At 36.3% G+C, this 701,311-nt stretch carries 511 protein-coding genes, 1 tRNA gene, 1 other RNA gene, 4 pseudogenes and 2 riboswitches (1 of these 519 only partly in view); of the genes and pseudogenes, 301 read left to right on the forward strand and 216 right to left on the reverse strand.

Annotation, left to right across the window (positions count from 1 at the left end):
* From OZP11_RS22300 to OZP11_RS22325, 6 genes are all read left to right on the forward strand, one after another.
* On the forward strand, positions 1–1,554 hold the 3' portion of the coding sequence (locus OZP11_RS22300) for a GH92 family glycosyl hydrolase (protein WP_281232688.1). Its footprint begins 723 nt before the window's first position; only the last 1,554 of its 2,277 coding nucleotides appear in the window; its start codon lies beyond the left edge, outside the window; the stop codon is at positions 1,552–1,554.
* A gap of 13 nt (positions 1,555–1,567) precedes the next feature.
* Positions 1,568–2,134: a type 2 periplasmic-binding domain-containing protein gene (locus tag OZP11_RS22305; RefSeq protein ID WP_281232689.1), complete on the forward strand. Its 567-nt coding sequence runs from the start codon at positions 1,568–1,570 to the stop codon at positions 2,132–2,134.
* A gap of 339 nt (positions 2,135–2,473) precedes the next feature.
* Entirely contained in the window at positions 2,474–5,296 is a 2,823-nt protein-coding gene (locus OZP11_RS22310; protein ID WP_281232690.1) for a TonB-dependent receptor, read from the forward strand.
* Between the two features lie 27 nt (positions 5,297–5,323).
* Entirely contained in the window at positions 5,324–6,538 is a 1,215-nt protein-coding gene (locus OZP11_RS22315) for a DUF4876 domain-containing protein (protein WP_281232691.1), read from the forward strand.
* A gap of 10 nt (positions 6,539–6,548) precedes the next feature.
* Positions 6,549–8,057 (forward strand): DUF6850 family outer membrane beta-barrel protein, encoded by a 1,509-nt coding sequence (locus OZP11_RS22320; protein WP_281232692.1) that lies wholly within the window; start codon positions 6,549–6,551, stop codon positions 8,055–8,057.
* 30 nt (positions 8,058–8,087) lie between these two features.
* The gene (locus tag OZP11_RS22325; protein WP_281232693.1) at positions 8,088–9,230 is read left to right on the forward strand and encodes a cytochrome-c peroxidase; all 1,143 of its coding nucleotides are present in this window, start codon (positions 8,088–8,090) and stop codon (positions 9,228–9,230) included.
* A gap of 19 nt (positions 9,231–9,249) precedes the next feature.
* On the opposite strand, the gene OZP11_RS22330 is transcribed toward OZP11_RS22325, so the two are convergent.
* Complete coding sequence (locus OZP11_RS22330; RefSeq protein ID WP_281232694.1) at positions 9,250–9,699, reverse strand: GNAT family N-acetyltransferase; 450 nt, start codon at positions 9,697–9,699, stop codon at positions 9,250–9,252.
* Positions 9,700–9,829: 130 nt separating this feature from the next.
* Here OZP11_RS22330 and OZP11_RS22335 point away from each other — a divergent pair, with 130 nt between their 5' ends.
* Positions 9,830–10,651, forward strand: a complete 822-nt coding sequence (locus tag OZP11_RS22335) for a phospholipase A (protein ID WP_281232695.1) — start codon at positions 9,830–9,832, stop codon at positions 10,649–10,651.
* Between the two features lie 102 nt (positions 10,652–10,753).
* A complete protein-coding gene (locus tag OZP11_RS22340) occupies positions 10,754–11,857 on the forward strand; it encodes a fatty acid desaturase family protein (protein ID WP_281232696.1) in 1,104 nt (367 codons plus the stop codon).
* Positions 11,858–12,034: 177 nt separating this feature from the next.
* Here OZP11_RS22340 and OZP11_RS22345 read toward each other — a convergent pair whose 3' ends face one another.
* Positions 12,035–13,783, reverse strand: coding sequence for a CocE/NonD family hydrolase (locus OZP11_RS22345; RefSeq protein ID WP_281232697.1), 1,749 nt, complete (start codon positions 13,781–13,783; stop codon positions 12,035–12,037).
* A gap of 79 nt (positions 13,784–13,862) precedes the next feature.
* Between OZP11_RS22345 and OZP11_RS22350 the strand changes: the two genes are divergently transcribed.
* Entirely contained in the window at positions 13,863–14,516 is a 654-nt protein-coding gene (locus OZP11_RS22350) for a M15 family metallopeptidase (protein WP_281232698.1), read from the forward strand.
* Here OZP11_RS22350 and OZP11_RS22355 read toward each other — a convergent pair whose 3' ends face one another.
* From OZP11_RS22355 to tsaD, 8 genes are all read right to left on the reverse strand, one after another.
* On the reverse strand, positions 14,517–15,083 hold the full coding sequence (locus OZP11_RS22355; RefSeq protein WP_281232699.1) for a hypothetical protein: 567 nt from the start codon (positions 15,081–15,083) through the stop codon (positions 14,517–14,519).
* Between the two features lie 2 nt (positions 15,084–15,085).
* Entirely contained in the window at positions 15,086–16,267 is a 1,182-nt protein-coding gene (locus OZP11_RS22360; RefSeq protein WP_281232700.1) for a THUMP-like domain-containing protein, read from the reverse strand.
* Between the two features lie 3 nt (positions 16,268–16,270).
* Positions 16,271–17,362: an AI-2E family transporter gene (locus OZP11_RS22365; RefSeq protein ID WP_281232701.1), complete on the reverse strand. Its 1,092-nt coding sequence runs from the start codon at positions 17,360–17,362 to the stop codon at positions 16,271–16,273.
* Positions 17,363–17,472: 110 nt separating this feature from the next.
* Complete coding sequence (locus OZP11_RS22370) at positions 17,473–18,435, reverse strand: zinc metalloprotease (protein WP_281232702.1); 963 nt, start codon at positions 18,433–18,435, stop codon at positions 17,473–17,475.
* Positions 18,436–18,849: 414 nt separating this feature from the next.
* Complete coding sequence (locus tag OZP11_RS22375; RefSeq protein ID WP_281232703.1) at positions 18,850–19,347, reverse strand: TrmH family RNA methyltransferase; 498 nt, start codon at positions 19,345–19,347, stop codon at positions 18,850–18,852.
* Between the two features lie 11 nt (positions 19,348–19,358).
* Positions 19,359–19,997 carry a DUF4159 domain-containing protein gene (locus OZP11_RS22380; RefSeq protein ID WP_281232704.1) on the reverse strand — a complete coding sequence of 213 codons (639 nt, stop codon included), beginning with the start codon at positions 19,995–19,997 and terminating at the stop codon, positions 19,359–19,361.
* A 78-nt stretch (positions 19,998–20,075) separates the two neighbouring features.
* Positions 20,076–20,780, reverse strand: coding sequence for a 16S rRNA (uracil(1498)-N(3))-methyltransferase (locus OZP11_RS22385; RefSeq protein ID WP_281232705.1), 705 nt, complete (start codon positions 20,778–20,780; stop codon positions 20,076–20,078).
* 2 nt (positions 20,781–20,782) lie between these two features.
* A complete protein-coding gene (gene tsaD / locus OZP11_RS22390) occupies positions 20,783–21,805 on the reverse strand; it encodes a tRNA (adenosine(37)-N6)-threonylcarbamoyltransferase complex transferase subunit TsaD (protein ID WP_281232706.1) in 1,023 nt (340 codons plus the stop codon).
* Between the two features lie 170 nt (positions 21,806–21,975).
* Between tsaD and OZP11_RS22395 the strand changes: the two genes are divergently transcribed.
* The 5 genes from OZP11_RS22395 to OZP11_RS22415 all read left to right on the forward strand — a co-directional run bounded on the left by OZP11_RS22395 (position 21,976) and on the right by OZP11_RS22415 (position 30,274).
* Positions 21,976–26,514 (forward strand): translocation/assembly module TamB domain-containing protein, encoded by a 4,539-nt coding sequence (locus tag OZP11_RS22395; RefSeq protein WP_281232707.1) that lies wholly within the window; start codon positions 21,976–21,978, stop codon positions 26,512–26,514.
* Positions 26,515–26,825: 311 nt separating this feature from the next.
* A complete protein-coding gene (gene pfkA, locus OZP11_RS22400) occupies positions 26,826–27,812 on the forward strand; it encodes a 6-phosphofructokinase (protein ID WP_281232708.1) in 987 nt (328 codons plus the stop codon).
* Between the two features lie 95 nt (positions 27,813–27,907).
* Entirely contained in the window at positions 27,908–28,912 is a 1,005-nt protein-coding gene (gene gap / locus OZP11_RS22405) for a type I glyceraldehyde-3-phosphate dehydrogenase (RefSeq protein WP_281232709.1), read from the forward strand.
* Positions 28,913–29,037: 125 nt separating this feature from the next.
* Positions 29,038–29,889 carry an N-acetylglucosamine kinase gene (locus OZP11_RS22410; RefSeq protein ID WP_281232710.1) on the forward strand — a complete coding sequence of 284 codons (852 nt, stop codon included), beginning with the start codon at positions 29,038–29,040 and terminating at the stop codon, positions 29,887–29,889.
* 10 nt (positions 29,890–29,899) lie between these two features.
* Complete coding sequence (locus tag OZP11_RS22415; RefSeq protein WP_281235557.1) at positions 29,900–30,274, forward strand: methylglyoxal synthase; 375 nt, start codon at positions 29,900–29,902, stop codon at positions 30,272–30,274.
* Here the strand turns inward: OZP11_RS22415 and OZP11_RS22420 are convergent.
* Positions 30,255–30,635 carry a Rid family detoxifying hydrolase gene (locus OZP11_RS22420; protein WP_281232711.1) on the reverse strand — a complete coding sequence of 127 codons (381 nt, stop codon included), beginning with the start codon at positions 30,633–30,635 and terminating at the stop codon, positions 30,255–30,257. The genes OZP11_RS22415 and OZP11_RS22420 overlap by 20 nt on opposite strands.
* A gap of 25 nt (positions 30,636–30,660) precedes the next feature.
* Positions 30,661–33,363, reverse strand: a complete 2,703-nt coding sequence (locus OZP11_RS22425; RefSeq protein WP_432419647.1) for a putative LPS assembly protein LptD — start codon at positions 33,361–33,363, stop codon at positions 30,661–30,663.
* An 82-nt stretch (positions 33,364–33,445) separates the two neighbouring features.
* Between OZP11_RS22425 and OZP11_RS22430 the strand changes: the two genes are divergently transcribed.
* From OZP11_RS22430 to OZP11_RS22465, 8 genes are all read left to right on the forward strand, one after another.
* Complete coding sequence (locus OZP11_RS22430; protein ID WP_281232713.1) at positions 33,446–34,561, forward strand: N-acetylmuramoyl-L-alanine amidase family protein; 1,116 nt, start codon at positions 33,446–33,448, stop codon at positions 34,559–34,561.
* 51 nt (positions 34,562–34,612) lie between these two features.
* Complete coding sequence (locus OZP11_RS22435; protein ID WP_281232714.1) at positions 34,613–35,578, forward strand: MlaD family protein; 966 nt, start codon at positions 34,613–34,615, stop codon at positions 35,576–35,578.
* A gap of 6 nt (positions 35,579–35,584) precedes the next feature.
* Positions 35,585–36,916 (forward strand): 4Fe-4S dicluster domain-containing protein, encoded by a 1,332-nt coding sequence (locus OZP11_RS22440; RefSeq protein ID WP_281232715.1) that lies wholly within the window; start codon positions 35,585–35,587, stop codon positions 36,914–36,916.
* Positions 36,917–37,046: 130 nt separating this feature from the next.
* Complete coding sequence (locus OZP11_RS22445) at positions 37,047–37,838, forward strand: (Fe-S)-binding protein (RefSeq protein ID WP_281232716.1); 792 nt, start codon at positions 37,047–37,049, stop codon at positions 37,836–37,838.
* A 104-nt stretch (positions 37,839–37,942) separates the two neighbouring features.
* The gene (locus OZP11_RS22450; protein WP_281232717.1) at positions 37,943–38,425 is read left to right on the forward strand and encodes an ABC transporter ATPase; all 483 of its coding nucleotides are present in this window, start codon (positions 37,943–37,945) and stop codon (positions 38,423–38,425) included.
* Positions 38,426–38,566: 141 nt separating this feature from the next.
* On the forward strand, positions 38,567–39,220 hold the full coding sequence (locus OZP11_RS22455) for a hypothetical protein (RefSeq protein WP_281232718.1): 654 nt from the start codon (positions 38,567–38,569) through the stop codon (positions 39,218–39,220).
* Positions 39,221–39,500: 280 nt separating this feature from the next.
* Positions 39,501–40,637: an N-acetyl-alpha-D-glucosaminyl L-malate synthase BshA gene (gene bshA / locus OZP11_RS22460; RefSeq protein WP_281232719.1), complete on the forward strand. Its 1,137-nt coding sequence runs from the start codon at positions 39,501–39,503 to the stop codon at positions 40,635–40,637.
* Positions 40,638–40,661: 24 nt separating this feature from the next.
* Entirely contained in the window at positions 40,662–41,084 is a 423-nt protein-coding gene (locus OZP11_RS22465; RefSeq protein WP_281232720.1) for a protease complex subunit PrcB family protein, read from the forward strand.
* Positions 41,085–41,155: 71 nt separating this feature from the next.
* Here the strand turns inward: OZP11_RS22465 and OZP11_RS22470 are convergent, their stop codons facing one another.
* On the reverse strand, positions 41,156–41,653 hold the full coding sequence (locus tag OZP11_RS22470; RefSeq protein WP_281232721.1) for a hypothetical protein: 498 nt from the start codon (positions 41,651–41,653) through the stop codon (positions 41,156–41,158).
* 159 nt (positions 41,654–41,812) lie between these two features.
* Entirely contained in the window at positions 41,813–42,637 is an 825-nt protein-coding gene (locus OZP11_RS22475) for a UDP-2,3-diacylglucosamine diphosphatase (protein ID WP_281232722.1), read from the reverse strand.
* Between the two features lie 189 nt (positions 42,638–42,826).
* Here OZP11_RS22475 and aroC point away from each other — a divergent pair, with 189 nt between their 5' ends.
* Together aroC and OZP11_RS22485 are read left to right on the forward strand one after the other, a co-directional pair.
* The gene (gene aroC, locus OZP11_RS22480) at positions 42,827–43,885 is read left to right on the forward strand and encodes a chorismate synthase (RefSeq protein ID WP_281232723.1); all 1,059 of its coding nucleotides are present in this window, start codon (positions 42,827–42,829) and stop codon (positions 43,883–43,885) included.
* Positions 43,886–43,936: 51 nt separating this feature from the next.
* Positions 43,937–45,223, forward strand: coding sequence for a dicarboxylate/amino acid:cation symporter (locus tag OZP11_RS22485; protein WP_281232724.1), 1,287 nt, complete (start codon positions 43,937–43,939; stop codon positions 45,221–45,223).
* 78 nt (positions 45,224–45,301) lie between these two features.
* On the opposite strand, the gene OZP11_RS22490 is transcribed toward OZP11_RS22485, so the two are convergent.
* Complete coding sequence (locus OZP11_RS22490; RefSeq protein WP_281232725.1) at positions 45,302–45,433, reverse strand: hypothetical protein; 132 nt, start codon at positions 45,431–45,433, stop codon at positions 45,302–45,304.
* Between the two features lie 294 nt (positions 45,434–45,727).
* Between OZP11_RS22490 and OZP11_RS22495 the strand changes: the two genes are divergently transcribed.
* Positions 45,728–47,923: a response regulator gene (locus tag OZP11_RS22495; protein ID WP_281232726.1), complete on the forward strand. Its 2,196-nt coding sequence runs from the start codon at positions 45,728–45,730 to the stop codon at positions 47,921–47,923.
* Here the strand turns inward: OZP11_RS22495 and OZP11_RS22500 are convergent.
* Positions 47,920–49,167, reverse strand: a complete 1,248-nt coding sequence (locus OZP11_RS22500) for a DEAD/DEAH box helicase (protein WP_281232727.1) — start codon at positions 49,165–49,167, stop codon at positions 47,920–47,922. The two genes, OZP11_RS22495 and OZP11_RS22500, sit on opposite strands and share 4 nt — an antisense overlap.
* Positions 49,168–49,291: 124 nt before the next feature.
* Positions 49,292–50,338: a formimidoylglutamase gene (locus tag OZP11_RS22505; protein ID WP_281232728.1), complete on the reverse strand. Its 1,047-nt coding sequence runs from the start codon at positions 50,336–50,338 to the stop codon at positions 49,292–49,294.
* Between the two features lie 97 nt (positions 50,339–50,435).
* Here OZP11_RS22505 and OZP11_RS22510 point away from each other — a divergent pair, with 97 nt between their 5' ends.
* Complete coding sequence (locus OZP11_RS22510; protein ID WP_281232729.1) at positions 50,436–51,317, forward strand: DUF8428 domain-containing protein; 882 nt, start codon at positions 50,436–50,438, stop codon at positions 51,315–51,317.
* A gap of 90 nt (positions 51,318–51,407) precedes the next feature.
* Here OZP11_RS22510 and hutI read toward each other — a convergent pair whose 3' ends face one another.
* Together hutI and OZP11_RS22520 are read right to left on the reverse strand one after the other, a co-directional pair.
* Positions 51,408–52,643, reverse strand: a complete 1,236-nt coding sequence (gene hutI, locus OZP11_RS22515) for an imidazolonepropionase (protein ID WP_281232730.1) — start codon at positions 52,641–52,643, stop codon at positions 51,408–51,410.
* Between the two features lie 94 nt (positions 52,644–52,737).
* On the reverse strand, positions 52,738–53,787 hold the full coding sequence (locus OZP11_RS22520; protein WP_281232731.1) for a glutaminyl-peptide cyclotransferase: 1,050 nt from the start codon (positions 53,785–53,787) through the stop codon (positions 52,738–52,740).
* A gap of 88 nt (positions 53,788–53,875) precedes the next feature.
* On the opposite strand from OZP11_RS22520, the gene ffs reads away from it, so the two are divergent.
* From ffs to OZP11_RS22540, 4 genes are all read left to right on the forward strand, one after another.
* Positions 53,876–53,973: signal recognition particle sRNA small type (ffs, locus tag OZP11_RS22525), an RNA gene on the forward strand.
* A 196-nt stretch (positions 53,974–54,169) separates the two neighbouring features.
* Complete coding sequence (locus OZP11_RS22530; RefSeq protein ID WP_281232732.1) at positions 54,170–54,973, forward strand: SDR family oxidoreductase; 804 nt, start codon at positions 54,170–54,172, stop codon at positions 54,971–54,973.
* A 169-nt stretch (positions 54,974–55,142) separates the two neighbouring features.
* Positions 55,143–55,799, forward strand: coding sequence for a fructose-6-phosphate aldolase (fsa, locus tag OZP11_RS22535; protein WP_281232733.1), 657 nt, complete (start codon positions 55,143–55,145; stop codon positions 55,797–55,799).
* Between the two features lie 89 nt (positions 55,800–55,888).
* A complete protein-coding gene (locus OZP11_RS22540; RefSeq protein ID WP_281232734.1) occupies positions 55,889–56,386 on the forward strand; it encodes a hypothetical protein in 498 nt (165 codons plus the stop codon).
* Positions 56,387–56,504: 118 nt separating this feature from the next.
* Here the strand turns inward: OZP11_RS22540 and OZP11_RS22545 are convergent, their stop codons facing one another.
* From OZP11_RS22545 to OZP11_RS22555, 3 genes are all read right to left on the reverse strand, one after another.
* Entirely contained in the window at positions 56,505–57,974 is a 1,470-nt protein-coding gene (locus OZP11_RS22545; protein WP_281232735.1) for an MFS transporter, read from the reverse strand.
* A 169-nt stretch (positions 57,975–58,143) separates the two neighbouring features.
* Positions 58,144–58,845 carry a LytR/AlgR family response regulator transcription factor gene (locus OZP11_RS22550; protein WP_281232736.1) on the reverse strand — a complete coding sequence of 234 codons (702 nt, stop codon included), beginning with the start codon at positions 58,843–58,845 and terminating at the stop codon, positions 58,144–58,146.
* Complete coding sequence (locus tag OZP11_RS22555; RefSeq protein ID WP_281232737.1) at positions 58,835–59,887, reverse strand: sensor histidine kinase; 1,053 nt, start codon at positions 59,885–59,887, stop codon at positions 58,835–58,837. The genes OZP11_RS22550 and OZP11_RS22555 overlap by 11 nt, the downstream gene beginning before the upstream one ends.
* Positions 59,888–60,159: 272 nt before the next feature.
* Here OZP11_RS22555 and OZP11_RS22560 point away from each other — a divergent pair, with 272 nt between their 5' ends.
* The 8 genes from OZP11_RS22560 to chiA all read left to right on the forward strand — a co-directional run bounded on the left by OZP11_RS22560 (position 60,160) and on the right by chiA (position 80,443).
* Positions 60,160–63,348 (forward strand): SusC/RagA family TonB-linked outer membrane protein, encoded by a 3,189-nt coding sequence (locus tag OZP11_RS22560; RefSeq protein WP_281232738.1) that lies wholly within the window; start codon positions 60,160–60,162, stop codon positions 63,346–63,348.
* 11 nt (positions 63,349–63,359) lie between these two features.
* Positions 63,360–64,883, forward strand: a complete 1,524-nt coding sequence (locus OZP11_RS22565) for a SusD/RagB family nutrient-binding outer membrane lipoprotein (protein ID WP_281232739.1) — start codon at positions 63,360–63,362, stop codon at positions 64,881–64,883.
* Positions 64,884–64,947: 64 nt separating this feature from the next.
* Positions 64,948–65,970, forward strand: coding sequence for a glycosyl hydrolase family 18 protein (locus OZP11_RS22570; RefSeq protein WP_281232740.1), 1,023 nt, complete (start codon positions 64,948–64,950; stop codon positions 65,968–65,970).
* Between the two features lie 330 nt (positions 65,971–66,300).
* The gene (locus OZP11_RS22575; RefSeq protein WP_281232741.1) at positions 66,301–69,366 is read left to right on the forward strand and encodes a SusC/RagA family TonB-linked outer membrane protein; all 3,066 of its coding nucleotides are present in this window, start codon (positions 66,301–66,303) and stop codon (positions 69,364–69,366) included.
* A 55-nt stretch (positions 69,367–69,421) separates the two neighbouring features.
* Positions 69,422–70,954, forward strand: a complete 1,533-nt coding sequence (locus tag OZP11_RS22580) for a RagB/SusD family nutrient uptake outer membrane protein (protein ID WP_281232742.1) — start codon at positions 69,422–69,424, stop codon at positions 70,952–70,954.
* Positions 70,955–71,072: 118 nt separating this feature from the next.
* Entirely contained in the window at positions 71,073–73,013 is a 1,941-nt protein-coding gene (nagB, locus tag OZP11_RS22585) for a glucosamine-6-phosphate deaminase (RefSeq protein ID WP_281232743.1), read from the forward strand.
* Between the two features lie 159 nt (positions 73,014–73,172).
* Positions 73,173–75,239 (forward strand): beta-N-acetylhexosaminidase, encoded by a 2,067-nt coding sequence (locus tag OZP11_RS22590; protein ID WP_281232744.1) that lies wholly within the window; start codon positions 73,173–73,175, stop codon positions 75,237–75,239.
* A gap of 467 nt (positions 75,240–75,706) precedes the next feature.
* Entirely contained in the window at positions 75,707–80,443 is a 4,737-nt protein-coding gene (gene chiA, locus OZP11_RS22595) for a T9SS-translocated chitinase ChiA (RefSeq protein WP_281232745.1), read from the forward strand.
* Between the two features lie 698 nt (positions 80,444–81,141).
* Here chiA and OZP11_RS22600 read toward each other — a convergent pair.
* A complete protein-coding gene (locus OZP11_RS22600) occupies positions 81,142–81,351 on the reverse strand; it encodes a hypothetical protein (RefSeq protein WP_281232746.1) in 210 nt (69 codons plus the stop codon).
* Between the two features lie 233 nt (positions 81,352–81,584).
* On the opposite strand from OZP11_RS22600, the gene OZP11_RS22605 reads away from it, so the two are divergent.
* Positions 81,585–82,283, forward strand: coding sequence for a DUF3592 domain-containing protein (locus tag OZP11_RS22605; protein WP_281232747.1), 699 nt, complete (start codon positions 81,585–81,587; stop codon positions 82,281–82,283).
* A 116-nt stretch (positions 82,284–82,399) separates the two neighbouring features.
* Here the strand turns inward: OZP11_RS22605 and OZP11_RS22610 are convergent, their stop codons facing one another.
* The 8 genes from OZP11_RS22610 to OZP11_RS22645 all read right to left on the reverse strand — a co-directional run bounded on the left by OZP11_RS22610 (position 82,400) and on the right by OZP11_RS22645 (position 97,536).
* Positions 82,400–84,811, reverse strand: coding sequence for an alpha-ketoacid dehydrogenase subunit alpha/beta (locus tag OZP11_RS22610; protein WP_281235558.1), 2,412 nt, complete (start codon positions 84,809–84,811; stop codon positions 82,400–82,402).
* 187 nt (positions 84,812–84,998) lie between these two features.
* Positions 84,999–87,749: a gluzincin family metallopeptidase gene (locus OZP11_RS22615; protein WP_281235559.1), complete on the reverse strand. Its 2,751-nt coding sequence runs from the start codon at positions 87,747–87,749 to the stop codon at positions 84,999–85,001.
* 300 nt (positions 87,750–88,049) lie between these two features.
* Positions 88,050–88,778 carry an LOG family protein gene (locus tag OZP11_RS22620; RefSeq protein ID WP_253792500.1) on the reverse strand — a complete coding sequence of 243 codons (729 nt, stop codon included), beginning with the start codon at positions 88,776–88,778 and terminating at the stop codon, positions 88,050–88,052.
* Positions 88,779–89,431: 653 nt separating this feature from the next.
* The gene (gene uvrA, locus OZP11_RS22625; RefSeq protein ID WP_281232748.1) at positions 89,432–92,263 is read right to left on the reverse strand and encodes an excinuclease ABC subunit UvrA; all 2,832 of its coding nucleotides are present in this window, start codon (positions 92,261–92,263) and stop codon (positions 89,432–89,434) included.
* Between the two features lie 101 nt (positions 92,264–92,364).
* Entirely contained in the window at positions 92,365–93,318 is a 954-nt protein-coding gene (locus OZP11_RS22630) for a Fic family protein (RefSeq protein WP_281232749.1), read from the reverse strand.
* A gap of 58 nt (positions 93,319–93,376) precedes the next feature.
* Positions 93,377–95,161 (reverse strand): chloride channel protein, encoded by a 1,785-nt coding sequence (locus tag OZP11_RS22635; protein WP_281232750.1) that lies wholly within the window; start codon positions 95,159–95,161, stop codon positions 93,377–93,379.
* 85 nt (positions 95,162–95,246) lie between these two features.
* Positions 95,247–96,929: a gamma-glutamyltransferase gene (gene ggt / locus OZP11_RS22640; protein ID WP_281232751.1), complete on the reverse strand. Its 1,683-nt coding sequence runs from the start codon at positions 96,927–96,929 to the stop codon at positions 95,247–95,249.
* Between the two features lie 22 nt (positions 96,930–96,951).
* A complete protein-coding gene (locus OZP11_RS22645; RefSeq protein ID WP_281232752.1) occupies positions 96,952–97,536 on the reverse strand; it encodes an acyl carrier protein phosphodiesterase in 585 nt (194 codons plus the stop codon).
* A 314-nt stretch (positions 97,537–97,850) separates the two neighbouring features.
* On the opposite strand from OZP11_RS22645, the gene glmM reads away from it, so the two are divergent.
* Positions 97,851–99,239: a phosphoglucosamine mutase gene (gene glmM, locus OZP11_RS22650; RefSeq protein WP_281232753.1), complete on the forward strand. Its 1,389-nt coding sequence runs from the start codon at positions 97,851–97,853 to the stop codon at positions 99,237–99,239.
* Between the two features lie 110 nt (positions 99,240–99,349).
* On the opposite strand, the gene OZP11_RS22655 is transcribed toward glmM, so the two are convergent.
* Positions 99,350–100,834: a glycosyl hydrolase gene (locus OZP11_RS22655; protein ID WP_281232754.1), complete on the reverse strand. Its 1,485-nt coding sequence runs from the start codon at positions 100,832–100,834 to the stop codon at positions 99,350–99,352.
* 209 nt (positions 100,835–101,043) lie between these two features.
* On the reverse strand, positions 101,044–101,916 hold the full coding sequence (locus OZP11_RS22660) for a lysophospholipid acyltransferase family protein (RefSeq protein WP_281232755.1): 873 nt from the start codon (positions 101,914–101,916) through the stop codon (positions 101,044–101,046).
* Positions 101,917–102,029: 113 nt separating this feature from the next.
* Between OZP11_RS22660 and OZP11_RS22665 the strand changes: the two genes are divergently transcribed.
* The 5 genes from OZP11_RS22665 (at position 102,030) to OZP11_RS22685 (ending at position 109,637) form a co-directional block, all read left to right on the forward strand.
* Positions 102,030–102,668 carry a rhomboid family intramembrane serine protease gene (locus OZP11_RS22665; RefSeq protein WP_281232756.1) on the forward strand — a complete coding sequence of 213 codons (639 nt, stop codon included), beginning with the start codon at positions 102,030–102,032 and terminating at the stop codon, positions 102,666–102,668.
* A 52-nt stretch (positions 102,669–102,720) separates the two neighbouring features.
* On the forward strand, positions 102,721–103,410 hold the full coding sequence (locus OZP11_RS22670) for an SIMPL domain-containing protein (protein ID WP_281232757.1): 690 nt from the start codon (positions 102,721–102,723) through the stop codon (positions 103,408–103,410).
* A 339-nt stretch (positions 103,411–103,749) separates the two neighbouring features.
* Positions 103,750–104,034, forward strand: coding sequence for a hypothetical protein (locus OZP11_RS22675; RefSeq protein ID WP_281232758.1), 285 nt, complete (start codon positions 103,750–103,752; stop codon positions 104,032–104,034).
* A gap of 82 nt (positions 104,035–104,116) precedes the next feature.
* Positions 104,117–108,496 (forward strand): CusA/CzcA family heavy metal efflux RND transporter, encoded by a 4,380-nt coding sequence (locus OZP11_RS22680; RefSeq protein WP_281232759.1) that lies wholly within the window; start codon positions 104,117–104,119, stop codon positions 108,494–108,496.
* 4 nt (positions 108,497–108,500) lie between these two features.
* The gene (locus OZP11_RS22685) at positions 108,501–109,637 is read left to right on the forward strand and encodes an efflux RND transporter periplasmic adaptor subunit (RefSeq protein ID WP_281232760.1); all 1,137 of its coding nucleotides are present in this window, start codon (positions 108,501–108,503) and stop codon (positions 109,635–109,637) included.
* A gap of 57 nt (positions 109,638–109,694) precedes the next feature.
* On the opposite strand, the gene OZP11_RS22690 is transcribed toward OZP11_RS22685, so the two are convergent.
* Complete coding sequence (locus tag OZP11_RS22690; protein ID WP_281232761.1) at positions 109,695–109,910, reverse strand: hypothetical protein; 216 nt, start codon at positions 109,908–109,910, stop codon at positions 109,695–109,697.
* Positions 109,911–110,106: 196 nt separating this feature from the next.
* Here OZP11_RS22690 and OZP11_RS22695 point away from each other — a divergent pair, with 196 nt between their 5' ends.
* Together OZP11_RS22695 and OZP11_RS22700 are read left to right on the forward strand one after the other, a co-directional pair.
* Positions 110,107–110,679: a Crp/Fnr family transcriptional regulator gene (locus tag OZP11_RS22695; protein ID WP_281232762.1), complete on the forward strand. Its 573-nt coding sequence runs from the start codon at positions 110,107–110,109 to the stop codon at positions 110,677–110,679.
* An 84-nt stretch (positions 110,680–110,763) separates the two neighbouring features.
* Positions 110,764–111,156: a RidA family protein gene (locus OZP11_RS22700; RefSeq protein ID WP_281232763.1), complete on the forward strand. Its 393-nt coding sequence runs from the start codon at positions 110,764–110,766 to the stop codon at positions 111,154–111,156.
* 69 nt (positions 111,157–111,225) lie between these two features.
* On the opposite strand, the gene OZP11_RS22705 is transcribed toward OZP11_RS22700, so the two are convergent.
* The 3 genes from OZP11_RS22705 to OZP11_RS22715 all read right to left on the reverse strand — a co-directional run bounded on the left by OZP11_RS22705 (position 111,226) and on the right by OZP11_RS22715 (position 115,434).
* Positions 111,226–113,550: a DUF2264 domain-containing protein gene (locus OZP11_RS22705; RefSeq protein WP_281232764.1), complete on the reverse strand. Its 2,325-nt coding sequence runs from the start codon at positions 113,548–113,550 to the stop codon at positions 111,226–111,228.
* Positions 113,551–113,703: 153 nt separating this feature from the next.
* On the reverse strand, positions 113,704–115,026 hold the full coding sequence (locus OZP11_RS22710) for a cbb3-type cytochrome c oxidase subunit I (protein ID WP_281232765.1): 1,323 nt from the start codon (positions 115,024–115,026) through the stop codon (positions 113,704–113,706).
* Between the two features lie 3 nt (positions 115,027–115,029).
* The gene (locus tag OZP11_RS22715; protein WP_281232766.1) at positions 115,030–115,434 is read right to left on the reverse strand and encodes a c-type cytochrome; all 405 of its coding nucleotides are present in this window, start codon (positions 115,432–115,434) and stop codon (positions 115,030–115,032) included.
* A gap of 312 nt (positions 115,435–115,746) precedes the next feature.
* Here OZP11_RS22715 and OZP11_RS22720 point away from each other — a divergent pair, with 312 nt between their 5' ends.
* Positions 115,747–117,519, forward strand: a complete 1,773-nt coding sequence (locus tag OZP11_RS22720) for a mechanosensitive ion channel family protein (RefSeq protein ID WP_281232767.1) — start codon at positions 115,747–115,749, stop codon at positions 117,517–117,519.
* Positions 117,520–117,591: 72 nt separating this feature from the next.
* On the opposite strand, the gene OZP11_RS22725 is transcribed toward OZP11_RS22720, so the two are convergent.
* Genes OZP11_RS22725 through OZP11_RS22735 form a run of 3 tightly spaced genes read right to left on the reverse strand, consistent with a single transcriptional unit; the run spans position 117,592 to position 118,957 of the window.
* The gene (locus tag OZP11_RS22725) at positions 117,592–118,146 is read right to left on the reverse strand and encodes a carboxymuconolactone decarboxylase family protein (RefSeq protein ID WP_281232768.1); all 555 of its coding nucleotides are present in this window, start codon (positions 118,144–118,146) and stop codon (positions 117,592–117,594) included.
* Positions 118,147–118,162: 16 nt separating this feature from the next.
* Positions 118,163–118,723 (reverse strand): cupin domain-containing protein, encoded by a 561-nt coding sequence (locus tag OZP11_RS22730; RefSeq protein ID WP_281232769.1) that lies wholly within the window; start codon positions 118,721–118,723, stop codon positions 118,163–118,165.
* Positions 118,724–118,735: 12 nt separating this feature from the next.
* Positions 118,736–118,957 (reverse strand): 2TM domain-containing protein, encoded by a 222-nt coding sequence (locus OZP11_RS22735; RefSeq protein ID WP_281232770.1) that lies wholly within the window; start codon positions 118,955–118,957, stop codon positions 118,736–118,738.
* 214 nt (positions 118,958–119,171) lie between these two features.
* Between OZP11_RS22735 and OZP11_RS22740 the strand changes: the two genes are divergently transcribed.
* Positions 119,172–119,747, forward strand: a complete 576-nt coding sequence (locus tag OZP11_RS22740) for a Crp/Fnr family transcriptional regulator (protein WP_281232771.1) — start codon at positions 119,172–119,174, stop codon at positions 119,745–119,747.
* Positions 119,748–119,824: 77 nt separating this feature from the next.
* Here OZP11_RS22740 and OZP11_RS22745 read toward each other — a convergent pair whose 3' ends face one another.
* The 3 genes from OZP11_RS22745 to OZP11_RS22755 all read right to left on the reverse strand — a co-directional run bounded on the left by OZP11_RS22745 (position 119,825) and on the right by OZP11_RS22755 (position 122,349).
* Positions 119,825–120,616, reverse strand: coding sequence for a type 1 glutamine amidotransferase domain-containing protein (locus OZP11_RS22745; protein ID WP_281232772.1), 792 nt, complete (start codon positions 120,614–120,616; stop codon positions 119,825–119,827).
* 53 nt (positions 120,617–120,669) lie between these two features.
* Positions 120,670–121,443 (reverse strand): putative quinol monooxygenase, encoded by a 774-nt coding sequence (locus OZP11_RS22750; protein WP_281232773.1) that lies wholly within the window; start codon positions 121,441–121,443, stop codon positions 120,670–120,672.
* Between the two features lie 333 nt (positions 121,444–121,776).
* Entirely contained in the window at positions 121,777–122,349 is a 573-nt protein-coding gene (locus OZP11_RS22755; RefSeq protein ID WP_281232774.1) for a Crp/Fnr family transcriptional regulator, read from the reverse strand.
* Positions 122,350–122,423: 74 nt separating this feature from the next.
* Between OZP11_RS22755 and OZP11_RS22760 the strand changes: the two genes are divergently transcribed.
* Positions 122,424–123,491, forward strand: coding sequence for an adenylate/guanylate cyclase domain-containing protein (locus OZP11_RS22760; protein ID WP_281232775.1), 1,068 nt, complete (start codon positions 122,424–122,426; stop codon positions 123,489–123,491).
* A 25-nt stretch (positions 123,492–123,516) separates the two neighbouring features.
* Here the strand turns inward: OZP11_RS22760 and OZP11_RS22765 are convergent, their stop codons facing one another.
* Positions 123,517–125,898, reverse strand: coding sequence for a TonB-dependent receptor (locus OZP11_RS22765; RefSeq protein ID WP_281232776.1), 2,382 nt, complete (start codon positions 125,896–125,898; stop codon positions 123,517–123,519).
* 59 nt (positions 125,899–125,957) lie between these two features.
* Between OZP11_RS22765 and OZP11_RS22770 the strand changes: the two genes are divergently transcribed.
* The 4 genes from OZP11_RS22770 to OZP11_RS22785 all read left to right on the forward strand — a co-directional run bounded on the left by OZP11_RS22770 (position 125,958) and on the right by OZP11_RS22785 (position 131,214).
* A complete protein-coding gene (locus OZP11_RS22770; RefSeq protein WP_281232777.1) occupies positions 125,958–127,670 on the forward strand; it encodes a histidine kinase in 1,713 nt (570 codons plus the stop codon).
* Positions 127,667–128,362: a LytR/AlgR family response regulator transcription factor gene (locus OZP11_RS22775; protein ID WP_281232778.1), complete on the forward strand. Its 696-nt coding sequence runs from the start codon at positions 127,667–127,669 to the stop codon at positions 128,360–128,362. Before OZP11_RS22770 ends, OZP11_RS22775 begins: the two co-directional genes overlap by 4 nt.
* A 189-nt stretch (positions 128,363–128,551) precedes the next feature.
* On the forward strand, positions 128,552–129,991 hold the full coding sequence (locus OZP11_RS22780) for a serine hydrolase (RefSeq protein ID WP_281232779.1): 1,440 nt from the start codon (positions 128,552–128,554) through the stop codon (positions 129,989–129,991).
* Positions 129,992–130,101: 110 nt separating this feature from the next.
* Positions 130,102–131,214, forward strand: a complete 1,113-nt coding sequence (locus OZP11_RS22785; RefSeq protein ID WP_281232780.1) for a S41 family peptidase — start codon at positions 130,102–130,104, stop codon at positions 131,212–131,214.
* 37 nt (positions 131,215–131,251) lie between these two features.
* On the opposite strand, the gene OZP11_RS22790 is transcribed toward OZP11_RS22785, so the two are convergent.
* Positions 131,252–132,076, reverse strand: a complete 825-nt coding sequence (locus tag OZP11_RS22790; protein ID WP_281232781.1) for a carcinine hydrolase/isopenicillin-N N-acyltransferase family protein — start codon at positions 132,074–132,076, stop codon at positions 131,252–131,254.
* 218 nt (positions 132,077–132,294) lie between these two features.
* On the opposite strand from OZP11_RS22790, the gene OZP11_RS22795 reads away from it, so the two are divergent.
* Positions 132,295–133,278 (forward strand): YheT family hydrolase, encoded by a 984-nt coding sequence (locus OZP11_RS22795; protein ID WP_281232782.1) that lies wholly within the window; start codon positions 132,295–132,297, stop codon positions 133,276–133,278.
* A 91-nt stretch (positions 133,279–133,369) separates the two neighbouring features.
* Here the strand turns inward: OZP11_RS22795 and OZP11_RS22800 are convergent, their stop codons facing one another.
* The 3 genes from OZP11_RS22800 to OZP11_RS22810 form a co-directional block, all read right to left on the reverse strand.
* A complete protein-coding gene (locus OZP11_RS22800) occupies positions 133,370–133,600 on the reverse strand; it encodes a hypothetical protein (RefSeq protein WP_281232783.1) in 231 nt (76 codons plus the stop codon).
* A gap of 180 nt (positions 133,601–133,780) precedes the next feature.
* Complete coding sequence (locus OZP11_RS22805; RefSeq protein ID WP_281232784.1) at positions 133,781–134,503, reverse strand: LytR/AlgR family response regulator transcription factor; 723 nt, start codon at positions 134,501–134,503, stop codon at positions 133,781–133,783.
* Between the two features lie 2 nt (positions 134,504–134,505).
* A complete protein-coding gene (locus OZP11_RS22810; protein WP_281232785.1) occupies positions 134,506–135,552 on the reverse strand; it encodes a sensor histidine kinase in 1,047 nt (348 codons plus the stop codon).
* Positions 135,553–135,899: 347 nt separating this feature from the next.
* Here OZP11_RS22810 and OZP11_RS22815 point away from each other — a divergent pair, with 347 nt between their 5' ends.
* From OZP11_RS22815 to OZP11_RS22825, 3 genes are read left to right on the forward strand one after another with little or no spacing between them, the layout of a single operon-like run.
* Positions 135,900–138,275: a TonB-dependent receptor gene (locus OZP11_RS22815; RefSeq protein ID WP_281232786.1), complete on the forward strand. Its 2,376-nt coding sequence runs from the start codon at positions 135,900–135,902 to the stop codon at positions 138,273–138,275.
* A gap of 34 nt (positions 138,276–138,309) precedes the next feature.
* Positions 138,310–139,131 carry a DUF4249 domain-containing protein gene (locus OZP11_RS22820; protein WP_281232787.1) on the forward strand — a complete coding sequence of 274 codons (822 nt, stop codon included), beginning with the start codon at positions 138,310–138,312 and terminating at the stop codon, positions 139,129–139,131.
* An 11-nt stretch (positions 139,132–139,142) separates the two neighbouring features.
* Entirely contained in the window at positions 139,143–140,012 is an 870-nt protein-coding gene (locus OZP11_RS22825) for an SDR family oxidoreductase (protein ID WP_281232788.1), read from the forward strand.
* 321 nt (positions 140,013–140,333) lie between these two features.
* Here OZP11_RS22825 and OZP11_RS22830 read toward each other — a convergent pair whose 3' ends face one another.
* Positions 140,334–141,089, reverse strand: coding sequence for an SDR family NAD(P)-dependent oxidoreductase (locus tag OZP11_RS22830; protein WP_281232789.1), 756 nt, complete (start codon positions 141,087–141,089; stop codon positions 140,334–140,336).
* A gap of 119 nt (positions 141,090–141,208) precedes the next feature.
* Here OZP11_RS22830 and OZP11_RS22835 point away from each other — a divergent pair, with 119 nt between their 5' ends.
* Positions 141,209–141,562 (forward strand): winged helix-turn-helix transcriptional regulator, encoded by a 354-nt coding sequence (locus OZP11_RS22835; RefSeq protein ID WP_281232790.1) that lies wholly within the window; start codon positions 141,209–141,211, stop codon positions 141,560–141,562.
* A 108-nt stretch (positions 141,563–141,670) separates the two neighbouring features.
* Here the strand turns inward: OZP11_RS22835 and OZP11_RS22840 are convergent, their stop codons facing one another.
* The 5 genes from OZP11_RS22840 to OZP11_RS22860 form a co-directional block, all read right to left on the reverse strand.
* Positions 141,671–142,441, reverse strand: a complete 771-nt coding sequence (locus tag OZP11_RS22840) for an alpha/beta hydrolase (RefSeq protein ID WP_281232791.1) — start codon at positions 142,439–142,441, stop codon at positions 141,671–141,673.
* 7 nt (positions 142,442–142,448) lie between these two features.
* On the reverse strand, positions 142,449–142,988 hold the full coding sequence (locus OZP11_RS22845; protein ID WP_281232792.1) for a hydrolase: 540 nt from the start codon (positions 142,986–142,988) through the stop codon (positions 142,449–142,451).
* 77 nt (positions 142,989–143,065) lie between these two features.
* Positions 143,066–144,103: an alpha/beta hydrolase gene (locus OZP11_RS22850; protein WP_281232793.1), complete on the reverse strand. Its 1,038-nt coding sequence runs from the start codon at positions 144,101–144,103 to the stop codon at positions 143,066–143,068.
* An 18-nt stretch (positions 144,104–144,121) separates the two neighbouring features.
* The gene (locus OZP11_RS22855; RefSeq protein WP_281232794.1) at positions 144,122–144,871 is read right to left on the reverse strand and encodes a hypothetical protein; all 750 of its coding nucleotides are present in this window, start codon (positions 144,869–144,871) and stop codon (positions 144,122–144,124) included.
* Between the two features lie 178 nt (positions 144,872–145,049).
* Entirely contained in the window at positions 145,050–147,485 is a 2,436-nt protein-coding gene (locus OZP11_RS22860) for a histidine kinase dimerization/phosphoacceptor domain -containing protein (protein WP_281232795.1), read from the reverse strand.
* Between the two features lie 206 nt (positions 147,486–147,691).
* On the opposite strand from OZP11_RS22860, the gene OZP11_RS22865 reads away from it, so the two are divergent.
* Positions 147,692–149,665 (forward strand): sigma 54-interacting response regulator, encoded by a 1,974-nt coding sequence (locus OZP11_RS22865; RefSeq protein ID WP_281232796.1) that lies wholly within the window; start codon positions 147,692–147,694, stop codon positions 149,663–149,665.
* Here the strand turns inward: OZP11_RS22865 and OZP11_RS22870 are convergent.
* The gene (locus OZP11_RS22870) at positions 149,662–150,444 is read right to left on the reverse strand and encodes an alpha/beta fold hydrolase (protein ID WP_281232797.1); all 783 of its coding nucleotides are present in this window, start codon (positions 150,442–150,444) and stop codon (positions 149,662–149,664) included. The two genes, OZP11_RS22865 and OZP11_RS22870, sit on opposite strands and share 4 nt — an antisense overlap.
* Before the next feature lie 289 nt (positions 150,445–150,733).
* On the opposite strand from OZP11_RS22870, the gene OZP11_RS22875 reads away from it, so the two are divergent.
* Positions 150,734–151,573: an alpha/beta fold hydrolase gene (locus tag OZP11_RS22875; protein WP_281232798.1), complete on the forward strand. Its 840-nt coding sequence runs from the start codon at positions 150,734–150,736 to the stop codon at positions 151,571–151,573.
* A gap of 96 nt (positions 151,574–151,669) precedes the next feature.
* Here the strand turns inward: OZP11_RS22875 and OZP11_RS22880 are convergent, their stop codons facing one another.
* Together OZP11_RS22880 and OZP11_RS22885 are read right to left on the reverse strand one after the other, a co-directional pair.
* Positions 151,670–152,656, reverse strand: coding sequence for an SDR family NAD(P)-dependent oxidoreductase (locus tag OZP11_RS22880; protein WP_281232799.1), 987 nt, complete (start codon positions 152,654–152,656; stop codon positions 151,670–151,672).
* A gap of 13 nt (positions 152,657–152,669) precedes the next feature.
* Positions 152,670–154,670 carry a GAF domain-containing hybrid sensor histidine kinase/response regulator gene (locus OZP11_RS22885; RefSeq protein WP_281232800.1) on the reverse strand — a complete coding sequence of 667 codons (2,001 nt, stop codon included), beginning with the start codon at positions 154,668–154,670 and terminating at the stop codon, positions 152,670–152,672.
* Positions 154,671–154,890: 220 nt separating this feature from the next.
* Between OZP11_RS22885 and OZP11_RS22890 the strand changes: the two genes are divergently transcribed.
* Together OZP11_RS22890 and OZP11_RS22895 are read left to right on the forward strand one after the other, a co-directional pair.
* Positions 154,891–155,055, forward strand: a complete 165-nt coding sequence (locus tag OZP11_RS22890; RefSeq protein ID WP_281232801.1) for a hypothetical protein — start codon at positions 154,891–154,893, stop codon at positions 155,053–155,055.
* A gap of 63 nt (positions 155,056–155,118) precedes the next feature.
* Positions 155,119–155,631 carry a PRC-barrel domain-containing protein gene (locus OZP11_RS22895; RefSeq protein WP_281232802.1) on the forward strand — a complete coding sequence of 171 codons (513 nt, stop codon included), beginning with the start codon at positions 155,119–155,121 and terminating at the stop codon, positions 155,629–155,631.
* Between the two features lie 125 nt (positions 155,632–155,756).
* Here OZP11_RS22895 and OZP11_RS22900 read toward each other — a convergent pair whose 3' ends face one another.
* From OZP11_RS22900 to OZP11_RS22930, 7 genes are all read right to left on the reverse strand, one after another.
* Positions 155,757–156,731, reverse strand: a complete 975-nt coding sequence (locus tag OZP11_RS22900; RefSeq protein ID WP_281232803.1) for a leucine-rich repeat domain-containing protein — start codon at positions 156,729–156,731, stop codon at positions 155,757–155,759.
* A gap of 492 nt (positions 156,732–157,223) precedes the next feature.
* Positions 157,224–158,216 carry an endo alpha-1,4 polygalactosaminidase gene (locus tag OZP11_RS22905; RefSeq protein ID WP_281232804.1) on the reverse strand — a complete coding sequence of 331 codons (993 nt, stop codon included), beginning with the start codon at positions 158,214–158,216 and terminating at the stop codon, positions 157,224–157,226.
* Between the two features lie 109 nt (positions 158,217–158,325).
* The gene (locus tag OZP11_RS22910) at positions 158,326–158,976 is read right to left on the reverse strand and encodes a nitroreductase family protein (protein WP_281232805.1); all 651 of its coding nucleotides are present in this window, start codon (positions 158,974–158,976) and stop codon (positions 158,326–158,328) included.
* 10 nt (positions 158,977–158,986) lie between these two features.
* Positions 158,987–160,072, reverse strand: coding sequence for an RnfABCDGE type electron transport complex subunit D (locus OZP11_RS22915; RefSeq protein WP_281232806.1), 1,086 nt, complete (start codon positions 160,070–160,072; stop codon positions 158,987–158,989).
* Entirely contained in the window at positions 160,069–161,343 is a 1,275-nt protein-coding gene (locus tag OZP11_RS22920) for an RnfC family protein (RefSeq protein ID WP_281232807.1), read from the reverse strand. Before OZP11_RS22920 ends, OZP11_RS22915 begins: the two co-directional genes overlap by 4 nt.
* On the reverse strand, positions 161,322–162,251 hold the full coding sequence (locus tag OZP11_RS22925) for an FAD:protein FMN transferase (protein WP_281232808.1): 930 nt from the start codon (positions 162,249–162,251) through the stop codon (positions 161,322–161,324). The genes OZP11_RS22920 and OZP11_RS22925 overlap by 22 nt, the downstream gene beginning before the upstream one ends.
* The gene (locus tag OZP11_RS22930) at positions 162,232–162,561 is read right to left on the reverse strand and encodes a hypothetical protein (RefSeq protein ID WP_281232809.1); all 330 of its coding nucleotides are present in this window, start codon (positions 162,559–162,561) and stop codon (positions 162,232–162,234) included. Before OZP11_RS22930 ends, OZP11_RS22925 begins: the two co-directional genes overlap by 20 nt.
* Before the next feature lie 301 nt (positions 162,562–162,862).
* Between OZP11_RS22930 and OZP11_RS22935 the strand changes: the two genes are divergently transcribed.
* The 6 genes from OZP11_RS22935 (at position 162,863) to OZP11_RS22960 (ending at position 171,939) form a co-directional block, all read left to right on the forward strand.
* A complete protein-coding gene (locus tag OZP11_RS22935; RefSeq protein WP_281232810.1) occupies positions 162,863–163,450 on the forward strand; it encodes an RNA polymerase sigma-70 factor in 588 nt (195 codons plus the stop codon).
* Positions 163,451–163,539: 89 nt separating this feature from the next.
* Positions 163,540–164,469 carry a FecR family protein gene (locus tag OZP11_RS22940; RefSeq protein WP_281232811.1) on the forward strand — a complete coding sequence of 310 codons (930 nt, stop codon included), beginning with the start codon at positions 163,540–163,542 and terminating at the stop codon, positions 164,467–164,469.
* A gap of 150 nt (positions 164,470–164,619) precedes the next feature.
* Complete coding sequence (locus OZP11_RS22945; RefSeq protein WP_281232812.1) at positions 164,620–167,997, forward strand: SusC/RagA family TonB-linked outer membrane protein; 3,378 nt, start codon at positions 164,620–164,622, stop codon at positions 167,995–167,997.
* 7 nt (positions 167,998–168,004) lie between these two features.
* A complete protein-coding gene (locus OZP11_RS22950) occupies positions 168,005–169,438 on the forward strand; it encodes a SusD/RagB family nutrient-binding outer membrane lipoprotein (protein ID WP_281232813.1) in 1,434 nt (477 codons plus the stop codon).
* Positions 169,439–169,447: 9 nt separating this feature from the next.
* Entirely contained in the window at positions 169,448–171,022 is a 1,575-nt protein-coding gene (locus tag OZP11_RS22955; protein ID WP_281232814.1) for a calcineurin-like phosphoesterase C-terminal domain-containing protein, read from the forward strand.
* A gap of 14 nt (positions 171,023–171,036) precedes the next feature.
* On the forward strand, positions 171,037–171,939 hold the full coding sequence (locus OZP11_RS22960; protein WP_281232815.1) for a glycerophosphodiester phosphodiesterase family protein: 903 nt from the start codon (positions 171,037–171,039) through the stop codon (positions 171,937–171,939).
* 157 nt (positions 171,940–172,096) lie between these two features.
* Here the strand turns inward: OZP11_RS22960 and OZP11_RS22965 are convergent, their stop codons facing one another.
* Both OZP11_RS22965 and OZP11_RS22970 read right to left on the reverse strand, forming a co-directional pair.
* Positions 172,097–173,857 carry an alpha-keto acid decarboxylase family protein gene (locus tag OZP11_RS22965; RefSeq protein WP_281232816.1) on the reverse strand — a complete coding sequence of 587 codons (1,761 nt, stop codon included), beginning with the start codon at positions 173,855–173,857 and terminating at the stop codon, positions 172,097–172,099.
* A 1-nt stretch (position 173,858) separates the two neighbouring features.
* Entirely contained in the window at positions 173,859–175,580 is a 1,722-nt protein-coding gene (locus tag OZP11_RS22970) for a flavin monoamine oxidase family protein (RefSeq protein ID WP_281232817.1), read from the reverse strand.
* A gap of 530 nt (positions 175,581–176,110) precedes the next feature.
* Here OZP11_RS22970 and OZP11_RS22975 point away from each other — a divergent pair.
* Positions 176,111–176,191, forward strand: a tRNA-Tyr gene (locus OZP11_RS22975).
* 403 nt (positions 176,192–176,594) lie between these two features.
* Here OZP11_RS22975 and OZP11_RS22980 read toward each other — a convergent pair.
* The 4 genes and pseudogenes from OZP11_RS22980 to OZP11_RS22995 all read right to left on the reverse strand — a co-directional run.
* Positions 176,595–176,981, reverse strand: a pseudogene (locus tag OZP11_RS22980) (TlpA family protein disulfide reductase); the annotation flags it as partial.
* Positions 176,982–176,999: 18 nt separating this feature from the next.
* Positions 177,000–177,761 carry a DUF4369 domain-containing protein gene (locus OZP11_RS22985; protein ID WP_281232818.1) on the reverse strand — a complete coding sequence of 254 codons (762 nt, stop codon included), beginning with the start codon at positions 177,759–177,761 and terminating at the stop codon, positions 177,000–177,002.
* A 257-nt stretch (positions 177,762–178,018) separates the two neighbouring features.
* Positions 178,019–178,459 (reverse strand): KTSC domain-containing protein, encoded by a 441-nt coding sequence (locus OZP11_RS22990; RefSeq protein WP_144219357.1) that lies wholly within the window; start codon positions 178,457–178,459, stop codon positions 178,019–178,021.
* A 385-nt stretch (positions 178,460–178,844) separates the two neighbouring features.
* A complete protein-coding gene (locus OZP11_RS22995; protein WP_281232819.1) occupies positions 178,845–179,090 on the reverse strand; it encodes a hypothetical protein in 246 nt (81 codons plus the stop codon).
* Positions 179,091–179,174: 84 nt separating this feature from the next.
* Between OZP11_RS22995 and OZP11_RS23000 the strand changes: the two genes are divergently transcribed.
* From OZP11_RS23000 to OZP11_RS23040, 9 genes are all read left to right on the forward strand, one after another.
* Positions 179,175–179,729 (forward strand): hypothetical protein, encoded by a 555-nt coding sequence (locus tag OZP11_RS23000; protein ID WP_281232820.1) that lies wholly within the window; start codon positions 179,175–179,177, stop codon positions 179,727–179,729.
* Complete coding sequence (locus OZP11_RS23005; protein ID WP_281232821.1) at positions 179,716–179,865, forward strand: hypothetical protein; 150 nt, start codon at positions 179,716–179,718, stop codon at positions 179,863–179,865. The genes OZP11_RS23000 and OZP11_RS23005 overlap by 14 nt, the downstream gene beginning before the upstream one ends.
* A 98-nt stretch (positions 179,866–179,963) precedes the next feature.
* Positions 179,964–180,197, forward strand: a complete 234-nt coding sequence (locus tag OZP11_RS23010; protein WP_207295704.1) for a hypothetical protein — start codon at positions 179,964–179,966, stop codon at positions 180,195–180,197.
* Positions 180,187–180,567, forward strand: a complete 381-nt coding sequence (locus tag OZP11_RS23015) for a YchJ family protein (protein WP_281232822.1) — start codon at positions 180,187–180,189, stop codon at positions 180,565–180,567. Before OZP11_RS23010 ends, OZP11_RS23015 begins: the two co-directional genes overlap by 11 nt.
* A gap of 106 nt (positions 180,568–180,673) precedes the next feature.
* Positions 180,674–181,792 (forward strand): vWA domain-containing protein, encoded by a 1,119-nt coding sequence (locus tag OZP11_RS23020; protein WP_281232823.1) that lies wholly within the window; start codon positions 180,674–180,676, stop codon positions 181,790–181,792.
* A gap of 162 nt (positions 181,793–181,954) precedes the next feature.
* Positions 181,955–183,418 (forward strand): AAA family ATPase, encoded by a 1,464-nt coding sequence (locus OZP11_RS23025; RefSeq protein WP_281232824.1) that lies wholly within the window; start codon positions 181,955–181,957, stop codon positions 183,416–183,418.
* A 106-nt stretch (positions 183,419–183,524) separates the two neighbouring features.
* The gene (locus OZP11_RS23030) at positions 183,525–184,376 is read left to right on the forward strand and encodes a DMT family transporter (protein WP_281232825.1); all 852 of its coding nucleotides are present in this window, start codon (positions 183,525–183,527) and stop codon (positions 184,374–184,376) included.
* Between the two features lie 433 nt (positions 184,377–184,809).
* Positions 184,810–186,096: a Glu/Leu/Phe/Val family dehydrogenase gene (locus tag OZP11_RS23035; RefSeq protein WP_281232826.1), complete on the forward strand. Its 1,287-nt coding sequence runs from the start codon at positions 184,810–184,812 to the stop codon at positions 186,094–186,096.
* Positions 186,097–186,214: 118 nt separating this feature from the next.
* Positions 186,215–187,438 (forward strand): sterol desaturase family protein, encoded by a 1,224-nt coding sequence (locus OZP11_RS23040; protein ID WP_281232827.1) that lies wholly within the window; start codon positions 186,215–186,217, stop codon positions 187,436–187,438.
* Between the two features lie 141 nt (positions 187,439–187,579).
* Here the strand turns inward: OZP11_RS23040 and susR are convergent, their stop codons facing one another.
* Entirely contained in the window at positions 187,580–189,178 is a 1,599-nt protein-coding gene (susR, locus tag OZP11_RS23045) for a SusR family glycan utilization regulator (RefSeq protein WP_281232828.1), read from the reverse strand.
* Between the two features lie 469 nt (positions 189,179–189,647).
* On the opposite strand from susR, the gene OZP11_RS23050 reads away from it, so the two are divergent.
* The 6 genes from OZP11_RS23050 to OZP11_RS23075 all read left to right on the forward strand — a co-directional run bounded on the left by OZP11_RS23050 (position 189,648) and on the right by OZP11_RS23075 (position 199,298).
* Positions 189,648–190,169, forward strand: coding sequence for a DUF5004 domain-containing protein (locus OZP11_RS23050; RefSeq protein ID WP_281232829.1), 522 nt, complete (start codon positions 189,648–189,650; stop codon positions 190,167–190,169).
* A gap of 9 nt (positions 190,170–190,178) precedes the next feature.
* Positions 190,179–191,261: a hypothetical protein gene (locus tag OZP11_RS23055; RefSeq protein WP_281232830.1), complete on the forward strand. Its 1,083-nt coding sequence runs from the start codon at positions 190,179–190,181 to the stop codon at positions 191,259–191,261.
* A gap of 28 nt (positions 191,262–191,289) precedes the next feature.
* On the forward strand, positions 191,290–194,289 hold the full coding sequence (locus OZP11_RS23060; protein WP_281232831.1) for a SusC/RagA family TonB-linked outer membrane protein: 3,000 nt from the start codon (positions 191,290–191,292) through the stop codon (positions 194,287–194,289).
* A 24-nt stretch (positions 194,290–194,313) separates the two neighbouring features.
* Entirely contained in the window at positions 194,314–195,828 is a 1,515-nt protein-coding gene (locus OZP11_RS23065) for a RagB/SusD family nutrient uptake outer membrane protein (RefSeq protein ID WP_281232832.1), read from the forward strand.
* 177 nt (positions 195,829–196,005) lie between these two features.
* Positions 196,006–197,250 (forward strand): glycoside hydrolase family 99 protein, encoded by a 1,245-nt coding sequence (locus OZP11_RS23070; protein ID WP_281232833.1) that lies wholly within the window; start codon positions 196,006–196,008, stop codon positions 197,248–197,250.
* Between the two features lie 26 nt (positions 197,251–197,276).
* Complete coding sequence (locus OZP11_RS23075) at positions 197,277–199,298, forward strand: glycoside hydrolase family 97 protein (RefSeq protein WP_281232834.1); 2,022 nt, start codon at positions 197,277–197,279, stop codon at positions 199,296–199,298.
* A 288-nt stretch (positions 199,299–199,586) separates the two neighbouring features.
* Here OZP11_RS23075 and OZP11_RS23080 read toward each other — a convergent pair whose 3' ends face one another.
* On the reverse strand, positions 199,587–200,501 hold the full coding sequence (locus tag OZP11_RS23080) for a hypothetical protein (RefSeq protein ID WP_281232835.1): 915 nt from the start codon (positions 200,499–200,501) through the stop codon (positions 199,587–199,589).
* Between the two features lie 349 nt (positions 200,502–200,850).
* Between OZP11_RS23080 and OZP11_RS23085 the strand changes: the two genes are divergently transcribed.
* The gene (locus tag OZP11_RS23085; RefSeq protein ID WP_281232836.1) at positions 200,851–202,008 is read left to right on the forward strand and encodes a hypothetical protein; all 1,158 of its coding nucleotides are present in this window, start codon (positions 200,851–200,853) and stop codon (positions 202,006–202,008) included.
* A 100-nt stretch (positions 202,009–202,108) separates the two neighbouring features.
* Here the strand turns inward: OZP11_RS23085 and OZP11_RS23090 are convergent, their stop codons facing one another.
* Together OZP11_RS23090 and OZP11_RS23095 are read right to left on the reverse strand one after the other, a co-directional pair.
* Positions 202,109–202,543, reverse strand: coding sequence for a DUF6526 family protein (locus OZP11_RS23090; protein ID WP_281232837.1), 435 nt, complete (start codon positions 202,541–202,543; stop codon positions 202,109–202,111).
* A 302-nt stretch (positions 202,544–202,845) separates the two neighbouring features.
* Positions 202,846–203,328 carry a DNA-deoxyinosine glycosylase gene (locus OZP11_RS23095; protein ID WP_281232838.1) on the reverse strand — a complete coding sequence of 161 codons (483 nt, stop codon included), beginning with the start codon at positions 203,326–203,328 and terminating at the stop codon, positions 202,846–202,848.
* 173 nt (positions 203,329–203,501) lie between these two features.
* Here OZP11_RS23095 and OZP11_RS23100 point away from each other — a divergent pair, with 173 nt between their 5' ends.
* The 3 genes from OZP11_RS23100 (at position 203,502) to OZP11_RS23110 (ending at position 210,194) form a co-directional block, all read left to right on the forward strand.
* Positions 203,502–204,530, forward strand: coding sequence for a helix-turn-helix domain-containing protein (locus OZP11_RS23100; RefSeq protein WP_281232839.1), 1,029 nt, complete (start codon positions 203,502–203,504; stop codon positions 204,528–204,530).
* Between the two features lie 1,038 nt (positions 204,531–205,568).
* On the forward strand, positions 205,569–208,757 hold the full coding sequence (locus OZP11_RS23105) for a SusC/RagA family TonB-linked outer membrane protein (protein WP_281232840.1): 3,189 nt from the start codon (positions 205,569–205,571) through the stop codon (positions 208,755–208,757).
* 12 nt (positions 208,758–208,769) lie between these two features.
* On the forward strand, positions 208,770–210,194 hold the full coding sequence (locus OZP11_RS23110; protein WP_281232841.1) for a SusD/RagB family nutrient-binding outer membrane lipoprotein: 1,425 nt from the start codon (positions 208,770–208,772) through the stop codon (positions 210,192–210,194).
* A gap of 177 nt (positions 210,195–210,371) precedes the next feature.
* Here OZP11_RS23110 and OZP11_RS23115 read toward each other — a convergent pair whose 3' ends face one another.
* The 7 genes from OZP11_RS23115 to OZP11_RS23145 form a co-directional block, all read right to left on the reverse strand.
* A complete protein-coding gene (locus OZP11_RS23115; RefSeq protein WP_281232842.1) occupies positions 210,372–211,571 on the reverse strand; it encodes an NAD(P)/FAD-dependent oxidoreductase in 1,200 nt (399 codons plus the stop codon).
* Positions 211,572–211,650: 79 nt separating this feature from the next.
* The gene (locus tag OZP11_RS23120; protein WP_281232843.1) at positions 211,651–214,473 is read right to left on the reverse strand and encodes an AsmA family protein; all 2,823 of its coding nucleotides are present in this window, start codon (positions 214,471–214,473) and stop codon (positions 211,651–211,653) included.
* Between the two features lie 15 nt (positions 214,474–214,488).
* A complete protein-coding gene (locus OZP11_RS23125; protein WP_281232844.1) occupies positions 214,489–215,373 on the reverse strand; it encodes an MlaD family protein in 885 nt (294 codons plus the stop codon).
* Positions 215,374–215,396: 23 nt separating this feature from the next.
* A complete protein-coding gene (locus OZP11_RS23130; RefSeq protein ID WP_281232845.1) occupies positions 215,397–216,176 on the reverse strand; it encodes an ABC transporter ATP-binding protein in 780 nt (259 codons plus the stop codon).
* 2 nt (positions 216,177–216,178) lie between these two features.
* A complete protein-coding gene (locus OZP11_RS23135; RefSeq protein ID WP_281232846.1) occupies positions 216,179–216,937 on the reverse strand; it encodes an MlaE family ABC transporter permease in 759 nt (252 codons plus the stop codon).
* Between the two features lie 254 nt (positions 216,938–217,191).
* Positions 217,192–219,462, reverse strand: a complete 2,271-nt coding sequence (locus tag OZP11_RS23140) for a glycosyltransferase (RefSeq protein WP_281232847.1) — start codon at positions 219,460–219,462, stop codon at positions 217,192–217,194.
* On the reverse strand, positions 219,443–220,522 hold the full coding sequence (locus OZP11_RS23145; protein WP_281232848.1) for a glycoside hydrolase family 130 protein: 1,080 nt from the start codon (positions 220,520–220,522) through the stop codon (positions 219,443–219,445). The genes OZP11_RS23140 and OZP11_RS23145 overlap by 20 nt, the downstream gene beginning before the upstream one ends.
* Positions 220,523–220,797: 275 nt before the next feature.
* On the opposite strand from OZP11_RS23145, the gene OZP11_RS23150 reads away from it, so the two are divergent.
* Entirely contained in the window at positions 220,798–220,959 is a 162-nt protein-coding gene (locus OZP11_RS23150; protein ID WP_012026284.1) for a DUF1328 domain-containing protein, read from the forward strand.
* 84 nt (positions 220,960–221,043) lie between these two features.
* Here OZP11_RS23150 and OZP11_RS23155 read toward each other — a convergent pair whose 3' ends face one another.
* The 12 genes from OZP11_RS23155 to OZP11_RS23210 form a co-directional block, all read right to left on the reverse strand.
* Complete coding sequence (locus tag OZP11_RS23155) at positions 221,044–221,520, reverse strand: DUF1440 domain-containing protein (protein WP_281232849.1); 477 nt, start codon at positions 221,518–221,520, stop codon at positions 221,044–221,046.
* Between the two features lie 9 nt (positions 221,521–221,529).
* Complete coding sequence (locus OZP11_RS23160) at positions 221,530–222,039, reverse strand: DinB family protein (protein ID WP_281232850.1); 510 nt, start codon at positions 222,037–222,039, stop codon at positions 221,530–221,532.
* 22 nt (positions 222,040–222,061) lie between these two features.
* On the reverse strand, positions 222,062–222,436 hold the full coding sequence (locus OZP11_RS23165) for a VOC family protein (protein ID WP_281232851.1): 375 nt from the start codon (positions 222,434–222,436) through the stop codon (positions 222,062–222,064).
* 79 nt (positions 222,437–222,515) lie between these two features.
* Positions 222,516–222,725 carry a hypothetical protein gene (locus OZP11_RS23170; RefSeq protein ID WP_281232852.1) on the reverse strand — a complete coding sequence of 70 codons (210 nt, stop codon included), beginning with the start codon at positions 222,723–222,725 and terminating at the stop codon, positions 222,516–222,518.
* Positions 222,726–222,735: 10 nt separating this feature from the next.
* On the reverse strand, positions 222,736–223,116 hold the full coding sequence (locus OZP11_RS23175) for a DoxX family protein (RefSeq protein WP_281232853.1): 381 nt from the start codon (positions 223,114–223,116) through the stop codon (positions 222,736–222,738).
* A 303-nt stretch (positions 223,117–223,419) separates the two neighbouring features.
* Complete coding sequence (locus OZP11_RS23180; protein WP_281232854.1) at positions 223,420–224,148, reverse strand: GNAT family N-acetyltransferase; 729 nt, start codon at positions 224,146–224,148, stop codon at positions 223,420–223,422.
* A 70-nt stretch (positions 224,149–224,218) separates the two neighbouring features.
* Complete coding sequence (locus tag OZP11_RS23185) at positions 224,219–224,824, reverse strand: Crp/Fnr family transcriptional regulator (RefSeq protein ID WP_281232855.1); 606 nt, start codon at positions 224,822–224,824, stop codon at positions 224,219–224,221.
* An 8-nt stretch (positions 224,825–224,832) separates the two neighbouring features.
* Complete coding sequence (locus OZP11_RS23190) at positions 224,833–225,660, reverse strand: hypothetical protein (protein WP_281232856.1); 828 nt, start codon at positions 225,658–225,660, stop codon at positions 224,833–224,835.
* A gap of 275 nt (positions 225,661–225,935) precedes the next feature.
* The gene (locus OZP11_RS23195; RefSeq protein ID WP_281232857.1) at positions 225,936–227,354 is read right to left on the reverse strand and encodes a TolC family protein; all 1,419 of its coding nucleotides are present in this window, start codon (positions 227,352–227,354) and stop codon (positions 225,936–225,938) included.
* A gap of 320 nt (positions 227,355–227,674) precedes the next feature.
* Positions 227,675–230,839: an efflux RND transporter permease subunit gene (locus tag OZP11_RS23200; RefSeq protein WP_281232858.1), complete on the reverse strand. Its 3,165-nt coding sequence runs from the start codon at positions 230,837–230,839 to the stop codon at positions 227,675–227,677.
* A 12-nt stretch (positions 230,840–230,851) separates the two neighbouring features.
* Positions 230,852–232,069: an efflux RND transporter periplasmic adaptor subunit gene (locus OZP11_RS23205; protein ID WP_281232859.1), complete on the reverse strand. Its 1,218-nt coding sequence runs from the start codon at positions 232,067–232,069 to the stop codon at positions 230,852–230,854.
* 247 nt (positions 232,070–232,316) lie between these two features.
* The gene (locus OZP11_RS23210) at positions 232,317–232,910 is read right to left on the reverse strand and encodes a TetR/AcrR family transcriptional regulator (RefSeq protein WP_281232860.1); all 594 of its coding nucleotides are present in this window, start codon (positions 232,908–232,910) and stop codon (positions 232,317–232,319) included.
* Between the two features lie 521 nt (positions 232,911–233,431).
* Here OZP11_RS23210 and OZP11_RS23215 point away from each other — a divergent pair.
* Positions 233,432–233,866, forward strand: coding sequence for a cupin domain-containing protein (locus tag OZP11_RS23215; RefSeq protein ID WP_281232861.1), 435 nt, complete (start codon positions 233,432–233,434; stop codon positions 233,864–233,866).
* 1 nt (position 233,867) lies between these two features.
* Here the strand turns inward: OZP11_RS23215 and OZP11_RS23220 are convergent, their stop codons facing one another.
* The 7 genes from OZP11_RS23220 to OZP11_RS23250 form a co-directional block, all read right to left on the reverse strand.
* Complete coding sequence (locus OZP11_RS23220) at positions 233,868–234,662, reverse strand: hypothetical protein (RefSeq protein WP_281232862.1); 795 nt, start codon at positions 234,660–234,662, stop codon at positions 233,868–233,870.
* A gap of 69 nt (positions 234,663–234,731) precedes the next feature.
* Positions 234,732–235,277: a hypothetical protein gene (locus tag OZP11_RS23225; RefSeq protein ID WP_281232863.1), complete on the reverse strand. Its 546-nt coding sequence runs from the start codon at positions 235,275–235,277 to the stop codon at positions 234,732–234,734.
* 183 nt (positions 235,278–235,460) lie between these two features.
* Positions 235,461–238,562, reverse strand: coding sequence for an efflux RND transporter permease subunit (locus OZP11_RS23230; protein ID WP_281232864.1), 3,102 nt, complete (start codon positions 238,560–238,562; stop codon positions 235,461–235,463).
* Positions 238,563–238,593: 31 nt separating this feature from the next.
* Positions 238,594–239,682, reverse strand: coding sequence for an efflux RND transporter periplasmic adaptor subunit (locus OZP11_RS23235; RefSeq protein WP_281232865.1), 1,089 nt, complete (start codon positions 239,680–239,682; stop codon positions 238,594–238,596).
* 30 nt (positions 239,683–239,712) lie between these two features.
* Entirely contained in the window at positions 239,713–240,951 is a 1,239-nt protein-coding gene (locus tag OZP11_RS23240) for a TolC family protein (RefSeq protein ID WP_281232866.1), read from the reverse strand.
* Between the two features lie 144 nt (positions 240,952–241,095).
* Positions 241,096–242,451 carry a sensor histidine kinase gene (locus tag OZP11_RS23245; RefSeq protein WP_281232867.1) on the reverse strand — a complete coding sequence of 452 codons (1,356 nt, stop codon included), beginning with the start codon at positions 242,449–242,451 and terminating at the stop codon, positions 241,096–241,098.
* Complete coding sequence (locus OZP11_RS23250) at positions 242,448–243,125, reverse strand: response regulator transcription factor (RefSeq protein ID WP_281232868.1); 678 nt, start codon at positions 243,123–243,125, stop codon at positions 242,448–242,450. Before OZP11_RS23250 ends, OZP11_RS23245 begins: the two co-directional genes overlap by 4 nt.
* Positions 243,126–243,843: 718 nt before the next feature.
* On the opposite strand from OZP11_RS23250, the gene OZP11_RS23255 reads away from it, so the two are divergent.
* Positions 243,844–244,392 (forward strand): type 1 glutamine amidotransferase domain-containing protein, encoded by a 549-nt coding sequence (locus OZP11_RS23255; RefSeq protein ID WP_281232869.1) that lies wholly within the window; start codon positions 243,844–243,846, stop codon positions 244,390–244,392.
* Between the two features lie 469 nt (positions 244,393–244,861).
* Positions 244,862–245,095 carry a hypothetical protein gene (locus OZP11_RS23260; protein ID WP_281232870.1) on the forward strand — a complete coding sequence of 78 codons (234 nt, stop codon included), beginning with the start codon at positions 244,862–244,864 and terminating at the stop codon, positions 245,093–245,095.
* A gap of 66 nt (positions 245,096–245,161) precedes the next feature.
* Here the strand turns inward: OZP11_RS23260 and OZP11_RS23265 are convergent, their stop codons facing one another.
* From OZP11_RS23265 to OZP11_RS23290, 6 genes are all read right to left on the reverse strand, one after another.
* Entirely contained in the window at positions 245,162–245,704 is a 543-nt protein-coding gene (locus OZP11_RS23265; protein WP_281232871.1) for a hypothetical protein, read from the reverse strand.
* A 419-nt stretch (positions 245,705–246,123) separates the two neighbouring features.
* A complete protein-coding gene (locus tag OZP11_RS23270) occupies positions 246,124–246,516 on the reverse strand; it encodes a hypothetical protein (RefSeq protein WP_281232872.1) in 393 nt (130 codons plus the stop codon).
* A 6-nt stretch (positions 246,517–246,522) separates the two neighbouring features.
* Positions 246,523–247,344, reverse strand: a complete 822-nt coding sequence (locus tag OZP11_RS23275) for a hypothetical protein (protein ID WP_281232873.1) — start codon at positions 247,342–247,344, stop codon at positions 246,523–246,525.
* A gap of 291 nt (positions 247,345–247,635) precedes the next feature.
* The gene (locus tag OZP11_RS23280; protein ID WP_281232874.1) at positions 247,636–248,721 is read right to left on the reverse strand and encodes an efflux RND transporter periplasmic adaptor subunit; all 1,086 of its coding nucleotides are present in this window, start codon (positions 248,719–248,721) and stop codon (positions 247,636–247,638) included.
* A 124-nt stretch (positions 248,722–248,845) separates the two neighbouring features.
* Complete coding sequence (locus OZP11_RS23285; RefSeq protein WP_281232875.1) at positions 248,846–252,136, reverse strand: efflux RND transporter permease subunit; 3,291 nt, start codon at positions 252,134–252,136, stop codon at positions 248,846–248,848.
* A 12-nt stretch (positions 252,137–252,148) separates the two neighbouring features.
* Positions 252,149–253,531 (reverse strand): TolC family protein, encoded by a 1,383-nt coding sequence (locus OZP11_RS23290; RefSeq protein ID WP_281232876.1) that lies wholly within the window; start codon positions 253,529–253,531, stop codon positions 252,149–252,151.
* 173 nt (positions 253,532–253,704) lie between these two features.
* Between OZP11_RS23290 and OZP11_RS23295 the strand changes: the two genes are divergently transcribed.
* From OZP11_RS23295 to OZP11_RS23310, 4 genes are all read left to right on the forward strand, one after another.
* On the forward strand, positions 253,705–254,742 hold the full coding sequence (locus OZP11_RS23295; protein WP_281232877.1) for a sensor histidine kinase: 1,038 nt from the start codon (positions 253,705–253,707) through the stop codon (positions 254,740–254,742).
* A complete protein-coding gene (locus tag OZP11_RS23300; protein ID WP_281232878.1) occupies positions 254,739–255,437 on the forward strand; it encodes a LytR/AlgR family response regulator transcription factor in 699 nt (232 codons plus the stop codon). The genes OZP11_RS23295 and OZP11_RS23300 overlap by 4 nt, the downstream gene beginning before the upstream one ends.
* A gap of 92 nt (positions 255,438–255,529) precedes the next feature.
* On the forward strand, positions 255,530–255,988 hold the full coding sequence (locus OZP11_RS23305; RefSeq protein WP_281232879.1) for a hypothetical protein: 459 nt from the start codon (positions 255,530–255,532) through the stop codon (positions 255,986–255,988).
* 125 nt (positions 255,989–256,113) lie between these two features.
* Positions 256,114–256,629, forward strand: coding sequence for a hypothetical protein (locus tag OZP11_RS23310; protein ID WP_281232880.1), 516 nt, complete (start codon positions 256,114–256,116; stop codon positions 256,627–256,629).
* Positions 256,630–256,718: 89 nt separating this feature from the next.
* Here OZP11_RS23310 and OZP11_RS23315 read toward each other — a convergent pair whose 3' ends face one another.
* The 9 genes from OZP11_RS23315 to OZP11_RS23355 all read right to left on the reverse strand — a co-directional run bounded on the left by OZP11_RS23315 (position 256,719) and on the right by OZP11_RS23355 (position 266,392).
* Positions 256,719–257,483 carry an SDR family oxidoreductase gene (locus OZP11_RS23315; protein ID WP_281232881.1) on the reverse strand — a complete coding sequence of 255 codons (765 nt, stop codon included), beginning with the start codon at positions 257,481–257,483 and terminating at the stop codon, positions 256,719–256,721.
* A gap of 139 nt (positions 257,484–257,622) precedes the next feature.
* The gene (locus OZP11_RS23320; protein WP_281232882.1) at positions 257,623–258,345 is read right to left on the reverse strand and encodes an SDR family oxidoreductase; all 723 of its coding nucleotides are present in this window, start codon (positions 258,343–258,345) and stop codon (positions 257,623–257,625) included.
* A gap of 179 nt (positions 258,346–258,524) precedes the next feature.
* The gene (locus OZP11_RS23325; RefSeq protein ID WP_281232883.1) at positions 258,525–259,448 is read right to left on the reverse strand and encodes a helix-turn-helix domain-containing protein; all 924 of its coding nucleotides are present in this window, start codon (positions 259,446–259,448) and stop codon (positions 258,525–258,527) included.
* A gap of 260 nt (positions 259,449–259,708) precedes the next feature.
* On the reverse strand, positions 259,709–260,272 hold the full coding sequence (locus tag OZP11_RS23330; protein ID WP_281232884.1) for a 2'-5' RNA ligase family protein: 564 nt from the start codon (positions 260,270–260,272) through the stop codon (positions 259,709–259,711).
* A 25-nt stretch (positions 260,273–260,297) separates the two neighbouring features.
* On the reverse strand, positions 260,298–261,668 hold the full coding sequence (locus OZP11_RS23335; protein ID WP_281232885.1) for an alginate export family protein: 1,371 nt from the start codon (positions 261,666–261,668) through the stop codon (positions 260,298–260,300).
* A gap of 5 nt (positions 261,669–261,673) precedes the next feature.
* The gene (locus OZP11_RS23340) at positions 261,674–263,461 is read right to left on the reverse strand and encodes an amidohydrolase (RefSeq protein ID WP_281232886.1); all 1,788 of its coding nucleotides are present in this window, start codon (positions 263,459–263,461) and stop codon (positions 261,674–261,676) included.
* 151 nt (positions 263,462–263,612) lie between these two features.
* Positions 263,613–264,302, reverse strand: a complete 690-nt coding sequence (locus OZP11_RS23345) for a hydrolase (RefSeq protein WP_281232887.1) — start codon at positions 264,300–264,302, stop codon at positions 263,613–263,615.
* A 231-nt stretch (positions 264,303–264,533) separates the two neighbouring features.
* Complete coding sequence (locus OZP11_RS23350) at positions 264,534–264,848, reverse strand: response regulator (RefSeq protein ID WP_281232888.1); 315 nt, start codon at positions 264,846–264,848, stop codon at positions 264,534–264,536.
* Positions 264,849–265,387: 539 nt separating this feature from the next.
* On the reverse strand, positions 265,388–266,392 hold the full coding sequence (locus tag OZP11_RS23355; protein WP_281232889.1) for a helix-turn-helix domain-containing protein: 1,005 nt from the start codon (positions 266,390–266,392) through the stop codon (positions 265,388–265,390).
* 107 nt (positions 266,393–266,499) lie between these two features.
* On the opposite strand from OZP11_RS23355, the gene OZP11_RS23360 reads away from it, so the two are divergent.
* The 3 genes from OZP11_RS23360 (at position 266,500) to OZP11_RS23370 (ending at position 271,656) form a co-directional block, all read left to right on the forward strand.
* Positions 266,500–268,899: a TonB-dependent receptor gene (locus OZP11_RS23360; RefSeq protein WP_281232890.1), complete on the forward strand. Its 2,400-nt coding sequence runs from the start codon at positions 266,500–266,502 to the stop codon at positions 268,897–268,899.
* A 23-nt stretch (positions 268,900–268,922) separates the two neighbouring features.
* Complete coding sequence (locus OZP11_RS23365) at positions 268,923–270,161, forward strand: DUF4374 domain-containing protein (protein WP_281232891.1); 1,239 nt, start codon at positions 268,923–268,925, stop codon at positions 270,159–270,161.
* A gap of 73 nt (positions 270,162–270,234) precedes the next feature.
* Positions 270,235–271,656 carry a PepSY-associated TM helix domain-containing protein gene (locus tag OZP11_RS23370; protein ID WP_281232892.1) on the forward strand — a complete coding sequence of 474 codons (1,422 nt, stop codon included), beginning with the start codon at positions 270,235–270,237 and terminating at the stop codon, positions 271,654–271,656.
* A gap of 86 nt (positions 271,657–271,742) precedes the next feature.
* Here OZP11_RS23370 and OZP11_RS23375 read toward each other — a convergent pair whose 3' ends face one another.
* The gene (locus tag OZP11_RS23375; RefSeq protein WP_281232893.1) at positions 271,743–272,642 is read right to left on the reverse strand and encodes an alpha/beta hydrolase; all 900 of its coding nucleotides are present in this window, start codon (positions 272,640–272,642) and stop codon (positions 271,743–271,745) included.
* Positions 272,643–273,077: 435 nt separating this feature from the next.
* Here OZP11_RS23375 and OZP11_RS23380 point away from each other — a divergent pair, with 435 nt between their 5' ends.
* The 8 genes from OZP11_RS23380 to OZP11_RS23415 all read left to right on the forward strand — a co-directional run bounded on the left by OZP11_RS23380 (position 273,078) and on the right by OZP11_RS23415 (position 282,946).
* Complete coding sequence (locus tag OZP11_RS23380; protein WP_281232894.1) at positions 273,078–274,547, forward strand: MFS transporter; 1,470 nt, start codon at positions 273,078–273,080, stop codon at positions 274,545–274,547.
* A 95-nt stretch (positions 274,548–274,642) separates the two neighbouring features.
* Positions 274,643–275,482 (forward strand): 5-dehydro-4-deoxy-D-glucuronate isomerase, encoded by an 840-nt coding sequence (gene kduI / locus OZP11_RS23385; RefSeq protein ID WP_281232895.1) that lies wholly within the window; start codon positions 274,643–274,645, stop codon positions 275,480–275,482.
* 25 nt (positions 275,483–275,507) lie between these two features.
* Positions 275,508–276,302 carry a gluconate 5-dehydrogenase gene (locus tag OZP11_RS23390; protein WP_281232896.1) on the forward strand — a complete coding sequence of 265 codons (795 nt, stop codon included), beginning with the start codon at positions 275,508–275,510 and terminating at the stop codon, positions 276,300–276,302.
* Between the two features lie 18 nt (positions 276,303–276,320).
* Positions 276,321–277,721 (forward strand): glucuronate isomerase, encoded by a 1,401-nt coding sequence (gene uxaC, locus OZP11_RS23395; protein ID WP_281232897.1) that lies wholly within the window; start codon positions 276,321–276,323, stop codon positions 277,719–277,721.
* 199 nt (positions 277,722–277,920) lie between these two features.
* Positions 277,921–278,943, forward strand: a complete 1,023-nt coding sequence (locus OZP11_RS23400) for a sugar kinase (RefSeq protein WP_281232898.1) — start codon at positions 277,921–277,923, stop codon at positions 278,941–278,943.
* Between the two features lie 12 nt (positions 278,944–278,955).
* Positions 278,956–279,624: a bifunctional 4-hydroxy-2-oxoglutarate aldolase/2-dehydro-3-deoxy-phosphogluconate aldolase gene (locus OZP11_RS23405; RefSeq protein ID WP_281232899.1), complete on the forward strand. Its 669-nt coding sequence runs from the start codon at positions 278,956–278,958 to the stop codon at positions 279,622–279,624.
* Positions 279,625–279,837: 213 nt separating this feature from the next.
* Positions 279,838–281,286 (forward strand): tagaturonate reductase, encoded by a 1,449-nt coding sequence (locus tag OZP11_RS23410; protein ID WP_281232900.1) that lies wholly within the window; start codon positions 279,838–279,840, stop codon positions 281,284–281,286.
* 37 nt (positions 281,287–281,323) lie between these two features.
* A complete protein-coding gene (locus OZP11_RS23415; protein WP_281232901.1) occupies positions 281,324–282,946 on the forward strand; it encodes a UxaA family hydrolase in 1,623 nt (540 codons plus the stop codon).
* 626 nt (positions 282,947–283,572) lie between these two features.
* Here OZP11_RS23415 and OZP11_RS23420 read toward each other — a convergent pair.
* On the reverse strand, positions 283,573–284,601 hold the full coding sequence (locus tag OZP11_RS23420) for a LacI family DNA-binding transcriptional regulator (RefSeq protein ID WP_281232902.1): 1,029 nt from the start codon (positions 284,599–284,601) through the stop codon (positions 283,573–283,575).
* Positions 284,602–284,890: 289 nt separating this feature from the next.
* Here OZP11_RS23420 and OZP11_RS23425 point away from each other — a divergent pair, with 289 nt between their 5' ends.
* From OZP11_RS23425 to OZP11_RS23480, 12 genes are all read left to right on the forward strand, one after another.
* The gene (locus tag OZP11_RS23425; protein ID WP_281232903.1) at positions 284,891–286,318 is read left to right on the forward strand and encodes a glycoside hydrolase family 28 protein; all 1,428 of its coding nucleotides are present in this window, start codon (positions 284,891–284,893) and stop codon (positions 286,316–286,318) included.
* Between the two features lie 43 nt (positions 286,319–286,361).
* The gene (locus OZP11_RS23430; RefSeq protein ID WP_281232904.1) at positions 286,362–289,493 is read left to right on the forward strand and encodes a SusC/RagA family TonB-linked outer membrane protein; all 3,132 of its coding nucleotides are present in this window, start codon (positions 286,362–286,364) and stop codon (positions 289,491–289,493) included.
* 12 nt (positions 289,494–289,505) lie between these two features.
* On the forward strand, positions 289,506–291,179 hold the full coding sequence (locus tag OZP11_RS23435; protein ID WP_281232905.1) for a RagB/SusD family nutrient uptake outer membrane protein: 1,674 nt from the start codon (positions 289,506–289,508) through the stop codon (positions 291,177–291,179).
* 102 nt (positions 291,180–291,281) lie between these two features.
* Positions 291,282–292,214, forward strand: a complete 933-nt coding sequence (locus tag OZP11_RS23440; protein ID WP_281232906.1) for an alpha/beta hydrolase — start codon at positions 291,282–291,284, stop codon at positions 292,212–292,214.
* A gap of 9 nt (positions 292,215–292,223) precedes the next feature.
* The gene (locus OZP11_RS23445) at positions 292,224–293,189 is read left to right on the forward strand and encodes a DUF4861 family protein (protein WP_281232907.1); all 966 of its coding nucleotides are present in this window, start codon (positions 292,224–292,226) and stop codon (positions 293,187–293,189) included.
* Positions 293,190–293,363: 174 nt separating this feature from the next.
* Positions 293,364–294,596 carry a glycoside hydrolase family 88/105 protein gene (locus OZP11_RS23450; protein WP_281232908.1) on the forward strand — a complete coding sequence of 411 codons (1,233 nt, stop codon included), beginning with the start codon at positions 293,364–293,366 and terminating at the stop codon, positions 294,594–294,596.
* Between the two features lie 13 nt (positions 294,597–294,609).
* Positions 294,610–295,821 carry a glycoside hydrolase family 88/105 protein gene (locus OZP11_RS23455; RefSeq protein WP_281232909.1) on the forward strand — a complete coding sequence of 404 codons (1,212 nt, stop codon included), beginning with the start codon at positions 294,610–294,612 and terminating at the stop codon, positions 295,819–295,821.
* A 22-nt stretch (positions 295,822–295,843) separates the two neighbouring features.
* Complete coding sequence (locus OZP11_RS23460) at positions 295,844–297,064, forward strand: glycoside hydrolase family 88/105 protein (protein WP_281232910.1); 1,221 nt, start codon at positions 295,844–295,846, stop codon at positions 297,062–297,064.
* 63 nt (positions 297,065–297,127) lie between these two features.
* Positions 297,128–298,726 carry a glycoside hydrolase family 43 protein gene (locus tag OZP11_RS23465; RefSeq protein WP_281232911.1) on the forward strand — a complete coding sequence of 533 codons (1,599 nt, stop codon included), beginning with the start codon at positions 297,128–297,130 and terminating at the stop codon, positions 298,724–298,726.
* Between the two features lie 96 nt (positions 298,727–298,822).
* A complete protein-coding gene (gene pelA, locus OZP11_RS23470; protein WP_281232912.1) occupies positions 298,823–300,823 on the forward strand; it encodes a pectate lyase in 2,001 nt (666 codons plus the stop codon).
* 25 nt (positions 300,824–300,848) lie between these two features.
* Positions 300,849–302,195: a glycoside hydrolase family 28 protein gene (locus OZP11_RS23475; RefSeq protein ID WP_281232913.1), complete on the forward strand. Its 1,347-nt coding sequence runs from the start codon at positions 300,849–300,851 to the stop codon at positions 302,193–302,195.
* Between the two features lie 184 nt (positions 302,196–302,379).
* A complete protein-coding gene (locus tag OZP11_RS23480) occupies positions 302,380–303,123 on the forward strand; it encodes a rhamnogalacturonan acetylesterase (protein WP_281232914.1) in 744 nt (247 codons plus the stop codon).
* Positions 303,124–303,202: 79 nt separating this feature from the next.
* On the opposite strand, the gene OZP11_RS23485 is transcribed toward OZP11_RS23480, so the two are convergent.
* Together OZP11_RS23485 and OZP11_RS23490 are read right to left on the reverse strand one after the other, a co-directional pair.
* Entirely contained in the window at positions 303,203–304,543 is a 1,341-nt protein-coding gene (locus OZP11_RS23485) for a sigma-54-dependent transcriptional regulator (protein ID WP_281232915.1), read from the reverse strand.
* Between the two features lie 6 nt (positions 304,544–304,549).
* Positions 304,550–305,641 carry a sensor histidine kinase gene (locus tag OZP11_RS23490; RefSeq protein ID WP_281232916.1) on the reverse strand — a complete coding sequence of 364 codons (1,092 nt, stop codon included), beginning with the start codon at positions 305,639–305,641 and terminating at the stop codon, positions 304,550–304,552.
* 879 nt (positions 305,642–306,520) lie between these two features.
* Between OZP11_RS23490 and OZP11_RS23495 the strand changes: the two genes are divergently transcribed.
* From OZP11_RS23495 to OZP11_RS23510, 4 genes are all read left to right on the forward strand, one after another.
* Positions 306,521–306,970 (forward strand): hypothetical protein, encoded by a 450-nt coding sequence (locus OZP11_RS23495; protein WP_281232917.1) that lies wholly within the window; start codon positions 306,521–306,523, stop codon positions 306,968–306,970.
* A gap of 461 nt (positions 306,971–307,431) precedes the next feature.
* On the forward strand, positions 307,432–307,608 hold the full coding sequence (locus OZP11_RS23500) for a histone H1 (RefSeq protein WP_012026201.1): 177 nt from the start codon (positions 307,432–307,434) through the stop codon (positions 307,606–307,608).
* Between the two features lie 376 nt (positions 307,609–307,984).
* The gene (locus OZP11_RS23505) at positions 307,985–309,808 is read left to right on the forward strand and encodes a patatin-like phospholipase family protein (RefSeq protein ID WP_281232918.1); all 1,824 of its coding nucleotides are present in this window, start codon (positions 307,985–307,987) and stop codon (positions 309,806–309,808) included.
* Between the two features lie 37 nt (positions 309,809–309,845).
* Positions 309,846–310,289, forward strand: a complete 444-nt coding sequence (locus OZP11_RS23510) for a hypothetical protein (protein ID WP_281232919.1) — start codon at positions 309,846–309,848, stop codon at positions 310,287–310,289.
* Between the two features lie 151 nt (positions 310,290–310,440).
* On the opposite strand, the gene OZP11_RS23515 is transcribed toward OZP11_RS23510, so the two are convergent.
* Together OZP11_RS23515 and OZP11_RS23520 are read right to left on the reverse strand one after the other, a co-directional pair.
* Positions 310,441–310,908 carry a VOC family protein gene (locus tag OZP11_RS23515; protein ID WP_281232920.1) on the reverse strand — a complete coding sequence of 156 codons (468 nt, stop codon included), beginning with the start codon at positions 310,906–310,908 and terminating at the stop codon, positions 310,441–310,443.
* A gap of 31 nt (positions 310,909–310,939) precedes the next feature.
* A complete protein-coding gene (locus OZP11_RS23520; protein ID WP_281232921.1) occupies positions 310,940–311,980 on the reverse strand; it encodes a GntR family transcriptional regulator in 1,041 nt (346 codons plus the stop codon).
* 401 nt (positions 311,981–312,381) lie between these two features.
* On the opposite strand from OZP11_RS23520, the gene rhaT reads away from it, so the two are divergent.
* The 21 genes from rhaT to OZP11_RS23625 all read left to right on the forward strand — a co-directional run bounded on the left by rhaT (position 312,382) and on the right by OZP11_RS23625 (position 345,507).
* Positions 312,382–313,431: an L-rhamnose/proton symporter RhaT gene (gene rhaT / locus OZP11_RS23525; protein ID WP_281232922.1), complete on the forward strand. Its 1,050-nt coding sequence runs from the start codon at positions 312,382–312,384 to the stop codon at positions 313,429–313,431.
* Positions 313,432–313,479: 48 nt separating this feature from the next.
* Complete coding sequence (locus tag OZP11_RS23530; RefSeq protein ID WP_281232923.1) at positions 313,480–315,597, forward strand: bifunctional aldolase/short-chain dehydrogenase; 2,118 nt, start codon at positions 313,480–313,482, stop codon at positions 315,595–315,597.
* Between the two features lie 413 nt (positions 315,598–316,010).
* Positions 316,011–317,285: a sugar isomerase gene (locus tag OZP11_RS23535; RefSeq protein ID WP_281232924.1), complete on the forward strand. Its 1,275-nt coding sequence runs from the start codon at positions 316,011–316,013 to the stop codon at positions 317,283–317,285.
* 135 nt (positions 317,286–317,420) lie between these two features.
* Positions 317,421–318,782: an FGGY-family carbohydrate kinase gene (locus OZP11_RS23540; RefSeq protein WP_281232925.1), complete on the forward strand. Its 1,362-nt coding sequence runs from the start codon at positions 317,421–317,423 to the stop codon at positions 318,780–318,782.
* A 163-nt stretch (positions 318,783–318,945) separates the two neighbouring features.
* Positions 318,946–319,686 (forward strand): (Fe-S)-binding protein, encoded by a 741-nt coding sequence (locus OZP11_RS23545; RefSeq protein WP_281232926.1) that lies wholly within the window; start codon positions 318,946–318,948, stop codon positions 319,684–319,686.
* 165 nt (positions 319,687–319,851) lie between these two features.
* Positions 319,852–321,255 carry a lactate utilization protein B gene (locus OZP11_RS23550; protein ID WP_281232927.1) on the forward strand — a complete coding sequence of 468 codons (1,404 nt, stop codon included), beginning with the start codon at positions 319,852–319,854 and terminating at the stop codon, positions 321,253–321,255.
* Entirely contained in the window at positions 321,245–321,832 is a 588-nt protein-coding gene (locus OZP11_RS23555; protein WP_281232928.1) for a LutC/YkgG family protein, read from the forward strand. Before OZP11_RS23550 ends, OZP11_RS23555 begins: the two co-directional genes overlap by 11 nt.
* A 347-nt stretch (positions 321,833–322,179) precedes the next feature.
* The gene (locus tag OZP11_RS23560; RefSeq protein WP_281232929.1) at positions 322,180–326,208 is read left to right on the forward strand and encodes a hybrid sensor histidine kinase/response regulator transcription factor; all 4,029 of its coding nucleotides are present in this window, start codon (positions 322,180–322,182) and stop codon (positions 326,206–326,208) included.
* A gap of 632 nt (positions 326,209–326,840) precedes the next feature.
* Positions 326,841–328,238: a hypothetical protein gene (locus tag OZP11_RS23565; protein ID WP_281232930.1), complete on the forward strand. Its 1,398-nt coding sequence runs from the start codon at positions 326,841–326,843 to the stop codon at positions 328,236–328,238.
* Positions 328,239–328,285: 47 nt separating this feature from the next.
* Positions 328,286–331,318, forward strand: coding sequence for a SusC/RagA family TonB-linked outer membrane protein (locus OZP11_RS23570; protein ID WP_281232931.1), 3,033 nt, complete (start codon positions 328,286–328,288; stop codon positions 331,316–331,318).
* A gap of 11 nt (positions 331,319–331,329) precedes the next feature.
* Complete coding sequence (locus tag OZP11_RS23575; RefSeq protein WP_281232932.1) at positions 331,330–332,931, forward strand: RagB/SusD family nutrient uptake outer membrane protein; 1,602 nt, start codon at positions 331,330–331,332, stop codon at positions 332,929–332,931.
* Position 332,932: 1 nt separating this feature from the next.
* The gene (locus OZP11_RS23580) at positions 332,933–334,570 is read left to right on the forward strand and encodes a glycoside hydrolase (protein ID WP_281232933.1); all 1,638 of its coding nucleotides are present in this window, start codon (positions 332,933–332,935) and stop codon (positions 334,568–334,570) included.
* 172 nt (positions 334,571–334,742) lie between these two features.
* Positions 334,743–336,326 (forward strand): glycoside hydrolase, encoded by a 1,584-nt coding sequence (locus OZP11_RS23585; RefSeq protein WP_281232934.1) that lies wholly within the window; start codon positions 334,743–334,745, stop codon positions 336,324–336,326.
* Between the two features lie 74 nt (positions 336,327–336,400).
* Entirely contained in the window at positions 336,401–338,824 is a 2,424-nt protein-coding gene (locus OZP11_RS23590; RefSeq protein WP_281232935.1) for a glycoside hydrolase family 2 TIM barrel-domain containing protein, read from the forward strand.
* Between the two features lie 346 nt (positions 338,825–339,170).
* Positions 339,171–340,541: a glycoside hydrolase family 27 protein gene (locus OZP11_RS23595; protein WP_281232936.1), complete on the forward strand. Its 1,371-nt coding sequence runs from the start codon at positions 339,171–339,173 to the stop codon at positions 340,539–340,541.
* The gene (locus OZP11_RS23600; RefSeq protein WP_281232937.1) at positions 340,541–342,472 is read left to right on the forward strand and encodes a glycoside hydrolase family 43 protein; all 1,932 of its coding nucleotides are present in this window, start codon (positions 340,541–340,543) and stop codon (positions 342,470–342,472) included. The genes OZP11_RS23595 and OZP11_RS23600 overlap by 1 nt, the downstream gene beginning before the upstream one ends.
* 169 nt (positions 342,473–342,641) lie before the next feature.
* A complete protein-coding gene (locus tag OZP11_RS23605; protein WP_281232938.1) occupies positions 342,642–343,142 on the forward strand; it encodes a PH domain-containing protein in 501 nt (166 codons plus the stop codon).
* Positions 343,132–343,695, forward strand: coding sequence for a hypothetical protein (locus OZP11_RS23610; protein WP_281232939.1), 564 nt, complete (start codon positions 343,132–343,134; stop codon positions 343,693–343,695). Before OZP11_RS23605 ends, OZP11_RS23610 begins: the two co-directional genes overlap by 11 nt.
* A 73-nt stretch (positions 343,696–343,768) precedes the next feature.
* A complete protein-coding gene (locus OZP11_RS23615) occupies positions 343,769–344,101 on the forward strand; it encodes a hypothetical protein (protein WP_281232940.1) in 333 nt (110 codons plus the stop codon).
* Positions 344,102–344,484: 383 nt separating this feature from the next.
* Positions 344,485–344,898: a hypothetical protein gene (locus OZP11_RS23620; RefSeq protein WP_281232941.1), complete on the forward strand. Its 414-nt coding sequence runs from the start codon at positions 344,485–344,487 to the stop codon at positions 344,896–344,898.
* Positions 344,899–345,117: 219 nt separating this feature from the next.
* Positions 345,118–345,507, forward strand: coding sequence for a helix-turn-helix transcriptional regulator (locus tag OZP11_RS23625; protein WP_281232942.1), 390 nt, complete (start codon positions 345,118–345,120; stop codon positions 345,505–345,507).
* A gap of 50 nt (positions 345,508–345,557) precedes the next feature.
* Here the strand turns inward: OZP11_RS23625 and OZP11_RS23630 are convergent, their stop codons facing one another.
* Together OZP11_RS23630 and OZP11_RS23635 are read right to left on the reverse strand one after the other, a co-directional pair.
* Positions 345,558–345,890 carry a YegP family protein gene (locus OZP11_RS23630; RefSeq protein WP_281232943.1) on the reverse strand — a complete coding sequence of 111 codons (333 nt, stop codon included), beginning with the start codon at positions 345,888–345,890 and terminating at the stop codon, positions 345,558–345,560.
* Between the two features lie 167 nt (positions 345,891–346,057).
* Positions 346,058–346,804 carry a DUF1349 domain-containing protein gene (locus OZP11_RS23635; RefSeq protein ID WP_281232944.1) on the reverse strand — a complete coding sequence of 249 codons (747 nt, stop codon included), beginning with the start codon at positions 346,802–346,804 and terminating at the stop codon, positions 346,058–346,060.
* Between the two features lie 102 nt (positions 346,805–346,906).
* Here OZP11_RS23635 and OZP11_RS23640 point away from each other — a divergent pair, with 102 nt between their 5' ends.
* Positions 346,907–347,683, forward strand: coding sequence for a response regulator transcription factor (locus tag OZP11_RS23640; RefSeq protein ID WP_281232945.1), 777 nt, complete (start codon positions 346,907–346,909; stop codon positions 347,681–347,683).
* A 61-nt stretch (positions 347,684–347,744) separates the two neighbouring features.
* Positions 347,745–348,215 (forward strand): copper resistance protein NlpE, encoded by a 471-nt coding sequence (locus OZP11_RS23645; RefSeq protein ID WP_281232946.1) that lies wholly within the window; start codon positions 347,745–347,747, stop codon positions 348,213–348,215.
* Positions 348,216–348,359: 144 nt separating this feature from the next.
* Here the strand turns inward: OZP11_RS23645 and OZP11_RS23650 are convergent, their stop codons facing one another.
* Together OZP11_RS23650 and OZP11_RS23655 are read right to left on the reverse strand one after the other, a co-directional pair.
* Positions 348,360–348,923, reverse strand: coding sequence for a DUF2911 domain-containing protein (locus OZP11_RS23650; protein ID WP_281232947.1), 564 nt, complete (start codon positions 348,921–348,923; stop codon positions 348,360–348,362).
* Positions 348,924–349,074: 151 nt separating this feature from the next.
* A complete protein-coding gene (locus OZP11_RS23655) occupies positions 349,075–350,148 on the reverse strand; it encodes a substrate-binding domain-containing protein (RefSeq protein ID WP_349293783.1) in 1,074 nt (357 codons plus the stop codon).
* Between the two features lie 149 nt (positions 350,149–350,297).
* On the opposite strand from OZP11_RS23655, the gene OZP11_RS23660 reads away from it, so the two are divergent.
* The 3 genes from OZP11_RS23660 (at position 350,298) to uxuA (ending at position 352,972) form a co-directional block, all read left to right on the forward strand.
* Entirely contained in the window at positions 350,298–350,747 is a 450-nt protein-coding gene (locus OZP11_RS23660) for a NanQ anomerase/TabA/YiaL family protein (protein ID WP_281232948.1), read from the forward strand.
* Between the two features lie 117 nt (positions 350,748–350,864).
* A complete protein-coding gene (locus tag OZP11_RS23665; RefSeq protein ID WP_281232949.1) occupies positions 350,865–351,677 on the forward strand; it encodes an SDR family oxidoreductase in 813 nt (270 codons plus the stop codon).
* A 110-nt stretch (positions 351,678–351,787) separates the two neighbouring features.
* The gene (gene uxuA, locus OZP11_RS23670) at positions 351,788–352,972 is read left to right on the forward strand and encodes a mannonate dehydratase (RefSeq protein WP_281232950.1); all 1,185 of its coding nucleotides are present in this window, start codon (positions 351,788–351,790) and stop codon (positions 352,970–352,972) included.
* Positions 352,973–353,036: 64 nt separating this feature from the next.
* Here uxuA and OZP11_RS23675 read toward each other — a convergent pair whose 3' ends face one another.
* Positions 353,037–354,206 carry a BT3233 family polysaccharide utilization protein gene (locus tag OZP11_RS23675; RefSeq protein WP_281232951.1) on the reverse strand — a complete coding sequence of 390 codons (1,170 nt, stop codon included), beginning with the start codon at positions 354,204–354,206 and terminating at the stop codon, positions 353,037–353,039.
* Positions 354,207–354,419: 213 nt separating this feature from the next.
* On the opposite strand from OZP11_RS23675, the gene OZP11_RS23680 reads away from it, so the two are divergent.
* The 8 genes from OZP11_RS23680 (at position 354,420) to OZP11_RS23715 (ending at position 373,185) form a co-directional block, all read left to right on the forward strand.
* Positions 354,420–355,055 carry an HAD family hydrolase gene (locus OZP11_RS23680; RefSeq protein WP_281232952.1) on the forward strand — a complete coding sequence of 212 codons (636 nt, stop codon included), beginning with the start codon at positions 354,420–354,422 and terminating at the stop codon, positions 355,053–355,055.
* Between the two features lie 222 nt (positions 355,056–355,277).
* Positions 355,278–358,208, forward strand: coding sequence for a triple tyrosine motif-containing protein (locus OZP11_RS23685; RefSeq protein WP_281232953.1), 2,931 nt, complete (start codon positions 355,278–355,280; stop codon positions 358,206–358,208).
* Between the two features lie 219 nt (positions 358,209–358,427).
* Positions 358,428–362,381, forward strand: a complete 3,954-nt coding sequence (locus OZP11_RS23690; protein WP_281232954.1) for a family 16 glycosylhydrolase — start codon at positions 358,428–358,430, stop codon at positions 362,379–362,381.
* Between the two features lie 172 nt (positions 362,382–362,553).
* A complete protein-coding gene (locus OZP11_RS23695) occupies positions 362,554–365,208 on the forward strand; it encodes a beta-1,3-glucanase family protein (protein ID WP_281232955.1) in 2,655 nt (884 codons plus the stop codon).
* Between the two features lie 485 nt (positions 365,209–365,693).
* Positions 365,694–367,319: a glycosyl hydrolase family 18 protein gene (locus tag OZP11_RS23700; RefSeq protein ID WP_281232956.1), complete on the forward strand. Its 1,626-nt coding sequence runs from the start codon at positions 365,694–365,696 to the stop codon at positions 367,317–367,319.
* A gap of 134 nt (positions 367,320–367,453) precedes the next feature.
* Positions 367,454–370,312, forward strand: coding sequence for an RICIN domain-containing protein (locus tag OZP11_RS23705; protein WP_281232957.1), 2,859 nt, complete (start codon positions 367,454–367,456; stop codon positions 370,310–370,312).
* A gap of 329 nt (positions 370,313–370,641) precedes the next feature.
* Positions 370,642–372,573, forward strand: a complete 1,932-nt coding sequence (locus tag OZP11_RS23710; RefSeq protein WP_281232958.1) for a metallophosphoesterase family protein — start codon at positions 370,642–370,644, stop codon at positions 372,571–372,573.
* A gap of 237 nt (positions 372,574–372,810) precedes the next feature.
* Entirely contained in the window at positions 372,811–373,185 is a 375-nt protein-coding gene (locus tag OZP11_RS23715; protein ID WP_281232959.1) for a SpoIIAA family protein, read from the forward strand.
* Between the two features lie 199 nt (positions 373,186–373,384).
* Here the strand turns inward: OZP11_RS23715 and OZP11_RS23720 are convergent, their stop codons facing one another.
* Genes OZP11_RS23720 through OZP11_RS23730 form a run of 3 tightly spaced genes read right to left on the reverse strand, consistent with a single transcriptional unit; the run spans position 373,385 to position 374,551 of the window.
* On the reverse strand, positions 373,385–373,606 hold the full coding sequence (locus OZP11_RS23720) for a PrgI family protein (RefSeq protein WP_281232960.1): 222 nt from the start codon (positions 373,604–373,606) through the stop codon (positions 373,385–373,387).
* 29 nt (positions 373,607–373,635) lie between these two features.
* Positions 373,636–374,043 (reverse strand): hypothetical protein, encoded by a 408-nt coding sequence (locus OZP11_RS23725; RefSeq protein WP_281232961.1) that lies wholly within the window; start codon positions 374,041–374,043, stop codon positions 373,636–373,638.
* Positions 374,044–374,062: 19 nt separating this feature from the next.
* Positions 374,063–374,551, reverse strand: coding sequence for a hypothetical protein (locus tag OZP11_RS23730; protein ID WP_281232962.1), 489 nt, complete (start codon positions 374,549–374,551; stop codon positions 374,063–374,065).
* A gap of 263 nt (positions 374,552–374,814) precedes the next feature.
* Between OZP11_RS23730 and OZP11_RS23735 the strand changes: the two genes are divergently transcribed.
* From OZP11_RS23735 to OZP11_RS23745, 3 genes are all read left to right on the forward strand, one after another.
* On the forward strand, positions 374,815–375,294 hold the full coding sequence (locus OZP11_RS23735; RefSeq protein ID WP_281232963.1) for a CinA family protein: 480 nt from the start codon (positions 374,815–374,817) through the stop codon (positions 375,292–375,294).
* A 101-nt stretch (positions 375,295–375,395) separates the two neighbouring features.
* Positions 375,396–375,905, forward strand: a complete 510-nt coding sequence (locus tag OZP11_RS23740; RefSeq protein WP_281232964.1) for a YfbM family protein — start codon at positions 375,396–375,398, stop codon at positions 375,903–375,905.
* Positions 375,906–376,017: 112 nt separating this feature from the next.
* Positions 376,018–376,446, forward strand: a complete 429-nt coding sequence (locus OZP11_RS23745) for an NUDIX domain-containing protein (protein ID WP_281232965.1) — start codon at positions 376,018–376,020, stop codon at positions 376,444–376,446.
* 2 nt (positions 376,447–376,448) lie between these two features.
* Here OZP11_RS23745 and OZP11_RS23750 read toward each other — a convergent pair whose 3' ends face one another.
* A complete protein-coding gene (locus OZP11_RS23750) occupies positions 376,449–377,366 on the reverse strand; it encodes a DsbA family protein (RefSeq protein ID WP_281232966.1) in 918 nt (305 codons plus the stop codon).
* Between the two features lie 165 nt (positions 377,367–377,531).
* Between OZP11_RS23750 and OZP11_RS23755 the strand changes: the two genes are divergently transcribed.
* The 13 genes from OZP11_RS23755 (at position 377,532) to OZP11_RS23815 (ending at position 388,674) form a co-directional block, all read left to right on the forward strand.
* Positions 377,532–377,849, forward strand: coding sequence for a winged helix-turn-helix transcriptional regulator (locus tag OZP11_RS23755; protein WP_281232967.1), 318 nt, complete (start codon positions 377,532–377,534; stop codon positions 377,847–377,849).
* Positions 377,850–377,937: 88 nt separating this feature from the next.
* Positions 377,938–378,534: an SMI1/KNR4 family protein gene (locus OZP11_RS23760; protein ID WP_281232968.1), complete on the forward strand. Its 597-nt coding sequence runs from the start codon at positions 377,938–377,940 to the stop codon at positions 378,532–378,534.
* Between the two features lie 29 nt (positions 378,535–378,563).
* Positions 378,564–379,247: an SMI1/KNR4 family protein gene (locus OZP11_RS23765; RefSeq protein ID WP_281232969.1), complete on the forward strand. Its 684-nt coding sequence runs from the start codon at positions 378,564–378,566 to the stop codon at positions 379,245–379,247.
* 27 nt (positions 379,248–379,274) lie between these two features.
* On the forward strand, positions 379,275–379,781 hold the full coding sequence (locus OZP11_RS23770) for an SMI1/KNR4 family protein (protein WP_281232970.1): 507 nt from the start codon (positions 379,275–379,277) through the stop codon (positions 379,779–379,781).
* A gap of 27 nt (positions 379,782–379,808) precedes the next feature.
* Positions 379,809–381,161 (forward strand): DUF6138 family protein, encoded by a 1,353-nt coding sequence (locus tag OZP11_RS23775; protein WP_281232971.1) that lies wholly within the window; start codon positions 379,809–379,811, stop codon positions 381,159–381,161.
* A 181-nt stretch (positions 381,162–381,342) separates the two neighbouring features.
* Positions 381,343–381,804, forward strand: a complete 462-nt coding sequence (gene tnpA, locus OZP11_RS23780) for an IS200/IS605 family transposase (protein WP_281232972.1) — start codon at positions 381,343–381,345, stop codon at positions 381,802–381,804.
* Positions 381,805–382,173: 369 nt separating this feature from the next.
* A complete protein-coding gene (locus tag OZP11_RS23785) occupies positions 382,174–382,896 on the forward strand; it encodes a DUF1963 domain-containing protein (RefSeq protein ID WP_281232973.1) in 723 nt (240 codons plus the stop codon).
* 9 nt (positions 382,897–382,905) lie between these two features.
* Entirely contained in the window at positions 382,906–383,655 is a 750-nt protein-coding gene (locus tag OZP11_RS23790; protein WP_281232974.1) for a DKNYY domain-containing protein, read from the forward strand.
* Between the two features lie 9 nt (positions 383,656–383,664).
* Positions 383,665–384,252 carry a hypothetical protein gene (locus tag OZP11_RS23795; RefSeq protein ID WP_281232975.1) on the forward strand — a complete coding sequence of 196 codons (588 nt, stop codon included), beginning with the start codon at positions 383,665–383,667 and terminating at the stop codon, positions 384,250–384,252.
* A 27-nt stretch (positions 384,253–384,279) separates the two neighbouring features.
* Entirely contained in the window at positions 384,280–384,930 is a 651-nt protein-coding gene (locus OZP11_RS23800) for an Imm19 family immunity protein (protein WP_281232976.1), read from the forward strand.
* Between the two features lie 39 nt (positions 384,931–384,969).
* Complete coding sequence (locus tag OZP11_RS23805) at positions 384,970–387,450, forward strand: DUF1963 domain-containing protein (protein WP_281232977.1); 2,481 nt, start codon at positions 384,970–384,972, stop codon at positions 387,448–387,450.
* A gap of 126 nt (positions 387,451–387,576) precedes the next feature.
* The gene (locus OZP11_RS23810) at positions 387,577–388,056 is read left to right on the forward strand and encodes a TlpA family protein disulfide reductase (protein ID WP_281232978.1); all 480 of its coding nucleotides are present in this window, start codon (positions 387,577–387,579) and stop codon (positions 388,054–388,056) included.
* A 3-nt stretch (positions 388,057–388,059) separates the two neighbouring features.
* The gene (locus OZP11_RS23815) at positions 388,060–388,674 is read left to right on the forward strand and encodes a thioredoxin family protein (RefSeq protein WP_281232979.1); all 615 of its coding nucleotides are present in this window, start codon (positions 388,060–388,062) and stop codon (positions 388,672–388,674) included.
* A gap of 51 nt (positions 388,675–388,725) precedes the next feature.
* On the opposite strand, the gene OZP11_RS23820 is transcribed toward OZP11_RS23815, so the two are convergent.
* Together OZP11_RS23820 and OZP11_RS23825 are read right to left on the reverse strand one after the other, a co-directional pair.
* On the reverse strand, positions 388,726–389,460 hold the full coding sequence (locus OZP11_RS23820) for an AAA family ATPase (RefSeq protein ID WP_281232980.1): 735 nt from the start codon (positions 389,458–389,460) through the stop codon (positions 388,726–388,728).
* 30 nt (positions 389,461–389,490) lie between these two features.
* Positions 389,491–390,222, reverse strand: coding sequence for a YggS family pyridoxal phosphate-dependent enzyme (locus OZP11_RS23825; RefSeq protein ID WP_281232981.1), 732 nt, complete (start codon positions 390,220–390,222; stop codon positions 389,491–389,493).
* Positions 390,223–390,396: 174 nt separating this feature from the next.
* Between OZP11_RS23825 and OZP11_RS23830 the strand changes: the two genes are divergently transcribed.
* The 3 genes from OZP11_RS23830 (at position 390,397) to OZP11_RS23840 (ending at position 391,992) form a co-directional block, all read left to right on the forward strand.
* Complete coding sequence (locus OZP11_RS23830; RefSeq protein ID WP_281232982.1) at positions 390,397–390,624, forward strand: thioredoxin domain-containing protein; 228 nt, start codon at positions 390,397–390,399, stop codon at positions 390,622–390,624.
* A gap of 240 nt (positions 390,625–390,864) precedes the next feature.
* Entirely contained in the window at positions 390,865–391,128 is a 264-nt protein-coding gene (locus OZP11_RS23835; protein WP_281232983.1) for a DUF2024 family protein, read from the forward strand.
* A gap of 258 nt (positions 391,129–391,386) precedes the next feature.
* Complete coding sequence (locus OZP11_RS23840) at positions 391,387–391,992, forward strand: MarR family winged helix-turn-helix transcriptional regulator (RefSeq protein WP_281232984.1); 606 nt, start codon at positions 391,387–391,389, stop codon at positions 391,990–391,992.
* Here the strand turns inward: OZP11_RS23840 and pdxR are convergent.
* From pdxR to OZP11_RS23860, 4 genes are all read right to left on the reverse strand, one after another.
* Positions 391,987–393,399 carry a MocR-like pyridoxine biosynthesis transcription factor PdxR gene (gene pdxR / locus OZP11_RS23845; RefSeq protein ID WP_281232985.1) on the reverse strand — a complete coding sequence of 471 codons (1,413 nt, stop codon included), beginning with the start codon at positions 393,397–393,399 and terminating at the stop codon, positions 391,987–391,989. The genes OZP11_RS23840 and pdxR overlap by 6 nt on opposite strands.
* A 176-nt stretch (positions 393,400–393,575) precedes the next feature.
* Positions 393,576–393,869 (reverse strand): DUF3861 domain-containing protein, encoded by a 294-nt coding sequence (locus OZP11_RS23850; RefSeq protein ID WP_281232986.1) that lies wholly within the window; start codon positions 393,867–393,869, stop codon positions 393,576–393,578.
* Positions 393,870–393,884: 15 nt separating this feature from the next.
* Positions 393,885–394,616 carry a LytR/AlgR family response regulator transcription factor gene (locus OZP11_RS23855; protein WP_281232987.1) on the reverse strand — a complete coding sequence of 244 codons (732 nt, stop codon included), beginning with the start codon at positions 394,614–394,616 and terminating at the stop codon, positions 393,885–393,887.
* Positions 394,616–395,659, reverse strand: a complete 1,044-nt coding sequence (locus OZP11_RS23860; protein ID WP_281232988.1) for a sensor histidine kinase — start codon at positions 395,657–395,659, stop codon at positions 394,616–394,618. The genes OZP11_RS23855 and OZP11_RS23860 overlap by 1 nt, the downstream gene beginning before the upstream one ends.
* A 265-nt stretch (positions 395,660–395,924) precedes the next feature.
* Here OZP11_RS23860 and OZP11_RS23865 point away from each other — a divergent pair, with 265 nt between their 5' ends.
* The 4 genes from OZP11_RS23865 (at position 395,925) to OZP11_RS23880 (ending at position 402,767) form a co-directional block, all read left to right on the forward strand.
* On the forward strand, positions 395,925–397,085 hold the full coding sequence (locus OZP11_RS23865) for an efflux RND transporter periplasmic adaptor subunit (protein ID WP_281232989.1): 1,161 nt from the start codon (positions 395,925–395,927) through the stop codon (positions 397,083–397,085).
* Positions 397,086–397,090: 5 nt separating this feature from the next.
* Positions 397,091–400,258, forward strand: a complete 3,168-nt coding sequence (locus OZP11_RS23870) for an efflux RND transporter permease subunit (protein WP_281232990.1) — start codon at positions 397,091–397,093, stop codon at positions 400,256–400,258.
* An 18-nt stretch (positions 400,259–400,276) separates the two neighbouring features.
* Positions 400,277–401,683: an efflux transporter outer membrane subunit gene (locus tag OZP11_RS23875; RefSeq protein ID WP_281232991.1), complete on the forward strand. Its 1,407-nt coding sequence runs from the start codon at positions 400,277–400,279 to the stop codon at positions 401,681–401,683.
* 568 nt (positions 401,684–402,251) lie between these two features.
* Positions 402,252–402,767 (forward strand): hypothetical protein, encoded by a 516-nt coding sequence (locus OZP11_RS23880; protein ID WP_281232992.1) that lies wholly within the window; start codon positions 402,252–402,254, stop codon positions 402,765–402,767.
* A 126-nt stretch (positions 402,768–402,893) separates the two neighbouring features.
* Here the strand turns inward: OZP11_RS23880 and fucP are convergent, their stop codons facing one another.
* The 7 genes from fucP to OZP11_RS23915 form a co-directional block, all read right to left on the reverse strand.
* Entirely contained in the window at positions 402,894–404,192 is a 1,299-nt protein-coding gene (gene fucP, locus OZP11_RS23885; RefSeq protein ID WP_281232993.1) for an L-fucose:H+ symporter permease, read from the reverse strand.
* Positions 404,193–404,342: 150 nt separating this feature from the next.
* Positions 404,343–404,783: a MaoC/PaaZ C-terminal domain-containing protein gene (locus tag OZP11_RS23890; protein WP_256635200.1), complete on the reverse strand. Its 441-nt coding sequence runs from the start codon at positions 404,781–404,783 to the stop codon at positions 404,343–404,345.
* A gap of 117 nt (positions 404,784–404,900) precedes the next feature.
* The gene (locus OZP11_RS23895; protein WP_281232994.1) at positions 404,901–405,968 is read right to left on the reverse strand and encodes a Gfo/Idh/MocA family protein; all 1,068 of its coding nucleotides are present in this window, start codon (positions 405,966–405,968) and stop codon (positions 404,901–404,903) included.
* 2 nt (positions 405,969–405,970) lie between these two features.
* On the reverse strand, positions 405,971–407,194 hold the full coding sequence (locus OZP11_RS23900) for an extracellular solute-binding protein (protein ID WP_281232995.1): 1,224 nt from the start codon (positions 407,192–407,194) through the stop codon (positions 405,971–405,973).
* 3 nt (positions 407,195–407,197) lie between these two features.
* Positions 407,198–408,334 carry a CaiB/BaiF CoA transferase family protein gene (locus OZP11_RS23905; protein WP_281232996.1) on the reverse strand — a complete coding sequence of 379 codons (1,137 nt, stop codon included), beginning with the start codon at positions 408,332–408,334 and terminating at the stop codon, positions 407,198–407,200.
* Positions 408,335–408,353: 19 nt separating this feature from the next.
* Positions 408,354–409,496 carry a CaiB/BaiF CoA transferase family protein gene (locus OZP11_RS23910; protein ID WP_281232997.1) on the reverse strand — a complete coding sequence of 381 codons (1,143 nt, stop codon included), beginning with the start codon at positions 409,494–409,496 and terminating at the stop codon, positions 408,354–408,356.
* A complete protein-coding gene (locus tag OZP11_RS23915) occupies positions 409,493–410,641 on the reverse strand; it encodes an ABC transporter substrate-binding protein (protein ID WP_281232998.1) in 1,149 nt (382 codons plus the stop codon). Before OZP11_RS23915 ends, OZP11_RS23910 begins: the two co-directional genes overlap by 4 nt.
* A gap of 337 nt (positions 410,642–410,978) precedes the next feature.
* Here OZP11_RS23915 and OZP11_RS23920 point away from each other — a divergent pair, with 337 nt between their 5' ends.
* From OZP11_RS23920 to OZP11_RS23940, 5 genes are all read left to right on the forward strand, one after another.
* The gene (locus tag OZP11_RS23920; protein WP_281232999.1) at positions 410,979–411,743 is read left to right on the forward strand and encodes an SDR family NAD(P)-dependent oxidoreductase; all 765 of its coding nucleotides are present in this window, start codon (positions 410,979–410,981) and stop codon (positions 411,741–411,743) included.
* Between the two features lie 185 nt (positions 411,744–411,928).
* Entirely contained in the window at positions 411,929–412,783 is an 855-nt protein-coding gene (locus tag OZP11_RS23925) for a fumarylacetoacetate hydrolase family protein (RefSeq protein WP_281233000.1), read from the forward strand.
* 17 nt (positions 412,784–412,800) lie between these two features.
* Entirely contained in the window at positions 412,801–413,814 is a 1,014-nt protein-coding gene (locus OZP11_RS23930) for a zinc-binding alcohol dehydrogenase family protein (RefSeq protein WP_281233001.1), read from the forward strand.
* A gap of 216 nt (positions 413,815–414,030) precedes the next feature.
* Positions 414,031–414,828: an SDR family oxidoreductase gene (locus tag OZP11_RS23935; protein WP_281233002.1), complete on the forward strand. Its 798-nt coding sequence runs from the start codon at positions 414,031–414,033 to the stop codon at positions 414,826–414,828.
* Positions 414,829–414,833: 5 nt separating this feature from the next.
* Complete coding sequence (locus tag OZP11_RS23940; RefSeq protein WP_281233003.1) at positions 414,834–415,664, forward strand: amidohydrolase family protein; 831 nt, start codon at positions 414,834–414,836, stop codon at positions 415,662–415,664.
* A 223-nt stretch (positions 415,665–415,887) separates the two neighbouring features.
* Here OZP11_RS23940 and pelA (OZP11_RS23945) read toward each other — a convergent pair whose 3' ends face one another.
* Together pelA (OZP11_RS23945) and OZP11_RS23950 are read right to left on the reverse strand one after the other, a co-directional pair.
* Positions 415,888–417,081 (reverse strand): pectate lyase, encoded by a 1,194-nt coding sequence (gene pelA / locus OZP11_RS23945; protein ID WP_281233004.1) that lies wholly within the window; start codon positions 417,079–417,081, stop codon positions 415,888–415,890.
* 15 nt (positions 417,082–417,096) lie between these two features.
* Positions 417,097–418,782: a glycoside hydrolase family 28 protein gene (locus tag OZP11_RS23950; RefSeq protein ID WP_281233005.1), complete on the reverse strand. Its 1,686-nt coding sequence runs from the start codon at positions 418,780–418,782 to the stop codon at positions 417,097–417,099.
* Positions 418,783–419,224: 442 nt separating this feature from the next.
* Here OZP11_RS23950 and OZP11_RS23955 point away from each other — a divergent pair, with 442 nt between their 5' ends.
* From OZP11_RS23955 to OZP11_RS23970, 4 genes are all read left to right on the forward strand, one after another.
* Positions 419,225–421,741 carry an L-rhamnose mutarotase gene (locus OZP11_RS23955; protein ID WP_281233006.1) on the forward strand — a complete coding sequence of 839 codons (2,517 nt, stop codon included), beginning with the start codon at positions 419,225–419,227 and terminating at the stop codon, positions 421,739–421,741.
* A gap of 156 nt (positions 421,742–421,897) precedes the next feature.
* Positions 421,898–422,962 (forward strand): Gfo/Idh/MocA family protein, encoded by a 1,065-nt coding sequence (locus tag OZP11_RS23960; RefSeq protein ID WP_281233007.1) that lies wholly within the window; start codon positions 421,898–421,900, stop codon positions 422,960–422,962.
* Positions 422,959–424,539, forward strand: a complete 1,581-nt coding sequence (locus OZP11_RS23965) for a sodium:solute symporter (RefSeq protein ID WP_281233008.1) — start codon at positions 422,959–422,961, stop codon at positions 424,537–424,539. The genes OZP11_RS23960 and OZP11_RS23965 overlap by 4 nt, the downstream gene beginning before the upstream one ends.
* A 59-nt stretch (positions 424,540–424,598) precedes the next feature.
* Positions 424,599–424,928: a hypothetical protein gene (locus tag OZP11_RS23970; RefSeq protein WP_281233009.1), complete on the forward strand. Its 330-nt coding sequence runs from the start codon at positions 424,599–424,601 to the stop codon at positions 424,926–424,928.
* Between the two features lie 124 nt (positions 424,929–425,052).
* On the opposite strand, the gene OZP11_RS23975 is transcribed toward OZP11_RS23970, so the two are convergent.
* Positions 425,053–426,003 (reverse strand): hypothetical protein, encoded by a 951-nt coding sequence (locus OZP11_RS23975; protein ID WP_281233010.1) that lies wholly within the window; start codon positions 426,001–426,003, stop codon positions 425,053–425,055.
* Positions 426,004–426,128: 125 nt separating this feature from the next.
* On the reverse strand, positions 426,129–426,341 hold the full coding sequence (locus tag OZP11_RS23980; protein WP_281233011.1) for a helix-turn-helix transcriptional regulator: 213 nt from the start codon (positions 426,339–426,341) through the stop codon (positions 426,129–426,131).
* 164 nt (positions 426,342–426,505) lie between these two features.
* Between OZP11_RS23980 and OZP11_RS23985 the strand changes: the two genes are divergently transcribed.
* Entirely contained in the window at positions 426,506–426,709 is a 204-nt protein-coding gene (locus OZP11_RS23985; protein ID WP_281233012.1) for a SymE family type I addiction module toxin, read from the forward strand.
* 235 nt (positions 426,710–426,944) lie between these two features.
* On the opposite strand, the gene OZP11_RS23990 is transcribed toward OZP11_RS23985, so the two are convergent.
* A complete protein-coding gene (locus OZP11_RS23990; protein ID WP_281233013.1) occupies positions 426,945–428,315 on the reverse strand; it encodes a phosphatidylserine decarboxylase family protein in 1,371 nt (456 codons plus the stop codon).
* A 418-nt stretch (positions 428,316–428,733) separates the two neighbouring features.
* Positions 428,734–429,942: an MFS transporter gene (locus tag OZP11_RS23995; RefSeq protein ID WP_281233014.1), complete on the reverse strand. Its 1,209-nt coding sequence runs from the start codon at positions 429,940–429,942 to the stop codon at positions 428,734–428,736.
* A 127-nt stretch (positions 429,943–430,069) separates the two neighbouring features.
* Here OZP11_RS23995 and OZP11_RS24000 point away from each other — a divergent pair, with 127 nt between their 5' ends.
* The 34 genes from OZP11_RS24000 to OZP11_RS24165 all read left to right on the forward strand — a co-directional run bounded on the left by OZP11_RS24000 (position 430,070) and on the right by OZP11_RS24165 (position 501,418).
* Positions 430,070–430,861, forward strand: a complete 792-nt coding sequence (locus OZP11_RS24000; protein WP_281233015.1) for an AraC family transcriptional regulator — start codon at positions 430,070–430,072, stop codon at positions 430,859–430,861.
* Between the two features lie 457 nt (positions 430,862–431,318).
* Positions 431,319–433,505, forward strand: coding sequence for an alpha-L-rhamnosidase-related protein (locus tag OZP11_RS24005; RefSeq protein ID WP_281233016.1), 2,187 nt, complete (start codon positions 431,319–431,321; stop codon positions 433,503–433,505).
* Positions 433,506–433,686: 181 nt separating this feature from the next.
* Positions 433,687–435,354, forward strand: coding sequence for a glycoside hydrolase family protein (locus tag OZP11_RS24010; protein WP_281233017.1), 1,668 nt, complete (start codon positions 433,687–433,689; stop codon positions 435,352–435,354).
* 169 nt (positions 435,355–435,523) lie between these two features.
* Positions 435,524–436,648 (forward strand): glycoside hydrolase family protein, encoded by a 1,125-nt coding sequence (locus OZP11_RS24015; RefSeq protein WP_281233018.1) that lies wholly within the window; start codon positions 435,524–435,526, stop codon positions 436,646–436,648.
* A 230-nt stretch (positions 436,649–436,878) separates the two neighbouring features.
* A complete protein-coding gene (locus OZP11_RS24020; RefSeq protein WP_281233019.1) occupies positions 436,879–440,208 on the forward strand; it encodes a glycoside hydrolase family 2 TIM barrel-domain containing protein in 3,330 nt (1,109 codons plus the stop codon).
* Positions 440,209–440,532: 324 nt separating this feature from the next.
* Positions 440,533–443,895 carry a glycosyl hydrolase gene (locus OZP11_RS24025; protein WP_281233020.1) on the forward strand — a complete coding sequence of 1,121 codons (3,363 nt, stop codon included), beginning with the start codon at positions 440,533–440,535 and terminating at the stop codon, positions 443,893–443,895.
* Between the two features lie 236 nt (positions 443,896–444,131).
* Positions 444,132–445,565, forward strand: coding sequence for a sialate O-acetylesterase (locus OZP11_RS24030; RefSeq protein ID WP_281233021.1), 1,434 nt, complete (start codon positions 444,132–444,134; stop codon positions 445,563–445,565).
* Between the two features lie 109 nt (positions 445,566–445,674).
* Positions 445,675–448,002 (forward strand): DUF5703 domain-containing protein, encoded by a 2,328-nt coding sequence (locus OZP11_RS24035; RefSeq protein ID WP_281233022.1) that lies wholly within the window; start codon positions 445,675–445,677, stop codon positions 448,000–448,002.
* Positions 447,999–450,449, forward strand: coding sequence for a pectate lyase family protein (locus OZP11_RS24040; protein WP_281233023.1), 2,451 nt, complete (start codon positions 447,999–448,001; stop codon positions 450,447–450,449). The genes OZP11_RS24035 and OZP11_RS24040 overlap by 4 nt, the downstream gene beginning before the upstream one ends.
* A gap of 115 nt (positions 450,450–450,564) precedes the next feature.
* Complete coding sequence (locus OZP11_RS24045) at positions 450,565–452,586, forward strand: aceric acid hydrolase (protein ID WP_281233024.1); 2,022 nt, start codon at positions 450,565–450,567, stop codon at positions 452,584–452,586.
* Between the two features lie 234 nt (positions 452,587–452,820).
* Positions 452,821–453,804, forward strand: a complete 984-nt coding sequence (locus OZP11_RS24050; protein WP_281233025.1) for a pectinesterase family protein — start codon at positions 452,821–452,823, stop codon at positions 453,802–453,804.
* Positions 453,805–453,808: 4 nt separating this feature from the next.
* On the forward strand, positions 453,809–454,591 hold the full coding sequence (locus OZP11_RS24055; RefSeq protein ID WP_281233026.1) for a rhamnogalacturonan acetylesterase: 783 nt from the start codon (positions 453,809–453,811) through the stop codon (positions 454,589–454,591).
* A gap of 629 nt (positions 454,592–455,220) precedes the next feature.
* Positions 455,221–458,574: a SusC/RagA family TonB-linked outer membrane protein gene (locus OZP11_RS24060; RefSeq protein WP_281233027.1), complete on the forward strand. Its 3,354-nt coding sequence runs from the start codon at positions 455,221–455,223 to the stop codon at positions 458,572–458,574.
* Between the two features lie 18 nt (positions 458,575–458,592).
* On the forward strand, positions 458,593–460,590 hold the full coding sequence (locus tag OZP11_RS24065) for a RagB/SusD family nutrient uptake outer membrane protein (protein WP_281233028.1): 1,998 nt from the start codon (positions 458,593–458,595) through the stop codon (positions 460,588–460,590).
* A gap of 118 nt (positions 460,591–460,708) precedes the next feature.
* Positions 460,709–462,418, forward strand: coding sequence for a polysaccharide lyase (locus tag OZP11_RS24070; RefSeq protein ID WP_281233029.1), 1,710 nt, complete (start codon positions 460,709–460,711; stop codon positions 462,416–462,418).
* A 181-nt stretch (positions 462,419–462,599) separates the two neighbouring features.
* Positions 462,600–463,274: a DUF3826 domain-containing protein gene (locus tag OZP11_RS24075; RefSeq protein ID WP_281233030.1), complete on the forward strand. Its 675-nt coding sequence runs from the start codon at positions 462,600–462,602 to the stop codon at positions 463,272–463,274.
* A gap of 91 nt (positions 463,275–463,365) precedes the next feature.
* Positions 463,366–465,072, forward strand: a complete 1,707-nt coding sequence (locus tag OZP11_RS24080; protein ID WP_281233031.1) for a polysaccharide lyase — start codon at positions 463,366–463,368, stop codon at positions 465,070–465,072.
* Positions 465,073–465,220: 148 nt separating this feature from the next.
* On the forward strand, positions 465,221–468,370 hold the full coding sequence (locus OZP11_RS24085; protein ID WP_281233032.1) for a DUF6298 domain-containing protein: 3,150 nt from the start codon (positions 465,221–465,223) through the stop codon (positions 468,368–468,370).
* Between the two features lie 270 nt (positions 468,371–468,640).
* Positions 468,641–470,044 (forward strand): glycoside hydrolase family 140 protein, encoded by a 1,404-nt coding sequence (locus tag OZP11_RS24090; RefSeq protein WP_281233033.1) that lies wholly within the window; start codon positions 468,641–468,643, stop codon positions 470,042–470,044.
* 299 nt (positions 470,045–470,343) lie between these two features.
* Entirely contained in the window at positions 470,344–471,915 is a 1,572-nt protein-coding gene (locus OZP11_RS24095) for a glycoside hydrolase family 28 protein (protein WP_281233034.1), read from the forward strand.
* 307 nt (positions 471,916–472,222) lie between these two features.
* Positions 472,223–473,140, forward strand: coding sequence for a glycoside hydrolase family 43 protein (locus tag OZP11_RS24100; protein ID WP_281233035.1), 918 nt, complete (start codon positions 472,223–472,225; stop codon positions 473,138–473,140).
* 73 nt (positions 473,141–473,213) lie between these two features.
* Positions 473,214–475,079: a sialidase/neuraminidase family protein gene (locus OZP11_RS24105; protein ID WP_281233036.1), complete on the forward strand. Its 1,866-nt coding sequence runs from the start codon at positions 473,214–473,216 to the stop codon at positions 475,077–475,079.
* A gap of 148 nt (positions 475,080–475,227) precedes the next feature.
* Entirely contained in the window at positions 475,228–478,008 is a 2,781-nt protein-coding gene (locus tag OZP11_RS24110) for a glycoside hydrolase family 78 protein (protein ID WP_281233037.1), read from the forward strand.
* 208 nt (positions 478,009–478,216) lie between these two features.
* The gene (locus OZP11_RS24115) at positions 478,217–479,635 is read left to right on the forward strand and encodes an acetylxylan esterase (RefSeq protein ID WP_281233038.1); all 1,419 of its coding nucleotides are present in this window, start codon (positions 478,217–478,219) and stop codon (positions 479,633–479,635) included.
* Between the two features lie 67 nt (positions 479,636–479,702).
* A complete protein-coding gene (locus OZP11_RS24120) occupies positions 479,703–482,153 on the forward strand; it encodes a glycoside hydrolase family 95 protein (RefSeq protein ID WP_281233039.1) in 2,451 nt (816 codons plus the stop codon).
* A gap of 410 nt (positions 482,154–482,563) precedes the next feature.
* Complete coding sequence (locus tag OZP11_RS24125) at positions 482,564–484,132, forward strand: MGH1-like glycoside hydrolase domain-containing protein (RefSeq protein ID WP_281233040.1); 1,569 nt, start codon at positions 482,564–482,566, stop codon at positions 484,130–484,132.
* A gap of 39 nt (positions 484,133–484,171) precedes the next feature.
* Positions 484,172–485,041, forward strand: coding sequence for a hypothetical protein (locus tag OZP11_RS24130; protein ID WP_281233041.1), 870 nt, complete (start codon positions 484,172–484,174; stop codon positions 485,039–485,041).
* Between the two features lie 408 nt (positions 485,042–485,449).
* Positions 485,450–488,200 carry a glycoside hydrolase family 78 protein gene (locus OZP11_RS24135; RefSeq protein WP_281233042.1) on the forward strand — a complete coding sequence of 917 codons (2,751 nt, stop codon included), beginning with the start codon at positions 485,450–485,452 and terminating at the stop codon, positions 488,198–488,200.
* A gap of 143 nt (positions 488,201–488,343) precedes the next feature.
* Positions 488,344–489,489 (forward strand): sialidase family protein, encoded by a 1,146-nt coding sequence (locus OZP11_RS24140; RefSeq protein WP_281233043.1) that lies wholly within the window; start codon positions 488,344–488,346, stop codon positions 489,487–489,489.
* A 211-nt stretch (positions 489,490–489,700) separates the two neighbouring features.
* On the forward strand, positions 489,701–490,585 hold the full coding sequence (locus OZP11_RS24145; protein ID WP_281233044.1) for a sugar phosphate isomerase/epimerase family protein: 885 nt from the start codon (positions 489,701–489,703) through the stop codon (positions 490,583–490,585).
* A 188-nt stretch (positions 490,586–490,773) separates the two neighbouring features.
* A complete protein-coding gene (locus tag OZP11_RS24150; protein WP_281233045.1) occupies positions 490,774–493,503 on the forward strand; it encodes an alpha-d-galacturonidase in 2,730 nt (909 codons plus the stop codon).
* A 434-nt stretch (positions 493,504–493,937) separates the two neighbouring features.
* On the forward strand, positions 493,938–497,381 hold the full coding sequence (locus tag OZP11_RS24155; protein ID WP_281233046.1) for a malectin domain-containing carbohydrate-binding protein: 3,444 nt from the start codon (positions 493,938–493,940) through the stop codon (positions 497,379–497,381).
* A 243-nt stretch (positions 497,382–497,624) separates the two neighbouring features.
* On the forward strand, positions 497,625–500,024 hold the full coding sequence (locus OZP11_RS24160) for a glycoside hydrolase family 2 TIM barrel-domain containing protein (protein WP_281233047.1): 2,400 nt from the start codon (positions 497,625–497,627) through the stop codon (positions 500,022–500,024).
* 182 nt (positions 500,025–500,206) lie between these two features.
* Positions 500,207–501,418 carry a DUF4272 domain-containing protein gene (locus OZP11_RS24165; protein WP_281233048.1) on the forward strand — a complete coding sequence of 404 codons (1,212 nt, stop codon included), beginning with the start codon at positions 500,207–500,209 and terminating at the stop codon, positions 501,416–501,418.
* Between the two features lie 196 nt (positions 501,419–501,614).
* Here OZP11_RS24165 and OZP11_RS24170 read toward each other — a convergent pair whose 3' ends face one another.
* The 6 genes from OZP11_RS24170 to OZP11_RS24195 all read right to left on the reverse strand — a co-directional run bounded on the left by OZP11_RS24170 (position 501,615) and on the right by OZP11_RS24195 (position 511,282).
* Positions 501,615–502,952 carry a DUF4374 domain-containing protein gene (locus tag OZP11_RS24170; RefSeq protein ID WP_281233049.1) on the reverse strand — a complete coding sequence of 446 codons (1,338 nt, stop codon included), beginning with the start codon at positions 502,950–502,952 and terminating at the stop codon, positions 501,615–501,617.
* Positions 502,953–502,982: 30 nt separating this feature from the next.
* On the reverse strand, positions 502,983–505,388 hold the full coding sequence (locus tag OZP11_RS24175) for a TonB-dependent receptor (RefSeq protein ID WP_281233050.1): 2,406 nt from the start codon (positions 505,386–505,388) through the stop codon (positions 502,983–502,985).
* A 386-nt stretch (positions 505,389–505,774) separates the two neighbouring features.
* Positions 505,775–506,767: an FAD:protein FMN transferase gene (locus OZP11_RS24180; protein ID WP_281233051.1), complete on the reverse strand. Its 993-nt coding sequence runs from the start codon at positions 506,765–506,767 to the stop codon at positions 505,775–505,777.
* Positions 506,768–506,936: 169 nt separating this feature from the next.
* Positions 506,937–509,120 carry a PepSY domain-containing protein gene (locus OZP11_RS24185; RefSeq protein WP_281233052.1) on the reverse strand — a complete coding sequence of 728 codons (2,184 nt, stop codon included), beginning with the start codon at positions 509,118–509,120 and terminating at the stop codon, positions 506,937–506,939.
* Positions 509,121–509,147: 27 nt separating this feature from the next.
* On the reverse strand, positions 509,148–509,630 hold the full coding sequence (locus tag OZP11_RS24190; protein WP_281233053.1) for a DUF2271 domain-containing protein: 483 nt from the start codon (positions 509,628–509,630) through the stop codon (positions 509,148–509,150).
* Between the two features lie 161 nt (positions 509,631–509,791).
* Entirely contained in the window at positions 509,792–511,282 is a 1,491-nt protein-coding gene (locus OZP11_RS24195) for an ankyrin repeat domain-containing protein (RefSeq protein ID WP_281233054.1), read from the reverse strand.
* 758 nt (positions 511,283–512,040) lie between these two features.
* Between OZP11_RS24195 and OZP11_RS24200 the strand changes: the two genes are divergently transcribed.
* Both OZP11_RS24200 and OZP11_RS24205 read left to right on the forward strand, forming a co-directional pair.
* Entirely contained in the window at positions 512,041–513,015 is a 975-nt protein-coding gene (locus tag OZP11_RS24200) for a ribonucleotide-diphosphate reductase subunit beta (RefSeq protein WP_281233055.1), read from the forward strand.
* A 16-nt stretch (positions 513,016–513,031) separates the two neighbouring features.
* Positions 513,032–514,729: a ribonucleoside-diphosphate reductase subunit alpha gene (locus OZP11_RS24205; RefSeq protein WP_281233056.1), complete on the forward strand. Its 1,698-nt coding sequence runs from the start codon at positions 513,032–513,034 to the stop codon at positions 514,727–514,729.
* A gap of 164 nt (positions 514,730–514,893) precedes the next feature.
* Here the strand turns inward: OZP11_RS24205 and OZP11_RS24210 are convergent, their stop codons facing one another.
* The 3 genes from OZP11_RS24210 to OZP11_RS24220 all read right to left on the reverse strand — a co-directional run bounded on the left by OZP11_RS24210 (position 514,894) and on the right by OZP11_RS24220 (position 518,639).
* On the reverse strand, positions 514,894–515,466 hold the full coding sequence (locus OZP11_RS24210; protein ID WP_281233057.1) for a Crp/Fnr family transcriptional regulator: 573 nt from the start codon (positions 515,464–515,466) through the stop codon (positions 514,894–514,896).
* Complete coding sequence (ribB, locus tag OZP11_RS24215; protein ID WP_281233058.1) at positions 515,467–516,129, reverse strand: 3,4-dihydroxy-2-butanone-4-phosphate synthase; 663 nt, start codon at positions 516,127–516,129, stop codon at positions 515,467–515,469.
* A gap of 158 nt (positions 516,130–516,287) precedes the next feature.
* Complete coding sequence (locus OZP11_RS24220) at positions 516,288–518,639, reverse strand: TonB-dependent receptor (protein WP_281233059.1); 2,352 nt, start codon at positions 518,637–518,639, stop codon at positions 516,288–516,290.
* A gap of 305 nt (positions 518,640–518,944) precedes the next feature.
* On the opposite strand from OZP11_RS24220, the gene OZP11_RS24225 reads away from it, so the two are divergent.
* Positions 518,945–520,546, forward strand: coding sequence for a Na+/H+ antiporter (locus tag OZP11_RS24225; RefSeq protein ID WP_281233060.1), 1,602 nt, complete (start codon positions 518,945–518,947; stop codon positions 520,544–520,546).
* A 3-nt stretch (positions 520,547–520,549) separates the two neighbouring features.
* On the opposite strand, the gene OZP11_RS24230 is transcribed toward OZP11_RS24225, so the two are convergent.
* Positions 520,550–521,308, reverse strand: coding sequence for an SDR family oxidoreductase (locus OZP11_RS24230; RefSeq protein WP_281233061.1), 759 nt, complete (start codon positions 521,306–521,308; stop codon positions 520,550–520,552).
* Positions 521,309–521,455: 147 nt separating this feature from the next.
* Positions 521,456–523,036 (reverse strand): FAD-dependent oxidoreductase, encoded by a 1,581-nt coding sequence (locus OZP11_RS24235; protein WP_281233062.1) that lies wholly within the window; start codon positions 523,034–523,036, stop codon positions 521,456–521,458.
* Between the two features lie 189 nt (positions 523,037–523,225).
* On the opposite strand from OZP11_RS24235, the gene OZP11_RS24240 reads away from it, so the two are divergent.
* The gene (locus OZP11_RS24240; RefSeq protein ID WP_281233063.1) at positions 523,226–523,585 is read left to right on the forward strand and encodes a hypothetical protein; all 360 of its coding nucleotides are present in this window, start codon (positions 523,226–523,228) and stop codon (positions 523,583–523,585) included.
* 81 nt (positions 523,586–523,666) lie between these two features.
* On the opposite strand, the gene OZP11_RS24245 is transcribed toward OZP11_RS24240, so the two are convergent.
* Positions 523,667–525,850, reverse strand: coding sequence for a hypothetical protein (locus tag OZP11_RS24245; protein ID WP_281233064.1), 2,184 nt, complete (start codon positions 525,848–525,850; stop codon positions 523,667–523,669).
* A gap of 333 nt (positions 525,851–526,183) precedes the next feature.
* On the opposite strand from OZP11_RS24245, the gene OZP11_RS24250 reads away from it, so the two are divergent.
* From OZP11_RS24250 to OZP11_RS24290, 9 genes are all read left to right on the forward strand, one after another.
* Positions 526,184–526,393: a hypothetical protein gene (locus OZP11_RS24250; protein WP_281233065.1), complete on the forward strand. Its 210-nt coding sequence runs from the start codon at positions 526,184–526,186 to the stop codon at positions 526,391–526,393.
* A gap of 439 nt (positions 526,394–526,832) precedes the next feature.
* Positions 526,833–527,396 carry an RNA polymerase sigma-70 factor gene (locus OZP11_RS24255; RefSeq protein ID WP_281233066.1) on the forward strand — a complete coding sequence of 188 codons (564 nt, stop codon included), beginning with the start codon at positions 526,833–526,835 and terminating at the stop codon, positions 527,394–527,396.
* Positions 527,397–527,531: 135 nt separating this feature from the next.
* Positions 527,532–528,686, forward strand: a complete 1,155-nt coding sequence (locus tag OZP11_RS24260) for a FecR family protein (RefSeq protein WP_281233067.1) — start codon at positions 527,532–527,534, stop codon at positions 528,684–528,686.
* Between the two features lie 119 nt (positions 528,687–528,805).
* Positions 528,806–532,396: a SusC/RagA family TonB-linked outer membrane protein gene (locus tag OZP11_RS24265; RefSeq protein ID WP_281233068.1), complete on the forward strand. Its 3,591-nt coding sequence runs from the start codon at positions 528,806–528,808 to the stop codon at positions 532,394–532,396.
* Between the two features lie 11 nt (positions 532,397–532,407).
* Positions 532,408–533,814 (forward strand): RagB/SusD family nutrient uptake outer membrane protein, encoded by a 1,407-nt coding sequence (locus OZP11_RS24270; RefSeq protein ID WP_281233069.1) that lies wholly within the window; start codon positions 532,408–532,410, stop codon positions 533,812–533,814.
* 61 nt (positions 533,815–533,875) lie between these two features.
* Entirely contained in the window at positions 533,876–535,873 is a 1,998-nt protein-coding gene (locus OZP11_RS24275; protein WP_281233070.1) for a TlpA family protein disulfide reductase, read from the forward strand.
* Positions 535,874–535,899: 26 nt separating this feature from the next.
* Positions 535,900–537,291: an alpha/beta hydrolase family protein gene (locus OZP11_RS24280; protein ID WP_281233071.1), complete on the forward strand. Its 1,392-nt coding sequence runs from the start codon at positions 535,900–535,902 to the stop codon at positions 537,289–537,291.
* A 92-nt stretch (positions 537,292–537,383) separates the two neighbouring features.
* Complete coding sequence (locus OZP11_RS24285; protein WP_281233072.1) at positions 537,384–539,444, forward strand: protein-disulfide reductase DsbD family protein; 2,061 nt, start codon at positions 537,384–537,386, stop codon at positions 539,442–539,444.
* 323 nt (positions 539,445–539,767) lie between these two features.
* Positions 539,768–542,590, forward strand: coding sequence for a M16 family metallopeptidase (locus tag OZP11_RS24290; protein ID WP_281233073.1), 2,823 nt, complete (start codon positions 539,768–539,770; stop codon positions 542,588–542,590).
* Positions 542,591–542,790: 200 nt separating this feature from the next.
* Here the strand turns inward: OZP11_RS24290 and OZP11_RS24295 are convergent, their stop codons facing one another.
* The 10 genes from OZP11_RS24295 to OZP11_RS24340 all read right to left on the reverse strand — a co-directional run bounded on the left by OZP11_RS24295 (position 542,791) and on the right by OZP11_RS24340 (position 560,352).
* The gene (locus tag OZP11_RS24295) at positions 542,791–544,737 is read right to left on the reverse strand and encodes a glycoside hydrolase family 97 protein (RefSeq protein ID WP_281233074.1); all 1,947 of its coding nucleotides are present in this window, start codon (positions 544,735–544,737) and stop codon (positions 542,791–542,793) included.
* Between the two features lie 333 nt (positions 544,738–545,070).
* Positions 545,071–545,919 (reverse strand): porin family protein, encoded by an 849-nt coding sequence (locus OZP11_RS24300; protein ID WP_281233075.1) that lies wholly within the window; start codon positions 545,917–545,919, stop codon positions 545,071–545,073.
* A gap of 48 nt (positions 545,920–545,967) precedes the next feature.
* A complete protein-coding gene (locus tag OZP11_RS24305; RefSeq protein ID WP_281233076.1) occupies positions 545,968–554,475 on the reverse strand; it encodes a T9SS type A sorting domain-containing protein in 8,508 nt (2,835 codons plus the stop codon).
* Between the two features lie 17 nt (positions 554,476–554,492).
* Positions 554,493–555,431, reverse strand: coding sequence for a formyltransferase family protein (locus tag OZP11_RS24310; RefSeq protein WP_281233077.1), 939 nt, complete (start codon positions 555,429–555,431; stop codon positions 554,493–554,495).
* Positions 555,428–556,558 carry an ABC transporter substrate-binding protein gene (locus OZP11_RS24315; RefSeq protein ID WP_281233078.1) on the reverse strand — a complete coding sequence of 377 codons (1,131 nt, stop codon included), beginning with the start codon at positions 556,556–556,558 and terminating at the stop codon, positions 555,428–555,430. Before OZP11_RS24315 ends, OZP11_RS24310 begins: the two co-directional genes overlap by 4 nt.
* A 61-nt stretch (positions 556,559–556,619) precedes the next feature.
* Positions 556,620–557,159: a phage tail protein gene (locus tag OZP11_RS24320; protein ID WP_281233079.1), complete on the reverse strand. Its 540-nt coding sequence runs from the start codon at positions 557,157–557,159 to the stop codon at positions 556,620–556,622.
* A gap of 14 nt (positions 557,160–557,173) precedes the next feature.
* Entirely contained in the window at positions 557,174–557,716 is a 543-nt protein-coding gene (locus OZP11_RS24325; RefSeq protein ID WP_281233080.1) for a phage tail protein, read from the reverse strand.
* Positions 557,717–557,771: 55 nt separating this feature from the next.
* Positions 557,772–558,314: a phage tail protein gene (locus tag OZP11_RS24330; protein WP_281233081.1), complete on the reverse strand. Its 543-nt coding sequence runs from the start codon at positions 558,312–558,314 to the stop codon at positions 557,772–557,774.
* 545 nt (positions 558,315–558,859) lie between these two features.
* Positions 558,860–559,765 (reverse strand): carbohydrate kinase family protein, encoded by a 906-nt coding sequence (locus OZP11_RS24335; protein WP_281233082.1) that lies wholly within the window; start codon positions 559,763–559,765, stop codon positions 558,860–558,862.
* A gap of 203 nt (positions 559,766–559,968) precedes the next feature.
* A complete protein-coding gene (locus OZP11_RS24340) occupies positions 559,969–560,352 on the reverse strand; it encodes a winged helix-turn-helix transcriptional regulator (RefSeq protein ID WP_281233083.1) in 384 nt (127 codons plus the stop codon).
* Positions 560,353–560,623: 271 nt separating this feature from the next.
* Here OZP11_RS24340 and OZP11_RS24345 point away from each other — a divergent pair, with 271 nt between their 5' ends.
* The 4 genes from OZP11_RS24345 to OZP11_RS24360 all read left to right on the forward strand — a co-directional run bounded on the left by OZP11_RS24345 (position 560,624) and on the right by OZP11_RS24360 (position 562,904).
* Positions 560,624–561,025: an OB-fold protein gene (locus OZP11_RS24345; protein WP_281233084.1), complete on the forward strand. Its 402-nt coding sequence runs from the start codon at positions 560,624–560,626 to the stop codon at positions 561,023–561,025.
* A gap of 4 nt (positions 561,026–561,029) precedes the next feature.
* On the forward strand, positions 561,030–561,872 hold the full coding sequence (locus tag OZP11_RS24350) for a DUF5777 family beta-barrel protein (protein WP_281233085.1): 843 nt from the start codon (positions 561,030–561,032) through the stop codon (positions 561,870–561,872).
* Between the two features lie 109 nt (positions 561,873–561,981).
* Complete coding sequence (locus OZP11_RS24355) at positions 561,982–562,350, forward strand: cytochrome c (RefSeq protein WP_281233086.1); 369 nt, start codon at positions 561,982–561,984, stop codon at positions 562,348–562,350.
* Positions 562,351–562,352: 2 nt separating this feature from the next.
* Positions 562,353–562,904, forward strand: a complete 552-nt coding sequence (locus OZP11_RS24360; RefSeq protein ID WP_281233087.1) for a YceI family protein — start codon at positions 562,353–562,355, stop codon at positions 562,902–562,904.
* Positions 562,905–563,033: 129 nt separating this feature from the next.
* Here OZP11_RS24360 and OZP11_RS24365 read toward each other — a convergent pair whose 3' ends face one another.
* From OZP11_RS24365 to OZP11_RS24380, 4 genes are all read right to left on the reverse strand, one after another.
* Positions 563,034–563,285, reverse strand: a complete 252-nt coding sequence (locus OZP11_RS24365) for a hypothetical protein (RefSeq protein WP_281233088.1) — start codon at positions 563,283–563,285, stop codon at positions 563,034–563,036.
* A 201-nt stretch (positions 563,286–563,486) separates the two neighbouring features.
* Positions 563,487–564,599 (reverse strand): PepSY-associated TM helix domain-containing protein, encoded by a 1,113-nt coding sequence (locus OZP11_RS24370; RefSeq protein ID WP_281233089.1) that lies wholly within the window; start codon positions 564,597–564,599, stop codon positions 563,487–563,489.
* A gap of 46 nt (positions 564,600–564,645) precedes the next feature.
* Positions 564,646–567,090, reverse strand: a complete 2,445-nt coding sequence (locus OZP11_RS24375) for a TonB-dependent receptor (RefSeq protein WP_281233090.1) — start codon at positions 567,088–567,090, stop codon at positions 564,646–564,648.
* 420 nt (positions 567,091–567,510) lie between these two features.
* Positions 567,511–568,374: a DMT family transporter gene (locus tag OZP11_RS24380; protein ID WP_281233091.1), complete on the reverse strand. Its 864-nt coding sequence runs from the start codon at positions 568,372–568,374 to the stop codon at positions 567,511–567,513.
* Between the two features lie 693 nt (positions 568,375–569,067).
* Here OZP11_RS24380 and OZP11_RS24385 point away from each other — a divergent pair.
* From OZP11_RS24385 to OZP11_RS24400, 4 genes are all read left to right on the forward strand, one after another.
* Positions 569,068–571,302 (forward strand): DUF6055 domain-containing protein, encoded by a 2,235-nt coding sequence (locus OZP11_RS24385; RefSeq protein ID WP_281233092.1) that lies wholly within the window; start codon positions 569,068–569,070, stop codon positions 571,300–571,302.
* 446 nt (positions 571,303–571,748) lie between these two features.
* Positions 571,749–572,240 carry a GNAT family N-acetyltransferase gene (locus OZP11_RS24390; protein WP_281233093.1) on the forward strand — a complete coding sequence of 164 codons (492 nt, stop codon included), beginning with the start codon at positions 571,749–571,751 and terminating at the stop codon, positions 572,238–572,240.
* Between the two features lie 2 nt (positions 572,241–572,242).
* Positions 572,243–572,728: a MarR family winged helix-turn-helix transcriptional regulator gene (locus OZP11_RS24395; protein WP_281233094.1), complete on the forward strand. Its 486-nt coding sequence runs from the start codon at positions 572,243–572,245 to the stop codon at positions 572,726–572,728.
* Between the two features lie 453 nt (positions 572,729–573,181).
* Entirely contained in the window at positions 573,182–574,153 is a 972-nt protein-coding gene (locus OZP11_RS24400; protein ID WP_281233095.1) for a hydrogen peroxide-inducible genes activator, read from the forward strand.
* A gap of 41 nt (positions 574,154–574,194) precedes the next feature.
* Here OZP11_RS24400 and OZP11_RS24405 read toward each other — a convergent pair whose 3' ends face one another.
* Positions 574,195–574,611, reverse strand: coding sequence for an OsmC family protein (locus tag OZP11_RS24405; RefSeq protein ID WP_281233096.1), 417 nt, complete (start codon positions 574,609–574,611; stop codon positions 574,195–574,197).
* Between the two features lie 370 nt (positions 574,612–574,981).
* Between OZP11_RS24405 and OZP11_RS24410 the strand changes: the two genes are divergently transcribed.
* Together OZP11_RS24410 and OZP11_RS24415 are read left to right on the forward strand one after the other, a co-directional pair.
* Complete coding sequence (locus tag OZP11_RS24410; RefSeq protein WP_281233097.1) at positions 574,982–577,444, forward strand: LGFP repeat-containing protein; 2,463 nt, start codon at positions 574,982–574,984, stop codon at positions 577,442–577,444.
* 167 nt (positions 577,445–577,611) lie between these two features.
* Entirely contained in the window at positions 577,612–578,070 is a 459-nt protein-coding gene (locus OZP11_RS24415) for an RNA methyltransferase (protein WP_281233098.1), read from the forward strand.
* Between the two features lie 231 nt (positions 578,071–578,301).
* Here the strand turns inward: OZP11_RS24415 and OZP11_RS24420 are convergent, their stop codons facing one another.
* From OZP11_RS24420 to OZP11_RS24435, 4 genes are all read right to left on the reverse strand, one after another.
* A complete protein-coding gene (locus OZP11_RS24420) occupies positions 578,302–578,928 on the reverse strand; it encodes a hypothetical protein (protein WP_281233099.1) in 627 nt (208 codons plus the stop codon).
* 160 nt (positions 578,929–579,088) lie between these two features.
* Positions 579,089–579,694 (reverse strand): dual OB domain-containing protein, encoded by a 606-nt coding sequence (locus OZP11_RS24425; protein WP_281233100.1) that lies wholly within the window; start codon positions 579,692–579,694, stop codon positions 579,089–579,091.
* 3 nt (positions 579,695–579,697) lie between these two features.
* A complete protein-coding gene (locus OZP11_RS24430) occupies positions 579,698–580,177 on the reverse strand; it encodes a DUF488 domain-containing protein (RefSeq protein ID WP_281233101.1) in 480 nt (159 codons plus the stop codon).
* A 5-nt stretch (positions 580,178–580,182) separates the two neighbouring features.
* Entirely contained in the window at positions 580,183–580,728 is a 546-nt protein-coding gene (locus OZP11_RS24435) for a DUF488 domain-containing protein (RefSeq protein ID WP_281233102.1), read from the reverse strand.
* A gap of 489 nt (positions 580,729–581,217) precedes the next feature.
* Here OZP11_RS24435 and OZP11_RS24440 point away from each other — a divergent pair, with 489 nt between their 5' ends.
* The 9 genes from OZP11_RS24440 to OZP11_RS24480 all read left to right on the forward strand — a co-directional run bounded on the left by OZP11_RS24440 (position 581,218) and on the right by OZP11_RS24480 (position 590,529).
* Positions 581,218–582,300 carry an NAD(P)H-dependent flavin oxidoreductase gene (locus tag OZP11_RS24440; protein WP_281233103.1) on the forward strand — a complete coding sequence of 361 codons (1,083 nt, stop codon included), beginning with the start codon at positions 581,218–581,220 and terminating at the stop codon, positions 582,298–582,300.
* A 5-nt stretch (positions 582,301–582,305) separates the two neighbouring features.
* Positions 582,306–582,824, forward strand: a complete 519-nt coding sequence (locus OZP11_RS24445; protein WP_281233104.1) for a hypothetical protein — start codon at positions 582,306–582,308, stop codon at positions 582,822–582,824.
* Between the two features lie 227 nt (positions 582,825–583,051).
* Positions 583,052–583,152, forward strand: a riboswitch (SAM riboswitch).
* A gap of 241 nt (positions 583,153–583,393) precedes the next feature.
* On the forward strand, positions 583,394–584,383 hold the full coding sequence (locus OZP11_RS24450) for a TlpA disulfide reductase family protein (protein WP_281233105.1): 990 nt from the start codon (positions 583,394–583,396) through the stop codon (positions 584,381–584,383).
* A 41-nt stretch (positions 584,384–584,424) separates the two neighbouring features.
* A complete protein-coding gene (locus tag OZP11_RS24455) occupies positions 584,425–585,903 on the forward strand; it encodes an aminotransferase class V-fold PLP-dependent enzyme (RefSeq protein WP_281233106.1) in 1,479 nt (492 codons plus the stop codon).
* Positions 585,904–586,438: 535 nt separating this feature from the next.
* Positions 586,439–586,909: a cupin domain-containing protein gene (locus tag OZP11_RS24460; RefSeq protein WP_281233107.1), complete on the forward strand. Its 471-nt coding sequence runs from the start codon at positions 586,439–586,441 to the stop codon at positions 586,907–586,909.
* Between the two features lie 294 nt (positions 586,910–587,203).
* On the forward strand, positions 587,204–588,235 hold the full coding sequence (gene metN, locus OZP11_RS24465) for a methionine ABC transporter ATP-binding protein MetN (protein ID WP_281233108.1): 1,032 nt from the start codon (positions 587,204–587,206) through the stop codon (positions 588,233–588,235).
* Positions 588,228–588,881 (forward strand): methionine ABC transporter permease MetI, encoded by a 654-nt coding sequence (gene metI / locus OZP11_RS24470; protein ID WP_281233109.1) that lies wholly within the window; start codon positions 588,228–588,230, stop codon positions 588,879–588,881. Before metN ends, metI begins: the two co-directional genes overlap by 8 nt.
* Positions 588,882–588,916: 35 nt before the next feature.
* Positions 588,917–589,735, forward strand: a complete 819-nt coding sequence (gene metQ, locus OZP11_RS24475; RefSeq protein ID WP_281233110.1) for a methionine ABC transporter substrate-binding lipoprotein MetQ — start codon at positions 588,917–588,919, stop codon at positions 589,733–589,735.
* Positions 589,736–589,929: 194 nt separating this feature from the next.
* On the forward strand, positions 589,930–590,529 hold the full coding sequence (locus OZP11_RS24480) for a murein L,D-transpeptidase catalytic domain-containing protein (RefSeq protein ID WP_281233111.1): 600 nt from the start codon (positions 589,930–589,932) through the stop codon (positions 590,527–590,529).
* A gap of 221 nt (positions 590,530–590,750) precedes the next feature.
* Here the strand turns inward: OZP11_RS24480 and OZP11_RS24485 are convergent, their stop codons facing one another.
* From OZP11_RS24485 to OZP11_RS24500, 4 genes are read right to left on the reverse strand one after another with little or no spacing between them, the layout of a single operon-like run.
* Positions 590,751–591,299 (reverse strand): hypothetical protein, encoded by a 549-nt coding sequence (locus OZP11_RS24485; RefSeq protein ID WP_281233112.1) that lies wholly within the window; start codon positions 591,297–591,299, stop codon positions 590,751–590,753.
* A gap of 17 nt (positions 591,300–591,316) precedes the next feature.
* Positions 591,317–591,847, reverse strand: coding sequence for a hypothetical protein (locus tag OZP11_RS24490; RefSeq protein WP_281233113.1), 531 nt, complete (start codon positions 591,845–591,847; stop codon positions 591,317–591,319).
* Positions 591,789–592,277, reverse strand: a complete 489-nt coding sequence (locus tag OZP11_RS24495) for a hypothetical protein (RefSeq protein ID WP_281233114.1) — start codon at positions 592,275–592,277, stop codon at positions 591,789–591,791. Before OZP11_RS24495 ends, OZP11_RS24490 begins: the two co-directional genes overlap by 59 nt.
* Positions 592,277–592,732: a hypothetical protein gene (locus OZP11_RS24500; RefSeq protein WP_281233115.1), complete on the reverse strand. Its 456-nt coding sequence runs from the start codon at positions 592,730–592,732 to the stop codon at positions 592,277–592,279. The genes OZP11_RS24495 and OZP11_RS24500 overlap by 1 nt, the downstream gene beginning before the upstream one ends.
* A gap of 247 nt (positions 592,733–592,979) precedes the next feature.
* On the opposite strand from OZP11_RS24500, the gene OZP11_RS24505 reads away from it, so the two are divergent.
* The 15 genes and pseudogenes from OZP11_RS24505 (at position 592,980) to OZP11_RS24575 (ending at position 611,314) form a co-directional block, all read left to right on the forward strand.
* Entirely contained in the window at positions 592,980–594,992 is a 2,013-nt protein-coding gene (locus OZP11_RS24505) for a sensor histidine kinase (RefSeq protein ID WP_281233116.1), read from the forward strand.
* The gene (locus OZP11_RS24510; protein WP_281233117.1) at positions 594,989–595,732 is read left to right on the forward strand and encodes a LytR/AlgR family response regulator transcription factor; all 744 of its coding nucleotides are present in this window, start codon (positions 594,989–594,991) and stop codon (positions 595,730–595,732) included. Before OZP11_RS24505 ends, OZP11_RS24510 begins: the two co-directional genes overlap by 4 nt.
* A 130-nt stretch (positions 595,733–595,862) precedes the next feature.
* Positions 595,863–596,192: a DUF4870 domain-containing protein gene (locus OZP11_RS24515; RefSeq protein WP_281233118.1), complete on the forward strand. Its 330-nt coding sequence runs from the start codon at positions 595,863–595,865 to the stop codon at positions 596,190–596,192.
* Positions 596,193–596,618: 426 nt separating this feature from the next.
* Positions 596,619–597,461 (forward strand): STAS domain-containing protein, encoded by an 843-nt coding sequence (locus OZP11_RS24520; RefSeq protein ID WP_281233119.1) that lies wholly within the window; start codon positions 596,619–596,621, stop codon positions 597,459–597,461.
* A 16-nt stretch (positions 597,462–597,477) separates the two neighbouring features.
* On the forward strand, positions 597,478–597,876 hold the full coding sequence (locus OZP11_RS24525; RefSeq protein WP_281233120.1) for an STAS domain-containing protein: 399 nt from the start codon (positions 597,478–597,480) through the stop codon (positions 597,874–597,876).
* Positions 597,857–598,273: an anti-sigma regulatory factor gene (locus OZP11_RS24530; RefSeq protein ID WP_281233121.1), complete on the forward strand. Its 417-nt coding sequence runs from the start codon at positions 597,857–597,859 to the stop codon at positions 598,271–598,273. The genes OZP11_RS24525 and OZP11_RS24530 overlap by 20 nt, the downstream gene beginning before the upstream one ends.
* Entirely contained in the window at positions 598,266–599,279 is a 1,014-nt protein-coding gene (locus OZP11_RS24535; protein ID WP_281233122.1) for an ATP-binding protein, read from the forward strand. The genes OZP11_RS24530 and OZP11_RS24535 overlap by 8 nt, the downstream gene beginning before the upstream one ends.
* 4 nt (positions 599,280–599,283) lie before the next feature.
* Entirely contained in the window at positions 599,284–600,903 is a 1,620-nt protein-coding gene (locus OZP11_RS24540; RefSeq protein WP_281233123.1) for a sensor histidine kinase, read from the forward strand.
* Positions 600,904–601,433: 530 nt separating this feature from the next.
* Positions 601,434–604,706 (forward strand): RHS repeat domain-containing protein, encoded by a 3,273-nt coding sequence (locus OZP11_RS24545; RefSeq protein ID WP_281233124.1) that lies wholly within the window; start codon positions 601,434–601,436, stop codon positions 604,704–604,706.
* Positions 604,707–604,723: 17 nt separating this feature from the next.
* Positions 604,724–608,200, forward strand: coding sequence for a DUF6443 domain-containing protein (locus tag OZP11_RS24550; protein ID WP_281233125.1), 3,477 nt, complete (start codon positions 604,724–604,726; stop codon positions 608,198–608,200).
* Positions 608,201–608,207: 7 nt separating this feature from the next.
* Positions 608,208–608,513 (forward strand): YbbC/YhhH family protein, encoded by a 306-nt coding sequence (locus tag OZP11_RS24555; protein WP_281233126.1) that lies wholly within the window; start codon positions 608,208–608,210, stop codon positions 608,511–608,513.
* Between the two features lie 354 nt (positions 608,514–608,867).
* A pseudogene (locus tag OZP11_RS24950) lies at positions 608,868–608,933 on the forward strand (IS1/IS1595 family N-terminal zinc-binding domain-containing protein); the annotation flags it as partial.
* A 207-nt stretch (positions 608,934–609,140) separates the two neighbouring features.
* Positions 609,141–609,854, forward strand: a complete 714-nt coding sequence (locus OZP11_RS24565) for a hypothetical protein (RefSeq protein WP_281233128.1) — start codon at positions 609,141–609,143, stop codon at positions 609,852–609,854.
* 547 nt (positions 609,855–610,401) lie between these two features.
* Entirely contained in the window at positions 610,402–610,680 is a 279-nt protein-coding gene (locus OZP11_RS24570; RefSeq protein WP_281235561.1) for a sensor histidine kinase, read from the forward strand.
* A 199-nt stretch (positions 610,681–610,879) separates the two neighbouring features.
* Positions 610,880–611,314, forward strand: a complete 435-nt coding sequence (locus OZP11_RS24575) for a hypothetical protein (protein WP_281233129.1) — start codon at positions 610,880–610,882, stop codon at positions 611,312–611,314.
* Between the two features lie 12 nt (positions 611,315–611,326).
* Here the strand turns inward: OZP11_RS24575 and OZP11_RS24580 are convergent, their stop codons facing one another.
* From OZP11_RS24580 to OZP11_RS24625, 10 genes are all read right to left on the reverse strand, one after another.
* Complete coding sequence (locus OZP11_RS24580) at positions 611,327–611,773, reverse strand: copper resistance protein CopD (protein ID WP_281233130.1); 447 nt, start codon at positions 611,771–611,773, stop codon at positions 611,327–611,329.
* 52 nt (positions 611,774–611,825) lie between these two features.
* Positions 611,826–612,542, reverse strand: a complete 717-nt coding sequence (locus OZP11_RS24585; protein ID WP_281233131.1) for an anaerobic ribonucleoside-triphosphate reductase activating protein — start codon at positions 612,540–612,542, stop codon at positions 611,826–611,828.
* Positions 612,496–612,663, reverse strand: coding sequence for an anaerobic ribonucleoside-triphosphate reductase (gene nrdD, locus OZP11_RS24590; protein ID WP_281233132.1), 168 nt, complete (start codon positions 612,661–612,663; stop codon positions 612,496–612,498). Before nrdD ends, OZP11_RS24585 begins: the two co-directional genes overlap by 47 nt.
* On the reverse strand, positions 612,644–614,767 hold the full coding sequence (locus tag OZP11_RS24595) for a ribonucleoside triphosphate reductase (protein WP_281233133.1): 2,124 nt from the start codon (positions 614,765–614,767) through the stop codon (positions 612,644–612,646). Before OZP11_RS24595 ends, nrdD begins: the two co-directional genes overlap by 20 nt.
* A 9-nt stretch (positions 614,768–614,776) precedes the next feature.
* Entirely contained in the window at positions 614,777–615,514 is a 738-nt protein-coding gene (ric, locus tag OZP11_RS24600; protein WP_281233134.1) for an iron-sulfur cluster repair di-iron protein, read from the reverse strand.
* A gap of 37 nt (positions 615,515–615,551) precedes the next feature.
* On the reverse strand, positions 615,552–617,063 hold the full coding sequence (gene nadB, locus OZP11_RS24605) for an L-aspartate oxidase (protein ID WP_281233135.1): 1,512 nt from the start codon (positions 617,061–617,063) through the stop codon (positions 615,552–615,554).
* A 33-nt stretch (positions 617,064–617,096) separates the two neighbouring features.
* Complete coding sequence (gene nadA / locus OZP11_RS24610; protein WP_281233136.1) at positions 617,097–618,029, reverse strand: quinolinate synthase NadA; 933 nt, start codon at positions 618,027–618,029, stop codon at positions 617,097–617,099.
* 193 nt (positions 618,030–618,222) lie between these two features.
* Positions 618,223–620,217: a TonB-copper family protein gene (locus tag OZP11_RS24615; protein ID WP_281233137.1), complete on the reverse strand. Its 1,995-nt coding sequence runs from the start codon at positions 620,215–620,217 to the stop codon at positions 618,223–618,225.
* Between the two features lie 56 nt (positions 620,218–620,273).
* Positions 620,274–620,840 (reverse strand): hypothetical protein, encoded by a 567-nt coding sequence (locus OZP11_RS24620; protein WP_281233138.1) that lies wholly within the window; start codon positions 620,838–620,840, stop codon positions 620,274–620,276.
* Between the two features lie 68 nt (positions 620,841–620,908).
* The gene (locus tag OZP11_RS24625; RefSeq protein ID WP_281233139.1) at positions 620,909–621,295 is read right to left on the reverse strand and encodes a hypothetical protein; all 387 of its coding nucleotides are present in this window, start codon (positions 621,293–621,295) and stop codon (positions 620,909–620,911) included.
* A gap of 126 nt (positions 621,296–621,421) precedes the next feature.
* Here OZP11_RS24625 and OZP11_RS24630 point away from each other — a divergent pair, with 126 nt between their 5' ends.
* From OZP11_RS24630 to OZP11_RS24660, 7 genes are read left to right on the forward strand one after another with little or no spacing between them, the layout of a single operon-like run.
* Positions 621,422–621,898, forward strand: a complete 477-nt coding sequence (locus OZP11_RS24630) for a c-type cytochrome (protein ID WP_281233140.1) — start codon at positions 621,422–621,424, stop codon at positions 621,896–621,898.
* A 33-nt stretch (positions 621,899–621,931) separates the two neighbouring features.
* Positions 621,932–623,905 (forward strand): Sec-dependent nitrous-oxide reductase, encoded by a 1,974-nt coding sequence (nosZ, locus tag OZP11_RS24635; RefSeq protein ID WP_281233141.1) that lies wholly within the window; start codon positions 621,932–621,934, stop codon positions 623,903–623,905.
* A 55-nt stretch (positions 623,906–623,960) separates the two neighbouring features.
* A complete protein-coding gene (locus tag OZP11_RS24640) occupies positions 623,961–624,965 on the forward strand; it encodes a nitrous oxide reductase accessory protein NosL (RefSeq protein WP_281233142.1) in 1,005 nt (334 codons plus the stop codon).
* A gap of 34 nt (positions 624,966–624,999) precedes the next feature.
* A complete protein-coding gene (locus tag OZP11_RS24645) occupies positions 625,000–626,232 on the forward strand; it encodes a nitrous oxide reductase family maturation protein NosD (RefSeq protein ID WP_281233143.1) in 1,233 nt (410 codons plus the stop codon).
* The gene (locus OZP11_RS24650; protein WP_281233144.1) at positions 626,229–626,951 is read left to right on the forward strand and encodes an ABC transporter ATP-binding protein; all 723 of its coding nucleotides are present in this window, start codon (positions 626,229–626,231) and stop codon (positions 626,949–626,951) included. The genes OZP11_RS24645 and OZP11_RS24650 overlap by 4 nt, the downstream gene beginning before the upstream one ends.
* Positions 626,935–627,702 carry an ABC transporter permease subunit gene (locus OZP11_RS24655; RefSeq protein WP_281233145.1) on the forward strand — a complete coding sequence of 256 codons (768 nt, stop codon included), beginning with the start codon at positions 626,935–626,937 and terminating at the stop codon, positions 627,700–627,702. Before OZP11_RS24650 ends, OZP11_RS24655 begins: the two co-directional genes overlap by 17 nt.
* A gap of 33 nt (positions 627,703–627,735) precedes the next feature.
* The gene (locus tag OZP11_RS24660) at positions 627,736–628,107 is read left to right on the forward strand and encodes a group III truncated hemoglobin (RefSeq protein WP_281233146.1); all 372 of its coding nucleotides are present in this window, start codon (positions 627,736–627,738) and stop codon (positions 628,105–628,107) included.
* A gap of 162 nt (positions 628,108–628,269) precedes the next feature.
* Here the strand turns inward: OZP11_RS24660 and OZP11_RS24665 are convergent, their stop codons facing one another.
* The 6 genes from OZP11_RS24665 to OZP11_RS24690 form a co-directional block, all read right to left on the reverse strand.
* Entirely contained in the window at positions 628,270–629,493 is a 1,224-nt protein-coding gene (locus OZP11_RS24665; RefSeq protein WP_281233147.1) for a sensor histidine kinase, read from the reverse strand.
* A 20-nt stretch (positions 629,494–629,513) separates the two neighbouring features.
* A complete protein-coding gene (locus OZP11_RS24670) occupies positions 629,514–635,888 on the reverse strand; it encodes a HAMP domain-containing protein (RefSeq protein WP_281233148.1) in 6,375 nt (2,124 codons plus the stop codon).
* Between the two features lie 182 nt (positions 635,889–636,070).
* The gene (locus tag OZP11_RS24675) at positions 636,071–636,502 is read right to left on the reverse strand and encodes a response regulator (protein ID WP_281233149.1); all 432 of its coding nucleotides are present in this window, start codon (positions 636,500–636,502) and stop codon (positions 636,071–636,073) included.
* The gene (locus OZP11_RS24680) at positions 636,499–637,950 is read right to left on the reverse strand and encodes a sensor histidine kinase (RefSeq protein WP_281233150.1); all 1,452 of its coding nucleotides are present in this window, start codon (positions 637,948–637,950) and stop codon (positions 636,499–636,501) included. The genes OZP11_RS24675 and OZP11_RS24680 overlap by 4 nt, the downstream gene beginning before the upstream one ends.
* Before the next feature lie 117 nt (positions 637,951–638,067).
* Positions 638,068–638,445 (reverse strand): response regulator, encoded by a 378-nt coding sequence (locus tag OZP11_RS24685; RefSeq protein WP_281233151.1) that lies wholly within the window; start codon positions 638,443–638,445, stop codon positions 638,068–638,070.
* Between the two features lie 122 nt (positions 638,446–638,567).
* Positions 638,568–638,717: a hypothetical protein gene (locus OZP11_RS24690; RefSeq protein ID WP_281233152.1), complete on the reverse strand. Its 150-nt coding sequence runs from the start codon at positions 638,715–638,717 to the stop codon at positions 638,568–638,570.
* 425 nt (positions 638,718–639,142) lie between these two features.
* Between OZP11_RS24690 and OZP11_RS24695 the strand changes: the two are divergent.
* The 3 genes and pseudogenes from OZP11_RS24695 to OZP11_RS24700 form a co-directional block, all read left to right on the forward strand.
* Positions 639,143–644,128 (forward strand): annotated as a pseudogene (locus OZP11_RS24695) (leucine-rich repeat domain-containing protein); the annotation flags it as partial.
* A gap of 1,749 nt (positions 644,129–645,877) precedes the next feature.
* Positions 645,878–646,117, forward strand: a pseudogene (locus OZP11_RS24955) (T9SS type A sorting domain-containing protein); the annotation flags it as partial.
* 9 nt (positions 646,118–646,126) lie between these two features.
* Positions 646,127–654,415, forward strand: a complete 8,289-nt coding sequence (locus tag OZP11_RS24700) for a T9SS type A sorting domain-containing protein (RefSeq protein ID WP_281233154.1) — start codon at positions 646,127–646,129, stop codon at positions 654,413–654,415.
* A 92-nt stretch (positions 654,416–654,507) separates the two neighbouring features.
* Here OZP11_RS24700 and OZP11_RS24705 read toward each other — a convergent pair whose 3' ends face one another.
* From OZP11_RS24705 to OZP11_RS24720, 4 genes are all read right to left on the reverse strand, one after another.
* Positions 654,508–655,104, reverse strand: a complete 597-nt coding sequence (locus OZP11_RS24705; protein ID WP_281233155.1) for a Crp/Fnr family transcriptional regulator — start codon at positions 655,102–655,104, stop codon at positions 654,508–654,510.
* A gap of 255 nt (positions 655,105–655,359) precedes the next feature.
* Positions 655,360–656,601 carry an MFS transporter gene (locus OZP11_RS24710; RefSeq protein ID WP_281233156.1) on the reverse strand — a complete coding sequence of 414 codons (1,242 nt, stop codon included), beginning with the start codon at positions 656,599–656,601 and terminating at the stop codon, positions 655,360–655,362.
* A gap of 6 nt (positions 656,602–656,607) precedes the next feature.
* The gene (locus tag OZP11_RS24715; RefSeq protein WP_281233157.1) at positions 656,608–656,817 is read right to left on the reverse strand and encodes a hypothetical protein; all 210 of its coding nucleotides are present in this window, start codon (positions 656,815–656,817) and stop codon (positions 656,608–656,610) included.
* 11 nt (positions 656,818–656,828) lie between these two features.
* Complete coding sequence (locus tag OZP11_RS24720; protein WP_281233158.1) at positions 656,829–657,422, reverse strand: TetR/AcrR family transcriptional regulator; 594 nt, start codon at positions 657,420–657,422, stop codon at positions 656,829–656,831.
* Positions 657,423–657,723: 301 nt separating this feature from the next.
* On the opposite strand from OZP11_RS24720, the gene OZP11_RS24725 reads away from it, so the two are divergent.
* The 9 genes from OZP11_RS24725 to OZP11_RS24765 all read left to right on the forward strand — a co-directional run bounded on the left by OZP11_RS24725 (position 657,724) and on the right by OZP11_RS24765 (position 672,295).
* Positions 657,724–658,125 carry a DoxX family protein gene (locus tag OZP11_RS24725; RefSeq protein WP_281233159.1) on the forward strand — a complete coding sequence of 134 codons (402 nt, stop codon included), beginning with the start codon at positions 657,724–657,726 and terminating at the stop codon, positions 658,123–658,125.
* A gap of 286 nt (positions 658,126–658,411) precedes the next feature.
* Positions 658,412–658,747, forward strand: a complete 336-nt coding sequence (locus OZP11_RS24730; protein ID WP_281233160.1) for a hypothetical protein — start codon at positions 658,412–658,414, stop codon at positions 658,745–658,747.
* Positions 658,748–658,849: 102 nt separating this feature from the next.
* Positions 658,850–660,505: a peptidase domain-containing ABC transporter gene (locus OZP11_RS24735; RefSeq protein ID WP_281233161.1), complete on the forward strand. Its 1,656-nt coding sequence runs from the start codon at positions 658,850–658,852 to the stop codon at positions 660,503–660,505.
* A 5-nt stretch (positions 660,506–660,510) separates the two neighbouring features.
* Entirely contained in the window at positions 660,511–661,866 is a 1,356-nt protein-coding gene (locus OZP11_RS24740; protein ID WP_281233162.1) for an HlyD family secretion protein, read from the forward strand.
* Positions 661,847–663,265: a TolC family protein gene (locus OZP11_RS24745; protein ID WP_281233163.1), complete on the forward strand. Its 1,419-nt coding sequence runs from the start codon at positions 661,847–661,849 to the stop codon at positions 663,263–663,265. The genes OZP11_RS24740 and OZP11_RS24745 overlap by 20 nt, the downstream gene beginning before the upstream one ends.
* Positions 663,266–663,533: 268 nt before the next feature.
* Positions 663,534–665,069, forward strand: a complete 1,536-nt coding sequence (locus OZP11_RS24750; RefSeq protein WP_281233164.1) for a tetratricopeptide repeat protein — start codon at positions 663,534–663,536, stop codon at positions 665,067–665,069.
* Between the two features lie 168 nt (positions 665,070–665,237).
* The gene (locus OZP11_RS24755; RefSeq protein ID WP_281233165.1) at positions 665,238–665,375 is read left to right on the forward strand and encodes a hypothetical protein; all 138 of its coding nucleotides are present in this window, start codon (positions 665,238–665,240) and stop codon (positions 665,373–665,375) included.
* 83 nt (positions 665,376–665,458) lie between these two features.
* Positions 665,459–671,593 (forward strand): M4 family metallopeptidase, encoded by a 6,135-nt coding sequence (locus OZP11_RS24760; RefSeq protein ID WP_281233166.1) that lies wholly within the window; start codon positions 665,459–665,461, stop codon positions 671,591–671,593.
* 63 nt (positions 671,594–671,656) lie between these two features.
* Positions 671,657–672,295, forward strand: coding sequence for a porin family protein (locus OZP11_RS24765; RefSeq protein WP_281233167.1), 639 nt, complete (start codon positions 671,657–671,659; stop codon positions 672,293–672,295).
* A gap of 77 nt (positions 672,296–672,372) precedes the next feature.
* Here OZP11_RS24765 and OZP11_RS24770 read toward each other — a convergent pair whose 3' ends face one another.
* A complete protein-coding gene (locus tag OZP11_RS24770; protein WP_281233168.1) occupies positions 672,373–673,248 on the reverse strand; it encodes an NmrA family NAD(P)-binding protein in 876 nt (291 codons plus the stop codon).
* 78 nt (positions 673,249–673,326) lie between these two features.
* Here OZP11_RS24770 and OZP11_RS24775 point away from each other — a divergent pair, with 78 nt between their 5' ends.
* Positions 673,327–673,689 (forward strand): winged helix-turn-helix transcriptional regulator, encoded by a 363-nt coding sequence (locus OZP11_RS24775; protein WP_281233169.1) that lies wholly within the window; start codon positions 673,327–673,329, stop codon positions 673,687–673,689.
* Between the two features lie 229 nt (positions 673,690–673,918).
* Here OZP11_RS24775 and OZP11_RS24780 read toward each other — a convergent pair whose 3' ends face one another.
* The 3 genes from OZP11_RS24780 to OZP11_RS24790 are packed head-to-tail and all read right to left on the reverse strand — an operon-like array spanning position 673,919 to position 679,476.
* Complete coding sequence (locus OZP11_RS24780; protein ID WP_281233170.1) at positions 673,919–676,336, reverse strand: ABC transporter permease; 2,418 nt, start codon at positions 676,334–676,336, stop codon at positions 673,919–673,921.
* 1 nt (position 676,337) lies between these two features.
* Entirely contained in the window at positions 676,338–678,761 is a 2,424-nt protein-coding gene (locus tag OZP11_RS24785; protein ID WP_281233171.1) for an ABC transporter permease, read from the reverse strand.
* Positions 678,762–678,765: 4 nt separating this feature from the next.
* Positions 678,766–679,476 carry an ABC transporter ATP-binding protein gene (locus OZP11_RS24790; protein WP_281233172.1) on the reverse strand — a complete coding sequence of 237 codons (711 nt, stop codon included), beginning with the start codon at positions 679,474–679,476 and terminating at the stop codon, positions 678,766–678,768.
* Positions 679,477–679,750: 274 nt separating this feature from the next.
* Between OZP11_RS24790 and OZP11_RS24795 the strand changes: the two genes are divergently transcribed.
* From OZP11_RS24795 to OZP11_RS24830, 8 genes are all read left to right on the forward strand, one after another.
* A complete protein-coding gene (locus tag OZP11_RS24795; RefSeq protein ID WP_281233173.1) occupies positions 679,751–681,100 on the forward strand; it encodes a sigma-54-dependent transcriptional regulator in 1,350 nt (449 codons plus the stop codon).
* Between the two features lies 1 nt (position 681,101).
* Positions 681,102–682,436 carry a sensor histidine kinase gene (locus OZP11_RS24800; protein WP_281233174.1) on the forward strand — a complete coding sequence of 445 codons (1,335 nt, stop codon included), beginning with the start codon at positions 681,102–681,104 and terminating at the stop codon, positions 682,434–682,436.
* A gap of 113 nt (positions 682,437–682,549) precedes the next feature.
* A riboswitch (cobalamin riboswitch) is annotated at positions 682,550–682,751 on the forward strand.
* Between the two features lie 122 nt (positions 682,752–682,873).
* Entirely contained in the window at positions 682,874–684,913 is a 2,040-nt protein-coding gene (locus OZP11_RS24805) for a TonB-dependent receptor (protein WP_281233175.1), read from the forward strand.
* Positions 684,910–686,055, forward strand: a complete 1,146-nt coding sequence (locus tag OZP11_RS24810) for a YncE family protein (RefSeq protein ID WP_281233176.1) — start codon at positions 684,910–684,912, stop codon at positions 686,053–686,055. The genes OZP11_RS24805 and OZP11_RS24810 overlap by 4 nt, the downstream gene beginning before the upstream one ends.
* Positions 686,056–686,059: 4 nt before the next feature.
* Positions 686,060–687,343 (forward strand): cell surface protein, encoded by a 1,284-nt coding sequence (locus OZP11_RS24815; protein WP_281233177.1) that lies wholly within the window; start codon positions 686,060–686,062, stop codon positions 687,341–687,343.
* Between the two features lie 217 nt (positions 687,344–687,560).
* Positions 687,561–688,802: a hypothetical protein gene (locus OZP11_RS24820; protein ID WP_281233178.1), complete on the forward strand. Its 1,242-nt coding sequence runs from the start codon at positions 687,561–687,563 to the stop codon at positions 688,800–688,802.
* Positions 688,803–688,808: 6 nt separating this feature from the next.
* Positions 688,809–690,020 carry a hypothetical protein gene (locus tag OZP11_RS24825; RefSeq protein ID WP_281233179.1) on the forward strand — a complete coding sequence of 404 codons (1,212 nt, stop codon included), beginning with the start codon at positions 688,809–688,811 and terminating at the stop codon, positions 690,018–690,020.
* 273 nt (positions 690,021–690,293) lie between these two features.
* Positions 690,294–691,238: a DUF4465 domain-containing protein gene (locus tag OZP11_RS24830; RefSeq protein WP_281233180.1), complete on the forward strand. Its 945-nt coding sequence runs from the start codon at positions 690,294–690,296 to the stop codon at positions 691,236–691,238.
* A 179-nt stretch (positions 691,239–691,417) separates the two neighbouring features.
* Here the strand turns inward: OZP11_RS24830 and OZP11_RS24835 are convergent, their stop codons facing one another.
* From OZP11_RS24835 to OZP11_RS24845, 3 genes are all read right to left on the reverse strand, one after another.
* Complete coding sequence (locus OZP11_RS24835; RefSeq protein ID WP_281233181.1) at positions 691,418–692,428, reverse strand: hypothetical protein; 1,011 nt, start codon at positions 692,426–692,428, stop codon at positions 691,418–691,420.
* 239 nt (positions 692,429–692,667) lie between these two features.
* Positions 692,668–693,342 (reverse strand): hypothetical protein, encoded by a 675-nt coding sequence (locus OZP11_RS24840; RefSeq protein WP_281233182.1) that lies wholly within the window; start codon positions 693,340–693,342, stop codon positions 692,668–692,670.
* Positions 693,343–693,419: 77 nt separating this feature from the next.
* A complete protein-coding gene (locus OZP11_RS24845) occupies positions 693,420–694,166 on the reverse strand; it encodes an SGBP N-terminal domain-containing protein (protein WP_281233183.1) in 747 nt (248 codons plus the stop codon).
* Between OZP11_RS24845 and OZP11_RS24965 the strand changes: the two genes are divergently transcribed.
* The gene (locus OZP11_RS24965) at positions 694,114–694,227 is read left to right on the forward strand and encodes a DUF1146 family protein (protein ID WP_488919216.1); all 114 of its coding nucleotides are present in this window, start codon (positions 694,114–694,116) and stop codon (positions 694,225–694,227) included. The two genes, OZP11_RS24845 and OZP11_RS24965, sit on opposite strands and share 53 nt — an antisense overlap.
* Here the strand turns inward: OZP11_RS24965 and OZP11_RS24850 are convergent.
* The 5 genes from OZP11_RS24850 to OZP11_RS24870 form a co-directional block, all read right to left on the reverse strand.
* Positions 694,182–694,982 carry an HmuY family protein gene (locus OZP11_RS24850; protein ID WP_281233184.1) on the reverse strand — a complete coding sequence of 267 codons (801 nt, stop codon included), beginning with the start codon at positions 694,980–694,982 and terminating at the stop codon, positions 694,182–694,184. The genes OZP11_RS24965 and OZP11_RS24850 overlap by 46 nt on opposite strands.
* 11 nt (positions 694,983–694,993) lie before the next feature.
* The gene (locus OZP11_RS24855) at positions 694,994–695,707 is read right to left on the reverse strand and encodes an HmuY family protein (protein WP_281233185.1); all 714 of its coding nucleotides are present in this window, start codon (positions 695,705–695,707) and stop codon (positions 694,994–694,996) included.
* A gap of 29 nt (positions 695,708–695,736) precedes the next feature.
* Positions 695,737–698,121, reverse strand: coding sequence for a TonB-dependent receptor (locus OZP11_RS24860; RefSeq protein ID WP_281233186.1), 2,385 nt, complete (start codon positions 698,119–698,121; stop codon positions 695,737–695,739).
* Between the two features lie 401 nt (positions 698,122–698,522).
* On the reverse strand, positions 698,523–700,799 hold the full coding sequence (locus tag OZP11_RS24865) for a cation:proton antiporter domain-containing protein (RefSeq protein ID WP_281233187.1): 2,277 nt from the start codon (positions 700,797–700,799) through the stop codon (positions 698,523–698,525).
* Positions 700,800–701,097: 298 nt separating this feature from the next.
* Positions 701,098–701,259 carry a hypothetical protein gene (locus OZP11_RS24870; RefSeq protein WP_281233188.1) on the reverse strand — a complete coding sequence of 54 codons (162 nt, stop codon included), beginning with the start codon at positions 701,257–701,259 and terminating at the stop codon, positions 701,098–701,100.
* Between the last annotated feature and the right edge of the window lie 52 nt (positions 701,260–701,311).

Raw genomic sequence — 701,311 nt, forward strand, 5'->3', positions numbered from 1 at the left:
GGGAAAAAAACCGCGGCGCTTCTTTCCTTTGGAAACACTGGAAAAGAAGAACTGAACGTTAAAATCGGAATCTCGTTTTTAAGCGAACTTAAAGCCAAAAATAATATTCAGGTTGAAATCCCGCATTGGGATTTTAATGCCGTTTTAGCGTCATTAGAAAATAAATGGGAAAACCTGTTAAGCCGGATCCAGCTTTCAAAAGATACCTCCGACGAATATAAAAAAATGTTCTACACCGGTTTGTACCACACTATGATTATGCCCGTTGACCGGACAGGAGAAAACCCGTTATGGACAGACAACGAACCCTATTACGATGACTTTTATGCCATTTGGGACACATTCAGAACCTCAAGCCCTTTAATCACACTTATCGATTCCAAACGCCAGGTAGAAATTGTAAACGCCATGATTAACATCTACAAACGCGAAGGCTACCTACCCGAAGGCAGAAGCGGCAACGACAACGGAAGAACCCAGGGAGGTTCAAACGCTGAGGTTGTTCTGGCCGATGCTTTTGTGAAAAACCTAAAAGGCGTCGATTACGAACTGGCACTTCAGGCCATGCTGAAAGACGCCACAGTCCCTCCCGGCGGAAACGAAGAAAAAGAAGGACGAGGCGGACTCATTGATTACCTCAGATTAGGTTATGTTCCTTACGGCACAGACCGCGCAGGAAACAGAACCATCGATTATTCATACAACGATTACAACATCGCCACAGTAGCCAAAGGACTGGGCAGAACAGACCTGTACAGCCAGTACATGAAACAAGCCGACAGCTGGCAGAATTTATGGCGTGATGATTATGAAAACCAGGGCTCAAAAGGATTCATTATGCCCAAAGACAAAGACGGAAACTGGCTTGATGATATTGTTTTCGGCGAATCAAAAATCCAGAAACCCACTTTTAAATATACACCCGTTATTATCGAATCGCCCTGGTACGTCTGCCACTGGTGCGTGTTTTTCTATGAAGGCAATTCATGGGAATATTCACTGAGCATTCCGCATGATGTGCCGGAACTGATAAAAAAATCAGGAGGCGAAAAAGCCTTTGAAAACCGACTGAATACCTTTTTTAATTCAGATTTGTATAATGTGGCCAATGAACCCTCTTTCCTGACACCTTGTTTGTACCACTGGATCGGGAAACCGTATTTGAGCAGTGACAGGATCAGAACCATCATAAAAAACAGTTTTAACAGCTCATCAGAAGGACTTCCCGGCAATGACGATTCCGGAGCGATGTCTTCATGGCTGGCTTTCCACATGATGGGACTGTACCCAAATGCCGGACAGCCGTATTACCTGATCAATACCCCGCTGATAAAAGAAACGGCAATACAATTAGAAAACGGCAAAAGTTTTAAAATCACCACAAAGAAAATGAGTGATAAAAACAAATACATCAAAACAGCCCTTTTAAACGGAAAACCGTACGACAAAGCCTGGATTTCGCATGAAGATCTTAGCAACGGAGGAGAACTGATATTAGAAATGGATTCAAAACCATCTAAATGGGGAACAGCACTGCTTCCTCCATTGAAATAAAAACAGCATCAAGATGAAAAATACAATTTTAGCCATTCTTTTATGTGTGATATTCCAAAATGCAAGATCACAAAGTTTTATCCCGGAAATTAAAAACGATACAGAATTTCATTATGTATGCAGGCTTCATGGACAGACCAGAACGCTGACCCTGACAGCCAAACCCGAAAACGAAGGACTCACTTTTAAACTCGAAACACGAGGAGTAAAAAGCAGTATTGTAATGCTTCCCGAGGCGGTTAAAAACGGAAATTCCTTAAGTTTTAATCAGGGCGAATATGAACCGGTTCTAAACCTGAAACCCAATGAAACTTTCTTTATGATTTCAAGGTCGGCATATCAGGAATTGATAAAAAACAATTCGTTCGTTTATAATAATACAACCTATGTTTTAGCTGCAAATGATTCAGAAAAAGAATATCAAATTCAGGGAAAAACTGTTGAAACGATACAGGTAAAAGCACAAATTGATCAAACTGAAATGTGGATTGTAAAAAATCCAGAATTTCCATTAATCTGCAAAATGAATAGAAATCCGTTGGGAATAAATTTTACAATGGTAAAAGTTGTAGATAAATAATGTAAAAATTTGAAATCTAATAGAATTTTCGTCTCATGCATAATCTCTTACGGGATATTTGCATGGGACGTTTTTTTTCTGCCGTTGTTTAAAATATCCCGTGTGGTATTTTTAAATCTCAAAACCACTCCATATAGCGGTTCTTGTTTTTACGTATTTTCTCAAAATGCATGTTGAAAAATCAATAAAATATTACAAATCCAGTAATATCAAGGCTTCCCGTTAAATTTATTGAGATATTTTATTGATTATTATTTTTAACTGGTCTAAATTAAGTTATATTTGCAACGATTAACTGCCTTTCTGTTATAAATAGAATACTGCTCCAAATTCGTTACAATGACTTTTCAGAATAGTCTCAAAATACAATTTAGAAAAAATAACAATCCTATATTTTTATTAGTATTCCTCTTTTTTATTCAAATTGTTTTTTCACAAAATACAAGCAAACCTGTTCAGATTACCATTAAAGATGCTGAGACTAAACTTCCCATCAAAGAAGCACAATTTACTGCCGATGGCATTTTTCAGAAATACGAAGTACAGTCGGACGATTTAGGTAACCTGATTTTAAATACGGTTTCAAATGGCAGATACAAAATAAAATTATCGCATAAAGGCTACGAAACAATTGAAAAAACAATTGAACTGATTCCCGGACAGCATCTTTTTTTTGAATTAATCCCGAAGAGTATCGAACTGAACGAGGTCGTAATTACCGCAACAGAATCACGCGGTATGACCAGTACTTCGATTATCGACAAAAAAGCAATGCAGCATTTACAGCCTTCGAGCTTTACAGATTTATTGGAATTACTGCCCGGCGGACGTTCAAAAGATCCGGTTTTTAATGCTTCTAATTTCATTAAATTAAGAGAAGTCGGTACATCAGATTCTAATTATGATATTTCATCACTTGGAACTGCTTTTGTAATCGACGGAATTCCAATTAATACCGATGCTAATCTGCAATACACAACCGGTCCGAGAATGAGTGTTACGCCCGGTTCCGGTTATGCCGACACACGAAGAAATACGACTTCAAGAGGAGTCGATATGCGCTCTATTTCTACAGACCAGATCGAAAGGGTAGAAATTGTTCGAGGAATTCCTTCTGTCGAATACGGCGATTTAACCAGCGGATTGATAAAAATAAAACGAAAAAGAGGCCGCACAAACTGGGAATCACGTTTTAAAGCCGATGAATTCAGCAAATTATATTATGTTGGAAAAGGATTTGAATCGGAAGCAAAACGTTTTGTGTTGAATGTTGGACTGGATTATCTGGATGCTAAACCGGATCCGCGAAATAGTTTTGAAAACTATAAAAGAATTACCGCATCGATCCGTACACAGAAAACATGGGAAAACAATTCGCATTCGCTGCAATGGGATTCGAGCTTAGATTACAGTGGTTCAATCGACAACGAAAGGGCAGATCCGGATGTGGGTTATGCTAAAATTGACCGTTTCAGCTCTGATTATAACCGATTTTCGGCTGTAAATTCTTTCGATTTAAACTTCAAAACATCACCTTTTTTAAAGTCAGTACAGCTTTCAACATCAGTAAGCCAACAATTGGATAAAATTGAACAGACCAAATGGGTTCAGGTTTCCAGTGCTACGGCAATTCCCAATAATACAGAGCAGGGAGAATCAGATGGGATTTTTTTAACGCCGCAGTATATTTCGAATCTTACGGTCGACGGAAAACCTTTTGATGCATTTTTAAAAGCAATGGCGAATTTCGAACTTCAGTTATTTGGAGTAAAACATGCCCTGAAAGCAGGTTCTGAGTGGACGTATTCTAAAAACAACGGAAAAGGTCAGGTTTACGATACCACACATCCGCCATCTCCCGAAATGTCTACACGACCAAGATCGTACAAAGACATTCCGGCCAGTACAGATATTTCTTTTTTTGCCGAGGATGCCGTTACATTTCCGTTAGGAAAACACCAGTTGAATCTTGCAGGAGGAATCAGAGCAATGTCGCTCCTAAATGTTCCGTCAGCTTATGCAGTTTCCGGCAAATATTATTTTGATCCCAGAGTGAATGCACAATGGGCGCTTCCGTCTTTTCGAATAGGCAGTCATGCCTTAAAAGCTGAGCTTACGGCAGGAGTAGGGCAGTACACCAAATTCCCTACGCTGGCACAGTTATATCCTGATTTTATATACAATGATTTGGTACAGCTTAATTATTATCATGATAATCCGGCATACCGGAGAATCAATTTAATGACCTATAAAACACTGCCAGTAAATTATAATCTGGCTCCGGCGATTAATAAAAAGTGGGAAGTCCGAGCTGATTTTTCGTATGATAACAATCGTTTTTCGGTAACCTATTTTAACGAACGTATGCATTCGGGTTTTAGAAACGGTTCAAGGTATCAGGCACTTTCTTATAAAAAATACGATAACAATTCTATTGATCCTTCAACTTTAACCTCACAGCCTGATCTTGCCGATATGACTTATGTTATGGAAACTTTATTAACATCCTACAGCATTACCAATAATGGAAGTTCCCTGCTGAAAGACGGGATAGAATTTCAGTTTTCATCCAAACGTTTTTCTCAAATCAATACAAGGTTTACTTTAAACGGTGCCTGGTTTAAAACGACTTATACCAATAGCAGTCCGGTTTATAAAAGCGGACAAAAAGATATTATTATCGACGGAAAAAGAATGCCTTATATAGGTCTTTATCAACGGGATGAAGGTTCTGAAAGACAGCAGTTCAATACCAATGTAATTGCCGATACTTATATTCCGTCATTGGGAATGGAATTTTCAGGTTCGTTTCAGTTTTTGTGGTTCAGCAGCAGTCAGTCAACGCCAATGAACGGAACGCCTGTTTCCTATATAAACCCTTCCGGAGAAGAACATCCGTACCTCGAAATAGATAAATCAGATCCTATCCTGCAATGGCTGGACATAAAGTACAATGACGCTTTATTTCAAAAAAGAACCATTCCGATGTCGATGAATATGAACCTGAAAGTTTCTAAAGATTTCTATAAGAAATTCCGAATCTCCATGTTCGTTAACCGACTTTTCAGTTACTATCAAAACTACGAAATAAACGGTCAGAAAATAGAGCGGAGAGGACTTAATTCACCTTATTTCGGTATGGAACTCAACCTGAATTTTTAACTTTTAATATTAATAAATATCCAAATTATGAAAATTAAATTACTTCCCATTTTTTTTACGATAGCCGTGATGGCGATATTACAATCCTGTTCAAAAGACGATGATAATGAAGGAAACAGACAAAGCGCTGTAACCTTAACTGTTGTAAATCCGGATGATTTGAGCAGTGTTTCGTATTCCGGTCTTTCGGTTTCTTTTAAAGAATTAAATACCGGTAAAGTAACTCAGAGCACTTCTTTTACAGGAAATAATCTTTCGATTTCACTGGCTGAAGGTTCTTATGAAATTTCAATTGACGGAAAAATTAAATATGAAGCAGACGGAACTTCGGCAGAAGCTTCTGTAAGCGGTTACAAAGAATCAGTTGTTATTACAGGTTCTGCAGCATCGGTTTCTTTAAATCTTTTTCTAAAAACAACACAATCTGATTTTTTAATTGAAGAAGTATTCTTTACCGGAACCAGAACGGCCGAAGGAAAACAATATTTGGGCGATAAATATTTCAGAATTTACAACAACACAGACAAAACATTGTACGCTGACGGATTAATGATCGCACAGTCTGAATTTATGACAACCGATAAACAGGAATATACGCCAAATATTATGGCACAGTCATTTGCTGCAAATGCTATTGCTGTTGTTCCGGGTAATGGTACAACGTATCCAATTGCTCCGGGCGAATATTTTATTATTGCCGAAGATGCCATCAATCATAAAGAATACAACCCAAATTCAATGGATATGAGACCTGCAGCTTTTGAATTTTATACCGAAGATGCAGACGATGTTGACAATCCTGCTGTTCCAAACATGGAAAATTTATTTTCATCTATGGTAATCCATAACAGAGGTTTCAGAAGTTTTGTAATCGCCCGTATGCCGGCAGCAGTAAGCAAAACAGCTTATTTAACGGATTATACGTATGATTATGAATATAATCTGGTATTTGGAGGCGAAACGTACCCAATGGGCGAAAGTGTATATTCTATTCCGAATGCATGGATTATCGACGCGGTAAATTTAAGTGTTGAATCAGAATTTCAGTGGATTGTTACAGCTCCGTCATTAGATATGGGATGGACCTACTGCGGAAAAGTAGATTCTGATGCCACCCGTTACGGAAAAAGTGTACGTCGTAAAACGCTTTCAACAGCTTCAAACGGTAAAAAAATCTTAAAAGACACCAATAATTCAACAGTAGATTTCAGCCCTGAGGCTAAACCATCTTTAATGAATTAATACTCTAATCATGAGCTTTCGTTCCCTATTTCTGTTTTTTGTTTTCAGTTCTGGTATTTTGCATGCACAGGACAGTACTTCGGTATTGGTTCGTATTCATGAAAATATTTCTCCTGCGAGTAATTTTTCAAATACATTGTTTGTAAATCCTGCCAATCTTCCTTTTGCACGTACCTATTCTTTGTCTGAATTAAGTGCCGGATATACAACGAAGTCAGAACAGACTAATTTACAGCAGTTAGGAAACGGCATCAATCAGTTTCTTATTAATGCACAATCGTATTACAAGATCGATTCCGGAAATACGGTTTTTGGAAATGCATATTACAAGAACGGAAAACGAAAAAATGTGCATTGGAACGAAAGCTCAGATTATAATGTAATTTATCCCTACGTAACGGCTGATTCTATAGGCGGTGATATTTCATTTGAAGAATACGCTTTTAAAGGCGGTTATTCAAAATCATTCTCTAAAACTAGAATCGGAATCGCTGCGGCGTACAGGGCTTTACTGGAATACCGCGATATTGATCCAAGGCCTAAAAATACGGTTTCAGACCTTAATGTTCAGGCTGGGATTTCTCAAAATATTGGAAATCATTATGCTGTTGGAACTTCTGTTAACCTTCAGAAATATACACAATCTAACGCACTGAAATTCTTTAGCGAATTGGGAGCGCCTGCCGTTTATCACATGACGGGGCTTGGTGTTTATAATAATCTGCTGACGGGGAATAAGTTGAGTTCTTTTTATGACGGAAGAGGCTATGGGGCAAATTTGCAGTTGTTTCCAAAGGATCAAAATGGTTTTGTTTTATCAGTAGGATATAACCATTTTGATTATGAAAAAATAATGACCGAATTTCAGAACCTTGTAGCATCGACTATTTCAGAAAAGCGGTTTGAAGGAGAAGTTTCGTATCTTAAGAAATCAGAAACCCAGGTCTATGGTGCAAAAATCCAAGGATATTATACAGACAGAACAGGAACCGAGAATATATTTGATAATAAATCGACGACTTCATACATCAAAATTTCTGAAGCCGATCGATATACTAACCAGATCGCATTTGTTGGAATTTCAGGATTGTACTATATTCCCAATCCCGAATTTTCATGGTCGGTTTCGCCTGGTTTTAATTTGAAAAACAGAGTCGAAAAATATATTGATCCGCTTAGGAAAATGGATATTACACAGGCAATTGGGCGGCTGGATCTTTCAGCATCAAAACTTCTGTCAAAATCGCTTATCAGCTTATTCGCAGGATTTGAGTACAGTGTAGCTTTAGATTCAGAAATGAAGTTAAGCGAACGAAAGGACAATTCCATTTTTGATATGCTCGATTATAATTATTCGTACCTATCTTCTGATTATGCCAAAGCAAGTCTTGCAGCGCGATGGGATTATAAATACGATACAGATCTTAATTTTTTTATTAAATCAGATCTCGATTATTACCAATATTCTAATACTAAAAACAATACCTGTTTCCAGATGTCTGTGGGTTTGACATTTTAACAGGACTATCAAATCTTTATTTGCTATCTAATGAAACCTTTATTATTAAAAACTCTTTTTTTTACACTTTTTATCGGGTTTATCTATTCACTTTTGAGTTTTAGTGCCGCATTTTGCGAGAAGATAACCCATTCTGACTTACGCGAATTATACAGTAAACCGGTCAAAGAATGGCCAAAACCAACGATTGATAAAGGTGTAACCTGGCAGGAATTTGAATCTTTAACTATCGATACCAGTTATTACGATACCATGAGTGAGCCGAAAGTTATTTTAGGTCAGATGCTTTTCTTTGATCCTAAACTTTCAGGTTCCAATCAGATTTCCTGCAGCAGCTGCCACGATCCGGAACTGGCCTGGGGCGATGGGAGAGAAAAATCTCTTGGGAATGATCATTTGCAGGGACAGAGAAATACGCCGTCATTATACAATATTGCAGCCAGAAAAACTTTCTTTTGGGATGGCCGTGCCCTGACTCTTGAAGAACAGGCACAAGGACCAATTACGGCACATCATGAAATGAATATGGAGTCGAAAACGCTGGCTAAAAAACTAAAAAAAGTCAAGGGCTATGCGGTTTTGTTTCAGAACGCCTATGGAACTCCTGAGATTACCTATGAAAAAATCCTGCATTCGCTGGCCGATTTCCAAAAAACAATCCGCAGTAAAAGAAGTCGTTTTGATGCTTTTATTGATGGCGATTACACTCAGTTAACCGATCAGGAAATTCAGGGAATGCATCTTTTCCGTACCAAAGCACGCTGTATGAACTGTCACTCCGGAAAATACCTTACAGATGAATCATTTCATAATATCGGACTTACCTATTACAAACGGGAATATGAAGACCTGGGACTTTACAACATTACCAAAAAAGCCGAAGATGCAGGCCGATTCAGAACCCCATCGCTCAGAGATGTAATGCACACAGGCCCGTGGATGCACAACGGTTTGTTCGACAATATGACCGGAATTATCAATATGTACAACAGCGGTATGCACATGATCGATCCCGATGAAAATGAAAAGGCTGCCGATCCTTTATTTCCGCAGACCGATGTTTTAATGCAGCGCTTAAATCTCAATGATCAAGAAATCGAGGCATTGGTCTCTTTTATAAAAACTTTATCAGGAAGACAATATAAAATGGAGCGTCCGCAGATTTTGAGGTAATTTTGTGTTTTTATTTAGGTTATTTTTTAATTTCCAAATGTAAAATAGGATAGGGTTTCCCGAATCCGTCTAAATCGGAAACGGATTTGATCTCGAAACCAAAATGTTTATAAAAGGCAGCAGCTTTTAGGTTGTCTTTATTTACATCAACTTTGGTAATGTTGAGGTTTTCTAAGGCATAAAGTAAGAGTTTTTTCCCAATGCCTTTTCCAATTTCATCTGCAGTCACAAATAACATTTCCAGATTTTCTTCGTGCGTTCCTATAAATCCTGTTATCTGAAGGTTTTCATTTTTTATGCAATGCAAAGTTACCTGCTCAAAAAAGTTAGGAATAAGTTCTTTGTAAAAAATGAAATCTTCAGGTTTTAAAAAATCGTGTGTTGCCTTTACAGCAGATTCCCAAACTAAAAGCAAGTCTTTGTATTCATTTGTATGAACTTTATGAATAGTGTTTAAAAATGCATCCATTTTTTTTTATTTATAAAAAGCGAAAGTAATAATTACGGCAATAAAACTGCATTTTTAACTTTTAATCATTGACAAAATAGTGTAACTTAGAGTAAAAGGCTTTAAAAATAACCTAAAAATTACGCTAAGAATGCACTCAAAATACCTGTTTATATTTCTCATTTTGTTTTCAATACAATCAAAATCGCAGATTGTAGAAGAGAAAAAAAATTTCCGCGCCGCCGATTCATTACTTAAAGAATCCAGTTTTTCTGTCCACCGCGACAATTACTTTTTAACCGGTGTACCTCTTAATACCGATATCACCAGAAACACCGCCGATGTAAAATATCAGGTAAGTTTCAAACTTCGATTAAATTCAAAACCATTATGGGGCGGTTTTTTCCCCTACTTAATGTACACCCAGAAAGCATTCTGGGATATTTATGCCAGTTCAAAACCCTTTTCAGAAATCAATTTTAATCCCGGTGTGGCGATTGTGCGTCCGTTTTATTTAAAAGGAGACCGATTAACCTACGGAACCATTTCTCTGGAGCACGAATCAAACGGAAGGGATTCTATCTATTCAAGAACCTGGAATATGCTTGCGTTTTCCTTAAAATCGCAGGTTTCGCCGAGATGGATTGTTGGGCTTCGCGGATGGATTCCGCTTGTTGATAAAGAAGACAATCCGGGATTAACACAATATGTGGGTTATGGGGAAGCCAGCGCAACGTATCAGATACAACCCGGACGATGGAGCGCCGATGTGCTTTTTAGAAAAGGAAGCGGTGTTATGAAATACGGTTCACTGCAGACACAGCTGAACTGGAGACCTTACAAAGACGAAAATTATTATCTCACCCTGCAATGGTTTGTGGGATATACCGAGAGTTTAATCGATTATCAGGAACACAGAAGTATGCTGCGAATAGGTTTTACCATTAAACCCGAAAACATGGGGATTTTTTAGATTTTTTCCGGTTGAAAGAACTGAATGATTTGTAAATGATTGTTTTAGTGATTTTTAACTTTTTTTCTTACATTTGATAGAACAATTCTAGCCAACACGATTATGGAAAAATTAAAACGCCCGGTTTATCTGAAAGCCGGTACTGATGATTTTTTTAAGAAGATGCGCACAGAAGTAAACGAAACTGTTTTGCAGGACGCATCATTGTACCGTTTAAATGTCATAAAATCTTTAGGTCTTCTTGTTGTGTTTTTTGTGTTCTACAGCGGGATTTTATTTTTTGGGAACAATACGTCCTTACTCTATCTTTTTTACATTTTGTGCGGTTTTACCATGATTGTACTTTTTATAAATGCTTTTCATGATGCCGCACACGGCGCTTTGTTTAAAAAAGGAAAACACAACGAATGGTTCTTGTACGTTTTAGAACTTTTTGGAAGCAATCACTGGCTCTGGATGCGCCGTCATATAAATCTGCACCATGCCTATCCCAACGTTCCTGATTGGGATATCGATATAAAACAAAGCGATATTATCCGTATTTTTCCTAATAGTCCGCTTTTTGGGTATCATAAATTCCAGCACATTTATATGTGGTTTATTTATCCGCTGTATAGTCTGAACTGGATTTACATCCGCGACTTTAAGGATTTCTTCGGAACAAAAAATAATTACGTCAAGAAAGTAGTAGATACAATTCCAGCAAAGCAGATTTTTATTTTATTTGCTGCCAAAATCATTAATCTTTTCTACATTCTTTTTCTACCCATGATTGTCCTTAATCAGCCGTGGTATGTGGTTTTAGGCGGATGGTTTGCGATGCATTTATCAGGCAGCGTACTTGGAGTAGTAGCTTTGGTTTCGACACATGTTGATGAAGATGCTCATTTTCCCGGAACCGATGAAGACGGAAATCTTTCGGCTACCTGGGCAGTGCACCAGATGATTGTAACCAAAGATTTCAGCACCAACAGCAAACTGGCAAATTTCTTATACGGAGGTTTTACGCATCACGTAGCACATCATCTTTTTCCAGGAGTGGGACATACCTATTATCCGTATATTACACCCATAATTATGCGTTATGCCGAAGAATATGATCTTCCGTATACTTCTTATCCGTTTTATCATGCCGTGCGGTCTCATTTCAGAATGCTGAAGAATAAAGGTGTGAAAGAAAATATTTTAATGACGGGGGAGATTTAGGATTTTGTTTTCCGGAGTTTTAAAAAGAAAAAGAATGTTTGGAAGTAAAAATGAAATGTATATCGCATTATTTTCTACCAATATTTTATTCCTTACAAAATATCTCGTAGGCATTATATAAAAAAGATTGTATGATTCTTGCTAAAATATAATTCCCGATCGTATTTCGAATCTCTTTTACCTCAAAACCGGAATCTTTACAAAACTATCCGTGTACCATTTAATTCTAAGAGGTTCTTTAGCATCGCGTATTGTTTCCTCGCTTACCTCTTTTCCGGTTCCGTAATTTAATTGCGAAAAGGCATTTTTATTTACTGTGAGAGCAATCAATAAACGGCTTCCTTTTTTTAACTTTCTGCTTACCAAATGTGTGTTTGAGAATGGAATCGTTTCGATTGTATCCGGTTTAAGAAGCTGTCTTTTTTCAATATCTTTTGCATAACTCGCCCGGCCAATATAATAAGAGAGATGAAAATAATCTCCTTCGGGAGTTACTTCATAAAGTGTTACACCCAGATCCAGATCTTTTTTGTTGATGCCGGCTTTAATTTCGCCTAAAAAAGAACCATTTACAAGAAGCGGTTCGGTTAAAGGTTCACTTATAAAGAAATAGCCATCATTTAAATTCACTTCTTTTTTGATGATTGGGTCCGGATAATAATCGTTATTGCTGATTTCACGGTTGGCAAAATCAACTTCCTGAGTTAGGTATTCTTGTTTTTTGGGTTTTGCAGAAAGGGCTTTGTAAAAACCTTTCTCCTTGCTGTTTGAGAGATAAAAAGTCAGGAAACCATTTTGCATTTTTTCAAATGAAGAAGCGCTTTTCCACTCATTTGCCCCCATAACTTCATAATTGATTTTATCCTTTAAAATTTCAGGTTTTGGTCCTTTCTTCAAAATATAATCAAACCATTGATACGTGATTTTTTTAATATCAATCAAAGAAACGGGATCAACTTTATAATCATAAAGAACCGCTTCGCCGCCAATTTGTGTTCCAAAATGTCCGTAAGGTCCAATAACAAGATAAAAAGGCGTTTTGGGGCTGTATTTTTCAAGTTCCCTTAGGTAATACAAACTCGAGTTTTGAGAATCATTATAATAACCGTCAAAAGCCAGAACAGGAATATTAATTTGGGAAAATTCGGTTTTATAAGGTGCCATTTTCTGCCAATACACGTCAAATGAAGGATGACTGATCCATTTTTGAAACCATCTGTTTGGAACTCCGTCTATGCTGTCCAGTTTTTTATAAGCCGTTCCGGATTCCCACCACTTAAACTGCATAGTTCTAAAACGCTTTCTGTCATTTCCTGCAACGGTATCAGGATATTTACTGTTACCAACGTAAAAGGCCCATTCGTAATTGGGATTTATAAAAACATTATTTTCCATTGGATGCCCCATTCCAGGCCGGTTAGCGACATACGGAACGATGGTTTTAAGCGCCGGATGCATTTTTTTGCAGGCAGCCCATTGTGTAAAGCCGTTATAACTGCCTCCAAACATTGCCACACTTCCGGTACACCATTTTTGTTTACTAATCCAGTCGATTGCATCATAAACATCGGTGCTTTCATCTTCATATGGGTTAATTTCATTGGGGCTGAAACGCTTTCCTCTTGCATATACAATCATGCCGATATAGCCTTTATCAACAGATTCTTTTATCGATTTCAGGTCCCTGCCTTTATCACGTACATAAATGGTATATTGTAGAATAACAGGTTTTGGTTCAGTATCATTTTTTTTACGGGCAATCATGGCCGATAAAAAAGCGCCGTCCCGGGTGCGGATTGAAACACTGTCCTGAATATCATAATTATTCTCTTTATCTGCTGTCTGTGCTTTTTTAGTCTGTTGTGCTGAAACAGAATTTATAACCAAAAATAAACTCAAAATTAAAAATGATACCCTTCTGTGCATAATAGTAAGTTTTCTAATTGAACGAATTTAATTATAATTTATATATTTACTTTTTAAGATAGACTCAAATTATAACTTTATGTTACATTTTATAAAAACCTTTTTTGTTTTAGTGTTTTCATTTTCAATGCTTACCGTAAATGCGCAGCACGAAGCCTACGAGGTTCCGGCACATGAGCAGATTCCTGATACAACTTTTGTAAACCTAAAAAACTACAGTAAAGATTTTGTCTACGATATGAAGTATGCCACAGAAGATAATTTTCTGAAAGCCAAAGTATACGATTGTGCCGAATGTTTACTGCGCTTAAAAACCGTTAAAGCATTGGTTGCAGCCAATAAAGATTTTATTAAAAAAGGATATAAAATAAAGCTGTACGATTGTTACCGTCCTTTATCGATCCAGAAGAAGATGTGGGAAATTGTATCGAACCCAAAATATGTGGCTGATCCAAAAAAAGGCTCCATCCATAATAGAGGAGGAGCCGTTGATATTTCGTTAGTTGACCTGAACGGTAAAGAACTGGATATGGGAACCACTTTTGATTTTTTTGGTCCCGAAGCAGGTCACAACTATATTAAATTTTCTAAACAAGTACTTGCAAACCGTAAATTCCTGAAAAAAGTAATGATCCAGAACGGATTCAATTCATTCGATTCAGAATGGTGGCATTACAACTTAAAAGCCGGTTTAAAAGAAGGACTTTCAAACCAAAAATGGAATTGCGAATAATTATTCAACACACCTGATATTTTCTATAAAATACGTGTTAGGTTTGGTAACCTTGCCTGTAAGTTCAGAAGTAAGTTCGCTTTTTACGATATAATCTTCGGTATTAGTCAGGTATTTAATTCGCATAATCGAAATTGGCGATTTTTTAAGCTCTTCGTAATTATCTTTCATAAACATAAAAATCCCGGTCGTAATACGATTGTCAAACCCTTTGTCATCACGAATTAAAGTACCGCAGTTTTCCTGATTGATGTGCATCAGGGTTACGATTTTTCCGTTTTCCAACTGTAAAAACACCTTCGAATTTTTATCAAAACAATTCGCCTTTATAAAATCGTTACTCTTTTGAATAAGCTGTAAATTTAAAGTAGGCAGACCATCCGTTTGAGCCAGTGCGAAAAAAACATAATTAAAGTTTCCTCCAAAATACTTTTCGCTCATCAGGTATTCATTTGTTATTTTGTAAGTACCAATAGAATCCGTTACGTTTGCACTGTATTCACATGGCTTTTGGGCAAATGCGGTAATCGTTAATAAAAAAAGAGTTAGTGTAATTAGTTGTTTCATTTTTAAGTAATTTTTCTGCAAATTAAAACTATTTTGTTATCATTTTTATCAGTTGTAAAAAAACAATACATATTTCCTCCATTTTTTATTTTCCACTTTTTTCGAATATTTTCTACTGTCTCAGGAAAATTGCGGGTCGTAACATTCGCCTGCTGATTCTGCAGTTCGTTTTTCATTTCATTCTTGTTGTACGAAATTACTTTTTCGACCTCAAAGCTCCTTCCCGGAAAATCAATCAGAGTTTCAGATGTATATAAATGAGAATGTTTGTGCAGTTTGTGTATTTTGAAGGCAGTACTCACTTCGTCAAACCCTCCCGATTTCATAATTGCCGAATTGGGTTCGTACAAATATTTTTGAGGCAGATTGTAAGACGGAAATTCAGTCTCGGAACCTAAAACAAATTCAAAAGTTTCAGTTTTCTCTTTTAAAATATTAGCGGTTTTGATGGTGATTTCGCCCGAATAATTTTTATGAATTTCGAAAAGAAGTTCTTTGACCTCATTTTCTAAAGCGATAATATGAATGTTTTTTACAAAATTGAGTTCAGATAAGCCTGCTGTAATATCGAGCAAAGGTGCGGTTTTAATTAAAACAGAATCGGCTTTTTCTAAATAAAAATCCAGTAATTCCGGCACATTAGGCAGACAGTCTTTCAGCATAAAAACTTTGCCTTTTGCATCGTTTCTTCGGGATGGATCAATGTAAATCCAATCCCATTTTGATTTGGATTCTTTCAGGATATTTAAAGAGTCTCCCGCATAGCAAAAGCAGTTTTTTACGCCTAATTGTTCAAAATTATGTTTTACAATGGCAGACAAATCTTCATTTATTTCGCAGTGAGACACCGTTTCGAATTTCTTCGAAAAATAATAATCATCAACACCAAAACCTCCCGTAAGGTCAATCAGCGATTTTCCTTCGATTAAAGAAGCTTTATATGCCGCCGTTTTTTCTGATGAGGTCTGCTCAACCGAAACTTTAGAAGGATAGATTATATTCTCTGCAGCAAACCAGGCCGGCAGTTTGTCTTTTGCTTTTCCTTTGGCTTCAATCTGGTTTAAAATTAAAATCCATTCCACCTCCGGGAACGGATTTTTTTGAAGCGCTAATTTTGTTATTGATTCACTGCTATTCAGCGTTATAAAATCCTGAATGCTTTTGCTTAAAATAGAAGTGTTCAAAGTTTAAATTCTTTCGGTTAAAATAGATATGACTTTATTATCCGGGAAAAATTCTTTTAAAATCACTTTAATCATCGTAAAAAGAGGAATTGCGATAATCATTCCGACAATTCCAAAAGTAATACCGCTGATTAAAGTAATAAGGAATATTTCCAGCGGATGCGAATTTACGCTTTTTGAAGAAATTATTGGCTGGCTGATATTATTATCGATAACCTGTACCAATAAAAAGCCGATAACGACATAAATAGTCGTTGGTAAAATTTCTGACTGGAAATCCTGTCCAATTAAACTAATCATAGTTAAAAGTGCCGCCAGAACAGTCCCAATAATAGGTCCTAAATACGGAATGATATTTAAAATAGCACACAGGAAGGCAATTACAAATGCATTTTTGTTTCCAAATATTAGCAGAACAATTAAATATAAGATAAAAACAACGGTTAACTGCAGTAAAAGCCCAATAAAATAGCGTGTCAGGAAATGATTTATTTTGGTAATTGAATTAAGGATTTTGTCTTCGTTTGAGTCCGGAAGAATTTTTCGGGCTGTGTTTTTAAAATCATCCTGATCTTTAATAAAGAAAAAAGTAATAAAGAAAACCGAAACCAGTCCCATTCCCATATCGGCTAAAAAGTTTAGGATCGAATTTATAAAACCCGTAAAATAAGTAAAATCCAGCATAGAGGTTATTTTGGAATCTCTTAAAACTTTATTCAGATCTACATGCTGAATATTAAAGTAAGCCTCGATGCTCTGCTCTGTTTCCATAAACTGAGTCTGCAGCTGGTTAGTGTCTAAAAGTGCCAGATTATTGGCCTGCGAAATAATAAGCGGCACAAATAAAAAGATAAAACCGGTAAGCAGTAAAACAAAAAGAATAATCGTCATTGTGGCGGCAAGAGAATTACCAAATTTTAGTTTCTGTCTTAAAAACTGCACAAGCGGGTTGGCAATAAGACATAATAGAAGAGAAACACACAAATAAACAATTACAGTTTGTATTTCATATAAAAAGTATAAAACGATACCAATTATTAAGATCGTTGCTAAAGCTCTTAAAATTCCGTTCGAAATAGTTTTTGATGTTATCATGTTTAAATTTAAAATTTAGATGATAAATATAGGAAAAAGCATTTTAAAATAGGTGCTCAAACAAAAAAAGCGGGATGATTCATCCCGCTTTTGTGTTCGTTTTTTATCAACTATTGTGCAAAAGAAGCTCTTGCTCCTCCAGTTGTAAATATAGCTGCAATTCTGTTTTTCTGGCCAGTTGAGAACATGTACATAGCTGCGTCGTCAACATAATCCATGTAGTTCATGGTCATTTCTACCGGAGTACCAGAGCAGGTGCTGTAGTGCGGATAAGCAGGAACACCATAATTTTCTTCGTTATGAGTAGGTGTGTCAGCAACTAAATCGCTTCCGCAGGTTGCATCTCCCCAAATGTGGCGTAAGTTCATCCAGTGTCCTACTTCGTGAGTTGCTGTTCTTCCTAAGTTGAAAGGAGCATTTGCAGCACCTGATAATCCAAAATAACGAGGATCAATTACAACACCATCTGTAGCAGACGATCCGCCTGGAAATTGTGCGTAACCCAAAATACCGCCTCCAATTGTGCAGGACCACATATTAAGTTTAGTTGTTGGTGAAGTAGGAGCAATACCGCCCTGAGCTGTTTTTTTCATTGCATCGTTAGTTCCCCATGAAGTTTTTGTAGTCGATTTTCTAATTACCTGATCCAGTACAAACGTAATACCAATATTGGCTTTTACACCTGCAAAAAGAGCCGGTACGTTGTTGTAATCAGAATTTAGCGCATTAAAATCTTTGTTTAAAACATCAATCTGAGACTGAATCTGGGCATCAGAAATGTTTTGTGCAGCTGTTCTGTACAAAACGTTTACCACAACGGGAATTTCGATTTTGCCGTTTACTAAACGGCCTGTGAATTTTCCATCAGAATGTGCAGCAGTAAATGCCTCAATTTGATTCATTTTGATTGCAAGAGCAGGATTTGCTTTTAATTGTGCATCAAGAACATCCTGAGTTGCGCAGGCACGACGGCTGGCTAGTGCAGATGCGTCTGTGCTGGCAGCTTCGGTTTGGTCACTTTGACAAGAAAACAGCACTAATGCTGTAATTGCAGTAATGATAACTTTTTTCATAATAATCGGGGTTTTTTGTTATAAAATATTAGTTTTGGTTAACCAGATCGCAATTTTATAACAAAATAATTTTGTAGCCAAATATTTATAATGAATTATTTGTGGGAATTTTTACGACCCCTTATAAAGTAAGGTTCTTAGAAAAATGTTAAAATTATTTTTGTGATTCTTTTTCTTACTTATTACTTTTTTATATGCAGTTTAACGTTATTATTTGCCGTTAATCGTGTTTTTGAATTACAATTTTTGGTTTTACTGCCTATGAGATGCAAAAAATCTAGTATTCAATAGCCTATTGAAGCCTATTTTCTTGCAGATTGGATTTATTTACAGCCGAATTCTTCAGATCTAAAGTAACCATGAAATTCACGTTTCTTAAATATTTACATTTAAAAAAAAATAAAGTCAAAAAGTTTACAAAGAAGTGATTTCATACAAGGCAATACTGGCCGCCTGTACTACATTCATACTGCTGTTGTTACCAAACATATTGATGTGGACAATTTGATGGGAAATTTTTAGAAGATCTTCGGAGATACCGCTGATTTCGCTGCCAATTAGAAGTGCAATTTTTTTGTCTTTAGGAAGTACAACTTCTTTCAGAGGTTTGCTGTTACTCGTGATTTCTAAAGCAATAATTTCGAAATCATTATTTTGCAGATATTCGATTAAAGCTTCGTTTTCTTCTATAACCTGATGCGGGACATGAAGATGCGTGCTTCTTGAAGTCTTATTGATTTTTCTGGGCGTAAGCGGAATATCTTTTCCTAAAAAGATAATATTTTCGACCCCGAAAGCCTCAGAAATTCGGAATAGTGAGCCAATATTCTGCTGAAAATAAATATGATCGCAAACCAGCGTTATCGGGAAAGTTTTTCGTTCAAACTGATTTTCTTCGTGAGTAAGCTGCACTGTTTTTTAGATTAATTGGTAAAGATATAATTGATGATATTGGCGCCCATTTTTAACGCTTTATCACGCGCACCTGCCGGATCGTTGTGTACTTCGGCATCTTCCCAGCCGTCACCAAGGTCGCATTCATAAGTGTACAACAAAACCAGCTTGTTTTCTACAAAAATACCAAATGCCTGCGGACGTGTTCCGTCATGTTCGTGAATTTTAGGAAGTCCGTTTGGAAAAGGAAACGGTTTTTGAAAAATAGCATGATTCGCCGGAATCTCCATTAAATTATTATTTGGAAATATCTTCTTAATTTCTTTTCGAATGTACTGATCCATTCCGTAGTTATCATCAATATGAAGAAAACCGCCTCCGTTTAGATAATTTCTTAAATTAGTTACATCAGAATCGCTGAATACTACATTCCCGTGTCCCGTCATGTGCACAAACGGGTACGAAAGCAAATCCGGATTACTCGGTTCTACAGTCGATGGTTTTGCTTTTATGCGCGTATTGATATTCGAATTGCAAAAACGAATTAAATTAGGCAGAGAAGTAGGGTTGGCATACCAGTCGCCCCCGCCGCTGTATTTTAATAAAGCAATTTCCTGAGAGAAGGAAGAAACGGAAACCAGTACTAATAAGTAAAATAATTTTTTCATAATAATTTAAATGATCCTGCGTGTTTAAACGCATTTTTTGTCGTTCCGGGGAATAACAAACTTACCCTTTTAATTTGTTTATTCATTAAAAAATACAACGCTGTGACACGCCACTACAGCAGCGGTTTCGGTGCGTAAACGTGTATTTCCTAACGTTACGGGCTGATAATTATTTTCGACTGCCAATTTTATTTCCTTGTCCGAAAAATCTCCTTCAGGACCAATTAATAAGGTTACATCCTCATTGGGTTTCAAAGCTTCTTTCAGCGATTTTTTATCGGTTTCTTCGCAGTGCGCGATAAACTGCTGTCCCTGATTTTTTTGTTTTATGAATTCTTTAAACGAAATCGCATCATTTAATTTAGGCAGATACATTTCGTTAGACTGTTTCATGGCAGACAAAATGATTTTTTCAAAACGTTCTAAATTAATCACTTTTCGTTCAGAACGATCGCAGATAATGGGTGTAATTTCCTGAATACCAATTTCGGTTGCTTTTTCCAGAAACCATTCAAAACGGTCGTTCATTTTGGTCGGCGCAACGGCCAAATGCAGTCTGAATTTTGGTTCAGGCGATTTTGTAACAGAGCGTACATCAACGATACATTTAGTATCAGAAGCCAGGGTAATTTCGGTTTCAAACAAAAAGCCGGCACCGTTTGTAACGTAAAGTATATCAGAATCTTTTTTTCGTAAAACCTTAATTATATGACGGCTTTCTTCTTTATCAAAAGAAAAACTTTCGGTTGTTTCGTCTATATCAGGATTATAAAATAACTGCATAATTAAAATTGAATTCTGGCTTTTGAAACTACTGCCGAAGTTTCAAAACGTTTAGATAAGTATTTTTGATACCCTACGATTCCAATCATGGCAGCATTATCGGTAGTATATTCAAATTTAGGAATAAAAGTTTTCCAGCCGTATTTGCCTTCGCTTTCTTTTAATGTATTTCTAATGCCGGAATTGGCCGAAACACCACCGCCAATTGCGATTTGTGTAATTCCGGTTTCCTTAACGGCAAGTTTTAGTTTGTCCATTAAAATTTCGATAATCGTATGCTGAATCGAAGCACAGATATCATTCAGGTTTTCCTCGATAAAATTTGGATTTTCCTGTTTGTTTTTCTGAATGAAATATAAAATAGCTGTTTTTAGTCCGGAGAAACTAAAATCCAGTCCCGGAACTTTAGGTTTCGTAAAGGTAAAAGCTTTCGGATTTCCTTCTTTTGCATATTTATCAATCAAAGGGCCGCCCGGATAAGGCAGTCCAAGGATTTTGGCGCTTTTGTCAAAAGCTTCTCCAACCGCGTCATCAGTGGTTTCGCCAATGATTTCCATGTCAAAAAAACCGTTCACTTTTACGATCTGGGTGTGCCCGCCGCTAATGGTTAAAGCCAAAAAAGGAAACTCAGGTTTGTCATAACCTTCTTCATCAATAAAATGTGCCAGAATATGAGCATGCATGTGATTTACAGCAATTAACGGAATTCCTAGCGCCAGCGATAACGATTTACTAAAAGATGTTCCTACCAAAAGCGAACCCATTAAGCCCGGACCTTGTGTAAAAGCAATAGCTTTTAGCTGTTCTTTTTGTACATTTGCTTTGCGAAGTGCGGCATCAATAACTGGAACAATATTCTGCTGGTGTGCTCTCGAAGCCAATTCGGGAACAACACCGCCATATTGATTGTGAATTAGCTGATTGGCCACAACATTTGAGAGAACTTTATCGTTATGTAAAACTGCGGCAGCAGTATCATCGCATGAACTTTCGATGGCAAGAATAAAAACCTCTGAATTTTGCATATAAAGGCACGATTTTGGATTATATTTGACAAATAAATTTCTTAATTTTATTTGTGTAAAGCAGATGCCAAAATTAAAGAATTTTTATTAAAACAGCTGCTCTTTGCCTGTTCAAATTAAATTAACTCAAAACAACAACAATACAAGTTATCAAAAAAGTAAAAAAAATAGTGTCCAGATTCCTGATTGGCTTAATTTTACTTTTGCTGGTTCTTGCTATAACGTTGTCGCTTCCGGTTGTACAAACCAAAATAGCCAATTATATTACCACGACGCTTAATACCGATTTTAAAACGGATATTACTATAGAACGAACAGCGATCAATATTTTTGGCGGTGTAAAACTCAAAAAAGTCCTTATCCGCGATCATCATAAAAAGACTTTAATTTATTCTGAAATTATCAATACAGATATTTTAAGTATAAAAAGACTGCTCGACGGCGATTTGATTTTTGGAGATATTCGTCTGACGGGTTTAATTTTTAACCTGAAAACCTATAAAAACGAAGACGAAAACAATATCAATAAGTTTATTGCTTTGTTTGAAACAGATAAAAATGCACCAAAATCCAAACGAAAGTTTCTTCTAACAGCGAAAAACGCTTATATATCAAACGGGAATTTTTCTGTTGTAGATGAAAACAAAAGAACCCCGCAGTTTTTAGATTTTAAAAAACTGAATGCTTACATCAGTGATTTTAAAATTTACGGTCCGGATGTAAATACCATGATCCACAGGTTTTCATTTCTGGATCACAGAGGTTTGTATGTTTCTAACTTTGCCGGAAAATTTAGTTATACCAAAAAACAGATCAAAGTTGAAAATCTGGCGATCAAAACCAAAAGATCCTGGATTTACGGAAAAGCTATTTTAAATTATAAAGTAGAAGATTTTCTGGATTTTACAGACAAAGTACAGTTTGACGTAGCTTTGGACTCTTCGTCTATTGCGTCAAATGACATTCGTTATTTTTATGACGGACTGGGTAAAAACCAGCATTTTAAGGTAAAAACCAAGTTAAAAGGGCCTTTAAATAATCTGAACTTAAATCATTTAAGACTTACAGATACCAACGGATCGAAAATATTTGGAACAATTAATTTCAGAAACCTTTTAGGAACCAAAGAGCAAAAGTTCTCAATGGACGGAAAGTTCGATAAACTGATTTCGAGCTACGATAATCTGGTAGTTTTACTTCCGGGAATATTGGGTAAATCACTGCCAAAAGAACTTAAAAAAGTAGGTAAGTTTAATATCATCGGAAAAGCGAAAGTATCGACTACAGATCTCGAAACCAATTTTAAGATGGCGACAGATCTGGGGAACGGTAAAGTCGAACTTCATATGAATAATATGGATTTTATCGATAAAGCTTCGTATTCCGGGAATATTGTGCTCGAAAATTTCAATATTGGTGCTGTGCTTGACCGAAAAGATGTTGGCAAAACCACATTGAATATAGATGTTGACGGAGTCGGCTTTACCAAAAAATATCTGAATACTATTGTAAAAGGAGATATCAGTAAATTAGATTACAATAAATACACCTATAGTAATATTGTAGTCAACGGTAATTTTAAACTGCCTTATTATAAAGGTAAACTTTCTGTAAACGATCCAAATTTAAATTTGAATTTTGACGGTCTGGTAGATTTAAGCAGAAGGGAAAATCAATATGATTTTCATATCAACGTAGAGAATTCAGATTTAAGAAAACTGAAATTTATAAGCGATTCGATTTCACATTTCAAAGGTGACATTGTAGTTCAGGTTACCGGAAATTCAATTGAAAATCTTCAGGGAAATATTTATTTAAACGATGTCGAATATCAGAACCCAAAAGAAACTTATATTTTTGATTCGGTTACAGTAAGTTCTAATTTCGACGAAGATAAACTGAGAACCATAACCGTAAATTCCTCAGATATTGTTGAGGGAAAAATTGTGGGGAAATTCCAGTTTGCCCAATTAGATAAACTGGTTATGAATTCCGTTGGAAGTTTGTATACCAATTACAAACCCTACAAAGTTAAAAAAGGACAATTCCTGCGTTTTAATTTTCATGTATATAATAAGGTAGTAGAAATGCTGTATCCTGAAATGAAAATTGATTCCAGCACTGTGGTTCGTGGTAAGATAGATTCAGATTTACAGGAGTTTAAATTCGGATTTCGATCAAAACAGATTACGGCCGATAAAAATATCTTTGATAATATCCGAATCAGCATTGATAATAAAAACCCGCTTTATAATGCGTTTATAGAACTGGATAGTATAAAAACACCGTATTATAAAATCCGTGATTTCAATTTAATCAATGTAACTTCAAAAGATACACTTTTTGTTCGTTCAGAATTTAAAGGAGGCGACAAAGGTCAGGATTATTTCAATCTGGATTTGTTTCATACCATCGATAAAAACAAAAACAATATCGTAGGGATTAAGAAGTCTGAAATGAAATTTAAGGACTACTTATGGTATTTAAACGAAAATTCTGAAAAAGACAATCAGATTATTATTGATCAGTATTTTAAAAACTTTAATATTGATAATATCGTCCTGTCTCATGAAAATCAGAAGATCGATTTAAACGGTACTATTAAAGGAAAGGATTATAAAGATATTGTTTTGAACTTTGAAGATGTAGATATTAATAAAATCACACCTTTTAATTCCAAGTTTGTCTTTAATGGTAATCTGAACGGGAACGTTAATTTTAAACAAAATAAAAATGTTTATCAGCCCACGGCCACCATTAAGATTGATCATCTCAATCTGAATAAAGTTGAACTGGGAACTCTGAATTTTGATATTTCGGGAGATGAAACCTTCAAGAAGTTTACGGTAAACTCTTCTATAGTAAATGGTTTTGCAGAATCGTTCCGGGCAAACGGTACTTTTGCTGTCGAGAATAAAGAAACGTTTTTAGATGTCAATTTAAAACTCGAAGGCTTTAATCTGGCGACTTTTGGAACTATTGGTGGTGATGTATTGTCGAACATACGAGGATCTGTTTCCGGAAATGCTGCTGTAGTAGGAAATTTAAACAAACCGGAAATTAATGGCCGATTGTATGTTGAAAAAGCCGGAATGACCATTCCGTACCTAAATACAGATTACGAACTAAGCAACAGAACAGTAATCGACTTGACCGATGAAAAGTTTCTGTTTAGAAATAATCAGCTTACAGATACAAAATACGGTACGAAAGGACTGCTGAACGGAACTATTGAGCATCATAATTTTGGCGATTGGAAATTGGATTTAAATATTACTTCTAAACGACTCGTGGCGCTTGATACAAAAGACAGCGAAGATGCGGCTTATTTTGGTACGGCATTTATAAACGGATCGGCAAGTATCAAAGGGCCGACAGAAAGTTTATTTATTAAGGTAGACGCAAAATCTGAAAAAGGAACCGAGGTTAAGATACCTATTAATAATGTACAGAGTGTTGGAGAAAGCAGCTGGATTCATTTTGTAACACCAAAAGAAAAATACAACCTTGCAAATGGTATTGTAGAAAGAAACAGAAACTATAACGGACTGGAGCTGGAATTTGATTTTGATATTACACCAGATGCCGAAGTAGAAGTAATTCTGGACCGAAATTCCGGTCACGGTATGAAAGGAAGAGGATACGGATCGTTATTGTTTAAAATTAATACATTGGGTAAATTTAATATGTGGGGAGATTTCCAGGCATACGAAGGAACTTATAATTTTAAATATGGCGGTTTAATCGATAAAAAGTTTGCCGTTAGAAAAGGAGGATCTATTATCTGGGAAGGAAACCCGATGCGTGCCCAGCTGAACCTGGAAGCCGTATACAAAACAACTGCAAACCCGGCTGTATTATTGGATAATACGTCTTCGTTTAATAAAAAAGTACCGGTAGAGGTGGTAATTGGATTAAGAGGAGATTTGGCAAGTCCGGAACCTAATTTTGATATTCAGTTTCCATCTGTAAGTAATGTTTTAAAATCTGAGATTCAGTACAAACTCGATGATAAAGATATTCGTCAGACTCAGGCCCTGTATTTATTGTCTACGGGATCGTTTATGAGTACCGACGGATTTAGTCAGGGTGATTTTTCAGGAACACTTTCTGAAACCGCATCGAGTTTATTGGGTGGTATTATAAAATCTGACAGTGATAAAGTAAATATTGACTTAAATTATATTGCTGCCGACAGGAGAATGGGGCAGGAAGTAGACGGTCAGTTTGTGGCTAATATTTCTTCGCAGGTTAATGAACGAATTACGATTAACGGAAAACTGGGGGTTCCGGTAGGAGGTGTTAACGAATCGGCAATTGTGGGCGATATCGAAATCATGTACCGTGTAAACGAAGACGGCTCAATGAATCTTCGCTTGTTTAATAAAGAAAATGATATTAATTACGTAGGTCAGGGAATTGGGTATACGCAGGGAGTCGGTATTTCATACGAAGTCGATTTTGATACCTTCAGCGAACTGGTAAATAAATTATTTAAAAACCATAAACTCGAAAGAGCGATAAAAAACTCAGACGATTTTCAGGATTCTAATTTAAATCCGGATTACATCAATTTCAATAGAAGAAAAGAAGATCAAAAGGATAAAGACAAAGAAAAGGATAAAAAGAAGTCTGATAAAAAAGAAGAAGAAAAGAAACCCCGGCCGGAAAATAATAACGAAGGGGTAATTCCGGACAACGATTTTTAGCCGACTGTTAAAACAAACTTATATCTAACCCCATTATTTTTATAATGGGGTTTTTTGTATTACTTTTAGAGATTAGGTAAGTTTTTGGTTCACAGAATCATAATTACTAATTTTGTAACACTTCATCAGGGTATTGTTAATTTTAAACATTTAATCAAAAAAAGAGGCTTTTATTATTTTAAATGAAATTTTTGCTACTAAAAAAACTTATTAACGAAAACGTTTGAATTTAACATTTTTTATTAATTTATGATAATTGCAACCTGAAAAGTGACGGATGTTTGCTAAATTTACACTTTAATACTTAAATAATGTCAAAAACAATAAAAAAAGTAGGTGTTCTAACCTCAGGAGGAGACTCACCTGGAATGAATGCAGCAATACGATCAGTTGTTCGAACATGTGCTTATCATAATATAGAATGCATAGGGATTTATAGAGGGTATCAGGGAATGATCGAAGGAGACTTTAAAGAAATGGGACCTCGTAGTGTTAACAACATTGTAAACAAAGGAGGAACGATCTTAAAATCGGCTCGATCTGTTGATTTTAGAACTCCGGAAGGAAGAAAAAAAGCACACGAGAATCTTTTGAAAGCAGGAGTAGATGCTCTTGTTGTAATTGGAGGTGACGGAAGTTTTACCGGAGGTCTGGTTTTTAACTCTGAATATGGTTTTCCTGTAATGGGAATCCCGGGAACAATTGATAACGATATTTACGGTACAAGTTTCACGTTAGGTTACGACACTGCTTTGAATACTGTTGTTGATTGTATTGACAAAATCAGAGATACGGCAAGTTCACATAACCGTTTGTTCTTTGTAGAGGTTATGGGTAGAGATGCTGGACATATCGCGCTTAATGCCGGTATTGGAGCAGGAGCCGAAGAAATCCTTATTCCTGAAGAAGATTTAGGATTAGACAGATTATTGGATTCTCTTCAAAAAAGTAAAGCTTCTGGTAAATCATCAAGTATAGTGGTAATTGCCGAAGGAGATAAAATTGGTAAAAACGTATTTGAATTAAAAGATTACGTTGAAGCTAATTTGCCTGAGTACGATGTAAGAGTTTCTGTTTTAGGGCACATGCAGCGAGGTGGTTCTCCATCATGTTTTGACCGCGTTTTAGCGAGCCGTCTGGGTGTTAAGGCTGTTGAGTCTTTACTGGAAGGAAAATCAAACTATATGGTAGGTGTTAAAGAAGATAAAGTAATCTTAACTCCATTAGAGCAGGCTATTAAAGGTAAATCTGAAATCGACAGAGAATTATTGAGAGTGTCAGACATTATGTCTACATAATATTAATATAAAAGTTTAAAAAGAGAAGAAGTTTATTGTGAGGAAATTAGACTTTGAATTAGTGTAATAAAAACAAAAGCAAAAAATTTAGTAAAATGTCAAAAGTAAAATTAGGAATAAACGGATTTGGCCGTATCGGAAGAATCGTTTTCAGAGAGTCATTCAACAGAGATAATGTAGAAGTTGTAGCAATCAACGACTTACTAGATGTAGATCACTTAGCTTATTTATTAAAATATGATTCAGTTCACGGTCGTTTTGACGGAACTGTAGAAGTAAAAGAAGGTAAACTTTACGTAAACGGAAGAAACATCCGTATTACTGCAGAAAGAAACCCTGCTGACTTAAAATGGAACGAAGTTGATGTTGATGTAGTAGCAGAATGTACTGGTATCTTCACAACTATCGAAACTGCAAGTGAGCACTTAAAAGGTGGTGCTAAAAAAGTAATCATCTCAGCTCCGTCTGCAGATGCTCCAATGTTTGTAATGGGAGTGAACCACGAAACTGCAAAAGCTTCTGATTTAGTAGTTTCTAATGCTTCTTGTACTACAAACTGTTTAGCTCCTTTAGCTAAAGTTATCCACGATAATTTCGAAATCGTTGAAGGTTTAATGACTACAGTTCACGCAACTACTTCAACTCAAATGACAGCTGACGGACCTTCTAGAAAAGACTGGAGAGGTGGACGTGCTGCTGCAATCAATATCATTCCTTCTTCAACAGGAGCTGCTAAAGCGGTTGGAAAAGTAATCCCTTCTTTGAACGGAAAATTAACTGGAATGTCTTTCCGTGTACCTACTGCTGACGTTTCTGTAGTAGATTTAACTGTAAAAGTTGCTAAAGAAACTACTTACGAAGAAATCTTAGCTGTATTGAAAAAAGCTTCTGAGAACGAAATGAAAGGTATCTTAGGATATACTGAAGATGCAGTAGTTTCTCAGGATTTCATCTCAGATAAAAGAACTTCTATCATCGATGCTGGTGCAGGAATTGGATTAAATTCAACTTTCTTCAAATTAGTATCTTGGTACGATAATGAGTACGGATACTCAAGCAAATTGATCGATTTATCTGTGCATATCGCAGGTTTGAAATAATATTATATAATTTTGCAAAATCCCGTTCGACGCGTCGAACGGGATTTTCTTATTTTGTTACGTCTTTAATTAATGTAAAAAATACACTTATTGAGGAAAAACTAAACCACAAAACAAAAAATAAAATGAAATTAATAGTTGACAGTGGATCTACCAAAGCCGATTGGATTGCAATTGATGATAATGGGAAGGTATTGTTCACAACACAAACACTGGGATTAAATCCTGAAATTCTTGACGGACCTGAAATTATAGATAGATTAAACGATCGTTTTGATATTTTACAAAATAAAAAAAATGCCACTCACTTATTCTTCTACGGCGCAGGATGCGGTACAGACAGAATGAAAAAATGGTTAAAACAGATCTTTCAGGAGTATTTTACTAACGCTATTGTAGACGTTCAGGAAGATACTTATGCAGCTGTTTATGCTACTACTCCAAAAGGAGAAGAGGCAATTGTATCGATCTTGGGAACAGGTTCTAACTGTAGTTATTTTGATGGAAAAGTACTTCATCAAAAAGTTCAGTCATTAGGATATATCGTAATGGATGACTGCAGCGGAAATGTTTTCGGAAAAGAATTAATCAGAAAATATTATTTTAATAAAATGCCTAAAGAATTGGCTTCTGAACTTGAAAAAGAGTATGATGTTGATCCTGATTTTATTAAAAACAAATTATACAAAGAGCCAAACCCTAATGCTTATTTAGCTACTTTCGCTAAGTTTTTGATCAAGCATAAAGACACGGATTTCTGCAGAAAAATCATTTTTAAAGGAATGAAATCTTTCGTTAAAAATTATATCAAACAATTTGATAACTGTAAAGAAGTTCCTGTGCATTTTGTTGGTTCTATTGCTTTTTACTTAAAAGACGAATTACAGGAAACTTTTGATAAATACGAATTGAAACTTGGAAATGTTTTAAGAAGACCTATCGATGGTTTAATTGCATACCATGTTGCTAATCAATAGTTCTGGATTTATGGAAATTGCGATCATTGCACACGACGGTAAAAAAGCAGATTTAATCGAGTTTTTGATTAAAAACGCTGCTGTACTGCATAATGAAAAAATCAGGCTTATCGGTACCGGAACAACCGGAGGTAAAGCAGAAGCTGCAGGATTTAAAACACAGCGAATGCTTTCAGGACCACTGGGTGGTGATGCTCAGATCGCGGGAAGAGTTGCTGAGGGAATAACGAATATGGTTTTCTTTTTTAAAGATCCCTTATCAAGTCATCCGCATGAAGCAGATATTAATATGTTAATTCGTGTATGCGATGTGCATAATGTGCCGCTGGCAACAAATGAAGCAACGGCACAATTATTATTAGATGCTATTGCACAGCAATTATAGAAATCTCAACATTAACATTTTTAGGCAGACATGCCACCTGAACCGTTTCACGTGCTGGAGCGGTTTTTTCGTTAAAATACGAACCGTAAACCGTGTTAATAGCGCCAAAATTATTCATGTCCATAATAAAGATAGTAGCTTTTACCACATTTTCAAAAGTCATATTGGCAGCTTCCAGAATTGCAGCAATGTTTTCCATTACCTGTGTAGTTTCATTATTGATCGTGTCTGTAACAAGTTCTCCGGAAACCGGATTAATGGCAATTTGCCCTGAAGCATAAAGTGTATTTCCTGATAAAACAGCCTGATTGTACGGCCCGATTGGAGCCGGAGCTTTTTCTGTAAAGATTATTTTTTTCATACTATTAAGGTTTTAAGTCGATAAATTATCGATTTGAAGTGCTTCGTTTGTTCCATTTGATGTCACTCAGCATTCCGGATTTAATTCCAATGAAAAAGTTCCAGTTAGAGTTTGTTCCAAGCGGTGTCCAGTTAAATGCCATTCGCCAGCTTAATAAATCTCTTTCAAAACGGAATTGTGTAAAAGTAACCCCTTTTTGAACAAAATCATATCCTGTAGAAACCCCGCCTTTCCATTTTGGCGTAATGTCCATATTGGCAGAAATCATGATAGAGTTTCCTGATATTTTATTTTCTCTTGCCGCGTTTGAATAGGTTAGAGAGTAGGCCATAGTCATATCCCACGGTAATTTTGAACTGAAGAATTCAGTAATGACATCCTTTTCGTCGTCTCTGTCATTGGCAAACTGACTGTTACGGCTGTCATTCAAATCTGTATTTGTACCAAACAAATCATCGTTTCGACCACCATTCCGCTGACTCTGTGTGTTTTTTTCCTTTCCGGACCCTTTATTGGTAAAGGAATAATTCATTGTAATATTCGCACTCGTCATTCTGAATAAACTTCCTCCGTTTTCAATGTTATACATATTCATAACATTTCCGGCATTATCAATCGCATAAGGGTTTAAAACAGCCCCGAAATTGACATTCATTTTGTTCTCAAAAAGCTGTGTTCCACCACTCACCACGATAGGCTGGAAAGCTAAAGTTTCTTTTCCGTTAGCATTAAAATTATAACTCGTGCTGAAATTTAAGTTGTTTAACAGCATGATCTTTTTAGGTTCTGTTTTTGTGCTGTCTCTGTCTCTTACTTTGGCTTCAAATGTGTTGCTTAATGAGAAACCAACAATATTTGAATTGTCTTTACCAGGCGCGCCGTATATACCATTTGCGAATCGGGAATACTGATCTGTAGAGATTCTTCCTGCAGCATCTACAGTATAATAATCGTAATATCTTTCGAAACTTGGTGTGTATGAATATGTAATACTTGGTCTCATGACGTGACGGATAGACTGGATTTTTTTGTCATCGCCAAAATTAAAAGTACCATAAATTGTAGTTCCTAAGTTGGTGCTGAAATTGTACGTTCTAAATGCGTCAAAACCATTTACTGTTTTATCGGCTACCTTGCCCTGTGCAGGATCATAATCACGGTCAATTGTCTTGGTAACCCAGGTTTCCTGGTAGTTGGTAGAGGCACCGGCACTAAAGTATTTAAAAATTTTAAAATTGGTGCTTATAGGAATAGAGTGCTGCATTCCTATCTGGGCATCTCTAAACATCTGCGGTTTAAAGAACAGTGAATCAGTAGTTTTGAAGCTGTTCTTACCTGTTACGTTGTATTGTAAGTTGATGTTTTTAATAAACCCTTTTTTGACACCGCTTTTGCCCACAAAAGGATAAATACGGTCAATACTACCCTGAAAGTTCGGTAAGGTCATGTTGATTTCTTCTGTCTGCGTATTTTGCTGATGCGTGGCAGATAGCGAAATACGTGATCCCGGAATAGTGTTAAAGGTTCTGTTATAAGAAATCGAAGAACTTAAAGTATTGTTCAGGTTCGAACCAATATTGGCCTGGTTAATCGAACGCTTAAAATACTTACTGGAACCCATGTTTACAGAAGCACTAAAAGTAGAATTTGGGTTTGATTTGGTGTCTTTTGAGTGCGACCACTGAATGTTATAAATATTTTGTTTCGAATAATCCGGATAACCTCTTTCACTGCTTATAAGGTTTTCAAAACGAATGTTCACGTTACCTCTGTATTTATACCGCTGTGCATACGAAGATTCAAAACGCATCGCGTAACTTCCGTTTGTATAATAATCTCCTAAAACCGTTAAATCATAATTATCAGCGAGTGCAAAATAATACCCTCCATTCTGTAAAGAGAAACCTCTTGTGTTAGAGTCATTGTAACTTGGTATAATAATACCGGATACACTTTTTTCCTGACTCATTGGAAAATAGGCAAAAGGCAGTGCTAATGGTGTTGGCACATCGGCAATTACCATATTGGTTAAACCTGTAATTACTTTTTTACCGGGTATAAATTTTACTTTATTAGTCTGAAAATAGTATTCGGGATTGTCGATATCCTGAGCAGTGGTAAAACGGGCACCTTTTAAGAAATAAACCGAGTCATTCTCTTTTTTGGTAACAGCTGCTTTAATTTTAAACTCACCTTGTTCTGTTCTCGAATTGAAAATTAAGGCTTTTTTAGTTTTGAAGTTAAAACGAATCGAATCCGGCTGCACCTCGCTCGCGCCTTGTTTAAAGTTTGGATATTGTGTGAGCACTCCCGAAGAATCTTTTATCCTTCCGGCATAGACTTCATCATTTTGGTAATCCAAAACAATGATACCGGATTTCAGCTCAACATCTTTATAATATAATTCACCTTCATTATATAAGGTAATTAGTTTTTTCTTCTGATCGATTTTTGCATAATCTTTGGCTTTATACTTTACCTTTCCGTCCAAAAAAGTCTTGGTTGGTCTTACTGTATCAAGCTTGATAGTGTCGTTTGGAATTATCTCAGGTTTATCTGTTTGTTTTCCAGCAGGTAAAGGTTTTTTTGTAGATTTTATCTCTTGCGAATATAAATTACCACATCCTATTGTTAGGAAAAATGATATTAAAACGATATTAAATAAGTTTGTATGCAAAGGTTTAAATACTATTTTTGTAAAATTATGGCTTGTTTTTTGACATGTCAAACTTACATATAATTTTTTGGCAAAAATAATCAATTGTAAAAATTATAACAGCTGCGTTTTATTAAAATTAACTTTTACATTTATGAATAAATTAAACAAAATTAAGGTAATCTTTACTTTTTTTCTAACTATATCCTCTCTTTTTGCTTACAGTCAGTCAAATGTTTTTAAAGTGACACTTGATGCCGGACACGGAGATCATGACTTTGGAGCAGTTTACAGCGGACGGATTGAAAAAAATATTGCTTTAGCTATTGTTTTAAAAGTTGGGAAAATTTTAGAGCTTAATCCTAATGTTAATGTAATATATACCCGAAAAACGGATGTTTTTATTGATTTGGTCGAAAGAGCGAATATTGCGAACAGAGCCAATTCAAATATTTTTGTTTCTATACACTGTAATGCCAATAAAAATACGGCTGCAGATGGAACCGAAACATACGTAATGGGTTTGAGTAAAGTGGCATCAAATCTTGAAGCGGCGAAAAAAGAGAACTCGGTAATTACATTAGAAAAGGATTATAAACGTAAATACGAAGGTTTTGATCCAAACTCACCAGAATCTATGATTGGTATGACCCTGATGCAGGAAGAATATCTGGATAATAGTATTTCACTGGCAAGTAAAATCGAAGATAATTTTGAAAGACTTGGAAAAAAACTAAGACAAGGCGGTGTAAAACAGGCACCTTTTATGGTTTTGCATAAAGCCTATATGCCTAGGGTTTTAGTAGAAACCGGTTTTATCTCGAACCCGACAGAAGGAAATATTCTTAATTCTGAAGAGGGGCAGGACGATATTGCAAAAGCCATTGCAGAAGCAATCTTAAGCTACAAAAGAGAGTATTTTGGTTCAGGAATTCCGGAAGTAATGGAAGCCAAACCGGTAAAAGATACATCGACACCAAAAAAAGTTACACCAGCTCCGGCAAAAAATACTCCAAAAGGAACCTTCTTTAAAGTACAGCTTATTGCCAGTATAAAAAATACACCATTAGAACCTAAAAACTTTAAAGGACTGAAAAATGTAACAATGGTTTTTGAAAACAATATGTATAAATATTTCTATCAGGAAACTCCGAATTACGAAACTGCTAAAAAGTATTTGGAAGAAGCTAAGGATAAGGGATATGGTGCTGCTTTTTTGGTAGCAACCAAAGATGGAGAAAAAATTAGTATTCAGGACGCGATTAAATAATTAAGCACAAGTTCGAATATTTATATTAATTTTGTACAAACACTTAGAATTTTGAAACTAACAAGAGAAATTAAAACGGCTGTATTAGTCATTGCATCGATTTTATTATTTATTTGGGGATACAGCTTTTTAAAAGGCAGAGATCTTTTTACAAATTATAAAACTTTATTGGTTGAATATGACAACGTTGAAGAACTTTCAGCATCAGCACCGGTAACTATAAATGGACTAGCGATTGGAAAAGTAAGTAAAATTTCAATCAACGAAAACACAGGAAAATTATTAGTAGAACTTCAGTTAAAAACGGATTTTCCAATATCTAAAACAAGTAAAGCAGCTTTGTATTCTCCAAGTCTAATTGGTGGAAAACAAATCAAAATTATTCCTAACCTTGAAGATAAAGATCCTGCAGAGGACGGCCAGATGCTTACTCCTGTTGTAGAATTAGGTCTTACAGAATCATTGGGAGGAAAGATTGAGCCAATTCAGCAAAAGCTTGACAAAATGCTTTTAAATATTGATGTTCTGGTTACAGGATTAAACAATACACTGGATAAAACAACTCAGGAAAACCTAAAGAAAACAATTGCTGAGCTAAGCCAGACTATGGCACAGTTTCATAGAGCTTCAGGAAGTTTAAACAATATCTTAGATACTAATAAAGGTCAGATTAATGGTGTTGTGACAAACCTAAACAAAATGTCAGGCAACTTTAACAGGATCTCGGATTCGCTTAACAAAGCAGATTTAGGAAAAACAGTTCGTAACCTGAACCAGGCTTTGGCAAAAGTAGATGGCCTGATGAACAACTTAAACTCAGGTAAAGGAACGGCAGGTAAATTATTAAATGATGATGCCTTGTATAATAATCTGGCGAAAACCTCAAAAGAACTGGAATTGTTGTTACAGGACGTGCGTCTGTATCCAACACGTTACGTAAACGTTTCTCTTTTTGGAAAGAAAAACAAACCTTATGTAGCACCAGCAGAAGACAAAAATTCAACTGATAAAAAATAATAATAAATGGGCTATTTAGATAATATTTTATTCGCCATACTTCTTATAGTGGGTTTCGGTTTTTTTGCGGCAAGCGTAAAAAAAATCATGCGAAACATAAACTTAGGGGTTGATATTGACCGAAAAGATAATCCTAAAGCTCGTTGGAAAAACATGGCGATGATTGCTCTTGGGCAGTCGAAGATGGTTAAACGTCCGGTATCCGGGATTCTGCATATTTTTGTATATGTAGGCTTTATAATTATTAATATCGAATTACTCGAAATTATTATTGACGGGTTGTTTGGAACACACAGGGTATTTGCACCGTATTTAGGTGTGGTTTACGATATTCTGATTGCATCATTTGAGATACTGGCAATTTTGGTTATCGTATCGGTTGCTATTTTCTGGATCAGAAGAAACATAATTCGGTTAAAACGTTTTATAAATTCAGATTTGAACGGATTTCCTAAAAGCGATGCCAATTACATTTTGTATTTCGAAACTGTTTTAATGATTTTGTTCTTGCTGATGAACGCAGCGGATCTTCATTTACAGAATGTTCCTGGAGGCGTTTTTCATAAAGCAGGAAGTTTTCCGGTAAGTCAGTTTATAGCACCAATCTTTAACGGAATGTCAAACGAATTGGTTGTAATTTTGTTTGAAGCATTTTGGTGGCTGCATATTGTTGGGATTCTGGTTTTTATGAACTATTTGTACTTCTCAAAACATTTGCATATTCTTTTAGCTTTCCCAAACACTTATTTTGCAAACCTGAAACCTCAGGGCGAATTTGATAATCTGGAGTCGGTTACAAAAGAAGTAAAGTTAATGATGGACCCAAATGCGGATCCTTTTGCTGCAGCTCCTGCTGATGAAAATGCACATCCGGCTAAATTTGGAGCAAGTGATGTTCAGGATTTAAACTGGGTACAGCTGTTAAATGCATATACTTGTACGGAATGTGGTCGTTGTACATCTGCATGTCCGGCAAATCAGACCGGAAAAAAATTGTCTCCTCGTAAAATTATGATGGACACAAGAGACCGTTTGACAGAAGTAGGAAAAAACATTGATGCCAATAAAGGAACTTTTGTTCCGGATAATAAAACATTACTCAATGATTATATCACGCCTGAGGAATTATGGGCTTGTACATCATGTAATGCCTGTGTAGAAGAATGTCCGGTAAATATTAGTCCGCTTTCTATTATCATGGATATGCGTCGCTTTTTGGTTATGGAGCAGAGCGCTGCACCAATGTCACTAAATGCCATGATGACCAATATAGAAAATAACGGAGCGCCATGGCAGTACAGCCAGCAGGACCGTTTAAACTGGAAAAACGAGAATTAAAAAGTTATTGTTTAATCGGTTAGCTGTTTAACCGTTTAATCGATTTTATAATTTCGGTTTTTATAGATTGCTTCAGATTCGTTTTAACGATAAAACAATCCATAGATAACCGATTTAACAAAATAAGAAGATGTCAGAAAGTTTAGTAGTGCCGACAATGGCAGAAATGCTGGCCGAAGGCAAACAACCAGAAGTTTTATTTTGGGTAGGTTGCGCAGGAAGTTTTGATGATAGAGCAAAGAAAATTACAAAGGCATTTGTGCGTATTTTAAATCGTACCAATGTTTCTTTTGCGGTATTAGGTACAGAAGAAAGCTGTACAGGTGATCCTGCAAAAAGAGCCGGAAACGAATTTTTGTTTCAAATGCAGGCCATGATGAACATAGAAGTTCTAAATGCCTATGAAGCTAAAAAAATCGTAACTGCTTGTCCGCATTGTTTTAATACTTTAAAAAATGAATACCCTCAGCTTGGAGGTGTTTATGAAGTGTACCACCATACCGAATTTTTAAAATCATTAATTGATGACGGAAGATTAATGGTAGAAGGCGGGCAGTTTAAAGGTAAAAAAATCACTTTTCATGATCCTTGTTACTTAGGAAGAGCCAACAAAGTATACGAAGCACCAAGAGATTTAATCGAAAAATTAGACGTTGAACTAGTAGAAATGAAACGTTCTAAAGCAAACGGTTTGTGCTGTGGAGCCGGAGGAGCGCAGATGTTTAAAGATGCAGAACCGGGTAACAAAGAAGTAAACGTACTGCGTACAGAAGATGCTTTGGAAGTACAGCCGGATATCATTGCAGCAGGCTGTCCGTTTTGCAACACCATGTTAACTGACGGAATTAAAAATAAAGAAAAAGAAGGTCAGGTTAAAGTGCTTGATATCGCAGAGTTAATCGCGAATGCACAGGATCTTTAAAGAAAGTTTCTGAGTTTATCTTAATTGCTTAGATACTAAGTTTTAACCTGAAACTTAGAACCTGAAACTTTTTCCATATAAATAATCTAAAATCTAAACTAAAAATGTATATACCTTTTGAAAATTTGCCTGGTGAATCCAGAGTCTGGATTTACCAATCGAACAGAAAATTTTCTGAGGAAGAGTTTTCTGAAATTGAAACCGATTTAAAAGCGTTTGTTGAAGAATGGGCAGCACACGGAACAAGTCTTGAAGCCTCTTTTTTACTAAAATACAATCGTTTTATAATCTTAGCGGTAAATCAGGAAGTGCAGGCAGCGACAGGCTGTTCGATCGATAGTTCTGTAGAATTTATTCAGGGACTGGAGAAAAAGTACAACGTTGATTTGCTTGATAAAATGAATGTTACCTTTAAACTGGGAGAACATATCGCCCATAAACCATTAATTGATTTCAAGAAAATGGTAAAAGACAAAGCTGTAACAGGAAATACAATTGTATTTAATAATCTGGTTACAAATATTGAAGAATTCAACGACGCTTGGGAAGTTCCTGCCGCAGACAGCTGGCACAGCAGATTTTTCTAAGAGTTTTTAAATACAAATTAAAAGGCGTGAAGTTTTATATTTCATGCCTTTTTTTGTTTTTATTAGGTTTTTAAATGTTAAATCAGTAGTATTGTTTTTCAAATTATAAACCATAATCGTGATCTAAAAGCACTGTATTTTATGAAAGAAGAAATCAAAATAATTGCCGGTATTTCGGCAAAATCATCTTTAAAATGGTTAAGCGTTATGCTGACCGGAAATTTGTTTACACTAATTTGTTTTTTTGTTATTCTTTTTCAGAATGTGCATTTTGCAGGCGGCGGACACGGAAATCTGTATGCTTTTATTACGGGCTTGTTTTTTAGTAATATCTGCGGCTTTATTTTATTTGCCGGAGCTCCTGTTTTTGGGGCTTTATATTTTGTACTGGCGAATAAAACTGCGGCTCAGTATATGCTGCATTTAACATGGAAAAACAAAGTGTTTTCAAGTTATATCGATTCTAAGGTGGTGTTTTTAGTTGATAAATTAACAAGCTCTAATAATTGGGCAGGTAAAGCATCTAATGCTGCGATGTTTAGACTGCAGCTTTTGGAAGCCAACAGAAATGATAAAGAAAATTCAAAAATTAAAAAGAGAATTATTGGATATGTCTTTAAAAAGATTAATCTGGATGATATTGATTTTAGTAACCCAGATTTAAAATTGTCTGAAATTGTTTCTATAAAACTGAATAATTTTATTTCTGATGCAGTGAAACCTTCTTCTTTGTTTTTTTGGCTGTTGTTTCTTCTTCAGTTAGGTTTGCTTATTGCTTCTCAGTTTTTAAATTAAGGTTTTTGTAAAAGAAAAAGATCTCATCTTAGCCCCGATAGAAGCGGCATCCTTTTATGATCCCGGCAGCTGTCGGGATCATAAAAGATACAGCGGATAGCGGGACGAGAGGTTATTTTGAAAACAAAAAGCCTGCTTCTTATTAAAATAAAACAATTATTTGATGAGAAAATCTAACTGCTTAATAATCATGATGAAGCTAAGATTTACAAAAATCTAACAATTCAAACCGTTGATTCAACGCTATTTTTGAGTATTTTCGTAGAATTAAATTTAATACATGAAAATAGCAATTGTTTGTTATCCTACTTTTGGAGGAAGCGGCGTTGTAGCCACTGAGTTAGGTCTCGAATTAGCCAGAAGAGGACACGAAATACACTTTATAACTTACAGTCAGCCTGTCAGACTGGCGCTTTTAAATCCTAATGTTCATTATCACGAAGTAAACGTCCCTGAATATCCTTTGTTTCATTATCAGCCTTACGAACTGGCTTTGTCAAGCAAACTGGTCGATATGGTGAAATTGTACAAAATCGAATTACTGCATGTGCATTATGCTATCCCTCACGCATACGCGGGGTATATGGCTAAGCAGATGCTGAAAAATGAAGGGATTAATCTGCCGATGATTACGACGCTTCACGGTACAGATATTACGCTTGTTGGAAATCATCCGTTTTATAAACCGGCGGTAACTTTTAGTATTAATAAATCTGATTATGTGACATCGGTGTCGCAGAGTTTGAAAGAGGATACTTTGAAGTTGTTCAAAATCAAAAATAAAATCAAGGTGATTCCAAATTTTATTGAACTGGACAGAGTTAAAAAAGATCCTGCAGCGCCTTGTCATCGATATGTAATGGCTAATGAAAATGAAAGGATCATAACACATATCAGTAATTTTAGAAAAGTAAAACGCATACCGGATATTATTAAGATTTTTTATAACATCCAGAAAGAAATGCCGGCTAAACTGATGATGGTAGGTGACGGACCTGAAAAAGAAAAAGCCGAAATTTTATGTCAGGAACTGGGTATTTTGGAGAAAGTAATTTTCTTTGGAAACAGTAATGAGATTGATAAGATCTTATGTATGACAGATTTATTCCTGCTTCCTTCTGAAACAGAAAGTTTTGGTCTGGCAGCTTTAGAAGCTATGGCTTGCGGCGTTCCGGTAATTTCAAGTAATTCCGGCGGTCTTCCTGAGGTTAATTTTGACGGTGTTTCTGGTTATTTAAGTAATGTTGGAAACGTCGAAGAAATGGCGAAGAATGCTGTTAAAATCCTGAAAGACGATAAAACGCTTAACGAGTTTAAGGCAAATGCCCTGGAAGTAGCGAAAAAATTTGATATTAAAAACATACTTCCTAAGTATGAAGCTTTGTATCAAAAAGCAATTGACGATTATAAAGATTAAAACAATAATTTAAAATTTAAACGTATGAAAAAGATAGTTTCAGCTTTAGTGGTTTTTGTTTTGATTTCCTGCGGTGCAAAGAAAACAGCAGGTTCTGCCGCATTATATGAGGTTTTAACAGAACAGTCAAGCGGCGGTGGTAATATTAAGTTTTTTGAGATACTGACCGAGCCAAATGAAATAAAAATGCTTCAGAATGATCCGCTTTTGGCCGATAAAATGAAAGACGCTGATATAAACAATTACAACTACGTAATATTGAATATGGGTGAGAAAAATACCAGCGGCTATTCTATAGGAGTTGAAAAAGTAGAGGAAACGGATAAAAATATTATTATCACAGTAAAAGAAAACAGCCCGTCTCCGGATACAATGGTAATGCAGATGATTTCGTATCCTTATACGGTTGTCAAAGTACATTCTAAGAAAGAAATTATCATTAAATAAGTTTTTAGATAAAAAAAACCTGTCGGTTTTAAACGACAGGTTTCTTCTTACAATTATTTTTTATCTTTATTTTAGAATCTGAACTTAACGCCTAAACCAACGTCAAATCCAAAGTTGTCATCATCATAATAACCTGAACCAATTTCCGGTCTGGCGTCTAATGATAATGTAATTGGCACCTCACTAAATCTGTATTCGATACCAACATCACCGGCAGCAAATACATAAGTTCCGCTGTCGCTGTATCTTAAGTTATTATAACGGTAATCGTAGTCCCAGGCAGCAACCCCTCCACCGACACCGGCGTACCAGTTAAAACCTCCGTCAATGTTCCAGACCCATTGGTAAAGAGCCACACCTTTTACGGCGTCAACATCACGGCTGTTTCTCCATCCTAAATCAAATTCTAGTCGGTTTTTTTGGTTTAATCCTAATTGGTAGGATACTTCACCTCCAAATCCGTTATTGTCTCCTAAACGTAATCCTAACGCGTGTTTTGAAATTTCTTGTGATTGAGCCGTAAATGCTAATCCTAAGAGCATAAGGGCAGATAATATTATCTTTTTCATAAAAATGGTTAATTAATTTTTTTCAAATGTATAATCGTTCTCGATCTAAGAACGTATAACATTTTTAGAAATTGTTATATAATTCACATTTTTATGAATTTCCGGGAATAAAGTGTTAAAAAAAGAACTTTGCAGAGGTCTCTAATTATGAGGTATTTGTTATTTTTTGAGTACAATATTAGTCAGTAACTGAGAGGTAAGAATATCTTCCATTTCAAAAAGATTTTCTTCTTCTGTAAAGTTGGTATGTTTGTAAGAGTATAATTTCCAGCGTTTTTTGTGATATTCCAGTGCTGTCAGGTTTTCTATCCAGTCACCTGAATTTAAATACAAAGTCGATCCGTGTTTGTTTTCCATAGTCACGATTTTTGGTTCGTGAATATGACCGCAGATAACATAATCGTAGTTTTTTTCGATAGCTAAATCGGTTGCAGTAGTTTCGAAGTCAGAGATGAATTTTACAGCCTTTTTAACGCTGGCTTTTATTTTTTTAGAAAACGAATAAGGTTCGCGTCCCAATTTGGCTAGACACCAGTTGGCAAAACGATTCATCAGGATAAGATAATCGTAACCTAAACCGCCCAGTTTGGCAATCCATTTTGAATGCTGTACTGATGCATCAAAAACATCTCCGTGAAAAATCCAGGCTTTTTTATCGTCTAAATCTAAAACTAATTTATCGACCAAAGAAAAATTTCCCATGCTCATGTCGCTGAATTTTCGAAGTATCTCATCATGATTTCCAGTAATATAGTACACTTTTGTACCCTTGGAAGCCATGCCGATTATACGCTGAATAACTCGTAAATGCGATTTCGGAAAATACGATTTTCTAAACTGCCACGCATCAATAATATCACCATTTAAGATTAAAGTTTTTGGCTTAATGCTTGAAAGATAGTTGTTTAGTTCTTTTGCGTGACTTCCGTAGGTTCCCAAATGGACATCTGAAATAATGACCATTTCGACATTTCTTTTTTTCAATTTTTCTTGTTTTGAAGTTTAGCAAATGAATGAAATCCTTGAAGAATTTATTTTATCAAAAGGTTATTAAAAACAGTTTAATTTTACCAAATTGTGATTTTTAATCTGTTTAATGTTTCGTTAATAATACCAATTTTAAATTTTTTAATTTAATTCATAAAACTTACATTTGCTCAAAACAAAAATACAATGGCAGGAAACAGCTACGGCACCCTATATAAAGTAACAACATTTGGAGAATCCCATGGTGAAGCTTTAGGCGGCATTATTGATGGATGCCCTCCAGGAATACAACTTGATTTTGAAGCAATTGAAGTAGATATGGCTAGAAGAAAGCCAGGCCAGTCAGCAATTGTTACCCAAAGAAAAGAACCGGACAGTGTTCAGTTTTTATCCGGAATATTTGAAGGAAAGACCACAGGAACCCCAATTGGTTTTATTATTCCGAATACCAATCAAAAATCAGATGATTACTCTCATATAAAAGATAATTACAGACCAAGCCATGCTGATTATGTATACGATCAGAAATATGGTTTTCGTGATTACCGCGGCGGCGGAAGAAGTTCTGCCCGTGAAACGGCAAGCAGGGTAGTAGCAGGTGCAATTGCAAAACAGATGCTTCCTGAAATTAAAATTAATGCTTACGTTTCTTCTGTTGGTCCTATTCATTTAGATACACCGTATCAGGAATTGGATTTTTCAAAAATTGAAAGCAATCCGGTTCGCTGTCCAGATGAAAAATCGGCAGCGATTATGGAAGAATACATCCGTGATATTCGCAAACAGGGTGATACCGTGGGTGGTGTAGTTACCTGTGTTATTCAGAATGTACCTGTTGGTTTAGGAGAACCTGTATTTGATAAACTTCACGCTGAATTAGGAAAAGCAATGCTGTCAATTAATGCGGTAAAAGGTTTTGAATACGGAAGCGGTTTCTCTGGTTCTGAAATGAAAGGAAGCGAACACAACGATTTATATAATCCTGACGGAACTACCAAGACAAATCTTTCGGGTGGTATTCAGGGCGGTATCAGCAACGGAATGGATATTTATTTTCGCGTAGCTTTTAAACCTGTGGCAACCATTATGCAGACTCAGGATTCTTTAGATAATCAGGGTAACATTACACCTATGACCGGAAAAGGGCGTCATGATCCGTGTGTAGTGCCTCGTGCTGTGCCTATTGTAGAAGCAATGGCAGCAATTGTTTTGGCCGATTTTTATCTGATCAACAAAACATATTAATAAAGTTAAGACAGTGAGGGTCTTAAGTTTTAATAATTAAAAAATAAATTAATGCAAGTTACAGAAACTAAAAAAAAATCATTTCTTACGGGATTAACAGGGCAGATTATTATTGCAATGGTTCTTGGAGCCATTTTGGGAATCATTCTGCATAATTCAATTTCTCCGGAAGCAGCGCAGTCATTTAGTACCAAAATAAAAATGCTGGCTACTGTTTTTATCCGTTTGGTGCAGATGATTATTTCTCCTTTAGTTTTCACAACGCTGGTAGTTGGGATTGCCAAATTGGGAGACATAAAAACGGTTGGAAGAATTGGAGGGAAAGCACTGGGATGGTTTTTTACAGCTTCTTTTATATCCTTATTAATTGGGTTGTTTTATGTAAACATTTTAGAACCTGGAGTAGGTTTGAAATTAAATCACGTTGATATGGGTGCTGCTACAGAAGTAACAGCAAAAACTCAGAATTTATCATTTGAGAATTTCGTAGAACATATTGTGCCAAAAAGTATTGTAGAGGCAATGGCGACAAACGAAATTTTACAGATTGTAATTTTTTCCATCTTTTTCGGATTGGCGGCCGCATCTTTAGGATCAACTGTAAAGCCGGTTATCGGAGCTTTGGATAAAATGTCGCATATCGTTTTAAAAATGGTAAACTATGTAATGAACTTTGCTCCAATTGGGGTTTTTGGTGCTATAGCAGCGGTATTTGCCGTTCGTGATGCCGAAGATCTGATTATTACCTACTTTAAATTTTTTGGTTCGTTTTTATTAGGAATCGGAACTTTATGGGTGGTTTTGATTGCAGTTGGTTTTATTTTCCTGAAAGGAAGAATGACTGATTTATTAAAACGAATTATTGGTCCTCTGGCTATTGCTTTTGGAACAACGAGCAGTGAAGCTGTATTTCCTAAACTAACAGAAGAATTAGAGAAATTTGGTGTAAGAGACAGAATCGTTTCTTTTATGCTTCCTCTTGGTTATTCATTCAATTTGGACGGAAGTATGATGTACATGACTTTTGCCAGTATTTTTATTGCACAATTTTACAATGTTCATTTGGATTTAGGGACGCAAATGGCGATGCTTTTGGTTTTAATGTTAACTAGTAAAGGTATTGCAGGTGTACCGAGAGCAAGTTTAGTTGTCGTGGCAGCCACTTGCGGTATGTTTGATATTCCGGTAGAAGGTATTGCATTAATTCTGCCAATTGATCATTTCTGCGATATGTTTAGAAGTGCTACAAACGTTTTAGGAAATGCTCTGGCAACTTCGGTTGTAGGACAGTGGGAGAATAATACAGAAGATACTTTGGATGTAAAGAGTGTGGATTAAATTTAATCGCTCTCTATGAGATAAAGAAAAACCGTAACAGATTATATTTGTTACGGTTTTTTATTTTTTAGCGACTGATTATTTAGCTGCTACTTTTCCTTTTCTTGAATCGTCATCATCCGGAGCTGGTGCATCACCGCCAGTGATTGCTTTTTGTTGTGTTTTGGTCAATTTTTCTGTTTCTGCAAATTTTGAAAAGTTTTCTAACATAGTTTTGGTTTTTTGGCTGCTCCAATCTCTCAAACACTTGAAGCTTGTGTTTTTAATAATGTTAAAAATAGTAATATTTTTTAATTATTATCATAAAATTTTAAATATTTAATATGTATTGCTTCTTGCTGGCTCATTGTGTTTGTGATGTTTTGGCTGGCTGGCTATTCGGGTTTAAGACTTTAGGATAAAAATCAAATTAAAACGAACTGTAGAATCTTCATCTTATTAGGGAAAATACTGTTATTTTGTATTGATATAAATAAGTATATTTGAAAAAGATATACCCAAATTATGCTTCAGTATAAATTTTGTTTTTTAGTTTTTGTTTGTCTTCATCTATTTTGTCCTGATTTATCGGCTCAAAACTCCGCAGTAACTATTGAAACAGTAAAAAACTTAACGCAGCAGTCATGTGATTATTTAGACGAAACTAATTACGAGAAATCATTAAAGAAATCCGGACTTGCGCTTAAATATGCATTTGATCTAAAAAACGACACTTTAATTGCCAGAAACTACAATATAATCGGGATCAACTTTCATGATCTTGGCGAACTCGATAAGGCGGTTTTCTTTTATAAAAAAGCATTGTTCTATGCTGAAAAATCTAATATTGTAAGCCTGAAAACAATGATTACCAGTAACCTGGGGAATTTGTATTTCTTTGAAAAAAAGATGTACAGCGAAGGAATTACCTATTACAAACAATCATTAAAATTTGGGCAGCAGCAGAAATATCAAAAAGAAATAGCAATAACAAATCTTAATCTAGTCTGGTCATACTTTAAGATTGGGAATTTTAAAGAAGGGCTTCCTTATTTGCAGTACATCAATGAGCATCAAAACGATTTAAAGGGAAAGTCAGACGATATTGCCCTGAATTTTTTAAACGGAATGTACTGGTCGCACCAAAATGAGAATAGAAAAGCAGATCAGTATTTTTTAAAAGCGCTTTCGCAAAATAAATCTGTAGATGACAAACAGGATTTGTCGTATGCCTATTTAGAATATTCAAAGTTTTTAGACAAAATAGGAAAGCATGAGCAGGCTTATGATAATCTGGTTTTGTATAACAAAATTACGGATGAACTTTTTAACAAAAGTAAGCTAAAAAAAGCATCTAAAGCCGGTATAAGCTTAGAACTGGCTGAATACAAAAGGCATATTGAGAAAATTGAAAACGAAAAAACGTCGCAGACCCAAAGCCTTAAAAAATCACGAATCATTGTAATCTTGTTTATTTTGATTTCGTTTATACTGCTTTTCCTTATCGTTACGTTAATAAAGAATATCGGACTTAAAAAGAAACATAATTTAGAACTTCTCGAAGCAAAAGAAATAGCGGAGGAAGCTTCTACGTTAAAAACACAGTTTATTTCGACTATAAGTCATGAATTACGCACGCCTTTGTATGGTGTTGTGGGGATAACCAATATGCTTTTGGAAGAACATAAAGAGCTTTCGCAGAGTCAGCATCTGAGTGCTTTAAAGTTCTCTGCCAGATATTTGTTATCGCTGGTAAATGATATTTTACAAATTAATAAAATTGAAGAAAATAAAGTTGTGCTCGAAAGTCTTACATTCAACATTTCGGATGAGATTACGGTGATACGAAATTCACTTTCGTTTCTGGCGCAAAAAAATAATAATAAAATCAATGTAGATATCGATGAGGCTATTCCCGAATATCTTATTGGTGATAAATTACGTCTGGGGCAGATTTTAATGAATTTGGTAAGCAATGCATTAAAGTTTACAAAAGACGGTGAAGTAGAAATAATTGTTAAATTAAATAAAATAGAAGGGAGTTTTCATTATCTCGATTTTTTAATAAAAGACAACGGTGTTGGAATTGCAGCTGTTGATCAAAATAAGATTTTCGAAAAATTTGTTCAGGTTGGACGAAAAGATGAAGACTATCAGGGAACCGGATTAGGATTAAGTATTGTAAAACGTTTATTAGGGCTTTTTGGCAGCTCTATTACTTTAGAAAGTGATTTGGGAGCCGGAACGTCTTTTTCGTTTGTTATTCCTTTTGAGCACGATCCTCTTAAAACTAGAAAAATTATTGAAAATATTGAAGTGGATTTGACCTCAAATGACATATATAAAATTTTGATTGTAGAAGATAATCTGATCAATCAGCTGGTTACAAAAAAGATCATCGAAAAAAACAATTTTATATGTAAAGTGGTTGATGATGGTTTTGCAGCGCTTAAAATATTAGAAAAAGAAGAATTTGACCTTATTCTAATGGATATCAACATGCCTTTAATGAACGGTTTTGAAACCACAAAAAGAATTAGGCTTCTTGAAATTAAAACACCGGTTGTGGCTCTCACTGCTTTTGATAAGGATGAAATAACACATGAAGCAGTTTCTGCCGGAATGAACGATATTATCGTAAAGCCTTTTGAGCCGGTAAAACTCTTTAAAATACTGAATTATTTAATTACAGAATCAAAAAGTGCAAAAAACGCCGGTTAATACCAGCGTTTTTTATTTTTCTTAGAAGTGCTTGATTTTCGTGATTTGTGAGCACCGCCGCTTCTGTTTGAATTTTTTGGTTTTTCGCCCGGTTCAGGACTTCCTGCATGCCATTGATATGGATGATCTGTGATGGTTTTTACATCTACTTTAATCAGTTTCTGAATATCTTTCCAGTAAGGATGTTCGTCTTTTCCGCAGAAAGAAATAGCAATACCGCCGTTTCCTGCACGCCCTGTACGGCCAATTCGGTGAACATAGGTTTCCGGAATGTTAGGCAGATCAAAATTGATTACATACGGCAGCTGTTCAATATCAATTCCTCTTGCCGCAATATCTGTTGCCACCAAAACACCAACTTCTTTATTTTTGAATGCATCCAGAACACGTTGTCTTGCATTTTGAGACTTATCGCCATGAATAGCTTCTGCAGGAATGTCTTTTTTACGAAGCGCCTTTACCACATTATCTGCACCGTGTTTGGTTCTGGAGAAAACCAAAACGTTTGATAAATTTTCTTCTTTTATTAAATGATAAAGCAGGTTTCTTTTTTCGGTTTTATCTACAAAATAAATGCGCTGTTCTACATTTTCAGCAGTTGATGAAACAGGAGAAACTTCGACTTTTTCAGGATCCTGTAAAAACATTTCGGCCAGTTCGCGGATAGCAAGAGGCATTGTGGCAGAGAATAATAAAGTCTGTCTGTTTTTTGGTGTAAGCTTTACGATCTTTTTTACATCGTTAATAAAACCCATGTCGAGCATTTGATCGGCTTCGTCCAAAACCAAAGTATGCAGATGATTTAAATCAAGGAAACCTTGTTTGTGTAAATCTAATAACCTGCCCGGAGTGGCAACCAAAATATCAACACCATTTTTTAGCGACTCAACCTGAGGGTTTTGTGAAACACCTCCAAAAATGGTCAATTGAGTTAAATTGGTATATTTAGAATACGTGTCAAAACTTTGTCCAATCTGAACAGCTAACTCACGCGTAGGCGTAACTATAAGAGCGCGAATTTGTTTGGCCTTTTTTGAAGAACCTACAATGCGGTGCAGCTGATGTATGATTGGAATAGCAAACGCAGCAGTTTTTCCTGTCCCTGTCTGCGCACAGCCAACTAAATCCCTTCCGGCCAAAACAATCGGAATAGATTTTTCCTGTATTGGAGTAGGGTTTGTGTAACCCTCCTCAAATACAGCTTTTTGTATACTTTTTGAAAGTGATAAATCTTCGAATAACATATCTTACGAATTAAGATTTTTAGTTTTAAGTACTAAAATCTGTGCAAAGATAGGCTTATTCGGTCAATGGTTTATTTGAATCTTGTATTATTTGGGAAATATGAGGTTTTAAGCCAATTGATCTTCAGTGTAATTTTTCCTTTTCGTTATTCGCTTTTATAAAATCAGTAATCAGATATCCGATTAATTTTCCAATCAGATTGTTATTTGGTGAATCGGCTAAATCAGGCGCGCCTTCACAGATATGAAGATAAGCCGCGTTTCTGTGCTGTCCGAAAAACGATATAAACTGCCTTAATTCTTCTACCGAAAACCCGCTGATGGTCATTGCACTGCTGGCAATGTTTGGAATAGCATCCAGATCGATTTCAATTCCAAAAGGATCTGTTTTTATAAATTCGAGAGCAAGAGCCATTTCTCTGCCAAACTCTTTTTCTTTGCGGATATTTACACTGTCATAGGTATTGTAACGAACACGATCTTCGAGTTTTTTTATAATATCCAGAACACTTTTTGAAGTGTAGTTTTCATGAAGTCCGAAAATAAAGTATTTTTTTAGAAATCCTTCTTCATATGCGTACGAAAAACCATTACCGCTGTGGCGTCCTTCCAGAATTCTGAAATCAGAATGGGCATCAAAGTTGACGGCATTAATAGGTTTTCCTTTGGCTAAAGCCGAACCTTTGATGTTTCCGTAAGCATTGTTATGGCCGCCTCCAATGATAATTGGTGTTTTTCCGGCTTTAATAACGTTAAATATGATATGTGAAACTTCCTTGTCGATTTTTTCGACCAGCTGGCTTAGTTTTGAACGGTCATCAATGTCATTGAAATCTAAGTTTTCGACATCGCGCATTTCCTGAGCAACATTTAACTGCCCAAGTATAATTATCTGGCTGCCTTTGGCGAAGCGGTTGTGCTGAATGTTGGCAATACTCTTAATAGCATTTTCCCAGGCCGAAGCTGTTCCCGGTCTTCCGTAATTGGCTCTCACTCCAATATCTTCCGGAATTCCTAAAAGTACATACTTAGCCTCCGATTCTTGTAAAAATTTGATTTTATCAACCCCGTTAGGTATGATGATCATTTTTTCTCCGAATTTTATTTCACCGCTACGATGATTTGTGACTTTTGCCAAATCATTGACAGTAAAAGGGATCAATTTCTCCATGAAAAAAATTTATTTTCCAAAAATAATATAATTGTTACAACTTACGTTATTAACATATATTAATTCTTAAATTTGTTTTAAAGAAAATTATTTAAATATGGAAAACCCAAAGAACAACAACAATTCTAGTCTAAAAGCGGTAATCGCAGTTTTAGCAGTCCTACTGATTGGTAGCTTAGTGTATATTTTTAAACTTTCTTCTGATAGTGACGTAGTTCAGACAGAACTTACCACTACAATGACAGAAAAAGAGTCTGTTATGAAAGATTTACAGGAATTAAAAGCTACTTATGATGCAGCAATTGCTGAAAACACTTCAATGTCTGATGAATTAATCCAGGAGAGAGATAAAGTAGTCGCTTTAATGGAGGATTTAAATAAATCAAAAGGAGACGTTTCTAAATACAAAGCTCAGGTTCAGGCAATGCAGGGCAAAATGAAAACTTTAGTTGCTGAAAATGACGAATTGAAAAAACAAAACGGAGTTTTAACTACACAAAGAGACAGTACTATTGTAGTATTAGGAGAATCTAAAAAATACAATGAAGTACTTGTAGGTCAAAACGAAGAGCTTGCAAAAACAGTTGAAAGAGGTTCTAAATTATCAATTTTGAACACTAAAACTTCTGCTTATAAATTAAAAAGCTCTGGAAAACAAATCGAAACAGATAAAGCAAGCCGTGCTGATATCTTAAAAGTAAGTTTTACTATTGCTGAAAATCAAATCGCAAAATCTGGCGATAAAACGTATTATGTTCAGGTTATCGATGCTAAAAACAATGTTTTAGGAGAGAAAAAAACAGAGAACTTCGGTGAAAACTCTTTAACATACAGTTTTAAAACTACTGTAAAATACGAAAACAAAACAGTACAGGTTAGTGAAGATTTACCTGGAAAAGATTTCGCTAAAGGAACTTATTTTATCAATGTTTTTGATAATGATGAATTAGTTTCTAAAACAAGCTTCAGCTTGAGATAATAACAGAATCTCGCAAAATAAATACCACATAAAAAAGGTCTGTGAAAGAAATTCACAGACCTTTTTTCTTTTAACTTACGTTTATAAAATTTATATCGTTTTGCCTTCAATAAAAACCTTTTCGATTAAATTACTGCCAAAAGCATATGGGATTTGATAATAAGAAGAAATAGGTTTAGTAAGGATTAAATTCGCTTTTTTGCCTTTTGTAATACTGCCATGCGTTTCTGAAAGCCCCATCGCGTAAGCGCCATTTATTGTTGCGGCGTTTATGGCTTCTTCGGGAGTCATTTTCATTTTGATACAGGCTGTGGCTACAACAAAATTCATATTTCCGGATGGTGTAGAACCGGGGTTAAAATCAGTAGCCAATGCTAATGGTAATCCTGCTTGTATCATATCGCGTGCCGGTGTATAAGGAATACTTAGGAAATAGGAGCATGAAGGGAGGGCAACCGGCATTGTTTCGGTTCCTTTTAAATCTTCAATATCCTCTGGATTCATTACTTCGAGATGGTCTACAGAAAGTGCGTTGTATTTAACTCCTGCCTGAATACCTCCAATAGAATTAAACTGATTGACGTGGATTTTTGGTTTTAAACCAAATTCAATTCCTGTCTGCATAATTTTCTCGGTTTCTTCAACAGAAAAATAACCGCTTTCGCAGAAGACATCTATATAATCTGCAAGTTTGTTCTTGGCAATTTCTGGAATCATTTTGCTGATGATTTCATCGATATAAGCCGGTTTGTTTTCTTTATAATGTGCAGGGAAAGCATGTGCACCCAAAAAAGTAGCTTTAATGGAAACCGGATAATTTTCGGCCAGTTTTTTAATTACACGAAGCATTTTTAATTCGCCTTCAATAGTGAGTCCATAACCCGATTTTATTTCGACAGCTCCCGTTCCTAAATGCATCACTTCTTCCAGACGAAGCCGGGACTGTTCGTAAATCTCCTCTTCTGATGTTTCGTTCAGTTTTTTAGCCGAATTTAAAATCCCGCCGCCGCGATTGGCAATTTCTTCGTATGTAAAACCGTTTATTCTGTCAACAAATTCCTGTTCGCGGTTTCCTGCATATACGATGTGCGTATGACTATCGCACCAGGCCGGTAAAACAACACGTCCTGAAGCATCAATAATAGTATCAGCTTTGATTTCAGGAAGATTTTCCATAGAACCAAAATCTTCAATTAAATTGTCTTTTATAACTAAAAAAGCATTTTTAATTGTGGGAAGTTCAGCCATTTCAGAACCCGAAACTTTAGCAATAGAAGTTTCCCGAACCTGTAATAACTCTTGTATGTTTGTAATTAAAGTGATCATTAGTGCGTATTGTTATAAAACACAAATTTCACAAATTATCACTAAATAAGTAGTGTAATCTGTGAAATTTGTGTTTTGAATTTTTATCTATGAATTATTCTGAAACTGTTATTTCAAACATTTTGTCCCAATATTTACCTGTTACAAAAATAGTTTTAGTAGCAGGATTGTAAGCTATACCATTTAAAACTTCAGCATTTTTAGCTTTAAGCGTTTTACGTAAATCCGAAAGATTCAGTATTTTCTCAACAGCTCCTGATTTTGGATCTACTACAGCAATTGCATCTTTCTGCCAGACATTTGCATAGAATTTTCCGTCGATTAACTCTAATTCATTAATGGCCTTAATTTTTGAAGTTCCGGAATATACGTTAATATAGTCAATTAATTTTTGCGTTGCCGGGTCCATTTTCCAGATTTTCTCTGTTCCGTCAGAATGGTAGATATATTTATCATCATGTGTCATTCCCCATCCTTCAATATCTTTATCGTATTTAAATGTTTTTTCCAGCTTAAAGGTATTAGCATCATAGATAAATCCTGTTTTTTCCTGCCATGACAATTGGTATATTTTACCGCCGAAAAAAGTAATTCCTTCTCCAAAGTATTCTTTAGGAAGATCCACTTGTTTAATAACTTTTCCGGTTTTATAATCCACTTCTCTAAAATAAGAGTCTTCTTTTTGTCCGGTGCTTTCAAAAAGTCTTCCGTCATGAAATTCTAAACCTTCGGTAAAAGCTGTAGTGTCATGAACAAAAGTATTTACAATTTTATATTTTAAAAGTTTAGGTTCTATATTCGAAACCACTTCGATTCTTTTTGTTGCATCAGATGAATTACTGCCAAAATAAGCCGTCGCTTTTAGGTACTGATATCCTAATTTTTGATCTTTTAATTCAAACTTAAATTTTTCAGATCCTTTCGTGCTTCCCACTTTTTTGTCGTTAACAAAGTAGGCAATGCTGTCGATTTCTTTCGAATTTGGATTCAAAATTCCGATTGAAACTGCTTCTTGTGTAAGAAAATGTGCCGGAAAAGCTGAATCGTCAATGGTAAATAAAGAATTTTCACCTTTATTTTTTTCTCCACATCCAATTAATGTGGTTCCTAATAAAATGACAGCTAGGAAGTTATATTTTTTCATAGTTTAAAATTTGAATAAGCCAATATACGATGTTATTTTTATAGCAGCAAAGGTCTTGCAAAAATATAAAAAGGTTGTATATTTGCACCGGCAAGTCCTACACGACCAGCTCCTGCAGACTCCCCCAGGATGGGAACATAGCAAGGGTACGTGGTTGAGCGGTGCGATGTAGGTCGCTTGCCATTTTTTTTATTTTATCCTGAATTTTCAGGATTTTTTTTAAGAATCAATTTAAAAGTAGTCTTCCTTCGGGAGGATTTTTTTATTTTTGACCTTTTCTGAATTAAATGTTATGGGTTAGAAGTTAAAAACTGAGTTTGTCTCAATTTAAAACCAGCCTAAACGCATAACGTATAACCCAAATAATTTATAACTATACAAAATGAGTAAAGTCGTTTTAATTACCGGAGGATCCTCGGGCATTGGAAAATCTATTGGTGAATTTTTGCATAAAAAAGGCTTCGTTGTATACGGAACCAGCCGAAATCCTGAAAAAGTACTTAATTCTGTTTTTCCTCTGGTTGCTTTAGATGTTCGAAATTCGCAATCTATTCATAGTGCTGTTTTTAAAATTATCGAAACTTCAGGGCGATTAGACATTGTTATTAATAATGCCGGAGTTGGAATCACAGGACCGTTGGAAGAAATTCCTATGGAAGAGATTAAAAACAACTTTGAAACGAACTTTTTTGGTCCAATTGAAGTAATGAAATCGGTTTTACCGCAAATGCGCAGTCAAAAATCAGGTTTGATTATCAATATCACGTCAATTGCGGCTTATATGGGACTTCCGTACAGAAGTGTATATTCGGCTTCAAAAGGTGCTTTGGAATTAATTACCGAAGCGTTGAGAATGGAAGTAAAGCAGTTTGGAATTGAAATTACCAATGTGGCGCCGGGCGATTTTGCTACCAATATTGCTTCCGGACGTTATCATGCTCCGGTTGTAAAAGGTTCGGCCTATGAAAAAGTTTACGAAGATACGCTTGCTGCAATGAACGAACATGTAGATGCAGGAAGTAACCCAAATGAAATGGCAGAAGCGATTTATAAAATTATGCAAAAGGAAAAACCAAAGGTTCATTACAAAGTTGGTGTATTTATGCAGAAGTTTTCGATCGTTTTAAAACGTGCACTTCCGGATAAAGTGTATGAGAAAATACTGATGAATCATTACAAGTTATAGAAAAATGTAAAAAATACACTTATTTATAACATATAAATTCAAAATGGTTTCTATTTTGAAAACGTTATTGATATTGATTTTGTAATTTTGTACCAGATTTTCCAGAAATGCTATTTCAGAAAAATTAAACAAATAAATACGAAACAAACCATTTTTAATTAAACAAATTATGAAATTTTTTATAGACACAGCTAATTTAGCTCAAATTAAAGAAGCACAGGCTTTAGGTGTTTTGGATGGTGTAACAACTAATCCGTCATTGATGGCAAAAGAAGGAATTACCGGAAAAAACAACATTTTAAAGCATTACGTAGATATCTGCAACCTTGTTGAAGGTGACGTAAGTGCCGAAGTAAATGCTCTTGACTACGAAGGCATGGTTAAAGAAGGCGAGGAGCTGGCTGAATTACATGAACAAATCGTTGTAAAACTTCCTATGACTAAGGAAGGTGTTATGGCAGCAAAATATTTTTCAGATAAAGGAATCAAAACAAACGTAACACTTGTGTTCTCTGTTGGACAGGCTATTTTAGCGGCAAAAGCAGGTGCTACTTATGTTTCTCCGTTCGTAGGGCGTTTAGATGATATTTCTACAGACGGATTAAACTTAATTCAGGAAATTAGAGAAGTTTACGATAACTACGGTTACGAAACTCAAATTTTAGCAGCTTCTGTACGTCACACTATGCACATTGTAAACTGTGCTAAAATTGGTGCTGATGTTATGACAGGACCTCTTTCTGCAATTTACGGATTGTTGAAACACCCTTTAACAGATATTGGTTTAGCTCAGTTTGTTGCTGACTTCGAAAAAGGAAACAAGTAATCCTTAAATAGTTATAAAATTTAAATCGTCTTTTTCTATTAGAAAAAGACGATTTTTTTTACTTTTATATTAATCTTAAAACATTGATTATGAAAGTAGTAGTATTGTTTGTTTTTTGTTTTGTAATGTACTTGCCAATACAGGCGCAAACAGCTGAAGTTTTGACTAGTATAAATGATGCGGGTGATGTTGCAACGTATGAATTGGATTGTTCGGTAAAATTCCAAACTCTGGCAAAAGGTCTTCGGTACAATATTACCCGACACGAATTTAAAGGCCCTGAAATGAAAAACAGCTACAGACTGCTTTTGGTTATGGACGGCTTTTACTCGAAAACGCTCAATAAGGAGATGACGATCTCGGCAGTTTTAACTGACGGCACCGTTTTACAGGCAAAAAAGATCATCGAAGATGACGGTTTTTTTGATGGAGCCTGCACTTTGAAAATTAAAGACCCGCAAGCGCTTTTAAATGCTCACATCGAAAAAGTTATTGTGCATGCTGATAAAGATGTAGTTTATACAATATCGGCGAAGAATCAGGCTGTTTTTAAAAAGAATCTGAGTAATATTATCAATGCGAAGTAGGTGCTAAGGTTTTGAGTTACTAAAGCAGCTAATGTCTTTACTTTTGGATAAAAAAAATCCAAATCACAATTGGTAAAATTGTAATTTGGATTTTTTATATTGTTTTTTTATAACTTTTTTAGTGTCCTCCGCCTTCGCTTTCAACATGGCTGATACCTTGTTTTTTCAGGATTTTTGGGCAATAGAAACCGTAGAATCCTAAATAAGCAAAACCAAGAAGCGGTACTATATAAGAGAAATGTGTCCATGTAATTCCAAAGATTCCTCCAGGATGTGAAATGTCAAAATCACAAATACTTCCCTGAACTAATGGAACAACACCACCCCCTAAAATCATCATGATTAAGAAAGAAGATGCTTTTCCTGTGTTTTTTCCTAAACCTGCAATTGCTAAATCGAAGATTGAAGGCCACATAATAGATAAGAATAAACCTCCGGAGATGAAGAAGAATTTAGCGATTTCCGGATTTGGCCATACAAGGCCTAATACCATCATTAATAATCCTGAGATTCCAAAAAGCATTAAAGTTTTTCCGGCATTTTTACCTCCTACAAAACTTACCGCAATGAATAATAAAATCCAGATTGGGTAAATAAAGAATGAAGAAACATCGTGAGCAGCAAAAACGTTAGCTCCAATGATTACTCCAAAAGCAATAGCAGGAACAATGAATTTTAAAGCTGTATTTACCAGTTTAGAAGTATCAAATACGTTTACACCACCATTCCAGCGTCCGATCATTAAACTTCCCCAATATAAGGCGATAAACGGCGCAATGGCATCTTCTAAAACATTACCAAACTCGTTTGTATGTAATAAAGCAGGTAAATTACTGATGATCGTTACTTCTGTTCCTACGTAAATGAAAATTCCAAGCATTCCAAGATATAGTTGTGGATAATCCAGGATGTTGAATTTACTGTGTTTGTCTTTTATGACAGCCTCTTCTTGTTTTTCAGGATCTTCGATTTTAGAAAAATTCATGAAAACCGCTACTGCAATAAATGCAAGACCAAGAATGATAAAAGGTAATTTAATATCTTCTAGAGAAAGAGCTGTTTTTTTATTATCTCCCATTCCGAATAAAGCGATCCCTAATAAAATAGCTCCAATTGTGGTTCCGAATGAGTTGATACCTCCGGCTAGTGTTAAGCGGTGTGCCCCTGTGTTTGGACTTCCCATTTTAATGGCCAAAGGATTTGCTACAATCTGTTGAATTGAGAAACCTAAACCTACGGTAAACAAAGCAGTCAGGAAGAATGGAAAGCTCTCCATTGTAGCAGCAGGAATAAATAAAAAGGATCCAACTGCCGAAAGAACTAAACCAGCTGAAAGTGTTTTTTTGTATCCAAATTTTTGAAGTACATCTAATTTTAAAGAAACTAAAAAGAAGATAATAGATCCCACGAAATACGCAGCATAAAATGCCCACGCAACTAACTGCGACTGTACCTGCGACAGGGTAAAAACTTTTTTGAATACCGGTATCAGGATATCATTGGCAGACCCAACAAACCCCCAAAAGAAGAAGACGATTATCAATGAGATAAACTGCCCCCATTTGGTTTGCACATTTTCTGAACTCATAATTGTAATAAGGTTAATTTTTAATAAAAATTGTTTTTTGAAGACCGTAAATATATTTGTTACAGAAGTCAAAAAAAAATTATTGATTGAAAATAATGTTAAATTTAAACCAACAACATCATTTAATCAACAATGTGTTAATTTATACAGAGTTAGAAAAGTAAAAAGTTTATTCGAGAATCCTGTTTTTTACGTCTTTACTGTAATTTCGGCCTATCGGAATGGTGTAAGACTGGATTTGAATGCGGTTTCCTTCGATAGATTTGACTTTATTAAGCGCGATTACATATGATTTATGAATGCGGAGAAAGCGGTCAGCCGGCAATTCTTCAGATAATGAGGTTAAAGATTTGTGCGTAATGTAGGTTTTGTCAGCTGTTACGACTTTTATATATTCTTTCATTCCTTCAACAAAAAGAATTTCCTCAATATTAATTTTCATCATCTTTTTATCTACTTTAATAAAAATATGTGAATCACCTTTTGAGGTATCAATTTTAATGTTGTTTTTTAAATTATATTCGGTTGTAATCTTATTGATGCACTTAATAAATCGCGGAAGCGGAATGGGTTTTACTAAATAATCCAGAACATCAAGATCGTAACTTTCTGCAGCAAATTCCCTAAAAGCGGTTGTAATAATTACTTTAGTTTTATTTTCGATTAAACTGATCAGCTCAAAACCAGTCATCATAGGCATATTAATATCCAGAAAAACGGCATCAACAGGAGTGCTGTTTATAAAATCAAGCGCTTCCAGAGAATTATTGAATGTGCCTGTAACCTCAAAATCTGTAAAATTGGTAAAATAATTCTGCAGGACTTTAATCGCTAAAGGTTCATCATCAATCAATACACATTTAATTTTCATTATGAATTGGTATTTGCAAACGGATTATGTAGTAATTTAATTTTGTTGTGTCTGTTAAACTGAAATGATTTTTGTAAATTAATTTTAGTCGCTTCTTTGTATTAACTAAACCAATGCCGCCTTTTGATTTACGATTTTGTGAAATTACAAAATTATTTAGGATTTCAAAGTATAACATTTTGTTGTCGATAACTTTACAGTTTATCTTAATTTTAAAATTATTGTTGTTGACACCGCCGTGTTTAAAGGCATTTTCGACGAGAGAAATAAAAATAAGAGGCGGTACAACGACATCTTCAATATTTGATTCCAGATTAATGGTTACTTCTACATTCTCAAAACGAAGTTTTTCTATCTCGATATAATTCTGAATATAATCAATTTCTTTAATCAGCGGGACAAATTTGGTTCCTTTCACATCATAAAGAACATATTCCATTAAATTTGAAAGTTTGATTATTACATCCGGAACTTTATCAGAGGATTCAAGAGATAATGCATATAAATTGTTTAAAGTATTAAAGAAAAAATGCGGCTGAATCTGGTTTTCCAGATATTTCAGTTTGATTTTAAACTGATTTTCTCTCAGCGAACGGTTTCTTTCTCTTTCCCGAAGCCAGGTCAAAGTGAGGTAAACAGAAGATGCCATTGCCAGGACATACAATTCACCAATACAAACTGCTACAATATGATTTATTTCAAACGGATGATATTCGCGGTTTGCTTCAGGCCATATATTTTCGGATACAATGTAATAGGTTAGGGCAGTTTTTAGTAAATAAATTCCAAACAGACTTACAATTAATGACAGTGTGTAGGTGATATATTTTTGTTTAAGAACATATTTTGGAACCAGGACAAAAAGGTTAAAATATACTAACGGAATATGCAGTGAAAACTCAATTAAATTCGATTTGAATGAATACGGATAGTCATTAAAATACGCCCCCCAGCGTAAAAAATTGAGAGTGAAATATGCACCCCAAAACCAAATATGGTTCTGAAGTTTTATATTAAATTTTAATTTTTGAATTTCTTTCAATTTTTATTTTAACGTTTTATTATTACTAAAAATCGCGATTGTAATTATTGTGCAACTTTACATAATTAGTTGCTAAAACACAATTCTTTTGAATAAATTTTTATGTTTAAAGCTTATTAATATTTTATTTAAATAGTATATCGTTTTCGTACAGCGTATTATTGAATGATTTATGTCGTTCGTTTAAGCTTTAGAGTTGTTTGTATAAATTATTTTTTTTAACAATACCTTAACGATAAATTTACCCGTAACTAATCAAAACCATGATAAAAATGAAACAAAGTATGTTAATCCTTATGATTGCTTTTATTTCGCAGGTTTCGCTTGCACAGGTAAAAACAATCAAAGGTTTGGTAAGTGATCAAAACGGATTGCCTCTGCCGGGAGTAAGTATTATTATCCAGGGTACTAAAACGGCAAGTCAGACCGATTTTGATGGTAAGTATGCGATTCAGGCATCTGCAGGAGATGTTTTGATTTTTTCGTATATTGGAATTAAGACTAAATCAGTAACAGTTGGCTCTTCACCTGTTTTAGATGTTGTGTTAAGTCAGGATACACAAAATTTAAATGAAGTAGTAGTTACTGCGTTAGGGATTAAGAGACAAAAGAAAGAACTGGGTTATGCTGTTCAGGATGTCAAAGGAGACCAGCTGAACAAAGTTATTACAACAAATGTAACGACAGCTCTTTCTGGTAAAGTTGCTGGTGTCGATGTTTCGATTCCGGCTACAGGAGTTGCAGGCTCCACACGTGTTATTATTAGAGGTATTTCGAGTATTGGCGAAAGTAATCAGCCTCTTTATATAGTAGACGGTGTTCCTATTGATAACTCAGGTTTGTCAAATGATGCGGCGGCAACCAGCAAATGGTTTGACGGAAGAGATAATGGTGATGGTATTTCGAGTATTAACCCCAATAACATCGAAAGTTTATCGGTTCTAAAAGGAGCAGCCGCAGCCGCTTTGTACGGATCACGAGCTTTGAACGGTGTAATTTTGATTACAACCAAAAAAGGAAGTAAAGGAAAACTAAAAGTAGAGCTTACAAGCGGTGTTAGTTTTGACCGCGTAAATGCGAAATACAGCGATTTTCAAACTGAATACGGAACGGGATCAAACGGTATTCTGCCGGATCCCACAAGAGCTCCTACTGAAATTTATACGAGTACAACAAATGCCTGGGGGCCTAAGTTTTCTGAAACTCCGGGACAGCAGGTTAAAATTTTCGATGGTTCTATGAGGCCTTACGAAAGAGTAGAGAATAATATTCAGGATTTTTTCAGAACAGGATTTACTACCACAAACGGGATTTCATTATCTGCCGGAAGTGACAATGCTTTCATCCGCTTTGGATATAATAACCTGAATAACGATGATGTTATACCGGGTTCCGGCTTAGAGCGAAATGATGCCAGTTTGAACGGTACTATTAAATCAGATAAATTTACTTTGGATGCGAATGTGAATTATGTGATTGAAAATACAGAAAACAGACCTGGTTTAGGAGATTCTCCAAACAACGTTGGGTATTCATTAAGCGGTCTGGCGCCTAATATCGATCAGGCATGGCTGAAGAATTATAAAAATCAGGAAACAGGACAGATTTATCCGTGGAATAATAATGTCTACTTGCTGAATCCTTATTTTACAACACAGGAAAATCATAACTCTTCTAAGAAAAATCGTTTCATGGGGAATGTTACCGGTACCTATCAGTTTAAAAAATGGGCTGCTTTAACCTTTAGAACAGGTCTCGATACTTATACTTTTAATGCTAAAGATTTCATGGCAGCAGGAAGTACATGGCCGGGAAGAGATGAAGGATATTTAGGTCTGGACAACATCAATGTATCTGAAATGAATACTGATATCATTGCGACTTTCAGCGAAATAAAACTGGCACAAGACTTAACTTTTTCAGGAATTTTAGGTGCTGGACGCAGAGATTTCAGAAGAGATCAGAACTCAAGATTTGGAACTAAGTTAATCGAACCAGGAACAGAATACATCAGTAATTTTGTTAATATAACTGAAAATGCTCCTGTAGTAACCAAAACCAGAACAAATTCAGTGTATGGTTCTGCAAAGTTTGATTACAAAGGATATTTATATGCTGAATTTACAGGAAGAAATGACTGGTTCAGTGTAATTAATAAAGACGCGTTTTATCCGGCAGCTTCATTAGGATTTGTATTTTCAGATGCTTTTAATTTACAAGGAGATACGTTTAATTACGGAAAATTCAGAGCTTCATGGGCAGAAGTTTCAAATGCGCCGGGAGCTTATAAAAATGCTTTAAATTATACCACTTTCTCATCTTACGACGGACAAAGTGTGGTGAATATCAAAAATACATCGGCACCAAATCCAAACCTTACGTACCAGTCAAAAAGAGGAATCGAATTTGGTTTTGAAACCGGATTTTTCAAAAACAGGTTAAGAGCTGATATTACAGTTTATCGTGAAGATACTTCAGATCAAACCCTTGATTTGGCCTCTTCTGCAACATCAGGATATGAGTTTATTTCGGTTAATGCCGGAAAATTACGAAATGAAGGTATTGAGATTTTCTTATCCGGTACGCCAATTAAAACCAACAATTTTGAATGGGGAATAGATTTAAACTTCTCAAAAAACAAAAACTCTATTATTGCACTTCATCCTAATATTAACAGTTATGCGATTTCTGAAGCACGCTGGGCAGGGGCTGCAATTGTAGCTCAGGTTGGAGGTCAGTACGGAACGATCATAGGGCGTGATTTCTTACGAAATGAAGCAGGAGAAAAAATTGTTGCCTCAAACGGACTTCCGCTTTTTACAGATGAAAAAGTAGTATTAGGGAAAGGACTTCCGGACTGGTCAGCCGGTCTAACCAACAGATTTACATACAAAGGAGTTACACTTCAGTTTTTGATTGATATGAAGTTTGGTATGGATGTTTACTCAATGACAAATTCACTTGCTGCACAAAAAGGTCTTTTAGACATTACCACAGAAGGTCGTGACGCCTATAATCACGCAAGAGCCGAAGCCGCTGCAAATGATCCTGCTTTCGATCCTTCAACATGGGTTCCTACAGCAGGTTATGTAGCCGAAGGTGTTGTAAATACAGGAACGGCGGCTAATCCTGTTTATGTTAAAAATACCACTCCGGTTAACCCTCAAAATTATTGGAATACAGTTTTTAGCAATACACCGGCACCATTTATTTATGATGCATCTTATGTGAAATTAAGAGAGGTAAGTTTAGGATATAACATTCCGTCCAGCGTTTTCAGCGGTGCAAAAATCAGTTCTATTTATGTTTCGGCATTCGCCAGAAACTTACTGACTTTCAATAAAGATCTTCCAAATGTTGACCCGGAATCTATGTATACTTCTGGTAACGGACAAGGATTTGAATATGGTTCACTTCCATTTAGACAATCGTATGGATTTAATATTAAAGTTGCATTCTAAAAAAAGAAATTATGAAATTTAAAGAAATAGTAATAATCATCGCGGTTCTGTTTACCATTGCAGGCTGTACAGAAGATTTTGATGAACTGGGCAAAGATCCTGTAGCGTTGTCTGCAAATCCGGCAGGACAGCTTACTTTTACCCAATTGTGTATGTCAGGTGACGGTTTTTACCAATGGAGAGCAAATTTAATTTATTCCGGAGGTTTTGTGCAGCATTATGCAGGAGCCTGGAATGTAACCGAATTTGGAAGTAAGTTTAAAAAAGATGACGGTTACGCAACTGCGCTTTGGCGTAATGGTTATTCAAATGAGTTAAAAAATGTAGTAGACATTCTGGAGAAAACAAGCGGTGATCCAGCAGCATCTAATATGAATGCAGTCGCCAAAATTATGAAAGTAATGGTAGCTCAGCGCATAACGGATCTTTATGGTGATATTCCGTATTCTGAAGCCGGATTAGGATTCTCAAAAGGAATCGTAACGCCTAAGTATGACAAACAGGAAGATATTTACAATGCTTTCTTTGCTGAATTAGATGAAGCTTACAAACAGTTAAATTCGAATGGCGGTACTGTAAAAGGAGATCTTTTTTATAAAGGTGATATCACAAAATGGAAAAAACTGGCTAATACACTACGACTTCGTCTTGGTATGAGAATTTCTGAAGTAAAACCTGCAGAAGCAGAAAAACAGGTAAAAGCAGCGCTTCAGAACGGTGTTTTCGAAAGCAATGCCGACAACTGTATTATGCGTCATCTGGATGCGACATTTAACGATAATCCAGCTTCAATTGATTTTAGAGGAAACGGATTGGCTTATGCTCTTGTTGGTAATGAACACGGAGATCACTTTAGTACACTCGTAATAGATTTTCTGAAAAATAACAACGATCCAAGATTGACTATGTACGCTACACCAAAAACTACCAGTGGTCTTGCATATGGAGGCCCAATACAGCCGGGAGAATCATTGTATGAAGGCGTTAAACCAGGACTTTTTCAATGGGAAGTTCCAATGGGAGCGAGCTCAACTTCTGGAATTCAGGGGTATTTTAAACAGAAAACAACACCGTTTCTTCACGTAAGTTATTCAGAAACACAATTATTGCTTGCAGAAGCCGCTTACAGAGGATGGATTTCCGGTTCGGCTGCAGATTATTATAGAAAAGGAGTTGAGGCAGGAATTAAACAACTGGAAATTTATGGTGCCGCACCAGCCAGTCAGGCTAGTATAGATGCCTATTTAAATGCCAAGCCGTTAACAGCGGGACAGGAGAAAGTGCAGATTGCCACACAGCTTTGGATCACTTATATCTTTAATAGTATAGAAGCGTATTCAAACTGGAGAAGAACAGGATTACCGCAGTTAGTTCCTATTACCAATCCTGATTCTGAAACAGGAGGTATAACGCCAACCCGTTTGTACTATCCTAACGATGAAATGCAGAAGAATGAAGCCAATTACATGGAAGCTTTATCGCGAATGGGCGGAAAGAATGACTGGCTGAATAAAGTCTGGTGGGATGTAAACTAAAAAATCCTAAAATATATAGTTATGCCTGATGAGGTGTTTTTGAATCTAATTAAATTTAAAAATTATGATAAAAAATAAAGCCTTATTAGGCATACTTTTTTTTCTAAGTTCTCTGTTTACAGCCTATGGCTCTCAGGGAGAAAATAAAACAGCCCCGGAAATCCGAAAAACAAAAACAGCACGAGTGGTAGGCTATTTGTCTTCGGACAGTTTTAGCAGAATCACTTTTATTGAATTTTGCAGGCTGACTCATCTTAATATTGCATTTGCCAATCCGGATAAACAAGGAAATCTAATTTTTAATGGAGATATTGATGCTGTGGTTACATACGCAAAATCGGTTAATCCAAATATTAAAATAAGCATTTCACTTGCGGGAGGTGTAATTTCGTCAGAACAGGCATTCAATTGGGCATGGTGTATTGATAAACCGGAAAATCGTTCTGTGTTAATTCAGAATATTAAAAAATTTGTTGAAACTCATAATTTAGACGGAGTAGATGTAGATTTAGAGTGGGGTGCCGTAACTTCTGGATACAGCGATTTTGTGATTGATTTAAGAAAGTCTCTGCCTGTTGGTAAATTAATAACAGCGGCATTACCCAATACTACCCGATTCGAGGCTGTAAACAATACAGCTTTGAACACCTTTGACTTTATCAATATCATGGCCTATGACAGCACAGGTCCCTGGAGTCCAAATAAAAAAGAGCAGCACAGTTCCTTGGAATTTGCAAAAGAAGGCGTAGAATTTTGGCACAAACTTCAAAATGTGCCCAGTGATAAACTGACATTAGGAGTACCTTTTTATGGTTATGATTTTACATCAGAAACGGTTACAAGTGCTGCATACAGTGAAATTGTCGCAGCAGGATCGCAATTTGCAGATCAGGACGAAGCAGGCATGATGTATTATAATGGAAGGTCCACAATTGAGCGAAAAGTTGAATTTGCATCACAAAATGCAGGAGGTATAATGATTTGGGAACTCGCTCAGGATTCGTTTGATAAATATTCCTTACTGAATGTTATTCATAAAAAATATACTTCACTAAAAACGAAAACATCCGGTTTATGTGGTAATTAAAAAATCTTTAGATTTTAAATTTAGAAAGCATTTTATTTCTTACAATTTTAACGTGTTAAAAAGAAGTAAAATGCTTTTATGTTATTAAATAGCAGAGTAATAGATTGTTGTGTGTTTTTTAAAAATTATCATAAAAAACGCGTAAAGCTTGAATAAACTTGTTGTAAATGGGATATATTGTGCTTTTAATAGAAATGAAAACGTTTTCGTGAAGCGGATTATTGAACGATTTATGTCGTTGGTTTAAAAAAAAAGGCTGTTTGTATAATATATTTTTTTTAACAATACCTTAAGAATAATTTTACGACATAACTAACAAAATAATTAAACATGAAAAAATTTTTCTTAATCTTTATGATTGCTTTTACGGCGCAGGTAACGCTTGCACAGGTAAAAAGTGTCAAAGGTGTGATTACAGATGCTGATGGGATGCCGCTTCCTGGTGCATCTGTTGCTGTACAAGGAGGTCAAAAAGGTGCTACAACCGATTTTGACGGATTGTATTCAATAGAAGTACAAAAAGGGCAAACATTAGTATTTAGTTATGTAGGCCTTGAAACACAGTCAATTGTTGTAGGAGATGCTGCTACAATTAATGTGAAAATGCAGGTAGCAGCTTCAAATGCTCTGAGCGAAGTTGTTGTAACTTCTCTTGGTATCAAGAAAACAAGAAAGTCTTTGACTTACGCTGCTCAGGAACTTAAAGGTGAGGAATTAACTCGTGTAAAAGATGCCAACGTTATCAATACAATTGCAGGTAAAATTGCCGGTGTTGCCGTAACAAAAAGTTCAGGAGGTACAGGAGGTTCTACAAAAGTAGTAATTCGTGGTAACTCTTCGATCATGAACAGCCAGCCACTTTACGTTATTGATGGTATTCCTATGTATAATGGTACTTCAAATCAACAAGGTAATACAAATGCATCAAATGATTCATTTGGTAGTACTGCTGGAGGTAACCGTGACGGAGGAGATGTTATTTCTTTGATTAATCCAGACGACTACGAAGGAATGACTGTACTTAAAGGTGCGGCAGCTTCTGTATTATACGGGTCACAAGGAGCAAATGGGGTTATTTTATTGTCTTCTAAAAAAGTTAAAGAAAACACAGGAAATTTAGCTGTTTCTTCTGTTACTACTTTTGAATCTGTTCATTCATTACCAAAATTACAGTATGAATATGGAACGGCAAATGCACAAAAATCTTGGGGAGGAAAAGTACAATCAAATGATTTTGTAAAAGATTTTTTTAATACAGGTGTAACACAAATTACTTCTGCTGCTTTTACAACTGGATCTGATGTTTCTTCAACAAGTATATCTTACTCTAATACTACAGCTTCAGGAGTTATTGAAGGTAATGGGTTAAAGAAAAACAACTTTGGAATTCGCCAGACAGGTAAGTTTTTCAATAATAAATTAACTGTTTCTGCTGATGCAAAATATACATCGCAAACAATTAACAACAGACCTGTAAACGGACTTTACTCAAACCCATTAACGGGAGTTTATTTGTTCCAAAGAGGAAATGACTTTAATTATTATAAAGATAATTTCGAAACATTTATTCCTTCTAGAAACCTATATGGTCAAAACTTTTACAGCGCGCCAAATGCTGATATTTATGTTCAGAATCCTTATTGGTTAATCAACAGAAATAAATCTATTGACAAAGACAATTTCTTCAACGGAAATTTAGCTGTAGAATACAAAGCAAACAATTGGTTAAGTATTGCTGCAAGATATAGCTACAATAGAGTTGAAAATGAGTATGATAAAAAGATTTATGCTACAACCAATACTTCTTTATCTAATATAAACGGTAGATATATAAACGTTGCTAATTTAAGCACACAGCGTTACGGAGATTTGATTGCTAAAATTAATACTAATTTCAACGAAGATTTTAGCTTTAATGCTATTGTAGGAGCAAGTATCAATAACACATTAGCAAATCAATCGACTACTTTAGATTCTGGTATTGTTGGAGGACTTGTAAATGCTAACTTGTTTACTTTAGGGAATTTTGCCAGCGCAAGTGGTTTAGATAACTTAAGCCTTCAGGCTACAGGCTCATCAAGAGAGGTTCAATCAATTTTTGCTTCTGCAACTTTTGGTTATAAAAACATGTTATATTTAGATGTTACAGGACGTAATGATTGGTCTTCTACTTTAGTAAATACTAATACTCAATCTTATTTTTATCCATCTGTAGGGGTTACTGCTCTTATTAGTGAAATGGCAACAATGCCAGAATGGATTAACTTTGGAAAAGTGAGAGGAACTTATGCCCAAGTGGGTAATGACGTTTCTGCTTTTGTAACTTCTCCAAAATCGACTATTCAAGGTGGTAATATTATCCCTCCTGTAGTAGGACCAAGAGCAGGTGAAGGATTAAAACCTGAATTGAAATCTGAATTTGAATTTGGTACCGAATGGAGAATGTTTAACAATAGATTAGGTTTCGAAATTTCGTACTACAACTCAGAAACTAAAAATCAATATATTCAAGTTCCTGCTCCGGCAACAAATCCTTACGGTTATACTTTCTACGGAATAAATGCAGGTAGTATTGCAAACCAAGGTATAGAGCTTGTTGTTAGTGGAAAAATTATTGAGGGACAAAAATTCTCATGGGAAACTATGGTAAATTATTCTCACAATAAAAATAAAGTAAAAGAAATTCCAGAAGAATTAGGAGGGCAAATTCCATTAACTCCTGTAAATAATATTAATTACAGATACTCTTTAACTGAAGGAAGACCATTTGGTGTTATTGAAGGAAAAGGTATCGTGAGAAATGATAAAGGGGAAATTGTTTTAGATGATAAAGGAAACTTAGCAGTTGAAGCTGATTTCCATGAAGTAGGTAATGCAAACCCTGATTTTATGTTAGGATGGTCAAACACATTCAAATTTGGTTCTTTTACAGCTAACATCTTAATCGATGGTCGTTTTGGAGGAGATGTAATGAGTATTACTGAAGGTATGAATGATTTTTATGGGGTATCAAAAAGATCTGCAGATGCTAGAAATGCTGGCGGTGTTGCTGTAAATGCAGTTATGCCTGATGGTACAAAAGTGAATAGAATAGATGCTCAAAAATACTATGAAGCTGTAGGTGGTCTTAACGGTGCTACTGCTGAGTATGTATATGATGCAACAAACGTAAGTTTAAGAGAGGTTTCGCTTGGATATACTTTTAATAAAAAAACATTACCATTTGTTAATACAGCAACTTTATCATTAATCGCAAGAAACTTATTCTTCTTTTATAAAGATGCACCATTCGATCCAAACATTGCTTTAAGTACAGGTCAGGGCTTACAAGGAGTTGATATTTATGGTTTACCATCAACAAGAAGTATTGGTCTTAATTTAAATGTAACTTTCTAATTAAAACATCATGAAAACAAATAATATAAAAAAATCACTAATTTGTCTTGGTCTTTTGACCTTAGTTGGTTGTACAGATAATTTTGACGAGATTAATAGTAATCCTGATGGTTTTACGCAAGAGGAACTAACACAAGATTTTAACCATATTAAAGGACCTTTTACTACGATGTTTGATAACGTTATGGTAAATGTGCCAGGGTGGAAATATCAGGTGGCTATTGATTTATCTGGTAATACTTGGGGTGGATATACTACAGCACCAGGTTTTGACGGTAATAATAACCTTTCTTATGCGCTTTCTGATAACTGGAACCTTTGGGGCTGGGAAGCTATTTACACTCAAGTAATGGCAAATTACTTAAAAGTTGAAGCTGCATCTAAAGGAAAATATGATGAGTTTTATGCTTTGGCAACAATAGTAAAAGTACAGACTTTGCATAAGGCAGCAGATTCATGGGGACCAATAGTTTATTCTAAATTAGGTACTACAGATGCAGCAATTGGTTATGATTCTCAAGAAGAAGCTTATGGCTTGATGTTTAAAGATTTAGATTTTGCTGTTGCGGAATTAACAAAAAGAATTGATGCAGGAGAAGCAAGTTCTTTTACCAAAATTGACCGTTCGACTTACAAAGGAGACTATACAAAATGGGTTAGATATGCAAACTCTTTACGTTTAAGATTAGCAATGCGTATTGTAAAAGCAAATCCAACATTAGCTAAAGCAGAGGCTGAAAAAGCAATTAGCCAAAAATTTGGTGTAATGACAGTAAATGCAGACAGCTTTATTGTGAATAAAGATGTTTCACAACACCCACTTAGAGTTGCTGCTTACGAATATAATGACAGCCGTATGTCTGCAGATATGGAGTCTATCATGGGAGGTTACAATGATCCTAGAATAAGTGTTTATTTTAAAACATCAGAAGAATTTCCTGGAGAATATAAAGGAATCCGTACAGGTGGTAATCTTGGTGATAAGTCAAAACACATTAAGTTTTCAAACTTTGGTAAGATAATAGATGAAGATAAACAAGTTGTTTGGTTAAATGCAGCTGAGATTTACTTCTTAAGAGCAGAAGGAGCTTTAAGAGGCTGGAACATGGGCGGTGATGCTGCAACATTCTACAAAGCAGGTATTACGGCTTCTTTTGAACAGCTTTCTGTAGGTGGTGCTGCTGACTATATTGTAAATAATGTAAAAACAGCTAAGGATTATGTAGATCCAGTTGCTCCGTTCAATAGCGGTTTAGCTGTGAATAAAGTAACTGTTGCTTGGGATGAAGCTGCAAGTAACGAAGTGAAATTGCAAAAAATTATTACTCAAAAATGGATTGCAAACTTCCCTGACGGCATGGAAGCTTGGGCTGAGCACCGTAGAACAGGTTATCCTAAATTATTACCAATTCTTAACAACCAAAGTGCTGGTGCGATTACTACTGAATTTGGTGTAAGAAGAATCAACTTTGTTTCTACTGAAAAAGATGGTAACCCTGAAGGTGTTAAAACAGGTATTGCAAAACTTGGAGGTCCTGATAACGGAGGAACCAGAACATGGTGGGACGTAAACGCTCCTAACTTCTAAAAAAAAACAAAAATAAATAGATTACAGATTTTAAGTTTGGTTAGCAAATGGTGTAAGCAATGCGAATTGCTTACGCCATTTCAAAAACCAAAATTGTATATACCAAAAACCAAAAAAAATGAAAAGTGCCTTAGAAATAAAACCTGATATCAGCTATAAGAGCGCCGGTAAATTTGAAGAAACAAGATTTGAGAAAATTCACAACGAAATCTTCAAAAGTTCTGCTGAAGCTTCGGTGATTGTAGCGCAGGAAATCGCTCAGTTAATTAGATCTAAGCAGGAAAAAAACAAATCTTGTGTGCTCGGTTTGGCAACAGGATCTTCTCCTATCAAAGTATATGAGGAGTTAGTTAGAATGCACAGAGAAGAAGGACTGAGTTTTAGCAATGTTATCACTTTTAATCTGGATGAATATTATCCAATGAATAGAGAGAACAATCAGAGCTATCATTATTTCATGCATCAGCATCTTTTTAATCATATCGATATTAAATCTGAAAATGTTAATATTCCTGATGGTACAGTTTCAATTGAAGAATTGAATCAGTACTGCATCGACTATGAAATGAATATTAAACAAGCGGGAGGGCTTGATTTCCAGCTGTTGGGAATTGGGCGTACAGGTCACGTAGGTTTCAACGAACCGGGATCACACATCAACTCGGGCACGCGAATTATTACTCTGGATCATATTACAAGAGTAGATGCTTCGTCAGATTTTAACGGGATAGATAATGTGCCAAAAAGAGCTATTACAATGGGGGTTTCTACGATCATGAGATCAAAGAGGATTGTATTAATGGCATGGGGACAAAACAAAGCAGATATCATCAAGAGAACTATTCAGGGTGATATCAGTTCTGAAGTTCCGGCAACCTTTTTACAAAACCATCCCAATGCGACTTTCGTTTTGGACCAGTCTGCCGCATCAGAATTAACCCGTTTTAAAACACCCTGGCTTGTTGGAGAATGCATCTGGACGCAAGAACTAAAAAGTAAAGCAATTGTGTGGCTTTGCCAGAAAACAAAACAATCTATTTTAAAGCTGACAGACCGTGATTACAACAACAACGGAATGTCTGATTTACTGGCACAGGAAGGTTCTGCTTACGATATGAATATCAATATGTTTAATATCTTACAGCACACTATTACAGGATGGCCGGGCGGAAAACCAAATACTGATGATTCGCATCGTCCTGAAAGAGCCAATCCCGCCAAAAAACGTGTGATTCTGTTTAGTCCGCATCCGGATGATGACGTGATTTCGATGGGGGGAACTTTTTCGAAACTGATAAAACAAGGTCATGATGTACATGTTGTATATCAAACCTCCGGAAATATAGCCGTTACAGACGATGAGGCGTTGAAGTTTGCCGAAGTATGTAATGATTTTGCAGGCGCTGATCTTCCTAAAGACATCAATTTCAAATCGGTAATTGAGTTTTTGAATAATAAATCAGAAAATCAGATTGATTCACTTGAAGTTCGAAAACTAAAAGGATTAATCAGAAGAAGAGAATCATACGCGGCAACAAGATACATCGGTTTAAAAGATGAAAACACACACTTTTTGGACCTTCCGTTTTATGAAACCGGACAGGTAAAAAAGAATCCGCTTGGACCTGAAGATATTGCAATTGTAAAAGATATTATTGCCAAAATAAAGCCACATCAGGTATTTGCCGCCGGAGATTTAGCAGATCCTCATGGAACGCACGAAGTCTGCTTAAACGCTATTTTTGCCGCCATGAAAGAATTAAAACCTGAAAAATACATGGACGACTGCTGGCTGTGGCTGTACAGAGGTGCGTGGCACGAGTGGGATATTCATGAAATCGATATGGCAGTACCGCTTTCTCCATCAGAAGTATTGCTGAAACGCCATGCGATTTTATACCATCAGTCTCAAAAAGACAGAGTTATGTTTCAGGGTAATGATTCCCGTGAATTCTGGGTTAGGGCAGAAGACCGAAATAAAAATACAGCAGTTCTATACGATGAATTAGGACTGGCAGAATACGAAGCTATTGAAGCTTTTAAACGTTTTGATTATTAAAGTTGTTTTAAAACCGATTCGGGTGAGAGCGAATCAAATTTTTCAAAATTCAGATTGGCCTCAGAACAAGTAGTGAGGTAAAACTGAGGTCTTTCTGAATATTGTTTTTATCTAATTTACAGGATGCTTTTTGAAGTTTCCTAACCAAAAAAAAAGAAAATGAAATATTTATTTGTACTACTATTAGCAGGTGTAACAGCCAGTGCTCAGATTAAAAAAGAGCAGCTAAATTTAATGCCATGGCCTCAAAGCGTTGTTGTTAACGAAGGTAATTTTACTTTGACTAAAAACTTCAAAGTAAATATCTCAGGAAATCCAAATACAAGGATTTTTGGAGGAGTAACCCGCTTTCTGCGCCGGTTAGATGGTAGAACAGGTATATTTTTCGAACAAGGATTTATTACAAAACTAAACGAATTTCCAAATGCCGAACTGCAGATAAATTGTACCAAAAGCGGTAAAATTGGTTTGTATGAAGACGAAAGTTACCATTTAGATATTCAAAAAAATAAAATTACAATCAATGCCACGAGCGATTTAGGAGCTCTGCACGGATTGGAGACTTTATTGCAGTTAATGCAAAACGACAGTAAATCATTTTACTTTCCGATTTCAAAAATTTCCGATTTCCCAAGATTTACATGGAGAGGTTTAATGATCGATGCATCAAGACATTTTCAGCCTGTTGATGTTATCAAAAGAAATCTTGACGGACTGGCTGCTATGAAAATGAATGTTTTTCACTGGCATTTAGTTGACGATCAGGGATGGAGGATAGAAACCAAAAAACACCCAAAGTTAATTGAACTGGCTTCGGATGGATTGTATTACACACAAGAGGAAATTAGAAATATCGTAAAGTACGCCGATGAGCGTGGTATTTTAATAGTTCCCGAAATAGATGTTCCGGGTCATGGATCAGCCATACTTACTGCTTACCCCGAAATAGGAAGCAAAGTGATTACACTGACCGGAGGAACAGCCGAAAAAAATATTGAAGGTACCGCAATTGCGACCTATGGAATTGAAAGAAATGCCGGGATTTTTTCTCCTACATTAGATCCTTCAAATCCTAAAACCTATAAAATTTTAAGTGAATTATTTGATGAGGTATGCCCATTATTTCCCGGATCTTATTTTCATATCGGGGGAGATGAAAATGAAGGGAAAGACTGGGATGCCAATCCAAAAATTCAGGAATTTAAAAAGAAACACAATTTAAAAACCAATCACGAACTACAGACTTATTTTACGATGCAATTGGCTCCAATGCTTAAAAAACACGGAAAACAATTGATGGGATGGGAGGAAATTATGACTAAAGATCTTTCAAAAGATGCCATCGTGCATTCGTGGAGAGGTCCAAATGAAGGAATGCCGGCAGGACAATCATTGGTTGAAGCTGTAAAAAAAGGATACAAAACCGTACTATCAAATGGTTATTATATCGATTTGATGTATCCGGTGGCCAGTCATTATTTAAATGATCCAATGCCCAAAGGAGCCAATTTAACTGCAGAAGAAAAAGCAAGGATATTAGGAGGTGAAGCCACAATGTGGACAGAACTTGCTTCGCCGGCAACCATAGATTCAAGAATTTGGCCAAGAACAGCAGCGATTGCAGAAAGACTTTGGTCTGCAGAAGATGTTACAGATGTTGCCAATATGCGCAAACGTCTTGAAAGTGTTTCTTTCAGATTAGAAGAACTGGGTTTAACACATATTAGAAACAAAGCAGCTATTCTTAGAAACATAGCCAACAATCAGAATATAAAATCGCTGAATGAGTTTTCGAATGTATGTGAACCACTAAAAGGATATACAAGAAATATTGGCGGTACAGAATATCAAATGTATTCTCCGTTAACACTTTTTGCTGACGCCTGCACGCCAGATGCAAAGGATTCACTGGCTTTTGATGAAGCAGTGTCTCAATACCTGGCTAATAAATCAGCAGATAATAAAGCAAAAGTGGCAGCCTTTTTTAATAAATGGATTGCGGTAAATAAAGGGTTGACAGAATTAAGCACAAATGCACCTTTGGTACAGTCAATTCTTCCATTATCAAAAAAATTAAGCGATGTATCTCAGGAATTGTTACTGGTTCTGGATAATAAGCCAACATTAAAAGCAGCCGATTTAAAAAATCTTATAGAACAATGTAATACAAAAGATCACGCTGACGTAGAGTTGTCAGTTTATGAAAGTTTAAAAAAGCTAATTTAAAAATTTGGTTGAGTTAGTTGTTTAGTAGTTACCCATTGATTATTTAGTAATTAATTATCTCTGCCAGATTTTCTGGTAGAGATAATTATAGTCAAAATTCAAGAAAAAATACTAAGTCCTGATAAAATCCAAATGTAAAAAATGAGTACGAGATGAATTATTAACCTTAAAAACCAAATAAGAGAATACAATAAAACATGACAAAACGAGAGTATAGATCGATGATTAGTCCCAAATCTATCATTTGTATTTACGATTAATTTTTAAAATTATAAATAAATATCAATCACTGCTATTTACTAATGATTATGTATGAATCAGAAATAGTAATATTTATCTATAGAATGTAATTTGAGTTTATTTCCAATCGTCAGCAGCCTTCCAACCTGTAGACGAGTGAAACCTGACTGTTGAATAAACAGTTAAGGCCCAATTATTTATTTTCTATTAACCAATATTTATTAACTATGAAACATTATTACAGATTACTCTTTTTGTTGTTATTGTTTCCTTTATTCGCGTCAGCCCAGCCGGCTCACGGAAAAAAGGTAGTAGGGTATTATGCGCAATGGTCTATCTATGCCAGGGATTTTAATGTCCCGAAGATTGACGGAAGTAAATTGACGCATTTAAATTATTCTTTTTACGGGACTACTTATGATCCCGCTCATCCCGAGAATACAAAGTTAAAATGCCTTGACACTTATGCCGATTTTGAGCATATGGAAGGCGGGATTCCCTGGGATGCTCCGGTTAAAGGAAATTTTTATGATTTAATGAAACTGAAAGAAAAGTATCCTCATTTAAAAATTTTAATCTCTGTTGGAGGCTGGACAAAAGGCCAGGATCTTTCTCCAATTGCTGCCAGTCCGGTTGCAAGAGCTGCTCTGGCTGCAGATATGGTAAACTTCATTACGACTTATCCGTTTATTGATGGTTTCGATATCGATTGGGAATATCCTCTTTCGGGCGGAACTGACGGTACAGAAATCGTAAATGGAATGCCGGTTCCTCCGCAAAAATACAGTCCTGACGATAATAAGAATTTAGTACTTTTATTGAAAGCCATGCGTCAGGCAATGCCAAACAAACTAGTTACTATTGCTGCAGGAAACAATGTTAGAAATGTCTCTAAACAGTATTTAGGACCAAACAACAGAGCGCAGTACGGCATGACAGAAGATATTTCGACGTATTGCGATTATATTACCTATTTTGGATATGATTTTGGAGGAAACTGGTATGATAAAACCTGTTACAATGCTCCTTTATATGCAAGCGGTAATACAAACGATCCGCTTTATGGGGCAGCACAATCAGAATCATTAGACGAATTAACAAATCAATATTTAAACGTTATTGGTTTTCCTGCCAATAAGTTAATCATGGGATTGCCTTTCTACGGAAAAAAATTCGATAACGTTGCTGCAAATTCAACAAACGGATTATTTGTTTCGGCACCAAGATATATAGTTCCGGGATGTACAAATCCACAAAACCCAACAGGAACTTGGGATGGTTCCGGAGCTTGCGAAAAATCAGGAAGTATCGAAATCTGCGATTTAGTCGGAAATCCGGTAACTAATTCACATGCTTATCTTGATCCAAATACTATGATGGTAACGCCGTCTGCAGCTTCTGCAGGATGGGTTCGTTATTTTGATAATACCACTAAAGTCCCATATTTGTACAATTCGACTTTAAAACAGTTTATTTCTTATGAAGATAAACAGTCAATGGATTTAAAAGTACAATACATTAAATCAAGAAACCTTGCAGGAGGTATGATCTGGGAATTATCTCAGGATACCAGAGGCTCAATTCCTAATTCATTATTAAATCAGGTTGATACTTCTTTTGGAGGAGTAGTTCCGGGAACAGTAAGTATTGCAGGTTCTGTTAAAAACGGATCGGCTTTAGTGACAGATGTTACGGTTGAATTGCGTAATGCATCCAATGCGGTTCTTCAAACAGTAGTTTCTGCAACAGGAAACTTTACATTCAATAATTTAACTTCGGGACAAAACTATACACTTACTGCTTTAAAAGCTACTTATACGTTTACTCCAGTAAGTTTAAGCAATGTTACGACAAACCAAACAGCAGTTGTAATTAACGGAACGCAGCCAACTTACACGGTAAGCGGTACGGTTCTTAACGGATCAACACCAGTTTCCGGCGTGACCGTGTCGGCAGTTTCCGGCAGTACAACTTTAACAGCAGTTTCAAATGCGAGCGGTGTTTACAGTATTACAGGTTTAACAGCCGGACTTAACTTTACGGTTACAGCTGCAAAAACAGGATTCTCATATACTCCGGCTTCAACAGTTTACAATGCAATCGATGCAAACAAAACGTTGAACTTTACTCAGGGAACTGCCGTGGTTAATTACACAGTAAGCGGTACGGTTTTAAATAATTCAACTCCGATTTCGGGTGTAACAGTTACGGCATCTTCAACAGGAGGAAATTTTACAGCCGTTACGAGTACAGCAGGAACGTATTCGCTTAACCTGCCTTCAGGAGGAAATTATACAGTAACTGCTGCTTTAACAGGGCAGACTTTTACTCCGGCTTCTACAGTATATTCTAATTTGAATGCCAATAAAACGTTGAATTTTACTCAGAACGTTGTAGTAAGTTCAGCTAAAATAAGCGGAACAGTTAAAAACGGAACTAATCCGGTTGCGGGTGCTAAAGTAGAACTAGTTTTACCTTGGACAGACAATACACATAACTGGAAAAGTGTTTTAGCAACTACAGATGCGCAAGGGAAATATAGTTTCGATAATTCGGTTACAGACGGTTATACGCATGTTTTAAGCCTTAAATTAAATTCATGGGAAAATGGAGAAACAGCCTATTACCCAAATAATCTGGCAAACTTTGCTATTCCTGCAAACCCAACGGTTTACAACTTTAATACAAGTTCAACAGCAAAATCTGCAAAGGTTTTAGCAAACTTAATCAGCGGAACAGTTAAAAATGGTACAGTACCGGTTGCAGGTGCCAAAGTTGAAATCGTTTTACCTTGGACAGATAATACGCACAACTGGAAAAGTGTTTTGGCAACAACAGATGCATCAGGAAATTATACTTTTGACAATTCAGTTGTAGCGGGTTATACGCAAATTTTAAGTTTGAAATTAAATTCATGGGAAAATGGCGAAGTGACTTATTACCCAAATAACTTAACCAATTTTGCAGTTCCAACAACACCAACGGTTTATAATTTTAACAGAGAAGCGACGATTACAACTAAGCCGGTGGTTGCTATTACAGCACCAACAGCTTCGACGGTTGCCATAAATTTAGGATCAGCAGTTAATTTTGTTGCAAGTGTTGGATTAAGTGCTGCTGATGCCACTACAATCTCATCTGTTGTATTTAGTTTAGACGGGCAAAATCTTAGCGCAGCAAATTCTTCAGGAACTTATACAGCGAGTTGGACACCAGCAGCCAATCAGTTTTCGCTTAGTCATACATTAACCGTTACGGCAACTGCTTCAAACGGAACAACAGATTCAAAAACATATAGTTTTGTATTAAATTGTTCAGGTGCAAACTGTCCAAATACATTACCTGTAATTACTTGGAATTCACCATCAAATACTACTGTAACACAAAGTTCTTTTCAGGTTGTGCCAATTTTGGTTACAGCTGTTGATAGTGACGGATCAGTTTCTGGGGTTACAATTACAATAAATGGCGGTACATTTAATATGGCAGCAGGTGCAAATAATACCTACACATATAATTTTACACCAACGGCTTATCAGGATTATCCGGTTGTGATTAAAGCAACTGATAATAAATCGGCTGTAACTACATTAAACAATACCATTAAAATTGCTCCGGTAAGCACGAATAGATTTATTCCGCTTCCATCTAAAGTAATTTTGGGATATGCACATTCATGGGAAAACGCTTCGGCTCCATTTTTATATTTTTCTCAAATGGTAGGAAGCAAATTTAACGTAGTTGATTATTCTTTCGTAGAAACAGTTAATCGTGATGGTTACACACCAATATTAACTACAAATGACACCAGATATTTGACCAATGGTGTTTTCAATAAACAATTGTTGAAAAATGATATAAAAGCATTAAGAGACAGCGGTGTTCCTGTTATTGTTTCTATTGGAGGTCAAAATGGTCATGTTGCTTTAGACAATGTAACTCAAAAAAATATTTTTGTTAACGGCCTGAAAGCAATTATTGATGAGTATCAATTTGATGGAGTTGATATTGATTTTGAAGGCGGATCGATGAATTTTAGTGCAGGAGGCTTAAGAGATATTTCGTATGCGGGTATTTCTGCTTATCCAAGATTAAAAAACGTAGTAGATGCTTTCAAAGAATTAAAAGCGTATTATGGCCCAGGATTCTTATTAACTGCAGCTCCGGAAACACAATACGTACAAGGAGGTTATACCACCTATACGGATACTTTTGGTTCCTTCCTTCCAATTATTCAAAACTTGCGTAACGAATTAGACTTATTAGCAGTACAATTGTATAATACAGGAGGAGAAAATGGATTAGACGGTCAATACTACGGAACAGCCAAAAGAGCAAACATGGTAACAGCTCTTACCGATATGGTGATAAAGGGGTACAACATTGCTTCAACAGGAATGCGTTTTGACGGGCTGCCGGCCTCAAAAGTTCTTATCGCATTGCCAGCTTGTCCAAGTGCGGCAGGAAGCGGTTATATAACTCCGGCAGAGGGAATTAACGCTATGCATTATTTAAGAACCGGAACTACTTTTTCAGGAAGAACATACACTATGCAGCCAGGCGGTCCATATCCTTCTTTAAGAGGTTTAATGACCTGGTCTGTAAACTGGGATGCCTCTTCTTGTGGTAATTCATCTGAGTTATCCAAAGCCTATGCAGCATATTTCGCATCACAATCGGCAGCAAAAAAACTGGCTTTGGATGATATTTCTGCAACGAATAATACAACGTTAGCATATTTTAAAGGCAATGCATTATCGGTTACAAACGAAAACGAAGAGATCGCTCAGGTTGATGTTTTCAACGTTGTGGGACAGATTTTGATGAGCCAGAGAAATGTTCAGAACAATAAAGAAGTACTGCTTCAGAATCATAATTTCTCAACTAAGCAATTATTCTTAGTTGTAGTAACAGATAAAGCAGGAAACAAAAAATCATTCAAAGTAATGAACTTTTTAAACTAAAAGAATGATTAAAAATCTAGAAATAAAAAGACGGGACGGTTAAAATTGAGTTTGGTTATTTATTTTTTAACTAATTTTTATTTCTTACAAATGCGGCTTTAGGTAATTTGTTATTTGGTTTTTACCTAAAGAAGCGCATTATGAACCTGGTAGTTTTTACTGCCAGGTTTTTTTATGTTTAAAGAATTTCATTAACCCGCAGAGTGAGATTATTTTCAACACATAGAAACCTAGTTTGCGCAGTCGTCAAAAAGGCGTTTTAGTAATTTAAATACACAATAGATTAAAAAGAAATCAATTGCCTCCGGCTTTAGCCGGAGGTTATAAATTGTATTCTAAAAATGCTTTAGCCTAATTATCGCTTTTGGCTAAAGCCTTGCAAATTTGAAATCATTAACCTCCAGCTAAAGCTGGAGGCAATTGAAAAGAATTTATATTTCTATTTGTTAAAGTAACCCATTGGATGCAATTGTATTTTCTATGTAAGATTTAAAAATTATAACACGGATAAAACAGATTTGCTTCGCAAAAACGCGGATATAACTGATTTATATATTAAATTAAAATAATCCGTCAAAATCCGTGTCTTCGTGATAACGAATCCGTCTAATCCGCGTCAAAATATATAATTTTTGAATTACACCCAACGGGTTAAAGTATTTTTTAATTTTCAATCAATTAAGCATCCAGATAAGGATCTAAACTTCTGCAAGTTTATTAAGCCAGTAAAAATTATCATCAATATTCTTTATTTCAGATTCGATGGTTTCGCATCTTCTCATGGCGCCTAATGAAAGTGCATTATTTACTTCGCGTATCATTTTTGCCATTTCTTTACGCTCGATACTATTCGAAAAAAAATCATTTAATCTGGTTTCTACTTTAGTTGAAAGGTTTTCTGTAATCATAATCTCATTTTTTTGTAAATCTAAAGAATAATTATTTTTAATAGGACACAAATTTGTGTCAAAATATTGAAAATTAAAATGTTGGTTGTTTTTTACCTCAATTCTTTACTGTGCAATATTCCATTCAGGGTTGAATTAAAAAATGACTTTTTCTAATAGAAAAAGAATCTTTTAGGGATTGATTGTAATATGTAGTGGGGTATTTTAGCGTAAATTTTAAAAATGTATAAGAAATGAAAGTTGTATCAATTATTAAATATGTGTTTACTGCTATCGGTTTGGCTTTATTAGCCGGTGCTCTTTATCTTTATCTGGATAAAAAGGATTTTTTGAAAAATGCAGAAACTGTACAGGGAACTGTTGTTGAATTAATAAGCAAAAGATCCGATAATTCAATAACCTATGCACCTGTTATTTCTTTTACTACTAAAGAGGGAAATAAAATTGAATTTACTTCATCTGTGAGCAGTAATCCGTCAAGTTACAATGTAGGAGAATCTGTTGAGGTTTTATATGATCCTAAAGCCCCAAATAAAGCAAATATTAATGGATTTAGTTCTTTATGGATTGGTCCGTTAATTTTGGGTATTTTAGGTGTGATATTCTTTCTGATTGGTTTTATTATTATTTTGTATGGAATTACTAAACAAAAGAAAAAACGATATCTTCTTGACAATGGAAAACGTATTTCAACAACATTTAATGAAGTACGGTTAAATTACAGCTTAGTAGTAAATGGAAGACATCCTTATCAGATAGTGAGTCAATGGCTCGATACACAAACAAATAAATTATATGTTTTTGAAAGCGAAAATATTTGGTTTGATCCAACTGAGTTTGTAAAAACAGATGAAATTAAGGTCGTGATTGATCCAAAAAATCCAAAGAAATATTATATGGATATTTCGTTTTTACCAGTTTTAAAAAATTAGAAAGATTGATAATTTCTATGAGTAATTCCGGGGTATAAATTCTATTTACATCAGAAATAAAATAACTAAAAAACGCTCCAAATGGAGCGTTTTTAATATCTGAAATTTTCTAATTTCTAGTACAAAGCCGGAAATTTAGAAGGATTAGTTTCGTGCATCATGCTGTAAACTTTCTCAAAAATATCTTCGGCAGAAGGTTTAGAGAAATAATCGCCGTCAGTACCATAAGCAGGTCTGTGTGCTTTTGCAGCAAGAGTCTGCGGTTTGCTGTCAAGATATTTATAAGCATCCTGCTCTTCAAGAATCTGTTGTAAAATGTATGCCGAAGCGCCGCCCGGAACATCCTCGTCGATTACTAAAAGACGATTTGTTTTGGCTATACTTTTTACAATATCTTTATTAATATCAAACGGAAGAAGCGACTGAATATCGATAACTTCGCAGTCAATTCCTAAATCCAAAAGCTCGTTTGCAGCCTGCTGCACCAGTCTTAAAGTAGATCCGTAAGAAACCAAAGTAATATCTGCACCTTCTTTTAAAGTTTCAACAACCCCAATTGGTGTTTTAAATTCACCAAAATTCAAAGGTGTTTTTTCTTTTAAACGGTAACCATTTAAACATTCGATTACTAAAGCCGGTTCATCGCATTCTAAAAGCGTGTTGTAGAATCCTGCAGCCTGAGTCATATCTCTTGGAACCAAAACATGAATACCGCGAATGGCATTGATAATCATTCCCATTGGAGAACCGGAATGCCAGATACCTTCTAAACGGTGTCCGCGTGTTCTGATGATCAATGGGGCTTTTTGTTTTCCAACTGTTCTGTATTGCAATGTAGCCAAATCATCACTCATGATCTGGATAGCATACAGTAAATAATCTAAATATTGAATTTCGGCAATAGGGCGTAAACCTCTTAAAGCCATCCCAATTCCCTGGCCAATAATAGTCGCTTCACGAATTCCAACATCGGCAACACGAAGTTCTCCGTATTTTTCCTGCATGCCTTCCAAACCTTGGTTAACGTCGCCAATGTTTCCAACATCTTCTCCAAAAATCAATAATTCAGGATATTTGCTGAATAAAGCATCAAAATTATCGCGGATAACCATACGTCCGTCTAAATCCGGTTTGGCATTTTCTGCATATTCAGGAAGCACTTTTTGTACAGAGAATACATTTTGCGCTGAATCAGAATGCAGGTTGCTGCTGAATTTTTCCTGAGTTTCAGATAAGAAATTAGTAATCCAGTTTGATAAAAGAACTTTACTGTTTGGAACTTCAATAAAACGAAGAATCTTTCTGGCAAAAACCAGTAATTCTTTCTTTAAAGGTGCTTTAATCGCACTTAATTCTGTAATATATTTTCTGATTCTTTCTTTATGGTTAATACTCGCTTCTGCGATTTGCTCCAGTAAAGCCAGAAGATTTTGTTGTTCTTCGATTATTGGATTGATAAAATCATTCCAGGCCTCTTTTTTAGCTTCGAGAACTTCTTTTTTAAGTTCAAGATCTAATTCTGCCAATTCTTCAGGAGAAGCGATATTGATAGCGATCATCCATAAACGCATCTGGCGTATACAGTCGTAATCTCTTTCCCATGCCAGTCTTTCGGCACTTTTGTATCGTTCGTGAGAACCAGAAGTAGAGTGTCCCTGAGGCTGTGTTAATTCGTTTACGTGAATTAAAACCGGAACATGCTCTTCGCGGGCAATTGCACCGGCTCTTTCGTATGTAGAAACGAGTTCTGCATAATCCCAGCCTTTTACCCTGAAAATATCATATCCTTTAGAATCTTCATCACGCTGATATCCTTTTAAGATTTCAGAGATGTTTTCTTTTGTAGTCTGATGTTTGGCGTGAACCGAAATTCCGTATTCATCATCCCACACGCTCATTACCATCGGAACCTGTAAAACTCCTGCGGCATTTATGGTTTCAAAAAATAAACCTTCAGAAGTACTGGCGTTCCCGATAGTTCCCCATGCTACTTCATTTCCTTTTACCGAAAACTTGTCTTTGATGGTAATTCCGTCAACGTTTCTGTAAATTTTAGAAGCCTGGGCTAATCCTAATAATCGGGGCATTTGCCCGGCAGTAGGAGATATATCTGAACTTGAATTTTTTTGTTTGGTAAGATCTTTCCATGATCCATCTTCGTTTAAACTGTGCGTTACAAAGTGTCCGCCCATTTGTCTTCCGGCAGACATTGGATCAAAATCTAAATCTGTATGACCGTACAGACCTGCAAAGAATTGTTTAGCATTTAATTCGCCGATAGCCATCATGAAAGTCTGATCGCGATAGTAACCGGAACGGAAATCACCATCTTTAAAGGCTTTTGCCATGGCAAGCTGCGGTACCTCTTTTCCGTCGCCAAATATTCCGAATTTTGCTTTTCCTGTTAATACTTCTTTGCGGCCTAATAAACTACATTCACGGCTGATAACTGCAATTCTGTAGTCGGTTAATACTTCAGTTTTGAAATCTTCAAAAGTTAGTGTAGAGTTGCTTTTTTCTATAATCATAATCTTGAGGGTCATGTTTAGACCGCAAAATTACTTAAAAACAATCAATAATCATAATTCTTTAAAGTAAATATAATTTAATTATTTGTATTTAAAATGAAAAAAACTACGTATTTATTTGTGTTATTTTTATGTTTTTTCTTTTTTTAATGAAAATATTTCAAGTTTTTCTTTAAAATTTCTTCAATTAAAACCATTTTCGGGTAAAAAGGTTAAGTAATGTTTTTGGAGAGAAAGTAACAACAAAACGAATTTTTTCGCTGTATTTGTTCTGTGAAATCTCCCAGCCGTTATTTGAGTATACCGGAAGATACAGTTCGAAGTAGTCCGGAACCAGGTTTAAGCGTATACCGCTGTCGTATGCAAAGTACTCATTTTGATGCTTATTACGCAAAAAACCAAGATCTCCATAGACTTCAATCCAGTTCCATACGGCATAACTGGCGTTTAAAGTTGTCATCCACTGATTGGCGTAAGCTGGTTCAAGCTGCGATTTAAAACCTCCTTCGGCAATTACATACTGCTGGCTGAAAATACCGCTGCTTTCAGATCTTCCTAACAAATTATAATCAAATAAATAATCAGTTGGGCGGTCTAAACCAAAACTAAAATAATCTGAATTAGTTCTGTTGTAAATAAAACTTCCGACAAACAGTCTTAAGTTTAATTTTCGGTTGTTTTCAAACAATCTTCTGTATTCAATTTCTGCCGAAACTTTTCCAAATCTGCCGGCAAACTGCAGATCAGTCATAAAATTAAAATGATCTACCAATTCTGTTTTGGTATTCGAGTACCGAGCATTAAAAATAGAATAATTTGGACTTGAATTATCCGTGATATATTTACTTTCCTCCCTGTTTACAATAACCTGTCGAAGCAGGATAAGCTGTTTGCGGTTGTCCCTGAAATTTTCTTCACGAATGCGAAACTGTATCATTGGGTTCAGACGCAGATAAGTCGCGTCCGGTGCATAATGATAATAATTCTGGCTAAGTGAATAACGAACATTGTACAACGTACTGTTTCGGTAATACTGACTCCATGAAAATGCCGAAGATCCTGATAATGTTCCGGCTTTGAGAGAATAAGCAGGATTTACATCAAAATTAAACGGTTTATCGAGTATCGTTTTATTATGAAAACGAATTCCCGGTGTAAATCCGTCATAATAATTATAAGTTAAAGTCGGGATATACAATATCTGATTGTAATATGGATCTTCGAGATCTTTTGCAAAATTAAATTTAATAGGGCGGTTGGTAATCACCAGATTTTTTAGTGATTTCCAGTTGTTTCTCTGATTAAATTCCGGAACTTCATTATCATAATTGATAACCAGTTTATCAGCATTTTTACGTGCAAAATGATAAACGGAATCCGTTTTTAAAGGCTCGATCCATTCTTTAAAAACTACTTCATTTTTTTTAACGCCATAAATAGGAATAGGGGCATAAATACCCGTTCTGTTTTTTACCTGAACCTGTACACTGTCTGCCGTTTTGGTAACATGGCCAAATCGGTAATCAATAATATCCCTGGAATCGATAATGGTTTTAAAAAACCAGTCGATATTTTTAGGACTTTTTCTAATCAGTATTTCTTCAAAATCATAGCGATTTGTCTGCTGCGTCTGATTCAAAGCGTAAAATTCCTGAACACTTTCCGGTACAATATCATGGTTTAAATAATCATCTAAATAACTGAAACTTAAACCTGCACGATACTTACTTGCAATTTGTTCATTGAACTTTATTAAAGTGTTTTTAGGATCTCCCAATGGCTGATCCAGATTTTTTCTTGCCATCAGCATATAATAATAGCTGTACTGCTCGTTAAAAGTCAGATTCGTAATATTGTAACTCTTAAAAAGTTTCATTTTCGAAAGTCTTCCCAGCATTTTTTGGTCCAGATGATTTTCTTCCATGTACTTCATCATGGCATAAATCTGAATTCCGTCATACACCCAATTGTCTTTTCGCGGATCCAGGCGGAGACTGTTCTTAAGATAATTGTTCAGATAGGTTTTGAAAAATGTAATTTCAAACATAAAATCATCCGTAAACGGACTAATAAACGACGGCAGCTGATTTAGTCCATAAAACGGATTACGCTCATAATCCTCCTGCGATACTGTTATTTTTTCGTACGGATATTTCCCTATAAAACGGTTAGTAAACGAAGCAACTCTGTTAATGATAATTGCTTTTTCTACCTCGCTGATTTTTTTGTTTTTCAAATCAGATAAAACCTCAATGGTTCCATTGTCAAAACTCCTGTAAGTGTTTTCTTTTTGGATAATTAAACTAAAATCATTCCTGTTTTTTCCGAAGAATTTGTGAGTACTAAAAGCAGGATTCGAGATATCTTTTGAAACAGAGTTTAAATCAGTTGTAATAGAGTAGTTGTTAGGGACTTTTATTTCCAGCTCATAATCTGCTGCATCATTTGCAATATCATCCAGATTATAATTACTGTTTTTAATAAAACGATGATTTTCGAAACGGGCAGGGCTTAAAAACCAGTTTTTCAAATTCATGCCTCCGTTTTGGTCAAAACCGTAACGGGTAAATTTATCGCTTGGAATTTTAGAAATATAAGTTATGTGAAGATTAATCTGTTCGCCCGGATATAATTTCTGGTTTAATTTGATAACAATTATATCCGGATTTTTATCACCTCTTTCCCATTCAAGGGCTGTAAAATCAGAGTCTGTCAGATTAAGAATGGTTGTATTTCCTCTTTCTGCCGCTTTTGCCAAATGAAAACCTCGATAAAATTCATCCGAAAAACGTCTTGCCAGCGGTGTATTTTTATCAGCAAACGCACTATTCCAGTCATTTAATACAATCGATACCAAAGTATCATTTGATGTGTTCAAATACGTAAGGTCCTGTTTTACATTCAATGTTTTTAATTCAAGATTTACCGCCACTTCCATCTTAGATTGATGTTGTGCGTACTGTTTTATTGAGCTGAATAAAACCAGAATGAGGATTGTAATTTTATAAAATGATTTCAAGTATTGGCGTAAAAATTATGAATATCTATCTTTCTTTTAGTTACGTGCGTATGATGTTTTTGGTTTTATGTAAAAATAGCATAAAAAAAAAAGCTGTTTTATAAAACAGCTTAATTTTTTTACAATAAAGTGTAAGATTTAACCATAAAAATATTATAACTTCATGTAAATATGCTTTATACTGAAGGAATAAAGTGATTTAAATGGTTGAATAAAATATTAAAAGTTTGGACTTAAGTCGTATTTCTTGTAGAATTTATCTAAAACATCAACTACTTCATCCTCAGTGTCAACGATTTTAAACAGGTTTAAATCTTCCGGGCTTACTGTATGCATTTTTTCAACCAAAACGGTTTTTACCCATTCGATCAAACCGGACCAGAATTCTACTCCAACTAAAATAATCGGGAATTTTCCAATTTTTTTGGTCTGAATTAAAGTAATCGCTTCAAACATTTCGTCCAGAGTTCCAAAACCACCCGGCATAACCACAAATCCCTGAGAATATTTTACAAACATTACTTTTCTAACAAAAAAGTAATCAAAATTCAGGTTTTTATCGTGATCGATATACGGATTAAAGTGCTGTTCAAAAGGCAGTTCGATATTCAAACCAACCGAAGTTCCGCCTCCTAAATGCGCGCCTTTATTTCCTGCTTCCATAATTCCGGGACCACCGCCTGTAATAACACCGTAACCGGCTTTACTGATTTTAAAAGCAATTTTTTCGGCCAGTAAATAGTATTTATCGTCCGGTTTTGTTCTAGCCGATCCAAATATAGAAACACAAGGACCAATACGTCCCATGCTTTCATAACCATTTACAAACTCAGACATAATTTTAAAAATCGCCCAGCTGTCATTGGTTCTTATTTCGTTCCAGGTTTTTTGTTTTAAGCTGTCCTGGATTACTTTATCTTCGTCATTATCAAAATCTTCTAATCTCATTTTTGGTATTTTATAAATTTATATTTTTATTTTAAGTATAATTTTTTCAGGAGCTGATCCTGCTGTCCGCTGTATCTTTTGTGTCTCGTTTCAAAACGAGACACAAAAGGATGTCGCTCCCATCAGGGCTGGGACATTCGGTTTCAATTGAACACTTGAATCAACCGAAACGACCTTCTCGAAAATTAAAATTTTGACAAAAAAGGGACACTAAATTAACGCTTTTTTCGACAATTGTTACAGTAATAAAGTTATTAAAATCTAAAAGTAATATTCTTTTTTAGGTTTTTAATTCAGAATCAATTGTTTAAGATGTATAATTTGTCTGAAAAAAAACACAAAAAAAGTTTGATTTATATTGCAGCGGAGAATTTAATTCGTTGGAAGCTGTAGCCTCGTAAAAGAGATCCGTAGTATCAGTCTCATTTAATGCGCTGGGTTTGGTAAAATAATATGGGATGGATTTTAATCCATCCCATATTATTAAATTTTAGAGGTCTCAAATTCGGGTTTAAAACCCTGTAATTTATTGCAGTACTTTCAGTAATGCGAAAAATAGAATCTGACTTTTTAATATTGATAAAAAGTTTTTAAAATTGAGGACCTTTCAGTCTCTCGTCAAACAAACTTCTGCACTTTAAGTGCAGAGTGGTTTATTCCAGCTCTTTTTTCAAAAACTTAGCCGTATAACTTTTTTTGTTTTTTGCTACTTCTTCTGGTGTTCCTTTGGCAACTAACTGACCGCCGCCTTTTCCGCCTTCCGGGCCAATATCGATAATATAATCGGCTAGTTTGATAACGTCCATATTGTGCTCAATAACCAAAATGGTGTTTCCTTTATCGACCAGTTTATTAATAACATCCATTAAAACTCGGATATCTTCAAAATGAAGCCCCGTTGTAGGTTCGTCCAGAATATAGAAAGTATTTCCTGTATCTTTTTTCGATAATTCACCAGCTAATTTAATACGTTGTGCCTCACCTCCGGAAAGAGTAGTACTTTGCTGTCCAAGAGTGATATAACCCAGACCAACATCCTGAATTGTTTTTACTTTTCTGTAAATCTTCGGTATATTTTCAAAAAACGGAACCGCTTCATCAACTGTCATATCCAAAACATCTGAAATTGATTTTCCTTTGTATCTGATTTCTAATGTTTCTCTATTGAAACGTTTTCCCTGGCATGTTTCGCATTCAACGTATACATCCGGCAAAAAGTTCATTTCGATAGTTCTTACACCTGAACCTTCGCAGGTTTCGCAACGTCCGCCTTTTACGTTAAAACTAAAACGTCCGGCTTTATATCCGCGAATCATACTTTCAGAAGTCATAGTAAAGAGGTTTCTGATTTCAGTAAAAACTTCTGTATATGTAGCCGGATTAGAACGCGGTGTTCTTCCAATCGGACTTTGATCGATATCAATAACTTTGTCAATATGTTCTAAACCTTCAATCTTTTTATAAGGCTGTGGTTTTTTTACGCCATTAAAATAATAGGCGTTCAGAATAGGATATAGCGTTTCGTTAATCAAAGTTGATTTCCCGCTTCCCGAAACTCCCGTTACGCAGATTAATTGTCCCAAAGGGATTTCTATTGAAACGTTTTTCAGGTTATTTCCTGTTGCTCCGGTTAGTTTAAGGAACTTTCCGTTTCCTTTACGGCGTTCTTTCGGAATCTCCAGTTTCATTTTTCCATTCAAATATTGAGCGGTAATAGTGTCTGAGGCTAATGTTTCTTTTGGAGTCCCTGTACTGATAATCTGCCCGCCGTATTTTCCGGCTTTCGGACCAATATCTATTACATAATCGGCTGTTTCGATCATGTCTTTGTCATGTTCTACAACAATAACCGAGTTTCCAATATCGCGCAATTGTTCTAGCGATTGAATTAGCTTTTCATTGTCTCTTTGATGTAAACCAATACTTGGTTCATCCAGAATATATAAAACACCAACCAATTGCGAACCAATTTGTGTTGCCAGTCGGATACGCTGTGCTTCGCCTCCTGAAAGTGATTTTGAACTTCGGCTTAAAGCCAGATAATTTAAACCAACATTCATAAGGAAATTCAAACGGTCTTTAATTTCTTTAACCACTTCAGAAGCAATTAAAAGCTGTTTATCTGTTAAATGGTTTTCCAGATCCAGAAACCAGGCTGTTAAATCTGAAATATCCATATCACACAGTTCGGTGATATTTTTTTCATTTACCCTAAAAAACAAAGCTTCTTTTTTTAGGCGCGAACCTTCGCAGACCGGACAGTCGATTTCGTCCATGAAATCTTTTGCCCAGCGTTTAATACTGGTTGTGGCGCTTTCATCATATTGATTTTTGATGAAATTGGAAATTCCTTCAAAATCAATTTTATATTCTCTTGTTACACCAAGATCTTTAGAGTTGATACTGAATTTGTCTTTTCCTCCATAAAGAATCATCTGCATGGCTTCATTCGGAATCTTTTCAATCGAATCAGTAAGTTTAAAACCAAATTTTTCTCCAATTGTTTCCAGCTGTTTGAAAATCCAAGAAGATTTATATTCTCCCAGTGGTGCAAAACCTCCTGCTTTTATGGATAATTTTGGATTCGGAATGATCTTTTTTACATTAATCTCGTGTACAGTTCCAAGTCCGTTGCAATGCGGACAAGCTCCTTTTGGAGAGTTAAATGAAAACAAATTCGGTTCCGGATTTTGATAGGAAATTCCAGTTGTAGGACACATTAAATTTCGGCTGAAATAACGTACTTCATTAGAATCCTGATCCAGAATCATTAAAACATCTTCACCATGATGCATCGCTGTATTGATGCTCTCAGCCAGTCTTTTCTGGTTGTCAGGTGTATCTTCGATCTGCATTCTGTCTACCACAATTTCGATATCGTGTGTTTTATAACGATCCAGTTTCATTCCGGCAGTTAAATCCTGAATCTCTCCGTTTACGCGGACTTTCAGGAAACCTTGCTTGGTAATCTGCTGGAACAATTCGGCATAATGTCCTTTTCTGGCTTTAATAACAGGAGCCAGGATATTAATGCGTTTTCCTTTGTAATCTTCTATAATCAGGTTTTTAATCTGCTCGTCAGAATACGAAACCATTTTTTCCCCTGTATTATAACTGTAGGCATCAGCACCACGAGCGTATAAAAGTCTCAGGAAGTCATATATTTCAGTAATAGTCCCAACGGTCGAACGCGGGCTTTTACTGGTTGTTTTTTGTTCAATTGCGATTACCGGCGAGAGTCCGTCAATTTTATCAACGTCCGGACGTTCTAAACCTCCAAGAAATTGTCTGGCATAGGCCGAAAAAGTTTCAACATAACGGCGTTGCCCCTCGGCATAAATCGTATCAAATGCCAAAGATGATTTTCCTGAGCCTGATAATCCGGTAATTACAACCAGTTTTTCACGCGGAATTGAAATATCAATATTTTTTAGATTATGAACTCTTGCGCCAAGAACTTCAATAGTGTTGTCTTTATCTAGCATAAATTTCAGCAAAAATGCAAAGTTACCACTTTGATTTGTTCTTTTAGTGCTCGATTGCAAAAGTTTATGTTACAAATAGTAACAAAAACGCTGATGTAAAATCAGCGTTTTCTTTTTCGGGTTGCGATATATTCCTCAATGGCTTCTTTGGTTGTAAACCAGTTACGGCCTTCTTTATAAGCATCGATTTTGCCTGTTCTGGCCAGCAGGCTCACATATTCCTGACCATAAGGCGTGTCAGGCTCGCTTACAATATCTGATATTTTTTGATATTCATAATCGCTTCCGGGCATTGCACCCAAATAAATATTAAGCGTTCGTTCTAAGGCCTGGCACATCAGTAACGTGAGTTTTTGATAATTGCCATTATTGGCCTGATTGAGGGCTTCGTAATATTTTTTTCTGTCATTTTTAAGAATGATTGCTGGTGGAAACCCGCATCTCATTAATAATAAATTCATGCTTAACCGAACTGTGCGCCCGTTTCCGTCAAAAAATGGATGAATCCAGACTAGTTTATGGTGATAAATTGTGGCTAATTCTATATCATTTAAATCTAACGGATTTGTATTTATAAAATCAATCAGTTCATCAAGGAAGTCTGAAACTTTATTGGCATTTGGCGGCATAAAATTAGCCCCCGAAATTCGAACTCCTCCATTTCGTATTCTTCCTGCAAAATCTTCTTCTATAGAACGCATCACTAAACCATGAATAGAAAGTATATCGATACTTCGCAGTTTGTAATTGTCGTCTACGATCGAATATAAATAATCGATGGCTTTATCATGATTATGTGTTTCAAAATGTTCACGAAGTGATTTGCCTTTTATGGTAATACCTTCCTGAATAACCATTTGTGTCTCTCTAAGACTTAGTGTATTTCCTTCAATACTGTTAGAATTATAGGTCCATTCGAGAGAAAGGCTTTCTCGTATTTTATTCAATGCGATATTGGGCAGAGGTCTGCTGTTTTGCAGTTCCTGTCTTTTTTGGTACAATCGTTCAAAGGTTGATTGAAATTCTGTTCTGTATGTCAGGTCTATATTCCACATCCAGCAAAGGTATTTCTTAATATCGGATAAATAAAATTTTTAACACATCCGATATTAATTACTCAATTGTCATGGATCGCAGTTTCATTCGATAAGCTTCGAGTGCAATTGATTTTGAAATAAAGCCAAAGTATTTTTCATTACGCAGTACAGGGAGAAAGGCCGATTTTGATTTTTCGAATTTGCTCATTACGATTTCCATGCTGTCAAAAGATGAAATTGTAGCAGCAGGAGTTTTCATGACATCTTTTATCAGTGTATATTTTACGCGGTAGGCATTGAAAATAATTTCGCGAATATCATTAAAATGAACTACACCCAGTAACTCTTTTTCTTCATTTACAACCGCAAATACCACCTGATTAGAATGTGAGATAAGATCTACGAGTTTGCTTAAATTTTCTTCGGGATTTACTGTTAGATAATCACACTGAATAATTGTGTCAATGTCTAAAGTTGATAAAATATTTGAATCTTTATTGCTGGTAAAAGCATGACCTTTTTTGGCCAGATTTTTTACATCAAGCGAATATTTTTCATATCGTTTTGAAATCGCAAAGCTGATAGAAGAAACAATCATAAGCGGAATCATCAAACCATACCCTCCGGTAATTTCTGCAATAAGGAATATCGCGGTGAGCGGTGCATGAAATAAACCGCTTAGAATTCCTGCCATTCCTACCATCGTAAAGTTCGTTATAGGAAGATGGGATAAACCCGTTAAGCTGATTAATTTTGAGAAAAAATAACCTAAATACGAGCCTAAAAACAGAGAAGGGGCGAAGTTTCCTCCGTTTCCGCCGCTTCCAAGTGTAAGTCCCGAAGCAAATACTTTTACCATCATCGTAGCGCCAACAAATAAAAGAAGCACCCATTGACTGTTTCTAAAATCGGCAAATAAAGTATTATCTAATAACTGTCCCGGATCATTTTCAGATAAGGTTTTAATACTTTCGTATCCCTCACCAAATAAAGTTGGGAATACAAAAATCAGTAAAGCCAGAAGGGAAGAACCTATTAAAGCTTTTTTATACGGACCAATCTGCTGTTTAGCGAAATAATGCTCTACTTTTTGGAAATTACGAGAATAATATATAGCTGTAAGGCCTGTTAATACTCCTAAAATTACATAAAACGGAATGTTATGATAATCAAAAGCTTCCATTTTTTTAAAGGATAAAAGTATCGTTTCATCCAGAAGAATTGCCGAAACCAAAGCGCCTGTGGCGGCCGAAATCATTATAGGGGTAAAGGCAGAAATGCTCACATCTACCAATAAAACTTCGATAGCAAAAAGAACACCGGCAATAGGAGCGTTAAAAGCAGCGGCAATTCCGGCAGCAACCCCGCATCCAATAAGTAAAGTACGGTCTTTATAGGCTAATTTATAATTTTGGGCATAATTAGAACCAAATGCAGCTCCGGTAATTACAATAGGACTTTCTAGTCCGGCAGAACCTCCCAAACCAACCGTAAGGGAACTTGTTACAATCTGGGCATACATTTGTTTTTTCGGGATGATGCTGGCTTTTTTGGCAACCGCATACAAAATCTGCGAAGTTCCTTTTTCAATGCTTCCGTTTAAAACCCTTTTAACCACAAAAACAGTCAGTACAATTCCTATAATAGGAAGGATACTGTTAATGAAACTCAGTTTTAAAATTCCGTTGATGTATGTAGCAAAAGAAAAAACACTATGGGCAAAAGTTTTTAAGACAATTACTGCAATCGCACACGAAATTCCCACCAGCACACTTGATAAAAATATAAACTGCTTAGGAGTTAGTATAGATTGCGAAAAAGCAATAATACTTTCCAATTTTCGAAAAAGCTTTTTTATCATAATTTTTTCACAAAGTTAGCTGAAACGCAAATTTAGTTGTAAACATTTAAATTCACGTACTTTTTCTGCTAAAAATCTGCTTTCTTTAAAAACCTGCTGCTTTATCATCACCTCTAAAATCGGCACCTCCTTCGAGAGTATTATCAGGAAGGACCAAAATAGCATCTACTTTTCCAATTACCGGAGTTGTTTTTTCGTTAATGATATAACCTTTGGATTTTAGGCCTTCGAGTGTTCTGTTACTAAACGTACTCGGTTCAAAAGTAATAAGATCCGGAAGCCACTGATGATGAAAACGAGGTGCGTTTACAGCATCCTGCATACTTAAATTGTATTCATAAACGTTTAAAATCGTCTGAAGAACAGAGGTAATAATGGTTGATCCTCCCGGAGAACCCACTACCATAAACAATTTTCCGTTTTTCTCTACAATTGTAGGAGTCATTGAACTCAGCATTCTTTTTTGTGGTGCAATGCTGTTGGCTTCGTTTCCAACTAAACCAAACATATTAGGAGAACCCGGTTTGGCACTGAAATCGTCCATTTCATTATTTAAGAAAAAGCCCAGTTCATCAACATAATATTTAGACCCAAAACCATCATTTAAGGTTGTAGTTGCTGCAACAGCGTTTCCAAACGGGTCTACAATAGAATAATGAGTGGTTTCGGTACTTTCGTTATAAGTAATTTTGCCTTCTTTTATTTCGGATGATAAAGAGGCTTTTTCAGGATCGAAGGATGACATTCTTTCTTTTAAATACGAATCAGATAAAAGTCCGTTAATCGGGATTTTCACAAAATCAGGATCACCCAGAAACTGGCTTCTGTCTGCATAAGCTCTTCTTTCAGCTTCAACAATAACCTGAATGGACTGCTCTGAATTGTGCCCCATTTTTGAAAGATAAAAAGGATCGATCATTTTCATGATCTGGGCTAAACAAATTCCTCCGCTGCTTGGTGGCGGCATTGAGGTAATTTTTAATTCCTTATAAGTAAACTGCAATGGCGTTCTCCATTTTGCTTCATAAGCGGCTAAATCTTTCAACGTAATAATAGCGCCTTTTTTCTTTAAATATTCAACCAGAACCTGTGCTGTTTTGCCTTTATAGAATTCATCTTTTCCATTCTTTAAAATTCGTTTTAAAGTATTGGCAAGGGCTGGATATTTAATAGTGTCATTCTCTTTAAATTTCTTCGAAATAAACGCATTGGGACCATTTGCTTTTATAATTGCTTCCGAATAATTTTCGAATTGTTTCTGCTGTTTCTGGGTTACAACAACACCTTTTTCTGCAAGGGCAATTACAGGTTTTAAAATTTCCGACATTGGAAGGGAGCCGAATTTTTTATGAGCAGCAAAAACGCCGGCTATAGTTCCCGGAACTCCAATTGCCAGAGGGCTGTCGGTGCTTTTTCCTTTAATCACATTTCCATCTTTGTCCAGAAACATATTTTTTGTAGCTGCCATTGGTGCTTTTTCACGATAATCTAAACTTCCAACTTCGCCATTGGCTTTTCGGTAGACCATAAAACCGCCTCCGCCCAGATTTCCTGCATACGGATACGCAACTGCGAGTGCCAGCTCTGTTGCCGCCATGGCGTCGAAAGCATTACCGCCCTTTTTCATTATTTCGACACCAATTTTAGATGCTTCTTCACGGGCAGAAACCACCATTGCTTTAGAAGCTGTTAAACCGGTTGGCTGTGCATTCTGCTGTCCAAAACCGTAGATAGATACAAAATAAAATAAGAGGGTAATTTTTTTCATAACAGGATAGTATTGGTTCGATTTATAATGAGAGTAATTTTTGTCTGGATTGCTGCTGTAAATCTTCAAAAAAAATAGTGAATTCATCTTCAAATTCGGTGTAGAATTCTTTGAGTTCTTCACTGGCAAACTGCATTTTCGAAATATTTCTTGATCTTCTGTCCATCTGCGTCAGGATCTGATGGATTCCTTCGACGGTCTGATAACTTAACAGCCAGTTTCTTTCGATCATATACGGCATTAAACCTTGCGTTTTTTCGGTTAAAATAGCATAATTTTCATGCAGCGAATTATAAAAACGGCTGATAAAATTTTCCAGTTTTTCATCTGAATATTTTGTCCAGTTCTTAGCCAGAAAATGATCGTAAACAATATCTACAATAACCCCGGAATAATGATGGTATTTTTCATGAAGACGTTTTGTGCTCTGCCTGAAAATATCATGAGAATCTGTGTAAGTGTCTATAAAACGATGTAACAGAATTCCCTTCTGAACATCTTCAGGAAAATGTTCAAACTGTTTTCCGCGAATGCCATCGGCCATAAAATTGCCAATTTTGATTAAATCATTATCGCCTGAAAGATAGATGTGTGCAAGGAAATTCATTTTTTAAGATGCTGAGATTCTAGGGTTTTGAGTGACTAAGTTTTACGTTATTTTAGTAAAAGTATGAAAACTTTTTTACATCGTTTTGTTATACCAAACAGCTTTTAATTTTAATAGTAACGATTATTTTACAATCTTAGTGTTTAAGCATGCTGGCAGTTTTTTTAAACAAAATAAAAAAAGAGCAGGAACTCAAGAACCTTAGCTTCTTAAGATGCGCTAAATAGAATATTTTAAAAAAACTTAGTACCAGAGAAACTTGGAAGCTTAGGAACTTTTCTATATTTGTAATAAAATAACCATAACTCACGAAGATGACTTTAATAAAATCTATCTCAGGTATTCGAGGAACAATAGGCGGTAAAGTAGGAGATAACCTGACTCCGGTTGATGCGGTAAAATTTGCATCGGCGTATGGAACCTTCCTGAAAAATAATACTTCAAAAGAAAAATTAACCGTTGTAATTGGCCGTGATGCGAGAATTTCGGGACCAATGATTCACAATCTGGTTGTAAATACTTTAATTGGTTTAGGAATTAATGTAATTGATCTTGGGCTTTCGACTACTCCAACAGTAGAAGTTGCTGTTCCGCTTGAAAAAGCTGACGGGGGAATTATCCTTACGGCATCTCACAATCCAAAACAATGGAATGCTTTAAAATTATTAAATGAAAAAGGCGAATTTTTAAGCGGTGCAGATGGAGCTAAGATTCTTGAAATTGCCGAGGCAGAAGCTTTTGATTTTTCTGATGTTGACAATTTAGGAGAAATCACGCTTAATGATGCTTACATGGATATTCATATTGATGAAGTTCTAAATCTTCCATTAGTAGATGTTCAGGCTGTAAAAGACGCTAAGTTAAAAGTAGTAGTAGATGGAGTAAACTCTTCGGGAGGAATTATTATTCCTAAATTATTAAAACAAATGGGCGTAGAAGTGGTTGAATTGTACTGTGAACCAAACGGACATTTCCCTCATAATCCGGAACCTTTAAAAGAGCATTTAACTGATATTTCTGAACTAGTAGTAAAAGAAAAAGCACATTTAGGAATCGTGGTAGATCCTGATGTTGATCGTTTGGCTTTTATCAGCGATGATGGTGAAATGTTTGGTGAAGAATATACTTTGGTTGCCTGTGCCGATTATGTTTTAAGTAAAACTCCGGGGAACACCGTTTCAAATATGTCATCATCCCGCGCTCTTCGCGACGTAACAGTCGGACACAACGGAAATTACGAAGCCAGTGCAGTAGGAGAAGTGAATGTAGTAGAATTAATGAAAAAAAATAATGCTGTTATTGGTGGAGAAGGTAACGGTGGAATTATTTATCCTGAACTGCATTACGGAAGAGACAGTTTGGTAGGAGTGGCTTTGTTTTTAACGCATTTGGCAAACAAAAAAATGTCAGTTTCTGCTTTAAGAGCTTCTTATCCTGAATATTATATGAGCAAAAATAAAATTGAATTGACGCCGCAGATTGATGTTGATGCAATTTTAACTGCCATGACAGATAAATACAAAAACGAAGATATTTCGACAATTGATGGTGTAAAAATTGATTTTGCTTCAGAATGGGTTCATTTAAGAAAATCGAATACAGAACCAATTATCAGAATTTATACTGAAGCACCTTCTCAGGAAGCGGCAGATAAATTGGCACTTCGAATTATTGATGAAATAAAAGTAATTGCCGGAATTTAATTTTCTGAAATATAAAGTAAAAGCCTCTTTTGAAATTTTCAAAAGAGGCTTTTTGTTTGAAGTTAATTTGTAAAAATTGTTTTTAGCACCTGGTGCTATGCACATTAAAACTAGTTCTTAATTATTTTGACTGATTTTTTTATGTTTCCGTAAACGGCATTTACAATATAAACACCTGAAGCCAGTTTGTCTCCAATTTTGATATCTTCATTTGTAAAATAACGATTGGAAGAAAAACATACTTTTCCGTTCATATCTACTATTTTTAAATTGAGCGGTTCTGTAATGGACGATTTTATGTGAAGAGTTGATTGCGCCTGAACCGGATTAGGATAAATCGTAAAAGAATCATCTTCAGTTTCTGGATCATTAATACCTAAGTTAGATGCAGAAATGTCAATATAATTGAAATTCATATTGCTGGTTTTAAACCTGATTTTCAAATACACTTCGCCTTTTGGCATTGAAATTCCGGATACGATTTTATTTGTAAACGACTGAAGACCTCCCGTTGCAGGAAAGCTTTCATCTGTTTTTACAACAGTGTTATTAATCATAATATCAAATTTTCCTTCTGTGTTCAAAGAAGAAATTCTAAAGGTTAAATTATAAGTTCCTTCATTTTCTACATTCAGAATAAATTCGTTCCAGTCGCCTGCATCAATAAGTGAAACATTCTGACCAGTTCCGGAATCTGTAGTATTTTGAAGTCCGGTTCCTTTTCGGCGGTAATGTTTGTTTGCAAGAACCCGGCCCGGAACATTCATTTTTTTTGCGGTGTAACTTTCGTTTATGTATGCTGTTCCTATTGGTTTTAAAACACCTCTTGCAGGACTTAATAACTGACCTTCGAGCATATCCGTCCAGTTAGCAGGAACACGACCAGTAAACCACGAATAGCGGTAAATATCAGGATCGTTCTCAAAACTTTGAAGAATAGCCTGCATAAATGCGATTTTATCTGCTTCACTCTGGATTACCCTGTTAGCAAATTCAGTAACCCATACCGGACGATTGAATTGTTTCAGTAGTCCTGTAACACCTATTACCGAAGGTGCATTACTGTCGTAAGTGTGAAATGCAATATAATCGACTTTGCAGTTAGGACAGAGCTGAAAAAACTGCTTATGCCATAAAACAGGATCGCTGAAACCACCGTAATTATCAGGCCCGTTATAAGCCGGAGAGGCGCTCACTATCTCTAAATTTTTGGCAGCGGCAATCTTTTCAATATTGCCCCAGGCGTTTACCGCTTCCTGTGGGGTTAAGCGTGCGCCATCGTTAAAATTAGGTTCGTTAAAAGCGAGCAGATATTTTGCTCCCGGTTTTATTTTGTCTATAAATGCCTGTACTGCATTATCGTTTACCCTGCCCCAGGCCATAGGGACAAATTCAACACCAAGTGACTGGTAATTGGCATCGGTATCATTTTCCGGTAATGATGCCCAGTTGTACCACCATGAAATTCCGGGTTTTAAGGCCAGTAAATCTGCGGTTGTGTTTTCGCCATAAGCAATTCCTCTTTTTAGACTTTGGGCATTTGTGATCAGCGATAAGAAAACGGCTGATACTGTAAAAAACAGTTTTTTTGTCATAGATAATGTTTTTGTAGGTTTGGGGTAATTTGGTACTCCAAATGTATAGTGTTTCTTTGTTTATTCGCATAAAAAAATCATTACAAAAACACATCAGGAAAGTTAGCTGCGTTTTGATAAAGCAATTTCCTTATTTTTAGGGTTTGGATAAAAAAGAAAAGTCTGAAAAACATTTTGCTTTTCAGACTTTTTTAATTTAGTAGTATGTATTACTCCACCTTATGTTTCCATCGTTTGTGTGTCCATAAATAAAATTCAGGAGCTTCATGAATTTGTTTTTCAACTTCCTTTAAATACTTCTCGGTAATATCAAAGTTTGGAAATTCTTTTGGATCATCTGCAATTGATAAAAACGTAGCTTCGTAATAACCTCTGGCTGTTTTTTTTACTTTTACCATAATAACACTCAAATCGTATTTTTTGGCCAGCATTTCGGCACCTGTATGTACAGGAACTTCGATCCCCATAAATTTCATCGAATGAAAAATTCTGTCCAGTTTTGGAGACTGATCACTTGCTAAACCATACAAGCTTAGTTTTCCATCTCTTTGGTTTTGTGCCATTGTTGGAATTGCTTTTCTGGTTTCGACCATTTCAGTATTATACTTTGAACGTATTTTTCTAATTAGTTTATCAAAATAACGATTGGCTAATCTTTTATAAACAGCAACTCCCTGAAATCCTAATTTTGGATTTATAGTTAAAAGCCACTCATAACTGGCATAATGCGATGCTACCAGAATTACGCTTTTTCCTTTTTTTGCATAATCCTGAACTAATTCAATATTCGTTACATGGAATCTTTTTTCCATTTCTTTCGGAGAAATACTCATTGTTTTAATCATCTCCAAAAACATATCGCACATGTGGTGATAGAATTTTTTTTCGATGACTTTCCTTTCAGCATCACTTAAATGAGGTAAGGTTAGAGCCAGATTTTCACGCACTACTTTTTTGCGATATCCAATAACTCGATATACCAATATATAAACAAAGTCAGAGAATAAATAAAATAAGCGGAATGGAAGTATAGAGATCAGCCATAATAAAGGATAGGCCAGTATATAAACAAGAAACTGCATGAATGTTTTTTTTGCAAATATACGGCAAAAATGACAAATGATCGATATTCTCAATTCTGGCACCGCTTCTATTTTAGAATGATTATATTTACATTTCAAATTAAACTTATTTTATGAACACCATTTTAATTGGGATTATAGTTGCTAATGTTCTTTTTAGTTACAAAGGCTTTAATGATTACGCTTTTTTTAGAAAATATGAGTTTCATGTAGGCAGTATTCGTGCAGGGGAACAAATCAGAATGCTGTCATCAGGCTTTCTTCATGCCGATATTATGCATTTGGCATTTAACATGCTTACACTTTTCTTTTTTGCTCCCACAGTTATAGCTTACCTTGGAGGGCTTTCATTTTTACTGGTTTATATTGGGAGCTTGATTTTTGGAAGTCTTTTAACCATGTTGTTTCATAAAAACGATTACAGTTATCGTGCTGTTGGTGCTTCAGGTGCTGTTACAGGAGTTTTGTATTCTGCAATTTTACTTGAGCCCAATTCAACCATAGGTTTATACTTTGTTATCGATATACCGGCATATCTTTTTGGAATTTTATATTTATTGTATTCAATTTACGGAATGAAAGCCAAAAATGATAACATTGGGCACACGGCGCACTTTGGAGGTGCTGTAGGCGGGTATGTGATTACTTTAATAAAAGATCCGTCATTAATGGTTGACCACAGTTTGATGACGATTCTATTGGCAATCCCGATTTTGATACTTTTTGGGATGGCAAAAGCAGGAAAATTATAATGCTGGCATAACTTTTGAAATGCTCTTTTTAACAATTTAAAATCTAACAAAAATGAAAAAACTAGTATTATTTTTAACAATCATGTTTATGACTATGTCTTACGGCCAGGAAATCAAACAAATACCTCTTATCAATGTTAACGGGGAAGGAAAAGTAAAAGTAGCACCTGATCAGGTTTGTATTTCAGCTACGGTTGAAACAAAAGGGAATAATGCTAAAGACGTCAAAAAACAAAATGACGAAAAAATGGACGCTGTTTTAAAATTCATCAAAAAAATGAATGTACCAACAGCTGATTTTAAAACAAAACAAGTAGCTCTTAATCCGCAGTACGATTATGAGAAAAAGAAAACAAGCTACAATGCCACGCAGACTGTTGAAATCGTATTAAGAGATTTAAACAAGTACGATGAACTGATGGAAGGTTTGGTACAGCAGGGAATCAACCGTATTGATAACGTTTCTTTTGAATCTTCTAAATTAGCACAGCACCAGTCTGAAGCGAGAAAATTAGCTATGAAAGATGCTAAAACAAAAGCAGAAGAATATGTATCTGTTTTAGGACAAAAAGTAGGTAAAGCGTTTACAATCTCTGATAACTCTCAGGTTTACAACCCTAGACCAATGTATGCAGCTATGAAAACAGAAATGATGGACGCATCCGGAGCTTCAAACCAGACACTTGCTATTGGAGAAATTGAAATCACATCAAACGTAAGTGTAAGTTTCGTTTTAGACTAAACGGTTTAGAAATTACAATATTTACAAATCCAAATTCCAATTCAATTGGGATTTGGATTTTTTTTTGGTGTTTTTTACCGCAAATAAGTGCAAAAGGTTTTCTGTTACTTCGTTGAGATGATACCATTGCGGATAAACTTTGTGTCTTATAATTACTTTCGGGGAAAACCCAGAAAACGCTTTACAGACATTTAACACATAACACTTGCTGTAACAGTATAAACTTAATATTTTTGTGCTGTGCGAAAAATTTCCCTGTATATACTAATCCTTTTGATCAACTTTAATAATTGCTTTTTTGGGCAGTTATCAAAAATTCCGGTGCTTGTACAGCATTTTATGGAACACCAGGAGCGATCAAATGCACAAGGACTTGCTTTTACTGATTTTATCGCCATGCATTATTTAGGACAGGATATCGACGACAACGACGATGACCGTGATATGCAGCTTCCATTCAAAAAAGTAGACCCGCATTCGCAGCACCTTGTTTTTATTCCGGGCCGCATTTATACTTCAACATTATCTTTCATTCCGTTAGACTCTGAGTTTGTAAATAATTACAAACACGATTTTCATAACAACCCTTATATAGGAACTCTGTTCAGACCGCCTATTGCCTAATTCTTTTTTACAGGAAATTAACAATGCCATGCTGTTTTAAACGGTGTGAGTATTGCATTTTAGTATTCCCAAAAAAGAAAATATGCTTAATAAAATCATTCAGTTTTCAGTTAAAAATAAACTGGCAATTGGGATTTTCACGCTGCTGTGGATTATCTACGGTGTGTTTGAAGTTACCCGTCTGCCAATTGATGCCGTACCGGACATCACCAATAATCAGGTACAAATTATAACCACCGCTCCATCATTGGGAGCAGAAGACGTCGAACGTCTGATTACTTTCCCGATTGAGCAGGCAGTAAGTAATATCCCGCAGTTAAAAGAAAGCCGCAGTATTTCAAGATTCGGATTATCAGTCGTTTCGATTGTTTTTGATGACGATACCGATGTGTACTGGGCCCGCCAGCAGGTAACCGAACGCCTGCAAAAAGTCGAAATAGACGAGAATGCCAACATGCCGGAAATGGCTCCCGTAACCACAGGACTGGGCGAAATCTACCAATATGTTTTAAAACCGCAGCCCGGTTATGAAAGCAAATACTCACTATCTGATTTAAGAACCATTCAGGACTGGACAGTAAGAAGACAATTGTTAGGAACGCAGGGAATTGCCGATGTCTCGACCTTTGGCGGAAAACTTAAACAATACGAAGTTGCCGTAAATCCAGCGAGATTAAAAGCACAGAATTTAACGATCAGTGATGTGTTTACTGCGCTTAGTCGAAGTAATCAGAATACAGGAGGAGCTTATATCGAAAAGGGGCCTACAGTGTCGTATATCCGAAGTGTGGGACTGGCCAAAAAAATCGAAGACATTGAAAAAATCGTGATTAAAACCACTCAGGCCGGAACACCTGTTTTGGTAAAAAACGTGGCAGAAGTAAAATTATCTTCGGCCATACGCTACGGTGCTTTAACTACAGACGATATAGGCGAATCAGTAGGGGGAATTGTAATGATGCTAAAAGGCGAAAACGCCAGCAACGTGATCGAAAATGTCAAAACAAAAGTTGCTGAAATCGAAAAAATCCTTCCCGAAGGACTTAAAATAGAACCTTTTCTGGATCGTACCAAAATGGTAGACAATGCCATTGGTACTGTTGAACATAACCTCATGGAAGGGGCACTGATCGTTGTTTTGGTTCTGGTTTTATTTTTGGGGAATTTACGCGCCGGGCTTATTGTGGCTTCGGTAATTCCGTTAGCAATGCTTTTTGCTATTATTATGATGAATACTTTTGGCGTAAGCGGTAACCTGATGAGTTTAGGAGCACTTGATTTCGGGCTTATTGTCGATGGTGCCGTGATTATTGTCGAGGCAATCCTGCATCATATTCATTCATCCAAAAAATACAAAACAGCAAACAATATTTCTCAGGAAGAAATGGACAAAGAGGTATCTGGTTCTGCTTCGCGAATGATGAACGCAGCTGTTTTTGGCCAGATTATCATTCTGATTGTCTATCTGCCTATTTTATCGCTTCAGGGAATCGAAGGAAAAATGTTTAAGCCAATGGCTCAGACGGTTGCCTTTGCTATTTTAGGAGCTTTTATTTTATCACTGACCTATGTGCCAATGGTAAGTTCGCTTTTCATCAGCAAAAAAATAAGCCATAAACTTACTATTTCAGACCGCGTAATGCTGAAACTGGAAAACTGGTATGAGAAAGCTCTTAAGCGAGCTTTGGCTCTTAAAAAGAGTATTGTGACAGCAGCCGTTGTACTTTTTGGCTTTGCTGTATTTTTATTTGGATTGATGGGAGGAGAATTTATTCCGCAGTTAGAAGAAGGTGATTTTGCTGTCGAAACCCGTCTGCTTTTAGGAACCAACCTTTCAACTACAACCGAGACGATTGTTAAAATTTCGGCTGCATTAAAAAAACAATATCCGGAGGTTAAAAAAGTAGTCTCCCGAATAGGAAGTGCTGAAATTCCGACCGATCCAATGCCTATTGAAGGCGGGGATATGATTATTGTTCTAAAAGATAAATCAGAATGGACAAGTGCTTCTTCTTTCTCGGAGCTGGCCGAAAAAATGGCAAAAACGGTTCAGGAAACCGCGCCGGGTGTCACAACCGGATTTCAGTTTCCGGTTCAGATGCGTTTCAACGAATTAATGACGGGTGCCAAACAAGACGTCGTTTGTAAAATTTTTGGGGAAGATCTGGACAAACTAGATGAATACTCGGAAAAACTGGGAGCCATAAGTAAAACCGTAAAGGGTACAGCCGATTTATATGTTGAAAAAGTGACCGGAATGCCTCAAATCGTAATTGATTATAATTGGGCCGAAATGGCAAAATACGGTTTGTATGTTCAGGATATTAACCGAACTGTAAATGCCGCTTTTGCCGGGGCCGCCGCCGGAAATATATACGAAGGTGAAAAACGTTTTGATCTGGTTGTTCGCGTTGAAAACAGCGGCCGGCAGGGAATCGAAAATGTTAGAAACCTTTTGGTGGCCACACCATCGGGAGCGCAGATTCCGCTATATCAGGTGGCTTCGGTTCAGGAAATTGAAGGACCAAACCAGATTCAGCGTGAAGATGCCAAACGAAGAATCATCGTTGGGTTTAATGTCCGCGGACGCGACGTACAAAGCATTGTAAACGAATTACAGCAAAAAGTAACTGCCCAGATAAAAATGGATCCGGGTTATTATATTACCTACGGAGGTTCTTTTGAAAACCTGCAGCAGGCAAAAAGCCGGCTTGGAGTTGCGGTTCCTGCCGCACTTTTAATGATTTTCGGTCTTTTATATTTTGCTTTTAGATCGTTTAAAGAAGGGATTATCATTTTTACAGCCATTCCGTTATCAGCTATAGGTGGTGTTTTTGCCCTATGGGCTCGTAATATGCCGTTTAGTATTTCAGCAGGAGTTGGTTTTATTGCTCTTTTTGGAGTTGCGGTATTAAATGGAATTGTATTAATATCTGAGTTTAACCGAATCCAGAAACATGGTGAGATTACAGACCCTTTCGATATTATTATTACAGGAACCAAAAATCGACTTCGTCCGGTATTAATGACCGCAGCAGTTGCTTCTTTAGGATTTTTACCAATGGCTCTCAGCAATGGTGCAGGTGCAGAAGTACAGCGTCCGTTAGCGACTGTAGTAATTGGCGGACTCGTTACGGCAACCCTTCTGACTCTTTTTGTACTTCCTGCCATTTACCTGATGACATATAGTATTAAACCTTTTAGAAAGAAAAAGAAAATGAAAAACATCACTGTAATTATCGCTGCTTTATTTCTGTTAAACGGTTTTAATGGAATATATGCGCAACAGGCTGAAAAGATTTCGTTGCAGCAGTCTATTGAAATTGCGCTTAAAAATAACAGCAGAATTAAAGCTGCTAAGTTCAACGAAGAATCGAAAACGTTTTTGAATAAATCTGCGTATGATCTTCCTAAAACACAAATCGATGCGGATTACGGACAATTCAATAGCCGACTGAATGATACGCGTTTTGGAATCAGTCAAACGATTAATTTCCCAACGGTATATGCACGTCAGAAAAAAGCGTTTACGGCAGGAGCCGAAGCCGCAAAAGCACAAAACCAGCTTACACAGCAGGAAGTAAAATCATCAGTCCGAAAATTGTATTATGAATTGGTATGGCTGAACACCAAACGCGATCTTTTGCATTATGCCGACAGTATTTATCGTTTAATGGAAGAGAAATCGCATTTGCGATTTAAAGCCGGGGAAACGAATGTTTTAGAAAAAAGTGCATCGCAGTCAGCAAGACAATTCTATACCAATCAGCTGAATATGATCGAACTCGATGTAGATATTGCGCTTCGTTCGTTTAACGCTTTATTGCAGGATGATAAAATCTATGCGCCGCAAAAAACAAACATCAAAATGGATTTTGAACCCCTTTCGGAAGTTAAAAATACAGACGAACTGCCTATGACAAAAGTCTGGAAACAGGAAACCGAAGCTGCGAAATGGCGATGGAAAACCGAAAGAGCCCGTTTGATGCCGGATTTAAATCTGGGATATAATAATTTGAGCATTACCGGTTTTCAGACCAATGCTGCGGGACAGGAAATCTATTATGATTCCGGAAACCGATTCAGTTATATTACAGCCGGAATAAGCGTGCCGTTATTCTTTGGAAGCCAGTCGGCAAAAAGTAAAGCGGCAAAAGCGGAATACCAAAATTTAGAGGCACAATCTGAAGCCGTAAAAATTGAAGTTTCGACACAGGTTAAAAATGCTTACAAAGAAGTTCAGAAATTCAGGCAGAGTCTTCAGTATTATGAAAGTGAAGGACTGGCCAATGCACAAACAATTATTGAAGCAGCCAATAGCCAGCTGCGAAACGGAGATATTGATTACCTGCAATGGGTTTTGGTCGTGAATCAGGCGATTACGATTAAAAATGAATATTTGGACACGGTAAATAATTACAACAAGGCTTTGATAACCTTGCAAACGATAACAAACTTATAATGCAATGAAAAAGAAAATCATTTTTGCATTTACCACTGCCGTACTGATGCTGGCATCCTGCGGTAAAAAAGAAGAAACAAAACAAACAGAAGCCAACGGAAGTAAAGATTCTAATATTATAACTTTATCGCCGGAACAGGCAAAGAATGCCGGAATTGTAACCGGAAATGCCGAAGAAAAAGAACTCAGCGCCATTGTACAGCTGCAGGGAGAAGTTACAGTACCGCCAAACAGTCTGGTAAATGTAACGTTTCCGCTTGGTGGTTATATTAAAAAGACGAATATTGTAACAGGAATGAACGTTAGAAAAGGGCAGGTTCTGGCTGTAATCGAAGATATGCAGTACATACAATTGCAGCAGGATTACCTCACGGCGAAGGAGCAGTTTAAAGCAGCGAATTTAGAGTTCAGCCGACAGAAAGAACTGAATGCAAAAAAGGCAAGCAGCGATAAGGTTTTTGAGCAGGTTACTGCCGAACGTGAAACACAGCGGATTGCCATGGCATCGCTGGCGCAGAAACTGGAATTGTTAGGGCTTAATGTAAATAATCTTACGGCTTCGAATATTACAAAATCGATAAGCGTAGTTTCGCCTGTAAATGGTCTGGTTTCGAAAGTAAACATCAACAACGGAAAATATGTGGCTCCTACCGAAATGCTTTTTGAATTAACGAATATTCAGGATGTCATGCTGACTTTTAATGTTTTTGAGAAAGATGTTCAGTCGCTTAAAGAAGGTCAGAAACTTGAAGTGTACAGTAATTCTAATCCTGAAAAGAAATACGACGCGAGAATTCAGTTTATCAACCACAGCTTAAATCAGGATCGTGCAGCAGCTGTTATCGCGCGTTTAGACCGTTATGATCCTTTATTCTTACCGGGACTTTTCGTAAATGCCGCTATTCATGTAACCAGCAAAAGTCAATTAACACTTCCCGAAAACGCCATTGTAGACTGGAAAGGCAAGAGTTATGTTTTTGAAGATAACGGAAACAACAGCTATAAAATAGTAGAGGTAAAAGCCGGAATTGCTCAAAATGGTTTTAAGCAGTTTTCTTCAGAAGCAGTTACTTCTTCATCGAAACTGGTAATTAAAAATGCATATACCCTTTTGATGAAAACTATGAATGAGAGTGAGTAATTTAAATTCTAATATTTATTAGGAGTTAAATACAATTTGATTAAAGATAAAGGCAGTCTATATTTTTGTAGTACTGCCTTTTTTAATTTTATTATGTAGAATTTTACCAATAATCCCATACCCAATAAGTACTGAAGGAAGAATAAGCTGTTTATAACGGAATTTTAAAGGTTTAATAGTATCTTTCTTAATACTATCGTTTTGAATGTTTTCTTGTGCTGATATGTTAAAACCAAGAATTAAGCATGATAATAAAACAATGCTTTTGTTCATTTTGAGGAATTTTTAGAGTAAGCGTAGTTTTATGCAATACCATTTTGCGTTAAATAACGCAACGAAATTTTAATACAATTTTGAATGAATTTTGAATTTTTAAATAACGTGATCATGAATTTATATTTTGTTCTGCAATAAATGATTTAGCTTCAGTTTTTATTAGTTTAACTTTGTCTGTGAAAAATCTCCCTGCATGAATAATTTTGAAAAAGCATTACGAAATCATATCGAACAAATTGTCCCTCTAAATGACGAAGAGTTCCGTTTTATACTTTCTCATTTTAAACTGGAAAAGTATAATAAAAATGAAGTAATGATTGAGGAGGGAAGTTTTGTCGATAATGTATATTTTGTTTTATCCGGACTCGTAAAATTGATTTATACCGATGGAAATGCTAAACAAAATACCGTTTCGTTTGCCATGGAAGATTGGTGGGAAACAGATTTTGAAGCCTATTACACAAAGAGTAAATCTACTTTGTCATTAGAATGTATAGAAGATACTCTAGTGTATAGTTTGTCTCTTGAAAATTTTGAGAAATTGTGTTCTGGCTTGCAAAAAATGGAACGTTTTTTTCTCCGAAAATCGATTGCAGGACACATTGGTTCGCAACGCCGAATTTTGTCATTTATAACCTCCAGCGCCCGCGAAAGATATGAGCAGTTATTAGGCCGAAATCCATCTTTATTGCAACGGGTTCCAAAATCTGTTTTAGCATCTTATTTGGGAGTTTCGAGAGAAACACTAAGTCGTCTTTTTTCGTAAGAAATAAAAGTTGTGATATTTGTCACGCAATAAAAATTACAGCCACTCCGATTTTTGCATCTATTAATTTTTATAAAATAAAAGATGGAAAAGAAAATAATCAATCCGTGGAAATGGCAGGATGCCAGAAATTATGTTCAGGCTGTAGAAGTTTCCAATGTTCAGGGCACACTATATGTTTCAGGACAAACTGCTATAGATGAGAATGGCATATCGAGTGATGCTGATATGAGAAGCCAGTTGCAACAAACGATCGAAAATCTGGAAAAAGTAATTCTTACGGCTAATTATGAATTAAAAAATATCGTTAGACTTAATATCTACACTACCGATTCAGAGACATTATTTCAAAATTTTGATCTTCTGCAAAATTGGATTCAAAAAAATGAAATCAAACAATCAAGCACAGTTCTGGAAGTAAAAAGCCTTTTTGAAACTTTAAAAGTTGAACTAGAAGCTACTGTCGTTAGATTTTAAATGCTAAAAAAAAATCCAAATTCCAATTTATCGTTGGAATTTGGAATTTAAATATTTGGAATTTATTCTTTAATATTTGTCTTTTGTCTGTATCTCATCCTTCCAGTGGTGATCTTTTGGAAAAGGCTGACCGCTCCATGCTTTTTTACTTGTCCAGGCCATACCTGCATCTGTCCAGAAAGGATGTGAAGCAGGAAGCCCCAAAGGCATAAAAGAAAGCGAAGTCATGTATAAACTTCCGTTATTGGTATACCAATCGGCAATATTAGGCTGACTTCCTGCGAAACCAATAGTCAGGTATCCTTTGGCATTAAAATTATTGGCACCGTCAAACATACGCTTCATTACGGCAGTTAATGCAGTACGTACCTGACCGTTAGATACACCTTCAGGAAGTGTGTTGTATTGCGCCATTAAAGCAAGAGGTTGCATAGCAGCCATACGGTACGGAATTGATCTGCCGAAAACCGGAAAAGTGCCTTCGGGAGAAATAAAACGTTCCAGAACAAGTGCATATTTTTGAGCACGTTTTAATTCACGGTCATAATATTTTTCATAATCAATACGTGTACCCGCTCCTGCATCTTTCATGGCCTGGCAGGTTTCAAGATACATGGGATGAAAAACATAACTGCTGTAGTAATCAAAAGAAAATGAAGGGCCGTCAGCATACCATCCGTCGCCTGCGTACCATTCTTCCACTTTGCGAATAGCCGAATTAATACGATATTGATCATAATCAGAACCGGTTTTAGCTAGAAAAGCTTCTATTGTAGAAGAAAAAAGAACCCAGTTGGTATATGGAGGATCAATGCGTCTTAACTGCTGAAATTCGGTAATATAGCGTTTTTTGGTTTCGTCACTCAGCGGTACCCAGAGTGTTTCATACGCGCGGAGAAAACTCTCGGCAATATAAGTGGCATCAACAAGCGCCTGTCCGTGGCCTCGCCATAAAAGATAATCCTTGTTTTCTGGATTTACGGCATTTGCATAACTTTTTAATGCCCAATCGCGTAGTTGTTTACGTTTTGCCCCCTCTTTAGTAGCATCGTCCGGAAGTGTAAGCCAGGGTGAAATTCCGGCCATTAATCTTCCAAAAGTTTCCATGTAAACGACACTGTTGTCTCTGCCGTCATACGAAGTGCTGACCTCAACCAGCATATTATCGCGTAGTTTCCCTTCGGCCATATTGCTCAAAACCGGAGCAGCAATTTTATAAGCCAATTCTGTCCAGTAAGCGCGGTCTTTATTTGTTTCCTGATTTGCTTCTAAATAGCGTACATATTCGCAGGAAGCCAAAAGAAAAGCACCTACACCAAAATTTGAAGTTGAATTTGCGTCTACTATCTGTCCGGGAATTGCTTTTTCGCCAATTGGCTGAACATATCCAATTTTTCCATCCTTTTGTAAAGCAGTGTTTTTAAGATAATTCCATGATTTATTAATTACAGGAACAAATTCTGTTCTGTTCAGGTAATTATTATTGATTCCCCAAAGAATCGCATACGTAAAAAAAGCAGTTCCGCTGGTTTCTGGCCCTGGAGCATGTTCTGGATCCATCATACTTCTGGTCCAATATCCTTCAGGTTGTTGTATTTTGGCTAGAGCAGAAGCCATTTTTTTAAACTTCTGAACAAAAAAATCGCGGTGTTTATAATCAGCAGGAAGATCTTTTAGTACTTTGGCAAGTCCTGCAAGAACCCAGCCGTCGCCTCGTGCCCAGAAATCTTTTTTGTTATTTAAACTCTTATGCTTTGGAAAAACATATTTTGCATCTCGATAATATAAATTTTCCTCGGCATCAAACATGATACTGTCAGAATACAAAAGATACTCATACAATTTATCAAGATACTGCCTGTTGTTGGTTATTTTGTACATTTTGGTCATAACAGGCATCACCATATAAAGTCCGTCGCTCCACCACCAGTAATCGTTTTTGGCAGTAGACATTTCATATTCCATTACCTCTTTTGCTCTTGCAATTTTATGAGGTTCCGGCAGCAGATTGTATAAATCGGCATAGACCTGAAAGCAAATCTGATAATCCCCAAAAAGAACAAATTCATCAGTTTCGCCATACGAATATTTCCATTGGTTTTTATCTTTACTTTTAGCTCCCATCCATTGGTTATGAGCAGCCCAGGTTTCGGAATAGGTGCGGTACTTTTCGTTTCCGGTAAGCATATAAGCTTCTATATTTCCGGTATGATATGCAGCGTTATCCCAGAAAGAACTGGTTTGTGCCGGATTTTTAGACTGCCAGAAGGTATTTACTTTATCAATTATTTTACGAACCTGTTCCGGTTTATCAGTTTGTGCCGATATAGTACTGCATAGTAAAAGAAAAAAGGTTTGTAAAAAGATTTTTTTTAAGAGATGGTTTGGATGCATGCTTTTGGTTTTAATGGTATTAGTATAGAAAAGTCTTCATAAACGTACAAAACGGACGTAATATAAGAATTTTTCAGACAACATATAGTCAAAAAGACATTAAGTTATTCTGCAGCAGTCCAACGGCATCAATCTGTTTAAAAAATCACGATATTAAGCTTCATTATGAATCCATTTACTGCGATTCGTTACATATAAATGCCTGAATAATATATAAAACCCTATCGCCAGTGTGAAGCCGCTTACGCTGAAAGAAATAAAGAAAGGCGTAAGCGAACTCATCATCTGGCTGAAGGCATTTTGTTTTTCGTTCATCTGCCATGCTGCTCTTAAAATACCGGCCGTCATCAGCGACAGCCAGAATACCAGTAAAGAAGCATTAATAAGAAAATAACCTTTTTTGAAAAGTTTTGGTTTTATAAACTGTTGTTTTGTATTTCCAAAAATATCATAAACAAAAGCCATTAACAGCATGCTGTTTATACCAATTGTGGTTCCCATGGAATGCGCTACCGTAACATGCGTACCGTGTGTATAAAGGTTAAAAGCGGGAATAGACATAACAATGGCCTGGCCCAGCATAATAAAAACCCAGATATCAGCAGCGAGCAGAAATTTATACGGGACTTCATGACGGTATTTTTTCGCCGCAGAAAGCGAAGATTTCCATTGATAGATTATTTTTCCAAAAAGAAGCAGTTCCGTCATACTTACCGCGTAACTTACATAACGAATATATGGAGCTGTTGGAAGCGAATAAATATGATGTCCCCAATTGAACAGAAGATTAAATAATCCTAAAGAATAAATAAGGAAAGCCGTAACAGAAGAACTGCTTTTGTTGTCTTCGCTTATTTTATCCATTAGATAAATTCCGGATCCGTAAATAAGCATGTTCCAGGATCCAACCATCGAACCGTACGATTTCCACTGCACGGTCATATCACCTATAATATTTTGTCTGAAATAAGGAATAAGCCATAAATACGACTCTAAAAAAGTAATAAGAAAAAAAACAATTCCTGTAAGCCACATCCAGACATAAACAGGCTGTTTGGTAAGCTGTCGTACCGAAGTGAAAAAATGAATCAGGAATGCAATCCATCCAATTACAATAGGCAGTGCCAATACAGGAGGGAATTCCCAATATTCACGTCCGCCAAAAACTCCCATAAGATACGAAACCATAATAATCGGGATGGCACTCAGAAACATCCAGAATTGTATTTTTACTAAAACTGGATATTTGGCATTATTTTTAAAATGCTCGTTTAGATAATGCTGTACAACACCCACAGCCGCAAGAATAATCCAGAATACAACAGATGATACATGCAGTGGGCGGGTTTTTTCGAAAGAAACAGCAGCTTTAAGAAATCCGGGAAAAACATATTGAAGTGTTCCCAATATTCCAAATAATAAACCCAATCCAAGCACGGTAAGTGCCAGTAGTATAAATTTTTTGCTTGTTTCCATAAATTATTTTTGGTGTGTAGTACCGTCGTTTAAAATTGTAAAAGTTCTGGGATCAGCAGAGCCGCTTTTGTCTATCTCTTTTAGATAGGCGGTAAGTGCGTCCATTTCGTATTGTGATAAATGAAAATCAGGCATGACCTGCGTACCGCTTTTAAGAAATGCTTTTATATATTCGGGACCTTTTAAAGAATACGTATTGGTAAGGTCCGGACCAAGATAACCGCCCAGCTGATAAATTTGGTGGCAGGCAATGCAGTTGTTTTCCTGCCATATTTTTTTTCCCTGATCGGCAAGATTATTATTTATTCCTGCCGTATGAGGCATATCTCTGTAAATACATCCGGAATAGACAAAATAAGAAATGCACAGGGCAGAAAAAAGTAAAACTTTATAAGTATAGGACCGCATAGGTTTTTAGGATATTTTAAAAGATTATTGCATACAGGAATGTGGCGTTCATGGTCTGTATTGAAGCAATATTACTGAGATGTTTTTTTACGGCTTATGATTTTTATCATATTTGACCTAAAAGCAAAACAGACACGGATCAACAGGCATGTGTGTACTTTTTTTTTAAGTCTTTTTCAAAAGATTTAAAAATTGCAGCATTCTTCCTGACGAAGAAAAACTAAGAGCATTCTGATTTTTTCTTATTTTAAAGGTTTTATTTCTCTGCTATATTTCTTATTTTTAGGATAGTAATTGCAAAAAATAAGAAATATGATTTCAGGTGTCAAACGTTTACTGTTTTATATGCTGTTCCTGACGGCATTAGTAATGAAACCGGATACAGCAGCAGCCCAATTACTGGGGCCGGCAAAAACCACAGCGGAAGAAGTTGAAAAAACTCCCGAAGATTCATTGGGAAGAAGAACGCCTCAGGGAACCGTAAACGGATTTATCAAAGCTATAGGCGATCAGAATTATATTCGTGCCAGCCAGTATTTTGTTTTAAGTAAACGCTCGTACCGCAAAGCATCTGAAAGAATCCGAATAGCCAAAACGTTTCAGCAGCTGCTGGATCAGGGCGGTAATTTGTCTCCGTCTACCATTATAAGCAACAAAGAACTCGGACGTCTGGATGATGATCTTGCAACGGGGGTTGATCTTGTTGGAAATATATCAAATAATAAAACAACAATACAGCTTTATGTTGAAAACCAGTCCGATGACAGCCAGCCTCCTTTATGGCTTTTTTCTGCGGAGACCATAGAATCAATTATGTCTGCAGATATTAAAGAGGAGAAAACGTTTCTCGACCGCTTGCTGCCTCCTGTTTTAATCGAAAAAAAATTAGGAAATGTTCCTATCGGACACTGGGCAGTAGTTGTGGTCATGACAATTGTGTCGTATTTATTGTCCAGAATGCTGATTTTTGGGATTGTTTTTCTTCTGCAGAAAATATGGAGAAAAGCAGCCAGTGAAAAAGGCACCGCAATTATAGAAGCTTTTACCTTACCGGTGCAAATGTATCTTACGGTGCTTTTATTTGTGGCATCTACCCAGCGAATGGGAATTTCTATTGTAGTCCGCCAGCGTTTCAGCATCATTATCATTACCATAAGTATTCTGGCTTTTCTGATTTTGTTATGGAGAATGACCGATTTTGTGAGTATGTTTACGCGAAGCAGAATGAACAGGCGCGGGCGTATTTCGGCTGTTTCGGCTATATTATTTTTAAGCCGTACCACTAAAGTTGCTATTGTTTTTATTGGGATAATTGCCATACTGGGAATTATTGGCGTCGATGTTACTGCCGGACTTGCCGCTTTGGGTATTGGAGGTATCGCACTGGCATTGGGAGCACAAAAAACAATCGAAAATTTTGTGGGAAGCGTGAGCCTTATTGCCGATCAGCCCCTGCGTGTAGGCGATTACTGCCGGGTTGATGATATAAAAGGAACGGTAGAATCTATAGGAATGCGCTCTACGATGCTTCGAACCGCCGGACGTACAATTGTAACGATTCCTAACGGACAATTATCTGCCAGTAAAATAGAAAATTTTGCACATCGTGACCGTTTTCTTTTTAATCCGGTTTTAAATTTCAGGATGGAAACCACTCCGGATCAAATGCGTTATCTGCTGGTCGAATTACGAACTTTATTGTTTTCTCATCCCGGAATAATCAATTCACCGCCTATAGTTCGTTTTACAGGCATTACCGCAGATGCATTTAAAATTGAAATTACATCGTATATTGGAGCAATCAATTTTGATACTTCGCAGGAAATACAAGAAGATCTGTTATTACGGATGATGGATATTATCGAAAAAAGCGGCACCTCGCTGGCATATCCGTCTCAAACACTGTACATGACACGTGATACTCCTCCGTCAGCCGAAAAATCAGCTGAGGTATCTGAAACGGTTAAAAAATGGAAAGAAAATAACGAATTGCAGATTCCTAAATTTGACCCGAAACGAATCGAAGAACTAAAAGACAGTATCAAATATCCGGATGACGGCAGTTTTAAATTAAAAGAAGATTAAATCAAATAAAAAAGTCCTGAAAGTTTCAAATTTTCGGGACTTTTAAATTTTTAATAAAAGTAATTTCGGAAATTAAGATACAACATCAAAACCATTTAAAACCATTGCCAAAAGGCTGTATGCTTCAATTAAAAAGATAAGTTCGGCAGTACCTTCTTTTCCTAATAATTCAGATGCAAGCTGATAAGAAGAATTAGGGACAATCCGTCCTTTTGCCAATACAGATGCGATTTCATACGCTATGGCTTCTTGCGGATTTAATTCGACAGGACGAAAACCAGATGCCAGCGATGCCACAGCTTCGGGTGAAAATCCCAGATGTTTTGCCATGATTTCGTGGGCATACAATTCAAAACGGGCTCCAAATGCTGCACCAATAGTCAATATGGCTGTTTCTCTGACTTTTTTAGGAAGCGCAGCATGATTATCCAGTGAACGTACAAAGCTTAAAGCAGGAATTCCGAATTGCGGAAAATTGAGCATAGGAGGAAAAGGACCCGTTAAAGCGCCTTCGCTATTCAGCATAGTAACAGGACCCTGACTGTGAGTGATGAGTTTCACCACTTCGTCGTGTACATAACGAACCTCCGGGTTCATTGTTTCGGGATTTACAGGATTTACTCGCATATTCTTTTTTGTTAAATTACTTAAGACTTTCTTCAAATTGTCCGTCGATCAGGATAAAAACAACCCGACAGGTTTTGCCGGATCTATTACTCCAGGCATGATTGGTTCCCCGCTGTACGATAATGTCACCTGCTTTTGCAGTCGTTTCGTCTTCGTCCAGAATTAACGTTAGTTCGCCTTCCAGAACAATTCCGTAATCAATGGTTTCTGTTTTGTGCATTAACGGATGAGGTGCATTTCCTCCGGCTTTAGAGGCCTGTTCACCGCTCATGGTTTTAAAATGTTCCAGAGCTTGTTCCTGAGTCAGATTTCGTATTTCATCACCTTCTGGAGGAAAATCAATAACCCGGATTCTTGTTCCCTGCTTGGGAGGTCCTAAAACAAGTGTGTTTTCTTCAGGTTCCTGAGACAGAGCATCCAGCAAAGCCGGAGTTTGTTTGGTGTTCCATATTTCATGAAATTTTGCTCCGTTTGGTCCGCCCACCATATAGGTTCTTGCCGGAACTTCATCTGACACAATTATGGCTTTACCTTCTGAATTATGTCCCGTTACAATACGTCTGAATGTTGTTTCCATGATTTCTAGTATTTAGATTCTGTTTTTTTTGAATACATAAACTCCTAAGTAGTGAAAAAGTACTCCTGTCGCCCAGGCTGGAGTAGACCAAAGCGGCCACGGATAAGTAGTATCAGTTAAATACCAGATAATAAAAATTAAGGGTGCTGTTAATACAAAAACAAGAAAGTGAATTCTGAATCCCAGTTTTGGATTTTTGTTTGTTTTTGCCTCGAAGTTAAATTGTGTTTTCATGATTTCGTTGTTTTATTGTTATTAGGTTTTTTAAATAGAAATGAATTAATAGTTTGATTTTCAATTTGTTTACATGACAAAGGTAGAACGGATATTCTGGCAGCGCCATTGACTTTGGTTAAGAACGACTGCTTGATTTTTTAAAACAAAGAATTTTGTACTTAGCAGAATAAAATCTAATTTTAAATGTTATTATTTCTCTTAACTTGTTGTTATGGATGCAATTAAAACCGTTATAACCTCGATTGTACCTATGTCGGATGACGAGTACAGTCTGATGCTTCCTGTCATCAACAGAATGAATGTAAAGAAGGATTCAGATCTTTTGCAGCAAGGCGATATATGCCGCCACATTTACTTTATAGAAAGCGGTTTTTTCAGGATGTTTTATGTCGATTATAAGGGTAACGAGATTAACTGCAGGTTTGCAAAACCCAATGATTTTCTGGTAGATTTCGCCAGTTTTATTACCCAGAAAACAGCGCACTACCATTGTCGGGCTATGGAAGATTCAAAAGTTATTGCGTTAGAATACAGTAAAGTCGAGAATTTATATCACAGTTCTCCCAACTGGTCAAAATTTGGAAGATTAATAGCAGAGTCTGCTTATCTGACCATCATCGAAAGAGAAGAAATGCTCCATTTTCAAACTCCCGAAGAACGATACAAAACCATCTTAAAAAAAGAGCCGTATCTTTTTCAACTCGTGTCTCAGAATCAGCTTTCATCTTACATTGGCATTAAACCCGAATCTTTAAGCAGACTTAGAAAAAGAATGACAGGCAGATAATTAAAGATTCAGTTTGTAATCTTAATTAAAATAACGGAAGACGATAAAATCTCCCGTTATTCCAATAGTCTGATGCATTATTTTTTAGCCAGCCAGCTTGCTGTAGCTTTAGAAAAATCGGCTACATCAATAGGGTGTCGGCTGGTAATAATATTGGCATCTACTACAACAGGTTCATCGGTTACGGTGCCGCCTGCGTTTTTAAGATCGACCTGAATATTCCAGTATCCGGTAAGTTTTCTTCCTTTCAAAATATCGGCAGATGCTAATACTACAGGCGCATGACAGATAGCTGCGATCAGTTTGCCTGATTTATTAAAATCCTGAATAAATTTAATAACATCTTTGTCATAACGAAGGTTATCCGGATTCCATGCACCGCCCGGAATAAACACGGCATCATAATCACTTACTTTGATCTGGTCTGCAGTTCGGTCAAACTTAATCCAGCCTGTAGGCTGTAAATACTGAATCGCCATAATATGGGTTTTTGCCATTTCAGGACTGCTTAATCCGTATCTGGCGGGAGCAGGATTGTATTTTGGGGCAACAATATCAACCTGAGCGCCAAGTTCTCTAAAATACCATACCGGTCCGGTTAATTCGATTTCTTCAAAACCATCAGCGGCAAGAACCGCAATTTTTTTGCCTTTTAATACCGTCTTGTCTTTTACAGGAGTAAAAAAGAAGTCTCGTAAAGCTTCGTTTCCGGGTGCATTTAATAGCTGTGAAACCGGCATAACCGATACATGGGATGGAGTCGATAATTGATTCATTACATCCAGCTGATGGTCTTTGCCCTGAGCTTGTGCATTAAGAAATGAAGTTCCAAGTACTCCTGCAGCGATAATTTGTTTTAAATTTTTCATGATTTTTAATTTTAATAGTGTTTATAATTGTTTTTAATAATTTTATTCTTTGATTATTCTCTTGTTAATGGAGCAAATTCGATCAGATTATGAAGTCCGTTCTGAAAAGGCGGATTTTTAATGCTGGTTTCCAAAAATTCGATAACCGGTTTAATAGGAGGGAAGCTGAGGTGATATTGAAAAGCATCCTGGCTTCTGAATTTTTCGTAGGTCACAAATTGTGTATCATCTCCTTCAATTTCTGATAACTGATAGGTTACAACTCCCGGTTCACTTCGAAATTGAGGCATTGCCGTATGATACGTGTCTTTAAAATTTTGCTGCGTTCCATTTTTGGCATCAACAAAAAGCATAATAACCAGCTGTTTGTCTTCTTTTTTTGCTGTTGTGCGCCATTGCTCTTTTGTAAGTGGTTCAAGATCTTTTAAATAATACGTTTTGGGTACATTTTTAAGCAATTTTTCATTTAAAGACTGTAACGATTCTGCCTGTTTTCCTTTGCTGAAATTTTTCAGCTGATTCTTATCGTTCCATCTTTCAATCAGCCATAAAACATTGGATTGGTTCTGATCATAAAAAGCTTCGGCCATAATGTTACTTTTAGAAGCAAGGGCAGAAGAAACATAACCTGAAAGTGTTTTTTTAAATTCAGACAGTTGCTCTTCTTTTACCTCAAAACGCGTCATTTTTGAAACCGTTTCGGTTAAAACTCTTGTTTTTATTTTATAAGAGTTTTGGGCGTCTGCACTGCCTGTTATAAGTGTAAACACAAACGCGGCGAGGCTCATGGCATTTTTAGAAATTGATTTGTAAGCTGTTGTTTTCATAATTTTCATTCTTTAATTGTTGAATTTGTTAAACAAAATTTTGTAATCAATAATTAGCTTTGCATCTAAGACAAATTTCCGTCAAGTCAAAAATCTGGAGGTTGAGCAGGCTCACTTTAAAAGTGTGATGCGGATCACACTTTTTGTTTTCGTTTTAAGATTTTGGAATCGTTTGTTATGTCTAATGGATTGAATTACATTGTATTACGAAGCAAAAGTAAGCCTGTAATTCTTTGTAAATCATTGACTTTGGTTAAGAATGAATTTTTTTAGTGATCCAGACAGGCACAAAAAAAAGCGTGATCAGAATCACGCTTTTAAATTTTTTACAATTTATCGCTGAGCAGCCGAATACAATCTGCTGAGGGTTTCCCGGCTTACGCCAAGGTATTCGGCAATGTATTTTTTTGGAATTTTCTGCATAATTTCCGGATAAAGGTTTGCAAATTCTTCATATCGTTTTTTAGGATTGTTTGAAAGGAGTGAAATAATCCTGCGCTGTTGTGCCGAATATCCTTTGGTGAGTTTCATTCTGAAAAAATGCTCCATTTTGTGCATTTCGGATGCCAGCTGTTCCCGTGCCGAAAGTGTGAGGCATAAAACCAATGCATCTTCCATACAGACAATATTGATTCCGGATTCTTTCTGATTGAAAAAAGCATTGTAATCAGACAGCCACCAGTTTTCGAGTGCAAACTGCACAATATGTTCTTTTCCTTCTTTATCAATATAAAAAGCCCTGAAAATACCTTTAATTATCCAGTATTCAGAGGTAACTTTATCTCCGTCCTGAAGTAAATACTGGTGTTTCTTTACTTTTTTTTCTGTAAAAAAGGTTTTGATATAATCAAATTCTTCAGTCGTTACGGGCGTAATTTCTTCAATATGTTTTCGCAGTTCGTCCATAATAAAATTACCGTTGTTCTTTGGGGTTTTGATTTGTTTTATTCAATAAATTTATAAAAAAGTAATTGATAAACATGGCTTTACCCAAAATCCCATTTTTCAGAAAGTACAGCATATTTTTTAAAGCCGTAATTGTTGGCGGTATTTTAGGATTGCTCTACGGAATTGTAACAGATACGAGTTCGATTTACGACCATTTGGGTTTTCTGCCTGCCATTGTAATTGGTATTGCGATTGGTTTTATTGTGATTGTTTTTGAAAATGGTATCAAATTAAACCAGTATCCGTTTTTATTGGTTATGCTGCTAAAAGCAGTTGTGTACGGGATTAGTATATTTATCCTGCTGATTCTTTTTATGACAGGTTTTACAGAATTATCCGGAAAGCATATCTACAAGGAAGGGCTTATTATGTATGCGCACAACCGGCTTGCGGGCGATTTCTTTTTCTCACTCGGCGCCTCTGTATTTTTGATTCTGTTTTTGGAAGTCAGCAGTTTATTAAGTTCGCGTTTTTTTTATAATTATTTTACCGGACGCTACCACAGACCTGTGCAGGAAGAGCGGATTTTTATGTTTGTTGATGTAAAGTCTTCGACCACAATAGCAGAAGAATTAGGCGATATACAATACAGCCAATTACTGCAGGATCTTTTTAATGATTTTACAGATGGAATCCTTGCTTCTCACGCCGAAATTTATCAGTACGCCGGAGACGAAATCATCCTGACCTGGAAAACTGCTCAGGGACTTAAAGCACGGCGCTGTTTGTATTGTTTTTATCTGTTGAAGGAAATCATCCACGCTAAAAAAGAGTATTACCTGCAAACCTATAATTTAGTTCCAAAATTCAAAGCCGGAATGCACATGGGAACTGCTGTAACAGCCTGGGTTGGAAAAATAAAAAAAGAAATTGTGTATCACGGCGATCTTCTTAATACCACAGCCAGGATTCAGAGTACATGCAACGAACTGGAACATGATTTCGTTATTTCCGAAGCCATAAAACAAAATCTGCATGATGATCCCGATATTACTTATAATCTGAAAGGCGAAATACTTTTAAGAGGAAAAGCACAGCCGTTGAAACTATTTACAGTCGATTTTAATTTGGAAGAAAGTAAAAATGCAGCTGAAAATTAAAATTCCAGCTGATTTTTATTCAATATTAATTTCGATTGGCACTGTTTGCCTGTCTGATTGCTTTAGGATCCGTTAGATTAAAACGGTACACAAAACTAAGCCGGTATCTTGCCGCGTTTGGAATACTATTTTCTTTAATAACATAATTGGTTCCGGTTGTAATGCTTTTATTCTGGCGCAGGTTAAAAGCATTTGTTACATCAAAAACGATAGTTGCTTTGTCTTTCAGAAGAATTTTACTCAGTCCAAAATCAACAGATTGCAGGGCTTCGTTTTTGGTTTGTGCATTTTGAATGGCACCGCGAAAATTATAGCGTTCCTGAAAACTAAATTTAGCCGGAAGTTTAATCTGTGTGCTTAAACGTGCCGTGAAATTTTGTCCGCTGTAATCCAGATTCTCTTCATTGTAATTTCCTTTTTGTTTAAAATGAAAAAAGTTTGTTTCTGCATTGATCTGAAGCCATTTCGACGGATTATATAATGCGGATATTTCAATCCCGCTGCGTATCTGATAATCAATATTAACAGGCATCGTATAGAAAATATCATTTTTCCGATAGGTAAAATCCTGTATATATCCTTTCTCATTCTGGTAATAAAGCGAAGGGTTTAAAGTGAATGTTTTCCAGGTTTTCAGAAACGCCATTTCAAATACATTCGTATAAGACGGATTCAGATCCGTATTTCCTATATACTGAGCATTCAGGTCTGTAACTTCATTAAAAGGATATAGAGCATATAATGACGGGCGTCTGATTCTTTTGCTGTAATTGAGCTGCAAAGTCGAACTGCTGAACTTATAACTCAAATTGACGGAAGGAAAAAGTTTGTTGTACTTTTTTTCGTCATTGTAAGTGTTTTTCATATCGGTAATCGATACATCGGTAAACTCGGTGCGGAGTCCGAATATATAACTAAAACTTTTCATTTTATCACTAAACTGGGCATAAGCACCTGTTATAGTTTCGCTGTAATTCAGATCATTATCAATATTCTGATAAATCGTCCAGTCGTTACCCTGCTGTTCCTCGGCTAAATAATCACTGGAGACTTTTCTAATTTCGGTTTTAACTCCAAATTCCAGTACCGAAACACTGTCAAGAGGCTGAATAAAATCGGTCTTGGCAAGGAAATCTTTACTGTTTCCGGTTGATCTGGTTCGGATTCCGGGATAAACCAATGCATCCGGAAATAAACGCTGTGTTGAAAGATTCCAGTTTTTATCGCTGTTCCACCAATCGTACTGAACGTCAATAGTCCATTTTTTTGCCGGGTTTTTAAAGGTTCGGGTATAGTTAAATTCTAATTGGCTGTAATCGCGCTTTTCGAGTGATTTTCCATTTCTCGTTAAAAGACTATCCAGCGAATTGCTGTTCGAATTGCTTTTGTAATCGTAATGCAAATCCGTTTTATCGTTATCGTGCGTGGCATTTTTTAAAAACGCCGCCGTTATGGTTTGATGTTCATTAATAAAGTAATCGGCACCCAAATACAGCAGTTTACCATCGTCATGACGGTCTTCGTTCTGAACACGATTCATAAATGAAGGAGTATCATTTGTACCTGTTGACTGATTTGTGGTATACAACCCCGCATAATCTGAAGACCGGATGCTGAAATTAGAAAAAATATTGATTTTATCCGATTTGTAGTTCAGACTAGGATTGAGACGGCTGTCATTAGGAGAACCGGCAACCAGCCGAACCTGACCGCTGAAACCGCTTTTTTTATTTTTTTTGAGAATAATGTTAATGATACCTGCAGAACCCGCAGCATCATATCTCGACGACGGATTGGTAATGACTTCTATACGATCGATCTGGTCGGCTGCAATTTGATCGAGGGCATTGTTCTGCGTAAGTCCCGATTGTCTTCCGTTAATCAAAACCAAGACACTGTTGTTGCCCCTCAGGCTTACAGCTCCGGCAGGACTGACAGCAACAGAAGGTACGCCGTTTAAAACATCATGAGCCGAACCGTTTTGCGATAAGACATCTTTACCGACTTCAAATATCTTTTTGTCCAGTTTTAAGCTTACATTCGATTTTTGTCCGTTAACTTCTACTGTGTTTAATTGTACGGCATCTGTAATTAAATGAATAGTCCCTAATTCTATTTTGGGTTTTCGGGCTGTGATTTCCAATATCTGAGTGTATTTCTGATATCCCACATAACTGAAAGAAAGCGTCATTTTACCCATAAAATCACCTTCAAGAGTAAATGCACCATGATTATCCGTTACTCCCGCTGTGATCATTTTTGAAGTATTATCCAGTACTGATACGGTTACATAAGGCAGTGCTTCTTTGGTTACATTATCCTGAACTTTCCCCGAAATCACGGTTTGCTGTGCAGTTGCAAAAAAAGAAATAAAGAAAAATAAAGTGTTGATTATTAGGTTTTTCATCTTGATTGGTTTTTACACTGCAAGATTAGTCCATAAAATAAAGGACTGTTTTTAAAAACATGCAAACGGCTCTATGGACTTTTAAAATGCATTTCGCTATTCGATATTTGTTTTATCTTTATCCTATGCACCGATTTACCTTTTTCACAGTTTTAGTATTGCTAATGTTTACCTCGTGTAAGCATTACGAAGAGTATGTTACAACTGATGTGACTTATACTGCGGCTGGTGACGATCCGTATGATTATTTAAACACCGGCACCGAATCTGTTTTTAAAGTTGAAAGAGAAATAGAAATCCAAAAACGTAAAAACAAATGGGAACCGCTGGGATTACAGATTAATGCCTTTGGTGCTTTTGATGTCTATTGGGATGGTATTTTGGTGGGAAGAAACGGGAGAATGGCAAAACCCGGACATCCCGAAATTCCTGGAACAGAAATGAGTTATTATCAAATTCCGGAAAAATTATCTCATTTAGGAAAACATGTTGTTACCATAACAGGCACGCAGACTCAACTGAGAGATGCCAAACGTGAAATTCATGTAAAACTAAAAAGCTATTTGCTGCTTCAGCGTTCGCCTCTTGTTGTAATATCGTTTATGAATATCATGGCAGGCGCTTTTCTAATTGCGGCGATCTACTATTTTTTTGTGTATATAAACAGTAAACGAAAAGAATCAACCGTTTTGATTTTTGGAATAATCTGTCTGCTATTCTTCTTTTTACTGATTTTAGAATATGTAAAATATTATATCACCATTCCGTATACCCATTTTTATACCCGTCTGCAAATTATCGGCTGGCTGACCTTTGCCATTTCGATGCTGATTCCGTGGTATTTTATGCTGCAATTTGAGTTTAAAAGAAAAAACATCCTTTTGCTTCTTTTGCTATGCATTCTCATTGCGATCTATATAGTGTATTACGGTCATTATGATACTTCAGCAGCCTATTTTAGTTACGCAACGCGTCTGGTTTCTATTTTTATAGCGGCCCATGCAGCATTCAGAAAAATTAAAGGCGGATTAATTGTAGCTGCAGCTCTGCTTGCCGGAGTGGTCGTGAATTACCTTATGTTTTATGATTTCGGGTTGTTTATTTCTTTTACGATTTTGGTGCTTTGTATGCTTTATCTGCATACCATTCGGGCAAAAGCCATAGAAGAAGCTCACGAAGCCTCATTGCTGCTTTCTTCAAGACTGCAATTGCAATTGGTTAAGAAAAATATTCAGCCGCATTTTCTTCGAAATACGCTGACTTCATTAATTGACTGGATTGAAGAATCGCCAAAAGAAGGCGTTGTATTTATTAGGGCGCTGGCAGAAGAATTTGATATAATGAACGATATTGCCGAAGATACACTTATCCCGATCCGGCAGGAAATTGCATTGTGCAAAAGGCATTTAGAAGTAATGTCTTTTCGGAAAGAAATTGGTTATGAATGGCAGGAAGAAGGAATTGATGAAAATGAAACCATTCCGCCCGCTGTTTTTCATACTATTATAGAAAACGGAATTACACATAGTCTGCCTCCAAAACAAGGCAGTATTATTTTCTTTCTAAACTTTAAGAAAAACGACGAATTTAAGCAGTATACACTCCGGACTCTGGCCCAAAACCGACAGTTTAAAAAAGACAAACGAACCGGAACAGGTTTTAAATATATCAAAGCAAGGTTGACCGAAAGTTACGGCACAAACTGGTCTTTTGATTCGTATGCTGTCGAAAATGGCTGGGAAACCACGATTAAAATTTTTGGTAAAAGATGAAGATTCTGATTATTGAAGACGAAGCCCGCATTGCCAGGCGAATCGAAAGAATGACCCGCGATTTCTTTAATAAGGAAATCCAGATTCTCCTTTCGGATTCGCTTGACAACGGACTGCTGCTAATTGAACAGCACTCAATTGATTTGCTGCTGCTGGACCTGAATCTGAATGGAGAAGACGGCTTTGAAATACTGCAGACTTTTGCTGCAGGATCATTTCAGACGATTATTATTTCGGCCTATACAGATAAAGCCATTACGGCATTTAATTACGGAGTCCTCGATTTTGTGCCCAAACCTTTCGACCAAAGCCGGCTGGCACAGGCTTTTATGCGTTACACCACACCCGGAAAACAGTCAGGAACCGGAACGCGTTTTTTGGCCGTAAAAAAAGCAAAAACAATCAGCCTGATTCCAGTTCATGAAATTCTGTATATCAAAGGTGCCGGAATTTACACAGAACTTCATCTGGAAAACAACCGGATGGAACTTCATGATAAATCACTGGAATCATTAGAAAAACTGCTTCCGGAAACTTTTGAAAGAATCCATAAATCGTTTATTCTCTGCTGGGATCAGGCCGATAAATTTGTTGTGGAAACAGGAGGGAAGTACAGTATTCTTTTAAAAAACGGAGAATTGCTTCCGGTAGGACGTTCAAGATACAAGGAAATCAAACATAAACTAATCTGAGAATTCAGAATAAGAACATTGAAGATTTAATCATAAGATTTTTTTTATTTTTAATTAAACCTTCAGTTATTTTTAAATTCTAATAATAGTTAATCGGCTTAAATTCATTGAATTATAAAGATTGAAGATTTGGATTTTTTACTGAATAACAGACTTAAACCTATGTAACTAACTTAAACCACTTGCGAAATGAAAAATACATTACTTATCATTCTTTCTTTGTTTTCTTTATTAGTTTTTGCCCAGGATCAGGAAATCGATGCCATTATAAAAAGAGAAATGAAGGAACGTAAGATTCCCGGATTAGGGATTTCGGTTGTCAGGAATGGTAAAATGGTTTTAAGTAAAAGTTATGGTACTGCCAATATTCAGGATAGTATTCCTGTAACAGCACATTCTGTTTTTGCCATTAACTCGATAACAAAAGTTTTTACCGCCACAGGAATTATGAAACTGGCAGAAGAAGGAAAACTGATTCTCTCAGATCCGGTTTCAAAATATTTAGATTTTTTTCCTTCAAACTGGGATTCTTCCGTTACTATAAATCATTTATTAACTCATACGTCCGGCCTTCCGGATATGCTAAAACTTCTGGACCAGAATACAGGAAGCGTAGGCAGTTTAAAAAATGAAGAAGGAATCTGGCAGAAACTTATAAGTCAGCCTATGGATTTTAAACCCGGAGATGCATTTAGTTATAATCAGACCAATGCTTATTTGCTGGGAAAACTGATTGATAAATTTTCAGGTAAACCTTTTGCAGTATATTTTGAAGAACATCAGTTTAAACCCGCAGGAATGCGTAATACAGTTTTTGGAGATTCCCGCGATGTGATTCAGAACTTTGCCCCAACTTATTTTTGGAGAAAAAATATAGATGGAAGAATGCTTGAAAATCCCGTTTTAATTCACAATTACTATGAATTTCCTTATTTCAGAAGAACTGCCGCAGGCTTAAACAGTACTGCAGAAGATATGGCAGGATGGATAATAGCATTGCAGAATGAAAAACTGCTTACCAGATCGTCACTTGAAAAAATGTGGTCGCCATTTGTATTTAATAACGGAAAAAAAACACCCTGGAGCCTTGGCTGGGGAATGAATAAATTTAGAAAAGAACACCGTGCAGTGGGAATGTCAGGCGGCGGAAGGTCTGCTTTTCTATTATATCCTGATGATAATCTTGCGGTTATCGTTTTAACCAATTTAGGCGGAAGTTACCCCGAAGATTTTTTGGAAGAACTGGCAGGAATATACAATCCGGATATTGTAAAAGCAGACCCGGTTACTAACTTACGAATTTCACTTAGAAAAACAGGTTTTGAAAATGCCATTCCTTTTTCAAAAAAAGAAATGAAGAGAAATCCTCTTTTTGTTCCTAATGAATTTGAACTTAATGAATGGGCTTACAGAATGATGGCAAAAGGACAGAATAAGGAGGCTCTGGAAATTTTTAAACTCAATGTGTATTTGTTTCCCGAAAGCTGGAATGTGTATGATTCTTACGGCGAAATTTTGGCTAAAACAGGAGATACTAAACAGGCAGTATTGATGTACCAAAAATCAGTTACACTCAATCCTGATAATGAAAACGCAAAAAAGGTACTCGAAAAACTGCTGCATAATTAACATGAAATCTTCATATCAGCCGTTTTTTCTGTTTTTTTAAGATTTCGTTTTTTTACAATTTTTGAGTGGGTTTTATGAATAATTTTAGTGTCATTAAAAAACTGTAAAGAATGAATAAAAAAGCGGCTCTCTGTTTGTTTCTGTTTTGTTTTTATGCTTTTTCTCAGAATCCTGCTTCTGAAATAAAAGACAATTCGCTGTCTATGCCGGAAAAAACATTCGAAGTATTCTGGAAGACATTTGATGATAATTACGCATTTTTTGATTTAAAAAAAATAGACTGGAAAGCAGTATACAAAAAGTATCGTCCCAAGGTTAATTCAGAAACGTTAAATGACAGTCTTTTTTCTGTTTTGTCGCAAATGACAGCGCCTTTATATGATGATCATGTAAATATTATTATTCCCAATATACGGCAGTTTACAGCAGAAAAACCTTCTCCGTTTTTAAAAGAATTTCCAACTAAAGCTTCAAGGGATTCTTTGTGGACAGCGGTAAATGAGACACTTTATAAAAACGGATTTGCAGAATTGAAATGTGCCGGACCTGAGTATAAAGGCAAAAAGCTATTTTCGTACGCCTGTTCAGATACTTGTGGATATATTCGTATCGAAAGGTGTTTTGCTTCTTCAGAAACAGAAGATGAGCCTGAAAAAGATGCTGTTCTTGCGGGCATAGTACTTGATTCTGTATTACAGCAAATGAGCAAAACCAAAGCTTTAGTATTAGATCTTCGTTCGAATATTGGCGGCAATGATGAATTTGCCTACGCTGTTGCAGGACGCTTTGCAGCAAGTAAAATAGTAGGGCATTACAAACAAACAAGAATTACAGGCACCAGAAAATTTACGCCGTTAGAAAAGTGGTATATAACTCCGTTGTCTCAGACACCTTACACGAAACCTCTTGTAATCTTAACAAACGACCAGACAGCAAGTGCCGGAGATGTTCTGGCCATGATTATGACAGTTCTGCCTAATACAGTTCTTGCGGGCGAAAATACATTAGGTATTTATTCGGATATGTATGGTTTTGAACTTCCAAATAAATGGCTGGTATCTTTGTCCAATCAAAAATATTTTTCTTCTAAAATGGTTTGTTATGAAGGAGAAGGAACTCCCGTAAACATTACGGTCAGAAATACCAGACAGGATATTAAAACAATGGAAGATCCTGTCGTTTTAACAGCATTGAAGCACCTTAATAAAAACAAAAAGTTTTAGAAAAAGAATCAGAAATTAGAACAGATTCGTAATCCTGCTATTCCAGTTTTATTTTTCGGCTTTTACCGGATTGTAATTCGGTTAGTATATCAAATTTCTGAATTTTCGAATTGTCAAGTTTGTAAACTAAGACGAATTTCATATCAGTTAAATCAATAAAAGTCGAATAGAGCGTGCCGCCCACTTTTCCTGAAGCATCTTTTTGTGGCAGCTGAACGGCTTTTCCAATTACATTGCCTACATCTTTAAGTTCAATCGTATCTTTTGCATCGCGGGCATCCAGTTCGTCCAGACCTTTCTGAATCAGCGAGTATCTCCAGCAGGTCGCTTCGGTCTCATTCGTATCTGAAACATTAAAATTAGTTGCCGTAAGACGATTGTTTTGCATCGGTACAATTTGTTTCACTCCATTTACCCATTCAATAAGCACTGCCTTTCCGTTTTTGTCACCCAATAAAATATGCGCATTTTTTAGTGCAATCTTTTTGTCTTCCAGATACTGAACGGCTTCATCTACCGTATGGCATTTTGCGAGTATGTCATCTGTAACATTCCCTTTCATAGAGGAATAGCCCGCAGGAATTTTTTGTTCCGGGGTTACAGCTCCGTCTATAACCAGCCCTTTTTCATTAACACCGCCCTGCCCAAAATTTTCCCATCCGTACCAGATTCTGCCAAGTTCGCCTTTTGAACCTGGTGTAATTTGTATATAAGGTTTTACATCATACCAGTAATCTTCATTGTTTACAAAGTATATTTTGCCCGTTTTGCTGTCTATGTAATACACAATAGAACAGGCTGAGGCTTTTGCCGAAAATAACATAACAGATACCAGCAGTATCAGGTTTTTAAACTTTTTCATTTCTTGTTTTTTGGTTATAAAATGAGCTTAGTTTGTATAAAACAGTAAGTAAAGATAAATACTTATTTTTGAATATTATGAAGTTTTTTAAGGCAAGTCTTACGGTTTTGCTGCAGAAAATCTTCTTAAGCTGTAATTTTAACAGTGAAAATAAAGACAGTATTTAGTTACATATTAATTGATTTCTTAGCTTTGTAGAGCACCATAAAAACTTTATTATGCCCATAATTGAACAATCAGAGTACGATTTTCCTTCTATTATTCATCGCAACAGGCACGTTTCTACTATTTATGCTGCTTTGATTAAACGGTTTGAAGTTCCGGAATATACAAGGGAAAAACTTGAATTAAACGACGGAGATTTTATCAATGTCGATTATGTTATAAATGATACTAAAAAGGCTGTTATTTTATGTCATGGTCTCGAAGGAGATTCACGCAGAACGTACAATAACAGCTGTGCGGCTTATTTTCAGCAGAAAGATTTCTCGGTTTTTGCATGGAATAACAGAACCTGCGGCGGCGAAATGAACCGTCTGCCAAGGCTGTACCATCACGGAGCTGTTGACGATCTTGACGAGGTAGTGCGTTTTGTGCTGCAAAAAGGATTTGAAGAGGTGTATATGATCGGGTATTCAATGGGAGGTGTGCAGCTCCTGAATTATTTGGGCTGGACAAAAATTGATGACCGAATAAAAGCAGGAGTTTCGATTTCGGTTCCCACACATATTGCCACAAGTGCAGAAGTGCTCAAGCAAGGGTTTAACCGGGTGTATCTGAAGAATTTTACAATAGATATAAAAAGAAAGTTAAAATACAAAGCAGCACAATTTCCTGATTTTATAAACCGAGATCAAATTGATAAAATTACGTCTTTTGATGAGGTCGATCAGTATTTTACTGCCCCGTTGCATGGTTTTGCAAGCCGTGATGATTATTATGAGCGCGTTTCTCCCGAATTTTCGCTGCAAAATATTACTACTCCGGTTTTAATAATTAATTCGCTGGATGATCCTTTTTTAGGCGAAAGATGTTACCCAAGAGCGATTGCCAAAGACAGCGCTTATGTATATCTGGAAATGCCAAAATATGGCGGACACTGCGCTTTTCCGCTGCGTAATTCAACATATTCATATGCTGAGAAAAGAGCGTATTCATTTTTTGAATCCTTTAAATCTGAAACAATAAGTAACAGATGTTAGTTAAGTTTATGATTTATAAGAGTAAGATTAAATCTTACTCTTATAAATTTTATCGGGATCAAATTTTAAATCCGGTATTTAAAAATGAGTATTAGTCTTCTTCTTCCCAGTCATTTTCGTCATATTCGGCATCAAAATCATCTTCCAGATATTCATCACTAAGATCATACTGATCATCAAGATAATCACTGTAGTTCAATAAAAGCTGTTCTTCAAAAGAAGTGATATCGCCTCCGGTTTCTTCATACTGATCTGTATAACTTTGAATATTCAGAGATTCGTTTCTATTATAATAATGGTTGGTGTAATTTTCGCTTCTCATATATTTTTTTGATTTAAATAACTGTTTTACAAATTACTCTCATATATATTCTAAGAGTTTTATAAGACTAAATTTAAATTTTTGAATACGAGATTATCTTACATAATTTCAGTCAATCCTTGCTGAATTTACATCTAATAATAAATGGATTGTTTTGAAATAAACCAATTTATATTGTGATTACTTATTTAGGAGTTTTTTGGTTACAAATTCATTAAAGAAGAAATCCCTGTATACATTTCCAATTGGAATTTCGTTTTTCCCAATATATACAGTGTTATTATCTACAGAATCAATCCTGCCAACGTTAATAATATAGGATTTGCTGACTCTGACAAAACTACTTTTTGGAAGTAAATCATGGATCGTTTTTATATTCATTAAGGTAATTACCTTTTGATTTTCTACATACATTACCACGTAGTCTTTTAAACCTTCAATATAAAGAATATCATTAAAGTATACTTTAAACATTCTGCGGTCGGCACGGACAAAAATGTAATCATCCTGAATATTTTCAATGCTGGTGCCGGCGTGTTCCGTTTTAAGCAATCGGCAGTAAGTAGAGGCTTTTTCAACAGCTTTTTTAAAGCGCTCTTCTTTTACAGGTTTAATAAGGTAATCAATAGCATCAACCTCATAACTGTCAGCAGCAAATTCATGAAAAGCAGTAGTAAAAATCACTAAAGTTTCTTTCGGAATCGTTCTGGCAAATTCCAGTCCGTTTACACCGGGCATCTGTATATCAAGAAATATTACATCTACTGTATTCTCTGCCAGAAATAAAGCTGTAGATTCTGCTCCGTTAAACGAGCCTATCGATTCTAAATTCTCAGTCTGATCAACCAGTTTTTGAATTGCTTTTCTTGCCAGTGGTTCATCATCTACTATAATGCAGTTCACTTTTAAAATTTTAAGGTTAAGGTAACAGAGTATGTTTCCAGATTATCGTCTATTTTTAAAACATGTGAAGAAGGAAACAAAAGTTCCAGTCTTCTTTTAATATTGGCCAAACCTAACCCTCCGGATCTGCTGACCGCCTTTGCAACAGGTTTTGAATTGATGCATTTAAAGAAAAGTTCATCATGCCTCACATCAAAAAACAAATTTACATAGGATGATTTTGCCGAATCGTTATTGTGTTTTACAGCATTTTCTACAAATGAGATAAACAATAAAGGAGGCACCTGCACACCGCTTAATTCGCCTTCTTTCGAAATCAGAACATTAAAATTATCCCGTCTTACTTTTTCCAAATTTAAAAAATCTTCTAAAAAATGAATTTCAGAAGTTAATAAAACTTTGTCTCTTGAGCTGTCATAAAGCTGATAACGAAGCAGATCACTGAGTTTCATTAAAACCTGTGAGGCTTTTTTAGGATCATCTTCGATAAGAACATTGGCATTATTGAGCATATTAAACAAAAAATGCGGATTGATTTGATTCTTTAACTGCTCCAGTTCGGCATTGGTTTTTGCCAGTTCCAGATCATAAATTAACTGTGCATCATATATCCAGCGCTGAAATAATTTAACTGCGGCAGATGCGATGATCAGCACCATGATCATAAACGAAAAGGTAAAAAAGTTTATGCTGTCATCTTCATGCGGCAGTAAATTAGGTCTAAAATAATGACAGGCCGTCTCATGAATGAAAAACGAAATAATCATGCCTGTCAGTACAAACAAGCCATAACTCAGATATTTTTTTCGGAACAAAAACATCGGAACAAAAAAATACATGTTGCTGTAAGCCAGTAAAAGTATCTGAAAAAAAGTAACCATCCGGCTGTAGCTTTCATAAGGTTCTGTATACTCCGGCGGGCTGTAATACAAAACAATTATGCTGAATACAATTAATATCAAATGCCGGCACAACCGGTATTTTTTTGAAATAATGAGCTGCAGCATCCAGTTGGCATCCATAATTTCTCTGTGTAAAGTTTTACTCATAAGCCTGTTTTTAGATTCAAAACAAATGTAGTAATACGTACAAAATATAGATTTTATACTATACAAAACCACATGAATTATATACCAAAATAGAGTTTAAAGATAGTAAACCTTTTTGGGATGACTCTGACTGAAACCGACCGTGAGGTAAATTACAATTTTAGGGCTGTTTTTTTTGATGGGAAAAAGAAGGTTATGCACTAAAACTGAGATCTGCAATTTATTTTTCTAGATGTAAAAGTTGTTTTACTATATAAAGTAAGACGTTTGGTATATATAAAAAATGGGCGTTCTGCAAAGAGATACTTTAGCCGAAAATTGTAACATTTAATCAAATCTTTTACTAAATGAAAAGCAGAATCCAATCTTTCTTATTATTCTTTTTCGCGTTTGTCTTTCACTCACATTCGCAGGAAAAAGTTACCCTGAACGGTACGATTTCCAATAAGTCAAATACCGAAACTCTAATTGGTGTAAACATTTATATTCCCGAAGCTAAAGTAGGGATTACCACCAATTCATACGGATTTTATACCACAACACTGCCAAAGGGAAATTACACCATTATTATAAGCTATATGGGTTTTGATACGATTGAAGAAACGATCTCGTTAACTCAAAACACAAAAAAGAATTTTGGGATGACAGAAAACAGCAATGCTCTGGATGAAGTAGTAATTAAAAGTAATACAACAAAGGCAAACATTCGTAAACCGGAAATGAGCACCAACAAACTGTCTATTTCGACCATAAAAAAAATGCCGGCCGTTATGGGTGAAGTTGATGTTCTGAAATCAATTTTGCAGCTTCCCGGCGTTACAAATGCTCAGGAGGGTGCATCAGGTTTTAATGTTAGAGGAGGCTCAGTCGACGGGAATCTGGTACTGCTTGATGAAGCAATTGTTTACAATACATCACATCTGTTCGGATTCTTCTCTGTTTTTAATTCTGATGTAATTAAAGATTTGAAATTATACAAAGGCGGAATTCCTTCTAATTTTGGAGGACGTATATCGTCTGTTCTTGATATTTATCAAAAAGAAGGAAACAACAAAGAATACCATGTAAATGGCGGTATCGGTTTAGTATCAAGCCGTCTGCTTATTGAAGGTCCTATTGTAAAAGAAAAAAGTTCTTTTGTCGTGGCAGGAAGAGGATCTTATGCGCATCTTTTTCTAAAGCTGGCAGACGAACCCAATTCAGCCTATTTCTACGATTTGAATGCCAAGTTTAATTACAAATTTAATGATAAAAACAATGTTTTTGTTTCGGGATATTTTGGTAATGACAACATGGATTTTAACAACAGTTTTATCAATATATATGGTAATACACTTTTTAATGTAAGATGGAATCATATATTTTCGGATAAGATATTTTCTAATGCATCTGCCATTTACAGCGACTATGATTATCAAATTAAGATAAAAACGGTAGGTATTAACTGGAAAGCTGAGGTTAAAAATTATAATTTGAAATATGATTTTAAACATTATTTGTCGAATAACCTCACATTAAATTACGGCTTAAATTCAATTTACTACAGTTTTAATCCCGGTACAATCAGACCGTTTGGAGAAAAATCAAGTATAAATCCGGATCAGCTCGCGAGAAAATATGCTTTTGAAAATGCCCTGTATATTAGTGCAGAACAAAACCTGTCTGAAAAATTATCGGTTACATACGGACTTCGTTACAGTAATTTTCAGCGATTGGGCCAGCAGGAAGTCTATACGTATGCCAATAATCAGCCGGTCGTTTTTAATAAAGAATTTCAGATTTACGAAGAAGCTGATCCAACAGGGACAATAAACTATAAGAAAAATGAAAAAATAGCCGGTTTCGATAATCTTGAGCCAAGACTTGCGGTTGCTTACGCACTCAACAAAGACCAGTCAATCAAGGCCAGTTATAACAGAATGAGTCAGTACATTCATTTAATTTCCAATACAGCTTCTGCAACGCCCCTAGATATCTGGGCACCTACAGACCAATATCTTAAACCCGAAATTTTAGATCAGGCTGCCTTGGGGTATTTTCACAATTTTAAAGATGACAAATACACACTTGAAGCCGAAACGTTCTATAAAAAGATAAAAAACAAAGCAGATTATATTGACGGTGCGGACTTAATTGGTATTGATGCCGTAGAAAGAGTGCTTTTAAACGGAGAAGGACGTGCCTATGGATTAGAATTGATGCTTAAAAAAAATACCGGAAAGCTCACCGGATGGGTTTCGTACACCATTTCTAAGGCGGAACAAAAAACACCTGGCAGAAATGCAGATGAACCCGGAATAAACAATGGAGAATGGTATAGGGCAAATTATGACAAACTTCATAATTTATCCGTTACAGGCTCGTATGCTTTCAGTCCAAAATGGTCATTTGGCAGTATTTTTACTTTTCAAAGCGGTAAAGCAGCTACATTTCCTAATGGTAAATACCAATATCAGGGCATTACTGTTGCCAGTTACGGCGCAAGAAACGAAGACTCCTTATCACCATATCATCATTTGGATATATCAGCAACTTACACTCCTAAACCGGACAAGAAAAAAGGATGGCAGAGCGAATGGAATTTTAGTATTTACAATGTCTACAGCAGAAGTAATGCAGCATCATACAATTTTGGTCAGAATACAGATACCGGAGCAAGCGAAACCAGAAGGATATCCATTTTTGGTATTGTTCCAAGTGTAAGCTACAACTTCAAATTTTAAAAAATAAACAGCAACACCTATAAAAAGATATAAAATGAAACTATTACAAAAAACACTTATACTGTTTCTTTTAATGCTCTTAACGGCATGTGAAGATGTTATTACCGTAGATCTTGATACTGCACCGCCTCGATTGGTTATAGATGCCTCTATAGACTGGGTAAAAAACACAACAGGCAATGAACAGAAAATTGTATTATCGACAACAACAGGGTATTACGATGCTGCATTTCCAACCGTTTCAGGGGCTGTAATAACGATAACAAACACATCAAATACAGTTTTTGAATTTGTAGAAACACCGGGAACAGGAGAATATATCTGTACCAATTTTGCTCCGGTTATTGGTGAGACTTACAACCTGAAAATTGTTTTAAACGGAGAAACTTACACCGCATCTGAAACCTTAACTGCTGTTCCAAAAATTGAAGATAATATTGAACAGAATAACGAAGGAGGCATGACAGGTGACGAAATAGAAATAACGTATTATTATCAGGATAACGGGAGTGAGGTAAATTATTATCTAAACAGGATTACGCAGCCCCATACGGCATTTCCTGAACTTGAAGTTGAAGACGATGAACACAGTCAGGGCAATTTGATGCAGGAATCCTATTCGCATGAAGATTTTAAACAAGGAGATGCCGTAGAAATTAAACTGTACGGAATTTCAAAAAGCTATTATAATTATATGTACAAATTAATATTGGCATCGGGTAACGGGGGCAATCCTTTCCCTACAACACCCAGCGCTGTACGCGGTAATATTGTGAACCAGACTGACAGTAAAAATTTTGCTTTTGGATATTTCAGACTGGCAGAACTGGATGTTAAGAACTATACAATTAAGTAACTGTTTTTTTAATGGATAAAATACTAGTAACAGGAGCAACCGGACATTATGGAAGAGCGGTTCTCAAAGGCTTATTGAATAGCAAAATAGATAAAAAAACTATTTATGCAATGGTAAGAGATGAGACTAAGGCGGGAGAATTAGAATCCTTAGGGGTAAATATTGTTTTTGGCGATTATGGCGATTATGAATCTTTGATAAAAGCATTTTCCGGTGCCGACAAATTACTTTTTGTTTCGGGAAATGAAGTAAAGAACCGTATTACGCAGCATAAACAAGTGGTTAAAGCCGCTAAAAATGCCGGAGTAAGACATATTCTTTATACCAGCCAGCAGCATAAAAGTGACGACAGAGATTCTCCTATTTATTTTATTATAAAATCACATCTGGCTACAGAAACGGCTATTATGAACAGCGGTATGCAGTATACCATTTTAAGAAATGCGTTGTATATGGATATGCTTCCGGAGTTTTTAGGAAAAAAAGTACTGGAAGAAGGTATCTTTCTGCCGGCAGGACAGGGAAAGATTGCTTTTACCCTCCGAAGTGAAATGGCAGAAACGGCTGCGATTATTTTAACCTCACAAGGACATAAAAACAAAATTTACGAAATATCCGGCAGCAGTATTTCGTTTACAGAAATTGCAGAAAAAATCAGTGATATAAAAGGGAAAAATATTACCTATCTGAGTCCGGATTCAAAAGTATTTATAAATGCAGCCATAAGAAAAGGCATGCCAAAAATGGTAATAAAAATGCTGGCTGGTTTTGCACAGGCAGCTCAAAAAGGAGAACTGGACAGCCGAAGTTCGCAGATGGAAAAACTTCTGGGAAGAAAGCCGGCTCAGGTTAACGATTTTTTAAAACAGATTTACAGCTGATAAGATACTATCTTAATCCGTTGGATGCAATTGTATTTTCTATGTAACATTTAAAAATTATAACACGGATAAAACAGATTTGTTTCGCAAAAACGCAGATATAACTGATTATATAGTACATTAAAAAAATCCGTGAAAATCCGCGTCAAAATATATAATTTTTGAATTACACCCAACGGGTTATCTTAATTAAACAGAAACAATGCTAAACGAATTTGTTTAGCATTGTTTTGTTGGTAAAATGCAAATTTACACAGAATAAGAAATGTTTTATTTCATCAACCTGATTTAGGCATCTTTGATTTTAAAATGTCGTAAAAATCATAAACCGTAAATTCCTCCCGAAACCGAAATTTTCTCGCCGTTAATCCAGGCACCATCTTCAGATGCCAGAAAAACAGCTGTTTTTGCTATATCTTCAGGTTGTCCTGTGCGTCCAAGCGGTGTATTGGCAACTAATTTTGTTTCGGCATCGCTGCCTATAAAACCGGCACTGCGTGAACCTTCTGTTTCAACCACTCCCGGTAAAATAGAATTAATGCGAATATTTCTGCCGCTGAATTCTTTTGATAAAGAAATAGTTATGGCATCCAATGCCGCTTTGGTAGCCGAATAAACAGATCCTGCAGGAAGCGGTGTTTTTGATACTTCAGAACTTATGTTTATGATAGTACCGCTTTTGTTTCCAAATAATTTTAAAGCTGCCTGAATAGTAAGCAGAGAGCCCAGTACATTAATATTAAACTGTTGATGAAAGGATTCTTCTGATAACTCTTCGATTGGGGCATATTGATAGATGCCGGCATTGTTTACTAAAATGTCCAAAGTGCCAAAAGCATTTTTTGTTTCTTCAAATAATCGATTCACATCTGATGCTTTTGATACATCTGCCTGCACCAAGACAGCCGTTCCGCCATTATTTGTTATAGCGGTAACAATTCTTTCTGCACCGGTTTTATCTGATGCATAATTCACAACAACTTTGGCGCCTTCTGCTGCAAAATATTGTGCAATAGAAGCACCAATTCCTTTAGAAGCTCCTGTAATTACTGCCACTTTGTTTTTCAATTTATCCATGATTTTATTTATAATGTTAATCCGGCAAATGTATATCAGATTGATTAATTTAAGTAACTTTGTAACTAAAAGTAACTGTATCTTTGAATTAACAAAGTAACCTTTAAGTAACTAAGTTTATGGAATGTAATATGCTTGAAAGAGAACAGCACAAGAAAGAAATGATGGCTGTTCAGGATTCTATGGATGTATTAAACGGAAAATGGAAAATTGCCGTGATATCGTCAATCTGTTTTTATAATAAAAGAAGGTTTTCAGATATTTTAAATGATGTAGCCGGAATTTCCAATAAAATGCTGAGTAAGGAGCTGAAAGAGCTTGAGGTAAATAAACTGGTTAAAAGAACTGTACTCGATACACATCCTGTTACCATTCAGTATGAACTTACAGCACACGGAAAAACGCTTCAGACGATAATTCAAAATCTGACGGAGTGGGGCATTGAACACCGAAAGAAAATTATAGAGGATTAGAAGATATTTATAATCTTGAGAAGAAAAACAAAGGAGTTTCTCGCAGAAAAACTCCTTTGTTTTGAAACAGTACTCGATACGGTTTTAGTATTTTTTGCATCATTAAATCTATAGTTTTTCGTACCAATCCAGAATATAATCGGCAATAGTTTCCCAGCCGGGTTCTCCGCAGATAAAATGGCTTTTACCGGGGAATATTTTAAGATCTGTACGCCCGGCAGTATCGCGGTACTTTCGGGCTATTGTTTCGGTAAGAGAAGGAGGAAATATATGATCACTGCCGCCGCCAATAAACAAAATAGGTTCATGGGGTTTTTTAAAATTGATATTCGAGAACGAGTTTAAAACCAATTCCCGGCTGACTTTGTAACTTTCAGGCACTGCAAATTTTTCAAAAGCGTTCTTTTTTTCCGGTTCTGTTATGGTATTAAAAAAGGCATAATCGTACCATTTGCGGTCTCCCATAAAATATTTTTTGGAAGAAAAAAAGCCAAAAGCCGGCAATGCTGTTTTTAAGGTCTGAAACGGCGGAAACACATTTTTAGGCGGTGCTCCGTCTATACTTACACCAGCGGCAACTTTTCCCAGTTCCATTAACTTCAAAACAGCCATACCTGCCATAGAATGTCCTATTATCAAAGGTTTTTCGGGTAAGGAATCTATTAGTCTGCTGATGTTGTTTACAATATCGATAAATCCGGTTTTAGTCAGGTCAGGATGAACTTTTGCTCTCAACTCGGCGGGATCTCCTTCGTGTCCCGGATTTGCCGGAGTTAAAACCGTATATCCTTTTTCTTCATAGTACTTTTTCCATTCAGTCCAGCTTTTGTTGTTTACAAAATTCCCGTGTATAAGTACAATTGTTTTAGATTTTGACATGATTCTTTTATTTGATTAATGTTAGAATTTCTTTGAAGATTTCTCTTCTGGAGTCTTTAACAAGCTCATAAAGACACATTTCAATAGTGGTTAATGATGCCCCTTTGTTCTGCAGTTTTTGCAAAGCGGTATCCATATTTTCTTTTGATCGGGAAGAAACACAATCCGTTACAATTTCTACCTCGAAATTATTCGATAATAATCCCATTGCAGTTTGATACACGCAGATATGAGCTTCTATACCACAGATAAGCCATTGTTTTCTGCCCGAATCTATAACAGCTTGTTTAAAAATTTCATCATCAAAAGCATTGAAAGAATATTTTTCAACGGGCTGCTGCTCCCGCAGTAACTTTTCTATTTGAGGTATTGTACCGCCAAGCCCTTTTGGGTTTTGCTCTGCCCAAATTATCGGAATTGAAAGTATCTGACACCCCATAATCAGTTTTTCCAGATTAACAGCCAGCTTTTCGCTGTTGTGTACAATTTGGGCGAGCTTTCCCTGAACATCAATTACCAGCAGTCCTGTATTTTCCTGTATAAGCATAACTCTTTGATTATTTAGGAGTTAAATTTACAAAATTCATGTGTATAAGACGCTGAGGTTCTGTAGAGTTACGTTTTTTACTTCAAATATTTTTTAAGTTCTGCAGCAGCCTGAAGAAACAATGCCTTGGTCTGCGGAATTTCGGCCAGACCGTTTAATAAACCAAAATCATGAATAACATCATTGTAACGAACCGTTGTAACCACAACTCCTGCATCACTTAATTTACGTCCGTAAGCTTCTCCTTCATCTCGTAAAATATCATTTTCAGCCACTTGAATTAAAGTCGGAGGGAGACCTTTCAGCTGGTCTAAATCTGCCTGCAACGGCGAAGCATAAATTTCCTTTCTTTTAGAAATATCAACATACTGATCCCACATCCATTGCATTAAAGTATCTGTTAGAAAACGTTGCTTACCGTATTTCTTATAAGACTCTGTTTCAAAATTGGCATCGGTTACCGGCCAGAACAAAATTTGCACTTTATACAAAGACGTTCCTTTTTCTTTTGCCATCAATGCGCTGGCAGTCGCCAAGTTACCGCCTGCACTGTTTCCTACTATTCCCAGTTTGGTCCCGTCAACATTAATTTCATTTCCGTGAGCGGCAATCCATTTAGCGGCAGCATACACTTCGTTAACCGGCTGTGGATATTTATGTTCAGGAGAAAGGGAGTAATTGACAAAAATACCTGCATACCCCGTTAGGACTGTGAGGTCACGAACCATTCTTTTATGAGTGGGATAATCACCTAAGACCCATCCGCCGCCGTGAATAAACATAAACACAGGCAGTTTTCCTTTTGCACCTGCCGGACGAACAATATTCAGTTTGATTTTGTAACCGTCTGCCGTGATTTCTTTTTCAGATTCTTCAATTCCAGACAAATCAACCTTGAAGGCATTTTGCGCACTAACGAGTACATTTCTGGCATCTCCGGCAGGAAGCGATTCTAATGGCGCTCCGCCGGAATTTAAGGGTTTTAAAAAGACTTTAACTGCCGGAGTTAAATGAGGATCTGAGGCGTAATCTGTCTGGGCATAGCTTCTGGTTGTCATATTGGATAGAATTATATACGGAATTAATATCATTTTTAAGAGGTTTGCTTTTTTCATACTATTGAAAACTTAAGGTTAATTTGATTTAACAGAATATGGTAAAGACAGGTTCCCGCTTGCAACGGTATACACTTTATAAACCCCAAGCATTGGTTTAGAACCTTCGGAGTCATGAGAACCTCCGGCACCTGTACTGACTTCCATATAACAGCTTACGGCATCAAACTTGAAATTGGTTTTGTTGTTGATTCTAAAATCAGGTACGATGACTTTTATAGAGTTTCCTTTTGTCACGATATTAAAACCCGGGCTGTCCATATACATTGCCATTCCGGGATTAGTTGGCGGGAGCACAACTTTAGGATCTCCTTTTGTAAATTCTTTAACCGAAAGTCCGCCTCCAACACGTTTGTCTTCTACGAGTAAAACCCAGTGAGCATGCCAGATTAAGCCGTCATTCAGATAATTCCCGTCAAGATTTTCATCCCAAAGCGGTGTGTCTTCAAAATCAGGATGAGAGGTCAGGGCAAGTGCCACAATGCCTTCGGCCTGACCGAAACCAATATCAGCAGATTTTAAAGTGGTAGGAAAAACATAAGCCAATACCGGAGCACCATTTAATTGTCCGACCGGTTTAGGCATTGTTTTTCCTGCTGTTCCTTCGACTTTAATATCCCAGACGGTAAGACCTAAATCAGCTTTATGAGTTATCGTCGCCGATTTTATTTTAAAATCGCTGTTGTTGTAAGTACCACATTTGTCACAGGCTTTTGCAGCGTTGTAGTTCAGAAACAGAATGATTGCCAGTAATATTGATTTTTTCATAATAAATGGTTTTTATGGGTTAACTCTCCCGGAAAAACCAATTTATATGCCATGTCAATAAAATGCCTGCATACTGGGATTTAGCGCTTTTATGTCGAATTAAAAGCACTATATTTCGCTAAACAATTTTAGATTAGTGAGATTTCGCTATAAAAGAAATCAGAGTCTGTTTTTCAGTTTACCTTCTTTTTTCATTTATGGGAAACTCTTTTAAAAATTCAATTTTAAGAATAGTTCCGTCTTTATTTTCCATAGAAAAAGAAGCTTCCAAATCATCGCTTAAACCTTTTATGAGACTTAAACCAAACGAATTGATTTTCTTATCGCTGATAGTGGTATCAAAACCAATTCCGTTATCGGCAATGGTCAGCAGATATTTGTTTTCAGAAGTAGATTCGAGAGTAACATAAATCATTCCTGTCCTGTCTTCCGGAAAGGCATACTTGATGGAGTTTGTAATAGATTCGTTTAAAATAAGTCCCAACGGCACAGCTTGAGCAACATCCAGTTCCAGCGGATCAATTTTTAGTTCAAAGCGAATGCGCTGTCCAAGCGAAAAAGATTCTCTTAAATATTCGACAAGTTCTTTAATGTAATTGGGCATATTAATTGTCGAAATATTCTCTGAATTGTACAATTTCTGATGAATTAAAGACATAGAATGTATCCGGTGCTGACTGTTTTTAATGGCAGATAACGCCATATCATTTTCCAGATAAGCAGATTGTGAGTTGAGCAGACTTATTACGGTTTGAAGGTTGTTTTTTACACGATGATGAATTTCTTTTAAAAGCCATTCCTTTTCATCGAGTAAATGTCTGAGATTAATATTTTTTTGATTGATTTCTTTTTCTTTCAGTTCTAATTCGGCATTGTTTTTTTGTTTCAGTCGGTATCGGTTATACAATAATCCTATGATAAGAACCAATAAAACAACACTCCAGACAGAAAGTGTATTTAATAATTTTGATTTTTTTAAAGCGGTTTCCTTTAAATCAGATTCCTGACTTAAAAGCTTGATTTTTTGCTCTTTATTAACCGTTTCATATTGAATTTTAAGCTCTTCTATTTGTTTGTTTTTAGCATAATCCATAAGAGAATCATTCAGTTTCTTATACAATTTATGATGCGCCAGAGCCGATTTAAAATCACCTTTTAGAGAATCCATTTTATATAACGATACCTGAAGCGCTTCTGAGTTGTATGTTTTATTGTATTTTTTAGAAAGCGCCTCAATTTTATCTACATACAGTTTTGTTTTTTGAAGATTTTTTCGATTGCCATAAAATAATGCAATAGAGGAGTAGGTATTGCAAACGTCTCGATAGGTTTGGGGCGAGTCTACAGCATCTGCTGCAATACCTGCTTTTACAAAATACTTTTCGGCGGTTCCGTAATTTTTTAATCTCCAGTAACAATTTGCGTAGGCAAAATTAACCAGCATGGCATCAAATTGATTTGAAGGAGCATATTTACCCGTAACCGTATTCATATAGGCTATGGCTTCTTTATTTTTTCCTTTCATGGATAATGCCGCCGCGGCAGTTATAAAACTTTTGTACCAGTTTCCGCTGTTGTAAATATTCTGCCCGTGTTTAATACTTTTTTCGGCCATTTTTGTGGCTTCGTCATAATGTCCCATTTGTAAATACACTAATCCCAGCCTCATATAAAAAATATCAGCAAAGGTGTAGTCTTTTGTATTCTCCATGGTTTCGACACTTTTTAAAGCATAATAAAATGCACTTTTCATATTGAACTGAACACCTTCTACATATGAAATAGTGGTTTCTCCAAATTGCTGCTGTCTAAAACCAATTTTTCGCATGGCAGCAATATTCTGATACAGTATTTTCTTGGCGTCATTAATTTTTCCATGCCAGAAATAAATCGTACCTATTTTCATTTTTGTTTCGATCCTTTTTTCCTCCATACCCAGAGCGGCATACAGAGATTCTGCTTCTTTGAGGATTTTCTCTTTTTCAGGATCTAAATCATATTGATAGCTGGCCTGATTCAGTAAAGCATAGGCAAGTGTTGCTTTGTCTCCCTGTTTTCTGCATTCTTCAACTACCTGCGAAAAGCATTTTTTACTTTCAGGATATTTGTTAATCTGGAAGTAAAATTTACCTAAAAGCATTTCACTTTCCTGCTGCCACTTTTTAATTTTGAGCTGATTACTAATTGCCGCTGCTTCTGTGATATACAGGCTCGCATTTTTTAAATCATCAGGTTTGGCAAAAGATTTAAATAAGTAAAAGTTTCCTAACTGAAGAGCCAGTTTTAATTTGTTCAGATCTTTTGATTTGGCAAAAAGTTTTTTCGCAGCATCAATGTTTCCTTTGTTTATTAAGTCGCTTCCAATTAAATATGAACCGTCATTATAACCTTCATCATAAGCTAAGGAGACAGGAAGTTTATAGGCTCTGCACGTTAATACCACAGAACTGTCGGCATCAATTTGTCCCTGATTCGAATTATACAAATACGTCGAACAGGTTTGTATCAATAAGCGTTTCTTTTTTAAGTCGTAACCTGCTGATGCTGGATGATTTTGTGCCTTGGAATTAATTATAATAAAAAATAAAAGACCAAAGGAGTATAGTAGTTTCATACTTTATTAGAATTAAATTTTAGTAAGTTTTTGATTAACAAATATAAACGAAAACAATTCTGTGTAGCTGCTAAATTAATATGAAATTTAATATTAAATGTGATTTTTATTTGCCTATTTTTGAAAATGGTTAATTTTAAACATGATAATTAACTATTTTTGTATCAATAAATTAAGTGTACAATTAGACGAAAATTACTTCACTTATGAAAAAGCCTGCCGATAACGGATATGAAGCTGTACCGACGCTTTCTAAAAAACGAATTTTAATTGTAGAAGATCAGTTTATCGAAGCTCACGATTTGCAGTTAATTCTCGAAAAAGCAAATTACGAAGTAACAGGAATTGCACGTTCTGTAGAACAGGCTTTAGAACAAATAGAACTTGAGAAACCGGATCTGGTTTTTCTGGATATTATGCTGAAAGGAAACCGAAACGGAATCGAACTGGCACATTGTCTTAAAGAAAACTTTATCGGGTTTATATTTATTTCGGCCAATTCCAGTAAGAGTATTTTAGATCAGGCAAAAACCACGCAGCCGTATGGATTTATTGTAAAACCATTTCGGGATCAGGATGTTTTAACGACACTTGAAATCGCATTTTATAGACAGCAGTACAGCCTCGAATCGCAGTTAATACAGCAATTTCAACTCCAGAAAGAGATTAAAGAAATTATAGATTCAAATCTTAAAAGAGAAGATGCGCTGCTGGCTTTTGGTAAAATAATCCAGACTTATATTCCTTTTGATTATTTGGAAACAGGTTTTGTTACAACAACACATTACGACAATCTGGGAATTATACGTAAAAACATCGACCTTTATCAAATCATAGATTCTAAAAAGCTTTCTCAAATAGCGGTTCTGTCTGAAAAAGAAATAAATGAAACATATAAAAAGTCTAAAATCGATAAAGAACCTGTTATTTACAGCGAAGAATCTTTAATTAATAATTTTCAGGAAGCACCTATAAAAGCTTTGATTGCCCATAATTTCGGGATAAAATCGTACTTGGTTTTTCCCGTTTCGATAGCATCGATCCAGAGCTATCACTTTACTTTTTACAGTCGGAATCTGAATATTTATTTGCCGGAAAATTTAAAGCTTCTTAATTCGCTGGAACTTACTTTTTCTCAGTTTATCAATAAAATTTATTCGAAACAGGATTTCAGTATGCCGGTTCCAATAGAAGAAATTAAAAAGCCAAAACCTGCTGGTACAGTCGAAGGTTTTGAAGGAATTATAGGCAATAGCTCGCAGATGATTTCTGTTTTTAATTATATACGAAAAGTGGCGCCTTCAGATACTTCGGTTCTGGTTTTAGGCGAAAGCGGTACCGGAAAGGAGAAAATTGCACAAAGTATTCATGCTTTGTCTCCAAGAAAAGATAAACCTTTGATTATAATTAATTGCGGCGCCATTCCGGAAAATCTAGCCGAATCGCTGCTTTTTGGTCACGAAAAAGGTGCTTTTACAGGTGCAATGGACAGGAGAATCGGCAAATTTGAACTGGCAGACGGAGGTACTGTTTTTCTGGATGAAATAGGAGAGATGTCGCTCGAGCTTCAGGTAAAATTACTTCGCGTTTTACAGGAAAGAGAAATTGAACGTGTTGGCGGGATGACTTCTTTAAAAATTGATGTGAGGATTATAGCGGCCACCAACAAAAATCTCGAAGAAGAAGTAGCTGCAGGACGTTTTAGGATGGATTTGTATTATCGTCTGCATGTTTTCCCTATTATAGTGCCGTCATTAAAAAAACGAAAAGAAGATATACCGGATCTGGCAAATCATTTTATACAAACTTATTCTGAAAAAATGGGACGTAAAATACCTGTTCTTTCTGATTTTGCTTTGCAGCAGATCATGAATTACAATTGGCCCGGAAACATCAGGGAACTGGAACATGTAATGCAGCGTGCGATTTTGCTGACTGATGGAAATACGATTAAAGAAATTGAACTTTCGATGTCTTCAAAACTGCATCCGGAGCAGACTGCTGAATCATTTTCGATAAAAACGATTTTAGAAAACGAAAGAGATTATATTTTATATATTCTGAAAAAATGCAACGGAAAAATATCCGGAGCAGGCGGTGCGGCCGAGATTTTAGATATTCATCCGTCGACTTTAAATTCTAAAATAAAGAAACTGGAAATCAAAAAAGAAATAGGTTAACCTATTTTTTCCAGACAGTCTGTGATAAATGCCGCGATGTATTCCCAATTTTGCTGTTTTAAAACCAAATGGTTACTATTTTGAAATTCCTTGTAACAAGTAATAGAATGAATATTTTTATATTTTTTGAAATTGGAATATTGAATTGATGCCGGAATAAAAAAATCTTCTGAACCTGAAACAAACAATAACGGTGCGTGTTTTTTCTTAAAATCGACTTTGGCGGTTTTAGAAAAAATATCCCGAAAGAGTATTTGCGATTCCGGAATTAGTAACTGCTCATAGGTTTCTTTTTGTTCTACAAAAGACATTTGGCCGGTAAAATACTGCTGCCATTTTTTAAAAGGCATCAAATAACTTTTTCTTCCAAAACAAGAGAAATTAAGAATACTCCCGATTTTTTTATAAAAGCCCATATTAAAATAAATCAAATTACCCGGAGGTATAGAATGTATGCAGATTCCGGCGTAACCCAGCTCTTTTTGAATCAGTAACTGCGTTAAAAGACCTCCATAAGAATGCCCGATTAAAATAGGTTTCGCGGGAAGTTTTGCGATAATTTCAGTGTAATATTCCAGCAAAACGGCTAGCCGGATAGCGGCAATTTTAGGATGTGGCTGCTGCCGTAAAGTCTGCGATGTTTCGTTTTTGTAAGGCCAGGGCGGGGCAACGGTTTTGTATCCTTTACTTTCAAAAAAAGCACTCCATTCTTCCCAGCAGGAATGGTTTATAAAAGCTCCTGTAATAAACATAATCGTTTTTCTATTAGCTGCATACATACTATTACATCATTAAGATTCTTTTTCAGAAAAGCGGAAGTGGTTTGACTGGTGAAAACAAAAGGAATGCCTTTTTTGTAAAGTGTTGATTATAAAAGCATTTATAGAAATGATGATTTTGTAATTATTAAATATCGTTAAAAAGAAGTTTTGATTATTGAAATATCATAACTGCAAAGGAACTTATATTTAATAAAGGTCCTGTTTTTCAGTGTTTTGTGTTTTGGTTTAATCTTTGACTGCCTCAAACCGAATGAGTTATTATACTACCAATCTTTAAATTATAATTATGAAAAAAATTTATGATGCAGAGACACGTTTTGCCGATGCCGGCGATCGTAAAATTGCTTATCGTTCGTACGGGAAAGGAAAAGCAGTATTTTTTGTGAACCGTTTTAGAGGAACTATCGATACCTGGGATCCGTTATTTGTTGCATTGATGGCTAAAAAGTTCAATGTTATCGTATTTGATTATTCGGGAATTGGTTCTTCTACAGGGAGTTTAGCGCCTGATATTACAATTGTAGCAAAGGACATTAAAGACCTTGCCGATATTCTAAAAATAGATTCGATTGTGGTTTTAGGATGGTCTTACGGCGGATTAGTAGCGCAGGCTGCAACATTGTTGTATCCTAACCTTGTAACGCATGCGGTTTTGATTGGAACAAATCCGCCCGGTAAAAATGAAATTCCAATTGAACAGGCTTTTATTGATGCAGCGCTAAAACCCTTATATGATTTTGATGACGAAATTGTATTGTTTTTCGAACCAAAATCAGAATCGAGCAGATTGACGGCAAAAGCGTCTCATGACCGGATTTATAAAAAAATTGAGATAGAAAAAATCCCTTCAACAATGGATGTTTTTCAGCTGTATTTTGGCGGAGGAGATGGTTTTAGAGAAGATGTTTTGAATTTTAGGGAGCAGATAAAAAAAACAAAAATACCTATTTTAATCATTTCAGGAGATCATGATATTAGTTTTGCTGTCGAAAACTGGTATTCATTTTTTAATCAGATGACAAATGCCCAAATGGTGGTTTATGCAGGAACGGGCCACGCACCACAGCATCAATATCCGGAACTGACTTCAAAACACATTATCAATTTTGTAAAATATGCAGAATAGAGGTTCAGTCTCACTGATTTAGATTTTCATCTTAAAATCTGGAATGAAAAAGCCGGAAAAATTTAATGTTCCGGCTTTTTGATTTTTTATAAGTTCCTATTTTTTATTAAGCAGAAACAAAGCCGCACTTATACCAAGTCCAAGTCCGGCAAATAAAGCCAGATTATAACTGCCTGCCGATTTTGAAGGCACCTTTCCGTAAACACGCAAAGGTTCTTTAGAATTTGTCAGAACATTTCCGGAATCGCCGCTTTTATCTTTATTGAATTTCATTTTTGTCCGAAGTGCGGCAGATGCCGTATTGATTACCATTTTTGGAAATAATTTATAAGTTCTTGTTATAGCGGCAGCCCTTAAATCAGGAAATGAATCTTTTTTAGGATGTTTTGCCAGCTCAACCATTTCTGCTGCAGTATCACGAGGATCAGATGCTATAAAGGGAATCGTCATATCGAAACCGGAATATTTAGCCGAATGAAGATTTCCGGTAGAATTTTGCAGCTGCGGATATATGTTGCAGATATGAATATGTTTTCGGTTGGATATTTCGCCTTGAAGACATTCCATCATACCCCTTATTCCGTATTTGGTAGCTGAGTACACGGCACTGTACGGAGCAGGCATAAAACCTCCAATAGATACATTATTGATTAGAATACCCTCATTTTGTTCTTTAAAAACTTTAATGGCGTTGTAAGCACCGTGCATGTAGCCAAATAAATTGGTTTTAATGACTTGATGATGAACTTCTAACGGAATTTCTTCAAATTTTCCGCTTGCCATAACACCGGCATTATTGACCCAGATGTCAATTTTGCCTCCTATAGCCATGGCAGCAGCTGTTATTTTCTCGACATCTTCAGGCACCGACATGTCTGCGGAAATTCCAACAGCCAGAACATTTAAACCGCGGCAGTATTGTACGGTTTCATTAACGCCTTTTCGCCCTCTTGCCGCAATAACTAAATTGCATCCTTCACGTGCAAAAGCTTCCGCCGCAGCACGTCCCACACCGCTACTTGCTCCTGTAATGACGACTATTTTTCCTTTAAGGCTGTTTTTATTTGATTTTATATCTTCCATAATGTATTTATTTTTAGTTTTTATCTTCTTGTTTCTGAAGATCTTTTAATACTTCCTGAATACTGCAGTATAGTATTTCCATACTGTCTGCAGCTTCGGCTGTGAATTTTTTCTTGTGAGCTTCGTGCTCTATATTCGATAAATGTTTACTGAGACTTTCAAGAACAAAAAGATGAAGCCAGATTTGAAGCTGTTCTGCGGTATGAAGCACAGTTTGAAAATCCGACTTTTTTAAAGCATTTTCCAGTTCTTTAAGTTCCAAAGGTGCTTTTTCTATAAACTGCGAGGTAACTTCTTTTTTCCAGCCCGGTTTTTTTCGGTCAGTTTCTTCAATACGTGATAAATCAGCTTTAAGGCGTTTGTTTGTTCTTGGTTCTTTTTTTAAAGCCGTTTTAATAGCTTCCAGAAGTTCGTATTGCTTAAAGGGTTTTGGAACATAACCATCCATTCCCGCATCATAACAGCGGTCCTGTTCTCCGGCAAGAGAATGTGCGGTCATGGCTATTATCGGAATGGCACTTTTTAATTCACCACGAATATAATTGGTAGTCTGATAGCCGTCACGTACTGGCATTTGCAAATCCATCAAAACCAGATCGTATTGATTTTTAGATAATAATTCGATGCCCTGATCGCCATTTTCGGCAGTATCAATTTCAAAACCAAAACCTTCGATTACGTTTTGCGCCAGTTTCTGATTTAAACGGTTGTCTTCGCAAAGAAGAATTTTAAGCCGCCCTAAATCGTTAACCGGAAGCGCTTCAGGCTTATTTGTTTCTTCGAATGTTTTCTTATAAGCTATGGTGAAGAAAAATTCGGAACCCATACCTTCACGGCTTTTAACCTCTATAGTTGAACCGTGGAGTTCGACAAGCTGTTTTACAATGCTGAGCCCGAGTCCTGTACCGCCAAATTTTCGGGTTGTGCTTTCTTCGGCCTGAGTAAAACGTTCGAAAACAATATTGAGATGCTCCTGAGGAATACCTATTCCGGTGTCTTTTACAGAGAATCGAATAAGGTAATCCTCATCTGTTTCTCCCGTTTTTTTTACAGATATCGTTACTTCGCCTTCATTCGTAAATTTAAGAGCATTTCCGGCCAGATTCATTACGATCTGATTAAGCCTTACCTGATCGCCGGATATCATTTCCGGAAGTTCAGCATCTAGATACAGATTGAATTCTACACCTTCGGCAACTTTTACTTTAAGAAGATCATAAACATGTCTGAGTGCTTTTTTTAAATGAAAAGGTTTCAGTTCTAGCGAAAGACCGCCGGATTCAATTTTAGAGAGATCCAGTATATCATTTACAATCAACAGCAGATTATCTCCGGCTGTTTGAATATCTTTTACAAAACCACGCTGCTGTGCATCTAATTTAGTATCTGCCAGCAGTTCTGTAAAACCTATCACGGCATTAAGAGGTGTTCTTATTTCGTGGCTCATATTGGCCAGAAAACTGTCTTTGGCCGCCACGGCGCGTTCTGCTATTTTTTTCTGGCGGGCAAGTTCGTTGTTTTTAGTTCCTAGTTCTAAGGTATTGATAACATGCCGGGCGACGATCAAAAGTGCCGTACGCTGGCTGTCGTTAAGTGTTCTTGGTACATGATCTGCGGCACACAAAACCCCTATATGGTGTCCGTCTGGAGTGGTAAGAGGCACACCGGCGTAAAATCTAATTTTAAAACCTCCTGTTACATTGGCATCGTCTTTAAACCGTTCGCTGAGCAGTGTATCTGGAATTTCTACCAGTTTAGAATCCATGATCGTGTAACGGCAGAAGGTGATTTCACGAGGCACTTCTGAAACGCCCAAACCAATTTCTGACTTAAACCACTGCCTGCTTTCATCGATAAACGAAATATAGGCGATAGGAACACCGCAGATATACGATACAAGCGCTGTAGCATCATCAAAAGCGTTATCAGGAAGTGTATCCAATATATTATAACGTCTTAAAGCTTCAAGACGTCCGGATTCATTTTGAGGAAGAGGTATATCAACAGATTCCATAACCAAAAATTTATTATGAAGTTACAAAAATCTGTTTTACAGTTGTTTATATTTTAAGTGATAACTGATTATATAATTATCAGACGATTATTGCTGAAGATTCGACTGGCATTTTAACCGACTGGGAATTGTATAACTTCTGCCTGAAATTAAATACTTCCCCAAGCCATCTTCATTTGTACTTTTAATATGAAGTTAAAATATTTAAAAATAAATAGTTATGGCAGAAATAAAAATTGAAAAAAAGAAGCCGATATGGCCATGGATTGTAGCAGTACTTTTAATAGGAGCACTTGTTTATTATGTTTTTTTGAAAGATGATGAAGTGCAGCCTGATAACGGAGTACAAATCGAAAACGCGACAAGTACCGATACGATAAACTAAAAAGGAAACTATTGCAGTTTCCCGTAAATAGGATTTGGAAAAAAAATAATAAAAAAAGAACGTATGGAAAAGAAAGATAGAAACTTATACAGACTGGACGAACTTTCTGATTATAAAATTGCCTCAGATTATTCTGATGTAAGAGGATGGAAAATAGTAGATGCCGATAACCGAACGATAGGTAAAATCGACAATCTCTGGGTTAACAAAGATATGCAGCGTGTTGTGTATTTGGATGTAAGTGTAGATAAATCACTAATAGAAGACAGCCGTAAGGAACTTCATGATGTTATAGCAAATGACAACGGAAGAGAATTTATCTATAAAGAGGGAGAGAGCCATATTATTGTGCCAATTGGTTCTGTGAGCATTAATAAAGACACAAAAATTGTCATGGCTCACAATATAGGGTATAATACCTTTAGAAACACGAGCAGATATGACCAGCTGCATAATTTTGACAGAAATTATGAAAGACGAGTACTAAAATCGTATTATCCTGCAGATGAATATGACGCGGGGTTTAACAGTGACGATGACACTTTTTACAACCGAAGAGAATTTGATAACCGCTAATGTTCTTGTCTAATCGTGAAGGAATATTTAAAAATAGACTTAGCTTTTCGTCGTAAAAGATATAAGAGGCAATAAAAAAGTCTCCAGGATTAACTGGAGACTTTCTAACTATTTATAAAATTAAATTACAGTGCATATGTAGACGTACCGTGGTTTTTCCAATACTCTCTTGCAATTTCAAAGAAATCAGTATCAACGTGAATTATTGTTCCGAACTTATTATTATAGAAACTTTGATTTGTTATCTTTCTATTATTTTGGTTTCTAAGGTCAATATCTATTAATTTAGAGCAGCTTTCGATATATAGCATTCTTAAATTTTTATTTTGTGTAAAATTTAAAGTTTCCCATTGATTAGATGACAAGTTTGTTTGTTGTAAAGCAGTAAATGGAACAAAATTTAAACTTGTCAAGTCATTTGTCTGGATAAAAAGTTCACTTAAAGTAATATTACCATTTAAATTTAATGTTTGAAGTTTGTTGCTATATGCCCATAATCCAAATAGTTTACCATTTGAAGCAGGCAATGATAAGGTCTCTATTCTATTAGTATGACACCAAACCTGCTCTAAATTTATGTTAGTGCTTAAATTTAAATTAGTCAGCTGATTTCTGTGACATTCAATCCATCTAAGATTTACCATACCAGAAACATCTATTGATGCTAATTTATTATCTGAGCAAAGTAATTGTACTAAATTAGTAAAAGCTTTGATTCCGGTAAGATCCGAAATGTCTTTTCCAGCAATCTGTAAACCGCCACGTGACTGATCTATTAAAATGTAGTTGTCTCCTGATACCGCATCTTCTTCTGCCGCGCCATTATCCATTAAAGCCGCGCGAAATTTAGAATCAGGGACATACGTTCTTACCCATACGGCAGCAGTTTTTTTAGTTAAATCTTTTTCCAGTATAGACTTTTCAATTTCAAGAAATTTTTCATGCTTTGCTGCACGATAATCCTCAGGATTTGGATTAGGGTTAAATGTACTTTCCTGCACATCTACAACTGAGGCTGAAGGATTAATGTTTTCATTGCTGTCATTAGAACATGCAGCAAGATTTAGCGCTAAAGCGCCAATGAAAAGTAATTTTTTCATAAAATGAAATTTAAAGATTAGTAAATATTTATATGTAAACGTAGGTAAAAAACTTACACTTTGTAAGAAATATAAACTATGGTTATATATTATTACATTTTATACTATTATGCATTTTAGAAACAATATTGAAGGGGCAAGAGTAATTTTGAGAGTAATAAAAGGATTTAGAAAGATCAAACATTTTTAGAATGTTTGATCTTTTTTTAGTATCAAGATTGATTTAAAACAGAAACCCTGTAAGTCTAACAACTTGCAGGGTTTCTGTTTCTTATCTTATTTTAGTCCTCTTTTTTAAGTGAAAATCTTTATTAAGTTTTCCATTTTGTATGCGATACAGTTTTTTGTCTTTTATTTTGTACACATAGTGTCTTTAGGAAACGTGTTCTGAGACGAATCTAAGCAGCAAATAAATATTCACGCGAGAATTTCCGCAGCAGTCAATATGCCTCTCAATTCAATAACATGGTTGCTTCACTGATGAGTAATATATCACTCATAAAACTCAAAAGCATCAATAATATCAAGATAAACACCGTCAAAACCGGCATTAATAACTTTTTGTGTATACGAACCACTGTTACCAAAAATAATATTCTGCCAGTCTTTGTTCCAGTATTTTACTTTGTAATTTCCTTTCCATGCTGGGTTTTCTGCGTCAAGCCATGCCGGTTTGTTTGAAGCCCAGCCGGTCTGCCAGTAATAACGATAATCCTCAGCTTCACCAATCGACATATACGAAATAACTAATCTTTTTCCGCCATTGACCTTATTTCTAAGCTGGTTTATTTCATCTGCTGTAAAGCTGCTTCCATCGGAAAAATACAAATCCATGATTATAAGATCGTAGTTAGTTGCCGTAACCGCATTAATAAAGGCAGTTTTAGTACTAAAACCCGATGGATTAATAAGATAAAGGAAATTCTTTATCTCCGACAGCTTTTTGACAACGGTTGCATTTTCATCAGGAATAGTAGAGGGAAAACCCGGAATCGAAGTTAAATCTCTTTTATCTGCTGCAAAAGAAATGTATCCTGCATTTTTATTTTGAGTATAAGATGAAGTTACTTTTGAAGGCGTTGAGCAATAATCAGTAACGAGAATTGTTTTTCCTGTATTTTTTGATTTATCAAGAAGTTCTCTCAGATATTGATTATCGGCTGCAGGGGTGGCCTGATCATCGTCGTTGTAACCAAAGAATAAATCTTCCTGACCATTCCCATCAATGGCATTTAGGTAAGCACTGTGATTTTCTCCTGATGCATCGCCATTCGCAGAAACAATCTCGATACCATTTTGAGGAATAACAATAAACTGAGCATTTTGAGATTTTGCAAACTTACTTATTCCAATAACAAATTCCCGCATTCTCTCTTTGTATTCTGTTTCATTATCCTGATCCTGATTTGAATTTTGATCATCGTTATCTTTTGAGCAGGATAATGTTAACATCGATACTAATAATAGAAATAGTCTAATTTTCATGGCTGAGATTGATTTATTGAACAAACGCAATGCGATTAAAAATAGTATTTAACATAAAGTAAATCCTTAGACTTTATCTGAATTATTCTATTATGTACGAAAAATGGATCTACTTTATAATTTTTACCTTATCACTGTATCGAATTGGCGCTTCAGGATTTTCAGCCGGATGACCAAGGGCTACATTGATAGTAACTTCATATCCTTCGGGAATGTTTAATAGTTTAAGAATATCTTCATTTTCAGGAAGATTCAGTACAGGCACAAGAGAACCAATAGGACAGGTGCCCAGATCAAGAGCATTGGCACTGAGTAGTATATTCTGCAGTGCAAGACCTGCGTCAAGTTTGGTGTAGTTGCTTCCTTTTTCCCCGGCCATTACAATTAAGGTTGGGGCATGATGGAAAATACTGAAACCTTCTTCTCTGTAACGGGATGCACTTCCCTGAAGTTCTTTACCCTGAGCAAAGGCCAGAAACCTTTTGTTCATTTCTTCAAGGATTTTTTGATTCTGAACCACACGAATCTCCCATGTCTGTTTATTAAGAGCGCTCGGTGCGTAGATTGCACATTTCATTATTGTATCAAGCTGCTGCTGTGTAACCTGCTGGTCTGTGTATTTTCGAATAGATCTTCGTTTTAATATATTGCTGATAATGGCTTCTCTGGAACTGCCTTCAAAAACAGTACGTTCGATCTTAGGTTCGCTGCATCCGTAAAGCAGAATAGCCGCCACTGCGGACACAAATAAATTTTTCATGTTTTTACTCTTAAATTGCATTGTTAATTTTTTTTGAAAAGGAAAAGTTGAATTTAGTGATGAGGTATAATATGTATAGGAAAACAACATACTGAATAAGTCCATAATAATAGAGGCTCAGAACCGCAAAGGCGGCACCTAAAATTTTGATGGTGAGATTAAAAACCGGTTCGATTTTTTGTTTCCAGTCGGTTGGATCTCCCCATGCGACAGGACGGAACAGTATACTGATTTGATGTGAGAAAGCATTAAGCAGCAGGATAGAATAAGACATGTATTCAAACTGCACACCGCCTTTGATCAATATAAAAATAACCAGACCTGTCATCATACCATAATACAATTTTCCGTTTGGAGTTGCAGGGCTCGAAGGCATATCGGTTGCCATAAACAGAGTACCAAGCAGAATACCTGCGGCAGAATAGCGCAGTTGTGCTCCTCCCGGTAACCAAAGCAGAAGTGTAAAAACGCCCAGCAGTGCCAATGGAATATGCCAGCTGATTCTATTTCGCATTAACAGATAAAATCCGCCCAGAACTATGAAGAGAATGGAATATTCGCCTACAGCACCAGAAGTTTTGTATACTATTGCACTAAGATATTCGCTCAGAACCGAATGATCTGCAGCCGGAAAAAACTGATCAGGTGCTATTTTTACAAACCCTTTGGTTTTCCATATATCAGAAGATGTCATAACTGAAGAAAAAAAGACACTCATAAATTCTCTTCCGGCCAATGCGGGATTGAAGGTGTTTTTGCCTAAACCTCCCCACAATATTTTTCCAAACAAAATAGCAGCAGCAGCACCGAAAGCGACTATGTAAAGCGGAACCAAAGGAGAAAGCGTGAGAACCAGCAGTAATGCCGTTACCAAAGCTGAACCATCGAATATGGTATTGTATTTTTTTAGGAGAAAAGCAGAAAACAGAAACTCTGCAATAAACGCTGCTGTTATGGCAGTGATGAACTGCATCATGACCAGACTGCCGTATGCAAGACAGGCAATAATAACCAGTGGCAGTAATGCCAATACAACGTCAAGCATTACCATTTGGGTACTATTGAATTTAGGTTTTATAAAAGGGGCTGTTTTCATTGTAGTATTTTTTCTGCTGATGCTGATAATTTGATTTTGCCTTCAAAAATATTCTCCATAAGGGCCACATTGCTCGGACAGATGTAGGCACAGGCACCACATTCAATACAGTCCTGAAGGTTAAAAGTGCGGAGAGCTTCAAGATCGTTGTCAATATTATGTCGTACAAATTCCAGAGGCATCAGTTTCTGCGGACAAACATCAATACAGAATCCGCATTTAATGCAATTATTTTCGGTTGATTTTAGTTTTTTCAGAACCAGCAGACCACCGGAACCTTTTTCGATCGGCTGCAAAGGCGAATCGACGCTTTTTCCCATCATAGCGCCTCCCATAACAACGGTCTGTTTTTCGGGATTCCAGTGGTTATCCGTCAGATTTAAAATATGACCAATTGGGGTGCCTATTTTTACCCTGAAAATTCCACTTTGAGAGGTATTATTTCCGGAAACGGTAACGATACGGTCTATCATAGGACGCGATTTAAAAACGGCATTGTAAACCGCTCGAAGCGTCCCGATATTATTAACCAAAATTCCATGCTGCGAAGGAATAGTGCCTTTCCTGAGTTCCAGTTTTGTGACAGATTTGATAAGCTGTAATTCGCCTCCCTGCGGATAAGTATCAGGAAGAATCTTAACTTTTACGGCTAACTGTATTTTTTTGGCATTTTCTAAAAGATGTGCCTTAAGGGATTTATTGTGTTTTTCGATACCAAAAACTATTTCAGGTGCACCCAGGACTTTCTGCAAAACTTTAGCTGCCTGCAAAAGCTCGTAGATTTCATATTTCATCAGCGCGGTATCGCTGATTAAATAAGGCTCACATTCGGCACCATTAAAAATCAGGGTGTTAATTTTTTCTTTTGTTACATTGTATTTTAAATGCGTAGGAAATTGCGATCCTCCGGCTCCCTTAACACCGCAGTTAAGCAGTATTTCCTGCAATACTTCAAGATTTATTTCTGAAGGATCAAAATAAGGAGCAGGCGATTTCGTTTCTTTAAAATCATTTATTAAATGTATGACTGCTTTATTTCCGATGGTAGTAAAAGCATTAATGATTCCTGAAGCCGGGGCGTGTATTTTTTCGGCAGCAATATCAGATCCTGCTGCAATTATTTGATACTTCTTTACAGTTTCTCCAATTTTTACAACGGGTTCCATCAAGTTTCTGTAACCGGACAGGGGGATATAAAAATCGACCGGATCTGTTACAGATGCGATTTGTTTCTTCTTAGTTTCTTTCTTTAACGAAGGTATTGAAAGCATTCTGCAAGTATTTTTTTATTATCGTTGTCTATTATAAAATAATCAAAATCGAAATGTTTTTTCAATTCGGCTGTCACTTCATTACGCATTACAGCCGGAACCGTAAAAAGCGCAGTAGAAAGCACATCGCCCAAAAAAGCACTTTTTGTCAGAACCCCAGTCTGTAAAGTTTCAGCAGGATATCCGGTTATACAATTCAGGATATGACCATATTTTTTCCCGTCAATTACCAAATGATTATCCACACTGCCCGAAAGGCTGAAAGTTTGTGAACTGATTTCTAAGCCGGTTTTAAAAGCCTCTTTATTAAATGGGTCCGGAATATTGATTTTCCAGGCCGGATGAGAAGCATCGTTTAATGATGAAATGGTACTGCCTCCCGCATTTATCACAGCATCTGTAACGCCTTGGCTTTTAAGAAACGCAATAGTTTTATCAACTGCAAAAGCCTTTATAAATGAACCGGTAATGATTTCCTGTTCAGTATTTATTTTAATGTTCAGGCCGTCTGTAAGGATCGATCTAAAATTAACTTTTTCAAGTGCATAGGCTAATTCATCACTTTTTGGCAGTTTATGATTATCTTCTTTGTAAAATCCCCAGAGTCGCAGCAGCGGCATACAGGTAATATCATAATGGCCTTTGGTAATAACCGAAACCTTTTGAATTGTGTTGATCATCTCAATACAATCTTTGTCTACAGTAACCCAGCTTCCTCTCATCTCATTAATGCGGTTGAAAAAGGAACCGGATACATATGAGTTATACTTTCTGTCTATTTCTTCGAGCACTTCAAAGGATTTCTCCAAAAGCTGTTCGCCAAATTCAATTGGAATCTTGATTTTGCAATTGCAGTGAAAAATTCTTCGGGTCTGGGCCAGATACTGTTTAGGAACTTTCTGAAGCATTTTCGTCATCGTTTGTTTCCACCACTGTTTTGGTTTTATTTTTCAGGGCTTTAAAATTGATACTTCCCGTATGGATGGTCTGAAAATAAAGCGTATTGTTTTTCCATTTGCTTTTAACAGAATCATATTCCAGTTTCTGAACCTCGAATTTCTTTGATGAAGCATCCTCTGCTTCTTTTCGTAGTTTCAAAGCTTCTTTTTTGTCTTCTGCTTCCTTAAGCAGGCTTTCCCAAAAACTGCGCTGCCCGAAAATCAGCAGCAAAATTCCCAGCACATAAAGAGCAATATATTTCGTTTTTATTTTAATCATTTTTGAAGAAAAGTTATGATAATAGGGGCTTGGCCAAAAATAAAGCACCTTGGCTGAAAAGAAGTAATTTCAATGTTTCATTGAATTCGTCAGTGACGAATTGAATTGGTCATCGCTTTATTTCTGCAGTCTTTACGTTTTATTATGAAATTGTAAAACCAGATCTTGTTTTAAAAAGTATAATGCGTCCAACAGATAAGTACCGGGAAGAGTTAGAAGTACTTTAATTATTTAACATAAAGATAAATTAAGTTTTTAGGTATTTTTTGCCGGTTGTTTTTCATTTGCTTTTTTAATCTCCATGGAAAGAAATCTTTTGAAAATGACAGATGATGAACTTCAAAAATTAATTTTTGAGGGAAACGATGCTGCGTTCTCAATTGTTTTTAACCGCTACTGGAAAAAACTTTACACCTACGCTTTCAAAATTTATAAAGATGAAGCCGTCTGTGAGGACATGGTTCAGGAAATCTTTATAAGTCTTTGGAAAAACGCGTCAAATACAGTAATCCTCAACCTTGAAGCGTATCTTTTTAGAGCTGTAAAATATAAAATTGCCAATCAGCTTAGAAACCTCAAATTTGACCAGCAGCATATCGAAGTACTGGATACTATTCCGGATCCGGGTTTTACTGTAAATGATCTCGAATATGTTGATTTTGAAAAAAACATCAACGATCAGATCAATAAATTAACCCCGAAATGCCGTGAGGTCTTTTTATTAAGCCGGATTGAACATTTTACAAATGCTGAAATTGCAGCAAAATTAAATCTGTCTGTTCATACTGTAGAAAAACACATCAGCAATGCGCTAAAGCAGCTTCGTTTAAATTCGGCATCGTATAATTATCTTCTTTTTTACTGGGCGGCGTTTCTTTATGTTAACTAAAAAGCACCCGTTTTAAGAAAACGTTAAGCCTGTATTTTTGACTACTTGTTCGATTCAAAAAATGTGACTTGTCTATAAAAGCACATATTTTGAAAAAAGAAAACTTTTTGCTTCTGGCAAAAAAATACGAAGAAGGGAACTGCACACCCGAAGAAAAAATGACTGTTGAAGCGTTTTTTGATAAAATGCAGGAACAGCCATCAGATATAGAAAATGAAATATCAGATGAAAAAGGAGCAGCCATTCTAAATAAGATTCTTTTAGAATTGCAGGTTAAACCAAAAAAATACTCAATTAGAAAAGCGCTTAAAATCGCCGCGGTTTTGGTTATCGGACTTACGATTGCATTCTCGGCAGCGCAATTTGTTTTCAAACCTGCAGCAATTACACAGGTTACTGCAAAAGGCGAAAAGAAAGAAATTTTTCTTGAAGACGGCAGTGTCATTGTTCTAAACTCCAACAGCAGTGTTACGTATCCTGAAGAATTTGAATCTACTAGAAATATTCAGCTTACGGGACAGGCGTATTTTAAAGTTTTCAGAGACGTTAAAAGACCTTTTATTGTACAAACCCACGATGTAAAAGTAAGGGTTTTGGGAACTTCATTCGACATCAATTCTTATAATCATCATGATACCAAAGTGAGTGTTATTACCGGAAAGGTCGAAGTAACATCGCCAACCGGAAAAAAAGTTCAGATTACTAAAAACCAGCAGGCCGATTTGTTAAAGAATTCTGATTTACAGATTTCTACAGAAAACAGCGATGATAAAATCGCGTGGATAAGCAACACCATTATCCTTAAAAATACCAAACTTTCTGAAACCGTAAAAATCATCGAAAACTGGTATAATGTCGACATTACGATTGAAGATCAGGAACTTAATGATCTTACTATTTCAGGAAAATTTAAAGATGAAAAACTGGAGAATGTACTGGAAAGTATTGCCTATCTGAAAGAACTAAAAATAAACTATAAAACTAAAAACCAAATCATTATAAGAAAACAGACAAAATAAAAAAACAGAAAAAAACAAAACCCGCTTCCGGTGCAACGGAAACGGGCATTAAAAAAGACTAAAAATAAAATTTATAGCCTAATAGTAATAATGGACACGAAACTACAATTTTTTTTCAATAAGTATATAAAGATGAAAAATCTTTACTTAATGATTTTATTAATTTTTTCCTTTAGCGGATTTGCCTTGGGACAATCTGGTAAAGACGTACAAATAAGCCTGAATTTAAAAGACGCAACAATTACAGAGTTTTTTAGAGCAGTAGAACAGAGAACAACTTTTACTTTTGTTTTTGATGAAAAAATATCAGGAACTTCACAACGCATTTCAATCTACGCAGAAAAGGAAAGCCTTGACGGAGTGCTGACAAAGATCGCGGCAAAAACAGGATTGTCCTTTAGAAAACTCAATAACACCATTACCGTTACAAACAATCTTCGTGCACAGTTAAATGTCCGCGGAAAAGTGCTTGACGAAACCGGAATGCCGATACCCGGAGTTACGATTCTTGAAAAAGGAACAAAAACTTCTACCATGACCGACATGGAAGGGAATTTCAGTTTTGCCGTAAACTCTTCGGCTGTATTGGTTATTTCGTATATGGGATATGTTTCTCAGGAAGTTTCGGCCAGTACAAGCCCGCTTACGATAACAATGAAACCCAGTACCAGTGAACTAAATGAAGTTGTAGTTACGGCATTAGGAATTAAAAGAGAAGAAAAAAAATTAGGATTCTCGCAGCAAACCATCAAATCTGAAAACTTATCGCAGGGAAGACCAAACAACTGGTCATCAGGACTGAAAGGGAAAGTAGCAGGATTAAGTATAACTTCTACAGGTTCAGGACCTTTAAATTCACAACAAATTACCCTTAGAGGAAACAGATCCTTAAGCCCAAAAGGCAATTACGCACTAATTGTAGTAGACGGAGTTCCGGTAAATGCCGAAATGACAACATCAGGTTCAACAAGTGCGTATATGGGAGAAGATTCTCCAATTGATTACGGAAACGGGATTTCTGATCTTAACCTGGATGATATTGATGCCGTAACGGTTCTTAAAGGAGCAGGTGCAACTGCGCTTTACGGAAGCCGTGCTGCAAACGGAGCGTTGATTATTACCACAAAATCAGGAAAGAAAAATAAAGGTTTAGGAATTTCATTCAACACAGGAGCTACATTTGATGTAATCCAGAGATGGCCGGATTATCAATACACGTACGGTCAGGGAACAGGAAATTCACCGGATGCTTTCGGGAACCAGTATTATTCGTATGGAAATTCTGCCGACGGAACTTCAACAAGCGGAACCAGCAGTGCCTGGGGACCCGCTTTTACAGGACAAAACTTTTACCAATATGATCCTGCTGTACAAGGACAATCGGCAGAAAGACTTCCGTGGCAGTCGTATAGAGACAATCGTAAAGATTTCTGGAGAACAGGTGTTACTTTAAATAATAACGTTTCCATTCAGGGTGGTGACAGTAAAGGTTCAATGAGACTTTCGTTAGGAAATCAAAAGAACGAATGGATTATGCCTAATACCGGATTTGACAGAGTTACGGCGGCAGTTAATGCAAATTATCAGGTTTCGGATAAAATTAAACTGGGAACAACAGTAAATTACAATACCAGAAACAGCGAAAATCTCCCTTCTACAGGATACAACAACGGTTCGATTGCTTATTTCATGATTTTTCAGCAGCCTAATATCGATTTGAACTGGTACCGCCCAATTTGGGAGAAAGGAAAAGAACAGATTCAGCAGTTACATCCTTTCAGCTCTTTCATCGACAATCCGTATTTAATTGCTTATGAAGCCACAAATACATTAGACAGTGATCAGATTGTTGGGAATATTTTTGCCAATATTAATTTGGGTTCAAACCTGGATTTGATGCTGCGTTCTTCTATGAATACCTACAACCAAACAAGAGAACAAAAAAGACCGTACAGCATCAACAGATATGCAAAAGGGTTTTATGAAAGACAGGATGTTTTTAAACAGGAAATCAATTCAGACTTTTTACTTTCTTATAAAAAAGACTTTGGCGGTAAGTTCTCTCTTGCGGCATCTGCCGGAGGAAATGCAATGAGCTATAAATACAGAAGAACAGAAGCCGAAGTAACCGGTTTGGTTGTTCCGGGAGTTTACAAACTGTCAAACGGTTCAAGCGCACCAATTTTAACTTTGGGTGATGCTTACAAAAAAATGAACAGTTTGTATGGTTTAGTATCGATGTCGTATAAGGATATGCTTTTTGTTGATGTTACAGGAAGAAATGACTGGACCAGTACACTTCCGGTAGAAAACAATTCATTCTTTTATCCGTCAATTAATACAAGTGCTGTAGTTTCAGAAATGTTTACACTGCCGCAATCAATAGATTTCTTAAAATACAGACTTTCTTTTGCTCAGGTTGGAAATGACACAGAACCGTATAAAACACAGAAATATTACGGACAAAGTGCTTTTCCAAGTTCTGCCCAGACTTTAACGGTTTTATATAACAACCATTTTAAACCTGAAATTACAACCAGTTTTGAAACAGGTTTTGAAATCAGAATGCTTAAAAACCGACTTACAGCGGATGCAACAGTTTACGAAAGTGTGACCAAAAACCAGATTATCGATATTCCGATGGATTTCTCAACAGGTTACAGTGGTGCCGTTTTAAACGGAGGGAAAGTTAGAAACCGCGGTATAGAGCTTACTCTTGGCGGAAAAATTATAGATGGTCAAAATTTCAAATGGAATTCAACTATAAACTGGTCACGAAACTGGAACCGGGTAATGGAATTACCGGAAGGAATCGACGGACAGCAGATAATTGGAACCGGAGGAACGGCTTCGATTATTGCAAAAGTAGGCGGTACTACAAGCGCCATTTATGGTTTTGGATTTGTGAGGTCTCCGGATGGACAGATTGTGTATGATAATGCAGGGCTTCCGGCTTATCCTGACGAAATACAGCATATTGGCGATGCAAGCCCGGATTGGAAAGCAGGTTTAACGAATAGTTTTTCTATTGGAAATTTCACTATGAATGTAACTATCGACGGTCAGTACGGCGGGATTATTTATTCGCAGACACACCATAAACTTTCTGAACAGGGTAAATTAAATTCAAATAATAAGGGAAGGACAGACGGCTTCATCATTGGTGAGGGTGTAGTTCAAAATGCTGACGGATCGTATTCTCCAAATACCAAACAAGTGAAAACTGCAGATTGGTACGGACGTTATTACCGAAGAGCAAACATAGAGTCAAACTCTTTTGATGCTTCTTATGCAAAACTTCGCGAAATAAGCCTTCAGTACAATATGCCAAAAAAATGGCTTAAAAATACCGGATTACAGTCCCTTCAAATATCCGTATTCGGAAGAGACTTAGCAACCGTATCTGATTTTCCAATTTATGATCCTGAAACGGCGGCATTAAACGGAGATACCATTTTACCGGGTATCGAAATGGGGCAGATGCCATCGCCGGCAACCTATGGTTTCAATTTAAGTTTGACTTTATAATAAGACAATGAAAAAGATAAAAATTACAGCAATAATCCTTTTACTTTCAGGAATCAGCGTTTCCTGTTCAGGAGGTTTTGAAGAACTAAATGAGAACCCTAATCTTATAACCGAAATAAGTCCGGGAACATTACTAAACCCGATTATTTACGGAATTGCTTCGCAGAATGCCTCACAAAGCGTAGATGTTACCTTCAACTTAATGCAGGTTTCACTTCCTTTCCCGAGTATCACCGGTGGACTGCATCGCTATGATGTAAGCAATAATATTGGAAACTCGGCCTGGAATAATTATTACAAATGGCTTTCGAACATTAGAGAAATGCGTATGGCATCTGTAAAAGCCGGAGACGGAAATTACGAAGCAGTTGCTTTAACTCTTAACGCTTTGGTTTACGCCAACTTAACGGATCTTTTTGGTCCAATCCCCATGACAGAAGCGGTACGCGGCGAAGATGGTATTTTATACCCGAAATACGACAAACAAGAGTTTATTTATGAAACACTTCTGGCGGATCTGGAAAGAGCCAATACGCTTTATGATACAAGCAGGGCAATGATTTATACCGAAGATATTCTGTTTCAGAACAATGTTATGAAATGGAAGAAATTTACCAATTCATTAAAAATGAGATTGCTCCTAAGAGTTTCAAACAGAACAGAAACCGGAGCATTTCAAAAACTCGCTTATATGGCAGAACATCCGGAAATTTATCCGGTTTTTACCAATACTGCCGAAGGCGCTATTCTAAAAGTTACAGGTGTTGCCCCAAATGTTTCGCCGTGGGGAAGACCTCAGGATTTTAACCTGAATATAAAAATGGCTTCGTTTTTTATTGATAATTTAAATACGCTTGAAGATCCAAGAAGAACCATAATTGCAACTGGAGCAACAGCTTTGGTAACCAATGCGCCAATTGGTTTTAAAGGAATTGACAGTGGTTACGCAGGTTCAGATTCCCAGTTTAAATACAATGCCTCAACGCTTTTAAATGTACAGGCGCAAAACCCAATGCAGATCTATATTATGACCTATGCTGAGGTTGAATTTATCAAGGCAGAATTAGCGCAGAGAGGTCTTATTGCAGATGCCGCAGGACATTACGAAAAAGGAGTGCGATCTGCGATAGAACATGTAAAAGCCGTATTTCCTGCTAATTATTTTGATAAAGCAGAAGCGCAGTACAACGGAACATTAGAAAGAATCATGCTGCAAAAATACTACGCTTTGTATTTTACAGATTACCAGCAGTGGTTTGAATACCGCAGAACAGGATTTCCGGTACTGCCAAAAACAACCGCAATGTTAAACGACGGAATTATGCCGTCAAGATTCACTTATCCGGATAATCAGCAGATTAAAAATAACGAAAACTATCTGGAAGCCGTTGAAATGGTTGGCGGTGATAATATCAATACTAAAGTTTGGTGGGATAAATAAAATTTGAAAATGAAAGCAACATTTATATTTAGTGCAGTGCTGTTTTGCAGTGTTTTAACAGCTCAGACAACCGTAAAAGGAGTCGTTTTTGAAGATGCAAACCAAAACGGTAAAAGAGAAAAAAAAGAAAAAGGAATAGCCAATGCCGCAGTCACAAATGGTCGTGAAGTAGTTTTAACCGATAAAAAAGGAAACTACGAACTTCCTTTAAAAGACGACGCTATTATTGCGGTAATCAAGCCTTCTGGTTATAAAATTCAGGTGAATAAGGACAATCTGCCTCAGTTTTTCTATAATCATAAACCGGCGGGTTCTCCAAATGGTAAATTTGAAGGCGTTGCCCCAACAGGAAAACTTCCGGAATCAGTAGATTTTGGATTAATCCCTCAAAAAGAAACAGGCGATTTTACAGCCCTTGTTTTTGGAGACCCGCAGCCGTATACACTTGAAGAAGTTGATTTTTTCGCAAGAGGAATTGTTTCCGAAGTCGAAGGAATCAAAAATATTCCGTTTGGATTAAGCATGGGCGATTTGGTTGGAAATGACTTGAGTTTATTCAATCCGTACATTCAGGCAGTTAAAAAAATCGGAATTCCGTGGTACAACCTTCTCGGAAATCACGATCTTAATTTTGATGCCAAAGAAGATCATTTAGCCGATGAAACTTATGAAGCCCATTTTGGTCCAGCCAATTACGCTTTTAATTACGGAAAAGTACATTTTATTGTTCTCGATGATGTTTTATATCCGGATCCAAGAGATCATGAAGGCTATTGGGGAGGTTTTACCGAGGAACAAATGCAGTTTATAGAAAATGACCTGAAAACAGTTCCAAAAGATAACTTAATTGTAATGGCTTTTCATATTCCGATAAGTGAACCGGACAGCAAAGATGATTCCTTTAGGGATGCAGACCGCCAGAAATTATTTGAATTGTTGAAAGATTTCCCAAATACACTTTCGCTTTCGGCACATACACATTTGCAGCGACAGGATTTTTTCGAAAAGAAAGACGGATGGTTACAGGAAACGCCGCATCATCATTATAACATCGGGACAACATCCGGAGACTGGTATTCAGGAAAGTTAGATGAAAAAGGAATCCCGATTTCGGTTATGAGAGACGGAACACCAAAAGGATATGCTTTTATTCATTTTAACGGAAATAAATATACTATAGACTATAAAGCAGCCGGAAAACCGGAGAATTACCAAATGAAGGTTTTTGCCCCAAAAGTAGTAGCAAAAGGAAAACGTACGAAGTCGGGCGTATTTACCAATTTCTTTATGGGAAGCAAAAAAGACAAAGTTTTATATCGTGTAGATCAGGGAGACTGGAAAGAAATGGAATATGTAGAAATTCAGGACCCGTCTTATGTAGAATTGGTTTACGAGTGGGAATTGTCAGAAGTGCTTATGCCGGGCAAACGTTCATCAGATCCTGAAAAAAGCACGCATGTGTGGAGAGGAAATATTCCATCGGATCTGGCCATTGGCGAACATGCCATAGAGATCAAAGCAACCGATATGTTTGGTAAAACGCATACGGCTGCTGCCAGTTACAGAATCGACAAAGTAAAATAACGGATTAAGAAAAGATGTTAAAAATCAAAAAGATAATCTTCGTTTTTATAACGGTTGCAGCAATACATTCCTGCGGAAGTCAAAAATCGGCCTTTTCAAAAAATGTGATTGAAGTGCAAGGACATCGAGGCGATCGAGGCAATTTTCCGGAGAATTCGATTCCTGCATTTTTAAGCGCTGTAAAAAAAGGCGTTGATGTTTTAGAACTCGACGTTGTGATTTCTAAAGACCGGAAAGTAGTAGTTTCTCATGAACCATTTATGTCTTCGAACTATATGAGGGATAGTGAAGGAAAAGCCATTTCAAAAGATAAAGAGAAAAGCTTTAACCTCTATGAAATGACGTACGACAGTATCAGAAAATTTGACGGCGGTTCGGGAGGAAATTCTAATTTTCCAATGCAGCAAAAACAAAAAACATGCAAACCGCTGTTGTCTGAGGTTTTTGATAGTATTGAGAAATATATTGCAAAAAACAATCTGAAACCAGTTCGATACAATATCGAAATCAAATCAGAAAAATCAGATTACGGCAAAAGACAGCCGGAGCCGGAAGTTTTTGTTCAAATGGTGATGAAAATCATTCAGGAAAAAAAAGTTGAAAAAAAAATAAACATTCAGTCTTTTGATCCTGCAGTATTAAATGTAATGCATAAAAAATATCCCCAAATAAAATTAGCCTATCTGGTTGGAGAAGGTGCATTATCTAAAAATCTCTCAAAACTTGATTTTAAGCCTGAAATTTATAGTCCGCATTATAAATTGCTAAATAAAGAAGCAGTTGATTCTTTACGACTTTTAAAAATGAAAATTATACCCTGGACTGTTAATGACGATACAGCGATCGACAATATGATACAGCTTCAGGTAGACGGAATTATTACTGATTACCCGGAAAGAGTTCTGGGTAAGAGATAAAAATGTGTTTAATTGTTTTTTTCGAATAGGCCTTCAATTTAATTGAGGGCTTATTTGGTTTTGAGCATTATGGTTTCTTTTCAAATTCTAATGGAAAAGATGTTCTAAATAACAAAAGTCCTAATCTTGATTAGGACTTTTGTTTATGATTTTAAACCTAACATAAACTCCATTTGTCATTCAAAAATTCATCCTCTCCAGCTTCCTCGGTTTTATAAGCAATGGCTTCCGGAATCGATGTTTTAGGCAGGTTTACATGTATAATAGTATTTTCTGTAATGCCGTCAAGCTGTTTCAGAACCTCTTCGAGTTCGTCGAGAGTACTGACTTCAAAACCTTTTCCTCCAAATACATCAACAAGTTTTGCATATTTCCAACGATGCATCTCGTTATAATTATAAACGCTGTTTAAATCGGGAACTTTGTATTCAACTTTGTCTGAACCACGAAACGGATTTGGATTTACAAGCATTTGTTCAATGCCGTAAATTCCATTATCTAAAACAAAAATAATGGTGTCATGTTTCAGTTTATTCTGTGTAGAAATAGCCTGGCAGGTTTCCTGAAAAGCACCGTCACCAACAAATACCACAGGTCTTTTGTCAGGTCTGGCACATTTTATTCCGGTTGCCGCAGGAACAGAATAACCTATCGAAAGCCATGATGCCTGCGCTATGAATCCGTCAGGTTCTGCAATGCGTATACCCTGAGCACCTAATAAAGGAAAACCCGCGTCAGCAACTACGATATGTCTTTCATCTATAAAAGTATTGATACGTTTAAAGAATGTATCATAAGTAAGTGCCGGTCTGCCTTTTTTAGTTAAGCTGTTATCTGCTAAAAAAAAGGATTCAGGAAGCATCTCTGCACCATACATTTCGTAAGCTCTAAATTTAACTTTGATAAGTTCTTCTTTCAAAAACACAATAAAATCTCTCAGTGATACATTGGCGATATACGAAGCACCAATCCTTACACCACTGTGATTGGCCAATACAGTATTTTCTGTCCAGACATCAAAACCACCAAGGTTTTTGCCTGTAGTCCATACGCCGAGACCAATTTTCAGTCCGGCTTTTTCAAATTGCTCCTTAACATCTTTTGGGGATGCATTACCGTTGAAAACTCCTTTAAACTTAGGATGATTTTCGGATACGATCGATTTTCCCAGTATTGAGGTCACAAATTCTGTATCGGTAGTTTCAATCAGATCCAGAAATTCCTTTTGAATACCGTAGCGCTGGATTTCGATGCCGCCCCAGAAAATAATTTCTTTTTTGTCTGCCATTTCAGCTACTTTTTTAGCGGCCTTACGTGCACTGTTTTGACATTTAGATACCTCTCTTTCTGCCAATGGTGCGTCCGGCGGATTGCATTCCATTCGCCAGGCATCTTCAAAAACCTCAAGATAAACCGGTCTGCCGTACAAAATACAGGCATTCAATACTGCATCAATTTTATAAGGAGCATCAGATGAGCCTGTGATTTGTTCTGCCGCAACAGTAACATTTCGGAACACATTGATGTTACTATACATATCGCCTGTCATATGAGAGGCCAGCATACCCTGAACGAGGCTTCGCTGCTGGTCTTTGTTGGTTGGAGCGCCATTAATGACCAGTACAGGACAATGTTCTACATAAGAACCTGCAACCGAATTGAGCAGCGTAAATGCTCCCACTCCATACGTTACCGCTACTGCAGCAAAACCGTTTTGACGTGCGTAGGCATCAGTGCAGTGTCCGGCATTTATTTCATTCGTGTCGTTTATGATTTTAATTTTTGAATTTTTGTCTTCGTGAATCGTATTTAAAAACGGCGCGGTATAATTGCCTGCAATTCCAAATAAATGCGTGAGTCCTAATTGTTCCAGACGTATCTGAAGGTATTTTGCTACGGAGATTTTTTTCTGTGACATTTTAAATAGGATTGTTAAGGTTACCGGTAGTTTCGTTTACTTCGAGTGCAGTACGGATTCCGGACTCGATGGCGCCTTCAATCCAGGCATGTTTTAAAGAAGTATGCTCTCCTGCAAAATGGGCTTTTCCATTCCATTCGGTTGAGATAATATGACGCTGCAGTAAGTGTAACTGTCCAGGATTAAATATAGCAGCTTCACCATATGCATAAGGGTCGCGCATCCAGCTTTGTGTTGCCCCGCCAATTAATTTTCCGGCTTTGCCTTTACGATCCTTGATACTCGAACTGATCACGGCAAGGTCAATAATACGCTGCTGTTCTTTCTCGTCATCAGAGTGCATAATAGCGAGGTTTTTAAGTGCATAAAAATACCTGTCGTCGTCGTCCATAGAATCCCAGCGGCTTGCTTCATCAGACCAGCAGTATGAGGCCAGTACAACACCATGTCCTTTACTTCCTAAATCATTGCTTGGGTAATAGGTAAAACGGTTCGAAAAATCAGTAATCGTACCGCCGCCAACAATATTATAAGGTGCTTCCTGCCACCATTTCTCACGAAATTCCAGCAATATTTTAGTAGCAGAGTCATAGTGCAGTTCACGGATTGCTTTTCGTTTAAGCTGTTTGAATTGGGGTGTAACATACACATGTCGTAATGCCGAAAAGGGTATAGTGACAATAATTTCATCAAATTCCAATTCATTCACCGGCGTTTTTAATGCTTTAAATCCCGCATCTTCATAAAACTGAAAGTCGCGTTCTACCTCAATATCTACTTCTATTTTTACCTTGTCGTCAACAAGCATCATTTTAGTCATCCTGCAGTCAAAATAGGTGTTTTCTTCGAGCTTATAAGCTTTAAAGAATGCATTTGGCAGTAAGTCGCTGCCTCCCACGATTTCCAAAAAATCAGTAGAATCCTTAATGATATTCTGCTCAATAAAACTCTGAATAAAATCATAGGCCATTCTGGACTCCAGATTTTGCATAACGCCAATCATTTCAATAGCATTTTCTGAATACATCGAATTTTCCTTTAAAAAACGACGCATTGAATATTCTCCGTAACGTTCGATCAGTAAAGGCCAGTTTTTCTTAGGATCTTCTGCAATAAAAGCCTTAAGCGGATTAATAAGATTCGCCATTAACTGGTCGGCACGCATATTTTCGCTGCTGCCCAGATGAAAGTCCAGTAATTCGTTTACATCAACAGCTGTATTTTTATCTTTTGGAATATATTTATTCTGGACAACACGTTTGCGGTTTACGTATATAAGGGAATTTCTGGTAAACTCCGGTTTCGGTTTACTCGGATCTGACTGATATGCGATTGCTTGTTCCTTATCGACAGACACATAATAAAAAGGTTCGGTTTTGAGTCCGAGTTTATCAATGTATTTACGAACCATCAGGTGTATGGTCGGGATACGCATTGCACCGGCTTCACCGTAAACGCTGTCATCTTCAAAATGTTTTTTGTCTTTAGAGTTTCTGAAAGTCTTGATCCTGCCGCCAACACGGGTGTTTGATTCGACTATTGTAACCTTATGTCCAGCCTCTTTTAACAGAGCGGCGGCAACCATTCCGGCCATTCCGGCACCAATGATTAATACATTTTTTGGTTTCTCAGTACGAGGGATTCCCTCATCAATGTATTTTAGATATTGTTGAATAATAGCATCATTATCTTCGTCTAGTAAGCCGTGTAAGTAGTTTTCCATAATCAGGCAGGTTTAGTTATTCGTTTACTTTTTTTGGATGAAATTCACTAAAACAAATAAAGTAAGTAAAATCCGAATTTTTAAGCGTAATTCTACCTGTTTTTTAATTTTAGACTATTAGATTTGCAATTCGCCGGATCAAAAGCACGGTTTTTTTATATGACAGTATCTTTAATTTTCTTGTTTTACCCAATTTTAATTTTGATCCAGGGGCTGGGAGCAGCTTTTTAGTAAAATAGAAGATATGCTTGGGAATATTTTGTTTAAAATACATTGATAAAAGCAATAATATATGGAAGAAAGCTAAACTGAAAAGTAAAAAGCAATAGATTTAATATGAAAATAATCTTACTTTTTGAAATAAGTTTAAAAAAAATAGATTTTAGTGTGTTTTTATTTTATTCAATTCCAGTCAATTAAAAAATAACTTTAAAATAACTTAAAATTAAGTGCTTTTTTTGTTTGTAAATCTAGAAAACGTTGCTATCTTTGCCACCGCTTAGAACAACAAGCAACAACGCTAGAGAGTCGGGGAGATACTCAAGCGGCCAACGAGGGCAGACTGTAAATCTGCTGTGAAAACTTCGCAGGTTCGAATCCTGCTCTCCCCACAAGGTAAAACCTGCAAGTCAATAGATTTGCAGGTTTTTTTATTTGCACCATTTTTAACTTTGTAAAACTGTCTGCATTGGTTAATATTAGGTTTTTTAAAAGTTAGTATATCTTATGTGTGTTCAAATTTTATAATTGCATTTTTTAGATGGTTTTCCCTCGTTTCCTATAACGATAAATCTTTAGAGAAGTATTGTTGTTTAAACAAACCGGGAAGCCTGATTAAGCTTTTTTAGAAACAAATTGATTACTGTTTTACAATTGAGTTATGTAAAGGCAAGACATCAGGAATATCTAAGTCATTATGATAATGCTATTTTTAGGTTAGGTTTTTATTTCTGAAACCGCAAAAAAAAAATCTCCCATTGGGAGATTTTTTTTGACTTATTTTTAGAAGAAGAATTACTTAGCCAGTAATTCAACGATTTTTGCTTTCAATTCTGCGCCTCTTAAATCCTGTGCCACTACTTTTCCTGATGCATCAAGAATAAAAGTTGCCGGAATAGATTCAACATTATATTGTTTAGCGATAGGCTCGTCCCAGAATTTTAAATTAGAAACGTGCGTCCATGTTAAACCGTCTTTTGCAATTGCTTCTTTCCATTTTGCAGCATCTTTATCTAAAGATACCCCAATAATGTTTAATCCTTTTGAATGAAGTTCTTTGTAAATAGCTACAACATTTGGATTTTCCTGTCTGCATGGTCCGCACCATGAAGCCCAGAAATCTACGATAGTAACTTTACCTAAACTTTCTTTAAGCGAAACTACTTTTCCTTCCGGATTAGGAGCCGAAAAATCTGCTCTTCATTTTGCGTCACCAACAGGAGGAGCTGTTGCACCAACTGCAGGCATTTTCGCTTGGCCTAATCTTGTTTTGATTTCTTTACCAGGAGTAGTGTTTTTTACAGACTCATCCAATGCATTGTATAAAGCCTCTGTTTTTTTAATATCAGCACTTGGATCTCCCATCATACTTTGGATAATTAATACAGAGATATATGATTTTGGATGTCCTTCAACATAAGTTAAATATTTCTTTTTGCTGTTAGCTTGTACTTCTGTCTGGATTTCCATGTATTGTTTCATCAAGCCGTTGATAGTTGCTGTATCCTGAGCTTTTTGAGCTTCCTGCATTTTATTAGTATTCTTTTTCTGGAAATCAACTAAACTTTTTTGAGTTTTTGTCATATCCTCGTTAAATTTTACATACTCGTCATTGTTGTAAGTACCTGCAATTTTAGATTTGTGAATACTATCTTTGTCAATATCGATTTTAATTTCTCCTGTTTCTAAGATAAAAGGGATTGGTGCGTTTGCATCCTGAAGAATTAAAGTGTGGAAAGCCGGTTCAGTAACTTTTCCTGTTATTTCAAATTTTCCATTTTCAACTTTTACTGTATCTAGAGCAAGCGGCATTCTTGTAGCAGGATCTAATCCCTGAAGAATGATAGTTTTTCCGTTCGCAATTCCTGTTGCAGTACCTGTAATAAGATATTCTCCGTCTTTAACTTTACTGCATGAAATGATAGCCGCAGAAGCTGTAAGTAAAAAAAGTATTTTTTTCATTATAAAAAATTAATTAGTTAATTGATTTGTGCAACAAAAGTATCTAAAATAATAAAACATAAACAATTTTGTAACCTAAAATTTTGTTATAGTTTTTTTGAGGTTAAACCTCCTAAAATCAATGGGTTTGATGTTTTTATTTGATCAAAAACTCTTATTTCTATTTTGTTCATAACACTAATATAAGGTTTTTCTAATAATAGGCTATAAAAAAAGCACCCTGTAAGAAGGGTGCTTTTAAAATATTCTGTACTAAATTATTCCTGATTTGTTTTCTTTCTCCAGGTGAAAGAATTTAAAATATGTCTTTTTGCAAATCTTCCAGGAGAATCAGCATTTACCATTTTTACGTAAGTTGCTTTAGGAACACTGATGTATTCGTAAACACTTCCGTTAGAAAAATCAATAATCAAACGACCTTCTACAAATTTGTAATCTGTAATAGTACAAGTTGTGATTGTTTCAGTATATTCAGGTAAATTAAGTTTAATTGTATCAGGGTGAATGCTTACTAAAAAGTGGTAAGCTTCAATGATGGTTTTACTTTTTTCTTCTGCAGCTTTTAATCCGGCGTCATCTCCCACAAATTTATCAGGATGAGATTCTTTCATCGCATTACGATAAATTGTTTTTAAATCTTTAAGCTCAGCAGTTTTCTCTACGTTTAGTAACTTGCGGTATTCAACTATTTTTTTCATAAATAAAAGGTAACTACTTGTCTATTAGTTTGAAATTGATAATTAATTAGTTCAAATCGACAAATTTTTTGCAAAGGTACACTTTTTTTTAACTTTTCACTTTTGATAGAAAAAATATTCAGGAAAGTTGTTTTGTTAAAACGTTAAGTATAATTTTTAACTGCAATCCCGATAGCTATCGGGAGCAGGGGGTTACGCAAAGAGCGCTAAGATTCTTTTATTTGAAAATTACTAAAATGAAAAGTTCGCAAAGCTTTATCAACACAAAGCTTTGCGAACTTAATATTTAGATTGCGTTTAGACTCCTAATTAAAAAATCTCAGCACTCTTTGCGTTAAAAAAAACAAATTTCAACCTGAAACCTGAAACCCTGAAACAAAAAAACTTATTCAGGTTTATGATTTGCCTTATCGAAATTTCTTGATTTTTTTGGATATTGTTTGTAGCTGATATCGCTTGGGTTTTCGATAACGGATTTAATGGTAACCCAGTCTCCGACTTTAAAATTAGTCTGAACCATTTTATAATCTAAAAGATATTCCCCGCAGAAATAATTATTGTTTTCATCTTTTTCGATAATGCCGGTGTAAACTCCCTTTTGCGGCATTTTTTCTTGTGTATCTTTAGGCATCTTTTTTTTGTTTTAAATTAAAAGGCAAAGTTAATCAATTTCGGATTGATTAGCGTGTTCCCGTCAATCTGAGTATATTTGCACATGCAGAAAAATTTTAAACCGCACCCCAATTCTTTTAAAAATACATTTTGTGCTTTTCGTGAAGTGCTTCCGGATAAGATAGAAGGTTTAAAAAAGCAATTCGAAAGTAAAGCAGGAAGCGCCTATTATTATACAGAAGAAGGAATGTACCGCGTTTCAAACCATTGGGGCAGACTGGCAAACAGCAAATGGAGATTGATTGCCCGTGAACCGGAAACTGAATCGAAAACAAAGATTGGTTTTGCTAAATGGGAAGAGTTTTACCCCGATAATGCCGAGGAGAAACTCTATTACATTGAAGCCGATTTTGGAAAAAACCTTGCCAATTATCAGCATAAAAAAAATCCCTATTATGATGGAAAAGCAATTTTAAGAACCAGTTTTGAAACGACAAAAAGATTAAAACAAGTCCGGAACCTCCAGCAATTAACATCCTGGGCAAAACATTTCGATTACGACGATATTGATGATTTAAGAAAACAGATTATCAACGAACTCATTTTTACAGATAAAAGTTTAGAAGAAATTAAAAGAGAAATTTATGGGACGCAATAACGAACGAAACATCAAAATTCATAATGATAAATTGCACAAAGCCCAGGCGAAGAAAAAACAGGCAGAAGCTTCACGCAAAGAAAAACTGAAAGAAATCGTAAAAAAGTTTAATGAAGGTAAAAACGAAGAGGAATAATTAAAGTTTCAGGTTTCAAGTTTCAAGTTTCAGGTTAACGCAAGCGAACGTGAAACCTGAAACCTGAAACAAAAAAACAAGCAAAAAAATAAAAACAAATGAATAGTAAATTCGAAGAATTAAAACCAAGAGTACAGGAAATCATTGATTTGATTGCTGCAAAAAACGATAGAGAAGCAAATAATAAACTGCTTGAAGTAAGCGAAACATTAGACGAAATGATTGATTTTGCCGAGGAAGATGAAGAAGTGAGAGAAATCAGCCGTTATCAGGTTTTGTTAAACCAGCTTCATGTTAAAATTAACGGAGAAGAACCGGTCGATGGAGAGTAAAAAATGTTTCTGTGATACAGGACTGTTTTTTGATGATTGCTGCGGATTGTATCTTCAAAAAAATCAAAAAGCCCCCACGGCTCTTGCTCTGATGCGCTCTAGATATTCGGCCTATGCAGCTCATAATGCAGAGTATCTTTTGGAAACAACACATATTTCTGAAAGAAAATATTATTCAAAAGCTGAAATTTTAAAATGGGCTACGGCCAACAAATGGCAGAAACTCGAAATTTTAAGTTTTACAGAAAACACGGTAGAATTCAAAGCTTATTTTTTAGATTCTGCTCAAAAACCACAAGTACATTACGAATTCTCGACTTTTAAATTCGAAAATAATGCCTGGTACTATGTTGACGGAAAATTTGAATAATTAGTAGACCTAACACTGTTAGTTCTTAATTTTGGTTAGATATTTTAACTAAAAATTAATAAACGATTCGTTTTTCATAATTCTAAAAAAATGTAATTTTAAAATTATGAAAAACGAATTTAAAAAAGGGTTTTATTTTAAGTCGTACGAAGCCCCGTTTCAGTCTCCTTTTGAAAAACTATTTGGTATTTTCAAAGAGCTTATCACCCATACTTCGGGAGATTTTGATGAAGCAATCAGCTGGCTTCGTGAGTTAGATATAGAATATAAACTAACTGACGAGAACTACACAATCGATGATTTTATCGAAGATTTAAAAAAGAAAGGTTATATAAAAGACGAAGTTAAACCAGATGGATCAAATGGTTTAGGAATCACAGCAAAAACAGAACGAGCGATTCGCCAGCAGGCTTTAGATCAGATTTTCGGGAACTTAAAACGTTCCGGAAACGGAAATCACAAAACAAAACATGCCGGAAACGGAGATGAACATACGGGAGAATTCCGCGAATTTAATTTTGGTGATGGTTTAGAACGAATTTCGTTGACAGAAAGCCTTCGAAATGCCCAAATTAATAATGGTGTTGAAAGTTTCATGCTGACCGAAAATGATCTGGTTGTCGAGGAAACGCAGCATAAAGCCCAAATGAGTACAGTTTTGATGATCGACATCAGCCACAGTATGATTTTATACGGCGAAGACCGAATTACCCCAGCCAAAAAAGTAGCAATGGCTCTGGCAGAACTTATCACAACTCGCTATCCAAAAGATACACTGGATATTTTGGTTTTTGGAAACGACGCCTGGACAATACCTATCAAAGAGCTGCCTTATCTGCAAGTTGGTCCGTATCATACCAATACAGTTGCCGGATTACAGCTTGCAATGGATATTTTACGAAGAAAACGAAATACCAACAAACAAATTTTCATGATTACAGATGGTAAACCCAGCTGTGTGCGTGAGCGCGACGGTTCGTACTACATGAACAGTAACGGACTCGACGAATATATTGTTGACAAATGTTATACACAAGCACAACAGGCAAGAAAACTCCATATCCCGATTACCACCTTTATGATTGCCAGGGATCCTTATTTACAGCGATTTGTAAATCATTTTACAGAAGCCAATCAGGGAAAAGCTTTTTACACCGGATTAAAAGGTCTTGGTGAAATGATTTTTGAAGATTACGAGACGAACAGGAAGAAGAGGGTTAGGTAAGGTTCTGAGGTTCTGAGAGGCAAAGGTTCAAAGCTGTCTTTTTGAAAAAATATACATACAAAGCATATCGTAGAGACGTACTGAAGTGCGTCTAACACAAGTAATAAAGGAATGTTCTGTCGTTAAAAAATAAACAATAACAAAATCGATATTTCAATAAAAATGGAAATAAACAATATAAAAACATTAGGACAGTTAAAAGCTGCAGGATATAAAAGCACTAGTATTAAGGATGAATTACGAAATAACCTTCGTGAAAAAATTAAAACTGGAAAACCGGTTTTTGAAGGCGTTCACGGATTTGAAAACACTGTAATTCCCGAACTGGAACGTGCCATTCTTTCCCGTCACAACATTAATTTACTGGGACTTCGCGGACAGGCAAAAACACGTCTTGCCCGCAAAATGGTAGAATTATTAGATGAATATATTCCGTTTGTGGCAGGTTCAGAAATTAATGATGATCCGCTGCATCCAATTTCGCGTTTTGCTAAAGATTTAATAGAAGAAAAAGGCGATGAAACACCAATTTCATGGTTGCACAGAAGCGAACGTTTCTTCGAAAAACTGGCAACTCCAGACGTTACAGTTGCGGATTTAATAGGTGATGTTGACCCTATAAAAGCAGCAAATTTAAAATTATCGTATGCAGATGACCGTGTAATTCACTTTGGAATGATTCCAAGAGCCAACCGCTGTATTTTTGTAATCAATGAATTACCGGATTTACAGGCCAGAATTCAGGTAGCATTATTTAATATTTTACAGGAGGGCGATATTCAGATTCGTGGTTTCAAATTGAGGATGCCGCTTGATATGCAGTTTATTTTTACGGCAAATCCGGAAGATTATACAAACAGAGGAAGCATCGTAACACCTTTAAAGGACAGAATTGGTTCTCAAATCCTGACCCATTATCCTGAAACCGTACAAATTGCCAGAACAATTACAGAACAGGAAGCAAAACTGGATCAAAATCAAAGTGATATTGTGTACGTTCCAACTTTGGCGAGAGATATTTTAGAACAAATTAGTTTTGAAGCGCGTGACAGCGAATACATAGATAACAAAAGCGGTGTAAGTGCCAGAATGAGCATTACAGCTTTTGAAAACCTGATCAGCACCGCAGAACGTCGTGCCTTAAAATCGGGGGCGGAAAAGACTAATCTTCGTTTGTCTGATTTTATGGGAATAATTCCGGCCATTACAGGAAAAGTAGAATTGGTTTACGAAGGAGAGCAGGAGGGAGCAGCTGTCGTGGCGCAGCATTTAATAGGTTCTGCAATCAGGACTTTATTCCCGGCATTTTTCCCGAAAATTGAAAAATTAGAAAAACCGGGAGAAAAAACACCTTATTCGGATTTGGTTGAATGGTTCTTTGCCGAAAGCGGTTTTGAATTATTAGACGATGCATCTGATGCAGAATATCAAAAGATTTTAGATGAAGTAACACCTTTGGATCTTCTGATTAAAAAATACCAGCCGGAATTAGATAAAAGAGACCAATACTTTGTAAAAGAATTCATTTTATGGGCTTTGGTCGAATATAAGAAATTAAGCAAAGACCGATTTGCTGCCGGACATCAGTTTAAAGATATGTACGGAAGTTATATCAGTAAACTTTAAAGGTCTTTCTTTTTAGGATTTTTAATCTGGTCTAGCCGGTTTTTTAAAACCGGCTGGGCCTTTTCAGTTTAGAATAGTTTACTTTTACATTTCAAAATTTAATTCTATGTTGTTTCTTATTTTAAGCGTATTGTGCAGTGTAACTGTTGGTGTAATTTTTAAGATAACCCGTAAGTACAATTCCAATCCTATTCAGATTATTGCTTTTAATTATATTGCTGCAATACTGCTTTGTTACTTTACGTTCAGTCCGGATTTAAATGAAATTCATGCCGATGCACCTTGGAATATTTATGCTGCAATTGGGGTTTTGCTTCCTGTTTTATTTTTAATATTAGCTGCTTCTATCAAACACATGGGAATAGTTAAAACCGATGCAGCACAGCGATTATCGTTATTTATTCCGATATTGGCTGCCTGGCTGGTTTTTAAAGAAGAATTCAATACCTATAAAGTAATTGGATTAATTATTGGGTTTACGGCACTTTTGTTCATTTTAAGAAAACAAACCGGCAATGAAGAAAACAAATGGATTTATCCTGCAGCAGTTTTGTTCGGTTTCGGAATCATTGATATTCTTTTTAAACAGATAGCACTTTATACCTCTTTACCTTATACAACCTCTCTGTTTGTAGTTTTTGATATTGCACTGGCCGTTTCTCTTTTTATTGTCGTTTATGATGTTGCTGTAAAAAAGGTGAGATTGAATTATCAAAACATTCTGTTCGGAAGTCTGGTTGGGATTTTTAACTTCGGAAACATTCTATTTTATCTAAAGGCGCATAAAGCATTTTCTGAAAACCCATCAACGGTTTTTGCCGGAATGAACATGGGGGTTATCATTTTAGGAAGCCTTGTTGGTCTTCTTTTTTTCAAAGAAAAACTGTCCAGGTACAATTTTATTGGACTTGTTTTGGCCTTAATTTCCATCATTTTTATCGTTAGATCGCAATTTTAATGTTTTTTGCTTATTTATAAAGCGTTTATTTACAGTGGTTTTGTAAATAATTTCAATCTTTTTAGAATAAACTCGACTAATTCTATAGAATTTATAAATTTATTTTTATAGATTTGCAATAACAATGAAAAACTATAGTCTAAATATCATCCCGTTTATGTACAGCTTGACGATGTGCTGTATGTCAAACCATGCGATGAAATGGCGTTAATAGAGAAAGTATTTGTTAGTTATTTTTTTTTAGCCTTTCATGCACCAATGAAAGGCTTTTTTTTAGAACCAATTAAAAACAGATATAAAAATGAGATCAAATAGAAATTTAAACAGCAAGATGCAGTGTTGTCCCACGAAAATTCCGTGTTGTATGTGCAGTTATTGCCGATTTTATTTTGATAAACATTTTTAGAACCCAAATTTTAAAGAATAAAAAACTATGAGTACAGAAATTATAAAACAGAACCCGTTTCAATCTATGATTGATCGTTTTAATATAGCAGCCGATATCTTGAATCTTGATAATTCAATCAGACAAAAGCTGCAAAGACCTGAAAAGCAGATTGTCGTTAATTTTTCTATCACCTTAGACAACGGAACTGAACAAAATTTTGAAGGTTATCGCGTTATTCACAACACAGCTTTAGGACCGTCAAAAGGAGGCATTCGTTACGATACTTCTGTAAATCTGGATGAAGTAAAAGCCCTGGCAGCCTGGATGACCTGGAAATCTGCCGTAACCGGAATTCCGTTTGGAGGAGCAAAAGGCGGTATAATCTGCGACCCGAGAACGCTTTCTAAAACCGAACTGGAAAGAATTACAAGAGCCTACACAAAAGCTTTAGCTGATATTTTTGGTCCCGAAAAAGACGTTCCTGCTCCGGATATGGGGACAGGCCCTGATGAAATGGGCTGGCTGATGGATGAATTTTCATTGGTTCACGGAAAAACCATCCACGCCGTTGTTACCGGAAAACACCTGCATTCAGGAGGTTCTTTAGGAAGAGTAGAAGCAACCGGAAGGGGCGTAAGCATTATTAGTTTACTGGCTCTTGAAAAACTAAGAATCAGACCGGCACGAGCTACTGCTGCAATTCAGGGATTTGGGAATGTGGGACTGCACTCGGCTTTGTTTTTATACGAAAAAGGGGTGAAGATTGTGGCGGTGAGTGATGTTTCTGAAGCTTTCTATAACCCTGAAGGGATTAACATACCTGAATTGATTTTGTATTACAATCTGAATAACAAAACCATTAAGGGATATCCAAATTCGGTTGCGATTAAACATGAAGATTTGCTTCTTTTAGAAGTAGATGTTTTGATTCCGGCTGCAAAAGAAGATGTCATTACTCAGAAAAATGCCAAAGATATTCAGGCCCGAATTATCATCGAAGCGGCAAACGGACCGGTTTCTTCTGACGCCGATAAAATCCTTCATGAAAAGAATATTCTGGTGGTTCCGGATATTCTGGCCAATGCCGGCGGTGTAACGGTTTCGTATTTCGAATGGCTTCAGAATTCGTTATTGGAATCCTGGCGAATACATCAGATAAACAAACGTTTAGAAGACATTTTGGAAAAAGGTTTTCAAACGGTTTTCAGAATAGCTGCTAAACACGATGTAACGCCAAGAATTGCCGCTTACATTATTGCTTTGAAGAAAGTAGCCGAAACACAATCTGTAAAAGAAGTCGCTCTGGAAGCCGAAAAATTTAAACAGAATTAATAATTATAAATCCCAACTAAGATTATTTTCATCAATCATAAAAGATGTGCGCGCATTTTTGATGGTTGATGAAAATGTCTTTTTTAGTTCATACTTATCAATATAAAGTAATTTAAAAATGAAAAATATTAATTTTCTGGCATTTGCAATGCCCGCTTTTTTTCTATTCTTATTTCTGGAATACAAGCTGGCACAACGAAAAAAAAGACCTGAAATTTTTAATTATGAAAGTTCTGTTTCTAATATCAGTATTGGAATTGCAGAGCGATTGATCAATTTGTTTATTGCTGCAAGTTTTTATCAGTTGTATTATTTGATTTATGACGATTATCGGATTTTCGATATTCCGAGTGGTGTTCTGGTGTGGATTGCCCTGATTCTCGCCACAGATTTTGTCTGGTATTGGTATCACCGGCTCGGACACGAGGTCAATTTTTTCTGGGCAGCGCATATTGTACATCATCACAGTGAAGAGTTTAATTTTACGGCAGCAGCCAGAATTACGACTTTTCAGGCCATCATCCGAACGGGATTTTGGTGTATTCTTCCTCTCATCGGGTTCCATCCTTCGATGGTTATAACCATGCTGATTGTTCACGGTGCGTATTCGTTTTTTACACATACGCAGGTTATCGGCAGAATCAAATGGCTGGAATATGTTTTTGTAACGCCTTCGGTTCATGGGGTTCATCATGCTTCTGACGAAAAATACCTTGACAAAAACTACGGGGATATGTTCACTTTTTGGGATCGCCTCTTTAGGACTTTCCAGGAAGAGGAAGAAAAACCAAAGTACGGATTAACACATCCGTTAAAAAGTTATAGTTTCCTTTGGCAGCATTTTCATTATTACTTCGAAATTTACGAATTATGGAGGCGTTCCAAAGGTTTTAAAGCGAGATGGAAAGCCGTTTTTGGAAGCCCCGCGCACATGGATCAGGACATTCGCCCAATTCTGGAAAAGCGTTTCCTGCAGGATAAAAGCAATCCGCATCAAAGGCTTCGTTTTCGAAATTACCTTTATATTCAATTAGGAATCTGTACGTTGCTGCTTACTGCTTTTACGTATTATTTTGATTTATTAAATGCGTTTGATAAAGTTGTTGTTTTGTCTCTTGTTATTATAACACTGATTAACTGCGGTGCTATTTTAGAACAGCGAAAATGGATTTATTACCTGGAATATGCCCGTTTGTATATGATTGCGGTTTATTTTTTATACGAAGAAAACCTGATTATGTTTTTCTTTATTCCGCTGGCTGTCATGATTTTTGCCGAACAGTTATTCTCGCTTAGCAAATATTATCAAAATATGATTCTGCAATTGGAAACTGCGGAATAAATAAAAAGAATAACCACCACGAATTCATGAATTATTTAAATACAAATTCGTGAATTCGTGGCGGTTTTTATTTAAAATTAAGTATAGTTTTTCATTTCTCCTTCGTCGAAATGAAAAGATTGTGAATAAAAACTCAGCAGCTTAAATAGTCTTAATCGCCATAATCTTCTCTTCAAAAGTATCTTTGTAATCTGATTTGCTTTTGATTCTGGTTTTGTATGTGTAAATGGTAGCTACAGAAAGTTCGAGGAATTCAGCCATTTGACTGCTGTCCTGAATCCCTAACCTGTAGAGGGCAAAAATGCGGAGTTCAGTGTTTAAAAGCTCTCCTTTTTTGACAACACATTTATGGTCATTCGGGAATAAATTATTGAAATCTGTTACAAAAGTTGGGAATAATTTCAGGAAGATTTCATCAAACTGATGGAACAGGTTTTCCCTTTCTTCCTTTACATTATAACGCTTTAAACTCGCAATCACTTCATCTGTTTTCTTGGTTATGATTTTGTGAAGCGTACTTTTCTGAATATGATCTATCTTATTGATAAACGCCGATGTTGCTTTAATAAAATACGTAATATATTCTTCTTTAATTGCATTGGCTTCGCTAAGACTCACATTCATTTCCTGCAATTGCGCATACGACGAAGCCATGATTTTTCTGGCTTTGTTTTTCTCTTTTAACTGCTTGAAAATAATAACCGAGAACAAAATGATAATCAGGGTAAGGATCGTTAATAAAACAATGATCTTCTCCAGTTTATCATTTTTATCTTTTACATTATTTAACTGTGCTTTTTCGATAATGGGCAGTATCGACGAAATTTCGATTTTACGGTGTCGGGCGTTGTAAAATGTGGCATCGTCCATTGCGATATTGATATACTCATTGGCTTTGTCCAGATACCCCATTTTAAAGAGTTCATTGGCGAGATTTCTTAGCGCTACGGTTTCTTTTGTGGCATTTTTAACATCGGCAATTGCGGCTAATGCCAGATATTCGATTGCTTTTTTTGTGTAACCTCTTTCAGAATAAATATAACCCAGACTAGAAGTTGCGATTCCGTAATATTCAGAAGGAAGGTTATAGTTGTTAATCCAGTAACTGAAGGCAAATTCGGCACCGCGCCAATCCTGCTGTTTCAGGCGTTTCAAACTTTCGGCAGCCCAGTACTCATTAGTATTAGTTCCAATTAGTTCCAGGGCTTTTTTAAGGAAATGATTTCCCTGCTGTACATAATGGATATTAAACCGCTGATCACGGTTATAATCGGCAAGGTCATAATATGCCCGGGCTTTTATATTATAAAATTCGAACTTATTCTTCTGATCCAGTTTTTTATCATCGATAACATTCAGCGTATCAATGGCTTCTTTAAAAAGACCGGATGAAAGCAGTACAAAACCTTCCTTAATTCGGCTTTTAGCCAGATATTTTGGGTCTTTCAGAATTTTAGCCTTAATTTTTGACTGTTCTAAATAATAGTAAGCCGAGTCGTATTTAAATGATTTGTATTCATCAAACAAAGACATATAAGTGTCATACAATTTTTCATTGTTCTGACTTACGGTAAATTTTGAAACATTTTTCTTTAAAGCTTCAATTTTGCGATATTTCTGTTTTAAGTAAACTTCTTTTTTCAGCAGTACATTATCTAATTCTTCAAGGATCGGATTGGTCTCTTTCGCAGCTAGAGAAAAACCCGCAATGAAAAAATACAGAATAAATATTTTTTGCATGTTGATTTGGTTTTTAAGGTAAGATAGTTATGGTTTTGGGTTAATTCGTCTGGATTAAAAATTAATAAAAAACTATTGGTCAGTAGTTTTTGGATCAGGAATATTTCCTTTCGGATTTTCCGATAGAGACGCTTTTTTGGCTTCAAAAGCTCTGTAAATGTTAAAAGCGGTTAAATATCTTGCAATTATACAATAAAAAGTAATTATAAATATGTATAGTGAAAAAATATTAGTCTAAAACTACCATATTGTCATATTTACCATTATTTATTTACGCATTTTTATCTAAACAGGACCTTGATTTTTTGAAATATAAAAATATTGTAAAATATTGATAATTAGGTATTTGTTGTTAAAAAGGTTTTAATTATATCTTGATTTTTTACAGACATTTTTTTTAAGATTTATTTAAGATCTAGTTTCGTAGTGTCCTTTTTAAGGATTGAAAAACTAACAAAACCAAAAATTTATGAGAAGTAAAAGTTATTACTGGTTAGCTCTTTTAATGTGTTTTTTCGTGATAAGCTGCGATAATACAGAAGACGGAAGCTACGTTGATCCTATTACAATTTATGAGAAAGTAAATGGTAACTGGGGACTGACAAATTTGAAAATGGTAGATGAGTTTGCAAAGGCAAATAAGATCGAACCAAACGAAGAAAACCTGAGTACTTTTTTTAACTACGAAGATTTTAAAATTAAATTTAATGTAGACGAAAAGAACCAGCCTGCAAGTTATGAAGTGACTGGAAATGTACCGCCCTTATTTGCTCCAAAAGGTTACTGGGAATTAAGCTCAGATTTTCAGCAGACGAACGCCAATCCTGTAAAAATCTACTTGTACAGCGATGCACAAAAAACTCAAAAAACAGACGAACTTAAATTGACTTCGGTTCCGGGGAAAAATGGCGAAATGGAATTTCAGCTGGCTCACGCTTCGGGAGGAGTTACGTTTGTGACGTATGTGTTCAAATTAAATGCTATTAATTAAGAAAGTAACATGAAAAAATTTCTATATACAATTTTATTTGCTCTTTTGATGGTTCCGGCTTTTACTAAGGCACAGGAAAATGCAGGAGCTGTAGGACCAATGTCTTCATTTCCGGTTGTTTACAATTATGATGAAAAAGTGACGTGGTATTTTGATCTTTCGGGAACTACCTTTTTAGAAAATGAAGATCTGTACATCTGGATCTGGTCGCCGTCTGAACCGGATGCGGGAAACTGGGAGAACTCTTCTGATTTTGCCAAATTAAGTTATGTGGGTAACAAAGTGTGGAGTTTTACGCTTACTCCAACGCAGTATTTTTCTAAAACTCCGGCCGAAATTGCAGCAAGTGCAGGATTTTGGTTTCGTTTAAAAAACAAAAACGGATCAAAACAAAGTGATGTAGCCAATATGCCGTACACTGATTTTTCGACTTTTTATACTGCAAATGAATTAATCAGAGCATATCCAACAAAACCAACATTAGACAAAGGAGTAAGCATTTTGTTTAATGCCAACTTGGCTCCGGGATTTGCGGGTGCGGCAAGCGTTCATATGCACAGCGGATTAAACGACTGGGATGTCAAACAAGAATATCAATCGTGGTTACCGGAAATCGCAGCCAAAACAAAATTGAAAGATTTAGGAAATGGCTTTTATAAAATGGACTTAGTTCCAAAAGACTACTATAATGCTCCGGACGGTTATGTAATGGAAAATCTGGTTTTCCTTTTTGTAAAAGACGACTGGGCAGGAACTACTCCGGATCAGGTTTTATATGCAGGTGCTTACGAACCGCCTCCGGCACCAATTTTCGGGTTTTTTCCACTGCAGATCAGTCAGAAAGATTTTCTTGGAATGTACAGAAAAAACAACGAACCGGGTGTAAACAAATTAATCTATACGATTACAGCAGGTTCAAAAACAATTTCAGGTGAGTTTACCGGAGGAACTGCAGAGATAAAAGGATTTGTCAATTTAGTTTCGGAACTGAAAGATTCTCCGGCTTTAAGCGAAATTCATGTTTTGGTGAAAGACAATAAAGACAAAACGATTTCAGAAACTACAATTCCGCTTAAAACTTTAGACAAATAATTCACTATCAAATTTAAACATCATTCTAATGAATAGTAAAAATAAAAGAACAGCCCTGCATCAAATGTGGGCTGCTAAATCGCTCGTATTCATGATTTTCATGCTTTTTATTTCGGCAGGAATGTTTGCACAGGGAAAAAAGCTTGTTACGGGAACTGTTTACGACAATACAGGAACTGTTTTGCCGGGAGCATCGGTACTTGAAACCGGAACCCGAAACGCAACTACAACTGATTTTGACGGGAAATTTACTCTGGAGGTAACAATAGGAGGAACAATAGAAGTTTCTTTCATTGGATCATCTACTCAAAAAGTACAAATTACAGCTTCGACTTCAAAAATTGATGTCAGCCTCAAAAATGACGGGTATCAATTAGCCGAAGTTCAGGTCGTTTCTGTTGGATACGGAACACAGAAAAAATCAGATTTAACAGGTTCGATTTCAACCGTTACAGCAGATAATTTAGTAAAAGGAACGATTTCGTCTACAGAACAGGTTTTGCAGGGAAAAGTAGCCGGATTAAATATCATTCGCCCTTCTGGAGATCCTGCTGCAGGTGCTACGATTCGTCTGCGCGGGGGAACTTCATTAACAGCAAGCAACAGTCCGCTTATTGTAGTTGACGGAATTGCCGGTGTTGATATCAATGTGGTACAGCCTTCGGATATTAAATCGGTTGACGTTCTTAAAGATGCTTCGGCAACGGCTATTTACGGTTCAAGAGGAGCAAACGGGGTAATTATCATTACGACAAAATCAGGAACAAAAGGCGTTTCTGTAGTATACAACGGTCAGTCAAGTGTAGGATATGTTGCTGATAATCTGGATTTATTATCGGCAAACCAATGGAGAGGTTATGTTCGTCAGACCGGAAATATGGATGCTATTGATTTTGGAGGAAATACAAACTGGCAGAAAGCTATTGAACAAACAGCCATTTCGCAGTCGCATACTTTAAGTATTAATTCCGGAAAAGCCGACAGCGGTTTCAGAACTTCTATTTCATACCTGAACAACGAAGGTGTTATTAAAAAATCAGGTTTAGAAAGAGTGAGCGGAAATATCAATGCCTATCAGTTCCTTGGTGATAACAAAGCTGTAAAATTTGATATGGGATTATTTGCCAACATAGACAAATGGAACCCGATTGATTACAGAATTTTTGAACGTGCTTACAACTTAAACCCAACAATTCCGGTTTATGATGCCAACGGAAATTTCACTAATGTAAACTTTACGCTTTACGAAAATCCGGTTGAAATTTTAACCAACAGAACCGTTGATAATGAAAGACACAGACTTTTGGGTTATTTTAAAACTGAGGTTAAATTCTTAAACGATTTTCAGGCAGTTGCCAATATTTCCTTAGAACATAATGCGGTAAAAGGCGGTACGTACAAACCGACTTATGCCATTATGGAAGGTCGTTCTGAGTCCGGGTATGCACAAAGAACATACGCAGAATATACAAATGCGCAGGGCGAACTTTATGTAAATTATAACAAAGTAATCGACAGACACAACATCAGCGCTCTTGCGGGGTATTCTTACCTTGAAAATATTTATGAAGGTTTTGGCGCACAGCGTTCAGGTTTTGTAACAGATGCTTTTGGGTACAACAATTTAGGGGCAGGTTATAACTATCGTTTGGGCGATGTGTATTCATATAAAGGAAAATCAAATCTGGTTTCTTTTTATGCTCGTGCCAATTACAATTACGACGGAAAATATCTGCTGACTGCAACGGTTAGACGAGACGGTTCAAGCCGTTTTGGAGAAAATAATAAATGGGGAACTTTCCCTTCGGCTTCTGTGGCGTGGAGAATTTCTAACGAAGAGTTTATGAGTTCTACAAAAAACTGGCTGGGATCTTTAAAATTAAGAGCAGGTTACGGAGTTACAGGTAATCAGGATGGAATTGGCGAATACAAATCACTTTCGATTTTAGGAGTTGGAAACGACAGTTACTACGATCCGGTTACCGGAACATGGAGTTTGGCCTATTCACCTAAACAAAACCCAAATCCTGATTTAAAATGGGAATCAACCAGACAATTAAACATTGGGGTAGATTTTACTTTATTCGACAGAATCAACGGTTCGTTCGAATGGTATCAAAAAAACACCCACGATTTATTGTACACTTACGAAGTGCCTCAGCCTCCGTATTTAGTAGGAACTATGCTGGCTAACGTGGGTGAAATGTCAAACAAAGGAGTTGAACTTACTTTGAATGCCGATATTGTAAGAGGAGATAAATTTACATGGAATGCTAACTTAACGCTTGGTCATAACGTTCAGAAAATCGAAAAACTCTCAAATCCAACGTATAAAACAGATGTAATTTACAGCGGTTCATTGCACGGATTATCGGGTATGTCAGGGCAATATTCTCAAATTATTGCCGAAGGATATCCGGTTGGAACTTTCTGGGGATTCAGAAATGCCGGACTTGATGAAAACGGCAAAATACAATATTACAATGCTGCCGGAGAAATTGTGGGTGAAAGTGCTTTGGTTGACGGCGATAAAACCGATTTAGGAAATATTCAGCCGGATCTGACTCTGGGTATCGGAATGAACTTTACATATAAAAACTTTGATCTTGGAATTTCAGGTTACGGAATGTTTGGTCAAAAAGCCTTAAATGCTACAAACATGATGCTGAACGATCCAAACCGTTTACCAACGTATAATGTTCCGGATGATTTCCTGAACAGCGGGATTACATCAGCACCAAAATATTCAGATTACTGGATCGAAGATGCGTCTTTCTTTAGATTACAAACGGTTTCTATAGGATACACATTACCGCTGAACTTCAAAAAATCAAAACTGCGAATGTACATCATGGGAGAAAATCTGGCAGTATTTACAAAGTACAAAGGAGTAGATCCGGAGATTGGTTTAAATGCTCAGGATGGTGCTGACCAGACAGGATTAGCAGCGCCTGGTATCGATAAGTACAACAATTATCCAAGACCAACTACGATTTCTGTTGGATTAAATTTCACTTTGAACAACTAAGCGATTAACTCAAAAATATAAAAAATGAAAATCAAAATAATAGGAGCATTAGTAGTAAGTATGCTTTTTACGATATCATGTACTGATTTAAGTGAAGACTTATATGATAGAGTAGAAGACGGAAATTTTGGAAATACTCCAAAAGAAGTTGATGCATTAGTGGGAGGCGCATATTCATCTTTAAGAGGATTCGCTGACGGAATTTCCAATAATTATCCAACCTGTGAGTTTGTGTTCTTTTTGAACGAAACAGTTTCAGATGAAGCTACGATTCCAACAAGAGGAACCAACTGGTACGATGGCGGACAATATCAGGATGCACAAAAACATACCTGGAAAGCAGACAACCGTTTGATTCTTTCGGTTTGGCGTTACAACTACACCGGAATTGCAAAAATCAACTCTATCATTTATCAAATCGATAAATCGTCGTTGACAGATGCTGCAAAAGCACCAATTTATGCCGAATTAAAAGCGTTAAGGGCTTATTACTATTACAATCTTCTGGATGCTTTTGGGAACGTGCCTATTGTGGTAAACTTTGAAGATACTTCGTTACCGTCAAATTCTACCAGAAAACAAGTGTATGATTTTGTCGAAAAAGAATTACAGGATGCTATTCCGTATTTAACCTCAAATGTGGTGTATTCTAAAATGACAAAAAATGTGGCCTACTCGCTTTTGGCAAGATTGTATCTTAACTCACAAGCTTTTATTGGAACACCGCGCTGGCAGGATTGTATCGATATGTGCCAGAAAATTTCAGGATATACTTTAACGCCTGATTTCTTTACAAATTTCTCAACAGAAAACGAGAAATCTCCTGAGATTATTTTCGCGATTCCTTACGATTCAAAAGCAGGAACAGTGGGTAACTACATGAGTTCAATGTCTTGTCATTACCTGCACCGTTTAACTATGTCGGTTTCAGGAAACGATTATCCGTGGAGCGCAAACGGAATGTGCGCGCAGCCGGGCGTATATTCTGCTTTTGCTGATACAGATAAAAGAAAAAAATGTATGGTAGCCGGAGATCAGATCAACATGGCAACAGGAAACGTAATCATGATGGATAACGGAGAACCGCTTACCTATACAGAAGAAGTAACAAGTGTTGCCAATGCCAAAGACAACCAAGGTGTTCGTTTAGGAAAATACGAAATGAAAGCCGGAGAAACCTGGGAGCGCGACCACGATTTAGTAGTAATTCGTTATGCCGAAATTTTAATGATGCAGGCCGAATGTTACGTTCGTTTAGGAGCACCGGATTTAGCAAAACCTTTTGTACAGCAGGTAACAGCACGTGCAGGAGCAGAAATGCCGGCAGTAATCGATCTTCATTTTATCGATCAGGAACTGCTTCGGGAATTTACTTTTGAAGGAAGAAGAAGAACAGACAACATCCGTTTTGGAACCTTCTTCGACCCTTGGTGGGAAAAAGGAGAAACAGAAGCCTACAGAGCGATTTTCCCTATTCCGAGTACCGTTCTTACAACAAATAAAAACTTAAAACAGAATCCTGGTTATCCTGTAAACTAGGTTATTAAAATGCCGGTCTTCCATGTTGGTTAGTCGTGGAAGGCTGGCATCTTTTTACGAATCTACATTCTGTAAAAATATTTTTGCCGCAGATTAAAAGATTTTCACAGATTACAAATTAGTTTTTAATAATCCTTTTAATCAGTGGCAAAAAAATAAAACATAAAGTACATCAATATGAAAAGATACATCACATTATTGTTTTTTGGGATACTGAACATTTTAGCCGTTACCGGATGCAGCAGTGACGACAAAGGTTCTGACGAGCCTGTAAAACCCGAAGCGGTGCAGCCTGCCGCGGTTGAAAAAACAAACAGCACCAAAATTTACGTTCATTATATGCCATGGTTTGAAACCAATGAAAGTTCGGCCGATAAAAAATGGGGATACCACTGGACAATGGCAAACAAAAATCCAAATACTATAGGCGCAAATAACCGAAGAGAAATTGCGGCCTATTACTATCCGCTCATCGGACCGTATCATTCAGGAGATAAAAATGTGATTGAAAATCATTTATTATTGATGAAATATTCCGGAATCGACGGTGTGTTAATAGACTGGTACGGAACCTACGATGTCAACGATTACCGAATGGTAAAAGAAAATACAGAACAGCTTATTGCTATGCTCGACAAAGTGGGCTTAGAATATGCGATTGTGTACGAAGACCGCGTAACGACCAATGTGGTAAATGCCGGAAAAGCAATTTCTGTAACCAGCGCCGCCAAAACAGATTTAGCTTATTTAGAGAAAAATTGTTTCGGCGATGCCAATTACATTAAAATAAACGGAAAACCACTATTGCTGAATTTTGGACCAATTGTATTGCAGACACCTGCCGAATGGACAAATGTTTTTAATACCCTGACTGCTAAACCTGCTTTCCTGACACTTTGGGATCAGTCTATAGAAGCCGGTGCCAATGCATCCGGAGAATATGCGTGGGTGTATAAAGACAATAGTTTCCTGACTAATTTTTATACCAATACAAAACCAAAACTTTCTGTTGCCATGGGAAGTGCCTATCCGGGGTTTAAAGATTTTTATGCCGAAGGCGGAGGCGGTGCGGCAATAGGATGGACAATTGACCATAACAACGGCGCAACGCTCGATGAAACCCTTTTGATGGCTAAAAATGCCAATGTTGATTATCTGCAGTTAATTACCTGGAATGACTTTGGAGAAGGAACTATGATTGAACCAACGGTAGAATTTGGCTACTCGTTCATCGAAAAAATAAAAACATTTGCAGGAGTAAAAAATACCGAAACTGTTTTTCCTGAAATCAGTAAAATGTACAATCTGCGTGTCGAAAAAAGAGGAAATAACGATATTCAGAGAAAACTGGATCAGGCCTTTAATTATTTTGTTTCAATGCAGCCCGCAAAAGCAAAACAGTTAATAAACGAAATTAAATAAGAGCTGTAATTAATACAATTTAAATAATGAGAAACATAGGATATAGATACTGTTTACTGGCTTTGGCTTCGATCCTGCTTTTTGCCTGCGGTACTAAAAAAACATACAAGATCAGTTCGCCTGGAAAAGTAACCGAATTAATTTTTGAATTAACGCCCTCAGGCCAGCCTCAGTACAGCTTTTTTACAAACGGAAAATCGGTTATAGAACCTTCTTTAATGGGATTTGAGTTTCAGGAAATTCAAAAAATGACTGAAGGTTTTGAAGTGGTTTCTACCCAAGAAAAAGAAGCCGATGAAACCTGGGAACAGCCTTGGGGAGAATTTAAAAAAGTTCGTGATCATCACAACGAATTGATTGTTCATTTAAAAGAATCAAAAGGACAAGAGCGTCTGGTAGATATTATTTTCAGGGTTTTTGACGATGGAGTAGGATTTCGATATGAATTTCCAAAACAGCCTAATTTAGGCAAAGTAAAAATTTCGAATGAAATTACACAATTTACTTTCAAATCAAATAATGATGTATGGTGGATTCCAGTGCACCGTGAAAATAGTTATTACGAAAGTGAATACCGTAAAACGCCAATCAGTAAAACAGATACAATTAATACACCGGCAACTTTTGAAACAAAAGAAAAATTATTTGTTGCCATTCACGAAGCCAATTTAACCGATTTTGCTTCGATGACACTTTTAAAAACAAGCAGTAAACAATACAAAAGCGATCTGGTACCTTGGGCCGATGGTGTAAAAGTATATGCAGAAACGCCGTTTAAAACGCCATGGAGAACGGTTGTAGTAGGTAAGAATCCGGGAGAGGTTGCCACTTCCACGATCATGCTCAATTTAAACGAACCTTCAAAAATTGAAGATCTTTCCTGGATTACACCTTCAAAATACATTGGAATCTGGTGGGGAATGCATTTGGATAAATTCACATGGGGGCAAGGACCAAAACACGGCGCAACAACCAAAAACACAAAAGAATACATTGATTTTGCTGCAAAAAACAATTTCGACGGCGTTCTGGTGGAAGGCTGGAACGAAGGCTGGGACGGCGACTGGACAGCCGATGGTTCTTCATTCAGCTTCGTAAAAGCGTATCCTGATTTTAATTTAGAAGAAATCACCAAATATGCCGCGATGAAAAATGTCCGCCTAATTGGACATCATGAAACCGCGGGAGCTTCAAAACATTATGAAAGCCAGTTAGAAGAGGCTTTCAAACTGTACCAGAAGATGGGCGTTAATTCGGTTAAAACAGGCTATGTAAACAAATATCTGGATAAAAAAGAATGGCACGATAGCCAGTACGGAGCACGTCATTACCGAAAAGTAATCGAAACTGCAGCTAAATACCATATTATGATTGACAACCATGAGCCAATGAAAGGAACGGGTTTACAGCGCACCTATCCGAACCTGATGACGCAGGAAGGCGGACGCGGACAGGAATACAACGCATGGTCTGCAGACGGAGGAAACACACCGCAGCATTTAACTACTTTACCGTTTACCAGAATGCTTTCGGGACCTTTTGACTACACACCAGGGAATTTCAATTTTGATTACAAAACAATATCAGGAGCAAGAGTACAAACTACACTTGCGAATCAATTAGCATTATACGTAATTATTTTCAGTCCGCTGCAAATGGCTTCAGATTTGCCTGAGAATTATGTTGGTAAACCAGAGTTTCAGTTCATAAAAGATGTGCCTTGCACTTGGTCAGATACAAAAGTTTTAGATTCTAAAATTGGAGAATACACCACAATTGTCCGTAAAGACTGGGATGAGAAAAACTGGTATCTGGGTTCTATTACCAACAAGGATGCAAGAGATTTAAAAGTAGAATTGTCATTCTTAGATAAAAACAAAGAATATGAAGCCGAAATTTACGCAGATGGAACAGGGGCGAATTACAAAACAAACCCATATCCGGTTACGATTTCAAAACAAAAAGTAAACAACAAAACAGTATTAAATATCAAATTAGCAGCCGGAGGAGGAACGGCTATAAAATTCACCCCAATAGAAAATAAGTAGTTGAGTTGAGTTAAGTGCAGAAACCCGACAGGTATTTAAAATCTGTCGGGTTTTACGTTATACAAATTTTGAGATTTATTTTATTTCGCTCCGCTGGAGCTTATTTTTTTTCGGGGCATTGTTTCTGTAAATATCTCGCCCTTTCCGGGCTTGGTTTTACGAAACATTACAATATGTTGTGCGTAATATCTATAGAAAAAATACCTGATGCAAAGCTTCGTAGGAACGGCAAATATATTCAACGCTCATTTTGGAATTCGGAATTTGAAAAATTGGGATTTCAAAAAACTAATGTCTATACAACTTTACATGATTCCCAAACGTATACGACGCACTAATTGTTGGGCCATTATATCCCCATTTCAGATATCCGTTTAAGCGGTCTTCAATTGCATCTACTTTAAAGTTTAAACCGGTATAACCTGCAGTTAAACTGAAATTTTTATGAACGTTGTATAAAAGCGATAAATTATAGCTTACAATTCGGCCGTCGATATTGTCTATTTGAAGCGCCAGATAGTTGGCATTTACGTAAAGCCCGAATCGTTTGCCCAAAACAAATTCGCCCCAAATACCAATATCCGGTAAAGGAGCGGTGAAAGCAAAATTCTCATTTCTTTCAACTTGTGCGGTATTAAACTGCGCGCGCAGTCCTAAATCAGCAAATAATACATGGGCTCCGACTAGCAATCCTGCTTCATATTTTGGTTTTGATAAAATGGCATATCCATAGGCGACTCTGGCAATCTGCACATCAAAAAAAGCAGAAATGCGTGTGTTTACTTCATAAGTTTCGTCTCCAAAATCTATTTCACGTTCCAGGGTTTTAGAAGAAGTTCGGTTGAGACTAAAGTATTCGACACCCAATCTGGATCTTCTGGAAATGCGCCAGTCGAAAGCGGCTAAAAAAGAAGCGCTTGATTTTGAGAAACCTAAATCATCTTCAAGGTCAATTTTTGTTCCGTTCTGTCCGTTGTTTCTTCCAACCTGAATCTGGGTATTGTTTACCGGAAAAAAGGCTCCTGCTGTTACTTTAAAGCGTCTGGCGTGCCATGGAAGATCATCGGAGCTGTTATCCTGAATTTTTCGATCATCATTTTGTATTGAGGTCAGGGAAGTTTCAGGTGTTATTTCGGCTGTTGTTTGCGCTTTAACCGAAACGAAAAAGTGAAGAACTATCAAATAAAAAACTAATTTTTTCATGAGATTGAGTTTTAGGTTATGTTAAATAGGCATATAAAGTTAACAAAAAAAATCATTCAAATTTGTTTTTGTAAGTTTTATTGATTTGATTTTAGTAGTATATGAATTATTTCTTGTGAAACCTGACTGCGTGAGGGATAGGCGCTGACTGCCGAAGCAGTGCAGATAGCCCGACAGCATCACGATAAGAGGGCGTATACGCGCAAAGTACGTTTGCCCTCTTATTGCGATGGTGGCACGCCCTGATTAGAAGTACAATATGTCATTTACTTCTTTAATTGTAATTGACTTTTGTCATAGCCGTTGTTTTTTTGAAATTGATTATATTTGAAAATAAACACTGAAAAATATGACTAAAACTTTAAAACAATACTTCGTTAAATCTTTTATCGTTCTTGCACTTATACATTTGGCTTATTTTTTATACGGCTATTTTACTTTTGAAGGAATCGGAAAAATAGACATTTACTCAGAGTTTTACAGGTTCAAGTTTTATGATGATGTGTCGATTTCGCACTTTTTTGTAAGCGGTTTGTTTTTACTTTTCTTTTTACTTTTTCTGCTGAAGAACCATTCGAAGCAGCAATATTCATTTGGAAAAATTGTTCAGGCTGGCGGTTTACTTCTTTTGGTTTCTTTTTTCACGTTTACGTTTTTCATCAGTTTCAGTTTTGGACAGAATGCAAAGCTGAAAAGTGAATTACCGGAGAAAAAATACAATGCAGATAAAGAACTGCTGAATGTTTTAAATCCGTTTTTATATACTTCTTATAGCTCTGAAAAGCTTTTTAATTACGAGAATATATTATATCCAAAACCTTATCCGGTAATTAAGGAGGAAATACAGGTGCAGCTTTATCATGATCAGTTTAATACCGAGACGGTTTATTTTAGTATTGATACTTTAAAGATTTTGACAGAAACGTACAATAAGGTTTCCGGAAAAACAGATTCAATTCTTGATATTGCGGGACTTGACGAGAATATTCTGAAAGACCGAATCATCAAAAAAACAGTTATTAAAGACAGTACGCAGATTATTTTTAAAGGTGCTGAGATAAATCCTGAATACGATGATGATATTTGTATTTTTTTAATGAATAAATCGTTGTATAAGCCAGTTCACGGTGATTCGGTTAAAACACAGCAATACAATGCGGCGGTAAAACGCTATAAACTGCTTTATAAGTACAAAAAAGATTCGCTTGAATATCAGTTTAAAAAGCTGGATACTTTATTTAAAAAGTACCATATTGAAACCCAGATTGTGCCTAAACAATTAACCGCATCGGCTTTTTATTTTAAGGAACACCGAAACGAATATTTAAATTCAATCCCCAATAGTTTTGACAGAAAGGCGCTGAATGAAAAATTCCAGACTCTGGAACGTTATTTCTATGAACCCAATTATCTGCATCCGTCGATTATGCCGATATTTTTTGCAGTTGTTTTTTCAGTTTGGCTGATTTTGTTTTTACTATATTTTCTATTCAATAACAGAAAGTAAAAATCAAAAAAATAAATTCCAAATTTCAATGTGAACATATCGCATTGGAATTTGGAATTTTTGTATTGAGATCTTTAAGTTGAAATTTGAATATTTAAAACTAAACCCTATTATAGTCTGCTCTCCAGTGTACGATTGCTTTTTTGATGGCATCGCCGGTTAAATTGTTTTTTAAAGCATCGTCCAGAAGAGGGAGTAATTCGTCGTCCGGTGCAAAACGCAGTGCAAAAATCTGATCATCTGTAAGTTTGTATTCAAATTCTTCGAGTCTTTTTCCTGTCAGGGTAAAATAACGGTAACGGAGTTCCAGTCGTACAATGCGGTTTTGCAGTATTAAAGCGTAGTGCTGCCGGAGCATATAAGCCAGAAAAAGTATAAGAAAGAATGCCCCGCTTATAAAAGACCAGATAAGAGGCTCGTTTGTTTTACAGCTAAAATAAAGAGAAGCTCCTAAAAAAAGTACTGCGATGGGATAAAACACAAAGTGATGTGCGGTATAAAACCTGATATGATTGTAGTAGGTTTGAATTTTCATGATTACAATTTAATAAGGGTAAAAAAAGAAAGCTACCCTAAAAATTTAGAATAGCTTTTTTCTCAAAAATAAACTAACATAACCAATGTTCTCTTTATAATCTAAACCTTGCGGTTTGTCTTAGTAATATCAATAATTTAAAAAAAGCCTCACCAGCATCATCAAAACATGGCTTTGATTTCTTGATTGTAAAATTATTGCAGTCTGAGAAATTTCGTGTTATATTTTAATCGTGATTTGTTATATTATTTCAATGTTTGTTATTTTTTTATCAATAACGCTAAAATATTTTTACTTATATATTATAAGGAATTAATGATTTTCCACTCGTCTAATTTAGACTGATACGTTTTAGAAGCATTCGCCGGACTGGTAGACGGCAGGGTTATTAAGGTATAGGATTTTTGAAGATGCACATACTTTTTGAAGAAAGCTGCTGCTTTTTGTCCGTTAAACAATATGGTCTTTATATTTGGATGGTTTTTAAGAAAGGTTTCAAAATCATTTGCCATTTCATTTTTTATATTACTGTCCAGACTTCCTACCCGGTCACAGTATTGCAGAACATCCCACAAAGAGATATTGTTTTTTAGCAGAAGATTTTTTCTCGTTTCATAATCAGCAGAGAAATCTTCGTTGAAGATATGAAACATAAATTTCCAGAAGTTGTTCTGACTGTGTCCGTAATACTGATTTAATTCTAAAGATTTAGTTCCGGGCATTGTACCTAAAATCAACAACTTGGAGTCGTTTGAACTGATAGGAGGAAAGGAGAAGCTTTTCATTTAATTGAATTAAGAAATAATTTGTTTGAGTTAAATTAATTATTAATTAGTAATTATAAAACAATTGACGAAAATTATATAACATTTTTGGCGGGTCTTTGAGCGAACTTTGATTTTGCTATTAAACCACATTTAAAGGCTATTTAGAATTACCAATTTAAATGACGACGAAAATGAAAATACTTACTATACATACAGAGAAAATTCAAAATCTATTTAACGAATTAAACAGCAATTTTGGAGGAAATGTAACCTGCGATACAGACGAATATACACTTGAAGTAAATAATAATTTTGCAAAAGGTTCTATCATTGGATCTTCTTTTAGCGATGATATTTCGTATGTACAATTTGATATGACATTTTCGGCAGATGTAAGACTGGATGTTATAAACGGAAAATCATCTTCATCTCCAATTTATTTTGCTTATTGTTCAAAAGGAAATTTATCGCATAGTTTTGGTTCTGATGGAGAAGCCAGAAAGCTTAAAACATTTCAGACCGCGATTTTAACTTCAAAAGCAAATGAGAATAATGTTTTGTTTTTTGAAAAAGATAAAAAAACAAGATTTACTTTAATTATAGTTGGCAATCAGATTACTCAGGGACAAACCAATTCTTTAAGCCAGATGGTTCGTGAAACCTTTTTACAGGAAAATATTGAAGAAGAATTCTTTTACGCCGGTTCATACAATTTAAAAATTGGTGAAAAAATTGAACAGCTGAATGCTGTTACGCAAAGCGGAATTGTTAGAAATCTTTTAAAAGAAGGAATTTTGAGAATAATCCTGGCAATGGAAATCCAGCAGCATTCTGATGATCTGAAAACATTCTCAAAAGAAACAAACTGCCTGACTTTAAAAGAAATGGAAGAAATAAAAGAACTTTCAGAATCTATTAAAGCAAATCCTGAAGAGCCTTTTACTATTAAATCTCTAAGTAAAAAATCAGGTCTGTCTCCAAACAAACTTCAGGAAGGTTTTAAAATGATTCACGACAGAACGGTAAATGATTATATTACACACATGCGTGTTCTTAAAGCCGAAATCCTGATTAGAACTTCAGACTTGAATATTTCCGAAATTGTTTACTGCATTGGTTTTACAAGCAGAAGTTATTTTTCTAAAATCTTTAAGCAAAAATTCAACTGCAGCCCAAAGGAATATAAATTCAACCTGAATCCGATGGCAATTACGGCCTGATCGACGTTCTGAGTTTTGATTTTAGTTTTAAAATTAAATGCTGTAAAAAAGAAAGACGTTAGCTGTTAAGCACCTTATATAAAAGAGACAAAGATTCAAAGAAGCAAAGTGATGAAGTTTTTTACTTGAAAGAAAGAGACTTTGCTTCTTTGATATCTTTTCACAAAAAAAAGAAAGACGTTAGCTGTTAAGCACCTTATATAAAGAGACAAAGATTCAAAGATGCAAAGTGATAAAGTTTTTTATTTGAAAGAAAGAAACTTTGCCTCTTTGATACTTTTGTCACTAAACAAAGAAAAACGTTAGCTTGTAAGCACCAACATATAAAAGAAGACAAAAAGGTCAAAAGAGGGAAAGATTTTAAAACCTATTTTACTTGGAATTTTTGTCATTTTGCAACTTAAAAAAAAGTACCATTTTTATCCGAAATGGTACTTTTTTTTATGCCTTATTTTTTCAGTTTGTTTCTTTAAAAGGGATTCAAATTCAAATTTTTTATAGTCGGCTTAAAAAAAATCTTACACCTCGCTAAAAAATATAAAAACAGTTAATCGTCTTGTTTATAGTGATTTAATTGTTTAGTAAAATAATAGTTAACATTTTTTTTGCAAAAAATGCTCTTAAAATTTTGGGAACAATATTTTTAAACTACTTTTGTTCTACCGAATTAGTAGAATTTAAAAATACAACGAATAATGACTTCTATAAATATTTCATTTTTAAGCAAAGAGAAACCAGCTGTAATTCGGGTCATGCGCTGGTGCTGTTAATTCTTCCATCTCAAATCCATACCATTTTTAGTAATAAGATAAGACGGATCCTTAATATAAGGCTGAAACTTATAATGACCAGTTAAAAAAGTAGTAATCCAAAATAATAGATAATGAAAAAACGAATGTGCCGCAGATAAAAAAAACACCATTTCTGTTGCAGCAGAAATGGCGAAGCTTAAAGAAATTGTACATCTCTAAAAAGGAAAGCAAAAGTGGACTGACATCCGTTTTTGGCTCGCCTTATTTATTAAACTAAAACAAAGTAATGAAAAAAAAATTAAATAGATATACATGGATATTTGTTTTGTTAATTTCCATTGGTGTTAATGCTCAGGAAACCAAACCATTAATTCAATCCAAACTTGAAGGTATCGTAGTTGATGCTGTTACAAAAGAGCCTATTATAGGTGCTTCGGTTAATATAAAAGGCACAACGCATGGCGTTCTGACAGATTTCGACGGAAAGTTTTTTTTCCAGACAGGACAAAAACTTCCTTATACACTTATTGTAAGTTATCTGGGCTATAAAAAAGAAGAAGTTACAGCAAATGTGAGTCCGTTTACTATAAACCTGACTCAGGAACAAAACCAGTTGTCCGAAGTTGTAGTAACAGCATTGGGTATTTCAAAAGAAAAGAAATCACTAGGATATACTACACAGACGCTTAAAAGCAAAGATCTCGAAAATACAAAAGAAACCAACCTTTTAAACAACCTTACAGGTAAACTGGCAGGGGTTCGTATTACGAATTCTCAGGGCGATATGGGATCTTCCCGTATCGTAATCCGCGGAGAAACTTCTATTGCAGGAAATAACCAGCCATTATTTGTGGTAGATGGTGTTCCGGTAGATAACTCGCAGTTAGGAAGTGTTGGAGGTGCTACCCGTGATTTTAGAAATGCCATTGCAGATATCAGCCCGCAGGATATTGAATCTATCAACGTACTAAAAGGACCAAACGCAGCGGCTCTTTACGGTTCCCGTGCGGCACATGGTGTGGTGCTTATTACAACAAAATCAGGTAAAGGACAGCAGGGTCTCGGTATAAGTTTCAATACTGGTATTACGGTTTCTCAGGTGGCGACTCTTCCTCGTTTTCAGAATACTTTCGGACAGGGTTCAAACGGAAGATTCAGCTTCGTAGATGGTAAAGGAGGCGGAATTAATGATGGTGTGGATGAAAGCTGGGGGCCTAAAATGGACGGGCGTCTTATTCCGCAGTTTTATTCTAAAGGCGAAGCAGTACCTTTTGTATCGCATCCTGATAACGTGAAAAACTTCTTTAATACAGGTCTTACTTTTGATAATGGTATTTCTGTAGCAAAATCAAATGATAAATCAGATTTTCGTTTAGGAGTAAACAACCAAAAACAAATTGGTACAGTGCCTAATAGTGAAATAAACAAATCGAACTTTACTTTTAGCGGAAATTATCAAATATCTGAAAGAATTAAAGTAGGGGTAAATGCGAATTATATTGTAACCAATGCGCCGGCTTTACCCGGAGGACCATCAGGTAACCGTGCTGCGGGGGTAATGCTTCAGTTTCTTTGGTTCGGACGTCAGGTGGATACGGATCAGCTTTATAAAGACTGGACTACAAACTGGAATAACAGTTACTACAGCAACCCATACTGGAATGCTTATTACAATACAACAAGCCAGCAGCGTAACCGTATCATCGGAGATATTCATTTAGAAGCAAAACTGGCTGAAGGACTTGATTTTAAATTCCGTACAGGAGTGGATTACTATACTGATCGCAGAAAATACACGATTAAATATGGTACAAACGGAACACCTTTCGGATCATACGCAGAGGATGCTTACACTGTAAATGAACAAAACACAGAGGGGATTCTTCATTATGATAAAAAACTGAATGACGATTTTTCACTGGATGCACTTGGAGGTTTTAACATTCGTAACCACAGTGATGCCAATAATTACCAAAAAGCACCGCGTTTAGCAGTGCCGGATCTGTATACTTTAACCAATTCAAGAGATCCGTTAACTTCGTCAAATTTATATTCCAGATTACGAGTATACAGTTTATACGCTTCGGCACAATTAGGATTCAGAAATTATGCGTATTTAAACGTTACAGCGCGTAACGACTGGTCGTCTACACTGCCAAGCAACAACCGTTCTTATTTTTATCCGTCTGTTAATGGTAGTTTAATTTTATCTGAGGCTTTAAATTTGAAAAGCAATACACTTGATTTCTTAAAACTTCGTGCAGGATGGTCTGAAGTAGGTAATGATGCCGATCCGTATCAGTTGGCAACCGTTTACAATTTCCAGACTGCATTTGACGGAAATCCAATTCAGACTTCTTCAAAAAGAAAGCTGAACGAAAACCTGAAACCGGAGACCACACGTTCTACTGAGCTGGGGATCGAATCTTCTTTCTGGAAAAACAGACTGCATTTTGATTTCGCATATTACAATACAAACAGTTTTGACCAGGTTCTGGAAATTAAAACAACTTCGTCAAGCGGTTACGATACACAGTTAATCAACGCAGGAAAAATCAACAACCGCGGTCTTGAAATTCAATTGGATGGAAGTCCTGTTCAGACGGAAAAATTCAGATGGAATGTTGGTTTAAATTATTCAAGAAACAGAAGTGAAGTGAAGATTCTGGATTACGAGAAACAAATTCAAAACTATACAATTGGTTCTTCGGGAGGGGTTGAAGTACTGGCATCAGTTGGACAGCCTTACGGAGCGCTTTATGGAACAGCTTACGAGCGTGATGCAAACGGAAATATCGTAGTAGGCGCAAACGGATTACCAAAAGCAGATCCGCAGAAAAAGGTATTAGGGCACTTTACTCCGGACTGGATTGGTGGTATTTCGAATACATTGACGTACAAAAACCTTGAATTGTCTTTCCTTATTGATGCAAGTGTAGGAGGGGAACTTTTCTCAGGAACAAACAGAACAGGTACTTACACAGGGGTATTGGCTCAGACAATGCCGGGTCGTGATGCAGAAAACGGAGGTTTAAGCTATTACTATCCGGGAAATAATACAGCAAATCCTAAAACATTGGTAACTGGAACAGCTCCGGGCGGTGTAACGGTTTATGATGACGGGGTAATCTTTAACGGAGTATTTGCAGACGGAACGCCTAACGACAAAGTATTAAGCGCTCAGGAATATTATAAATCATCATACAACATCAGCGAGGCTTATATTTACAGTTCTACTTTTGTGAAATTCAGAGAGATAAAACTAACGTACAATTTCAATAAACAATTTGTGAAGAAACTTGGATTTCAGGGGGCAAGCGTAACAGCTGCGGGACGTAACTTATTCTTTATTTATAAAGATGCGCCAAATATCGATCCTGAAACAGCTTTTAATACCGGAAATGCACAAGGTTTGGAGAGCTTATCGCTGCCAACGACAAGAAATTTCAGTCTGAATGTTAATCTTAAATTTTAAAAACTCGGAATCATGTTGAAAAAACTAACATATATAACATTGTTTGCATTGGCATTTGGCTCTTGCAGTGATGCGCTGGATGAAATTAATAAAAATCCAAATGCAACCGAAACGCCATTGGCACCTTATCTGCTCACAGGAACATTAAAACAGGGAGCTGATTTATATTGGGGAGATGCCAACAGCTTTAATTCCTCTTTACTATTCGTACAGCACTGGGCAAAAATACAGTATACAGAACCGGACAGATACGATGTTTCGAATACGTCTTTCACTTCATTGTGGAATACGGGATATGCAACTCTTATTACAGATTTAAATACGATTATAAATTTCCCTGAGGCACAAGCAAATCCAAATTACAAAGGAATTGCACTTGCACTTCGTTCATGGACATTTTTACTGCTGACAGATGCTTACGGAAGTATTCCGTACAAAGAAGCAGGTCAGAAAGTAACGCCGGCTTATAATACACAAAAAGAAGTTTACACCGGTTTACTCGAAGATTTAAAATTTGCTCAGTCTTTATTAGGAGCTTCAAATGGTGCGGTAACGGGAGATTTGGTTTACAAGGGAGATATTGCAAAATGGAAAAAATTCGTAAACTCGCTTCGTCTGCGTATCGCTTTACGAATTTCAGACAGAGAACCGGCTTTGGCAAAACAGGCAGCGATCGAAGCAACGAGTGATGCAGGAGGGGTAATAAACAGTAATGCCGATACTTTTAAATTTACCTATATTAGTTCGCCGCAGCAAAACCCGGCTTCTTTATGGTTTGAAACCCGAGATGATTTCCGTATTTCAAAAACGATGGTAGATAAATTATACGAATTAGCAGATCCTCGTTTACCGGTATTTGCACAATTGCCGTCAGATGCCAGCGTTGGGAAATATGTTGGAGGAGCAAACGGATTATCAAACAGTGATGCAAATAATCAGGGGTTTGCTAAAACATCAAAACCGGGAACATACTTCCTGACTTCATCATCTCCTGCGGTAATTGCTTCTCATGCCGAAACGTTATTTAATTTATCCGAAGCTGCAGCAAGAGGGTATATTTCTGGCGATGCAGCACAGTATTACAGAGATGCGATCAGAGCTTCATTAGTTCAGTTTGGTATTACAGATGCCGCAGCAATTACGACTTACCTAAATCAGCCAAGTGTGCAATATGATCCGTCAAATTATGCCAAATCGATTGGGACACAAAAATGGATCGCATTCTTCGGACAAGGTCTTGATGCTTTTACAGAGTGGAGAAGACTTGACTATCCGGTTTTAACAGCCGGCCCTAATACAGTTCTTGACGGGCAAATTCCTTCTCGTTTCTTCTATCCGGGAACAGAACAGTCTTTGAACGGGAACAGCTATCAGGCTGCGATAAAAGAACAAGGAAGAGATGTACTTACAACCAAACTATGGTTTGATGTAAAATAATTTCAGCTATAAAATAAATTAGAAAAACCTGTAAATCAACTCGATTTACAGGTTTTTCTTTTATGTGAGTAGTGACAGAGTAATAAAGTGATAGAGGTAGAAAGTAACTAAGTAAGAAAGAAGCAAAGTGAACAAAGTAAACAAAGTAAAAGAAAACTTAGCAGCTTAGCACCTTTCTCAACGATCAAAACGATAATATTCCAGATCCAGATCTCTTTTGTTATTAATAGAATCCATAATTGAATTGATTCCCATTACGCTGAAAGTGATCCCGTTTCCTCCAAAGCCCAGCAGATAATGCTCATTTTTCTTCGGATTTGGTTTTCCGAAATACGGGAGACCGTCTTTGGTTTCACCAAAAGTTCCCGCCCAGGAATAATCGAGTTTAAAGGCAAAATCAGGGAATCGTCTTTTAAACTGACGCATTAAAAAAACTTCTTTTTTCGGGATTAGTTTGTCCCTTTTTTTAGCATCGACAAAATCTTCATCGCCGCCACCCATAATGATTCGGTTATCCGGTGTTGCCCTGTAATAAAAATAAGGAGACGATGTGTCCCAGATTACGGCATTTTTTAAAATATCCGGAATTTCCGTCAGCGATTCAGAGGCAATCGCGTAGGTGCTTTTTAAATCGACCACTTTTTCTTCGAGCGTTTCAGTACTCTCATAGCCGGTACAGTGTATAACGTGTTCTGCAGTTATGGTAAATTTATTTTCGGTGTGTGCAATACATTTTCCTTTTTGAGTTTGTATCGAAGTTACATTGGTTCGGTCATAAATCTGCATGCCTTTATCCTGACAATATTTCAGCAGATCGTTTGCGAGCCTGTAAGGGTCCATTACCGCGGCGGTTTTCGATTCTATGGCTGCTATAGCTTTTAATCCCAGCTTTTCAAGCTCATATTTATTCAGCCAGCTTACATCAAAAAGGTGTTGTTTTCTGGTTTTAAATTCATTTTTTAAAAGCGGAATGTCTTTTTTGTATGAAGTAAAATAAATACTTTTCTTGAATTCGAATCCGCAGTCGCTTTTGATATCATCAATAATCTGACGAATGTCGAATATGGCTTTTTTTCCATTTTTAAAACTGTCTACAGCACATTTTTCCCCTCTTATTTTAATCAATTCATGAAGCGGAATATCGACTTCGTACTGAAGCAGGGCGGTACTGGCGGCGGTGCTGCCGTTGCACACGTCCCGGCGGTCGACCAGGGCCACTTTTTTTCCTTCGTTAATTAATTTATAGGCGGTTAGAGCTCCTGTTATCCCGCCTCCAATTATTAAAATTTCGGTCGTGATATCAGAATCAATAGAGGGGTAGCTGATGTTCATGGCGCTTATTAAAGGCCAGAAAGTTTCTGTAGATCGTAGTTTCATTTTTTATCTGTATTTCGTACGGTACGATGTTTGGTTCGGTTGTTATCTAATACTCACTTATTAATGAAAGTGTGATATTTTATTTTGGTCTGCTTTTGCTGACTTTTTCTTTTTTAACGACTTTATTGTTTTTTTCGTCGTAGACAGAACCTATTATTTTCTGCCCTGTTTTACTGAATATTTTAATTTTTGGATCTTCATGCGTTCCGGTAACTACAATTGGAAAACCAACAATACCGAACGGCGGAAGTCCCAGACGAACGCGAATATCCAAAAGACCATCAAAACTGGTTGTTCCTTTAATGGTTGGTCTGAAACCGGCAACACCAAATGTGAAAGGTTCAACATGAATAAGATTGTCATCTATGCTGGATTTAATCTCGATTCCTTTCATATTGGGATTGTCAAGACCTTTTTGACCGGTTTTTGAACTTAATCCTTCAAATAATTTTAAACCTTTAATTTTTACATCACGTAGATTGATGGTGCCGCCACCTTCAAGTGATTCGTAAATAGGTCCCATATTTCCGTTTAAATCGCCTTTTATTTTATAATCGACAGAAATAATTCCCTGTGCTTTTTCGGCAGCTGTTACCATATCATGAAACATCGGTATTTCTTTATAGGCACGCTGTACGCTGAAATCTTTGGCTGTTAAATGCGCATCAAAATGAGCTGCTACAGGCGATTCATCTTTATACGAGGCATCAACTCCCATGATACAATCGATGATGTTGAAAGTGGTATTTTCTAATTGAAATCCCTCCTTTGAGACACCTAGTTTTCCTGTAAGTTTGTTTAATACCAGTCCGTTATATTCAACTTTATCGGCATTGGCAGAAAGTGAAACATTTAAGTTTTTCGGAATCATAACCACACCGCTCATTTTGGGGTGATCTTCTTTGGCGTATTCAACCTCAAGTTTTCGGTCTGTGTTTTCTCCCTTTTCCAAAGCCATAAATTCATCTACATTAATCAGTTTCGATTTTAGGTTAAAATTACCGCTCAGAGTTCCTTTTGATTCCAGAAAATAATTAATAGTATTTAAAAGATATCCGTTAATATCAAAATCCGATTTTCCATAAGAAGCATTAAATTTTTCAAACCACATTTTCTCGTTCTGAAAACGGAAATTTCCCTGTTTGATAAAGAATGATTTCGGAAACAATTCAGATGTTGCTTTTATATTTTTCAACAGAATTGTACCGCGATTATCAAGTTTGCTGTATTGTCCCGTTGTGGCGTAGCTTTGTTTACCTTTAAGCGAAAGATCTGCTTTTGCATAACCGCTTACATCGAGTCCTTTTTGAGAAAATACCTGATAGATTCGGCCCACATTCAGTTCACCTTTTATTTTGGCATTATACGCCAGATCACTAAAATCCGATAAAGCTGCGTTTATATACACCGGATTTCCTTCAAAAGTAAAAGAAGCAGGCGCAATGGCTACAATCAAATCTTCGTAGGTTCCGGCTTTATTTAAGGCGTTTGCCACGAAAGTAATATTGGTAATCGGGTTAGGATAATAATCGGTTTTCAGCCAGCCGTTTCGAAGCGAAATACCGCCTATAGTTTTAGGAAACAGTTTTTTGGATGTGCTGAAAAGTCCTTTTGCCTTAATATCAGTTTTTAAAATTCCTTTAATATTGATTTTATCCAAACCTAACGCCGCATCTACAACAGCAAGATCAAGAGCGCCTTTTACACTTGCATCTATATTCATTTCGCTCAAACCCCTGCTGCGCAGATAGGCATTAAAATAATCTTTTTCGCCGACTTTAAATCGTAAGTTTCTCAGGTTAACCGCCAGCTGTTCTGTATCAAGTGACGGAAGCAGGGCGTTGAGATCCATTTGAAAATCGGTTAAGGGAACGGGCGCATTTTGATAATTTACAGCACCGTCTTTTATTTTTAGATTGAAAGCCAGATTGGGTTTCTTGTTTTGAGAAACATTGTAATCTCCTCTAAACGAAAGTACCAGATTGCTTTTTCCTGAAACTTCGGTTTCTTCCAGCCAGGTTAAATATTCCGGCGGCATAACCGACAGTAAATCTTTGACAGTAGTATTTTCAGAGGCAGCTTTGATATTTATTTTGTAACCATCTCGTAAAATGGTAAACAATCCTGTAAATGTAAGCGGCAGTTTGTTGATTTGTAATTCATTTTTTTGCAGAATAAACGAAAGCGCGTGCGTATTAATGCGGGTAATTAAATCGGCGTGGACTTCTTTTTTTCTCAGATAAGCCGTTTTGCCGTAGTAGAAATCAAGCGTATCAATTTTAGCATCGGTGTTGAGGTCAAAAATATCTTCGCTTAAATTTCCTTTTCCAATATAATTGAAGCCTTTGGCATCTACCAGAATCTTAGCCGAACGGTCGTTGTATTTTACATGGCAGTTTTTGAGATCGATTCGTTCCAAACGAATGGCAGTTCCTTCTTCAGGAGCATTTGGATCTTCCTTTTCATTTTTTCGGTCTTCCGGTGCCACATAAATATTGTAATTGGCCTGTCCTTTTTGGTTGACCATTACATTAATTAAAGCATCAGAAATATATAATTTGTTGATTTTTACTTCATTGTCAAAAATCAGTCTTTTTAAATTTATTCCAAAAGCAACCTGATCTGCTTTTAATAAAGTATCATTTCCAAAAGGGGCCGATCCTGTAAGCGAAAGATCATCGAGTGAAACAGTAAGCGATGGAAAATGGGTAAAAAACGAAAGTTTTGATTTCGAAAATTCCATTTTGGTATCCAGGCGCTCGTTGGCTATTTTTTTTACTTCAGAAGCAATTTTTCCGGGGAATAGTAACGGAAGCAAAAATAGTAACAGCAGAATTCCTGCTGTTACTATTCCTGTCCATTTAAGAATCTTTAGGCTTATATTTTTAAATGAAGTATTCATGGCGTAGATTTTTAATTATTTTTTTTCCGATTCCTTCTTAGCATCTTCCTTCGCTTTTTCTTCTTTAGCTTTTTCTTCTTTAGCTTTTTCTTCTTTAGCTTTTTCTTCTTTCTCTTTAGCAGCTTTTTCCTGTTTTTCTTTTTCTTCTTTGGCTTTCTGCTCTTTTTCTTTAGCTGCTTTTTCCTGCTGCTCTTCTTTTTTCTCTTTCAGTTCTTCCTGTTTCTTTTCTTTTTCCTTCTCTTTTTTCTTGAAGTACCCTCTAAACAGGAAGTTGCTTTTTGCGGCTTCCATATTGTCGCTGAAACCTTTTGTACCGCTTTCTAAATTAGACAGCGTATTCGAAACGCTGTTAGCCATTTTATCATCACGTACTAATCTTGCCAGCGCGCCGTTTCCGTTGTTCATACTGTGGCTGAAAATGGCAATCTCATCAGAAATGACCCCAATATTGTCTACGCTTTTTTTAACACTTTTCATAATATCGGTCATCTCGATACCGTCGATTGAAGCAATGGCGCCGTTGTCCTCTACAATTTTTGTCGATTTTACTCCCGGTGTAATGGTCAGTACTTTGTCTCCCATTAATCCGTCAGATCCAATACTGGCATGTGCATCTGTTTTAATAAATTCACGCACTTCGTCTTTTATAACCATCGAAACCACAACAGATGAATCGTTGATTAACCGGATTGCTTCGACTGTACCAATGTTAATCCCCGAAAAACGAACGTTGTTTCCAACTTCCAGACCGCTTACGGTTTTAAATTTTGAGGTGATGTGGAAAGTCGAGCCAAACAGATTTTTTTGTTTGCCAATAAAATAAATGGCCATTATAAAAAGTAACAGCCCCACTGTTACAAACATTCCTAATTTCCAAGTATATCCTGATTCCTTTTCCATGATTTCTACTATTTTATTTTGCTTTATTCAAAGAATGAGCGTACCCATTCGTCTTCATCTTTTTCAAGTTCTTCATAGGTTCCTTCGGCATGGATAACGCCGTCTTTGAGAACCATTATTCTGTCGGCAGTCATTTTGGCGCAGGCCATATCGTGCGTAATGATTATAGATGATGTTTTTTGTTTATGTTTAATATCAAGTATCAATTCGCTGATTTCTCTTGATGTAATGGTGTCCAGTCCTGTTGTAGGCTCATCGTACAAGATGATTTCGGGTTTTAAAATGAGCGTTCTCGCCAAACCGATCCTTTTTCGCATCCCGCCCGAAAGTTCAGACGGCATTTTATCGATCGCATCAGCTAAACCTACATTTTCAAGCGCTTCCATCACTTCGTGTTCAATTTCATCGGCACTTAAATCTCTTTTATGGGCGCGTAATGTAAAAGCCAGATTTTCTCTAACCGACATCGAGTCGTACAAAGCAGCGCTCTGGAATAAGAACCCAATTTTGACTCTTATTTTATTCAGTTCACTTTTATCAAGGTTGAGCACATTTTCGTCAAAAACTTTTATTTCGCCTTTGTCTGGTTCAATTAAACCCACAATACATTTAATCGTAACCGATTTTCCTGAACCCGAACGCCCCAAAATGACCAGATCTTCGCCTTTGTTCACCGTCAGGGTTACACCTTTTAAAACAGCATTGTCTTTGCCAAATGTTTTGTGCAGGTCTTTAATCTCGATGATAGGTTTTGAGTCCTTATCTTTAGATTTTGGTTTGGTATTTTTTTCTTCTTTAATCATCTTTAAAAAAATAAATCGGTTATTTGTACTGCGACCATATCAATAATAAATATGCTTAAAGAGGCTGTAACTACGGCAGAGTTGGCAGCGCGTCCTACACTTTCGGTTCCGTTAGAAGCTGTAAAACCTTTGTAACAGCCAATCATTCCGATAAAATAGCCAAAAAAGAAAGTTTTGATTGTGGCGGGAATTACATCCAGAAATTCTAGTGACTGAACAATCTGCGTTAAGTATCTGTAGAAATTTACATCGCCGTGAATATTGATTCCTACGTAACCGCCCACAATTCCTATGGCATCTGCAAAGAAAACCAGAATAGGGACCATTAAGGTACAGGCCAGAATTCGGGTAACAACCAGATAATTATAAGGATTAATAGCCGAAACTTCCATAGCGTCAATCTGTTCGGTTACCTTCATAGAACCTAATTCGGCACCAATTCCTGATGAAATTTTTCCGGCGCATATCAAGGCCGTAATAACCGGAGCGATCTCTCGTATTAAAGAAAGTGCGACCATGCCCGGAAGCCAGCTTTCGGCTCCAAATTTTACCAGAGTAGGGCGTGACTGCAGTGTAAGCACCAATCCCATAATAAAACCGGTAATGGCAACTAAAGGAAGTGATTTATAACCGATGATGTAACATTGTTTCAAAAACTCTTTTGCCTCATAAGGAGGGATAAAAACCTCCTTAAAAAACCGCTTTGCAAACAAGGCTGCATCTCCAATTTGTGAGAATGTATTTTTTAATCCAAGTATCAAAATGTTTTAGTTTTAAGTTAGGTGTGTTTTGGTAATCAATAATTTAACATTTTTCAATGCTTTTTAAATTATAGATGAAAGTTACGTTGATACTTGTTAAAATATTTTACAAAACTTTTTAGGAGGCTTATATAATTTTCATTTAAAACAATAATAATCCTTAAATATCGTTGCGTTTCTGCCAACAAAAAATCCCTTTCATTGAGAAAGGGATTTTCCGGGTTAAAAGAATTTTGGTCAGTTTTGCCTTGATTCTATGAGTTAATAGCGATACCGCTTCGTGATTTTCTTATGGGAATAACTTTAGACTCAGACTGAGAAAAGTTTTCCATTAATAATCTTGCAGTTAAATAACATACTGTCGACTCGGCACCCTGATTTAAGTTTACGTTGTCTTTTTCAAGTCCGTCATAACCACCGCCGCTTACCGGATTGTACATGATTTGGTTTAAATGATTTTTTCCTAAAAACCAGTTGAATGCCGATTTCATTTTCTTTTTATACTGCGGTGTTTCAAATGCTTTGTAAAATGCATATAAAGTCTGAATTGTGTACGTAACATCAATTGGCTGTTCGCCGTATTCTGCCGGTTGAGAATCTTTATGGTACCAGCTTTGGTTTGAAATTGCTTTGAAATTTCCGTCGACAAATGTTTTGGAAATTAAGAAATCTAACGAGTCCAGAGCCACTTTTTTGTAAACCGGTTTATTGGTAATTAAATACGCATACAGCATAGATTCCGGAAGGATTCCGTTTCCGTATGTTAAATAATTTTCGAACCACTGCCAGTCTTCGGTTGCTGTATCTTCGTAATTTGCCAGTAATTTAGCATTCAGTTTGTTAATAATAGCGGCTACGTATAAATTTGGCGTTGCCGTGTGGTACAAATACAAACCTTTTGTTGCAAAACCAATTGAACGCGGCGACTGAATATTTTCTGCCCATTTAAGCGAGTTCAATAATATTTTATTCGCTTTTTTTGAAATATTTTCAGGAAGAATGTCTGAGTTTGAAACTACGGTTCCTAAAGCCCAGATGGCTCTTGCGTTTGAATCTTCGAGATTAACTTCGGCATTCTGCTCAACATGTTCGCGGTTTTCCTGATCGACATAATTGATAAAATCGCCTTTTGGTCTCTGGCATCTTTCGATAAAATCCAGATAGATTAAAATGTACGGAAGATCGTCTTTGTCTTTTGTTAAACGATAATGCATACAAAATGCAATAAGCGCACGCGCATTATCATCTAAGGTATAACCCGAATCCAGATCCGGAACCGAAATTTTACTAAACTGGATGATTCCCAAATCAGTAGTTAATTTTTTGATATGACGTAACTGAATGTCAGGATAGCTGTATTTGATGTCTGAAGAATTTTCCATAAGCTTTTTATAGGTTTCCATATGTGTAAGACCTGCATTTTCCCAAGATGAAGCTCTCATTTTGGATAAAGCATTTATGGCCATTTCGTTTCTTAAATTTTCATCAGAAATTAATTTTAAAGCAGATGCTGCAAATTGATCTGAATCTCCAATATCAACCAGGATACCGCAGTCTTCTGTTAAAACTTCCAGTGTATGCGGAATTTTTGAGGCTACCATTGGACAGGCTGAGCTCATAGCGTAGGCAAAAGTGCCGCTGACAGCCTGATTTGGATCTTTGGATGTAAATAAATAAATATCAGTGGCTTTTAGATAGTTTAAAAGCTCTTCGGTTTCTAAATATTCATTGATGAAGCGAACATTATTCTGAAGATTTAATTCTTCAACCATGGCTTCTAATTTATCTCTGTAAGCATCAACACCGTCAATAATTAAATTTGGATGTGTTCTGCCAATAATCAAATAAAGTACCTTGGGTTCTTTTTCGACAATTTTGGACATTGCCTGAAGTCCCGTTTCGATATTTTTTCCTTCGCCCAAAAGTCCAAAAGTCGATAATACGATTCGGTCCTGAATATCGTATCTGGCTTTTGCGATTTCCGGTGTTTCATAAATAACAATATGTGTTCCGTGCGGCACGGTTGTTATTATTTCGTCCTCCATGGCATAATCTTTCATCAAAATTTCTTTTGACTGATTGGTCATCACAAATACCGAGTTGCTGTAGCTTAAAAGTAATTTTACAAATGTTCTCAGTTCGTCGTTCGGATTTGGAATAACGCTGTGAAAAGTAAAAGTTACCGGTTTTTTGATTGTATTTAAAAAGTCAAGTAAATGATCTCCGTAATTACCGCTGAATAAACCGAACTCGTGCTGTATATGTACTAATTTTACGTTTTTGTCTTCATTGATTTCCTCTGCCACTTTTGCGTATTCTTCTCTGTTTTTTGTGTTTAGTGTATACGCCTGTGTTTTTTCTGCTTTTGGTTTATCTACCAATTCGCAGATCTCGCAGGTAATCGATTTACCAAATACATCTGTAATACCTTTAATGGTATCCTGCGTATAAGTTGCAATGCCGCATTGTGTTGGAGGAAAAGTAGAAAGAAAAACTATTTTAGATTTATTTGATATCGTCTTCATGGGGATTCTGTTTAAGTTCGGTTAATAAGTCGTTAAGGTTCAAAGAAGCCGCCGCAATCTTGTCATCGGCTGCACCGTAATAAATATATAATTGGTCGTCAAAAATGGCTGTTCCGGTAGGAAACACAACATAATTTACATACCCGTGTCTTTCATAATGTTCGGATGGTGTTATAAGCGGTTTTTTTAACCTTGCTATTACTTTCGACGGATCATTAAGATCCAGTAAGGCAGCGCAGGCATGATAGACTAAACCTTTTTCACGCCGTTCTGCCGCATGATAAATTAACAGCCATCCATCCGGGGTTTCTATTGGCGGAGCGCCGGGGCCGATATGGCTGGTTTCATGATCATATTTGGGCTCCATAACAATATGATCAGGCAGATTTTTTAAATAGTCTTTCCAGAAATCAGCAGTCAGATCTCGTTTTTTTTCAAACGAATAAATCTGGATGGACGGAAACAAACGGTGTAAAGCCATAAATTTTCCGTTGATTTTTTTAGGAAAAAGAACTACATTTTTATCCCATACAAACAAATGTTCTTTCATTGTTTCTGTTAAAGGATAATTTCTGGCAGTATTAAAAGCCAATATTCTGGCAATGCGAGGATTTTGTAAATGATTGCGAATCAAATTTGTAAAATCGTGCAGTATAAATTTTGGCGTAATAATTCCTTTCTTTTTAAATTTAATCAGGTCTTTAGAGACTGCCAGAGCACCACATGCGTTTATACCGTCGTATGTAACATAGGTCATATAATACAGATCGTCGATTTTGGTAATTCTGGGATCTTCGACACCGTGTATTTCATAAATATATTCCGGTACAAAAATAGGTTCTGTATGGCGTTCTGCTAAAGTCAGCGGTCCTTCGAAGCGGCAATATCCAATTGTTGAAAAATTTCCTTTCTTAGCAGCCCGATAGAACATATGTACACTATTTCCATCTTGATAAACCGCAGGATTCAGCACACCTAATTCTTCGAAATTTCTATCTGATTTTTCTAAAATTACGCCATGTTTAATCGCTAAAAGGGTTTGAGTAGTTGCTAATTCCATGAATCGCTGATTAAATTTTGTCTAAAATTACTTTCATAACAAAGCGGTGATTAATCCAATCGATCAAAAAATTAACTCTAAAGCATTTGAATGGGAATTGTATAACGTTAAAATTGGAATTCTAAAAACCTTAACTAAAAATATGATTTGTAGTTGATTGCGATAAAAAACGAATCTTTTGAGTTAAAAAGAGCTGCAGTTAATTTGGAACTTTGAATAACATACAAATCAGACTTACAACAAAAGTCATATTATATAACTTAAATTTTATTATTATGTTACGCTGGACAGTCACATTCATTATTCTGGCTATAGTAGCCGGAATATTTGGTTTTGGAGGAATTGCCGCCGGAGCCGCTAGTATCGCAAAAATCTTATTCTTTATATTTTTAGTTTTGTTTGTTATTTCATTAATAAGCGGAAGATCGAGAGTTTAGATTTATAATTAGTTATTTAAACAAAAAGCGAAATCAACCTTAAAATTGATTTCGCTTTTTTTGTTTCAGGTTTTTGAAACTAAATTACTTTATGTTGTTTTGTCTGATGTAAAATTTATTGGTAATAAATGCTATTGGAAAACCTACGCAGACAATTAAAATAAAAACCGACAGTAATAAATTGAAATCAAATTGTTTGAGCGGCAGTTTTGGGAAAACGACTGGAAGAACAATCAAATTCATGATCATCCAGACAAAAATACCATACAAAATCCCCGAAAGCAGGACATGTTTTTTCAGAAATAAGATATACGGATAAACTTTTATATAAATGAAAGCAAAAATAAAAGCTATTATATAATGAAATAATAATCCGTAAAAAGCCATTTTAGGACCTCCTGTATATGCTTTTTCTTTGAACACACCACTCGCAACAGACTGAAGGATTTTGACTGCCGGAGTTTGCTCGAGTATAACCGAGTACACTAAAATTGCCGCTGCAATATCCAGAGTTCCAGCTGTTAAACCGGATAATAAAACCGTTTCAAACTTAGATTTCATAGTCTGCAGTTAGAGTTTTGTAATGTATTGAAAAATAGTATTTAATTGATGTGTATGCCTCTGCGTGTGAATTAGGGCAAAACGGATACACTCATAAATAGTAAATTCTCCAAATCCGGGTATTTGAAACTTTACTGGAATCAAAGTCAAATCAAATTGTTCTGCCGCATTTAGTAATTCAGATTCAATTTGAAGCAGTTTGATGCTTAGATCATTCTTGCTGTATTCTTTTTTCTCGGGAAAAATAGATGCTGGTGAGTCCATTTTGATGCTGAAATTCAAAAATAATTTTTCAATTTCTTTTATCTTTTCATCATATTTTCGGGTAGATTTTTGGGTTTCACCCGAGAACACTTCCGGATAACCCGAAGCAGCCAGAATAATATGCTGTACAACTTGTCCGGCAGTCCAGCTGCCTTGATACGGAATCATATTAAACTCGCTTTCTGAAAATTGTGAAATGCCTTTATTTAATTTTTGAAATGTTTCAACAATATCTTTTTGAATTTCAGTTTTCATATTATTGATTTTAATAGTTTATTTATCTTACCGAAGTAATCCACCAGACATTTCCAAAAGGATCGGTAACACCGCAGGTTCTGCCGTAATCCTGATCACTCAATCCCATAAGCGAACTTGCTCCGTTTTCTATTGCTTTTTTGTAGGTTTCATCGGCATTGGGAACATACACAAATAGGTTTGCGGTTTGTTTTGCCCAGTCGGTTATTTCATCTGTTACCATTATTGTGCTGCCGTTCAGGGTAATTTCGGCATGCATAATGCTTCCGTCATCACGCATGGCTTTGGTATTGGTTTCTGATGCTCCAAAGACTTTTTTGGTAAAGTCGATGAATTTCGATGCGCCTTGCAAAATCAAATAAGGCATTATAGTCTGATGTTCCGCAGGTATGTTCATATTTTACAGATTTAAATAATTAGTATTCTAAAATTACAATTTTATTTTTTAAAAATTTGTAAATCAATAAATTATGGTTTTATAAAAGCACTTCGCAATGATAACCGTACGAATTGAGAAGTTCAATTATAGTTGTATTGCATATGGATGTAGCATGAACACGCAGAATTTTATCGCAGTCTTCAAGATCGAAGTTTACAGCACTGTCAGGAAAACGTTCAAGAAGTTTCCCAACCAGCATTTGCGATTGTTCTGCTTCCTGAACATTGGTTTTGAAAACTTCTACCATTGTATAAAGTTTAGAGGGCGATATTTTTGTATCGCTCAATTTTGTGGTAATAGATATAAGAAAGTGCCAGGATCCCTAAAATAATTATAGGAAAGAAGCCGTCAAAAGTTACACCGTCAACTGCAAAATGACTGATGGAAGCAAAGATAAAATCAAATCCAAATCCTGCATAAGCCCATTCTTTAATTCTGGCGGGTACCTGCGGAATAATCAATGCCAGAACACCAAGGATTTTAAATACAACCAAAGCATTCCCAAAATATTCCGGATAACCCAAATGCCTGATTCCTTCTTTAGCCAGTTCAGTTTGTGAAGTTAATGCCGGCATCACGCCTTCAAATAGAAAAATGATAATTGTAGTAATCCAAAAAATGATCTTTGCTTTTTTCATGTAGTTTGTTTTTAAATAGTTATAAGTTAATGTGTTACAAATGTACTATTCTTATCTTTTTCATGAAATACACATTTCCGACTATTTTAGGGGCATTTGGGACATTGTTAATTGTGAGATGTTAATTGTGAAATGTGAAATGTTAATTGTGAAATGTGAGTTTTTAGTTGTGATTGATTTACCTTTTGTTGTCATCCCGAAGAATGAGGGCACGAGCGATAGCGAAGCAATCTCCACAAAGATTGGTCATAGAAGTAGACAAAACAGTTTACTGAAAATTTGGAACCTAAAAATTGAAAATTATCACAAAAAATAATTCGTAATCAAAAACAAATCTTCAAAACCCAATCTTGTATAAATGCCTTTTCCTAAAGGAGAAGCTTGTAAATGAGCATATTCGGCACCGGCATCAATTGCTTCGTTGATGGCAAATTTCATGACTTCTTCGGCGAAACCTTTTTTACGCATTTCCGGAATTACGCCTACACCATGAATTCCCATAACATTTCCGGTTTGAAAAAGAGTAAGCGTTCCTATTGGTTTATCCTCTAAATGAACCAGATAAAACATGACATTTTCATAATTATGAACTACTGTTTCTTTACTGATTACATAGCTGAAAGATAACGGATAAATATCGGACCAGGTTTGGGCATCTTCCTCATTTAAAACTCTTTTGAAAGTAAGATTCTTTTCAAGTGGAAATTTTTCTCCCAGTTTTAAAGCCATTGCCATGAGTTGAATTCGTATTTTGAATTCGTTTTTCTCAAAGATTTCATTTGAATCACTTCCAAAAATATCCCAATACGGAATGATCAAACCTGGATTTTGGTTTATAATGTCAAGAATGTGTGGCAGGTCTTTTTCTGTAATATCCTCTCTGAACCATAATCTATTTGGCCAGCCTGAATTTTTTATTTGACTGAATTGAAATGGATCGTTTTTATGATAGGAAAGGAGAGGAGTCGCAACAGTTCGCCAAAGTGAAGTAAGATTGTCAATATTGTCTTTGATGAGGTTTATATTTTTCATTTAGAATATCTGATTTAATACTCGGCAAAGATAAACCGGACTTTCCAGAAAAACCTTTACATATGTTGATTTACAAATCTTTTTCCAGACTTTTTCGGATTCGGCTTAACTGTGTTGGCGTAATTCCCAAATGCGATGCAATGTGCAGTAAAGGAATACGTTCTGCAATATCCGGATGTTTTTCAAGAAGTTTAACATAACGTTCAGTAGCATTCTGCATTACAAGAGCGACTTCTCTTTGTTCTTTTTCTACAATCCAGTTTTTTTCTAAATGAGCGATGTAGAAGTTTTTGAGGTCGTCATTTTGGTAAATCAACTCCATATAATTTTTGTAATTAATGTTGATGACAATGGAATCCTCAAGAGCTTCGATCGTAAAATTAGAAGGGGTTTGCAGCATCAATGAAACTTTAGAGCCTGCAAAGTAATTTTCAAGAAAGAGATTTTTATTGTAGAAATTTCCTTGTTCGTCTGTTATAAAAGCTCTCAAAGCTCCTTTTGCAATAAAATGAAGGTTTTTAGCAATTTCTCCGTTTCGTAATAGTGTTTCTCCTTTTTTAAGTGTTTGGAAATGTGTGGTGCTTTCAATCTGTCTCCATGATTGCTCAGAAAGTGGATAATAACTTTCAATGGTTTGTTTTAAGTTGTTGAGATATGTTTCTTTATTGAAAGTCATTTTTAATTTTATTCGAAGCTAATTCTTAAAGTATTTTCTACTCTGGCTTTATTTCCCTTATAGGTTCCAGGTTTCCAATTGTTGTAATCTTTTATAAGGGTCTTTAAGGCTAAATTAATTAAATCTTGTTTGTATTTTTCATTAATACCATTCTCATTCACCCAATTACTTTCTTTTAAATTACTTATTGTTCCATTCTTTTCTATGATGAAATCTACATCAACAAAAAGATTATGAGTGCTTCTTTTATTTATAGGTAAATCTGTCTTTATAGTTGTATAGTAATCATTTTCGATTGGAACATAATAATTTAATAGTTGTGGTTTTTCATCTTTTTCTAAGTCATAGATACTAATAACTTTATCATTGACATTAATATTTTTTATCAGAATCTTAATTGCATCATTTTCTATTTCAGTTTTATAATTTTCTCCATATTTCACTTTCATTCTTAAATCTACGTAAGCACTATAACAGCCTCTTGTTTGCCCTTCATAAATAACGCATCCTAAATCCTGAATTCCTAGCTTGAACTTTCTCTTTTTTAGAACTTCTTTGATTTCCTCTTCATAAGGTTTAAAATCGCATCCAAAACATATTGTCTGAACATAAACTCCATCGTATTTTGAAAGATCATTTTTTGCTCTTTCAATTTCACCATTGCATAAAGTATCAGTTTTTGGAACATTCTTTATATACTTTTCATAATCTAACGGTTGGAGAGGTTTAACAATTTTGGTTGTATCTAATTCCGATGTATTAGTTATTGTTTTAGTTTTCTCACAGCTAACTACTAAAACGAAAAATATAGAAAGAAAAAAGTAGTATTTTTTCATAGAATGATTAATAATCTAGAAGTAAATATATGAAATTATAAAGATGATTTGCTGAGAAATTATTGTTGAGGAGCTGCTTGCGAAGATCCCTCGTTCCTCGGGATGACAAAAAGGAGTATAAATCTGCTCAATCAGCGAGAAAAAAGAACAGCGTCCTTTGCGTAAACCCTTGCACCCTTTGCGGTTAAACAAAAACAAAAAATAGAAAAACGCCATGAAACCTAAGTTTCACAGCGTTTTCATCTCAAAAAATAAATAATTAACGGGTACGGGTATTATTTCCAGCCTCCGCCCAGAGCGCGGTACAAATCTGTATTGGCTGTAAGTTGTTGTCTTTTAAGATCTGCTAATTCTAATTCGCTTTGTAAAAGATTTGCCTGCGCAGTTAAAACTTCAAGATATTCTGCTAATCCGTTTTTGAATAACAAGTTTGAATTTTTAATCGCCAGTTGTAATGTTTTTACTTTTTCTTTTAAGAAAGTTTCTTGTTGCTGTAATTTCTCCACTTTCACCAAAGCATCAGAAACTTCACTAACGGCAACTAAAACCTGTTGTCTAAAAGCTAAAACCGCTTTTTCTCTTTCCGCTACAGCGATATTATATTGTGTTCTCACTCTTTTGTTGTTCAGGATTGGTTGTGTTAAACCGCCTGCCACGGTTCCGAAAAGAGAAGCCGGAATGTTGAACCAGCTGCTCGTTTCGAAAGAGTTTAAACCGCCTTGAGCCGTAATTCTAAGAGCTGGGTATAAATCCGCTTTTGTGATACCGACATTGGCGTTTGCTGCTTTAAGTGCCAATTCAGCGCTTTTTACGTCTGGTCTTCTGCTTACTAATGAAGACGGAATTCCAATGGCTGGATTGCTTTTAATTTCAATTGAATTTAAAACAATGGTTCTTTGTTTTGAATTCGGGAAAGAACCTGTCAAAACACTTAAAGCATTTTCCTGAATAGCAATGTTTTGTTCCAATAACGGAATCAATTGCTCTGAGTTTAATTTTTGTGCTTCAGACTGCTGAATCGCTAAAGTAGTTACCTGACCTGCATCGTATTTTAACTTAATAATATTCGTTGTGCTGTCGTTTAGTTTTAGGTTTTGCTGTGCGATTTTCAACTGAGCGTCCAGCATTAAAAGATTGTAATAACCTCTTGAAACATTGGCCACGATATTGGTCTGCAATGCTTTTTTAACTTCTGCAGATTGAAGATATCCTGCGTAAGCTCCTTTCTTTTGGTTTCTGATCTTTCCCCAAATATCAGCCTCCCAAGAAAGTGAAGCTCCGGCAGAATAATCATCAATATGTTTAGCGCCTAAAGCCTGATTCAAGTTCATTCCTGTAAAACTATTGTCAGAAGGATTGCTTGTACTGGCATTTACAAATAAATTAACCTGAGGAACATTTCCCCATTTTGATTTTGTAAATCTGTATTGCGCAATTTCGATGTTTTTTTGTGCAATAAGCAGATCGTTATTTCTGGCAACCGCGCTGTCAATTAACTGAACAATATCTTTTTCTGTAAAGAAATTTTTCCACTCAATATCGGCAATACTGGTTGTATCACTCGAAATCGATGCATTCCTGAAGTTCTCAGGAAATGCATCTTTTGGAGTTTCAATATCCTTAGAGACTTTACAGGATATTATTGTCGTGATCAGAATGGCGAAGGTCACGATTTTGGTTATATAATTTTTCATTGTCTTTTTATTAGATTTCTTTATCCGTTGTATGTGATTTTTTTAACACATAGGAACATAGTTTTTTTTAACCTAAAGAAGGTGTTTCACTTGCATCAACAAACATAGCTGTGTGTTGAAACTAGTTTCTTTTATTCTCTTTTTTTTAAACTAAAAATCTATGTTTCTATGTGTTTAAATATTTTTTTAATCTCATCAACAGATTATATCTCTGTACAAGCATCTTTTTTGGTTTCAAGATCTTTCGAGATTCTGTATGATATATATCCGATGCCAAATAGGATGGCAACAAGAATTGTGGTTATATAGTTTTCCATATTTTATTTTTCTTCGTTGTGAATGACAGCGATTGGTTTGCCGCTGAATTTTTCTTGTAAATATTGGAATACGATGAACAATACAGGAATAATAAATAATCCTAAAATTACTCCTGAGATCATTCCTCCCGCAGCTCCAATACTGATGGAGTGATTTCCTTGAGCCGATGGTCCTTTGGCGCTCATCATTGGTACTAAACCAACAATAAAGGCTAGAGACGTCATGATAATTGGTCTTAGACGAAGTTTCGCAGCATCTATAGAAGCTTTTACTAATGCCATACCAGATTTTCGTTTTTGTACCGCAAATTCCACAATCAAAATGGCATTTTTAGCGAGCAGTCCAATCAGCATGACAAGGGCAACTTGTACATAAATATTGTTTTCGATTCCTGTTAAACCAATTGCCACAAATACTCCAAAAATACCTGCAGGGATTGATAGAATAACCGCTAGAGGAAGGATATAACTCTCATACTGTGCAGCAAGTAGGAAATAAATGAATATCAAACACAGTAAGAAAATTGTAGCCGACTGCCCTCCAGAAGAAATCTCTTCACGCGTTTGGCCCGAGAATTCAAACCCGTAACCTGCAGGCAATTGTTGTTTGGCAACTTCTTCAATTGCTTTAATGGCATCTCCAGAACTAAATCCAGGTTTCGGAATCGCATTAATAGAAATTGAGTTAAACAAATTATATCGAGAAGCGGTTTCAGAACCATAAATACGAGTTAGTTTTACTAAGGTATTTATCGGCACCATTTCGCCTGTTTTATTTTTAACGAATACACGGTCAATTGCTGTTGGATCAGCTCTGTCGGCAATATCAGCCTGAACAACCACACGGTAATATTTACCAAATCGATTGAAATCTGATGCTTGTGCACTACCAAAATAAGCCTGCATCGTTTGTAAAATGTCTTTTACATTAACACCTAACTGATTCGCTTTTTCGTCATTGATATCCAATTGTAATTGAGGATAATCAGCTTTGAAAGAGGTAAAGGCAACCGCAATTTCCGGACGTTTCATTAATTCGCCAATGAAATTTTGAGAGATTCCACTGAATTTATCCAGTTTTCCTCCAGTTTTGTCCTGAAGAACCAAATCTAAAGCCTCAACGTTACTAAATCCGGGAACAGTTGGGAAACTGAATACGAAGAAACTTCCACCAGAAATAGCGCCTAATTTTCCACGAACCTGATTCATGATTTCGTCGATGTTTTTAACTTCTCCACGTTCTTCGTTTGGTTTCAGCAATACGAAAACAACCGCAGAAGATGGACTCGTAGAATTCGTCAATAAGTTGAATCCTGAAATCGCTGTTACAAATCGTGAAGCATCTAAACCTCTTAATGTATTTTCAGCCTCAGTCATTACTTTTTGAGTTCCGTCAAGAGATGTTCCAGAAGGTGTATTTACTGCAATCGCAATAAATCCTTGATCTTCTGTTGGAATAAATCCTGCTGGAGTCGTTTTTACTAATAAAATAGTTGCAGCAGTAATAGCAGCTAATCCGCCTAAACTCAACCATTTTTTTCTGATTAAGAATTTCAATCCGCCAACATAACGGTTTGTAAGCGATTCAAAACTGCTGTTAAAAGCGGTAAAGAATTTTTCTTTAAATCCTTTTTTCTCATAAGGCGCATCGTGATCGTGTGCTCCATGATTGTCTTTCAAAAATAATGCAGCAAGCGCAGGACTCAAAGTCAAGGCATTAACAGCCGAAATTACAATTGCAATCGCCATCGTAAAGGCAAACTGACGATAGAAAACTCCCGTAGAACCTTCCATAAAACCAACCGGCAGGAAAACAGCAGCCATTACCAGCGTAATCGAGATAATAGCACCCGTTATTTCGTGCATTGCTTCATGCGTGGCGATTTTTGGAGACAAACGTTTGTGCTCCATTTTCGCATGCACGGCTTCGACGACCACAATCGCGTCATCTACCACAATACCAATCGCCAGAATTAATGCGAAAAGCGTTAGAAGGTTGATCGAGAATCCGAATAGCTGCATGAAGAAGAACGTTCCTAAAATTGCTACAGGTACAGCAATAGCCGGAATTAATGTTGATCTAAAATCTTGCAGGAAGATAAATACCACAACGAAAACCAAAATAAAAGCTTCCAGTAAGGTATGTTCTACCTGTTCGATTGATTGGTCTAAAGATACTTTTGTACTATAGAATATATTGTGTTTAATGCCTGTTGGAAAATCTTTAGAAGCTTTTTCCATCATTTTATTGATCGCAATCTGAATATCGTTTGAGTTTGATCCAGCTAACTGAATAACCCCAATTACAATTCCTTTTTTGCCATTTAATCGCGTTAAACTGTTGTAAGAGTAAGCACCCAATTCAACTCTCGCGACATCTTTTAAGCGAAGAACAGAACCGTCAGGATTAGAACGAATCGCAATGTTTTGATAATCTTCAGGTTTAGTAAGTTTTCCTTTGTATTTAATTACGTATTCAAAAACTTCAGTACTTCTTTCACCAAATTTACCTGGCGCAGCTTCCAAACTTTTGTCCTGAATGGCTGCCATTACTTCATTTGGCGTTACTTTGTAAGTTGACATTTGTGTCGGGTTTAACCAAACACGCATCGAGTAATCTTTTACACCACCAAAAATACTGGCGGAACCAACTCCGGGAATACGTTTTAATTCCGGAATAATATTAATCTGCGCGTAGTTGGCCACAAAAGTCTGATCGTATTTTGACTCATCTTCGGTGTACATACCAATCGCCATGATGAAACTGTTTTGTTGTTTCGCCGTGATGATACCTTGCTGTACAACCTCGGCAGGCAATTGACTTGTTGCCTGAGCCACTCTGTTTTGTACGTTTACCGCAGCCTGATCGGCATCTGTTCCTAGCTTGAAGAAAACAGTAATCGCCAAACTACCATCATTACTTGCAGTAGAACTCATGTAAGTCATGTTTTCTACACCATTTATTGACTCTTCCAGAGAAGGTGCCACAGAACGTAAAACCGTTTCTGCATTCGCTCCAGGATATACCGCCGTTACCAAAACCGATGGTGGCGCAATATCAGGAAACTGTTGTAAAGGCAGTTTAGTTAAACCAAGCACACCCAGAATCACCAATAAAATGGAAATTACAGTTGCCAGTACTGGTCTTTGTATAAATATTTTGAACATTATTTCTTTTGATTATTTTTTGTTAGTTACTTCGGCAACTTTAGTTGATTTTTCAGGCTGAATCGCTTGTCCGTCCTGAAGTTTGTCAATACCGCTTAACACGATTTGATCACCAGATTTTACGCCGTCTTTAATTAAATAATTCGTACCGCTTTTCCCTACAACGGTAATTGGCATTTTAGTTACTTTGTTGTCTTTTCCAACAGTGAAAACAAATACTTTGTCCTGCATTTCAACAGTTGCAGCCTGCGGAACCAAAATAGCATCATCGTGGTTTAATCCTAAACGAATTCTTCCTGTGTTTCCAGAACGTAAAATTCCATTCGCATTTGGGAAAGTCGCTCTAATTGTGATCGCTCCGGTTGTTTTATCAAACTGACCGTCAACCATATCGATTTTTCCTGTTTTAGGATAAGCGCTGTTATCCGCCAAAATCAAAGTTACAGGAGGTAATTTTTTGATTTTATCACCTAATGAACTTCCGGCATATTGCTCTTTAAAGTTGATGAAATCAGTTTCACCCAAAGAGAAATAAGCAAACACTTCGTGAACATCAGACAGCGTAGTAAGAGCCTCTACATCAGAAGCAGAAACTAAACTTCCTTGTTTTTTAGGTAATCTTCCAATGTAACCACTGACCGGAGCTGTTACATTTGTATATCCTAAATTAATTTTAGCAGAACCCACCATTGCTTTTGCCTGCTCGATATTGGCAGCAGCGATTTTTTGAGTTGCTTTAGCCGTTTTTAATTGATAATCAGAAACTACTTTATTTTGAACAAGCGGAGTCAGTTTATCAACTTCTAAGTTAGCGTTGATTAAAGCCGCTTCAGCCGCATGAAGACTTGCCAAGGCATTGTTTAACTGCTCACGGAACGGACGCTCATTGATTTTGAATAACGTCTGTCCTTTGTTTACGTAAGCACCTTCGTCAACAAAAATTCTGTCTAGGTTTCCGCTTACCTGCGGACGAATTTCAACGTCTACAGTTCCTTGGATAGAAGCAGGATATTCTGAGTCAGTGATGGTGTTTGCACTTGTGATTGCCAACACTGGTAAAACCGGTGGAGGTGGAGCAGTAGGAGCCTGATTTTTGTCTCCACAGCTGCTTAAAACTAATGCCAGAATAAAACTGGTTATAATTACATTTTTCATTTTCATTTTGGTTTTAATTGGTTGAACATTTTCTCGGGTAAAAATTGTTGGAATTCTAGAATTCTCGGGATTCATATTTAATTGAATTAAATTATCTAACGTTGTTAAGTAAAAGTGCACAAATTCCCATACAGCAAGCCTTTCCGATTTTATTTAAAATCAGTATTAAATTATCTAACGTTGTTAAGTAAATAAGTAAAAAAACTCTTTATTACCTTTATTAAATTTTCTAACAGTGTTAAGCGAAAGTTATAAAAAAAAAGGACTTTTACATTATCCCGTTTAAATCATTTTACACTGTTAAGTAAAATTGAAAATTTTTTTATTGTATTGATTTGATGATGCCAGTAATGGCATCCTTCAAAATTTGAGCATTAATTGTTTCTAAAATATCACTTTTGTTAATAATATTGATGGCGATTAAACCATGAATAACAGAAAAGAAAGTGAAGTACTTTTGCTTTATAATATCTTCAGTAGGGTTGCTGTCTTTCATGATTTCAGCAATCACACCAGTGAATAATTTGTAAGGTGCTTCCTGAGCCGAACATCGCTGCGCGCAGCACGTCATTTGAACACCAAACATAAGTTGATACATTTCAGTATTAGTAAAAGCGAAATCCCAATAGGTCATCCACATGGCTTCTAACTGATCTTCTGGTTTCTCAAACTTGTCTCTTGCAGTTTGCAGTTCCTTAGCCAGTTTCATAAAACCTTTGCCAGTCAGTTCTTCTAAAATTGCTTCTTTATTTGAGAAATATTCATAAATAATAGGAGCAGTATATTCGATTTTGTCGGCAATTTTACGCATACTCAAACCATTCCAGCCTTCTTCTTTTACGATATCATAAGCAGCGCCAAGAATATTACTTCTTGTCTCTTCTTTTTGTCTTAAAATTCGATCTTTGCTAGCCATTGTATTCAAGTATTAAATCGTTTAACACTGTTAGGCAAATGTATGGCGGTTTTTCGAATTACAAAATATTTTTATCATAATATTTTCTTATCGTACAATAAATAATTTCAAAAGCACTTGAAAAGTATTGATTTAATTGAGGTTTTTATTTTTAAAATAAATTTTGGAGCAGCGCATTTTTTCCTTTTTAAGACCTTTTGTCCCGCTCCACATTATATCTTTTATGGCGAACCCCGCCATAAAAGGATATCATTTCGATCGGGGCTAGGCGAGAATGTATCATTTTCATAATTTTTCTGTAGAAAGACGAATAAAAAAATCGATGTTCAACTGGACTGAAGTCTAGCTCTACAATATGCATAGAGCCTCTGGCTCTTTTTTACGGGATGAATAAGAAAAATTCCGTAGGAATGCCTCATATTGTAGGACTGGACTTTAGTCCAGTTATCTTCGTCAGGATTGACAAAAAACACCGGCACACCCACCTGTATTTATTTTTTTCGTAACATTACAATAAAAAAATGAACCCACTAACTACCATAAAAACCACATTTGCAGTTTTATTTTTCCAACAAATAATCTTTGCGCAGGAATCCAAAAAAGAAACAGCACCACAATACACAATCGAAAACTGTGTCAATCATTTTGAATTAGACAAAGCCACGAAAACCAAAGTAGGTTATCAATATTGGTTTGCGGATAAAAACTTCACTCATGAAAACACTTTAAAAATGAGTATAGTCGAACCAGGAAAATCGACACATGCACCGCACCATCATCCCGAAGAAGAATTCTTTTATATTTTAGAAGGCTCAGCTTCTTTTTTCTTGGATGGAAAAACGGTTGTAGTTGGACCAAATACGAGTTTGTACTGTCCGCCAAATGCAGAACACGGAATAAGCAACGCCGGAAATACCAATTTGAAATATTTGGTTATTAAGAAGGATTTGAGGTAGGTTATAATTCCATATTTTTAATGAACCAATGAATATAACTTGTTTTTATATTTTCTAATGCTGTTTCTTTTGTTAAAAGTGACTTCTTTGGCAGTATTTTAGATAAAATTAAGTTGACTTTTAGATTTACTATTTGATTGGAATTATTAATTCGAATAGGTTGGCCTAAAACGGAATGAAAATCCATTTTATAATTTGAAGATAAATATGTTATTTCAACAAAATTCCATATGTCGAAATAGACTACAAGGTTATTAATTGAAGGATTAATCTCTTTGAGGTACTCTTCGAAATTTTTGTAATTCTGAATTTCTTTTATTTTTTCTTTTCCAAAATTGTCCAGTTTTCCAGTTTCATCATCAACAAACAAAAAAATCTGTCCGCGCTTTTTTGCAGTTTTTAGAATATCTTTTTTTGTAATTTTTTTTGAAAGTTTTGCATCAATGAAATCACTATTGAAATTGTTTTCATTTTGATTTAATTGCTTAACTAGGTTTTCAATTTCCTTTTTTTCTATTCTTTTGTTTACTGATTTAATAATTGTATCCGAAATCTTGAGGTCGTTTTTCTCTGTTTCAGAATTGTACACATAGGAATTTGTTATGGTTTGAAATTCTGTTAAAATAAAAAAAGAATCATTTTCTTGAAATTTTAAAATTTCCTTTGTTTCATATTGTCCTATTTCTCCAAAGTTATGTTTCCCAATAGAATATTTTAAAACCAATTCTTTTTCAGAAGAAGTTTGTCCAATCAGTTTAACTGAGATTAGAAATAAGATAGTATATAGTTTAATCATCAAAATTTTTACTTCAAGAGTCTTTCTTCAAATGTATCGATTTTTGATTGCAACTTAATATTTAGGTTATTAATAATCATCTTGGACAATTTGAAAAGATTTTTTCCATAACCCTTCCTTCTTTGTATAGAGCGCTAGACTTGAATTTCCGTAACCTGTACAACAACATAAATTTGCAAGATATATAAATGAGGTATTATCACTTTTAAAGTATATAGGGTCTGAAATCATAATGGCTTGATTGCTTATATCTTTGTCAAGACATTCTACAATATCCGATTTCTGAATTAATTTACGATTACTAAAATCTCCTTCTTTCCATTCCTTTTTGTATTGTCTTCGAATAGCTGCAGCAAGATATTCTAATTCTTCACACGTGAGTATAAGGTTTTCACCCTGCATGTTTGGATTCGTTATATACGGTTTTTCAAGCATCAATTTTAATAAATGCTCTACGTTTACAGAATCAATTTTTGTAACAATGAAAGTTTCACCTTTATTAAATGCTTCTTGCCTGATGACATCATTTAATTGATCTCTTTTTATCATTTCATAATCTCGTATTTGTGCAAACATAAGAGAAGTGTATAAAAATAGAATTACCAATAATTTCATTTTAAATATTTATGATTACTATAGAAAGATGTTTTTCTTAAATACAATACTAACTTTTTACTGTTTTATAATCCAAAAATAACCTTTTTTGTTTCAAGTTGATTGTCTGTTTAAAATCAAAAAAAACACCTCCAAACCATAACAGTTCAAAGGTGCTTTCAGAATAAATAACTACAATTAAAACTACAAATCGTTATTTGTATCTTTTTTACGGTAAACCAAATAGAAAACCTGTGGTAAAACCGTTAAGGAAAGAATCATACAGGTTATTAATCCGCCTACGATCATAATGGCTAGGGGTTTTTGAACTTCAGAACCCATTCCGGTTGATAAAGCAGCCGGTAATAATCCTAAAGATCCCATTAAGGCAATCATAACAATTGGACGAATACGACTGTGAATTCCGTATGAAATGGCATCTTTTAAATGCATTCCGGCGCGCATGTTTTCGCGAATCATTCCGATGAGGACAATACTATCAATCGCGCTGACTCCAAAGAGAATGATAAATCCAATTCCTGCCGAGATTCCGAAAACGGTTCCTGTTATCCAAAGCGATAAGAATCCTCCAATAAAAGCATACGGCATGGCACTTATGGCTACCAAAGTATCTTTGAAGTTACCAAAGTTGAAATACAGCAGACATAAAATCAAGATCAAAACAACAGGAACAATCATCGCTAATTGTTTCGAAGCTCTTTCTTTACTTTCAAATTCTCCTGCCCATTTCATTACGTTTTCTTTTGGAAGTTTAACTTCGGCAGCTACTTTTTTCTGTGCTTCTGCAATTGTGCTTCCCAAATCTCGTCCTTCAATACTAAATCCAACGGCAATGTAACGGCTGTTTCCTTCACGGTAAATAAATGTTGGACCTGTTTTGTATTCTACGGTTGCAATTTCTTTTAAAGGCACTTTTTTACCATTCATAGTCGGAATCAAAATACCTTCGATTTTTTCTTTAGAATCACGATATTCTTTTTCAAAACGCAGGGTAATGTCAAATATCTTTTCGTCATCATAGAATTTTGTTGCAGCTTGTCCTCCAATCGTCATTCTAATAACCGCCTGTGCATCGGCAGTGGTTACGGCATAACGAGCCATTTTTTCATCTTCTAGCTGAATTCTCAATTCTGGCAGTCCAATGTTTTTATAAACGTTGATATCTTCAATTCCTTTTACATCTTTAATCGAATTTGCGACTTTTGCTGCCATTTCTTCCATCTGGAAAAGATCGCTTCCGAAAATCTTAATTACAAGCGGACTTTTTACACCCGCCACATATTCCTCGACATTATCCTGAATTGGCTGACTAAAACCAAATCCGATTCCCGGATATACATCAAGTTCTTTTTTGATCTCGGCAATCAGTTCTTCTTTACTTATTTTTCGTTTCCATTCGTCTTGATGCAGTAGTTCGATATGAAATTCAATATTAAAAAATCCAGTCGGGTCGGTTCCGTCATTTGGTCTTCCTGTTTGCGAAAGGACAAATTTTACTTCTTCAAACTTCCTGATTTTGGCTTTCATTTCTTTAGTCAATCGAACCGATTCGTCCAAATTGATACTATTCGGAAGCGTTGCTCTCACATAAATCGCACCTTCATTCAACTTCGGAATAAATTCTGATCCGTAAAAAGCAAATCGTACACAACAAACGGCCAATAAAGCTAAGAAAGCATAAATTGTAGTTTTTCTATGTTTTGTACTCCATTGAAAAAGCTTAAAAAGATTCTCTCTAAAGAAACGCGAAATCATGTTTTCTTTCTCTACAATGTTTTTCGTCAGCATCACTTTACACATGGCAGGCACGTAAGTAAGCGATAAAATCAGCGAACCTAATAAAGCGTACCCGAGAGTAAAGGCTAGGGGAGAGAACATTTTTCCTTCTACTTTCGTGAATGAGAAAATTGGCATTAAAGCGACAATCAAAATAATCAGGGCAAAGAAAATATAGGTTGCCACGCTTCCTACGCTTTTCTTGATTAATCCCATTTTACTCATGCTGTTAAAACGTTCCATTCCCACTTTATGGGCTTTCTTTTCGAGAGAAACGAACACATTTTCTACGATAACCAGTGTTCCTTCGAGCAGTAATCCGAAATCGAGCGCTCCCATAGAAATCAAGTTGGCAGGAAGTCCCTGAATTCGTAACATTACAATTGCAAACAAAAATGAAAGGGGAATTACAGTCGCCACAATCAACGAAGTACGCCAATTGTAAAGGAAAATGAACACGATCAATGAAACCAGTAAAACGCCTTCAATTAAGTTTTTAGTAACCGTTTTTACAGTTGTATTAACCAATTCGGTACGGTCAATAAACGGAACAATTTTGACATTATCCGGCAAAACTCTTTCGTTTAATTCGGTTAAACGTTCTTTCAATCTGCCAATTACTTCGCCCGGATTTTCACCACGAAGCATAATTACGATTCCTTCTACGACATCATCATCATCATCTAAACCAACCTGCCCCAGACGCGGTTTGGCCGAAATCGTAACCTCTGCAACGTGTTTTACTAAAACAGGAGCTCCGCCTTTGGTTTCAATTAAAATATTACCAATATCTTCGACTTTATTTACTAATCCAACCCCACGTACCACATAAGCCTGATCGCCGCGCTGAATAACGTCTCCACCCACATTGATATTACTTTTTGAAACGGCTTCGTAAACATCCAATGCAGATAAATTGTAATTTTCAAGTTCAGTCGGATTAATTTTGATTTCGAACATTTTTTCTTCTCCACCAAAACTTACCACATCGGCAACTCCGGGAACGGCAACCAATTCTCTTTCGATAACCCAATCCTGAATAGCCTGAACTTCTTTAATAGGCAAGTCACTTTTAATAACATATCTAAAGATTTCGCCCGTTGCCCCAGACGGCGGATCGATTTCAACATCGGCACCTTCTGGAAGATCCAATCCATTTAATCGGTTTGAGGCGTATTGCTGTGCGTAAAAATCTTCGACTCCATCATCAAATAAAACTGTTACAACCGATAATCCGAAAAGGGAAATAGAACGAACTTCTGCCTTTTTCGGGATCGTATTCATTTGTTTCGAAATAGGAAGTGTGATGAACTTCTCTACTTCTTCGGCACTTCGTCCAGGCCATTGTGTAATAATTCTGGCTCTTGTATTGGTTACGTCGGGAAATGCTTCTATGGGGGTATGAATGTAACTCACGATTCCCGCCACCAATAAAACGGCAGTCAGGAAAAACACAATGAGTGAGTTTTTCAAGGAGAAAGCCACCAGACCTTGTACAAATTTTTTCATGTCTTGTATTTTTTATCCGTTTTTAAGGATCTTAGTTTTTTAATCTTTCGTGAATCAACAATTGGTTTTTGGTAATCACCTTTTCGCCTTCGTTAACGCCTTTGTCAAAATAAAGCCAGCTGTTGTTTTTCAGTTTCGGATTTATTTCTCTGGTTTCAATTGTACAATCGTCTTTGTAGATTAAGATATAATCACGATTGTTGTCAAAAATGGCTGCTTTTGCAGGAACAGAAACCAATTCTTCGCCGCCAATGCTTTTATCAATTGTAATATCGGCTGTCATTCCTGGTTTTAATTTCAGGTTTCGGTTGTCCATTACAATTCGCGCCTTTAAAACGTGTTCTTCGGCATCAAAAATTTTCGACATCATATTGATTTTCCCTTTAAAGATTTCTCCCGGATAAGCTGGTGTTGTAACATCTACAGCCATATTTTCGCTGATGTTTTTTAGGTTACTGGTATAAACATTAACCAAAACCCAGATTTCTTTTAAATCAGAAATCGTAAATAAAGCATTGCTTTCGCTGGTAATCTGAGTTCCTGTACTGATGTTTTTGTCTACAATATAACCTTCAGTTGGTGCTTTGATTAGAAAAACAGATCGGTCATTACTCGCACTGAACATCGCAAGATTAGCTCTCACATTTTCTAAAGAAGATTTTAAAACGTCCAATTCGCTTTGCGCTTGAAGCAAATCTTTTTGAGAAGAAATTCCGTCTTCAAACATTGATTTTGTGGCTTGTAATTGACGCTGCGCCACCGTAATCTGCGACTGCAACGATCTGCTTTCAGACTGCATGCTGTTTAGTTCTGTACTTTTAATTTCTGCCAGAACCTGTCCTTTTTTTACATAATCGCCCAAAGAGAAAGATGTTTTCGTAATAATTCCTTCAACAAGGCTGTTAAACTGAACCACGTGATCTCCGTTATAAGTAATATTTCCCGTAAGATTAATCGATTCACTTACGGCACGTTTTTGTGCAGGTTCAATTGTGATTTTTTCTTTTAGATCTTTATCAATACAAAATTTTTCATCCTGTACTTTTTTAACTTCTTCTTTCTTGCCACATCCGTAAACGAGCATTAACCCAAGCATTGGGATTACAATAAGTTTCTTCATTATCTTTTTATATTTTGAGTAGGTGATGTGTTAATTGATTTCCTGCCCAGTGATGTAGCGCAGTTCTTCCAGATTTTTATTCAGGTCTTTTTTAGAATTCAGCAGTATCGATTTGTTGTCTAAATACGCATCAACAAAATCCAGATATTCTAACATGCTGGTATTTCTTTGCATGAAATTTTTACGATAGCTTTCTAAAAGTTTATCCAGATCGCCTTCAAAACTGGTATCGGCACTTTCATATAATTTTTTGGTGGTGATGAAATCCTGATACGCATTTAAAACCTCAGATTGTACGCTTAAAGTTTTTTCTTCCGTAAGCAGTTTTCCCTGATCGATGGCGATTTTAGCCGCTTTAATATTTCCCTGATTTCGATTAAAAAACGGAAGATCAAGTGAGAATCCAACACCAACAAAATCATTCATTAAACTCGCCCCGCGGTCGTAACTTACACCAAGTGTCACGTCTGGCGTACGCATGGCTCTTTCGTATTTGTATTTGTTGTCGTTGTATTCGTTTCCAAGTTTTAGGACTTTCATGTCAGGACGATTCTCAATTGCCGATTCCATAAGATTGGCCAGATTGATATCTTCGATATTTTTATTCACAGGAACAAAACCTTCATCTGTCAATTTGATAAAACTCGCTGCAGGAAGATTCATTAAAACTTTCAGTTCTTTTTGTAACGAATTGTTCTCTTTTTGCAGATCGTTGATTTCTTTTAAAAACTGAAGTTCCGTAGCTTTTAAACGAACATATTCGCCTTTGCCGACATTTCCTTGCGCAACCTGATTTTTATACGCTTTCAGTAAAGTCTGCATAGAAGAAAGTTGTTTTTGATACACTTCTTCCTGTGCCTGATTGTATTGCATTTCGGTTAGGTTTTCTCTGAATTCGATTTTTAAATTGCGTAAAAAAGTCTTGAAATATTCTTTTGCGATTTCGGCACTTACTTTTTCCATTGCAATCAGTTTTTTACGCTTTCCCGCAGTCTGAATCAGTTGCTCTAATTCGGCATTGACTTGCTGCGTTTTTCCGTAATTTCCCCATAATACGGGTAATTGTTGAGCCGTAGCATTGCTCCAAAGATTGATTTCGCCAATGGTTAAAGTGGGATTTGGCCATAATTTTGCCTGAATAACCTGTGCATCAGCAATGTCGATATTCAGTTTTTCGGAAATAAGAGAAATGTTCTTTTCCAGAAATATAGCTTCGGCCTGATTTCTAGAAAGAACAATCGTATCGCTGATGACGCCAATTTGTGCCATACTTTTGAGCGATACAATTAAAAACAAGGTTAAAAATATACGTTTCAAATTGAGTAGATTTAATAAGTTGCAAAGCTATTTGCTGCATATTAAGCCCTAATTTGATGTCTGTTAGAAACCAGTAAGAGTTGGATTAGAAAACGATTAGAGTTTCGGGAAAACCAGTGTTACCGTGGTTCCAACGCCTTTTTTTGAAGTTATGGTAAACTCAATATTATTTTGTTTGAAGATCACATTGGCCAAAGTGAGACCGATTCCGCTTCCTTTTATATCGTTTACATTTTTGCCTCTGTAAAAGGTTTGTTTGATAAATTGAAGATCGTCTTCGCTGATGCCTTTTCCCTGATCTTCAATGACAATTTTTAATTGCTGATTTTGTTCTAATAAACTGATTTTTATCGGATTTCCATCTGAATATTTAACGGCATTTTCGATAATATTAAATAAAGCGATTTTGATTTCGTTTGAATTTCCTTGTATCGAAAGCAGTTTATCATTGCCAACTTCTAAGGCAATTTGTATTTGTCCTTTTAAATGATAACTCGCAGACAATTGGTCGTTGATGTCCCAAACCAACTCGTCGACCCTGAAAATTTCGTTGAGTTCCATATTCTCGCGAAGTCCCGAAAGCATCATTAAAGTATTCATCGTGTCTTCGATTTGATAGACGTTTTCTAATACTTTCTGAGACATTTCTTTGTATTCGGCGCTGGTTCTGTCTTTTTGGGCAAAGACTTCAAGATTTCCGGAAATGGCGGTTAAAGGCGTTTTAAACTCATGCGAAACATAATTGATGAAGTTTTTCTGAATGATAAAAGTATCCGAAAGACGTTTCAGCAGATTATTATAAGTTTCGATCAATTCCTGAATATCGTCTTTGGTATTCGGAGAAACAATTTGTTTGTCTAACGACGAAGCCTGAATTTCATTTACCTGATTGATAATATTTTTGATCGGACTATAAGCCAGATTAGAAAGCACCCGGCTGACCAAATAAATACTGACCAATCCTGAAATTAAAACCAAAATCATAATAATCAAAAGTCGATCGGTCATGGTTTTGAAATCGGTGTCATTTTTTTTTACGAAAACCACAAAATCTCCCTGATTGTCATGGTAATAACTCCCAAAATAAAAATGATGTTTGGACTTGAAACTTAGTTTTCTGTTTTTTCTAATGTAATCTAGTTTTGATGCATTTATATTATGATCTGAAGTTTTATCTCCATACACAATTTGGTTTTTCTCGTTATAAACACGCGTCGCAATTTCAAGTGAATTTTCGCGGAATTGCTGTCCAATAATTAAATGCTGATTTTCTGGAAGTTCGTCTTTTTCCAAATAGAAAATTCCCGTCAATAAACAGGTTTTCTGCAATTCGTTATACACGATTTTTTCAGAATAACTGTAGAAAGAAAAATACGTGATCAGCGAAGCAATGACAAACACAACACTGAATGTCAAGGAAGAAATTAAAGTAAAGCGATTACGGATTTTCATAAGTCTTCTTTTAGCATGTAACCGATTCCTTTTATGGTGTGAATGAACTTATGATTGTGTTCGATTTTGTTTCTTAAATACGAAATATACACATCGACAACATTGGTGTTATTGTCGTAATTAATTCCCCAAACGGCAGTTAAAATCTGCGTTCGCGACATCACTTTATTTCGGTTTTCTAATAAGTATAAAAGCAGTTTGTATTCTCTTGGCGAAAGATCAATCAATTCGTTATTTTCTGTGACTTTATGTTCGTCCGGATTGATGGTTAAAGTCCCGCAAGTGTATAAAGTTTCGGGTTCGTTGTAATTGAATTTCGTTCTTCGCGTAAGCGCATTCACTCTCGAAATCAGTTCTTTAAAATGAAAAGGTTTTACGAGATAATCATCGGCACCAGAATCTAATGCGGTAACTTTATCATCGGTATTACTCAAAGCGCTGAGCATTAAAATTGGAGTATAAATCTTTTTAAAACGCATTAATTTCGTCAGCTGAATACCATCAATTCCCGGAAGCATAATATCCATCAGGATAATATCCCAAGTGTTTTCCTGAACAAGGTCGCGCGCCATTTCGCCCGTTTCGGCAAGATGCACGGTAAAGTTATTTTCTTCTAAACCTTTTATAATAAATTCGCTGATGCGTTTATCATCTTCAATGAGTAAAACATTCATAAATGGTATATTAATTTTGATTTTTGATTAAAATAGGGGTGTTTTTAATCATAAGACGCTTTTAAAAAGATTTTCAAAAATACGGTTTATTTTTTGAACGATATAAGAACTGGTAAATTGTTGAATGTTTTTATGAACCATATAAGTTCATTTAAGTTATTGAAGTTTTTTATGAATTGGTTTCTGCTTTAGCTGTAGGGAAATAAAAGGTCATATATTAAGGTTGAATGTTTTTATGAACCATATAAGTTCATTTAAGTTATTGAAGTTTTTTATGAATTGGTTTCTGCTTTGGATGGAGGAATTTTAAAGGACATATAATAAGATGGCTTTGGCTAAATGCGCAATTTAGGCTAAAGCCATTCTTATTCTTAATTTTTTAACCTCCATCTAAAGATGGAGGCAATTGATTTTTTTCAGTTGCCCCTAGTTTTAACTAGGGGGATTTTGAGATGATATAAGAAAAAGGCTTTAGCCAAATATGTTGTTGTTAATCTCGCAAAGTAATAAAGCAAAATTTTAGATTTTGTTGCTATAAAATAATAATCCCAATTAAGCCCAATCTTACATAATTCCCGTTTAATTTTTAATAAAAATCTGTACTTCAGTTAATTAACTTTTGTTAAAGAAAGCTTTAACATCGTCTGTTTTCCTTGGCTGTTTGAAATAACTAATTTTAGGTAAATCAAAATTAATCACATTTTAAATATTAGAAATTATGAAAAAGAATATCGCCATATTAGCCACAAACGGTTTTGAAGAATCAGAATTAGCATCTCCAAAAGCCTATCTGGAAGAGCAAGGTTGGAATGCAGATATCGTTAGTTTGAAATCTGGAACGATCAAATCCTGGAAAGACGGAAATTGGAGCAACGAATATAATGTTGATGTTGTATTAGATCAGGCAAATGAAGCCGATTATGATGGTTTGGTTCTGCCAGGAGGAGTTATAAATCCTGATTTATTAAGAAGAGAAGAAGCTGCAGTAGATTTTGTACGTTCGTTTTTTGAAAGTAAAAAACCAGTTGCCGCTATTTGTCACGGACCTCAAATTCTGGTAGATGCTGATGTTTTAGACGGTCGAAAAGTAACTTCGTTTTTCTCTGTAAAAAACGATTTGATAAACGCGGGAGCACAATGGGAAGACTCAGAAGTTGTCGTAGACCAAGGATTGGTAACCAGCCGAAACCCGAATGATTTGCCCGCTTTTAATAAAAAAATGGTAGAAGAAATTAAAGAAGGAATACATGAGCGCCAGAGAGTCTAATTTTTTAGATTTATAAATTATAAAAAATGCAAGATCAATTTTGGTCTTGCTTTTTTTGTTTGTAACGTCGGATTCGACTATTCCCGCAATCTTGTCATTTCGACCGAAGGGAGAAATCACACGCGTTAATAGACAAAGATTGGCGACATTCTGTGTGGAGTTTCTAGTGTGATTTGCTTCGTCTATTCGCTATCGCTCGGGTCTCCTCCGTCGAAATGACAAAAATGCGATAAATACTTACCAAAATATAGATTTAGTATATTTGTTAAAGAATATAAAGTAGTTGTAAGAAAAAGAATATAAAATAAAGATTTTTCCTATATTTGTCGTTCCTATAATTACGACTTTACGGCTAAAGAAATTTGCCCTTGTATGATGTGTACGGTATCGGAAACGACCGTAAACGCTGTCGTAAGCGTTAGGAACACTTAGATACAAGGGTTTTTTATATTCCTAATATTACGACATTATGAGTACAAACACCCTTTCCAAAGAAGCCGAAACAAGGCTGATTGATTTTTTTAACCATATTATCGATCCCGAAGATATGGCAAAAGTATTAAGACAAGTAAACTGCATTTTAGCGCTCTCCGTAATGCGACAACCCGAAACCCTCCAAATTGGACTAACAAATTTTGAAGACAATTATTATTGGGTCAATGAATTGGCGGAGATTTTGAATCCTTATTTGAGTGAGGAGTAAGATTTATAAAATGGAAAAACCTCGATTTTTAAATGAATCGAGGTTTTTAGTTTTTTGAAATAGTATTTAATAATCTTCTTCTATAATTTTAAAAGATTTTTTCCACACTCCATCTTTTTTTGTGTAGAGAAAGAAACCAGAACTTCCATATGCTCCACAACAGCATAAATTGGCAAGGTATACAAATATAGTCTGATCACTTTTATATATTGGATCGGAAACCATAACAACCTGACGATTTATATCCTGATCAAGACATTTTTGAATATCAGATTGCTTAATTACTTTACGATTATTAAAATCACTTTCTTTCCATTCGTCCTGATATTGTTTTCGAAGATTCTTTGCAAAATATTCTAATTCTTCTGCTGTGATTATTAAATTTTCATTCTGATTATTAAAATTGAAGATATAAGGTTTTTCAAGAATTGATTTTAATAAATGTTCAACATTTGCCGAATCAATTTTTGCTGTAATAAAAGTTTCTCCCTTATTAAATGCTTCTTTTCTTATAATATCACTTAGAATTTCTCTCTTTCTTGATTCATATCCAAGTTCTTGTGCATTTGAAAGATAAGAAATCAGTAGAAAAAATGCTAATAGTCTCATTTTTGCCTTTTATTAGTAGAGTGGTTGTGTCTTTCAAAAATATATAAAATTTCTATCCGATATTGATATATTAAAAATTACTCAAAATTTTATTTTTTGATGTTCTTAGTAAAATGTAATTTACTAAGCGACAAAACGAAACTCTCCAAATTGGACTAACAAATTTTGAAGACAATTATTATTGGGTCAATGAATTGGCGGAGATTTTGAATCCTTATTTGAGTGAGGAGTAGAAGTTTATAGAAATGGAAAAACCTCGATTAAAATCGAGGTTTTTTTATTCATTTTCTATTGATAGCGGAGATTTGTAATCCGTGTACACAAAGTGTATTTTTTTTGCTCTTATTATATCAAATCTTTGCAGGCAAGGATTGCAAATCCGCGCTATCGGGGAATCAGTAGTGGTTATTGTAGGAGAATTATTGTTCATTTATTTCCTTACTTTGTCCAAGTAATGAAAATATAATATTTTTTGTTTCTTCATTGTTAAAGATTTCTCTTATTTTTTCTCTTAAATCTTCTTCATTATTAATCTTGTAAGAAATAGCATTGTATCGTAAATCGCAAGGATAGTATAAAGCACTATGTATTATTGCAAAAAGTTGATAAGAATAATTATTTAGTAAGGGGGCTACAATTTTAAATCTGGTTATAATTTCATTTGTAGAAGATGCACTTGCGCTTATTGATCCATTTAGTAGATTGTTTGTTTTCTCTGATAAAAAATTTGCTTGCTCAGTTAGTATTGCTCTTGGACTAACTATTTTAGGAACATCTTCGAAATCTGGCCATAAATTATTTGAATCACTCATGAGATTTTATTTTAATATTAATTTAAATTTAATAGGCAAATGATCTGAATAAAGATTTTTATTTGGAATTCCATTTCTTGTAATTAAATCTTTTGTCCCATCATTGGTAATTATTTCTAATGATTTTTTTTCAAAATTATCAATTAATGATGGTCTAATCAAAACTTGATCAAAAATATTCCATTCTAAATTAACTAATTCAGCTCGACGATAAAAATAAGTTCCATTCGTTTTACGGGATAAATCGCCAAATAGCCCCCACATAGGATTATAAAAATAATCATAATCAATATATTGAACTTTTCTTTTCTTTTGCTTGGCAATTTTTTGTGACATTGTGCCGTGAAATCCATTTGCTTTTATCATTCCTAATTCAAAAGGATTCATATTAAAGTCACCAATAATGATTGTCTTACTATGACCCGAATTCTTTTCTAAAAGGATGATTTGTTCTCTAAGTTGTGTTGCCATTTCAGACTGACTTTCGCTACTAAAATTACCTTTGTCACCGAGATGTAAACCTACTAAATTTATATCAGATATTGTTGGCAGTGATAATTTTCTAGCAGTTAAGCGATGGGATTCTTCAATGGGGCTAATAAAATTGTAATGAAATTTAGTGTAAATTTTGATTTTAGCACAAAATGAGCTAGGATGATTAGGATAATAATCACTTGAGCTTTCATTTAATTTTAAAAGTATTTCACTTGGACTAGCAGGATTTTCAGCAAGTATTAATATATCTATATCATGATTTTTTACAATATTATTTATTTCTTCAACACATTTTTTGCCATTTGTGTTCCAAAATAAAAAAGATAAATTCATAGTTACATTTTGTATTATGTGTAGTTTTCAAATATATTTATTTTTTTCTACAATTGTAAGAGGATTTTGAATTTAAAACTAAAGGATTTTTTTATTAACAATAAGAAAAGCTATATAAGTTAAAAAAAATGAGGGAATTTAGATATAAAATTGTGGTTGAACCTTTTATTTTCTACTTTTAAAAAAAACAGCCCCCAAATTAATGAGAGCTGTTAAGGCAAATTTTAGATTTGCACTCCGAAGAATGCGTACAGTAATTGGTAATCTACTAAAAAGAAGACTAAACGCAGGTTATTCGTTTATGACATCGCCTTCTTTAGTTTCTTCGCTGGCGATTTTTACCAGTTTATCTTGTGGGTTTAAGTCACCGAAAATTTCGATTTTATCTTCGATTTCTCTTCCTTTTTTAATGTCAACTCTTGTTGCTTTTTTGTTTACTACTTTTACCACATAAATTCCTTCTGCAGAACTTACTACTGCCGATTTTGGAACTACATACGTGCTGTCTTTCGCGTTAAGCGGTAAAAGAACTTCGGCAACCATTCCAGGCAATAAATTTCCTTTGGTGTTGTGAACATCCATTTCAACTCTTTCAGAACGAAGTTTTAAATCTAAAGCGCCAGACATTCTGGTAATTTTAGCTGAGAAAGTTTCTGGCAATGATTTTACATTAAAACTCATTTCGTCTCCTGTATGCAAATATCCTGTGTACAATTCCGGAACAGAAACCGCCAAACGTAATTTAGACTGCTCTTGAATCGTTAATAAAGGCAAATCTGAACCTTTTCCTGCCGGGCCAACAAATGTTCCTAAATTGACATTTCTTGCTGCTACAACGCCATCAAAAGGAGCACGGATTTCTAAATAACCTCTCATAATCGAGATTTCTTTGTGCGCAGCAATTGCAGCCTGGTATTGTGCGTAATCAGAATTTTTCTTTCCGTTCGCCATTTCTAAATCATTTTTAGAAATAGTTCCTTCTACTTTGCTTGTTTCGTACAAACGGTTGTAGGTGCTTTTGCTGGTTGCATAAATCGCTTCCATAGATTTCAATCTAGATTCGGCAGCAGCTAATTGTGAACTGATCTCAGGCGCTTCTAAAACAATTAAAAGCTGTCCTTTTTTTACTTTAGTTCCAATATCAACTTTTAAAGTTTTTACGAAACTGCTCACTTTTGCATACAAATCAACTTGTTGAAAGCCTGTTAATTCAGCTGGTAAACGCAATTCAGTTGTTAGTTTTTCTTTCGATAAAAGGAAAGTTTCAACTTTAGGTTCGATTTCTGGTTTCGCAGTTTCTTCTTTTTTCTTTTCACAGCTGCTTAGTGCCATTAAAGCGGTGAATAATATTGCGATTGATTTTATATTATTTTTCATTTTTTGGTTTTATATATGTTTTATAAGTATATGGAAAGTATAAAAGTTATCGAAGTATTTTCGTGACGATTGTGCTTTCGACTTTATGACTTTCCAACTTTCCAACTTTACGACTTTAATGACTTTACGACTTTCCAACTTTAGACTTACTAATCGATGAGATATAATGGATGCTTTCTTCGTCTTCAGGATCTAAAGAAACAGATTGTGTCGATGTTTTTTCTTGTGCCCATGCAAATATTTGCGGCAAGATCAATAATACGGCAAAAGTAGAAAATAATAGTCCACCGATAACCGCTCTTCCTAACGGAGAAACTTGATCGCCACCTTCTCCGTGTCCGATTGCCATTGGCAGCATACCCATAATCATCGCAACAGAAGTCATGATAATTGGACGAAGACGCAACGCAGCTGCTTCACGAGCCGATTCTAAGGCATTTCCATTTATTTTACGCAATTGCTCGGCATTGGTCACCAAAAGTACGGCGTTGGCAATAGAAACCCCAACCGACATGATAATTCCCATATACGATTGTAAGTTCAATGTAGAACCAGTTAAAGTCAGCATTAATAATGATCCTAAAACTACGGCAGGAACTGTTGTTAAGATTACCAGCGAAACTTTGAACGATTGGAAATTAGCGGCCAACATTAAGAAGATTACGAATACGGCAACCAATAACCCCGTTTGTAAACTGCTTAATGTTTCTGTCAATACAGTACTTAGTCCAATTGGCGTTATAAACAAACCACGTGGCAAATCGCCAAGAGAACTAATTGTTTTGCTCACATCTTTTGATGCCGTACCTAAATCGGTTTGGTAGATGTTTGCCGTAACGGTAATGTATGGCATGGCCCCTAAATTGTCATTTTCACCACTTACAAAGCCCGGTGTAATTTTGGCAACGTCACTTAAAACAGGACGAAGCGAATTCTTTAATACAGGAATTTCTCCAATATCGGTTTTGCTTTTCATTTTGTTTAAAGGTACTTGAACCTGAACAGAATACGATAATCCTGCTTTTTCATCAACCCAGTTATTTTTTTCTGTATAACGAGAAGATGAGGTCGAAGCAACAAGCGAACGAGAAATATCATTCATATCCACTCCTAATTCGGCAGCACGAGTTCTGTCAATATCAATATTCATTGCCGGATAATGAATTGGCTGACCAATTTGTACGTCTCTGAAATACGAAATTGCTTTTAATTTGTCTACGATTTGAGTCGCGTACAATTCGTTTTTCTTTTTATCTTTTCCGGCAACTCGAATCTCGATTGGAGTAGGAGACCCCTGGCTTAAAACTTTATCGGTCAATTCGATTGGCTCAAAAGAAAGTTTCGTATCAGGAAGTACTTTTTTCAATCTTGCTCTAAATTCATCTTTAAAGTCGTCCATGTCTGCCTCGTAGTCTTTTAAACTCACTTGGAAAACCGCTTCGTGAGAACCTGCCATGAATAAATAAATCGGGTTGATCGAGAAAAGGGAAGGGTGCTGTCCCACATATACAGATGTAATTCCGATATGCTCTTTTCCAACCATTTTTTCCAATTCTTTCAAAACAACTCTGGCTTGTTCTTCTGTTCTTTCCAAACGCGTTCCGTCAACCGCACGCATTCTCAACTGAAACTGACTTGAATTGGTTCTTGGAAAAACATCTTTTCCGATGAAATTAATAAACAAAACAGCCACAAGAATAGATCCCGTTAAATAGATAATTGTTGTTGCTTTTTTATGAACAAACAAACGATCTAAAAGCCGCATGAAACGATTTCTGAATTTTTCGAAACCAGATACTTTTCCATCATTGTTGAAATCTTCTCTTTCGACCATATCCTTTTTCTGACCAATTAAATTTTGCTCAGATTCCGGTGTTAATCCGCAGGCATTAAATTCTGCTTCGTCGTCTGTGATGTTGGGTTCGTGTGCATGTTTTGTATGTGCTTTCATCATCCAGTTGGCCATTACAGGTACAAAAGTCTGAGACAATAAGAACGAAATAACCATAGAGAAACCAATTGCTAAAGCCAAAGGCAGGAACAACGCTCCCGGAATACCAACCATTGTAAATGCTGGCGCAAATACGGCTAGAATACAAAGTAAGATCAATAATTTAGGCAAAGCAATTTCCTGACAGGCATCCCAAATGGCGAGTGCTTTTGGTTTTCCCATGTCGAGATGCTGGTGAATATTTTCGATGGTTACGGTACTTTCGTCCACCAAAATACCAATTGCAAGTGCTAATCCTGATAATGACATCAAGTTGATCGTTTGTCCAAATAATTTTAGGAATAAAACCCCGGAAATAATCGAAATTGGAATCGTCATAATTACAATTAACGCCGCACGACGGTCACCCAAGAATAACAATACCATTAATCCCGTTAAAACCGCACCAATAATTCCTTCCGTAATCAAACTTTTTACCGAGTTGATTACATAAACCGATTGGTCAAATTCGTAGGTAATATTTACATCTTCAGGAAGTGTACTTTGAATTTTAGGCAATTCTTTTTTCAATTTTTGAACCACATCCCAAGTCGAAGCATCTCCCGCTTTTGCGATACTGATGTAAACCGAACGTTTTCCGTTTACTAAAGCGTAACCTGCTGTAATATCGGCACCATCTTTTACAGAGGCAACATCGCCTAATTTTAAGTTTTGAACGCCGCCTTTGAATAACGGAATCTGCTCAAAATCTTTAACTTCTTTAATGGTATTATTCGTTGGTGTAATATAGTTTTTGTCGCCCATACGCACGTTTCCAGATGGCGCCGTTTGGTTGTTCAAACGAATCGCCTCTACGATTTGGTCTGGCGTCATATTATGCGAACGCAATAAATCCGGATCAACGTTAATCTCAATTGTTCTTGGACTTCCTCCAAAAGGTGCCGGAGATAATAAACCGGGAATTGCAGTAAATGAAGCACGAACATAAACGTTGGCTAAATCCTGTAATTCGTTGTTTGATCTAATTTTAGAACTCAAAACCAATTGTCCGATTGGAAGAGAAGAAGCATCAAAACGAATGATAAACGGTGGCTGTGTTCCCGGAGGAAAGGCCGCCTGGATTCTGTTCGAAAGCGCACTTAACTCGGCAGCCGCCTGAGCCATGTTCGTTCCTTCGTAATAGGTTAATTTCATAATCATTAACCCCTGAATATTTTTAGTTTCTACCGATTTGATACCGTTCGAGAAAGGTAAAACGTTTACGTAGTTTTTGGCAAAATAAGCTTCCATCTGGTCTGGTGTGTAACCTCCAAACGGATGCGCGATATAGATAACCGGCAAATTCATTTTTGGTAAAATATCTACCTTAATGTCTTTGATGGCACCAATTCCGAAGAAAAATAGACCCGCAACCAATACTAATATGGAAATGGGTTTGCGGAGTGCAAAACGTATTAAATTCATTAGGATTTATAATTAAAATTCATTTATAAATAAGTCAAAATTTCCTGTTGCAGCGACTTTCAGTAAGTACGACTGCCACACATTGTTATTGACAATATCTCGATCGATTTCAGCACGATTTAAAACATACATCGTTTGTGTTAAATCAGTCAAATCAGTTAAACCGTTTTTGTATAAAGTCGATTTTTGAATGTAAGCTCTTTTTGCTGCATCAACCTGAATTGGCGCTTCGGCATAGTTTTCAAGCGTAATTCTGATTTTATCTTCGGCAAAATTCAGCTGCGATTTTAGTTCTCTGTCAGCCTGATTGTATTCTTCCTGCATGGCCTGAGAAACAAATTTCTGAGCGCTTACTTGTTTACTTGAACGGAATGGTGTGGTTAAATTCCACGTAATTCCAACTCCAATTAAATAATTGGTACGATCCGGATTTACGCCATCCCAATAATTTCTCGTATAGGCATTTTGATTGGTTGCATACGAAGAATCAAATCCTGAAGCTCTGGTTTGCAAAACACCAAAAGCACTCATGGTGGGATAATAAAATCTTTTATACAATTTAACCTGCTGGTTGCTGTAATCGATTTTCGTTTTATAGAATTGTAATAAAGGGTGAAGACTGTCTGCAGCAGTTTCTTTCGTTATTAACTCTTTCGGAATCTGCGTTACAAACAAAGTATCTGTAACGAAATCCTGAGGCGCAACACCCATTAAATCGACTAATTTGTTGTTTTGTTCTTTAACGAAGTTTTTAGCCAGGTTTAAAGCAATTTTAGCTTTAGAAACTTCGGCTGTAGCCAATGTAGAGTCGACTCCTGCTAATAATCCGTTTTTAACTCTCGCCGCAGCGGTCTTTTTGAAAACTTCTGCACGGGCAAGATTTTTTTGCTGTGAAATCAGTAATCTCTGGCTTGCCAACAGATTTAAATAAGCAGCCGAAATTTTGATTTCCTGCTGGAATTTTTCCTGCTGTAAATCTTTTTCTTTAGTCTGCAGATCAATTTTAGATAGATTGATTTTTTCTTTTGCTTTTCCAAAAGTGAAAAAATCCCAGTTCATGTTGACTAAATAAAGCGCTCCAAACGCCGAATTCCAGTTTTGTTCAGGAAGAGGTAAACCTGATGAAGCAACTCCTAAACCTCCAAAACCGTAAAGCGGTCCGTTTTGTCCGTTTACAGTTCCGTAATCCTGTTGTGCCGATAAATTTAAATTTGGCAGATAATCACGGCGTGATTGTTTAAGAGTCTCTTTTGAGGCATTGGTGTAATTGCTTTTTGCCCGGATAGAACCGTAGTTTTCAAGACCTGTTTTTACGGCTTCTTTTAAAGACAGGGTTTGAGTATAACCAGCTGAGGCAAAAATCAAAAATAAAATGGTAATTTTTTTGAAATACATAAACTCAAGGTGATATAAAGATGTTTTTGATGAAACAAATTTATTTCTCTTGTGCTGATAAAAGTCATGTTAAGTGATGTGCTGCAGTAGTAAATGACGAATTGAATTGGTCATTTATTAAAAAAGATAATTAAATAATTGTTCGTACTTTGTAAACTATTTCAGAATTAATAATGAATAAAAAGATTGATAACATACTGGATAACAAATGGTGGCAGGAAGTTGCCGTTATCCTTTTCTCCTTTACCATTTATACCTTAAAGAATGACTGGATGCTCATTAGTTCCTTTACTTCAATTTTAATGGGTATATTTTTCTACTGCATTTTATACATGCATGCGCAGTTTAACCGCTTTTTTCTTCTTCCGATATTATTTAATGCCAATAAACCTTTTACATACATCATTTTAACGCTTTTTGGAGTTTTTGTCTTTTCGGTAGTTCTCTACGAAATTACAATGATGGATATGTTTAATAAATGCCATTTGTACCAAAACTCGCATCAAAGAAGTTATGCGTACCAGTTGGCAAGTGTTTTAGGAACTTTGGTCTGTATTCTGAGCCCGATTATTGTTTTTAAGTTTTATCGTATTCACAGAAAACAAACCGATGCAGCTTTACTGTTCAATCAAATGCAGTTGAATTCGTTGAAAGGACAATTAAATCCGCATTTTTTGTTCAATACTTTTAATACACTATACGGGATCAGTCTGGAATTTCCGGACAGAACGCCTGATTTGATTATGAAGGTTTCGCAGTTAATGCGTTATCAATTAGAAAGTAACAGCAAACAATGTGTTTCTTTAGAAGACGAACTGGAATTTATAAACAGTTATGTACAGCTCGAAAAAGAAAGAGTAGGGTATCGCTGCGATATTTCGCTGGATACAAATGTCGATAAGGATTACACGTATAAAATTTCTCCGATGCTTTTAATTGCATTTATCGAAAATGCCTTTAAACACGGAACCTGTGCTATCGAAAAGTGTTTTGTAAAAATTACAATTTCGGTTGAAAACGGTCTGCTTCATCTTCATGTTGCCAATTCAATTCCGAAGAAAACAGATGTGATTTCTACCAAAATAGGCGTGAAAAACACAATCGAACGTCTGAATTTAATTTATGGAAAAGATTATAAATTAGAGATGCATGACGATAAATTAAGCTATGTGGTTGATTTGGAAATACAGCTTAAAAAGTTTGCAGGATGAAAGAAATCAAAAAATGTATCATTATAGATGATGAACCGGCGGCGCATTATGTTCTGGCGAATTATATCAAACAGAATCCGCAGCTTGAATTGGTTTTTCAGGGATATAATGGTATTGAAGCAATGAATTACCTGCGTGAAAATACAGTCGATTTAATGTTTCTGGATATCAATATGCCGGAGATTTCGGGGATGGAACTGCTAAAAATTATTCCCAATCATCCTAAAACTATTTTAACAACGGCTTACTCCGAATTTGCTCTCGAAAGTTACGATTACGGTGTGATTGATTATTTACTGAAACCTATTTATTTTCCGAGATTCTTAAAAGCAATAGACCGATTTTTTTCAACAGAAAACGGAAAAGCCAAAGAAGAAGAAATAGTTGTAAATACTGTAAGTGTAAAAGTCGACGGCTATTTTATCGAAATAGAACTCGATCAGCTTTTGTTTGCACAAAGTTTTGGCAATTATGTGAAACTGCATACTGCAAAAAAAACATATCTGGCTTCGATCACTACCACTGAGTTTGAAAAATGCCTTCCTGAAAAGAATTTTATTCGCATTCATAAATCATATATTGTCGCTTTGGACAAAATTGAAGCAACTGAAAAAGATTATGTTGTGATTAAAAATGAAAAACTGCCCATTGGAATTACCTACAAAAGGGAATTAACCGACAGATTAAAAAAGTAACGCTTTTTTTATAAAATTTTATTTGTTATTTATTTTAAAAGTAATACTTTTAGTACGTTCTTTTTAGGTTGTTTAATTCTAACATTCCGATCATGAAAAGCCTGGTTTTAGCAATAGTTTTGTTTTGCAGTAATTTTTTAACTGCACAAAATAACATCGTTACTCCTCCTGAAAAGGTAAAGATGACGTTTGAAAAAGAATACCCCGGCAAAGTTCCGGTCTGGTCGATGAAATATGTGGGCGATGACGATGATGAAATTCGATATGAAGCAAAATTCAATACAGAAAAGAACACTAAAGCTCTTGCGGTTTATGACAATCTGGGAGTTTTAAAAGCTTATGAGCTGCAGATTTCTATGAGTCAGCTGCCTTTAAAAGCTCAGAATTATTTAAAAAAAAATTATTCTCCGGCAGCCATTAAAGAAATTGTTGTTGTAGTTGATGATAAGAATAAAACAACGTATGAAGCGGGAGTTGAAAAAAACTCAAAATTTTACGATGTTGTATTTGATAAAAATGGAGGATTTGAGGTTAGTATTGAAAAAGATTAGTGTTATAAGTTCTGATTATTAGTGATTTGAATATTTTTTAAATAAAGTTAAAAATTTTCTTACTTTTAATAAAAAGTAATGTTTTTATCACATACTTTTGCGCTTTTAAAATTAAAAATATTAGCATGAAAAATCTTTTTCTATTTTTTGCTCTTTTATACAGTAGTTTAATTATGAGCCAAAAAGGTATATTGGTTCCTCCTGACGGCGTTAAAGCTGCTTTTGAAAAACAATATCCTAAAAAAAATCCTGTCTGGTCGATTGAGTATGGGAATAGTGATATGGATACCAGATTTGAAGCGCAATTTAAGACCACAGGAAAAGCAATTGGATATGCGCTGTATGATCAAAATGGAACATTTAAATCGTATAGAGAACTAATTCCATACGCGAAACTGACTAAAGAGGCGCAGGTATATTTAGATGCAAATTACCCGATTAAAGCAGCTGGGAAATCAGGGCCAAAATCAAAAAAATCAAAGTCTAAAGCCAAACCAGCATCTCCGGCAAGAATTGTTTATTCTATTGTTAACGCACAAAATATAACTAAATATGCGGTTGCAATAAAAAAAGACAAGAAAAACTATAATGCTATGTTTGACCAAGATGGGAAATTTTTAAAACTGATTGAAATTCAATAATGTATACTTACTAATTCAATTATATCTAAATGACAAACCCGATGAGTTTTTAATACTTATCGGGTTTTGTTTTTTAAATTAAAAGTTTATTAAAGCATCATACCTCCAGAGGCTTCGATTCTTTGTGCATTTATCCAGCGGGCATCTTCTGTACATAAAAAAGCAACTACACCGCCAATATCGTCTGGAAGTCCAACTCTTCCTAAAGCGGTTACAGAAGCAATCTGCTGGTTCATTTGTTCATTGTCGCGAACAACTCCGCCTCCAAAATCAGTTTCAATAGCACCGGGAGCAACTACGTTTACCCTTATTTTTCTGGTACCTAACTCTTTTGCCTGATATTTTGTTAAAGTCTCTATTGCACCTTTCATAGAAGCATAAGCGGCGTAACCAGGAAAAGAGAATCTGGCTAAACCGGTAGAAATATTTACAATACCGCCGCCGTCGTGCATTACATTAAGCCCTTTTTGAGTTAAGAAAAAAGGCCCTTTAAACTGAATATTGGATAATTGATCAAACTCAGCTTCTGTTGTTCCAATGAAAGAATTATGAATGCCAATTCCGGCGTTGTTTACCAGAAAATCAAATTTATCTGTGTTGAATGTATTTTTTAAAGTTGTTTTAACTTCTTCATAAAAGGTATCAAAAGTTCCTGAATCGGCAACATTTAATTGTAACGAAGCAGCTTTTTGACCTAAACTTTCAATTTCTTTAACCACAGTATCAGCTTCTTCTTTTTTACTGTTGTAAGTTATGATTACATCAAGTCCTTTTTTTGCAATTGCTATTGCCATGTTTTTTCCTAATCCTCTGCTTCCTCCCGTTACCAGAGCTATTTTTGTATTTACTGCCATTTTTTTAATTGTTAATTTGTGAAATGTAATATGTGAAAATGTAATATGTGAAAATGTGAAATGTGAGATGTAAATTTTAAGATGTAAATTGTAATATTGGATATTTATCATTTAACAATTTACCTCTCACATTTTACAATCAGGAATGCATTGCATTAAAATGATTTCTTAAATCTTCTGCGCTTGCGTTTAATCTTGTTTCGCTTGTTCCGAAGGTAAGTTCTTGTTTTCCTTCTTTCAGTTGTTCGAAAATAGATTCGATAAAACTGCTTACGCTTGGATGTGCGTCGTGAAGTCCAATACCGCCTAAATCAGTGTTTAGTGCCGGCGGAATAATTTCGACTACTTCAATATTTTTTTCTTTTAATAAATGACGAAGTGAAAGTGTAAACGAACGGAAAAAGGCTTTTGTAGCCGAATAAACCGGAACTTTTGCAAATGGTGAAAATGCCAGTCCGGAAGTGGTATTCATTACCGTTTTAAGCGTTGGTAACTGAATAAATAATGAAGTTAAATGCAAAGGAGCTTCAATATTTGTAGTAAGCTCATTTTTCATGTTTTCATAAAAATCAGCATCTGTTATCGTCATCCAGTTTTGAATTCCGGCGTTGTTTACCAGAACATTTAAATCTGGATGATTTTCTTTGATCCATTCGTAAAGAGAAACACGTTCTGCTTCGAGAGACAAATCGCATACTTTTGCGATAATTGAGGGAAATTTTGCTTTTACTTCGTCTAAAAGAGCAGCTCTTCTTCCGCAGATAATTACCGTATTGTTTTCCTGAATAAATCGTTCGGCAAGTCCAAGTCCGATACCGCTCGCACCGCCGGTAATTAAAATTTTGTTGTTTGATAAATTCATCTTTTTCGATCTTTTAATTTGGTGAGACAAAGTTAGAAACGAAGCAGTGCCGGAGAATTGTAAATATCAAACCGATGTTTGCGAAATTCAAATCACATCAATTTAAATTCCAAATTCCAAAAACTTGAAACTTGAAACCTGAAACCTGAACCCTGAAATCTTAAACTTGAAACAAAAAATTAACTCCTAAAAGCAAGAGGCGTAAAGGATGTTTGTTTTTTAAAAAAATTAGAGAAATGTGCCAGTTCTTCAAAACCAAGGGAATAGGCAATTTCAGAAATATTCCAGTCTGTCTGCTTCAATAATATTTTGGCTTCGTTTGTTAAACGCGAACTAATTAATTCGGTAGTGGTTTTTCCGGTGCTTTCCTTTAAAACCTTATTTAAATGATTGACATGTACAGATAATCGTGCAGCGAAATCTTTTGCGGTTCTTAATTCCAAACGCTGGCGCGGTGATTCAATTGGAAATTGTCTTTCCAGTAATTCAGCAAATAAAGAAGAAACTCGCGCTGCAGAATTATGCTTTGAATATAAAGCAGTTATAGGCTGTAATTTCTGCCCGAAGTGGATTAGCTCCGCAACATAATTTCGGATTAAATCGTATTTGTAAATATAATCGGAGTTGATTTCTTTTTGTATTTTATTGAAAATCAAAGCAGCTTCTTCGACTTCTTCATCAGATAATTGAAAAATAGGATATCCGTCTGAAGCAAAAATAGGAAGTTCATCCAAATCGATTCCGCTTTTGTTTTTTGATAAAAATTCGCTGGTAAAAACACAAAACTGCCCGCCTTGATTGGTGTCCTGAGGTAAATAATTGTACGGAATTTTGGGTGTTGCAAATAACAATCCCTGTTTTTCGATTTCGATTACTTTATCGGCATATTCTGCTTTGTTATGACCTCGAATCAAACTGATTTTATAGTAGGCTCTTCGGTCATAAGGCATCCCGGGTTTTCCCTGCATACGCTCCAGAAGTTCTTTTATATCAAAAACATTGAAATGTCCAATTTCTTTCTGAATATCATTTGGAAGAAGAGAATTGGGTTCAACAGTAGAACCTTCGGTTATGTCTTTGTAAAAGGAATCCAGAGATTTCATATAGTAGTGAATTGTAAAATTCAAATATACGAAAAAAAATAGGATTGGTTTTTAGGTGTTTCAGGTTTAAAGTTTCAAGTTGGGTTTAACCGCAATCCCGATAGCCATCGGGACGCTAAGAATTACACAAAGCACGCAAAAGGTTTTTGGTAAGGTGAATTGGTTCGCTATGAAGCGAAGGCACGAAGTTTTTTTACATGCGTTGCTGTATAACCTTTGCGAACTTTGCGAAACCCTTGTGTCTTGCGGTTAAGAAAAATTTAAAACAAACTTCCCTGTACAAATTCAGGTTGTGAATTTCCGTTAAATGAAAAAGTATCAATTACAAAAAACTGCTTTTTTACAGGGTCTAATTCTCTTAAAACAATTTCTTTGCAGAGAAAATTAATGTGTATTGTAGTAAATAACTGTGATGCAATTTTAAGATTTTCAGAAGTCAGCTTTCTGCCGATACTCATATGCGGATCGTCACTTTTTTTGAGTTTTAAAGATTTAAGGGTTTCCTGAATCTTTTTCACGATGGGTTTTAGATTGTTTTTGGATTCTTTGTTTGGAGCTATAAAAAACGCTCCGGCATTATCATAGGAACCAAAATGATCTAAATATACCTGAGATGGAGTAATAGTATCACTGATTTTAAAAAGCTTTTGTTTGATTGCAGCGATTTGAGAATCATCGATTGTGAATTCACAGATTGTTATATGTGCTGTAGAATTACAGCTGTTGTACCAATCGATTTTACTTTTTAAATAATCCTTCATTGTTTTGACGGCATCAATAACTTCTTGTGAAGGATAAATGGCAACTGAATACTTTTTCTCCATTATTAGGGCTTTGACTTACACAAATTTAGAATTTAAATTGTGCAGTCAAAGCAGAATAAAAATAATCTTTTCCTGATCCGGCTTCTTTTAAAAATGGCCCTGCGTTAAACCAGGCTCCTTCAATTGAAACAGTTAAAAATGAATTCACGTTATAATCAAAATTGGCTATTAACTGCGTACCAATAAAACGTTCTGTTGTGTTTTTTCCGGAATATAATAACTGCATGTTTGGTGCGTATAATCCATCTTGGATGGAACTTCTCCAGAAAACATCGTAATCGATTCCGAAACCTAATTTTTCAGTTAAATCAAATGCAGCAGAAGGGTGGATGTCGATTAAGTTTGCAGGACCAATTAAACCAACCAAACCAAAATAAGCACCTTTTGGATACAACGGATTAAAGGTCTGCAATTGGTTATCATTACTATTTCTATCTCCTGAAATGAATTCGGTTTTTAAACCAATTTCAGGTTTGAATTTAACGGAATCAAATGTATAAGAGGTATTTGATGAAAGTGTCCAGGCAGAAATGTTCTGCGAATTAATTGTTCCGAATTGGTATAATCCTTCAAAATCATATTTCCAGTTTCCTTTTGTTTTCCAGATTCTGGTTCCAACAGAATGTCTGGTTTCTTCACCAACTGCATTAGCAAAAACAGCGCGGTCTTTCCATAAACCTAAATAATACAAATCGATATTCTGAACAAAAGGCACCTTGTGAATTACGGTATAACTTCCCCAAAGTTTGGCTTTTTCATTAAAAACATCATTAAAAACACCTGGTTTATTGGCAGCGGGATGAGAATAAAAAGCATCTGTCTGCCAGTTTTTGTTTTTAAAGAAAAGTTTCAGTCCGTCGAAAGCAATTCTGTTATTTGGACGTTCGCGCACACTAACCAAACGTTGTGAACCGTATGCGATTTCTTGTCTCCCGGCTCTAAAAGTTAAAAGCTGCTCTTTGTTTTGAATTAAATCAATATCTAAAAAAGCCTGATGAAAATCCAATTCGTTTTCGTCTACCGGACTTGGATCGATTTTACTGTTGGCAAGACTGCTTTGGAATTCAATAAAAGTTCTGAATCTTCCTAAACGAACATTAGCATTCAATAAATATCTCGAAAGTAAATAGCCGTCTCCGCCGGATGTTTCGTCTCCCCATTTGTCATTTACGGTATAAAAATATTGTTCTCTGATTTCACCGCCTATTGAAGCGTAGAATTTATCGTTTTTCCCTAACGGAATGTATTTGATTTTCTCGTATAAGTTTTTCGTCGAATCGGTTTTTAGATATGAGAAATCATCCTCATATCGCAGCTTTTGGAAAACTGGTTTTTGTTGTGCATTTGCAGAAAATAAGATTCCCAAAAGCAACAATAGTAAGAATGTGTTTTTCATTTTATTTATTTTTTTTGATATCCTCCAAAGTAATTTACCGGACTCCAGTCTGGAATTGCTTTTGGTTTTTCGTTTGCAAAAGTTCTAAAGTCATTGTCAGCGTAAATTACTTTTCCGTTTACGACTGTCAGTTTAGATTCGATGTTTAAGATTTTTTCTTCAGAAGTTGTAAAATAATCGTCAGAAAGAATCGCGAAATCGGCTAGTTTGTCGGCTGTAAGCATTCCTCTGTCTTTTTCGATATTGATGAGTTCTGCGCTTCCGTAAGTGAATAATTTTAAGGCTGTAGTTCTGTCTACAATATTTTCGTCATTCATATATTTTAATCCGCCTAAAGTTTTTCCGGTTGTCAGCCAGTACAAACCAACCCACGGATTGTAACTTGCCACACGGGTTCCGTCTGTTCCCATTCCCACTTTAATTCCTAATTCTAAGATTTTCTTTAACGGAACTGTATTCGCTGCAGCCGTTTTTCCATATCTTTTAATAAAACTTTCGCCCTGATACGCCATTCTATGCTGAATTGCCAATCCGCCGTTTAAAGCTTTAATGCGTTTTAGGTTTTCTACAGAAACCGTTTCTCCGTGATCAAAGAACCATAAAAGTCCGTTTAAAGGTGTTTCTTTGTTGATGTCTTCAATTACGTTTAAGAATCTTGTAATGCTTTCATTATAAGTAGCATGAATTCTAAACGGCCATCTGTTTTTTACCAATAAGGATAAAACTTCTTTTAATTGCCCTTCCATTGCCGGGCTTAATTCTGGTCTTGGTTTGTCGAAGTTTTCAAAATCTCCAGCGCTCATTACCAAATTTTCTCCAGCACCTTGTACATGATATTCTACTTTATCAGAATGATGATCGTCGTCACAGCCTTCGCCAATTTCAACTGTTTTCATCCAATTGGTGTAATCGTTTAATTCGCTTCCTGCTTTTTGTGCAAACAAATAATAAGGCATTCTAATCGTTAAATCACTGTCTTTGCATAAACCATTTGTTACGCCGTAATCATCCGGAAAGTTTTGAAATCCGCCTCCTGCATCCATAATGGCTGTTACGCCCAGACGATTCATTTCGGTCATAAATTGTTTTGTTGAGTTGAATTTTTCCTCTTCAGTCAATTCAGGAAGTTTTGCAAGGGTAGAGTATAAGATAAAAGCATTTGGTTCTGCCACTAATAATCCTGTTGGATTTCCGTTAACATCTTTTTCAATTAATCCTGCATTTGGATTTGGCGTATTGGCATCAATTTTTAAAACGGCTAAACCTGCTTTGTTTAAATAGGCGTGACCGTATAAGTGAAGAATAAAAGCAGGAACATCGCCGGTTGCTTCATTAATTTCTGCTAAAGTCGGCAGTCTTTTTTCTTCAAACTGATAGGCATTCCATCCGCCCACAACACGAACCCATTGTCCTTTTGGAGTTCTTTGTGCTTGTTCTTTCAGCATAGCTAAAGCTCTTTTTAAAGAACGAACACCGTCCCAGCGTAATTCCGTATTAAAGAATCTTCCACCGCGGATAATATGCATGTGAGAGTCGAATATTCCGGGAATAATTGTTTTTCCCTTTGCATCGATTACCGTTGTTTTTTTATCTTTTAATTTTAAGATTTCGATGTTTTTTCCAGTTTTAAGGATTTTTCCATCGGCTACAGCCATAGCCTCAACAATTGTGTTTTTATTATCTAAAGTGTGAATTACTGCGTGATGAACAATAAGTGTGGCTTTTTTATTTTGTGAAAATATAGGAAGAGATATAAGAAGAATAAAAGCTAAAATTTTGAAATTCAGTTTCATAATGGTGGTATTTTAGGTTGGGTTTGGGTAAAAAAAAGACTGTGACTTAACACAGCCTTTTTCTAGAAGTTTTAAATATGCGTCCTGAATTAGACGCTGATTTTATTTTAAGTTCAGATCCGTTTTATCCGCGTTCTATCACAGTTTGTATTTAGTGTTTCAACATTTCGTGAGCGTATTGAACACCTACACCGTAAGCACCACCGTATTTTTTAACTAAATCGGTTACTGGTTTGTAAGTTTCCTGACGAGCCCAGTCACGTTGTAATTCTAATAAATATTGTAATGAAGTTATTGGATGAGCACCAGCCTGAACCATACGGGTTACGGCCATTTCGTGAGCTTCTTTAGAAATGTCACCGCTTGCATCTGTAATTACATATACATCATAACCTTCGTTGATTGCTGATAATGCTGGTCCAACGATACAAACACTTGTCCATAAGCCTCCAAAAACTAATTTCTTTTTACCTTTTGCTACAATTGCTTTATGAGCAGGAATATCTTCCCAAGTGTTCATTGATGTACGATCGATATAGTTTGAAGTTGCCTGAGGATAAAATTCTTCGATTTCTTTAAAAACAGGTCCGCTGAATGATTTTTCTGCTACTGTTGTTACAATAGTCGGCACTTTAAAGATTTTTGAGGCTCCTGCTACTAATGCTGTGTTGTTTCTAAGCTGATCAATTGGAATGTTGCTTACTGCAAAGGCCATCTGGCTTTCATAATCGATCAATACTAAAGTATGGTTTGTTGGATCTAATTGTGCCGGACTTGGTTTTTGAGCGAATCCGATAAATGTTACTAATACTAAAACTGCTGTAAGGATTAATTTTTTCATGATAATTTGATTTTGTTGTTAATTAAATGGGTTTAAAATATTTTTAATGTTTGATTTTCAGTGTTTTGCATTCAAATTAAATGCCTTGTTTGTAATGTATTGATTTTTAAAAGGTTGTTCAGAAAAGGTCATAGTGATCCTTGCGATATATCGTTATTAAAAATTGGATATTCGTTAAAAAGAATTACGTTATGCTTTTAATGAAAATTTAAAAGAGAAAAATGCTGGTACCTATATTTTTCCTTTCAGGTGTAAGCGATGGAGAATTTCTGATTTTAATAAACCGCTTCCGCCGCCAAAATGTTCGATTACTTCTGTGTCTGGCTGTTGTTTTAAACAAAATGAAGTAAACTGTTTTTCGACATGATCTTCGATTCCGGAACTCAAAAGTACAATGTCGATTTTGTGATTCTGAAAGTATTCCTGAGCTTCCTGCTCGTTATTGAAAGCAACTGCGTTCCAATCTTCGTAAGCATTTACAAGGCGAAGTAAAATAGCCAGTATCGCTTCGTTTTTTCCAAGTAATAAGAATTCAAGAGTTTTCATTTTTTTTAGTTTCTGAGGTTCTGGGTAACTGAGTTTCTAAGTTTTTTACTTTGAAAATTAGTTTTGACAGAACTTCTAATTTACTTTACAAATTTATTTTTTTCATTTTTGTTTCAACTTAATCTAGAATAAGAAAAGATTTTAAGGTTTCTCTTCCATTTTATTTCAGTTTTTGACAGAACTTGTAATCTACTCTGCAAATTTATTAGTTTCGTTTTAGCTTTAACTTAATCTAGAATAAGAAAGGTTTTTGATGTTCTAACCTTGTTAGTTTTTAAGTTTTTCTCTTCTATTTTAATTTCAGTTTTTGACAGAACTTGTAATCTACTCTGCAAATTTATTAGTTTCGTTTTAGTTGCAGCTTAATCTAGAATAAGAAAGGTTTTTGATGTTCTAACTTTGTTAGTTATTAAGTTTTTCTCTTCTATTTTATTTCAGTTTTTGACAGAACTTATAATTTACTCTGCAAATGTATAGACTAAAACTTTCCGGCTAACTTAATGTAGGACAAGAAGTGATTGATGGAGAAATAAAAAGCCTCAGATTCTTATTGCATCCAGATTGATTTTGAATTTTTGTGGTGTAAAACCGTAGAAGTTCTTAAATGCAGCAGAGAAATGCGAGACATCTTTGTAACCGCATTTATATGCCACTTCGCTTACGGTTATGGTTTTGTTCTGAAATAAATATTTAGCACGTTCCATTCTTAGTTTAATGATATAGCTTTTAACCGTTGTTCCAAAACAGATTTTAAAGCCCTTTTTGAGCTTAAACTCATTTAGCGAAATCATTCTGGAAAGTTCAGGCAGAGTGGGAGCGTGTACATAATCTTTTTCCAGGATTAATTTGGCTTCGTTTAGTTTGATGTATTCTTCTTCGTCGATGTGATCTTTTTGTTGTTCCTGAATTGTACTGGCTTCAAGCTGATGAATTAAAAGTTCTTTTACTTTGGTTTCTATAAACATTTTCTTCAATGCACCTTTGCGTCCGCAGTTTTTAATTTCTGAGATAACCCATTGAATAGATGGTGTAAACGGTATGTATTTTGAAGTTAGATAACCGGATTTTTTAAATAAAATGTTTTTAGAGAATTTCTCATGAAGTTTCCAGTTTTCATTAATAAGATTATGATAAAACGCTTTTGAGAATATGATTGCCAGATAGTTTACCTGTTCAAATGCCGGAATTTTGTACGCTGCTTTAAAATTGGTTGTATAGAAAATATTATGCGTGTTTTCGCGCAGATATTTCTCGGCTTCCAGCTGATCAATTTTGGTTTCGATATTGCTGCAGCTTATAAAATCCATTACGACGCATTCTTCGTTAATTTCGAATATTTCGGTCTGCGGTTCCGAAAAACACATCTGAGTATCAATTAACACCATTCCGTCAGTCGATAGAATATGACTTTTTATTTCTTCGAATTCTTTGTTTTTTATGTCGATATTTTTCTCAGTCAGGATACTTTTCGGATCATATTGGTCACAGATTTCGATGTTGATAATAGGCTTTTCGTGCGTTAGAATTTTCGATTTGATTTTCAAAATTTAATCCGTTTTTACAAAATAATAATCCGTTTTTCCCTAACTTTTTTAATGCAGTTGAGAGTACTTTTGCGCCAAAGTTATTTATAATTAGTCTAATTAAAGATATGTCAACTCATAAATTTTTATTTTTTATTTTATTTTTCTTCTTTTCGTTCTTGTCATTTGCCCAGCAAAATCAAGGTTTTACCGTAAGTGGTCGCGTAATTGAGAAATCCGGTCAAACGGTTCCGTACGCAACTGTGATTATCGAAAAAACAGATCTAAGCATGATTTCCGATGAAAACGGAAACTTTACTTTTAAAAATGTAAAACCCGGAAAATATACTTTGAAAATTTCGGCTATTGGATTTGCTGCCGTGAAAAAGCACATAGAACTTTCGCCTAATAACAGCAGTGTTAACCTTTCTATAAAATTAGAGAGTGAGTTAAACGAATTAGAGAACGTATCCGTAATAGGGCGTTCGGCAGTTGATAAGGTCAATAAGCAAGCTTATAACGTAACAGCTGTCGATGCAAAAAAACTGCATAACTCCACTTTGGATCTGGCACATGCCTTAGATAGAGTATCTGGCGTACGTTTTCGTGAAGCAGGAGGAGTAGGATCCCGATCAGAATTATCGATTAACGGTTTTTCCGGAAATCAAATTAAAATTTTTATTGACGGTGTGCCGATGGATAATTTTGGCTCGTCTTTTCAAATCAACAATATTCCAATTAACCTGGCTGAGCGTGTAGAGGTTTATAAAGGTGTTGTGCCCATTTGGCTCGGTGGAGATGCTTTAGGAGGGGCTGTCAATATTGTAACAAACAACAAACCTCGTACATATGTGGATGCTTCGTATTCATTTGGATCATTCAACACGTTCAAGACTGCTGTAAACGCAGGCTATACGGCAAAAAGTGGTTTTACCGCAGAGATTAATGCATTTCAAAATTATTCGGATAATAATTACTGGGTAAATGTTGAAGCTCAAAATTTAGAAAATAATCAATATTATAAAAAAACACGAGTAAGAAGATTTCATGATAATTACCATAATGAAACTGTAATCTTTAATATTGGAATTACGGGTAAAAAATATGCCGATAAATTAATGGTTGGTTTTACAGCCGGACAAAATAAAGCTGATATTCAAACCGGAGCCAGAATGGTTGCAGTATTTGGCGATAGGTATAGACGCGGGAATACTTTGATGCCTGCTTTAAAATACCAGGTAAAAGATTTGTTTACAAAAGGGCTGAATGTAGATGTAACGGGAAATTTTAATTTTGGTTATGAACAAACTGTAGATACTGTAAATAGACGATACAATTGGTTTGGACAATATACACAAAGACCAGGTCTGGGTGCAGAAGCTGAGAGATCCCTGTATAAATTTAAAAACAACAATGGAATAGCTACTTTCAATGCGACTTATGCTATAGGAGAACGTCATTCTTTGTTAGTAAACAATACATTTAGCACATTTGACCGTAAAGGAAGTGATGAACTTTATCCTGAATCCATAACGTATCAGCAGCCTCAAAAGCTGCAAAAAAATATTTTGGCGGCTGCCTATAAATTTGACTACAATCAAAAATGGAGCACCTCATTATTTTTAAAGAATTATGATTTAAGTACAACTCTCACCAGAAGTTATAATCCTTCTGGAAACTGGGGAGATGTTGCCTATGTGGAGCTAAATGATAAATCATCTCATTTAGGCTATGGAGGAGCAAGCAGCTTTTATTTAAAGCAAAATTTACAGCTAAAAGCTTCTTATGAAAAAACGTATAGATTACCTACATCGGATGAAATTTTTGGTGATCCCAATGTTAATTTACAGGGTAATAATGATTTAAAACCAGAATCGAGTAATAATATTAATTTAGGTTTTAGCTGGCAGACTAGTTTTAATAACGTTAATGCTTTAACACTTGATGTAAATGGTATCTACCGTAATAGTACTGATTTTATTCGTACTGAATTTAATAATAATCAGAACAAAACTGTAACCGTTAACCAGGGAGGTGTAAGGACAAAAGGTATTGATGGAGAGATTCGATACTCTTACAAAAAAAGATTTACTTCCGGTATTAATATGACGTATCAGGATATACGTAATATGACCAAATATGAGCTGGCACAAAATTTTGTTTCCTATTACTATAAGGACAGAATGCCCAATATTCCTTATTTGTTTGGTAATCTTGATGGAACAGTTTTTTTTAACGATGTATTTAAAAAAGGAAATAATTTATCTGCAGGCTATAATCTTCTTTATGTGCATTCTTATTATTTGTATTGGCCAAGCAGCGGAACATCGAATGGGAAACATGATATCCCTGTACAGTTTAAGCATGATTTAAACTTGGTTTACACGATGGCAAACGGAAAATACAATATCGCCTTAGAGTGTCAAAATTTATTGGATAACGAACTTGTGGATAATTTTTCACTTCAAAAACCTAGTCGTGCTTTTTATCTAAAATTTAGATATTTCTTTAACAAATCGAATAAATAATTTTAATATAAACTTTAATACTTATGAAAACAATTAGCAAATTACCTTTACTATTAGCTGCGTTTGCTTTCACTTTTACTTCATGTGAGAGTAACGACGAGCAAAATGAAGAAGTTAGTGGAGGTACATCAAAAACAAAATATATAGTTACAGTTACTACAGGTGCGCAAGGTGTAGCTGATTATCTATTAACAACTAGTGATATTTCAACAGGATCAATAACAACACAAGGAAACGGATTAGAACAAGACGGTACTTATCGTTATTATTTAGCAACGCAAAACAAATTTTTCAGTTTCCTTTACGGTCAGGGAAATCCGGGAGCTGTTACTACTTACGGCTTAACTGCTAATGGAGATTTAACCAAAACTTCTAATTTCCAGGCTGAGACAGTTCAGGTTTTTGCACCGGTTAACAAAGATATTTTAATGGTAAAAGTACCTAGAAGCGGCGCTTCTATTTCGTATATGTATAAAGTTGATGCAGAAAAATCAATACTTACAGGAACAGAACAACAAGATACAAGACTTTTAGTTGGAAATAAAAATCCGGATTTAGCAGAAAGAGCTCATTTTACCTGGGCAACTCAGGTGGGAGATAAAGTATTTATGCCTTATATGAAAATTAATGGTATTGCTCCGGATACTTTTGGATCAAGACATGCTGATAGTACTTGGGTAGCAGTATATAGTTATCCGGATCTAAAATTAGAAAAAATAATTAAAGATGACCGTACAAGTTACTTAGGAGCTTATTTTACTAATGGATTGTTTCAGGATGAAAAAGGAGATGCTTATGGATTTTCCGGAGCAATTGCGACAAGTAATGGTGTTGTAACTTCTAAAAAACCTTCGGCAGTTGTAAAAATTAATAAAGGAACTACAGAATTTGATCAGTCTTATTTCTTTAATGTTGAAGAAAAATCAGGCGGATATAAGATTTCTTCAACAAGTTATATCTCAAATGGTAAGTTCTTATTATTAATGTACGGAAACCCTGGAACTAATGCAGGAGCAGTTAAGTTAGCTGTCGCTGATGTGTACAACCAAACCTTTAAATGGGTTACCGGAATGCCGGCTGTGTTAACAAGTGCTACTACTCGTTATAATATTACAACAGAAGATGGAAATTCAGCTGTTCTTGGTGTAAATACTCCTGATGGAAACTGGATCTACGCTATCAATAGTACCTCTGCCGCAGCTACAAAAGGAATGAAAGTTGAAGGTGGTCAGATCACTGCCATCCAAAAATTAAAATACTAATATTTTTTAAGCCGTAAGTTCTTTTTTATGGAGGACTTACGGTCTTTTTATTTACCCTATTATCTGTCAAAATATGTTTTCTTCTTCAAAACCGAAACCCGCTAACAAGAAAAAAAGTAAAAAATCGCTTTTTAAGCGCATCATGGCCTGGCTGCATTTATGGCTTGGTTTAGCATCCGGAATTATTGTCGTTATTGTCAGCCTTACGGGCTGTATTTATGTTTTTGAGACTGAGATAAAAGATTTTATCGAAGACTGGCGTTTCGTAAAACCACAAGAACAGGCATTTTTACTGCCTTCGCAGCTGGTTGCAATTGCCGATAAGCAAATGAAAGACAAAAAAGCAACCAGTGTGACTTTTGGTGCCAAAGACGAAGCAGCGATTGTGGGGTATTTTGTAGAGAAAAAAGAAAGAGAAGAAAAAGGAGAAAATAAAAAAGGAGAAAGAAAAGATGCTGTAAAAATTGACAGTAAAAAAGAAAAATCAGGAGCTGGGCTTCAGGTAAAAGGGAAAGAAAAAGGTAAAGGCAAAGGAGAAAAACCGAAAGGCAGAAGAGGAGGAACTTTTATCAGCGTTTATATGAATCCGTATACGGGAGAAATATTAAATGTAAAAACTTTTTCAAGAGGAGAGTCACCGGATTTTTTCAGATGGATTTTAAACGGACATCGTGCTTTATGGCTTCCTTATGATATAGGACGCCCGATTGTTGGGGTTGCAGTTTTAATTTTTGTTGTGCTTTTAATTTCCGGAATTGTGCTTTGGTGGCCTACAAAATGGATCAAGTCAATTATAGATAAAAGCTTTAAAATTAAATGGGATGCCAGTTTTAAACGTGTCAATTATGATTTGCACAATGTACTGGGGTTTTATAGCTGTATTTTTCTGTTTTTTATTGCCGTAACCGGTTTGGTATGGAGTTTTGGCTGGTGGAGTAAATCTTTGTACTGGGTAACTTCGGGAGGAAAACCTTTGACAGAAAATCGTGAATCTCCAAAATCAGATACAACGAATATTAAGGAGTTTAATATTACCACTGTCGACAAAGTATTACTGAATATGAATAAAGAAAATCCTCAGGCAGCCGGAATCATGATTAGTATTCCGGGAAAACCCGAAGATCCAATTGGGGCTTTTGTTTATAAAAAGAGACGTACTTTTTATAATATGGACCGCTACAGTTTTGATCAGCAGACTTTAAAAGAAATTTCAATCAAAACTCCTTTTTCAGGAAAATATATCGAAGCCAATATACCGGACAAAATCCGAAGAATGAATTATGATATTCATGTAGGAAGCGTATTAGGGCTTCCGGGAAAAATTCTGGCCTTTCTTGCCAGTTTAATTTCTGCGAGTTTACCTATTACCGGTTTTATAATCTGGTGGGGAAAACAAAAGTTTGGTAAAAAATCACCTGCAGCAAAACCTAAAACTACAGGAAAAGCGGTGCCGCTTCCTAAAAAAAATACAGCAGTAACAGAATTGACTGCTTAAAAGAAAGATTAAAAGTTGGTTTTAATTCCTTTTTTTGTTTTTTTTTGATCAAAGGCAGAACTCGCATAAGTTCTGCCTTTTTATATTTAATTAAGCTGGTTCGCTTTCAGCCAGTCTTCCAGTTGTTTTGTCCAGAATTTGCTGGTATCTATTGTTCCCAGTCCAAAGCCGTGACCGCCTTTTTCATATAAATGTAATTCAGCAGGAACTCCGTTTTTCTTTAGTGCCAGATAATAATTAATGCTGTTTTCGGGTATAACGGCTCTATCATCTGTGGCATGTATTAAAAATGCGGGAGGTGTCTGCGCTGTAACTTTCTTTTCGTTTGAATACGAATTAATTAAATCCTGAGACGGATTATTTCCTAATAAATTAACCTGCGAACCTTTGTGTGTAGTCTGTTCTTCCATTGAAATTACAGGATATATAAGCAGCGAAAAATCAGGACGCGCACTTACTTTATACGCTGATTCATAGACTTTATCATCATAATGAGTTGATGCTGTCGAGGCCAAATGTCCGCCGGCAGAAAAACCCATAATACCAATTTTCTTCGGATCAATGTTCCATTTTGCAGCATTTTGCCTTACGTAGCGAATAGCTTCCTGTGCATCCTGCAGCGGACCAACATTTTTATTCTTCATGATTAAATCGTTAGGAAGACGGTATTTCAATACAAAAGCCGGAATTCCCAATGAATTAAACCATTCGGCAGCTTTTGTTCCTTCTTTATCAAATGCGAGATGCGTATAACCGCCACCCGGACAGATAATTACTGCGCTCTGATTTGGTTTTGTTTCTTTCGGGATAAAGATACTCAGAGTTGGAACCGATACCTGAGAGGTGCTTTGTAGTTTTCCGTTTTTTATATCTTCTTTTTCTTTATAATCAGGCGCTTTTATTTCGTCCGGAATTTTATTCCAAAGCGGTATTACCTGATTTTGTGCCTGAGCATAAAAAGAACCTGAAATTAGAAGAAAGCTCATGGCAAATCTTCTTAAATACTGTGTTTTGGCTTTTTTCAATTTGTTGTGATAATTAGTTGTTTTACAATTGTTTATTTAGAATTATTACAAAAAATGTAACTGATATTCTTCATGTTTTAAAAACAACAGAAATGTACTATAAATTCTGTTATTTCTTACGTGATTTTATCTCTAAAATAGGATAAAATCTGTAATATAGTATTTAACATATATATTGTCTAATGTGTAATTTTGATATTGTTTTTTTGTGCAATATATTTATTTAAATGGTTAAAATAATTTTTTATATAATTTATTTGGAATATAAGGATTAAAAACTATATTTGTGCAATCGATTACATTATTACGCTTTTAGGATTATAATTTATTGATTTTAATCTTTTTAAATATTTAAGATGATGTAATTAAAAATATAACTATCTAATAACCGTTACCATGAATCAACCAGATGCTGTTACAGCTAATCAAACCGTCAAAGCCGCAGGAAAATATCGTTGGAGTATATGTGCACTGCTTTTTTTTGCAACCACAATTAATTATTTAGACCGACAGGTTCTTTCGTTAACATGGAGTGATTTCATAGCACCTGAGTTTCACTGGACCAATAATGATTACGGTAATATTACAGCTTTATTTTCAATTTTTTACGCCGTTTCCTTATTATTTGCAGGACGATTTGTAGACTGGTTAGATACTAAAAAAGGCTTTCTTTGGGCAATCGGAATCTGGTCTCTAGGAGCTTGTTTACACGCATTTTGCGGTATTGCAACTTCAGGAATTATTACAGGCGAATGGTTTGTAGGATTTCATGGTTCAAAAGAAATAATTGCAACAATAAACGATACTGCACTTGTAATCAATGTGAGTGTGGCACTTTTCATCTTCGCACGTTTTGTTCTGGCAGTAGGAGAAGCAGGAAACTTTCCGGCAGCTATTAAAACTACAGCCGAATATTTTCCTAAAAAAGACCGTGCTTTTGCAACCAGTATTTTTAATGCAGGTGCAACAGTGGGCGCTTTAGCAGCACCAATTACAATTCCGTTTATTGCCAAATCATTTGGCTGGGAAATGGCCTTTATTATCATTGGAGCATTAGGATTTGTCTGGATGGGATTCTGGGTTTTTATGTATGACAAACCTGAAAAACATTCACGTGTATCTCCGGAAGAACTGGCTTATATTCAGCAGGATGATATTGCCGACAGTAAAATAACAGGTTATGTGCCTGAAACAACTTCAAAAGTATCTTTAATGGAGTGCTTTAAATACAAACAAACCTGGGCATTTGCATTTGGTAAATTTATGACAGACGGCGTTTGGTGGTTCTTCTTGTTCTGGACTCCGGCTTATTTAAGTTCTGTGTACGGAATGGATTCTACAGAAGCAGCTTTACCATTGTTTGTTTTGTATATGATTACTTTATTGTCCATTATTGGCGGCTGGCTTCCAACTTATTTTGTAGAAAAGAAAGGAATGAACCCATACGAAGGAAGAATGAGAGCCATGCTTATTTTTGCATTCTTCCCGTTATTAGCTTTAATAGCACAGCCTTTAGGATATATTAGTTACTGGGTTCCGGTTATTATTATCGGTATTGCAGGAGCAGCGCATCAGTCATGGTCGGCTAATATTTTTACTACAGTAGGCGATATGTTCCCGAAAAAAGCAATTGCAACGATTACCGGAATTGGAGGTTTAGCAGGCGGAATCGGGTCGACTTTAATCAACAAAGGATCAGGGGTTTTGTTTGATTACGCCAAAGAAACAGAAATGGCTTTTATGGGATTCAAAGGTATAGAGGCCGGATATTTTATTATTTTCTCGATTTGTGCCGTTTGTTACCTTACAGGATGGATCGTAATGAAAACATTGGTTCCAAAATACAGACCGATTACTAATTTGTAGATTTGTTCTAATTAGAAGATTTTTTTTAATTTGAATTATGCTTTTTAAATATAAAAATCTAATTTTGTGCAATCGATTACATTAAATATAAAATTATGACAAAATATAGTTCAAGATACGCGTCAAGCCCCGAAGCAGTTAAAAAATACGATACACAGCAGCTAAGAGAAGAATTTCTAATTGATGACCTTATGCAGCAAGATGAAGTAGTGCTGGTTTACTCGCATTACGATCGATATATTGCAGGTTCTGCAGTTCCGGTAAAAGCAGATTTAGCATTGGAAACTATCGATCCGCTTAAGGCTCCTTATTTCTTAGAACGAAGAGAGTTAGGAATTATCAATGTTGGAGGAAGCGGTTCTGTTGTCGTGGAAGGAACAACGTATGAGTTAGGTTTTAAAGATGCTTTGTACATAGGAAGCGGTAATAAAGAAGTGATCTTCAAAAGCGATGACAGCAATAATCCGGCTAAATTTTATCTGAATTCGGCTCCGGCACATACAAATTATCCAACTAAGAAAGTAAGTCTGGCTGAAGCTAATAAATTACAGTTGGGAACAATGGAAACGGCAAACCACCGTACAGTTAACCAAATGATTATTGGAAGTGTTGTTACAACCTGTCAGTTACAAATGGGAATGACAGAATTAAAACCGGGAAGTGTCTGGAATACAATGCCGGCTCACGTTCACGATCGTAGAATGGAAGTGTATTTCTATTTGGATATTCCACAAGATCAGGCAGTGTGCCACTTTATGGGACAGCCGCAGGAAACAAGACATATCTGGATGAACAATCATCAGGCTGTTATTTCGCCGCCTTGGTCTATTCACTCAGGTTCAGGAACCAGTAATTATACTTTTATCTGGGGAATGGCAGGTGAAAACTTAGATTATGGAGATATGGATGTTTGTAAAATCACTGATTTAAGATAATTAATAACAATTAAATAAAAAAAATATGTCAATTAACCTTTTTGATTTAACTGGAAAAATTGCGCTTGTTACTGGAGGAGTTCATGGTCTTGGAATGGCGATGGCAAAAGGACTTGGACATGCAGGAGCAAAAATTGTAATAAACGACCGCTCATCTAAAGAAACTGTTGATAACGCAGTTGCAGAATATAAATCGGTTGGGATTGATGCCTACGGATACATCTTTGATGTTACTGATGAAGCAGCTGTAATTGAAAATATAAATAAAATAGAAGCCGAAGTTGGTCCAATTGATATTTTAGTAAACAATGCCGGAATTATAAAACGTATTCCGATGATTGATATGGAGGTAGAAGATTTTGAGGCAGTTATAAAAGTCGACTTAATAAGTCCTTTTATTGTTTCAAAAGCGGTTGCCAAAGGAATGATTAAAAGAAGACAAGGTAAAATTATCAATATCTGCTCAATGATGAGTGAATTGGGAAGAGACTCTGTAAGTGCTTATGCTGCTGCAAAAGGAGGTTTGAAAATGCTGACTAAAAATATGGCAACAGAATGGGCAAAATACAATGTTCAGACTAACGGAATTGGTCCGGGGTATTTTGCAACCAGCCAGACTGCTCCAATTCGTGTAGACGGACATCCTTTTAATGAATTTATTATCAGCAGAACACCTGCCGCAAGATGGGGTGATCCGGAAGATTTAGCCGGAGCTGCTATATTCTTATCTTCAAAAGCCAGTGATTTTGTTAACGGACATATTTTATATGTTGACGGCGGTATCCTTGCTACTATTGGAAAACCTTCAAACGAAGAATAATTTTCAAATTTTAAAGACATGAGCACAACTTTTATACACGATAATTTTTTATTAGAAAATAAATATGCTGAGGAGTTATATCACAATTACTCTAAAAACCAGCCTATCATTGATTACCATAATCACTTAAATCCGCAGTTTATCGCCGAAGATAAAATCTTTGACAACATTACTCAGGTTTGGATTAACGGTGATCACTACAAATGGCGTGCAATGCGTACTTTGGGAATCAACGAGCAGTTTATAACCGGAAATGGCTCAGATAAAGATAAATTCTTAAGCTGGGGAAAAACAGTTCCGTACACAATGCGTAATCCTTTGTATCACTGGACACACTTAGAATTAGCCCGTTATTTTGATATTTATGATTTACTGAATGAAAAGTCGGCTGAGAAAATTTATTTAGAAACATCGGAGAAAATCAATTCTCAGGCGTACAGCACGCAAAATCTTCTTAAAAAAGTAAACGCTGAATTGGTTTGTACTACAGAAGATCCAATTGATTCGTTGGAATTTCATCAAAAATTCGCCAATAACTCGGTTGGAATCAAAATGAGTACAGCATTCAGACCTGATAAAGCCATCTTAATTGCTAACGATGGTTATAATGCATATCTGGACACATTAGGGGATGTGTCCGGAGTTGCAATTAATACGTATGCTGATTTACAGTCTGCTTTAAGAAAAAGAATCGAATTCTTTAATGCAAACGGATGTAAATTAAGTGATCACGGATTAAATCAAATTGATTTTGAAAACTTTACAGAAAGCGAAATCAATGCTATTTTCAAAAAGAAAAGAGAAAACGGCGAATTATCTCCGGAAGAAGTTTTAAAATTCCACAGCGCTATTTTGGTTTTCTTATCAGAAACATACCATGAGTTTGGATGGGTGCAGCAATTTCACTTAGGTGCACTGCGTAATAATAATGCTCGTATGCACAGAATTTTAGGTCCGGATACAGGATGGGATTCTATTGGAGATTATCCTCAGGCTCAAAAATTGTCTGCTTTCTTAAATGCTTTAGACAGTAAAGATAAATTGACTAAAACAATCATTTACAACTTAAATCCTGCTGATAACGAAGTTATGGCAACAATGATTGGAAACTTCAACGATGGAAGTGTTCGCGGAAAAGTACAATTCGGTTCAGGATGGTGGTTCTTAGATCAGAAAGACGGAATGACAAAACAATTAAACGCCTTGTCTAACATGGGCTTAATCAGCTGTTTTGTTGGAATGTTAACAGATTCAAGAAGTTTCTTATCTTTCCCAAGACACGAATATTTCAGACGTATTTTATGTAATCTGCTTGGAGACGAAATCAAAAGAGGAGAGCTTCCTAATGATATGGAGTGGATTGGAAAATTAGTTTCTGATATTTCATACAACAACGCTAAAGAATATTTCAAATTTTAATTTTTTGAACCATTAAGAGATTAAGATTGTTAAGTTTTTTTGTCTTTGTGTTTAAGTTAGAAACTAAAAGATAATTAAGTGATTAGGCGTAATAAGCTTAATTTTTAAAAGTAAGGAAAACATACAGTTAAGCTTAATTATCTTAAGCTCTTAATGGTAAAAATAAAAATACCTTAATGGTAAAATATAAAAAGATAGTATGAGTAGAGTAGTTGCATTTGGAGAAATCATGCTTCGTCTTTCGACAGAGAGACACCTGCGTTTTTCGCAATCGACAGCATTTGGTGCCACTTACGGCGGCGGAGAATTCAATGTTTGTGTTTCTCTTGCGAATTATGGTGTAAATGCTGAGTTTGTTACAAGATTACCTCAAAACGAGATTGGTTTATCGGCTTTGAAAGAAATGCGAAAAATGAATGTCGAATCTAAAAACATTGTTTACGGAGGAGAACGTTTAGGGATTTACTTTCTGGAAACCGGAGCCGGAACACGCGGCAGTAATGTGGTGTATGATCGTGCACATAGTGCTATGGCAACTATCGAAAAAGGATTAATCGATTGGGAAAAAGTTCTGGAAGGAGCCGAATGGTTTCACTGGAGCGGGATTACACCGGCAATTTCTCAAAGTGCAGCAGAAGCTTGTTTAGAAGCCATTAAAACAGCTCATAAACTGGGAATAAAAATCTCATGCGACTTAAACTACAGATCGAAACTTTGGCAGTATGGCAAAACGCCAAGCGAAGTAATGCCGGAAATGCTGCAATACAGCAATGTAATTTTAGGAGATATTGATACAGCTTATTTCATGCTGGGAATCCCGAAAGTAAATCCGAATTATCAGGACGAAAAAACGCTTCCGGCTTTATATGAAAAACTATACGAGCTGATTCCGAATTTAAAAATTGCAGCTACAACACTTCGTTATTCTGTCAGCGCCTCGCACCAAAGAATTGGCGGTGTATTATTTGACGGAAAAGCACTGTATCAGGCAGCTGTAAAAGAGGTTACTCCGGTTGTAGACAGAGTAGGAAGCGGTGATGCCTTTATGGGCGGCTTAATTTACGGATTGTTAGAATATCAAAATAATAACCAGAGAGCCTTGGATTTTGCTGTAGCAGCCTGTTGTTTAAAACATACCATTGCGGGCGATTACAATCTGGTTACTTTAAAAGAAGTTGAAAATATGATTGATGGTGATGGTTCTGCATTGGTGTCAAGATAATTAATTAAAAATATGGCAAAATATTCAAGAATAGAAGTAGCACAGACAATGAAGGATAACGGGATGGTTCCGTTGTTTTTTCACTCTGATATTGAATTAAGTAAAAAAGTTTTAAAGGCATGTTACGACGGAGGTTCCAGATTAATGGAGTTTACAAGCCGTGGTGATTTTGCTCACGAAGTTTTTGGAGCTTTAAACAAATATGCTCTGGCAGAACTGCCGGGAATGATTTTAGGTGTTGGTTCTGTTACAGATGTGGCATCGGCTTCATTGTATATGAGTTTAGGCGCAAATTTTATTGTAACGCCTGTTTTTAGAGAAGATATTGCAATTGCCTGTAACCGCAGAAAAGTATTGTGGTCTCCTGGCTGCGGTACTTTATCAGAAATCGCAAGAGCAGAAGAATTAGGCTGTGAAATTGTAAAATTATTCCCTGCAGATACGTACGGTCCGGAATTTATAAAAGCCATAAAAGGACCTTGCCCGTGGACAAATATTATGCCTACAGGCGGTGTTTACCCAACAGAGGAAAGTTTAAGTTCATGGCTGAATGCCGGAGCAACCTGTGTAGGTTTAGGGTCGCAGCTAATTTCAAAAGACATTTTAGATAATAAAGATTTCGACGGACTTACTGCTAAAGTCAGCAAAGTACTTGACATTATAAAAAATATTAGAAAATAAATAAGGAGTAATCATGCCAATCCTTATTTAGATGCGTTTTTTTTAGATTTTAGAGATTGTAATTGAGCATTACGCCTGCGGAGCAGATTTTGTCACTCCTCACAGCAGGATTTGTTCTAATACAGGTGTAATGTTTCATTTACAATTTATCCGGATTAATAAAAGATAATAAGGAAAGAAGTGGTTATTAATAACACTTTTAAAGAAGAAATAATGGAAAAAATAAACAGATCAAATTCAGAGTTTTCAAATAAACTTCCTATCAAGATTGTACAATTTGGAGAAGGTAACTTCTTAAGGGCTTTTGTTGAATATGCTATTCAGAAATTAAATCAAAAAGCAGATTTTAACGCCGGAATTGCCGTTGTTCAGCCTATCGACAAAGGTTTGGTTAACATGATCAATGCACAGGACGGATTGTATACCTTATTTATGAAAGGGGTAAAAAAAGGAGAAGAAATTCAGGAAAAAGAATTGATTACCAATATTGTAAAAGCAGTTGATCCTTACGCTTCTTTCCAGGAATATTTAGCTTTGGCTAAAGAGGAAGAATTGGCTTTTATTATTTCAAATACAACTGAAGCAGGTATAGAATACATTGCATCAGATCTTCCAACAATGCAGCCTCCGGTTTCATTTCCTGCAAAATTAACTGTACTTTTGCATGAAAGATTTAAGCATTTTAAAGGTGCTGAAGACAAAGCATTGACTATTATTCCTTGCGAATTAATCAATTATAATTCAGATACTTTAAAAGAAGTTATTTTGAAATATTGTGTAGACTGGAAATTAGAGCAGGAATTCGTTTCATGGGTATTAAACAGCTGTTCTTTTCATAATACATTGGTTGACAGAATCGTTCCGGGTTATCCAAAAGATCAGATTGAAGAATACAACAGCCAGTTGTCATACAAAGACGATTTGATTGTAAGTGCCGAAACTTTCTTTTTATGGGTAATTGAAGGTGATAATGAATTGAAAGCAAAACTTCCGTTTGATAAAACAGATTTGGACGTGAAAATTGTTGAAGATATGCAGCCATATCGTACTCGTAAAGTTAGAATTTTGAACGGAGCGCATACAGCAATGGTTCCTTTTTCATTACTTTACGGAAATGAAACAGTAAAAGAAACAGTTGATAATCCTTTTACGGGAGAATTTATTAATAAAGCTGTTTTTGAAGAGATTAATGAAACATTAAACATGGATAAAGAGGAACTGGCAAGTTTCTCTGAAGAAATTCTGGACCGTTTTAGAAATCCGTTTATTAAGCATTTATTATCATCAATTGCTTTAAATTCGATTTCTAAATTTAAAGTTCGTGTACTGCCAAGTTTAACAGGATATGTAGATATTCATAAAAAACTTCCGGTTCATTTAACGTTTGCTTTTGCAGCTTTAATACGTTTTTATAAAGGAACATGGAACGGACAAGCTTTACCGGTAAATGACAGTGAAGATATTGTAACGTTTTTTGATGGTCTTTGGAAATCAGATGACTATGAAAAAATCGCAAGACTTACTTTGCAGAATAAAAGTTTCTGGGATGAAGATTTAAGTGAAATTCCTTCTTTAACAAAAGCAATTACAATTGCTTTGGAAGAAATTGACTCAAATGGAATCGAAGCTGGTTTTGCTAAGTTTCAGGAGAGAATAAAATAGAAAAAAAATAAAAAAAACAAAAGGACAAGGGTTAGTTATGGCAACGCAGAAAAAATTAATAAAAGTACACCCAACAGATAACGTAGCGGTGGCTTTGGTAAACCTTACAGCAGGCGAGGTAATTGATTTTGAGGGAGAATCGGTTACAGTTGAGTCTGATGTAAATATGAAACATAAGATTGCAATGGTTCCTTTTAATGTAGGAGACAGAATCATTATGTACGGTGTTTTAGTTGGAAAAGCAAGTGCCAGAATCGAAAGAGGAGGGCTGCTTTCTACAACAAATGTAAAACACGAAAGTGATAAAGTTACAGGTAAAACTGAATCAATTGGCTGGAATGCTCCGAACATTGACAAATGGAAAGACAGAACCTGGCAGGGCTATCACAGAGAAGACGGACAGGTTGGTACCGAAAACGTATGGCTTTTCTTCCCGCTTGTATTTTGTGAAAACAGAAACATCGAAATCTTAAAAGATATTTTTGAGAAAGAATTGATGAAACCTAAAGAAAACGATTACCAGTTATTGCTTCGTTCTTTGGTTAAATCAGAAACAGGTGGAGCAGGAAATGAAGCGGCTTCAAATGATGCGAATTTATTCAATAATATTCAGGTAAAATTCATCACACACCAGGGTGGCTGCGGTGGTATTCGTCAGGATTCTCATAGTCTGGCTAAATTACTGGCTGGTTATGTTAACAATCCAAACGTTGCCGGAGCGACTGTTTTGAGTTTAGGATGTCAGAATCTTCAAATTTCAATTTTTAAAGATGCTTTAGATGCTATTAATCCAAACAGCAAAAAGCCTGTTTTGATTTACGATCAGCAGTCTATCGGAACTATTGAAACGATGTTGAATAGTGTTGTAAAAGACACTTTTGAGGCGATTAAAAAAGCAAACGAAATCAAGAGAGAGCCGGCTCCGTTATCTAAGTTAAGAATTGGTTTAGAGTGCGGAGGATCTGACGGATTCTCTGGTATTTCTGCAAACCCTACTTTAGGTGTTACTTCAGATTTATTAGCTGCTTTAGGCGGTACTACAATCCTTTCTGAGTTCCCTGAATTATGCGGTGTTGAGCAGGAATTAGTAAACCGCTGCGTTGAAGACGAAAGCGGAAAACGTTTCTTGGATTTAATGCAATGGTATGAGAAAACAGTTGTTGATGCAGGTTCAGGATTCGATATGAATCCGTCTCCGGGTAACATCAAAGACGGATTGATTACAGATGCTATGAAATCTGCGGGAGCAGCTAAAAAAGGTGGAACTTCGCCAATTACAGGAGTTTTTGATTACGGAGAATATATCAGCAAACCGGGATTAACTTTACTTTGTACGCCAGGAAACGACGTAGAATGTACAACAGCAATGGTAGGTTCAGGAGCAAATATGGTATTATTTACAACAGGTTTAGGAACACCAACAGGTAACCCGATTGCACCGGTTGTAAAAATTTCATCAAACACGCAGTTAGCAAACAAAATGTCTGATATTATCGATATTGACACGGGAGGAATTATTACCGGAGAAAAATCTATCGATGAAATGGCAGATGAAATGTTAGAATTCATTATTGATGTAGCAAGCGGTACTATTAAAACCAAAGCGGCACTTTTAAATCAAAATGACTTTATTCCTTGGAAAAGAGGAGTTTCTCTTTAATAAGTTGAAAAAACACATATATGAAAGACGCACAACGGTGCGTCTTTTTTTTTAACCGTATAAGTGATATAAGTTTATTAAAGAGTTTGATTTTGTGTAATAAAAATCATAATTGGTGAAAAGAGATATGAGTAGAGACGCACCGCAGTGCGTCTTTTTTTAACCATATAAGTGATATAAGTTCATTAAAGAGTTTGATTTCGTGTAATAAAAATCATAAGTGGTGAAAAGAGATGTGAGTAGAGACGCACCGCAGTGCGTCTTTTTTTAAACCATATAAGTGATATAAGTTTATTAAAGAGTTTGATTTTGTGTAATAAAAATCATGAATGGTGAAAAGAGATATGATTAGAGACGCACAACGATGCGTCTTTTTTTTATGTAACCGTATAAGTGATATAAGTTTATTAAAGAGTTTGATTTTGTGTAATAAAAATCATAAGTTATGAAAAGTGATATGAGTAGAGACGTACTGCAGTGCGTCTTTTTTTAACAATAGAACGAAATATGATTCATCTAATGTTTTGTTTTTAGGGATAAAAAAATCCTCATAATGAATTATTATGAGGATTAGTAAAGAAAAACTTAAATTATCTTATATTGCTTATATGGTTTAAATCTTTACGTTAAAAAGTGTTTCTCGACGATGATTTACGAATGTGTAATTCCGGTGCGAGAACGACCTTTTTTTCGATTTTAATCGTATCGGTTTTATCTACCTGTTCAAGAAAAACGCGTGCCGACATTTTTCCCATTTCTAGCGGTGACTGATCTACAGAAGTAATGGATAATTCCATGAACTTCGTAAAAGGTTCGTTACTAAATCCCGCCACGCAAAACTCTTCCGGGATACTGATGTTTCTTTCTTTTAACTGCTGAATGGCTCCCAATGCAGCAAAATCACTGGATGAAAATATCGCGTCTGGCGGTGTTTCAAGCTGTAGTAATTTATCAACAGCTTCTTTTCCGGCTTCTACACTACTTTTTGTGTGAATTACATATTCTTCTTTAAATTCAATTCCGTGGTCTAAAAGAGCCTGTTTATAGCCCAGAAACCTGTTTTTAAAGATTTCAAAAGATAAATCTCCGGAGAAATGTGCAATATGGCGGCAGCCTTCATTAATCAAATGCTTGGTGGTTAAATATCCTCCTCTAAAGTCATTGATAGTTACAGAACTTACGCCGTCAATATGTTTACTTCGGTCAAAAAAGATCAGTGGTACATTCTTTCTTAAAACATTCTGAAAAGCTTCGTTGTTTTCGTCAGTTACATCGGTTACAGACATGATAATTCCATCGACCTGGGCATCAATTAAAGTGTATAGATTTTCGTTTTCTCTTTTTTTACTTTCGTGAGTCTGACAGATAATTACTTGAAAACCGTGCGGGTGAAGCTCTTCTTCAATTCCTCTGATTACAGAAGCAAAAAAATTGCTGTCAATACGAGGTACAATTACTCCAATATTATTACTTCGGCCGCTTTTTAATGCTAAAGCAAGTTTGTTTTGCTTGTAGTTCATTGAGGCTGCGGTTTTAATAACCAATTCGCGAGTACTTTCTTTAATCTTCGGATTGTTATTCAACGCTCTGGAAACAGTAGCTGCAGTGATATTTAGTTTTTCGGCAATATCATAAATGGTTACTTTTTCGCTCATTAAAAACGGTTTTACAAGTTAAATTCTTTGACAAAAATACATTTTTTTTATATAATCTAATATTTAATGTTATCGATTACCATTATTAAAAACTATAACGTTTTCTATTTTACAATGATAATAAATTATAATATTTTTTGCATTAAATGTAATTATATTTCTTAATAAAAATTAAAAATACAATTTTTTTCTAAATAAATTTGGTGCATTACAACATATTTTCTATTTTCGTGTAATCGATTACATAATTGCTGTGTTTTCGCCTTGTCAAACTAGAAATTCCATTCAAATGATTCCAGGTAAGGTTATAAGGTTCAGATTAGTTGTTTTCTTAAGTGTATTAGTTATTTTGACTATATCATGCTCAAAGAAAATTAAGGCTGATGCTCAATCAGATCCCTGGAAAAATATGGAAATGATCATAAAAACACTTCCACAGACTAATTTCAAGGATAATACTTATAATATAAATGATTTTGGAGCGGTTGCAGATGCCAAAACTTTAAACACTGCAGCTTTTGAAAAAGCAATAAAAACCTGTTCTGAAAACGGTGGCGGGAAAGTTGTTGTTCCAAATGGAAAATACCTGACAGGAGCTATTCATTTAGAAAACAATGTGAATCTTCATTTAGAAGATAATGCCGAAATTCTTTTCAGTTTAAATCCAAAAGATTATCCAATTGTTCATACTTCATGGGAAGGAACAGAACTGATGAATTATTCACCACTTATTTACGCCAAAAACAAAAAAAATGTTGCCATAACCGGAAAAGGTACTTTAAACGGTCAGGCCGACAGTACTAACTGGTGGATTTGGTGTGGTGCTAAAATGTACGGCTGGACAAAAGGAACTCCTTCTCAGAATGATCCGCAGAATCGTGAAGTTTTAGTTGATATGGCCGAAAAAGGTGTTCCGGTGAGCGAAAGAATTTTTGGAGACGGAAGATATTTACGTCCCAATTTTATTGAGTTTTTTGAATGCAATACTGTTTTGGTAAAAGATATTACGGTGATAAATGCTCCGTTTTGGATTCTGCATCCCATCAAAACCAATAATATGATTATTGACGGAGTTACAGTAAACAGCCACGGACCTAATAATGATGGCTGTGATCCAGAATATTCTCAAAACATTATCATTAAAAACTGCACCTTCAATACTGGTGATGATTGTATTGCTATTAAATCCGGACGTGACGGAGACGGAAGACGAGTAGCAATTCCGAGTAAAAACATTATTGTTCAGAACTGTAAAATGATCGACGGTCACGGCGGTGTTGTTATTGGGAGCGAAATATCGGCCGGAGTAAACAATGTTTTTGTTGAAAATTGTGTCATGGACAGTCCAAATCTGGATCGCGCCATCAGAATCAAAACCAATTCAAAAAGAGGCGGTGTGATTGAAAATGTCTATGTACGAAATCTTGAAGTGGGAACGGTAAAAGAATGTGTGCTGAAATTAAATATGTTTTACAATGTATATGGTTCGCAGACCGGAAACTTCATTCCCACAATTCGAAACATCAATCTCGAAAATATTAACGTCAAAAACGGCGGAAAATACAGTGTTTGGGCAGAAGGCTATAAAGAATCTCCTGTAGAAAATATAACGCTTAAAAATGTAAAAATCACAAAAGTAGACTCGGTTTACTTATTGAAAAACGTAAAGAATATCAATTTTATAAACACCTATGTAAATGGAAAAAAAGTAGAATAATTAAAAACAGTAACTATCAATTTAACAAACCACACAAAGCCACATGAGAATTAAACAACCATTAAAAGGAAACAAAAAATACAGTCTTGTATTTTTCCTGTTTCTCAATTTCCTTCTCAGCCACACCATAAAAGCTCAGTCGACTATGGTAGAAGGAAAAATTACAGACGCGTCGGGATTATCACTGCCAGGTGTTAATGTCCAGGAAAAAGGAACTAAAAACGGAACTTCGACAGATTTTGAAGGAAGTTTTAAAATGAATGTAACCAATAGCAAAGCAGTTTTAATAATCAGCTATTTAGGATTTCAGACTCAAGAAGTCAGCATTGAAGGAAAATCTAAAATCAACGTAAGCCTTGCCGAACAATCAAACTCATTAAATGAAGTTGTAGTTGTAGGATACGGGTCTGTTAAAAAAACAGATTTAACAGGTTCTGTAAGTACGATAAGCGCGGCTACCATTACAGAAAGAAATACAATAAGTCCGCTTGAAGCCATTCAGGGAAGCACACCGGGGGTTCAGATTTCATCAGCCACAGGTCGTGCCGGAGACGGATTTAAAGTAGTGATCAGAGGGAATAATTCCTTAATAGCCGATTCGAGCAATCCAAGTGCAGTGGGGTCTACACCATTGTATATTGTAGACGGTGTGCCTATGGACGGAATAGATTTCCTGAATCCGCAGGATATTGCGAGAATGGATGTTTTAAAAGATGCTTCGTCTGCAGCGATTTATGGTTCGAGAGGATCAAACGGGGTTGTAATTGTTACCACTAAAAGCGGTACAAGTGTAAAACCCGGAATTAATGTAAGTTTCGATACTTCGTACGGAACCAAGACAGCAGCGAGATTACCAAAAATGATGTCAGGAGCAGAATGGTGGAAGTTCCATCAGGTAGCGTATATGAGTGCGACTCCTCAAACTCAGACTCCGGCTCAGTTAGCGGCTCTGGCAGGAAATCAAAGCCCATTATTAGTGGAGCGTGCCAATAACGGCTATAACTTCGACTGGTATGATGCGGTACTTAAAACAGGAATGACTGAAAATAATTATCTGAATATTTCCGGTCGTGCAGAGTCAGGCTTAAGCTATAACTTGGCTTTTGGTATTCAGGGCGATAAAGGTCTTATTGACAATGATTCGACAGATAAATATTCATTTAAACTGGGATTGAATCATAAAATCAATGATAAATTTTCTACCGGAGTAAATATTACCATTGCCAGATTAGTCAACCAGTTGGGAAGTGATTTAGCCATGCAGGATGCCTTCAGGTTAAGCCCTCTTATGTCTCCGTATGCTGTAGATGCAGAGGGAAATGAGCAGGTTGGAAATTTATTTTTCCTTCCGGGAAAACTAACATATCCTGATGGTTCATGGGCAATCAATAAAACCAGTACGGTCAATCCTTTAATGGAAATTGCTAATTCATCACAAATTCAAAAAACATGGCAGACCGTTGGTAACGCCTATTTACAGTATCAGCCTTTAAAATGGCTTTCGTTAAAGACAACGTTCTCTACCGGAATTACAAACGGCACCGATTCGGCATCTTATACAGCACAGACAAATGCAGGTGTAACATTAAACGGAAAAAATTCGGCAACTCTTAAAAGTAACAACAATTTCAATTACACATGGGATAACCAGGCTGATTTGAAACACAGTTTGGAGGGAGGACATGATTTTAGTTTGTTGTTATTGCAGAGTTTGTATTCCAATACAGATGAAACTTCCTATATGTATTCTAATAATCAGCCTTTTGATGTTGGAACAGATAATATGGGATCAGGAGCACAGTCGAGTTATGTAATTCGTTCCTTCTTTTCAAAATACACTTTAAGCTCTTATGCCGTTCGTTTGAATTATGCATTTAAAGATAAATACCTTGTTACAGCTTCTTCAAGATGGGACGGTTCTTCTGTACTAGCAGAAGGAGATCAATGGCAGAGTTTCCCTTCCTTAGCTTTAGGATGGAAACTGAGTAAGGAATCTTTTCTTGCAAACAGTTCTGTTGTATCAGATTTAAAACTACGTGCCAGTATTGGGTATACAGGAAACAACAACGTCGCGCCTTATAATTCTCAGGCACTCTTAAATCAGCAGACATTTTACGCAAACGGATCGATTCCGGTGATAGGATGGCAGACTGAGAATCTGGCTAATCCATATTTAACTTGGGAAAAAACCAGAGAATATAATTTAGGTGTTGATTTTGGATTTTTACGAAACAGAATTACAGGAACTGTAGATGTTTACGACAGATTATCAGACGACTTAATTTACAAACAGCAACTGCCTGCCGAATCCGGATGGAAAAATACATTTGCAAACGTAGGATCTGTTAGTAATAAAGGGGTAGAGGTTTTATTAACTACCAAAAATATTAAAAGCGAAAAAGTAAATTGGGAAACCACCTTTACTTTTACGAAAAACGTAAACAAATTAGAGTCAATTTACAATCAGGATAAAGTAAGTGATATTGGAAACAAACTAATTCTTGGTGCACCATTAAACCCAAATTACAACTATGTGTATGACGGCGTATGGCAGGAAAGTCAGGCGGCCGAAGCAGCAACATACAATATGAAACCGGGTCAGGCTAAGCCAAAAGACTTAAATGGTGATGGTGTTTTTAATCAGGATGACAGAACCGTAATAGGAAATCCAAATCCGGAATGGCAGGGAAGTTTCTATTCAAAACTAACTGTAGGCCAGTTTGATTTTAATTTCTCTGTAATTACAAGTCAGGGACAAACCGTATTGAGTACTTTTCACCAAAACTTTGCCGATGTAAGCGACAGAGGGCGCCAGAAATTAGCAATGGATTATTTTATCCCGACAAACGGAGCCGGAATCGATGCTAATGCAAATTACACAAACCCAAGACCGGGACCTGTAGCAACAGGTGCAGGAGCATACTGGACTTCTTTATTTGGCTATTACAGAGACGTTTCGTACGTAAAAATTAAAAATATATCTTTAGGTTACACATTTGATTCTGAATTATTGAAAAGATTAAAAATCAATAATTTAAGGCTGTATGTAAATGTATTGGATCCATTTGTATTTACAGATTTTGACGGATATGATCCGGAATGGGCTGCTTCTCCTTTTGGAGTAAACCGTCCGGCATCTGTAACTACACAATTAGGATTAAGTGTTAAATTTTAATAAAGATATCAAATGAAAAAATTCATTATAATGTTAGGAATACTGGCTGTCTCTGCAACTTCATGCAGTGATTTTATCGAAGAAGACAGCCGTTCTTATGTACCCGCAGATGCGACTTATAAAACCGCAAGCGGGTATCAGCTGCTTATAAATTCTAATTACGCATGGCTTAAAAGCATTTACGGTGGCAATCCGTGGTTGTTTGAAGCCGGAACAGATATGTACGCAGAAGGAAGATCTCCGGAACCGGCAGGTTTAAGCCAGTACACGCTTTTAATTCCGTCATCAGACAACGTTGCTGATTTGTATACGCCATGTTATCAGTTAATTCAGTCGGTAAACAAAGCCGTATATTATGCAACAGTAACAGAACAGACGGCTAATTTAAATACTCTTGTAGGCGAAGCCAGATTTTTAAGAGCTCAGGCTTACTTTTTACTGGTGCAGACGTATGGAGGCGTTCCGGTTGTAAATGAACATGTAACCACTCCGGTTTTATTTTTTACAAGAAATACTGCTGAGGAAGTGTACACGCAGATCATAGGAGATTTGGATTTTGCTTTAGCAAATGTTGGAACTTCGACTTACAGCACAACCGGAAAGGTAAACAAAAGAGCCGTAAATGATTTACTGGCAAAAGTATATCTGACAAGAGGATATGAAACTTTTGGCAAAGCCGATGATTTTGCAAAAGCAGCCGCTTACGCAGATGCCGCAATTGCAGGTCAGGGATTAAATATAGCTTTCGATCAGTTGTTTAAACCAGGAAATGATCTAAATGCCGAAACTATATTTTCTGTGCAATACGATAAAAATTCAACCAGTACTGACCCGACAAAATTGGGGAATAATCAGTTTTACTATTTCAGTTCGTATTTAGGAGGAGCCGAAACGGGAGCACCATTAAGAAGCTACAATTTATGCCCGACAGATTACGCTTTAGGTTTATATGAGCAGGGAGATAAAAGATGGGACGCTACTTTTATGACCGAAATTCTGGAAGGACCGGAAACGACAAATGGAGTTACAAAAACAATTTTGTATTATCCGTATTACAGAAGTACAAATCCGGCTTCTTTAAAAGTGAGACATTTTTATGAACCAAAATGGTTTACGCCGGCAGACAGAATTGCGTGGGAAACGACGAATGCTTCGAGAAAAGCGGCAACATTTGTTTACCACCCTTGGGGCGAATATTCTGCTGCGCATACTTTGATCAAAAACTTAGATTGTTATACCATTCCGGTTAAGAAGTTTGACGATCCGGACCCAACAACGCCATCAAGTACAGGACCTGTAAGTACAAGAGATATTATTGTGGCGCGATTAGGAGAAACCTATTTAATTGCTGCCGAAGCATATTTAAAAGCAGGACAGGCATCTACAGGTTTAACTCGTTTAAATGAAGTAAGAAGAAGAGCCGGAGTGGCAAATGCAACAGCCGGAGAGTTCAACATCGATTATATTCTGGACGAAAGAGGACGAGAATTATTAGGTGAATATAAAAGATGGTTTGACCTAAAACGTACCGGAACATTAGTTGAAAGAGCTTCGGCACATAATTATAGAATTAAAGAATCAAATTTTGTTGGTGTAGATGGTAAACTTAAAATTTTAAGACCTATCCCTCAGACAGTATTGGATTTAAACCAAAATAAAGATTTTCCTCAAAATCCCGGTTATTAGTAATTTGATTAAGTTTTGAGACTATTGTTTTTTTGAAGTAGTTGAGGAGGAGTTTGGCAAAACGCCGGACTCCTTTCTTAACTAAAAAATAAATTGATTGTAATGCGTAAAATTGTATTCATTTTAGTGTTGGTTTCCTGTGCTTTACGTGCACAGCAATTCCGTGTAGATACTTCATACACTGTAAAAAGCACCTATACTAAACTGATTAAAAAATACCCGTTTATAACCATTCCGGTTTTAGACAAAAACAAGAATGTTACTGCGGTGCAAGACGTTCCTTATTTCTCAGAAAAAGAAAGAACACTGCATTTGGATGCATTTGTAAATAATAAGCAAAAGAAAAATCCGGCTGTAGTAATGATTCACGGCGGCGGATGGCGTTCTGGAAATAAAAACCAGATGAATGCTATGGCAGAAGCGATAGTGGCAAGCGGCTATTCCTGTTTTACAATTGAGTACAGATTATCGCTGGAAGCAAAATATCCTTACGGAGTTATTGATGTTAAAAATGCCATTAAGTACATAAAAGATAATGCGGGAAAATTCAAAGTAGATCCGGACAAAATTGCGGTTTTAGGCTGTTCTTCGGGCGGGCAGATGGCAGCTTTGATTGGTACAACAAATGAAAATCCTGCTTTTGAGGATCCTTCTTATAAAAGTAAATCATCTTCAAAAGTACACGCCATTATCAATGTCGACGGCGTTTTGGCTTTCAGACATCCGGAATCTTCAGAAGGAGAAATGGCATCGTTTTGGCTGGGAGGTTCTTACGAAGAAAAAACAGAGAACTGGAAGAATGCTTCGGCTTTGCACAATACCGGTAAAAATACACCTCCGATACTGTTTATAAACAGTAGTATAGACCGGTTTCATGCCGGAAGAGACGATATGATAAAAATTTTAAATCAGTACAATATTTACAATGAAGTTCATACCTTAGAAAACTCGCCTCATTCTTTTTGGTTCTTTGAGCCGTGGTTTGGTCAAACCGTTGCTTTTACAACCCATTTTTTAGACAAGACATTCAAATAATACAATACAATGAAAACAAAAATCAAAATCGCAGCCTTATTTTTAATTGGTGTTACAGCAGTAAATGCTCAAAAATACGATATCAAAACGGCTAAAACGTACGCTGAGATTTCAGCAAAAACAGACGGACACTGGGAAGGAAGAAAATACAAAGGCGGAACCGTTTTTAAGAACGTAGACCGTTTAAAACTGGCTCCGGAGCACACAGACCATTCTTTTGATATTCGTTACGAAGGACCGGGCTGGGAAAACAACAGGATAGGCTATCGTTTGTATCTGGACTGGAGAAATGCCATCGATATTTTTGGTAAAAAAACCTCAGAAAATATTCTGCCAATTGTAGGACAGGACGGTTTTGATTCTTACCACGAAATGAGTGACTGGGGAGCAGATATTCTGAAAGCCGGAAAAGGAATCGGAATTGGTTCTATTGACCGTTATTTAAACAACGAAAAACTGCATTTTCGCGAAGTAGATTCAACTATTGCGGCGGTTGTAAATAAAACAAACAAATCAGGCGTAAAAGTAAATTATTACGGATGGAAAACGGCTTCGGATAAAATTGATTTCACATCGACTTTAACCATTAAGCCGGATCAGCTTTATACAAAACACACCATTCAGGCTTCAAAAGAAATAAAAGGAATTTGTACCGGAATCGTAAAACAAAAAAATACCGAACTGCTTAAAAAAGAAAGCAAAAACAAAAAATGGGCATATCTGGCTACTTACGGAGTACAATCGCTGGTACCGGATAAATTAGGAATGGCTATTTTTTATGAAGTAAACTCAATCGAAAACATTGCCGATACTAATTTAGATTATTTATTAGTATTTAAACCTACAACAAAAGCGGTTTCATTTTATCTTTTAGGAGCTTGGGAACAAGAGAAAAACGGAATTAAATCGCAGGAAGAATTTGTGAAATATTTAGACGCACAATTGGAAATTCTGAACAAAAAAGGAAAAATGTAATGTATTCTAAACACATAGAAACATAGATTTAGTTTCGCCCTCAGTATTACAAACAAAGCCGGCTTTCTACACAGCGTATCTATGTTTGTTAATGTAAGTGAAACGCCTCTTGGATTAGTTTGAAACTATGTTTCTATGTGTTTAAAATATGCAGCAAATCAAAAAACGTTTGCAGTGAAAAAAATAAAAGTAATGTTGAGATCTGTTTCCCATACTATGAATTACGCAAAAAAAGCTATCCTGTTTTTTCTGTTTTTAAGTAGTTTGGCTTCGGCACAAAACACTGAAAAAATCGTAATTCCGGTTAATGCAAAGTGGTCAGAGAAAGCGGCATCAACGATTTTAAATAAATATCCCAAAGCCTGGCAGATCGATGGAACAGAGAAACCAAAATGGGATTATAAAATGAGTCTGGTCTTGTTTGCATTTGAAAAATTATATCAAAAAACAAAAGATAAAAAGTACCTGAATTACATAAAAGAATATGCAGACGAACTGATAGACAGTAATGGAAATATTCTAAAATACGACATCAAGGAATACAATATCGACTATGTAAATCCGGGGAAACTGCTGTTTAATTTATATGAGATAACAAAAGACAACCGCTATAAAAATGTAATTGAACAATTAAGAAAACAAATTGAAACACAGCCCAGAACAGCAAGCGGCGGTTTTTGGCACAAACAGATTTATCCGGACCAAATGTGGATTGACGGCTTATATATGGCAGAACCATTCTATGCACAATACACGGTAAAATATGAAAAGGGAAAAAATCTTGATGATATTGCCAGACAGTTTGAATTGGTTCATGATCATATAATGGATAAGAAAACCGGGCTGCCGTATCATGCCTGGGACGAGAGTAAAAAAATAGGCTGGGCCAATCCAGAAACGGGAACATCACCCACAATCTGGAGCAGAGGAATTGGCTGGTATATGATGGCATTAGTTGAAACCTTGGATTATTTTCCTAAAAATCATCCAAAACAAAAAGAACTGGCGGCATTTTTGAATGAAATTTCAAAAAATCTCATTAAAGCACAAAGCTCTTCAGGATTATGGTATCAGGTGGCTGATAAACCGGAACTGGAGGGGAATTATTTAGAGGCGTCTGGTTCGGCAATGATTATTTATGCTTTGGCAAAAGGAGCAGACAAAGGATATCTGGCTTCATCATACAAGAAAACAGCTCAGGAATCTTTTGATGCATATATAAAAGAATTTGTAAAAACAAATGATAAGAATGAAATACTAATAACAAATGTTTCATCAAATGTAGGTTTAGGCGGTACTCCATTTCGTGACGGAACCAATGCCTATTATGCAAAAAGCAAAACAAAGGACAATAGTTCGCCTGCATTAGCAGCATTTTTACTAAGTGCAGCAGAACTGAATAAATAAAAACGGTTAAAGTATGAGAAAGAGCTTCTATTTTAGTTTTATCGCAATTGTATGGTTGATTACGATTGTTTTTTCATGTAATGAAATGAAAGCACAATCGCAGTCGTCCCATACTATTTCCGATAATCTGAAATGGTCAGAACGAATGGCACTTTCCATCATAAAACGCGCACCGCAGGCCTGGCAGGCAGACAATAATGAAAAACCAAAATGGGATTACAAACTAGGTCTTTTGATGACTTCTTTTGAAAAGCTCTATCACGAAACAAACAATCCTGTTTATGGCTATTATATCAAAGCCTATGGCGAAACAGTGATCGATCCTTCGGGACAAATCATGAATTACAAGCTCGAAGATTACAATATCGATTATATAAATCCCGGAAAATTTCTTTTTGATTTGTATAAAAGAACAAATGACCAAAGGTATTTAACAGCAATACAAACCCTGAGAAAACAGTTAGAAACGCATCCACGTACAAAATCCGGCGGTTTTTGGCACAAGAAAATTTATCCGTATCAAATGTGGCTGGACGGCTTGTATATGGGAACACCCTTTTATGCGCGTTACACAGCAGAATTTGATAGCGGAAAAGATTTTGATGATATTGCCAGACAATTTGAACAGATTCATCTGCACACACTTGACAAAAAAACAGGACTGCTTTTTCATGCATGGGATGAAAGTAAACTGATGCCCTGGGCGAATAAAGAGACCGGAACCTCACCTAATTTTTGGTCACGCTCTATAGGCTGGTACATGATGGCGCTGGTAGATGTACTGGATTATATGCCGAAAAATCATCCAAAGAGAAAAGAATTAATTAGGTTTTTAAACGATATTTCAAAAGCCGCTGCAAAATATCAGGATCCATCAGGATTATGGTATCAGGTAACCAATGCCGGAAATAAAGAAGGAAATTATCTCGAAGCTTCCGGTTCTGAAATGTTTGTATACGCTTATGCGAAAGGCGTAAACAAAGGATATCTGCCATCCGGTTATAAAAAACTCGCAGAAAAAGGATTTGATGCCATCACGAAAAAACTCATTACAGTTGATGCAGATGGTGAAATTCACATTACACAAGTCTGTGCCAGTGCAGGATTAGGCGGTAATCCGTATCGCGATGGTTCGTATGAATATTACATCAGAGAAAAAATAAAAACAGACAACTCACATGGATTAGGGCCGTTTATTTTGGCCGCAATCGAATTAAAAAAATAGTAGAATTTAATATAATCAAAAAATGAAAAGTAGAAGGAAACAAAGTTTTATGTCGGTCTTATTAGTTTGTGTACTGGCTTTATCAGGAGGTAAAGCTGTGGCACAGGAATCGGCAAAAAAAGAAATCGTGATTTCTAAAAACATGAAATGGTCAGATAAAATGGCCTTAACATTAATGAAACGTCATACAGAATCGTATATGCTTGATGATGCTAAAAAACCAAAATGGGATTATGTTCACGCCCTGGTTCTGCATTCGATAGAAGAATTGAACAAAAAAAATCCTGATCCCAGATACAAAGCTTATATAAGAGGTTATGTAGATGAGCTGGTACAGGAAGACGGTTCGATAAAAACATACGAAATAGACAAATACAATATTGATCTTGTAGTTCCCGGACGTCTTTTATTTGCAATTTACGACGAAACAAAACAGGACAAGTACTTAAAAGCACTTCAGTTAATTCGTAAACAATTAACCGAACAGCCTCGTACACCAAGCGGCGGATTCTGGCACAAACAAATTTATCCAAACCAGATGTGGCTGGATGGTTTGTACATGGGAGAGCCTTTCTATGCAGAATATACTCTTAGATATGAAAACGGAAAAAGTTTCGATGATATCGCGAAACAATTCGAATTGATTCAGCTTCATGCAACAGATCCAAAAACAGGATTATTGTATCATGGATGGGATGAAAGTAAACAAATGCCATGGGCTAATAAAGAAACAGGAAACTCACCAAACTTCTGGTCAAGAGCTTTAGGCTGGTATGCAATGGCATTGGTTGATGTTTTGGATTATTTCCCAAAAGACCATCCAAAACAAAAAGAACTAGTAAAGTACCTGAACAATGTTTCTGAAGCCTTGGTAAAATATCAGGATAAATCAGGATTGTGGTATCAGGTTACAGATAAAGGCGGCGAGAAAGGAAATTACTTAGAAGCGTCAGGTTCTGCGATGTTCTCGTATGCTTTTGCAAAAGGAGCAAACAAAGGATATCTGCCTGCAAAATATAAAAAAGCAGCCAACAAAGCTTTTGACGGACTGACTAAAGTCTTAATTAAAAAAGTGGACGAAGATGGCGGAATTACCTTAACAAACTGCTGCCAGGTTGCCGGTTTAGGAGGAAATCCTTATCGTGACGGCTCATATGAGTATTATGTAAACGAAAGAAAAAAAGACAACGATCCAAAAGCGACTGGACCTTTTATTTTAGCCGCTTTAGAATTGAACCGATAGTTATAAGAAACCCGGCAGGTTTTGAAACCCGGCCGGGTTTTCATCAAAAAAATAAGTGCCAAAATGAAAAATATAAAAATCATTCTCTTTATACTTTCTGTTTTTTCAATTCAGAAAACTGCTGCACAAGCCTGGACACCGGACAATGGCGACGGAACCTATACAAATCCTATTATTCATGCCGATTACTCAGATCCTGATGTGGTAAGGGTTGGAGACGATTTTTATATGACGGCATCTTCTTTTAACTGCAGTCCGGGACTTCCTGTTTTGCATTCTAAAGATCTCGTAAACTGGAAAATTATAAGCTATGCTTTAATTAAACAGCCTCCATTTGAAACTTACGATAAAGTACAGCACGGAAACGGTGTCTGGGCGCCTTGTATTACTTTTCATAATAACGAATTTTATATTTACTATCCTGATCCTGATTTTGGAATTTATATGATAAAATCTAAAAAGGCCGAAGGTCCGTGGTCAGAACCTGTTTTGGTTAAAGCAGGAAAAGGATTAATAGATCCGAGTCCGCTTTGGGATGACGACGGAAAAGCCTATCTGACACACGCATTTGCAGGAAGCAGGGCACAAATTAAAAGCTTACTGGTAGTCTGCAGTATGAATCCTGAAGGAACAATTGCTAATAATGATGAGGTAATGGTTATCGACGGGCATGAAAGCGAAGGCACAATCGAAGGTCCAAAATTCTACAAAAGAAACAATTACTATTACATTTTTGCTCCTGCAGGAGGAGTTCCTACAGGCTGGCAGACCATTTTAAGATCTAAAAACGTTTGGGGACCTTATGAAAAGAAAAAAGTGTTAGAACAGGGATCAACCAAAATAAACGGTCCGCATCAGGGCGCATGGGTGCAGACTCAGACCGGAGAAGACTGGTTTATTCATTTTCAGGATAAAGGAGCTTACGGACGAATCGTGCATTTACAGCCTATGAAATGGGAAAAAGACTGGCCGGTTATGGGACAGGATTTTGATAAAAACGGAATAGGAGAGCCTGTAACGACATTCAAAAAACCAAATGTTGGTAAAAAATATCCAATAGAAAACCCTGCCGCTACAGATGAATTTAACGAACCAAAATTAGGACTGCAATGGCAGTGGCAGGCCAATTCGCAGGTAAATTGGGGATTTCCAACAAGTCTTGGATATCTGAATTTATTCTGTCTGCCGACTATTTCTGACAGTAAAAAGATTTTTGAAGCCCCGAATTTACTTTTACAGAAATTCCCGGCAGAAGAGTTTACCGTAACAACAAAAATGACTTTCAACACCAGATTAAACGGAGAAAGCACCGGACTAATTATTATGGGATTAGATTACAGCTATTTGTGCTTTAAAAATGAAAACGGAAAGCTGTATTTAAACCAGAAAACCGGAACTTTTAATAAAACAGTTTCAGAAACAGAAACAAAACCAATTCTGATTTCAAACAATACCATTTATCTAAAAGTGAAAGTGAAAAAAGGCGGTATATGTAGTTTCTTTTATAGTCTGGACGACAAAAATTATCAGCCTGTAGGGAATGATTTCACAGCCGTAGAAGGAAAATGGATTGGTGCCAAAGTGGGACTTTTTGCTTTAAGTCAAAAAATCACAAACGATTCAGGAAACGCTGCAGTTGACTGGTTTAGAGTAACGAAGTAGGTTAGAAGTTAAGCTAAATGCAAAGATTTTTTGCATTAAGTAGATTACAGTTATGATTGCGCAGCGCATAACACATAACTTTCAAAAAAAAATAATATGATTCGATTAAAATATACAGTTTTACTTTTTGTAATGTTGTTTAACGCCGGACTTCAGGCGCAAAACACCTATAAAAGATGGTCTGACATTATTCGTAAAAACGATGCATCCTGGTTTGGCTCAGATCAGGCCAAAAAAATAGCCGAAAATGTTTTATTGTATCAAAGAGATATTGGCGGCTGGCCCAAAAATATTCAGATGCAGAACGAATTGACAGCTTCGGAGAAAAAAAGTCTTTTAAAACTGAAAAAAAATGCGGTAGAAACTACTACAGACAATGGAGCAACTACTCAGGAAATGCTTTTTATGTCCAGAATGTATGCGCAGGTAAAAGATGAACGTTACAAAGAATCGTTTTTAAAAGGATTAGATTACCTGCTTAAAGCACAATATGCTAACGGAGGATGGCCTCAGTTTTACCCCTTAAAAAAAGGCTATTACAGCCATATTACTTATAATGATGATTCGATGGCAAGAATCTTAGAAGTACTGAAAGAAATTAGTGAAGAAACCAATTATTACAGCATCAAACCATCAAAAGAAATTACATTAAAATCAAAAACAGCTTTTGATAAAGGAATCGACTGTATCTTAAAAACACAATACAAGCAAAACGGAGTTTTAACGGTTTGGTGTGCCCAGCATGACGAAGTAACCCTGCAGCCGGCAAAAGCACGTGCTTACGAACTTCCGTCACTCAGCGGAAAAGAATCAGCAGGAATTGTACTCCTTTTGATGTCTATAGATAAACCTTCGCCGGAAATTGTTACAGCAGTGAAAGCAGCACACGCGTGGTTCGAAAAAACAAAGATTACCAATATCAAAGAAGAACCGGTTTTAAATAGTAAAGGAGAAAAAATTGACAAGAAAATAGTTGCAGGACAAAATACAGATCCCGTTTGGGCAAGGTTTATGGAACTGGATACGAACGAACCTTTTTTCTCAGACCGTGACGGAATCAAAAAGAAATCACTAAACGATATTGGCCCCGAACGCAGAAACGGTTACGCCTGGTACACCAATGATCCCGCAGAAGTATTGAAAAAATATTCGGCATGGGCAGTCAAAAACGGTACAAGAGTTTCAGAAAAAGACAAAAAAAATATCACTTATATAACCGTAGCACAAGACGGTTCCGGAGATTTTACAAAAATTCAGGACGCTGTTTACGCATCTCCTGCCTTCCCTTATGAAAAAGTAACCATTTTTGTAAAAAAAGGAACATACAATGAAAAAGTCCGAATCCCTGAATGGAACACCAATATCATTTTATTGGGAGAAAACAAAGAAAACACCATCATAACCTATGATGATAATTTTTCTAAAATAAGTTTAGGCCGAAACAGTACCTTTTATACCTATACCGTTTTGGTAGAAGGAGATGATTTTACAGCGTCTAATTTAACCATAAAAAATGCATCCGGCGATCGCGGACAAGGCATTGCGCTATCTGTAGTTTCAAATCGCGCCAAAATAACAAACTGCATACTTTCAGGACATCAGGATACTTTATATTTATCAGGAACAAATACCAGACAATATTTCAAAGACTGTTACATCGAAGGCACAACCGATTTTATTTTTGGAGGTGCAACCGCCTTATTCGAAAATTGTGAAATTCACAGTATAAAAAGCTCCTATATAACTGCCGCTTCAACGCCTGAAGGAACTGCATTTGGTTTCGTTTTTAAAAACTGCAGGCTGACAGCAGAACCGGAAGCCAGCGCAGTTTATCTGGGCAGACCGTGGCGTATTTATGCTAAAACAGCATTTATTAACTGCGAAATGGGAAAACAAATCAAACCCGAAGGCTGGGAAAACTGGTCAAAACCCGAAGCCGAAAAAAAAGCCCTTTATGCAGAATTCAATAATAAAGGAGAGGGATTTAATCCTTCAAAAAGAGTATCGTGGTCACATCAGCTTACAAAATCTGAAGCTGATAAATATTCTATAGAAAATATTCTAAAAGATACGGTTCTCAATTGGTACTCAAAATAAAATCAGATCTCAAATGCCGTAAACTATGAACCTAAAATATCTTATCTTTCTATTATCCTTTACAGCTTTTGCTCAGAATCCTGGATTTCCAGATACTAAAGTAGATTCTATTGTAAAGAGAATCCAGCTTCCGGTATTTCCGTCCTTTCAGATCAATGTACTGAAATTAGGAGCAAAAGGAGATTCCCTAACCAACAACAAAGCAGCATTTGACAAAGCAATGGCATTGTGCAAAAAAAACAATGGCGGTACTATTATAGTTCCAAAAGGAACGTATAAAATAAACGGACCCATTCATTTTGTAAGCAATGTAAACCTTAAAATTGAAAAAGGCGCCAAAATCAAATTCAGCGATAATCCAAAAGACTATCTTCCAATGGTTTTGACAAGCTGGGAAGGAACCATGCTGTACAACTACAGTCCGTTGATTTACGCCTATGAATGTAAAAATATTGCCATTACAGGCGAAGGCACGATCGATGGAGAAGGAGGAAAAATATGGAAAAGCTTCAAAGCAAAAGAAGGTCCCGGCAAAAACCTGAGCCGTGATATGAATCATAACAGTGCACCTTTACAAGACCGAAAATTTGGAGAAGGCCATTTTCTGCGTCCGCAGATGATTCAGTTTTTTAACTGCAGGAATATTTTAGTAGAAAATATCCGCATCGAAAATTCACCGTTCTGGTGTCTCCACCTTCTTAAATCAGAAAGTATTACCATACGCGGGATCAGCTACAAATCATTAAATCACAACAACGACGGAATCGATCCGGAATATGCAAAAGATGTTTTAATCGAAAACGTAAACTTCGATAACGGAGACGATAATGTAGCGATAAAAGCAGGAAGAGATCACGAAGGAAGAGCAAATACTGCTTCGCCAAGCGAAAATATTGTAATCCGAAATTGTAATTTCAGAGGACTGCACGGTGTCGTAATTGGCAGTGAAATGTCTGCAGGAGTTCAGAATATTTTTGTAGAAAACTGCAAAACAAACGGATATTTAAAAAGAGGAATTTATTTAAAGACTAACGCAGACCGAGGCGGCTTTATTAAAAACGTTTACGTTCGAAATATACAATTAGATCAGGTAGAAGACTGTTTGTATATAACAGCCAATTACCACGGAGAAGGAAAAGGATATCAGTCTGATATACATAATATACATTTTTCGAATATCAGCTGCAATAAAGCATCAGAATCCGGAATCGTAATTCAGGGATTTGCAGATAAAAAAATCAAAAACATTACCCTGAATAACATCGAAATAAAAGAAGCAAAAAACGCTCTCTCTAACGAAAATGCCGAAAATGTACTCATGACAGATGTTTTTATAGGAAAGAAAGCCACAGTTCCATCAGCAGCAAAATGATTTTCTGAGATACAAAGTGACAAAGGTTCCCAGTAGAGATGTACCGCAGTGCGTCTTCTTAAAGACGTAAAAAGAAATTATAACTATTAAGGTATAAAAATCACATTAAAAAAATCTTTGCATCCCGATAGCTGTTGGGATTGCGAAACCTTAGCGCTCTTTGCTATAAAAAACATAACCAAAAATGAAAAAATACATTTTACTCTTCACCCTGATAACATTAAACTGTTTCGCCCAGAAAACGACACTGTATTGTATAGGCGATTCGACAATGGCGAATAAAAAAGATCCCGACAAAAATCCCGAGCATGGCTGGGCACAGGTATTGCAGCCCTTTTTTAAAGATGATATTATAGTTGTAAACAAGGCGGTGAACGGCAGGAGTACAAAAAGCTTCATCAATGAAAAACGCTGGGATTCAATTTATAATAAGCTGAAAAAAGGAGATTATGTATTTATAGAATTTGGGCATAACGATCAAAAAATAGAAGATTCAGCACGTTATACAAATCCGCATACTGCTTACAGATACAACTTAATTAAATTTGTAAACGAAAGCAGAGAAAAAGGAGCAGTGCCTGTTTTACTGACTTCTATTGCCAGACGCAATTTTAACGAAAAAGGAGTTTTGGTTTCAACACACGGAGATTATACACTCGAAACCCGTTTAACCGCCCAGGAATATAAAGTGCCTTTTATAGACTTAGAATATTATACTGAATTATTAGAACAATCCTACGGACCCGAAAATTCAAAACAGCTGCACCTTCATTTTAAAGCAGGCGAAAACCCCTATTACGATAAAGACAAAGCAGATGACACTCATTTATCGCTTAAAGGGGCACAGGAAATTGCAGAGATTGTAATAAAAGAACTTAAAAAGAGTAATGACCCTTTGCTGCAAAAAATCAAAAAATCAATAAAATAATCAGCATCCTGACATACCAGATAGATTAAGTTTTAAATCCTGCTTTGTGAGCAGGATTTTTTGATTTGAGAAAAAAGTATTATTCCGGATTTTTTTCTGAAATTTTTTGATTTAAAGTTTTTCGGTCGATTTTTAAAATTTGTGCGGCTTTTGTTTTGTTGTTTCCAACAGATGAAAGCACCTTTATAATTAAATCCTTTTCATATTCTTTTAAAGATTTTAATTCTTTTGCTTTTGCCTGAATTTGATATTTTAATTTATGAGGTACATTTTGTAAATGGATTATGCCGTCACTCATAATAATTAAATGCTGTATTACATTTTCGAGTTCCCTGATATTTCCCGGCCATGAATAACGATACAACAGTTCGAGTACTTTTGGGTCGACTGTAATATTGGGTTTGTCAAATTCTGATGCATACTTTTTTATAAAATGATCAACAAGTGGCAGAATATCTTCTTTTCGCTCGCGAAGCGGACTGGTTTTTATATTTATTACATTTATACGATAATAAAGATCTTCTCTAAAATCGCCCTTTTCTACCATTTGCTGTAAGTCATTATTAGTTGCTGAGATTATACGTACTTTTATTTTCTGCGGGACTGCTGAGCCAAGGGGAGTAATTTCTTTTTCTTGTAATACACGTAAAAGTTTGGATTGAACTGCCTGTGGAGCATTGCCGATTTCATCCAGAAAAATAGTACCTCCGGCCGCTTTTTGAAACAGTCCGGTTCTATTTTCATTAGCACCTGTAAAAGCTCCTTTTACATAACCAAATAATTCAGATTCGATTAAGTTTTCGGGTATTCCGCCGCAGTTTACAGCAATAAACGGCATTTTGGCCAGTGCACCTTCGTAATGAATGGCACGGGCGATAAGCTCTTTTCCTGTACCGCTTTCGCCTTCGATTAAAACATTGACATTGTTGTCTTTTACGCGCTTTATTATATTGATTAAATCTTTAAAATGCTGCGATTTGCCGTTTATTTCACCAAAACGATTTCGTTCTGACGTGAAAATAGAATCTGATAACTGAAGTTTGTTTTTGGACTTTAATAATGACTCTTTAATTTTTTTATGAAGTTCCTCTGTTGTAAAAGGTTTGGTTATATAATCCAAGGCACCTGATTTTAGAGAATTTACCGCATTTTCGATAGAAGGAAGACCGGTCATAACTAATTTAGATATCGACGGAAAATGCTCTTCGGTGTATCTAAGAAGCTCTATACCATCTATTTCAGGCATGCTTAAATCTGTAATCAGCAAATCAATTGTATTCGTTTTTAAAAATTCAATCGCTTCCGCAGCCGAAGATGCTTTATAAGTATGGTATTGTAGATTTTTTACACTGCGATGAACCAAATCGAGCATTTCATAATTATCATCGACAATTAGAAGCTTTTCTTTTACTGAACTCATATCGTATTAGTTTAAGGGCAGTTTTATTGAAAAAATAGTTCCGGAAGGAAAATTATCTGTAATGTCTATTTGACCATGATGGTTTTTAATAATCTCCTGCACTGTGCTTAAGCCCAGGCCGTTTCCTGTATTGATTTCTTTTGTTGTAAAAAACGGCTCAAATATTTTTTGTTTAATTTGGGCTGGAATTCCGTGTCCATGATCTTCAATTGTTATTAAAAGGTTTTCGGAATCCTGATCGATAATGGTTTTTATGATGCTTTTTTTAGAAGAAGCATGCAGGGCGTTTATAATTAAATTGCAAAACAACTGTATAATCTGAACAGAGTCAACCCTGGCTTTAATAGTATCACTTTTAAAAATCAGTTCGTTTTTAATTTCTGCTTTCTGAAAATTTTGTTTTAAAAATGAAAAAGCAAAAGATACAATAGGCTTTACTTCCTGAAGCTGTATACTGCTTGGGCTTTCTCTGGAAAAAAACAATATTTTTTTTAAAATTTCCCTTGTAAATAATACCGAATCTATAATTGCGGTAATATCAGAATCTATTTCAGGATCTGTATTGCGGTCTTTTATTAATTCGGCATATCCTAAAATGTTTGCCAGCGGATTATTGACTTCATGGGCGATTGAGGCAGTCACCTTGCCCAGAATAGATAAACGATCGATATGTTCGATTGTTTTTTTCAAAGCAGCCTTCTTTTTTAAAATATCAAACTTTTCTAAATAGTTCTCAATTTCTGAAGCCATAGTATCAAGTAGTTTTTGCTCATCGGGAAGAAATGGGTTATGAGCATACTTGCTTTGCGGGTAATGTACTTTTATAAAGCCGGAATTGGATTCCGGAATTTTTATAGTACTTATTTGAAAAATACTTTTTTCCGGAATTTCAGAAGTGGATAAATTGTAATCTGAAATCTGAATTTCGACAACGGCATCATCAGCATACTTCCATGCTTTTTTGATATTGGAAATAATTTTTTTCAGTACTTTTTTTTCTATAGAAATGGATTGTGATATTATTTTTGAAATTTCAAAAATACACGTTAGTTCTTTAATTTTTTCTTTTAGCTTTTCTTCGGTGGATTCAAATTTCATTTGTAAGAAATACTTTGTTTTTATTTGATTTTTTCGCAAAAGTACATAAATAATTGAGGATAAAATCTTAAATAATATTTAATTTAACTATTTGAAAACAAATTAAATAGCAGTTTTTTTATCTGTCTTATTTTATTGTTTTTATAACTTATAAAGGCAATTTTTACTTTGTATTAGTTGTATAAGGTGATTTTTTAAAATTAGATTTTAGTTGCTTGGCAGAAAAAAAATAAGTGTCGTATTCTGATAATATTTTGACTTTAACGGTAGTATTGAGGAAATGCGTTTAAAGTAATTTTGTCCGGAAACAAATTCACCACAATCCTAAATTAGAAATGAATGTATCTTATTTTTCATTACAGTTTGATTTAAATATTTGCGAAATACAAGAATTAAACAAAATGTATTTCGAACATATTTACAAGAAAAGAATTTTGATTATTTCCTGTATTGCTATTCTTATTCTGATTTTTTTTGATTGGAATAATAATGATGACTTTATAGAATGGATAATACGAAGTGTAATCGTAATTCTCTTTTTTTTGATTGTCCAGTATTCATTTGTTAATTCTATCAGCAGAATTATTTTTAAGCTGACGGAATATTTAGTAAAATCTAAGAGAATCAGAAAAAAATACCGATTCGATTTTACTCCTTCAGTTATATATATTCATTCTCCTTTTGGGAATTTTAAACATAACTGGAGCAAAATTGATAAGGCTTTCTTAACAAAGGATTTTCTTTTTTTATATGTAAGAGAAAAAAACAGATATATTATTTCAATCTCGAACAAGAATAATGGTAACAGAAACATACAAGAGTTAATAACGTTTGTAGAAAATAATGTTACGCATATTAATAAGATATAATGATTGAGCTATGAAAGAGGAAAAAGAAAAGGTTTTAGTTCGCGATAATAGAGGTGTTTTTCTGAAAATGTTTAGAAGAAAATTTAAAGATGAAGTTGAATTTTCAGAAGATTCCTTTTTACTGAAAAATAATAGTAAGTCAGCAGATTTCGATCGTTCCATATTTGTTGTCTATGAAAAGGAAGAATTGATCGAGTTTTTAAAGCTTGGAAAAAATGGATCGAACGTAATGTTGTGTTTTTTTGATAAACAGCTTTACAACAGTCTTGTTTTTATAGAAGGACTTAAGAACTTTTTTATAATTGATGCCTCAAAAACAAGAAGAGAAATTGTATTAGATTTAAAAATGTATTTTACGGATAAGTCTGAAAATACTATAAATAAAGGAAAATTGGGCAGTACTTTTAGTACGCTGGCACAGTCTGCCGATTTTCAGAAAGCTTTGTTTTTTATGATGTAGTTGTTGTTGTATCATAAATTGGGGAGAGAAGCCGGATGTAAGTCCGGCTTTTCATTTTTTAACACATTAATATGATTTATTGTTTATTGAAAAAGAAGTGTTAAAAGCGTTAAATTTTAAGATTCAATTTTGAATTTAATAGTTTAGTGGGGAATTTTTACTCATATTCTCAATGGCAAAAATATTTTTTCTAGCTAAAATCTGATACTTTTAATCTGATATTTTAAAAATTCAGATTATTTAAAAACACTTCTCCCAGCAGCTTTAATTTGAGTCTATGCAGAGTTGGTTTTAGTAAGTGGTTGATTTTTAGTTTGTTGTTTTGGTTCCTTTTTTTGAAAATTTAAAAGTAAACTTATAGTTAATTTAGAGCCTGAAAAACAATCATAATTTTAACAACAAATTTGTTGCAAGTCCCAATCAAACTTCTATTTTTGCGCCTTAATTTAATAATTATAAGCATGAAAGATCTATTAGTAAAAATCAACGCCGAAATTGAAACATTCAAAGCAGAAGCAGAATCTTTAACTGAAAAAGGTATCAAAGCTGCAGGACCAAGAGCACGTAAAGCTACTTTAGAAATCGAAAAACTTTTAAAAGAGTTCAGAAAAGTTTCTATCGAAGAATCAAAAAAATAATACAATTAAAACCTCGTCTAATAAACGAGGTTTTTTTTTGACTTGTTTTTTATGTCTTTCCATAAAAAATCTAAAACTGTACTACACATTTAAAATGATTCAGAACAGATAATTATAGTATGTAACGCTTGAATCAAAAGTGCATTTTTTCATACAATATATACTTTTAAATGCTTTTAGAATTTATTAAAAACTCCTCTTTTGTTGTAAAATTAAAAAGAATAATGATTTGAATAAATCAGGTATAACTACTTGATTGTTATTGTTTTGAAATAAATAAATTTGATCCGTTCATTAACCGCCGTTAAAGAATTACCTGCCATAATAAGTAAAACAGAAAAGTTAACATCAGTTTAATACTTTAAAACATACTATTGTGGAAGAAAAAGAACAAGCGATAATTCCGCTTTCGGCAGATTCGGATTATTTTGAAATAGGATTGGTAATGGCAGGTGCCGTTTCTGCAGGTGCTTATACCGCAGGTGTGATCGATTATTTATTGCAGGCTTTGGACGAATGGGAGAAGGCCAAAGCAGAAAATTCTACTGAAGTTTCGCATCATAAAGTCAGGATTAAAGTAATGACCGGAGCTTCGGCAGGAGGAATGGTCTGTGCCATAACAGCTGCAGAACTCATCAGAAGGGAAAAAGAAAAAGCACTTGATTATAAAGAATCTCTTTTATACAAGGCCTGGGTAGAAGAAATAGATATAAAACCTTTGTTGACTACTTCTGATCTTGATGGAGAAAAAGCCATAAAATCGATGTTAAATTCTGATGTACTCGATACTATCGCAGATACAATTATAAATCCCGAAGGTATTGAGTTTATAGATCTGCCTCATTATATTGCTCCTGAGTTAAAAATGTACTTAACCCTGACTAACTTACGAGGTTTGCCCTATGAATTTAAAGTTACGGGAGAAAGCGGATTACCTTACGGAATGGATGATCACGCGGATTATCAATATTTTGAGCTTTGCAAAGCAACTAGAGTTGAGGATTGGAGAAAGCTGCGCGTTGCTGCTGTGGCGACAGGTGCATTTCCGGTGGGGCTTAAGGCAAGATTAATTGAACGGGATACTACGGAATATAAAGAGCGTATTGAAAAGAATGGTCGTGATATTTCCGGTAAGTTAAAACTGGATACAAAAACAGGTATTGCCTATCCGTTTGTGGCAGTTGACGGCGGCGTGCTTAACAATGAACCTATAGAATTAGCTACATCAGTATGGGCTTCAAAAGACGAACCTCAAGCTACAATTGTTGATTGTGTAAATAATATAAAAGGAATTAGAATTCAAAATAAAGACAATCTTAAGCCCGGTAAAAATGCGCTGATTATTATAGATCCGTTTCCGAATTTTGCCTCAAATAATGAAGCTGCAACAATACATGACACTGATCTGGCTAATGTTATACTGCCGTTGATTTCTGCAATGCGTTCTCAGAATTTGTTTAAACCCGAAGAATTGGTTATGGCGGCAGATGAATGTAATTATACCCGTTATTTAATTGCGCCTGTAAGACGAAATGACCGGGGGGCGATTGCTGAAAACGCGCTTGCCTGTGGCTTTTTTGGAGGTTTTGGAGGTTTTCTTTCCAAAGAATTTCGAGAACATGATTATCATTTAGGAAGACGTAATGCACAGCGTTTTCTGGAAGAATATTTTGCACTGCCAAAGGAATATTTTGTTCATAACCCAGACGTGATAATAAAGAAGTTAGGTAAGGTTACTGAAGAGAATATTGAAAAAAATATTGAAAAATTATATTCCCCAATAATTCCAATACTTAAAAATGCCCCGCCAGAAGTAAAAGTTCCGTGGCCTTCTTACAGCGAAGCACAGTTAAGTGTTTTAAAAGATCAGATGAGGGAAAGAATAAGCAAACTCACAATTCGGATTCCCGTAATTGGTGTATTTGGTAAAACGTGGGTTAAGATTACCATGTTTATATTGTTACTAACCATTATAATAGCCGAATGTATTAAGTGGTGTAAAGTACGATTTGACGAATGGTTTGTATTGTTCAGCGCTTTTTATCTATTGATTTTTCAAATAGTTTTAGGTTTTGTTCTTATCACAATGTTCTGCTTATTTGTTTCTAAATCGATACTGGATAAAAGACTCACAAAAAAAGCAGGAAGTTATATACGATATTTATTACTGGAATGGGGGATTGATGTTAAAACGAGATAAAATGAATTGATGTCAAAAGGTAAAAAAATCAGATAGTATGCAAGTATCAAATGAAATTGATGAATCGCAGTACAAAGCAGATTTTATGATCTCTGAAAACTATATTAAGTTTTCGGGTGAACTGCTTCGTCTTTCACTATTAGCAATTGGAGGTTTTGGAACGCTCATTCTTACCATGATAAAAGAAAAGTCTTATTCAAAAGATTTATTTCCATGCCCAATGCTTTTTATTCTTGCGCTAGGATGTTTTGTGTTTTGTTCAGCTGCGTGTTTATTTCACAGATATTATGCAACAGACGCAATGAGCTGGTATATTTGTTTACTGAGAGCTAAGAAAAGCGGTGATGTATCTAAAATTGCACAGGAAAAATCCGGTTTTCACAGAATGCTGAGATTGTCAAGAAACTCCTTAATTTTAAGCGAAATTTCATTTGGCTTGGGAGTTTTTTTTTTCTTTTTAATTATACAATCTTATATTTAATTCAAACGAGGTAAATAAACAGTCAGTATTTGTGAAAATTTCTTATTTTGAAAAGATTAATTTGCTAGCGAGAAAGTACTAATTCATGCTGCCGGCAGTTACATTGTATAGTTTTCTTTAACTAGATTTAAAAGAAACATATTAGCCAAAATTAATCTTTAGAACCGGAAAATGCTTCGTTCATAAATTGCACAAGACCTTTTTCTTCCAGAATTTCAATCGAAAATTCCCCAAAACGCTTTGGAAGCCAGATGATCCTTACGCCGCTTGGCGAGTTAAGATTTTCTCGTGAAACAGGATTTCCGTTTTCATTTTCGGGCTGCACACCTCTGGCCAGCAGTTCGTCAAATGCGGTTTCTATGTTTGGAGTCGAATAGCAATGGCGATAAATAGTGCCTTCGCCTTTACTGTCCAGAAGGCTTTTCAGGTTTCCGGAAAAAGGCTGAACAAGCATAAATCGTTCCTGACCAATTCGCGCAACAGCGTATATTACATGAAGATCGTCTCTTTGCCAGGTAAACTTCTTAGAAATTTCGGCTCCCAGAATTTCGGCATAATAGGTACAAGCCTCATGCAGATCATTTACCAAAATGTCTATATGACTAAATTTTAGTTCCATTTTATTACACTAAAAACAATTCCTGAAAAATTTAAATCGAGTTACGGTCAATAAAGTTAAAAGGTACTTTAACGTGGCCTTTTTCTTTGTTTAAGATCATTCTGGCGGCCGTTTCGCCCATTACATTAAAATCCGTTGACATTACGGTGATGCCAAGCAATTCTTTTAGAGGCGTATCATTGTAAGATATAACGCCTATATCTTTTCCTAAAACAAAGCCTTCATCGCGAATTTGTTTCATTAAGTTTACAAGATCAGATTCTTCTATGGTAATAAATAAATCCCCTTTTTTAAGGATCATGTCGTCATAGACTTCACTCAGAATTTCAAAATTGATTTCGTGCTCTACACAAAATTTTCTGAATCCGTGCAGAATTCTTCTTGGATACGGGTAAACTGCTTTATCCGGATAAACCAAAATCAGTTTTTTATATTTGGCTATTTTAGCCAGACCTTCTTTTAAGGCATTATAAATGTCATTTTCAAAATCCTGATAAATTTTAATGATTTCACCGCTGTGGGCCAGTTTTATATTATCCATAAGAACCAGTTTGTCCTCAGGGATTTTCTGGATTGCTTTGGCTACTTCATCGGTAAAACTTAAGTGTTTTAATTCATCGGTTTTAAAATGGGTTGTTACAACGTAATAATCGTAAGCACCTTCAAATTTATCCAGAAGGTTTAAAAACAGCGTTTCGTCGCAATGATAGATCTGCAGGTCAGTATGAGCGTTGGCTCCAAGTGTATTAATAAAAGAGTTGTATGTTTTCATTTTATAAGCACTCAGCTTATTAAAAAGAAACAGGACATTTACTTTCGATTCAAGTTTAGTCCTCGTAATATAATAGCCTTTTCCTCTGATGGAAGAAATGATTTTTCGTTCTTTTAAAATATTATAAGCTTTTTCAACAGTATCGCGGGACATATAAAATTCTTCACTAAAACTGTTTATCGAGGGAATTTTTTGATTTATTTTTAAATTTCCGTTAGCAATATTCTGTAAAATAGAGTCCACTATTTGTTTGTACTTTGGAACCCTTGAATCTTCATCTATTTTAATTAACTTAATCATGCCGGTAACTTTGCAAATTGGTTTTCAGGTAGTAAATTCCTGAAAGTTAATTTTTTTTAATTATAATTTAGCGATGAGCAGGCTTAAAATCTACGCTGCGCATTGATTTTACTACTTTCCTTACAAAAACATTAAATTAAAATCAGACTTTATTTTATTTTTAAGCAGATGAACTAATTTGAACCTGTTTGCGGATATAATAATTACGAAATCGATTGCTAAAATAGCGTTTTTAAATTGATTTTTCCAATATATTTCGGGTGTTCTTTATAATTAATAAGCAGATTTAACATAAATTATCCAAATGATAAAGGATAGTACAGGACAGTTTTGTTTTTAACATTACATTATTTTACAAAACCAAACTAACTATCACAAATTAACCAAAACCAAAATAATAGATGGAGTCATTATTAGGAATCATTTTTCATTCTATCGGAGGATTCTCTTCAGGTAGTTTTTATATGCCTTTTAAGAAAGTAAAAGACTGGGCCTGGGAAAGCTATTGGCTGGTAGGTGGTTTTTTCTCCTGGTTGATTGTGCCGCCCATTGCAGCTTATTTAACTATTCCGCATTTTACGGATATCATCGTGGCAGCTTCGCCATCTATTAAAGCCTTTACTTTTTCGATGGGTTTAATATGGGGAATCGGAGGATTAACATATGGTCTAGGCGTTCGCTTCTTAGGAATGTCATTAGGAAATTCAATCATTTTAGGATTTTGTTCTGCTTTTGGAGCATTGGTTCCTTCAATTTACTATGATATAAACCCAACCGAGGGTAAAATTTCATTTACGGATATGCTTGGAAATTCTGGAGGACAATTGGTTTTACTGGGTGTGGCTGTTTGTTTGCTTGGAATTGCCATTTCCGGAAAAGCGGGAATCCTGAAAGAAAAAGATTTTGCCGAAGGACACGAGGATAAAGACAAAGATTTCAGCCTTGTAAAAGGATTAATCATTGCCATAGTTTCGGGTATTTTGAGTTCGTTCTTCAATTACGGAATCGAAGCCGGAAAGCCAATGGCAGAACAAGCTGTTGAGTTTGGCTGTAATCCGTTGTTTCAGAATAATGTAACCTATATAGTATTGCTATGGGGCGGATTAACAACCAATTTTATCTGGTGTATCTACCTTAATTTTAAAAATAAAACGATTGGTGATTATACCAATAAATCTACGCCAATTACAAAAAATGTCCTTTTTTCTGCCCTTGCCGGAACCATGTGGTTTTTGCAGTTTTTCTTCTACGGAATGGGCGAAAGCAAACTGGGAAATGGTGCCAGCTCATGGATTCTGCACATGGCAACCATTATTTTAACCGCTAATTTCTGGGGCTTCTATCTTAAAGAATGGAAAGGTGTTTCGAAAAAAACATTCAACACTTTCCTGTTAGGAATCGGATTAATTATGCTCTCTATTGTTTTAGTGGGAATTGGAAATTCTCTGTAAATAATAACCAACAATATGACAACAACGTCGAATATAAATAAAAAAATTATGAATTTTAAGCACGTAAGCTACCTTTGGGATGAAGCTAAAGCCGAAGCATTAGCCGGAGATGAAGTAGCGCTTTTCATTTATCGATCAAACCTTTTAGGAGCAGATTTAAGGCTTACTAATTATGGTGGAGGAAATACTTCTGTAAAAATTACTGATAAAGATCCGTTAACAGGTGAAAGCTCAGAAGTAATGTGGATCAAAGGTTCTGGAGGAGATATTGGAACTTTAACAAAATCAGGATGCGCTGCACTATATTTAGACAGATTACGCAATCTGGAAAATGTATACAGAGGAATTGAATTTGAAGACGAAATGGTTGAATTATTCAATCACTGTATTTTTGACCTTGCTTCAAAAGCACCTTCTATTGATACGCCTTTACATGGTTTTCTGCCATTCAAACATATCGATCACTTACATCCTGATGCGGCAATTGCAATCGCTGCTGCAAAAGACGGCGCTAAAATTACAGAAGATTTATTTGACGGAGAAATTGGCTGGGTAGGCTGGCAGCGTCCTGGCTTTGACCTGGGGCTTCAGTTAAGAAGCTGTTTAGAAGAAGCGGCAAAAAAAGGAAAAAAATTACGTGGTATCATGTTAGGTTCTCATGGTTTATTTACATGGGGAGACACAGCATACGAAAGTTACATTAACACACTTGAAGTAATCGAGAAATGTGCTGAATATTTAGAAAATAACTACGGAAAAAAACGTCCTGTTTTTGGAGGTAAAAAAATTGACAGCCTTCCAGAAGCAGACCGAAAATTGAAAGCGGCAAAAGTGGCGCCGATCTTAAGAGGTTTCTGTTCTTCAGAACGTCAAATGATTGGACATTATACAGATGATGCAAGAGTTTTGGAATTCATCAATTCAAACGACCTTTCAAAACTGGCTCCGTTAGGAACTTCTTGTCCGGATCACTTTTTAAGGACTAAAATCAGTCCGTTGGTTTTAGAATTAGATCCAAACGAAGATTTATCAGATGTAAACGCTGTAAAAGCAAAATTAACTCCTGCCTTTGAAGCGTATCGTGCTATGTATAAAGATTATTACAATGCATGTAAAAAGTCTAACTCACCAGCAATGCGTGACCCAAATCCGGTTGTTATTTTATATCCGGGAGTAGGTATGTTTACTTTTGCAAAAGATAAAACAATGGCTCGTCTGGCATCAGAATACTATATCAATGCTGTAAACGTAATGAAAGGTGCAGAAGCAGTTTCTGAGTACACTTCATTACCGCATCAGGAAGCTTTTGATATCGAATACTGGTTATTAGAAGAAGCAAAATTACAGCGTATGCCAAAACCAAAAGCGTTATCAGGAAGAGTAGCGCTGATTACAGGTTCTGCGGGAGGAATTGGTAAAGCTATCGCTAAAAAATTCGCTCAGGAAGGTGCCTGCGTAGTAATCAACGATATAAACGAAGAGCGTTTACAAGGTGCATCTGCTGAATTTGTTAAAGCATTTGGTAAAGATGCAGTTTCAAGCACTTTATTGAATGTTACTGATGAAGTAAGTGCAGAAAAAGCATTAGATGAAGCTTCTCTTGCTTTTGGAGGTGTTGATATCGTGGTAAATAATGCCGGAATCAGTATTTCTAAATCTATTGCAGAGCATACTCTTGAAGAGTGGGACAGATTATATGACATCTTGGTAAAAGGACAATTTATTGTTTCTAAAGCCGGAATCGAAGTAATGCGCAAGCAGGGATTTGGCGGAGATATCGTAAACATCGTTTCTAAAAATGCTGTTGTAGCCGGACCAAACAACCCTGGGTACGGTTCTGCAAAAGCAGCTCAGGCTCATTTAACCCGTTTAATGGCGGCAGAGTTAGGAGCAGATAAAATTCGTGTAAATACGGTAAACCCTGATGCTGTAATCTCAGATTCAAATATTTGGTCTGGAGGATGGGCAGAAGGCCGTGCAAAAGCATACGGAATAACAGTTGAAGAATTACCTGCGTATTACGCAAAACGTACATTACTAAACGAAATAATACTGCCGGACGATATCGCAAACGCATGTTTTGCATTTGTTGGCGGTTTCCTAAATAAATCTACAGGAAATGCCCTAAATGTCGATGGTGGTGTCGCCATGGGCTTCTATAGATAATTAAGTTTTTTTATAAGTTTGTTTAAGCAAAAGTGGTTTTTTGTGGTCTAACGTTCGATTTATCGAGCGTTAGATTTTTTTATAGAAATACTACAGTCCGCTTCAAACAAAAGAACATAACAAAAAAGTGAAGTAAAACCGGAGTACAGCATAAAATTTAATATATTGAAAAAAATATTAAAACACGTAGAAGTATAGAACGCAGATGAAACGGATTCGCTATTGCGAAGAAACTGATTAACACTGATTTTATAATTAGGATATTAAAAACCCGTTTTTTTCCGCGTTTTCGCGAGAGCGAATCCGTCTGATCAGCTTCTAAAATTTCGGCATTACAACTTCGAAACTATGTGTTAAAAATATATGCAAGGATATAAATTTATATATTGTAACTCTATTAAAATATCATAACTATGTTAATCGGATCAAACAACATTGAATCTCACAACGAAGAATTATTAAAAAAACACCAGAATAAGTTTGCCTTTACAGCATCAGAAATTAATAATGCTGAGGCAATTATTCAAAAGTTAATCGATTTTCAAATTGCCATTCCATCATGGGCTTTAGGGACAGGAGGAACAAGATTTGGACGTTTTGCAGGAGGTGGAGAACCGCGTTCTTTAGAAGAAAAAATCGAAGATGTTGGTCTGCTTCATAAATTAAACAACGCTTCAGGAGCTATTTCGCTTCATATTCCGTGGGATATCCCAACAGATTACAATGCAATCAAAACACTTGCAGGACAGCACGGATTAAAGTTTGATGCCATGAATTCCAATACGTTTCAGGATCAGGCAAATGCAGAGCAGACGTACAGATACGGCTCATTACAAAACGTAAACAAAGCAGTCCGCAAACAGGCGATTGCTCACAATATAGAAGTAATCAAACACGGAATCGAATTAGGATCTGAGTCATTAACGATTTGGTTAGCTGATGGTTCTAACTTTCCGGGACAATTAAACTTCAGAAAAGCATACCAAAATACATTAGAAAGTTTAGAAGAAATCTATGATGCACTGCCTTCAAACTGGAAATTATTTTTAGAATACAAATGTGCTGAGCCTAATTTTTATTCTACAACCGTGGCAGATTGGGGACAGTCTTATTCGTATGTAAAAAAATTAGGAGACAAAGCGCAAACGCTGGTTGACTTAGGACACCATCTGCCAAATGCAAATATCGAACAGATTGTTTCTTTATTGTTGATGGAAAACAAACTGGGCGGATTCCACTTCAATGATTCAAAATACGGAGATGATGATTTAACTGCTGGAGCTTTAAAACCATACCAATTGTTCTTAATCTTCAATGAATTAGTTGAAGGAATGGATGCAAGAGGAATGAACCACGCCAAAGATTTAGGCTGGATGATCGATGCATCACACAACATCAAAGATCCTTTGGAAGATTTATTACAATCAGTTGAAGCGATTATGATTGCCTACGCTCAGGCACTTTCTGTTGACCGTAAAGCACTAGAACAGGCACAGGAAGAAAATGACGTGGTTAAAGCACAGGAAATCCTTCAAAACGCTTTCCGTACAGACGTACGTGCTTTAGTAGCCGAAGCCCGTTTACGTTCAGGAGCCGCTTTAAATCCGGTTGAATTGTACCGAACTCTTTCTGTCAGAAAAAATCTAATTGGCGAAAGAGGATTAAAAACGATGGCCACCGGGTTGTAGTTATAAGTTATGAATTATGAATTATAAGCTGAGTCTTTTTGTGTTTTGTACTAAAAACATAAAAAGACTTCACTTAAACAAAAAGTCATAATTCAGGAACTCATAACATATAACTCATAACTCATAATTAAAAAAATGAATGTAGTTGCAATTTTTGATATTGGAAAAACAAACAAAAAGGTTTTTTTATTCAATGAAAATTATAAAATCGTTTGGGAGAAATCAGTAAATTTTCAGGAAACAACTGATGAAGACGGTTTTCCCTGCGAAGATATAAACCTGCTTAAAAACTGGATTTTTGAGAGGCTGGATGAAATTAAAAACCAAACCGATTATGTTTTAAAAGCTATCAATTTCAGTACTTACGGTGCGAGTTTTGTCTACATTGATAAAGAAGGAAAAGTACTGACTCCTCTGTATAATTATTTAAAAAGTTATCCCGAAGATCTAAAAACTGACTTCTATAAAAAATACAAAGGTGAAGAATCTTTTGCCGTAAAAACGGCCTCTCCTGTTTTAGGAAGCTTAAATTCCGGAATGCAGATTTACCGTTTAAAAGAAGAAAAACCGGATCTGTTCGAAAAGGTAAAATACTGTTTACATCTGCCTCAGTTTTTGAGTTATCTATTAACAAATGAGGCTTATACAGATATTACAAGCGTGGGCTGTCATACCAATTTGTGGAATTTCAAAAAAATGAAATACCATAAATGGCTTAAGAACGAAGGTATTTCAGCAAAAATTCCGCCATTTCACTTCGGAAAAGATGTGATCAAAAACGCAGACGGACTTTCTGTCGGGGCAGGACTTCACGATAGTTCATCGGCTATTATTCCGTATACGATAAACTTTACCGAACCTTTTGTTTTATTGTCAACCGGAACCTGGAGTATTTCTCTGAATCCATTCAATAATAAACCATTGACTTTTGAAGAACTGGAAAACGATTGTTTGTGTTATATGCAGTACACCGAAAAACCGGTAAAAGCAGCAAGGCTTTTTGCAGGAAACGAACACGAGGTTCAGACCAAACGACTGGCAGAACATTTTAATGTCCCGGTAGATACTTACAAAGAAGTTTATTTTGATAAAATCGTTGTTTCAAATTTAAGAGCTTTAAATTTTCAGATAATATATCCTAAAAGGTATAATTATGATATTCTGAAAGAATGTCCTTTTCAAAAAAGAGATCTGGAAAGTTTTAAGGATTACGAAACGGCCTATCATCAATTAATGCTGGATTTGGTCGAACAACAAGTTTTTTCAACTAATTTAGTCATTCATAACAGTCCCGTTAAGAAAATTTTTGTTGACGGAGGTTTCAGCAAGAATTCAATTTATATGAATTTATTAGCCGAGGCCTTTCCGGATGTTGAGGTTTATGCCGCTTCGATGGCGCAGGCGAGTGCATTAGGTGCTGCACTGGCAATCCATCAAAACTGGAATCCTAAACCAATCCAGAATGACTTAATTGATTTGAAATTTTACAAGCATTAAAAAAATACTAAACACATCGAAATATAGATTTTTATTGCATAGATTGGGCTTAAAAATAAATAACACATTATTTACACATAGCTATGTTTGTTTAAACAAGCGAAACGTATTTTTTAAGCTGTGAAATCTATATTTCTATGTGTTAAAACTAAAATAAATAAGAATGAAAATCGGACTTTTTATACCGTGTTATGTCGATCAGTTTTACCCTAAAGTGGGTATTGCGACATACGAACTTTTGCAGAAGTTAGGCTGCGAAGTTGAGTTTCCGATGGGGCAGACCTGCTGCGGCCAGCCAATGGCAAACAGCGGTTACGCACATTTAACAAAAGGCTGTGACAAAAATTTCATAGCCAATTTTACAGGATTCGATTATATTGTCTGTCCTTCGGGAAGTTGTGTTTTGCATGTAAAAGACCACTTACACGACGAAAATCAGGAAGAAAAAGCAGAAAAAATCCGAAACACAGTTTACGAACTTACCGAGTTCATTACTGATGTTTTAAAAATCGACCACATTAACGGAACTTTCCCTTTTAGAGTGGGAATGCACGTAAGCTGCCACGGACAAAGAGGATTAAAGCTTTCGCAGATGTCGGAATTAAATGCACCTTTTTTCTCCAAACCTGAACAATTACTGCACAGTATCAAAGGTTTGGATTTGGTAGAGTTAACAAGAAAAGACGAATGCTGTGGTTTTGGAGGAACATTTTGTGTAACCGAAGAAGCCATTTCGGTCAAAATGGGAAAAGACAGAATTAAAGACCATCAAAGCCATGATGTAGATTATATTACCGGCGGGGATATGTCTTGTTTAATGCATTTAGACGGCATTTTGAAAAGAGAAAAAAGCAGAATTAAAACCATTCACATAGCTGAAATACTAAATTCACTCGAAAATTAGAAATAAAGCTGAGTGTGCTTTTTAACCACAAAGCACGCAAAGAAAAACCGCAAAGTACGCTAGTTAAAAATTAGCTTTGCGAACCTTGCGCAAAAAACTTGAGATCGTTGTGGTTAAGTAAGTATCATGATAAAGATTTCAAAATTGACTTTTAAATTATAGAAAATGTCATCAGAAAAAATAATACAGCACAGCGAAGCCGCGGCACGTTTTAACAAAGACGTGGAACGAGTAAATTGGCATGATGAAACACTTTGGTTTGTTCGTGCCAAAAGAGACAAATCGGCGCATCAGATCGACGATTGGGAACTGCTTCGCGAGACTGCTTCCAAAATAAAAATGAATGTGCTCTCTAATATTCACGATTATTTAGTTGAATTTGAGGCCAACGCCCAGAAAAACGGCATCATTGTACACTGGGCTGCAGATGCAAAAGAACACAACGAAATAGTACATTCAATTCTGGCAAAACACGATGTAAAGCAAATGGTGAAATCAAAATCGATGCTTACAGAAGAATGCCATTTAAACGATTATTTAGCAGATAAAGGCATTGAAGTAATCGATTCGGATTTAGGAGAATACATTGTACAACTTCGTAAAGAACCGCCAAGCCATATTGTACTTCCGGCGATTCACCTTAAAAAAGAAGACGTAAGTGAAACTTTTCACGAACATTTAGGAACTGAAAAAGGCAATTTTAATCCGCAGTATTTAACAGAATCAGCACGTCATAGTTTACGAAATACCTTTCTGACCAGAAAAGCAGCTTTAACAGGAGTTAATTTTGCTGTGGCAGAAACCGGAGAATTTGTAGTTTGCACCAACGAAGGAAATGCCGATATGGGCGCGCACTTAGCTGATGTTCATATTGCCTGTATGGGATTTGAGAAATTGATTCCAAAAAGAGAACATTTAGGTGTTTTTCTTAGATTATTAGCAAGAAGTGCTACAGGACAGCCAATTACGACTTTTTCGAGCCATTTTAAAAAACCAAGAGATGGAAAAGAAATGCATATCGTAATTGTAGACAACGGAAGAAGCACACAATTAGGAAGAGAAGATTTTAGAAATTCCCTTAAATGTATTCGCTGCGGTGCCTGTATGAATACCTGTCCGGTTTACAGACGAAGCGGCGGACACAGTTATCACAATGCCGTTGCCGGACCTATTGGTTCTATTTTAGCACCAAATTTAGATATGAGCAAAAACGCCGATCTGCCTTTTGCCAGTACACTATGTGGTTCCTGTACCAATGTTTGCCCCGTAAAAATTGATATTCACGATCAGCTGTACAAATGGCGTCAGGTTTTGGTAAAAGAAGGACACACACCATCGGCTAAAACCATTGCCATGAAAACCATGTCAGCCGTATTGGCCAACCCAACTATGTTTAACATTGCCGGAAAATCAGGAAGATTTGTAATGAAAAATATTCCCGGAATGGTAAACAATAAAATGAACAAATGGTACGACCAGCGTGAAATGCCGGACGTTCCGGAGCAATCTTTTAGAGAATGGTACAAGAAAAATTCGAGAGAATCTAAAGAAAAAAGGAATGAGCAGTAAAGCAGAAATTTTAAGAAAAATAAAACAAAACCAGCCGGAAATAATTTCAAACCTGCCTGATTTAAACGTTTTAGGCTCAGAACAATTTGATATTCTGGAAACCTACAAAACGGTTTTAAAAGGTATTGGAGGAGATCCTGTGGAGGTTTCTGATTATAACGAAATAAAAGAGTATATCAAGGCCAATTATAATCTGGAAAAAAGACTTATCACGACACTTCCGGAACTTTCTGAAATCGCTTCTTTAGATTGGAAAAACACAGATCCGCATTCGCTGCAGGATGTGGAACTAACGGTTGTAAAAGCTCATTTTGGAGTAGCAGAAAACAGCGCACTCTGGGTAACCGATGCTATTTTAGGACAACGTGTTGCCCCGTTTATTGCACAATATTTGGCCATTATTGTTCATAAAAAAGACCTTGTTGCCACCATGCAGCAAGCCTATAACAGAATCGGAAATCAGGAATATGGTTTTGGGACATTTATTGCCGGACCGTCAAAAACTGCAGACATTGAGCAGTCACTGGTATTAGGAGCACATGGAGCCAGAGGATTGATTGTGTTTTTATTGCCTTAATGTCCTGTCGGGATTTTTTTCGTGGTCCGCAATTTTTCTACCCATTTGTATTCCTAACGGAATAGTAATTTAGGCTAAATATTCATAGAGATTAAATATATGGGTAGAAAACCAATTAATTCCAAGTGTATTTGCATCAGAAACTACCTCTTCAATAATATCAAATTCAGGAAAAAACCTTCCAGTAAAAACAAAATATCGGTAGGCAATTGTTTGTTAAAAAAAATCATCACAGACAAAATCCTGTTAAGAACCCTCGAAAATTATCATTTCTGCATACATTTTTCTAAAATTTTCTAAAATTACCTTATAATTGTACTTTTTACCAGAATATAAAAAGTATTATTTTGAAGCATTTTGTTCTAAAACTGCTGCTGCTGTTAGGTTTTTCCTCGTTAGGATATTCACAGGATTATCCCGTTAAATTTCTTGATATATCAGACGGCTTGTCTAATAATTCCATCATCACCATCTATCAGGATAACGAAGGGTATATGTGGTTTGGAACCTACGATGGCTTAAACCGATACGATGGCTACAACTTTAAAGTATTCAGAAACAGGATCAACGATAAAAAATCACTGCTATTTAATACGGTTTACAATATAGAAGGGGACTCCAGAAATAATATCTGGGTAGGAGGAACTAACGGAATCTGCATTTACAGCAAATCAAAAGCCTCATTTCACACGGTAGAGTATACGATTCTGGAACAAAAGCCTCAATTACTGAAAGATATAATTCATCAGATGCGTTCGGTATCAGACAATCTGGTATTGGTTGCCTCTCAAAAATTGGGACTGCTGGCTTTCGAAAACGGTTCTTTTACAGGAAAACATATTCCGTTAAAAGCATTAGGAAACCGAATCAGAGTGACCAATTATGATGCCATAGCCATTCAGGAAAACAAAGAAAAATCAGCCTGCTGGGTGTATGTCAGAAACGTTGGCGTATGCAGTTACAACTATAAAAACAAAGATTTAGAAGTCGTATTTCCGCTTACAATTGGGGTAAAAGCCATGAAACTTGCGCTAGATGGAAACCTTTTATTAGGAACAGACGAAGGTCTTTTCCAGCTGAATACCAAAACCGGATCATTGTCGGAAAACTACTTTTTAAACAAATGCAGTGTAACGGATATTCTGGTAGATAAAAAAGGAAAAACCTGGCTTGGAACAGATGGATGCGGTATTTTTTATATTAACAAAGACACAAAAAAAGTACTTTCCTATGGCGAACAGCTGGCAAAAAGTAATTCAGTCTGGAGCTTGTACGAAGACAAATCAGGAAACAAATGGTTTGGTTCACTACGAGGCGGTATCAGTATGCTCAGCGATACGCCCAAGTATTTTAAAAGTGTAAAATACAATGCCAAAGACCCGGCAGATAACTTTATTTTATCGTTCTGCGAAGACGAAAAAAAGAACCTCTGGGTAGGTACAGACGGTGCAGGACTGAAATATTGGGACAGAAAAAACAATACCTATATCAATTATTCCAATTCCCTTTCTAGTAATTTTATAACCGGAATAACCCGAGATGACAATAACGATATCTGGATTTCTACCTGGGCAGGAGGCATAAACCGAATCAACAAAAAAAACAATAGTATAACCCGATATTTGTGTTACAATACCAATACAAAACAAACCGAAAAAAACATCTGGTTTGTTTTTAAAGACTCTAAATCAAATATCTGGGCAAGTGCAACCAATGAGGGGACACTTTATCTTTTTGACAGAAACAAAGACCATTTTGACCTTTTTGATAAGAGCATTGATAATCTGCAGTGTATGACTGAAACTTCAGACGGAAAGTTGTGGGCAGGAAATTACACAACGCTTTTATCCATAGAAAGAGAAACCAAAAAAATCACTAAAACGGTTATAGGAAATCCGGTTAGATGTATTTATGAAGATAAAGACAAAAACCTCTGGGTAGGAACTCAGGAAGGAGGACTGCTTTTGTTTAACCGAAATAATAAAACCTTTAAAAGACTTACCATAGATGAAGGGCTTCCGTCGAATACTATTTTAAGACTGCTTGAAGACAACGAAGGTAATCTATGGATGAGCACTTACAACGGAATCTGCCGTTACGATAAAAAAAGCAAAACTTTTAGGAATTTTTCTGTAAACGACGGACTTCAGAGCAACCAGTTCAGTTTCAATGCCGGAATTAAACTCTCATCCGGAGAATTTCTTTTTGGCGGTATAAACGGTTTCAATATCTTTTTTCCAGAAGCTATAAAAGGTTTCAATCAGAAAAATAATGTATTGCTGACAGATTTTTATGTAAACAATCAGCTTATTGAAGAAAGTAAAGCCGAGATTGATACCGATTCTGATAAAATAAAAGACGTTAGTCTCGAATACGACCAAACCACATTATCATTAGAATTTGTTGCTTTGGATTACAATAATGCCGATAAAATCAATTATGCTTATTTTCTGGACGGCTGGGACGAACAATGGAATTATGTGGGTCAGGCCCGAAAAGCAAATTATTCAAGACTTCCGGAAGGAAAATATACCTTTAAGGTTAAAACAACCAATTTTAAAGGCGGGTGGAATAAAGAAGTCAGTTTGGTTTCTATAGAAGTTTTACCGCCTTGGTACAGAACATGGTGGGCTTATTCTCTTTATATACTGGCCGTTGCGGGACTTTTGTTTGTGTATCTGGATTATCAGAAAAATAAAGAAAAACTAAAATACAAGGTAAAAATAGCCGAACTGGAAAGTAAAAAAGAAAAAGAGATAGCCGAAAAACAATCGTCTATGTTTACTTATATCTCACATGAATTTAGAACACCGCTTTCGCTGATTATTAATCCGTTAAAAAAAGCCGTGCAAAAAGAAAATACCGAAAACGGCTCATCGGGCAGTGATCTGGCTATTGCACATCGTAATGCCAGAAGGCTTTTGAGTCTGGTAGATCAGCTGCTTTTATTAAGAAAAGCAGAAAACGATGCCGATTCGCTTCGTTTATCACCCATAAATGTAAATAATCTCAGTAATGAAGTATACCAATGTTTTGTAAATCAGGCCAAAGATAAAAGCATCAGTTATAATTTTACAGTTCCGGATCATGAAATTACCATTATAGGAGATTATGAAAAAGTTGAAATTTCATTATTCAATTTAATGTCCAATGCCTTTAAATATACACCAATAGGAGGCGAAATCAATCTTACTGTAACCGAAAATGAAAATGAAGTTTTTCTTGAAATTACAGACAGCGGCGACGGAATTGACAAAAAAGATATTGAGGTTATTTTTGAAAAATTCAAGCAGATAAATTCGAAAGTCTCTGTAGGGACCGGTTTTGGCATAGGACTTTATATTGTAAAATATTTTGTCGATAAGCACAAAGGATCTGTAACCTGCAGCAGTGAAACAGGAAAAGGAAGTCGTTTTAAGCTGGCTTTCTTAAAAGGAAACAGCCATTTTGAAGATATCGAAATTACAAACGAGAAACCGCAGAGAAGCCAGTTGTTCGACGAATTGGTCCCTGAAGAAATTGATGAACCTGTAACAACAGTTCCATTAATTTCTGAAAGCGATTTTCAGCAGACTATGTTAACAGATAAAAGAACTGTTTTAATTATCGATGATAATGCCGAAATAAGAGCTTATTTGATCAGACTTTTTTCGGAAAACTATGTGGTTTACAGTGCCGAAAATGGAGAAGAAGGTCTGAAAATGACTAAAAAACACATGCCGGATCTGGTAATAAGTGATATTACTATGGAAGAAATGGATGGTCTGGAATTATGCCGAAAAATTAAAGAAGACAATGCTTTATCGCATATTCCGGTGATTTTATTAACGGCATCAAAAAATCCGGAGACACATTTACAGGGAATCAATGAGGGAGCAGACGATTATATCACCAAACCTTTTGATGATGATATCCTTACTGCACGTGTTGAATCGTTATTGCGCAACAGACACAATCTGCGAACGTATTTCTTAGACAGCATTACTTTAAAAGAAAACACACAGAAGGTTCCTGTAGAATATCAGGAAATGCTGAAAAAATGTATCGAAATTGTCGAAGCCAACATTCACAAAAGAGATTTTACGATAAAAAACTTTGCGCTCGAAATGGGAATGAGTCATAGAACACTTTATACGAAGATCAAAATTATTTCCGGACAAACCCTGAACGCTTTTATTCGTTCTGTCCGTATCAGGAGAGCTGCAATGTTGATGCTTACCGAAGACATGAACATTACCCAGGCAAGTACCGAAGTTGGATTTGAAGACCAGAAATATTTCAGACAGCAGTTCGTAAAACTTTTTGGGATGACGCCGTCAGAATACATCAAAAAATATAAAAGCTCCTTCAATTCTGACTTAAATATCATCAAATAGTTAAATAAATACTATAGGACTGTTAAACATTCTGCTTCTTTTTTGAAAAAACATCATAAATCTTTTACGGAACTCAAACGTTTTAGCTGAAAAACTGGTGTTTTTTCAATATTTATGGATAATTTAAAAATATGCTGATATTTTTTAAGACTTGTTAAAATTTATTTCGAAATACTAGTTAATTGCAAATTTGACCTCCTTTTTTTTCCAATTTACCCCTCCTTAGAAGTGTGAAATAAACATTTCTTTGCAATAATAGTAACAGAATTTGAGTCTGCTGCTGTTAGTCATAAGTGTTAATTTCAAGATAAGTTTTTTATCTGTTTAAAGAGCTGAGCACTCTTTAAATTCTGATGAGTAATGGTTGGTTACGTTACTTCTCAAACCCGCAGTTTATTTTTAAACTGCGGGTTAAATTAAAACACGATTGACATCTTAAATAAAGAATAAAAGAAAAAAGAGATATCTAACAATTAACCAAACTCAATACTATATGAAAATAACCACATAACCACTTTTTCGCTGTATCAGCCCCCTCAATAATACAGCAGTCCCCTCGAATAACCTACGAGATTTAAACAAACTTTCACTTAGAAAAAAGACCAAACTAACCTAACCTTAAAATTAAAGAAATGAAAAAAAATGTATTTTTATTTTTTCTTGCCCTTTTTGCCATCCTGGTAACCGGATGCCAGAATAATGAATCAGGATTCCCTAGTTCTGATAACCCAACGGTGGTGGTGGCAACAAAAGAGATTTATGGAGCACCCAGCCGAAAATTTGAAATCAAAGCCGCTCTGGCCGATGATTTAGGACTAAAAAGCGTACAGATCCAAATTCCGGAATTATCTCTGGACAAAGTAATCGCATTTGCAACAGATCCGCTTCTTACATCATACGATCTAAGTTATTTCTTCGAAGTTCCGTCAGGAAGAGGAACATCAGAAGCTTTCAAAATAAAACTTATCATTACAGACGTTTCAGGAAACGTGGTTAACGAAGAGATTAATTTACGTCTTGACGGAGAATTTGCTGCGCCAGCAATAAGTATGATTACGCCAAAAGAAGGCGCTGTAATTTTGTTATCTACAAGCAACGAAATGCCGGTAAACTTTGTGGTAAACGACGATTCAGGAATCGATTATATTCAGATAAAATGTGAGGCTCTTGATATCGATGAAACGATTCAATTAACAGGAGCACCTCAGTCATATACATTCAATAAAACGTACACATTACCGGTAACTGCTGCCAATTACGTTTTAACCATTACAGCAAAAGATAAATTTGCGATTCCAAACACCGGATCTTTAAATATAAATGTAGTAGCTACAAACGAGTATCCGGCTATTTATTTATGCGATCAGCCAAAAGGCACCAACCTTACAACAGATGCAGTTGGAGTTCCGATGTATTTCCACGACAAAAACGGACAGGATTTCGAATTCAAATATTATGCAGACAAAGACAATAAAGAAATTTTCTTCTTAGGTCAGGAATCTGATTTTGCACCGCACTGTTTCGGTTTAAATGCAGCAGGCGAATTAGTAGACGATGTTACTTCAACAGCAATCATTTTACCAACAAAAGGATACTATGTTATAAAAGTAAATCCAAACACTTTAAAATACACCGCAACACCATATACACCATCAAGCAAAGTATGGGCAGATGTTGCCAATGGTTTATGGCATGACGACGCTGCTTCAAGAAAACCATTCGTAAGTGTGTGCGGAGGCGGTATTCAGGGCGCAACATGGGATACATGGGATGCATGGGTGCAAAAAGGATTACACTTAGCCAACAACCCGGCGAATCCGTATCAGTTAGTAGGCGAATATACACTTACAGGAACTATGGAAGCTACTTTTACAGGACAATGGTGGAGCCCATCATGGAGATTAATTAAAAATGGTATTGCAACCATGTCTCCGGGAGAAAACGGAAATGCCAAATACCCTGCAGCACCGGGTGTTTACAAAGTAGTTCTGGATACTGAACTGGAAAGAGTATTTATAACAAAAAAATAATGTGTTACAGCCTTGTTTGTAACATATAACTAATAAAACATCTTAATATGAAATTCAAATATATATGGTTTTTTATTGCCCTTTTGTGTACTTCCGTATCTTTTGGACAAATAAAAATAAAAGGAACTGTAAAGGATAAAGGCAATGTGCCCATTCCGGGAGTGAACGTAATTGTAAAAGGATCAGCATCATCCGGAGCAACAGATTTTGACGGAAACTATGTAATTAATGTTCCCAATAAAAATGCCCAGATAGAGTTTTCTTTCGTGGGTTTTACAACCAAATTAGAAACACCCGGAGACAGAACCGAGATTAATGTAATTCTTGAAGAATCAAGCCAGACATTAGACGAGATAGTTGTAGTAGGATATGCAGCTGTTAAAAAGAGCGATGTAACGAGTTCGATTTCTTCTATAAAAGGAAAAGAATTACAAACCATGACCGTAGGTAACGTAACCGAATCGCTGCAGGGAAAAGTAGCAGGGGTTCAGGTAACGGGAGTTGGAGGTCCGGGAGCACAGCCAAGGGTTTTAATTCGTGGTATTTCGACTGTAAACTTAGGAACAGATCCGCTTTATGTAGTTGACGGAATCCCAATGGGAACCAGCATCAACTTCTTAAGCAATAATGAGATCGAATCTATGGAGGTTTTAAAAGATGCTTCTGCAAGTGCTATCTATGGTTCACGTGCGTCAAACGGGGTAATTTTAATTACCACCAAAAAAGGAAAAGCAGGTAAAACCAGATTCACATTTGACACAAGTTCAGGTATGCAATTAATGAAGAATCCTTACAATATGGCTGATGCCGAAGGATATGCAACCATTATGAACAAGGCCTACAACAATTCAGGTTATTCAGATTATCTGCCAAATCCTTCTCAGTACAAAGGAAAAACAACAGACTGGTGGAGAGCCGGAATAAGAGGCGGTGCGCCTGTAACCAATGCTTCTTTGGGAGTAACAGGAGGATCAGACAAACATACTTTTGCTGTAAGCTTAAACTATTACAACAACGAATCGATGTATGAAATTGGCGGATGGAAAAGAATCACGATGAGAATTGCCAACGATTTTAAATTCTCGGATAAATTCTCGGCAGGAATCACTTTAAACCCGCGTTACGAAACCTGGGGATCACCAAACAACTGGGCCGATTTTGTAAAAATTGATCCAATTACACCAATTTACAAAACAGCAGATCAGTTAACAGGTTTAGAAAACGAGTACAGCATTTTTGCAAGGTCTCCTTCGTATGTATGGAATCCGGTTGCGGCTGTAAAACGATATGACGATTATACAGATCAGTACAATTTAAATACAAACGGATATTTACAATACACGCCAATCAAAGGTTTGGTAATTCGTTCGCAGGCTTCTATCGAAGTGGGAGACAAAACGCAAAGCATCTTTAAACCTGATTTTATTATTGATGCCGCACACGAAAAAGCAGAAATCAACAGTGTAGAAAGAAAAAATACAACCAATGTTGACTGGACATGGCAAAATACCATTACCTATTCAAGAACTCTTGCAGATAAACACAATTTGTCTTTAATGGTAGGTAATACGATGGAAGAATACAACGGAAATGACGTTTGGGGTTACGGAGAAGGTGTTCCTAACAACACCGATGTAATGAGAGAATTAAAAGCAGCTACCAAAAACAAGAGGAGTGATGGTAACAGCTGGTCAAGTTCATTGATGTCTTATATTTCCCGTTTTTCTTATAACTACGACGGAAAATACTATTTCACAGGAACATTCAGACGTGACGGATCTTCTAAATTCATGACCAATAACAAATGGGCTAATTTCCCTTCAGCATCGGTTTCATGGAGAATCTTAAACGAAGGATTTATGGAGTCAACAAAAGATGTTTTAAGCGATCTTAGATTTAGAGCAGGATGGGGTAAAGTAGGTAATCAGGGACTTCCTGCATCAGTTTACCAGTCAAATATCGGACAGGGAGTTTATCCAATTGGTGGTGAAGTGGTAGATACTTCTTTCCCGTCATCTATGGCTAATAAAGACATTAAATGGGAAACTGTAGAAGACGTTTCTTTCGGTTTGGATTTCGGATTATGGAAAAACAAACTTTCCGGATCTTTAGAATACTATCAAAAGAAAACAAACGACATGTTATTCGTTAAACAGTTTCCAACTTACAGCGGATTTCCTAATTACGCAACAATCTGGACAAACGTTGGATCAATGCAGTCAAGCGGTATCGATTTGTTAGTTTCGTATAAAGATAAAAAAGGAGATTTTACGTATGGTGTCGATGTAACTTTTACAACTGTGAATGTTGAAATGCTTTCACTTTCTGCAGATGGAGAAAAACTATACGGATCAGGAAACAGAACGCTTACTGTAAAAGGAGATGAGCCTGGATATTTCTACGGATATGTTGCTGACGGATTATTCCAAAACCAGACTGAATTAAACTCTCACACAGATCAGCATGGAACTAAATTACAGCCGTATGCGCAGGTAGGAGACGTTCGTTTTAAAGATTTGAACGGAGATGGAAAAATTGATGAGAAAGACAGAACAAAAATTGGTTCTCCGTGGGCAGATTACAACATTGGTTTAAACCTGAACTTTGGTTACAAAAACTTTGATTTAGTAGCGAATTTCTATTCAAGTATTGGAAACGAGATTGTAAACCAAAATATTTCAGATTTATACAATGGTGCAAGTTTGACGAATAAAGTAAGCGGATTAGACCAAATGGCATGGCACGGTGAAGGAACATCAAACCGAATTCCGCGTCTGTCTAAAGATGATAACAACGAGAACTTTACAAAATTCTCTTCTCTTTATGTTGAAGACGGATCGTTTGTACGTTTGAAAAATTTACAAATTGGATATTCCTTCATTAACAAATTTGGGTTAGATAAACTTAGAATTTCATTGTCAGGACAGAATTTATGGACATGGACAAATTATGACGGAGTTGATCCTGAAGTAGCCGGAGGAGATCCTGATAAAGGAGACAGAGTAAAAGGTTCAGGTTTTGGAGGATGGAACTATCCGGTACAGCCAACAATCCTGATGGGTCTTAATGTAGCATTTTAATAAAAAACGACATGAAAAAAATAATAGCATCAATAATACTTTTTTCGATAGTATCAGTTTCTTGTAGTGATTTTATTGAAAAAGACGAAAGAGGAACTCAAACATTAGAGAACTACTTTCAAACTGCGCAGGAATGTGAAAATTATGCAAACGAGCTGACACGCAGATTGTTAATTCCAAGCGACTGGTGGACTTTGGTAGCACCAAGAGTAACCAACGAAATGTCTACAGACGATGCCTGGATGGGAAATACAGGTCAGGACAGCGGTGCGCACAGACCTTGTTCGCAATATCTGGCAACGCCGGATAATATGGGAGATATGAATAACGTGTACACAGCACATTATTATACCATTCAGTCAGCCAATATTGGTTTAGAAAAAATGGCACTTTCTCCAATATCTGAAACACAGAAAAACCAGTACATGGGAGAATCTCTCTTTGTTCGTGCTTACTGTTATTATGAATTGGTAAACCTTTACGGAGGTGTGCCTTTATATACCAATTCATTAGGAACATCTGATTTAAAATTAGAAAGAAGCCCGGCTGCAGCAGTATATGCTCAAATTGAAGCCGACCTTAAAGATGCAGCAGCAAAACTGGAAAATATTCCGGCAGCAAGAGACGGAAGAATTAACAAATGGGCAGCCTATGCTTTACTGGCTCGCGTATCGCTGTTTCAGGAAAAATGGGCTGAGGCAAAAACATATTCTAATAAAGTGATTACAGAAGGACCCTACGCATTAGAATCTGATTTTTTAAATATCTGGAACGTAAACAACCATAACGGAGTTGAATCTATTTTAGAAGCACAGTCTTCATCTGTTCAGGATAGAGATTTAGGATCGGCACTGCCAACTTTAGCAGGAGCAAGAGGAGAAGACAAAAAGAATTTCCCAAGCAACGATGCACTGGATGTTCTTGACGGATGGGGATGGTGTATGCCGACAAGTGATTTAGAAAACGCTTACCTTTCTGAAAATGACGAAATCCGCCGCAGAAGCACCATTACAAAATGGGGAGAAGCAGCGTACGGAGACGAAACCTTAAACCCAACTCACAAATTCAGTTTAAACGACAATAAATCAGGACGTATCTGTCGTAAATATTACATCCCGATTGCAACTCGTCGTTCTTTAGAAAAAAGAGACGGCCGCCTGCCATTAAACATTCCGTTGATTCGTCTGGCTGAAATGTATTTAACAAGAGCAGAAGCCAATTATCATTTAGGAGGAGATGCTTTAGCCGATATTAACATCATCAGAGCACGTGTAAAACTAGATCCAAAAACAGGATTATCAGGACCAACGCTGTTAAGACAAATCTACAAAGAGCGTCGTTTGGAGCTGGCTTTTGAAGGACTTCGTTTATTCGATATCCGCCGCGAAAAAGACCCGTCAACAGGAAGACCGGTAATCGAATCGATCATGGGACCAAACGGAACTTTTGTTCAGTACAACCTGAATTCTTCAGATCCGTATGAAACAGCCAATTTGAGAGAACCGCAGGATAAAGGAATCAACTTTGATCCAACTAAACACTTATTATGGCCGATTCCTCAGTTAGAAATTGACTTAAGCGGCGGTTTAATCAAACAAAACCCGAACTACTAAGATGAAGTTCGCAAATACAACTAAAGTAAGTCTGCTGTGTGCAGGCTTACTTTTCGCAAACACTTTATTCGTAAGCTGTGAATCTGATAATTCAGACTCAAATTCAGATGCTTCGGGAGTGGCAAGTCTGAATGTAAATCTGGACGCAAATCTTCAGACTATGGAAAGCTTTGGAGCTTCGGATGCGTGGCAGTGTAATTTTATTGGTAAAAACTGGCCATCGGATAAAAGAAACAAAATAGCCGATTTATTGTTCAGTCAGGGACTTGATGCGGATGGAAACCCAAAAGGAATCGGATTATCATTATGGCGTTTTAACATTGGAGCCGGAAGTGCAGAACAAGGTGAGGCAAGTGATATTACAGACGAATGGAGAAGATCAGAATGTTTTACAACTGATGGCGTTTCGTACGATATGAGCAAACAAGCCGGACAGGTTTGGTTTATGAAAGCAGCAAAAGAACGCGGTGTTGATAAACTATTGGCTTTTGCAAACAGTGCTCCGGTTTATTTAACACAAAACGGAAAAGCACATGCCTCGATCAAAGAATTTTACAATTTAAAAGATGGAAAAATGCCGGATCTTGCTGATTTCTGGACAACATCTTTAGATAAATTAAAAACAGAACACGGATTAACAATCGATTATGTAAGTCCGTTCAACGAACCGCAGTACGAATGGGACGGTTCAGGACAGGAAGGTTCTCCGGCAACCAATGCTAATATTTACAATTTTGTAAATATTCTTTCGCCAAAATTACAGGCAAAAGGTCTGGAAGCAAAAATTGTAGTAGGAGAAGCAGGTTCTTACGAATCATTGTACAAAACCGTTTCAGGAAAAGAAAGCAGATCAAACCAGATTGATTATTTCTTCGGAAGCAATTCAACTAAAAATATTGCAGGTTTAAGCAATGTAAAAAAGACCATTTCAGGACACAGCTACTGGCAGGCATGGCCGTTGACCGAACTGATTTCATCAAGACAAGCCGCCGCAGCAAGAATTCAGTCAACAGGTGGAGTAAGCCTTTGGTCATCTGAATACTGTGTGCTTGAAAGTCCGGGAACAGCAGAACTTCCTGGCGGTGCAGGAGCAGGCAGGGATTTAGGAATGTCACTTGCCCTTTGGACAGCCCGTATTATTAGTACTGATATTTCTATTGGAGGCGTTACCTCATGGCAGTGGTGGACAGCCATCAGCCGTGGTGATTACAAAGACGGTTTAATTCACGTAGACGACGGTGCAAGCAACGGAGCAGGAAATGCAGATTATTGCAAAAACGACGGATACATTAGAGATTCTAAAACACTTTGGGCTTTAGGAAACTTTTCATTCTTCGTAAAACCGGGAATGGTAAGAGTAATGATTCCAGAGTTGGATAATGCAGCAGCAGCAACCGATGTTATGCTGACAGCTTACAAAGATACAGCCAGTAAAAAACTGGTAATTGTGGCGGTAAACATCAGTAAATCAGCTAAAAAATACAAATTAAACCTTTCGGGAGGTGCAGTAGCAGATAACAAACTGACGCCGTACATTACTTCTGATAAGTTAAGCCTGAAAAAAGGAACAGCAGTAGATGCTTCGAATTTCGAAATTCCGGCAAGGTCAGTTGTGACGTATGTAGGGAATTATAAATAAGATATTTACGCATGTTATTCGCAGTTTTTTGTCATTTCGACGTAAGGAGAAATCGCACTATAGAATCTACAATGATTTGCTGTCACTGTGTGGTTAAGCATGTGATTTCTCGTTCCTCGGAATGACAAACTCAGCGATAAAGAAATGTGATAATAAGAAAACAAAAATATAAATGAGAAAAATATATCTCTCGCTTTTATTAGTAATCAGTTCGCTGTCATTTGCACAGCGAACGGTTACTATCAGCACAGATAATGTTGTACAAACCATGGACGGTTTTGGAGGCTCGGATGCCTGGAGAGCGCAGTTTGTGGGAAAAAATTGGCCTGAGCAGAAAAAAAATGCCATTGCCGATTTATTATTTAGTAAAGAAATTGATGCACAGGGAAATCCAAAAGGAATAGGACTTTCGATCTGGAGATTTAACCTTGGCGCAGGAAGTACAGAACAAGGCGAAAACAGTAAAGTTTCGGACGAATGGAGAAGAAGCGAATGTTTCTTAAACGCTGACGGAACGTACGATTTTTCAAAACAGGAAGGACAAAGATGGTTTTTACAGGCTGCGAAAAAACGCGGTGTCGAAAAATTCCTTATTTTCACCAACAGCCCTCCGGTTCACATGACTAACAACGGATTGTCTTTTGCCTCTCAAAAGAATAAACTGAATCTAAAAGATGGTGCAATTCCAAAATTTGCTGATTTCTTAGTTCAAAGTATTCAGGGACTGGAGAAAAAAGAAGGAATAAAATTCGATTACGTAAGTCCGCTTAATGAACCACAATGGGAATGGATGCCTAAACACGGCGACACCAACAGTCAGGAAGGAACACCGGCAACCAATCAGGAAATATACGAGGTAACTAAAGCACTTTCGGAACAACTGAAAGCTAAAAAAATGAATACCGAAATTGTGATTGCAGAAGCCGCACAAATCGATTATTTATACGATAATGTAAATGCCGAAAACCGTGACAATCAAATTGATTATTTCTTTGGAAAAAATAAAACCAACGTCACTAAATTTTCGAATGTAAAGAATGTAATCCTCGGACACAGTTATTTTACAACATGGCCTATTGAAAGACAGGTTTTAAGCCGAAAATTAATTGCGGCAGAAGTAAAACAAAAACCGGGATTAAAATACTGGCAGTCGGAATACTGCATTTTAGAAAATCCGGGAGAAGCTGAAATTCCGGGAGGTTCCGGCGGAGGAAGGGATTTAGGAATGCAGACGGCACTTTTTGTAGCCCGATTAATTCATAATGATATTGCAGTTGCCAATGCCGCATCATGGCAGTGGTGGACATCAATCACAAGAGTCGATTACAAGGATGGTTTAATATATCTGGACGACGGAAAAAGCAATGGCGGTACAGAACCGGATTACGTAAAAAACGACGGACAGTTTCATGATTCAAAACTGCTTTGGGCTTTTGGTAATTATTCTCTTTTTGTACGTCCGGGAATGCTGCGCGTAGAGGTTCCGGACCAAAACGAACTTGACAAAGCAAACGATGTTATGCTGACTGCATACAAAGACGTTCAAAACAAAAAACTGATTATTGTAGCCGTAAACTGCGGAAAATCAGCTCAGAAATATAAATTTGATCTATCAAAGGGAACTTTAAAAAACAACGAGTTCACACCTTACGTAACTTCTGATATATCAAACCTAAAAAGAGCCGAAGTTCAAAAAAATGGAAATCTGGAAATCCCTGCAAGGTCGGTAGTAACGTTTGTGGGAGAATTGCAATAAAAATTAATTAGTTTCAGGTTCCATGTTTGAACGAACTTGAAACTTGAAACCTGAAACAAAAATAAACTTAAAAAATGCTAACTAAGAAAACTTTAATTCCCGTATTACTCTTCTCGTGTGTATCGGCGTTCAGTCAGATATCGTTTGGAGATTCAAAAAAAATAAACGACAACTGGAAATTCAATCTTCAGGAAACTCCCGAAGCCAAAAACAATGTCTTTGACGACAGTAAATGGCAGCAGGTAAATGTACCTCATGACTGGAGCGTAAAAGGACAATTGAGTCCAACGCTGGCAAGCTGTACAGGATTTCTTCCCGGCGGTATTGGCTGGTACAGAAAATCAATTACTATTCCGCAGAACAAATCCGGAGAAAAAGTGTATTTGTATTTTGAAGGCGTTTACAACAGAAGCGAAGTTTTCATCAACGGGCAGTCATTAGGAAAACGTCCAAACGGATATATTTCATTTGCTTATGATGCAACACCTTTTATAAAATTTGGCGGAGAAAACACCATCTCTGTTCGTGTAGATCACAGCCAAAGTGCTGATTCAAGATGGTACACCGGATCAGGAATTTACAGAAATGTGTGGTTGGTATACGCAAATCCGGTTCATATTGGACAATGGGGCGTGTATGCTTATCCGGAAGTAAACAAAGGAAACGGAACTTTAAATGTTGAGGTTGCAGTTGAAAACGGTTCAAAAGCAAAAGCAAGCCTTACAATTGTAAATGAACTTTTCTCAAAAGACGGGAAATCAGTAGCAAAAGCTACTTCAAAAGTAGATGTTGCAGCGAGTCAAAACGGGAAAATTTCGACAAAAATGAATGTTAAAAATCCACAACTATGGGATTTGAACAACCCGAATTTATACGAACTTAAAACCACTGTTTTACAAGACGGAAAAGAAATTGATAAAACGGTAACTCAAACCGGTTTCAGAACGTTTACATTCGACCCGAACAACGGTTTTGCCCTTAACGGAAAATGGATGAAAATGAAAGGCGTCTGCTTACACCACGATGCCGGCGTTTTAGGATCTGCAGTTCCAAAAGAAGTGTGGAAAACAAGACTTAAAACCCTGAAAGAAATCGGCGTAAATGCCATCCGTACGAGTCATAACCCGCAGGCACCGGAGTTTTACGAACTTTGCGACGAATTGGGATTATTGGTTCTAAACGAAGCCTATGACGAATGGGAATTTCCAAAACGTAAATGGTTAGAAGGATGGAATTACGGAACACCGGGATTCGAAGGTTCATTTGATATTTTTGCCGACTGGGCAGAAAAAGATTTAGAAGATTTTGTGCGTCGTGACAGAAACCACCTTTCAGTATTTGGATGGAGTATTGGTAACGAAGTAGATTATCCAAACGATCCGTATTCGCATCCGGTTTTAGACCAGGGAAAAAATGGATTCGGACAAGCTGCTTACGGAGGTTACAAAAAAGATGCGCCTGATGCTATGCGTCTTGGAGCAATTGCCAAACGTCTGGTAGCAGCCGTTAAAAAATATGACAAATCACGCCCAACTACAGCAGGTTTGGCAGGAGTAGCCATGTCTAACGAAACCGAATATCCGGGAGCATTAGATATTACAGGATACAATTATACAGAAAGCAAATACCAGTCAGACCACGAAAAATATCCTAAAAGAGTTATTTACGGAAGTGAAAATGTACATGATATGGAACCTTGGTTAGCGGTTAAAAACAACAAACATATTTTTGGACAATTCCTTTGGACAGGGATCGATTATTTAGGAGAATCAGGAAGATGGCCTTCAAGAGGATTCTATTCAGGATTAGTTGATTTTGCAGGTGTTATCAAGCCAAGAGGATATTTCCGTCAGTCATTATGGTCAGATAAGCCAATGGCGTATTTAGGAACCTATCCGTTAACAAACGACAAAGATGTTTCAAAAGATGCATGGGCAGTCTGGAATTACGAAACAGGACAAAAAATCCGTGTGGTTTGTTATACCAATGCTGCAAAAGCACGTTTGGAATTAAACGGAAAAGTAGTTGGAGAAACCAAATTATACGATGAGAAAACCGGAATTATGTATTGGGATATTCCGTTTGCTTCAGGAAAATTAGAAGCAGTTGGTTTAGATAAAAACGATAAAGAAGTGAGCCGTTACGCGATTACTTCATCACAGCAGCCAGTTGAATTAACCATTGCAGATAAAGATATCACTATTAGCAAAGACAAAGGAGTAGCAAAAATCATGGTTCAGGTAAAAGACCAGAACGGACTTCCGGTAATGCTTTCAGACAACGAAGTAACATGTACGATTACCGGAGCAGGGACTCTATTAGGACTTGAAGCCGGAAACAACAGCGACATGACTGATTATACAGACAATGTACAGAGAGTATTCCACGGACATATTGCTGCGTACATCCAGGCAAATGGAGATTCAACAGCACCAATAAAAGTTAAATTTACAAGCCAATGGTTAAAACCGGTTGAGGTAACCATTAATGTGAAATAAAAAATACCCCGAAATAGGTATCTTATTAATAAATGTTCCAGCGGAACATCTTATCGGTAGAAAAAAAAGAATTGACAATCGGCAGAATGTTCCAGCGGAACATCTCATCGGTAAAATGACGATCGTTAGAATGTTCCGGCGGAACATCTGATTATTACGCTTTGATGATATTTCACTCCGCTGGAATTTTTTTGTTGATTGCCATTAATATCTATACATGCCACTCTGCAGGAGCGGAATTGTAAACGAATAAAAAAATATCCCATTGGTAACGGCTTATGAAAAACCGATGTGATTAAATTTTTTCATTATATTTAAAGTGTATAACTTACACATAACCACGACAATGAAAATTACAAACTTACTTACTATGGCGATAGGAGCCTTTTTTCTATCGGCCGCATCTAACGCGCAGACCAAGACATTCCAAAAGGAAGAATTCAAACAATGGGCTCAGACACCACCAATGGGCTGGAACAGCTGGGATTGTTACGGACCAACAGTTGAAGAACATGAGGTAAAAGCCAACGCCGATTATATGGCAAAAGAGCTGAAGAAATTTGGCTGGGAATATGTCGTAGTCGACATTCGATGGTTTGTTGAAAACGACAAAGCAGGCGGTTACAACCAAACAGATCCGCGTTACGTGATCGATCAGTACGGAAGATATTTACCGGCACTTAATCGATTCCCTTCTGCAAAAGACGGACAAGGTTTTAAACCCTTAGCCGATTACATTCATAAAAAAGGATTAAAATTTGGAATCCACATCATGCGTGGAATTCCTAAAAAAGCAGTAGAAGATAAACTGCCGATAAAAGGTACAAACGGAATCACAGCCGACCAGATTTATTCAACCGCTTTGCAATGTGAGTGGCTAAGAGACAACTACACCGTTATGGCTGATAAACCGGGAGCGCAGGAATATTATGACTCAATCTTCGAATTATACGCACAATGGGGAGTAGATTTTATTAAAATTGATGATTTATCAAGACCCTATCACGAAGGCGAAATCAACCTGATCAGAAATGCGATTGACAAATCCGGACGTAAAATCGTTTTAAGCACATCACCTGGAGAAACACCAATTTCGGCTGCACCTCACGTAACCACACATGCCAATATGTGGCGTATGGTAGACGATGTTTGGGACACCTGGCCTCATATTACCCATTTAATGGATGTAGCACAAAAATGGTATCCGCATATTGCACCGGGAACATGGCCGGATTGTGATATGATTCCGCTGGGACGTATTTCGATTAGAGGAGAAAGAGGCGAAGACCGTATGACACGTTTAACAAAAGACGAACAATACACACTGATTACCTTTTTCAATATCTTCAAATCACCATTATTTTTTGGCGGCGATTTACCAAGCAACGATGCCTTCACTTTGTCATTACTGACAAACAAAGAAGTTGTAAAAATGCATAACCAAAGTACAAATGTAAAACAGCTTTTCCAGAAAGACGGAAAAATTGCCGTAACATCAAAAAATACCAAAGACGGCAGTACATATCTGGCTTTATTTAATATTTCAGATAATGCTTCGCAAAACGTATCTGTAAATCTTTCAGACCTTGGAATTTCAGGTTCAGCAGAAGTTTTAAATATGTGGACAGGCGAAAAATCAAAAGTAACTTCAAAAGAAATAGGATTAGAATTAAAACCTCACAGTTCTGTTTTGTATCAATTAAAAAGTAAAAAATAATGAAAAGAATAATTTTTTGTCTGGCAGCAATGCTGACGCTTTTTAATCCCGTACAAGCCCAGAAAACCAGCGGAGTGCCGCCTGTTATTGCAGATAAAGACCTCACTGCTTATTTATTCGTTTATTTTATAGGAAATAAAGTCGAAGAAGAAGCCGTAAATTACGCCGTTAGTGCAGATGGGTATCATTATTACAGCCTTAACGGAAACAAACCTGTTCTGGACAGTAAAGCAATCAGTTCTACAGGAGGCGTTCGTGACCCGCATATTTTACGAGGAGAAGATGGCAAAACCTTTTACATGGTTCTGACAGATATGACTTCTTCAAAAGGCTGGGACAGCAACCGCGCTATGATTCTCTTAAAAAGCACCGATTTAGTAAACTGGAAAAGCAGTATTGTTAATATCCAGACTACATTTCCCGGAAATGAAAACCTGAAAAGAGTCTGGGCACCTCAGACAATCTACGATGCCAAAGCAGGAAAATATTTAGTATATTTTAGTCTGCAGTACGCCGGAGGACCGGATAAAATTTATTACGCTTACGCAAATAAAGACTTTACAGCTCTGGAAAGCGCTCCAAAATTATTGTTTGTTCCAAAATCAGAGCGGGCTTGTATTGACGGTGATATTATCGAAAAAGACGGTGTATACCATCTTTTCTATAAAACAGAAACCGAAAAAGCAGGCATAAAAGTAGCCACTACAACCGATTTAACTTCGGGGAAATGGACAGAAAACGACAATTACCTCCAGCAGACAAAAGACGGAGTAGAAGGATCAAGTGTTTTTAAACTAAATAATTCAGATGAATATATCCTCATGTATGATGTGTATACAAAAGGAAGATATCAATTTACCAAAACAAAAGATTTAGAGAATTTTACCGTGATAGACAATGATATTTCAATGGATTTTAATCCGCGTCATGGAACCATTCTGCCTATAACGCGATCTGAACTTAAAAGAATTACAGACAAATGGGGCACACCTGCAAAATATCCAAAGGTAAACCATAATCCGGTTTTAGAGGGGTATTATGCCGATCCTGAAATTCTGTATTCAAACAAAACCAAAAAATATTATATCTACCCAACAAGCGACGGATTTGACAGCTGGTCAGGATATTATTTCAAGACATTTTCTTCTGATAATCTTACAGACTGGAAAGACGAAGGCATTATCATCGATCTTAAAAAAGATGTGCCTTGGGGAAACAGAAATGCCTGGGCACCTTGTATTGTGGAGAAAAAGATAAAAGGGAAATACAAATATTTTTATTATTTTACTGCAGCGCAAAAAGTAGGAGTGGCTGTTTCAGACAACCCAACCGGACCTTTTAAAGACAGCGGCAAAGCAATCGTAGCCACAAGACCGGAAGGCATACACGACGGACAGGAAATTGACCCCGACGTGTTTACGGATCCAAAAACAGGTAAAAGTTATTTGTACTGGGGAAATATGTACATGGGTGTCGCGGAATTAAATCCGGATATGGTTTCCTTAAAACCGGGAACAACAAAAGTGATTGCCGTAAATAATACATTCCGAGAAGGAACGTATGTAATTTACAGAAACGGAAAATATTATTTCTTCTGGAGCGAAGACGACACCAGAAGTCCAAATTATAAAGTTCGATACGGAATTTCAAACTCACCAACGGGACCGCTTGAAATTCCGGAAAATAATGTCGTGATTCAGGGTAAACCGGATCAGGGTATCTATGCAACCGGACACAACTCGGTTTTACAAATTCCAAACAAAGACGAATGGTATATTACGTATCATAGATTCTCTTATCCAACCGGAATCAAAATGGGCGATGCCGGAGGATTTCACCGCGAAGTCTGCATCGATAAATTAGAATTCAATCCGGACGGAACCATAAAACAAGTAATCCCGACACATGAGGGTATACAACCGCTTAAGTAGTTTAATTTGTTCACTAGTAAAAGACCGCTTTTCTTTTTTGAGAGCGGTCTTTTGTTTTGAATAATTTAATTAAGACTTATGTTAATATTTTTCAGAACAGTCATGTTTTCTTAAGATATTTTTTGAGATATTCGTTTCAAATTAACTTCTTTTAAAAAGCCCTGTATACATGATTGATATGCTTAAAAAAATTGGCAGAAACGGAATAGCCTATGGAATTTACTATTTTCTGATTTGTCATTTAATAGGTTTTGCGGGAGGCATGGAAGCCAAAAGTGTGCTTAAAGTTTCAGTTCCTATCTCTTTATTTGGAATGATTGCTAATGGTTTAATGTACAGCAGATTTACAAAAAGAAACAAAATTTTGGAACAAATTAATTTTGATACCGAAGATACAGCTAACACTAAACTTGAAGCAATAGCAAATCATTTAATAGATGATGATCTGGTTTCGGGAAAACTGTGTCTGACAGAAAATGAATTAATATTCAGAAGCCATAAACAAGAAGAGTACAGATGGAATCTGAGTTATTTTGATTCATTTAATTTTTATCCGGCATTCTTTAATAAAGGAGGAGAATTTGTCATTAAAACAAAAGAAGGCCGAAAATTAATGTTTGAAGTCGACTTGATTAAATCCTGGAAAAAAGCTCTTTATAATGAAGTATAAACTAAAGAACGGTTTTTTGTCGCTGTCATTTTTGCTCTGGAATATCGGAATCGCTCAGGAATCATTTTACAAGAAACTTTTGTTCGATAAAGCTATTGATGTCAAAACACTTCCAATTGTATCAGAATACGAAACTAAATCCAATATTCATAAACTGCTGTTTGATCATAATGATTTTAAAAAATGTGCTTCATATAACACTTTAGATCAATCTGAAATTCATGTAATTAAAAGAAAAACAGGAAGTGTTATAGAATACGAATCTGCGGATGAGGAAAGTTATTTGAAAGCTAAGAAAAGAATTCAGGATTTTAAAGTTAGGAATTACAATAATTTCTCTGAAAAGCTGGAGTATAAAGAGTATCATATTTATAACTTTACGGGTAAGATTATAGCTTTTAATAACGAGAAGAAACAAATGCTGCTGATTCTTGTGAACTCCTGTGTATTTGAAGATCAAAAGCGCAGAATTGTTCAGCTTCTCGAGAAAAGGAAAATCTTTGATATTTATGTTTTCAATTGCGGCGGAAAAGAACTTGTAACCAAAAGATAATGACGATTCATAAATTAAATGAGAGTTATAATATTCTGATAAGTACTATCTTAAAACAAATACTCCAAAAAACATGAAATTATTCAGTTGTGGATTAATTACGGCTTTTATGCTGTTTTGCTGTAAAACAAAAACAGACGATTATGTTTTATTAAAGCCAATTTATGTCGATGAAAGCAGCTATATCGAAAAAAATCAACCTTTTACTAAAGAAGAAGTTATAAAAATAATTTCTGTCTTATTGTATTACGGAGTAAATTTAAAAGTAAGCGATGATAGTATTTTTATCCCGGAAAAATACTTTTCAGATATGAATTACTTATATAATATTCAAATTAAGAGTAAGGATTCTTTGTGGTATGATCAGCATATTATGCATCCTGAAATTATCCGTTATTTAAAATAATCAGCAGTAGGCGTCTCTTGATTTTATACAATCAGCACACGATTTTTACCAAATAAATGTCTAAAAACCGTTTCCTTACGAAACGGTTTTTTTTGCTTTACAAAACAGATTTTGCTAACAAAATCTATAAGAAAAGTTATAAATCATTAAAATCAAGTATAAGTAAAAGTTGATGAAAAGATTTAATTACAACTCATAGTTATATTCTATAAGCTGATTTGTAAGAAAAAAAAAGGTTTTATACGTAATATTGCGATATGATGTATTGTGGCATATTACAGTATTTTCAGATGTTTATTTAAGCCGAAAACAGATTTTTGAGACAAACCATTTCTTCTTTGGTTTTCTTGAAAATAGATTTATTTTTTAATTTTTTTATTATTATGTTCATTTCCCTTACTAATGACCAGGTGGAATTCAACTACGGGTCAAAACGATGGCAGTACAATTTTAATGAAATTGTAGAACTTGGTCTGCTCAAAAAAAAGAAATCCTATCTTTTTGAAAACACTGCTTTCATTTCCGTTACCGCTTTGACTTATTACTGCATGTTATTTACTAATTTAATGGAACTTTTTTATGTAATTCCAGCCTTATTGTGTTATACTTTTTTGATAATACTCAGGTTTCACAACAATAAAAAATTCAATTATTATGTTATTGTAAGAGATGTATATAAGAAAGCAACTGTGGTTAAAATCAATAACTTAGATCGTCCGGCTATAGGCAGACAGATTGATGAATATTTAAATTTTGAATTTGAGCGTGCAGTAAACAGCGCAAAAAAAACAGCATAAATGGAGCAGGTTATCTATCAAATTTCCGGCAATGATGTCATCTTTATTGCTGTCGCTCTGGTCTACGGTTTTATAATTATAATTAAAAAAGATTAACAAATGGTTCTCTTTAACTATAACTGAACAATTCGATTATTCATAAAATAACATAGCTGCAAACTGACCCCTAAGTTTTGTAGTGGCTGTTTCAGCTATACATGCCCATCCCAAATCAAACTTATGGCAACTTCAATAAAAAACAAAATAAAAAGCATTAGAGAGTTAAAAAACTACACTCAGGAATATATGGCAGATCAATTAGGTGTCACACAGGCAGGATACAGTAAAATAGAAAAAGGAAAGACACTTTTATCCTATGTTAAACTGGTCGAAATTGCCCGCATTTTAGAAGTAAGTGTCGAGGACATCATCAGCTTTGACAGTCAGCGATATTTCAAGAGTTTCAATACTGTAAAAGGAAATCACAACAACGGCAGTATATTAATTAACTCAGATAACAGCGAAGCCCTGAAAGAGCTTTACGAAGATAAAATTAAGCTTCTCGAAAAACTTCTGGACAAGACAGAAGAGGAGTTAAGTCTTTACAAAAAGAGATTCGGGAACTTATAAAACAAAAAAACGAGGCTTTTAAGGGCCTCGTTTACTATTTATATCTAAAATTAAACTGTCTGATCGTCAACTGCTGCATCAGGAGCATTTTTCTTAACAGATTCAATGCCATTCTCTCTCGCTGAAACGCTTTCATACATTTCACTTGAACCAATTATCTGCCCGTTGCTGGCTTTCAGGTTAAAATAAGGTTTTCCGTTGCTGGATTCTTTCCTGTCGAAACGGTTATCATCCTGCGAATTTGTTTTTACAGATTCAATTCCGTTTGTGCAGGCCGCTTTCGTAGTATAACCTTCACTGGCTAAAATAGTCTGTCCGTTTCCGGCTTTTAAATTGAATTGAAACTCTCCGTTGGTTCTTTTAGTGATTACAAATTTTCCCATACAGTTTAAAATTTAAGTTATATTAATATTTTTGATATCGATAAAAATACAAAACTTAGTAATATAAATCATACGCCAGTTTGAAAAAATGATTACCTAAACAATAAAAAATCAGTTGTATTGGAGAAAAAAACAGCTTTTATAAAAAGAATTAACCTTCTTTTATGTTATATTCCTAAACGAAAATCGCTTACACTTTTCTGTTCGAAGCTTATTTCTTCAAAAATACTGGTAGTTCCTTTTTCAACAGGACATTGTGTACTGATTCCTAACCAGATATCTTTAGGATAATTGTTTTTGTACAAACGCACCATCTGCCAGTTTTTCTTATCTAATGAATAATAACTTGCTACCGTTTTAGTATCCGAAGAAATTTTCATGTAAACAGAAGGCTCTTTTACTATATCGTGATTGTTATCGTCTGAAGTTCCCGTTGTACGAACCGTTACAATACGGTGATTCCCGCGCTCATCCTGTTCAAAACAAAACTTTTGGTAAAAAGTATCATGCACAAAAATGTACAATACACCGGCGTTGTATAAACCTTTCTCCGTAAATTCAGGAGTAACTTTAGCCACAATTGTAAAAGGTTTGGTGTTGTCTGCTTTAGACAGTAAAATTGGAGCAGTAGTATTGGATAATTTTTCGTTTGGATCAGAGAAATAATCTGTTTTTTCACCTGCTTTAAAAACAATTTTTTCGCCTGCTTCTTGTGTAATAAGGTTTTCGGCATTGTTCAGGCCTTTTGTAAAATGTATATTAGACAGCTTAATATCAATAGTAGAACCTTTTACGACAGAATCTAATTTTACTTCTTCTTTCATAGTTGTTTTTTCAGTTTCACTTTTGTTATTACAGCTGGATAATACAGAAAGACTCAGGATAATAACAGCATTGTAAAAAATTGTTTTCATAAATTGTTTTTTTTGGGATAGAAAGTAATATTTTTAATTTTCCAAAAATAAAGCAGCTTCAAAAAAAGCACAATACGTAAAATTAACCAATTTTAACTTTAAATGCCGCAGAATCCCTCAATAGAAGACCAATTAATGACCACCTTTCTGGAACAAAAGTTTGCAGCAGATGAATCCAATGATATTGAAATGTACAAACAGTTTGCGGCCAATTATGTAAAAATAGAGCAATGTGTGGCCGTTTTATCAGATTATCAATCGGACTGCAGTTATATTTATGCCGGAAGTTTTGGTGCTGTTTTTGGGCTTCCAGTTGAAAACTCGGTTATCGATTCAGCTTTTGAAGAATGTATTTTTACAAAAATCCATCCCGAAGATCTGGTGGAACGCCATATTCTGGAACTTAATTTTTATCAGTTTTTAAAAGGAATCCCGCAGGAAGAATACAGCAATTACAGTACCTCCAGCCGAATAAAAATGAAAGATTCAGCCGAAAAAAACGGCTATATTAATCACCGCACCATTTATCTAAAAACATTCAGCAACGGAAGCATTTCGCTCTCCCTTTGTTTATATGCGCCTTCAAGAGATGTACAGCCAAGGCCCGGCATCGATGCGAGGATTTTTAATATTCAGACGGGAGAAATAATTGAAGACGAAAAGTATAAAAATAATGCCAAAGCGATACTCTCAAAAAGAGAAATCGAAGTGCTGACCAGTGTAGCAAAAGGAAATAAAAGTGAGTACATTGCCGGAGAAATGAATATTTCGGTCTACACCGTAAGGCGGCACAGGCAGAATATTATAGATAAACTCAAAGTTACCAATACTGCCGAGGCTGTGCAGACCGCAATAGTTATGGGAGTTTTATCTCTCTAAGTATAAAAGTTAAACTTTATTTATAAGTAAGATTATTCTTTATATTTGAAGAAAAAATATCATGAAAAAAGTATTTATTCTTGCTTGTATTGTAATTCTCTCGGCATCTTGTAATTCTAAAAATAATAAAGATGAAAACACAGCAGTCTCGACGGACTCCATCGCGGCTCATGAAAACAGCGAAGCACCTGAAACTATCCTGGTCTATGAAGGAACACTGCCATGTGCAGATTGTGAAGGAATTGAAACGGTTCTAAAAATTGATATCGTCGATAATAAATTTGAATTATCAAGTGTCTATAAAGGAAAATCACCAGAAAAAAACTTGGTACAAAAAGGAAATGTGAATACAGAGAGAGGTCTTGAGAAAGATCAGGATGGTACTATTTACGTTTTAAATTGGAATAAACCTGAGACAGAACAAGTATATTATGGTTATTACAGTAATAATCCGGAGAAACTTTTTCTGCTGGATAAAGATAGAAAGGTGATCAAATCGAAACTTAATTACTTTTTAGAATTAAATGAATAATTTTGGGTATTTATTTTTTATGGATATATCAGAGAGACAATGAGAGCCAGGTTTGATTGCGTCTTAAAGATTAAAATAATTGGCAATAATTCATAAAAAAAGAGACATCATTATGATGTCTCTTGCATATTAAATCGTATCAGATTATTTAACCGTAATAGGCAGTTCAGCTGTTGTTTTATCCCATCCAATAACCAGATTAGCGATATTACCCTGAGTAGTAAAAGCAATAGACAAAGCCTCGATTACTTCATTTACAGGTTTAACCGGAACAGAAACTCTCACTACATCTTTACTTTGGTCGTAAGCATAACCACCCCATAAATCCAGTTCTTTATTAATGATGATTGTCCATTTGTCTTTTTCAGGAATAGCAAATAAACTGTAATATCCTGCAGGAACCTTAGTACCGTTAATAGTTACCGCTTTGTAGAATTTGATTTCGGTATTTTCGTTAGCACCAATTCTCCAGATTTCTCCAAACTTTACTACATCGCCAAAAATAGTTCTTCCTTTGGCAGAAGGTCTTGCGTAAGTAACTTTAATAACCGGATTTGGAGTATCCGTTTTTTTGAATTTAACCGCTTTATTTGGAAAATAAGAAATATCAACAGGACTCGCATCCAAAGGAGCAAATTTAACTACATCCTGAGCCTGAACTGAAATAGCAGTAAATAAAACAACTGCCAGTAAATACATTTTTTTCATGGGATTACAATTTTTAGAATAACTACAAAGTAAGTTAATAATGAAGAAAAATCATATAATTCCAGTTTGTTTTTTGTTAATGAATTGGTAACAGTTCTTACATTTATTTCAAAGAGATCTTTTGGAGAACATTTACCGCCGAAACAAAAACTTATTTGCCTGCAGGAAAATAATTCTCCTTTAAAATAATCTCCAGCGGAATATAATGCGTGCGCTCTGTTTCTTCCTGAAGAACCAGTTTTTTATACAAATAATTAATTCCCATATATCCCTGATCCTCGGGTCTTTGGTTGATTAAGAAATCAATAAGTCCTTTATTTAAGTATTCAATATTTTCTTTTAATAAATCAAAACCAATGATACGAACACCTTTTATATTGTTTCTTTCTAAAAATCCGGCAACAATATACGCACGCGAATTTGGAACAAAAATACTGTTTACACCAGTGAACATTTCCAGATTCAGTTTTTCAATTCCGGAATCTTTTAAAGTAACTTCTGAAAATTTAAAATGAGTAAGTTCTTCATTATCTTTAAAATACGAATAAAAACCTTTAATTCGCTGCAGGTATACCGAAGTACTTTCAATTTCGCCGGTAATTTTAAAAATCAAAACATGTCTTTCATTTTTAACCGCAAAACTAATAAGTCTTCCTGCCAGATAACCACTCTGAAAAGCATTCTGTCCCACGTAAGCATGTTCATTTTCTTCGGAAATATTCGAATCGATCATGACAACCGGAATATTCTTCTTTTCATACTCTTTTAAAAACTGAACTGAATCTTCATAAAAAACAGGAGCAAACAATAAACCGTCACAATCAAATTCCATTACCTTTTTAACAGAATCCTTAAACGAAGCCAGATTATAATCATAAAAAAAATAGTTCAGCACAATGCCGAATTTGCCAAACTCCAAAGCCGCTTTTTCAATACCTTCTGTCTGACTCTGCCAATATTCAAGCTCTTCAGATTTGGGCAGGAAAACTGCAAAATGAAACTTTTTATTCAAGGCCAGATTACTCGCCAGGATATTTCGTTTATAGCCAAATTCCTCAATAATCGCATTAACCTTATCTACAGTTTCCTGAGCGACTTGTCCGCGTTTGTGAATAATCCTGTCGACGGTTCCGGTTGAGACATTCGCCAGTTCGGCTATTTTTTTAATTGTTATGATATTGATTTCTTTTAAGTTAAAATAATAAAAGCTGTTTTGTAAAATTATATTTTTTTAGCAAAAATAAGTTGTTTTACATGACATTTTACATACATTTGTAAAGTACCGTGTGCGTACACGTAAAAATACACAAATTATAAAAGAGAACAGCATCTTTTTAATTTATTTATTTCAAAATCAAAATAATACTATATAATATGATTATAGATTCATTACATAACGCGGCTAAATATTACGGCCTTCATCCTAACTTTAAAAAAGCTTTTGAATACGTAAGCCAAACTGATATTGCAAGCCTTGAAGCGGGTGTTATAGAAATCAGCGAAGGTTTAAAACTGATTGTCATTCACGGTGACGGAAGTTCAAGAGAAGAAAGCATAAAAGGATTTGAGTGCCATGATAAAAATATAGACATTCAGATTTCGATACAGGGACCTGAAACCTTTGCATGGAAACCAAGAGAAAAATGTGTTAGTCCAAACGGTGAGTACAGCGGCGAAAAAGACGTTCGTTTCTTCCACGATAAACCGGATATGTTTTTTGAACTTCAGGAAAAACAATTTGCCATTTTATTTCCCGAAGATGTTCACGCAGCAATGATTGGCGAAGGTTTTTTGAAAAAGCTTGTTTTTAAAGTCAGAATCTAAAGAAAATCAATATTTGAAATTCAAAAATTCAATTAAAACTTAAATTATTAACTAAACCATAACCATTATTTTATTTTCTAAATTGGAATTTAAAGTATTGAAAATTAAAATTAAAAAATGAATTCAATATTCAATCTAAAAGGAAAAATCGCCCTGATTACGGGAGGTGCCGGAGTATTAGGAAGCAGATTTGCAAATGTATTAGCAAAACAAGGCGTTATTGTAGGGATTGTTTCGCAGTCGCTTGAAAAAGCAGAAAGCACTGTAAAAGATATTGAAGCAAACGGCGGGCAGGGTTTTGCTGTTCAGGCGAATGTTTTAAATAAAGAAGAAGTAGAAAAAGTAAGAGATTTTATTGCTGAAAAATACGGACGTCTTGACATTTTAATCAATGCGGCAGGAGGAAATATGCCCGGAGCAACCATTCAGCCGGATCAGGCTGTTTATGACATGAAAAGCGATGATCTGCAAAAAGTTATCGATTTAAATATCATCGGAACAATGCTTCCAACTCAGGTTTTTGCCGAACTTTTTGCAAAACAGAAATCAGGAAATATCATCAACATTTCGTCGGCGTCAGCACAAAGACCTTTAACGAGAGTGGTAGGATATTCAGCTTCAAAAGCGGCAATCGATAACTTCACGCAATGGATGGCGGTTGAACTGGCTTCGAAATATGGAGAAGGAATTCGTGTAAACGCTATTTCACCTGGATTCTTTATAGGAGAACAAAACCGTGCTTTACTGTTGACTCCGGAAGGAAAATTAACGCCAAGAGGCGAGAAAATTATCGATCATACCCCAATGGGAAGATTTGGAACCCCGGAAGATATAGACGGAGCTCTTTTATTTTTATGCAGCGATATGTCGAAATTCGTAACCGGAACTATATTAAAAGTAGATGGAGGTTTCGCAGCAACCAGTATTTAACTCCTGCAAGGTTTCCAAAACCTTGTAGGTTTCATTCAACTTTAGACTATTATTAATCAAATATACCTGCAAAGTTTTTAAAACCTTGCAGGATTAAAAAACATAAAAAAATGGAACAAACATTAAGATGGTTCGGACCAAATGATCCTGTTTCTTTGCAAGATATTGCACAAACCGGAGCAACCGGAATTGTAACTGCTTTGCACCATATTCCAAACGGAGAAGTATGGAGTATCGATGAAATCATTAAACGAAAAGTCGAAATTGAACACGAAAACGGCGATCCTAAAAAAGGAGCTTCCGGTTTGACCTGGTCCGTTGTAGAAAGTATTCCTGTTCACGAAGACATTAAAAAGCAAACAGGAAATTATCTTCAATACATTGAGAACTATAAAGAAAGCATTCGCAATTTAGCCTTATGCGGTATCAAATGCGTCTGCTACAACTTTATGCCGGTTTTAGACTGGTCAAGAACAGATTTGTCTTATACAGTCGAAGACGGTTCGAAAGCCTTACGTTTTGATATTAATGCTTTTGCCGCATTTGAATTGTACATTTTAAAAAGACCGGGAGCAGAAAAAGAATATTCAGAAACACAGATTGAAAAAGCAAAAAGCTATTTTGAAGCCATGACTGCCGATGATAAAGTTAAACTGCAGCAAAACATTCTGGCCGGACTTCCGGGTGCCGAAGAAGCCTATACGGTTGAAGATTTCTTAAAAACATTAAGCGCTTACAACCATATTGACAGACAGGCTTTAAAGGATAATCTTTTCTTCTTTTTAAAAGAAATTATTCCGGTTGCCGAAAGTAAAGGCGTGCTTATGGCAATTCATCCTGACGATCCGCCTTACCCAATTTTAGGACTGCCAAGAGTAGTGAGCACCGAAGAAGATTTGATCGAATTAATGAATGCGGCACCTTCTAAATCAAACGGATTTACAATGTGTACCGGTTCATACGGTGTTCGTGCCGATAATGATCTGCCTGGAATGGTAAGACGTCACGGAGATAAAATGAATTTTATTCATTTAAGAAGCACGCAGCGCGATGAAGAAGGTAGTTTTTACGAAGCCAACCATTTAGAAGGCGACGTTGATATGTACGAAGTCGTAAAGGCAATCCTTGAAGTTGAAAAAAGAAACAACAGCAAACTGCCGATGCGTCCGGATCACGGACATCAAATGCTGGACGATTTAAAGAAAAAGACCAATCCGGGATATTCTGCAATAGGCCGTTTAAGAGGTTTGGCCGAATTACGCGGACTTGAATTAGGAATTAAAAGATCTGTTTAAAATTTAACTGCAAAAGCACTAAGACGCTTAATATAATGAACGCCTTAGTGCTTTGCAGTTAAAACTATTTCTTAACCTTTACCGTCAAAGGATTATTAATTTTTTGGGCAAAAGAACTTAAGTATTTTTCCCATTCCTGTTTGGTCTGATACGGACTTCCTTTTTTCCATCCAAAACCAACATAGTAAATTGCTTTGTTGTTTTTGACCGCAATATTTCCGTACAGGTTGCTTAAATCTTTTTCATCTGTAACATGATTGTCAAAACTCGTCATGGTATTTTTTGGAGCCACCAAACCTAATCCAATTTCAGAATCATCTATTGGTTCCCAATAACTTAACCAGCCTTCTTTAAGATTTGTTCCGGTTGTTCCTTTTTTATCATGAAGCGTCAGTCCGGCAGCAATTTCTTTTGCTCCTGTAATATTGATTTCAAAACGCGAAAGCTGGCTTCCGTAATCCAGACTGATTAACTTTGATTCTGTTATTTTGTTTCCTTTCGCATCCCAGTCGGCGTAAGTTAAAATAAAGCTTGTTCGGATTGGACCCGTCGTAATGGTTTTCCAGCTGATGAAATTCTTAGAGAAATAATACTTTCCGTCTGCTTTTACAGCAATTCCACCCACACCGCGGCTGTCGCCCACGTGAAAATTATCAAGACCTTCGCCCGTATCTTTATGATACGTTCCCGCTCCCGAAGTCATTTTTTCGTACCATTTATTGATAATAGGATACTCAACTCTTTTCAGCCACGCATCAATACCGCTAGTTAAAGTACCGCCCTCAATATGGTCTTCTACCATTTTTTGAGCAACAGGTCCGTACGTTCTAAAGGCCACTTTGTTGTTTTCCCATGCGTAATCATCTGTACGTTCAGGAACAAAACGGGAATAGCAGTTTTCTGTTTTCGAAGCCGATGGATTAGTTCCCGGAGCAACTGTAAAATCCTGTTTGGACGAAGCTTTTATTTTAGGCTGAAACAACAATACATCTGCCGTTCCGTCGCCGTCATTATCTACAGTCTGCGTTTCCAGAAATGCATTTGAAGCGGCATCTTTTATAACATAATCTTCAAGTTTCGCATTGGCTGCCAATCCAAGAGATTTTTTAGTAAGTTCAATAGTTTCAAATTCCCTGTCAACTGCAAGAGAATTTGTAACGGTTATGGTTTTATTTTGAGAAAATGCAGCGAAACTGCCTGCGAGGAGTGTTAAGAGTAAAAGATTCTTTTTCAAAATAGATAGTTTTTAAGGTATAAAAATTCGGTTTAACTAATATTCGTAAAAATACGAATCAAAACTTAAAGAACCGCACTAAATATGCGTATTTCTGTACAGAAACATTGTTATTCTATTGTTAACACAATGACGAATTACTTATTTTTCCGTAAATTTCATTTCTTGTCTTTTACACAAGATTTTTTTATAATTAAATGAAAATCAACAGAAATGGTTAAATGTATTATTTTCGATTGTGACGGCGTTTTAGTCGATACAGAAAAAATAGGAAACGGAATATTACTTGCAATGGCTCAGGAACACGGATTCGAAATGGAACTGGAGGATGCATACCGACATTTTAACGGCCGAAATTTAAAAGACTGCTTTCGTCATATCGAAGAAGCGATCGACCAGAAACTCCCTGAAAATTTCGAAACCCAATATCGGGAAAAAAGTTTTGAAGCATTTAAAACACAAGTAAAACCAATGGAAGGCGTAGTGGATTTTATCGAAAAATTACAAATTCCGTATTGCGTGGCATCAAGCGGTCCTGTCGAAAAAATCCGCCTCAATCTTGAAGTAGCCGGACTGCTGGATAAATTCGAAAATAAAATATTCAGTTCGTACCAAATAGGCAGCTGGAAACCGGAACCGGGAATTTTTCTGCATGCAGCAAAAGAAATGGGCTTCGAAGTAAAAGACTGCATCGTTCTCGAAGACAGCAAAGCGGGAGTAAAAGCCGGAATCAGCGGCGGTTTTAAAGTCTACGGTTTCGCCAACGGTTTCAATAATGAAGATTTAAAAGAAGAAGGAGCCATTTTGTTTAACAGCTATAAGGAGCTAAGTGAGATTCTGGGATTTTAAATTTTTGAATTTCTTCACTTAAAAATGTAATTTGTTGCATTAAAATAAATTTTTATATATTTGAATTTCGACATTCGTTTTTTTAGTCGGTTATTATTATTGAATTGGTAAGCGGCGACCAGAGAAACCGAATGATTTTGCCTGCGAAAAATGATTTTGCCCGGAATCATTTTTTGTCTGCGATGCTCAAAATCGCAAAAGTAACCTACAGACAGAAACAAAATGACGAAATTTAAAATTAAAATTTTAGCTGCATTCCTATTTCTTGTTTATCCAACGCTCGATGCTCAGATTAAAAAGATAGGTGTTCCTTTTATAACCAGTTACAGTCCAAAAATATACAAAGCCGCATCAGAAAACTGGGATGTAATTCAGGATTCCAAAGGCATGATGTTTTTTGCCAATCATTTTGGAATTCTTCAGTTCGACGGCGTACGATGGAATATCATCACACAACCGGAAAACCGAAGTATGGTGCGTTCCCTCGCAATTGATAAAACCGATAAAATGTACGTAGGCGCTCAGGGCGATTTTGGATATGTCAAACAGCTTTCAAACGGACAATATCAATATACCTCTCTTGTAAAACTGCTTCCTGCTGCCGCCCGGAATTTTAATGATGTACTTCATACCGTGATCCGAAGTAAAGACGTAGTTTTTTTCTCTCCTGAAGCAATGTTTATTTATAAAGACAATAAAATCAAAGTACTGCAGTCAAAAGCTGTTTTTGATGATTTCCTTGAAGTAAATAAAAATATCTACGTTTTGGACAACGAAAAAGGTCTTTTAAGACTCAGAGGAGAGGAATTGGTTCCAATTCCAAATGGAAAAAAATTCATTGGAATGAAAATCCGAAAAATTTTTGGAACTAAAAAAGGAGTGTTGCTGCTTACACAGAAAAATGGTTTATTTACTTATTTAAACAATGAAATACAGCCATTTGTGACAGAGGCAGATCATCTGCTGAAACAAAATCAGATTTCTACCGGAATTGAATTTTCTGACGGCTATTTCGGAATCGGCACCCGGCAATCCGGGTTGATAGTTATAGACAGTGAAGGGCATTTGATTCAGCATATCAACAAACAGATGGGGTTGCAGAATGATTACGTGACCAATTTAAAGACCGATAGAGAAGGCAATTTGTGGGTAACGCTTAAAGAAGGCATTTCGCTGATTCAGATTTCGTCGCCTTTGTCGCGAATTCTGGACAGTTCAAATTCTGAAACCAAAATATACTGCAGCCAGATTTACCAGAATAAATTGTATATCGGGACAGATAACGGTTTGTTTTGGCTGAATTGGGAAGATTACAAAAACGGAAAAAGAGAAAACGTACACTTTCAGCATGTTTCGGGAATGTCTGAAAATGTCTGGAATATTGGTGTTTTCGGTAATTCGTTATTGGCTTTTGAGAAAAACGGCGTATTTGAAGTCAGCGGCACTTCTGCGAAAGCAACTGCCAAAATTGACGGAGTATGGAAAGGCATTCTGGTTCCAAATCATCCTGATTTACTGCTTGCGGGGGGATATACCGGACTGTATCTTCTGAAAAACAAAAACGGTTCATGGGAATATAAGCATAAAATAAAAGGTTTTGATGAAAGCAGCCGCGTTATTGAATTTGATAAAGACGGCAATATCTGGATCGCGCACGGTTACAAAGGAATTTTCAAATTAAAACTCAACGAAACCTTTAACAGCGTGCAGGACGTTCAGTTTTACGATCAGAAAAACGGATTCCCTTCGAGCTTATTTCTGAATACTTTTAAAATTGGCGATCAGATTCTTTTTGGAACTACCAGAGGCGTTTACAAACAAAAAACAGGTTCAGAAAAGATGATTCCTGATCCGTTTTTTGTTAAATATCTCGGACTTGATAATCATATCCGGCTTCTGAAAACCGATAATCAAAATACCATCTGGTACATTTCGGGAGAGAATACCGGAAAAATGATTCGGAAAACAAATGACAGTTTTCAAATTGATGAACTTCCGTTTAGAAAACTCCGCTATTTATATGTTCCCGGATTTGAGAACATACAGACTACTTCGGGCGGCGACGTGTTTTTTGGAACACAAGACGGATTAATTCATTACAGTGCGGTTAAAGACAAGAAATATCAGACGAAATATAAAGCTGTTATTTCAGAAGTTAAATGTATTTTTCCAAAAGACAGCTTGTTGTTTTCCAGCCGTTATGATGTGCTGCCAAATAAAACAGATTCACTAAAAGATGCTTTTTCGGCTGTGCTGCCGTATTCAAATAATGCGCTTCATTTTTCTTTTTCGTCATTGTTTTTTGATGATGCCGAATCAACCAAATACGAATACTGGCTTGAAGGTTTTGAACCCAAATGGTCAGATTACAGTCTTCAGACTGAGAAAGAATATACTAACCTGCCTGAAAATGAATATGTTTTTCATGTAAGGGCAAAAAACATCTATGATGTGGTAAGCGAAGAAGCCGTTTTTCGTTTTGAAGTTTTACCGCCCTGGTACCGCACAATCTGGGCGTATATTTTGTATTTGATCTTGTATGGCGTGGTAATTTATACGATTATAAAATACCAGAAATCACTTGCCGAACGCCAGCGTCAGCAATTGATTCTCAATCAGGAAAAAGAGCTTTTGAGAAGCCGTGCCGAACTTAATGAACAGAGAGTTACGCTCGAACAGGAAAATATGGAGATTATGCGCGAAAATCTCGAAGCAACTATTAATCTTAAAAATGCAAAAGTAGCATCGAGTACCGTGAATCTCATTCATTTAAATGAAATCCTGCTTTCGATAAAAGAACTTATTTCTCAGATTGACAAGAAAAACGACCCGAATGTGAATTTTAGTTTATTGTCCAAAATCAACAAATTAATCGATCATGAACTGCAGGGAGATAAGCAGTGGAATGAATTTGAAGAAATTTTTAATCAGCTGCACGATAATTTCATGCAGAGGCTTAAAACAAGTTATCCGGAGCTAACGCCGCGCGATATGCGATTGTGTGCGTATCTGCGAATGAACTTTAATACAAAAGAAATTGCACCGCTTTTAGGAATTTCGGTTAGAGGTGTCGAAGATACCCGATATAGAATTCGTAAAAAACTCCAGCTTCCGTCAGATGCAAACATAACCGAGTTCATTCTTAATTTTTAGTTTTTTATTGTGAAGTAAAATCTTAAGTGGTTTTACGCGGTTTTACAGGTTTATTTTCTCATTTTTTTATAATTCCCGTAGTCAAACCGTACTCAAAAATGTAAGTCTAGCCTGATTTATTTGTTAATATTGTGCCTGGTTTGGATTGAATCATAAGCTATTATTTACAAATAGCTTTAAATTCTGCCAAGGCACTTTACTAACAAAAAACTAAAAAAAATGATGCAAAATGACTCTTTTTTCGGCCGACCACCGAAAGACAATTTCTATTTATTTAAGAACTTTTGTGCAGCGATTTTATTCCTGTTTCTGCCATTTCTAAAAGTTCAGGCACAGTGTAATACTTTGATCTGGGCAGACGAATTTAACGGAACTACGGTTGATTTAACCAAATGGCAGAGTATCTCCGGAAACGGTTGTCCGTCGCTCTGCGGATTCGGGAATGCTGAGGCACAGCGCTACGATCCTAATCAGGCTACAATTGTTAAAGAGGGAACAAACAGTTATCTGAATATTGAAGCCAAATATCAGCCCAGTTCACAATTTCCGGATCAGCCGTATGCTTCGTCAAAGCTGACTACAGAAGGGAAATATTCTTTAAAATACGGAAGGGTAGAAGCTCGTATGAAACTTTCTAATGCACAAGGTGCCTGGCCGGCATTTTGGATGCTTCCGGTTGGAGGAAACTGGCCGTATACGGGAGAAATTGACATTATGGAGGCCAAGCACAGAAATCCAAAATCTGTAGACGGGACGATTCATTATGATGGCGGCGGTTATCAGTTTACCGGAAGAAGCTACAGTTCTTCGGTAGATTTGTCGGCAGATTTTCATGTTTATGCCGTAGAATGGGGACCTAATATCATAAAATGGTTTATTGACGGTAATTTATTTCATACCGCGACTCCTAACACGACTGTAAACGGCGGATGGCCTTTTAACGATAATAACTTTTATATCATTTTAAATCTCGCAGTAGGAAGTTACGGAACACCTTATACAAGAGTAAACGGTGTAGGAGTAGAGCCAATTCCAGCTGATTTTCCGGCTAAATTGCAGGTAGATTATGTGCGTGTTTACGACGGAAGTTTTAAATATGCTGTAACGGGAGATAACAAAGTATATCAAAACGAAACCAGCAAAACCTACTCTGTAAATGCAATTGCGGGCGCATCATACAACTGGACAGTTCCTGCAGGCGCAAGTATTACATCCGGACAGGGAACAAATGCGATTACAGTAAACTGGGGAACATCTGGAGGAGATGTTTCGGTTACAGCATCGGTTTCGGGCTGTACAGCCAATACCTATAAACTGGCTGTTACTACAGAACCTGCATTACCTGTAGAAAAAGTACATGAAGATTTTCAAACAAACAGAAATGTATTGTATCCGGTAAAAACAGGTGTTCTCACAGAAGCGGTCGCTAATCCTTCAGCCACAGGCATCAATACATCTGCTTTGGTTGGAAGATATGTTCGTAATTCAAGCGAATTGTACGATGTTTTAAATATTAGAAATGTAACCATCACAAATGCCAATGATTACGTTTATGGAAGAAAAAGACTTTCGTTTGATATTTATACATCGGCTCCGGTTGGAACAAAAATTTCGATGCAGCTAGAGAACAGCAATGTAACTACTGCGACCAATTATCCGTTAGGAAGGCACAGCGGTTTTAAAGCCACAACAACGGTTCAGAACAAATGGGAAACCATAGAATTTGAATTCGAAAAAATAATTGACCCGAATACCAGTGCTTTGACAATCAATAATGTGGTAGTGCTTTTTGAATCCAGTTCGAATTCCGGAGCGACCTATTATTTTGATAATCTGCTGACAAAAGCGGCTCCTGAAAAACCTATTATTGCGACAGATATACTTCAAAATTATGACGGAATCAATAAAATTATAAAAGGAACTACAACCGGAACGTATTCTGTTGCAGCGAATCCGGGAGCCAATTCGGTTAACTCATCTGCAAATGTGGCTAGATACGTTCGTAATGTAACCGAGCAGTATGATGTACTTTTCTTCAATACACAAAGTACGATTGAAGATGCCGGTTTATTGAAAAATCAGACCAATAAAATCATGATCGATGTCTATACTTCGGCACCAATAGGAACCGTGGTAAGTCTGAATTTAGAAAACAGTGCAACATCACTTCCTGCCAATTACCCAACCGGAAGAAACAGTAATTATGTCGCCATTACTACCAAGCAGAATCAGTGGGAAACGCTGACATTCTATTACAATTCAAGTCCGGATGCCGGAACTTCGAACCTGGCAGTAAACCAAATGGTTTTATTGTTTAATTCAGGATCCTATACAAACGATACTTATTATTTTGACAATATCAGAATTGGTTCTACCAAACTTCCGGATACCTTTACACCCGGAGTAATTTATGAAGATTATCAAAATACACATAATATTACCTTTAGAGATGCTATTGGAACCTATACGGCAAATACACCAAATCCAAATGCATCAGGAATTAATACTTCTTCAAACGTTGGAAGATACGTTCGTAAATCGACTGAATTGTATGATAATTTTTCATTCAATACCACTTTAACGAATATCGGCGATTTCAAAGGAGGTGTTAAAAAATTTGCTATGGATGTTTATACATCGGCTCCGGTTGGATCTGTAATTTCATGGCAGGCCGAAAGCAGTGCTTCTATTCCGTCAAACTATCCGGCAGGAAGACACAGTATTTATCAGGGCGTTGTAAAGCAGACTAATACCTGGCATACGGTAACTTTTACGTACGTAAGCGCGCCCGATGCTTCTACTTTAGACAGCGAAGTAAACCGCTTTGTTTTACTGTTTGAACCGGGAACCAATTCTGGAAATACATATTATTTTGATAATCTGAGAGCCTTAAATTTAGTTTCGACAGAAAATCCAGTAAACACTTTGCCGGCTCCGTGGACAAGTACAGATTTGGGTGCAGTAACGCCTGCTGGCGAAGCATCGCATTCTAGCGGAACATTTACAATTAAAGGTTCAGGAACTGATATTTGGGAAACAAGCGATCAGTTTCAATTTGTAAATCAGCCAATTACCGGAGATGCTGAAATTATCGCCAGAGTAAATTCGCTGACCAATACTAATACGTATGCAAAAGCGGGCGTAATGTTCCGTGAAACGCTTACACCGACATCTAAACATGCCATGACTGATGCAAGTGCTGCAGCTGGAATTGAGTTTTTATCCCGTGATACTACTTCGGGAATCACAACTGCTGAGGTTACGGCGGGAGCGGCTCCAAAATGGGTTCGTTTAGTACGATCAGGAAATGTATTTACGTCGTATTCTTCGGATAACGGAACTACATGGACACAAATCGGTACGCCAAAGACGATTGTAATGAGCAGTACTATTTATGCCGGAATGGCGGTTACCTCTCATGCCAACGGAACTTTAACAACAGGTGTTTTCAGCGATGTGATTGTTAGAAATATCACAGCAAATCCAAATGTAAATCTGGCGCTTTCTAAGACTGCAGCGGCTTCGACAGAAGAAAATGCAACATTATCTGCCAATAAAGCAACAGACGGAGACGGAACAGTAAGCAGATGGGCAAGTTCATTTGCAAATACAACTGAATGGATTTATGTGGATCTGGGAAGCAATTACAACCTTAATCGTGTGGTTTTAAAATGGGAAGCCGCTTATGCAGCGCAGTATAAAGTACAACTTTCGACTGATAATGTTTTCACCGAAAATGAAACCATTAGCACGCAGACAGCAAGTGATGGCGGTACAGATGATTTAACAGTAAGCGGAACAGGAAGATACCTGCGTATTTTATGTACAGCAAAAGCTTTAGCCCCTTACGGATATTCATTGTATGAAATTGAAGCCTACGGATCTGCTTCGTCTGCTAAAAAAGCGTTGACAATTGTTGAAGAACCTCAGTCAGAAGAAACGGCTTTTGCAGTTTATCCTAATCCGGCAGGAAGTTATATTCAGGTTGCAGTTCCTGAGAATTTAGATAATAAAATCATTACGATTTATGACAATTCAGGAATGCTGATTCTTCAGAATAATCCTGAGACAGATCAAAGCGTGATTGATATCAGCAGACTGACAAAAGGAGTTTATATCCTGAATTTCAAATCAGATCAAAAAAGCTGGACAAAAAAGCTGATTAAAAAATAAATTAAAATCCGTTTGGGTGCAGTTAAATTAAATAAAATGCAGCGGTTTACTGATCGAAAAATTTGAATTTAAGGATAGCACCATACAATTGCACCTGACGGATATTTTGGTCATTCGTTTGAAAATGACTTTGGTTTAAAATCTATTTATGTAACCCCAAAATTATCTACATATGAAACAAATTAGACTTCAAAGATTTTCTATTTTGACAGCACTTTTTCTGGTGTTTTCAAGTTTGATGTACGCACAGGGCCCAGTACCCTTTACCATTAATAATACATCGCCGTTTAATGACAACGAATTGTATGTCGCCATTGTTGGAATCGATTATACAACCGGAAACCACGTTTGGGTCAATGCCAAAACCAGTCAGGTTTTCCCAATGAATGCTTCTTATAATACCGTTACAGGACCAACTTATGGCGGCAATACCGGACCCGGGCAAAACTCAAAATACGCAGCTTGTTTTACCAAACTGAGTGAAATTCCAAATAAAACCTTCACTTTGCCCTTAATTGCAGGATGTCGTGTTTTTATTTCAAAAGGTTCGCAGTTGTATTTCTACTTTTTTGGAGCGAGTGGAGCACCGTCTGGATATGCATCGCCAAATCCTCAGAATCCGACAGATCCAAATCAGGGCATTTTATATGAAATGATCGAGCTGACAAACAATCAGCATGGTTTCTTTGGAAATCCAACAAGAGTAGATTCTTATAAATACCCAATGGGACTTGAATTATTTGGAGCCAACGGTTACCAGAAGAAAGTAGGAGATTTAAAAAAACATGCTGATATCGTAGCCGCTTTTAAGGCGAATGTACCGGCAGAATTCCAGGGTTGTGTAAATGATGTAACAGGAGAAATTACGGCACCGTCAAAAACAGCGGCTTATGCAGAAGGATCAGGACAATATGCAAACTACCTAAAATCGTATATCGATGCGATCTGGAATAAATACAAAAATGAAGATTTGATCTTTTATGCCGGAGATGCCGGAGTTTTTAAAGGAAGAGTTATTGGAGAACAGCTTGAAATGGTTGGACAATCCGGAGCTTTTGTTGGAAGAACCGGACGTGTACAAAACCGCCCGACAACTCAGGAAGCACTTGAAGGAAAAGGTGTTCTGGACAGAAGGCTGGTTGACGGAGATTTAGATCTTGTAATTCAGGCGCAATTAACAGCTGCAATTAACCGTCATGTTGTAAACACAACAACAGCAAATCCGGGACAGCAAAACTGGTACGATGCATCTAAATACTATCAGGTAAACCCAACGAATCATTATTCTAAATTCTGGCATTTACCGGGAATCAATATCGATAATCTGGCGTACGGATTTGCCTACGATGATGTTGCCGATCAGTCGCCATCGCTTCATTCGCCTCAGCCTACAAAAGTGATTGCAGTTTTTGGAGGATATGCAGGAACAGTTCCTTCGGTTCCGGCTTCTACAGATGTTGTAACGGTTTACAAAGATTGTAATTATACAGGATTCTCAGGCGGATTAACCATTGGAGATTACAATCTGGCGCGTTTAAATTCTTTAGGTGTTTTAAATGATGATATTTCGTCATTAAAAATCACTCAGGGGTATCAGGCAATTTTATACATGGATGATAATTTTACAGGAACTTCAACTGTAATTAATTCCAGTAATTCCTGTTTAAATACAACATGGAATGATAAGGTAAGTTCAATTAGAATTATTGCAAACGGAACCACCACTTTAGGAAACCAGACTTTCTTTTTACAAAACAGAAACAGCGGTTTGTATATGGACGTCTGGAATGCAAGTATGTCAAACGGCGCAGGAATCAATCAGGGTGCGCTTACTTCAGGAAACAACCAGAAATTCACTTTTACTCATTTAGGAGACGGTATGTACAAAATCATTGCGAACCACAGCGGTATGTCCATGGATGTAAATAATTTCAATAAAGCAAATGGTGCAAGAGTAGAGCAATATCCGTATAATGCTACTACAAATCAGCAGTTTGTTTTAGTTGCAACAGGAGACGGATTCTATAAAATTGTAGCCCGTCACAGCGGCAGAATCGTTGAGGTAGCAGGAGCCAGTACAGCTTCGGGAGCTATTGTACAGCAATGGGATAATAACAACCAGACTTGCGGACAATGGAAATTAGTTCCGGCAGCATCTTCTCAGACTTCAGTTTTAATTCAGGCCGAAGATTACTCAGCAATGAGCGGTATTCAGGTAGAAGCAACAACAGATACCGGCGGAGGTTCTAATGTAGGATACACAGAAACAGGCGACTGGCTGGCTTACAATAACATCAATTTTCCAACAACAGGTTCTTATTTAATTGAATACCGAGTTGCAAGTGCTGTTACAGGAGGCAGATTATCAGCCGATTTAAATGCCGGAGCAATTGTTTTAGGAAATGTTGATATTCCAAACACAGGCGGATGGCAAAACTGGCAGACGGTTTCGCAGACTGTAAACGTAAATGCCGGAACGTACAATTTTGGAATCTACATTCAAAATACCGGAATGAACATCAACTGGATTAAAATTACAAAAGTGGGCAACGCGGCAGCAAAAACGGCATTGGTTCAAACGGTAGAGGAAAAACCTGAAGAAACAGTTTTAAACATTTATCCTAGTCCGGTTGAAAGTACTTTATTCACCAGCACCGACCTTTCAGGAGGAAATGTACAAATCGTAGACGCACAATCAGGAAACGCAGTTTTATCGAAAAAAATCAATGGCAGCAGCATCGACGTTTCGCATTTGAGACAAGGAGTTTACCTGATTGTTTTCGAAAAAGACGGCAAGCAGACGATTAAGCGTTTCATCAAGAAATAAATTTAGATTACTATAATTTAAGATTGCAGATTTTAGATTTTAGATTGATTTGCATGACTTGTGAATACTATTTAAGAATGCAGATTTTAGATTTTAGATTGATTTGCGATGACTTGTGAATACTATTTATGATTGCAGATTTTAGATTTTAGATTAGTTGTAATGGATTATAAATCATTGCTCTAATTTTAATTTGGCGCAGCCAAATTAAAATCTAAAATCTAAAATCTAAAATCTAAAATCTAAAATCTAAAATCTAAAATCTAAAATCTAAAATCTAAAATCTAAAATCTAAAATCTAAAATCTAAAATCTAAAATCTAAAATCTAAAATCTAAAATCTAAAATCTAAAATCTAAAATCTAAAATCTAAAATCTAAAATCTAAAATCTAAAATCTAAAATCTAAAATCTAAAATCTAAAATCTAAAATAAAAAAACCGTCCCCCTTATTTGCGAATTTATTAATCTATTAAAACAAATCATTATGAAAGACAATTACAAAAGAATGTCGGCAAAATGGATTCTCATTTTAATGTTGGGTATTTTTAATTATTCGGTGGCCCAGAAAAAAGTAATCGCTTATGTCCCCAACTGGATCGATCTGAATTCTTTTGCAGGTACAATTCAGTACAGCAAATTAACGCACATCAATATCGCATTTGAAAATCCGGATGCCAGCGGTTACCTGAGCTTTAATTCAGGAAATAATGCGATAATCAATACAGCCCATGCCAATAATGTCAAAGTATTTGTTTCGCTTGGAGGAGGCGCCATTTCCGAAGGAGGTGCCATTCGCGACAATTACTTCAATCTCATTACTCCGGCTAACCGAACTGCTTTTGTTCAAAAAATCTATGACTACGTAGTGGCTCATAATTTTGACGGTGTAGATGTTGATTTAGAAGGACCTGCAATTAATGGCGATTACGGCGGTTTCGTTACCGCTTTGGCCAATAAACTGCACGCCAACGGAAAGCTGATTACGGCCGCACTTTCAGAAGGATATGGCGGTGCCAATGTGCCTTCATCTGTTTTCTCAGCCTACGACTGGATCAATATTATGGCGTATGATGCAACAGGACCCTGGGCACCGGGAAATCCGGGACAGCACTCTCCGTACAGCATGGCTGTAAATCAGTTTAATTACTGGACAGGAAGAGGATTACCGGCAAGTAAAGCCATTATTGGCGTTCCGTTTTACGGTTATGGTTTTGGCGCTTCGGCTAATCAGGGAATTTCGTTTGCAAATATTGTAGCCCAATATCCGGGAGCAGAAAATCAGGATCAGGTTGGAAATACGATTTATTATAACGGAATCCCAACAATCAAACAAAAAACAACTTTTGCTGTTCAAAACGCAGGAGGGGTTATGATCTGGGAATTATCTCAGGATGCCACAGGTTCAAAATCATTACTTACAGCCATTAATCAGGTAATTACAGGAAATAATCCGCCAACAGGAACGGGAACTTTAATTCAGGCCGAAAATTACTCTAATATGAGCGGTGTACAGACAGAACCTACAACTGATACCGGCGGCGGGTTAAATGTTGGGTATTGCGATACAGGAGACTGGATGGCCTACAACAATATTAATTTTCCAACTTCGGGAGCTTATGTAATTGAATACAGGGTGGCAAGTGCCGTTACAGGAGGCAGATTATCATCTGATTTAAATGCCGGAACGATTCCGCTTGGAAATTTAAATGTACCAAATACAGGAGGATGGCAGAACTGGCAGACGATTACCCAAACGGTTAATGTAACCGCAGGAACGTATAATTTTGGGATATATGTTCAAAATACAGGGTTTAATTTAAACTGGTTCAGAATCACTAAATCCGGTTCGGCTTTAACTGCAAAATCAGCAGCGACAGATAAAATTGAAAGTTTGACCATTTATCCAAACCCAAGTGAAAGCGAGCTTTTCTTTACAGCCGAAGTTTCAGGAGGAAATGTAAATATTATTGATACTGCAGGCGGAGCTGTGGTTTCTTCACAGACTGTAAATGATAATAAAATTGATGTCTCGACTTTAAAAACAGGTATTTATTTGATTTCTGTTGAAAAGAACGGAATCAAAACGGTAAGACGTTTTATTAAAAAATAGTTGTTTAACCCCAAAGATGCTATCCCGATAGCTATCGGGATTCTGCAAGGCTCGCAAAGCTTATTTAAGACTTTGCGTGCCTTGCGGTTAATCATCCAACAATTACATCGTTAACCCTTTTTACCCCAAATTATATGAAGAACAATTACAGATTAAGTTTAAGTCTGCTCGTGTTTCTTGTTTTTGGAAGTTTTGCCTTTGCGCAGACTTCTTTAGGCTCGAGCAGGTCTTTTATGAATACATTAAAGAAAGAACTGACCAGCTCAGCAACTTCAAAAAGTGTTGATAAAACCATTCTGCTTCAGGCCGAAAAAACAAAATTCAACGGAAAAATAAACTATAAAGAATCCAGCGAATCCGGCGAATTTTTGATTGGAGAAATTAAAAACATTGCTCAGTCTTCTTTTTATATCAAAGTAAAAGACAAATCGCTGGAAGGTCATATTCTTCTGAAAAAAACAAAAGAAGCTTATAAATATTTTTCTGATGAAAAAGGAAATGCTTTTGTAGAAAAAGTAGATATCAATACTCTTGTTTGTATCGATTATCATAATCAGCCTTCAAACAACAGGACGACGGCTAAAACAGAAGCTGCGGCTGCGATTGCCCCTGCATTATTAAACCTGCAGAGTTTACCAGGTGCTGCAGGCTGTGTTTTGCTGGATTTTGACGGCTATTACATGCCGGCAGGAAATCTTTGGAACAACGGAAATGCGATTAATGCGGCAGCTTCAGGAATGAGCGATGCAGCGGTTCAGCAGCACTGGGAAGTAGTTTCAGAAGATTACAGACCTTTTAACGTAAACATAACCACAAGCGAAGCCGTTTTTAATTCGTATCCAAAAAACAGAAGAATGCGTGTTGTCGTTACGCCAACTAATACAGCTGCCCCAGGTGCCGGAGGTGTGGCGTATATTGGATCATTTAACTGGGATAATGACGTGCCTTGCTGGGTATTTATTACGTCAGGAAAATCAGGCGGCGATGCTTCTTCACACGAAGTAGGACATACTTTTGATCTTGGACATGACGGACGTACAAGCCCGGCCGAAGATTATTTTCTGGGTCTGGACGGAACTTCGTGGGCACCCATTATGGGCGCCGGTTACTACAGACCGGTTGTACAATGGAGTAAAGGCGAATACAATAATGCCAATAACAAACAGGATGATGTGGCGATTATTGCCAGTGCCAAATTTGGAGTAGGATATCGCGGAGATGATTATGGAAACAATATCGCTTCTGCAGCCACTTTAGATTACAATGCAAGCGGACAGATCAATCAGAAAAATGGAATTATTTCAAGTGAGGCCGATTACGATTTCTTTTCTTTTACAACAGGTGGCGGTAATGTTTCTATAAACGCCAATACAGTAAGCCGCGACGGAAACCTGCATTTAGTAATGCGATTATTTAATTCGGCAGGAACAGAAATGGGAACGTATTGGAATTCAGATCCGTTTGCTTTAAATGCTTCAATGAATGTTAATCTTCCGGCTGGTAAATACTACATTGGAGTTGATGGAACAGGAGCAGGAAATGCCGGAAGCGGCGGTTATTCCGCTTATGGATCTATCGGAAGTTATTCGATTACCGGAACGATTCCGCCGGGAGGCAGTATCAGTGCGTCCACAGATGTTATTACCGTTTATAAAGACTGTAACTATACAGGTTTCTCCGGCGGATTAACGATTGGCGATTACAATCTGGCGCGATTAAATTCTTTGGGTGTTTTAAATGATGATATTTCGTCACTTAGAGTTACGCAGGGATATCAGGCGATTTTGTACCAGGATGATAATTTTGGCGGTGCTTCAACTGTAATTAATTCTGATAATACCTGTTTAAATACGACCTGGAATGACAAAGTAAGTTCTATCAGAGTTATTGCAAACGGTGTTACGACTTTAGGAAATCAGACTTTCTTTCTTCAAAACAGAAACAGTGGTTTGTATATGGACGTTTGGAATTCAAGTATGTCAAATGGTTCAGGGATAAATCAGGGTGGTTTAAATTCCGGAAACAATCAAAAATTTACTTTCACCCATTTAGGAGACGGAATGTATAAAATCATCGCCAACCACAGCGGACAATCCATGGATGTGAATAATTTCAATAAAGCCAATGGTGCCCGTGTTGAGCAATATCCGTATAACGGAACAACGAATCAGCAGTTTATTCTGGTTGCTGCAGGAGACGGATTTTATAAAATTGTAGCCCGTCACAGCGGCAGAATTGTTGAGGTTGCCGGCGCAAGTACAGCTTCGGGAGCTATTGTGCAGCAGTGGGATAATAATAATCAAACCTGCGGACAATGGAAATTGGTTGCGACAACAACATCGCAGACATCCACTTTAATTCAGGCAGAAGATTATTCAGCCATGAGCGGCATTCAGGTTGAACCTACAACTGACACAGGTGGAGGTTCTAATGTGGGATACACAGAAACCGGCGACTGGCTGGCGTATAACAATATTAATTTCCCAGCAACGGGTTCATATTTAATAGAATATCGTGTTGCAAGCGGCGTAACAGGCGGCAGATTGTCATCTGATTTAAATGCCGGGGCTATAGTGTTAGGAAACGTGGATATTCCAAATACAGGAGGATGGCAGAACTGGCAGACGGTTACACAAACAGTAAACGTAAATGCGGGCACGTACAATTTCGGGATTTATATTCAGAATACTGGAATGAATATCAACTGGATCCGAATCACGAAAGTGGGTAATGCATCACCATCGGCAGTAATTGCAGAAGAAACAGAAAGCATTGCATTACATGTTTATCCAAATCCGGTTTCGGAGATTTTATCTTTCACAACTGATATTACAGGAGGAAAAATTAATATAATCGATTCTCAGGGCGCTGTTATAGGATCGCAGAAGGTAAATGAAAACAGTTTGAACGTATCCGGTTTAAGGCAGGGCATTTATTTCATTGTTTTAGAAAAAGACGGTAAACAAACTATAAAACGATTTATAAAAAAATAACCCATTCGCCATAATGGTTTAATACATTAATTTTTTGGTTTTAATGTAATGAAGGCTGTCAGAAATGACAGCCTTTTTTAATGATAGGGTACTATTTATATATTGAATTAGGTTCATTTGATTTGATCAGAATGATAGCGGTCAAGCCGATTACTCTTCATCGATTTTATTTAAAATCCTACAAATCAAATAAATTCATTGAAAAAAATACAAATATTAATATTCCATAACAATACGATAAACTACTTTTAGGTTTAAATCGATAAAATTGCTGCGTATTAAAAGCTTCCGTACTTTTGATCAGCCCCATTTTGTTAAAGATTGTACCTATGAATTCAAAATTTACTTCGTTATACATACTCTCATTTTTTATATTCTTCAATTATAGTATTTCGGCACAAAAAACTAAGGATTTAGACGGTCTTCAGGTTGCTTTTTTATCAGATGTGCACCTTCAGGACCTGTTTGGTACGTTTTCTGATAATGAATTTAAGGGTGTTTTGAATACCAAAACCGGAAAATATACGTTAATAAGAACGATGGCCTCGCAGTTACACTCGACGAGAATTTTCAATGAAAATTATTTTGCCTTCATTGCAGCCTTGGAAGATATTGCAAAAAGAAAGATAAAGTACGTTGCACTTCCGGGGGATTATACAGATGACGGACAGCCGATACACGTGCGCGGATTAAAGAAAATACTAGATCAGTACCAGAAAAAATACGGTATTGAGTTTTTTATAACAACCGGAAATCATGATCCGGTTGGACCATTTGCTCAGGAATCGGGTAAAGAAGATTTTTTAGGTACAGAAGGAAAGAGCCAACCCATTTTCAGCAAAGACGGCATGTATAAGCCTAACATGAATATCGAACAGCCAGTTGTCATAACAGCCGATATTGCTAAAATGGGTTATTTTGGTATTACCGATGACCTTAAAAATTTTGGTTTTTATCCGGGTAAAAAAAATAAATTTTGGGCAACTCCTTTTACAACTTACACCAGCCAAAACTACAATTACAAAAAAGCTCTTGAGGCTTCAGACCTGAAAAACAGGGTATATGAAGTTGCTCCGGGCTACGAAGTCCCGGATGTAAGTTATGTTGTAGAACCTGTCGACGGACTTTGGTTAATGGCAATTGACGGAAACGTTTATATTCCGAAGAAAAATGCCGGCGATCCCAAAGATTCTAAAAGTTATTCTGAAGCCAGTACGGGGTATAACAACGTGCTTTCAAACAAAAAACACCTTATAAAATGGGTCAGGGATATTTCGGCCCAAGCCAGACTTCGCGGTAAAACGCTTGTCGCTTTCAGTCATTTTCCTATGATTGATTTTAATGATGATGCTTCTGCTGAAATAAAGCAGCTTCTGGGGCCAAATAAATGGCAGTTAAACCGTGTACCGGTTGAAGAAGTAGCGCAGGTTTTTGCCGATGCGGGATTGAAGATTCACTTTGGTGGTCACATGCACATCAACGATACAGGAGTCCGAACAACCGAAAAAGGCAATACATTGGTAAATATCCAGACACCTTCGCTTGCGGCATATATTCCGGCTTATAAATTATTGACAATCCTGAAAAATGATCGTATTGATATTCAAACCATAACAATCGATAACGTTCGGGGATTTGATGAGCTTTTTGATTTGTATAAAATGGAGTATAAATTTTTAGAAAGCCAGAATAGCAAAGACATTTGGAATATCGATATCCTGAAAACCAAAAGTTACCATGATTTTACTGATTTTCATTTGAAAGAATTAGTTCGTCTGCGTTTTCTTAAAGACGACTGGCCATCGGCTTTTAAAGATTTTATTCTGACTGTTTCTGCCCGAGATTTATTGGTATTGGCTAATATAAAATCAGATCAGGATTTTGATTTTATTCTGAAAAATAAATCACAGTTTCAAAATCAATGGAACGAAGCCGAAGCAAAATCGGAACAAATTTTAACGCAGAACAATCTTAAAAAAGAAGATTTCAATTGGACAGGAAATGATCTTTTAATCGATTTCTACCGTTTCAGAAGTGCCGATGAACTCGCTCTTACAGATGTTGGTACTCAAAGAGCAAAGGAATATAAAGTAGTATCGGATTTATTTTTAGGAGGTTCTAAGTCGGATTTATCAAAAGATACCGCTTTACAAAAACAGATGAAATTATTTCTGATTATCTTCAATAAATTCATGCACGAAGTCCCAGCCGATCATTTTACGGTTGATTTAAAGAATGGTGAGGTTAAGGAGGTTAAGTAAACAGTGTTCAGTTTTAGTTTTCAGTCTGATATACACTGCATTTCTGCAATCAAAAATACCAAAAATAAAACTTGGCAGCTTAGTACCTAAGAACTTATTATCTTAAAAAGATATAACAACCAACTAATAAAAATGTAAGATATATCGCCTTGTTTTTCATTACATTTGAGTTGCTGGTACACATTTTTTATGTGTACGAGTAAAAAATACACATAATTAACTCAAAGAAATAAAATCATGATACATCAAATTGACACTACCGACAATATTGTAGCTTTTAGAGCACTGGCAGAAGTAACAAAAGATGATTTTCTGGCTGTTGTAGTTCCCGCTGTAGAACATCTGGTAAAACAAACCAACGAAATTAATTTTTTACTGGTATTAGATACCGATATTAAAAATTTTACTGCCGGAGCCTGGCTTCAGGATGCCCTTTTAGGATTGAAGAATTTAGGAAAATGGAACAGAGCGGCCATCGTTTCAGATTCAGATGATATAATCTCTTTCACAAATGGATTTAGTTATATCGTTCCGGGAGAATTTCACGGATTTAAAAAAGAGGCATTTAATAAAGCATTAAACTGGGTTGAAGGAAACATCAATCTGGCATGAATAAGAAAGCTTGAAAACCTGGCCAGAAGAAATTTAGACCTGAGATCTTTTTTGCTTTGGGAAAAATACATTGTTTAATTTTTTAAATCTTAAAAAAATAATTAGATATCTACTTTTACACGCAGGAGTATTAAAATAAAAATGCCCGTTAAGGTTACCTTAACGGGCATTTTCGTAATCAGCAATAGTTTCCCTTTTATCACTTTGCTACTTTTTTGTACACCGCAGCAGAAAGCAATGGCAAAGCAAGACTTCCAACAATAGCTCCGGTTTTAGCATGTCCGGCTTTCTTTAAAACGGCTCCAATTACAAGTGAGCCTAATCCGGCACATGTTAATTGTTTTACAGTAAGATTGGCTGTGTTTTTTTCAATTGGTTTGATTCCGTGTAGTAGAGGATCTATGAAATTTAAATTTTCCATGAGTTGTATTTATTTAGTTAAACGTATTCTTATTTTGTGTTCACTGCATTTTTTTCGTTGTCTGTTTCGGTCTCAATTTTCTCGATTTCCACTTTTTCCTTTTTGATGGCTTGTCGAAGAAGGGCAAAGAGGCTCATGTAGACATTTGCTGTAAAAACCAGCGAAAATCCGGCCAAAATATACCCGCGCCAGTCATTTAACAAAAGTTTATAATCGCAGAGAATCAAAAACGCAATCGTAACGTAGTGGCTGAAACAATACTCGCAGGTAAGCAGGTAAAAGAATTTTCTGGACAATATATATTTGTCGTATTTAGAACGTTTTACGCACCATTCATGCGGTTCTCTGAAAATTTCCTCATGCGTTACGGTCCAGCTGATGCAGGCTATTGGAACAGCCATGATAAAAAGCCAGATAATTTGATCTGTTAAAGCCATAAATTACTTTTTAAACGGGTTATTCTCTGGGATGATTTTCAGGATAATGTTCGGCATCAAAGTCGTCAAGTTCTTCGTCGTCATCCAGATCACGGTCTTTTTCCGGATCATCTTCATAATCCAGATCCGGATCATAATCATCGTTAAGATCATTCTCAGTATCATCGTTTGTAATGGCATCGTCTTCATTTACAATTCGTTCCTGATTTGGTATGTTTTCAGATCTGATATTGGTTCCATTTTCATAATCTCCTTCAGGATGCTCCGGATCTTCGATAAATTCTTCCTGATATTGGTACGGATCTTCATCTCTTGCATAATTGTCATTATCAATAAGCGTATTTTGATCTATATAATCAGGATTGCTTTCGCCAAATTCTCTTTCATCACCTCTGTGTAATTCTTGTTTGTATTGATCTTCATTAGAATAAGTACCATCAACAAGAGTATTTTGATCGATATAATCAGGGTCAAACTGACCATATTCATGGTTGTGCTGCTTTTCCATAACGTTTTGTTTTTAGATTTATAATTAATTCTAAGAAAATTGAATTCTTTATGTCTTCTACAGAAACTCACTTTTTTTAAATTCTGTTTTTACAAATTTAGCAAGGGTATAGGAGCATTGCCTTACACGAATATTTCATATAGCTGCATAATTAACAGTTATTTAAAAATGTAAGAGTTGTAAGAAATTGTATAAGCGCTTGCGGCAAAAATCACTTTAAATTTGAGTAACTTTAAATTTGAGTACATAAATTAGAAATTAATATGGCATCTGAAAAAGTAACTGCCTGTTGTGAGGCTCTAATCGAAAAAAATCTGACCATAGCTTTTGCAGAAAGTGCATCTGCCGGAAAAATGTGCTACGAATTTTCGACCGTTTTTAATTCCGGCCGAATTTTAATAGGAGGGATGATCTGCTACCATTCTTCTATGAAAGAGGATTTATTACTCATTCCGTGGGGAACTATTGAACAATACACCGCAGAATCTGCAGAAGTAACCAAATTAATGGCACAGAACTTTTCCCGTTACATAAATTCTGATATCTGCGTTGCTTTAACAGGGCTGACCACTCCGGGCGGAAGCGAAAGCGAATCAAAACCCGTAGGAACAATTTTCATACATATTATTTTTGAAGATAAAGAAATAGCCAAACGATATGAATTTCAAGGAAATGCCGAAGAAATAATAAATCAGGCAATTGATACCGCTGCCGATTTGATTTTAAAAGAAGTTTCGGAATAGTATAAATATCATTTTTCTTTAAAGTTCTATTTTTAATTTGCGTTTCTAAGAAAATTATTAAAAATTTACGCTTTGAAAACAAAATTATATAAATACAAAGTATGGGAATGATCGCAGAATACCTCATGGTAGACGAAGAAACTTTAAATAAATTGATGGAGCTTGACAACGAAGAACTCACAAATGAAATATTTGAAATTGAAGATAGTGAGAAGTTTCCCTGCATAGATATTGATAAAATATGGGATGCTTTACATTGCTTTCTGACCGGAGTTTCGGCTGCAAATCCTATTGAAGATGATAAATTAAGCGAAGCCATTGTTGGTGTTCATAATTTTAATATCGAAGACGAAGATGCTGATTTTGTTACCTGTACAGAAAATGAAGAGCTGGAAGAAATTATCAAAGCTTTGGAAAACATTGATTTTGAAAATCTTTCTGCCAATTTTGATCCTTTAATTTTAAAAAAGAACAAAGTATATCCAAACGGTATCTGGCAGGAAGATAAAGAAGTGTTGCTTAAAGAATTTAGAACAGCCCTGGACGAAATTTTGAGTTTCTACAAGCAGGCATTACAGACAGAGCATCACATTATTGTAAGCATTCTTTAAAATATAAAAACAAAAAGCCGTAAAGAGTTTAAACTTTACGGCTTTTTATTTCATTACACCTTAAATAGGAATTCAGTAAATTTGCATCTAAAGAATTCTGATTCCCTTTTTTATGAAACCTCTCACTAGCTTTAACGTAAGAACTTATGCCATTTGCGAAAACAACAATAAAATTTTAGCACTTTACGAATATCACAAAGGAAAAATCTATTGTAAACTTCCGGGCGGAGGCGTAGAATTTGGAGAGGGTATACTAGACTGTCTTCACAGAGAATTTTTAGAAGAACTCAATGTCAAAATCGAAATCCTAGAACATTTGTATACGCAGGAACATTTTGTTGAATCTATAATAGATGACGGAAGACAAATTCTCCTGATTTATTACATCGTAAAGATCACTAATCTTGAAGATATAAAAATCAATACTCCTGATATTAGCAAATTTGAATGGATCGATAGTAACGAAAACCCGTTTGTTCTTCCAATTGATAAAATAGCTCTTGCCAAATACAGAGAAAGATTTAAAATCGCGAATCAATAAATTTACTTCTTACTGTAAAGCGAACCATTTTTAATTGTCTTTTTATCCAATTCTCCCATTTGGTACAATTTTTCTAAAATTATTTTGGCATCAGAAACAGATTTATCTAAAATCACAGCATATTCTTTTGGTGCCAGAGTTGGAAAAATTTCAAAAAGCGACAATGGATTCTCCTTTGCAATGTTTTTCTTTTTAGCGTCCGGATACAATGCCAGAAGGGCATTTTCATAATTAACATAAGACTTAGAACCGTAAACCGTTAATTGATTACTGTTTCCGTCAGAGAAAAACAAAGTAGGAAAACCTCTTACGCCAAGGTTTTTCGCCATATTTAAATCATTGCGAAAAAGCTTTACTCCGTCGATTTCATAATCTGTTTTTAGTTTCTCAACATCCAGGCCGGCTGTTTTGGCAGCTTCGGCTATGTTTTCCCATTTCGCGATATTCTTTTTGTCCAGATACAGTTTTTCACGAAGGATTCGCATAAAATAAACGGCCTTTTCTTTACTCTGAATCTGTGCCGCTTTCATGGCAATACAAGACGGATACGAAGAATCAAGCGGATCTTCTAACCACACATCTCCATCAATTGGCATTTCGTAATACAAACTCGCTTCATCCCAATGATGCGCCACATCTGACGGTTTGCTGATACCACCGCTGTTGTAACTCCAATCCGGCAGTAATCCGCCCATGCGGTAATCAATTTCAAAATAATCACCGTATTCCAGTTTTAATTTTCGAAGCTGCGGTTCGATTCCCCAGCACGAAGAACAAATAGGATCTGTGTAGTAAATTATTTTAACAGGTTTGTTTTCTGCTTTTATAGAAACAGTTTCACTTGCTTTTCCGGAAACAGGCATTTCACACATTCCGGTTTCAGGATCGCATAATAGCGGATTTGTTGGATTCTCGTTCATTTTTGAATTAGTTTGCGATTGGCAGCTCGTACTGCAAATCAGGATTAATAACAGCGTCAGTATTTTCATAAAAGTCTTTTAAAATGTACGTTCGGCTTACTTATTTTTATAATTTTATGGCAAAGTTCGTTTGTATTTACTCACATGTCAATTAGTCAAAAAAACATGACTACAGAAAATAGCTCCCCAAAAGAAAAAGGATGTCCGGCAGAAGGACTTCTAAAATTATTATCAGGAAAATGGAAACCGCAGATTTTTTTATTAGCAGTTGATGGTCCAATACGTTTTAACGGACTTTTAAGAGATATTAAAGGCGCAAATAAGCAATCTATTTCGACCGCATTGCGCGAACTCGAAGAGTTTGGACTTTTAGATAAAACAGTCATTAAATTGAAACCTCTTCATATCGAATACAATCTATCAGAAAAAGGAAAATCACTAATTCCGGTATTTAAACAGCTAGAATTTTTTGCTGAAAAGTAAGTAAGATTGTAGTATCAATCATAAAGTAATTGCAATCTTACAAGAATTTGTGTATTTTCACAATTCCAAAAATTTATATGCCGTTACTATGATTGAGATACACAAAAAAGAAGATATCCTGATTCCGTTTAACCAAATTGGCGATGCGGACTGGAAAATGAATACTCAGAAAATTATTGAAGCGATTACAGATAATTTTGGAGACGATTTAAAAAATCCTGTTCCCAAAGAAGAAATTCTGGCGCTGGAAACAAAACTTGGAACTACTTTACCGAAAGGTTTAAAACTATTTTACGAAACATTTGGAATCGCTGCTATTGGCGAACAGCTTCAGGACTTTAACGAAGTAGGCTGGATAAAAGATATCTGGGCAGGTGAACCTCAATATGGCCCCGATTTTACAGGTGATGATAACAAAGTTTTACCGTATTTAATTTCTTTCAGCGACTATTTAGGCAACGGAAATATGTTTTGTTTTCACAGCGAAACCAAAGAAATTTACTATTATGATCACGACGACCAGCCTTATTTAACCAAAATGTTTGATACTGTCGATGATTACTTCAAAGGCTGTTTGATTTTTGCACAAGCAGACTTGGCAGAAAACAATGAAGCGGAGAATTGGACAGAAGAAATTGTTATACAGCTTCTTGGAGAGAAAACTGTAAAAAAATGGAGATACTAAATCTCAAAGAAATTATTTAAAAGCCCAAAATGAATTATATCAAAAAAATTAAACGTCTTTACAATCTTTCTGAAGACGAAAACTATGGTTTTTCAGAAAATGAAATGCTCGATCTTGAGAAAAGACTGAATGTAAAGCTTCCGGAAAAATTCAGAGAATACTATTTGGAATTAGGAAAAGAAGAAAATCTAAATTTTAGCTTTAACCGACTTTTAAAACCGGATGACGAAATAGAATTTTCAGAGGATAACTATTTGATTTTTTATGAAGAAAATCAAAATGTGGCCATCTGGGGAATTAAGAAAGAAGATTTAATAGAAGATAACCCGCCGGTTTACGGCAATTACGATACAATCGAAAGATCTGAGTGGGAAGTTGAAAGCCAGACAACAGAAAACTTTTTCCTGCTGATGGCGGTTTTCAACGGTACCTTGGGCGGACTAAAGTATAACGGGAATTTCATGGGCGAAATTGAACCTGAAATAGTGAAATTTGTTGAAGACAACTGGAAACTGGTTCTGGAAATTAGCAGAGAAAATCAAAAAGTGTACAGCGATCAGTTTCATGATGTCATCAGCCTTTCTTTTGATCAAAATAACAAATGTTTAGCGGCATTTATTGGTTCAAGCAATCAGAATCGTTTTGATGAAATCCTGGATTGTCTGGATATTGACTGGTCGTATCTTTCTTATGATGATGAAGATGACGAATAAAATTAACTAAACTAAAAACAAGTATTTATGTGGTTTAATAAATTTAATTTTTTCGACCTGCATCCGGGACTAACAGAACCAATTCCAGACGATTTTTTTACAAAACCTTACTCAGTAAACGAATTAGAGTTATTAGATAATATACGACAGTTATATCCGGAGGGAACTGCACCTGAGATTTTCCCAATTCCAAAACAAATAAAACTTCCAAAAGAATATATTGAACTTTTGAATTATTCAAACGGTGGCGGTATTTTAAACGGCGATCGTGAATTTGGGTATTTTTCGCTTGAAGATATTAGAGAAATGTACATTTCTTATGGTTTTCCGTTTTGGGCACCGTCATTTCTTCCGGTAGCATTTAATGGCGGAGGAAAATTCTACGCCTACGATTTCAGAAAGGAAAACGAGTTTCCCATAATTGCTGTTTCATCAGGAAATATTGGTTACGATGATGACTGCTGGGGATTTTTAGGCTATACAATGGAAAACGTTTTAAGTAATACAAACAATATTGAAGATGAGCAGGATTAAATAATCCAGCCAGATAAAAAAATAGAAATGAGAGAATTAAATTATTTAGTAAAAATAGAAGGAAACGAAGCACTTTTAGAACGATTTATAGAAGCTGTAAATAACGGTACTGTAAAACTGGATAAAGATTATCCAAATCCATATATGCTGAATTCCGGCGAAAAATTTCTGAATAGTTCTGTAATAGCATACTTTTTTCAAACAAGACCATTTTCGAAAGAACTCTATATTGATTTTTTTGAAAAACTAAGAAAACTAAACAGCTTTAATGAAATTAGCTACAGTATAGGAGAATGGATTAAAGAGCGCATTACAAAAAAGTTTTTTGACGTAAAAAAAGAATATTGGACTGAAGTCAGAACTAAAAAAACTAATCCGGAAATTTCAATATCCGAAGAAGAAAAGGGAATTTTATCCTTCTTATGTTATGTCGCGGTATGTCATATAAAATACGGCCCAAGTTATGCCGCAGTTACTGCCAATGAGTATTTTGATATAGTAACCCAATTAGGTTCAGATGAAGTACAGCGGTTAAAGAAAAATGGAACAGGAAAACTCCCAAAAGAGCTGATAGAATATAAAGACAGTGATTTAACAGCCAAAGCCAATGATGTTTTTGCTAAAATCAGTATAAAACTGGCAGGCGATAATGAAGAAAGTTACAGTAAGGCCTTGAATTTCATAAACAAATTATTGCAGACCGATTTTCCTAAAAGCTTCGAAATTAGTTTTTCATCTAAAGAAAAAGAACTTCTTGCTGTAAAAGGACTTCCAAAATGCGGACAGAATTATCTTTTCGCCGGAGCTGTAAAATATCCAAACCTTCATAAAAGCATTTTAGAATATATTAATCTTGCGAAGAAAAAATACGAATGGTATAACAATCTGGAAGATGAAAATTGTACGATGCCTTCAACTTTTGCCGTTTTTGCTTTAGGATTGCAGGACGAAAAGTATTTTGATACTCTGATCGATTATTACAAAACGGTTGATGAAGAACATCAGTCGGTTCAGCAAAAGTTTACACCGGTATTTCTGGAGAAATTTGGTGTAAATGAGAAATCGGTTAAAGTGTATATCACTGCTATTTTATCGATGCAGGAACATCCGCACAGCAAAGCATTTATTCCCTATTTTACAACTGAAAAAAGCCTGAACCTGCTATTGGACAGTAAGGAAAATTTTGCGAAATATTATTTCAGTAAAGAAGATATAAAAGAGTTTTCAAATTCAGGAACAGAAGTTCAGGAAATGGCAGATTATTGCTGGGAAAGTGTAATGTACACCACTTTTGGACAAAGCAAAGATTTTCCTAAAATAAGCAGACAGCTTAACGATGTAGAAGGAACGATTTTTAAAAAATTGCTTCCATTGCAATAGACATTCCAGAAGAACGTTTCATTGGAAGAAAAAAAATATTCGGTGAGCAGCCGTTCCAGCGGAACGATTCATCGGTAGAAAAAAGAAAATATGCGGTCAACAGACGTTCCAGCGGAACGTTTCATCGGTAGAAAATATACGTTTTGGCAGAACGTACGATTGATAAACATATAATATCATTATGGCAGATACATATACACAATTGCATGTGCAATTTGTTTTCGCAGTAAAATACAGAAAAGCATTAATTGCACAAGAATGGAAATACAGATTACATAAATACATAACGGGAATCATACAGGCAAATCATCACAAGATGTTATGTATAAATAGTATGCCGGATCATATTCACATATTTATCGGAATGCGTCCGAATCAATCTATTTCCTCATTGATTCAAAATGTAAAAACAGAAACCAGCAAATGGATTAAAGAGCAAAAGCTGTGTTCGAATTTTGCATGGCAGGAAGGATATGGAGCCTTTTCATATTCAAGAAGCCACGTTCCAGATGTGATTCGTTACATAGAAAATCAGGAACAACATCATAAAAAGAAAACATTTTTAGAAGAATATCATAATATGCTTCAGGCATTCGAAATTGAATATGACCCAAAATATGTTTTTACAGAACCAATTTTGTAATGTCGCGAAACGCTGAATACCAACGAATGTTTGCTGACATATTTGACAATTTAATAAAATGCGAATCAAACGTTCCTCCGGAACGATTTTTCTGTGGAAATAATATATTCTACCGATAAGATGTTCCTCCGGAACATTTTCTAGATATATGGAAAACGTTTCACGGTGTATTTGATGATCTAATAGAATGCAAATCAAACGTTTTTCTACCGATAAGATGTTCCTCCGGTACATTTTCTAGATATATGGAAAACGTTTCACGGGTATATTTGACGATCTAATTTTAATATTCATCTAACTTTTGTGAATTTTTTTTATAATATGTTTACTATTAATTAAAACCTCAGTTTGTTATAAAATAAGAACCAAATGAAAAAAGAAATTTTTGATATTATTGAATTACGTCCTGCTACTAAACATTATTATGGAGACAGCCTAAAAATGCCCGAAATACTGTTAGAAGATGGACTGTTGGTAAAAGCAGGAACATTAGATATTCCGCTTGGACATTCCCGTTACGGAGGACCAATTGCGGATCTTCCAAAAGATTTCGAGTACCCAAAAGATCTGCGTTTTGCTGCACAGCTGGATCTCAAACAAATTGCACCGCAAGATGTATCAGGACTTTTACCTAAAACAGGACATTTGTTCTTTTTTGCTGATATTATAGAAGATAAAGGACTGGTTGTTTACGCGAATATCGACAACAATGAGTTAGTACGGGTTGTAAAGGACCACGATGATAATTTTTTTGAAGGAGTTTTGATAAAAGAAGCTTTCGCCTCAACAGAAAAACTTTCCAGCCGTTACCGCGAGCCGGAAGATGAATACGAGGAAGAAGACGCGAATGAAGAAGGCATTCTATGGGATTTTTTCGAAGGAAGCGAAACCTCTAAAATCTTTGGAATTTTTACCCACTGCCAAATGCAGGAAGAACAAATATTAGAAGTAGTAAATTCAAATAAAGTGGTTTTACTGCAAATAGGTGAAAACGGATTTAATGACGAAGGAGTATTTAGCGTTTTAATCGATAAAGACGATTTAAAAGCATTAAATTTTAGTAATTGCGAATTTCATTGGGGACAATCTTAAAAATAAAATATGGTTAAGGAATTAGGACAAGGATACAAAATCATCGACAACGAATTTATTCTTTTTTATGAAAGCGAAGTCTTTAAGAAATTTTATAAAACAATCGATTTTGAAACCTTTCAAATTACAGCAGTAAACGCAGAAACAGAAGATGATTATGCTTCAACGATTTATTTTTCAGACAAAAAACACATTTATCTACAAAGCGCATTCTGTAGTTTTTGTATTATAGAAGATGCCGTTCCGCAGGATTTTAAAGTAATCGACGTTCAGAAAGGATATGCTTTTTCAAACGGCAATTATTACCGTCACAGCGATAAAATGCCTTTTGATTACAGTAAAGCAAAATATCTAAATGAGTATTATGCTCTCGCAGATGATAAACTGTATTTTGGAGACACGGTTCTGGTTGAAAATGTTGATATAGCATCTTTCACGATACCGCATCCGGAACTAATAGGGAATCTCGGAATGGATAAAAACCATGTGTTTTTTAAAGGAAAAATAATCCCGGATGCTAATCCAAAGACTTTTAAAATACTCGAAACCTGTCTGGACGGAACCTATTATCTCGAATGCGATAATGCTTTTTATGCCAAAGATGATAAACAGGCTTATTTCATACGAACTATTAGTAACGAAGTAAAAATTATCAAAACCAAAAGTCTCAATGATTTTCATTTTAAAGTAATCGACGAAAGAGGATACGCTTTTGATAAAGAATACAGTTATTATATGGGAAAACGAACTAAATTATAAAGAAACATCATGGCAATACACAAGTTTAACGAAGTACTAAACGATCTAATGGATTATTTCATTCTGGGCGATGTAGATTGTTTAATGCAGTATAAAATCGAGAATGATTTACCGGATGATCTTCTAACGGAATTTACAACAGAAGAAACCGGAGATCAGGTCGTAGAACAAGGCGTAATTGTACCCATGATTGGAATAGTAAATTATCCGTATACTGTTTATTTCAATCTTTCAGACGATGTTCCTGAATTATTAAAACCCGGAAATGAACTCCAGCATAAACGTGATGGATATTGTCTTACGGTTGTAAACGGCAGGATTTATTTATATACAATCCCGTATTTAAGAAATTTCACAAAAGAGAAAGTCGATTTGCTAAAAAAGTACAAACATGCAACAATAGAACTTCCAAATGGTTTTTACAGTGTTTCGATCTTAGCAGGTTTAACAAAACAGATTTTAGAAATAAAAACAGAATCTGGAGAAACAGAACAGATAGAAGACATGGAACCAACTTTTGAATTCCTGATAAAACCTTCGCCGCAAAAACCAGATTTCACAGCAGATTTTACATATCCGTTTAATGTAGAATTTTAAACCTTCAACTATTTGAAATAAAATAAAATGAACAAACAAATACAAATAGAAGAACTCAGCAACAATACTTTTTTCTGGAAATATTATTTCTGCTGGTCGCGTGGTTACGATGAAAAAGAAGAAATAAATATTGATGAGGTCTTGGAGGTTGTAGACACTAATGAAGAAGAAGCTTACGCTTGGGAAAGAACATTTTTTAATGAGGAAGATATCGAAGAAAATCCAAGATACGTTACGGGAAAAATAAACGATAATTTAAATTTTGCAGTTGAATTTGCAGAATACGAAATCAACTTTTTTCTGAATGATATTTATATCGGAAATCTAGGCGGTCATTTTGAAGCCTGGTTTTTTACATTAGAAGAATTACTGGCTTTTGAAAAACATCCAAACCTGTTTCTTCTTTTTTTACCAATGACAGGAATAACAGAAGATCAAAGAGATATTCTAAAGCCTTTTATAGTCAAACATCTGGAAACCATTCCGAAATTTGAACCCCATTCTGAATATCTGGCAGATTGTATTTTAAATGGTTTAATCATGGAATCACCATTTCAGGAAACTGCAGGAATAGGTTTAACCAATAATCAAAACCACAGCGTACGTAATATAACTGATTATCCGCGTTATAAAGAAGAGGTAACAGAACTAAATAAAATTCTGATGACTCAGAAATAGCTCATTCAAAAATTATTATGTAAGCCAAAATAGTCTTTTATGAACAATCAAAAATTTGAAACCGAAACATTTTCCCTTCTAATCCCTTCTGTTTACACCAATATGCAGGTGGTTTGGGAAAGCATTCGAGCAGCGCACGAACTGCCCAAGAGTGATTATTTGTCGTATGCAACGACAACTCTTATTCCTGTAGCATTTTTTAATGAATTTACTGGAGAGACTCTTGTTTTACGCTATTGGGAATCTTGTAAACACGAAGACCAGGAAACGAAGCTGATAGAGGAAAAGGAAATTCAATTAGCAGGTCATACATCAAATATTAGGTTGTTGAAATCAAACGATGGTCTCTTCTATTATTTGGCAATTGTCCAAATAAGCGATGAATTTTGTTATATTTTTAAAGGCGATTGTAAAATAAAAAACAGAAGTTTTTATGAACCTCTTTTTGAAGAAATATGGAAAAGTCTTGAATATTTTGGAAACCCTAAAGAAGCAATAAATAAACTTCCTCAGTTTTTACTTGATCTTTATTATCATAAAGAATCAGATAAAAATTTAGATTTTGATGATGAAGAAAACGACATTCCTCTAGTTATAGAAGAATTTTCTATTCCAGCAGACGGCAAAGAATATTGGAAAATAGATGATATCGAATTGCAGTTTTTGCCAGAATGCAGTGCTTCTGTAAATGGAACTTTGTATGTTAATTTAGAAGGGATTATTCCAAAATTTAAAGAGAAAAAACACGGTTATATAGTTGATTCCTATAATGGAGCTGTAGGATTAAATTTTTCTCTTGCTCAGATCTATAACCAAGGAATGCCTACAGGTATAATTCCGTTTGAAAAAGGCAGAGACGAAACTTACAACCATTATTTATGGGATAGAGGATTTAATTATTCGGTTGCTTTTACGGGTCATGTTACTTTAAAAGAAGGATGGGTAGGATTAACTGGTTATCTTGAAGATAAATGGGATCCTAAAAGATATAAGATAAGTTTAGCTAAAAAAATAAATGTAGAAGAGTTAGAATGGGAAAAGTATGATTTTACGTTGCTTAAAGAATTAGAAAAGGCACCACCTAAAATCGTACGCCAATTAAAATTAAAAGATCCGGATCCAGTTGAATTAAGAGAAGAACTTCATTCACTAGTTCATTTAGAATCACTTTCTATTCAGTTTTCAAATGATAGCAAAGAAGCCGAAGCATTTACCGAAATTCCTTCATCAATTAAACATTTTAAGGATTTAAAAAGTCTGCATCTTTGGGGAATTTCAGCAGTTACGAAGTTCCCGGAATGGATTGGAGATCTTCGTGAATTGGAACATCTATTGCTAGCGGGAAGTAAAGTCAAAGGCATTCATCCGTATACTTTGCAGTATCTTTCAAAGCTTAAATATTGTTATCTTGAAAATAACAATTTGGGATCTGCTCCTCAATCAATACCTGATAATTTAGAGGTTTTACATTTAGAGGGGAATCAGATCACGGATATTCCGAGTTCATATATACGATTAAAGAATCTTAGAAAACTTCACATTAGAAATAATCCTCTTGAATCGCTTCCTTCGGGACTAGAAAATATTCCGGAACTCGATTTGGAACTGGAAAAGAAAATGATTTTACTGGATTACACTTATAAAGGTGCAAATAATAGTGGCGTAATTCCTTATGACGACGAATTATTTTATGCACGAAACAATTCAGATTTAAATTCAAATCTTCAAAAAGCTATTAAAAAAACAGATTTTCAAGAATATGAAAATGGACTTTTTAAAATTGCGCGTCATGCAGTAAATTTTGTTACTACAACTCCAGATTCTTATGATGAATTGGGGAATACCCGATTTGGAGGTATTCCAGATTTACCTTTAAATCTAGATTATCCAACAGTAAAAATAGATGATGAAGAAAAAGGATATCAGTTTATTGCTCAGGTCAATTGTGCTTCAATAGCCAGCTTACAGGATTATCTGCCACGAACAGGAATACTTTATTTCTTTATTGAAGATCAGCAGGATTTTGCTCCAAAAGTTCTTTATTATGATGGAGAAATGGACAAATTAAAATCGGCACGAGAATTAAATTTTGATGAAGAGTTTATCTATGATGAAGCTGGTATTTTCCATCCATTTAAGGCTGATTCGGCAAAATGTGTAAGTCTTCCGTCGTTTTATAATGATGAACAGCACTATGAAAATATTGCGCCCGAATTAAAGGAATTAGAAGAGAAATACGAAGAAGCTGAGGCGCTCCACGAAGCACTTTTGCCTTTTGATGCAAACTCTTCTCACGGAATTAACAGTTATGTTTTTAAACAGCATGATTCCCCTGAAATTGAAGCTGTAAATACGTTTAAAGGAAAACCCGAAGAATGGATGGTACTTTTACGTGTAAACAGTGATAATAATCCGGGCTTTAGTTTTTGGGATGCAGGCGAAATATATTTCGTTATTCACAAGAGCGATCTTGGAAAAAGAGATTTTTCAAATGTGTACTGCGGATTAGAAACCAGTTAGATGTTTAAGAAAATTTTGAAGTCTTCAATGCTAATTTAGACTGCATTAAAGTTTTATTAACAAAATGTAATTTGTCATTGGTTTATATTTGTAGGAAACAAATTAATTTTGAGAGTATTAAAATCTATGAGAAATAAACTTTTAAAAATTTCCTTTTTTCTTTTTCTCTTATTTTCAGTAAAAGGATATAACCAGAACGTAAAGCTTTTAAAGATCGATCAGTTAAACGAGAGAATCAAAAAAGGGCAGGACAGTACGTATGTAGTGAATTTTTGGGCAACCTGGTGTGCACCGTGCATTAAAGAATTACCGCATTTTGAAAAACTGGGAGCCGACCATAAATCAGAAAAACTGGCCGTTTTATTGGTAAGTCTGGATTTTAAATCAAAACTGGCTTCAAACGTAGTTCCGTTTGTAAAAAGAAAAAACCTGAAGAATGAAGTTTTTCTGCTTAACGAAAGCAGTCCGCAGGAATTCATTGACCGTATTGACCCAAGCTGGTCAGGCAGTATTCCCGCAACACTTTTTATTAAAGGCGATAAACGAAAATTTGTTGAAAGCGAATTTACCTACGAACAATTATTAACTGAATATAAAAAACTGTAAACCATGAAAAAAATAATCTTATTACTGACATTAGCATTTTCTGCTTTTCTGGCTCAGGCACAAACGGGCACAACTCTTAAAGCAGGAGACGCTGCACCAGATTTTAAACTGAAAAATGTAGATAATAAAGAAGTCTCTTTTGGAGCTTTTAAAGATGCAAAAGGATATATCGTAGTTTTTACTTGTAATACATGTCCTTACGCTGTAGGTTACGAGCAGAGAATTATCGATTTGGATAAAAAATTCAAACCGCAGGGATATCCGGTTATTGCTATTAATCCAAACGATCCGGAAGCTTCAACAGCAGATACATTTGCTAAGATGCAGGATTTGGCAAAAGAGAAAAAATATCCTTTCCCATATTTATTTGATGCGGGACAAAAAATTACAGACGAATACGGAGCAAAACGCACACCTCACATTTTTATCGTTTCTAAAACTTCAAAAGGAAATGTGGTAGAATATGTAGGCGCAATCGACAACGATCCGGAAGGGAAGAATCCTCAAAAAATAAAATATGCCGAAGATGTTATTGCATCTTTAAAAAGCGGTCAAAAACCAGCTGTAACGCAAACCAAAGAAATTGGCTGTACAGTAAAAAGAAAAGCGAAAGCTTAATTACCAGAAATTTAATTTGTTAAAAAATGCCTCAGAATATGAGGCATTTTTTTATTGAATAACTTCGTTAAGCTTCTGCTGTTCTTTTAACTCCAGCTCAGCAATAATCTGTCTTTTCATTGTAGTGTGGATGTAATCTTTTGCTTCAGCATAAGAAATACTATATTTTCTTGGAATATCCTGAAAATGAACCGGGAAATCAGCTAATAACTTTTCGTAGTAAACATTCAATTGTTCCTGATCCGGCATTTCAAATTGTAATTTTACCTGAAATCTTCTCAATAAAGCCGTATCGATGCTGTTGTAATAATTGGTAGCACAGATTAACAAACTGTCGGTTGGGAAATAATCAATTAACTGGATTATCGTGTTTACCAAACGTTTCAATTCGGCTACATCCTTATCATCGTTATCACGGCTTTTCCCAATCTGGTCAAATTCATCCAGAAATAGAACCGCTTTTTCGCGGATCGCTTTATCAAAAATGGCTTTTACATTTTTAGAAGTCTCGCCAATTTTAGCATTAATTAAAGTGCTGAGGTTTATAATCACGATGCTTTTGTTTAAAGCTGTCGCAATTGCTTTTGCTGTTGTGGTTTTGCCACAGCCAGAATGTCCGTGAAGCAGTATTTTATTATCAACCTTAAGATTGTACTTTTTTAATTCGTCGATATATTTATGCTCCTTAATAATTTGAGTCAAAGCCAATTTATTCTCTTCGCTGAAAAGAAGATCATCGAGCGCAATTTTTTCAGTATCAGTTACAACAAGTTCGTACAGATTCATTTTAGATTGTATTTGGTGCAAAATTAGGCTTTATTCTGCAATATTCTCATTCCAGATTTCTTTTCCCAAAAATCGGTTTCCAAAAATAGAAGTTCCCACCCGCACCATGTTTGAACCTTCGGCAATGGCGAGTTCCAAATCCTGCGACATTCCCATCGAAAGTTTTAAATCAGTTATACCGTCAATTTTGGCATTGTAGATTTCATCTCGTATTTCCCGAAGCAATCGGAGAGAAGGTCTCATTTTTTCCTTTTCGACATCTAATAAACCAATCGTCATTAACCCTTTGATTGTAAGAGTTTCATATTGCTTTATTTCTCTTATAAATGAAATAACTGCATCTGGAGCCAGACCAAATTTGCTTTCCTCAAAAGAAGTATTGACCTGAACGAAAACATCAAGTTTTCTGCCTTCTTTCTGCAATTGTTTGTCTAATTCCTGCGCAAGACTTAATCGGTCAAGAGATTGAATACAAGTTGCATATTTTAAAACATCTTTGATTTTGTTCGTCTGAAGATGACCAATAAAATGACGTTCAATATTAAGATTTCGTAGTTCCGAATCTTTATCACGGAGTTCCTGCATCTTATTTTCGCCCATTAAAGTTTCTCCGGCTTCAATGGCAATACGGATTTTTTCGGCAGGTACCGTTTTCGTTGCAAGCAATAACTGAACATCAGCCGAATCTCTGCCTGCGGTTTTACAGGCGTTTTCTATTCGCTCATGCACCTGTTTTAAATTCAAAATAATATCCTCTTTCATAAGTGCAAAGTTATCAAGGTGTTGGATTGTAAAAAAGATCCAGTTTTTTCTATCTGAAGTAGTCCAGAGTATAGACCAGAAAATGTCCAAAATTGACAAAACTGGATGATTTAGTAGTTAGGATACCTAACTAATTTTGTCCTGACAATGAAGTCAAAATTAAATCAAATCAAAATGAGCAAATCAATTTTTTATCACGCAGGCTGTCCGGTTTGCGTAAGCGCAGAACACGACATTTTAAATTTAGTTCAGGATGTTGAAGTAGTAAATATTGGAGAAGACAGATCTCGTATTGGCGAAGCTCAAAAAGCGGGAGTACAATCGGTTCCGGCTTTGGTTACACCAAACGGAAATGTACTGCACATTAATTTTGGAGCCTCTATGGAGGATGTGATTGGGTAAATATAAAGACCTCTTTGGGGTAGATCCCGAAGAGGTTTTTATTAAACAAAGAATTTAATTTTTTTAACACATAGGAACATAGTTTTTACGAACGTGGTAGTAGACGTTTCACTCATTGAAACAAACATAGCTATGTGTCAAAACTAGTTTTTTGAAATACTTTTTTTAGAGATTGCAAACCTATGTTCCTATGTGTTTAAATAAATTTAAATACAACAACAAACAATAAACAATAAAAATATGAAAGTAGCAGTATGGGATACTTATGTAACCCGAAAAGACGGAAAAATTATGCATTTTGATATTCTGGTTGATGAGAATACAGTTGATACCAATCAGATTTTCGAATATGGAAAAGAATATCTTAAAACAGTTTCTCAGGAAGGTCAGCCATTGACTTCAAATGAATGTCGATTTTGCCACATTGATAAAGCGCCGGCAGAAATTGAAAATCAAATTCGCGAGAACGGATTTTCGATTATTGAAATGGAAAACTGTAATTAATTTTCAATCTGATTGATCCTTTGGGTGAAATTTTTTTAACACATAGAAACATAGACATATAAACTTAAAAAAGGCGTTTCACTAGTTTAAATGCAAATAGTTTAGCTATGTGTGGAAACTAGTTTCTTCTACTTTCTTTTTTTGACACAAAAATCTATGTCTCTATGTGTTAAAGCGATTGTACCTAACGTGTTCCGATTATTAATTCTATAGACTGAAAGTGTGGGGACTTTCAGTCTATTTTTTTAATCTTGTAGTATGAAAAATATCTTCGACTTAGAAATACAAAACAATAGTGTAGACGGAAAAATTGTAGCCGGATTAGAACGTTTGTCTCAGGTTTTTAAAGTTTTGTTATGGGAAAAAGCCAAAAAACACGATTTGAGTCCGATACAGATTCAGATTTTGATTTTTATAAAACACCATTCCGCAGCGAAAACAACGGTTAGTTATCTGTCTAAAGAATTCAATTTGACCAAAGCGACTGTAAGTGATACGATTAAAATTTTGGAGAGAAAAGAATACATTTCTAAAATTGAAAATGAGAAAGATTCCAGAAGTTACAGCATGGAACTGACCGCAAAAGGTTTAGAAATAGTTCTTTTAACCGAAGATTTTACAGATCCGTTATTTGATTTGGTTGCTCAAAGATCAGAAAATGATAAAACGATTCTCTGGAAAAATATGACTTCTATTATTGAGCAATTACATAATTTACAAGTCATAAACGTACAAAGCACTTGTTATAACTGTGGTTATTTTGTACAGCGAGACGGAAAAAAACATTGCCAATTGATGGATATTCCTTTAAAAACAAACGATATCAGACTCGATTGTCCAGATCATAAAGCGGTTCGTTTATAAATATTTTGCAAGCGCTGTAATTCCTTCCTGCAATTGTTCTTCGGTTAAAGAGGCGTAACCCAGTCTAAAACCATTTATTGGACTGTCAAAACTGAACTTATCAGGATTTATAATTTTGATTCCTTTAGAAAGTAATTCGGTGCAGATTTTCTCTGTATCGACTATTTTATTAGGAACAATCCAAAACGCCAGACCGCCTTCGGGTTTGGTAAAAACGGCTTTATCTTTAAGGTGTTGATTGCACAAACTTTCGAAATAATCTCTTTTTGCCTTGTAAATCAGGTTTGTTTTTTTTAGATGCCTTTTGATTTTTCCTTCGTTAATAAGATTCAAAACCGCTTCTTCCATAATATTATCACCTTGCACATCAATAATTTTTCGATGATTCGCAGCTTTCTGAACATTTTCAGCAGAACTTACCAAATAACCAATTCGAAGTGCCGGAGCTACAATCTTACTTAATGTGCCAATGTAAATAAAGTTCTTCGCATTGCTGTAACTTGAAATAGGCAGAATTGGGCGTTGTCCAAAATGAAATTCATTATCATAATCATCTTCTATAATCGTAAATCCGTATTGATTAGAAAGTTCAATGAGCTTTAAACGTTTTTTTAAACTCATTGTAACCGAAGTTGGATATTGATGATGCGGTGTTAAATAAATGGCTTTTATAGTGGGATTTTTCTTCAGATGTTTTTCGACTTCATTTAAATCCAAACCATCTTTATCGACGCTTATCGGGATTAATGAAGCACCTGCGTTTTCAAAAGCCTGCCATGCCGGTTTATATCCCGGATTTTCTATCATTACAAAATCACCTTTAGACAATAAACAATGCGAAGCCAGATACATCGCCATCTGACTGCCTCGTGTAATGCAGATTTGTTCCAGAGAAACATTCATCCCTCTTTTAAAATTCAGCATTTGTACGATCGCTTTTCGGAATTCCAGATTCCCAAATTCATTACTGTAACCCATAATCTGCCAGCGCGATTTTCGGTTGAATATTTCTCGGTAAGCACGGGCAAGATCGTTCATTGGTGCAAGTCGGCTGTCTGGAAAGCCATCATCAAAAACAAGATACGGTTTTGATTCTTCAATAGAAATATTCGGTTTGGTTTCTGAATTTTTATTAGAATTTACTTCCGGAAGAATATCGGCAATAAAAGTTCCTTTACGATCCATTGTAACCAGCCAGCCTTCGGCAATCAAAACATCTAGTGCTTCTATAACCGTATTTCGGTTTACGTTTAATAATCCCGCTAATTGCCGGCTTCCTGGCAATGCATTACCGCTTGTTAGTTTGCCTGATTTAACGGCATTGATGATCGCATCTGCAATTTGCAAATACAATGCTTTGTCTGATTTTTTATCTAAATGAATTTCGAATTGCCAAGGTCGTAACATCTGGTCTGTCTTTTAGTGTTTAAATTGTGCTAAATAAACAGACCAAATTTACAAAAGGCTTTTTGAATATGAAGTTTTACCTGAGTTTTTCTTCAAGCCCGTTGTTTTATTTTAGATAACTAAATGTAGAAAAAAATATACTTTTTTTTTAATGAAAAAAGCTTGCAGTTATCTGTCTACAAGCTTTTTAGTTTTTTCATAAATACCGGAAAAACATCGTTTAATTCATTAAATAAAGGATTTTTACGGTGCTTTAATTTGATTTCGCTGAATAATTTCAGTCCAATGGCAAACTGTGTGGCCTCATGCGGATTTTCGAATATATTTTTGTCTTTGATTCTTTCTATAATTCCGAATATTTCGTCGTGATTGTCAAACTCAATTCCAAGTTCTTTTGCAGGTTCAGTTTCGCCGTTTGCGTATTCTTTCAGGCTTAGAGTAAGGTAATATTTATTTGATCTTTTTTCCATGATATTGAATCTGTTTTATTTTAACCATTTGTCTACAATGGTTTTAAATGTTTCTTTATATTGTTCACCAACTGTAATTTCGGTTTTTCCAATTATAATTGAATTTTTGGTAATCGCATTGATTTTGTCAAGAGCCACAATAAAGGATCGGTGTACTCTCATGAATTTGGCAGAAGGAAGTTTTTCTTCTAAAGCTTTTAAGGAAATAAGTGACATCACCGCTTTTTGATTATCATCAAGATGCACTTTTACGTAATCTTTTAAACTTTCGATGTATAAAATATCCTTTAGCGAAATGCGGACCCATTGGTATTCGACTTTTAAAAAGATAAATTCATCGTCGGCAGAAATAGTCTGGAAATTATTGGAAGCTTCTTCGGTTATCTGAAGCACTTTGTTGGCAGCACGTAAAAATTCTTCGTAGCTGAAGGGTTTTAAAAGATAATCGACCGCATTTACCCTGTAACCTTCAATTGCGTAATGATTGTATGCGGTAGTAAAAACGATTTTTGGCGTTAATCCAGGTTGTTCCTGTAAAAGTCTTGCCAGTTCCATCCCTGTTAAATTGGGCATATTGATGTCGAGAAAGACAAGGTCTGGTTGTTTTTCTTTGATTAAAGACATGGCTTCAACCGCATTGTCGCAGCTCGCACTTAATTCTAAAAAAGGTGTCTGCTCAATAAAAGTCTGCACCAGTTTTAAGGCGAGGGGTTCGTCATCGACTGCTATACATTTTAATGTTATCATTAGTCTAAAATTATTTGCAGTTTTACATTGTACATTCCGTTTTTGGCCAGTCCGGCAATCAATGTATGTTTATGCGGATATATCAAATGCAGTCTGCGTTTTGTATTTGTTAAACCAATTCCGCCTTCATCTGTTACAGACGATTTTTCGAAATAGGTGTTTTCTACCTCAAATTCCAGATTACTTCCATTTTGTTTCAGTTTAATATGGATTTCGCTTTTATCTGTGGCATGGATTCCGTGTTTGAAGGCATTTTCTACTAAAGGTAGTAATAACATCGGAACAATTGGATAATCCTGCAGTTTTTCAGGAATATCAGTCGTAATGGTTAATTTGCTGTTGGCGCGAAGTTTCATCAAAGCAATGAAATCCTTCATAAATTCAGCTTCTTTATGCAGTGTAGTGCGTTCTTCTGTACTATAAAGAAGGTAGCGCATCATTCGGCTCAGGGTATGAAGTGCATTTCTGGAATCTTCAATATTAGAATACGTAAGCGAATAAATACTGTTGAGCGAATTAAAAAAGAAATGCGGATTAATTTGTGCTTTCAGCATTGCCAGTTCGGCCATTGTTTTGTCCTGTTCCAGTTTTTGTTTGTGCTGTGCCGCTTTCTGCCAGTATTGGAGCATCGACCAGCTGGTACTGATACCGAGAACCAATAACGTAAGCATAAAAACGTAATTATCGAAATATGGGTTTCGGTATTTTTTAAAACCTAAAATCAGACTTATTTTATTATGAAGATCTGTTTGTGATGTATAAATGTAGGCAATAAACTGCATGGCGAAAATAGCAAGAAAAGCCCAAAGCAGATAAGGAGAAGTATTGTCTTTAATAATAGTTTTTGGAACTATAATTTTGGCATTCGAATAAAAAAGAATAATGAGTAAAAACAAGATAATCATCTGCCAGAGCCAGAAAACAGCAGGCAGTACCACATTCCACGTAATTGGCATGTAGAACAACATAATAAAGCCTAATAATGCCCAGCTGAGAATGTGCAGTCCGGTAAATAAATAAGGTCTGTGAAGGTAAGATGCCATTGCAAATTATGTTTTTATTGGCAATATTACAGTTTATTTACATTCGATTAAAAACCAATCGCTCAACATAGAATTACAGTCTCTAAAAACTAGATTACAGCCGATGAGTTTATGAATTAAACGCTTGTTTAATTTTTAAAAAAGTCCATCGGCTGTCAGCTTATCTTTATCGATTATCTTTTACTCTTCGTCTATTTGAAAATTTTTGTGTATTATATTTTATTTCTTTTGTTGTCATATAATCGATAATTACATATTATTTCAAATGAATAAGCAATCATTTTTAAGCATCCTTGCAGCATCACTTATTATCGCTTCGTGCGGTAAAAATGATAAATCGGCTCAGGCCGGAGGTGCACCGCAGATTAAAGAATACAAGACTGTAACTTTACAGACAAAATCGGCTACTTTAAACAGCGATTTTCCGGCTAGTATCCAGGGACAGCAAAATATAGATATCCGCCCAAGGGTTGAGGGTTACATCGAAAAAATTTTTGTAGATGAAGGTGCGGTTGTAAAAGCCGGACAGCCTTTATTTAAAATTAGTGCTCCTGAATATGAGCAGCAGGTTCGTACCGCCACGGCAAGCATTAAAAGTGCTCAGGCTGATTTAAGCGCGGCAAAACTGGCTGTTAATAAAGTAAAACCATTGGTCGAGAAAGGAATCATTAGTAAGTATGATTTAGAATCGGCACAATATACTTATGAGTCAGCTGTGGCATCTTTAGCTCAGGCAAATGCAGCTTTGGTAAATGCGAAAACCAATTTAGGATATACAACCGTTACAAGTCCTGTAAATGGCGTTGTGGGGTCGATTCCTTTTCGTTTAGGAAGTCTTGTAAGTTCAAATACAGCAGATGCCTTAACGACTGTTTCTAGTATTGGAAACGTATATGCATACTTCGCGATGAACGAAAAAATGCTTTTAAACTTCACTCAAAACAACAACACAGGTGCTTCTTTAACTCAGAAAATCAAAAGTTTACCGGCAGTTTCTTTATTGCTTTCAGATGGTTCTGCTTATGATGAAAAAGGACACATCGAAACTGTAAATGGATTAATTAATACAGAAACCGGTTCTGTAAATGTGAGAGCACGTTTCCCAAACCCAAAAGGAATCATCAGAAGCGGCAGCAGCACAACAGTTCGTATTCCTAATGAAGTGAAAGATGCCATTATCGTGCCTCAAAGTGCCACATTTGAACTTCAGGATAAGATTTTCGCAGTAGTTTTAGGCAAAGACGGAAAAACCAAAAATGCCAGTATTAAAGTACTAGACAATTCAGCAGGAAATTATTATGTAGTAACAAGCGGTTTACAGGCTGGAGATGAAATTGTATTAGAAGGGGTGGCCTCTTTAAAAGAAGGAACTGAAATTAAAGCTCAAAATCAAAAACCGGAGACGGTTTATGCTGACTTAAAATAAAAAAAATGTTTAAAAAATTTATACAACGACCAGTACTCTCGACTGTAATATCTGTTATTATAGTCATATTAGGTGTTTTAGGCCTAATTGAGTTACCGATTTCTCAATATCCGGATATTGCACCGCCAACCGTAAACGTGGCAGCAAGTTATACAGGAGCCAATGCCGATGTGGTATTAAAAAGTATTGTAATTCCGCTGGAAGAGCAGATCAATGGTGTAGAGAATATGACCTACATGACTTCTACAGCAACCAATGACGGAAATGCATCGATCAAAATTTTCTTTAAAGTAGGAACCAATCCTGACTTAGCAGCGGTAAACGTTCAGAACAGGGTTTCTAGAGCAACAAGTTTATTACCTGTAGAGGTAACTCAGGCGGGGGTTACGGTAACCAAAAGCCAGAGTAGTAACTTATTGATTTTCTCTTTATACAGTGATGATAAAGCGTACGATCAGACGTTTTTACAGAATTATGCAAAAATTAACCTTGTACCACAAATCCAGCGTGTTGTTGGGGTAGGAGATGTAACCGTTTTTGGTGCCAAAGATTACTCGATGAGAATCTGGCTGAAACCGGATGTAATGCAGCAATACAAACTGATTCCGAGTGATATTTCGGCTGCCCTTGCAGAGCAGAATATTGAGGCGGCACCGGGTAAATTTGGTGAAAACGGAAATCAGGCTTTTCAATATGTAATTAAATATAAAGGGCGTTTAACAAGCGCTCAGGAATTTGAAAATATCGTTATCAAATCTGTTGGAAACGGGCAGATGCTTCGTCTTAAAGATGTTGCTAAAGTTGAGTTAGGATCTTTAAGCTATGCTTCAACGATTAAAACAAACGGTGTAGAATCGGCAGCGATGGCCATCAGCCAGACTCCGGGATCGAATGCACGTGACGTAATCAACAACTCTAAAAAACTGATTGAAGAAGCAGCAAAGAATTTCCCGAAAGGGGTTAAGTATACCACAATGGTAGACGTTAACGACAACCTTGATGCCTCAATTGAAAAGGTAATCCATACTTTGATCGAAGCTTTTATTCTGGTTTTTATCGTAGTATTTATTTTCCTTCAGGATTTCAGATCGACTTTAATTCCGGCTATTGCAGTTCCGGTGGCGATTGTGGGTACTTTCTTTTTCCTGAATTTATTCGGATTTACGATTAACTTACTTACGCTGTTTGCGATGGTACTGGCAATTGGTATTGTGGTCGATGATGCGATTGTGGTCGTGGAGGCCGTTCACGCCAAATTAGACCACGGCTATAAATCGGCTAAAAAAGCAACAATCGATGCGATGGACGAAATTTCCGGAGCGATTATTTCGATTACACTGGTAATGGCGGCGGTATTTATTCCGGTAACCTTTATCACAGGATCAACAGGGGTTTTCTACAAACAGTTTGGTATTACACTGGCTGTTGCGATTATTCTTTCGGCAGTTAACGCTTTGACTTTGAGTCCTGCTTTGTGTGCGCTTTTACTGAAACCACACGCAGACGATCATAAACATAAAAGTTATTTGCAGCGTTTTTATACCGCGTTTAACGTTGCTTTTGACAGAGTAACCCAAAAATACAAACGTTCGGTTAGTTTCCTTTCGGTTAAAAAATGGATTCCAATTGCCTCAATTGTTATTGCAGGTCTGGCTTTATTTTATATGATGAAAACTACGCCGTCTGCCTTCGTACCATCTGAGGATCAGGGAACCGTTTTCGCAAACATCAGTTTACCGCCATCTGCTTCGATGGAACGTTCTGATATTATTGCCAAAAGAGTAGACAGTATTGCCAAAACCATTCCGGGAGTTAAAAATACCCTTCGTATTGTAGGACAAAACTTTACAGCCGGAGCGGGTAGTGCTTATAGTATGGTTATCGTAAAATTAAAACCTTGGGATCAACGTGATTTAAGTGTTGATGATGTAATTGGACAGCTTTTTGCTAAAACCAGCGGTATTCGCGAAGCCAATATTTTCTTTATTTCGCCTCCAACTATCCAAGGTTTTGGACAAAGCGGGGGGTTTGAATTCCAGTTACAGGATAAAGGAGGACATACAACAGCTGAGTTCTTTAAAGTAAATAACGAATTTCTGGCTAAATTATCTGAACGTCCTGAAATTCAATATGCAACAACACCATTTAACCCTGGTTTCCCGCAGTATATGATGGATATTAATTTGGCAAAAGCCAAAGATGCAGGAGTTTCGGTAAACACGATTTTATCGACTATGCAGGGGTATTATGGCGGATTGTACGCTTCGAACTTCAATAAATTCGGTAAGCAATACCGTGTTATGATTCAGGCTTCACCGGAATTTAGAACCAATACACAGGGATTAAATAAAATCTTTGTTCGTAACAGTGCAGGAACTATGGCACCAATTACGGAGTTTGTAAAAATGACCAGAGTATTTGGACCGGAATCAATTTCAAGATTTAACTTGTTTACTTCTATTGCAATTACCGGAGCACCAAAACCGGGATTTAGTTCAGGAGATGCTATTAAAGCTATTCAGGAAGTAGCGGCAGAAAATCTTCCTGCGGGTTATGGTTATGAGTTTTCGGGTTTAACGCGTGAGGAATTGGCATCAGGAAGTGAAACGATATTCATTTTTATCCTGTGTCTCGTATTCGTTTATTTCTTATTAAGTGCGCAGTACGAAAGTTATATTTTACCATTTGCAGTATTATTCTCGATTCCGTTTGGATTAGCGGGAGCGTATTTGTTCTCGATTATATTCAAATTGAACAGTAATATTTACCTGCAGATTTCCTTAATCATGCTTATCGGACTTCTGGCGAAGAATGGTATTTTGATTGTCGAATTTGCCCTTGACAGAAGAAAGAAAGGTCTGCCTATTGTTCAGGCTGCAATTGAAGGAGCTGTAGCACGTTTGCGTCCTATTTTGATGACTTCGTTCGCTTTTATTTTAGGATTGGTTCCATTAATGTTTGCGACAGGAGCCGGAGCGGTTGGTAATAAATCGATTGGTACAGGAGCCGTAGGAGGAATGTTGATTGGAACTATTTTAGGGGTATTTGTTATTCCGGTTCTGTTTATCATTTTCCAGAGTTTACAGGAAAAAATAAGCGGTCCTGCAAAAGACGGCTACGATGACGACGATGATGAAGAGGAAATACAGTTACTAGAAGCTCACAAAGAGTAAAATTTAATTAAAACAGAGATGACGAATAGTTCAAATAAATATATTCTTCTGATAATGACAGCCGCACTTTTAAGCGCGTGCTCCGTTACCAAAAAATACGAACGCCCAGCTGCACTCTCGACCGACAAGCTGTATCGTGATGAGGCTTCTGCCGATTCTACTACAATTGCCGATATGCCGTGGCAGAGTGTTTTTAAAGATGAAAAACTAAATGCATTAATTCAGAAAGGTTTAGACCAAAATCTTAATTTGAAGAATGCAATAGAAAATATCGTACAGGCAAGAGCTTCTTTGCGTCAGAGTAAATTGGCTTATTACCCAACTTTAAATCTGGATGCAAGTGTAACGCGTAATAAACAATCACAGGCAGGACTTAACTTTCCTCCCGGGATTAATATCAATACCCTTACGACTACCTATAAATTAGGTTTAAGTACATCCTGGGAACTGGATATCTGGGGAAAATTAAGCAGTTCAAAAAGAGCCGCTTTAGCTTCATATTTAGCGACCGATGCTGCTAAACAAGCCGTTCAGACTCAATTGATTTCGGATATTGCCAATAATTATTTCCTGTTGCTGGCGTACGACAAACAATTGAAAATTACACAGGAAACTTTAGAAAGCCGTATTAAAAACGTTGAAACAATTAAAGATTTAAAAGAAGGTGCAATTGTAACCGGAGCGGCTGTGGTTCAGAGTGAAGCGAATCAACATGCTGCAGAAGTTTTGATTCCGGATTTGAAACAAAGTATCCGCGAAACTGAAAACACGCTTAACATTTTGCTTGGACAAGGACCCGGGCCAATTGACAGAGGTGAGCTTGGAAATCAGATTATCCCTGAAAATATAGCGATCGGAATGCCTTCTCAGTTATTGCAGAACCGTCCTGATGTTCGTCAGGCAGAGTTTAATTTCAGAGTTGCTTTTGAATCAACAAATCTGGCAAAAAGTTATTTCTATCCAAGTTTGACGCTTACGGCAAGCGGCGGATTTTCGAATTTAGAAATAAAAGATTTCTTTACAAATTCTATTTTTTATTCGATTATTGGCGGTTTAACGCAGCCTCTTTTCAACCAGGGACAAAATAAAATGCGATTGACAACAGCTCAGTCTCAACAAGTACAAGCATATAACAACTTTCAGCAAAGTTTGTTAACGGCCGGAACTGAAGTTTCGAATGCTTTGTATGCGTACCAAATGGCAGTTGAAAAAGAAGATTCGCGAGCAAAACAAATCGAAGCTCTGGAAAAAGCAGTTGATTTTACACAACAATTATTAGAATACAGTTCGGCTACTAATTATACAGATGTATTAACATCAGAACAAAACCTTTTGGCAGCCCAGTTAAGCGGTATTAATGATAATCTGCAAAAATTACAAGCAGTAGTTAATCTGTACAGAGCTCTGGGAGGCGGCTGGAAATAATTTCATAACGGACTCTTAAAAGTGTACGTTTGTCGTTAAAATTGAGCTCTTTGTCTAAATAATAGTACAATACCACAATATTGAATTACTTTTGACCTGTTTAGATGAAAGGAAATCTAAAGACAAGCAATAAAACTTCCAAATGATCATAGTATTTCGATGATCGCCTTGAATTAAATAAAACATGACTAAAAAACGCTCCGGAAACGGGGCGTTTTTGTTTTATTTTCTAAATACATACGAAACAAGATCGTTGTCATAGTTTTAAACTTTGATAAAGACTTCTGCACAATCTTGTCATTCCGGCTAAAGAAGAAATCGCGCGGCTATTCTACAAAATATAAAGACAATTTTTATCGATTTGTGCGTGTGATTTCTCCTATCGGTTAAAAAACATAATTGAAGTGATAAGCACAAAAAAACACTATAATACTAAAACAATCTACATCGCCAAAAAAGCACTTCTCGTCGATTACTTTATGGCTTCGGTATAATGAATATCCTAAACTTAATTATTGGCATTACTTTCGATTATTATCTATTAGAATTAATATTAAAAACTGAAAAAATGAAAAAGTTACTATTCGCCGCAATGTTATTTATGAGTGTATTTTTCGCTCAGGCACAAGTTTCTATAAATGTAAATATCGGAACGCCGCCAAGCTGGGGACCAGAAGGACACGACGACAGTAGATATTATTATTTACCTGATATCGATGTCTATTATGATGTAAACCAAAGCGTATTTATTTATGACAATAGCGGAAAATGGATTCGTGAAAAAAGACTTCCGTCAAAATACAGAAAGTATGATTTGTACGATGGTTATAAAGTAGTTTTAAATGATTATAAAGGAGATGCTCCTTATACGTATCACACAAAACACAGAACAAATTATCCAAAAGGATATAAAGGGCAGCCTCAGAAAAACAGAGGAGAAAAACCGGTAAAAAATACGAAATCTCAAAACGGACAAAAATCTGATAATAAAGGAAAAGGAAATAACAACGGAAAAGGAAACGGAAAAAACAATAACCAGCATTCCGATAAAAAGAATGGCAGTTCGCAAGGGAATCGTCACTAACTAGATTAAACAACCAAAGAAAAACGCCTCATTTCAGAGGCGTTTTTTTATGAAAATATCAAATGATTAACTTTAAAATCAGTATAGTTTTTCACTATTCACTATTCACTTCTCACTATTTACTTCTCACTTTAAATTTTTCACCTTATGTCCGTATAAACCAAACGATAAGACAATCACAAAACAGGCAAGCGGAATAATATATCCGGCCTGAATATCATCGTGTTTCATATCAATTAAAGTTCCCATAGCGTAAGGAAGAATGGCACCTCCCACAATTGACATAACCAGCCAGGAAGAGCCCGTTTCAGTATTCGATTTTAAACCTACAATACCTAAAGAGAAGATAGTTGGGAACATAATTGACATAAAGAAACCAATTCCTCCTAAAGCATAAATAATATAGATTCCGGTTCCATAAATTGCAACCAAACAAAGAAAAATACTAATTATGCAATAGATAGAAAGTAAAATATAATCTTTAACGAATTTTAGAAGAAATGTTCCGCTAAAACGACCCATCATAAATAAGAAGCCATAAACACTAAGGTAATATGCTGCTGTTCTTTCATCCAATCCAGCTTCTTTTTGTGCTATTCGTACAAAAAAACTAGTTATACAGACTTGTGCTCCCACATAAAAGAATTGTGCTATAACTGCCCAGCTTAAGTGTGAAAATTTTAAAACAGAAAAAAATCCAGGTTTAATTTCGGTTTCTGTTGAGTGAGATTTCATAGATGGCAAGTGCATAAAATAAAACACAACAGCTAAAAGAACCAATACACATCCCAGAATTATATATGGAAGTTTTACAGCTGATGCTTCCTCTAATAAGTAAGCAGCTTTTACTGTATCAGACATTGCGTTCATTTGTTCAGGAGTATGGTTAACTCCCGATAGTATAAAAAGTCCACCCAATAATGGAGCTAAAGTTACCGCTAAGCCATTAAAAGAAGCTGCAAGATTCAATCTGGTAGAAGAAGATTCCTGAGGACCAAGTATAGCGGCATAAGGATTGGCACTTGTTTCAAGAATTGTTAATCCGCAGCCAATAATAAATAAAGCAAGTAAAAAAAGTTCATAAGTTCGACTATTTGCTGCCGGAACGAATAAAAAAGCTCCTACAGCAAATACTAATAAGCCTGTAATAATGCTGTTTTTATATCCTATCTTTTTTATAATCATTCCTGCAGGAATTGCCATTATAAAATAAGCAAAAAAGATAGCAGTGTCGATTAACGTTGATTGTCTGTTGTTAAGCTGACACGCCTTTTTTAAATGAGGTATTAAAATACCGTCTAAACCATGCGCCATTCCCCAAAAGAAAAATAAGCTGGTAATTAAAATAAATGGAAGAAGGTAGTTGGTTTTTCCTCCTTCTGTTGGCACTTCGTGCTGATCGCCGGTTTGGTTTGTTACTTGCATTCGTTAGATAGTTTTTTATTAGGTTCAAAGATTCAGAGTTACAAAGGTTCAGAGGTATTGTAGAGGGCGCACCGAAGTGCGTCTTTCTTGGTTTAGAAGAAAAACCTCTGAACCTTTGCCCCTTTGAACCTTTGTCACTCAAAAAAAGAATTATTTCTTTTTGACCAGAAGAAGATGATCACATACCAAAACCACTTCACCTCTTTGGTTAATGATTTCTACATGTTCTGTTACGGTTCCCATTTCCGGATTTTTTGCTTCACCTTTTTCAGAAATTGTGATTTCAGAATGAATGGTATCGCCAATATGAACCGGTTTTACAAATCGCATTTTGTCGTATCCTCTTGAAAAAGCTTCCGGATTGATTTCAGATGCTGTTAAGCCGATTCCGATGGCAAAAACCATAGTTCCGTGCGCAATACGTTGTCCAAATGGCTGTGTTTTACACCATTCTTCGTCCATATGATGCGGGAAAAAATCTCCCGTATGTCCGGCATGAACTACAAAATCCGTTTCGGTTATAGTTCTGCCTAAGGTAACTCTTTTATCATCAAGCTGATAATCTTCAAAAAAGGTTGATTTAAAATACATAATGTTTTGATGTTATGGTTTATGTGAGATGTAAAATGTAAAAGATTTGATGTTGAATAAGAGTGCTTAAAAACTTTCTTATTTCACTTTTTACATTTCACATCTCGCAATAAAAAATTATAATTTTTCCAGTGATATTCCGCCGCCGTTACTGCTGATGTAGCAGGCTTCAACTACTTTCATGGTGTCTAAAACGTCCTGAACACTTGCTAATAATTTAGAATCAGAACCTTCTTTAAAGCGCATTAAATTTGACATTGTTCCAATGAAAGCTTCCGGGAACCAGGAACCTTCTAACTGAACTTTTTTCCATTCGTATTGTCCGGCTTCGTTTTCTACGGCATATTCAAAAATGTCAGGCAGACCGTCAGGATAATTCATTAACAATCCCATTTTAGCTTTTATGGCACCTTTTGTTCCTTCCCATTTAATGTAACTTTCTTCGTGGTTCGGACCAAAGTGGTGATCGTGATTGGTGTTGATTACAACATGTTTGTCTTCACCATAATCCAAGATGATTGTAGATCGGCTTGATGATAATTTTTTAAGCGGATGTTTAGCCGTTTTTGCCATTACCCCTTTTGGATTTCCTAAAAACGATCTGATGCAATCGATATAGTGAACACTATGAAAAAGAATTTCCAATCTTGGATGTTCCTTAATCAACGGGAACAATTCCCAAGGCGTATTTACAGTTACTTTAAATTCTAAATCGTATAAATCGCCAATTAAACCCTCATTGATAAGATATCGCGCTGCGCTTACAAATGGTGAAAAACGAAGCTGAAAATTGATTGCCGCTACGAGATTTTTCCTTTCACATACCGCCACAATTTCTTTCGCCTGTGCCAGATCATTTCCCATTGGTTTCTGAATCAGAACGGCAGCGCCATCAGGAAGCTGTTCTAAAATCTCGATATATTGATCAGGAAGAACCGTAATATCATAAACAGTATTTGACGGTGCGTTTTTAACAGCTTCGGCAACATTTTCAAAAACATGTTTAATGTCAAATTCTTTGGCTAAATCATGTGCTTTTGAAATCGTTCTGTTGGTAATGCCAAAAACCGTAAATCCAGCCATTTTATAAGCCGGAAGATGTGCATCTTTTACAATACCGCTGGCGCCGATAATCACAATCGGCTGATCTGTTTGAGGTAGTAAAGGTTTATATGGAATATTCATATCTAAATAATTTTTTGAATAGCATTTTGTGTTTCTTCTAAAAGCGTTTTCGACGGAATATCCGTTTCAATAGCTTTTAAAACCATCTGATCGATAAGTTCTGTAACTTTTGGCCAGATTGGGGTTTGCGGTAATGTCAGCGCATTTTCGTGCAGCATTTCCAGTTTATGATAATATGGAATCACAGCGTTGATTTCAGCATCTTTCCAGGTTGATTTTCGGCACCCAATGCCGCCCTCTGTTGTCAATAATTTATCGCTTTCGGCGGTTGTCGCAAATCGAAGGAAATCGTAGGCTAACTGCTGATTTTTACTTCCAGTCCCGATGGTGTAAAGCCAGTACACATTCAACGAAGCCGTTTTATGGTCAGGATCGTGAGGAAGTTCTGTAATATCTACTTTTCCTTTCACTTTCGATTCGTCGATTACCTCACACATCGAAGCAAATCCAAACCAGTTAATTGCCATTGCAGCCTGTCCTTCGGCGAAAGCCATACCAGCCTCTACAGAACCAAAATTCTTACAACCCGGATGAACCGCAATTGCAGTGTTTACAATCGTTCGGTAATAATCTAAAGCTTTTTCAGCAGCTGTATGATTGATATTAATTTGATTTTGAGAATCTAAAAGCGACCCGCCCCGTGTCCATAACTGCAGGCAGAAATCAAAAACCATATTATGTCCGTCAGGATAATTGGCAAAAACACATCCGTATAAGTTATTGGCCGGACGGTTAAAATATGTCGCAATTTGGGTGAATTGCTCCCAGTTTTTTGGAGGGAACAATTCGTAACCAAATTGTTTCCTGAAATTTTCTTTTTCGGTCTGATTTTCAAATAAATCTTTTCTGTAAATCAGACATTCCGGTCCGTCGTGAAAAGGAAGTCCGTACGTACCGCCGTTAATCTGCTGTAAATGCAGTAATGACTTATGCCAGCCCTGAGGATAATCCTGAGGTGTATTTTGATTGATAAATGAGGTTAAATCCAAAACCGCTTTTTCATTTGCAGCATCAAAAATCCAGTCGGTATTAAGATGCGCAATGTCCCAGTTTCCGTTTTTTAAACCTTCTTTCGAAATGGTTTCTTCATAAAGATCGTGCAGTTCTAATGGAATCATTTCGACTTTGATCTGAATATTGTTTTTCAGACAAAATGCATCCCACAGCTTTTGCAGCGTGCTTTCGAAAGGAGAAAATTTTCTAACGGCGATTCTGAATTTTTCCATGATTTACGCTATAAATTCTTTTATAATTCGTTCGTTATCCTGTCCTAATTTAGGAGAACCTTTGCCGGATGTAAAGTATTCGCCGTCAATTTTTATAGGGCATCTTGTAGTTTTATAAGAGTATCCGTCCAGCATTTCAACCTGCTGAGTAAATTCTAAAACCTTGAAACCATCTTCCTTAAAAAGCTGTTCGTAGTTTAAAACTCCGGCACACCAAATATCTGCGGGTTCTAAAATATCCAGCCAAAACTGCGTTTCCTGAGTCAGCAGGTGAGAAGCCAGAATATTTTTGATCTCATCTCTAAGCGTGAATTTATTTTCAGGAAACTGTAATAATTCATCGCATTTCAGGAGTGAAGCCAAAACCGGAATAGAACCCATTGCCAAAGCTAAATAGCCGTTTTGAGTTTGGTAAATTCCGTATGGCGCGCCTAAATATGCGTGTGCATTGTTGGTTTTGGTTCGAACAGGCAATTGACCTCCGTCATTAAAAAACGTGGTAATGGTTTCGAACTGAAAGTCAAACGCCGACTCAAGCATGCTTACCTGAACCAAAGCTCCAATATTATGAGTTGCTTTACGATATAAAGCCGCTAAAATTCCTTGTGCTAAATGCGCTCCGGCAAGCATATCAACAATCGATAAACCCATTGGCACCGGACCATCTTCCTGATTTCCGCTCAGCCAGGTTAAAGCTGTAAGGGACTGTAACAATAAATCCTGTCCCGGCAGATCTTTAAGTTCCGGATGATTTCCAAATCCAGAAATAGAAGCATAAACCACATTGGGATTTATAGTTTTTACATTCTCATAACTTAAACCAATTCGTTCCATAACTCCGGGTCTGAAATTATGCATTACGACATCGGCTTTGGCCAGTAATTTTTTTAATTTTTGAAGCTCCTCCGGCTGTTTAAAATCAATGGCAAATGATTCTTTATTTCTGTTGATGGTATGAAAAACAGATGATTCGCCATTCATAATCAAATCCGAAGTATATAAAGTACGGCAGATATCTCCTGTTCCCGGTTTTTCAATTTTTATAACGCGCGCGCCCAGATCAGCTAATCTAAGGCTGGCTGAAGGACCCGAAAGAAACTGGCTGAAATCTACTATCAAATAATCTTCTAATGGTTTCATTTTTTGTTTGTTTAACCGATTAACCAATTAACCCCTTATGTATTGCTGCATTATTCTGACCTACTTTTGGTGCCGCTTTTTCGCTTAGCAAAATTTTACCATCCAATTGAATAGGGCTTCTGGTTGTAACCAAAGTTTCGCCTTCTTCATTTTTTACAGTTTGTTTGAGCTGTAAATCGTTTACAAAAGCCTGTTGGTCTAAAGTTTCGTAATCAAAAACTTTACCGCACCAAATACCTTGTTTTTGTAATAATTCAAGCCAGTAATCTGCTTTTTGTGTCAATAATTTTTCTGCTAAAATTTCTCTGATTTCATCTCTTTTTTCAAACCAAAGATGTTTATCAGCATATTGAGAAAGATCGACGCCAAGTGTATTTCCTATAAAAAGCAAATCACCCATGGCAAGCGAAATATAATCGTCTTGTGTTTTGTAAACACCGTACGGAGCGCTTAGAAAAGCATGTGCACTTCCTTTTACGTCACCGCGTTCAGGCTGTTGTCCGCCATCGTTTAAAAATGAAGTAAGGGCTTCAAACTGAACATCTAAAATAGATTCCAGCAGACTTACTTCGACCAAAACACCTTTTCCGGTTTTGGCTCTTTTAAGCAGTGCCGCTAAAATTCCCTGAACAAAATGATTGCCGCACATTAAATCGGCAACCGCGAGACCAAACGGAACTGGTCCCTGACTTTTGCGTCCGCTTAACCAGCTTAAACCCGAAAGTGATTGTAATAATAAATCCTGTCCCGGTTTTTTGGCCCACGGACCTTTATCACCGTAGCCTGTTATGGTTCCGTATATTATTTTAGGATTAATTGTCAGCGTGGTTTCAAAATCCAATCCGATTTTTTCCATCACCCCAGGTCTGAAATTATGGGTCATAATATCGGCCTTTTCGATCAGTTTTTTGATTAAAACCAGATCGTCGGGATTTTTTAAATCGGCCGCAAAAGATTCTTTATTTCTGTTGATGGTATGAAACAAAAGACTGCTGTCGTCTACAAAAAGATCTTTAATGCTTAACTGACGGCAGGCTTCGCCTTTTACCGGACGCTCGATTTTAATAACGCGTGCGCCCAAATCAGCCAGTTTTAAACCCGCAGACGGACCCGCCAGAAACTGGCAGAATTCTAATACAATTAATCCTTCTAATGGTTTCATGAATGCTGTAATTTTAAAGATTCGGCATAAAGCGCGTTCATTTCTTCTAAAACCTGTTCTTCATTGCCGCCGTTCATCAGATAATTACGAACAACATCGCCCGCATGATCCTGAAAATGCATATGTCCTGAATATCTTGGTCTTAAAAAAGCTCTTTCTAAAGCCGGAAGTGTATTTTTGAAATAATTATTTGTAATAGAATTGATTCTGTCGTTTTTCCATGCCTGTAAATGTCCCGGCTGGCCTCCGTTATCAGCAAAAATATTCTGCTGCGTATGTGACGAACCTGTAAATTCAGCATAACGAATTGCTTCCGGAATGTGCTGGCTGAAAGATGAGACAGCTAAACCGGTTCCTCCAAGAGAAGAAATCATTGACGCATTATTTAATTTTACCAAGTCATAAAAATGAAGAAGGTTTTTGCTGTAACCTGCTCTTGAATAATTAGAATATCCGTAAGCAAAAGGGCAGTAGGCAATTTCATCAGAATTTACCATTGCCTCATAAACCTGAATTGGATTTCGGTTAAAGTTCGCCGGATCAATTAATTGTGCCAGTTCACGGAACATTTGTAACGCTTTTTTTCCGGTTTCCGGAGAAATTACTCTTTCTTCATTTTGAAAAGGGGCTTCGCTTAAACTGCAGCAAAACATATAAAAGCTCATTAAAACATCTACCGGAATTCCGGCAAAAGCAACTAATCCTTTTTTGGCTAAAGCCAATAAATCATCATATGTCTGAGGAACTTCCAGCCCTTTTTTCTCTAAAATATCCAAACGTGCCGCTGCAATGGGTGTCGCGGCATCAATTGGCAGCGCCCATAATTTATTGCTGAAGACATAACTTCCGTATGATTTTCCAACGGTATTAATTTCCTGATCTTTAATATAAGCAGCAGGAAGATAATCAGATAAAGGAAGAATCGCTTTTGTATGCGCTCCAAAGCCCGTCCATGGATGATCGATTACCAATAAATCGAATCTTTTTGCCAGGTCTTCGATTGAAGCATCGGCGAATTCTTGTAAACTTCTTTTTTCCCAGGTAATTTCAATTTCCGGATTCAATTCGGTAAAACGCTGTGAAGTGGCAACCATTGGGAGCAGCCCTCGCGTATGGTTCCAGGTTATGCCTTTTAATTTTATCATTTTGCAGGAATATTTAGTCGTAAAATTTGTTCGCAGTAATAAATGTAAAAAATACAATTACAAAATTAGAAATAAGATTGAAATGACCAAGAAAATGTAACTTTTTACATTGATTTTTTTGAAAAATGTAATGTTTGGCGGTAATTTTTTTACAAAGCGTGTAAAAAATGTTATAATTTATTAAAGAATGATCATTTTGCTATATAAATAATAAATAAAAATGCTATTTTAGATTTAATCGATTACATTTGTAATTGTAGTTTTTACATTTATGATTTTCGGAAAAAATGTTTAACTTACGCAAATACCAAATTTTAAAATTTAATACCTAATTAAGATGTTTTCATTACAGAATAAAAAAGCGGTCATCACCGGAGGCGGAAGCGGGATTGGACGTGCAATCGCAGCCTTGTTTGCTAAACAGGGAGCAGAAGTTCACATTATTGATTTAACTATAGAAAGTGCTCAGGATGCAGTCGATGAGATAAAACAAGCAGGAGGAAAAGTTTTCTCTTATGCGTGCAATGTGGCTAAACAATCGGAAGTACAAGCCGCTTTTGAAAAAATTGGAAACATTAATATTCTTGTTAATAATGCCGGAATCGCTAATGTTGGTAAAGTTGATACAACTTCAGAAGCTGATTTTGACCGTGTAATGGAGGTAAATGTGAAAGGAGTTTACAACTGTTTGTACGCTGCTATTCCACAATTCAGACTTTCAAACGGAGGTGTTATCTTAAATATGGCTTCGATCGCAGCATGGGTTGGAATCTCTGATCGTTTTGCCTATTCAACAGCTAAAGGAGCCGTAATGGCAATGACTTTATCTGTAGCGAGGGATTATTTAAGCGAAAACATCAGATGTAATTCTATTTCGCCTGCAAGGGTTCATACGCCTTTTGTAGATGGTTTTATTTCTAAAAACTACGCAGGAAAAGAAGAAGAAATATTCGATAAACTTTCTAAATCACAGCCAATAGGCCGTATGGGAAAACCAGATGAAGTTGCCGCTCTTGCTTTGTACTTATGCAGCGAAGAAGCTGGTTTCATTACCGGATGCGATTACCCAATCGACGGAGGGTTTATCAAGTTGAATAACTAGAGAAGGTTCTAAGCCGCTGAGATACTAAGGTTCTGAGGTTTTCTCTAACGCTTAGATCCTGCGTCTTAAAATCTAAAAAATATCCAGCTAAAGTCTGAAGCTGAGTTTTCGAAGAAAAAAACTTAGAACCTTAGTATCTCAGAACCTTAGCACCTAAAAAAATAATAATCAAAAAACATAAAAAAATGAAATTAATACGTTTTGGAGAAATCGGAAAAGAAAAACCAGGAGTTATAATTGGTGAAAAAAGATATGATGTTTCTTCTATAGTTTCAGACTTTAACGAAAGCTTTTTTGAAGAAAACGGCTTAGAAAAATTACAAAAAGCATTAGAGAGCAATCCATCTTTACCTGAAGTGGATGCCAGCGTACGTTTAGGTTCTCCGGTTGCAAGACCTTCAAAAATAATCTGTATTGGATTGAATTATGTAGACCACTGTAAAGAAACCAATGCACCAATTCCAACAGAACCAATTATTTTCTTTAAATCGACTACTTCTTTATGCGGACCAGACGATGATTTGATCATTCCTAAAAACAGTGAAAAAACGGACTGGGAAGTAGAATTAGCATTTGTAGTGGGTAAAAAAGCAAGTTACGTTGAAGAAGCTGAAGCTTTGGATTATGTTGCCGGATATGCTTTATTGAATGATTACAGCGAAAGAGCGTTTCAGTTAGAGCGCGGCGGACAATGGGCAAAAGGCAAAGGAAGCGATACTTTTGCGCCTCTTGGGCCATTTCTTGCTACAAAAGACGAAGTAGCTGACGTAGATAATTTAAAAATGTGGCTGACTGTAAACGGTAAAAAATACCAGGACAGCAACACCTTAAATTTAGTTTTCAAAATTCCTTATTTAGTACACTATTTAAGCCAGTTCATGACTTTGCTTCCTGGTGATATTATCAGTACAGGAACGCCTCCGGGAGTTGGTTTAGGAATTAAGCCGGAACCGGTTTACATTAAAGCAGGTGACGTTATCGAACTTGGAATCGAAGGTTTGGGAACGAGCAAACAAACTGCTGTTGCCTATAAAAAGTAATCTAAAAATATTTGAAGATGAAATTTATTGTATGCGAAAAACCGAAAGAATTTAAATTAAAAGAAACAAGTATTCCGGAACCAAAAGAAGGTGAAGTTCTTTTGAAGATAAAAAGAATCGGAATCTGCGGAACTGATATTCATGCTTTTGGAGGAACACAGCCGTATTTTGAATATCCAAGGATTTTAGGACACGAACTGGCGGCAGAATATGTAAAAGGAAATGCGGCAGGTTTTAAACCGGGCGATAAAGTAACTTTTATTCCGTATTTCAACTGCGGAAAATGTGTGGCTTGTCGAAATGGATTGACAAACTGCTGTGTAAATATTAAAGTTTTTGGAGTGCATATTGATGGCGGAATGGCCGAATATGTTGCGATTCCGGAGCAGTATTTATTGCATGGTCAGGGATTAGATTATGATGAACTGGCTTTGATTGAGCCGCTTGCTATTGCTGCACACGGCGTTAGAAGAGCAGCAGTGAAGTCTACAGATACAGTTTTAGTAATGGGAGCAGGGCCAATTGGTATTGGACTGATTCAGTTTGCTAAAATTGCCGGAGCGAGAGTTATCGTAATGGACATCAACGATTACCGATTGAATTTCTGCAAAACAGAATTGAATGCAGATGAAACTATTAATCCGTTAAACGACGATGTAGCGGCTAAGCTGGCTGAGTTGACAAACGGCGACATGGCGAATGTGGTGATTGATGCTACCGGAAATCAGAAAGTAATGAACGGGGCTTTCAATTATATTTCGCATGGCGGAAGATTCGTTTTGGTCGGGCTTCAAAAAGGAGAACTGAGTTTCAGTCATCCGGATTTCCACAAAAGAGAATCGACTTTGATGAGCAGCAGAAATGCAACAATCGAAGATTTTGAATATGTAATGAAATGCCTGAAAGAAGGAAAAATCGATCCTAAGAAGTACATCACGCACAGAACAACATTTTCTGAAATGATTACGGATTTTGAAAATCTGGTTGATCCTAAAAATAATGTAATCAAAGCGTTGATTGAAATTGAGTAATTAGTAATTGGTGAAAAGTAATTAGCGAAATGTGAATTGTAAGATGTAAGCTGAAAAAGGAAACCGGATTTATCTAAAATCTTCAAGAGTAAGACCTGCTTCTTACATTTTACAATTCACATCTCACATTTCACAATTAACATTTCACATCTCACAATTTACGTTTTACAAGAAAAAGCATTTCACATTTTACAAATCACATCTAACATAAAAGAAATGGATTTAAATTTAAAAAATAAAATTGTCGTTGTTTCCGGTTCGGCTGGTAAAGAAGGCAGTATTGGCGAAACAATGATCAACAGACTGGCAGATGAAGGTGCAATTCCGGTTTTGGTAGACAGAAACGCAAGAGGTTTTGGCTACGCTGAAAAACTTCAAAAAAGAGGAATTGATTCTATCTTTGTTCAGACCAATGTTACCGATCCTGTTGAAATGGAAAATGCGGTAAAAACAATCGCTGCAAAATACGGAAGAATCGATGCCGTAATTAACAACGTTGGTGTTAATGACGGTGCAGGTCTGGATGCTACTTACGAAGAATTTATGGATTCTTTGAAACTGAATGTAGTGAGTTACTTTTTGCTGGTAAAACATGCACTTCCGTTCTTAAAAGAATCAAAAGGAAATATCTTAAATATTGGTTCAAAAGTAGCTTTAACAGGACAGGGAGGAACTTCCGGTTACGCTGCTGCAAAAGGAGGCGTTTTAGGACTTACAAGAGAATGGGCGGTAGATTTGATTCAGTTTGGAATCCGTTCAAATGCTATTATTATTGCTGAGAGTTATACTCCGGCATACGAAGACTGGATTAAAACACTTGAAGACGGTGAGAACGTTTTAAAGAAAATCAACAAAAGTATTCCGTTTGAAAGCAGAATGACGAAAACAGAAGAAATTGCAGATACGGCACTTTTCATTATTTCTGATCGTTCTTCGCATACTACAGGACAATTCGTTTTTGTAGATGGCGGTTATGTGCATTTAGACCGTGCTTTAATTAGTGATGTAAACTAAAAAGCATGGGGAACCGAATTGATTCGCATCAGCATTTTTGGAAATTTGATCCTGTTAGAGACAGCTGGATCGATGAGACTATGGCGGTAATTCAAAGGGATTTTCTGCCAGAAGATTTACAGCCGTTATTAAAAGAAAATCATTTTGAAGGCTGTGTTGCTGTACAAGCAAGCCAGTCTGAAGAAGAAACGCATTTTCTTATTGATTTAGCTTCTAAAAATGATTTTATAAAAGGAATTGTTGGCTGGGTTGATCTTCGTGATGCAGCTATTGTAGAGCGTTTACGTCATTTTTCTTCTTATAAAAAAGTAAAAGGATTTCGTCATGTAGTTCAGGGTGAAGCCGATGATTTTATGTATGGTTCAGAGTTTAGAAGAGGAATTACTGCTTTAAAAGACTTTAATTACACTTACGATATTCTGATTTTCCACCGTCAATTACCGGCTGCGATAAGTCTGGTAAAGGATTTTCCGGAGCAGAATTTTGTAATAGATCATATTGCCAAACCGGATATAAAATCAGGAAGTATTGATTCATGGAAAAAAGGTATCGAAGAAATCGCAAAATACGATAATGTATGGTGTAAAATCTCCGGAATGGTCACAGAAGCCGACTGGAAAAACTGGAAACCAGAAGATTTAAAACCGTACTTAGATGTTATTTTTGAAAACTTTTCTCCAGACAAACTAATGTATGGATCTGACTGGCCGGTTCTTAATGTCGCTTCAGATTATAAAGAAGTGGTTAAAACTTTAGAAGACTATATTTCGAAATTTTCGACAGAAGACCAAAATAAAATTTGGTTTGAAAATGCGAATTCTTTTTATAAGTTATAAATTATGAATGATTCATAGTTAACTAAAAGTATGTCATTTCGACTGAAAGGAGAAATCACACGCGGGATTCCGTAATGTAAATCGCCAATCTTTGTCGAGTTTCTAGTGTGATTTCTCCTTTCAGTTAAAATGACAAAACTGAAAAAAAAAATAGCCGCAGATTATAAGATTTACAATGATTTTTTAATCATGTTAATCCTTTAATCTGTGGCTAAAATATTTTTTACTCCTTCAAAACATTCACATCAGGCGCCCATTTTTTCTGCCATGCCGGATATTTTTTCAAAGCCTTTTCCGGTCTGTCCGTATACCAGGCATAACCACTTCGTCTTTCACGGCTTACTTCTGCGAGTGAATATAATATTTCGCTGTTACGGTCAGAAAATAAAGGTCTGTGTGTTTTTAATTCATAATAACGCGTCCAGATTGGCGGTGCTGTCGTATCTGTTACTACACGTACATCGTTTGTGATCTTTTTATATTTCGAATCCATTTCAGGGGCTTTGAAACTTTCAACCCTAGTGTTGTAAATTTTAGAATCCTGAAACCATTTTACAGCGCTCTGAACCGAATTAATAATCTTTTGATCTGGTTTATCAACTGCCATTAAAAACAAAACAATGTCTACACTTTCAGCATTACAGATGCTTGGCGGTTCAAATTTACGCGCCCAGGCCGGTAATAACGTAATTTCATCATGCTGCTGGCACCATGCAGTCAGTTTTCCGTTATCGACAATCTGCATTTTTAAAATACAGTCTAACCCTTTTTGGTATGCAGAGATTACTTTATCTCTTGTTTTTTGGTCTATAAAATCGTAATCCGGATCATTAGTTACGATTTTCTTCAACAAATTCATAATACCCATATAAGCCCCATCGTTGAAGGTGATATGCCGGCTGTATCCTTTTTCAAGCGGATAATACTGAGGCCATCCGCCGTTTTTATATTGTGCTTCCATAACAAAATCAATTCCTTTTAGCGCTCCTTCTTTATATTTTGGTTCTTTTGTTAAAGCATACACCTTTGCCAGATAATCGATATGTGTATACGTTGTTTCATTATCAAAAGTCGTATGCAGAATTGGTTTTGTTTTTATAACTGTATCAATCTGTTTTGGCGTCAGAATTGCTTTCATGTCATAATTCTTTGGCCATCCGCCATTGCTGCGCTGAAAAAGCAAAATATTATCAGCAATTTTTGCGTAATCAGTTTCAGCATACTGAGGCTGATTTTCGACTGGGTTTACAATATTCGTTTTGTCTTTAATATGGTACCAATGATTCGTAGCGTCTGAAAATACTTTTGTAGTGATAGCCGTTTTTTCATCTTTGGTTTGTGCATTTACCTGAAAAAAAGAAAATGAAGAAACATAGAAAACAAATAATAGAGCGTTTTTAGACTTTTTGTTGAACATAAAACTACTTTGTTTTTAGAATTTTACAGCGCCCTTTGGAACATTGCTGCCAAGCGTCGTTGTTTTAGAAAAATCAGTTTTTTTAGAAGATACCAATTCGATATTCGCGTTGCCGTCACCGTTGATATTAACCGCTTTAGGAGAAACCGAATTAAAATCTACATTATTCAGAGACATGTTTTTTACATTGTAAATTTCGAAAACATTTGTGTTTTTAATGTCAAGACTCGCATTACTGATTTTAATTCCGTTTGCATCAATAATCGAAAAACCTTTTTCTGCCGCTGCAGTTAAGTTCGAGATTTCAATGTTTTCCAGATTCATTTCAGGAAGGCCTTGTAAAAATACAGCCTGCTGTGCACCTTTAATTGTAACATTTTTAATTAAAATATTTTTAAACTGAGGTGTTTCTTCGTTTACCGGAACTGCTTTTGTGCTTACTGTATTTCCGCCTTCTGCCAGAGTTTCAGCAATCGATTTCCCGCCGTAATACAAATCAAAAGAAATTGCCTGAGAGGGAATATCTGTCATAAAAACATCCGAAATATATACGTTTTCCACAACACCGCCGCGTCCTCGTGTACTTTTAAAACGAAGTCCAACATCAGTTCCCATAAAAGTACAATTTGAAACATGCAGGTTTTTTACACCGCCTGACATTTCGCTTCCAACTGTTACACCGCCATGGCCATGATATACAATATTATTTTTTACAATGATATTTTCGCAGGCCACACCTCTGTCACGTCCATCCTTATCTTTACCTGATTTAATGCAGATTGCGTCGTCACCCACATCAAAACTGGAATTTTCAATGATAACATTTTTGCAGGATTCAACATCAAGTCCGTCACCGTTTTGAGAAAACCACGGATTTCTAACCGTTACATTTCGCACAATTAAATCTTCAATTAATAAAGGATGAAGATTCCATGCAGGCGAATTTTGAAAAACAGGACCGTCAAACATCACCTTTTTACTATTCTGAATGCTAACCAAAACCGGACGAAGGAAATCATGAACCGCTTCAAAATCTTCTTTTGTTTTTAAATCATGACGCACATTTTGGTCTGCCCCTTTTGCGCCTTTTAAATATTGTTCAGATGGATACCAGCTGTCTTTCTTTTCATTTAAAACACCGCCCGAAGCCACCAGTTTTTTCCATTGATCATCAGTTAGTTTACTTTTCTTAACCTGTCTCCAGGCTTCACCGGAACCATCCCAGACACCATTTCCTGTAAAAGCAATGTTTTCTAGGTTTTTGCCGTAAATAGGAGAGATGCATCGCCAGGTGTTTAAACCTTCAAAACTGGTCTCAATAATTGGGTAAAGGGATTTATCTGTCGAAAATTTAATCAAAGCCCCGGTTTCGGCATGAAGTTCAAGATTACTTTTTAAGATGATTGGACCTGTAAGCCAGATTCCCGGCGGAATGATCACTTTTCCGCCTCCTTTTTTTGAAACCGCTTCTATAGCATCGGCGAAAGCCTTAGTATTTAAAACATAACCGCCATTTACGGCACCAAAATCTTTTATATTAACGCTGTTTTTAGGAATTACAGGTTCTTTTACTTTTGCCATTTTAAACTCAATGTTTTTATACGTGTCATAAGAAGACTTCTGTGCAAAAGCTGTACTGCATAAACCGGTCGTAAGCATGGTCACGGCAATACATAAAAGGTGGATTGGGTTAGTTTTCATTCTGCTTGTATTTTGGTTAAAATTTATTTTTTCGATTGCTGAGTCGGTTTTTTATTTCTTGTTATTTTAACTGATAAATAAAAATACTCTTTTTAAATAATAATTTAATAATGTAATCGATTACACAAATCTATTAAAAAAATATTACGAAACGACATTTTCGGTCCAATTATCACATATTTTTTATGAATTTGATTTTTTTATGCTCCAAATTGAAGTAAAAACTGAATTTGGTTTTGATCGAAAAATCGAAGAAACAGCCTGAAAAACCAATTGTTTACGCCCGAAACAGGAGGGTACAGGATACTAATAATTTTATGTTCTTTTAAATTGTGCCGAATATTTAATTTAATTGTTAAAATAACTTCAGAAGTAAATTTTTTAGTACTTTAAATTTTTAAGCTGATAATTTTTAACAAAGAAAAAGTAAAAAACAAGAATAATGCGATTAATTCCTTTCAACAAATTACTGATCGTCTTTTTAATGCTGTTTGCAATTTCGGCAAATGCAGCAGAAATCTGGGTTTCTCCAAAAGGGAACGACAAAAACACAGGAACAAAAGAGAATCCGCTGGCAACGGTTCATATGGCGATGAGAAAAGCCCGAGAACTTCGTCGTTTAAAAGACCCTTCTGTAAAAGACGGTATTCGTATCATTGTCATGAACGGAACGTATTATTTAAACGAACCTTTATTCGTAAGACCTGAAGATTCCGGAACAGCAGAAAGTCCTACTACAATTGAAGCCGATGTGAATGCTAAACCTATTATCAGCGGCGGTGTTGAAATTAAAAACTGGACAAAATCGACAACTGTTATCAACGGACTTAAAAAAGGCACGGTCTGGGTGGCCGATGCTCCAAAAAAAGCCGGAAGCATTATCGATTACAGACAATTATGGGTAAATGGTAAAAAAGCCGTAAGAGCCAAAAATACTGCTGGAACCACAATGGAACGCATTCTGTCTTGGAATCACGAAGAACAAACCTGCTGGATTCCGTTTAAGGATAAATCCGTTAAGTTCGAACCGGGAATGGAAATGTTTATTGTACAATGGTGGTCAAATGCCAACCTGCGTATCAAAAATATTGAAGTAAAAAAAGACAGTGCAAAGCTTTCTTTTGAAGAACCGGAAAGCCGTATTCAAAGCGAGCATCCGTGGCCGGCACCGTGGATTTCTAAAAACAACGGAAATTCGGCTTATTTTTTAAACAATGCATTTTCACTTTTAAACGAGCCCGGAGAATGGTATTTAGACAAGAAAAATGCTAAAATCTATTACATTCCAAGAGCTGGTGAAGAAATTAATTCGGTTACCGTTACCGCTCCGGTTTTAGAAAATTTAGTTGAAGTAAAAGGAACAATAGATTCTCCTGTGCATCATTTTAGATTTAAAGGAATTTCGTTTCAATACAGCAACTGGCTTCGTCCTTCGCAGCAAGGTCACGTGCCGCTGCAATCCGGTTTGTATTTATTAGACGCTTACAAATTGAAACAGCCGGGAACTCCAAATCAGGCAAATTTAGAAAATCAGGCTTGGGTAGGAAGACCTCGCGCCGCGGTTGAAGTAAATTATTCGAATAATATTCAGTTTGAATCCTGCCGTTTTGAGCATTTGGCTTCGACTGGTTTAGATTTAAATAAAGGAACAAATCACAATACCGTAAAAGGAAATTTATTTAAAGATATTGGTGGAAGTGCCATCAATGTTGGTATTTTTTCTGAAGAAGCTTTTGAAGCACATTTGCCTTTAATCATAAAAGATGAAAGAGAAATGTGCTCTGATGAAGTAATTGCCGATAATTTAATTACAAACGTTACCAATGAAGATTGGGGAACTCTGGGAATCAGCGCAGGTTTTGTTAGAAATATTACAATCGAGCACAACGAAATTTCAGATGTATCGTACTCCGGAATGGCAATGGGATGGGGTTGGACGCACACGCCAAACGTGATGCAGAACAACAAAATCCTGAAAAATAAAATTCACCATTACGCCAAACATTTACATGATGTAGCGGGAATCTATACGCTTTCTGCACAGCCTGGAAGCCGAATTGAAGAAAACTATATTGATAAAGTTTACAACAGTCCGTATGCGCACGATCCGTTTTTATGGTTGTATTTGTATACCGATGAAGGTTCTGAAGGTTTTACAATTAAAAACAACTGGATTGCCGAAAAGAAAATCCTGAAAAACCATAACGGTCCAAAAGGAAATATCTGGGAACACAACGATCCTTACGTAAGCACAAAAATCAAAGATGCTGCCGGAATTAGAGCGCCGTACAAAGATTTGGAAAAAGAAGTTGTAATCGATGAAAAATGGGGATTGCAGGAAATGCCAAAACCATACGCAATCGAATTGATAGGTTCTGATTTTGACATCGAAAAAATCAAATCGACTTTAGTTGGATTTAGAATCGTGGGTCAGGAATTGTACCAATGGAAAAATCATTTGGTGATTTACGGAAAAATGAATCAGCCGGAAAGAACTAAGCGAAAACTGGCGGGTGCTTTTCCTTCTTTAGAAATTAAAATTTATGAAGATCTGGTTTACGATTTCCAAAACTTCGAAAGATGTAAAGATTCAAAACCGGCATCAGATTGGGAAAATGTGGTTTTAACTGCGAATCTTCCTGCTGATGAAAAACTGCAAAAAGAATATGTAGAGTATCACAAAACGCAATTCGAGAAATGGCCGGAAGTAGCAAAAGGTTTCTGTAATGCCGATTTCCAACAATTGCAAGTCTTTAAAAAAGACCGCCAATTGATCTTGGTAATCAGTATTCCGAAAGGGGAAAATCTGGATAAGCTAAACCCTAAAACAACACAAAACAATCCGCGTGTAGACGATTGGAATGCTTTAATGAAAAAATACCAAAGCGGCATCGATGGTACAAAACCTGATGAAACGTGGATTTTCTTGAATAAAGTGAATGTAGAAGAGAAGAAATAAAAGAGGAAAGAAGCAAGAAGAAATAAAAGAGGAAAGAAGCAAGAAGAAACAAATCTGTTTGATCTGCTTAATCTGCGTGAAAAATAAAACTAACCTCAAAGAAGATTTCGAAAACAATCTAAAACCTAAAATCAACAATCTAAATAACCACACCTCATGTTAAAAATAGCCATTCTGGGACTTGGAGAAGGACGAAGCACAATGTCGGCGGCTTTAGAAAGTTCAAAATTAGAACTTGTAAAAGTGTGCGACAGAAATGAAGAAATCTGCAAGCAGCGAGCAAAAGAATTCGATTTTCATTCGTACACAACCAATTACGATGATTTACTAAACGATGCATCAATTGATATTATCGCGATTTATACGCCAGATCATTTGCATGCACAACACGTAAAACAAGCTTTATTGCATGGAAAACATGTGGTTTGTACAAAACCTTTTATAGATGATCTTTCGGATGCGAAAGAGCTTTTAGATTTAAGTAAATCAACAGGAAAAAAGGTTTTTATTGGGCAGAGTTCACGTTTTTTCGAACCAGCAAAAAGACAAAGAGCCGATTATGAAGCAGGATTAATTGGAGATTTAATTACCATTGAAGCACAATATCATGCTGATCATAGATGGTTTTTAAAGAAAGAATGGTCTTTATTGCAATCCTTTAAATGGTTGTACGGAGGTTTGAGCCATCCTGTAGATTTCATCAGATGGTATTTGCCAAACATTCAGGAAGTAATGGGTTACGGAATGATCAGTGCAAATGGACAATCAGCTGGATTGAAAAATGAAGATACAATGCACTTTATCTTCAAAGCAACTGACGGAAGAATTGCACGTGTAAGCGGTGTGTATACGTCACCGACTCAGCCAGCGCAGCGCGACAGTGGCATGAGTACCATTTTAAGAGCAACAGAAGGAGCAAGCCAGGCAGATTATCACGAATTGCGTTATGCGGTTACCGATAAAACTGGCGAAGAAAAAGTAATTACTTGGGGTGATAGCACTTTAAAATATTATTTTCGTTTTGAAGGACAAAGTCATCATGGCGGCGAATATCAGAACTATTTAGAATACTTTGTAGATAGTATCGAACAAGGTTTCGAAGCGTATCCAAACATGGAAGAAGGAATTGGAACCGTAGCTTTATTAAAAGCAATGGACAAATCGCTGCAAACTGGAATGCCGGTTAAAATTGCCGATATTCTTAACGAATACGGACTATGAACAGTATCTACGATAAATTAACGACACTTGATTTTGTAATTGTGGCTGGTTATTTGGTCGCATTATTAATCATTGGTTATGTGGTAAGTGTCAAGCAGAGAAAGAAAGACGAAACGCTTTTCCTGGCTGGAAATTCATTAAACTGGTACAGCATCGGGTTTAATATGTGGGGAACCAATGTTGGTCCGTCGTCTTTATTAGCCTTTGCCAGTATTGGTTACGCAACGGGAATCGTAGCAGGAAATTTCGAATGGTACGCCTTTGTTTTTTTACTGCTTTTGGCGATGGTTTTTGCACCGCGTTATATTGCGAGTAAAGTAAGTACAATGCCCGAATATATGGGAAAACGCTACGGCGACAGTACCCAAAACATTTTAGCTTGGTACGCTTTGGTAAAAATCTTGGTTAGCTGGCTTTCTTTAGGACTATTCAGCGGAGGCGTTTTAGTGCGTCAGATTCTGGGAATTCCAATGTGGCAGAGTGTTACTGTTTTAGTGATTTTCTCTGGAATTTTCACTTTTGCAGGAGGATTAAAAGCGATTGCCAAAGTTAATGTTTTTCAGATGATTCTGCTGATTGTAGTTTCATTAACGCTTTCATATTTAGGATTGCAAAAAGTAGGCGGAATCGAAGCTTTAGCAGCAAAAACACCATCTAATTTTTGGAATTTAGTTCGTCCTTCTGATGATGCAAGTTATCCGTGGCCAGCTATTTTATTAGGATATCCAGTTGCTGCAGTTGCTTTTTTCTGTACCGATCAATCGATGGTGCAGAGCGTTCTGGGAGCGAAAAACTTAGAACAAGGACAACTTGGGGTTAACTTTATTGGATGGTTGAAAGTAATGGCGCTTCCGTTATTTATTTTACCTGGAATTTTATGTTACGCTTTATATCCGGAATTAGGAAGCAACTCCGATTTGGCTTATATGACAATGGTTACAAACCTTTTCCCAAGCGGAATGAACGGATTGGTAATTTGTGTAATGATTGCCGTTTTGGTAGGAACAATTGGTTCTTCGCTGAATGCTTTGAGTACCGTTTTTACAAATGATATTTATGTAAAGAAAATCAATCCGACAGCGACTATTAAAGATCAAATAAAAATTGGTCGTTTAACGATTGCAGCAGGATGTGTATTTGCGATCTTGATTGCCGTTGCGATTGACAATATCAAAGGACAGAATTTATTCAACATTTTTCAGGCGGTTTTAGGTTTCTTGGCGCCTTCGTTATCTGTTGTTTTCCTTTTGAGTGTTTTCTGGAAACGTACCACTAAAAAAGCCGTAAATGCAACGCTTTCTTGGGGTTCTGCTTTTAGCTTATTTGTTGGAGTTTTATATTTATGGATTTTCCCAGCCGACAAATACCCGGTTTGGCCTCACTTTTTATTGATTTCGTTTTACATTTTTGCTGTGCTTTTAATTGCTGCAGTGATTATTTCTTTAGTGGATAAAAATCCAGAGGTTAATGTTTCAGATGAAACTGATATTCCTAAAACTAGTAAGCAAGTGAAGTTGTTGTTTGGATTGCTAGGATTGGTGATTTTGGCTTTGTATTTGGTTTTTAATGGGAATTAAATTATGTTTAAAAAAACTGTAATTTTATAAAGAATAAAATTGTTAATTATATAAAAATTATGAACGAAAATTTATCAGCGTTTGGAGAATTTAGAAGTCAATTAAAAGAAAAACAACAACAAGGAAACGGAGATGAAATATTCAATGGATTTATAGAATATAAATTTAAAAGAAAAGTAATAAGTGAAAGACTGAATGTCAAGTTACGTTTAACAACAATGGAATATGGACAAATATCTATTTCAGATGGGGATTTTTTGTATGCAGATTTAGTACACATGGAACTCAATCCAAATTTTCAAACTTATACTTATAATAATGGCACGATAGAGATAACTGGAAACTCTGGAAAATTAGGTAGTTATATGGTATTAATTACAGAAGAATAATATCAATTAAATTTCTTTGTTGAAATATCAAAATCAAATTTCTAAAATTTATGAGAAATAATTTATTGATTATATAATTAAAAAAGCGCTTTCGTTTAATTGAAAAGCGCTTTTTAAATTGTTTTTATTTATTCAATTTGTATAGAGGAGCAAATCTTAAAAGCAATTTTACTGTTTTCTTTTCAAACTTGAAGGTGCCTCTTGCATCACCTATGTCTTTAAATTTCTCAATTTCTATAACCTCTCCTTCACCAAATTTCTCATGATATATTAGTTGTCCTTTCTGTAATTTTACTAATTCATCTAAAGGTAAAAGATCTCCAATTTCTTCATTGGAAGCACTTTCGGAAATTTTTTCAGAAAAAGAGTCTATTTGTAAAGACTTATAGTATTCTCTCAATAAGCGCCTACTTTTTAAATTTAAAATTACAAAAGCAATCAATAAAACTAAAAGCATTAAACTTGATACTAAAAGAATCAATGATCTTTTATATTGACTTCGCAACAAAAGCAATTCAGCATTGGTATCAGCGTTTGTTGGTATATCAATTTTTTTCATTCCAGAAATCTTACCAATTGGAATAATGTTTATTTGTTCTTTTTTTGAATGTATTACTAAAAATTTGATAGTCCAGAATTGGTCTTCATCAATTAATTTATATTTAAATTTTACTTTATTTTCAGTAAAGTCAGATACAACATCAGAAAAATATCCCAAGTCTGATGATCTCACAATCTCAGGTTTATTTAGAATTTTCCCATTTTCAATTCTAAACCCAAATTCATTATTTCGATCGTAATCTTCTAATTTGATGTCTTTATTTCCATCGTTACGTACTTGCATTATAACAATGGAGACATTTTGTTTGCCTTTGATTAAATCGATAGAATCATAAGATACTTTTAATTTAGCTACATCTGCTTTTATGTCTAATACACTTGTATTTAATAGAATATTATATTTTAAAGTTGCTTCAACTGGATAAAATTTCCATAATGCTGTTAAGGCTATTGAAATAATAGCAATTACTATTGACCAGTTAATTTTGAATTTTCTTTTTATTGGTTCAGACATCTTTTTTATTTTGAATTACAATAATACAAAATAATTAAATTAACATCATTTTTCTTATTTATGATAAAAGTGTCTTCTTAAGACAGCAAATGTCTTCTTTTAAAATTTTATTATGGAGAAATCTTTTATTTATTTGAAGTAGAAACCAACAATTCCCGAATATCAACCTTTAAATATTTAGAAATCTCATAAAGCGTTTCAATAGAAGGTTGAGCTTCATTGGTACACCAACGCGAAACAGTTGCTACCGTTTTACCTAAATGATTGGCTAAATCTTTACTTTTTCTATTGTTTTCAATTAAAACAATCTTTATTCTATTTAACTTGGGTTTCGACACAATGTTAATTTATTGCTATTTCATGCAAATATCTTATAATTTAAATATAATAAAAAATAATATTTTAAGTACTAAAAATTGCCTTAAAACAATAATTTATAGTCTTAAAAATATTATTTATATTAAAATTCCTACTATATTTGCTTTTTGAAATAAATAATAAAATGAAACAATCAGCAAAAAGACAATTAAAAATTCATAGAAAATACATTTCAAGATCGTATAGTCGTTATGTTATATTTCCTGAAATTCGTCTTTGCGGAAAATGGCTTCAGGAAATTGGTTTTACTTGCGATAAATTTGTAACGGTTCAGCATCAGCAGAATAAGATCGTGATCACAGTAAATAATGAAATTGATATAAAGTAATTTTTAAAATAAAAATATCAGGTTTTATGAATTGCCTCCAGTTTTAACTGGAGGTATAAAACAAGAATAGAAAAAGGCTTTAGCCAAAAAACGTGTAGTTTGGCTAAAGCCTTTTAAGCTTTGTATCAATCTGTCATTCAGCTAATGCTGGACGCAATTGAATTATAATAGTTTAAAATGCACTTTGTGTCTTAACTCTTTAAAATGAAACTATTTTTATTGTCTTAGACTCTTTCTAAACCACTCTTGCTATTTGTGTGTTTACACGAATATTATTAGGAGCATCCAAACCTAGGTTTTCATAATAGGTGAAATCTAAATTAACACCCGGCCTAAAAAGAAGGCAGTGTGTTGAACCTCCAAAATGGAACATTCCCAGTTCGTCGCCTTTTTTTACAATGTCGCCGGCTTTTACAGTTATTTGACAGCTTGAAACCTCTGCCATACCCACAGGAATTACACACATCAGTCCAATTGCAGGATTATCTGCCTCAATAAATATAAGCGCTCTGGTGGCAACAGCTGTTAAAAAAGGCTGAGAATTGTTAGGCGCACTCGAATCGGGTCCATCTGGATTGTAGAAACCCTGATATAGATTTTCTAAATAATAAGTACCGTTTACAATTTCCGTTTTTACGATTCTGCCGTTTACAGGACTATGCCAGCGATGATAGCTCAAAGCACTCAAAAAGGCCTGATAAACTGTTCCTCCAGCAAACTGAGGCGCTAATTCATCAAAATTCATCATGTTTTCTAATGAATACGGCTGTCCTTTCAACCAAAATTGATCTGACAAAGCCACATTTTTAGCCACTTGCAATGGTGCCGACTCACAAGCGTTTGTAATAATCGAATCGTCATTAGGTGCAGTTACAGGACGCACACCTGGGCAAAACAATCTGGTAAAAAAATCATCCCAGCTTTTAAATCCATAATAGGGATCTGAAGGATCAGACTGAAAAACATCAGAGAATGTAGCATCAGCAGGAATAGGATTTGGTTCTAAACCTAAAGCTCCTTGAGCAACCTGCATCATTTCAGATTGTGCTAATTCGCTCAACCATGCAATTACGTTTTCTGAAGGATCATTTTCTATCAAAACATATCTGGAATCCTCAGAAACCAAAAATTTAGACCAGTAGTTTAATATCTTCTTCAACTGCTGATTAACCAATGCGTTTGAAAAAACATCATATCCAAAATTGGTTGCCATTGGCCAGGCTAAAAGAGCATTAATAGGAAAACCAATCATGCCTGCAGGTGTTTGATTTCCGGGAGCACCCGTTTGATAAGCTTCTGGAGCAGTTTGCATGATTCCGTTGAGTAAAACAAGGAAATCTTCAAAAGTCATAGGTTCCGGTTCCCAAAGTAAGGGCGTTCTTTTTTTTAAGAAATGAGCTTCGGCAAACATTCCCTGCACATTTGCATATAAAACAGAGTCTGAATACACAAGGTTTTGAAATTCAACAATTTCAGGAATGAACGGTGTTGGATTTTTTTTGGTAAACTCTTTTATTTTTGATATCCAGTTTTCAATAATTTGCGGGTCCTGAGGTAACCAGCTTCCCAATAATTGTTTCGCTTTGATAAATGTAGTTGTTTCCATAGTTTTTTAGGTTAAATTAATAACTAAGGTATTTTAGAAAACAATTCAAAAATTTTAAATAGTTACAAGAGCTCGATTTTGTGTTATGAAGGGACATATTGTTGATAGGAAACTTTTTTTGAAGCAAAGAATTTTAAACATAACCCAAGGTTGAAACCTTGGGCTAAATTCTGAAAAGGATTGTAAATAAAAAGCAGATAGTTTTCTAAATTGAAGACTATCTGCTTTTTGATCAATTGCCTCTAGTTTTAACTGGATGTATAAAACAAGAATAGAAAAAGGCTTTAGCCAAACTACACGTTTTTTTGGCTAAAGCCTTTTGAGCTTTTATTAATCTTGATCCAGCTAAAGCTGGACGCAATTGAATATTTCAAAAAGAAACTTTGCGTCTTAGTGACTTCGTGGCAAAACTTAAAAATTAAGCCTTTTTTCTCCCTTCAATATTCGGTAAAAATCCTGTGATAATACCAATCAACGGCAGAAAAGCACAAATTTTAAATACATATTCTATACTCGTTGCATCGGCAATTTTTCCTAAAACAGCAGAACCTAATCCGCCCATTCCAAAAGCAAATCCGAAGAAAAGACCCGCTACCAGACCAACTTTTCCGGGCATTAATTCGGTTGCGTAAACTAAAATTGCAGAAAACGCAGAAGAAAGAATCAACCCAATGATTACAGATAAAGTTCCAACCCAGAATAATGAAACGTAAGGCAGCATCAAAGTAAACGGAGCAACGCCTAAGATAGAAACCCAGATTACATATTTTCTTCCAAAACGGTCACCAATTGGTCCTCCAATTAAAGTTCCGGCGGCAACAGCTCCGGAGAACAAGAATAAATACACTTGCGACTGCTGAATTGTAATATGGAATTTATCGATTAAAAAGAAAGTATAATAACTCGTAATACTGCTCATGTAGAAGTATTTAGAGAAAATCAAAACCAATAAAATAATTAACGAAGCAATTACACGGTTTTTAGATAAATGGTGTGTTTCGATTTTATGAGCTGACTTATTAGCCATTCTTTCAGATAAATGTGCTGTATACCAAAGAGCAATTTTGTACAAAGCAAAAATTCCAACCAAAGCAATAATACAAAACCAGGCCACATAACTTTGTCCGTGCGGAATAATGATAAAAGCAGCCAACAAAGGTCCGATGGCACTTCCGGCATTTCCGCCCAATTGAAAGATCGACTGAGCAAGACCTCTTTTACCGCCCGAAGCCAAATGCGCTACACGAGACGATTCAGGATGAAAAATAGAAGACCCAATTCCAATCATACTTACAGACAGTAGTAAAAATCCAAAACTAGTGGCGATAGAAACCAGAAATAATCCGGTCATGGTAAAACACATTCCAATAATTAAAGAATAGGGTTTAGAATTCTTGTCGGTATACATTCCCACAAACGGCTGCAAGATCGAAGCTACGATTTGATAAGTAAAAGTGATAATCCCGATCTGAGTAAAAGTCAGTCCGAAATTGTCTTTAATAAGCGGATATATTGACGGAACGACAGCTTGTAAAAGATCATTAATTAAATGCGAAAAGCTGATTATAAAAAGTATCGAATACGTTGTTTTTTTTATTACATCTGGTTGTACTTTAACGGTTTCCATGAGTTGTTTTTGGATTAATTTTAATTTTAGAAATTATAGCGGTACTAATTTTTTACAAAATTGAAATAAATAAGAATGTCAAAATTGCTATATTTGGACAATGAATAGTCAATATCGGACATATAGAATGGCGACGGATTTTGGATATCAAGTTGATTCCTCAATCCCGGTTATTGGTTATACCGAAATGGTAACCAACGAAGAGTGTATTTCTCATTCGCATCCAAGAGGCCAGTTAATCTATGCAACGCGCGGTGTAATGAATGTTGTGGTAGGCAACAATATCTGGGTGGTGAATCCTCTTCAGGGCTTGTGGCTTCCGGGTGGAGTAGAGCATCAGGTTACTTTTCAGAAAGACGTAAATTACTACAGTGTTTTTATTGATCCGTCGGTTATGGAAGGCTTGCCGAAGAACAGTTTTTCATTTGATATTCCGATGTTTTTAAAGCAATTGGTTTTCAAAATCATTTCCTTTGGAACGAGCGGCAATTTAACAGATTCGCAGCGACGAATCATATATGTTTTTTTGGATGAACTGGCGTTGATTATACCAAGTGCCACTTTTTTGCCAACCACAAATGATGAAAGACTGCAAAAAGTGGTTGAACTTTTAATGAATGATATTGCCAGCAAAAACACGATTGATTATTATGCTGAACTTTCGTTTATGAGCAGTCGAACTTTATCACGTTTGTTTATAAAAGAATTAGGAATGAATTTCAGCGATTGGCGTACGCGTTTAAAATTACTCGAAGCCATAAAAAGATTAGGCGAAAAACAATCTATAAAAGAAATCGCTCTCGATTTGGGTTACGAAACAGCCAGTGCTTTCATTTTTATGTTCAAGAAGCATTTAGGAACAACACCTTCTAACTATATTTTAGAAGATGAAAACGAGTCTGAGAAGCTGATTGCATAAATTTTAAATGCGTAATAGTACGCTGATAACGCGGATTTACTTCGTAAAGACGCGGTTTTGCACGGATTTTTATTTTTTTTAAACACATAAAAACATAGTCTTCCTTGTGTGTGAAAAAGGCGTTTCACTTGTCTAAATAAATCCGGAAGCTTCGGGATTATGTGTTAATGACTAGTCATTTTTAATCGGCTCTATTTCTTTAAGTAGATAAAAATCTATGTTTCTATGTGTTAGAATAAAAAAATCCGTTTTTATCCGCGTTTTCGCGAAAGTGAATCCGTTTCATCCACGTCCATAAAAATTGTAACATCATTTTTTTTAATACTAAAAAAGTGATACCCCGTAATTTTTCCCTTAAAAAATTATGAAATAGTCTTATTTTTTATGAAATAGCAGGATAGTACAGGTTGTCAAACGTAAAGATAACACTTATCTTTAGTCCCAAAACAAACTAACTATGCAAAACCGCTTTTCAATTTTTAAGATTTTACTACTTTTTGGTGCTCTTTTTTCTTGTTCGCTGCTAGCAGCACAGGAAAAATCAAAAGAAGCGACATGGATTTGGTATCCAGGCGATTTCGAAGTTTGGTTAAGCAATAAAATGCAGGTAAGACGTACAGAACGCGAAGCAGTTTTTCCGCCACTTTGGCAATATTACAGTCCGTATGCTTTGGTAACTTTTCAAACCGAAGTAGATATTCCAAAACCAGACGAAGTAAAAATTTTCTCCGAAGGACCTTTTCAATTACTTTTAGATGGCGTTCAAATTTACGGACAGCCAAAATCAATAACCATTCCTGCCGGAAAACATAAAATCTCCTTTAAAGTTTACAATCAGGAAGTATTGCCGGCAATTTATATTTCAGGGCAATATGTAAAATCCGATGCATCTTGGAAAGTAACCAACGAAGACAAACTTTGGATTGACGAAGCCGGAAAAGCACAGCAATCTGGTACGCCTTGGGTTCCTGTTGGTTCTTGGAATTTTGATTCACCAGAAAGTAAACCTTCAGAATTTAAATTAACGACTAAACCTTTAAGTGCAAAGAAGACAGAAAAAATAGCTGGTGGTGAATTGGTAGATTTCGGAAAAGAGACTTTCGGTTACATCAAAATTCACGGTTTAAAAGGAAAAGGCAAAGTAGCACTTTATTATGGCGAATCTCGCGAAGAAGCTTTGGATTCTGCGAAATGTGAAACTTTAGATCATTTATCTTTTGATGGAAAACAATCTGAAATTTACACGCACGACGGATCAAAAGCATTTCGATATGTTCAGGTACAAGCAGATGCAGGAGTAAAATACGATTCGATTTCAATGCTTTATGAATATCTGCCATTAGATTATCGTGGTGCATTCAAATCATCAGATCAATTATTGAATAAAATTTGGGATGTGTCGGCTTACACGATGCATTTAACTTCTCGTGAATTTTTTATAGACGGAATCAAACGCGACCGTTGGGTTTGGTCTGGCGATGCGTATCAAAGTTATTTAATGAATTATTATTTATTCTTTGATTCGCCTTCGGTAGAACGTACAATGTCTGCTCTTCGCGGAAAAGATCCCGTAACGGCTCACGTAAATATCATTATGGATTATTCGCTGTACTGGTTTGTTGGTGTTTACGATTATTACTTACACACAGGCGATACGAAATTCATCAAAACCTATTATCCAAGAATGAAATCATTGATGGATTTTTGTTTGGAAAGAAGAAACAAAAACGGATTCTTAGAACCATTAGAAGGTGACTGGGTTTTCATTGATTGGGCTGACGGATTACCAAAAACGGGAGAAGTTAGTTTTGAGCAAATGCTTTTAGCAAGAAGTTTAGAAGCTATGGCGGTTAGTGCTGAAATCGCGGGTAAAAACGAAGATCAAAAACAATATCAAAAATTAGCAGCCGATTTAAAAAACAACTTATTTGATGTCTTTTGGGATAAGAAAGAAAACGTAATGAAGCACCAGCGTATCGATGGTAAAATGCAGAATATTGTAACCAGATATGCTAATATGTTCGGTATTTTCTTCAATTATTTTACGGAAGAACAAAAACAAAGTGTAAAAAATAAAGTGTTACTGAATAAAGATGTTCTTCAAATCACAACGCCATACATGCGTTTTTACGAATTAGAAGCATTATGTGCAATGGACGAACAGAAATTCGTTTTAAATGAAATTCGCGATTATTGGGGCGGAATGCTAAATCTTGGCGCAACATCATTTTGGGAAAAATACGATCCAAAACAAAGCGGAAAAGATCATTTAGAAATGTACGGTCGTCCTTACGGGAAAAGCCTTTGCCACGCTTGGGGAGCAAGTCCGATTTATTTATTAGGAAAATATTATTTAGGTGTAAAACCAACCGCTCCAGGTTATTCAGAATATGAAATCAAGCCAAACTTAGGTGGGTTAAAATGGATGGAAGGAAAAGTCCCAACACCAAACGGAGAAGTTTCTGTGTATTGCAGTACCAAAGAAATTAAAGTAAAAGCAGGCGAAGGAGAAGGAAAATTAATTTTCAAAAGTGCAGGTAAACCAAAAACAAACTCTGGAACAATTACAGAATTAGCAAAAAATAAATATCAGTTGATCGTAAAACCGAATGTGGAGTATATTGTGAGTTATAAAGCGATTTAAGTTCTTAGTGATTAGCTCTTAGTAATTAGTGATTAGCGCATAGTTTATAACGTTCAGTTTGTCATTTCGAGGAACGAGAAATCACACGCGTAACCACAAAGATTGTCGACGATTGTTGCGGAATTCCTAGTGTGATTCCTCCTTCGTCGGAATGACAAAAAAATCAAAAAAATAAAAACCAATGTTTTCAAAAAGTACCAAATCCAATTTCAAATTAAAAACTGCTTTCTTAGCATTGTTTTCAATCTGTTTACAACTTTCAGTAACAGCACAAAACGCATGGAAACCAGCCTCATTTGAAATCGTAAAATCAAATTACAAAACGTTCAAAACCACTCAATACGCTCACGTTTTTTCTGGAAGCAAACACAATATCGTCCGTTTAGCTCCAGAATTGCAAGGTTTGACAGGAATTGAACTTCCTTTAGATAAAACTGGAATCAATTCTTCATTGCAATTAAAATTCAAGGAATCTGTTCAGGTTTTGATTGGTGTTTTTGAAGAGATAGATACAGCTGCATTTTCTCCATTAAATCCCGTAAAAAAGATACTTCAAAATGGAGTAACAATAACTGGTTTATCTCCTGTAAATGTATATGCTGTTTCTTATACAAAAGGAACGCACAGAATCAATCCAGTAAACCGATCATTCGCCATTTTAGGAGTAATAAAAAGTAATCAAAATTTAGGTTTTCGAAATGCAGAATTACCAGATGGAAAACTTTGGAATCCAACATTTATAGTAGAAGGATTTTCAGATGAAAAACCGCTTTTTGAAGTTATCGGCGGAGAAAATAAACCCGTTATTGATGAAGGAATGTCGGGAACTGATGGAATCCAAGGAGGTTTTGAAGGCGGACGTGTAGTAAAAGTTGGCGATACGTATCATATGTTTCCAACTGAAAGAGCTGGAGAAAAAGGAGTTGATTATTACTATGATCGTGTAAAAACTAAAATAGGACATTGGACAAGTAAAGATGCCATTCACTGGAAAAGAGAATCAACAATTTATCAAGCAAGCGGAACGTATGCTGTAACCGAAGATGATAATCCAATGAACGATCGCCGTGCTGCAATTTGGTCGTATATGCCCGTTTTTAATGAAAAAGCAAACAAATGGTACGGCTATTATTTGGCATATACAGTTAGTAAAGAAATAGAACCAAATCATTCATTTGGAAGAATTTGGCGTTGTGAATCGACTGTAGACGGAATCAACGGCATCGGAGGTCCTTATAAAGATATGGGAATCATTATGGAACCCGGATTGGATTCTCAACCTTGGGAAGGGCGTCAAGGAGTAGCTTCATTTTTCCCTTATCAAGTAGGCGACAAATATTTCGGATTTTACAGTGGCGCTTATCCATTTAATTCTTGGGCAGATTATCCAAAGAAATCAGGGAAAGGCTGGTTTGTGGCTTTAGCCGAATCAAAAAGTTTAGAAGGGCCTTGGTTGAGAATGAACAAAGGTTTGGAACCAATCAAAACCATGCATCCGCTTTTTGTTGAAAATCCAATTGTAAGCCAGTTACCAAATGGTCTATACATCGCGATTTTCGACGGAGGTCCAGACGGTTGGGGACATCATTTACCAAATATGATTGCGTATTCATTATCGGCAGATGGAATTAATTGGGCAGAAGCACATTATTTGCCAATCGAAACCAAAGTAGACAAATGGTGGGATATTATGAGAACGCCGCTATGCCTAATACCAGAAGGAAATGACGTTTACACGATAGTTTATAATGCAATCGATTTAAAAAGAAGATTTCATCCAACAGGAATGGTAAAAGTAAAATTGAACAAAGATGTGATGGAGTCGAAGTTAAAAGAATTGAAGAAGTAAGACAAGGGAGAAGAAAGAAGCAAGAGGCAAGATTTTTTTGATTTAGAAGATAAAAGAATCAGCTAAATCTGCAAAATCTGCGAGAGAATAAAACAAAAAATCCGTGACAATCCGTGTCTTTACGAAGTAAATCGGGGTCATCCGCGTCCAAAAATATACACAAAGCAAAATGAAAATTAAGTATCTAATCCTAGCCATTTCAGCACTTGTCCTAACAAGCTGTGCAACCAAATACAAGAAAAGAGAAATTACCGACAGCGTAATGCAGGAAATTTACGAAGAAGTAAAAACGCCTTACAAATACGGTTTGGTGATGGTGCCAACGGACAACTCTTATAAAATGGATTGCCCGAGCGTTTTTAGAAAAGATGGTAAATGGTATATGACGTATTTAATTTATGATGGAAGAGGTTACGAAACTTGGTTAGCAGAAAGTGATAATTTACTTGATTGGAAACATCTAGGAAAAGTAATGTCGTTCTCAGAAAATGAAAAACACTGGGATGTTAACCAAAAAGCAGGATATATTTCGTTGCAAGACATGACTTGGGGCGGAAGCTACGAATGGGAAAAATATGAGGACAAATACTGGATGAGTTATTTTGGTGGAGACAGTAAAGGTTATGAAGCAGGAGTTTTATCAATCGGAATGGCTTATACAAAAGAAGTGCCGACAAAACCGCACGAATTTCAGAGATTAGAAAATCCGGTTTTGACACCAAAAGACAAAGATGCTAAATGGTGGGATAATAGTACGATGTACAAAAACAGTGTAATTCGTGATAAAGATAAAGTAACCGGACACAATTTTATCATGTATTACAATGCCCGTGGCGATAGTATCAATCCTGCGAAAGGTGCAGAACGTATCGCGATGGCAGTATCTGACGATATGAAACATTGGGAGCGTTATGGCAATAAACCTTTAATCAATCATCACAAAGGAATTTCTGGAGATGCTTATATTCAGCGTATTAATGATACTTGGGTGATGTTTTATTTCGGAGCTTTCTGGACAGGTTGGGATCAAGGTGCATTTAACCGTTTTGCAGTTTCTAATGATTTAATAAACTGGACCGACTGGAAAGGTGAAGATTTAGTTAAATCAACTGAACCTTACGATGATATGTTTGCTCATAAATCATTTGTCGTAAAACATGATGGTGTTGTGTATCATTTCTACTGTGCCGTTAACAAAGCAGAACAAAGAGGAATCGCAATCGCCACTTCGAAAGATTTAGGAAAAAGCAAATTGAATTTTGTGGCTCCGCCGGAGAAGAAAAAGAAGAATTAAGATACAATACGTTTCAAACCTAACAGGTTTTTAAAACCTGTTAGGTTTAATTACAGAGAAAATAAATAAAGACACAGTTTTGTCATTTCGACGAAGGAGAAATCTCCACGAGTAGCTCCACAAAGATTGTCGATTATAGTTGCGGAATTTCTAGTGCGATTTGCTTCGCCTATTCGCTATCGCTCGAGTCTCCTTTCAGTCGAAATGACAAAAAAACTAAAAATAAAATAATGTTTCAACCAATTCAAAACAATCACTTTTCAAGGTTTCGATTTTCGATACCAAAATCAGTATTCACATTTCACATTTTACTTCTCACAATCTTCACAACCCAAGCTCAATCCGTAACAGGAGAACCTGCAGGAGTTCCAGAACTTCATAAAAAATACGAATTTGCGCCGTGGGAAGATCCAACGATTACAAGCATTAATAGACAGCCTTCAAGAGCAACAGCGTATTCGTACAAAAGCGTTGAAGACGCATTAAAAGGCGACAGAACCAAAAGCAGAATCCAAATGCTAAACGGCGATTGGAACTTTAAATATGCAGTAAACTTAAAAGAAGCAAATAAAGATTTCTATAAAAATACCGTTTCAGGCTGGGATAAAATCGAAGTGCCATCCAACTGGGAAATGAAAGGCTATGATAACCCAATTTACAAAAGTGCCGTTTATCCATTTAGACCAATAAATCCGCCTTATATTCCTAAAGATTATAACGGAGTTGGCTCTTACCAAAGAACTTTTACCGTTCCTGAAAACTGGAAAGATATGACGGTTACGTTACATTTCGGAGCCGTAAGTTCAGGTTTTGAAGTTTGGTTAAACGGAGAATTTTTAGGTTATGGAGAAGATAGTTTTTTACCATCAGAATTTGATGTTACGCCTTATTTAAAAGCTGGAGAAAATGTAGTTTCAGTTCGCGTAATCCGTTGGACAGACGGTTCTTATTTAGAAGATCAGGATCATTGGCGTATGAGCGGTATCCAGCGTGAAGTTTTCATTATGGCGGAGCCAAAATTGCGTATTCAGGATTTCTTTGTTCAAACCAAATTAGACAAGGAATACAAAGACGCGATTTTCAAACTGAGACCAAAAGTAGAAAACCTTACAGGAGAAAAAATCAAAGATTATACGATGAATGTTCAGTTGTACGATGCCAATAATACGGCAATGTTCAAAGAACCGCTTCAAAGACCTGTGATTGATTTGATCAACGAAAGTTATCCTCGTTTGGATAATGTTCGCTTCGGATTCTTCCAAGAAAATATCAAAAATCCAAAAAAATGGAGTTCAGAAGAACCGAATTTATACACGATGGTCATTTCGATAAAAGACAAAAACGGAAATGTTACAGAAGCCAAAAGCTGTAAAGTTGGTTTCCGTTCGATTGAATTCTCGAAAGAAAACGGAAAAATGCTAATCAACGGAAAAGAAACTTATGTCTATGGTGTTAACCGTCACGATCATCATCCAACAAGAGGAAAAGCCGTTACAAGAGAAGACATCAAACAAGATATAACGACGATTAAGAAATTCAATTTCAATTTTATACGTACAAGTCATTATCCAAACGATCCTTATTTCTACCAATTATGCGATCAATACGGAATTATGGTAATGGACGAAGCCAATCAAGAAACTCACGGAATTGGCGGTAAATTAAGCAACGATCCACAATGGACAAACGCTTATATGGAGCGCATGATCAGAATGGTGGAACGCGATAAAAACCATCCGTCTGTTGTAATGTGGAGTTTAGGTAATGAAGGTGGAAAAGGACCAAATCACGCTGCAATGTCGGGTTGGGTTCACGATTTCGACATTACCCGCCCAGTGCATTATGAACCAGCACAAGGAAATGCAAAATTAGACGGTTATATCGATCCGCTTGATCCAAGATATCCAAAAACAATCGATCACGCTTATCGATTCGAAAATCCGCAAGATGATTCGTATGTCGATATGGTGAGTCGTTTTTATCCAGGCGTTTTTACACCGAAATTTTTAGTAGATCAAAAGAAAGATACGCGTCCAATTATTTTCGTTGAATATTCTCATGCAATGGGGAATTCAGTTGGAAATTTAAAAGAATTGTGGGATGAATTCCGTTCGCTTCCAAGAGTTATTGGAGGTTGTATTTGGGAATTCAAAGATCAGGGATTGGTAAAATATGATTCAAGATCAGGTCAGAACTATTTTGCGCACGGTGGAGATTTTGGCGAAAAATACCATGATGGAAACTTCAATACAAAAGGAATTGTAGATTCTAATGGAAAACCAAAAGGTTCTCTTTTTGAAAATAAATGGGTGTATCAGCCAGCGATTTCGACTTTAAATGGAAATCAATTAGAAATTAAAAATCGTCAGGCGGTTAAATCTTTAGAAGGCTATATTCCAGTTTTGAAAGTGTTAGAAAACGGAAATGTAATCAAAACTCAGATTTTAAAACCATTAAAAGTAGAAGCAGGACAATCGACAACTTTAGACGTAAGTTCATATCTTCCAAAAATGAAAAACGATGCTGAATATCTTTTAAATATTGAATTCCAGCTTTCAGCAGATGAGCTTTGGGCTTCAAAAGGATATGTTGTTGCCGAAGATCAATTTCAGTTGAAAAAGAAAGACGCTTTGGTTTTAAATGCTAAAAAAGAAGCTTTAAATGTTTCAGAATCTGATTCGGAATTTAAAATCAAAGGAAAAACGTTTGATATTACAATTGGAAAAACAAACGGAGCTTTGAGTTCGTATGTTTTCAACGGAGAAGAACAGGTTTTTGCACCATTGTTACCTAACTTCGTAAGACCGCTTACAGACAACGACAAACGCGGATGGAAATCGCAAAAGCTGTTGAAACAATGGTATAAAGCAAAGCCAAAATTGGTAAATGTAAAAATCGACAAATCGGCTTCTGAAATTAAAGTGATAAGCGATTACGAAATTATACAAGACAGTGCGAGCGTAAACGTAGTATACAATATCAGTCCAGACGGAGTGATAAAAGTAGATTACAGTTTGAAAGCTTCAGACAAACTGCCAAATATTCCAAAAATCGGAATGCAAATGGGAGTTCAAAGAAAATTTGATCAGATTTCTTGGTACGGAAAAGGAGAATTGGAAAACTACAGCGACAGAAGTTTCGGTTCGTTTGTTGGGAAATATTCGCTTCCAGTTAATGATTTTATCGAACATTATCCAAAACCGCAAGAAAACGGAAACAGATGTGATGTAAGATGGATGGCATTAACAACGCCTCAGAAAAATCAAGGTTTTGTTGTTGTAAATGACAACAAAGTTTTAAGCATGAGCGCTTGGCCTTACACACAAGAAAACCTAAGTTCAGCAGGTCATACGTATGATTTAAAAGACCCAGGATTTTTGACACTAAACATCGATTTGATCCAAATGGGAGTGGGAGGGAATGACAGCTGGACAATTGTGGCTCAGCCAATTGAACAATATCAGATTAAGTCTGGAAATTATCAATATAGTTTTTATTTTACGCCTTTCAGTGGTTCAAAGAATCAGTTGGAAAGTAGTTTGAAGAAGTTTAAATATTAGTAAATTGATAATTGACAATTAAAAATTAAGAATTAAAAATTAAAGATATAGTTTGTGATTTCTCCTTACGTCGAAATGACAAAAATGCTTGCATCGATATCAAAGGAGAAAAAAAATCCCTTAAATCTGCAAAATCTGCGTGAGTAGAATTTTCCCTTAGATTTTGCAGATCAAGCAGATTTTAAAAATTTAAAGAAGATCAAATTGAATTAAAATATAAAAATGTCTAACCGTAAACCACTTTTTCTTTTTGCAAAGGACTTTCGACTTTGCTTCGCCAGTTCGCTTTTCAAGCTCGGGTGGGCTTTCCAACTTTGGACTGCAATGTTTTTGCTTCTCGCAAGCTTCGTCTCTGCTCAGGAAATCCATAAAAAAGAATCTTTTCAGCCAACATTAGAATCCTCCAAAACTTGGGTGTACTGGTATTGGATGAAATCGGCGTATTCTAAAGCAGGAATCACAGCCGATCTAGAAGCTATGAAACAAAACGGAATTGCAGGTGCATATCTAATGACAATCAAAGGTCCAGCAAATCCGCCATTGATCGATCCGCCGGTTTTACAGCTGACTCCTGAATTTTGGGATATGATTCATTGGGCTTTTAAAGAAGCAGATCGTTTAGGTTTGAAATTGGCTTTTCACGGAGCAGACGGATTTGCCGTTGCAGGTGGTCCGTGGATAAAACCTGAAATGTCGATGCAAAGAGTAGTTTGGTCGACGACAGAAATTTTAGGAGGAAAAAAAGTGACTTCAAAACTTCCTGTTCCAGAACATTACAAAGAGTATTATAAAGATATTGCAGTTTTTGCAATTCCGATAAAAGAATATCAAACGACTTCTCAGATTCAATTGTCAAAAGTTACAACATCAAATAACACAGATGCTTCATTTTTAGCTGATCCTAAAAAAGATGAAAACTTTAAATTTGCCGATGCAGGTTGGATTCAATACGAATTTGCACAGCCTTTTACTTGTAAATCAATTGTAATTGAAACCAAAGGAAGAGATTACCAGGCACAGCGTTTAATTGTGGAAGTGAGCGATGATGGAGTTCATTTTAAATTCCACGAAAGACTCATTGCACCGCGTCACGGCTGGCAGGATATGGACTTTCCAAACACACATACAATCTCGCCTGTTACAGCAAAATATTTCAGATTTGTGTATGATCCAGTAGGAACAGAACCAGGAGCAGAAGATTTGGATTTTGCCAAATGGAAACAAAACTTGAAAGTGAGTAAAATTACGCTTTCAAATCAGTCACTAATTAATAATTACGAAGGAAAATCAGGAGCAATTTGGCGTTTAACTCCAGAAACTACAGAAAAACAAATTCCTAATACAGATGCGTTCAAGAAATCAGAAATCATTAATATTTCGGGTTTTGTTGACGCTGATGGAAATTTAAATTGGAAAGCACCAAAAGGGAAATGGAAAATTATCCGAATGGGACATACTTCTACAGGACACGAAAACGCAACCGGTGGAGCAGGAAAAGGATTAGAAGTAGATAAATTTAATCCAGAATTAATTCGTTTTCAATTGGATCATTGGTTTGGAGAAGCGGTTCGTTCTGTTGGTCCAGAAGTTGCTTCAAGAGTTCTGGAAATACTACATTTTGATAGTTGGGAATGTGGAAGCCAAAACTGGTCTTCGGTTTTTCAGGCTGAATTTAAAAAGAGACGCGGTTACGATATTGTAGAATATTTGCCTGTAATGGCCGGAATTCCAGTTGAAAGTGCCGATTTTTCAGAGAAAGTTTTATACGATGTTAGAAAAACAATTGGGGATTTAGTAGCAGATAATTTCTACGGAACGGTCGCTCAAATTGCTAAAGAATATAAGGTTAAATTAAGTTCTGAAAATGTTGCGCCAACCATGATGAGTGATGCTTTATTGCATTATAAATATGTTGATTATCCAGGTGGTGAATTTTGGCTGAAAAGCCCAACGCATGACAAACCTTTCGATATGGTCGATGCTATTTCGGGCGGACATATTTATGGAAAAGATATTATTCAGGCAGAATCTTTCACGGCTTTGCGAATGGATTGGGACGAACATCCTGGAAACCTAAAAACAACGGCAGACCGTAATTATGCTTTGGGAATCAACCGTTTATTCTACCACGTTTTTGTGCATAATCCGTGGACGGATAGAAAACCGGGAATGACTTTAGACGATATCGGAACTTTTTTTCAAAGAGACCAAACGTGGTGGAAACCCGGAAAAGCTTGGTTTGATTATTGCCAAAGAGTGCAGTTTCAATTGCAAAAAGGAAAACCTGTAATCGATTTGGCGGTTTTTATTGGAGAAGATTTTCCTTCACGTTCTTTTGTTCCAGATCGTTTGGTACCGTTTATTCCGAATGTTTTTGGAAAAGAAAGATTAGAAAGCGAGAAAATCCGTTTAGAAAATGAGGGTCAGCCGACTGCAAAAATGCCAAAAGAAGTCACGTATTCTAAAAATATTACCGATTTATCACAATGGATTAATGCTTTAAATGGTTATCAATATGATTCTTTCAATGGTGATGTTTTAATCAACAGAGCGAAAGTGGTAAACGGAAAAGTAACTTTTGAAGGCGGAATCGAATACGGAGCTTTACTGTTTCCGGGAAGTCATAAAATGGCGCCAAATAAAATTTTGTCATTGGCTTCCGCCGAAAAAATCCTGCAATTGCTAAAAGATGGAGCAACGATTTTTGTAGATGAAAAACCAACTATTCAACCGGGAATTCAATCAGAATCAGATCAAAAGAAATGGCAGAATGTTGTTGATGAAATTTGGAGTAATGTGAATTCTTCTTCATGGAAAATCGGAAAAGGAACGGTTGTAAAATTACCTTATTTAGGAAATGATTTTGCTTCAATTGGAATTACGCAAGATGTTTATTTCCCAAATTTAAACAGAACGGATTCAGAAACGATTGCTTGGGCGCACCGAAAAGCAGATAATGAAGAAGTATATTTTCTTTCGAATCAAAAAGAACAAAAAAGAACATTTGATGCTTCTTTCAGAATAGCTGGAAAAGTTCCGCAATGGTACAATCCAGTTTCGGACAAAACTTCGGCTTTAGCCAATTGGAAAACAGAAAACGGAAGAACAATTGTTTCCTTAACTTTAGAAGCTAATGAATCTGGTTTTGTGATTTTTAAAGAAGAAACGAAAGAAGTTTTAGCTCAAGGAAAAGTATCTGAATTTGAAAAAGTTCAGGTTTTAGATGAAAACTGGGAACTTAAGTTTGATCCAGAATTCAAAGGTCCGAAAGAAGTCGTAAAAACGAATAAACTGTTTGATTGGAGCACTTCTGAAAATGACCAAATTAAGTATTATGCTGGAACTGTTATTTATAAAAAAGAGTTTGTTTGGAAAGAAAAAGACACCAGCAGAATCTGGCTTGATTTGGGTGAAATCGCCAATATTGCTGAAGTTTCAATCAACGGAAAAGATTGCGGAACACTTTGGACTTTCCCTTTCAAAACAGCTATTTCGCAAGCATTACAAAAAGGAAAAAATACGATCGTAATAAAAGTGACCAACACGTGGGCAAACCGTTTAATTGGTGACCAAAAATTGCCAAAAGAAGAAATGTTAACGTGGACAACTGCGCCATTTAGGTTGGAAGGAAATCCGTTATTAAAAGCTGGATTATTCGGACCGATTGTAATTTTAAAAGAGAAATAATAAATTTCGCTCCGCTGGAGCTTTTGTATGATGATGTTGTTTATTCTATAAATATTTCGTCCCTCTGGGACTTGTTTAGGATTGAATATCTATAGAAAATAAAGACATTTTTTTTAAGAATAATAATACAGATAGAAAAGCTCTGGAAGAGCGAAATATTTATAGAAAATAATAAAAGAAGAGTAGTTAAGCTCCAGAGGAGCGACACATCTTTTGAAAATCTAAGGATAAATAAAATGAAAAATTTTAAACACATTTTTGTTATTGTAATTGCATTTTTATCAAGCTTTCAAATCAATGCAAAAATCAAAATGCCAGCATTGTTTACAGACAATATGATGTTGCAACAGCAATCCAACGCACCAATTTGGGGCTGGGCAGAAAAGAATGCAAATGTCACGATCAAAACATCGTGGAATTCTAAAATTTACAAAACAAAAGCCGATGCTTCTGGTAAATGGAAAAACGAATTACAAACGCCAACAGCTGGCGGACCTTTTTCAATTGAAGTAACAGAAGGAACTGAAAAAGTAACGATTAAAAATATTTTAATTGGTGAAGTTTGGCTTTGTTCTGGGCAATCAAATATGGAAATGCCTTTAAAAGGATTTCAAGGACAGCCTGTTAGAAACGGAAACGAGATCATTGTAAGATCAACCAATAAAAACATTCGTTTGATTACGATTCCGCGCGCAACGGTTTTAGAACCAAAAGACGATTTTGAAGGAAAATGGGAAGAAGCTTCTCCAAAATCAACATCCAATTTTAGCGCAACGGCTTGGTATTTTGGATCGCTTTTACAAGAAGTTTTAAATGTTCCGGTTGGATTGATTCATGTTTCGTACGGAGGTTCAAGCATGGAAGCTTGGATGAACAAAGAAATGCTGAAAGATTTCGCAAGCGCTAAAATTCCGACTACAAAAGAAGAATTATCAAAAGATCCAAATCGTGTTCCAACGACTTTGTTTAACGGAATGCTTTCTCCTGTAATTGGTTACGGAATAAAAGGTTGTATTTGGTATCAGGGAGAATCGAATTATGAAAGAGCAAGTGAATACACCGCTTTAATGAAAAAAATGGTAAGCAGTTGGAGAGCAATGTGGAATCAGGGGGATTTTCCTTTTTATTTCGTCCAAATTGCACCGTTTAATTATGCTTCATTTCATCCAAAAGATTATGTAGAAAAATACAATTCGGCTTATTTGAGAGAGGCACAGTTTAAGGCTTCAAAGGAAATTCCGAATTCGGCAATGGCAGTTTTAATGGACGTTGGAGAAGAAAATAATATTCACCCAATGGACAAGGAAAAAGGAGGAAATCGACTGGCTTTTCAGGCTTTGGCAAGAACGTACGGAATGGAAGGTTTCGAATTTGAAAGTCCGAAATATAAATCGATGGAGATAAAAGACGGTGCTGTAACCGTTTCTTTTGATGATGTGGCAAACGGAATTACATCTTATGATAAAGAAGTTACAGGTTTTGAAATAGCAGGCGAAGACAAAGTTTTTTATCCTGCAAAAACGGTTGTAAGAAGAAAATCAGTGGTTTTAACTTCTGATAAAGTAAAGAAGCCCGTTGCAATACGGTATTTATGGAAAGATTTCGCCAAAGCGGAATTGTTTAGCGCGGGAGGTTTGCCGGTTTCTTCGTTTAGAACAGACGAATGGTAATACCTAACGAACTCCTGCAAGGTTTTCAAAACCTTGTAGGTGTCTTGTTAATTTAGAACTTAAAAAATATACCTACAAGGTTTTGAAAACCTTGCAGGAAACGAAAAAAATGAAATACATAAAATACATACTTCTCTTCACCACGCTTTGCATCAAAGCGCAGATTCCTGTACTCGATGCTTACAATCAAGTCTGGACAACGCAAAGCGCAAATTCATCAGAATCTATGCCTTTGGGTGGCGGTGATATTGGTATGAATGTTTGGGTAGAAAAAGGAGATTTATATTTCTATTTTTCTCGAAGCGGCACTTTCGATGAACATAATACGTTATTGAAATTAGGTCGTGTAAAAATTAATTTAACGCCTAATCCGTTTGAAGGGACAGATGGTTTTCGTCAGGAATTAAAGTTGAAAGATGGTTATGTTTTAGTTGGACAAAATGATACTAAAATCAAACTTTGGGTGGATGTTTTTAAACCGATTATTCATGTTGATTTAGAAAGTAAAAATCCGTTGAAAATGACGGCTTCTTATGAAAGTTGGCGTTATCAGAATCGTATTTCAAAAGGAAAAGAAAATAATGCCAATTCTTATAAATGGGCGCCTCAGGGAGATCTTGTCAATTTTAAAGATTCGATCGCTTTTGAAAATAACGGACTTAAATTCTATCACAGAAATCGCGAACAAACCGTTTTTGATGTTGCTGTAAAACAACAAAAAATGGAATCGGTTAAAGATCAGATGATGAATCCGATTGCCAATTTAACTTTCGGCGGATTCATGAAAGGCGATAACCTAAAACCAGATGGAACTTATTTAGGAAAATATCAGGATACTGACTTTAAAGGTTTTAATTTGACAAGTGTAAAACCTTCAAAAAAACATTCGCTAGAAATTTATTTAAATACCAGTCAATGTGATTTTCTAACTTGGAATAACGGATTGCAAAATTTAATTTCTTTAAATAAAAATACAGCAAAACAAGCCGAGAAAAACACTATAAAATGGTGGAATAATTTCTGGAACCGCAGTTTTATTTTTACACAAAAAAATCAATCGATTGCAAAAGATTCGGTTTATCAAATTGGACAGAATTATCAGTTGTTCAGATACATGTTAGGATGTAACGCTTACGGAAAATATCCAACCAAATTCAATGGCGGATTGTTTACCGTGGATCCCGTTTACACGAATAAAGACTTAAATTTCACACCTGATTTCAGAAATTGGGGCGGAGGAACGATGACAGCTCAGAACCAGCGTTTGGTTTATTTTCCGATGGTAAAAAGCGGTGATTTTGATATGATGAAATCGCAGTTAAGTTTTTATTTGGATTTGCAAAAAAATGCCGAATTGCGAAGTAAAGTTTATTGGAAACACAACGGAGCATCTTTTACAGAACAATTAGAAAATTTCGGACTTCCTAATCCTGCTGAATACGAATGGAAACGTCCCGCAGATTATGATCCGGGAATGGAATATAATGCTTGGCTGGAATACGAATGGGATACCGTTTTAGAATTCTGCCAAATGATGTTGCAACAGAAAGAGTATGCTAAAGAAGATATTCAGAAATACAATTCATTTATTATAAGTTGTTTGCGATTTTTCGATGAACATTATCAATATTTAGCCAAACAAAGAGGTCGAAAAGCTTTGGACGGAAACGGAAAATTAATTCTTTTTCCGGGTTCAGCGGCTGAAACTTACAAAATGACGAATAACTCCAATAGCACGATTTCGGCTTTACAAGTTATTACAGAAAGTCTTTTAAACCTTTCGGCGAATGAATTGTCAAAAGAAGACGTTGAATATTTAAAAGCATTTCAAACGAGAATTCCGCCTTTAAATTTTGGGCAGATTGAAAATCATAAAGTGCTGCTTCCTGCAAAAACTTGGGAACGAGTTAATAATTCAGAAGTGCCGCAATTGTATCCTGTTTATCCGTGGGGAATTTATGGCGTTGGGAAACCAGATTTAGAAACAGCTTTAAATACATGGAAATACGATCCGGATGCTTTAAAATTCAGAAGTCACATTGGTTGGAAACAAGACAATATTTTCGCTGCTCGTTTAGGTTTGACCAATGAAGCAGCAAAATACAATACGTTGAAAATGGCCAATTCAGAAAGACGTTTTCCAGCATTCTGGGGACCAGGTTTTGACTGGGTTCCAGATCATAATTGGGGTGGCTCGGGAATGATTGGCATGCAGGAAATGCTTTTGCAGGAAGCAGATGGAAAAATCTACCTTTTTCCAGCGTGGCCAAAAGAATGGAATGTACATTTTAAATTGCATGCGAAACAAAATACTACTATTGAAGCCGAACTGATTAATGGAGAAGTAAAGGTTTTAAAAGTAGTTCCAGAAGAAAGAAAAAAAGACATTATAAACCTGATTGGAAAATCGGAAACTGAAAAAATTGCCATAAAATGATTAAAAAACTAGTGAGATCTTTTGCTTTGGCAATGATTTTGGCAGCAAATGGGCAGGCGCAAAATACTGATAAACAAATTGTAAAAGTCGATTTTGACTTTTTCCAAAGAAGATTGGAAGAAGTTCACGATCCAAGTTATGATTCGTGGGTTATTAATGAAAACAAAGAAGACCAGAAAACTTTTAACGGAGTGACTTTTAAATTAAAAGGGAACTTTACTTCAAAATGGTACAAGGTCGGAATGAGCGCTCCGTTTTACAATAAATTAGGTTCTGACGGACTGGTTACAGCTGAAAATTTAGAATTGAAAATTAACGGTTTAAAAGAAGGAAAACATACACTTTTGACGTTTCACAATGCCTTTGATGTTATTACGGGAAAAACCTTTTCCCCGATTAAAATCTTCGTAAACGGAAAACTTCAGGAAACCGTAAATCCTAGTCAGAGAGCAAACGCAAAAGTTGATGCTGCAATGGCTTATGTTTCATTCAATGCAGAAAAAGGAAAAGATGTAGTGGTTCGTTTTGAAATCGATCCAACAACAAATCCAGACATCGTAAAACAAATTGTTGTGAATGGTTTTGAATTGGATACACCAAATTTGATGAATCAGGCACGTACTCCGGAACCTGCAAACAGAGATGAACATGTTGAAGTAACCAAAAATGTGATTTTAAAATGGGATGCTCCAAAAAGTGTTGCAGCTCATAAATTGTATTTTGGTTTAGATCAAAATACGGTAGCAAATGCAACAGAATCTTCAAAAGAATTCAAAGGGAAATTGATAGATAAAAGTTTCTCAGTTTCGGATTTATACAGCGGTTCAACGTATTATTGGAGAGTCGACGAAGTTGATACTAACGGACAAGAAACTTTAGGAAATGTTTGGTCGTTTAAACCAGCTCAATTGGCTTTTCCAGGCGCTGAAGGTTACGGACGTTATGCTGTTGGTGGTCGTGGCGGAAAAGTAATCGAAGTTACCAATTTAAACGATGACGGACCGGGAAGTTTACGTGATGCCATTAATCAGGAAATTGGACCAAGAACGATTGTTTTTAATGTTTCCGGGAATATAAAGTTAGAATCAAGATTAGTTGTAAATCAGCCTTATATTACGATTGCTGGACAAACAGCTCCGGGTGAGGGAATTACAATTAGCAGAGCACCAATAGGATTGACAGGAAATGAAGGGGTTATCCGCTTTTTGAAAGTGAGAATTGGAGGCGGAAGAACGTATGACGGAATGGGATTAACGGGCGCTAATTTTAGTATTATTGATCACTGTTCAATCAGCTGGACTATTGATGAATCGTTTAGTTCACGTGGTGCGCATCATATCACATTGCAGCGAACTTTAATTTCTGAGGCTTTAAATGTTGCCGGACATAGTAAATATGGAGAAGGAAAAATGCACGGATATGCGGCTACAATTGGCGGCGATATAGGAAGTTTTCACCATAATTTATTGGCGCACAACGAAGGCCGTAACTGGAGTATTGGCGGCGGTTTAAGCGGTGACGGATTTTACACAGGAAGATTGGATATTCGTAATAACGTAGTTTACAACTGGGGAAAAAGAGCCACTGATGGTGGTGCAAACGAAGTAAACTTTGTAAACAATTATTACAAACCGGGCGCTTCGACTAAGATTTTTGTGGCTTTGAATGCACAACACGAAGGCGTTGGAAAAGGAATGCAGCGTTATTATTTTGATGGAAATGTGATGCCTGGTTATTTTGATGAAAAAACGCAGGATAAAGGACGAAAAATGACCATTACAAATAAAGAGATGGTTAACTATGAAACTTTCGTAAACAAGCCTTTTTTTGAATCTTATGTAAATACGCAATCGGCTAAAGGAGCATATAAAAATGTACTTTCAGATGTTGGTGCGAATCAGTCGCATTTTGATAAACATGATAAGAGAATTATTGATGAAACTTTAAAAGGAACATTCACATACAAAGGAAGTAAAAGCGGTCAGGGCGGTATGATTGATAATGAAGAAGATGCGGGAGGTTGGCCAAATTTTCCATCAGAAACACGTGCTGCAGATTGGGATACCGATCATGACGGATTACCAAACTGGTGGGAAAAGGCTTTTGGTTTAAACGAAAATTCGCCAGCAGGAGATTTCTCAGATGCAAATTCAGATGTTGATAAAGACGGTTTTACGCAATTGGATAATTATTTAGACTGGCTGGCTCAGCCTCATTATTTTATTAATTTAAAAGATAAAAAATCTTTAGCTGTTGCTGATTTTTTCAAAGGATATGAAAACAAACCAACTTATACTTTCTCTGATGTTAAAAACGGAAAAGCGAGTTTAAAAGGAAAGGAAATTCAGTTTACAGCCGAAAATAAAGGTTTTGCATCATTTGTACTAACAGTAAAAGATGTAGATGGAGATTCAATGAGCAGAACAATCAATTTCTTTGTAGAGTAAAATGTTTGAACCATATAAGTCATATAAGAAATTATAAGATTGACTTAATGTGTTTAAAATCAGAACTTAATTTAAATGAACTTATATTACTTATATGGTTCAAAATCAAAATAAAATGAAAAAAGTATTAAATGTTTCTCTTAGCTTATTTTTTGTTGGTGTTGGAGTAGTGGCTCAAAACAAAGGTTTAGTTGCGAATTCACAAAGTCCATATTCTAAATTGCAGAGCGTAGGTTTGCAAGACGTAAAATGGACCAACGGATTCTGGAAAGAACAATTTGATGTAGAAACCAAAAATACGCTGCCATACATGTGGGATTTGTATCATAGCGAAACTTCTCATGCATACAAAAACTTCGAAATTGCAGCAGGATTAGATAAAGGAACTTTCAAAGGACCTTCTTTTCATGATGGTGATTTCTACAAGATTTTTGAAGGAATGGCAGCAACTTATGCCATTACAAAAGACAAAAAGCTTGATGCCGAAATGGATAAAGCCATTGCGCTTTTTGCGAAAGTACAGCGTAAGGACGGTTACATCCATACACCGGTTTTAATTGACGAACGCTGGGGAACTTTAGGCCCGGAAGAAGTTAAAAAACAATTGGGTTTCGAGAAATACAATATGGGACATTTAATGACTGCGGCTTGCATTCATTATCGTGCGACAGGAAAAACGAATTTCCTGAATATTGCAAAAGGAGTGGCCGATTTCTTATACGATTTCTACAAAAAAGCTTCGCCAGAATTGGCAAGAAATGCGATTTGTCCGTCTCATTATATGGGAATTGTTGAAATGTACAGAACAGTAAAAGACCCGAAATATTTGGAATTGGCTAATAATCTGATTGACATTCGCGGAACTACAAATGATGGAACCGATGACAATCAGGACAGAGTTCCGTTCAGACAACAAACTACTGCAATGGGTCACGCTGTAAGAGCCAATTATCTATATGCAGGAGTTGCCGATTTATATGCAGAAACGGGAGAAAAGAAATTATTAGACAATCTGGAATCGATTTGGGATGATGTTACGTACCGCAAAATGTACATTACAGGTGGTTGTGGTTCGTTATATGACGGAGTTTCGCCAGACGGAACTTCTTACGATCCAACTGTAGTTCAGAAGATTCATCAGGCGTACGGAAGACCTTTCCAATTGCCAAACGCTACGGCTCATACCGAAACTTGTGCGAATATTGGAAATGTGTTGTGGAACTGGAGAATGCTTCAAATTACGGGAGATGCCAAATATGCTGATATTGTCGAATTAGCGCTTTATAACAGCGTACTTTCGGGAATGAATTTAGAAGGAGATAAGTTTTTGTACAACAATCCTTTGAATGTTTCAAACGATTTGCCGTTTCATCAAAGATGGGGAAATGTGCGTGAAGGTTATATTGCTTTATCAAACTGTTGCGCGCCAAACGTAACGAGAACAGTTGCCGAAGTTGGAAATTACGCTTACAATCTTTCAAAAGAAGGTTTGTATGTGAATTTGTATGGAAGTAACAATTTGAATACAAAAACCTTAAGCGGAGAAGCATTAGAAATTGAACAGCAGACCAATTATCCTTGGGACGGAAAAGTAACTTTGAAAATCGTGAAAGCGCCAAAGGATTTGCAGGCTTTCTTTTTAAGAATTCCGGGTTGGAGTCAGAATGCGGAAGTTTCGGTAAACAATTCGAAAGTTTCAGATAAAATCGTTTCAGGAACTTATTTGAAATTAAACCAAAAATGGAAAAAAGGCGATGTTATTGAACTGAATATTCCGATGCCAGTTGAGCTTATGGAGGCCAATCCGTTAGTGGAAGAAGTAAAAAATCAGGTTGCAGTAAAAAGAGGACCTTTGGTTTATTGTTTAGAATCAGATCAGCTTCCTGCTAAAACAAGTGTGAATGATGTGATTTTAAACCTGAATTCTGATTTTAAAACTGATTTTACAGAATTGAAAAACAGAAAATTAGTTACGATTGAAGCGACTTCAAAAATTGCTGCTGATAATTCTTGGAATAAAACACTTTACAAACCAATTTCAACAAAAGACGGAAAATCTTTAACTGTAAAATTGGTTCCGTATTTTGCATGGGGAAATAAAGGGCAGGGAGAAATGACGGTTTGGATGTCGCATTAATTTTTTTGGGACGCGGATTTGGCGGATTTACTCCGTAAAGACGCTGATTAAAAACGGATTTTTTATAAAATTTCTTGAACTTTGACAAAGATAGTATGTATAGTTTGTCATTTCGACCGAAGGGAGAAATCACACACGTAACTCTACAAAGATAGACGATTCAGATTGCGGAATTTCTAGTGTGATTTCTCCCTACGGTCGAAATGACAAAACAAAATCAATAAATTAAAAACTATGAAATATATTCTGGCTTTATTTTTAATAACATTTTCTGTATCAGCCCAAACGCTCGATAACAAATTAGCATTAACCGTTGCTCAGGATGGTTCTGGAGATTTTAAAACTATTCAGGAAGCGGTAAATAATGTAAAAGACAATTCAGAAAAACGTGTTGTCATAACCATAAAGCCAGGGAAATATATAGAGAAGTTAGAAATTCCGGTTTCTAAACCATTCATTACTTTAAAAGGAACGGAGAGAAATAAAACGATTATTTCATTTGATGATTATTCTGGGAAACCGCTTCGTGAACCAGATCCGTCAGGGAAAAAGGAGTTTGGAACAGGAACTTCGTATTCTTTTTTGATTTTAGGAAATGATACTACACTCGAAAGTCTAACCGTCGAAAACACAGCAGGACGAGTAGGGCAGGCGGTTGCACTTCACATTAAAGGAGATAGAGTTATTGTAAAGAATTGCAATCTTTTAGCAAATCAGGATACGCTTTATTTATCAGAAGGAAATACTAGGATCTATTTCGAAAACTGCTTCATCAACGGAACAACCGATTTTATTTTCGGAGCGGCAACGGCTTATTTTTATAAATGCACAATCGAAAGTTTAGTAAACTCTTATATTACTGCCGCTTCGACGCCGCAAGGACAAGGTTATGGTTTTGTTTTTACAGATTGTAAGCTTACTGCAAAAGATAAATCGGTAGACAAAGTGTTTCTGGGAAGACCTTGGAGACCTTATGCTCAAACTGTTTTTATCAATACCGATATAGGTTCGCATATTATTCCCGAAGGTTGGAATGCATGGATTGATACCCGATTTCCTGATAAAGACAAAACAGCTTATTATGCAGAATTTGGCAGTAAAGGTTCAAGTGCAAAAGATGTATCTCAACGCGTTGCATGGTCGCATCAGTTAAAGAAAGAAAATATTAAAAAATACGATAGAGATTTAGTTTTAAACGGATGGAATCCAAATAAATAGAATCATGAAAAACCTTGTAATTTTTCCAGTTGGATTGTGCTTAATTTTAGTATTGGGCGCCTTTAGTTTCAAATCAAAAGTAACGACTATTTATTTAATTGGAGATTCAACCGTTGCTGACTATTCGTTAGAAGAAAATTATCAAACCAAAAAGTTTCCGCAAGTAGGCTGGGGACAGGTTTTTCAGCCTTTCTTTCAAAAAGACAGCTTAAAATTGATCAAGAATATTTTAGGTTCTGCCAAAGAAGTTAAAGTTGATGATCGTGCAAAAGGAGGAAGAAGTACCAGAACTTTTTTTCAGGAAGGACGTTGGGCTTCGGTTTACAAATCACTTCAAAAAGGAGATGTTGTCATGATGCAGTTTGGTCATAATGATGCTTCTGTTGAAAAAACGGAACGTTATGTCAATATTGAAGGTTACAAAGAGTTTCTACGACTTTTCATTAACCAAACCAAAGAAAAAGGAGCGACACCAATTGTTCTGACTCCGGTTGCCCGAAATTATCCATGGAAAGATGGAAAATTAAATAATGTTCACGGCGAATATCCGCAGGCATCGATTGATGTTGCCAGGGAATTAAATGTAAAATATATTGATTTGAATGAACTTTCTATGAGCTTTTTTTCATCAAAAGGACAAGAATATGTTACTGTAAATTACTTCATGAATTTCGAAGCAGGTAAGTATCCCGCCTTTCCGGAAGGGCAAAAAGACAATACACATTTCCAGACAGAAGGCGGAATTGCTGTAGCTAAGCTCGTTTTTGAAGAAATGAAAAAATTATAAAGTACTGTTTCGTAAGAATATTTTTCTGGCGAAACTTTTTTTTAGAAAAAATTAAGAATTTATAAAAAAATCTTGGTCAGAATTTACGTTTAAAAAATTGATTTTTTTCTAAAATATTTTCAATTAAACTGTACTGTCCGGTTTCTTCATGTGTAGGTTTTTTAATATGAAATTATTGTTTTTTACCCTTGAAAAATTAAAAATTACGAATTCGATTTCATAAATGTAAAGTCTTATTACTCAGAACGCAATAAAATAGTTTTTGAATTAAAATCAGAGTTTTACTGATTTTAGTGAATTTTTTACTTCTTTTGCCTAAAAAGCGGTTTGTATATTTTGGTTTATGCAAACAAGTGCTGCTGTTTTTTTATTCCAAATACTTTTTCGGTGTATTTTTTATCAATATGGTTTTTTTTATGTGTTTTTTTTTAAAATACTATGATTAAAACAGGATAGAGCAGGACGGTTCTATTATATCATCATCCTATTTTTGGAATACAAAAAATAAATGTGATTTAAACATTTAAAGAGGATTTTTAAGATTTATTTAATCTTTAGTTCATTTAAAGGAAAAGCACATTTAACATGACTAACTAACAAAATAAATAACCTAACCAAAAAAAACATTTATGAAACAAGCACTTATTAAGAGATGTAGTTTTCTTTTGTTTACACTTATGACTGTGATGAGTTACGCTCAAACTACAAACAGTCAGGGAACAGTAACTGTTACAGGAACGGTAACGGATAATATATCAGGTCTGCTTCCGGGAGTAAACGTAACAGAGAAATCTACCAAAAATTCTGTTTCAACAGATTTTAATGGACAATACCAAATTAAAGTTAAACCAAATGCAACTTTAGTTTTTTCCTTTATAGGAATGAAAAAACAAGAAATAGCAATAGATGGACGTACGACTGTTAATGCTAAAATGCAGGAAGATTCTAATGTATTAGATGATATTGTAGTTGTTGCATATGGTACGCAGAAAAAGAATAAAGTTACAGGGGCTGTTATCTCATTAAAACCAGATGATTTTCAAGATCTGCCTGTTTCAAATTTATCTGAAGCATTGAGAGGTTTGACTCCAGGCGTAACAGTTTCGGGCGGTTCTACTCGTCCAGGAGAGTCAGCAAATATTCAAATACGTCAAACTTTTGGATTTTCAAAAGATGGTAATTCGTCGATTCCATTAGTAGTTATTGATGATATGGTGCAGATTGATCCTCAAAATGGAAAACCGACTATGGAAACATTTAATCAATTAGATCCTTCAGAAATTGAAAGCATGACAATTTTGAAAGATGGTTCCGCAGCGATTTATGGATCGAGAGCTTCGCAAGGAGCTATTATAGTAAAGACTAAAAGAGGAAAATCCGGAAAACCTAAGTTTACTTATTATAGTCAATACGCAATTAATGATGCGGTAAGTCATGGTAAAACAATGAGTGCCTATGAACACGGAATTTGGAAGAATAGATTTTTAAATTCAAATTTAGAAGCTGATAGAGCGAAATATTTTTCTCCGGCTGAACTTGAAGAAATGAAAAATTTAGATTACGATTGGCTTAAAAAAGCATGGAAACCTGCTATGCAGCAAAGACAATCACTTTCTGCAAGTGGAGGAACAGAAAAAGCAACTTATTTTGCAGGTATCACATACTTTGATCAGGGAGCTAACTTAGGAGAACAGGATTATAAAAAATGGAATTTCAGAACAGGAACTAATATTAAAGTTTCTAAGGATTTAGAATTTTCTGCTTCTGTTTCGGCTATTACGACTGATGTGACTAAATCATTTTCTAAAGCTTCAGCTAACTTAAATGATAGTAGTTTTGGTTCAGCGGCTGGAGGTGAGCAGGCAGATTATGCATATTTATTGCATATGCCTAAGTACATTCCTTGGGAAACTACTTTAAATGGTAAAACATATTGGATGTCCCCTTTTCCACGTACAGATCGTAACTTAGGGAGTGCAAATTCAAATACTACCATTGCGGGATGGAACTATTTTGCAGGTTTAGATGCGGGAAAACAAACAGAAGAGCAATTTTCATATAATGTTAATTTATCTTTAGAATACAAACTGCCTTTTTTAAAGGGGTTAAGTGTAAAAGGAAGTTTTGCCAGAAGCCAATCTAGTAGTTATACAGAACAGTATCAATTGCCTTATGATTTGCTTAGAATTTCTAATCATCATACACAGGATAATCATCTCTTAAATCCAAATTCAGAATTTGCAAATAATGGCAATCCAGAAACCAATAACCGTGGTTCAAGAGTTTATTACACTACAGATTTAGATAAACTTGTGCAAGCCAACTTTTTTGCAACATACGCCAGAACTTTTGGTAATCATAATGTATCTGCAATGTTTGGTTATGAACAATCGGAAGCTTGGAACAAACGAGTTCGTTTAGCTTATGAAGGAACTTCAAAAGACTTTTTAGGAAATAGTACTACTGCTGGACCAATTAGCACAAACTCGGAAGCTGTGAAGGTAGAATCTGGTACACAATCTTACATAGGACGCGTCAACTATGGTTTTAAAGACAAATATCTTGTTGAATTTTTATTTAGAAGTGACGCTTCTACTAAATTTGCTCCGCAAAATTACTGGGGCTTTTTTCCTGGTGCACAATTGGGATGGGTAGTATCGAAAGAAGATTGGTTTAGCGAAAATGTTTCATGGGTCAATAACTTGAAATTACGTTATTCAATTGGAAAAACAGGTAAGGATAATATTGATTATTGGAGATGGCTGCAGTTTTATGAACCATTGCCAGACAAAGGAGTTCAATTTGGTGGAAATGGAGGTCTTTTAGGAGGTGGAATTACGCCGCGTCCAAATCCAAATGAAGATGTACATTGGGATACTACAATCAAAAACAATATTGGTATAGACCTTGCATTCCTTAAAAACAGACTACAAATCTCGGCAGATTACTATTATGATAGAACGACAAATGCCTTGATTGGATTGGCTGCTGAAGCTGGTACTCCAATTTCAGTGGGAGGTGGTTTTGCAGAGGTTAATTATGCTGCGATTGATGCATGGGGATCTGAATTTAGTTTAAACTGGAATGATAAAATCAAAGAAAACTTTAGTTATAATGTTGGTATAAACTTTGGATTCTCAGATAATGAAGTTAAACAATACCCTACACTGGCAAGACCAAATGCAAATATGAATGTAACAGAGGTTGGTTCTTCAACCTTTTTTCCAACATATGGATTCAAGACATGGAAAGGTACTTCAACAGGTGATGGTATCTTAAGAACAGACGAGGATATTGTAAATTATTGGAATTATTTAACGGAACGAGCTACAGCTGTAGGCGGAGTACCAAATTATTTGACTATTAATAATGTAGGTTCAATGCGCAAAGGGATGCTGGCTTATGAAGATACTGGAGGGGTTTACAATGCGTCAACAAGAACTCAAGCTGGGGCTGATGGTAGAATTCAGGCAAATGAAGATTATGTGAAACTTGCAAATAGCAGTAGAACTTATGGCTTTACAAGTAATCTAGGTTTCAAATATAAAACGTTTTATTTTAAAACACAGATTCAAACTTCTTGGGGAGGTTACAGATCTATGGATTTAGTAAAACAAGGAACTGGATCTGCTCATAATGATTGGGCTCATGAATCTTTTTGGACAGATATGTATGATGCTAACGATAATCCTAACGGTAAGTATCCTAACATGGGACAACAGGAATCTATTTTTTATCCATCTGATTTTTGGCAATTGGATACTTTTAGATGTGTAATTAGAAATATGACGGTTGGATTTGAACTTCCAAAAGAGGCAATGAAACAGTTAAATATTCAAAAAGCTACTTTAGGTATTACAGGGAACAACCTTTGGGATTTGTATAATCCTTATCCAAATCATTATAGAAATATGTATGATGATTCAGTTTCTAGATATCCAACTCTTAGAACCTGGTCAATTAATTTGAATGTATCATTCTAATTTTAAGTAAAAACAATTATGAAAGCAAAATTTTGTACATACATAGCAATGATTCTTTTAATGGTATTAGGAGTTTCGTGTAGTGATGACTTTTTAGAAGATAAAAAGCAATATAAATATTATGATGCGGAATTCTTTAAAAGTGAAGAACGCGTTAATTGGTACGTTAATAATTTATATTTCGATTTTTTTGATGGTTATAAAACACCAACTGCAGTAGTTGTTGGTTCTTTTACAACAACTCAAACTTCCTATACGGAAGAAATAGGTGGAATTTCCGCAATGATTAATCCAAATATAACTTTAGAAAATGCACAGGACGGATCGGGTTATTATGGAAAAACTTTAGTTGAAAATCCTGCTAATGACCCATATAACAGAATTAGAGATTGTAATGTTATGTTGGAAAGAATTGATGTTGATGGAGCTAATTTAGATCAAACGTTTCGTGATCAGATTAAAGGGCAAATGTATTATTTACGTGCTATACAATATTTTGATTTAATGCGTACATTTGGAGGTGTTCCAATTATAACAGCTGTTCAAACTCCTTCTAAAGATGATCCTTCAATAAAAATACCAAGAGCTACAGTAACTGAATTAGTAAAACAAATCACTGATGATCTTGATTTAGCTGCGAGTTTGTTACCAAGAAAATGGTCAGCGACTGATTATGGTCGTTTTACCAAAGGTGCAGCACTAGCTCAAAAAGCACGTGTTTTACTAACTTATGCCAGTCCGTTATTTAATAAAAGCTGGGATTCATCAACAGAACGTTGGGATGCTGCTCTAGCGGCGGGATTAGCTGCAGAAACAGAATTAACTGCTGCAGGACATGGTTTATATGGAAACTCAGCATCAGATTGGGAAAAAATGTTTTACGTAAATGATAATGCATTTCATCCAGAAGCAATAACAGTTAAGCTTTTGGCAAGCAGCAGTACAGTTGCACCTTCTTTACAGTCCAATAACTCATGGGAGAGATCAATTCGATTAGCAAGCCAGGGTGGACAAGGAAGTGGTGGAGTTAAAGCTCCAAAAGGTATGATAGATTTATTTCCTATGAGTAACGGAAAAAGACCTACTACTGCTAATAATTATGATCCATTCTTGTTTTTTAAAGATCGTGACCCGCGTTTTTATAGAACGTTCGGATTTTCAGGAAGCTACTGGTCTTATAATAACAGCTTGCCTACAGCTGCAGCAACTACCGTTTGGGCATATCGCTGGTCAACAAATGCTGGCAATGGTGTAGCTTTTAGTATGGGTAATGATGTATCTAGCCCGGCATTTATCCGTAAAATGTCAAGTCCTCTAGTAAGTAATTCTGCTAACTTTCAGGTTTCAGGAACGGATATTATGGAATATCGTTTTGCAGAGTTAGTATTGAACATTGCAGAATGTTATGCTGCCAAAGGCGAAATTGGGAATACTATAGCTTATTTAGCGAAAATTCGTAAGCGAGTTGGAATTGCTGCGACTGATAATTATGGAATAGGTACATTGGCAGATAAATATGCAGCTCTTGAAGCTTGTCTATATGAGCGTAGAGTTGAGTTAGCTTATGAAGGAAAACGTTTTTGGGACGTGCAAAGATGGATGCTTTATAGTGATGATGCTTCAATAAACGATGCAACAAATACTAAACTGGGTATTCCGGTAATAAATGGGACTCAGCGTATAGGGAATTATTTACACTATAAAAATGGAACTAGTCCTTCAGGTACGGATCCTTTAGCAGCCGCTCGTGCTTCTATTTCTGTTAATCCTGATGCAGCAGACTTTCAAACTCAAATCAATGCTTTAGCAGCTTTTTATACTAATAATTTTGAATTGCGTTCTCCTCCAACACCTATGGATAATGTTAGTAGTGTAGCGACTCCAATTTTATGGAGATCAAATTACTATATCATGGGACTTAATCAAAGCGCTTTGGTTGGTAATCCTTGGTTAACACAAACTATAGGCTGGAAAGATGGAAACGGGGCTGCTGGAACTTATAACTACCAAGAATAATCCTAATAAAGGCCTCAATCTTTATTAAAAACAAATAGAATTAACGACAATATCACCTGTATTCTTCAAAAGATACAGGTGATTTGTTTAAAAAGAATTACCAAAAGTCAAAATTAACATGAAAAATTCCGCATTATTTATCGCATCTCTGCTTTTTTTAGGAAGCGCAAAGTGTTTTGCCCAATATCCTAAGATAAGTCCTGAGGTTCAGGCGCAGGAAAAAAAGATTAAAGAAGAAGCTCAAAGACTTTCTGATGAAGCTTGGGAAAAAGCTTTAGTGGTTATTGAAGAAGAAGCAAGACATGGAAAACCATATATTCCTTGGGCTGCAAGACCAACCGACTTACCTCAGGCTGAAATTCCGGCTTTCCCGGGAGCTGAAGGAGGAGGCATGTACACCTTTGGAGGCCGTGGCGGAAAAGTGTATACGGTAACAAGTTTAGAAGACCGCGGACCTGGAACTTTACGCGAAGCCTGCGAACAAGGAGGAGCGAGAATAGTGGTATTTAATGTTGCCGGAATTATCAGATTAAAAAGTCCGTTAATTATTCGTGCACCTTACATCACAATTGCAGGACAGACTGCTCCCGGAGATGGTATTTGTATCGCCGGAGAATCAACTTGGATTGATACGCATGATGTAATTATCAGACATGTACGTTTCCGTCGTGGAGAAACTTTCGTTGGGCGTCGTGATGACGCAATTGGAGGAAATCCTGTTGGAAATATTATGATCGACCACGTTTCTGCAACTTGGGGATTAGACGAAAATATGTCAATCTACAGACACATGTACAACCCAGGACCAGGATATCCGGATATTAAAGTTGGAACGGTTAATATTACAATCCAAAACAGTTTATTCGGAGAAGCTTTAGATACTTACAATCACGCTTTCGGAAGTACTTTAGGTGGTGAAAATTGTTCTTTTATGAGAAATATGTGGGCTAACAATGCAGGAAGAAATCCTTCTATTGGCTGGAACGGAATCTTCAACTTTGTAAACAATGTAGTTTTCAACTGGTACAACAGATCTACAGATGGCGGCGATTACACGGCTAATTATAACATCATCAACAACTTTTACAAACCAGGTCCAGTAACCGATTTAACACAGCCAATCAGCTATAGAATCTTAAAACCGGAATCAGGAAGAAGCAAACTGCCTTACATGGTTTTTGGTAGAGCTTACGTAAACGGAAACGTAGTTAATGGAAACGAAAAAGTAACTAAAGACAACTGGGACGGAGGTATTCAAATCGAAAACAAAAAAGGCGAATTAATGTCTTACGAAGAAGCAAAAGATTACTTCGCTAAAATGAAATCAGACAAACCTTTCCCAATGCCTTGGTTCAATAAATTCATGACAGCTGAAGAATCTTATGAATTCGTACTTAAAAATGTTGGAGCAACTTTGCCAATTAGAGATAAAGTTGACGAAAGAATCGTAAGAACAGTAAAAACCGGAGTTCCGGAATATGCAAAAGGATTAGAGAAAAAGACTTTCTACCAATTCGAACACAGACGTTTACCGATGGATTCGTATAAAAAAGGAATCATTACAGATATTTCTCAAGTTGGAGGATATCCGGAATACAAAGGAAAACCTTATGTAGACACAGACAAAGACGGTATGCCGGATGCTTGGGAGAAAAAATACGGTTTAAACCCGAATGACCCATCAGATGCTCAAGGAGACTTAAACGGAGACGGTTACTCAAATATTGAAGATTACATCAACGGTGTAAATCCTGCAATAAAAGTTAACTGGAAAGATTTAGCTAATAACAAAGAAACATTAGTTAGACCGCTGTTAGATTTAAAATAGGAACAATTTTTGAAAAGATAGAAAGAGCTGCGAATTATTTTTTTCGCGAAAGCTGAAAAATTGCTCGCAAAGACGCAAAGACGCAAGGCTTGTTTAAAAAAGTGAATGCAAAAAACTTTGCGTCTTAGCGACTTTGCGAGATTAAAAAGAAAGCACCTTTAAATTTTAAAAAAGTAAAATCATGAGACTAAATAAAATAAACGCAGGCTTATTATCAATCGTTTTCGCATTTTCAACTTTAAATGCGCAGCAACATTTAGATCCTGAATATATCAAAGTTACAAACGAAAGAGCTGCTAAAATCGTTGTAAAATTAGATTTGAAAAATGATGCAAAAGAAAAAGCAGTTTCAAATATAATAGCGCAGCAATTCAGAGATTTAACGGAAATCCAGGACGGAAGAGATGCTGAAATCAAAAAAGTAAAAGAAGATACTTCGTTAGCCAAAGAAAAACAAAACGAAAAAATTGACAAACTGAAAGCAAATGCGGACAAGTCAATTGCAAAATTACATAAATCTTATCTTAAAAAATTAGGTAAAGAATTACCAGAAGAAAAAATTACTGAAGTTAAAGACGGAATGACGTATGGCGTATTGCCAATTACAGTTGTTGCTTATAATGACATGCTTCCAAATTTAACTACAGAACAAAAAGAGTATATCTACAAAGCTTTAGTTGAAGCGAGAGAACACGCAATGGACGCTGGTTCATCTAAAGAAAAACACGGCTGGTTTGGTAAATACAAAGGAAGAATCAACAACTATTTATCAAAACAAGGTTACGATCTAAACAAAGAAAGTAAAGACTGGCACGAACGTGTTGAACAAAGAGAAAAAGCCAAATCAGGCCAATAAACAGTTCTCAGTAATTAGTGAAGAGTGATTAGCACTATTCACTAATTACTCTTTACTAATCACTAACTACTAACTACCAAGAACCCAACAAATGCAAAATATTTTTCCCAACCGTACTTTAAAGAAAACATTACTGGCATTTTCATTCTGTTCACTTGTATCGTCAGCATATGCCCAATATCCGGTAATTCCAAAAGATGTTCAGGCAAAAGCAGATGCTATTCTAGCGGATGAAGAAACAAGATTGAGCGAAATATGGAATGCTAATCTTCATATAATCAAAGAAGAAGCAAAACAAGGAAAACCTTATTTACCTTGGGCTTCTTACCCAAAAGATTTTGTTTTTGCTGATATTCCTGCTTTTCCAGGTGCCGAAGGAGGAGGAGCGTACACACAAGGCGGACGTGGCGGAAAAATATTCGTAGTTACTAGTTTAGAAGACAGCGGTAAAGGAACTTTCCGTGAAGCTTGCGAAGCAGTTGGAGCGAGAACAATCGTTTTTAATGTTTCGGGAATTATTCACTTAAAAAAGAGAATCAGCATGCGTGCGCCTTACGTAACCATTGCTGGGCAAACTGCTCCTGGAGACGGAATTTGTATCGCAGGAGAAACTTTAGAAATTGACACACACGACGTTATTATCAGACACATGCGTTTTAGGCGTGGTGCGACGGAAGTAACCAGAAGAGATGACGCTCTTGGAGGAAATCCAATGGGAAATATTATTGTAGACCATTGCTCAATCAGCTGGGGATTAGACGAAAATATTTCTTTATACAGACATCAATTTGCAGCGAATGCAAAATCGAAATTGGAGAAATTGCCGGCTTGCAACATCACAATTCAGAACACGATTTCATCAGAAGGTTTAGATACTTATAATCATGCATTTGGAAGTACAATTGGCGGATTAAATAGTACTTTTATGCGTAATTTATGGGCCGACAACATTTCTAGAAATGCTTCTATCGGAATGTATGGCGACTTTAATTTTGTCAATAACGTAGTATTTAATTGGTGGAATCGTACCTTAGATGGCGGAGATTACCGTTCGATGTTAAACATCATCAATAATTATTTTAAACCAGGTCCAATAACGCCGGCAGATCAGCCTATTGCACACAGAATTGTAAAGCCTGAGTCTGGATATATTGAGCCAAAACAATATGGAAGAGCGTATGTTTCAGGAAATTTCATTGTAGGTTCTCCTGAAGTTACAGCAGATAACTGGAATGGCGGCGTACAATTGGAAAATCTTCCAGAAGCAGAAACAAAAGAGTTTTTAGCAGCAATCAAACAGCCAAAACCATTCTCAATGCCTGAATTCAAAATTATGAAAGCAGAAGAAGCGTATGATTTTGTTTTAGCGAATGTTGGAGCGACAATACCAAAAAGAGATGCTGTTGATGAAAGAATTTTGAAACAGGTTCGCACAGGAAAAATTGAAGTGAAAGATGGTTTAGAAAACTCAATCGGAAAAGAATTCGTTAAAAGAAGATTACCTGCAGATTCTTACAAAAAAGGAATCATCACGCATCCGGATCAAGTTGGCGGCTATCCAACTTACAAAGGAAAAGCTTATAAAGATTCTGATAATGATGGAATTCCAGATGCTTGGGAGAAAAAATACGGTTTAAATCCAAATGACGCTTCAGATGCCAATAAAGATTTAAACGGAGACGGTTATACAAACATCGAAAAGTATTTTAACGGAATCGATCCAACAAGTAAAGTTGATTGGACGAAAATCGATAATAACAACGATACGTTGGCTAAATTAAAGTCATTAGTACAATAATTTTTTTTACATATCCTAACAGGTTTTCAAAACCTGTTAGGTATCTATAATTATAAGGTTAGAATTAATTTCGATTATATAATTTCGAAAAATAATAATGCCTAACAGGTTTGGAAACCTGTTAGGATAAATCACAAAATATTTTAAAGTGAACTCCAAGAAACTAAAAAATATTGCTTCTTTCAAAAACACATTGTTCTTAATGTGCTTTGCTTTGTCGTTTAGTACAAGCATCACTGCCCAAAACACTTTCCCTGACATTGTAAAAACAAAAGAAGGAAAACTTTCTTTTACGACAGACAATCAAGGAAACCAGATTCCTGATTTTTCTTTTGCAGGATATAGAAATTCTGAAGTTGCAATTCCGAATCTGGAAAATAAGATTTTTGTTTCCAAACAAGAAGAAGATGCCACGCAGAAGATCCAAAATGCAATCGATTATGTAAGCGCATTAAAACCAGACAAATCAGGTTTTCGTGGAGCAGTTCTTTTAGATAAAGGAATTTTCAAAGTAAGCGGAACATTATACATCAGAAAATCGGGTGTTGTTTTACGAGGAAGTGGAAATGCTGAAAACGGAACTGTCCTTTTAGGAACAGGTTTAGAAAGAGAAGCTTTGATTCGAATTTTAGGTGTAAACGATAAAGTGTATAAAGATACTTTCGAATTTAATAACGCTTACACACCACTTGGAACTCAGAAAATCCAATTAAAAAACGCTTCGAAATTAAAAGTTTCTGATGAAATTGAAATCAGCAAACCTTTGACAGATAATTTCATTAAAGAAGTAAACATGCAGGATTTTGGCGGAGAAACTTCTTGGATTGGATGGAAAAAAGGCGCTTGGGATATGACTTGGAATAGAGTTGTAACCAAAATCAACGGAAATGAAGTTACATTGAATGCTCCAATAACAATGTCATTAGATGATGTTTTCGGAGTTTCAAAAGTTACGGTTTATTCATGGCCGGGAAGAGTTGAAAATGCTGGAGTTGAAAACATCTTGATTAAATCAACTTTTAATGCTTCAAACGCAAAAGACGAAGAACACAGATGGCAGGCAATTAGTATTGAAAACACTAGAAATACTTGGGTAAAACAAGTTAATTTCAAACATTTTGCAGGCGGCGCTGTTACGATTTTAAAAACAAGTCAGCAGATTACAGTTGAAGATTGTATCGCGACTGAACCTATTTCAGAAATTGCGTCATTCAGAAGACATACATTTTATACAGAAGGTCAGCAGACGCTTTTCCAACGATGTTATTCAGAATTTGGATATCATGATTTCGCTGTGGGAGGATTTGGAACAACAGGTCCAAATGCTTTTGTTCAGTGCGAATCACATCTTCCATTCAACAACAGTGGCGCAATCGGAAGCTGGGCAACCGGCGTTTTATTTGATATTGCTAATATCGACGGACAAGCATTGAGTTATAACAATAGAGAACAAGGTGGAAGAGGAGCAGGATGGACAGCAGCAAATTCTGTAATCTGGGAATCTTCAGCTTCAAAAGTAGAATGTTACAGTCCGCCAACAGCTCAAAACTGGGCTTTTGGAGTTTGGGGACAATTTGGAGGAAACGGACATTGGAAAGATGTAAACGGACATATCAGCCCAAGAAGTTTATTCTACACGCAATTAGAAAGCAGATTAGGAAAACTTCCTTCACCTGCTTTTATTTACGATTTAGGTTCAGAACCATCTTCAAGTCCAACAATCGAAGTGGCGCAAGAATTGACTAAAGCTTCAGTTACAACCAAACAAAGCCTGCCAGAATGGATTGCAGAAGTTTCAAAACAAAACCCGATTAACATCAATAATTCAGGTTTAAAAAATGCAAATGATTTAAAAATTTCTTCTTCAATTAAAGCACAGAATAAATCAAAAGTTATCACAGAAAATGGCTGGTTAACTTTTAACGGAAAAGTTATCGCTGGAAAACAAATGAATGTAGCGTGGTGGAGAGGTGATCTTACAGATGATTTCGTAAACAAATCTTTACCGCATGTAACTCGTTTTGTACCAGGAAGAACAGGAAACGGATTAACAGACAGAGTTCAGGAAACAGTTGATTATTTAACTTCAAATAATATTATCGCTTTAGAACACAATTACGGTTTGTGGTACGACCGCAGAATGGACGATCACGAACGTGTTAGAAGAATTGATGACGATACTTGGCCTCCGTTTTACGAACAGCCTTTTGCAAGAAGCGGAAAAGACTTTGCTTGGGATCATTTAAGCAAATATGATTTAACAAAATTCAATGATTGGTATTGGAGCCGTCTAGCACAATTTGCAACATTGGCGGAACCAAACGGACAAATGTTAATCAATCAGCAATATTTTCAGCACAATATTTTAGAAGCGGGAGCGCACTGGGCAAGTTCACCTTGGCGTTCGGCTAATAACATCAACAACTCAGGATTTCCTGAGCCGCCACCTTACGCAGGAGACAAACGTATTTTTATGGCAGAACAGTTTTACGATGTTACAAATGCTGATAGAAGAAAATTACACCAAGGTTTCATCAGAAAATCGTTCGAGAACTTTCAGGAAAACAGCAACGTAATTCAGCTAACAAGTGCCGAATATACAGGTCCGCTTCATTTTATGGAATTCTGGTTAGACGAAGCGCAAAAATGGAAAGACGAAACGGGTAAAAAAGGCTTAATCGGTTTAAGTGCAACAAAAGACGTTCAGGACGCGATTTTAAATGATGCCAAAAGATTTAAAACAGTTGATGTAATCGACATTCGTTATTGGTATTACAAAGAAGACGGTTCGGCTTATGCTCCACAAGGAGGTGTTAATTTAGCACCAAGACAGCACGCCAGAAAATTAAAAACAGGAAAAGAAACGGATAATCAAGTCTATCGCGCCGTGAGAGAATACAGAGAAAAATATCCTGAAAAAGTGATTTTATATTCAACAGACGGTTCTTCTCGTTTCGGATGGCCCGCTTTGATGGGAGGAGCTTCAATGCCAAATATTCCAAAAATCGAATTGCCTCAGTTTTATGCCGCTTTAAGCGAAATGAAATTAGTTGACGGAAATACGTTCTCAGATAATCTTTGGAAATTAGAAAACAAAGGCAAAAGCTATCTTTTCTATCTGAAAAACGATCAAGATATTACAATTGATTTATCAAACGAAAAAGGAACATTTGAAGTATTTGCAATCAATGCTTCAAAAGGAAATATAACCAAAAAAGCCAACATCAGCGGAGGAAAACAAGTAACGATTCCACAAGCCGAAATAAAAGAAAAAGTGCTTTTTGTAATGAAGAAATAATTTGCCACTCCCGATAGTTATCGGGATTCACAGATTAGAAGGATTAAAAATTCTGCCGAATCTGCAAAATCTGCGAGAGTAAAAAAATTTCACGCAGATTTAAAAAAGATCAAAGCAGATCAAACAGATTTTAAAAAAAATAATCTGCGCAAATCAGCTTAAATCAGCAAAATCTGCGTGAAATAAAAATTAAGACAAAGCTTGGGAAAATCCATTAAATCAGTTAAATCTGTGGCTAAAAAATAAAAACACAATTCAAAAACAACCAAAATGAATCTGAAAATAAAATCTTTATACGCTCTTAGTATAAGCTTTATGTTTACAGCACAAAGCGGATTTTCGCAATCTGCTAAAACAAAAGCATCACTGCCTGAAATCAAAGTATCTAAAAATCAGCATTATTTTGTTACCGAAAACGAAAAACCATTTTTCTGGCTTGGCGACACAGGCTGGCTCACATTCGGAAAACTGGACAGACCGGGAATTGAGAAATATTTTAAAGACAGAAAAGACAAAGGATTCAATGTTGTTCAGGTAATGGTTTTGCACAACATCAATGCCGTTAACGTTTATGGTTCTTCGGCTTTAATCAACGAAGACGTTTCGAAACCGCTGATTACAGCTGGAAATGATTTCAAAGATCCAAAACAATACGATTATTGGGATCACGTAGATTATACGCTGGATGTGGCTCAGAAAAACGGAATTTACCTTGCAATGGTGCCGGTTTGGGGAACAAACGTTTCAAAAGGAAATAAAGTAAGCAAAGAACAAGCAACAGAATATGCTCAGTTTTTGGCCAATCGATATAAAAACAGAACCAACGTAATTTGGTTAAACGGTGGAGACACGCACGGAAACGAATTTCAAGATATCTGGAATGCTATCGGAAATACTTTAAAAACCAGTAATCCAAATCAGTTAGTGACTTTTCACCCGTTTGGAAGAACCGATTCTTCAGAGAACTTCCACAACGAAAAATGGCTGGATTTCAACATGTTTCAATCAGGACACAGAAGATACGATCAGGATTCAGTGAAAACAAATTTCAAAGAAGACAATTACAAATTTGTTTTAAGAGATTTCGAATTAAAACCAACAAAACCTACACTTGACGGAGAACCTTCTTACGAAGCAATTCCACACGGCTTGCACGACACATTACAGCCAAAATGGACAGCAAGCGATGTACGTCGTTACGGATATTGGTCGGTTTTATCAGGTGGAGCAGGTTACACATACGGGCACAACGCCGTAATGCAAATGTTCAGAAAAGGCGATAAACCAGCTTATGGAAATAAAGAATTATGGACATCAGCAATCAATGCGCCTGGAGCAAAACAAATGGTGTATATCAAGAAATTAATGGAAGAATTTCCGTTTTTAGAAGGAACTCCGGATGTTTCATTAGTCGTTAACCAAGGAGAAAAATACGATTATATTCCGGCAATAAAAGGAGAAAAATATGCTTTGCTTTACACGTACAATGGAAGAATAATCGAAGTAAAACTAGGAAAAATCGCCGGCGATAAATTCGAAGCGACTTGGTACAATCCAAGAAACGGCAAGAAAACCAAAATCGGAACATTTGACAATAAAGGAACTCAAAACTTCCAGCCAGAAGGCAAAAAAGAAGATGGCAATGACTGGGTTTTGATTTTGAAATCTAAGTAGTAATTAGTGAAAAGTAAAAAGTAATTAGTCAAAAGACTTTTAGAGTATAATACTCTCGCAGATTTTGCAGATCAAGCAGATAAAAAATCCTTTTAATCTGTGAATCCCGATAGCTATCGGGAGTGGAAAAAAATAAATCTGAACAATCTGCCAAATCTGCGAGAGTAAAATTTTTTCACGCAGATTTAAAAAAAATCAAAGCAGATTAAACAGATTTTTAATATTTGATTTGCGCAGATCAGCTAAAATCAGCAATCCCGATAACTATCGGGAGCGTGAAACCAAAAAACAACACAACCATGAAAATCAAAAATATACTATTCATACTCTGTTTCATCACCAGCTTAACAACATTCGCACACGACGGCTGGTACAACATCCTAAACGAAGGCGGAAACAACAAAGGCTTAAAATGCACCGATGCCATTCAGAAAACAATCGAAAAAGCATCTAAAAATGGCGGAGGAACCATCTTTTTCCCAGCTGGAGAATACTTAACAGGCGCTTTAACATTAAGAAGCAACATCACCATTCATTTAGATTCTGGAGCGCTTTTAAAGTTCTCAGAAAACTTCGATGATTTCTTGCCGTATGTAGAAATGCGTTACGAAGGAATCGTAATGAAAAGTTTCCAACCATTATTTTACGCCAAAGATGTAGAAAACATCACCATCAAAGGAAGAGGAGTAATCGACGGACAAGGAAAAGCATGGTGGAATGAAGTTTACAGAATTGAAACAGCCAAAGAACCGCTTCCGCCAACAAAATACCAAACCATGTGGGAAGAGCAAAACAAAGGTCTTTACACAGAACCATATTACAAAAGAACGGTTGACAAGAAATTCTTCAGACCATCTTTCTTTCAGGCTTACAACTGTAAAAATATTTTGATCGAAGGCGTAACCTTTCAAAATTCACCATTTTGGACCATTAACCCAGAATTTTGTGATAATGTAACGGTTACAGGAATTTCGATTTTCAATCCGCATTCGCCAAATACAGACGGTATTAATCCATCTTCTTGTACCAATGTTCGCATTTCAAACTGCCATATCAGCGTAGGAGATGACTGTATTACCATCAAATCCGGAAGAGACGGCGACGGTCGTAAATACGGAAAAGCAACAGAAAATGTAACCATCACAAACTGTACGATGTTAAGCGGACACGGCGGCGTGGTTATCGGAAGTGAAATGTCGGGTGGAATCAAAAAAATCACAATTTCAAACTGTGTTTTTGACGGAACTGATAGAGGAATCCGTATCAAGTCTGCTCGCGGAAGAGGCGGAGTGGTAGAAGACATTCGCGTTGATAATATCGTCATGAAAAACATCAAAGAAGAAGCTTTTGTATTAAGCCTTTTTTACGATAAAGGCACTAAAGTCGAGCCTGTAACAGAGAAAACGCCGATTTTCAGAAACATTCACATGAGCAACATTACAGCTTCAAACGTGAACAAAGCAGGACAGATTTTAGGAATCACAGAAATGCCAATTCAAAACATCACTTTTTCAAACATCAACATCGACGGAAAAGAAGGTTTTACTGTAAATACAGCGACAGATGTTGAATTTCATGATGTAAAAGTAAACGCAACTATAGGTTCTTCTTTCAAAATTTCAGACTCAAAAAATGTAATTTTAGACAACGTTGGATCTTCAACACCAATAAAAAATGTTCCGGTTATCAAATTAAATAATGTTTCTAATGCTTTAATCAACAATAATTTTCCATTTAATGCAACCGATATTTTTATCGAAGCAGATGGAAAAGAAACGAAGAATATTTTCTTGAAAAACAATGTTTTAAACAACGTAACAACGAAAATTAAAAAAGGCGCTTCTTTAGATAAAAAAGCGATTACAGAATAATTTCACGTTCCTGCAAGGTTTTCAAAACCTTGTAGGTATTTTAATAATTATATTTAGAAGCAGAAACAAAAGACATTTTTGGAAACATCGTCCCGCTCTTCGTTACAATCTTTTGTATCTCGTTAAATAAACGAGACACAAAAGGATTTCCACTGCGATCGGGGCTAAAGAGAAAGATTTGGCTTTTTTGCTATCAATAAGAAAGGTCTAATCCTGCAAGGTTTCCAAAACCTTGTAGGTTTCAGGATTAAACGTAAAATATATACCTACAAGGTTTTGAAAACCTTGCAGGAGAACAGAAAAAGACATGAAAAAAATATTCATCCTATTAACCTTTTCATTTTTTGCGATATCTTACGCGCAGAAAAAGAAGGAAATCTATCTTTTTACATCGTTTAGAGAACCCGCAACAGAAGGCTTATATTTGGCATACAGTGAAGACGGTTACAACTGGAAAGGTTTAGAAGGATCATTCTTAAAACCAGAAATCGGAGCGAGTAAAATCATGCGTGACCCTTCTATTACCAAAGGAGCTGACGGGACGTATCATATGGTTTGGACAACGGATTGGAAAGGCGGAAATGGTTTTGGATATGCAAGTTCTAAAGATTTGATTCATTGGTCAGAACAACAATATATTCCAGTTATGAAAAACGAGCCTGAAGTAATAAACGTTTGGGCACCGGAAATTTTTTATGACGATGTGAAAAAGGAATACATTATTATTTGGGCATCGACAATTCCGTTTAGATATCCAAAAGGTGTGGAAGAAGAGAAAAACAACCACAGAATGTATTATGTAACGACTAAAGATTTCAAAACTTTTTCGGATACAAAATTATATTACGACCCAGGTTTCAGTGTAATTGACTGTGTAATTGTCAAAAAAGGGAAGAAAGATTTTGTTTTGGTTTTAAAAGACAACACAAGACCAATGCGAAACATAAAAGTAGCTTTCGGAAAATCGCCTTTAGGTCCGTTTGAAAAAAGCTCTGAACCTTTAACCGAGTATTTATCAGAAGGTCCGACAGTTGTCAAAGTTGGGAAAAACTGGTTGTTGTATTATGACAATTACGGTTCAAAAAATTATAAAGCTTTAAGCACTACAGATTTTGTTCATTTTGAAGATGTTTCATCCAAAATAAGTCTTCCGGAAGGACACAAACACGGAACGATTACAACAATTTCAAGCGAAGTTTTAAAAGGATTAATTGACAAGAAATAGAATTTCAAATGCAGACCTAACAGGTTTTCAAAACCTGTTAGGTCTCTTAGAAGTTTAAAAAATACCAAAAAGAATGATTACTTTCCAAAACATAAAAGCCAACATCATCACCACAGCCACAATTCTTTTGGTTGGAACGGCTGTAAATGCTCAAAACGACACCGTTCGTTATGTTGGTAAAACACTTTCAAACATCGATTACCATCACGGAATGTTAAGTCCGGCAGTTGGAGTTCACGCCACACAAATTATGCGTGCAAGCCGTGAACATCCAGAAAAAGCAGATGGTTTTGGATGGACGTACAATCACCAGCCGATGATGGCGTATTGGAATAATACCTTTTATCTTCATTATTTAAGCGATCCTTCAGGAGAACATATTCCGCCAAGTCAGACTTTAATTATGAGTTCTAAAGATGGCGTAACGTGGACAAAACCAGAAGTTATTTTCCCAATTTACAGAATTCCTGACGGATGGAAAAAAGAAGGTGTAGAAGGCGTTGCCAAAAATCTGGATGCGATTATGCACCAAAGAATGGGTTTTTATACTTCAAAAGACAAACGACTTTTTGCTTTGGCATATTACGGAATAGCAATGGATGAAAAAGACGATCCAAACGACGGAAAAGGAATTGGACGTGTGATTCGTGAAATCAAAAAAGATGGAAGTTTTGGCGAAATCTATTTCATCAGATACAATAAAACTTGGGACAAATCGAAATCAAAATTCCCATTTTATACCGCTTCAAAAGACAAAGGATTCAAAAAAGCCTGCGAAGAAATTTTATCTAATCCGTTGATGTTACAGCAATGGGTTGAAGAAGCCGATCGCGATGACGAATTGATTCCGTTACAGAAACCATACAAAGCGTTTAGTTATTATCATTTAGCAAACGGAAATGTGGTTGGTTTATGGAAACACGCTTTAACGTCTATCAGTAGAGACGGAGGAAAATCTTGGGATTATATGCCGTTGCGTGCGCCAGGTTTTGTAAACAGCAATGCTAAAATCTGGGGACAAAAAACGTCAGATAATCGTTATGCGACTCTTTACAATCCGTCAGAATACCGTTGGCCTTTGGCAATTTCTACAAGTGATGACGGATTAAATTATAAAGATTTATTGTTGGTTCACGGAGAAGTGAGTCCGATGCGTTATGGCGGAAACTACAAATCGGCAGGACCTCAATACGTACGTGGAATCACAGAAGGAGACGGAACTCCGCCAGACGGAAAAATCTGGGTGGGTTACAGCGTGAATAAAGAAGATATTTGGGTAGCGTCGATTCCAGTTCCAGTAACTTCGGTGGTGACAGAACACGCTAATGATGTCTTCAATAATCTTCCAAACGGAGAAGAATTAAAAATGTGGAATACCTACGATCTTTCTTGGGCTTCGACAAAAATCGAAAAGAAAGCCGATGGTAAAAAATGGCTGACTTTAAGAGATCAGGATTATTTTGATTATTCTCGTGCCGAAAGAGTTATTCCTTTCACATCAAAATTAGAAGCTGTTTTCACGGTAATGCCAGAACAGAATAATCATGGTTTATTGCAGATTGAATTTCAAAATAAACAAGGTTTGCCATCCGTAAGATTGACTTTCGACAGCGACGGACAATTGAAAGTGAAAACCGGAGCTCGTTTCAACACAATTGCAAAATACGAAGCAAACAAAACATATAAAGTTACTGTAAAGTTAGACGCTAAAAACCGTCAGTACACTGTAAAAGTAAACGACGAGAAAGAATCAACAAAGATATTTTATGCGCCAACAGATGGTTTTGAACGAATTATGTTCCGCACAGGAGAGCAAAGACATAATCCAAATCCTGACACAGCGCCAGACACAGACGATTATGACGACCTGCCTCAAACCGGAAAACAAATCCCTGAAGCAGTATTCAATATCGAATCGTTAGTAACGAAAAAGTTGTAAATTATATAACGCGGATGAAACGGATTCGCTTTTGCGAAGACGCAGATTTACGCGGATTTTTTCTTTTTCAAATAACAAAAAAATCCGTTTTTATCCGCGTCTTTACGAAGTAAATCCGTGTCATCAGCGTTCAATTTAAAAGTAAGAAATGAAGAATTTCAAAAATATTGTATTAGCATTTTCTCTTTTAGTAACCGTAGTCTCTAAAGGACAAATTCTGCCTGTACGCTTAACAACAGAAATGGCTGAAAATCCATTAGCAGTTGTAGAGAATAAGCCAAAATTAAGCTGGCAATTGGTTTCAAAAGAATCCAATGCATCGCAAGTCGCTTATTTGATTTTAGTAGCTTCTTCGGAAGAAAAACTAAAAATGGACGACGGCGATATCTGGAACAGCGGAAGAGTTAATACCGATAAAAACCTGCATATTGTTTATAGCGGAAAACCATTAAAAAACGAAACCAAATATTTCTGGAAAGTGAAAGTTTGGAATCAAGCTGGAAAAGTTTCAAAATGGAGTAGAAATGCTTCTTTTAGAATCGCGCCGTTAGAATCAGATTTGAATCCAACTTGGATTGGTGCTATAACAAAGGCAGACAGTCATTTGCCAGAAGGAAGAACGTATCATACAGCGACTTTCAACAGAGAAAAAAAGAATTCGTTTATCAATGCTTCCGATTCTTTGTCAAGAAGAAGTATCATGCTTCGTAAACCTTTTGAAGTAGAAAAAGCAGTCAAAGAAGCCGTTGTTTACATTTCTGGTTTAGGACATTATGAACTGACAATCAACGGGAAAAAAGTGGGTAACAGCCAATTTGCACCACTTTGGACAGATTACGATAAAACGGTTAATTACAATGTGTACGAATTAAGCGCAAGAGATTTTCAAAAAGGCGATAACGTGATTGGCGTTCTGTTAGGAAACGGAATGTACAACACACTGGCTGAAAGATATACCAAATTCTTTGTAAGTTTTGGTCCGCCGACATTGTTCTTCAAAATGAAAATCAAATACAATGATGGTTCAGAAGAAATTGTAAAATCAGACGGAACTTGGAAATACAGCAAAAGTCCGATTACGTATAACAGTATTTTTGGAGGAGAAGATTATAATGCCAACTTTGAGCAAAAAGGCTGGGGAAGTAAAGGATTCAAAGATAGAGACTGGAAAAAAGTAGTGATTCAGGAAGCACCAAAAGGTGTTTTAAGACCACAGACTGCACCGCCGGTTACAATTCAAAAACAATATGAAGTTAAAACGGTAAAAGAACTGAAACCGAATTTCTATGTTTTTGATATGGGGCAGAATCTTTCAGGATTTCCAACTATCAAAGTAAAAGGAGAAAGAGGGCAATCGATTCGTGTTTGGGTTGCGGAAGGATTAAATGAAGAAGGCACAATTGCGCAGGGAAGATCTGGAAAACCATATTACTACGATTATACTTTAAAAGGCGATGGAGTAGAAGAATGGACACCAAAATTCAGTTTCTACGGTTATCAATATGTTCAAATTGAAAACATTAATTATAAAGACGCTAAGAACAAAGATCTTCTAACTTTAGTAGATTTAAAATCGAATTTCATTTACAATTCGGCAGGAGAAGCAGGAAGTTTTGCATGTTCAAACGAGATTTTCAATAAAACACACGAGCTGATTAACAACTCAATAAAAAGTAATTTCCAAAGCGTTTTCACTGATTGTCCACAACGTGAAAAATTAGGCTGGTTAGAAGAAATTCAGCTGAATGGTCCGGGTTTAATGTTCAATTACAACTTGCAGAATTTCCTTCCAGCAACAATGCAGAACATTTCTGATTCACAAAGAGAGAACGGTTTGATTCCGAGTATTGTGCCAGAATACATAATTTTTGGCGGTGATTTTACCGATTCGCCAGAATGGGGCGTTACTGGTGTTATTCTGCCTTGGATGTATTATGAATATTACGGAGACGCTTCATTATTAGAGAAATATTTCCCTATAATGAAAAAGTATGTTGATTATCTAGAAACGAAATCTACCAATCACATCGTTTCTCACGGTTTAGGCGATTGGTACGATTACGGAACGCATGCTGCGGGATATTCAAAAAACAGCCCGATTGCGCTTTCGGCGACTTCGCATTATTATTACGGAGCATATTTGACAGCCAAAGCAGCTAAATTATTAGGGAAGACCGAAGATTATGAGAAATACGAAACATTGGCTTCTGAAATAAAAACAGCTTTCAACAGGGAATTTTTCAATCCGGAAACCAAACAATACGGAACGAATAGTCAGTTTAGTAACTCTGTTCCGGTTTTTATGAATATTGTAGAGCCTCAGTACAAAGAAGCGGTTATGCAGAATTTATTAGCTGACATCAAAGAAAAAGGAGATCGTTTAACAACGGGAGATGTTGGAAATCGCTATTTATTCCAAACTCTGGCAAGAAACGGCGAAAACGAAACGATGTACAGAATGCACAATCATTACGATGCGCCGGGTTATGGTTTTCAGATTAAATTTGGCTTGACCACTTTAACGGAACAATGGGATCCGAGAAAAGGAAATTCTTGGAATCACTTCATGTTAGGTCAAATTGAGGAATGGTTTTTCCAAAGTTTAGCCGGAATTATGTCTGATCCAGAAAAACCGGGTTTCAAACATTTCTTCATTCAGCCGGAAGTAGTTGGCGATATGACTTTCGCGAAAGCGGATTATGAATCGGTTTATGGAAAAATTGCTTCTTCTTGGGAGAAAAAAGACGGCAAGTTTATTTTGAAAGTTCAAATTCCTGTGAATACAAAAGCGACTATAAAATTACCTGTTTCTAAAGATTCAGAAATAAAAATTGATGGTAAAAAGGCTGGAGTAGGTTATAGCGAAAAAGATAAAAAACCAACGCTGGAACTTGGTTCAGGAATTTATACGATAGAATGTAAGTTGTAAAATGTGAAATGTGATTTGTGAAAATGTAAAATCGCTATTCTACAGTAAAAAGATAAAAATCAATTGCCTCCAGTTTTAACTGGAGGATACAAAATAAAGCAAGTCAGAAGGCTTTAGCCAAATGAATAAGTTTGGTTAAAGCCAATTTTTGAAAATCAATTTGTTTTTCTCCAGTTAAAACTGGAGGCAATTCAAAAAACATTTAATAATGAAAAATTTAAAATACATCATCTTAGTTTCCATTTTGGCTTTGACATTTGCCAATGCGCAAAGCACTTCTGATACCAATTTTAGAAAACCGGTATCAGAAACTTTAAAGAAAATTGAAACGCTTTTTAAAGTAACGATCAACGATGACAGAGGTTTATTAAAAGGAAAAGAACTGGATTATGCCGATTGGAGAATTGAACCAGGAAATCTGCCGCTTTCGTTGACCAATATTTTGGCTCCATTCGAATTGATGTATTTCAAACAACCGGATGGAACGTACATTATTCGTAAATATGAAAACCATAAAGTTTCTGTCGATAAAGGAAAAGAACGTTTATTTTACTTAGAAAGCCTTTATTCGACAAAAGAAGAATGGGAAAAACGCAAAACGGAGTTAAAAGCTTGTATGATTACATCATTTGGTTTGGATAAGGCGCCCCCTACACCTAAGTCTAAACCACTTTTAACTCCTAAGAGAATTTACAAAGATTATAGTGTTGAAAATATAGCTTTGGAAATTTTACCAGGGGTCTACGCGACCGGTTCGATTTATAAACCGTATCCGTTAAATAAAAAAGCAGCTGTTATTCTGACTCCCGACGGACATTTTGGCGACGGAAGATATAGAAAAGACGAGCAGTACAGATGTGCCATGATGGCCAAAATGGGAGCAATTGTTGTGGGTTATGACTTATTTGCTTGGGGAGAATCGCTATTGCAATTTCCTGAAGAAACGCACAGAAACAGTATTGCATCGACAGTTCAGGTATTGACAGGAATTCGTTTCTTAGATTATTTAGCAACCGTAAAAAATGCTGATATGACAAGAGTCGGCGTTACAGGAGGTTCTGGCGGAGGATCGCACACGATGTTTTTAGCAGCGATTGATGACCGTGTAAAAGTTTCGGCTCCGGTTGTGATGGTTTCGTCTCACTTTTCAGGCGGATGTCCATGCGAAAGCGGCCGAGGTCTCCACTTATGTGGAAACGGAACAAACAATGCCGAAATCTCAGCCATGATGGCTCCAAAACCGCAATTAATTGTTTCAGACGGAAAAGATTGGACTTTGGCAGTTCCTGAATTGGAATTTCCGTTCATTCAAAGAACTTATGAATTATACGGTAAAAAAGATTTAGTTGAAAATGCTCATTTTGCAAAAGAAGGACATGATTTCGGAATCTCAAAACGTATGGCTCTGTATCCGTTTATGGCGAAATATTTAGATTTAGATTTGAATAAAGTGAAAAATGACAAAGGCGAAATCGACGAATCGACTTGTGTAATTGAACCAAAAGAAAAGCTTTTTGTTTTTGGAGATAAAGGAGAAAAACTGCCGAAGAACGCTCTAAAAGACATCAACAAATTATATGAAATGTTCGGAGAAAAAAATCTGAAAGTTTACGAGGTTAAGAAATAAGTTGAGATAGCCACGACCCGAGCGATAGCGAACAGGCGAAGCAATTCATGGCCAAAAAAAATATACTATGAAGTTAAAAATTAAAATCACAGCAATCTGTTTTGGAATTTTTTCATTTGCTGCAACAGCACAAAATGACTTAAAATTATGGTATGATAAACCAGCTGCAATCTGGAACGAAGCTTTGCCATTAGGCAACGGACGTTTGGGGGCAATGGTTTTTGGTGATCCGGCAGTTGAGCGTTTGCAATTGAACGAAGAAACTATTTGGGCTGGTTCTCCAAACAGCAATGCGCATACAAAATCAATCGAAGCTTTGCCGAAAGTAAGAAAGCTTATTTTTGACGGAAAATTTGATGAAGCGCAAGATTTGGCTACGAGAGATATTATGTCGCAAACCAATGACGGAATGCCGTATCAAACATTCGGAAGCGTTTATATTTCATTCAATGGACATCAAAAATATACTGATTATTACAGAGATTTAGATATCAGCAACGCTACGGCGAAAGTAAAATACAAAGTAAATGGAGTTGAATTTACAAGAGAAATTCTAACTGCATTTTCAGATCAGGTAATTGCGGTGAAACTTTCTGCAAGTAAACCGGGACAAATTACGTGTAATGTTTTCATGAACAGTCCGATTGATAAAACAGTCGTTTCGACAGAAGGAAATCAAATTATTCTTTCGGGAGTTGGAACTAATTTTGAAGGCGTAAAAGGAAAAGTAAAATTTCAAGGAAGACTTACGGCTAAAAACAAAGGAGGAGAAATTGATTCGAGCAATGGTGTTTTAAGCATCAACAAAGCTGATGAAGTTGTTTTATATATTTCGATTGCAACTAATTTTAAAAACTACCAGGATATTTCTGGAGATGAAATTGTAAAAAGTAAAGATTATTTAGCGAAAGCTGAAGTGAAAGATTTTGAGACGATTAAGAAAGCGCATGTTGATTTTTACCAAAAATTCTTCAACAGAGTTTCTTTAGATTTAGGTTCGAATGATTTAGTTAAGAAACCGACAAACGAAAGAATTAGAGATTTCTCTAAACAATTCGATCCACAATTGGCTGCTTTATACTTCCAGTTTGGACGTTATCTTTTAATTTCAAGTTCGCAGCCAGGCGGACAGCCAGCGAATTTACAAGGAATTTGGAACGATATGGTTACACCGCCTTGGGACAGCAAATACACGACAAACATCAATGCCGAAATGAATTACTGGCCAGCGCAGGTAACGAATCTTCAGGAGATGCACGAACCGTTTGTTCAAATGGCAAAAGAATTAAGTGTTACAGGTGCAGAAACGGCAAGAATGATGTACAATGCCAGCGGATGGGTTTTGCATCACAATACTGATATTTGGCGAGTTACCGCTCCGGTTGATTCAGCAGCTTCGGGAATGTGGCCAACGGGTGGCGCTTGGGTTTGTCAGGATTTATGGGAAAGATATTTATACACAGGAGATAAAAAGTATTTAGCAGAAATTTATCCGATTATGAAAGGTGCTGCCGATTTCTTTTTGGATTTCATGATTGTAGACCCAAACACAGGATATTTGGTTGTGGTACCTTCAAGTTCTCCAGAAAACACACATGCTGGCGGAACCGGAAAATCGACAATTGCATCAGGTACAACAATGGACAATCAGTTGATTTTTGATTTGTTTACGCATGTTATCGAAGCTTCTGCATTGGTTTTACCAGATGCTGCTTATGTGAAAAAAGTAAGCGATGCTTTGGCAAAAATGCCTCCAATGAAAATTGGAAAACACAATCAGTTGCAAGAATGGCAGGACGATTGGGATGATCCAAAAGACAATCACAGACACGTTTCGCATTTGTACGGATTGTATCCGAGCAATCAGATTTCACCAATCAAAACACCAGAATTATTTCAAGCAGCTAAACAATCGTTGATTTACAGAACAGACGAATCTACAGGCTGGTCAATGGGATGGAAAGTGAATTTATGGGCAAGATTATTAGACGGAAATCACGCTTATAAACTGATTCAGGATCAATTGCATTTAGTAACGGCTGATCAAAGAAAAGGAGGAGGAACATATCCGAATATGTTAGATGCGCATCAGCCTTTTCAAATTGATGGGAATTTTGGATGTACAGCTGGTTTTGCCGAAATGCTGATGCAGAGTCAGGAAGGAGCGATTCAGTTACTACCTGCTTTACCAACAGTTTGGAAAGACGGAAGTATAAAAGGTTTAGTAGCAAGAGGCGGTTTCGTAATCGATATGACTTGGAAAAATAACAAAGTTTCGACTTTAAAAATCTATTCGAAAATTGGAGGAAACTGTCGTTTGAAAGTAGAAAATACATTAAGTGGTTCTTCAATCAAAAAAGCAAAAGGTAAAAACACAAATCCGTTGTTTTATGATGTTGAAGTAAAGAAGCCAATTATTTCAAATGAAGCAAAACTGGAAAAAGAAAAACTGCCTAATTACAATATTTACGATGTGAATATGAAAGCAGGGCAGACGTATACTTTTATGGGGAATTAATTTTTTGAACCATATAAGTAATATAAGAAAATATAAAAGTTAGGTCGTTCCTGCAAGGTTTCCAAAACCTTGTAGGTATGAAATCACAATTCTAGTTTTATAATGAGAGGATTGTTAAAAAAAATGAATTGCCTCCAGCTTTAGCTGGAGGTTTAGGAATTATGCGGTAAAAGGCTTTAGCCAAAAGGGTTCAAAAAGATACCTACAAGGTTTTAAAAACCTTGCAGGAGAAATAGAAGTGTTGAAAAAACGAGAATTTCTTTTGCGTGAGTGATGGAAGTGGAGCTCTTTTTTGTGAGGCGTTTTGCTTCGCCAATTCGCTACCGCTCGGGTCAGCCGAACAAAAAAAGCGGGAACGGACAGCACGACCCGGAGGGACACGCCCAAAATATTAAATTAATAGAATTAAAATGTTACGAGATTTTAAATACAAAATAATAGCCCTTTCCATCGTAATTACTTGTTTAAATGCAAGTTGTAAATCTGGCTCGGGATCTTCGCAATTAGGAAAATCGGCTATTTTAAAAGAAAAAAACTTCAAACATTATGTTGATTATTTCAACACAATGGAAGATGAAAATTTAAAATTTGCCATCCCAAATGACAGTGCCTGGGCTTGGATGGAAAAGAATATTCCGTTGTTTGAATGTCCGCAGCAAAACTTTGAGGAAATCTATTATTTCAGATGGTGGAGCGCTCGCAAACACATTAAAAACACGCCGCAAGGATTTGCTATTACGGAGTTTTTAGTAGACCGTTCGTATGCCGATAAATACAATATGATCAGTTGTGCTTTGGGGCATCATATCAACGAATTCAGATGGGTTCATGATCCAAAATACATTGAGCAGGATGTGAAACTTTGGTACCGAGGCAATGACGGAAAACCAATGAACAAACTGTATAAATTCAGCAGTTGGACAGCCGATGCTTTATACAATCGTTATTTGGTGAATAAAGACGAAAAATTCTTATTGGATTTGTACCCGGACATGGTTACTGATTATGCCGTTTGGGAAAAAGACCGTCAGCGCAAAGATGGTTTGTTTTGGCAGCATGATGTAAAAGACGGAATGGAAGAATCTTTAAGCGGCGGACGAAAAGTACAAAATGCAAGACCGACGATTAACAGTTATATGTTTGGGAATGCTATAGCGATTTCTAAAATGGCTGAAATGAAAGGTGATAAAGATGCTGAAGCAAAATTCAAAGCGAAAGCTGATGATTTGAAGCAATTAGTAGAAACGAAATTGTGGAATCAGAAAAGTGAGTTTTTTGAAACTTTGACTGAAAAAGATACACTGGCGCAGGTTCGCGAAGCCATCGGATTTATTCCGTGGTATTTTAATCTTCCAGAAAAAGGAAAAGGATTTGAAATAGCCTGGGAACAATTGAAAGATGAAAAAGGATTTTCGGCTCCGTTTGGTTTAACAACGGCTGAAAGAAGAAGTCCGCGTTTTAGAACGCACGGAACTGGAACCTGCGAATGGGATGGGGCAATCTGGCCTTTTGCAAGTTCGCAGACTTTGACAGCAATGGCAAATGTTTTAAACGATTACAATCAGGATTTTGTTGCAAAACCAGATTATTTCAAACAAATGGAATTGTACGTGCAATCGCAGTATTACAGAGGAAAACCTTATATTGGAGAATATTTGGATGAAACAACAGGTTATTGGTTAATGGGCGATAGAGAAAGAAGCCGTTATTACAATCATTCAACTTTCAACGATTTAATGATTACTGGTTTGGTTGGTTTGCGCCCGAGAGTTGATGAAAAGATTGAAGTAAATCCGTTGATTCCGCAGGAAAAATGGGATTGGTTTTGTCTGGATAATGTTCTATATCACGGCAATATTATTACCATTCTTTGGGATAAAACGGGGGAAAAATATAAAAAAGGAAAAGGTTTTAGAGTTTTCAAAAACGGAAAAGAAATTGCGTTTTCTGAGAAATTGGAACGAGTGATTGCAGATTAATTTATCCGCAGATAAGCTGATTTAAATGAAGAATAAAATTTGGAGAAAACAGTACTAAATTATTCAATCAAAGGAGGTGTATTTCAGATTCTATGGAATCTGGTTTTTGTGGTACTAGGTGTTTATCTTTTTTCTCAAACAAACTTTGAAAGAATTACATTTACGTTTTCTCATCTGGCGTTACCTGTCGCTGCAGTTTTATTTGTTATTGTTTATGGTATAAAGGCGGTAATGACACTTTCCAATTTTCATAAAAAAATAATATTTTCACAAGAAGGAATAGAACTCAATGAGACATTTTTTGAATGGAAAGATATTGTATTTCCAAGAGTTTTTTTCAAGACTGAACATACGGCCAAGTTCAATATGTCCTATAAAGCGTTTTACTTGACTTTTGTTTACAAACAGGAAACGATCGAAATAAAAATTGATGATTATGATGTATCTGAAAATGAAATAAAAGAACTTCTGAAAAAATATACTCCAAAATACACTCCAAGTCCTATGAATGAAGAAAAAGCAGTTTACGAACCTATACATGATTTTAACCAAATCATAACTTTAGATCAATATTATGATCTTGAACATGAAGACTCAGAAGAAGCTATAAAAGATGTCCAGAAGTTAGCCGTAAAAGATCTTGGTGCAGTAAGACGCTTTTGTGAAAATCAGCTTTTTGTACAGCCTGATAAAGTTAGTTTCGTTTATTATTCGCTGAGTGAAGATGAAGAGATTGATAAATGGGCAGACTTTCTTTCAGAGGAGTTTTGCAGAGTGTATCAAATAGCATTAAACCAAAATAAAGTTAAAGAATTAACTCCCGTTTTGTATGAGATTTTGGTCGAAAATATAACTTTATATAGTGCTGATAGAGTTAGAGAAGCATTATTAAAAGGTTTGGAATCATAAGGACGTAGAAACTCGTTTAAACGCTTTGACGTTCCTTGAAGATTGGACTGATGAAGCGGTTTTGAAAAGTAATCCGATTGTAGTTTCTAAATTGAGACAAAAGCTGAAGGACCCTGAATGGAAAATGCGCTGGAAAACAAGTAAATTTTTAGAACGAAATAAAATCGCCTTTGAGAGTTTAAGTACGCTTGATAAATTGAAAAGGTTTATTAATCCTTAATTTTTAGGATTAGCTTGTCATTTCGACGTAAGGAGAAATTACACTAGTAACTCCATAAAGTAAAGCCAATCTTTGTAGAATCCCGCGTGTGATTTCTCCTTCGTCGAAATGACAATACTTTGGCTTAAAAAAGAAAAAAAATATACCTAACAGGTTTTTAAAAACCTGTTAGGATAAAAAACAATACCATGAAAAAGTTTTTTTTACATCTTACCTTAATCATTTCACTTTTCACAATTTCGGCGAAAGCCCAAAACAAAATCAGTGTGAGTGATTTAAAATGCGAAATGCTGACCAATCCCGAAGGAATTGACGTTTTACAGCCCAGATTGAGCTGGAAAATAAAAGCAGCTGTAAACGATGTAAAACAAACGGCATATCAAATTACTGCGTCTTCAAGTTTAGACAAATTAAACGCAGGAAACGGCGATTTATGGGATAGCGGAAAAGTGCAAAGCGATGCTTCTGTAAATGTAATTTATAACGGAAAAAAGCTGAAAGACCGTCAGGATGTTTTCTGGAAAGTAACTGTTTTTACCAATAAAGGAGAAATTCAATCAAAAGAAAATGCACATTTCAGCATCGGGATTTTGACTTATGCCGATTGGAAATCAACTCGATGGATTGGTTATGAAAAAACGTCTCCCGGAGATAGTATTTCGCAGTATTCCAGATTATCTGCGCGTTATCTTCGAAAAGAAATCAACCTGAAAAAGAAAGTTAAAAATGCCAAGGTGTATATCATGGGAATGGGATTATATGAACTTTACATTAACGGAAATAAAATTGGCGATCAGGTTTTAGCTCCTGTTCCGACAGATTATACGAAGAATGTAAAATACAATGTTTTTGATGTGACTTCGCAATTGCAGGAAGGCAAAAACATGTTGGGAACGATTTTAGGAAACGGACGTTTTTTCACCATGCGTCAGGATTACAAACCGTATAAAATCAAAACGTTTGGTTATCCTAAAATGGCTTTGCAGTTATTTGTGGAATATACCGATGGAAGCAAAGACGTAATCAGAACCGATGATACTTGGAAAATTACAACTGACGGACCAATTTTAGCCAACAATGAATACGACGGAGAAGAATACGACGCCCGTAAAGAAATGAAAGGCTGGAACACCGTTAATTTTGATGATAAAAAATGGCTTTCTGCAGAATATGTTCAGGAACCGGGCGGATTCTATGAAGGACAGATGTCGGCTAATATGAAAGTAAAGCGTGAAGTAAAACCGATTTCGATAAAACAAACGCCAAAAGGAACTTATATCTTAGATATGGGACAAAATATGGTGGGCTGGCTGCAATTGAAAGTCAAAGGAAATAAAGGCGATAAAATCACGATGAAATTTGCGGAGTCACTTCAGCCAGACGGTTCGTTGTACATTGCGAATTTACGTGATGCAAAAACCACTGATATTTATACTTTAAAAGGTGAAGGCGAAGAAGTTTGGGAACCTCGTTTTGTTTTCCACGGATTCAGATTTGTTGAAATTTCAGGATTTACCGCAAAACCAACATTAGAAAATTTTGTTGGAAAAGTCGTTTATGATGATATTCAAACCACAGGAACTTTTGATTCATCAAATCCAATTATGAATCAGATTTTCAAAAATGCCTGGTGGGGAATCAGCGGGAATTACAAAGGAATGCCAATCGATTGTCCGCAGAGAAATGAGCGTCAGCCTTGGCTGGGAGACAGGACAACGGGCGCTTACGGCGAAAGTTTCTTGTTCGATAATCAGGCTTTGTACGCAAAGTGGCTGGACGATATTAAAAATTCGCAAACTATAGATGGGGGACTTCCAGATGTAGCACCCGCTTTTTGGCGTTATTATGGAGATAATGTAACATGGCCGGGAACCTATATCACGGTTGCAGATATGTTGTATCAGCAGTTTGGTGATGAAAAAGTGGTTGAGAAACAATATCCGTACATGAAAAAATGGATGGATTATATGGAAGAAAATTATTTGGTTAACGATTTAATGACCAAAGATAAATACGGAGATTGGTGTGTTCCGCCAGAATCTCTAGAATTAATTCGTTCAAAAGATCCGGCTCGTTTAACAGACGGAGAATTGATTTCAAGCGCGTTTTATTATCAGCTTTTGAATATCATGAAGAAATTTGCTGTGATTTCTAAAAAAGAGAATGACATTCAGCACTATGACGAATTGGCTTTAAGAATCAAAAAAGCGTTCAATGCCAAATATTTAAATACAGATAAAAACAATTACGCCAATAATACAGTAACAGCCAACTTATTACCTTTAACTTTCGGAATGGTTCCAGATGGACTTCAAACCAAAATATTTGAAAATTTGGTTCATGAAGTAGAAGTAACTAAAAACGGTCACGTAAGCACAGGTGTTATTGGAACACAGTTTTTAATGCGAACGTTGACCAATTACGGTCGGGGCGATTTGGCTTTCAAATTAGCATCCAACAAAACGTATCCAAGCTGGGGTTATATGGTTGAAAACGGTGCAACAACAATCTGGGAACTTTGGAACGGAAACACGGCAGATCCGGCGATGAATTCGCAAAATCATGTGATGCTTTTAGGTGATTTATTGATTTGGTATTACGAAAACATGGCCGGAATCAAAAGCAATCCTGAAACTCCGGGATTCAAACAAATCATTATGAAACCAGATTTCAATGCTGGATTAACTTATGTAAATGCTTCTTACGAATCCGTTTACGGGACAATCAAAAGCGACTGGAAAAAAGATAAAAAGGCTTTAGTCTGGAATATTACCATTCCGGCAAATACATCTGCAATTGTACATCTTCCAGCGGGCGATATTTCGGCTGTTTCAATCAATAAACTCAAGCTGAATAAGGCTTCATACACTTATTCTGTTGAAAAAAATAGTATTGTTCTTACGCTTCAGTCAGGTTTTTATACTTTAAATGTTAAATAGTGCAGATTTGCAATAATTCGGGACAGTACAGGATACATCTTTAAAATTTTAGTGTCATTTTTACACTTAATAAATATTTTTGCGGAAAAAATTATTAGGTATGCATAAAATATCTAAATTTTAATTCAAATTAAAACTTAAGAATGAAGAGTGTAAAAATAGCTGCTGTATTGTTTAGTTTACTTCTTTTAGGAAGTTGTAAATCGGCATTGGAAAAAAAGACCTGGAAAGAAGGAATTTTAGTAGACGAATTTGTTTACGATGAAGCACCTTATCCATCCTGTCACGCCATTACAATTGTCGAAGCGACCAATGGTGATCTTGTTGCTTCATGGTTTGGAGGAACTCATGAGAGAAACCCTGATGTCTGCATTTATGTAGCAATCAAGCCTAAAGGAAGTGATAAATGGACAGAAGGTGTAAAAGTGGCCGATGGGGTTATGAAAGAAGGTCCAAGATTACCAACCTGGAATCCTGTTTTATATCAAATTCCGGGCGGCGATTTAATGCTTTTCTACAAAATAGGACCAAAACCATCAGAATGGTGGGGCGTAATCAGAACTTCATCTGATGGCGGAAAAACGTGGTCTGAGGCTCAAAAAATGCCAGATGGTTTCTTAGGTCCAATCAAAAATAAACCGGTTTTATTAAGCAACGGAACTTTATTATGTCCGTCAAGCATTGAAGGCGACGGCTGGAGACTTCGTATGGAATCTACCCCGGATTTCGGAAAAACCTGGGTAATGGGTGACACGCTTCCAAGAGGAAAACAAAAAATCAATGCGATTCAGCCAAGTATTTTATTCCACAAAGACGGAAGCATTCAAGCAATTGGAAGAACCAGAAACAGAGCGATTTTCAGCACTTTCTCAAAAGACAACGGAAAAATGTGGTCTGATATTGAATTAATCGGACTTCCAAATAACAATTCAGGAACTGACGCTGTAACACTAAAAGACGGAAGACATTTATTGGTTTACAATCACGTCCTTCCTCCGGGAAAAGAAGCAAAAGGACCAAGAACGCCTTTGAACGTTTCGGTTTCTAAAGATGGAATTCACTGGGATGCGGCTTTGGTTTTAGAAGATTCAAAAATCAGCCAGTATTCTTATCCTTCAATGATTCAAAGTTCCGATGGGATGGTGCATATTGTGTACACATGGAGACGATTAAAGCTGAAATATGTCAAAGTCGATCCGAGTAAACTGGTGGCGCTGCCTATTAAAAATGGTGTTTGGCCGGGTGAAGAAGGAAAAGTGGTAACAGCTGTAAAAGCGGAAGAAGAATAAAATTAATTGAACCATTAAGAGATTAAGAAAGTTAAGTTGTTGTGCTTAATAAAAATAAACCATTAAGAGATTAAGGAAATTAAGTTGCTGTGCTTAATAAATTATTCTTAAAAATAAGAGTATTAAGGCTTAATTTTCTTAATGTCTTAATGGTAAAACCAATAATATGAAGCTTAATTTCCTTACTATCTTAATGGTAAATTCAAATAACATGAAGCTAAATAAAAACTTAATTGTTGTATTATTTGTTGCGATGTCAACAACATTCAACAGCTGTGCAACGGCTCAGTCTTCAAACAAAAAGCAGAATTATAAAGTGGCAGTTTGCGACTGGATGATTTTAAAAAGACAAAAACTGGGTTCTTTTGCTTTAGCAGCCGAGATAAAAGCAGACGGAATAGAACTAGATATGGGCGGTTTAGGAAACCGACCAACTTTTGACAGTAAACTAGGCGATCCGGTAGAAAGAAAAAAATTCTTAGATAAATCGAAAGAAACAGGAGTTGGGATCAGTTCAATTGCCATGTCTGGATTTTACGCACAATCATTTGCCACAAGAGAAATCGCACCCATGATTACCGATTGTATTCAGGCAATGAAAAACATGAAAGTGAAAGTGGCCTATCTGCCATTAGGAACGCAAACGGATTTGGTTAAAAATCCGGAACTGCGTCCAGAAGTGATTAAAAGATTGCAGTGGGCAGGAAAAGAAGTGGGGAAAATAGGCGGCGTTATTGCAATTGAAACTTCTTTGGATGCAGCAGAAGAGAAAAAACTTTTAGACGAAGTAGGTTCAAAATACATAAAAAGCTCTTTCAACTTTGCGAATGCTTTAGACAATAAAAGAGATATTTCGTCAGAATTGAAGATTTTAGGAAAGAAATATGTAGCGCAGATTCACGCTTCAAACACCGATCAATTTTGGTTAGAAAACGATCCTGCGATCGATATGCCAAAAATCAAACAAACTCTGGACGAGATGAAATGGAGCGGCTGGCTGATTGTAGAACGTTCCAGAGACGTTAATCAGGTACATAACGTAAAAGCCAATTACGGAGCAAACGCAGCTTACTTGAAGAAAATCTTTCAGAATTAAATAATAGATTCTTCTCTCATTTTGTTATCCCGAGGAACGAGGGATCTCCACAAGTAACTCTAAGATTGGAGATTTTTGTGCAGAGCTGCCTGCGAATATTTGCTTCGCCAGTCGTTATCACTTGAGCCTCCTTCGTCGAAATGACAAACTCAACGAGAATTCCTAATGAATAAAAAAAATAGCATACCATGAAATATTTACAATTACTTTTTTTATTTTTTTGCGTCTCTTTCGCTGCCGCGCAAAACATTACTATTGTTAGTGATGCCAATTCGCCCAGAGCAAAATTTGGCGCGGAGAAATTATCAGAAACCCTTTCGGCAAAAGGATTCACTGTTGCTTCAGCAGATAAATTAAAAAGTTCAAAAGACAAAGTAATTGTTATTGGAGAAAAAGGAACTGACTTTTGGAAAAAGAATGCGAAAAGCGCCAAAATCGACGACAGCAAATTAACGAAGAAAGAAGGTTTCTTAATTCGCACTCAAAAAAATATAATTTATATTGAAGGATCAGATGCAAGCGGTACTTTGTATGGCGCAATGGAATTGGTTGACAAAATTAAAAGTTCAGGTCAGCTTCCTTCAGAAATCAATATAGACGATAGTCCGGAAATGGTGTTGCGCGGCGCTTGTATCGGAATGCAGAAACCGGTTTATCTTCCGGGACGCGATGTTTACGAATATCCGTATACACCGGAAACTTTTCCTTGGTTTTATGATAAAGCACTTTGGATTAAATACTTAGATATGCTGGTTGATAACCGCATGAACTCTTTGTATTTATGGAACGGACACCCATTTGCTTCTTTAGTAAAATTGAAAGAATATCCGTTTGCAGTTGAAGTAAGCGACGAAGATTTCAAAAAGAACGAAGAAATCTATAAATTCCTAACAGTTGAAGCCAACAAAAGAGGAATCTGGGTTATTCAGATGTTTTACAACATTATTGTTTCTAAGCCTTTTGCTGAGCATTATAATATTAAAACACAAGATCGTTCAAGACCAATCACGCCTTTGTTGTCTGATTACACTAGAAAATCTATTGCTGCTTTCATCGAAAAATACCCAAACGTTGGTTTGATGGTTTGTTTGGGAGAAGCAATCAATACGGTTGATGATGACGTGGAATGGTTTACCAAAACAATTATTCCGGGTGTTCGCGATGGTTTACAGGCATTAGGAAAAACAGAAGAACCACCGATTATTTTACGTTCTCATGATACAGACGGGCCTTTGGTGATGGAAAAATCACTTCCGTTATACAAAAACCTTTATACAGAAAGTAAATATACAGGAGAGTCTTTAACGACTTATACGCCGGGTGGACCTTGGGGAGAAACGCACAAACAGTTGAGCGCTCTTAAATCCATTCATATCGAGAACGTTCACATTTTGGCAAACTTAGAACCTTTTAGATACGGTTCTCCGGATTTTATCCAAAAAACGGTAAAAGCAATGCACAGCGTACACGGAGCCAATGCATTACACTTATATCCGCAAGCTTCGTATTGGGATTGGCCATATTCTGCTGATAAAACAAAATCGGGCGAGCGTTTATTAGAAATGGATCGCGACTGGATTTGGTACAAAGCCTGGGCAAGATATGCCTGGGACAGCAAAAGAGACCGAAACGAAGAAGTTAAATACTGGGATAAAGATTTAGCAGCGAAATTCGGAACCACTCAGGAAGCGGCAAATAACATTTTAAAAGCATACGAAGAAACAGGAGAAATTGCTCCAAAAACGTTAAGACGTTTCGGAATTACAGAAGGAAACAGACAAACTTTATTGTTAGGAATGTTCGAAAGCCAATTGGTGAATCCGTCAAAATGGAGAGTGTATCCAGGATTCCACGAATCTTGCGGGCCTCCGGGAGAATTGCTTTTAGAGTATGCTAAAAAAGAATGGAACAAAGAACCGCATTCCGGTGAACTTCCAACGCAGATTATTGCTGAAATAGTAGAACACGGAAGGTTGGCTGTTGAAGCCATTGACAAAGCCGAAGCAAGCGTAACGAAAGATAAAGAAGAATTTGCACGTCTTAAAAATGATATGCATGCGTACAAAGCTTTCGCGGACTTCTTCTCAGAAAAAGTAAAAGCAGCGTTGTTGGTTTTAAGATACAGTTATTCAAATGATATTGCCGATTTAGATAAAGCGATGCCTCATTTGGAAAAAAGTTTAGAGTACTACGAATTATTGGTGAAGCTAACGAAAGATACGTATTACTATGCCAACAGTATGCAGACAGCACAACGCAGAATTCCGATTGGAGGAGACGACGGAAACAACAAAACATGGGCTGAATTATTACCGCATTACGAGCGTGAATTGGCTAATTTTAAAAGAAATTTGGATAAACTAAAATCTTCAAAAGACGGAAAAGTAGAAAGCAAAGAAGGGAAGCCTTGGAAAACGGCTGATGTAACTTTCATCGATGAAAAACCGGGAACGTATTTAGTGAAAACCGGAACAAAAGTGTACGGAACAGATATTTCTGAATTGACAAAAATAGCTCCTGAACTTCAAAACCTAAGAGGATATTCGTTTGTAGAAAACGATCAAAACGAAAAAGGAACACATTTGAAGTTTAGAAATACAAAAGCCGTTAAATTAGTGGTTGGCTATTTCAACTCAGATCAAAAGAGATTTTTATTGCCGCCAAGTTTAGAAACTGATGCAGCAGGAAATGCGCACGGTCAAGCCGAAGTAATTCTGGCAAGTGCCATGAATTTGAAAGATTTACCTCGTGTAAACATTCATACCTACACCTTCCAGCCTGGCGAAAATAAATTAGATTTAGGAAAAGGAAAAGTATTGATTTTAGGTTTCATCGACGCAGACCAAAACATTACACCTCGTGATGTTGGATACATTGATGCAGGAGAGAAAGCAGCGGTAGATTGGCTGTTTTATTAATCCACGTTCCTGCAAGGTTTTCAAAACCTTGTGGGTATTGTAAAATAGAATAATTTGGGCGTGTCCCTCCGGGTCGGGCTGTACGTTCCCGCTTCCCGATGAAAAATCGGGAGAGCTCCACTGCCATCCCTCACGCGAATAAAGGTATAAACACAATCTTGTCATCCCGAAGAACGAGGGATTTCAAAAAGAAGCTCTACAAAAGAGCGTTTAGTTTCCTGCAAGGTTTTCAAAACCTTGTAGGTATTGTAAAGTTTATTAGATGCCGAAAATTAAACCTACAAGGTTTTGAAAACCTTGCAGGATGGACAACGAAACTTAAATTACCTTATATAACTTATATGGTTTTTAAAAATATGAACAGAATAGTTTTTTTTATTTTTTGTTTTTTTTCAAGTACATGCTTTGTTTGGAGTCAAAGCACTAAGAATTCAGTGAAAGTCCGAAAGGAAGTTTCGCTGAATTCAGCTTGGGAAACCATAATTTTGGATAATCCGCAGAATGAAAAAACTTTTGCAGAGAATCCAAAAACTGATTCCAATTGGGAAAAAGTGAATGTGCCTCACAATTGGGATCAGTATTATGGTTTCAGAAGAACAAAACACGGAAATTTACACGGAACAGCCTGGTACAAAAAGACTTTAAAACTGGATAAAACCGTATCCGGAAAAAGACTCTTTTTGTTTTTTGAAGGCGTGAGTTCTTACGCAGCAGTTTGGGTAAATGGTAAAAAAGTGGGCGAACACAAAGGTGGGCGAACCACTTTTACGCTTGATATTACCAAAGCCGTTTCTTTAGAAAAAGAAAACCAAATTTTGGTAAAAGCTTCGCATCCTTCTTTTATTGCCGATCTTCCTTGGGTTTGCGGAGGTTGTTCCGGCGAATGGGGCTTCTCAGAAGGTTCTCAGCCAATGGGGATTTTCAGACCTGTTTCGTTAGTCATTACAAACGATGTTAGAATTGAACCTTTTGGCGTTCATATCTGGAATGACAAATCGGTTTCAAAACAAAAAGCAATTTTGCTTACGACTACAGAAATTAAAAACTACGGAACTTCAGATCGAAATTTAACTATTGAAAATGTTCTTTTTGATGCTTCAGGAAAGAAAGTGGTAAGCTCAAAAAGTACAGTTATAAATACTTCAGGCGAATTAAGATCGGTTTTGCAGACCTTACCGGAAATTCAAAATCCGAAATTGTGGTCGCCGTCAAATCCGTATTTGTATAAATTAGTTACTTCAGTTTTTGAGAATGGAAAAATAATCGATCAGTTAACAACACCGTACGGAATTCGTTGGGTTAGCTGGCCTGTGAGTCGTGACGGAAAAGACAATCGTTTCTTCATTAATGACGAACCTGTTTTTATAAATGGTGTCTGCGAATACGAACATCAAATTGGAAACAGTCATGCATTTTCTGACGAACAGATTCATGCCAGAATCGAGCAGATTAAAGCAGGCGGATTTAATGCTTTTAGAGAAGCACATCAACCTCATAATTTGTTGTACCAAAAAGAATTAGACGAAAACGGAATCTTATTTTGGAGTCAGTTTTCGGCACATATTTGGTACGATACGCCAGAATTCAAAGAAAATTTCAAAACTCTTTTACGCGAATGGGTTAAAGAACGCAGAAACAGTCCGTCGGTTGTTATGTGGGGCTTGCAGAACGAAAGTACAATTCCAAAAGAATTTGCCGAAGAATGCACACAGATTATCCGCGAAATGGATCCGTTATCGGCTTCACAAAGAATCGTAACGACTTGTAACGGAGGTGAAGGAACAGATTGGAATGTGGTTCAAAACTGGTCAGGAACCTACGGCGGAGATCCGTTAAAATACCATTTAGAAATGACGACTCAGTTATTAAATGGTGAATACGGCGCATGGCGTTCTGCCGATTTGCATACAGAAGGCGAATTCGACCAGAAAGGAACTTTAAGTGAAAATCGTTTTTCTCAGTTAATGGAAATTAAAGTGAGAGAAGCTGAATCGGTAAGAGATAAAATCGCAGGACAATTCAACTGGCTTTTTGCTTCACACGAAAATCCGGGACGAGTTCAAAACGGAGAAGGATTTAGAGATATAGACAAAGTAGGACCCGTAAATTACAAAGGACTTTTCACGATTTGGGGAGAACCTTTGGATGCGTTTTATATGTACCGCGCCAATTACGCCTCAAACAAAACCAATCCGATGGTTTATATTGTTTCGCACACGTGGCCAAGCCGTTGGGGAAAATCCGGAATCAAAAACGGAATCGATATTTATTCGAATTGTGACGAAGTAGAATTGTTTAATGATGTAAATAAACTTTCACTTGGAAAATTAAAAAATCCGGGAATTGGAAAACATTTTCAGTTTAACAATGTCAATATTCAGTACAATGTTTTATATGCCGTTGGATATGTAAACGGAAAAGCGGTTGCCAAAGATTATATTGTTTTGAATACTCTTCCGAAAGCACCAAATTTAGAAACTTTAGTTGCTGATAAAACAGATATTTTAAAAGCCAATAAAAACTATAATTATATCTACAGAGTAAATTGTGGCGGTTCTGAATATACAGATAGTTCAGGAAATGTTTGGTTAACAGACACGCACAAAAGCGGACAAAATACTTGGGGTTCTTTATCCTGGACAGATAATTTTGAAAAACTGCCTGACTTTTTTGCAAGCCAGAGAAGCAGTTTTGATCTTGTAAACGGAACAAAAGATCCAGAGTTATTTCAGAATTTCAGATACGGAGTTGATAAATTGCGTTACGAATTTCCTGCCCCAGACGGAGAATATCTTGTCGAATTGTATTTCACAGAACCGTGGTACGGAACAGGCGGCGGATTAGATTGTAAAGGCTGGCGTTTGTTTGATGTTGCAATCAACAATAATGTTGTTTTAAAAGATTTCGATATTTGGGCAGAAGCAGGTCATGATAAAGCGTTAAAGAAAACTTTTACTGTAAAAAGCGTAAATGGAAAAATCATGATTTCGTTTCCAAATGTAAAATCGGGACAAGCGATTATTTCTGCAATTACGATTGCAGCAAAAGATAAAAATGTAAAACCAGCAGATCAATCGCCAAGAAATATTCAGAATGTAAGTTTAGATGCTAAAGAATTTAAAATGGGTTCTTGGTTAGATATCAACTCAAAACAATATTTAAACTCAGAAGTTATTTTTACAGAATTACCTTCAGAAGTTTTTGGTGGAGATTATTTACAATTTGCTGATTACTCAAAAGCTTCTGGTTCGTTTACAGCAAAAGAAGAATCTACAATTTTTGTTTTGGTTGATGATAAAATAAAGTCATTAAAAGGACTTTCAGATTATAAAAAAATAGAAGAAAAAGCGAAAAACAACAGCGGAGTTTCTTTTGATGTTTTTACTAAAAAAGTAAAGAAAGGTGAGAAAGTTCTTTTTGATAATGCTGAGGTAATTTCGACAATTGTCGTTGTTCCTACTTACGATATGGGCGAAAAAGACGATTCAAGACCTGTAGTAATTATTGAAGCCGAAAAAACAAAAACAACGGGAACAGGAATTGAAAAAGGAAATTTCAAAAAAGCCGATTATATTGAGTTCACTAAAAAGACCAATAATAGTATCGAATTCGAAGTAAAACCTGGTGTTGCAGGGATTTATTTAATGCGCTTCCGTTTTATGAATCGAAATGAAACTCCGCTGAAAGTGAAATTTAAAATGGAAGATGCATACGGAATTTTAATGCGAAATGACACGATTGAATTTTTTCCTTCACCGGAAAAATGGAAAATTTTAAACACAACATCAGGAGGTTATATCAACGCAGGAACGTATAAAATTACCTTGGAAGGAGATGATTTGAAAGGGTTGATGATTGATAATTTTGAATTTCAGTAGATTTTTGAGAGGAACAAAGGGACAAAGCAGCAAAGGTTTTTACTGTAGAGACGCACCGCAATGCGTCTAACATACTGGATGTTTTAAAGAAATAAAATAAAAAAATAATCTCGCAAAGACGCAGAGACGCGAAGGAAATTAAACCATATAAGTTATATAAGTTCAATCAAGGCAAAACTTAAATTTTCTTATATAACTTATATGGTTTAAAAAAAACGTTTTTACGAGAGAAAAAATAAAAATATGTTTAAAAAAATTACACTTGCATTATTGTTTTCAGTATCAATTTTTGCACAAAAACAAGCCAGAATTGTTGAAGACTTCAACAAAAACTGGAACTTCAAATTAGGAGATCATCCAGAAGCAATAAATGCGAATTTCAATGCATCAGATTGGAGAACACTTCAATTACCGCATGACTGGAGTATTGAAGGCGCTTTTGATAAAGATGCTAAAACAAAGCAGGCACAAGGATTCTTACCTGCCGGAAAAGGCTGGTATCGTAAAGTTTTTACGATTCCTGCGAGTTCAAAAAGCAAAAAGGTTTCGGTGGAATTTGACGGTGTTTTTAAAAACAGCGAAGTATTCATAAATGGAAAATCATTAGGAATGCGTGCGAATGGGTATATCTCTTTTGGATACGATTTATCTCCGTATTTAAATTACGGACAGTCGAATGTTATTGCTGTAAAAGTTGATAATGATTCACAGCCCAATTCAAGATGGTATACGGGGTCCGGGATTTACAGAAATGTGAGATTGGTGACAAGTGAAAAACTTCATGTAGGGAAGTGGGGGACTTTTGTAACCACGCCTGAAGTTTCAAAAGAGAAATCAACCGTACGTTTTGAAGTTACAATTGATAATGATAATGACAATGTGAGAGAGTTTAATCTGGTTACTTCGATTGTAAATGCAGATAATGATGAAGTGGTGAATATGACTTCTATAGAAAGAATCGGAGCTAAAACCTCTGAAAAAAAGATTCATAATCTGGAAGTAAAACAGCCAAAATTATGGAATACAGAAAATCCGTATTTGTATAAAGTCATTACAAAAGTGTATGAGAAATCGAAATTGGTTGACAATTACGAGACGCCGCTTGGGTTTAGATTTTTCAATTTCGATTCAGAAAAAGGATTTTCTTTGAATGGCGTCCCAACTAAAATTTACGGAGTTTGTTTACATCACGATAATGGCGCTTTGGGAGCTGTAGAAAACATTCACGCGGTTAGAAGAAAACTGACTTTGATGAAAGAAATGGGAGCAAATGCTATTAGAATGTCTCACAATCCCCATTCTTTGGAAATGATGCAATTGTGCGACGAAATGGGATTCATCGTTCAGGACGAAGCTTTTGACGTTTGGAAGAAGAAAAAAGTAACGAACGATTACCACAAAGATTGGGATGCGTGGCACAAACAGGATTTAGAGGATTTTATCAAAAGAGACCGCAATCATCCATCGGTGATGATGTGGAGTATTGGTAACGAAATCAGAGAGCAGTTTGACAGCACTGGAATTGCGATTACTAGAGAATTGGCTAAAATTGTAAAATCGTTAGATACAACTCGTCCTGTTACATCTGCTTTGACAGAAAATGTAATCGAGAAAAATTTTATTTATCAATCAGGAGCTTTAGATCTTTTAGGATTCAATTACAAACATGAAGATTACAAAGATTTTCCAGCTAAATTTAAGGGACAAAAAATATTAGCTTCAGAGAGTGTTTCGGCTTTAGAAACGCGAGGACATTACGATCAATCGGATATTATTCAAGCCTGGCCTGTAAAACACGGAGCTCCGTTTGATGGAAATGCAGACTGGACGGTTTCGGCTTACGATCAGGTAAAGTCGTATTGGGGCGCGACGCACGAAGAAAACTGGAAAACAATAAAAAGTCAGGATTTCATGGCGGGAACTTTTATCTGGACAGGATTTGATTATATCGGAGAACCAGATCCGTATCCGTTTCCGGCAAGAAGTTCTTATTTCGGAATCGTCGATTTAGCCGGACTTCCAAAAGATGTATATTATATGTACCAAAGCGAATGGTCGAATAAAACGGTTCTGCATATTTTACCGCACTGGAACTGGAAAAAAGATCAGGAAATAAACGTTTGGGCCTATTACAGTAATGCAGATGAAGTAGAATTATTTTTAAACGGAAAATCGCTTGGCAAAAAATCAAAACAAAATGATGACCTGCACGTTTCCTGGAAAGTGAAGTTTGAACCGGGAACGTTAAAAGCGGTTTCAAAAAGAGGCGGAAGGGTAGTTTTAGAAAAAGAAATCCACACTGCTGGACAAGCTTCAAAATTGGACTTAAAAGCTGATAAAAAAGCCATTAAAAATGATACTTATGATTTGGTTTACGTAACCATTTCGATGACAGATAAAGACGGAAATTTAGTTCCCGATGCAATGGATTTAATCAATTTTGAAGTTACTGGTGGAGGAAAATTAGTTGGGGTTGATAATGGTTATCAAGCCAATCTGGAGTCGTTTAAAGCGAATTCCTGCAAGCTTTTCAACGGAAAGTGTATTGCAATTATTCAATCAAATGGAAAGAAAGAAAAGATTCAGTTGAAAGCAACGGTTTCTGGTTTACAGACATCAACAATTGAAGTTAAAGTGAATTAATCTCGCAAAGTTTTTTTAAACCATATAAGTCATATAAGTAATTTAAGTATTTTTCTTAAGTGAACTTATATGACTAATTTTAATAAAATCTTTGCGTCTTAGGGAGATTTTTTATAAGATGCTTTAAAAGTATTTTTTGTGACTTTTGTATATTAGCCTAAATAATATTTAAAAGCCGAAAAATGATCTGTACTATTTATTCGCATCATTTAGGACTGGAGAAAATCAAAGAAATCTTTCTTTCTCATGTTCCTGACGGAATTTTTTCCAATAATGGTGAAAACCTCGAATTTGAAGTAAAAGGCGGTATTCTGAGTCCGTCAAAAAAAGTAACTGTTTTTTATAGAGAAAGGGCAGTGCCCTCTTATCAGATTCCGCACACAGATGATTCTGAGTTAACTGCCAATTTAAAAGGATTGTATGGTTATGTAAATTCTCTGCCAGCCCAAAATGAAAAGATAAAAGGTCTTTTTCTTCATAAAATACAAACCCTTAATTCTGAGTTTTCAATTCGTCAGGATAAAGGAGAAATAAAACAACTGAATGCCATTATAAAGGATCTTGCGATAGAGTTTGAAGCGGTTCTATTTGTGCAGCCCAAAACGATTATCAGCAAAGCAGATACGCAGCATTTTCTGGATCAGGATTTAAACTTAATAATTGATGTAAACGGAAACTGCGAAATAGATGAACTTCCTGTTAATATCAATTCTGAATATTTTGATGGTGATCAGACCCAATTAACCGAAGATCAAATTCAGAGAAAAGCAGACAGCGAAAAAATTCTCGAAAGAGAAAACATAAAAATTAACAAACATCTGCCTTGTATTGAATCTGAAAACGAAACGACGATTCGATCAGCAAAGGAAATTGCAGAAAGACTCAGTGTTTTGGCCGTAACCAATTTAGTTGCTTTTAATAGTATATCGGCTGAGGAAGCAGTTGATTATCTGCAGGAATACCATCTTTGGGAAAAGGTAACAGAGGGAGAAAAAGAGTTTCTGGCTGACCCGACAGAGGACAAAAAAATGTATGAAACCTGGAAATGTGAAGGAATCTGGACCTTGACCTGGGCTTTGAAGAAAGTGGATGCGCTTGATTTTCCAAATGAATTCTGCAGCCTTGAAAATATCAGCGCAGAGAATTATCCAGTAGGAAAAGACAAAGACCCATATGAATTTATAAATGCTGTAAGCGAGGTGCGATCTAAAAAGGAAATTTTAGATGCTGCCGATTTGTATTACAGATTTAATTGGGCTTGTGTAGATGAAAGAATCAACGGAAGACAGATTGAAGGCATCAATCCCGGAATTGTTTACGAAAGACAATATGCCTTAAACTGGCTTATACATTACATGGATCAGGATTGGGATAATGTTACCTGCGATACTTAATAAGTTTTAAGTTATCAGTATAAACTATATACTCATGTAAGTCCGGTTAAGATCAATCTTCAATTTGCTTACATGACTTATATGGTTTATTTTTTGCATTTCAGTTAAAAAAAAACATTCCGCTCCATTGAGAAGCGGAATGTCACCATTAAAAAAAAATTCAAGAATTACTATAGCAATAACTCGAGTTATCGTTTTAGAAAACACCTATGTAGTGGTTTCCTGCTTTGTTTACTAATGTAGCTCCTTTTGTTACGGCTCCTGTTACAGAGTCAATGATGTAGATGTTTCCATCTTTTCCAACCGGAGTTACGGCAATGTATAATTCGTTTCCGTCAACTACGAAACCTTGGTACTGACCAAAATCTAAGGCAGTATCGTAAGCGATGCCTTCAACTAGTTTAGCTGTTTTAGCATTTAAATCAAGTCTTGCTACATAACCCTGATCGCTGCCTTCGTGGTGGTAAACTGCGTAAGCAATTCCGTTTGCAACATATCTCCATGCATCGATATAAGAACCTTTAACACCAAGCTGTGCATCTAAACTTAAAACATATGAATTGTCATATTCGTTGTTTTGGTTGATTTTTAAGATGTAAGACCCTTTTTCTGTATCTCTCTGCGTTGCCTGATAGATGTTTCCGTCGTTTGCCACAAAGCTGTTGAAACTTCTGTAACCGCTGGTATCACCAAAACCTACTGTAGAAGTAATAACTTTTGGATTTAACAATGAAGGATAATCAACCACTACAGACTTAGAACCTAAACGCTCAAATGCGCTTTCATTTGTTCCTGTAGATGGATTTGTTTTACGCATCCACGTTCCAATGATTAATTTATCTCCGGCCTTATTTAAGGTTGGAGCATCTAAACGGAAAATATGGTGTCCTTTAATTTCTTCTTCCGGAGTTAAAGGAATCTGATACTGTCCGTAATCAGAAATTAAAAACTTTTGAAGATCTAAGCTTAAAACAGTAGCCGAACCTCTGGTATGCTTGTATGTTTTTCCGTCATCTTCTGTAACTACCACAGGAGCCGTAACATTTACCGCAATTCCGGTTTTGTCACCATCAAAAAGTTTTACCCATCTTGGCGAAGTTCCTGCATATTGAGAAATATTTACTGTAGCCCCTGACTGTACGAAATTTTTAGCTCCGTTTACACTGTAAGTCATGAATTCACCGCCGTTAGCACCTGTATACGTAATGTTGAATAAAGTATTACCATCTACAGATGATTGTAAACGCGCTGTTCTGTTTGATTGAACAGACTCGCCATTATCATAAACGTTAATAGAAACGTTTGGATTTTTAGCATCTTCTTTGCTGACAGCGTAAATTTTGGTTCCTCCGTTTCCGTCTCCAGGAGCTTCCTGCATGATAGCTCCCGCAACCGTAATCCATCTGCTTTCTTCGGGAATTGGATCTACCGGAGTTTCTTCATTTTTATTATCGTCACTGCTGCAGCTTGTCGTAAGTGCGAATGTGGTAAAGACCAATCCGCATGCAAGTAATTTGAATGTACTTTTTTTCATATTTATTGCTTTAAAAAAATTAATTAGTTACTAAAATTTATTGATTGTATAGTTTATCTTTAAATAGAATGCTCTTCCCGGTTTTTGAACCGCAAAGTTATCGTAGACCTGCTGGTTTGTTATGTTTTTGGCATCAAAACTGGCGATGAAGTTTTTGTTTGGAAAAACATAGCTCAGTCCTAAATCATGCGGGAACTGGTCAGGTACTTTGCTGCTTTCCATACTCAGCCAGTTTGTATAAAATTCTCCCACAAAACCAAAGTTGTAATAAAGATTCAGCTGTGAATTTTTCTGCAGTACATTTTTAAAATTGTACTGTGCATTTGCGTTAATATTGAAAAACGGCTCATTAGGATATTGTTTATTATAATGATCCAATTGTTTTCCGTTTGCATCGTACTGGTCTTTAAATAACGAATTGAATTTTGACATATTCATACTAATGAACAATCTGTTGTTGTTTGAATATTCTACTGCTGCTTCATATCCAAGAGACTGGGCTTTTCCTAAATTGACAGACGGGGCAACCTCTAAAGCTTCATTTACACGGTTGCTGAAATCGCGGACAATTTTATCTCTCGTATTTCTCCAGAAACCAGATCCGTTAAAACTAAATTTATGATCGTTGATGGTATAGGGACCAAATCGCAAACCGGCATTGAGATTGTTACTTTGTTCAGGTTTTAAAGAACTGCTGGCACTTTGGTTTTCGCCGGGATTACCAAAAATTTCATTTTCAGACGGAAGTCGTATTGCTTTTTCAGCAGATAACATCAGCATTACTTTTGGAACAATAAAATAAGAACTGGCTAATCCGTATCCGTAAAAAGTTGTGCTGTTGTTTTCTATTTTTTCCTCGATAGCGTTTTGTCCATTTACAGATGTAATAATCGGAGTTCTCTGTTCTGTTCTTTGATTGTAACGTTTTCCAAATAAATTGGTTCTTAAACGAGAGTTAAAAGCTTCCAATTCGTAAGCCATTGATAAAATGTTTTTCTGAAGGTCTCGTTTTTGCTGAAAATCCCTTTCCAGCTGCGATTTCATTTCGTCAAACTCATTTCTGTCAAAAGAGTAAAGCATCGTACCCAATACGATTCTGTGATTTTCGGTTATGTTATAATTAAGGTTGGCTCTGGTACTGAAAATTTTATCATTAAAATGTAAAATTGTAGCTGGTCCCTGTTGTGCGCCCTGTGGTGTCATAAGATATTCACCCTTAAGTCCGCGAACTTTCTCATTAAACCAGTTGTAGTTATATTTGACTGTATCGCTTAAAACTTGTCCTCTTTGGCTAAAAACGGAATTAACAGTAAATTCCAATCCTTTTACAATAAAATCTTTTTTAGCATAATTAAGACTTATTACCTGTGCATCAGATTCGGTAAACCTGCCTTTATAAGGTCTTGACATGGCTTGTCCGTTCTGGATTTCATTATAATCATCAGAAGCATTAAAGCCTACTAAGAAAGTATCTGCCCAGTTTACATCTGTAAAACCAACTTCAACACGTCCTCCGTAAGAACGGTAAGCATCTTCAAAACGTTTTACTTTTATAAATTCCTTTTGACCGTTAGGCAGAATGTTAAAAGCAAATTTTCCCCAGATTTCATAATCGTTATCAGAGTAATTGTAAAAACCTGAACCTTTTACGGTAAACCCTGATTTGTTCCTAAAAGTGGTATTAAAATTAGATTGTGTAGTATTAAACGATCCGTAAGAAATAGATGCATTTAAAGAATTTCTGGCTCCTTTTTTCAGAATAACATTAATTGCACCGCCCAAAGCATCATCGGCCAAATGAGCCGGAATAACGCCTTTGTAAACTTCAATTCGATCAATTAAAGCCGGAGGAATACTGTTTAAATTAAAAGATGAACCATAAGTAGAAATAGGGATTCCGTCAATAAAAATACGAATAGCGTTGCCCGTCATTCCGTTTAGGTTATAGGTGACATTTGAGCCCAAACCACCGTTCTGCCTGATACGAACACCCATTGATTGTCCTAATAAATCGTTGGTTTGTATATTTCGTTTGGCAGCTTCCTGAGTTTCGATCACATTTACAGAGAAACCTTTTTCTACGATTTCTTTTTTAACTGACTTTTTCTGGATTAATACTTCTTTTAAAATTTTTGGATCTGTAATTTTTTCCAAAGAAATGCTAATCTGCTGCGTAGGATTATTCAGTACTACTTTGACAGATTTGGCTTTGGCCTCCATAGAAGAAATTTCCAACGTGTAATTTCCGTAAGCCAGACCTTTTATTTCAAATTGTCCATCGTTGTCTACAACGGCAAATTTTTGTGTTCCTGAAACTTGTATAGAAGCTCCAAGAGCTGTTTCGTTATTGGTAAAGGTTACTTTTCCTGTAATTTTTCCGGTTTGAGACCAACTGGAAATGCTTATCATGAAAAGGAGAAAGTAAAGAATTCTCATATTGAAGTATACTGATTTAGATAGAGCAGCAAACTTATATGATAATTTAAATTTAATCTAAATAAACGCGTTAGAAGATTATTAGATTTACATTAGAGGTTTTAATGTTAGATATGAGTGTAAAAAATAGAAGTTAGGAGGGAAATCCTAACAGGTTTTCAAAACCTGTTAGGTATGTTTTTACGTTATCTAAATAAAATTAGATATAACAAATTTTGACGAATTTAAATATGTCAGGTTTAAATTGTTTAGACAGGAATTTTGATCTGCAGAGCTCTTAAGTGTAATACCTAACAGGTTTTAAAAACCTGTTAGGATTCGGAATATATTATTGGTAATGAGGTTTTTAGGGTTTAATTTTTAGATCTTAACTCATAACTTCTAACCTATAATTTATAAGTAAAATTTTTAGATTGAATCGTTTTCCCTTTATCTGTAATCATAACACAGCTGTATTCGGGGAATTTTTGGAGTAAAAGCAGGCCTTCTTTCTGACCCAGAACCATCATAGAAGTACTGAGTCCGTTAGCGGTTTCGGCATTGGGACCAAAGACTGTTATACTGCATAAACCGGCTGCAGGATATCCGGTTGCAGGATTTATAATATGCGAATAGCGTTTGCCGTTAAAAACCACAAACTTTTCATAACTGCCGGAAGTTGTTACAGCACCTTCTTTTAAAGGAATGGCAGTCAGGATTTTTTCAGGATGAAACGGATTCGTGATACCGATTTTCCAGTCTTTTCCATTAGGTTGTTTTCCCCAGGTGCTCATATCGCCCGAACCGTTAATAATTCCGGCTGGTACGCCTTTTTCAATCATCATGGAACGGCATTTATCGGTCGCATATCCTTCGCCCAAAGCACCAAAACCAATTTTCATTCCTTTTAATTTTAGAAAAATGGTCGATTGAACGCTGTCCAGAATAATGTTTTTATAACCGACTTTTTCCACTGATTTTTTTATGGCTTCTGCCGAAGGCATTTCGGTCATTGAACCGTCAAATTTCCAGATTCTGTCCATTGCAGCAAAACTTACGTCAAAACCACCATTCGTGATTTCCGAAAGTTTAAGGGCTCTTTGTGCCAGTTCAAAAACTTCTCTGTCTACTTTTATGGGTTGTATTCCGGCATTTTGATTGACTTGAGAAACCTGCGAATCCGGTTTCCAATCCGAAATAAGGTTTTCAATTCTGGTGATTTCGGCAATTACAATGTCGATATTTTGCTCTGCAGAAAGCGAATCTTTATCTACAATGCTTATGTCGAAACGTCCGCCCATAAGCAGTGTGGTTCTTTTTCGTAAGATCTGCGAATTTGCCGAAAAACAGATCGTTACGAAAAACAGCAAAAGGATTTTATGAGACAATAATTTAAGCATACTATTTTTTAAGAAAAGCCGGTCGCCCCGATGGGATTTTTTGTATGAATTAAAAATTAAAAATTAAAAATTAAAAATTAAAAATACATATTCTAAAACTCAGAAATTATAATCTGCAATCTAAAATCTACAATCTAAAATCTAAAATCTAAAATCTGCAATCTAAATTCTAATAACAATCCGTTAATAACTGACCGTTTTCTTTGTATTCAGCCAGAGTTTTAATTCCGTTTGACATACATAAATCATTAAGGATCGCTTCAACATCCTGCTGCATAGCAAGAGAACCGCAGATCATAATTACACCGCCTTGTTTTAGTAAATCCATAAAAAAGACCGTATCCCTTCTAATCAGATCCATTACATAAATTTGCTTTGCTTCGCGAGATAAAGCTACGTGAAAATCAACAAGATGTTCCTTTTGTTTCATTACCATAGCGAACTTTTTATAAGCCAGTAGAGTAGGCGTTTCCATTCTGAATCCGCTGTAAAGATGGATTTCCTGCATCGCTTTATTTTGTTCGATCATTCCGAGGAAAGGCGCAATTCCGGTTCCGTTGGATATAAAAGCTGCTTTTGGCGCTTTCTTTGGCAGATAAAAAGCAGGATTTTTCAGGATTCTGGCTTTAATAACATCACCCGGTTCTAAAGTATTCAAATATCCTGAACCCAATCCGTTTGGGTGCAGTTTTACAACCAATTGTACATTGCCTGAATGATTCCCGATAGAGTAGAGGCGTTCTCTTGAATCGTTTGCCGGATAAACAGCCAGTAAATCACCTGAGATAAATTTGGTTCGTGAACTGGCTCTAAGCGTCAGGATAAAAGTATGTTCGGTTTCAGAAATAGGAGTTTTATCTAAAACCATTAATTTTTGAAGTCCTTTTGGCACATGATTATACAAAGAAGGCGTTGTCGATAAGACAATTCCCGTTTTGGTGCTCCATAATTTTACCCAGTCTACAAACTCTACAGCCGATTTATCGTTTACCGTCTGTAAATCCAAGTAACGTTCTGCCCAGTTTTGCTTTTCGAGAAGCTGGTCGATTTCAATAGCAAATCCGCAGAAATCAGGATAAGCTTTCGAACCAAAACCAACAACAGAAAAATTGATTTTCTGGTCCTGATTTTGTTTTTCTAGCAAAGTTTTGAACTTATTTCCGTTTGAAGGTGCATCACCTAAACCGTGTGTCGAAGAAAAAACGATAATATGTTCTGCTTTCGGGTAAACCGAAAAACGATTCAGTTCAGTTATAAAAGCTTTATGTCCGTGGCTGATTAATTGTTTCTGAATAGCATTAGCAAAGCGGAAAGTGCTTCCGTTTTCTGAACCTGCCAAAAGAATAATAGTACTTTCCTCTGCTTTAAATTTATTTTTAATGCGGCTTGATTTTCTTTTTAAAGTAATCGCAAAACCCGAATAAATAAAGAAAAGAATATTGATACACGCAATAGCCAGAATTACAGCCCAGATTCCGTTAATCCTTCCTGTATGAAGGTCAAGACTCAAAGCTGCAAACTGAACTGTCATTGGTGATTTTTTTTCAGAAGTTACAGCACCGGTAACCTGATTCACTTCGATTTCGCGGTCTTTCAGTTCAATAATATAATATTCTTCGGGATCATCTGTAAATGGAAATTCAATTTTCTTAACCTCAGATAATAAAGTTGTTTCAAAAACAGAAACCGTTTTAGCTTTTGCCGAAATTTCCGTTTTAACCGGTTTCGGTTTTTCATCACCCATAAAAAAATTAAACCTTTCGAGTGATAAATACGTTCCGGTTAAGGCAATAATTAAAATAGGGATCAAAGCCAGCCTTCCTAAAACAACATGATAATATTGTGCAAAATATTCTTTGATGACTTTAGAAAAGAAATTTCGGATGCCACGCTGTCTTTTTAAAACCAGCACGAAACCCGAAATAGATATTAGTAACAAACAGAAAGAAATGGCACCCACAAAAAAACGTCCGGTTTCATGAAGAAATAACGAACGGTGGAATCCGGTAATCCATTTAATGAATTCCCTTTTTTTTTCAGGTTTTCCCAGTACTTTTCCTGTTTTAGGATTGATATAGGCATTTACGTCATTTCCGTCTGCATCAATAGCCTGAAGCGTTACAAACTGGTTGTAATCTACGCTTACTTCTGTAATTTCCGGATACGCTTTTTTTAGGATCGGCAGGGTTTCTCCCAGGGTTATTTTATCAAAATCTGCAGCTTTGTACGGAAGTGTTTTTTCCTGCACCGCATCGACTGCCAGAATAATCCCGGTAACCGAAGCCAAAATCAAAAAAACAGAAGAAAACAAGGCCAGAGCCAGGTGTGCGTAACGCCAGAAAGAAAGAGTCATTGAATGTATTCTAGAAATGTAATCGTATTATAATTTGTTAAGTCTTACGTATTTGATGTAACCTTTGCCATCTGTTTTTTCTGCAAGACCTTCAGTTGTAAGCGGAATTTCAAGGTCGCTTACATAATATTTCTGATCTTCAACAGCCGATTCGAAACGTAATTTATATCCTTTGTTAATTTTAGAATTTTCGATTTCAATAGTAGTCACACTGCGGTCTCCGCCGGTAACAGAAGCTCCGGTTTTAGCGCTGATATCTTCAGATTTCTGTGTGTGAAATTTATTCCATTCTTTTAGCGATTTGTACCATTTTTTGTCATCACCCATTACATAAAGCGTTTTTTCGTATTCGTTATTGGCATTTATAAGTGAAACCACGATATAAGCACCTTCTCCCATATAATTGTTCATTTGCAGCATGCATTTGTATTTGGCTGACTGAGCGTTGGACTGAAAAGAAAATAAAAAGATAAAAGCACTTGTAAGAGCAATTTTTAATATAGATTTCATTTAATATAAGTTATAAGTTAAAGATTAAAAGTTATGAGTTATAGGTTTAAGTTTATTGTAGAATGAACTTTTGACTTATAACTCATAACTTAATTAACTTGAAATTTCAAAAGTAAGTTTGGAATTTGGAATTTCAAATATTGATGTATTAATTATTTGTTTTATTTTAAAAACTCAACCGAAACATTATTTTTGGTAAGAAGGTCATTTTCTTTGGCCAGCGCATAAGCACTTTCGTCAAACTCGGTTGTTACTTCTTTTTTGGCACCAGCAGAAACAAGATATTTTAAAACCGAATCATCTTTGGCAATCATCGCGGCTCTGTGTAATGCTGTTAAACTGTCTTTGTTTTTGGCATTTATATCTACTTTAAGATCTGTGATTTTTTTAAGAAGCGCCACATCATTTTTTGTAATCGCGATATGATATAACGTATTGCCGTCTTTTTGTGCTGCAGCAAGATTTAAACCTTTATCCTGAAGCAGTTTTGCTTTTGCATCAAACGGATCAGCAGCTTCTTTGTCTCTTCCTGCCGGACGATACGACTGAACTAAATACACGCCTAAATTGTTTCCGTCTTTGTCTTTTACATTCACATCGGCACCTGTAGACAAAAGTAAATTTACGGCTTCAGGGGTTCCGTATCGAACAGCATAAGTCAAAGCCGATTCTCCTTTTGTATTTTGAAGATTAATGTTTTTTGCTTTTGGAAGAAAAAGTGCCAAAGCTGCTGTTTCTCTTGCAGATGCGGCCGACATTACAGGTGTATTTCCTTCTTTATCTGCTTTGTTAACATCGACACCTTTGTTTAAAAAGTACTGAATAATCTCGGTCTGATTTGGTTTTCCTGCTAAAATATGCAGTACATTTTGTCCTGCTTTGTTTTGAGCTGCGGCTTTGATTTTTACCTCTTCAACCAGATATTTATAGGTTTCAATAGTATTAGTTTCTCTTCGGCTTCCCTGTGCGGCAATTAAAAGTGCCGTTTCGGTTGGTTTGATGCCTTTTTCAAGTAATTTTTTTAAAAGCGGGATATTTCCTGATCTTGCGGCATAAGTAAAAGCGGTGTTTCCGTTATTATCTACATCTTTAAGAGACATCCCTTTTGTTGTAAAATAATCGGCTGCTTTTAAATCTTTATCAGAAGCAATAGCTAAAAGAAGCAGATTTGCCCCATTTGCATATTTTTTCTTAGGATCTACACCAGCTTTAAAGAACGCATCATACATTGCCGGATTTGATTGTCCGTTTGAGGCAGCGAAATCTGCCGGAGCTGTACCGTGGCTGTCTTCAAAATGCACATCAGAACCTTTACCAATAAGATATTCAACCAATTCAGTATTGCCTCTGTAAGCCGCCCAGTGCAGATAGATACGATTGTCATGTGTAAGTTTGGTAATACTATTTCCCGGCTGATCGATTAAGAATTTGATAGTCGCAAGGGGTGCGTCATTATTAATTGCCAGAGTAGCAGCATCAAAAGCATTAACATTAGATTCTGCAGGGTTGTTTCCTTTTGCTATTTCGGCTTTCACTTTTTCGATATCCGGAGCGGTTTTCCAGAAAGATTGTTCTAAAAGCGTATTTTTTTGCTGAGCATTTACAAACAAAGTCGCTGCAAATGCCAAAGAAATAAAAAGACTTTTTTTCATGTTTTTGGTATGTTGTTTATTTGGAATTTGATTTCCAAAATTAGAATTTGAGAATAATATCTATTTAGAATAAATCAAAATAAAGACAAATGTAAAGATTAATATTTTGCCCGCAAGTTTTATTGTCTTTAAAAGTAGAAATCTAATGAGATTTTAATCTTATTTTAATCTCGCGTGAAGATTTTTTATTGAAGAATTTATCAGGTTATAAATTTTTGAAAACGAACAGAAAAAAGTAAAAAAAATCCAGGTTTTTAAATAAAAAAAATGTATTTTATACACAATTAAAATTGTTTTTATTTGTTATAAATAATTATAAATTAGACTTTTAAATGCTGTTTTAGAGTTCCGGCTTTATTTTTCCACTTTTGTTTTTTCAAACTGATTCCAATACCAAAATTGACGTTTTTACAAGGTCGTTTTTTTGCAAAAAAGGGTCAAATTTCCGCAATGTCTGTTGATAACTGTTTTTTCAATTTGGACAATATCGGCTTTTTTAGTGTTGCGAATTCTATTTAGATTTAATTTAAATAACTGATAATTCGACAACTACGTCAAATTATCTCGTCGTTAAGAAATTGTTTTCTTAATGGTTTTGCAGCATTTTTTCTTGTTGATAATTGATTTGATTTTTAACATGAAAACCTAGTCAAAAGCGGATAAGCGGATTAATTTTGTAATGATCGAAAGCACAGAAATACGTCCCCAATTGCTGTGTTTTTTATTCCTTTTTTAGTCACCGTTAAATACTATATAATATGTCTATATTTGATAAAAGAGTCAATTATAAACCTTTTGAATACCCGGAGGTTTTACAATTTACAGAAGCGATAAATAAAGCGTATTGGGTTCACACCGAAGTTGATTTTACTGCTGATACTCAGGATTTTCATGCTCACTTGTCTTTAGCTGAAAAAACTGCAGTAAAAAACAGTCTGCTTGCTATTGCACAAATAGAAGTTGCCGTAAAGAGTTTTTGGGGAAACATCTACGAGCATTTTCCAAAACCGGAATTCAATGGTTTGGGAAGCACTTTCGCTGAATGTGAGTTCAGACATTCTGAGGCTTATTCGCGTCTTTTGGAAGTTTTGGGTTATAATGACGAATTTGAAAAACTTCTTGAAGTTCCGGTAATCCGCAGACGTGTCGATTATCTTTCAAATGTTTTAAAAGATACCCGTTCTCAGGATAATCGTAAATATATGGTTTCGCTGATTTTATTCAGCATCCTGATCGAAAATGTTTCTCTATTCAGCCAGTTTGCCATTTTGTTGTCTTTTACAAGATTTAAAGGTTACATGAAAAATGTAAGCAACATTATTGCCTGGACTTCTATCGATGAGCAGATTCACGCAAACGGCGGTATTTATATCATCAATAAAATCAGAGAAGAATTTCCGGATTATTTTGATGATGCTACATTAAACCTGATCAGAGAAACGGTTAAAGATTCTATCGCAGTCGAATCTGACATATTAGACTGGATATTTGAAGAAGGTGAAATTGAAAGTATTAAAAAAGGTGACCTTGTTAATTTTATGAAATTTAGAATTGATGAGAGTTTAAAACAAATCAATATCCCAACCATTTTTGATGTGCCTGCAGAAGATTACAAAGCGCTTGCCTGGTTTGAAGAAGAAGTTTTTGCCAACAGTCTGGATGATTTCTTTGCAAAACGACCAGTAGAATATACCAAACACGATAAAAGTATAACGGCAAACGATCTTTTCTAACAAGCAGACAATTATTATGAATACAATAGATACAAATGAAGTAAATAGTATTTCGCAAAATGAAAGCGGAAACAAAATGTGGTGGAAAAACTCAGAAAGTGAGCAGATTTTAAATCGCGGTTATCTTTTAAAAGGCGAAACTGTTGAAGGTGCAATTGACAGAATATGTACAGCAGCTGCCAGAAGATTATACAAACCGGAATTAAAAGAATCTTTTGTAGAAATGATCGAACGCGGATGGATGAGTATCAGTTCTCCGGTTTGGGCCAATATGGGAACCGAAAGAGGACTTCCTATTTCTTGCTTTAACGTACACGTTCCGGATAAAATTGAAGGAATTACACATAAATTGGGCGAAGTAATCATGCAGACCAAAATTGGAGGGGGAACTTCCGGTTATTTTGGAGAACTTCGTGAACGCGGAAGTGCCGTAACCGATAATGGAAAAAGCAGCGGGGCTGTTAGTTTCATGAAACTTTTTGATACGGCTATGGATACGATTTCGCAGGGCGGTGTGCGTCGTGGTGCATTTGCTGCGTATTTAGATATTGACCATCCGGATATCGAAGAATTTTTGAAAATTAAAAGTATCGGAAACCCAATTCAAAATTTATTTACCGGAATCTGTGTGCCGGATTACTGGATGCAGGAAATGATTGACGGCGATACAGATAAAAGACAGGTTTGGGCGAAAGTACTAGAAAGCCGTCAGCAAAAAGGACTTCCATACATTTTCTTCAGTGATAATGTAAACAAAAATAAACCTCAGGTTTACAAAGACCAAAACCTGAGAATCAATGCCAGTAACCTTTGCAGCGAAATCATGCTGCCATCAAGCCACGATGAATCGTTTATATGCTGTCTTTCTTCAATGAACCTTGAGCTTTATGAAGAATGGAAAGACACAGAAGCGGTAAAACTGGCGATCTTTTTCTTAGATGCTGTTTTACAGGAATTCATCGAAAAAACAGAAGGCAACTATTATCTTGCGGCAGCGAATAAGTTTGCTAAAAGACACCGTGCTTTAGGTTTGGGCGTTTTAGGATGGCATTCGTATTTACAGAAAAACATGATTCCATTTGAAGGATTAGAGGCTAAAATGAAAACGACTGAAATATTCAAACACATCAGCGATAAAGCCGATAAGGCAAGTCAGGAATTAGCGAGAATTTACGGTGAACCGGAATTGTTGAAAGGATACGGAAGACGTAATACTACAACAATGGCAATTGCACCTACGACTTCGTCTTCGGCTATTTTAGGACAGACTTCACCAGGAATTGAACCTTTCAGCAGTAATTATTACAAAGCTGGTTTAAGCAAAGGAAATTTCATGCGTAAAAACAAATACCTTAAAAAACTGCTTGAAGAAAAAGGTTTAGATAACGAAGAAGTGTGGAGAGGCATTATGCTAAACGGAGGAAGTGTACAGCATATGGAACAATTGACTCAGGCTGAGAAAGATGTTTTTAAAACTTTTAAAGAAATCAGTCAGTTAGAAATTGTACAGCAAGCAGGAATTCGTCAGAAATTCGTAGATCAGGGACAGAGTTTGAATCTTAATATTCCGGCAGAGCTGGCTATTAAAGAGGTAAACCGTTTAATGATTGAAGCCTGGCAGCAAGGAGTTAAGAGTTTGTATTACCAAAGAAGCCAAAGTGTTTCGAAAGAATTGGTTACAAGTCTGGTTACCTGCAGCAGCTGCGAATCATAAATACCATAAGCCGAATCTATTTTTAAGATTCGGCTTTTTTATTTAAAATGTGTTCAAGAGGTTTCATGCAGATTTAAACAGATTTTTTAGCAAAAGTATTTCCATACAGTTTGTCATGTCAACGAAGGAAACATCTCCGCAAGTACTCCACAATCAAAATAAAATCAAACTTTAGACTTCAATCGGCTCAAAGTCTCCTGAGAGATATTAATATAAGAAGCTACAATCTTGTTTGGCAGGCGTTTTACAATCGCTGGATTTATTTTTAAAAGCTGGTTATAGCGTTCCAAAGCATCCATAGTAGTAAACGACATCAGGCGATTGGCATTGTTTACGTAGGCTTTTTCGAGATAATTGCTGTAAAACTCACGCCATTGCGGGATAATTGTCATGAGATGCTTAAAGTCTTCGTGTGAGATGGTCAGGAGTTCTGATTTTTCGATAACCTGAACGTTTTCTGCGGCAGGCATTTTGGTAATAAAGCTGACTAAAGCTGTGGCCATTTGGTTTTCGAAAGCAATGTATCGGGTTACGTCTTTTCCTTCTTCATTGATAAAAAAGATACGCAGACAGCCTTTTGCCACAAAAAATGTTTCATGACTGATTTGTCCCTGCGCCAGTAAAATTTCGTTTTTAGGCTTTTTTATGTGTTTGAAACAGGAAAGGATGGTTTCCAGATCTTCATCAGAAACGTCAATGCTTTTTCGGATATAAGTGCCAAGCTGTTTGTATATCATTTACTTGTAATCTCTAACGAATTTGCGGTAATAGATAATATCTTCGATAGTAAGAACCGCTAAATCGTGTTGTTGTGCAAAGCTAATGATTTTGTCCTGTTTCGCCATACTGCCATCTTCGTTCATTAACTCGCAGAGAACGGCTTCCGGCTGTAAACCTGCCAGTTTCATTAAATCGACACTGCCTTCTGTATGGCCATTTCTTTCGAGAACGCCGTTGTTTTTGGCGCGTAACGGAAAAATATGTCCGGGTCTTGCGAGATCTTCCGGTATTGCGTTTGCAGCAATTGCCGTTTTAATAGTAGTGATGCGATCTTTTGCCGATACGCCTGTCGTAACCCCTTTTCTGGCTTCAATAGTAATGGTAAAGGGTGTTTGAAAACTACTGGTGTTTTCTTTTACCATGTAAGGAAGTTCCAGTTCATCGGCTTTTTCATTGGTTAAACACAAACAAACAATACCACTGCATTCACGGATCATCAAAGCCATATCCGGAACATTCATATGATGGGCAGAAAAGATCAGGTCGCCTTCGTTTTCGCGGTTTTCGTCATCGGTTACAATAATTCCTTTTCCGTTTCTGAGTTGTTCCAGGGCATTTTCAACACGTTCTTTAGAGGTTAATCCAAACTGCACTAACGGACTTAATTTGGTACTTATCATGATATTCTGTTTTGAAACTTTAAAAATAATTGTGTTTCAAAAGTACAGTTGTGTGCGATGTAAAAGTTTGATATAAGTCAATAAATCGGGCTGTTTTAAAATAAAAACCTCCAAAATCAAAAGTGATTTCGGAGGTTTCAACAACTAACAAACTAATTCTAAAATTTTATAGTCAAAGAAGCTTTAAATGTTCTTGGTGACTGCGGGTTAAAGAAGTCTCCCCAATAGATTTCGTTGGTCATGTTATCTGCTTTAATGGCAAATCTATATCTTGCCTGTTCGTAGAATACAGAGGCGTTTAAAAGATGCACGCCTGAAATCGTTACATCATTTGATGAACTTAAGAAGCTGCTATCTCTGTAATTGCCGCCAAAACCAATTCCAAGACCTTTTACGGTTCCTTGTTTTGCTGTATAACTTATCCAGTAATTAACCGTGTTTTTTGGTGTATAAGCCACGTGTTTTCCGGCATCAGATCCGTTTAAGAATGTAGCGTCAAGGTTTGCATATCCCAGCATAATATCCAATCCGTTAATTGGGCTGGCAAATAATTCCAGTTCAAAACCTTTATTTTTCTGTGTCCCGTCCTGAAGGCTGAACAATTGATTTGCCGGATCCATACGCAGTTTATTATCGACTTTAATATCAAAATAGCTTGCCATTAAAGTCAGACGGTTTTGAAACAAACTCGATTTAAAACCTACTTCCCATTGTGTTGCTTTCTCGGGATCGGCTTTTTGCATCACGCCATTTCCCGTTCCGTCGTTTCTTAGGAAACTATTTATGTTTTTGTTACCTCCAAGATAATTTCCAAATAAAGACAGTTGCTCAGAAAGAATTTCATATACTAAACCAAATTTTGGTGTCCAAGCTCCCTGATTGAAAGACAGATCAGGATTTTTTGCATTTGGAACTGTGGCGCTCGGTGTTACATCTTTAGAATATTCGTAACGAAGACTTGTCATTAAATGAAGTTGCGGCAGGATGTCTAAAACATTCGAGAAATAGGCGCTGTAACGGTCATTTACATTACCCCCGGTCCAGAAAGTAGTTGCGGCGATGGCCTGATCAAAAGATTGTTTAGAAAGATACGGTGCAATCGATGTGTACTGAAAAGTATCGTAAGCGGCAGAACTTCCAACATAAATTTCATCATCTCGTAAATAGTCAATTCCAACCAATAACCGGTTGCGCATTTTTCCGATTTTAAAATCACCATTTACATATTGCTGAATAGTGGTAAAATCGATATCATATCGGGCGGTTCCTATTGCACGTTCTACCGTTTGTCCTGTTACGCTCGCCATAACATAATTTGGATTATACAAGCTGTAAGAATGTCCAAATGAAGTAGTCGAAGTCCATTGATCGCTTAATTTATAAATGGCATCAACAGAAAATATAGAAGAAGCCTTTTCATATAAAATTTCATTTGTAGTAAAAGACAAATCATGAATAGGATTTAATTCATCAACATTGCTGATCCCGCTTCCGCTTAAATAAGGACGCTGTGTCCCCTGAATTTTAAAGATATCTGCTTCAACCACAATTTTAAGTTTCTCACTGGCATTGTAGGTAAAGGCAGGAGCTGCGAAATAACTTTCGGCCCAGCCATAATCCTGAAAACTTTTTTCTTTTCTGTAGGCGGCATTAACACGTCCAAGAAAAGCCCCGTCAGCACTCAATGGCGTATTTACATCGGCAGTTAAACGATTGTAGCCGTAGCTTCCGGTAATGTAATTAATGCTCCCGCCAAAAGTTTCATATGGTTTTTTTGTAATACGATTGATAACACCCCCGTAATTCGCACGTCCGTGACCGCCGAATAAAGTTCCCGACGGGCCTTTAATAACTTCAATGTTTTCAATATTAGCCATGTCGTTTTCGGTCCAGTTTCCCAGCATTTTTCCATCTCTGAAAAAAGCCTGCTCATCAAAGCCTCTTAAATAAGAACCTGATCTTACACCGGGTTCCGAATTGCCCGAAACTACTCCCGCCGCACTTTTTAGGGCATCGTCAAAATTCGTAAGAACCTGCTGTTCGATAATTTTTGAATTGATAACCGAATAAACTTGTGGATTTTCTAAGTTTTTAAGCGGCATTCTGGCCACATAGACACTTTCTTTAGATGACATTTTTTTTCGGTCGCTCGTTACAATTACTTCCTGTAATTCTTTATTCGAGACTTTTAATTGTAAAGAAAGGGGAGTCGTGGTGTTTTCGTTTACGCTTACTTCTTCTACGACTGTTTCATATCCTGACAGGGAAAGCTGTAAGGTATAGTTTCCCGGTTTTACTTTGTTGAATTCGAAAAGTCCGTCTTCGTTAGTTACGGCAGCCAGTTTAGTGCCTTTTAAAACGATATTTACAAAAGATGCCGGATCACTGTCGGATGTTGTTACGGTACCTTTTATTTTTCCTGAATTTTGCTGTGCCTGCGTGGTTAAGGCGAAAAAAAATACACCTAGTAAAAGTGTATATTTTAGAAGGATTTGATTGATAATTTTCATTGGTATTTTTTAATGGTTATTTGTTGTTATTATTTAGAATAAATAAAAACAACGCAAATGTAAAAATTTATTTTTGGCTTTTAAGTTTTTTATTTATCAATTAAAGGTGAATATGTTATACCGTTTTTTTCTTTTTTTTTAGATGATAATATAATGCTGAAGAGACTTAATATTTACTGAGATTTCGGGTTTTTCGGTTTGGAATTCGTATTAACTTTTTTAATGATATTTTAATTTAATTATCATAAAATACTAATTTAGCATTCAGAAATTTTAATCCAAAATCAATAAATACCACTCTTTAAATGGAAAATATCACAGTAATTATTATGTTACTTTTTGGCGTTGCTTTTTTAAGTTTAATCAGCAAAAGATATAATTTTCCAATACCTATTGTACTCGTAATGTGCGGGGTTATTATTAGTGTTATTCCGGGGCTTCCGGTTATTGCCCTTAGTCCGGAGATTGTATTTATTATATTTCTGCCGCCGCTTTTATATCATGCCGCGTGGCATACCAGCTGGTCTGATTTTAAGCAGACAATCCGTCCGATTACTTTAGCGGCAGTTGGTTTGGTTTTTTTTACAACCGGACTTGTTGCTGTAGCAGCGCACTGGCTTATTGATGATATTTCCTGGCCTTTGGCTTTTTTACTGGGGGCTATTGTTTCGCCTCCTGATGCCGTTTCTGCTACGGCGATTACAAAAGGTTTAGGTCTTCACCCAAGATTAATTGCTATTCTGGAAGGGGAGAGTCTGGTAAACGATGCGAGCGGTCTTGTTGCCTACAAATATGCGCTTACAGCAATTACTGCCGGAAATTTTGTTTTATGGCAGGCGGGACTCAACTTTGTTCTAATGTCGGTTTTGGGTATTGCAATTGGTCTTGCAGTTGGTTTTATAATGAACTTTATTCATAGAAGATTTGTCTGCGATGATATTATCGAAGTAACCCTTACGTTATTGACTCCTTTTGCGTCTTACCTGATAGCGGAGCACTTTGAAGGTTCTGGAGTTTTGGCTGTTGTCGCTACCGGACTTTTCCTGGCGGCAAGATCAGGAACGATTTTTTCTCATGAAAGCCGAATTATGACCAATACCATTTGGGATGTTTTAAGTAATATCTTAAACGGTTTGATTTTTATTTTAATAGGATTACAGCTTAGGCAGATTATTAACGGAATCAGCAATTACTCCGGAACTTCTTTATTTATCTGGGGTGCAGTAATTAGTATTGTGGTAATTGTGGTTCGTTTTTTATGGGTAATTCCGGCAGCTTTGATTCCAAGAATGATCAGTAAAAGAATCCGCAATAAAGAAGAATTTGATATTCGTAATATGATTATTTTCGGATGGTCGGGAATGCGTGGCGTGGTTTCTATGGCTGCAGCCCTGGCACTTCCGTTAATGCTTAATGAAAAAGAAGAATTTCCACTTCGTAATTTAATTATTTATCTGGTTTTCTGCGTGATTCTCTCGACTTTGGTTATTCAGGGGCTTTCGCTTCCGTGGCTGATTAAAAAACTAAAAATAGAGCGTTATTCGATTATTGCCGAAGAATACAGCGTGCGAAATATGATTGTTTCTGAAACCATTGCGCATATCGAGGATAATTTTTCTTTACTTGATGATGATTTGCTGCACAACATAAAAAGTAAATATGAAGTCAAATTTAACCGTTTGCAGAAAACGGAACTTCCGGCTAATTTTTTCGGAAACGGAAAAGTTCTGGGAGGCGAGGTTTTTAATGAATTTACCAAACTGCAGATTGATCTTTTGAATATTGAAAGAAACAAACTGGAAGTAATGCATAAATCGGGTTCTGTCAATGAGGAAATCTTTCGCAAAATAGAAAAAGAACTCGACCTTGAAGAAACCCGACTTTGGATGGAAATGTATGAAGAATAACGTTTAAATAATTTGTAAGTGCGGTCTGACCTGCATGCTTACAATATCACAGCGTTTAGGCTGTGAGAGACAGAATAATACGCTCATGGCAATATCTTCTGCTTCGAGCATTTCCATTTTTTCGATTTTTTCTTCCTGAACTTCTTTTGGATCCGGCTGCATGTCGCTGGTTACGGCACCGGGTTCAACATGAGAGACTTTAATGCCCAGCGGATTAATTTCTTTACGAAGCGCCGTGCTGAAACCGCGAATGGCTGTTTTGGTGGCTACATAAATAACACCGGTTTTTTCCTTCACTTCGGCACTCATCGAACCAATGTTTACAATATGTCCGGATTTTTGTTCTTTCATTCGGTTAACGGCTTCTTTTGCAAAAGCAATATATCCCAGAATGTTGGTTTCGAGAATGTATTTCCAGTCGTCATAATCGCCTTCGATAATACCTCGGGCAGGCAGTGCGGCATTATTGATTACTATATCAATACCGCCCAGCAGACTGTCGACTTTATCCCAAACGAGGTCAATATCTTTTTTGCTGGTAATATCGGCTGTAACACCGTAAATTTCTCCGGATGATGATTTGGTTTTGATATCTTCCATAGCATGGTTAAAATCATTTTCATCTCTTCCAAAGATAATTACACGGCCGCCAAGCGAAACCAGTAATTCTGCAATAGCTTTCCCGATTCCGGTAGTACCGCCGGTTACTACAATGCGTTTTTGATTGATATATTGATTAAAGTAATTTGCTAAATTTTCCATATTTCTGTCTTTAATAATGATTATTTGATTTGTTGGGTTTAATTGTTACAATTCATAGAAATATCTCCAAACAGCTATACGAGTTGTAAAAATCAAAAGGACGTTTTACTTTTTTAAGTGTTCAATTTTTCTCAAAAAACGACCTGATTATTTAATATCTAATTTGCTGAGATCTGATTTTGCAGGTCCGTTAAGTATGGTGCCGTCCGAAGCAAATCGTGATCCGTGGCAGGGACAGTCAAAGGACTTTTCATCTGGATTCCATTGTACAATACAGCCTAAATGCGGGCATACGGCCGAAAATGCCTTTAAAGTGTTGTCATAATCCCTGTAAACAGCAATTTTTCGTAATCCCGAAGAGAGAATTCCCCCGTTTCCCGGTTCTAAATCGGCAGTATTATTTAAGTCAGCTGCAGTAATCCAGTCCAGATATTGCGAAGCCATGTTTCCGGCTTCTTTCATAAAATCGCCAAGGGCTTTAAAAGTAATTCGGGACGGATCATATAAGTCTTCCCATTTATTTTTATTTCCCTGAATGATATCACTTATGATCATAGCGCCAATTGTGGCGTGTGTCATTCCGTTTCCGGAATCTCCCGTAATAATGTATATATTGTCATCGCCCGGGTTTTTTCCCATAAATCCTAGTGAATCTACGGGTTCCATTACCTGACCGGACCATCTATAGCTGATTTCATCCAGCAGCGGAAAATGTCTTCGGGTCCAGATTTCGAGTCTTTCATAACGTTCTGTTTCCGAAATCCCCTCTTCATCGGCCTGACCGGTTTTATGATCTTCTCCGCCCGAAATCAGGAGATCGTATTCATCATCAAAACTTTCAAGACGAACATAATGATACGGCTGCGAAACCCATTTCGATTCCATATCACCTGTGTCCCACCATAGGGCGTGAGGCAGGCTTCCTTTCGGAATTTTCCCTGCAATAACATACGTTCTGTATGCGTGTTGTTTGGTGTGCATGGTTACCACGTCATTAATAGGTGTATTAGTTGCAGCGACAATATGACGGGCTTTAAAATTGAAACCATTAACCGAAGCTCCTTCTTTCGTTATGTTTTCGGCATGTGCTTCAGTATATATGGTTCCGCCGAGAGCGGTAACGGCTTCGGCTAGTCCTTTTAAGTAATGAAGAATATGAAACTGCGCCTGATTTTTAAACACAATACAGCGCTGGTTTTCGGTTCCGGCAAGAGACGGAATATGATTTAGCAGTAAAGTATCCAGTCCGGCATTTTGCGTGGCTTCGTATTCTTTATCCAGATTTTTTTCTTTATCAGATGGGTGCAGGAATAAATACCCGTTTACTCTTTTAAAATCGCAGTTAATCTCTAATTCGTTTACAATGCTTTCGATTTCATTAATTGCCGCGGTGTGGCTGTCGGCTGCAAGTTTGGCTTTTTCTTTTCCAAATATATTTTCAAGGTAATAATATCTGTCATCCAGTGCACAGGTTAAATGCGCTGTTGTTCTTCCTGTTTCACCGCTTCCTATAAAACCGTCTTCAACAAGAACAACTTTTCTTCCGGCTCTTAAAAGTTTATAAGCTGTTGTAAGACCTGCAATACCGCCGCCTATGATAAGCACATCGGTACTGACATCCTGAGAGGGCTGATCGAACGAAATAATATCAGTCGAATCAATCCAAAAAGAAACATTATCTCCGGATGTTATGCTTCCTTCGTTTAAATTGTGATTTGAATTTTCCATGACTTTCTTTTTTAAAAGAGCTTATCTCAAAGCTAGCAGCAACTCAATAGAAATGCCTTACAATTTATTTTAAGGATCTTACAGGATTGCCAGTCAGGTTTTATGTAAGAATTAAAACGAATGCTATAAACAGAACTCATTTATTAATAGTTACTTAGCAGTTCTTGTACAAACCAAAAAATATGTATTATGAAAAGAGTATTCAGATTTAAAATTATAATTCTTTTAGTTGCTGCAATGGGATTGTTCTCCTGTAAAAAAGCAGATGGTTACAGCGATCAAATAGAAACCAATATTGAACCTGTTGACAGCACCGAAGCGGTACAAGATACAACCGCAAGTACAAAACCCACAGATGCAAACAGTACAACCGCTCCGAGTTCGCAAGAGACGGGAACATCTGGTAATGATGCATCAGAAAGCAGTCAGGGTACGGGAATAGGTCCCGGAGAGAGTCCGGAAGATGCTTCTACTTATACGGGTTCTTCGGGCATGCAGAAAGACAGTATTAAACCTGAAGTAAAGGCTTCAAAAAAGAAAAAGCAATAAGTTGATTAAGACAAATAAAAGATGTCAGTCATTTTACAATTGATATGACTGACACCTTTTTATATTTTTTTTTAACGTTTTTTACCAGCTTATTTTAATTTTTCCGTGCCCTTTAGGTTTATACTGATCCATTTTTGCATTTGCACTATAGGGTTTCAAAATTTCTTTGTTTTGTTCGATCTGTAATGAAGTTTTAGTATTCTTCTGCCATATAATATTCAGGCTGCAGGACAGGTCTTCATGTCCGTCAAATGTAAGATATGCGTTTTTTTCTCTTCTTGTAAAACTGGCCGTTGGATAGTCAGTAAATATCATAAAATCGTCATTTATTTTAATGTATTGTCTTGATACAATGGCAAACGCTGCGCCGGCTCCGTACACCTCCTGTCCAACTTGTCCGCTTTTGTCGTAACCGGTATATAAATCTTCAAGAGGCACCCAGAGGTCAGTTTGGATTTCTCCCGTTTTAACATATTCAGAAAGCATTTGTTTTGGCAGCAGTTCGGGAAAATAATAGGGTATTCGGTTTACTGCATACTTTATAAATTCAGGAATCAGAATTCGGAGTCCGGGAAGTATATCTATATCTTTTGCCTGAATAATATATTCGTTAAGCGCAGTATAGACTTCCATTTCTTCATATGCCGCTGTATAAGGAGCATCATTTAATGGAAAAATAGAAAAGAAGTTTTTGTAGTTTTTTCCAAAACCATATTGACAATCCCAAAGCTGTATATTTTTGAACAAGCCAGAAAGACACATATAACTTGTTTCCAGATAAATCTTTTTGTTTGTTATTTTATACAATTCCAGAAGGGCATTAGCAGAAAAAGCAGTATTATTAGCCTGATAAAAACTATCAAAACCACATTGGGTTAAATGACTGGCGGCTTTTTCGGCTTCATTTAAATATTTTTTCTCTTTAGTAATATGATAAACCAAAAGCATCAAAAGGGCATAAGCACCAGGAACATCTTTTTCGCCTCCCATTCCGGGCATGGTTTCTTCTTTTATAATTTCAAAAGTTTCTACGTTATAAAATACAGGCCATTCATACTTAAAATGATGCGCAGCTTTAATTACAAAATCAACTGAATCCAAAACCAGTTTTTCGGCATTTTTATTGCCCCAAACGGCCAGCCTTGCAAGATTAATAAGCGGATGATGAAGATACCAGGAATCCATTGTGGTTTCTTTTTTCTGTTCTTCGGATTCGTCTAATTTATCATGAAGTGCCGGAAGCCAGCGGGTAATACTATTTATTTTTGAATCGTAAAAACTGGCTAATCCTTTATTTAAATCTTCAGAAACTGTATACGTTTCAGATTTCCATCTTTCATATTCTTTTAAAGGAGCCAGAACAGCAAGCTGCACCATACTTTCGGCAGGTGTTTCGTAATCGCACAAATAGGCATTGAGGTAAGGAATGCCGTTTGTCTGTGTCCAGCAGCCTTTATTGTTTTCTAAATCGGTTATCGTTTTTTCGGCAATTTCTGTCCAGTCGTGATACTCTGTTTCCGGTTTCTGTATGAGTTTATATATCAGGGCGAGACTTTCGAGATAATCTTTACAGAGTTTCGAAGGATCATCATTTGTTTCGTCTCCCGGTAAAACGTAAGCATCGGAAATAATAAATTTTCTGCCAGCCGGAAGCGCATCTTCAATTGTTACCGGAAGCTGAAAACCAATCTCAGGCCAGGTTCCGTTTACCGTATCGCCCAGCGTGGTATGGGTCGCTTCGCAGTAAGCTGAAACAGAGCTGAGGTTTTGAAAATAAAATAAGGTTGATTTTTTAGGTTTTGTAACACTTGCGTATAAAATTCCTGATCGCGTGCCGACCTGACTGACATGAATTTTTCCGGCTGTATTTTCAATTTTCCCGTTTTGTGTTAAAGGCAGTATATCACGGGGCCAAAACGGAATCATAAGGGGTAATCGGGCTGTAAATAATGTTTTATAGTGAAACAAATGCGAATTGGGTTCCGGAAAATCTACTAGAATTTCGTATTCACCTAATTCAGTTGTAAGCTTGATGTTGATTTCGTTTTCTGACTGGTTTATGGCATATATTTCAAAAAAACTGTTTAAGGCATATGCGGCCCGAAAAGCCATTCGCTCTTTTTTTGTACCATTGGCCACAATCCATAACGAATCCCTGCAATTATAAAGTTCAAATGTATAACCTGCTTTGGTAATTGTAACTATTGCATTACTGGTATCAATGTCGGTTTGAGCAGTTGAAGCCCATGGGGTTGTTGTATTCATATTTCTTTATTATGTTCTTCAAAACCCAGAAATATTTGTCCTGCCAGACAGCCGAAAAATAAAACTTAAAAGCAGATGCCTAAACTGTTATTTCGGAGGAATGTTTTCATTTTGGTTTCCTTTTACTCAAAGTTCAAAAAATCACAACGAAAAATCTTATAAGATTAAGCCGAGGATTTACACTTTTTGCATTGATTTACAGTTTTTTAGAAAAATGATGCAGATTTATTTGATTCATATAACAGATACTGAAAATTATGTAACTATATTGTCAGTCAGTATTTTAATTTTATAATAATCAGATTATGAATTATAAATTAAAAAAATAATATTATGAAAACGCTTTTAAAAACCAAAATTGCACTGTTGATTCTATTGGCAGGACTGGCATTTTCGTGTAAGAAAAATGAAACCACAACAACAGATTCTTACGAAAATGACAGTATTCAGAATACTGTAGATACAATAGGACCAGAAGTAGATACTACTACAATAGATACTGTTGGCGGTCCTGTGAGATCAGTAGATACTATTACAAAATAAAGAAGAGAATAGTTTTAAATATTTTTAAAGACCTGTATGGATGAAATTCTATGCAGGTTTTTTTTATTTCTTTGAAAAGCAGAATGACATAAAAACTACGGTTATAAATAAACTGCCAATTTTTTATTGTAACTTTAAAACAGCAAATTTTTTAAACCGCAAAACCCCAAAATTGCGTATATGTAAATAAGAACGCTTAACATCGTTAAGATTAATAGTATTAAAGCTATATTAAAATTGATTTTAAGCGCGTAAGATTAGTACTAATATAGTTTTTTTAATTAAAATTAAATGATGTTTTTTTGTTGTTTTCTGAATAAACCTCTTCTATAAATGCCTTTTTAAGAAATATTAAGAGAAATCTTAATGATATTTGCCGATAACTTAAATTTACATAGCTTTGTTTTTTCACAATTAATCCGCTTTTAGTTTTTTTATTTTGGAAATAAATATTGTTTTAGAAGAACTCCAAAAACAAAATAAAACTGTTTATAAAAATGTCTTTGATCGTTTTTATAAAGAGCTGGTTATCTATGCCAATAATTTTTTGTTTGATCAGCAGGCCAGTGAAGATGTAGTACAGGACGTTTTTATCTCACTTTGGGAAAACGCACAGACTATCGATATTAAAACATCATTAAAAGCCTATTTGTTTGCGATGGTCCGCAACAGATGTCTCAACTATCTTAAATCTATAAAAATTACCGACGACTTAAACCTGATTGATCTAAATTCCATGATTATTTTAGATGAAGATCTGGATTTAATTTCTGAAGAAGAAAAAAGCATTGTCTACAATCATATCTTAAAAGTGATTGATACTTTTCCCGTAAGCATGCAGGAAGTTTTTAAACTTAAGTTTATAGAAAACTTCAGTTATAATGAAATTGCAGACGAGTTGAATATCTCTGTAAATACAGTAAAAACCCAGCTTCAGAGAGCCAAAACAAAGATCAGCCAGTCATTGGTTGTTATTCTGGCGTTATTTTCGATCCGCCCGTAAGAAATTTATTCTGCTTTATAGAAAATTTAATTTTTTCTTCGTTTTTTCTTAAACTTTTGTCACCCATTTATAGAATTCGGTTGTCTTAGTTATAAATTACCATCAAGTAATTGTTAATTTAAAAGAATTCTCAAAATGGATTTTAAACTGATCATAAAGAAAATAAACGATACTCTCAGCCCCGAAGAAGAATCAATTTTTACTGCATGGTACAATGAGTCAGACGCAAACAGGGAATATTTTGAAAGAGTACAAAGTAATTATCAAAGCGATCTTGAGCCGGAAGATATTAATCTGAACTCGGCCTGGAATACGATTGATAAAATTATCAGTCCGGAAACAAACAGAAGATCGTATTATAAATATGCGATTGCGGCTTCTGTGGCTCTTCTTATCGGAATTGGATATTATACGACACAAACGAACACTTCGGTTAAAAATGTAAATACCAAAACTGAAAACGCTGTTGTTGAAAAGGAAAAACAAAAAGAAAAAAACAGCGATGAAATTATCCTGACGCTTTCGGATGGTTCAAAAGTAGTTTTGAATAATCAGAAAAACGGTGTTGTAGCGAGTCAGGAAGATATCGTAATTACAAAAGACAAAGACGGACAGATTCGTTACGAGGATAATAACGCGGCGCACAAAGGAAAAGTAAGCTTTAATACTTTGGTTACACCAAACGGAAAAACATTTCAAATTGCACTTCCGGACGGAACAGTGGTCTGGATGAATGCGGGATCGTCTTTAAAATACCCAACTTATTTTGAAGGAAACGAAAGATCGGTTGTTTTAACCGGAGAAGCTTATTTTGAAGTAACGCGTAATGAAAAAATGCCTTTTAAAGTTTTATCAAATGGTCAGGAAGTAGAGGTTTTAGGAACGCACTTTAATATTAGAGCGTATGAAAACGAACCGGTATTGAAAACTACTTTGTTAGAAGGAAAAATAAAAATTACCGAAGGAAGCAATTCGGCTTTAGTAAAACCGGGCCAGCAGATTGTTGTTTCTGTTGACAAACATTCTATGCGCACCAAGGAAGTTAATACAGAACTGGCCGTAGCATGGAAAAACAGATTGTTTTATTTTGAAAATGCGAGATACGACGAAATCATGCGTGAAATCGAAAGATGGTATGATGTTGAGGTAATCTACAAAGGAAAAATTCCGGATGAGCGTTTTGAAGGCGCAATCCAAAAAGACCTAAAATTAAATCAGGTATTAAAAATGCTTGAAAGCAAAGATATTCACTTTAAAATTTCAGGGAAGGAGGTGATTGTGACACAGTAGCCACGTGAAACAAGAACCACAAAAAAATACCCAAAGCGTTCCCGCGCTTTGGGCATAGAAAGTGAGTTCTTCATAAAATATTAACCGATCCTATTATTAACCACACCGATTCAAAAGTAATGAAATTTTTAACCAATCAAAAATTAAGTCATCGCCAGAATAAAGCTCTAAAAGCCAGATTCAAATCGATTAAAACAGATAATTTGAAAAAATTATCCCTTATAGTTTTTATGCTTTTTGCCTTAACCACTTTTGCGCAGGGCAATAAAACTGTTACTATAGAAGGTAACAATCTTACGTTTCAAAAAGTGTTTGCTTCGATAACCAAGCAGACAGGATATGTTTTCTTTTATAACGTAAAGATTTTAGAAAATGCAAAACCGGTAAATTTAAATATCCAGAAAAAAAGCATTCAGGATGCTTTAAATATTGTTTTTGAAGGACAGCCTTTTTCGTACACCATTCAGGATAAAACCATTGTGGTAAACACAAACACTCCTGATAACAAAGGTACGGGTTCTATACAAGTTAAAGGAAAAGTATTGAATTCGCAAAGCGAACCCTATCCGGGCATAAACGTTTGGGTTACAGGTACGAGAATTGGTGCCGTAACCGATTTTGACGGAAGTTTTACTTTACATGATGTACCGTCAAATGCTATAATCGAATGTTCAGGATTAACCGTTGAAACCACAAGACTTGTTCTTGACGGTCGGTCCAGTGTAACGATTATCGCAAAAGAAAAAGTTTCGTTAATGAACGAAATTGTGGTAAACAACGGTTACCAGAAAATTTCTAAAGTTCGTTCTACAGGATCTGTTTCTACTATTACAGCCAAGGAGTTAGATAAAATTCCTGTTGGAAACGTAATGCATCAGCTTGAAGGTCAGGTTGCCGGTTTGGCAATTGACGTTCAGGATTCTGACAATACGTTTGTTTATGGAAATTTATTTGGATCTAATCAGGGAGCAGGAAGTTACAACTTCAGGATCAGAGGGCAGTCTACTTATAATGCCAACGATATGCCGTTGGTTATATTAGATGGTACTCCTACAGAACTGGATATCAGAACTATTAATCCAAAAGATATCGAAAAAATAACGTTTCTTAAAGATGCTGCGGCGGCTTCTATTTACGGAGCAAGATCAGCAAACGGCGTTATGGTAATCGAAACCAAAAAAGGTAAAAAGGGGAAAACAAGATTTAATGCTTCTCAAACTTTTTCTATTGCTAATAAAAGATCTTTATCAAGCCTGCCTTTAATGAATTCTTCTCAGGTCTTAAACTTAGAACAGGAATTAGTAGACAAAGGTCTTATTTCAGATCCGGCAGCAGCATCAGGTTTATTTAGTTCAAGCCCAATTAGTCAGGGAGTTGAATATATGTTTCAGGAAAGAAGAGGAACAATTACAACAGCACAGAAAAATGCACAGCTGGATATTTTACGAGGAAGAAATAATTACGACCAGATTACAAAATATTTAATGCGTCCTTCTGAGTCAAATACTTTTGACTTTTCTTTCAGCGGAGGAGAAAATGATTACAGCTATTTTACATCGGCTTCTTTTTCTAACGAAAAAACACAAGCCGTTGGCACAGGTGGTAAACGTATGACTTTTACAGTAAATCAGGATTTTAAATTATTAAACTACTTAAAAGTAAGTACGAGTTTAAAAGGATCTATTTTCCGTTTTGAGCAAAATGGTTTAGGACTGACTCCTCTTAATGCTTCTCTAACAACCTATCTGCCATACGATCAGATTGTAGATGCTAATGGAAACTCAGTATCCTACCAAAGACGTTTTTACAGTGCGGATACAGACAGGCTTCAAAGTCAGGGATATTTACCATGGACCTATAACTACATGGATGAATTAAATAATCAGGATAAAGCTTTAAAAGAACAAAATTATTCTGCTAATATTTCGGTTACAGCACCTTTATTAAAAGGATTAGATGCTGTAGGAACGTATTATATCGAAACTTCTACTATGAATAACAGATATTATCACAATCCTAATACCTATTTTGCCAGAGATATAATGAACCAGTACACATCTATTAATCCGTCTACAAACGAGCTGGTTCATGGAGTGCCGCTGGGCGGAATTCTGCAGAGTTCATCATTCGGCAAAGATAGTTATACTGCCAGAGGACAATTGGTTTACAATACAACACTGGCAGATAAACACGCCATTGATGTATTGGGAGGTATCGAATTTAGAGAAACTAAAGATGCAAATAGAGCAGGAACCTTATACGGTTACAATGAAACAGCGCAGACTTCTATAGATCTGCCTTCGAATATGCCAAATACGGTTTATGGATATGCGCAGGGATTAAGTTATGGTAATACAGATAAATTCCAGACAAGACGATTTTTATCTTACTATGGTAATGCATCGTATACATACGACAGCAAATATACAGTTTCAGGTAGCGCACGTTTAGACGATTATAACAACTTTGGAGTTGATAAAAGTTACAGAAGAACACCATTATGGTCTACAGGTTTAAAATGGAACATTATTAAAGAAGGTTTTATGAGAAATGTAACCTTGTTTGATAACTTAAGTTTCAGAGCCAGTTACGGTTATAACGGAAATATTAGTTTAGAAACATTTCCTTTTACCAATATATCACTTGCAGATGTTGACATGTATTCGCAGCAGCCTTACGCATTTGTTTCTGCAGCGGCAAATCCGGCATTGCGCTGGGAGAAAACCGGAATTATGAACTTTGGTCTTGATTTCAGTTTATTTAACTATCGTTTAAACGGAACTATAGAATATTACAAAAAGAACAGTAAAGATTTAATTCAGGAATTTCCTGTTACACCGTTTTATGGTATTCCAAATAGTATGTTAGTCAGAAATGCATCTACTTTAGAAAGCCACGGAATTGATTTGAGTTTAAGCAGTACAATTCTAAAAACCAAAGATTTTGGTGTTGATTTAAACTTAGTGACTTCTTATAACAAAAACGAAGTTACAGATTCAAGATTTTCAAATTATGCGAATATTTTAAATGGTTCAGGAAGTACCGCACCAATTGTAGGGTATCCTACAAACAGCATTTTTGCTTTTAGAAATGCAGGATTAAATGCAGCAGGATCTACTCAGGTTTACGACAGAAACGGAAACATTGTACAATCAAATACAATGCTGACCAATATAGAAGATATGAAATTCATGGGAAGTTCTACTCCTCAATATTACGGAAGTTTAAGTGCCAACATCACTTACAAAAAGCTTTCCTTGTATCTATTGGCAACTTACAAATTAGATTATGTATTGTTTAAACCTACATTCGACAGCTACGTAACACGTTACAATACTTTTGGAAAGTATGATTTAAATTCAGATATCGACAACAGATGGAGAAATCCGGGTGATGAAGCAACTACAACAGTTCCGGGTGTAAGAGGACTTTCAGGTTACAGTTATGGTCGTTACAGATTTAGTGACAACCAGGTAATTGATGGAGATCATATCCGTTTCAAAGAAATTTCATTAAAATATGATTTGTCTGAACTTTTCGCCAATACTTTTATAGATGGTGCTTCATTGACTTGTTCAGCAAGAAATATTGGTATTATCTGGAGAAAAAACAAAGAAAATATAGATCCTGACTTTTTACCATACACAGGTACATATATGAAATTACCGCCATCGGCAATGTATTCAGTAGGATTCAATTTTAATTTTTAAAAGCTGTAACGATGAAAAAATATTTAATTTATATAGGAGTTTTATCAGCGCTTTTAACAAGCTGTGATAATTATGTAGACATACAGACAGAAGGAAAACTTATTCCGGAAGAAACGGTGAACTACAGGTATCTTTTGCAGGGCGCTTCGACCTTTAACCAGACTTATAGTTTGGTAGACGTGGCTTCAGATGATATTGTAATGCGAGATGACCATGCGGCTTTTTTCGATCAGAATTATTCGGGTTCAGCGTTTTACCAGCCTTTTTTATTAACGTATAAATGGGCAGATGAAATTATTCCTGTTGGAGAACCGGACAGTCAGCTAAATGGAATGTACTCATCATTATATACCTGTAATGTTATTATTAACGAGGTAATGAACAGTAAAAACGGAACCGATGCAGAGCGTCTGGCGATTAAAGGAGAAGCACAGGTTCACAGAGCTTATATCTTTTTGTCTTTAATCAATGTATTCGGAAAAGCGTATGACCCTGCATCAAGCACGGGAGATCCGGGAATTCCGCTTTTAACAACTCCAACAGTTACTGATGACATTAAAAGAGCACCTGTAAAAGACGTTTACGATCAAATTGTAAAAGATTTGACAGAAGCGACAACATCAGGATTAAAACCGGTAAATACAGGAAGAAGCGTTTGGTTTCCTTCTAAAGCTTCTGCACACGCTCTTTTGGCAAGAACGTATTTGTACATGGGAAATTATGCAGAGGCAAAGCGTAATGCCGAAGCAGCACTTGCATTACAAAACAGTCTGCTGAATTTAGAAGATAACATAAATTTAGGAGATTACGGCTGGCCGAGAACGTATCAGGATCCTGAAATAATACTAGCAAAGGGGTCAAACAGTTATATGTATTCGCCAACGATTTTATCATTAAGCGATGAATTGTTAAACTCATTTGATACTAAAGATCTTAGATACCAATTGTATACAAGACCAGTTACAGATATGACTTTTGGAAGCATTACAGAGGGAAGAGCTTATAGTAAAGAACTTTTATCTGGAGACGGACGCAACGCCGGACCTTCTGTACCGGAAATGTATGTAATTAAGGCAGAATGCGAAGCAAGAGCAGGAAACGCAGGAGCAGCAATGGCAGCAATTAATACTTTAAGAAAAAAACGTTTCAGAGCAGCAGATTATACAGATCTTACAGCTGTAGATGCTAATGATGCTTTAGTGAAAGTTTTGGCTGAACGCCGAAAAGAATTAATGGGAACAGCAGGCTTTAGATGGGCAGATTTAAAACGTCTGAACAAAGATCCAAGATTTGCTAAAACAATTACGCACAAATATTTAACAGAAACTCACACGATTGAACCAAACGGAAACCGTTATCAGTTTCCATTTGCATCAGTTTACTTTGAATATGCGCCTAATTTAGGACAAAATCCATAATTAAGTTAACCACAAAGTGCACTCAGCTATTCTGAGTGCACTAAAACTCAATAAAACACACATGAAAAAAATAAAATTGGTATTATTCTTTTTTAGTATTACCACTGCTTTACTGGCACAGACCGCAGAACAAAAATTTCTGCTTACTCCTGAGCACCCAAACGCAGGTGAGGAAATAACAATTACATACAATGCTGCAGATACACCACTGGCAAATGCTAAGTATGTAGATGGTGTAATGTATACTTATGATAATTTTAAATGGCATGCAGACGATATTACCTTAAAATCGGCAGGTAATAAAAAGTGGGAAGCCAAAATGAAGCTTTCAAGTAAAGCGGCCTTTATAAACTGTGTTTTTAAATCGGATACGATTGTAGACAACGGAGGAAAAATGACCTATTCATGGATATTAGAAAAAAGCCTTGGCGCTTATATAGGCTGGGGATTTTTAAGATCTCCGGATCTTCAGGATCAGGTGCCATATAAAGTACATGACAGTGCTTATATCAAAAAAGAAGTATCATTATTCTGGATTAACAATGAGTTAAAATACCATCCGGAAAGCCGTACGCATGTTTTTTACGAAGGAGTAAAGTTAAAACAGCTTGAAACGGGAGAAGATCAGGCAAAATTAGCAAAGAGAGAAATTCGTAATGTTTTAGGAGAAAAAAACTTAGACAATACAACACAATATAACATCCAGAAAACCTTAAACTTACTGGCTCAGCCGGCTCACAAAGCCTTTGTAGATTCAGTACAGACAGTTTTAGTTACCAAATATCCGTTTGGTGTTCTGGCACGCGACAAACAAATTCAGGATCTGTTTAGAGAAGCTGATTTTGACAAAAAAGTAAAAGCTTATGCAGCATTCGAGAAAAACTTTCCACAAGAAAAATATCAGGATGTTTATACAGATATTGAAGCACTTTACTACGATAAAATGTTCAAAGGAATCGCTTACAACTATATCGTAAAAAACAAAGATTACAGCTATTCAATCAACAGCGTTAAAAAAGTTTCTTACGGTATATTGTTAGATTATGCCTGGCATTTAGTTTCAATTCCGTTTGACAGAGATCAGGACGGAATCGAAAAAACAAACCTTGAAACGCTTAAAAAATATGCAGATGCTATTGTTCCTGAATTGGAATATAGAGAATCATTTGTACCAAAAGATTACGTTCAGAAATTATCTTTAAAAGAATGGCAGGCGCAATGTTTAAACTACGGTAAAAGAGAATTCTTTACTTATGCTAAACTTTTGGAAATTTTCAAAAATTACGAAGCATCTAAAAAATATCTTGAAAAAATCAGACCTGTTATGAAGTACGAAGATGCTTCTTTCAACGAAGTATATTCAAGAATGCTTTTAAGAGAAGGAAGTTCTGCCGAAGGAAAAGCATATTTGGAAAGTGCAGCAAGAGCCAACAAAATTACACCTGCCTCGATTACAACATTAAAAGAATTGTTTGTAAAAAACGGTAAAAAAGAAACCGAGTTTGAGGAGTATTTACATGCATTAAAATCAGATACAAACGAAGTACACAAAAAGAAACTGATCGCAGAATTGATCAATCTTCCAATCGCCGGATTTGAAATGGAAAGCAGTCGAGGCGGCAAAGTAAAATTAGCTGACCAAAAAGGTAAAATTGTGGTTCTTGATTTCTGGGCAATGTGGTGCGGACCTTGTAAAAATGCAATGCCGGGAATGAATATGGCAGTAAATAAATACAAAGAAGATCAGAATGTGAAATTCTATTTTGTTGATACAATGGAATACATCAAAGATTTTAAAGCGCAGACTCAGGCTTTTATTAAAGAAAAAGGATTTGATTTTACAATTTTGTATGATAGTAAAAATCCAAAAACAGGAAAACTTGATGCTGTTTATGACCAGTATTCAAAAGCATTTCATTTCTCTGGAATTCCGGAAAAAATGATCATCGACCAAAACGGAAACCTTAGATGGTTATCAAATGGGTATTTTGGAAGTCCAAGCGAATTGGCTGACGAAATTTCGATTATCGTTGAACATTTAAAAGCTGAGAAAAAATAATTTAGTTAGAAAAAAAGGTTAGAATAATGAAAATCGTTAATTTTTTATATCTCAGCATTTTAGTATTGTACTGTCAGACTGGTTTTTCGCAAACCATCTGGCAGGGGCAATACCATTCTACACGAATCATACTCACCGGTGATTTAGAAAGCAAAAAAGATTCACTTTTGCTGAGCATTCCGGAAATGTCATATGATTCGATTAAAGTAGGAATAAGAAAAGACAAGGATAGTATTCACTTTAAAAATGCAGTTTACAATTTTACTTTTAAAGGAAAATACAATGCTGATAAAACGGCGATTAACGGAATTTTTGATAATTATTCTATTCCAAAAGCCGCTATTGTTTTAAAGAAACAGACTGCTGTTGAACCTTTATTTTTTTCGCAGCATCCAAAACAGCCATATCCTTATGAAGTGAAAGATTTCACCTTTACAGGAAAAAACACCAAACTTAGGTACGGTGCAACATTGACCATTCCGAAGAACAAAAAGAAATATCCAATAGCAGTTTTAATTTCGGGAACCGGACAGCACGATCGTAATTATACTTATATGGGCAGACAGTTTTTTACTGTTTTGGCTGATTATCTGGCACGTAACGGAATTGCTTCGCTTCGTGTAGACGATCGCGGATATGGACAGACAACCGGAGATTTCCAGAATGCTACAACCGGAGATTTCGCCGATGATATTGATGAAGAAATAGCATACCTGAAAAGTGATAAAAATATTGATGGTTCGCACATTGGTGTAATTGGACACAGCGAGGGCGGGATGGTCGCTTCTATCGTAAGCGCCAGAAACAAAGATGTGAAATTCATGATCAGCTTATCCGGAGTAGGAGTAAGCGGACTTGAAATGCTGAATCTTCAAAATACAGCGATTCTTAAGAGCTATAAATTTGCCGATAAGGTAGTCGACAAACAGATGGAAATGTACAACATCATGTTTAAAATTGTCTACGATACCAAAGAAGGCGAATCGGCACAGCCGGCAATGGAAATCGCATTGAAGGAATGGATGCAGAAACAGGATTCTGTAACTTTAAAAGAAGTACAGTTACTGGACGGGCGTGACCAAACCTTCTTATACCGTTACGGAAAAGATGCGGACAGAAAGTGGTACCGTTACACGATTCACTACAAACCCGAAGATTACCTGCCAAAAATTACCATTCCGGTATTTATAGCAAACGGTGATAAGGACATTCAGGTTCCGGCTGTAGAGAATATTAATTCTTTTAAGAAATATCTTAAAACAAAAGATCTTACCACTAAAATATATCCGGATCTCAATCATATGTATCAGCATTGTAAAACCTGCACGCAAAATGAAGCCAAAGAAATCGATGAGGTGTTAGCCCCTGAAGTTCTCGATGATATTTCAAAATGGATTTTACAGCGCTATAAAAAATAATATGGGCAGTCATCTTTGTCAAAGCTCAAAACTTTGACAAAGATTTCTAACGAACCGTATACTTCGTCAGGATAAAAACCTAAAATTTTACTATGAAAAAACTATTTCTTTTTATCGCAGTTTTATTTGCGATAAGTAACCTTACTGCCCAAATTTACGATCCCGTTTCGTTTACCACTTCGGTAAAAGAAATAGGCGAGAACAAGTATACACTGGTTATTACAGCCAAAATAGACAAAGGCTGGCATGTGTATTCTCAGAACGTTCCTGATGGAGGACCGGCGCCAACGAGCTTTACATTTCAGCCGTCAAAAAACTATAAAAAAACAGGCTCTGTAGTAGAACCAAAAGGACATGAAGTTGATGATCCGGTTTTTCAAATGCGTATTAAATACTTTGAGGACAAAGCCGTTTTTACCCAAAACATAGAACGAAAATCAGCAGATGCTTTTACCATTGATGCTACTGTATTTTTTATGGTCTGCAATGATAACAGCTGTTTGCCGCCATCTGAAAAAGAGGTAAAGTTTACTTTTAAAAAATCTGACATTCCGGTTAAAACCGAGGAAACTGCAAAAGCTGTAACAGATACAAAAGATACTGATTCGATTCAAAATACCGAATCTATTACTAAACAGGATACAACAAACAACACAACAAATTCTGTTAGTACAGCCGGTACAGATGCTCCTAAAGTTTCAGACAACACAGAGAAAACGCCTTCAGCAGCAGATGAAAGTCTTTGGACTTTATTTTTCTTCAGCTTTTTAGGAGGTCTTGCCGCTTTGTTTACCCCTTGTGTTTTCCCGATGATTCCTATGACGGTGAGCTTTTTTACCAAACAAAGTAAAAATAAAGCAGCCGGAATACGAAATGCTATGATGTACGGAATTTTCATCATCGTAATCTATGTGATTTTAGGAAGTATGGTAACGGCCATTTTTGGTGCCGATGCCTTAAACGCCCTGGCAACAAACGTGGTATTTAATATTGTTTTCTTCCTGCTTTTACTGGTTTTTGCCCTGTCATTTTTAGGTGCTTTCGAAATTGTACTGCCAAGTTCATGGCTGACCAAAATTGACCAGAAATCAGAAATTGGAGGTGCTTTTGGAATCTTCTTCATGGCATTAGCATTGGCCGTTGTTTCATTTTCATGTACAGGACCAATCGTTGGGACTTTATTAGTTCAGGCGGCAAGTCAGGCCGGAATTGCGCCAATTGTAGGAATGCTTGGTTTTTCATTGGCCATTGCATTACCATTTACTTTATTTGCTGCGTTCCCGGGATGGATGAATTCACTTCCAAAATCAGGAGGCTGGTTAAATTCGGTTAAAGTAGTTTTAGGATTTTTAGAATTGGCTTTGGCTTTTAAATTCTTAAGCAATGCCGATTTAGTTTTGCAATTGCATTTATTAGAAAGAGAAGTATTTCTGGCCATTTGGATTGCGATATTTACCGTATTAGCCTTTTATTTATTTGGAAAAATCCAATTGTCGCACGACACGCCGTCTACTCATATTTCTGTTGGAAGACTTAGTTTAGGAATAGTAGTACTGGCATTTGTAGTATATATGATTCCGGGACTTTGGGGTGCTCCGCTGCAATATATCAGCGGTTTTCCGCCTGCAAAACAATATAGTGAATCACCAAACGGATTTGGAAATGCAATAATCCAGAATACAGATAAAACAGCATTACCAGAAGGCGCGGAAAGCGGTCCAAACGGAATTCCGACTTTTCATAATTACGATGAAGGCCTGGCTTACGCCAAAAAAGTAAACAAACCCATTATGATCGATTTTACAGGTTATGCCTGTGTAAACTGCCGTAAAATGGAAGAACGCGTATGGCCTGATCCAAAAGTTCTGGCTGTTTTAAATAATGATGTCGTACTTATTTCGTTGTATGTAGATGACAAAAGACCTTTGCCAAAAGAAGAACAGGTTGTTTCTAAAATAACAGGTAAGGTTTTAAAATATACTGGACAAAAATGGAGCGAACTTCAAATTTTAAAATACAAAACCAATGCACAGCCGTATTACGTTTTAATGGATCATAACGAAAAAGATTTAAACAAACCATCGGCTTACAATCCGGATATTAACGCTTATTATAACTGGCTTCAGGAAGGAATCGGGAATTTTAAAAAATAATTAATTTCTGATTGAAGCAGATTAAACAGATTTTTTTGATCAGTCTAAATCGAAAAAGAGTAAATGAAATCAGCTAAATTCAGCGGGATCTGCGTGTAGCAAAAGATAAAAGTTTGAAAAATTTCACGCAGATTTAAAATGATTGAAGCAGATTAAGCAGATTTTTTTGATCTGTCTAAATCAAAAAAGAGTAAATTAAATCAGCTAAAATCCGTTAAAATCTGCGGGATCTGCGTGAGATAAAAATCTATGTTTTCGCGAAAGCAAATCAGTAAAATCCGCATCTAGTTTTACTCAACTATAAAAAAATATAACCAACAAAAATGAAAATATTCCAATCAAAATACTGGCTTTTAGTCCTTTTTATAGGATTCAAAAGCACTGCCCAGTTTTCGACCACGATTCCGCTGAGCAAAGATGTCGTTTCCGGAAAATTAAAAAACGGAATGAAATACTATGTCCTTCATAATGAATGGCCAAAAGACCGTGTCTGCTTTTATTTTGCCCAAAACGTTGGGGCGATTTTAGAAAATGACGACCAGAACGGACTGGCGCATTTCCTGGAACACATGGCTTTTAACGGTACACAAAATTTTGAAGGAAAAGGCATTATCGATATGCTGGAGAAAAAAGGAGTACGTTTTGGTGCCGATATTAATGCTTATACAGCGCAGGACCAAACGGTTTACAATTTAAGCAACGTGCCGTCGACAGATGCTAAACTGATAGATTCCTGCCTTTTGGCATTGCATGACTGGTCTGGTTTTCTGTTACTGAAAGATGCAGAAATCGATGCAGAGCGCGGTGTAATCAGAGAAGAATGGCGTACCAGAAGAAATTCAGATTTTAGATTACGTCTTGAAACGGATAAAGTATTGTACAAAGGTTCCAAATATGCAAAACGTGATGTAATTGGTGATTTAAACATCATTAATACTTTTGATTATCAGGTTTTAAGGGATTATTATAAAAAATGGTACCGTCCGGATTTGCAAGCCGTGATTGTAGTGGGAGATATTGACCCGAAAGAAATCGAAAAGAAGATTATCGAAACTTTTTCTTCTATCGAAATGCCTAAAAAACCTGCACAGCGTTATTACGTTTCGGTTCCAAAAAACAAAGGAATGGAATATGTGCTGGCAAAAGATAAAGAAGCTCAGGAAACCAATGTTGTATTGTATTACAAAAAAGATTTTGATAAGGTAAAAAACAATGAAACAATCAGAAGAGATTTGGTTACTAATCTGTGTACCGATATGATCAACAGACGTTATCAGGAATTTATCCAGAACAACGAAACTTCTGTTTTAAAAATGGGAACGGGATCGTCTGAAGTTTCAAGACTGACAGATTCGCATTATTTGTACGTAACGCCAAAAAATAATAAGACTAAAGAAGGTTTCAGGGAAATGATGATTGAAACCGAAAGAGCAGTTCGTTACGGATTTACTCAAAAAGAACTGGACCGAAACAAAGAAGGTGTTTTGAGTTTTTATGAAAATGTGCTTCAGAATAAAGATAAAATTGATAATGATGAATTTTCAGAAGAACTGGTTAATCATTTCCTAAAAGCAGCTCCTTTTGAAAGTATTGAAACACAATACGAGAACATTAAAACGAGACTGTCATCCATTACTCTTGCTGATGTAAACCAGGCGGTAAAAAAAATACAGACAGTTGATAATGTTGTTATGACGGTTACGGGACCGGATAAAAGCGATGTGGTTTATCCATCAAAAGCAGATTATGAGGCGATTATTGCAGCTGTTAAAAAAATGCCTCTTGAAAAATACAAAGAGTCAGATACGGATCAGCCTTTGATTAAAGAAGAATTAAAAGGTTCTAAAGCCGAAAAGGAAACGGCTGTTGAAGGAATTGCAGGAGCTAAAAGTTATGTTTTGAGCAATGGTGCCAAAATCGTATTGTACCCGACAACACTGGCAAAAGATGAAGTATTGTTTTCTGCGTTTAGTTTTGGAGGAAGTTCGTTAATTAAAACCGAAGATATTCCTTCGGCACAAATTGCGGTAAGTCTGGTAGAAAGTTCTGGTTTAGGCGCTTTTAAAAGCACTGATTTAAGTGATAAATTAAACGGAAAAATTGCAAATGTTAAACCGTATATTACAGAACTGACAGAAGGTTTTAAAGGTTCAAGCAACCAAAAAGATTTCGAAACCTTGTTACAGCTTACATACCTGTATTTTGAAGAACCAAGGTTTGATAAAGATTCGTATTCGAGAATGGTAACGAATTTCAGCAATTCATTAGAAAATGCAATGAATACAAATCCGAAGGTATTTCAGGACACGATTTCGCAGCTGAATTACAATCGCAACAAAAGAGTGCCTTTGATTAATGAAGATTTTATTAAACAACTGAGTTTCGAAAAAGCATCTGAATTGTACAAACAGAGAATTCAAAATGCTGCCGATTTTACTTTTGTTTTCACCGGAAATCTTCCGGAGAATGCGCTTTCTTTAATTGAAAAATATATTGGAAGCATTTCATCAGATATCAATAAAAAAGAAAATTTTACAGACAATCATCTTGAACCTGCAAAAGGGACTTCGAAACAATTATTAGTTCGTGAGATGAATGTACCAAAAGCGAGTGTTTATATCCGATTTGTAAATCAGTTCCCATACACCTACAAAAATGTTTTCACGCTTCATATTTTATCTGAATTATTATCGAAGAAATATCTGGATTTAATTCGTGAAGAAGAGGGCGGAAGCTACGGTGTTCATGTAGGATCGGGCGTAAGCAAACTGCCGTCTGACGAATATTCGATGACGATTAACTTTGACAGTGATCCTGAAAAAGAAGAAAAACTAACCAAAATTGTATACGAGCAGATTGCTTTAATACAGAAAAACGGTGCAAAAGAAGAAGATATTCAGTCGATTAAAAATACAGTTTTGAAATCAAGAGCAGAAAAAGTTATGACTAACGGATTCTGGCTGGGAAGTCTTAATAATATGATGCTGAATAACGAAACGTTTAAAGATGATGCGATTTATAAGAAAACCTTAAATGAAATCACTGCAGCAGATTTAAAAGCTTTTGCGAAACAGTTTTTTACCAAACCAAGTACGGTTGAAGTTATTATGAAATCAAAACCGGAAGGCGTTGCGCCACAATATTAAAAACCTTGGTTTTTCATTCATTTTTAGAAGTATTTTGAATTAGTAAGCTTATACAACTAACTTGAAAAACCTAAAGAGGCTGTCTTAGACAGCCTCTTTTTTTGTTTATAATTTATCCGAATTTAATGTGAAATGTTTTATGCCGTCTGCATTTGTCTCATATGGATTGTATAAAATGAATCCGAATGTTAAATGAATATCTACGGCATAAAAATCACTGTACCTCCATTTGGCGAAAGCTCCAGGGTGAAACTCGTATTTTTATCAAATTTTTTGGTACTGAATTTAGAATCTGCACCTTCACCATCTGATATAATAGACACTTCTTTGTTTTTAAGCATAGGCAGATCAATCGTAATGCTTTTTGCTTTATTCTCACCGTTTATTGCGGCGATGTACCATTTTGTATTTTTTCGGCGTGCAATGACACTGTATTTCCCCGGATAGCCGTCGATAAAACGGGTTTCATCCCAAACGGTCGGCACATTTTTAAGATAATCAAATAAATACGCTGGTTTTTCTTTTAGGTTTTCCGGTACTAATCCCCAATGCTGAACGGGAGAAAAGAAAACTACTGCGGTTGCCATTTCAAAAGCGTCTGTAGTTCTTCGGATTGTACCTTTATTAGGATCACGGTGTAAGCGTTTGTTCAGGAAAACCGGGCCAAAATCCATTGCAGAAACCGTATTTCGGGTAAAAGGGTAAACCGTTGCTGTTGAAGGATAGCGGTCGCTGAATCCCTGCTGGAAAACCAGATTTTCTGAAGCAAGAACGGCTTCGCTGGTCATGAAATTAGGATACATTCTTTCCCATCCGCGCGGCAGGGTAGTGCCGTGAAAATTGATGTTCAGACCAAATTCGGCAGCATCGGTTAATATATCGTGGTACAATTGCATGGTTACCTGTTTGTCACCGCCAAAGAAATCTATTTTTAAACCTTTTACTCCAATTTGCTGCAGCCATTTCATTTCTTCACGTCGGGCTTCAGGTGTGTTCATTCGGTTTTTTGGACCTTGGGGCGCATTGTTCCAGTTTCCGTTAGAGTTATACCATAATAAAACGCCCACATTTTTTGATTTGGCGTACTGAACCAGTTCGGCTAATTTTTCTTTTCCAATCTGAACATCCCAAAGCGCATCAATTAGAATGAATTCACATTTTAAATCGGCTGCAAGATCAATAAAAGTTTTCTGGTCGTTGTAATTACAGCTTTCGTCCTGCCATACAATCCAGCTCCAGCTGGCACGACCGGTTTCAAATACTTTAGCAGATTTTACAATTGGTTTGACCACATCTGTTGAAGCGGTTGATTCTACAATTGGTTTTAAAGTCCGGCCTAATGTAATGGTTTTCCATGAAGTCTGCATAGGAAACGGGGCAGAAGCAGTTGCAGCACCTATGCTGTTGTTTTCTCCTTCCTGTGGAAAAGCAACCCTGTAAGTTCCGTCAGCTTCGGCATCGCTTAATCGGGTTCCCACATAATTGCCGCCAACGCCGGTTTCAGATAGTAACAGCCAGCCTTTATCGCCTAAATGAAAAAGAGCCGGAAAAGTATACCCCAGTCCGTATTGCGATTTAGTTCCTATGGGTTCTTCTCTTGTATATTCTTCTTCATAAGAAGGTTTGGTTTTCTCCCAGCCGCTTAAAGGGGGAGCCTGCGGGGTGATAAAAGTTGTTGTACCTGCGGGAAGTTTAAATCCTGTTATTTCTTTTTCGATAGTGCCTGCACCGTTGTGTTTTTTTGTTTTGGGAAGTAGGTAACTAAATGTCGCATCGGTATTGGAAATCCTGAAAATGACCTGTAAAGTATCGTTTGATGCATTTGTAAAATGGCATGTAAGTTCGTTGGCTTTATAATTAACCTGACTGACTTTGGAACGGTTAAGGGTATAGGATTCCTGAATTTTAGTGGTTTTAGAGCCAATGAGTTTTAGGTCTTTTGTAAAGTCTCCTGCTGTACTCAAAAGTCCTAACGGCGATTGATTGAGAAATTCATCTTTTTGATAAAACAGGGAATAATAAGGGCTTCCGTTAGTGACGGAAATTTCAAGTTTGATATTTTTATCAGGACTAAAGGCTGATACGGTCTGCGCCTGCGTAGAATAGGTGAGGGCGGAGACAAAAAGGCTGATAAGCAATTTTCTCATGTTTGTGGTTTTTTGGTTATTAGTAAAGTATTCAAAAATCAATGTCAATATCAATATCAATGTCAAGAATCAATTTGAAATTTTAAGATCGTAATGTTTTGGTCCTGCGTGGTGGTGGTGAGAAGAATTCCTTCGGAATATTTAATTTAGTGCCTTCGCGGTAAAACTGTTGATATAAGTGTAAAAATAACACTATTTTGAATACTACTTGATAAAAACATCCAAAAGGCCTTGATTTTTATGATACTAAATGAGAATTTCCCTTCTTTAAAAACAAAAAAAGAGCTGTTTGATTAGAACAGCTCTTTTTCGTATAAAAATAGTACGTTATACTTAATTCATAGCAAACCTAAGTTTCAGACCATACGAAACCAGTCTCATATTTCTTGCCACACCAGAATCATAAATGCTGTTATAAGACAATACTACAGGAAGTTCCGGATTGTACTGAACAAGTTGTTTGTTATCGCTTTTGTCGTAGATATTGTTCAAACCGTACTCAAAATAAACACCAAAATAAATGGAGTTTGTTTTTCCGATAGCTTGTTTTAAACCTGTTTCGATAAAAGCAGAATAAGAAACTTTTGTATCAAGATCTTCTTTACGGGTTTCGATATTGTTTGTGCTGGCAAAACCGGCAAAAGCAGGATTGAACAATTCTACATTATACTGCGGATAATACCCGCTTGTAGTCAGATTTCCTATTTTAGTCTGATAACTGCCACTTGCCGCAATACCAATTTTGGCACCACCGCCAATAAAGAATTGAGAAGTACCCGGAGTTTCAAACTGAATTCCGATTGGGATATTGATATAGCTCAGTTTTTGTTCTTCTCTTAAATTAGTGGCTTTGTATCTAAACTGAAATGATTCATTTTCGGCATCGACAGCGCCATACTGACCTGAAGTAAAGCCGAATTTAGTATCGGTGCTGTATGTCTGGTACTCTACACCAACACCAACACTTAGCCCTTCGTTAAGGTAATACATATAACGAAGTCCCGCGCTAACACCATTTCCAGGAACAGTTTTTCCAGCCGACGTAGAGTTTACAAACGAAAAAGGACCTCCAATCGAAATCGAAAACTCTTGCTTTTTATCCTGACCATATGTATAGCAGGATGCTAAAAGCACTGTGATCATGATAAGTGATGTTTTACAGTTGTTTATATATTTTTTCATCTTATTTTATATTATGCCAGTACTAAAAAATAGTACTGGCAGATTTATTTATTTTACAATCACTTTGAAAGATTTTGTAACGTTTGGAGTTTGAAGAACAACCAAAAACATATTACCATCAGCTGTTTGAGGCAATTGAATTTCAGTTTGTGCTGTAGAAGACTTCACAGTTTTTACCAATTGTCCTGCAACATTGTAAAGACTGATCTCCATGTTGTCTAATTCTTCCTGAGGGAAATCAGCATCGATAGTAACTACTTTACCTACAGCAACAGGGTTAGGATAAATTCTTGCCTGAAGTGTGTTGGTTGGTAAAACTTTTGCAGTACATGTTTGAAGAACTTTTCCGTCTGCAGTGGTCATTTTCACCATGTAATCAGCAGTTGGATCCAGTACGTTTCCTTGAGTTTCTCCGGCAGAATAGTACTGACCAGTTCCAATCAATTGCCCGTTTTTAAACCATTGGTATGCTGTAAACTGATAACCTCCGTTTGTATTAGGGTTATTATTTACTATAAGCACATTGTTGAATTTAACCTGAACAATATCAAAGAATCCAAACGGTTTTTCAACTGTAAGAGTATACGTTGCAGATGCGCTTCCATCCTGAGATGTAATGTTTACATCCTGAGTATAGATTCCCGGTTTAGGAGTCTGAATTGTAAAATTAGGAGCTGGTGTAATAATCGCATTTGATTCATTTACAACAGAAACATTTGGATTTGTTTCGCCGCAAGCTAATAAATGATAAATCACTTTAGCAGGGTTTTCGAAAATTTTGTTTCCGATAGTAATTCTGGCAACGTCGATGTTGTTGTTTAGGATTACTAATAATCTGGAAACCTCATCGGCAGGAAGATAGTTGTTATCTCCTTCCTGGTGTGCTGTAATTAGTATTTCACCAGAAGTAAGCATCGTTACTTCACCATCAGCAGAAACAGTAGCTGGTGCCTGAGGTGAATCAAAAGTAGAGGTATACGTTACCGCTAATCCTGAACTTGATGTTGCATCCAGATCAAATGTATTGTTTACTCCAAGAGTTTTTACTGGAATAGCATCAAATGTAATCTGCTGTGGTGCTTTATTTATAATCAAATCTGCAGTAAGAACTAGTACTGAACAATTTGGTGATGTTGCAGCAGGTGTAATAGTTGCAGTGATTTGATAAGTTCCTGCATTTACAGCTCCGTTATTTGCTGAATACGCTACAGTAGCTCCGGCAGGAAGATTCTCAACCTCAGCTGAATGTGCAGTTCCGTCATAAGTAAAGACTGCATTATTGAACGTTACAGCTTCAAGAGGTGATTCTGATACTACTACTGTCTGATTTTGACTAGAAGTATTTCCGTTTCCGTCATCATAAGTCCATGTAATTGTATACGTTCCTGCAGCAGTATAGTTTAGCGGATCTGTGGTAGTTCCGTTAATAGTTCCTGCGCAGGTATCTGTTGCGGTTGGAATCGCAATTTCGGCAGCTAAAACAGAACAAAATCCTGTAATTTGAGGTAAATTGGCAACAGTTGGTACTGGTGCAGTTGTATCATCAGCTACTCCTATAGTAATAGTTTGAGTTGCAGTACATCCGTTAGCATCTGTAATAGTTACCGTATAAATTCCTGCAGTTAATCCTGTTGCTGTATCGGCAGTTCCTCCAGATGGAGACCATGAGTAAGTGTATGGAGCCATTCCTCCTGTAACAACTACAGCAGCAGTTCCGTCATTAGAACCAGGACAAGAAACATCAGTTCCTGTTATTGTTCCTATAAGTAGTGCAGGTTGTGCGATTGCAATAGTTTGAGTTGCAGTACATCCGTTAGCATCTGTAATAGTTACTGTAAAAGTTCCTGCAGCTAATCCGGCTGCAGTTGCAGCTGTTCCTCCATAAGGAGCCCATGAGTACGTATAAGCACCTGTTCCTCCTGTAACGGTTGCAGTTGCAGTTCCGTTAACACCTCCGTTACAAGAAACATCTGTTTTAGAAACAGTTGCAGCAAGAACAGCAGGCTCATTAATAGTGATGGTTAATGAAGAAAAACATCCGTTAGCATCTGTAACGGTTGCAATATAATCACCCGCAGCTAATCCTGAAACCGCAGAAGTTGTTTCACCAGAGTGTAACCATGAGTAAGTATAAGCTCCGGTACCTCCTGTTACAGTTAAAGCAATAGATCCGTTAGAATCTCCGTTACAAGTAACATTTGTTGTTACAGCAGTTACATCTATAGCAGTTGGCTGAGCAATAGTAACGTTTTCAGTTGCAGTACATCCGTTTGCATCTGTTACAGTAACTGTATAAATTCCCGCAGTTAATCCTGTTGCAGTTGCAGCAGTTCCTCCAGATGGAGCCCAAGAATATGTATATCCTGCAGTTCCTCCTGAAACGCTTACTGTAGCACTTCCGTCTGATCCTAAATTACAAGTAACATCAGTATGAGAAATGGCTGCAGTTAAAGCAGTTGGTTCTGCGATTGTTACGCTTTGTGTTCCTGTACATCCATTAGCATCTGTAATAGTTACCGTATAAATTCCTGCAGCTAATCCGCTTGCAGTTTCAGCAGTTCCTCCAGATGGAGCCCATGAATAGGTATATGCTCCTGTACCTCCTGCAGCAGTAACTGTTGCAGATCCGTCAGCTAATCCGTTACAAGTAACATCTGTCTGAACAATTGATGCCGTGATAGCAGCCGGCTCGATAATAATAATATCCTGTGTACCGGTACATCCGTTAGCATCTGTAATAGTTACTGTAAAAGTTCCTGCAGCTAATCCAGTTGCAGTAGCAGCAGTTCCTCCATAAGGAGCCCATGAGTACGTATAAGCACCTGTTCCCCCGGTAACGGTTACTGTTGCAGTTCCGTTAACCCCTCCGTTACAAGAAATATCTGTTTTAGAAGGTGTAGCAATGATTGCATCCGGTTCTGTTATTGTAATAGTTTCTGTTGCTGTACATAAGTTAGCATCGGTTACGGTTACAGTATAAATTCCTGCAGTTAATCCAGTTGCAGTAGCAGAAGTTCCTCCTGCTGGAGCCCATGAGTATGTATAAGAACCTGTTCCGCCTGTAACACTCACTGTTGCAGATCCGTTTGATCCCTGATTACAAGTTACATTAGTTTGTGATGGCGAAATTGCGATAGCGCTTGGTTCTGATATAGTAAAGTTTTTCACAATTGAACATCCGTTTCCGGCTGTAATTGTTACAGAGTAATTACCAGCAGTTAATCCGGTTGCAGTATCTGCAGTTCCTCCAGATGGTGACCAAACATAAGTGAATGGACCAACAGCACCTGATGGCACCACAGAGGCAGATCCGGTGTTTCCTCCATTACATAAAACATCAGTTTGAGATGTTGTGGCAACTAATGTATTAGTAGTGCCTATTGTGAAGTTTTTAGTTATTGTACATCCGTTAGCATCTGTAATGACTACAGAATAGTTTCCGGCAGTTAATCCGGTTGCAGCAGCTGTCGTTTGTCCGTCAGACCATAAGTAAGAATAAGGAGTTGTGCCGCCGTTTGGTGTAACTTCTGCTTCTCCTCCTGTAGAGCAAGTAGCATCTGTTTGAGATGTAACAGCATCTAATACTGCAGGTTCAGTAAGCATGAAGTTTGCTGTAGCTACACATCCGTTACCGTCTGTAATAAGAACAGAATAGTTGCCTACTGAAAGACCAGTTGCAGTTGCAGCTGTTCCTCCAGATGGAGACCATACATAAGTATATGTTCCCGTTCCTCCGCTTGCAGTCACTGTAGCACTTCCTGTAGAAGTACCGTTACAAAGAACATTTGTTTGTGATTGAGTATAACCTACTGGTGCATTTTCATTAATTGTTACAGATTCCTGATAAACACATCCATTTGCGTCCTCGATAGTTACTGTAAAAGTTCCTGCAGCTAAGCCTGTTGCAGTAGCAGCAGTTCCTCCGTATGGAGCCCATGAATAAGTATAAGGGAAAGTTGCTCCTGTTGCTGTAATAGTGGCAGTACCATTTACTCCTCCATTACAAGAAACATCTGTTTTTGTGAAAGTCGCTGCAAATTGAGCAGGAGAGCCAACAGTTACATTTTCAGTAAGTGTACATCCGTTAGCATCTGTAATAGTTACGGTATAAGGACCTGCCTCAAGACCTATTGCAGTAGAAGCAGTTCCTCCGTAAGGAGCCCATGAATAGGTATATCCTAATGTTCCTCCTGAAACAGATACTGTTGCAGTTCCGTTAGCACCTCCAAAACAGCTAACAGGTGTAGATGAAGAAGTTACACTAAGTGGAGCAGAAGGTTCAGTAATAGTGAAAGCTTGTGTTGCTGTACAAGAATTTACATCTGTTATTGTTACAACATATGTTCCTGCCGATAATCCTATTGCAGTAGATGCTGTTCCTCCAGATGGAGCCCATGAATAGGTATAAGTACCTGTTCCTCCTGATGCAGTTACAGAAGCAGATCCGGTAGCATCTCCATAACAAGCTATATTTGTCTGGGCCACAGGAATTGCAGTTAATACCGCAGGTTCTGTAATAGTGAATGATTCAGTAGCCTGGCAGTTGTTTGCATCTGTAATAGTTACAGTATACGTTCCTGCCGTTAATCCTGTTGCAGTAGACGCTGTTCCTCCAGATGGAGCCCATGCATAAGTATAAGTTCCTGTTCCTCCTGTAACCGTTACAGAAGCAGAACCAGTTGGAGTGCCATTACAAAGAATATTAGTTTGTGATGGTGTTACTGAAAGAGCATCAGGTTGTGTAATTTCAAAATCAAGAGTACTGCTGCAGTTGTAAGCATCTGTTACGGTAACCGTAAAGGTTCCTGCTGAAAGACCTGTTGCAGTTGCATTTGTTCCTCCGTAAGGAGCCCAGGAATAGGTATAACCCGGAGTTCCGCCTGAGACAGATACTGTTGCAGTTCCGTTTGCACCATTGTTACAGCTTACATTAGTTAAACTAGCTTGAGATAATGCTAATGCAGAAGGTTCTGAAATAGTAAAACTAGCTGTTGTCTGACATGAATTTGCATCTGTAATTGTTACATCGTAATTACCTGGTGCAAGATTAGAGATAGAAGATGTTGTGGCAGAATTTGACCACAAATAAGTATAAGGTGTTGATCCTCCTGACGGTGTTACACTTAGTGAACCGTTTGCGGCACCGTTACAAGCTATGTTAACTTGTGTAGACGCATAATTGATAGTTGGTACAGTTAAAACAGCCGCTGAAGAAGTAGCCGGCGGTGAACAAATTCCGGCCGCTACAACTCGGTAAGAATAATTATTCATTCCAGCAGTTGCTCCGGTGATAGTCAATGAAGCTGTTGTTGCTCCGGAATAAACACCACCGTTTGTAATATTGCCAAAACCGGCACCCTCATTTACTTGCCATTGATATCCTCCTTGATTTACAGCAGCTGCAGACAACGTTACATTTGAGCCGATACAAGCCGTAACCGAAGCAGGATTTGTGATAATTTGAGGAGCAGAGTTTATTGTAAGTGTAGCTTCATTTGATGTAGCTGCCGGAAGACATACTCCGTTTACGATAAGTTGGTATTTAAATCCATTCAGACTTGCTGCAGCATTAGTAATAGTAAGTGTTGCTGTAGTTTCTCCTGAGTAAGGCGCTCCTGGAGGAACATCAGCGTAACCAAATCCTTGGTTTACCTGCCATCGGTAGCTCGCAGCATTGTCTGCTGTAACAGCAAATATTGTATTTTCACCTTCACAGATTGTACTGCTTGCCGGCTGTGCCGTAATTGCAGGAGCCGAGTTAACAGTAAGTACTGCGTTGTTTGATGTTGCACTAGGTGTACATGTTCCATTAGCTGCTACATGATATAAGAAACCGTTCATAGATGCAGTAGCTCCTGTAATGGTAAGTGTTGAGCCGGTTGCACCGCTATATACACCACCGTTAGTGATAGGGTTAAAGCCGGCACCATCATTAACATACCACTGATATCCGGTTGCACTGCTTGCGGCAACAGTAAAAGTCGCATTTCCTCCTGCACAGGTAGTACCCGCAGTTGGCTGTGACGTAATAGCCGGAGACGGGTTTACAGTAAGTGTAACATCATTTGATGTAGCAGCAGGAGTACATGATCCGCTTGCTACAACTCTGTAGGTAAATCCGTTCATAGCAACAGGTGCTCCTGTTATAGTAAGAGTTCCTGTAGTTGCGCCGCTGTAAACACCTCCGTCAGAGACGCTGGCGAAGCCTAATCCTTCGTTAACATACCATTGATATCCTGAAGCGTTAGAAGCTACAGCAGAAAATGCAGTATTAGCTCCATTACAGATTGAACTGTTAGATGGCTGTGATGTAATAGCCGGAGCAGAGTTTACAGTAAGCGCTGCATTGTTTGATGTTGCAGCGGGCGAACATGTTCCTGAAGCTGCTAATCTGTATAAAAATCCATTCATTGCAGCAGTTGCATTAGTGATAGCAAGAGTTGCTGTTGCTGCTCCGGAATAAATAGAATTATCTGTAATCGGAGTAAAACCTGAACCGGTGCCATTATTTACTTCCCACTGATATGTTGTTGTATTTGCAGCAGTGGCAGCAAATGTAGTATTTTCTCCTGAACAAATTGTAGAACTGGATGGTTGCGCTGTAATAGCCGGAGCCGAATTCACAGTAAGTGCAACATTGTTCGATATTGCATCAGGAGTACAAGATCCTGTCGCAACTAAGTGATAAAGAAATCCATTCATACCGGCAGTTGCTCCGGTAATACTAAGTGTTGCTGTTGTTGCACCTGAATAAATTGCATTATCAGTAATAGGAATAAAACCTAATCCCTGATTAACTTCCCATCTATAACCTCCTGTAGCATTCGATGCTGTGGCTGCAAAGGTTGTATTTCCTCCTGAACAAATTGTAGAACTGGATGGCTGTGTTACAATAGCCGGAGCTGGAGTAACAGTTCCTGTAACGGCTACATTTTGAGTTACCGCAGTTGGTGATGAAAATGTAATATTTCCTGCCGGAGTACCAGTTGCTGTATTTGCAAGTCTTACATATATAGTGGTAGCAGATAAATTACCGTTTTGTGGAGTCAACGTAATATTATCTGAATAATTAACTGCATCTGTAGAAATTTCAAACCCGGTAGGAGCATCTGCAAAAACGTTAGCTGTTAAATTGCCTCCCGAAACAGTAAAGTTCTGTGTTGTTGATACTCCCCCGGTACAAGATGTAAAAGGGTTTAGAGAAGTAGTAGATACAATAATTCCTGCTGGCTGCGTAATGGTTACCGTTTGTGTGGTACTACAGCCGCCAAGACCATTAGGAGTGCTGTCTGTAATAGTAACAGTATAAGTTCCTGCGCTAAGGTTACTTGCACCGGAACCCGTTCCTCCAGATGGTGACCACGAATAAAAATACGGTGTTGTACCCCCTGAAACTGTTAGCGTTGCTGCACCGTTGTTTCCTCCATAAATACTTACATTACTTTGAGACTGTATTAAAGAGGTTAAAGGAGCCGGAACACTTGCTATAGCTGCATTTGAAGTTACAGATCCTGAACCTGTTACTATAACGCGATATGAATTTCCCGACATACTCGAAGTAATACCGGTAATGTTTAATGTTGCAGTAAATGCACCTGAATAAGGCGCTGTGTTTGTGAGGTTAACAAAACCAGACCCATCATGTGTATCAACCTGCCATTGATAAGAAGATACAGTACCGCCTGCAACTACAGAAAATGATGTATTGCTGCCGGAACACACAGTTTTGCTTAATGGCTGTGTAGTAATTGTGGTTGGTGCGGCTAAGAATGGTGCTCCCGAAGGCATCGAAATAGTTGTCTGTGACAAAGTCCAGTTACCCTGAGTCATTAGAGAAGTTCTAAGATTTGCAGCATTGTTTACTGGAGCACCGCTGCCAATATTAAATTTACCTGCACTTGGCTGATCAGTTCCTCCCGGATAAAAAGCACTCGTTCCTCCTACAAGACCCGGAGGCATAGTTGAACCATTGGTCCCGTCAGCACATGCAGCATCATCCCATCCTGATTGTGTTGTTCCTTCTGGACATATGTAATAGTGCAGACCGCCGATTAAAAGAGCGCCAGGTCCGGTAACAATATCGCCCCCACCCTGAAAAGCAATGATCTGATCTCCAAAAGCGGATAAGTTCAATCCATTGGGCATAGTACCGTCAGTACGGGTTACAGTACCATTCGGAGTTCTGCTGCTGGTACCAATATCATAAGTAAAAGCTTGTAAGCCCTTCACAATAATCTCTGTTCCGGCCGGAATTATACTAGCTCCGGTAACCCATTTAACAGTACCTTCAGATGGATTTGTTGTTGACCAGGCACCTAAGTCAGAATATCCTCTGTCTGTAAAGTTGATCGTGGTGCCTCCATTAAGAGCTACAAGGCAGACAAATGAAAATTCATCACCGTCAGCCGCAGGATAATTGGAATCGAATCCGGTGAATATAAGCTGTCCGACCGTAAGATTGGTCGCTTGGGAGTTACCTAAGTAACTCTGCAAAAATATCCCTAAAAACAAGGCGATATTTAAGAACTTTTTGATTTGTGAGTAAAAATGTTTCATAATTAAGATTAGTTAAATTATAGAGTGGCAAATTGTTCGCCGTTTTTAATGCCAAAAGCGAGCAGTTTGTGCCCACTCATAAATCCTTCGTCAGTATAAACTGTATTAATACGGAGCTGTGTATTGTTGTAACACTGAATAATCAGTCCGTTGTTTTCATTTATCTCGAGAATCGTGCCCGGGGCTCTTGGACGATCTGTTAAGGTATTGGTTAAGGAAACTTCCAGAATTCGTATATTTAAACCATTCCATTGTGTATAAGCTCCTTTGTTCCACGGATTACAGGCATTTACCAAAGCCTGAATCGATTTTGAATCCTGATTTTCCCACTGAATCGTAACATCGGTAATGGTGGGTTTCTTGTAATAACTTGCCAGAGATTCATCCTGAATTGTGCCTTTATCGTTATTGTGCAATAATGTAAAGAGTTCAGGTAAAATATAAGAAGCCAGATAAGACAAATTAGTGCAAAGCATTCCGTGAGTCAGATCTGTATGAAGAGGCAGTGTCTTTTTCAGGATTATTTTTCCTTTATCGATTTCTTTTTCAACCGCGTGAACAGAAATTCCGGTTTCTTGTTTTTGTTTTCTGATAGATTCAAAAACAGGATCAGAACCGCGCATTTCAGGTAATAATCCATAATGAAAATTATAAAAAACATTGGGCCTTTTCTCCAGAATATCTTCGGGGATTTTCCATGGAAAAGTCATCGTGAAGATATTTTTCAGATTCGGGATTTTTATAATTTCTTCCAGTTGAATTTTGAGCTTAGCATTTTCAAACCATATTAAGCCAATGCCGGTTTTAGCGGCAAAAAGCGAACAGAAAGCTTTTACATCTTCATTATTCACAGGAACTCCTATTGTATGAAGTCTTCCCATGCTGTGTAATGTTTGTATAGCCGGAAAAGCCAGACGGTTATTACATAAAACTACTATGTCGCGTGTTGGATTCATGACTCTAAACAGGCATAAGAATTAAACCAGGATGCAGAAGTAGTTTCTTTAATAGCAAGAATATGATGATGCAGACGTTCACGTTCTTCGGCTAGATCATGCGCTTCAGTTATATTTTCTAAGCGGCAATTTCCGGTTTCTTCATTTTTTGTTACCGTTGCATAGTACACCGGTGCCTCAGAAGATCGGGTATTTGGATTCATGTATACTTTTCCTCTTGGAGAATCAATCACGGCACCGTCTAATGATGAACCATTCAGGGCATCAATAAACAAAGCAGCTTCCCATCCAAGCAGCGAAAAAACATTTGCTTTTTGCTCTTTAATATTGGTCATTACCGCAACAAAATCTTCATTTTCTTTATTCGAAGTACTTGCAGACCATGGCACGGCACAACTCCAGTTATATCCCGGATATGGTATTTTACTTATCCAGAGTTCTTCGGCAGTAAAACCGCTTCCGTATGTTTTGCGGGAAGCCACATTTTTTAGTTTTGCCGATTCTCTAAAGAAATCTTCGGCCATATCGCCGCAGAATGAGGTAAATAACGATGCATCCTGATTTTCTTCAAGAAACTGTTCCAAAGGCTGTAAATTAATATCGGCACGCTGTAAAGGCGTTACATGAGTATAATTAACAGTTCCTCCTTTATCCTCAACAGCAGTCGAAAATGTATAAGGAGCTCGGTAGCCGGCATCATAAAAAGAACAGGTAAAAGCAAAATTATTTTGACCTTCATCAAAAGCTTTACGTACAATGGCGCGGGAGCAGAGAGCACCTTCCAAAGAAATAAAATACACGTTAGATAATATTTTATCAAAAGTCTGAAAATGATAACCGCTGTCTAAAACAAGCAGTAATTTGCCCGCACTTTCAAAAATAGGCTGTATAAATTCGGCTGTTAGAGGATTTACATAGGCAATTATAATATCTGTACCATTTAGTAAAAGCTGTTCACAGCAGTCGTGAATTTCTTTATCGTTCCCGCCAACACCAATGCCGGCCGTTACGATTTCATGATTTTCGCTGGTTCCTAATTTTTTAAGTGCAGATTTAAATCCGTCCATTATATCAAAGGACAGCGATGGATAAATGACAGATCTTGGTAAGAGTAAAGCTATTTTCATAAAGTTTAAATGCTGTTTTAAAAAAATGCCCATCAACAAAAAAGTCAATGGGCTGGTAATATTAGTTCCTGGAAGGAAAAATCCCCTGGATACAGATAATATAATTCATGCCTAAATACGGCTGTTGAATAGACAATGGCTGGCTTCCTCCCGCATTTCCTACTGTTACCACAGGTGTAATTGTTTTCAAAGAACCGTTCGCAGGCTTCGTAGAATACAGATTATTCAGCGAAGCAAGATATGCGTTTTCGGCTGCTCCAGTACTTCCCTGGTCTGACAATCCTTTTAAGGTATAAGTTCCCTGTGCTGAATGGGTATGAGGCGGCATATTGGAGATAAGTACAGTATAAGTAGGAGTTCCAAGAAGGGTTCCCATTTGCAGGGACTGAATACCTGCTGTTACACCGGTTCCTGCAGGAATTCGGCCTCTAAAATCCGGTAAAGCAAAAGTACTTACACCATTTCCTCCGTATGTGGTGCCTAAAAGGCTGAATAAAGCCTGATTTGAATTAATAGCTAATTGCTGTCCGTAACAATAAGCCCATGTTCTTGGAGCAAAATTTGCGGCAAATAGTCTGATTTCTGACATTGTTCCTTCCATAATTGTGGTTTTTGTTAGTTTCTACTTGGGAAAATGCCTTCTAGGCAAATAATATAATTCGTTACTAGATAAGGCTGGATGATATCGATAGGGGTACTGCTTCCGGCAATAGAAACCGCTACTGTTGAAGTTCCGGATTTCAATTTACTGTCTGCTGTTTCAGATGTATACGCTAAGGCATTACCTGCCAGTACGGCATTTGCCGGTGCTCCAGTATTACCAGTGTCATTGTAAACAGGTACAGAAACTGTACTGCCTGCAGAAATGTGCGTGTGAATAGGCATTTGAGCACTACTCATTACAACCGTTTCTGTTCCTCCAACCTGTCCTAGTAGTATTAGCGGCAGTCCCGGACCGGTTCCTGTACCTACCGGAACACGACCCTGCAGGTTAGGAATATTAAATGTAGTTATCCCGTCACCTCCGTATGTTGTGCCAATTAATACGTACAAAGCCTGATAACTGGCAATGCTAAGTTGTGCTCCATTGCAAATTGCCCAGCCAAGAGGTGGAAAATTTCCTGCAAATAGGCGGATTTCGCTTATATATCCTTCCATGTTTTAATTTTTTAGATTTGACTTTACTTATAAAATTTGAATAACAAATGCGTTTTTAAGAACGCGGTGGAAATAAACCATATAAACAGATAATGTAGTTCATACCAATTGTAGGCTGCATTAACGAAATAGGATTCTGTCCTGTACCGGCACTTGCCAGAGCTATGTTATAAGTAACAGGTTTCATTATGTCATCTCCTTCAGTACTGGTGTACATCTTATTTTTCGAAGCAAGGATATTACCGTCAGGAGTATTAAGATTTCCCGTGTCTGAATAAGCAGGAATTGAAAAAACCGAAGTAACAGGATGATTATGAGCTGCCAGCTCGGCAACTGTTAATTGATGATTATTATTGCCTCCCTGCTGTCCTATAGCGTAGGAAGATAATCCGGGAGCGGTACCGGCTCCTATCGCTGCACGTCCGGCAAAGTTAGGAAGTTGAAATGTAGTCGATCCGTTGCCTCCATACGTAGTGCCGATAAGAGCAAAAAGAGGAGTGTTAGATTGAACTGCGATTATCTGTCCGTTGCAATAAGTCCAGTTTCTGGGAGCGAAACCTGCAGCAAAATGACGAATTTCTCCAATGTATCCATCCATAGTTTTCTAATTAATAGTTAATGTTAGTTATAGGTTTTATTGCTGTTTTGCCAGATCTGGTTACAATTAAAAAATTAATCCGGCATTTGTAAGTATTTACTAAAGTACTGTATATAAATGTTTTAAAAACAGGTGTTTTTACGTGTTTTTATGAAAAGTAGGATGTAATCACGTTTTTTAACAGGTTTGTGATGCTATTACCTACATTTTGAAAAACAGTGTTAAAAGCCTTTTTTTCAGTTTTAAAAGTAGATATCTGCTGGGTTTACGGAGAAAAATATGTTACGAAACGGATTTTTATTGTCATGAAATCCCTTTTGCAGAACATGTAATTTTTAGAAACTTCTCATTTAAGATATATCAGATAATTTTTTTGACAGAAAATAAGAAGCGTATTATTTTTGAAGAGAAACAACAAAGTAATGTTTAGAAAATGTTCTAAATAGAAAAGCCGGACATTTTCTAAATTATAGAAATATCCGGCTTTCAAATTAGGCAGTACCTACAGAAATGTTTCAAAAAGAAAACACGTCCAGAAAGGTATATTATTTTTGATTCTCTTTTCTGAAAAGCTCAAACTCAGAAAGAGTATAATCAGGACAGGCCCCTTTTTTAGAAGTAATAAAAGCACCAAGGGCAACCGCCTGATTTAAAATTTCGACATCAGCAGCACCAATAATTCGTTTGGATAAAAAACCCGCCAGAAACGAATCACCGCTTCCTACAGTATCCTCTACGGTAATAGATACAGCCGGAGCTTCAAATTTAGCATTTCCGTTATAATACAAAGCACCTTTGCTTCCTTTACTGATTAAAACTTCTTTCACATCAAACTGATCCTGTACATAATGCACCGCATCATCTTCGTCAATATAACTTTTGCCTAAAAATTCAAGAATAAGCTTTAATTCAGCTTTATTCATTTTTACAATGTCGGCTTTTTTCAAAAGATCGTTTATAATAGGAATAGAGTAGTGAGGCGGACGAAGGTTAACATCGAATACTTTCAATTGGGCACTTTCCAAAAGCTGAAACAATGTATTTCTGGAAGTTTCGTTTCGGGTAATAAGGCTTCCAAAAACAAAAGCCGATGCCTCGCTGACTTTTTTAGGATAATCTTCGCGAGGGTGGATATAATCCCACGCAACAGGTTTTAGAATATCATAATGTGCCTCGTTATGTTCGTCGATATGAGCGATTACCGTTCCGGTAGAATATTCCAGATCAATCTGACTGTCATCAATAGGAATGTTCCAGTTTTTTAACTGCGCCATGAGGTCATCGCCCAGTTTGTCATTACCAACACGGCTTATCATGTGCGAATCAATTCCCATTCTCATTAAATTGTAGGCTACATTAAAAGGCGCTCCCCCGGCACGGGCTCCTTCGGGAAAAATATCCCATAAAACTTCTCCATAACAATACACCGAGTTTTTTATCTCTTCTTTCATGCTGTTTTAATTTTATTCTAAAGCCGTAAACGCTTTAAAATGTGGTATTTTAATTTCGTATCCCTAAGATAGAAATAAAAAAAGGAGTGGGAAAGTTTTTTTTGAAGGGACAAAGGGGCGAAGTTGCAGAGAAACGAAGTTTCGAAGACTTAAAAAAACTTTGAAACTTTGTTCCTCTGTACCTCTGTTACTTTTTTAGGAACCTACTCATTTCGAAGCTTATTACGATGCTGAATTCCAAAATCGCGCAAAGCCAGAATAATCGGTTTTACAGACCAGCTGTACTCCGTTAGTTCATATTCAATTCTGACGGTGGCTTCATTGTAAATCTTCTTTTCAACAAAACCGTTCAGTTCCATTTCTTTAAGCTGATGCGCCAGAACTTTAGAAGTAATTTTTGGGATTTCCTTCATGATCTCGCCAAATCTTCTGTTGCCTTCCATTAAAGCAATCGTAATGGGTACGCGCCATTTTCCGTTGATTACATAAATGGCATCCATGATAGGAACCACCTCTGTTTTACATCGTAAAATCCTCTCGATTCTGGTTTCTGTGCCTTGCACAATCTCGTTGTTTGTTGTTGTCATTGGGTTAAAATTTGGGGGTTAGTTACCTAAAAGTAAGTAGTTACTTTCAGGTAAGTATTCAATTTGCAAGGATAAAAGTATATATTTTTGTTTTGACACCTTCATAATTTTTTATTATAAAAATTTATTTGATAATAATTAAAGATAATAAACAACAGTTTTGTTTAAGGTTTTGTTTTGACTCTTAAACAGTTAGTTATTAGAAAACTTAAATAATCATATTTTATTATCAGGAAGATGAAAATTTCCCACAACCCCAAACTACTATTATATGAAGAAAATCAAAATTGCATCAGCAGTTACTTTAGTGCTGATTTCTGCCGGTATCTATTTGTACAACGGTGTTCTGTTTAAATCGGCACGGGATATACAATCCGAAGAAGCCTCTGTTACAATCGAAGCCAAAAAACTAGCTTCAGAATATGCTTCAAATCCTCAGAAAGCAGATTCCTTATACCTGAATAAAACCATCGAAATAACCGGACTGATAACCAAAGAAACCGACTCGGTTCTGGTGCTCGAAAATGCGGTGTTTTGTCTCTTAAACAAAAAAGAAAAAGTAAACCCTGAAGCCGGCAAAGTCGTGGTAAAAGGCAAATGTATTGGGTATGACGAACTTTTTGAGGAAGTGAAACTAGATCAGTGTACAATTAATAAACCAAATAAAGAATGATTTTATGAAGAAAATCCTAGTCCCAATTTTCCTTTTCCTGACTGCAATGACCTACGCTCAGGACGACCTGCTAAACAGTCTCGATTCTGTCCAGACTGAAGAAAACTACAGCACTGCCACTTTTAAAGCTTTACAGCTGGTAACGCTGCAGACAACCAAAATGCCCGCAAAAAAAGAGTTCTATTTTGTAGTTTCGCACCGTTTTGGAACCGTTAAAGATGGTCTTGACAGCTTCTTCGGGCTCGATAATGCCACAACCAAACTGGGCGGTATTTACGGTGTGACCGACTGGCTTGCTGTAAGCTTGTCCAGACATACACTGAATAAAATGTACGAAACCGGATTAAAATACCGTGTGGCCAGACAAAGCAATAATTTTCCGGTTGACATTGCAGGATACAGCGTTGCCGATATCAATACTTTTTTAGAAAAAGATCAATATCCGGGTCTTGAATTTAAACACCGTTTAACCTACGTACAGCAAATCCTGATTTCCAGAAAAATAAACGAAAGATTATCATTAGAACTTGTTCCGTCATTTGTACACAAGAACCTGTATAATCCTGATATTGAAAACGACAACCAGTTTTCTTTTGGCGGAGGCGGTCGTTTTAAACTCACCAAAAGACTTTCTGTAAACTTAGAATACATGCACAATTTTGATAAACCGGATTTTTACAAAAATCCGTTATCTGTTGGTTTGGATGTCGAAACAGGCGGACACGTATTCCAGCTTTTATTTACCAATTCGCAGTCTATGAGCGAGAGCGGGTATCTCACCAATGCTTCCGGAGATTGGGGCAAAGGCGATTTCTTCTTCGGATTTAACTTATACAGAGTATTCTAGAACCCGTTTGATGTAATTGAACAAGATAATTTAATACATAAAACAGAGATTAGATTCTAAGGTATCTCTTTATGTGTTACAAAAAGCACCACACCAAAAATATATTATTATGAAAAAATTACTGGCACTTAGCATATTATTAGCCGTTTTTGCAAGTTGCGGCGATGCAGATACTTATGAAGATATCGAAAACAAATCTGAAGTACCGGACCCTGGAACAGATCCTGTTGCGATGACGTATACAAAAAATGTAAAACCTATTATCGATGCCAATTGTATAGGCTGCCACCGTGCGGGTTCTTCAAGAGCTTTAACCACTTACGCTCAGGTAAAAGCATCAGTTGAAAGCGGCGCATTGCTGGCACGTATTCAGTTACAAACCGGACAGCAGGGAATTATGCCTCAGGCCGGAAGAATGGCGCAGACCAATATTGACGTAATTGTAAAATGGAACGCAGACGGACTTAAAGAAAATTAATTATGAAAAAATCGCTTGTAACAACTTTGATTATACTCATTTTTATGAGTAGTGCGAATGTGTTTTCGCAAAGATTAATAACTAAAACAGGAAATGTAAAATTTCAGGCTTCAATGCCCACTTATGAAGAAGTGGCAGCAGAAAACAAAACCGCATCGGCTGTTTTGGAATCTTCAACCGGAGATCTCGCAGCTTTGATCCTTATAAAAGGCTTTCGTTTTAAAACAGCTTTAATGGAAGAACATTTTAATGAAAATTATATGGAATCTGAAAAGTTTTCGAAAGCGGTTTTTAAAGGAAAAATAACAGATTTTGATGAATCTAAAATAACCGCTTCGGTTAAAAACTTCACAATAAAAGGAGACCTGACCATTCACGGAATAACAAAACCGGTTTCGACTATTGTGAAAATTTCTAAGACCTCAAACGGAATTAATTTGAATGGTTCGTTTGAAGTGAAACCGGAAGATTTTGATATTGAGATTCCGTCTTTGGTCAGAAAGAAAATTGCCGACAAAGTAAAAGTCACGTATGTTTTTCCTTTAGCAAAATAATACAGTTGTACTAAACGAATCTTTTATTAAGTTCATAAGATCAGTGCATTAAAGCAATGTATTTCAATTAAAATCAAAAGGTCAGTTTCTGCAGAAACTGACCTTTTGTCTTATCTTTTTAGACTTTTTTTATTTAGAAGAATGATCGTCTATAATATTCTGAACACTGCGAATAAAAGTTTCTGTGTCTTTAAGTTCTTGTGTAATATAAATATCGTAATCTGTTAATTTAAATTGTTCAAGCATGTCTTTCTTTAGGTATTTAATCATAGATTCCAGACTGCGCGTATCATTTTTTTCATGCTGTCTTTTTAATTCGCGCTGTTTGCTCTCCAGATAGGCTAAAGTTTTTCTTAATCTTTGAATGTTAATTTTATCCACGATTGAATTTTTTAAATTAATAATGGAATACGTTCACAGGACAAAATCAATCCATTTTTAGACGTATTGCTCTCCACACATACGATTAAATTGATAATTCAGTTTTGAAAATTTAATTTAGAATATCAAAAATGTTTTGTTATTATAGTTTTGTGTTTTTTAATGATCTGAAAATCTTGTATTTAATAACCGGAAAAAATATTACTTTTTTTTCGTTTTTTTTCTTCCCAGCCAGATTATTAATCCGGTAACCGGCAGTGTAACGGCAAAAAGACAAACCAAAAATGCCAGTATTTTTGTGGGATATCCGTAAATACTTCCGGTATGAATTGGGTAAATCAAACGCCTTATTTTGTCGCCGTTACTAAAAGATTCATAAGGTTTAGTTTTTACAATTTCGCCTGTATATTTATCAAAATACGCCATGCTCGAAATATTCGGGATCGATTTTTCGATATTTAGTTTAATCACCATGACACTGTTAATAGTGTCAGACGGCATTCGGATCTGCGTATCGCCTTTGAATTTGTAAATGCTGTCGGTTTTAGAAAATATCTTTTGATAAAAAAAAGTCTTGTCTCCCTTTGGATCTGTTTTTGTTGGATTTTCAACTTTAGCAGATGGCTTTTTGGCAGTTCCGTCGGCCAGTAAATAAATTCCGCTTTCAAACCATTTGTACGACCAGGTTAAACCCGTAAGCGAAATAACCAGCAGAACCAGAAATGTATAAAAACCAAAAGTAGAGTGAAAGTCCCAGTTAACCCTTTTAAACGAAGCATCCCATTTTACCGTTAACCTTTGTTTTAAGTTTTTCATTTTCTTAGGCCACCATAAAACAATTCCCGATAAGAGCATAAAAACAAAAATAAGACAACTGATTCCCGTAACTGCTTTCCCAAATTTACCTAAAATCAAATGACGGTGTAAATCGAGAACAACCGAGAAAAAACGTCCTTTTTGAGGGATCGATGCTAAAACTTTTCCAGTATACGGATCAACAGAAAAAATCTGGTCCTTTTTATTATCATCCGGTCCGGTAACAATCAAACTTCTTTCCGGATCATAAAAAGTATGAATACGATCAATCTCCGTAATATGATATTGTTTTTCAATATCAGCAATTATAACATCAACCGGCAGTTTTTCTTTGCCAACAGCTGCTACTTTGTAAAACTCAGGATTAAAGAACTGATCCAGTTCATCTTCAAAAACGAGAATGCTTCCCGTAAGTGCGACTATAAACACAATCAGCCCGGAGATAAGTCCGAGCCAAAGGTGAAGAAAGCCAATATTTTTCTTAAGTGTTTTGTTCATTTTTCTGTTTTTCCCCAAAATATTTTTCAAATATAAACAAAGCTTCTTAAAATGAATATCCTAAAGTTAACAGCCAGTTTGAAGGCGCACCAGGGAATAAACGAATATAATCGTATCCGCCCACCCAGTAGGTTTTGTTCAGGATATTGTTGGCATTCAGCTGAATTTTAAACTTATTAATGTTGTAATACAAAGCCGCATTAAACAACGTATAACCCGGAAGTGTCTGTTCGTTTGTCTGGCTCATGGTACGTGTTGTGGCAAAGTTTGAACCCGCAGCAATTCCGAAATCTTTTAAAGCACCGTCCAGAAAGTTATAGCGCGTCCAGATATTACCGGATTGTTTCGGTGTATTTGGTTTTTGTCTTCCAATTTCCTCCGGAATAGAACTTTCTGTAATATGCACGTCGTTATAAGTATACGCTGCCGAAATACTCCAGTTACGCGTAATATTTCCGTTTAAGTCAATCTCGATACCTTTAGATTCCTCTTTTCCAATAGGGCGCATCAAATCCGGATTGGCTGTATCATTTGCATTGTATAAGGTGTTTTTCTGCTCAATTTTAAACAAAGCAACCGTTACGAAAAGTTTGTCCTTAAACCATGACGATTTTCCTCCAAATTCGACCATATTGCTTTCTAACGGATCAAATGGTCCTCCCGCATTTGGATTTGCCAGAGTCGAAGCCGTCTGTGGATTGTATCCCTGAACATACGTTCCGTACACATTGATATTTGGATTAACCGTATAGGTTAAACCCACTCGAGGTAAAAACGAATGCTGTTTTACTTTCTCTTCAGTCGCTTTTTTATAGTTTGCTTTATCGGTATATTCATCGTAACGAACACCAATTAAAGCCTGTAAACGTCCAAAAGTAATATGATCCTGAACGTAAACGCCGTATAACGAATAATAAGTTGGGTCAACCGGACGCGCCACATAGAAATACTTGCTCATATCCTTTAACTGCTGTGATGAAGACGGATTGCTCAAATCAAAATGCGCTACGTTTGGAACCGGATTTCCTTTGGCATCCAGTAAATAATTGGCTTTATTGGCAGGATTGTAAGAAGCAATAAAACCTGTATTGGCTGCATTTCTGTAACCACTTGCCGTTAATTGCGAACCACCCACAGGAACCTGTTCCTGAGCATAATCAAAACCGGCAATTAAATTATGTTTTAAAGCACCTGTTTTGGCTTCATACTTAAAGAAAGTAGAAAGATTGTCGATGTAGCGTTTGCGTTTACGCATAAAAACCTGCATTTCAATTGCTGTCGGGATCAGACTTCCGTCTCCTGCCGATGCGTATTTGTTAGCACCGCGGTGCTCTACAAGATCCTCGTTGTACCCCGTACGAATATAAGAAGCAGAAAAAGACAAACGATCTGTAAATTTATGGTTTAATGAAGTGGTTACGATATACGTTTCCTCATTTAGATAATCATTTGTAGAGTTTAATGAATTCGATGTTTTAGTTGAGTATAAATTATCCTCATAAGTCGATTGTCCGCGGTCCAGGATACTTTTAGAACCGCTGTAAATCAAATCAAAGTTTACGCTTGTTTTATCACTTGGAAGAAACGAAAGCGAAGGCGCAATCACGATATTTTTATCAAACTGCAGATCCCTGAAAGAATTCGCATTTTCGTAACCCAGATTCAAACGATACAAAAGTGATTTATCCTCTGTCAGAGGTCCGGTAAAATCGGCTAAAGCACGTAAAGTATTAAAACTTCCGGTAGAAAAACTTACACTGTTTGCGGCCTGATCCAATGGTTTTTTGGTAACACGGTTTAAAACCCCTCCAGGAGAAGCATTCCCGAATAAAGCCGAAGAAGGTCCTTTTAAAACCTCTACACGCTCTAAATAATTCGCAAGAGGTTGTTTCCAGAATCCGGTAGAAGTTCGCATACCGTTAAGTAACTGCGTATTGCTTCCTCCGTTAATTCTAAACCCTCTAATCGTAATATCATCATAAAAACTAAACTGGCTCACCCCGCTGAAGTTTTTTACCACTTCGCCTACGCGAATGGAACCCTGATCTGCAATAAGCTCTTTTGTAGCATATGAAACCGCTTGCGGAAGATCTTTTAAAGCAATTTCTGTTTTTGCTCCAATAAAAGATTTCGTATTTCGGTATGATTTTTCTTTTCTTCCTGTAATCTCTACAGTCTGTAAAGTATTCATGTTTTCCTGTAAAACAATCGTTAACTCAAGATTTTGATCCTCTTGCAGATAAACGTTTTTTTCCTGAACAGTAAATCCCATTGCCGAAAAATAAACCGTATAATTTCCTGCTGTAAGACCCGTAATTTCAAAATTTCCTTTATCATCAGAAATCGTGCTTTTTTTAGGACTTTTAATGGATATAGAAGCATAAGAAACAGCTTCGTTTGTTTCGGAAACTAACTTTCCGGTAATTTTTGCATTTTGCGCCTGGCTGAAGTTAAAAAAAGCCAGCAGCAAAAATAAATAAGTGAACTTCATGGTGGTTATTTAAATTTTAGGTGTGCAAATCTAAAGTTATTTAGATTAAATACAAATAATTTAAAAACCTGCAATTGCTCCTGAAACACTCAAATTATTTTCAAATAGTAAGAAAATTATGAGCAGTAAAATTTTAGTGAAATATTGATTTAGAAGAAAAGAGAATTTTTAGAAAATATCTTTCCGTTAAATTTAATTATCTGTTTTATAGTGATTTATGATTTGTTTTGAAGGAGAATAAATTCTGGTTTCAATTTTTTAAAAGAAGAAAAACGGAATCAGAACCAATAAAAAAATGAAGCCGAAAACTGATCCTGAAAAGTACTAATCACTTACCTCAAAGTAAGTGTTTTTTTAGGTGTATTTTGAAAAAGTAAGATAAAAGCCTCTTATAAAAACATAAGAGGCTTTAGAGAATTTCTATTTTCTAATCGAAATTATGGTCTGTGATATGACAGAAGCAATTACAAACATCAATCCGATGTAAAATGACAAGTTTACTTCTTTACTTTCGTTAAAAAACAAAAAGGCCATAATGATGGCATAAACCGGTTCAAGATTAAAAGTCAGGTTTACTGTAAACGCCGGAATCTTCTTTAAAACTTCGGCAAAAATAACATACAGTCCCACTGTACAAAACGAAGCCAGAAGAATAAGATAGAAAATATCTCTCCCGCCGGGAATAATACTTTCAGCCGGAAAAATAAAAAGATAAAACGGCATTAAAAGTCCTAAACCAATCGTACCGCCAATCATTTGATAATAATTGATAACCCTGCTGTCGTAAACCACAACCAGTTTTTCGTTGTAAATAGTATAAAGCGCAGCAAAAGCCGAAGAAATAACCCCCAGAATAATCCCCAGCTGATAAGAAGAATCAAAATGAAAAATAAGGGCAATTCCCGCCAGAGTAAACATACTGAGAACTAATTCGGTTACATTGAACCTTTGTCCGTTAATGATAGGAGAGAACAGCGCCGTAAACAAACTCGTAAGGCAGTAGCACACTACACCAACCGAAATATTCGAATATTTAATACTCGCATAAAAAAAGATCCAGTGAATGGTGATTAACAAACCAACATTAGAAATAGTGAATTTTTCTTTGAGATTTGTAAGCGTCGGGACTTTAAATAATTTTAAAATAAGAAATAATACCAGGGCAGAAAAAAATACGCGGTACCAGACCAAAAGCCCTTCATTTAAAGAAATAAGTTTCCCAAAAACACCCGTAAAACCTGCCAGTATTACGGCAATATGCAGTAAGATATATGATTTTTTCATAAGATTATCCAATGCCTTTCGGCACGATTTTTAATTAATAAGAAGGATTGACTTTAAGCCACAGAAAAATAAGCCGAAACATTTCGGCAGAAACTTAAAGTTTAATTAGTAATTAAAAATCAAGGAGGAGGAAGACAACCTTTTAGGCTCATGTTTTTTTCGATTTGCTCAAAAATATTTAAAACGAATTAAACTCACAAAGTTTCTAAGGCGTTTTTGCACTTTTTACACTGAAATAAGAGAGAACTCTATACTTTTCTGACAAGGTTTTCAATGTTCTGCTGCGTACATACAGTCATGAATTCACGAATTATTATAATTTAAAAAAAAATCGTGAATTCGCGGCTGTTCATCATCCCGAAAATCAAACTTTAAAAATTAATTCATGAATTCGCATCAAAAAAATGGCAAAGAACAGATTCATGTATCCTTACAAGTGTGTTTTAAACGTTTATAAAATGCTAAAAACGCATTTCGTCGATTATTTTTGTATTTTATCGATGTTTTAATGATTGTAATTAAAAATTAATACATATATTCGCTAAAAATTAAGTTCATTGTTGTAAGAATAAAGTGCAGGGGAAAGGATTCAGAAAAATTAAAAATCCTTGAATGAAGTCGGATATTTTAAAATAAAGTTAGAATCAGGTTTTATAATTATAGATACGATTAATCCCCCAAATCATTTAATATATGAAAACACTTTTACTACAAACCGTCCTTTTACTTTGCAGTTGTTTTGCAATAGGACAAAAAACGCTCTTTATACCTACAGAATGGAGCAACCCCAACAACGAATTCTACGGCAAAATCTCCGATTCCAGAAGATACGAATCGACCAACTTTGTACTCTACTGGGGCGATAAAGTAGGAACCAATCCGGCGGCGTACTCAGATGCCGCGCTGCGTTTTACCCCTAGATCTGTTGCAGATACTTTAGAACACAGTTTTAAACGTTTTGTAACCGACTTAAAATTCGTAAGCAATGCGCCGACAACAAACGTTGGAAAGTACAAAATCATCATCATGGTCATGAATACCTGGACTTCAACCGATACCAGATTGCAGGCTTTTGCGCACGCAAGTTCCTTTAGTAATACAATCGGTGCGATGTTTGTTCATCCCGAAGCTACACGCGACGGAGGTGCTTTATCGCATGAATTTGCCCATACATTGCAAATGATGATGCGTATTCAGGAAAATCCGGGTAACGGAACCGCATTTGCAGGATACGACTGGGCAGGACCGTTTTTTGAAGGCCACGCCAATTTTATGCGCGCACAAGCCTACGCAAAATGGGCCGATATCGACGGAACTTTAACGAGATGGATTCAGACCCGACATTTTATGTGGTCATCCAACCGTCATCATTATACCAACTTCCATTTGATGTATTATGTACAGGAAAAAGACGGATTCGATTTTACACGCAGAATGTGGGCGGAATCTAAAAATCAGGAACACCCGCTGGAAACGATTAAAAGACTGAAAGGTTTTACACAAGACCAGCTCAACGATTATTTGTGGGGTTATGCACAAAGACAGCCTGCTTTTGATTACCCGATTCAGTGGACATCTCAGATTAACAATACGAGCAATTTTGGTAAAAAAATCAGAGAAGTACACAAACAAATCGAAACCAGAATGCCTCGTTATACCAGCAGACAATACACTCTTTTAACGAAAGTAACCGGTACAACAGACCAATATTATACCAACAATGACTGGGCACCGCAGGATTACGGAATGAATATAATTCCGTTATATCCAACTTGTTCCGGAACTCAGAAAAAAGTAACCATTAAATTTAAAGGTCATACCGAAGTAAATCCAAATCAGGCCGGATGGCGATATGGTTTTGTAACCACTAAAAGCGACGGAACAATTTCGCGTTACAGCCCAATGTACAAAACAGATGGCGAAGCTTCGTTTACTTTAGATTCTTCAACAGAAGCCAGCATTTATCTGGTAGTTTTTGCAGCCCCAAAAGCGCATGTAAATTACAATATGGATGAAGGATATCCAAAACAAAGAAGATATCCGTATGAATTAAAAATTGCGAACGCTAATCCTGAAGGTTTTCAGCCTGCAGCAGATTTTAGAAAATTCCTTAAAACCAACGGTCGTATTCATGCAAACGGAGGCGGATGGGTTTCAAACAGTGCAAACGTGGCATCATCTGTGTATGTAGGACCGTATGCTATTGTAAGAAGCGGTACAATTTCCGGTAACGCCCGTATCGACGGAACGGCTTTAGTAGAAGGAGGAAACATTAGCGGGAATGCCATAGTAAGAGACAATGCCTGCGTGTACAATGCGACTTTATCAGGAAGTGCAATTGTAGAAGGCAACGGCTGGATGGAAGGCGGTTCTGTAACCAGCTCGGCTAATATTAAAGGAAATGCAATGCTGTTTGCAGGGAATTTTGGAAACAGCGTTGTAGTAGGAGGAGATGCCGAAATTGGAAGCTGCTCAACAAACGGAGTTTACCTGCAATTCCCATACTGGAGAAACGGCAGAACCGAATGTGACGGAAAAGGAGCAGGCGATGCTTCAAACATTGATATCAATACCACATTTACGAACTTCTCAGCAGCACAAATGGCATTTAGCGTTACGCCAAGCTGTACAAATGCTACGCTGGGTACAAGCAAATCGATTCTGGATTCAGAAGATTACAGTTTAAGTATTTTCCCGAATCCGGCTGCCGGAAACTTAACGATTTCGTTCGTGCAGAATCAGCCGGAAAAAGTAACCATTACGGTATTCGACACCAACGGACGTACACTTGATGTTATTACAAATCAAACCTACGAAACCGGCCGAATCGATATTCCGTACAACTGCAGTAAACTGATTCCGGGTGTGTATTTAGTCCGCATTCAGTCAGGAAACACAGTAACCAACAAGTCGTTTATTAAACAATAATAGTTTTTAGTTCATTTTTTTTGCCCTGTCGAAAGGTTAGGTTCGGCAGGGTTTTTTGTTTTTGCAGCTAAAGCACAAAGATTCTTTTTTTTGTCTTAAAAGGTTTCACGCAGATTACAAGGATTTGGGCAGATCATGCGGATCTAAGTAACAGGACAAAAAATAATCTCGCAAAGAAGCGAAAGCGCAAAGCTTTAACGCATAGAAACATAGGTTTACTTTACGTAAAAGGCATTTCATTAGTGTGAACAAACATAGCTATGTTTGAAAACTAGTTTTTTCTTTACTCTTTTTTAGTTAGCAAAGTCTATGTTCCTATGTGTTAAAATTAATCTGCATGATCTGCTCAAATCTGTAAAATCTGCGTGAAAAGAAATTTGTGCGGTCAAAAAAACTTGCATTTATGTATTTAACTACGTAGTTTTGTGAAACAAAAAAAACAAAATATGAAACCTGTAATAAAACCTATAGCAAACGAATACGAAAACGAAGCGGCTAATTTGATAATCAACATCCAGCAGAACGAATTCAACGTGCCGATAACCCTGAAAGACCAGCCGGATTTATTCGATATTCAAAACTTTTATTATGCCGGAGGAGGCGGTTTCTGGGGCGCTTTTATAAATGATGAACTAGTTGGAACCATTGCTTTGGTAAAATTTGAAGACCATAAAGCCGCCATTCGCAAAATGTTTGTAAAGAAAGAATTTAGAGGAAAAGAACTTTCAATCGCACAAAAATTACTGGAGACTTTAATCGAATACAGCCGTAAAAACCAAATTGACGATATCTATTTAGGAACCGTTTTAATATTAGAAGCAGCATTGCGTTTTTATGAGAAAAACAATTTTGTGAGAGTTGAGAAAGAAGCACTGCCAAAAGACTTCCCGTTAATGGCACCTGATCATGTTTTTTGTCATTTGAACTTAAAGAAATAAAGATGAATATAATCGATGAGTCAGGAATATTGGCAGTTTCTACGCGATTGCAGCGATTAAGCGAGCAATTACGAAAAGACGGAACATTGGTTTATAAATCATTTGGAATCGATTTTGAACCCAAATGGTTTCCGGTAATTTACACGCTTCATCATAAAGAAACTTTAAGCGTAGTCGAAATCGCCAATGAAATAGGTTATACACATCCGTCGACAATAAGTCTGCTTAAAGAACTCGAAAAGCAAAAACTCATTCGCTCAAAAAAAGACAAAATAGACGAGCGTAAAAGACTGCTTCAGCTCACGCCAAAAGGACAGGAATTAATTTTGGAAATGAAACCCGTTTGGGAAATCATGAAAAGTGCCTTAACAGAAATCACAGACAATCAAAACAATTTACTTAAAGCTATTGAAGAAGCCGAAAGTAAAATCCTGCATCAAAGTTTTTTACAGAGAGTTTTGCAATTGAAGAGTGAAGCGGAAAAATAAAAAATAGATAGTATAAAAATTCAAGAAAAATCATAGAAAGAATTGAATGTTATTCTAACTAAGATAAATTCTTTTATCTTAAAAAAGGAAAAACAAAAAGCGATCTGATTAAGATCGCTTTTTTTTATTACAACTGTTTAATTTGTAAATGATATTCAGGAATGATAAACCCAACATGCTCCAAAAACTACTCCATTTGAATTTACCCCATTCCTAAACTTCATTTTATATATGTACGATAAACTTTACTTTATAGTTTTGAAAAATGGAAAAAAAAATCAAAATATTTTTATTTTACAAAACTGACTTCAAAACGAACCTGACAAAGTGCAGCGCAAACGAAACCGCAGTCAAGTCATTCATGAAATTAACTCCGAAAAAAGTTTAAGAAAAAACAAGAATAAAAAAACGCAGTATCTTAGTACCTTAGCAACTCAGTAACTTGAAAAAAAAATGACCATCCAGCAGTTAAAATACATTGTCGCTCTCGACGAAGAACGTCATTTTGCAAGAGCAGCCGAAGTTTGTATGGTAACACAGCCCGGACTTACGATACAGTTAAAAAATCTTGAAGAAGAAATTGGAATCAAGATTTTTGACCGAAACAAAGTACCGCTTACGCCTACAGTTTTAGGAATAGAAATTATTGCTAAAGCCAGAAAGATTCTTCGCGAAGCAGATGAAATCCGTGACTTTGTAGTGAACCAGAAAAATCTGCTGGAAGGAGAGCTGAAACTTGGAATTATCTCGACTTTATCGCCCTATCTCATTCCGCTTTTTATTCAGGCTATGAAAGAAGCCGCTCCAAAAGTACATTTCATTATCAAAGAATCCAATACCGGACAATTGATGAAGGATCTCGAAACCGGAGCAATTGACGCTGCCATTATGGCAACACCCACCGGAAACTCCAATTTAATCGAACATCCTATTTTTAAGGAACCTTTTGTAGCTTATTTAAATCAGACGCATCCTATGGCTGATGACGAATTTTACGAAATGCAGCCCGGTGATAAAACCGAATTATTGCTGCTTCATAACGAATTCTGTTACAATGCACAGCTGCTCGACATCTGCGGACTAAAAACATCCGACAAAATAAAAGAACAATTTACCTACGATATCAGTTCTATAGAAACCTTGAAAAATCTCGTTCGCGCCCATTTAGGATTTGCAATTATACCGCAGCTTTCTATTTTAAACGAAGCTCCATCGGGACTTTTTAAACCCTTCAAAGAACCAATTCCGGTAAGAGAAATCAGCCTCGTAGTTTCAGATTCATTTTCGAAGAAATTACTTCTCGAAAAAATGAACGAAGCCATCTGGAACTGCCTTCCCGAATCCCTCAAAAAAGATTTCACATATAAAAAAATACGATGGAATGATTCACCGTATTTTATTGAGAAGGTCAGCAAGTATTCTTAAAATTCAATTTTTTAAATTTCAAGTCTGCGAAAAATTGTAATTTAATTAAGCGTTACAGATAATGTAATCTCGGTATTCAACAGCTTCGAAATAGGACAAATTTCTTTTGCTTTTTGAGCTGCTTTCTGAAAATCTTCTTCTGAGATTCCAGGTACTTTTCCGGTAAGTTCTAACTGAATTAAAGTGATGGTTCCGTCTTCAAAAGTTACTTTAGCTGTTGTATCTAAATCTTCGGGAACGAAACCCGCTTCAGACAATAAAAAGCTTAACTGCATTGTAAAACAACCAGAATGTGCCGCGGCAATTAATTCTTCAGGATTAGTCCCAACGCCTTGTTCAAAACGCGTTTTAAAAGATAATTGAGCGTTATCTAAAGTTGTGCTTTGTGTACTGATGGTTCCTTTTCCTTCCATTCCTGTACCTTTCCAGTTTGCGTTTGCTCTTCTTGTAAATTTCATGATTTCTATTTTTTAAGATTAATTTTTAGATGATCAAATCATTTCTTTGATTTTGATGAGACAAAGTTATGGTGAAGGTGTTTATTAATCAAATTAATAATTTTTAGTAGTTATTAAAAATATTTATAATCTCTGATTTATAAAAGCCTGATCAAACTTTCTTGAATTGGTATTTTTTGTTCAGATACTTTATAATAGAAAGAAGAAAGAAGAGTATTTCCAGATTATTTGGTTTCAAGTTAGAATTTGAAACAAAGTAAGATATTGATTATGGGGTGAATATGTTATATGAAGTTTAATTTTATCTGAAACAATTTTATAAAAGACAGAGAGAATAAATTTTCAATGCATAACCTAAACATTTTTATTTATGAAAAATACTTTTCTAATAGTTTCAGTTTGTTTGAGTACAGTTTTGTTCTCGTGCAAAAAAGATAAAAATACAGCGGACTTAATTACAGAAACCGAAAAGACGGATACCGTAAATTCTAAATTAATTGCCGATAACGGCTGGCCTCGTGAAGCAGAACATAATGGTGCAAAACTCGTTTATTATCAGCCTCAGATAGATGACTGGAAAGATTATAAAGAACTGACAGGCCGATTGGCTTTTTCGCTGACACCAAAAGACGGAAAACAGGTTTTGGGCGTGGCGTCTTTAAAAGCAGAAACTTTGGTAGATAAAGACAACCGAAGCGCTTTTATTAAAAAGATTGAGGTAACCGATGTGCGATTTCCTGCTCTGGACGAAAAGAAAGTGCCTGAAATGGAAAAGCTTTTTAAGGAAACACTGCCTCAAAGCGGTGATCCAATTTCGGTAGATCGTATTCTTGCCGATTTAAGCCAGACCAAAAGCCCGCCAAAAGGAATTACAGCCAAAAATGATCCTCCAGCCATTTTTTACAGCACCAATCCGGCAATTTTGCTTATCGTTCAGGGAGAACCTGTTTTGGTACCTGTAGAAAAAACAGATATACAATATGTCGTAAATACAAACTGGGATTTGTTTTTTGATAAAACAACAAACGATTATTACCTGCTGGCAGAGAATGTCTGGCTGACTTCAAAACAAGTAAACGGAAAATGGATCAAAACCGCCAAACTTCCTTCGGGAATAATTAACCTTCCTGCAGGTGAGAATTTTGATGAAGTCAAAAAAATGATTCCGCCTCCTTCAACAGGAAATGCTCCAGAAGTTTTCTACAGCAATAAACCAGCCGAATTAATCGCAGTAAACGGAAGTCCGAAATTCATTAAAATAGACGGCACCAAACTGATGTACATTGACAATACCGAAAATGATGTTTTTGCCAATGAAGCCGATGGTCAGTATTATGTACTATTATCCGGAAGATGGTTTAAATCGAAAGAATTAACCGGACCGTGGTCGTATGCCGGAAATAGCCTTCCTGCTGATTTTGCTAAAATTCCTAAAGATTCCCCGCGCGGAAATGTATTAGCATCTGTACCCGGAACACAAGAGGCTAATGATGCCGTAATGCTGTCGCAGGTTCCTACAACGGCTATTTTAAAGAAATCCGATGCCGAAGCAAAAGTAAAAGTGGCTTATGATGGCGGAACACCTCAGTTTAAACCAATCGAAGGCACAAAAATGCAATATGCAAGCAACACTCAGGAAAAGATCATTAAAGTAGGCGATTTGTATTATTTATGTTTTCAGGCCGTTTGGTTTATGTCGACAAGCCCTAACGGACCCTGGAAAACAGCCGATTCTGTTCCGAAAGAAATTTATACCATTCCGCCAAGTTCTCCCGTATACAATGTGACGTATGTAACACAAACCACAACCGATACTACTGTAGAAAGCAGTTCTACTGCCGGTTATTTGGGTGCTTTTATTATTGGCGCTACAGTAGGTGCTATCCTGACTTACGGTACAGGATGGTATTATCCGCCTTATGTGTATTATGGCGGAATGTATCCAATCTACCGTCCGTGGCCGTATGCGTATGGAGGTGGAGCAGTTTACAATCCGTGGACAGGCGGTTATGCAGCCGGAAGACGCGTTTACGGACCTTACGGCGCAGCAGGAACTTCGGCCTGGTACAATCCGGCAATAGGAAGATACGGGCGTTCTGCAAGTGTACAGGGATGGTACGGCGGGCGTACCGCAGCGAGTACTTATAATCCGTGGACAGGAAATTATGCGAGAACCAATCAGGGACATAATGCGTATGCACAATGGGGACATTCTGCTGCTACAAATGGGCATCAATGGGCAGAAACCGGACACATCACAACCCGACGCGGTACAGCAATTGGTTATGAAACCTCGGGCGGAAAAGAAGGTGTAATTACACATCATCGTGGCGGCGGAACGACAATTCATACCAACAACAACGTATACGCAGGTCATGACGGACATGTCTATAAAAGAGATGCTAACGGAAACTGGAGTCATTACAACAACGGAAACGGAGGCTGGACGCAGGCAGGAACTTTAGGTTCTGCTAAAAAATCCGGAGACGGCATTCAGAACAGAGCCAATCAGGGACTTGGTGCAAATGGAGCAGGAGAGAGGGTTCAGCGTGATAATCTGCCAAAAAACAATCAAAACCTGGGAGGCGAAACCCGATTAGGCGACAGAACTCAGGGAAATAATTTAAACAGACCGGAACAAACCCTCGGCCAGCCAAATAAACCTCTTGGAGAAGCCGGTCGTACAGATATTACAAACGATCTCAACCGCTCCGCTTTTTCAAGAGACCGCGGCGAAACACAAACCCGAAATTTTCAAAACTTCCAAAGAGACGGCAGCCGTTTAGGCGGCGGCAGTTTTAGAGGCGGCGGCGGATTTAGAGGCAGAAGATAAATAAAATTACAAGGTTAGTTATAATTGAAAAATCGGGGATGGCAGTAAGGGGCCGGACCTGATTTTTTTTGCTGATTAAGTTCTGATTCTCAATTTGAAAACTTCCCTGGCACTATCATTTAAACAAAAAATTGATTTATCTGTCTGTCTGTTGTATTTTTGCCTTTATGAATGACAACTTTATAAATGAATACTTTGGCATAGGGATCTACAATGGTAAAACACCTGAAAATTTAGGCGTTTTGTGGCGATCAGCTCAAAATTTAGGCGCAACCTATATATTTACGATAGGCAATAGATATGCTAAACAAGCCTGTGACACCCATAATGCCGTTAAAGCAATTCCGTATTTTCACTATGATACTTTCGAAGCTTTTTTCGAAAATCTGCCTAAAGGAGCGCGATTAGTTGGTGTTGAATTACATGATAAGGCTTTAGACTTAGAAACCTTCGAACACCCGCGACGCTGCGTTTATTTATTAGGGGCAGAAGACCACGGTCTACCTAAAAGAGCAATGGAAAAATGCCATCATTTAGTTAAATTCAAATCTGAAAAAAGCTTAAATGTCGCTGTAGCAGGAACAATTGTAATGTACGACAGAAACCTGCCTAAACCCCGATCTTAAAAAAAACTGCTGAAAATTATTTTTGATGGCGTAAAGTTTGAAAAAAAAGCTTTGCCACGCTACGTAAATGTCTGTGACTTTGAGCTTTTAACATAAATATTAAAAAGAAATAATGTGAGAAAGTCGGAGACTTTCGAGAGATTTTGTATTTATAAGAATTTAAAATACGCAAAGTCAGAGACGTTTGCATAGTGTCGCTTTAGAAAATCTTCTGGGGGTATACAGTTATTATTACTCTTTGGTGATATGAAATGTGGCTCTAGAAGAAACGTAGTTCGTTTCACTTAATGTAATTTTCAATTTACCGAATTTGTATGATGTTCCAACATTTACATCTTTAAAAATTTGATTGACCTTTTCGCCGGCATTTAATGTAAAGTTGCATAAGCCTTCTACAGAAATTTCATTCACACCAATCATTAAATTCTCAGCATCATTAATATATGTTTTTCCTTTGTATATTTCTGCATCTATAAAAGAAAGAGCTTTTTTCGAAATTATAACTTTTGGCTGATTAATTGGTCCTTTTTGCTTTAAAGAAAGACTATCTAATTTATTCTTTTGATTTGCAATTTCTTCATATCTAGTCTTATAAAAAAGTGCAGGATCTTTTGTAGTAAAGTTCCATTCTTCAAATTCCTTTAATATTATTTCGAGTTTGTCGTTTTCTTTTTCTAAGAATTCAATTCTTGCTTTATGCTGTTCACTTTCTGTTCTGGAAGATTCAACTTGAGCTTTGTAAAAGTCGATTTTTTGTTCTTCAAAAGTGAATTTATAAAATGCCCACGTTGCTCCAGCAACTAGAAATGTATAAAGAAGTACAGATTTTGTTTGATTATTCTCGAACCAATCCCCCATATTTTCTATATTATTGCAAATTGTTAATTTGTTTTTCTGACTATAAATTTCTCCAATCCACCTAAATCATATGAACTTTATCAAAAGAAAATTGAATTTACTTTTGTTTAGTGTAATAAAATAAACTTACTTAAAATTTGAGGAGTGAGAGAACTACTCATTAATACCATCCGGAAAGTTGTAAATAACATCGAGGCTCTGTATTTTGATCTTTGCTCCACCATTTTGCCAAAGATAATCTTATTAATGTGCCAGCAGGAATAGTATGAATCGCGGGTACTTCTCCTTTGTAGGGCATTTTTTTATTTCTTTTTAGAATATTATTATAATTGTAAGTATAACAAGGTTTTCCAAAATTTTCACTTAAGATTAGATCTTTGTCGGTTTGCCAAAAACCAACACTATTAATTGGGAGATCATTTGGATCATTTAAGAAACCACTCCCGTTATTCCATTTTAATTTTGAATCATAAACATCATTTAGATCGCCTTTCCAGATTCTGCAATTATCTATAATGTATTGATTAGGGTTTACTGTGTCAATGTGATTTTTTAAAATGACTTTAACATCTTCTATATGTGGAGGTGTTCCTGGAGTTGATTTATATTCAATATCCCAAATTTGACCAACTTTGAAAGGAGTATTAGATGGTTGATATCCTCCATTTAAATCCATTAAACGCAAATACTTATTTGTATCAATTTCAATTCCTCCAATACAAAAATATTCTCCCCATTTTGTTTTTGCCACTATCAGTACATTCATAAATTATAAATGATTAATAATTAAATTAAATACGTTCTTTATTTTTTCGGTAATTAAAGATCTATGACATGCCTTTGAGTTTTCTTCTACACAGAAAAAAACTATTTTTGAAGAATTGTGTTTTTGAAGATTATCTATGAAATATTGAAAGTCAAACTTATCTAGTATTAGATTTCGGTATGAATTTTTGAAAGAATTATCAAGTTCCTCACGACTTTGTTTTAGCTCATTTTTTTTTAGATCAGCTTTTTTCTGTAATTCTCGTACTTCATTCGATGGGGCTAAATCTAATTGATGAATATATTTTATATTTAATAAGGATAATTTTTGTTGTAATTTTTTACTATTAACGAATGAATATTTTGAACCTCTAACACCTCTTCTCTGTCTTACATCAATAAAAGTATCAATTTTATTATTAATAAGTTTTTTAAAGAAATCATCTTCAGTTGAATTGTAAACGCCAATAGTATAAACTTTCATAATGTTTAATATTTTTTTCTTGATGTTAAATTTTCATCCCCAAATAAATTAGTTAAATTTTTACCCTGTAAGAATTCGTTCATTACTTTTGCCTGATCTTTCATTACATTCGAATCAATAATATGATTAACAGAAATATTGTATTTTAGTAATTCTTGACCTATCAATTTACTTCTGTGACAAGTTTCAGGTTTAGCTTCACTACACATTAATGCTATTATCATTTTTTCATGATTTGCTTCTACAATTGTATTTATTCCTGTTTTGAAAAAATCTTTTTCTTTTACTTTTTCGTAATCTACTTTTCCTTTTACATAGCAACTAATATCATTAGGAAGTCCCCCTAGAAAATCGCCTGCATATATATATGTTACACCATTTTGCATAAGTTCCGCTTCTAATACCTCTTTGTTAAAATGGGGATTAAACTTAGAATATGGCTTCGATCTGACGTCAAATAAAAACTCTATTTTATAGGCGTGTAATTCTTCAATGAATTTTTCTAAAGTCTTGTTTCCATGTCCAATAGAATATATTGTACTCTGGTTCATATTTTTTTGATTAAATTGAGTATCACAAATATAAAAACCATTATTGTGATGTTCAGTTAAATTAATCTTTAATTTCAATTCATAATTGCTTACGTTTTTATTTAAAGAGCAAATGTTATTATTTAAAATGCAACTACATTATGGGAAACCGTAATTAACTAAAAAAATCCTAACAATTTTAATAATAATTCGAAACCAGAAAAAGAGTATTTCTACGGTATTTTCTCAAACCCCAATAAAAAAACAAAACCCCTTAAATCTTTTCCAAGACCTAAGAGTTTTTTTTAAATTTTAAAGCAAAAAGAATTTACTCAGGGTTTCGTTAGAGTTTTTAATAGCCCTATTATAAATTCCTTTGCGCTCTTTGCGGTAAAATAAAGTAAAATAAACGTGATCTTTTCGGTAAAATAGACATAAGCCTTGCGGTTAAATAAACATGAACGCTTAAAAATTTATAACTTTACAAAACTCTCTTCAAACAATTTTATAATGTGGTACAATACAAAAGCGACGGAAATATTAGGAATCGAATATCCAATCCTGCAAGGACCATTTGGCGGTAACTTATCGACGGTTGAACTAACCGCAGCGGTTTCGAATGCCGGCGGATTGGGCGGATACGGAGCCTATACCAACAGTCCGCAGGAGATTTACGAGATTGATAAGCAAATAAAAGCGGCAACCAATAAACCGTACAATATTAACCTTTGGGTTTCAGATCATGATATTCCGGAGTCGGGTTTAAGCGATGCGCAATTCGATAAAACCGCCGCTTTGTTTAAACCGTATTATGATGAGGTGGGAATTCCGTTACCCGAAAAACCGGCACCTTTTCAGTCCAGATTTGAGAACCAGTTAGACGTTATTTTAGACATTCGCCCAAAGGTTTTCAGTTTTATGTTTGGTGTGCCTCCAAATACTGTTCTGGAGCAATGCAGACAAAAGGGAATTGTAACAGTAGGAGCCGCGACGACTTTAGACGAAGCCCTGTTTCTGGACAGCAAAGGTGTCGATATGATTATCGCATCGGGTTTTGAAGCGGGCGGACACCGGCCTTCTTTTCTCGATAAATCGGAATCGTCTCTAACCGGAACTTTCGTATTAGTGCAGTTAATGCGTGAAAAAATTAAAACCCCAATTATCGCAGCAGGAGGCATAGCCGACGGAAGGGGAATTGCCGCTGCGCTGACATTAGGCGCAAGCGCCGCACAAGTAGGAACCGCTTTTTTAGCCTGCGATGAATCTGGTGCTTTGCCGGTTCACAAGGAAATGCTATTTTCTGATGCTTCAAAATACACCACTTTATCACGCGCTTTTACAGGAAGACTCGGCCGCGGATTAACTAGCCGTGTTGCTCAGGATATTACAGGAAAAGAATCCGGAATTTTGCCTTTTCCGCTGCAAACGACATTTATAGCCCCGCTGAGAAAAGCAGCGATCGAACAGCAAAAATGGGACATGATTTTATTTTGGGCAGGACAGATTTCACCCATTTTAAAACATACCAAAGCTTCGGTTTTAATGAATGCGCTGATAGAAGAAACGACGAATTATTTTGACGGATTGAAATAAATAATATGAAATTAAAAAAAAGCGTCAGAATAGAATCAGAAAAACATTCTGTTTTAAAAAACAGGTTCAGTGTAGATTTAGAAAAATATCTCAGGAAGAAACTGTATTTTTTGAAAAAGAAAAGCATCAGTTCAGACTATATTTTATTGATTCTTTCCTCTGAAAATAATCATTTTAAAGGGCAGTTAAGTAAATCAGAATATGAACTTCTTTTTGAAGTATTACAAAATCATACTTTTATCAAAAACAAAAATGCCGCGTATCCGGAATATTTTATTGTTATGGATAAGAAGAACTTTCAGGAAAACGAATCAATTCTTAGTTCATTATTCGGATTGTTTCAATTTTTAATGATTGCCGAATTAAAAAAGCAATTGACAAAAGAGGAGCTGATCAAAGAAATAAACAAATTCACGCTTTTGGATATTTTAAGTTTTAAAAGATGGTCAGCTTTTTCAAACGATATGCTTTTCTTCGATTCAAATCATGAAGCAGGACATATTACTTGTATGCCGATTCTCTGAAGCTTTTGGCAGAGATGTAAAAACTTCTTTCTGCAGCAAAACGTATGAATTTCTGTTGTAAAAGGAAGGGGTTTTAAAAATATTTCCAAAACATAATTGCTTTTAAATAAATACTTTGCGTTGTATTTGCGTGCTTTGTTGTAAATAAAAATCAAAAAAATATATTTAAACTTGACTAATTTTATAGAATTAATGTATATTTGCATTGCAGAAAAATTCTGTAATGATACTTATCCAGAAAGACTGAGGGAATGGGCCCGGTGAAGTCTTAGCAACCTGTTGCCGAATAAGGTGCTAAATCCTTCCGTTGTATGCGGACAGATAAGAAAAAAGATTGCTCGAATCTGGATTAGGTCATCAACGTTAAATTCTTAATGTATTACAATGAAAGCAGAATCAATTTTGTATGCCGGCTATGAACTCTTAAATTCAATTTTCGAAGAAAACAGTCTTGCCGTTTTCCGAATGTGAAGTTCGTAATACCTTTTAAATTTCTTTTAAATATCAGCTGCTGGTGGCTTTATAACATTGGCCTGAAATTCTTTTGTCTAATCTTAAAATAAAATACAATGAAAAAAATACTATTGGGTTTTGCCTTATTTGTTGGAGCTTTTCAAACTCAGGCGCAGGAAAATAATTTACAATTAAAAGGAACTGTTGTCGATACAATTGTACAGTACGTTTATCTGCAAAAGTTTCATAATAAAATGTTTACGACTATTGATTCGGTAAAAGTAAAAGACGGAAACTTTGCTTTTAAAACAAAAGTAAAAACGCCGGAATTATACGGATTAAGCGTAAATAAAGAAAGTTCGCCATTGTATATTTTCCTCGAAAAAGACCCAATTACGGTTAAGCTGAGTCCAAAGAAATATTACAGCACTTCGGTTGTAGAAGGTTCAGCTTCGCAGGATTTGTTTGAAACCTATAAGAAAACAAAAGATGCAGAAATCAGCAAATTCATTACAGAACATCCAAAATCTATTGTTTCGGCTTATGTATTGTACAGAAACTGGTCGTACAGGCTGTCTCCGGAACAGATTACACAGAATATTGCTTTGCTGGATAAAAGTCTTCAAAATGTTACTTACGTGAAAGAATTAAAAGAACTGGTTACCGTATTAGACGGATTGGCGGTAGGTAAAAAAGCCCCTGATTTTACAGCCAGCGATCCTGATGGAAAACCAGTTCGTTTTTATGAAAATTTAAAAGGCTATACTCTGGTTGATTTTTGGGCTTCGTGGTGCGGACCCTGCCGAAGAGAAAATCCAAACATTGTAGCGGCTTACAAGGAATTTCATGATAAAGGATTCAATATTGTAGCAGTTTCACTGGATAAAAAGAAAGAAAACTGGGTAAAGGGAATTAAGGATGATAACTTAACATGGACACATGTTTCTGATTTATTGTTCTGGAACAGTGCCGTTGCCAGATTATATGGTGTAAGAGCTATTCCGGGGAATTATTTAGTTGATTCAAAAGGAATAATCGTTGCGAAAAACCTGCAGGGAGAAGAATTGCAAGCGACATTAAAAACGCTTTTAGAAAATAAAATCTAAGATAGAAAATACAATTTAGTTAATTTAAAATGATAAAGGAAATGAATGCCATTGAACCAACAACAAAACCAACAGAGTCTGAATGTTACTTTTCTAAATTCAGGGAAAATACAGTAGGAACAGACCATACTTTCGAATCGGTTTACGGACAACAAAATCTGTTATATGCAGACTGGGTTGCCAGCGGAAGATTATACGCTCCGATTGAAGATATTATGCTCAATAAAATAGGTCCGATGATTGCCAATACCCATTCATTTTCCAGTCAGACAGGAAAGGCTTCGACTTACGCTTACCAGTATGCAAGAGAGATTATCAAAAAAGCGGTTAATGCAGATGAATCGGATGTTTTGGTTACGACCGGAACAGGAATGACGGCCGCTTTATCGAAATTACAGCGTATCATGGGGTTAAGAAAAACCTATGAAAATGAAAACGACAGACCGGTGGTTTTTATCACTCATATGGAACATCATTCCAATCAGGTTCCGTGGTACGAAACCAATGCCGATGTGGTGATTCTGCCTGCTGATGAAAACAATTTAGTCGATCCGAAAATCCTTTCTGAAGAAATAAAAAAATATGCCGGCAGAAGTCTGAAAATTGGTTCGTTTACGGCTTGTTCAAACGTTACCGGAATTATTACGCCTTATCACGATCTGGCAAAAATCATGCACCGGAACGGCGGTTATTGCTTTGTCGATTTTGCTGCTTCGGCACCGTATGTAAAAATCGACATGCATCCGGAAGACTCTGAACAACAGCTGGATGCTATTTTCTTTTCGCCGCATAAATTTCTGGGCGGACCGGGAACCTGTGGTATTTTGGTTTTTAATGAGAATTTGTACCAGGCTGACTTTCCGGATAATCCGGGCGGAGGCAATGTAAAATGGACAAATCCGCTTGGAAATTATTGTTACAGCGATGTAATAGAAGTTAGGGAAGACGGAGGTACTCCTGGTTTTCTGCAGGTAATGAGAGCAGCTTTGGCTTTAGAATTAAAAGAAAAAATGGGATTAGGAAACATTGCCAAAAGAGAGAAAGAACTTTTGGATCTGTGTTTTTCGAGGCTTCAAAAAATACAGGGCTTGTCTATTCTGGGCGATCTTAAAAGTCATAGAATAGGCTGTGTATCTTTTGTTATCGAAGATATTCATTACAATTTGATTGTAAGGCTTTTAAATGACCGTTTTGGAATTCAGGTTCGAGGCGGCTGGTCGTGTGCCAGTACGTATGCACATTATTTGTTTAATATTGACGAAAAACGTTCTAAAGCGATTACAAATGAATTACTGCAGAAAAACCAGACTAACAAACCGGGCTGGGTTCGTTTGTCGCTTCATCCGATAACCACAAACGAAGAACTCGAATTTATTTGCGATGCGATTCAGCAAGTGTCTTTAAACTATAAAAAATGGAGAAAAGATTACAGGTATAATGCAGCTGCAAATGAGTTTGAAAGTATTCATGTAAACGAAACAATCAAAGAAGATGTTCAGGATTGGTTTCAACTGGACTAACACATTTTTCTTATCACATTCTAACAGGTTTCTAAAACCTGTTAGGTATTTCGAGAATTATTTCCAGATAAATAATTATGTAAACACATAGAAACATAGATTTTCTGCCTTAAATGAGGAGCAGGAAAAAACTAGTTTTCACACACAGCTATGTTTGTTTAAAGAAATGAAATGCCTTTTTAAAGACAAAGTAAAGCCTATATTCCTATGTGTTTACATTTATAATTAGTCTTATTGATAAATATGGATTTATATTAAGTGTTAAACCCGACAGATTTTTAAAACCAGTCGCTAATTTAAACACATAGAAACATAGATTTTCTGCCTTAAATGAGGAGCGGGAAAAAACTAGTTTTCACACACAGCTATGTTTGTTTAAAGAAATGAAATGCCTTTTTATAGACAAAGTAAAGTCTATATTCCTATGTGTTTACATTTATAATTAATCTTATTGTTAAACATAGATTTTCTGCCTTAAATGAGGAGCAGGAAAAAACTAGCTTTCACACATTAATAAATTGATACTACAAACCAAATGAAAACAATACCAAGAAGAGTAGTTACAGGAGTAAAAAACGGAAAATCGATTATTGAGCAGGATGCAATTGTAACGAATGTATCAGAACATTTTCCGGGACTTATTATTTCTGATATCTGGTCAACTGACAGTACTCCGGCGAAATTCGAAGAAAAAGTAATCGAAAATACCGCTTTTCCCAATACACCAAAAAACGGCAGTTATTTTCGGTACGTTCAGATTCCGCCCGACAAAGATTTAGGAATAGAAGCACCGGAAGGCCAGCCTCATCCGTTAATGCATCAAACCGATACTTTGGATTATATCATCATTATTTCAGGCGAAATTTACCTCATTACAGATGAAGAAGAAACCCTCCTGAAAGCCGGAGATATCGTCATACAGCGAGGAACAAATCACGCTTGGAGCAATCGGTCTGATACGTCTTGTATCCAATTAGCCATTTTACTGGATGCAAAATCATTGTAAATGAAGTACTAAAGTGTAGAAATCTACATCAAACGTTATAGTAGTCTATTATGTTGATAGGGTATTAAAAGTTTTGAAAATTTATGCTTTAAAATTGAAAATAACTGTTTAAATTTGCAGCGGCAATGACAAATAGTAACCAGAATATGAAGAATTATTATAGCAGCAGCATGATGTGCTGTACTGCTGTTATGCGATTTAATGATCTGGCTTATATATAAACAACCTTATATTTTTCAAAAAGCCTTTCATGAATATCTGAAAGGCTTTTTTGTTTTGTAAATCTGAATAAGAATGATTGAATTAAAAAATGTAACCAAAACGTTTCATCAGAAAGACAGAATTGTGACTGCGTTGTCTGATGTTTCGCTCACGGTGCCGCCCGGGAAAATTTTTGGTGTTATAGGGACTTCGGGTGCAGGAAAAAGTACTTTAATACGCTGTGTCAATTTACTGGAAAGGCCTACATCAGGAGAAATTATTGTAGACGGCAAAGCTTTGATGCAATTGTCAAATGCACAGTTAGCAATTGAAAGAAGACAAATTGGAATGATTTTTCAGCACTTCAATTTACTTTCGTCAAGAACCGTTTTCGAAAATGTGGCTTTTCCGTTAGAATTAACCGGAACTCCAAAAAGCGAAATTAAAAATCGTGTTTTAGAATTGCTGCAATTGGTGGGGCTGGCTGAAAAAGCAAACGATTATCCGGCAAGCCTTTCCGGCGGACAGAAACAAAGAGTTGCAATTGCAAGAACTCTGGCTAATAATCCAAAAGTGCTTTTGTGCGATGAAGCGACAAGTGCGCTGGATCCTGCTACTACACGTTCTATTTTGAACTTATTGAAAGACATTAACAAACGATTGAATATTACCGTTTTGCTGATTACACACCAAATGGAAGTAGTAAAATCGATTTGTGATGAGGTTGCCGTTATCAGCCACGGAAAATTAATAGAGCAGGGAAGTGTAGGTGAAATTTTCGCCGATCCAAAACACGAACTGACAAGAGAGTTTATTTCTTCTTCGCTGCATATTGATGTTCCAGCGGTTTACGAAGAAAAATTGCAGAAGGAAGACGACGGAACTTTGAATCCGTTATTGAAACTGGAAATGACCGGAAAATCAGTTAACGAACCTGTTATCTCCGAAGTTTCAAGACTCTTCGATACCGATTTTAAAATCGTAAGCGCTCAGATGGATCAGGCGGGCGATGTAAATTTTGGCGTTATGCTGATTGAATTATCCGGTAAGCGCGAAAATTACGCCGCGGCGATTCAGTATTTTAATTCAAAACATATTAAAACAGAAATTATAGGTTATGTCTGATTCTCTTATAGATTTATTGTTAAAAGGAACATGGGAAACCATTGTAATGACTTTTGTATCGGGATTTTTTGGCTTCTTGCTGGGACTTCCAACGGGAATTTTGCTTTTCCTCACCCGTAAAAATCAAATTCTGGAACAGCCGGTTTTAAACAGAACTTTATCTGTTATCGTGAATGTTTTTCGTTCTATTCCGTTTATTATTTTGATTGTTTGGATGATTCCGTTTACACGTGCTATAGTGGGAACTTCGATAGGTGTTAGTGCGGCATTAGTGCCTTTAAGTATTGGTGCGGCGCCGTTTATTGCCCGTTTAGTCGAAAATAGTTTGTTAAGTCTTCCGTCAGGTTTAATCGAAGCGGCAAGAGCTTTGGGAGCAACTCCGTTTCAAATCGTATATAAAGTATTACTGCCGGAAGCTCTGCCATCGTTGATCAACGCAGCATCGATTACCTTAATTACTTTGGTAGGATATTCTGCAATGGGAGGTGCTGTTGGTGCCGGCGGATTAGGTCAGGTTGGGTATCAGTATGGTTATATTGGTTATGATGCCGTAACGATGAATTCGGTACTGGTTCTTTTGGTTATTCTGGTATTCCTGATTCAGTTTGCAGGTGATGCTTTATCAAAACGATTTGATCATAGATAATTATTAATTAAAAATTTAGAATTAAAAATATAAAAATGAATACGAAATTGAATATTTTAAAAACGGCAGGAATTTTGGCTTTGGCACTTGTTTTATCAAACTGTGGAAATGAAAAAAAGAATGATCCTCACTTTATAAAAGTAGGAGTGGCGTCCGGACCTGAATTAAAAGTAGCTGAAGCGGCTAAAAAAGTTGCCAAAGAAAAATACGGACTGGAAGTTGAATTGGTTTCCTTCAACGATTATGTGATTCCTAACGAAGCTTTAAGCCAGGGTGATATTGATGCCAATGCTTTTCAGCATAAACCGTATTTAGATGAGCAGTCAAAACAGAGAGGGTATAAATTAGCCATTATAGGAAATACATTTGTTTACCCGATTGCCGGATATTCTAAAAAGATTAAATCGCTTGGAGAATTAAAAAATGAAAGTACGATCATCATTCCAAATGATCCTACAAACGGCGGACGCTCGTTATTGCTTTTACAGAAAAACGGTTTATTAAAACTAAAAGAAGGTGTTGGTTTATTACCAAAAGTTACTGACATTGTAAGCAATCCTAAAAACTTAAAAATTTTAGAATTAGAAGCACCTCAATTGCCTCGTGCTCTTGATGATGAAAATGTTTCTATAGCGATTATCAACAATACGTTTGCTTCTCAGGCAGGATTGGTTCCGTCTCGTGATGCTTTATTTGTAGAAGATAAAGATTCACCTTATGTAAATCTGGTTGTAAGCCGTGAAGACAATAAAAATGAAGAAAAAATAAAACAGTTTTTACAGGCTTTCCAGTCTCCTGAAGTTGAAAAAGCAGCAGATAAGGAATTCAAAGGCGGTGCTGTAAAAGGCTGGTAAGAAGTATAAAATATAGTCTTTAAAGAGGTTGTTTTACAAAGTGAAACAACCTCTTTTTTTGTTTAATGATCTCAAAATTAAAGCTTTATTGTTTTAAATAAAAGTCCTATTGTTTTGTTCTTCAGTCTTCTATGGGTATTTTTTGTTTTAGCGGCGGGATAACTTTGTCCTGTTAATTTCTAAGAACAATTATTATGAAAATCTTTAGTCTCACTTTATTTTTATTTATGGGTTTTTTAGGTACTCCTAATGAAGTTAAAAAAGAAATACCACCGCTTAGTCCAGAAATGGAACGATTTAATGTTCAGCTTGCAGAAGTAAAAGCTGCAATAGCAAAAAGTAATGCCTATAGTTCTAAAATTGCTTTTTTTATAGATATGAAGATTAAATCCGGAAAAAACAGATTTTTTGTTTATGATCTGGAGAATGAAAAGATTATAGAGCAAGGTCTTGTCGCAAATGGTTCAGGATCCGAAACTAATTTGAGAGGTGAATTGAAATTTAGTAACGAACCGAATTCTAAATGTACTTCGCTGGGAAGTTATGCCATAGGAAAAGCATACAGAGGTATGTTTGGAAAATCATACAGACTTTCAGGTTTAAATGAAACCAACAGCAATGCCGAAAAAAGAGCAATCGTTTTACATCCTTACTCAGCTGTGCCAAACGAAGAGCAGGATTATTATATATACAACAGTCAGGGCTGTCCGATGGTCAGCGAGGCTTTCTTTAAAAAATTAGAAAAGATTATTGACGGCTCCAAATCAAAGATAATTTTAAACATCTACTATTAAAAAGGTATGAGTTAAGTGTTAAAAGTTATGAGTTTAGCCCCAAATCTTTTTTGAAATTCCAAATGTCAAGCTCTGGATCTAATTTGAAATTCCAATCTCAAATTCCAAGTCCTAAATCTTTTATGTAAGCCCTAAGCTTATGCCCCCAGATCTTTTTTTGCAAGACCTCAATTGCACAAGTTTAAGCTCATAACTTTTAACCCTTAACTTCTAACTTTTCTCTAGAATTTTTTATACTCAACGCCATGTTTATCGGCGTACGGCAGTAAAAGTTCCATTACCTTTTTGTATTTTTTATCTACTTCTGCACCTTTAGTGTTGTCGAGCTGCTGTGCGGCCTGATTGACTTCTTCCTGAGTTTTTCCATCATCGATCATTTTGGCAATTTTAGGAAAATCGTTGGTTTGTATTTCCTGAGCATATTCAAACATGTCAATTGCAGCCTCGATAATAGGTTTGGTTTCATCGGTTTTACTCAGGTTGTGTATCTTTTTGATGTCTTCTTTAAAAGTATTTCCATAGAAAAAATTAACAGCTTCAACACAAGTTGACGAACGCATTGATTTCTGGTCATCAGCAAGGGCTTGCAGAGTTCCGTTTTGTTTTTGCTGATAATACTCTTTAAAAACACGTTCGTAGCTTGACGGAATTTTGTTGGCGTTTAAACCTATAAGTTCAAAAACTCTGTTTGGAGAACTGTCTGTAAAAAAATTACATGAAAATAAAAAGGTTGATACAAATACTAAGGCGATGATTTTGTGGATTTTCATATATAAATAATTTAATGTTAAACAGTTTGAACAGAGTCAGTCATTTTCTTGATTTCAGCTAAAATATGATTTTCATATGCCGCTTGGTTTCGATCGCTTTTTTTGCCCGAACTAAAATTTTCGCTTAAGATATAGCTTTTTATAAACTGGCTTTTTCGTGCACCGATGCTGTAATGCCAGCTTCCCATCTCAGAACTTACAAAGATAACAGCCTCATCGAGTTTCAGGATTTTTTTCTTTGCAGATAACGGACTTTCCCTGTAAACTGAATTTTCCCTGAGATCAAATGTATACTTGATTTTCGCCCGTATAAAAATATCATATAATGAATGTACGATACCATAACCGCACAAAACATAAAGCGAATAGAACCAAACATCGTTTAGATAAACTCGAAAAAAAGGCAATAGTATCCCGCAGACAAAAATTCCTGCCAAAAACCACTGCGAAAGCAGCTGTAGTGGTTTTAATGGCTGAAATAGTAAATAGTCAGCAGTTTTTTCCAGATTGTATTTCTCCCGAATGTTCATCTCCATGTATAATTTCATCAATTTCGTTGGCTAGATTTTGCATGGCTTTACTCGTAAACCCCTGGGCAATCATGGCACATTTTTCTTTTCCGTCTTTTAAATAATAAATGTTTAAAGAAGTATTGGTTGTCAATAAATATTGCTTTAGACGTACCAGTTCGAAATTTTGAAAATCCTGAAACGGAATTGGAAAAGGTTTGCCAATCAGCCCCATTTTTACAATAATTTCTTTTCTGTCCAGATCAATAATTACCTGTTTTGACCAAACCGAAATCAGAGAGAGAACAGACAAAATCCCAAAAATCCAGAACATAGCCATTTCCTTAATCCAGATTCCGGCACCTGCAAATGCAGCAAGCGCCAGACTGATTATTAAAGCAAAACCATATTCACGTTTCATGATATATTGATTTTCATTTTTTGTGAAATATTGCAGCTTCGTTCTCATTATTCAATAGTTATGCCGTCAATAATCAAAAGATTACAGTAAATTGAGAAATACGAACTCGTATATTCTGACGCAAGCTGATCGCTTAAACTGTCTAATTTTCCTCCTTTAAACTCAAATTTTCGCGAAGGCAGTTTTCCATAAGTATCCACCATCGTAATTTGTCCGTCGAGTCCCTTTTTGCTTGTTGCAAAAGCACGAAGAAGATTGGTGTCCTGTTTTTCGAAATCGACTGTCAGATAATAATTTCGCGTTTCTGATTGATCTGCAGCATCTTTTGGAGCACTTGATCTTGTAAACGATACTGTAGCAGTACGAACCGGAACCGTGATTGTTTTATTGCCGTCCTTTACTGTAATTTCTACTTTAGTGCGTTTTTCTTCAAGCTGCCCATATGAGATTTGAGTTAAAAAACAGAAAGCAATTAAAAAGAATGAAAGAATTTTCTTGTTCATAATAATAGTGATTTTAAAATAATTTTACAGAACAAGATTACTTCATAACCAAACCAATGACAATTGCCAATTGGTAAATGGAGCTTTTAGATTTTTATTTGGTTAATTCTGAAATATATCAGGAAATACGCGGGTTTTCGATTTTGTTTAACGCCTTGTAATGAAGAGTTTTATCTCAAAAAAAGCACTTTGAAATGTTTGGTCAGTCTGAAGACAATTTGTACTTTGCCGTCAATAACTACTATTTATGTTCCAAAAACCTGCAATTTATTTCCTTAAAAAGAAGAAAATTAGTCTCTTGTTCTGCTTTTTGTTTTCTGCCCTAATTCAGGCTCAGGTTTCTCCTGTTGAACAAATGGCGGCCAATGGCTATGCAAAACGTTTTGCTGATACCACAGCCAGCATCAAAATACAAAATCAGGCACTTAATCTGGCAAAAAAAAATAATAGCAAAGACGATGAAATAATCTGTTATGCTTATCTGGCTCTTACAAAGCGAAAACAGCTTCATTTAAAAGAATTTATGCATTATGCAGATACAGCCTATTATTTGTCGCAAAATACAAATGCCCTGAGAGCAAAAGCACACGCTGCCACGGCAATGGGCGCTTTAAAATCGTATATCGAAGACAAACCTCAGGCATTGAATTATCTGCTCGAAGGGTATAAGTTATTTTCTAAAGTAAAAGCCCACGACCAATGCGCTAAAATTGCCTCAGATATATCGTATCTTTTTTCTCCTGCCTCGCCTGTAAAAGTCGAAAAATATGCCAGAGAAGCTATGACGCACGCAGCAAAATCAGGCGATCCGGAAAGTCAGTTATATGCCAGACTTGCTTTTGGAGGTTTTATGGCCGATAATTTAGAAACAGGCGGTATTTTAGAATGGGCTGCAGCACTTAAATTCTTTGAAGAAACGGTGTCTTTGGCTGAAAAAAATGCAGATAAAATTGTAAGCAAAAGCAATATCGGGATCGCGTATGTAAATCTGGCGGATCTTTATACCAAAGGCCCAAGACCAATTGATGAAGAAGCATTTTTGCTAAATCTGCAAAAAGCAGAAACCATTGCCAAAAAATACAACATCAAAATTATTCTGCGAAGCGCCATTGGACTTAAAGGATTTTATTATACACAAAAAGGCGATTATGCAAAGGCAGAACTATTATTTGTTGAAGGAATTAAATATCAAAAAAGCCTTCCGTATACCGATAACTATTTGTTTGCGGCCTTTTACAACTCTTTAAAAGATGTTTCGGTTAAGAGAAAAGATTTTCAGGCGTATTATGGTTATGATACGCTTTTTACTAAATACAATCAGTTAAAATACAAAGAATCTGCACAGTCGATGCTTCAGAATGCCGATGCGAGATATGAGTCGTCTAAAAAAGCAGAACGAATCAAACAGCTCGAACTGGAAAACGAACTCGAACAAAAGAACAAATTGCTGGGTTACGGAATTGCCGGTGTTTTACTTATCGGCCTTGTTTTTATGTTCAGATCGTACCATTACCGTCAGCGATATTACCAAAACAGAGAAGACCTTTTGCAGCAAAAACAGGAACATAACGAGCTTAAAATCCAGCTGATGGAGAAAGAAACCATCGAAAATCTGGCAGCGAGATTGTCATTAGAAAGAAGATTACTACGCTCGCAGATGGACCCGCATTTTATTTTTAATGCATTAGGAAATATCCAAAGCATGATCTTGCAGAAAGATACCATTCCGGCAGTTTCCTATCTGAATAAATTCGCCAAGCTTACCCGGCAAGTTTTGGAACAATCAAGAAAAGAAACAATCTCTCTGGATGAAGAAATCAGCACTTTAAAAAACTATATCGAATTGCAACAGCTTCGTTTAAATAATGGTTTTGATTATGTAATTGAATGCGATGAAAATGTAGAAACTGATGCTTTAATTCCGCCTTTATTGATTCAGCCTTTTATAGAAAATGCCGTCGAACATGGTTTAAAACCGCAGGAAAACAATGTTAGAGGTTTAATCGAGATTTATTTTGAAGAAGATGAAACAAGTCAAAGTTTAATTTGTACTATAAAAGACAACGGAATTGGATTGGCCGCTTCGAGAAAACTGAAAATTAACGACACACATCAATCCCTTTCGACCATTATAACCGATGAAAGGCTGGCTAAAATGAAAAAAGAAAATCCAAATGCCGGATTTACTGTCAGCGAAAGAGATCTTAATACAGACAGACAGGGCTGTATAGTAATTATAAATATTCCGATACTGCGATGATATACAAAACAATAATTATTGAAGACGAACACAGATTAAGAGAAGCTTTATCGATTATGCTCGAAATGGTTTCAGGGGACAGCATTCAGATTATCGGATATGCCGAAAGTGTTGAGGAAGCCAGGAAACTGATTGACAGGTTAAAACCGGATTTGGTTTTTATGGATATTATGCTCAAGGACGGAACCGGGTTTGATGTCCTGCAGCAAATTACGTTTAATTCGTTCCATCTTATATTTACAACTGCTTACGAACAGCATGCCGTAAATGCCTTTAAATACAGCGCAGTAGATTATCTCTTAAAACCAATTGATCCTCAGGAATTAAAAGATGCAATTGACCGAATAGAAATCCTGCAGGAAAGGGTTCTGGAAAAACAACAGATTACAGAATTGCAGACCAGTCTCACCAAAACTCCCGACAGACTGGTTCTGCCGACTCAGGAAGCAATGTATGTGGTAAAATTAGAACAGATTCTGCGATGCGAAACGTCAGGTTCATACACTACTTTTTTCCTGACCGACGGACGAAAAATAATGGTTTCAAAACCATTAAAAAACTATGAAGATATTTTGCTGCCACCAATGTTTTTCCGCGTCCATCAGTCACATTTAATCAATGTTAATTTTATTCTGAGTTATTCGCGTGAAGGAATGATACAGATGACTGATAAATCTTCGGTGCCTGTTTCGAGAGGAAAAAAGGAACAATTTTTTAAATTAATGAAAGACGAAGCCTGATTTTATGATAGTCGTTGACCGTTTATAAATTCAATCTCTACCAATGCCAACCCAAAACAGCCAATGACAAAGTAAAGGTTTCGTTCTAGTAGCGTTGTGTCTATTTTTGTCTCAATAAATATATACAACCATGAATAATAAAACCTTATCAATCTTAAGCTATGTAACAATCATTGGCTGGATTATAGCTTTTGTAAAAAGCAAAGACACAACTCCAAAAAGCGACCTTGTTGTGTACCACCTTAAACAGGGATTTGGAATTTTTCTGCTAACCTTTGCAGTCAATATCGCACTTTCTATCGTATTGGCAGTAGTGCCTTCACTTTACTTTTTAAGCTTTGTGGGGTATGCTTTTTTAATTCTGTGGATTTTCGGAATCATCAATGCCGCGAATGAACAAAAAAGGCCTATTCCAGTAATTGGAAAAATGTTTGAAGATAAATTCGATTTTATAAACTAAGCTTCAAATTTACTTTATTTAGAGTTTTTAATTTTTTTTGAATAGATTGTTGTTTTCAATGCATTTTCCTGTATTTGCAGGTTGAGAATAATACATTAAAAAGCCATTTTCAGTTTCCGTTTCGTTTTAACTTGTAGTGTAGTAAAACTTCTGAAAATGTGTTTTTTAATTAAGCAGATTCTGCTGAAAATGATTTTGAATTTAATTCGTTTTTTGAAAGAGACAATGGCCATTGTCTCTTTTTTTTGTTCCTGATTTTTTGATCATTACGATTTTTTTTTAACATTTAAAAACGGAAAACTTGAAAATATTTGGTTTTTTATATTAAAAAGTTAAATTTTTTCTTTTTTTTGGATTTAACAATTCTTTTCTCAACTTTAGATTTAAAACAGTATATTTGTTAAAGAAAATCCAAATTTAATCCAAATGCAAAACAACTTACTAGGTGTCCTGAAAGAGCACGAAAACAAATTATTAACAATATGGTCTCAAATTCTTCTGGACAGCGGATCTGGTGATGGAGCGATGGAAGAAGAAGAGTCAAAAGAATTTGCTTCGCTCTTTTTAACTGCATTGGCTAAATCTGACGAGAAGTACAAAGATTCAACGGAATTTGAAAAAATTCAGGATCTTATTGTAGGTATCTCATCTTCAAGAGGAAAACGTGGTTTTTCACCCAGAGAAAATGCACAATACTTGATATCATTTAAAGAAGCTTCTTCGCAGATTCTTTCAGAATTAATTCATGATCCTGCTCAGTTGTACGAAGCTAACTCAAAACTCAATGCCATTTTAGACAATATGATGATTATGACTTTTGAAGCCTTTATGAAAGGAAGAGAGGATGTAATCTCAAGACAGATAGATGAAATTAGTGAAATTTCGACTCCTGTTATTACCGTTTGGGAAGGAATTGTTGCATTGCCAATTATTGGTACTTTAGACAGCTCAAGAACTCAGACTGTAATGGAAAGTCTTTTACAGCAGATTGTCGATACCGGAAGTTCGATTGCAATTTTGGATATTTCAGGTGTTCCGGCCGTAGACTCACTAGTGGCACAGCACCTTATAAAAACAGTCAGTGCAACCCGTTTAATGGGAGCAGAATGTATCATAAGCGGTATCCGTCCGGAAATTGCACAAACTGTCGTGCATTTAGGAATCGATTTAAGCGGTATTACTACCAAAGCATCGCTTGCAAGTGCTTTACAAACAGCTTTTGAAATGCTGCAATTAAGTGTGGTTAAAAAAAGAAAAATTGTAGAATAAAGATTTAAGATTTTATATGGAAAGAATTCCTATACTAAAAATGGGGGATTTTCTGCTTGTTACCATACAAGTAGATTTGTATGATCAGCTGGCAGAAAATCTTGAATCAGATTTAATAAATACCATTAGTAAACATAGTTCAAAAGGTGTATTAATTGATATCTCGGCAGTTTCGATAATCGATTCATTCATGGGACGAATTTTAGGAAATATTGCCGTAATGTCAAAAATAATGGACGCACAAACAGTTGTTGTAGGAATGCAGCCCGCAGTTGCTATAACACTGGTAGAACTTGGATTATCCTTAAATGGTGTCATAAGTGCCTTAAACGTAGAAAAAGGCATGGATTTACTTCGCTCAAAAATGCATATAAGCGATAACGAAGAGCAGGAGTATGACGACGATAACGAATAGTAAAGAAGAAGCCCTGATCGTAAAAGAACAGGATGTTGTACCGCTCCGTAATCGTGTAAAAGAGTATGGCGTAAAGATTGGCATGAGTATTTTAAATCAGACCAAACTTATTACAGCCACGAGCGAACTTGTGCGTAATCTTTTGAAATACGGAGGAGGAGGCAGAGTCATCATCGAGTCGGTCAGCAATGGGCGCGAAAATGGTGTACGCGTTACTTTCATAGATAACGGACCAGGCATTGCCGATATTGATCTGGCAATGAAAGACGGTTACAGCACAGGCAAAAGCCTTGGATTAGGCCTGCCGGGAACAAAAAGACTTGTCAACGAATTTGACATTAAATCAGAACTGGGAAACGGAACTACCGTTACTATAACAAAATGGAAAAATGGATAATACGTTTTCCACTTATAAAATAGACGATCGAAGTCTAATTGCTTTTATAAAAAGAGAAATACATAATCTTGCCCTTCAAATAGGGTTTACACCTCACAGAGCAGCAGAAACAGATATTATTGTTGCAGAATTAACTTCAAACTTAATAAAATACGCAAACGGAGGTGAGCTTTTGTACAGAGCTCATTTAGAAAACGACCAGAACCAGATAGAAATTTACTGTCTGGATAAAGGCGTTGGATTTGAAAATGTCGCCAAAATTATGAACGACGGTTATTCATCTTCCAACACGCTGGGCCACGGACTGGGCTCTATTAAAAGACTCAGCAACGATTTTCAGATTTATTCTATCCGTAATTGGGGTTGTGTACAATATGTTAAAATCTGCGAAAGATTAGACATTACACTGCCTCAATTAAAAAGCGGCCTAAATTACACTACAATTGCTGTAAATTACCCAGGAGAAAAATTATGCGGAGATGGGTATTATGTAAAACATTCTAACAAAGGTTTTCAGATATTTGTAGGAGATGGACTGGGACATGGTGAAAGTGCCAATGAAGCAGTAGAAGCAGCAATTAAAGTTTTCAGACAGACAATAGAGTGGGAACCTGCCAGTATTTTGAGAGAGATTCACACCAAAGTAAAGAAAACCAGAGGGCTTGTTGCTACGATAGCATCGGTTGATTATAAATCAGAAGTTTGGAATATTTGCGGTATAGGTAATATAAATACGCGTATTTATAATGGTTTAGAAAATAAAACCTATACACCGTATAACGGTATTATCGGGCATAATATACCACGGACTTTAAACAGTACGATTGTACCTTATAAAAAACATCAGATTATTATTATGCATAGTGATGGATTACGTACACGATGGAGTTTAAACGACTTAACTTCTATTTTTAAGCAGAGCCCGGGTATAATTGCCGCTTCTTTATTTAAAGAAAATATAAGAGGTACAGACGACGCAACAATTTTGGCAGGTAAAATATTTTAGAATAATGAAAGAGATCATACAAATTAATCTTGACAACGAAATGGACTTAATATTAGCCCATAAACGTTGTATGAAAATTGCCGAGATGTGTGGTATGCCATCTTCTTTCCAGACCAGATTTTCAACCGCCGTATCCGAAGTAGCCAGATGTTCTATTGCAAAAGGCAAAGATTCCCTTCTTGTGCTGGGTATCAATATTATAAAAGCCACGAAAAAAGAAATTACAGCCGTAATTACTGATAAGGTAGATTTAAAAAACTGCAGCCCCGAAGCTTTTAATTATGCCGCAAAAATTTCCGGTAATATAGAATATAGTTATTTTGATAACTTATCGACTACCAAAATAAGTCAGGCAGTTTCATCGCCGGGACTGCTTTCAGAAGCAAAAATAAAAGGACTTATTGATTATTTTAAATTCGAACCGCCTTTATCGCCCTATGATGAAATCAGAAAGAAAAATATCGAATTGATCGCCCTTTCTGAAAAACTGGCCGAAAGCGAAAACAAATACAAACAGTTAGCCAATACAATCCCTATTTTGATTTGCGTGGTTAATGAGCGCAATAATGTACTGCTTGTCAACGAATCCTTAGAGAAATATCTTGAGCTGCCGTTACTTATTTTTGACCGCAGGACAATAAGTAATTTTGTTCATTCTGATGATGTTGACGGAATTTTGGATGGCTGGAACAAAGCCAAACAAAACAAATCTGATTATATAGGCGAAACCCGAATTAAAATAGGCTCGAGTTATATCTGGCATTTAGTCACCATTATTCCCAATAAAGCCGAAGACGGAAGTTTTACCAGCTGGCTGGTGTACTTTGTAGATATCAATGCACAAAAAATGATGGTTGAAACGCTGAAAGACAATACAGAACTTAAAGCGATTCAGCGTGAACTGGAAAGTGCGAACTCAAAACTTCGTTTCAAAAACAAAGAATTAGAGCAGTTTGCCTACATTGCCAGTCATGACCTTCAGGAACCGCTGCGAAAAATCATGATTATGCTTTCGCGTGCCGGACAGCATCTCAGCGAAGACCAGAAAAAAGAATATTATTTTGACCGAATCACCTTAGCCGCCGGACGATTATCAAACTTAATCACCGATGTGCTTAATTATTCCCGAATTGATAACCAAGAGCAATACTTTGAAAAAGTTGATCTTAACAAGGTTATCCCTGAGGTTCTGGGCGATTTAAGTCTGGTTATAGAAGAAAAAAATGCCGTAATTAATGTAAATCCGCTTCCGGAAGTTTCAGGACTCGATACACAGCTTCGTCAGTTATTTTACAATCTGATTAATAATGCGTTGAAATTTAATACAGCGCAGCCAACTGTAACGATTTCATACGAAGATGTCCCAAAAGATCCTAATCTGGTCACTTCGGCAGAAAACTACCACGTAATCTCAATCGCCGACAACGGAATTGGAATGGACAACCAGTATTCTGATCGTATTTTCGATATGTTCCAACGACTCCACGAACGCGACCAGTACGGCGGAAACGGTATAGGTCTCGCACTCTGCCGCCGAATTATAGAAAACCACAACGGTATGATTAACTTCAGCAGCAAACCCGGAGAAGGAACTATGTTCTGGATTTATCTTCCTAAGAAATAAGAGATTTTATAAAAGGCAGTCTATTGACTGTCTTTTTTATATAATTGTCTCTTAATAATAAAAAGTATAGTTTCCGTTGGCAGACTCTCTTACAAATTGATTGGAGAACACACCTTTTATTTAACAATCATCTTTGTACTTATTTTCTTATTTAGATATTAGCCATTCTTTTATGATGAATGCGCATTTTAATACCTATTTTCGAAGAAATTATCATTGTTTTCGTAATTAGTGATTTTTTATTTTTAGAAAATATCTTAAAATGGAAAATATTTCGCATTTGTTTCTTTGTAAGTTTTTTATTTGTTTTTATGTATATATTTGATGAAGATTATTAGATACTGGTTTGAATGTAGTTTTTAAAAATTCAACTCTTTTTTAAACACTGTTTTTTATGAAATAATACTTTGTTGAATGTGGGATTCCGTAAAAAAATTAAAAGCATATTGAGTATGTTTGCAGCAAAATTCCAGATATATACGCCTCATTAAAATACCTTATAAAATCTATTATAAAAAATGTTAGTTGCCATGTTTAATTTAATTGTAAAGAGTTCATTTAGGTTTTTGTTCTCTGTGTTCTTTCTATGTATAGTATCTTCCTCTAATGCGCAGAATACCGAAGGTTTTCTACCCAATATTACACCCCCGTCTCCTGTTGCGGGCGAATTAGGTAAATACGGGAATGTTCCCGTGGGGTTATTTACGGGAGCACCCAATCTCTCAATCCCGCTGCTTAATTTTAAAACAAAAAATTTAGAGTCTCCCATTTCGCTTTCTTATGGCTCAAACGGGATCAAAGTTGACGAAGTAGCTTCAAACGTAGGTTTGGGATGGAATTTGATTTTTGGAGGTGTTATTACCCGTACAGTAAGAGATCAGAATGATGATAACCAGCGAATGGTTTATCCGCCGGATGACATGCCCAATCCATCGCCTGACGATAGATTACAGTTTTACAGGGCTGCCGGACAGGAATTTGCTGATACTGAAAAAGATATCTACTCTTTTAATTTTAATGGCAATTCCGGGAAATTTATCTATGATAAAAATAATGTTCCGGTATTGGTTAACAATCAAAAAATTAAGATCGAAAGAACCGGAACAAATAATGCTGATTTTTTATTAACAACTGCTAATGGAATCAGGTATTATTTTACAGAAAAAGAAACTACTGCTTTTAGAAGTCAGGGAGCGGGACATTCAATTATTAGTGCAAGTGTAACAGCTTGGTATTTAACCCAGCTGGTCCATCCTAATGGTTCAGTAATTAGTCTGGTGTATGAGAATACCTTTATGGATTATACAGCATCTAATTCGCAGACCCTTACAATGGCTTTTACACCGGGGCAGACCGGTTGCGGCAGGGATTTTTATGTTAAAGCCCCTACTCTCAGCGGTATTGTGGCTCACGAAATGTCAGTTGTAGGAAAAAGAATAAAAAAGATATACAGTAATAACAGTAAAGAAGGTTATATCACTTTTACCTATTTTACCGGAGGTATTAATGCAGAAGTAGAAGGAGACTGTAAAATAGAAACCCTTACTCACTATAATGAGAGTAATCAGGTAATTGAAAAAGTAAGTTTCAATTATCTAAAAACTGCAAATGGCCGTGTTTTTCTTCAAAACTTTACCTTCTTGGACCCTTCAAAAAAATATAGTTTTGAATATATAAACCAATCGAATTTCCCAAAAAGACTTTCTGCCAGTCAGGATCACTGGGGGTATTACAATGGTAAAAGTAATAGCAATTTGATACCTAAAAATATTAGTGGTTACGGAGTAACCATTGATGAAACACAGTACAGTGGAGCTGATAAAGAACCGTATGCAGATTTTGCAAAAACAGGAATGTTAAGTAAAGTTATCTATCCTGCCAAGGGATATACTGAATTTGATTATGAAGGCAATACGTATTGGGGAGAACAAACCACTTATCCTGCCCGAAAAAGTGATAATTATGTTAGAGGAACTGATGATAATGATGATACTCCGGTAGTTTATACCATGACCTCTCCAATAGACCAAAGAGTAGAAATGTACGGTCTTGTCACTTATGTAAGTCCCAACGGACCTCCAAAATATGATAAGGACGGAAATATAATCCCTGATCCTTTAGATACTGGACATGATATTGCTTCCGTACTGCTTAAGTGTAGAGATTGTACTTCTTCCGGCGGTTCATTTTTTACTTACAGCCAGTTTGGAACTCAGGTTAGTCATTCGCCATATAATTTTATAAGAAGAGAAAGTAATATTTTTTATTTTAATGCGAAAGCAGGAAAAACATATGAATTTCATTTTTTCAAAGGAGGGATCAATACTAAAGCAAGCTTAAAGGCGACGTATTACGCAACAGCTCCTGTTAAAACGGATACTAATATTCCAACAGGAGGTGTACGTATTAAAACAACCAAAGATTTTTCGGGTACAGGAATAGCAGCAGGATACAAAAGATACTATTACGGACCTAAGGATGATCTGAATCACTCATCCGGCAATAAAGGGAAAATGCCTTTGTACATGGATAAATCTGTGAGAAGAGTTAATTGTCCGCCCGGAGACGGACAGATGGGGACAGCTTGCTGGTTTGCAGATTACGAGGATCTTGTGGTAAGTTCCAGTAGTATAATTTCTTTGTTTGATACCGGAAGCAGCAATTGTTTTTATAAATATGTGACCGTAAGCGAAGGAGGAGACAACTTCGAAAATGGAGGAGAAATGAAAGAATTTAAAATTCACAGAGATGTCGACGGTGCTTTGATTGTAGGTAATGTAGATATTAAAAGTGCGCCACTAACCAATCTTGGCTGGGATAACGGTCTTGAATTAAAGTCACAAATATTTAAGAAAAAAGCATCCGGAGATGGCTTTATCACTATAGCAGAGAGCGAAAATACGTATAAACTTGATCCTTCGTATGGAGGAGAAGTTAGGTCTTTTTCAGTACGTAAAAATTTTAATGATCCCTGCGGTGTTGCTCAGTATGCAGAAAATTTGAGTATAGTAGAATATAAAACAAAACTGTACTGGCATTATTTAGAATACTCAATCTCAAAAAAATACGATCTTGACGGATTAAACCCTGTTGAAACCCAAACGGTTTATAAATACGGTAATCCAAGCCATATCCAGCTTACTTCGCAGAGCACCAAATCATCTTTAAAAGAGAATCTGGAAACCCGATATTATTATCCTCATGATCTTCTTTCGGAACCTTTTGTATCAGAAATGATTGCAGGGAACCGAATCGATACCCCGCTGAAAACAGAAACCTACAGAGGAACTGTAAAACAGTCTGAACAAAAAACAGTTTTTGGCAAAGATGCCTCAACAGCAGATTTGTTACTGCCAAAATTTATTTATACAGCCAAAGCTGCAGCGGCATTAGAGAAAAAAATCACCTTTGGCAAATATGATGAAAAAGGCAATATCCTTGAATATACTCCGGAGAACGGCACGCCTGTATCGATAATCTGGGGCTATAATAAAACCCAGCCTATTGCCAAGATAGAAAATGCGCTTTACAGCCAGGCTGCTTCTTACGCAGCTAATTTACAGGATAAATCAGATACAAAAACAGAAACCGAACTAAAAGAAGCCCTCGGTCTGTTTAGAACAGCACTGCCCAATGCCATGATTACAACCTATACTTATAAACCGCTTGTCGGGGTAAGCACCGTTACAGATCCTAAAGGCCAGACTACAACCTATACCTATGATGATTTTGGCCGTCTTGATGTTGTAAAAGATGCCAAAGGCAATATCCTTTCAGAAAACCAGTACCGTTACAAACAATAAAAAAAACCAAAAGCACCATGAAAAATCTAATCAAATTCCTTTTGGTTTTGTTCCCTGTTATGGTAATGAGCCAGACCCAGACTGAAAACTATGTTAAAACCGTTACCTACAAAGTGCCGGTTACACAGAAGATAGTGTCGCCTTCAATCTCGCAGGCATCACAAAGCACCACTTATTTTGACGGACTGGGGAGACCCATCCAGAAAATAGACGGCCAGCAGTCCAAATCAGGAAAAGATATTGTAACGCATATCGAATACGACGGTTTTGGAAGACAGATCGAAGATTATCTTCCTTTTAAGGCAGAAACCACCAATATGACTTTTGAACCTTCGGGAAAAGCCAAAGTACTGAACTATTACAAAACGACCGCAGAAGCCGTTACGGGAAACCCAGCCATGGATATTACCGATTTCCCTTTCAGCCGAAAAGAACTCGAAGCATCGCCTCTTAACCGTGTGCTTATGCAGGCCGCTCCGGGCAGCGACTGGAGATCAGGATCAGGACATGAGATCAAAATGAGCTACCAGAGCAACGCCAAAGATGAAGTCAGGCTGTTTACTGCCAGTACATCCTGGGATGCTGCATCCGGCTTGTATACTATTTCTTTTAACAATAACGGCTTTTATGAAGCAAACCAGCTTTATAAAACCGTTACTTATGATGAAAATACCGCTCCGGCCGTAAAAGCCGGAACACAGGAGTTTAAAAACAAAGAAGGACAAATCGTGCTTAAAAGAACCTTTGATGCGGGTATAGAACACGACACCTATTATGTTTATGATATTTATGGAAACCTTACCTATGTAATCCCTCCAAAAGCGGTGGATTTAATTGGAGGTTCTTCAAGCACACAGTCAGATGTAACCTCTACAGCCAAAGTAGAACCGGCAGGCACCCTGCATTTAACAGCATCAAATTCCATCAGGCTCCTTGACGGTTTTCATGCCAAGGCAGGAAGCACCTTCAGTGCCGTTATTGATGCCAATAAAGCTATCCTTGACGATTTGTGCTACCAGTATAAATACGATCACAGAAACAGATTAGCTGAAAAGAAACTCCCTGGAAAACAATGGGAATTTATCGTATATGACAAACTCGACAGAGTCGTGGCCGCAGGACCTGCCAATTCCCCGTTTTCTGATTTAAATACTGCTGGGTGGATTATTACCAAATACGATGCCTTCAGCCGTCCGGTTTATACCGGCTGGTCGACAGCTTCCCCGGCCACGGCATCAGGAAGGATCACCCTGCAGACAGCGCAGAACAGTCCGTCGCTGACTGTACTGAACGAAACAAAACTAACCAGCGGAACTCTTGACGGCATCCCGGCTTATTACTCCAATACAGTTTCGCCGACTAGTTTTAAACTTCTGTCGGTGAATTATTATGACAATTATACCTTCCCGAGCACTCCTGCAATTGCAGTGCCTGCAATTATCGAAACACAAAAAGTTCTCTCTGCCAGTGAGGTAAAAGGACTTCAGACGGCTTCATGGACAAGAGTGCCTTCAGCCAGCACGGCTGTTATGGGAGAAACCACTGCTACATTTTATGATGATAAAGCCAGACCGATTCGTATTTATACCATAAACCATCTGGGAGGCTATACCTATACCGACACCAAACTTGATTTTCCGGGTAAAACAGAATATACGATAACCAGACATAAAAGACTGGCAGGAGATACCGAGCTGAAAACAAAAGATACTTTTACCTACTCGCCTCAGGATCGTTTAATAAGCCAGACACACCAGATAAACGATGTGGCTGCACCGGAAGTTTTATTTACCAATACCTATGACGAATTAGGACAGCTTATTTCTAAAAAAACAGGCGGTGCCGTGCAGAACATCAATTACACCTATAACATCCGAGGATGGCTTACGGGGATTAATGATGTGACTTCACTTACAAAAGCAGGAGATCCTAAAGATCTCTTTGCTTTTAAAATTAATTACAATACAAGTACAACAGCTGGTGTGAATCCTTTATACAACGGGAACATAGCAGAGACTTATTGGGCAACCAACTCAGACAACGGCATCATACGAGGCTACGGGTATAGATACGATAATCTTAACCGTTTAAAGACCGGGATCTCTAAACAAAACGGCACTGTAAACAACTTTTTTGATGAGACCCTGACGTACGATAAAAACGGAAATATCATGTCGATTGCTCGTAACGGAAACAATGCCCTGCAGCAGATTGATAATTTAGTCTACAGTTACCAAAACAGTAATAAAAGCAACCAGCTGGCAAAGGTAGTCGATAATGCTCCTGCAGCTTATAAAGCAAAAGGTTTTACAGACAGTGCTGCTAATACGGTTGATGATTACAGCTATGATGCAGACGGCAACATGACAAAAGACAATAACAAAAACATAACAGCAATAACTTACAACCATTTAAACCTGCCGTTAAAAATCACCTTTGGCGCCGCTGGGAATATTGTGTATCTTTACAATACAGCGGGACAGAAGGTGCAGAAGATTGTAAGCGAAACAGGAAAAACAGCAGTAACTACCGATTATCTTGGAGGTTATCAGTATGACAACAGTGCATTGAAATTTTTTCCAATGACAGAAGGATATATTGAACCTTCTGGAAGTTCTTTTAGATATATTTACCAGTACAAAGATCATCTGGGCAACATTAGAATCAGTTATGATAAAACTCTTGCTATTAAAGAAGAAAGTAATTATTATCCTTTTGGGTTAAAACAGGAAGGGTATAATACTGTGAAAACTGGTGTAGAGAATAAGTATAAGTTCCAAGGTCAGGAGCGTCAAGACGAGCTGGGACTGGGATGGGATAGTTTCAAGTACAGAAATTATGATTATACTATTGGTAGATTTATGAGTATTGATCCTTTAACCGAAAAATATCGTGATTGGGGGCCATATGTATTTAGTGGAAATAGAGTTATTGATGCACGTGAAATTGAAGGTTTAGAACCAGATATTTTGTTTGGTTCAGAGAATGATGCTTTAAAAAACTTTGGTCAGCAATACAATGGTAAATCAATTAAGCAAGGAGTTGAATATGGAACAAACGTATATAAAACAACTGCAGCTGATGGAGGAACTTATTACTATTATGAGGAACCCAATGTAGGGAATAAGGCAAGTGTAAAATTACCTTCGACATTATTTAATGAAGGAGAAAGAGTGTCAACTGTACATGCGCACGGCGAATATTTAAAGGAGTTCGATAATAATAATTTCTCTCCAAGAGATAAAGAGAATGCTGAGAAAAGAGGAGTTGATAACAATGTAGTTACGCCAGATGGTTCTTTAAAAAAATATGATGTAGAGACAAATAAGGTAATTGTAATTGATCAAAAAATGCCTAGTGACCCTAAAGATCCTGAAAGAAAAAATAATGTTGCACCAAACGAAAATCCGGCTCCCGTAAAAACTACGCCAATTGTACCAAAAAAGGTTGAAGTAAAACCTGATCCGCAATACCATCACGGACGTATAATGTAATTTAAGTATGAGAAATAAAATATTTATACTATTTTTTCTATTTATTGGTTGTATAAATAGAGAAAAAACAATTAACCTAGATAATTCTTTTTGTCTAAATAATTCTCAAGATGCGATTAAAGTCGCGGAAAAAGAATGGTTTAAACGATATGGAGAAAATATTTATAATAAAAAACCATTTAAAGCAGAAATAAAAAATGATAGTATTTGGGTAATCACAGGTAGTTTACCTGAAGATTACGACGGAGGTGTACCATATGCAGAAATTAATGCGAAAAATTGTAAAATTCTAAGCATTACACATGGGAAATAATAAATGTTAGTATTTAAAATTTAGTGATTTAAGATTTTAAAATTATAATTAACTAATTAAAGACGAGCATAACTGTTCTAGATGTGCAAACAAAAATTGGAGGCATAGTTAAGGGTGCAAAATTGCACCCTTAACTATTTTAAATCCCTTTATAAAATCTTCTTGGTAATGTATCAGATGTGTTGGTAGTCAATTATTGCATAGAGTATTTACGGATTATCAGTGATTTATATTAATATCGCATAAAAAATCAAACAGTCTTCGGGCTGTTTTTTTATTTTATAATGCCTTAAATCGAAAAAAATGGAGTCAAAGTAAACTAAGTGTTACAGATGTGTTGGTGACATTCGAAAGATGATAAAATATGGAAAAACAAAGTCTGGCAATCAAAGATATATTTGCAGACTATGTGGAAAAACCAGCGCTTGTAAAGCTTACATTTGCACTCTTAATGCAAAGAAATCTTAATCAATCACTTAAAAACATGTTAAGAGTTGCCTAACAATACAAAAATTGGTTCAAGAGTAAATTCAACTATTCAAAGCAATATCAAAACCAAAGAAGCAGTTTGGACGAAGGTTTCGGCTTTAGAACAAGTAAAATTAATATTTAAAGGATTTTTCTAAAATGAATAGAAAACTATTAATTTCGGGTATATTTTGTATATTCTCAACTTTTAATATTATGGGTCAAACAAATAAAAATGTTTTGAATAGAAAATGGATTGTGTATAATACACAAGATAATGCCTTAACAGGTTGGCATTCGTTTATGGACAACTATATCTTAGATTTTACAGACTTTAAGAATTTAAAAATTAAGACACTTGGAGAATCAGAGTTAACTACGATTCCTTATTCATTTAATAATGCGAATGGAAATGTTTATGAAGATAGCGGTGAATTACTATATAGTGTCCTAAAAATCGATAATACTAAGTTATCTCTCAAAATGGGAGAAAGAAGCACAACTACTGTAAATTTTGTTACAATTGACGATAAGAGTTCGAAATTACCCATTAATGAGATTATTAAATTACTTCAAAAAGATAAATGGGAAAAAGATTCAAATAGTATTCAATTCACAAATGAACCATATAAAGTTTTAAATCAAATTGAAACTAATTTTAAAGTTTTTATTGAAAAAGATGAAAAATCCAAGAAAGAGTATAAAGGTGCTTGGCTCTTAGATTCCTACGATGGTATGGTCTTGCTAGAGCTATATTCGGAACGTTTTAATCTTAAAGCAATTTACCAAGTTAATGATATTAGTAATAATATTTTAAAAGCAATCTCTACAAATGATAAAGGTGAATCATTACTATTGGAGTTTAAGAGATAAAGAGATAAAAGGAAGAGTAATATTATCTTTTAAATCTCTCAATTTTTAAAAAACCATTCTATAACGGAGTGGTTTTTTATTTTACATTTTGAATGAATTACTGGTTTGAAAAAGGTGGTAATTCGAAATTAAATAATTCGCTAGGTCTAACTTCTAAGGCCCTGGCTATTTTGAATATTGTGCTGACAGTCGGATTTATTCTTACCGTCTCAATTCTGGCAATTTTGTGATAAGGTTATTTCGGAACGATAAGCCAGTTCTTCTTGTGATATATTCGGTAGTGTTACAGATTAGGTGTTTTTATAATTTAACCACTTAACTCACTGAAAAATAAGGTTAAACTTTAATTATTGAATAGAAAAAGAGACGGCTGGCAGGTCGTCTCTTTCGTTTTTTGTCTTTTAATAAGCCTTAAAATGCATTTATTTTACCTTAGTGTTTCAAATTAGGTTATGAAAATAAAATGTAATTTTTGCAATAGTAAATGCATAAAAAATGGATTTCAATCCAACGGAAATAATTCAATGCAGCACAGCCAACCGTAACGATTTCATACGAAGATGTCCCAAAAGATCCTAATCTGGTCACTTCGGCAGAAAACTACCACGTAATCTCAATCGCCGACAACGGAATTGGAATGGACAACCAATATTCTGATCGTATTTTCGATATGTTCCAACGACTCCACGAACGCGACCAGTACGGCGGAAACGGAATAGGTCTCGCACTCTGCCGCCGAATTATAGAAAACCATAATGGTATGATTAACTTCAGCAGCAAACCCGGAGAAGGAACTACGTTCTGGATTTATCTTCCTAAGAAATAAGAGAATTTATAAAAGGCAGTCTATTGAGACTGTTTTTTTGGTTTTATGACCAATAGATATTTTAATTTTTATTTTATCAGAGACTTTATACGTGTTCGTTTTTTTAAATATATTTGTTTAAGAAAGTGCAAAGTCAGAGATATTTACGCACCAACGAACAGCTTAATAAAATAAAGGTTAAATAACTATAAGTTTTAATATGGGAGAGATTCTTAATGCTTTTAATAATTTTAATAACACCTCAAAACAGTTAATAGTTTTTTTTATAATTATAGGATCATTTTGGACTGTTGCATTTTGTTTATTTAAGCCTGAAGTATTTGAATACCCTTTTTATGTGCAATTTGCTTTAATATTTGCATTAAGTGTTTGTTGGTTTCTGTATGCTTTTTTAGCTAGTTCAAAATTACTTGCTATAATAGATAAGAATGGTACATATGCAATTGGGTTAGTCTCTATCTTTTCGATAGTATTGTTGTGTGTTTCAATATTAATAAGTTATTATTTTTCAGGTAGTTTTACTTTCTTTCTTCGAATTGCTTTTTTAGCTGTAATGCTGCCTTTTCATATAATAATTGTGCTGTTTTCTATTGTATTAGATTACAGGGAACTTAGCAGAAATGTTTCTGAATAATAGATCATTCTTTCAAATCCCCCCATACCTTAACGTAGATCCCAAAACAAGCATAGTAACTCCAATCGAGGTTACCGATAAAATAATAACCGCCATTCGTTTAATATTGTTTGGTGTAAGATTAGGAATGACATAAAACTGGGCGCAGACGGCACAAAAGAAAGTGCAGAAAAGCAGAATAAGTTTTATGGAAACTACTTTTTCGAATCCGCCCGAAAAGCTGAACCAGGTTTCGTAAGTAACGCCAAAATCATACGCCATCCAGATTCCGGTTACGATTAAAACCACGAGGGATGACATACCCAGGGTTTCGAATTTTTTTTCAAAATTTAAAATAATATGCGGGTCTTTCTTTTTTAAAGCCGCCGGCAGAAAACATACCGCTAGAAATAAATGACCGCCCACCCAGATTGTGGCTGCTAAAAGATGAAGAATTAATACAAAATGGTGAAGTGTCATAAGATCTTAATTTTGAGTTTTGTTTTGCTGATGAGAGAAAAATACTAAAAAATTAGTCCCTAAAAATAACTTTTATTTTTGAAGACGAAAAGTTTTTTAATCGTATTTCTTTATGTGAATCGTCTAATTCTGAAAGTGTTGGCACGTTGTTTACAAAATGCTGTACATAATAATTTCCTTCAAAATGCTGTTCTTCCAGATATTCGATCATTTTTACAAATTCAGGTTCACTGATAAGGGAAGAATGAAAAGTGGTTCGGATTTCAAATGGAATTTCAGATTGAAGCAGAAGAGAAAGACTCTGCTCAAATTCCGGAAATAATTTGGATTTTGTAATATGCTTAAACGTACCGGGAAGACTTTTAAAATCCAGTGCCACATAATCGATTAATTGGTCCTGAATTAGTTTTTGCAGTACTTTCGGGTTGGAACCGTTGGTGTCGATTTTTACTACAAACCCCATTTCTTTGATTTTTTTTATAAAAGAAACAATGTTTTTGTGCATCGTGCATTCGCCGCCACTTAACACAACACCGTCCAGAAGTCCTTTTCGGGACTGGAGAAAAAACAGGATCGAATCAAAATCTATTTGACCTTTACCTAAAACGATATCCGGATTGTAGCAGTATAAACACCGCATATTACAGCCCGCAAACCACACTATGCAGGCTGTTCTATCCGGATAATCTAATAAGGTAAAGGGGGTAAGACTGTAAATTGCCTTAGTAGATAATAGCTTCTTCGAAATGTGTACGCTGCTGGTGTTCACCTTTTTTTCCTATGTTAAAACTTTCTACAGGTCTGTGATAACCCATTACTCGTGTATAAACCAAACATTTGCTTCTTTTGGTTTGATTCTGTTCCAGAATTTTATGCGTTTTTGTTTTCATAAGCTAAGTGTTTTTGATTGTTTTTATTGAGTAAAATTTCGTCGCATTTTGGGCAGTATTCATGTTCGCCGTTAAGGTAGCCATGAATAGGGCAGATGCTGAAAATTGGTGTTACGGTTATATATGGCAGTTTAAAGTTGGTTAAAACCTTTTTTACAAAGTTTTTACAAGCTTCGGGACTGCTTATTTTTTCTCGCATATACAAATGCAGCACCGTACCGCCGGTATATTTGCACTGCAGTTCATCCTGAAGCAGTAAGGCTTCAAAAGGATCTTCGGTATGGTCTACCGGAATCTGTGAACTGTTTGTATAATAGATGTTTTCGTTTTGTCCGGCCTGTAAAATCTGCGGAAAACGTTTTTTATCTTCTTTGGCAAAACGATACGTTGTTCCTTCTGCCGGAGTAGCTTCGAGATTGTACAGGTTTCCGGTTTCTTCCTGAAACTCTTTCATTCGCAGACGGATATGATCCAGAATTTCGGTTGCAAAATGAATTCCTGAATTGGATGTTATATTTTGTTTTCCATCAGAAAAATTAATGACCATTTCATTCATCCCGTTTACACCAATTGTTGAAAAGTGGTTTCTGAAATGATCTAAATAGCGTTTAGTGTAAGGATAAAGTCCCTGGTCATACATTTTCTGAATAAAAATTCTTTTTTTCTCTAAAGTCGATTTTGCAATCTGCAGCAACTCATCCAGATGTTCAAATAAACTGATGATGTTGCCTTTATATAAATATCCCAAACGGGCCATATTGATGGTCACAACCCCAATACTTCCGGTCATTTCGGCACTTCCAAACAGACCGTTGCCTCGTTTTAATAATTCTCTTAAATCCAGCTGTAAACGGCAGCACATACTTCGTACGGCGTTTGGTTTGTAGGCATCCGGATTTTCGATTCGGTTTCCTTTTTCATCAAGAATATACTGGCTTCCTATGAAGTTCTGGAAATAAGAGGAACCAATTTTGGCTGTATTTTCAAATAATAAATCAACATTTTCTCCTTCCCAGTCAAAATCTTCCGTAATGTTTACAGTCGGGATTGGGAATGTAAAAGGCTGTCCGTTGGCATCACCTTCTGTCATAATAGTGTAATATGCCTTGTTGATCAGGTTCATTTCATGCTGAAAATCGGCATACTTCAGGTTGACTAATTTGTCAACGCCGCGTTTTTTTGCTTCGGCTGTCAGTACTTCATCTTCTATATCCAAAAACAAATGCAGATCTTTTCTGGTTGGAATCTGTTCTCTTAAATCTTCCGGAACATTCCAGTCGAGTGTTATATTGGTAAATGGCGACTGTCCCCAGCGCGCCGGTACATTTAAGTTATAAACAAAACCTCTGATGGCTTTTAGAATCTGATCGTACGAAAGCTGATCTTTAAAAACATAAGGAGCCAGATAAGTATCAAAAGAACTGAAAGCCTGAGCACCTGCCCATTCGCTTTGCAGGATTCCCAGGAAATTCGCCATTTGTCCCAAAGCTTCCCTAAAATGAGAAGGAGGTCTGCTCTCAACCCTTCCGCGTACACCATTGAATCCTTCGTTTAATAGTACACGCAGGCTCCACCCGGCGCAGTATCCTGTGAGGCAGTCAAGATCATGAATGTGTATGTCGCCATTCCTGTGTGCAGAACCTTCTTCTTTATTATAAATTTTATCAAGCCAGTAATTGGCAATAATTTTTCCGGCAGTATTGCTTACCAGTCCGGCGTTTGAATACGAAATATTGGCATTGGCATTAATACGCCAGTCCGATTGATGAATGTATTCTTCGACAGTCTGTGTACTGTCGATATAAGTTGTGTCATCGTTTAAACCATTAATATGTTCACGCTGCAATTTTCTTGTATGACGGTAAATGATAAAAGACCGCATGGTTTTGAAGTAGCCATTTTCAAAAAGTACTCTTTCAATAGTATCCTGAATCTCTTCTACAGGCCATGAGTATTTGCCTTCCAGCCCGGAAAGTACAATTTTAAAAATTTTTTTATCTACCGTTTGATTTACACTCTGAAAAGCTTTTTGTATAGCATCCTCAATTTTGTAAGCTTCAAAAGGTTTGTAATCGCCATTGCGTTTGATCACATATTTCTCCATGATATTTTTTTAGTTGTAAGTCACTTGTTCAAAAGATTTTTCCAGTTCAATTGCCTTTGGAAACAAAATATTGTTTTCCATATGAATGTGTTTTCGTAAATCTTTTTCAAATTCTCCAAGCAATACAAAAGCGGCTTTATAAGTATTGCATGATTCAGCTGGAGGTGTGTAATTATTAGTTAATGCCGCAATTCGCCTAAAACGTTCTCCCTCTGTTTCGTGATCCTGTTTTAAGGAAGCTATTGGGTTTTTAATAGAGCCAAACTGAGGTGTTTCAATATAAAGCCCTTTGCTTTGTGCCCTTTTCATTTTTTGTATATAAGGAAAAACTACCAATTCTTCTTTTTTCATATGGGCTGCCAAATCCAGTGCAGCCTTAGAAAAAATCGTATGTATTTCATGCAGTTCCGGATGTATAGCACCGTGTACACCGCATAATTTATTTAGATACTGAAGAATAATAGGGGATTTTTCCTCAATGTATCTGTGATGCGTTTTGGTGATATAATCTGTAATCATGTCTACTGACCATGTTTTGTAATCAAAAGACTGGTTGGCAGAACTTTTTTTTGCCGCTTCAATATGTTCGATTAGAAGAGTTTGCTCGATGTCACGTTTTTTGCAGACCTCTTCGATAGTTCTATGACCTTTGCAGCAAAAATCGATATGATATTTTGTAAAAATAGCTGCAGTTCTGAAATCATCTGCTACGATTTCACCAATGGTAGTTTTACTTGTGAGTTTCATAATGGTTAGGGGGTATATCAATTGTTTTTTAGTTATTTCAGCACATTTCTTTTTTTTCGGTTTTGCATTGTTTTATTATAATTAATGCTGTAGCTAGCATATTTGAAAATTCTATAAACGGAATCGTTATTTCGTGTGCTTCAATAAGGGCTATAGCGGCATTGTTAAGCATTTTTATCTTTTCATGAGCCACATCGGCATTGCGGTCGTCACTCGTATAAAAAGCCGTTACAAGACCTTTCAGCTCTTTTTTCAGAATATCAAAAGCGTAATAATCATTTGACTGTTGTGCTTTTGGAAACTTCGGAATTAATATTTTAGACGAATACGTAAACTCTGCAATCGTTCTGTCGATATTTTCAGACGCCTGATGTGCAAATACCAAAGCTTCAAGAAGCGAGTTAGATGCCAGACGATTTTTGCCGTGAAGTCCCGTTCTGGCGCATTCGCCAATAGCATACAGATTACGGATATTCGTCGCCCCGTTTCGGTCCACTTTTATACCACCGCATTGATAATGTGCCGCAGGTACTATGGGAATTAAATCGGTTTCGGGTTTAATGCCCAATTCGTTGCAATGTGCCGTAATAGCCGGGAATTGATTGTAAAACGCATCGCGGTCTAAATGACGGCAGTCCAGATACACATGATTTTTTGAACTGTACTGAAGTTCTTTGCTTATAGCCTGCGAAATAATATCGCGTGTAGCCAGTTCGCCGCGTGTATCGTACTTAAAAAGAAATCTCTTCTGATCTTCGTTTACGATATGCGCACCGTAACCCCTTACAGCTTCGGAAATAAGGAACAATTGATTTTCTTTTCCCGTATACAAAGCCGTTGGATGAAACTGAATATACTGCATATCTTCAATTTCGGCTCCGGCACGTGCCGCCATTGCAATTCCGTCTCCGGTAGCGATCAGCGGGTTGGTGGTGTTTTCAAACAGCTGTCCGCATCCTCCTGTACTTAGCACAGTTGTTCTGGTTCTGATGTATTTTATGCGATTGTGTTTTTTATCATAGAAGAAAGCCCCGGTGCAGGTAGTTTTATTTTTTTTTGTTTCTGTATTCAAGTCAATGACAAAATGATTTTCAAGCATTTCAATGTTTGGCATTTTCTTAATGATTTTGAGAAGTTTGTTCTCAATTTCGAGACCGGAGCTGTCTTTATGATGTAAAATTCTGTGTTGTGAGTGTCCGCCTTCAAGCCCTAATTCCCAATGACCTTCCTGATCTTTATCGAACGAAGTGCCAATTTCAATTAGTTCCTTAAGTCTGTCAGGAGCCTGTTTTATAACCATATTGACAATTTCTTCATCGCAGTGGCCGTCTCCTGCTCGAAGCGTATCTTTTATATGCTGATTAAAACTGTCTTGTATATGGTTGGTTACCACTGCAATACCACCTTGTGCAAGTTGTGTATTGGTGTTTTTGGCAGTTTCTTTCGTCATTATAACAATAGATAAATCCGGGCGTTTTTTTGCCGTTTTCATAGCAAAAAATAATCCTGAAATACCAGAACCTATGATAAGTATATCTGTTTTAAGCATGTTATTTTGATTTAGATGTATTGCAATTCTTTTTTAAGATAATTCCAGCATTCTTTCAATTGGCTTCAGCGCTTCGGCTCGTAACTCTTCTGTAATCAGCATTTCAGGGCTTTCATTTTTCAGGCACAAATACAATTTTTCGAGTGTATTCATTTTCATAAAAGCACATTCACTGCAGGCACAGGTATTGTCCTCTGTGGAAGGAGCCGGAATCAGCGTCTTTTCGGGTACAGCTTTTGTGAGCTCATGTAAGATTCCGGCTTCTGTAGCCACAATGAAAACGGCAGCAGGTTCCGTTTTAATAAAATTTATAATGCCCGATGTCGAGCCAATATAATGGGCCACTTTTAAAATGTGGCTTTCAGATTCTGGGTGCGCGGCAATTTTTGCCGTTGGGTTTTTAGTATAAATTTCGATCAGTTTGTCCAATGAAAAGGCTTCATGCACGACACAAGAGCCTTTCCATAAGACGAGGTCACGTTTGGTTTCTTTTTGAAGGTAATTCCCTAAATTCTGATCCGGTGCGAAAATGATTTTCTTGTCGGCAGGAATTGACCCGATTATTTTTTTGGCATTCGCCGAAGTGCAAACCAGATCGCTCATAGCTTTTATTTCGGCAGAACAATTAATGTAGGTTACCACCACATGATCCGGATGCTGTTCCTTAAAGATTTTAAAATCTGTAGGATTGCAGCCGTCAGCAAGAGAGCATCCCGCTTCCCAGTCCGGTAAGACTACTTTTTTGTCCGGATTTAAAATTTTTGCAGTTTCTGCCATAAAATGCACACCGGCAAAAACAATAATATCGGCATCTGTATTCTGAGCCTTTTTAGATAATTCAAGGCTGTCTCCAATAAAATCTGCTATTTCCTGAATGTCTTCATTTTGATAATAATGAGCGAGGATAACGGCATTCTTTTCTTGTTTTAATCGGAGTATTTCCTGTACTAAAAAGTCTTTATTCATTTTTAATTCTAAATTTTTATCTCCTGATGTAACAGAAAAAGTGTGTGGGTTTGATTTAAATTGTGTTAAAAAATGCGCGGTTAAGCATATAATTTTAATAGGGTAAATGTATCATCAACAAATTTTTCAAAATATGATTCCAATCATACTGTATTATATTTATTTTTATATGTTAACCTTATGTGCCTGACCCTTAGCGGAAACTGAAAACCAGATTTACAAAAACATTTCGTCCCATGCGCGGAATCTTATTCCAGTCAGCATAAGTCGTGTAATATTTGTCGAAAATATTCTCGATACCGCTTTGTAACTTCACGTTATTTTGATTCCAAATAAATGTATATCCGGCGTTGATCCCCATAATAAAATAATCCGAAGTTTTTGATTGCCCGTAGGTTACGGCAAATTTGTCCTGTGTCAGATTGCCCAAAGCCGTAATTCCGGCATTAAATTTCTGATTGCTGTATTCAATGCCAGCCGTATATTTTATCGGACTAATAAAAGGAAGATTATTTCCTTTATCGTCTTTTCCGAGGCTGTAAGTCAGCTGGGTTTTGAGCATCCAGTTGTCCAGAAATTGGTAGTTTAGATTGAAATCAGTATTGAAAATGCCCGCGTTTTCTAAGGCTTCGTAACGCTTGGTTCCAGACGCTCCAATGGTCATAGGAAGCGTGTTTGGATCTATTTTTCCGATGATATAATCGGAGAAATAAAAATAAGAACCAGTGATTTTAGAAGTCAGACGGTTTGTTTTGAAACCCAGAGAAAAATTCCCTTCAATAGCTTTTTCATTCTTTAAATTCGGATTTCCGATATAATCATAAAAATCGCTGCTGTTATACAAATAAAACCCGTAACCTTCCGAAACCGACGGCGCTCTTTCGGCGTAAGCCATACCAAAACCAAACTCAAACTGAGTCAGACTTTTGGTATAATTTCCTGAAAAACTTTTCAGGAAACGATTTTTTGAAGCTTCCATTTGCGGATAAAAAATGCGCAGACTCTGCAATTCTAAATCATCTGCGACTTTATTCTGCTGATAGCCAACAGCAGCCCCAATCCTGATTTGGTCTGAACCTGAAATTTTAATAATATCCTCAAGAGACAATCCGTTGTAGAGTGTTCTCACATCCGGCCAGGTATACATAAACATTAGATTTTCAGCTGGATCGGTTGGGTACATGGTCATTTCGGCAACCGATTTGTTGTAGAAACCATTCAGGTCAGCCAGAAAAGTATGTTTGTTCAGTTTTCCTTTCACTTTAGAATAATAGCCGTAGGTATCAGACCAGCCCGGCATATCCATATGTATAGGAACACTTGGTCGTTTGGTATCGTCCATTTTGTGGGTAATGCTGTTAAAATAGCCCTTGGTTTCCCAATAAGTCATCCATCCCGAATCCGGCATGTATTTATGGCTTAGTGATATAATTTTAGCTTCTGCCAGAGAAACATCCATTGGCAGTGCCGGATAGCCTATATCTGTCGCTTTATCATAAATTGCAGAAGCTTCCAGAATGTTTTTCTTATTAAGGCTGAATCCTGCATTGGCCGAAATATTGTATTTGGTGAACTGCGAAAAAGCAACTTCTTTATTGCCTCCTGCTTTGTAATTATCGGCATTGCGGTGCATAAAATCAATATGCGTGTAAAAACGCGAATCATTGTAACCCAAAGAAGCACCAATAATTTTTTGCAGATTATTGCTTTCAAAACCCGAATTAAAACTCCCGTTCCAGCCTTTGTTTTTCTGACTGAAGTGATTGCGTTTTAAATCGACAGAACCGCCAATTCCGGCGCCGTGACAGCTTGCCTGCTGACCGGATGCGACTGTGGCTTCGGATAAATTCGAAACCTCTACATACGACGTTATCGGGTCCATTTTATCGGTACAGGCACCAAAAATCCGCATTCCGTCAATCGTAATCACCGTGCGTTCTGTAGTCATATTATTAAGGACAGGTTCCCAGGCATAAGCACCTCTTTTAATCATGTTTACTTTTGAAGACTGTGACAAATATTCCTCTACAGAAGTCAGGGATTTGGGCTGTTTCAGGTGAAGTGAAGTTTTCTTTCCAATTACGATTATTTCATCGAGTTTTACGGTTTCGAGACTGTCGGTTACTTTTTCCTGCGCCCAGCATATAGTTGAAAATACAGTCAGAAAGACTGCTGTTAGATTTTTCATTGTGTGGCAGATTAAAGAAAGAGACAAAAAATGTCTCTTTCCTGTTATTTTTTGTGCTAGAACTCAATTTCAAAATAAAGACTGCTCGCTGTATTTTCTGTTGTTACCGCTTCGCCTTTGAGTACTTCGTTTTGCGCATTTAAAACCTGCAGGTTAATTTTCCAATAGCCGGTCATGGTTAAAGAAAGTTTTCCGTTGTACAAACCATTAGTCTGCAGCAAATCTGTATTATTAGGAGAACCGTGATTGCCCATGCCCGGCATTCTTGGATCCATTTTTATGGTATAATCAGTTGGGACAGAAAACGTCATCATATCCTCCATTTTGTATAAACCAACTGTTATATCGTTTGCAGCTACTTTAGGAGACGATGGTGCGATATAAGCAATTACATAGTTGTTTCCGTCTGTTCCTTTAAAAGAACTTACAGTTCGTTTTGCCGATGCCGGAACCGAGATTTTTGCCGATGCCGTATACGAAACGGTATTAATAGTATAGGTAAGACCAAGTTCCCAGTATTCGGTTTCATTTTGGGCCATCTGAAAAATGATGCCGCCTTCATACACCGTTTTTTTACCGGCTGCTTTTGTTACAGCTGTTTTTGGGCAGGAATGCTTCATCATGGTCATGTGCATAAGCGGTGTCCATTCGACCTGCGCATCAGTGCTGTATGTTTTGGTTTTGTTGTCTTTTATACGAAGTGAAACAGGATTGTAACCCTAGGAGGACGGAAAATAAAAAAAGCCTCTAAGTGAGAATACAGATCCATATAAACAGAGTTTATTTGTGAGGCTGACAGCGCATTTTTCCTGAAACTGAAAACAGGAATTTTTACAATAAAAAGAACAACAATTTCTACCGTTTCGCTTTTTTTCTCATTAGAGGCGGGTACATCATTTTTATAGGCTTTTGCTAACTCTTTCTTTAAATGGCATTTACCATTACAATGAAGTTCGGGAGCATTTTTGTTTTCGCATAACTCGGTTGTAATGTAATGGTAGTTGACCACATAATCCAAAAATGGAAAAGCCGGCCGGAACACCACTGCAAACAGAAATATGTAAACGCAAAATTTCATTAAACCTTTGTTTTGAGAATACGAAGGTATTATGAACTTTTTTTTAAGGATATGATTGTAATCATACTCTGTGAAAAACAAGTTTTGGACTTTTGATCAAAAGTTTAACAAATAAAAAACAAAGTAATGAACAAACTATTCTTATTAACCATGTTTGGTTTTCTGATGCTGACGTCGTGCGGTAAAGAAAAATCAAACACCGATCAGGATTTTTCAACTCCGGCAGCAGAGGAAAAAACAGCCGAAGCAGAATCATACGATCCTAAAAGAGGAATTGGAAAATTTACAACGGTAGAATTAGGTGCATCTTTAGATAAAGCAATGGCTGAGAAAGGACTTAAAGCAGCCGAAGTTAAATGTACATCCTGCCACAAACCAACAGATGAAAAACTGGTTGGCCCGGGATGGAAAGGGGTAACCGAGAGAAGAACTCCAGAATGGATCATGAACTTTATTACCAATCCGGACCCTATGATCGACAAAGATCCAGAGTTGCAGGCACAGTTGGAACTTTGTTTAATTCGTATGCCAAATCAGGGCCTCAGCGATGACGAAGCAAGATCTATTCTGGAATATATGCGCCAGAATGATGGGGTGAAATAATTTTTGAAAATCAAAATCTAAAATAATAACCTTATGAAAAACAAATTTTTAAAATCGATTTTCGTTGTTACGTTAGGCTGTGCTTTTTTTGTTTCTTGTAAACCAAAAGACTCTACAGATGCTGTTGAAGGCGATGCCGCCTCAAAAGTATACGTGGCACCGGGTAAATACGACGAGTATTACAACTTTGTATCGGGCGGTTTCAGCGGTCAGGTAAGTGTTTACGGACTTCCAAGCGGCCGACTTTTACGCGTGATGCCGGTGTTTTCTGAAGATCCGCAGAGTGGTTACGGATATAGCGAAGAAACAAAACCTATGCTGAATACTTCTCACGGTTATGTGCCTTGGGATGATCAGCATCACATGGATTTATCGCAGACAAATGGTGAAGTTGACGGACGCTGGCTTTTTGCTAATGCCAATAATACGCCTCGTATTGCACGTATCGACCTGAAAACGTTTAAAACAGCAGAGATTATCGAGCTTCCTAACTGCGGCGGTAATCACTCATCGCCATTTATTACGCAAAATACGGAGTATGTGGTAGGAGCAAGCCGTTTTAGTGTTCCTGCAGATAATGATAATGGCGATGTGCCTATTAATACCTACAAGCAAAATTTTAAAGGACATCTTAGTTTTGTAAAAGTGGGGCAGGAAGGCGAATTGGACCTTGCGTTTCAAATCGTAACGCCGGGTGTTAATTTTGACCTCAGCCATCCGGGTAAAAAAGAATCTCATGGATGGTTCTTCTTCTCCTGCTACAACACAGAGCAAGCCAATACTTTACTGGAAGTGAACGCTTCTAAAAATGATAAAGATTTTATCATGGCGGTAAACTGGAAAAAAGCTGAGGAATACATCAAAGCAGGAAAAGGAAAAAAAGTGCCTGCAAATTATGCCCACAATACCTGGGATGAAAAAACACAGACAGCAAAATCTGAGATTAAAAAAGAAGTGCTGATTCTGGATGCTTCTGAGCTTAAAGATATTTGTTACATGATTCCTTGTCCAAAATCGCCTCATGGCTGCGACATCGATCCTTCTGGTGAATTTATTATCGGAAGCGGAAAACTGGCAGCATTAATTCCGGTATTCAGTTTTACAAAATTAAAAGAAGCTATTGCCAGCAAACAATTTGACGGAGCTTATGCAGGAATTCCTGTTATTAAATACGAAGCAGCTCTTTACGGAGAAGTTCAAAAACCAGGGTTAGGACCTCTTCACACAGAGTTTGACGGAAAAGGAAATGCCTATACAACCATGTTCGTTTCGTCTGAAGTTGTAAAATGGAACATTAAAGATCTTAAAGTTTTAGACAGAAAAGCGACTTATTATTCTCCTGGACACTTAATGATTCCGGGCGGAAACACCGAAAAACCATTTGGAAAATACATGGTGGTTTACAACAAAATTACCAAAGACCGTTTCCTGCCAACAGGTCCTGAATTGGCTCAAAGTGCTCAGTTATTTGACATTAGCGGCGATAAAATGAAACTGCTTTTAGATTACCCTACTATTGGAGAACCGCACTATGCACAAGGTATTCCGGCTGAAAAAATTAGAAACAACGGACAGTTGAAATTCTATGATATTGCTAAGAACAGCCACCCTTTTGCTACCAAAGGAGAAAAAGAAACCAAAGTAGTTAGAGAAGGAAATAAAGTCCACATTTATATGACCTGTATACGTTCTCACTTTGCACCGGATAATATCGAAGGAATCCGCGTGGGCGACGAAGTATACTTTCATGTTACGAATCTTGAACAGGATTGGGATGTTCCTCACGGATTTGCCATAAAAGGTGCCAATACAGCTGAAATTTTAATCATGCCGGGAGAAACGCTTACTTTAAAATGGGTGCCTCTGAAAAAAGGAATCTTCCCATTCTATTGTACCGATTTCTGCAGCGCACTGCACCAGGAAATGCAGGGATATGTGCGAGTATCGCCTGCCGAAAGCAATGTTCCGATTAGTTACAGTGTAGGTACCAACCTGCCAAAAGAATAGCCAGTAACCATTAAGGGAACAAAGTATTCTTTGTTCCCTTTTATTTTGAATCATTATGAGAAATAAAAAACTATCCACTTTTTCCAAAGCGGTACTTTTCTTATCAGGACTTTTATTGATAGGATCTATATTTTTTCCCATTTGGAAAATTGAACTTACAGCACCTCAATACCCCGAAGGTTTAGTATTAAAACTTCATGCTGCCAAGATTGCGGGAGATGTCGATATTATCAACGGACTCAATCACTACATCGGGATGAAAACACTTCATACCGAAGATTTTATCGAATTTAAAATACTGCCTATTATTGTTATAGGTTTCGGCATTGCAGCATTGACTATTATGGCGATTTCCAGCAGAAGAGGGCTTTTTATACTCTTTTTTTCTTTTATAGTTTTCGGAATCTTGTCGGGTCTTGATTTTTACCGATGGAATTACAATTACGGACACAATTTAGATCCCAACGCGGCAATACGGGTTCCGGGCATGGCGTATCAGCCTCCGGTTCTGGGTTACAAACAATTACTAAACTTTGGTGCTTATTCTATTCCGGATATTGGCGGCTGGATGCTTATTACGGTTGGTATTTTACTTGTTGCAGCTATTTTTAAAGAAAGAAAATCGAGAGCACTGCCAAGTCGTTTTTTCAGTCTGCTTTTTGTTGCTGCTTTTCTTTTTTCCTGTTCAGGCGATAAGGCGGTTCCAATTAAGTTAAATGTCGATAATTGCGATTTCTGCATGATGGGAATCAGCGATGGCAGACATGGTGCTGAAATTATTACAGAAAAAGGGCGTGCCTACAAATTTGATGATGTTGCCTGCATGGCGCATTACTGCAAAGATAATGCATCGATGAAAATCAAGGCGTATTATGTGCATGATTATACCAAAAACAACGAATTGATTCCGGCAGACAAGGCCTTTTTTGTATCCGGAGGAAAAATAAAAAGTCCTATGAACGGCAACATTGCGGCATTTACTAATAAAAGTGAAGCAAAAGCATTCGAAGCACAGTCGAAAGGGCTTGAAACCGAATGGTCTGAAATTCTAAAGGAGTAAATACAAACTCTAATTCTAATTAAAACAAAAAACTATGAAGCTGCATTTTTGTCTTTCATTCTTGTTGTTTTTCAATTGTCTTTGGTCACAAACGATAGAAGTAGGGCCCGGCAAAGCGGTAAAAACAATTAAAAAAGCGATCGAACTGGCAAAATCCGGTGACACTATTATCGTAAATAAAGGTGTGTATCGTGAAGGCAATATTATTGTAGATAAAAAAATAATTCTGCAGGGAAAAAACCTGCCTGTCCTTGATGGTGAGAGAAAGCATGAAATCATATCTATAAAAGCCGACAGCGTAATTTTTTCCGGATTTAAGGTTATTAATTCAGGTTACGCATCCCTGAATGATCCCTGTGGAATTAAAATATATAACAAAACGGGTGTTGTGGTAAAAGACAATCTTCTGGAGAATAATTTCTTTGGAATTTATGTTCAGAAAGGCACAAACTGCATCATCAAAAACAATACAATAAAGGCGTTTCAGAAAGAAGAACAGCGTATTGGCAACGGCATTCACTGCTGGAAAAGCGACAATATGCAGATCATCGGCAATAAAATTTCGGGTCATCGTGACGGAATTTATTTTGAATTTGTTTCCAATTCGGTCATCTGGCGGAATGTTTCAAAAGCCAATATTCGTTACGGACTTCATTTTATGTTCTCAAATGATGATGCTTATATCTCAAATGTTTTCAAAAACAATGGGGCAGGAGTGGCGGTTATGTTTACCAAAAACGTAAAAATGTTCAATAATTATTTTGAAGAAAACTGGGGCGATGCGGCCTACGGTTTACTTCTCAAAGAAATATCCGACAGTTATATCACGGGAAATAAATTCATTCGAAATACTTCAGGAATTTATATGGAAGGAACCAGCCGTGTACAGCTCGAACGGAATATTTTTAAAGATAACGGCTGGGGAATGAAAGTTCAGGCGAGCTGTATGGACAATGTCATTTCGTTCAATAATTTTCTTTCTAATACTTTTGATATCAGTACCAACGGAAGTTTGGTGCTCAATCACTTCAATAATAATTATTGGGACAAATACGAAGGTTACGATCTCAATAAGGACGGCATAGGCGATGTGCCTTTTCATCCGCTGAGTCTCTTTGCGGTTATTACCGAAAGCAATCCGTCGGCAATGCTTTTGTTCCGAAGTTTTATGATTACGCTTTTGGATAAATCCGAAAAAATTCTTCCGAGTATTACCCCTGATAATTTTGTTGACGAAACCCCCGAAATGAAATCTCTTGTATTATGATTACTTTAAAAAATATAAATAAAAAATTTGGCAGACTTCAGGTTTTACAAAATGTCAGCCTTGAATTTAAAGCAGGAGAATGCATTGCTCTTATCGGCCCGAACGGCTGCGGCAAAACGACTTTGATTAAATCGGTTCTGGGAATGGTTGTTCCCGACAGCGGTGATATTTTACTGAATAACGAATCGATCTTAAAAAAGTTTGAGTACCGAAGCAACATTGGCTACATGCCTCAAATTGGGCGTTATCCGGATAACATGACCATCTCTCAGATTATATCGATGATCAAGGAAATCCGAAATTCTAAAGCAGAACTGGACGAGGATTTGATACAGGCTTTTAAACTTGATAAAATGAGCGATAAGCAGATGAGAACGCTTTCCGGAGGCACGACACAAAAGGTGAGTGCCACACTGGCTTTTCTGTTTAATCCCGATGTTTTAATTCTCGATGAGCCTACTGCCGGACTTGATCCGCTGGCGGCCGAAATTCTGAAAGAAAAAATCATCAAAGAGAAGAACAAAGGAAAACTAATCCTGATTACTTCGCATTTACTGAGTGAACTTGACGATATGATTACCCAGATCATTTTTATGCAAGACGGAAAAGTACATTTTCATAAAACGATCCATGATCTTCTGGAATCTACAGGCGAGACTAAAATTTCGAAATCTATTGCCGCAATATTAAAAGAAAAACAGCATGAACAGAATAATTAAAATTGTCTTACTCGACATCCTTAAAAACAAAATTGTAGTAAGTTATGCTTTAGTTTTGGGCCTTCTTTCCTGGGGATCTTTTATGCTCGAGAATAATTCGGCAAAAGGGCTTTTGACTATTCTGAATGTAATTTTATTTACTGTTCCACTGGTTTCGATCCTTTTTTCTACGATTTATATTTACAACAGTTCCGAGTTTATTGAACTTTTGCTGAGCCAGCCTTTAAAACGAAAAAAAATCTGGATCAGTTTATTTGCGGGACTTTCTATTGCACTGGTTCTCGCTTTTTTTGCCGGCGCCGGAATTCCGCTCTTGATTAATGCGCCGGATACAGCAGGTTTCATGATGCTTTTGTCGGGATGTTTAATCACGGTCGTATTTGTTTCGCTGGCTTTTTTAAGCTGTATTTTAACACGCGACAAAGCCAAAGGAATTGGTATGGCGATTATGTTCTGGCTTTATTTTGCCATTCTTTTTGATGCTTTGGTGCTGTTTCTGTTGTTTCAGTTTGCCGAATATCCAATCGAAGAAGCCATGGTTGCCGTAACAGCTTTAAGCCCGATAGACCTTGCAAGAATACAAATTTTACTACATTTGGACCAGTCGGCGATGATGGGCTACACAGGCGCTATTTTCAAGGACTTTTTCGGGACTGCGGCAGGATTATTGATTTCTTTTCTGCTTCTTGTTTTATGGATTGTTGTTCCGTTTGCCGTTTCGGTTAGAAAATTTGATAAAAAAGATCTTTAATGTTTTTTATGATATTAGAATTATAAAGAGAAAATGAAAACAGATATTAGAAATAAAGATGATATAGAAATACTCGTCGACGCCTTTTATAATAAAATAAAGGCAGATGCCACGATTGGCTATTTATTTACAGAAGTAGCAATGGTTAACTGGCAGAAACACCTCCCGATCATGTATGATTTTTGGGATAACATTCTTTTTCATACCGGAAATTTTGACGGGAATCCTATGATGAAACACCGGATGCTGGACAAGAAAAGCACTTTGACCGAGGCCCATTTTAAGCACTGGACAAAGCTCTGGAAAAAAACAGTCGATGATTTATTTGAAGGCGAAAAGGCTGATGAAGTAAAAGTAAGGGCCGAGAATATATCGAAAGCAATGATGAATAAAGTAATTGCATAAAAAAAACGGGAGCTGCGAGGTTCCCGTTTCTATTTTTGCGAAAGATATTAAAACTGAATTAATAATTTTCTTTTAACCGAGGTCAAAGAACTTACTTTTTTAAGCGATAAAGTATGATTTAAATCATATTACTTTAAAAAATTTCCGATCTATATTTTCTAATTACTGCGGTATGTAAATATGAAATGTCGCACCCTGCATAGGCTGTGCCGCAGCGAGGATTATACCGTTATGGTTCTCGACAATTTTTTTTACAATAGCAAGTCCCATGCCGGTTCCTTCGTATACATCACGGCTGTGCAGTCTTTGGAAAACGCCAAATATTTTTTCGCTGTATTCAGGATCAAAACCTATTCCGTTGTCTTTAAAACTAATGTGGCAGTACGTTTCAAGGGGCAGCAGCTTATCGTTTTTCAGGTCTTTTCCGCTTGCAATCCTGCTTTTAATTTCAATTTGAAGCGGTATATCCTTTTTGGAAAATTTCAGCGCATTGTTAACTAAATTTTCGAGAAGCTGAATGAACAAAAACGGAATAATATTAATTTTTCCATGCAGATCGGTTACGATTACGGCATTTTTTTCTTTAATATTTTCACGCAACGCTTCTTTGATGTTTTCAACCATAGTATTGAGATCTGTGTTCTCGTAAACGCGGTCTGTGATATTGGTTCGGGAAAAAGACAAAAGATCGTTTATAAGCTCGCGCATTCGGTTTGTGGCATACAAAATCCGGTCAAACTTGATTCGGCCGTCCGGACTCAGGTTGTCGTATTCCCTTGCCAGAATGATATTGGTAAAAGTTTGTATTTTCCGGAGGGGTTCCTGTAAATCATGACTGGAAATATGCGTAAAAGCATCCAGTTCCTGATTCTTCTTTTTTAATTCGGCGGCGTATTTTTCTATTGCTTCATATTGTTTTTCCAGCTCTTCATTAGCTTTTGTAATTTTTGCATTCAGTGCAGTTGTTTCTTCTTCTTTGATCTGTAATTCTTTGTTTTTCTTGTATAATTCTGTAAAAACCAAAACTTTGGCCTGCAAAATTTCAGCAGACAAAGGTTTAATCATATAATCAACCGCGCCAGATTGATATCCTTTAAAAATATAATCGGAAGTATTCATGTTGGCGGTTAGAAAAATAATAGGAACATGTTTGAGTTTATCGCTCTGTCGGATTAGTTCTGCAGTTTCAAATCCATCCATAAGAGGCATTTGCACATCCATTAAAATGATGGCAAAATCCTGATTCTTAAGAAGAATCCGAAGTGCATCTTTACCAGATGTAGCTTCTACAAACTCATATCCCTGATCTGCGAGTATGACCTGAAGCGAAAGTAGGTTTTCCTTCTTGTCATCGACGATTAATATTTTTACCGAATGTTTTTGCATGGGGGCTTTCATTTAGGTTTTTATTTCAACCAAACTCTCATTAAAGAGGATAATTGTTCAACATTTACCGGTTTAGTAATATAATCTGAGGCTCCGGATTCGATGCATTTTTGTCGGTCACCTTTCATTGCTTTTGCTGTTACTGCAATAATGGTCAAATCTTTATGTTTGCTATTTTGTCGAATGATTTTCATGGTTTCGTAACCGTCCAGTTCCGGCATCATGATATCCATTAAAACAATATCGATACTGTTGTTATCACTCAAGATTTGAATTGCTTCGTGACCACTTTCAGCACTAATAACTTCTAGTCCAAAACGTTCCAGCGCAGTGGTTAATGCAAATAGATTTCGAACATCGTCATCTACCAAAAGTACTTTTTTATTGATAAGAACATCTTCTTTTAAATAAAAAGTTTCGATTCTATCTCTCATACTATCAGGCAGATCTTTGTGAATACGGTGCATAAAGAGAGCAGTCTGATCGACTAATTCATCAATTGAAACAGCACTTTTGGTGATAATACTATGCGCAAATCGACCTAGTTTACTGCGTTGTTTTTTGTTGACATCTCCGGCTGAATATATAATAATTGCTGTTTCCTGACCGCTGATATTATTTTCAAGATCACTTATTAAATCCAATCCGTCTGCATCTGGAAGATATAAATCTAAAATAATACAATCGAATGATTTTTGTTTAATGAGCTCCACGGCTTCTTTTGCCGTTAAAGCAGTAGATATTACAATATCATCGCCTTTTACTGCGTCTACAATTCTTTTTAATTCTTCATTATTATCATCTACAACAAGCAGATTTTTTTCTTTTTTATTTTTGAAATCCTGAATATCATTGAATAAAGAAGTCAAAACATCGTTTTTTACCGGTTTCACCAAAAAGTTTCGGGCGCCTCGTTTTAAACCTTTATTTCTTTCATCTTCGCCAGAAATAATATAAACCGGGATATGACGTAATGTAAAATCAGTTTTTAAACGATCCAGAATTTTCCACCCGCTTGTATCAGGCATATTCAAATCCATTGAAATGGCATGAGGCTGAAATTGATTGATATAATCTACAACATCGTTTCCTCTTGTGGTTACAACGGCTTTAATATCATGCTGATGCGCTCTTTCGAGCAGGATTTTTGCAAAAGTGACATTGTCTTCTGCTATCAATAAAACTTTGTCATCTGTTTTAATATCAGCACGATCGTCACCAACTTCATCAATAAAGTACAAATCCATATCTGATTTGTTGAAACTAGCCGATGGAAGCGATTTTAAACGACTTTTTCCGGCATGGATTACATTGGTTTCTTCGTTTACATTCATATCTTCAATTTCAGGAATATGAACGAATTTTAATGGAAGAAACAAAGTAAATTTACTTCCAATATTGGTATCACTTTCAAGTTCAATGCTTCCGCCTAATAAGTCAGAAAGTCCACGGCTAATGGATAATCCTAAACCAGTTCCTCCATATTTACGACTTGTAGATCCTTCTGCCTGTTGGAAAGCTTCGAAAATGATATTTTGTTTTTCTTTTGAAATTCCGATTCCGGTATCCGAAATTTCGAAAGCCACAACAGCTTCGGCATTTTCTAAACTGTTATTTTTTGTTTTCCAATTATTATCTGCTTTGTATATATTTAATTTTACTTCCCCTTTTTCAGTAAATTTGAATGAATTCGACAAAAGATTTTTAAGGATTTGATTTAATCTTTGTGAATCTGTTTCCATTACTTCCGGTAAATTTTCATCCATATTGATTTCAAAGCGAAGATGTTTTGCCTGAGAAATAGGGTTGAATGTAGACTCCACAAATCGGCTGATTTCTGCAAAACTAATCGGATTATAATCTACAGAAATATAACCGGATTCAATTTTAGAAAGATCCAGAATATCATTAATCAACTGAATTAAGTCATCTCCACAAGAATTGATCGTTTTGGCAAACTGAATTTGTTTTTCGGATAAATTTCCGTCGCGGTTGGCGATTAATTCGTTGGCCAAAATTTGTAAACTGTTCAACGGAGTTCTTAACTCGTGGGACATATTCGCAAGGAATTCCGATTTATATTTGGATGTCAAAGTAAGCTGATCTGCCTTTTCCTCCAAAGCTTTACGGGCAACCTCGACTTCCTGATTTTTGAGTTCCACTTCTTCTTTTTGGTTCGCCAATAAAATAGCTTTTTCTTCGAGCTCTTCGTTGGTGTTTTTTAATACTTCCTGCTGACTTTTCAGCTCGCTTGCCAGCGATTGAGACTGAACCAATAACTCTTCTGTTCTGGAATTCGATTCGATTGTATTTAATACAATTCCGATACTTTCTGTCAAACCTTCTAAGAAATCTAAGTGCGTCTGACTAAAGGTATCCAATGACGCTAATTCAATAACAGCTTTAAGTCTTCCTTCAAACAAAACTGGAAGAATAATAACGTCTTTAGGCTTCGCATCACCAAGTCCGGAATTGATTCTGATGTAATCTTTTGGAACATTACTCAAAATAATTCTTTCTTTTTCAATCGCAACCTGACCAATAAGTCCTTCACCCATTGCATATTGTGTAATAGAATCTTTTCGTTTGATGTAGGCGTAAGAAGCAATTAAATTCAGTTTAGAATCCATAAAATCTTCTCCTTCTTCGAGAATATAGAAAAGTCCGTGCTGTGCTGTAACCACCGCTGCGAGTTCTGAAAGGATTTTTTTGGTCACCGCATTCAGTTCTTTTTGTCCCTGAAGCATCTGCGTAAATTTTGCCAAATTCGATTTCAGCCAGTCCTGTTCCTGATTACGTAAAGTAGTTGCTTTTAGGTTTGAAATCATTTGGTTGATAGTATCTTTAAGAGCCTCAACTTCACCTTTTGCTTCAACACCAATTGTTCGGGTTAAATCTCCTTGTGTTACCGCCGAAGCAACCTCAGAAATGGCACGAACCTGAGTCGTAAGATTTGCAGCCAGCTGATTAACATTTTCTGTTAAGTTTTTCCAAGTTCCCGATGCTCCCGGAACGTTTGCCTGACCGCCCAGTTTTCCTTCGGCACCTACTTCTCGGGCCACAGTTGTTACCTGATCTGAGAAAGTGGCCAACGTATCAATCATCTCATTAATAGTATCTGTAAGCTGTGCTACTTCACCTTTTGCATCAATAGATAATTTTTGTTTTAGATTTCCTTTTGCTACCGATGTTACAACTTTAGCGATTCCACGAACCTGACCTGTTAAGTTGGATGCCATTACGTTAACTGAATCGGTTAAATCTTTCCAGGTTCCGGCAACACCTTTTACTTCAGATTGCCCTCCCAATTTTCCTTCGGTACCCACTTCACGTGCCACACGCGTAACCTCAGAAGCAAATGAATTTAATTGTTCCACCATCGTATTGAAGGTGTTTTTTAGATCGAGAATTTCTCCTTTTACGTCAACCGTAATTTGTTTCGAAAGATCGCCATTGGCAACGGCTTTCGTTACATCGGCAATATTACGCACCTGACCGGTTAGGTTGGATGCCATTTGGTTAACCGAATCTGTTAAATCTTTCCAAGTTCCAGCAACTCCGGGTACGAAAGCTTGTCCGCCCAGTTTTCCGTCTGTTCCTACTTCTCGAGCCACACGGGTAACCTCAGAGGCAAAGGCACGAAGCTGATCTACCATTGTATTTACGGTTTCTTTTAATTGCAGAATTTCTCCACGAACGTCTGCCGTAATTTTTTTCGACATATCTCCGTTGGCAACGGCAATGGTAACTTCGGCAATATTACGAACCTGAGTCGTTAAGTTACCCGCCATTTGGTTCACAGAATCGGTCAAATCTTTCCATGTTCCGGCAACACCAGGAACGTTGGCTTGTCCTCCCAATTTACCTTCGGTACCAACTTCACGCGCCACACGAGTTACCTCAGAGGCAAATTCACGAAGCTGATCCACCATGGTATTCAGGGTTTCTTTTAATTGCAGAATTTCTCCGCGCACGTCAACGGTAATTTTTCGGGACATATCTCCGTTGGCAACGGCAATCGCCACATCGGCAATATTACGTACCTGAGCGGTAAGGTTTCCGGCCATTTGGTTAACCGAGTCGGTCAAATCTTTCCATGTTCCGGCAACTCCAGGAACGTTGGCTTGTCCTCCCAATTTTCCTTCTGTACCAACCTCACGAGATACCCTAGTAACCTCCGAAGCAAAGCCTCGAAGCTGATCCACCATAGTATTGATGGTATTTTTTAATTCTAAGATTTCTCCTTTTACATCAACCGTAATTTGGAGCGATAAATCTCCTTTTGCTACGGCTGTTGTTACTTCGGCAATATTACGTACCTGTCCGGTTAAGTTGGATGCCATTTGATTTACAGAATCTGTTAAATCTTTCCAGGTTCCGCCTACACCTTCAACCTGCGCTTGTCCTCCCAGTTTTCCTTCGGTACCAACCTCACGGGCTACACGGGTTACCTCAGAAGCAAAGGAATTCAGCTGTCCCACCATTGTATTAATGGTATTTTTTAGCTCTAAGATTTCCCCTTTGGTATCAACGGTAATCTGGCGGGATAAATCTCCTTTTGCCACGGCTGTGGTTACCTCGGCAATATTACGTACTTGTCCGGTTAAGTTAGATGCCATTTGGTTTACAGAATCTGTTAAATCTTTCCATGTTCCGCCGACACCTTTTACTTTTGCCTGACCTCCCAATTTTCCTTCGGTACCCACCTCAAGTGCCACACGCGTTACCTCAGAAGAGAAGGAGTTAAGCTGATCCACCATCGTGTTAATGGTTTTCTTCAATTCCAGAATTTCACCTTCGGCCACAGCCGTAATTTTTTTCGAAAGGTCGCCGTTTGCCACGGCAGTTGTTACCTCGGCAATATTACGTACTTGTCCGGTTAAGTTGGATGCCATTTGATTCACAGAGTCCGTTAAATCTTTCCATGTTCCGCCAACACCTTTTACTTTTGCCTGACCTCCGAGTTTTCCTTCTGAACCTACTTCACGTGCCACACGGGTTACCTCGGCACCAAAAGAGTTCAACTGGTCCACCATTGTATTGATGGTATTTTTTAATTCGAGGATTTCGCCCTCTACGTTTACGGTAATTTTTTTAGATAAATCTCCTTTTGCTACGGCAGTTGTTACTTCGGCAATGTTACGAACCTGACCTGTTAGGTTTGATGCCATTTGGTTTACCGAATCGGTCAAATCTTTCCAAACCCCGCCGACACCACGTACACGAGCCTGACCCCCCAGTTTTCCTTCAGAACCTACTTCTCGAGCCACACGCGTAACCTCAGAAGAGAAGGAATTCAACTGATCCACCATCGTATTAATGGTATTTTTCAACTCTAAGATTTCTCCTTTCACGTCTACGGTAATTTTTTTCGAAAGATCTCCTTTTGCCACGGCCGTTGTTACATCGGCAATGTTACGTACTTGTCCGGTTAGGTTGGATGCCATTTGGTTTACCGAATCGGTTAAATCTTTCCAAGTTCCGCCAACACCTTTTACCTGAGCTTGTCCGCCTAGTTTTCCTTCGGTACCTACCTCACGCGCCACACGGGTTACCTCAGAAGAAAAGGAATTCAGCTGATCTACCATGGTATTGATGGTATTTTTTAATTCCTGAATTTCTCCTTTTACGTCTACGGTAATTTTTTTCGAAAGATCTCCTTTTGCCACAGCCGTTGTTACATCGGCAATATTACGTACCTGACCTGTTAAGTTGGATGCCATTTTATTTACAGAATCGGTCAAATCTTTCCAAACACCGCCCACACCACGAACTTTTGCCTGACCTCCCAGTTTTCCTTCGGTACCCACCTCACGCGCCACACGAGTAACCTCCATAGAAAAAAGGTTCAGCTGTTTTACCATTCCATTTACCTCTTTTGCAATTCTGAGGAATTCTCCCTGAAGTGGGTTTCCTTCGATAGATAAAGGCATTTCCTGAGATAAATTCCCTTTTGCAACAGAAGTAATTACGTGAGCAATTTCAATCGTTGGGTGAACCAGATCCGAAATCAAGGTGTTTACAGAATCAACACAGGAACTCCACGAACCGCGTGCACCATCAAGAACCACACGATTGTTTAGTTTTCCTTGTTTACCAATGCTTTTTCCAACTTTTTGAAATTCAAAAACCATTCTTTCGTTTAGGTCAATTATTTCGTTTAAAGTATCGCAAATTGATCTTTTTACTCCGTTTTGGTCGGTAGGAAAACGTTGGGAAAAATTACCATTTTTAACTTTCATCAAAATTTTCAAAAACTCAGCATCGGTAAGAATAGATTCCTCAACCTCACTTTTTTTATTTTTGCGTCCAGATGATGGTTCATCTGTTATTATAGGCAGGGCGATCATCACCTCGTCTTTAGATGTCTTATCGATGTGTTTTGGTTTTTTCATAATATCATGGGGTGAGGAATATTAGATTTTGGATTTTGGATTTTAGATTTTGGATTTTAGATTTTGGATTTTAGATTTTAGATTTTAGATTTCAGACTTTAGATTTCAGATTTTGGATTTTTTGATATTGCCATTGTCATTCATATTGATATTGATATTGAAATTTATATTGATATTGTCGTCTACCCATTTTCGTTTATCAATATTTTTCTAAGATGAAACTGTACAAAGGCATCCATCGAATCGGGTCTTTTGGTATTATCTGTATAATTTAAAGGTTTTATGATGTATCCTGAAATTCCGAGTGCTTCGGCAGTTACTCGGTCGTTGCTTTCAGACGAAGTTGTCATGATGAAAACTTTTAAATCCTTCAGCGCATCATCTGTTCTAATAATTTTCAGGAACTCAATTCCGTTCATTCTCGGCATATTAATGTCCAGGAGAATTACATCCGGAACAAGCGGATTTTCGGTATCACGAAGCATTTGCAGCGCTTCGAGTCCGTTGTAAGCTGTGTGAAGAACGTATTTGATTTCCAGTTTTTTAAGTGAACGTTCTACCGAAATCGTGTCCAGTTCATCATCTTCTATTAATAATATATTAGGTTTTCTCATACAGATTTTGTGTTTCTCCAGGTAAAAATAAATTCAGTTCCTTCACCCAGTTTTGATTGTACATGAATATCTTCTCCTTGTTCGTCTATGATTTTTTTAACAATGGCCAGTCCGATTCCTGTGCTTTCCATCTCATTTTTTTCGCGCAGCGTCTGGAAAATTTCAAATATTTTCTGGTGGTATTCCTTTGCAATTCCAATTCCGTGATCTTTTATAGAGAACTCATAAATGCTCATGAATTTTTCGCATTTTATTTCGATATGTCCGTTTTGCGGATTCGAATATTTCACTGCATTACTGATGAGGTTCGAGAAAACCTGTTCAAGTTTTAGGCGTTCTGTAAAAATTTCGGGCAGGTCATTGATTTCCAGTTTAAAATTTCGAGGTACAATAGACTGCGTAATTTCCTGAACAAGCAGGTTTGTATCTACCAGTTCCGGCGGCGTTTTGCGATTGATTCTTGCATAATCCAGAAGCCCGTTAATGAGCGCTTCCATACGCTGTGTGCGCTGCGGAATAATATTGAGATAATTTTTTAAAGCAGGAGAGAGCTCGCCTGATAAATCTTCCTCAATCCAGGTAATAACATTGTAAATACCCCGTAAAGGTGCTTTTAAATCGTGCGAAACCACATAGGCAAACTTGTTGAGTTCCTCGTTTTTCTTTTCGAGTTCCTGAATGTTTTTTTCAAGACGGCGTGACATGATATTCAATGAAGATGCCAAAGCGCTCAGTTCGTCATTTTTATAATCCTCTACAATAGTAAAACGACCTTTAGAAATTGTATCGGCCACGCGAACCATCGAATTAATTCGGTTGGTAATCATGATGACGATATAAGCCGTACTGCAGATTCCGACAAAAAAAGTCAGCGAAAGAAAGATCAGCGAATAGGTTCTGGTTTTGGTTAACGAATGCATCAGCATCTGGCTGTGATGTTTTCGGGTTTTATATTCAATGCGGTCAAAGCGTTTGAATTTTTCGGTAATCGAATCGTTGATGTTTTTACCCACATGTTTTTTGAGCTTATTATCCAGCAGGTTTTGATAAGCCTGCGGATTCTCTTTTCTTGCTGTAATAAGTTCTGATGTATATGCCAGCCATTCATTGTGTAAAGTACTAACCGAATCCAGAATAGCACCCTGGCGTTCGTTATTATCAGTAAGCAGATGCTGTTCTTTTAAAAATACGGGAACCTTTTCGAGTCCGCTGTAATACGCTTCCAGAAAAGTAGTGTCGTTGGTAAGGAGATAGCCGCGCACTGCACTCTGCATTTCAAGAATGGCTCTGTGGGTTTTATTTGAATTTCGAATTACGGCTTCTGAATTTGAAAGAAACTGAGAGTTAAGGTGCACTTTAAGCGACAGTCTGTAATTGGTATACGAGTCTGCAACAGAAAGCATAATGATTAGCGAAAATGCCAGTACTATTTGAGTTGATAATTTCATTTTCTTTTTGTTAAGAACACCAAAAAAGGCATTTGGATTTAACAATAAAAACAGCAAAAATTACCAAATGTTTTGATTTTAAGTGTTTTGTGTTTATGAAAAAAAAACGTTGTTTCATTATACAATATAATGGGTTAGAATCTTTTTCAATTCGTTGAAATCACTTGGTTTTGAGATATACTCATTGGCACCATAATTTCGGGCTTTCATTTTTATTTCTTCAAATTGTGAAGTAGAAAAAATGATAATAGGGATATTTTTGATTATTTCCTGTTTTTTAATTTCAATTAAAAATTCAAAACCTGACATGATAGGCATGTTCAGGTCCAGGAATATTACATCCGGATTAAGTTCTTTCTGAATCAGTTTATTGAGCGCTTCAACCGGATTCTGCATGGCCGTGTAATCGGCTTTGGAAATGGCCTGAAGGGCTTCCATAAAAAACTCGCAATCGTCAATGTCATCGTCAATCTGCAATATGTTTTTATAAGTCATTTATTTTCAAATTAGGTAAAAGTTGGTTTGCTTACGTTTTAAAAAAAGTTTTTTTATGCGTAAGAATTCGATTTAGAATGGCTGATAATGTAATGCCTCTTGAGGCAGTGATTTGTCAAAAATTAAGATCTGAATGACGTGTTTACTGCATAAAGAGAAGTATCTCTGCCGTCATTTGCATGGGCTTCTTTTCCGATTTTCGGAACATAATTCTCACTCAGAAGCGATATGAGAATGATGGTTATAAAGGTTAGTAAGTAATGGATTTTCATGTGATTTATGTTTTTTCTGGGTGAAATTTTTAATCCTGAAAAGTATAACTATGACTCAAAAATCATTTACATAATTTTTTCTATTTGCTGCATAATTCGCATGTAAGTATTGGTTTACTAAATAGGCATGAGAATTCATTTTAGAAACAAAGTAACAGCCTTGGAGCGTTTAAATTAAAATGAAGATCCAAATGCAGTTTTTTTGAAATTAGAATCAAGCTGAAATATCGGTTTTTTCCTGTTTATTTATAATGAATAAACGTACCTGTATACAGGTAATTTTTTAATGTAAATAATTGATATTTAATTAATTATGTTTTTGTGTAAATAAATTAACAGCAAATGATGGTGTGTTTTTCTTACTTTTACGCTGCTTTTTTAAAGGCGTTATTTTCCAAAATTATTAGTTACTAAAACAATTGTGTATGGATAAAAAACTACTTTGGGGACTGTTGTATTTCTTTAGCAGTCTTTCTCTTTTTGCCGCAACAAACAATTTGAATATTCCCGTTCCGGATTCTGAATATCAGGCGCTGGTAGATTTTTATAAAGCTACGGGTGAATCCAGCTGGACGAACAAATGGAATACGAAGGAGAACAACCTTCATGAAGTGGCATGGCATGGTGTTACGGTTACAGATGGACACGTAACAGCGATTGACCTTAACAGCACGAGCAATATTGTGGGTGCGATTCCGGCTTCTTTCGGGAATTTGAAATACCTGAAAACCCTTTCTATGTCGGGTTACAGTTATACAAAAGATTTCAGCACAACAGATCTGGGTGTGTTTTCAGAACTGGAAGCTTTAGAATCTCTGGATTTGCGCGATACCAAATTAAAAGGCGCAATTCCGGCATCCTGGGGTAAGCTTAAAAAGCTGAAAACGCTTAACTTAAGCAACAACGGGATAACTGGACTTCCGGCAGAATTTGGTCAGATGGAAAGTCTGGTTACTGTTAATTTATCCGAAAATCAAATTCCGGTTTTAATAAAAGAACTGGAGAATTTAACGGCTTTACGCTCTTTAAATTTGCAATACAACAAAGTAGGAACTATCGTGGGACTGCTGAACAGTCAGGTTTCGCTTAGTTTACATTATCAGGCACTTAATATTGAAAATCTGATCTACAAGGGAACCGATTTAAAAATCGAAAACCTGCCGAACATCGTAACCTACAACCGCGATAAAAATGATTTTTCGGCTAAGAGAAATTTTGTAGTATACCTGCGCGGGAGCCAGATTGGAGGCGATATTACGATGGCCGAAGATGGAAGCGTAACCATTCCTTCATCGACTCTGGCTTCTTTAAAAAACGGAGACGAATTGTATTTGTACCAGCAGTACGATTCACAATCGGGAAACATAATGTATTACAGCCGTATTTATTTTACGAATGTAAAAGTAAATCAGGCAGTTGTTTCAAATGTAGAATATCAGGCGCTTGTTGATTTTTACAATGCAATGGGAGGCAGTAACTGGAATAACAAATGGGACATCAACGAAAACAACCTTCATGAAGGTGCTTGGACGGGTTTAAGCATCGAAAACGGACATATTACGGGTTTAAATCTAAACAATACAACAAATGTTGCAGGATCGATTCCGGCGTCTTTCGGGAATTTGAAATACCTGAAAACATTGTCGTTATATGGCGGCAATTATTCGAAAAATCTAAGCACAACAGATTTAAATGTTTTGTCAGAATTACAATCGCTTGAAACTTTAGATTTAAGTTACAGCCGTGTTACCGGTGCAGTTCCGGCGTCATGGAGCAAACTGAAAAAACTGAAAACGCTTAATTTAAGCAACAACACCCTTACAGCTTTGCCGGATGAACTGGGCGAAATGGAAAGTCTGGTTACTATAGAAGCGAGATCGAACCAAATTAAAACTATTCCGGTTTCAATAGGAAATCTGGCGAATCTGGTTACTTTAAATTTAAGCGAAAATCAGATTGAAGTTTTGATAAAAGAACTGGAAAATGCCACGACTTTAAAAAGTTTGAATTTACAATATAACCGAATTGGAAATGTAGCCGGATTACTAAGCAGCCAGGTTAATATGCAGCTGCATTATCAGGATGTAAACGTAGAAGGTTTAATTTATACAGGCTCTGATGTGGTGGTGCAGACACTGCCTAATTTGTTTTATTACAACAGAACTAAAAATGATTTCTCGGCCAGAAGACAATATGCGGTTTATGTAAAGGGCAGCCAGACAGGAACCGATATTACGGCAGCGGCAGACGGGAGCGTTACGATTCCGGCAGCGTATTTATCATCGTTAAAAACCGGAGATCAGTTTTATCTGTATCAGCAGTACGACTCATCAACCGGAAGTAATTCGTATTACTCAAAAGTGTATTTTGTAAACATAAAAGTAGACCAGCCTCAGATTCCGGAAGCGGAATATCAGGCCTTGGTAGATTTTTATAATGCGATGAACGGTACAAAATGGAATAACCAATGGGATATTGCAGCAAATAATCTTCACGAAGGTGCGTGGTACGGAGTGAGTATCGAAAACGGACATATTACCGGGCTTAACGTAAGCAATAATTATAATGTTTCGGGAGCAATTCCGGCTTCGATTTCGGACTTAAAATTTCTTAAAACGCTTTCGATTTACGGAGGAAATTATTCTAAAGATCTAAGTACGACTGATCTGGCGGTTTTATCTGAACTGGAATCTCTTGAATCTCTGGATTTAGGCTACAGCAAAATCAAAGGCGATCTTCCGGCTTCGTGGAATAAACTAAAAAAACTTAAAAGCCTGTACTTAAGCAGTAATGCGCTTACGGCTTTACCTGCAGATATAGGAGCGATGGAAAGCCTGGTAACGGTTGAAGCCAATAATAACCAGATCAAATCTATTCCGGTTTCAATAGGAAATCTTACCAATCTGGTAACGCTGCAGTTAAGCGACAATCAAATTGGCGTTCTGGTTAAAGAACTTGAAAACTGTACGGCTTTAAAAACACTGCAGGTTTCCAGTAACAATATTGGCACTGTCGAAGCAATGCTGCCTGCGCAGGTAAGTATTAACCTGACGTATCAGAATATTACAATCGATAACTTCTTATATCAGGGTACCGATGTAAAAGTAGAAAACCTGCCAAATGTTCTTACGTATACAAGGCATTTGAATGATTTTTCGGCACGAAGAAAATTCAATTTGTATTTAAGAGGAAGTGAAGTAGTTTCGAATCTGCAGATGGCAGAAGACGGAAGCATCACAATTCCGGCAAAGAATCTTTCTTCTTTAAAAACAGGCGACGAATTGTATTTGTACCAGCAGTACGATGGATATTCAGGTAATTCATATTATTCAAGAGTTTATTTTACCAATATCAAAATTGACCAGCCCAAAATTCCAGATGAAGAATATCAGGCTTTAGTCGATTTTTACACGGTAATGAACGGAACAAAATGGAATAATAAATGGGATGTTTCGGTTAATAATCTACATGAAGGAGCATGGTACGGCGTAAGTATTGAAAACGGGCATATTACTGGACTAAACCTAAATAACAACAGCTCGGTTGCAGGAGCAATTCCGGCTTCTATAGGCGATTTAAAATACCTGAAAACGCTTTCACTTTATGGAGGAAGCTACAGTAAAGACCTTAGCACAACCGATTTGAATGTACTTTCTGAACTTGAATCTCTTGAATATTTAGATCTTGGTTATTCTAAAGTAAAAGGAGATATTCCGGAATCATGGGGCAGACTGAAAAAGCTGAAAACGGTTTCTTTATATTATAATGCACTGACTGCACTGCCGGAAGATCTTGGCGGTATGGTAAGTTTAGAAAGTCTGGATTTGTCGTATAACCAAATTAAAAGCATTCCGGTTTCTGTTGGAAACCTGACAGCTTTGGTAACTTTAAATCTGTCCAATAATCAGGTTGAAGTCCTTGTAAAAGAACTTGAAAACCTTACCGCTTTACGAACTTTAAACGTTACAGAAAACAAAATTTCAAATATTCAGGCCTTACTGCCTAGTCAGGTAAGTATAAATCTGACGTATCAGAAAATCAATGTCGAAAACTTTCTTTACGAAGGAACCGATGTAAAATTAAGCGGACTTCCAAATACGGTTTTATACAACAGATCTGCTAATGATTTCTCAGCTCAAAGACCTTTTAGACTTTACATACAGGGCAGTCAGATTGGAAGCAGTGTACGTGTTTCCGGCGATGGAACTTTGACCATTCCGGCGGATTATTTGTCAACTTTAAAAACCGGAGATGAATTGTATTTGTATCAGGAATACGATGGTTTTTCAGGTGAATCGTATTATTCCCGAGTGTATTTTACCAATGTAAAAGTAGACCAGCCAAAAATCCCGACCGAGGAATATCAGGCACTGGTTGATTTTTACAACGCAATGGGCGGTGCAAACTGGAATAACAAATGGAATACAGGCGAAAATAACCTGCACGAGGGCGCATGGTACGGTGTAAGTATCCAGAACGGGCATATTACAGGACTTAACCTTAATAATAACTCGTATGTTTCGGGAGCAATTCCGGCTTCTTTTGGTAATTTGAAATTTTTAAAAAATCTTTCCCTTTACGGAGGAAGTTATTCTAAAGATTTAAGCACAACCGATATAAATGTAATTGCAGGACTGGAATCTTTAGAAACCCTTGACTTGCGATATACCAGATTAAAAGGAAAAATAAGTTCGTCATGGAGCAAATTGCAGTCTTTAAAAACAGTGTATTTAGGCAATAATACAATCGAAGATGCAGATGAAGCACTGGCAAAACTACCTCTTTTAAAAACGGTTGATTTTGCAAGCCAGACCATTACAATTCCAACTATTGAGGTAGGAGCAAATGAACTGGTAATTGATCTTCCGGTTTTATCGACTTTCCTGTTTAATGCAAACGGAGGTGTCATCAACAACAAAAATCATTTTACTTTATTCATCAATGGCGTTAACAAAGCGTCTAACTACTCAAACAGCGAAGGAAAATTAATCTTCAAGGACATTGCGTTGTACGGAATCAAACTGAGCGATCAGATCAGAATTGTTCAGAATGACGGAGCGGCGCAGGGAACAACAATTAATTATACTCAGGTTGTTTTTGGAAAACCATTGACGGATGAAGAATTCGAAATCCTGAAGAAAATCTACGCCAGTACAAACGGTGCGCAATGGACTCAGAAATGGGATATTACAGAGAACAAACTTCACGAAGTAAGCTGGTATGGCGTTGGAACCAAAGAAGGACATGTAGTTTCGTTAAGCTTAGCAGGAAATAATTTGTCAGGAACACTTCCTGCCGAAATTGCAGGGCTGACTTATCTGGAAACTTTAAATCTTCAGTCGAATGCGGTTGAAGGAACAATTCCGGCTGATCTTTCAAAATTAACGAATCTGAAAACGCTGAATTTACAATCGAATAAATTCACAGGAACAATTCCGGCTTTATACGCAATTTCAGGTTTAAAGAAACTGTCGCTTGCAGGCAACTTGTTCAAAGGAACGATTCCTGGACATTTAAACGATTTTGATGCTGTCGAGCAGATTGATCTTTCGAACAACAGTTTTGATGCTTTAGAAAAACCGTTCACTTACGACTTAAACAAAGTATATGTAAACGTAAGAGGGCAGGTTATCGTAAAAGACGAGTACATTTATTTAAAAGGTGACGAAATCAATGTTGACATTCCGGCTATTGCTTCATACAACGATGCAGCGCAGGATTACAGTGGAAAATATCAGTTTGAATTACAAGCCAACAATTTCAAAATATCAGAAGCGGCGGCGGTAGATAATGCACTGACTTTCCCAAATATTGCCATTGCGAATATTCCGGCGGGAGCCAAAATTACAATCTGGCAGAAAAACGGAACATCGCAGGGAACGTATTTACAATTTAAAGGAATTGCCGATGGTTCTGAGACTCCGTTGATCGCAGCCGAATACGATGCGTTAGTTGCCTTTTTCCAAAGTACAGGCGGAACAGGATGGAAAGAACCTTGGGATGTTTCGGCTAATAATCTGCATGAAAAAAAATGGAAAGGAGTTACCACAAATGACGGTCACGTAGTATCGATCAATCTTCCCGATAATAACCTGACAGGAAACATCAGTGCAGAATTAGGAAAGTTTACCGAATTACAAAACCTGAATTTAACCCGCAACAAATTATCAGGAACAATTCCGGAAAGTGTTTCAAAAATTACGAAACTAAAAACGGTTGATCTTTCAGAAAATGAATTAACCGGAATCGATGCGGTCTTTGCTGTAACGGTAAATTTCAAAATCGACCGTCAGAAAATCAATTTAGGCGAACTGCCGCTTACGCTGGATGCTGTATTGAAAGACCAGAAACTAAACCGTTACGATCACACCAATTCATTGTTCAGCACTTCGCAGTCGTACAACATGACGCTGAAAGATAATTTTCAGGTGGTTACGGTTCCAAATGACGGAATTAAACTAACGAGTATTTTACGCGAATGGAATGTACCGAATAATCAGACTTTAGAATTAAGACAAATTGCCGGTGCAGCCCGAAACAGTATTTTAACCTACACGGTTACGTACAGAGAAGGCGATTCTAACCTGGATGGAATTGTAAACATTCTGGATATTCAGTCTTCACTGAATTATATGTTAGGACAAAAACCGAACTTTTTCAACTTTGGTGCGGCAAATATCAACCAAGACCAAAACCTGAATGTACTGGATATTATTGCTTTAATTAATAAAATTCAGGCTGGAAACATCGAAAGACCGGCAAGTACAAAACGTCAGGCAGCAGGAAACGAAGATGTGGTTTTAAGTATTGAAGATGGTATTTTGTACATCGACAATCAGTCAGAAGAAACAGCGGCATTTGATATTCGTTTAAAAGACGGAAACAAAAATGAAATCAGGGAAATGTTATCCGACAAACGATTCAGTGTTTCAGTTGGAGAACATGAAGGCGAGATCAGTATCGCAGGATTTTCAATGGATAAGACATTAAGCGGAAAACAAGCTATTGCAAAATTGCCTGCTGCAACTACTATTATTTCGGCTTTAATTTCAGACCCGAATGCGCAGGAAATGAGTTTCAGAATTACACAAAAATCTTTAGGAATGGATGACATTGAGGCTGAAGCCAAAGTCAAAGCGCTTTTCAATTTCCCGAATCCGTTTACAGATACTACTGTAATTAAATATCAAATACCGGAAAATGCCGAAAAAGCAGTGTTGAAAGTAATCGATATGCAGGGAAGAACTGTAAAAGTGCAGTCTAACCTTGAAGCAGCTGCAGGAAGTCATGAACTTTCGTTCCATCGCGGCGGACTTTCATCGGGCGTATATTTCTACACAATCGAAGTGCAGACTTCGGGAAATCCGGTGATTTTTAAAGGAAAAATGTTAATACAATAAACTGATTATATGAGACCCAACAAATTTAAAACAACCAAAATACAGTCTTTTCTGGTCTTTATATTCCTGTTTTTAGGAACATGTATATACGCACAGAATAGTTTAAAAGTATTAGACGCATCAGCCGGACCGGGCGAGAAATCGGTTTTGCAGATTGACCTGACTAATACCGATGAGGTAGTAGGTGCCGAGTTTACACTTACCGTACCGCAGGGATTGCTGGTAAGTGAAAAAGAAAGCAAAATCATAGAAAGCCGAAAAGGTGATCATGCAGTGTATGTAAACATCGAAAAGAATAATCCGAGAAATTATCACTTTATTATTCTTTCGCTTTCCAGCACGCCTTTTAAAGCAAAAAGCGGGACTTTATTAGAAATCCCGATTGAAATTCCTCTAAATTATGCTTCAGGACAAACACACAATTTAGATTTGTCTGGCGTAGTACTGAGTTCTAAAAATGCAACTGACATTGGTTCGAATCACGTAAACGGAAAACTGACCATTGCAGCGGCACAATTTCCGGATTTAACCGTTTCGGGCATTACTTCGGCAGAAACCAAAATTTCTCCGGAAGGAAAAATAAATGTATCATGGAAAATTGATAACATTGGTGAGCGAATTGCTTCAGGAGGCTGGATAGAACAAATTAGTATTGTATCTGAACAAACCGGAATCGAATACAATCTGGGAACCGTTTCGTACGATCAGGATTTAGAAAAAAAACAGTCAGTCAGCAGGAGTGCAGCCTTTACACTTCCAAAGGTTTTAGGAATTGAAGGCAATGTGAAAATCAAAATAAATGTTGTCGCTAACACCGCTGTAAAAGAACCGGAAGAGTTAAAAGCGAATAATAAGGTAACGGCTGTAAGTACAGTTGTATTAGAAAAACGCTTGTATCTGGTTTTTGATAAAAAAATAATCGATGAAAATTCTACAGAAGTAATCCGAGCAGCATTAACACAAAGCGGAGACAGAAGTGCCGATAAAACATTTGCCCTTACAGCATCTCAAACAGGACAATTACAGTTTGATGCGAGTGTAAAAATTTTGAAAGATCAGTCGGCAGTTGTTTTTTACATCAAACCAATCGATAATACCGTTACAGATGGAAACAGAACTGTAAAAGTTTCGGTTTCAGGAAACGATTATCCGGCAGTTGGAGAAGATATCGAAATTATCGACAACGAATTTTCGGTGATCACTTTAACGCCTTCAAAAAACAGTGCGACCGACGGAGAGACTGTTACGGTTACGCTAACAGTTGATCTCGCGAAAACCAAAGAAACAAAATTTGCGATTACAGCAGACCAAAGTTCACGATGGACAGTACCTGCAGAAATTACGCTTCCGGCAGGAAGCAAAACCGCTTCGTTTACCGTTACCGTGAAAAACAATAAAGTTCCTGAACCTGCGGTATTTGGAAAAATTACCGCAAGAGCAGAAGGTTTTGTGGCCGGCAATACCGAAGTAACTTTAAAAAGTTCGAACATCCCGGCTTTTGAATTAGAAATAAGCCCCGAAACTATTTCCAAAGGAGACGGGGGTTATGCCACGTATGCTACGATTAAAAGACTGGATAAGTCGGATATAAGCACCAGCATTCGTTTAAAACCAAGTATTGCCAATGCGTTGATTCTGCCGGAAACGATTGATTTTCCTGCCAATGTAAATCAGAAGAAATTCAACATTGGAGCCGTAAACAACGGAATCGTTGACGGAACCAAAACCGTAAACGTAGCAGCCGAAGTGTATATTTCGTCCTGCAATTGTACGGTTCCTGCCGGAACTGCCGGAGCTGTTGTAAGCAAAAGCATTACGATATTAGACAGCAACGGTCCCGCTTTAACGGTAAAATCGAATCCTTCGACGGTAAAAGCAGGTGTAGAAAAAGCGGCTAAAATCACTATCGCCAGAAATACGGTCGATACCAGTGCCGAAATTGCAGTAAAATTATCATCAGATTCACCAACTATTGTTTCGATTCCGGCTTCGGTAACCATTCCGGCTGGAAAAGAAAGCGTTGATGTAGAAATTAATACGATTATCGATGTCAATAAAACAGGTGATCAAACCGTTCGTATTCAGGCAGAAGCCAGCGGTTTCAGCTCTGGTTTTGCGTGGATTTTAGTAACCGATCAAAACAAACCGGACGCTTTGGTTGAAGCTGTAAAAACAGTGGCAGAGGCTGATGGTGAAGCTTCGGTAGAAATAACTACTTCGATCACCAACCAGGGATTTGCTGTTTTACCAAAAGGCGCTAAAATCGAATATTTTTTATCAAAAGATAAATCGACTAAAAATGCGGTTCTGATTACGTCTCTGCAAATCGATAAAGACATTGAATCAGGAAAGAAATTGGATTTCATCAAAACAATCAAATTACCACAACAGGCTGGTGATTATTTCTTAGCTGTTTCAGTAAATTCAGACCAGAAAGTAAACGAATTGTCGTATACCAATAACGAAGGTTATACAGCAATTAAGCTGTTTTCAGGCTATTCAGCGACAGCTTCGGTATCAAAATCGGTTTACAAATCAGGTGAATTAGTTGCGATTACAGGATCGGCTAAGCTGACAAACAATTCTCCTGCAGCAAATAAAGAAGTAGAAATTACGATTGCCAATGAAGGGTTTGTTCGTTCGTACAAAGTAAAAACAAACGCTGCCGGAAACTTCGCGTATGATTTCGAACCTCTGCAGGCAGAAAGCGGTCATTATACCGTAAGTGCAGGTTATCCGGGAACTAAAAACGCCGTACAGGCTGAATTTGATATTGTTGGTTTTGAATGGACCAACAAACCATCCGATTACCTAAAATGGGAAGTTGTAACCAAAGTGCCGTACAAAGGTGAATTCAAATTAAAAAACAACAGCAAAACGCCTTTAACAAACGTAAAAATTGAATTGCCAGCCAATGCCGGATTTACAATTCAGAACGATGCGTTAACATTAGCAGCAGGGCAGGAAGCGGTTTTAAGCTATACAATTCTGGCAGATACGCCATCGGCAGAACAGAAATACTATGAAATCAATTTTAATGTGGTTTCAAATGAAGGAGCAAAACTGCCAATTTTAGCGTATTACCATGCCAAAGCACAGACGCCTAAATTACAGGCCAATCCAGTAAGCATTAATACCACAATGATCAAAGGAACTTCTCGTTTCTACGAATTGGCTATTACCAACACAGGAGCTGTAGAAGCAGAAAAAGTAAAAGTAGATGTTCCAAATCTGGAATGGATGAAACTGAAAAGTGCCGCCGTAATCGATAAAATTGCTGCGAACGAAACGGTAAAAATCATCTTAGAGTTAATACCGACAGATAAACAGCAGCTTCATGCACCGCTGACAGGAAACTTAGCTTTAAATCCGGCTAACGGAGGCGGGGTAAGCGTACCTTTTAAAATCGAAACCGTTTCAGAGTCAACAGGTTCTTTATTAGTAGACGTTGTCGACGAATATACCTATAATACACAAAGTGCACCGCACGTAAAAGGTGCCAAAGTTACCGTGCGTCACCCGTTCTCTGGAGCTGTGGTGGCAGAAGGTGTTACCGATGAAAACGGATTATTCAACACCGCTCAGATTCCGGAAGGATATTACACCTTAACAGTTTCAGCAGACAAACACGCAAATTACCAGAATAATATTTTAGTTGATCCGGGCAAAGTAACAACGCAGAAAGTATTTATTTCCTATCAGGCTGTAAGTTACGAATGGGTAGTAAAACCAACTGAAATTGAAGACCAGTACCAGTCGGATTTAGTGGTTAAGTTTGAAACCAACGTACCAAAACCGGTAATTGTTATTGACATTGATAATCCTGTCTTAGATTTAAATGCGGGAGAAAGCAGAATGAGTTATGCAACCGTTACCAATCATGGTTTAATTGCGTTATCTAACGTGTCATTTAATGTTGACAGCCAGGGAGATTATAAGTTCAAACTTATGATTGAAAAGATGGATGTATTAAATGCAAAATCGACGATAATTGTTCCAATTCTGATTACCAGAACGGCTTCGACTGAAAAAAGTACGGCAGCAGGTCAAAACTGCAGCTATAATTTAATTACACAAGGAACTTATGTGTGCGAAACAGAACAAAATATGGCCGCATTCCAGCCTTATTTTGTACTGACTTGTTCAACTCCAACTGCACCTGTTGTTGGAGGTGCGCCTAATTTTAATGGAGGCGGTTTTGGACCATTAATTCCTATAGGTCTTGCTATTGGAAATATTGTTACTGAGCTGCCTACGATTTGCACTAATCCTTGTATAACTTCTACTATTAGTGCAGCAATGGGCTGTTCAAAAATTGTTCCTTTGACTCTTGCTTCTTGTCTTCTTTCACTTGCTACTGTGGATAATGACATAATAAATATAACTCTGGCACTTGGCGGTTGTATTCCTTTTGGTGATGCAGGTTGTTATTTTGGACTTGCATCGATGGTGAAAACCTGTGCGGAACAATTGATTAATGGAAAAAGTACTAAAAACAGTTTCTTGCAATCTAAATATGAAGATTTTCAGGCAATGGCAGATGCTGAAACGGCTCTAACTAATAGAATAAAAGCATATTTAGGCAATGACAAGTTATTAGCAAGTCCTAATTTTCAAAATTTCATGAAAGAGGCTGCTTCGAGTCTGGATACTGAAAAACCATTTTCTGCGGCAGACATTGCACGAATTAAAGCCGCGCTTTCCGGTACAGATATTACCAGTCAGGAAATTGATAATTTCTGCAGCAGATGGAATACTACTTTAGAAGCGTGGAATAAAAACATAAAAGCGCCTAATAGTGAATATCCAAATATCATTAATAAAAATGATATTGAGGAATATGACAGAATAAGAAAATCATTAGTTGAACTGACTTCAAAAAGAGGTTTTATCTCTGCAGCAGAATTGTACGAGAATGATCTAAAGGAAATGGAGGAATACGGTAAAGAACTGGCCTCTCGATCATCTGTTTGTGCCAGTGTTACGGTTAAGTTCTCTCAAAAAGTAACCATGACCAGAGAAGCTTTCGAAGGAACTTTAACACTAAACAACGGAAGTGATGCTAATTCAATCAAAGATTTAAATTTAGATTTACTGATTAAAGATGAAGCAGGAAACGATATGACGCATTTGTTCCAGATCAACAAAGATGCTTTCCTTAGCGGAACAGGAATTGTAGGTCCAAACAGCAGTGAGTCAGGAACTGTAATTTTTATCCCGACAAAAGATGCAGCACCAACTGTGCCTAAATCATACGCTTTTGGAGGAACGTTATCGTATCTGGATCCAAATACAGGCGAAAGAGTTACGGTACAATTGTTTCCGGTAACCTTAGAAGTAAATCCAAGTCCGGATTTAGTAATGCATTATTTCATGCAGCGTGATATTTTAGGAGATGATCCGCTGACGGATAAAGTAGAGCCAATGGTTCCGGCAGAAATGGCATTGTTAATTAAAAATGAAGGATACGGAATTGCCAAAAATGTTCAGGTAGAATCAGTACAGCCTGAAATTATCGAAAACAAAAAAGGACTTTTAATCGATTTTGAAATCGTAGGAAGCAATTTCAACAACGAACCAAAACAATTGGGATTGCTAAACGTTGATTTCGGAAGTATTGAACCGCAGAAATCGGCTTTAGGGCAATGGTGGTTTACCAGTACCTTGTTAGGTCACTTTGTAGAATACGATCTTAAAATTAAACATTTAAGCAGTTACGGAAACAAAAACCTGAGCCTGATTAAAGCTTCATACGTTCACGAATTAATTAAAAGCGTAAAAGTGTACGGAGAGGGTCAGGATAATATTAATGATTTCCTTGTAAATGATATTGCAGATGCCAATGATACGCCGGATGCGATTTATTTATCTAATGGCGAAAACGAAGAAGTGTATAAAGTAAATACAGGAACAGTTTCGAATGTAATCTCTCCATCTCAGTTAACCACAACGTTAACGATGGATTCGTCGAAAACAGGCTGGAATTACGGAAATATGGCCGATCCGGGATCAGATAAATACAAGCTGGAAAGGGTAGTAAGAATCAGTGATAATCTCGAACTTCCAATCGAAAACTTCTGGCAGACGTTTGTGACCTTAAAAGATGGTCTTGAGCCGAAATACGAAAACAAACTTCATTTCCTTGATAAAATTTCAGGATTAGAAAAGTATACTTTGTATTACACGCCAATTAATACAAATGTGCCAAAAGTGGAATCGTTTGGAGAAGTTCCTGCCAAAACCACCAAAGCGGTAGAATCGGTTCAGGTAAACTTTAACAAAGCCATCAACCCGAACACTTTTACAGCACAAAACGTTACACTGATTCATCAGGGGAAAAACATTCCGTTTGACGACAGTTTAATTGGTAAAGTAAACGATTCGACTTATGTACTGAATATAAAAACGCTGTCAATCGCTTCTGGTTATTATGAATTAACGGTGCAGTGTGCCGGAATAAAAGATCTTGAAGACAATGAAGGTGTTGAAGGAAAAAGCATTTCGTGGATTCAGATTATAAACGAACTGGGAATTGTTCAGTTTAAGAAAGATCAGGTAGAAGCACAACCGGTAAACAGCGTTGAAATTACCTTCAACAAATTTGTAAAACCGGTTCAGTTTACCAAAGAAAAACTGACCTTAAACGGACAGCCGATTGATAATGTTTCTATTGTAACCGAAGATAATCTGAAATATACCATTGTAGGATTAAGCGAATACAACAAAGAAAGCGGCGAATACGAACTTGCAGTTGATCTTCCGTCCATAAAAGCAGAAGACAATACAACGGGACTTATTGTACAGGAAATTAAATGGAAAGTAGATATTATAATTCCCGAAGTTGATGTCTTTACGCCTCAGTATCAGGGAGCCCTTCACAGTCAGAATGTAACCGATGTTCGCATTACGCTGAACAAACCAATTGATACTTTTGATAAAAACTGGATTACACTTTACAAAGGAAGTGTGAACCTTAATGCGGATCTGAATGTCGTAAAACAAGACGATTTACATTATTTAGTAACTGGTTTAGGCGGGTATACACAGGAAGAAGGAGGTTACAAAATAGTAGTAGACCAGACCAGCTTTAAAGATTTGGCAGGAAACTTAGGAACCGGAACGTCAAGCACAATGTGGGAAGTGAAGTTAGGAAAACCTGCATCACCAGTTAATATGCGTATTACACCTGACAGAGGAGCCTCGCAGACGGATAATATCACATCCGGAACCGATTTATCAATTGCACTTAAAACATCGGCAGACAAACAAACTGTTGAATTGTATGCTGTAACTCCGGCCGGAAGAACATTGGTAAGCACACAAAATGTTGCTGTGGCAAAAGAAATCGTATTTCCAATAAGCGGCTACAGCGGTAAGATTATTTTTGAAGCGGTAGTGTATGACGAATTTGGTAATGCAGGCGATGCTGTAAATGTTGAAACCTATATTGATGCGGTTGATCTTAATTGTACCATTGTACCATTAAGCCTTAACAACGATTGTTCTGAAACCGATGCTTTAAAAGTGCAGTTTGCCGATGAAATTCTGGCTTTGGCATTTACAAAAGAGAATTTGATTATCAAATCGGGAGGTATTGCAGTTTCAAATGAAAACCTGACGCTGACTAAGATTTCGGATAAAGAATTTGAAATCAAAGGTCTTGATAAGTTTACTGGAAGTCATTCAATTGGAATTGATTTATCGAAACTAAACAAAAAATCAAGCGGATTACAAGGTAAAGGAATAGTATCAACAGTTTTTGAGGCTTTTGAAAACAATACGGCCCAAATAACAGGAGATATTCTTATTACCGATTCTAATGCGACTGTTACCTATACCGCTGATGAATTTATGAGCAAATACATCTGGAATGTTACCGGAGGTGAAATTGTAGAACAGATCAGCAATACTGTTACGATTAAATGGACCGAAAAAGGAACGCAGACCATATCGCTTTTCTATACCACTCCGGCTTTATGCAGCAAAGATGCCTATCTGGAAGTAAAAGTAGATGCCAGTTTATCTGTAGGCGAAAATCCGGAAATAGGACCGAAAGGTTTAGTACTGGCTCCGGTTCCAAACAACGGAACGTTTACAGTTCTTTTATCAGGAGATGACGGAATTTTTGAACTCAGTATTTACGATGTAAACGGAAAACAAGTGTACAGAGAAAACAAACTGGACATAACAGACGGTTTAGCAAAAGAAATCCAAACCGGAATTCAGTCATCCGGTATGTACTTCTTAGTACTGCAAAAACCGGGTAAGGTTTATAAATCTAAATTCTTAGTGAAATAAAAAGTAAAAAGAGATGTCAATTGACATCTCTTTTTTTTTCCACCAGTAAAAAACTGACTCTTTTCTAAAGGTGATCGGTTAGTAGTTGTTGTTTAGTAAAATAGTTTATGGTCTATAATTTCTATCTTTTTATTTTTATTCATAAGAGACAGCGTACGAATTACGGTTTCTACACGCAGTCCGGTAAAATCGGCAATTTCCTGGCGTGTATAGGGAACTTTCATTTTCTGTGATGCTTTGCCGCTATGCTGTCTCTTTAAATTATCCAGGAAATACTGAATTCTGTATTCCGGCTTATGATTGATGATATTTTTTGAAAACACTATTTTGTTGTAAATCTTCCAGGCAAACAGTTTCAATACTTTTATTTGTATATCCGGATTCTCATCTAAAAAAGAAAAGAAATTGGTTTTGGACAACTTTAATAAAACACAATCGGTCTGCGCCACTGCCGATGCCGGATATGGCTGATTGATAAACAAAGGAGGTTCGCCAAAACTGTTTCCTTCATTAAAAACCCCAATCGTCAAATCCTTTCCATCTTCATTGGTATAACTCATTTTTACCGTTCCCTCAAGAATTTGATAGAATGATAAAGGCGGATCATTTTCGTAGAAAATAATCGTGTTTTTAGGCACCTTTTTGGCAACAGCACCCCACGTATATAGTAAGTCAGTATCAATATGCATCTTGGCAGAAATTACTACATTCCTAAAATGAATCAGACAATTAATGTTTTTAGATTCAATACGTAACTGTTTGTCTTACTGCAATTACTATTGAAAATTTGTTTTTTATAAGAGCAAAGAAAGGTATTCAGACCTGAAAAAAATATGATAAATGTTAGGTTTTGACCTTTAGTTAAAGAGTTCAGAAAATACAAAACCCGCAGTTTTGGCTGCGGGTTTTATGATATAATTTTTATAATACGAAAGTCTTTTAGACTATAAAATTCTTGATCGGTTTTCGACAATTTTGCTTACGCGGAATACTAAAAAGATAGTAAGAAGCATAATCACCGAAGCCGCCATGGCAAGCGTATCATAATGTTCAAGCGGTGCGTAACTGTCTTTTTGCACAATGATCATTCCCGCAATTACAGCTCCAAAACCGCCGGCCATTTGTTGTAATGAAGAGTTGATACTCATAAAAGCGCCTCGGTCCTGAGGATCAGGAATGGCAGAAGTCAGCGTTGTCGAAGGAACCATTCGGCTCATGATTGTAACCATCATAAATACATTCGTAAGTACAACAATCCAAAATGCCGTTACGCCAAAATGAGAATATACATTAATAATAATCACAGCCATAATAGTAGCAGCCGCAAAGATTTTAAACTTATTTACCTTATCGCTCAGTTTTCCAATGAACGGCATCGAAATCAAAGTAGCAATTCCTGTTATCATAAACATCAAAGGCAGTTCTTCATTTGTTACTTTAAGATTGTTGATGGCAAAAGCACTTCCAAAAGGCATCATCATAAAGCCACCTATAGAAAGCAGGGCAGTAGAGACAAAACCTACCTGATAATTCTTTTTAGAAATAGTATGCAGTAAATGCTGCAAAGGCGATTTTTCCTGTTTTAGATGTAAATGCTCGGCAATAGGATTCAGTTTTAAATATAAAACTGCAGTAATAATCGCTGCCATAGCCGCAATCCATAAAAAAGGCACGTGCCAGCCCCATGCATTGGCAATGTACAAACCAATAGGGATTCCGAGAACCTGGCTTACACCAAATCCCATCTGAATAAATCCCATTACTTTTCCTCTCTGCTGTAAACTGAACAAATCAGCCACAATCGCCATTGAGATCGAACCAATTACACCACCAAATAATCCTGTGAAAATACGGGCTGCAACCAGTAAATAAAAGTTAGGTGCCAATGCACAAAACAAAGTCCCGATGGTGAAACCGATATAAAAGAAAAGCAGCAGTTTTTTTCGGTCGAATTTATCGGCAAAACCCGCTGTAAGCAGCCCCGAAATTCCGGCGCTGAATGCATAAGCAGATACCGCAATACCAAATTGCGAAGCCGTAATTTTTAAGGTTTTCATCATAATATCACCCAGCGGTGACATAACCATAAAATCCAGTACAACGGTAAACTGGGTTATGGCTAAAAGAAATATAACGAGTTTCTGGTACCCGTTGAAACCTGGTAATTGAGTTTGTTTTTCGTTCATATAGTATTAGAGTTCTTTGCAGTCAAAATTGTGAAAATTCAATAAATCAATTATTTGCGCTGCATTTAGTTTTTCACTTATAATTCTCAGTACGCAGTCGATATCCTCCTGATCAATTGTCCATTGCAGGATCGATTTATTAGCGTTTAAAAACGTTGCGATTTTGTTTTTACTTGATTCTGTTTTTATATTAGTTGCGAATATCAATACATTCATAACATAAAAAATTAAGGTGTTAATGCTTTAATTACTAAGTTCAATGCTTCTTTTTGGACCTCGTTGGTTAATTGAAACGGACTATTACCGCCAAGTCCTTTTCCTTTTTCATGAAAACGAAGCAGATTGTACAAAGGTCCGTATGCAATGCTCCAGAAAACTTCTTTAGAAACCGGAACAATTTCCTTGCGTTCAATAGCCCCATGCAGAAACTGCATCATGATTTCCTTAAATTCAGATAAACTCTCCTGAACAATAGCTTCGCCATAATTAGAGTTCTGAAGAATTTCCCAGCAGGCAATTTTATCCGTATTCTGCATCATAAAATTAGCCCTGTTTTCCCACTGCTTTGCAATTCCTTCTGCAAAAGGCATGCTGGGTGAAAAATCTTTTAAGGAGCTTTTAAAAAAGTAAGTGCCCATTTCAGTTCCAATCTTCTTGATTAAATCTTCTTTGTCGGCGTAATAAATATAAAGCGTCGCGACAGATATACCACATTCTTTTGCTAATCGGTTCATTGCAAAGCCCTCGATGCCGTGCTTTACAATCATTTCAATGGTTTTCTGTTTAACTAACTCTTCTTTATTAACGTCTCTTGTTCTCAATGTAAAAAGGATTTTGTTTTGGCAAATATACAATAATAAATGAATGTTTGCTTATTTATTAATTAGATTTCACTGCTGCAAAAAAATCTGCTGGAAATGCATGTATATTGTAATAACTCCCGTTAACCAAAAATTGACAGTATACACGAGTTTCGGAGGAACGGCTCAGATAACTTCATTTGAAAGAAAGGATTGCTAATACGTATGTATTTTTTTACTATTTTTACTATGTTACAGCTGTCAGGTCAACCACATGATTTTGCCTGAAGTACTGATTTTGTTAAATTTAATTAATTGAAAGATGAGAAAAAACAACGATTTTGGTTTGTTAATACTTCGTATTACAATTGGGTTTTTAATGCTTTTGCATGGTATTGCAAAATTAAGCGGCGGCTTAGATTTCATAAGCGGTATGCTGGTCAATAAAGGACTTCCGGGTTTCATTGCTTATGGAGTTTTAGTAGGTGAAGTTTTGGCTCCTGTTTTAATACTAATTGGTTTTAGAACCAGAATTGGTGCTTTACTTTTAGCTTTAAATTGTGTAGCTGCATACTTTTTGGTACATACTGCCGACACTTTTAAACTGGGTGAAACCGGAGGCTGGGCATTAGAACTGCTTGGATTGTTCTTTTTGGGTGCTCTGGCTTTGTTTTTTACTGGCGGAGGCAGATTTGCTGCATCTAAAAATCACAAATGGGATTAAATTTTTTATTGAAGTAAGATAATTATAGTACAGTCAATCAATAATTTGTAATAAATTTCAACGTAAATAATTCAGAGGCTTCAGGGCCTCTTTTTTATATTCTGTTTTAAGAAAAAAATAACAGAAACCGCAACCCAAATACCAAAATTCTAATGTTATTTTAATGTAGCACCGAAGTTTTCGTTCTAACTTGCGCCCCATTAAGAATAGGGAAAAAATGTTGAGAAGAATTAAAAATAGTATCTTTTGTAAATGCGTTCATGCATTACTGATCGGGTACTTTTTAATGAGCAGCATTAATATGTCGGGTACTTTTGGACGAATCATCAGCAATAATACTGAGACACATTCGGTAAAGGGAATTACCTGCAATTTCTTAAAAAAAATCTTCAAATGTGACGGAATCCCGGAAGAACTGGACGATTACGAAACAAAAGAAACCAAGACTACAAAACTTGCAAAAGGAATTCCTTTGCTGGATTACCTGATTCCGCACGATGCTTCATTGCAGGGACTTTATTTTAAAACCGGAACCAAGGGAAAAAATTACATCGAGAATCCGGGATTTTCTTTCGGGTTTCATGGTAAAATCCATTTGCCACCTCCGCGACTTATCGTATAAATACTTAATTTTGTTTGGACTAGAAGAAATTCTAGCATCCTTAATATGGTTTTTACCGTATATTAACATCTATCTATTAATGTTGTATTTATATATAAATTCATGACACCATTTAAACGTTTTTATAATTTACTTACGCTGGATAAGCGCGATGTATACCAAATTATATTTTATGCTGCTTTCGCAGGTTTAGTCAATCTTTCCCTGCCTTTGGGAATTCAGGCCATTATTAATTTTATTCAAAGCGGACAGGTGAGTGTTTCCTGGATTGTGCTGGTAATTCTGGTAACAATCGGGGTTGGTTTTGGCGGAATCCTTACCATTTTACAGCTGCGAATTGTAGAAAACCTGCAGCAGCGAATTTTTGTGCGTTCTTCTTTTGAATTTGCATACCGAATGCCCTTGATTAAATTTAAGGAAATGTACTCTGAATATGCTCCCGAAAAAGCCAACCGCTTTTTTGATACCTTAATGGTTCAAAAAGGAACTGCAAAATTACTTCTTGATTTTTGTACTGCATTTTTGCAGGTAGGTCTGGGAATTATATTATTGGTTTTGTATCATTCATTTTTTATGGTGATCGGACTTTTGTTTATTGCCATTTTGTATGTGATTTTTAAATTTTCGTACAAAGATGGTCTTGAAACCAGTTTAAACGAATCAAAATTCAAATATAAAGTAGCGGCCTGGATTCAGGAAATCGCGCGTAATCGTGAAAGCTTTCGTAAAAAAGGAGGTTTTGACTACGCTCTTGAACGAAATGACGGCTACGTTTCTCAATATGTCAATTACCGTGAAAAACACTTTCAGGTAATGAAAAAACAATATATTCAGCTGACTATTTTTAAAGTTATTGTTACAGCTGCCTTATTGTCTATAGGTGGTTTTCTGGTAATTCACCACCAAATGAACATAGGGCAGTTTGTGGCAGCTGAAATTGTAATTGTACTACTTATCAACTCGGTAGAAAAAATTATATTTGGTTTGGAATCTTTTTATGATGTTCTGACTTCTGTTGAAAAAATAGGACAGGTTACAGATCTTGAAATTGCCTGTATTCCGCAGACTTCTGCTGTAAGCGAAACAGGAATTACAATCGAAACCGAAAGTATTGCTTATAACTATCCGGAACACAATAAAAAAGCCCTTAAAAACATCAACCTGAAAATATCTCAGGGCGAGAAGATTATTTTAAGAGGAACAAACGGAGCCGGAAAAAGCACCTTATTGCGACTTCTGGCCGGATTGCTTGAACCGGAAAGCGGCGCCATGTATGTAACCGATAATTTTATGAACCGCCTGAACGAAGACAGTTACAGAGCACAAGCCGGTACGTATTTGCAGGGCGATACCCTTTTTGCAGGAACGATTAGAGAAAATATTCTTTTTGGGAATGAAGCTTTAAATAATGACGATTTAAAATGGGCTTTAGATAATGTATGCCTGACACAGGATATTAAAACTTTCCCGAACGGACTTGAACATCAGGTTCATCCGGGAGGTCATGAGCTTTCGGCTTCAGATATACAAAAAATACTTTTGGCCAGAAGTATTGTTCACAAACCCAATATATTGTTCCTTGAAGATCCTGTTGATAAAATGGACGAACTGACATCAGCAAAAATTGTTGATTTTTTACTTTCCCCGGAAAATGACTGGACGGTAATCGTAACTTCTAAAAATGATCTTTGGAAGAATAAATGCGATCGTATGATAACTATTGCCGACGGAAAAATTAGTAACGACATAAAGCTTTAATCATCATGCTCAATATATCTAAAGAAAATAATGTAATTATCACTCCGGGCAAATACAAATCGATTACGAGTGTTGCCCGAAGACCTCATTATAAAATTTTAAACAGGGTTATAATTGGATTTTTGATTTTTGCGGTAGGATGTCTTTTCCTTCCGTGGACTCAGAATATTTCAGGAAATGGTTCTGTTACCACCTTAAAACCGGATCAAAGACCTCAGACTGTTCATAATGCCATTGCCGGAAGAATCGAAAAATGGTACGTGCAGGAAGGTGATTATGTAAAGAAAGGTGATACAATTGTTTTTATTTCTGAGGTAAAAGAAGATTACCTTGACCCGAATCTTGTAGGAAACACCAAACAACAGGTCGATGCCAAAAAGATGGCGGTAGAATCCTACGGAGATAAAGTAAATTCTCTGGAAGTTCAGGCAAAATCGCTTAACACAGAAAGAGAATTAAAACTGCAGCAGGCCCAAAACAAAATCAGACAGGCACAGCTGAAAATCAAAAGCGACAGTATGGATCTTGAAGCGGTAAAAACGCAGTTAAGAATCGCTACAACACAATTTGAACGTTCGACCGCATTAAACAAAGAAGGCTTAAAACCACTTACCGATGTAGAGCAGAAACGATTAAAACTTCAGGAATCTGAAGCTTATATCATCACACAGCAGAACAAATTGTTAAGCAGTAAAAACGAACTGATCAATGCAAGAGTCGAAATCAATCGTATTACGGCTGAGTATGCAGAGAAAATTTCGAAATCAAGAAGCGATAAATTTACGGCTTTAAGCACGCAATACGATACTGAAGCACAAGTAAATAAGCTTGAAAATCAATATGTAAATTACAGTCTTAGAAACGGATTGTATTACATTACAGCACCTCAAAGCGGTTATGTAAACCGTGCTCTGCTGGCTGGTTTGGGAGAAACAATTAAAGAAGGAACGCCAATTGTAAGTATCATGCCGGCAAGTTATGATATTGCCGTAGAAACGTATGTAGATCCTATTGATCTGCCATTGGTGCATCGCGGAGCAAAAGTCCGTGTATGGTTCGACGGATGGCCGAGAATTGTATTTTCGGGATGGCCTGGCTTATCATACGGAACGTATGGCGGAAAAGTAGTGGCGATCGAAAACTTTATTAGTGCAAACGGAAAATACAGAGTTCTTATTTCACCTGACGGTCCGGATAATAAATGGCCGAAAGAACTAAGTATTGGAGCCGGAGCACAGAGTATCGCTTTATTAGAAACAGTTTCTGTATGGTATGAAATATGGCGTAACCTAAATGGTTTCCCGCCAAATTATTATATGTCAGATGAAAAAGAAGCAAAAAATGGTAAAGACAAAAAATAAATTGAAATACGTTGTACGACTGTTTTCTATTTTATTTTTATTCTGTTTTTCTGTTTCGTACAGTCAGGATTTTAATAAAGAGGAACTAAGTTACAGCGAATTTTTAGGATATGTAAAAAAGTATCATCCGCTCGTAAAACAGGCCAATCTGGAAATAAGCAATGCACAGGCGGCGCTTATGATGGCACGAGGCGGATTTGATCCTAAAATCGAAGTAGATTATAGTAAAAAAGAATTTAAAGGAACCGAATATTATTCGCTTTTAAACAGCAGTTTTAAAATTCCAACCTGGTACGGGGTTGAAATAAAAGCCGGTTTTGATGATACGGAAGGGCAATATTATAATCCGCAAAACCGTACTCCCGAAGCGGGACTAACCTCACTTGGCGTGAGTGTGGCATTAGGACAGGGAATGTTTATAAATCAGCGTATGGCGGATGTAAGAGAGGGAAAACTGCAGCTTAAATTAAGTGACGCACAACGAAAACTGAAAGCAATTGAGGTTTTGTACAAAGCCAGTGAAGCGTATTTTGAATGGAGGAAAAGCTATAACGAAGCCGAATTGTACAAAAGATATTTAGGTTTTGCAAGCACACGTTTTCAGGGAGTTAAAAAACTGATTGAACTGGGCGATGCGCCGTCAATAGACAGTGTAGAAGCGGGAATTACCGTAAGAAACAGAGAGTTAAATGTAGAAAACGGAAACCTGAAACTGGCCAAAGCCAAATTGTATCTGTCTAATTATTTATGGATTGAAAATGTTCCGGTAGAATTGGGTGAAATGGTAAAACCTGAAGAAAATTTAGCCTTAACGGTTGAAGGAACTCTGCGTACAGATGCCATGATGGTAGAAGTTGAAAGTCTGGAATCACATCCAAAAATTCAGGCTTTGGAAACAAAAATGGACATGCTTGAAATTGCCCGAAAATTAAAAGCAAATTCACTGCTTCCAAAATTGAATGTTGGTTATAATTATATTTCGGAACCTGCTTATTTTGATTCATTTAATGCCGATGATTATAAATTTAATGTCGATTTCAGTATTCCAATCTTCCTTAGAAAAGAGCGCGGAAGCCTGAAAATTGCCAAACTGAAAATTCAGGATTTAAAATTTGATATCGAACAGCAGCGACTGGAGCTTAAAAACAAAATAAAAGCACAGCAGACTGAAATAGCATCTTTAAAAAGACAAAGAAATGTAATTGATAATCTGGTTAAGGATTATACGACGATGCTGAATTCAGAAGAAAAATTGTTTTCATTCGGCGAAAGTTCAATCTTCTTAATCAATTCAAGAGAAAATAATCTGGTGAGTGCAAAGCTTTCTCAAATCAGTATTGAGAATCAGTTTTACATTTCAAATGCAGAGTTGTACAAAATACTCGCAAACCCGGATTAATTTTGTTTTTAAACTTAGTTATTGTTTTAAAAAGCAGCAAATACATATTTGCTGCTTTTTTGATTATATGGTGTTTGAATTGTTAAAAGTTAAGATAAAATCTTTTTGAAATTAAAAATATTTGTAATATTAAACTTTAATTTATTTTTAAATTTGAACTATTAATATTATATTTTTATTAATGAATACGAGATTCTCTTCCATTTTGTTTTTTTTCTTCATACTAAAAATTTATCCTCAGACTTCAGAAAAAAAACAGATTGATCATTTGAAAACTCTGACTGAGCCTGAGAAAAAAGCTGAGCAGTATCGTAAAAGAGCCTTGCAGCTGAAAGATTTAGATTGGAACCGCGCCATAAAATATATTGAACTTGCAGAAATCGAAGCCAAAAAGACAGGCGAACCGGATTTTCTGCTGGCTCATCTTTATGTAACTGCCGGAAAAATGTATGCCTCAAAAGATGTTTTGGATATTGCCTTACAGTATTATCTTAAAGCTCATGAGATATACAAGGACAGGAACAACCCTGATGAAATTTCAAAATTAGAGAATAACCTGGCTATCATTTATTCGCAGGGTAATAATAAGGAAAAAGCACTGCAGTATTTTTATAACGTTTATCGCTATCAAAGTGCCAAAAAAGATTCTGTTAAGCTGGTTAAAGTTTTAAATAATATAGGAACCATTTATCAAAAAAGAAATCCGGATTCGTCTTTATATTATTATAAGAAAGCTTATGTGCTAAATAAATATCTAAAAGATAATAACTTAAAAATTTATGTCTGTACTAATTTGGCGCAGACTTATGGACTAAAAAAAGATAAAAACAAAGCTGCGTTATACTATAACGAGGCATTTTCTTTTATGAATAAACCATCAGCTGATGTCGTAAAAGCTTTTGCATACGAATCTTTTGCAGAATACAATCTGAAAGAGAAAAATTATGACATAGTAATCGAAAATGCTCAAAAAGCATTAGAACTAAATAAAGGTAAAGCATTTAGTTTTTCAGGTTTAAATCTCAACAAAATCTTGTCTCAGGCCTATATCAAAAAGCAAGATTTCAAAACTGCGGTTTATTATTTTCAGCAGCACAATATTATAAATGACAGCATTGATGTCGAACAAAAAGCAGTAAATCTGGAAAGAATAAGGCTTGAACAAGATTATAAAGCCCGTACACAAATAAGAGAACTTATCGAAGAACAAAAAAGGTCTGAACTATATCTAATAGGTCTGATATTAGTTGTTGGAATTTTAATTTTGATTATACTTTTAATAAAATACCGAAACAGAAACATCAGCAATCAACTCGAAAGAGAGATTTTAAAAAGAAAAGAACATGAGCTGAAACAAAGTCTGGAAGCAAAGAATATGGTTCTTATTGGCAAAGCAATGTCAGAAATACACCGAACTGATAATATCAATGAAATTTTAACTGACCTTAAAAAGATTAAACTAAAAACAGCTGGAAAAGAATTGCAGCAGGCAATTGATATTGTTTTAAAACGATTGGAAAAAAACCTGAATACGGATATTTGGAAAGAATTTGAAATCAGCTTTGAACAGGTTCATAAATCTTTCTTCGATAAACTAACATTCGATTACCCTTCACTTTCGCCTAAAGACCGCAGATTATGCGCACTTTTGTATCTTGATTTAACTACAAAAGAAATTTCTCAAATTACGGGGCAGTCTTTCAAATCTATCGAAAATGCCCGAACAAGACTCCGAAAAAAGTTTGATTTAACCAACGAAAAAGTAAATCTTTCAACCTATTTAAACTCTTTTAAACCTAATTAAATTCCTTTTTTGTTCTGAGTTAATTTATTGATAATCTTTGTTTTAATTCGTTTTGAGTGTTTTTTGTGAAAGACATTTTCTGTTGTGAGTGTTTTTGCAGCAGTCCTTTTTTTCAGCTTTTTAAATGTCCCTTCTACATTTACGAGGCTATTACAAAAATGAGTCTGGATGAATGCAAAGAAAAAAAATATACCTCTTAAAACTTTGGAACAGCTTTTAGAAGAAGCTGAAACCAAAAAGAGTGCACTCTTAAAAATTGTCCGGAAATTAAGTAAAGCAGCTGTAAAAAATCAGAAACCAAATTGATTTTTAGCAGCTGCTTTTGCTATTAAAGGCTCAGACTCTTTGTTAGTAAGCAAACTTTAATATTAACTTTTAAATTCAGAAAAATGAACCAAATTTACTTCAAAGCGAGGTATTTATATTTTCTGCTGGGTTTCTTTGTTTGTTTCGCAGGAAAAGCACAGTCACCTTTTCAGAAAATAAAAAATACAAATGTGCCGACAGCTGCAGGGAATCCCGCTAAAAATCAGACGGAGGATCAAAATTTTAAAAGAAGCAAAGACCCAAAACAAGAGGATACTGCAAATGCTTTTTTGGGTAAAAAAGAAGAACCAAAAGGGATAGAACTTTCTCAGGAAGAGAGCGAATCGATTAACAGGCAGATAGCTGAAAATCAAAAAATAGCAACACAAAATTTAAATCTGGAAAAAAAAGTACAAGATTCAACAAAAGTGAAATCTTTTGCAAAATCGGCAGATTTAACAGCACGAAACATTTTTGAAGTTAAAAAAGCTGATTTTGATCTGCCTAAATCAGATCAAATGCAATTGAAATCCATATCTCAAAATCACGGGAGAACTTTAGCGACTTATCAGCAGTTGCACAATTCGATTCCAGTTGAAGGAGCAATTTATAAGGTTCGGGAAAATAAAACAAAAATTGATGCTTTTGGTCAGACAAGTAAAAAACTGCCTGCTGTTAGTACTTATAAAATTGATGAAAAAACGGCTCTTGAAAATGCACTTAAAACTGTGAATGCAAAAGAATATATCTGGGAAAGCAAGAAATTGAGTGCCTTGGTGAACAAAAAGATAAGCCAAAAACCAAAAGGGGAACTGGTTTATGCAGGTCCAAATTTTTCTTCAGAATTAAAAGACTATTTTCTGACTTGGAAATTTGATGTTTTTGCAATAAATCCACAATCAAGTCAGACGATTTATGTTGATGCTAATACAGGAAAAATACTATTAACGATCGATTTGAGCCGGGATGTGCATATAAAGGCAGATAAAGTTGAAGATAACACACAAAGATTAGGTCGGGGTAAATCAAGATATTCCGGAGAAGTTACTTTTAATACCAAACAGTATTCAGATGGTTTCAGGCTTGAAGCTGATCAGGGAAAATTTGGAGTGCCAATTTTTACCTTAAACATGAACCATTATGATTATCCATCTGATGAGATTATTACAGAATTTATAGACGAAGATAATATCTGGAACGAACTTCATAATAAAGATCATGATGAAGTGGCATTAGATATTCATTGGGGAATGCAGAAAACCATTGATTATTATGCAGAAAAATTCAATAGAAACAGTATTGATAATGAAGGAATGACTGTTTTTGGTTTGGCGCATTTGGGTAAAAATGTTGATAATGCATCATGGACCGGAGCCTGGGCACAATTTGGAGATGGGGTGAATAATGCACCGTATGTTGGATTAGGAATTACAGCACATGAACTTACGCATGCTGTAACGCAATTTTCTGCCGGATTAATTTATCGCGGAGAATCCGGTGCCATGAATGAGTCCTTTAGTGATATATTTGGTATTGCTGCTGAATTTTATGTTGGGAAAGATCCTAAAGAAAAGATTTGGCTTTTGGGAGATGAATTATACAAGCATGGAAGTATGCGTAATATGGCCAATCCTAAAGCACAAAACCAGCCGGATACCTATGGAGGAAAAAATTGGGTAAATCCAGCAGCTCTTAACTTTGATAATGGCGGTGTGCACATTAACAGCGGCATAACCAATTACTGGTTTTATCTTTTATGCGAAGGCGGAAAAGGTACAAATGACAATAAAAATGATTACGAAGTTAAAGCAATTGGTCTGGCTAAAGCAGAAAAAATCGCCTATTTAACACTTACAGAATATCTGTCACCTTCTTCTAATTTCAATGATATGCGCCAGGCGAGTCTGATGGCTGTAGAAGATTTGTATGGATTAAGCTCTGAAGAATATAAGCAGGTAACAAATGCCTGGTATGCAATTGGCTTGGGAGCCTCTTTTTCAGAAAAACAAATCTCAATTGTTTCTATTGAAAAACCAACAGCAGAATGCGGTTCTTTAAAAGGAGATGAGCCATTTTATGTTAAAATAAGAAATACAGGAAGTGCTGTTATTAAGGCTGATGAAACTTTGAATTATAAATTGAGATCAATGGCTGAAGGATTCGGAGGCAGATATAATGTGCTTTATATTCACGACGGAACAATTAAATTCGCAAAAGACCTCGCTGTTGGAGAAGAATCCATTGTAAAGCTTCAGGATAAATTAGTTTATTATGAAAGTTTGACTGTTCCTACTTATGTAGAAGTTAAACTTGATTTTAAGCCTGTTGAGGCCTTCGGTACAAAAGATGGTACTTCCTTTGTCACAAATCTTTTGGTTAAACCTTCTCAAAAAGATTATGACATACAAGTTGTTGGATTAAATTTTCCAGCTTACACTGGACAAATTTTAACGGCTAACCATCCGTTAGCAATAAAACTTTACAATTTAGGCTGTGCTGATATTCCGGCAGGGTCTCAGTTAAAAATAGGGTATTTAAACAAAAAATCGGAAAACCAAATAGTTTGGAAAGACATTATTTTAGAAACGGCATTTAAAAAGAATTCAGAAATTACAATTCCGTTTAATGTTAATATAGATTTATCTGTGCAGGGATTATATTCTTATGAATGTTTTGTTACGTACAGTCAAGACCCAATACTAACAAACAACAATGCCGTTAGTGCAGTTTACAGCGGCGTAGTAAATCAATTTCCATACAATGAGAATTTTGACCAAACCCCCGGAGGCTGGTATTCTAATTCATTACAAGGAAATCAAAAATTTAAATGGCAGCCGTTTTCTACTGCATTTAGAGATATAAAATCTAAATACGCATGGATAGACGTTGATTTAAGCATCTCACAAAAGCTTCCGGCAAATTCAGATTTTACATTAGAATCTCCAATATTTGATTTCACGAATATTGACTCTCCATATATTGAGTTTGATATGATTCATCTATTTGCAAAAGGCTTGGAGGGACTAATTATAGAATATTCTGATGAGAATGGGCAAAATTGGAAAAAAGCAACAAATGTTAATTATTCAGAAACTGTGCATGTTAATAATTTGACACAAGGACCCTGGTTCACTGGAATTAATACTCTTTATAGTAAAGATCCTTATCAGATACGCCTGAATGAATTAAAGGGAAAAAAAGCAGCTATTCGTTTTCGTGTATTGACCGATAAAGTTGAATATGGTTATATCGGGGCAGTAATAGATAATATTAAAGTAAGTGATACGCCATTTGATATAGAAGTTTTAACTGCCTCATTAGATTCAGGAAAATGTACAATTGACAATACTAAAGTTACTATAACTGCCAAAATCACTAATAATTTTATTACTCAAAATGAAAAGGTTGTAGTTGAATTAAAAATTCTAGACAGTATGAAGAAGGAAGTTTTTTCTAAAAGCGAAAAAACAACTTTAGCATTTGCTAAGTTTAAGGACACGATAAGTTATTCCATTTCTAATATTGATTTAAAGAGTATTGGTGCAAACACTATAATACTTTCTGTATTTCCGGAAGACATTACTAAAGAAGCCAAGCCAAAGAATAACAGTTTTACATTTGGCTATGATAATTGGAAAAATGAAGATATGAAAGTATCTGTTCTTCCTTATGTAATGGATTTTGAAGATGATACTAAATACAAAGCATGGAGAACATCTGAGAATAAAAACAGCGCAGGCTGGCAGCACGGAACAAGTGATGAACTGCGTTCGCTAGGATGGCAGGTAGGAGAACATACACATTTTATGGCCAGTAATGATGACAAGTGCAATTGTGATGCATCTAATGATATGCTGATTTCACCAGTTTTTGATTTAAGTAATTATAAAGAAGCACATTTAACATTTGATGGTTTTGGAGACAGTCAGGGGCTTTCGGATGGTTTTGTTAAAGTAAGCACTGATGGCGGCGTTACATGGGAAACGAAATTTAAAATGCCTTATTTAAGCAGATGGTTTGAATACTATGTTGATCTGAGTGCCTATGCCGGAAAATCTTGTGTTCAGATTGCTTTTCATCATAATGACAACGGACTTTTTGCTAACGGTTTTGCAGTTGATAATATTAAAATCAAAGAGGTTAAAGAGCGTTTAGAATTATCTAATTTAAGCATTGCCGAAAAAGTTTATGAAGACGCAGCTTCACATGAATTTTTTATTGGCGTAAAAAATATTTATTACAATACTGTCAATAAAATCAACATAGAATATCAAATTACAAAAAATGGAAGTCCTGTTGGAGAACCGGTTTTTTTAGAAAGAGCGGGAGAATTACTAGTATATCAGACATTGGTTTATAAGATAAATGGTATGCCGCATCTTCCTGCAGGGAAATATGAAATTAATGTAAAAGTAACTTCAGAAGGACAGGCAAAAGCCGAAGCGCAAAATATTAAAGGATCTTTTGAGGTTATAGCTAATGCACCAGCCTTAAACATTGAAAGTTTTTCGAATGTAACACAAGGCTCACTTTTTGGATCAAATGGATTTACCTCAAATCAAAGTGATGAAAATTATCCATGGCGAAATGTTGTTGCACCGGATAATGTCTATTTATCCATCCCTAAAAAAGACCATACTGGAGATGCAGCCGGAAAAATGCTTTACAATCAGTTAGAAGGAGCTGCTCGATATGGAGAACTGGTTTCTCCTGTATATACGTTATCAGACAAAGCAGCTGCTTTAGAATTTTTTTATGCGCTTCAAAGTAATTATTTGAATGCTTTTATTATCGATATCAAAATTTTGGGAGGAGAGTGGACTGAATTGTGGAGAGATTCTAAAGAGGGAAATTATGCAGATACAGAATGGCAGAAAGCAACAGCAAATATAAAAGCATATGCCGGCAAATCTGTAATGCTGCGATTAAGACATGCTAAGGCCGGCGGTTTTTCTTATATGACTTTTGATGATTTAAAAGTAATAAATACACCTGTTTTAGATGTTTCGTTGCAGCTTTTATCACCAAAAGATGTATGCGGCGGAGATCAGGTAAAAGTCAAATTAACCAATGAAGGACAAGTTGCAATTGAAGCAAATACTATTCAGGTAAATTTAGAATACGTAAATACAAAGGAAAATATATCAGAAATTGTTGAAAATCAAATACCTGTTGGAGAAAGTATTGAATATACTTTCAAGAAACAGCCTCAACATGACTTCTCGGGAGATTCTCATGTTTATAACCTTATAGCAAAATTAGAAAATGATATAGTTCCGTCTAATAATGAAATAAAAGGGTATACATATCAAAATGTTGGAGCCGATTTTAAAATATTTGACAACACTGCAATTTATGGATATGAAGGCAAAGCTTTATACATTGATGCTGGAACTAATTTTGACTTCAAAAAATTAGATGTTGTTTCATATAAATGGAATACAGGTGAAGCTTCTAACAGTATCGAAATAAACAAAGAGGGAGACTATACAGTTACTGCGGTCTTAAAAAATGGCTGTATACTTACTGAAACGATAACGGCAAAATTTGATGTTTTTAATTCTAAATTGCCAAGCGGGAAAGTATGTGGACCGGAGGTTGTTTTAGCTCCGGGAAATTATGCTTCTTATGAATGGTTTGACGGTTCGACTAATCCGGAATTTATTGCAAAAGAAGATGGCAGCTATTATGTAACGGTTTACAATGAAAATGGTATTGGTAAAACATATAGTACCACTATCTCTATATTAGAAAACAAGGTGCCTGAAATCAAAGTTACCGGCAATGAAAAACTGACAGCTTCAATAGATGCGGCTTCGTACCAGTGGTTTTTAGACGAAAGACCTATCCCGAATGCCACCGAAAAATCAATTATAACAATCTGGGAAGGAAATTACAGCCTGCAGACCACAAATGCCGCAGGATGTAATAGTATGTCAGAGTTGTTTGATTCCAAAGGAATGCTGATCGGAAAAATAACCAATGCATTTAGAGTTTTCCCGAATCCGATAGTTGATAATGTGAATATTTTCCTGACCGATAGAGCAGAGGGCGAAACACAAATCAGAATTTATGCAATAGATGGTAAAGAAGTCTGGAAAAAGACTTATGCCTCTTTTCCATCAAACATAAATGTAAACGGATTGATTGCAGGAGTCTATATTTTAGAATGTACTGTGCAAAACAAAAAATATACAGCAAAGATTATCAAAAAGTAACAGATTACATGCAAAATGGGTAACTCTGTTATTCAGGGTTATCCGTTTTTAAAACAAACACAAATGAAAAAATCCATATTAATTTTAGGAGCACTATTTTTTTGTGCTTCGGTCTTTGCTCAGTCAGATAAAATACTGCTGGGTTTAAAAGCAGGTTTAAACATTTCGACTTTAACGCTCGATGAAATTGAATTAAACTCATTATCAAAAACAGGCTTTACAGCCGGACTTATGGCAGAAATTCCGTTGATTAAAAAATTATCAGTTCAGCCCGAAATAATGTACAGCCGGCAGGGAGTTAAAATTACGTATTCTGATGAAGAAGTTACCAATTCAAAGTACAAAAGCACAATTAGTTTAAATTACCTGAATATTCCGGTTATGCTCAAATATTACATTTTGCAGGGATTCAGCCTGCAGGCAGGACCACAGTTAGGAATTCTCTTAAAGGCAGAGAATAAATCTTATGACAACTTTTTGGGTTATGAGAATAACGAAAAATATAATTTATCAGAGTATTCAAACGGAGTAGACGCTTCTGTAAACTTTGGATTAGGATATCAGTTTAAAAACAAATTTTATGCAGATGTACGATACAACATCTCTTATACGGATGTTTTTAAGAATGCCAATAAAACTTATGTAATAAATAATGATATGAAGAATAGGGTTTTTCAAATAACAGTCGGCTATTTTTTGTAAATTAATTTGTAGAACTTCATATCAAATGAAAACCACTCTTTATCAGAGTGGTTTTTTTTATATTTTGCTTTAAATTTTTAGAATTTCCCCGCAAATTCTTTAGCAAAGTCTTCCAGTTTTGTTTTTCCATCAACAGATAAATTGCTTTTAAGAAAATCTTCGGCAATTTTTCCGTTTCTTAAACCAGTTCCCATTTCGGTATACAATGCCGCAATTTCTTCCGGGATTCCGGCTTGTTTCATTCCCTCAAGTGACTGTTCATCTGTAAATTCTACCCAGGGTAAATTAGGTTTAGCAATTGCAGTTCCCAAAACAGCGGCAATGTCTCCGGGAGTACGCACATCACTTATAATGTAACGGATATTTTTTTCTGAAGGAGTTTTTATTAATTCTTCAGACACAGCCTGAGCGATATCTTCCGGATGAACTAATGGTATTTTTACATCTAAAGGAAAATTACCACCCATAATTCCTGCTCCCTGAATCATCGGAACATCATTGTAAAAGTTCGTATAAAAATAACCGGCTCTTAAAAAAGTGATAGATACAGGTAACTCATTATATATTTTTTCGATTTGATAAAGTCCTGCAATTGGACCGTTTCCGGTTGGTAAATCAGCTCCAATACTGCTTAACATTACAACACGTTTAATGTTGGTTTCAGATATTGCTTTTGCAAAAGCACGACCGGCTTCGGCTGTATTCGCAATTACATTTTGTCCTCCTAAATTTGGCGGTGTCATAGCAAAAAGAGCATCAGCACTTTTTAATGCTTCAGTTAAAAATGCTGAATCGCTCACGGATCCAATTGCTGCCTTTGCGCCCAGAGTTTCGATTGCCTCTTTTTTTGCAGTACTGCTTGTAATGACAGTTACATCATGTCCGGCCTGAACCAGTTTTGCAGTTAATGGTTTTCCGATATTTCCTAACGAACCTGAAATTATAATTTTCATAATATATTTTTTTATTTGTTGAGACAAAGGTATATTTGCACTTACTTTTATACAAGTACTTACCCTAAAGTATGTATCATGACCGCAATTAAAGAAACATCCACAATTCAGGAAAATAAGCAGTACGCTTTAGAAAAATGCCCTGTAACTTTTGTTATGGAAAAAATAGGAGGCTACTGGAAACCTATTATGCTTTATCATTTAGCCGATGGAGATAAACGTTACAGCGAATTAAAGAGAGCAATCCCAACAATTACCGAAAAAATGCTTATCCAGCACTTAAAACAACTGGAAGCCGACGGTTTGGTCATAAGAGAAGCAAAACCCGTAGTGCCGCCCTTTGTAACTTACAGACTAAGCAATGCAGGAAAAGGTCTTCTTCCGGTTATCGAGGCCATGGCTGCCTGGGCGTTTAAAGTTAAAGACGGGGTTTTTGATTGAGGATTGTGTTTTAGGTTATTTCTTAATTTAGATAGTATCTTGCAGAAAGCTTAAAAATATTATGTTCCGCAGCTGCAGGCACGGGCATTTGAATATTGTAACCGCAAAGTACTGTTTATTTCGACTGCAGGAATCTGCAGACAATACCGCCAATATTTGTCGTCTAGTCTGAGATTTCTACCTTTACAGAAATGACAGACTAGACGACAAAATAAACAGCGGTTATAAATCATTCATATTTTAAATAATGTAAAACATCCACTTTGGTAACCTGATACGCTTTTGCCAAAACAATAACAAGTGTGAGCAGCAACAGCGACACAAAAGCAATAATAAACGGCAGAACCGGAATATCGATCCTAAAGGCAAAATTCTCAAGCCATTTTTGCAATAGCAGATAAGCCGGAACAATACCGATAAAAAAACCTATTGTACAAAAAATAATGTATTGTTTCGATAATTCTTTGAGCAGAATATTCGTTTCGGCGCCAAGCGTTTTGCGGATTGCGATTTCTCTTAATTTTCTTTCCATCGAAAAAGAGGCGAGGGCAAACAAACCAAAAACAGCAATTACGATTACTACAACATTCAACAAAGCAAATAAATTACGCTGATCTTCGTATTTTTTATACGTTCTGGCAAAGTTTTTATCTACAAAATCAAATTCAAAAGGATATTCCTGATCTACTTTCATAGTCCAGAATTTTTCGATTGCAGCTATCGTTTCGGACATATCATCAGGCGAAATTTTAACCGAGATATTTTGAAGTCTGTTCTGCATCCAGTCGTTTGTCTTTATATGCATAAAAATCATTGGTGCCACTTTATATTCCAGTCCGATGTAATGAAAATCCTTTACAATCCCGACAACTTTAAAGTTTTTATCACCAAAGCCAATTTCTTTGCCCACCGGCTCTTTTTCCTGCAATGTCTTGGCAGCGGTTTCGTTAAGCAGTACATTCGAAATCGTATCTGAGGCAAACTTTTCGCTCAGGTTTCTTCCTTTGGCAATTTTGATTCTAAGCATATCCAGAATCCCAAAATCGACACCCAATTGTTGGGTAATCACTTCTTTATTCGATTTATAATGAAGTCCAGCCCATGTATTATCATTACTTCCAATAGAAAATACTCCCGCAGAAACCTCCTGAACGCCTTTTATTTTGGAAATTTCCTGTTTGATAAGCTGATATCTTTTATACTGATTTGAACCACTTTTCGGCCTGAACGAAATATCCATAATCTGTGATCCGTTGAAACCTAAATCTTTAGAAGCCATAAAGTTTACCTGCTCATACACAATAAACGATCCTATGATAAAAAGCGTGGCGATAGAAAACTGCAGAACCAGCATTCCGTTTCGCAGCCAGACACCGCTTTTACTTCTCGAGAAATTCCCTTTTAAAACCTTTAAAACCTCGAAATTAGAAATGTACACCGCAGGAAAAATTCCCGAAACAAGAACTACAATAAAAAAAATCAAAATAAGCTGCAGGTAAAACTGAAACCCGATTAAAACCAGCTTTTTATCCAGAAAAGCGTTGTAATAAGGCAGTGAAATTTCGACAATTACGAGCGCCAGCAGAATCGAAAACAGTGTTATTAAAGTGGTTTCAAAAACAAACTGTGCAATAATCTGCAATTTTGAGGCACCGATAATCTTTCTAACTCCCACTTCTTTTGCCCGTTTTACCGCATTTGCCGCAGCCATATTAATATAGTTTACAATCGATAAGATCAAAATAAGAATTGACAATCCCATTACGATTCGCAGAAACTGGATATTCCCGTTTTTTTCAGGAAAAGTATAATTTCCCATATACAGGCGCGATCCTGTAAACGGACGCAATTTTGCTTTTACCGGGTCGCCGTACTGTTTTATAAAAGCCTCCAGCGATAGACCTTCGTTTTTTGCCTGTTTTTTATAATTTTTTTCGATAAAAATTTCATCCAGTTTATTGATTATGGCAGTAGTATCACTGTGTCTTTTTAGTTTCAGTATTAAACCGTATCTGTAACCCCAGTTTTCATTATTTTCATCCTCCTCCACAGATTCCTGAATAATGGGTGTAATAACCGATGGCATTACTGATGACTTTTGGTTTAATTTGTAAATACCGCGAATAACAAAAATTCTGTCAGCATATTTAACCTGTTTTCCCATTGGGTTTTCATTCTTAAACAAGCGCGAAGCCGTTTCTTCAGAAACAACCATGCTGTTGCGGTCTTTTAAAGCTGTTTTGGGATTTCCCTGCACAAACTCAAACGGAAAAAAAGAAAAGAAATCACTCTGCGCTGTAAAGATCTTGTCCAGCAATTCTGTTTTGCCATTATACTGTACCGTTTCTTTAGAATAATTGCACAAAAAGTAACAGTAGTTATCTAAATACGAAGTTTCTGCTTTCAGGTTATGTCCCGTTACAGCCGAGTTGGTTGTCCATACACTGCCGCCTCCAAGGTCGTTCATGACGATGTAAATTTTATCCTTTTCAGGATTCCATTTATCATACGAATGTTCATCGTTCCAATACAGAATCGCAAAAATCAATCCTGCAATTCCAATGCTTAGTCCCAGAACATTCAGAGCCGTAAAAAGCTTGTTGTTCTTTATCTGATATATAAAAATAGTAATCCAGTTCTGCAGCATCTTATTCGTATTTTAAGTATTGTAAAACATCAACTCGTGTTGCCTGATACGCTCTCGAAAGCACAACAGCAAGTGTTAAGAATAGTAATACGGCAAACCCCGTTAAAAACGGATAAACCGAAATTCCAACCCGGTACGAGAAATTCTCTAACCATTTGTTAAGTAAATAATAAGCAGGAAATAAAGCCATTACAAATCCGATCAGGCTGAAAAGCACATATTGTTTACAAAGCTCCTTCAATAAAACATTGGTTTCGGCACCCAGTGTTTTACGAATTGCGATTTCTTTCATACGTCTTTCGATAGAATACGAAGCCAGAGCAAATAATCCGATAAGGGCAATTACGATCACAATAACATTTAATAACGAAAACAAATTCTTCTGTTTCACATAATTATGATACGATTTCTTGTATTCCTTATCTACAAAATCATATTGAAAAGGATAATCAGCGTCTACTTTTTTAGACCACACATTTTCTATCGCAGCAATAGTCTCCCTCATCGCTGCAGGATCTGCTTTTACGTAAATATTGTTCAGCAGATTACTGAACCACTTTACGCTTTTAAAATGAAATATCGTAATAGGAGGGATGGCTTCGCCGGGATTTCCAATATTAAAATCTTTTACAACGCCTACAATAACCGCTTCTTTTCCGTCCCAGAATATTTTTTTTCCTATCGGATCTTTTTCCTTCATTAATTTTGCAGCTGTTTCGTTAATAATCATCGAGCTGATCGTATCCTGAGAATATTCAGGACTAAAAAAACGTCCCTTTGCCAGTTTGATCTGCATCATTTCCAGCACACCAAAATCAACCGGAACATTGTTTCCGTCTACGTTTATATCTTTATAATGATAGGAAATAACCGATTTTGCACCGATTCCCATAACAAAACCGCCTGCAGCCACTTCTTTTACACCTTTAACACGCAGTAATTCGTTTTTGATACTTTCGTATTTTTTCATTCGGTCCTGATCCGAAACTTTTTCACCATACACATTTCGATAAGAAATATTCATAATCTGGGTTCCGTTGAAACCCAATTTTTTCGAATTCATATAGTCAATCTGCTGATAAACAATATACGACCCGATAATAAAGAAAGAAGCCACCATGAACTGAAAAATCAGCATTCCGTTGCGAAGCCAGACACCGCTTTTACTGCGTGCAAAATTGCCTCGTAGTACTTTAAGCACTTCAAAATTCGACACATAAACGGCCGGAAATATTCCCGCTGCAATAACCGTTACAATAAATATAACCACCAGCTGCACATAAAACTGACTGCTTTGCAATACAAGATTTTTTTCTAAGAAAACATTGTAATACGGCAGCGAAAGTTCGACAATAACCAGCGATATTAAAATGGCGATAAGGGATATAATAGCGGTTTCAAAAATAAACTGCTGCAGAATATTGGTTCTGGAAGCGCCAATTACTTTGCGAACCCCGATTTCCTTAGCTCTTTTTACCGCATTTGCCGTAGCCGAATTTACATAATTGACAATAGAAAGGATAAGGATTAAAACCGATAAACCAACCATAATCAATAAAAGCTGATAATTTCCGTTGGTTTCAATTAAACCGCCTGTTTTGGTATGCAGACGAATGACTGATAAAGGCTCTAAATGCGGTTTTACCTCGCCGAATTTCAAAATAAACTCCTCCGGACTCATGCCCTGAAATTTAGCTCTCGGCAAAGTCATATTGGTATAATATATCTTTTTGAGTGTTTTAGCAACCCGGTCAGCATCAGAAGGATTTTTGAGTTTCAATAAAAGGACAAACTGAAAATTTCCCCATTGCTGAATCGTATTTTTGACGCGCTGGTCCATAAAATTCACCACACACGAAGGATTAAAAATCGATTTTTTGTCCAGTTTATAAACTCCTCGAACCACCAGCACCTTATTTTGCATTACGATTTTTTTGCCAAAAGCGCTTTCAGTTCCAAAAATCTGCTCTGCCAGATCCTGAGACAAACAAATGCTGTTTCCATCCGGTAAACCTGACTTTGCACTGCCTTCGATAAAATCATACGGAAAATATTCAAAGAAATTTGCCTGTGCCGAAAGTACTTTGTCCGACTGTATTTTTTTACCGTTAAAACGAATGATTTCATTTTCATAATTGCCATTTACGTAAGAAAATGATTCTACCTCCGGAGAAATTTCTTTTATGGCAGATCCAATCGGGGAGGAACTGGATGACCAATACGTAGTCGGGTCCATTTGGTTGGCAACCAGAAACACATTCTCCTTATTTGGGTTCCATTTGTCATAACTCTGTTCGTCGTTCCAGTATAAAATTGCGAAAATCAGACCCGCAATTCCAATGCTCAGTCCCAGAACATTTAAAGCTGTAAAAAGCTTGCTGTTTTTTATTTGAAAAATAAAAATGTTGATCCAGTTTTTCAGCATAACACTAGTTTTTAGAATTTACCAAAACATCCACATTTCTATGGTTTACTTTTTCAGAAAGAATCACGCCGTCTTTCATCAGTATGGTTTTCTGCGAAAAAGAAGCATCATAATCAGAGTGCGTTACCATTAAAATAGTCGCCCCGCCGGCATGAAGATCCGTTAGTAATTCCATAACTTCATTTCCGTTTTTACTGTCCAGATTTCCCGTTGGCTCATCAGCCAGAATAATTTTGGGGTTATTGATTAACGCACGCGCTACGGCAGCACGTTGCTGCTGACCGCCCGAAAGCTGCTGCGGATAATGTTTCAAACGATGCGAAATATTCAGGATCGAAGCTATTTCATTTACTTTTGCTTTTCTTTCAGAAGCCGGTATATTATTGTAAATCAACGGCAGTTCGATATTATCAAAAACTGATAACTCGTCGATAAGATTAAAATTCTGGAAAATAAATCCAATGTTTTCCTTTCTGGCTTTTGATTTTGCTTTCTCTTTTAACCCCGCCATTTCCTGATCGAGTAAAAGGTAGCTGCCTTCGGAGGCGCTGTCCAGAAGTCCTATGATATTTAATAAAGTAGATTTTCCGCTTCCGGATGGACCCATGATCGAAATAAAGTCACCCTGATTAATGGTTAACGAGATTTCGCTTAAGGCTCTGGTTTCTAATTCTTCAGTTCTGAATACTTTTGAAAGTTTGCTGATTGTAATCATAATTGACTGTTTTGATTTTTGATTGATTTTCTTTTAAAAATTTTTATTCCTTCTGAAGTAAAAGAAACCTGCCTGAAAATTAAGATAATTAACAATGCGATTTTTTGTTATTTTTACTTTCGAAAGGTGTTTATAATTAATGATTTACGGGGACTAATGTGATTTTTGTGCCAAAGATTTAAACCTCGTAACTGCCTTATTTTTAAAATTTTATTTTCAGGAGAAAATACAAACTGTCCATATTCGGACACCTTTCGTCCAAAACCGAACAAAAATGAAAAAGACAAACGCATCGATATTAATCATCGACGATCAGGAAGACATCCTTTTTGCATCAAAAGTGTACCTGAAAAAGTATTTTGAAACCATTTATACGCTCAATAATCCGAAAAATATTGTCGAATTATTAGCCAAAAATACAATTGATGTTGTTTTGCTGGACATGAATTACCGTATAGGTTTTGAAGACGGCAGGGAAGGTTTGTATCTGCTGAAGGAAATCAAAACACTTTCGCCTAAAACGGTTGTGATTTTAATGACGGCTTTTGGAAAAGTAGAAACAGCGGTTGAAGGTTTAAAATCAGGCGCTTTTGATTATATTTTGAAACCCTGGGAAAACACAAAACTTCTCGAATCTGTAAAGCAGGCAGTAGATAAAAGCCGTAAGGAACAAAAAAAGAATACGGAAACAGTGATTAAAGACGAGTTTTTTATTGGCAGTTCCGAAATCATAAAAAAAGCGTATTCGCTGGCCGATAAAGTAGCCAAAACCGATGCCAATGTGCTGATTTTGGGCGAAAACGGAACCGGGAAATTTGTTCTGGCACATCATATTTACGCACAATCCGAAAGAAAAAACCAGCCTTTTGTTGCGGTCGATTTAGGTTCTCTAAATTCGAATATTTTCGAAAGTGAATTGTTTGGTTATGCAAAAGGCGCTTTTACCGATGCGAAAAACGATACACCCGGACGTTTTGAAATGGCGCAGAACGGGACTATTTTTCTGGACGAAATTGGCAACGTACCGCTTCACCTTCAGTCTAAATTGCTGCAGGTTATCCAGACCAAAACCGTAACCCGTTTGGGCGAAACCAAAGCCAGACCATTGAACGTACGAATTATTACGGCAACCAACCTGAACCTTAAACTCGAAGCAGCCGATAAAAATTTCAGGGAAGATTTGTATTACCGAATCAATACCATGGAAATCGTACTGCCGCCATTAAGGGAACGAATGGAAGATAAAATGCCGTTAGCTGAATATTTGCTGGATAAAATGATCGAAAAGTACGGCAGGGACGAAATCAAATTTGATAAAAAAGTACCCGAACAAATCGAGAAACATGCCTGGAACGGAAACATCCGCGAAATGGAAAATAAGATCGAACGGGCCGTTATTCTTTGTGAAAACAATACCATTACAGTTTCTGATTTAGATCTGGACATTATAACACCTTATGAAGAAAATCAAGATGACATCCAGCTTTCATCTGTCGAAAAAGCGGCGGTTGAAAAAGCACTTCTAAAAAACAACAACAATATCAGTAAAACAGCCGAAGATCTTGGGCTTTCAAGAGGTTCTTTGTATAGACGCCTTGAGAAATATAATATCAATGTAAATTAAGATGTTTAAAACGTTACAAACCTACAAACTGTTGTTTCTGCGATTGTTATTCATCGTGGGCGCTATTGAACTTTCGATTTATTTCTTTAAAATCAATTTGTTATTTACAGGAATATTTGGCTGCTGCATGGTTTTTCTGCTCATTCGCGAAATGTATTTTTATGTCCGCAATTTTGTGCTCATTTACGATAAAACGATTGCTTCGATATTACAGAATGATTTTAGTTCCGATTTTTCAAAACACAAATTCAATAAAGACTGCAATGATTTGTTTGTACTGTATGAAACGCTCAAAAACAAGGATAACGAACAGGTTTCTAAAGACATTATTTACCGCTCAATTTTAAACAATATCGAAACAGGCGTTGTTATTCTGCAAAAACAGGAAACCGACTGGAATATCTTTTTAATGAATGAATATTTTTCGGATCATTTTAATGTTCCGAAGGTTTCAAAATGGAAATATCTTAAAAACCAGCTGCCGTCTTTGTGTGAGATTATCGAAAAAGATAATTTTAATGAAATCAAAACAGCAATTGAAATCAGTATCAACGAACAAAACAGGCAGACTTTTGTTCTGCAGGCTTCAAGAACCGAAATTTTCGGGAAAGAATATTTCATTATTTTATTGGATTCGATTCAAAATGTGGTAGAGAAAAAAGAAAAAGATGCCTGGATTAATCTGATGAAAGTCATTTCGCATGAACTACTCAATTCGATTACACCCATTCGTTCCATCTGCCAGAATCTGCAGGATTTGGTAGAACAGGATTCACTTTCGGCGGAAGATCTGGAAGATATTAAAAACAGCGTTGGAACCATGCTGAGACGAAGCGACCATCTGCAAAAATTTGTTGAAGGTTATCGCAAACTGGCTATGCTGCCTTCGCCTAAAAAAGAAAAAACAGAATTACAGGATTTGGTTTCAAACTGCCTTCAAGTCATGAATCCGCTCCTGCGAAAAGCAAATATTGAAGTTGTAAATGCCATATCAAATAAACTCTGGATTCAGGCAGATTCACAGCAGGCTGAGCAGGTTTTAATAAATCTACTCACAAACTCGATTAATGCGCTTGAAAACACAAACGAAAAACAAATTATAATTTCGGCGGAAGCCAGAGAAAACCGTACTTTCATTAAAATAAAAGATAACGGAAAAGGTATCGAAAAAGAAATCGAAGACAAGATTTTCCTTCCTTTTTTCACAACAAGAAACGAAGGCGCGGGGATAGGACTCACTTTGTCTAAAAACATTATCGAAGCGCACGGCGGTTATATTTCGCATAAAAATGAAAGCGGAAAAACGGTTTTTGAGATTTGTTTTATTGAAATGTAATTTTTTGTTTTCTTCTTTTGTAAAGCCTTGTAAACCCGTACAAGCTGCTTTAGCCTCATTATTAAATTTCCAAAAAAACAAGTTTTATCTTGCAGACGAGATATATGCGTTATATCTTTACCCTTGATTTTGGTCTGTTTTTTCTTCAGAAAAAATAGTTAAAAGGGAATCAGGTGTAAATCCTGAACAGACCCGCTACTGTAAGTTCTATCCAAAGTCTTTAAACAGTACTAATGCCATTGTGCGCCGTGGCGCATGAGAAGGCCGTTTAAAGATGGAACAAGTCAGGAGACTTGCCACGATCACATAGTTTAAAACTTTCGTGGTATGAAGTTGATGACAAGATTATAACCTGCCGGATTCTGGCGGGCTTACTTCTATGTTTTTGTAAAAACTGCATTCACTGAAAGTTATTTAATAATTAGTGATGTAAAGTTTTGAAGAAAACCCTTTTAGCTGTTTGTATCGTATTTATTCCTTTTTTACTTCATTCGCAGGCAGTAACAGATAGTTCGCGTGTTTTAAAAGAAGTTATTCTAAAAGGGAAACCGTATCAGGAAGTAATTCCGGTGCAAAGCCTTTCGGGCGTTCTGCTCGAAAATCTGGCAAGTCATAATGTGGCCGATGCGCTGCGTTATTTTGCCGGAACTCAAATCAAAGATTACGGTGGCTTGGGCGGACTCAAAACGGTGGACGTTCGGAATATGGGAACGCATCATGTGGGTGTTTTTTACGATGGAATCCAATTGGGAAACGCCCAGAACGGAGTAACCGATTTAGGAAAATATTCTCTTGACGATATGGAAGCGCTTACGATGTACAACGGTCAAAAGAGCGAAATTTTTCAATCTGCTAAGGATTTTGCTTCCGCTTCGGCTATTTATATGAGAACCAAACGTCCGGTTTTCATCGGAACAAAAAAATCAAACTTACGGGTTCGTTACAAAACCATGTCGATTGATTATCATGATCCTTCTTTTAGATGGGAACAAAAACTGAGCGACAAAGTCAGTATGAGTGTCAGCTCAGAATACATAAAATCAAACGGAGAATATAAATTTAGGTACAAGCGAAAAAATCAGGACGGTACCACTGCTTATGATACCACGGCAACCAGATGGAACAGCGATATTGAAGCCCTTCGCTTTGAGTCCGGCGTATACGGAAAAATAAACAAAGGAACCTGGGACGCCAAAGTGTATTATTATGATTCCGAAAGAGGAGCGCCGGGAGCTATTGTTGAGAATAAATTCCGTGACGGGTTTCGACAGTTTGATAAGAATTTCTTTGGTCAGGCCTATTTGACAAAAGATGTTTCAGACAAATATAAATTTCAGGTAAAAGGAAAATTCGCCTACGATTACACGCATTATATCGCCAGAGATACGACCAGTATTTTAGGCGAAACAGTAACCGAAGGAGCACAGTCTGATGACAGTTATTACCAGCAGGAAGTCTATTTTTCTGCCGTAAATATGTACAGCATTTTACCAGCCTGGGATGTCTCGTTGTCAACCGATTTTCAATACAATAAACTAAATGCCTCAAGAAGAGGAATTCAGACGCAGTTTTCTTTTCCGCAGCGTTATACGGCTTTGGTTTCTCTGGCAAGTTCGTACCGGTATGAAGGTTTTAAAGTTCTCGGAAACCTTCTCGCAACCCGCGTAATCGAAGAGGTAAAATACAATGCCAAAGCACCCAATAAAACCGAATTTACTCCTGCTTTATTCCTTGGCTATACGCCCTTTAAAAAATACGATTTCAACTTAAGGGCTTTTGCCAAACGTATTTTCAGAATGCCCACTTTCAACGATTTGTATTATACAATGGTTGGTTCAAGCACTTTGAGACCCGAATATATGAACCAGTACGATGTAGGTTTTACTTATAATATTCCAACAGGGAAATATTTTCTGGACAAATTTTCTATTCAGGCTGATGCCTATTATACCAACACCAAAGACAAAATTGTCGCGGCGCCAACGGGGAATTTATTCCGCTGGATGATGACCAATATGGGACAGGTAAAAGGAAAAGGAATCGAAACAGTTGTGAATATGGGAACGCATATCGACAAAGTAAATCTTTCTGCTAACCTGACGTATACTTATTCTGAAAGCCGTGATTTTACAAAATTTGTTGGTTTAGAATTGTCTTCATACGGTGATCAGATTCCGTATACACCCTGGCACAGCGGTTCGGGAATTTTAAATGCCGGTTACGAATCGTGGAATTTCAATTACAGTTTTATCTATGTGGGGAAACGCTATAACGGAAACGTTAACAATATCAAGGTAAACGAAGTACAGCCGTGGTATACGCATGATCTGGCGGTGCAGAAATCGTTTGCCTTCAGCAAATTCAAACTCAACGGAACGATCGAAGTAAACAACGCTTTTAATCAGAACTACGAGGTTATTTACAATTATCCAATGCCAGGCAGAACTTTCAAATTTATAATCAGTATCGAGTTATGAAAAGGAATATTATAAAAATAGTTTTTGGTTTTGCTGTTGCAGTTTCTTTCGTTTCATGCCGGGAAGACGAGATGGTTTTTCTTTCTTCGGATGTAAATGTGGCCGCGCCGAGAAGTGACGGAAATATTGAAGGTTTTTACCTTTTGAACGAAGGCAATATGGGCATGAACCGCGCCAGTATAGACGTTTTTAGTTATCGGACAGGAAATTACACCTCCGATGTGTACTCAGAACGTAACCCGAATGTGGTAAAAGAACTGGGCGATGTGGGCAATGACATTCAGATTTACGGAAACAAAGTCTACGCAGTAATTAATGTTTCGAATAAAGTAGAAGTGCTCGAAAAATGGACGGCAAAGCGCATTAAAAAAATTGATATTCCAAACTGCCGCTACGTAGCTTTTTATAAAGACAAAGCTTATGTGAGTTCGTATGCCGGACCGGTAGCGATTGATCCGAATGCTGAAATTGGTTTTGTTGCCGAAATTGATACGACTTCATTAGAAATAAAAAGAAAAGTAACCGTTGGGTATCAGCCGGAACAAATGGTTGTGCATAACGGAAAGCTCTACGTTGCAAATTCCGGAGGTTATCGCGTTCCAAATTACGACAGGACAATTTCGGTTATTGATTTGGAAACGTTTACAGAAATTAAAAAGATAGACGTGGGCATCAATCTGTACAGCATGGAGATTGACAGCCGCGGTGATATTTATGTGAGTTCCAGAGGTGATTATTACAATACACCTTCGAACCTGTTTGTAATTGACACGAAAACCGACGAGAAAAAAATGCAGCTCGATCTTCCGGTTCTGGGAATGTGTCTGGTTGATGATCTGCTCTATTATTACAGTGTTTCATGGAGTTACATAACCAACAAAAATGAAATTACTTACGGAATTCTGGATACACGAACGAAGAAAATAATCAGCGATAAAATCATTACAGACGGCACCGATAAAAAAATCATGATTCCGTACGGCCTTCAGGTCAATCCCGAAACCAAAGAAATCTATATAACCGATGCGCAGAATTATGTCGTAACGGGTTATATCTATTGTTTTACACCCGAAGGAAAACTGAAATGGCGAACAACTGCCGGTAACATTCCTGCGCACATTGCTTTTATAACTAAAAACTAAATATATGAAGAAACGATTTTTAAAATATTCCCAATTGGTCTTGTTCGCTTTTTTGGCGATTGCACTGGTCAATTGTTCAGGCGGCGATGATAGTCCGGAAACGGGTGGCGGCGAAACAGAAGATAATGTATATAAAACACAGCGATTTGTGATTCTGACCCTGAGCCCGAAAATTTCGGCCGGTGCAGATGCGGTTTACAGCTGGTCGGTTGAAAGTGTTTCATCTGAAAATTATGCTTTGACCAATCTGTCTTCAAAAGAAGCTTTGTTTGTGGCTGCAACCGAAGGAACGTACAAATTCAAAGTGGTTATTACAGATAAAGGAACTTCGGAGACAGAAGAAATTACGGTTTCTGTTTCGGCGGAAGCCAAAGAACTAAAAAGTTATATCTCGAAGGTTATTGAATTTAAACCTGCTCCGGGACAATTTGTAAATGATCTTCCGGTGGCAAATGACGGTGATAGTGCCGACAGGGTTTTGTCGAGAACGAATATGTATCTGGCTAAGAAAAATGCCGATATGATTTCGCTTGGTGCATTTGGCGGTTATGTGGTTTTTGGTTTTGACCACAGTATTGTCAATATCAAAGGAAAAAGAGATTTCAGGGTTTTGGGTAATGCTTTTTGGGCAGAAGCGAACCCGAATCCAGATGCCGAAATGCGCGGCGGAAGCAGTGAAGCCGGCGTGATTATGGTTTCATACGATAAAAACAAAAACGGACTTCCGGATGATGAATGGTATGAAATTGAAGGTGCAGGACACAATATGGAAAAAACGATCCGCAATTACGAAATAACCTATTTCCGACCTGATCCTAATAAAGTTCCGGTTCCGGGAGGCGGGACAGGAACAGTTATTTTTACGGATCTGGAATATATCTACTGGAAAGACAATCAGGGAAAAGACGGCTATCTGGTACAAAACAATGCCTATAATCATTCACTGGAGTATTGGCCAAAATGGCTGAAAGATCAGGAATCAATCACCTTTAAAGGCACACGATTACCGGATAATGCAGTAGACGAAAGCGGTAACGGAAGTTATTTTGTGCAGTACGCTTTTTTATACGGTTATGCCGATAATGCACCAAACAGCGATGACGATTCGGCGATCGATATTGACTGGGCAATTGACAAAGACGGGAATAAAGTAAAGCTTCCGGCTGTTGATTTTGTAAAAGTCTACAATGGTCTGAATCAGCAGGCGGGCTGGCTGGGCGAAACCTCTACCGAAATTATGGGTGCTGTTGATTTGCATCTGCTGGGAGAAAATATCCCGACTCGCTAGGTTTTCAGTCGCAGTCGCGGTTTTCAGTAGATACCGCTTATATGACCTGACAAGTTTCGGTTAACCAAGACTTAAAATTTACTTATATGACTTATATGGTTTAGAGAAAATTAGTTTATAGTCACAGTCACAGTTTTCAGTTAACGCAAGACTTAAATTTCATATCACTTATATGGTTTACAAACAAAGTATCAAATCCAATTATTACATACAAATTATGAAAAAAAGTGTTACCCATTTTTTATTGCTGGCATTGGCGGTTATAGCAGCCGGATGCAGCAATGATAATGACAAATCTGATGAAAATGCAAATGGAATTGCCATTACGCTTCAGGAAAAATATGAAACCGCCACATTTACGGTTTTGGATATTACCCCGTCTGATGCCGGTGCAAATGCCAAATACGAGTGGAAGATGACCAAAAATCCCATTAACCAGACTACAGATTCTATTGTTGGCAGTACCAAAGATTTGCGTTTTACTGCTATTTACGCCGGATCGTATGAATTTGTACTGAATGTTGCGGCGGGCGATAAAACAGGCAGTAAAAAAACTACTGTAACGGTTACCAATGAAACTTCAAATTATAACCCTTACATCACCAGCATTTTTGATTTTGATCCGGCTCCGGGAATGTTTGCCAACGATTTGTACAAAGACGGATTTTCGAAAGAGGATGTGATGCAGCTTGCTCTGGGCCGAATCGATAAAACAAGTGTGGGATATCCGCTGGATCTGGGAGGATTTGGAGGTTCAATAGTTGTTGGTTTTGATCATACGGTGGTGAACGTTCCGGGAACCGAAGATTTCAGGATTTATGGAGGAGATGTATCGAATCCGACCGGAGCAAAAGGAAATCCGCCTGCGCCGGGATTAATTTACGTGGCTTACGACAAAAATAAAAACGGAAAACCGGATGATGACGAATGGTATGAAATTATAGGAAGCCAGCACACGAAAGAAACTACAATTAAAAACTTTAAGGTTACTTATTATAAAAAAGGAGCAGATGAACCTTTGGTAACTTCAAGTGCTCTTTTTCTGGATTTTGAGCATGTGTACTGCGAGAACAATCAGGACGAAAAGTATTATCTGGCAAGACCAAAAGGCAGAAAAGAATTTTATCCTTTATGGGCCGCTCAAACAACAGTTAGTTACGAAGGCACTAAACTGGATGTAGATTTTAAAACAGCACGCGCCAACCAGACTACTTTGTGGTATTCGACACCGCCGGAATGGGGTTATGCCAATGCCATAAATCCGGATATTGATATTGACTGGGCAATGGATAAGAACGGAAATAAAGCGAATCTTCCGGGAATCGATTTTATAAAAGTAGTCAACTGTGTAAGCGAGCCAATGGGACTCTGCCAGCAGCAATCTTCAATGGCAGCTGTATTTGCAGGGGCGGGAGATTTACATTTATTGAAAAAATATAATTTAAAAAGAGCAAATTAAACAATCATGAAAAAGTATTTAAAATATAGTTTGTTTCTAATGGCTTTGGTTTGTTTTAATGCCTGCAGCAATGACGATTCTAAGCCGGAAGAAGTTACAGAAGAAGTAAAAGATCCGGCAATTGAGATAAAATTAGCTTCGGGTTTTGAAACAGAACAATATAATGTAATAGAAATAGCACCTGAAGTTGCGATCGAAAACGGTAAAGAAAAAAAGACAACTTATAAATGGTCAGTTAAAGTTTCGGGAACTGATGGAGCTGTTAAGGATTCGATTATCGGCGAAAGCCAGAACTTATTATTTATTGCGTCTAAAGCGGCAGAATATACTTTAGATTTTACGGTTACGGTTGATAAAGTGGTAAAACAGGCTTCGACTAAAGTGGCAGTAGGTTCAACAGGTAAAACCTACGAGCGAAAAGCATTAACGATTGTGGATTATATGCCGGCTCCGGGGCATAATTTAGAGAGTTTTACTTCAAAACAAGAAGCTTTAGAAATGCTTCAGGAAAATTTTAAATATGGAGGTTCTGCTTCTTTAGGAACATTTGGAGGCTATATCGTAATGGCTTTTGACCATACGGTTCTGAATGTTTACGGTAAACGTGACTTTACCGTTCAGATGTCTACCGGAAATTCTACTGTAAAGTATTCTCCTGTAAGTATTATGGCAGCGTATGATGCAAATAAAAACGGAAAAGCCGATGCGGATGAATGGTACGAAATAGCAGGAAGCGAATACCATAAATCAACAACGGTTAAAAATTATGAAATTACGTATCGCAGGCCAAATCCTGATGCAAGTCCGACAGCAGGAGAAGCAGCGTGGCAGTATGATACGGCTTATCTTCCGTGGACGGATAATAAAAACGGATCTGGCAGTATTACAAGAACAAATAACGGAAGATGGAATACTTATTATCCGGAATGGATAACGGATACTTATACGCTGAAAGGAACAAAAATAGCAATACAGGTAAAAGATGTAAGTGATGGCGCGGGTACTGCTTTTAATGTTGGCACTTTTGAATGGGGTTACGGCGGTATCAAAGATCCTTCGATTGATATTAGCTGGGCTGTAGACAAAGACGGCAAAAAAGTGCATCTGCCGGGAATTGATTTTGTAAAAGTGTATGTACCGACTTTTGCTGCCTTGGGTGCCAGAGATTTGCTGACAAGTATTTTTGAGGAAGTATCGGACTTAAATTTTGCAGAATAAAATACGTTTTTTATGCCCGTGCATTTCGAGAATTGTTAACTAAAATCCCGTGGAGCGAAATTAGAAAAAATACATTTTAACACATAGAAACATTCCCGATAACTATCGGGATTGTGTCGAAAAAAGGGAGTAAAAAAACAAGTTTTACACATAGTTAAGCTATGTGCATTTAAATTAGTGAAGCGCCTTTTACGTTTAGTGAGCTATGTTTCTATATTAAAAATTATGCCCAACGGTTTAACCAAGAATATTAATCCCAAAACTTTATAAATTATGAAAAAAGCAGTTTATTTTTTGACATTAGGTTTAATGTTAGGCTTTTCGTCGTGTAATAACGATGATGATGTTTTAACAAATGAGAGTTCAAATTCGGTAGTATCGGGTTCTTCTAAAACCGCTAAAATTGCCGTTACAGATCCGGCTGTTGGAACCACAACCACTCTGAATCTGACAAATGCTTTATTGGCCAGCGGTATTTCAACAACAGGAGGAAAGTACTGGGAGAATACGTATGTATCGAACACGAATCTTTCGGTAGATATCTTTACTTTTTCGCATTCGGCAACCTCTGCAGGATATAATTACTGGGATGGGTTTATTGTTTCAAATGTAAATGATATTACCAATTACGGCTCTGCGGGTTCAGGCGGATCAAACAACTGGGTGGCACATCAGTGGGGTGCTATGGCAGGAAGCGGTTTTGGAACTTCTACAACCATAACTCCGGGCAAACCTGGCACAACGGGAGATCCTTACATCGTAGCGTACTGGTCTAGTTATTTAGATCCGGCAGCGCCAGAGGGAAGCACTTTTACTGAGGCTGGTTTTTCGAACTGGATTAAAATTGGAAATACGGGACTTTATCAGGTTAAAGGTTTAAAAATCAACATTCACCCGTGGCCGTATTATGGTTGTTTATACGGAGATGGATTTGCAAGGGCTTTTGTTTCCGGTGATCATTTCGAATTATTAATTTACGGAGTGACTTCAAGCGGAGTTGTTACAGCACCAATTACACATTCTCTGGCTAATTATACAGGATCTTCTTTGGTTATGCCAACAGGCTGGATAAATGTCAATACCGGCAGTCTGGCAAGTTTAGGAAATGTGAAGTATTTGATTTTTCAAATGGCTTCTACAGATTCTGATCTGACTTACGGAATGAATACCGCTGCTTATTTTTGTTTAGATAAGCTTTCGGTGCTTAGAGTTAATTAAGGTGCAGAGCAGTAAAGCTACTAAGCTTCTAAGGTTTTCCTTCGAAGTGCAGAGATATAGCTGCAAAGTTATGGTAACCGATTATTATAAAAAAAGAGCCGTTTTTTGACGGCTCTTTGGTTTTATATTTCTGGTGTTATTATTGGAAAATAGAATAACATAATATGTGCTGAATAATTTTACTCTACTGTTACAGGATACGTAAGGTTAGAGGTTGCGTCTTCTCTTGTGAAACGCATTCTTTCGTAGGTTCCTGCCGGAGTTCCTGCCGGAATTCTTAATACGGCTCTGTATTTGGTAAGGCTTACGATTTCTAACGGATAAACCACAGAAGGGTCATTGTTGCTGTAAATAGATACCGATTGTAATAAATCCAGTAAAGAACCTCTTACTTCAATCGTTTCTCCTGCTTTTTTAGTGGCTGGGAAACCGTATTTTTCTGTTTTATAGAAATCAGGCTCAGCAGCTTCAATTTTAAATCTTTCTTCAACATTTGCATTCTGCAGGGTATAAGCTCCGTTTTTAATACGAAGATCGTACAGACCTACCGGTAAATTTTCAGGAAGAAAATAGTATACACCATAGTTAAGGTAAGGAGCAGCGCCAATTCCGGTACCCACATAAACCGTTTCTGCTGCGTATTCTTTTTGATCTGATGCAGCAACCAGAATTACCTGAGTATCTTTCAGGCTCAGCCATAAATTGTCTATTTCGCCATCAAGCCCGCTGTTTACCACTTTTTGCAATTGTCCTTTGTATAAAAAGTCACTGCCGGCATACGACCATGCTTTTGGTTCTCTTTGTCTGAAATCGATTTTAAGGGTGTATTTTTTTGTTGTACCTGCTTTAGAAGTCACAATAAATTCGGTACCGTCTTTAAAAGGAACTTCTGCACCGGATGCCGGACTAATTGCGGCTTCCTGACCCAGAATAATCTCAGGTTTTACAGTTTCAGGCAGTTCCATATAATTACTCCATGTAATAACCAGATTGTTTTCTGTAATGGCGGCGCTAATCGGATTATTTTCTTTGTCTTTAACAATAAAAGATTCAATCTGCGTGTATCCCGGAACTTTTATTACATCGCCCGGAATCTCATTCACTTTATCGACATATTCGGTATCACAAGAAAAAAACAGTACCGATAAGAAAAGTACTGCAACCGTATAAAAATTGGTTGTTTTATTCATGATTCTATGGTTATTTAATTTTTAATTGATTTTATTTATTAGTTTTGTCGCTTAGTAAGCGCAATGTATTTTTTAAAATGCCTGTCTTATTAACACAAACGGTAATTTATAAAGCCGTTTTCTTATTCATGGGGTAATGATCTGAATATAGAATTTTGCAGCCGATCGCCGGCCAGCTTTTGCTGCAGCTTCTTTTTATTCATTTCTTAATCCCATGTTCTTTTTTTATTAGTTAATAATTATTTTACCTGCGTCCAGTTATAGTTGATCACACTGTTTGAAGTACCAGGAGTAATTCCTGTAACTTTAACCAAATACGCTTCTGTAGCTGTAGAAGGGCTTGTATTTGATTGTGAGTTTGTACCTTGTGTTGTTTTCCAGATTACGATCGCTCTTGATGGAGTCATAACGTGAGTAGTGATGTTATAAGCGTAATATCCAAGTCCGTAGTTTGAACCAGAGATAGTTCCGTTATATCCTAATACATTATAAGGATCAGTTGGAGCAGTACCAATGTTTGCAGCTGATGCATTTTTAACCAAAATGTTTGCATTCCAGTCATCCCATCCGGCACAAACCTGCGTTAAAGCAATTGTACCCACATACCATCTGTCAGTATTGTTAACAGGACGGATAGAACCTCCGTAGATACCTTCCCATTGTACGTTTACACCACCAATTGTTGCTGCAGCTGGTGTCCAGTTTGTGTACGTTGATGATGGTTCAGCTGTTTTTGTAACTGTTACGCTTGTTGTAGTAACTGTACATAAAGCAGCCGCTTTTTTAGTGCTTGCATTAACTGTTTCTTCTTTAGCTGCCGCTGTTCCTTGTACATCAGAAGATTGATCGTCGTTGCTGCAAGAAGTAAGTGAAAGAGCAGCCAATGTAATAATTGAAAAGATTATTTTTTTCATAATATATGATTTATTTGGGTTAATTGGCTTTTTCACATTACCGCCTGAGTCAAAGACAGGCATTTTTTATTTAAAAATTAGTCGGTTATCCTGAAAGGATGTTCCATTTTTTTGGACATATTGTAGCTTTCGATCATGAACCAGTAATCAGTATCCGGTTGTAAAGTCAGCGGGTTTTCGGCTGAATTTCCAAACACATACATCGCATAATAACTCGCAATATTTAATCCGTCGTTATATTGTTTTAGCTGCCATTTTTTATTTCCCTGAGCATCTACCACGAAAAGTTTTGTTATCTCATAAGAAGGCATAATATTTTCTCCTTCAATGGTAACAGGACTGCTTGCACTGACAGCAAATTCAGGGGTTCCGTCTGATATTTCTTTTAAAGTTAATGCTGCCTGCTGAATCACTACATTAACGGTATAAACTGCCGTAGTCCCGTCTGCCGCTTTTGTGGTATACGTAATAGGAGTTTCTGAGAAAACAGGAATCAATTCAGTTGCAGCAGGAGTAATAGTCGTTTTTTCAGGAAGTGCTATCGCTACTTCAAGATGCTGATATTCGTAATAAGCAGGCAGATAAACCGTAATCTTTTTTTCGAGGTTATTAACCGCGCTGTAAATCGCCTGACTTTCTCCCGGATTCATTACGCGGAAAGAAATAATTCGTCTGGCATCCAGCTCAGTTATAACTTCTGTAGTTGGATCTCCTTTTACATCTGTCCATCTGTCTTCTTCACTGCTGCAAGAAGTTAAGAAACCGGACAGTATAAAAGCGGTAAAAAACAAAGGTGCTTTTAAAATATTGATTTTAGTATTCATTAGTATTTGGATTGGTTATTTAATTTCAAATTTTGTGCTTCCGGCTGGTACCAGAACGTAATCAAAACTGTAATACATATGCGGTGTATCTTTAAACCATTGGGCAGGATCGTAAACATCTTTGTAAACAGATCTCATTTTAATTTTGGCATAATTACCATTTGCTGTTTTAACGATAACGGTTCTTGCCGGAATTACAGTACCATTTTTAGTGGTAAGAGAAGCACCAAGAGCATACGCCACGTGTGCTTTTTCAGGACTTCCGTCGCCTACGACATCACCGCCAAAATCGTATAAGTACCAGCCGGTGCCGCTTCCAAAAGAACCCGCATCGTCTGTACCCACTACATCGATGCCAGTTTTGAATTGGCTGTCGGCTGGAATATCAATTACTTCTTCAAAAGGTTTTGCCACAATGGTAATACCACCCACACCGCTTGCCTGATACCCGTTGTTCTGACTGTTGCTTCCGTTATTTCCGGATAAGAAACTCGCGTAAAGCCCGCCAAAAGCCAAATCCCATTTACGGGTCTTTTTGTACGATCCGTCCATCGCTTTATTTTCTTCAAGGCTGTAATACAAAGTAGCAGAAGGTGCTGTCGGGTTATCATCAGAAGTACTTCCCTGATAGTTTTTTACACTTGTAAGTTTATAAAATAAAGGATTGGCAGGAATCTCAATATCCGGATCGCCGGGGTCCTGGTTATCATCAGCTTTACTGTCATCAGATGAACAGGCTGTAAGTAACGTGGTAAATAAAAATACAGTTAAAATGCTTTTTGACAGATTGACTGCAAGGGCTTTAAATTTTTTCATGATTATACTAATTATTTTGTGCTTAGATTTTTACTTCCGTCTTGTTGTACATAATACCTAAAGGTAAAGTACGGCGCAGGCCAGTTCAAATCGGTTACAGCAGGCGGATTCCCTTTGTAAGCGTTTAAAAGTTCCAGTTTAGCGTATTTCCCGTTTGGAAGCCTAATGGCATACGTGCGATCCGGAATGGCCTGCATAATATGCGTGTTAAGGCTGTAATAGAACCATCCGGCAGAACTGGCAGAAGATGCCCATCCAATTTTAGTAACATCGCTGTTATTAAAAGTTTCATCAGAAGGAGCCTGATCTACATTTCTGTACGCTTCGCTGATTAAAACTACAGACGTATTTTCGGCAGGTCCTTCATAACCCGGATTGTACTGATATTTGGCATTGTTTACAAAAACCTCGCTGTTGTACGGTCCTGTAAAAGCAATATCCCAGTCTTTTGTTTTCATATACTGCAATGAATCTGCTTTGGTATGCAGCCATATTTGTTTTTGATCGCTGAAACGAAAAAGAAACGTATGAAAACCTCTTTGTTCTTTTCCGTTAGTGCCGTCACCCATAGACGCTCCTGTATCTCCGGCAAGATCTGATATTACCGTACTTTTTCCGTCTACAAGCGATGTATTGTTATCCTCTTCATTACTGCTGCAGGCCGTAAAGCTTATAGAAGCGATTACGAACAGCAGCTTGTGCCATTTTTTAAGTGTTGTTATCATTTAAGGAATGTTTAATGTTTGTTATTTAGTTATTGATTTTTGAAAAAGCGATAGCTGATGCCTCCCAGAATGATTCTTCCGGGTTGTCCGGGCATGAGAGGATCTGTATAATTAAAAATATTGTCTGCTGTAATTCTAATGCTCAGATGATCCTTAAAAAGACGTTTTTCGATACTTGCATTCGTAAGCCAGTAATCCTGAACAAAAATGTCGTATTTATCGATGAACTGATTTCCGTTTCGGTCGCCAAAAGGATATTTTCCTCTAAAATTAACCCTCAAATTTGCACTTAGGTTCCAGGGCTCGTATTTGTAAAAAATGGAAGCATTTGCCATATGGCGGGAACGGTTTTCAATTCCCCAGTAATCAGACGGACGCGGTTTGTATGAATTTCCGGTTTTTGGATCGTGAATATTTTGGCTGTAAGGCCATTTACCCGACTGAATACTGTCTTTTATGCTTAAATCTTTGGCAATCAAGTACTGATAACCGGCACTGATTTCAAGATTTTTAAGCGGACTTAGTTTTAAAGCCAGTTCAAATCCTTTGTTTACCGCTTCCGGTAGATTCTGATACGTATAAATAATCTGGTTATTGGTTCCTGTTGCAACCTGTATACTGTTGATTTGGTTCGAAATTTTATGGTAAAAACCGTTTATTTCTGTTTTGATTTTCTTTGAAGGTTCAAAAACAACTCCGGCGTTATACGAAGTACTTTTTTCGGCTTCCAGTTTTCCGGCAGTCTGATTCAGAACATATTGTCTGATTTCGCTGATTTGTCCGTCGTTCTGTAATTGCTGTAAAGTCGAAGCCAGAACAGCATTACCCACCACCATATAATTGCTGCTGGCATTGTAGAAAACAAGATAGTTTGTTTTGAAATCAGGCGCTTTAAAACCGCTTCCTAATCCTGCTTTTAAAGTGAATTTGGGAGTTATAAAATACTGAAGCCCAAGACTCGGATTTATTCTGCCGCCAAAGTTATTCGTGTAATCATATCGCAGACCGCCGACAGCTTTTAATTTCTCAAAAGGCGTCCATTCGCCCTGAACATACGAGAAGAATGTTTTTAATGAATTTACTCCAGTCAGAGCATCATCGTTCATATTTTCCAGACTTCCGCCGATGCCTCCCACAAGCTGATACGAATTGTTGCTGCTGAAAGAAAACTGCTGTTCAACCCGATGCAGTGTTTGTTTAAAAACATCCTGACTCACCGAACTGCTGCTTTGCTGCCACGCCACATTCATATCGGCATTGTAATTCGTGAGGTAATATCTTGTAATACTTCTTAATTTGCTGCTGAAACGATGATCAAAAGAAACCGAAAGATTAATATCCTGCTCGTCCTGATTATCACCGGAAATATGTCCCAGACCAAAATCCTTCTGCATAAACGAACGGCGAAGACCATAACGCCCGCTGAAGGCAAGAAAACTGTTATCTGCCACCTGATAACGCGTTCGTCCCTGTAAGCTGTAATTGTCGTAGGGTGGAGAAGTGGTGCCTTTAATGTATTTTGAGTTGGTATTAAAACCATCTGTTCTGTAGTAATTAGCTGCAAGATTTGCTGTTCCTTTGTTTTGAAGATAAGGTGTTTCACCTTCTAAAGTAGCATCGATAATATGTAATGAACCGTAATTTAAAGAAGCCTGCATCTGCGGATCAATGACGCCGTGTCTGGTAATAATATTGATAGTTCCGCCAAGAGCTTCGCTTCCGTAAAGGCTGGAAGATGCCCCTTTAATAATTTCAATGCGTTCTATATTTGAGACACTGATTCGGGAAAGGTCGAAGTTACCGTTGTTTCTTCCCACCATAGGCTGACCGTCTATGAGCACCATAATATATTCACTGCCAAAACCCTGCATCTGAACACCAACTGATCTGGCCCCGCCGCCAATATTGTTTACAATAGCGATTCCGGTTTGTTCCTTTAAAACTTCATCCAGTCTGCGGCTTCCCATAAGTTCAATCGTTTTGCGGTCAATAACCGTTACCGGCATGGCGCTGTATTGTGCATTTACGAGGTTTTCGGGATTGCTTTTTGTTTTATTACCCATTACACTTACTTCGTTAAGGTCAATTCCGGCTTCCATTTCTATACGAATTGGTTTCAGAGTTTCTCCGTTTAAAGTAATCTGTTGTATGTAATCTTTAAATCCCATTGTACTCACTCGAATCGTATAAGTTCCATTAGATAATCCTGAAAATGAAAAATAGCCGCTGCCGGAGGTCACAGCCGATTTACCAGCAGGTTCCAGCACAATTGCAGCATGAGGCAGAGGTTTTCCTGAATGATAAATTTCACCGCTTATAGTATTGCTGTTTTGTGCTTTTATAAAACTGCTTAAGAGCACGAAACTTGTAATAAATATTCTCTTTAATTGACCTTGTGGGCTTGTATTTTTCATTTGTTTTTTATCCAGTTGTCTGATTGTTAAGAATTACTTAATTCCAATTCTTATTTAGACTCGGTAAAAATAATAATTTAATACTTACTAATAGTATTTTTTTTACAGAATTGTTAAAAAAACATCTTTTGAAGAAAATAAAAACTTAATGTACTATTTGAAGTATTGGTATTTTAATTGTTTATTTTCAAATATTTAAGGTTATTTTGTTTTTCTGTATGTTAATATTTATTAAGAAAATTTTAACACAAAATTCATGATAATTGTCAGTTGGGAAATGAATAATACTTTGAGATGATAAATCATTTTATAAATGTGAAATTTATCTAAATCTTTGTTTGTTAAAAGAAAAAACGCCTCCCCGAAGGAAGGCGTTTCAATAATCTGAAAATTGTTTTCAATTAATCATCAGAAAGTATCAATGTAGAAGGAATATTGGTTAACCAGGTACTTTTGGTATCCATAAGATGTTTCCATCCGTCGATCGTGATAAGCATTAGATTCTGCTGATCCAAAAACTCTTTTTCGACAGCGCATTCTTTCTTTAATGTAAGCTGATTTGGCGCCGCCTGTTCCATAAGCCTGATTTTTTCTTTGGTATCCAAATCGGTCATGATTTTTCCTTCAACGTCAAGAATTACGATTCGGGCATCAAGGTTCTGGATAAATTTTTGAACATAATTCTGAATCATATCCCAGTCTCTGGCTCCAAAAAGTGGAATAAAAATAGTCGAAATATCGGTTAAATCTTTATCAATTAAAATACCAACCGGAATCTGCGATTTAGCGATAATCTGTCTTGTACCATCATCAAAGGGTGCTGATTCTAATATATTTTCTTTTCCTGTAACGGTATTAATGATGGTTTCAGGATTGATGATACGGGTTGTAAAACCTAATACTCTTCCCAGTAAACTTCCCTGATAAATAGATTGTCCAAGACCAATCAATAATAAATCATGTTTGCTTTTGTTGGCAACATTTACAATTTCGTTGTCAATATCGGCAGAAGCCTTAAACATAGTGGTAATATTTCTGTTTAAAGCAACAGATTCTTCAATGACATCTTTGAATCTTTCCGTTTCATAGGTGTCTGTATTGTAATGATGCAATTCTTCTGTAGGCAGAAAGTGCATCGCTGTTATTTCAGAGCTTTCAGCTCTTTTATTGGTAAGTCCGTCTGCTACTTTTAATAAGGCTCTTCCGGATTCCGGTCTGTCGAATGATAACAGAATTCTGTATTTGTTTTTCAGAATAATATCTTCTTCAGATTCTTCTTTACTGGATCTGAAAATCCAGTTAATTAAATCCAGCGTAGGCCCTGTCATAAAAGTGGTGGCAAGTGCCATAATTACCATCATAGAGAACAATTCAGGGCTTAAAACACCTAAGTCGTATCCAATATTCAGGGCAACTAATTCGGTTAAACCTCTGGTGTTCATTAAGGCACCAATAGACAAACTGTCTTTCCAGCTCTGACCCACAAATTTAGCGGCCAGTGTACTGCTCAAAAATTTACCTGCAACGGCTACCAAAAAGATAACTCCTGCAATTTTCCATAAATAAGGTTCGTTGAGTAAACCAATTTGTGTTCTTAATCCCGTAAATACGAAGAACAGCGGTAATAAAAGCACCAAAGCAACGTCTTCTACTTTTTCGATAAACAGGTTTCTGAATCGGATATTTTCAGGCATAATCGCACCGGCAATAAACGCTCCGAATAAGGCATGGATTCCGATAATTTCTGTCAGGTAAGATGAAACGACAAGAGTTAAGAAAAAGATGGCTACGATAGGTTTGCTTAATTTTTCGCTTGTGGCGTATAAATCCCCGATTCTTTTAAGGAACGGGCGAACCACTTTTATCATCAGGAATACATATCCTAATGCCAGAAGAACGGTGTAAATTGCGCTTCCAAAAGAACCTGCCTTTACAATTGCAATTACAACGGCAAGAATACACCAGGCTGTAATATCATCTGCTGCAGCACAAGTAATTACAATAGTTCCCAGTCTTGTTTTATGAATACCGCGTTCCTGTACAATTCTGGCTAATACAGGAAAAGCAGTAATACTCATGGCAATTCCGGCAAATAGACCAAAAGATGTAAACTGCACATCGGCTGGGGCAAATTCATCGTATATGAAGTAGGCAAGCCCCATCCCTAAAACAAATGGAATGATGATGCTGGCGTGGCTGATTACAACGGCGTCATGGGCTTTGTTTCTTAAAATTTTCATATCGATCTCCATACCTACAATGTACATAAAGAGAATCAGACCAATCTGGCTTAAGAACTGAAGGTTTCCAAGTGATTCGGTTGGAAATAAAACTGCTGAAAATTCCGGAAGGTACATTCCAACAAGAGAAGGTCCCATTACGATTCCGGCAATCATTTCACCAATCACGGCGGGTTGTTTTATTTTGATACAAATCCATCCAAAGATTCTGGCAACAAAAATAATTGTTACGATTTGTGCTAATAAAAGTGCTAAAGGGTGGTGTAGGTTTTTGATTAAAGAGTCAAGAAATTCAGCCCACTGGCTTTTATCTGAAGTTGGGATTTTAAGATTTCGTCCGGTTTCAAGTTTTACTCCCATTAAAATAATCCAATACATCAGGATAGAGAATCCTCCAATAATACCGACGTAAAAAATACTGTTTCTAAATTTTTTCATTTTGCTAATTTTTTCTCTCTTCATGCCTTGATTTTTTTATTTTAAAGAATAAAAAATGGGCATTTTAAAGAGATAAGTTTATAAAATCTGAGCAATTTTATAACAAAATAGCTGGACGCCAAACAGCAGCTGTTTAATTTTGTAATAACCTAGAAAAAATTTGTAATGAAAAAAAATAGTCTCGAATTTTTGTACAAAATTCGATAGGATTACGGAAGAATTTTAAAAACTGGCGGTCAAAAAAAAATCCCAATACATGGGATTTGAAATTGTGCAGGGATAACATCTGATTATTGTTTTAATCCAGATCTTTTGAAACCCTGAGCGAATCTGCATGATAAAGTGATGCTTCTCGTTCTTCTCGTCTATAATCTTCGTCGTCACAATGCTCGGCACAACTGTAACTCAACAGTGAAATTAAAAATGCAATGATTGCAATTCTGAGGGTAAGGATTTTCATGGGGTATTGGTTTTTTTGTGAGATATTTATTTCAGGTGAAAATAAAATTGTT

Source organism: Flavobacterium gelatinilyticum (genome assembly GCF_027111295.1).
Taxonomy (GTDB): domain Bacteria; phylum Bacteroidota; class Bacteroidia; order Flavobacteriales; family Flavobacteriaceae; genus Flavobacterium; species Flavobacterium gelatinilyticum.

Coding starts and splice junctions, on each gene's coding strand:
- OZP11_RS24405 (WP_281233096.1), bottom strand. CDS start 574,611: ATGAAATTTACAAGAAGAGCAAACGCAAACTGGAAAGGTACAGGAATG.
- OZP11_RS22355 (WP_281232699.1), bottom strand. CDS start 15,083: ATGAAACAACTAATTACACTAACTCTTTTTTTATTAACGATTACCGCA.
- OZP11_RS24005 (WP_281233016.1), top strand. CDS start 431,319: ATGCAAAACCGCTTTTCAATTTTTAAGATTTTACTACTTTTTGGTGCT.
- OZP11_RS24680 (WP_281233150.1), bottom strand. CDS start 637,950: ATGAAATTATCAACTCAAATAGTACTGGCATTTTCGCTAATCATTATG.
- OZP11_RS23795 (WP_281232975.1), top strand. CDS start 383,665: ATGGCAATACACAAGTTTAACGAAGTACTAAACGATCTAATGGATTAT.
- OZP11_RS24055 (WP_281233026.1), top strand. CDS start 453,809: ATGAAAAACCTTGTAATTTTTCCAGTTGGATTGTGCTTAATTTTAGTA.
- OZP11_RS22320 (WP_281232692.1), top strand. CDS start 6,549: ATGAGCTTTCGTTCCCTATTTCTGTTTTTTGTTTTCAGTTCTGGTATT.
- OZP11_RS22610 (WP_281235558.1), bottom strand. CDS start 84,811: ATGATTATAGAAAAAAGCAACTCTACACTAACTTTTGAAGATTTCAAA.
- OZP11_RS24480 (WP_281233111.1), top strand. CDS start 589,930: ATGAAAATCTTTAGTCTCACTTTATTTTTATTTATGGGTTTTTTAGGT.
- OZP11_RS23365 (WP_281232891.1), top strand. CDS start 268,923: ATGAAAACAATTAGCAAATTACCTTTACTATTAGCTGCGTTTGCTTTC.
- OZP11_RS24305 (WP_281233076.1), bottom strand. CDS start 554,475: ATGAAACATTTTTACTCACAAATCAAAAAGTTCTTAAATATCGCCTTG.
- OZP11_RS23660 (WP_281232948.1), top strand. CDS start 350,298: ATGATTATAGATTCATTACATAACGCGGCTAAATATTACGGCCTTCAT.
- OZP11_RS22570 (WP_281232740.1), top strand. CDS start 64,948: ATGATAAAAAATAAAGCCTTATTAGGCATACTTTTTTTTCTAAGTTCT.
- OZP11_RS24455 (WP_281233106.1), top strand. CDS start 584,425: ATGAATGCCATTGAACCAACAACAAAACCAACAGAGTCTGAATGTTAC.
- OZP11_RS23850 (WP_281232986.1), bottom strand. CDS start 393,869: ATGGAAAAAAGATCAAATAAATATTACCTTACTCTAAGCCTGAAAGAA.
- OZP11_RS22315 (WP_281232691.1), top strand. CDS start 5,324: ATGAAAATTAAATTACTTCCCATTTTTTTTACGATAGCCGTGATGGCG.
- OZP11_RS23790 (WP_281232974.1), top strand. CDS start 382,906: ATGGTTAAGGAATTAGGACAAGGATACAAAATCATCGACAACGAATTT.
- glmM (WP_281232753.1), top strand. CDS start 97,851: ATGACTTTAATAAAATCTATCTCAGGTATTCGAGGAACAATAGGCGGT.
- OZP11_RS23055 (WP_281232830.1), top strand. CDS start 190,179: ATGAAAAAATTTCTATATACAATTTTATTTGCTCTTTTGATGGTTCCG.
- OZP11_RS24690 (WP_281233152.1), bottom strand. CDS start 638,717: ATGAAAATCCATTACTTACTAACCTTTATAACCATCATTCTCATATCG.
- OZP11_RS23445 (WP_281232907.1), top strand. CDS start 292,224: ATGAAAACAAAAATCAAAATCGCAGCCTTATTTTTAATTGGTGTTACA.
- OZP11_RS22520 (WP_281232731.1), bottom strand. CDS start 53,787: ATGAAAAAATATAACTTCCTAGCTGTCATTTTATTAGGAACCACATTA.
- OZP11_RS24295 (WP_281233074.1), bottom strand. CDS start 544,737: ATGAGAAAATTGCTTATCAGCCTTTTTGTCTCCGCCCTCACCTATTCT.
- OZP11_RS24050 (WP_281233025.1), top strand. CDS start 452,821: ATGAAATATATTCTGGCTTTATTTTTAATAACATTTTCTGTATCAGCC.
- OZP11_RS24360 (WP_281233087.1), top strand. CDS start 562,353: ATGAAAAAATCGCTTGTAACAACTTTGATTATACTCATTTTTATGAGT.
- OZP11_RS23870 (WP_281232990.1), top strand. CDS start 397,091: ATGTTTAAAAAATTTATACAACGACCAGTACTCTCGACTGTAATATCT.
- OZP11_RS23685 (WP_281232953.1), top strand. CDS start 355,278: ATGACGAAATTTAAAATTAAAATTTTAGCTGCATTCCTATTTCTTGTT.
- OZP11_RS23680 (WP_281232952.1), top strand. CDS start 354,420: ATGGTTAAATGTATTATTTTCGATTGTGACGGCGTTTTAGTCGATACA.
- OZP11_RS23305 (WP_281232879.1), top strand. CDS start 255,530: ATGAAAAGCCTGGTTTTAGCAATAGTTTTGTTTTGCAGTAATTTTTTA.
- OZP11_RS23060 (WP_281232831.1), top strand. CDS start 191,290: ATGAATAGTAAAAATAAAAGAACAGCCCTGCATCAAATGTGGGCTGCT.
- OZP11_RS22655 (WP_281232754.1), bottom strand. CDS start 100,834: ATGACAAAAAAACTGTTTTTTACAGTATCAGCCGTTTTCTTATCGCTG.
- OZP11_RS23840 (WP_281232984.1), top strand. CDS start 391,387: ATGAAAAATATCTTCGACTTAGAAATACAAAACAATAGTGTAGACGGA.
- OZP11_RS23550 (WP_281232927.1), top strand. CDS start 319,852: ATGTCATCAGAAAAAATAATACAGCACAGCGAAGCCGCGGCACGTTTT.
- OZP11_RS23580 (WP_281232933.1), top strand. CDS start 332,933: ATGAAGTTCGCAAATACAACTAAAGTAAGTCTGCTGTGTGCAGGCTTA.
- OZP11_RS22620 (WP_253792500.1), bottom strand. CDS start 88,778: ATGAGATTAGAAGATTTTGATAATGACGAAGATAAAGTAATCCAGGAC.
- OZP11_RS22345 (WP_281232697.1), bottom strand. CDS start 13,783: ATGCACAGAAGGGTATCATTTTTAATTTTGAGTTTATTTTTGGTTATA.
- OZP11_RS24115 (WP_281233038.1), top strand. CDS start 478,217: ATGAAAAATTTAAAATACATCATCTTAGTTTCCATTTTGGCTTTGACA.
- OZP11_RS24830 (WP_281233180.1), top strand. CDS start 690,294: ATGAAAAAAGCAGTTTATTTTTTGACATTAGGTTTAATGTTAGGCTTT.
- OZP11_RS23835 (WP_281232983.1), top strand. CDS start 390,865: ATGAAAGTAGCAGTATGGGATACTTATGTAACCCGAAAAGACGGAAAA.
- OZP11_RS23575 (WP_281232932.1), top strand. CDS start 331,330: ATGAAAAAAATAATAGCATCAATAATACTTTTTTCGATAGTATCAGTT.
- OZP11_RS23080 (WP_281232835.1), bottom strand. CDS start 200,501: ATGAAAAAATTAGTTTTTTATTTGATAGTTCTTCACTTTTTCGTTTCG.
- OZP11_RS24550 (WP_281233125.1), top strand. CDS start 604,724: ATGAAAAATCTAATCAAATTCCTTTTGGTTTTGTTCCCTGTTATGGTA.
- OZP11_RS22560 (WP_281232738.1), top strand. CDS start 60,160: ATGAAACAAAGTATGTTAATCCTTATGATTGCTTTTATTTCGCAGGTT.
- OZP11_RS23530 (WP_281232923.1), top strand. CDS start 313,480: ATGAATTTTAAGCACGTAAGCTACCTTTGGGATGAAGCTAAAGCCGAA.
- OZP11_RS23665 (WP_281232949.1), top strand. CDS start 350,865: ATGAATTCAATATTCAATCTAAAAGGAAAAATCGCCCTGATTACGGGA.
- OZP11_RS22605 (WP_281232747.1), top strand. CDS start 81,585: ATGAAAGTTGTATCAATTATTAAATATGTGTTTACTGCTATCGGTTTG.
- metN (WP_281233108.1), top strand. CDS start 587,204: ATGATTGAATTAAAAAATGTAACCAAAACGTTTCATCAGAAAGACAGA.
- OZP11_RS23615 (WP_281232940.1), top strand. CDS start 343,769: ATGAAATTATTCAGTTGTGGATTAATTACGGCTTTTATGCTGTTTTGC.
- OZP11_RS22310 (WP_281232690.1), top strand. CDS start 2,474: ATGACTTTTCAGAATAGTCTCAAAATACAATTTAGAAAAAATAACAAT.
- OZP11_RS24790 (WP_281233172.1), bottom strand. CDS start 679,476: ATGATTACAATCAGCAAACTTTCAAAAGTATTCAGAACTGAAGAATTA.
- OZP11_RS24425 (WP_281233100.1), bottom strand. CDS start 579,694: ATGAATGTACTGATAGTGGCAAAAACAAAATGGGGAGAATATTTTTGT.
- OZP11_RS23620 (WP_281232941.1), top strand. CDS start 344,485: ATGTTCATTTCCCTTACTAATGACCAGGTGGAATTCAACTACGGGTCA.
- aroC (WP_281232723.1), top strand. CDS start 42,827: ATGGCAGGAAACAGCTACGGCACCCTATATAAAGTAACAACATTTGGA.
- OZP11_RS22735 (WP_281232770.1), bottom strand. CDS start 118,957: ATGAAAACACAATTTAACTTCGAGGCAAAAACAAACAAAAATCCAAAA.
- OZP11_RS23235 (WP_281232865.1), bottom strand. CDS start 239,682: ATGAAGAAACTTATTGTAATCCCAATGCTTGGGTTAATGCTCGTTTAC.
- OZP11_RS23140 (WP_281232847.1), bottom strand. CDS start 219,462: ATGAAGACGATATCAAATAAATCTAAAATAGTTTTTCTTTCTACTTTT.
- OZP11_RS23345 (WP_281232887.1), bottom strand. CDS start 264,302: ATGAAAAAATTAATCCTTACAGCAGTTTTAGTATTAGTAACATTTATC.
- OZP11_RS24000 (WP_281233015.1), top strand. CDS start 430,070: ATGGCGACGGATTTTGGATATCAAGTTGATTCCTCAATCCCGGTTATT.
- OZP11_RS23465 (WP_281232911.1), top strand. CDS start 297,128: ATGAAAAATATAAAAATCATTCTCTTTATACTTTCTGTTTTTTCAATT.
- OZP11_RS24350 (WP_281233085.1), top strand. CDS start 561,030: ATGAAGAAAATCCTAGTCCCAATTTTCCTTTTCCTGACTGCAATGACC.
- OZP11_RS23040 (WP_281232827.1), top strand. CDS start 186,215: ATGAAAAATATTAATTTTCTGGCATTTGCAATGCCCGCTTTTTTTCTA.
- OZP11_RS22705 (WP_281232764.1), bottom strand. CDS start 113,550: ATGCATCCAAACCATCTCTTAAAAAAAATCTTTTTACAAACCTTTTTT.
- OZP11_RS23165 (WP_281232851.1), bottom strand. CDS start 222,436: ATGAACATACCTGCGGAACATCAGACTATAATGCCTTATTTGATTTTG.
- OZP11_RS24075 (WP_281233030.1), top strand. CDS start 462,600: ATGAGACTAAATAAAATAAACGCAGGCTTATTATCAATCGTTTTCGCA.
- OZP11_RS24655 (WP_281233145.1), top strand. CDS start 626,935: ATGAACAGAATAATTAAAATTGTCTTACTCGACATCCTTAAAAACAAA.
- OZP11_RS23275 (WP_281232873.1), bottom strand. CDS start 247,344: ATGAATTTATCTTTTTTATTTTGGAACACAAATGGCAAAAAATGTGTT.
- OZP11_RS24345 (WP_281233084.1), top strand. CDS start 560,624: ATGAAGAAAATCAAAATTGCATCAGCAGTTACTTTAGTGCTGATTTCT.
- OZP11_RS22995 (WP_281232819.1), bottom strand. CDS start 179,090: ATGCCTAAAGATACACAAGAAAAAATGCCGCAAAAGGGAGTTTACACC.
- OZP11_RS22880 (WP_281232799.1), bottom strand. CDS start 152,656: ATGGAAGATATAAAATCAAATAAAAACAGCCTTAAAGGAAAAATAGTC.
- OZP11_RS24030 (WP_281233021.1), top strand. CDS start 444,132: ATGAAAAATTTTAAACACATTTTTGTTATTGTAATTGCATTTTTATCA.
- OZP11_RS22440 (WP_281232715.1), top strand. CDS start 35,585: ATGGGCTATTTAGATAATATTTTATTCGCCATACTTCTTATAGTGGGT.
- OZP11_RS23820 (WP_281232980.1), bottom strand. CDS start 389,460: ATGAATCTGTACGAACTTGTTGTAACTGATACTGAAAAAATTGCGCTC.
- OZP11_RS22645 (WP_281232752.1), bottom strand. CDS start 97,536: ATGAATTTCCTTGCACACATCTATCTTTCAGGCGATAATGATTTAATC.
- OZP11_RS24150 (WP_281233045.1), top strand. CDS start 490,774: ATGAAATATTTACAATTACTTTTTTTATTTTTTTGCGTCTCTTTCGCT.
- OZP11_RS22495 (WP_281232726.1), top strand. CDS start 45,728: ATGCTTCAGTATAAATTTTGTTTTTTAGTTTTTGTTTGTCTTCATCTA.
- OZP11_RS24275 (WP_281233070.1), top strand. CDS start 533,876: ATGAAAAAAATAAAATTGGTATTATTCTTTTTTAGTATTACCACTGCT.
- OZP11_RS22920 (WP_281232807.1), bottom strand. CDS start 161,343: ATGCTTTCAATACCTTCGTTAAAGAAAGAAACTAAGAAGAAACAAATC.
- tnpA (WP_281232972.1), top strand. CDS start 381,343: ATGGCAGATACATATACACAATTGCATGTGCAATTTGTTTTCGCAGTA.
- OZP11_RS24625 (WP_281233139.1), bottom strand. CDS start 621,295: ATGAAATTTTGCGTTTACATATTTCTGTTTGCAGTGGTGTTCCGGCCG.
- OZP11_RS22685 (WP_281232760.1), top strand. CDS start 108,501: ATGAAAAAGAAAATCATTTTTGCATTTACCACTGCCGTACTGATGCTG.
- OZP11_RS23105 (WP_281232840.1), top strand. CDS start 205,569: ATGAAAAAAAAATTAAATAGATATACATGGATATTTGTTTTGTTAATT.
- OZP11_RS23520 (WP_281232921.1), bottom strand. CDS start 311,980: ATGATTAAGTTAATTAAAATAGATGAAGATTCAAGGGTTCCAAAGTAC.
- OZP11_RS23020 (WP_281232823.1), top strand. CDS start 180,674: ATGAAAAACGAATTTAAAAAAGGGTTTTATTTTAAGTCGTACGAAGCC.
- OZP11_RS24260 (WP_281233067.1), top strand. CDS start 527,532: ATGGATTTTAAACTGATCATAAAGAAAATAAACGATACTCTCAGCCCC.
- OZP11_RS24320 (WP_281233079.1), bottom strand. CDS start 557,159: ATGGAAGGAACAATGTCAGAAATCAGACTATTTGCCGCAAATTTTGCT.
- OZP11_RS23970 (WP_281233009.1), top strand. CDS start 424,599: ATGAACGAAAATTTATCAGCGTTTGGAGAATTTAGAAGTCAATTAAAA.
- OZP11_RS24095 (WP_281233034.1), top strand. CDS start 470,344: ATGAAAATCAAAAATATACTATTCATACTCTGTTTCATCACCAGCTTA.
- OZP11_RS24545 (WP_281233124.1), top strand. CDS start 601,434: ATGTTTAATTTAATTGTAAAGAGTTCATTTAGGTTTTTGTTCTCTGTG.
- OZP11_RS22960 (WP_281232815.1), top strand. CDS start 171,037: ATGTTAAAAATCAAAAAGATAATCTTCGTTTTTATAACGGTTGCAGCA.
- OZP11_RS24810 (WP_281233176.1), top strand. CDS start 684,910: ATGAAAAGGAATATTATAAAAATAGTTTTTGGTTTTGCTGTTGCAGTT.
- OZP11_RS24615 (WP_281233137.1), bottom strand. CDS start 620,217: ATGAAAAATCTAACAGCAGTCTTTCTGACTGTATTTTCAACTATATGC.
- OZP11_RS24140 (WP_281233043.1), top strand. CDS start 488,344: ATGAAGAGTGTAAAAATAGCTGCTGTATTGTTTAGTTTACTTCTTTTA.
- OZP11_RS24225 (WP_281233060.1), top strand. CDS start 518,945: ATGGAAAATATCACAGTAATTATTATGTTACTTTTTGGCGTTGCTTTT.
- OZP11_RS23335 (WP_281232885.1), bottom strand. CDS start 261,668: ATGAAAAACACATTCTTACTATTGTTGCTTTTGGGAATCTTATTTTCT.
- OZP11_RS22845 (WP_281232792.1), bottom strand. CDS start 142,988: ATGCTTATACAGGAAAATACAGGACTGCTGGTAATTGATGTTCAGGGA.
- OZP11_RS23710 (WP_281232958.1), top strand. CDS start 370,642: ATGAATTCAAAATTTACTTCGTTATACATACTCTCATTTTTTATATTC.
- OZP11_RS23125 (WP_281232844.1), bottom strand. CDS start 215,373: ATGGAAAAGGAATCAGGATATACTTGGAAATTAGGAATGTTTGTAACA.
- OZP11_RS23000 (WP_281232820.1), top strand. CDS start 179,175: ATGCAGAAAAATTTTAAACCGCACCCCAATTCTTTTAAAAATACATTT.
- OZP11_RS22330 (WP_281232694.1), bottom strand. CDS start 9,699: ATGGATGCATTTTTAAACACTATTCATAAAGTTCATACAAATGAATAC.
- OZP11_RS23370 (WP_281232892.1), top strand. CDS start 270,235: ATGTTTTCTTCTTCAAAACCGAAACCCGCTAACAAGAAAAAAAGTAAA.
- OZP11_RS24500 (WP_281233115.1), bottom strand. CDS start 592,732: ATGAACAAGAAAATTCTTTCATTCTTTTTAATTGCTTTCTGTTTTTTA.
- kduI (WP_281232895.1), top strand. CDS start 274,643: ATGACAAAATATAGTTCAAGATACGCGTCAAGCCCCGAAGCAGTTAAA.
- OZP11_RS24125 (WP_281233040.1), top strand. CDS start 482,564: ATGTTACGAGATTTTAAATACAAAATAATAGCCCTTTCCATCGTAATT.
- OZP11_RS22370 (WP_281232702.1), bottom strand. CDS start 18,435: ATGAAAAAAGTTATCATTACTGCAATTACAGCATTAGTGCTGTTTTCT.
- OZP11_RS23180 (WP_281232854.1), bottom strand. CDS start 224,148: ATGAAAAATATAAACCTCATCAAAGACAATATTGACAATCTTACTTCA.
- OZP11_RS23420 (WP_281232902.1), bottom strand. CDS start 284,601: ATGAGCGAAAAAGTAACCATTTATGATATTGCCGAAAAACTAAATATC.
- OZP11_RS23730 (WP_281232962.1), bottom strand. CDS start 374,551: ATGGAAAAGCAGCACAACCATGAATATGGTCAGTTTGACCCTGATTAT.
- OZP11_RS24410 (WP_281233097.1), top strand. CDS start 574,982: ATGAAAAATACTTTTCTAATAGTTTCAGTTTGTTTGAGTACAGTTTTG.
- OZP11_RS23955 (WP_281233006.1), top strand. CDS start 419,225: ATGCGATTAATTCCTTTCAACAAATTACTGATCGTCTTTTTAATGCTG.
- OZP11_RS22760 (WP_281232775.1), top strand. CDS start 122,424: ATGGCTTTACCCAAAATCCCATTTTTCAGAAAGTACAGCATATTTTTT.
- OZP11_RS23290 (WP_281232876.1), bottom strand. CDS start 253,531: ATGTATTTCAAAAAAATTACCATTTTATTTTTGATTTTTGCCTCAGCT.
- OZP11_RS22635 (WP_281232750.1), bottom strand. CDS start 95,161: ATGATAAAAAAGCTTTTTCGAAAATTGGAAAGTATTATTGCTTTTTCG.
- ric (WP_281233134.1), bottom strand. CDS start 615,514: ATGAAACTCACAAGTAAAACTACCATTGGTGAAATCGTAGCAGATGAT.
- OZP11_RS24865 (WP_281233187.1), bottom strand. CDS start 700,799: ATGAAAAAATTTAGAAACAGTATTTTTTACGTCGGTATTATTGGAGGA.
- OZP11_RS23555 (WP_281232928.1), top strand. CDS start 321,245: ATGAGCAGTAAAGCAGAAATTTTAAGAAAAATAAAACAAAACCAGCCG.
- OZP11_RS23245 (WP_281232867.1), bottom strand. CDS start 242,451: ATGAAAATCCGTAATCGCTTTACTTTAATTTCTTCCTTGACATTCAGT.
- OZP11_RS23965 (WP_281233008.1), top strand. CDS start 422,959: ATGAACAGTATCTACGATAAATTAACGACACTTGATTTTGTAATTGTG.
- OZP11_RS24440 (WP_281233103.1), top strand. CDS start 581,218: ATGTGGTACAATACAAAAGCGACGGAAATATTAGGAATCGAATATCCA.
- OZP11_RS24045 (WP_281233024.1), top strand. CDS start 450,565: ATGAAAAAAGTATTAAATGTTTCTCTTAGCTTATTTTTTGTTGGTGTT.
- OZP11_RS23610 (WP_281232939.1), top strand. CDS start 343,132: ATGAAGTATAAACTAAAGAACGGTTTTTTGTCGCTGTCATTTTTGCTC.
- OZP11_RS23280 (WP_281232874.1), bottom strand. CDS start 248,721: ATGAAAAATAATATAAAATCAATCGCAATATTATTCACCGCTTTAATG.
- OZP11_RS22840 (WP_281232791.1), bottom strand. CDS start 142,441: ATGTCAAAATCTAAAACAATTGTACTTATACACGGGAATTTTGTAAAC.
- OZP11_RS23190 (WP_281232856.1), bottom strand. CDS start 225,660: ATGAAAAAATACTACTTTTTTCTTTCTATATTTTTCGTTTTAGTAGTT.
- OZP11_RS24070 (WP_281233029.1), top strand. CDS start 460,709: ATGAAAAATTCCGCATTATTTATCGCATCTCTGCTTTTTTTAGGAAGC.
- OZP11_RS24535 (WP_281233122.1), top strand. CDS start 598,266: ATGGATAATACGTTTTCCACTTATAAAATAGACGATCGAAGTCTAATT.
- OZP11_RS23195 (WP_281232857.1), bottom strand. CDS start 227,354: ATGAAAAATTATATAACCAAAATCGTGACCTTCGCCATTCTGATCACG.
- OZP11_RS23715 (WP_281232959.1), top strand. CDS start 372,811: ATGATACATCAAATTGACACTACCGACAATATTGTAGCTTTTAGAGCA.
- OZP11_RS23350 (WP_281232888.1), bottom strand. CDS start 264,848: ATGAAAACTCTTGAATTCTTATTACTTGGAAAAAACGAAGCGATACTG.
- OZP11_RS23075 (WP_281232834.1), top strand. CDS start 197,277: ATGAGAAACATAGGATATAGATACTGTTTACTGGCTTTGGCTTCGATC.
- OZP11_RS22680 (WP_281232759.1), top strand. CDS start 104,117: ATGCTTAATAAAATCATTCAGTTTTCAGTTAAAAATAAACTGGCAATT.
- OZP11_RS22870 (WP_281232797.1), bottom strand. CDS start 150,444: ATGTATGCAGCTAATAGAAAAACGATTATGTTTATTACAGGAGCTTTT.
- OZP11_RS24400 (WP_281233095.1), top strand. CDS start 573,182: ATGACCATCCAGCAGTTAAAATACATTGTCGCTCTCGACGAAGAACGT.
- OZP11_RS22600 (WP_281232746.1), bottom strand. CDS start 81,351: ATGATTACAGAAAACCTTTCAACTAAAGTAGAAACCAGATTAAATGAT.
- OZP11_RS24015 (WP_281233018.1), top strand. CDS start 435,524: ATGAAAATTAAGTATCTAATCCTAGCCATTTCAGCACTTGTCCTAACA.
- OZP11_RS23150 (WP_012026284.1), top strand. CDS start 220,798: ATGTTACGCTGGACAGTCACATTCATTATTCTGGCTATAGTAGCCGGA.
- OZP11_RS23720 (WP_281232960.1), bottom strand. CDS start 373,606: ATGGAAAATTTAAATTTCATAGATCCTCTACTACACGGAATCAAACCA.
- OZP11_RS24760 (WP_281233166.1), top strand. CDS start 665,459: ATGAACCAAATTTACTTCAAAGCGAGGTATTTATATTTTCTGCTGGGT.
- OZP11_RS22665 (WP_281232756.1), top strand. CDS start 102,030: ATGAACACCATTTTAATTGGGATTATAGTTGCTAATGTTCTTTTTAGT.
- OZP11_RS23750 (WP_281232966.1), bottom strand. CDS start 377,366: ATGAACGAGAATCCAACAAATCCGCTATTATGCGATCCTGAAACCGGA.
- OZP11_RS23985 (WP_281233012.1), top strand. CDS start 426,506: ATGAAACAATCAGCAAAAAGACAATTAAAAATTCATAGAAAATACATT.
- OZP11_RS24160 (WP_281233047.1), top strand. CDS start 497,625: ATGTTTAAAAAAATTACACTTGCATTATTGTTTTCAGTATCAATTTTT.
- OZP11_RS23390 (WP_281232896.1), top strand. CDS start 275,508: ATGTCAATTAACCTTTTTGATTTAACTGGAAAAATTGCGCTTGTTACT.
- OZP11_RS22865 (WP_281232796.1), top strand. CDS start 147,692: ATGAAAAAGCCTGCCGATAACGGATATGAAGCTGTACCGACGCTTTCT.
- OZP11_RS22575 (WP_281232741.1), top strand. CDS start 66,301: ATGAAAAAATTTTTCTTAATCTTTATGATTGCTTTTACGGCGCAGGTA.
- OZP11_RS24415 (WP_281233098.1), top strand. CDS start 577,612: ATGAATGACAACTTTATAAATGAATACTTTGGCATAGGGATCTACAAT.
- OZP11_RS23375 (WP_281232893.1), bottom strand. CDS start 272,642: ATGAGCTTTCTTCTAATTTCAGGTTCTTTTTATGCTCAGGCACAAAAT.
- OZP11_RS24355 (WP_281233086.1), top strand. CDS start 561,982: ATGAAAAAATTACTGGCACTTAGCATATTATTAGCCGTTTTTGCAAGT.
- OZP11_RS24395 (WP_281233094.1), top strand. CDS start 572,243: ATGAATATAATCGATGAGTCAGGAATATTGGCAGTTTCTACGCGATTG.
- OZP11_RS23640 (WP_281232945.1), top strand. CDS start 346,907: ATGCCGCAGAATCCCTCAATAGAAGACCAATTAATGACCACCTTTCTG.
- OZP11_RS23070 (WP_281232833.1), top strand. CDS start 196,006: ATGAAAAGATACATCACATTATTGTTTTTTGGGATACTGAACATTTTA.
- OZP11_RS22745 (WP_281232772.1), bottom strand. CDS start 120,616: ATGAAAAATTTAAAACAAATTATCGCTGCAGGAGTACTTGGAACTTCA.
- OZP11_RS24175 (WP_281233050.1), bottom strand. CDS start 505,388: ATGAGAATTCTTTACTTTCTCCTTTTCATGATAAGCATTTCCAGTTGG.
- bshA (WP_281232719.1), top strand. CDS start 39,501: ATGAAAATAGCAATTGTTTGTTATCCTACTTTTGGAGGAAGCGGCGTT.
- OZP11_RS23570 (WP_281232931.1), top strand. CDS start 328,286: ATGAAATTCAAATATATATGGTTTTTTATTGCCCTTTTGTGTACTTCC.
- OZP11_RS22815 (WP_281232786.1), top strand. CDS start 135,900: ATGAAAAGCAGAATCCAATCTTTCTTATTATTCTTTTTCGCGTTTGTC.
- OZP11_RS24430 (WP_281233101.1), bottom strand. CDS start 580,177: ATGAAAGTTTATACTATTGGCGTTTACAATTCAACTGAAGATGATTTC.
- OZP11_RS24445 (WP_281233104.1), top strand. CDS start 582,306: ATGAAATTAAAAAAAAGCGTCAGAATAGAATCAGAAAAACATTCTGTT.
- OZP11_RS24105 (WP_281233036.1), top strand. CDS start 473,214: ATGATTACTTTCCAAAACATAAAAGCCAACATCATCACCACAGCCACA.
- OZP11_RS22755 (WP_281232774.1), bottom strand. CDS start 122,349: ATGGACGAACTGCGAAAACATATTGAAGAAATTACGCCCGTAACGACT.
- OZP11_RS22800 (WP_281232783.1), bottom strand. CDS start 133,600: ATGAGAAGCGAAAATTACACCAACCATTATTATAATAGAAACGAATCT.
- OZP11_RS22550 (WP_281232736.1), bottom strand. CDS start 58,845: ATGAAAATTAAATGTGTATTGATTGATGATGAACCTTTAGCGATTAAA.
- OZP11_RS24195 (WP_281233054.1), bottom strand. CDS start 511,282: ATGAAAAAAAGTCTTTTTATTTCTTTGGCATTTGCAGCGACTTTGTTT.
- OZP11_RS23085 (WP_281232836.1), top strand. CDS start 200,851: ATGACTAAAACTTTAAAACAATACTTCGTTAAATCTTTTATCGTTCTT.
- OZP11_RS22730 (WP_281232769.1), bottom strand. CDS start 118,723: ATGGAAACAACATTCAGACGTATTGTAACGGGACATAATTCAGAAGGT.
- OZP11_RS23815 (WP_281232979.1), top strand. CDS start 388,060: ATGAAAAAAATAATCTTATTACTGACATTAGCATTTTCTGCTTTTCTG.
- OZP11_RS23315 (WP_281232881.1), bottom strand. CDS start 257,483: ATGGCAGTAAATACAAAAATAGCTCTGGTAACGGGAGGAAGCAGAGGA.
- OZP11_RS22855 (WP_281232794.1), bottom strand. CDS start 144,871: ATGAAAAAATCAATATTACTGGCAATCATTCTGTTTCTGAACTACAAC.
- OZP11_RS23320 (WP_281232882.1), bottom strand. CDS start 258,345: ATGAATTTATCAAACAACAAAATTTTAATTACCGGCGGTGCGAGCGGT.
- OZP11_RS23090 (WP_281232837.1), bottom strand. CDS start 202,543: ATGAAAATTCAAACCTACTACAATCATATCAGGTTTTATACCGCACAT.
- OZP11_RS22925 (WP_281232808.1), bottom strand. CDS start 162,251: ATGCTTCAGAAAGTTCCTAAACAGTATCTGGCCCAGACCCGAAGAATT.
- OZP11_RS22675 (WP_281232758.1), top strand. CDS start 103,750: ATGGAACACCAGGAGCGATCAAATGCACAAGGACTTGCTTTTACTGAT.
- OZP11_RS23065 (WP_281232832.1), top strand. CDS start 194,314: ATGAAAATCAAAATAATAGGAGCATTAGTAGTAAGTATGCTTTTTACG.
- OZP11_RS22990 (WP_144219357.1), bottom strand. CDS start 178,459: ATGAAAAAAATAGTTGAATACCGCAAGTTACTAAACGTAGAGAAAACT.
- OZP11_RS24335 (WP_281233082.1), bottom strand. CDS start 559,765: ATGAAAGAAGAGATAAAAAACTCGGTGTATTGTTATGGAGAAGTTTTA.
- OZP11_RS23360 (WP_281232890.1), top strand. CDS start 266,500: ATGTCAACTCATAAATTTTTATTTTTTATTTTATTTTTCTTCTTTTCG.
- OZP11_RS24485 (WP_281233112.1), bottom strand. CDS start 591,299: ATGAAAATCCACAAAATCATCGCCTTAGTATTTGTATCAACCTTTTTA.
- OZP11_RS24840 (WP_281233182.1), bottom strand. CDS start 693,342: ATGAAAAAAATAATCTTTTCAATTATTACATTGGCTGCTCTTTCACTT.
- OZP11_RS23015 (WP_281232822.1), top strand. CDS start 180,187: ATGGAGAGTAAAAAATGTTTCTGTGATACAGGACTGTTTTTTGATGAT.
- rhaT (WP_281232922.1), top strand. CDS start 312,382: ATGGAGTCATTATTAGGAATCATTTTTCATTCTATCGGAGGATTCTCT.
- OZP11_RS22510 (WP_281232729.1), top strand. CDS start 50,436: ATGGAAAACCCAAAGAACAACAACAATTCTAGTCTAAAAGCGGTAATC.
- OZP11_RS22985 (WP_281232818.1), bottom strand. CDS start 177,761: ATGAAAAAAATACTTTTTTTACTTACAGCTTCTGCGGCTATCATTTCA.
- OZP11_RS24710 (WP_281233156.1), bottom strand. CDS start 656,601: ATGAACGAAAAACAAACTCAATTACCAGGTTTCAACGGGTACCAGAAA.
- OZP11_RS24040 (WP_281233023.1), top strand. CDS start 447,999: ATGATTAAAAAACTAGTGAGATCTTTTGCTTTGGCAATGATTTTGGCA.
- OZP11_RS23915 (WP_281232998.1), bottom strand. CDS start 410,641: ATGATAAAATTAAAAGGCATAACCTGGAACCATACGCGAGGGCTGCTC.
- OZP11_RS23095 (WP_281232838.1), bottom strand. CDS start 203,328: ATGAAAAGCTTCTCCTTTCCTCCTATCAGTTCAAACGACTCCAAGTTG.
- OZP11_RS23405 (WP_281232899.1), top strand. CDS start 278,956: ATGGCAAAATATTCAAGAATAGAAGTAGCACAGACAATGAAGGATAAC.
- susR (WP_281232828.1), bottom strand. CDS start 189,178: ATGCAAAAAATATTTATTCTGTATTTTTTCATTGCGGGTTTTTCTCTA.
- OZP11_RS23935 (WP_281233002.1), top strand. CDS start 414,031: ATGGATTTAAATTTAAAAAATAAAATTGTCGTTGTTTCCGGTTCGGCT.
- OZP11_RS24510 (WP_281233117.1), top strand. CDS start 594,989: ATGATATACAAAACAATAATTATTGAAGACGAACACAGATTAAGAGAA.
- OZP11_RS24700 (WP_281233154.1), top strand. CDS start 646,127: ATGAGACCCAACAAATTTAAAACAACCAAAATACAGTCTTTTCTGGTC.
- OZP11_RS23705 (WP_281232957.1), top strand. CDS start 367,454: ATGAAGAACAATTACAGATTAAGTTTAAGTCTGCTCGTGTTTCTTGTT.
- OZP11_RS23800 (WP_281232976.1), top strand. CDS start 384,280: ATGAACAAACAAATACAAATAGAAGAACTCAGCAACAATACTTTTTTC.
- OZP11_RS22970 (WP_281232817.1), bottom strand. CDS start 175,580: ATGGAAAACTACTTACACGGCTTACTAGACGAAGATAATGATGCTATT.
- OZP11_RS23380 (WP_281232894.1), top strand. CDS start 273,078: ATGAATCAACCAGATGCTGTTACAGCTAATCAAACCGTCAAAGCCGCA.
- OZP11_RS22430 (WP_281232713.1), top strand. CDS start 33,446: ATGAATAAATTAAACAAAATTAAGGTAATCTTTACTTTTTTTCTAACT.
- OZP11_RS23010 (WP_207295704.1), top strand. CDS start 179,964: ATGAATAGTAAATTCGAAGAATTAAAACCAAGAGTACAGGAAATCATT.
- OZP11_RS22670 (WP_281232757.1), top strand. CDS start 102,721: ATGAAAAAACTAGTATTATTTTTAACAATCATGTTTATGACTATGTCT.
- pelA (WP_281232912.1), top strand. CDS start 298,823: ATGATTCGATTAAAATATACAGTTTTACTTTTTGTAATGTTGTTTAAC.
- OZP11_RS23110 (WP_281232841.1), top strand. CDS start 208,770: ATGTTGAAAAAACTAACATATATAACATTGTTTGCATTGGCATTTGGC.
- OZP11_RS22380 (WP_281232704.1), bottom strand. CDS start 19,997: ATGAAAAAATTATTTTACTTATTAGTACTGGTTTCCGTTTCTTCCTTC.
- OZP11_RS24300 (WP_281233075.1), bottom strand. CDS start 545,919: ATGAAAAAATATATAAACAACTGTAAAACATCACTTATCATGATCACA.
- OZP11_RS23285 (WP_281232875.1), bottom strand. CDS start 252,136: ATGAATTTAATACGTTTTGCACTCCGCAAACCCATTTCCATATTAGTA.
- OZP11_RS22455 (WP_281232718.1), top strand. CDS start 38,567: ATGAAAGAAGAAATCAAAATAATTGCCGGTATTTCGGCAAAATCATCT.
- OZP11_RS23975 (WP_281233010.1), bottom strand. CDS start 426,003: ATGTCTGAACCAATAAAAAGAAAATTCAAAATTAACTGGTCAATAGTA.
- OZP11_RS24100 (WP_281233035.1), top strand. CDS start 472,223: ATGAAAAAAATATTCATCCTATTAACCTTTTCATTTTTTGCGATATCT.
- OZP11_RS23540 (WP_281232925.1), top strand. CDS start 317,421: ATGAATGTAGTTGCAATTTTTGATATTGGAAAAACAAACAAAAAGGTT.
- OZP11_RS23990 (WP_281233013.1), bottom strand. CDS start 428,315: ATGGAAACAACTACATTTATCAAAGCGAAACAATTATTGGGAAGCTGG.
- OZP11_RS23910 (WP_281232997.1), bottom strand. CDS start 409,496: ATGAAACCATTAGAAGGATTAATTGTATTAGAATTCTGCCAGTTTCTG.
- OZP11_RS23900 (WP_281232995.1), bottom strand. CDS start 407,194: ATGGAAAAATTCAGAATCGCCGTTAGAAAATTTTCTCCTTTCGAAAGC.
- OZP11_RS24340 (WP_281233083.1), bottom strand. CDS start 560,352: ATGACAACAACAAACAACGAGATTGTGCAAGGCACAGAAACCAGAATC.
- OZP11_RS22825 (WP_281232788.1), top strand. CDS start 139,143: ATGGATAAAATACTAGTAACAGGAGCAACCGGACATTATGGAAGAGCG.
- OZP11_RS23260 (WP_281232870.1), top strand. CDS start 244,862: ATGAGTACAAACACCCTTTCCAAAGAAGCCGAAACAAGGCTGATTGAT.
- OZP11_RS24240 (WP_281233063.1), top strand. CDS start 523,226: ATGAAAAGAGTATTCAGATTTAAAATTATAATTCTTTTAGTTGCTGCA.
- OZP11_RS24330 (WP_281233081.1), bottom strand. CDS start 558,314: ATGGATGGATACATTGGAGAAATTCGTCATTTTGCTGCAGGTTTCGCT.
- OZP11_RS22485 (WP_281232724.1), top strand. CDS start 43,937: ATGCAAGTTACAGAAACTAAAAAAAAATCATTTCTTACGGGATTAACA.
- OZP11_RS23865 (WP_281232989.1), top strand. CDS start 395,925: ATGAATAAGCAATCATTTTTAAGCATCCTTGCAGCATCACTTATTATC.
- tsaD (WP_281232706.1), bottom strand. CDS start 21,805: ATGCAAAATTCAGAGGTTTTTATTCTTGCCATCGAAAGTTCATGCGAT.
- pdxR (WP_281232985.1), bottom strand. CDS start 393,399: ATGTTACGACCTTGGCAATTCGAAATTCATTTAGATAAAAAATCAGAC.
- OZP11_RS24660 (WP_281233146.1), top strand. CDS start 627,736: ATGAAAACAGATATTAGAAATAAAGATGATATAGAAATACTCGTCGAC.
- OZP11_RS22505 (WP_281232728.1), bottom strand. CDS start 50,338: ATGGAGAAATTGATCCCTTTTACTGTCAATGATTTGGCAAAAGTCACA.
- OZP11_RS24650 (WP_281233144.1), top strand. CDS start 626,229: ATGATTACTTTAAAAAATATAAATAAAAAATTTGGCAGACTTCAGGTT.
- OZP11_RS23725 (WP_281232961.1), bottom strand. CDS start 374,043: ATGGCTTTAACAGATCAAATTATCTGGCTTTTTATCATGGCTGTTCCA.
- OZP11_RS24800 (WP_281233174.1), top strand. CDS start 681,102: ATGTTTAAAACGTTACAAACCTACAAACTGTTGTTTCTGCGATTGTTA.
- OZP11_RS24765 (WP_281233167.1), top strand. CDS start 671,657: ATGAAAAAATCCATATTAATTTTAGGAGCACTATTTTTTTGTGCTTCG.
- OZP11_RS22695 (WP_281232762.1), top strand. CDS start 110,107: ATGAATAATTTTGAAAAAGCATTACGAAATCATATCGAACAAATTGTC.
- OZP11_RS24035 (WP_281233022.1), top strand. CDS start 445,675: ATGAAATACATAAAATACATACTTCTCTTCACCACGCTTTGCATCAAA.
- OZP11_RS24825 (WP_281233179.1), top strand. CDS start 688,809: ATGAAAAAGTATTTAAAATATAGTTTGTTTCTAATGGCTTTGGTTTGT.
- OZP11_RS22895 (WP_281232802.1), top strand. CDS start 155,119: ATGGAAAAGAAAGATAGAAACTTATACAGACTGGACGAACTTTCTGAT.
- OZP11_RS24780 (WP_281233170.1), bottom strand. CDS start 676,336: ATGCTGCAGAACTGGATTACTATTTTTATATATCAGATAAAGAACAAC.
- OZP11_RS23050 (WP_281232829.1), top strand. CDS start 189,648: ATGAGAAGTAAAAGTTATTACTGGTTAGCTCTTTTAATGTGTTTTTTC.
- OZP11_RS23650 (WP_281232947.1), bottom strand. CDS start 348,923: ATGAAAAAAATGTATTTACTGGCAGTTGTTTTATTTACTGCTATTTCA.
- OZP11_RS24310 (WP_281233077.1), bottom strand. CDS start 555,431: ATGAATCCAACACGCGACATAGTAGTTTTATGTAATAACCGTCTGGCT.
- OZP11_RS24120 (WP_281233039.1), top strand. CDS start 479,703: ATGAAGTTAAAAATTAAAATCACAGCAATCTGTTTTGGAATTTTTTCA.
- OZP11_RS23025 (WP_281232824.1), top strand. CDS start 181,955: ATGGAAATAAACAATATAAAAACATTAGGACAGTTAAAAGCTGCAGGA.
- OZP11_RS24280 (WP_281233071.1), top strand. CDS start 535,900: ATGAAAATCGTTAATTTTTTATATCTCAGCATTTTAGTATTGTACTGT.
- OZP11_RS22565 (WP_281232739.1), top strand. CDS start 63,360: ATGAAATTTAAAGAAATAGTAATAATCATCGCGGTTCTGTTTACCATT.
- OZP11_RS24730 (WP_281233160.1), top strand. CDS start 658,412: ATGAGCAGCATTAATATGTCGGGTACTTTTGGACGAATCATCAGCAAT.
- OZP11_RS23185 (WP_281232855.1), bottom strand. CDS start 224,824: ATGACTTTCAATAAAGAAACATATCTCAACAACTTAAAACAAACCATT.
- OZP11_RS24450 (WP_281233105.1), top strand. CDS start 583,394: ATGAAAAAAATACTATTGGGTTTTGCCTTATTTGTTGGAGCTTTTCAA.
- OZP11_RS23500 (WP_012026201.1), top strand. CDS start 307,432: ATGAAAGATCTATTAGTAAAAATCAACGCCGAAATTGAAACATTCAAA.
- OZP11_RS23035 (WP_281232826.1), top strand. CDS start 184,810: ATGAGTACAGAAATTATAAAACAGAACCCGTTTCAATCTATGATTGAT.
- OZP11_RS24785 (WP_281233171.1), bottom strand. CDS start 678,761: ATGCTGAAAAACTGGATCAACATTTTTATTTTTCAAATAAAAAACAGC.
- OZP11_RS23735 (WP_281232963.1), top strand. CDS start 374,815: ATGGCATCTGAAAAAGTAACTGCCTGTTGTGAGGCTCTAATCGAAAAA.
- OZP11_RS24025 (WP_281233020.1), top strand. CDS start 440,533: ATGTTTTTGCTTCTCGCAAGCTTCGTCTCTGCTCAGGAAATCCATAAA.
- OZP11_RS23630 (WP_281232943.1), bottom strand. CDS start 345,890: ATGGGAAAATTTGTAATCACTAAAAGAACCAACGGAGAGTTTCAATTC.
- OZP11_RS24270 (WP_281233069.1), top strand. CDS start 532,408: ATGAAAAAATATTTAATTTATATAGGAGTTTTATCAGCGCTTTTAACA.
- OZP11_RS23760 (WP_281232968.1), top strand. CDS start 377,938: ATGATTGAGATACACAAAAAAGAAGATATCCTGATTCCGTTTAACCAA.
- OZP11_RS23225 (WP_281232863.1), bottom strand. CDS start 235,277: ATGAAATTATTGGTAATTCTATTTTTATACACTTCTCTTATGTTTGCA.
- OZP11_RS22955 (WP_281232814.1), top strand. CDS start 169,448: ATGAAAGCAACATTTATATTTAGTGCAGTGCTGTTTTGCAGTGTTTTA.
- OZP11_RS22930 (WP_281232809.1), bottom strand. CDS start 162,561: ATGATTAAAATAAAAACGAAATATATTGCTCTTTATGTGCTGGGAATT.
- OZP11_RS22835 (WP_281232790.1), top strand. CDS start 141,209: ATGGAATGTAATATGCTTGAAAGAGAACAGCACAAGAAAGAAATGATG.
- OZP11_RS22700 (WP_281232763.1), top strand. CDS start 110,764: ATGGAAAAGAAAATAATCAATCCGTGGAAATGGCAGGATGCCAGAAAT.
- OZP11_RS24235 (WP_281233062.1), bottom strand. CDS start 523,036: ATGGAAAATTCAAATCACAATTTAAACGAAGGAAGCATAACATCCGGA.
- OZP11_RS22590 (WP_281232744.1), top strand. CDS start 73,173: ATGAAATATTTATTTGTACTACTATTAGCAGGTGTAACAGCCAGTGCT.
- OZP11_RS23435 (WP_281232905.1), top strand. CDS start 289,506: ATGAAAAAATTCATTATAATGTTAGGAATACTGGCTGTCTCTGCAACT.
- OZP11_RS22385 (WP_281232705.1), bottom strand. CDS start 20,780: ATGCAGTTATTTTATAATCCTGATATAGACGAAACAACCGAAAGTTTT.
- OZP11_RS23775 (WP_281232971.1), top strand. CDS start 379,809: ATGAGAGAATTAAATTATTTAGTAAAAATAGAAGGAAACGAAGCACTT.
- OZP11_RS23155 (WP_281232849.1), bottom strand. CDS start 221,520: ATGAAATCTAAGTTTGAAACGGTTTTATTATCCGGTTTAACAGCTGGA.
- OZP11_RS22750 (WP_281232773.1), bottom strand. CDS start 121,443: ATGAAAACAACAGCTTACAAATCAATTTCTAAAAATGCCATGAGCCTC.
- OZP11_RS22860 (WP_281232795.1), bottom strand. CDS start 147,485: ATGAAACTACTATACTCCTTTGGTCTTTTATTTTTTATTATAATTAAT.
- OZP11_RS24230 (WP_281233061.1), bottom strand. CDS start 521,308: ATGGAAAATTTAGCAAATTACTTTAATCAATATATCAATCAAAAACGC.
- OZP11_RS23130 (WP_281232845.1), bottom strand. CDS start 216,176: ATGATTAAAGAAGAAAAAAATACCAAACCAAAATCTAAAGATAAGGAC.
- OZP11_RS22910 (WP_281232805.1), bottom strand. CDS start 158,976: ATGAAAAATTTATTTGTGTCCGCAGTGGCGGCTATTCTGCTTTACGGA.
- OZP11_RS23210 (WP_281232860.1), bottom strand. CDS start 232,910: ATGGCTAGCAAAGATCGAATTTTAAGACAAAAAGAAGAGACAAGAAGT.
- OZP11_RS22545 (WP_281232735.1), bottom strand. CDS start 57,974: ATGAGTTCAGAAAATGTGCAAACCAAATGGGGGCAGTTTATCTCATTG.
- OZP11_RS23490 (WP_281232916.1), bottom strand. CDS start 305,641: ATGAAATTTGAATCCACCGAAGAAAAGCTAAAAGAAAAAATTAAAGAA.
- OZP11_RS24575 (WP_281233129.1), top strand. CDS start 610,880: ATGGGAGAGATTCTTAATGCTTTTAATAATTTTAATAACACCTCAAAA.
- nadB (WP_281233135.1), bottom strand. CDS start 617,063: ATGCTTAAAACAGATATACTTATCATAGGTTCTGGTATTTCAGGATTA.
- OZP11_RS22740 (WP_281232771.1), top strand. CDS start 119,172: ATGGATGCAATTAAAACCGTTATAACCTCGATTGTACCTATGTCGGAT.
- OZP11_RS23295 (WP_281232877.1), top strand. CDS start 253,705: ATGAATAAAAAGATTGATAACATACTGGATAACAAATGGTGGCAGGAA.
- OZP11_RS23920 (WP_281232999.1), top strand. CDS start 410,979: ATGTTTTCATTACAGAATAAAAAAGCGGTCATCACCGGAGGCGGAAGC.
- OZP11_RS24855 (WP_281233185.1), bottom strand. CDS start 695,707: ATGATAACAACACTTAAAAAATGGCACAAGCTGCTGTTCGTAATCGCT.
- OZP11_RS24735 (WP_281233161.1), top strand. CDS start 658,850: ATGACACCATTTAAACGTTTTTATAATTTACTTACGCTGGATAAGCGC.
- OZP11_RS24675 (WP_281233149.1), bottom strand. CDS start 636,502: ATGAGAAAACCTAATATATTATTAATAGAAGATGATGAACTGGACACG.
- OZP11_RS24555 (WP_281233126.1), top strand. CDS start 608,208: ATGAGAAATAAAATATTTATACTATTTTTTCTATTTATTGGTTGTATA.
- OZP11_RS23590 (WP_281232935.1), top strand. CDS start 336,401: ATGCTAACTAAGAAAACTTTAATTCCCGTATTACTCTTCTCGTGTGTA.
- OZP11_RS24665 (WP_281233147.1), bottom strand. CDS start 629,493: ATGCAAAAACATTCGGTAAAAATATTAATCGTCGATGACAAGAAGGAA.
- OZP11_RS23425 (WP_281232903.1), top strand. CDS start 284,891: ATGATTCCAGGTAAGGTTATAAGGTTCAGATTAGTTGTTTTCTTAAGT.
- OZP11_RS23410 (WP_281232900.1), top strand. CDS start 279,838: ATGGAAAAAATAAACAGATCAAATTCAGAGTTTTCAAATAAACTTCCT.
- OZP11_RS23690 (WP_281232954.1), top strand. CDS start 358,428: ATGATGCAAAATGACTCTTTTTTCGGCCGACCACCGAAAGACAATTTC.
- nadA (WP_281233136.1), bottom strand. CDS start 618,029: ATGAATAAAGACTTTTTAGTACAGGAAATACTCCGATTAAAACAAGAA.
- fucP (WP_281232993.1), bottom strand. CDS start 404,192: ATGCAAGTAACAAACCAAACCGGCGATCAGCACGAAGTGCCAACAGAA.
- OZP11_RS22890 (WP_281232801.1), top strand. CDS start 154,891: ATGGCAGAAATAAAAATTGAAAAAAAGAAGCCGATATGGCCATGGATT.
- OZP11_RS23160 (WP_281232850.1), bottom strand. CDS start 222,039: ATGAAAACTGAAATTCAAAAAGATATTGTTGAAACATTTCAAAAATTA.
- OZP11_RS23995 (WP_281233014.1), bottom strand. CDS start 429,942: ATGGAAACCGTTAAAGTACAACCAGATGTAATAAAAAAAACAACGTAT.
- uxuA (WP_281232950.1), top strand. CDS start 351,788: ATGGAACAAACATTAAGATGGTTCGGACCAAATGATCCTGTTTCTTTG.
- OZP11_RS23115 (WP_281232842.1), bottom strand. CDS start 211,571: ATGAAACTACGATCTACAGAAACTTTCTGGCCTTTAATAAGCGCCATG.
- OZP11_RS23645 (WP_281232946.1), top strand. CDS start 347,745: ATGAAAAAAGTATTTATTCTTGCTTGTATTGTAATTCTCTCGGCATCT.
- OZP11_RS22490 (WP_281232725.1), bottom strand. CDS start 45,433: ATGTTAGAAAACTTTTCAAAATTTGCAGAAACAGAAAAATTGACCAAA.
- OZP11_RS22415 (WP_281235557.1), top strand. CDS start 29,900: ATGGAAATTGCGATCATTGCACACGACGGTAAAAAAGCAGATTTAATC.
- OZP11_RS22420 (WP_281232711.1), bottom strand. CDS start 30,635: ATGAAAAAAATAATCTTTACAGAAAAAGCTCCGGCTCCAATCGGGCCG.
- hutI (WP_281232730.1), bottom strand. CDS start 52,643: ATGATCACTTTAATTACAAACATACAAGAGTTATTACAGGTTCGGGAA.
- OZP11_RS22885 (WP_281232800.1), bottom strand. CDS start 154,670: ATGGAATCTGTTGATATACCTCTTCCTCAAAATGAATCCGGACGTCTT.
- OZP11_RS24770 (WP_281233168.1), bottom strand. CDS start 673,248: ATGAAAATTATAATTTCAGGTTCGTTAGGAAATATCGGAAAACCATTA.
- OZP11_RS24390 (WP_281233093.1), top strand. CDS start 571,749: ATGAAACCTGTAATAAAACCTATAGCAAACGAATACGAAAACGAAGCG.
- OZP11_RS22935 (WP_281232810.1), top strand. CDS start 162,863: ATGGAAAGAAATCTTTTGAAAATGACAGATGATGAACTTCAAAAATTA.
- OZP11_RS23310 (WP_281232880.1), top strand. CDS start 256,114: ATGAAAAATCTTTTTCTATTTTTTGCTCTTTTATACAGTAGTTTAATT.
- OZP11_RS23535 (WP_281232924.1), top strand. CDS start 316,011: ATGTTAATCGGATCAAACAACATTGAATCTCACAACGAAGAATTATTA.
- OZP11_RS24315 (WP_281233078.1), bottom strand. CDS start 556,558: ATGAAAATAGCTTTACTCTTACCAAGATCTGTCATTTATCCATCGCTG.
- OZP11_RS24580 (WP_281233130.1), bottom strand. CDS start 611,773: ATGACACTTCACCATTTTGTATTAATTCTTCATCTTTTAGCAGCCACA.
- OZP11_RS24065 (WP_281233028.1), top strand. CDS start 458,593: ATGAAAGCAAAATTTTGTACATACATAGCAATGATTCTTTTAATGGTA.
- OZP11_RS24845 (WP_281233183.1), bottom strand. CDS start 694,166: ATGAATACTAAAATCAATATTTTAAAAGCACCTTTGTTTTTTACCGCT.
- OZP11_RS23770 (WP_281232970.1), top strand. CDS start 379,275: ATGTGGTTTAATAAATTTAATTTTTTCGACCTGCATCCGGGACTAACA.
- OZP11_RS23860 (WP_281232988.1), bottom strand. CDS start 395,659: ATGGCATCTTACCTTCACAGACCTTATTTATTTACCGGACTGCACATT.
- OZP11_RS22795 (WP_281232782.1), top strand. CDS start 132,295: ATGCCCATAATTGAACAATCAGAGTACGATTTTCCTTCTATTATTCAT.
- OZP11_RS23565 (WP_281232930.1), top strand. CDS start 326,841: ATGAAAAAAAATGTATTTTTATTTTTTCTTGCCCTTTTTGCCATCCTG.
- OZP11_RS24145 (WP_281233044.1), top strand. CDS start 489,701: ATGAAGCTAAATAAAAACTTAATTGTTGTATTATTTGTTGCGATGTCA.
- chiA (WP_281232745.1), top strand. CDS start 75,707: ATGAAACATTATTACAGATTACTCTTTTTGTTGTTATTGTTTCCTTTA.
- OZP11_RS22785 (WP_281232780.1), top strand. CDS start 130,102: ATGAATAAAAAAGCGGCTCTCTGTTTGTTTCTGTTTTGTTTTTATGCT.
- OZP11_RS24525 (WP_281233120.1), top strand. CDS start 597,478: ATGGAAAGAATTCCTATACTAAAAATGGGGGATTTTCTGCTTGTTACC.
- OZP11_RS24090 (WP_281233033.1), top strand. CDS start 468,641: ATGAATCTGAAAATAAAATCTTTATACGCTCTTAGTATAAGCTTTATG.
- OZP11_RS22630 (WP_281232749.1), bottom strand. CDS start 93,318: ATGTGGAATATAGACCTGACATACAGAACAGAATTTCAATCAACCTTT.
- OZP11_RS23825 (WP_281232981.1), bottom strand. CDS start 390,222: ATGAAAGAGGATATTATTTTGAATTTAAAACAGGTGCATGAGCGAATA.
- OZP11_RS22820 (WP_281232787.1), top strand. CDS start 138,310: ATGAAACTATTACAAAAAACACTTATACTGTTTCTTTTAATGCTCTTA.
- OZP11_RS24795 (WP_281233173.1), top strand. CDS start 679,751: ATGAAAAAGACAAACGCATCGATATTAATCATCGACGATCAGGAAGAC.
- OZP11_RS23930 (WP_281233001.1), top strand. CDS start 412,801: ATGAAATTTATTGTATGCGAAAAACCGAAAGAATTTAAATTAAAAGAA.
- OZP11_RS23100 (WP_281232839.1), top strand. CDS start 203,502: ATGAAAATACTTACTATACATACAGAGAAAATTCAAAATCTATTTAAC.
- OZP11_RS24060 (WP_281233027.1), top strand. CDS start 455,221: ATGAAACAAGCACTTATTAAGAGATGTAGTTTTCTTTTGTTTACACTT.
- ribB (WP_281233058.1), bottom strand. CDS start 516,129: ATGATAAGTACCAAATTAAGTCCGTTAGTGCAGTTTGGATTAACCTCT.
- OZP11_RS22615 (WP_281235559.1), bottom strand. CDS start 87,749: ATGGAAGTGGCGGTAAATCTTGAATTAAAAACATTGAATGTAAAACAG.
- metQ (WP_281233110.1), top strand. CDS start 588,917: ATGAATACGAAATTGAATATTTTAAAAACGGCAGGAATTTTGGCTTTG.
- OZP11_RS22660 (WP_281232755.1), bottom strand. CDS start 101,916: ATGCAGTTTCTTGTTTATATACTGGCCTATCCTTTATTATGGCTGATC.
- OZP11_RS24565 (WP_281233128.1), top strand. CDS start 609,141: ATGAATAGAAAACTATTAATTTCGGGTATATTTTGTATATTCTCAACT.
- OZP11_RS23745 (WP_281232965.1), top strand. CDS start 376,018: ATGAAACCTCTCACTAGCTTTAACGTAAGAACTTATGCCATTTGCGAA.
- OZP11_RS22850 (WP_281232793.1), bottom strand. CDS start 144,103: ATGAAAAAAGCAAACCTCTTAAAAATGATATTAATTCCGTATATAATT.
- OZP11_RS23895 (WP_281232994.1), bottom strand. CDS start 405,968: ATGAATATTCCATATAAACCTTTACTACCTCAAACAGATCAGCCGATT.
- OZP11_RS24205 (WP_281233056.1), top strand. CDS start 513,032: ATGAATACAATAGATACAAATGAAGTAAATAGTATTTCGCAAAATGAA.
- OZP11_RS23005 (WP_281232821.1), top strand. CDS start 179,716: ATGGGACGCAATAACGAACGAAACATCAAAATTCATAATGATAAATTG.
- OZP11_RS22445 (WP_281232716.1), top strand. CDS start 37,047: ATGTCAGAAAGTTTAGTAGTGCCGACAATGGCAGAAATGCTGGCCGAA.
- OZP11_RS23495 (WP_281232917.1), top strand. CDS start 306,521: ATGAAAGAGGAAAAAGAAAAGGTTTTAGTTCGCGATAATAGAGGTGTT.
- OZP11_RS23240 (WP_281232866.1), bottom strand. CDS start 240,951: ATGGCACAAATTGGCGTCATCAGCGATACGATTGTTCTTTCTAGAAAT.
- OZP11_RS23515 (WP_281232920.1), bottom strand. CDS start 310,908: ATGGAACTAAAATTTAGTCATATAGACATTTTGGTAAATGATCTGCAT.
- OZP11_RS24745 (WP_281233163.1), top strand. CDS start 661,847: ATGGTAAAGACAAAAAATAAATTGAAATACGTTGTACGACTGTTTTCT.
- OZP11_RS24620 (WP_281233138.1), bottom strand. CDS start 620,840: ATGATGAAGCATTCCTGCCCAAAAACAGCTGTAACAAAAGCAGCCGGT.
- OZP11_RS23170 (WP_281232852.1), bottom strand. CDS start 222,725: ATGGTAGAAGTTTTCAAAACCAATGTTCAGGAAGCAGAACAATCGCAA.
- OZP11_RS22945 (WP_281232812.1), top strand. CDS start 164,620: ATGATTTTATTAATTTTTTCCTTTAGCGGATTTGCCTTGGGACAATCT.
- OZP11_RS23145 (WP_281232848.1), bottom strand. CDS start 220,522: ATGGAATTAGCAACTACTCAAACCCTTTTAGCGATTAAACATGGCGTA.
- OZP11_RS23880 (WP_281232992.1), top strand. CDS start 402,252: ATGAAAAAGTTACTATTCGCCGCAATGTTATTTATGAGTGTATTTTTC.
- OZP11_RS23890 (WP_256635200.1), bottom strand. CDS start 404,783: ATGTATTTTAAATCAACCTTTTTTGAAGATTATCAGCTTGATGATAAA.
- OZP11_RS23805 (WP_281232977.1), top strand. CDS start 384,970: ATGAACAATCAAAAATTTGAAACCGAAACATTTTCCCTTCTAATCCCT.
- OZP11_RS22500 (WP_281232727.1), bottom strand. CDS start 49,167: ATGTTATTCGAAGATTTATCACTTTCAAAAAGTATACAAAAAGCTGTA.
- OZP11_RS24820 (WP_281233178.1), top strand. CDS start 687,561: ATGAAAAAAAGTGTTACCCATTTTTTATTGCTGGCATTGGCGGTTATA.
- OZP11_RS24490 (WP_281233113.1), bottom strand. CDS start 591,847: ATGAAATTATACATGGAGATGAACATTCGGGAGAAATACAATCTGGAA.
- OZP11_RS24705 (WP_281233155.1), bottom strand. CDS start 655,104: ATGCATATTGATACTGACTTACTATATACGTGGGGTGCTGTTGCCAAA.
- OZP11_RS24755 (WP_281233165.1), top strand. CDS start 665,238: ATGAATGCAAAGAAAAAAAATATACCTCTTAAAACTTTGGAACAGCTT.
- OZP11_RS23415 (WP_281232901.1), top strand. CDS start 281,324: ATGGCAACGCAGAAAAAATTAATAAAAGTACACCCAACAGATAACGTA.
- OZP11_RS24285 (WP_281233072.1), top strand. CDS start 537,384: ATGAAAAAACTATTTCTTTTTATCGCAGTTTTATTTGCGATAAGTAAC.
- OZP11_RS22690 (WP_281232761.1), bottom strand. CDS start 109,910: ATGAACAAAAGCATTGTTTTATTATCATGCTTAATTCTTGGTTTTAAC.
- OZP11_RS24380 (WP_281233091.1), bottom strand. CDS start 568,374: ATGAAAAAATCATATATCTTACTGCATATTGCCGTAATACTGGCAGGT.
- OZP11_RS22830 (WP_281232789.1), bottom strand. CDS start 141,089: ATGGATAAATTGAAAAACAAAGTGGCAGTAATTACAGGAGCTTCTAAA.
- OZP11_RS24020 (WP_281233019.1), top strand. CDS start 436,879: ATGTTTCAACCAATTCAAAACAATCACTTTTCAAGGTTTCGATTTTCG.
- OZP11_RS23440 (WP_281232906.1), top strand. CDS start 291,282: ATGCGTAAAATTGTATTCATTTTAGTGTTGGTTTCCTGTGCTTTACGT.
- OZP11_RS24200 (WP_281233055.1), top strand. CDS start 512,041: ATGTCTATATTTGATAAAAGAGTCAATTATAAACCTTTTGAATACCCG.
- OZP11_RS23330 (WP_281232884.1), bottom strand. CDS start 260,272: ATGGAGAAAAAGTATTCAGTTGCCATTTATCCTTCACAAGAAGTTATT.
- OZP11_RS23200 (WP_281232858.1), bottom strand. CDS start 230,839: ATGTTCAAAATATTTATACAAAGACCAGTACTGGCAACTGTAATTTCC.
- OZP11_RS22470 (WP_281232721.1), bottom strand. CDS start 41,653: ATGAAAAAGATAATATTATCTGCCCTTATGCTCTTAGGATTAGCATTT.
- uxaC (WP_281232897.1), top strand. CDS start 276,321: ATGAGCACAACTTTTATACACGATAATTTTTTATTAGAAAATAAATAT.
- OZP11_RS23205 (WP_281232859.1), bottom strand. CDS start 232,069: ATGAATCCCGAGAATTCTAGAATTCCAACAATTTTTACCCGAGAAAAT.
- OZP11_RS23230 (WP_281232864.1), bottom strand. CDS start 238,562: ATGAAAAAATTTGTACAAGGTCTGGTGGCTTTCTCCTTGAAAAACTCA.
- OZP11_RS23325 (WP_281232883.1), bottom strand. CDS start 259,448: ATGAAATCTCTGGATTCCTTTTACAAAGACATAACCGAAGGTTCTACT.
- OZP11_RS24375 (WP_281233090.1), bottom strand. CDS start 567,090: ATGAAGTTCACTTATTTATTTTTGCTGCTGGCTTTTTTTAACTTCAGC.
- OZP11_RS23605 (WP_281232938.1), top strand. CDS start 342,642: ATGATTGATATGCTTAAAAAAATTGGCAGAAACGGAATAGCCTATGGA.
- OZP11_RS23635 (WP_281232944.1), bottom strand. CDS start 346,804: ATGAAAACAATTTTTTACAATGCTGTTATTATCCTGAGTCTTTCTGTA.
- OZP11_RS24080 (WP_281233031.1), top strand. CDS start 463,366: ATGCAAAATATTTTTCCCAACCGTACTTTAAAGAAAACATTACTGGCA.
- OZP11_RS22875 (WP_281232798.1), top strand. CDS start 150,734: ATGAAAAAAATTTATGATGCAGAGACACGTTTTGCCGATGCCGGCGAT.
- OZP11_RS23120 (WP_281232843.1), bottom strand. CDS start 214,473: ATGAATACTTCATTTAAAAATATAAGCCTAAAGATTCTTAAATGGACA.
- OZP11_RS24860 (WP_281233186.1), bottom strand. CDS start 698,121: ATGAAAAATACAAGCCCACAAGGTCAATTAAAGAGAATATTTATTACA.
- nagB (WP_281232743.1), top strand. CDS start 71,073: ATGAAAAGTGCCTTAGAAATAAAACCTGATATCAGCTATAAGAGCGCC.
- OZP11_RS23740 (WP_281232964.1), top strand. CDS start 375,396: ATGGGAATGATCGCAGAATACCTCATGGTAGACGAAGAAACTTTAAAT.
- nosZ (WP_281233141.1), top strand. CDS start 621,932: ATGAAAAACAAATTTTTAAAATCGATTTTCGTTGTTACGTTAGGCTGT.
- gap (WP_281232709.1), top strand. CDS start 27,908: ATGTCAAAAGTAAAATTAGGAATAAACGGATTTGGCCGTATCGGAAGA.
- OZP11_RS22905 (WP_281232804.1), bottom strand. CDS start 158,216: ATGAAAATTAGACTATTTCTATTATTAGTATCGATGTTAACATTATCC.
- OZP11_RS24010 (WP_281233017.1), top strand. CDS start 433,687: ATGTTTTCAAAAAGTACCAAATCCAATTTCAAATTAAAAACTGCTTTC.
- OZP11_RS24850 (WP_281233184.1), bottom strand. CDS start 694,982: ATGAAAAAATTTAAAGCCCTTGCAGTCAATCTGTCAAAAAGCATTTTA.
- OZP11_RS23700 (WP_281232956.1), top strand. CDS start 365,694: ATGAAAGACAATTACAAAAGAATGTCGGCAAAATGGATTCTCATTTTA.
- OZP11_RS23220 (WP_281232862.1), bottom strand. CDS start 234,662: ATGATTAAACTATATACTATCTTATTTCTAATCTCAGTTAAACTGATT.
- OZP11_RS24210 (WP_281233057.1), bottom strand. CDS start 515,466: ATGATATACAAACAGCTTGGCACTTATATCCGAAAAAGCATTGACGTT.
- OZP11_RS22530 (WP_281232732.1), top strand. CDS start 54,170: ATGAGTAAAGTCGTTTTAATTACCGGAGGATCCTCGGGCATTGGAAAA.
- OZP11_RS24370 (WP_281233089.1), bottom strand. CDS start 564,599: ATGAACAAAACACTTAAGAAAAATATTGGCTTTCTTCACCTTTGGCTC.
- OZP11_RS24265 (WP_281233068.1), top strand. CDS start 528,806: ATGAAATTTTTAACCAATCAAAAATTAAGTCATCGCCAGAATAAAGCT.
- OZP11_RS22810 (WP_281232785.1), bottom strand. CDS start 135,552: ATGAGTAAAACTTTACACAGAGAAATTATGGATGCCAACTGGATGCTG.
- OZP11_RS24715 (WP_281233157.1), bottom strand. CDS start 656,817: ATGAATGTATTGATATTCGCAACTAATATAAAAACAGAATCAAGTAAA.
- OZP11_RS24725 (WP_281233159.1), top strand. CDS start 657,724: ATGAGAAAAAACAACGATTTTGGTTTGTTAATACTTCGTATTACAATT.
- OZP11_RS23480 (WP_281232914.1), top strand. CDS start 302,380: ATGAAAAAATACATTTTACTCTTCACCCTGATAACATTAAACTGTTTC.
- OZP11_RS24180 (WP_281233051.1), bottom strand. CDS start 506,767: ATGCTTAAATTATTGTCTCATAAAATCCTTTTGCTGTTTTTCGTAACG.
- OZP11_RS24135 (WP_281233042.1), top strand. CDS start 485,450: ATGAAAAAGTTTTTTTTACATCTTACCTTAATCATTTCACTTTTCACA.
- OZP11_RS22780 (WP_281232779.1), top strand. CDS start 128,552: ATGAAAAATACATTACTTATCATTCTTTCTTTGTTTTCTTTATTAGTT.
- OZP11_RS23030 (WP_281232825.1), top strand. CDS start 183,525: ATGTTGTTTCTTATTTTAAGCGTATTGTGCAGTGTAACTGTTGGTGTA.
- pelA (WP_281233004.1), bottom strand. CDS start 417,081: ATGTTCAACAAAAAGTCTAAAAACGCTCTATTATTTGTTTTCTATGTT.
- OZP11_RS22710 (WP_281232765.1), bottom strand. CDS start 115,026: ATGGAAACAAGCAAAAAATTTATACTACTGGCACTTACCGTGCTTGGA.
- OZP11_RS23255 (WP_281232869.1), top strand. CDS start 243,844: ATGAAAAAGAATATCGCCATATTAGCCACAAACGGTTTTGAAGAATCA.
- OZP11_RS24290 (WP_281233073.1), top strand. CDS start 539,768: ATGAAAATATTCCAATCAAAATACTGGCTTTTAGTCCTTTTTATAGGA.
- OZP11_RS24190 (WP_281233053.1), bottom strand. CDS start 509,630: ATGAAATCTATATTAAAAATTGCTCTTACAAGTGCTTTTATCTTTTTA.
- OZP11_RS22725 (WP_281232768.1), bottom strand. CDS start 118,146: ATGCGAGTAAATCCTGTAAATCCCGAAACAATGAACCCGGAGGTTCGT.
- OZP11_RS23600 (WP_281232937.1), top strand. CDS start 340,541: ATGAAAAGAATAATTTTTTGTCTGGCAGCAATGCTGACGCTTTTTAAT.
- OZP11_RS23595 (WP_281232936.1), top strand. CDS start 339,171: ATGAAAATTACAAACTTACTTACTATGGCGATAGGAGCCTTTTTTCTA.
- OZP11_RS24250 (WP_281233065.1), top strand. CDS start 526,184: ATGAAAACGCTTTTAAAAACCAAAATTGCACTGTTGATTCTATTGGCA.
- OZP11_RS23905 (WP_281232996.1), bottom strand. CDS start 408,334: ATGAAACCATTAGAAGATTATTTGATAGTAGATTTCAGCCAGTTTCTT.
- OZP11_RS24165 (WP_281233048.1), top strand. CDS start 500,207: ATGATCTGTACTATTTATTCGCATCATTTAGGACTGGAGAAAATCAAA.
- OZP11_RS22335 (WP_281232695.1), top strand. CDS start 9,830: ATGCACTCAAAATACCTGTTTATATTTCTCATTTTGTTTTCAATACAA.
- OZP11_RS23830 (WP_281232982.1), top strand. CDS start 390,397: ATGAGCAAATCAATTTTTTATCACGCAGGCTGTCCGGTTTGCGTAAGC.
- OZP11_RS22450 (WP_281232717.1), top strand. CDS start 37,943: ATGTATATACCTTTTGAAAATTTGCCTGGTGAATCCAGAGTCTGGATT.
- OZP11_RS22715 (WP_281232766.1), bottom strand. CDS start 115,434: ATGCGGTCCTATACTTATAAAGTTTTACTTTTTTCTGCCCTGTGCATT.
- OZP11_RS23940 (WP_281233003.1), top strand. CDS start 414,834: ATGGGGAACCGAATTGATTCGCATCAGCATTTTTGGAAATTTGATCCT.
- OZP11_RS22720 (WP_281232767.1), top strand. CDS start 115,747: ATGATTTCAGGTGTCAAACGTTTACTGTTTTATATGCTGTTCCTGACG.
- OZP11_RS23400 (WP_281232898.1), top strand. CDS start 277,921: ATGAGTAGAGTAGTTGCATTTGGAGAAATCATGCTTCGTCTTTCGACA.
- OZP11_RS24420 (WP_281233099.1), bottom strand. CDS start 578,928: ATGGGGGATTGGTTCGAGAATAATCAAACAAAATCTGTACTTCTTTAT.
- OZP11_RS23175 (WP_281232853.1), bottom strand. CDS start 223,116: ATGAAAAAAGCAAAGATCATTTTTTGGATTACTACAATTATCATTTTT.
- OZP11_RS24835 (WP_281233181.1), bottom strand. CDS start 692,428: ATGAATAAAACAACCAATTTTTATACGGTTGCAGTACTTTTCTTATCG.
- OZP11_RS23755 (WP_281232967.1), top strand. CDS start 377,532: ATGACTACAGAAAATAGCTCCCCAAAAGAAAAAGGATGTCCGGCAGAA.
- OZP11_RS22915 (WP_281232806.1), bottom strand. CDS start 160,072: ATGAAAACAGCCCCTTTTATAAAACCTAAATTCAATAGTACCCAAATG.
- OZP11_RS24740 (WP_281233162.1), top strand. CDS start 660,511: ATGCTCAATATATCTAAAGAAAATAATGTAATTATCACTCCGGGCAAA.
- OZP11_RS22765 (WP_281232776.1), bottom strand. CDS start 125,898: ATGAAAAACCTAATAATCAACACTTTATTTTTCTTTATTTCTTTTTTT.
- OZP11_RS24385 (WP_281233092.1), top strand. CDS start 569,068: ATGAAAACACTTTTACTACAAACCGTCCTTTTACTTTGCAGTTGTTTT.
- OZP11_RS23960 (WP_281233007.1), top strand. CDS start 421,898: ATGTTAAAAATAGCCATTCTGGGACTTGGAGAAGGACGAAGCACAATG.
- OZP11_RS22770 (WP_281232777.1), top strand. CDS start 125,958: ATGCAAACGGCTCTATGGACTTTTAAAATGCATTTCGCTATTCGATAT.
- OZP11_RS24110 (WP_281233037.1), top strand. CDS start 475,228: ATGAAGAATTTCAAAAATATTGTATTAGCATTTTCTCTTTTAGTAACC.
- OZP11_RS24775 (WP_281233169.1), top strand. CDS start 673,327: ATGACCGCAATTAAAGAAACATCCACAATTCAGGAAAATAAGCAGTAC.
- OZP11_RS24325 (WP_281233080.1), bottom strand. CDS start 557,716: ATGGAAGGATATATAAGCGAAATCCGCCTATTTGCAGGAAATTTTCCA.
- OZP11_RS22340 (WP_281232696.1), top strand. CDS start 10,754: ATGGAAAAATTAAAACGCCCGGTTTATCTGAAAGCCGGTACTGATGAT.
- OZP11_RS24640 (WP_281233142.1), top strand. CDS start 623,961: ATGAGAAATAAAAAACTATCCACTTTTTCCAAAGCGGTACTTTTCTTA.
- OZP11_RS22465 (WP_281232720.1), top strand. CDS start 40,662: ATGAAAAAGATAGTTTCAGCTTTAGTGGTTTTTGTTTTGATTTCCTGC.
- OZP11_RS22965 (WP_281232816.1), bottom strand. CDS start 173,857: ATGTCACAGAAAAAAATCTCCGTAGCAAAATACCTTCAGATACGTCTG.
- OZP11_RS24870 (WP_281233188.1), bottom strand. CDS start 701,259: ATGAAAATCCTTACCCTCAGAATTGCAATCATTGCATTTTTAATTTCA.
- OZP11_RS22775 (WP_281232778.1), top strand. CDS start 127,667: ATGAAGATTCTGATTATTGAAGACGAAGCCCGCATTGCCAGGCGAATC.
- uvrA (WP_281232748.1), bottom strand. CDS start 92,263: ATGCTAGATAAAGACAACACTATTGAAGTTCTTGGCGCAAGAGTTCAT.
- OZP11_RS23300 (WP_281232878.1), top strand. CDS start 254,739: ATGAAAGAAATCAAAAAATGTATCATTATAGATGATGAACCGGCGGCG.
- OZP11_RS23270 (WP_281232872.1), bottom strand. CDS start 246,516: ATGAGTGATTCAAATAATTTATGGCCAGATTTCGAAGATGTTCCTAAA.
- OZP11_RS22540 (WP_281232734.1), top strand. CDS start 55,889: ATGAAAGTAGTAGTATTGTTTGTTTTTTGTTTTGTAATGTACTTGCCA.
- OZP11_RS24515 (WP_281233118.1), top strand. CDS start 595,863: ATGAATAATAAAACCTTATCAATCTTAAGCTATGTAACAATCATTGGC.
- OZP11_RS23430 (WP_281232904.1), top strand. CDS start 286,362: ATGAGAATTAAACAACCATTAAAAGGAAACAAAAAATACAGTCTTGTA.
- OZP11_RS23485 (WP_281232915.1), bottom strand. CDS start 304,543: ATGAGTTCAGTAAAAGAAAAGCTTCTAATTGTCGATGATAATTATGAA.
- OZP11_RS22305 (WP_281232689.1), top strand. CDS start 1,568: ATGAAAAATACAATTTTAGCCATTCTTTTATGTGTGATATTCCAAAAT.
- nrdD (WP_281233132.1), bottom strand. CDS start 612,663: ATGAAAACAAAAACGCATAAAATTCTGGAACAGAATCAAACCAAAAGA.
- OZP11_RS23695 (WP_281232955.1), top strand. CDS start 362,554: ATGAAACAAATTAGACTTCAAAGATTTTCTATTTTGACAGCACTTTTT.
- OZP11_RS24460 (WP_281233107.1), top strand. CDS start 586,439: ATGAAAACAATACCAAGAAGAGTAGTTACAGGAGTAAAAAACGGAAAA.
- OZP11_RS24495 (WP_281233114.1), bottom strand. CDS start 592,277: ATGAGAACGAAGCTGCAATATTTCACAAAAAATGAAAATCAATATATC.
- OZP11_RS24815 (WP_281233177.1), top strand. CDS start 686,060: ATGAAGAAACGATTTTTAAAATATTCCCAATTGGTCTTGTTCGCTTTT.
- OZP11_RS22790 (WP_281232781.1), bottom strand. CDS start 132,076: ATGAAAAAGTTTAAAAACCTGATACTGCTGGTATCTGTTATGTTATTT.
- OZP11_RS23765 (WP_281232969.1), top strand. CDS start 378,564: ATGAATTATATCAAAAAAATTAAACGTCTTTACAATCTTTCTGAAGAC.
- OZP11_RS23585 (WP_281232934.1), top strand. CDS start 334,743: ATGAGAAAAATATATCTCTCGCTTTTATTAGTAATCAGTTCGCTGTCA.
- OZP11_RS22950 (WP_281232813.1), top strand. CDS start 168,005: ATGAAAAAGATAAAAATTACAGCAATAATCCTTTTACTTTCAGGAATC.
- OZP11_RS22410 (WP_281232710.1), top strand. CDS start 29,038: ATGAAATTAATAGTTGACAGTGGATCTACCAAAGCCGATTGGATTGCA.
- OZP11_RS24595 (WP_281233133.1), bottom strand. CDS start 614,767: ATGGAGAAATATGTGATCAAACGCAATGGCGATTACAAACCTTTTGAA.
- OZP11_RS23925 (WP_281233000.1), top strand. CDS start 411,929: ATGAAATTAATACGTTTTGGAGAAATCGGAAAAGAAAAACCAGGAGTT.
- OZP11_RS24540 (WP_281233123.1), top strand. CDS start 599,284: ATGAAAGAGATCATACAAATTAATCTTGACAACGAAATGGACTTAATA.
- OZP11_RS23875 (WP_281232991.1), top strand. CDS start 400,277: ATGACGAATAGTTCAAATAAATATATTCTTCTGATAATGACAGCCGCA.
- OZP11_RS24670 (WP_281233148.1), bottom strand. CDS start 635,888: ATGAAAAAACCAAAACACATCGATAAGACATCTAAAGACGAGGTGATG.
- OZP11_RS23250 (WP_281232868.1), bottom strand. CDS start 243,125: ATGAATGTTTTACTCATTGAAGATGATAAACGCATCAGCGAATTTATT.
- OZP11_RS24220 (WP_281233059.1), bottom strand. CDS start 518,639: ATGAAAATTATCAATCAAATCCTTCTAAAATATACACTTTTACTAGGT.
- OZP11_RS22350 (WP_281232698.1), top strand. CDS start 13,863: ATGTTACATTTTATAAAAACCTTTTTTGTTTTAGTGTTTTCATTTTCA.
- OZP11_RS22365 (WP_281232701.1), bottom strand. CDS start 17,362: ATGATAACATCAAAAACTATTTCGAACGGAATTTTAAGAGCTTTAGCA.
- OZP11_RS23855 (WP_281232987.1), bottom strand. CDS start 394,616: ATGATAACATTAAAATGTATAGCAGTCGATGACGAACCCCTCGCCTTA.
- OZP11_RS24645 (WP_281233143.1), top strand. CDS start 625,000: ATGAAGCTGCATTTTTGTCTTTCATTCTTGTTGTTTTTCAATTGTCTT.
- OZP11_RS23785 (WP_281232973.1), top strand. CDS start 382,174: ATGAAAAAAGAAATTTTTGATATTATTGAATTACGTCCTGCTACTAAA.
- OZP11_RS24530 (WP_281233121.1), top strand. CDS start 597,857: ATGACGACGATAACGAATAGTAAAGAAGAAGCCCTGATCGTAAAAGAA.
- OZP11_RS22325 (WP_281232693.1), top strand. CDS start 8,088: ATGAAACCTTTATTATTAAAAACTCTTTTTTTTACACTTTTTATCGGG.
- OZP11_RS23510 (WP_281232919.1), top strand. CDS start 309,846: ATGCAAGTATCAAATGAAATTGATGAATCGCAGTACAAAGCAGATTTT.
- OZP11_RS23625 (WP_281232942.1), top strand. CDS start 345,118: ATGGCAACTTCAATAAAAAACAAAATAAAAAGCATTAGAGAGTTAAAA.
- fsa (WP_281232733.1), top strand. CDS start 55,143: ATGAAATTTTTTATAGACACAGCTAATTTAGCTCAAATTAAAGAAGCA.
- OZP11_RS24435 (WP_281233102.1), bottom strand. CDS start 580,728: ATGAACCAGAGTACAATATATTCTATTGGACATGGAAACAAGACTTTA.
- OZP11_RS24685 (WP_281233151.1), bottom strand. CDS start 638,445: ATGACTTATAAAAACATATTGCAGATTGACGATGACATTGACGATTGC.
- OZP11_RS24170 (WP_281233049.1), bottom strand. CDS start 502,952: ATGAAAAAAAGTACATTCAAATTACTTGCATGCGGATTGGTCTTTACC.
- OZP11_RS23460 (WP_281232910.1), top strand. CDS start 295,844: ATGAAAAGTAGAAGGAAACAAAGTTTTATGTCGGTCTTATTAGTTTGT.
- OZP11_RS23475 (WP_281232913.1), top strand. CDS start 300,849: ATGAACCTAAAATATCTTATCTTTCTATTATCCTTTACAGCTTTTGCT.
- ggt (WP_281232751.1), bottom strand. CDS start 96,929: ATGAAAAAAATTACCCTCTTATTTTATTTTGTATCTATCTACGGTTTT.
- OZP11_RS24520 (WP_281233119.1), top strand. CDS start 596,619: ATGCAAAACAACTTACTAGGTGTCCTGAAAGAGCACGAAAACAAATTA.
- OZP11_RS23545 (WP_281232926.1), top strand. CDS start 318,946: ATGAAAATCGGACTTTTTATACCGTGTTATGTCGATCAGTTTTACCCT.
- OZP11_RS24245 (WP_281233064.1), bottom strand. CDS start 525,850: ATGAATACAACAACCCCATGGGCTTCAACTGCTCAAACCGACATTGAT.
- OZP11_RS23950 (WP_281233005.1), bottom strand. CDS start 418,782: ATGAAAACTAACCCAATCCACCTTTTATGTATTGCCGTGACCATGCTT.
- OZP11_RS24505 (WP_281233116.1), top strand. CDS start 592,980: ATGTTCCAAAAACCTGCAATTTATTTCCTTAAAAAGAAGAAAATTAGT.
- metI (WP_281233109.1), top strand. CDS start 588,228: ATGTCTGATTCTCTTATAGATTTATTGTTAAAAGGAACATGGGAAACC.
- pfkA (WP_281232708.1), top strand. CDS start 26,826: ATGTCAAAAACAATAAAAAAAGTAGGTGTTCTAACCTCAGGAGGAGAC.
- OZP11_RS23215 (WP_281232861.1), top strand. CDS start 233,432: ATGAACCCACTAACTACCATAAAAACCACATTTGCAGTTTTATTTTTC.
- OZP11_RS23340 (WP_281232886.1), bottom strand. CDS start 263,461: ATGAAACTGAATTTCAAAATTTTAGCTTTTATTCTTCTTATATCTCTT.
- OZP11_RS23265 (WP_281232871.1), bottom strand. CDS start 245,704: ATGAGACTATTAGCATTTTTTCTACTGATTTCTTATCTTTCAAATGCA.
- OZP11_RS23810 (WP_281232978.1), top strand. CDS start 387,577: ATGAGAAATAAACTTTTAAAAATTTCCTTTTTTCTTTTTCTCTTATTT.
- OZP11_RS22900 (WP_281232803.1), bottom strand. CDS start 156,731: ATGAAAAAATTACTTTTCATTGGCGCTTTAGCGCTAAATCTTGCTGCA.
- OZP11_RS23455 (WP_281232909.1), top strand. CDS start 294,610: ATGAGAAAGAGCTTCTATTTTAGTTTTATCGCAATTGTATGGTTGATT.
- OZP11_RS24185 (WP_281233052.1), bottom strand. CDS start 509,120: ATGACTCTTTCTTTCTGGCGTTACGCACACCTGGCTCTGGCCTTGTTT.
- OZP11_RS24630 (WP_281233140.1), top strand. CDS start 621,422: ATGAACAAACTATTCTTATTAACCATGTTTGGTTTTCTGATGCTGACG.